A 922,746-nucleotide genomic window follows, 5' to 3' on the forward strand; every position below is an offset into this window, starting at 1 on the left:
TTGGCCGGCGGGACACCCAGCAGGACACCGATCGCCAGACCCGCGGCGATGAGAATCCAGTTGATCGCCGCGGTGTCGCGGACCTCGATCAGAGTCGCCACCACAGCGATGCCCATACCGACAGCGGCGATCCAGTTGCCGCGCACCGCCGTCTTCGGACCGGTCAGACCCATCAGGCCGTAGATGAACATGGCGAACGCGACGATGTAGAGAATGTTGACGAGATTGTTCATCAGGAATCAGCACCCTTCTCCACAGCAGCGGGCGCCTTCTTGCCCTTGAACATGCCGAGCATGCGGTCGGTCACCAGGAACCCACCGACGACGTTGAGCGTGCCGAAGATCAGCGCGACGAACGCGATGATCCGCACGCCCCACGGCGCATCCTCGGGCAGCCGGCCCAGCACGATGAGGGCGCCGAGCACGACGATGCCGTGGATGGCGTTGGTGCCCGACATCAGCGGCGTGTGCAGCGTGTTCGGGACCTTCGAGATGACGGCGAAACCGACGAAGCCGGCCAACACCAGGATCGCGATGTTCGCAAGCAGGGACGTGTACATCAGGCATCCGCCTTCACGGTCGTATCGGCCGTGCGCGTCACGCACGACTTCGCGAGGACCTCGTCGGAGAAGTCGGGCGCGAACGCTCCGTTCTCGTCGAGCATCAGCTCGATCAGCGCCGAGATGTTCTTGGAGTAGAGCTCACTCGCGTGCTCGGGCATCGTCGCCGGCAGATTCAGCGGCGAGGCGATGATGACGTCGTTCTTCACCACCGTGCGACCCGGCTCGGTCAGCTCGCAGTTGCCACCGGTCTCCCCCGCGAGGTCGACGACGACACTGCCCGGCTTCATCCCGGCAGCCGCCGCGGCGGTGACCAGCTTCGGCGCCGGACGCCCCGGCACCAGGGCGGTGGTGATGACGACGTCGAACGTCGAGATCGCCTTCTCCAGCGCCGCCTGCTGCTGCGCACGCTCGTCCTCGGTGAGCTCACGGGCATACCCGCCCTCACCGGCAGCGTCGATCCCCAGATCCAGCCACTGCGCACCGACCGAGCGCACCTGATCCGCCACCTCGGGACGCACGTCGTACCCGGTGGCGCGGCCACCGAGACGCTTCGCCGTCGCCAACGCCTGCAACCCCGCCACACCCACACCGAGCACCAGCACCGTCGCCGGCTTCACCGTGCCCGCCGCGGTGGTCAGCATCGGGAAGAACCGCGTCGACTCCGACGCCGCGAGCAACACAGCCTTGTAGCCGGCGACGTTGGCCTGCGAGGACAACGCATCCATCACCTGTGCACGGGAGATACGCGGAATCGCTTCCACCGCGAAAGCCTGCACGCCCGCAGCAGTCAACTCGGGAATGATCGTGTCCGCATTGCGCGGCGCGAGGAAGCCGACGAGCGTCGATCCGCGACGCAGCTTGCGCACCTCCGCAGACGACGGCGGCGCCACCTTCGCCACGATGTCCGCGCTGTACGGGTCACCGATGCTCGCGCCCGCATCGACGTACAGCTGGTCGGGGATGAGCGCGCCGAGCCCGGCACCTGCTTCCACCACCACGCGTACGCCCTTGGCCGTGAGTGCGGAGACGACCTTCGGAACGAGCGCCACCCGGCGCTCCCCCTCGTTCGTCTCGCGCACGACGCCGACGAGCGGCCCTGCTTCTCGAGAATTTTCCACCAGCGATGCACTTCCTGTGAATGCGGCACGTCCGGGTACGCAGGACGGTGCCGTCGAGCTGTTCGATGCCGAGTTCGACCACGTCGTGACGCTGTTCGCTCCCACGAAGGATCCTGATGTCGGCCGGGTGGGCCTCACCGCAAGGTAACGCACGACACAGACATCGGATGCGCCGCGGTCGAATGTGAGTCCGAGGTCATAACGGACTGCCCCTGTCGGTGCGACTTGGCACACTCGGACCATGACCACCGAATCATCCGCGTCGGCCGTACCCATCGCGGTACTGGACGCCGTCCGCGATGCCACCACGATCACCGTCCTGACAGGTGCGGGTATGTCCGCGCAGTCCGGCGTGCCGACGTTCCGCGACGCGCAGACGGGATTGTGGGCACGCTACGACCCGGAGGAACTCGCCAGTCCGGACGCGTTCACCAGGGATCCCGATCTGGTGTGGGCCTGGTACCGCCGGCGCGCGCAGCTGGTCGCTGCGGCGGAGCCGAATGCGGGCCACCGCGCCCTGGCACGGTGGCAGCGCGACGCACCGCCCGGGATCCGCGTGGACATCGCGACGCAGAACGTCGACGACCTGCACGAGAGGGCGGGTTCCACCGTGCTCGCTCACGTTCACGGAACCCTTGCCGCCGTGCGGTGTTCGATCTGCGAGGCACCGTATCTCGATCCTCTCGACGACGTCGCCGACGGCGAGGAGCGCATACCGCCGCCGTCCTGCGCCGTCTGCGGGAGTCCGGTGCGTCCGGGCGTCGTGTGGTTCGGTGAGCCACTGCCCGAGGCGGAGTGGGCTGCGGTGGCGGCATCCGTGGAGGCCGCGGAGGTGGTGCTTGTCGTCGGCACCTCGGGCGTGGTCTACCCGTTCGCAGGCCTGCCGGCTCAGGCCCGCAGTGCGGGCGCCGTCGTCGTCGAGGTCAATCCGGAGGAGACGGCGGTGTCGGACATGGCCCATCACGTGTGGCGCGCGAGTGCCGCCGACTCGTTGCCGGCGCTGGTCGCTGCCGTCACGGAGACGACGCGATGACCGACTGCGTGTTCTGCGACATCGTCGCCGGACTTTCTCCGGCCGCTCGGGTGTACGAGGACGACGCAGTCGTGGCGTTCCTCGACATCAGGCCTCTCGCCCGCGGCCACACACTGGTGGTTCCCCGTATCCATTCGTCGGGCCTCGCCGATGTCGACGCACCGTCCGCCGACGCCGTGTTCTCCGCCGGACGACGGATCGCGGGGGCCCTCCGCCGGTCGTCGATCGGCGCGGACGGCGTCAACCTCCTGGTCAACGACGGCCGGGCAGCGATGCAGACGGTGTTCCACCATCACATGCACGTGGTGCCGCGGTGGAACGGCGACAAGCTCAGATTCGCCGCCCAACTACTCACCCGACGGCCGCACGAACTCGACGAGGTCGCTCGGGTGGTGCGCGAGGCGTTGGCGCACGAGAACTAGGCGCTCTGCCGTCACTGCTCGAAGCAGGATGCGCCGTCCTCGAACAACCACGCGACGACGAGTGCACCCGGGTCCGTGACACCGCGAGCTGCGTCACCGATGTAGCTGGCGCGTCCGCGGCGTCCCACCAGGTCCGCTGTCGACTCCGCTCCGTCACGTGCAGCATCGGCCGCGAGACGCAGGGCCTCTGCCGGACTGCGCCCGCGAGCCGAGTCCAACGCACGGGCAGCCGGCTCGATGGCGTCGATCATCGTCTTGTCACCGGGCGCTGCGCCGCCGAGATCGACGATGGCGCGCATTCCGTCGCGAGCAGCGTCGGCGAGGGCGTCGGTCGTGACACCCGCGGTGGACAGAGCAACGTCGAACTGGTGGAACCACACACCGAACAGCGCGCCCGACGTGCCGCCGGCACTTCCCAGGAAGCCGTCGGCGATGCGTCGGAAGACCGCTGACGGCGAATCCGTGTCGCTGATCGCGACCTCGTCGAGAGCGGCACGCATGTTGGCCCCGAAGTCGCCGTCGCCGGCTCTGCGGTCGAGTTCGGTGAGCTCGTCGATCCGGTCGAGTACCCGCCCGGTGAACGCCGACGCCCACGCGGTGACGTGGGCCTCCGGAGGCGTGTCGTCCGAGTAGTCCAGGGCGGCGACGTCCTCGGTTGCATCCGGCATGCCCGCGAAATCACCGGCGGGCGAGTTGGGCCACCCCGGGGCGGCGGTCGGTGCGTCCCAGAGCTTCAGCATCTCCTCGGTGCACACGACGACGGTGATGGATGCTCCCGCCATGTCGTAGGCGGTGACGAACGTCCCCACCAGGGCGCGTCGGACTCGTATCCCCTTGCTGTGCAGGTAATCGGCGGTATCGCCGAACAACACGTCGAGTTCGAGCGGGTGTGTGGCGCCGAGCCCGTTGACGATCACGATGACCTCCGCGCCGTCCGCGACTCCGAGAGAGTCCAGGACGGGATCGATCAGGGTCGCCGCCAGTTCGCTCGCCGACGGCGTGGACACGCGGCCCGTCCCACGCTCTCCGTGGATACCGACGCCGATCTCGACCTCGTCGTCGCCGAGCTCGAAGGACGGACCATCCGCACCCGGTACGGTGCAGGCCCGGAAAGCCGCCGCCATGCTCCGCGAGTTCTCGGCGACGGTACGGCCCCATCTCGCCACCTCCGCGAGCGTGTCACCGCGCGCCGCGGCGGCACCGCAGACCTTCTCGACGGCGATGGTCGCCGCCGTGCCTCGTCGACCGGGACCGTCGTCGGATTCGGTCGCGACGTCGTCGGCCACGATCACCGTCTCGACATCGATGCCGTCGTCGGCGGCGAAGTCCGCCGCGATGGAGAAGTTCACGACGTCACCGGTGTAGTTCTTGACGATGTGGAGAACTCCACCACCCGCATTCACGGCCGCCGTCGCAGCACGGATCTGCAGAGCGTTGGGCGAGGTGAAGATCAGCCCCGGGCAGGCGCCGGCCAGCATCCCCTCTCCGACGAATCCGGCATGCAAGGGTTCGTGTCCGGAACCGCCCCCGGAGATCAACGCCACCTGACCGTGCGGGGTCGGTGTATGCCGTACGAAGAAACCGGGATTCGGCACCCACCTCAGGTCCGCGGCGCGTGCCGCTGCGGCGCGAGCGGCGTCCGCGACGAAGCTTCGCGGGGAATCCATGATCTTCTTCGTGGTCATGTTTTCCACACTAGGGCCGCCGGTACAGCAGGGGTACCGTCTCGAAAGATGCGACTGTTCCTCGCCTCGTACCGCTTCGGTGCCCACCGCGACCGGTTCCTGTCCCTCACCGACGGACCCGGGCGCATCGCCGTGATCGCCAATGCCGCGGATTCCTGGCCGGCTGCTGCGCGAGCGTCGGCAGTGACCAGTGAGTTCACACTGCTACGGTCGGCCGGGTTCCTCCCGGTCGAGGTCGACCTCCGGGAGCTCGAGCCCAGCACGTGCGGAGAGGTTCTCGAAGCCTTCCCGGCAGTGTGGGTTCGGGGAGGGAACACGTTCGTCCTGCGTCGGCGGATGGCGTCGTCCGGCGCCGACGAGGCGCTGGTTCGACTTCTCGAGCGGGACGCCCTCGTGTACGGCGGCTACAGCGCGGGCGCGTGTGTGATGGGCCCGACCCTGCGTGGTGTCGAGTACGCGGATCCTCCGGAGGAGGTTCGGCCGACCACGGGCGAGGACGTGCTGTGGGACGGCCTCGGCGTCATCGAGGAGATCCTGGTTCCGCACTGGGAGTCGGATGCGCTCGACCCCGACGGCGCAGCCGGGGCCATGGCCGCGGCATGTCGGGCGGCGGGTCGGACAGTCCGCACCCTCACCGACGATCAGGTCTACGTCACGGACGGCGACATCACCGAGGTGGTGTGATCACCCGCTGTGGGCGATCGGCATGGAGGGAAGGCCGGAGGCCGGCCCGGAGAACTGGAAAGGCGCCAGACGGTCCATCGACGCCCACGCGAGGCGACAGCGTCGAACGGTCATCTCGTCGGCGTCGCGAAGCAGCGCATCGAGGAGCAGCGACGGGTTCTCCGTCCACGCGCGGGCGACGGCATCCATCTCCGGATCGGTGAAGAGGCCGGATCGCCGGAGGGCGGCGATCCATTCGACGACCTCACCGCGGTGGAGCGATTCGAGAGTGTCGTAGTCGACTCCGCCGGCGACGAAATCGTAGGAGAACAGCGCCGCCGCGCAGTCGAACGGTGTGTTCTTCGTGACCGACTTCGACGTCGTCGATGCAGGCTTCGAGCTGTGTGACAGTGCCATGAGTGCCTCCTTCTCGCCCCCTCGGTGCCGGCCGAACTGTCGATCACCGTTCTGCGGACGCTAATCCTCCGAAGTCCCCTTGTGACCACCCATCGGGGCACGATCTGATAACAGAGTGACTCATGTGACTGATGGGAATAGCGTCGTAACGGTCCCGTCCCGGCATCACCGCCGTGGATCCGGTTCTGCACCAACAACTTCAAGTGATCCCGGACTGCTCGTCGACGACGTCGGAGTAGCGTCGATCGAAGGTGCACCGACGCACGGCCGGAAGAGGTGGAGACCATCGACGATCTCGTGAGTTCCCTGGTGGATGCGGTGGGAGCGTCCGCCGTCGTCACGGACCCCGACATCATGGCCGGATATCGCCAGGACTGGGCGCGCGACCCCGATGCCGGGACGCCTCTGGCAGTCGTGCGCGCCACCAGCACCGCCGACGTCCGCGCCGTCATGCTGTGGGCGACCGAGCACTCGGTTCCCGTCGTCCCTCGCGGCGCGGGGTCGGGCCTGTCCGGAGGTGCGACGGCGGTCGACGGCGGCATCGTGCTGAGCACCGAGGCGATGCGCGACATCACCGTCGACGCGGTGACCCGCACGGCGGTCGTCCAGCCGGGGCTGCTGAACGCCGAAGTCAAGGCTGCCGCCGCCGAACACGGCCTGTGGTACCCACCCGACCCGTCGTCGTTCGAGATGTGTTCGATCGGCGGCAACGCCGCCACGAACGCCGGTGGCCTCTGCTGTGTGAAGTACGGCGTGACCACCGACTACATCCTCGGACTCGAAGTGGTGCTGGCCGACGGCACCGTCGTGAACCTGGGGGGCCCGAGGCTCAAGGATTCCGCGGGGCTGTCGTTGACCAAACTGTTCGTCGGCAGCGAGGGCGTCCTGGGAGTCATCACCGAGGTCACACTGCGGCTCATCCCCGCTCAACCACCTGCCAGCACCGTCGTCGCCACGTTCACGGAGCTGTCCGACGCCACCGATGCCATCCTGACCATCACGCGATCGCTGCGTCCGGCGATGCTCGAGTTCATGGACTCCACCGCGATCAACGCCGTCGAGGACGCGATGAAGATGGGTCTGGACCGCTCGGCCGCCGCCATGCTCATCGCGCGGTCGGACTCCCCCGGCGCCCACCGCACCGAGGAAACCGAAGTGATGGCCGACGCGTGCACAGCGGCCGGGGCGGCCGAAGTGTTCGTCACCTACGATCCCGACGAGGGCGAAGCCTTCGCTGCCGCACGACGTTTCGCCATTCCCGCCGTGGAGCGCACCGGGTCGCTGCTCCTCGAGGACGTCGGGGTACCGCTTCCGGCTCTCGCGGACCTCGTCGAAGGAATCGCGAAGATCTCCGACGCGAGAGAGGTCGTGGTCGCCGTCATCGCGCACGCCGGCGACGGGAACACGCACCCTCTCATCGTGTTCGATCCGGACGACGCGGACATGGAGGGACGGGCTCATCTCGCATTCGGCGAGATCATGACTCTCGCGATCTCGTTGGGCGGCACCATCACCGGCGAGCACGGTGTGGGCAGGCTGAAGAAGGCATGGTTGCCCGCCCAGGTGGGCGAGGACGTCATGGACCTGACCCGCAGGATCAAGCACGCGCTCGACCCTGCGGGGATCCTGAACCCGGGGGCCGTCCTCTAGCCGCCCACGTACGCGTCGGCGACGTCGAGCACGTCGTCGAGGATGTCCAACCCGCGGCGGATGTCCTCCTCGGTGGTGATGAGCGGTGGGGCGATCTGCAGGCGGTTGCCTGCCGCGAAGGGCCACAGTCCGCGAGATTTAGCTGCCGCGACGACGTCGGCCATGGGAGCCGCGTCGGCGCCGGACGCATTGAACGGGATCAGCGGTTCGCGGGTGGACGGGTTCTTCACCAGTTCGACGGCCCAGAAGTAGCCCATCCCGCGTACCTCTCCGACGCTGGGATGCTTCTCCCCCAGCTTCGTCAGTCCAGGACCGAGCACGTTCTCACCGACGGCGCGGACATGTTCCAGGATGTCGTCACGCTCGAACACCTCGATCGACGCGATACCCGCGGCGCACGCCAGCACGTGTCCGCTGTAGGTCAGACCTCCCGGGTACGGCAGATGGTCGTAGCGCTGAGCGATCTCCTCGGAGATGATCACGCCGCCCAGCGGCACGTATCCCGAGTTGACGCCTTTGGCGAACGTGATCAGATCGGGTTCGACGCCCCACGCCTGGCATGCGAACCAGTGCCCGGTGCGGCCGAAGCCCACCATGACCTCGTCCGCGATGTAGACGATGCCGTAGCGGGTGCACAGCTCGCGCACCCCTGCGAGGTAGCCGGGCGGCGGGACGAGTACCCCGTTGGTTCCGACCACGGATTCCAGGATCAGTCCGGCGATGTTCTGTGCGCCCTCGAGCTGGATGACCATCTCGAGGTGGGCCAGTGCCGACGCGGTCTCCTCCTCGGGACTCGCCGAATTCCACGGTGAGCGATAGGCGTACGGACCGAAGAAGCGGACGACATCGACGTTCGTCGGCTCGGTTCCCCACCGGCGCGGCTCCCCGGTCAGGCCGATCGCGACACCCGTGCCGCCGTGATACGACCGGTATGCGGCCAACATCTTGGTCCGCCCGGTGTGTTGACGCGCGAAACGCACGGCGTGCTCGACGGCCTCCGCACCGCCCGTCGTGAAGAAGACCCGGTTCAGATCCCCCGGAGCGCGCTCGGCGATGAGCCGCGCGAGTTCGCTGCGCTTGTCGTTGGCGACGGTCGGCGAGATCGTGGTCAACACCTGCGCCTGGGCGACGATCGCGGCCACGACGTCCGGGTGCTGGTGGCCGATGTTGACGTTGACCAGCTGCGAGGAGAAGTCCAGGTATCGCGTGCCCTTGTCGTCCCAGAAGTACGACCCCGACGCACCCGCGATCGTGATCGGATTCAACTCCGCCTGAGCGGACCACGAGTAGAAGACATGGTCGGTCATGTACTACCTCCGTTATCGAGCGACTCCGGATTCCGTCGCCACCACTGACGTCATCATGGCAGGCAGCACCGACTCGCCGTAGGCATCCAGCGTCGCGGTCTTCGCATCGTGTTGGAGGTAGACCGCGAACTGGTCCACACCGAGCGACTCGAGCTGCCGTAGGCGTTCGACATGCTGCTCGGGCGAGCCCAGGATGCAGAAGCGGTCGACGATCTCGTCGGGCACGAAGTTCGCATGCGTGTTCCCGGCGCGGCCGTGCTGGTTGTAGTCGTACCCGTGACGGCCGGCGATGTAGTCCGTCAGTGCCGCAGGCACTCCCGACGTCGCCCCGTACCGCGTCACGATGTCGGCCACGTGGTTTCCCACCATGCCGCCGAACCACCGGCACTGCTCGCGGGCGTGAGCTGCCGCGTCGACGGACCCGTCCGTGACGTAGGCAGGGGCGGCCACGCAGATGGTCACGGCATCGGGGTCGCGCCCCGCCCTCTCGGCGGCGTCGCGCACGGTGGCCACCGTCCATTCGACGATGTCGGGGTCGGCGAGCTGGAGAATGAACCCGTCGGCGACCTGTCCCGTCAGTTCCAGTGCGCGAGGACCGTATCCGGCGACCCACACCTCCAGTTCGGACTGCGCTGCCCACGGGAATCGGACGGTGGTGTCGCCGACGTGGGCGGAACGCCCGTTCCCCAGTTCGCGGATGATCTCCACCGACTCGGCGAGCCGCGCGATGGTGGTGGGCTTCCCACCCAGAGTGCGCACCGCGGAGTCACCTCGGCCGATCCCGCACACGGTGCGGTTGCCGTACATCTCGTTGAGTGTGGCGAACGTCGACGCCGTCACCGTGACGTCCCGCGTCGACGGGTTGGTCACCATCGGCCCGACGACCACCTTGCGGGTGCTTGCGAGAATCTGACTGTGGATGACGTAGGGCTCCTGCCACAGCAGGTGCGAATCGAAGGTCCACACGTGTGAGAAGCCGTGCGTCTCGGCGATGCGAGCGAGTTCGACCACCCGCGAACTGGGTGGAGTGCATTGCAGCACTACTCCGAAGTCCATCCCTCACACCAGATTCTGGGACAGGTCGCGGCGAACGAAACGGCCGTGCCCGGCGCGGCCAAGGTACTCGCCGCGGTCGACGACGACGGTTCCACGGGAGATCACCGTGTCGACATGGCCGTCCACGGTCATGCCCTCGTAGGCGGAATAGTCCATTCTCATGTGGTGCGTCTCGACTCCGATGGTGGTGCGGCCGTTCGGGTCGTAGACCACCAGATCCGCGTCGGCACCCGGCGACACGATGCCCTTGCGCGGGTACATCCCGAACATGCGTGCCGGCGTCGTGCAGCACACCTCGACCCACTTCTCGAGCGTGATCTTCCCCGACACCACACCCTGGTACATCAGGTCCATCCGATGCTCGACCGACCCGATGCCGTTGGGGATCCTGGAGAAGTCGCCGATACCCATCTCCTTCTGATCCTTCATGCAGAAGGGACAGTGATCGGTGCCGACCGTCGAGACGTCCCCTGTACGGAGGTACCGCCACAGCTCGTCCTGGTGCCCCTCGGCACGGGACCGGAGCGGTGTCGAGCACACCCACTTCGCGCCCTCGAAGCCCGGCGCACCGAGTTGCTCCTCGAGCGAGAGGTACAGATACTGCGGACACGTCTCGGCGAAGACGTTCTGCCCCTTGCCTCGTGCCGTCGCGATCTGCTCGAGTGCCTGTTTCGCCGACACGTGCACCACGTAGAGCGGTGCTCCCGTCACGTCGGCCAGCATGATCGCGCGATGCGTCGCTTCTTCCTCGAGCTGCCACGGCCTGGACGTGCCGTGGAAGTACGGCGCCGTGTCACCGCGTGCGATCGACTGCTCGACCAGGACGTCGATGGCGATGCCGTTCTCCGCGTGCATCATCAGCAGCGCGCCGGTCTCGGCGGCAGTCTGCATCGCCCGCAGGATCTTCCCGTCGTCCGAGTAGAAGACGCCGGGATAGGCCATGAAAAGTTTGAAGCTGGTGACTCCTTCGGAGACCAACTCGCTCATGGCCTTCAACGAGTCGCTGTCGACGTCTCCGATGATCTGGTGGAATCCGTAATCGATGGCGCACGAACCGGCGGCCTTCTCGTGCCACGTAGCGAGGGTGTCCTGGACACGCATCCCGGGGTTCTGGATGGCGAAGTCGACGATGGTGGTGGTTCCGCCCCACGCGGCAGCGCGCGTCCCCGTCTCGAACGAGTCGGAGGCGAAGGTGCCTCCGAACGGCATCTCCATGTGGGTGTGGCCATCGACCCCTCCGGGGATCACGTACTTCCCGGTCGCGTCGACGACGACGTCGCTCGACGATGCGAGGTCGGCGCCCAGCAGTGCCGAACCCGGTTGCAGCACAGCGACGATCGTCTCACCGTCGATCAGGACGTCCAGCGGCTGTGACCCCGTCGGCGAGACGACGATGCCCCCGTGGACGAAGGTCGTCGTCACGGTGTCACCAGGGGACCGTAGGCGTCGGGTCTGCGATCGCGATAGAAGGCCCACCGATCGCGGACCGTCTTGATGAGCGACAGGTCCAGATCGCGGACGATCAACTCGGCCGCACTGTCCGACGCGACCTCGCCGACGAACTTTCCCTCGGGATCGACGAAATAGCTCGTGCCGTAGAAGTCGTTGTCTCCCAACTCCTCGACTCCCACCCGGTTGATCGCGCCGATGTAGTACTCGTTGGCCACGGCCGACGCCGGTTGCTCGAGCTTCCACAGGTAGTTCGACAGCCCTCGCGAGGTGGCGGACGGATTGAACACGATCTCCGCCCCGGCCAGTCCCAGTGCGCGCCATCCCTCCGGGAAATGGCGGTCGTAACAGATGTAGACCCCCACCTTGCCGACGGCGGTGTCGAACACGGGCCAGCCCAGATTGCCCGGGCGGAAGTAGAACTTCTCCCAGAAGCCGTTCAGATTCGGAATGTGGTGCTTGCGGTACTTGCCCAGGTACGTGCCGTCCGCATCGACCACCGCCGCCGTGTTGTACAGGACGCCGGGCTGCTCCTGCTCGTACACCGGCAGCACCATGACCATGCCGAGTTCCTTCGCCAGGGCCTGGAAGCGCTCGACCGTGGGCCCGGGAACGGACTCGGCGTAGTCGTAGAACGACGCGTCCTGCACCTGGCAGAAGTAAGGACCATAGAAGAGTTCTTGGAAACAGAGAACTTTCGCACCCTGCTCGGCTGCCTGGCGGGCGTAGACCTCGTGGGCCTGGATCATCGATTCCTTGTCGCCGGTCCAGGTGGTCTGGACCAGGGCAGCGCGCACGATCGTCATGAATGGCACCTCCGCATCGGCATTCTTTCGGTGATCCTGCACCCGATCCGCCGGGTAGTCCACCGGTGGGACCTCAGCCGTTCGTCACCTCGGGAGGCAGGGAGTCGAGCATGTCCACCGACGAGCCGTTCCAGCGATAACGGACCAGCGCCGGTCCGCCGGACACCTCCGCGGTCGCTTCTCCGTCCCGGAGCCATCGGTACGACACCGTCACCGTGTCGTCCAGCTGCGCATACGGGTCGATGTCGGTGAACGCGTACGGACGGGCGGTAGCCGTTCCCAGATACACGCCGTCGTGGAAGAACAGGACCGTCGTGGGGCTGGAGCCGGTCGCACCGTCGGGCACGGCCAGCGCCCACGCCAGCACACTGCAGGCATCGCCCTGACCGGCGCGCGTCCACCCGCTGCCGGAGAACGTCGGCAGCGAGGCGATCGCCGCGTCGATCACGTCGTCGTCCAGGCACGGATCCGCAGGGGTCTGCCTGTTGCCGTCCACCACCTCCTGCGGCAGGTCGTCCAGCATGACCACGGACGATCCGTTCCAGGTGTAGCGGACGAGGCCTGGTCCGCCGGACTGCTCCGCGGTGGACTCTCCCTCCCGGAGCCACCCGTACGACACCGTGACCGTGTCGTCGGTCTGCGAGTCGATGTCGGTGAACGAGTACGGCAACGCGGTGGCGGTCCCGAGATAGGTGTCGTCGTGGAAGAACAACACTGTCCACGGACTCGACCCGGTGCCCCCGTCGAGCGCCGCGAGCGCCCACGAGAGCGTCGCGCAAGGATCGCCCTGGCGCACGAGGCGCCAACCACTGCCGAAGAACTGGGGCAGCGAATCGATGCCCGCCACCACGACGGAATCCTCCACACACGCGGTCGACGGTTCCGGGGCGGCCGTCGACGCGGATTCCGAACCCGGTGTCGGAACCACCGCGGACGAGGACGTGGTGTTCGGCGAAGGAGGTGGTGCCGCGGAGCCCTGTACCGAGTCGGAGCACCCGCTCGCGAACAGCGCGGTGACGGCCAGGGTCGCGAGGAGTGTTCGTCTCATGATCGGTCCATCCGAGTGAACAGACCGATCGTTACGTCACCGGCGGATTCGTCACCGTTCCGTGACCCGAATGAATAGGAAACATCATTGTTGCAGAAAGGGTGACCATATCTAGGTCAGCCTGACCTTGCTGGTGGGAACGCTTTTTCAGTATTACCGTCATTGTCATGACTTCCCTCGAAATGCCCCGCGTCAGTGATTGCAGTGTCAGCGCCTGTTCGTACAACCACGACGGATGCCACGCCTTCGCCATCAATGTCGGAGGCTCGAACGGAACGGCCGATTGCGGCACGTTCATTCCGCTGAGCACCAAGGGCGGTCTCGAGACCGTCTCCACTCAGGTCGGTGCGTGCCAGCGCGTCGACTGCTCGTTCAACGACAACCTCGAGTGCAGCGCGGCAGCGGTCCGCATCGGCGCCGGCGAGTCGTCGGACACCGCGAACTGCCTCACCTACAGCAAGGCCTGATCGACCTCAGCTGAAACCGAGGACCTTCTCGCCCCAGATCTCCCGCAGTTCTGCATCGGGGTCCTCCACCAGGGTGTCCCTCGCGTCGATCACCAGGGTGCGACGTCGTTCGTCGTAGGGCGCCCAGTGCTTCGAGCCGTCCAGTGCAGCAGGTACCCCGTGCCACGCGAACGCCACCCAGCGTCGCTGAATCCGCCGGGATACCTGCTGCGCGGCCTTGCGCCCTCCGAGCCAGAACGTGGGATCGCGGTCGAAGGTGCCGAAGTTGCCGAACACGTACGGCAACTCGGTGGCGTGACCCGCACCGATCCGGGCCGCGCGCAGTACCGGAGTGGCGTGGTCGAACCGGTAGACGAAAGTCGGTGACGTGCGGCAGTGCGCCTCGGCGATCCACAGGCTCGGCATGCGGAAACCCGCGTCTCGCGACAACGCCAGTGCCCCCGCACTCTTCGGGAGATCCGGGTACGCCGCCAGGATCTCGGCGATCCGGGCGGGCGAGAGGTCCGGATGATCCACCGCGATCGCCTCGAACATGGTGCTGACGGTGTCGGACGTGACCGGCATCAGCGGCGACTTCATCATCCGGAACACCGACGCCTCGTCGTGGTTCGATCCGATGATCAACGGGATGTCGTGCGCGTACCCCTTCTGGAATGCCGCGACCGGGTAGCGAGGCACCACGTCACCGTCGACGACCGGTGCGAAACCCAGTGTGCCCGGTACTTTCTCGGGCACCTCGTACACCAGCTTCTCGGCAGCGTCGACCAGTCGCTGGACCGGCAAGGCCCGCAACTCCCCTGCCCTCTCCGGCGTCAGGTCCACCAGTTCGAGGAAGCGCTCCGCGGCGACGCGTGCTCGCTCGGGTCCGTAGACCGACGTGGCCGGGGCACTCTGCGCGATGGCCTTGTGGAAGAGGCCCTTCGCTGCGGGAGATGTCATGAGCGTCGTCACCGACGCGCCACCCGACGACTCCCCGAACACCGTGACGTTCGAGGAGTCCCCACCGAATGCGTCGATGTTCTCGCGCACCCACGTCAACGCGAAGATCTGGTCGCGCAGACCGATATTGGTCTCGAAGATGTCGTCGTCGGTGCCGAACGACGACAGATCCAGCCACCCCAATGCCCCGACGCGGTAGTTCACGGTCACCACGACGACTTCACCGAGGTGAGAGAGGTTGCGGCCGTTGTAGATCCGCTGCGCCGAGGAACCCAGGACGTACGCCCCGCCGTGGAGCCACACCATGACCGGGCGGCGCACCCCGTCGGGCGTGGGAGCCCAGACGTTGAGCGTCAGACAGTCCTCGTCGATGGGGATGGACGGATCCATCGGCACCGGACCGTCGCGCCCCTGGGGCGCCATCGCCCCGAAACTCGCTCCGTCGAGAATCCCGGTCCACGGCTCGGGCGGTCGCGGCGCGCGGAATCGGAGCGGGCCGACGGGCGGAGCCGCGTAGGGAATGCCCTTCCAACTGACGACGTCACCGCGGCCGTGACCACGCACGTCACCGTCCCTCGTCGTGATCACGAGGCTGGTCCGGGCTGCGTCAGGCACGTCGCCGACGCTACCCGTCGCGACCTACGCCGAGACGAGTCGGCCGAGGGCGAAGAGGGCCGCCGGCGAGTACGCGAGAACGATCGGCGCCAGACCGTCCACGACCAACCAGGTCTGCGAGCCGGTCCGAGCCTCGTCGACGCCGTGCTCCAGGGTCAGTCCGGCGCTCCGGGCGCCTATCCATGCCCGCCAGGACCAGACCCGAGCGGACTCGTCCACGGACAAGACCTCGAACGACACCCGAATTCCCAGCGGTCCACGCACGGTGCCCGTCGTCCCTGCTGCGAGACGAGGAGTAGACGCGTCGACACCGAGTATCTGCGGCGCCCACGTCGGCCACAGCGAGATGTCCATGTACCGCTCCCACGCGACGGCCACCGACGCGTCACCACGCCGCCGCAGAGTCTTCTTCATGCGCACGGGATTCACCACGGGACCCGGGGTCAAACCGACGACGGTCGAACGCCCGGGTTCAGTTCCGCTGCGCAATGGCCGGGCGTAGTGTCCGAAACTGACTTCACTATCTTCGCCATCGACCGTCAGTGGCCGGTGGCCGACATGTAGGCGGCGACAAGGATGACCACTCAGGCGTCAGCCAATCACACGGCAAAAGTCATCGGCGTGACCATCGCGGCGGCGGTCGGCGGCTTTCTCTTCGGTTTCGACAGTTCCGTCATCAACGGCGCCGTGGACTCGATCCAGGGCAAGTTCGCTCTCGGCGAGTTCCTCACCGGTTTCACCGTTGCCATCGCTCTTCTCGGATGCGCCGCGGGCGCCTGGTTCGCCGGCGGCCTGGCCGACAGGTGGGGCCGCAAGAAGGTGATGCTGCTGGGCTCGGCCCTCTTCATCATCTCCTCGGTCGGATCGGGTCTGGCGTTCAGCGTCCCCGACCTCATGCTGTGGCGCGTTCTCGGCGGACTCGGCATCGGCATCGCGTCGGTGATCGCTCCGGCGTACATCGCGGAGATCTCCCCGGCACGCATGCGAGGCAGCCTCGCATCGCTCCAGCAGCTGGCGATCACCATCGGTATCTTCGCGGCTCTGCTGTCCGACGCCGTGTTGGCGGACCGCGCCGACGGAGCGTCGAACGATCTGTGGCTGGGCCTCGAGGCATGGCGGTGGATGTTCATCGTCGGTGTCATCCCCGCCGTCGTGTACGGCGTTCTCGCCCTGCTCATTCCGGAATCTCCCCGGTACCTCGTCGGAAAGCATCTGGACGAGGAAGCTGCCGAGATCCTCGCCAACATCACCGGTGAGAAGCACCCGAACGAACGTATCCACGAGATCCGTCTGACCCTGCGCAAGGAGCAGAAGTCCTCGTTCGCCGACATCCGCGGGCCGCGGTTCGGTCTTCAGCCGCTGGTCTGGGTCGGCATCATCATGGCGGTGCTGCAGCAGTTCGTCGGCATCAACGCGATCTTCTACTACTCCACCACGCTGTGGAAGTCGGTCGGCTTCAGCGAGAGCCAGTCGTTCACGACCTCCGTCATCACGTCGATCATCAACGTGGCCATGACGTTCGTCGCCATCCTCTTCGTCGACCGGGTCGGTCGACGAAACCTGTTGATGGCAGGTTCCATCGGTATGTTCGTCGGCCTGCTCATGGCTGCCGTCGCGTTCTCCCAGCAGATCGGAAGCGGCGACGACGTCTCGCTTCCCGACCCCTGGGGCGTGGTCGCCCTGATCGGTGCGAACCTGTTCGTCATCTTCTTCGCGTCGACCTGGGGCCCGATCATGTGGGTCCTGCTCGGCGAGATGTTCCCGAACCGGATGCGCGCCATGGCACTCGGTATCGGTACGGCCGCCAACTGGGTGGCCAACTTCGTGATCTCCCTGACCTTCCCGTCCCTGACCGAGATGGTGGGACTGTCCATCGTCTACGGCGGGTTCGCGGCCTTCGCCGCCGTCTCGTTCTTCTTCGTCAAGGCGAAGATCCCGGAGACGAAGGGCATGGAGCTCGAAGACATGAAGTAGTCCCTCCCGCTCACCACTACCGGCCTCCCTTTGCTCATCCGAGGGGAGGCCGGTGTTATGGTCGGCGAGTTCTGACACGGGGTGCTTCGCGTAGCGAGGCTGAGATGACACCCGAGAACCTGATGCAGGTAATTCTGACGAAGGGATGTCACGGCCATGACGCCGTACGACCATGCGGTCGACGCTGCCTCCACCGCGGATGCAGCCGACCACGCACGCTTCACCGACCACCTCTGGGACCGCACCGCCGGGCTCCGCGCCCGCATCGACGACCTGGAGTTCCTGACCCGACTCGGTGACGGCACGCTGCCGGTTGCCTCGTTCCGGACGTACATCGAGCAGGACGGCCTGTACCTCGAGGGGTACGCCAAGGCGTTGGCCATCCTGTCCTCCCGCGCGGTGGACCCCGAGGCGGGCGCTTTCTGGGCGACGTCCGCGGCGACCGCGGCGGTCGTCGAGAAGTCGCTGCACACCAGCCTTCTTGCCGACGACGCCCTGGGCGGCGCCTCGGACGTTCCCGTCGAGCACAGTCAGGCCTGCCTGGGATACGTCTCGTTCCTGACGGCCACCGCCGCGACGGACACGTACGCCGTCGGCGCGGCGGCCGCGCTGCCGTGCTTCTGGATCTACGCCGAGGTGGGCCGCGGACTGGCGGCATCGGCGCGCGCCGTACTCGATGCCGATCCCGGTCATCCCTACGCCCGGTGGGTGACTACCTACGACGCCGAGGACTTCCAGACGTCCGCCGCCCGCGCCCGCGAACTCGTCGACGAGGCAGCAGCGGTCGCCGGGGATGCGGAACGACAGCGGATGACCACGGCGTTCACGATCGCGATGCGCTACGAACTGCTGTTCTGGGACACGGCCCTGAACACGACACCCTGGCCCGCCGCGTGAGGCGCCTCGCGGCTCTCGTCGCCGCCGTCGTCGCCGCCGGGTCGCTCACCGCGTGCGCGTCCTCGGGCGCGTCGGATGCGAACACCATTCGCTTCGCGCTCGACTGGACCCCCAATACCAACCACACGGGCCTGTTCGTCGCCGAGCAGGAGGGGTACTTCGCCGACGCGGGCCTGAACGTGGAGATCCTGCCGTACAACTCGACGTCGCCGGACACGCTGATCGACTCGGGCAACGCAGAATTCGGGATCAGCTTCCAGAGCTCCGCGACGTACGCTCGCGCCGCCGGGGCGAAGGTCACCTCCGTCATGGCGCCGTTGCAGCACTGGGCCACCGGGATCGGAGTCCGCGCCGACCGGCCCGACATCGGCAGCCCGCGGGACCTGGACGGTCGGACCTACGCCGGATTCGGCGACGCCGGCGAGAGCGCCTCGCTCGAGCAGGTCATCCGGAACGACGGTGGCACCGGAAAATTCGAGACGGTCGTGCTCGGAACGTCCGCCTACGAGGCCGTCTACTCCGGCACCGCCGACTTCACCGTGTCCTACTTCGCGTGGGAGGGTCTCGAAGCAGAACACGCCGGCACCCCCATGAAGTACTTCGACTACACCGACTACGGATTCCCCGACTCCTACGCCATCGTCGTCGACGGCGGTGACGACTGGATGGCCGAGCACCCCGACGAGGCACGGAAGTTCGTGCAGGCACTGCAGAAGGGCTACCAGAAAGCTGCCGACGATCCCGATGCCGGCGCACGCGATCTGATCGCGGCGAATCCGGGAGCGTTCACCGACGAGGACCTGGTGTACGAGAGCCAGAAGATGTTGGCGGACAAGTACATGCTGGACGAGAACGGGCGCGTCGGAACCCAGACGCTCGAGCGCTGGACGGGTTACTCCAAGTTCCTCTTCGACGCCGGAGTCCTGGCGGGCCCGGACGGGTCGCCCGTGACCAGCGAACCGGACTGGTCGACGTATTTCACGAACGAGTATCTCGATCAGGGCTGACCGAGCGGCCATGACGTCCGAGCGATTCCGGCGGTTCGGTCCGGCGCTGCTGCTCGCGGGCGGACTCGTCGCGTTCTGGCAGGTGTACGTCGTCGTGAGCGGCATCTCCCCGCGGGTCCTGCCGTCACCGTCGCGCGTGGTGTCGCAAGGCTGGGCGAACCGCGACGTCATCGCCGGTCATGCCGCGTCGACGATCCAGGTCACGCTTCTGGGTTTCGCCGTGTCGCTGGCGGTGTCCTGGGTCATCGCGACGTGTGTCGACTTCTCCCCCTGGCTGCGGCGTGCGCTCGTGCCGCTCCTGGTCGTCTCGCAGACCCTTCCCGTCATCGCTATCGCACCGCTGATGATCATCTGGTTCGGATTCGGGATAGCGCCCAAGCTCCTCGTCATCGCGCTGGTGACGTTCTTCCCGATGACTCTGGGTCTGATCGAAGGGTTCGCCTCGGCGGACAAGGAATCCGATGCGCTGCTGCGCAGCATGGGCGCCTCCCGTCGCCAACAGTTCCGCTACGTCCGCGTACCGTCCGCACTGCCCCGGTTCTTCACGGCTCTGCGTATCGGCATCACGTACGCCGTGGTCGGTGCGGTGTTCTCCGAATACGTCGGAGCCACATCGGGTCTGGGGATCTACATGGCCCAGCAGAAGAACTCCTTCCGGACCGACCTGGTACTCGCCGCGGTTCTGGTGACGGCGGTCTGCAGCATCGTCCTGTTCCTGCTGACCTACGTCGCGGAGCGCCTCGTCGCTCCGTGGGCACTGACGGCGAAGGCGGTCGATCGATGACGACACCGGTGGTCGATCTGCGCTCGGTGATCAAGTCCTACCCGGGCACTCCGGTACTCGACGGGATCGACCTGGCGGTGGACGAAGGACAGTTCGTCTCCGTCATCGGTCCCAGCGGCTGCGGCAAGAGCACACTGTTCGCACTGTTGGCCGGACTCGAACCAGCCGACAGCGGAACCGTTCTCACACCGCGGTGCGCCTACATGCCACAGAAGGACCTGCTGTTCCCGTGGCGGTCGATCCTGGGCAACACGACACTCGGCCTCGAAGTCCAGGGTGTCTCCCGTTCGGACGCCGAGGCTCGCGCGCGAGCCCTGTTCCCGGTGTTCGGTCTCGACGGCGTCGAGGATTCCTCTCCTGCAGCACTGTCCGGCGGCATGCGCCAACGCGCAGCCCTCCTGCGCACGGTCGTGCAGGATCGCGACGTCCTCCTGCTGGACGAGCCGTTCGGCGCACTCGACTCCCTGACCCGGACCTCGATGCAGGACTGGCTGCAGGAGGTGTGGCAGCAGTACCGGTGGACGGTCCTGATGATCACCCACGACATCCGCGAAGCCGTTCTGCTGTCCGATCGCGTCGTCGTGCTCTCCCCTCGGCCCGCCCGGGTGGTCGCCGACCTGACCATCGACCTCCCCCGGCCACGTCCGGTCGAGACGACGACCACGCCGGAATTCGCGGCCTACGAGCGCCGGCTGCTGGAGGCCCTGCACCTCGGTCGATCGAGCGACACACGCCGCCGCGGGACGCGGTAACTTCGATGTCATGGCTTCGGACAAGGACACCCCGCGCGTCGAGCATCATCCCGAGCGACAGCGCTTCGAGATTCTGATCGGCGACGAGGTCGCCGGATTCGCCGAGTACCGCCAGAGCTCACCGACCGTCCGGGACTTCGACCACACGGTCACGGACCCGAAGTTCCGTGGTCGGGGGCTCGCCGCGATCCTGGTCGGACATGCCCTGGACGACACGCGTGCCGCCGGGTCGACGGTCGTCGCGTCGTGCTCGTACGTGCATCACTTCATCGAGACGCACGAGCAGTACGCGGACCTCGTCACCTAGTCCGCGCAAACGTGTCGGTGGGGCGGGTTAGCGTCGGCGACATGGACAGAGTGGACAGTGTGGACGCGACGACCGGCAATGCGTGGGCAGATTTCCGCGCGATGCTCGCCGATCATCTCGACGCGATGCCGGCGGATGACTCGTTGATCGTGTCGTGCCCGCCCACGGCAGCGGAGCCGGTGTCACCGTGCATCCAGTTCTACGGCTGGGACGACGACACCCTGCGGTGCGAGGTGCTGTCCGACGAGTTCCTGGCTCCCCGTCGCGCCTGGACCGAGGCCGGTCGTGATCTGTTGATCGGCGCCGGTTTCGTCGAGCCTGCGCGGGCGGGGACCGACAGTCCGGACGCGGCGGACGAGGACGTGCCGGTCAACTGGTTCCTCGACCGGTCGCGTCGGTATGCGGACCTGTTCGCGGACGTCGCGGTCCGCATTCTTCACGAGGTGTGGGGTGTGCCGCACCCCGCGTTCGTGCACGTCGGCGGGGATTCTGCGGGCCCGTTGCTCGCCCTGCCCGAGGTGCCGGCCCCTGCCCGCCCGTTCGACACCTTCCGCGCGGTCCGCACCGCGGACGCATCCGAGCGTCGGGTCCTGGTGGAGCAGACACTCCGCCACCTGTTGGGCTTCGTCCCCGAACCCGACGAGGACGGCGACTACCCGTTCCGGCTGGGCCCGGCCTGGCTCTACCTGTGCCTGTCCCCGGGAGCACCGTTCGTGCAGATCCTCGCCCCTCTGGCAGCGGGCGTGACGGATGCGGCGCGGGCTCACGTCGTCGTCAACGACGCCAACCGCCGGTGGCCGCACATCAAGGTGCTTCTGGACGAAGACCGTGTGCTGGCCACGATCGACGTCTCGGTCGTCCCGTTCGTTCCTCAGCAGGTCGTGGACATGTTGGCCGTCATGGAGAAATTCATGGTCGACGCGGCCGGTGATCTGGTGGCCGGTCTGGGCGCCCGGCCGTACCTGGACGCCTTCGGTGAGCCGACGGAACGCGACACCGCCGTCGTACCGGAGGGGTTGCGCGCCATCGTCGAATCGGTGTGGGAGTCGGGGCCGGACCTTTCCTGCGAGGCGGTACTCGAGATGTGCGGGCACGACAGGGCGATCGTCGTGCATTACCTCGACATCGCTCGTGGGCGGGAATCGGCGGCTCTGGAGCGGACTCTCGACGACGAGGATCCCCGTACCGCCGCTTCTGCCGGGCTCGACGCCCGGGTCTGGCGCACCGCGTCCGCCCTCCTCACCGCCGCTCATCGCCGGCTGGCTGCGGACCTCCACGACCCGTCTCGGTCGACGGGGTCGCAGTTGGACCTGTTCGGGACGGACATGGCCGGCGGCACCGGTGACAGTCTGTTCGACTGAGCGCACCCGATAGCCTTCGACTGTGGTGGTTCTCCCGCGTTACGGCGTCGACAGCCTGTCCGAACTCCTCCCGTCCGTGCTGGGAGCGCTCGGTGTCCCGAAGGCACGGGACACGATCGGCCTGGACCTCTCCGGCGCGCAGCGGGTGTGTGTCCTGCTCGTCGACGGACTCGGTGCGCATCAGCTGTCCGGGCACGCCGCGGCGGCGCCCGTTCTGTCGTCGCTCCCGGCACGGTCGATGACCGCGACGTTTCCGTCCACGACGTCGACCAGCCTGGCGTCGCTGGGCACCGGCCGCGCACCGGGCGAGCACGGACTGGTCGGATATCTGACGGCCGTCCCCGGTTTCGACCGCCCGATGAACCCGTTGCACTGGCGCTTGCACGGACAGGGGCCGAAGGTCGACCTGGTGTCCGCCTTGCCACCCGAGGACTTCCAGCCACACCCCACGGTCTTCGAACGCGCCGCGGAGGACGGGATCGCAGTCACGCGTGTCGCCCCGTCGTATCAGCGTGAATCCGGTCTGACGCGCGCAGTTCTGCGAGGTGGTGACTTCGCGTCCTCGGTATCGGCAGGCGACCTCGTCGCGCAGACCTCGCAGGCACTTCGCCGCGGCACCCGCTCGCTCGTGTACTCCTACTGGTCGGAACTCGATCTCACCGGTCACGTCCGCGGTCCGGATTCCGCAGCGTGGAGGTTCGAGCTGTCCCAGGTCGATTCGATCGTCGCCGGCATTCTCGGCGAGCTGCCTCCCGAGTCGGCTCTGATCGTGACCGCGGATCACGGCATGGTCCAGGTCGGATCCACGGTCGATGTGGACGCGTCGCCGACGCTGTCCGCGGACGTCCGGATGATCGCCGGTGAACCGCGGGCTCGCCACGTGTTCGCCACCCCCGGAGCCGCCGATGCCGTGCGCGACGCGTGGCGCGAGACCCTCGGGCCCGAGTACCTCGTCGTCGAGCGCGACGACGCCGTCGCCCGCGGATGGTTCGGGCCCACGGTCGGGCCGGACGTGTCGTCGTGCATCGGCGACGTCGTCGCCCTCGCGCTCGGCGACGGCGCCCTCGTGCGACGCGGCGCCGAGCCCAACCAGTCGACTCTGCTCGGTCATCACGGATCGTTGACCGACGTGGAGATGGCGATTCCGCTCCTCGTCGCACGGAGCTGACGTTCCGATCGCAGCGATTCCAACCCTGGTCGACGCCGGGACACCGTCCTAGCCTGGCGCGAGTGACTACCGACAAGAACGACTCGACCGACACGGCGTCTCACCTTGCGCTGCACTGGTTCCTTCCGACCTACGGCGACAGTCGCTCGATCGTCGGAGGTGGGCACGGAACCCGTGTCGGTACCGCGGGTGGTGACCGCCGCGCCAGCATCGGGTACCTGTCGTCCATCGGACGGGCCGCCGAGGAGTTCGGCTTCACCGGTGCTCTCACTCCCGCCGGCGCCTGGTGCGAAGACGCGTGGCTGACGACGGCCATGCTGGCACGGGAGACCGAGAAGCTCGCCTTCCTCATCGCGTTCCGGCCCGGTCTGATCAGTCCCACTCTCGCCGCGCAGATGTCCGCGACGTTCAGCAACCATGCACCGGGCCGACTGCTGCTCAACGTCGTCACCGGCGGAGAGGCCCACGAACAACGCCAGTACGGCGACCATCTTTCCAAGGACGAACGCTACGAGCGCACCGACGAGTTCCTCTCGATCGTGCGCGGCCTGTGGCGCGGGGAGTCGGTCACGCACGCGGGCAAACACATTCAGGTGGAGGACGCATCCCTGCCGTTCCTGCCCGATCCCACTCCCCCGCTGTACTTCGGCGGATCGTCACCCGCAGCAGGGCCGGTGGCGGCCGACCATTCCGACGTCTATCTCACCTGGGGTGAGCCGACGGCAGCCGTCGCGACGAAGATCGACTGGATCCGCGGCCTCGCCGCCGAGCGTGGACGGACCGTGAGGTTCGGCATCCGGTTGCACGTCATCACGCGGGACACATCCGAGGAGGCATGGCGCCAGGCAGGTGCTCTGGTCGAGGCACTGGGTGAGGACGCGGTGGCCACGGCCCAGTCCAATCTCGCGCGCAGTGAATCGGTGGGCCAACGGGCGATGCTCGCCCTGCACGAGGAGAGTCGTCGGTCCGGATCGTGGAAGGACCCGCGGGCACTCGAGATCGCACCGAACCTGTGGGCGGGTGTCGGCCTGGTCCGCGGCGGAGCCGGCACCGCGTTGGTCGGGAGCCACACCGAGGTCGCCGACCGCATCGCCGAGTACGCCGCCATCGGCATCGACGAGTTCGTCTTCTCCGGATACCCGCACCTCGAGGAGCTGTACTGGTTCGGCGAAGGAGTCATCCCGCAGCTTCGACGTCGCGGCCTCTTCACCGCCGGCCAGGCCGCCCGCGCGGCGGGACACACACCGTTCCTGCCTGCCTCGAGTCCCCGGTGACCGTTCCACCGCTTCTCGACGACGCAGCCGCACTCGCCGTGGCGACCGCACTGGGCGTCAAGATCGCGCCGTCCGCCGACGAGCGTGACAGGGATCGCCGCCTTCCCGGGCCGGAGCTCGACCTGCTGTCCGCGTCGGGGCTGCTGGGCATCACCGTTCCCCGCGAGTTCGGCGGCGCACCCGTGTCGATGCGGACGCTGGCGTCGGTGTTCATGGCGCTGGCCCGCGGTGATGCCAGCATCGCGCAGATCCCACAGAGTCACATGACCTTCCTCGAGGCGCTGAGACTGCAGGGATCGAAGGACCAGCAGCGGAGGTTCTTCGCGGAAGCTCTGGCGGGCAAACGATTCGCCAACGCGCAGAGCGAACGAGGGACACCGTCGATCGCGATCGACTGGACCACCTTCGAGCCTGCGCCGGACGGCACTCACGTGGCCAACGGTCGCAAGTTCTACTCGACGGGGGCCCTGTTCGCACAGTGGCTGGTCGTCCGCGGGGTCGTCGGCGATGCGGCCGACCCGCAGTCCCAGCACCGAAAGGTGTTGGCGTACATCCCCGCCGACACACCCGGAGTGCGTATCGACGACGACTGGGACGGACTCGGCCAACGCACGACATCGAGCGGAACCGTCACTCTGACCGATGTCGTCGTGCCGAACGGCGCCGTGGTTCCGTACTCGGCGATCTTCGACACCAGCACCACCTACGGCGCCAGGGCCCAGCTCCTGCACGCCGCCATCGATGCGGGAATCGCTCGCGCCGCTGTCGACACGGCGCGCGACGTCGTCGTTCTGGCGCGGCCCGCGGTCGATGCCGGTGTCGACTCAGCGGGTCGGGATCCGTTGCTGATCCAGCAGTTCGGCGACATCGAGATCGCGGTGCGCAGCGCCGAAGCCTTGGTGCGCGAGGCCGGAAGCGCCATCGACGACGCCGAACACACCCTCACCGCGGACACCGCGGCGGCAGCATCCGTCGCGACCGCCGCGGCGAAGGTGTCGTCCACCCGCGCCGCTCTCGACGCCACCGCGGCAGTGTTCGATGCAGGCGGGACACGCAGCGCCGCAGCGTCATCGAGACTGGATCGACTCTGGCGCGACGCTCGGACCCACACCTTGCACGATCCGGTGCGGTGGAAGACGCAGCACGTCGGCCGCTACGCGCTCACCGGCGCTCATCCACCTCGGCACGGCCTGGTCTGACCGGGGTCGCGAGGTACGGCCGTCCGAACTGGGTACGGACACCGTCGGAGTAGAGCATCGAATCGGGTGGCCGAGTCGCGAGCGCACCCAGACCGGCGGCGGCGATCAGATCGTCGTCGCACCGCACCAGGGACGCGTCGCGAAGAGGCCACCGTCGGTGGGTATTGGGAACGAAGACGGGTCGCCCGGCGACGGATGTGTGCATTCCCCAGCGGGCGGTCAGGAAGACGGACAGCGGATCGTCGGACATGTCGCGCGTTCCCGGAGCCACGACGAAGTCGGTGGTGGCGTTGCGATGCGGCGGCGCGAGACGTCGGCAGCGATACCCCACCGTGCGCTCGGGATCGTCGACGCCGCTGTCGAGGATGTCGATGTGCGACCACCGGTAGCGCACTCCGGCCGCGTTGGTGGCGAGGACGACGGCCGCGCGCGTGGCGTCCAGTGACCGGAAGACCACCCCTCGCCGACCGTCGCCGTCGCGGCTGTACAGGCGGACGTTGATCTCCCCGAACGTGCCGAGGTGCGGAACCGGCCGACCGTACCCGAGACCGGCACCGACCATTTCGAAACCGATCAGCCCCACGTAGGTGAATCCGTCATGGTTGTCCGGTGCGATGCCGCGCGGCAGCAACGGCGCCACGATGTGCGGCTCGACGCGCCAGTGCAGGAACACCAGCCGCTCCCACCGTTGATCCATGACCACCGGTCGCGGAAGGACAGGAGGTCGCGGCCAGAGGTCGACGCTCCGATCAGCCACCGAACAGATTCTTGGCCTTGAGGATCAGCTCGTACACGCCCCAGACGAACGGCACACCGACCCACAGCCACGACACCGCTACGACGGGTACACGTGCACCCTGCTTCGCTTCGCTCATACCTTCGCCTCTTTCGTGTCCGCCGACTCTCCGTCGGTCGCGGCCGATCCCGGGTCCTGTGCTGCCGGATCCGGCTCCGAGTACTTCGGATCGACAGGCTTGATCAGTTCGTTCGCGACGAATCCGATGGCAAGCAACACGATCATGACGACGAAGGCGGGGACGTACCGCCCGGTGCTGCCCTCGTCCCCCATGTCCGCGATCGCGTTGACGATCAGTGGCCCCAGCACACCGGCCACGGACCATGCCGTCAGCAGTCGCCCGTGGATCGCACCCACCTGGTAGGTGCCGAACAGGTCGCGCAGGTACGCAGGAGCCGTGGCGAAGCCGGCGCCGTAGAAGGACAGGATGACCATCGCGCTGACGAGGAAGAGCACCTTGTTCGTGTTCGTGAACAGGGAGATGTAAAGGTAGAGAAGTGCACCGACGCCGAGGTACAGGCGGTAGATGTTCTTCCGTCCGACGAGGTCCGAGACCGACGACCACACGAAACGACCGAGCATGTTGGTGAGCGAGAGGAACGCCACGAAACCTGCCGCGGCGGTCACCACGGACTCCGGTGAGGTGGGGTCGGGGAAGAAGTCGGTGTAGATGCCGGCAGCCCGCTCGAGGATGCCGATGCCGGCGGTGACGTTGAAGCACAGCACCACCCACAGCAACCAGAACTGCGGGGTCTTGACCGCGCTGGCCGCGGACACGCGGGCCGTGTGCTCACCTGCCGGAGTCTGCGGGGGTGTCCAGCCCGCCGGTGTCCAGTCGTCGGCCGGGACGCGGATCAGCACGACGCCGAGCGCCATGAAGACGGCATAGCCGAGACCGAGGGTGAGGAACGTCGTGGCGATCGAGGAGTCGGTGTTACCGCCGTAGGCGGACAGGAGCTTGGTGGTCAGCGGTGACGCAACGAGTGCTCCACCACCGAATCCCATGATGGCGATACCCGTCGCCATGCCCGGGCGGTCCGGGAACCACTTGATCAGCGTGGACACCGGGGAGATGTAGCCGATGCCGAGACCGATGCCGCCGACCAGTCCGTAGCCGACGATGACGAGCCAGAACCAGCCGAGACTCATGCCGAGCGCGGAGATGAGCAACCCGGAGCTGAAGAAGATCAGCGACATCGTCATGGCCCATCGCGGGCCGTGTTCCTCCACCTTCGTGCCGAGCACGGCGGCAGAGAGGCCCAGCATCACGATGGCCAACTGGAACGGGAGGGCGGTGACGGTCCCGCTCAGCCCCATCGCGGTGTCGGAGGAGATCGCGGCCTTGAACACGCTCCACGCGTAGGCCTGGCCTATCGCCAGGTGGATCGCGAGCGCCGCCGGCGGGACGAGCCAGCGGCTCCATCCCGGTGGCGCGACGATGCGGGCACGTTCGAGTACTGCTGGCATGGAGTAGTCCTTCCGGCACGGATCACGCGCTCGGGCGACGACCGCGTACTACGAGGAATGGACCGATGGGACTCGATCCAAACAAGCGCGGCGCCGGGTACGGACTCAGAGTGTGTCGCGGGAGATCTGATCGGAGACCGAATGGGTGTTGTCGGCCGAGATCTCGCGGGTACCGGACCGCGAGATCAGGTCGTCTATCCGGTGGTCCAGACCCACTGCCCTCTGCATCGCGTCCAAACTCCGGTGCTCGACTTCCGCGACCGAGATTTCGTCGACCACGCGCGACAGCGCCGCGACCCGCTCGATGACCTGGTCCCAGACCGGGATCAGATCGGCGCGGCGGGTGAGCACTTCCCGACGTCCCTCGTCGTCCACGGTGTCACCCTGCGCGTCGAACGCCTCGGTCAACTCGGCATCGAGCTGGGCGAGCGCGACCACGTCCACCGCGATCTGTACCAGCTCCAGGCCCGGGTCCAACTGCGCGCGGGCCACCGCGAAGAGGTCCGACCGCCAGATGCGGGACGAGATGATGCGGTCGTGGTAGCGACCTGCCAGGAACAGGATCGTGTCGTAGCGGTCGGCGAACCGGTCGGCGTCCGCCCCGGCGAGAGTGCGCACGACCTCCGCGCCGCGAGCGTTCACCGCATCGAGTCGTTCCGCTGCGACGCCGCCCAGGATCTCTCGGGCCCGCGCCAGTGGTCCGGGGCCCACTCCGAGCGGTGTCGGCGTGTCCGTCAGTGCCTCGAAGAGTGCGGTCCTCTGATCGACGTCGAGATGAATGCCCTCACGACGCTCGCGTCGGATGGCTCTGACTCCCGACGCGTACTGCGCCGAGTTCATGACGAAGCGGGTGCGCAGCGACCCCAGTCGCCGTTCGAGCAGGACACGCCGCTGCAGCAGGGCGAGCTTCGTCGGCCCGGTGCGCAGGCCACTCAGCCTGTCGTCGATCCATCGGAGTTCCTCGGCGATCAGGCGCAGCACGCCGAAACCGCCGAGCGCGGGGAATGTCCGACCCGCGCGCAGGCGCGCGAGCGCGGTCTCACGAGTGGTCTCGTCCAGACGGCCGATGGCGATGAGTACCGCAGCCCTGTCCGACAGCGGCTCGGGTCGGTCGGTGGACCGCTCCACCCGTGTCGACTCCGTGATGGTCCGCACCGTGTCCGCTCGGCGTGCACGCTCGTCCGTGGGGTCGCTCGTCATGTCCGACACCTCCTTGCCCTCCACTGTCCCAGACACAGGAGGGAAAGCGAGTACGTCCGGCCCCTAGAATCGAGGAGTGACGAACATCGAACGACTACGCCACCTCGCCGGACTGCACGGCGTCGCCACGTCGTACGAGGGCTGGGACAAAGCCCGTCGTGACGTGCACGAATCCACGCTGCGGTCCGTGCTCGGCGCTCTCGACGTCAGCACCGACAGCGACGACGACATCGAACTGGCGATCTCCGCGCATGCTGATGCTCCGTGGCGCCGCACCCTGCCGCCCGTCGTGGTGGTGACGTCGGACGTCACGAGCGCGGACGAGTCGTCGCGCGTCCGAGTCCACGTACCGCACGGAACGGCCGTCACCGTGACCGTGGAGGTCGAGGACGGAACCACGCGCGACGCCGAGCAGATGGATGTGTGGGTCGATCCTCGGGAGGTCGACGGTGCGCTGGTCGGGAGAGCGACGTTCGCGGTCCCCGAGGGGCTTCCCCTCGGATGGCACACCCTGCGCGCTCGCGGCGACGAAGGCCTCGACGAGTCGTGCACCCTGGTCGTGACGCCGGCCCGTCTGTCCACCACCCGGGCCCTGTCCGACCGTCAGCGGTGGGGCGTACTGGCGCAGCTGTACTCCATCAGGTCGGCGCAGTCGTGGGGAATCGGCGACTTCGCCGACCTCGCCGACATGGCGTCGATCCTCGGCGCGGATCACGGCGCCGACTACGTGTTGGTCAATCCCCTCCACGCAGCCGCGCCGCGGCCCCCGATCGAAGCATCGCCGTACCTGCCGACGACGCGACGGTTCTTCAATCCGCTGTACATCAGGATCGAGAACATCCGCGAGACAGCGATGCTCCCGCGTGACAAGTACGCACGGATCCGCGACACCGCGCGTCGACTGCATCGCGCGAACTCCCGCACCGACGACCTGGACCGTGACAAGTCGTTCCGCGCGAAACTGCGCGCGCTCGAAGCGATCTTCCTCGTTCCGCGGAGCGCCTCGCGCCAGGCTGCCTTCGACGAGTTCCGGGAAGCCGAAGGGATCGGCCTGCGGAACTTCGCCACCTGGTGCGCACTGACCGAGAAGCTGTCGCCCGGTGACCCTCGCTGGCAGGACAAGGCGGTCGGCCCCGGAACGCCGTGGGTGCGGCGTCAGCAGGAGAAGCTGGCGCACCGCATCGAGTTCTTCTCCTGGCTGCAGTGGATCTGCGACGAGCAACTGGCCGAGGCGCAGGCCACCGCGCACCGAGCCGGCATGGAGATCGGCGTCGTCCACGATCTGGCTGTGGGAGTTCAGCTTTCGGGTGCGGACGCCTGGTCGCTGGGTTCGGCGCTGGCCGACGGGGTCACGGTGGGCGCGCCACCGGACGACTTCAATCAGCAGGGCCAGCAGTGGAATCAGCCTCCGTGGCGCCCGGATCGCTTGGCGGAGTTGGGGTATGCGCCCTACCGGGACATGCTCCGCACCGTGCTCAAGCACGCAGGCGGACTGCGGGTCGACCACATTCTGGGTCTGTTCCGCCTCTGGTGGATCCCCACCGACGCCGACAGCCCCGCCGACGGCACATACGTCACCTACGACCACGAGGCGCTGATCGGCATTCTCGCTCTCGAGGCGGAACTGGCCGGGGCAGTGGTGATCGGCGAAGACCTCGGAGTCTTCGAGCCCGTCGTCCAGGACTACCTCGCCGAGCGCGGCGTCCTCGGGACGTCCATCCTGTGGTTCGAACGGGACGAGGACGGTCCCATCGCCCCCGAGAAGTATCGCGAGTTGTGCCTGAGTTCGGTGACGACTCACGACCTCCCGCCCACGGCCGGCTACCTGGCGGGCGAGCACATCGATCTGCGCTCGCGACTCGGATTGCTCGAGCGGGATGTGGAGGACGAGCGCGAGCAGGACGAGGCTCAGCGCGAGGAGGTGCTGGATCTTGCGCGTGAACGCGGACTGTTGGCGGACGACGCCGACACGGGCGAAACGGTGTCTGCGCTGTACCGGCTGATCCAACGCAGCCCGTCGCTGCTCATCGGAGTCGCGCTGGTCGACATGGTGGGCGAGCACCGGATCCAGAACCAGCCGGGGACCGACGAGACCCAGTACGAGAACTGGCGGATCCCCCTCGCGGACGGCGCGGGACGCGCCGTCCGCGTGGAGGATCTGCGACGCGCAGACCCTCTCGTGGAGTAGAGAGTCAGATCGTGCCGAGCAACGACGCCGACTCGCGGGCGTCGTTGCTTGCCAACAACTCCCGAGCTGTGTCGAGCCCCTCCCACACGTTCCACATCAGCACTCCGCGCACGATCTTGTCGTCGTCGAGGTAGTAGACGACGCCTTCCTTGCCGGGCGTCTTCCAGTCCTCGACCATCGTGAGGTCGGCGCTCATGGTTCCCACGGCCTGGTAGCCGTTGTCGAACACGTCCGAGTAGAAGTACGGCGTGTAGGTGTACGGCTCGGTCGATCCCGCCATGATCTTGCCGACGGTCTGTCCCATGCTGTTCGCGTTGTCCACGTGCTCGATACGGCGGCGCCCGAGGATCGCGTCCGGGTAGCTGGCCACGTCGCCGGCGGCGTAGATGTCCGGGTCCGCGGTCCGCAGGAACTCGTCGACGACGATGCCGTTGTCGACGGACAGGCCTGCATCCTCGGCCAACGTCGTGTTCGGGGCGACACCGAGGCCGAAGACCACCGCATCGGCGTCGATCGTGGAGCCGTCGCTCAGAGTCAGGGAGACCGAGTCACCCTGTCGGCGCCCCGAGTCCACCTTCACGCCGGTCTTGACGGTGACACCGTGATCCTCGAAATCCTTCTGGAAGGCCTGCGCGAGATCCGCGGGGAACATGTGTCCCCCGACGACGTCGTCGCTGCTGACGAAGGTCACGGTCGCGTCGTTCTGGACCAGCGCTGCCGCCAGTTCGGTACCGATGTATCCGCCGCCGACCACGACGACATGGGTGCCGGACGTCGCCAGTGCGCGCAGTCGCCGGTAGTCCTCGAAGGTGCGGAAGTAGATCACGCGGTCCGACGGCTCGAGATCGAGCTGCCGAGGCGATGCCCCCGTGGCGAGCAGGAGCGTCGCATAGCGGTAGGTATCCCCCGAGTCGGTGGTCACCGTGTGGGCGTCGCGGTCGATCGCCGTGACCGTCGTCGACAGAATCAGCGTCGCACCGGTGTCGGCGGTTCCCAGCGGCACCTCGTCCCGGCCGAAGTCGGAGTCGGTCCACAACTTCTTGCTCAACGCCGGCCGTGTGTACGGACCGTCCGCGTCGGAACCGATGATGGCGATGCTGCCGTTCGAGTCGAGTTCCCTGATGCCTCTGGCCGCGTTGTCCGCCACCATTCCGCCGCCGACGATGACGTAGTCGTAACTGCTCTCGGACACGTGGTACCCCTCTTCTGTTCTGGCTTCGGTGCGCACGAGGCCGAGATGGGCCGTGCGTCGCCTGAACTGCGGATAGCCGAACGCTCTCTCGGGGAAACGTGCCGTGGTGGGGGCCACGTCCGGTGTCGGTACCCCGTGCTGTGATGAGTTTCCGCGCTGGGCCGAGTCCTCACCTCGAACGCTCACCGCGTCGTTCGTCCGGAAGGGATCTCACATGGCTGCACGTGGACCGGGAGGCCCCGCCATCACGGCGGTTGGTCTGACGAAGCGCTACGGGAATGTCGACGCGCTCGACGGCCTCGACCTCGAAGTACCGGAGGGCACCGTGATGGCCCTGCTGGGCCCCAACGGTGCCGGCAAGACCACCACCATCCGCGTGCTGACCACGTTGCTCCGGGCGGATTCGGGCACCGCACACGTCGCGGGGCTCGACGTCGTCGCCGATGCCGCGGAGCTCCGCTCACGCATCGGGGTGTCCGGGCAGTACTCGGCGGTGGACGAGTACCTGACGGGCTTCGAGAACCTCGACATGGTGGGCCGGCTGTACCACCTGGGCAAGAAGCGCAGTCGTGACCGCGCCCGCGAACTGCTCGAACGCTTCGATCTGGTCGACGCGGCGGACCGGCCGGTCAAGGGATATTCGGGCGGTATGCGACGCAGGCTCGACCTGGCGGGTGCGCTGGTCGCCGACCCGCCCGTTCTGTTCCTGGACGAGCCCACGACGGGGCTCGATCCACGTGCGCGGCTCGAACTCTGGTCGGTCATCGAGGAACTGGTCGAGGGCGGGACCACGTTGCTGCTCACCACCCAGTACCTGGAAGAAGCCGATCAGCTGGCCGATCAGATCGCCGTCATCGACCGCGGGCGCGTGATCGAACGCGGCACCGCCGACGAACTGAAGTCCCGAGTCGGAGGCTCGCGGCTCGACTTCGTCCTGGCCGACGAGGCAGACCTCTCGACCGCCGCGTCGGTGATGGAGCGGTTCGCCCCCGGCCAGGTCACACAGGACGCCGCGTCCCGGCACCTGACCGTCGGCGCCGAGGACGGCACGACGACGTTCGTCGACGCTCTGGTGCTTCTCCGTGAGAACGGGGTCACTCCCGTGGACGCGTCGCTGGGCAAGCCCAGCCTGGACGACGTGTTCCTTTCTCTCACCGGACACGACTCGAGCCGACCCGACACCACCAGCCCCGCGACGACGAAGGAGTCGAGATGACCAGCTCCGCAGCAGTGGCACTCAGCGACGGAGCCACCATCGCGAGGCGAAACCTGATCAAGATCAAGCGGGTACCGGACCTCATCGTGTTCACGCTGCTGTCGCCGATCATGTTCGTCCTGGTCTTCGCCTACATCTTCGGATCGGCCATCGAGATTCCCGGCATGTCGTACCGCGAGTTCCTCATCGCCGGCATTTTCGCGCAGACGGTGATCTTCGGGTCCACGTGGACGGGACTCGGGCTCGCCGAGGACATGCAGAAGGGCATCATCGACCGGTTCCGCTCGTTGCCGATGGCACCGTCCGCAGTCCTGGTAGGGCGGACCAGCAGCGACATCATCATCAACGTCATCAGCCTGGTGGTGATGTCTCTGACGGGCCTTCTCGTCGGATGGCGTATCCGGTCGTCGTTCTGGGAGGCAGTCGGCGGTTTCGCCTTGCTCCTGCTCTTCGCCTACGCGCTGTCGTGGGTGATGGCGGTGATCGGTTTGTGGATCCGGACACCGGAGGTATTCAACAACGCCAGCTTCATCGTCATCTTCCCGCTGACCTTCATCGCGAACACGTTCGTGCAGAGTCAGGACCTGCCGGGCATTCTGCAACCGATCGCGGAATGGAATCCTGTCTCTGCCATCACCCAGGCCAGCCGCGTGCTGTTCGGGAACACGAATCCGACCATGCCGCCTCCCGATGCGTGGCCGCTCCAGCATCCGGTTCTGGCCACTCTGGGCTGGTCGATCCTGATTCTGGTCATCTTCGTGCCCTTCGCGATCAACCGGTACAAGAATGCTGTCAGCCGCTGATCCAGCATCGGCTACTGCAATCACGGCCCGATAACCGCGCAGTCGTGTAATACCTTTGATTCGTGACGGCTACATCTTCTTCCAGTGTCGTGGCCGCGGAATCGTCCGCGGCCGCGTCTCGTCGTCGCCCGTCCGTCCGCACCGCGGCAGCCCGCGTACGCCGCGCAGACGTCGCGATCCCGGCCGTCGCCTTCCTGCTACTCGCCCCGCTGTACTCCGCGTTGTCCGTCGTCGGCCAGCATCAACTCCGCACGTCGGGCTTCGACCTGGGGATCTTCGTCCAACAGATCGCGTCGTACTCTCGGCTCGAGGCGCCGACGTCGGACCTCCTCGGCACGGGCTACAACACGCTCGGCGACCACTTCTCACCGATCACCGTGCTGTTGGCACCGTTCTACCGCCTCGTCCCCAGCCCCGAGACGCTGCTCGTGGCCCAGGGAATTCTCTTCGCGCTCGGCGTCGTGCCTCTCACTCGCTGGGCTCTGCGCAGCCTCGGGAGAACCGCCGCCGTCGTCGTCGCGCTGGGGTACGGGTTGTCCTGGGGACTGCAGTCGGCCCTCAATTTCGATTTCCACGAGATCGCGTTCGGCGTGCCACTCATGGCTTTCGCGATGGCCGCCCTGGGCGAAGGTCGATGGCGCACGGCGCTGGCGTGGACGCTGCCCCTCGTCTTCGTCAAGGAGGACATGGGCCTGACCGTCATCGTCATCGGCGCACTCGTGGCGTGGTGGACGACCGGTCGAACCCGCGTCCTAGGGCTTGCAACGGCGGCGTGGGGTGCAGCGTGGACCGTTCTGGCCGTCGGAGTCATCATTCCGATGCTGAGCGCGGACGACGAGTACGGCCAGGGTTCCAAACTCCCACCTCTCGGCGAAGGCATCGCCGATACGACGCACGGCCTGGTCAGCGGTGATTCCCGCGCTGCCACGGTGTTGCTGCTCCTCGCGATCACCGGGTTCGCTGCGCTGCGATCACCGCTCACACTCGTCGCCGTTCCGACGGTCGCGTGGCGGTTCCTCAGCGACAACACCAACTTCTGGAAGCCGATCTTCCACTACAACGCCCTCTTGATGCCCATCCTCTTCGCCGCACTGATCGACGCGCTGGTGCGAGGCCGGCGGGACATGCATCTGTCGAAGCGAGCCGAGCGCGTCGTGTTGGCGACCGTCGCCCTGGTCGCCGTGGTCGCGCTACCGTTCCAACCACTCGCGAGACTCGCCAACTCCGACGGCTGGCGGGTCGACCCCCAGGTCGTCACCATGCAGTCGATCTCGGAGCAGATTCCGCCCGGCGACCGTGTGGCGGCCTCGAACAACCTGGTCCCTCAGCTGGTGTCGGATCACCCCGTCACCGTGTTCCCCCAGCGAGCCACCGACTCCACGGTGCCCGACTGGATCGTCGTCAACATGGGTCGACCCCCCGGCTGGCCGAAGGATCGCGCCGGGGACAACACGGCCATCAGTGCCGCGCTCGCCGACGGCTACCGCGTGGTGTCGGACGTGAACGGCATCCTGCTCCTGCGTCGATGACGCGCTAGCGACCCGGCACAGGGTTCGTCCAGCCGGGATTCGTCCGGTCGGAATTCGGCGAGCTGCTGCGGTCGGACGACGGGTGCACCGACTGCGCGCTGGTGTCCGCCGTCGACGGGGGCGGCGACGGGTTGCTCATCGTTGCCGCGCGACCCGCGTCCTGCGGCACGGTGTCCGTGTCGTCGTCACCGGGCGGCGGTGACGGAGGATCTACGGGATCACGGTCGGGGTCCGGCCCGGAATGGGGCGTCGGCCCGCCGGAATGCACCTGAGGCGTGGGCGGAAGTGGGGCCGGGCCCGGTCCGGGAGCCGGCTCGGGCCGGTCCGGCTCGCGACGGCGCTCGGGTGCCACCGCTGCCGGCAGCGTCTCCGGCGCGGGCTCGGGCACCACGACGGGTTCGTCCTCTGCGGGGACCACCGGCGCGGGAGCGGCCGGGGCGGCATCGGTCGGCGGGGCAGCCGTCGGCGGGGCAGCGGTCGGCGGTGCAGCGTCGAGGGGCGGCGCGGGGGCTACTGCCGCCGGGGGCGGGGTGATGCCGGGGATCTCGAACGGCAGCGGCGGCAACTGCCAGACGAAGGGGGCGGGCGCCGTGCCGTTCTGAACTGCGGCAGCCTGCTCCTCCCGTCGCTCCTGACGGGCGTCGGCGTCCCTCTTCTCCTGCGCCTCGGCCTCCGCGGCGGCCTCGTCCGCTGCCTTCTGCTCCTTCTCGCGCGCTGCGTCCTCCGCGGCAAGTTCCTTCGCCGACAGATCCTCCCGGCGACGCTTTTCCGCCAACTTCTCCGCCGACGTCATCGACGCATCGGGCGAGGTCGAGGTCGGCGCGGCAGACGCCGTGGGCGCGAGCGTGACCGACGCGCACGTCAGCAGGCCCCACGTCCCGACCACCATCGCGCCCGCCATCAGTCCTGGCACGACACCCGGTCGACGTGTGGTGGGAAGGCGGTGCGTCATGACTGTGGTCTCTTTCGACGAGAGGCTCGGATGAATGGTGAACGGGCAGTCACGAGGGAGGACACACGCCCGTGCAGTCGATCTTGCGCACGATCTCGAACCCGTCGACACCGTCCCTGACGGTGAACTGCTGGTCGTACCGGAAGTCGCGCCCGTCGGGAAGCGTCAGGGTCAGCACGGCATCGAACACCGAGGCATTCGCCGTCGCCGTGATGTCGATGCGGTGACGAATCGCCGGGTCGACGGCGTCGATGGAGCGCTGCAGGTCGGCGACGGCCGACGCGTCCCCACCGGTCTCGGACAGATCCCACAACGCCGCGGCGGCCGTGGCATCTCGGTCGCGGTAGTACAGATCGTCGTAATGGGTGATCACCGCGGGTCCGCTGGCCCGTGTCGGGTCCACTGCCGGAGCGGCAGGTGTCGACACCGACTGCGATGTGGTGGCGGCAACCGGGTCGGCCTGCCGCAGCATCACCGTCGCAGCGAGACCTCCGACCACGGTCAGTGCTACCAGCGCTGCGAGAACGGGAAGTCGGCCCGACCGTCGCCGGCGGACGGTGTCGGACGAGCGTGCCCGCAACGTCGCCGTGGTGACGTCGAACGACGACGACGGTGCCGCGACATTCGACAGGGTGTCACCGGACCGGTCGATATCGTGATCCTCGCGCCGAACGGGTCCCCGCGGACGGGTGACGACAGCGGCGACGTGCGACCACGCGCGGCGGACGTCGGCATCGGTCTCGCGGCGATCCGGCGAGGCAACCGGAGGCACGTCGAGCACGGTCCGGACTCCGGCTTCTCCGAGTGTCCGGCGGATGTCGGTGGATCCGGGACTCGACATCGACTGTGTCGCATCATATTTGACGACGACAACGCGCTCGGTCCAGTGAGCGTGTCCGGATTCCCTCAGCTCGTCGAGGACGGTGACCACTCTCTCGGCGGCATCCTCGGCGTGGGGCATCGGGAAGACGACGACGTCGGCCCCGTCGAGGAGGCGCAGGAACGACGGCTGGCCATGGCGGGCGTGAACGACGACGGTCTGACGATGGTGCGTCAGCACGGTGAGGACATCTTCGATCTCGAGGTCGCCCAGCGGGGGTGCGTCGGCGGACAGGACCTCGTGCCCGCGCGCGCCGTGGTCGAGATAGAGGGACAGCGCGCGGGGGTCGCATTCGGGCGACAGGAGATCGTCGGCGTCCGCGGCGATGCGGCGAGCGGGTGAGTCTGACTGCTGCTCACCGGCGAGATCCCACGCGACGACACCACCGGGGCGATGCTCACCGACAGCGGCGGCCAACTCGCGAAGCGTGTCGACGCTCCAGTTTCTGTGCAGACCCAATTCGGCGACCACGATGCGATGCCGAACCGGGAGAGCGCCCGCGAGGATCCTCGAGTCGTTCCGATCGATGCCCGAATCGGCAGAACCGGACGGACTGGCCAGCGAGGCGAATCTGCGCATGCGATCGTGCCCGGCGCCGCGAGGAGACTCCCTGTCGAGGAATGTCGCCATCAGAAGCCGGACGCCGACGCCTGCGGGCCGAGCGCGGAAACGTTCGATCGACCGTGAATATGCGCCATCCTTCGAACCCCCGTCCCGTTCCCACCCCTGTAACGGTCTCCCCGACCGCAGTCGTGGAGAATATAGCGCACGCGCACGACGTGTGGGCCGGCTCGCGATCTACGAACGAGCGGCGAGTGTGGGCGCGTCTCCGAACGGAACGGATGGTTCTCTGCGCAGGCCGCTCGCGCGGAGCACCCGGCGACGAACTCCGGCTCGAACCGCGGCCTCGCTCCCGATGATGCGCACCGTCGACCGGGACCGCGTGATCGCCGTGTACAGCAGCTCTCGGGTGAGCAGGGACGACATCTCGTCGGGGATGATCACCGACACGGTGTCGTACTGACTTCCCTGGCTCCGGTGAATGGTCATCGCGTAGACGGTCTGGGCCGCGGACAGCCGACTCGGGTGCACCAGGAACGGATCCGAGCCGCGAGCGAAGGCCGCGACGATGCCGCCCTTGCCGTCGTCGACGACAACTCCCGTGTCTCCGTTGTAGATCCGGTTGTCGTGGTCGTTGACCGTCACCAGCAGTGGCTGACCGCGGTACCACTGCGAGGCGTCGAGAAACGTTCCGCTGTCGGCTCCGACTCGATCCATCGCCCAGCGAGCCCAGTGGTCCACACCGAACGGACCCTCCCTGTGCGCGCACAGAAGTCGGTGTCCCTCCATGGCCGCCAAGGCGCCGCCGGCATCGCCCCTGCGGGCCGCGTCGGTGACCTCCCGCGCGGTGCTCACCACGTCGTGCTCCAGGCCGCCCAGCTCGGATGCGGGCCCGAAGACGACAGCAGGGTCGCCGCGCTCCAGCAACCGCATCACCTCGTCCTCGTTCCCGTCGCGCACCGCGACCGCGAGGTCGGCGATGGCCCCACCGAATCGGCGACCACGGCTCAACCGCACGATGCCGCCGGCCAGACGCCGAATCTCCCTCTCGGACAATGCACGTTCCAGCGAATCCGCCGCGGCCGGCACCGAGTCGATGTCCGACCCGACCAGATCCGACACCACAGCGGACACGGTTCCCGACACGGGCCGCGCCACGAGGTCGGCGAGCACGGCTCCCGCGTCGACCGACGTCAACTGATCCGGATCTCCGACGAGAATGACGCGGGTGTCGGCGCGTACCGCTTCGAGGAGTCGACTCATCAACGTCGACGACACCATCGACGTCTCGTCGATCACGACGACGTCGTACGGCAGCCGGTTGTACGCGTCGTAGCGGAAGCGGCTGCGGCTTCCGGGTTGCCATCCGAGCAGACGATGCAGCGTCATGGCGGTCGTCGTCCCGTCGAGTCCGAGCTCGATGGATTGTTCCGACACCGATTCCTGCAGACGAGCCGCGGCCTTGCCGGTAGGTGCCGCCAGCCCGATGCGCACTCCCGGACCGTGCAGGGATGTCAGCAACGCCAGGATGCGAGCGACGGTGTGGGTCTTCCCGGTCCCGGGGCCACCCGCGATGACCGTCGTCCACCCTGTCGCGGCCAGTGCGGCGGCGATGCGTTGGCGGTCCGGTGCCGTCGCGTCGGGAAAGTAGCGGTGCAGCGCCGTCCGCACGGCATCGACGTCGACCGTCGGCGCCGACATCGAACGTTCGGCGAGGACGTCGCGAATCATCTTCTCCTGCAGGAAGTAACGCTGGAGGTAGAGCAACGGCCCTTCCGCGGTATCGATCAGGATCACGGGACGCAGCGGTCCGGTGCTGCCACCGACCACGAGCGGACTGACCCGCAGAGCCGCGACCACGGCCGCATCGTCCGGCCACGGCAGCGCCTCGACATCGACGCCGTCGTTCACGGTCACGTCGCGCAGTCGGTTCAGGTCCAGACACACCGATCCCGCGCGCACCGCTCGCACGACGAGTGCGACCGCGAACAGCACCAGTTCGTCGGGCTCGTCGCCCAGGATTCCCAGGCGCACGGCCACGTGGACGTCCGCCGCCGTGAAGGCTCCCGCGTCGTTGAAATCGCGCAGGATCCCCCTGCCTCGCTGCGCGATGCCGCCGGCCGTCATGACGACACCCCGGCCAGCAGGTCGGATGTCTCGGCCACCAAGTCGGCCGAGGGATGCCATTCGAAGACGCCCCGCCCCGGCGGGGTGTCGGGTCCGATCATCGCGCGCACGAAGTGGTACTGCACACCGCCGAGATGGGTACGCGGATCGTAATCGGGCATCCGCCATCGCAGATATCGATGTACCGCAACCGAATACAGCAACGCCTGCAAGGGATAGTGGGACTCCATCATCTCGGCCGCCATGGCGGGAACAGTGAAATCGTCGACGGTGAGGTCGCCGCTCTTGATGCGGTTCGTCTTGTAGTCCACGACGACGAACCGGGGGTGCGCACCGTCCTGCACCCTCAACACCGTGTCGATGCTCCCGGTGAGGTAGCCGCGAAGCCGGCGGTCGTCCAGTCGCCGCATCCGCTGTGGGTAGGGCGCGAGGACATGGTCGGGTTCGAGGTGGCGAGCCAACAGGTCGGCGATCGAGTGGACGGTCACGACGGCGGACGCGGGGGCGTCCCCACCGGTCAGGGGCAGTTCGAAGTCCATCTCGGCGAGCCGGTCGGCGGGCGTGAAGTCCGCCAGTGTCCCGAAGCCGAGAGGGGTCCGCAGAACGGAGGTCAGGGCCGTGGCCAGATGAGCAGGGTCGAGGTCGGCCCCGTGTGCGTCCGCCGCCTCGAGGCATCGACGAAGCACCTCCTCGTCGAGGTCGGGTGCCGCCGTGTCGACGTACTCGAGGATCTCGTGGACGAGTGTTCCGAATGCCGCGCCGGCCGGGAGACCGTTCATCGGCGACGGAAGTCCGGTGGACTCGGCGGTGGCGAACGGATCGTCGGTCGGCTCGTCACCGATGGTGATCTCGTCCGACTCCGCCGCCTCCGCGGCCTGCTCGTGCGCACCGGCCGTCAACGCGGAATACGACGTGCGTCGCCACGATGTATCCAGAACCCGGTCGTAGGACGCCGCCGCGAGCGGTTCGCTCTCGCGCGCGAGTACGCGCGCCGGACGCTCGATCACAGGTACGCCGACCACCTGCTCGACCACGATCGACGAGCCCGCGCGGGTCTGCAGAGCGATCAGCGTCGCCGCGTCGTCGACCAGTTTCACTTTCGGCTCGGGCTCCGAGACGCCGGGCGCGCGGCCCAGCAGCAGGCGGTGCAGCGGAGACGTCTCGGTGGTGGCAGTCGGCGCCCACCACAGCACGATGCGCGACTTGGCACGAGTGAGCGCCACGTACAGCAGTCGTAGCTCCTCGCCGTCGGCCTCTTTGTCGTGCACCTGCTTCCGTGCGTGATAGCCGGGATGTTTCACCCCGCCGACATCGAGAATGCGACGGCCGTTCTCATGGAACAGCAGGGACGACGGCGTGAACGTCCCGAAGGGGCTCCAGGAGTACGGGATGTAGACGACCGGAAACTCGAGTCCTTTCATGGCGTGGACTGTCGCAATCTGGACGGCCTCGGCATCACTGTCCAACCGGCGGCTGCGGTCGGGAACGGAACCGCTCGACGGTTCCCGCACACGATCGCCCAGCCACCTGGCCAGCGACGCCACACCACGCCCGTCCTCGAGCGACTGCCGCTGCAGGAGTTGAGCGATGTGGCGGAGGTCCGTCAGGTCACGCTCCCCCGTCTCGGTGGCCAACAGACGCTGCTGCAGACCCATGGTCGACGTGAGGTTCTCGACCATCGCCGCGAACCCGGCACGGGCGGCGAGTCCACTCCATTCACGGAACCGCGCACTCAACTCGGCCGTCGCGGAGTCGCCGCGGTCGTCCAGGTGCTGCGCCGTCCACCCCACCAGAGGGGACAGGGCGGCGCGCCGCACGACGTCGGCGCGATGCGGCTGCTCGAGCGCCTGCACGACGCGGAGCCAGTGTCCCGCGGCATCGGTCTCGAACACGGACGAGCCACTGGAGAGGACCGAGGGAACACCCGCTCTATCGAGCGCGGAGCGCACCATGTCCGCCTGGCGTCCTGTCCGCACCAGCACGGCGATGTCTCCGGGTGCGATCGGGCGGATGCCGTCGCCGTCGTCGAACGTCGTCCCGCCGTCGAGAAACTCGATGATGTCGCGCGCCACGTCGTCCGCGATCCGGACACGGACCTTGTCCGTTGCGGGCAACCCCCTCCCGTTGAGAGGACCCGATCCGGAGCGCCCGAACACTCTGAGCCGCAAAGGAACCAGTGGACCGTCGGGACCGGTGAGCCGGCGCTCCGAGTGCGAGGCAGTAACCGGCGAGACGACGATGTCGGGATGACCGAGCGCAGCACCGCCGTACAGATGGGCGAGTGAGTCGATCAGCGCGGCGTCGCTCCGCCAGTTGGTGGACAAGGCCATGTGCCTGTCGGCGACCGCGACGGCATCGAGGTAGCTGAGCACCTCGGCCCCTCGGAACGCATAGATGGCCTGCTTCGGGTCGCCCACCAGGATCAGGGCTCCGTGACCGTGGAACGCGCGCTGCAGGATCGTCCACTGCAGCGGATCGGTGTCCTGGAACTCGTCGACGAGGACGACACTGAACTTCTCCCGCACGCGCGCGCACGCAGCGTCCCCGTGGATCGGGTCCGTGAGGACGTCGTGCAGCAGGACGAGAAGGTCGTCGAAGTCGCGCACACCCAGGCGACGCTTGCGGCGCTCGACCTCGGTCCGGGCCGCGCCGGCGAGACGGACGCGTTGGCCGCCGACGGTGTCCGCCGGAGCGTCGGGACTCAGTTCGGCACGGCGATCTCGCACGGCGTCCCGCGCGATCGATCTCGCGTCGGCGAGTGTCATCGGGGGTGACCCGTGCTCCCTGCTGTAGCGGCTGAGATAGACATCGTCGGCAACGTCGACGACCACGTCGTCCACCGATTCGACGAACGTCGCAGTCGGCTCACGCTCACCGGCGATTCCCAGCCCGTCCAGCATGCGCTGGCAGAAGCTGTGCGTCGTGGCGATGGTTCCGGCATCGAACTCCGACAGCGCGGTGAGCAGGCGTCGACGGCGTTCCTCCACCACGACGTCGTCGGCATCGGCGAGATAGGCCACCAGTTCGTCCCGATCACCGCGTGCCGACGCCGGATCGGCCAACGACGCGGCAAGTCCGGTGAAGCGGTCGCGGGTGCGCTCGCGCAGCTCGCGGGTGGCGCCTCTGCTGAAGGTCACCAGAAGCACTCCTGCAATATCGGTGATGCCCTCGGCCACGTAGCGTGCGGCGAGTCCGACTATCGCATAGGTCTTTCCGGTTCCCGCGCTCGCTTCGAGCACCGTCGTGCCGAGCGGAAGGGGGCCGGTGAGGTCGAAGGAACTCATGACACCTTCTCGTGGTTCAGGAGCGGAGACCAGAGACGGCGTGCCAGCACACCGAACCGCGTGGTGTCGGGCGACCACGTCGCTTCCTCGTCGGTGGGTCTCGCTGCCGACAGGACCGAGAAGTCCACCCCGGCGCCGTGCACCAGCACGATCCCCGCATCGGTCACGTCGCCGAACTTGCCCGAGAATTCGTAGCGGGCGGCATCCAGCGCCATCTCCTCGCTGACACCTCGCGCAGCCTTGTTCGCGTACGCCTCACCGGCTTTGAGCGCGGCGGGCAGCGGTTCGCGCAGTCCACGTTCACGAAGGTCCACCAGGTCGGCGAGGACGCGCCGAGGGTCGTCGGGCGCATGCAGGAGCGAGCGTGCCACCGGGCGAGACGACCTGCCTCGCGCCGTCGTGATCGCCGTCCAGTCCGAGACCTGATGGGGCGGCGACTGCGCCGTGACCGCGAGCAGGTGCACCCATGCCTCGAGGCGACGCTTCGGAGCCATCCGTGAATAGCTCGTGCGGGCGATGGTGGTGCCGTGAACGCCCGGCACGGTGCCCGTCAACCGTCGGCCGTCGCCGAGGTCCACCACGATGTCGACGGATTCGGGTGGCCCGGTGTGCACGTCGGCGGCCGCGGTCGCGATGGGAACCACGGCCTCCTCGATCGCTGTCAGCAGGCGGACTCCCTGCTCGAACGGGGGCAGCGTGCCGCGTCGCCACTCCGCCGCCTTGAAGTCGGCGATGTCGACACCCTTCAGGAGTGCCGTCAGCATCCGCTCGCCGATGTTCCACGTCGTCAAGGCATCCGGATCGACAGCGAGCGCGTCCTCGACATCGTCGTTCGACTCCGACAGTCCAATAATCAGGCGCTGCCGCAGGAACGCGGTGACCGGGCTCTGCGCGAAGGAGACCAGCTGCGCGAGATCGATGTCGGACGAGGGCCTCGCCGGCAGTGGCCGGTCGAGAAAACCGACACGCTCGTGCGGTGCTCGCGTGGCCGCGACGGCGCCGGCCAGTGCCGCGGTGTCGAACCCGAAGGGATTGCGCCCGTCGAACAGCGAGGAATCGAACGGCTGCAACGGATGCCGAGTCACCGGGTCGACACCGGCTGTGACAGCGACGACGTCGATGAGCTCCGCCAGCGGAATGGCCGGCGGCTCGTGCGCTCCGGTCACCGGGTCGGCGCCCGTATGGAAGAGCACCAGTGTGTCGCCCGCCGACATGACCGCGTCGAGAAGAAGTTGACGGTCCTCGCTGCGGACGTCCCGCTCACCGATCAGCGGATCGCGGCCCAACGCATCGTCTCCGTCGAGGTGACCGGCGCGGGGAAATACCTCGTCGTCCAGCCCGAGCAGCACCACGACCCGGTGGGGCACGGACCTCATGGGGACCATCGTGCACACGGTCAGCTCGCCGGTGCGAAAGTTCGACCGGGTGGGCCTGCCGGCGAGCCTGTCCCGCAGCATGGCGCGGACATCGGCGATCACGAGCGGTACGTCGTCGCCGTCCTGGAATGCGGACGACAACTCTCTCGATGCGTCGACTCGCTGCCAGGAGTCGGCCGGGTGGACATCGGTGAGCAGGTCGACGACGGACAGCAACCGCTCGCGCCACACGCGTCCGGGATGCTCCCCCTTCATCTCGTGCAGAACCTTCGACACCCGGTCGACGAGTTCCGCATAGCGGCCCACCAGGTCGATGTCGTTGCCGTCGACGTCGTCCACGGGGAGGGCCAGACCCAACCAGTCCCCGGTGGTCTCGTCCGCAGCCACGCCCAGCAGCAACCGATCCATCGCGAACTTGAAAGTGTTCTGAGGAAAGTCACGGAGCCCGAACGCGGTGCGCTGCAGTGTGTCGATTCCCCACCGCGCACCCGACACCCGCGTCCATTCCCGTAGCCGCTCGAGGTCTTCGTCGGCGAAGCGGAAGCAGGTCCGAACTGCTTCTGTCGCAGCCAGATCGAGCATCTGCGTGGCGGTCACTCGGCCGCCGGCCATGTCGATCGTCGCGGCGACGACATCGAGAACCGGATTGGTGCGGCGCAGCCCCCGATCGGCGAGCCGAACGCGGAGGCCGTGGGCCGGGTGGACCGGCCCGTCCTCCGTGGTGCCCGTATTGCCGAACGCTGCTCGCACCAGCGGTGCGAACGTCTCGACATCCGGGCACATGATCAGAACGTCCCGCGGCTCCAGCGTCGGGTCGTCCTGGAAGAGGTGCAGGAGGGTGTCCCGGAGTACGTCGACCTGACGCGCGGGCCCGTGGCAGGCGTGGATCCGGATGCTGCCGTCCATGCCGGGGACGGCCCGTGCTGCGGGTGCACGATCGGCGACGATGTCCCGCTGGAGGCGGCCGAGCACGGTGTCGGGCAGGTCCGCTGCAGGAAGGTGGTGGTCGGAATCCGCCAGCGGTACGAGGAGCGGCTGCAGTTCGCGGACGTCCCGCGCGAGGCTGACCAGGAGCGGATGCCCCGTCGTGATCGGAATCCGGCTGTCCGACCGGCGCGCGTTCCGCGGGGTATCGGCCGGTGCGGCACCGGACCACAGGGCCGGACTGGGGTGCGGAAGCCACAGGTGGACGTCGCGCCGAACCGCGACCGCGCGAAGAACGAGCCGTTGCATCGTAGACAGTCGCGTAGCGCCGAACAGTGACAGACGGGACGGCAGGCCTATCTCGTCGGGTCGCTCGGCGAGTGCGTCGCACACCTCGTCCAGACGCTCGGCCGGGCTCGGAACGGCGACGACATCGCGGATCTGCCGCCACAGTCGGGCCTGCCATACGAGGTCGGGAGCAAGCGGAGCGCCGGCGCCGTCGGTGTCCCGGCCGTTCGCCCAGTCGAGGATCATCTGCGGGCGTTGCGCCTGATAGGAGCGGAACAGCGACGAGACGTGCGACGCCGTCGACCAGCGCCGGCCGCGGCGGTGATCGTCCGGCGCTGCACCGACGCCGCCGATGCTGTTCGCGAGCACCGCACACCACGGCTCGCCGATGCATGCGTCGATGACGCGCAGCGTCGTCCACAGCAACGGACCGGCGGCCCAGGGGTCGGAGTCGACACTCACTCCGGACATCACGCTCACGGCGTCCTCGACCAGCGCCGACGGTGACGGGAAACTGATATTGGCCGCGATCCCGTCCGATCCGGACTGCGTTCCCAGAGCTCCGGAGAGGCTCTGCTGCAACCACCGCTCGACACCCTTGGCAGGGACGGACACCACCTCGGGAGTGAACGGGTCGGCGAGCGGCTCGCGCAGCAGGTCCGCCAATCCGGCCGCCAATGTGCTCGCGCGTTCGGCGCGGTGAAGCACGAGCACGTCGATCTCCCCTCGGGTCGGTTCCGGACCGACCGTAACGCGTGCCTCCGACACCCGACCGTTGACAACCGGTGTGCCGTGGTTCACACTTCACCTGTCAGACAGCCTGACAGGAACCGAAGGAGATCACCGTGGCCGCCACGCGTACGGAACACGACCTGCTGGGCGACCGCGAGGTCCCCGCCGACGTGCTCTGGGGAATCCACACGCTGCGCGCCACGGAGAACTTCCCCATCACCGGACGACCGATCTCGTCGAACACGAAACTGATCCGCGCGCTCGCCGCCGTGAAGTACGCGGCCGCTGCGGCGAACATGGAACTGGGTCTCCTCGACCAGGTGCGTGGCGACGCAATCCTGCAGGCCGCCCGCGAGATTCTCGACGGCCTGTGGCACGACCAGTTCGTCGTCGACGTGATCCAGGGCGGCGCCGGCACATCGACCAACATGAACGCCAACGAGGTGATCGCCAACCGCGCGCTCGTCCTCCTGGGCCACCGCCCCGGCGAGTACACCCACCTGCACCCCAACGAGCACGTCAACCTCGGACAGTCCACGAACGACGTCTATCCCACTGCCTGCAATATCGCGACGATCCTCGCGGTGGCCGAACTGTCCGAGTCGATGCGCATCCTGCAGGACGCCTTCCGCGCGAAGGCGGAGGAGTTCCGCACCATCGTCAAGATGGGCCGGACCCAGTTGCAGGACGCCGTGCCGATGACACTGGGCCAGGAATTCGGGACGTTCGCCGTCATGATCGACGAGGACCGGGCCCGGCTCGAGGAAGCCTCGATGCTGGTGCACGAGATCAACATCGGTGCGACGGCCATCGGCACCGGTCTCAACGCCGCCCCCGGCTATCGCGAGGCGGCCGTGCGCCATCTCCGTGAGATCACGTCGCTCCCTCTGATCAGCGCGACCGACCTCGTGGAGGCCACCCAGGACGTGGGGCAGTTCGTGCATCTGTCCGGGGTGCTCAAGCGGTGCGCCGTGAAGCTGTCGAAGGTGTGCAACGACCTTCGACTCCTCTCCTCGGGACCGCGTGCAGGGTTCGGCGAGATCGACCTGCCCGCAGTTCAGGCGGGCTCGTCGATCATGCCCGGCAAGGTCAATCCCGTGATTCCCGAGGTGCTCAACCAAGTGGCCTTCCAGGTCATCGGTCAGGACGTCACCATCACCATGGCGGCCGAGGCAGGTCAGCTGCAGCTCAACGCGTTCGAGCCGATCATCATGGAATCTCTGACCTCCGGGATGACTCATCTCGGCGCGGCCTGCCGGACTCTCGCCGACAAGTGCGTCGTCGGGATCACCGCTCATGCGGCCCATCTGCGGGACAGCGTCGAGCATTCGATCGGACTCGTCACCGCCCTCAATCCCCACATCGGCTACCAAGCCGCCACCGAGATCGCCAAGGAAGCACTCGAGAGCGGACGCGGCGTCGCCGAGCTCGTCCTCGAACGAGGCCTTCTCACCGCAGACCGACTCGAAGAACTCCTTCGCCCCGAGCACCTGGCGAACCTCCAGAACTGAGGACACCATGACGATTCCCACCACCGAGCACCAGGGCGCCGACGAGGCCCTCCACGCCGCCGAGAACGACGGCTATCACAAGGGTTTGAAAACGCGGCAGGTCCAGATGATCGCCATCGGCGGCGCGATCGGAACCGGCCTCTTCATGGGTGCCGGTGGGCGGCTCGCGCAAGCCGGCCCGGCACTCGTCATCGCCTACGCGGTCTGCGGGTTCTTCGCATTTCTCATTCTGCGCGCGCTGGGCGAACTGGTTCTGCATCGTCCGACATCCGGGTCGTTCGTCTCCTACGCCCGTGAATTCTTCGGTGAGAAGGCAGCATTCGTCTCCGGATGGCTCTACTGGCTGAACTGGTCGATGACCGCAGTCGTCGACGTGACCGCCGTGGCGCTGTACATGAACTTCTTCGGGCGGTACTGGGATCCGATCGCCTCGGTCCCGCAGTGGGTCTTCGCGCTCGCCGCACTGGTGCTGGTTCTGTCCCTGAACCTGGTGTCGGTGAAAGTGTTCGGGGAACTCGAATTCTGGTTCGCCTTGATCAAGGTCGTCGCCCTGGTCGCATTCCTGTGCATCGGGCTCTTCCTCCTCGTGAAGGGGACACCGAACCAGGAGCAGGGATTGTCGATGATCGCCGACAACGGCGGTCTGATTCCCAACGGTCTGCTGCCCGCCGTCGTCATCATCCAGGGCGTCGTCTTCGCCTACGCCTCTATCGAGCTGGTCGGCACCGCCGCGGGCGAGACGCCGAACCCCGAGAAGGTCATCCCGAAGGCGATCAACACCGTCATCATTCGTATCGCCGTCTTCTACGTCGGGTCGGTGCTCCTGTTGTCGCTGCTTCTTCCCTACTCCGCCTACCGGGCCGGTGAGAGCCCGTTCGTCACGTTCTTCGGATCGATCGGAGTCGAGGGTGCCGACACGGCCATGAATCTCATCGTTCTCACCGCGGCCCTGTCGTCTCTCAATGCCGGTCTGTATTCGACCGGACGCATTCTGCGGTCCATGGCCGCTGCCGGAAGCGCGCCGCGCTTCGCGATGAAGATGAGCAAGGCCGGCGTGCCCTACGGCGGGATCCTGCTGACGGCAGCGGTTACTCTGCTCGGAGTGGTGCTCAACGCCGTCGTTCCGGAGCAAGCTTTCGAGATCGTGCTGAATCTCGCGGCACTCGGCATCGTCAGCGCGTGGGCCATGATCGTGCTGTGCCAGCTCAAGCTCTGGCACCTGTCGAAGGAGGGCGTGGTGGCGCGGCCGTCCTTCCGGTTGTTCGGCGCCCCGTACACCGGCATCGCCACCCTGGTCTTCCTGGTGGTCGTCCTGATCCTGATGGGCTTCGACTACCCGATCGGCACCTGGACGCTGGCCTCCCTTTTGGTGATCGTTCCCGCGCTGGCCATCGGCTGGCGCGCGGCGCGCCCGGGCATCGAGCGTCTCGCCCGCGAGCGTGCTCGTGCGGGAGGGGGAACGGTCGCCCGATGAGCTCACCCGCACTGCCGACGGTCGTCGTCCTGACCACCGGCGGAACCATCGCCAGCCGCGTCGGCCCCGACGGTGTCAGCACAACGGGCCGTCACGCCCACGACGTCCTTGTGGATGCCGGACTCCGCGTCGGCGTCCGGGTCCGAGTCACCGACGTCCTGTGCGTCGACAGTGCCGCGATGTCGCTCCTCGACATGGACACCGTCCGCGGCGCCGTCACCGATGCGCTGCGTGACGACGCGGTGAGCGGTGTCGTCGTCCTGCACGGCACCGACTCCCTCGAGGAGACGGCGATGCTGATCGATCTCTCCCACACCGACGTTCGCCCCGTCGTGTTGACCGGCGCTCAGCGCACCGCGGATCACGTCGAGAGTGACGGCCCGCGCAACATCGAGTCAGCGCTCCGGGTGGCCGCCGATCCCGAGCGACGAGGGCACGGTGTGCTCGTCGCCTTCGGTCCGCACGTGCTGCGCGCCCGCGGGGTACGCAAGTCGCACACGACCGCACTCGACGCCTACTCCGGCACGCCGGCGGTCGACCCGGTTCCGCGGGAGACGCTGCCGGACAGTCCGATCGACGGGATCCGGGTCGACGTGGTCGCGCTCTACCCGGGTGTCGACGGACTCGTCATCGACGCACTGCGATCCGCGCGCACCGACGGGATCGTCCTGCAGGCGATGGGCGCGGGCAACGCGAACGCCGCGGTCGTCGACGCGGTGCGCCGATGCACCGACGCCGGCGTCCCGGTGATGCTGTCGACGCGGGTGCCGTCCGGCGGCGTCCTCACGACCTACGGCGGCGGCGGCGGGGGCGCCGACCTGGTGCGTGCCGGTGCGGTGTCCGCGGGCGACCTCAGTCCCGCCCAGGCACGAATCCTGCTGTGCGCGTTGCTGAGCAACCGCCTACCCGTCACAGCGGACCTGGCATCGATCAGTACTGCTCGGTGACCATCACCGCAGTCGTCCCGTTCTCGAGCGCCTCGAACACGTGGGGCACGTCGCCGGGGTACGACAGGTAGTCCCCCGGTCCCAGTTCCTCGGTCGCGTCCACCGGCCCGCACACCGCCCGGCCGGACGAGACCACCACGTGTTCGATCACCCCGTGCATGTGCGGATCGGACAGCCGCGGCGTCCCCACCTCGGCCGTGAGCAGGTACAGGTCGCGGCGTGCGGTCGGTGGGCAGGACGACAGCAGTGTCGCGGTGTAGTCGGACGACTCCGCCGCGATCGACGGACCCTCACCGCGTCGCACCAAGCGGACTTCCTGCCGCGGCGGTTCCACCAGGCGCGCGAAGGGCACGTTCAAGGTCACGCTCAGCGCCCACAGTGTTTCGACGCTGGGATTTCCCGTTCCCGACTCGAGCTGAGAGAGGGTCGACTTCGCGATACCCGCGCGTCGGGCCACCTCGGCGAGAGACAGTCCCGTTCGTCGACGCTCCCGCACGAGGGACGCGGCGATCGCGGCGATGGGTGCGCTGTCGGACATGACTGCATGATGCCACAGTGTTCGTCACACACTGCGCTCGTTCGTCTTGACGAACGGCCCCGCGACCGTTCACCATGAGCACCATGCGTTCGATATGGCGAACACCTCTGTGGCTCACGCTCCGGGACGATCCCGACGTGGCGGTGCGGGACATCGCCGTGGTGTGCCTGGCCGACGCCCTGGTCGGTGCCTCGCTCGGGGCGATCGCCGTCGCGTCCGACCTGCCGTGGTGGCTCCCTTGCCTGCTGTCGATCGCGGTGTTCGCCGGAGCCTCACAGTTCGTCTTCGTCGGAGTACTGACCAGCGGGGGCAGCGTTCTGGCCGCAGTGTCGAGCGCACTCCTCATCAACGGCAGACTGCTTCCGCTCAGCTTCTCGGTGGCACCGCTGCTCGGTGACCGACCTGCCGCACGATTGCTCGGTGCCCATCTGGTCACCGACGAGTCGGTCGCCTTCTCGATGGCCTCGACCACCAGTCGGGGCAGGACCCTCTCGTTCTGGTTCTGCGGCGCGTTCCTCTTCGTCGCATGGAATCTGGGCGTACTGGCCGGCGTGGGCCTCGGCGCCGGTGTGGAGAGCGCGGAGTCACTCGGACTCGACGCCGCCTTTCCTGCCATCCTCCTCGCCCTCGTGATGCCCTCCCTGCGCGATCGGGTGACGCGCATCGCCGCGGGCGTCGGCGCCGCCGTCGCCGTCGCCGCGGGCGTCGTGGTGCCCGCCGGTGTCTCCGTGGTGCTCGCCCTGATCGCCGTCATGCCGTTCGTGCTCAGATTCGGGCGCAGAAACGACGCCTCGTGAGCACCGGGGCCATTCTCGCGGGCGTTGCCGCACTCGCCGTCGGAACGTTCGCGCTGCGCCTGATCGGAATCGCGCTACGCGGACGGCGTGAGCTGTCCGCGTCGGCCGAGAAGTCGATGACCACCGCGGTCGCCGTCGTCTTCGTCGCCCTCGTCGCCACCTCGACGTTCCCCCGCGACGCGGGCCTCGCACTACCCGTGGGCGTCCTCGTGGCCGCGTTCCTCGCCTGGCGCAGAGCACCTTTCGTGCTCGTGGTCGTCGCTGCAGCGGCAGTCACCGCGGGTCTGCGATGGCTCGGCGTCAGCTGACCCGGGCACGGGCGTAGCATCGTCCGAGTGCCTCTGCTCCTGACATCGCGTCGCTACGTCGACCTTCGCCTGCAGGCCAGCGCCATCTGTCGATAGACCGTGTTCCTCCCCGGTCTCTTCGTCCACCGCGCACCCTTTTCGGCCGTTGTCGTCCTCGGCCGCCCCAGCATTCTCGGAAGGCTCCACCATGTCCGCGCCCAGCGCTGCCCCCACCCGTCGACTGCCGCACTGGCTCACGTCGTTCGGGCCTCAGATCGTCGCCGGGTTGATCCTCGGCGTCGTCATCGGCCTCATCGCTCGATCCATGCCCGACGCCGCCGACGGTAATCCCAACTGGCTCGTCGAAACCGTCTCGACCATCGGATCGAGCTACGTCAAACTGCTCACCGTCGCCGTGGTTCCCCTCGTGTTCACGGCCATCGTCAGCTCCATCGCCAATCTGCGCGCCGTGACCAACGCGGCTCGCCTGGCAGGCCAGACCCTGCTGTGGTTCGCCATCACCGCGTTCATCGCCGTGATCGTCGGCATCATCATCGGTCTTGTCGCGCAACCGGGTTCGCGGACCGGGGTATCTGCGGCATTGGAGGAGGCACCGTCGAGCACGGGTTCGTGGTGGTCGTTCCTCACCGGCCTCGTCCCGAACAATTTCCTGGCACTGGGCGCCCGGACCAGCGAGACCGAGGGCGCACTGAGCACCACACTGAACTTCAACATCCTGCAGCTGCTGGTCGTCGCGGCGGCCATCGGCATCGCCGCGTTGAAGGTCGGCAAGGCTGCCGAGCCGTTCCTGACCTTCAACGCCTCGCTGCTCGCGATCGTGCAGAAGGTGCTGTGGTGGATCATCCGGTTGGCCCCGATCGGTACGGCGGCGCTGATCGCCAACGCCGTCGCCACGTACGGCTGGGACGCGATCGGTTCGCTGGGCGTGTTCACGGTGTCGGTGTACGTCGGACTGGCAAGCGTGTTCTTCGTCGTCTACCCGATCATCGTTCGGGCGCACGGTCTCTCGATCCGCAACTTCTACTCCGGCGTGTGGCCCGCAACGCAGCTCGGCTTCGTCTCCCGCTCGTCCATCGGCACTCTGCCGCTGACCCAGCGCGTCACCGAGCGCAATCTCGGTGTGCCCCGCGAGTACGCATCGTTCGCGGTGCCTCTGGGCGCCACCACCAAGATGGACGGCTGCGCCGCCATCTATCCCGCGATCGCCGCGATCTTCGTCGCGCAGTTCTACGGCGTGAACCTGACGCTCACCGACTACCTGCTGATCGTGGTCGTGTCCGTCGTCGGCTCCGCCGCGACGGCCGGAACCACCGGTGCCACCGTCATGCTCACCCTGACGCTGTCGACTCTGGGGCTGCCTCTCGCCGGCGTCGGCCTGCTGCTCGCCGTCGAGCCGATCGTCGACATGGGCCGCACCGCCGTCAACGTCACCGGCCAGGCGTTGATCCCGACCATCGTCGCCAAGCGCGAGGGCATCCTGGACCAGGAGCGATTCGACGCCCCGCGCAACGGCGACCCGTTCGTCGACGACGTGGAGCTCGCGCGCTAACTCACGAACAGCGGGCCGCGCACGAAGCCCACGATCAACACCAGTAGTCCGCCGATCTCGGTGGCCGCGAGCGCATACATGAACGCGTGCGTTCCCGGCACCGGGCGGACGAACTGGTTGTCGGTGTCGCGCAAGAGGCCGTGCACGACATAGCTGACGATCGCGGCGACGAAGAAGAACACGACGGCTCCCGACGCCACCATGTTGACCCACGTCGGCCACGCGCTGAAGTGCACCAACGGCACCATCACCAGGGTCGCGAACGAGTACATCAGCGCAGCGCGGTGAGCGATGTCGACGTACGGATGCGCCTGCCCGTTCTCGGACGTCGCCATCTGGCGGAACTTCCAGACGCCGAGGACCAACGCGGCCAGCAGGATCAGTGCCGACACCAGGATCAGCAGCGTCGTGTCCCAGTCGACCACGCGGTACGTACGGAGCGTCACGCAAGCATTCGATCATGGTGAGGCAGAATCCCCACCATGCGCAGCACGACATCCATGCACAGCTCCGTCGAGGAGTACCGCGCGCGGTGGGACCACTTCGTCGCGGCCACGGCTGCCCTGTCGTCGGCGGTGGAGAAGTTCGTGTCCGACGCCGACATCGATGTCGATGCCGTGGAAGCCCGGACCAAGTCGGTCGAGTCCGCTGCCGGAAAGTTCGCGCGGTTGCGTCCCGACGGTTCGCTCGAGTTCACCGATCCGCTGGTCGAGGTCACCGACCTCGTCGGGATCCGTGTCATCACGTACCTGACCTCGGACATCGACAGGGTGGTCGACGCGATCTCGGACAAGTTCGTGCTGCTCAAGACCATCGACAAGTCGTCCCTGGCGCAGGAGTCGGGGGTGTTCGGCTACGCGGGAAAGCATCTGATCATGAGCGCCGACGGCGACCATGTTCCGGCCGGGTGCGAAGCCTTCGTGGGGCTCGGCTTCGAGGTACAGATCCGCACGGTGCTGCAGCACGCGTGGGCCGAGATCGAGCACGACATCCGGTTCAAGAACTCACGCACGCAGGGCTCGCCCACGATCGATCGCGCGTTCACCCTCGCTGCCGGCCTCATCGAATTGGCGGATGCGCAGTTCGAACTGGCCGATCGTCATCACACCGAGAAGATCGCCGAGTTGCGTGCGGCCGATGCTGCACGCGGTATGGATCTCGAACTGACGGCCGAGCAACTCCGGTCGGTCGTCACCGACCTGCTTCCCGACTACACCCCCAGTAAGAGCGGACACTACGAGTGGTTGCTGACGCTGGTGAACGCCAACGGCATCACCACGGGTGCGGAACTCGAGGAGGCGCTGAACCCGTCTCGCGTCGAGTACGTCACGGCCGCCATGGACTACCAGTACCGACCGGGCCAGGTACGCATGGTCGACGATCTTCTGCTCGACCGTTTCGGAGAGGCACATATCGCTCGGACGTCGTCGCTCACCACCGAGCGTGACCGCCCGGGCAAACTGCGGTACCGCTTGAGCAAGCTGCAGGCCCAGTCCGGCTGACGCGTGTCGCATCGCTCTGGTATCTCTACTGCGTGACGACGCCACCGAACGACGCTCTGTCCACCATCACCGTGCGCGGCGCTCGGGAGAACAATCTGCGCGACGTCGACATCGACCTTCCCAAGCGGCAGCTCATCGTCTTCGCCGGGGTCTCGGGGTCCGGCAAGAGTTCGCTGGTCTTCGACACCATCGCCGCCGAAGCGCAGCGGCAGATCAATTCGACGTTCAGCGCGTTCGCCCAGACGTTCCTTCCGTCCTACGGGCGACCCGACGCGGACCTCATCGCCAATCTGTCGGCCGTCATCATCGTCGACCAGAAGCGCCTCTTCGGCAGCCCGCGCTCGACCGTCGGGACGATCACGGACATCGGCGACTGGCTGCGCATGCTGTGGTCGCGTGGAGTGACCCCGTCCATCGGCTACGCGAACGCGTTCTCCTTCAACGACCCGGCGGGTATGTGCCCGGAGTGCGAGGGACTCGGTGAGGCGAAGGTCGTCGATCTCGACGAACTGGTGGACCAGTCGAAGTCGTTGCGAGAGGGACCGATCAAGCATCCCGACTTCCTTCCGGGTAAGTGGCCGTATCGCCTCTACGCCGATTCGGGCCTGTTCGACCTCGACGTCCCGATCGAACAGTTCTCGCCGCGCGAGCGTCACCTGTTCTTCGATGCGGCTCCCGGCGAGGTCGAGATGAACAATCCCGATGCCGTCTTCAAGACGTACGAGGGGCTGCTCTCGCGGTTCCGACGCAGCTACCTCTCCAAGGATGCCGACGCCCTGAAAGGGAAGTCGAAGGAAGCGTACGACCGCATCGTCACACGCGGAGTGTGCCCGTCCTGCAACGGTACTCGACTCAACGAGGTCGTCCACAACGCGAAGCTCGAAGGCATCTCGATCCCCGACGCATTCGCCATGCAGGTGTCGGACCTCGCGGACGTCATGGACGGCTGGACTCTGGGGGACCTCGACGGCCCACGCCGGGAAGTGGTGACCCAGCTGCGTCGCCTCGTCGATCTGGGCCTGGGGTACCTGAGCCTCGACCGGGCGACTTCGACGCTGTCGGGCGGCGAGTCGCAACGCATCAAGATGGTGCGCCACCTCGGCGCGACTCTCAACGACATGCTCTACGTCTTCGACGAACCCACCACCGGTCTGCATCCGCGCGACGTCCACCGCCTGAACGAGATGCTGATCGCACTGCGGGACAAAGGCAATACCGTGCTGGTGGTCGAACACGACTCGGAAGTGATGGCCATCGCCGACCGTATCGTCGAGATCGGCCCGGGCGCCGGTAAGCACGGCGGCACCGTCATCTTCGAGGGCACCTACGACCAACTCCGCGAGGCCGACACCCGCACCGGACGGGCGCTGCGGCGGGACGGCCGCAGCCTCCACTCGCCGCGGACGCCGTCGGGATGGATCACGATCTCGAACGCCGACAGCCACAACCTGAAGAACGTCTCGGTCGACATTCCGCTCGGTGTGCTCGTCGCGATCACCGGGGTTGCCGGATCCGGCAAGTCCAGCTTGATCCACGGGCACCTCCGAAATGCCCGCGCCGACGCCGTCGTCATCGACCAAGCACCGATCCGCGGATCGAGGCGGTCGTCTCCCGCTACCTATACCGGCCTGCTCGACCCCATCCGCGCGCACTTCGCCAAGAAGACCGGGCAGCCCGCCGCGTTGTTCTCCCCCAACTCCGACGGCGCGTGCCCCGACTGTCAGGGCACCGGGATGATCTTCACCGATCTCGGCTTCACCGATCCGGTGTCCAGCACGTGCGAGACCTGTCAGGGACGACGCTTCCGAAGCGGGGCCATCAAGCACACCGTCGACGGGGTGTCCATCGCGGACGTGTTCGACATGTCCGTCGACGAGGCTCAGGAGTTCTTCACGGTCAAGAAGGTGCGCGACGTACTGCGCCGGTGCAGTGATGTCGGTCTCGGTTACCTGTCCCTCGGCCAGAATCTGACGTCGCTCTCCGGCGGAGAACGTCAGCGGCTGAAGCTGGCCTCGGAACTGGTGGGCAATTCGCCCGTCCTCGTGCTGGACGAACCGACGACCGGACTGCACTCCTCGGACGTGGACAACCTGGTAGGACTGCTGTCCGGCATGGTCGACGAAGGTCGCTCCGTCATCGTGATCGAACACAACATGGATGTCGTGGCGGCCGCCGACTGGGTGATCGACCTGGGACCGGACGGTGGTCACGACGGCGGCGAGGTGGTCTTCACGGGCACGGTGAACGACCTTGCGGAGACCGATACCCACACCGGAACCTACCTCGCACGAGCTCTGCAAACCTAAAGGGACGGTAAAGTGACGCCATGAGCGACATCGTCACTGCCGCCCCTGCCACGGAACTCGGCGGACTCGCCGGATGGGCCGTCGGCCTGATGGAGAGCATCGGCGGTCCGGGTGCCGGTCTCGCGGTCGCCGCTGAGAACTTCTTCCCACCGCTACCCAGTGAGATCATCCTGCCGCTCGCGGGCTTCACCGCGTCGCAAGGCGGGTTCAGTCTGTTCAGCGCGCTGTTCTGGACGACAGCGGGCTCGGTGATCGGCGCGATGGTGCTGTACTGGCTCGGGCTGAAACTGGGGCGCGATCGGATGTACGCGGCCGTGAACCGCATTCCCTTCGTCGACACCGACGACCTGGGCAAGGCGGAGCAATGGTTCGAGCGTCACGGACGCTCGGCGGTGTTCTTCGGTCGCATGATCCCGGTCGTCAGATCCGGCATCTCTGTTCCGGCCGGCATCTCGCGGATGCCCGTGGCGCAGTTCCTGCTCTACACGACCCTGGGCAGCCTGCTCTGGAACTCGATCTTCGTGCTCGCCGGCTACTACCTCGGCGAGAACTGGCACTACGTGGAGCAGTACGCGTCGGTGTTCCAGTACATCGTCATCGGCATCGTCGTCGTACTGCTCGCGGTCTTCGTGACCAAGCGAGTGCGTCGACGACGGTCGTCCGACGTCAGCTAGGCCCCTACCCCCGCCGCGAGTACGTCCATACCGTCGCTGTACGGCCCGTGCCGACGACACTATCGACGTACTCGCGGGGTGGGGAACGGTCCTACTGCGCGAGAGTCGCGGTTGCCTGCGCCCACAGGAAGTACTTGTTGGTGCCCAGATCGCGCACCGTGGTGATGTTGAAGGCTGCCTTCAGCTTCTCCGCATCACCGTCGCTGACGCCCTTCAGGGCCGCGACCGGCGCGTCGGCCAGTTCCTCGATCGACTTGTCCGCGTATGCCTTGTCGAACTTGTCGGCGATGCCTGCCATGACGTCCTCCTCGTGTCGGCGCGCACCCTGCGCACCGCGGTCGACACTACGACGATCGACCGGCCCCGACCTGAGAGTGCGCTGACAGACTCAGCCCAGCAGCGCTGTTACCGACGCGAGGTCGGCAGCGACGGCGGTGCAGTCCCGCTCGAACTCCTCGTCCGTCATCCCGAGTTGCCGGACGGTGAAGACCACCTCGGCGCCATCGGGGTGGGCCAGGACGCGCAGCGGGTTGTTCACGACGGTGCCGTCGGGCAGCGTCACGTCGTGGTCCAACACCCCGAGAGCGTTGCGCGGGACGAACCGCACCCGGACCGTGCCCATCGGTGACTCGGCCAGGAGGTCGTCACCGTCGCGAGTGAAGCCCGATGCGAGACCGGCGGCCCAGGCGGTGAGGTTGTCGACGTCGGCCAGATAGTCGTACACGGCCTCGGGCGGCGCGGGTATCACTGCACTCACGTGTCGACTGATCATCGTAGGAGCGTAGCCACGCAGCAAGCTCTTCGCGAGTACGTCCGAAGTGTCGTGATCAGCGGCGATCCCACGACACTATGGGCGTACTCGCGGAGCTCGAGAGCCCGTCACGTCAGGTCGGCGCGCGTCCAGGTGTTCACGAAGCCCGTTCCGCTGCGCACGAAGAGCTGGGTGACGGGGCACCGACGCTCGACCTCGGACACGAAGTGGTCGAAGGCATCGCCGGTGGCGTCGGTCTCGACGGTGGCCTCGACGGTGACGGTGTCGAAATTGGCGTTGCCGTCGACGCCCTTCACCAGCACGGCGGTGTCCAGGTCACCCTGGATTCGGAACGTGAACTTGCCCAGCGTGATGCCGAGGTCCTTCGCGACGAGGTTCGCGGTGACCTGGTTGCACGACGTCAGCGAGCCCAGCGCGAAGAACAGCGGGCTCGGGGCCTCGTCCTTACCGCCGAACGCGGGGTAGGCGTCGGTGTCGAACTCGTGGCCGGCGTCGCCCTGCACGACGAGGTGCTGGGCGACGCCGGTTCCCGACGCCTCGACGACGAACGGGACGACCGATGTGCGGATGGTGGAAGTCATGGTGTCGACGTTCGCGCACACCGAACGCGATGCACAGGATTGCGATCAGCGTGATTCTCGGCCCATCCGCTTACCCCCACCGCACCGATCCGTCCAGAGCGACGGAACCGGGTACTCCGTTTCGGCACTGCGCGGCTCCGCCCGGAACCCGGCAGACTGAGACGACACCGCCACCTGGACAGGAGCCACTACCGTGCCCTCATTCGATCGCGACGTCGCCATCGTCGGAGCGGGCCCCTCGGGCCTCGCCGCTGCCACTGCACTGCGCAAGGCGGGACTGAGCGTCGCCGTCCTCGAGGCACGGGACCGCGTCGGCGGACGCACCTGGACCAAGGACATCGACGGAGCGATCCTCGAACTCGGTGGCCAGTGGGTCTCCCCCGATCAGACCGCGCTGATCGGGCTGCTCGACGAGCTGGGACTCGAGACGTTCGACCGTTACCGCGAGGGACAGTCGGTCTACGTCGATCCGGCAGGCACCGCCACGCGCTACACCGGCGAGAACTTCCCCGTCGCCGAGTCGACGGTGAAGGAGATCGACCGCCTCATCGAGATGCTCGACAAACTCGCTGCGGAGATCGGTCCCGAGGAGCCGTGGGCGCACCCGCTGGCCCGCGAGCTCGACATCGTCTCGTTCGAGGGCTGGCTCGCGCAGCAGTCGGACGATGCCGAGGCCACGGCCAACATCGGCATGTTCATCGCCGGCGGCATGCTGACCAAGCCCGCCCACGCGTTCTCCGCGCTGCAGGCGATCCTCATGGCCGCGTCCGCCGGCTCGTTCACCAATCTGGTCGACGACGGCTTCATCCTCGACAAGCGCGTCGTCCGAGGCATGCAGCAGGTGTCGGTCAGCATGGCCGAACGCCTCGGCGAGGACGTGCACCTGAACGCTCCGGTCCGCACCGTCCGATGGTCCGAGGACGGTGTGACCGTGCTTGCCGACGGCGATCTCGAGGTGACGGCGCGGAAGGTGATCATCGCCGTTCCGCCGAACCTCTACACCCGCATCTCGTACGACCCGCCCCTCCCCCGCCGCCAGCATCAGATGCATCAGCACCAGTCGCTCGGCCTCGTCATCAAGGTGCACGCGGTGTACGATACTCCGTTCTGGCGCGAGGAAGGGTTGTCGGGCACCGGTTTCGGCGCGAACCAGATCGCCCAGGAGGTGTACGACAACACCAACCACGAGGACTCACGCGGCACGCTCGTCGCCTTCGTCTCCGACGAGAAGGCCGACGCGATGTTCGAGCTGAGCGCCGAGGACCGCAAGCGCACCATCCTCGAGTCCATCGCGACCTACCTCGGACCGAAGGCACTCGAGCCCGTCGTCTACTACGAGTCCGACTGGGGCACCGAGGAATGGACCCGCGGTGCCTATGCCGCGAGCTTCGACCTCGGCGGCCTGCACCGCTACGGTCGCGACGCCCGTACGTCCGTCGGTCCGATCCACTTCTCGTGCTCCGACATCGCCGCCGAGGGTTACCAGCACGTCGACGGCGCCGTGCGCATGGGTCACCGCACCGCCGAGGTCATCTCGGGGCTGCTGGAGCGCTGAGTCAGGTCCCGCGTGCGATGAGGGCGAGCAACAGCTCGGCACGCACGCGGGCATCGTCCAGATCGACCCCGATGGTGGATTCGATACGAGCGATCCTGCTGCGCAACGTATGTCGGTGAACACCCAGCGTCGAGGCCGCCGACTCCCAGTGCCCGTTCGCGTCGAGAAACGCGCGTAGCGACGCCACCAGATCGGTCCCGTTGGCGGTGTCGTACTTCTCGAGCGGGGACACGGTGGCCTCGCCGACGGTAGCCAGCGCTTCTCGCGTCGACGCGTGCGCGAGAAGCACTCCGCCGACCAGGGAGCCGAACTCGACGGGATCCGCACCTGCGGACGCGGACGACGCCGCGAGTCGAGATTCCTGCACCGCCTGCTCGAGACTCTCCACCGGGTGCGGCGCGCTCATTCCAACGCGGAGCCTCCTGCGTTCCGACACGTCCAGCGACGCCAGCGTGGACTGCACGAAAGTCTTGTCGTCCGATCCGCGCACCACGAGGGTGACGCGGGTCTTCCAGCGCTGACCGAACACCTGGCGCCCCGCCTCGGTGGAGCGCGCGGACATGGCCGCCAGGACCCGTTCGGCTCGGGTGACGGTATCGGCGTTCACGGTGACCGCTCGTACCGTTCCGTCGCCGCCCGCAGCCGACTCGATCTGCGACCACACCGGCGCCAGTCCGTCGAGATCCGACAGAACCAGGCTCAGCGCCACCGAATTGAGCTTGTCCTGCGCGGACTGCACCCGTGCCGGCTTCTCGAAATCGAGAGCCAGCAGCGATGCCGCGTGCCCCACCAGGATGTGATCGACGTTCCCCAGTACGGGGCCCACCACGGCGACGTGACCGTGGGTGGCGGAGCCGATCGCGATGCGCTGCACACTGATCGACACGCCTGCCTTCGTCATGGCGACCCTGCTGGCCACCGAACCCTTCTCCTCGGTCAGCGCGCGGATGTCGTCGAGTACGCCGATACCGCTCCCGCGAGGGTGATGCTCGAGCACTCTCCCCATGTCGTCGAGAAGCACCACGGCGGACGATGTCGCCGACGCCAATTCGCGGACGATCGCGGCCGCTCCTCCCGCCACCACCGCTCGGGTCATCCGCGGCTGAGCACGCGACGCGCGAACCACAGCGTCGTACTGCTGCTCGGCGAGGCGGTTCATCACCAGTTTGACCACCGCGGCGAACGGCGTCGGCAACGGAACCTCGAGAATCGGCAGACCGAGGCTGTCGGCGGCCTCGACCAGATCGGACGGCACCTCCGAGAACGAGAGTCCCGTGCCGAAACCCACCGCCGCGACACCGGCGTCGTTCAATGCTTCGAGATATGCCACACGCTCCGGCGTGGTCAGCGGCAGCCGGAGCCCCGTCGTCAACAACAGCTCGCCGCCGGACAACCATCGGAACGGGTCGGACAACTCGGTCGTGTGCGCGAAGGACACCTCACGATCGAGGCCGCTCGCGCCTGCGCGCAGCTCCATCGCGAGCGCTTTCTGCGCCAGCACCCAGCGGACAGACACCGTCATGATCCGACCCGCCTTCCTCCGCCCGTGAATCACAGCGAACACCAGGTAGGCCGCAATGGACAAGTCGGAGTGCCCACGCCCCCGGGAATCATCGTTTTGTCCGCTGCCCCCGCGCGCCGTCGAGCGCACACTGATCGAACCACCAGCGCCCACAACCGAGAGGGACCGATGTCGCACGACGTGCTTCGGAACTACATCGACGGCCAGTTCGTCGTCAGCTCGTCCACAGAGACCCTGGACCTGATCAGTCCGGTCACCGAGGAGGTCGTGGGCGTCTCCCCCATCTCTACCGAGGCCGACGTGAACGACGCCGTGGCCGCCGCCGAGCGCGCCTTCGCGAGCTGGGGCAAGACGACCCCGAAGACCCGTCAGACGGCACTGCTGAAGCTCGCCGATGCGCTCGAGGCACACTCCGACGAGCTGGTCGAGGCGCAGAGCCGCAACACCGGTCAGCTGAAGCAGGTCATCGCGGACGAGGAGGTGACGGTCGGCGCGGACCAGCTGCGCTTCTTCGCCGGTGCCGCCCGCATGCTCGAGGGCAAGTCCGCCGGTGAGTACATGGAGGGCTTCACCTCGTACGTCCGCCGCGAGCCCATCGGCGTCGTCGGGCAGGTGACCCCGTGGAACTACCCGCTGATGATGGCGATCTGGAAGATCGGCCCGGCTCTGGCCGCCGGCAACACGATCGTCCTCAAGCCGAGCGACACGACGCCGGAGAGCACGCTGGTACTCGCGAAATTGTCGAAGGGCATTCTTCCGGACGGTGTCCTGAACGTGGTCCTCGGCAACGGTGCTACCGGCGCCACCCTCGTCGAGCACCCCGCCCTCGGACTCGTGTCCATCACCGGGTCCGTGCGAGCGGGAATCGAGGTGGCCGTGGCTGCCGCCCGTCAGCTCAAGCGAGCCCATCTCGAACTCGGTGGGAAAGCTCCGGCCATCGTCTTCGGAGACGTCGACATCGACAAGACGGCCGGCGGTATCGCCGAAGCAGCGTTCTTCAACGCCGGCCAGGACTGCACCGCCGCGACGCGTGTGCTGGTGCACGAGTCGATCCACGACAAGCTCGTCGACGCTCTCGCCGAGAAGGCACGCGAGCTGACTCCGGGCAGCCCTGACGACGCCGACGCGTTCTACGGCCCGCTGAACAACGTCCGCCACTTCGAGTCCGTGACGACGAAGATCGCGAACCTGCCGGCCCACGCCTCGATCGTGACCGGCGGCAACCGAGTCGGAGACACCGGTTTCTACCTCGAACCCACGATCGTCACCGGAGTCGAGCAGAAGGACGACATCGTCCAGGAGGAGACGTTCGGTCCGGTTCTCACGGTGCAGTCGTTCACCGACGAGGCGGATGCGATCACCAAGGCCAACGACGTGCGCTTCGGACTGGCGTCCAGCCTGTGGACCAACGACCACGGCATCACCCAACGGGTCAGCGCTGCACTGGACTTCGGCGCAGTCTGGATCAACTGCCACATCCCGCTCGTGGCGGAGATGCCGCACGGCGGCTTCAAGTACTCCGGCTACGGCAAGGACCTCTCGGCATACGGAGTCGAGGACTACACGCGACTCAAGCACGTCATGAGCTCCCACGACTGACATTCACTGCTCTCCGAAGGACTTCACCATGGACATCACCTACCGCCTTCCTCAGAAGCGCGCCCTTCTCACCGAACTTCCCGGACCGCGCTCGCAGGAACTGACAGCCCGTCGCCGTGCCACCGTCGCCGCCGGCGTCGGTTCCAGCGTCCCCGTCTACGCAGCCGATGCCGACGGCGGCGTGATCGTCGACGTCGACGGCAACTCGATGATCGACCTCGGAGCCGGCATCGCCGTCACCAGCGTCGGCGCCTCCGATCCCGCTGTCGCGGAGGCCGTCCGGGAGCAGGTCGGTCACTTCACGCACACCTGCTTCATGGTCACGCCCTACGAGGGATACATCGCGGTGGCCGAGCAACTGGCCGCCCTGACGCCCGGTGATCACGAGAAGCGCAGCGTCCTGTTCAATTCCGGCGCGGAAGCCGTCGAGAACGCGATCAAGGTCGCGCGATTGGCGACCGGCCGCGACGCCGTCGTCGCGTTCGACCACGCCTATCACGGCCGTACCAACCTGACGATGGCGCTGACGGCGAAGACCATGCCGTACAAGACGAATTTCGGGCCGTTCGCACCGGAGATCTACCGGATGCCGATGTCGTACCCCTACCGCGATCAGGCCGGCCTGACGGGTGAGCAGGCCGCGCTGGCGTCGATCGACCGCATGGAGAAGCAGATCGGCGCCGACTCGTTGGCCGCCATCATCATCGAGCCCATCCAGGGCGAGGGTGGCTTCATCGTTCCCGCACCCGGCTTCCTGCCGACGCTCCAGGCCTGGGCGCGGGAGAACGGCGTCGTCTTCATCGCCGACGAGGTACAGACCGGGTTCTGTCGAACAGGGTCGTGGTTCGCCAGCGACGACGAGGGCATCGTCCCCGACATCATCACGATGGCGAAGGGCATGGCCGGGGGAATGCCGTTGTCGGCCATCACCGGCCGCGCGGATCTCCTCGATCTCGTCCATGCAGGCGGGCTCGGCGGAACGTACGGCGGCAACCCGGTGGCCTGCGCGGCTGCCCTCGCCGCCATCGAGACCATGAAGTCGCTCGACCTGTCCGGGCGCGCTCGGCACATCGAATCGGTCGCGATGCCGCGTCTGCGTGCCCTCGCGGAACAGACCTCCGTGATCGGCGACGTGCGTGGGCGCGGCGCCATGCTGGCCATCGAGCTGGTGGTTCCGGGGACCGATACACCGGACCCCGCCATCACCAAAGCCATTGCGGCGCATGCACTGGCGGAGGGTGTCGTACTCCTGACATGCGGCACGTACGGCAACGTCATCCGGCTGTTGCCCCCGCTGGTCATCGGCGACGACCTTCTCGACGACGCGCTGACTGTCCTCGAGACCGTCGTCCGGAACCTGGCAGCACAGTGACCGACAGGGCTGCATTACTCGCGAGCATCCCCACCGGTCTGTGGATCGACGGTGCCTTCGTCGACGCCGCCGACGGCGGCACATTCGCCGTGCACGATCCCGCGACCGGTGACGTCCTCGCTCACGTCGCCGACGCCGGCGAGAAGGATGCGCTGCGCGCCCTCGACAGTGCAGCTGCGGCGCAGGACGACTGGGCGGCGACCGCGCCCCGGACACGGTCGCTGATCCTGCGCACGGCGTGGGAGAAGGTGATCGAGCGGACCGAGGATCTCGCGCTGCTCATGACACTGGAGATGGGCAAGGCGCTCCCCGAAAGTCGGGGAGAGGTGACGTACGGCGCCGAATTCCTCCGCTGGTTCAGCGAGGAGGCAGTACGGATCCAGGGCCGTTACACGCAGTCCCCGTCGGGCGCCGGTCGCATCCTGGTGACCAAGGTCCCCGTCGGCCCCGTTCTGGCGATCACCCCGTGGAACTTCCCGCTGGCCATGGGAACCCGCAAGATCGGTCCGGCGCTCGCCGCGGGCTGCACCGTCCTCGTCAAGCCCGCCGAGGACACCCCGCTGACCATGCTGCTGCTCGCACAGATCATGTCCGAGGCCGGGGTGCCGCCAGGGGTTCTGTCGGTGCTGCCCGCCTCGAACGCAGCGGGAGTGACCGAACCGCTCCTTGCCGACGACCGTCTGCGCAAGGTCACCTTCACCGGGTCCACCCGCGTCGGCAAGATCCTGATCGAGCAGTCGGCGAGAAACGTGCTGCGTACGTCGATGGAACTCGGTGGTAACGCACCGTTCGTAGTCTTCGACGATGCCGACATCGATGCCGCCGTCGACGGTGCGATGGCCGCGAAGATGCGGAACGGCGGCGAAGCCTGCACGGCCGCGAACCGCATCATCGTCGCCAACAGCGTCCGTGAGGAATTCACGGTGAAACTCACCGAACGCATCGCCGCATTGACGGTCGGTCCGGGCTCCGAGGACGGCACGAACGTCGGCCCCCTGGTCAACGAGAAGCAGCGTCGCAACGTCGAGTCGCTCGTGGACGACGCCGTCGCCGCCGGTGCCCGTGTGCGGACGGGAGGCAGCGTCGTGGACGGGCCCGGGTGGTTCTATCGCCCCACCGTCCTCGACGAGGTGCCGGCCCACTCGCGCATCGTCCGCGAGGAGATCTTCGGTCCGGTCGCCGCCATCACCGGGTTCGACGACGAGCAGGACGGTATCGACGCCGCGAACGACACGGAGTACGGCTTGGCCGCGTACATCTACACCCGCGATCTCGATCGGGCACTCCGGGTCTCGGACAAGATCGCCTCCGGCATGGTCGGCGTCAATCGCGGCGTCGTGTCCGACGTCGCCGCACCGTTCGGTGGTGTCAAGCAGTCCGGCCTGGGCAGCGAAGGCGGCACCGAGGGCATCGACGAGTACCTCGACACCAAGTACGTCGCGTTCCAGTAATTCCGCCCGACACCCAGGGAGCTCTCCAATGCGGTTGATCGTCGGTTATCTCGCCACCCCCAGCGGGGAGGACGGGCTCGTGCTCGGTGGGCAGCTCGCTCGCAGTCTCGATGCGACGCTGGACATCTGCATGGTGCTGCCTCCGGACCGGGCCGTCCCCGCCGAGGCACACTTCGAGGATCTGCTGGCCGCGAAGGGCCGCAAATGGTTGGCGGAGGCCGCAGCAACGGTGCCGAGTGACATCAGGACCGAGGTGCACCTGAGTTTCTCGGAGTCCTTCTCGGCCGGACTGCTCGACGAGGCTGCCCGCCTCGACGCCGATGCCATCGTGGTCGGCGGCGCCAAGGACGGGTTGCTCGGGCGACACTCGCTGGGAAGCGTGTCGACGGAACTGCTGCACTCGGCCCCGATTCCGCTGGCGCTCGCGCCCTTCGGATATCGCAAGTCCGAGGCCGAGCGTATCCGCGAAGTGACTGCCGCCCTGGGCACTCGACAGGGTGCAGATCTAGTGCTGCGGACTGCAGTTCGCTCGTGCGAGCGAATGCACACGTCCCTTCGGCTGCTGTCTCTGGTTCCGCTGGACGACATGTCGGGAATGGATGTGCGTCGCGACACCGGCAACGAGGCTCTGGCGATCGAGCATGCGCGGACGCTGCACGATTCGGCCCGGAAGGGTCTGCCCGACGGATTGACCGTGACGTCGTCGGTCGCGGACGGATCGACCGTCGAGGCCGCCGTCGAGAGTCTGAGCTGGGAAGACGGCGACGTGGTCGTCGTCGGCTCCAGCCGTCTGGCGCAGCCCCGACGTCTCTTCCTGGGATCGACCGCATCGAAGATGCTGCGCGTTCTTCCCGTTCCCATGGTGGTCGTCCCGGCCACCGAGTTCCTTCCCGAGACCGGCAGTTCCGACAGCACGGAGGCTTCCTGATGAGCACCGAGATCACCTCCTCGAAGGGACTGGCGGTCGGCCGCATCGGCACCCTGTCCGGAGCCGTACTGGGCATCTCCTCCGTTGCCCCGGGGTACACGCTCACCGCGAGTATCGGCCTCATCGTCGCGGCCGTCGGTTTGAAGATGCCCGCCATTTTCATCGCAGGATTCATTCCGATGTTCCTCACCGCGTACGCTTACCGCGAGCTCAACTCCGATTCACCGGACTGCGGCGCGTCGTTCACGTGGTCCACCAAGGCGTTCGGTCCGTACGTGGGTTGGATGTGCGGTTGGGGCATGGTGATCGCCACCATCATCGTGCTGTCCAACCTGGCGGCCATCGCCGTGCAGTTCTTCTATCTGTTCATCGCCAAGCTCTTCGACGCTCCGTCTATCGCCGATCTTCCCGGCAACAAGCTGGTCAATGTCGGCACGACGGTGGTGTTCATCGCGTTGGCCACCTGGATCGCGAGTCGCGGCATCACGACCAGCGAGAAGCTGCAGGTCGCGCTCGTCGGGTTCCAGATGGTACTGCTTCTCGCCTTCGCCGTCGCCGCGCTGGTGCATGTCGGCGCGGGTGATGCACCCGCCGGCCTCTCGTTCGACCTCGGCTGGTTCGATCCGTTCACCGGTCTGACAATGGGCGCCTTCGTGATCGGTCTGACCGGCTCGATCTTCGCGTTCTGGGGCTGGGATACGTGCCTGACCCTCGGCGAGGAGTCGAAGAACCCCAAGAAGACTCCCGGACGTGCCGGATTGCTCTGTGTGGCAACGATTCTTCTGACCTACCTCCTCGTCGCGGTCGCGGCGATGATGTACGCAGGGGTGGGCGAGGACGGTCTCGGACTCGGCAATCCGGACAACGCCGAGAACGTGTTCGGCGCTCTCGCCGACCCGGTGCTGGGCAGTTGGGGCGGCATGCTGCTCTACCTGGCAGTGTTCGTCTCATCCATCGCCAGCCTGCAGACCACGTTCCTGCCCGCTGCGAGAACGTCTCTCGCGATGGCGTCGTACGGAGCGTTCCCGAAGAAGCTGGCCGAGGTCAGTCCCCGGTTCCTGGTGCCGTCGGTCTCCACGGTCGCTGCCGGAGTCATCACCGCCGTCTTCTACACCGCCGTGACGTTCCTGTCCGAGAACACCTTGATCGACACCATCGCCGCGCTCGGCATCATGATCTGCTGGTACTACGGCATCACGGCCTTCGCCTGTGTCTGGTACTTCCGCCGCACGCTGTTCGCCAGCGTCCGGAACACGGTGTTCCGCCTGATCTTCCCCCTCGTCGGCGGGTTGATTCTTCTCGCGGTGTTCGTGGTCTCGCTCGAGGAGAGCATGGATCCGGAGAACGGGAGCGGCGCCGAGATCGGCGGCATAGGACTGGTGTTCTTCCTCGGCTTCGGCATCCTCATCGTCGGCGCCGTGCTGATGATGGTCATGCGGTTCCGGTCGCCGGCCTTCTTCCGCGGCGAGACGTTGACCACCGAGACCGAGGCACTGAGGGACGAATCCGACCTCGTCAGCTGACGCGAGCTCGCAGGCCTGCCACCAGGACACCGAGCCCGAATTCGAAGGACGCGTCCGCGCGGCCCGGAGCCGACGTCGCGAGCGCAGCGCGCAACGCGACGTCGGCTTCGTCCGATGGTGCCCAGACCTCCTCCGGCGCAGCGAGATCAAGCGCCGATCCGAGCACGAAACTGTCGACGGCCGTGATGGCGTGGAGCACGTCTGACGGCGGGAATCCCCCGTCGGTCAATGCCGTCGCCAAGGCGTTGTACATGTCGAACGCCACCGCGGCGCGGACCGTGTGCGCGGTGAACAGCGGGATCACCCGCGGGTGCCGTGCATAGTTGCGTCGATATTCGCGGGCGATACGCGTGACCGCCTCACTCCACGAGTCGACGTCATGGGGAATCTCGATGCCCGCCATCAGCCGGGTGCGCATCAACTCGACGATCGCCGCACGCCCGGACACGTGGTTGTACAGCGACGACGGCCGCACCGACAGCTTCTCGGCCAACCCGGGCATCGTGAAGTCGCCACGCTGATCGACGAGGGCCAGGGCGGCGTCGGTGATGAGGTCGGCGGAGAGCAACCGGGTGGACGGGCGCGGCATCGGAACTTCCTTCCTCTTGCGTCGAGGGCGTCGTCACACCATACTTAACGAATCACATTCGTTTTACGGACGAGGACCCCGATGTTGACCATCACCGCCACGACACCACCCGACTCTCCCGCGCGGACTCGCGACACCGAGCGTGCGCCCGTCCGTATCGCCGTGGTCCAACACCGGTGGCACGAGGAGACGCAGGCCGAACTCGAGGAGGGCATCGCCATCGCGGCGCGAGAGGGCGCAACCATCGCGTTCCTCCCGGAACTGACTCTGAGCCGGTACCCCGCGTTCGTACGGGGCGACCGCAATGCAGCCCGCGACGCGGAGGATCTGCTGACCGGGCCGACGTTCGCGTTCGCAGCGAATGCTGCAGCGCGCCAGGGGATCGTCGTCCACGCGTCGCTGTACGAGAAGGACGACACATCCGACGACGGTCTCGGATTCAACACCGCCATCCTGGTCTCGCCGGACGGCTCGCTTCTCGCTCGCACACGCAAGCTCCACATCCCGGTCACCGCCGGGTACTACGAGGACACCTACTTCCGCCCCGGACCGGCCGCCGATCCCTACCCCGTTCATCACGCGGCGAACGTCGCGCTCGGCATGCCGACGTGCTGGGACGAGTGGTTCCCCGAGGTCGCCCGGGCGTATTCCCTTGCCGGAGCCGAGGTGCTGGTCTATCCGACGGCCATCGGCTCCGAGCCCGACCATCCCGCCTTCGATACCCAACCACTGTGGCAGCAGGTGATCGTCGGCAACGGCATCGCCAACGGCACCTTCATGGTGGCGCCCAACCGCTACGGCAACGAGGGTGCGATCACGTTCTACGGGTCGTCGTTCGTCTCCGATCCCTACGGGCGCATCCTGGCTCAGGCGCCGCGCGACGAGTCGGCAGTTCTGGTCGTGGATCTCGACCTCGACCAGCGACGCGACTGGTTGACTCTCTTCCCGTTCCTGGACACCCGTCGCCCCGACACCTACGGCACGCTCACCGAACCTGTGAGAACCACACGATGACGTGGCGGATGCCGGCGGAGACCGCGCCCCACGAACGCACGTGGATGGCCTTCCCCAGCCCCGGATATTCGCTGGGCGACTCCCCCGAAGAGCACCACGAGGCCCGTTCGACCTGGGCGGCCGTCGCACACGCCGTCGCCGAGTTCGAACCGGTGACCGTGGTGGTGGACCCGCGCGAGACCGACACTGCACGAACGTATCTCGGAGCGGACATCACCATCGTCGACGCACCACTCGACGATGCGTGGATGCGCGACATCGGTCCCACGTTCGTCCTTGCCGACGACGGGACCCTCGGCGCCGTCGACTGGACGTTCAACGGGTGGGGCGCACAGGACTGGGCATCGTGGGGGAACGACTCCCTGATCGGGGCGCTGGTCGCCGCGGAATCCGGCGCGACTCTCGTCTCGTCGACCATGGTCGGCGAGGGCGGTGGCCTCCAGGTGGACGGCGCCGGCACAGTCCTGGTCACCGAGACGGTGCAGCGCGATCCCGGCCGCAATCCCGGGTGGTCGAGGGCCGACGTCGAGGCCGAGCTGACCCGCACACTCGGAGTCGACCGTGCAGTGTGGTTACCGCGAGGCCTCACACGCGACTCCGAGACCTACGGCACGCGTGGACACGTCGACATCGTCGCGGCACTGCCGTCTCCCGGAGTCGCGCTGGTGCACGATCAGCGCGATCCGGCGCACCCCGATCACGAGATCAGCCGCGAGGTCGCCGACATCCTGACCGCTACCGGCATGCGTGTCGTCCCGGTGCCCGCACCGGAGACTCTGCGCGACGACGACGGGTTCGTCGACTACAGCTACATCAACCACTACGTGGTCAACGGCGGCGTCGTCGCGTGCAGTTTCGACGACCCGAACGATGCCGAGGCCGTGCGCATCCTGTCCGAGGCGTACCCGGGCAGGCGCGTCGTCCCCGTCGACGCGCGCCCATTGTTCGCCCGCGGCGGGGGCATCCACTGCATCACCCAGAACCAACCCGCGGCTGTCGTACCCCTGCTCTAACTTCACGTCACCGACAACCGGGGGGGACGGGAATCATGGGCGAATATCGACGGGGACGACGCACGCAGATCGACAGCAGAGTGGCGCGAGACCTCGGCGTGGAATACGGGGGCCGGTGGTATCTCGAGTCCGTCGGCTACTGCGATTGCGGAGACGAGGAGTGCCTCGGCGACACGCTGTACTGCGAGAACCGTGTCTTCGCCGACGAATCTGCGATCGACCGCGCACTGGGGCGCGTAATTTGGCCCTCATGAGCAGAGCGCGCAGGTCGCACGTACCCAGAATCGTCGGGCGACTCGTCCTCGGCGCGTTTCTCGTGTTCGCCGGACTGAGCCACCTGTTCTGGGCGCGTCAGGAATTCGCGGCGCAGGTTCCCCCGTGGGTTCCGGTGGACACCGATGTGGTCGTGCTGGCGTCCGGAGTCGTGGAGATCGTGCTGGGACTCTGCCTGATACTGCTTCCCCACCGGGCACCTGCGGTGGGATGGGTTGTCGCTCTCTTCTTCGTCGCCGTCTTCCCCGGCAACATCTCGCAGTTCGTCACCCACACCGACGCCTTCGGGCTCGATACCGACCGAGCGCGCGCCATCCGGTTGGTGTTCCAGCCTGTGCTCGTCGTGTGGGCTCTGTGGTGCACGGGAGCGTGGGCGGCGTTCCGTCAGAGGCGTTCCACCGCACGCGCAGTCAGCCGCTGAATCTCCGCCGAGTACGCCACCAGAGTGACCAGATCGACCGACACGGGAGCGGTCGAGACGGCGCGTACCTGTTCCGCGACCGCCACCTCCACTGGCCATCCGTAGGCGCCGCCCGAGATCAGGGGGAATGCGATCGAGGTGGCGCCCAAGGACTGCGCGAGGAGGAGCGACCGCTCGTACGCGGCGCGCAGGACGGCCGACCGGTCTTCGCGTGCGGAGTACCTCGGGCCGACCGTGTGGATGACCCATCGAGCCGGCAACCGTCCTGCGGGCGTCGCGACGGCGGCGCCGGTGTCCAGACCGTTCGGCAGCGTCGTGGCGCGGATCAGCTTGCACGCTGTCAGGATCTGCGGACCACCGGCCCGATGGATCGCACCGTCCACACCGCCGCCTCCGAGGAGCGTCGAGTTCGCGGCGTTGACGATGACGTCTGCTCGTACGGCGGTGATGTCTCCGGTGATCACATCGATGACGGTCATGCTTCTGCTCCTTCTACGAGACGCCGAGCGAGGCCGACGAGATCCGCGCCGCTCCGTCCCGGGTACCCGTGCAGCATCGAGATCCACGCATCCGGTACCGCTGATACACCCCATCGTGCTCCGAGCAGTCCACCGGCGATTGCCGCCGTTGTGTCCGTATCGCCGCCCGCCCGAACGCACTTCTCCAATGCTGCGGTCAGCTGGTCGTCGTCTTCCTCCGTGGTGGAGATCGCCCACCAGGCCGTCTGCAACGCGTGCACCACCCAGCCGTTGTTCGCGAAGTCGGCAGGCGTCCCCTTCTCGGCGGCGTCCAGCAGGGGTGCCCAGTCACCGGCCGAGGCGCGGATCCCGTCGTAGTTCCCGTACAGAACGGCGTGTCTGATGCCGGCCGTCCACAACGCGCAGGCCTCACCGGCCTGTGGATCCGAGTGCGTGAGCGCACTGATACGGACGGACGCGTCGGCAAGCGCATCGGCGTCGCCCAGGAACGCCAGTGCCACCGGTGCAGTTCGCATCAACGATCCGTTGCCGCCTGTCCGGCCGGCAATCCCCGAAGCGACCTTGGTCATCTCCGCTGCGGAACCACTGCGCGCAGACAGCACGGCGCGTGTCTGGTTGCCGACATCCGCGGGTTTCGTGTCGATCCACGCGACGAAGTTCTCCGCGATGCCGTCCAGTCCGCGGCCCTCCACCAGCGCGTCCGCGATGCACACCGCCATGGAGGTGTCGTCCGTCCATTCGCCCGGCGCCCAGTCGAACGGTCCCCCGCCGATCATGTCGATCACGGTGTCCGGCGTCGGGTACCCGAATTCGTATCCGGCACCGAGCGCATCGCCGGCCGCGGTTGCCACGAGTACGCCCTGTGCGCGAGTCATCTGATCGCTGGTCAGCTTCATGCCGAACCCCTTTGCTCGATTGTGCGCTAACCATAACGCATGACTGCGCTAAGCTGCAACCCATGACTACCGACTTGACCTCCTATCCGCGACCCTCCGTCGCCGTGGACGTCGCGGTCCTCACCGTGCACGGCGGGGCAGTCAACGTCGTCGTGGTCGAATCACCCTGGGGTGCAGCCCTACCGGGAACATTCCTGCACTCGGGCGAGACCTTGGCCGACGCGGCACGGCGCGCACTGGCGACGAAGGCCCACATCGAGGGTCTGCACTTCCACCAACTGCGGATGTTCGACGATCCCTCTCGTGACGACAGGGGGTGGGTCCTGTCGATGGCGCATTGCGCGGAAGCGTCGCTGGACTCTCTCCCGGCCGACACCGAACTCGTCGCGGTGCACTCCGGCGCGCCCGTCGAGCCGATGGCCTTCGATCACGCCGACATGGTGTCCGCGGCGGTGAGCGACATGCGCGCCAGGTACGCCGTCCGCCCCGACCCCTCCCACCTGCTCCCCGACAGGTTCACCCTGCTGCAGCTACGCACGCTGTACGAGGTGGTGTTCGACCGGCCGCTGCGCAAGGACACGTTCCGTCGACACGTCATCGACTCGCTCACCGGCACGGGCGACACCACCTCCGCCGCAGGCGGGCGCCCGGCCGAACTGTACGAGCGTCGGCCCGAGGCGACGTTCCCCAGTTCTATCGCAGCACTTCTGCTGTAGGTCGCCGGCTCACCCCGTGGCGTCGGAGCATGTGCGCCCACCAGAAGGCGGCCGAGCCGAGCAGCACCACCACCAGCGGCCACACCATCGGGGAATGCAGCACCACCGGCAGCCACGCCACGCTCACGCCGGTGACGACGAGCAGCGACGCCCGACGCCTCTGCACGATCATGACCGCTAGCACCGTATGCCCGACTCCCGCGATCAGGAAGAGGAGCGCCCACGCCTCGGTCAATGACGCCACGAACGCCGCACCCGGCGACGCCTCCACACTCGCGAATGCGGCCAGAGCACTGACGAAGATCGCCCCGAACCCCACCACATAAGCGATGGAGGCAACTGCGACCTGCGTCGCGAACGCGACAAGTACCGCCAATGGTGTTGCGTTGCTGAGTGTTCGGATACCGGTGTCCACATGTGTTTCTGTCATGACTTCCCTCCGTCGTCGGTACAGCCTTCGACGTGGGCCGGCCCGAAACGGTTCCGCTCGGTTGTGCGGCGCTCGGCGCGTGGCGCGCCGCGCCCAGCGCCCGCCGCCGGGCGCTGTGATGCGCGCAGCGCGCGGTGGTGTGCGCACCTTGCAGAGCGCGCTGAGCGACGGGCGCAGCGCCTGGGTGTCCGTGAGTTCTGCCCGGAACGCGCCGCGCGCAGCGCACGGTGGTGTGCGCACTTTGCAAAGTGCGCCGAGCGACGGGCTCAGCGCGCAACTCATGGAACCGTCTCACCGATCGGTGCGTCCAACCCCCTGTGCAGCGAAACAGTGGAGCGATGGTCGCGGCGGGCGTGGCAATCGCTGCCCTCATCGTCGGTTGCGGCGAGGTCAGCGGCACCGCACAACCCGTGAGCAACGAACTGTTCGATCCCTGCGCCGTCGTACCTGATGAGGCCATCCGTGCGGCGGGAGCTGACCCGGCGGTCGTGAGTGATCATCTGCCGGGGGGCTTCGCTAGTCAGAATTTCGACCCGTGCGTCTGGAGTTCCGCCACCTACTTTTTATCCGTCACGTCCTCTCGCCTGACCGCAGAGCAGGTAGTCGACGACCTTCGGATTGTCGAACGAACTCCAGTCTCACTCGACGGCAGGCGCGACGCCTTCATACTTCGGCGCCCAGACGATATGGGGACGTCTCCGTGCGACATCGCCTTCCCGTGGACACAAGGAATGATCATTGTCAATGTCGAGTCGAAACTCAGCGCGGCCGACAACGCCGATAATTGCGAACGTGCACTAAACGCTGCACAGATCGTCAATACCTTTCTCCCCACATGATGAGCGCACTAGGAGACGAGCATGGATTTTCAGTTGACTGGAGACGCGGCTGCTCGTTGCGCAGCAGCTTGTGATCAATTCTCGACAGAAGTCTCGGCTCTCGCGAAGTATGTCAGTGACGGAACCTGGTCCGGTGGGTTCGGGGCACTCCCATCAGGAATCGCCCTAGCGCAGAAGTATTCGAACCTCACCCACGGCCCTGAGGGTTCTCTGGCCTCGATGCTTGCCGCTCACATCACCGTCGCCACTAATCTTCGCAAGGCCTTCCTCGCTGCCGGCGTAGGCTACGAAGCAACCGAAGACGCTGTGACGTCGCACATTACGCAGTCGGGTCCGCGCTGACCTGATCAGTTCCAAATACGCGCACCGAACGCCGAGTGCACACCCCCTGCATCAAGTGCACACCCCTCACCGCATGCAGCAACGGGTGTGCACTCACCGCAACCCGTGTGCACACCCCCTGCAGCCCCAGTAAAGGCACCCAGCACGCAGACGGACGCCGAGCGCACACCCCCTGCACTAAGCGCACACCCCTTACCGCCAGCAGCACAGGGTGTGCACTCACCACAATGCGTGTGCACACCCCCTGCAGCCCCAGCAAAAGCACCCAGCACGGAGCCAGGCATCGAGCGCACACCCCCTGCACCAAGCGCACACCCCCTACCGCCAGCAGCAACGGGTGTGCACTCACCAGAACCGGTGTGCACACCCCCTGCAGCTAGCCGGGACCTACTCAGCCACAGCACTCACAGTGAAGGGCTCCACGGGCACCCCGCCGCGCTTGTCGAACTGGCTGTTCACGACCAGCAGCTGGTCGTCGACGTCTGCCACTGTCGTGGGGTAGGCGAAGCTGGGGTCGGTGATCTGACCCGTGACTCGGCCGGAACGTCCGTCGTCGGCAAGGTCCACGGTGGCGATGAGGCTGTCGCGGTTGCGGACGACGTAGAGCGTGTCGTCCTCCATCTCCATGCCGTCGCCGTTCTTCAGCATCTCCCCGCCGAGGTCGACCTGGGTCACGGCCTTGGACGGATCGACGCGGTACAGGTTGCCGGTGCTGGACTGCACGATCACCAGCACGCCGTCGTCGTCGGCTTCGACGATCCCGTTGGCGTTGAAGCCCTCCCCGTAGGCGAAGGGCGATCCGGTGAAGTCGACGAACGACTCGAGCCGGCCGTCACCGGATACGTCCGCCGGGATGCGCCACAGGTTGGGGCTGCGGGAGTCGGTGATGTACGCGTCGCCGTTGTCCGCGATGACGACATCGTTGAGGAACGTGGCGTCCTGTCCGAGTCCGTTGGTGAACTTTCCGCGGAGCTCGCCGGACTGCGCGTCGTAGATCCACACGGTCCCGGTGGCGCCGCCGGCCACGATCAGCCGGTTGTCGTCGACATCCAACCCGGCCGCTCCTGTGCGACCGTCCTGGCCGCCGGGCAGGAACGGGGCGACATCGGGGGTCCCGACGGTGCCGCGGAAGACGGCGCCGTCCGAGGTCGAGGTGACGTAGAACGTGTCGTCGTCGGCGGTGATGCCCTCGGGAAACACGCCTGTTCCCGGCAATGTGTAGACGGTCGCTGCACTCGCGGGCGCACTGGACGAGGCAGGACTGGACGAAGAAGGCGCAGGTGCAGCAGCAGTCGGCGCCGCCTCCTCACTCGACGAGCATGCGGTGAGGACGAGGGCGGTAGCGCCTGCGAGAGCGACAGCAGCGGACAATCTGGTGCGGTTCATGACTCCACCATGCCGCAAAAGTCCGAATAGCGTGATCAGGCGGAGTTACGGTCCGATCGCGGGGTGTTGTCGATCGCCACTTCGAGGTATTCGCCGAGCTGTTCCTGCAGGTTTCGATCCAGCGTTCGGCCGAGCAGAGAATGCACGGAATCCACTGCGAGAGTGCGCATGATCTGCAACATCCGGGTAGCGCGGAGGACGTCCTCGCCCTCGGGAATCCAGCCTTCGCCGTACCGCGCAACAATGTGATGCTTCACAGTCGAGATCATGTCTTTGGAGATTCCGTCGACGGCGGCGTACATGCGCTCGTGAATGTCCATGAGCTCGCGGATCCCGAACCCGTATTCGGCCAGGGAGGTGAACCCCTGCAACAATTTCGGATCGGTGAAGGTGCACCGGTCGCCTTCTATGCGCGCCAGTCCGTAGGTGACGAGGCGGGCCAGTTGCTCCCCGTCCGGGTCCCCCAACGCGTCGCGCGCTTCGGTGACAGACAGGGACATCTCATCGTCGGTCGTCGACCACGGCTCGGTCAATGCGCGCTGGAGTCCGAGAACCTCGGTCAGGTCCTTGCCGCTTTCCCACCCGTCGATGAAGTCGCTGATGTGGGTGGTGGTGTACCCGCGTTGCAGCAGGATGTCGATCAGACGTAGACGCGCGAGATGCGTGTCGTCGTAGATACCGAGGCGGCCGCGTTTCTGCGGCGGTGGGAGCAGCCCCCGCTCACGGTAGGCACGGACGTTGCGCGACGTCGTGCCGGCCGCACGGGCGAGTTCGTCGATGCGGTACTCGGTCATCGACGAACTCCTCCCGTGCAGCGTTTCCACCAGACTAACGTGCCCCGACAACCTCGCCTGCCGACGTCGGGAGCGGCTCACTACCGCTCGTTGCCGCGGTCACCGAGTAGTCGGCCATGACGACCGTCTCGAGTTGCTTGACGTACTGGGTGGCGAAACCGGGGAACATGGTCGCGTTGAACCCGTCCTCGGTCAGGTACCAGCTCGAGCAGCCCGAGTTCCAGGTGGTCTTCGTCAGTCGCTGCTGAAGGTCCGCGTTGTAGGCGGCCTGCACCCCGGCGCGGACGTCGAGCACGAAGTTCTGGTTGACCGCCGTGGCGATGGCGTCGACGAGGTAGTCGATCTGCGCCTCCATGTAGACCAACGCGGAACTGTGGCCGGGACCGGAGTTCGGTCCGAACGTGAAGTACATGTTCGGGTAGCCCGACACCGCGATCGACTTGTAGGCGTGCGCACCCCTGCTCCACTCCTCCCCCAGCACTCGACCGTCGCGGCCGGTGATGGGAATCGGTGAGCCCGTCTTGGAGACGTCGAACCCCGTGGCGAACACGATCGCGTCGAACTGGTGCTCGACACCCTCGACGGTCCGGATGCCCTTCTCGGACATTCCCGCGATGGGCCAGGTGACCAGTGTGCAGTTGTCCTGCTGCAGAGCCGGGTAGTACTTGCTCGTCATGAGCAGTCGCTTGCAGCCGGCACGGAACTCCGGCGTCAATTGACGACGCAGCCACGGGTCCGACACCTGGGAACGCAGGTGCAGCTTGGACACTCCCTCGACGACGCGAGTCAGCGGAGAGTTCCAGACCACGCCGAGGGCGACGGACTCGTGTCCCCAGAACCACGCCTTGCGGGCGAGAGTCTGGCTGCCGGGGACGGTGCGGTAGATCGCCCGGGTGAGTCCACGCGTACGGAAGTTGGTGCGGGGCAACACCCAGCCGGGCGTGCGCTGGAACACCTTCACCGACTCGGCGATCTTCACCAATTCGGGAACGATCTGCACGCCACTTGCGCCGGTGCCGACGACCGCGACCTTCTTGCCGGTGAAGTCGTACTCGTGATCCCACCGGGCACTGTGGATCATTTTGCCCGCGTAGGTCTCGACGCCGCGAATCTTGGGCAACGACACGTTGGCCAGCGGACCCGACGCCATGACCACGGTTCGCGCGAGCACCGGTGGCCGGCCGTCGACGGTGATCTCCCACAGCGAGCGGTCCTCGTGCCACGTGACATCGACGACGGTGTGGTCGAAACGCAGGAACTTGTCCAGCTCGAACTTCTCGACCATCGAGTCGATGTAGCCGAGGATCTCGGCGCTGCCCGAGTACGTGTGCGACCAATCGGGGTTCGGGGCGAAGCTGTAGGAGTAGAGCCGCGACGGGATGTCGCACGCAGCACCGGGATAGGTGTTGTCACGCCAGGTACCACCGGGGCGGGTTCCTCGTTCGAGGATCGCGATGTCTCGAATGCCGCGCTGTTGCAAGCGGATAGCGGCACCGATTCCGGCGAAGCCACCGCCGATGATCGCGGTCGACAGGATCTCGGTCATGCGACGGGCTCGTAGGTGAGTTCCTTGGACCACGTCGGCTGCGGACGCAGCAGACGCTTCGGGTACTTGGCCGTCAGCGTCACCATCGAGTCGGCGAACTTGTGGTACGGGTGGTCGCGGTTGATGACGACGCTGCCGTGCCAGCTGATGAATCGGTACATCGGCAGGCGCTTCGGGAACTCGCTGCGCTCACCGACCTTCTTGAAGCGCTTCATCGCGGTGTAGAGGCGTTCCTCGTCGACGCCCATCTCGACGATGTTGTCGCGCATCTTGTTCAGCAGCGGGATGTATCGCAGGGTTCCGATGAGGAGCGACGGGTGCATCCATGCCCCGACGGTCTCGACGAGGATCCGCCGCATCTTGGCGTGACCGAGGAGGTCGATCACCTCGAAGTCGACGGCGAGGTGGCGGGATTCGTCGGCGTTGATGCGCTTGAAGACTTCCTGGCACACCGGGTCGTCGATCTCGTCGACGATGAACTTCACCAGTGCTCCGTCGAGTGCGACCTCGAGCATCGGGATGACGGTGCCCAGCACGGCGAGCGGTGTCTGGTCGGAGTACTTGTCCAGCCAGTCGATGATCAACTTGACGTTGACGTTCGGCTGCGGAATCTCGTCGTTCTCGAGCATGCCCCACCGACGCATCAGTGCCAGTTCGGCATTGGCGTGCTTCTGCTCCTCGGCGTGGAAGTAGCGGTAGATCTCACGCAGCGTCTCCGTCGGCGCCTTCCGTGCCATGGCCGCGAAGCCGCGGGCACCGACGTTCTCGATCCACATGAGGTCGGAGAGGAAGGGCTTGAGTTTCGCGTGCTGCTCCGGCGGGATCATCTCCGCGCCGGGCGCATCCCAGTCGATGTCGGCAAGGGACCACTGTCGGTCCTTGATCTTGTCCAGCATTGCGTCGAAGTCGAAGGCCATCGTCATACTCCTGTCGAGGTGGTAACAGCGGAAAGGGCTTGTGGGGCGGGATCGCCGGGGAGAAGTCGGTCGAGAAGACCGGCACCTCGGGTGTAGAGCGTGGGGACGAGCCGCTTGAGCAACCAGATCGCCTTGGCGTCGATCTGCGGCACGACGTAGAGGCGGCCCTTGTCCAGCGCATCGAGGGTGGTCACGGCCACCCGTTCCGGAGTGAACCCGGTCCAGCGCATCAACTTCTGCGCCAGCTCGGAGGATCGTTCGGTGATGCGCCCGTCGACAGCGACGTTGGTCTTGACGAAGGTGGGACACAGCACCGTCACGCCGACGCCGGAGCCTGACAGTTCGGCGGCAAGAGTTTCCGAGAGGGACATCACGCCCGCCTTGCCGACGTTGTACGGGCCCATCGTCGGGGCCGCGGCGAATCCGGCGGCAGAGGCGACGTTGATGATGCCGCCGCGCCCGGAGGCGCGCATCTGCGGAACGAAGGTCTCGCACCCGTGCACGACGCCCCACAGGTTGATCCCGAGCGCCCAGTTCCAGTCGTCGAAACCGATGCTGCCGACGGGCTTTCCGCCGATACCGACGCCCGCGTTGTTGATCAGCACGGTCGGTGCGCCGCCGAATTCGAGCTCGGCGAACAGTGCGAGATCTTCGACCTGCGACTGCACGGACACGTCGCACTGCACGGCGAATCCCGGGCCGTCGAGCATCCGCACGGTGGCTTCGGCACGCTCGAGCGAGATGTCGGCGCAGACGACTCGCCCACCGCGACGGGCGAGTTCGACGGCGAACGCGCGGCCGATGCCGCTACCGGCACCCGTGACGACGGCATCGGCACCGTGGGTGAGGCGGGGTCTGGTTCGAGTGAACATCTACAGTCTCGTTTCTGATGTGGATGTGACGGCCAGGAGGTCGGCGACGCGGCGGAGCGCTCTGTCGGCTTCGGGTGCGATGCGGGGCAGCGCTTGGAAGACGTGCATCTGGTCGGGCCAGACTTCGAGGGTGCAGTCACCACCGGCGGTGACGAGGATGTCGCGCAGATGCTCGGCGTCCGCGACCAGCATCTCGGCTCCACCGGCCTGAACGATGAAGCGAGGCAGCGTCGTTCCCGCTTCCACGGCAAGTCGGAGGCGCGGCATGTCGGGCTGCTCGTCCCGCGTGTAGAGCGACGTGAGTGCCCTCGCAGCCCTGGCGGAGATCATCGGGTCACGCCGCTGCCGCTCACGGTTCTCCGCGAGCGTGAACGTGAGGTCGATCAACGGTGAGAACAACGCGACGGCGCGTGGTTGCGGCAACGACCGGCGCGCGTTGTCCAGGACCAGGTCGAGCGCGAGGTGCCCACCGGCCGAGTCCCCCGCGACCACGATCGAGTCGGCGTCGAATCCGCTCGACAGCAACCAGCGGTAGGCGGCCTCGACGTCGTCCGCCGCAGCCGGGAAGGGGAACTCCGGCGCCAATCGGTAGTCGACGACGAACACCGGGAGCCCGGTTGCCGCGGACAGCCGCGAGGCGAGTCCGCGGTGAGTGCGCGCCGAGCAGATCGCGTAGGCGCTTCCGTGCAGATAGAGAATCGCGCCGGTCCGAGCTGAGCTGCCGGCGTCGACCCATTCCCCTACGACGCCGTCCTCGTCGACGCTGCGCACGGTGGTCCCGGGAGCGAGCCCGCCGCATGCTCGCATCGCGATCTCGACCATGACCCGAGCGACGCGTTCCCCGCCGCGACCGAAGGGGAGTCGGCATGCTAGCGGTCGGAGGGTGAGTGCGGTCGACCGCGCCGCACATCGAGACCGCAGGGATCCGCGGCTCGGGATCGAAGGTGCCGATGTCATGCCGGAAGCGTCACTGACAACCGTGCCATTTGTCAATGGCCTATAGTTCAATGAAACAATCCGTGTTGGTTCATCGAAGGGACCCCGCCGTGACGATCGACTCCGTGGACGTTGCCGTCCACACCGTTCGACTGCAGGTGGACGAGGTGATTCGCGAAACCGCCGACGCCGTCACCCTGGTGTTCTCGACCCCTCTCGACTACCGGCCGGGCCAGTTCCTGACTCTGGAGATCCCGAGTCCGGACGGCGAGCCGGCGGCACGGTGCTACTCGCTGTCCAGCAGTCCGTCCACCAGTGAGCGGGCTGCCATCTCGGTCAAGCGGACCGCCGGCGGGTTCGCGTCCAACTGGATCTGCGACACCGCAGCGGCAGGCATGACGCTGACGTCGCTCCACCCCGCAGGCACCTTCGTGCCGACACGGTGGGACCGTCCACTCGTCCTCGTCGCCGCCGGAAGCGGCATCACCCCGATCATGTCCATCCTGAAGACGGCGTTGACAGCGCACGGAGAACGCGTCGTCCTGCTCTACGCCAATCGCTCCCGCGACTCGGTGATGTTCGCCGACACTCTCGACGAGCTCCTCCGCCGCTTTCCGACGCGGTTGACCGTCGCCCACTGGTACGAGGCGGAGTCGGGACTACCGACCGACGCGGGCCTGCGCGACCTCCTAGACACGTCGGTGGAGAACGCGGACGCGTACCTGTGCGGGCCGGAACCGTTCATGGAGGTCGCTCGCCGCAGCCTCGTGACGTCCGGGGTGTCGCAGGAGAACATCCACCGCGAGGTGTTCGCGTCGCTGACGAGCAATCCGTTCCGCGCGGTAGCCCCGACTCCCACGGGATCCGGCATCGGAACCCCGGTCGAGGCCGAGGTGGAGGGCGAAACGCACTCGTTCCACTGCCCTCCGGATACGGTACTTCTCGACGCGATGCTGAGCGAAGGCATCGACGCGCCGTTCGTCTGCCGCGAAGGCAATTGCGGTGCATGTGCTTTCACCCTCCTGAGCGGTGAGGTGCACATGCACGTCAATGACACGTTGGACGACTACGAGCTGAAGAAGGGAGTCCGACTGGCATGCCAATCAGTGCCCGTATCGGACTCCCTGCGACTGGAAATCGAGTAAGGACAGACATGGCCGTCATCACCAGACACGTCGAGATCGCAGCCTCCGCGGAGGCGACGTTCGACTACCTCTCCTCCCACGAGAACGTTCCGGACTGGATGTTCGGAGTCACCTCGTTCACACCCGTCGGCGAGGTGAAGCGCGCGCTCGGTGACCGCTTCGAGGCCGAGATGAAGCTGGGCCCGAAAACGCTCCGGTCGACAGTGGACATCGTCGAATGGGTTCCGGGATCGGTCATCTCACTGTCCTCGGTGGCAGGTTTCGAGACGAGTTCACGGTGGACCGTGACCCCTGTCGACGACGACCATTGCGTCGCGGACGTCGAGTTCGGTTACGAGTTCCCCGGCGGACTCACCGGCAAGGCCATGGCAAAGGTGGTCGAGCCGTTCATCAGCCAGGGCATCTCCGTCACGGATCGCACGCTCAGAGCCCGACTGGAAGCACGCTAGGCCACCTAGACTCTCCTGCACCGGCGTCGGGTTCTCTGTGCCCTCGCACGAGTTGCGGAGGGTGACGTGAGAAGACTCGCGCCGTGGTTGTCGCGCTTCGAGCCGATCGGTCTCGTCGTCGGCCTCGTCTTCTACTGCTGGTCGATGTCGCCGTCGCTGCTCCCCCGGCCCTGGTATCTACAGGCCGTGGCGACGGGACTGTCGGTTGCCTGCGGATACGGTGTCGGCGTCCTGGTGGTGTGGGGTGTCCGCCGGATGGAGCTCACGCGCGAGTGGCCGGATCGCCTGCAGCGCTGGGGGTGGTACGCGATCGCCCTCGCCGCCGTGATCGTGCTGCCCCTGTTCCTCGTGCTGGGAGCGTGGTGGCAGAACATCTCCCGTGACTTGGTGGGTATCGAACCGAGCAGGTCGTGGGACTACGCCGGCGTCTTCGTCGTTGCCGCCATCCTCTTCGTCCTGGTCCTCCTGCTCGCCCGCGGGATCCGATGGGTCACCGTCCGGCTGATCACGCTGATCGGTCGGGTTCTGCCCCCTCCCGTCTCGCGCGGTATCGCGGTCATCGCTGTCGGTGTCGTGCTGGTCTTCGCAGTCGAGGGACTGCTCGCCACCGGGATCGCCCGCATTTCGAACGGCTCTGCTGCGGCGGCGGACACCGGCAGCGCCGAGGGCGTCGTACAACCCACCGCACCGGAGCGTTCGGGCTCGCCCCAGTCGAAAGAGGAGTGGGACAGCCTGGGCAAGGAGGGCCGCACGTTCGTCGCGAGCGGTCCGACGTCGCAGGACATCACCGATCTCACCGGCTCCCCGGCGCTCACACCGATCCGTGTCTACGCCGGACGCAAGTCGGTCGACGCGGACGGCTTGGGCCTCGGGCGGTCGACAGTCGACTCGCTGGCCGAGCGGCTCGTCGCCGAGTTGGATCGCACCGGCGCGTTCGACCGGAAGTACCTGGCTGTCGCCACGACGACCGGCCGCGGGTGGGTCAACAATTCCGTCGCGTCGTCGCTGGAATACCTCACCGGCGGAGACAGTGCGATCGCAGCGATCCAGTACTCGTTCCTCCCCAGCCCGCTGGCGTTCCTGGCCGACCGTGACACCCCCCTCATCGCCGGCCGCGCGGTCTTCGAAGCCGTGTACCAGCGCGTTCAGGAGTTGCCCGAGAACAACCGTCCGAGGTTGCTGGTCTTCGGAGAATCGCTCGGGTCCTACGGAGGACAGGATGCCTTCTCCGGTGTGCAGGACATGTTGGCGCGCACCGACGGAGCGCTGTGGGTGGGGACGCCGAACTTCTCCGAGCAGTGGTCTCGCGTGACCGACTCCCGCGATCCGGGCAGCCCCGAGATCCTGCCGGTGATCTACGGCGGACAGAACGTCCGCTTCGCCGCCGAACCGTCGGATCTCGACGCACCGGGACTGGTCGACTGGGAGAGCCCTCGGGTCGTCTACTGGCAGCACCCCAGCGACCCCATCGTCTGGTGGTCGTTCGACCTGCTGTTCGGCAAGCCCGACTGGTTGAACGAGCCTCGCGGCGTCGACGTCGACAAGGGGATGACCTGGATTCCCCTGGTCACGTTCTGGCAGGTGACGCTCGACATGGCGCTCGCCGCCGAGGTGCCGGAAGGCCACGGTCACGCCTACGGTCCCGATGCCGCCTCGATGTGGGCGTCCGTCCTCGGCGTCGCGGATTCCGCGCTGGTCGAGCGCGTCACCGACGAACTCCGATAGGCACTCGCCCGCACCCACCACGCCACCGAGATCAGGGCGATCACCTCGACGACCACCAGTAGTCGTTCGACGTACCCGAGCGTGACGACGCGATACCACGGCGTGGTCGTCGTCATGCCGATCAGCAGCGCGTACGCGATGGGCAGGACAGCCGCCACGGACAGCAGGCCCAGCGTCATCGTCCGACGTGCGTGTCGTCGCCACTGCGGTGATCGGATCCACGGAGCGGCGAAGGCGATGACTGCCACCGGGATGCTGACGAAGGCCACCGCGGCCCCACCGCGGTGCACGGCGCCGCCGAGGCCGAGCGTTGCGTCGTTGCTCCAGTCCTGCTTCGGCACGGCGACGACTGCGATCAGGCCGACAGTCCACAGGGTCATCGCGACCGCGGCGACAGACGACGGCTGCGCGAGGCCCTGACGCACCGCCGCGACGAGGACCGCGGCAGACCCGACGGCGAGGAGCAGCACCCCGGCCGTGAACACCCACTGCTGCGCGCCCAACCCGTACTCGCTGATGGTGCGGCGCAGATGCGACGGCGACCCGAGTGCGGTGACGACGTCGAGGACGACGACCGTCGCGGCGCCGAGCGGGATGGAGAGAAGCCCGAGGGAGGCGAGGCGGGTCTGCACAGGGTCCTTTCGGCAGCGGATCTACGACTCCACTGTGCCTGACGGTGAGCCGGACACGGCGACCGTCAGGAGACGCCCACGCGCGCGGTCGATCTGGTCGAGGCACGAGGCCCGCCCTGCCGGATCCGTCATCTCCCGTCGGCACGCCTCGTCGAGAAGGTCGAGGTGGTACCGGACGCGGTCGATCGACGCGGTCGCGGTCGCTGCCGCACCGAGCCGCTCCGCCATCCGGATACCGGCAGCGACCACCATCGGGCTCGCCATCGCGTAGATGCGAACCGCTCCCAGCGCGTGGTCGATCAGGTCGACCACGGGCACCCGACTCAGAACGATCCGTACCGTCCCGGCATCGTCGGTCCGGGCACCACACGGCGGCGGACGGCCGACGAGAGTCACCATCCCGACGGACAGATCGTCCAAGGCATTGCGAGCGGTGTACGGATCGTTCGTACCCGAGGACAGAGCCCGCACCGCCATCTCGGCCAGCTGCTCGACGGCGAACTCGATGTCGTGCTGCGGAGTCCGCTCGTCGCCGATCTCGACCGCGGACTCGATCTCGCGCAGGTGCGACGCGGAGGCGGATCCGCTCCACCGTCGTGACTCCGCGACGGCGTCTCCCTCGATCACGTGCTCGCCCGGTCTGCAGAGCAGCACCACGACGGCATCGGCGTCGACGGCCGAGGACAACGCCGCGTCCTCGTCCACGTCGACGACGACTCCGGAACGCGGAGCACGCACCGTGTCGACGTGGTCGGGCAGCGTCACCTCGGAATCCGACGCCGCGTCGGCCGGCGGCTCCGTCGGGTAGAGCTCGTCGACAGCGGCGGAGAGTTCGTCCCGCACGCGCGAGGACAGCGTCGCCACCTGGATCGACTGGGCGATGTGGTGGATGAAGTACACCAGGACGCCCACGTCGAGCACCGCGAGGAGCACGGCGACGTTCACCGCGATGTCGGGTACGAAGACGTCGCCGTCCGAGTCGAGCGACCGGATCGAGCGCAGCACCATCAGTGCGTAGAGGAAGGTCGCCCCGAAGATGCCGAGCACCACCTGGTTCCCGCGGTCCGCCATGAAGTTCCGCACCAGCCGTGGGCCGTAGGTCGAACTGGCCGTCGCGAGAACGGAGATGGTGATGGAGAAGGACGTCGCCGCCACGCCGAGCATCGACCCGCCGATGGCGCCGAGGATGTCCCGGCTGCCACTCGCGCCCACGTGATAGAGCAGCGACCCGCCGATCCCGATGCCCCGATCGAGGAGCCACCGGTCCAGAGCGACCAGGAGTTGAGCCAGGACGACGGCGACGACGCCCAGGACCGCAGGAACGAACCAGAACGTGCCCTGCAGCCGTACCCACCGTCGTCTCATGGGTTCATGGTGCCCTGACGGTGGGTCGACGTGTCAGACCACCGCGATCGCGTCGATCTCGACGAGCATCTCCTCGCGCGGCAGTCCGGTGAACACCGTTGTGCGAGAGGGCAGGACGTCACCCTTCGTGTGTTCGAGGACGAATTCGCCGTACGCCTCGTTCATGACGGCGAAGTCCTCGCGCTTCGTCAGGTACACCCGCAGCATCACGACGTCGTCGAAGGTTGCACCGCTCGCCTCGACGATGGCCTTGACGTTGGTCAGCGTCCGCGTGGTCTGCGCCGCGACGTCGCCGGGGTACAGGTACTCGTTGGTCGCCGGGTCGACGGGTCCCTGCCCGGACACCTGGACGAACGGGCCCTTGCGCACGCCCTGCGAGAAGGTGTGGGCGGGTGCAGGCGCATCGGTCGTGAGGACGGCGATCTTGTCGGTCATGCGGGTTCCTTCGTCGGGGTCGGACTCCAGCCGAGTTCGGCGGAGATGGTCTCGGCCACCGCGCGCACCTGCGGCAGGGTGCCGAGGACGCGGGCGTGGTCGAGCAGCATGTCGGGCACGGACATCGACACCGCGGCGACGATCGAGCCGGTCCCGTCGCGCACCGGCACGCCGATGCAGTTGACGAACGACTCGTGCTCCTCGTGGTCCTCGGCGTATCCCTGACGGGTCACGAGGGCCAGTTCCTCGAGATAGCGCTCGGGCGTGTCGATGGTGCGGTCGGTGAAGCGGGTGTACTCGATGCGATGGGCGACGCGGACCTGCTCGTCCACAGGCAGCCCGGAGATCAGGATCTTGCCGACGGCAGTGCAGTGCAACGGTGCCGGGCGCCCGACACGGGAGTACATCCGCACGCTCTGCGTCGCGTCGAACTTGTCGATGTAGACGGCCTCCCCGGACTCGTAGGTGGCGAGGTGGATCGTCTGCTTGGTCTCCGCGTTCAGTGTCGCGAGGTAAGGCCGCGCCAGCGTCCGGATGTCCCGCTGCTCCAACGACCGGTTGGAGAGCTCGAAAAGCGTCGACCCGAGCCGGTAGCGATGTTCGTGGTCGTGCTGGACGAAACGCTCCGCCTCCATTGCGCGCAGCAGTCGCAGGACAGTGGTCTTGTGCACGTCGAGGTGGGCGGCCAACTCGTCCAACGATCGCGGACCGTCGGCCAGCACGCGGAGCAAGCTGAGCGCGCGGGACACACTCTGACTCATACGGCGATTCCCCTCTCGGCGTCGTAGTCGATGCGCGACCACTCCTCGTTCGAGGATGTCACCAGTGCGTCGAGACGGTGCAGCGGAAGCAGATGGGCCGCGTCGCCGTGCGCGGTGAGAGCGCCGGCCGCGCACAGGTGCCCCAGCCTGATCGCACGCTGCTGATCGTCGCCGCGGAGGACACCGGCCAGGTATCCACCGGCGAACGCATCTCCCGCACCGATCTTCTCGACCACCGACAACCGCAGGGCCGGGACGTCGACACGTTCGGTGCCGTCGAATCCCACGACCACGTGGGCGTCGTTCTTGATCACCAGGCGGCGCGGCTCGGGGAACAGGGCACGCAGCGCGTCGGGGTCTCCGGTGCCGAACACCTCCTGCGCTTCGTCGGCGCCCATCAGCACGATGTCGCTGCGCCGGACCTGTTCTCCGAGAACGACATCGGCACTCTCAGCGGTCCAGAGCCGCGGACGGTGATTGAGGTCGAAACTCAGCAGACCGGGCGACGACGCCAGCGCGGCCGCAGCCTCGCGCGCAGTGTCCGACAAAGCGAGGGTGATGCCGCTGACATGGACGAGGTCGGCCGACGCGAGCACCGGTGTCGCCGTGACGATGTCGTCGACACATAGCGCACTGGCCGCGGAACCGCTGCGGAAGTATGTCATCCGACTCTCGCCGGCGGGCAGGTCCGACGCGTGACCGCTGCCCGAACCGCGTTCCTTGACGTACATCCCGGTGGTGCGGGTCTGGTCGACGATCACCGCCGACGTGCTCACCCCACTCGCGCGCAGCGTCTCCGTCAGGTAGCGGCCGAAGCCGTCGTCACCGACGCGCGAGAGCCAGGACGCCTCGACGTCCAACTGGACGAGGACGCGCGCGACGTTGGCCTCGGCTCCCCCGGCCGACCGCTCGAACGTGTCCGAGTGCTCGAGGGGGCCGGGCTGCGCGACCATGACGACGAGTCCCTCACCGACACACACCACCCGTGGAGTCGCCGCGCCGGGTGATCTCACATCAATTCCCTTCGATGTCTTGCGAGTTGTCCCTGTTCGTTGCAGACTAACGACACCGAACACAGTTTGCAATCAGCGTTGCAACATACGCAACGCTACGGCGCCGCCTCCGGCGCAGGAGGATTCGATGATCGACAAGGCTGCCGTCGAGGCGCTGCACGACCGCACTCTCGGCCCCGAGTACAAGTCCGTCCCGCCCGCTGCGTGGGGCCGCACCGTGCGCGACTACCTGGCGACGGCGCCCACTCTCGCCGAGTTCGCGACCCCTGTCGTCACGCTGGATCGCCGCCACCTCACGTCGAACATCGATGTGATGGCGCGGTGGGCCGATGCGGCCGGCATGCGTCTGGCACCGCACGGCAAGACCACGATGGCGCCGCAGCTCTGGGCCGAGCAGCTCGAGGCGGGCAGTTGGGGAATCACCCTTGCCACCGGGTGGCAGGTGCAGCTCGCTCGCACGTTCGGCGTGCAGCGCATCCTTCTCGCCAATGCCCTGATCGACCCGGTGACGCTCCGTTGGATCTCGGCGGATCTCGACGCTCACGACGACGTCGAGTTCGTCTGCTGGGCAGACAGTGTCGACACCGTGGCACGCATGACGGAGATCCTTGGCGCCGTGACACGACCGATCCCGGTGATCGTCGAACTCGGTGGGCCGCACGGCCGCACCGGGGCACGCAGCGTGGACGAGGCGCGACGCGTCGCGGCCGCGATCTCCTCGTCGCCGTCGGTGACCCTCGCGGGCGTGGGCGGATACGAGGGCGCGCTGGCCCACGACCGCACACCCGCCGGTCTGGACGCCGTGCGCGCCTACCTCGACGAGGTCGCCGCTCTGCACGCCGGTCTCGCCGCCGACGGCCTGTACGAGGGACGAGCGATCGTCACCGCGGGCGGGAGCGCGTACCAGGACCTGGTGGTCGAGCGGCTCTCGTCGGTCGTCGACGAGGACACAGCCGTCGTGCTGCGCTCGGGCGCCTACGTGGTGCACGACGACGGCTTCTACGCCGACATCTCTCCGCTCATCGCCTCCCGCGTCGGCGAGCAGCACCTGTCCTCCGCGATGCACGGCTGGGCACGCGTGGTGTCGCGCCCGGAACCCGAACTCGCACTGCTCGATGCGGGCAAGCGCGACTTCCCGTTCGACGAGGGCCTGCCGACACCGCAACGCATCGGTGGCCGGGACGCGGAGGCGGGACACCACATCTCGGCGCTCAACGATCAACACGCCTTCCTCCGGACGCCGGGCACGGCCCGCGAGGACGTTCCCGTCGGGACGGTCGCCCGGCTCGGCCTGTCGCATCCCTGCACGGCGTTCGACAAATGGCGCCTGCTTCCCGTCGTCGACGACGCCGACGCGGCGAACCCGCGCATCGTCGACCTCGTCCACACCTTCTTCTGACCATGGCGGACATCCTCTTTCGCGGCGGCGACGTCGTCGACGGCACCGGATCCGACCGAGTCCGCGCCGACGTTCTCGTCGACGGCGGACGCATCACGCGGGTCGCGGCACCGGGCACTGTCGCCGGCGCGCAGACCGTCGTCGACGTGCCCCGGGGCCACGTCGTCGCACCGGGCTTCATCGACATGCACGCCCACTCCGACCTCGGACTGCTGACCGCACCCGGACACGTTCCGAAGATCACCCAGGGCGTCACCACCGAGGTGCTCGGTCAGGACGGGCTCTCCTACGCACCCGTCTCCGACGAGACGCTCGCGGTGATCCGCCGTCAGATCGCCGGGTGGAACGGCAATCCCACCGATCTCGACATCACGTGGCGCTCGGTCGCCGAGTATCTGGACCGGCTCGACCGGGGCATCACCCCCAACGCCGCGTACCTGGTGCCGCAGGGATCGCTGCGCTATCTGGCAGTCGGAGCGGATCAGCGTCCTGCCACCGCCGCCGAGGTCGACCAGATGCGAGAGCTGGTGGCACAAGGCATGTCCGAGGGCGCCGTCGGCATGTCCAGCGGACTGACCTACACGCCCGGGATGTACGCCGACACGGGCGAACTGCGCGCGCTGTGCGAGGTCGTCGCCGAGTTCGGCGGCTTCTACGCTCCGCACACTCGCTCCTACGGCAAGAACGCTCTCGGCGCATACCGGGAGATGATCGAGCTCTCCCGTGAGACCGGCTGCGCGCTGCACCTGACCCACGCCACCATGAACTTCGGCGAGAACAAGGGCCGCGCCGGCGAGTTCCTCGACATGGTCGACGCGGCGATCGCCGACGGGTGCGACATCACGCTCGACACCTATCCCTACCTCCCCGGTGCCACCACCCTGTCCGCGCTGCTGCCCAGCTGGGCGATGTCCGGCGGACCCGATGCAGCGCTGGGCCGTCTCGACGATCCCGACGTGCGGCGCCGCATCACCGACGACGTGAACCGCTACGGCTCGGATGGCTGCCACGGCGTCACGGTGGAGTGGGAGACGATTCAGCTCAGCGGCGTCGCGAACGCGGATCTCGACCGCTACGTCGGGAAGACCGTCCTCGACATCGCGACCGAGGAGGGCCGCGCACCCGTCGAGGTGTTCTTCGACGTGCTCCAGCGAGATGCGTTGAGCACCACCATCCTGCAGCACGTCGGGCACGAGGAGAACGTGCGCGCCATCATGGTGCATCCCCATCACATGGGTGGCAGCGACGCCATCCTGGTGGGCGAGCGTCCGCATCCGCGGGCCTGGGGCACGTTCCCGCGCTACCTCGGCCACTATGTCCGCGACGAGGGTCTGATGTCTCTGGAGGACTGCGTCCATCACCTCACGGGACGGCCCAGTGCACGACTCGGTCTCACCGATCGTGGCCTCGTCCGCGAGGGCCACGCGGCGGATCTCGTGATCTTCGATCCGGCCACCGTCCGGGACACCGCCACCTTCGACCACCCCAAGCAGCAGGCCGTCGGCATCGCGCACGTTCTCGTCAACGGCTCCTTCGCCGTGCGCGACGGCGTCCCCACCGGGACACTCGCCGGCCGCTCTCTCCGCCGCACCTCCTACGGAAGAACCTCATGACGACCCGATTCGACGACGCACTCGCCACGATCATGGAGGACCGCGCGCTCGTCGTGGTCCGCGCCCCGTCCATCCCCGACCCCGCCGCGTTGGCCGACGCCCTCGTCGCCGGCGGACTGCGCGCCGTCGAACTGACCTTCACCACACCGAACGTGCTGGACTGCCTGCGCGCCGCGTCGTCGTCCGGTGCCGTGATGGGCGCGGGCACCGTGATGACGGGGGACCAGGCTCGCGCCGCGATCGACGCGGGCGCACGCTTCCTCGTCACTCCCGGTCTTCGTCCCGACGTCGCCGCAGTCGCTCACGAACGGGATGTTCCCGTCATGATGGGAGCACTCACTCCCACCGAGATCATGGCGGCGCTCGATCTGGGTGCCGCCGCGGTGAAGGTGTTCCCCGCGAAGCTGTTCGGTCCCAGCTACTTCGGCGATCTCCGCGGTCCGTTTCCCGACATTCCCCTCGTTCCGTCCGGCGGCGTCAACGCCGACAATGCCGCCGACTACCTCGCCCGCGGCGCCGTCGCCGTCACCGCGGGCACCGACGTCGTTCCACCGGCCGCGGTCGCGGCCGGGCTCTGGGACGACATCACCGCTCGCGCCACCTCGTTCGTCCACTCACTCTCCCGCTGACTCTCCACATACTTCGAAAGGCAACCTCATGGGTTCCGTCGTCGACTGGTTGAGGACGTCCACTCCCGGACTCCTCGTTCTGTGCGGTATCGCGATCGCGGTCCTGCTCGTCGTCATCATCAAGGTCAAGCTCGAACCGTTCATCGCCCTCCTCATCGTCGGCCTGGGACTGGCTGTCGCAGCCGGACTTCCGGTGTCGCAGATCGTGGGAACCGCCATCAAGAGCGGCGACTCGATTCTCGAGACGGGCTTCGGCGGCATCCTCGGCCACATCGCCGTGATCATCGGACTAGGCACCGTTCTCGGCGCCATCCTCGAGAGGTCCGGTGGTGCGCAGGCACTCACCGCCAAGCTCCTCGGCGTCTTCGGTGATCGCGGCGCACCCGTCGCGATGGGTCTGCTCGGCCTCATCTTCGGCATCCCCGTCTTCTTCGACATCGGCATCTTCGTTCTCGCCCCGCTCGTCTACGTCGCGGCGCGACAGGGCGGAAAGTCGTTGGTGTTGTACGCACTTCCGATGCTCGCGGGCCTGTCGATGACGCACGCGTTCCTGCCTCCGCACCCCGGCCCCGTCGCGCTGGGCGGCCTGCTCGAGGTCAACCTGGGCTGGCTGATCCTCATGGGCTTCATCTGCGGCATCCCCGGTTTCATCGCGGCCGGTCTCGTGTGGGGCAGCTACATCGGCAAGCGCATCATCGTCGAGGTGCCAGAGGACTTCGTCAACGACGCCGACGACAACGGACCGCACACGTCGGGCGGCACCGCCGTCGAGACGAAGCGACCCGTGATCACCACTCCCCCGTCCGTCGCGACCATCGGCGCCATCATCGCCGTGCCCTTGGTGCTCATCCTCGGTGCCACATTCGGCACCATCCTGCTCGACGAGGGCAACCTGCTCCAGGTCCTCACGTTCTTCGGCACCCCCGCGGTCGCTCTGCTCATCGCGGTGCTCATCGCGTTCTACGTCCTGGGCATCCGGCGCGGATCGACGGTGCAGGAATTGTCCACTCTCACCGGCGAATCGCTCCGCCCCGTCGGCATGCTGCTGCTCGTTGTCGGAGCGGGCGCGTTCTTCGGCAAGGTCATCTCGGCCACCGGCATCGGTACCGCACTCGCTGACACCATGTCCGCAGCGGGACTGCCGATCATCGTGCTCGCCTACATCATCAGCTGTGCGCTGCGCATCGCCCAGGGATCGGCGACCGTCGCCATCGTCACGACCGGTGGCATCGTCGGACCGCTCGTCGCGGCGCAGGACTACTCGCAGATGTCGGTCGCGCTCATCGCCATGGCGATCGCGGCGGGCTCCATCATCCTCAGCCACGTGAACGACGGTGGGTTCTGGATCATCGCAAAATTCTTCAACCTCACCGTCAAGCAGACGCTGCAGACGTGGACCGTGTTGGAGACCGTGCTGTCGGTCGTCAGCTTCGCCGTGGCAGGGGTGTTGTTCGCGATCGTCAGCTGAGCGCCGTGCGGCCGCGCCGTAGACCGGTGCACGTACAGCCACATTATCGTCCGGAAATGCGCCGGATCGCGACATCGGTCGCGATCCGGTGCATTGTCGTGCATACCGGTCAGACCCGACTGGTCGCCCTCAGGGGCGCCAGACCGTAGTGGCCTCGCAGCGTGGTCTGCGTGTACTCGGTACGGAACAGTCCACGGCGCTGCAGGATCGGGACGACCTGGTCGACGAACACATCGAGACCTCCCGGCAGATACGGCGGCATGATGTTGAACCCGTCCGCGGCACCGCCCTCGAACCACAGCGCGATGTCGTCGGCGAGCTGTTCCGGCGTTCCGGCGAACGTGCGGTGCCCCCGGCCGCCGCCGAGCAACCCGATCAACTGCCGAACCGTCAGGTCTTGCGTTTCCGCGAGGTTCTTCACCAACTGGTATCGACTCTTGTTGCCCTGGATCTCCTCGATGGGCGGCAGCGTCGGCAACAGGTCGTCGAGCGACGTCACCGGGATCTCCACCCCGAGCATGCGGGAGAGCTGCTTCAGCGAATACTCCGGAGAGATGAGGTCGGTGAACTCGGCTTCGAGCACTCGCGCCTCCGCTTCCGTCGACGCGAGATACGGCACCACCCCGGGCAGGATCTTGACGTCGTCCGGCGAACGCCCGTATGCAGCAAGGCGTGACTTCAGGTCGGCGTAGAACTCCTGCCCTTCCGCTAGCGTCCGCTGCGCCGTGAACACCGCCTCGGCGTAGCGGGCGGCGAAATCCTTGCCGCTCTCCGACGAGCCCGCCTGCACCAACAGCGGCCGTCCCTGGACGGAACGTGGTGAGTTGAGGGGGCCCTTGACGCGGAAGCGTTCTCCGACATGGTCGATCGCCCGTACCTTGTCGGCGTCGGCGAAGGTGCCGGACTCCTCGTCGAGCACCACCGCGTCGTCGTCCCAGCTGCGCCACAGCTTGTCGGCGACGTCGACGAATTCCGCGGCGCGGTCGTATCGGCCCGCGTGGTCGGGAATGGCGTCGAAGCCGAAGTTGGCGGCCTCGTCCTCACCACCGGAGGTGACGATGTTCCACCCGGCCCGGCCGCCGCTGATGTGATCGAGCGAGGTGAACTTGCGGGCCAGCGTGAACGGGTCGCCGTACCCGGTCGATGCAGTGGCGATGAGCCCCACTCGCTGCGTCACCGTTGCCATCGCGGTCAGCAGCGTGACGGGTTCGAAGATCGCGGGCGCATTGTTGGCGATGCGTGGTCCGGCGGAGAGAGTGTCGGCGAAGAAGACCGAATCGAGAAGTCCGCGCTCGGCAGTGCGGGCGAGTTCCTGGAAGTGAGTCACGTCCAACACGCGATGCGCGTCGGTACGCGGATGTCGCCAGGCCGCCTCGTGATGGCCGACGCCCATGAGGAATGCGTTGAGGTGAAGGTGCCTGTTCTCGGGCATGGAAGTCTCCTGTCAGGTGGTGGGGCGCCAGCGCGAGAAGCGGCGCTCGACGGCAACGATGACGCCGTTGAAGGCGAGTCCGATCAGCGAGATCGCGACGATGCCGGCGTACATGTTCGGGATCTGGAAGTTCATCTGCGACGCCGTGATGAGGTAGCCGAGTCCTGCTTTCGCGCCGACCATCTCGGCAGCTATCAGGACGAGGATGGACGACGCCGCGGCCATGCGGATACCGGTGAAGATCGTGGGTACGGCAGCCGGCAGGACCACTTTGCGGAACAGCGCCAGGGGCTTCAGACCCATGGAGCGGGCGGACGTGATCAGCAATGGTTCGACGGTGCGGACACCTGAGATCGTGTTCAGCAGGATCGGGAAGGTGCTCGCGTACAGCACGAGGGCGATCTTCGACGTCTCCCCGATTCCGAGGATCAGGATGAACACGGGGAGCAGCGCGAGCGCGGCGGTGTTGCGGAAGAGTTCGAGGATCGGGCCCAGGAACTCGGCCACCGGTTTGTACCAAGCAATCACCACCCCCAGCGGGACCGCGAGGATCAGGGCGATGCCGAAGCCCGTGACGGCGCGCCCCAGACTCGCCGATACGTGTTCCCACAGTTGGCCGTTGATGACGAGCTCGGCGAAAGCGGAGGCGACCGTCGAGAAGGGCGGGAGGAAGACGGCGTCGACCAGGCCCACACGCGGCGCCACTTCCCACAACGCGAGGAACGCGACGATCGCGACCAGTGGCCGCACGAACCTCCAGACTGCCGTGAACGGACGTCGACGAGGGCGATCGGTGATCACCGTCGTCGCTGTCGCCGGGGTGGTGAGCAGATCAACCATGGGACGCTCCTACTGTGTCGGCCTGTGCGCGTTCGGTTTCGGAATGCAGCAGCGTCCACACGTGATGGCGGAGAGCTCTGTAGGACGCCTCCGACCTGATGTCCGGGACACTGCGATCGAGCGAGACATCGACGACGGTCTTGATGCGTCCCGGCCGCGACGTCAGCACGGCAACGCGTTGTCCGAGGTAGATGGCCTCGTCGATACCGTGGGTGATGAACACGATGGTCTTGCCGGTCGCCTTCCAGATCCGCAGGAGTTCGTCCTGGAGTGACTCACGTGTCTGCGCGTCGAGAGCTGCGAACGGCTCGTCCATCAGCAGCACCTCCGGGTCGAAGGCCAGACTCCGCGCGATGGCGACACGCTGCTTCATGCCACCGGACAGCTCGTGCGGGTACCGATCGGCAAAGGCAGTGAGTCCGACGAGTTCGAGGTAGTGGTCGGCTACGTCCCGCCTGTCCGTCTTGTTCAGGCCCTTCGCCTCGAGGCCGAATTCGACGTTGCGCCGGGCAGTGCGCCACGGGAACAGCGCGTACTGCTGGAAGACGATGCCCCGGTCCAGCCCGGGACCGTCGATCTCCCTGCCGTCGAGCAGGATTCGGCCACGAGTCGGCGAGCTGAGTCCACCCAGCATGTCGAGCAGCGTCGACTTCCCGCAGCCACTGGGTCCGACGAGGACCAGGAACTCACCGGTCCGTACCTCCAGGTCGATACCGTCGACCGCGGTGACGGCGTCCTTCGAGCCGCGTGACGTGAACTCCTTGCCGACACCCTCCAGCACCAGCTTGGCGGTCATTTCGCAGCCGCCAGGGGCTGACCGTCGGCGTCGCTGTCGACCGGGTAGGAGCCGTTGGAGTACGGGTTGAACTCGTTCGTGTAGATATCGCTCGCGGTGATGTCGTCGATCGGTCCTTCGTTGCGTGTGAGCCAGTCGATCCAGATGCTGAACTCCTTGTCGGCGATCACCCCGCCCGGAGCGACGCTCGAGCTCTTCCAGTACCCGACCAGGTCGGGATTCTCGTTGCGACCTCGCCCGGCGATGATCGACCGGTATTCGGCGATGACGTCCTCCCGCGGCGCGGTCTGCGTCCAGCGGATCGCTCGGGCAACACCCTGGACGAAGTCGGCCGTTGCCTCCTTGTTCTGCGCGATGAAGTCCTTCCGCAGCACGTACGTCCCGTACGAGAATGTGCCGTACAGGGATTCGTCGGTGAACAACTCGCGCAGTCCGCCACGTTCGGTCGCGGTCTGGCGGAACACCGAACCGAGGGTGCCGACGTCGATCTGGCCCTGGCGCAGCGCCTGCTCGGTATTCACCGGCGGCACGACGGTCAACTCGACCTGCGCGATCTCGTCCTTCGACAAGCCCTGCTGTGCAAGCCATTCCCGGATGATGAACTCGGCATGGGCACCGAGAGTGTTCATCGCGACCTTCTTGCCGATCAGGTCGCGCGCCGTGCGGATGGGGCTGTCCTCGAGGACGTAGAAGCCGTTGAACGTGTCCTTGTCAGCGCCGTAGTACGAGATGACCGACTGGATCGGCGCATCCGACGCGGCCAGTTTGACGATGGCGCCGTTGAACGCACCACCGAATTCCGTCTCCCCGGTCGCGGCCGACTGAATGTCCTGGGGGCCGCTGGTCGTGTCTCCTACCCAGTCGAGCGAGACCTTGTCGAAATATCCGCGGTGTTCGGCCAGTTCGGGGAATGTCACCTGGCTCGCGGATCCTTGATACCGCAGGACCGTTCGGCCGTCGGATGTCGTCGCCACGTCGGAGGATCCCGCACACGCCACCATCGTCGACGCGCCCACGACAAGGGGGGCCACCATCGATACTGCGCGAACCAGACTGCGGTGCAGGGGAACTCTCGACATGCCTACTGATCTCCTCGTGATGGCAAGGGCCGGAACCGGCCGGTGCGAGGAAACCTATGTCAGACGTATCGGACACAGTCACCCTTACGATCAGAGTGATTCTGTGGCGCTGTTCGACCGACTGGGTGACAATGTCGCCATGAATGCTCAGCGGGGGTGGGGCACGTGACGGGAGCGCGACCGTGGCGTATCGGTGTCGTCGACGACCACGAGTCGGTCGTCGAAGGACTCAGGTCGATCATCGACGAGGGCGACGACATGGAATTCGTCGCGGGGTCCGACACCGTGCACGGCCTGCTGCAGCTGAAAACCAGCTTCGACCTCGTCGTTCTCGATCTGCGACTCGGCGACGGTTCGTCCCCCACGACCAACGTCGAGACCCTTCGCAACGCCGGCGTCAACACGCTCGTCTACACATCCGGTGACGAGGCCTACCTCGTCCAACTCGCTGCCGCCGCGGGGGTGCTGGGGGTTCTCCGCAAGTCCGCGCGCAAGAACGAGATTCACGAGGCCGTGCGCGCTGCGGCGGCCGGTCACCAGGTGGCCACGATGGATTGGGCAGCGGCGATCGATTCCGACCCGGACTTCGTCGATCTGTCACCTCGGCTGCGACAGGTTCTCCAGCTCTACGCGGCCGGCGAACCGACGGTGCGTGTGGCGCGCGAGACAGGGCTCTCCCCCGACACCGTGACCGACTACGTCGACCGCATACGACGGAAGTACCGAGAGGTCGGACGTCCCGCACCGACCAAGATCGACCTGTACAAACGAGCGATCGAGGATGGATGGCTGCCGATTCCGCGTCGCTTCCGACGCAGCTGAGCTCTCCCCACCCGTTCGAGCAGGCCGCGGGTGGCCGGATCGTGCAGCAGTTCACGCTGTTCGCGGGCGTCGGCTATCTGTTCTTTCTTCTCGTCACCCTGCCCTCCATCGTCCAATCCCTCGACGTCATGGCCTGGTGGTGGACTGCCCTGGCGATGATCTCCGTGTATGGAACAGGCGTGACCACCGGCATACTCGCGATCCGTCGCGCCTCGACGAGCCGTCTGCGCACTGCCGCCTCCACCAGCGCCGTGGGATACGCGCTCGCGCTGGCGTTATGGCCTCTCGGCTGGAACGGCAACCTTCTCGACTCGAACGCCATCTGGATCCAGGCGCTCGTCGGTCTGCCGGCACTCACCGCGGCCGCAGCATGGCGACCCGTGTGGCCGTTCGTCTACCTGACGGCCGTGGTCTTCGCGGTGAGCGCCATCAATCATGCGGTGCGAATTCCCGGCCGTGATGATCCCGTGGTCGTCGACGCAGCGTGGACGCTCGCGTTCTGCCTGGTGCCGGTCGCCGCGTCGGTCATGGGCATCCACTCGGCGCGGGTACTCGACGCCACCCGCGACTCCGCCTTCGCGACGGCCGGTGACGCCGCCGCCCTCGAAGCCCGAGCGCTGGAGAGGAACCGACTCGACGCCCTGACCCACGACGGCGTGATGACCACTCTCCTCACCGCGGCGCGGCAGGGCCGGACGCCATCCGTGGCTCGGCAAGCTGTGAACACCCTGGCCGAGATGCGGACGCTCGCGCAGGGCGACACCGACCCGATCGCCACTCTCGACGCCCACTCCGTTCTGGCGCGGCTACGACACTCCGTCGCCGACGTGGACCCGGCCATCCCGCCGCAGGCAGTGATCACCGCCGACGACGAGTCGAGGTACCCGGCGGACGTCGTGAGCACGCTGGCATCGGCGGCCTCGGAAGCGTTGCGGAACAGTGTCCGACATGCCGGTCGCGACGCCGTGCGACGCGTGGACATCTCCGTCTCGGACGACCACCTCGCCATGACGGTTGCGGACGACGGCATCGGATTCGATCCGGCGTCGGTGCCGGCCCACCGACTCGGACTGGCCGTGAGTGTGCGCGGACGGATGACTCTGCTCCCCGGCGGCACAGCAGAGGTGGAATCCGCGCCCGCGTCGGGCACCTCGGTCCGGCTCGAATGGACGCGACCATGAGCGCGGGAGACATCCGCGGAGTCCTCGGACTCCACACGCGATGGGCTCGGGTGATCGTCACCCTCTATGTCGGAGTGCTCGTCCTGGTCACGGTGCAGACCTCGCGTGGCGCGTCGTCGTGGTGGCCTCTCGCTGCCGGAACCATCGTTCTGGCGCTGGCGACAATCGGACTGATCTCGTTCGCGGGCGATCCACTTCCTCGCCTCCCCACCGTGCTGGTGGCGGCTGCCGGTCCGCTCGCCTCCGCGTGTCATCTGGTGGCGTTCCCCGCACCCTTCCTCACTCCGCTACAGGCGTGGACCCACGGTGCGGGGGCAACGCTGTTCTGCTTTCTGTGTGTGCGAGGACGACCGGGTGCCGCATGGGCGGGCTTTGTCGGGACAGCGGCGACATACGGCTTCTGGGGGTTCTCAACCGATCAGGGCTTCGTCGCCGGGGCGATCTACGTCTTCCCCGACGCCGGCGTGTTGTTGATGTCGACGTTCCTGTCACTCACCCTGCGCCCCAACAGCAATTCGATTCTCGTACTGCGTGAATCGGCGCAGCGTCGTGCCGCCGCGGTCACGGCATCCCAGGCCGCGATGGACGAACGCGACACCCGGTTGCGCCATCTCGACCGGCTCGCGCGCCCACTCCTCGAACGCATCGCCCACGGACCCGAGCTGACCGACGCGGAACGGAAGTCCTGCGAACTTCTCGAGGCGCATCTGCGCGATCGTCTCCGCGCCCCGGCGCTGTCCGACCCCCGCATCGACGACGCCGCACGTGTCGCGCGGAGTCGTGGCGTCGAAGTCATGCTGATCGACGACCACGGCATGGACGACACGGCCGACACCGCGCAGCAGTGGGTGCGTGATTCCGTGGTCGACACGCTGCGACGTGCAGAGGTCGGAGACGTCAGGGTGCGCATTCATCCTCGCGGCAGGAACGTGATGGCATCCATCTTCGTCGACGACCAGAACGGCCCCCGACGGACCGACTTCGACATCAGCGGACGCAGGACCGGCGACTAGTTCGCTCGGCGAACGGTGCCCCCGGTATGCGGGTCCCCCGAAGACGCGGCTACCGCGTCGCCCGAACAAAAACGTACGGTCTTTCCAGAAATGTCGACGATGACGGCGGCATGGCGAACGCAGGGGGCCATTCGATGCAGGCAGTGATGACCGACGACGTAGTGAGACCAGCACTCAGCGCGCGGGAGATCGAGGTTCTGCGCGCCTGGATCATCAGCGACTCGAAGACGACCGTCGCCCGCACCCTCTACATCTCCCCCGCCACCGTCGGCACCCATATATCCCGCATCCGCGACAAGTACGACGCTGTCGGCCGCCCCGCCGGCTCCAAGGCCTCCCTAGTCGCGCGGGCGTTGCAGGACGGGCATGTGACGTTGGGCGAACTCTGAGCCGGGGGTTGTTCTGCTCCTCTCGAGCTCATGTGACGCGGGATCCCGCGAATTCTGGTGCCGAGAGGAGCAGAAACTCCACCGGTCAGACCACGACGACGGTGACCCCGGCATCGCGGAAGGGCTGCATCTGCTCCTCGGTCGCACTGGCGTCCGTGACCAGGGTGACGCCCTCGGGCAGGGGCGCCCAGGCGTGGAACGGACGCTGACCCAGCTTCGCCGCGTGCGCAAGCACGTAGACCGTGCCGGCGCGTTCGATCATCAACTCCTTGAGCCGCGTCTGCTCCAGCTCGGCCTCGCAGATGCCGCGGTCGGCGGTGACCGCGTCCGCACCGAGGAAGGCGCGGTCGAACGACACCCGTGCCAAAGACGCCTCGGCCAGCGGTCCGACGAATCCCTGCGACAGGTGACGCAGCGTGCCGCCCAGGCACTCGACACGCACGTCGTCGGCATCCGCCAGCGCTTCGAGCGCGGTGAGACCCGCAGCGATGACCGTGAGTCCGGTGGAGTCACGGAGGTACTCGCCCATGGCACCGACGGTGGTGCCGGCGTCGAGCAGCACCGTCTCGCCCGGGTGCACCTCTCCCGCAGCCCACTTCGCGATCGCACGCTTGGCGTCGAAGCCCTCGACCGCACGCTGGCGCAGTGACGACTCGGGGTGCGGATCGAGCGCGATCGCGCCCCCGTACGTGCGCGCGAGAAGTCCCTCGGCGGTCAGCTGCGACAGATCCCGGCGGATGGTCGAGGCCGTCACGCCGAACTGCACCGACAGGTCCTCCACACTTGCCAGACCACTCGTCTTGGCCAGGCGGACGATCTCCGCGCGCCGCGCCTGTGACTCCCTGAGCGCCATACCCGAAACCTAGCCGACGTCGGCGGTACTGGTCGCCAGTTCGGCGGCCTGTCGCAGCGCTTCCACCATGCTGCCCGCCTCGGCGATGCCCTTGCCCGCGATGTCGAACGCGGTGCCGTGGTCGACGGAGGTGCGGATGACGGGGAGTCCCACGGTGATATTCACGCCGGCCTCGATGCCGAGAACCTTGACCGGTCCGTGGCCCTGGTCGTGGTACATCGCGACGATGAGGTCGTAGTCACCGCGACCCGCGAGGAAGAACGCGGTGTCCGCGGGCAGCGGTCCGACCGCGTCGATTCCGTCCGCCTGCAGCTTCTCGACGGCCGGGACGATCTTCTGATCTTCCTCGCCGTACCCGAACAGGCCGTTCTCGCCGGCGTGCGGGTTGATGCCGCACAGGCCGATCTTGGGGTTGCTGTTCCCCGATCGCACCAGCGCCTCGTAGCCGCGGCGGACGGTGCGCTCGACGAGTCCCGGCTCGATCTTCGCGACGGCGTCGAGCAGTCCGATGTGGGTGGTCACGTGGATGACCTTGAGCTTGGGCGTCGAGAGCATCATCGACACCTCCTCGGTACCGGTGAGGTGCGCGAGCAGCTCGGTGTGGCCCGGGAAGATGTGTCCGGCGGCGTGCAGCGCCTCCTTGTTGAGCGGTGCCGTGCAGATGGCCTGGACATCGCCCGCCACGGCGAGTTCCGCTGCGACACGTATGTATTCGTAGGCAGCGTGCCCCGCCACTGCGGATAGCTCACCCCATGCCAGATCCGCGGGCAGCAACCCGAGGTCGACGACGTTGATGCGCCCGCTGGTGAACTCGGCGTCCGCGATGCGCTCGATCGAGACGATGTCGCACTGCACACCCAGGACGTCGGCGGCAAGACGAAGACGCGCGGCGTCACCGATGACGACGGGCCGACACCATCCCGCCACCTTCGCGTCGAGCACGGCGGGGACAATGACCTCGGGGCCGATGCCCGCGCCGTCGCCCATCGTCAGGGCCACCACGGGCAGGTCGAGAGTCTGGAGATCGGTCGATGTCATGGCTGAGTCCTTCGGTCGGAGCGTGGTGTCCGGCGAGTCGCCGGTGAGGTAGGAGTGGATGGCGGACAGGCTGTCTCGATCACCGAAACTGCCCGGCCGCGTGACGACGCGTCGGCCCCGCGGGTCGACGGACACGACAGCGCCGTAATGCACGTGCCCGAGCGGGCGCAGGGTGTCGATGCCGAGCGCGGTGATAACGGCCCGTGCCGTCTCACCGCCGGTGAGCGCGAGGTCGACCGACAGTCCGTCGGTGCCGGCTCGGACGTACTCGGCCAGGGCGAAGGACAGGTCACGGGTTCGTGCGACGTCCACGGAGCCGGTCACGGTAAGCGCGACCGAGCCGTCGCGCAGCGCGGAGGAGAGCGTGTGCGGATCGGACCGTTCGGCGAGCAGGTCGGCCGGGTCCACGGCCAGCAGTCGCACGCCGTCCTCGGCGAGACGCCGCACCTGATCGACGGCCACCGAAGAGGCGGTGCCCACGACGACGAGGACGGGATCGCCCGTGCGCGAGACGGAGCAAGGTGTCGCAGTATCACCGAGACCCCGGGCGACGGCCGCGGCGAGCGCCGAGGTGCCCACCAGTGCCACGTCGGGGCGGTCGGCCACTGCCGCCACCACCGCGTCGAGATCGGCGTCGGACTCGATGTCGCACACGACGACCCCGGTCGCGGCCGAGAGCGCGTCGATGGTGACGAGCGGAGCATCGAGCATGTGTGGCAACGACTCCGGGGGTTCGCCGGACTCGGCGTGCCAGAGGTCGGTGTGGGCAAGCGGCACTCCGTCGACGTGGAGTACGCCGTCTCGCACGAGCCGGTTCAGCAGCGGGAGGCCGCCGGCGACTATCACCGGCCCGCGCTCGGACAGGGCGCGCACCGTGGCTGCGACGTTGCCGCGCAGCAACGAGTCGATTTTCGCGAGAACCCGGCTGCCCGACGGGACGGAGCGCAGCGCGGACGACACCAGCAGTTCCGTCTGCTCGGCGGCCATCGCTCGGGTGTCGAGATCCACGACGGAGACTGCCGCGGAACCGATCACGGCGTCGAGAGTCAAAGACACGTCGGGCGCGCGGTCGAGGAACACCCCGGCCACCTCGGCGGCGCCGGAGAGGTCGTCGGCCAGTACGACGAGTGAGGTCATCGCTGCACCGCCCTTCCCTCTTTTGCGCGAACCACGCACACAACTGTAGCGGAGTTGCGTGTTTCGCGCAGTCGATTCACAACGACGCTCCCGCGCACTGCACGATCGCCTGGCCGGTGATGTTGCGACCGAGAGGGCCGAGCAGGAATCCGATGAGCCCCGCGACCTCCGACGGGTCGATGAAGGCTCCGAGGGGCGGGAGCTTGGGCGGAGTGTGTGAGCGCGAGGGATCTCCCAGCATGGCGGTGTCCGTGGGTCCGGGCGCAACGACGTTGACGGTGATGCCGCGGGACACCAGTTCCATGGCCCACGACCGCGCCATGCCCGTCAGAGCGGACTTGGTGGCGACGTACTGACTCTTGCCGGCATTGCCGGTCATGGTGCGACTTCCGACGAGGACGACGCGGGCACCGGGTTCCAGAGCGTCGACCACGCCGTTCACCAGGACCTCGGCCGCGGCGACATGGACCTGCCACATGTCGCGGAGGTCGTCGACATTCAGCGACCCGAGCGGTGCCGAACGCTGCAGTCCAGCAGCATGAACGACGGCATCGACCGCGGAGAGGCCCGACGCGACCGATGCCACCGCGTCCAGATCGCCCAGGTCGGCCTCGACCCACGTCAGGTTCTCGTGCTCGGTCTCCGGTTGTCGACGACTCAGCCCGGTGACGCGCCACCCATCGTCGAGAAGCGAGAGTGCCGTGGCCGCACCGATTCCCGAGCTGACGCCCGTGACGACGGCGTGCTTCACGACAGCCACTCCGGCCGCACCTCGCAGTACTCGATGGCCTGACGGAAGCGCGTGAAGGCCACGTGCAGCGTCGGGCCGTCGGCCACGATGGACGGGTACGAGAACTCGCGGTTCAATCCGTCACGGGAGTTGTTCGACAGGCAGTACCCGTCGCCCTCCTCCAGGTTTCGGCGCACCGGCCAGGTGACACCGCGATCGGATGAGATCGCCAGGGCCATCGGCGCTCGGGGTGCGCCCCAGAAGGCGTGCCGCGGGTCGCCGTCGTCCAGGGGCGAGTCCTCCTCGACCGTCTCCTGCTTCTCCGCGATGCCGTGATCGTCGATCTCGTCGTACAGCGACAGTCGGCGCGCCGTGGCGTCTTCACGACTGGACTCGTTGTACACCAGGGCGAGTCGGTCGTCGGCCAGCACGACGAACTGCACCGACGAGTTGTTGTTGGGCAGCTCGGTGGGGACGGGAGCGCTCCACGTGTCACCGTCGTCGTCGGAGACGGAACGATAGACGTGGTCCGCCCACCGGCTGCGGTAGAGCGCGACGAGCTGGCCGTCGGACAGGCGGCCGATGTTCATGTGGACGCAGCCGATGCTGTCGGGAACGACTACCTCGCGCCACGTGGCACCGTCGTCGTCGGACACCATGACGCCGGAGTCGTCGCGGTCGCCCACCCACTTGCGTCCCTCGATGCGGACACAGTGGAAGACGGGCAACAGGATCCGGCCGGACGGCAGCGTGACCATGGGCTGGCGCACGAACACGCCACCGGCCTCGGTCTCCGGGATCAGGACGTCGGTCTCGCCCCAGGTGCGCCCGCCGTCGGGCGAGATCCGCCGCAGCACCCGTGCGGTGTCCTGATTGCCGGCGTGCTGCGAGGTCCACAGCAGCCAGATCTCACCGGACTCACGCACGTTGAGCACGGGATTCTGCTCCGACCGCGTCCCGTCGTCCGAGAGGCGGATCGGTTGCGACCACTCGTCGCCGTCCCGTCGTGAGAACCACACGCTGATGTCCGGTACGCCTTCCTGGGTGCCGGCGAACCAGACGCACGCAAGTGAACCGTCCGGCAGCACAGCCAGATTGGCCGCGTGGTTCTGCACCTCGGGCGGGGTCAACAGCGCATCACGGCGCCCGGGCTCGGCGGTGGGGCGGACGATGCCGTCGGCATCCAGGGTGGTGGTCACGGGGATCTCCTCGATCAACTGACGAGTGTCGCGGCGGACAGGTTGTAGGAGTTGGTGGGACGCAGGGTCACATCCTGGATGCGTTCGCGATGCGCCATCACCGACTTGGGAACGAAGGACCACAGGCAGGGCACGGTGTCCCAGATCTGGCGCTGCGCGTCGGCGAGAAGCTGAGTGCGTCGGGTCTCGTCGACCTCCTCGGACGCACGCGCGATGGCCGCGGCGATCTCGGGGAACATGTACCCGTGATAGGTGTCTCGGGTCTGCTCTTTCTCCGGGGTGCCGGCGTACATGCCCTGCATGATGGTGATTGCCAGTCCTGTCGGACTCGGGAATCCGTTGCCCAGGATGTCCCAGTCGCCCGCCTTGCCCTGACGCCACTGCATGATGTCGCCGCCCGGCTCGAACTGCTGCAACGTGGTACGGACGCCGATCGCCGAGAACATTTGGACGACCGACTCCATGATGTCGGTGTCGGCAGCGAACTCGCCCGATTCCCAGATGATCTTGAGTTCCAGATCGGAGATGCCGAGCGCGTCGAGCTCGCCACGCGCCCGCGCCGGGTCGTACGTGTACTCGCCGGTCTCGATGGCGCCGTCGAGGATCGCGGGAATGACGCCCTTGGACGCGGTCGCCGATCCCTGCATGACCTGGTCGATCAGCGCCGAACCGTTGATGGCGTAGGTCAGCGCGCGACGCACCCGAGCATCGGCGAGCGGATGGTCGGCAGGCTTGCGGAAGTTGTAGAACAGCTGGTTGAGCCGGACGCCATCGACCCGGTCGACGACGACGTTCGACAAGCCTTCGAGCTGATCCGCCGCATCGGGCGTGATGGAGTCGATGACATCCACCTCGCCGCTGCGCAGCGTGACGACGCGCGACGACTCCTCGGGAACGAAGCGCACGCGCACTGTCTCGATGTTCGGCGCCGGGCCCCAGTAGGAGGTGTTGCGTTCGAGCGTGTAGTTGCCGGTACCGCGGTCGGCCGACGTCACGACGTACGGGCCGGAGCCGAGCCCGGTCTGCAGTTCCTCGGGCTTGTTGTCGGCCGCCGGCGTGATGAGGATGTTGGACATCAGGTAGTCGAGCACCGGAACGGGCTTGGTGGTCAGCAACGAGAAGCTGGTGTCGTCCATCTGCTCGACCGTCGGCCATTCGGGGAAGAAGCCGCCGACGAACGATCCGTCGACCTCGCTGTACATCCGGATGGCCGTTGCGACGTCCTGCACCTGCACGGGCGAGCCGTCGGAGTACACGGCGCCCTGACGCAGGTGCACGAACCAGCGGGTGGGCTCGACCAGATCGAAGCGGTCGGCGAGGACGAGCTGCGGCTTCAGGTTCGCGTCGATCTCGGTGAGGGCCTGGCGCACGCCGCGCTGCACCGTGAGGGCGGCGTCGAACTGGTTGAGCTTGTTGTCCAGGCTCACCAGCGACCGGTTGAGCGCCAGGCTCACCGTTGTGGGGCCCGGTGTGCCGGTAGGCGTGGCGCACGCACTGGCACCCGCGCCCAACACCACGCCACCACCGAGCAGCATCCCGCCGCGCAGGAGATTGCGGCGGGAGAACTGCTGGTTGAACGGTGATCTGGTCATCGTCGACCTCTCTTCGAACTTCGAGCGTCATGAGGGGTTGCGGGTCAGGAGCGGAGCTGCACTGTGACCGCAAGCACACCTGGACTGTACGCAGGTCTGCACACAACACGCAACTACGAATTACTACTTGCGTGATTCGCGCACAAGTGTCATTGTGAGCTGAGTTACATCGAAGCCCGCGCTCGTGACCAGCCAGCGCAGAGGCATCTCCCGAAAGGTCGTTCGATGCACACCACGAACACATGCGCAGTCCGACGGACGGTGACCCGGTGACCGCCGGCATGATCACGCCCGCCGACGCGCCGGCCGCCGAACCCGCGAAGACGAAGTCGAAGTCCGCGGGCACTGCGCGCTACATCGTCAAGCGGCTCGGTCAGAGCGCGCTCGCGATCTTCCTGACGCTCACTACGGTGTTCGTGCTGATCCGTCTCGCACCCGGCGACCCCGCCTACGCGATGGCGGGCCCGCTGGCTTCCAGCGAGGACATCGAGCGGATCCGTCAGAGCATGGGGCTGGATCAGTCGATCATCACGCAGTACCTGAAGTACCTGCAGGGACTGCTGCAGCTCGATCTCGGAACGTCGTACTCGTTCCAGGCGCCCGCCTTCGACGTGGTGCTCGATCGCCTCCCCTACACACTGACGCTCACGGTCGCCTCGATCGGACTGACGACACTGCTCGCCATCCCTCTCGGTGTCTGGATGGCACGCCGCGCGGACACCCGCCGCGAACTGGGCGCCAACGTCGTCACGATCGCCGGACAGTCGATGCCCGACTTCTGGACGGGCCTGATGCTCATCACCATCTTCGCCGTGGTGATCCCGATCTTCCCGGCCGCCGGCTTCGCGACGTGGTCGTCTCTCGTCCTGCCCATGGTCACCGTCGCCATCCTGCAGATCGCCCTGATCTCCCGCATGGTGCGTCGAGAGATGGTCGGTGCCTTCGGGTCCCAGTACGCGACGGTGGCTCGCGCACGCGGGGTGTCGGAGCGGAAACTCATCTGGCGCTACGCCCTGCGCAACTCGTCCATCCCCGTCCTGACCGCCCTCGGTACACGCTTCGCGTCGATGCTCAACGGTGTCGTGGTGGTCGAGGTCGTGTTCGCCTGGCCCGGTGTCGGATCGCTCGTCGTCCGCGCGCTCGAGACCCGCGACTACCCCCTCATCCAGGCCACCGTGCTCGTCACCGCGGTGCTCGCCGTCCTCGTCCAGCTCCTCGTCGACCTCTGCTACCCGCTTCTGGACCCCCGTGTCCGCCTGGGGAAGGGAACGTCCTAGATGACCACAACACTCGAGCCCCCGCAGGCGGAGCGCCCGTCGGCGGTCACCGCGAAGGACATCGCCAAGGCAGGCCCCACTCGGCGCGCCCGCGACAGCAGACTGAAGATCTGGGTGGGCAGCGTCTGCGCACTCGTCGTGATCCTCCCCGTCGCGTTCGCTCGCGTACTGCCGCTGCAGGATCCGGACGCCACCGATCTCGGAGCTCGCCGTCTCGCACCGCTCACCGACGGCCACCTGTTCGGAACCGACCAGCTCGGACGCGACCTTCTCGCCCGCGTTCTCTACGGCGGTCAGGTGTCACTGCTCGTCGGCATCCTCGCCGTGCTGGTCTCCGGCCTCATCGGCCTGACCCTCGGCTCCATGGCCGGCTACTTCGGCGGCTGGGTCGACACCGTCATCAGCCGGTTGCTCGAAGCGCAGCTGTCCCTGCCGCTGCTCATGATGCTGCTCCTCGTCGTCGCCCTCTTCGGGCCGTCCATCCCGGTCATCACGTTCGTCATCGCGATCGCCCAGTGGCCCGAGATCGCCCGTCTGACACGCTCTCTGGTGCTCGTGGAGCGAGAGAAGCCCTACGTCGCCGCGTCGCGGGTACTCGGACTCGGCAAGGTCGCCATCCTCACGCGCCACATCATCCCGAACGTCATCAAGCAGACCTCGCTGGTGGTACTGCTCCTGCTCGCCCAGGCGGTGCTCCTCGAGTCCGCGCTGAGCTACCTCGGCGCCGGACCGCAGCGACCGTTCGCCACGTGGGGCCGCATCATCTCCGACGGCCAGGACTACATCACGACGTCGTGGTGGCTGGTCACCCTGCCGGGCCTCGTCATCGTGCTCCTCGTCATCGGCGTCAACCTCCTCGGCGACGGTCTGCGCGACCGTCCCGCCGGCTCGGGCCTCAAGGCTCTGCTGGGGCGCTTCGCCATCTCGGGAAAGAAGGCCTGACATGACCGAGTCACTGCTCACCGTCGACGAACTGCAGATCGAGCTGGTCACCGACAACGGCATCGTCCGCGCCGTCGACGGGGTCTCCTTCGACATCGCGCCGGGTGAGACCGTCTGCATCATCGGCGAATCCGGCTCCGGCAAGTCGACCACCGCGATGGGGATACTCGGGCTGCTACCCGACGATCTGGCCGTTCTCTCCGGCCGCGCACGCTGGAAGGGCACCGACATCCTCGGTGACGACAAGGCGCTGCGGAAGATCCGGGGCGCGGACATCGCCCTCATTCCCCAGGACCCGATGACCGCCCTCTCCCCCGTCCACACGGTGGGATCGCAGCTGCGAGAGGCCATCCACCACAGCGGTGTTCGCGGCAAGTCCGCGCAGACCACCCGCGCCGTCGAGTTGCTCGATCAAGTCCACATCGTCAACCCGGCGGACCAGCTGAACAGGTACCCACACCAGTTGTCGGGCGGCATGTTGCAGCGTGTCCTCATCGCATGCGCCCTGGCTGCCGATCCCGACCTCATCGTCGCCGACGAGCCCACCAGCGCACTCGACGTCACCGTTCAGGCCAGCATCCTGGATCTCATGCTCGAACTGCAGGAGCGCACCGGGATCGGCATGCTGCTCATCACCCACGACCTGGGTGTTGCCCGGCTGATGTCCGACCGGATCCACGTCATGAAGTCGGGCCGCTTCGTCGAGAGCGGCGACGCCCAGTCGATGGTCCGCAATCCCCAGAACGCCTACACCAAGAAGCTTCTCGACGCGGTTCCCCAGCTGGGCACCTGGTCGGGCGCACCCGCCGATCAAGGAGTCCCGGCATGAGCCTGTTGACCGTCGACGACCTGGTCGTCGAGTATCCCGTCGCCACCGGCACCTTCCGCGCCGTCGACGGTGTCAGCTTCAGCGTCGACAAAGGCCAAACCCTTGCCATCGTCGGCGAGTCCGGCTGCGGCAAATCAACCATCGCCAAAGCCATCGTCCGGCTCCTGACACCGACGTCGGGACGCATCCTCGTCGACGGTGTCGACATCGCCGGGATGAAGGAGCGAGCCCTCAAGCCCTTCCGCTCTCGCGTGCAGATGGTCTTCCAGGACCCGTACGGCTCGCTGGATCCCCACCTCACGGCCGTCGACATCGTCGGTGAGCCGCTGCGCCTCAAAGGTGTTCGCTCCAAGGCGGACCGGGCTCGACGTGCCGCCGAACTCATCGACCAGGTACAGCTGCCGGCGTCGTCCCTGCACCGCCGTCCCGGCGAGTTCTCGGGAGGTCAGCGTCAACGCATCGGCATCGCGCGCGCCCTGGCGTCCGAACCCGAGATCCTGGTGTGCGACGAGGCCACCAGTGCGCTCGACGTGTCGGTGCAGGCGCAGGTGCTCGACCTGCTGCGCACCATCCAGCACGACACCGGCATCACGTACGTCTTCATCTCGCACAACCTCGGCGTGGTGCGGGAGATCAGCGACAATGTCGTCGTCATGCGCAAGGGCGGCGTGGTCGAGAGCGGCGCCACCACAGACGTTCTGACCAACCCGCAGCACCCGTACACGGCGGCACTGCGCGCCGCGGCACTCGACCCCTCCACGATGGAGGGCGTCAAGCCGCGCTACGTTCTGTCGGGTCGACCGGCACCTACCTCTGGAGTACCCGCATGATGTTCGGCCCCCTGCCTTTCGGTCCGATGGTGCTAGGCACCATGACTTTCGGCGACACCGTCGACCTCCAAGGGTCGCGCGCTCTGCTCGACACCGCACTCGACGCCGGCATCACCCACATCGACACCGCCAACGGGTACGCGGGCGGAGAGTCCGAACGCATACTCGCGCAGTTGCTCGCCGGTCGACGCGACGAGGTCACCCTCGCCACCAAGGGCGGCATGTTCCTCGGCGACGCCGACGGCCACTCGCCCCTGTCACCCGAGGGGCTGCGGCTCGGACTCGAGGCCAGCCTGCGCCGGCTCGGAACCGACCACGTCGACCTCTTCTACCTGCACCAGCCCGACCGCGCGTCGTCGCTCGAGGACACCCTCGGGACCGTCGCGAAGCTCGTGGCCGAGGGCAAGGTGGGAGCGCTCGGCGTCTCGAATTTCGCCGCCTGGCAGATCGCCGAAGTGAATCGCGTGTGCGACGAGGTGGGTGCACCGCGACCCGTCGTCGCGCAGCAGCTCTACAACCTGCTGGCCCGCCGCGTCGAGGAGGAGTACGCCGAGTTCGCCGCCGTCAGCGGCATCACCACGATGGTCTACAACCCGTTGGGCGGCGGCCTCCTCACCGGCAAGCACTCGTTCGACGAAGCTCCCGGCGAGGGACGATTCGGCGATTCGCGCCTGGCCGAGATGTACCGCGAGCGGTACTGGAACACCCAGATCTTCGACGCGATCACGCGCCTGTCCGCGGTGGCGTCGGACGTCGGCATGCCGCTCACCGAGCTCGCCCTGCGCTGGCTGCGATCGAAGCCCCTCACCGGACCGATCCTGTTGGGCGGCTCCAAGACCAGCCACCTGCAGGCCAACATCGACGCACTGGGCCGCGGTCCGTTGTCCGACGACGTCGTCGCCGCGTGCGACGAGGTCGGTGCGGCACTGCGCGGTCCGATGCCTGCCTACAACCGATAGGAACCCTTCATGTCTGCCGCCGATTTCGCCCGTCGCATCCGTTCCCGTGAACGGGCACTGGGCTACTGGTCCGTCATCGACTCCCCCGTCTCCACCGAGTGGCTCGCCCACGTCGGGTGGGACTACATCTGCCTCGATCTGCAGCACGGCCTCATCGGTTACGACGGGATGCTGCGCGGACTCACCGCCATCGACGCGGCGCAGGGCCCGGCCGGACTCGTGCGGGTCGAGTCCAACGACCAGACCTACATCGGCAAAGCACTCGACGCCGGTGCGCGCGGCGTCATCGTGCCGCTGATCGACACCGCCGAGGATGCCGCCCGTGCCGTCTCCTATGTGCGCTACCCACCCGCCGGCGTGCGCTCGTACGGCCCGATGCGCTCGCAGCTACGCGTCGGGCCGCTGCCCGCCGACGCGAACGACGGTGTCGTCGTGCTCGCGATGATCGAGACCCCCGACGGCCTCGAGAACGTCGAGGCCATCTGCGCCGTGCCCGGACTCGACGGCGTGTACGTCGGACCGTCGGACTTGCGCATCGCCGTCGGTGGCGCCTCCCCCTCGGACAGCTCCGTGGACGACGTGTTCGACGCTGCTGTGGTGCGAGTGCAGGAAGCTGCCGCCGCTGCAGGTATCGCGGCCGGCATCCACACCCCCTCCGGCGAGGTCGCGGCGCGGCGTCTGGCGCAGGGCTACACCTTCGCGACCGTGGCCTCGGACCTCACCCACCTCAAGGCCGTGTCCGAGGGGCACCTGAAGGCAGCGCGGGGGTAGTAGTCGGCGCTTCTGCTCCTCTCGAGCTGATGATGCGCGGGATCCCGCGCATTCCGGTGCCGAGAGGAGCAGAAACCCCACCGCTGACACTGCGACCCTCGAATCGCAGAAGGGCCTGTCGGACCACCGCGCTACCTTCTCCCTCCGCATCGACTTCCGGGGGGAATTTATGTGCAACGGGTGCATTTCTGTGCCAGACATCAAGAAGAAAATCGCTCGCCATGGGTGGGCGGTGACGGCGGTCGCGGGCTCGGGACACGAGCACCCCGACTTCGCCTATACGACGGGGCTCACGGAACGCTCACTGCCGGAGCTGATCGTCTACGGACTTCCGCTGCACCTCTCGGGCAGTCTGCTCAACGACATGGCGTCGCAGATGGTGGCGGGGTTCGGGTTGACGTCGGGGATCGTGATCCACAGTGCGTCGGGTGAGGAGCCCGACATCGTCGTCATCCAGGTCGTCACCACGTCGGACATGGTGGTCACCGACGCCCTGTATACGAATTTCACTGCATTACAACTGGTGTGGCCGGATCTGGATGGCCACTTCCCGTGGGAGCCCCAGTACTCGATCTGCGAACACCAGCAGCCGCTCATGGGCGTGGGGTGGGTCTGATCGGTGCGGCCGACGATTCCCGTCGGCCGCACCGACCGATCACAGGGCTGCGATGCCCGCGTAGACAGCGAGTCCCACCAGGACCGCTCCTGTGAGCGCCTGGACCCGACGGTCGACGAGGCACATCAACGACAGGAAGCCGGGCATCGATCCACCGCGTCGGGTGTGCAGGATCGCGAGCGCACTGGGCATGCACCGACCGAGGGAGACTGCGACGAAGACCGCGGCGCCCAGGATCGGCGAGCCGACCGCGGCAACTCCCAGCGCCATCAGGTAGTAGGCACTGGACCTGATGTAGATCAGGAAGCCGGGGCCGATGATCGCGCCGAACAGCAGCGACACCTTCCACGGTTCCATGCTCCGACGGAGGTGGCGCGGAAGTTGCTGTCGACGCATCGGAGTCGGCATACGGAGGACGCCGAGCTCATGCAGTCCGTACAGCAGTGCAAGCGTCGCCCATACGCTGAGAAGGAGGCCCACCGGCACTGAACCGAATGCGAGATGTCCGAGTACGCCGACCGCGACACCGGTCACCGAACCCGTGGCCACCGATCCCAGCGCATGCCACCCCAACCGTCGCATCGGAGTCGACGACCCCGCGCGGCCGGGCTGTTTGGGGGCCACGACGACGCCGGCGACGGACATGCCGCACGTCGACCAGTTGGCGGCCAGAGCGGTGACGGCGCCTGCGCCGATCACCACTCCGGCCAGACCCACCGAGGGACTGGGTGCCGCCACGAGTGCCGCGCCTGCGCCCACGGCTGCCAACGCCGCAGTCAGGCCGGCGCGTGTGCGGACCCCGACGGATCCGGTCAGTGTCGGACGCATCTGCGGCATGTCCTGTTGCAGCGCAGTGTGGTCGATGATGGTGGTCATGATGCCTCCAGTTCTTCGGTCACGTCAGCCGACGTGGATGGTTCCTGACATGTAGGGATGGATGGAGCAGTGGTACTCGACGTCCCCGGCCTCCTCGAAGGTGAACCGGAAGGTGCTGTCGCCGTTGACACCACTGTCGAACACGCCGTCGGCATGGACCTCGTGCAGCAGACCCCCGTCGTCGAACGTCCACTCGACGGTGCCGCCCACCGGGATGTGCACCTCCCGCGGTTCGAACCTGATGTTGCTGATCAGCACTGTCGCGTCGACATCGGGCTCCGACGTGCAGCCCACGGCCAGGAGCAGAACGGCAACAGCGACAACGGTTCTCACTCTTCGACGATCACTGTTCCGAGCATCATCGGGTGCGGTGTGCAGTGGTAGTCGAAGGTCCCGGCCTCGTCGAAGGTGTAGGAGTAGTCGCCCTCGGTCAGGAGCTCGCTCGTGAACAGGCCGCTACTGTCTTCCACGACGTCGTGCGGCAATCCGTTGTCTGCGAATACCCACTGCACCGTCTCACCCTTCTTGATGGTGACCGACGCGGGGTTGTAGCTCATGTTCTCCACCGTGACCGTCGCAGCCGGCGCCGCACTCCCCTCCTCCTCACTGCTGCAGGCGGTGAGCCCGAGAAGTGCCGACAGGGTCGCGAGAAGTACCAGAAATTTCTTCATGACTGTGCCTCTCATCTGATGTACATCATGTTCGCGGTCATTCCCGCTTCGAAGTGATAGGCGTTGTGGCAATGAAACATCCACTCCCCCGGGTTGTCCGCGTCGAACTCGATCGCCAGGGAGGTGCCGGGGAGGACGTTGACCGTGTCCCGGCGCAGGCCGCCGTAGTCGGGTATCGCGAAGGTGTGTCCGTGCGTGTGCATCGGGTGCCACATGGTGGAGGTGTTGGTCATCGTGATGCGCACGCGCTCGCCCTGCTTCATGACGAGCTTGCCCGCGTCGGCTCCGGCCATCGCCCACACGTAGCGGTCGCCCGCCTGCAGCAGATCGACCCGGTAGTCGCGGTCCACCGGCTTCGAGGACAGAACGACGCTCTCGGCCGGGCGGAGGTCACTCTCGAGGACCAGTTGCCGCGACAACTCGGGGATAGTGCCCCCCACATCGGGGTTCGCGAGAGGCGCCGCGTCGGTGCTCCGCAGCACTGTCGACGCGTACCCCGGCCGACCTTCGACCGCGGCGACGACGGGCCACGCACCGGAGGCAACGGTCACCGTGACGTCATAGCGCTGCGCCATGCCGATCAGAATGGCGTCCGTCTCGGTGGGCACCACGTCGTAACCGTCCACTGCCACCACTGTCAGCCGGTGACCGGCGACGGCGAATCGATACGGCGTCTCGGCACCTGCGTTGATGATGCGCAGTCGCAACCGGGATCCCGGCGCAGCCTCGATCACCGCCGGATCGTTCGGAGGTCGGCCGTTGACGAGGTGCATCGGGTAGGCGATGTGCTGGGTCATACCGCCGAGGACGGCGGAGTCGCCGTGTCCGCCCGAGGTGAGCGACGTCGCCACCGCCGCGTCGTCGGCACCGATGGGAGCCGGCATGGCTGCGCCTCCGCCGTGGCCGGCATGTCCGCCGCTGAGAGCAGGGTTGAGAGCAGCCATCACGGCGTCGGGTGTCGTTCCCATCCCGTCGACCCAGTCGTCCAGCACGAGAACGGCATCCGCGTCGGCACCCGACGCATCGTTCGGATCTTCGACGACCAGAGCACCGAACAGACCGCGATCGGCCTGCAGGCCCGAGTGCGAGTGATACCAGTAGGTTCCGGGATCAGGAGCGACGAAGGAATAGTCGAACGAAGTTCCCGACGCGATGGCGGCCTGCGTCACCGGTGGTACACCGTCCATGTCGTTGCGGACGCGGATGCCGTGCCAATGGATGCTGGTGTCGGCGGGAACACCGTTGTTGATCGACGCGGTCAGAGTGTCTCCCGCGCTCAGCCGCAGTTCCGGTGCAACGGCACCGGCGCCGTAGGTCCACGTGTTCACCAGTCGGCCGCCGAGGTCGACGGTCGAGAGACCCGCGGCGAGTGCGAACGAGGCGGTCCGACCCGTCGACGTCCGCGCTGCCTCGGCCGCAGCAACTTCCGGGTCCGTGGGCGAGATGTAGTCGAGCTTCTCGCCGGAGCCGGATGCAGATCCGGAATCGGAACTGCATCCGGCCACACCGAGTGCGCCGATTCCTGCCAGGCCTACGCCGGCTGCCGCCAAGGACAGGAACCGTCGGCGATCGAGCATCGACCGGGGTGCCGGTCGAGTCATTCGATCACCTCGGGAGTGATCAACGTCGTCACCGCGTTCACGTTGCCGTCGAGGTCGACGGACGAGACCTGCTCGCCGCTGGTGGCATCGAAGCCCACCAACTTCTGCGGAGCTTCACCGTCGACTTCCGCGCCGTCGCCCAGCACGTAGAAGGTACGACCGTCCACGCTGTACGCCATGGAGGTGAAGCTCTCGATCCCGATGTCGGCCAACGAGTACGACCGAACGGGTGCGAGGTTCGCGGCGTCGAACACCACCACCTTGGCCACCGAACCGCCACGTGCGGAGTCCGGGTGAACGATGCTGTCGGTGTAGGTGACGGCGAGACGAGTCCCGTCGGCGTTGATGACATTCTCGGAGAACCGGCCCGACGGATCACCGGCGTTGCCGACGGGAGTGACGGGTGCGGTCGGAAGGCCGTCGGAGAAGTCGAACACGAAGACGTCACCGTTCTCGCTCACGAGCAGAGCCTTCGACGCGTCGGCAGCGAACGTCGTCTTGCGGGCGCTGACGAAGTCGTCGGGCAGGACCTTCTCGCGGCCCACCTCGGTGGGCACTCCGTCGTCACCGATGTTGATGTGCAGCAACTCTCGGGTGTCTTCGCACACGCTGTAGAGGTCGTGACCGACCATCCATGTGAACGGGCCACACCCCACGATGCGAAGAGCACCGCTTTCCGTACCCGCTTCCAGGTCGACCACCCTGATTCCGTAGAGGCCGTCGTCCCAGCTGACGAAGTACTTGCCGTCCGAGGTCACGGCGTTCGAGCCTTCGCGCGAGTGCACTCGGGCTACATCGGGAAGGACGGCTTCCTTCGGTTCGAGCAGGTTGCCCGAGTACGTACTGACGACGAAATCCGCAGCGCCGCGGGATCCACGCGGGCGCCAGACCTCGGCCGCGAGAACGGCAGGGTCGCTGGGCGTCTCGCCGACGAACCCGTGAACCACGGGGTCCCAGATGCCGGGACCGACAGTGACACGGGTGGTGATGTCTCCGGATGCCGGGTCGATGGCGTTGACCGTCATCTCGAGTTTGCCGAAGCCGCCCTCGATACCCAGAATCTGGTCGGCGCCGATCGGCGTGATCTCCCCGACGTGCAGCGGTTCGGGAATCTCGCCGGTGATCTCCTGGTCCTCGGTTCCGAGCCCGATACCGTCGCCCGGCGCCGTGAAATCGACGCTGGGATAGGTCACGTCGGTCGACGACGCGGCATCCTCGGTGTCGTCGCTCGAGGAACTGCACGACGTCACGGCGAGCAGTGCGGCCAGGGGCGCTGCGACGAGCAGCGCAGAACGTGGTCGCCTCACGAGCCCGCACCCACCTTGGGCCGCGCTGCCGGACGTGCCTGGCAGTCGGCGCCGACGATCGGGGCCATGGTGCACGTGTACGCCTGGGATTCGTCGGATACGCACCAGATGATCTCCTGGTCGTAGCTGCCGCTGACCGGGTTGTACATCGTCGCCTGCATGTCCGGTTCGCCGCAGAAAGCGTTGGAGCAGCTCGGTGCACCGCAGCAGTCGTAGTAGGCGATCAGGTAGGTCTTGCCGTCGGCCGGGTTGGTACAGCAGCCCACCCAGAACTCCGCACCGGGCTTCGACCCCGGGGCGCAGGTGGTGAGTCCACCGCCTTCACATGCAGCACAGGACGTTCCGTCCATGCTGCACCACCGCCAGTAGTCGCATTCGGCCGGATTCGATCCGGTGTACTCGGGTACCTGCGGTTCCGGGGTGGGCGCCGCGGGAGTTTCCTGGGCATAGGCACGCGAGACCGGGAGCGAGCTCACGACGGCGACTCCGGAGGCTCCCAGCGTCCAGCGGCCGATCCTCGAGATCATCGATCGGCGCGACACGCGTTCGGACAGTCTGCGGCCGGACCTGCTGGCGAAACTTCCGCCTCGTCCTGCCATCCACTCCGCCTGCTCGGCGACGGTGTTCTCGTCGACAGGGAAGCGCTGCTCGGTGCCGGCCGCGGACTGCGGATCGTGTGGGTGCGAGTGTTGGTCCATGTGCTCTCCGCTCGAGAAGTGGGGGTGGGAAATGGTCAGGCGACGCCCGCGCGGTTCGCGGCGGCGCGGGTATGGAGGTGCTGGAGCGACGGGGTGTCGGATTCGAGTGCGTTGAGCAGACTTTCGACCTGGGCCATGTGGTTGCAGAGGCCCTTGGCTTTGATCTTCCCGTGCTGGTCGAGCATCACTCCGAAAGGTGTGGTGCCCACCTGGTACGCGATGCCGACGTCGCGGCCGTCGACGTAGCTCATCTCCGAGCCGATGCCTGCGCCGGCGAGGAACTCGGCGTGCTCCGCGGGGGTGCCGTCCGAGATCATCACGATGTCCAGGTCACCTTCGCCCTTGGCCATCGACTTCATGCCCGGGAGAAGGGATTTGCACGTCGAGCATCCAGGCGCCGTGAAGAGGAGCAGCTGCGGACGGTCTCTGTGTCCGCCGACGCTGACCGTCCGACCGACATGGTCGGTGAGACCGTGGAAGGTCGGCCCGACCTGTTCGATCTTGGGCCCCGTGTCCATCATGCGAGCCCCCAGTGGACCGAGCCGCACCTGGACGCGGCCGATCTCCCGAGCGAGACCCAGAATCATCAACAGCAGGACGGCAACGGCAACGGTCAGGACGAGAACCATGGTGACGAGGAAGACGGTCATCGAAGAGCCTTTCGGAAATCAGTAACGGCTGACGGACGAGGTGGCGCGGAACTCGATCGCCGCGTTGGTGAGGTAGTCGTCGATAGGGCGACGACCGAAGGACATGACCGACCGGGCGTACAGGGCGACGCACACCATGCCCACGACGAAGAGTCCGACGGCTGCACCGGCGACTCGGTCGACGACACCGAGCTGGGGCGTCACCGTCACCACTGCCGCGGCGAGAGCGAACCCGGCGGCCCGCGCGGCGTGCCACCACCCGATGTGCGGGATTTCGTCGCCGCCGGCGGCGAAGGCGAAGCACCCGCAGTCGAGGTCCCGGCGACCACGCGCCAAGTTGACTGCCAGTCCCACGAAGAACGCCGCGAACAACGCTGCGGCGGCGAGACCACTCAGGAACGGTGCGATTCCGAGAACCAGCGCGCACCCCACTGCCACCTCGGCTGCGGGCAATGTCCTGCCGACGACGGTCGCGGCCGCGTCGGGAAGCAGTCGGTAGCCCTTGACAGCGCGTACCGTCCTGCCGTCGTCCTTCAGTTTCGGAACTCCGGCGACGAGAAGAATCCCGCCGACGATGCTCGACAGCGCGGCCCAGAGCATCGCTGCCCCCTCTCGTCCGTGTCGACGCCGTCCCGTCGATCGGTCCGGCTGAGAAACAGCATGAAAGGCGGATGCGTCGAAATCGCTGCGTGTGCGTTACGTGCTGCGCCGCTCGACGTGGACCCCGAATTGTCACCTAAGGCCAGGTCAGGGCTCCGCCACAGGCGGTCGTGTGGACGACGTCACCTGGCGAGCGGCCGCGATCCGCGACTTTGACGACCGATTCCCACTTGGCACACCCACCGCTGTCATCACGGAAACATGAAGGAAACGGTCGAGTCGTACAGTGCGTTTTCCTGATGCCCGACGACCCGAAGGACTGATCGATGAACACCAGCTCGCTTCGGGCCGCGCTCGATCAGGCCGCCGCAGCGGATCACTCGGCCACTCCTGTGTACTCGCCGTTGAGTGCACTCGGACGGCGCCGACTGACTCCGATCGACTTGTTGGGTCAGTCGCTGTCCACGATGGCGCCCGCCACGTGCATGGTGTTCATCGCGTTGTGGATGTCGACGGTCGGCGCCGGAGTCGGTGGACTGCTCGCGATCATCGGCGCCACGCTGGTCATGGCCCTCGTCGCCCTGTGCATCCGCCAGTTCACTGTGCGACTCGCCGCGTCCGGGTCGCTCTACAGCTTCGTCGCGCACGGACTCGGACGGCGTGCGACGTTGACGACGGCCGCGGCCCTGCTGGTCGGATATCTGGGTGTGTCGATCTCCGTGTTGTCCAATGCCGGCGACAACCTGATGCGCGTGGCCGACGTGACGGGTGTCGGCCTCGGCGGCGACTACACACTCGCGGCGTGCGCAGCGATCGCCGTCGTCGTGGCGCTCATCGCCGTTCGGGGCGTCCGATTCGCCACACGGACGATCCTCGTCATCGAGTTGTGCACTCTCGCAGTGATCGTCGTGTTGCTGTTCCGTGCGCCTGTCGCCGTCGACGTGTCGACGCAGTGGTCGGCGCCCGTCGGATTCGCCTTGTTCCTTGCGATGCAGACGGTCCTCAGCCTCGCAGGCTTCGAGAGCGCGGCATTCTTCGGTCCGGAAGCACGTACTCCGCTGCGCTCGGTGTCCCGCGCGGTCCTCCTGTCTCCGATTCTGGTGGGAGTGCTGTACGTCTTCGCGGGATGGGCGGGGATGACAGGTCATGCGGGCACTCTGCTGAACGCGTATTTCGGCGGCGTCGATTCGGGCGTGGGCTCGCTGCTGGTCGTCGCCGTGAATGTCGGTGTGTGCTCGTCATGGATTGCCTCCACGCTCGGATTTGCCCAGGCCGGTTCACGACTCGTCTACTCGATGAGTGTCGAACGCATCGTTCCGGGCGTCTTCCGACACGTTCACGCTCGATGGAAGACGCCCTATGCGGCGGTCGTGGTGTTCGTCGGCGCGTCGATGATCGGCGCCCTGTTCCACGACCCCGACGAGGTGGCGAGCAGTTACGACGTGGTGGTCGAGGTCGCGCTCATCCTGGGATACACGATGGTCGCGTTCGCCGCGGTCAACTTCCTGGCGCGGATCGGCGAACACACGACGTGGACCCGGCTGTGCGGCGCGTTCGCGGCCGGCGCCGGAACCAGCCTTCTTCTGTTCGTCGTGGTCCAGTCCCTCGATACCTGGTTCTACGTGGCGTGGTTCGTGATCCTCGGCGGCTCGGGAACGGCGTGGTACGCGATCCTGGAGCGGTGGCGACCGGCCAGCATCAGGTCCATCGGGGTGTTCGACAGTATCGAAACTGCCGATCTCTTACCGGGGTCCGCAGAGCTGGCCGTCGACGCGGACGGCAGGCCCGTCCTGAGCGCTCCTCGTCACGGGCGGTAGCGGTGGTGACGCAACGCAACGACGCACAGGAGCGCACGGGCTTCGGCGGTCAACAACCCAAGGCCGTACAGAAGGCCCTCGCGATGCTCGAGGCCGTGGCATACCTGGGGCCCGGTGCGACCGCCAAACAGATTGCGGCACACACGCATGTCCCACCGGCAACCGCGTATCGCATGTTGAACTTCCTGGTTGCCGACGGCTTTCTGGTGCGCGTCCCGGACCTGTCGGGCTTCGCGCTCGGGAGGCGTACCTCGGAACTTGCCTACGCTGCCACCACCTCTGCGCCGACCCGGACGGTCGCGGACGTTCTGGGCGCCATGCGCGCCGAGACCCGATACGGCCTCTACGTCGCGTCGTTCCGCGGCGGAACTCTGCGCATGGTGGACACCGACCCCGATCACGAGGCAGTGTCCGCCTCCACGATCATGCGGAACCCTCATGCCCACGCCGTCGGAAAGCTGATGTTGGCGTACTACCCTCGGACGCGGGAGCCGTTGCGGGCCATCACCTCGCACACCCTGATCGACGACGTCGACCTCCGCGCTGATCTCTCGACAGTTCTCGCCACGGACGTCGCCGTCGAGAGCGACGAATCACGTATCGGACGAGCAGCGTTGGCGGTGCCCCTGCGAGATGCGCACTCCGATGTCGTCGGCGCTCTGTGTCTGCAGGGGGCGTCGGGCAGATTCACACGGGACAGTCGGGATCTCGTCGACTTCCTGCGTGCGGGAGCCGACGAGCTCCACGGGTTGATCTAGCCTCGGTCAGGAAGACACCCGCTGCTCGACCACGTAGTCGTCGAGGTCCGCTTCGCGTGTCATCTGCCAGTAGTCGACGATCCTCCAGGGCAACGTGGAGACCACGCGGCCGGCGTCGTTGCGGTACCAGTTGTCCATCCCCTCGTGGGTCCAGATCATGCGGGAATGCGCGTCGTCGTGCCGCCGGACGTAGTCCTGCTCAACGTCGGGCTTCACCTCGACCACGTCGATGCTCTGCTCGGTCATCGTGGACAACAGGTCGATGATGTAGCGCACCTGACATTCGGCGATGGTGATGTAGCTGCCGCCGTGTCCCAGAACGGTTCCCGGTCCGCAGGTGATGAACAGGTTCGGGTAGTCGGGCACCGTGATCCCCAGGTAGGCGTGGGCGTCCTCGGGCCCCCAGGCCTCGCGGATCGACCGTCCCGATCGGCCCCGGACATCGATGGGGGTGAGGAGCTTGTGCGTCTCGAAGCCGGTCGCGAGGATGACGACGTCGACCTCGGCCGCGGTGCCGAAGCGTCCCCTGACATGGCGGGAGTCGATGGAAGTCACCGACTCCGCGACCAGCGTGACGTTGTCGCGTGTCAGGGCCGCGTACCAGCCGTTGTCCAACAGCATCCGCTTGCCGAAGGGTGGGTAGTCGGGCAGCGCCTTGTCGATCAGGTCCGGCCTGCCGGCGAGCTCCTTCTCGATGTACCGCGTGAAGACGCGGCGGTGCGCATCGTTGACCGCGTTGACCGACGCCGACGGGTGCTCCCAGTCGGGATCGACCTGCAGTGAGGGATGGACGCGGTCGTTGAAGTTCCACGCGAGTCGCGCCCGGTACCAGAGCCGGTAGAGCGGCACGGTGTCCATCAGGAAGTTGACGTCGTCGTCGATGGGCTCGAAGTAGACATCGCTCGACGCGACCCACTGCGGCGACCGCTGGAAGACGGTCGCGTGCGCCACGATCGGCGCAATCGCCGGAAGTACCTGCATCGCACTGGCTCCGCTGCCGACGATGGCAACGCGTTTGCCGGTCAGGTCGAGATCGTCCGGCCACTGAGCAGTGTGGAAGATCGGGCCCTCGAACGTCTCGAGCCCCGGGATGGGCGGCACCTTCGGCTTGTTCAGCTGGCCGGTCGCCGTGATGACGACCGAGGCGGTGAGGACCTCGCCGGTCGTCGTCTCGACTCTCCAATGTCGCCGGTCCGCATCCCACTGCGCCGTCGACACCTCGGTATCGAACCGGATCCGATCGTTCAGATCGTGCTGCGAGGCAACATCTCTGAGATATTGCCAGACTTCGTCTCGCTTGCCGAAGTGCGACGTCCAGGCACTCGGCGCGAACGAGTACGAGTACAGGTGGCTCGGGGTGTCGACACCGGCACCGGGATAGGTGTTCTCGAACCATCCACCCCCGACATCGGAGTTCTTCTCCAGCACCACGTGTTCGATCCCCGCCTCACGCAGCCGGATCGCCGCCAACATCCCGGAGACACCCGCGCCGATGACGATGACGGACAGATGCGTCGCGGCGGCATGACGGGGTTCCGGACGGGCGAACCCCATGTCCTCGGCGATCATCTCGGCGAACTCCGCAGGCACGGGTTCACCGACGGCCGCACTGATCATCTCGACCAACTGCTCGTCCGACGGTGTGGGGACTGCCACCGGAGCGCCGTCGGACCACGCGACGATCGCGTCGACGGCCGCGGAACGGATTTGGTTCGCGATATCGGGGCCGAATCCGCCGCTGTCGTTGTCGTCCATACCCCGGCTGCGCGTCGGGCGGTACGGCGCCTCGAGCCAGCGCCGGTCGCCCGTCAGTTGGAAGAGCACCGCGACAAGGCTGGGCATGTTCGCGGACTCGACCGCGCGACCTACTCGCGACCGGTCGATGACGGGTGTTTCGGACGTCGACACGTGCCCTCCCTCGGCGGTCCATCCGGGACCTTCCTCGAACTAACCACAGTTAGGCAACAGTCGGCAAGAGGTCCCGATGACTCGGACGATCTGCCCGAGAAGTCTTGACAATGTGTCCTGCGCCACAGCATGCTGCGATACATAACCTAACGGTGGATAGGCGAAGGGACTCTCATGGAACTGGTCGAGGCAATGCGCACCACAGGAACGTGTCGGCGATACAAGAGCGACCCGGTGCCGGACGAGGTCTTCCGCAGCGCCTTCGACCACGCCCGCTTCGGACCCCAGGGCGGCAATCGCCAGCCGGTGCGCTGGATCGTCGTCCGCGACGCCGCCCGTAAGCAGGCCCTCCAGGATCTCTACCTGCCGATGTGGGACGCATACTTCTCCGGCATCACGGGCGGCACCGTCGCCGTCGGCGCACTCCCGAAGACCGTGCAGGATGCCGACTACTTCGCCCGCCATCTCGCGGAGGTTCCCGCAATCGTGGTCGTGTGCGCAGCGCTCGACGGACTTCACCCCACCGACCACGAACTCGGCCGACTGTCCGTCGTCGGCGGAGCGTCCATCTACCCCACCGTGCAGAACCTCTGCCTGAGCCTGCGCGATCAGAGCGTCGCTACCGCCGTGACCACACTCCTGTGCCACGAGGAACCCGCGATCCGCGAGATGCTCGCCATTCCAGACGACTACATCACCGCGGCTCACATCGCCGTCGGCTACCCGGAGAAGAAGTTCCCCACCAAGCTGACCCGCAGCCCCGTGGAGGAAATCGTCGCGCTGGAGTCCTTCTCGCAGCCCATGTTCACCGACACTCTGTCCACCGCTCCGGCGATCTGACAAGGACTTTCGTGCCCGGACTCGCCCCGCAGCATCGTTCACTCACCGGCCGCGCCACCATCGGAGATCAACTTCGACGGCACGCACGGACCCAGCCCGACAAGACGGCCTTCATCAGCTACGACGCCGACGGAGCGCGACAGGTCACCACCTACGGTCAGCTGGACAGCCGCGCCAACCAGTTCGCGAACCTGCTCCTCGACATGGGCGTGGGTCCGGGCCAGCGCGTGGCGTCCATGGCACGCAACAGTATCGACGTCGTCGTCGCGTACTACGGCTCGCTCAAGGTCGGGGCCGCCTTCACCGGAATCAACGTTCTCTACCGTGCGCCCGAGGTGCGGCACCAGCTCGAGCACGCAGAACCCACGGTCGTGGTAGCAGGTGCCGAATTCGAAGACATCGTGAGAAGCGTTCTGCCGGAGGGCACGACGCTGATCATGTTCGGGGAAGAGTACGCACGCCTGACCGCCGAGACGCCGGACAGCGAGCCGGTCGTCGAGATGGACGAGAACGACATCGCGATGGTCATCTACACATCGGGGACGGAAGCTGCGCCGAAGGGCGTGATGATTCCTCACCGCAACTTCCTGATCTCGACTGCTCCGGCATGGAGTTGGGGACTGAGGACCGGTCCGGAGGACACGTGGCTCTTTGTCATGCCGTTCCACACCATTGCCGGCCTGGGATCCATGACGACCTTGACGCTGATGGGCGCGACACTCGTTCTTCCCGCGACCGCCGACCCCACGACGTCGCTTCGGATCATTGCCGACGAGAAGATCTCCGTCATCGCGCAGACCCCGACGTTCTACTTCGCCCTCGCACGCGAATCCACGTTCGGTCCCGACTCGGTCGGTCAGGTCCGCCGGTGCCTCACCTACGGCGGCCAGGTGTCGCCGAACACCATCTCCGCGTGGGCGTCTGCCGCGCCCGAGGCCATCTGGGGAACCTATTGGGGGCAGTCCGAACTGTCCCAACTCGGCTCGGTGGGATGGTTCAGCACTCTCGACGACATCCCCGACGGCGACGCCTCCTGGATCGGCAAGCCGGTCACGCACCTCGAGGTCAAGGTCGTCGACCCGGACGGACAGGAATGCGAGATCGGCGAGTTGGTCTGCCGCACACCGTCGGTGATGCTCGGCTACTTCAAGGACGAGGCGAGGACGGCTGAGGTCTTCCGCGACGGGTGGGTGCACACGGGCGACATGGTGCGTGTCGACGCCGCGGGGAACCTCTTCTTCTACGATCGTATGAAGGACATGATCAAGTCGGGGGGTATGAACGTGTCGAGCCAGGAGGTGGAGCGCGTCATCCACGCCCATCCGCAGGTAGCGCGGGCAGCTGTTGTCGGCATGCCGGATCCCTACTGGTCCGAAGCCGTCACTGCATTCGTCATCGCGGCAGATGGGACGACGCCCGATCCCGACGCCATCATCGAGTTCTGCCGCACCGAGCTGGCGTCGTACAAGGCGCCGAAGTCGGTCCACGTAGTCCGCGAACTTCCGGTCGATGCGCAGGGCAAGATCCTCAAGCGCGAGCTCCGCGCCATGGCCGTCGTCGAGGATCCTGTGTGAGCACGCCCGACGACGGACTCGACGCACCACGGGCCATTCGTAGCCGTCGCCGCAAGACCGACATCGCATCCACGGCCGCACAGATCTTCGCTCGTGACGGATATGCCAACGTCGGCATGCGGGACATCGCCGACGCCGTCGGCATCCGCGGCGCCAGCCTGTATCACCACTTCACGTCGAAGGAAGAGATCCTCTTCGCCATCTGCCTCACGGTGACTCAGGAGCCGACAGACGACACGTTGCCGCTCCTCGACGCCCCCGGCACGCCGACCGAACGCCTGTCGAGCCTGGTCAGGGCCCATCTGCGGCACCTCACACGGCGGCGCGTCGAGTACATCGTCGGCCTGCACGAACTGGCATCGCTGATCCCGGAACACCGAGCCACGATCGAGGACTATCGCCGCCGATACCAGCGTCGAGTGCGCGACGTCATCGTGGCAGGGATGCGGACCGGCGAATTCACCGTGCCCGACGCCCGCCTCGCCGCGTTCGCGATGGTGGACATGCTCAACGGCATCAGCGCCTGGTACCACGAGGACGGTGACATGAGCATCGACGACATCGCCGATGCCTACGTCGATCTGGCCGTCGGACGCCTACTCGGGGGGACTCCACACGCATAGCCCACGACGCCCTCGGTGCACGGTGTTCCAGCCCACCGAAACGTGTCGGTGGGCTGCTGTAAACAGTGAGTAGGCAGACGGATATTTCCTGCCGGCGACGCTCGGTTCTCCGACGTCGAGCTAGCTGTTCGCACAGAATCGAGAACCACATGGACCACGACAGTCGCGGCTTGGGCGGTATCCCCGCCGGCAATCCCGGTTTCACTATCGCAGTCGAGATCGACCGACCCTTCGACCAGATCGAACCGGACGAATATCTCCGGCTGCTGCACCTGGTCGGTGACGACGCGGCCAGGATCGACCGTTCCCTGCTCGGTCACGCACGCGTCGTCCTCGACGTACCCGGTAGCGGATGGTGGGTCTCAGGGCAGGCCGCTCTCCATGCTGTCGACAGGCTCGCGAAGGAGTGGACCGTCCTCGGTGTCGAGACGAGCAGATCGGACCTCTGGTCCACTAACCCCCACATGGCCGACAGTCGCCTACCCCGCACTCGCCGACTGCCGGCGAGTGAGGGCACGCGGTACACCGTCATCATCGAGGTCGAGCCCTTCGATGCCGATCACGGCGCTATCGAGCTCGCCCGGCACTTCCCGTTCGGCGAGCGCGCCGACGCCGTCGTCGCCGAGAACGGACTCGACCACATCATCGTGTCGAGGCGCGACCGCGACGTGTCCTGGGCCTGCCAGCTCACGGCAAAATCCTTGCACTCCATCAGCGGTGAGTGGTCCATCACGCGCATCAGAGCAGTCGAGACCGCGGTGTGGAAACGGGAGCACTCTCGTCCGCGCGTCGACAGACGACCGACTGCAATCCCGCAGTGGCAGTACGCACTCCGCATCGACGGCACCAGATGCGTCGTCGTCACCGACAAGGATGTCGACCTGGACAACTGGTACGCGAAGTACACCAACTCGGACGGTATGTCCGGCGTCGAGCAGTTCTTCCACGGCCCCGCTTGGTTGACCGACGACGGCATCGCGAACCTTCAGAGGAACGGCGACGCCATCGACGCATGGATCGCTCCCCTGCCCAGCGGTGGCCTACTCGACAACATCACCGACGGATACGGCCGAGTTCTGCCCGTCGACGATTCCGACGGCACCGCAGCATGGTTGATGGAATCGATGTACGACAAGCCCGCCGGACTGATCATCGAACTCGGTCCCAACGACTACGACCCAGACGACGAGGGGGACGTGTTCAACGCGCAGATCCACGTCCTCGACGACGGTGTCTACATGGTGCGACGATCGCGAGCCGTTCTCCAGCGACTCCGACTGGCCGACCATGGTGTCGAGGGGTTGGAACTGGACCTCTGGCATCACGACGATCATTTCGACGACTGCACGGACGGCTACCTGTTCACCCGTGATACGCATTTGATCGCCAACGCGTGCGTCGCGTGGTTCCGCCAGAACGGAGTCACGGACAAGCGCAGTTCCCTGGGATGCTCGTACGAATTCGTCGACCACCTCCCCCGCACTTCATGACCTCCGACCGAAAGGACACCATGCCGTCGACGTCCGACGCCCTCACCCGCGCAGTGCGCGATGTTCCTCTGAAAGACATGGATCCATCGCTGCTCGCCCACGCCATCCGCTACGAGGTAGGTGGCCACGGACTCGACACCTCCTCTCTGCAGGACGCGCTCGCTGTCGCGTCGTACGCACACCTGACGCAACGGCGTACTGCGCGCGGTGATCAGATCAACGACCCCTACATCACGCATCCGTCTCGAAATGTGCTGAGACTGAGCAGGTACGGGTGCTCGGACCTCGACGTTCTGGTGGCTACCGCCCTGCACGACACCGTCGAGGACCAGGCGGACCGCATCGTCGAGGTACTCGGCGGCTCGACTGCACTCGGCGCTATCGAGACCCACTTCGGCGCGGAGGTCGCCAGGCTCGTCGATGCCGTGACCACTCCGCCGAAGAACGGCCGGGATCGCGCAACGCAGTACGCCGAACACGTGACGACAGTAATCCGCGACCCGAAGGTTTTCCTGGTCAAGGTGTCCGACTTCGTCGACAACGCCGGCAGCCTGAAGTACCTCGCAGACGAGGCAAAGCGAGCCAAGCTGCTGCGCAAGTACGCGCCGCTCGTCGAGATCTTCGAGGCTGCCGCCACCGAGCACGGCGAGGCGCTCGGTCTCACGGCGGACGGGATGCAGGAATTGCGCGGTCACCTGGCGTCGATCAGGGAACAGACCAGTGGCTGATACCGCGTCATTCCAACCAGACGCGATCTGCGAAGCCACCGCGCCGCTCCCGCTTGTCCGCCGCTAGGGCGGCCACATCAGCCATCGTGAGCCCTAGGGACGTCGCCAGACAACTAACGACCTCGAACACGTCCGCCAGCTCTTCCGGCCGGTCGTCGCGACCGGCGCGTCGGAACTCGTCGGCCTCCTCCATCAGCTTCTCGGCGAGTGCCAGCTCGAACTCGTGTGTGTCGAGCTGTCGCGTCCGAGGTATACGGCCCGACTGCTCGATGATGTCGGGAATCAGATCGCGAACGAGTTTGCCCATATCGCTAAGTTTGATGCCATGCACCCGCGCACGCCAACCGACGCCCTGACGCTCGGCCAACATCTGGTCAGTGTTCTGGACAGCGGGGCACGAGTCGCGACCTACAAGCTCGCAGTCCTGGTCGCTCTACTCGAGTACTGCGTCGAACACGTTCCTGCGGAACAGGATGCGACCATCGACGTCGACTTGACGGACCTCGCGGAACGCGTCATCGCCCTCTATTGGCGTCAGGTGCGCGACTTCGAGGGCGTGTACCTCCGGCAGTCGTCCAACCGGATCGCGAAAATCCCGGATGCGGTGCGGCAGTTGGCCGCGCAGACCCGGTCGTTCGGCCGCGATCTTCCTCTCGAGACCGCGGCCGCTTCGGCACCCGAACTGTGGGAGAAGACGGTCGACACAGTTCGGCTGACCATGATCCAACAGCCACTTCATCGCCTGCAGAAGGTTCCGGGCGCCTCGACCCACTCGACGTTTCTCTACGACGATTCCTGGATGAACGACGCGGTGGGCAGGAAGCGGATCGCAGAAGTCGGTAATCGCATCACCCTGTATCCGGGTGTCGCTTTCGGCCTCGCGCGCTTGTCCGGTCTTCTCAAGCCAGGTTTCTTGCTTGCATGGGTAGACGACGTGCGTCGAATGAACCCTGCATTGTCCGACGGCGTCCCAGACTTCGAGGGGCATCTCTTCGGCCAGGACCGCATCGCTCTGCAGAGACCACGGCAGGTCCTGATCGACGAGTACGGGGACCGCTGCTTCTACTGCGGATCACGGGTGGGGCCGGCAGCCCATGTCGACCACGTCCTGCCCTGGTCCCGAGTCGGACTGGACGGACTGGCCAACCTGGTGCTCGCCTGCTCGCGGTGCAACACGAGCAAATCCGATCTGCTCCCTGAACGCACCCACGTATCTCGAGCACTGGATCGCGATCCCGATCGATTGACAAGTCTGGCCGCGGCCATCACGTGGCCAGTTCAGTACCACCGAGTCGTCACTGCTGCTCGGGGTCTCTACGCCACTCAGCCCGATGCGTCACCGCTGTGGCGCGCGCCGGGCGACGTCGTTCCCCTCACTCGGGATGTCACGTGGCTGCACTCGAAAGTAGTTTTCCACGGCTGAGTCTCACGGCGTCAGCAACGACCTTCAGGCCGCGAGGGTTGCGCCACGCGCGGATGGTGGTGCGGGCGCTGATCAGTCGTCGACAACGACTCCGTACCGGGTTGCCAGAGCGGCGAGACCATCGTCGTACCCCTGCCCCACTGCTCGGAATCTCCACGCGGTGCCCCGCCGGTAGATCTCGGTCAGAATGAGACTCCGCTCGGTAGTTGCGGCATCCAACACTGCAGTCGCGATACGCGATTCGGGCGTGGAGAGCGAGATGGACACCGCACCGACATCACCGAACGTGTGCTCGTTCTCGATCGCCGCGGCGATCACGATGCGCTCGATGTCGTCGGGCACGGCACTCAGATCGATGCGGACGCCCTGCTCGCTGTCCCCGTCGAGGGACAGCACCACTGCCCCGTCGGACGTCGACGGGGCGTTGTAGAACACGAAGTCTTCGTCGCTGGACACCACGTCATCCGCTGTCGTCAGGAATGCGACCACGTCGACGGCGATGGGGTCGGCGTCGGCGGCGCGCCATGATGCATCCACAGTCACCACGGTGGTGTTCTCCGGCAGATCGACGACGCCGCCCCGCGGAACGAGTGGGGTCAGTGTCCGCCGGGTCCTCACCTCGATGCGCGGAGTCACCTCGTCGAGGTTCAATGCTCTGTCCACGTCGATCGAGGACAGCGTCGTCAACTGTCGTTCCCGTACGCGCGGCATACGCGGGTCACCGTCGCCGTGGGACAGCAGGAGTACGTCGGTCACGCCTGCACTCAGATTGACGGCAGGGGTGGCGCCCAGTTGGATCAATCGCGACCGCATGAGCACCGACTCGGCGTGGGATCCGCCCATCACCAGGACACGGCGAGTCGACCAGGGTGCGGCGGACGGGGTCGGCAGAGGCATCGTCGCCACGACGGGCTTCCGCGGACCTTTTCGTGTGCCGGGGCGGACGGCGCGCATCAGATCGTGCAGCACGTACTCCGTAATTACCGGAATGCCCTGCGAGCGCGCCCGAGTCACCTTCACACTCTCCGACGCGGAATCGGAACAGACGACGACGCTGGTGTACCTACTGACGGAGTTCATCACGTCGAGCCCGGCATCGGTCAACTGCTCGGCCAGACGCAGTCGCGGGGTGCGCGTGTCGCCGCTGATGACGACGCGCATCCCTCTGATCAACCCGTGCGCGACATCGAGCCGTCCGGGGTTCTCCCAGGGGCACTGCCTTCGAGGGATGGAGTCCGGGTAAAGGGTCAGGCGGTCACTGCAGGTGACGACCGGGAGCGGCAGATCGAGTGAGCGCGCGAGCCGAGAGCTGTGGGTGAAGATCTGCGCCAGGACGCGGGCGTCGTCGTACGCGTCGTGCGCCTGGGACTGCATCACCTTCCAGTGCGCAGCGAGGGTGGACAGCTTGTGATTCGAGAGGTCCGGCTGGAGTCGTCGGGACAGAGCCAAGGTGCACAGCCGCTGACGCGTCGGCATGTCCAGACCGGCCCGCATCGATTCGAGCTTCAGGAATCCGTGGTCGAAGCTGGCGTTGTGAGCCACCATCGTGCGCCCGTCGAGCATCGACATGAGGTGCGGCGCGATGTCTTCGAAGCGCGGAGCACCGGCCAGCCGCTCGGGTGTCAGGTTGTGAATGTGGACCGGCCCGGGATCGCACCCGGGATTGACGAGTGTCGACATCTCACTCCCGACCCGTCCGTGATCGTCCAGGGTCAGGGCAGCAACACTCAACACCCGGTCACTGTTCGCCTTCAGCCCTGACGTCTCGACGTCGACCACGACCCAGCGGTCGTCGGGCACCGAGGTTGCACTGCGCATGGACATCCACCTTCGCGAGGAAACAGACTGCCCGGTCACTATGCATGATGACCACGACATCGCGCCCGCCCGTCAGTCGGGCGGCGTGCCGGTACTCGCTCGAGTCACCAACCTGGGCGCGATGCTGAAGCGCCGTGTACTTCGGGTGCCGGACTCGATCTGCGCGAGCAGGATCTCGACGCTCCGGATCCCCACTTCGCCGAATTCCTGACGGATCGTGGTCAGGGGAGGCGAGTAGAACTCGGCATCGGGCACGTCGTCGAAGCCGACCACGCTGACATCGCGCGGAACGCTTCGGCCGGCGGCGTCGAAGGCGCGGAGCACCCCTAGGGCCATGGAGTCGTTTCCCGCGAACACCGCGGTGACGCCCGCGATCTGCGCCAGGACAGTGCCGGCGGCGCACCCCGATTTGGCGGTCCAGTCCCCGTTCAACATCGGCGGCGGGTCGATACCCCTGTCCTCGTGGGCCATTCGCCAGCCGCTCACCCGGTCGGCCGCCTCGTACCAACCGAGCGGACCTGCAACATGCCACACCTCGCGGTGCCCGAGGTCCAACAGGTGCGACGTGGCTTCTCGCGCTCCCGCGACCTGGTCGACGGACACGACGGCCAGTTCCCCGGCGGGCGAGCCCTCCACCGCGACGAGTGGAAGGTCTCCGGCCAGTCCGGCGATGTCACCGTTGTCGGTTCGGAGAGGCGCGATCACGACGACGCCGTCGACACCTTGCTTCTGCAACCGACGGACGCAGGCATTGATCGCGTCCTCGTCGAGTGACGTAGGGACACCCACCAGCACCGAGTAACCGGCCTGTCGCGCAGCACGTTCGACGCTGTACAGCGTCGAGACCGGCCCATACAGAGCATGACCGGTCCCGACGATGCCGATAGTGCGATTACTGCCGGTGACCAACGCACGGGCAGCGGTGTTGGGCCGATACCCGAGTTGTGTGATCGCCTGGTTGACCCGCGTCCTCGTTGCTTCGGTGACATTCGGGTGACCGTTGATCACGCGGGACACGGTCTGGTGGGACACGCCTGCGAGTCGGGCCACGTCTGTCATGGCCGGTCCACGTGTCGGCGTCATCGTCCCCCCGTTCGCTCGATGGTCGTACCTGATCTCAGCACGCCCGAGCGCTTCCTGCCTGTCTAGTTGGGCGTGGAGGGTGGCACGGTGACGGCCGGGCCGGGTGCGGACGGGGTGGTGCCGCCCAGCATCTCGGCCGGAACCGGGAGACCCATGTAATTCGACGGTGCCGGTTTCTCGGCCTTGTCCGGTTTACCGCCTCGACCGCTGGCGGCTCGACGCTTCGTCCAGATGTCGAACGCCACGGCAGCGAGGAGCACCAGTCCCTTGACCAACTGGACTCGCTCACTGGGCGATCCGATGAGGGACATTCCGCTGTTGATGACGGCGATGATCAGTCCGCCGGTCAGAGCGCCGACTATGCGACCGACACCGCCCTGCACCGCTGCACCACCGATGAAGGCGGCCGCGATGGCGTCGAGCTCGAATCCGTTACCGGCGGTGGGGCCGGCCTGGTTGAGTCGGCCGGCGAAGATGATGCCGGCAAGGGCGGACAGCACACCCATGTTGACGAAGAGCCAGAACGTGACCGGCTTGACCTTGATGCCCGACAACGATGCGGCGTGGATGTTGCCGCCGATGGCGTAGACGTGGCGACCGAACACCGTTCGACCGGCCAGCGTGGAGTACCCCATGACGAGCACCGCGAGAAGGATCAGGACGTAGGGCAGGTTCTTGAAGCGCGCCAGCTGTACGGCGATGGCCAGCACCAGGAGTCCGGCGAAGGTGAGCTTGGCGATGAACAGCGGCAACGCATCGACGACCTGGCCGTACTTCTGCCGGCCCATGCGGGTTCGGTACTGGCTGAACACGATCCCGACGATGGCCGCGATGGCGACGAGCAGCGTGAAGATGTCGGCGCCGCCCAGGGGTCCGAGGCCGACGTTGCCCAGGAATCCCGGGAGGAAGCCGTTGGACAATGTCCGCACCGGTCCGGGGAACGGCCCGATGCCCTGGTTGCCCAGCACGATGAGGGTGACGGCGCGGAAGACGAGCATGCCGGCCAGCGTGACGATGAACGCGGGGATGCCGAAGTACGCGACCCAGTAGCCCTGCCACGCTCCGATCAGTCCGCCCACGACCAGCGTGATCAGCACTGCCAGCGGCCATGGCACGTTCTGTTGAACCATGAGGACACCGGCGATGGCGCCGGTGGCCGCGACCACCGATCCCACGGACAGGTCGATGTGGCCGGCGATGATGATGACGACCATGCCGATGGCCAGGATCAGGATGTAGGAGTTCTGCACCACCATGTTGCTGATGTTCTGCGGCACCAGGAGTTGGCCACCGGTGAGCGCGGTGAACAGCAGGATGATCAACGCGAAGGCGATGAAAATTCCACTCTGGCGGAGGTTTCGCGTGAGCAGCCCCCGGACGGTCGACAGCTGATTCATCGAAGTACTCCTGTTCCACGGGTCATGAGATGCATGAGAGATTCCTGCGTCGCGTCCTCCCGAGTCACCTCACCGGTGATGCGGCCTGCGGACAGCGCGTAGATCCGATCGCACAGCCCCAACAGTTCGGGCAGCTCGGACGAGATCACGAGAACGGCCTTTCCTGCATCGGCGAGGCTGTTGATGATCGAATAAATTTCGAACTTGGCGCCGACGTCGATTCCTCGCGTCGGCTCGTCGAGAATGAGCACGTCCGGATCACTGAAGATCCACTTGCTCAACACGACCTTCTGCTGGTTGCCACCGGACAGCTTGCCGACGACGGCTTCCACGTTGGGAGCCTTGATGTTCATGCTCTTGCGGAAACCCTCGGCAACCTCGTACTCGTGGTTGTCGTCGACGAATCCGTGTGCGACCAACTTGTCCAGGGCCGCGGTGGAGATGTTGCGTTTGATGTCGTCGATCAGATTGAGCCCGTAACGCTTGCGATCCTCGGTCGCGTACGCGAGTCCGTGCTCGATCGCGTCGTTGACGGACTTGACGTGAATCTCTTTGCCGTACTTGTACAACCGTCCGGAAATGTCCGTGCCGTAGCTGCGCCCGAAGACGCTCATGGCCAGTTCCGTGCGGCCGGCACCCATCAACCCGGCGAGACCGACGATCTCACCGCGGCGCAGCGTCAGGTTGGCCTTGTCCACGACGGTCCGACCGTGCTGGGTGGGGCTGTGCACGGTCCAGTCCTCGATCCGCAGCACCTCCTCGCCCACCGTGGATTCGTGCGGCGGGAAGCGGTGCTCGAGATCGCGGCCGACCATGAGCGAGATGATGCGATCCTCGGTGACATCCGGGTTACGCATGTCCAGCGTCTCGATGGTCCGACCGTCACGGATGATCGTGGTCCGGTCGGCAATGGCCGCGATCTCGTTGAGCTTGTGCGAGATGATCACGCACGTGATGCCCTCGTCCCGCAGACCGCGGAGCAATTCGAGGAGGTGGGTGGAATCCGAATCGTTCAGTGCTGCGGTCGGTTCGTCGAGAATCAGCAGCGTCACGTCCTTGGACAGCGCCTTCGCGATCTCGACGAGTTGCTGCTTGCCGACACCGAGGTCGTTGACGACGGTGACCGGGTTCTCCCGCAGCCCTACACGGTTCAGTAGGGCTGCGGCCTCGGAGTTGGTGCGGTTCCAGTCGATGAACCCACGCTTGGACCGCTCGTTGCCGAGGAAGATGTTCTCGGCAATGGACAGATGCGGACTCAGCGCGAGTTCCTGGTGGATGATGACGATGCCCTTGGCTTCGCTGCTCCGGATGTCGGAGAACTCGCAGGCCTGACCGTCGAACACGATGTCGCCGTCGAATGTGTCATGGGGATACACACCCGACAGAACCTTCATGAGCGTGGACTTGCCCGCGCCGTTCTCGCCGCAGATCGCGTGTATCTCGCCGCGCTCCACCGTCAAGGTGACATCCTGCAGTGCTTTCACGCCCGGGAACGTCTTGGTGATCCCGCGCATTTCCAAGATCTGGCTCGTCATCGCCGAACTCACTTCAATTGATCCTCGGTGTAGTAGCCGCCGTCGACGAGGAGCTTCTGGTAGTTGTCCTTGTAGACGATCTCGGGCTGCAGCAGGTAGGCGGGAACGACCTTCTCACCGTTGTCGTAATCGGTCGTGTTGTTGGTCTCGGGGGTCTGGCCCTCGAGAACTGCCTGTGCCATCTGGATGGTGACCGCCGCCAGTTCGCGGGTGTCCTTGTAGATGGTGGCGTACTGCTCACCGGCGATGATCGACTTGACCGACGGAACCTCGGCGTCCTGACCGGTGACGATCGGGTAAGGCTGACCGGCGGTTCCGTATCCGTTGCTCTTGAGCGCGGACAGGATTCCGATGGACAGGCCGTCGTAGGGCGAGAGCACACCCTGAACCTTCTGGCCCGACGAGTACGTCTTGGTCAGCAGGTCTTCCATGCGCTTCTGGGCGGTCGCCGGGTCCCACCGAAGGGTTGCGGCCGTCTCGAAGTCGGACTCACCGCTGCCGATCTTCAGGGTTCCCTTGTCCAGGTACGGCTTCAGGGTCTCCATGGCACCGTCGAAGAAGAAGGTGGCGTTGTTGTCGTCGGGCGAACCGGCGAAGACCTCGATGTTGAACGGGCCGGCGGGGGCATCGGCCTTGTCGGTGCCGTCCTCGTTCTTCAGGCCCAGGCCGACCAGCAGGGACGTGGCCTGGTCGACGCCGACCTTGTAGTTGTCGAAGGTGGCGTAGTAGTCGACGTTCGGCGAGTTGCGGATCAGGCGGTCGTACGCGATGACGCCGATGCCGTTGTCCTTGGCTTCCTGCAGCTGCGTGGTGATGGCGGTGCCGTCCACGGAGGCGACGATCAGCAGCTTCGCGCCCTGGGTGATCTGGTTCTCGATCTGGTTGACCTGGGTGGGGATGTCGTTCTCGGCGTACTGCAGGTCGACCTTGTAGCCCTTCGACTCGAGCGCGCTCTTGAGGTTGTCGCCGTCGGCGATCCATCGAGCGGACGACTTGGTCGGCATGGTGACACCGATCAGAGCGCCGGCCGTGTCCCCTCCGGTCGTCGGAGCGTCAGCGTCCTTGGTGCTCGATCCGCAGGCCGACACCGTGATCGCGATGGCGACCGCGGCAGCAGCTACGGGTAGATATCGGAACTTCATCGTGTCTCCCTGGTGGTGGTGGTCGTTCATGGTCGGCGCGCGTCCGACCCGCTTCGAGCTCCGAGGTGTTCGTCATGCCACGTCGCGTACGCATGAACGCCTGTGGTCCGAGTCACACCGCTTGAAGAGTGTGAGCGATAACAGAACCGTTGTCAACGTGCTCCCCGAACTGGGCAGACGCGGTTGTTAGCGTTAACACGTCAGCGTTCGCCGCGCAGAGTTTTCGGAGGGAGTTTCGGCTCAATCGCCGGGCCGCGAGTTATGCTTCCTGGCATAACTACGGAGTGAGGATCACCATGAGCCACGCGGGACACCATGTCTTCGACGACGCCCTGTCGCTGGAGAACCTCGGCGACGGACTCTACCGAGGCCATACGTCGAAGCCCTACAACAACATGGTCGGCCCGTTCGGCGGCGTCACCGCGGCGACGCTGATCCGCGCCGTCGAGATGCACCCCGCCCGACTGGGTGACCCTGTCTCCCTCACAGTGAACTTCGCCGGGCCCGTCGCCGAGGGCGCTTTCGAGATTTCGGCCCGCGCCGTGCGCACCAACCGCAGCAACCAGCACTGGTACCTCGAACTGAGCCAGGACGGAACGGTCGCGACGACAGCCACCGCCGTCTTCGGCACCCGACGGGAAACCTGGGACTCGCTCGAGTCCTCTCCTCCCTCCGTACCCGCGCCCTCCGACGTCGAGTCCGTCGATTTCCCGGAGTTCATCGCCTGGGCGAACAACTACGACATGCGCTTCACCGCCGGCGCGTTGACGGAGACGGAAGCGGCCGATTCCGTGGCGACGCTGTGGGTTCGCGACTCCCCTCCCCGCCCGCTCGACTTCACCTCGCTCACGTCGATGAGCGACATCTTCTACCCCCGCGTCTTCCAGCGTCGAGGAAAGTACGTCGCCGCCGGCACGATCTCGCTGACGGTCCACTACTTCGCCACCGCAGACGATCTGGCCGCCCAATCCGACGACTTCGTCCTCGCCACAGCCCATGCCCGACGCTTCCACAAGGGCTACTTCGATCAGACCGCCGAGTTGTGGAGCACCACCGGCACTTTGCTCGCCACCGGTCACCAGGTCGTCTACTACAAGGACTGATATCGGACACCTGCCGGTCCGCAGTGTGCACAATGTGACGCAGGGCACGTTGCTTGCGCGCCGCGCGGATCGACCAGCAGGAGAGTCATGAAGAGCACCATGCAGGACACGCCGATGTCCATCGGCCAGCTCGTCCGGTACGGAACGTCCATTCACGCGTCGGCACAGATCATGACGTGGAGCGAGACCGGTCCGTCCACCATCGCGTTCGCCGACTTGGGGCGACGGGCCGCGCAGCTCGCACATGGCCTCCGAGCACTCGGTATCGACGGCGATCAGCGCGTCGCCACCTTCATGTGGAACAACTCGCAACACATGGAGGCCTACATGGCCGTGCCGGCCATGGGTGCCGTGCTGCACACGCTGAACATTCGCCTGTTCCCCGAGCAGCTCACCTACATCGTCGAACATGCCGAGGACAGCGTCATCATCGCCGACGCCAGCCTGCTCCCCCTGCTGACGCCGTTGCTGCCGACCATGTCGACGGTCCGCCATCTCATCGTCGTGGGCGCCGACCCCTCTCAGGTGCAGGCCCCCGAGGGCATCGAGGTACTCGGCTACGAGGACGTCCTCGCCGGTTACCCCGAGGAGTTCGACTGGCCCGAGCTCGACGAACGTTCAGCTGCCGCAATGTGTTACACCTCGGGAACGACCGGAGATCCGAAGGGCGTCGTCTACTCGCACAGGTCGATCTGGCTGCATTCGATGCAGGTCTGCATGACCGACGCGATGGCACTCGCGCAGTCCGACACGGTCTTGGCCATCGTGCCGATGTTCCATGCCATGTCCTGGGGACTGCCGTACGCCGCGCTGATGGTGGGGGCGTCGCTCATCATGCCGGACCGCTTCCTGCAGCCTGCGCCGCTCGCCGAAATGATGACCACTCTCAAGCCGACCGCCGCGGCCGCTGTTCCGACGATCTGGCAGGCACTTCTGGTCCACCTCGAGGACCACCCGGCGGACCTGTCGAGCCTGCGCGACGTCACCGTGGGCGGCAGTGCGTGCCCGCCGAGTCTTCTGCGGGCCTTCCACGAGAAGTACGGCATCCACATCTCGCAGGCGTGGGGCATGACCGAGACGTCACCGCTCGGCACGTCCGGGCGCCCGGACGTCGGCTTGTCGCCGCAGGACGAATTCGACCTGCGGTGCACCCAGGGCCGTTTCGTCTCGGCGGTGCGGGCGCGGCTTGTCGATGACTCCGGTGCCGTGTTGCCGTGGGACGGGAAGCATGTCGGCGAACTCGAAGTGCGGGGGCCGTGGATCACCGGCAGCTACTACAAGGTCGACTCGGCGGACAAGTTCGACGACGGGTGGCTGCGGACCGGCGACGTCGGCACGATTTCCGAGGGTGGCTACCTCACCTTGACGGACCGGTCCAAGGACATCATCAAGTCCGGCGGCGAGTGGATCTCGTCGGTCGAACTCGAGAATCACGTAATGGAACATCCGGCCGTACGCGAGGCAGCCGTCATAGGCGTGCCTGACCCGAAATGGGACGAGCGGCCACTGGTCGCGGTCGTCGTGCGAGACGGCCAGACCGTGACCGCGGAGGAGCTGCGCGACTTCCTCGACGGACGAGTTGCACACTGGCAGTTGCCCGAACGGTGGACCTTCATCGACGAGGTACCCAAGACGAGCGTCGGCAAGTTCGACAAGAAGCGGCTGCGAGGGTCACATGCGGACGGTGCGCTGGAGGTCGTCGAGGTCGGCTGACGCGAACGTCAGACGCGAGAGACCAGGAGGTCCGTGGACCCCTCGAAGGCACTCCCCGGTGGAGCTGCGGGTGGGGCGTAGTTGAAGCGGTACCGGGTCGGCTCACTCAGTCGAGTCCGCGCCCACTCTTCTGTCAGGGGCTGGACGGGGAAGGTCGAGACGATCTGGGCCGTCGAACTCGTCACCAGTCCGTACACGACTGCGGTCGAGCCGCTTCGGGGATCGGCGACGTAGACGGTGCGCATCGCGCTTCCACTGTCGATCACCTCGTCGAAGGCGAGGACGGCGCGTGTGGTTCGACGTGGATCGGCCAGCGCCGGCAGCACTGTCGACGCGACACGCTCCATCATCGGCGTCTCGGATGCCGTCGGGTGAAGGTACGTGGGTTCCTTGCCGAACGCGATGGCCAGGTCGTTCGTGAGCCACCTCTGACGCTTCAATCCGTACGGGGTGACCACCGTCGACAGCAGGTAGCCGTAGGTGTGCATGAGTCCCGCATGGCCGATGGGGAATTCGTAACCACCGGGCAGGCCTCGATGGAGCCAGGCAAAGGTTGCCTCGTCGAACACCGGTGCTTGTACGTTGTCGTCGATCACCGTCGACGACGTCCACTGGGCCAACTGTTCGGCGTCGTGCTGCGATGCCCGGACTTGCCTCACCAGCCACGGGGTGGGTGCGCTCGACTCATTCAGGTCGCCCGTCCTGCTGAGAAGTTCCGCAGTGGCGAACAGGCCGTCCTCGCCGGTCAAGCCAGCGGGAGAAGATAGTTGGTCACGTCGTCCCAGGTCGCGAATTTCTCGGTACCGAACGGGATCAGCTCGCCCTCGAATGTCTCTGCACCGTTGGCACGTCGATCGTCCACCAGAAAGTCTCCCCGGTTCAAGTTCTTGTGGTGAGAGAGGATGAGGCGCTTGTAAGCCACCGACCCCGACTCGTATCCCAAGTGCCACTGCACCCACTTGACCTTGTCGTGCCACGCCTGGGCGTTCTTCCACGGAGCGGTGGACAAGATGTAGGTATCAAAATGCTCAGCCAGCAATTTGTAAGCTTCCAACGCACCGTCGATCGGATCCATGAGCGAGAAGATGCGTGGAACCTCGTCCAGGTCTTTCTCGAAGCCGACGATCTCGGAGGGGTGCAGTCGGTCGATCCCGGATTGAAAATTGACCAGTGTGTTGTCGAGGTCGACGTACAGAATCTTCTTGTCAGGCATGCGTCTCCCGGTGAGAGAAATGAGGGGGTTGCCGTCCGAGTGGAGGCAAATTCAACATAGCAGTGCGCACTGACATGGATGCGGACTCGATTGTTCACTCGCACATTCCACCGATTGCTCTGTGCACTGGCTGTGTCACCCCGGGGCAAAACCGGTCGTTGGGCCCACCGCGCCCCCTGGCGTGCTGAGAACGCAGGGACTGAGGTAGGCCCCCACCGGCCATATCCAACCTTATGGCCACAAGGTTGGATATGGCCCGGTCGTATCCAACCTTGTCGACGGTGTCGGACGTCGATGCCATTCTCGGCAGTGCCTGGTTCCCACGGCACAGGACCCCACTCCCGCCGACGACCCTTGTCGTGACCACCAGTTGCGATCGGAGAGGATGTTCCCGATGCCACCACGTAGACGCTCCACCACGACTCGCACCGTGAAGGCCGGGCAGAGCAGCGCAGCCCGGAAGTTCGCCGGCACTGCCAAGAAGCCGACCAAGCGCAGCGCACCCGCGAAGAAGACCGCAGCTCCGGACCTGCGCGTGCCCGACGCCGGTGAGCGCGTGTGGGTGCTGGACGTTCCCTTCGAGGAACGCTCCGCCGCGAGTGCTGCAGGAGCGCGCTGGTATCCAGGCCCACGAGTGTTCGCGTACTACGGCACCGAGCTGCCCGAGTACCTGCAGCCGTACGAGTCGATGCCCTACAGCCTGCAGCGGTGGCTCGAGGACGACGCCAACGAGACCTGGCGCCCCGAGACGGTGCATGCCCGTTCGCTGCTGCCTCGCGACACCCAGCTCGAATCGGTACATCGGCAGCTCACTGCCCTCGAGGAGGGCTTCCCCTACTTCGCGCAGATGGACTCCACCGGCTTGGGCAAGACCCTGTCGGTGTGCGAGGCGGTGCGGCAGATGTCTGCTGCCGAGATCGGCACCGTGCTAGTCGTCGCACCGAAGGGAGCGCTGCCGGGGTGGCGTCGGACGATCGCGGACAGCGAAGCCGATATCGAGCCCTCCGACCGTAAGCGCTGGCTTCTGGTCACGTACCAGTCGACGAAGAAGCTGCTGTCCGTCCCACCGGACACCGATCTAGGGAAACGCAAACGGACACAGAACAAACGAACGATCACGCTCGGCGAACTGCGATTCGACATCGACGTCGTCATCGCCGACGAGTGCCATGCGTTGATGAACATCGAATCGCAGCAGTCGCAGATCGTGTGGCGCTACCAGGAAGCAGCGCGGTCGGTGGTGTGGATGTCCGCGACCCCCGGCTACCAGCCGCTGCACTTCGCCTACATGGCACGAGCCATCGAGCAGTCGCGCGGCGTCGAGATCGTGGGTGACGACGACCAGCTCGGCTACGCCCTCACCGTGAAGTGGGCCAACTTCCTCGAAGAGTCCGGCTTCGCGATCAAGGCCGGCAAGGCGTCGACAGGGCTGGCCACATGGCGCTGGGAGCCAGAGAATGCTGCCCGTCGCGAGCGCGATATCGCTGCCGTGCACGGATGGTTGTCGGGAGGTGCTGTGCCGTGGTCGATCTCGCGGCCGTCCCCGCCCACGCCACGTGAACCGCTCGGGCAGGAGCTGACCGCCGCGCAGAAGCGGCTCTACAACTCCGCGTGGGTCGACTACCGCAAGGAAGTGGGTCTGCCGATGTGGAAGGTGTCCGGCGGCAAACGGGTGCTCCAGAAGAATCCGAGTGTGCGGGCCGCGACACTGCGGTTTCGTCAGAAGTGTTCGTACCTACGCATTCCCGCATCCGCCGACCAGGTGCGCACGTGGGTCAAGGCCGGCAACCAGGTGTTCGTGTCGATGTTCTACCGCGAGTCCGTCGCCGCCCTCGCCGACGACCTGCGCGAGGGCGGGCTTGCCGTTGCAGTAGTCGACGGCAGCATGAGCAGTCCGGAGCAGGAGGCCGAGATCCGGCGCTTCCAGACGGGTGACGCCACAGTCATCGTGTCCACCACCACGAGCGCCATCAACCTGCACACCAACGAGATGCTGCTGCCCGAAGGCACGACGTCCACTCTCGCGCCGCGGGTGACGCTGATCCACGACCCTCGGTGGACACCCATCGACATCCGTCAGATCGAGGGCCGCGCCAACCGCATCGACAAGGACCACAACCACACGACCTCCACCTGCTATTACGGCTACGCCGAGGGGACCGTCGAGGAGGAGATGGTGCTGACCGGAGTGGAGCGAATCGCCGACCTGGGATCGATCGTCGGGCAGGCTGATCTGATCGATCCAGAAGCGTTCCTGGCGGCTCGGGTTACTGCTGACAGCTAGTCATCATCCGGCAGTACATAGCTGTGGCAGATTGCTACACTAGGTGCACGACAACGAACGGAGCAGCTCATGGGTACGACGTCATCGCTACGGGTCGACGATGAACTGTATGCATCGGCGAAGCTGGTCGGCAGTGCGTCGAGCCGGAGCGCAGCCCAACAAATTGCACACTGGGCACTGGTCGGGCGTGAGATCGAGGCCTCACATCACATAGCCTCACGCGACATCGCCGGGGTATTGGCAGGTCGGCAGAACTACGACGCGCTCACCCCGCGAGAGCAGGCAGTCGTACGCGCGGAATGGTCCGAGCGAATCGACGCGATGTCAGAAGGCCTGGATCTGCGCAGCGAATTCGAGGCAGAAGGACGGGCCTTCGTCGAATGCGACGAAGACGGCGCTGTGATCGAGCATCGTCCCTGACGGAATGACCCGCGACCCGGTCCTGCACCTGCTTGCCGGCCCGAACGGCGCCGGCAAGAGCACCTTCTTTGCTCGGGTGCTGGCGCCCGTCACTCATCTTCCCTTCGTCAACGCCGACGAGATCGCTACCGAGAACTGGCCCGGTGACGAACAAGCGCACGCGTACGACGCATCGAGGTTGGCCGCCGAACAGCGGGTGGCCTTACTCGCACAGGCCGCGTCGTTCGTCACCGAGACAGTCTTCTCGCATCCGTCGAAGCTCGATCTGATCGAGACGGCGAACGAGGCCGGGTACCTCGTCACACTTCATATCGTCGCCATTCCGGTCGACCTGGCCGTAGCCCGCGTCGTCAACCGCGTCGAGATCGGCGGTCATTCCGTGCCCGAGGCAAAGGTCCGTGAGCGATACGTGCGCCTGTGGCCCTTGGTTCGATCCGCGATCGATGTCGTCGAAAATGCCCGCGTCTACGACAATACCAACGCAAGCAACCCCTTTCGCGTTATCGCTCGTTACGACCATGGTCGACTGGTTGGGGACCCGTCATGGCCGTCGTGGGCTCCCGCCGCACTGATGACCTGACACCTCAGCCACGCAGCGACACATGCAGACCATGCTCGGATGACGTGTGAATCGGATAGGCGTTGTCCGGGTGCGTCGTGTCCACCGCGGCGTTCGGGTACGCCTGAAGGAAGTCATGCACGAACACCGCGATCATCGACGACGCGAACGACTTGCCAGGGCACGATCTCGGACCCTTGCCGAAGGGGATCACCAGCGGGGCGACGTGATCCGTCGCGTGGGCGTCCAGTATCCGATTCGGATCGAATGTCGGACCGTGAACCGCGTGCGCGGCATGAATGTTCGGCATCACCAGCGTATTACGGTGCAGATCGACACTGCCGTCACCGAGCGCGATGCGGCAGTCGTCGATCACCCGCCCGTTGAACACGGACCCGGGGGTGTCGATGCGCAACGCTTCCATCACGCACGCACGAACCACTGCAGAATCACCCAGCGACTCGACGGGCACAGCTGAGAAGGCGTCCTTCCACTGCGTGTTGGCGGGATCGAGCAGATGCTTCAGCGTGGCGAGAATGGCCGTGCGCGTCGTGTCGACGCCGGCGATGAAGGACGTCGTGGTGTCGTCACGGACCATGTTCGACGAGAACCCCGAGATGCCGTGCAACCGCCTGATGTGGCCGGCAATGGTGTCGTCGAGCGGCATATCCGCCAGAACCGAGGCGTGCCGCACCAGCGTCCGAGTGTTGATTCGCATCCACCGCTGCTCCCGCGAAAACGTCCACCGTTGCAGCCGTGGCTCGACTCTCATGGCGTAGGTGTTCGCACAGCGTCGAAGGCGTAAGAAGTTGTCGTACATCGCATCTGCGAACGGCAGCGTCTTGTGGGCGCCGCTCTCGTCGACGTAGTCGATCACTGTCGTCGCCGCGTCACCCCACACTGCCTCTGCCACAGCAGCGCGGACGCACTCGGTGACGATCGGCCGCAGGTCGATGCTGTCGTCGTCCGCACGAACATGCGCCGGCAGTGCGCGCGTCATCGCTGCACGGGCGGACCCCGCGCTCGTCGCCACGATCATGTTGCGTTTGCGGTCACGGAAACGAGGCTGTTGCGCCGACGAGAACGTCAGCGCATCGGGGCTCAACTGACCGAACGAATACTGCGCGGCGGTGTCACGATCGATGTGCACACCGGCGATCTTCGGGTTGACGATCGCTTCGATGGCCCGGCGCGACACCGCGTACAGCTGCACTCGACTGCCACGCCAGGTACCGATGAAGTCGGACTCTCGATCGTCGACGAACAGGTAGTCGCGCGAGAGTTTCTTGCCGAACGCGTCGGACACTTTCTGTTCCGACGACAACGGCAACGGTCCGCCAATGAAACGGATTCCCTGCCGTTGGTAGCTGGCGCGCTGAGCGAACACCGACGCCACGCCACCACGCTCCTCGACAGGGCCGGCTCTGCCACGAACCGGACTCAGCGTGACAGTAGTACCCAGCAGGTCACTGCGCTTGGGATGGTTCACAACGAGTGACGGTCAACCTCACGGGACTGTCAGAAGGTCCAGTCCCGGAAACAATGTCTCGGAGAACGGCGCCGGGAACTGGCGGCTCTGCGTCACCACAACGGCGACCTGACCGGGTCCGGTATCTGCAACGACGTCGAGCGGGAGCCCTCGGGCGCCGGCATTCGGATCGACAGCCGAGAGATCCTCGGAGGCCCAGTGGCGGAAGTCGACGGCGCCGGCCGCTCCCGTCGAGAGATTGCGCCACTGCACCGTCATCCACCGGTAGTTGTACTGGTAGTAGTACGGCTTGATGTCGGCGGCGGAGAACCGGACCGAGCCCGGTCTCTCCCCCACCGTCGCCTTGATCGGCGTGGTCTGGATGAGCCCGCCGGGCACGCTGACCGGGCCGATCTCCAGACCCGTCACGACGGGCACCTGCAAGATCGACGTCTGGGGTGCAGCGGATGCCGTTCCCGCGCCCACCCCCAGTAACACCGGGATCGCGAGTGCCAAGGCCACTGCCGCTCGACGCGTTGTCTGTCGCATGGTCATCACTCTGGCACCGTCAGGCAGAAAACGACCGATCGTTTTGTGACTGTTACCGAGTCTTGATGGCTCATCCCAATCGGGGGTGTACGAGTTGGGGTCTGAAGCCGCCGGTCTCGAGCAGGCTTCGGGCGATGTAGTTGGTCAGGTTGCGGAACCCGAGTGCGGAGCCGCGCAGGTGTTCGAGCCGTCCGTTGAGCGCCTCGGTCGGCCCGTTGCTGGTGCCGGGTCGTTCGAAGTAGGCGAGCACGTCGGCGGCTCGCTTCTTCAGGGTCCGGCCCAGGGTGGTGAGCTCGGTGAGCACCTTGGGGACGCCGGCGCTGAGGTCGGTGATCAGCTTCTCCATGAGCTCGCGGCCACGTTGCCGGTCCTCGTGGCGATAGGCGGCGATCATGCGCTGGTAGACACCCCAGGTCGCCTCGACCTCGACGTGAGCGTCATCAACGAACAGCGCGCGTAGCCTGTCGCTCTGCTTGTCGGTAAGCAGGTCCGCGCCGGTGTGCAGCGTGCGCCGCGACTTGTAGAGCGGGTCGTCCCTGAACCCACGGTGCCCGTGGATCGCGAGTTGGACCCGGCGCCGACACCTGTCGAGGGCGTCACCGGCCAGGCGCACGACGTGGAAGGGATCCATCATCGTGACCGCGTCCGGGATCTCCTCTGGCCTCCTCGTGATCGGCCCGTCGGGGATCGTCAACGTGGTGCGGGTGTCGAGGCGATCGGGTCCGACGGCTCGGCGGGGCGCGATCGTCTCGTGCGTTGGCGGACTACGGGAGCTTGGACGCGAGGACGTCGGCCGCCAGGATCTCGGGTGCTGCGCCGAGGAGGTGCTGGTTGGCCATCAGGGCTGCGACGATGGCGCCGTTGGCGTGGGCGTCGCGAGCGGCCTCGTCGGGGAATGCATCGAAGATCCAGAAGGTGTCGGCGTGGGTCCTAGCCGCGAACCAGACAATCGTTCCTACCTCTTCGTTGGCGAGTGCGACAGCGCCGGCGAGCAGATCGGCGAGCGCGTCGTGCTGTCCATCGGCCGCGACGATCTTGGCGACGAAGGCATACGGAAGTGATGCGGGTGTGGACATGAGGGGTTCTCCTTGAAGTCGGGGTTCTTCGTGGGGCGAGTTCAGCGTATGACGAGCGAGGGCCGGTGGGGAGTGGCGTATACGACAGTATTGCTATTGTTCGCGCCATGCGTATCGGACTGATCGCGATCGACGGCTGCTTCGGTTCGGCTGTCGCGTCGGTCATCGACATCGTGCGGGTGGCCGACGGAGCCCGCGGCGATGTCGACCCGCGGATCGACCCGATCGAACTCGCCATCCTCGGACCGAAACGGCGAGTGACCACGACGGCATCGATGACCCTGTCGGTAGACCACCCGCTGTCGGAGTCCGGAGAGTTCGACGTGGTCGTCGTCCCTGCGCTTGGAACCCTCACGGCCGCCGCTACCAACGACGCCCTCCAGAGCCGAGATGCACGTTCGGTCATCGCCTCACTCGGGCGCCTCGACGACGCGACCACCCGGATCGCCGCGGCGTGCACCGGCGTGTTCGCCGTCGCCGAGACTGGACGGATGCATCATCGGCGGGCGACGACCAGCTGGTTCCTGGGGCCGGAGTTCCTGAAGCGCTATCCGACCGTCGCCCTCGATCTCGACACCATGGTCGTGGTCGACGGGAACCTCGTCACCGCCGGCGCCGCGTTCGCCCACATCGACCTCGCGCTCTCACTCGTGCGATCGATCAGCCCCGACCTGGCCCAACATGTCGCCAAGCTCCTCATCATCGACGAGCGTCCGTCGCAGGCGGCCTTCGTCGCCTACGAACATCTCCGGCACGAGGACCCGATCGTCGTCGAGTTCGAACGCTTCGTGCGCGCCCGCCTGGACGAACCGTTCAACGTCGCCTTCGTCGCGCAGTCGCTCGGCACCAGCCGGCGCACCCTCGAACGACGAGTCCGTGCGGCGCTCAACCTCACTCCGCTCGGCTTCGTCCAACGGCTTCGCATCGAACGAGCTCGGCACCTCTCAGCAACCACGGACCTCACCTCCGCCGAGATCGCGCTACGGGTCGGCTACGCGAACGCCGAGACTCTGCGCTCCCTCCTGCGCAGGGAGCGACGCCGTTCCTGACCTATCGCCATGCCTGTAGCCGGTGTCCTAGCGCTCGGTTGGAACCACCTCTCAGCACGTCGCGTCGACGCTCCTGCGTCGCCCCTGGACGACCCACTCGACACGCCCGCAGCACAGGCCATGTGACGTGCCCCGGCTTCCCGGACGGTCGGGGTTGGGTGGCTGTGATGTCGCTGCGTTCTCGTCGAGGGGGTCAGCAGACCCGATCAGGGTCGATTGGGATGAGCCGCGAAGGCGGTCAGGTCAGGGCGGCCGAAGCCGGCCGGCGGGGTAGCGTCGGACACGTCGAGGTCTTTCGGATGGATGGCGTAGGAACCTCCATCGTCGGGAGACCTCGACGTCTATCTGCGGACCGACGCGCCCGGCCGACCTACACCGTCATCTGGGAAGAGCCGTCTTGATGTCTGCCGACCGCTTGCGGGCGACTGCTTGGATTGGAGTTCCCTGATGAAACAGCAGCGTCCACCCAGCATCTACCCTGCGCCACCACGAGCTTCGGCGCGCGTGACGATCCTCATGCCAGGTCTCGTAGGTCACGTGAACTATGTCGTCGGCGATCCTCCGGCCGTTGAAGTTCGCGCTCTTGATGGGCTCGGACTCGGGCGCGTCGATCAGCGCCGCAATCATCTCGCGCCGCGTCCACAGCCGACCCGACGCGCCGATCTCCTCGAACGACGGGTCGAGCAGTCGGTCGAGTTCAGTTTGCGATGAGCGCGTCGCCGGATCGAGTAGTGCCTTCTCCAGACCGATCACGTGCTCGATCGCCATGTCTCTCATCACATGATCGTGGACTATCGACCCCGGTTTCCGGGGGCTGGATTCCACTATCAGGTCCTGTCGTACGCCGGCCGTACTCTCCGAGCACACGATCCTGGGGGGGACCTGATGAGTAAGAGCCAACGTAGGGCCAAGGCCGAAAAGCGCACGGCGCAAAGACGGCCGGCATTGTGCTGGCACGACGTGCTGAAACGTTTCGCCGAATGGTTGGTGAACTCGGGCTGCACCACAGACCCGTTGGCGGCATATTCGACGGCGATGGCAGTCGACCGATCCAGGCGCGAACACGACATCCTGGTCGCGGGATCCGACATACCACTGGAGTTGTTCGACACAGACGTGTACGCCGACGACTGCGGACACACACCGTGGTCACCCGACGACACTGTCGATGCGCTCGATCTCTTCGCGAGATTCTTTGTAGAAGAACGTGTTTCGACGACACAGACAAACGACCTCGCGGAGATGGTCGGGGTTTCCCCGCCACGCATGGCACCGGTCCCGCGACGTCGCTCGGCACCCCTCGGTCCGACCACCCTGACGTCTCACGTCCGGCGGGTTGCTGCCTGGTGCGAAGACAACGGCAGCGTTCCCGACCCCTGCTTCGCACACCCGCGCTCGAGCAGGCAGCTTCGAGACGCCCTCGGCCCGACCGGTGAAGGCGACACCCTCAGCGAACTGCTATCGACGGTGACGTACCAGGTGGTTATCGCGACCGCGTTGGGAGTGGGCGTCCTGCGCAACGAGGATCGAACACTTCGAGCAGGAGACGCGTTCGATCACTGGCTCTCGGCACCGAGCGAGGAGTGGCGACGCCGAAGTCTCGTCGAGGCCTATATCGCGTGCCTGGAACCCGTTGTCGCACCAGACGGAGCCTCGTTGCAGCGCGAGATGACCGCAGCATGCGCCGCACTATGGTTCATCCTCGTTCGTTCCCTGGTCGACGACCCGGCACATGACGGCGAAGCTTTCGACACGGGCATCGACACCGACGTCGAGAAAGTCAGCGCGTGGGTGTTCGTGCGACTGGCCACCATGGTCGACCTCGGACTGATCGTCCCGGTGAACGGACAGTTCTGTGTTCCGGACTCTCACGCGCCGGCACTTATCGAGGCGCTCGATCGTCGTCATCTCGACACGTCGACGCCGGCGGATCTCGAGCGTCGATCCTGATCGTGGACTTCAGACCCCGGATTCCGGGGCCCAAAGTCCACAAACGACTCTGGCCCATGCACGACGCGCGTGCATGGGCCAGAGGGCCGTGAACTACTTGGTCGCAGACTCCAGAGCCTGATTGAACGTCTTGCTCGGACGCATGATCGACGTCGCCTTCTCGGGATCCGGGTAGTAATACCCGCCGATGTCGACGGGCTCACCCTGCGCGTCGCCGAGCTCCTTGACGATGGCCTCTTCCTGATCGGCCAGCGTCTTGGCGAGCGGCGCGAAGTGCTTGGCCAGCTCCTCGTCCTCGGTCTGGTTCGCCAGCTCCTGCGCCCAGAACTTGGCCAGGTAGAACTGGCTGCCGCGGTTGTCGAGCTCGCCGGTGGTGCGCGACGGGCCCTTATTCTCCTCGAGCAGCTTGCCGGTCGCGGCGTCGAGGGCCTTGCCCAGGACGTTCGCCTTGCCGCCGGTCTTCTTGCCCAGGTCTTCGAGGCTCACGGCCAGCGCGAGGAACTCACCGAGCGAGTCCCAGCGAAGGTGGTTCTCCTCGATGAGCTGCTTGACGTGCTTCGGCGCAGAGCCGCCGGCTCCCGTCTCGTACAGTCCGCCGCCGGCCATCAGGGGAACGATGGACAGCATCTTGGCGCTGGTGCCGAGCTCGAGGATAGGGAACAGGTCCGTGAGGTAATCACGGAGGATGTTGCCGGTCGCGGAGATGGTGTCCAGGCCACGGACGACGCGCTCGAGCGTGTACCGCATCGCGCGGACCTGCGACATGATCTGAATGTCGAGGCCCTCGGTGTCGTGATCCTTCAGGTACGTGCGCACCTTCTTGATCAGCTCGTTCTCGTGGGGGCGGTACGGGTCGAGCCAGAAGAGCACCGGCATCTTCGAGTCGCGCGCACGGTTCACGGCGAGCTTGACCCAGTCCTGGATCGGCGCGTCCTTGACGATGCAGAGGCGCCAGATGTCGCCCTTCTCCACGTTCTGCGTGAGCATGACCTCGCCGGTCGCCACGTCGACGATGTTCGCGACGGCGTCCTCTTCGATTTCGAAGGTCTTGTCGTGCGAGCCGTACTCCTCGGCCTTCTGCGCCATGAGGCCGACGTTGGGAACGGTGCCCATGGTCGTCGGGTCGAACTGGCCGTTCGTCTTACAGAAGTTCACCATCTCCTGGTAGATGCGGGAGAAGGTCGACTCCGGGTTGACGGCCTTGGTGTCCTTGGGACGGCCGTCGGCTCCCCACATCTTGCCGCCGGCGCGAATCATCGCGGGCATGGAGGCGTCGACGATGACGTCGCTGGGCGAGTGGAAATTGGAGATGCCGCGTGCCGAGTCGACCATGGCCAGCTCGGGCCGGTGCTCGTGGCACTTGTGCAGGTCCTCGACGATCTCGTCGCGCTTCGACGCCGGAAGGGTGTCGATCTTGCTGTAGAGATCGGAGAGGCCGTTGTTGACGTTGACGCCGAGCTCTTCGAAGAGCTCGTTGTGCTTGGCGAAGGCGTCCTTGTAGAAAACGCGCACCGCGTGACCGAAGACGATGGGGTGCGAGACCCGCATCATCGTGGCCTTGACGTGCAGGGAGAACATGACGCCGGTCTCGTAGGCGTCCTGCATCTGCTCTTCGTAGAACTTGTCCAGCGCCTTGGCGCTCATGAACATGCTGTCGATGACGTCGCCGTCGGTCAACGAGACCTTCGGCTTGAGGACGACGGTCTTGCCGCTCTTCGTCTCGAGTTCCATCCGGACGTCGCGGTCGCCCTCGACGGTCATCGACTTCTCACCGTGATAGAAATCGCCCTCGCGCATGTGTGCGACATGCGTGCGCGACGCCGGCGACCACTCGGTCATGCTGTGCGGGTGCTTGCGCGCGTACTCCTTGACGGCCTTCGGCGCGCGGCGGTCGGAGTTGCCCTCACGGAGGACCGGGTTGACGGCGCTACCGAGGCACTTGGTGTAGCGGTCGCGGATCTCCCGCTCCTCGTCCGTCTTCGGGTTGCCCGGGAAGTCGGGGATCTTGTAGCCCTTGTCCTGCAGTTCCTTGATCGCGGCGTGCAGCTGCGGTACCGAGGCACTGATGTTGGGGAGCTTGATGATGTTCGTGTCGGGGAGCTGCGTCAGCTTGCCCAGCTCGGCCAAGTTGTCCGGCACCCGCTGGCCCTCGTCCAGGTAGTCGGGGAACTCGGCGAGGATGCGACTGGCAACGGAGATGTCGCTCGACTCCACCTCGATCCCGGCTGCGCTGGCGAAAGTGCGGATGACCGGCAGGAACGCGTGAGTCGCCAGCATGGGCGCCTCGTCGGTCAGGGTGTAGATGATGGTCGGCTTTTTCTCAGTCATTGCAGGTCTTGCCTCGTTTTCCGTCTGCTCGACGTCGTCTGTCCTTGTGGGCTCGGAGACAACTTTAGTCGTGCAGGGCTGTGTTGTGGCGACCCCGGTAGGACCGGCTCGCTGTGCGCTGCGGCATAGCTGACCAGCGCGGGAGGCAAATAGTGAAGCTACTGATGGGTAACCTCGTGAACCGGTCGGCGCTGCCTGCGTCGAACCGGTTGCCGATGACGTCACTCGAGTCGAGGATCGTGCTCAACGCGTCCATGGATCCTGAACTGTGTCGTTCTTCTCGGCGAGATCACCGGCCAAGGTGGGATCCGCAGGAGTATCCAAAACATCCTCGATATCGGAGTAGTGATTCCAGGGCTTAGTGGAGACAGAACCGAGCACGGCTCCCGGCCGACCGACGGTGTCCATACCGCGAAGTAGCACTTCTGCTGCTCAGCCTCGGAGATGCCAGAATGCACATCAGCAGGGAATTATGTAACTCGGATCCGTCGTCTCATCGAGCCATTTCCCGTACGACCCTCCGGCCGACGCGTTGACGGCAGCGCACACCTCGGACTCGGTGCGACCCGCGATGCGGTACACCGCATAGATCGCATTCCCTTCGGCAGTCGCTTGCCGAAGGGACGGGCACGCGTTGTCGGTCCGCAGGTACCGAGCACCCGGATTCTGCGAGAGCTGGGTCGCAACCTCCTGCTCGTACGAACCCGGCGCGGTCGCCGAGTACAGCACGACGATTCCAGTCCCATCACACGACGGGACTGTCATCGGGGTGTTCAGGCCGAGATCACCGCGGACAGCGCCGCCCTGCTGTTCACTACCATCGGGTGCAGGTACAGAGGCAGCCGAAGACTGTCCGACCCATCGTGCGAGCTCGTCACCCAGTGCGCCGTTGTAGCGGATAGAGGTAATAGGCGGACCCGTCACGTCGAACGCGACGACACCTTTGACGCGATCACCCACCGATACAGTTCCCGCAGGCAATTGACCGTCGACCGCACCGAGCTCTGGCTGGTACGTGGTTCCGTCGGACGCCCGCGCAGTGAAGTACAGCGGGTTCACGTTCGTTGTGCCCTCGACGCCTTCGAGCGTGACGGTGATCTGTTGCAGATCACCGGATACGGGGAGGCCGAACCGCGACGGTTGCGCGGGCGACAGCGACTCCACCGTGACCCGCGTAGTCACCCGACCGCCCACAACTTCTTGAGCGGCACCTATCGGAACCGCCTCGTCAGAAGGACGAGCAGCTGTCGTCTGTTCGACGGACGTGCCCTCCGCAGGAGCAACGCTGGCGGAGCCACTAACACTCTGACCGCAACCCGTGAGCGCTACCGCAACGAGCACACAAGCGCTCATCCACCAGGCCACAAGGTGCCGCTCGCCGGTCGCGGAGCGAAGCTGAGTCACCACGCGTCAGCCGCCAGACGCTGGCCGGCGGTCGAGGCCAAACTCGTTATCGCGTCGGTCAATTCGGCTTGACTCTGACCGCCCGAGAGTCCCGGAGTAGCAGGCACCGAGGACATGGTGACGCTGAAACCGACCGTTCCCACGGACCACGCCGCCTCGACCAGACCGAGTTCGTCGTTGACGATGGCATTGCCGCCTTCCAGGTCGATCAGACGGCCCGAGGCCAGCAGGAAATCGTTGGTAGCCAGCTCCGCTGCCGCGACGTCGGACGCCGCCGCGTTCGCGTCTGCAAATTCCGTCGCGGTGAACCCGACCTCACCTTCTGCGGTCGAGCACACCCAGGACGCGGTTGCTCCATCCGCAAGATACGAGGTGGGATCGTCGGTCACATCGCCGAGGATTGCATTGAAACCGTTGCGAGTGAGCGCATCACCATCGACCAGTGCGCACGCGTCGCGGCGCCGTATGTCCGATGCGGCGGCAAGAGACGACTCTCGCTGCTTTCGGTAGTCAGCGAGGGAGCCGTCCGGGTCCGGAAATTCGACACCGCCTGGACACTGATCGATGTACGACGTCGCACCGGCCGGCGTATCGGTACGCCCGTCGACACCGGTGAGTGGTTGTCCTGAGTACATGACCCAGCACGGCCTGCCTGTCCCGTAGATGTCCTGATCGGACTCGGGGGTCCAGTCGAAAGCTGTCACATCGAAGTCTGCGGAGTTGGCATACCCGTAGCAGTACGCAGCGGTCGTCTCGCTCAGGTACTCGTCGACGCATTGGTCGGTCAACGCGAGGATGTCCTCGTAGTCGACGTTGTCCGCGACGAAGCGGATGTTCGTCTGCCCACCCTTGTTCTCCTTGGTGACGGACTCGGTCCGCACCATCGATCGGTCGAAGCGGGGTCCGGACTGCCCTTCGGACGAAGCCGGCGTACTCGCCTCGGAGGCCGCGGTGGTCTCTGCAGCGTTCTCGTTCGACGGCGATCCACATGCGGTGAGCATCATGCCCACTGCAATCACCGACACTGACGCTCGAATGACGTTCATCGACCTACCCCCGCTCGAAACACGATCACTGCGGCCGACATCGGGCCGCAGTACGCCTCTTTGTCGCGTCTGTCCCGTATGCCGTTACACCGCCTTCGGCCGCCTCGGGAGGCGGGACGACACGGGATACGCCAGACTTCCACCGTGTCGACGACCGAGAGACCACGCGTCCCCCGTTCCGGCATCGTCGGCGGCACGTTCGCCTTACTCGGCGCCCTTTACTTCGCGCAGGGGTTGCCCTTCGGCTTCTTCACTCAGGCACTGCCCGTGGTGTTGCGGCAGTCCGGCTACTCCCTGGTCGCGATCAGCGCGAGCGGAGTGCTGTTCGCGCCGTGGGCATTGAAGTTCCTGTGGGCACCGTTTGTCGACAGGTACGGGAGTCGACGACGGTGGCTGCTCTCACTCCAACTCGGCGCAGCGGCTGTCGCGCTGGTGCTGGCCTGCCTCGACCTCACGTCCGGCCTGCAGTGGCTGTTCCTCGGAATCGCCGTCGTGAACGTTCTCTTCGCGACGCAGGACGTCGTCACCGACGGGCTCGCCGTGCGACTGCTCGACGCACGCCACCGAGGTGTGGGCAACGGGATCCAACTCGGGGCGTACCGCATCGGCATGATCGTCGGCGGCGGCGTTCTGCTGTGGTTGTTCTCGTTCGCGGGATGGCGAGCACTGTTCGTCGCGATGGCCGCGTTGATCGTGGCGTCCACGATCCCGGTCCTCCTGCTCCGGACTCAACTCGACAGGGCGGATGTGCGACCCGCGGAGTCGACGACCGCCGTCCGCCTCGCCGGGACGTGGTGGGTTCGCCTGCGCCGACCGGGTGTCCCGGCCTTCATCGGCCTGATCGCCGCCTACAAGTTCGGCAACTCGATGGGGTCGGCCCTCGTCGGTCCGTTCCTCTCCGACCTCGGGCTCACCCTCGGACAGATCGCGCTTCTCGACGGCGGAGTCGCCTCGGGCTCCGCGCTCGCCGGTGCCGCACTGGGTGCCTGGTACGCGACGCGCTTCGGCCGACGACGTGCCCTGCTCGTCGCCGGTATCACCCAGACCCTCGCGCTCGGCTTCTACGTCGCCGCGGCACTCGACATCGGCGGGATCGCCCTCGTGGTGACCGCCAGCGTCTGCGAGCACGTATTCGGCGGCGCCGCGACCGTCGTGCTCTTCGCCCTCATGATGGATGCCTCTGAACGTGTCTACGCCGGAACCGATTACACCCTTCTGGCGTGCGCCGTCGTCTTCTCGCAGGGCATCGCCGGACTCGCTGCAGGCGTGGTCGGCCAAGCCTTCGGTTACGCCGCGATGTTCGGGACGGGCCTCGTCCTGTCCGGGCTGGGGTGCACGCTCCTGCTCTGGGCGCTGAAGAAGGGCATCGGGCCCGTGCAGTTGGGCGAGTCGGGCGTCATGGCCCCCGACGGGGGCTGACCTCGGCCGCCGTAGTGTCGAACCATGGCAGTGCGCGCGGGTGTGGTGGTCACGGGTAGCGAAGTTCTGGCCGGGCGGGTCAGCGACCGCAACGGTCCCTGGGTGGCTCGGGAACTCCTGCAGATGGGCGTCGATGTCGCCCATCTGACGGTGTGCGGTGACCGGCCGGCCGATCTGACCGCCCAGGTCCAGTTCCTCGCCGACCAGCACGTCGACCTCATCGTCACGACTGGAGGCCTCGGCCCGACTGCGGACGACCTCACCGTCGAGACCGTCGCCGCGCTCTACCGGCGCGAGATGCACCTCGACGTCGAACTCGAAGGCCGCATCACGGCCATCGTCGAGCGCTGGCGCAGCCGCCTCGGTAGCGTCGCCGACTCCGAGCCGCTGCGAGTGGGGGTGCGCAAGCAGGCGATGGTTCCTGCCGGAGCGCAGTCGATCTCGCCGACGGGCACAGCACCGGGCGTGGCAATGGCCGACGACTCGGGCACCCTCCCCACGGTCCTCATCCTTCCGGGACCGCCCTCCGAACTGCAGTCGATGTGGCCGGAAGCGATAGAGAGCGCACCCGTCGCCGCAGTGCTCGCGCGGAGGACGTCGGTCACCGAGGACACCATCCGGGCCTACGGATTGTCGGAGGCCGACCTGGCCGCGACCTTGCGTACCGCAGAGAGCTCGATTGCCGGGTTCGGCGATCTGGCGATCACCACCTGCCTGTCGCGCGGCGAACTCGAGATGGTCACCCGCTACGAGGAGTCCGCGGCCGCCGCCTACTCCGACGTGTTGGCGCTCATCAAGCAACACCATGGCGCGCAGATCTTCTCGACCGACGGGTCCACCATCGACGACATCGTGGCGACTCGATCCGGTGGCCGCCGCATCGCGACGGCGGAATCGTGCACCGGCGGCATGATCGCTGCACGGCTCACCGATCGGGCAGGCTCGTCGGCCTACGTGGTCGGCGGTGTGGTGTCGTACGCCAACGAAGTGAAGATCGGCTCACTCGACGTTCCCGCCGCCTTGATCGAGGAGCACGGCGCCGTCAGCGAACCCGTGGCCGCCCGCATGGCCGAAGGAGCGCTGCACCGCGTCGGCGCCGATGTCGCCGTCTCCACCAGCGGTGTCGCGGGGCCGGGTGGGGGAACGGAGAGCAAGCCCGTCGGCACCGTGTGCTTCGGCATCGCTGTGACGGGCCGACCGACCGTCACGCGGACGCTGCGGCTACCCGGTGATCGTGCGAGTGTCCGAGCGCTCTCGGTCACCGTCGCGATGCACATGCTCGCGGACGCACTGAGCGACGCCTGAGAGTCGATGGACACGACCCCTGCACTCCCCCGCTGGCAGTTCGCGTCGGATGATCTCCTCACGCGATACGTCGGGGTCACCGACGAGGACATGCGCGGCTGGTCCATCCACACCCACCATGTCGACGGCACATCTGACATGTCGCCGTTCACTCAACACCCTGCCGTTGTCGACGACACCGGTCGAGTGTTCTTTCACGACGACGGGCCGACGCAGGTGTGGGCCGCAGAGATCGATGCCGCAGCCTTGCTGATCAGTCTCGAAACGCCGACCGGCGTCCTGCTCGAGGTCGACCAGTGGGACGCGATGACCGCGTGGCTCGTCGAGTCGATACAGGACGAACCCGCCGGGCTCGTCATCGATCTCGGACCCAACACCGACGTCCCCGACGACGAGCTCGACGACATTGAGCTCATCACCGCGCAGATGCACCGCCTCGACGACGGGGTGGTGATGGTGCGCCGGTCGCGCCGCATCCTGCACACGCTTCGCTTCGCCGACCATTCGGTGCAGGGATTAATTCTCGACAGATGGCACCACGACGGGCATTTCGACGACTGCACCGACGGGTACCTGTTCAGTCGCGATCTCGCACTCGCGGCCGGTGCGTGCGTTGCGTGGGTGCGTGATGCGGGTGGTGTCGAGGCCGCCGATCGGCTCGGGTGTTCGTTCGACTTCGCGGACGAGCTACCCGGGCAGGCATGACGTCCTGCAATCAGGTCACGCTCGGTGTCACGTATTTCGAACAGGTGGGCGGAGCCAGGCTCCTTAGAGGAGTTCTCAGAGGGGAAACGTGGTCGTCGCGAGATCCTGTCGCTACGGCGACCGTCATCCACGTCCTGTGATGCGCAGTCCCCGCCACCCAGCCGCAGCGGACGCCAGGGCCCCGGCTGCTCCCCCGATCACCGGATAACTCCACCAAGGAACCGGAAGCCCATTCCACCATCCAGAGCCGGCGTGATCGAGCGTCAGGGTGGTCGAGTAGCTCCTCGTCATCTCGACGCCACGCAACGGCGCGTAGGCGCCGTCGTAGATCACCTCGCTCTGATCACGATAAAGTGCGAACCCCTCGACACCCAGGAAAACCAAGCCGATCACGACGCCCGCAAGGGCGCCCCACAGAACGAGAATGCGCACGCAGCACCTTAACCGGCGCCACGCCGTGCGCGGCTTCTCTACGCCGCAGCGGTCGTACCTCGACAGTAGGAACGGCTCGAGTCAGCCCATGTGAACCGCGGTGTCGCCGGCCGGCAGGTCGGTCTTGCGGGCACGAACCAACACCAGGACGATCGGGGTGATCAGGATGACCATGATCGCCGCTGCCGCGAACGCGTGCGCGTATCCGGAGACCTCCGCGGAGAACATGTAGTCGATCGTGGAGTTGATGAAGTTGCGGATCGGTTCCGGCAGGGCAGCGAGCTCGGAATCGGACGGCAGGGTCTGCGACGCCAGGGCCTCCGGGGGCACTCCGGCGGGTGGCACGGGCGCGATGTTCGACGACAGGTAGGACGACTTGGCGGACGTGTAGATCGTGGTGAAGACGGCGGTTCCCAAGGCGCCACCGATCTGCAAGGCCGCGTTGACGAGTGCGCTGGCAGCGCCGGCGTCGTGATCGGCGACCCCGATGAGGGCCACGTTCTGCATCGGCACCATGAGCAGACCCAGCCCGAGCCCGAGGAGCATCACTCCGGGAAGCACGTGCGTCCAGTACGAGGTGTCGACGCCGATCTGAGTAAGCAGGACCAGACCGATGGCCGAGATGACGGGGCCGGCAGCCATCAACGGCTTCGGTCCCACGCGAGGCATCAATGCGGACGCTGCGGCGGCGGTGATCATGATGCCGCCGGTCATGGGGAGGGAAGCGACTCCGGCCACGACGGGGCTGAATCCGAGCACGATCTGGAAGTAGAAGGTCAGGTACAAGGTGCCACCGAGAAGGGCGGCGCCGATGATGGCCGAACCGAGGTAGGCGGACCCACGGTCTCGGTCCAGCAGGACGCCCAGCGGCAGAAGCGGATTGGCCGAGCGGGACTCGACGACGACGAACGCGGCCAGTAGAACGATGCCCAGCGCGATGAAGCTGAGGGTCGAGACGTTGGACCAGCCGTCTTCAGCCTCGGTGAACCCGTAGACCAGTGAGCCGAGGCCGAGGGCGACCAGAACTGCGCCGGGAACGTCGTACCGCGTGTCGCCCTCAGCCTTGCTCTCCTTGACCAAAGGGATCGCGGCGGCGGCCGCGAAGATCGCGACGGGAACATTGACCAGCAGGCACCAGCGCCAGTTGGCGTACTCGGTGAGCACGCCGCCGAGCAGCAGGCCTACGGCAGCGCCGCCACCGGCGATGGCACCGAATACACCGAACGCCTTGGCTCGTTCCTTCTCGTCGGTGAACGTAGTGGTCAGGATGGCAAGCGCAGCGGGGGCGAGCAGGGCGGCGAAGACGCCCTGGCCGGCACGGGCGATGAAGAGCTGGTAGCCCTCCTGCGCCAGGCCACCGATGGCCGAGGCGATCGCGAATCCCGCCATGCCGACAAGGAAGGACCGCTTGCGGCCCCAGTAGTCGGCGATGCGGCCACCGAGCAGCAGCAACGCACCGAACGCGAGCGCGTAGGCGGTGATGACCCACGCGCGGCTGCTGTCGCTGATGCCCAGGTCTTCCTGCGCCTGCGGCAGAGCGATGTTCACGATGGTCGCGTCCAGCACGATCGTCAGCTGAGTGATGGCGACGATGCACAGCACGAGCCAACGACGCTCGTAGTTCGGATTGGCGTCGTTCTCTGACGACACGATGTCGGGCGTGCTGGTCACGGGCGTGCCTCGGTCCTGGGAAAGGTAAGCGGTGGAATGTCTGTTCGACGATTCGAAAATGTACCGTTGCGGTCCGACACGGTCAAACGAACTAGTTGGTTGGCGTAGGATTCAGCCTGTGAAGTCGGACACCCCCATCTCCCCCGCCGCCTCTGACACGCGTGAACGAATCCTCGATGCCGCACGCCGCGAGTTCGCCGAGCACGGCCTCGCCGGCGCTCGCGTCGACCGGATTGCACTGGCGTCTCGCTCCAGCAAAGAGCGCCTGTACGCGTACTACGGCGACAAGGAGCGGCTGTTCGGCGCGGTACTGGACCACGGTTTCCGGCGGTTCGTCGAGTCCGTGCACTTCACCCCACGCGATCTACCCGGGTACTCCATGGATGCCTTCACCCGCCTCGCGAGTGAGAAGGACGAGCACCGGATGCTGCTCTGGGCGCAGTTGCAGGGCCATCTCCCCGCGCGCGAACACGCCGAGGTGATGAGTGAGCGTGTTCGCGAGGTCGAGCAGGCTCAGCGCGACGGATACGTCGACTCCCATTGGAGTGCAACCGATCTGATGACGTTGATTTTCGGTGTGCTGTTCAGCTGGTTCACCACACCGGACCTCGACCAGCAAGCCCATCGGCGGTGGGACGACGACGAGATCGCGCGGCATCGTCTCGTCGTCGGCGAGGCGGTCAGGAGATTGGCGGAGCCGCGGGTAGAACGGTGATCACCCCGATCGAAGGAGCCCCGTGACCGTGTCCGATGAACGCCGTCTGATGGCTATTGCCGCAGTAGCCGGCATCGCCCAGAACGCCATCGCGATCCCCTACGTCCGAGAGCACGGCACTCGCTCGGTGGCAGACTTCTTCGTCGGCAAGATCTGGTCGACGGTGCCCGGCAAGTTCGCGATGGTCGATCTGATTCTCGTCGTCGTCGCGTTCCACGCGTGGGCACTGCCGGAGTCGGGTCGACTCGGGATCCGCCGATGGTGGTGGGCAACGCTATTCATGACCTTCACCGTGGGGATCGGCACTGCGATCCCCTTTTTCCTCGCTGCACGGGCTCGGGCGTTGCGGCTGGCGACCTGACGGAGTTCCCGCGCGGGAAGACGTGCCCCCGCTGCACAGCATTCCGCGTAGAGACTCGTTCTCGACAGATGACACCAACGACCCGCGTGTCGACGACTGCACCGACGGGTGCCTGATGATCGCCTCGACCGCCCTTGCCGCGGGGTTGCCGCCGTACATAACCAACCCCGACGACTACATCCGACTGGACAAGCTGCTGCAGATTGTCCCCGTCGCGCGCCCGCGACTCCGCACGAGAGCAGGCAGTGACGGGTGGTCGACTCCCTGCTGCACAACCACGTTCACCCCATCGCCACGAGATCCCGGTACCTCTCCACCATCGTCCCGATCACCTGATCCCCATCCGCCGCCCAGACAGCCGCGTTGAAAATCTCCACCTCTACGTCACCGCGGTAGCCGGCCTCCTCGACCCATTGCCCTATGGTCGCGAAGTCGATCACCCCGTCGCCCATCATCCCGCGGGACAGGAGGGGGTCGGCTTCCATCGGCACCAACCAGTCACACACCTGGTACGAGCTGATGCGGCCACGCTCCCCCGCGGTCTTGATCTGCGCCTCGAGGTCGGGGTCCCACCACACATGGAACGTGTCGACGACGACGCCCACCGCCTCCACCGAATGCGGCTCCGCCATGGCCAGTGCCTGACCCAGCGTCGAGATCACCGCTCGATCGGCCGCGAACATCGGGTGCAGCGGCTCCAACGCGATCCGTACACCTCGCTCCAGCGCGTAGGGCACCAACGCGGCGAGCCGCTCGGACACCCGTGCCCGCGCACCGATCAGGTCGCGATCCGGGATTCCGCCCATCACCATCACCAACTCGGGAGCCCCTAGCTCGGCGGCCTCGTCGAGTGCGCGACGGTTGTCGTCGAGCCCGTCGTCGTCGATGGCCGAGAGAAAGCCACCGCGGCACAGGGTCGACACCCGTAGCCCGGCATCGGAGATCATCTTCGCCGACTCCGTCACCCCGGCTTCCTGCACGCGGTCACGCCACGGCCCGATAGCACCGAGCCCCGCCCGCGCCGCGCCCTCGACGGCCTCCTTCAGGGTCCAGTTGTTCACCGTCTTGGTGTTGAGAGACAGGCGCTCGAGACTCATGCCGACACCCCGTTCAGCTCCAGGTACACGCCCACCCGATGCACGGCAAGGGCCGGATCTGTAAGCAGCCCAGCACGATCCGCCAACACGAACAGTTGCGTCAGATGCTCCACACTGCGACCCGACGCCAATCCGCCGACCATCGAGAAGCCGGCCTGCTTCCCGTTCAACCACGACAGGAACGCGATGCCCGTCTTGTAGTAGTAGGTGGGCGCCGCGAATATATGCCGGCCCAGCTCTTGAGTCGACTGCAGAATCTCCTCGGCCCGAGCCGAGTTGCCGCGATCGAGCTCTTGCAACGCCGTGGACGCCGCGGGGTAGATGCCGGCGAAGATGCCGAGCAGCGCATCCGAGTGGTGCTCACCGTCGCCCATGATGAGCTCCGGATAGTTGAAGTCGTCCCCGGTGTACAGACGAACTCCGTCGGGCAGAGCTGCGCGCAAGGCGATCTCGTGCTGAGCATCCAGCAGCGACACCTTCACACCGTCGACCTTGGCAGCGTGCGCCTCGATCAGTTCACGGAACGTTGCGGTCGCCTCGTCCACGGACGCGCTCCCCCAATAGTCCTCGAGCGCAGGGTCGAACATCGTTCCGAGCCAGTGCAACACGACGGGCTCGTCGACTTCGTCGAGCAGCGTCGAGTAGACGGACAGGTAGTCGTCGGGTGACGACGCCACCCGCGCCAGCGCACGCGAGGCCATGATGATCACCTTCGCGCCGGACTCCCGCACCACGCTGATCTGCTCACGGTAGGCGTCGAGGACACGGGCGAGACCCTCCCGACCTGACGGCAGCGTCGTCAGGTCGAGCTGGTCCGTTCCGGCACCGCAGGCGAGCAGGCCGCCCACCCGTGCAGCCTCGGCACCCGATCGTCGGATCAGCTCAGCGGTCGCGGCCCAGTCGAGGCCCATGCCGCGCTGCGCGGTGTCCATCGCGTCGGCGACACCGAGGCCGTAGGACCACAGCTCGTGCCGGTAGGCGAGGGTGGCGTCCCAGTCGATGTCGGCCGGTGCGCCCGGAGTGTTGTCACCCGTCGCACGCGGAATGACATGTGCCGCGGCGTACGCGATGCGCGAGGTGATCGGAGAAGCGGGCTTCGTCCACTCACCGGGCTCCCCCAGCTCGTACGAGCCGTGGCCCGGCAACGCGATGGTCAGGCGCGAGTCGACGGCGGTCACAGCGAGATCTCCGGCACGTCGAGGCGGCGGCCCTCCGCGGAACTGCGCAGGCCGAGCTCTGCGAGCTGCACACCGCGCGCGGCGGACAACAGTCCGTAGCGGTGGGGGCGCTCGGCGATGACGTCGCGCAGGAACTCCTCCCACTGAAGCTTGAAGCCGTTGTCCAGATCGGCGTTGGCCGGAACGTCGAGCCACTGGTCGCGGAAGGGTTCGGTGACGGGCAGGTCGGGATTCCACACCGGCTTGGGGGTGTGCGAGCGGTGTTGGGCGACGCAGTTACGCAGCCCTGCCACCGCGGAGCCATGAGTGCCGTCCACCTGGAACTCGACCAGCTCGTCGCGGAACACACGCACGGCCCACGACGAGTTGATCTGCGCGACAACCCCGTTCTGCATCTCGAAGATGCCGTACGCGGCGTCATCGGCGGTGGCGGCGTACTCGTTGCCCTGCTCGTCCCACCGCGTCGGGATGTGGGTGGTGGCCTTGGCGGTGACGGTCTCAACCTTGCCGAGGATGCCCTCGAGCACGTAGTTCCAGTGACAGAACATGTCGACGACAATGCCGCCGCCGTCCTCGGCGCGGTAGTTCCAGCTGGGTCGTTGCGCGGGCTGGCCGTCACCCTCGAAGACCCAGTAGCCGAACTCGCCACGCAGGGAGAGGATGCGTCCGAAGAAGCCCTCGTCGACCAGTCGCTTCAGCTTCACCAGTCCGGGAAGGTAAAGCTTGTCGTGGACGACGCCGGCCGTGACGCCCGCGTTCTGTCCGATGCGGGCCAGTTCGATGGCCTGGGTCAGCGTCTCGGCAGTCGGCTTCTCCGTGAAGATGTGCTTGCCGGCCTTCATCGCCGACGACAGTGCCTCTGCGCGACGCGAGGTCACCTGGGCGTCGAAGTAGATGCCGATCGACGCATCGTCGATGACCGACTGGGCGTCGGTCGTGTACTCGGCGATGCTGTGCTGAGCGCAAAGTTCCTGCAGCTTCGCCTCGTTGCGACCGACGAGCACCGGCTCGACCTGGACGCGCGAGCCGTCCGCGAGCAGCAAACCGCCGGCGTCACGGATCGGGAGGATGGAACGCAGAAGGTGCTGACGGTAGCCCATGCGACCGGTGACGCCGTTCATGGCGATGCGCAGGGTTCGGGTGGGGTGTGACATCGAATGGCCTTTCTGACTGCTCGGCAGTCAGGTCTGAAAATGCACGACCAAGAGGGGAACGAGGCGCGCGAGGGCCTCGGGAGACGGTGCGGCGGAAAGTCCTGCACGCGTCGAGGGGCAAGTCAGCTTCGGAATGCGCTTTCCAAGCTATGCTGTCGAGGTCGATCGGTCAACAGGTACCGGCAGACCGCAACGATTTCGTGGGGGTGGCGAGCATGGCGGCAGTGCGATTGCGTGACGTGGCAGCAGCGGCCGGCGTCTCCCAGGCGACGGCATCACGGGTGCTGAACGGCTCGTCGAGAGTGCCCGGCGAGGGCGTTGCCGACCGAGTACGCGCCGCCGCAGCCGATCTCGGCTACATCGCGAATGCCCAGGCCCAGGCGCTGGCGCGCTCGTCGACGGGGCTGATCGGTCTCGTCGTGCACGACGTCGCCGATCCCTACTTCTCCTCCATCGTCCGCGGCGTGCAGAACGAGGCGCGCGACGCCGGCAAGCTCGTATTGCTCGCGAGCACCGAGCGCGACTTCGCCATCGAGCGGCAGTCGGTGAGCACGTTCATCTCTCACCGTGCCGACGCCATCATTCTTGCCGGATCGCGGCAGAGCGGCGACCTCGACCGCGCCCTGGAACGCGAGTTCGAGGCCTATCGGGACAACGGTGGCCGCGTCGTCGTCATCGGTCAGCCTATGCCGTTCGGAGCGGCCGTCGAGCCCGAGAACCATTCTGCATCAGCAGCATTGGCCGAAGCGCTGTACGAGCACGGCCATCGGCGATTCGCGATCATCGGCGGCCCGGGCAACATCCGCACGTCCGCGGACCGTCGCAACGGATTCGTCGAGGCACTCTGCCGTCACGGCATCACCCCGGAGATCGAGGTGGCCGGCGACTTCTCCCGCGACGGCGGATACAGCGCAGCACGACGCCTCGCGGCGGCCTTGGAACTCACGCCCGGTCACGGCGCTCCTCCGTGCGTCTTCGCAGTCACCGACGTCATGGCCATCGGAGCCATTGCCGCGTGGCGTGAGCTGGGCCTGAGCGTCCCCGACGACGTCTGCGTCGCGGGTTTCGACGACATCCCCACCCTGCGAGACCATGTCCCGAGCTTGTCGACGGTCGCGTTGTCGCTCGTCGACATCGGCGAGCGCGCCGTGCGACTCGCGCTCGACCCGTCCGACCGCGCCCTCGACGCGCATGAGTACGCACCGGGAACGGTCGTCCTGCGCGCAAGCAGCGCCCTGAGCAGGTAGTTGTCCGTTTTCCTTGACACTGTGGGCGCGATCACATTAGATTCGGCCGCAGCTTCGGAAAGCGCATTCCAGCGGGAGTAGTCGGACCCGCACCACTACTAGCTTTAGGACTCCTCATGGCGGTAACAACGTCGGTCGAGGCCCCACTCGCTGCACCGTCGGCACCGCATCCCGCGCCGACGCGTCGTCGACGGTTTCCCTCGTTCCGCAACACCTGGTCCGGCTTGTGGCGGCCCCTCGCTCTCGTGGCTGCGCTCGTCGTCGCGTGGTGGGCGGTCACGGCCACCGAACTGGTTGCGCCCTACATCCTTCCGTCTCCCGGTGACACCTGGTCGACGATGGTGGACAACGCGTCCTACCTCGCCGGCCACACCTGGGTGACCACCTACGAGACCATCGCGGGCTTCGTCATCGCGGGCCTGGTCGGCATCGCCGTCGCGGTGGTGATGATCTACTCGTCGTCGATCGAGAAGACGATGTACCCGCTGATCCTCTTCGCCCAGGTCATCCCGAAGATCGCTATCGCACCACTGTTCGTCGTGTGGCTCGGCTTCGGCGCCAGCCCCAAGATCCTGGTCGCAGTCCTCATGGCCTTCTTCCCCATCGTCATCGCCGGCATGGCGGGCCTGCGGTCCGTCGACCCGGAGATCCTCGAACTCACGTCCACGATGGGTGCGAGCAAGTGGAAGACGTTCTGCAAGGTGCGCTTTCCCGCCTCGCTCCCGCAGCTGATGTCCGGCCTCAAGATCGCGGCCACACTCGCCGTGACCGGTGCGGTGGTCGGTGAGTTCGTCGGCGCCAACGAAGGACTCGGCTACGTGATTCTCCAGGCGAACGGAAACATCGACACCGCAATGCTGTTCGCCGCCCTCATCATCATGTCTCTGCTCGGCATCCTGCTGTTCCTCGTCATCGAGATCGCCGAGAAGTTCCTCATCCCCTGGCATGCATCGCGCCGCTCCACTGCGTCCGTCGGCGCAGTGTGACCAGGCTGCCTCACCCACACCCCCTCGAAAGAAGACTTCCATGAAGCTCAAGACTGTCCTCGTGGCTGCGGTAGCCGCGTCGCTCGCTCTCGCCGGATGTGGCGGCGGCGGTGGCGGTGCGGAGAAGGCTCCCGGCGCCGACGGTGAGACCACCGCGACGTCCCTGATGCTCAACTGGTACCCCTACGGCGAGCACGCACCGTTCTACTACGGCGTGCAGGAGGGGATCTTCGCCAAGCACGGCATCGACCTCACCATCACCGCCGGCCAGGGCTCGACCAAGACCGCGCAGGCCGCCGGCTCGAACCAGACCGACTTCGGCTGGGCCGACTCCGCCGCCGTCATGTCGAACATCGACAAGGGCGTGAAGGTGAAGAGCCTGGGCGTCTTCCTGCAGACGACGCCGTCCGCCGTTCAGGTCTACGCCGACGGTCCCATCCAGACCACGGCCGATCTCGCCGGCAAGACCATCGCCGTCTCGGCCGGTGACGCACCGACCACGACGTTCCCGATCTTCCTAGACCGCGCCGGCGTCCCCGAGGACCAGGTGCAGCAGCAAAGCCTCGACTCCGCGGGCAAGATCGCCGCGATGCTGTCCGGTCAGGTCGACGGGCTCATCGGCTTCGCGCACGACCAGGGACCGAACATCGCGAACAAGTCGGGTCGCGAGATGCGCTACCTTCGCTACTCCGACGAGGGACTGAACTTCTTCAGCAACGGCCTCATCGCCAACACCTCGACCATCGAGAGCTCCCCGGAACTGGTGCAGGCCATGGTCGACGCCACCACCGAGTCGTTCGAGGCTGCAATCGCCAACCCCGAGGAGGCTGTGAAGGCCATGGTGGGCAAGGACCCGCAGACTCCGCCGGAGTCGGTGCTGCTGCAGCAGTGGCAAGAGACCATCCCGCTGCTCACCACCACCAACACCGAGGGCCAGGCACCGGGAGTCAACGCCGAGGAGGACTGGACCAACACCATCTCCATCCTCGGTGACGCCGGTCTGACCGAGGTCGGGGCCGAGCCGTCGAAGTACTGGGACTCCTCCTTCACCTCCAGCAAGGAATGAGCGACGACATGAGCGCCGTCACCCACGAACGCCCCACCACCGTCACCGACACCGCGGTCTCGGTCGACAACCTCACCGTCCAGTTCTCGTCCAAGCGTGGCGACGTCACCGCTCTGTCCGACGTCGACCTCAAAGTCGGCAGGGGTGAGTTCGTCTCCATCGCCGGCCCGTCGGGCTGCGGCAAGTCCACACTGCTCAAAGTGGTCGCGGGTCTGACCGGCGCCTCCCGCGGCTCCGTCGAGCTGGCCGGCCGCGAGGTGAAGGGACCGCAGCGCAACATCGGTTACGTCTTCCAGCGCGCCGCGTTGCTGGAATGGCGCACCGTCCGCAAGAACATCCTGCTCCAGGGCGAGATGCGCGGCATGAACAAGAAGGCCGCCGCGGCGAAGGCTGATCAATTGATCGAGATGACGGGCCTGACGGGCTTCGAGGGAGCACTCCCCCACGAGCTGTCCGGCGGCATGCAGCAACGCGTCTCCCTTTGCCGAGCGCTGCTGCACGAGCCCGAGGTGCTGCTAATGGACGAGCCCTTCGGCGCCCTCGACGCACTCACTCGCGAAAAGATGAACGTCGAACTGCACCGCATCTGGCGGGAGACCGGGACGACGGTCATGTTGGTCACCCACTCCGTCGCCGAGGCCGTCTACCTGGCCAACCGCGTCGTCGTCATGAGCCCGAGGCCGGGGCGGATCGTGGACATCCTCGACGTGGACCTGCCGGCGCACCGGGACTACAGCGCGACGATGGAGAAGCCGGAGTTCATCTCCGTGGCCAACACGGTGAGGGACCTGCTGGGGGCTACGACGGGGGCGGATTGACGATGTTTGCGAGCTTCCAGGCACCGCCACAATCGGTGTCCGCCTGAAAGCGGCACGGACGAGGTTGCCACGTAAACGCCCACATCCTTAGTACAGTGATGGTTGTGATTACGGGTGAGCTGAAAAGCAAGATAGATCGAGTCTGGGACGCCTTCTGGTCCGGCGGCATAAGCAACCCGCTCGAGGTCATTGAGCAGATCACCTACCTGCTGTTCATCCGACGCCTGGACGACCTACAGACCCTCGCCGAAAAGAAAGCACGCCATACCGGCGGCGTCGTCGAGAACGCGGTCTTCCTGCCTGGACAAGCGCACCTTCGGTGGGGCCAGTTCAAGAACGCCTCACCCGAGGTGATGCACAGGACCATCGCCGATGAGGTGTTCCCGTTCCTGCGCAGCCTAGGTGACGGAACCACGTACAGCGAGCACATGAAGGACGCGCGTTTCAGCGTCCCGACACCGGCACTGTTGTCGAAGGTCGTCGACATGCTCGACGAGATCCCGATGGCCGAACGCGACACCAACGGCGACCTATACGAGTACCTGCTCTCCAAAATCGCCTCTGCCGGAGTCAACGGCCAGTTCCGTACCCCGCGCCATATCATCAATCTCATGGTGCAGATGACCGCGCCTCAACCTGCCGACGAGATCTGTGACCCTGCGTGCGGAACTGGCGGCTTTCTTGTAGCTGCAAGCGAGTACGTTCGCAAGACGCATACCGAAACGCTCCATGATACGAAACAGCGCAACCACTTTCATCACACGATGTTCCACGGTTACGACTTCGATTCCACCATGCTCCGAATTGGCAGCATGAACATGCTGCTCCACGGCATCGAGTCACCCGACATTCGCTACCGTGACTCGCTCTCAGAGGGCGCTGCTGCCGACGCCGACAAGTACACGCTGATCCTCGCCAACCCACCGTTTGCCGGGTCGCTGGATTACGAGGCCACAGCAAAGGATCTTCAGAGAATCGTAAAGACTAAGAAGACCGAACTTCTCTTCCTGGCTCTTTTTCTAAAGCTACTCAAGCCCGGCGGCCGAGCGGCCGTCGTCGTGCCGGACGGCGTGCTGTTCGGATCCAGTACCGCGCATAGGGCACTCCGAAAGACTTTGATCGAGGACCAGAAGCTCAACGCCATAGTTAAGCTTCCTTCAGGCGTCTTCCGGCCGTATGCCGGCGTCTCGACTGCAATTCTAATTTTTACCAAAACGAACTCCGGCGGCACCGATGACGTCTGGTTCTACGATGTCCGTGCCGATGGCTTCTCCCTTGACGACAAGCGCAGCCCAGTCGCGGCTAATGATCTACCCGATGCGGCAAGTCGCTGGCTGAGCCTCATGGAAACAGATCAGCACGAGAAGGAACGTCCTCGCACCGCACAATCCTTCCTTGTGCCCAAAGCCGACATCGTTGCCGAGGACTACGACCTATCGCTGAACCGCTACAAAGAAACTATTCAAGACGACATCGAGCACCGCGCACCGCTCGACATAATCTCCGACGTCGAACTACTAGAAGATGAGATCGTCAGGGGTCTTGACGAGCTAAAGGCGATGCTCCTGTGAATACCGCGCCGCTAAGCGAAATTGTCAGGATTGTTTCTGGTGCGACCCCCAAGACCGGTACCAGCGAGTTCTGGGACGGGGACGTGTTGTGGGCTACTCCTTCTGACCTCAGCAAACTTGAAGGCCCATATATCGACAAAACCCTCAGAAGTCTAACAGCGGCTGGGGTAAGAAGTTGCGCGGCGACGGTGCTGCCCTCTGGTTCAGTGCTACTGAGTTCGCGGGCACCGATAGGACACGTTGCAATAAACACAGTACCAATGGCCACTAACCAGGGATTTAAGAGTCTGGTACCTGGACCAGACATCGACGCGAAATACCTGTATTACTGGCTAAAGTCACAGACTAACTACCTTCAGTCGCTAGGAAACGGTGCGACTTTCAAAGAGTTGTCTACGAAGACAACGGAAAAGATTCGGATTCCCTTACCAACCTTACCCGAACAACGCCGCGTCGCCGCTATTCTCGATTCTGCCGATGCCCTGCGTGCAAAACGCCGGCGACTTCTAACCCACCTTGAAGCCCTCGAACTGTCAATATTCGACGACATGTTCGGTGAGTCCTCCGGTAAAAGACGAGTCGACATGAGTGAACTTGTCTCCGTTGTGACTAAAGGAACCACCCCGACTACGGTTGGGCTCAAGTTTACTGACTCCGGTGTACCGTTTTTACGCGCCCAAAACCTCCTACGCGGGACTGTCGGGTTCAGCGAGAAGGACCTGCACATCGGGCAAGACACCCACCACCAGTTACGACGTTCCTGGGTCCTTCCCCGTGACCTGCTTATCTCTATCGCGGGAACAATCGGTCGAGTGTCCCTCGTACCCCCCGACGCACCCGTGATGAACTGCAATCAGGCTGTAGCAATTCTACGGCTTGTTGAACCCAACATCGGCCCCTGGTTGCGCGCGTGGCTCAATACAAACGATGCTCTCAGTCAAGTCGGCGCATCTGCTGTCACCGCAACGATAAGCAACCTGAGCCTCGGTCAAATCCGGAAGCTGAAGGTTCCACACGTTCCAAAGACTGACATCGAGAGCTTCGTTCAAAAATCGCACTGCCTCGATAACGCCAAGACTTTGATTGCGAATTCGATCGCACTCGACAACTCGCTGTTCGCATCGCTTCAGTCGCGTGCTTTTAGAGGGGAGCCTTTCAATTGACGATCGGCAAGCCGATCGAACCAGTCAACGGTAGTTTGCGGTTAAGTCGGTACCGACATTACCCGAACACGCCACCGGCCATCGCCTGCCCGACGAGATTGTCCGCGACATAAAGGTGCTTAGTCTAGAAATCGAACGAGGCACTGCCGAACTGGAGGATCTGCTGAAATGAAGCTTTTCGTAAAGTCGGCGGTTCCGACAAAAAAGGATGTGTCCAATGGGTAACTTCGACTTCGTCCGCCACGCTATGCAGCCACTGCACGACGATTGCGCCCGAGCCGAGTCGTACCTAGCCTCTGATCCACGCTCGGCATGCTTCTACAGCCGCCGTGCTGTCGAAGAGTTGGTTGATTACCTCTATGACGTCCTTTCGCTGCCGACCCCGTATCGGGATGATCTGGCGGCGAAAATCAGCGACACATCCTTCAAGGCGCAGGTGCCACAGGGCATCACGCAAAAACTGACAATGATCCGACGCGTAGGCAACACTGCTGTACATGACAACCGCCCGATCCGTCCGGACGTGGCTTCCGCGGTGTTGCGCGAGCTCTTTCACGTCATTGTGTGGGCGTCGTATCACCACTCCCCACATCCGGCTGTCGTGCCGCTGCAGGCGCAGTTCAAGCCAGCCCTGGCCGCGAAGGCAGCTCCGCTGTCGCGCCAGGACGTCGCTCGGCTCGCAGAAAAGTTTGCCGAGCAGGATGCGGAGAACAAGCGCCACCTGACCGAGAGGGACGAGCGGCTCGCCGCTCACGAGGCCGAGATTGCGGCACTTCGGTCAGAAATTGCGGCCGCGCAGGACGCAATCGGCCCGGATACACGCGACTACGACGAAGCCTCGTCCAGGGACCTATTCATCGACCTCCTGCTCCGCGAAGCCGGCTGGGCACTGGACCAAACGCGCGACCGCGAGTACGAGGTCTCGGGTATGCCCAACAAGCAGGGTCGAGGATTTGTCGACTACGTCCTCTGGGGCGAGGACGGTCTCCCGCTTGCAGTTGTCGAAGCCAAGCGCACATCCAGCTCTCCCGAAGTCGGCCAACAGCAGGCCAAGCTCTACGCCGACTGTTTGGAAGCGCAGTTCGGTAGACGACCCGTGATTTTCTACAGCAACGGTTACGAACACCGAATCTGGGATGACGCCGGCGGTTATCCCCCGCGCGAGACTGAAGGCTTCTACACCCGAGACGAACTGGAGCTACTCGTCCAACGTCGTCAAACCAAGCTCAAGCTGACGAACGCACCGGTCAACACCGACATATCTGGGCGCCCATACCAGGTGCGGGCGATCAAGGCCGTGGGCAGCGCGTTCGACCGGCGGCAACGCGAAGCCTTGCTAGTCATGGCAACCGGCTCAGGAAAGACCCGCACCACGATTGCGCTGGTGGATCTATTGCAGAAGGCGAACTGGGTCAAGCGAGTGCTTTTTCTTGCCGACCGCACGGCCCTGGTCAGGCAGTCTGCGAACGCGTTCAAGGAGCATCTGCCGGGCTCGACGACGGTCAACCTCGTCACCGAAAGAGCCATCGAGGGTCGCGTATACGTATCGACCTATCCCACGATGATGAACCTCATCAACAAGATCGATGGTGGCGCTCGCCGCTTCGGCTCGGGCTACTTCGATCTCATCGTGATCGATGAAGCCCACCGCTCGGTCTACGCTAAGTACGGTGCGATCTTCGAATATTTCGATTCGCTCCTCGTCGGATTGACGGCAACTCCCAAAGACGAAGTCGACCACAACACGTATCGACTGTTCCACCTCGAGGATGGCGTTCCCACAGACAACTACACCCTCGATGAGGCCGTCGAAGCGAACTATCTCGTACCGCCCAAGGGCATCAGCGTTGGCACCCAGTTTTTGCGTGCGGGCATCAGGTACGACGACCTGACCGAGTCCGAAAAAGACCAATGGGATTCCCTCGACTGGGGCGACGACGGCCCTCCAGTCGAGATTGGGTCAGAAGAGCTGAACCGATTCCTGTTCAACGAAGACACCGTCGACAAAGTCCTCGAAACTCTAATGGTGCAGGGTTACAAGGTCGCCAGCGGCGACCGGCTGGGCAAGACGATCATCTTCGCAAAAAGCCAGAAACACGCCGAGTTCATCGAGAAGAGGTTCAACTTCGCCTACCCCGAATACCAAGGACACTTCGCACGCGTCATCACACATCAGAATCCGTACGCGCAATCCCTCATCGACGACTTCTCCATAAAGGACAAGGCTCCCCACATCGCAATCAGTGTCGACATGCTCGACACAGGCATCGATGTGCCGGAGATCGTCAACCTCGTCTTCTTCAAAGTGGTGCGATCGAAATCTAAGTTCTGGCAAATGATTGGCCGCGGCACCCGACTGAGCCCCGACCTGTACGGACCCAAGGACGACAAGAAGGATTTTCTTGTCTTCGACTTCTGCGGAAACCTGGAGTACTTCAGCCAAGACCTTCCCGGGTCGGAGGGGCAGATTCAGAAGTCACTGTCGCAGCGGCTTTTCGAAACGCGACTCGGTCTTATTACGGCCCTCGGAACGGACGAGCCCGACCTCCGCGCTTCGACTGCTAGGACGCTCCTCGAAGTAGTCGACGGAATGAATCTCGACAATTTCGTCGTACGACCACATCGACGATTAGTTGAAAAGTATGCGGCGTCCGACGCATGGCAGGCCATCAAGCCCGAGGAAACAGAAGACCTACTTGTCTTGGCGGGCCTGCCGTCGACGATTCGGGACGCCGACGAGGAAGCCAAGCGTTTCGATCTGCTGATCCTGCGTCGCCAGCTTGCGCAGCTCGAGGGTGACGCTATCGCATCCGAACGTGTTCGCGAAACCGTTCAGAACATCGCTGTGGCGTTGCTGAGCAAAACGGCAATTCCTTCGGTTGCAGAGCAAGCGGTTCTGCTAGAGGAACTTGCGGGCGACGAATGGTGGATCGATGTCACCCTGCCGATGCTCGAACTCGCCCGACTGCGAATTCGCGGCCTCGTTCGGTTTATCGAGAAGACTCAACGCAATCCGATTTACACCGACTTCGAGGACACCCTCGGCGAGACTGTGGAGATCGCACTGCCCGGCACCACGCCAGGCACGAACTTCGAACGTTTTCGATCCAAGGCTGAGTCGTATCTTCGTGAGCACCTCGAAGACTTGGCCCTCCAACGCTTACGTCGCAACAAGCAGCTCACTGAGTCCGACCTAGACCAGTTGGAGCAGATGCTTATCGATTCAGGCGGGCAGGAGATGGACATCACCTGGGCAACCGAGCAGGGAGGAGGTCTCGGGCTCTTCGTCCGCAATCTCGTCGGCCTCGACCGCTCCGCCGCGATCGAAGCCTTCGAGAATTACCTTGACGGAACCAGGTTTTCCGCCGAACAAGTGCGCTTTGTAAATTTGATAGTCGACGAGCTCACAAAGAATGGTGTTATGGAGCCGGGCCGTCTTTTCGAGTCGCCGTACACCGATCACGCACCGACCGGACCTGGGTCGTTCTTTTCCGACGAAGACCTCGAAGTGATCGTCGGCACTCTTCGTCACATCAAACGCACCGCCGAACCCGAGCGAGCCGCTTAGTATCCGCCCGCCCCCGAACAGGCTGCCCGGAATTATCGATTGATGTTAGGCGGCCTCCCATATCGAGATCCTTCTCGCTGTCGCCCACCGGGCAATACGTGTATATATGGATGTAGCGTGAAATTCGCCCGGCCAAAGCGCGGATCGGAACGCCTTCTCAACAGTGTCTGCTTTCCATCTGACATCACCATCCTCATAGAGCACGATGGCGTACGCCTTCGCGAGATCATGACCCGACATGAAGCGGTACCATTCCTCACCGGAAGATAGGGCGGCGTCCAGAGCAAGCTCGATCTGTGATGGGCTAATTTTACTGTTCTTCTCTGTTAACTTCGACACCAATTTAGCTCTGTTGAGCTTTCGTGTTGAACCGTCGTACAAGTAATGCAGCGATAATTCCCGGAACGAAAGGTCCCATCCCTTGGCCTTGGAGATCTGACGAAGAACCGAAATATCTCGAACGATGTCTTCCAGTCTCGCGTCAAGATCACGCAAATCAACTTGACGCAGCTTCGCTACATGACAGTTGTGCAAGAAAACTCGCTCAGCAACCTTGGAGTATCTTAGGATCTCGGCGTCCAGGTCATAGAGCTCCGTGGTGACGACGTTTTCGATTTGTTCTTCGATTGAAGGCCCATCCCCATCGCTGTCGACGAGCCCCAAGATATTCAAAAAACCCGTATCATTCATCTTTTTTAGACAGTCCAAAACGGATTTTTTCCCGTTTCCGATCACGATGCTTACATTGCGAGAATCGGCATGCGCATCAAGCAACCTCATATCATCGGGCCCTTCTACAACAAGGAAGGCGAACCCGGACACGCCATCCTTTCTCCTCAGCGCAAAGTCAGCAAACTCCATCAATATTTGAGAACACAAGTCTTCTCCGGAGATTGATTCAAACATTTTCAGTCTTCCATATCTGGACCAAGGGCGACCATCAGGTTGCGATACTTCCCGACGATTTGTGGCGAATGGGTTGCAATGATGAACTGCACTCCACCTAACTTGGCAATCTTGTTCAAGTCCTCCAAAAACTGCTTTTGCCAATTGACATGGAGAGAAATTTCGGGCTCGTCGATCAAGACGATTGAGTCTTTCTTTACATTGAAAATTAGGTCATACGTCAATACCAACTCGTGCTGCTCGCCCGACGACAGAGCCGCTGGGCCGAACTCCTCACCGGTACGGGACCTCATGTAAAACCCGCGTTTACCGTCGTATTGTAGAGTCTTGTAAAGGAACTTAGAATCAATTATAGACTTTAGAAGCTCCAGCTTCATAAGCAATGGAGTGAAAGTTTCCAGTTTCTCGCGCGAATCTTGCAGATACAGCGTCATCACGGAGCGCTCCCAATCTTCCAAGGTCCGTTCGGGCAGAGGCAGGTCGTCGATAGAGTCCCCTACGGACACTGACGTCAAGCGTTCTCGCAATTGGGCTTGCTGCTCGAAGGTCGCGCGGACCTGTTCGTCATTCAAAGTCGACATCCCGGAATGCTCATACAATCTGAGAACCCTCGATGGGAACGATCGGTCCAATTTTTGCGAGATTCGAGAATTTTCTGCCAATGCCTGAGACAGCAGATCCGCGAGTTGTACTGAGAACACATCGATGGTTCGCCCAGCCATCCCACGTGCCTGGCCCGAAGCTCTTGGCCCAAACGCCTCGTCTGTCTTGCGATAAAGAAGCCTTTGCGTCTCTATCAGGTGCACCGTAAGACCTTCGAAGAACTTATCGAATTCGTCAGAAAAGTCAAAATTGAGCGATCTTCTCGACGGAGCTCGACCGGCGTTCGGCCGAGCCGGGTTTGTACGATAGGAGGTAGATCCGTATAGCCGGATAACTTCGTCGGGCTCTACATACTCGTCCAACCGCCGATCAAATATGAGACCACCCGGTTCCATACGTAAAAACGGATGACGCATAACGAGGTCCCGCAAAATTTCCTCCTGTTTATAGGAGAAACTTTGCCGCGTGACTATCGATTTGTCATTCTTTAGTTCAAATATTAATTCAGCAACGGACGTCTGATCGGGCTCAACGCCGTCCGTCACGGTACGGGTCACCTCAAGCGCTCCAGCCCCCTCAATGTGAATCTTAAGGTTTGAGAACGGACTTGAGAATAGCGACGCGATGTCTCTCCGAGCTGTGCGTTCGAATATTTCTAACGTGTGGGTCTTTCCCACTCCGTTAGGTCCGTGCAAAATGATAAATGGTTGATCAGGATGCAGCGAAAACTTGTGATGGAAAGTTCCCAGCAAACCAGATACTTCTACGGAGATAGCGCGGTTCATAACTCTCCTTCTTCGAGTCGTAGAACAATGTTCCCGATTCCGTATGCTCGATTCATATCACTCAGATTCCCTTTCAACGAAACACGACCAGACCAAATCGGCTCCCTGCATCAGTCTCCACCGACATCAATCCCACTTATTGGGGCCATCACGGACAGTGGCCTGAGACCATGTCGGCCTCGACGTGTGTCACTGCCCGACATACTGCCGTTCCCCTCGAAACAACTTCGCACCGTCAATGTAGCGGGTACTCGGACGAATGTGACAGAAGACGGGCCAAAGTGGCCCGGTAGTCGCGAAACGGTTTCATAACCAGCGTCACGCACACAAAGTGGCGCACTTTCAGATCTGGTGGCTGTTTTGGGGTGGGTGGCAAAGCCTCAACTTGCGCTCTTGCCAACTAACCGGCTAGAACTCTTCCCATGAGCCGAACACACTTCGCAATCGCTCGCTGTTGACGGACTTTGTTTGGCCGAACGCCAGCGGCACCATCACACGTGCGTGGCTCGTCCTCACCAAGACGGACCAGACCGGTGGCCGTGGAGGGCACGAATACGATGACGATCCTTCGTCGCACTATGCCAGCGACAGCAGAGTTGCGAATGCAAGGCACATTCGACGCGGCGACGCGCTCGTGGTTTGGGACCAGACGCAGTTGCTAGGCGCGTCCGTCGTAGAGCGCGTCGAGATGGGTGAAGAACAGAAGGACCTGAAGAAATGCCCATACTGCGGACCCGGTCGGTCGCTAGATGAGCGCGTCACGAAACTTCCTAGATACAGATGCGGAAACTGTAAGCGCGAGTTTGATAAACCGGCTATCGAGACCGTGAGAGTAAAGACCTACCGGACGCACCACAACGAGGCCTGGATCGACTTAGCAGGTGAGCTGAGCGGCGCGACCCTGCGTTCCCTCTGCGAAAAACCAGGCTCGCAGCACAGCATCCGGCCCCTGAAGTGGGCCGCCTTCGCAGCCGCCCTGGGCACGGACCTGGGCATGCGAGGACTCACCCTGATGGACTCAGTATCGGTTCAGCTATCCGGTGGCTTTGGAGAGCGGATTACCCGAGTCAGACTTGGCCAGCCCTCGTTTCGTGCCCATCTGCTGGATCGGTACTCATCGAATTGCGCGTTCTCGGGATCGATGCCGCAGGAGGTGCTGGAAGCGGCCCATCTGTACAGCTACGCGGAGGTCGGCGACCACCATGACGAGGGCGGGTTGTTGCTTCGGCGTGACCTCCACCGGTTGTTCGACCTTGGAAAGATTGCCGTACGCGACAACTCACGGATCATTGTGCACAACTCTTTGCAGCCCTTTCCGTTATACAAGGAGTTGGACGGTCGACCGTTGAAGGTTGACGTCACTAAGCGCCAGCGGGAGTGGTTCGCTTCACACCGCGACATGTGGAATGTGGGCGCCGCCTGAGGGAGCGAAGCAACTCGCCTGAACGACCGATCAGAACGGGTGCCTTTGCATCGTCCTCAATCGTTCCACAATCACCATATCCAACTGCCGTGGCCCAGGGACCCTTTCCACTCTGTTCAGCTCGATGTCGCTGGTTGCACTCGGCCCACTGATGAACGTCAGCGGCCGCGCCGCATCGAGCACCGCGAACGCCTGCGGGACTGTATCCACCACCTGCTGCTCTGCTCTGCTCTGACGATGCAGACGTGGTGATCGGGCACCAGCGTCAACGCTCGTCTCCCCTGCGCTTCGCCCGCGTCGAGAACGATGGTTCCCGTCGCCGCGATGCCCACCCTGCAGCCGGTGATGACACGGTCGACGGCATCGAGTTCCTCCACCGACAGACCGTCGTCGGGCACGGTCGCGATCCCGTCGACCCACGCGGGCGGCACGTCCGCAGGGATCACCGCGCGCGCATCGTCGGCCAGCAGTCCACGGATCGTCGCCGCGATCTCCGACTCCGCCACCCGTTACACCTGCGCCCGGTAGTCGTCGACCGTCTTGGCGAACCGATCCACATCACCGGCACCCCTTAGCGCCGCCCGGTCGTAGTCGCGTGGAACCTCGACACCCGTCGCGCCACCCTCGGTGGCCGTCGGATGCGTCGCAGAATTTCCACCTTGGCACTCATGCGTCGTCCTCGTGTGTTCGTGCCCACCACTGGCGGAACGTCTCCTTAGGTGGCGCCGGCATGTCGCGGCTCGTCGTCCACAACGACCCGCGGAACGGAAGCGATTCGATGTACTCCTTCTTCCCTGCCAGCAGGCGTCCGACCCCCGCGGCCACCTCGGCCATCCCGAACCGCTTCGGCGAGTTCATCGCCCACCCCGCAGCTCGCATCGCGATCTCCTGGCCTCCGGGGATGCCGCCGCGTTCGGAGTCGACCTGCTCCGCCCGTAGGTGCACCAGAATCTCCGGGATCTTGATGCGCACCGGGCACGCATAGAAACATGCCCCGCACAGCGACGACGCATACGGCAGTGACGCGTTGAGGTCGTCGTGGCCGGTAGTACCGGTCAGCTGCGGCGACAGAATCGCGCCGATCGGCCCCGGATACACCGACCCGTACGCGTGACCACCGGTCCGCTCGTAGACCGGGCACACGTTCAAGCACGCGCTGCACCGGATGCAGTTGAGGGCGGCGCGGCCCACCTCGTCGGCAAATCCGTTGGTTCTGCCGTTGTCGATGAGCACCAGGTGGAAGTTGTGCGGCCCGTCCCCATCGTGCACCCCGGTCCACATCGAGGCATGCGGGTTCATACGCTCGGCCGTGGGCGAACAAGGAAAAAATGCATGAAAACTTTGATCGCAGGCCTGAACTTAGGTCAGTCACCGCCCCGCCCGCCGTCGATCCCCCTCCGAGAACCCGTCCACCTGCTGCATCCCGTGCACCCGCTTCCGATCCTGGTAGTCCACCACCGCCGAGAACGCTGCACTCACACCCACCGACGAGGCATCGTAGGTCAGCGACTTGTCCGCCTTGAAACCCATCTGCGAACCGGTGTCCACCGCGTCGATGTTGGCGCCCAGGAACACGAAGTCCCACCCGTACTGCGATTCCCGTTGCTCGATCAACTCGCGAACCGCCTGGTTCGACCACTCCCGACTCGAATTCTCCTGTCCGTCGGTCATCACCAGCACGGTGACCGATCCCGGCCGTTCGTCCTCGGGCATGGCCGCAAGCGATGAGCCGATCTCGGTGACGAACTCCCCCACCGCGTCGTACAACGCCGTCATTCCGCGGGGTACCAAATACAACGGAGGTACCTGGTCGATCGGTGTCGAGTGGTAGACCATCTCGTACTGATCATCGAACTGCGCCAGCGTCACGACGGTTGTGCCGTCGTGACCACGCTCGGCGTCGATGAAGGTGTCGAATCCTCCTCGGGTGTCGTCGGCAATGGAGGACATCGAACCGGAACGGTCGAGTAGAGCTGCAACGAGGGACAAAGAAGGATCTGGCATGGGAACTCCTGACATGGGGACGGATAGGTGAACTGAAGATCAGGCGACGGAGACGGTGACGCCGCCGGAGAACAGCGAGTCGTGAAGCTCGATCTCCGACGGTGCGGTGCCCGCCGGTACGTCGTAGACGAGTGTCGCCACGAGCGAGTTTCCCGGATTGATCTGCGAGAAGCCGAGATTCGGGTCGTTGGTCACCGTCGCGAGTGTGTCGGTCGAGTACTCGCGCCCCTGCCCGTCCAGTAGCTTCTGCGACGACGTGTCGAACAGCTGCTGCTCGTTGCCGATGTTCGCGACATTCAGGGTGACCAGCACGTACTCGCCCTGCGGCGTCTGCGACGTGTATTGATCCCCCACACTGGCGACGCCACGCTCGACGTTCTGCACGGTGAACTCGAACTTGCCGTCCCTCGCCGCAGCACCGATTCCCGGTGCCGACTCTTCGGCCGGCGCACTGCTGCCCTCCGTTGCGGCCTGCGAGGAGGACGTGGTGCCGCTCGTCGACGAGTCCTGTCCACCGCTCGCCAGATTGACGCCGACAGCGATGACGACGATCGCGCCGATCGCCGTAAGGATTTTGTGCCGCAGGAACCAGTTCTTCTTGGTCGGCGGCTGCTGTGGCTGCACGTACGGGTTCTGGGGAGGCTGAGTCATGGCGAGTCCTTTCGGTGGTGCCGGCACCGGTCGGTGCGTCCCACCAAGAACACCGCAGTGACCCCGTCGGGCACCTCGTCGATTCGGCCGGTCTCACTCCTCCTTTCGGTCGGCATTCGCAACCGAAGAACGGAGGCTCATGTCGGACCATGGCCGTACCGTCTCCTTTGTGACCACTACTGCAGCTACGGTTCGGCGTCGCGCCTGGACCGTCGGCGCAGTGACGCTCAGCTTGTTCTGCACCTTCATGGCTGCCGGTCTCGCAGGCACATCGGGAACACCGGTGTGGAACGTGGCGCTCGGCGTCGTCCTCAACATGGCCGCCGCGATTGCATTGATGTGGCGACACGACAAACCGTGGGTCGTCCTCGCGATGGCCGTCATCGGTCCGCTCTTCTTCGCCACCGACGCAACGGCGGCGTTGATAGCTCTCTATGCGGTGGGCGTCTTCGCTCGAGGTCGCACTCTCGTCGGTGCTGCGGTCGCGGTCTACCTGGCCTGCGCGATATCCCTCGTGTACGACGCAGGGCGCCGCCGCGACTATTCGGTCCTGACGATCGGAGTCAAACATGTCGAGGGCACTCCCCCACCGACGTGGTCGCTTCCCTGGTGGTTGCCCTGGCTCGTCGCGGCCGTCCTCGTCGCCATCGTTCTGGGACTCTCTCAGCTCCGCCGCACGAAGTCCGATCTCGTGGTGGCCGTGCAGTCTCGCGATCAGGCGACCGCGCAGTCGCAGCGCCTGCACGAGGACATGCTGATACAGCAGGAACGCTCCCGCATCGCGCGCGACATGCACGACACCCTGGCCGCCGGTCTCAGTCGAATATCGTTGCTCGCGGGCGGTTTACAGGTCGGGAGCAACGACGGACCGGAGAAGATCTCCAACACGTCGGCACTGATTCGGTCCACGGCCCACGAGTCCCTGGACGAGCTCAAACGCATCATCGGCGTACTCCGCGGGTCCGACACCGGCGGCGAGGATGCTGGTCGGCGAAGCATCGCGGGAATCGGGGACCTCGTCGACGCGGCGCGTTCTGCCGGGTGTCGGGTGACCCTGGTTCAGGACATTCATCCCGGCGTGGTCGGCGATCTGACCAGTCATACCGCGTATCGCATCGTGCAGGAAGCTCTGACCAACAGTCAGAAGCATGCCCCGAGTTCCCCCTTCACATCACGGTGAGTGGGGCGGACACGGACGGCATCAGCCTGACAGTGCGCAACCACATGTCGACGACAGCGCAACCTGGCCCTGGTTCGCGAACCGGACTGGCCGGCCTCGCCGAACAAGCTCACAACGCAGGCGGGTGGGTGCGGTGGACAGCCATGGGTGGCGAATTCATCGTGACAGCCTGGCTCCCCTGGTACTCCTGACGCGTCAGTCCTTCACCAATCCGCCGTCGACGACCAGGTTCTGCCCCGTCACCGCTCTCGACCACGGCGACGCGAAGAACAGAACGGCATCCGCGAACTCGGCCGGCGTCGTCACCCGGCGCAGCGGGGTGCTCTCGGCGATCATGTCGAACACCGCGGGCGGGGTCGCAGAGCTGGCATCGGTGGTCCGCAATAGACCACCGGACACCATGTTGACGGTGATGCCGTCAGGTCCGAGGTCCGCCGAGACGGTCCTCGTCAGCGCCAACAAGGCAGCCTTCGCCGCCGTGTAGTCGTGGTACGGAACGACGGGGTTCTGCACGAGATTGGTGCCGATCGTGATGATCCGCCCGAATCCCGCCTCACGCATGCCCGGCACAGCTGCCTGCGTGGTGTGCAGAGCGCCGGCAACGCTGCCACGGAACTGCGCGTCGAACGCCGACCACTCGATCTCGTCGGCCTTCGCACGGTCGTCACCGTTGAACGAGAAGTCGATCAAAGCGTTGTTGACGACGGTGGTGACAGTCGATCCGAAATGTACCTGTGCCCTGTCGAACAGCGCGTCGACCTGGTGTCGGTCCGTGACATCGGCCTGCATCGCGACAACACGGTCAGGACCGAACTCGGATGCCAGAGCTTCGGCTGCGGCTGCACTGCGGTGGTAGTTGACCACGATGCGGGAACCCTGCTGCAGGAACGCGCGCGTGATCGCAGAACCAAGTCCGCGAGCACCGCCCGTCACGAGCACGATCTGTTCGGCCAGCGGCACTGTGCGCATCTCGACATCCCTTCGCCAGCATGACCTGGTCAGGTTCGACGGGTGTGTTCTCAGCCGGTTCGGTCCGGCACCCCGTGTCCGACTCCATAGAACACCTATCCGCTGTGGCGTGTCGGCGCGACCCGATACGGTCGACCCATCATGGACTCCGATGCGGTCATCACCGTTCTCGTCGTGGACGACGACGCATTCGTTCGTCGCGGCGTCGCGGACATCTTCGCCGCCACCATGGACATCGTGGTGGTCGGATCGGTCTCGGACGGTGACGAGGTACCCGCCGCAGTCGCCGCTCATCGGCCCGACGTCGTCCTGATGGATCTGAAGATGCGCCGAGTGGACGGACTCGACGCCACGCGAGCATTGATGGCATCGACACACCCACCGAAGGTCGTCGCGATGACGGCGATGGACGTGGACGATCTGGTGGTCCAGGCCATCGAGGCCGGCGCCCACAGCTTCCTCAGCAAGTCCGAGGCGCCCGAGACGTTCCACCAGTCGATCCGCGCCGTCGCTGCCGGCAACACTCTGTTCTCCGAAGAGTCACTCCGAAGGATCGTGGCTACTACCCGACCACCACGGCCGACGGTGACGCTGGAGGCGCTGACCGACAAGGAACGAACAGTGTTGTCGGTCATGGCATCAGGGGCAACGAACGCCGACATTGCACGGCAGCTCTACATGGCGGAAACGACGGTCAAGTCGCATCTCGCTGCCGTCAATCACAAGCTGCACGTCACCAACAGGGTCGAGGCCGCGCTGATGGCGTTCCGCGCGGGACTGGTTGTCTGAGGACTCCGGATCAGACTACGCCTGCGGACGCATGCTTTAGCCGGATTCTTACTGGCCTTTCGCGCGCATCGATCCTTAAGCTTGCTGCAAACGACATAAGGCTGTTCAATCGTCGCCATCGGCGGTAACGTGGCCTTAAGTTGTCTCTGGCAAGCATTGGAAACCCGCATGGCACCTCCTCGAAGGTCGCGTCGTACCGACGTCAGCAATCTCGCCAGGTCTTTCACAGCACGCCGTCACGAATTGGGTCTGACGCAAGCTGAGCTCGCTCTGCTGGCCGGAGTCGGCCGTTCGACTGTTCAAGCTATCGAGGGCGGCAAGGACGCACCTCAACTCGACGGGGTCAACGCCGTCGCTGACGCGTTGGGGTGCGATCTGACGCTTGTGACCCGCGCCGGAGCCATCGTCGAACCAGGGGAACGATGACCAACGGAGCCGACTTGCGCGACATCGATCGAGCAGACGTCTACAAGGGCAACGTTCGCGCAGGGTCACTGACGAGGTCCGGCGACAACGTCAGCTTCCGCTACGACGATGATTACCTGGCGCGACCCGGCGCGGACCCGGTTGCCTGGTCGCTGCCCACCGACGCTGTCGACGTCAGCGTAGGAGCGGGAAGCGTGCCGCCCTTCTTCGCAGGATTGCTCCCGGAAGGTGTTCGTCTCTCCGGCGTGGTCGCCGGGATGAAGACGTCGGAGGACGACCACTTCACCATTCTCCTGGGCGTCGGATCGGACACTATCGGCGACGTGCGCGTCGTCCCCCACGGAACCGAGCTGCAGCCTGCAACGCTCGCCTTCGATCCGGAATCCCCGTCACCGGACTTGCGGGCGTTGTTCGATCAGTTGTCCGGGCCGGATTCGATGCGCGTCGATACCGCGAGCTTGCCCGGGGTGCAAGGCAAGGTGTCCGCCCAGATGTACACGTCGCCCGTAGCGACGACGCAAGGGGCAGCCATTCTGAAACTGGCTCCGCCGAACCGCTTTCCGCGTCTGGTCGAGAACGAGAACTTTTTCATGACTGTCGCCGAGAGCTGCGGGCTCGTCGTACCGCGTCGGCACATAGTGACCGACGCCCGTGGAGAATCGGGACTTCTCGTTCAACGTTTCGATCGGGACGGTCATCGCAGGCTCGCGCAAGAGGACGCGTGTCAGATCAACTCGCTGTACCCATCGTCGAAGTACCGGATGCTGACCGAGACGGTGCTCGACACGCTCGCCTCGACTGTCGAACTCGGTGGAGGTTCCGCGCGTCAGGCGGCGCTCGAACTGCTCAGGCTCACCGTGTACTCGTATGCGATCGGCAATGGAGATCTCCACGGGAAGAACTACTCCATTCGCCGGAACACCAGCGGAATGTGGGGAGTCACCCCGGCATACGACCTGCTGTGCACTCAGCCGTACATGGGCTGGAACGATCCGATGGCCCTGACGTTCCACGGTCGGAACAATAAGTGGTCGCGCGACCACATAGTTGACGGCGCGGCACGCCATCGACTTCCACGTAAAGCGGTAGAGCGAGTTCTGGACGACGTGTGCGCCGGTGTACGCGCGGCGACCAGCGACGTGAAATCGATCGGCTTCGACGACAAGACCACGTCCCGGATGACCATGTTCATCAGCACGCGCTGCGACGAACTGTCCAGCTGACGCCATCCGACATCCACCCGCGCAGTCAGGTCGCGATGACGGACAGTATGTGGCAACAGATCACGCGTACACAGCCGCCCCGCAGATTCCACACTCCTCGAACTCGGTGCGCTTCCAGCGCGCGAGCGGGATGAAGAAGACGCTGAACTGCTTGTACTGCTGCATGCGAGCCCACTGAGTGGTGTTGTGGCAGCGCTGGCAGGTGCGGGTGTGGCCCGCGCCGAGGGATCTGCGTTTCAGGCCGAAGCCGAAGAGGAGGAACACCTCTCCCAGGATAGGTGGTCTAGCCGTTCTGAAGAACCTCTCGCAGCGTCATCGCACGTCGACCAGTCACCCGTTCGACGTCGTCGGTTACGGCGCTGAGTTCGCCGGAGGCAATCGCCGTGTACGTCGACACCCAGGCATCGTTCTGCCAGTCCGGTGCGTTCCACACCGATCGTGAGTCGTAGGCCTCGTCGAGGGTCTCGTCGTGGAACGACACCGCACGACCTCGAACGTCGGCAATGGTCGCGGCGACCTCGGGTATCGACAGCGCCTCCGGCCCCGTCAGGTCGTAGGTCTTGTTCACGTGCTGCCGAGGATCGGTCAGAACGCGTGCCGCGACTCGCGCAACGTCTGTACGCGCCACCAAGGACACTCGTCCGCCCCCCGCCGGACCGCGGATGACACCGTCCTCGCCGGCGAACAGTTCCATGACGTCGCTGTAGAAATTGTCGCGCAGAAACGTGTGGTCCAGCCCGCTTTCTCGGATGTGCTGCTCGGTGAAGTAGTGATCGCGCGCGAGAGTGAACGTCGCGTTCGGCGCCGCCCTGAAGAACGACGTGTACACGATGTGCCGAACTCCGGCCTGCACCGCAGCATCGATGAAGGTGCGGTGATCCGCCAGCCGGGTCGCATTCTCGGCGCCGGACACCATGAACAGCACATCGATTCCTGCCAAGGCCTGCGTGGCACCTTCCGCGTCAGCGTAAGAACTGGTGCCGACGGTGGCACCGGGCAGCTTCGGCGCTCTGGAGGGATCGCGAACCAGCAAGTGTTGTGGTGTGCCGGCTTCCGCGAGGTGCGCTGCAACAACGCCTCCCACCGAGCCGGTCGAACCTGTGACAGCAATAGTCGGCATGACCGTCCCTCGCAGCAGTGTCGAACGGCTGACCGTTCGCGTCCGGGTCGAGTATGCCCCTCACCCACTCGCCACCGCCCGCCGCAAGCGCTCGCTGACTCTCTCCACCGCTTCGACAAGCTCCGGGGGACGTAGGTCCTTCAGCTCGGCGTCGAACCGCGCCAACGATGCCGCGATACCCGTCCACGACCACGCGCCTATGCGGACGCGACACCGACCGTCACCGAGATCTTCGACCGTCCCGTCGGCGAGAAAGGGAGCGACCTCCGCCGCAGGAAGGTGCACCGTCGCCTCCCCTTCACACGCCCAATCACCCGAGACCGTGTCGCGGAAGCGTCGACGGAGCAGCTCGGCCGACGAGCCGCCGGGGATCGGGCGCGGAGTGAACCGCACGCCCGTTCGCATCTTCGGTGTCATGCGATCGACTCGAAACACACGCCAGTCGTCGCGGTCGAGATCCCACCCGACGACGTACCAGCGACCTCCAGCTCCGACTACTCCGTGCGGCTCCACGCGTCGCGGAGGGATCACTGAATCATGTTCCGTAGATGCGTAATCGAAGCGAATCACCTCATTATTGCGCGCCGCCTCTCCGACCGTGCGTAGCACCGCGGGATCGATCGGGTCTCCGGTCGCAGGCAGCGCAGTGAGCGCCAGCGCGTCGACCCTGTTGCGGACGCGGGTAGGCATGACAGTTCGGAGGGTTGCCAAGGCTCGCTCGGCGGCATCGGCGATGTCGATACCCAGGGCCGGCACGACCTGCAAGGCGAGTGTCAGTGCGACCACCTGGTCGTCGTCGAGAAGTAGCGGCGGCACTTCCTCGCCCCCGTCCAGCCGGTAGCCACCGTCGGACCCGCGCAGCGCAGCGACGTTGTAGCCGAGAACGCGCAATCGGTCGACGTCGCGGCGGATGGTCCTCGGGCTCACACCGAGCCGCCCGGCCAGCTCCGTGCCCGGCCACTCGCGGCGAACCTGGAGCAACGACAACAGGGTCAGCATGCGCGAGGACGGTTCCGACATGAGTCGAGTATGGGCGACCAAGCGGTCAGGATCTGACCTATTGGCCTGCGATCGTCGTTCCTGTCGGCAAAGCCTGCCGGACCGATCTACTCGAGGAGTCTCGATGACCGTCATCACCGCCCTGCACATCAATCTCCGCGGCAACGCACGTGAAGCGTTGGAGTTCTACCAGTCAGTCTTCGGCGGCGAACTGGTCGCATTCCCCTACGGCGACACCGAGTCGGGCCAGGGACCGGCCCAGTCCGAGCAGATCGCCTGGGGTGAGGTCAGCACACCCGGCGGGTTCCGCGTGATGGCGTACGACATCCAGGACTCGCTTCCCTACAACGCGGGTGAGAACGCCTTCTACAGCGCGCTCCGAAGCCACGATGCGGACGAGATCACCGCCGCGTTCGAGGGCTTGTCCGCTGGGGCAACAGTATTGGTGCCACTCGAGCCGGTCGGGTTCTCACCGCTGTACGGCAAGCTTGTCGACAAGTTCGGCGTAACGTGGATTTTGGACGTCATCCCCCAGTGGTGACGTAACTCCAGCTGGTTGTGGACTTCTGCCACCGCTGAGCGGGGGTAGAAGTCCACAAACTCGAGTCACTCGACGATCAGCACATCCAACCGCCGAGGCCCGTGGACACCCTCCACCCTGTTCAGCTCGATGTCACTGGTCGCACTCGGCCCGCTGATGAAGGTCAGCGGCCGAGTGGCGTCCAGCACCGCGAACGCCTGCGGCACCGTGTCCACCACCTGGTCTGCGCGGACGATGCAGATGTGATGGTCTGGCACCAGAGTCAGAGCCCTACGACCCTGCGCGACGGAGGCATCGAGCACGATCGTTCCCGTGGCAGCGATCCCCACCGCGCAGCCGGTGATCACCGCGTCGAGAGCATCGAGTTGGTCGATCGACAGGCCCTCGTCCGGAACCACCGCTATGCCGTCAACCCAAGCAGAGGGCAGGTCGACGGGTACGACCGCTCGGCCATCACCGAGCAACGACGCCACCGTACGGGCGATTTCCGCCTCTGAGATCCGGTACACCTGAGCGCGATAGTCGTCGACCGTTTCAGCGAAGCGGTCGACGTTCCCCCGGCCGACCAACGCAGCGCGGTCGTAATCCCGCGGAACATCGACTCCGGCAACCCCACCCGCGGTAGCGGAACGGATGCGCTCGAGGATTTCCATCTTCGCGTTCATGACTCGTCCTCGTGCGTTCGCGCCCACCACTGGCGGAACGTCTCCTTCGGTGGCGCCGGCATGTCACGGCTGGTGGTCCACAACGACCCGGGGAACGGAAGCGACTCGATGTGCCCCTTCTTCCCGGCCAGCAGGCGACCGACACCCGCAGCCTTCTCGGCCATCCCGAATCGCTTCGGCGAGTTCATCGCCCACCCTGCCGCCCGCATCGCGATCTCCTGCGCACCGGGGATGCCGCCGCGTTCGGAATCGACCTGCTCCGCCCGAAGGTGCACCAGAATCTCCGGGATGTTGATGCGCACCGGGCACGCATCGAAACATGCCCCGCACAGCGATGACGCGTACGGCAGTGAGGCATTGGGGTCGTCATGGCCGGTCGTGCCGGTGAGCTGGGGCGACAGGATCGCACCGATCGGGCCCGGATACACCGACCCGTACGCGTGACCGCCAGTTCGCTCATAGACCGGGCACACGTTCAAGCATGCGCTGCACCGGATGCAGTTGAGGGCGGCGCGACCCACCTCGTCGGCAAGCACGTTGGTTCTGCCGTTGTCGATGAGCACCAGGTGAAAGTTCTGCGGACCATCGCCCTCGTGGACCCCTGTCCACATCGAGGTGTACGGATTCATGCGTTCGGCGGTCGACGACCGCGGCAGCAACTGCATGAACACCTCGAGATCCGCGAACGTCGGCACCAGCTTCTCGATACCCATCAACGTGATGAGGGTGTCGGGCAGCGTCAGACACATGCGCCCGTTGCCCTCGGACTCGACGACGGCGAGCGTCCCCGTCTCGGCGACACCGAAGTTGGCTCCGCTGATCGCGACCTTCGCCGACAGGAACTTCCGCCTGAGGTGCTCTCGTGCGGCCATGGCCAGTTCGCGCGGCTCGTCGGTGATGGCAGCGTCGACACCGGGCATGCGACGCAGGAAGATTTCGCGAATCTCCGCTCGGTTGCGGTGAATTGCGGGAACCAGGATGTGACTGGGCTTGTCGTCACCCAGCTGGACGATGAGCTCGGCCAGGTCGGTCTCGATCGCGGCGACGCCCTCGGCTTCGAGGTACTCGTTCAGGCCGGTCTCCTGGGTGGCCATGGACTTCACCTTGACCACCTCGTCACTGCCCGTGGCCTTGACCAGATCCGTGATGATGCGGTTGGCCTCGTCGGCGTCGCGTGCCCAGTGCACCACTCCCCCGCGGGCGGTGACGTTGGCTTCGAGTTGCTGCAGCAGCTCGGGCAGCCGCGACATCACATCGGTCTTGAGGGCACTCCCGGCGAGGCGTAACTCCTCCCAGTCATCGCACTCCGCAACAGCTCCGAGTCGCTTCTCCCGAATTGTCTTGGTCGCAGCCCCGACGTTGCGCCGCATCTGAGTGTCCTGCAATGCGCGCTTCGCAGCCTTCGGGAAACTCTCCTCGCCGCGGATGTTTCCGATACCGGGAGAACCCAAGAAGGTGGTCATGCTGCCTCCGTCGATGCGAGGATCTCGGCCAGGTGAACAGTTTTGACCCCGGTGCGCAGGCGGGACAGTCCGCCGCCGATGTGCATGAGGCACGACGAGTCCCCGGCGCTGCACACCTCGGCACCGGTGGACAGCACGTTGGCCATCTTGTCCGAGAGCATCGCCGTCGACGTCTCCGAATTCTTCAACGCGAACGTTCCGCCGAAGCCGCAGCACGACTCGGCCTGGGGCAGTTCGACCAAGGTCATGCCGCGCACGTTGCGCAGCAGTTCGAGGGGCTTGTCGCCGACGCGCAGCATTCTCAGCGAATGGCACGTGGGGTGGTAGGTGACGCGGTGCGGGTAGTAGGCGCCCACGTCGGTGACTCCGAGGACGTCGACGAGCAGTTCGGACAGCTCGTAGGTGCGTCCGGCGATGTCCTCGGCGCGCGTGGCCAGGTCCTCGTCACCGGCGCGGCGGGCGACCATCGCGTGCTGGTGCCGCACCGATCCGACGCACGATCCCGACGGTGCGACCGCGACATCCCACGAAGATTTCTCGAAGACCTCGACGTGGTGGCGCACCAGCGGTGCGGCTTCTTTGAGGTAGCCGGTGTTGACGTGCATCTGGCCGCAGCATGTCTGGTCCGACGGGAAGACGACGGTGTGACCGAGCCGTTCGAGCAGTGAGACAGTCGCTTTCGCTGACTCGGGGAAGAGTGCGTCCGCCAGACAGGTGGCGAACAGGGCGATCCGCATGGAGCCTCCAGAGCGTGTGGTCTGACCACAGTAACCCCTGTGGTCGGACCACACCAGCTATTCTCCGACAATGCGCGCACACGAGGTGGTTCTCCACCGCATCGAACAGGACCTGGCGGCGGCCCGACTCCGCGTCGGCGACCGGCTGCCGGCCGAGCGCGCACTCGCGGAGGACCTCGGCGTCGGCCGGAGCTCGGTTCGTGAGGCCATCCGGGTGCTGGAGGCGATGGGCGTGGTGAAGACGTCGGTCGGGTCCGGCCCCGACGCGGGAGCAATCGTGGTGGCGGACCCTGCCACGTCGATCGGCTCGGCCCTGCGCCTTCACATGGCAACACAGTTCCTGCCCATCGCCGATGTGGTGCAGACGCGCGTGCTCCTCGAGTCGTGGGCGCTACGCGAAGCCGCGGCGCGCACCCCCGACCTCAGTGCCATCGACGAGTTACTGGACCGAATGGACGACCAGAGCCTGGAACCCGACCAGTTCCACCGCCTCGATGCCGAGCTGCACGTACGGTTCGCCGGGCTGGCCGGCAACGTGCTGATCGAGGCGATGATGACCTCGCTCCGCGACTCCATCCACGGCTACGTCATGGACGCGGTGCCCATGCTCGACGACTGGTCGGCCGTCGCGGTGAACCTTCGGTGCGAGCATCGCGGCATCGTCGACGCGTTGCGCCGAGGCCACGGCGCCAAGGCCGCCACCCTGGCGCGCGAGCACATCGAGGGGTTCTACGGGTTGATGCGGCTCGACTAGCTCAGCGCACCGTGGCCGGGTCCGGCAGCGCCATCCCTCGCTCCCCCATCACCTCGCGAAGTCGGTCGGGATAGTCGGTGATGATGCCGTCGACACCCATGTCCATCAGCGCCGCCATGGTCGCGGGATCGTCCACCGTCCACGGCACGACACGGATCCCGGCGGCATGCGCTGACGCGACCATCTCGGGGGTCACGTAGAACTCGAAGTCCGGGTCGCCCACGACGCCCTTCTGCGGGCTGCCCTGGACGGGCGAGAGAGCGTGGGCGCCGAACGACTGCACCGCCGCCACCGGATCGCCGTCGAACTCGTCGATGTCGAGACCGCCCAGCCACGGGGACGCTCCCGGCTCACCGACCTCGAGGAAGTCGGGCTCCGTGAGTGCGACCAGCCGGACCGACGGGCCGACCTTCTGCACCGCGAGGAGAGCGCCCCAGTCGAAACTCTGGATGGTGGTGCGATCGAGCAGTCCCGCCGCCCCGACCGAGGCGAGCACCACGTCGGCGAACTGCTCACGGGACGCCGTTTCGGTGGGCGCCGCCGCCTCCACCTTGGTCTCGATGTTCAGCTGCACCGTGGAGTCGTACGAGTTCACCAGCGCGAGCACCTCGTCGAGGGTCGGGATTCCGGCGTCTGTCGCCACTCGCTGTTCCGGGTAGCCGTCGAGCTGCGCCACACCACAATTCAGGGTCCGCACCTGTGCCAGCGTCAGGGTGTTCACGTACTTCCCGACGTAGGGAAACTCGGGATCGTTGTCGGTCGCGGGCCGGGTGTCGCGGCACTTCACATCCGACACCTTCCGGTCGTGCGTGACGACGGCGACGCCGTCCTCGGTGATCTGGGTGTCCATCTCGAGGGTGGTGACGCCGAGCTCGAGGGCATTGGCGAACGAGGCAAGTGTGCTCTCGGTGACCAATCCGAGGCCGCCGCGATGCGCCTGCAGGTCGAAGCCGTCGAGCGGCTGCGCGGTCTCGGTCTCCTGCGTGGAGCAGGCCGCCAACGCCACGCACATCGAGACGGTCAGCAGCACTCGTCGCATCGCCATGACGCCCACGCTAGGCCGGGGAGGTAAACGCCCGATGGATCAGCGCGCGCGCCACCCCTGATCGGTCGACCCTCGCACCACCAACGACGGCTCGAAGGTGAGCTGCCGGAACTCGTGAGCTCCCGACGCCGAGACCTGCTCCAGCAGCAGTTCGGCTGCAGCCTTGCCCAATTCGGCCCGCGGCTGCGAGATGGACGTGAGGGGAACAGCGGCGCCGGCTGCGTAGTCGATGTCGTCGTACCCGACGATGGCCAGCTCCTCCGGTACGCGGACACCGCGGTGCACACATTCCTGAAGCACACCCAGCGCGAGTAGGTCGTTCGCGCACACGACCCCGGTCGGCGGCGCATCGGTCATGTCGAAGATCTGCGCAGCAGCTCGTGCGCCGGCCTCGATGGACAACGACGTGGACCACACCGTCGACATGCGGGTGCTGGCCGACTCGGCGACGGCCGTGAGGGCGCCGGAGCGGCGGTCGCGCACCTGCCGAATGCTGTCCGGGCCGCCGACGTAGACCAGGGTGCGGTGTCCCAGATCCATGAGATGCCGTGCAGCCAAACGCCCTCCGAGGACGTCGTCGACCGCGACCGACGATCTGCCGGGGGCGTGGGACCCGCGATCGAGCAACACCACCGGGGTGCCCTGGCGGTCGAGGTTGTCGAGCATCGGCACGTTCTCACCCACGGGACTGAGCAGGATGCCCTGCACGCGCTGCTCCATGAGCAGGCGAAGCTGACGATTCTCGCGCTCCTCGGACTCGCCGCTGCCGACGATCACGGTCAACAGATCGTTCACGTCCGCCACCGATTCGGCACCGGCTGCCACGTCGAGAAAGAACGGGTTGCGGGCGTCGAGGACCACGACGGCGAGCATGCGGGACTGGCCGGCTCGAAGTTGGCGGGCCGCGTCGTTACGCACGAACCCGAGCTGCGCGATGGCCGCCTCGACGCGCTCACGAGTGGCGGCGGAGACCATGTCGGGCTTGTTCAGAACATTGCTGATGGTGCCCATGGAGACGCCCGCGAGAGCGGCGACCTCACGCATGCTCGCTGCCACGATCGCCCCCCCTTCGATGCCGTTACCGTCGTCATTGAATCGGTTTACCAACGATGGCGCAACTGAACGCCGTTTCCGAACTCACCGATGCGCCTCAAGGCGCGCCACATCGTGACCAGTCCTCATCGTTGCTGCTCAACGTTGGACACGTCACGGTTCGGTAACGCTGTGTCGTGATCCGGGTCACGGGGTTGACCAGTGGCCCCCGTCACTTCTATGTTCACGGAGCTGAATGAACCGATTCAATTCGAATCGCTTCGGTCCGACGGAGGTCCCATCCATGAGCGTCCACAGTGCGACGACGCCCACCGCAGTTCCCCTGCTCGAAGTCCGTGACGTCACCAAGTCGTTCGGAAGCGTCGCCGCCGTCTCCGGGGTGTCCTTTCCGCTCTACGGCGGTGAAGCGCACGCACTCGTGGGCGAGAACGGTGCCGGCAAGTCCACCATCGTCAAGATGCTGGCCGGTGTGCACAAGCCGGACACCGGCACGCTGCTCGCGGGCAGCACCCCGATCACGCTCGACTCCCCCGCCGCCGCGAAGGCCGAGGGCATCGCCGTCATCTACCAGGAGCCGACGCTGTTCCCGGACCTGACTATCGCCGAGAACATCTACATCGGTGCCCAGCCCACCTCGCGCGGCCGGATGATCGACCGCGGCGCCATGAACACCGCCGCCGAAGCCCTGTTCACTCGCCTGGGTGTTCCGATGGATCCGAACCGACTCGCGAGCGGACTGTCCATCGCCGACCAGCAGCTCGTCGAGATCGCCAAAGCGCTGTCCACCAAGGCGTCCGTCATTGTCATGGACGAGCCCACCGCCGCGCTGTCGGGTAACGAGGTCGCCCGCCTCTTCAAGGTCGCTCGCTCCCTGTGCGCCGACGGAGCTGCCGTGCTGTTCATCTCGCACCGCTTCGAAGAGATCTTCGACCTCTGCCAGCGCGTCACCGTCATGCGCGACGGCAAGCACATCTCGACCGCACCGCTGGCCGGACTCACCGTCGACGACCTGATCAAGCAGATGGTCGGCCGCGAACTCGGCGCACTGTTTCCCAAGCTCGACGTCGTGCCCGGTGCCGTCATCCTCGAGGTCGAGAACCTCACGCGTGCCGGAGTGTTCACCGACGTCAGCTTCGAGGTGCGAGCAGGAGAGATCGTTGCGCTCGCCGGACTCGTCGGGGCCGGACGCTCCGAGGTCATGCAGGCGGTGTTCGGCGTCGACCCTCGCGATTCCGGTTCCGTCAAGGTCCGGGGCAAGGTGCTCAAGGCCGGTAATCCCAAGGCCGCCATGCGAGCGGGCATCGCCCTCGTTCCCGAGGACCGTCGCCAGCAGGGCCTGATTCCCGAGATGTCGATCGAACGCAATGTGACGCTCACGCGATCACAAGCGTTGTCGCGCTTCGGCTTCCTCGTGGGTGGTGGCGAGCGCCGCTCGGCCCAGGAATGGACGAAGAAGCTGCAGACCAAGTTCTCACGCATCACCGACCCTGTCGGCACCCTGTCAGGTGGCAACCAGCAGAAGGTGGTGCTGGCCAAGTGGCTCGCCACCGACCCGATCGTTCTCATCGTCGACGAGCCCACCCGCGGCATCGACGTCGGCACCAAAGCTGAAGTCCACAAGATCATCTCGCGTCTCGCCAGTGAAGGAGTCGCCGTCGTCATGATCTCCTCGGAACTGCCGGAGGTCCTCGGTATGGCCGACCGCGTGCTCGTCATGCGCGAAGGCCGCATCGCCGCGGAGATCGATCGCGATCATGCCACCGAGGAATCGGTCATGTTCGCCGCCATGGGATCGGAGTCCGCAGCATGACCGTCACCACCCAGACCGCCCCGGCGGCCGACCCGCTCAAGCCTGTCACCAAGGATGGCAGCTCGCTGGTCGAGAAGATCCTGCGGATGCGCTCGCTGGGCATCCTCGGCGCGCTCGTCGTCCTCATCGCGGTGACCGCGGCGACCAACAGCTCGTTCCTGTCCGGTCAGAGCATCCGCGACCTGCTGCTCGCCGCGTCGATCATTGCCGTGTTGGCCGTCGGTCAGACCGTCGTCATGATCACCAAGAACATCGACCTCTCCGTCGGTTCGGTGCTGGGCCTCTCCGCGTTCGCCGCGGGATCGGTCATGAAGGCCGGCTCGCCGATCGTGCTCGGCATCCTCGCGGGCATCGTCGTCGGCACGCTGTGCGGAGTCTTCAACGCGCTACTCGTCCGCTATGGCGGCGTTCCCGCCCTGGTGGTCACGCTCGGCACCATGTACATCTTCCGCGGCATCGCCTTCTTCTGGGCGGGCGGCGAGCAGATCACCGCCGACGAAATGCCCGGCTCCTTCCTCGATCTCGGCACGGCCAGCGTTCTCGGACTCCCCGTCCTGGTGATCGTCGCCGTCATCGCACTCGTCGGAGCGGGCATCTACCTCGGCCGATACCGCAGCGGCCGCGATCTCTACGCCATCGGGTCCAACGGTCACGCCGCCGAACTCGCCGGCATCTCCGTCGGTAAGCGCACGCTGGCGGCCTTCGCCTTCTCCGGCGCCATGGCCGGTATCGCCGGAGTCATGTTCGCCGCCCGCTTCGGCACCGTCGACGCGGCGGCCGGCACCGGCTACGAACTCAACGTCATCGCAGCCTGCGTCGTCGGCGGCGTGGCCGTCGTCGGCGGGGTCGGCACCGTGTGGGGAGCCGCCCTCGGCGCCCTGCTGCTGACCACCATCAACAGCTCGCTCCCGGTCCTGCAGATCGATCAGTTCTGGCAGCAGGCCATCGTCGGCGCGCTCATCCTCATCGCCATCGCGGCGGATCGCATCGCGGCCGTGCGTGCCGCCCAGCAACTTCGGAAGAGGAGCGCTCATGTCGAGTGATCTCGCCACCCGTCCCGACGCCCCCGCACCGACCGTGCAGCAGGGCAGTCGCATCCGGGAACTGCTGGCCAGCTGGGACACCGCGGTCATCTTCCTGACCATCGTCGTCGTGCTCGGCGCGTCGGTGATGAACCCCGACTTCGGCAGCTCCACCAACTTCACCTTCCTGGTACTCGACCTCGCGCCGATCTTCCTCATCGCGCTGCCGATGACGCTGATCATCGTCACCGGCGAGATCGACCTGTCCGTTGCCAGCACTCTCGGTCTGAGCGGCGCAGCGATGGGCTGGATGTGGAACAACGGCTTCACCATCGAGGCCATCGTCCCGATGTGCATCCTGCTCGGCGCACTGCTCGGCGCGCTCAACGGATTCCTCGTCGCCACGCTCGGTCTGCCGTCCCTCGCCGTCACGATCGGCACGCTCGCGCTCTTCCGCGGACTCGCCTTCGTCCTACTGGGTGACACGGCCGTGTCCAACTTCCCGCGGGCCTACACCTCGTGGGTCACCGGCACACTGGGTGACTCGTCGGTTCCCAATCTTGCTGTGCCACTGGTCATCCTCGCAGTAGTGTTCGGCGCGGTCCTGCAGTTCACCTCGCTCGGCCGAAACATCTACGCCACCGGCGCCAGTGCCACGGCCGCGAAGTTCGCCGGCATCAACGGTAACCGCATCAAGTTCTGGCTCTACGTTGTTGCCGGAGCGGTCGCCGCCCTGGCCGGGGTCCTGTGGAGCCTGCGCTACTCGAGTGCCCGTGCCGACAACGGTGCCGGTCTCGAACTGTCCGTCGTCGCCGCGGTCCTTCTCGGTGGCGTCTCGATCTTCGGAGGCAAGGGCCGACTCGTCGGCGTCCTCGCCGCCGTCGTCCTCCTTGCGGCACTGCAGAACGCGCTGCGTCTCGAGGACATCTCCAACGAAGCACTCACCGTCGTCACCGGCGTCCTGCTCATCGTCGCCGTCCTCCTGCCCAACCTGATCAAGGCCGTCCGCACATCGTCGGACCGTCGCAAAGCCGTCGCACGACTCTGATCCACCCCCTTCCCGAAAGGTCCACCATGTCCCGCACCTCCCGGCGCCTCGCGCTGGCGCCACTGGCCGGCATCGCCGCCCTGTCTCTCGTCCTCACCGCCTGCGGTGGCACGACGCAGGAGTCGGCTTCCGAGTCCTCCGACAGCGGAAGCCGCGTCACCGGCACCGCCAACCCCGACGCCGAGATCCAGGACGGCCTCAAGATCGGCTTCCTGCCCAAGCAGCTGAACAACCCGTACTCCGACATCGAGGTCGCCGGTGGCGAGAAGGCCGTCGGCGAGTTCGGTGGCGAGTACAAGCTCGTCGGCCCCAACGACGCCAGCGCATCGTCGCAGGTGTCCTACATCAATACCCTGATCCAGCAGAACCAGAACGTCATCGCGATCGCTGCGAACGACCCCAACGCGGTGTGCCCCTCGCTGAACCAGGCGCGTGACGCCGGCGTCAAGGTCGTCACCTTCGACTCCGACGCCGACAAGAGCTGCCGCGACCTGTTCATCAACCAGGCCACCACCGAGGGCGTCGGCGAATCGCTGGCGAAGATGACCAGCGACCAGATCGGCGGATCCGGCAAGATCGCCATCCTGTCCGCAACTCCCAACGCCACCAACCAGAATGCCTGGATCGAGGTGCTGAAGGAGCAGCTCGCGTCCAACCCGGAGTACAAGGACATCGAGCTCGTCACCACTGTCTACGGCAACGACGACGACCAGAAGTCTTTCCAGGAGACCCAGGGTCTGCTGCAGACCTACCCGGACCTGAAGGCCATCGTCTCCCCCACCACCGTCGGCATTTCCGCTGCCGCCCGCTACATCTCGGGCTCGTCGTACAAGGACAAGATCGTCCTCACCGGACTCGGCACGCCGAACCAGATGCGTGAGTACGTCAAGAACGGGACCGTGAAGCAGTTCGCGCTGTGGGATCCCACCGACATCGGCTACCTCGCCGCCTACGCCGGTGCAGCCCTGTCGTCCGGTCAGATCACCGGCGCCGAAGGTGAGAAGTTCACCGCGGGCGAGCTCGGCGAATACACCATCGGTGTCGACGGCGAACTGGTCCTCGGACCGCCCACGGTCTTCGACTCCGCCAATATCGACCAGTACAACTTCTGACATGAACCGGTACTGCTTCACGCTGCAGCTCAGGCCGGAATCGGTTCCCGAGTACTCCCGTCGTCACGCCGAGGTGTGGCCCGAGATGCTCGAGGCCCTGAAAGCGAACGGCTGGAACAACTATTCCCTGCACATCCGTGACGACGGCCTGATCGTCGGCTACGTCGAAAGCCCGGACTTGGGCGCGGCGCAGACAGCGATGAGCAGTACCGACGTCAACGCACGGTGGCAGGCCCAGATGGCTCCGTTCTTCACGGGCCTCGGGTCTGCCACCCCCGACGAAGGATTCGTGCTGCTGCGCGAACTCTTCCACCTCGAGACTCAACTCCGCGAAGGTCACCCATCATGAGCACCACAGCAGTACAGGACATCTCGGCCCTCGCCGACTTCGGTATCGAGGTGCCTAGCTGGGCCTACGGAAACTCCGGAACCCGCTTCAAGGTCTTCTCCACCGCCGGCGTGCCCCGCACTCCTTTCGAGAAGGTAGCCGACGCCGCCGAGGTCAACCGCGTCACCGGCGCAGCTCCCCGCGTCTCGCTGCACATTCCGTGGGACAAGGTCGACGACTACTCCGCGCTCGCCTCGTTTGCCGCCGAGAACGGCGTCGCATTGGGAGCCGTGAACTCGAACGTCTTCCAGGACGACGACTACAAGCTCGGGTCACTGACCAACGCCGACAAACGGATTCGCGCCAAGGCCGTTGCCCACCACCTCGAGTGCGTAGACGTCATGCGGGCAACCGGCTCGAAAACTCTCAAGCTCTGGCTTCCCGACGGCACCAACTACGCCGGACAGGACTCCATCCGCGCGCGCCAGGACCGCCTCGCCGAGTCGCTGCAGGAGATCTACGCCGGCCTCGACGACGACCACACACTGCTCATCGAATACAAGTTCTTCGAGCCGTACTTCTACACCACCGACATCCCCGACTGGGGCACGTCGCTGCTGCACTGTCTCGCCCTCGGCGACAAGGCGAAGGTGGTCCTCGACACCGGGCACCACGCGCCGGGCACCAACATCGAATTCATCGTCACGCAGCTCATCCGACAGAACAAGCTGGGCGCCTTCGACTTCAACTCCCGCAACTACGCCGACGACGACCTCATCGTCGGTGCCGCGGACCCGTTCCAGCTGTTCCGCATCATGCACGAGATCGTCGCCTCCGATGCCCACCTCCCCTCGTCGGGCATCAACTTCATGCTCGACCAGTGCCACAACATCGAGCCGAAGATCCCCGGCCAGATCCGGTCGATCATGAACGTGCAGGAAGCCACGGCGAAGGCGCTGCTCATCGATGCGTCAGCACTCGAGAAGGCGCAGATCGACGGCGACATCCTCGGTGCCCACGCGGTGCTCATGGACGCCTACAACACCGATGTCCGGGGGCTGCTGGGCGATCTGCGGGAGTCCCGCGGCATCGACCGTGACCCCGTCGCCGCCTTCGCCCGCTCCGGGTACATGGAACGCGTCGAAGCCGAGCGCGTCGGCGGACAGCAAGCGAGCTGGGGAGCCTGATGGGCCTGGAGCGGATGGTTCCGAGGAAGACTCGCCTGGGTCTGGTGTCGGGCGGACTGGGTGCTTACTGGCCACAGTTCCCCGGTCTCCTGGAGACGTTGCAGCAGTCCGCTCGCTACGTCACCGAGCGGTTCGAGAAGCAGGACTGCGTCGTGGTCGATGCCGGCTTCGTCTCCGATGCAACGGAATCTGCCTCTGCGGCCGAGAAGTTGCGAGTTGCCGATTGCGACCTCGTCGTCGTATTCCTGACGACGTATCTCACGTCGTCGATGGTGCTGCCCATCGCGCAACGAGTCGATGCCCCGGTGTTGTTGATCGATCTGCAACCCACCGAGGCCATGGACCACGCCACTACGGGCACCGGCGAATGGCTCGCGTACTGCGGTCAGTGCCCGCTCCCCGAAGTTGCGAACGTGTTCCGTCGCAGCGGTATCGACTTCCGCTCCGTCTCGGGCTATCTCCACGACGAGAACGCGTGGTCCCGCATCGAGGCATGGGTGGGAGCCGCGTCGGCGCGCGCTGCGTTACGACACTCCCGGCTCGGCCTGATGGGGCATCTGTATCCGGGCATGCTGGACATCTCGACCGACATGACCCTGCTGTCGTCGCAGTTCGGCGCCCACGTCGAGGTACTGGAATTCGACGACCTGCGGGTGCGTGTCCAGAGTGTCACCGACGCACAGGTGGACGAGCGACTCGAACTCGCGCGCAGCGTCTTCCACCTCGACGACTCCGTCGTGAACGACGACTTCGCGTGGGGCGCTCGCGTATCGGTCGGCCTCGATGCCCTCGTGGACGACTTCGGACTCGACGCCATGGCGTACTACCACCGCGGACTCGACGGCGAACTACACGAACGTCTCGGCGCCGGCATGATTCTGGGCGCCTCGCTGCTCACAGCCCGCGGAATTCCGTTGGCCGGCGAATACGACATCCGCACCGCCGTCGCCATGCTGATCGCGGACCGCCTGGGCGCCGGTGGGTCTTTCACGGAGCTTCAGGCACTGAACTTCCGAGACGGTGTCGTCGAGATGGGGCACGACGGGCCCGCCCACCTCCAGGTGTCGGCCGGCGAGCCTCTGCTCCGCGGCCTCGGCGTCTATCACGGGAAGCGTGGATACGGCGTCAGCGTCGAGTTCGACGTACAGCCCGGGCCCGTGACGACCTTCGCTATCGGACAGAACCGTGACGGCTCGTTCACGTTCATCACCTCCGAGGGCACCGTTGTCCCCGGGCCTCTGCTGCAGATCGGCAACACCACGTCCCGCGTCGACTTCGGACGCGATCCCGGCGAGTGGACGGACGAGTGGAGTGCCACCGGCACCGGCCACCACTGGGCACTGTGCGTCGGGCACCGCGCCAAGGACATCAAGGCCGCAGCAGAGCTGCTCGGCATTTCCTATACCAGCGTCTAGACCTACTCAGGAGAACCACTGTGACGACGATCGACGATCTGATCGCCCGGTCCAACAGACTCGGCGCCGATGCGCGCAACACCAACTACGCGGGCGGCAACACCTCCGCGAAGGGAACCGAGACCGACCCGGTCACCGGTGAGGACGTGGAGCTGCTGTGGGTCAAGGGATCCGGCGGTGACCTGGGCACGCTGAAGCCCGCCGGGCTCGCCGCGTTGCGACTCGACCGCGTCCGCGCACTGAAAGACGTCTACCCCGGCGTCGACCGCGAAGACGAGATGGTCGCCGCCTTCGACTACTGCCTGCACGGCAAGGGCGGCGCGGCACCATCCATCGACACCGCGATGCACGGACTGGTCGAGGCGGCTCACGTCGATCACCTCCACCCCGACTCGGGTATCGCACTCGCAACCGCCGCCGACGGGGAGGAGCTGACGCGCAAGTGCTTCGGCGACCGTGTGGTGTGGGTGCCGTGGCGTCGCCCGGGCTTCCAGCTCGGCCTGGACATCGCCGAGATCGCCGAGAAGAACCCGCAGGCCATCGGGTGCATCCTCGGTGGACACGGGATCACTGCCTGGGGCGCGACCAGCTCCGAGAGCGAGGAGCGGTCTCTCGAGATCATTCGGACCGCCGAGCAGTTCCTTGCCGACAACGGTCGCTCGGAGCCCTTCGGATCCCCGCTGACGGGTTTCGAGGCACTGCCGGAGGACGATCGACGCACCCGCGCCGCGGCCCTGTTCCCGCTGATCCGCGGGCTCGCGTCGACCGACCGACCGCAGGTGGGTCATTTCGACGACAGCGACGCCGTCCTCGACTTCCTCGCCTCGTCCGAGCACCCGCGCCTCGCCGCACTCGGAACGTCGTGCCCCGATCACTTCCTGCGCACCAAGGTGCGCCCGATGGTGCTCGACCTCCCGACGACCGCATCGTTGGAGGATGTGTCAGCTCGGCTCCGTGAGCTTCACGTTGCGTACCGCGAGGACTACGCCCGCTACTACACCGAGCACGCCGAGGCCGACAGTCCCGCGATGCGCGGCGCCGATCCCGCCATCGTGCTGATCCCCGGAGTCGGCATGTTCTCCTTCGGCGCCAACAAGCAGACCGCCCGCGTCGCCGGCGAGTTCTACATCAACGCCATCAACGTGATGCGCGGTGCTGAATCCGTCTCGACCTACGCCCCCATCGACGAGCGCGAGAAGTTCCGCATCGAGTACTGGGCACTCGAGGAGGCGAAGCTCGCCCGGATGCCCGCACCCAAGCCGCTGGCCACCCGGATCGCACTGGTGACCGGCGCCGCGTCGGGCATCGGCAAGGCCATCGCGCAGCGTCTGGCAGCCGAGGGCGCGTGCGTGGTGATCGCCGACCTCGACGCGTCGAAGGCCGCAGCAGCCGCCGCCGAGATCGGTGGTGCCGACGTGGCCGTGGGCATCGCCGCCGACGTCACCGACGAAGGACAGATCGCAGCCGGGTTCGCCGACGCCGTGCTGGCCTTCGGTGGAGTGGACCTCGTCGTCAACAACGCCGGACTGTCCATCTCCAAGCCGCTGCTCGAGACCACCGTCAAGGACTGGGATCTGCAGCACGACGTCATGGCACGCGGGTCCTTCCTCGTCTCCCGCGAGGCGGCCCGCATCATGATCGAGCAGGGCATGGGCGGCGACATCGTCTACATCTCGTCGAAGAACTCGGTGTTCGCCGGACCCAACAACATCGCGTACTCGGCGACGAAAGCCGATCAGGCACATCAGGTTCGGCTACTCGCCGCCGAGCTCGGTGACCACGGCATTCGCGTCAACGGCATCAACCCTGACGGCGTGGTCCGCGGTTCGGGCATCTTCGCGGGCGGCTGGGGCGCCAAGCGTGCCGCGGTCTACGGCGTCGAGGAGGAGAAGCTGGGCGAGTACTACGCGCAGCGCACCCTGCTCAAGCGCGAGGTCCTGCCAGAGCACGTCGCCAACGCCGTGTTCGCCTTGACCGGTGGAGAACTGACCCACACGACCGGGTTGCACATCCCGGTCGATGCGGGTGTCGCAGCCGCGTTCCTGCGCTGATGGGGGCATTCGCGGCGGTGGATCTGGGGGCGTCGAGCGGTCGAGTGATGCTGGGGCGCGTGGTCGACGGTCGGGTGGACCTGACGGAGATCGCGCGGTTCGAGAACCGCCCCGTGCGACTCGGTGGATCGCTGCACTGGAACATCCTTGCGCTGTATCAGGGTGTGCTCGACGGATTGCGGTCGCTGGTCGAGCGGTTGGACGGCCAGCCGTTGACGTCCGTCGGCATCGACACGTGGGCGGTCGATTACGCCCTTCTCGATGCCGACGGGCGCATGCTCGGCGTCCCGTTCCACTACCGCGACTCCCGCACCGACGGCGAGCACGAGGACCTGTTCTCTCGCAGCGGTATTTCTTCGCTGCCGTTCAACACGGTGTACCAGTTGCTGGCCGAGTCGCCCGATACTCTGAGCGTCGCCAGGCGCCTGCTCATGGTCCCGGACCTGTTGGCGTACTGGCTCACCGGCGTCGCTCGAGGCGAGGTGACCAATGCGTCGACAACCGGGCTCCTCGACCCACATACCCGCGCATGGGATCGCGAATCGATCGCGTCACTCGGCCTGAAGGCAGACCTGTTGCCGGACCTGGTCGCACCGGGAACGACGATCGGGCAATTTTCCCCGGACGTCGCGAACGTGATTGGTGCCGACGCATCGGTCGTCGCGGTGGGAACCCACGACACAGCATCGGCCATCGTGGCGGTTCCGGCTGCGACACCGAACTTCGCGTACATCGCGTCGGGCACCTGGTCGCTGGTGGGAGTCGAGACGCACGAGCCCGTGGTGACGTCTGCGGCCCGAGACGGTGGGTTCACCAACGAGGCCGGTGTCGACGGCACCGTGCGACTGCTCCGCAACGTCATGGGTATGTGGCTGGTGCAGGAGTCGTTGCGGCAGTGGGAGCGTGACGGTCTCGAGCTGTCCCTCGGCGCACTGCTCGTCGAGGCTGCCGGTCTGCCCGCGTCGTCGGTCATCGATCCCGACCTCCCCGTGTTCCTGCCACCGGGCGACATGCCGGCGCGAATTGCCGCCGAGTGCCTCGCGGCCGGAGTGCCGGTTCCGACGACCCCCGCGTCGTTCGTGCGCTGCATCGTGGACAGCCTCGCGGCGGCGTACGCGCGGTCGGTGGCGCTGGCCGGGGAGCTCGCAGGCATCGACGTCGAGGTGGTGCACATCGTCGGCGGCGGTTCCCAGAACGCGCTGCTGTGCCAACTCACTGCGGATGCCACCGGGCTGCCGGTGGTCGCGGGACCGGTCGAGGGATCCGCCCTGGGCAACGTGCTGGTGCAGGCCCGGGCGGCCGGTGTGGTGAGCGGCGGTCTCGCCGACCTGCGGCGGGTGGTGCGGAACTCGTTCGAGTTGGTGGAGTACCTGCCGACGCGGTGATCGTGTGCAGTGATCCGCGCTGTCCGCGGATTACTGCACAGGATCCGTGGTGCGGCTCGCCGCGGGTGGTGCGGGAGTTGAGGAGGTTGCGGCGTCGATCCAGACCTGCAGGTCGTCGTCGGACTCCAGAGCTGCAGCGTTCACCGAGATCCACCCCTGTCCCATCCACCTACCGGCGCCCATCTGCGCACGACGAGCTCCCGGGCGTCCGACGTAGTCGTCGTCGCGCTCGCGCGGTACTCGGACAAGCAAGGCGCCGCCGCCGTTGCCGACGGACACGACCATCTTCCCGTCGACCATGAACGCAAGACCGCCGAACATCGCTTTCTCGGTCACGGTGGACCTGGCGGACAGCGCAGCGCGAACCCGGTCCTCGAGGTCGGCATCACGAGCCATGCGGGAACTTTACGTCGAGTCCCGGCGCGCCGGAAGGTGTGCGGAGCCGCGGATACCGCGGCTGAACGCACCGTCGCGACGAATGCGGTGCAGAAATGTTCGCCTAGCGACGATTTCTGCACAGGATCACCGCAGTCCGCTGCGAGTCTCGAACGGGCCGATCGTGTTGTCCCACGTCATGCCCTTCGCCTCGAGCTCCGCAAGGCGTCGCTCACCCTTCTCTGTGATGTTCGCACGAAACACTTCGCACCAGACCAGGTCTTCACGTTTCGTAGCGAGCAGGTAGCCCTGACTGGTCCCGTGTCCCTCTGCGATCCGGCGCATCGACTCGTCGATGTCTGCGTCCCACTCTTCCCACCCGACGTCGTTGTTCGCCAGCGCTCCGAACGCCATCAACCCGGACTCGGCGAACCAACGAATGACGCCGGCAACGGTGTCGATCGTGGTGTTCCATCCCCGGAAACCGGAAACCATGGCCACGAAGCCCCACAGCGGCATCCAATCATCATCGAGTTCGTCGAGCAGTCGAAACTCCAGGCCCTCTTCGACATTCATCGCACATGCACCTTGATCACTTGAGTACCCTCCGGCTTCACTATGTCGATCACTGATCCACCAGACTTGCTGTCGACTCGCAACTGGATTCCCGTACCGTCCGGCAATTCGTATCGCTCGATAATTTTGACACTGTCACCTGTTCCGACCGCCCTACCCTGCTCAGTGAGTTCGTCGAATACGGTTCGTACGTCCTCTTCCGACTCCACTTGTCTGTTGACACCGCGTCGGCCCGGCTCCGTCAGATCGTTCAACACGTCGTCGACACCCGCCGCATCGACCGGCCCGGCATCCTGGAAGAAGCTGTCCGGCAGCGCGTCGTGGATCGCATCCCACGCATTCATGCCGAACCGGTCGACCAGTGCGAAGGCCATCGCGCCGACGGACAGCACCCCGGCCGCGATCATCGCGTGCACCGCCGCCTCCACGGCCCAGGCCAGGCCGATCGCGAGGGGGACGAAGTGGCGTGGTTCGCCGTCGAGGAGTGCAGCAGACGCGTCGTCGATGGACCGTGCCGCCGACTCGTCCGCATCGATCAGCGCCTGTACATGCGCAGCGATGACCGCCGCATGGGCGGCACCGTTGTCAGCAGCACTGACGACCGACCAGTCCGGTGCGACGAGGCAACCGTCCGCCTCGGCCACGGCGACAGCGTCGAGGAGCGCCTCCCGAGCGACCTCGAGAGCAGAAGCACCGTCGCGCACTGCACGTTCCAGCACCCGTAGCTGACTCGTCCGACGTTGCGCCGCAGCAAAATCACGTCCGAGACGACCTACCGCAGCATCGCCGGCCGCACCCTGCCACGCCTCACGCAGATCGACGCGGCTCCTGTCGATTGCCGCCGCCTGAAAGTCGAGGACTGACGCTCCGTCACCGATCCACGCCGCGTCGATCCGCACGCTGCCGGGATTCCATGACGCCACCACTTCTCGGCGCGGCGCGAGCTCAGCGACCTCCACGCCGGATTCCTTCGAGCCGTGCAGCGTTGGCCGAGTCCGCGTCGGCGTACCCGACGGCGGCGGCATCCAGCGACCGAGCTGTCGCGGAGAAACTCGCGACAAGATCGTTCAGCGCCGACACCGCTCGTGCCTCGGCCCGGGCCAGTGCGGCCGCGGTCGCGGCACCGGGTAGAGCGTTCACACCGCGCGGCAGCACACCGATCTGCTCGGCCTCGCCGAGGACACTTCGACTCGCGGCCCGCATGGCCCCCACATCAGCGACGACGAACATCATCGTTCCCACCCCCTCGTGGGGTAGGACGCGTCAGTCGCACGACGCGTTCCACTATCGGCGTTTGCGCTGCTCACGCCGCATCAGGCGTAGTGTTCGCCGTATCGGAGCCACCTGGTTCCCTTGATCAAGGGGCTGACACCATGGCTGACAAGTCTCCGCGCAACTCGATGACACAGAAATCGGGTAAGTCGCTGAAGGAAAAGCGGCTCGACAAGAGGACGAAGGCCGCGGGCACCATCGCTGCCGACGACGCCTCCGCAGCGGTGAACAAGAAGAAGCGCTGACTGCCCGATCGTGGACTCCCATCCCCGCCCAGCGGTGGCGGAAGTCCACGATCAGCCGGTAGCAGCTCACCCAGTGGGGTACACCGAAGGATGAGCGAAGAAGCGCGCCGCAATGACGGTGACAACGAAGGTCCCGTCGAAGAGGAATTGGAAGAGAGTTTCGACGCGGTCGTCACCGAGGGTGCCGAGCGTCTGCACCGCACCGTTCGCGCGGTGATCGTCACCGGCCTGTTCGGCGGGCTCGAAGTGGCCCTCGGTGTGATGGCCTACCTGGCTGTATTGGACGAGACGGGCAGCCATCTTCTCGCCGGACTGGCGTTCGGGATCGGGCTCGTCGCAATCTATCTCGCGCACAGCGAGCTCTTCACCGAGGATTTCCTCATGCCGGTCGCCGCCGTGGTGTCCCGCGACGGCACTCCCGCCCAACTCGCGAAACTCTGGATCGGCACGCTGCTGGCAAATCTGGTCGGCGGATGGGGAGTCATGTGGCTTGTCGCACACGCATTTCCGCAGTGGCTCACCGTGTTGTCCGAGTCAGCGCACCACTTCGTCGACGCCCCCCTGAACACCCAGTCGATCTGCCTGGCGATCCTCGGCGGCAGCACCATGACACTGCTGACGAGGATGCAGCAGGGAACCACGTCGGACGTCGCCCGCATCATCGCGGCCATGGCGGCCGGCTTCCTGCTGGCGGGCCTCCAGCTGTTCCACTCGATCCTGGACTCGCTGTTGATCTTCGGCGCCATTCACGCCGGCGCGGACGTGGACTACCGGCAGTGGATCGAATGGTTCGGCTATACGGTCGGCTTCAACATCGTCGGTGGCGTGATGCTCGTGACGGTTCTTCGACTGGTGCGTACGAAGGAGTTGGTGAAGGAGGAACGCCGGTCGTGAACCGTCACGTGAGCTCACTGAATCGCTCGGTGTCGCGCACCTGACCGGAGACGATCACCATGTCGTCTTCCGCGATCACGGTGTCGGCCGTGGCGTAGGTGAACCCTTCGCCCGGCCTCTTCACGGCAACGACTGTGACCTTGTACTTGGTGCGCACCGCTGTGTCCCCGAGTCGATGACCGACGAGGAACCGAGCGGGAGTCGTCTTGACCATGGCGAACCCGTCGTCGAATTCGATGTAGTCCATCATGCGACCGCGCACCAGATGGGCGACGCGCTTGCCCATGTCGTGCTCGGGCCGCACCACGTGGTGGACACCGATCTGGGTCAGGATCTTGGCATGCGCGTTGCTGATCGCCTTCGCCCAGACATTGCCCACGGACAGGTTGATCAGGGCAGAGGCGGTGAGAAGACTCGCCTCGAGATCGGATCCGATACCGACGACTGCGCGGTCGTATTCGTGCACCGACAATTGCCGTAACGCTTCCTCGTCGGTGGTGTCCGCGACCGCAGCGTGGGTGAGGCGATCGGAGACCCGTTGCACGACAGCCTCGTCGGAGTCGATGCCGAGCACCTCGGCACCCTGAGCCATCAGTTCGAGCGCCAGGGACTTACCGAAGCGCCCGAGCCCGAGGACCACGACGACGTCGGATGACGGCTTCTTAGCCAATGAACGGCCTCTCTGTGGGGAGTGTGTATCGCCGATCGCGTTCGCGTGCCGCAAGCGCACTGACCAGCGTGATGGAGCCGATGCGGCCCAGGTACATGAGGAGGACGAGTATCAGTTGCCCCCACCCCGGCAGCTGCGCGGTGATACCTGTCGAGAGGCCCACGGTGGCGAAGGCCGACACCACCTCGAACAGCAGTACGTCCAGGTCGAACGGGGTCGCGGCGAGAAGTACCACGACAGGCACCATCACGAGCGCGACACCGACGAGGGCGACGGTCAACGACTGGCGCTGCACCCGGGAGTCGATGCGTCGGTCGAAGATCGTGACCGAGCGATCACCGCGTACCTCGGCGATGATGACGAACAGCAGAATGGCGAAGGTGGTGACCTTGATGCCGCCTGCGGTACCGCCACTGCCACCGCCGATGAACATCAGCACGTCGGTGACCAGCAACGTCGCGTTGTCGGCGTCGGCGTAGTCGATGCTGTTGAAACCGGCGGTCCGCGGCATGATGCCCTGGAACGCGGCCACCAACAGCTTGCCGCCGATTCCGCGCTCGGACAGAGTGTTCGACCATTCCAGCACCAACACCAGGGCCGGGCCGAGAACCAGCAGGATCGCTGTGGCCGTCACGGTCAGCCGGGTGTGTAGCGTCCACCGGCGACGGGTGCGTCCTCGGACGTGTCGGGCCACCTCGAACAAGACCGGGAAACCGATTCCGCCGAGAACGACGGCGACGAGAAGCGGTACGCAGATCCAGGGATCGGTGGCGAAGCCGATCATGTTGTCGCTGAACAACGCGAAGCCGGCGTTGTTGAACGCCGAGACGGAATGGAAGATGCCGAGCCAGAGGGCGCGGCCGGGTGGCTCGTCGTACCCGATGGCGAATCGACCCGCGAGACACAGGGCGACCGCTGCCTCGATCAGCACACTAGTGCGCACAACGCCGACCACGACGCTGCGCACGTCGCCGAGACCGGATGTACGGAGTTCCGCGGCCGCATTGAGGCGTCCGCGGAGGCCGATGCGGTCGGCGAGCACGAGGCCGACCAGCGACGCCATCGTCATGATGCCGAAGCCGCCGATCTGGATGAGCGCGAGAATGACGCCCTGCCCTGCACCCGACCAGTGCGTGGGGGTGTCGACGACGATCAAGCCGGTCAGACACATCGCCGACGTCGCAGTGAACAGGGCGCCCAGCACATCCGTGCTCTTGTCCACCTGAGTCGCCGCGGGCAGCAGTAGGAGAAGAGTGCCCACTGCGATGGCGGCGGCGAAGCCCAGAGCCACCAACCGCAACGGGGTCAACACCGCCCGGGCGGCCCGACGAGGTTCCGGGTTCGAGCTCATCGTCACCGGAGGCACGTTACTGCAGCGCCGCGCGCACCCGCTGCAGACTGCAGCGGGTGCGCACCTCGGCTCTCAGCCGCCGACTCCCACACGCACGTCGGGAGCCCCGAGCCGTGCGGCATCGGCGGTCTCGTCGTCCGGCTGTGCCTGCGATTCGCGTTCTGCCGCAACGCGCTTGCGGTAGTGCTCGATCTCGTCGGACACGTGCTGCTCGTCCCACCCGAGGATCGGTGCGACCAGTCCGGCGACCTCGGATGCGGCGGCTTCGCCGCGGTCGGCCAACTCGATCGACACGCGGATGCGCCGCGTCAGGATGTCGTCGAGGTGCTGCGCACCCTCGTGGCTCGCGGCGTAGACGGCCTCGGCCTTGAGGTAGTCCGGTGCATTCTCCAGGGGCTTGCCGAGCTCCGGGTTCTGATCGATCAGCTCGAGAACCTCACCGACCAGGGTGCCGTAGCGCCCGAGCAGGTGTTCCATCCGACCGACACGCATCCCGGCGCGCTCGGCCGCGAGCTGACGGGAGTTCCAGGCGCCGAAGTAGCCGTCGGCACCGACGAGCGGGATCTTCTCGGTGACGCACTCCGGAACCTTGCGCTCCATGTTGTGCACCGCGGAATCGACCGCGTCCTTCGCCATGACCCGGTACGTCGTGTACTTGCCGCCGGCGATGACGGTGAGGCCACGCACGGGGCTGGAGACGGCGTGCTCGCGGGACAGCGTGCTGGTGGAGTCGGACTCGCCGTACAGCAACGGACGGAGGCCGGCGTAGACACCGACGACGTCCTTGTGATCGAGCGGATCCTGCAGCAGCTTGTTGACGTGCCCGAGGATGTAGTCGATGTCGCTCTTGCTGGCCGCGGGATGCGCCAGGTCGAGCTTCCAGTCGGTGTCGGTGGTGCCGATGATCCAGTGGCTCCCCCACGGAATCACGAAGAGCAACGACTTCTCGGTGCGGGTGATGATGCCCGTCGAGCTGTTGATGCGGTTGCGCGGCACCACGAGGTGCACGCCCTTGGACGCACGAACCTGGAACTGACCGCGGCCGCCGACCATCTCCTGGATCTCGTCGGTCCACACACCGGCAGCGTTGATGACCTGCTTGGCGTGGATCTCGAACGACTCACCCGACTCGAGGTCCGTCGCGACGACGCCGATGACACGGTCGTCCTCACGCAGGAAGCCGGTGACGCGAGTGCTGTTGGCGCACAACGCTCCATACGCCGCCGCGGTGCGGGCGATCATCATGGTGTGGCGGGCGTCGTCGACCTGGCCCTCGTAGAAGCGCACGGCACCGCGGATGGCGGAGCGCTTGCCCGACGGGAAGGACTCCAGCGTCTTCTTCTTGCCCAGGTGCTTGTGGTGCGAGGGCACTCCGCGGCCAGCGCCCATCACGTCGTAGACACCGATACCGAGGCCGACGTACGGCCGGTCGATGATCTTCTCGAGCGGATAGATGAACGGCACGGGGCGTGCGAGGTGCGGGCACAGGTCGTTGAGGACCAGCGACCGCTCCTTGAGCGCCTCGAACACCAGCGCGAAGTTGAACTGCTCGAGGTAGCGCAGGCCACCGTGGAACAGCTTGCTGGACCGGCTGGATGTCCCGGCGGCGTAGTCACGCGCTTCGACGAGACCGACCTTGAGACCGCGGGTGACCGCGTCGAGTGCAGCGCCCGTCCCGACGACACCGCCGCCGATGACGAGGATGTCCATCTCCTCGGTGGCGAGACGTCGGAGTGCTTCCTTGCGGGCTTCGGGGCTGAGAGCTGTTGTGGTGGAATTCATTCGGCATCGACCCAATCGAGTGTTCGTGTGACGGCTTTCTTCCAACCGGCGTAGAGCTTGTCTCGCTCCGCGTCATCCATGGACGGTGTCCACGTCTTGTCCTCGGCCCAGTTCTCGCGGATCTCGTCCTCGCTCGCCCAGAATCCGACAGCAAGGCCCGCCGCGTACGCCGCGCCCAGTGCAGTGGTCTCTGCGACCACCGGCCGGACGACATCCACGTTGAGGATGTCGGACTGGAACTGCATCAGCAGCTCATTCACCACCATACCGCCGTCGACCTTGAGCACCTCGAGGTCGACGCCCGAATCGGCGTTCATGGCCTCGATGACCTCGCGTGTCTGGTACGCGGTGGCCTCGAGCACGGCTCGCGCCAAGTGGCCCTTGTTGACGAATCGGGTGAGTCCGACGATGGCGCCGCGGGCGTCGGAGCGCCAGTGCGGAGCGAACAGACCGGAGAACGCGGGCACGAAGTAGGCGCCGCCGTTGTCGTCCACGGAGCGCGCGTCGACCTCGATATCCGCTGCGGTGGAGATCATTCCGAGGTTGTCACGCAGCCACTGCACCAGCGATCCGGTGACGGCGATGGAACCCTCGAGGGCGTACACCGTCGGCTGGTCGCCGATCTTGTAGCAGACCGTGGTGAGCAGTCCGTTCTTGCTCATCACCTTGTCGGTACCTGTGTTCAACAGCACGAAGTTGCCTGTGCCATAGGTGTTCTTCGCCTCACCGGGCGAGAGGCACGCCTGGCCGAACGTGGCCGCCTGCTGGTCGCCGAGGATGCCGGCAATGGGGACACCGCTGAGCGAACCGCGCTCGCGGACGTTGCCGTACACCTCGGACGAGCTGCGGATCTCCGGGAGCATGGACATCGGGATGCCCATGTCGGCACAGATGCTCTCGTCCCAGGCGAGGGTGTCGAGGTCCATGAGCAGTGTGCGCGAGGCATTGGTGGGGTCGGTGTAGTGCAGACCCCCGTCGGTACCGCCGGTCATGTTCCACAGGACCCAGGTGTCCATGTTGCCGAAGCACAGCTCGCCGGCGTCGGCCTTCTCCTGCGCACCCTCGACGTTGTCGAGGATCCACTTGACCTTGGGCCCCGAGAAGTAGGTCGCGAGCGGCAGACCGGTCTTCGCGGTGTACTTGCTCGCGTCACCGCCGCCGAGCTTGGTGACGATGCGGTCGGTGCGGGTGTCCTGCCAGACGATGGCGTTGTAGACGGGCTTGCCGGTGGAGCGTTCCCACACCAGCGCGGTCTCGCGCTGGTTGGTGATGCCCACGGCCGCGATGTCCTTGGGTGTGAGGTCGGCTGCCGCGAGTGCGCCCGCGGAGACACTACGGACGTTGTTCCAGATCTCGACGGCGTCGTGTTCGACCCAACCTGCCTGAGGGAAGATCTGCTTGTGCTCGCGCTGGTCGGCGGCGACGACGGTGCCCTTGTGATCGAAGATCATGCACCGGGTCGAGGTGGTGCCCTGATCGATCGCTGCGACGTAACGGGTTTCGGTCATGAGTGGTTCTCCTGGGTAGTGGAGTGGACGATCACGCGGACTTCTCGGGCAGACGGCTGGGCTCTTGCTCGTCGTCGCCGTCGGGATCGGCCGGCAGGAACCGGCCCACCAGGTTGTCGTAGAGCAGCACGCCGATCGGGCCGCCGATGATGGGCCCGACGATCGGCACCCAGAAGTAGAGGCTTCCGTACTGATCTCGCCATGCCCCACCGTATCCCGTGATGAACGACGCCAGGCGGGGTCCGAAATCACGAGCCGGGTTGATCGCGTATCCGGCGTTGGTGCCCCACGCGAAGCCGATGGCCACCACGATGAATCCGATGATGAGCGGCGCCATGTTGGACAGGGGCGGGCTGTTGCGGGTGTCGGTCACGGCAACGATGAGGAACAGCAGGATCGCGGTGCCGATGATCTGGTCGATCAGCGCGGAGCCGAGGCTGACGGGCAGCGTGCCGTTACCCGGGAGCGTCGAGAAGATCGTCTGGGTGGCAGTTGTGTGCTCGGGGTCGATCGCGTTGAGCATGTCGTTGTAGTTCCACCGCACCAGCAAGGCGGCCACGAAGGCGCCGAGTGTCTGAGCGAGGGCGTACGGCGCGACCTTCGACCACGCGAAGCCTCGGAACAACGCGAAGGACAGCGTGACCGCGGGATTGAGGTGGGCGCCGGTAGCGCGGCCGGCGACGTAGACGCCGAACATGACACCCAGGCCCCAGGCCCAGGCAATGGAGTCGTGGTCGCCGAGGCTTCCCGTCTCACCACCGGAGACCACCTGCGCGACGACGCCGGCACCGAACAGAATGAGGATCATCGTTCCCGCGAATTCGGCTGCCATTTCTGCCGGCAACCCCCACTTCGCGCGCTTGTCCGCCATGCACAGCCTCCTGGTAGTTGTGGTGCATATTTGTGATGCACGCCATAAGAACTCGGTGAAGGCAATGCTAGGTGACATGCACGTCGGCGCAAAGCGCGTGCACATATGTGCAAATGCGACTCGATCCAGGTACCGAAGTGGCCGGATCATGGTTTAGCGTGAGGTGGTGTCGGAGCTGAACATGTACGGGGAACACCTGATCCCCGACGCGACGGATCCGCGCACCACGGACGCCGTGCAGGCCGCGCGGCTCTACTACTTCCAGGACTTGACGATGGCGGCGATCGGCCGAGAAATGGGTGTCTCCCGCAGCACGGTGTCCCGCCTCATCACGTTCGCCCGCACGTCGGGACTGGTGGAGATCAAGATCAGCACTGCCTTGGGCCAAGCGCCCGGCCTCGAGCGCGCGTTCGCCGATCGCTACGGCGTGCGAGCTCACGTCGTGCCTGTTCCGGAGACGGTGAGCGACGTCGATCGCCTCGACCGGGTCGCCATGTTCGCGGGCCGACTGCTGACGACGTTCTTCGCCTCCGACATGGTCATGGGCGTTGCGTGGGGTACAACTTTGAGCGCGGTCAGTCGACACCTCGCTCCGAAGCGCACACACAACTCGCATGTCGTTCAACTCAACGGCGCAGCTAACACACGCACCACCGGAGTGTCCTACGCGACGGACATCGTCCGCACTGTCGCCGACGCGTACGGCGCTCTGCCGCAGGGATTTCCGGTTCCGGCGTTCTTCGACTACCCGGAGACTCGGCAGATGCTCTGGCGCGAACGCAGCATCAAGCGCGTTCTGGATCTGCAGGAGCGTATGGACCTCGCAGTGTTCAGCATCGGCGTCCACGGCGGCGCCGTGCCGAGCCACGTCTACAGCGCGGGCTACCTGGAGAAGTCGGATCTCGACGAACTCGACCGGGACGGAGTCGTGGGCGACATCGCCACCGTCTTCCTCCGCTCCGACGGCAGTTACGACCGCATCGCGCTGAACGATCGCGCGAGCGGCCCACGACTCGACCGGCTCAAAGCTGTTCCACGGCGGGTGTGCATCGTCGCGGGCGAGTACAAGCTCACCGCACTGCGAGCCGCCCTCGCGGGCAAGATCGTCACCGACCTCGTGATCGACGACCTCAGCGCGGCAACACTGTTGCAGGCGTAGGTCAGCCCTTCTTCTTCGTCCCGGGCAGAATCCCTGCGGAGATGACGGCCTTGACGTAGGGCCGTGCGGAGGAGATGAGCTCCTCCGCATCGTTGACACCACGCCACGCCGCGGACGCCATGATGTCGGTCCGGTCCTCGATGTGGCGGTCGAGTGCGACGCCGTCGTCCGTCAGGGTCTCGACGCCGTCGGCTGACCTGAGCAGACCACGCGCGGCGAGCTGCTCGGCCGCGGAGTCCCACTGCTCGTCCGACCACTCGCGCGTCAGCTGTGTGATGCGGCGTCCCAGCACGCGCCGCGCACCGGGCTCGGGGTGCTGAGCCTCGTGGAAGACGCACGCCTCGACCGGGTCCAACTGTGCATCGAGCAGTGCCGCGAGATGGCCGTCCCCGCGCCATTCCCTCAGAACCGCGATGGCGTGCCACAGCTGCAGGTGCGGGACGTCGGGCGCCGACGACTGATGCCACGCTGCGGACAGTGGGCGGCCGGCGAAGGTCAGCGTGTCGCCGATGCCGTGCAGGCGGTCGGCCAGCGACGTGAGGCCCGGGTCGGTTGACGACTCGCCCAACGCTTGTCCGAGAACTGTGTCCAGCGCCGCCCATCGGCGTTCGGCGACGGCGTCGAGGCCGGCAGCGACCGCGGCCGGCCAGGCGCGCCCGACGAGCACCGGGCTGAAGCTGTAGAACGCGGCCGCGACGACGTCGGCCGCGCACGGTCCCATCGGCTGCGCCCGGGAGCCCACGTACCAGGCGTGTCCGTCGAGGCCGGTGTCCTTCCCTGCATTCCCGAGTTCCGGGTTGAAGTAGGCCGAGATATGGAATGGCTCGAACGTGCGGTACGCAGCGCGGGCGTGGGCAGCTGCCGTGGAGTCGGTCATGGGTCGAACCTACTGGGCGCGGTGTACCGCGGGACCCCCGAATCGACGACAGCGCTGGACACTCCCTGGTGGGAGTGCCCAGCGCTGTCCGGAATGCGGTGTCAGGACGCCGATGCCTCGAGCGAGGTCTGCTCACCGGTGTTCTCGGCCTGCGCGATGCTGATCTTGCGCGGCGCGGCGCGCTCGGACAGCGGGATGTGCACGGAGAGAACACCGTTGTCGTACGACGCGGTGATGCGCTCGGTGTCGATGCCGTCACCCAGCGCGAGCTGACGCCGGTAGGTGCCCGTGAAGCGCTCCGAGGTGAGCCATTGCCGGGAGTCGCCGCTCGGTGCCGAACGGTGGGCCGTCACCGTGAGGGTCCCACGGTCTACATCGAGGTCGATCGAGCCCGGATCCACACCCGGAAGGTCTGCGTCGAGGACGTAGTGGTCGTCGACCTTGTACAGATCCATCGGCATGAACCGCGGCGAACGGTCGGTGCCCGACCCGGCTCCCAGCAAGCTCGAGGTCATGGCGTCGAGGTCACGGAAAGGATCGAAGCGAAGCACAGCAACACACCTCCTGATATCTCGTGGATACCGAGCCCGTCATGCCCGGCTCCTCTGTGCGTGACACCCAATTTAGCACTCGGCACCGGAGAGTGCCAAGTACTTTCTCGAAGATTTTTGTCCCGAAGATGCACTCGCAGAGCAGGACTGGTGAGCGACAGGTACGGAGCCCGCCCGGCGGCTAGGCTGATGGAAGTGCGCGAAACGGACACCGCCGTTTCCGGAAGAAAGGCCTCTCACCCATGGCGATCGATTACACCAAAAGGCCGTCCACCCCCGCCCCGGCGGCGGGCGGCGTCAATCTGAGGAAGGTGACTCTGTCGAAGGCAGCGCCGACGGTGAACCTGGCCAAGAAGGGCGAGAGCCAGGGCGCTATGCGCGTCAACCTCAACTGGTCGCAGGGCGCGGCCGCACCCGAGCCGAAGAAGAAGGGCTTCCTGGCCAAGCTCGCCGCCGCGTCGTACGGCACCGGTGGGGTCGACCTCGACCTCGGCTGCCTCTACGAGCTGGGGGACGGGTCGAAGGGAGTCATCCAGGCACTGGGCAAGAGCTTCGGCGCGCTGGAGAGCGCACCGTTCATCCAGCTCGACGGCGACGACCGCTCCGGATCCGTCACGGGCGGCGAGAACATGCACATCAACCTCGCGCGGCCCGACGTCTTCAAGCGGATCCTCATCTTCGCGATGATCTACGACGGCGCCCCGAACTGGGCCGCAGTCGACGGCGTCGTCACGCTGTTCCCCACCAGCGGCCCGCAGGTGGAGGTGCGTCTGGACTCCGACAACAACTCCGCCCGCATCTGCTCGATCGCGCTGATCCAGAACACCGGTCAGGGCATCACGGTCACCCGTGAGGTCGAGTACATCCAGGGCAGCCAGGCGGACCTGGACAAGAAGTACGGCTGGGGCATGCGGTGGGCGGCCGGGCGCAAGTAGCCGGTCAGGGAGCCGGCAGCACCTGTGTGAACAGCACCGCGCCGGTTCCGTCGCACAGGTTCACCGTCAGCGACCGCGAGTCCTTGTCGATCAGCACCTCCCCGAAGTGCTGGAAGGTATCGAGCGGTGAGGCATTCGGCTCCGGGGGTGCGTGCACGAACACAGCCTCCGGGCCGAAGGTGGAGTCGAGGTCGTTCGGCCCGAACGCACCCGCGTTGAGAGGCCCGCTGACGAACTCCCAGAACTCGCGGAACTCCTGGTAGGCGGCGCGCTCGGGTGAATACCGATGCGCCGCCGTGTAATGCACGTCTGCGGTGAGCCACACGGTGCCGGTGACGTCGTTCCGATCGATCGCGGTGAGCACCTGCGCGATGTCGGTCTCCCGACCGAGCGGGGCACCCGGATCCCCGTTGCCGACGCCCTCCTGCGCGGTCTTCCCGTCCGGCACCACGAGTCCCAGCGGAAGGTCGTTGGCAATGACCTTCCAGGTGGCGGTTGAGCGGGACAACTCGTCGATCAGCCACCGCCGCTGAGCATCTCCGAGAATCTCCCCGGTCGCGGCAGTGTTGGCACTGTTCGCGTCCTTGTAGCTCCTCATGTCCAACACGAAGACGTCGAGCAGCGGACCGTACGCGATCTTCCGGTACACCCGCCCGTCGACGGCCTCGGCGGGAGCGACGGGAAGCCACTCGTGAAATGCCTGCAAGGCCCGTTGCGACAACAGGTTCACATCTTTCACGGTGTACTGCTCGAGGTCGAGAATCTCACCGGGATACCAGTTGTTGACGGTCTCGTGATCGTCCCACTGCACCACCTGCGCGACCGAGGAGTTGAAGCGTCGGTAGTTGTCGTCGGTGAGGTTGTACGCGTACTGCCCGCGATACTCGTCGAGGGTCTCCGCGACTTTGGACTTGGCCTCGGACATCGTGTTCCGCCACACCCGGCCGTCGGGCAACGCGACACTCTCCTCGAGCGGACCGTCGGCGTAGACGACATCGCCGCTGTGCAGGAACAAGTCCGGTTCCCGATCGGCCATCGCGCCGAAGATGGTCATGCCGCCGATGTCGGGGTTGATCCCGTAACCCTGACCGGCCGTGTCACCGCCCCACAGGAGGCGGATGTTCGACGGGCTGTCGGGAGCCGTGGAGAACACCCCGGTGACGGGCTCCGACGTGGCGCCGTCCTCGCCCTCCAGCGTCACGCGATAGTGCACTCGCTGCCCCGCCGGCAGACCCGTGAGTCGCAGCACGCCGGTGCCGTCGGACTGCGGTGTGAGGAGAGGTCCCCGCGTCGTCGTGACGGAGGAGAACGCGTCGGTGGCCGACGTGTCGACGACCATCGTCGCGGGCGTGTCCGACCGAGCCCAGACCAGCGCACCGTCGGCCCGGACGTCACCGCTCGCGACGCCGTGGGTGAGCGTCGGGCGAGCGCGAACCAACGCTGGACCGGTGTTGCAGGCCAGCAAGGGCGAGGCTGCTGCGCCGAGCGCTGCATAGCGGAACAGGGATCGTCTCGACATCTGCATGGCTCGCACGGTGCCGGATCGACGTGAACGCGCAGTGTCTCCCGGGAGGACAGTCGGCTGTCAGCGACCGAGTTCGTCCGCGATGGCAAGCACGCCGACGTGCACCTCCTCGAAACTGGTGCTCAGCGGGCTCAGTCCCAGTCGAATCCCGCGCGGTGCCCGGAAGTCGGGGATGACGCCGCGCTTCCACAACCGCGCCGTCACCTCGCGGAAGTCGGGGTGATCCAGCGTGACGTGTCCCCCTCGCTCCGCCGAGTCCTCCGGAGATGCGATCTCCACTCCGAGAGGCACGAGGTGTTCTCGGACCAGTTCGAGCGCGAACTCCGTCAGCGCAACGGATTTGGCGCGGATAGCACTCATGCCGACCTCGTCGATCATCTCGAGCGTGTCCTGCATGGCAATCATGCCGAGCACCGGCGGAGTCCCGCTGACGACGCGTCGGATACCCGCCGCAGGCTCGTATCCCTGCTCCATGGCGAAGGCGTCGGCGCGGCCCATCCAACCCCAGATCGGCTGATCGAAGTGCTGTTGGTGCTCCTGCCGGACATACGCGAACGCCGGCGAGCCGGGCCCGCCGTTCAGGTACTTGTACGTACATCCGACAGCGAGGTCGATGCCCCATTCGTCGAGGTGCAGCGGCACCGATCCCACGGAGTGCGACAGGTCGAGTATCAGCAGGGCACCCACGTCATGGGCAACGCGCGCGGCGGCGGGGGCGTCCGCCAGGAAGCCGGAACGGTAGGCGACGTGGCTGAGCAGGATGAACGCCGTGCGCTCGGTGACGACGTCAGCGATATCGGCGGTCCGAACGCCCGACCTACGGTCCGACTCGATCCACACGAGCGTCAGACCGAGCTCCGATGCGATGGATTCGAGGACGTAACGATCGGTCGGGAAGTTGTCGCGATCGAGGACGATCTCGGTGCGTCCCGGTCGCAACGCTGCGGCGCCGCGGGCGATCTTGTAGAGCATGACCGTCGTCGAGTCACCGATGGTGGTCTCCCCGGCCGCCGCACCGAGCGCAACGCGGCCGAGCCTGTCGCCCTGCGTGATCGGCAGATCGAACCACTCCTCGTCCCATCCACGGATCAACCTGCCGCCCCACGCCTGCGCCATGAAACGGGTGACGCGCTCGATGCTCGCCGTCGTGGGCCGACCGAGCGAGTTACCGTCGAGGTAGGCGACGACGGGATCGGCGTCGTCCGTGTGGAATCGAGAACGGTACTCACGCAGGGGATCCTGTGCGTCGAGGTCTGCTGCGGTCATGAACGTCCGATCTCGGTGCGTGCGGCGAACAACTCGGGGAAGAACGTCAGTTCGAGGGCGCGCTGGAGGAAGCCGACACCGGTCGAACCCCCGGTGCCCGACTTGAATCCGATCGTCCGGAGCACCGTGCGCATGTGCCGGAACCGCCACAGTTGGAAGTTCTCCTCCAGGTCGACGAATTCTTCGAATGCCTCGTAGGCGGACCAGTTCTCGGTCGGATTCTCGTAGACGTGCGTGATGAGCGGCATCAGGTCGTCGTTGCGGGAGTAGGGCGCGGTGACATCGCGGTGCAGCGCACTGGCCGGGACGTCGTGGCCGGCACGTGCCAAGCAGCGCCACAACGCATCGTAGACACTGGGTTCTTGATGCACCCGAGTCAGCAGATCGGTTGCAGTAGCGTCGGATTCGAACACCGTGAGCATCGCGTCGTTCTTGTTGCCGAGCACGAATTCCACCGCGCGGTACTGCGCGGACTGGAACCCGGAGGAGTTTCCGAGGAAGCCGCGGAACTGGGCATACTCGGTGGGCGTGAGCGTCGCGAGCACCGACCACTGCTCGGTCAGCGTCTTCTGGATGTGCTTGACCCGGGCGACACACTTGAGCGCGAAACCGAGGTCGTCCGCGTCGAACGCATCGCGCGCCGCAAGAAGTTCGTGCAGGACCAGCTTGAACCACAGCTCGGTGGTCTGATGCTGGATGATGAACAGCATCTCGTCGTGGTGCTCGGGAACGCTGACCGGCTTCTGAGCTGCGAGCAGGGTACCGAGATCGAGGTACGCCCCGTAACTCATCCGCTCGCGGAAGTCCGTGACGATGTCCTTCTCGATGGCGCGCTCGTCCATTGCTCCTCTTCCGTCGATTCCCCCGAGCCTAGGACGTAGATTCGAAGGATGAGCGATTCCTCGGAACGAATCGACGTCGTCCTGCACCCGGACACCGTTCGAGACCTCGGCACGGTGACCGACCTGGTGCAGTCCGCGCTCGCCGCGCGCGGCGCCATCGGCGAGGTCCACGTGTCGGACGACGTCTCCGTGGCATCCGGTGACGTGATCGTGGTCCCGGCCCCGGGCGGACGCGTCGACACGCAGGCGAGCGACCGGTGTGTGGTGCGTGTCGACTACGGCTACGTGGCGACGGACCTCTCGCCGGGGCTGCACGCGCACATCCGTGGCCGCGGACTCGGCGGGCTGCGCTACGCCGTCGACAGGATTCACCATCACCGACTGCACCCGGCGACCGTCGAGTCGTACGGGGAGCACTCCGAACAGTTCGCCGAGGTGCGCGGTACCGGCGGGCCGGTCGTCGCGCTGATCCACGGCGGGTACTGGCGAGCACCGTGGAGACTGGATTCCCTCGATGCGGCGGCCATCGATCTCACCGACCGCGGCTACACCACCTGGAACGTCGAGTACCGCACACCCGACGAACACGGGTGGGAGACGACGACGGCGGATGTCGCCGCGGCCCTGGAGCACGCCGGTGCGCAGGCCGTCATCGGCCATTCCGCAGGAGGGCAGCTCGCGCTGCGCTGGGCCGCCGACGCCCGTCCCGCGCTGGCCGTGAGTCTCGCCGGAGTCCTCGACCTACAGATCGCCGACGACCGCGGCCTGGGTGACGGCGCGGTGCGTGCTGCCCTCGGCTCGCGGTACACGGATGCTCACGCCGAGTCGTCCCCCAGAGCGCGACTGCCACTCGGGGTTCCGCAGATCGTGGTGGTCGCGGCGTCGGACGATCCGAACCTGAACGACATCGGCCGCGAGTACGTCACGGCAGCATCGGCCGCAGGTGAAGATGTCACGCTTGTCGAAGGCCCCGGAGACCACTTCAGTGTCGTCGACCCGCGGTCGGAGATCTGGCCCGCGATCGTGGAGCGGATCGAGGGACGTCTCCCCCGCTGATCGTCACTCGTGCGCGGTGTACTCCGCGTCGGTGACGGGATCCATCCACACGACGACGTCGTGCTCTTCGTCGCCCTCGTTGATGGCGAGATGCACCATCAGGCGATCCGGCGCGGCGCCGTGCCAGTGCACCTCGTCGGCCTCGAACAGCACGCGGTCGCCGGGACGGATGACCTCGACCGGCCCACCCTGCCGCTGGCACAGACCGACGCCCTCGGTGACGAACACCGTCTGACTCAGCGAGTGGCGGTGCCAATGCGTACGCGCCCCCGGCATGAAGTGGACCAGGTTAGCCGAGACCCGCGACGGGGCCGGAGCTGCGGCAACGGCGTCGATGTAGACGTCGCCGGTGAACCAGTCGGCCGGACCCTTGGTGGTCGCGATCGAGCTTCGGGTGATCTGCATGCGCGGTTCCTCTCGTCGGTGGTGCTGGTGTCCAGCATTCGCGGTGCCGGTCCACGGGAGAAGTCCCTGCCGAGGAGTGCCTCGGGAGGGCACCCTCTACAGGTCAGGCGAAGAGGGCGTCCACGATCGCAGCCTTGTCGGCAGCGCTCTGCGGATGCGTCAGCATGCCCTCGACGGCGAACACGACGACCTTGGTCCGCGCGTCGATCCGCTCCTCGGCGACGCCGACATGTCGCAGCTCCTCCGCGACCAGCGCATCGGCCATGGCATGGAACCCGTTGTGCCACTCGTCGATTGGTGCTGATACCGCAGCGCGGGCGTGCACGGTGTCCACCAGTCGGTGGTAGCGCTCGAGCTCGGTGACCACCCACGTCAACCGTTCCTGCGGGGACGTCACCTCCAACTCGGCGAAGAGCGTCAACGCCGTCGCCGTGATCTCGGTGAGGGCGGCGACGAGCAGTTCGTCCTTGTCGGAGAAGTACCAGTAGATGGTGTTGGGCGTGACGCCGGCGCTCTGCGCTATCCGGCTCAGCGGGGTGCCGTCGAATCCGGCATCGACGAACAGGGCCGTCGCGGCGTCGACGATCTCGGCGCGTTTCTCCGCTCGATCCTGCGGACGTCTGTTCCGAGGCATGCGGTCACCTTATCTTGATGCTCGATCAAGACGCTGCTACATTTCTTGAACGTCAATCAAGAGGAGCCCGCATGCCTGACACCGTTCGCGACGACCTGTGGTTCGACTCCGGTTCCGATCGCTGCGCGATCTCGGTCCTCCGACCTGCCGGGCTCGACGGTTCCGCGCCGATCATCGTCATGGCCCACGGCTTCGGATCGGTGCGCGCGTTGCGCCTCCCCGCCTACGCGGACCAGTTCGTGCAGGCCGGCTACGTCGTCGCGATGTTCGACTACCGGCACTTCGGCGACAGCGAAGGAACTCCGCGACAGCTCCTGGACGTGCGCAGACAGCTCGAGGACTGGCGCAACGCGCTGGCCTTCGCCCGGCGACTCGACGGCGTCGACGCCGACCGCGTCGTCGCGTGGGGAACCTCGTTCGGCGGTGGCCACGTCCTCACTCTGGCGGGCACGAGCGAACGCCTGGCAGGCATCATCGCGCAGGTCCCGCACGTTGACGGCGTCGCCGCCGTGCGTTCCGCCGGCCTGCGCCAGACATTGCGTCTCGCACCGGCGGCCCTCTCGGATCAGGTGCGGGGACTCCTCGGTCGCGAGCCACGCTACATCGACTCGATCGGCGAACCCGGTGCCCTCGCCGCCATGGTCTCGCCCGACGCCGCCGTCGGACGTGACCGTCTTCTCGACGCGTCGGGACTGCAGACCGGTGACTACCCCGAGACGGTCGCCGCCCGCATCCTTCTCCACATCGGCCTGTACTCACCGGGGAAGACCGCCGCGAACATCACGTGCCCCGCCCTCGTCCAGATCGTTACCGAGGACGCCATCACTCCCACGGACGTCGCGCTGCGCACCGCACGAAAGATCCCGCGCGCCACCGTCGTGACGTACGAGGGTGGTCACTTCGATCCGTACGTCGAGCCGCTCTTCCCCCGGATCATCGCCGACCAGCTGGCGTTTCTTCGCGACGTCGTGCCGGTCGCCAGGTGAGCAGAAGCGCCAGCGCCAGAAGAAGTTCGGCGATGTCGCCGCCGTAGTACATCAGCTCGCCGGCGCCCTGGCGCTGATCGGCGGGCACCGGGATCTGCACGAGGAGTCCCGCGTACATGAGCTGCGACAGGACGGCATGGCCGAGAATCGCTGCCCCGAGTATCCAGAGTCGGGTGGGTACCGAAGGCCGATGCGGTGCTGGGTCGGGGCCGGCGATCACCCACGCGAACAGATACCCCGCGAGGAAGAAGTGCACGTGCACCAGCAGGTGCAGCGCGGCACTCTGTGTCGTCGCCACGTAGAGCGGGGTGAAGTACAGCAGCGCGAGACCGCCGAGATTCAGGGCCAGCGCGACGATCGGGTTCGCTATCACGTGCACCGGCCGCGAGCGCAGGACATGGCCGATGGCACGGCCGTTCGGCGGCGACACCGAGAGCAGCACCAGCGTCATCGGGGCACCGAGAACCAGCGCCAACGGCGCGTACATCCCGAGAAGCAGGTGCTGGTGCATGTGGCCGCGGAAGTCGCCGTCCGGGTAGGGCGACAGTGCAGGGACCACGGCGAGGACGAGGAGCCCGATGCCGACGAGGAAGCTCACCGTGCGCCACGGGTTCCATCCCCGCGGCTGATGCCTGCAGCGCTCCGCCGCAACGACATACACGGCTGCCACCACGACGAGGATCACGACCGGTCCGAGACCACCGCTGCCGTGATGGGTGTCGTGCGCGAGCATCATCGCGATCGACGTGCGCCGCGCTGCAGGAGCCAGCCGCCGGCGATCAGGAGGACACCGAGGGCGAGGAAGCCGAGATCCCACCACAGTTGGTTCGGCCCACTCCGGACATGGTGAATCCCGAGGACGTGGTGGTCGACTATCCCCTCGACGAGATTGAACAAGCCCCAGCCGACCAGGACCCACCCCCACAGCACTCGTGACGCCCACACCCGTCCGCGAGATCCTGCGACACGCGAGTACAGCAGTCCGAGACCCAGCAGGACAGCGAGCAAGGTGACCGTGTGGAAGAGACCGTCCCACAGCGGGTTGATCTGAAGGCCGTGGACGGTGTCGACGGGATAGGGCTGCAGGCCGATGTTGTCGTCGCCCGAACTGCTCAGCAGATGGTGCCACTGCAGAATCTGGTGCAGCACTATCCCGTCGACGAAACCGCCCAAGCCCACACCGAGCACGATGCCGGGCAGGGCGATTCCATGGTCGGGCACGGCGCCTTGTGGGCGTTCCGAGGTGACCATGCGCAGGGCAGTACCCGGCGCACGGTCGTCGAAACGGTCGGGCTACTTCCGGCTGGGCGGCTGCAGGAACTTCATGGCACCCCGCAGCACGGGCTCGGGAACCTTGTCCTTCGCCGCCATCGCCTTGTCCATGACCTTGGTCCGCGTCTCGGTGCCACGGCCGAACGCCTTGTTCAGCGCCGACCCGTCCGGATCCATCTGCACGTGCAGCGGCGGCGCACCGTCCTGCTGCGCGATCGCGTTGCTGATGACGACGCGTTGGATCTCGCTGGTCCCCTCGAAGATGGTGTAGAGCTTCGCGTCTCGATACCACTTCTCGACGGGGTGGTCCGTGATGTAGCCCCACCCGCCCATCGTCTGGATCGCCCGCTCGGTGGACGCAACGGCGACCTCCGTGGCGGCAAGCTTGGCCATCGAGCCCTCGCCACGCTCGAAAGCGACACCCGTGGCCGCCATCCAGCTCGCGCGCCACGTCAACAGTCGCGCCGCGTCGATACGCATCGCGAGGTCCGCCAACGGGAAGGCAATGCCCTGGTTGTCGATGATCGGGGACCCGAACGCCTCACGCTCGTTGGCGTACTTCGTCGCGTATTCCAAGGAGGCACGGGCGATTCCGAGTGCCTGAGCGGCCACCATCGGTCGTGTCTGCTCGAGTGCGCCGAGAGTGGCGGAGCGACCTCTGATTCCGGTCTTCTCCGCTTCGCGCGCCTTGGCCAGCTTGTGCTCGAGCTTGTCGAGGCCGCCCAGGAGGTTCGCACCGGGGATGCGGACACTGTTGAACTTCAGCTCCGCGGTGTGGGATGCACGGCACCCCAACTTGTCGAGCTTGCGTACGAGTTCCAGGCCGGGCGTCCCGCCGGGGACGATGAAGAGCGCCTGGCCCTTGTGGCCGAGTTCGGGGTCGACGTTGGCATTGACGACGTGGACGTCCGCGATGCCGCCGTTGCCGATCCACATCTTGTGGCCGTCGATGATCCAGTCGTCGCCGTCCTGCCGCGCCGTCGTCCGAAGGTTGCGCACGTCGCTGCCGCCTTCGGGTTCGGAGATGGCGAGCGCTGCCAACTTCAGATCGTCCGGGGTGCCGAAGCACTGCGGTGCCCATTCGAGCATCTGCTCCGGAGTCGCCGCCTGGCCGATGGCCGACAGCGCGAGCGCCGGCATCACCACCGCGAGACCGATTCCCGCACAACCCCAGAACAGTTCCTCCATGAACACCGGCAGGGACAGACCCGTCGGATCACCGATGAGGTCGCGGTAGAAGAGTGGCGAGTAGAAGCCCGCCCGCGCCGCTTCCTGCAGCACCGGCCACGGGAACTCTTGCTCCTTGTCGTAATGCTGCGCGACGGGTCGCACCACGTTCTCGGCGAAATCGTGCGCCCTGCCGACCAGCTCGTGCTGCGCGGGCGTCAGTGTCAGATCGAAGCTCATGATGTCCCCCCAGGACCTCGTTTGGCCCAGGCATACCCGGATAGGGCGAGTGTTACACGTCACTTGTCTGCCCGGTCGGGACCCGTCGGCTCGGGCCGGCCTGTTCGTGGGCTTCTGACCCAGTTGAGCGGGGGCAGAAGCGTCGCGGTGTCCGACGAGTAGGACAACGTTGGGCGTAGTCCAGCCGGATAGTGGAACCTGGACCCCGGAAACCGGGGTCTGAAGTACACAATCTCTGTCGGCAGAGCTAGCCCGCTGTGGGGTATTCGTCCAGCTCGATCGTGGACGTCCACCACCGCCCAGCGGTGGCAGTAGCGTGGCGGTGTCCGAGAGTGGACAACGTTGGCAACGGTCCAAGCTCAAAGTGGATCTTGGACCCCGGAATCCGGGGTCTGAAGTACATAATCCTTGTTCGACAGAGCTGGCCCGCAGTTGGGGTCCGTGCGGCTCGATTGTGGGCGTCCACCCCTGCTCAGCGGTGGCAGAAGTCCACAACCAGCGTGGGGGCGGCCGTGTCCGACGACTGGGCAAACCTGGGACAGTCCAGCCCGATAGTGGAACCTGGACCCCGGAAACCGGGGTCTGAAGTCCACAATCTTCGCCGACAGAGCTGGGCATCGCCGGCCAACCCGACTACGGAACCGGTTGCCCGCGCGGCGCGTCTTAGATGGTGTGCGATGGATTCGAGCAGCTGGCCTAGCCGCGACGGCGGTCGTGCTGACCGGCGGGTGCTCGACCGGTGTCGCCGGAACACCGGTCGCCGAGCTGTGGGATCCGTGCACTATCCCGAGTGAAGCGATCGAAGCAGCCGGGGTGGATCCGACGGTTGTCGACGTACGTTCCGTCGGGCTTGAGGACAACAAGTGGCGCTATTGCACCTTCCGGCAGGACTGGTTTTACCTAACCGTCCTTTCGACCGGCAATTCACTGGATGAAATCAGGTCTAGTCAGAATGCGCGGCAGATTGTGGACTGGCCGATCGAAGGACGCACGGCCATCTCGTACTTCGAAGAAAACGCCACGACCGGCTTGTCCTGCTTCACGTCGTTCGAAGTGGCACAAGGAGCCGTGGAATTCGAAGTGAGCAGAGCGGGAGATGCCCGATCGACCGGCGACGCATGCGAGCTGTCGCGTTCCATAGCCGATGCGCTCAACCATGCAGTTCCACAGTGAGGACAACGCGATGAGCATCAACCATCTCAGCTTGACTACAGACGCGGCCGACCACTGCGCCACGGCATGCCTCGAATTCGCGCAGGCTGTGGCCGCGATCCAGCGGACCACGGCCGAACTGCACCGCGCAGGCGGGTTCGGGACCCTCCCCTCAGGCATCGCCCTGCAGAAGAAGTATTCCGAACTGGCGGTAGGTGGACCGGGGAGCCTGTCGGCCATGCTCCAGGCACATATCACCGTCGCGACCAACCTGGCAGCCACGTTCACCGCGATCGGGAGAAACTACGTCGCGACGGATGATGCTGTGGCGCAGAGGATCACAGCTCCGCGCTGACTACCCCTTCAGTGCGTCGAGGTTGGTCTTCAGCAGCATGACGTTGTAGTCCGACCAACGGGACGCGGTGAAGTAGAGGTCGCTGCCGCTCGATTTCGGATGAATGTACGGCGCGTAGACGCCGCCGACGGTCTCGCCACGTCCGAGCAAGGTGGTCGGGCCGCTCCACGGGCCTTCCGGGTTCACAGCCGTGCGCGCGACGATGGACCCCTGCGTTTCGTCGCCGTACAGCATCACGTACTTCTGCAAGTAGTCGTTCCAGGCCACGCTGAGCTCACTGACCGGTTCCTGGACGACCTTCTTCGAATCCTCGACCTTGGTCGACCAGGGGGCCACCGGGTCACCGGTGGCGTACTCGTACTTGGTCAGGTCGAGGATGTCGGCCGGCTGCACTCGCGCGACGAAGGCAGCTCCGAAGCGGCCGTTGGGCGTTCCGAACTGGTAGAGGAAGCCGTCGCGACCCTTCGCGTAGGCGTTCATCTGGAACCTGCCGTTGGCCTCGTTGACCTGCGCGACACCGGGAATGGTGACGCCCTTGTTGACGCGGATCGTCAACGGATCCGTAGCCCACGTCTGACCGTTGTCGCGGGAGACCGCGATGGCGGAGAAATTGGTGACCCAACGTCCGGGAGCTCCCCAGCTCTGCACGGACATGTAGTTCAGGTACTGCACCCCGTCGATGGCGATCGCCGCCGTGGGAATCGTGGTGGCCTCGACCTCGGGAAGTCCGAGACTGGGCACGATCTGCCTCGAGTAGCGCGGCGCATCGGAGGTTACGACCGAACCCGACGACGTGTTGCCGGGGACGGCGTCCGGGATGGTGATGCCGTCGGCAAGGTTGGAGTCGTCGGAACGTAGGAGCAGGTTGTTGCGCCACTGCTGGCCGCTCACGGAGCAGTTGCCGAACGAATCGCCGAAGGCCATCAACGTCTGACCGGCGCCGTTGTCCCAGCTGATGCCGAGGTCGGTGCCGGAGATGCCGAATCGGTCGTACGTGTTGTTGGCACTGACGGGACCGGTCACCCACCCGACGGACTGCGTGTTCGCACTGCGGATCGGCGCGAGGGGCTGCTGCGTCCCCCGCGGGTTGCTGCCACCACCGCCGCTCGAACCGCTACTGCCGAAGAAGTTGCCGAGGATCGACGACCCTGGCCCACCGAGTCCACCGCACGGCTCCGCGGATGCGACCGGCGCGGCGAGCACGCTCATTCCGCTGACGACCATGGTGACCGCAGCCCCCACTGCAATCCGCCGAGTAAGTCCGTGCATGTTCCGACCCCCACCGATCGTCTGTGTTGCTCACGTGACACGTGTGACTGATGTGGTGAGTGTTACCGACAAAAAGGCATGCCGCAACCGGTCGGTCGTGTCGGTTCTTGACTTTCGTGAATTACATGGATGCGATTCGCCGCAGGAGAAACTCTAGGCGGGAGGGGCCGGTGCGCCCCCGACGAACGCACCGGCACGAGGGCCCGCGTCGGTCGGCGACCTCGACTTCCCAGTGTGGCACTCGGCGCACATCGGCGCCGAAATCAGCTATCCGAGCTGCCGCGCGTGCACGCTGTCCAGCACCAGCAGGGCGGCGCCCTGCACGACGACCGCCGCGCCGTGACCGATGGCGTCGTCACGCGTCAGCCGGCCCGTGAACGACGGCGTCCGATACGCGAGATGGGCGCCCACAGCGATGTAGACGACGTCGAGGCCGGTGTTGATCCACAGAGTCCTGCGGAGCTTCGCGGCCTCGACCTCGGATTTCCGTGCTGCCCCGATGCCGGCGATGGCGAGATCGATGGCTCCCCACCCCGCCGACTGCAGCCCGAACGCGCGGACCGCGGAACTCGGCCCGGCGACAGCGGCAACCGTTCCGCCGACGACGCTCGCGCCGCCCCACCACGCCAATCGACGGCCGAGCTTCTGTGCAACATCGCGAGCAGGAGTCATGGGACCAGTGTGCCCGGCGAGACCGTGACGTCAGACGATGCCGGCGTCATGGAGTGACCGCACTTCTTCGCCGCTGTATCCGAACTCCCCGAGAACAGCGTCGGTGTCGGCTCCGTGCGAACGTCCGGTATGCCGGATGCTGCCCGGGCTCACCCCCATCCGCCACATGACGTTCTGCATCCGCACGGGACCCAGATCGTCGTCGTCGACCGTGGTTACCATTTCGATGGCGTTGACCTGAGGGTCGTCGAGAAGCTCGCTCGGCTTGTACACCGGGGCGACGGCCGCACCCGCTGCTTCGAACGCCGCGATGACGTCGTCCCGCGTGCGTTCCCCGATCCAGCCACCCACGTAGCCGTCGAGCAAATCAGCGTGGGCAGCTCGTTGCCGGCCGGTGGCGAACCACGGCTCGTCGAGCACCTCGGGGTGGCCGACCAACCTCAGAACTCGTTCGGCGATGGAGTTGGCGCTGGTCGAAATGGCCAACCAGTGTCCGTCCATCGTCTTGTAGAGATTGCGCGGTGAGTTGTTGCTGGATCGATTGCCGGTGCGCTCCTGATCGATGCCCAACTGGTCGGCATAGATGACGCCGGGCCCGACGGCCGTCATGATGGGACTGAGCAGATCGAGATCGATCTCCTGCCCCCTCCCCGTCTTCACCCGGTGCAGCAGCGCCATGGAGACCGCCGACGATCCCGCGATGCCCGCCAGCGAATCCGCGAGCCCGAACGCCGGAAGTGTCGGCGGTCCGTCGGCCGAGCCGGTGAGATGCGCGAAGCCGCTCATCGACTCGACCAAGGTGCCGAAGGCGGGACGCGAGGAGTACGGGCCCGTCTGACCGAAGCCGGTGACACGCAACAAGATCAGGCCCGGGTTGATCGCGGACAGGACGTCGTATCCCAGTCCCCACTTCTCGAAGGTGCCGGGCCGGAAGTTCTCGACGACGACGTCGGACTCGGCGACCATCTTCTTGAACACCTCGGCGCCCTCGGGCTTGCCGAGATTCAGCGTCATTCCGCGCTTGTTCCGGCTGACCATGGTCCACCACAGCGGGTGGCCGTCCTTGTCCAGGCCGTGACCGCGCATCCCGTCGGGCTTGGTGGGGTGCTCGATCTTGATGACGTCTGCACCGAAGTCACCGAGGATCTGCGCGACCAGCGGCCCCGCGAGAATTGTCGACGCGTCGAGTACCCGGATTCCCTCGAGTGGGCCGGTCACTTGTAGGGCCTGTGCAGGTAGCGGCCGGTCGGCTCCCCCGCCACGGACCCGTTGTCGAGCACGCGATGTCCACGCACGAATGTGTCGGTGACCTTGGCACCCAACTCGAAGCCTTCGAAGGGGGTGTACTCCTGCGTCGACTCGGAGTCCTCGGGACGCACGGTCCACGTGTGGTCGGGATCGACGAGGGCGAGGTCCGCGTCCATGCCGACGGCGATCTCACCCTTGCCCGGAAGTCCGTATCGGCGAGCGGGATTGAGAGAGGTGAGCTCGGCGATACGGCGCCAGCTCAGCCCACGCTTGCGGCCTTCGCTGACCAGTCCCGGCAGCAGGTACTCGGCGCCGCCGAATCCGGACTTCGCGGCGAAGATGTCACCGCGGTCCTCGGCGAACTTCTTCTCGTCCTTGCAGCAGGCATGGTCACTGACCACCCAGTCGATGTCGCCGCCGAGCAGGTGCTCCCACAGCGCCTCGACGTCGTCGCGCGGACGCAGCGGCGGGTTGACCTTGCCGCCCAGGCCGTAGGCGGTGTCGATGTCGGCGAGCAGGTGACCGATGGTGACCTCGCGACGGAAGTTCACGTGCGGGAACGCCTTCGCCATCCGCATCGCGGCAGTGAGGGCCTTCCGGGAGGAGAGGTGCAGCAGGTTGATGTTGGGCAGCTGCGTCTCGTCGGCGAGGAACGACGCGATGGTGACCGCGAGGCCCTCGGAATGCGGCGGCCGGGAGGCGCTGTAGGCGGCGAGACCGGTGAGCGTTCCCTCCTCCTCGACGAGCTTGGTGTACGCGCTCATGATCTCGGCGGTCTCGCAGTGCAGCGACAGCGAGATGTGATCCGCCTTGTCGCCGAGCTGCTCACGGGCCGCCTGGATGCCGCGCATGACGAACTCGAAGTGAGCGAGGTCGTAGCGCTCGCCCTCGGGAGTCATCAGGAATTCGCTCTGGTCGGTCGAGCGGCCGTGCAGACCGTGGCTGCCGTAGAACATGAAGATCTTGAACGACGTCACACCGTGATCGGTGATGAGCGAGGGGATCTCGGCGATGTGCTCCTTCGACATCGGCGCCAGGTGGTACGCGTAGTCGACGAACGGCTTGCCCTCGGTGGCCTCGAGCACCGTCGGGAAGACGTCGGCGTACGAGCCGCCGGTGTTCATGTAGTACTGGCCGGTGCGCATGTAGGACAGCGACGTGGTCACGCCGCCCTGCACGCAGGCGCGGGATTCGGTGTAGGCGTCTTCGCCCAGCGGGTTGTAGATACCCCAATGCTGGTGTGCGTCGACAACTCCGGGGAAGGCGACCTTGCCGGCCGCGTCGATGACCGTGTCGGCCTCGGCGGCGTCGATTCCGGCCTCGATCCGGGTGAACTTGCCGTCTTCGACGAGCAGGTCCAGGAATGCGCCGTCCTCGGGATGATCGGCGCCCGGACGTACGACTCGGGCGTTGGTGATCAGAAGCTTCGTCATGACAATCCTTCTCTAGTGATGGGAGTCGGCCGCGACACCGGCGGCCAGATACGCGAGTCCGAGGGCAGGGAGCAGACCGTTCCCTGCGAGGTAGCCGGCGGCGCCGTGACCGGAGATGCCCATGGCTGCGCCCCCGGATGCGAAGAGGCCGTCGATGGCCGTGCCGTCCGGGCGGAGTACCCGAGCGGTGCCGTCGACGACGAGACCGCCCTGGGTGTGGAACAGAGCGGGCACGATGCGTACGGCGGCGTACGGGGCGGTGAGCTCATGCTCGAACGAGCTGCGTCCGAACGGATCCTGCGCCTCGCCGCGAGCGTACTGCTGCACCGCCGCCATCTCCTCGACCACCGCCTCGACGGGTAGTCCGGTCGCGGCGGCCAACGCGGAGAGGTCGTCCGCCCACACGACGGCACCGGACTCCACCGTCTGGCGGAAGTCGGTGAAGGACAGACACTTGTCGTGGATGTCCTTGTCGATGACGATCCAGCCCTCGGAATCCGGCCGGGCCGCCAGATGGGCGGCGTACTCCGAATAGCCCGTCGTCTCGTCTCCGAAGCGGCGGCCCGTCACGTCCAACACGACGCCGCCGTGCATGATCGTCGCCCACCCGACCAAGGTCGACGCCTTCTTCGACAGCGCGGCGTGGCCTTGATACGAGTCGAGGTAGGCCGAGGCCGCACCGAGCCGATCACCGATAGCCAGTGCATCGCCCCGCGAGTACTCGCTGCCGTGGTACCGAGCGTCGGCGATCTCCGGGACATGCTCGGCGACGCGGTCGTGATCGCCGCCGTACCCGTTGGTGGCCAACAGGACTGCACCTGTCGGAATCGTCTCGGTCGTCCCGTCGGGCAGTGTGACGACGGCACCGCGGACACGACCGTCCTCGATGACGACGTCGGTGAGGCGCGCCGGCGAGAGCACGTCGATGCGAGGGTTCTCGGTCACCGCCCGCACCAGGTGGTCGAGCAGAATGCTGCCGTGTCGACCCTCGACGGTGTGGCAGCGCAGGGCCGAGTGACCCGGGTATGCGAAGTCGGTCACCAACGTGAGTGGGATGGACAGATGGTCCGCCATCCATTCGACCAGCGGCGCACTGACATCGGCCAGAGCCTGCGCCAGATCACGGTCCGCGGAACCCTTGGTCTTGCGCATCACGTCGTCGACGAACATCGCCGGCGAATCCTCGATCCCCGCCTCTTCCTGCCAGCGCGATCCGGCACCGGGAATCATGGCGGTCGACATCGCGGTGTTGTTGCCCCGCTTGAAGTGTTCGCTGGCCTCGACCACCAGGACGTCGAGTCCCAGCTCGGCGGCACGCAGGGCCGCGACGAGGCCTCCGCCGGCGCCCGCGACGACCAGATCGGGTCCGTCCTCGCTCATGCCGCCGCCTCGAGATCGGCGGTCAAGGCCAGCAATCTCAGCGCGGTAGCCGTCGGGTCGACGACCAGAGGTCGGGTGCGTGGTCCCGTCAGATCGACCGCGGAGCAGGCGTTGATGGCTACCGAACTCGACAGCCGCTGTGCGTGAACGGTGACCGCATCGGCCCATGCCTGTGAGTCGGCGATGTCGTCGAACGAGAGGTCCATGACCGTGGTCGGTTCGGCATCGATGCCGTACCCGGCCAGCCGACGGTCCAACTCCGCAGCGATCGCCCCGTTCCGCGCGAGTGCGCCGATGCGGTGACCCTGGGATGCGTAGAACGACGCGGTCAGCCGGGACAGGCCGAACATCGGCCGGGCGAAGGAGTCGAACCGGTCGGCGCACGGGTCCAGGACACAGTCCGGGAGGAAGCCGTCGAAGCCCTCCAGGTCGGCAGTGGAGAAGGCCTCCGTCAGCACTGCCTCGGACCGGCGGACATCCGCCTCGGTGTCGAGAGCGCGGGGAGCGTCCGGACCGATGTTGCGGAGGACGACGGTCAGTCCGGCGGGGCTCAGGGCGTCGTAACGCTCCTGGCGGCGGCGGAACTCGGTGAAGTCGACGTGGATGGGGGTGTATGCGAGCAATCGCACGGGGAAACTCCTGACGAGAGATGCGGCATCAGATGCCGAGGTACGCCGCCTTGACACGATCGTCGTGGGCGAGCTCTGCACCGGTACCGGTGAGCACGATGGTTCCGCTCTCGATGACATAGGCACGGTCCGAGATCGCGAGTGCCTGAGCTGCGTTCTGCTCGACGATCAGCACCGTCACACCGGTTTCCCGGATGCGCACGATGGCGTCGAGTACCTCGGCAGCGAGCTTGGGTGCGAGACCCACCGACGGCTCGTCGAGGGTGAGCACCCGCGGCTTCGACATCATCGCGCGACCGATCGCCAGCATCTGCTGCTGACCGCCGGACATGGTGTCCGCGCGTTGAGTCCGTCGTTCCGCGAGGATCGGGAACAGTTCGAACACTCGGTCCAGCGACTCCTTCATTGAGCCGCGCTTCTGGGTGTAGGCACCCATCTCGAGGTTCTCCGACACCGGCAGGCTGCCGAACAGGGCTCGATCCTGCGCGACGTGCACCAGACCGGACTTGACGATTCTGTCGGCGCGATTGCCACTGATGTCGGTGCCGTCGAGCACGATCCGTCCCTTGGACGGTGCCACCAGGCCCGACAGCGCACGCAGAGTAGTCGTCTTGCCGGCACCGTTCGCGCCGATGAGGGAGACGATCTCATTCTTGTCGAGATGCATCGTGACGCCGTGCAGGATCTCGAGCCGTCGGTAGCCGGCGTGAAGATCGTCGATCTCGAGCATCATGCGCTCTCCTCACCCAGGTAGGCCTCGACGACGCGGTGGTCCTCGATCACGGTGCGTGGATCCCCCGCCGTCAGAACTGCGCCTTCGTGCATGACGACGAGACGCTCCGACAGGGCCATGACCGCAGCCATGATGTGTTCGACGAACAGGACTGTCTGCCCGCCGCTGTGCAGCGACCGCAGCAGGTCGATCATCGGAGCACGTTCTGCCGGAACGAGTCCCGCCAGAACCTCGTCGAGAAGCACGACGCGCGGTTCCATCGCCAGTGCTCGCGCCAACTCGAGACGCTTGAGTCCCGCAGTGGACATGGTCGACACCTTGCCGCCCACCTGATCGGAGAGCTGCACCCGATCGAGGACGTCGAGTGCGTGGCGACGAGCATCGCCGCGGGACTTGCGCTTCGACAGCGCGGCGATGGTCACGTTCTCGAGAACCGACATCGACTCGAACGGCCGCATCAGCTGGAATGTGCGCACCAGGCCGGCACGCGCGATCTTGTCCGCAGGCCATCCGGTGATGTCGGTGCCGTCGAAGATCACCCGTCCCGACGTGGGCGGCTGCTCGCCGGCCAGCAGGGAGAACAGGGTGGTCTTCCCGGCCCCGTTGGGGCCGATGATTCCGAGGAACTGCTCGTCCGGGACGTCGATGCTGACGTCGCGCACCGCGTGGATGCCGGAGAACGATTTGCTCAGATTCTCGATACTGAGGACGCTCACTTGCGCCACCTCTCGCGAATCGTGCCGAAGATCCCCTTGGGCAGGAAGATCACGATCAGGATCAGGATCACCGAGTACACGGCCACATCCAGACCGATGGAGCCCTGGAGGAACTCGAGGAATGCCGGAGGGTTCCGCAGCAGCTGGTTGATCAGCTCCGACAGCGGTCCGATGACCGCGGCGCCGAGAACCGGTCCCCAGATGGTGCCGATGCCGCCGATGACGGCCGGCACGATGGCCTCCACGGACACCGCGGACCCGAAGGCCTGCTCCGGTCCGACGAAGAAGTAGTACTGCACGTAGTACACGCCGGCAACGGCGGTCAGCGCGCAACTCGCTGCGACGGCGATCAAGCGGTACTTCATCGTGTCGATGCCCAACGAGGCTGCGGCGGTGGCGTCGTCACGGATGGCCTGCACGTACTGACCCGGCCGCGAGCGGACGTAGAAGATGGTGCCGAGTACGGCCAGCGCCAGGATCACCAGCGGGATCCAGATGTAGTTGGGACTGCCCTTCTCGAACTGCAGCATCCACCACGAATCACGCGGCAGGATCGGCACATTGAAGCCCTCGGTCTTGTTGAAGACCTCGAGGTTCTGTACCAGCAGCAGGAACATCTGCGCGAACGCGAATGTCGCGAGGGCGAAATACGATCCGGCGAGCCGGTAGCGCAGGCACAGATACGCGATCAGCGTGCCCACGGCGGCGGACAGCACGGCGGCGACGAGCATCGAGATCCACGGCGAGATGCCGTGTTCCACGAGCAGGTAGGCCCCCGTGTACGCGCCGATGCCGAAGAACGCAGCATGGCCGAAGCTGAACATTCCGCCGAACCCGCTCATGAGGTTCCAGCCGACGGCCATGACCGCGAAGATCAGGGTCCGCACGGCCACGGTCTGCGCCTGCTCGCCCAGCACCAGCGGGAACGCAGCGACGACGACGAAACCGATGACGAGAGTGAGCAGTTGGCGACGGAGCCACGTGTCCTTCAGACGAGTCTCCGGCGGCGCGGATGCGGGTGTCGTGGTGGTCATCGGCGTCCTCCGTACAATCCTTCGGGCTTGAGAAAGAGCACCATGACGAACACCGCGAACACGAGGATCAGCGAGCCGGTACCGGGGAGGTAGAGCGCACCCACGGTCTGTACGAGGCCGATGACGATGCCCCCGACCATGGCTCCGACGACACTGCCCAGCCCGCCGAGGACGACGATCACGAACGCGAGGATCGTGAACTGCTCACCCACCGACGGCGTGAGCGAGGTGAACGGCGTCATCAACCCGCCGGCCACCGCGACACAGGCCGCGCCGATACCGAACGTCAACGCGTACACCCGGCCGATGTCGACGCCGACCAGCTTGGCGCCTTCCGAGTTGGACGCGACAGCGCGGATGGACAACCCCAGTCGTGTTCGCTCGAGCACCGACTTCAGCGCGATCGCGACGACCGCAGCACCGATGAAGGCGAGCACCCGCGGCCAGGCCGCGACCGTCCCGAAGATCGACAGCGAGCCGTCGACCGGTGCCGCAACGGATTTGGGGCGTCCACCGAAAACCATCAACAACACGTTGATGATCAGCAGCGACAGTCCGAGCGTCACCAACAGTGGGCCCTCGTGACTGCCGCCGATGGTGAGCTTGGTCAGCAGCGTCGCCTGGACGACCATGCCGAAGACGAACATCACCGGCACTGCCAGCAGCGTCGCCAGATAGACGGGTAACCCGGCTGTCGACAGTGCGTAGACGATGTACATCGCGAGCGTGAGCATGGCGCCCTGGGCGAAGTTGACGATGCCCAGCACACCGAAGATGAGCGTGAGTCCGACGGAGATCAGCGCGTACACGCCGCCCAGCAGCAGCCCGGAGACGATGGCCTGACCCACCAGACCCTGATCCTTGCCGCCGACGAAGAAGACGACGGCGAGGATGATCACCAGGGCTCCTCCGACCGCGACGCCGGGATTCACTGCGCGGTGGCTCTTCTCCGCGGCGGCACCCTCGGCGACTACCGTCACCGGCCCGCTCCGACAGGGAACTCGATCGCGTCGGTGGCGAACTCGTCCGGGAACACCTGGGCGACCTGACCGTCCTTCACCTGCATGACGATGACCGTCGCGTTGGTGTTCTGGCCGGTCTCGTCGAACTGGATGGGACCGGAGAAGGCGAGCAACGGATCCTCGATGGTGACGCCGGAGATGGCTTCGCGCAACGCTTCCGGGTCTGCATCCGCACCGTCGTCCAGGCCTGCGGCGATGACCTCGACCGCCTGGTACGACAGCATGGCTGCCGTCTCCATGGGGCGACCGTACTTCTCCTCGAACCGCGACCGGATGTCGTTGACGCGGTCGCTGGTGGCGTCGAAGTGGTAGTTCGCCGACAGCACGCCCTCACCCGCGGCACCGGCGGCAGCGGGGAACGAGCTGTCGTCGAACGCGCCGTTGGCAATTCCGTAGACGCCCTTGACGTTCACGTTCAGCTGCTGCACCGCGTTGGCGATGAGCAGACCGTCCGGGTAGTACCCCGTGGCGACGATGACGTCCGGGTTGGACACGGCCGCTTCCCGCACCTGGGTGGTGGCGTCGGAGAAGTTGGTGGCCGGGTAGGTGATCTCCTGGACCGACGAGATGCCCTGGTTCGCGGCTTCCTTCTCGAACGCGTCGAACACGCTGTCGCCGAAGGACCCTTCGATGTGCAGGTAGGAGACTCGGTCGATGGCCTGACCGGTCTGCTTCTCGATCGCGGCGAGCGCCTTCGCGCCGTCCGTGCCCATGCTCGACGCATTGGGCTGGATCCGGAACGCGTACTGGTAGCCCTGATCGAGGATCTTGTCGTCGACGGCGACGTCGATGACCAGCGGGACGCGCGAACGCTCGGCGACCGAGGCGACGTTCTGCGTGACGTCGCTCTGGTAGGTGCCCACCAGGGCCACGGCGCCGTCGTCGATGAGCCGCTGCGCTTCGCTCTGCCCGACCTCGGCCTTTCCCTGACTGTCACCCGTCACCAGCTCGAGCGTGCGACCGTCCATGGACGCGATCCCGCCGGCCGCGTTGATGTCCTCGACCGCCAGTGCCGCACCGTCGTTCATCAGCCCACCGACTCCGGCGAGTGCGCCCGTGGTGGGGTGGACGGCTCCGATCTTGATCGGACCCGAACCGTCGGAGCCCGAGGAGGATCCGCATGCGGCGGTGCCCAGTAGGGCTACCGCGGCGAGAACGCCTACGACTTTTCTCATGATTGGATCTGCCTTCCGCGCCGACCGTGGCGACGACTCAAAGAAACCGTGTGGCAAAAGGACGCGTTCTGTGTTCCGCTCAGCGCACCACCGAAGTGGCACCTGATCCCCCTTGCACCTGAGTATGGCACGGCTCACTGGGTCAGAACAGGCTCTTTGATGACTTTCTTGTTACGGGTATGGTTCGCTCAGCGGAACGCTCCGAAGCCGCGCGGGCGTTCGCACGATGTGGAAGGTTAGCCATATGGCACCGACTCCCAGCTCGAAGGTCGTACTCGAGTCCACCGGAACCGAATCCGCGGATCGAGTCGCGGACGTCCTGCTCGCCTTCTCCCAGTCCGATCGCGCACTGGGGGTCTCGGAACTGGCCCGCCGCCTCGACCTGAGCAAGGCCGTCGTCCACCGGATCCTGCAGTCGCTCTCGTCCCGATCCATCGTCCAACCGGTGACCGGGGAATCCACGTACTCGCTGGGGCCCGCCGCCATCGGCCTGGGCACGAAGGCGTGGAGCCAACTCGACGTCAGGTCCATCGCCGCACCGATTCTGCGGCGCCTGCGCGCGGAGACGCGGGAAACTGCGACGCTGTCCGTCCTCGTCGGGCACAGACGCGTCTACCTCGACCAGTACGAGAGCCCACAGGAAGTGAAGATGGTGGTCGAGATCGGACCCCAGTATCCGCTGCACTCCGGTGCATCGAGTCGCGCGATCCTGGCCTTCCTCCCCCCGCACTATGCCGACGAGGCGTTCGAGGAACTGAGCGGAACCACTCCCGACACCGACCGCTCGATTTTCCTGTCGCGGCTCGCCGAGATCCGCGACATCGGCTACGGCACCTCGATCAACGAGCGCAACACCGGCGCCGCGTCCATCGCCGCGCCGTTCTTCGACGCGGCGGGCCACGTCCTGGGGTCGGTCAGCTCGTCCGGGCCCGCGTTCCGCTATTCCTCGACGGCCGACGACGATCACACCGTCCACGCAGGTCAGGTACTCGCCGCGGCGCATGCCATCACGCAGAGCCTCGAGGCCAGGGCTACCCGATGACGCGTCGTGTGCCCCGGTCCTTCCTGTACGTGCCGGCCGTCAAACCGGCCCTCTTCGACAAGGCCGCGGCAGGCCCCGCGGACGCGATCATCATCGACCTCGAAGACGCAGTTCCGCTCACCCACAAGGACACTGCACGTGCCGACGTCTCCCGATGGTTGGACACACGACCCGACGCGCGCGCCGAGATCTGGATTCGCGTGACTCCCGAATTTCTCCGCCAGGATCTCGCCGCGGCTGCGAGGCCCCGAGTCGCCGGCATCATCGTCGCGAAGTGTTCGGCTACGTCGTTGTCCGACGCCGACGACCTGCTGGCCGGCACCGACATCGCGCTGGTCGGGCTCATCGAGACGGCAGCGAGCCTTCGCGACATCCCGTCGATGGCGTCCCGACCACGGGTGCAGACTTTCGGAATCGGTGAGGTGGATCTTCTCGCAGACCTGCGCATCACCCGGGGCGACACCACCCGTCACGTCGTCGACGCGATACGCACCGATGTGGTGATCGGCTGCGCCGCAGCGGGTCTCGACGCACCGATCGCGCCCACGTCGACAGACTTCCGCAATCTCGACGCCTTCGTCGCCACCACCCAGCAGTTCGTCGACATGGGCTTCCGGTCCCGGACAGCGGTGCATCCGACACAGGTCCCGGTGATCAACGCCGCCCTGACACCGTCACCGGACGACGTGCGTCGGGCGGCGCGCCTCGTCGAACTGTTCGACGCCGCGGCCGGAGGTCCAACTGTCGACGACGACGGCAGGTTCGTCGACGAGGCCGTCGTGCGCGGGGCCAGGGAAATCCTGGCCCGCGCCTGATCAGCTCGACGGACGAGCGGCCGGCTCGAGCCGACGAAGTGGGTCGAGAAGTGTTCCGACGTCGGTGATGCCGGGGAGTGTGGCGCACAGGGCGGCGAAGTCCGTTGCCGCCGAATCCTGGAGTAACCCGGTGACGTTGGCGGTGAACTTCGCGCGTACGTCGTCGAAGGACAACGGTCGGTCCGGCCCTCCACGGGTGGTCAGGACTTCCTCGACCACGGTGGCGCCGTCGTGGAGATGAGCCGTCAGCACAGCCGGGAACTGATGCGGGAAGATCGCATCGCAGCGTTCGTCGGGAACGACGTCGACGCGCGCCATGATCTCTCGCCGCTGCGTCGACGTCGCCTTCTCATCGGTGTAGTCGTCGAGAGCTGCTCCGAGTCCCCCACCGCCGAGCATTCCCACCGCCACGGCGTACGGGCCGCTGAACTGTGCCATGTATCCCGTCTGCGGGGTCCGCTTCACCTCGATGGGCTCACCGATGGTGCGAAGGTTGGCGGCCGGCACCCCCAGAGCGTACCGGCGTACGTCGTCCGGGGTGATGCCCCGGTTCCTCAGTGCCGCAGCCGCATCGATGGCCGCATGCGTGAAGTGATTCGCCGGATAGGGCTTGAAGAAGATGCCGGGTGCCGCCCAGCGGTCACCGAGTCCGTCCGTGATCTCCTCACCGCGACCCGACTGGTGCAGCCACGCCTGGAAGAACCCGAACCTGCCCTCCAGCACGGTCGGGGGGCCGGTGATGCCGTGGCGTGCCAGCCCGGCGGCGGACACCGCGGAGTGCGCCGCCCATCCACAGTGCAGGCGTTTGACCGTGCCACCCGTGCGGTTGGCTTCGATGATGCCGGCTGCCATCGACGCGGCGATACCCAGCGCGTCGACGATTCCGTCGGCCGATGCGCCTCCGATGACGGCCGCGGCGACGGCGCCACCCATGGCTCCACAGATGGACGTCGCATGTTGACCGTGCTCGAAGAACACGGAATTCTTGGTCTCCGGGTCGAAGCCCACCATGCCGAGGCGCACGCAGACCTCGAGGCCGATCGCAATGCCGCGCACCAGATCACGGCCGGTCGCACCGTGGTGCTGGGCAGCAGCGAGTGCCGCCGGAACCACGCTCGCGCTCGGGTGCAGCACCGACGGAAGATGCGTGTCGTCGAAGTCGAGCGAATGGGCCAACACTCCGTTCACGAACGCGGCCAGCGTCGGGGGGAGTTTCTCCCGCACACCGACGGCGGAGGCAACGGCGTTGCCGCCTTGTTCCGTGGCCCACGAGATGGCGGCCTTGCTCGTCTCCAGCTCCGTCGCGGCGACGGCGATACCGAGAGTGTCGAGGACTCGCAGGCCGACGCTGTCGACGACGTCCGTCGGCAGCGAATCGAAGGTCGAGTCGACGGCGAATCGTGCCAGATGCTGCGCCAGCGTGGTGTCCGTCATGCCGACACCACCGCGAGCGGACGGACCGGCGAGCCTGTTGCTCCGAAGATGTTGAGCGGCACCAGGACGAACGTGAACTCGTACGTCCGGGTGCGTGCCAACTCCTCGAGGTCGAGAGCCTCGATGATGTAGATGCCACTCTCCACGAGCAACACTCGATGCGCCGGCAGCAGCGCGTGGCCGCCGCCGGGAGCGAGCCTCTCGAAGGCGATGGTGTCCGCACCCGCTGCATGGATGCTGCGGGCCGCGAGCCACGTCGCGCCGGCCTCGCTCACTCCGGGAACACCTGACGGTCCCCCCACATACGGCTGACCCTCGTCGAAGATCTGCGCCCATCCACTGCGGATGAGGACGACGTCCCCGGCACGAATCTCGACTTGTTCGGCAGCGCAGGCGGATTCGAGGTCGTCGACGGTGATCTCCTCGCCGCCTTCCAGACGATCGACGCCTCGGACGCTCGGGATGTCCAGCAGGACACCGCGTCGCATCATCGGGGCGATGGTGTGCACCCCGAGTTCGACGTACTTGCCGCCGATCCCGGCCTCGACCGCGTCGACTCCGCCGTGCATCTTGCCGTCGTGCGACACGTGAGCGAGGGCATCGATGTGGGTGCCGACGTGCGTGCCCGTGGTGATCATGTCGTTCGCCGCGCTTCCGCCGTCGGCACGCGTCATGTCACCGTGCCGACGCGGCAGGGTGTGCCAGAACTGCGGGTGGTTCGGCGACTGCGGCATGCCCACGCGGAGCTGGCGACCGAGATCCACCGTACGAATACCGGCCGTGACGGCCTCGAGAAGTCTGTCCGACATGAGCTGTGTATCTCCTCTAGCTGAGCCGACCGGGGTTCCTGTTCCGCTGAGCGGAATCGCTGACGCAGCGGTTCCGATGGCAGTCAGACTAACAGGAGCAGCGGTTTCACGGCGGTTATCTTGACCGCCCCGCACGCCATGCTTAGCGTTACCCGCATGAGCCTTGCAGAGACGTTCCGACCAGCGGAACGCGTCCGCGACGCCGTCGACAGGCTGGCAGCCTTCGCGGCAGCCCTCGAGGACCGGTCGATCGCACACGACACCCGGGTCGGCACCGTTCTGCTGGATCTCCTGGGGGTCACGCTGGCGGGCGCGCGAACCCCCGAGGTGACGGCGATGACGGCCCGATGGCGGTCCGAGCCGGGCAGTTCGTCGACGATCGGGCGCGCGGTCACGACGACGGCGGAGACCGCGTCGTACCTCGACGCCGTCGCGTCGTGCTGCCTGGAACTGGACGAGGGAAACAAGTACGCGGCGGGTCATCCGGCAGCGCACGTCGTTCCGGCAGCCATCGCCGCGACACGCCTCGCCGACGGACCTGTGCCGGGCACCCGGTTCCTCGCCGCCGTCGTGGCGGGGTACGAGGTGGCCACCCGATTCGGCGCGGCCCTGACACGCGATCCTCGCTGGCACACGCACGGCCATTGGGGTGCGACGGGCGCCGCCACCGCCGCCGCGGTGATCTGGCAACTCGACGCCGACCGCACTGCGGCCGCGATCGACGCATCGACCGCCCTGGTGCACGTGGCGCCGTGGGATGTGGTGCTGGCCGGGAACTTCGCCCGCAATCTCTGGATCGGCGGTGCCGTGCGCGCCGGTCTGGACGCGGCGCGACTGGCAGCCTCAGAACTGGTGCACAACAACGGGGCTGCCTCGTCGACACTCGGCGACATCGTCGGTTCTCTCGATCCGGTCGCGCTGTCCCTCGATCCGGACGGTGTCTTCGCCATCGATCAGGGGTACGCCAAGCGTCACGCGAGCTGTTCGTACACGCACGCCGCGGTGGACACCGTCTACGGATTGCGTCCGTCGTTCGACGCTCGGCACGTCGCCGCAGTACATGTCCGCACGCACGCATTGGCCGAGCCGCTGTTCCAAAGACACCCGGAGACACGACTCGAAGCGATGTTCTCGTTGCCCTTCGTCGTGGCTGCGGCGATGACGAACGACCGGATCGACGCGGACGCACTGACACCGCAGACGGACTCCTTCCGCCGTGCCGAGGACTTCAGTGCGCATGTGCACGTCGAGTCGTCGCCGGATCTCACCCGCCTGCTCCCCGATCGACGCGCCGCGGAAGTCGACGTCGTCCTGACGACGGGCGAGGTGCTGTCGGCCGGGACGCCCAACCCCGTGGGCGACGTGGACCATTTCCCCCTCGACGACGCGCAGGTGCTGGCCAAGATCGAACTGCTCGTCGGTCGGGAGGACGCCGCGACGATCGATCGTGTCGTCGCGGACCTCGCGGGATCGACGGATGTCGCCGAGATCCTGCGCGCGCTGCCGTGACCTCGCGTCCTGCTGCGGACGGTGTACACATACCGACCAGCCTGTAACACTGCGGGCGTCGACGGCGACGTGAGTGTGACCCGTCGCTTCCATCTCCGAGGATCTTCTTCCATGTCGAACGCATACCCCCCGCCCTACCAGCCTCCCCTCGTCGAGACGCGGAAGAAGGGCAACCGGGGCAAGATCACCGCTGCCGTCGCAGCATTCGTCGGCCTGTCCGTCATCGGACTCGGCGCCATGCAGGACCCCGAGACTGTCGACGCCAGCGCCGAGACCGTCATCACCACCACGACGTCGGCTCCCACCACGACCTCCGCGCGCCCGACGACCACGACTCCGCGGAGCACCACGACGACGACCACCTCGGCCACCACGACCGAAGAGACCGTCACCGTGTACGCGCCACCTCCGACCACGGAACCCGCCTACACCGAGCCCGTGTACGTCGAGACGCCGTATGTCGACGTCCCCGACATCGACCGTGCGTACGTGCCCGCGCCCGTTCCGTTCGTCGCCCCCGCCCCGATCCCGGCACCCGCGCCCTACGTCGAGGAGTCGTCGGGTTCGGCGTATTACAAGAACTGCTCGGCCGCGAAGGCTGCCGGCGCCGCACCCGTCTACGCGGGCGACCCCGGATACGGATCGCACCTCGATCGCGACGGCGACGGCGTGGGCTGCGAGAACTGACTCAGCGCACGCTGGTCAACACACCGACCGCAGGCTTGGCGGTGCCGTCGGCGCGGTAGATCCCGAAGTAGTTCTCCTTGTCGGGATCGACCGTGGTCAGCGGGGCCCGGTCGGTGGTCTCGTAGAAGAAGATCGGCCCGGCCCAGCTGTAGGACAGCCGGTTGTCGACGGCTTGCCGGTAGGCGGTGGCCTGGTCCTGCTCGGTGAGGCTGGGATCTCCGGCCGTCGCCGCGCCCGCTTCCGTCATGACGATGAGTTTCCCGGCGTCACCGTTCTCGGTCATGATCGTGCGCGCACTCTTCTGGTAGATCGCACCCTGAGCATCGGTGAAGTCGACGCTCATCTGAGACCACGCATTCCAGTCCGCAGTGTCGTTCGGCATCGCAGGCGCCGTGTACGGGTGCCACCCGACGGCGTCGAAATAGTTCTTCGCTCCCGCGTCGTACATCTGGTCGAGGTAGGTGAGCGGGGAGATCGCGTGCCCTTCCGGGCTCTGCCCCGTCGTTCCGTACGGCGACAGCCCGGCGGCGACGATGCTGATGGAGCTGTACGTGGCGGCCTTCATCTTGGGATACGCGGCCTTCAGCAGGTCGACGTAGCCCTGCACGTTCGGCTTCCCGGTGACCGGGTCCGCCCAGAACATCCACAGATTCGGTTCGTTCCACACCTCGTACGACCGGACACCCTGCGGCGCATACCTGCTGACGACTTTCGCGGCGAACGTGGCGTAGTCGTTCGGATTCGTCGGAGGTGTGCTGCCGTCGGCCGTGGTCCGCGCCCACGGCGGTGTCTTCTGGATCAGCAGCAGCACGTTGAGCGACTTCGCCTTGGCTGCGGCCACCGCGCCGTCGGGACCCGCCCAGTTGAACGATGTGCGGCCGCCGTCCTGGACGTACCACCAGTCGATCTCGATCCGGACCCACTTGGCGCCGGTACCCGCCACCCGTGCCGCCTGAGTTTTCTGCACCGCCGAACTGGCACGGAAGTCGATGCCGTTGAGACCGATTCCTTGGCGGCCCACGTACGAACTGGCCGCCGAGGCGTCCGGGACGCTCAGCGACGCGATCACCATCGCCGCCACGACCACTATCTGCGCAACTCGTCTACCCATGTGCATGACGGCACCCCCCGACCGATGCGGCTACCGCGGACGCGCGGGAACTCACGAGTCAGAAGTACCACCAGTCACATCAGTCACACGTGTAACACGCCGAACGCCGGTTCGATCACCTCAACTCGCGTTTGAGCAGCTTGCCGCTCTGGTTACGTGGCAGTTCGTCCATGAACCGCACCTGCTTCGGAATCTTGAACGGTGCGATGCGGCCCGATACGTGCTCGACGATCTCCTCCGCGGTCACCGTGTGACCGTCCTTCACCGTGACCACGGCGGTGATCGCCTCGATCCACTTGTCGTCGGGAACGCCGATGACAGCCACCTCCGCAACAGCGGGATGGGTGTAGATCGCGTCCTCCACCTCGCGGGAGGCGACCAGGATCCCGCCGGTGTTGATGACGTCCTTGATGCGGTCCACCACGGTCACGAACCCGTCGGCGTCGCGGGTCACCAGGTCTCCGGAGTGGAACCAGCCGTCGCGGAACGCCTCGGCTGTGGCGTCGGGGTTGTCCCAGTACCCGTCGCACAACTGCGGCGAACGGTAGAGAATCTCTCCCGGTTCACCGTCCTCCACGTCCTCACCGTCGGCACTCACCACGCGCGTTTCGACGAAGAACACCGCCCGTCCACACGACGCGGGGCGCTCGTCGTGCTCCTCGGGTTGCAGCACCGTCGCGAGCGGCCCGATCTCGGATTGGCCGAAACAGTTGTAGAACTTCAGCTCCGGATACCGCGTCCGGAGCCGTTCGAGCACCGTGACCGGCATGATCGACGCTCCGTACTGGGCCTTCCTCAACGACGACAGGTCCCGACTGTCGAGATCGGGGTGACCGGCCAACGGCACCCACACCGTCGGCGCCAGGAAGAGCGACCCGATGCGTTCGGCCTCCACCCGGCGCAGGATCTCCGCGACGTCGGGCTTGGCCATCAGGCGGACCGTCGCCCCCACCGACAGGTACGGCAGAGCGAAGACATGCATCCCGGCGGAGTGGTAGAGCGGCATCGCGATCAACGGCGCATCGTCGGAGCCGAAGGACAGTGCGAGAACCGACGACACGTATTCGCTGACGAGAGCGCCGTGAGACATCATCGCGCCCTTGGGTTTCGACGTCGTCCCGGACGTGTAGAGCAACTGCGCCAGATCCGAGGTGCGGACCGTGGGAAGTGACACGTCTGCGTCGGGGAGGTCGAGAAGCGTCTGCAGGGACAGCACCCTGTCCAGCGCCAGCCCGTCACGGACCGCGGCGACGGCCGGTTCCAGAGCATCGTCGACGAGCAGCGCGCGCGCTCCCGACTGACGGACGAGGTAGGTCAACTCGTCCTCGATCAACGCGTAGTTGATCGGCACGTGGACGAGGCCGGCTCGCGAGCACGCGAGGAAACCCACGATGTAGGAGTCCGAATTCGTGCCGTACGCCGCTACTCGGTCTCCCGGACGCAGACCTGTCGACACCAGGTGCCGTGCCACGCGGGAGACCACGCCGTCGAGCTCCGTGTAGGTGTGGGTGCGGCCGTCGAACTCCAGCGCGGGCCTGTCCGGGTGACGACGCGCCGATCGCGTCAGGATTCCGTCGACCGTGCTCGCGCGAACATCAGCTGTCATACCCCGGACACTAGAGACATCCGCCCGAGGGGAACAGTCCCCACGGGCTCAGCTGCGGCCGACTCGCGCGCTCGCGATCGGACCCAGAACGGCCCACTCGTCGGCCGTGATCACCGAGGGATTCGACTGTTGCGGGGACCGCAGGACCTCGAGTGCGTCCAGCCCTGCGGTGACGGCACACTCCGCAGCCGTCAGCGGTTCGTCGAACGTCCGGATACGGGTGGGAACGTGCAGTCGCCGATCGTGCGGATCGTGCATATCGACAGCTGGTCCGAGGACTGTTCCGAGTCCCCAGAAACCCCGGGTCGGGTGGGCACCCGAGGCATTGCTGACCCACAGCAGAACGGGTTGACCCTCGCCCATGAGCCGGGACCGGTAGTTGGGCGCGACGCACCACTCGCCGCCCGCATCACCGGTCGCCAGCAGCGCTACGGCGTCGGTCCGCCGCGGATTGCACGTGATCACCCAGGCACCGAGCGTTCGACGGGTGATTCTGTCCATGCGCGCGTTCCCCCGAGTTTCTGTGAAGTAGCAGTAACATTGTGCTCGAAAATGGGTATAAGTCAGTGACTGACCCACTTATCAAGGACATGTGATGCCAGCACATCGGCGCCCGACCCGCACCGGACGACGCCTGACGCTGATCGGCGCCGCGGTGGTCGTCCTGGCCGGCGCCGCGACCACGACCACGACCATGGTGCTGGGTGACGGCGTGACCGCCGACGCCTCGGATGTTCCGACACCCGCGAGGCAGTCGTCCATCGGCACGCCCGTCCCCACCATCGACACCCCGGCAGTGGTGACCGCGGCGGGAGAACGGGTCGCCGCCGCGGAACCCGTCGACGCATTTGCACAGATCATGGAGATGGCGGGCTTCCCGACGGATGCGGACACCGCCGCGTTCATGGACACCTCGGTCACCGCGATCTGCCGTGACCTCGCCGTCGGTCGCACCGGCGTCGACATCCTGGCCGAGACGGCCGACCGGACCCGAGCCCGCGGATGGACAGACGAACAGTCCGACGGACTCGTCTACATCGGTGTCGCCTCGGAATGCTCTGCCTACTCGTACCTGCTCCCCTGAGCTGCGCAGGTCACCCCCGCAGCTGACGCGCGCCGTCCCACCCCTCCGGCCGAGGAGCGGACGACGTCCACGGACAGCCCTGCTCGATCCAGCGACGGCGCCACGACTGCGGCGAGACACCGAGATCGTCGTCGGTGACTCCGAACTCGAAGCCGCACGACGGGCAGATCTCGTACGACGCACCGGCGTCCGAGTACGGCGGTTCGGCGAGATCCGGATAGTGGCAGATCGGGCAGACGGTGTCGCTCATTCGGTGATGACCCCCGGTTGGCGGTCCCAGTACGACGCACCGGAACTAGGCTTGAAGTATGTCTTGGTGATGCCGTCCGGCGTGTACGACGCGAAGGTGTTCGTCTCGGCGTCGTACATCCGGATCGTGCCGTCGGGACCGACCTTCATCTGGTGTGATCCCTCCGTGCGGAACCGCGCCGCGAGGTCGGCGTACTCGTCGGACGACCGCGCTCCGACGTCGGCACCGTGACGGGCGAAGTGATCGTCGAGCGCCCTGGAGGACGACCACCCGGAAGGCGGGGCGCCGGCGCCGCGCTCGACCGTGGCCACGTCGTCGAGGCCGACGGGCACCCGCGACGTCAGATCCTCGACATCGTCGGTGGCCCGCCGCATGGTCTGCATCGAGGTCTCGTTCCGCCGCATCCGTGCGAACGCGTGCAGCGCATCGATGACCCGGCGAACACGGGCGGCTGTACGGGCGAACCGACCGGCGGCCACCGCAGCCCCGGCCGCGGCCGACAGCCCGGCGGAGACGAAGGCCAACCCGATACCGACCGCGACGGCCGCGGCTTCCTCGAGCGCGAACTGTTCGATCAGGTCCCGGATCTCTCGACGCGCCTCGTCCAGTCGCTCCGCGTAGTCGCGGCAGAGAGCGGCGAGTCCGGAACAGGCACCCGCGGCGGCTTCCACCGCGTCGGACAATCGACGCAGATCGCGATGCATGCCGTCGAGTTCCGGCGACCGGACCGCAGCCAGGTCGGACGTCGCCGACAGGATGTCGGAGCGGGCATCGAGCATCGCCTGGCCCAGCACGATCCACTGCCGCGCCGCGTCGCGCAACGCTCCGGTGTCTCCGTTGGGACACGGCACACCGACCGCGTCGGCGAGCTCGACCGCTCCCTGTAGGCCGGGCCCGGAATCCCCCACGGCGCTGGGGTAGTCGAGTTGCCTGGTGGATGCGGGCGCCCTACCGGCCGGCGGCGCCGACCCCGGGGTCAGCGCATTCGCCTCCGCAGCAGCATGATTGGCGCCGGCCTGCTCGACCAGTCGAGCCGTGACGGAGGTGGCCGAGAAGACGGTGGCGACTGATCGGCCGAGTTCGGTGACCTGCCCGTCGTACGACGTGCCCCATTGCTCGCCGGCAGCATCGCTTCCTGCCATGCCGGCCCACCGGGCGGCAGCGGCGTGATGAGCGGCAGCCGCCGCCGACATGACCTGCTCGGCACGGTAGATCGTGCGCGCCGCGGCGGCGTAGACCTCGGGCGAGACGTCGAGAACCGCCGGAGGCGCCATCAGCGTCGGCCGAACATGAGCAGATTGGCATCGACCGCGGCGGTGTAGGACGAATGTGCCCGATGCGCAGCATGTCTCATCGACTCGACACCCTCGGTCATGTCGCGGGCGTTCGACAACCATGCAGCATGCACGGCTCGGTGCGCGTCGGCTGCTACGCCCTCCCACGGCAGTGCGTCCACTCGTGTCGCCACCTCGGCGAGTGCGTTACGCGTCGTGTCGACCATGTGCGCCAGTCGCACCACCACCGAGTCCAGCTCTGCCAGATCCGCACGGAAGCCGCTCACGATGCACCCGCGACGGCGGCGGCTGTCGACTCGTCCTGCTGCGCATACATTGTCGCCGCGACCTCCAGAGTGCGCGCGGATTCGGCAAGAACCGCCACCATCTCTCGTGCACCGTGGTGGACCGTTGCCCATCCATCGGCGAACGCGCTCGCGGCGGCGCCGTGCCACGAGGCAGCGATTGCCGCGATAGCCGTTGCCGCATCGGCGATCTCACGGTCGAGATCGTCGGACACCCGCCCCAACGCTCGGCCCACATCCACCATGGCCGGTGTATCGACAGCCGTGTGTTCCATACCGGTCTCCCCCCGAACGACCCGTCGACGCCGTCGATCGACGACGCGTACAGACATGGACGGATTCACGGCCGCATCGGTTCCCGGCGCGCGCGAGCAACCGACCCCGGACAGACGAATGCGGCGCCTGCCCCCGCAGACGCCGCATTCGGTTGCAGCTCACCGTGCACCGCGGTGACGGTGGACGGTGCTCAGCTCAACGCTGCCCCCTCGTTCGAACGAACAGTCCGCAGCATTGAACCGGATATCGTCCGGTGATCAGCGATCGAGCTTGTGCTTCACCGTCTCGGCCAGATCGTGGCCGAAGCTCTGCGCGGCGGACAGACGCTGCTCGGCGATGCGGCGCGGGGCGTTGCGGCGACGGCGCACGAGGACAACGGCGACGATCGCACCGATGACGGCGGCGATGACGGGCGCGCTGACAGCGGAGGCCTTCTTCACATCGGACGAGTTGGCATCGAAGCTGCGCACCTGCTGGGCGACGTTGTCGGCGGCGTGCTTGGCGCGGTCCGCGACCTCGCCGGCCTTGTCCTGCGCCTTGGCAGCGACCTCGTTCGCCTTGTCGGCAGCCTTCTCCGCGACGTCACCTGCCTTGTCGGCAACCTCGTTCGCCTTGTCCGCTGCCTTGTTGGCGGCGTCGTCCGCCTTGCCGGCGACCTTGTTCGCCGCGTGCTCGGTCTTGTCGGCGACGTCGCCCGCCGTTTCCTTCACGGCATCCTTGGCGTCGTCGACCGCTTCGCCGGCCTTGTCGACGGCCTGCTTGCCGTCCGCCTTCGTCTGCTGTGCGGCACCCTCGGTGCGCAGCGAGTCGTCCCCGGTGGCCTCGCCGACCTTCTTCTTCGCGGCGCCTGCGGCCTCGTCGACCTTGTTCTGTGCCTTCTCGATGAAGTCGGCCATGGTGAGCTCCTTTCGACGCTGCCCCTACCGGGCGCGCTCGTGTTCGTATGAAGGTGAGTCGTACCGAGAACGCAGAAGCGTGCGCCGCCAGCACATGATCTGGGTCACAGTCGGCGGCAACCTACCGCGTCGACGCGTGTCCGTGCACCACTAGGGTCGGCGCATGGGATCGAATCGACCGTCCAACCGTGGCCAGAAGCGTGCGGCCAAGACTGCAGCACGTCGGCGTCGTCAGACCGGTGCACCCACGGCCTCCACCACCGAACGCGTCCTTGCACGCTTCGTCACCTGGATGGCAGCGCAGGACGGTGCCGGGGACATCGAACCCACCAGGCGTGTCGTCGAGTCGCTCCTGGGCGAACTGACCAGGGTCCACGAGAAGTTCACCCCTACCGCGTGGACACCCGACGACGCCCATCTCGTTCTCGACGCCGCCGAGTCCGTCCTGGCACAGGACACCGAGGCGAGCGAGGACGCGGCGCTGCATCTGGTGTTCAGCGCCCTGTCCTATCTGACGTTCCTCGACGACGAGGACATCTGGAGCGGAAGCGACGCGGACTACGAGCACTGCATGGAAGACCTGACGGACTTCGTCGACGGAATGCCCGACACCCTCACCCCCGACGACGTCACGCTTCCCGACGTGTCCGCGAGCGACGAGGCGGGCGCCCTCGCGGGACTCTCCGTGATCGGTCGAGTGGACGCGCTGCTGGCCTGGTCGTCGACCGGTGCTCCCGTGGACGCACGTGCGGTGGCCGACGCCCTCGGTGTGAACGTCCCCGCATCCGCGTTCCAGATGCCGGCCGACGTTCCCGAGCTGGCCCACACCTGGAACTGCGCGATCGAGTCCGGTGTCGTCGAGATCTCCGCGAGCGGCGCCGCTCCGGGACCTCTCGCTGCCGACTTCCGCGCCCGCGCTGTCGAGGCGTTGCGTGCGGTGGTCGCTGCCTTCGTGCGGGTGCAGTTGTCCGCCGGCGAGGAAGTGGACGTGTCCGCGTCGGTCGCCGACAGTTTCGTCGCCCAGAGCGTGCTCGCGGCGATGACCCCCGATCCTCCGGAGGGCAACCTCGACGAGAACTACGACGACCTCGAGGGCGAGGACAAGCGCACCGCGGAGCTCGTCACCGCTCGACTGCGCGCCTTCATCGACGAGGGCCTGATCGTCGGCGGCGACGTCCTGCTCGTGCCGCCGCAGCTCCGGCATGCGGTCCTCGACGGAATCGCCGGCGCGGACATCTTCGGAACCGCGGCAGACGACACCCCGCCTCAGGACTGAGAACGAGCGTCGTGAGATCCACCGGTCCGGCGCTGCATGGATCCGCCTCCCACGGGTAGGCCACTGCCGACGAGCGGGGCCACCCGGTCGGGAGAGGACCGCACATGCCGTACGAGGATCACGACCTGGACCTGGACCTGCGCTGGTGGGCCGCCGCGAACTATCTGACCGTCGCGCAGATCTATCTGCAGGACAACACGTTGCTGCGCGAGCCCCTGCGAGCCGAGCACATCAAGCCTCGACTCCTGGGGCACTGGGGAACCAGCCCCGGATTGTCGATGATCTACACACTGCTGAACCGACACATCAAACGCACCGACACCGACTGGCTGTACGTCACCGGACCGGGTCACGGCGGTCCGGCCCTGGTCGCGTCCACGTATCTGGAGGGCACCTACAGCGAGATCTACCCGAAGGTCTCGCGGGACGCCGCCGGCGTGCACGTCCTGTGCCGCCAATTCTCCTCACCCGGTGGCATTCCGAGCCATGTCAGCGTGCCCACACCGGGCAGCATCCACGAAGGCGGCGAGCTCGGCTACGCGCTGGTGCATGCCGCCGGTGCGGCGTTCGACCGGCCCGACCTGACGGTCGCGTGTGTCATCGGCGACGGTGAGGCGGAAACCGGACCTCTGTCCGCGTCGTGGAAACTGCCGGCCTTCCTGAACGTCCGACGCGACGGTGCGGTTCTGCCGATCCTGCATCTGAACGGCGCGAAGATCGCCGGACCGACAGTGCTCGGCCGCATGTCCGACGAGGACGTGACGAACTATCTGTCGGGACAGGGATGGTCCCCTGTCGTCGTCGAGGGTGAGGATCCTCGACACGTCTTTCGGGACTTCGAGCGAGCACTACGGGAGTCGCACACCACCATTCGCGAGATCCAGTAGTCGAAGTACGCCTTGGCGCCGGTGGGGATCTCGCTGTACCCGGGAGCGGCGACACCCGTCAGGGGATAGTGCGCACCGATCTTCACCGAGGTGTCGGTGATTCCGACGGTGGAGCCCTCCGTGGACTCCTCCGCCTCCTCACGGCCACCCGCACCGCACGAGGCCACCAGTACGACGGCCGCCGCGAGGGCGGTGCCCCGCTGCGCCCATGTTCGGATCCTGTTCATCGAACTCCTTCTTTCGTGGTACGACGCTGTACGAGACGACTCCGGACCGTGCCGACCAGCCCGAGTGGCGCGAAAAGGATCACGACCACGGTGAAGATGCCGGTGACCAGGGGCGCAAGTTCCGCGGCCTGCAGGCTGCTCAACCCGGCGTCGAGGCCCAGGTTGGTCACGACCGGCGGGATGTAGGTGAGGAGGGCGGCGCCGAGGAGAGCTCCGCCGCGAGACGATACGGATGCAACAGCGCGACTTCACGAAAGTCCTGGCAGCACTGGACGGTCTGCGAGACGGGCGCGGAAGCGATCCGGCATTCGTCGCCGACGCACGCGTCACTCTCGGCCTGAGTGCCCAGCATCGGGTCGCCTGCGTCGTGGGACCGCTGTCGGACCTGGGCGACCCACCGTTGGCATCACCGGAGGATGCCGTGGACGGTGTGTCGTCGTTGTGCCACTGGCACATCCGGGACGGAGTGCAGTTCGGCATCGTGTGTCCGCTCCGCTCCGACCTGTCCGCGGTGGCCGACGCGCTCGCGGTGCGCGCGACCGGTCCCGTCGGTATCGCATCGTCCCCGGACGGATTGGCGACGTTCGCTGCGGCGTACCGTGCGGCCGCGCGCACCGCCGACACGATCGGAGCGTCGGACACGCCGGCAGCGGTGGCGACGGATCGGTTACCCCGCATCGTCATGTCGGCCGACGCCGAGACATCGGAACTGGTCGTCTCGCACGCGCTGGGAGCGCTGGCGACGCACCCGGCAGTCCAACGCGACACGCTCCTGCGCACCCTGGCCTTCGTGCTGGCGACGGACGGATCGCCCACCAACGCCGCGAAACTGCTGTACTGCCATCGCAATACGGTGATCTATCGTATCCGTCAGCTCGAGGAACTGACGGGCCGCACGATCACCTCACCGGACGACCGGTTGCTCCTCACCCTCGCCCTGGTCCGATCCGGGCACTGGGACGACGCCGTCGACCAGGTCGGCCGAGCTACCCGGACTTCAGCGTCAGCACCGTGATCTCGCTGGGCGCGAAGACGCGGAACGGTGGGCCCCAGAAGCCGGTGCCGCGGCTGGTGTAGAGCTGGGTCCTGGTTCCGTGTCGACTGAGTCCGCTGACGACGGGTTGATCGAGCCGGACCAGCGCACCGAACGGCCAGATCTGTCCGCCGTGCGTGTGTCCGGACACCTGGAGATCGGCGCCCGCCGCGACCGCCGCGTCGATCTGCTTGGGTTGATGCGCGAGAAGGAAGATCGGCAACGCCGGGTCAGCCCCGTCGAGCGCCGCGGTGAGATCGGCGCCGTGGCCGGCCTCCCCGGATCCTCGCGCCGTGCGGTCGTCGACACCGGCGATCACCAGCCGGTCACCACCCCGCATGACCGTGATGTGCCTGTTGTGCAACGAGTCCCATCCCAGCGACGTCATGTGGTCCAACCACTCCTGCGCCTCGCCGAAGTACTCGTGATTGCCTGTCACGTAGACCCGAGCCGATTTCGCCGACACCCGTTCCAGCGGAGCCACCTGACCGCGTCGACGCTCCACGGACCCGTCGGCCAGGTCACCGAGATGGCACACGATGTCCGCGTCCTGACGATTGACCTCGGCCACCACGTCGGCGGACCACCCCGACCGCTCGATCGGACCGTAATGGGTGTCGGTGATGAGGACGATGCGTATGCCGTCCAACCCCTGACCGAGCCGATCGAGGGTGACGGTGACGTTCTTGACCCGCGGCAGACGCATCGCTTCCCGTCGACCCCATCCGGCGAGAGCGACCACCACGACGACAACCGCACCGGCGACGATCCGCGACCTCACCGGATCGTCGACACCGACGAGAAGCAGGACGAGACCGAGGACCTGGCCCAGCACGGACCAGACGAACGCGATCCACACCAGCCCGAGAAGGGTGTCTCCGATGCGCGCCCAGCTGTCGGAATGCGCGCGTCCGTGGCCCTTCGTCATACCGACGATCAGGCCGGCGGCTGCGCCGACGACGGCCAGGGAACCCACGATCCGGGCGATCGCCGGCCACTGCGCGCCCGAGAATACGACGGTCCACAACGGCACGCCGAAGAGGAGCAGGACGACGAGCCCCACTATCGCGAGCCGCGCCAGCGGCGGACCGCCCGCCTCGGCCTCCGTATCGGAAGTCGGCGTGCCGTGACGCCGCGCCTCGTCGGGCCTGATCTCGTCCGACATGTATCAGCCCTTCGTCATCGGGTGGCGACGTCGACGGAGCCCGTCACGACGACGCGCCCAGGGTACGCGGAACCGATCGGGCGGCTGTTGCGTCGAAGGTCACGGGGGAATGCGACACCGCGCTCGGGGAGGGGCTGCACCATGGGGTTCGACATCGCGACCGTCGTCGGGTCGTCACAGCACGCACTGCAGGGTATCGGCGAGGCCGTGTCCGACGCGGCGTCGGAGGCACTCGATTTCGCGACCGGCGAGGACAGTGACACCGCCGACCGCATCGATCGGCTCACCGCCGAGTACGACCGTGAGACGGACGCACGGACGTCGAGGGAGGACGTCGACAGAGCCCGGACCGGAGAGACGGCGAGTGCGGACAGTGTCGTGGTGCCCGAGGCGTTCGACGGGATGTCGCACCCGGAGATGTTCGCCTACAGCACCGAGCTCACTCCGGAGCTGCTCGATTCCGCGGCCGTCATGTGGCGCGAGGCGCACGCTCGGATGACCACCGCGGTGTGGGCACTGTGGAACGACCTCGGAGCAGTGCTGGGCACCGACTGGCAGGGCGCGGCAGCGGACACGGCACTCGCCTCGGTGACCGGGTACCGCACCGAATCGTTGCGCACGCTGGACCTGATGGACATCGTCGCGGGGAAGCTCGAACAGTCACGCGACGGGTTCGCACTGACCCGGGCGACCATGCCTGCGCCGCAATCGTTCACGGTCTCCGACTGGGCTCGCACGGCTGTGTCCACGGCGCTTCTGGGGCCTGTCGGCGCCGCCGGGTCGATTCACGCCATGATGGCGGAGGAAGAGAAACGCCGAGCTCAGGCCGTCGCGGTCATGAACGGGACGTACGTTCCCACCGTCGTCCGCGCGGACCACGGCGTTCCGGTACTCCCGCCGCCCACCGACCCTGCGAGCGGAACCGCGTCGTCGTCGATCGGCGGCCCGGGCGGCAGCGGTTCGGCCGCGTTCGCTGCCGGGTCACCGTCCGCGTCGTCCGGGTCCCCGGCGGCTTTCGCAGGACCGGACTCGGTACGGGCGACCGCCTCCCCCGGTGACGTGCCGTCCGATGCCGCGGACGCCGTTCCCGCGGACACCACCGCGGCGTCGACCGACGGTCCGACCACCGCGGCGCAGTCGACGCCGCCCGCGCCGGGGCCGTCGTCCTCGCCCGGTGCGGGCGCTCCCGGTACCGGACCGGGGAGCTCCGGTGTCGTCGCCGCCCCGACGTCCGCGGCCGGAGCGGGCAGGGCGGTCGGCTCTGCCGGTCGAGGGCAGACCGGGGGACGCTCCGGGTCGTCGGCGGCTCCGCTGTCGCGGCCGTCCGGACGTCCGTCGGCGTTCGGTGGGACAGGATCGGACTCCCGCATCCTGCAGAGCGCCTCGGGTGGCGGAACCGGCGGCGGCCGCGCCGCCGGGTACGGACCCGGAGGAATGATGCCGGGATCCAGAGCGGGCGGAGATCAGGACTCGGAACATCGCACCGCGGGCTATCTGGTCACGGCCGACAACGGGGACGACCTGGTGGGAGAACTCCCGCTGGTGGCGCCGCCGGTGATCGGGTGACCGGCGCGCACACCTGGCACCTCACCTCGCTCGCCTTCGCCGTCGCGATGGAAAGGGTAGGACGTGATCGAGTTCCGTTCCCGTTCACGTGGACTACCGATGCCCGCACCGCGGAGACGCTGCTCGCGCGTCGATCGGAGGCGCGACGCCAGGCGGACGACGCGGCGCTGCTGTCAGCGCTGTCCCTGCTCTCCAGCGACGAACAACAGATCACCGCCTGTGGAACGGGTGAGTCGGATCGGCCGGTCAGACTGCGGGCCGCCGTCGCCGGAGAGTTCGGCGTGGTGGTGGCGCAGGATCCCGGCCCCAGCGCGGACCGAGGTGGCGACGTCCATGTCCACGCCGTCTCGAGATCGGCTCTCGTTCCCACGCTCGTGTCGGTGCTCCCTCGTGTGGCGGCCGGCAGGATCGCGTCGTCGACCGCGGCGCGGGCCGACCTCGTCGGCGCACCGGCCTCCTACCTGCACGGCTCGACCGGTGACGACGACATCCGACGGGCGATGGCCGTACTGGACGCGCCCCGAGCGGGTCTCGGCGAAGTCGTCGTCGGCTACGCCTCGGCCGTCGACGGCCTCCTGGCCGCCCGCGACGGGTTCCGGTGGATCGACGTCCCGGGTGACGGACGCTACCTCCTGATATCGGGTGACCAGGTGAGCGTTCGACCCGCCGACCTCCACGCGATCACCTCGGCCCTCGACGATGCGGTGCGGCGCGCGGTCGACGGGGACCCGCACGGTGAGGCGCTCCCCGCAGCTAGGGTTGGGCAACTGGACGCCGTACCCGTCGACGGGTACGGCCGATCGAGAGGACCGGTCAGATGAGCGATCGCTATCCGCGCGACTCCGAGAACTACGGTTACGACCCCAACGGCGGCTACGACGACCGCACCCGTGCCTACGGTCGGCAGGATGCGTACGGCGCTCCGGGCGGGCAACCGTACGCACCGCAGAAGCAGGGACCGTCGTCGGCCGGTCTGAAGTTCGACGTCGGCCCGTTCGTCGGTGGCGTCGTCGCGACAGCGATCACGACGTTCATCGCCGGGTGGGTGGCCACCGCCATCGTCCAGGCCGTCTACAACCGGACCGGCACCAGCGTGTTCTGGATGTACGGCCTCACCGATCCCTGGATCGCCGGAGTCTACGGTGCACTCGCCGCTGTCCTGGCGGGCGCGTTCATGCTGCTGCTCTTCCAGGCAGTGCCCTCCCCCAGCACGTTCTTCAGCTGGATCGCCGGGTTGGTGGTCGTCGCAATCATCGTGCTGCCGTTCCTCGCTGCCGGAGCGATCACGGCCGCCTTCGGTTCGGCGATCGTCAACGGTCTGATGGGGTTCGTCATCGTCGCGTTGCTGTCCACGACAGCCGCCAAGACCTATCACGGGCGGCGCTGACCGCAGTCAGGGAATCCAGTAGCCCTGGGCCTTGATCGACTTCCGTGAGATCCGATACCGATTCTTGAAGACCGCCGCGATGGCGCGGGTGGTCACCGTGTCGCAGGCGACCCACGCCGCGTGATCGGAGGCGTCGCGAACGCCGGCGGTCACCGCGTCGATCATCGACGCTCCATGGCCACTGCGCGGTACCCGATGCACAGTGGTCGCGGGGGTCGCGGCGATGGGGAGACGATCGTCGTCGGCGTGCACGGTCTCCAACCACACGGTGACCGGTAGGTCATCAGGAAGTGCGCTGAGCAGCGAATTGATCGCCGGCAGTGACGCGCTGTCGCCGGCCACCAGGTATCCGGCCGGCAACGGATCGGGAACCGAGAACTTCGACCCCTGGAACGTCGCCTCCACCGTGTCGCCGATGTCCGCGTCCCTGGCCCACCGTGCAGCGGGGCCCTCGTGCAGTGCGAACTCGAGGTCGAACGTGTCGTTCGCAGGGTCGGGGTTCACCACCGTGTACGCCCGGTGATGCAGCGACGCGTCGGGTTCGCCCGTCGGGAACCACAGCCGAAGCCACATCGTCGGGTGCACGGACTTACGGGTGAACAGTCCGCCTGCATCGAGTGTGAGGCGGCGATAGTGCGGCGTCACGTCGTGCGTCCCCGTCACCGTCAGCAGGATGTTGGATCCGCCCATCAACGTCAGGACGGTGCCCTGCCAGCCCTTCGTCTGCTCGGTCATGGACTGAGGGTAGCCTAACTCTGCTCGGTGCGGCTCCGCGTCACTCCTTCGAGGAACGACGCCACGCCGTCCTCGTCGTTGCTGTCCACCACCAGTCCCACCAACGCACGCACTTCGGGAATCGCATTGGCCGGGCAGATCGGGGTGCCGACCCAGGCCAGCATCTCCAGATCGTTGCGCGCATCCCCCGCCCCCGCGGTGTCGCGTCGCGCGATACCGCGTTCCTCGCACAGCTGCGCGAGGGCAGTGGCCTTGGAAACTCCGCGCGCCGCGATCTCGATGTAGGGGGCGCCCGAATGCGTCACCTCGACACCGTCGAGGCCCGCCGCGATCACTGTCCGGTAGAGCTCCACGCTGGGCACCGTCGGATGCCGGCCCACGATCTTGACCATCGTCTCGTCGAGCCACGGGAATTCTCCCGCCAAATCCATGGTGTCGGGATCGCGATGGTGGTCGGAGAACACGGACAGGGCTGCGTAGCCCGCCTCCGCCGCGAATGTCGTCGGTCCGACCGCGGCGAAGACGATTCCGGGAATCAACGACCGCAGACGTGCGATCGCGGCACCGCCGGTATCGATGTCGATGCCGACGGTGCGCGTGACCACAGGGGTGCCGTCGGCAAGGTCGATCACGACAGCACCGTTGGCGCACAACGCAATTCCACGGAAACCGCTCTGCGTCGCGAACTCGTGGACCGAATGACGGGCACGCGCTGTCGCCCAGACCACGTCGATACCCGCCGCCGCAGCATCGGCCATGGCGCGAGCAGTGCGCGGCGAGATGGTGCGGTCCGACCGCAGCAGCGTCCCGTCCAGATCGGTGGCGAAGAGTCGAACGGTCACCCGCTCAGCTTCCCACCCGATCGGGTGAAATCAGGTCAGGGCGTCGGCAATCGGGGTGTCGCCCTTGTCGAATTCGATCATCCGGCCGGCGGTCGACGGGGTGTCGAGGACGGCCGCGATCACGGCGGCGACGTCGTCGCGGCTGACGGAATCGCCCGTGGCACCCTGCGCCTTGGTGGTGATGGAGCCGGTACCGGCGTCGTCGGTGAGGCTCGACGGCGCGACGATGGTCCATGCCAGGTCGCTGTTCTTCAGATGCTGATCGGCCTCGGCCTTTGCCTCGGCGTACGCGTAGAACGAGTTGTCCGGCGAGACGCCGTGATCGGGTCCCGCTCCGAAGTACGACACCAGCACGAAGCGCGGCACCCCCGCGGACACGGCCGCGTCGACACAGCGGATGGCAGCGTCACGGTCGACGGCATAGGTGCGATCGGTGTCCCCACCGCCCGCTCCCGCCGCGAACACCACGGCGTCGTGGCCCGTGACGGTTCCCGCGATCTCCGGCGTCGTCTGCGACTCGACGTCGGCGACGGCGGCAGTGGCCCCCGTCTTCTCGATGTCGGCACTCTGGTCCGGGTTGCGGATCAGCGAGGTGACCTCGTGCCCGTTGTCGGTCAGGATCTTGGCGAGCTTCAGGGCGATCTTTCCGTGCCCACCGACGACGGCGATACGTGACATGACTGGTTGGTCCTCTCGTGAAACGTGGACGGTCGGACGACCTGCTCCGCCCGGGGGGTTCCCGGGGTCACGACCCGCACAAACATCTCAGGGATACGGACGCCCGGCAGCGGCGGGTCCACGGACCTTTCCGACGAGGCCCGCGACCGCGAGAATGGTCACGACGTACGGGAGCATCAGCATGAACTCGCTGGGTACCGGTGAGCCGATGATGCCCAACACGTTCTGCAGATTGGATGCGAAACCGAAGAGCAGCGCCGCCAGAGTCGCCCGTACGGGATCCCATCGGCCGAAGATGACCGCGGCCAGGGCGATGTAGCCGGCACCTGCCGTCATCTCCTTGCCGAAGGCGCCGACGGATCCGAGGGTGAAGTACGCACCGCCCATTCCCGCGATGGCGCCCGCGAGGCAGACGTTCCAGAAGCGGGTGCGGGCGACGTCGATGCCCACGGAATCCGCTGCGCGTGGGTGCTCGCCGACCGCGCGCAGCCGTAGTCCCCATCGGGTGCGGAACAGTCCGACGAACACCGCGGCGACCGCGATGTACATGACGTACTCGATGACCGTCTGACGGAACAGGACCGGCCCCACGATGGGAATCTGGGACAGCAGCGGGATCTCGATGCGCGTGAATCGCGGCGGCGTGTTCAGGGTCGCGGCGCTCGGCACCAGCACCTTCGAGTACAGGAAACTGGTCAGGCCGACGACGAGCACGTTCAACACGACACCGACGATGACCTGGTTGACGAAGTAGCGGATCGAGAACACCGCCAGGACGCTGCCGACGAGGGCTCCCGCCACCAACGCCGCCACCAGGCCGGCATACGGCGACCCGGTGAGCGTGGCGACGACGGCACTGACGAACGCGCCGCCCAGCAACTGTCCTTCGATGGCGATGTTGATGATGCCGACACGTTCGGACACGACGCCGCCCAGGGCACCGAAGATCAGCGGCGTGCTCAGCGCCACCGTGCCCAGCAGGAGTCCCGGAACGGGGATGGTCTCCCCCACCGCGGACCAGGTCAGGAACAGGAGCACGAACGCCACCGCGAACACAGCGGTCACGGCTATCGGGGTACGACGACCGGCGCGGGTGCGGACCGCACTGAATGCGGTGAGCGCGAACAACACCACGACCAGGGCGATGCACGTTGCTCGAGCGGGGAGACCGACGTCGGGCAGCCTGACGAAGTCGTTGTCGCTGGCGAGGGAGAACGTGCTGGTTCCGCTGTCACCCCGGACGCCGAAGGCGAGGAGTGCGATCACGGAGACCACGCCGAACACGACGGGCAGTTTCCAGGACGACCCCGACCGAGCGCCGGCATCGGGAGGGGCGGTGGCGAGGGAGCTCATCAGCTCACCGCTTTCGCTCGTGGTTCGGGCAATCGGAAGACCGCACGCACCAGAGGCGGCGCGGCGATGAAGAGCACGATGACGGACTGCACCACCAGAACGATGTCGACAGGGATGGCCTCGCCGGCCTGCATCGCGAAACCGCCGGCCTTGAACGCACCGAACAGGATGCCGGCCGCGAACACGCCCCACGGGCGCGAACGCCCGAGGAGTGCCACGGTGATGGCGTCGAATCCGATACCCGCGTCGATATCCGCGGAGAACCCGGTCGTGACCGTGCCGAGAACCTGGGTGACTCCGGCGAGACCGACAAGAGCGCCGGACAACACCATCGCGTAGATGTAGACCCGCTCGACCTTGATACCGGCGACACGGGCAGCGGACGCATTCTCACCGACGACGCGGAACCGGAACCCTGTGCTGGACCGCTCGAGCAACCACCAGACAGCGGCGGTGACTGCGATGACGACAACGAAACCCCAGTGCAGCGAGTACTTCGAGCCGAATAGCGATGGCAGCGTCGCGTCATCCATCATCGCGGGAGTCTTGGGGTTGTTCGAGCCCGGTGCCTGGAGCGCTCCGGGCGTCCGCAGCAGGTACGAGATCAGGTAGAACGCGACGTAGTTGAGCATGATCGTGACGATGACCTCGTGCGCACCGGTTCTCGCACGCAGGACACCGGCGATACCGCCCCACACCGCGCCGCCGAGAACGCCCGCGAGGATCGCGGCGATCAGGTGCACGTAGGGCGGAAGGTCGAAGGTGAACCCGACGTATCCGGCGCATGCCGCGGCGATCAGCATCTGTCCGCGGCCGCCGATGTTGAACATGCCGACGCGGAAGGCCAACGCCACGCCGAGTCCGGCGGCGATCAGCGGGGTCGCGAACGTCAAGGTCTCGGTCAGCGGACGGATGCCGTCGGCGAAGCGCGGGCGTCGGAAGTTGTAGACGCTGCCCTGGAACAGCGACGAGTAGGCGCCCCACACCGAGTCCCAGATCGCGGACAGCATGTCGGTCGGACGGGAGAAGAAGTAGCCCGCCGTTTCCCGCACGTCGGGGTCGGTGGCGGCGATGAGGACCGCTCCGACCACGAAGGCCATGAGTACCGACAGGAACGACAGCAGCACACTGCCACTGGCGATCTTGCGGAGTACCGATTCCGACTGTGACGGCGCAGGTGCTTCCGTCGTGCTCATGTAGCGCCCTCGGCGCGTTCTGTTCTTCCGCCTGCCATGAGCAGTCCCAACTCTTCTCGCGATGCGTCACCCGGCACGATGCCGACGATGGCGCCTCGGTACATCACCGCGATGCGGTCGGCCAGGGCCGAGACCTCGTCCAGTTCGGACGAAATCACGATGACCGGCGTGCCGGCATCACGCGTCGCGACGATGCGCTTGTGGACGAATTCGATGGATCCCACGTCGATTCCGCGCGTGGGTTGCGACGCGATGAGCAGCCGGAGGTCGCGACCGAGCTCACGTGCCAGCACCACCTTCTGCTGGTTTCCGCCGGACAGCCGCCCGACGGGAGTGTCGATGCCGGGGGTGCGGATGTCGAACTCCGACACCTTGTCCGACGCGAACGTGCGCAGGAACGACCGCAGGATGCTGCCGCGCGCGGAGAACGGCGCACCGTGGGAGCGATCGAGCATCAGATTCTCGGCGACGCTGAACTCGGCGACGAGCCCGTCGTCGGTGCGGTCCTCGGGCACGAAACCCACGCCCGCGTCGAGGACTGCCCGTACGTCGCGCCCCACGATCGACGCACCGTCGAGTGTGATCGATCCCGTCATCGCCGGGTGCAGACCGAGGAGCGCCTCGGCGAGCTCGGTCTGTCCGTTGCCCTGCACGCCCGCGATCGCCAGGATCTCCCCGGCTCGAACCTCGAACGACACGTCGTCGACGACGGGTCCGGCGGGACCGGGCACCGTGAGACCGGTGACGACGAGAGCCGGATCACCCAGCTGCGCGGGTTCTTTGGACACCCGTAGCTGGACTTCGCGTCCCACCATCAAGGATGCGAGCTCCCCGTCGGACGCTGTGGGCTCGGCCTGACCGACCACCTTGCCCAGACGCACGACCGTGATGCGGTCCGCGACGACGCGCACTTCACGCAGCTTGTGCGTGATGAACACGATGGCGGTGCCCGAGTCCGCGAGTTGACGCATGATCGTCATCAACTCGTCGGTCTCCTGCGGCGTGAGCACCGCGGTGGGCTCGTCGAACACCAGGATGTCCGCGTCGCGCGAGAGCGCCTTGATGATCTCCACGCGTTGCTGGACGCCGACCGGAAGGTCGCCGACGACGGCGTCGGGATCGACGTCGAACCCGAAGCGCGCCGACACCTCCCGCACCAGGGTGCGCGCTGCCTCGATGTCGAGACGACCGCCGAACGTGGTCTCCTCGTTGCCCAGGATGATATTCTCCGCGACGGTGAACACGGGGATCAGCATGAAGTGCTGGTGCACCATGCCGATGCCGGCGCTCATCGCCTCGCCGGGACCGGCGAACGTTCGCGTGTCCCCGTCGATGAGGATGTCGCCCTCCTCGGCCCGGTAGAGGCCGCTGAGGACATTCATCAACGTCGATTTACCGGCACCGTTCTCACCGAGGAGGCAGTGGATCTCTCCTGCCTCGACGGTGAGATCGATGCGGTCGTTCGCCACGAGGGATCCGAAGCGTTTCGTGATCCCCCGGAGCTCCAGCTTCGGCTTTCGTTCGAGCGCTGATGTCATCTCAGCTGGGCGAGGACGGCGACGTGACCGTGATGGACCCGTCGACGATTCCGGCCTTGATGGTGTCGAGCTCGCCCTGCAGTGCCGGGTCGACCTGCGACTCGAAGTCGTGGAACGGCGCGATACCGACTCCCTCGTTCTCGAGCGTCCCGACGTACGGGGAGTTGTCGAAGTTGCCCTCGGCAGCCGCCGTGACTGCTTCCTCGGTACTGGTGGCCAGTCCCTTGGTGACGGAGGTCAGTACCAGATCGGAGACGGACGGGTCGGAGACGTAGACATCGGCGTCGGCACCGACGAGTGCGATGGGCCGGTTGGCGTCACGGATGGCCTGTGCGGCCGACTGGTAGATCGGTCCACCGACGGGGAAGACGACGTCCGCGTTCTGGTCGATGAGGCCCTGCGCGGTGTTCTTCGCGACCTCGTTGGCCTCGAAACCGCCCGTGAAGGAACCGTTCTGGGCGTCGACGTCCCAGCCGATGACGCGGACGTTCTTGTTCTTCTGCTCGTTGAAGTACTTCACGCCGTCCGCGAAGCCGTCCATGAAGATGGTGACGGTGGGGAACTGCGATCCGCCGAAGGTTCCGACGACGCCGGTCTTGCTGAAGCTGGCGGACGCATAGCCGGCCAGGAACGCGGACTGCGCGGTGTCGTAGGTGAGCGGCTTGACGTTGTCGAGCTCGATCGACGAGTCGTCGACGATGGCGAAGTCGATATCGGTGTTCTGCTCGGCAGCGGCCTTGGTCGCATCGGCCAGCGCGAAACCGACGGTGACGATCAGCTGACATCCCTGGTCCACCAGGTTGTTCAGGTTGGGCGTGTAGTCGGTCGGTGAGTTGGACTGCACCGTCTTGGCCTCGACGCCGAGGTCGCCGGCCGCGGTCTGCAGTCCCTCGTAGCTGAGCTGGTTGAACGACTTGTCGTCGAAACCGCCCGAGTCGGAGACCATGCAGGGGGTGAAGTCACCCGATGCGGAGCCGCCGCCCGCGTTGTCTTCGGGCGCCGACCCACAGGCTGTGACCAGGGTGAATGCGCTCGCGACTGCGACGGTGGAGAGTGTTGCTCGGGAGAAGGTGTTAGGCACCGGTGTGCTCCGTTTCGCTCGTGGCTGTGAAGGAACATTAACCCGAGCGTCGAACGAGCGCCGCGCGTCTGCCCGAAAACCCGCGTCGCACGGCTGCGGACACAGCACTAGGGCCGGACACCTGTCGGTGTCCGGCCCTAGTTGAAGTTTCGGTGGGTTACTCCGAAATCAGATCGCGCGAACGCCGCTCGCCTGAGGACCCTTGGCGCCCGAGGTGACCTCGAACTCGACGCGCTGGTTCTCTTCGAGGCTCTTGAAGCCGGTGCCCTGGATCTCGGAGAAGTGGACGAACACGTCGGGTCCATCTTCCTGAGCGATGAAGCCGAAGCCCTTTTCAGCGTTGAACCACTTGACGGTGCCCTGAGTCATGATTTTGCTCCCTTTTACAGCTGACATGTCGGGCTTCACACCGTGTGAAACCCGGGCCGGCACTGAACGTGACGAATTCCGAGTTTCCTCAGACGACGCGCACGCTCGCAACAACAAGTTCCCAGCGAGCGTGCATGAAACACGAACACACAAAAACTACGACCTGTCAGCTGGGATAAGGCTACAACACACCATGGACAGTGCGCTACCGGTACCGCGTGCGGTGACGAGATGCACTCGGCGGGTATACCCGGACGATGACCGATTCAGCCCGTCTCGTTGCCGATGCCCTCACGTCGATGCGCGATCGCGCACCACTCGTGCATGCCGTGACCAACTATGTGACAGCAGGTTTCACGGCCAACGTGCTTCTCGCGGCGGGCGCGAGCGCCGCCATGGTGGACAACGAGGACGAGGCCGCACTCTTCGCCGGGGTGGCCGACGCAGTCCTGATCAACCTGGGAACTCCGCAGCCTCAGCTCCGCGAGGTCTATCTGGCCACGGCGTCGGCGGCATCCGCGGCCGGCACTCCGTGGGTCCTCGATCCCATCGCCGCCGGAGGGTTGCCGTGGCGCGGCGCGCTCGCTCGGGATCTGCTGACGCACCGACCGGCGGCCGTCCGGGGCAACGCCTCGGAGATCATCGGGCTCGACGGTCTGTCGGCCGAGGGCAGTGACAGCCGCGGCCGGGGAGTCGACAGCTCGGACGATCCGGCGGACGCCGTGGAGTCGGCACGCAGGCTGCTGTCCCATGCCACCGCGGTGTCGGCGTCGGGCGAGATCGACCATGTCATCACTGCCGACGGCGTCGCGACGATCACGGGCGGCAGCGCGCTGATGACGAAGGTGACCGGCACCGGATGCTCGCTCGGCGCACTGGTCGCCGCGTACTGCGCAGCCGTGGACGACTACGGCCTCGCCACGATCGCGGCGCACACCCACGCGACGGTTGCCGCCGACATCGCGGCCGAGACCGCCACCGCGCCCGGCTCGTTCGCGGTCGCCTATCTGGACGCACTGCACGCTGTCACCCCCGATGACATCCTCCGGCGCGCGCACGTCGAGTGGCGGCCACGGTGACGTCACCGATCACCGACTACCTGGAGGCCGTGCTGCGCGACTGCCGGGACTCGGACGGCGGCGAGGTCCTCACGGGCAACCGCATCCTCTCGCAGGCCGACCCCGACGTGTTCTCGGTCGCCGTCGTCACCGTCGAGGGCACGGTCTACTGCGCCGGCGACGTGGACTCGTCCTTCTCGATCCAATCCATTTCCAAGGCACTCACCTACGCCCTCGCGCTGGCCGACCGTGGGCTCGACGCCGTGCACCGCAAGATCGACGTCGAGCCGTCGGGCGACGCGTTCAACGAGATCTCGCTCGAACGCGACACCGGCCGACCACGCAACGCGCTCATCAATGCCGGTGCCATCGCAGCACACTCGTTGGTCGAGGGGCGCGACGTCGAGCATCGCGTCGACCGGATCCTCGCGCTGCACTCCGCGTTCGTCGGCCGCGACCTCTCGATCGACGACGACGTGTTCGACGCCGAGATGGAGTCGAGCGACCGGAATCTGGCGCTAGCCCACATGCTCGCCTCGGTGAAGGTCCTCGAGTGCGATGCACACGAGGTCGTCACCGGGTACGCCCGGCAGTGCAGCATCGACGTCACCACACCCGATCTCGCGATGCTCGCCGCGACGATGGCGAACGGCGGTGTCCATCCCGGGAGCGGCGACCGGGTGGCGACGTCCGCCGTTGTGCGACAGGTGCTCTCGACCATGACCACGTGCGGGATGTACGACGGCACGGGCGACTGGATCGCGAACGTCGGCATTCCCGCGAAGAGCGGTGTGTCAGGGGCGATCATCGGCGTCCTGCCCGGTCAGCTCGGGATTGCCGTCCACTCCCCACGACTCGACGACCGTGGCAACAGCGTGCGCGGGGTCGAGGTGTTCGAGCGACTGTCGCGGGACATGGATCTGCACATGATGGACATCGCCCCGTCCGGTCACTCCGCGGTGCGCCAGGCCCGTGAGGAGGACGGCCGCACGGTGTACGAGCTGCAGGGCGACATCCGGTTCGCCGGCGCGGAGAACATCATGAGCCGCGTCCTGGCCGACCTCCCGGACGACCCGACACGCATCGGCTTCGAGCTCAAGCCCGCCCGAGCGGTCAACGGAGCTGCGGTGCGGCTGCTCGGTGAGCTGATCGAACGGCTGCGCAGCGACGGCCACGACGTCGAGGTGGACGACCCCAACGGGCTCATGTAGCCAGAGGGCCGGAGGCCGGCCGGAATCAGATGAGCCGAAGTTTCCTCCGTGAGCGGAAGGTGCGGGGGTTGCCGGTGAGCGGATCGGTGAAGCTCAACCGGCGTGCGAGCAACTGCAGGGGTGTCGAGAAGTCGTCGGGCGCCACGGACGTGAACGTCGGGTAGTACGGGTCGCCGTGGATCGGGATGCCGAGCGAGGAGAGGTGCAGTCGCAGCTGGTGCGTCTTGCCTGTGCGAGGGAAGAGCCGGTAGCGCGCCGCGTTGCCCACCCTCTCGATAATCTCCACCCGGGTCTCGCTGTTGGCCTCCCCGGGTTCCTCGTGCGCCGTCATGACGCCGTGCTCCTTGACGATGCGGCTCCGGACCGTGCGCGGGAAGTCGAGAGTGGCGTCGTACCCCGCGACGGCCTCGTACTCCTTGGTCAAGGAGCCGGTCGAGAACAGATCCTGGTACGCGCGTCGATACCGGGAAGCCCTGGTGAACAACAGCACTCCTGCCGTGGCGCGATCGAGGCGGTGCGCCGGCGTGATCTCCGGATCGTCGTACCGTCGGCGCAACCGCACCGTGGCGGTTTCGGTGACATGTCGGCCTCGAGGGATCGTGGCGAGGAAATGCGGCTTGTCGACGACGACGATCGCGTCGTCCTCGTAGAGCACGTCGAGTTCGAACGGGACGGGAACCTCCGCGGCGGGGACTCGGTAGAAGTACACGAATGCGCCTGCGCGATAACGGGTGTCACAGGTGTAGGGCCGACCACGCTCGTCGACCACCTCGCCGCGCGTCATCGCGGACGCCCACGCGTCGTCCGGGTATTCGGACCCGAGGTACTCGACCGTCGTGTCGGGGTGGTCTCCGTGCGGCAGCCTGATGCGCAGGGGAGCCAATCCGTCGCGGAACGGGAGCGGCAGAGCCGTCATGCGGGGTGGCACCCGGTACACATCAGCACCAGTCCCCGCCCGTGGCCGTCGTCCAGATCGACGTATCGCGACGTGGGAGTGCCGCAGCACGAACAGGTTCCGATGACAGCCGCGTGATCGGAGAACTCGACGGTCTGGCGCTGGTCGAAGACGTACAGCGAGCCCGACCACAGACCGTCGTCTCCGTACTTCTCGCCGTAGCGCACGATGCCCCCGTCCAGCTGGTAGACCTCGTCGAAGCCCCGCGACCGCATCAGCGAGGACAGCACTTCACACCGGACGCCGCCGGTGCAGTACGTGACCACCGGCTTCGACTTGAGGTGATCGAAGACTCCGGAGTCCAGTTGGGCGACGAACTCCCTCGTGTTCTCCACGTCGGGGACGACGGCGCCGTCGAACCGTCCCACTGCCGCCTCGAAGGCATTGCGGCCGTCGAAGAAGACGACGTCGTCGCCGCGCTCGGCGACCAACGCGTGCACGTCTTCGGGGGCGAGGTGCGTGCCTCCCCCGACGACACCGTCCGGTGTCACCTCGATCTCGTCGGGCGCTCCGAACGTCACGATCTCGGGGCGCACCCGCACGCTCAACTTCGGGAAGTCGTCGCCGCGTCCGTCCGACCACTTGACGTCCGCGTCCGCGAACGGCGCGTACTCCTTGGTACCGCGGACGTACTTCTTCACCGCGCGGACGTCCCCGCCGACGGTGACGTTGATGCCGTGCGGAGCGACGATGATGCGCCCGGTCAGGCCGTTCGCCGACGCCAGGGAGTGCTGCCACAGCCGGATCGCGTCGGGATCCGGCAACGGGGTGAACACGTAGAACAGCACGATCTTGGGCGTCGACACGATCGTCCAGTCTACGTCGTCCCGCGTCAGGTCAACGGCGGTGCCGGAGCCACGGTCTGCGTTCCGCTGGCCACCCTGAACCCCGCGCCGAAGTACGCCGCCGATGCAGGATCCTCCTTGGCGACGACGTACCAGTGGTCCATCTGGGCGCCGGCCGGCGTCACCTCGAAGACGCCGAACCCGTGCGTGTCCAGGTCCACGTACTTCACGTGGTGGTTGAACGCCTTGAACGCTTCCTCCGCCACGCGCCCGACGGTGTGTTCGGGCACCTTCAGGAAGTCGTCGATGTTGGCCGAGGTGACGGAGGTGACCACGAGTTCGGTGGCGACGGTGCCCGCCGCGGGATAGGCGGCAGCGTCGACCGGGATGTCGCACGCCCATGAGGAGTGGATGTCACCGGTGATGAAGACCGTGTTGTCGACACCCGCGGTGCGGATGGCGTCGAGGAGTCGCCGTCGGTCGGCGGTGTAGCCGTCCCAGGGATCGGCGTTGTAGGACACACCCGCGGCGGGGAGGCCGAGCAGTTCGGTGACGCCGCGCGCCGCCTCCGGCTCGAGGGGCGGGATGAGCGTCGGCGTGATCATGACCGGGTTGCCGACGATGCGCCACCGGGTCGGCGACGACGTCAGACCCGAGGTCAACCACGCCATCTGGTCGGCGCCGGTGATGGTGCGGTCGGGTGAGTCGACCTGCTCGCCCTGGAACGGGAGCACCTGCTTCGAGCGGTAGGTCCGCAGGTCGAGCATCGACAGTTCCATCAAGGTGCCGAAACGCAGCCGGCGGTAGAGATGGCGATTGTTCGCCGTACCCGCGGCGCGAACCGGCATCCACTCGTAGTACGCCCGAACAGAATTCGCCTTGCGTGTCGCCCAGTCGCCCTCGGTCGCGGGCTGATGATTCTCCGCGCCCGTGTCGTACGCGTCGTTGGCCGACTCGTGGTCGTCCCAGGTGCAGATCCACGGCACCCCACGATGCGCTGCCTGCAGATCGGGATCGGACTTGTACTGGCCGTGGCGGATCCGGTAGTCGGCGAGGGTGACGATCTCGTGCACCGGATCGTGGACCCGGACGACGCCGTTCTTCCCCTCGAAGCCGCCCGTCTCGTACTCGTAGATGTAGTCACCGAGGTGGATGATCGCGTCGAGGTCGGGCCGAGCGGCCAGGTGGCGGTACGCCGAGAAGTAGCCCGACTCCCAGTTCGCGCAGGACACCACACCGAACCTGAGCCTGGCCACGTCGGCGTCGGCAGCCGGCGCCGTCCGAGTGGTCGCGACCGACGAGGACTCACCCGCGGCGGAGAAGCGGTAGTAGTACGTCGTGGACGGGGACAGCCCACCGACGTCGACCTTCACGGTGTGGTCGCTGTCGGCGGACGTCGTGACGGAGCCGGAGCGGACGACGTCGGTGATCGCGGCATCGCGCGCCAACTCCCACGTGACCGTCGTGGCCGGACCACGTCCGGATCCCGGCACGGCATCCGGCGTCGGCGTGACACGGGTCCACAACAGAACGGCGTCCTCGAGGGGATCGCCCGACGCGACGCCGTGGCGGAAGACCGGTGACGTGCTTGCCGACGCCGTCCTGGTCGTGAGCGACGCGGCCGCTCCGACGCCCGCGGCGAGGGTCGTGGTGCGCAGGAAACCACGTCGATTCAGACGCGGAGATGATGACGTACTGCGGTGTTCTGTGTCGTCCACCCGCTGAGTTCATGCCATCGCGGGCGATCGGTCAAGTGAACAGGCCGTACAGGTTCGTCGGTCGATGGAACACCACGGTGGGGACCTCGCGTTGGAGGTGTTCATGAAGGCAATCGTGTACACCGAAACCGGCAGCCCCTCCGTCCTCACCGCGGTCGATCGCGACATCGCCGAACCCGCTGAGCACGAGGTGCGAGTCCGCCTCGTCGTGGCGGGCGTCAACCCGACGGACTGGAAGTCTCGGACGGGAGCGAAGCCGGGCGACAAGCCCTCGTTCGACGAGGTCGTGCCCGGCCAGGACGGTGCGGGCATCGTCGACGCGGTGGGTTCCGCGGTGGAGAACCTCGGGATCGGCGACCGTGTGTGGCTGTTGCTCGCCCAGCACGAGCGACCCACGGGAACGGCGCAGGAGTTCACGGTGGTGCCGTCCGACCGAGTCGTCCGCCTCCCCGACGGCGCGGACTTCGATCTGGGCGCGTCCCTCGGAGTTCCCGCGATCACCGCCCACCGCGCGCTCACCGTCGCGGAAGACGGGCCGTCGCGGCTGCATCCCGGCGCGTTGTCGGGGAAGACGGTTCTGGTCGCCGGCGGCGCCGGAGCCGTCGGTCATGCCGCGATCCAACTGGCGAGGTGGGCGGGCGCCACTGTCATCACGACGGTCAGTGGGCCGGAGAAGGCGGAACTCGCCTCCGCGGCGGGTGCTCACCACATCGTGAACTACCGGTCCGACGACGCGGTGGCCAAGATTCGCGAGCTCGCTCCGGACGGAGTGCACCAGATCGTCGAGGTTGCCCCCGCCCAGAACGCCGAATTGGACGCAGCAGTGGCAGCGCCTCGCGCATCGGTGGCGATCTACGCCAACAACGGTGGCGATTCCGTGTCCATCGACATCCGTCCCAGCATGGTCGGCAATATCCGCTATCAGTTCGTTCTCCTCTACACCGTCGGCACCGACGCACTCGAGGCTGCGAAGGAAGACGTGTCGGCTGCCGTGGCTGCGGGCGCCCTGCCCGTCGGCGACGATGCCGGCCTACCGCTGCTCCGTTTTCCCCTCTCGCGTACTGCCGACGCGCACGCCGCCGTGGAGTCCGGGGTGACGGGAAAGGTGTTGATCGACATCTCGACGCCCTAGCTCATGACCAATGACCGATAGGCCATTGACAAATGGCGTGATGGGGATCACCATTTGCCGATGATGGCGCGACGAGTGGCCGGTCTCCTTTTCTTCCTCGCCGTCGTCGCCTTTGTCGGCATGAGCACTCTCATCTATTCCAAGGCGTTCCGTTCCGTGGTGATGGTCGACCTGGTCACCGACACCGTCGGCAATGCACTCCCGCCGAACGCGGATGTGAAGATCCGCGGCGTCATCGTCGGCGAAGTACGGTCGGCCGACACGCAGGACGGGCGGGTGGTCTCCCACCTCGCCCTCGATGCGGATCAGGCCTCCGCCATCCCGTCGACGGTAACGGCTCGACTGCTCCCGAAAACGCTGTTCGGAGAACGGTACGTCGCTCTCCAAGCGCCGAAAGGGCCGACGTCGGACCCCATTTCGGCGGGAGACACGATCCAACAGGACGTCAGCGGGAATGCCGTGGAGGTCGGCCAGCTGCTCGACAGCCTGCTGCCGTTGCTCGACGCCGTGCCGCCGGACAAGCTCGCGTCGACGCTCGGTGCGCTGGCCCAGGCACTCGACGGGCGAGGTGAAGTGCTCGGACGCACCATCGACAGACTCGACCGGATCTTCTCGGCTCTGGGAGACGAACTACCGACCCTGCAAGCCGATCTCGCGGACTTCGCCACACTCACCGAGACCTACTCCACCGCTGCACCCGACCTTCTCGACGCTCTCGACAACCTGAGCGTCACGGGAAATACCGTGGTGGAGAAGAAGTCGGCGATCGACACGCTGCTCACCTCCGCCGTCTCGACATCCGGGAGCACTGCCGACCTGCTCGCCGCGAACGCGGAGTCGATCGTGTCGCTCTCGCGGGACACCCGCGGAACGTTCGAACTGCTGGCCGAGTTCTCACCCACCATCCAATGTGCGCTGCCCAAGTTCGCCGCCCTGATCGGCGACGCGGAACGCATTCTCGGAGTGAACGAGGAATACCCGGGGGCTCGCGCGACCGTCAATTTCGTCAATCCTCGCGGCCGCTTTCTGCCCAATCAGGACGAGCCTCGGCTGTTCGACGATCGACCGCCTGCGTGCTACCAGGACGTGACCGCACCGGGACGATTCTTCCCTCAGTATCCCGGCAGCGGCATCAACGACGGCTCGTACCAGCCGCCGTCGCGGAACCCCGGGCCGGCGGAGATCACCTACACGGAAGCTCCGCAGTTCTCCCCCGTGCCGACCGACGCGTCGTACGCAGGGTCGGACATCGAGCGCGACACCCTGGCCGTCGTCTACGGGCAGGGCAGTGGAGTCGAGCCGGAGGACGTGCCGGGGTGGACGACCCTGATCGGAGCACCGGCACTGCGCGGCACCGAGGTGTCCGTGCGCTGAGTCAGCTCGGTTCGATGACCGGCTCGGTGGACCACGGGAACTCGATCCACAGATCGGTTTCCCGCCAGGAGAAGTCGGGCGTGATGATGGTGCGCGGCTTGGTGTAGACGACAGCCGACTTCACCTCTGCTGCATGCTCGTTCAGCAGTCCCACGACGAGCGACAGCGTTCGACCCGAGTCCGCCACATCGTCGACGACCAGAAGCTTCTTGCCGACGATGGCATCCGTGTCGAGCAGAGGAGCCAGAACCACCGGGTCCGGCAGCGTCTCCTCCACCTCCGTGTAGAACTCGACGTTCAGGGTTCCCGCAGCCTTGACGCCCATGGCGTAGGAGAGCGCACCGGCCGGAATGAGTCCACCGCGTGCGACCGCGATGACGATGTCGGGGCGGAACCCACTGTCGACGACAGTGCGCGTCAACTCGCGGGAAGCAGTACCGAACAGGTCCCATGTCATCGTCTCGCGCATGGGAATCGAATCTACCCCGACGGCGCCGTAGCCACCCGACTGTTATCGCGGCCTACCCGTCACGGCCACTCGATCGTCTCCGCAGCCGCGATGTCGTCGATCACCATCGTCACGACGGCTTCGATGGGCGAACCGACTCGTGACAACAACGCCTCGGTCACCACCGCCGACGCCCGGATCGCGGACGCCGACGCCAACCGCGCGATGACGGTCTGCGACTCCCGGTGATCCTCGGGATCCTGACTGTCGTCGTCCGAAGCCTGTCGTTCTGGCTCGGGATGGACACCGAGCGTTCCGAGAACGACGGTCACGACGTCAGACGGGGACACATCCGGGTCACGCGATGCCGCGTCGCGTACCACCGCACCCACATCGTCACCGTCCAGACCGTCCGGATGCGCCGCTTCGAGGAGCAGGCGGAGCATCGCGGCGTATACGTCCTCGACCCGAACGCCCTTCTGCGAGGCCAACTCCGAGACTGCGGCCGACTTCGCGTCGGCATCCTCGTCGCGCAGCGACGCCGACAACCGGGTGATGCCGTCGGCCACATCCTTGGCGGAGGCCGGCCACCGTGCGGGCCAGGTCGTGATGGTCATCGAGGGGTCCTCTCGTCGGGTGCCGTCGACACAATCCCACGACGGTCCGACAGAACGATCACCGACGTTCGAACACTCCGCGGATGTACGCCGCCTGGCCGATGTGCTGCAGGTCGTCGGACACGACGCTGATCAGTCGGACGGCGAGCGTCACGGGTGGGTCCCAGTTCTCGTCGATCACACGGTCGAGGTCCTCTGCTGTGAGCGTGTCGAGGTACTCGACGGTGCGAGCGTGGACCGCGTCGACGTACCCGACGAGGAGGTCAGCGTCGACGTCGACCTTGCCCACGTCCTCCGTCGACTGCCCGTATCCGATGGCGTCGTCGTCGAAGGGGAGGCCGAACCTGTCGTTCCAGCCGTGCGCGGTGTAGACCTGCTCGCTGTCCGCGACGCCGGCGATGTGGTCGTCCTGCACGCGCGCGAGGTGCCAGACAAGCCAGGCGACGGTGTTGGCCTCGGGGTCGATCCGGTACGTCAGCGCCGCGGGGTCCAGCCCGTCCAGAGTCTGGTGCACCGTTTCCTTGATGCGGTCGTACGCGTCGATCAGCACGCCTCTGTGGTCCACCGGTTGTCTCCTTCGTGTCGGTGGCCCCAGTGTGCCCGAGTTCGAGCTCCCTTACCCCTCGCGAGTACGTCGAAAGTGTCGCGAAGCAACCCCCTTTCGCGACACTTCGGACGTACTCGCGGGGTGAGGGTCAGAGGAGTGCGCTGATGTCCGAGGGGAGTTCGGCGGTCGACACCGCACTCTCGGTGGCGACGCCGTTCGCGACGACGATGCGCGATACCCCCGCATCGGACAGCACGTAGAGGTCACCGGTGTTCGAGAACACGACGCCGGTGCCGTACCGCGCACTGGATGACACTGCGCGCGAGTAGAACGGCGTGCCGTCCGGTCCGCTGAGCGTCAGGGTGCTTCCCGACACCGATGCCGTCGTCGTGCCGCTGGTCGCCGAGCCGCCGTCCGCGACGAACGCGCTCGCCGGGGGTGGCGGAGGAGTCGTGCTCGTCGGCGGGGGAGGCGGAGGTGCTGCCGTCGTCGTGGTCGCGGGAGGCGTGGTGGTCGGCGCCGGGGCGACGGTGGTGGTGACGCCCGTCGAGGTCGGAGCAGACGTCGTGGGCGCCGCGGTGGTGGTCGCGGATGCTGCCGGTGCCGTCGTGGTGGTGGTGGTCGACGGAGCGACCCGCGCCGCGGCGAGCGGAGCGGTCGTGGGACCTGTCGTGGTGCCGGTGGTGTCGCAACTCGACGTGACGTTGGACCCCAGCCCGACAATCGAGATGTCGCGTGTCAGAGCGGGCGTCGACACGAAGTTGCCCACCTTCGACACGAGCGTCGCACGGTAGTTCTGAATGACGAACCCGGTATTCGGCGGTACTGCCGTCGTCGGCGCTCCCGGCGGCACATCGACGGTCTGAGTGGTACCACCGAGGAGCCCGGTGGGTGTGAAGACGACTCGATAGCCGTACAGCGGATCACCGGCCGGCCAACTCAGGTTGGCGACCCTGTTGCTTCCCGTTCCCGTCGTGGTGCAGGTGAAGCTCGCCGGTCGGACCATCGTCGCCGCGGTCGGGACGGCCCGGGCTTGCGCAGTGTCGTTCAGGGCTGCCTCGGTCCCTTGGGTCGCCGCGAATCCGGGGACCACCACGACCGCCACCAGTGCTGCCGCGACCCCGGAATGCACTCGATGACGACCGGGCGGGACCGGCGATTCCCTGCGGAGACTTGTCGGCCGTACAACGACGTACAGCAGTGCCGCCGCAGCGAGACCGCCGACGACCCACGCGAACGGTGTGGACAACCAGGACGCTGCGTAGCCCGCGTACGGCACGTGCGCGACGACCCGGTCGACGGAAGACAGGATGTACGGATCAGCGTCCGGTGTGGAGTTGGCGTCACCCTTCAGGATCAGGACGGCGGTCTGACCCTCGGCGAAGTCGACGCGGTCCACGCGGTGAGTGATGCGAGACCCGTCGGAGCGGAGCACGCTGACCACGTCTCCGACCTGAACCTCCACCGCGGACGTCTCACGCGCGAGCGCCAGCGATCCGGTGGGAATCGCCGGTTCCATCGAGCCCGATCGGAAGACCAAGGGTGTCAACGAGAACACGGAGGCGCAAGCCGCGAACACGATGCAGAGGGCGCCGAGCACAGCGGCGACGGTGAGTGCGCGGTCGGCGACCCGGCGCCGCCGATCGGATGTCTCGGACTGGTCAGGCACTTCCCACCCCCGTCGCAGCGAAGGTGAACGTCACGGTGTTGTTGACACCCTGCAGGGTGTTGGCTGCGTTGATCGACAGATCGAACTGCACACACAGCGACTCGGTTGCACCCACAGCCAGCGGGCGTGACGTGGTCAGGACGGGCGTCGTACCACCCGTGCACGTGAGACCGGTCGTGACAGAACTGACGGCGACACCGGTTCCGGCTCTCACCGTGGTGGTCAGGCTGGTCCCGAGGCCACCGGCCGACGTCACCGCTGTGGGGATGTAGGTGAAGGCGATGTTGCCGGCGTTCCGGACGTTCACGAGCGCCGCGGTCGACCTGCCGGGCAGGATGTTTCCCGCGGGCAGTGTGATCGTGGCGGGCGTAGGTGCGCCCTCTGTTCCGTTGACGGTGATGTCCACCGACCCGGTGAGGAACTGGCCGGACGTCGTCGTCGAGGACGTCGACCAGGCGGCGAGGGTCCCGACAGCTCCGAGACCGAACACGAGACCGGACGCCAGGATCGCCCGCACACGGACGCCTGCGGATCCGTCGAGGAAGGCGATCATGACGCGTGTCGCCCGGAGCGTCGTCGGTCGCGCGCTGCCGAGACGAACTGCAGTGCGGCGTACGCGACGAGCAGTGCCGCGCCGATGCCGACGACCGTGGTGCGCGTCTGACCGGTGAGCCAGTTGTTGACGTAGCCGAGGTACGGGATGGCATACCAGACTGCGCCGCGAATCTGGCCCGGCTGCACGACATCCGGGTCGGGCTGCGGATTGTTGTCGCCCTGAGTGGTGTAGACCCGAGCGCCGTCCTTGTCCAGACCGGTCGCGATGATGCGGTGCGTCACGACGTCGGGCTCGCCCGAGCGGATCTGGTACGTGATCGATGATCCGACGCTCAGTTGCTCGCTGGGCTTGACGACGACGAGGGTGCCCGGAGGGTACGTGGGTTCCATCGACTGGGTGAGGATCGTATACGGCTGCGCCCCGGCAACCTTGGGCACGACCACGGCGGCCAGAAGTACACCCACCACGCCGATCAGCAGCACCCAGGACAGAACGGTGCCGATCCACCACAACGGACCGGTGCGGCGTTCGGTCGCGTCCTCGTGTGTCGTCATCGTGTCTGCTCCACTGCGAAGGCGAAGCGGTGGGTGTAGGCCACCGCGCTGGTCGACGTGACCTGAGTGAGAGTCGTTCTGATACACCAGGTCTGACTCGCACCCTTGGCAAGGCTCTGCCATACCGGGGCAACCGCGGTGGTCGGAGCGGACGTCGTGAAGGTTCCGAAGGCCGTCCCCATCGGAGTGGTCGCGGAGCACGTGGCGCCAGAGGACAGCACCGCGCCGGCGAGGGACACCGTCGCGGCGGCGTTCGCCGTGGAGACGGCCGGGCCCGCAGCGGACAACCGGAAGCGCAGCGGGGTATCACCGGTGTTGGTGATCACCAGCGGCGCCTGCACAGCCTCGTTCAGAGCCACCGGGTTCTTGGTCAGTTCGCTGAACACGTAGTCCGACCCGGACGGCGATCCGGCGGCCAGTGACAACGTTCCGGTCCGAACGGTCGCACCGGCCACCGTGACGTCGTCACGCCAGAGCGCCCCGGTGCTCTGCACCGAGCCGAACACCAGGGCGGCGGCCCCCACGACCGCCGCCCCGAGCCACACTTTCCGCGGCACGTCAGTTCACCTCGCTGGATGGGTGTTCGGAATCAGGCAAATCGGCGCGTCAGGGAGCAGTCGTGCGGGCGGCCTGCTGCAGGTTGATCCGAAAGGCGGACAGGTTCACCGAGTCCTCGGTTCCCACCTGGTTCGGCGTCGTCTCGACGAACGTGACGGTCACCGTGACATCGACGAGGCGGTTGTTGTCCGCCTCCGTGATCTGGTTGTTGGCGAGGGGAGTGCCGTTGTACGTACTGACCAACGACACCGGGGTGTTCGTCGGGGTCAGTTCGCCACTGCGCTGGATGCTCTGAGCATCCGCGGCGATGGTCGCACGGAGATTCTCGCCGTCAGCGAGTACTCGGTACTGCGCCTTGTACTGGAGGACGTCGCCCGGAACCATCCGGAACGTGGCGATGTCGAGGGGTCCCGGCGTCTTGACCGGACCCGGCGAGACGTCGGTCCACACACCTGCGGCAACCGGCGAGATGTCCAGGTTGCCGGCCGTGATGGTGCCGCCTTGGACGGTCTCGGCGTCACTCCACAGCGCGTAGCTACCTGCGCCACCGAGCAGGAGGATTCCGGCGGCACCCGCAGCGAGGGCACCCTTCGTGGTCTTGTTCATGGGTTTCACTTCCGTCGTTGTCCTCCACGCCGGACATCGGCGCGGTACAAACCATTACTTCGCGAACTGATTACCCATTCGTTACACGACCCAAAGCGGATGGGAACCGTCGCGAAGACTGTCGAAGAATGCGCAGATCGTCGCTCCGAGAGTCGACTTCACGTCGTTCCGGTCGGCAATCGGGCCTCGCACCTGCCGTTTGTCGTCCATTGATGACCATTCTTTATTAGACGCCAAAATGGCGTCGCAGTGCAGGAATTGCCTCCATTGTCGATCCATCCGGCCGATACGTGCCCTGCAGAAAACTTGAATATTGTTTCGAGATTCACGGTTTCGGGCATGAACCGGCCGTCGAACCCCCTCGAGAAGGACCCTCATGACACCTGACATCACTGCCGCGACGCCCTCGTCGGACGTGGCCCGGCCGAGCTCCGTGTGGCTCGTCGTACTGAGCGCGATCGTGGCGGTGGTCGGTGGATTCCTCGGCTCGGGCGCCGTCGTCGGCACACCGATCGCGGAGGCAGCGGACGGTGCGCTCAGCGCCACCGCAACTCTCGTCGCTCCCGCCGGACCGGCGTTCTCCATCTGGTCGGTCATCTACCTCGGACTGATCGCTTACGCCGTCTGGCAGGCACTGCCCGCCCAGCGTCGGTCGGAGCGGCAGCGAGCACTTCGTGTGCCCATCTCCGTGACGATGCTGCTGAATGCCGCCTGGATCACGGTCGTGCAGTTCGGGCAGGTGTTCCTGAGCGTCGTCGTGATCGTGGCACTCCTCGCGAGTCTCGCGTTCGTCTTCGCTCGACTGATCGCGGCGCCTCGAACGACCGCGGTCGACACGGTGATCACCGACGGAACCATGGGCCTGTACCTGGGCTGGGTATCCATCGCGACAGTGGCGAACATCAGCGCGTGGTTGACCTCGATCGGAGTCGAGTCCGCCGCCACCGTGTGGGCAGTCGTCGTGCTGGTCGTCGCGGCGGCCGTCGGACTGTTCCTCGCAACGGTGTCCGCGGGCCGCATCGCGCCTGCTCTGTCGTTGTCGTGGGGTCTCGGCTGGGCAGCGCAGGGACGCCTGTCCGGAGAAGTCCTGAACACCACGGTCGGGTGGACGGCCGCGGCGGCTGCGATCGTGGTCCTCGTCGGCACGATCGCCGTGCGGGTGCGGCGCACCGCGACCTCACACTGACGTTTGTGCGGTAGCCGGGGCGTCACCCCGGTCGATACAGATCCTGAATCGCTGTAGTGCAAATTTGACTTGGACTTGTATGACTGAGGGTCCTAACGTCAGTCGCACACGCACCACAGCGAGAAGGGCTGATCCACTGATGACTGCAACGGTGACGACGACCGCTCCCCTCACCGGGGAACTGATCATCGCCGGGTCCACCGTCCCCGGCACCGGCAAGACGATTCACGGCATCGATCCCTCCACCGGCGCGAGCCTCGAGCCCGCGTATCGACACGGCGCACTGGCCGACGTCGACGCAGCGTGCGCCGCCGCGGAGCAGGCCTTCGACGAGTATCGCTCCACGACGTCCGAGGCACGCGCACAGTTCCTCGATGCGATAGCCGACAACATCGAGGCACTGGGCGAGACGCTGATCGAGCGAGCGGTGGCCGAATCCGGTCTCCCCCTCGGCCGCATCACGGGCGAGGTCGGGCGCACCAGCGGTCAACTCCGCCTGTTCGCCTCGGTGCTGCGCGAGGGCAGCTGGAACGGCGCCCGGATCGACCCGGCCGTGCCGGACCGCACTCCCCTGCCTCGCGCCGACATCCGCCAGCGCATGGTCTCGCTCGGTCCCGTCGTCGTGTTCGGCGCCAGCAACTTCCCGCTGGCGTTCTCCGTCGGCGGCGGTGACACCGCATCGGCTCTGGCCGCGGGCTGCCCCGTCGTCGTCAAGGCACACGACGCCCACCCCGGTACGTCCGAGTACGTGGGGCGCGCCATCACCGAGGCGGCGGCCGCCACCGGAATGCCCGCCGGTGTCTTCTCCCTCGTCTACGGCGACGGACCCACCATCGGGACCGCATTGGTCACCGACCCCCGGATCAAGGCCGTCGGATTCACCGGATCACGTTCGGGTGGAACAGCTCTGGTACGCGCCGCTGCCGGTCGACCCGAACCGATCCCGGTCTACGCCGAGATGAGCTCCATCAATCCCGTCTTTCTCTTTCCCCACGCGCTCGAGACGCGCGCAGCGGACCTCGGCCGTGCGTTCGTCGGTTCGCTGACGCTGGGATCCGGCCAGTTCTGCACCAACCCCGGCCTCGTCATCGCTCAGGACGGCCCCGGCCTGGACGCGTTCGTCGCAGCCGCCGCCGACGCAGTCGCCGAGAGCGCCCCGGCGACCATGCTGACCCCGAACATCGCGGCCAGCTACGGCAAGGGTGTCGAAGCGCTCGGCTCCGCCGCCAGCGAGGTCGCGCGCGGCCGTACGACCGATGCGCCGAACGCCGGCCGCGCAGCGCTCTTCAGCACCGACGCCACGACCTTCCTCGGACAGGACGTGCTGCAGGCGGAGGTCTTCGGCGCATCCGGACTCGTCGTCCGCTGCGCCTCGGCCGAGCAGGTCACCGCGGTGGCTCGCGCGCTCGAAGGCCAGTTGACCGCCACCATCCATGCCGACGCAGCCGACTACGCCGATGCCGGCCGTCTGCTCCACGTCCTCGAGCTCAAAGCCGGACGCATCCTCTTCGACGGATGGCCCACGGGCGTCGAGGTGGGTCACGCCATGGTCCACGGCGGCCCCTACCCGGCGACGTCGGACTCACGGTCGACGTCCGTCGGATCGCTCGCCATCGAGCGCTTCCTCCGACCCGTCGCCTACCAGGACGTTCCCACCGCCCTGCTTCCCAGCGCCATCGCCGACGGCAACCCCGACGGCATCTGGCGCCGCATCGACGGCCAACTCTCCCGCGACTGACCACCCAGTACCTCACTTCCCGCATCACCCGGCCGGCCTCCGGCCTTCCCGCTCCACACCGACCGGCCTCCGGCCTTCCCGCACCCACCCCACTTCTCGTACACCAGGAGATCTCATGCTCGACGGCGTCCTCTTCTTCCCCGTCACCCCCTTCACCGACTCCGGCGAGGTGGATCACACGCTGCTCGCGGAACACATCGCCAAGGGTGTCGACGCCGGCCCCGGCGGCGTGTTCATCGCCTGCGGCACCGGCGAATTCCATGCTCTCGAGACCGTGGAGTTCGGCGAGATCGTCGCCACCGCCGTGCGCACCGTGGCGGGACGGGTTCCCGTCTACGCCGGGGCCGGCGGTTCCGTCGCCCAGGCGAAGATGTTCGCCCGGACCGCTCGCGACAACGGCGCCGACGGTCTCCTGCTGCTGCCGCCGTACCTGGTGACGATGCCGCAAGCAGGCCTCGTCGAGTACACCCGCCAGGTCGCGTCCGAGACCGACCTGCCCGTGATCGTCTACAACCGCAGCAACGCGCGCTACGACGAGGCGTCCGCCGTCGAGGTCGCACACTTCCCCACCGTCGTCGGATTCAAGGACGGCACAGGCGATCTCGATCGTGTGTCACGCATCGTCCGCGCAGTCCAGGATTCCCTCGCTCCCACCGGCAAGGCATTCCAGTTCTTCAACGGCCTCCCCACCGCGGAGGTGTCGCAGCAGGCCTACCGCGCCATCGGCGTCACGCTCTACTCGTCGGCGACGTTCGCCTTCGCTCCCGAGCTCGCCCTGGCGTTCTACACCTCGCTCGAGAACGGCGACGACGACCTGACCGACGCTCTGCTGCGCGACTTCTTCCACCCACTGGTGCGGTTGCGCGACTCGGTCCCCGGCTACGCCGTCTCGCTGATCAAGGCGGGCGTCACGCTGGAAGGTGTTGCCGCCGGCCCTGTTCGCGCTCCCCTCGTCGACGCCGCCCCGGCGGACGTCGAGACGCTTACCGCGATCATCGCCGCGGGCCGCGCCGTTCTCGCCGACGCACTCGCTGCGGACTCGGTCACCAAGGAGGCCGTGCACTCGTGACCGGACGCATCGCCTCTGTCATCGTCACACCGGTCGCGTTCGCCGACCCGCCGCTCCTCAACACCGTCGGTGTCCATCAGCCGTTCGCCCTTCGGGCGATCGTGCAGGTGCGTACCGACGACGGGATCGTCGGTCTCGGTGAGACCTACGCGGACACCGCACATCTCGTGCGGCTGAACGCGGCGGCAGAGGCGATGCGCGGTGTCGACGTCTTCGCGCTGAACGTCCTGCGCACCGTGATCGACGACTGCCTCGCCGGCCTGTCGGTGACGGGCGGTGACGGCGTTGCCGGAATGATCACGACCGCCAGCACCACCGACCGCGTCTTCTCGCCCTTCGAGGTCGCCTGTCTGGACATTCAGGGCAAGACCCTGGGCCGACCCGTGTCGGATCTGCTCGGTGGATCCGTGCGGGACACTGTGCCGTTCAGCGCTTACCTGTTCTACAAGTGGGCAGCGCATCCGGGCGCGGAGGACGACCGGTGGGGTGCCGCACTCGATCCCGACGGGATCGTGCGCCAGGCCCGGACGATGATCGAGCAGTACGGCTTCGGTGCGATCAAGCTGAAGGGTGGGGTGTTCCCACCCGACCAGGAAGTCGCGGCGATGGTCGCGCTACGCGAGGCCTTCCCTCACCTCCCCCTGCGACTCGACCCCAATGCGGCGTGGACCGTCGACACCTCGATCGAGGTGGCGTCGGCTCTGAACGGCGTCGTCCAGTACCTCGAAGATCCGACTCCCGGCCTCGACGGCATGTCCGAGGTCGCCCGCAAGGCCCCGATGCCGTTGGCCACCAACATGTGTGTCGTGGCCTTCGATCAGCTCGAGCCGTCGGTTCGACGTGACTCCGTGGGCGTCGTCCTCTCGGATCACCACTACTGGGGCGGCCTGCAACGGTCGCGTCTGCTGGCAGGTATCTGCGACACGTTCGGACTCGGCCTGTCGATGCATTCGAACTCGCACCTGGGCATCTCTCTCGCCGCGATGGTGCACCTCGCAGGCGCCACGCCGAATCTCACGTACGCCTGCGACACACACTGGCCGTGGAAGACCGAGGACGTCGTGGTCCCGGGCGTTCTGCGCATCGAGAACGGCGCCGTCGCAGTTCCTACCGGGCCGGGACTCGGTATCGAGCTCGACCAGGACGCCCTCGCCGCGTTGCACCAGCAGTACCTCGACTGCGGGATCAGGGATCGTGACGACACCGGCTACCGACAGAGTCTCGAACCCGACTTCGTCAATTCTTCTCCGCGATGGTGACCGGCCGTTCACACGGTCGGCTATCTTGAGCCGATGTTCTCGCTCTCGCGCCTGACGTGCTTCATCGCCGTTGCGGAGGAGCTGCACTTCGGCCGCGCCGCAGAGCGGCTCCACATGACGCAACCGCCGCTGAGCCGACAGATTCAACAGCTCGAAAGCGAGCTCGGCGTCCAACTGATCGACCGGACATCCCGCTCGGTGACACTGACCGCCGCCGGCCTCGCGTTCCTTCCCGACGCCCGCCGCATCGTCCGGCTGGCGGAGAGCGCTGCGCTGACCGTCAAGCGCGTCCCGGAAGGTGACCTGGGAACAGTGGTCATCGGATTCACCGCGGCGTCGGCCCACGCCGTCCTGCCGCGGCTGCTCGCCGACGTCCGCGACACCCTTCCCGACGTCGAACTCGTTCTGCGCGAGATGGTCTCGTCCATCCAGATCGACGCACTGGCCAGCGGTGAGCTCGACCTCGGGCTGGTCCGTCCCACGGTGACCCGTCCCGGAATCACGACGCGGCCCATCCACCGTGAAGCGCTCGTCGCCGCGATCCCCGAGGGTCACGAACTTCTCGACGTCGAACGCCTCGCGGTGACCCACTTCGAGGATCAGCCGGTGATCATGTATTCACCCGTCGACGCCCGGTATTTCCACGAGCTGCTCATCAGCACCTTCACCGTCGCCGGCGTGTCTCCCCGCTACGTGCAGTACGTGACGCAGGTGCACACCATGCTGATGCTGGTGAGTTCCGGGCTGGGGTGCGCGCTGGTTCCGGCGTCGGCACGCACGATGCACACCGAGGGTGTGGTGTTCCGCGAACTCCGATCCAGCACCGAGAAGCCCGTACGGCTCAATGCCGCATGGCGTCACGACGCGACGAACCCCGCCCTGCACCGGGTGCTGGGCGACGTCGCCGCCGTGACGCAGCTCTAGCGGGCGACCTCGACGGGCGGCTTGACCGCCACGACGGGGCAATGCGCGTCGAGAAGCACGCGCTGGGACAGGCTGCCCAGCAACAGCTTTCCGACGGGCGACCGGCGTCGCACTCCGATGACCAGGATCTCGACGTCCGGCTCGTACGACATGTCGACCAGGTTGTCGGCATGCGATCGGCCGGGAACCAGGTCGGCCACGCGCACCGCGATACCGTCGGCACCCGAGTCGGTCCGGGCGGCCATGATCTGCTCGTCCACCGACGACCGGTCGCCGTCGACCACGACGGTCACGTCGGTACCGCGCATGACGGCCTCGCGGAACGCGAACGGCAACGCATTGCGGTCCTCGACGGTGTCCGCGTATCCCACGACGACGCTCATGAGGTCTCCTTCTGTCCGGGCTGGAAGACCGGCGTCACGAGCGTGCCGTCGGCGAGGAACGAGTGAAGATTGTCGAGGGTCAGAGCTTCCATCGCCGCACGTGTCTGCACGGTCGCGCTGCCGATGTGCGGAAGAAGGACGACGTTGTCGAGGCGTCGGAGCGCTTCGGGGACCTCGGGTTCGTGGGCGAACACGTCCAGGCCGGCACCGGCCAGACGCCCGCTCTGCAAGGCGTCCACGAGGGCGTCCTCGTCGACGACGCTGCCGCGCGCGACGTTGACGAGGTATCCGTCGGGGCCCAGCACGTCGATGGTGTCCTTGTCCACCAACTGCTGGGTGTCCGGGCCGCCTGCGGCCGCGACCACCAGAACATCCACTGCCGCAGCGAGTTCGCGGGGCGAGGAGTAGTAGTCGTACGGGCTGCCGTCGACCACGTTTCGATTGTGGTAGCTGATACTGCACCCGAACGCGTCCAGGCGATGCGCGATGGCACCGCCGATCCGGCCCAGGCCCAGAATGCCGACTCGCGAGCCGCTCACCTGGCGCGCGAGCGGGGGCATGGGCTTCGTCGTCCACTCGCCGGCGCGCACGTAGCGGTCCGCCGCGGAGAACCCCCGCATCGTGTCGATGAGCAGCCCCAGCGCGGTGTCCGCGACGGCGTCGGTCAGGACGTCGGGTGTGTTGCTGACACCGATGCCGAGGCGACGAGCCTCGTCGGCGTCCGTGCCGTCGTATCCGACACCGAAATGCACGATCGCTCGCAGACCCGGCAGGAGTCGCATCAGGCCGGCGTCGACACCGACCCGGCCGGACGTGACCACGGCGCGGACCCGGTCGGCGTGCTGCTCGAGGAAGGCGTCGCGGCCGTCGTCCGGCAGAACGAGCGCACCGCCGGCGCTGAGCGCCTCCATCAGAGACGGCTTCAGTCCGCCTACCCGCAGAACATCGGAATAACGCTGCGCGTCAGCCGAACTCGGTGAGCCACCGTCGGTCATGCCGCCTCCTTCGCCAGTGCGCCGACCGTCGGGTGTGACGGCCTTCGTCCGGGTCATCGTATGCCCGGCGACGAATACCGGTCCAACACGCAATTAGCATGGATCAATACTCATCCAGCATTGATATGATCGCCGCGTGTGATGCAGCAGGTCAGAGCCTCGACGCTGTGACACGGACCGCACGGGAAGGCCGTGACGACGTGAAAATCCGCTCTCAACTGCGATTTTGCGGGTCGTCCGCTGTTGACGCTCACCGGCCACCCTCCTACCGTGTGTCTACCGTCACAGGCGGCAACGAACCCGCAACGCCTTTCTCGACCGGCCTCCGGCCTCCACGCCCCAGCGCGCGTCGACAGCCCCGACAGCACGCGCTAGGCAGAGCCCCACTCAGCTTGGAGAATTCATGAGATCCACCCGCGCCACATCTCTGGTGTCGGTGCTCGCTGCGTCGGCATTCCTGACCGGATGCACAGTCGCCAACTCGGACAGCGGCGATGCCGCAAGCCCGGACACCGTCCGGATCGTGCTGCCCCAGGAGCCCCCGACACTCGAGCCGTGCGACGTCTCCCTCACCGCCATCGGTGTGGTCGTGCGCTCCAACATCACCGAGCCCATGATCGAGCGTGACCCCACATCGGGTGACCTCGAACCGAAGCTGGCCACCTCCTGGGAGCGGACGTCCGACACGGAGTGGACCATCCGGTTGCGTGACGACGTCACCTTCAGCGACGGATCCACCTTCGACTCCGAGGACGCCAAGGTGTCCATCGAGCGAGCCGTGAACTCGGACCTGGCCTGCAACGTCGAGGGCTACGTCTTCGGCGACGACGATCTGACCGTCACGGCGCTCGACCCGACCACCGTGACGGTCGCCTCGCCGGCGCCGGACCCCATCCTCCCGCTGCGCCTGTCGTTCATCGAGATGGTGACCAGTGAGGTCGGCGACGCCGAGCGCACCCGTGAACCCATCGGCACCGGCCCCTACCGCATCGATTCGTGGGACTACGGGCAGCGACTGTCCCTGGTGCGCAACGACTCCTACTGGGGAGAGGAGCCCGAGTTCACCCGCGCGGTCTACCAGTGGCGCACCGAGGGTTCCGTGCGCGCAGCCATGGTGACCAACGGCGAGGCCGACATCGCCACCGGCCTCGGCCCCGAGGACGGCGCCGGCGACCTCGGTGTCGCCTTCCCGAACAACGAGACGACGGCACTGCGCATGCAGGCCACGACGCCGCCGCTGGACGACCAGCGTGTGCGGGAAGGCATCAACTACGCCATCAACCGCTCCGGCATCGTCAAGGCGCTGTTCCGCGGAATGGGTTCGCCTGCAGCACAACTGATCGCGGACGGCGTCGTCGGCTATAACGACGAGTTGACGCCGTGGCCGTACGACATGGAGAAGGGCAAGGCGCTGATCGACGAGGCTCGCTCCGACGGTGTTCCCGTCGACACCGAGATCCGCCTCATCGGCCGCACCGGGCAGTTCCCCAAGATCAACGAAACCGTCGAGGTCATCCAGAACGCACTCGCCGGCATCGGCCTGAACGTGAAGATCGAGATGAAGGACACCGCGGCCACCGCGGAGTTCCAGGAACGCCCGTTCCCGAACGTCGGGCCGTACCTGCTGGTGATCCAGCACGGCAACCAGGCAGGCGACGCCGCGTTCACGATGGACCAGTACATGAGGAGCGACGGCTTCCAGAGCTCCTACGGCACAACCGGTTTCGACGAAGGTATCGACGAGGCCGAGGCACTCACGGATGAGCAGCGTCAGGATGCGTTCGCCGGGTTGTTCGCACGCGAACCCGAGGAGATCACGCAGATGGCGTACATCGCCCACATGAACGGTGTGTTGGCCAAGGACCCGCGCATCGACTACACCCCCGATTCCGCCACCGTCGACGAGATGCGACTGGCCGAGATGACTCGGAGTTCCGATGCGACCGACTAGCCCCACCCGCCAGCAGCCCACCTCCGGAAGGGTGTGACCGCCATGTTCGCTTTCCTTCGACGACGCGTCTACACCAGCCTCGTACCCCTGCTGGTCGTCCTGATCGGCGTCTTCTTCCTGGCCCGACTTACCGGCGACCCCACCAGTCTCTACCTGCCGGAGTCGGCCACCCCCGCCCAACGCGAGGCCTTCGCCGCGCAGAACGGCTTCGACCAGTCCGTGTGGACGCAGATGGCCGACTACTTCGGCGGCGTCCTGCATCTCGATTTCGGCGAGTCACTGCGCACCGGTGAAGCCGCGTCGACGATGGCTCTGCGAGCCTTCCCCGCGACGCTGCAGCTCGCGTTCGTGACGATGCTGCTCGCCGTGATCGGTTCCATCGTCATCGGCTGCTGGGCCGCTTACCGTCCCAACTCGATCGCCGATCGCTTCTCGAGTCTGCTGTCGATGACCGCGGCCAGCATCCCGGACTTCTGGTTCGCCATCACCGGCGTCTGGATCTTCGCCGTCGTGCTCGGTGTCCTGCCGACCTCCGGAACCGGCGGCGCCGCCGCCTGGATCCTGCCGATCGCGACCCTGCTGATCCGTCCGCTGGGCGTGCTCACCCAGGTCGTCCGCGGAGCGATGGTGTCCGCCCTGTCCGCACCGTACGTCCGGCTGGCACGGAGCAAGGGCGCCGGCGACCTGCGCGTCGTCACCCATCACGCCCTGCGTAACGCCGCCGCTCCGGCCCTGACCGTCGCCGGTGACCTCACCGTCGGCCTGGTCAACGGCGCGGTCGTGGTCGAGGCCATCTTCGGATGGCCCGGCATCGGAAAGCTGATGATCGACGCGATCCTGCAGCGAGACTTCGCCGTTCTCCAAGCGGCCGTGCTGCTGACGGCCATCAGCATCTTCGTTCTGAACATCGTCATCGACGCGTGCTACGCACTCCTCGACGCACGAGTTCGCGACAAGGCAAAGGTCTGAGGAGGCCGTCATGACACTCGAAGCAAGCAAGGACAGCTCGGGAATCCCGGTTCCTCCGGTGCTCCCCCCGGGCCCCGATCCACAGTCCGCGGCGCCGTCGCGCACCACCACGATGCCGCTGTGGAAATTGCTCCTGCGTGACCGCGTCGCCACCATCGCAGCCGGCATCCTGATCCTGGTGTTCCTCACCGCGATCTTCGGCCCGATGGTCGTCTCCGACGCCGCCACCCGGCAGGACCTCGACCGCTCCAACCTGGCACCGTTCTCGATGAGCACCGGCTTCATGAACATCCTGGGCACCGACCCCCTCGGTCGCAGCATGCTCGCCCGGTTGATCCTCGCGAGCCGCACCACCCTGTCGGTCGCCGTACCCGCCGTGATCCTGTCGGGCATCATCGGCTCCGTCATCGGAATGTGGGCCGGCTACCACCGCGGATGGCGCGAGACCACCGCGATGCGCGTCGCCGACGTCATCATGAGCTTCCCGTCCCTGCTCATGGCCGTGGTCGTGCTCTACGTCTTCTCCCCCAGCGCCGCCAACATCGTGCTGATCCTGACCATCACCCGCATCCCGATCTACCTGCGCACCGCCCGTGCCGAGAGTGCCGAGCTGCGCTCCCGCGTGTTCGTCGACGCGGCCCGCACGTTCGGCGCCGGCAGCGGCGCGGTGATCCGTCGTCACGTCGTACCGATCCTGTTGCCGACGCTGCTCACCGTCGCCACGCTCGACTTCTGCTTCGTGATGCTCGCCGAGTCGTCCCTGAGTTTCCTCGGTATCGGCATCCAGCCGCCCGACATCAGCTGGGGCCTGATGGTCTCGCAGGGCCGCACCTACCTGCAGAGCGCCTGGTGGCTGTCGTTCTTCCCCGGCCTCGCCATCGTCATCACGACGGTGTCCGCGACCGTGCTCGCCGCGTGGGCACGCATCGCCACCGACCCGGCGCAGCGCTGGCGCCTCACCCTCCCGCGTTCGAAGAGAAAGGCACGCCGATGAGTGCTCCCGCTCTCGCCCGCACCGCGCTCGACGTCGACAACCTGACCGTCGAGATCCGCACCCCGTCCGGCACCGTCCGCGCCGTCGACGGAGTCTCCTTCAGCGCGAAACGTGGTCGCACGTTGGCACTGCTGGGAGAGTCCGGCTGCGGCAAGTCGATGACCGCCCAGGCCCTCGTGGGTCTGCTCGAACCCATTGCCGACGTCGTCGACGGAACCGTGATGCTCGGCGACACCGACCTGGTCACGGCCAGCTCCAAGACCCGCCGCCGCATCGCCGCGACCGAGCTCGCCATCGTCTTCCAGGACGCACTGACAGCGCTGAACCCGGTCTACACCGTCGGCACGCAGTTGGCGGAACCGTTCCGCATCCACCGCGGTATGTCCGCCAAAGCGGCTCGCGTCGAAGCGATCTCGTTGATGGAACGCGTGGGCATCCCCGAGCCCGAGTCACGCGCGGACTCCTACCCCCACCAGTTCTCCGGCGGTATGCGGCAGCGTCTGCTCATCGCCATGGCCGTGGCCCTGGGTCCGACGGTGCTTCTGGCCGACGAGCCCACCACCGCCCTCGACGTCACCGTGCAGGCGCAGATCATGTCCCTGCTGCGCGACCTGCGCACCGAGCACGACATGGCCGTCATCCTCATCACGCACGATCTCGCCCTCGTCGCGGAGGAAGCCGACGACGTCGCCGTGATGTACGCGGGAACCGTCGTCGAAACGGGACCCGTCGCCGAGGTGTTCGGCGATCCGAAGCATCCCTACACCAAGGGGCTACTGGACTCCGTGCCCGTCGCCACCGTGCGCGGCGAGCACCTCAAGTCCATCGGCGGCACCCCGCCGGACCTTCACTCCATTCCTAGCGGCTGCGTCTACCAGGCCCGCTGCCCCATCGCTCGCGCCGTCTGTGTCGCGGAGCGTCCCGAACTGCGCTCCGCCGGCGATGTCCGGTGGACCGCATGCCATTTCCCCGAGGAGGTGTCCGGTGTCCGTTACGACGACAGTGGAGAGTGAGGCCGCGGCCACGCAGGCCGCACCGTTGCTCGAGGTCCGTGGAGTGTCCAAGACGTTCGATGTCGCGGCCGGCAGCGGAGGCCACAAGAAGCTGCGCGCACTCGACGGCATCGACCTGACGCTGCGCCGAGGCGAAACACTGGGACTGGTCGGTGAATCCGGCTGCGGCAAGTCCACTCTCGCGCGCACGCTGATGATGCTCGAGCGCCCCGATACGGGCACCGTGTCCTGGGACGGCGTCGACCCGTTCAGTCTCAAGGGCAAGGAGCTGCTGGCGTGGCGTCGGCGGATCCAGATGGTGTTCCAGGACCCGTACGGCTCCCTGAACTCCCGCATGTCGGCCGCCGAGATCATCTCCGAGCCCTGGCATACGCACCGCACGATGTACAAGACCAAGCGCGACCGCGCCGCCCGCGTCCGTGAACTGCTGCACCTGGTCGGACTTCGTCCCAGCGACGAGCACCGCTTCCCGCAGGAGTTCTCCGGTGGTCAGCGCCAGCGACTCGGCATCGCCCGAGCCCTGGCACTCGACCCGAGTGTCGTCGTGTGCGACGAGCCCGTCTCGGCTCTCGACCTCTCGGTCCAGGCGCAGGTACTCAACCTGCTGTCCGACCTGCAGAAGGAACTGGGCATCAGCTACGTCTTCATTTCGCACGACCTGTCGGTGGTGCGGCACGTCGCCGACCGAGTCGCCGTCATGTACCTCGGCCGCATCATCGAAACCGGACCGACAGACGACGTCTTCGACCATCCCACGCACCCGTACACCGAGGCACTGATGTCGGCAGCCCCGACGCTGGATCCCTCGACCCGGCGTTCGCGCATCCTCCTGGAGGGCGAGGTACCGTCGCCTCTGAACCCGCCGTCGGGCTGCCGTTTCCGCACGCGCTGCGCTCACGCGACGGACGTCTGCTCGACGGGCATTCCCCCGACGGTCGGCCGTCTCGGGAACCTGCACATCGCGGAATGCCACCACCCCAGATCGGACGCCTTGCCCGTATGACCGGAATCGAATGGACGATTGTCGGGCTCGCCGTGTTCGTCGCGTCCTGCCTGCAATCGTCCATAGGTTTCGGTATGGGAATGGTCGCGGCACCGATCCTCGCGATCATCGACCCACGGATGGTGCCCGGCACGCTCATCCTGCTGGCCACGGCGCTGACCGCATTGGTCGTTCTGCGCGAGCGGACCAGCCTGGACGTGCGCGGCGCCGGCTGGGCACTGCTCGGTCGCGTACCGGGAGTGATCGCAGGCGCCGCGCTGTTGGTCGTGCTTCCAGATCGCGGCCTGTCGATCATGCTCGGCGCCGTCGTCCTCTTCGGAGTGGTCACCACCTCGATCGGCTGGTCACCGGCACCCCGACGCGGCTCGCTGATGACGGCGGGTGCGGCATCCGGACTGCTCGGAACCGCCACGTCCATCGGTGGACCGCCGATGGCATTGATCTGGAGCGGAAGCACCGGAGCGACACTCCGCAGCACCATGAGCGGCTTCTTCCTCGTCGGCTCGATCATGTCCCTGGCCGCGCTCGGTATTACCGGGTCCCTGTCGGCGCGGTCCTTCGTCGCCTGCGCTCTGCTGCTGCCCGTCGTGGCGCTGGGCTATGTGGCGTCGCGGTGGGTGAATCGGGTGTTGGACAAGCGCCGGCTCCGGCTGGTGTCCATCGTCGTCTCGGCCGGCGGAGCACTCGTTCTACTGGTCGATGCGCTGGTGTGACAGTGCGCCCTGTGCGGTGAGCACCCTTCGTGGTGAGCGCACACCCTCTACGGCCGGCTGCACAGGGTGTGCGCTTCCTGGCGGGGGTGTGCGCTCCATCCGCGCAGCGCCATCTGCGAGTGAGGACCGCTGGGGCCGGCTGGACGAGGTGTGCACCTCACGGCGGGTAGCGCGCTCCTCCGACGCAGCACTCCTTTGCGAGCGCACACCTGCTGTGGTGAGCGCACATCCCCTACGGCCGGCTGCACAGGGTGTGCGCTTCACGGCAGGGGTGTGCGCTCCATCCGCGCAGCGCGCGACCCAGCGGCTGCACCACAGTCCTCGCGAGCGCACACCTGCTGTGGTGAGCGCACACCCGCTACCGCCGGCTGCACTGGGTGCGCACCTCTCGGCAAGTGTGTGCACACTACTTCCAGGCCGCCAAACCGATACCCGCTGAGCATCGCAGCATCCACAAATAGTCTTGGACGGGAATGGATCGCGGGTCTTAACCTTCTTCTGTGAGCACCGCCACCGAAACTCCTCGTACCCGTAGCGCCACGCCTGTCGTCACTGAGATGCGGGTGATTCCCCTCGCCGGCCACGACAGCATGCTGCTCAATCTCAGTGGCGCGCATGCACCGTTCTTCACTCGCAACCTGGTGGTCCTCACCGACTCCGACGGCCGTACCGGTGTCGGTGAGGTACCCGGCGGGGAACCGATCCGGCGTTGCCTCGAGGATGCTCGCTCCCTCGTCGAAAATGCATCGGTGGGTAACTATCACGCGGTCCTCAACTCCATGAGGCATGCGTTCGCCGACCGCGACTCCGGCGGACGCGGTGCCCAGACCTTCGATCTCCGGATCGCGGTGCATGCCGTCACCGCGGTGGAGAGCGCCCTGCTCGATCTTCTCGGTCAACACCTCGGCGTCAGTGTCGCTGCCCTGCTGGGCGACGGCCGCCAGCGCGACAAGGTGCAGGCGCTGGGCTACCTCTTCTTCATCGGCGACCGCACCAAGACCGACCTCGCGTACCGCGCCCCATCGGACGAGAGCAGTTCCGCCGACAACTGGTCCCGCATCCGGCACGAGGAAGCCCTGACGCCCGATGCCGTCGTCGCGTTGGCCGAAGCCGCACAGGCGAAGTACGGGTTCCAGGACTTCAAGCTCAAGGGCGGCGTACTCCCCGCAGCGCAGGAAGCCGACGCGGTCCGTGCGCTCGCGGAACGATTCCCCTCCGCCCGCATCACCCTGGACCCTAATGGCGGATGGCTCCTGAAGGACGCGATCGAGACCTGCCGTGGTCTGCGGGACGTCCTCGCCTACGCGGAGGATCCCGTCGGGCCCGAGGGCGGCTTCTCCGGCCGCGAGGTGATGGCGGAGTTCAAGCGCGCCACAGGCCTTCCGACCGCCACCAACATGATCGCCACCGACTGGCGCGAGATGGGGCACACGATCCGGTCCGGCGCCGTCGACATCCCGCTGGCGGACCCGCACTTCTGGACGATGAACGGATCGGTCCGCGTCGCGCAGCTGTGCGATGCCTGGGGCCTGACGTGGGGGTCGCACTCCAACAACCACTTCGACGTTTCCCTCGCCATGTTCACCCACGTCGCCGCCGCAGCACCGGGTGACATCACGGCAATCGACACACATTGGATCTGGCAGGACGGACAGCGGATCACCACGAATCCGTTCACCATCGACGGTGGTTACCTGACCGTTCCCGAAACACCGGGGCTCGGCGTGGAACTCGACATGGAGCGCGTCGAGGCAGCACGCGAGCTGTACGAACGCGAAGGGTTGGGCGCCCGCGACGACGCCAGGGGAATGCAGTTCCTCATCCCGGACTGGACGTTCGACAGCAAGCGACCGGCCCTGCAGCGCGCATGAAAGTCGTTGTCGCCGATCGGAACCTGCTTCCCTACCGCGAATTCCTGGACAGCGGGACGCCCGACGGCACCGAGCTGTCTTGGCACGAACGCTTCGACGAGGACGCACTGATCGCCGATCTTGCCGATGCCGACATCCACGTGGGCGGCAAGGTCACCGACGCCATGGCGCGAGCCGGCACGCGGCTGCGACTCGTCCAGGTCGTCGGTGCGGGCGTCGACAACGTGGCGCGCGCATCACTTCCGTCGACGACCGTCGTCGCGAACACGTTCCATCACGAGGACTCCATCGCCGAGTACGTCCTCGCCGCAGCGATCCTGCTCCGACGCGGGTTCCTCGATCAGGACCGCGCTCTGCGACAGGGTGTGTGGGCAACCTCCGTCTACGACCAGGCGCTACCCCAACCCCACGCCACTGCCGGCGCGCGGGTGGGTTTCGTCGGTTTCGGCCACATCGGTCAGCGCTCGTGGTCGCTCCTGCGCACCCTCGGATGCATCGGCGCTGCCGTGACAGGACGCGGTGCCGTCGACGCGGTCGCCCATGGCCTGGACTGGGCCGGCTCGACCGACGAGCTCGACAGATTGGCCGACGAGTCCGACATCATGGTCATCTCCGCTCCGCTGACGACTGCGACCAGCGGCATGATCGGTCCTGCAGAGCTGCGCGCACTCGGACCGCAGGGTGTTCTGATCAACGTCGGACGTGGGCCACTGGTGCAGGAACGTCCACTGTACGAAGCACTCTCGTGTGGCGACCTGGGTGCCGCCGCGATCGACGTCTGGTACGACTACCCCGGAGTCGGTGGACAGGGAGCCCCCAGCTCGTACCCGTTCGGGGAACTACCCACCGTGCTCATGACACCGCACTCCTCGGGCATCACCCGTCGCACCTTCGACGGCCGGTCCCGCGACGTTCTCGAGAACATCCGACGCATCGCCGACGGAGTCGATGTGAAGAATCTCGTGTCCTGATTCCGACATCCCGACACGACGAAGGCCGGTGACCACGCGGGTCACCGGCCTTCGTCGGGATGGAGCTAGGAGACGCCCAGCATCTCGTGATCTGCCAGGGCCTCGGTGATCACACGGAGGTGATCGTCGACGCTACCGAGCGTGTGCTCGATGGCCGTGAGACGCGAGAAGTAGTGTCCGACAGGGTATTCGTCGGTCACTCCGATACCGCCGTGCAGCTGGATCGACTCCTGGCCGATCTGCCGGGCGGAGCGCCCGATCTGCAACTTCGCACGCGACGCGACCGTCGGATCGGGGGATCCGTCGGCCAACGACATCGTGGCGTACAGCGCCATGCTGCGTGCCAGTTCGAGCTGCACGTACATGTCCGCTGCGCGGAACGTCAGTGCCTGGAACTTGGCCAGCGGCACGCCGAACTGCTTGCGCTGCTTCAGGTATTCCGTGGTGAGTCGCAGCGACTCCTCCATGGCACCGAGCGCCTCGGCAGCGAGAGCCGCCTGCGCACGGACGTTGGACGCCACGATGGCGGCACTGGCGTCGCCGCCGTCACCGAGCGGTTCGCCCGCGACGTCCGACAACTCGAGCGACGCGCCGCGCAGACCGTCGTGGGTGCGGTAGGTCTTGCGGGTGAGACCCTCGGCATCTGCCGCGACGAGGAACAGGCCCACGCCGCCGCCGGGCAGCGCTGCGCTGATGACGAAGTGATCGGCGCAATCACCGTGCAGCACAGGGTTCTTCACGCCCGACAGTGCCCACGAGCCACCGTCCTCGGTGGCCGACGTCGACACCTCGGCCGCCGGCCAGCGGGTGCCCGGCTCGGAATGCGCGAACGCGAGAAGGGTCTGCCCCTCCGCGACACCGGGCAGGATGCGCTGACGCTGATCGGTCGATCCGACCTCGGTGATGAGACCACCCGGGATCAGCACGCAGTCCAGCAGCGGCTCGGGCGCGAGGCGACGACCGATCTCGGTCATGACCGCGAAGGTCTCGACCGGACCGGCGTCCATGCCGCCGTCGTCCTCCGCGAAACTGAGGCCGAGCAGGCCCAGTTCGGCGAACTGCTTCCAGACCGACTCGGTCCATCCGCGCTCGCTCTCGACCGCGGCCTTACGCTTCTCGTTGTCGTAGCTGCGGGCGAGCACGTCACGCACCGTGTCGCGCAGCAGCTTCTGTTCTTCGTCCAGTTCGAACTGCATGTCGTGCGCTCCTAAAGACCGAGAATGCCGGACGCGATGATGGTGCGCTGCACCTCGTTCGAGCCGCCGTAGATGGATGTCTTGCGAAAGTTGAGGTACGTCGGGGTGGCACGCTGAGCCCACACCGGCGTCGGCGAATCGGTGCCGGCCGAGAAGGGCAGCGAATCGGGCCCTGCCACGTCGGTCAGGATCTCGGTCGCCAGCTGCTGCAGCTCGCTGCCGCGCAACTTCAGCACGGACGATGCCGGGTTCTCCTTACCGGACACGTAGCTCGACACGATGCGGAGCTGCGTCAGCTCCAGCGCCAGTACCTGGTTCTCCAGCTCGGCGAACCGTGCGGCGAACACCGGGTCCTCGAGCAGGGTTCCGGTGCCGACCTTGGTCTCGGCAGCGAGCGCCTTGGCCTGAGCGAGCTTGGTCTTGGTGAACCCGAGGCGCGTGATGCCGGTGCGCTCGTTGCTCAGCAGGAACTTGGCGTAGGTCCAGCCGGCGTTCTCCTCGCCGACCAGGTTCTCGACGGGGACGCGTACGTCCTCGAACCAGACCTCGTTGACCTCGTGGCCGCCGTCGATCAGCTTGATCGGGCGCACCGTGATGCCCGGGGTCTTCATGTCGACCAGGATGAACGAGATACCGGCCTGCTTCTTCGGCGCATCCGGGTTGGTGCGTGCGAGCACGAAGATCCAGTCGGCGTGCTGGCCGAGCGTGGTCCACGTCTTCTGACCGTTGATGACGTACTCGTCGCCGTCCCGAAGAGCGACCGTGCGGAGCGACGCGAGGTCCGATCCCGCCTCGGGCTCGGAGAAGCCCTGGCACCACCAGATGTCGAGGTTCTGGGTGGGCGGAAGGAACTTCTGCTTCTGCTCCTCGCTACCGAACGTCGCGATGACGGGCCCGACCATCGAGATGTTGAAGGCCAGAGGCTCGGGCACCGACGCGAGCTGCAGCTCGTCCAACCAGATGTGGTGCTGCATCGGGGTCCAGTCCTTGCCACCCCATTCGACGGGCCAGTGCGGGCTCGCCATGCCGTGCTTGTTCAGGATCTGCAGCGTCGTGATCATGTCCTCGCGCTCGAGTTCCTCGCCTGCCGCGTTCCGCTCGCGGATATCGGCAGGAATCTCGGTACGGAAGAAAGTCCGCATCTCGTCGCGGAACGCAGCTTCCTCATCGGTGAGTGCCAGGTTCATCTGTGACCTTTCGAAGTCATTCGCTGATTGTTAGCACCGTACTCCCCGGTAACCAGGCTCGGACAGGGGTGCCGTCGACCGATATTCTGATGTCCGACCATGACGGACCACCCCGACTCCGACGCGCGGAACAGCTCTGTCCGAGTGGCCCTCGTGCGTCACGGCGAGACCGACTGGAACATCGACGGGCGTCTTCAGGGATCGTCCGACATCCCGCTCAACGACATCGGCCGACAGCAGGCCCGGGACGCCGGATCCGTGCTCGCAGCCGACGAATGGGACACGTTGGTGAGCTCTCCGCTCTCCCGCGCGGCCGAGACCGCCGACATCATCGGAGACATCATCGGCCTCCCGCGATCGGCGGATCACGACGATCTGGCCGAACGCCACTTCGGCCGCGCCGAGGGAATGACGGGATACGACGCCTGGGCGTACTGGCCGGACGGTCGCTACCCGGGCGCCGAGTCGAGTCACGACCTCGCCGTCCGCGGACGACGCGGGCTGGACCGGTTCGTGGACACTCACCCGGGCGAGTCGGTAATCGCCGTCGCGCACGGGGGAATCATCCGAGCGATCCTTCACACCGTCACCGGCCACCCCGCCCCACGCATCGCGAACGCCGGAATCAGTGTGCTCGTGGGTCAGCGGAGCGGTGACGACGTCGACTGGACGGTCGAGACGATCAATTCGATTCCGGTACGTCGCCGCCGGCGCTGACCGGCAGGTAGGTCTCCACCGGGGCAGGTCTGCCGAACAGGTATCCCTGCGCATACGTACATCCGAGTTCCGCGACGATCAACTCCTGCTCCCTCGTCTCGATGCCCTCGGCGACCGTGCGCATGGACAGGGCCGACGCCATGGCCTCGACCGCCGCGACGATCGACACCGACGCTTCGTCCTCGGTCACACGGCCGATGAAGGACCTGTCGATCTTCAGCACCGAGATCGGGAGGTCGCGCAAACGACCGAGGGACGAGTACCCCACTCCGAAGTCGTCGAGGATCAGGACGATCTCCTGCTCGGCGAGTCGAGCGAGGACACGATGCGCCACCTCCGGATCGGCGATCAGCGCGCTCTCCGTCACTTCGAGGCCGAGAACCGAGCCGTGCAGTCCGTGCGCGGCGAGCAGGCCCGCGACGATGTCGGGTAGCCGCTCGTCGCGTAGTTGCAGGACGGACAGGTTGACCGACATCGTCATTGTCGGGGTCCCCGCGGCTCGGAGCCGTACGAGGTCACCGAGAGCGGTGTCGAGTACCCAGGTGCCGATCTCGGAGATCATGTTCGTCGCCTCGGCGATGGGAATGAACTCGTCGGGACGCACCCACTCGTCCTGCCTGCGCCACCGCAGAAGAGCCTCGTAGACGTAGACGTTGTGCGTGCGCAGCGAGACGATGGGCTGGTAGTACACGGACATCTCGCCGCGGTCGATCGCCCCGCGCAGAGCCGTGCCGAGTTCGACGGCCCTCGTCGCGGCGGTTCGGAGCGACTCGTCGAAGAACGCGTACGACCCCGGCCCGCGGGACTTGGCGTCGTACATGGCGGTGTCCGCCTCGCGGATCAGCTCGTCGGCCGCCTCCCGCTGAGTCCGGCCGGTGTTCGCGGCCCGGCCGGATGTCGCGAGACCGATGCTGACGCTCACGTAGAGCGACGCGACGCTCAACACGAACGGTTGCGAGAACGCCTCGAGCATCCGGGCCGCGAGGCGCTCGGATGTCGGGCGGTCGGACTGCGTCACGACGACGAATTCGTCTCCGGCATATCGGACGACGGAGTCCGCGGCATCGACGACGGACAGGATCCGCCGAGCAGCGGCGGCGATCAGTTCGTCTCCCGCGCGGTGCCCGTAGGAATCGTTGACCATCTTGAAGTTGTCGATGTCGAGGAACAACACCGTCGTCGGATGCCACGGCGCGTAGGGGACCTCGTGCGTCCGGTCGAGGATTCCGGCCAGCATCGACCTGTCCGGCAGACCCGTCAGGGTGTCGTGGGTGGCGTCGTGTCGCGCCGTGTCCTCACTGTGCTGCGCGCGGCTCAGTGCGCGCTCTCCGCGAATGAACAAGCCGACCAGCATCACGGCGAGGAACACCGACCGCACGAGAATGTCCGCGGTCCCCGCACTCGGACCCACCAGCGGAAGAGCCGAGCAGGTGGCCACCAGTGCCACCGCCACGGTCATTCGTTGTCGCGTCAGGGCGGGCGTCACGCCGGCGCTCCGCCCGACTCGGGCCATCGAGGGGTGTTGCGCCGCGGCGGCGAGGAACACGAACGACAGGAGATAGGTCGCGTCGAGGGTCACCATCGGTGCGGTCACGCCGCGCGCCGTGGCGATCGCGTAGCCGAGATCCCCGACGAGGCTGGCCAGCAGACCGACCACCAGAAGCGTCAAGGAGACGTTCACGCGCCGCCTCGACAGCAGCAGGAAGAACGCCATCGTGAACAGGCCCGCGTCGATCGCCGGGAACAACCCGTTGACGACGACGAACGGCACGTCGTCGGTCGACGACAGAGCGGGCGCGATCAGCAGCACCCACGACACGAACGTCATACCGAGGGTCACCAGGAACGCGTCGACGACCGTGGGTAGCGATTTGGCGAGACGCCCACTTCCCGACCACCCGACGATCCCGACGACCACGAGCGCGTACCCGAGCAGAACGAGGAATTCGGGGACCAGCCGCAACGACTCCGGGAAGACGTCGCGCACGTCTCGCAGGGACAGTCCCACGAGGAAGGCTGTCGACGCGCCCACGACGCATCGCCACGAGAAGGTGTCGGCGGGGCTGTTGCGCTTGAGCCCGACCAGCGCCGCGATCATGCACCCGGCGGCGGCGACCGCGAAGACGCCCTGTCGTGCACCGCCGGGGACCGCGAAGTAGGCCGCGAGGACGACCGCGGCGACAGCGAGGGAGAGAAGAAGGTAGGTACCCGGCGACGGTCTGCGCCGAGAGAGTCCGAGGCGTCCGGCGACGCGGGACGGCGGCGAGACAGGCGTCGAGACCATCGACTCGTCCTTCCTCGGCGCTGCGCGACCCTCCCGACCCCTCGCTCAACCTAACCGAGCGCGGGGATACCGACACCATTGTCGCAGGAGAACCGCGGTGTCGGGCCGTTCCGACGGGCCTTCGCCGAGGCCCTGTGGGCCCGATTCGCCGATAACGATGGGATAACGAAGAGACCGATCGCCCCTGAGGATGCGGGACTTCGGGCCCGACTTCGGTAGGTCTGGGTGAATGACCGTTTCGGATACAGGTGCCCCAGACCGCCCGAAGGACGCTCCTCCGGGAGTGTTGAAGCGAGCGATCGCCGCCTCCGCCATGGGCAACGCGACCGAGTGGTTCGACTACGGCGTCTACGCGTACACGGCGACGTACATCGCGAACGCTTTCTTCCCGGACGACCTCGAGTCGGCCACCTTGCTGACCCTCGGGATCTTCGCCGTCTCGTTCCTCGTGCGCCCTATCGGCGGGCTCGTGTGGGGACCTCTCGGAGACCGGCTGGGTCGCAAACACGTCCTGGCTCTGACCATCGTCATCATGGGCACGGCCACGTTCCTGATCGGCGTGATCCCCAGCTATGCGTCGATCGGCATCTGGGCGCCCATCCTCCTGGTGATCCTGCGCATGATCCAGGGCTTCTCCACCGGCGGTGAGTACGGCGGTGCGGCGACATTCATGGCCGAGTACTCCCCCGACCGCAAGCGCGGGTTCTACGGAAGCTTCCTCGAATTCGGCACCCTCGGCGGCTTCTCGCTCGGCGCCTTGGTGGTGCTCGCGGTCGACCTGTTGTCGACGGACGCGTTCATGGACACGTGGGGGTGGCGACTGCCGTTCTTCGTCGCCGGACCGCTCGCCCTGATCGGTCTCTACCTGCGGTCCAAGCTCGAGGACACCCCGGTGTTCCGCGAGCTCGACGATCAGGACGCCGTCGAACACAAGGTGTCGACCCAGTTCCGCGACCTCATCGCCACGTACTGGAAGCCGATCCTGACCCTCATGGGTCTGGTCGTCGCGCTCAACGTCACGAACTACACGCTGCTCAGCTACATGCCGACCTACCTGGAGAGCCGAATCGGCCTGTCCAGCACCGCGTCACTGTTCCTCGTCGTCATCGGTCAGCTGGCGATGATGGTCGTCATCCCGTTCGCCGGGGCACTGTCCGACCGCATCGGGCGCAAGCCGCTGTGGCTGATCTCGATGGTCGGCCTGCTGATCTTCGCCATCCCGATGTACATGCTGATGACCGTCAACTTCGGGTGGGCGATCGTCGCGTTCACGGTGCTGGGTCTGCTGTACGTCCTTCAGCTGTCGACCATTTCGGCGACCTTCCCCGCGATGTTCCCGACGCACGTGCGCTTCGCCGGCTTCGCCATCGCCTACAACGTGTCCACGTCACTGTTCGGTGGAACCGCGCCGGCCGCCAACGAGTGGTTGGTCGAGCGGACGGGCAACGACCTCGTGCCGGCGTTCTACATGATGGGCGCGTGCGTCGTCGGCCTCATCGCACTGTTCTTCGTCGCCGAGACGGCGGGCGCGTCTATCCGCGGCCGCGGAGTTCCGGGCGTCGACACGCAGGCACATCCGTCGGCAGTTCGAAGCTGACGGCCGGGCGAGTACGTCCGTAGTGTCGCGAAAAACCCCCGCGCAACGACACTATGGCCGTACTCGCGGGGGTCTCGGTCAGCTCAGCGCTGGCCGCGAGGCGGTCCGCCGTCACGCTGCAACTGGATCAACACACCGCTGATCCTGGTGCGCCGCAGGGCTTCCAAAGTTTCGTCGGCAAGATCCGCAGGCAGCTCGACCAAGCTGTGGTCCGGCCGGATGCTGATGTGCCCGAAGTCGCTGCGCCGCAACCCGCCCTCGTTGGCGATGGCACCGACGATGGCTCCGGGAGCCACCTTGTGCCGCTTGCCGACGCTGATGCGGTAGACCGCGAGGTCCTGATCTCCCTTGCGCGACTTGCGCAACGGGGGAGCGTCACGGTCGTCGAACTTGCGCTCGGGTCGTTCGCGCTTCTCCCGCGGGGCCGGCGGCGGCTCGGGCGACATGAGGAACGCGTCGCCGTCACGCGACTGCGTCGCCAACGCCGCGGCGATGTCAGCCATCGGCACGTCGTGCTCGCGCTCGTAGTCCTCGATGAGGCGACGGAACATCGCCAGCGACGTCGACGACAGTGACGTGGTGATGGAGTCGGCGAACTTCGAAACACGCTGCGCGTTGACGTCCTCGACGCTGGGAAGCTGCATCTCGGTGATCGGCTGACGCGTGGCCTTCTCGATCGCCTTGAGCAGGTGCCGTTCCCGAGGGGCGACGAACAGCAGTGCCTCGCCGGCGCGGCCCGCGCGACCGGTACGACCGATGCGGTGGACGTAGGACTCGGTGTCGTGCGGGATGTCGTAGTTGACGACGTGCGAGATGCGCTCGACGTCGAGTCCACGCGCCGCGACGTCGGTGGCCACCAGCACGTCCAGCTGACCGTTCTTGAGCTGGCCGATGGTGCGCTCACGCTGAGCCTGGACGATGTCACCGTTGATCGCGGCGGCGGAGTATCCCCGTGCTCGCAGGCGTTCGGCGAGCTCCTCGGTGGCCTGCTTCGTCCGGACGAAGATGATCATCGCCTCGAAGTCCTCGACCTCGAAGATGCGCGTCAGAGCGTCGAGCTTGCGCTGGTGCGCGACCTGGACGTAGCGCTGCGTGATGTTCGGGGCCGTCGATGTCGTGGTCTTGACGGTGATCTCGACCGGATCGTGCAGGTACTGCTGCGAGATCTTGCGGATCGCCGACGGCATCGTGGCCGAGAAGAGCGCGACCTGCTTGTACTCCGGGGTGTCGGAGAGGATGCGCTCGACGTCTTCCTGGAAGCCCATCTTCAGCATCTCGTCGGCCTCGTCGAGGACGAGGTACTCGAGGTGGGAGAGGTCCAGCGTCCCCTTCTCGAGGTGATCGATCACTCGGCCGGGGGTACCGACGACGATCTGCGCGCCACGGCGAAGGCCCGACAACTGGATGCCGTACGCCTGACCGCCGTAGATGGGCAGGATGTGCAGACCGGGGATGTGGGTCGCGTACTTACCGAACGCTTCGGCGACCTGTATGGCCAACTCGCGTGTCGGCGCGAGCACCAGAGCCTGCGGAACACGGTTGGACACGTCCAGGCGGGACAGGATCGGCACGGCGAAGGCGGCGGTCTTGCCGGTGCCCGTCTGCGCGAGACCCACGACGTCGTTTCCGGCCATCAGCGGCGGAATGGTCGCAGCCTGGATGGGTGACGGGGTCTCGTAACCCACGTCCGACAATGCTTTCAACACACGTTCGTCGATGCCCAGATCGGCGAAGGTGGTGGTGTCGGTAGGGGCCGATTCCGACTCGGAAGTGCTCATGTGTACCAGAGTCTAGTCGAGGTACGCCCACCCGACCGCCATCTGATGGAACCGGACAAACCGGATGAGGTACTTCGTTCACCGTTGCACCGATGCATGTGATGAGATACACACCACACCTGCTGCAACTGGAAGGTACAGATACTGTGCGCGAATATTCCGTTCCCGCGTCCTACACGATTCCGGACGACGTCTCGATGGCCGACACCGTGTTCCGATACGCGGACGAGACCCCCGACTGGGTGCCGTTCCAACGGCGCGCGGGCGGCTCGTGGAAGGACGTCACGGCACGTACCTTCGCCGACGAAGTCGCCGCCGTCGCGAAGGGCCTCATCGCCTCCGGCGTCGAGTTCGGTGACCGCGTCGCGATCATGGCCGGCACCCGCTACGAGTGGGTGGTGCTCGACTACGCCATCTGGACCGCCGGTGGGTGCACCGTGTCCATCTACGAGACCTCGGCAGCCGACCAGGCGCAGTGGATCCTCGAGGACTCCGCGACGAAACTCTTCGTCGTCGAGACCTCCGAGCACCTCACCCGCATGAAGGACGTCACCGACGGCGCGGCGGATCTGCGCGAGGTGCTGAGCTTCGACGGTGGCGCCATCGACGAGCTCTCCACGCGCGGTTCCTCCGTCTCCGACGAGGACCTACACGCCCGACGCCACCGGGTGACCGCGTCGTCCGCCGCGACCCTCATCTACACCTCGGGTACCACCGGGCGCCCGAAGGGTGTGCAGCTCACGCACTCCAACTTCTACGCCGAGACCACGGCCACCCAGGTGGCACTGCACGACCAGATGACCGAGGGCAAGCGCACGCTGCTGTTCCTCCCGATGGCGCACGTCTTCGCCCGCGCCGTGTCGTTCGGTGCGTTCGAGGCGAAGGTGACCGTCGCGCACACGTCCGACACCACGACGTTGGTCGAGCAGTTCGCGGAGTTCCAGCCGGACTTCATCCTCTCGGTGCCCCGCGTGTTCGAGAAGGTCTACAACTCGGCGAAGCAGAAGGCGCACGACGGCGGCAAGGGCAAGATCTTCGATCAGGCCGCCGACGTCGCGATCGAGTGGAGCATCGCCCAGGACAAGGGCGGTGCCGGGCTGGTTCTCAAGGCCAAGCACACCCTCTTCGACAAGCTGGTCTACTCCAAGCTGCGTGCTGCACTCGGCGGACGGTGCACCAGCGCACTGTCCGGCGGCGGCCCCCTCGGCGCTCGCCTCGGGCACTTCTTCCGCGGCATCGGAGTGCCGGTGCGTGAGGGGTACGGCCTGACCGAGACCAGCGCGGCTGTCACTGTCAACACCACCGACAAGCAGCGCATCGGCACGGTGGGCCGCCCGCTCGCCGGTCACTCCGTCAAGATCGCCGAGGACGGCGAGATCCTGGTCAAGGGACCTGTCGTCTTCTCCGGCTACTGGCACAACGACAAGGCCACCGAGGAGTCGATCCGGGACGGCTGGTTCCACACCGGCGACCTGGGGTCTCTCGACGAGGAGGGATTCCTCTCGATCACCGGGCGCAAGAAGGAGATCATCGTGACCGCCGGCGGCAAGAACGTCGCACCGGCCGGCCTCGAGGACTCCATCCGATCGCACCCGCTGGTCAGCCAGTGCCTCGTCGTCGGAGATGCCAAGCCGTTCATCGGCGCGCTGATCACTCTCGATCCCGAAGCGCTGCCCGGGTGGCTCGAGCGTCACAACCTGGACAAGAGCACGACGCCGAGCGATCTGACGACCAACGCCGACCTGGTCGCCGAGATCGACAAGGCCGTCGCGACCGCGAACTCGAAGGTCTCCAAGGCCGAGCAGATCAAGAAGTACACGATCCTGCCCGGCGACTTCACCATCGAGTCGGGTGAGCTCACCCCCACGATGAAGCTCAAGCGCAACGTGATCCTCGAATCGCACGCCACCGAGGTCGCCGACATCTACGGCGGCTGACCTTCCGAGCCCCGACCGACGCGCGTCTGTGAGAACTCCTCACCGGCGCGCGTCGCTCGTTGTGGGTGATCAGTACCAAAGCAAGCCGATGCAGGGGTCGTGACGAATGAGTGTCATGACCACCACACTCACCGAGCCCGACACCGCGCGCACTCGTGTCCATCCCTTCGCGCGGATGCTCAGCGGCGTCGTTGCCGCCGGCATGGTCCTCGGAGTCGGTGAGATCCTGTCGCTGCTGTTCAGCTCCGCCTCGTCCCCGTTCTTCGCGGTCGGATCCACCACCGTCGACCGCACTCCCGCGTTCGCTCGCGAGTTCGCGATCGAGACGTTCGGCACCAACGACAAGGCAGCACTCTTCGTCGGCATGTCGATCGGCATCGCGATCATCGCCGCGATCGCAGGCCTCCTGGAACGGCCCGCCCGGCCCATCGGTTCGGTGATCCTGCTGGTCCTCGGCGCTATCGGCGTCTACGCCGTCATGCAGCGACCCACCTCGACCCTGAGCGACGTCATCCCCACCGTCGTCGGTGTCGTCGTCGGCATCGCGGTCCTGCAGGCCCTCACCCGGGCCCTCGAAGTTCCGTCCGACACCGTCGACGGATTCATGCCCCGCCGCAAATTCCTCGTCCTGCTCGGAGCAGCCGGCGCAGTGGCCGTCGCGGCGGGAGTCGCCGGACGCTACCTGGGCGATCGCGTCGCCGGAGTCGCCGACGACATCAAAAATTTCCGCCTGCCGAGTGTGGCCGCCGGCGAGACGGCGAAGGCCATCCCCGCGGGGACCGACATCGGCGTCGAGGGCGCGACCCCCTTCGTCACCCCCAACAACACCTTCTACCGCATCGACACCGCCCTCCAGGTGCCGCAGCTGACCACGTCGGAATGGCAGCTGAAGATCCACGGCAAGGTCGACCGCGAGATGACTCTGACGTGGGACGACCTGATGGCCCGCACACCGATCGAGCGCGTCGTCACGCTGACGTGCGTGTCCAACGAGGTCGGTGGCCCGCTGGCCGGAAACGCCACCTGGATCGGCTTCCCCATCAAGGATCTGCTCGAAGAGGTGGGCGTGCAGGCCGACGCCGACATGCTGCTCTCGACCAGTATCGACGGCATGACCATCGGCTCTCCCGTCGAAGCGCTGATGGACGGACGCGACGCGATCCTCGCGGTGTCGATGAACGGCGAACCCCTCCCGGTCGAGCACGGCTACCCGGTCCGCCAGGTGGTTCCCGGCCTCTACGGCTTCGTGTCCGCGACCAAGTGGGTCGTCGACTGGGAACTCACGCGTTTCGACGCGGCCAAGGCCTACTGGACCGACCGTGGTTGGGGCGACAAGGCTCCGATCAAGACGGCATCACGCATCGATGTGCCGGCGGCGTTCGCCCCGGTCGCTCCCGGTGCGGTCCGCGTGGCAGGCACCGCATGGGCCCAGACCCGCGGTATCGACCGCGTCGAGGTCCGAGTGGACAACGGCCCCTGGGAGCCGGCGACCCTGGCCGAGCAGTACACGATCGACACGTGGCGCCAGTGGTACTGGGACTGGAACGCCACTGCGGGAAACCACAACATCCAGGTCCGCGCGACGGATCAGGACGGCAACACCCAGGTCGAGGAGCGCACTCCCCCGATCCCCGGTGGGTCGACCGGCTGGCACACCCGCACCATCATCGTCAGCTGAGTCAGGCGTACTCGAGGACGTGATCGGCGGCAGCGTCGGTCACGTCCTTGTGGATCTTCTCGTGCAGGAGGTCATGCCCGGCATGCTCGTACTCGCGCAGCGTCAGGTTCGGCACCCCACGCGCGATGTCGCGGACTCCGTCGACGGGCACCATGCGATCGTCGATGCCGTGCAGCGCCAGAGTCGGTGCGGTGCAGGCTCTCACGAGATCGTCGTGGCCGACGGCGCGCGGCGGAACGGCGACGAGAACCGTGGACAGTGCGGTCGTCCCCGATCCGAGCAGGTGCACGGCAGTGGCCGATCCCATCGAGTGCCCCATGACCGCGACGTTCCCGCCGGCCAGGTCGACCAGGTGGCGGGCGTTCTCCGCGAGCGCGTCGAGATACGCCAGGTCGTCGGCGATCTCACCCTCGGACAGACCGTGGCCGATGTGATCGAGGGCCCAGGTGTCGACTCCGCGGGCGGCCATCGCCGCGCCGAATCGGTGGTACAGGCCCGTGTGCTGTCCGCGGCCGTGCAGGAAGACGAGGCTTACCCGCGAATCCGGTGACGGCCACCGTCGATAGTGGACGCGTCCGCGGGATCCCTCGAAGAACGGCATGGGGCCATTGTGGCCGATGTGATGGAAAAGCAATCGCATCGACACAGAACCGAACCCCGCGGTCCGTCATGATCTGTGATTATCGGACCATGAAGTTGGTTTTCGTCGTCGTACTCGCTGTGATCGCCGCCGTGATGTCGGCACCGCCGTCCGGTGCCGCCGAAGGACCGCACGTCGTCGGAGTGCGTGAACTCTCGCCGACACACTCCGTCGTCGACGTCTGGTCGCCGTCGATGAACCGTGTCATCCCCAACGATGTCCTCCGACCCGCGCGGGGCGGTTCGCTCCCCACGCTGTATCTGCTCAACGGCGCCCTGGGCAACGAGGACGGAGTCGGCTGGATCAACAACTCCGGCGCCCCGGGATTCTTCGCCGACAAGAACGTCACCGTCGTGCTCCCCATCGGTGGGCGTCTGAGCTTCTACACGGACTGGCTCGCCGACGATCCGATCCTCGGATCGAACAAGTGGCAGACCTATCTGACGCGGGAACTGCCCGGCGTGATGGATCAGCACTTCGGCAGCACCCGTCGTAACGCGGTGGCGGGTGTGTCGATGAGCGGCGGGCCGGCGCTCGACCTGGCCGTACAGGCACCGGGCCTCTACCGAGCCGCCGCCTCGATCAGCGGGTGCCCCGCCTCGGCGAACCCGCTGGCGCAGGCAGCGATCTCCATCATGATCGGCGGCGCCTTGAACAATCCGTTCAACATGTGGGGCCCTCCCGGATCGCCGGCCTGGGCCCAGCACGATCCCTCCCTGAATGCCGACCGTCTCCGCGGAACGGCTGTCTACGCAGGATCCGCGAGCGGCCTCCCCGGCCCCGTCGACCGGATCCCGCCGGGCAGCATTCCCCCGTTCGGCGGAGCGGCGGTGGAGGCCATGGTGAACACCTGCACCGGCATCTTCGCCGACTCGGTACGCAGGGCCGGTGTACCCGCGACCATCTCGATGAGAGGCGAGGGATCGCACAGCTGGGCACTGTTCGAGGACCAGCTGAAGGAGGCGTGGGGAACGACGATCGCACCGGCCCTCGGAACCCGGTGACCTGTCGGACGAGCTGGCTAGGGTGGCGGAATGTTCGTCACCGGAGACTCCCTCGTCCACAGCGCAGGCGATCTGGCGCTTGCATCGCAGTGTGAATACGCGCTGCTGCGCACCCTGGACGCGTCTCTCGGCCGCATCGACGTCGAGAGCGTGGACGACGCCATGTTCGCGCGGCTGGCGCGCCTGGGCAGCGATCACGAGGCCCGCGAACTGCTCCGCCTGAAGCGGCTGCACCCGGACGGCGTCGCGATGATTCCGAAGCCGGAGAAGCGCATCCCGTCCGAGCTGGCCGCAGCCGCGGCCGCCACCATCGCCGCCGCGGCGGAGCGCGTTCCGGTCATCTACCAGGGCACGTTCTTCGACGGTCAATTCCTGGGATTCAGTGACTTCCTCGTGCTCGACCCGGCGACCGACAGCTACGAGGTGCACGACACCAAACTCTCCCGCAGCGAGCGAGTCCCGTCTGTGCTGCAGATCGCCGCGTACTCCGATGCGCTGACGGCGGCCGGGGTTCCGGTGTCCCCCACCGGACACCTCGTGCTCGGCGACGGCACCCACAGCACCGTTCACCTCCCCGACGTGCTCCCCGTCTATCGACGGGCGCGGCGGGAGATGGTGGCACTCCTGACAGCGCACTACGAGCAGTTGCTGCCGGCGTCGTGGGCCGACCTCGACATTCGCGCCTGCTTCCGATGCGAGCACTGCGCACCCGAGGTCGAGGCGCAGCGCGACCTCCTGCTCGTGGCGGGCATGAGGGTGTCGCAACGAGCAGCTCTCGTCGCTGCGGGCATCACCACGATCGACGATCTCGCCGCGTCCGAGGGCTCGATTCCCGATCTGCCCGAGCGCAGCCTCGCCGGACTGCGGTCCCAGGCCCGTGCGCAGGTCGAGCAGGAGAGCACCGGGGAACCGGTCGTGGACGTCCACACCCCGAGCGCGCTCGGAGCACTCCCGGCCCCGGATCCGGGCGACATCTTCTTCGACTTCGAGGGTGATCCCCTCTACAGCGAGCACGGGTCGGCGGACTGGGGATTGGAATACCTGTTCGGCGTCGTGGAGTCCGACGGCGCGTTCCGGCCGTTCTGGGCGCACGATCGGCGGGAGGAGAAGTCCGCGTTCGTCGAGTTCGTGGACTACGTACTGGCCCGGCGCGAGAAGTACCCCGACATGCACGTGTATCACTATGCGGCGTACGAGAAGTCGGCCCTGCTGCGGTTGGCGTCGCGGCACGGCGTGTACGAGAACGAGGTGGATCACCTGTTGCGGCAGCAGGTCCTGGTCGACCTGTATCCCGTCGTGCGATCAGCTCTGCGCATCGGAGCGCGGAGTTACAGCATCAAGAAGTTGGAACCGCTGTACATGACCGAGGTCCGTGGGGATGTGGCGGATGCGGTCGCATCGATCACCGAGTACGCGCGCTGGTGCGACCTTCGAGACCGCGGCGACGTCGAGGAGGCGGCGCAGGTGTTGTCGGAGATCGCCGACTACAACGAGTACGACTGCGTGTCGACGCTGGAGCTGCGCGACTGGATGGTCGATCGCGCCCGGGCTGCCGGAGTCGCACTGCGCGGGCCGGTAGCTCCGGTCGATCCGCCTGTCGACGATGCCGACGCGTCGCGAGATGCGTTGTGGGAGTTCGCCGGTGAACCCGGTTCGCGGACCACCGACCAGCAGGCGGCAGCTCTGCTCGCTGCCGCTGTGGGCTACCACGACAGGGAAGCGAAGCCGTTCTGGTGGGCGTACTTCGACCGCCTGTCCTCCCCGATGGACGAGTGGGCCGATACTCGGGACGTGTTCATGGTCGAGGGGGTCGAGTCCATGTCGGAGTGGGCGTCGACAGGCCGCAAGTTGCCGCGGCGTACGACGGTGCTGCGCGGCGAGTTCGGACCCGGTAGCCGCGGGGTCGGATCGAAGGTCACGGTGCTCTACGCACCGCCCGCACCCGAATGGGTCGCGCCCGAGAAGCGCGCGAACCCCCAGTACCGCTGGACGATGAAGGGCACGGTCCTCGACGTCAGCGACGACGGCTCACTGGTCACACTCGAGGAGTCGCTGTCCAAGGGTGCGGAACCCCATCTGTCCGAACCTGTTGCCACCACGCCGGACTCGTTCATCTCCACGAAGGGTCTCAGCGCCGCCATCGCCGCGACGGCGGCGGAGGTGGCGGCCGGTCTGCCCACCCTTCCGGCATCGGCGGTGATCGACCTGCTCAGGCGTGATCCGCCGCGATTGCGGTCGGGGGCGGGCCTCACGGGCATCGCGGCCGACGGTGACGTCATCGCGTCCATCACGGCGTCGCTGCTGGATTTGGACGACTCGTACATCGCTGTTCAGGGACCGCCCGGAACGGGCAAGACGTACACGGGTTCTCGGGTCGTCGCTGCGCTCGCCCGCGAGCACGGGTGGCGGATCGGCGTGGTGGGCCAATCGCATTCGGTGATCGAAAATCTGCTCGACGGAGTGATCGATGCCGGTCTCGACCCGGACCGCGTGGCCAAGAAGGTGTCGTCGGACAGGCCACACGAGTGGACAGGCATCGACTCGTACTCGGAGTACCTTGCCTCCCGGACGGGGGGATGCGTGGTCGGAGCAACGGCATGGCCGTTCACCAATCGGAACGAATTCCAGGAGCTGGAGCTCGATCTGCTGGTGGTCGACGAAGCAGGACAGTTCTCGTTGGCCAACACCGTCGCCGTGGCCAGGGTGGCTCGAAACCTGATGCTGCTGGGCGACCCCCAGCAGCTACCTCAGGTCAGCCAGGGCAGCCATCCCGAACCCGTCGACACGTCGGCACTGGGCTGGCTCGCGGACGGATCGGACACCTTGCCCGCGCAACTGGGCTACTTCCTCGCGACGACGCGGCGTCTGCACCCGGCGTTGTGCTCGGTGGTGTCCGACCTGTCCTACGACGGCCGCCTGAGTTCGCACGAGTCGGTGCAGGTGCGCAACCTCACGGGAGTCGAGCCGGGCGTCCACACGGTGCTGGTCGACCACGTCGGCAACGCCACGTCGTCCCACGAGGAAGCGGTGGAAGTGGTGCGACTGGCTCGCTCGCTCCTCGGGTCGAGCTGGACCGACGGCACCGGAACGCGACCGCTCGAGGCGTCGGATCTGCTGGTGGTCGCTGCCTACAACGGGCAGGTCGCCACCGTGCGTGCCGCGCTGGACGACGCCGGGCTGGGCGACGCGTCGTGCGGAACCGTCGACAAGTTCCAGGGACGCGAGGCTGCGGTGGTGATCGTGTCGATGGCGGCGTCGGCACCCGAGGACGTACCTCGCGGAATGCAATTCTTGTTGTCTCGCAACAGGATCAACGTCGCACTGTCACGGGGGCAGTGGGCGGCGTACGTCGTGCGGTCACCCGCTCTGACGCACTACCTGCCGTCGTCGCCGGCCGAGTTGTCGCTGCTCGGCGCATTCATGCGGGTCAGTCCGGACGAGTAGCCGTCAGACCGATACTGCCTTGGTCGCGATCCGGGCAGCCAGGTCGTCGAGTTCGGCGATCACCGCGAGCGTGTCCCGGTCCACCAACCACCGCAGCACGACGCCGTCGATCGTGGCCAGTGCGGATCGAGTCAGTGACCCCATGGGCTCGGTCCACCGCATGGACGACGCCTCCGCGGCCGCGTCGAGGAAACGCTCGGTGGCGGTATCCATCACGCGGTACTGCAGCGTGCCGATGCCGGGACCCGCTCCCGCCGACCGCACCGAGTAGGCCGTGATCTCGTAGGTGAGCAGCTGACGATCCGCGGTGGCCTCGACGACCGTCCACAGCGCGGCCATCCCGCGGTGAAGCACCTCGCGCAGCGCCCGGGGGCCGACGCACCGGAGACCGGACGACTCCGCCGCGTGATGCAGGGCGATGCTCACCGCCGATCCCAGCTCGTGGACGAGCGACGCGCCCATGGCGGTGACGAGTGCTTCCTTGTTCTCGAAGCAGCAGTGAACGGCGCCCAGCGAGACCGATGCGTGATCTGCCACGGCGCGCACCGTGACCGCGGAGATTCCCGACTCGGCGGCCACTGCCAGTCCTGCGTCGATCAGCTGTGTGCGCCGGAGGTCGGCTGCCAATCGGACGGACATGACCGAATCCTAAGGGGTTGACCTCGACGGACGTCCAGTAGTTGTATCCAGCGATGACCGCATGGACGAACTGGGCAGGAAACCAGCATGCCGAGCCCAGCGCAGTCGTGAGACCCCACAACGCCGACGAGATCTGCCGGATCGTGGCCGCGGCTCCAGGGCGGGTGAAAGCAGTGGGCGCAGGACATTCCTTCACCGGTGCGGCCGTGACGGACGGCATCCTGATCTCGCTCGACGACATCACCGGTATCGAGCGAGTCGAGCCGGGACCGGACGGCACCACGGACGTCACGGTTCGAGCGGGAACTCGACTGCACGACCTGAACAATCAGCTGTACGCACGCGGGCTCGCCCTCACGAACATGGGCGACATCGACGTCCAGAGTGTCGCGGGCGCCATCTCGACGGGCACGCACGGAACCGGCGCGGCATTCGGTGGCCTGTCCTCCCGAGTTGTCGGCGTACGGCTCGTCGGGGCCGATGCCCGCGAGATCGATCTCACCGACGGGCCACTGTTCGAGTGCGCACGACTCGGACTGGGCGCGTTCGGCATCCTCACCGCGGTGACGATGCGGTGCGTGCCCGCGTTCGTGCTGCACGCCGACGAGAAACCGGGGAGGTTGGGCGACGCGCTCGAACGGTTCCCGGACGACATGCGCACGGTCGACCATCCCGAGTTCTACTGGTTCCCCCACACCGACCGAGTCCTGACCAAGCGGAACACACGCATGCCTGCCGACACCCCACTCGACCCGGTCGGCAGACTGTCCGGCGCCGTCGACGATGCATTGTCCAACAATGTCTTCGAGGCCCTCAACCGCGTATCGACGCGCGTCCCCTCCGTCATTCCGCGGATGAACAGACTGTCCGCAGCAGCATGGTCCGGACGCACGGCGACCGACCGGAGTGACCGCATCTTCGCGTCGTCACGCAGGGTTCGGTTCCGGGAAATGGAGTATGCGGTGCCGCCCGAGTCGCTGCCGCACGTCATCCGGGAGATCGACGCCTGGATCGAGCGCACGCAGTACCGGGTGAGTTTCCCGGTGGAGGTGCGCTGCGCTGCAGCCGACGACGTGTGGCTGTCGACGGCGTATCGACGCGACAGTGTCTACGTCGCGGTGCACCAGTATCACCGGCGGCCCGACGGCGGGTACTTCGACGCCGTCGAGGCCATCGCTCGCGACGTCGGCGGCCGACCGCACTGGGGCAAGCTGCACTCGCTCGACGGCGACACCCTTCGCACGCTGTACCCCAGATTCGACGACGTCGTCGCCGAGAGGGATCGCGTCGATCCGCACCGCGTCTTCGATAACGACTATTCGGACAGAGTCCTGACGCGACTAGAGTGACACAGTGAACGTGATGCGCAGGGCCCTGTCCGGAATTCTGGCTGCGGCGCTGGTCCTGGGAATCGGCGAGTTGCTGGCCGCGGTCGTCGGGCCTGACTCGTCGCCGTTCGTCGCGGTGGGATCCGCCGCGGTGGACAACACTCCGTCGGGTGTCCGGGAGTGGGCCATCGGAACGTTCGGTACCTCCGACAAGCTGGCGCTCTTCATCGGCATGGGCGTCGTCATCCTGGCGCTCGCCGCCGCGGCCGGTGTGCTGGAACGACCGAAGCGGCCCATCGGCTCGGCCCTGTTCGTCGTCCTCGGAATCCTCGGTGTGCTGGCGGCGATGACGCGCTCCGGAAGTGGAGCCGTCGCCGCCCTTCCCACCATCGTCGCCGTGGCTGTCGGCATCCTGGTGCTGCGGTCGCTGGTCGACCGCGCGGAACCTGTGGCGGGCGAGGGGTTCTCGCGTCGTCGATTCGTCACCCTCGCCGGAATCAGTGCTGCCGCCGCCGTCGCCACGGGGGCCGCGGGTCGAGTGCTGGGAGCGTCGACACGCGCCGTCACCCAGGATCGAGCGGCATTCACCGTCCCGGTGCCCGACAGCCCCGCGCCACCCGTGCCTGCCTCGGCCGACCTCCGTCTCCCCGGCCTGTCGCCGTACGTCACCTCGAACACCGACTTCTACCGCATCGACACAGCGCTGGTGGTGCCTCGCGTGAACTCCGGCGACTGGAGCCTGCGCATCCACGGGATGGTCGACAATGAAATGACCCTGACGCTCGCCGATCTGGAGAAGCGCGTCTCCATCGAACGCATGGTGACGCTCACGTGCGTGTCCAATCCCATCGGCGGCGACCTGATCGGCAACGCGACCTGGACCGGGTACTCGCTGAAAGACATTCTCGCCGAAGCCCGTCCGCAGTCGTCCGCGGACATGGTGCTGTCCTCGTCGTACGACGACTTCACCGCGGGCACACCGCTCGACGTGCTGATGGACGGCCGCGACGCCATGCTGGCCGTCGCCATGAACGGTGAACCGCTCCCCATCGAGCACGGTTACCCGGCGCGCCTCGTCGTACCCGGCCTGTACGGGTACGTGTCGGCAACGAAATGGGTGACGGATCTCGAAGTGACCAAATTCAGTCAGGCGCGGGCGTACTGGACGGACCGCGGATGGTCCGAGCGCGGCCCGATCAAGACGGCCTGCCGCATCGACACTCCCGCCGGCAGCAAGGACGTCGATGCCGGCACCGTCATGATCGCGGGCGTCGCGTGGGCGCAGCACCGCGGAATCTCACGCGTCGAGGTGCGTATCGACAACGGCGACTGGGCCGAGGCGACACTGTCGGACGAATACTCGCGCGACACGTGGCGCCAGTGGTCGTACGCATGGGAGGCCACGTCCGGCCAGCACCGTATCGAGGCCCGCGCCACCGACAGCACCGGCGAGGTTCAGACCGACGTGCGTGTCGACACCGTCCCCGACGGCGCCAGCGGCTACGCGAGCATGCCGGCCAACGTGCGCTAGGCCGACCGGCTCTACCTTCGGCCCGAGCGCACACCCTTTTCGGTGTCCGCACACCAGCTACAGCTGACTGGGAAGGGTGTGCGGTCACCACGCGGGGTGTGCGCTTGTCCGGTCGTGCGGCGCCTGGATGGAGCGCACACCCACATACGCGCGCTGGCTGCAACGGGTGTGCGCTCACCACGCAGGCTGTGCGCTCTTCGGTGTTGCGGCGCCTGGATGGAGCGCACACACCTTCCGGTGTCCGCACACCCCCTACAGCCGACTGCAACGGGTGTGCGGTCACCACAACCGGTGCACACACCCCCTCCAACGCCGAACGGACGCACCCCATATCGGGTGCGTCCGTTCGGCGAAGCGGTGGATCAGTTGTTGGAGGCGCTGAACCGCGACTGCACATCGGGAACGTGCACGTCTCCGAGCACCCGAGCGATCTGGTCCTCGCTCAGGCCGAGGCGACGGAGTCGCTCGCACACTGCGTCGAAGCTCAGCATCTTGGCATCGAGCTCCTGCTGGAGCTCGGCGACCTCGGCGCGGAGGACCTCTGCTTCCTCGAGCGCGTCGAGGGTCTCGGCGGGCTTGGGGAGCAGCAGCGAGAGCAGGCGATCACGAGCGTCGGTGCTGAGTCCGTCGAACGGTGCGGAACCGTCGGCAGCCTCGTGCTTCCCGGCCGGGGCGTCCAACCGAACACCATCCGTCCGAACACCATCCGTCCGAACATCATCCAACCGAGCACCATCCGACTCGACAGCGTCCGACCGAACAGCCTTGACGCGGTCGGTGTCGAGCTCGGCAGCTGCTCCGTCGGCGAGCGGCACGACAGTGTCGGCACCCTCGGGCTTCATGTCGATCGTGGTGCGTAGCGGGCGGTTCGGGATGAACAGCACGGCGAGCACGGTGACGAGGGCGACGAAGCCGGCGATCAGGAAGATGCGTCCGGTGGCGTCACCGTAGGCGGTACGGATGACTGCGGCGATCGGAGCGGGCAACGCACCGATGTCGAGGGATCCGCCGCCGCTGGATCCGGCGGGGACACCGAGTGCAGCGAGGCCGGCTGCCGAGTTGTCGGCGACGCGGGTGGCGAGAACCGAGCCCAGGACCGAGACTCCGATGGCTCCACCGAAGGTACGGAAGAAGGCGACGGTGGACGATGCGGCGCCGATGTTCTGCACGCTGACCGTGTTCTGGACGGCAAGGACGAGGTTCTGCATCAGCATGCCGGTACCGAGGCCGACGATGGCGATGAAGACGCCCACGAGCCACAGGTTGGTGGCGTGGTCGAGGGTTCCGAGCAGTCCGAAGCCGATGACCAGCAGGAACGAGCCGGTGACGATGAAGGGCTTCCACTTGCCGAAGCGCGAGATCAGCTGACCGGATCCGACCGACGAGACCAGCATGCCGGCGACGAGCGGGATGGACAGCAGCCCGGCTGCGGTGGGTGAGTATCCGCGAGCGGTCTGGAAGTACTGGCCGAGGAAGGTGGTGGCACCGAAGAGGCCGACACCGACTGCGACGGACGCGATGATGGCGAGCCCGGTGGTGCGCTCGGTGACGATCTTCAGCGGGATGATCGGGCTCTTGACCTTGGCCTCGACGAGGACGGTGGCGATGAGCAGTGCGACGCCGCCGCCGACGTACATGGCGGTCTCGCGGGAGATCCAGTCGTAGTACCCGGCCTTACCGGCGAACGAGACCCAGATGAGCAGGACGGACACACCGGCGGTGAGGAGCAGCGCTCCGAGCCAGTCGATGGAGACGTCGTCCTTGCGCTCGGTGGTGATGTGCAGGGTGCGCTGCAGCAGAAGGAGCGCGATGACGGCGAGCGGGATGCAGACGAAGAAGCACCAGCGCCATCCGAGCGGGCTGTCGACGATGACGCCGCCCAGGATGGGGCCACCGGACATCGAGACGGCCATGACGGCGCCCATGTATCCGGAGTAACGGCCACGCTCACGCGGGGAGACGATGCTGCCGATGATGGCGACGACGAGGGCGGTCAGACCACCCATGCCGATGCCCTGCACGACGCGGGCGGCGAGCAGGATCGGCACGTTGTGTGCGAATCCGGCCATGACCGAGCCGAGGACGAAGATGACGAGCGAGCTCTGGACCAGCAGCTTCTTGTTGAAGAGGTCGGCCAGCTTGCCCCAGATGGGGGTCGAGGCCGCGTTGGCGAGCAGCGCCGTGGTGATGACCCAGGCGTACGCGGTCTGCGAGCCCTTCAGGTCACCGATGATGGTGGGCAGTGCGGTGGAGACGATCGTCGTGCTCAGCAGCGCCGTGAAGAGACCGGCGAGCAGGCCGATGAGTGCCTCGAGAATCTGGCGGTGCGACATCGCCTTCGGGTCTGCCGAGGTGGCGGTGTCACCTACCTGTGAGGGTGGAGTGTCCTGTGTGACAGTCATGTCGGTGTTCTTTCTTTTCTCAGTTATGTGAGAGGACGCGGTGGCCGGAATGGCGGGCCTGCGCCTCGTCGGTGAAGGTGGTGGTGAGTCGGCGTATGGAGCAGAGCGCGGCATTGGCCTCGTCCTCGTCCCAGTCCCCCAACATGCGGGACAACCGTTCGACTCGTTGACCCTTGATGCGTTCCAAGCACTCGAGACCCGCGTCGGACACCCGAACCCGGGTGGCGCGTCCGTCGTCGGGATCGGGGGTGCGTACGACGTGCCCGGCGTCCACCAGCTCGGCAAGCTGACGGCTGAGCACGGACTGGCTGGTGCACATGGCCCCGGCCAGTTCGGACTGCCGGCATTCGCCGTGCGTGGCGAGTGTGCCCAGGACACCGATGAGAGCGGACGGCAACTCCGTCCGGTCGTCCCCCGTCGACACGGCCACGCGCAGCGCGCGGCCGAAGCGGAAGACTTCCTCCACCAGCGACTCTGCTGTGTCGGTGTTGACGGCCACGTCGATCACTCCCCGTTCTCGTTTACTTGCTGTCCACAACTATATAGATAGATACCTTAGGTAAACAACTATTAATGTGCGTCTGCTCGATCACACGGAACGTGGCCGACGCCAGAGCACGGACCACACCGCTGTGAGTCCTCCAGAAGACGTCGAGGCATGCCTGACAGCCCCGTCCGCGCCGTTACATTTCGGAGCGTGGGAGACGACCGGAACGAGGGGGCGGTCGTGTCTCTCGAGGGTCTGCAGGTACCACTGACGGGTGCGCAGCGGCCGCTGTGGCTCGCGCAGCACCTCGATCCGGACGCGGCTTTCACCATCGCTCTTCACGTCGACATCGACGGGCCGATCGATCACGCGCGACTCGAACGCGCGATGCACGCCGCGGGCACCGAATCCGGACTGCGCCAGACGCGCATCACGGGCGCGACGGACGACGAGCCGACTCTGACCTTCGTCGACGACGCCGTGATGAACCTCGACACCGTGGACCTGCGCGACGAGTTGGACCCGACCACCGCGGCCCGGGACTGGATGCAGAACGAGTTCCAGAGGCCGGTGGACCTCTACGGAACGACCCTCGTCCAGTGCGCCTTCGTTCGCGTGGCGGACGACCACACGTACCTCTATCTCCGCGCCCATCACCTCGTCCTCGACGGCCAGGGCGCGTTCACCCTCCTGACGCGGATCGCCGGCCACTACTCCGACTCCCTCGCCGACGGATTCGGACCGACGCCTGATGCCGCACTGCGCATTCATGATTCGGAAGTCGCCTACCGTGAGTCCCGGCGTCACGACACAGACCTGGCGCACTGGTCGGATCACCTCGCCGACTTCACCGGACCCACCTCGATGTCGACGAATCCGCCCAGCGCTCCCCGCCAACCGAGGGCGACGCGGGTGCCGTGGGCGCCCCCCGCCGGGACGGTGAGCGACCCGCTTGCCGTGGTGGCCGCACTGGCCGTCCACCAGTCACGGGTGCTCGACACCGCCGACGTGATGCTCGGATTCCCGGTGACGGGCCGCACCACCGCGGCACTGCGCGCGACCGCCGGCATGATGGCCAACCTCGTGCCTCTCCGACTGCGTGTCGACGACGACACGGCGGTACGCGATCTGGTGGCGCGCGTGCGGCAGGAGATCACCGGAGCCCTACGTCACCAACGGTTCCGCGAGTGGGACCGCATCGTCGACGCCGAGGCGAGGCCGTACGGTGTCTCGTTCGGTCCGGTGGTCAACATCATGCCGTTCGTGGCCCCGTTGACCTTCGACGACGTGGTCGCTCCGGTCACCATCTTGTCGTCGGGCCCCGTTCACGACACGGCGGTCACCATCTACCCCGGCGACGCCCTCACGTTCGACATCCAGTGGAATCCCGAGCGTTACGACGACTCCGACATCGAGCGCCACGGCACACGACTCACCCGCCTGCTCGACGGCATCCTTCGAGCCGACGACGACACCACCGTCGGCAATCTCCCGTTCTTCGGGGACGGCGAGGAGGTCGATCTGCTCTCCCGTACGGGCGGTCCCGCGCCGTCACTGTCGACGCTCGGCGACCTGCTGGCACAGGTCGTCGGCCGACGCCCGGACGCACTCGCTCTGCGCGAGAAGTCCACCACCCTGACGTATGCGGAACTGGACGTGGCGTCGTCGCTGCTGGCGAGGACGCTGGCGGATCGAGGAGCCGGGCCGGGAACGGTGGTGGCGCTGGCACTTCCGCGCTCGACCGAGTACCTGGTCGCTCTCTGGGCGGTGGTCCGCACCGGTGCAGCCTTCCTCCCGGTCGATCCGGCGGCGCCGTCGGAGCGGCTCGACCGCATCCTGACCGACTCCGCAGTGCTGCTCGGCGTCACGTCCCGTGATCACGTGGCCGACCTCCCGATCGGCGTCCAGTGGACCACCGCCGCCGACGCGGCATCCGAGCCTCTGCCGTGGATACGCCCGGCCATCTCCGACCTGGCTTACGTTCTGTACACCTCCGGGTCGACCGGTCGACCCAAGGGTGTGGCGGTCACGCACCACGGGGTACACGGTGTCGTCGCGGCACACAGAGCGCGGGCCGACGACGCCGCGGCTCGGGTACTGGCCGTCGCGGCACCGACGTTCGACGCGTCGATCTCGGAAATGCTGCTCGCCGTGGCACTGTCGGCCTGCCTGGTCGTCGCCGACGATCGCTCGTACGCCGGGGCACCCCTTCAGGACCTCCTGCATGACGAGAAGGTCACCCACGCGATCCTCACGCCGCGCGTTCTCGGGACTCTCGATACGGACGGACTCGAGTCGCTGCGGTGCGTCCTCAGCGTCGGCGACGTGCTGCCTCCCACCCTCGCAGCGCGGTGGGCGCGCGGCCGCCACCTGTACGACGACTACGGCCCCACCGAGGCCACCATCTGGGCCACCGGCACCGGTTGCCTCGGCGCCGAGGATCGCGTCACCATCGGACGACCGCTCCCCGGAGTCGGTGCAGCAGTGCTCGACTCGCGCCTACGCCCCGTCCCGATCGGCGTGCCGGGCGAGCTTCATCTCAGCGGGCCCGGTCTGGCGCGCGGATACGTCGGACGCCCGGCGGAGACGGCGGTGCGCTTCGTGGCCGGCCCCGACGGCTCACGTCGCTACCGCACGGGCGACCGGGCGCGGTGGACTCGTGGCGGCGACCTCGACCACCTCGGCCGAACGGACGCCCAGGTCAAGCTCCGCGGCCAGCGCATCGAGCCGGGCGAGATCGACACCGCGCTGCGCGGGGCACCGGGGGTTGTCGACGCCGCCACGATCGTGCGCCGCGACGGAGAATCGGAGCAGCTGGTCTCCTACGTGACCGGTGACGCCGACCCCGCGGCCGTGCTCGCCGTCGTCGCCCGGATGCTGCCGAGTTATCTCGTTCCAGCACATATCGTTCCGGTAGCGGCGTTGCCTCTCACCGCGTCGGGAAAGCTCGACGTTGCAGCGCTTCCCGAGCCCGACCGTCGCTCACGCACCTCGAGTGCTCCCGGCTCCGACATCGAGCATGCCCTCGTCACCGCCGTGTCGCAGGTGCTCGCGCGCACCGACATCGGAGTCGACGACGATTTCTTCGCCCTCGGCGGTGACAGCATCCTGTCGATCCGACTGGTCTCCGTAGCCGCGGCCGCCGGCGTCCGAGTCAGCGCTCGCGACGTGTTCGAGCAGCGCACAGTCGCCGCGCTGGCACGCGTGGCGGACCGGATGTCGCAGTCCGTCGAATCACCGGACGACGGCGTCGGACCGGTGGTGCCGACGCCGATCGTGCGCCACCTCCTGGGCCGCGGCGGCAGCCTGAATCGATTCGCACAGACGCTCACCGTGGCGCTCCCCGTCGGCATCGACCGACAGTCGTTGGTGGACACCGTCACTGCCGTCGTCGATCACCACGACATGCTGCGGGCCGTCCTGGTCCGCGACACCGACGGCGCCCACCTCGACGTCCGGCCGAGAGGCGCGGTCGACGTCGACGCGCTGATCCGGCACGTCACGGACGAGGCCGACGTCGTCGACGACGTGGTGCGAGAGCTCGATCCGGAGACCGGAACAGCACTGGCACTCGTCTGGTCGGACTCCGGACCGCAGGTGAGCGGCCGCCTCGTGATCGTGGCGCACCACCTGGTGATCGACGTCGTCTCCTGGGGAATCGTCATCGCCGATCTCGTCGCAACGTGGGCCGGTCGTGGTGAAGCCTCTGCGACGTTGGATCCGGTGCGCACGTCGATGCGCCGGTGGGCCACCGGCCTCATGTCGCACGATGCCACCGACCGCCTTCCGTACTGGCGGTCCGTGCTGCAGGGTCCGGATCCTGTTCTCGGGCAACGACGCGTCGATCCCGTCGACGATACGGTCGGCGACGCCACCGTCCGCGACCTCACCTTCACCCGCGAGATCACCGACGCCGTGATGACCCGCGCACCGCACCTGTTCCACGCCGGACCCACCGACGCGCTGCTCGCCTCGCTCGCTTTGGCGGTCGCGGTGTGGCGATCGTCCACGACCGACACGGGCCTGCTGCTGCAACTGGAAGGCCACGGCCGCGAGGATCACCTGGTTCCGGGCGCCGACACCGCGCGCACCGTCGGCTGGTTCACCACCGTGTTCCCGGTGCGCCTCGATCTCACCGGACTCGACTTCGACGACGCCATGGCCGGAGGATCCGCTGCAGGAGAGGCGATTCTACGCGTCAAGGAGCATCTCGCGGCCGTACCCGACCACGGAGCGAGCTACGGACTCCTCCGGTACCCGGCGGACGGTGTCGCCGACGAGTCACTGCACTGGACTCCGCAACTGTCGTTCGCTCACCTGGGTCGGATGTCGACGGCAGAGACGGGCGACTGGCTCCCGGTCCCGGACGTCTCTCCCTTCGCCGGTCCGCGCGCCGAAGATCTGGGTGCCGCGGCCGCACTCGAGATCGACACCGTCGTCGTCGACGGCGTCCTGGTCGGACAGGTGTCGCACCTCCCCGACGCGGTGTCCACGGAGGACGTGACCGCGCTGCTCGATCTCTGGGTCTCGGCCGCCACGGCGATCGCGCGCCACCTCGACGATCCGCGTGCCGGTGGCCACTCCCCCTCGGACTTTCCGCTCGTTCGCGCGTCGGGCGCCGATGTCGACTCGTGGACTGCTCGTCATCCCACCCTGACCGACGTGCTCCCCACCGCTCCGTTGCAGTCCGGCTTGCTGTTCCACGCGCAGCTCGCGGACACGACCGTCGATCCCTATGTCGTGCAGACGATCCTGCGGGTACGCGGAACCCTCGATTCCTCACGTCTACGCCGGGCAGCACAAGCACTACTCGATCGGCACGACGGGCTCCGGGTGGCCTTCGCCGCGACATCCGACGGCACGGACGTCCAGGTGGTCGTCGGCGGCGTCTCCGTCCCCTGGACCGATCTCGACGTCGCCGGTGATCCCGACCCCGGTGCGGTGATCGACGCGTTCCTCGCGCACGACCGCACCGTGGGTTTCGACGTCGCGGCTGTCCCGTTGATGCGATTCGCGTTGTTGCACAGCATGTCCGACGAGTACACCGTAGTGCTGACTCACCACCACCTGATCCTCGACGGCTGGTCGCTGCCGATCGTCCTCGGCGACCTGCTCACGTCCTATGCGGGAGACACCCGCACTCCGGAATCTTCGTCGCTGCGGCGCTATCTGCAGTGGCTGGGCGACCGTGACACGGCAGCGTCCGTCACTGCATGGACGCAGGCGCTGGCGGGCCAGGAGGAGCCGACTCTGCTGGCTCCCGCGATCAGTGAGCACGCCGCGGCCGTACCCGGGCAGCGGATCACCACCCTCGACCCCGACCGCACCGCCGCCGTCGTCGCGCGGGCCACCGACATGGGCGTCACGACGAACACCTTCGTCCAGTTCGCCTGGGGTGTGGTTCTGGGATCAGTTCTCGGCCGCACCGATGTCGTGTTCGGTGCCACCGTGTCGGGTCGACCGCCCGAGCTTCCCGGTTCCGCATCCATGGTGGGGCTCCTCATCACCACGGTGCCGGTCCTCGTCCGACTGGAACCGTCGACGTCCCTGCGTGAGTGCGTCGCACTACTCCAGAAGGAGCAGGCGGCGCTGATGGATCATCATCACCTCGGCCCCGCGACGATCGAGGCGGCAGTCGGCGCCGGCGCCCGCTTCGACACCTCTCTCGCCTTCGAGTCCTACCCGGTGGATCACGCTGCGTTGACCGCTCTCGCGGGCGACCTGACGGTGCTGGGCGTCGAGGCGCGCGACGCTACCCACTACCCGCTGTCGATCGCCGTCGAGATCGGGGACGAGCTGATCCTGCGCGCGACGCACCGCACGGACGCTGTGGACGGCACTGCGGTGGATCGGATGATGGACCGTGTCGTCCGTGTCCTCACCGCGGCGGACGTCGATCGCCCCGTCGGCGAGATCGACCTGCTGTCACCGGACGAGCGACGCATCATCTCGGGGTGGAACACGAAGGACCACACCGTCCCTCCGTCCACGCTGATCGACCCGTGGGAAGATCACGACGGCAGCCGTATCGCGTTCTCGCACGGCGACACTCGGGTCTCTCGGGGAGACTTCGCGGGCCGTGTGCATCGACTCGCGCGCTACTTGGTGTCACACGGAGCGGGTCCGGAGGTCGCCGTCGCCGTGGCCGTCGAGCGCTCGATCGATCTGTTCGTGGCCGTGCACGCCGTGGTGGCGACCGGTGCGCACTACGTTCCGATCGACGCCGACCACCCCGTCGATCGCCTGCGGCACGCACTACGGGAGTCCGGCGCCCTGTTCGGCCTCGTCACCGGGTCCACGCCACTGCCCGACGTGATCCCGTGGATCGACATCGCCGACGTGCCCACCGCGGGACTGTCCGCCGAGCCGCTCACCGACGCCGAGCGACTGTCGCCGCTGCGCCCGGACCACCTCGCCTACGTGCTGTTCACGTCGGGCTCCACGGGGCTCCCCAAGGGCGTGGGTGTCTCGCACGCCGCCATCGTCAGCCACCTGCAATGGCGAGCGGAGTTCGTCGGCCTCACCGCCGACGACGTCGTCCTGAACAAGACGCCCGCCACGTTCGACGTGTCCCTGTGGGAGTTGTTCCTGCCGTGGCACGTCGGAGCCGAGGTGGTCGTCGCGGATCCGGGTGCCCACGGCGACGCCGATGCCATGGTGGAGCTGATCGCGCGTCGCTCGGTCAGTGTCGTGCATTTCGTTCCGTCGATGCTCGCGCTCGTCGCGGACGCACCGGGCCTGGCCGCCTGCACATCCCTGCGCACGATCCTGTCCTCGGGAGAGTCGTTGCTTGCCAGCGTTGCCGACTCGGTACGCGCTGCACTGCCCGTGACCCTGGTGAACCTGTACGGACCGACCGAGGCGGCGGTGGACGTCACCGCCCACGTGGTCACCGACGACGACACGACCGAGGTACCGATCGGCAGGCCCGTGTGGAACACGACCACGCTGGTTCTCGACGCCGCCCTGCGGCCCGTGCCGATCGACGTGGTGGGCGAGCTGTACCTGGGCGGTGACCAACTCGCCCGGGGCTACGCGAACCGCCGTGCGCTGACGGCCGAGCGGTTCGTCGCCGCACCGGGCGGTCGACGTCTGTATCGCACCGGGGACAGGGTGCGCTGGACGGCGTCCGGTGAGCTCGTCTTCGTCGGCCGGACCGACGACCAACTCTCGGTCCGGGGCGTCCGCATCGAACCGGCGGAGATCGAACACGTCCTGACGGCGCTGCCCGAAGTCGACCGCGCCGTGGTGACGGCACGCGGTGATCGACTCGTCGCTCATATTGTTGCAGCGCAGAGCTTCTCAGATATCGCAGCCAGCGCAAGGTACGCACTGCGATCCGCACTCCCCCGTCATCTGGTTCCCGACGACGTGGTCGAGATCGGTGCGTTACCGCTCACCGCGTCGGGCAAGGTGGATCGACGCCTTCTCGGCGCTCGGACGCTGCCGGGTCACGCCCGCACTCACCGCCTGCCGAGCACCCCGACACAACGGCTTGTCGCCGACGTCTTCGACGCCGTCCTGCAGCCCGACGGCCCGGTGGGAGCGGACGACGACTTCTTCGGTCTCGGCGGAACATCGCTGACGGCGGCGCGCGCAGTGGCGCGTATCCGGTCGACCACCGGACGGGAACTGTCCCTCCGCACCCTGTTCGACGTCTCGACCGTGGCCGGGCTGGCCGCACTGCTGGACTCCGCGGCACCGGATGCAAGCGTCGTGCGTATCGGGGGCGAACGCCCCGCGACCCTTCCCTTGTCGTTCGCGCAGCAACGCATGTGGTTCCTCGATCGCTACGAGCCCGGCTCCTACGTCATGCCGTTGGCACTGCGGATGCGCGGGGACCTCGACACCAGCGCGCTCACCGCGGCCCTGGACGATCTGGTGGCACGTCACGAGATTCTGCGGACCGTCTACGCCGACCACGACGGGACTGTCGAGCAGATCGTGCTGCCTCCTGCGTCACGCAGGGAGCCTCCGGTCACGACCATCGACCTCGACGACCTGCCCGACCGCCTCGAGTCGGCACGGTTCGCTACCTTCGACCTCGCGACCGAACCGTCCCTCCGGGCGGAGATACTGCGTATCGACGACGCGGACCACGTCCTGCTCCTGCTGCTGCACCACATCGCCGCGGATGGTGTGTCGCTCACGCCGTTGGCGCGCGACCTACTGTCGGCCTACGACGCTCACCGATCCGGACGTGCGTCGACCCGCTCGCCGCTGCCCGTGCAGTACGCCGATGTCGCTGTGCATCAACGCCGTACCGGCGTCGACGAGCAGGCGACCACCTGGTGGGCGGATCGCCTCGCCTCGCTGCCCGACGTGCTGGACATGCCGACGGACAGGCCACGGTCCGAGCAGCCCACACGGATTAGTGGACGGGTGTCGCTGGACATCGATGTCGCCACCGTGTCCAGCCTGGCCGACCTCGCTGCGCGACACCGCGGGACGGTGTTCATGGTGGTGCACACCGCGCTGGCCGTGGCCCTGTCACGGTGGACCGGGAGCCGCGACATCGCCGTGGGAACACCGGTGTCCGGGCGACCGGATCCCATCCTCGACGACCTCGTGGGCCTGTTCGTCGACACCGTCGTCCTGCGCACCGCGATCGACCCGGCGGAGTCCTTCGCACAGGTGCTGGCGAGAACACGCGACGAGACTCTCGACGCGTTCGTACATGCGGCCGTTCCGTTCGACCACGTCGTCGACATCCTGGGTACCACCCGCACGTCGGCGCACCACCCCGTGTTCCAGGTGATGGCGGCGTTCCAGGACGAGGATCCCGTGCGCGGCCGCAGCGACATCGAGGTACTCGATGTGGGTCCCGCGCCGGCCACGTTCGACCTCACGCTCGATGTCCGCCCTCGGGCCGGCGGCCTCGCCTGCGTCCTGACGTACGCGCGTGATCTATTCGATCACGCCACCGCGCAACGCTTCTGCGACATTCTGCAGCGAGTCCTGACGTCCGTCGTCACGGACTCCGACATCCCAGTGGGCGATCTCGAGATCAGGGACCCGAAGGAATCCGGCCCGGCGACCCACCCCCTCGCACGATGCGAACCTCTGACACTCCCTCAGCTTCTCGACCGCGCTCCGGACGGTATCGCGATCGTCGACGGCGACACCGAGCTCACCCGTGCGGAGTGGGCGCAGGCCTCGAACCGGTGGGCTCGACACCTGATCTCGCTCGGGGTCGGTCCCGACACCGTGGTGGCCGTGGCGCTCACACGGTCGGCCCAGTACCTCACCATGATCGCTGCGATCAGCCGCGCCGGCGGGGCATTCCTGCCGATCGATCCCGGACAACCGACCGACCGACTCGAGCAGATACTCACCGAATCGGCGGCCGCCGTGCTCGTCGTGTGGACGTCGGATTCGCTGTCCGACATCGGCTGCGACGCCACGCGGGTCGTCCTGGACGATCCGGCGACCGTCGATGACGTGACCACCTCGTCCGACGAGGCGATCACCGACGAGCACCGCCTCGCACGACTGAACCCGGATCATCTGGCGTACGTCATCTACACCTCCGGATCGACCGGGCGGCCCAAGGGCGTGGCGTTATCGCATCGAGGACTGCGCAATGCCGTCGAGGATCAGCGCAGTCGTCACGAGTCGGTGGCCGACGCCCGTGTCCTCGCCGTGTCATCCACGACGTTCGACGCCTCGGTCGGCGAGCTGCTGATCGCTCTCGCGATGGACGCGGCACTCGTCGTCGCGCCGGACGGCGTCTTCGGCGGAGCAGAACTCAACGCGCTCATGCGTCGTCACCGTGTCACTCACACTCTGATGACTCCGCGCGCGCTCGACGTGACGACGGATGCCGGCCTGGAGCACCTCGGTGTCGTCATGTCCGCGGGTGAGGCGTGCCCGCCCTCCCTCGTCGAGGCCTGGGCACCGGACCGTCGGATGAGCAACGTCTACGGTCCGACCGAGGCGACGGTCTGGTCGACGTCGGCGACCCTGGAACCCGGTCGACCGGTGACCATCGGCACGGCTACCCTCGGTGTGGACGCGATCATCCGCGACAGTCGTCTGCACGCAGTCCCGAGCGGCGTCGTCGGCGAGTTGTACCTGGCGGGAGAGCAACTCGCTCGCGGTTACCTCGGCCGCCCTGCGCTGACGGCGTCTCGGTTCGTCGCCGCACCCGGCGGTGCACGCACGTACCGCACCGGAGACCTGGTGCGGCTGAACGCTGCCGGGGACATCGTCTACCTCGGACGGGACGACCACCAGGTCACCCTCCGCGGTCTGCGCATCGAACTCGGGGAGATCGAGTCGGCCCTGAACGCCGCGCCCGGCGTGGGCACGGCGGTGGCGGCCGTGCACGAGGAGCGCATCGTCGCGTGGGTGAGCGCCGCCGACGGTCGCTCCGCAGACGCCGTGGACATGGCCGAGGTGACCGCCGCGGCGACCCGCGCCCTGCCGCGCTACATGGTGCCCACCGTCGTGACCGCGGTGGATGCGATGCCGCTGACGACGTCGGGGAAGCTCGACCGTGCGCGTCTACCGCGCCCGTCGGTCACCGTGGCGGCGTTCCGTGCCCCCACGTCGCCACTCGAGATCGAGGTCGCGTCCGTGTTCGCTACCGTCCTCGACCGCGAGGATCCCGTGGGGCTGGACGACGACTTCTTCGTGCTCGGTGGACAGTCGCTCAGCGCGACGAGAGTGGCTGCACGACTGGACACCTCGGTGAGGACTATCTTCGATGCCCCCACCGTCGCTGCCCTCGCGACGCGACTGACAACCGAACCTTCGCCGCCCACACGCTCGACGTTCCGGCGTCCGACTGTTCGCCCCGATGTCCTGCCGCTGTCGTTCGCGCAGCAACGAATGTGGTTCCTGAACACCGTGACACCCGACTCGGGATATGTCATTCCTCTCGCGCTGCGCCTGCGTGGACTGCTGGATCACGACGCGCTGGCGGGGGCGCTCGCCGATGTGGTGGAGCGACACGAGATTCTCCGCACCGTGTATCCGGCACCGGACGGCGTGCCGCGCCAACGCGTGCTCCAGGCCGGCGAGGTGACCGTCCCGTTCGAACATGTCGTCGACGAGCCGTCGGCCGACGTGCTCGAGCGCATCGCGTCGGCCCCCTTCGATCTGGCCACCGAGCTTCCGATCCGCGCAGCCGTGGTCTCCGTCGCCGAGGACGACCACGTGCTGGCGATCTGCCTGCACCACATCGCCGCCGACGGATGGTCGTTGGCCCCGCTGACCCGCGACATCACCGCGTTCTACGGCGCCCGCCGATCCGGTCTGCCCGCGGCCCTCGAGGCGCTTCCCGCGCAGTACGCCGATCACGCTGTGTGGCAACACGATCACGCGATCGAGATCAGGGAACGATCGTCGTACTGGACGGACCGGCTTGCCGGCCTTGCGGATGTTCTACCCCTCCCGACCGACCGACCTCGACCACTCATCGCGACCCATCGTGGCGCCCGCGTCCCGATCACGATTCCCGACGACACCGTGGCGGCCCTGCGCTCCCTCGCGACCGCGCAACGCGCCACCGTCTTCATGGTGGTGCAGGCCGCCTGGGCGATCACGCTGTCCCGCATCACCGGACGCGACGACATCGTGGTCGGCACGCCGGTCGCCGGACGCGGCCAGGAGGATCTCGACCAGCTGGTCGGCATGTTCGTCGACACGGTCGTGCTCCGATCGACCGTCACGCCGGGGGCGACGTTCGCGGCTCTGCTGGACGATGTCCGGGAGTCCACGCTGTCGGCGTTCGCTCACGGCGACGTGCCGTTCGAGCTGATCGTGGACGCTCTCGACCCGGTTCGCTCGACCTCGCATCATCCATTGGTCCAGGTGATGTTCGCGTTCCAGAACCAACCGCCGCCCACCCTCACCGCCGCCGGACTCGAGATCGGTGTTCTCGACCCCGGACACGTGTCGGCGGCAGTCGATCTCACCCTCGACCTGACGGACGGCGAGCGCGGACTCCACGGCGCCCTGACCTACGCGGTGGACCTGTTCGATCACCGCACCGCGGCGCGCATCGGCGACATCCTGCTCCGCGTTCTCGACGGAGTCGCGCGTCGACCGTTCGAGCGCATCGGTGCCCTCGAGATCCTGCATCCGTCGGAGCGGGCTCTGCTGCTCTCGCAGCACGGCAGCGCGGGCCTACCGCCGCGCGTGCTCCCCCGATTGCTGGCCGACGCTGTCGCCGGGAACCCCACCGGACCGGCAGTGATCGCCGACCGGACCCTGACGTACGACGAGCTCGATCGGCGATCCAACCGGTGGGCACGCGTGCTGGTCGGCGCCGGTGCCGGCCCCGGATCGGTGGTCGCCCTCGCACTGCCTCGATCGTTGGACCAGATCACCGCGGTGTGGTCGGTCGCCAAGACGGGCGCCGCGTTCCTACCGGTCGACCCGTCCGGGCCCGCGGAACGGTTGTCGCACATCGTCACCGAGGTCGGCGTGCTCCTCGCCGTCACCGCCGGAGGCCCCCTGGCCGATCTGCACTCCGTGTCGGTCGATTCGCTGGACGATGCCGTCACGAGCGAGGCAGCCGTGACGGCCGACGACCGTCTCGGAGCCATCCACCCGGACACGCTCGCGTACGTCATCCACACGTCCGGCTCGACGGGAGTTCCCAAGGGCGTGGGCGTGACTCATCGCGGTCTCGTGGACGCACTCTGGGATCAGCGTCTGCGCGGCGTCGGGGACGCACGAGTGCTCGCCGTCGCCTCGCCGACCTTCGACGCGTCGATCGCCGAACTCCTCATCGCACTGTCCCTGTCGGCACCGCTCGTCGTCGCACCGCCCGACGTCTTCGGCGGACCGGCCCTGGAGCGACTCGTCGCCGACAGCGCGGTGACCCACGCTCTCATCACGCCGCGCGTCCTCGAATCGATGACGCCGGAACATGTTCCCGGCCTGCGATCGTTGGTCACCGCGGGTGAGGCATGCCCGCCGGCTCTCGTCGCACGCTGGGCGCCGGGCCGACGATTCTTCAACGACTACGGACCTACCGAGACCACGATCTGGGCCACCAGCCAGGGACCACTGCGACCCGACGACGCGGTGACCATCGGCCGACCGGTGCGCGGAGTGGGCGCCCACGTGCTCGACACGTTCCTCCGTCCGGTCCCGATCGGGATCCCCGGCGAGCTGTACCTCGAGGGCGCTCACCTCGCCCGTGGGTACGTCGGCCGTCCCGCGTCGACGGCCGAGCGGTTCGTCGCGTCGTCGCACGGCACCCGCCTGTACCGCACCGGGGACCGGGTGCGGTGGACGAGCACCGGGGAGCTGGACTACCTCGGCCGCAACGACTTCCAGGTCAAGCTCCGTGGACTGCGAATCGAACTGGGAGAGATCGACGCAGCGGTGACCGCACACCCGGGCGTCGAGCGCGCCGTCGTCCTCGTGCAGGACGATCACCTCGTCGCCTACGTCGTGGGAACCGATGTGGAGGCAGATCGCCTCCGGCAGGCCGTGGCACGCACGCTTCCTCGGTACATGGTGCCCACCCACGTCGTGGTCCTCGACGAGTTCCCACTGACATCGTCGGGCAAGCTCGATCGGCGCGCGCTACCCGAGGTCAGCGTTACCAGCGCACCGCACAGGCCCGCCGTGACATCGGAGCAGCGGCTGGTTGCCGAGGCGTTCGCCGCGGTGCTGGACCTGACCGAGAGTCCGGGTCTCGACGACAACTTCTTCGATCTCGGCGGACATTCACTCACCGCAACCCGAGTGGCTGCTCACGTGTCCGTCGCGGCGGCGCGCGAGGTGTCCGTCCGATCCGTCTTCGACCACCCGACGGTCGCCGCGCTGGCGGGCAACCTCACCGAGTCGCCGGCATCCGTGCGACCGGCCCTGACGACGGCGCCGCGACCGGATCGCGTGCCCCTGTCCTTCGCGCAGCACCGCATGTGGTTCCTCAACCGCATCGACGCCGACCGCGGAGGCTATGTCGTCCCCATCGCTCTGGCGCTCACCGGACGACTGGACGTCGAGGCGTTGCAGTCCGCGCTGGGCGACGTGATCGACCGTCACGAGATCTTGCGGACGGTCCACCCCGCGATCGACGGCGTTCCCCACCAGGTGGTCCTGCCGAGCGTCGACGTACCACTCTCTGTCGTGACCGTCGATGCCGACGCAGTACCCGACGCCGTACGCGACGCGATCGCCGTGCACATCGACGTCGTCACCGATACTCCGCTGCGCGCAACGCTTCTCGTGATATCGCCGACCGAGCACGTGCTGGTTCTCGTCGTGCACCACATCGCGGCGGACGGATGGTCCATGGCACCGCTGACGCGCGACGTCGTCACCGCCTACGGTGCGAGAGCGCGGGGACGGCGACCCGACCTGTCGCCGCTGCCCGTGCAGTACGCCGACCATGCGGTGCGGCAACGGGCGACCCTCGGGTCGCCGGAGGACCCGTCCTCCCCGGTCTCGCGGCACCTCGCGTACTGGCTCGACCGGCTCGCCGGTCTCCCCCTGGACCTAGCACTGCCGACGGACCACCCACGCCCGAGAACGCCGTCGCACCAGGGTGATCGAGTGCACGCCGTGATCGACAGGGACGCGATGACGGCGCTCGCAGCCGCCGCCCGTGCCCACGACGTCACCCTGTTCATGCTCGCGCAGACCGCGCTGTCCCTGGTGCTCGCGCAGTGGGCGGGTACCGACGATCTCGCCATCGGGACGGCGGTCGCGGGCCGCGACGACCCTGCGCTCGACGAGACGGTCGGCATGTTCGTCGACACCGTTGTCCTGCGTACCACCGTCGACTCCGAGCGCTCCGTCGCCGATCATCTCGCCGCGGCACGCGAGACCACGCTCGACGCCTTCGCCCACGCGGCACTGCCGTTCGACCTACTCGTGTCGGCGCTGGATCCGGTGCGGACCACGGCGAGTCACCCTGTCGTGCAGGTGATGCTGACTCTCCAGAACGTCACCCCGCCCACGTTCCCGACGACCGCGCCGACGGTCGAGGTCCTCGACCTCGGTGGCACCTCAGTCCAGTTCGACCTCTCGATGACCCTGACCGAGGACGACGGTCGTCTGCTGGTCGATCTCACCTACGCCACCGAGCTGTTCGAGCGCAGCACTGTCGAACGCGTCGTGCGGCGCTTCGTGCACACCCTGGGGTCGATGAGCCGGGACACCTCCGTCTCGGTGCGCGACCTCGACACGGTGGAGCCGTCCGAACGCATCGACATGTCGACTCGTGTCGGTGCGCCGGCTCTCCCTCCGCGGACACTCGATCGCATCATCGCCGACGCACGCGTAGCTCGTCCGGACGCCGTCGCCGTCCGCACCGACGACGTGGACGTGACCTACGCCGAGATGGGAAGCCGTGCACACCGTCTCGCCAGGGAACTGATCGCGTGCGGTGTCGGACCCGATGCCGTCGTCGCTCTCGCGCTACCCCGGTCGATCGATCATCTGGTGTCCGTCTGGGCCGTGGCCGCCGCGGGTGCGGCGTTCCTGTCCGTGGACACGTCCCACCCGACCGAGCGCATCGCCCACGTCCTGCGGGACTCCGATGCGGTCATCGTGGTGACGACGGCCGACCGCGCCGGGCCACTCGGACCTGCCGCTCCGTGGATTCCGCGACTCGTGCTCGACGAACCGGACGTGGTCGCAGCACTGTCCCGTCACCGCGACGACGACGTCGTCGACACGGAGAGACGTGCGACGCTGCAGCCGACGTCGGCCGCCTACGTCATCTACACGTCCGGCTCCACGGGACGGCCCAAGGGCGTCACGGTCACCTACGCGGGTCTCGCCGATGCCGTGGAGGATCAGCGTCGACGATCGGTTCCCGGCGCGGCACGGGTCCTCGCCGTCGCGTCCCCGACGTTCGACGCGTCGATCGCCGAGATGCTCATGGCGCTCGCCCACGTCGCCACCCTGGTTCTCGCTCCGCCGACCGTGCACGGCGGTACCGAGTTGTCGGCACTGATCCGCCGACAGCGGGTGACCCACGCGATCATCACCCCGCGGGTACTCGAGTCCCTGTCCCCGGCCGGGCTCGACTGCGTGGGCGTCCTCGTCGTAGGCGGCGAGGCCCTGCCCGACTCGGTCGCCGCCACATGGTCGGTCGGGCGCGAGATGTACAACGACTACGGCCCCACCGAAACGACGATCTGGGCCAGTGCACACGGCCCGATCTCCAGCGATCGGCCGGTCGGTATCGGGGCCCCGGTACGCGGTGTGGGGGCGGTAGTCCTCGATGCGCACCTGCGGCCGGTCCCGCTCGGCAGCGTCGGCGAGCTCTACCTGACGGGTTCGCACCTCGCCCGCGGGTATGTCGGACAACCGGCGCTCACGGCTGCTCGCTTCGTGCCGGCACCGTTCGCGGGGCCCGGTGAGCGGATGTACCGCACGGGCGACCTCGTGCGGTGGAACTCGTCCGGGGAGTTGTCGTTCCTCGGCCGTACCGATTTCCAGATCAAGCTGCGCGGGTTACGCATCGAGCCCGGAGAGATCGAGAACGCCGCCCTCGCCCATCCGGGGGTGACACAGGCCGTGGTGATCGCGCATCGCGACGCGGGCACCGGTGCCGAACATCTGGTGGCCTACGTGAGCGGCGATGCGCTCGACGTCACCGCCGTGAGGGACGTCGTGGCGGACCGCGTGCCGCAGTACATGGTGCCGACCCGCATCGTCGCGATGTCCGAGCTCCCCCGCACGACGTCGGGAAAGCTCGACCGGGCTGCCCTTCCCACGCCGACGTTCGCGCCGACGGCGTACCGCGCGCCCTCGACTCCGACCGAACACATGGTGGCGGACGCCTTCGCCATCGTCCTGGGGCTGGGGCTCGTAGGACGCGACGACGACTTCTTCGCCCTCGGTGGCACCAGCCTGTCGGCGACGCGGGTGGCCGCTCATCTCGGTCGCGCCACCGGGGTGGACCGGGTGCTGAGACTGCTGTTCACGCACGGCACCGTCGTCGCGATCGCGGAGCACCTGGACCGCGAAGACGACGACGAGTCCCTCGCCTCGTCCGAGGCCGTGGCACCCGTCATGCGACTCGGCGGAGGCGACGGCCTCGCACCGGTGTTCTGCATCCACCCGATGATGGGACTCGCCTGGCCCTACTTCGAGCTGGGCAGACACCTCGAACCGACGCGGCCGCTGTGGGGCGTGCAGACACCGGCCGTCGCCGATCCGAATTTCGCGCCGGCGACGATGGCCGAGGTGGTCGACCGTTACGTCGCCGAGATCCGTCGAGTCGATCCGGACGGGCCGTACCACCTCGTGGGCTGGTCGGTCGGCGGCGTGCTCGCCCATGCCGTCGCAGCCCGCATGGAATCGAGCGGTCTCCCCGTCGCGTCCCTCACGCTCCTCGACCCGGTACACAGCGTCGTCGCGGGCAGCGATGTGAAGAAGGCCCAGGCGGACGCCATGTTCGGCGCCTACCAGCACCTCACCGAGGATCTCGCCGACATGACCCCCGACGCGCTGTGGGCGGTGTGGTCGGCAATGGGCGGAGATCAGCTCCCGGTCTCGGACATCCAGGCCCGCCTGATCACCAAGGCGATGCTCACGCTGTTCGCCCTCGTCGACGATCACGTGCCGGAGTCCTTCGGCGGCGAGGTACTCATGATCGACTCGGACGTCACCGCCGACCAGCTGGGGCGCATGTCGGAGTTCTGGGCTCGGTACTGCACCGGACCGATGACCGTCGAATCCGTTCCGTGGCGCCACGGCGAGCTCCTGTCGAGCGAAGCGGTCGCCGATCTCGGACCGCTGGTGAGCCGCTGGCTGCCGTACCGCGATCGCGTGCCCCACAGCGACGTGGCCGGCGCGATGGTTACTGTCGACGAGTGAGTCGATCCGCCGAGAGCACCGTGCCCGACGACCAGTTCCACCTGGCGGGAGCGTGGAACTTCCGCGACACGGGCGGTCTGCGCACCACCGACGGGTCCCGGACACGCTCCGGCGTGCTGTTTCGATCGTCCGCTCTCACCCACCTCACCGACGACGGTCGACGCGCGCTGACGGATCTCGGCGTCACCGACGTCTTCGACTTCCGCGGGGAGGCCGAGGTGCGCCGACTCGGGTCGGATCGCACGCCCGCGTCGGTACGGGTCCACGCGGTCCCGTACATCCCCACGGAGGCTGCACCGCACGAGCGGACCACTCGCGCCGCCACCGCCCGCGAATACCTCGACGGCGCGTACCGCGCGTTCCCGACCCTGCCGGGCGCCCGCATCGCCATCAGGTCGGTCGTCGACGCGGTCAGCGGTGGCTCCGCGGTCCTGGCGCACTGCGCCGCCGGGAAGGACCGCGCGGGGTGGACCGTCGCGACAGTGCTCCGCGCCGCCGGCGTCGTCGAGGACGACATCGTCGCCGACTATCTACGCAGCGCAGCAGCAGTGGACCCGTTGCGGCAGCACATCGTCGACCACGCCGACGTGAGCGCCGACGATCTCGACGACGACCTGCTCGGCGTGCGTGAGGAGTACTACCGCGCAGGTCTCGACGCGATGACCGCCGCGCACGGCTCGTTCGAGGGGTACCTCGACTGGCTCGGCATCGACGCCGATTCCGTGGCTGCGCTTCGGCGCGCGCTGGTGAGCTAGCGGCCGGTGTAGGTCGCGTTGCCGGGGCCGAGGTCCAGGAATGTGCGCACCGCGCCCTGCAGATCCTCGGTCTCGAACAGTGCACCCGAGACCGCGGACGTCATCGAATCAGCGTGTCGCACACCGCCCGACCGCCAGGCTCCGATGATCTCCTTCGTCGCGGCGTGGGCACGGGTGGGTCCGTCGGCCAGCCGTGCAACCAGTGCCCGCGCTGCGGTGTCGACATCGTCGTGGACCTGGTTGACCACACCCCACTCGCGCAGCGTCTCCGCCGAGTACAGGTCGCCGGTCATGACGAACTCCCGGGCACGGCCGCTGCCGGCGCGCTCCGCCATCCGCTGCGGTCCGCCCATCGACGGGGTCAGGCCCACCACGGTTTCCACGAGCCCGAACTTGGCCTTCGGTGACGCCAGGATGATGTCGCACGCCAATGCGATCTCGAGGGCGGCCGTCAGGGTCAGGCCGTGGGCCGCGAAGACCACCGGGCAGGGCAGTGACTCGAGGGGATGGGCGATCGCGTCGAACAACCCTTCCCACAATCGCGTTCCCTCGGCTTCGGACAACCCGTCGAACACGTGCACGTCGACACCGCCGGAGACGACCTTGCCCTCCGCACGCAGCAGAACTGCGCGGGGAGGGCTGGCCACCAGATCGGCGATGTCGGCGGTGACGGCGTCGAACATGGCCTGGTCGAACAGGTTCAGCGGACCGTGCGCGAACGTCAGGGTGGCGACCTCCGCACCGGCGTCGGTCGTCGTGCGTTCGAGTCTGGTCGGCTTCTCGCTCATCGCCGAATCATGACACGGGCGTCGTACCCACCGGGACGGCCGGTTCCGCTTCTCGGGACGCGACCGGCTTGTCGACGACAGGTGCACCGCCGAAGGACGGGCGGGCGTAGAACGCGGTGGCAACGGCGCCGATGAGCAGCACGGCCGCGGGCAGGTACAGCGACTGGCCGAGTGCCGTGGCGAAGGGGGCTGCCACCTCGGCCGGAATGCGACCCGCCGACAACTCGGCCGACGCCCCGGCAGCACCGGCGAACGGCACCTCCGCGGAGATACGTGACTGCATCAGGACACCGATGCCCGCACTGCCGAGGACGGATCCGATCATGCGCATGGTGTTGTAGACGCCGCTGCCGGCACCGGCCTGCGACATCGGCAGGTTACGGGTTGCCGTGGCGCCCAGCGGGGACCAGATCAGCGCGTTGGCGACGCCCATCAGCGCGATCGGCATCAGCAGTCGGACGATGGAGGCGGTGGGGGTCATCTCCATCGCCAGCCACACGAGCGCGACGGTCAGCAGAGTCAGACCCGATCCCGCGATGTAGCGGGGATGCACGCGGTCCACCAGACGACCGACGTTGGGAGCGAGGACGCCGGTGAGCACGGCCATCGGCACGAACAGCAAGGCCGACCGAGTGGGGGTCAAGCCGGTCACGCTCTGGGCGTAGAACATGATCGGCAGCATCATGCCGGTCATGGCGAAGCCCATCGCCGCGATGCCGATGGTGGACAGCGAGAAATTACGGTCGCGGAACAGTCCCAGCGGCACCAACGGCTCGTTGCGGTTACGTGACTGCCACACGACGAACGCCGCGAAGACGATGATGCCGGCGCCGATCGAGGTCCAGATCCACCCGTTCCAGTCGTACTTCTGTCCCTCCTGCAATCCGAAGACGATGAAGAACAGACCGACGGCGGACAACACGACGCCGGGGATGTCGAACTTGTGCTCGTTGGTGGGGAGCGTGGGGACGAACTTGACGGCGAGCGCGATGGCGACGACACCGACCGGAAGATTGATGAAGAAGATCCATTCCCAGCCGAACGCGTCGACGAGGACCCCGCCCAGCAGAGGACCGACCAGCGTGGCGACGCCTGCGACGGCACCCCAGGCGCCCATGGCCGCTCCGCGCTTGTCCTTCGGGAAGATGCGCGTGATGACGGCCATCGTCTGCGGCGTGATCATCGCTGCACCGAGACCCTGGACGGCACGAGCCGCGATCAGCATCTCGATCGATCCCGACACTCCGCACCACAGCGACGCCAGCGTGAAGACGACGAGTCCGGCGATGTAGAGGTTCTTGGGTCCGAAGCGGTCACCCAGGCGACCGGTGACCAGTAGTGGCACCGCGTAGGCCAGGAGGTACGCGCTGGTCACCCAGATCACGTTGGAGATGTCGGTCTGCAGTCCCTCGAGGATCGCGGGTTGCGCGACGGCGACGATGGTCGTGTCGACCAGAATCATGAAGAAGCCCAGGCAGAGCGTCCAGAGTGCGACCCAGGGGGACGCCTCCTTCGCAGTAGGCACGGTGGTGCTGGTCATCATCGATCCTGTCGTGTCATGTGGTGGTGTTTCTCGGCGATGATCGCGTCGAGCCAGGGAAGGCGTCCGGTGTCGATGTCGTCGACGAATGCCCGGAGCCAGGCGAGTTCGGCCTCGCGGAGTGCGACGGTGTACTCCAGGCCGACGGAGAAGAGTCTCGGGGAATGCCGCGCGGTGATCGCGGCGGTCATGATGCGCATCTCGTCGAGGTCCTTCCCGAGATGCGCGATCCGCTCCCGGACCAGCGCGGACACCTCGGCGGCCGGCAGGTTGTGCGACTCCGAGAGGGCGAGCGTGAATTGTGAGTACTCGGGAACCGGAGTTGCGAGCAGAGTGCGGAGGGTTGACGTCAAGGCATCGCGCCCCGACTGGGTGACGTCGTAGGTGGTGCGCTCCGGCCGATTGCCCTCGCGCTCCGTGCCGACCGCGACGATGTGATCTGCGGCCGCCAGCCGGTCCACTGCGTGATAGAGCGATCCGGGTCTGACCTTGAGCAGCCTGTCGTCGTTCCGCTCGAGCAGGAGTTGATACATCTCGTAGGGGTGCATCGGCCGCTCGAACAAGCACGCCAGGACGGCGATCCCGAGAGTGCTCACCTGCGTTCCCACGATTCCCCCCGGCCGTCTCATATATTCCAGTTGGAATATACGGCGCCGAATACTTGCGACGCAAACGGCCCGACTACCGTGGACGCCGATGAATACCCACCAGATCGACATCGTCCGGCTCGCCTGGGCACGCGAACTCGGACTGCCCGACGATGCCTCGCTGGACGACGCAGGCCGCCTCCACGTCGTCGACGACGACTCCGACCGCGTCATGTTCGTCGTCCTCGACGGCCACGCCGTCCTCGTCGGACCGGAGCAGATCATCGAACGCGCCGAGGGCGTCTCCAACGACGTCCTGGCCACGCGGGACGGTCTCGCGGACGTCGCGGGGTCACGGCGCGGGCGATGCGGAGGCCCGATCGTGCTCGCCTACCTCGACGACAGTCGCGACGAGATCCGCGTCGGACATCCCCTGATCTCGCACGAGGGAGCCGACGCCGACCGCGTCGTCGCCTCCGTACCGCCCGACGACGCCGCGGGTATCAGGTCCTTCGGCGTCGACTCGTGGTTCACGGTGTTCGACGACGCGATGGGCGAGTCGGACGCGACCCCGGCAGCGACGGCCGGATACGTCGAGTGGCGCGGATTCCTCGCGGACACGGTCGCGGTGACGACACCGTCGTACCGCCGACAAGGCTTCGGCGCGACGGCGGCGCGCCTGGCCACGAACGAGGCCATCGACGCGGGCCTGATCCCCCAGTGGGCGGTTCCGGTGGACAACGCGCCGGCTCGTCTGTTCGGCCGGTCGCTCGGCTTCACCGAGCTCGGCGTGCGCATCGGGATGGAATTGACTCCACCCGGGTAGGTTACGACCATGAGCACCGACAGCGGCACCCCGTCCTACGTGGAAAAGGGCGGCTTCGACCGCGACACGAACTACATCGAGGACCGCATCACCGCGGACGGGCGCGACGGCTATCCCGTCGAAGCCGGCCGCTACCGCCTCGTCGTCGCTCGTGCGTGCCCCTGGGCCAACCGCGCGATCATCGTGCGCAGACTCCTCGGCCTCGAGGACGCGATCTCGATGGGTGTGTGCGGACCGACCCACGACAAGCGGAGCTGGACGTTCGATCTCGACCCCGACGGACTCGATCCCGTCCTGAAGATCCCGCGCCTGCAGGACGCCTTCTTCGCACGGTTCCCGGACTACCCGCGCGGCATCACGGTCCCGGCGATGGTGGAGGTGTCCACCGGCCAGGTCGTGACCAACGACTACCCGCAGATGACGCTGGACTTCTCGACGGAATGGACGCAGTTCCATCGCGAGGGCGCACCCGATCTCTACCCGGAAGCGTTGCGCGCGGAAATCGACGAGGTCGCCGAGCTGATCTTCCACGACGTCAACAACGGCGTCTACAAGTGCGGCTTCGCCGGCTCGCAGAGCGCCTACGAGAAGGCGTACGACGCCCTGTTCTCACGGCTGGACTGGTTGAGCGAGCGACTGGAGAACCAGCGGTTCCTGGTGGGCGACACCATCACCGAGGCGGACGTGCGGCTGTTCACGACGTTGGCCCGGTTCGATCCGGTGTACCACGGCCACTTCAAGTGCAATCGCAGCAAGCTGTCCGAGATGCCGGTGCTGTGGGCGTACGCCCGGGACCTGTTCCAGACGCCGGGGTTCGGCGACACCACCGACTTCGCCCACATCAAGTCGCACTACTACGAGGTGCACACCGACATCAATCCGACCGGCATCGTTCCCAAGGGTCCGGACCTGTCGAGCTGGCTCAGCCCGCACGGCCGAGAGGCGTTGGGCGGCCGACCTTTCGGTGACGGAACTCCCCCGGACGCGCCGAAGGCGTCGGAGCAGGTCCCAGCCGAGCACTGGGCTTAGTCGGAGCGGCCCGACGCCCTGATCCTGACCAGCGCGTCCGTGCCCAGCTCGACAAGTGTCGAGACGACGTCGTCACGAGAAAGGTCCACGTCCCCGCGCAACCACATCGCGACGACCTCGGTGGACCCTGCCACCAGGAGGTGGGCGACGAGGCGAGCGCGAGGGTCGTCCACGGCGCCCACCGCGAGCGTGGACAGGAAGCCGTCGACGAACCGAGCGACAGCACGGTCACGGGCGGACCGTAGGCCGTCGTTGCCCGGCGCTTCGAGGTACAGCCGAGCAAGGCGCTTGTCGTCGAAGGCCGACAGCACGGCTCGCACGGTCACCTCGATGAGATCGGAGCCTCGTCCGGTGTCGACCGAGACGACGCCGATCCGTGTGGCCACGTCCTCCAACACGTCGGACAGGGTGCTGCCGGCCGCGTCGTCGAGGTTGTCGAACGTCTCGTAGAAATGCCGCTTGGATACCGCCGCTCGTTCGCAGACGATTCCCACGGTCAGCGCCGAGATGCCCCGCTCGTCGACGAGATCGAGCACCGCCGTGCTCACGCGGCGCCGCCGGGCGGAGCGCCGTTCCTCCGCGCTCGCGCCGCCGTACGGGCGGTCGCTGTTCGGCGTGGTCACGACGCCATGGTGCCATGCCGGTTCGCTGGTGGGCGTTGACACCACCACCGACCCGACCTAGCATTCCGGAACTGGTACGTTCCGGTTTCGAAAGAGGTGGCTCATGCTCTGCTGTGTCCTCCCGGTCCTGGTCATGGTCGGCATACGCGTCGCCTCGCGGGCGTGGAACGCCCTCCTCGGCGGATCGACGTCCGCGCCTGCCCGGCGACCCCCGGTCGCCACGCGCACGGTGAAGGACACCGTGACGGTCGGAGTCGCAGCATGAGCGTCTCGTCGCCTACCCGGCTCGGCCGCATCCGACCGGCGCGCTTGCTGCCCAGTTCGCGGCCCGTCCTCCCTCCCGCCACCGCCTCGAGGCTCCGCCGAACCGCGTACGTCTACAGCGGGATCCTCGTCGTCGCGGTCGTGGTCGCCGCGACGTCCCACGGTCCACTGCGTCTCGCCGCGATCGGTGCGTTCTGGCCGGGCGCAGGTCACCTCGCCGCCGGGCACCCGGTACACGCGCTGATCACACTCGCAGCGTTCGCCGTGTCGCTGCTCGTGTGGTGGATGGTCGGTGCCGCCGTGGCACCGATCGCGGTCTACGTGCTGTCGATCGTGAGCACCGCAGCGCTCCACGAAGGCCACCATCACGCCGCAATCGTGGGTCCTGCCCTGGTCGTGCCCGGCGCAGTGCTTATCGCCGGCGCTATCCACCTCGTGCGGCACCGCCGGCAGATGTCCACCGCATATCGCCTCAACGACGAGTTGGAGTCGGTCACGTGGTTCGAGACCGCGCTGCCGTCGACGAGCGAACCGGACGTACGCACCGCATCGGAGGCCGATCTCGCACACCTGCGCCTCGCACTCGATCTGGGACTGCAGCCCCTCGAGAACTTCGACGGATTCGACCACCGGGACCAGTTCCGTGAAGCGGCACTGCGCTACCAACTGTCGATTCTCGGCTACGCCCTCTCGATGTACCGGTACACGCACACGCCGGCGTTCTCGGGCTACCTCGCCGAGGCGCAGCGCAATGCCGTCGTCAAGATGGGCGATCGCCGGGTGTGGGGGTACTGGCCGCTCGAGAACGCCTGGGGGCGATTTTCCGTCGGACGCGATCCGGTGCGAAACCGCGACAACGTCATGCTCACCGGGTGGCAGGGGGCTGCGGTGGGAATGTACGAGAGCTTCGGGGACGACCGCTTCTCCCGTCCTGGCGGGCTCAGCTATGTGTGGTCCGACGACGTCCGGTACGACCACGATTTTCCCGCCCTCGCCGCGTCGATCCACCGCAACATGACGGCGTCGCCGTTCACGCTCTTCTCGTGCGAGCCGAGGTGGATCTATCCGGTGTGCAACGCGTTCGGCGTCATCACGATGCAACTGTCGGACCGGCTACACGGAACCGAGTACGTCGCCGACCTGCAGGACGACATCCACCGCAGCTACGAGATGGAGTTCCAGAGACCCGACGGACGATCCATCGGGGTGCGCAACGAAACCCTCGGGATGTCCTGGAACATCTGGGCCGGGCAGGGTGTCACACTCCCCACCACCTATTGGCTGGGTGCCTTCGCCCCCGATCTCTCGCACCGATCGTGGTGGCTCACACGACGCGACGCACTGACCCACGACGGACACCACTACCGACTGCCACGATCGGCAGCGACCCGGTGCGATGCCGGGGACTACTCGTTCGGTAGCGACGCGTTCGCCCACGTCTTCCTCGCACTGACCGCCCGCGAGGTCGGCGACATCGAGGTGGCCGACGATGCTCTGGACTACGTCGACTCGGTCGGACGCCGCAGCGATCAGGACGGCGTCGCGCGCTACGAAGGACTGTCGACGCAGGGAAACCTGTACGCACTGATGGCGCGCTTCTCACGACCCGCTGCGAACCGCGATCTGGTCGGCGCGGGTCTCCCGACACAGTGGCTCACCGGTCCGCAACTCGCCGAAGCCCCCTACCCGGACGTCCTCGTCGCGCGTGCGGTCAGCGACGGCCGAGACCTGGACCTCGTCCTGTTTCCGGGAGCGACCGGCAGCCGGGTCACCCTCGTCGTCGATCGGCTGGTGCCGCGACGGACGTATCGGGTGCGCGGTGCGGTGACCGAGGCCGTCCAGTCCGACGACGACGGCCGCGCCCGAGTGCAGGTCGATCTCGCGGGTCGCACCGCCGTTCGTCTGGACCCGACGTGGTGACGCGTCGGCCCGGTGCCGCCGTCACCCGCAGGATCCGACATCTCGATCCCGATCGCGACTCCGCCGAGATCGCGCGACTCTCGCTCGTGGTGCTTCACGGCTCACCCGCGCTGACGTACGCCCTATTCACGGTCGCGTTCATGAAGCAGGTGGCAGTCCCGTCGATGGCACGCATCCTTCATCGGCGAGGAACCGGCGACATCATGACCGATCCGGTCACGCGGAACGACGACACTCTGCTGTTCTTTGCCCGTCTCCTCGACCACGGACCCGAGTCGGATGTGGGGCGGGCGTGGATCGGTCGGCTCAATGCGATCCACGATCACTTCCCGATACGCAACGACGATGCTCTGTACACGCTGGCCACACTCGCGCTCGATCCACACCGCATCACCTCCGACCTCGCCCGATCACCGTTCACCACGGCCGAGCTGGACGCGCACTGGAACTTCTGGCGTACGACGGCGGAACTGCAACGCCTGCAGCACATTCCGACGTCCCGCGCGGAGATGGAACGGTGGGCAGCCGACTACGAGAAGCGGGAGTACGCACCCAGTCCGGAGGGGCGAGCCGTCGCACGGTCACTCACCGACGCCTTCGCTGCGCGCATTCTCCCCTCGCGGCTGCGCGGGAGTGCACCGCAGATCCTGTCGGCGGTCTGTCCTCCGCAGTTGCGGACGGTGCACGATCTTCCCGATCCGTCACCGGCAATACATCGCCTGGTGTCCGGCGCTGTCCGCGCGTACGTAGGAACCACGCCGGTGCGACCGACGAACCTGGACACGTCCATGGTCGTGAGACTGGGTCTCGGACACCTCGGCGACCTCGAACCGACGGACGTGGGGTACCGCGGCGCACGCCGGTGACCGTCGGCCCGTGGCAGCTACGGACGGAGAGTGAGGATCCGCGGACCGTCCTCGGTGACCGCGACCGTGTGCTCCCAGTGCGCGGAGCGCGAGCCGTCGGTGGTCACGACGGTCCAGTCGTCGTCCAGCACGCGGGTCTCGTAGGTACCGAGAGTCAGCATCGGCTCGATCGCCAGAGTCGATCCGACCACGAGCTCGGGCCCCTTGCCGGGCGCCCCTTCGTTGGCCAGGAACGGCTCCATGTGCATCTCGCGCCCGATACCGTGCCCGCCGTAACCGTCGACGATGCCGTAGGCGCGGCCGTGTGCCTTCTCCGCTGCGTGTGTTCCCTGCTCGATGGCGTGGGAGACGTCGGTGAGGCGGTTCCCGGGAAGCATCGCCGCGATACCCGCCTCCATCGACAACCGCGTGGCCTCGCTCAGCATCTCGTCCGCCTCGATGACGGTGCCGACGCCGAACGTCCATGCCGAGTCGCCGTGCCATCCGTCGAGAATGGCTCCGCAGTCGATGGAGATGAGATCGCCCTCGGCCAGGATGTCGTCGGCCGACGGGATGCCGTGGACGACGCGGTCGTTGACGGAGCTGCAGATGCTGCCGGTGAAACCGTGGTAGCCGAGGAACGAGGGCACGGCGCCCGCGTCGCGGATCACCGCTTCCGCGACCCGGTCGAGCTCGAGCGTCGAGACGCCGGGCTTCGCTGCATCGCGGACCGCGACCAGCGCCGCACCGACGACAGCCCCCGCCGCAGCCATGGCATCGAGCTCACCGGCGCTGCGGAACGGGACCACCTTGCGTCTGCGTCCGAAACCCATGGGTCAGTCGTCGCTCTGGATCGCGTCGATGACCTTCTTGTTGACGTCGTCGACCTCGCCGACAGCGTCGACAGTGACGAGGCGGCCGTGACCCGAGTAGTACTCGAGCAGCGGGGCGGTCTCGTCGCGGTAGACCTTCATCCGGTTGCGGATGACGTCTTCCTTGTCGTCCTCGCGGCCACGAGCGAGCATCCGCTCAACGACGACGTCCTCGTCGATGACGAAGGAAACGACGGCATCGAGTGACGTGCCGGCGTCCTCGAGGATGGACGACAGCGAATCTGCCTGTCCGGTCGAGCGCGGGAACCCGTCGAGAATGAAGCCGTTGACCGCGTCGGGCTCCGCGAGACGGTCGCGGACCATGTCGACGGTCAGCTCGCTCGGAACCAGGTCGCCTGCATCGAGGTACTTCTTGGCCTCGATGCCCAGCGGGGTCTGCTGGCCGATGTTCGCGCGGAACAGGTCGCCGGTGGAGATGTGCGGGATACCGAGCTTCTCGGACAACAGCGTCGCCTGAGTGCCCTTGCCGGCTCCGGGAGGACCGAGGAGGACGAGTCTCACTTGAGGAACCCTTCGTAGTTGCGCTGCATCAGCTGGCTTTCGATCTGCTTCACCGTGTCCAGTCCCACGCTCACCATGATGAGCACCGCGGTTCCGCCGAACGGCAGGTTCTGGGCGCCACCGGAGTTACCGATGTCGAGGAACAGGTTGGGAAGCACAGCGATGGTGCCGAGGTAGATCGCACCGGGCAGCGTGATGCGGCTGAGAACGAAATTGAGGTAGTCGGCCGTCGGACGTCCCGGCCTGATGCCCGGGATGAATCCGCCGTACTTCTTCATCTCGTCGGCACGCTCTTCGGGGTTGAACGTGATGGCGACGTAGAAGTACGTGAAGAAGACGATGAGGCCGAAGTAGATCGCGATGTACACCGGGTTCGCCGGGTTCACCAGATACGTGTTGATGGCGCGTTGCCACCAACTCGGGTCCGCCGCCGTGCTGGCATTGGTCAGCTGAGCGATGAGGTTGGGCAGGTACAGCAGCGAGGACGCGAAGATCACCGGGATGACGCCGGCCTGGTTGACCTTCAGCGGCAGGTAGGTCGACGACCCGCCGTACATACGACGACCCACCATGCGCTTGGCGTACTGCACGGGGATACGACGCTGGCCCTGCTCGACGAAGACGACGCCGACGATGATCGCCAGTGCTGCCAGGCAGACCAGAGCGAACACGATGCCGCCGCGGCTGTCCAGAATGGACTTGCCCTCGGACGGGATACGCGAGGCGATGCCGGCGAAGATCAGGAGCGACATGCCGTTGCCGACGCCGCGCTCGGTGATGATCTCGCCGAACCACATGACCAGGGCAGCACCCGCGGTCATGACCAGCACGATCGTGACCAACCCGAAGATCGACGGGTCGGCGATGATGTCGAGGTTGCAGCCCTGCAGCAGCTGACCGCGCGACGCCAGAGCCACCAGACCGGTGGCCTGCAGGATCGCCAACGCGATGGACAGATAGCGCGTGTACTGCGTCATCTTCGCCTGGCCGGCCTGGCCCTCCTTGCGGAGTTCCTCGAACCGCGGGATGACCACGGTGAGGAGCTGGACGATGATGCTCGCCGTGATGAACGGCATGATGCCGATCGCGAACACGGAGAGTTGGAGCAGCGCGCCACCCGAGAACAGGTTGATCAGCGAGTAGATACCGGCGGAGTCGCCGCCGGACACCTGATCGATGCACTGGCGGACGTTGCCGTAGTCGACACCGGGCGACGGAAGCGTCGCGCCGAACCGATAGAGAGCGATCAGGCCGAGCGTGAAGAGGATCTTCCGTCTCAGGTCAGGTGTCCTGAGGGCCGACACAAAGGCGGAAAGCAACGATCCTCCTGGACGGGGTGACTAACGAGGGAGATGGTCGGGGCGCAGCAGCGCCCCGTCGAACTCTAACAGCGCCCGCGAGCACGGAGTCCTACCCAGCCGGGCAGCACACTCGCGGGACGCTGAAAGGCCGATGGCCGTAGCACGAAGTCGTACCACGGCCATCGGTCCGTATCAGTGGCGTTCACCCTGTGCGGGCGACACCGACGTCACTCACAACTCGGTGGTGGACCCACCGGCTGCGGTGATCTTTTCCTTGGCACTGCCGGTGAACTTGTCGGCCGTGATGTTCGCCTTCACCGAGAAGTCGCCGTCGCCCAGGATCTTGACCAGGCGGTTCTTGCGCACTGCACCCTTGGCCACGAGATCGTCCTTGGAGATCTCGCCGCCCTCGGGGAACAGACGCTCGATGTCGACCAGGTTCACGACCTGGTACTCGACACGGTTGCGGTTGGTGAAGCCCTTGAGCTTCGGAAGCCGCATGTGCAGCGGCATCTGTCCACCCTCGAAGCGTGCGGGAACGTTCTTGCGAGCGCCCGTACCCTTCGTACCGCGACCGGCGGTCTTACCGCGCTTGCCGGCTTCACCGCGACCGACGCGGATCTTGGCGCTCTTCGAACCCGGTGCCGGGCGAAGGTGATGCAATTTGATGGTCACTTGGTGACCTCCTCAACGGTGACGAGGTGACGCACCACATTGATCAGACCGCGTGTCTGCGGGGTGTCCTCGCGAATGACCGACTGGCGGATCTTCTTGAGGCCCAGCGTGCGGATGCTGTCACGCTGGTTCTTCTTCTGACCGATGGTGCTCTTGATCTGGGTGACTTTGAGCTCAGCCATGTGCTGCACTCCCTGCTGCTGCTGCTGCCTGGGCGCGAGCGCGCAGCATGCCGGCGGGAGCAACGTCCTCGATCGGCAGACCACGACGAGCCGCGACCTCTTCCGGACGCTGCAGGCTCTTGAGAGCTGCAACGGTGGCGTGCACGACGTTGATCGCGTTGTCGCTACCGAGCGACTTGGCGAGGATGTCGTGGACACCTGCACACTCGAGCACGGCACGCACCGCGCCACCGGCGATGACACCGGTACCGGGGCTTGCCGGGCGCAGCATGACCACACCGGCCGCAGCCTCACCCTGAACGGGGTGCGTGATCGTGCTACCGATCAGCGGGACGCGGAAGAAGCTCTTGCGAGCCTCCTCGACACCCTTCTGAATGGCTGCGGGAACTTCCTTGGCCTTGCCGTAGCCGACGCCGACCAGTCCGTTGCCGTCTCCGACGATCACGAGGGCGGTGAAGCTGAAGCGACGACCACCCTTCACGACCTTGGAGACGCGGTTGATCGCGACTACGCGCTCGAGGTTGTTCTTCTCCGGGGCGTTTCCGCCACGCTGGTCGCGACCGCCGCGACCGCCGCCGCGGTTGTCTCCACCGCCACGGTTGTCACCTCCGGCCGCATTGGGTCCACTGTTGGCTCCGGCGGGTCCGCTTCCGCCGTCACGCCGTTGACGTCCCGGCATCAGGCTGTCCTTCCGTTGATGAGCTGAATCTTCGCTGCGTTGGTCATCAGAACTTCAACCCGCCTTCGCGAGCTGCATCGGCGAGTGCCGCGATGCGTCCGGCATAACCGTGGCCGCCGCGGTCGAAGACCACAGCGTCGATGCCGGCTGCCTTGGCACGCTCGGCGATGAGTGCGCCGACCTTCGCGCCGCGGGCCTTCTTGTCGCCCTCCGTCGCACGCACATCGGCTTCGATGCTGGACGCGGACGCGAGAGTGCGGCCGGTCAGATCGTCGATGAGCTGTGCGTGCAGGTGACGCGACGAGCGGTTGACCACGAGGCGAGGGCGCTCGGCAGTGCCGGACACCTTCTTGCGCAGGCGGAAGTGACGGCGCGTCTTGGACAGGCGACGACGCGTGGATGCGTCCTTGCCCAGCGGGATGCGCTTCGGGTTCGAAGTTGGTGCAGAGTTGCTCATCACTTACCTGTCTTTCCGACCTTGCGGCGGATCTGCTCACCCTCGTACCGAACGCCCTTGCCCTTGTACGGGTCGGGACGACGGAGACGACGGATGTTGGCAGAGATCTGGCCGACCTTCTGCTTGTCGATACCCGAAACCGAGAATCGGGTGGGCGTCTCGACTGCGAAGGTGATGCCGTCGGGCGCCGTGATCGGCACCGGGTGGCTGTAGCCGAGAGCGAACTCGAGGTCGCTGCCCTTCAGTGCCACGCGGTAACCGACGCCGTGAATCTCCATCTTCGTGGTGTAACCGGTGGTCACACCCGTGATGAGGTTCGCGACGAGAGTGCGCGAGAGGCCGTGGAGCGAGCGGCTACGACGCTCGTCGTCGGGCCGAGAAACCGAGAGGGATCCGTCATCGTTCTTGGCGATGGTGATCGGCTCTGCGATGGTGAGACTCAAGGTGCCCTTGGGGCCCTTGACGGTGACATCCTGGCCGGCGATGGTGACATCGACTCCGGCGGGAACTGTCACAGGAAGCTTTCCGATACGCGACATAGTGGTGGCCTCCCTTACCAGACGTACGCGAGGACTTCGCCGCCGACGCCCTGATTGGCCGCCTGGCGATCGGTCAGCAAGCCGGTGGACGTGGAGATGATCGCCACGCCGAGGCCGCCGAGCACCTTGGGCAGATTGGTGGATTTTGCGTACACACGCAGTCCGGGCTTGGACACCCGTCGCACACCGGCGAGGCTGCGCTCGCGGCTGGGACCGTACTTGAGGTCGACGATGAGGGTCTTGCCCACCTCGGCGTCCTCGGTGCGGTACTCGGAGATGTAGCCCTCACGCTTGAGGATCTCGGCGATGTTCGCCTTGATCTTCGAGTGAGGCAGCTTCACCTGATCGTGGTACGCCGAGTTGGCGTTGCGCAGACGTGTCAAGAAGTCTGCGATCGGGTCGGTCATGGTCATGACAGAGTTCATGGCCCTTTCTCGCAGCGGTTCCCATACAGCACGTGCGAGCTGGTGCCCTGGTAGCAGGGCCTGACTCGTCCCGTCGTGGGCCTACAGCGAAGTGTTCTGTCCTGACCGACTGTTGCCGGTCAGGGGTTGCGCTCCTGCCAGTGCAGACGTGAGCACTGGCGGGTGTTTCGAGCATCATGGCAAGAAACCTGAGTAGCTCGGGTCGTATGCAGGCATGACGGTACCCGGGCAACCGGTCAAGTGTAGAGGAGCGACCTTCCGGTGGCCAAATCGGTGCAGGTTGGAGGGGTGCTGGCGCGTGGGGGGCGTGCGGCAGGGGGTGTGCACACTCGTTGTGGTGAGCGCGCACCCTCTGCAGTCGGCGGTAGAGGGTGTGCGCTTTACGGAGAGGGTGTGCGCTCGGGGGCGTGACGCCGGTCCGCGGTGGGTTCCGGGGCTGCACGGGGTGTGCACACCTCTTCAGGTGAGCGCACACCCGCTGCAGCCGGCAGCAAGAGGTGTGCGCCTCCCGGAAAGGGTGTGCGCTTCGCAGGCGCGGCGCTGGTCCGCGCGGTATTCGTGGGCTGCACGGGGTGTGCACACCTCTGCAGGTAAGCGCACACCTCCTCTAGCCGGCAGTAGAGGGTGTGCGCCTCACGGAAAGGGTGTGCGCTGCGCAGGCGCGGCGCATTCCAGAACTGCACGGGGTGTGCGCTCCACGAAGAGAGTGTGCGCTTGGAGGCGTGACACAAACTGCTGTGAGTTCCGGAGCTGCACAGGGTGTGCACACCCTTTCAGGTGAGCGCACACCCTCTGCAGTCGGCAGTAAGGGGTGTGCGCTTCACCGGAAGGGTGTGCGCTTGCTGAGGAAGCGCCCGAGTGCGGCGCATTGCCGTGCTGCAGGGGGTGTGCGCCTCGCAACAAGGGTGTGCGCTTGGGGGCGTGACGCCGGACCGCGGTGCGTTCCGGAGCTGCACGGGGTGTGCACACCCTTTCAGGTGAGCGCACACCCTCTGCAGTCGGCAGTAGAGGGTGTGCGCTTCACGGAGAGGGTGTGCGCTCGGGGGCGTGACGCCGGTCCGCGGTGCGTTCCGGGGCTGCACGGGGTGCGCACACCTCTTCAGGTGAGCGCACACCCTCTGCAGCCGGCTGTAAGGGGTGCGCGCTTCACGAAGAGGGTGTGCGCTTCGCCGGCGCGGCGCATGTCAGAACCGCACGGGGGGCCGCCGGGTGGCGCAACGCTTTCCCGAGCCGCACGGGGTGTGCGCACCCCTTCTGGCGAGAGTGCACCCACTGCAGTCGGCTGTAAGGGGTGTGCGCTTCACGCGAGGGGTGCGCACCTCCCCACGAGCTCAGTCCTTGCCGTCTCCACGATCACGCACCCGGTCACCGAGGTTCGCCTTCTCGTCGCGGTCCAACGCTTCGACGTTGATGAAGCGCGACTTGCCCTGGGTAGCGCGGTTGACGAAGAACGTCACCACCCACAGCGCCACACCGAGCAGCAGCATCGCGCCGGCGATGCGGTATTGGATCATCTGCGCATCGGTGCGGGCCCATGGTCCGACGAGGAACAGGCACAGCGTGCCTCCGGTGACCGGAACCCAGAGCGGCGCGCTGAAGCCCGTCGTCTCCTTCTTGCGCTTGAGCACCAGGTTGGCGACGTTGACCACCGCAAACACGCACAGCAGCAGCAGTCCGGTCGTTCCGGACAGTGCGCTGACGACCGAGTTTCCCTGCAGCTGGTTCACCACGACGATCAGGACCAGTGCCATGACCGTCGAGAAGACGATGGCGGCCCACGGCGAGCGACGCGTCGGCAGCACGGCACTGAGGGACTTCGGCAGGATTCGCTGCCGGCCCAGTCCGTAGATCAACCGGCTCGCCATCAGCATGTTGATCAGGGCGGTGTTGGCGACGGCGAACACCGTCAGGTACGGGAAGATCTCGTCGATCGGGAGTCCCGGCGCACCGAGTCGCACGACGTGGAGCAGGATGCCTTCGCTGCCGGAGTCGTAGTCGAGCGGCAGCACCGCGATCACGGCGACGACTACCAGAACGTAGATGAGGCAAGCGATTCCGAGACCGGAGAGCATCATCTTCGGGAAGATCTTCTCCGGTTCCTTGGTCTCCTCGACCATGTTCACGGAATCCTCGAAGCCGACCATCGCGAAGAACGCGATCGTCGTCGCGACGGTGACGGCCAGGAACCAGCCCTTCTCGTTGGCGTCGTCGAACACCACCAGATTGGCGATGTCACCTTCGGCGCTACCACTTCCCACGGCAACGAATCCGATGGCGATGACAATGGCGAGCGCTGCCATCTCGATGATCGTCAGGACGACATTGAACTTCACCGACTCGCCGACGCCGCGCAGGTTGATCGCCGCCAGCAGCACCATGAATCCGAGGGCGACCACCAGCTGGGCCGTGTCACCGGTGGGCACGTCGAACCACCCGACGCCGTCCTCGGTGGAGAACGTCTCATGCAGTCCCGCAAGCAGATTGCCGGCGACGACGTTCGAGGACGTGGACGCGCTGGTGATGCCGGAACAGATCACGGCGAATGCCACCAGGAACGTCGCGAAGTGCACACCGAACGCCTTGTGCGTGTACAGCGCGGCGCCGGCCGCCTGCGGATATTTGCACACGAGCTCGAGGTAGGAGAACGCGGTCAATGTCGCGACGACGAACGCGAGGATGAACGGCAGCCACGCCATTCCGCCCACGTTCGAGATCATGTCGCCGGTGACCGCGTAGACACCGGCGCCGAGAATGTCGCCGACGATGAACAACAGCAGCAGTCCGGGTCCGAGGACTCGCTTGAGTTCCGGCGATTCCGACGTCTCGGTCTCCGCGATCTGAGTCATGATTCCTCCGCTCACTCCCCCGTCGCGCAACCCTAAGCCCGACGCCGTGTCCGCGCGCGGCATATGGTGCGGACACGCAGAAGGGATTGCGACCATGAAGCTACGCACCGAGTTGGTGTCGACCGGGGGAAATACCGCCGGATTCCGGATTCCGGACGAGGCGGTAGAGGCCCTGGGAGGTGGGAAGCGCCCGAAGGTGGCGGTGACCGTCTCGGGTTTCACCTACCGCTCGTCGATCGCGCGCATGGGCGACGAGTACTGGCTGGGAATGAGTCAGGATCGACGCCGCGACGCCGGCATCGAACCCGGCCAGGAGTACGACCTCGACATCGTCCTCGACGACGCCGTTCGTACCGTCGACGTGCCGTCGGATCTCGCGGACGCCCTCGCTGCGGACACGAGTGCCGCTGCGACGTGGAAGTCATGGTCCTACACGAAGCAGAACCAGGTAGCGGTGGGACTGACCGGCGCCAGGAAGCCGGAGACCCGCGCCGCGCGACTGGCAAAGGCGCTGGCAGAACTCCGGTCCTGAACGCCGAAAGGCCCGAGCCGTGACGGCTCGGGCCTTTCGGGTGGGGATCAGATCACCAGGAGCTCTTGTGCACTCCGGGAAGCTCTCCGCGGTGCGCCATCTCGCGCACGCAGATGCGGCAGAGACCGAACTTGCGGAACACCGAGTGCGGGCGACCGCACCGCTGGCAGCGCGTGTAGGCGCGGACCGCGAACTTCGGCTTCTTGTTGGCCTTGTTGACCAGTGCCTTCTTTGCCATACGCTCAGATCTCCTTGAACGGGAAGCCGAGGTGCTTGAGCAGCGCGCGGCCTTCGTCGTTGTTGGTTGCCGTCGTGACGACGGTGATGTCCATACCGCGAGGGCGGTCGATCTTGTCGACGTCGATCTCGTGGAACATCGACTGCTCGTTCAGGCCGAACGTGTAGTTGCCGTTGCCGTCGAACTGCGTGCCCGACAGGCCGCGGAAGTCCCTGATGCGGGGAAGCGCGATGGACACGAGACGGTCCAGGAACTCCCACATACGGTCGCCGCGCAGCGTGACGCGCGCGCCGATGGGCATTCCCTCGCGGAGCTTGAACTGCGCGATGGACTTACGAGCCTTGCGGATCTCGGGCTTCTGGCCGGTGATCGCGGCGAGGTCTGCGACCGCACCGTTGATCAGCTTCGCGTCACGGGCGGCGTCGCCGACACCCATGTTGACGACGACCTTGACAACGCCGGGGATCTGCATGACGTTCGCGTACTCGAACTCGGTGTTCAGCGCGTCCTTGATCTCCTCGCGGTAGCGAGTCTTCAGGCGCGGAACGATCTTGTTCTCGGTGGTCGTCATCAGATGTCCTTCCCGTTCTTACGGGAAATCCGAACGCGCTTGCCGTTGTCGTCGGTGCGGTAGCCCACGCGAGTGGGGTTGCCGTCCGAGTCGATGACCGCGACGTTCGAAACGTGAATGGGGGCTTCCTGCGTGACGATGCCGCCCGAGGATGCGCCGCGCTCGTTGGCCGAGACAGCGGTGTGCTTCTTGATGCGGTTGACGCCCTCGACGAGGATCTTGGAGGTCTCCGGGTAGGCCGTGATGACCTTGCCCTTGGCTCCCTTGTCCTTGCCCGAGATGACGATGACCGTGTCGCCCTTGTGCACCTTCATCTCACAACACCTCCGGAGCCAGCGACACGATGCGCATGAACTTCTTCTCGCGCAGCTCGCGGCCGACCGGGCCGAAGATGCGGGTACCGCGGGGGTCGTTGTCAGGCTTGATGAGAACGGCAGCGTTCTCGTCGAACTTGATGTACGAACCGTCGGCGCGGCGACGCTCCTTCGTGGTGCGGACGATGACGGCCTTGACGACCTCGCCCTTCTTGATGTTTCCACCGGGGATCGCGTCCTTGACGGTGGCGACGATGACGTCGCCGATCCCGGCGTAACGGCGTGACGAACCACCGAGAACGCGAATGCACAAGATTTCCTTGGCACCCGTGTTGTCGGCGACGCGAAGCCGCGACTCCTGCTGAATCATGGGTCTCCTTGATGACCTGGATGTACGTACGTGCCGGATACCGACCCGACACGCGCGGTCTCGTCGACCGGGCGGACGCATGCGTCTACCACGGGCAACCGCTCTAGTGTAGGGAACACGCGGGTGGGAACCAAATCGCGTTCCCTGCCGGTCCGCTGTCGACCACCCGTGTCGGGCTCCGGTGGCAGACTGTCCCTCGTGTACAGCCTAGCGAGGGGCGAGAACCGCCCCGCACCGTCGGAAGGTCTCGACATCACGGTCGCCGGGGCTGCAGTGGACGTGTCCGCGCTGCTGCTCACCGGGTCGGGGAAGGTGCGGTCGGATTCGGACCTCGTCTTCTTCAACAACCCTGTCGGGCCGGGTGTCACGTACGGCGCCGGCGGTATCCGCGTCGACACGCGGGCGGTCCCTGGCGACATCGAGACGGTGGCGGTCACCGCGAGCCTCGACGGATCCGGTCCCACCACGTTCGCCGGTCTGCCTCTACGCATCAGCGTCGGCAGCGACCTCGTCTTCGACATGACGGGCCTCACCAGTGAGACCGCCGTCGTGTGCGTCGAGATCTACCGACGCGGAGACAGCTGGAAGGTGCGCGCCGTCGGGCAGGGGTTCGACGACGGACTCGCCGGCATCGCGACGAATTTCGGGATCAGCGTCGACGACGAACCCGCACCCGCGCAGACGCCACCGCCGGTCGCAGCACCGCGACAGACACCTGCAGCACCCACCCGGGCACCATCACCCGTACCGATCCAGGGAGCACTGGCCGTGAGAAGTGAACTGTTCGCCCCCAGCAATGCCGAGGTCCAGGGCGCCGGCATCCAGAAGCAGGGCAGCAAGTTGGCCCGCGTCGCGATGAACGGCGAGATCATGGCCCGCTCGGGTTCCATGGTCGCCTACCAGGGCGACCTGAAGTTCGAGGCGCAGGGATCCGGCGGTATCGGCAACATGATCCGCCGCACCATGACGGGCGAGGGTGTGCCGCTGATGAAGGTGTCGGGGCGCGGTGACCTGTTCCTCGCGAACGCGGCGCAAGACGTGCACATCATCGACCTCGACGGCAGTGACGGCCTGACCATCAACGGCGCCAACGTGCTGGCCTTCGACTCGACTCTGACGTACCGCATCGGTCGCGTCCAGGGAGCGGCCGCGAGCAGCAACGCGGGGCTGTTCAACTGCATCTTCACCGGTCAGGGCCGCATCGCCATCACGACCGACGGTCAACCCGTCGTCCTGAACGTCGATCAGCCGACGTTCGCGGACCCTCAGGCGGCGGTGGCGTGGTCGTCGAGTCTGCAGACGTCGGTCAAGAGCAACGACCAGCTGAACTTCGGAACGCTGATCGGCCGGAGCACCGGCGAGCGCTTCACGCTGCAGTTCTCCGGGCAGGGATTCGTCGTGGTGCAGCCGTCCGAGCAGCCCCCGGGCGGCTTCGTCGGCGGCACCGGTGGCGGACAGCAGGCCGGAGTCGGCGGCGCGCTCGGTGGCCTGCTCGGACGGTGACCCGCGCGACACTCGATCCCGTCCCCGGGTACGGTTTCGGGGATGGTAACCGTCGGTGCGACCGCTATCTCCGGTGCGGAGGGGGTGAGGCCTGAATGACGTATGCCGACTCGTCGACCACCACGTCGTGGTGGCAGCACGCTCCCCTCGACCGTGTCGCCCGATTGCACGGACCGCGGTTCCGCGACCTGGCCGAATCGGTGGATCCCCTACCGGACAGTGCGCCGGCAGTGCTCTTCTTCGGCTTGTCGGGCGGTACCGCGTCGCAGATCGTGGACGCCGTCGTCGACGCGCTCGAACGTGCCGCGCTGGATCTCGTCCCGCAGTGGCTGCCCGGTGCGGTGGACGCGGACGACCACTCGTCGTTGGCTCGCGGCAGCGCCCGTGCCAGGGCGCTCGAGGTCGCGGCGACCACCGACCACTTCGGCCCCTACCTCGCCCACCTGGCCGACGCCTACGTCTCCGGTCGACCCCCGCGTGACGACGCGTACTCCCGTGAGACCAGAGCAACCGGAGCCGGACGCGTCGTCGCGCAGGCGAACGGACGTCGGTCCGCGGTCCTGATCGTCGACATCCCGGTCGACGCCGACGTCGATGCCGTGTCGGCGGCCGCGGAGTGGTTGTGCGGCACCGGTATCGGGGTCTGGCTCACCGGCGCCGGTGCGGTGGAACGCTTCCCGTCGATACGCGTCGACGCACCGCCCGCGCCCGCCGATGTCAGCACCATCGTCGACAGGTTCCGCCCGTTGGGGTATCCGCCCGTCGAGGGTCGTCCCCATGCGGCCAGTGCAGCGGAATCACTCCTCTACCGTCTCCTGTCGACTCGCGAATGGGCTGCCGGGCGGGTGCACAATCGCGTCGTGAAATTGTCGGAGTTGAGTCGACCGTTCACCATCGACGTGCTGTGGGACGAGGAGAAGGTGGCCGTCGAGATCGACGGACCCGAGCACCGCGCCCGAGCGATGTTCTCCGACGACCGCTCTCGCGACAACCTGCTGCAGACGCACGGATACATCGTGTTGCGGTTCACCAACGAGGACATGCTGACCGACCACGGACGTGTCGTGGCCATGATCGAACAGACTCTGCACCGACGACGTACGAAGGGGACTGCAACGTGAGCGCGAACGAGTTGACCGGCACCGAGGTATCCGTGCTGATGGTGTTGATGGCCGAGGCGCGGGCGGTGCGGAATCCGGATCTGGCGGTTCTCGGTCCCGAACTGAAGAAGGCTCAGCGGGACCGACTGTCGTCGCAGGGTCTGATCGAGGTCGGCAAGGACGGTCGCTCGATGACCCTGGAACTCACCGACAAGGGATGGAAGCACTGCTCCGACCTGATGGGGACGACGCCGCCGAAGGGCGCCGCCGGGCCGAGCAAGGCGCTGTTCACCGTCATGGCCGGGCTCGGTCGGTGGTTCCAGCGCGACGACGTGCGGCCCGCCGAAGTCTTCTTCCCACGGGACACTCCGGCGACCATCGCCGCTCCGCCCACGCCGCCGAACGCCGTGGTGACACCGAGCGTTCGCGCGTCACTCGACGTCGAGACACGCATCCGTGACACCTATGCCGAGCTCGCCCGCGAGCCCGGTGCATGGGTCCGGCTGTCGCGGCTGCGGCCGGCGCTCGCCGACATTCCTCGCGCCGACCTGGACGACGCGTTGGCGCGCCTGCGCCGCGCGTCGGATGTCTCCCTCATTCCCGAGGAGAACCAGAAGACCTTGACCGACGAGGACCGTGCGGCGGCCGTCGACGTCGGCAATCAGCAGAACCATCTCTTGGCGATCGAACAGTGACGGGCGGCTCCACCATGGCGACCACGACCACCAAGTCCGAACAGATCCGCGCGCTCGAATCGGTGCGACTGAGCTGGGCACCCACTCCTGACGACGTCTGGCGTTCGCAGTCCGACGTGCACGTACCCGGCATGCACGAGCGTGTGTTCACCGAGGTCATGAGCGCCTACACCGATGCCGAGAACTCCGACGACGCAAGCCCTCTGGGCGTCGTCGTACAGGGACCTGCCGGGTCCGGCAAGACACACCTCCTGGGCCAGGTCCGCGAGGAGGTCCAGTCGCGGGGCGGCTACTTCTTCCTCATCCGGCTTCTCGACGCGGCCGGCTTCTGGCGATCGACGTTGATGGGCATGCTCGACGATCTCAACCGTCCGTCCGGTCGCGGTGACGACAGTCAGCTCCGGCTGGTGCTGCGTCGACTCTGCGACATCGCCGGCGTGAGCGACGATCAGCGTCGTCAGATCATGGGCGAGAGCATGATCGAGCCCGACGTGCTCAACGAGTTCGTCACCGGCGTCTACAAGGCGCACCCTCGGCACCGTCGGACGTCGCAGCACACCCTCCGCGCCCTCGTTCTGTCCATCGCGCCCGATGCCGCCGTGCAGGACATCGGCGATGCCTACCTGCAGTCGATCGACGACGTCGACGCCGACGAGTTCGATTCGTGGGGTATCCGCCGGGCAGAGCTCGGGCATCAGGGCATCGCGGAGAACATCTCCCGACTGCTCGCGATCACGGGGCCCACGATTCTCGCCATCGACCAGATCGATACCCTCGTCGCCCAGGCTCGCACCGGTGCGGACAAGGACTACGCGGACGAGCAGGAAGACAAGGTGGTCGAGCAACTCGCCCACGGTCTGATGACGCTGCGGGAAACGTTGCCTCGCACCGCGTCGGTGTTGTCGGCGCTGTCGAGCGCATGGGATCTGATCGCCGCACGCGGTGTCGCACCGATGCGCGACCGGTTCCGAGTCACGCAGCGACTCAAGCCGATTCCGTCGTCCGACGTGGGTCGACTGCTGCTCGAACGTCGCCTCGGCGCATGCTTCCGCGAGGTGGGATTCGAGACTCCTCACCCGACCTGGCCGGTGGCTGTCGACGCCTTCGACAAGGCGCCCGACTTCACCCCACGACAGCTGCTCATCGCCGTCGACAAGCACATCCGTCACTGCCTCGAGACCGGTGTCGCGACCGAGCTGACCGACTTCGCTTCGAGCGGAGGAGGATCCGATGCCCCGTCGCTGCCGACCGCCAAACGATCCGAACTCGAGGCACTGGACGAGCGCTTCGCTGAGCTGCGGAGCGCGGCGGACGTCTCGACACCTCTCGAGCCCGGCACCGAGGACAGCCTCGTCCCGGCACTGCTCTCGGCGGGTCTCGACGCGTGGATCCACGAGCATCAGTCGTCCGACGACAGTCTCGCCCAGGACCCACCTCCGAGCGGGCGGCCAGCGCTGCACGCCCGTCTGAGGCACACCGTCGACAGCGACACCGACGACGAGGAGCACTGGTGCTTCCGCGCGGTCACGTCCTCGAATGCCCGGGCGGCGCTCGCCCGGATCGAACGTGCCGTCACCGCAGCGGGTCTGCACATCGACATGCCGCGTCGACGGCTGATCTTGATCCGCAACTCGTCGTGGCCGAAGGGCGCCAAGACCGAGCAGACGGTGGCAGCGTTGCACCGCGCCGGCGGCGTCGAGGTTCCACTGAGTGAGGACGACCGGCGCTCGCTGATCGCTCTGGGTGCGCTGCGCACGGAGAACTCCCCGGCGCTCACATCATGGCTGCTGGCCCGCAAGCCTGCTCACGAGATCGAGCTGTTCCGGACGGTCCTGCCCGACGCGAGCGTCGTCGACGACGATCAAGCTCTGATCGAACCTGAAGCGGCGCAAGCGCCTGTCGCCGCCGTTCCGCGCCGGGAGCACATCGAGATGGGCACCGAACTCAGCACCAACGCCGAGGTTCGCATTCCGCTCGAGGCACTGCGCAAGCACACGGCGATCTTCGCCGGATCGGGCAGCGGTAAGACGGTGCTGATCCGCCGACTCGTCGAGGAGTGTGCGCTGCACGGAGTGTCGTCCATCGTGCTCGACATCAACAACGACCTCGCCCGCCTGGGTACGGCGTGGCCCGAGGACGAACGCACGTGGCCGCCGGGCGACGAAGCGAAAGCTGCTGCGTACCTCCGCGATACGGACGTCGTGGTCTGGACACCTCGGAAGTCGTCCGGACGCCCGCTGAGCTTCCAACCACTTCCCGACTTCGCGAGCGTCATCGGTGACCGGGACGAGTTCGATGCGTCCGTCGAGTCGGGGCTCGCCGCTCTCGCTCCCGCCGCACTCGCCACGGGAACCACCGAGAAGGCGACGCACCGCCAGGCCGTGCTGCGTGCTGCGCTGGACGGCTTCGGTCGGCGATCGGCGGGCGACATGTCCGACTTCATCGACCTGCTGGAGAACCTGCCTGCGGATGCGAGCGAGATGCGGGACGCGGTGCGCATCGCCGCGGACCTCGCGGAGAACCTCAAGGCCGCGATGACCAACGACCCGATGTTCGCCGGGTCCGGCACCCCGGTCGATCCCGGAGTGCTCCTGACTCCGGTGGAGGGGAAGAAGGCGCGCGTGTCCGTCATCAACCTCTCGGGATTGACGACGGAAGAGCAGAAGCAGAGCTTCGTGAACCAGCTCCAGATGGGGTTGTTCGCCTGGATCAAGAAGAACCCGGCCGGCGATCGGCCTCTGGGCGGCCTGTTCGTGATGGACGAGGCCCAGAACTACGCACCGTCCGACAAGGCGACGCCCGCGACCCACAGCACGTTGGCGCTGGCGTCGCAGGCCCGCAAGTACGGCCTGGGTCTGGTGTTCGCGACGCAGGCGCCCAAGGGACTGCACAACCGCATCGCCGGGAACGCGGCGACACAGTTCTACGGACTCCTCAACAGCCCCGCGCAGATTCAGGCCGCACAGGAGATGGCCCGTGCCAAGGGCGGGTCGGTTCCCGACGTCGGCCGCTTGCCCGCGGGCCAGTTCTACGCGGCGGTCGAGGGCTCGGAGTTTCGGCGCACCGCCACTCCTCTGTGCCTGACCTACCACCCCAAGAGCCCGCCGACCGAGGAAGAGGTCCTTGCGCTGGCCCGCGAGTAGCGTTGATCGCATGGCTTACAGATACCTCGGAAACAGTGGACTCAAGGTCTCGGAGATCACCTACGGCAACTGGCTCACACACGGGTCGCAGGTCGAGAACGACGTCGCGACCGCGTGTGTGAAGGCAGCGCTCGACGCGGGCATCACGGCGTTCGACACCGCGGACGTGTACGCGAACGGTGCCGCGGAGACCGTGCTGGGCAAGGCTCTGGCCGGCGAGCGTCGTGAAGGACTCGAGATCTTCACGAAGGTGTATTTCCCCGTCGGCGAGAAGGGCCCCAACGACACCGGGCTCTCGCGCAAGCACATCTTCGAGGGCATCGACAATTCACTCCGTCGCCTGGGCACCGACTACGTCGACCTCTATCAGGCGCACCGCTACGACCACGAGACTCCGCTGGAGGAGACCATCGCCGCGTTCGGTGACGTGGTGCAGCAGGGCAAGGCGCTGTACATCGGTGTGTCCGAGTGGACAGCCGACCAGCTGCGCGAGGCTCAGACCCTCGCCCGGCAGCGCGGTTTCTCCATCGTCTCCAATCAGCCACAGTATTCGGCACTCTGGCGCGTCATCGAGTCCGATGTCGTACCCGCGTCGAAGGAACTCGGTATCTCGCAGATCGTCTGGTCGCCGCTGGCGCAGGGCGTCCTGACGGGCAAATACGTTCCGGGACAGCCCCTTCCGGAGGGATCGCGCGCCACCGACGACAAGGGCGGCGCGGACATGATCTCGCGCTACATGAACGACGAGACCCTGACGCGCGTACAGAAGCTGAAGCCGATCGCCGACGACCTGTCGATCACCATGTCGCAGCTCGCCATCGCGTGGGTACTGGCGAACGACAACATCGCCGCGGCACTGGTCGGCGCCTCCCGCCCCGAGCAGATCGCCGACAACGTCAAGGCTGCCGATGTGACGCTGGATGCCGACGTGCTCACGAAGATCGACGAGGCGCTCGGTGACATCGTCGAGAAGGACCCGAGCAAAACGAAGAGCCCCGAGACGCGACTGGCCTGAGGTCAAGATCAGGTAAAGGATCGGTCAGATCCGTCCGAAGACGAGCGGGATCCGGGGTACCGGGGTCGAATGAGATATGACTCCTCCACCCCGGATTCTCGCAGCCGATGGCGGCACCCTCACCACCATCGAGAATGCCATCAATTCGACGTTCGAACCTGTCACCGACGCGGTGACCACTGTCGTCTTCTTCTCCGTCGACATCGGCGGCGCATCGGTACCACTGGTCGTGCTCTGGCTCCTGGCAGCCGCGATCATCTTCACCGTCACCTTCAAATTCCTCCAGGTCAGAGGCGCCAAGCACGCCGTCGAGCTGGTTCGCGGAAAGCACGACGATCCCACCGCGCCCGGCGAGGTGAGCCACTTCCGCGCGCTGACAGCTGCCGTGTCGGGCACCGTCGGACTGGGCAACATCGCCGGTGTGGCGGTCGCGGTCACCCTGGGTGGCCCCGGCGCCACGCTGTGGATGATCCTCGCAGGGTTCCTCGGCATGGCCACCAAATTCGTCGAGTGCACCCTGGGCGTGAAGTACCGCGATGTCCACGAGGACGGCACCGTATCCGGCGGCCCGATGAAGTATCTGACGAAGGGTCTCGCCGAGCGCGGGATGAGCAGGGTCGGAAAGATCATGGCGACCGTCTACGCCGTCATCATCATCTTCTTCGGTATCTCCGGCGGAAACATGTTCCAAGCGAACCAGACCTACGCACAGGTTCGCAGTGTCACCGGTGGCGACGAGGGCTTTCTTGCTTCGGACGGCGCGAAATTCGGCTTCGGGCTCGTTGTCGCAGTCGTCATCGGCCTGGTCATCATCGGCGGAATGAAGTCCATCTCCGCGGTGACGGCGAAGCTGGTCCCGGCAATGGCCATCGTCTACGTGCTCGGATGCGCCGTGGTGATCGCCGTGAATATCGAGCAGGTTCCCAGCGCCATGAACGCGATCGTGACGGGCGCCTTTTCTCCCACCGGCGTGGCGGGTGGCGTACTCGGCGTGATGATAATCGGCATCCAGCGCGCCGCGTTCTCGAACGAGGCGGGACTGGGATCGGCCTCCATCGCGCACTCGGCAGTCAAGACGCGTCATCCGGTCACCGAGGGGTTCGTGGCCATGCTCGAACCGTTCATCGACACGGTCGTGATCTGCACGGCCACCGCGCTGACCATCGTCATCGCCAACACGCAGTCCTGGCAGGACCAGCGCGCCATCGTCGCGGAGACCGGCTCGCTCCCCGCAGGCGGCGTCACGCTGACCTCGGACGCCTTCGAGACGGTGCTCCCCTGGTTCCCGTACATCTTGACCGTCGCGGTCGCCCTCTTCGCACTGTCCACCGCGATCACGTGGGCTTACTACGGTTCGCAGGCGTGGACGTCGCTCTTCGGCCGCAGCGCCGTTGCCAAGCACAGTTTCAACATCATCTTCTGCACGTTCACCGTCATCGGCACGGTTCTCTCACTGGGGTCCGTGCTCGATTTCGCGGATGCCGCCTTGTTCGCCCTGGCTTTCGTCAACATCATCGGCCTGTATCTGCTTCTCCCCGTCGTGAAACGGGAGTTGCGGGACTACATGGCTCATCGCCGAGGCGAGACCGTGGTCGTCGACGACGTGGATGTCACGCGCTGACCGCACCTACGCCTCCAACGCCCCCGCGATGCGTTGCTCGATCTGTGCGTACGCCGTTGTCGGCAGCGTCACCAGACCGTCGATCTCGGAGCGTGCCTTGCGATACGCCGCCTGGCGCTCGGCGGGGGTCGAAGCGCCGTCCAAGGCCATGCGCAGCAACGACTGCGCGCGGGTGAGTCGGTTCTGCTCCGCTTCACTGAAGTTTCCGCGGCGACGACGCTTGGCCTCGGACTCAGCGGCGGTAAACGCGACCGCATAGTCGTGCACAGCCGAGCGGTAGAGCCGCTGCGCCTCCGGATCGCCGACCAGCTCGTCCGACGATGCCGGCCGCAAGGAGTCCGCGTCGAGCTTGGTGCGGTGGAAGGCCACCGTCATCGGATCGCGCATGTTCGTCATCATCGGAAACTCGAGCAGGTTGATTACGTCGGTCTCGTAGGCGAACCACTGCGTATTCACGTCGTCGTGCTCGGCGAGCGCCTTCTCGACGGACCGACGTTGCGCGTCCGCATCCTGTGTCGAGGCCTTGGTCAGTTCGAGCGCCGCGACCTTGGCCTCCTGCTTGATGCGGTACCGCTCGAGTCGACGATCCGCACGTCGCTCGTTCGCGGCGCTGACCGCCTTGGCCGCCCCCGCGATGGACCCGCCGAAGACGAACCACAGCCACCAGTAGCTTGCGGCGAACTGCAGAACTGCATCCATGCGGCCTCCTCGTGACGGCCATCGTAGCGAAGAGGCCGGACGCAGAACGGCCCCGCACTCACGAGGAGTGCGGGGCCGTTCGAGTGCTGCAGGTCTTACTTGGCCTTCTCGAGGACCTCGACCAGTCGCCAGTGCTTCGTGGCGGACAGGGGGCGGGTCTCCATGAGCTGAACGCGGTCGCCGACGCCGGCGACTCCGTTCTCGTCATGGGCCTTGACCTTGGTGGTGCGTCGGATGATCTTGCCGTAGAGGGCGTGCTTCACACGGTCCTCCAGCTCGACGACGATCGTCTTCTGCATCTTGTCGGAGACGACGTAACCGATACGCGTCTTCCGGCTGTTGCGTGCTTCTTCAGTGGTCACTGTTTCCTCGCTCATGCTGCGTCACCTGCCGTGTCCTCGGAAGGACCTGCGGCGAGCCCGAGCTCACGCTCGCGCATCACGGTGTAGATGCGCGCGATCTCGTGGCGGACGACGCGCAGTCGACGGTTGTTGTCCAGCTGACCGGTGGCCATCTGGAAGCGGAGGTTGAACAGCTCCTCCTTCGATTCACGAAGGCGGGTGATCAGTTCTTCGTCACCGAGCTCACGGAGCTCGGCAGCCGGGGTACCGGTAGCCATCAGAACTGAACCTCCCTCGTGATGATGCGTGCCTTGATCGGCAGCTTGTGGATTGCGCGAGTCAATGCTTCACGAGCGATCTGCTCGTCCGGGTAGCTGAGCTCGAAGAGCACGCGGCCGGGCTTGACATTGGCGACCCACCACTCCGGCGAACCCTTACCGGAACCCATGCGGGTCTCGGCAGGCTTCTTCGTGAGCGGGCGGTCCGGGTAGATGTTGATCCAGACCTTGCCACCGCGCTTGATGTGGCGGGTGACGGCGATACGGGCGGCCTCGATCTGACGGTTGGTGATGTAGGCGGGCTCGAGAGCCTGGATGCCGTATTCACCGAAGGTCACCTGAGTTCCGCCCTTGGCGGCACCCGAACGCTTGGGGTGGTGCTGCTTGCGGTGCTTGACCCGACGGGGGATCAACATGCGTCAGCCCTCCTTCTGCTCGGTCGTAGCGGGTGCATCAGCGGTTGCTGTCGCTGCGCGGCCGGCCTCGGTGCTGGTCGCCGTGGTGCCCGAGGCACCGCTGCGACGCGGACGAGACGGACGCTCGCGACGGGGACGATCGCCTGCCGGAGCAGCGGCGGCAACAGCTTCACGCTTGCCACCGACGATGTCGCCCTTGTAGATCCAGACCTTCACGCCGATGCGACCGAAGGTGGTCTTGGCCTCGTAGAGGCCGTAGTCGATGTCCGCACGCAGCGTGTGCAGCGGAACGCGACCTTCGCGGTAGAACTCGGAGCGGCTCATCTCCGCGCCGCCGAGGCGACCGGAGCACTGGACGCGGATGCCCTTGACGTTCGGCTGACGCATGGCCGACTGGATGGCCTTGCGCATCGCACGACGGAAAGCAACGCGGTTGCTGAGCTGCTCTGCGACACCCTGAGCCACGAGCTGAGCCTCGGACTCGGCGTTCTTGACCTCGAGGATGTTCAGCTGGACCTGCTTGCCGGTCAGCTTCTCGAGCTCGGAACGGATGCGATCGGCCTCGGCGCCGCGGCGACCGATGACGATGCCCGGACGCGCGGTGTGGATGTCGACGCGAACCCGATCACGGGTGCGCTCGATCTCCACCTTGGCGATGCCGGCGCGCTCCATGCCCGTGGCGAGGAGCTTGCGGATCTGCACGTCTTCCTTGACGTACTCCGCGTACTGCTTGTCTGCGTACCAGCGGGACTTCCAGTCGGTCGTGATGCCGAGGCGGAAGCCGTGCGGGTTGATCTTCTGGCCCACTACTGAGCTCCCTTCCGGCGACCACGTGTCGAGCCGCCGGTCTTGGGCAGGCTCTCCACGATGACCGTGATGTGAGATGTGCGCTTACGAATGCGGAACGCACGACCCTGGGCACGAGGCTGGAAACGCTTGAGGGTTGCGCCCTCGTCGACGAATGCAGCCGAGACGATCAACGTGCTCGGATCGAGGTCCAGGTTGTTCTCCGCGTTGGCCGCTGCCGAAGCAACGACCTTGGCGACGGGCTCGCTGGCGGCCTGCGGTGCAAACTTGAGGATGTTCAGGGCATCCTCGACGCTCTTTCCGCGGACCAGGTCCACGACGCGACGTGCCTTCATCGGCGTCACGCGAACGTGCTTGGCCGTGGCCCGTGCGATCGGGTTGTCGGTGGGGGTGAAGTTGGTCATCGCCGCTTCGCCTTCCGGTCGTCCTTGATGTGACCCTTGAAGGTCCTCGTCGGCGCGAATTCTCCGAGCTTGTGTCCCACCATGGCGTCCGAGACGAACACCGGCACGTGCTTGCGTCCGTCATGGACGGCGAAGGTGTGGCCGATGAAATCGGGGGTGATGGTCGAACGGCGTGACCAGGTCTTGATGACCTGCTTCGTGCCCTTCTCGTTCTGAACGTCCACCTTTTTCAGGAGGTGGTCGTCGACGAACGGGCCTTTCTTCAGACTGCGTGGCATCTGCTACTCCCTCCTGCTTATCGCTTGTTCTTGCCGGTGCGGCGGCGGCGGACGATCAGTTGATCGCTGGGCTTGCTCTTGCGGGTACGGCCCTCGGGCTGTCCCCACGGGCTGACCGGGTGGCGTCCACCGGAGGTCTTACCCTCACCACCACCGTGCGGGTGGTCGACCGGGTTCATGACGACACCACGGACGGTGGGGCGCTTGCCCTTCCAGCGCATACGGCCGGCCTTGCCCCAGTTGATGTTCGACTGCTCGGCGTTGCCCACCTCGCCGACGGTTGCGCGGCAGCGCACGTCGACTCGACGGATCTCACCGGACGGCATACGCAGCGTGGCGTAGGCGCCTTCCTTACCGAGCAGCTGTGCACCGGCTCCGGCGGAGCGGACCATCTTGGCTCCACCACCGGGACGCAGTTCCACCGCGTGGATGGTGGTACCCGTCGGGATGTTGCGCAGCGGGAGGTTGTTACCGGGCTTGATGTCCGCGGTAGCGCCCTGCTCGATGGGCGAACCCTGAGCGATGCCCTTCGGCGCGATGATGTAGCGCTTCTCACCGTCGGCGAAGTGCAGCAGTGCGATGTTGGCGGTGCGGTTGGGGTCGTACTCGATGTGAGCGACCTTGGCCGGCACGCCGTCCTTGTCGTTGCGGCGGAAGTCGATCAGCCGGTAGGCGCGCTTGTGACCGCCACCCTTGTGACGGGTGGTGATACGGCCGTGTGCGTTGCGGCCACCGCGGCCGTGCAGCGGGCGGATGAGCGACTTCTCCGGTGTCGAGCGCGTGATCTCCGCGAAATCGGAGACACTCGCGCCACGACGACCGGGAGTGGTCGGCTTGTACTTACGAATTGCCATGTTTGTCTCGTCCCTTGATCCTCGAGGACCCTCTGAGCTCCGGTCGCTTACGCGACCGGGCCTCCGAAGATCTCGATGGGCTTGCTGTCGGCCGAGAGGGTCACGAGCGCGCGCTTGGTGCTCTTACGCGTGCCGTAGCCGAAACGGGTCCGCTTGCGCTTGCCCTGCCGGTTGGCGGTGTTCACGCTGGTCACAGTCACGCCGAAGACTTTTTCGACAGCGATCTTGATCTGCGTCTTGTTCGAATCGGGGTGCACGATGAACGTGTAGGTCCCCTGCTCGATGAGCCCGTACGACTTCTCCGAGATGACCGGGGCCAGCAGGATGTCGCGGGGATCGGCAATGGTGCTCACTTGTCCTCCTCCTGTGAATCCGTTGCTGCCTTGGCCGGTCCGGCGACGAACGTGTTCAGTGCCTCGACGCTGAAGATCACGTCGTCGGCCTCGAGCACGTCGTACGTGTTGAGCTGGTCCGGCGCGATGGGGTGGATGCCGTCGAGGTTCTGGACGGACTTCCATGCGGCCAGGTCTGCGCGGCCGATGACCAGCAGAACCTTCTTGCGATCGGTGAGCTCGGACAGGAACGTGCGGGCACCCTTGGTGGAGGGCACCTGTCCTGCGACGAGCTCGGTGATCACGTGGATGCGCTCGCTGCGCGCCCGGTCGGAGAGTGCACCGCGCAGTGCTGCGGCGATCATCTTCTTGGGGGTGCGCTGGCTGTAGTCACGCGGCTGCGGGCCGTGGACGGTGCCACCGCCGACGAACTGCGGTGCGCGGGTCGAGCCCTGACGTGCGCGGCCGGTGCCCTTCTGGCGGTACGGCTTCTTGCCGCCGCCGCGGACCTCTCCACGAGTCTTCGTCGAGTGCGTGCCCTGACGTGCCGCAGCGAGCTGCGCGACGACGACCTGGTGCATCAACGCGATGTTCGCGGTGCGGTCGAAGATCTCGGCGGGGAGATCGACGGTGCCGTTGGTCTTGCCACCGGCCTCCTTGACGTCCAGCGTCAACTTGGTCGTGGAGTTCTTTTCGAGACTGGTCATGCTCGCGCACCACCCTTCACTGCGCTCTTGACGATCACGACGCCGCCCTTGCGGCCCGGGATCGCGCCCTTGATCAGCAGCAGACCGTTCTCGGCGTCCACCTTGTGGACCGAGAGGTTCTGCGTGGTGATGCGATCGCTACCCATACGACCCGACATGCGCATGCCCTTGAAGACACGGCCGGGGGTCGCGCAGCCACCGATGGAACCGGGGCGGCGGTGGACAGCCTGCGCACCGTGGCTCGCGCCCTGGCCCTTGAAGCCGTGGCGCTTCATCGTTCCCGCGAAGCCCTTGCCCTTGCTGACTCCGGTGACGTCGACGAATGCGCCGTCCTCGAACTCGGCAGCGGTGAGCTCCTGGCCGATCTCGTAGCCTGCGGCGTCGGCGACGCGCAGCTCTGCGAGGTGGCGACGGGGAGTGACGCCGGCCTTGGTGAACTGGCCGGAGACCGGCTTGTTCACCTTGCGGGGATCGATGGCACCGAAGGCGACCTGGACGGCGCTGTAGCCGTCGCGCTCCTCGGTACGGATCGCGGTGACGACGTTCGGGTCCGCCTTGATGACGGTGACCGGGACGACGCGATTGTTCTCGTCGAAGACCTGGGTCATGCCGAGCTTGGTGCCCAGAATTCCCTTGGCCGGACGCTTGATGTTGTCAGTCATGGTTGTCTCCGCGCTCACTGAATGTTGACGTCGACGCTTGCCGGCAGGTCGATGCGCATGAGCGCGTCGACCGTCTTCGGTGTCGGGTCGAGAATGTCGATGAGTCGCTTGTGCGTGCGCATCTCGAAGTGCTCGCGAGAGTCCTTGTACTTGTGCGGCGAACGGATGACGCAGTACACGTTCTTCTCGGTGGGCAACGGCACAGGTCCGACCACGCGTGCCCCGGTGCGGGTCACGGTCTCGACGATCTTGCGCGCGGACGCGTCGATCGCCTCGTGGTCGTAGGCCTTGAGCCTGATGCGGATCTTTTGTCCCGCCACGCTTATGTCCTCTTCCTTGCCCTGGTTAACCGTTGGTCAGGTCTCTCGTTCCCGGATGTCGATCCGAGAACCCGGCAGTGTGCTGACCCGACGCCGGCGTGGTGCCGGGCGCGAGGCGCATCCATGAGGACGAACGTGGCGAACTCTCGCATCCACGCATACGCGTGGCCAGGAGGAATCCGTTGCCGCTGTTCATCTGTCATGGTTCTCCGGTCCACGCGGTCGGGCGTGTCGCATTCCCGCACATGATTCTCCCGCTCGGCCGAACTCGACCGGGTGGTGAAACAGCGGACCGGATGCGCCCATCGTGCCGGCGCGATCACTGCTTGTCGTTCTTGTCGCTAGCCACAACCGGGACGATGCCGAAGCGCGCGAGACGCACGACAGCGATCACCTCGGTCAAGGCAACCCGAACAGTATGACCCACCGGGCCGCCGGAGTTCAAATCGAGGCCGCCGCCGACGTCCGCCTCTTCATCTTACCGACGAGTAAGGTGCGCCCATGAGTGAAATCTCGTCGGCCTCGACCACCGCTACCTACGCGCTCTGGAAGCGACTGCCCGCACCCGTCAGATCCGTCGCGTTCTCCGCGGGCATGTGCGCGCGAGTCCCGTTCTTCGCGGCCGTGTTCCCCCGGGTCCGCGAACTCGAACCGGGACGCTGCGTGGTGTCGGGACCGAAGTGGTTCGGCGTACACAACCACCTGGGGACGTTCCACGCCATCGCGGCGTGCAACCTGGCGGAGGTCGCCATGGGAATGCTGGCGGAGGCCACCGTCCCCACGACCCACCGATGGATTCCGAAGGCGATGACCGTGCAGTACCTCGCTCCCGGGCGGACATCACTGACGGCGACGGCCCAGCTCGCCGAAGTCCCCGAGTGGAACGAGGTGACCGCCGGCCGCGAACTCGTGGTTCCGGTCAGCCTGCGGGATACCTCCGGTGCAGAGGTCGTGCGCGCCGACATCACCATCTGGATCAGCGCGAAGTAGTCGTCGCGGACGTTCAGCGGTCCGACGGCGCTTCCGACAGCGCCGCCGGCCGGAAGTCCTGCTCGGTGACCAGCCGCTTCGGGGAGAACGAACCCGTGACCGGATCGTAGGCCCGGTAGGGGAACCAGAACACCGCGTGCGACAGCCACGTCACCGGTGCCACGAGCCACTTCAGCGACCAGTTCGATCGACCGTGGATCTCGAAGCTCGTGATACCCGCCTTGACGAACGACGTGTACTTCAACGGAGGCGTGAGCGCCCGCCGCGGCGAGATGTCCGCCCACATCTCGGTCGGCTGCACGATGGAGTACCCGGCCTCGATCAGGCACAGCGCGAAGTCGATGTCCTCGTGGACGTCGGCGCGCGAGGTCAGTTTGTCCTGCACCGCGTTCCACGCGTCGAGGCGCACGGCCATGTTGGCGCCGTGCATGTTGTCGATCTTCATGCTGTTGCCCAGCATCTTGGCCCGGACCAGCACGTCGACGAGCATCTTCTTGGACCGACTGAACGGCGAATCGTACGGCGCACTCAATCCCGTGATACCCCCGAGATTGAGAGACGGATCCGCTTCGGCGAATGTCGACTTCACCGCATCGACCCATCCCGCACCTATCCTGGTGTCGGCGTCGATACGTCCGACAATGTCGGACTTCGCCTCCCTGAAACCGGTATTGCGCGAGAAGAACAATCCTTTTCGCGGTTCGTGCACCAGGCGGATCTTCGGTTCCGACGCGGCATACTTCTCGACTATCTCCACCGTGCGATCCGTCGACCCGTTGTCGACGACGATGACCTCGGACAACTGCTCGATCTGCGGGAGAACATGGTCGAGACATGCTCCGATGTAGTCCTCCTCGTCGAGGACGGGAATGACGATCGTGGTGTCGTTGCCGATGCCGTTCATGCGCGATCACGTCTCTTCACGCATTCACGATAACGCGAGAGCCGACTCCTCACGAATGGGCCACGCCACCCGTCGGAACGTCACCTGGAATTCATATCCCCAGTGATGCAGCGACCGTCGGCCACGATTCGTGCAGGTCTTCCTGCCAGTACGCCCAGGAATGCGTTCCGTTGTCCCGGAACTTCACCGTCGCCGGGATCTGCAGCTGCGCGAGACGCTCCGCGAATGTCCGGGTGCACGTCGCGGTGATCGATTCGATACCCCCACCGACGAGCACGCGATTGACCAGCGCCGGCACATCACCCGCGATTCGTGCGGACTGCAGCGTCTCGTCGAACCCCGGTAGACCGTTGCCGGTGGTGATGTACATCGGCGTACCTCTGAGCTTGTCGGCGTTGAGCAACGCGTCGTTGGCTGCCCACTCGGGGCCGTCGTCGGGCCCCCACATGTTCTCCGTGTCGCCGCCCCCGCGCGCTTCGACGACCAGCTTGACGAAGGCACGCCCCAGATCGTCCGAGGTGCCCGCACACCCGCTGAAGGACGCGACCGACGAGTAGAACCCCGGGTTGTCGGCGGCCAGCATGAGTACGGCGCTGGCTGCCATCGAGATGCCACCGACAGCCTGAGTTCCGGTGGTTCCCAGGGACTCGTCGACGAGCGGCGGGAGTTCCTGCGTCAGGAACGTCTCCCACTTGTTGCGCCCCAGCTCGGGATCGTCGGCGACCCAGTCGGTGTAGTAACTGAAGGCACCTGCGCGGGGGATGACGACATTGACGTTCTTATCTGCGAAGAACGTGGCGACGTCGGCCTGATCCGGCCAGTTGCTCGACGGGTCCTCGCCGCCGCTGGCGCCGTTGAGCAAGTAGTAGGTCGGACGGGGCACCGAGGTGTCCGCGGGCCTGAAGACCTGCAGGGGGACGGAGCGGTCCATCGACGGGGAATACACGGTGACGAGGTACTCGAGACCGCCCACGTGCTCGACGCTCTCCACCCTGGCACCGGATGCCGTGGTGACGTCGGTGACGGGCTCGACCGGCGCGGCCGTGGCGACGGCGGGAGCGAACGGCAGCAGGGTCGTCGCAGCGACCACGGCGATGCCGGCGGCGACGGCGCGACCCTGTGCTGCGAACCGACCTACCGGTCGATGTCGTGTCGACGTCATTGAAGTATCTCCCTCGTCCCACCAGTCACAACTCGTGCTCACTGTAAAGGACCGCGCGGCGCGGCGAGTCGCGTCGACTGCACGCCGTCCGAGCCGAGAACTCGTAACGCGGCGCGCTCACCGATCGATGGATCGGATATCGCGGCCCTGACGCGTCGATTCATCGGAGAGCGCGTCCGAAGCGCATTTATCGGTCTTCTCCCGTGCGTAAACCAATCTTTGGGTATGGTTCGACGAGGTCGGGCCTCGGAACAGAATGGTGGTAGCCATGTCGACACGACACGGACGTCCCCTCTCGGGAGAACCCATGGCAGCGCGCGACGCGCTGAACTATTACTTCGAGTCGGACAGGACGCCCGGGACCATCGTCCACGGCCTCGTCGTCGACACCTCCCGGTCCATGCGGTCCGTCCGCACGCACGACGACGCCGTCACGTTCGCGAACGCCGTCCTCGACCTCCATCCCCTCTTCCGTCGCCGATTGCAGACGGTCACGGCGAATCTGGCGTTCCCGCTGTGGGTGGAGTGCGAGGTGGCCGTCGCCGACCACGTGTTCGTTCATCGGGCGACAGGCACCGACGATCACGAGTTCCTCCGTCGCCGAGTCGTCGATGCGTCCAGGACTCCGGTCGATTTCGACGCGCCCGCGTGGCAACTGCACTTCGTGACCGATCTCCACGGCGTTCCCGGAGTTCCGAACGGCGGCACGGTGCTGTTGTTCAAGGTTCACCACAGTGCGATCGACGGAATGGGCACCGCAGACCTCGTGCACCGGATGCTCGCCCCCGCGAACCTGGATGTGGAAGCTTTCCGCGCGGACGACTTCCGGCGGTCGACCGCACAGGTACCGACGACCTGGTCCTCGCTCCGCGCGCTCCCCCGAGATCTTCTGCGATTCGGCCGCGCATCGGTCGCGCGTGCATCCGCCGTGCGCCGTCTGGCACCGGCCGACCGCCCGCAGCCCCACAAGTACCCGGCGACGCGATTCAACAACAACACGTCCCCGGACATGACGTTCGACCTGATGTGGTTCGACCTCGACCGCGTGCGCCGGATCAAGTCCGCGGTGGACGGCGCGACCGTCAACGACGTCATCATGACGGTCGTGTCCCTGGGGATCTCGGAGTATCTGGCCGACGAAATGCCCACCGACACATTGGGCGCATCGTTCCCGGTCAACGTGCGGCCGGTGTCGCACACGGACGACACCGCCAACCAGCTCGCTATCGCCGTCGTCGACCTCGCGACGGACGTGTCCGATCCCCTGCAACGCCTCGCCGATGTCAGTTCCGCTGCGCGTGCCCGTAAAGCAGAACTGACGCGTCGGGTGCAGACGCTTCCGCCGCACCCTCTGAGCTCGGCGCCGGCGCCCGTCCTGGCGGCGCTCGCCGCCGCCATGCCGCGGCGGCCCGCGACACCGACGACGACATCGACGAACACGATGATCTCGAACATCGCGTACGGCAACGCCCCGATGGAGGTACTGGGCGCGCCCGTGGTCGGTGTGTTCGCCCCTCTTCCCGTCGTGGAAGGCGTGCAACTCGCCCACGTGGTGATGACGACAGGCCGCCGCATGTGCCTGACGGCCGTGTCGGACCGGAACCTGATGCCCGACATCGGCCGGTACATCGCCTGCCTCACGTCGGCGCTCGACCGTCTCGACGACGCGGTCCTCTCCTCGAGTCGGGTCGCCGGGTAGTTCGCACCGGACGCGAACGGTCGTCATTCGATCGGTCTAAAAACGGACCGATGCCTTGTCACAGCCCCGGTCCGACCGTACTTTGCATCAATCCCGGCATATTTCCCGACGTCCGTCGGTTTCCTCAGCGCGCGAACTCCCCGGTCCGCGCACGCACACATCCGAAGGCAGTGACGCGCGATGCATCCGAAGACAGTCGGGGTTCCCATGCATGCGCGGGACGCGCTGAACTACTACTTCGAGAGTTCACGGACGTCCGCCTCCGTGGTCCACTGCTACGCCTTCGACGTCGCCGGCGTCACCTCTCCGCTGCGGACACATGCCGATGCCCTCGAGTTCGGCGAGAAGATCCTGGGGCTGGACCCCGTTTTCCGACGCCGTCTGCAGAAGGTCCCGGGGCACCTCGCCTTCCCGCACTGGGTGACCGTGGACGTGGACGTGGCTCGCCACGTCTTCGTCCACACGCCCGCGCCCGATCGATCTCGTGAGTTCCTGGTGTCGAAGATCGTCGAGTTCTCGACGGTGCCGCTGGACTGGGATCTTCCGCCGTGGCAGTTCCACTTCATTCTCGACGTGGTCGGCGTCGAGGGAGTTCCGCACGGCGGCACCGTCGCGATCTTCCGTAGTCACCACAGCGCGATCGACGGGATGGGCGTCGTCGAGATGCTGAATCGGATCCTCTCCGACGAGCCCGTCGCGCGTGGCGAGTCGGACCGGGCGGTTGCCGTGCCGGGCGTGTGGAGTGCACTGCGGGCGCTGCCTCGCGACGTGGGAGCCCTCGTGAGCGCGGTGGCACGCCGCCGATCGGCCACGAAGGCCGCGTCGAAACGCGGGAGCACCCCGAGCAGTGCGCCTCACCGAACTCCCTATCCTGCAACACGATTCAACTACGACGCGCGCGTCCATCAGGACGGCCCGGACGAGATGACGTACGCCTTCCTGAGCGTCGACTTCGCACGGGTCAGGGCGATGAAGAACGCCTATCCGGGCGTGACGGTCAACGACGTCATGCTGACCGTCGTCTCGCTCGCCCTGTCGTCCTATCTGGACGCGATCGGTGAGATACCCGACCGGTCGCTCGGCACGACGATCCCGGTGAGCACGAGAGCGATGGCGGACAGCACGAACGCCAACCGCATCGCGATCGCCACCCTTCCCCTGCACACGGACATCGAGAGCCCCACGGCCAGACTCCTCGCGGTGCACGCATCGGCATCCGCGGCGAAGAAGAAGACCACCGACGCGGTGACGCACCTCCCTGCCATGCCGCTGACGGTGACCCCCGCCCCGTTCCTCAGAGCGATCAGCGTGGCGATGCGTGCTCCGTCGCGCCGACCCACGGCCGTGGCGACGAACACGATGATCACGAACGTCCCGTACGGCCGCGGACCGCTCACTCTGTTCGGTGCTCCCATGGTGGGCGTTTTCGGTCCACTTCCCACCGTGCAGGGCGTCTACCTCGCACATTCGATCTCGACCTTCGGCACGTCGATGTTCGTGTCGGTGGCATCCGTTCGCGCTGCGCTTCCGGACCCGGCGGCGTACGTTCTGCACATCGAATCGGCCGTCGACCGGCTCGCGAACGATCTCCTCGCCGATGGGGGTCGACATGAACGGGACGCAACGAATTTGCAACGCGAACGTAGCGAATAAACCTACCCAAAGTCTGTTTGAGCGAATAGAATCGGTTCCGGTCAGAATTCGACGATCGTAAGTGTTCGATCGGATTTCATTACCTAACGAAACCGACGAGGTCAGTCCGATGACACCACGGCACCGCACGTCCCTTGCTCAGACTTCGCGACCGCGCGCGCGCTGGCACCGGGCCGCTGCGGTAGTCCGGGCGCACGCACTGTCCGTCGCTCCGGCAGACGTGGCGCGGTCCGCCTCCCTCGTCAGCGTCGAAAGCTTCACGTCCGCGCTGGAGCGGTACAGCCGTCGTCCCGGGTCATCGTTCGACGGCGTGACGTGGTCGGTGTCGTTTCACACCGACTCCGCCGACTCGAACGCGGTGATTCTGGATCTGCTGGAGCGGGACGCCGTTTCCGGCATCACGACCGTGGATATCGTCTTCGGTGTCGACTCGACTCCTTCCGTGCCGTCCGGATCCGCCGTCGTGGTCTACAACGGCCCCGATGCCGTGGCGCTTGCCGTGCTGGTCGATCTGATCGACGACGTCCTCGTCGACGACGACGTCCGGTCCACACTCGCCGTCACCGCTGCGGGCACCGATCTCCTGGCGCGGACACTGCGCGCCGTCGACGAGTTCGGCGACGGACCCGGTGCGCCGCGGATGCGCACGGCCACGCCCGGCGATTCGATCGCGATCGGCGTGCGCATGGCGGATCTGGACAGCCTGACTCAGTCGTTCGGCCAGGTCGGTGTGGGTGACGTCGTGGCCGGCATCGCTTCTGCCGCGTGGCGTCGCAGCGCTCGTCCGGCGCTCGTCCCGGACACTGCCCCGCGTCCCCTGAGCGATGTCGCGATCGAGGACATCGAGGTCGTGCACGTCGCGGAGCGGGAATTCGTCCGTGCCGGGTCGTCGCGTGTGCTGGGAACGTTCGGTCCGCACGAGCGGGTGCGGAGCGCCGCGGTCAGTCTGACGTTGTCGACGACGCCCGCAGTGCAGGATCGCAGTGCAGTTTTGGTGGTCTACATCGAGGTACACCCGAGTGCCGGAATCACCGCGCCGGAGTTCGCCGCGGAAATGCAGAACTCTCTCGCCGAGCTCCAGGCGACGGCCGGGCAGGGATTCACCCGCCTGGACGATCGCGGTCTCGCCGCAGTCGGACATGTCGCCTGACGGCACGCCCCATCCCCGCTGTCGGCAGCGGTCCCCGCACATCACTCGACCTGCAGCGACTGCAACGCGCTGACATTCTTCCGGCGTGAAACAGTCGCTGTGGAGGCGCGCCCGGGCCCGATCGAAGCGGGTCGATGCGTAACATCGACGGCGGCTCGTGGGATGTTCTTCTACAGTGCCGCCTTTCGGAGGGCTGATACGCGCTCGTTTCGTGCACCGAATGCACGCGAGGAATGCGTGTCACCAGAGCCGTCCGTCAGAACGATGTTGCACATGCCGACGACAGTGGAGACTCATGCCATCAGATGACACAGCCGTACTCGTCGAGGACGTTCACAAGTCCTTCGGAACGGTTGAGGCTCTGAAGGGCATCGATTTCAGTGTCCCGGCGGGTTCCATCCTCGGAATCCTCGGGCCCAACGGTGCCGGTAAGACGACCACCGTCAAGGTGCTGGCCACGCTGATCAAGCCGGACCGAGGCCGTGCGGTGGTGTCGGGACACGACGTCGCCCGCGATCCTGCCGCCGTCCGCCGCTCCATTTTGATGACCGGTCAGTACGCGGCGCTGGACGACGCTCTCTCGGGCCGCGAGAACCTGATCCTGTTCGGTCGGCTCATGGGGTTGACCAAGAAGTCGGCGCGAGTGCGCGCCGAGGATCTTCTGCACGACTTCGACCTGCTCGAGGCCGGCGACCGTCAGGTCCGCGGATATTCGGGCGGTATGCGTCGTCGTATCGACATCGCATGCGGACTGGTCGTCAGGCCGAAGGTCGTGTTCCTGGACGAGCCGACCACCGGACTCGACCCACGAAGCCGCAAGGCTGTGTGGTCGCTGGTGTCGTCGTTGCGCGAACAGGGCATCACGACGCTTCTGACGACTCAGTACCTCGAAGAAGCCGACGTTCTCAGTGACAGCATCATCGTGATCGACAGCGGCCGGGTCATCGCGCAAGGTACCGCGGACGAGTTGAAGGCCACCACCGGCGGCAACTACTGCCACATCGTTCCGGTCGATCCGACACAGATGCGCCGCGCCGCCGATGCCCTCGTCGGCATGCTTCCGCCCAGCTTCAGTGCCGCGGACCTCGACGCCGACACGTTGACCATCCCGGCGCCGGACGGCCCGGCAACGCTCGCCGAGGCTCTCAAACGTCTCGACGCCGCGGGTATCGCTCTGTCCGACATCGGCTTGCGCCGCCCCTCGTTGGACGACGTCTTCCTCTCCCTCACGGGACGAAGCGACGTCGATCCCGCCGACGACGGGTCCGCGACCGCCGACGCACCGCTGCAGTCCGGGCGGCCCGCGTGACCTCGTCGATCGAGACGCGTCGAGCCTCGCACCGCGCTCCCGAACCCACTGCCTTCAAGCAGTGGGCCAGCTTGTCGGGACGCTCGCTGGGCTCGATGGCACGCTCGGGCGGTCTCGTCGTGGCGATCATCGCGCCCGCGGTCTACACGGTGGGCTTCTACCTCCCTCTGCGACTCGTCATGCAGTTCCAGGGCTTGAACTACGCCCAGTTCCTGATGCCGATCATCTGCCTGCAGGCGATGGCCTTCACCGCGATCTCGGCCGCACAGCGCGCCGCGATCGAGGGCCAGTCCGGAATGACCACCCGACTGCAGACCATGCCGGTCACGCCGTGGGTGCCGCTGCTGTCGAGAGCCACCGCCAACCTCGTCCACGCGTCGCTGTCGCTGGCGGCGGCCCTGGTGTACGGATCTCTCATCGGGTTCCGATTCCAGGCCGGGTTCGACGATGCCGCCATCTTCGTGCTGTTCGCCCTCCTCGTCGGCGCCGCGCTGACGACGGGCGGTGACGCCATCGGGTCGCTGTCGCGGTCACCCGAGGCCACCAGCCAGGCCTTGACGCTCCCTCAGCTGATCCTGGGAATGCTGTCCTCCGGGTTCGTCCCCGAGACCGGCTTCCCCGAATGGATCCGCCCCTTCGTCAGGAACCAACCCATCTCACTGTTCTCCAAGGCCATGCGCGACATGGCGGACGGCGGTGTCAACGCAACCAGCCTGTGGCCGGCCATAGCGTGGGCGGTCGGCCTGATCGTCGTCCTCGTTCCGCTTGCCGTGTGGGCGAGCACGAGGCGAGCATGAGTACACGAGACCGCGCCGGCGAGACCGTTCTGGATCTCCGCGCGCTGCCGGAACCCGATCGGATGCTCAGTGAGCTGAGCCCGGTCGCCCTGTCCTCGCAGAGCGCTCTTCATTGCGGGAGATTGCTGCGACGGTGGGCTCGGGACCCTCTCACGATCATTCAAGCCGTCATCTATCCCATTCTTTTCCTGTTGATGCTGCGGACCGTACTGGGTAATTCGATCTCGTCCGCCACGGGTGAGAACAGCATCTTCGGAACCGTCCCGTTGATCTCGATGGTCGCGGCCATGTCGGGCTCTCTCGCCAGTGCGGTCGGCTTGCGACGAGAGCGCGCAGCGGGTCTGGTGTCCCGATTCCAGACCCTTCCGGTCCACCGTGCGGCCGGCCTGATGGGACGCCTGCTGGCTGAGACCGCCCGCATCGTGACCACCACCGTGCTCATCATCGTGGTCGGGTTCCTGCTCGGGTTCCGCTTCGACCAGGGGCCGATCGCCGGAGTCGCAGCGATGTTGGTGCCCTTGGCATTCGGTATCGGATTCGCCGTGTTCGTCACCTCGACGGCCATCGTGACCACGACGTTCCCGTTGGTCGAGAGCGTGGGCATGGTGTTCACGATCCTCATGTTCTTCAACTCGGGTTTCGTTCCCACTCGCGGGTACCCCACGTGGCTGCAGCCGTTCGTCGAGCACAATCCCATCTCGTGTGCGGTCGATGCGATGAAGGGCCTCACGCTCGGCGGACCGGTCACCTCTCCCCTCCTCCAGTCGCTCGCCTGGTCTGTCGGACTCTTCGCCGTCTTCGTCGTTCCGGCGATCCGCGGATATCGACGGGCCGCCGAGTCCTTCTGACATCCGTGCGTTCCGACAACGGCTCGGCAGCCGTTGTCGGAACGGCGTAACACTTGTCGGAACGGCGTAACACAATGGCGAGTCGGGGCTATAACCACCGCAAGAGCGCGGTCCACGGGAAGCCTGCGCATGTCGTGAGGACCCTGATATGTCTACTGCCGGAACGCCACGCATCGGGGTCCGAAGGATGCCACGCATCGGAGTCCGGGTACCACCCCGCGACGCGATCAATGTCCTGGCCGAGAGCGACCACGTCATCGCCAACCTCGTCGACGTTCTCGTCGTGGACGCAGCCGGGACGGACGCTGCCGACCTCACGCACGACGTCGCCTGCGCATGGATGCGGGCTCGACTCGATGTGGACCCCGTGTTCCGGCGCCGCATGCGACGTCGCTTCGCCGATCTGGGCGACCCGTTCTGGATCACCGACCGAGAGGTCGACGTCGCCGACCACGTCGTCGTCGAGCGGATCACCGAGCCCGGATGGTCGGGCGTCGAGCGACACATCGCGCACGTCATGGCCACACCGATGGTGCTCGAGCGTTCGACGTGGGAAATCCATTTCCTGACCGGCATCCGCGACGTCGCGGGCGTACCGGACGGAGCAACCGTCGTCGTCGTCAAGGTTCATCACTCGTCGATGGACGGGCTCGGGTTGGTATCCGTCATGCGCGCGCTGTTCGCGGATCCCGGAATGGCGCACGGCGGTGCCACCTCCACCCCGCGCGGCGGCTCGGCACCCACGATGATGCGCCCGCTCTGGAGGGAGGCGGCGTCGAGCGTGCCGCGGGCGATCGCCTTCGTCCGCGCCATGTCCGCATCACGGCGCGCGATGGCGCCACGCGCCCACCCACCGCGCCCCGCGACGCGGTTCAACTCCCGCATCACGCTCGATCATCGGATCAGGGTGCTCTTCCTGGACCTGCCCCGCATCCGGGCGATCAAGCGCGCCGTTCCCGAGGTGACGGTCAACGACATCCTGCTGACCGCGGTGTCCCTCGCGATGAGCAGGTATCTGCACGACAAGGGCGAGGAACCCGTGGCCACGCTGAGTACCACGATGCCGTTGGACATCGACGGTGCCGTCGACTCCCCCGCCGCGAACCGGACGACGTTCGTCGACGTCGACCTCCACACCACCGAACCCGAGCCGATGCAGCGACTCCGCGCGGTCCACGGATCCGCATCGGAGGCCAAGAACCGCGTGAAGGCGATGCTCGACACGCACACGGTCGGACCGTTCGACGTCGCACCGGCGTCGGTCCTACGGGTGATCGGGGCGCTCTCCACGATGGCACCGCACGACCGGCCGACGGTGCCGTCGAACACCGTCGTGTCGAACATGCCCCACGGCAACGACGCCCTGTGGTTCCTCGGAGCACCGGCGGTGTCGGCGTTCATGCCGATGCCCACCGTGGACGGGATGGGGTTGATACACCACGTCACCTCGCTCGGCCGACGAGTCAGCGTGACCGTGACCGTGGACTCGACGATGATGGCCGACCCCGACCCCGACCCCGACCGCTACATGCGGTACCTCGACGACGCCCTCGTCGTCATGGAGGGCGCAGCAGCACTCGCCGCCGAGCCTGCGTCGACGCCTGTCCCGGCTGTCGCCGACAAGGTCTGACGCGCGCGGAGAGTCCTACCGCGTCAGGACATCAGCTCCCAGGACGGTGACGTGGTCGGCGACCGTCGGCAGCGCGTCGGCACCGTCGTGGACGACGAGCGTCTGCAGATCGTCGAGCGACTCCACGTCCAGGTTCGTGATCTGCGCCCGACTCACCACGGCGTGCGTCACCCACTCGTCGGCCAGTGCGTCCGTCAGGTCGACGGATTCGTCCAGCCCGACGACTGTCGCACCCGCCGCCGCCGCGGAGACGATCGCGAACACCGACCAGTCGAGAGCAACGTTCTCGCCCACGGCGATTCGCGATTCGTACGTCACGCCGAAGGAATCGGTGGCGACAGCTGCGCCGACAGTTCCGAACGTGATCGTGCGGTCGTCCGTGACCACTGCCGGAGTGTCCTGATCCGGAGACCGAACGCCGTCGGACGGTGACAGGGGCCCGCCATGGCCCGTCGACCCCGCATCGCCGCGGAGCGCGACGGACCGATCGGATGCGCGTCCGGTGAGCGCAGCACCCACCTTCGCCGCCGCCCACGTGGCCGCGACGAGCGACGCGGGATCACTCGCCGTCGTCGATACCACGGTTCCGGGGCCCGCGCCGTCCGCGAGCAGCGCTCGAGCGAGGCGATTGGATCGCGCGTCCATCTCGGCGTAGCTGACCTCGAGGTCGCCCGCCGCGAACGCGGGGGCACCCGGGTCCGCCTCGACGGACGACGCGATGGACGCCGCGATCGAGCGCGTCGGAACGCTCGGGCGCATCACGTCCGGACGCGGGTTCGATACGGATACTGCTGCAGCAGAGCCGATGTCGACCGAGCTGATGACGCGGCCGGGATCGTCGGTGACGGCGTCGAGCACAGCGGAGAACACATCGGCGAACGTCGACACCGTGGCGGCATCGAACAAGTCGGTCGCGTAGGTGAAGAACGCCGAGACGTCGTCCCCTACCTGCCGGTGCGGTCGATCCTCCACGGTCAGAGTCAGATCGAACTGCGCCGGGTCGAACGGCGTCTCGAGTTGCTGCACGTGCAACCCGGACAGGTCGATCTCGGACAGGTCGGTGTTCTGGTAGGCCAACGCGACGCGGAACAGGTCCGCCGAACGCGACGACTCGACAACGTCGACGACGGCATCGAACGGGACGTCCGCGTGGGCGAAGGCCGACAGCGCGACGCCTCGGGCGTCGTCGACGAGATCGGTGATCGTGGCGTTCTCGTCGATCCGCAGGCGCAGCGCCAGTGTGTTCACCAGCATGCCGACCATGGGATCGAGTTCCGCGCTTCCTCGTCCGGCCACCGCGGTCCCGACAGTGATGTCCGACGTACCGCTGATGCGCGACAAGGCGACCGACAGCGCCGCGTGCACGACCATGAACGGTGTCGCGCGACGTTCGCGAGCCAGGACGCGCACTCGCTCGTACGTCTCCGCCGGGATCTCGAATCGGACGGACGCACCGATACCCGAGGGCACGGGCGGACGCGGACGATCCTGCGGCAGGGACAATTCTGCCGGCATGCCCGCCAGCGTGTCCCGCCAGTAGGCGAGCTGACGTGCCGCGAGGGAGTCGTCGTCGGACGGGTCACCGAGCAGATCACGGTGCCACAGAGCGTAATCCGCGTACTGGACGTCCAACGGCGACCAGGCGGGCAGGACACCCGCCGACCGGGAGGCGAACGCCGTCACGACGTCGACGGTCAGCGGCGCGAGCGAGAATCCGTCCGCGGCGATGTGGTGGACGACGACGAGAAGGACGTGATGATCCTCGGCCAACCTGAACAGTCGCACGCGCAGCGGGACCTCGGTGGTGACATCGAAACCGGTCGTGGCGACCGCCAGGATGCGGTGCGGCAGGTCGTCGCCCGAGACCGATATCGGTTCGAGGTCGACCTCGTCGATCTCGCGCACGACCTGTCGCCCGTGGCCGTCGACGTCCGGGTAGACCGTCCGCAGAGTCTCGTGCCGGGCGATGACGTCCTGCACGGCGGTCCGCAGAGCGTCCACATCCAGAGGTCCACGCAGGCGGAGTCCGATGGGGAGGTTGTAGTTCGCCGAGTCCGGATCGACTCGGTTGGCGATCCACAGCCGTTGCTGCGCGGGTGCCAGAGGGAGCACCTCCGGGCGCGATATCGCCGTCGGCCGACGCCGCGACGCACCGTCGACGTCGAGGTTGTTGGCCAGATCGGCCACCGTGGTGGCGTCGAAGATGGTGCGCAGCGGCACCCGGACACCCAGAGCGGCACCGATTCTCGCGGCCACGCGGGTGGCGACCAGCGAGTTGCCGCCGAGGGCGAAGAAGTTGTCGTTCAGCCCCACACGCTCGACACCGAGCAGTTCGGAGAGCACCTCGGCAACGACACGCTGCTCCAACGTGCGTGGTTCGCGGAAGCGGCGCGGATCGACCACCGGATCGGGAAGTGCTGCGCGGTCGAGCTTTCCGCTGACACCGAGCGGCAGCGCGTCGAGCACGACGACGACGGGAACCATGTACGCGGGGAGCACGCGAGCAGCGTCGGCACGCACCATGTCGGTGTCCACCGTGACCCCGGGCGCCGGAACGACGTAGGCGACGAGGGTGTCGTCGCGGACGATGGCCACGGCTCGCGCAACCCGGGAGGATGTGGAAACCGCCGCCTCGACCTCGCCGAGTTCGATCCGCAGTCCCCGCAGCTTGACCTGATGATCGACGCGACCGGCGAACTCGAGTGCACCGTAGTGGTTCCACCGCGCCAGGTCACCGGTGCGATACATCCGCGCGCCGTCGTGTCCGGGAACCGCGACGAATCTGTCCGCCGTGAGGTCCGGTCGACCGTGATAACCGCGCGCACTCTGGATTCCGGCGAGGTACAGCTCACCCACCACACCGTCGGGAACGGGGGCCAGAGCGGCGTCGAGCACCAACGCCGAGGTCCCGTCCACCGGAACACCGATGGGGACCGAGGGCGGTTCGCCGCGTCCCACGGGATGAGCCGTGGCGTGCACGGTGAACTCCGTCGGACCGTAGAGGTTGTGGACGTCGATGTCGCAGGTCTCGCGGAACTCGTCGACGACGGCGCGGCCGAGCGCCTCGCCGGCGAGGAACACGACCCTCAGCGACTTGCAGGCGTAGCTGTCGGCAGCTTCGGTGAAGACGGCGAACATCGACGCGACGAACGAGATGGCCGTGATCTTGTGGCGAGCGATGCTGCGCAACAGATACTCCGGGTCGCGGTGCCCGTCGTGCTCCGCGACGACGACGGTTCCGCCCACCGCAAGTGCCACGAACATCTCCCAGACGGAGACGTCGAAGGTCATCGGCGTCTTGGCCAGCACCACGTCGTCGGAGGTGATGGAGAAAGCGTCCGCGAACCAGTCGGTGTGGTGCGCGACGGCGCCGTGGGGAACGGAGACGCCCTTCGGGACACCGGTGGAGCCGGAGGTGAACACGATGTACGCGGTGGTGCCCGCGTGGACGGTCCCGAGCCGTTCCTCGTCGGTGAGGGGTCCCGACGGCAGCGACTCGTCCTCGAGCTCCGACAGGAGCACGGCGAGTGGCCCGCCCACGTCTCCCGCAGTCACGACGCAGACGGGCGCCGTGGCCTCGATGATGGTCTCGATGCGGGCGGTGGGCTGGTCGGGATCGACGGGTACGTATGCGCCGCCGGCCTCGAGCACGGCGTACACCGCGACGAGGGCGTCGACGGATCGTGGGAGCGCCACGACGACGGCGGACTCCGGTCCGACGCCGCGACGGACCAGCGCTCGCGCGACACGGTCGACACGTGCTGCGAACTCGCCGTAGGTGTAGTCGTTCTCGTCGTCGGCGACGGCCCTGGCGTCCGGCGTCTCGAGCACTCGATCGCGGAACCGGGACAGCACGGTGACCGCGCCGGTAGTCGGCTCCGGCTCGAACCGCCGGACCATGCGGCCGCGTTCGACGTCGCCGACGAGGTCGATGTCGGCCAGCGCGACGGTCGAGTTCTCGGCCACCGCGTGCGCGACGGCCAGGAAGCGCTCACCGAGAGCGACGGCCGTTTCCTTGTCGAACAGGTCTGTCGCGTAGCCGATCGTGGCCGCGAGTCCGTCGGGGGCGCCGAGGGGAGTCACCGAGTCCACCAGCGTGAACTGCAGGTCGAACTTCACCACACCGAGGTCGAACTCCAGCGTCTCGAGGCGTAGATCGGTGAGCTCGAAGTGCGCTTGCCCGAGATTCTGGAACGCCAGCATGACCTGGAAGATGGGGTGCCGCGCACGAGATCTCGGCGGATCGACCACCTCGACGAGCCGCTCGAACGGCACGTCGGCATGGGCGAACGCGGCCAGATCCTGCTCCCTCGTGTGAGCGAGGAGTCGGTCGAAGCTCTGGGTCGTGTCGACGCGTGTGCGCAACGCGAGCGTGTTGACGAACATGCCGATCATGTCGTCGATGGCCGCGTCTCCGCGGCCCGCGATCGGCGTGCCGACGGTGATGTCGTCGGTTCCGGAATGCCGCGCCAACACCACGGCGAGGATCGAGTGCACCACCATGAAGAGAGTGGACGAGTTGGCCCGTGCGACGTCGACGAGACGCGCATGGAGTTCCGGGTCGATGACGAACTGTTCCGTGGCGCCCGCATAGGTGGGCTCGGTCGGGCGCGAACGGTCCCGTGGAAACGGCAGCTCGTCCGGAAGATCGGCCAGCGCGCTGAGCCAGTACTGCTCCTGCCGGGCGATGATCGACTCAGGATCGTTCTCGTCGCCGAGGGCGTCGCGCTGCCACACCGCGTAGTCCGAGTACTGCACCGGAAGCGGTGCCCAGGCGGGGGCGAACCACGCGATCCGCGCGCTGTACGCGGCCATCAGATCGCGGGCCAAGGGAGCCATCGAAGCGCCGTCCGCCGAGATGTGATTGACGACGACCGCGAGCACGTGGGTGTCGTGCGAGGTGCGGAACAGCGTCGCGGCGACGGGCACCTCGACGGTCACGTCGAAGGCGCGGGATGCGAGCTTGGCCACCGCGGCGGGCAGGTCGGACTCGCGGATGTCGACGGGGGTGAGGTCGGGGACGACGGACTCCGCCATGCGCGCGATCTGCACGGGTCCCGACGCGCTGTCCGGGTACAGCGAGCGCAGCGACTCGTGCCGGTCGACGACGTCGAGCATCGCCACCTGCAGGGCGGGGACGTCGAGATCTCCGACGAGCCGGACGGCGAAGGGGATGTTGTACGCGGCGGACGACGGATCGAAGCGGTTGAGGAACCACATGCGCCGCTGGGCGTAGGACAGAGGCGGCGCATCGACGAGGGACTCCGGGTCGGCGGATGCCGTGGCACGACGGACCAGTGGCGGCCGCGCCGCGACAGCGTCGCCGAACTGCAACTTCGCCGCGAGGGCCGACACCGAGGGAGCCTCGAACAAGGTCCGTACGGTCACGGTCGTGTCCAGCGCGGCACCGAGGCGGGCGACGGCCCGCGTGGCGACGAGCGAATTGCCGCCGAGCGCGAAGAAGTCGTCGTCCCGACCGACACGGTCGACGCCGAGCAGCTCCGCGAACACCGACGCGACGATTTCCTCGACGGGCATGCTCGGTGCCCGGAATTCGTGCACCTCGATGACGGGCTGGGGCAGCGACGCTCGGTCGATCTTGCCCTGCACCGTCATCGGCAACGCGTCGAGAACCATCACCGACGAGGGCACCATGTGCGAGGGCAGACTCTGGACGGCGAAGCGGTGGATCTCGTCGCTGTCGACGGTCCGTCCGTCCTCGAGGACGACATAGGACGCGAGCGTGACCACGCCTGCCGTCTGACGGTGCGCGACCGTGACCGACGACCGCACGCTCTCGTGCATGGACAGGACTGCGTCGACCTCGCCGAGCTCGACGCGGATGCCGCGGATCTTGATCTGGAAGTCCGCGCGACCGACGTAGGCGATCTCGCCGTCGGCCGTCCAGCGGACCAGGTCGCCGGTCCGGTACATGCGGCTGCCGGCGTCGTACGGGGACGCGACGAAGCGACCCGACGTCACGCCGGGCGCCCGAACGTATCCACGAGCCTGCGAGGGTCCGGCGAGGTAGAGCTCACCGACGACGCCGGTAGGAACGGGCCGCAGCCACTTGTCCAGCACCAGGCACGACGCACCGCGGACGAGCGTGCCGACCGTGATCGGATCCCCCGCGGTCATGGCCGTCGACATGTGACTGATCATCGTGATCTCGGTCGGCCCGTACGCGTTGTACATGCGACGACCGGGAGCCCACTTCGCGACCAGATCGGCGGGGCACGCTTCACCGGCGGTGACGATGTGCCGAACGTGATCGAGACCGATGGAGTCGAGCGACGCGAGGGCGGCCGGCGTGATGGTCATGTGCGTGACCCGCTTGTCGGTCACGTAGTCCGCGAGGTCCTCGCCGCCGAAGACGTCCGCCGGTGACACGACCAGGGTGGCGGACCGGGAGAGCGCCGACAGCATCTCGAACAGGGAAGAGTCGAAGCTCGGCGACGCGAGCGCCAGGATGCGCGAGGTCGGCCGGACCTGCAGGGCGAACTCGATGTGGCGCGTCAGGTTCGCCACGCCGCCGTTGCCGACCACGACGCCCTTGGGCAGGCCGGTGGAGCCCGAGGTGTAGATGACCCAGGCGGGAGTGTGCAGGTGGATAGGTCCGAGACGGTGGGCGTCGGTGACTCTGTCGGGCGAGAACTCGGCCGCGGCCCGGTCGGTCTCGGCCGCGTCGACGGCGATCCACTCGACCGAGTCGGGGAGCAGCGCCGCTCGACGCGTATCGGACAGACCGATCAGGGCACCCGAGTCGGACACCAGGTGCTGGATGCGCGCGGTGGGAAGCGCGGGATCGATCGGCAGGAACGCTGCGCCCGTGCGGGCCACCGCCCAGATGCACAGGATCGTGTGCAACGACCGGGGCAACGCCACGGCGACGATGCTCTCGGGACCCACGCCCCGCGAGATCAACATCCGCGCCATCCGGTTGGCGGACGCGTCGAGCTGTGCGTACGTGATGACGCCCTGCGCCGTGTCGATGGCGACGGCCTCGGGGTCGGTCGCGACGGCGTCGTCCATGACGTCGACGAGTCGGCGGGGGAAGACGGACGGCGTGCCGCGGGCGGGGACCAGGTTCGACCGCTCCTCGGGCGCGAGCAGCTCGATGTCCAGAACGGCGCGGTCGGCGCCGGCCTCGGAGAAGCGGCGCAGGAACGTCAGGAACCGCGACCGGATGTCGTCCACCGCGCGCTGCGAGTACAGGTTCGGGTTGCACTCGAGGTCGATCTGGAGCTCGTTGTCCCCGCCGGGCGCCGGGTACAGGTTCATCGCGAGGTCTTCGACCGGCCCGGTCGTGAGCACGTGGTACGACCCGCGTACCTCGCCCAGCACCATCTCGTTGTCGAACATCATCAGGTTGACCGTCGGACCGAACAACCCACGGGTGTTGGTCAGCTCCCCCGCGTCGCGCCGGATGTCCTCGTGGCGATACCGCTGCCGTCGCAGCGCACCGGTGAGTTCGCGCTGCACCGCGTCGACCGTTCCGGCCACGGTGGCGGTGTCGTCGACACGCACGACCAGCGGCACGACGTTGGAGACCATGCCGCCGGAACGACGCAGGATGGCACTCGACCGACCCGAAACCGGGAGGGAGAGAACGACATCCGTGGCGCCGGTCATGCGGGAGACGTACGCGGAGAAGGCTGCGATGGCCAGGGTCGCCGTCGTGGTTCCCAACGAGTCGACACCCTTGGCGAGGGCTTCGGCGACGTCCACCGGGGTACGGCCGGACGCGGACCGGCACGGAACGGACACCGGCGCTGCGGTGTCGACGAACGAGACCGCGTCGGGAAGGGACTCGAATTTCTCCGCCCAGTGACGCCGGTCGTTCTCGAATCGGGTGGACTCGCGGTACGCGACGTCGTCCTGCTGGATGGTGCGCAGATCCTCCGCACGCGTCGGCGTCGGGACCTCACCGCGGACCAGGGCCGAGTAGTGGGCTGCGACGTCCCGCAGCAGCGTCATGGCGCCGAAGCCGTCCAGCACGATGTGGTGGATGCGGCAGTACCAGAAGTACCGTTCGTCGGCGACGCGGATGAGGTAGGTGACCACCAACCGGTCCTTCACCAGGTCGATCGGGGAGGCGCACTCGTTGCGCATCCACTCGATCGCGGTCTCCACCGGGGTGGCGTCGTCACGCAGGTCGAGGTGGCGCATCGTGTCGGTGATCGTGAGGTCCACCACCTGTTCCGGCACACCGTCGGTCTCGACGATCCGGACGAAGCCCGAGCCGAACCTGGTGCCGACGGCGATCATCGCCGCTTCGAGGGCGTCACCGTCGACCGGGCCGTTCAGATCGACGTAGTGAGCGATGGAGACCGGAACTGTGCCGGAGAGCTGCTGGGCGAACCAGATGCCGCGCTGCGCGGCGGTCAACGGGATGGGCTGGAGAGCCGTCGGATCGGTCGCGTCCGGTGTACCGACGTTCGAGTCGGGTGCGACAACCTCGATGTCGGACGACTGCACGGACTGGACCTCCGACTCCACTGGCGGCACGCTGTTCGCGCCGCACGTTTCCCGCGAGGGCCCGCGACCTGTCGCCGTGTGATCCCTCGTGATCGGTCCTCGTTCCGGTTACTCAGTCTTTCACAGACCGCAAAACCTCGACAAGGTGAACAGTCTGCACACCCGACCCGTTCGTGACGCCCGATACGGTCGACCGGACCCTACGACACGGCGATTGTCGATGGTGTCACCGTTTCGACGCCGACCGAGACTTTACACAGGTACAAACCGGTCGTTCCGGGATACAGCACCGAATACGGACCAGCTCTCACCCATATTCCACAAATATCGTTGCTGCAGCACCAGAATCGATGCGACCCGTCCCAGGAGACTGCGTGAACACATTCCGGCGTTCGACCAGGCGGCCCGCTCCGCGAGGCCGTCCCATGACCTCGCGAGACGCACTGAACCTGTATCTCGAGACCACCCACACCTCGGCCATCCTCATCCACGCCTTCGTCGTCGATGTCGCGGCCGGGACCGGCCCGGGCATTCGTAACCATCAGGACGCCGTCGACTACGCCCGGTCGATCGTCCACCTCGATCCGATCTTCCGGCAGAAACTCCACCGGTATCCGAGGGACGTGCACTATCCGTTCTGGGTGGACGACCCGACGACGGACGTCGGCTCCCACGTGTTCGTCACCACCCAGCAACCGGGTGAGACCGACATCGTCCGCCGCCGGACCGTGGAACTGTCCCGTGAGTTCTTCGACTTCCGCACCGGCCCCGCCTGGCAGCTCCACTTCCTCGTCGACCTGCACGGTGTCGACGGCGTTCCCGACGGGGGAACGGTCATGATCGCGAAGTTCCACCACAGCGCGATCGACGGCGTGAGCGCGTCCGACCTCATCTCCCGGATGCTGTCGCCGACCCCCGCCGAGCCGAGGCCGTCCGCCCCGGAGGTTCCCGCCCCGTCGACGCCGCGCGCGCTGGCCGCCGTCCCGAAGGATCTGGTACTCCTGGGCGCGACCGCACTCCGCTGGGCCACCAGGAAACGCCCGACCGCCCCCGTACCACGGCCGGCCGCACCCGGGGCGGTGCCGGCCACACGCTTCAACGGCGACATCGAACCCGACATGGCTTGGGACCTGACCTGGTTCGATCTCGACCGCATCCGCCGCATCAAGGCCGGCTACGCCGAGACGACCGTCAACGACCTCATGACCGCCATCATCTCGCTGGCCCTGTCCTCGTATCTGGACGAGCACGGCGAACTGCCCGAGGCGAGTCTGTCGATCTCGATGCCGATGAGCACCCGCTCCCTCACCGATGCCTCCACCGCGAACCAGCTGACCCCGATGACGGTGGATCTGCACACCGACATCCCCGACGCGGGACAGCGACTCCATGCGATCCACGCGTCGTTGATCGACGCGAAGGAGGCCGTGGTCCGCTCCGCCTCACGGACCGGCCCACCGCATCCGTTGACCGCCATGCCGTCGGTCGTCGTCCCGATCGTCGGTGCCCTCAGCCCGACCCCTCCCGAGAAGCCGACGACCTCACCGACCACGACCATGCTGAGCAACGTCAGCTACGGGCGGGGTCCGCTCGAACTGCTGGGCGCACCCGTCGTCGGCTGCTACGGCGTCCTCCCCGCGGTGCGGGGCGTCCACCTCACCCACTCCGTGCGGTCGGTCGGATCGTCCATCTCGATGTCCGTCGCCTCGAACGCTCGCGCGATGCCCGACATCGAGCACTACATGTCCCTGATCCGCGAGGCCGTCGACCGCCTCGAGCGCGAGGCCTGACCGGTCACCGCAGCGTGTTGCTGTGGTGACCGGCGTCGTCAGTTCCCCAATGCCCTGCGCAGTGCCGGAACGATGACGTCCCACGCTGCGTCGGTCGTCATCGACCAGTGCGTCACCGGGACCGAGTACGCGTCCACGACGTCGGCGTAGGGCAGCCACGAGTCCGCGTAGACACGTCCGGTCGGATCGTCGGCGGCCGCGGCGAAGAACAGCATCCGACCGTCGAAGTAGCCGGGGTGATGCTGTTCCATCAAGCTGCCGTTGTGTGCCGCACCCTTCAACATCAGCTCGATGGTGCGCTCGTCCAACACCTTTGCTACCGACGGCGCCGACGCGATCATGCGTGCGGCGTCTGCGGTGTTCTCCAAGGGGATATCCGGGACGCCTTCCGTGCTCACACCGACTGCACCCAGTATCTCCGTCAGCGACAAACCGGACTCCGTGTCGGAGGAGGAAGTCGACGGTGCACTCCCGTAGGTATCCAGGACGGCAACGAGGTCGACGACCTCACCCGCCTCCCTCAGGAGTACAGCAACTGCGTGCGCGACCTTCCCACCGAAAGACCACCCGAGCAATCTGTACGGACCCTCGGGACTGACCGTCCGGATCTCGGCGAGGTACCGCTCCGCCACTGCGACAAGTGACTCCTCGAGCGTGTCGTCGCCCGAGAGCGCCGGCGTCTGGATGCCGTAGATCGGGATCTCCGGATCCAACCTCGAGGCCAGGCCCGTGAAGCTCCACGCCAGTCCGACGATCGGGTGGAAACAGAACAGCGCCGGCTGACTCCCGGTCGTCCGGATCGGCAGCAGCACGCCCAGCGCATCCTTGTCGTCGTCGATCGCACCGGCCTCCACCCGCGCCGCGAGGGTGGCCGGGGTGGGCGAGGTGAAGATCCACTGCAACGGGACGTCGAGGTCGATGACGTCGGACGCACGGACCGCCGACAACAGCTTGGTCGCACTGAGCGAGTTGCCGCCCAGCTCGAAGAAGTTGTCGTCGACTCCCACACGATCGACGCCCAGCACACTCGCGAAGACGTCGACGAATGCCGTTTCCAGCGGTGTCGACGGCGCACGGTAGTCGCGCTGCACACCCGCGTCCGGACTCGGAAGCGACTTGCGATCCATCTTCCCGCTGGCGCCGAGGGGGATCGAGTCGATGACGACGGTCCGACTCGGCACCATGTAGGACGGCAACCTGGTCCCGGCGAACTCCTCGAGGTCGATCAGGTCCACCGTCGTCCCCTCCTCGGGCACGACGTAGCCGATCAGGGCTGCGCTGCCACCGAACTTCTTCACCGCCGCAGCGGCGATGGTGATGCCGGGGAACGACGCGAGAACCTTCTCCACCTCGCCGAGCTCGATGCGGAAACCGCGCACCTTGACCTGGTCGTCGGTTCGACCGAGGTAGTCGATGTCACCGGTGCTCGACCAGCGCACAGCGTCACCGGTCCGGTACATCCGTCCCGGCGCGAACGGGTTCGCGACGAAACGGTCCGACGTCAGATCCGACCGACCGAAGTATCCCCAGGCCAGCTGATCACCGGCCAGGTACAGCTCACCGGCGACCCCGTCGGGAACGGGCTTCAGCGCACCGTCGAGGACGTAGACGCTGGTGTTGGCCGCCGGCTTGCCGATCGGGATGGACGCGGACGTACCCGTGTAGGCACCCGAGAAGCGTGTGACCGTGACGGCCGCCTCGGTGGGTCCGTACAGGTTGTCGACCTGTGCGTCGCTGATGCGACCGAACGCATCGACGCTGTCCCGAGGCAGTGCCTCGCCGGCGCACAGCACCGCACGGACCGATGCCACGTCCGCCGCCTCCGCGACCGTCAGGAACGCAACGAACGGGGACGGCACGAACACGGCGATCGTGACGTTCTGCGTCCGGATCAGATCCGCGATGTACAGCGAATCGCTCTGTCCGCCGGGCTTGGCCAGCACGACCGTCGCACCGGCGGTGATCGGCCACCACAGTTCCCACACCGAGACGTCGAACGTCACCGGCGTCTTCTGCACGACGGCGTCGGCCGTGGACAACCCGTACTCCCGGGTCATCCACGCGAGCTGGTTCGCCACCGCGGAGTGACCGACGGCGACGCCCTTGGGGCGGCCCGTCGACCCCGAGGTGTAGATGATGTACATCAGGTCGTCGCCCGTGATAGGACGCGTCCGCTCGTGGTCCTCGATGTGCCCGCCCGAGTAATCGGACAGGTCGAGCGTGTCCACGTCGACCCGCGTGCACCCCGTGTCCTCGAGATCGAGGACGATCGGCGACACCGTCAGCACTCCGCGAGGCCGCGCGTTCTGGAGCACGTACTTCGTCCGCTCCGCCGGGTGCTCGAGATCGATCGGCAGGTACGCGGCCCCCGACCTCACCACGGCGTGCAGAGCGATCATCATGTCGAACGATCGCGGGATCGCGACGGCGACCAGGTCACCGGGTCCGACGGCGTGCGCGATGAGGTACCGCGCCAACCGGTCGACTCGCTCGTCGAACTGGCGGTACGTGAGCGAGACGTCACCGGCCACGATCGCGACCTCGTCGGGCGACGCAGCGAATCGGTGATCGAGCATCTCGGTGACCGTCGACGGGACCCCCGGCATGGCCGTCCGGTTGCGGTCCTCGACGACGAGACGCTTCTCGTCGCTGCTCATGATCTCGATGTCGCGCACCATCGTGTCCGGTGCGAACGCCGCGGTCTCGAGCACGCGCAGGAACCTGTCGGCGAACGACTGCACCGTGGCCTCGTCGAACAGCGACGTCGCGTAGGTGAAGGCGAGTTCGAGCCCGCGCCCACGCTCGGAGTTCTCGCCGCCCTCGGCGACCACGAGATGCAGGTCGTACTGCGAGATCTCGGCCCCCGGATCGAGTGCCGCGACCTCGAGACCCGCCAGGCTCGCCTGCACCGGTGCGAGGTTCTGGAACGAGAAGCCCACCTGGAACAGCGGGTTGAAGGCCGTGGACCGCTCCGGGTCCACCGCTTCGACCACTGTCTCGAACGGCACGTCGGCATTCGCGAACGCGCCGAGGTCGACCGCCGAGGCGGCCTGGACGAGATCGCGGAACGACTGGTGGGGATCGACGTCGAGACGCAGGGCGAGCGTGTTGACGAACATTCCCACCAGGTCGTCGAGCGCTTCGTCGCCGCGACCCGCGATCGGTGTGCCGACCACGATGTCCCGGCTGTTCGCCAACTTCGACAGCAGCACCGAGAACGCCGAGTGGACGCCCATGAACAGCGTGGCGCGCGACCCCTGGCAGACCTCCTGGAGGGCGTCCATGACGCGGGCGGGCAGGAAGAAGCCGATCTCCTTGCCGGACATCGACTGGACCTCGGGCCTCGGCCTGTCGAACGGCAGCTCGAGCGGGCCGTCGAGACCGGCCATGGTCGACTTCCAGTACGAGATCTGTTCGCCGAGAACCGATGTCGGGTCCTCGACCGAACCGAGTGCCTCACGCTGCCACAACGTGTAGTCCGCGTACTGCACCTCGAGGGGACGCCAGACGGGCTCGTTCCCCTCGGAGCGCGACGCGTAGGCGACCATGACGTCCCGTGCCAGCGGCCCGATGGAGAAGCCGTCCGCCGAGATGTGGTGCATCACGATCATCAGCACGTGCGAATCCGGGCCGGTGCCGAGCAGCAGACCCCGGATGGGAACTGCCGCGGTGACGTCGAATCCGCGGGCGACGAAGGACACCAGACGGGATCGGACGGCGTCCTCCGACACCGAGTCCCGCTCGAAGTCCAGTACGTGATCCGACGGCGGCACGATCTTCTGGAACGGCCCCGACTCGTCCTGCGGGTACAGCGTGCGGAGCGCCTCGTGCCGCGCGACCACGTCCTGCACTGCGCGGACGAGGGCGTCGACGTCGAGATCCCCGGTGAGCCGCACGGCCAGGGGGACGTTGTACGCGGGAGAGACCGTGTCGAACTGGTTCAGGAACCACATCCGCTGCTGAGCCAGCGACAGCGGGATACGGTCCGGCCGCACCATCGGCGTCAGCGGGATCCGAGCACCCGACGTGGCGGATTCCACGCGTGCGGCGAATCCTGCGACATCCGCCGTCTCGAACATCTCGCGGATGCCGACGGTGGTGCCGAGACGCGCATTGATGCGGGCGATCACCCGTGTCGCCGACAGCGAGTTTCCGCCCAGCTCGAAGAAGTTGTCGTCCACTCCGACCCGATCCACGCCGAGTACCGAGGCGAACGCGTCCGCGACGGCTTCCTCGACCGGCGTCGACGGTGCCCGGAACTCACGCCCGGCGGTGGCGTCGACCGACGGCAGCTGTCGGCGATCGAGCTTGCCGTTGACGCTCAGCGGCAGTGCGTCGATCACGACGATCCGTGCCGGCACCATGTACGCCGGCACCAGTGTCCGCATGGTCTCGCGGACCGCGTCGACGTCGACGGTGCGGTCCTCGTGCGGAACGGCGTAGCCGATCAGCAGATCGCCACCGGCAACCTTCTTGACCGCGGCGGCGGCGGCGGACACGCTCTCGTGCGTCGCGAGAGCGGACTCGACCTCACCGAGCTCGATGCGGAAGCCGCGGACCTTGACCTGATCGTCCGTTCGCGCCACGAACTCGAGTTCCGGTCCCGTCCCGGCCGTACGGGTGTTCCACCGCACGGCGTCGCCGGTCCGGTAGAGGCGCCCCGCGCCGTACGGATTCGCGACGAACCGCTCGGCCGTCAGGCCGGAGCGACCGTAGTACCCGCGGGCGAGCTGAACTCCCGAGAGATACAGCTCTCCCGTGACGCCCTGCGGAACGGGCCGCAGACGGTCGTCCAACACGTAGACGCGGACGTTGGCCTCGGGGGCGCCGATGGGCACGACACCCGTCTCGTCCGCCGTGATGCGGTGCACGGTGGCCGAGACGGCAGCCTCGGTCGGTCCGTACAGGTTGACCACGTGAGCGTCGGACAGGCGTGCAAACGCCGTGACCACGTCGCGCGGCAACGCCTCACCGATGCAGACGACCGCGCGCAGCGTCGCGATGTCCTCCCGCGTGGCGACGGCGGTGAAGGCGCCCAGCAGGGACGGCACGAAGTCCGCCACGGTGACGGCTTCGTCGCGCATCAGTCGCGCCAGGTAGACCGGGTCGCGGTTACCTTCCGCGTTCGCCACGACCAGGCGGGCGCCCGTCGTGAGCGGCCACCACAGTTCCCACACCGACAGGTCGAAGGTCGACGGCGTCTTGTGCACCATCGCATCGGCCTCGGTGAGCTCGAACTCCTGTTGCATCCACCAGATCTGGTTCGCCACGGCGCGGTGCGGCAGGGCCACACCCTTGGGTCGACCGGTCGATCCGGAGGTGTAGATGACGTAGATCGCGTCGTCGGGCAGCAGTGTGCGCGACCGCTCGGCGTCGGTGACCGGAGCGTCCGAGTACCCGGACAGGTCGACCGTCGTGATGTCCACCTGCGGCACGTCGGTGTGCACCGCCAACCCGTCGAGGCCCGTGACAACGAGAGTCGGGCGGGCGTCACCGAGGACGTACTCGGTGCGATCGGCGGGATGATCCGGATCGATCGGCAGGTAGGTCGCACCCGCCTGAACGACCGCGTACAGAGCGACGATCGAGTCGACGGACCTCGGAACCGCGACGGCCACGAGGTCTCCCGTACCGACGCCGGATGCGATCAGGTGGCGGGCGAGGCGGGCGACACGAGCTCCCAGCTCGGCGTAGGTCGACGACTCGCCCTCGAACGTGATCGCCACCGCGTCGGACGACGCCGCGACGCGGCCCGTGAACATCTCGGTCAGCAGCAGCGGCGCGCCGGACCGGTCCGTGGCGTTCACGGAGTCCAGCAGCTCACGCTGCTCGTCCTCGGACAGGACGTCGACGGCGCGGAGCGGAACCGTCGGGTCGGCGTTGACGGTGTCGATGACGCGGTGCAGACGCTCGACGATCGCGTCGGCGGTACTGCGATCGAACAGGGCGGTGGAGAACGTCAGGGCGCACTCGAGCGCACTGGTGACACCGTCGCCACCTTCCTCGGCGCCGACGAGGAGCTGCAGGTCGAACTGTGCGGCTCCGGTTTCCACACCCAGGTCCGAGATCTCGAGCCCGGGCAGCGTCAGGGACACCTGCTCGAGGTTCTGGAAGGTGAAGCCCACCTGGAACAACGGGTGATGAGCCGTCGACCGTTCCGGGTTGATGGCCTCGACGAGCCGCTCGAACGGGATGTCGGCGTTGCCGAAGGCGGCGAGGTCCCGTGCCCGTGCCTGTTCGACCAGCTCACCGAACGACATGTCCGGGTCCAGGTCGAGGCGCAGGCCGAGAGTGTTGGCGAACTGACCGACGAGGTTGTCGAGTTCCTGCTCTCCACGACCGGCGATCGGCGTGCCGACGACGATGTCGCGCGAGCCCGACAACTTGGCCAGCGTGAGAGCGAAGGCAGCGTGCATCGCCATGAACAGCGTGGAACCGGACGCGGTGGCCACCCGGTTCAGCGCCTGCACCTGATCCGCGGAGATGCGGAAGCGGACCGATTCACCCTCCATAACCTGGATCTCCGGCCGCGGACGGTCGAACGGCAGCTCGATCGGGCCGTCGATTCCGCCGAGAGCGGTGCGCCAGAAGTCGAGCTGTCGGGCCAGGATCGACGTGGGATCCGACTCGTCGCCGAGGACCTCGAGCTGCCACAGCGTGTAGTCCGCGTACTGCACCGGGAGCGGCGCCCAGATCGGGGCATTGCCGGCGATGCGGGACGAGTACGCCACCATGACGTCGCGGGCCAGCGGGCCGAGCGAGAACCCGTCCGCCGACACGTGGTGGATCACGAAGGCGAGCACCTGCTCGGACGGACCCGTCCTGAGAATGGCTGCTCGGACAGGAACCTCACGGGTCACGTCGAAGCCGTCGGTGACGAAGGCGAAGAGTCGGGCACGCATGCGTGCCGGATCGACGTCCTCGACGGTCAACGACAGGTTGGTGCGATCGACCGGGAGCACCACCTGGTGCGGGCCGTTCTCGCCCTCCGGGTACACCGTGCGCAGCACCTCGTGCCGACCGATCACATCGGTGATCGCCTGCTCGAGAGCGACGGTGTCCAGATCACCCGTCAACTTGATCGCCAGCGGGATGTTGTACGCCGCGGAGGAGGTGTCGAAGCGGTTCAGGAACCACATGCGCTGCTGCGCGAGGGACAGCGGGATCTCCTCGGGACGTTCCCGCGGTTCCAGGGCGACGCGTGTACCGAACTCGACCGCACGTTCCGCACGCACTGCGAGCCCCGCGGCCGTGGGTGCCTCGAAGATCTCGCGGATGCCGACGCGAGCGTTGAGTGCCGCGTTGACCCGGGAGATGACCTGTGTCGCCGACAGCGAGTTGCCACCGAGCTCGAAGAAGTTGTCGTCCACGCCGACGCGCTCGACGCCGAGCACCGACGCGATGGCACCGGCCACCACTTCCTCCACCGGGGTGGACGGTGCGCGGTAGGTCGAGCCGGCATCGACGCCGACCGACGGCAACTGCCGACGGTCCAGCTTGCCGTTGATCGACAGCGGCAGACTGTCGAGTACGACGATCCGCTGCGGAACCATGTACGACGGAAGGCTTTCCGACGCGTGAGCGCGCACGGCGTCGACATCGACGGACCGGTCCGGGGCAGGAACGACGTAGCCGACGAGCATGTCTCCGCCACCGGTGGTGGACACCGCCACCGCTGCTGCCGCGACCGAATCGTCGCCCACGAGAACGCTTTCGATCTCACCGAGCTCGATGCGGAAGCCGCGGACCTTGACCTGGGTGTCGGTGCGGTCGAGGAAGACCAGCTCACCGCCGGCGTTCCAGCGGACGGCGTCGCCGGTGCGGTACAGGCGTGAGCCGTCGGCGTCGAACGGGTTCGCGACGAACCGTTCCGACGTGAGGTCGGCTCGGCCGACGTATCCCAGCGCGAGCTGGGTGCCGCCGAGGTACAGCTCGCCGCCGACGCCCGTCGGTACCGGCCTGAGTCGATCGTCGAGTACGTAGACCCGGACGTTGGCCTCGGGTGAGCCGATGGGCACCGACCCATTGGCGCCGCGCACGGTGCGGTGCGAGGTCACGGAGACCGCGGCCTCGGTGGGGCCGTAGAGGTTGTCGAGCGTTGCGTCCGACAGGGATTCGAATGCTGTCACGACGTCGCGCGGTAGGGCTTCACCGATGCACAGCACCGCGCGGAGCGTGGCCACGTCCTCCCGCGATGCCAGGGCGCAGAAGGCGCCGAGGAGCGACGGCACGAAGTCGGCCACGGTGATCCGCTCGTCCCGCATGAGGCGTGCGAGGTAGGACGGGTCGCGGTTGCCCTCCGGGGAGGCCAGGACCAACCGGGCGCCCGCGGTCAGCGGCCACCACAGTTCCCATACCGACAGGTCGAACGTGGACGGCGTCTTCTGCACCATCGCGTCCTCGGACGTGAGGTGGTACTCGTTCTGGATCCACGCCATCTGGTTGGCGACGGCACGGTGCGGCAGCGCCACGCCCTTCGGCCGTCCGGTCGAGCCGGAGGTGTAGATGACGTAGGCGCGGTCCTGGGGGAGCAGGGGTCGACTGCGGTCGATGTCGGTCATCGGAGAGCCGTCGAACAACGACATGTCGACCGTCGAAAGGTCGACGGTGGGGATCGTCGTCTCCACGGGAAGCGGCGTGCCGGAGATGATCGCCATCGACGGAGCGGCACTGGAGAGCACGTACTCCGTGCGCTCCGCCGGGTGATCGAGGTCGATCGGGAGGTATCCGGCACCGGCAGCGACGACGCCGTACATCGCGACCATGGAGTCGAACGAGCGCGGTACCGCGACGGCGACCAGATCGCCTGTCCGGACACCCTCACCGACGAGGTAGCGGGCCAGGCGCGACACACGTTCGGAGAACTCCCCGTAGGTGATCGACTCGTCGCCGTACGTCAGCGCCGTGGAGTCAGGTGCCGCGGCGACGCGGGCCGCGAACATGTCCGTCAGCAGCTCGGGCACACCGGCGACGTCGGTGTCGTTGCGCTGCACCAGGATCTGCTCACGCTCGTCGGCCGACAGGACGTCGACGGCAGCGATGCGCTGGTCCGGTCGCGCCGCGACGGCGTCGAGAACGCGCAGGAACCGTTCGACGAACACCTGTGCCGTGGACTCGTCGAACAAGGACGTGGCATAGGTGAGCATCGCGATCTGCCCGGCATCGGTGCCGCTCTCGCTGACGATGAGGTGCAGGTCGAACTGGGACACATCGAAGTCGAAGCCGGCGTCCGACACCGTCAGATCGGGAAGCTCGAAGCTCACCGGTGACAGGTTCTGGAAGGAGAAGCCGACCTGGAACAGCGGGTGGTACGCGGTGGAGCGCACCGGATTCAGCGCCTCGACCAACTGCTCGAACGGCACGTCGGCGTTGCCGAAGGCCGCCAGGTCGCTCTCGCGGACCGACTCGACCAGATCGGCGAACGTCAGGTCCGGGTTCACGTCGACGCGCAGAGCGAGCGTGTTGACGAACATGCCGACCATGTCGTCGAGCTCCTGCTCGCCGCGGCCGGCGATCGGGGTACCGACAGCGATGTCCCGACTGCTGCTCAGCGCCGACAGCAGGACGGACCAGCCGGCGTGCATCGCCATGAACAGCGTGGCGCGCCGTTCCTGCGCGATCGACGTCAGCGCGGCCGTCGTCTCGGCGGAGATCTCGAAGCGGATCGACTTGCCCTGCAACGACTGCACCGCGGGGCGCGGTCGATCGGTCGGCAGCGCCAACGCGTCTCCCAGCCCGGCGAGGCGGGTCTTCCAGTACGCGACCTGCCTGCTGACGACGGAGGTGTCGTCGTCGAGCGAGCCGAGAACCATGCGCTGCCACAGCGCGAAGTCGGCGTACTGCACCGGCAGCGGCGTCCACGACGGTGCCTCACCGCGTACCCGAGCGGTGTAGGCCACCATGACGTCCCGCGCGAGAGGACCCTGCGAGAAACCGTCGGACGAGACGTGGTGGATGACGATGCCGAGGACGTAGGCCGGATCGTCGTCCGGGGCGTCGGTGATCTGCAGCAGCAGTCCGCGGACCGGAACCTCGGCCGTGACGTCGAATCCGCCGGAGACGAACGTGAACAACCGCGCGGCGACGTTCTCCTCGGTGACGTCCTCCGCGTGCAGGTCCAGCGGAACGTCACGCGCCGGCAGGACGACCTGCGCGGGCCCGTCGTCGGTCTGCGGGTAGACCGTTCGCAGAGACTCGTGGCGTTCGAGGACGTCGCGGACCGCCAGGGTCAGCGCGTCCAGGTCGAGCCGGCCCTGGAGCCGGATAGCGAGCGGAACGTTGTACGCGGGCGAGGACGTGTCGAACTGGTTCAGGAACCACATGCGCGACTGCGCCAGCGACAGCGGCACGTGCGCCGGCCGCTCCATCGGCACCAGCGGAGCACGCGTCTCGGCGGTCGACGCCGACTCGGCGCGCGCGGCGAAGGTCGCGACGTCCGCGGACTCGAACATCTCGCGGATACCGATGCGGGTGTTCAACCGCGCGTTGACGCGGGCGACCACCTGCGTCGCCGACAACGAGTTGCCGCCGAGCTCGAAGAAGTTGTCGTCCATACCGACTCGGTCGACACCGAGCACCGCGGCGAAGGCAGCGGCCACGATCTCCTCGACCGGGGTGGAGGGTGCGCGGTACTCGCGCGCCACGTCCAGATCGACCGACGGCAGACGACGGCGGTCGAGCTTGCCGTTGACGCTGAGGGGCAGCTCGTCGATGACGACGATGCGGGACGGCACCATGTAGCCCGGCACCGACTCCCCTGCCGCGGCGCGCACGGCGTCGACATCGACGGTCGTGTCGGGTTCCGCGACGACGTACCCGACGAGGAGCTCTCCGCCGGCGGTCCGAGCGACGGCGGCCGCGGCTGCAGCAACTCCGGCAGCCGATGTCAGCGCGGCCTCGACCTCGCCGAGCTCGATACGGAAGCCGCGAACCTTGACCTGGTCGTCGGTGCGTGCGACGAACTCGAGAACCGTGGCGTCTCCACGGGTGACCCAGCGGACGGCGTCACCGGTGCGGTAGAGACGTCCGGCTCCGAAGGGGTCGGCCACGAAGCGTTCCGCGGTGAGAGCGGTGTTGCCGAAGTATCCGAGCGCCAGCTGGTTGCCCGCGAGATAGAGCTCACCTGCGACACCGACCGGGACCGGTCGAAGGCGACTGTCGAGGACGTACACCTGGACGTTCGACTCGGGTCCACCGATGGACACCGGGCCGCTCTCGTCGGGCGCGATGTGGTGCACGGTGACCGAGACGGCAGCTTCCGTCGGGCCGTACAGGTTGACCACGGGGGCATCGGACAGCCGGGCGAACGACGTGACGACGTCACGCGGAAGCGCCTCGCCGATGCACAGGACGGCCCTCAGCGACGCGACGTCCTCGGACGTCGCCACCGAGGCGAATGCCCCGAGGAGCGACGGCACGAAGTCGGCGACGGTGACGTTCTGCTCGCGCATGAGACGCGCCAGTTCGGCGGGATCCCGATTCGCCTCCGGGGAACCGATGACGAGACGGGCGCCGGCGGTGAGCGGCCACCACAGTTCCCACACCGACAGGTCGAACGTGGACGGTGTCTTCTGCACCATCGCATCGTCGGCCGTGAGGGCGAACTCGTTCTGGATCCACCAGAGTTGGTTCGCCACAGCGCGATGCGGCAGCGCGACGCCCTTGGGTCGTCCCGTCGAGCCGGAGGTGTAGATGACGTAGACGGGGTCCTCCGCGAGAAGCGGACGCGTGCGCTCCTCGTCGGTGACGGGGCCGTCGGAGAATTCCGAGAGCTCCGCCGCGAGCACGTCCATCGTCGGCACGTCGGTCGGCGCGGACAGCTCCCGTCCACCGAGCAGGATCAGCGACGGTCGAGCATTGCCCAGCACGTACTCGGTGCGCTCGGCCGGATGATCGAGATCGATCGGCAGGTAGGCGGCACCCGCCTGGACCACCGCGTACATCGCGACCATGGAGTCGATCGACCGCGGCATCGCGACCGCGACCAGGTCGCCGGTGCGGACGCCGTCCGCCAGCAGCGCGCGTGCCAGACATGCCACGCGAGAGCCGAACTCGGCGTACGTGATCGACATCTCGCCCTCGGTGAGGGCGAGAACGTCCGGGCGCTCGGCGACACGGTCGGCGAACATCCGCGCGACCGATGTGGGAGCACCGGACACCGCGGTGTCGTTGACGTCGACGAGGATCGCGCGACGCTCGTCCTCGCTCAGCACGTCGACCGACCGCACGGGGGCCTCGGGACGCGCGATCACGGCGTCGACGACGCGCGAGAACCGCTGCGTGAACGACTCGGCGGTGGCCTTGTCGAACAGTGCCTCGGCAAACGTCAGGACGGACTGCAACGATCCGTCCTCGGCGCCCTCGCTGACGATCAGGTGCAGATCGAACTGCGAGACAGCCGCTTCGATGCCGACGTCGCCCACGGTGAGGTCCGGCAGCTCGAACGTCACGGGTGCGAGGTTCTGGAAGGAGAAGCCCACCTGGAAGATCGGGTGGTACGCCGTCGAGCGGCGCGGATCGACGGCCTCGACCAACTGCTCGAACGGCACGTCCGCGTGACCGAACGCGGACAGGTCGACCGACCGTGCGGCCGCGACCAGATCGGCGAACGACGCGTCCGGATCGACGTCGAGGCGCAGGGCGAGCGTGTTGACGAACATGCCCACCATGTCGTCCAGCTCGCGTTCACCACGACCGGCGATCGGGGTTCCGACGGCGATGTCCCGCGAACCCGACAGCGTCGCGAGCAGGACGGACCATGCAGCGTGCACGGCCATGAACAGCGTGCCCTGACGTGATGCGGCGACGGCACGCAGACCGGCGGTCTGCTCCGGTGTCAGCGAGAACTGCACCGAGTGGCCCAGCATCGACTGCACGGCCGGGCGAGGACGATCCGAGGGGAGCTCGAGAGGATCGTCGAGACCGACCAGCTGCTGCTTCCAGTAGGAGATCTGCTGGGCGGTCAGCGAGTCCGGATCCTTCTCGGATCCGAGCACCGCGCGCTGCCACAGCGCGTAGTCGGCGTACTGGACCGGCAGTGGGGCCCACTCCGGCGCCGCACCGGTGATGCGCGCCGAGTAGGCGACCATGACGTCGCGTGCCAGCGGTCCGAGAGAGAAGCCGTCGGCGGAGATGTGGTGGACGACGATCGACAGGACGTACTCGGCCTTGTCTCCGGCCGGGTCGACGATCTCCAGAAGCACACCGCGGACGGGCACTGCCTCGGTGACGTCGAAACCGCCCGCGATGAACTCGAACAGGGCGCCGGGGACGCCGTCGGTCTCGACGGGCCGAGGTGCGAGCTCGAGCGGGACCGCGTCGACACCCAGGATCACCTGGTACGGACCGTCTTCCGATCCGGGGTAGACCGTGCGCAGCGTCTCGTGGCGGGCGAGGACGTCGCGGACGGCCTCCTCGAGCGCCTCGACGTCGAGCGAGCCGGTGAGCCGGACCGCCAGCGGGATGTTGTAAGCCGGTGAGCTGGTGTCGAACTGGTTCAGGAACCACATGCGGCGCTGCGCCAACGACAGAGGGACCGGATCGGGTCGCTCCCCCGCCACCAACCGGGGACGGTCGCCCACGCCGGCCGAGAGTGCCCGTGCGGCAAGCTCGCCCACCGTGGAGGCATCGAAGATGTCGCGGACGCCGATGTGCGCATCGAGCGCCGCGTTGATGCGGGCGACGGCCTGGGTCGCGACCAGTGAATTGCCACCGAGGTCGAAGAAACTGTCGTCGACACCGACGCGCTCGACGCCGAGGAGGTCGGCGAACACCTCCGCGACGGCCTGATCCTCGGGGGTCTCGGGAGCGCGGTACTCGGCGCGGGACCGGACCAGTGTCGGTTCCGGGAGCGCCGCGCGGTCGAGCTTGCCGACCGGGTTCAGCGGCACCGACGTCAGCGGCATGATCACCGAGGGCACCATGTGCGCGGGCAGACTCGCCTTGACCGACGCGTGCACGGCGGCGATGTCGAGGTCGACACCCTCGCGGGGCAGGACGTACGAGACGAGGTCGGTGACACCGCCGGCGGATCGGTGACCCACCGTGACGGCGAAGTCGACGTCCGGGTGCGCGGACAGAGCCGCATCGATCTCACCGAGCTCGATGCGCTGGCCGCGGATCTTGACCTGGAAGTCGCTGCGGCCGATGTACTCGATCGTTCCGGCCTCGGTCCAGCGGACGACGTCACCGGTGCGGTACAGGCGACTTCCCGCGGGACCGTACGGGTCGGCGACGAAGCGCTCCGACGTGAGCGTCGAGCGACCGAAGTACCCACGCGCGACTCCGGGACCTCCGGCATAGAGCTCACCCGGGACGCCGACCGGAACCGGCCGGAGCCGACCGTCGAGGACGTACTCGGTGGTGCCCTTGCTGGGGCGACCGACGGTGATCCGATCACCGGCGGCCAGCGACAACGACGCGTTGATCATGATGGTCGTCTCGGCGGGGCCGTAGCCGTTGACGACGGTGCGGCCCGACTCGGCCCACGTCGCCATCAGTTCGGGCGGGAGTGCTTCGCCGACGGGCATCACGGCACGGACGGACGGCACCGCGTCGGGTTCGACCGTCGCGAGCGCCGACGGGGTGATGACCATGTGGGTCACGCCCTCGTCGGTCACGAACCGGGCCAGGTCCGGTCCGCCGTAGAACCCGGCCGGCGCCGGAGCCAGCGGAACTGCATTGCCCGCAGCGAGCAGGATCTCGAAGATCGATGCGTCGAAGCTGGTCGAGGCGACGGCGAGAACGACGGACCGCTCGTCGATCTTTAGGCTGTCCGTCTGCGCCGCAACGAGGTTCGCGAGGCCCGTGTGCGAGACGACGACGCCCTTGGGCTGTCCGGTCGAGCCGGACGTGTAGATCATGTACGACGCGTTGTCGAGGCGGATCGAGCCGAGACGTTCGGCGTCCGTGATCCGCTCGGACGAGCGCGCGTCGACCTCGGACGCGACCTGCTCGTCGTCCAGGACCAGCCACGACAGTCCCTCGACGTCGGCGGGACGGTCGGCGACGGTGGTGATGCCGAGCGCAGCACTCGAGTCGTGGACCATGTAGTCGATGCGCTCGGCGGGATGCGCGGGGTCGACGGGCACGACGTAGCCGCCCGCCTTCGCGACGGCCCACACGCACAGGACGAACTCCGCCGATCGCGGAACTGCCACGGCCACCACGACGTCGGGTCCGACGCCGCGGTCGACGAGGACGCGGGCCAATCGCGAGGCCCGCGCGTCCAGATCGGTGTAGGTCCATCGGAGCGAACCCTGCTGTACAGCAACGCCGTTCGGCGCACGATCGGCAGCCGATTCGAGAATGTCGACGAGGGTGCGCTGATCGACGTCGGCCGATCCGCGACGGCTGAGCAGGTCTTCCCGCTCGGACGGCAGCAGTGTCTCGACGCGTCCGACAGGTGTCCCGGGGGCACCGGCGAAGGTGCTGAAGACGGCCTGCAGACGGCTGCCGAGGTCGGCCATGTCGTCGTCGGAGAACAGGTCTCGCAGGTAGCGCAGCGTCATCCGGATCTGCGTGTCCGCGAACGTGACCACGTTGATCGGGTAGTGCGTCGCGTCGAGCACCTGTGCGCCCGTGACAGCCATGCCGTCGATCGACGCGGCGGCTTTCAGGCCCTCCTCGTCGACGGGGTAGGACTCGAGGACGGTGATCGAGTCGAACACCGCACCGGGTCCGACGGCGGTCGTGATGTCCGCCAGGCCCAGGTAGTGGTGATCGAGGAGCGCGGTCTGTTCCTCCTGCAGTCGCAGCAGGAACGATTCGATGTGCTCGGACTCGTCGATACGCACGCGGACCGGGAGAGTGTTGATGAACAGTCCGACCATCGTCTCGACGCCGTCGAGGTCCGCGGGACGCCCGGAGACGGTGCCACCGAACGCGACGTCGTCGCGGCCCAGCTGACGAGCCAGGACCAGACCCCACACGGCTTGGACGATCGTGCTCAACGTGACACCGAGGCGCGAGCCGAGGTCGGTGAGCTCGGACGTGACCTTCTCGTCCATGACGACCTCGACACGGCCCGTGTCGGTGGAGACACCGGACGTATCGGTGATGCCCGACAACAGCGTCGGCTCTTCCGCACCGGCGAACGCGGTGGTCCACGCCTTGACGGAGACGGCGCGGTCACGGACGGACAGCCACTCGAGGAACGACCGGTAGGAACGCACTTCGGGAAGCAGCGACGAGTCACCGCGCAACGCGTACAGCGTCAACAAGTCCTTGAGCACCAGCGGCATCGACCAGCCGTCGATGACGATGTGGTGCGCCATGAACGACAGCGTGACCGTGTCGTCGGCGGTCCGGATCATCCGGAACCGCACCAGCGGTGCGTCGTCCATCGCGAAGCGTCGATCGCGTTCGGTCTCGAGCTCGGTGCGCAGTGCACTCTCGAGGTCCTCGGTGCCGCGCAGGTCGACATCGACCCATTGCACCTCGACACGATCGGGAACCAGCTGCACAGCACGACCGTCGGCGGTGGTGCGGAACGACGTCCGCAGCCCGTCGTAGCGAGCGAGCAGAGCGTCGGCAGCCGCGACGAAGCGGTCTCGATCCACCTCACCTGTCAGATCGAGAACGACCTGCATGACGTAGACGTCCGCAGCGTCGGCCGGCTGCATCGACGAGTGGAAGAGCAGACCCGCCTGCAGAGGTGCCAGCGACCAGACGTCCCCGAGATCCGGGACGTCGTTCTCGAAGACCTCGATGTCCTTCTGCGACACGGGGACCAACGGAATGTCGGACGGCGTCAGGCCGCCGGCCTCACCGCTGTCGACGTGGCCCGCGAGTGCGGTCAAGGCGTCGACCCAGTACCGGCCGAGCACCTCGACGTCCTCGGAGGACAGGATCCCCCGGGGGAACGCGAACGTCGCGCCGAGCTGATCGTCCGCGAGCACCGCGTTGATGTCCAACACAGCGATGGCGGGCATGTCCGCGTCGAGCGGCACGTCGGCGAGCGTGCGGATGTCCGACGACGGCAGGAACCCGAGTCCCTCTGCGCCCTCGGGGAGTTCGCCGGCGGACAGGCGACCGAGGTAGTTGAAGCTGATCTGTCCGACGGACGTGCCCAGCACGGACCGGCCCGAGTCGTCCAGGTAGCGCAGCATGCCGTACCCCATGCCGCGGCTGGGAACTCGGAGCAACTGCTCCTTGACGGCCTTGACCGCTCGACCCGCCGCCGGACCTCCGGCGAACGCGTCGTCGAGATCGACGTCGGCAAGGTTCAGCAACACGGGGAAGATGGCCGTGAACCAGCCGACGGTGCGCGAGAGATCCGCGAGTCCGGCGTCGCCGAGCACGTCTTCCTCGCGGCCGTGACCCTCGAGTCGCAGCAGCAACGAGTCGGACTCGGTGCCGCGCTCGCGACGCCACTTCGCCACGGCGAGTGCGAGAGCGGACAGCAATCCGTCGTTGACGCCGCCGCGGAACACCTGCGGCAGCGTGGTGACCACGGATGTGGTGACGTCCGCCGGGACGGTGACCCGGATCTTGTCGAGCGTGTTCTGCACGTCGATCGACGGGTCCAGATCGCGGTCACCCAGAAGGAGGTCCTCGGACCGGACGACGGACGTCCAGAACGGCAGTTCGTCGCGACGCGACGCAGCCTGATCGGTCAGGGCGTGCGCCCAGGTCCGCATGGAGGTGCCCACCGGTTGCAGCTGCGGCTCGGTGCCCGTCGAGACGGCGAACCAGGCGGTGACCAGGTCGGGGACGATGATGCGCCAGGAGACGCCGTCGACGGCGAGGTGGTGGCCGGCGACGACGAGGTAGCCGTTCGCGTCGGAGGTTGCCGCCGTGTCCAGCCGGACTGTGTCCAGCCAGACGAACTGGACGAGACGGCCGTCGGCGGTCGAGAGGCGGTCGAGGGCCGCGTCGAGCGCTGCGCGAGCGGCCTTCTCGCGGTCGTCGCCGGTCAGGTCGGCGTCGAACGGAACGCGGGTGAGCAGGGATGCTGCGTCGACGGCACCCGAGGCGGCGGTCTCGATGGTGAACCCGTCGTCGACGGAACCGAGCAGCCGCGCGCGGAACATGTCGTGCCGGTCGAGGACGGCCTGGAGCGTGGCCACGAGGCGGACCTCGTCGATGCCGGCCGGCAGGTCGAGCACGACGCTCTGCGAGAAGCGCTCGTACGCGCCGCCGCGCTGGGTCATGAAGTGCTCGACAGGTGTGAGCGGCCGTGTTCCGACGCCGCCGCCCTCGAGTTCGGGCAGCATGCGGACGGCGTTCTCCCCCGTCGACACGACGGCCGCCAGTGCGGACACCGTGCGCCGCTCGAAGACGTCGCGCGGGCTGAGCGACAGCCCGGCCGCGCGGGCACGGGAAACCAGCTGGATGGAGACGATGCTGTCTCCACCGAGAGCGAAGAAGTCGTCGTCCGCGCCGACCCGGTCGACGCCGAGCACGTCGGCGAAGACCGATGCCAGGGCGCGTTCGGTCTCGGTGGCGGGTTCGCGGTACGTGTCGGTGTCGGTACCGAACTCCGGTGCGGGCAGCGCCCGGCGGTCCACCTTGCCGGTGGCACCGAGCGGCACCTCGTCCATGACCACGATCGCCGACGGAACCATGTGCGTCGGTAGCGATTCCGCCGCCCACTCGGTCAGGTCGGATTCCCGCAGCAGCGATCCCGCGGTCAGCGTGACGTAGGTGACCAGCACCTTGGAGCCGGCAGCGGTGGTGAAGGGAGTGGTCAGCGCGAACTGGACCTCCGGGTGGGAGGAGACCACCGCGTCGATCTCACCCGGCTCGATGCGGAAGCCGCGAATCTTGATCTGCGAGTCACCGCGACCGACGTACTCGAGTTCGAGGTCGCCCGTCTCGGGACGCTTCCACCACCGCACCACGTCGCCGGTGCGGTACATGCGCGTACCGGGGTCGCCGTACGGATCGGCGACGAACCGCTCGGAGGACAGTGCGCGACGCTCGTGATAGTGCTGCGCCACACCGGGTCCCGCGGTGTAGAGGTCGCCGGGAACACCGACGGGGACGGGGTTGAGGCGAGCATCGAGAACCATCGCCCGGCCGCCGCGGATCGGGCCGCCGAACGGCATCGGGCCACCCGGAACCATCGGCTTGCCGATGTGCGAGACGATGGTGGTCTCGGTCGGTCCGAACACGTTGAGCATGCGCCGGCCCGGGGCGAACCTGGTCACCAGATCCTGGGAGTACGCCTCGCCGCCCACCGAAATGGTCTGCAGCGCGGGAAGACCGGTGTGATCCACCGACGCCAGCGCGGCCGGCGTGATGAAGGCGTGCGTCACCTCGTGACGACGCAGGAACTGCGCCAGCTCCTCGCCGCCGTACACGGATGTCGGCACGATCACCAGAGCGGCCGCGGCGGGAACCGCGAGCAGCAGCTCCAGCAGTGATGCATCGAAGCTCGGCGACGCGAAATGCATGACCCGCGAGTCACGCTCGACGCGGTACTGCTCGCGCTGCGAGACTCCGAGCTGGTTCAGGCCACGGTGCGAGACCGAGACGCCCTTGGGCAGACCGGTGGAACCGGAGGTGTAGATGATGTACGCACGATCGGACGGCGTCACGGTACGCAGACGCTCGGCGTCGGTGATCGGTGCCGAGGACGCCTCGGAAACCTGGCGGCGCAGGTCGTCGGAGTCGACGACGAGCCAGTCGATGTCGTCGGGCAGAGATCCACGGTGGGCACCCAGGGTGAGACCGACGCGGACACCCGAGTCGGTGACCATGTGCTCGATACGGTCGGCCGGGTAGTTGGGGTCGATCGGCACGAAGGCCGCGCCGGTGCGGGTGACCGCCCACATCAGGGCGACGGACTCCGCCGACCGCGGGACCGACAGTGCGACAGTGGATCCGCTGCCGATACCGCGGGCGATGAGGATGCGTGCGAGACGGGCGGTGAAGTCCGCGACCTCGCGGTAGGTCGCCGAGGTGCCCTCGAACAGCACGGCACTGTCGAAGACCAGCGCCGGGCCGTCCGGGTTGATTTCCGCGGCCTCGACGAGCAGGTCGCCGAGGATCCGCTCGTCGACCGGGTCGTCGCCGGTGACGGGAGCGAGAGCGGCGGCCTCGGCGGGTTCGAGCAACGCGATGTCGCCCACCGCACGATCCGGAGCATCGATCGCTGCCGCCAGGACCCGCTCGAGTCGCTCGCAGAACAGCGACACGGTCGGAGCGTCGAACAGGTCGGTGGCGTAGGTGACCTCGATCGAGAGACCGGCCGGTGCGCCGGACTCGTCGACGGTCTCGGTGATCTCGATGGAGAGGTCGAACTTGGCCGAGTGCACCCCGGCGTCGTAGCGCGCGACCTCGAGTCCGCCGAGTTCGAACGTGGTGCGCTCGAGGTTCTGGAAGGCGAGAGCCACCTGGAACAGCGGATTGTGCGACGTCGAGCGCTCGGGGGCGAGCACCTCGACGAGTCGTTCGAAGGGAACGTCCGCGTTGCCGAAGGCGTTCAGGTCCACGGACTTCGTCTCGGCGAGCAGCTCGGCGAAGGACGCGTGGGGCGACACATGGCTGCGAAGCACCAAGGTGTTGACGAACATGCCGACCAGGTCGTCGAGCGCTTCCTCACCGCGGCCGGCGATGGGCGCACCGACGGCGATGTCGGTGGTGTTCGACAGCTTCGCCAGCACGACGGCCAACGCGCTGTGCACGACCATGAAGAGAGTGGCGTCGTGCGCCCGCGCGACATCCGCGGCGCGGGCGTGGACATCGGCTCCGATGACGTGGTTCACCGCGGCGCCGCCGCCGGTGGACACGGCCGGGCGCGGTCGATCGGACGGGAGGGTGAGGACCTCGGGCAGGTCGTCCAGCTGGGTCACCCAGTACGACTCCTGCTGCGACGCCAGCGATTCCGGGTCCGACTCGGACCCGAGCATCTCACGCTGCCACAGGGAGAAGTCCGCGTACTGCACCTCGAGCGGACGCAGCGGGCCGTTCTCGCTCCACGCCGGCGAACCCGCCTGACGTGCCGCGTACGCGGTCATGACGTCGCGGGCCAGCGGCCCCATCGAGAAGCCGTCGGCACTGACGTGGTGCACCACGAAGGCCAGCACGGAATCGGTGTCCGACATCCGCAGCAATGCGCCGCGCAGCGGTACCTCGGCGGTGACGTCGAACCCGGACGTGACCATGTCGATCACGCGGCTCTGCACGGCGTCGGACGCCACGTCGACGACCGAGAACTGCGAGGAGACCTGCTCGGCCGGAAGGATGACCTGGTACGGCGTGCCGTCCACCTGCGGGTAGAGCGTGCGCAGGGATTCGTGACGCTCCAGCACGTCGCCGACGGCGGCCCGGAGCACGTCGACGTCCAGGGCGCCACGGAGCGTGATCACCAGCGGGATGTTGTACGCCGCGGACTCGGTGTCGAACTGGTTGACGAACCACATGCGGGACTGGGCGAGAGACAGCGGGATCCGCTCGGGACGCTCGCGCGGTGCCAGCACCGGGCGGGTGCGTCCGGTCTGCGCCGCGGCGTCGATCCGCGCGGCGAGCGCAGCGACGCTGGGCTTCTCGAAGAGGTCGCGGACACCGATGGAACTGCCCAGCGCCTCGTTGACACGAGCCACCGCTCGCATGCCGACCAGTGAATTGCCACCGAGCTCGAAGAACGAGTCGTCCATGCCCACACGCGGCGCGTCGAGCAGCGCGGAGAAGACGTCGGCAACGACCTTCTCGGACACCGTCTCGGGGGCGCGGTACTCGCGGGGACCGGACACGTCGACGGGCTCGGGGAGCGCACGGCGGTCCAGCTTGCCGCTGGGGCTCAGCGGGATCTCGTCGAGGATCGTCAGGTGCGAGGGGACCATGTAGGCGGGAACGCGTTCGCCCACCAGGTCGAGAACACTCGCCAGTTCCGGTGCGCGCCCGGCCTCCGGCACGATGTACGCCACCAGGGCTTCGCCGGTGCGCTCGTCGGAATGAACGATCGCGACAGCGCGTGCCACGTCCGGATGAGCCGTCAGGGCGGACTCGATCTCGCCCAGCTCGATGCGCAGACCGCGGAGCTTGACCTGGAAGTCGGTGCGGCCGAGGAACTCCAGCTCGCCGTCGGCCGTGCGCAGCACCAGGTCACCGGTGCGGTACATCCGCAGACCGGTGGTGCGGGGATCGGCGACGAACCGGTCGGACGTGAGATCCGGACGTCCGAAGTAGCCCCGCGCCAACTGGGCACCCGTGAGATAGAGCTCTCCCGGGACACCGACCGGGACGTCGTGCAGACGCGAATCGAGCACGCGCGCACCGGTGTTGCGGATCGGACGACCGATCGGGACGGTGCGGACGTCGGCCTCGGTGGTCCGGTGCAGGGTCGAGGTGACCGTGGCCTCGGTGGGGCCGTAGGTGTTGTCGAGCTCGGCCGCGGAGGAGTCGGCGAAGCGTCGGACCAGGTCCACGGACAGCGCCTCACCACCGACGGAGAGGTACCGCAGCGAATCCGGCAGCGCCAGACCGGCGTCCGACATGAACAGCTCGAGCATGGACGGCACGAACTCGAGGATCGCGATGCGGTGCGTCCGCGCCTGGTCGAGCAAGTACTGCACGTCGAGGTGGCCGTCGGGCCGGGCCACGACCAGCGTCGCGCCGAGTTGCAGCGGGAGGAACAACTCCCACACCGACGCGTCGAAGGTGACCGGCGTCTTCTGCAGCATCGTGTCGCCGGCAGTCAGATCGTAGGTCTCGTGCATCCACAGCATCTGGTTGATCACCGAATGATGCGATACGGCAACGCCCTTGGGGCGTCCGGTCGATCCCGAGGTGTAGATGATGTACGCGATGTTCGACGGCAGCAGAGCGGACGTGCGCTCGTCGTCGGTCAGGGCGTCGGCGGACACTCCCGACAGGTCGACGGTGTCGACGTCGACGATGTTGTCGTGTTCCGGAAGATCCCGGTGATCGCGCGACGTGGTCAGCAGCACGACGGGGGCGGCACTGTCGAGGACGTACTCGGTGCGCTCGGCCGGGTGGTCCGGATCGACGGGGACGTACGCGCCCCCGGCTTCGAGGACCGCGTAGATACCGATCATCATTTCGAGTGATCGCCGCATGCCGACCGCGACACGGGTATCCGGGCCCACGCCCAAGGAGAGAAGGTGACGCGCCAGTCGGTTGACCCGCTCGGAGAACTCGGCGTAGGTCAGCGACTCGCCCTCGTACACCAGCGCGGTGGCCGAGGGGTCGATCGCGGCACCGCGACGGAACATGTCGACGAGGGTCTCGGACGGCAACGGTGCATCCACGCCCCGCAGGGAGTCGAGCCGGTCCTGCTCCCCCGCCGTGGTCAACGGCAGATCGCCGACCGGTGTCGACGCGTCGGCCACGACGGCGGCGAGCATACCGACATAGCGCTCGGCGATCGCGGCGGCGGTGCCCTCGTCGAACAGATCGGTCGCGTACAGCAGAGATCCGTCGATCGCTCCGGGCGAGCCGTCGGGATCGACCTGCTCCATGAGGGTGACGGTCAGGTCCAGCTTGGCGACCGGGACGTCCGAGTCGAGCAGACCGATGGTGACATCCGGGAGTTCGATCTCGGTGCGCTCGAAGTTCTGCAGCATGAGCAACACCTGGAACAGCGGCGCGTACGCCAGCGACCGCTGCGGGCGCAGGATCTCCACCAACCGGTCCAGAGGCAGGTCGGAGTTGCCGAGCGCGTCCAGATCCGCTGTGCGCGTGCGGACGAGGAAGTCCTCGAACGACTCGTCCGGGGTGACGAAGGATCGCAGCACGAGGGTGTTGCCGAACATGCCGACGAGCGGGTCGAGAGCTTGCTCGCCGCGCCCGGCGATCTGCGTACCCACCGAGACGTCGTCCGTCGCCGCCATGCGGGACAGCAGCACCGCGAGCGCGGCATGGACCACCATGAACATCGTCGAGTTCGTGCGACGGGCCAGTTCGTTCAGACCCTCCGCGACATCGGACTCCACACGGAAGTTCACGGTCGCGCCGCGCGAGGACGGCTGGGCCGGGCGGGTGCGGTCGGTCGGCAGTTCGATGACCTCCGGCGTGCCCGCCAGCGCGCGCGTCCAGAACGCGATCTGCTTGGCGCTCAGCGATTCCGGATCGTTCTCGTCGCCGAGGAGCTCGCGGTGCCACATGGCGTAGTCCGCGTACTGCACCTCCAGCTCCGGCAGGTCCGGCGCGGAGCCGGCGCTGCGCGCCACGTAGGCCGTCGTCAGGTCGCGCACGAGGGGGGCGAGCGACCCACCGTCGCTGGCGATGTGGTGCATGACCACCGCGAGGACGTAGTCCTGGTCGGCGATCTGAAACAGCTTCGCGCGGAACGGGACCGAGGACGACACGTCGAATCCGTCCAGAACCACCGGGGTGAGTCGCTCGTACACCGTCGACTCGTCGATCCGCTCCGGTTCGAGCACCACCGACACCGACGAGGCGGGTTCGATGCGCTGCACCGGACCGCTCTCGGTCTGCGGGTAGACGGTGCGGAGCGTCTCGTGCCGGGTGATCAGATCCTCGAACGCGCGGCCGAGCGCCTCGATGTTCAGCGCTCCCGTCATCCGCAGGACGACGGGCTGGTTGTACGCGGGAGAGCTGACGTCGTACTGATTGGTCAGCCACATGCGCTGCTGCGCGTAGGACAGCGGCAGTTCGGCGTCGCGTGAACGACGGACCAGCGGGGGCCGCTCGGGGGCACCGAGTGAGAGATCCACTCGTGCAGCCAGATCCGCGATGGATGTCGCTTCGAAGACGTCGCGGACCGCGATGCGGGACTGCGCCGCCTGATTGATGCGCGCGACGACCTGGGTGGCCAGCAGCGAGTTGCCGCCGAGCTCGAAGAAGGTGTCGTCGAGGCCCACTCGTTCGGCCGCGAGGAGGTCGGACAGGACGTCCGCGACGGTCCGCTCGGTCGCGGACTGGGGCGCCCGGTACTCCTTGGTGGACGTACCGATCGTCGGCTGCGGCAGTGCAGCACGGTCGAGTTTGCCCACCGGCGTCAACGGGACCGCGTCGATGACGATGATCTCGGACGGCACCATGTAGGCGGTGAGGCTGCGGCCGACGAACTCGGTGACGTCGGCGACGTCGACCTCGTGGCCCGGCTCCGGCTGGACGTAGGCGACCAGGACGGTGGACCCGTCGGCCAACTGGTGGCCGGCTGCCGCGGCGAAGCGGACATCCGGGTGTGCGCTCAGCGCGGCGTCGATCTCGCCGAGCTCGATGCGGAAACCGCGGACCTTGACCTGGAAGTCGGAACGGCCCAGATAGTCGACTGCGCCACCGGCCCGTACGCGCGCGAGGTCGCCGGTGCGGTACATGCGCGATCCGGGCTCGCCGAAGGGGTCGGCGACGAAACGCTCGGAGGTCAGCGACGGGCGTCCGTGATACCCACGTGCCAGACCCGGTCCGGCGGCGTACAGCTCGCCTGCCACCCCGGCAGGGACGTCGCGGAGACGCCCGTCGAGGACGGGGGTGCGGAAGTCGCGGATCGGGCCGCCGATGGAGACGGGTGCGTCCGGGAACAGTTCCGCGCCGTTGGTCATGATGGTGGCCTCGGTGGGACCGAAGCCGTTGAACATCCGGCGGGAGTCGGTCACGAAGCGGGACACCAGTTCGGGAGGGCAGGCCTCACCCGCGGTGACCACGACGCGGAGGTCGGGGAGCTCGGACGGCGTCACCGACGCGAGCACCGACGGCGTGATGACGGCATGCGTCACCCGCTGCGCGCGCATCAGTGCGGTCAGGTCGTCGCCGCCGAAGACCTCCGGCGGGGACACGACCAAGGTGGCACCGGAACCTACGGCCATGAGCAGCTCGAAGACGGAGGCGTCGAAACTCGGGGACGCGACGGCGAGGGTCCGCGACGAGGAGTCGATGCCGTAGCGCTCGCGCTGTTCGGCCACCAGTCCCGACAGACCGGCGTGCGTGACCTCGACGCCCTTGGGTCGACCCGTCGAACCCGAGGTGTAGATCATGTACGCGGTGTTCGCGGGTCCGAGGACGCGCACGCGGTCCGCATAGGTGACCGGATCACCCGAGCGAGCCTCGACGGCAGCGTCGAGGTCGGAGTCTCCCAGAACGAGCCAGCGCACGTCGACGGACGCCGGGAGGGCGTCCCGGTACTCGGCCGTCGTGATCCCGATGCTCGCGCCCGAGTCGGTGAGCATGTACTCGATGCGATCGGCCGGGTACTTCGGATCGACGGGAACGTAGGCGGCGCCGGTCTTGGCGACGGCCCAGATGGACAGGATGGACTGCGCGGACCGGGTCACGGCGAGGGCGACGACGTCCTCGGCGCCCACACCGCGGTCCATCAGTTCACGGGCGAGCTTCGACGACGCGGTATCGAGTTCACGGTAGGTCCATGCGTGCGACGTGCCGGCGGCGTCGACGAGAACGATGGCGTCGCGATCGGGGTCGACCTCGACGGCGGCAGCGAGGATCTGCGGGAGTGTCGCCGCGCGCGGGCGCTGACGGCGACGCGGGCGCTCCCGCGTCGGGCGCGCCTTCCGTGCACGTCCACCGTTCGGGGTGGTCTCTTCGGAACCCTTGGAGTTTTCGGAATCCTCGGAACCTGTGGGAGTGCTATCCGTCATCGTCGTACTCCTCGTGTGTAAATACCGAGCCTCGTCCGCGGTTGCCCGCCGACGATCCCGCTGCGTACCCGCATCACTCCCCGAGGGCGCGTGCACGCGTGCTTCATGGAGCGTCGCTCCATCCGATCAACCTTAACGAGAGCGCGCTGCGCCGTATCGCGGACCCGGGTGCGGGCCGGTGGTGTCGTCACGAGCTCCGCGCAGCAGGTCCGGAACCATGGATACCCATTCCCGTGGACGAGATCGAGACGACCTCGATGTCCGTTCCGTCGGCGAACTCCGAGCCGTCGACTCCCGCTGTCGGTGATCCCGCACCGGGGTCGGTGACCACCACGGCCAGGTCCTCCAACGACTCGACGTCCACGGTCTCGAGATCGGGCGGCGTCGCGAACAGGTGCGTCACCCACTGATCGACGAGGACGTCGGTCAGCGACGGTGCCGCCGCGTCGGGAGCGAGCACCGCGGCTCCGGCGATGCCCGCGACCAGCGCCCGCAGAGCGCGCGAGGTCGAGGACACGGTCGGCGTCGCGAACAATCGTGATTCGTAGTCCACGGCGAGACGCTCGGCCTCGGTGGACACCACGCGGGACAGTTCGTCGAGGCCGAGGACACGTGCCGATCCGTCGACCGATGCCAGGACCAACGCAGGGTCGTCTCCGCGCTGCGGTCGGACGCGGTCGGCATAGGTGACCGGGCGCGCGTTCTGCGCCGCGATCTCGGCGGACGCGTCGTCGACGGACAGGACCAGCGGTGCGACCTGTCCGTTCTGCGGTGCGCCGGCCAGCAGCACGACGTCGGCCGACTGCCCGCTGAGGTCGAGGGCGGCACCCGCCTTGAACACGCCCCACCAGAGTGCGAGCACGTCGGGGTTGCCGTCCGCCGATGCCGACCGGACCACGACGCGGGACCCGGCGCCGACGCCGTTCGCGGACAACCATCGTGCGGTGCGGTTCGATCGGGCGTCGAGTTCTGCGTACGTGACGTCGGTGTCCCCTACGACCACGGCGGGCGCATCGGGGTCGGACTCCACGGCGGATTCGAAGGACGACACGAAGGACGGGCCGTCGAACGACGCCGTCTCGGACGGGCCGGTCTCGGGCACGACCACGGCCGTGACCTCTGCCATCGGCAGGTCCGCGACGAGACGCGTGGGCTCGGTGACTCCGGCCCGCAACAGCGACACCAGATGCTTGCCGAACGTCTCGACGGTGGACGCGTCGAACAGCTCGGTGGAGTAGGTGAACATCATCGTCATGTCGCCGCCCGGCTTGCGGGACCCGTCGTCGTCGACGGTGAGCAGCAGGTCGAAGTTGGCCGGTTCGAACGGGTTCTCGAGTTCGGAGACGGTGATCCGGTCGAGCTCGACCCTGGCGGGCGTGATGTTGCGGAACGCCAGTGCCGTCTGGAATATCGGCGGCACCGAGGAGGTGCGCTGCGGCGCCACCGCGTCGACGACGGTCTCGAACGGCACCTCGGAGTTCGCGAATCCGTCGACGTCGACACGGCGGACGGCGTCGACCAGGTCGGCGAACGTCCGGTCCTCGTCGATCCGCACGCGCAGGGCCACGGTGTTGACGAGCATGCCGACCAGGTTGTCCAACGCGGGCTCCCCGCGGCCGGCGAGGGCCGTTCCGATCGGGATGTCCGTGCTTCCGGACAGGCGCGAGAGCAGAACGGCCAGTGCTGCGTGCACCACCATGAACCGAGTCGCGTTGTGATCGCGGGCGAGCGCCTCGACGCGGTCGGCGGCGAACCCGTCGATCGCGAAGTGGACGGATGCTCCCTCACGGGTCGGCGCCGCGGGGCGTTCACGGTCGCGGGGCAGATCGAGTTCCGCCGGCACTCCCTCGAGCGCCTGCTTCCAGAAGGCGATCTGCGCGGCGGCCACCGAGTCCGCGTCCCGGGGCGAGCCGATGACGTCGCGTTGCCACAGGGCGTAGTCGGCGTACTGCACGGGCATCGGCGCCCAGGTCGGTTCGGTGTCCGACGCGCGCGCCAGGTAGGCGCTGACGAGATCACGGGTCAACGCGACGCGTGAGACACCGTCGGCGGCGATGTGGTGGACGACGATCGCGAGGACCGCCTCCGACGGCGCAGCCGGATCACGCAGGAGCGCCACGCGCAGCGGGACCGAGGTGGTGACGTCGAATCCCCGCGTCGCGAGCGCGACGAAGTGATCCATCCACTGTGCGGACGGCACCGACTCGACCGCGAGGTCCACCCCGGCCTGCTCGACGGTCAGGATCTCCTGCCGCGGAACTCCGTCGGTGTGCGGATAGATCGTCCTGAGGATCTCGTGGCGGGTGACCAGGTCACGGATGGCCTGCCGGAGTGCCTCGACGTCGAGGTCGCCCTCGAGCCGGATACCCAACGGCAGGTTGTACATCGGCGACGCGGGGTCCAGCCGGTTGCTCAGCCACATCCGCTGTTGCGCAAGCGCCAGAGGAATTTCGTCGGGACGCGGCATCGGCACGAGCGCCGGGCGGTCGGATGCGCCGAGGTCGGCCACCACGGCGGCGAGGCGATGCACGGTGGTGGCGTCGAAGACCGCACGGACCGGGACGTGAACGCCCAGCTCGGTGCCGATGCGAGACGCCACCTGGGTGGCGATCAGCGAGTTGCCGCCGAGGGCGAAGAAGTCGTCGTCGAGCCCCACCGGGGTCACGTCGAGGATGTCCTCGAAGACTCCCGCGATGGCCTTCTCGACTCGTGTCGACGGCGCGCGGTACTCACGGTCCGAGTCGTCGGACACCTCGGGCAGGGCCTTGCGGTCGAGCTTGCCGTTCACGGTCAGGGGCAGACGGTCGAGCTCGACGATCCGAGCCGGGACCATGTAGGCCGGCAACATGTTTCCGACGTGGGACGTGATCTCACCGGCGTCGACGCTCGACCCCGACTCGGGGACGACGAAGGCCACGAGGACGTCACCGGCGGGACGGCGGACCACGGATGCGGCCGCGCCGGCAATGCCCGGCGCCGAGGCGACGACGGTCTCGATCTCGCCGAGTTCCACGCGGAACCCGCGAATCTGCACCTGCGCGTCGGCGCGTGCGAGGTATTCCAACGCGCCGTCGCGGTTCCAGCGCACGACGTCGCCGGAGCGGTACATGCGCTGCCCACCGAGGTACGGATTGGCCACGAAGCGGGTGGCGTTCAGGTCCGGACGTCCGACGTATCCCTGGGCCAACTGGTCACCCATGACGTACAGCTCACCCGGAACACCGACCGGAACGGGCCGCAGCGAGCTGTCCAGGACGACGCCGCCGAGGCCGGGCACGGGGGTACCGATGACGCTGCCCTGGGCGGACGCGGCGAAGGCCGCGGTCAGCGCCTGGTAGGTCACGTGCACCGTGGTCTCGGTGATGCCGTACATGTTCACCAGACGCGGACTGTCGTCGGAATGCCGTGCGTACCACCGTTGCAGCTGCGAGAGGTCGAGCGCTTCGCCGCCGAACACGACGTGACGCAACGACAGGGCCGTTCCGGCGCGGTCGCGTTCCGCCTCGGCCAGTTGGTAGAACGCGGACGGAGTCTGGTTCAGCACCGTCACGCCGCGCTCGGCGAGCATGTCGAGGAAGTCGCCGGGCGAGCGAGCCGTCCAGTGATCGACGACGACCACGCTGCCGCCCGTGGTGAGGGCGCCCCAGAGTTCCCACACGGAGAAGTCGAAGGCGTACGAGTGGAACATCGTCCACACGTCGTCCGGACCGAACTCGAAGTACTGCTGGGTGTTGCTCAGCAGCGTGACGACGTTGGTGTGCGGCACCGCGACGCCCTTGGGGTTACCCGTCGATCCCGAGGTGTAGATGATGTACGCGACATCGCCGGGCTGCGAGAACGGAAGCAGCGCAGCGGGATCGAGGACGACACCCTCGGCAGGGGGCGCCGCGAGATCGGTGTCGACGATGACGGTGAGACCGTCACGGCGCACCCGCTCCTCGAGGCGCGAGGACACCACGGCGAACCGCGCACCCGAGTCCGCGACGACGTAGTCGACGCGATCACCGGGGTACTCGGGATCGATGGGCACGTAGGTGGCACCGGCACGCATGATCGAGAACAGCACGACCACCAGATCGACGGAACGATCCGCGACGACGGCCACTCGATCTCCGACGCCGACACCCAGCTCGTGAAGTCGAGCCGCAGCCGCGGCGGACCGGATGTCCATGTCGCCGTATGTGATCGACGACGTTCCGAAGCGCACCGCGCATGCATCGGGCGACGACGCGGCGTGGTCCAGCACGCGCGAGACGATGGTGTCGTCGCCGACGGACACACCCTGCGCGACACGCTGCACCGACTGCTCGGCCACGATGCGGTCACTGTCGTCCAGCACGTCGATGTCGCCCACGCGGGTGGACGGTTCGGCGACGATGGTGCGCAGAACGCGCTCGAACCGACGCGCGATCGCCTCGATGGTGGACGCGTCGAACAGTGTGGAGGCGTAGGAGAACGTGGCCGGCATGCCCGCGGGGCGGCCGGCGTCGTCCATCCGGTCGGTCATCGTCAGCTGCAGGTCGAACTTGACCACGTGGAGGTCGAGATCGACTGTGGAGAGCCGCAACCCGGTGAGTTCCACTGTCGACCGGCCCAGGTTCTCGAAGGCCAGCATGACCTGGAAGATCGGGTGGCGGGACTCCGAGCGCGCCGGGGACAGGACCTCGACGAGCCGTTCGAACGGGACGTCGCTGTTGGCGAACGCCTGCAGATCCCGTTCGCGGACGTGCTCGAGCAGCGCGTCGAACGGTTGGCGTCCGGGCACCGTCGTCCGCAGCGCCAGCGTGTTGACGAACATGCCGACCAGATCGTCGATCGCGGCGTCGCCACGACCGGCGACGGGCGTTCCGATGACGATGTCGTCGGTCGAGCTGATCTTCGCCAGCGTGACGGCCAGCGCTGCGTGGACCACCATGAACAACGTCGTACGGTTCCGGGAGGCCAGGTCGATCATCGCGCGGTGCAGCTCGGGATCGATGTCGAACGAGTGCAGTCCACCGCTCAGCGACGATCGCGTCGGGCGCGCCCTGTCGAGCGGGAGCGGGAGCAGATCCGGTGCATCGCGCAGCTTCTCGACCCAGTACCGCTCCTGCTGGGCGATCAACGACGTCGGATCGTCCTCGGAGCCCAGCACCTCGCGCTGCCACAGCGTGTAGTCGGTGTACTGCACCGGAAGTGGCGTCCAGGTGGGCGCGTAGAAGGCGATGCGGGCGCTGTAGGCGGCCATGAGGTCGCGGGCCAGTGGCGTGAGCGAGGCACCGTCGGACGAGATGTGATGCACGACGATGGCCAGCACGTGATGGGTCTCGTCGATCTGGAAGAGCCTGCCCACCAACGGAACGTGCTCGGTCACCTGGAACGTCGTCATCGCGAAGGACAACAGTGCCGTGGGCAGGTCCTCCGCGGTGACGGGCACGGGAGTCAGATCGGGAACGACTGCTTCCGGATCGTGGACCACCTGCACCGGGCCGTCCTGCGTGTCGGGGTACGACGTGCGCAGCGCCTCGTGACGGTCGACGACGTCCATGATGGCGACCTGCAGGGCGGCGATGTCGAGGTCACCCTCGAGTCGCAGCGCCAGCGGGATGTTGTAGGCCACCGACGACGGATCGAACTGGTTGAGGAACCACATGCGGCGCTGCGCGAGCGACAGCGGGACGGGGCCGGTGCGTTCGCGGCGCACCAACGGCGCCCGCGACACTCCGTGCCCGCCCTGCTGCAGACGGGACGCGAGCGACTCCACGGTGGGAGCCTCGAACAGTGTGCGGACCGAGACCTGGGTTCCCAGCGCCGCGCCGAGCCGCGATACCGCGCGCGTCGCGATCAGTGAATTGCCGCCGAGCGCGAAGAAGTCGTCGTCCAGACCGACCTTCTCCACACCCATCAGTTGGGTGAAGACGGAGGCGACGATCTCCTCGACAACGGTTGTCGGAGCACGGAACTCGCGGGTGGCGAGGACCGGTTCCGGCAGACGGCGGTGGTCGATCTTGCCGTTGACCGTGACCGGCAGCTGGTCGAGCACGACGACCGCAGACGGGATCATGTGGGACGGAAGTTGGTGCGATGCATGGCGCAGCAGCTCGGTGTGATCCAGCGAGACCCCGGGCCGCAACACCACGTACGCGGCAAGGACGGTGGCACCCGAGGCCTGACGGTGCGCGACGGTGACGGACGTCCGGACGCTCGGATGGGTCGCCAGCACCGCGTCGATCTCACCGAGCTCGATGCGGAAGCCGCGGATCTTGACCTGCGAATCGGCGCGTCCCACGTAGACGATGTCGCCGTCGTCGGTCCACCGCACCAGGTCACCGGTGCGGTACATGCGGCCGCCCGGCTCCGCCCACGGGCCGGCCACGAACCGTGTCGACGTGAGACCGACGCGGTTGGCGTACCCACGGGCCAGGTCGACGCCCGCGAGGTAGAGCTCACCCACGACGCCGATCGGGACGGGACGGAGCCTGTTGTCCAGCACGACCTGCCGGGTGCCACGGATGGGTGATCCGATGGTGACGGGGGCACCGGGTTCGAGAGGGGCGGAGATCGACCCGATCATCGTGGTCTCGGTGGGGCCGTATGCATTCCGGAGTGCGGTGCGCGGTGTCCAGCGGGCGGCGACCTCCGACGGCAGCGCCTCGCCGGCGCTGATGATGCTCTCGATCTGCTCGAGACCGTCCGGGTCCAACGACCCCAACGCGGCGGGCGTGATGACCACGTGCGTGACGTTCTTCTCACGGATGTAGTCCGCGAGTTCCTCGCCGCCGAACACGCCGGACGGAGCCAGTGCCAGCGTGGTGCCCGCGGAGAGCGCCATGAGCTGCTCGAAGATGGACGCGTCGAAGCTCGGTGATGCCACGCCGAGGATCACCGAGTCGGACGAGACCCCGTAGGACACCGTCATCTCGCCGATGATGTTGGAGAGTCCGTCGTGGCCGACGACCACGCCCTTGGGCAGTCCCGTCGAGCCCGACGTGTAGATCATCCAGGCCGCGGTGAAGGGGCGGATCGGGGTGGAGCGGTCGGCATCGGTGATCCGCGCCGGAGAGCAGACCTCGAGATCCCCGCACAGCTCCGGATCGTCGATGACCAGCCACTCGACGGTGTCGGGGAGGGACTCCACGTGCCGACGCGTCGTCACGCCGACGCGGGCTCCCGAGTCGCCCAGCATGTGCACGATGCGGTCCAGCGGATAGGCCGGATCGATCGGCAGGAACGCGCCACCGGAGGCGACGATCGACCACGTCGCGTGAATCATCTCGACCGAACGCCCGAGAGCCACCGCGACGACGCTCTCCGGGCCCACCCCGCGCGAGGTGAGCAACCTGGCGAAGCGGTTCGAGCGAGCGTCCAGTTCGGCGTACGTGACCGACTCCGAGCCGCACGTGACGGCGACACGGTCGGGTGCGAAATCGACTGCGCGCGCGATGATCTCGGCGAACGTGATCTGCGGGAAGCTCTCGGCTCCCAGGGCCGGGACGATGCGCTCACGCTCGTCCTCGGTGAGCAGATCCAGCGATCCGATCGGCGCATCCGGAGACGCCTCGATCAGCGCATCGAGGAAGGTGACGAACCGTGCGCGGTGCGCGTTCAGCCGCTCCTGTGTGTAACGCAGCGGGTTGGCCTCGAAGTCGATACGCAGTTCGCGGCCGTCGGCACCCGGGTAGATGTTGAGCGCGAGGTCCTCGACGGGACCGGTGGTCAGAACGTTGTACGACCCGTGCATGTCGCCGAGGCGCAGATCGTCGTGGAACAACATGATGTTGATGGACGGGCCGAACAGTCCACGCTGGGTGACGGATTCACCGCTGTCGCGGCGGATGTCCTCGTGCCGATACCGCTGACGGCGCAACGCCCCGGTCAGCTCGAGCTGGGCACGCGACGCGGACTCGGCGACCGTGCAACTGGGAGGCAGCGCGATACGCAGCGGGACGACGTTGGACACCATGCCGCCGGAGCGCCGCATCACGGCGGTGGTGCGCGCGGAGACGGGCAGGCTGAGCACGGCGTCCTCGGTGCCGGTCATCCGGGCGACGAAGGCGGCGAACGCGGCCACGACGAAGGGTGCCGACGCGGTGCCGAGCTCGGTCACGCGGGCGTCCAGCCGCTCGGCGAGGTCCTCCGACACGTACCCGCCGGCGATCAGGGCGGGCGAGGTGGGCGGCGCCGTGATCGGCGAGAGCGACGGCGGGTCGGGCAGGCTGCGGACCTTCTCCGCCCAGTAGGCGCCGTCCTTCTCGAAGCGCTCGGAGGAGCGGTACTTCGCGTCGTCCTCGTACAGGTTGTGCAGATCGACCGCCTTCGACGGTTCGACCTCCACGCCGTCGACAGCGGCCGAGTAGAGCGCGGCCGTGCGCTGGATCATCGTCATCGCGCCGAACCCGTCGAGAGCGACGTGGTGGATGCGGGAGTACCAGAACCAGCGCTTGTCGGACAGCTGCAGGACGTGCGAGACGACGAGTCGATCCACCAGCATGTCCACGGGCGCGCTGTACTCGCGCGTCATCCAGGCCATGGCCGCGGCCTCGGGGTCGTCCTCCGACCGCAGATCGAGGTAGGAGACGTGGTCGTCGATGCTCAGGTCGACGTACTGGAACGGCTCGCCGTCGACCTCGGTCAGACGGAGGTAGCCCGATCCGAACTCCCGACCGGCGCGATCGAGCGCGTCGTTCAACAGCTGGAGGTCGAGCTCACCGTTCAGCTCGACGTAGTGCGCGATCGCGATGGGGACGTCGCCCGCCAACTGCTGCGCGAACCAGATTCCTCGTTGGGCACCGGAGAGAGGGAAAGCCCCCTCCGGAAGCGTCGACTCGACCTGTCCGGGTTCGGTGCCCTCGGCACTGTCCGGGCGTGCATCGTTGCCGCCCGAGCGCGAATCGTCGTCCACGTTCTACTCCCCGTGTTCTCTCGTGACACCGCGAACGATCGCGTGGTCCCAGCTGTCCGAGCCGACCGTCGTCGACGATCCGTTCGGTGCGATTCCCCCGTTTCGCCCCGAACACTCGGTACTGCTGCCGTTGATTCTGTCGCTGCACCCCGCGTCTGCACTCCGGTATCCACTCGTGACGCCGGCGCCGAAGAGCGCGTCGTCGCGGGACAGGGACATGCAGTACCCATGCGCCACACCTGTGAGTAGTGACGATGATCCGGCGAGGTTGATAGTGATCCCTTCGTTTGTCAGGCAGCCTTCCATGCTAGTTGACGCAGACGGGTGCATCCGAATTCGTGTCGCGGCACCGAAGCTCGGACCGCATGTCAGAGGGGGTGAACCGCTGGAAAACAACGCTCGGAACGGTCCGTCTACCCGCTTCTGCGGCGTTTCCACGACCTCGCGTGCGCAGCATTCGCGCTCCTGCGAACGGGAAGTTCTCCTGGACCGTGACCACGCTTCGACACTACCGCCGGGTAGGGACACCGCGCCGTCGCGCGAAGGTCAGTGTCCCCGGTGCGTGACGCGCCCGCCGCTGACGGTGAGGACGACGGGGACGGCGCGCAGGTCCGCATTGGACACCACGTACGGCGACTCCGCGAGCACCACCAGGTCGGCCGGTGAACCGATCGACACACCCGACCGGCCACCCGACGCCGCCGCCAGCGCGACGTCCATCGGTACTGCTTCCGCCGGTGTCCAGGACGGCCGCCCGTCGTCGGTGCGGAAGACGGCGTCGGCGATCGCCGAGCGTGGGTCGGGCGGCGATACCGGCGCGTCCGACCCGAACTGCAACCTCGCGCCGTGCGAGTGCAGCGAACCGTAGGGATAGGCCCGTGAGCGTCGGCCCCGCCACAACGTGTCGGCGACGTCTCGGTCGGTGACGGCGTGCTGCGGCTGGACCGACGCGACGACACCGAGTTCGGCGAACCTGTCGAGATCCTCCGGACGCACCTGCTGGGCGTGCTCCACGCGTCCACCGACCGGGGGATGGAGCCCCGCCGCCGCGGAGTCCCGCACCGTCTCGAACGCGTCGAGGACGACAGTGTTCGCGCGATCCCCGATCGCGTGGACCGCCGACGCGATGTGGCCGGCGGCGGCGCGGGTCATCAGCCGAACCAGCTCCTCGTGATCGACCAGCAGCAGACCGTGCGATTCCTCCTCGTCGACCGAGTCGGGGTAGGCGTCGTGACAGCAGGCGGTCCTGGTGTTCAGCGATCCGTCCGCCATGATCTTGAGCGGCCCCATCCGCAGCCCACCGCCGGTGTCCGGTGCGACGTCACCCGTGCGATGTCCCGCCGCGAGCGTCTGCTCGAGCCACGTGGGCCATGTCGACGCACTGACCCGCACCGCGGGCTCACGGGCCGCGAACCGTCGCGTCCACGCCGTGATGTTGTCGTCGAACTCGAAGTCGAGCACTTCGGTCACACCCCGCGCCGCCAGATCCACGGTCCCGTCGCAGATGTAGCCGTCGAGCACGTCGCTCCCGACCCGAGCGTCGATCGCACTCCCCATCGCGATGGCCTCGTGGTCGCGGAAGACTCCGGTCGGGTGGTCGACACCGAGCTCGGACATCATGGCCGGGGACAACCACACCGTGTGCAGGTCCATGCTGGTCACCGCGACCGAAACACCCGGTAGCGCCGACTCCAGCAGATCCTTGTGCGGCGCGTCCGCCCACAGTGCGCCCCGGAACCCCTGCGCACGAACATCTCCCGTGGCACCCGATGCCACCAGCAGATCGACGAGGTGACGCGCCCCGGTGGCCGCGCCGACGTCGAAACGGCGCCGCGCGAGAGCCCACTGCGCCATGTGCACGTGCCCGTCGACGAAGCCCGGCAGAAGCACACCGCCCCGACCGTCGACCACGTCCTCCCCCGTGATCGACGGCAGTCGCTCGCCGGGTCGAGAGATCTCGGTGACCGTGTCACCGGTGATACGGACGTCCGACAGGGCGTCCCGCGCGGGATCGACCCGCACACGCTGAACAAGCACGCCCGGAACTCTAGTCAGGTCAGTTCGCGAGACGAATCCTTCAGATCGACACCCGACCGTCCGAGCGTGCGTGCTCCCGCCACCAGCGACGCCGTCACCCGCGCCGCATGGTCGTAGTGCATGCCGCCGGGTGGGTGAATGTTCGAGATGCAGTTGCGCTCGGAGTCGTTGCGCCCGGGCTTCGGACCGTGCGTCAGGTAGATGCCGAGGCTGTCCGCAACCGAGAGTCCCGGCCGTTCACCGATGACGACGATGAGCGTCGACACGCCCAGTGCTGCTCCGACATGGTCTCCCAGCGCGACCCGCGCCTGGGTGGCGATCACCGGAGGTGCGATCGTGAACGTGCCCAGCGAGTCCTTCAGCGCAGCGAGCAATCCTGCGCCGTGATCCATCAGTGCCCGCGGGGACAGACCGTCGCACAACACGATTCCGATGTCCGCGTCGACCGTGTCTATTCCGGACAGGTCCTCGGGTTGCCGCCCCAGATCGGGGCGGCGCAGGTACTCGCTGCGGGTGGACGCCTTGCTGGACACGACCACCGGATCCCCGAGTCCGACCGCGGCGATCTCCCGGGCGAAGCTGTCGGTGTCGAGCGGCATGTGGACCGCGTCCCGTGCCGCGGCGTGGGCGGCACGGAACTCGAGCACCCGCGTCGTCGGCAGCGCGTCGCCCGCCCGACCGAGACCGATGCGCGCCTGCGTCGTCACGCGGAGGTCGGTCCAGAAGTCCGGGGTGCTCATGCCGGCGTCGTCAATGCTCGAAGGGGTGAGGTGGATGCGTCGATGGGCAGCACCCGTCCCGCGTCGTCGGTCATTCCCAGCCGGTGCATCCACGCCTCGAACTCGGGAGCGGGCTTGAGGCCCAACACTTGTCGAACATAGAGGGCGTCGTGGAAGGACAGGCTCTGGTAACCCAGCATGATGTCGTCGGCACCGGGCACGGCGATGACGAAGGCGGCGCCCGCGGCACCGAGCAGCGTCAGCAACGTGTCCATGTCGTCCTGGTCGGCCTCGGCATGGTTGGTGTAGCAGACGTCGACACCCATGGGCAGACCCAGGATCTTGCCGCAGAAGTGATCCTCGAGTCCCGCGCGGATGATCTGCTTGCCATCGTAGAGGTACTCGGGTCCGATGAAGCCCACGACCGTGTTGACCAACAGCGGATCGAGCGCGCGGGCCAACCCGTACGCGCGGGTCTCGAGCGTCTGCTGATCGACCGGCTTGCCGCCGGTCCCGAAGTGGGAGTTCGCGGACAGCGCCGAACCCTGGCCCGTCTCCAGGTACATGACGTTGTTCCCGACGGTGCCGCGGTGCAACGACTTTCCCGCCTCGTTCGCTTCCAGGAGCATCGGCACCGTGACCCCGAAACTGGAGTTGGCACCCTCGGTTCCGGCGATGGACTGGAACACGAGATCCACCGGGACACCCTTGCCGATCAGGTCCACGGTGGTGGTGACGTGGGAGAGCACACACGACTGCACCGGGATTTCGAATCGCTGCCGGATTTCGTCGAGCAGGTACAGCAGATCGGCTGTCGCTGCGGGTGAGTCGGTCGCCGGGTTGATGCCGATGACGGCGTCGCCCGAGCCCATCAGCAGTCCGTCCAGGGTGGCTGCAGCGATACCGTGCGGGTCGTCCGTCGGGTGGTTGGGCTGCAGGCGGGTGGCCATCGTTCCGGGCAGACCGATGGTGGTGCGGAACGCGGAGATCACCGTCGCCGCCTTCGCCACCGCGATCAGGTCCTGGTTGCGCATGATCTTGCTCGTCGCGGCCACCATCTCCGGGGTGAGGCCCGGCGCGACGTCCCGCAGTGTGCGGGCGCTGTCGGGTTCCGCTGCGACCGTGAGCAACCAGTCCCGCAGACCGCCCACCGTCAGATGCGAGACCGCGTCGAACGCCTGCGCGTCGTGGCTGTCGATGATGAGGCGGGTGACCTCGTCGCTCTCGTACGGCACCACCTGCTCGTCGAGAAAGGTCTGCAACGGGAGATCCGCCAGAACCCACGCCGCGGCGGCACGTTCGGCATCAGACTCCGCCGCGCATCCCGCGAGCTGATCGCCCGATCGCGCCGGGGTGGCCTTCGCCATCACCTCGACGAGTCCGTGAAAGGTGTACGTGGTTCCCGAGATCTGCTGGTGGTACGTACTCACCCGAGTTCGTCCTCGGCAGCGGCGAGCGCCGCGAACTCCTCGTCCGGAGAGTTGGCCACCAAGTGGTGGCGGCTGTAGACGCCGAAGTAGACCATGAAGAGCGCGAAGACGACCAGGCACCACAGCGCCGCCTGGCTGTCCACGAGGAACGTCGCGATCACGGCGAAGGCCGCGATGACGAGCGCGAATCCGGTCGTGACGGTGCCGCCCGGGGTGCGGTACGGACGCGGCATGTCGGGCTCACGGCGACGGAGCACGATGTGGCTCACCATCATCAGAACGTAGCTCAGCGCTGCCCCGAAGACGGCCATGTTCAACAACATCGAGCCCTTGCCGGTGAACGTCAGGGCGAAGCCGATGATGCCGGGCACGATCAGCGCCAGCGTCGGCGCCTTCCGGCTGTTGACCACCGACATCGACTTCGGCAGGTAGCCGGCGCGGCTCAGCGCGAACAGCTGCCGGGAGTAGGCATACATGATGGAGAAGAAGCTGGCGATCAGACCGGCGAGACCGATGTAGTTGACCACCGTCGCGGCGCCGCTGTCTCCCAGCGCCTCCACCAACGGGTTGCCCGACGCCTGCATCGCGTCGGCACCGCCGGCGCCCGTCACGAGGATCAGCATCGCGGTCGCGGTGACCAGCAGAACTGCCATCGCCGCGATGATGCCGCGCGGCACGTTGCGCGCCGGATCCTTCGCTTCCTCGGCAGCGAGCGGCACGCCCTCGATGGCGAGGAAGAACCAGATGGCGAACGGTACGGCGGCCCAGATTCCCAGGTAGCCCATCGGCAGGAAGCTCGACGCGCCCGCGGCGTCCGTCGGGGCGATGTCGGTGAGGTTCGAGGCGTCGAACTGGAAGACCGCGGCGACCGCGAAGATCACGAGGCCGACGAGAGCGATGCCGGTGATGACGAACATGACCTTCAGCGCCTCGCCCACACCGGCGAGGTGCACGCCGATGAAGATGGCGTAGACGGCGAGGTACACCCACCACCCGTCGGTGATCCCGAACAAGCCGAGCGACTCGACGTACGCACCGATGAACGTTGCGATGGCCGCGGGGGCGATCGCGTACTCGATGAGAATGGCTGTGCCGGTAGCGAACCCACCCCACGGTCCGAGCGCGCGCCGGGCGAACGTGTACCCGCCGCCCGCGGCCGGGAGCGCCGACGACATCTCCGCCATGCCCAGCACCATCGCCAGGTACATGCCGGCGATCAGGATGCCCGCGATCAGCAGACCACCGAAACCACCCTGCTCGAGCCCGAAGTTCCACCCCGAATAGTCACCCGAGATGACGTAGCTGACGCCCAACCCTGCCAGCAGCACCCACCCCGCACTGCCGGTCTTGAGCGTGCGCTTGGCCAGGTAGTCGGACGATTCTGCCTGAGAATCGGACGCTACGGGGCGCGGTTCCTTCACGGCCATGGGTGAGCCTCTTTCGGAGTGTGGGCGGGTGGTGAGGTGAGGCTAGGACTGCCGTGTTGCGGGGACGTTGCGATTGTTTTTCCACTGGACGGTGCGCTGACCCGCGGGAACCGCGGCTGCGCGCACCCGGCGGAACCAGGAGTGCCGACGCATCCGTCCAACGCCTGTGATCGATCGACTTCTCGCGCTCCACGACGGTGTCATCACCGCGAAGCAAGCTCACGACGCCGGGGTGAGCCAGGACGCGATCGATCGACGCGTCCGAGCCGGCAGATGGCGTCGCGTCACGCGAGGCGTCTACGTCGCCTGTGACAGACCGTGGACGGATGCCGCCCGTGTGCGGTGCGCCGCGTACTGGGCCGGCGACGGGGCCGTGGTGACATCGGTCAGTGCCGCGTACTGGCACGGACTCGTTTCGGTTGCACCACGCATCGTCGATGTCACGGTCCCGCGCGGAGGACGGAGTAGGGCACCGTCGGGTGTTCGGGTGCGGCGCCGGAACCTCGACCCCGCCGATGTGGTGGCGATCCGCGGAATCCGCGTCACAGCCTCGGGTCTCACGGTTCTCGAAGCGTCCGAGGAGATGGGGATGAGCATCGTCGACGTCGCCCTGCGTGGGCGGATGTCGCCGTCCGTGCTCCGGCGCGCACACGATCGGAACCCTCGGCGACGTGGCGCCCCCGCGGCCGAGAAGCTTCTCGTGGCAGCGGAGGGAGGAACTCGGTCGGAAGCCGAGCGGCTCTTCGTCGCCGTGATGCGCGACGGCCGCATCACGGGGTTCCTGGTCAACTTTCCGTGGCGCGGCTACGTGCTGGACTTCGTGTTCCTCGACGAACGCGTCTGCATCGAGATCGACGGCTGGGCCTTCCATTCGGACCCCACCGCCTTTCACCGAGACCGAACTCGGCAGAACGTCGTCGTTCAGGAGTGGACGGTGCTGCGATACACCTGGCGCGACCTCACACAGAGACCCGACGAGGTGATCGCCGAAGTTCGAGCGACGCTCGGACGGTGCGCTGAACCGCGGTAACCGCGGCTCAGCGCACCCGACTCATCCCTGTATCGCCATCCCCGGCACCGGGCAGGCGTCCGCTGCCTCGGCGACGACGATGGACTCGGTGGGGACGGGCGGACGAGCACCCTCCTCCCACTGCGCACCGGTGAGGGGTTCCTGAGCCTCGAGTTCCGCGTTCTCCTCGGGGGTGTAGGCGCGGCCACGACTGAGGAACCGCAGCCCCTCCGGCGTCTCGAGGGAGAAGCCGCTACCCCGGCCCGGCACCACGTCGAGCACCATCTGGGTGTGCTTCCACGCCTGGAATTGCGACCCCGAGATCCACACGGGAACCAGGTCGCTGCCGGTCGGGAGGTCGTCGGCGACGGTGCCGACCTCCGCCCGCAGATCGAGGATGCCGAGCAGGACGTCGCGGTCCCCGACGATGAATTCGCCTGCGGGATAACACATCGGCGACGACCCGTCACAGCATCCACCGCTCTGATGCATCATCAGGGCGCCGTGGAGACCGCCGAGGCGACGGAGAAGCTCCATCGCCCCGGCGGTTGCTTTGAGCCTCGGGAGCATCAGAAGAAGCCCTGAGCCTTCGGGGCGTAGCTCACCAGCAGGTTCTTGGTCTGCTGGTAGTGGTCGAGCATCATCTTGTGGTTCTCACGGCCGATGCCCGACTGCTTGTAGCCACCGAAAGCCGCGTGGGCCGGGTACTGGTGGTACGTGTTGGTCCACACGCGACCGGCCTGGATGTCGCGGCCGGCCCGGTAGGCGACGCCGCCGTCACGGGACCAGACACCGGCGCCGAGGCCGTACAGCGTGTCGTTCGCGATCTCGATGGCGTTGGCGTAGTCGGTGAAGGAGGTGACCGAGACGACGGGTCCGAAGATCTCCTCCTGGAAGATGCGCATGTTGTTCTTGCCGGTGAAGATGGTGGGCTGCACGTAGTAGCCACCGTTGAGGTCACCGCCGAGTTCTGCGCGCTCACCGCCGGTGACGATCTTGGCGCCCTCACCCTTGCCGATCTCGATGTACGACAGGATCTTCTCGAGCTGGTCGTTCGAGGCCTGGGCGCCGATCATCGTCTCGGTGTCCAGCGGATCACCCTGGCGCACAGCCTTCGTGCGGATCGCGGCCAGTGCGAGGAAGTCGTCGTAGATGTCCTCCTGGATCAGCGAACGCGACGGGCAGGTGCAGACCTCGCCCTGGTTGAGGGCGAACATCGTGAAGCCCTCGAGTGCCTTGTCCTGGTAGTCGTCGTTCTGGGACAGCACGTCGGAGAAGAAGATGTTGGGGCTCTTGCCGCCGAGCTCGAGCGTCACCGGGATGAGGTTCTGCGAGGCGTACTGCATGATCAGGCGCCCGGTCGTGGTCTCACCGGTGAACGCGATCTTCTTGATGCGGGGGCTCGACGCCAGCGGCTTGCCGGCCTCGGTGCCGAACCCGTTGACGATGTTGAGCACGCCCGGAGGCAGCAGGTCACCGATGACGCTGATCAGGTACATGATCGACGCGGGAGTCTGCTCGGCCGGCTTGAGGACGACGGCGTTACCGGCGGCGAGTGCGGGGGCGAGCTTCCACACGGCCATGAGGATCGGGAAGTTCCAGGGAATGATCTGGCCGACGACGCCGAGGGGCTCGTGGAAGTGGTACGCCACGGTGTCGCTGTCGATCTCGGACAGCGAACCCTCCTGCGCGCGAATGCATCCGGCGAAGTAGCGGAAGTGGTCGATCGCGAGCGGGATGTCGGCGTTCAGCGTCTCGCGGATCGGCTTGCCGTTGTCCCAGGCCTCGGCGAGCGCGATGGAATCGAGGTTCTCTGCGATGCGGTCGGCGATCTTGTTCAGGATGACGGCGCGCTCGGCGGGCGAGGTCTTGCCCCATGCCGGCGCTGCCTTGTGCGCGGCGTCCAGAGCGAGGTCGATGTCCTCGGCCGTGGACCGGGCGATCTCGCAGAAGTTCTGGCCCGTGACGGGAGTCGGGTTCTCGAAGTACTGACCCTTGACCGGCGCGACCCACTCGTTGCCGATCCAGTTGTCGTAGCGGCTCTCGAATGACATGGCGGCATCGGGTGTACCCGGGCGAGCGTAGACAGTCATCGAACGTGCTCCTTCGTCGGTGATACGCCCCCGAGTGATCGGGGGCTGTGATGTGGAACACTAGAACGCGGACAGTTGCAACTACGTTGCGTCAGCGACCCAGCAGCGCGAGACGAGCCTGCACCTGCGAGAACAGGACGGAGGACGGGTCGAGAGTGCGGAGATAGGCCGACCACGCCGTGGCGTCCTCGCGGCCGTGCACCGACGCCGTCCAGCGCGCGAGCAGTACGGGGTCACCCGACCGCAGCAGCGCCGCCTGCACGCGCACCCGCAACTCCTCGCGGATCTCCTCGATGCCCGGCGCATAGGAGGACGGCAGCACGACGCCGACGTACGAGCGCAGCGCCGAATCGACGTCGCCGCGATCGAGCGCCGCGCGGACGTCCTCGACGTCGGACGCGAGTTCGGCGACCAGACGGTACGGGCGAGAGGCGAGCCCGTCGGCACCGAAAACCTTGCGGAGGCGGGACATCTCGGCGCGGACGGTCACCGAGTCCAGGTCGTTCTCGTCGAGGAGTACGGCGAGGTGGTCCGAGCTGAGACCTTCCGGGTGCGCATGCAGGAGCAGCAACATCTCGGCGTGACGGCCGGACAGCGTGATCCGCTCTCCCCCGCGCACCAGGGCCGGCCTCCCGGAGCCCAGCACCTCGAGGCGTAGTCGCGTGTCGATGCCGGTACGCGGCGACTCGAGCAGATGGAGGCGCAGCTCCGACTCGGCCGCGGCGACGGTCGCACGCACGAGGGAGAGCACCTCGGGAACGGCGACGCGGGGGCCGCCTGTGATGTCGATGGCGCCGAGGATGCGACCCGTGACCGGGTGGTGCACGGGAGCGGCACTGCAGCTCCACTCGTGCACGGGACGCGAGAAGTGCTCGGCGGCGAAGATCTGCACACAGTGGTCGATGGCCAGCGCGGTGCCGGGAGCATTGGTGCCCATCCGGCTCTCGCTCCAGTCGGCGCCCTCGGTGAAATTCATGACGTTCGCGCGGTCCTTCGCGGCGGAGTCGCCCTCCACCCACAGCAGGCGTCCCGACGCGTCGGTGATGGCCACGAGCAGCCCGGTGTCCGCAGCATCCTCGACGAGCAGTTTCCGGACGACGGGCCGAATGACCGACATGGGGTGATCGGCGCGGTACTGCGCCAGCGTGACGTCGTCGAGGAGGTTGTCGGCACCGCGATCCGGGTCGACCCCCATGTCACGGCTGCGGTGCCACGAGTCGAGGACGACGGAACGGACGGGGGCGTCGGAGTCGGCCGGTCGACGGAGCGGGTGCCCGACGAACGTTTCGTGGGCGCGCGAGACGGATCGGGCAATCGTCGCGGCGTCGTCGCCGTTCCGCATGGCGACCCAGGGACTGAGCGTCATGCCCGTCCCCGTTCGCGCCGACCAGTACTCACCTGTTCACCCGACTTCTCTTCTGGAGGATGTGAGGTCCACTGTAACTCAGCTCACATTCACCGCGGTCGGACCTCGATCACCCGAGCCGGGGAACCAGTGCGCGGGCATCCCGGTTCGACACCGCACCCATCCACAGTCCGGTGCCGTAGGCGACGTCGTCGATCCTCTTGTACGCGGAGTACCGCAGAGGCCCCAGCCCGCCGGGCTCACGATGCTCGGCCCAGTCGCGGACGCCCTCGGCCATCGCGACGGCTATCGCGAGCCGACGGATCCGCCGCGAGCACAGCACGGCCAGCACCGTGACGGGCCAGTAGTGACGCACCGCGGCGGACGCCAACTGCCACGCCCCGCCGACGAACCCACGAGCGGCGAAGACCGCGGCCAGACGGGTCGGGTCATCGAGACCGACGAACAGTCGACGCAGCCGCACGATCGTGACGGCGAGAGTGACGACCGCGCCGAGCAGTCCCGTGCGGGTTCCCGACGCGGTCAGCAGCAGTGCCAGCAGAGTGGTGCGCGACATCGCGACGGGGGGAACCTTGCCGCGGTGTCGAGCTGCCAGCGCGGTGGCACCGGTTCCGTAGAAGAGCTTGCGGCCGAACCACTCTCGGAGGGTGACACGGTGATCGTGGGCGACGCGCGCCACCGGCTCGTACCGCAGCCGCCATCCCGCGTCCTGGAGGCGCCAGCACAGGTCGACGTCCTCGGCGACGTGCATCGCCTCGTCGAAACCGTGCGAGTCGAGGATGGCGCGCCGACGCACGACGACGGCCGCGCTGGGAACGTAGGACACGGGGCCACCCGCCGACACCGGTGCCTCGCGGCGCCCGAGATCCAGCGACGACCGGGATCGTTCGTAGCGCGCGAGAGCACTGCCTTCCGGTTCGAGCGCGACGATGCGGGGCGCGACCAAGCCGACCGACGGATCGGAGAAATGACTGAGCACGACCTCGAGCCATCCCTTGCGTGGAACCACATCCGAGTCGAGGAATGCGACGAAGTCGGTCGTGGCGGCGGCCAGTCCCGTGTTGCGCGCAGCGGACGGCCCACGCGACATCTCGTGTCGGATGATCGTCACCGCCGCGCACAGATCGGTGCCCGCAGTCTCGGGCAGTCGAACCGGCACCGAGGACCCGTCGTCGACGACGACCACGCGCAGACCGCGCAGAGCCCGGACGAGTCGGAGCAGACCCTCGTGATTGTTGCGGACCGGCACGACCACCGTGACATCGGCGGCCGACGGCGTGCTCATCGGCCGGGGGTTCGCGACACCGGAATCGAGGAGGCGCCGAGCCACCGTGGCGGAGTCGGGATCGGAGACGCGGAGGAACCCGTCGCCGATCATCGCGGCCGCCGCGGGAGCGAGTGTGATCATCCGGGTCGGCGAGCCGCCGATGAGAACCCGACCGCCCGAGAGGGTCCGTACCCGTGGGTCGATACGCACTCCGAATCCATCGGGTAGACGACCGTCGCGCATCGGGTCATCGTAAGGGGCGCCCCGGGTATTTGTCATAAGTCGGCCACTATCGGTGGTGAACCCGATCGTCGGCGCAGATCACGTGGCGCCGGCCCGGGATCGGGCTGTCCCCCGAACGACCGACACCGACGCAGGAACGGTATCGACGACACGTCCGTGGACGCGCAGGAGTATCGCCGCATGTCTCGACTCTCAAGCGAGACATGAGGTTCGCGCCGAGCAGGCCCCGGGGTCGGCGGCCGTGACGACCTTCGCCGCCGGCATTCCCGGTGACGACTCGCCCTCGGATCGGGCCGCCGCGGAGGACCCCGCCGGCACCCGGAAGAAGTCCGCCACGACGACCCGACGCAACCGTGAGCACTCACCAGAGGACAGCGGTCCGTCCTGCGGCGCCGACGGACTGGGCCTAGAGTCCGACGCGTGCCCGCCCGCCGCCGATCAGTCCTGCTTGCGCAGCTGACGATCGATGCTCCCGGCGGGTCCCAGAGCGTCATTCTCGACGAGCTCCGCCGCGTCGTGATGTCCGGTGACGCTCCGCCAGGGACGCCCATCCCGCTCGGCGAGGTGGCCGAGCTCTTCGGGGTCAGCCGGATCCCGGTGCGTGAATCGCTGAAGACGCTCATCGGCGAAGGACTGGTCGACCACCGCCCGAACGCGGGATACACGGTGGCGCAGTTGACGTCGGCCGAGCTCCGCGAGATGTACATCGTCCGCGAGGTGTTGGAGACTGCCGCACTGGCGGCCTCGGCGCAGACGGCGACCGAGCAGGACCACGCGCTGGCCGTCGCCGTCGACGCGGAACTTCGCGGTTCCATCGACGATCCGTCGAAGTACCACCGGCTGAGCCGCGAGTTCCACATGGCTCTCGCGCGCCCGTCGGGAATGGGTCGACTCCTCCACATGCTCGCAGCGGCATGGAACATCACCGAACCGCTGCAGCCGATGGTGCACGTGGCCGGTGCCGACAGGGCTGCTCTGCACGCCGATCACCAGGACATGCTGGACGCGTTCGTCGCGCGGGACACCCCGGCACTGCTCGCCGCCGCGTCGCGGCACCACGACCGCCTGAACGTGGTGATCTCCCGGATCGGAGACGAGGCCGGGTTGCGTCCCGACCCCTGACGGCAAACGCGAAGATATATCGCCGGCGTCACGAATGCGAAATACTTCGGCACTACTTTTACGTCATTCGCACTCCGCATCTTCGGTGATCAGGAGAAGTACATGACGCAGACCGTTCCGCATTCGGGTCCGTTCGACCCGCCACCCGGCGCAAAGCCGGGAGCCCATGATCTGGTCGAAGCAGCCGGCCACCCGGTCGGCGGCGGTCTGATCAAGGACAGCTATCACCCACGCCTGACGAACGACGATCTCGCGCCGCTGAAGAAGCAGACGTGGAGCTCGTACAACCTGTTCGCGTTCTGGATGTCGGACGTGCATTCCGTCGGCGGATACGTCACCGCCGGTAGCCTTTTCGCGCTCGGTCTCGCCAGCTGGCAGGTTCTGATCTCGCTGCTCGTGGGTATCTCGATCGTCTACTTCTTCTGCAATCTGGTCGCCAAACCGTCTCAGGTGACGGGAGTGCCGTATCCGGTCATGTGCCGGAGCGTCTTCGGGGTCCTCGGCGCCAACATTCCCGCCATCATCCGCGGATTGATCGCCGTCGCCTGGTACGGAATTCAGACATTCCTGGCGTCCGCCGCGCTGGACATCGTGCTGATCAAACTCTTTCCCAGCCTCGGAAAGTACGCCGTCGTCGGGGATTACGGCTTCCTGGGACTCTCGCTGCTCGGCTGGGCGAGCTTCCTGTTCCTGTGGGTGGTCCAGGCGGCAGTGTTCTGGCGCGGCATGGAGTCGATCCGCAAGTTCATCGACTTCTGCGGTCCCGCCGTCTACGTCGTGATGTTCCTGCTCTGCGGATACCTGATCTGGAAAGCAGGGTGGAGCGCGATCGACCTCAACCTCGGCGGTGTCGTTCACACGGGGTGGAGTTCGGTGCCCGTGATGCTCGGCGCGATCGCCCTGGTGGTGTCGTACTTCTCGGGTCCGATGCTCAACTTCGGTGACTTCTCGCGGTACGGGAAGTCGTACGGAGCAGTCAAGCGCGGCAACTTCCTCGGACTGCCCGTCAACTTCCTCGTCTTCTCCATTCTCGTCGTCGTCACGGCGTCGCTGACCGTACCGGTGTTCGGCGAACTGATCACCGACCCGGTCGAGACGGTGGCCCGTATCGACAGCACCTTCGCCATCGTGTTGGGCGCGTTGACGTTCACGATCGCCACGATCGGCATCAACATCGTCGCCAATTTCATCTCTCCGGCCTTCGACTTCTCCAACGTCGATCCGCAGCGCATCAGCTGGCGCGCCGGCGGCATGATCGCCGCGGTCGGGTCGGTGCTGATCACGCCGTGGAATCTCTACAACAACCCGGACGTCATCCACCTGACTCTTGAGACGCTGGGGGCGTTCATCGGACCACTGTTCGGCATCCTCATCGCCGACTACTACCTGGTCCGCAAGCAGAAGGTGACCGTGGACGAACTGTTCTCGATGGAGAAGACCGGACAGTACTGGTACTCCAAGGGATACAACCCCGCTGCCGTGTACGCCACCGTCGTCGGCGCCGTGGTCGCCATGTTCACGGTGCTGTTCAACGGCGCACTCGAGGGCATGGAGATCGCCGGCATGTCCACCGCGTCGAAGTACAGCTGGTTCATCGGCTGCGGTCTCGGATTCGTCGTCTACTACGTTCTCGCCACGAAGACGAGGCTCGCGGTCACCAACTTCGACGCACCCGTGTCGAGCTAGCATCACGACGTGCTCATCAAGGTCATCAACCCCAACACCACGTGGTCGATGACCGCCACGATCGAACAGTGTGCCCGGGCCGTCGTCGGCCCGGGCACACGCGTCGAGGCGGTCAGCCCGTCGATGGGACCGGCATCCATCGAAAGTCATTACGACGAGGCTCTGTCCGTCCCCGGAATTCTCGACGAGATAGCGAAAGGCGAGAAGGACGGAGTCGACGGATACGTCATCGCCTGCTTCGGTGACCCGGGGATGGATGCAGCGAGGGAGCACGCGAGCGGACCGGTCGTCGGAATCGCCGAGGCCGCCATGCATGCCGCCAGTTTTCTCGGGCGGGGCTTCAGCGTGGTCACCACGTTGGGGCGCACCGTCGGTCGCGCACAGGATCTGGCCGACCACTACGGATTCGCGCGGGCGTGCCGCGGGATTCATGCCTGCGAGATCGCCGTGCTGGACCTCGAGACCGATCCCGATGCCCTGAAGATCATCACCGAAGCGTGCCGTACGGCCGTCGAGGTCGACGGATCCGACGCGGTGGTCCTCGGATGCGCAGGGATGGCAGACCTGTGTCGGCACATCTCCGACGAGATCGGCGTCCCCGTCGTCGACGGCGTTTCCGCCGCAACGCTGTTCGTCCAGTCGCTGGTGACACTGGGACTGCGGACGTCCCGACGCGGCGAGTTCGCGCAGCCTCTCCCGAAGACGTACACCGGCCTACTGGCCGGGTTCACCACCGGCGAAGAGTGATCGCAGGAACAACTCCTGGACACCCGGTGCGCCCCGGGTCGTCCTCGGCGGCTGGGCATCGAGTCCCCGCACCTCGGTGTGGAGGTGCTCCATGGTGACGTCGAGACGGTTGGCGACCTCGGCCGCGTCCTGCAATTCGTCGCGGATCGACCGGGGCACCTCGCCGTCGTACTTGTAGAAGATCTTGTGCTCCAGGCTGGCCCAGAAATCCATGGCGACGGTACGAATCTGCAGTTCGACGTAGACGTGCTCGACCCGGTCGGACAGGAACACCGGGATCTCGACGGTCAGATGCAGGCTTCGGTACCCGTTGGGCTTCGGGTCGGCGATGTAGTCCTCGAAGTCGAGGATTCGGACGTCGTTCTGCGACGCCAGCATGTCCTTGACCCGGTAGGTGTCGGCAATGAAGCTGCAGGTGATCCGGACGCCGGCAATGTCGAACAGTCCCGCGCGTAGGGCGGGGAACGTCAGCGGGATGTTCTTGCGAACGGCCTTCTGCACCATGCTGCGCGGCGATTTCAGCCGCGACACCACGTGCTCGATCGGGCTGTAGGAGTGCAGATGCGTGAACTCTTCCTTCAGGATGTCGATCTTGGTGGTCAGCTCGTTCATGCCGAACTGGTACGACATCATGAACCGGGTGAAATCCTCACGCGCAGCAACGAGATCGGACAGTGCCGGCTCCGTTGCGCTCATCGTGCGCCCTCGGTGAGAACCTTCTGCATGCGTATCGACGAGGTCTCGTAGCCGAGCGATTCGTACAGCCGTCGGCCCGCCGTGTTGAATCCGAAGACGTTGAGCCCCAACACGGTTCCGCCGAACGCGGCGACCTCCTGCTCGGCCAGCAGCATGGCGGCACGGCCCAGACCCCGTCCGCGGTGGGGCTCGTCGATTGCGATGTCCCATACCCACCAGTCGGTGGTGTTGCCGAGAGACTGCGGACCGATCCACAGCGACCCGACGCGCTCGTCCCGTTCCATCACGTCGAACACGTGGTGGTGGGGAGCGGGTTCTCCGGCCGCGAAGTACGCCGTGAAACTCTGCTCCGCATTGTCGGTGGCCTGCTCGAGCGTCTCGCCGGAACGCACACGGTCAGCCCGGTACTCACTCTTGCTCTCCTCGATCCATGCGGGAAGGCGATCGGCGGCCATCGGGGCCAAGGACACGTCGGCGCGGTTCGGGCTGCTCACGGTTCCAGTGTCCCGGGTGGCCTCGCGACGCGCCGACGAGCGGTGCTCCGATGGTTGACGTGTCCACTTCCGGGTATTTACCCGGTTGTGAGCGCACTGTCACGCCGCCCGGAGCGGCCGTCCGGCGGACGCCCCGAGAGATCTCTCACCGCCGTCGCCGACGCGGCAGGCGGCCGCCTCACCTCTCCTGTCGAGTCCGCCACGGTGAACGATCTGTGTGACGACTCGCGCGCAGTCCAGCCGGGCGACCTGTACGTGGCGCTGCCCGGCGCGAGGTGGCACGGCCTGGACTTCGAGCAGGACGCCGTTCGAGCCGGAGCTGTCGCGGTGCTCAGCGATCGACCGGCGTCGTCGCTGCCCACCATCGTCGTGCCGAACCCGCGCGCCGTCGTCGGTCCGCTCGCGGCCTGGTTCCACGGCAGCCCGTCCACTGCGCTGACGATGTTCGGCGTGACCGGCACCAACGGTAAGACCAGCACGACGCACTTCCTGCACGCCGGGTTACGAGCAGCGGGAGTACACGCCGGGGTGATCTCCGGTGTCGCCGTCAGCGGCGGAGGCACGGACGAGACTCCCGTCCGCACGACTCCCGAGGCCACGGTGCTGCAGCGCACCCTGTCGACCTTCGTGCACAACGGATGCAGCGCGGCGGCGCTCGAGGTGTCCTCGCACGCCATCGCCCAGCATCGGATCGACGGAGTCGAGTTCGAGGTCGCAGCGTTCACCAACCTCGGACGCGACCACCTCGACTTCCACACCACGATGGAGGAGTACTACCGGACCAAGGCGTCACTGTTCGCGCCCGACCGCACCCGGCGTGCCGTGATCGGGATCGACGACGACCACGGACGCCGTCTCGCGTCGGAGTGCGCGTTGCCGTCGGTGACGTGTTCGACGCTCGACCCGGGTGCCGACTACTACGCCGACCGCATCGACTGCACCAGCCACCGGACCCGGTTCGTCGCCCGCACCCCGATCGCCGACATTCCGATGTCACTCCAGGTGCTGGGTCCGCACCAGGTGTCCAACGCTCTCGTCGCGCTGGCATCGCTCATCTCGGGCGGCGTCGACGCCCACCGCGCCGCGGCGGGGATCTCCGCGCTGCACAGCATTCCGGGTCGGTGCGAGGTCGTCGCGGCCGGCCAGGATTTCGCCGCCGTCGTCGACTACATGCACAACGTGTCCGGCCAGCACGCGATCCTCCCCTACCTCCGCAGCACGACGACGGGTCGGCTGGTGTTGGTCATCGGTGCGACCGGTGACCGCGACGTCGGCAAGCGGTTCGAGATCGGTGCGACCGCAGCCCGGTACGCCGACGACATCGTGGTGACCGACGAGAGTGCCAACGGTGAAGATCCCGCCGCGCTGCGCGCCGACGTCCTCCGCGGTGTGCGGTCGGTCGGCCGCGGGGTGCGAGTGGTCGAGGTCGCAGATCGTCGCACCGCCTTCGAGCATGCCGTGGCGTCGGCAGGCCACGGCGACACGGTGGTCGTCGCCGGCCGGGGCAGTGACACCTGGCAACACTTCGGCGGCACCTCGGTGTACTTCGACGACCGCGCCGAACTCCACGACGCCATCGTCGCGCTCACTCCGGCCACCCTGCGCTGAATCCGTCACCCTCGCGAGTACGTCCATATGGTCGTGGCGAGGACACCGGATCACGACACTATGGACGTACTCGCGGGGAGGGGTCAGGTGTCGCGCTGGAACCGCTCGTCGATACGTGCCAGCTTGTAGTAGGTCAGGGACCCGATCCAGACGACCACGAACGTGACGACGACCGCCTGTCCCGCGAGGTTGAGATCGATGGCGGCAATCAGGTCCCAGACACCGCCGGAGAGTCCGAACTCGTCGCCCAGCAAGGTCAGGATCTGCACACTGCCGATGACCAGTGCCACGAAGATCGACAGGCTCGTCATCGTGATGTTGTAGTAGATCTTGCGTACCGGGGTGACGAAGGCCCAGCCGTACGCCTTGGACATGAAGACGCCGTCGAGGGTGTCCATCGTGGACATACCCGCGGCGAAGAGGACCGGGAGCGCGATGATCGCCATCGGCGGCAGCCCGCCTGCGATGGCTGTCGTGCCCGCGACGGCGAGGAGGCCGACCTGGGTGGCGGTGTCGAACCCCAGACCGAACAGCAGGCCCAGCGGGTACATCTGCCACGAGTGGTCGATCATCGTGTCGTAACGACCCCGGAAGATGCGGTTCATCAGGCCGCGCTTGGCCAGCAGGTGGTCCAGCGTCTCCGTGGAGATCTGCCCCGATCTCGCTGTGCGCCACACCTTCACGATGCCGAGGAGCACCGCGATGTTCAGCGCGGCGACGACATACAGGAACGTCCCGGACACGAGCGTTCCGATGATGCCGCCCGTTCCCGCGAACGCCTCCTGGAACGCGGTCGCACGGGACGCCGCGAACGCGATGGCCGCGACGAAGACGAAGACGACCGTCGAGTGCCCGAGGGAGAAGAACAGCCCCACCGCCAGAGGGCGCTTGCCCTTCTGCAGCAGGAAGCGCGTCGTGTCGTCGATCGCGGCGATGTGGTCGGCGTCGAACGCGTGGCGCATGCCGAGCGTGTAGGCCAGCGCCCCGGCGCCCGCGTAGACCACGGCACCGTCGGAACCGGTCAGTCCGTGGATCGTCGGGATGGAGTCGTAATGGAGGAAGAAGCCCCAGCCGATCACGTGCAGAAGAACCAGCACGCTCGCCATACCCAGCAGGCGGGGGATCTCGTCGCGCGTGAAGCGTGCACGGCCCGTCACGTCACCTACCGCAAGGTCCGTATCCACCGGCCCGATACTTCCCTATCCGGGCACCGTTCGCCGAGTGGGGTCAGGCGGGTCGGTCCGACCGCAGGGTCGTCGTCACGACGGCGCCGAGAGCCAGCGCCACGACGGCCGAGCCGTACACGGTGGCCGTGACGAGCAGGCCCGCGGAATGGATGGCGACACCCGCGACGATCGCGGGCACGCTGAAGGCGAGGTAGCTCAGGACCAGCGTCGTGGCGAAGACGCTGCCCCGATGCTCTGCGGGCGCGATCAGTCCGATGATGCTCATGGCGCCGAGGAACGTCGCGCCCCACCCGAAGCCGGACACCGAGGTTCCGACGAAGTACAGCGGCGCGGACGCGATGTGCAGTCCGATCACGTTGAGGACGATGCCGACGGCGAGGGTCGACGCTCCGGCGATCATCGCCGTCCGAGGGCGCAGCCGGCGTGCCGACGCGGCGCCGAGTGCTCCGGCGGTGAACATGGCGAAGATGTCCAACCCACCCACGACCGCGCCGCGGAACCCGAAGACGGACCCCATGATGGACGGCCCCAGCGACAGGTGGAAGCCACCGAGCGACCACGTGGCCACCAGCGCGGGAATCACCGGCCAGAACCGCGAGCGGATCGAGACGGGCAGTCCGACGCGGGGAGTCAACACCCGCACGACGTGTCGACGATCGGTGAAGCCGGATCGGACAGCGGACTCGGGGACGGCGACGATCAGCGCCGTCAGCACCAGGATCGCCGCGCCGATGAGCACGTACACCAGCGTCGTCGGTGCCGGGGCGAACTGCACCAGCAGTCCGGCGCCGATGCCGCCCGCACCCAGACCGAAGGCCGGGGCGACCGAGCTGACGAGCGGGCCGAGCGTGTCCGTCGGCTGCAGATCGATGATGGCGGCGGTGAGCGCGCCCATGGCCGCACCCGCAGCGAGACCCTGCACGATCCGTGCGGCGATGAGCCATCCCACGCCGTCGGCGACGACGAAGACGACCTGGCTGGCGACGAGCAGCAGCAACGACGCGACCACGACGGGCTTGCGACCCAGATGATCCGACAGCGATCCCACCGTGAGCAACGCGGCCAGCAGCGCGAACACATACACCGCGAAGACGATGGTCAACGTGGAGGCGCCGAAACCCCACTGCGCCTGGTAGACGGGGTAGAGAGGGGACGGAGCCGCGGACGACGCCATCACGGCGAAGAAGACGATCGCGACGACCCAGAAGCCGCGTGTCCTGGTCATCCATCGAGGTCCGACCGTGCCGACGTCGGCCTTGTCGACCACTGCTTCGTCACGCACCGTCATCGAGAATCCCTTCCGTGGCGGCACCCCGACGCAGTCGTTTGCTCGGGTAACCGTCGGGGTCAACCGGCCGGACCCCGTCCTGATTCCCGACGCGGTCAGATTCCTGCGGGCGCGAGCAGTGCGCGGCCGGCGGCGAATCGCAGCGCGCTCTCGGGGAGGGCGCCGGGGCGCCCGGACAGAGTCACCGACAGCGACCCTGACCCTTCGTGCTGTGTGTCGACCTCGTCGAGCCGGCGGAGCGTCTGCGCGGCGACGGCCTCGGCGCTGTCGAACATGCGGACCGACGGGTCGAGCGATGCCATGATCTGGTCGGCGACCAGCGGATAGTGGGTGCACCCCAGCACGATGGCCTGGACGTCGTCCGGGGTGCGCTCGGCGGCCGAGGCGATGGACGCGCTGATCGCATCGAGATCACCGCGGTCGATGGCGTCGGCGAGACCGTGGCAGGCGATCGCCGCGACGGATGCGGATCCGGCGAACTCCTGCACCAACCGCGCCTGGTACGCGGAGGCCGTCGTGGCGGCCGTCGCCCAGATGGCGATCGAGTCATGATCGCGTGCAGCGGGTTTGACCGCGGGAACGGTGCCGATCACGGGTACCGACCCCAACGCTGCACGGGTCCCGTCGAGCGCGATGACGCTGGCCGTGTTGCACGGCAGCACCACGACGTCCGCACCCTCCGCGACGGCCCGCACGGCCGTCTCCACGACTCGCGCCAGCGTCCACTGGGCGGGCTTGGGCCCCCACGGTGCGTTGTCCGGGTCGAGGTAGAGGTGCAGATCGAGACCCGGACGCAGACGACGCAGGTGCGCTGCCGTGGGCAGCGACCCCAGCCCCGAGTCGATCAGTGCGACGTTCACGGCCCTCAATCTACCGGTCCCGTCGCACCGGAACGGCGCAGGTGAGCGCGGCGCGCGCGCAGCGCGCAGACTGTATCGATGACCGCACCGCTCGAACCCGAACAGGCCGACCTGATCGCTGCGGCCGTCCTCGAGGTTCCCGGTGTCGCGGGACTGCACGCAGGCATCTTCGGCGAAGCCGTGACAGTGCTACCCGGCCGCCGTATCGACGGCGTCGTCGTCGGTCACGAGTCGTGCTCGGTGCACATCATCGTGCGCTACCCCGGAAATCCCGATGCCGTGGCACTCGCGGTCCAGGAACACCTTGCCCGCACGGTCCGCACACCCGTCGTCGTGACGGTGGAGGACCTCACCGTCGATTGACTGGAACCTCTCCAACTCGGGTTGCTGCACAGCAGCTTTCACGACCAGGGTTGATCCGATGCGCCGAACGGGATCGGCGCATCGGACGAGAGGACACTCATGATCATCGGGTCCGTAGGCCGCATCGTCGGCTCTGCACTCACCGTCGTCGCGACGTCGGCGGTGATGCTCGCGCCGACCGCCACCGCTGCTCCGCCGGGCGCTCCGCCCATCGCGCAGGCACGCGCACAGGGCGTGGGAGCGACGGTCACCGTGTCGGGGACGATCACGACGCCGCCGGGCGCGTTCGAGTCCAGCTTCTTCGACGTCGGGTTCGCCGTCGAGGACCGGACGGCCGGCATCTACATCAGCGCCGCCGAGAGATCGACCCTCGGCATCGGAACAGCCGTCACCGTGACGGGGACGCTCGCCGATCAATCCGGGTTGCTCGTGGTGAAGCCCACCGCGATCACACCGATCGGGCCGGCCGATCCGGTGGCCCCGCGACACGTCGTCACGCGGGTGATCGGGGAGTCGACCGAGTCGTCACTGGTCACCACGGTCGGTCGGGTGACCTCCCCGGTCCTCGACGACCTGCCGTTCGGTCGGAAGTTCACCATCGCCGACCAGAGCGGTGAGACCACCGTCTACATCAACACGCAGACAGGTATCGACACGTCCGCCGTGCGAGTGGGGTCGGTGGTCCAGGTGACGGGCATGAGCAGCCAGTACGAGGACCACTACGAGATCGACGCCCGGTTCCCGGCGGATCTCGTCGTCCAGACCTGACAGCCGAAACGCCGAACGGCGCCCACCCGCGAGGGTGAGCGCCGTTCGGTGTGTGGAGCAGGTGTTACTTGTTGATCTTCGTGACGCGTCCGGCGCCGACGGTACGTCCACCCTCACGGATGGCGAACCGCAGGCCCTCGTCCATGGCGACCGGCTGGATCAGCTTGACGGACATCTCGGTGTTGTCACCGGGCATGACCATCTCGGTGCCCTCGGGAAGGGTCACGACGCCCGTCACGTCCGTGGTACGGAAGTAGAACTGCGGGCGGTAGTTGTTGAAGAACGGGGTGTGGCGACCGCCCTCGTCCTTCGACAGGATGTATGCCTGGCCCTCGAACTCCGTGTGGGGAGTCGTGGTTCCGGGCTTGACGACGACCTGTCCACGCTCGACATCTTCGCGCTTGATGCCGCGGACGAGGAGGCCGACGTTGTCGCCCGCCTGGCCCGAGTCGAGCAGCTTGCGGAACATCTCGATACCGGTGACGGTGGTCTTGGTCGACTTCTCCTTGATGCCCACGATCTCGACATCTTCGTTGACGTTGACCGAGCCGCGCTCGATACGACCGGTGACGACGGTGCCACGACCGGTGATGGTGAAGACGTCCTCGACGGGCATGAGGAAGGGCTTCTCGGTCTCACGGACGGGGTCCGGAACCGAGTCGTCCACTGCCTGCATGAGCTCGAGAACCGACTCGCCCCACTTCTCGTCGCCCTCGAGGGCCTTGAGTGCGGAGACCTTGATGACGGGAGCGTCCTCGTCGAACTCCTGTGCGGCGAGGAGCTCGCGAACCTCCATCTCGACGAGCTCGATGATCTCGTCGTCGTCGACCATGTCGGCCTTGTTCAGTGCAACCAGGATGTACGGCACGCCGACCTGGCGAGCGAGCAGGACATGCTCGCGCGTCTGGGGCATGGGGCCGTCGGTTGCTGCGACGACGAGGATCGCGCCGTCCATCTGTGCCGCGCCGGTGATCATGTTCTTGATGTAGTCGGCGTGACCGGGAGCATCGACGTGTGCGTAGTGACGCTTCTCGGTCTGGTACTCGACGTGGGAGATGTTGATCGTGATACCACGAGCCTTCTCCTCCGGAGCCTTGTCGATCTGGTCGAAGGCCGACGCCTCGTTCAGGTCCGGGAACTTGTCGTGCAGAACCTTGGTGATTGCAGCCGTCAGTGTCGTCTTACCGTGGTCAACGTGACCGATGGTGCCGATGTTGACGTGCGGCTTGGTCCGATCGAACTTCGCCTTGGCCACTGTGTCCTCCTGGACTGTTATTGCCTGCGTTATGCAGCATTACGGATGTACTTACGGGTGGTGCGGTGTGACGAGTGGTACCTGGTCCAGCTTCGGAGACTTATTCTCCGGTGGCCTTCGCGATGATCTCCTTCGAGACGTTCGAGGGAACCTCTGCGTAGGAATCGAAGACCATGGAGTAGTTCGCGCGACCCTGGGTGCGAGACCGCAGGTCACCGATGTAACCGAACATCTCCGACAGCGGAACCAGCGCCTTCACGACACGGGCACCACTGCGTTCCTCCATGGCCTGGATCTGGCCACGGCGGGAGTTCACGTCGCCGATCACGTCGCCCATGTACTCCTCGGGCGTGATCACCTCGACAGCCATGAGGGGCTCGAGGATGACCGGACCGGCCTTACGGGCAGCTTCCTTGAAGGCCTGCGAGCCCGCGATCTTGAACGCCATTTCCGACGAGTCGACATCGTGGTACGCACCGTCGAGAAGCGAGAGCTTGACGTTCACCAGCGGGTAGCCGGCGAGAACGCCGTACTGCATGGCATCCTGCGCGCCGGCATCCACGGACGGGATGTACTCGCGCGGGATACGACCGCCGGAGACCTTGTTCTCGAACTCGTAGGTCGCGCCGTCCTCGCCGATGAAGGGCTCGAGGGCGATGATGACCTTCGCGAACTGACCGGAGCCACCCGTCTGCTTCTTGTGGGTGAATTCCTGCTTCTCGACCGTCTTGGTGATGGTCTCGCGGTAGGCCACCTGCGGCTTGCCGACGTTGGCCTCGACCTTGAACTCGCGACGCATGCGGTCCACGAGGATGTCGAGGTGGAGCTCGCCCATGCCGCCGATGACGGTCTGGCCGGTCTCCTCGTCGAGCTTGACCGAGAACGTGGGATCCTCTTCGGCCAGCTTCTGGATCGCCGTGCCGAGCTTCTCCTGGTCGGACTTGGTCTTCGGCTCGATCGACACCTGGATGACCGGGTCCGGGAACGTCATCGACTCGAGAATGATCTGGTTCTGCGGATCGCAGAGCGTGTCACCCGTCGTCGTGTCCTTCAGACCGATCACGGCGTAGATGTGGCCGGCGCTCGCGGTCGCGACCGGGTTCTCCTTGTTGGAGTGCATCTGGAAGAGCTTGCCCAGACGTTCCTTCTTGCCCTTGGTCGAGTTGATGACCTGCGAGCCGGAGTCGACCTTGCCCGAGTACACGCGCACGTACGTCAGCTTGCCGAAGAACGGGTGCGTAGCGATCTTGAAGGCCAGAGCCGCGAAGGGCTCGTCCGCCGACGGGAGACGCTTGATCTCCTTCTCCTCGTCGCCGACGGCGTGACCGATGGTCTCGGCGACGTCGAGCGGGGACGGGAGGTAGTCGATGACCGCGTCGAGCATGGGCTGGACGCCCTTGTTCTTGAACGCGGAGCCACACAGGATCGGGTACAGCTCGGAGTTGACCGTCATCTTGCGGATGGCCGTCTTGACCTCGTCGATGGTCAGCTCGTCACCACTGAAGTGCTTCTCCAGCAGTGCCTCGTCCGACTCGGCGACGGTCTCGAGCAGCTCGGTGCGGTACTGCTCTGCCCGCTCCTTGAGCTCCTCGGGGATCTCGACGGTCTCGTAGGTCTCGCCGAGCTTGGTCTCTCCGCGCCAGACCTTCGCGTTCATCTCGATCAGGTCGACGATGCCCTCGAAGCTGTCCTCGGCACCGATCGGCAACTGGATGACCAACGGCTTGGCGCCGAGGCGATCCTTGATGGTCTGCACGGTGAAGTAGAAGTCCGCACCGAGCTTGTCCATCTTGTTGACGAAACAGATGCGCGGCACGTCGTACTTGTCGGCCTGACGCCACACCTGCTCGGACTGGGGCTCGACGCCCTCCTTGCCGTCGAACACCGCGACAGCGCCGTCGAGGACGCGGAGCGAACGCTCCACCTCGACGGTGAAGTCGACGTGCCCGGGGGTGTCGATGATGTTGATCTGGTTGTCGTTCCAGAAGCACGTCGTGGCAGCAGACGTGATGGTGATGCCACGCTCCTGCTCCTGCTCCATCCAGTCCATGGTGGCTGCGCCGTCGTGGACCTCACCGATCTTGTAGGAGATACCGGTGTAGAAGAGGATGCGCTCGGTAGTGGTGGTCTTACCGGCATCGATGTGGGCCATGATGCCGATGTTGCGGACCTTGTTCAGGTCGGTCAGCACGTCCTGTGCCACGAATTCATCCCGCCTTGGTGTTGAGAGAAGTGAGTCGAAGTGTCAACGCTCGGGAGGCGTCGGATGTTTCCCGACGCCCCCGAAACGCGATCACCAGCGGTAGTGCGCGAATGCCTTGTTGGCTTCCGCCATCTTGTGCGTGTCCTCGCGACGCTTGACTGCTGCGCCGAGACCGTTGCTGGCATCGAGGAGTTCGTTGGCCAGGCGCTCGACCATCGTCTTCTCGCGACGAGCGCGGGAGAACGACACGAGCCAGCGCAGAGCCAGCGTGGTGGAGCGGCCCGGACGAACCTCGACCGGGACCTGGTAGGTGGCGCCACCGACACGACGGCTGCGGACCTCGAGGGCCGGCTTGACGTTGTCCAGTGCGCGCTTGAGCGTGACGACGGGATCGGTGCCCGTCTTCTCGCGTGCCTGCTCGAGAGCCTGGTACACGATGCGCTCTGCGGTGGACTTCTTGCCGTCCATCAGGATCTTGTTGACGAGCTGCGTGACCAGCGGGGACCCGTAGACGGGATCGTTGATCAGCGGGCGCTTGGGTGCTGGGCCTTTACGTGGCATGTCAGCTCTTCTCCTTCTTGGCGCCGTACTTGCTGCGAGCCTGCTTGCGAGCCTTGACGCCCTGCGTGTCGAGCGAGCCACGGATGATCTTGTAACGCACACCCGGGAGGTCCTTCACACGACCACCGCGAACGAGCACCATCGAGTGCTCCTGCAGGTTGTGACCCTCACCGGGGATGTAGGCCGTGACCTCCACCGAGGTGGTCAGGCGGACGCGCGCGACCTTACGGAGAGCGGAGTTCGGCTTCTTCGGGGTGGTGGTGTACACGCGAGTGCACACACCACGGCGCTGCGGACTGCCCTTGAGGGCAGCGGTCTTCAGCTTCGCGACCTTGTCGGTGCGACCCTTGCGGACCAGCTGGTTGATTGTTGGCATGAACCGGCTTTCTTCGTGTCGAGAAACAGGGATCTAGCAGTTGGGGCAAGAGAACACTGCCCCTCACCCAGTAGTGCTTCCGCGGGATCGTGCACCCCGCGGTCGGGTGTGTCGCATACCCCCACACGGCAGCCGTTGTTGCTTGCTCGATAGGAACACGAGCACGGCTGTACCTCGCATAGGCACACAGACGTACCGGCTAGGCCGGGCACGACCTGTAACGGTACCCGGCGGCGCGCCTGATGGTCAAAACGACTCGGCATCGGGTAACGCGTGCGCGCTGTCGACAGTACGAACTCTCAGGCCGACAGGTTGAGCGAGAGCTGCATCAACTTCGTCGCCGCCTGGCACGGATCGGTGGGATTCCCGGGCCGGTACTGCACCCACCAGCCGATGACCCCGGAATTCGGCGACTGCGCCGCCACGCCGCACGACGCCGGGTCGTCCGGTTGACGGATCTCGAGGGCCTTCCGCGAGGACACCTCGACGTCGGTCACCGTCCACCCCATCCGCTCGTTGGCGTCCTTCTCCGCGGCCAGCGATCCGGTCTCGAACCAGTCGAAGGTCACCTTCACCGCGCCGCCCGGGCCGGTCAGGTCCCACCGGCAGATGGCGCCGATGAACCCTTGGTCGATCGCGTCGCCGCCGACCACGTCGGCGATCTGCTCCGGCGTGACCGTGTTGCACTCCTCGAGCAGTGACTGGAACTCGCCGCCGTCGGTATCGATCCCCTCGGCCACCGCACGACCCTCGATGGTGGTGCCGCATGCACTCAGCACCAGCGCGGCGCCGGCCAGCATCGGTACGACTTTCCTCACTGCGCACGCTCCGCAACCGTCTCGAGCAGGCCCCGTGCGACAGCGCACGGATCGGCCGTCGGCACACTGTCCGCGTACATGACGGAGAAGTGCACGAAGTCGTCTCCGTACTGCAGCCCGTTCTCGCACAGATAGGTCTCGCCCGTCGCGTTCTCCGACCTGGCCTCGAACCCGGGCTTGCCGTCGATCTCGATGTCCTCGGCCGGGCGCCCGATGAGCTCGGAGCCCATGCGCTCGCGTCCGATGGGACTGCCGCGGTACCAGGAGAAGCTGACGGACGGACCCGTCGGACCTGACGTCTCCCACTCGCATCCCACCGAATTACGGGTCACGACAGCAAAAGCCGGCACGGCGAACGCGGCGAGCACCTCGTCGTCGGTGAGGCCGCCGCACACTCCGAAGAACGGGCCGGGACCTTCCGACGCGGTGGTGGCCGGGGTGTCGGACGTCGTGTCTCCCGACGCTCCCGAGCAGCCTGCGAGAGCGACCACCGCACCCGCGATCGCAACTGCGAGGCGGGCGGAGGTCATGGCTGCGACTCTATCCGAGAGGGGATCCGGTCAGGGGGCGTCGACGGACAGGGAGGCGTCGAGAACCGATGCCCACACCTTGACGATCTCGCCGCGGCGACGGGAGTCGTCGCTGAGCACGTCGGCGAGGCCGAGCCCGCGCGCCAGGTCCAGAGTGGCCTGCACCAGCCTGTGGGTGCGGGGGTCGCTGTCGTCGGCGCCGAGGTGGTCGACCGCCGTGCGGTGCGCGACGCGACCGAACTTCTCCTCCAGCGGGAGGACACGGGCTCGCATCTCCGGATCCGCGGCGGCCGCGGTCCACACCTGCAGCGCGGCCCGGAAGATCGGGCTCGTGTAGTAGTCCACCAACCGCGTGACGACGGCCTCGGTGCGGCCGGGCCCCTGCGGCAACGCCACCGCTTCGGCCCGCGCCTGGGCCATGCGGGTGTCGAACATGTACTCCAGCGCCGCGGTGATCAGATCTTCCCGCGTCGGGAAGTGGTGCTGGGTCGCGCCGCGGGAGACCCCGGCACGCTCGGCCACCACGGCCACCGTGGTGGCACTCCACCCGTCCTGTGCGAGCGCGTCGATGGTCGACTCGAGCAGCTTGAGCCTGGTCGCCCGGCTGCGGTCCTGCTTCGGACCGCGTGCGTCACTCGTCCGTCGGCTGGCGGGAAGTGTCGACACTGCGAGTCTCACGATCCTTCCGCGCGGGGCGCCGCCCACGCGGGCGGACGTTTCTGGAGAAAGGCCATCATCCCCTCTCGCGCCTCGTCGGATGCGAACAGCCCGGCCGACTGCTCCGCGAGGCGGTCGGCGTGGAGATCGAAATCGGCGAGCATCGACGCGGTGGTGAGCCGCTTCGACTCCGCCAGACCCTGCGGCGACGACGGACGGATTGCGTCGAGAAGCTCGGCCAAGGTCACCGACGTATCGGCCGCCGCCTCGGTGATCAGCCCGATGGCCTCCGCCTCGTGCGGACCGAACGTCTCGGCCGTGACGAAGTAGCGACTCGCCGCGCGCGAGGTCATCCGCGGAAGCAGGGTGAGCGAGACGATCGACGGTGCGAGACCGAGGCGCGCCTCGGTCAACGCGAACGTGCTCTTCGGTCCGGCGACCACCAGATCGCACGCGCCGACGAGCCCCATGCCGCCGGCGCGCACGTGGCCGTCGATCTTCGCGATCACCGGCTTCGGCGTCTCGAGGACGGCTCTCATCACGGTGACCATGAGACCGGTCTGCGACTCGATCGATGAACCGGTCTCACTCAGATCGGCTCCCGCACAGAAGGTTCCGCCGGTGTGCGTGACGACGACGGCTCGGACGCCGGGATCCGCCCCCGCCTCCCTCAACCCGTCGGTGAGTTCGGTGACCAAGGCCGTCGACAGGGCGTTGCGGTTGCGCGGAGTGTCGAGAGTCAGTGTGGTGACGGCGTCCACCGTCTGCGCATCCACCGCCATCAGTAGCTCTTCGGCAGGCCCAGCGAGTGCTGGGAGACGAAGTTGAGGATCATCTCTCGACTGACCGGGGCGACACGGGCGATGCGCGCCGCGCCCAGCATCGACGCCAGGCCGTACTCCTCGGTGAGGCCTGCGCCGCCGTGCGTCTGGATCGCCTGGTCGATGGCCTTGATGCTGGCCTCGGCGGCGGCGTACTTGGCCATGTTGGCGGCCTCGGCGGCACCGAAGTCGTCGCCGCTGTCGTAGAGCGCCGCGGCCTTCTGCATCATCAGCTTGGCCAGTTCGAGTTCGATCTTGCACTGCGCGAGCGGGTGGGCGATGCCCTGGTGCGCACCGATCGGGCTCTTCCACACCGTGCGCTCGTTGGCGTACTTCACGGCGGCGTCGAGTGCGTAACGGCCCATGCCGACGGCCATCGCCGCACCGAGGATGCGCTCGGGGTTCAGGCCGGCGAACAGCTGCATCAGCGCCGCGTCGGGCTCACCGACCAGAGCGTCGGCGGGCAACCGGACGTCGTCGAGGAAGAGCGTGAACTGGTGGTCGGGCTCGATGATGTCCATGCGCATCTGCGTCTTGTTCAGCCCCGGCGCGTCGGTCGGGACGATGAACAGCGCGGGCTTGAGCTTGCCGGTCTTGGAGTCCTCGGTGCGCGAGACGATCAACACCGCGTCGGCCTGGTCCACACCGGAGATGTAGATCTTGCTTCCGCGCAGGATCCAGTCGTCGCCGTCGCGACGCGCGGTGGTGGTGATCTGGTGGGAGTTGGATCCGGCGTCGGGCTCGGTGATGCCGAAGGCCATGATCGCGGAGCCGTCCGACAAGCGTGGCAACCACGACTGCTTCTGATCGGCCGTGCCGTACTTGGCGATGATCGTGCCGCAGATGGCCGGGCTGACGACGACGAGCAGCAGACCTGCACCGAAGGACGACATCTCCTCCTGCACGAGCGCGAGCTCGTAGATGCCGGCACCGCCGCCGCCGTACTCCTCGGGGAGATTGACACCCAGGAAGCCGAGCTTGCCGGCCTCGTGCCACAGCTCGGTGAGGGCTTCGCCCTTGCGCGCCTTGGGCAGGACGTAGTCGATGTAGTTGTGACGCTTGCCCAGCCCGGCAACCGCGGCACGGAGGCTCTTCTGCTCGTCGGTCTCGATGAAGCTCATGACTCGTTCTCCTCTGGTTGAGCGTCGCTCACGACTGCGAGCACCGCATCGACTTCCACCTGCTGTCCCACCGTGACGTTCAGTTCCGTCACCACACCTGCTGCCGGGGCCGTGATCGTGTGTTCCATCTTCATGGCCTCGAGCCACAGCAGGGGCTGCCCCGCCGTGACCGTGTCGCCGACGGCCGCACCGACACGCACGACGCTGCCGGGCATGGGCGCCAACAGCGACCCTGCCGCGACGATCTCGCTCGGATCGACGAACGTCGGCGCCCGCTCGAGCCGCACCGGCCCCAGCGAGGAATCGACGAACACGTCGCCTCCGTACGCGGCGACGTCGAACGTGCGGCGCACCCCGTCCGCCACCAGCACCACGTGATCGGCGCTCGACTCCACCAGCTCGCAGCCCGCGAGGTCGGTGACCAGGCCGGTGCGGGCCAGTCGGTACTCGGCGACGATCTCGGTCCCGTTCACGGTGTAGGCCTTCCGCTGCGGTACCGACGGCATGTTGCGCCAGCCGCTGGGAAGCGACCGGCCGACAGGTGCGCTCGCGCGTGCTCCTGCGGCGTCGGCCAGGGCGGCCGCGAGCGCGGACAGTCGCACTCCGCGCTCGTCCACGAGAGGTTCGGCCAGGACGGCCAGATCGTGGGTCGCGAAGAACGCGGTGTCGGTGTCGCCCGCCAGGAACGCCGGATGCCGCAGCACCGTCACGAGGAGGTCCCGGTTCGTGCGGACACCGTGGATCCGAGCGCGTGACAACGCCTTCGACAGGATGGAAGCCGCCTGCTCGCGCGTCGGCGCGAACGAGATCACCTTGGCCAGCATGGGGTCGTAGTGCGTTCCGACGACGCTGCCGCTCACGATGCCCGAGTCGACCCGCATGCCGGTGCGGTCCAGCACCTCGAACTCCGCGGCGGAACCGAAGTCCACGTGATGGACGATGCCGCTCTGCGGTTGCCAGTCCTTGGACGGATCCTCGGCATAGAGGCGGACCTCGATCGAGTGACCGCGGGACTCCGGCTGCTCGGTGGGCAGGGCACCCCCGGATGCGACGTGGATCTGCAGGGCGACGAGGTCGAGCCCAGTGGTGCACTCGGTGACCGGGTGCTCCACCTGCAGGCGGGTGTTCATCTCGAGGAAGTAGAAGTTGCCTCGATCGTCGCTGAGGAATTCGACTGTTCCGGCGCCCTCGTAGTCGAGTGCCTCGGTGGCCAGGCGCGCGGCGTCGAACAGCTTCTCGCGCATGCCCGGCACCCGCTCGACGAGGGGTGACGGAGCTTCCTCGACGACCTTCTGGTGACGACGCTGGATCGAGCACTCACGCTCTCCCACCGCCCACACCGTTCCGTGTCGGTCGGCCATGACCTGAACCTCGATGTGTCGGCCCGTCTCGAGGTACCGCTCACAGAACACGGTGGCATCGCCGAAGGCGGACAACGCTTCCCGCGACGCCGCATCGATCTCGTCCTGCAGCGACGCCAGCTCGCGCACCACGCGCATGCCCCGGCCGCCGCCGCCCGCGGAGGCCTTGACCAGCACCGGCAGGTCGTCGGCGGTCACGGTCTCGGGGTCGAGGCGGTCGAGCACCGGGACGCCGGCCCTCTGCATCATGATCTTGGACTCGACCTTGGAGCCCATCATCTCGATGGCCTTCACCGGCGGACCGATCCATGTCAGACCCGCGTCCATGACGGCTCTCGCGAATCCTGCGTTCTCGGAGAGGAATCCGTAGCCGGGGTGGATGGCATCGGCGCCGGCGCGCTGCGCAGCCTCGATGACCAGGTCGCCCCGCAGGTACGTCTCCGACGACGCGGACCCCGGTAGCCGGACGGCGACGTCGGCGTCGGCGACGTGCGGTGACGCGGAGTCCGGATCGGAGAACACGGCGACCGTGTCGATGCCCTCGGCGCGGCAGGTGGTGAAGACGCGGCGGGCGATCTCGCCGCGGTTGGCGACGAGTACTGACGAAATGGTCATGACGTCACATCCGGAAGACACCGAAGTTGGCGGTGCCTTCGATCGGGGCGGAAGCGATGGCCGACAGGCACATCCCCACCACCGTGCGGGTATCTCGGGGGTCGATGACGCCGTCGTCGTAGAGACGCCCGGACAGGAACATGGGCACCGACTCGGCCTCGATCTGGTGCTCGATCATCGCGCGCATCCCGGCGTCGGCTTCCTCGTCGAACGCCTGTCCGCGAGCCTCGGCGGAGGCGCGGGAGACGATGGAGATGACACCGGCGAGTTGAGCCCCGCCCATGACCGCCGACTTGGCACTGGGCCACGCGAACAGGAAGCGCGGATCGAATGCTCGACCGCACATGCCGTAGTGACCGGCGCCGTAGGAGGCACCGAGGAGAACGGAGATGTGCGGGACGGTGGAGTTGGAGACGGCGTTGATCATCATCGCTCCGTGCTTGATCATTCCACCCTCCTCGTACTCCTTGCCCACCATGTAGCCGGTGGTGTTGTGCAGGAACAACAGTGGGGTGTTCGAGCGGTTGGCCAGCTGGATGAACTGCGTCGCCTTCTGCGATTCCTCGCTGAAGAGCACCCCGCGGGCGTTGGCCAGGATGCCGACCGGGTAGCCGTGCAACTCGGCCCACCCGGTGACCAGCGACGATCCGTAGAGGGGCTTGAACTCGTCGAAGTCGCTGTCGTCGACGATGCGCGCGATGACGTCGCGCGGGTCGAACGGCACCTTCAGATCCGCGGGCACGATGCCGAGGAGCTCCTCCTCGGAGTAGCGCGGCGGCAACACCTCCGCGCGCGGCGCCGGACCCTGCTTGCGCCAGTTCAAGCGAGACACGATGTTCCGACCGATGCGGATGGCGTCGCGTTCGTCGACCGCGAGGTGATCCGCCAGACCGGACGTGCGAGCGTGCATCCGCGCGCCGCCGAGGGACTCGTCGTCGGTCTCCTCGCCTGTGGCCATCTTGACCAGCGGCGGACCGGCCAGGAACACCTTCGAGCGTTCCTCGATCATGACGACGTGGTCGGACATGCCGGGAATGTAGGCACCGCCGGCCGTGGAGTTGCCGAACACCAACGCGACGGTGGGAATGCCTGCCGCCGACAGACGTGTGAGGTCGCGGAAGATGCGGCCGCCCGGGATGAAGACTTCCTTCTGGGTCGGCAGATCGGCGCCGCCCGACTCGACCAGCGAGATGACGGGGAGCCGGTTCTGCATCGCGATGTCGTTCGCGCGCAGTGTCTTACGAAGGGTCCACGGGTTGGACGTGCCGCCGCGGACGGTAGGATCGTTGGCGACGATCAGGCATTCGACGCCGCTGACGGTCCCGATACCGGTGACGACACTGGCACCGACCGGGAAGTCGGTACCCCATGCCGCGAGGGGACACAGTTCGAGGAACGGGGAGTCCGCGTCGACAAGAAGCTCGATGCGCTCGCGGGCCGTCATCTTGCCGCGTCCGCGGTGACGGGCGACGTACTTCTCGCCGCCGCCGCCGAGTGCCTTCGCGTGCTCGGCCTCCACCTCGGTGAGCTTGGACGTCATCGTCTCGGCGGCGGATGCGTAGGCGTCACCGACCGTGTCGAGACGTGAGACGAGTGTCGTCATGCGGTGTACCCCAACCTCTTCGCGGCCAACGACGTCAAGATCTCGGTGGTACCTCCGCCGATGCCGAGGATGCGCATGTCGCGGTACTGACGTTCGACCTCGGTCTCCGCCATGTACCCGAGACCGCCGAACAACTGCACAGCCTGCGACGCCACCCATTCACCGGCTTCGACGGCGGTGTTCTTGGCGAAGCACACCTCGGCGATGCAGTCGTCGCCCTCCTCGACGTACCGGTCGACCAGGGCATGGGTGTAGGTCCGCGCGACGTCCACCTTGCGATGCATCTCGCTGAGAGTGTTCTGCACTGCCTGTCGTGCGATCAGCGGCTTCCCGAAGGTCGACCGTTCCCGTGTCCACGCGACGGTGAGGTCCAGGCAGCGCTGCGCGGAGGCGTAGGCCTGCGCCGCGAGACCGGCACGCTCGGACACGAAGGCCTGCGCGATCTGGGCGAAGCCGGAATTCTCTGCGCCGACCAGGTTCTCGACCGGAACTCGTACGTCGGTGTACGACAGCTCGGCGGTGTCCGATGCCCGCCACCCCATCTTGTCGAGCTTGCGGGACACCTCGAATCCCGGTGTGTCCCTCTCGACGACGAGCAGCGAGACGCCGGCGGCGCCGTCTCCCCCGGTCCGCACGGCGGTGACGACGAAGTCCGCCCGGCAGCCCGAGGTGATGTACGTCTTGGATCCGTTGACGACGTAGTGGTCACCGTCGCGGACCGCACGGGTGCGCAGATGTCCCACGTCGGATCCGCCGCCCGGCTCGGTGATGGCGAGCGAGCCGATCAACTCGCCCTCGATCGTCGGGGTGACCCACTTCGCGATGTGGTCGGGGTTGTTCGCGACGACCATGTGCGGCAACGCGATTCCACAGGTGAACAGAGATGCGAACACTCCGCCAGATGCCCCTGCCTCGTGCATCTCCTCGCAGATGACGGTGGCGTCGACGAGCGTGCCGCCTCCACCGCCGACGGACTCCGGGAACGGAGCGCCGAGGAGCCCCAGCTCACCGGCCGTGCGGTGCAGACTGCGGGGGATCTCGCCGTCGCGTTCCCACTCGGCGAGATGCGGGAGCACCTCGCGGTCGACGAAGCCGCGCACCGTCTTGCGCAGTTGCTGACGGTCGGGTCCACCCCAGGCACTCATGCGATTCCTCTTTCTGCACGGTCGGATACGGGAAGCAGTGATTCGGGGATCGGGACGTGGCGCGAGCGCAGCCACTCTCCGAGCCCCTTGGCTTGAGGGTCGAAGCGGGCGCCGGATGCGACGCCCTCCCCGAGAATCCCCTCGATGACGATGTTGACGGCCCGCAGGTGCGGGAATTCGTAGCGGCGCACGGTCCACGCCGCGGCCTCGGGGAGCAGGTCCACGATGCGGTCGTCGGTGAGAGTGGCACGGAGCCACTCCCATTCGGCGTCCGTCCGGACCCAGACGCCGACATTGGCGTTACCGCCCTTGTCGCCACTGCGCGCCGCCGCGAGGGTGCCGAGAGGCAGGTCGCGCGTAGGCTCCCCGATCGGTTCGACCGGCTCCGTCGTGACGGACTCCTCGGGTGCGGGTTCGACTGTCACCGACGGCGGATCGATGTCCACGCGGGTTCCGTCAGCCAGCACCGCGACGTGCTGCGGCACCGCCTGATCGACGTAGCCGGCCTCGAAGACGCCGTACGGCGAGCCCTCGGCGGGCGGCGCCGTCACGCAGAATCCGGGGTAGCTGGCCAGTGCGAGCTCGACTGCGGCAGAGGAGAACGCACGGCCGACCTTCTTCGGATCGGAGTCTCGGACGACGACTCGCAGCAGAGCGCTCGCAGCCTCCTCGGTGTCCGCATCGGCGTGGTCGGTACGCGCGAGGGTCCACTCGACATCCCGCGGAGGCGCGGTCATCGCGGCCGTCATCTGACCACGGACCAACTCGGCCTTGGCCTCGATGTCGAGGCCCGTCACCACGAACGTCATCTCGTTCCGGAACCCGCCGAGCGTGTTGCGGGAAACCTTCAGCGTCGACGGCGGCGCCTCACCCCGTACGCCGGTGATGCGCACGCGGTCGGGCGCGTCGTCGGACAACCGCACGGTATCGAGCCGCGCGGTGACGTCCGGGCCGAGATAGCGGGGACCCGTGACCTCGTACATCAGCTGCGCGGTGACCGTGCCGATGCTGACCGCTCCGCCCGTTCCCTCGTGTTTGGTGATGACCGAGGAGCCGTCCGCGTGAATCTCCGCGATCGGGAATCCCGGGTGCCGCAGATCGGTGATCTCGGTGAAGAACGAGTAGTTGCCCCCGGTGGCCTGGGTGCCGCATTCGATGACGTGGCCGGCGACCACGGCGCCCGCGAGCGGGTCCAGATCCTCGCGGCCCCAGCCGAACCGGGAGATCGCGGGGGCGACCACGACGGACGCGTCGGTCACGCGGCCGGTGACCACGACCTGCGCGCCCGAGTCGAGGCACCGTGCGATGCCGAACGCTCCGAGGTACGCATTGGCGGTGAGCGGCGATCCCAGTCCCAGCTCGTCGGCACGGGCGTGGAGATCGTCACCCTCTACATGGGCGACGGACACCTCGAGCCCGAGCCGTTCGGCCAATGCGCGGATCTCCGCGGCGAGGTGGGCCGGTGCCAGACCGCCCGCGTTGCTCACCAAGGTGACGCCCTTGTCGATGGCCGTGCCCAGGCAGTCCTCGAGCTGGCGGAGGTACGTCTTCGCGTACCCCTTGGCCGGGTCCTTCATCCGATCGCGGCCGAGGATGAGCATCGTCAACTCGGCGAGGTAGTCGCCCGTCAGGTAGTCGAGGTCTCCCCCGTCGAGCATCTCCCGCATCGCCGACAGGCGGTCACCGTAGAAGCCCGAGCAGTTCCCGACCCTGATCACGTCCGTCATGACGCGACCCGCTTGGCGCGACCGTTGCCCGGCGCACCGGCGAATGCCTGCGCGAGGGTCAGCCAGGTGGACGCGTCGTCGCCGACGGCGGTCAGGTCGGTGTCGTCACGATGGATCCGCTGGGTGACGAGGAGGCAGAAGTCGAGCGCGGTTCCGGTGACGCGCTGCTCCGCGTCCTCCGGCCCCCAGGTCCACACGTCCCCACCGGGTGCGGCGAGCTCGACGCGAAAGGGCGCGGTCGGTGCAGGGATGTCGCGGACGGCATAGGCGAAGTCGCGAGTGCGGACTCCGATGTGGGCGACGTGACGGAGCCGGTCCGTGGGTTCGCGGACGACGCCGAGAGCGTCGGCGACGTCCTGGCCGTGAGCCCAGGTCTCCATGATGCGAGCGGTCGCCATCGAGGCCGCGCTCATCGGTGGACCGAACCAGCGGATCTTCACCCCTGCCGGGACCTGCGGCAGCACGTCGAGCAGCTGCGTTCGTCCCAGACGCCACCGGGACAGCAGCGTGCTGGTCTGCTCGGCGGCCAGTTCCGCGGCGGCGGTGTCCACGAACGACGCGGGGTTGCCCCACGCGTCGGCGATCACCGCGTCGAAGGCCGTCGTGGCCTCCTCGTCACCGCCGGCGCCGGCCGTGGTCAGGGCCGCGACATGGTCGGTCCAGTGCAGATGCGCGATCTGGTGCGCGACTGTCCAGCCTGCCGCGGGGGTGTCGGAGCGCCATCCCTCTTCTCCGGCGTCGGTCACGAGGGCATCGAGGGCGTCGCCTTCCGCGCGGAGGTCGGCCAGAAGTGCATCCAGATCTGCCATGCCGAGAACAGTCGCATCAGCCCGAGAAAAAAGCAAGCACGCTTGCTTGTTCCCTTTGTGATGCAGCACAAACAAGCACGGGCTACCATCCATCCGCCGTTCAGGTACGAAAGCCTGGCTTACGGTGTTCCCATCGGGGGGAACGACTCTTTACCTCACGCCACCCGACACGAAGCCCGCGACGCGCCGGGTGACACGAGGAAGACCCTCCATCCGTGAGGGTCCGAAGGGAACAGGACCGGACCATGGCGACTGCACGAGACGGCCGAAGCGGCACCTACCCGGCACAACAGGCATACGGCGCAGCCTTCACGACGGCATTCACACCCGGATCGGGACCGCGGGCGGAGTACTCGCCCCACCTGGCCGCCCCCGGCCGACCGTCGGATGAGAACTACTACTCCCCCGATGACGAGATGGACGCCGACGAGGACCTCGGCGAACTCGAACGCCGCTACGAGTGGATCGTCGGGCTGATGTCGTCCTTCACGGACGAGCGCCTGGTGCGCTGGATCATCGCCTTCTTCACCGCGTCCATGGGTGTCTGCGCGACGCTCGAGATCCTGTACGGCTTCGGCGCGACGAACCCGATCGCCCTGGGCGTGCAGATCGGCTCCGCCGTCTTCGCCTTCACCGCAGCACTGTGGTGGACCGTGACCTCGTGGCCACGGCTGCGCACCGCGTTCGGCTTCGTCATCCTGTCCGACCTGGGTATCGCGGCGGCGAACATGAGCGCGAACATGCCGCCCGCCTATGCCGTCGGCAAGACCGCGTTCTTCGTGGTGCTCGGCCTGTTCGCCGGCGTCTTCCTGGACCGCTGGATGCTGCTCACCCACATCGGGCTCACGGGCACCCTGGTCACGGCCATCATCGGCTACAACCTGCTGTTCCAGGACGTCCCGCCGCTCGGCGCGCTGGTCGTGTGGGCACCGGTGATGTCGCTCATCGTGGCCCTTCCCGCCTTGCTGTACACCTTCGTGCGCGCCGTGCGGCTCGACCAGTCCTGACCCTCCCCTCGCCCCGCGAGTACGTCCGAAGTGTCGCGATCACGGAACGATTCACGACGATATGGACGTACTCGCGGGGTGAGACGCTCTACTCGTCGATGCTCGACATGTCGCCGTAGCGCGCACCGGTGACGGCGGAGGCCGGCACGGCCGATTCCAGCTCGTCCAGGATCTCCTGTGTGACGGCGACATCGAGCGCCGCGACGTTCTCCTCGAGGTACTTCACCCGCTTCGTACCGGGGATCGGTGCGACGTCGTCGCCCTGCGCCAGCACCCACGCCAACGCCAGCTGGCCGGGAGTGCAGTCCAACCCGTCGGCGATCGCCCGGATCCGGCCGACCAGTTCGAGGTTCGACTTCAGCGCCTCACCCTGGAAACGGGGGAAGTACGCGGTGCGACGCGAGTCCTGCCCCGCCAGCTCCGACTCGTGCGAGATCGCACCGGTCAGCAATCCGCGTCCGAGCGGCGAGTACGGCACCAGGCCGATTCCCAGCTCGCGCAGCGTCGGCAGCACCGTCTCCTCGAGGTCACGCGTGAACAGCGAGTACTCCGTCTGCACCGCGGTGATCGGATGCACGATGTGCGCGCGTCGGATCGTGGCGGCCGACGCCTCGGACATACCGAGATGACGGACCTTGCCGGCCTGGACGAGCTCGGCCATCGCGCCGACGGTGTCCTCGATCGGAACCGACTTGTCGACGCGGTGCTGGTAGTAGAGATCGATGTGGTCGACGCCGAGCCGCGACAGCGACGCGTCGCAGGCAGCGCGCACGTACTCGGGAGTGCCGTTGATGCCGAGGCGCGTGCCGTCGGCGAGCCGCTCGTTGCCGAACTTGGTCGCCAGGACCACCTGGTCGCGACGGTCGCGGATCGCCTCGCCGACCAGTTCCTCGTTGACGAACGGCCCGTACATGTCGGCCGTGTCGAGGAAGGTGACGCCGAGGTCGAGGGCGCGGTGGATGGTGGCGATGCCGGACGCGCGATCGGTGTCGCCGTAGAACTCGGACATGCCCATGCAGCCGAGTCCCAGTGCGGACACGGTGAGCGGTGACTGTGTGCCGAGCGTGCGTGAAGTGAGGGTCATGCCTCCACTCAACGTGCTGGAGTGCGCTCCAGGTCAAGTCTGCCGGCGTAGAGGGCTATCTTGTCGTCGATCGCCCGCAGGTGGCCGGACACTTCCTCCAGCTGCGCCAGCACCCGCTCGCGGTGAGCGCGCAGCGCATCGAGTCGCTCCTGCTGCGTGCCCTCACCCTGGCGGACCAGCTCGGCGTAGTGGCGCACCTCGGCGATCGACATCCCCGTCGCGCGGAGGCGGGTGATGAGCACGATCCACGTGACGTCCTCGTCGTCGTAGCGACGCTGGCCGGTGGACGAGCGCGGCACCGGGCGCAGCAGCAGGCCGTCGCGCTCGTAGTACCGCAACGTGTCGATGCTCAGCCCGGTCTGCGCGGACGCCTCCGCGATGCTGTGGCTCACCCGATCAGCGTAGCCATCACCGGAAGACGGGGAACTTCCGTTTGGTCGCCAGCGCATCCATGCCGGACTGGATGGAAGCCCGCACCTGCTCGTATTTCGCCTCCACGTACGCGTCGTCGTCGACGAGTGCGAGGTCGTGGTCGACCTCCACCGGCGGCATGAAGCGGGTGCGGATCTTGGCGGGCAGCGGGATCTGCGGCAGCGCCGCCGGAGCGATGATCCACGGCAACGACACGGCGATGGGGAACACCTTGAGCCGGGCGACCTTGTCGAGCCTCAACGCCTTCGACAGGCGGTCTCCGCGCACGAGTACCGGCATGGCGTCGGCACCCCCTACGGTAGCGATGGGGACGATCGGCACCCCGGTCCGGATGGCGAGCTTGATGAAGCCGGTCCGCCCACCGAGCGTGGCGACGTCGCGTTCGCTCCACGGCCGCAGCGAGTCGACTTCACCGCCCGGCCACACGATGACATCGCGGCCCGCTGCCAGGGCCGTCGACATGGAGTCGGGTGCGGCCGGCAGAACGCCCATCGAGCGGAAGACCTTGCCGATGACGGGAAAGGCCATCAGCGCGTCGTGGGCAGTGCCGTGCAGGGTGCGGCTCGGCCCGAACCGACGCCACCACTGCGCCCCGACCGTCCATGCGTCCCACACGAACGGGGCTCCGCTGTGCACGCCGACGAGCAGGACGGGCGGCGGCGGGATGGTCTCCCACCCGTCGATTTCCATTCGGAAGTACTTGTCGACCAACGGGTTCCAGAACTTCTCCTGCCGACGCATCGAGTCGACGTCCTGATCGGTGAGGTCCCAGTCGCCCGCGCGTGACGCGACGATGCCGCCGAGGCCACCCTCGGCGTCGTCGCGCTTGTCCTTCATCTTCATCCGCGCGGCAGCCGCGACGCGTTCGGCTTGGTCCTGCAGTTCCGGATCCCGGCGATCGGTGTGATGGGGGCCACTCATGCATCGCAACTTACTGCACGGTCAGATGTGCTGTACCCCGGTTGCACACAGGCCGTGACGAATCAGCACATCCGGCCCTGCAGCAGTAGCTCGTGTGCACCCTGCGCACGACTCACCGCGTCGAGGTCCGCCTCACGACGCGCCACTGCGGCGTCGCCACCGCGTCTCCGCCCAGCACGGCGCGCGCGGCACTGCGCCCCTGCTCGTACAGCGACTGCGCCACGGTGGTCAGACCGGCGCCCGCGGCGTCCTCCGTGTCGTCCCACCCGACGATCGCGATGTCGCCGGGCACGTCGAGCCCGTCCTCGTGCACCACCTCGAGTGCTCCGAGTGCCACCTCGTCGCTCATCGCGAGCACGGCGTCGGCACGCAGGGCACGGCCGTGGTCCTGCATCGCCCGCACACCCTCGGCGCGAAAACTGCCGGTGCCGAACGCCACGGGGACGTCGGCCCAGTCGAGACCCGCCGCGATGACCGCTGCCCGGTATCCGCGGAGCCGGTTCCGGGTCACCGGGAACTCGACCCCCTCGGGATCGGGTCCGTACTCGAGCCGGCGCTCGCGGTGCTTGTCCGACGGGAAGGCCGACACCAGGGGTCGCCGGGCTCCGGTCAGGGCGACGCGGGCTATCGCCTCCGCGGCCGCGACGTCGTCGATGCTGATCAACGTGGTGCCGGCGTGCTGTGGGCCGCCCTGGACGCAGACCGGTCGTCCCGTGGAGACGGCGACGTCCAGCAGCGGGTCGCCGGTCACGGTCGTCCAGAAGACATAGCCGTCGACGGCAGCGTCGCGCACGCGGTCGGCGTCGGCATCGACGGACCGATTGGGGAGCAGGACGAGTCCGGTGTCGGTGTCGAGGCAGGCGTCGGCGACTCCCGACAGGAATCGGCGTGCCTGGGGATCGTCGAACGCGTACGTCAACTTCTCGGTCAGGACGACGGCGAGGTTGTTGGTGCGCCCGCTTCGCAGGGACTGCGCACCGCGGTGCGGGCCGCTGTACCCGAGGCGTTCGGCAGCGGCGAAGACCTTGCCGCGGGTCTCCTCCGAGACACGGTCCGGGCGGCCGTAGGCGTAGGACACGCTCATGACCGAGACGCCGGCAGCCGCCGCGACGTCGGCCATGGTGACGCGTGTGTGCTGGGTCATCACCGACGACTCTATCGTGATCCCGATGGCGTGTGTATCGTTACACACCATGTCCACGGAACGCGCGAACACCCCTGCCCTGCTGGTCCTGGGAGCCACCGCGTTCATCTACGTCACGGCCGAGACCCTCCCGGTGGGCCTGCTCCCCGAGATGTCGGCCGACCTCGGCGTCGGCGAATCGGCCATCGGCCTGCTGCTCACCTTCTACGCCTACGCGGTCGCCGTGATCACGCTCCCGCTGATGGCCGCGGTGACGACGTGGGACCGCCGGAAGGTCGTCGTGATCACCGCGGCCGCACTCGCCGTCTCCCAGCTGGTGTCGGCGGTGTCGGTCGGATATCCGATGCTCGTCGGAGCGCGGTTGATCTGCGCCGCCACCCACGGCGTGTTCTGGGCCGTCGTGGCACCCGTCGCGGCGTCGCTCGCCGCCCCGGGGAAACGCGCGAAGGCCATCGCCCTCGTCTACGCCGGCACCTCGCTCGCCCTGGTCGCGGGCAACCCGCTCACCGCGGCACTGGGTCAGTGGACGCACTGGCGCATCGCCGCCGCCACTCTCGGACTGGTCGCGCTGGCGATCACGATCGCCCTGACGCGACTGCTCCCCCCGCTGCCCGTTCCGGCGCCGATCGCCGCGCCGCGTCGACGTGCGCGCGTGAGCCCCGTGCTTGCCCTGCTGTGCGGCATCACGTTCCTCGCCGCGCTGGGGCACTTCGCCGGCTACACGTACTTCGCGCTGATCGTCGCGGACGGCATCGGCACGTCCGGCGTCGTGCTGTCGACCATGTTGTTCGTCTACGGCCTGGCCGGAGTCGCCGGGATCTGGCTGATCGGGCGCACCTACGACCGGGGACCGTGGGTGTCGACCATCGTCGTGCTCGGATCGGTGACGGCCGCACTGGTCGGGCTCGTACTCGCCCTCTCGACGGGATCGCCCGTCCTCGCAATCGTGTGCGTCGCGCTGTGGGGCATGGCCTTCACGACCATCCCGGTCTGCATCCAGTCGGCGGTGCTGCACTCGGCACCCGCCGGGGCTGCAGCCGACCGGGCGTCCGCCGTCTACGTCGTCACGTTCCAGGTCGCCATCGCGACCGGCGCCCTCGTGGGCGGCGGGATCGTCGACGCCTCCTCCATCACGGTGGTGCTGATCGTCGCCGCGGCGTCGATGCTCGCGGCCCTGATCGGAGTGCTGCTCGGACGCTCCGCGTTCACCGCGCCGAGTCAGGACCGCGTCAGCGAGCCTGCGACCGCATCCGCTCCCTGACCTCGCGCCAGGTCCGGGGCGAGATCCCCGCGTCGCGACGGGTCTTGCGGCGGGCCACCAGCACACCCGTCGCCGCGATCGTCCAGACCGCGTACTGCGTGAGCCACGCGACCCGGAACGCGTCGAAGGTGTACCCGCCCATCGCGTTCAGGATGGCGCCCATGGCCTGCATCACCAGCAGCGATGCGAGGAATCCGCCGATGTTCACCATCCCCTGCGCGGTGCCCAGGGCGACCGACGGGTTGAACGTGCGCGCGTAGTCGAACCCGATCGCGGACCCGGGGCCGCCCACCGAGATCACGACGACGAGGACGAACAGCAACCATGTCGGCGCCGGGCCCGGCAACGCCAGCACGATGCCCCACATGAGGGCGTTGCTCGCCATGATCGCCAGCACCATCCACGACCGACGCATCGGATACCTACCCGTGAGGATGCCGACGACGATGCCCGACACGATCGCCGACACCACCGACGTCGTCAGCAACGCGCCCACCACCGACGACGACACACCCTGAGCCGACGTCAGGTACGGAACTCCCCACATCAGCGCGAACACCGTGATGGAGAACTGGGTGCCCATGTGCGAGAAGAACCCGAGGCGAGTTCCCGGCCTCGACCAGACGACCCCGATGCCGCGCACGGTCTCCCGGAAGGTCGACGCCTGCTGCGCCGGACCGGACTCGACACCCGCATCGGGCGAGTTCGACACCGCCACGAACGCCGCGACCGCCACCAGGACGCCGGTCGCGGCGGCGGCGCCGTACGCCGCGGACCAGCCTGCTCCGTGCAGCAACGTCAGGAACGGCACCGCCGACAGAACCTGTCCGATCTGCCCCAGGATGCCCGTCAGCTGCGAGAGCAACGGAACCCGTCGCGGAGCGAACCATTTGGGCACCAGACGCAGAACCGAGATGAACGTCAAAGCATCGCCCACGCCCACCACGGCGCGCGCCGCGACGGCGAGCGGCAGCGACTCGGTGAACGCCAACACCAGCTGGCCCGACGCCATCACCACCGCACCCGTGACGATCATCGCCCGAGGACCCACTCGATCCAGCAGCACTCCCGCCGGGATCTGCATCCCCGCGTAGACGACCACCTGCAGCACCACGAACGACGACAACACCGACGGGCCGGCCGCATAACGATCCGCCGCATCCAGGCCCGAGACACCGAACGATGTGCGGTGCAGAACGCCGATCACGTACGCGAGGACACCGGTACCCCAGACGATCCACGCGCGCATGGTGCCCAGTCTCCCGGGTAGAGTCCGGGCGTATGACAGATGGTCCGGCCACACCGCACGATGCCGACCGGCCTCCGGCCTTCCCGCTTCCCATCCTGGTCCTCAACGGCCCCAACCTGAACACGTTGGGTACACGCCAGCCCGAGGTGTACGGCCACGAGAGCATCGACGACGTCGTGGAGCTGTGCCGCGCCACTGCCGAACGGCACGGGCGCACCGTGCGCGCCGAACAGTCCAACCACGAAGGCGCGTTGATCGACTGGATCCACGAGGCGCGCGGGACGGCGTCGGGAATCGTCATCAACCCCGGCGGCCTCACCCATACATCGGTGGCCCTGCGCGACGCCCTGGTCATCCCCGAGATTCCCGTCGTCGAGGTGCACATCTCGAACATCCACGCCCGCGAGGAGTTCCGGCACCACAGCTTCGTCTCGCCCGTCGCGGTCGCGGTGATCGCCGGGTGCGGCATCCGCGGGTACGGCTACGCCGTCGACGAGATCTGCGCGCGCTCATGACCGAACCGACACGGCATCCCGTCACCGAGTACGCCCTCGGCTCCCAGCCGCCGGCAGGCGAAGGATTCGAGACGGCCTGGCCGATCCGCGCCGGCGACGTCGACACGGCCAATCGACTGCGGTACGACTCGGTCGCCCGCTACCTCCAGGACATCGGCTCCGACAATCTCGACGCGTCGGGGTTGGGCGAGACGGATCCCTTCTGGATCGTGCGCCGCACCGTCATCGACGTGATCCGACCGTCCGTATGGCCGGAACGGATCTCGTTGCGGCGCTGGTGTTCCGGCTTGTCGACACGGTGGTCGAACATGCGTGTCGACATCACCGGGGACAAGGGCGCGGACATCCGCACCGAGGGATTCTGGATCAGCATCTCCTCGACGTCCGGCATGCCCACCAGAATCTCCGACGAGGGCCTGACGCTGCTGACCCGCACCGCCGAGGAGACACGGCTCAAGTGGAAGCAGTGGCTGCGCGACCCCGCGCCCGAAGAGTCTCCGACGGACATCTTCTTCCCGCTGCGCATCACCGACATCGACGCGTTCAACCACGTCAACAATGCCGCGTACTGGCAGGCCGTCGAGGAAGTGCTGGCTCGGGCGGAGTCGTCGACACCCGGTGAGATCACGGGCGGACCGCACCGCGCCGTCATCGAGTACCTCTCCCCCATCATGGCGCCGGACCACGTGACGCTGCGGTGGCGTCGTCACCTGGTGGACGGTGCCGAGGCCGTGACGGTGTGGTTCATGGTCGACGGCGCAGTCCGGACCATCGCCCGCGTGGTGGCGCGTACCGGCGCAGGTGGCGTTTCTGCTCCTCTCGCCGACTGATTCGGCGGGATCCCGCTCGCAGGCGGCGCGAGAGGAGCAGAAAACCCGGGGTAGTCAGCGCTGCCAGGGCAGTTCGTCGAGCCAGCTCAGCACCATCTCCTCGTAGGCGATGCCGAAGTCGAGGGTGGCTGCGGCGAACGGATCGTCGAGCGCGGCGTCCTTCTGCTCGCGATACCGGCGCAGGTTCTCCTCGTGGGCTTTCCGGTGCGCCGCCACCGCCTCCCCGAGCAGCGACGCCGGCACGTGCTCGCCGAACGAGATCATCAGCAGCAACGGATGACGAATGACCTCGGGCTCGGGCAGCACCGAGATCCAGCGGGCGAACGCGGCCCGGCCTGCCTCGGTGATGCGGTACGGCTTGCGGTCGCGGGCCTCGGTCTCGAGTTCCTCGACCAGCCCGGCTGCCGCCAGGTTCGACAGTTCGCGGTAGACCTGCGATCGCGTGACGGACCAGAACCCTCCGATGCAGAGTTCTGCGGTGGCCACGAGGTCCCATCCCGACATCGGGCCTTTGTGCAGGAACCCCAGCAGCGAGGCGGCGGTCGCGTTGGTCTCTGCCATGGCCACATCGTCGCACATCTTGACAGTCCACTGTGGACGGTGCAGGCTGGAACACGACCGTCCACAATGGACGGTCACCTGACGAATCGAGTGATCGATGTCCGCACCGCAGACGCACGAGCAGGCACTCGCAGTCCTCACCGCCGCGGTGGGGGACGGTCACCTCACGCTGGCCGAGTTCGATCGCCGTTCCGAGGCCGTCGTGGCCGCACGTACCGCCGAGGAACTCGACGCCACCGTCCGCGACCTCCCGCGACCCTCACCGGTTCCGCGTCCCGCTCACGCGGGACTGGCGGCGTCGTGGCTGACGTGGGCGGCAGTCGTCGCGCTGTGCAGCGTGATCTACGTGATCACCTGCGTCTCCTCGGGATCGATGCTGTACCCGTGGCCGATCTGGGTGGCCGGGCCGTGGGGCATGGTGCTGCTCGCGCACAGCATCGCCGCGGCGACGACGGGTCTGGGCACCTTCAGTTGCGCCGCCGCAACCTCACGGGCTGTCCGTCCTTGGGAAAAGGCAGCGAGGTGAAGTCGATCGGCGTCTGCCGATCGGACGGCACCGTCCACGTGTAGCTCCGCAGTAGGTGATGCACGACCATCGTGATCTCGATGGCCGAGAAGAATTGACCGAGACACGTGTGGACGCCGCCGCCGAACGGCTGCCACGCGTACTTGTGCGGGAGTGCCCGGCCGTCGAACCGGCTGGGGTCGAACGTCTCCGGGTCCGTCCAGAGCGCCGCGTCGTGATGGGAGTAGTGCGGAGTGGCCACGACCATGACGTCGGCCGGAACATGGTGGCCGCCGATCACGGTGTCGCGCACCGTCCATCGCGCCATCGTGGGCAGCGGCGCCAGCATGCGCAGCGATTCCTTCATGACGCAGTCGAGAGCCGTCAGCAACGCCCTGGCTTCCGGCGACGAGATGTCCGATCCCACTGCAAGAGACTGCCTCCGGCACTCGTCCTGCCACTGCGGCGATCGTCCCAACTGGTCGATCATCGTCGAGATCGTGGATGTCGACGTGTCGTGCGCCGCCATGAGCAGGAAGATCATGTGGTCGATGATCGCGTCGTCGGAGAAGCGCTCCCCGTTCTCGTCCTCGAGGTGCGAGAGGACGGTGAACAAGTCGTGCCCGTCGCCGCTTCGGCGCTCCGGCAGGTAGTCCCGGAGGAACGCTTCGAGGTATCGGCGGCCGACGAGACCGCGTCGCCAACGACCACCCGGAACGTTGACGCGCACGATCGAGGTCGCCGCCTGCACACAGTCGACGAACGCGGCATTGACGGCGTCCAGACGGGTGTCGTCGTCACGCACTCCGCCCATGAACACCTCGGTGGCCAGCCCCAGAGTCAACGACTTCACCGCCGGATACACCGGGAACGCGTCGGCCGGTTCCCACGCGCGGACACCCTTCTCGATCAGCGGTTCCATCGTCGACGCGTACGACGCCAGCCGTTCCTTGGTGAACGCCTGCTGCAGCAGCCGCCGGTTCTGCCGGTGCTCGCCGAGGTCCATCAGCATCAACCCGTTGTCGAAGAACGGTCCGATGAGCGGCCGCCACCCCAGCGCGTTACTGAAGGCCTTGTCACGGTTGGTGAGAATCTCCTCGCACCCGTCCGCACCGAGCACGAGCACCACGCGCCGCCCGGCCATCGTGTGCCACGAAACGCGGCCGTACTTACGCTCCTGGCTCCGCCAGAGTGCGAGCGGATCCCGGATGTACTCCATCGACTTGCCCACGTACGGAATCCCCCCGCCGCCCATGACGGGTCGCAACCGGGTGCCGGCGGGCGGGGTGGCGAGAGCGCGAGCCATGGGGCCTCCTCGTATCTGACAGGGCATCCTGTCAGATGTAGTCTGCGTCACACGGATCGCCGCGTCAAGACCTGACAGACTGGCCGTATGACGGACCCCGCACGCAGGACCTACGGCGGGATGGATGCCACCGACCGCGCGGAGCGACGGCGCGCGGCACTGCTCGAGGCGGGTCTGGCCCTGATGGCGTCGACCGGGACGGAGAAGACCACGATGACCGCGGTCTGCTCGGCGGCCGGCCTCACCGAGCGCTACTTCTACGAGAGCTTCAAGACCAAGGCCGACCTGTTCGTCGCCGTCCTCGACGGTGTCGCCGCCGAGGTCAGACACGCTGCGCTGCATGCGGTCACCACCACGGACGGCGACATCACCGACCGTGTGCACGCAGCCCTGACCGCGGTCGTGTCGATCCTGGTGGACGACCCGAGGAAGGGCCGAGTCGCCTTCGTCGAGTCGATGGCGTCACCGACGCTGCGCGCCCGACGTCAGTCGACGATCGACGCGGTGGCGGACGTCGTCCTCGAGCAGTCGCACGAACTGTGGGCCGACCGGGCGCCCTCCCCACCGCAGGACAGGCTGATGGCGCTGATGTTCATCGGCGCGTGCTCCGAGCTCGTGTCCGCCCTCCTGCAGGGCCACGTCGCCGCAACGCCCGAGGACATCGTCGACGCGGCAGCGCAGCTCTTCGTCACCGGAATGCTGCGCCCGACCAGCTGACTCAGAGATGCCCCTTCAGAAGCAGGTTCCAGTAGGCGACGGGAAGGCCGTAGCGGTCACCGGCCCAGGACAGCAGGCGCGGCTTCAGCGGATCGAGGAACGACGGCAGCGACGACGTCACCTCGCCGGTCCGGTCGAACTCGGCGGCGATCAAGGAACGCGCACGCACCGGGATCGGCGCCACCGTGTAACCGTCGTACTCGCCGAAGGTGCCGCCGTTCCGCGATGCCAGCACGTTGTCGACCATGATCGACACCTGTTGTCGTAGTCCGCCGCCCGACGGATCGGTGTCGATGGCCGCGCCGTCCCCCACTGCCCACACGCTGTCGTGAACGCGATGCCGGAACGTCCGGGAATCGATGTTCACCAGGCCGTGCGCCGCGGTGAAGTCCGGGCCGCAGTTCTCGAGCCACTTCGGTCCCCGATACGGCGGGACGAGATGGAGCATGTCGTACGAGATCGACTCCGCACCGGCGGGACCGGTGACCGTCAGCGAGCGGTCCCCGGGATCGAGCGCGGTGACGGCGGTGTCGTGAAGGACGCGCACGTCGAGTTCGCGCAGACGCACCTCGAGTCGCTCGTCGAGCGCCGGAACGTCGACGAGTCCGCGCCGATCGACCACCAGCGTGATCGACGGTGATCGCCCGGTCTTCTGCCAGTGCGCCGCGGCGAGGAACAACGGCTTCAGGGTGGTGCCCGTGCAACTGACCGGCGCGCGCGGAACCGTGAAGACGGCGTGCCCGTCGGCGGGCATCGTCTGCACCAGATGCCATGTGCGCGTTGCTTCGTCGAGGTAGTTGCTGGCCACCGACGCCGTGGCCAGGGCAGCATCGATTCCCGGCAGGGCGTCGTGGTCCGGCACCAGGCCGGGCCCCAGGACGAGGTCCCGGTAGCCCACCTCGGTTCCCGACGCGCAGCGGACCGTGCGGTTCACCGGGTCGATGGACACGACGGAGTCCTGGATCCACCGGCACCCCTTGGGCGTCACGCTGCGCTGTGACCGCTGTGCGCTGCGGAGCGACGCCTGTCCGCCGCCGACGTAGGACAGCAGCGGGCGGTAGGTGTGCACGGTCTGCGGTTCGATCACGGTGACGTCGTCGATTCCCTTGTTCAGGAACCGGGCCGCGGCGCTGATCCCGGCGTTGCCGCCGCCGATGACGACGATGTCTCGCTGGGGTGTCATGGGGTCTCCTCGTCGTTCGGGTGTCACCACGACAGGTCCGGCTGCGCCGGCCCGATCGTGACGTCGACGTCGTCGAGCTCGACGATGCCGAAAAGAGTTGTCAGTACGTCGTTCTCGGGTTCGTTCAACAAGGGTGACCATCTACGCGCACGGCGGACGCCGCGCCAGGACCACCACGTGACCGACGCGTCGAGACGCGCGATACGGGCGCAGGCGGGGCCGTTCGCCGGCGTCGCACTCTCCAGTCGGCGCAGCGCGTCGGCACCGAAGACGACTCGGCCGTGTACCTCGAGTCCGAATCGGCTGCGACGCACGTCGTCCTCGGTCGGGCGTCCCGGCGCGATGCGGGAGTCGTCCAGACCCCACTGCGCGAGAAGGTCGTCGGCATCCGTGCCGTCGATCCATACCGTCACATCGCCGTGCGCCAGAATCGATCCCACCGTTGCCAGCAGCGACGCCGCGCTGTGCCCGTCGGCGTGGACGACGGCCGTGACGTCCGGGACGGCGTAGCGCACGCCGTGTGTCCGAGCCACAGGATCGGTGACGAGCGGCAGCAGCGACAGCGCCTCGGCGTTCTTGTGCTGCCTGCGCTCGGCCGTGGCGCGGCCGGCCCAGTCGGGACCGTCGTGCCACGCAACGGCGTCGGGCACGTGGGCCAGCACCGCACCGGCCAGGAATGCGCGGTTCGCCAACTCCCAGTCCTCCCCGCCGTAGCGGGTGAACGACTCGTCGAATCCGCCGATCTCGTCGAAGAACGCTGCTGTGCAACACATCACGGCGCTGATGATGTGGCGGTACGACCGGTAGTCGGCGTCGAGCAGGTTCCGTGATCCCCGGTACGCATCGACCAACCACCCGGGCTCGTCGAGAACGTCGTCCCCCGTGCCGGGGAGATGCCCCAGCGCAGTCAGGTCCGCGTGCCGACGCCTGCCGACGGTCACCGCGTCGGGGATCAGCGAGGGCAGTCGCACCAGGGCCTCGACGTATCCGGGTTCGGGGATCGTATCGGCGTCGAGAAAGCACAGGATGTCTCCCGACGCGGCCCGAGCACCCAGATTGCGCGCCGCGGCGGCGCGAAACCCGTCGTCGTCCTGCCGCACCACGACGACGGTCAACGGCGACTCGATCACCGGCGGCGTCGGGGATCCGTCGTCGGCGACGATCACCTCCGTCACCGCCGTCGTCTGCTGCTCGAGCGCGGTCAGCAGCATCGACAGTTGCTCGGGTTGCTCGTAGTACGGCACCACCACACTGACCGTGCGGGGCGGTGCACCGACGTTCGCCACGAGGTCCCAGCGATTGCCCGGTACGGCGTACGTCCCGTCGACGGACAGCGCGTGCGCCGTCATCGTCCACCGGTCGATGTGCGGTACAGGTCCACGTGCGCGGCGCCGACCTCGAGAAGCGTCGGATGTGCGACGACGCCGTCCTCGATCCACGTCGACGGGGGGTCCAGCGATGCGCGCTGCAGAGCCCCGGCCAGGTCGCCCTCGTCGTACACCGTGACCGTTCCCGGCGACCTGCGTGCGAACTCCCGGGTATACGGACCGGCCACGACCAGCGGCCGACGGCCGTGCTCGATCCAGGTGTTGATCGATCCCGACGCCGACATGTGGCGGTGGTGCGCCACCGGCACCGTCACCCGGCTCAGCACGTCGGGCAGATCCACGTCGTCGATGTATCCGGTGACCTGCAGCCCGATCCCGCGGTCGGCCGCGGCCTTCTCGAGGTCGGTGACCAGGTCGTCGTGGCCGGGCGAGGGAGTGCCCAGAGCCACCATCCGTGCGCCGGCCGGCACTGCGTCGAGTACTTCGGCGTGGCCCTTGCCCGGGTACAGGAATCCCAAGACGCCGACCGACACGTCGTCGGGCACCGAGCGCACACCGGTTCCCGTCGCCACCGGCAGCGGAATCACCGCCACCGGTGCTGCCGCGGCGATTCCTGCGGCAGCCAGCAGCGCACGTTCGTGCTCGCTGCTGACGATCGCGGTGTCGCAGCACCCGAGCACCCGCGAGTAGCAGTCGATCCGGGCCTGCGCGGATCGCCCGTCCGACGGCTGCGGCAGGTCGTGCAGCGTGACCACGAACGCGGCACCCGCCGCGTGCACCCGCGCTGCGAGGTTCTCGACGACGTCCGCCGCTTTTCCTGCAGGGGATCCGAACAGGCGATCCGTGACGTGCAGGTGCACGACGTCGGCGTCGGGAAGCCGCGTGTCCTGCTCGGCCGACTCGACGCGCACCAGCGCGGTGTCGAGACCGGCGGCCGACACTCCCTCCCTGATCCGCAGGGCGAACTGCACGACACCGTGGCGATCCGGACCCACCACGAGGTTCGTCACCGCGGTCATCGAACCGCTCCGGGAAAAAGCAGGTCGAGGGTGTCGGCATGACGGGTCAGCGCCGCGTCGACGAACACCGGGTGCTCCTCGTACCACTGCAACTGCTGTCGTTCGATCTCCTCCGCGGCGACGGTCTCGCCGCCGATGGTCCAGTCCGGACGCGGCGGGACACCCAGGGACAACGCCTCGACGACATCTGCCTCCAGCGGTGTGTGCACCGAGTCGAGCAGCACCCGCCCGGGATCGGTCGGCGCAACATCCGCTCCGGCTGCGCCGAGCACACGCGTCGCAAGCTCGAGAAGCACGGGGTTACCGGGGTGGTTGATCGTGTGGGCGGCCTCGGCGCCATGGCGCGTCACGACGTCGGAGATCGCGACATCGCAGTCCCGGCGCTCACGTCGCGCGAGTTCGGCGATGCTCGCCTCCGCGTTGGCGAGAACGGCGCCGGGCGGCACCTCCGCGTCCGTCATGCCGACGTGAGCAGCAAGAACTGTCCTGAGGTCGTGGTACGGAGCGCCGGCCGGGGTGGCCGAGGGGTCGCTGGGATGTCGGACGATGACCTGGAACGGGTACAGGCCGCTGTACCGGAAGACCGGCCAGCGGACCACCCGAGCCCCGTCCGGCAGCAGCCCGGCGACCTGCGATGTCCCGATCGGCAGGTCCCGGTAGTCGTCCCGCACCGGCTGCGCCAGAAGCACCGAGGCCCGGCCGGCCAACTCCGTGAGGTGCACCAGATCCGCGGACTCCAGCTCGTGGACCGGCGGCATCCGCACGGTGCGGAACGGCACGTCCGGCACGGTGTCGAGCATGACCCGCAGGGCTTCTGCCTGGCAGTTCCCGAGAACGAGCCACAGCGGCAGGTCGGTGGGCACCGGATCGAGCCCGTAGAACTCGCCGTAGTGGCGAGTGCGGCCGTCCGGCTGCCGAGCGTGTGACGTGGACATACCAGCGTCTACCCGAACGGTGAGTCGGCGAAGCGGCACGAGGGCCCCGGGCGGAGGAGACCTGCACGACACCGGCGTTTGTGTCGGGCCCCCCCGGGGCATCCTTATCGCGTCGAGGTCAAGAAGGCGGCCTGTCACCACTTGTGCATACGTGCCGCCCGTGTCATCCGACGGTGAGTGCGTCTGCCCGCTCCCGAGAGGAAGACCCGAGCCGTGATCGCCGTCGCTTCCATCCCTGCTGCGCACCCGTACGTCGTCGGAATCACCCCCACCGGCGACGACATCGTCCTTCTCGAGGACCCCCGACCACTCGAGGCGACGACCGCCGGCCAGTGGTGGCCCCCACGATTCCTCGAGCCCGATTATCTGCGGGCCCACATCGACGAGATCGACGTGGTGCACCTGCACTTCGGGTTCGACGCAGCCACACCGGACCGCCTGACAGACGTCGTGTCCGTCCTGCACGAGTCGGCGACCCCGCTCGTGCTGACGGTGCACGACCTGCACAACCCGCACTTCCCCGACTACGCCATGCACCGCGCCCAGCTCGACGTGCTGATCCATGCCGCCGACATCGTGATCACGCTGACCGACCGGGCCGCCCGTGAGATCGAGCGTCTGTGGGGACGGTCGGCACAGGTGATCCCGCACCCGCACGTCGCGCCGCTGGACGTCATCGCCGCCGTCGACCGGAGCGAGCGCACCGACCCGCGTGTCGTGGCCGTGCATGCGAAGTCGCTGCGCGCCAACATGGACCCCGAAGCAGTCATGCCCGCTGTGGTGGCGGCCGCTGCGGCTCACGACGCCGTCGTGCGGTTGGACATCGACGACGACGTCTTCGATCACCGAAGCCACTGGTATGCGCCGGAACGTGGCGAGCGTCTGTTGGCCTTCCGCGATCATCCCGACGTCGACGTGCGGGTCCATCGCCGCTTCACCGACGCCGAACTGTGGCAGTACTTCTCCGAGATCGACGTGTCGGTCCTCCCGTACCGCTTCGGTACGCATTCGGGCTGGATGGAAGCGTGCCGCGATCTCGGGGTCGTCCCCGTGGTTCCCGACAGCGGGCACTTCGCCGACCAGTTCCCGTGCCCGACCTATGTCTTCGGTCCGGACCTGCTCGATCCGTCGACGCTCGAAGCCGCGGTGGGCGAGGCCGTCCGGACCCGCCCGGACGTCAGCGGACTCGCCGACTACCGCCGGCACCAGCAGTCTGCGATCGCGGCCGAGCACGCTGCGATCTATCGCCGTCTCGCCTCCCCCCTGGCCTCCGGACATTGGGACGGAGTGGTGCTCGCGTGACGCACCAGCCCTCCGACCGTCCCTTACGGATCGCTCTCCTGGGTTCGTCCAGATTCCCTATCGCACAGCCGTTCGCCGGAGGTCTCGAGGCGCACGTGTGGCATCTTGCGCACGCGTTGACCGAGCGTGGTCACGACGTGACGCTGTTCGGGGCCGAAGGCACGTCCACGGATGTCGCGCGCGACGTCATCGAGGTGCACACCTTCCGCATGAGTCCCCACGCCCGGACCGAACACATGGGTCCGTCGTGGGTGGTGCACGAGCATCATGCGTACCTGTCGGTGATGCTCGAACTGGCCGGGCCACTGGGTGATTCGTTCGACATCATCCACAACCACAGCCTGCATTACCTCCCGATCGCGATGTCGTCGATGGTGCCTGTCCCGATGCTCACCACCCTGCACACGCCGCCCCTCGCCTGGCTCGAGTCCGCCGCCGCCGTACCGCTGAACCCCGACACCGGATATGCCGCGGTCAGCGAGTACACCGCGGAGCAGTGGCACCCCGTTGCCGGACGGATACCCGTCGTGCCGAACGGCATCGCTCTCGACCGGTGGCCGGTGGGATCCGGGAGCGGCGGTTACGCCGTCTGGACCGGCCGACTGGTGCCCGAGAAGGGCGTCGACCTCGCGATCGACGCGGCGCGCCGCGCGGGATACCACCTGCGCATCGCCGGTCCGGCGTCCGACGAGGACTACTTCCGCACCGCCGTCGAGCCGCGCCTGGGCAACGGGGTGACCTACGAGGGCCACCTCGTGCAGAAGGAACTCGCCGACCTCGTCGGCGGCGCCTCGGTGGCGTTGGTGACGCCGCAGTGGGACGAGCCGTACGGACTCGTCGTCGCCGAAGCCCTGGCCTGCGGCACCCCCGTCGCCGCCTTCGAGCGCGGCGGCATCCCCGAGATCCTCGACGAGACCTGCGGACGCATGGTGCCCGCGGACGACATCGATGCTCTCGCCCACGCCATCGACGCCGCTGCGGCTCTTCCGCGATCCGCGGCGCGGGCACGCGCCGAGCTGGTGTGCTCGGACATCCGGATGGTCGACAGCTACCTCGACCTCTATCGCAGCGTGCTCGACGCGTCGAGCAAATCAGCGCGCGTACCGGTGTGATCGGGTACTACGTCCACCACCACGGAGTCGGTCACCTGACCCGAGCGCGGTCGGTCGCGAAGCACCTGTCCGGGCCCGTGACGGTGCTGTCGTCCCGTCCGCGCCCGGCCGACATCACCCCGTTCGCCGACTGGGTCGACCTGCCGATGGACACCGGCGACGACGCGTCGGATCCGACTGCGGGCGGGGTGCTGCACTGGGCGCCCACCCGCGTGCCGGGCATGACGTCCCGCATGGCGTTGCTTGCGGAGTGGGTCGGGAACCATCGTCCCGCCGCCATGGTCGTCGACGTCTCCGTCGAGGTGTCGATGTTCGTGCGGCTCATGGGGATTCCCGTGGTCGTGTTCGCGATGCCGGGAGAGCGCACCGATGCACCGCACCTCATGGCCTACCGCATCGCCGATCGCATCGTCGCTCCGTGGTCGGACGCGGTGTACCGCCCCGACTGGCTCGCCGACGTCGACGACAAGACGACCTACACGGGATCCATCAGCCGGCACGCCGACCGCACCGACGGGGCGACGACGCGTGACGACGCATCGGTGGCCGTCCTGGCCGGCGCCGGCGGTTCGCAGGTCACCACCGACTACCTCGATCTGGTCGGGAACCACACCCCCGAGCTGTCGTGGCGCGGCATCGGCATCCCCGGAACGCCGTGGGTCGACGACGTCTGGCCGACGCTGACATCGGCCGGGGTCGTGGTCACCCATGCCGGGCAGAACGCCGTCGCCGACGTGGCGGCATCGGGCGCACCGACCGTGGTGATCGCCGAGAACCGCCCGTACGGTGAGCAACTCGCCACGGCGCGCGCTCTCGGGCAGGCCGGTCTCGCCGTGGCGCTCGACGCCTGGCCGGCTCCCGACGAATGGCCCGACATCATGGACCGAGTCCGCTCGATGTCGGGCGACATCCGCGTGGCGACACGGGTCGACGGCGCCGCCGCCCGTGCCGCAGCGGCCGTCGACGAGGTTCTGGCATGACGCTGGCGGTCATCACGATCGTCTCCGGGCGGGCAGAGCACCTGGCCGCGCAGCGCCGCGGACTCGCCCTGAGTTCTCGACCGGCCGATGCGCACGTCGTGGTCTCGATGGGCGATCCGTCGGTGGTCGACGCGACCGTGACCGTTCCGCGGACCGGCCGGCCTCTCCCCCTCGCGCAAGCACGCAACACCGGCGCCCGGCTGGCCATCGACGCGGGCGCCGATGTGCTGGTGTTCCTGGACGTCGACTGCATACCGGGGCCGGACCTCATCGGTCTCTACGCCGAGCACGCACGGGACGGCGCCGTGCTCTGCGGGCCCGTGACCTACCTGCCTGACGCCAGCGTTCGAGCCGACGCGTTGGGCCCGTGGACCGATCCGCATGCAGCCCGGCCCGATCCGGCACCGGGACACGTCGAGCGCGGCACGAACTGGGACCTGTTCTGGTCACTGTCGTTCGCCGTCACCGCGACCACGTGGACCACCCTCGGCGGCTTCTGCGAGGAGTACTCCGGCTACGGCGGCGAAGACACCGACTTCGGCCGAGTCGCCGAACGATCCGGCCACGACCTGCTGTGGATCGGCGGCGCCCACGCCTACCACCAGTGGCATCCGGTGTCGTCCCCACCGGTCGAACACCTCGACGACATCGTCAGCAACGCCGCCGTCTTCCACCGACGATGGGGGCACTGGCCGATGCTGGGCTGGCTGACCGCCTTCCGCGAGCGCGGCCTCCTCGACTGGACACCCGAAGGTTCTACGATCGGACGATGCCCGACACCCGCACCCTGATCCTGATGCGCCACGGCAAGTCCTCGTACCCCGACGGGGTGGACGACCACGACCGACCGCTGGACGATCGTGGGCGTCGTCAAGCGGCGGCGGCGGGCGACTGGATCCGGAAAACTGTGGGCACCGTCGACGCCGTCATCTGCTCGACGGCCATCCGCACACGTCAGACCTTCGAGCGGACCGGTGTCACCGCGGACGTGCGGTTCGAGGGCTCGCTGTACGGCGGATCGCCCGACGACATCCTCGGTGAGATCACCACCGCGGACGCGTCGGCAAGGATCGTGCTGGTGGTCGGGCACGCACCCGGAATCCCCTTCACCGCACTGGAACTCGCGGACGATGTGGATTCCGAGGCGGGCCGCTGGATCAGGTCGGGTTTCCCGACGTCGGCGATGGCCGTCCTCGAGACGACCGGCGACTGGACGGACCTCGGCCGCGGCGGCGCTCGCCTGACTCACGCACTCCGCGTCGACTGATCCTTCTCGACCACCGCTCGGTTGCGGGCACTCTCGGAGCGTCCGAGGGCCTTCACCTCGGCGTCCATCTTCGGGAGGATGCGGGGAACGTGGCGCAGCGTCGTGTACTCGCCGAGGCGCGTCGTCAGGACGGACCGCGCCCAGCCGATACCGCCGACGATGCCGGGAACGTAGACGCGGCGTGACCGCTTCTCGATCGCGCGGACGAACGCGTCGACACACGCCTCGACCGGCAGCGTCTTGCCCAGTGGCCAGGGCAGGACCGCGAGGAGATCCTGGAACGCGGACAGGTCGGACTTGGCGTCCTGCACCAACGGGGTGTCGATCCACGCCATGTGTGCGGAGCCGACGTCGACTCCCTGGTACTTCACCTCGAGTCGCAACGCGTTGGCGAAGTGCTCGGCTCCCGCCTTGCTCGCGTTGTACGAGGCGAGTCCGGGGCAGGCGGTGAAGGCGGCGAGCGAGGACACGACGAGCACGTATCCCTTGCGCTCGATCAGCGACGGCAGCGCTGCCCGGACGGTGTGGAAGACGCCGGTCGTGTTGATGTCGATGACGCGCTTGAAGGTCTCGGGATCGACGTTCAGCACCGATCCGTAGCTCGAGATGCCGGCGTTGGCGAGCACGACGTCGATGCCACCGAAACGCTCGATGCCGGTGTCCACCGCATGCTGCATCTGTGCGAGATCACGAACGTCGGCGCGGACGCCGACAGCGATGTCTCCGAGGTCGGCGACCAGCGCAGCGAGGGGGGCCTCGTCGACATCGGTCAGGACCAGCCGAGCACCCTTGGCGGCGAGTGCCCGTGCGGTCGCCTCACCGATACCGCGTCCTGCGCCGGTGATGAGTACGACCTTGTTGCCGATGCTGACCATGAGAAGTCCTCCTGTGACGAGTTGTGCGGGTCACAGTACCTGTTACTCCGGTTTGCACCTAAGAATGTCGGACCAGAGGACTGTACCTGTCCTCTATCCGCGGCAAGGTACTCGTCATCACCCGCACACACCGCCAGGAGCAGTCATGACCGCAACGCTGACCATGGAGATCCAACTCGTCATGCTTCCCGTCGCCGACGTCGACAGGGCGAAAGCGTTCTACACCGGCATCGGCTTCCACGCCGACCACGACGCGAGCCCGTTCCCTGACATGCGCTACGTGCAGCTGACCCCACCGGGCTCCGCATGCTCGATCGCGATCGGGAAGAACATCACGACCGCCGTCCCCGGCTCCGTCGAGGGGATGCTCGTCGTCGTGCAGGACGCGGAGGCCGCGCGGGAGATGTTGCTGGCAGCCGGAGTCGAGGCCACCCCCGTGAAGGACGAGGGGTGGGGTCTGTTCACCTACTTCGCCGACCCGGACGGCAACAGGTGGTCCGTGCAGCAGTTGCCTGTGGGCTGAGCAAGGGTCCGGGCGGGCCCGATGGTGGGTCCGCCCAACCTTCTCTCGAGGGCCGCTCCCGGGCGATTCGCCGGATTAGGCTGCGCCGAAGTCGGCAGGCATGCCGGTCGGACGGGGGCGGCAGTGACGGAGACCGAGAATCGGACCGAGCGCGGTACGGCGGCGACGCGAGCACCGCGGTGGCGCACGATCGGCGCGCGGCGCGACTCCTTCACACTCCCGTACGGGTGGGGACCCGCGATCGTGCTGGTGCTGGTCTCGCTCGTGGACCGCATCGAGTTCAGCCTGGTCGCCGCCGTGCTGCCGCAGCTGCAGGCGGAGTTCGGCTTCGGCGACACGGCCGCCGGCTCGATCCCCACCGCGGCCGCCGTCGCCGCGGGCCTGCTCGCGATGCCCGCCGCCTACCTCGCCGACCGCCACGACCGCGGACGCATCATCACCGTCGTCGTCTTCCTGTGGGCCCTGGCCACCGTCGGATCGGCCCTCGCACCGACCTTCGCGATCTTCTACCTCGTGCGCATGGGCCTGGCCGCCGCCGAGGCCATCGACAACCCGGCCAGCGCCAGCATGCTCGCCGACTTCCACCCGCCCGCGACCCGCCCGACGGCCTTCGGCTGGTGGCGCACCGCGGCCTACCTCGGCGGCGCCGGGATCGTGCTGGGTGGCGTACTCGCCGAGTGGCTCGGGTGGCGCGGCGCCTTCCTCGTCATGGCGATTCCCGGTGTGGTGGTCGCCGTCCTGATGTCGCGAGTGCGGGAACCCGAACGGGGGTACGCCGACAGACTGGCCGCGGGCAGCGCGGACACGCCCGCGCCGGAGGCCACCACCGATCCGATGCCGGTCCAACTTCGCCGCGTCGCGCCCATCCGCACCCTGTGGTTCACGGGCGGCGCGCTCACCGTCATGAGTCTCGCGGTCGGCGGCCTGACGTTCTGGGTGCCCAGCCTGCTGCAACGTCGCTTCGGCCTGGGCGAGGCGGCCGCCGCCTCCGCGGGCGGTGGACTGACGCTCGTCGGCATCGTCGGCGGCACCCTCGTGGGCTCCCTGCTCACCCGACGCACTCCGATCGCGACGCCGTCGCAGTGGCGAGTCCTGGTCGGCGGCTCGGGGATCCTGCTGGGTACCGCTGCCATGGCGGGCGCACTCGCGTCCGAGAGCTGGCTGCCCTTCACCGTGCTGCTCACCGTGTTCGGCTTCTTCACCGCCTGGGCGATCCCCACACTCACCTCGTGCGTCGCCGACGTGCTCGCCCCGCGCGACCGAGGACTGGGTTACGGACTGCTGCAGATCGCCGCGACCGTGGGCGGCGCCGTCGGACCGCTCCTCGTCGGCGCGGTGTCCGACGCGTACGGCTCCCTCACCACCGGCATGGTTCCGCTGCTGCCCCTGCTGCTGATCGGAGGCGTGCTCGCCCTCTGCGCCTACCCGTACGTGTCGCCGGACGCACAGCGGGTGTTGGACGGCGTGGCCTGACGCGCCCCTGCCCGCCCCCTCGTGTTCGCCCGTCTGTCAGGGCGGCGCGATAGCGTCCCGCACCATGCGACTCACCCGCGTGCTTCTCGCCGCGTCCGTCCTGACGATCACCGCCTGCAGCGCGCCTGCCGCCGACGAGCCGCCCGGTGACCCGCGTACCGTCCGCGTCGCGACGTACAACGCCAGCATGAACCGCCCCGCCGCCGGCGATCTGGTCGCCGCACTGCGGTCCGGAACGGATCCGCAGATCCGGTCGGTGGCCGACGTCGTTCAGCGCAACGCCCCGGACATGCTGCTGCTCAACGAGTTCGACTACTCCGACGGCGCCGTCGACCTCTTCCGCGACAACTACCTCGCCGTCGGCGACGCACCGATCGACTACCCGTTCGCATACACGGCGCCCGTCAACACCGGCGAGCCGTCCGGGCTCGACCTCGACGGCGACGGGCGGTCCGACGGACCGAACGACGCCTGGGGCTTCGGGCAGTTCCCCGGCCAGTACGGCATGGTCGTCCTCTCCAAGTTCCCGCTCGACGCCGCCGCGGTCCGCACGTTCCAGACCTTCCGCTGGGCCGACATGCCCGACAACCTGCTGCCGCGCGAGTACTACGGCGCGAACTCGGATGCGCTGCGCCTGTCGAGCAAGTCGCACTGGGACGTGCCCGTGGACATCGACGGGCGGGTGATCCACCTGCTCGTCTCGCACCCCACGCCGCCCTCCTTCGACGGGCCCGAGGACCGCAACGGCCGACGCAATCACGACGAGATCCGGCTCACCGCGGACTACGTCGCTGGCGCCGACTACCTCGTCGACGACACCGGACTGGCCGGCGGCCTGCCGAACGGCTCCTCGTTCGTGGTGTTGGGGGACCAGAACAGCGATCCCGTCGACGGGGACTCCTACCCGGGCGCCATCGCGCAACTCCTCGACAGCCCGGCGCTGCAGGACCCGACGCCCACCTCGCCGACCGCCGGCACCGACACGGCGGACTTCGCCGATCCCGTGCCGGGTGATCTGCGGGTGGACTACGTCCTGCCGAGCACCGATCTGACGGTCACCGGATCGGGGGTCTTCTGGCCCGCGCCGGGCGAGCCGGGCGCCGAGTTGTTGTCGGCGAGCGATCACAGATTGGTGTGGGTGGACCTGCAGGTCTGACCCGTCAGCGCAGCAGTGCGGCCAACGCCTCGTCGGACGCACGCAGAGCGTCACGGTCGAACGTCGATGCCGAGGACAGGATCTCGTCGGCACCGGTGCGGTCGACGAGGTCCTCGAGCCGGCTACGCACCGTCGCCGGACTGCCGTGCACGCTGCCGTCGAGGGAGCGCTGAGCCGACTCCCGAGCCCGCGGAGTGAGACCGTCGGGCATCTCGGTGACCGCCCGCAACGGGGGGAATTCCCCGGTACGGCGGGAGTCCGCCATGGCCACCGCCTCCGCCATGGCGAGCCCGCGGGCCTCGGCGTCGGTGTCGGCGACCAGCACGTCGAGCGACACCGTCACGGACGGCTGTGCCGCGAAGGCAGAGGGAACGAACTCGCGTCGATACTCCGCCAGCGGAGCCAGGTCCCCCCACAGCATCGGACCGCCCACCACGACGGGAAGCCCGCGCTGCGCGGCGATCGCGAGCCCGTGACCCGTCGCGAGAACGTGGATCGGGATCAGTCGCTCGGGCGCGGGCTGCACGGTCACCGGACCGGTTCCGAGCAGGAAGTCCTGCAGATCCGCGAGGTCGTCGGCGAAGCGCTCGGCGTCCTCGGTGTCCGCCCGCAGCACCTTGCGCACCGGCGGCGTGAACCCCAGCGACCGGCCGACACCGAGGTCGACCCGGCCGGGATACAGCGCGTCGAGCATCGCGAACTGCTCCGCGACGACGATGGGCGAGTGGTTCGGCAGCATGACGCCGCCCGACCCCAGCCGGATCCGCGACGTCGCCGAGCCGATCGCGGCGAGAAGCACCGCGGGTGAGCCGCTCGCGATGCCGGGGACGGCGTGATGCTCGGCCACCCAGTACCGCTCGTAGCCCGCCGCCTCGGCCCATCGTGCACGCTCGATCGAGTCCGACACCGCGGTGGCGGCAGACCGATCGGTGCGGGTACGGGAGCGATCGAGAAGGGACAGACGCATACTCTGCACAACCGCCGCGGGCTTCACCCTGTTCCGCTCCGTTGACTCCCGAGAAACAAGCACGGAGATTGGTAACAGTCATACAATCCGGTCGAGTGGTTCCATCACGGGCACCATTCACGGGACACTGACCATTCGACTGTTCTCGATCGATGGTGGGTGTTGAACGTGAAGCGCAGGCAACTGCTGCAACTGGCCGCAGCAGGAATGGTGGGCCTCGCGGTCCCGCCCGCGATCACCCGGTCGACGGCGTCCGCACTCCCGCTCGGCGTCCCCTCGATCCGGAACCTCCTGCCCGAACTGTTCGCCGACCCTCCGCGTCCACCGGACCACTCACCCGCCCTCGTCATCGGATCGGGCTTCGGAGCCAGCGCCGCGGCGTTGCGGCTCGCGCAGGCCGGTACGTCGGTCACCGTGCTCGAACGAGGACTCCGCTGGCCGCGCGATCCGTTCCGCGACATCTTCACCGCCGACATGACGGCCGACGGGCGCGGCCTGTGGCATCAGCGCTCGTTCACCAACCTCACCGGCATGCCTGTCGGGCCCGTCGACTGGTTCAACGGCGTCCTCGACACCACCCGGTACGAGAACCTGTCGGTGTGGCGCGCAGCCGCGGTGGGCGGCGGTTCCGTCGTCTACACCGGTGTGAGCATCGCCCCGGACAAACGCTTCTTCGACCTCTCCTTCGGTGGCCGCGTGGACTACGACGAGATGGCGTTGCAGTGGTACCCGAAGGCTCGCTCGGTGCTCCGGCCGTCGACCATGCCCGACGACATCTACGCCTCCCCCGGGTTCGCCCACTCGAGGACGTGGGACGACCACGCCCGCCGCGCCGGTTTCGACCCGCAGCGCGTCGACGGAGGCTGGAACTGGAACGTGCTGCGTGACGAGATGTCGGGTCGGTCCCGGCCCTCCGCCACCGTCGGCTGCAGCACGTTCGGCAATTCCAACGGCGCGAAGCACGACCTGACGCAGAACTACATCCCGCAGGCCGAGGCCACGGGCAACGCCGTGGTGTGTCACAGCCACGAGGTCGTCGCCATCGGTACCGAGAGCGGTGGCCGCTACCGCGTGGAGGTGCGGCGCCTCGATCCCGAGGGCAACGCACTCGAGACGCGCACGCTGACCTGCGACTCACTGATTCTCGGCGCCGGCTCCATCGGAACCACCGAACTGCTGGTCCGCGCACAGGCCACCGGCGCGCTTCCCGAGCTCAACGAGTTCGTCGGACGCGGATGGGGCACCAACGGTGACGCCTTCATGACCCGCTCGCTCGGCCCCATCGGCGGCGGACCGCAGGGAGCGCCGTGCGCCTCGCGCATCGTCGACGACACGGGCCTGCCTCTCAGCGTCGAGAACTGGTACGTCCCGGGCGTTCCCACCGAGATGGGTTTCCTCGGATCGCTCGGTATGACCATCGACCCGCTGCGGGCCGATTTCCGCTACGACCGTGCCACCGACGGGATGAGCTTGACCTGGCCCAAGGGCGGCAGCCGCGACACCGTGGAGGCACTGCGCGCGGTGCAGAACCGGATGGCACAGGCCGGCCGCACCGTCGTCTCCGCCGAGCCGTTCACTCGCGACGTCGACGACACCTTCACCGCGCACCCCCTCGGCGGTGCGGTCCTGGGCGACGTCACCGATGCGTACGGACGAGTGAAGGGGTACCCCGGCCTGTACGTCATGGACGGAGCTCTCGTTCCCGGCAGCACGGGCGCCGCCAACCCGTCTCTCACCATCACCGCGCTCGCCGAGCGCAACATCGCGGCCGTCATCGCCGCCGGAGGCTAGGCGTACCCGGTCGTCATCTAGGCCAGGCCGATCTCCGGCCGACCCTCCGGCACCGTCACGGTCGCTGCCGTGCGGACCGGCGCGCCGGGAACCGAGATCGCGTCCAGGACCCGGACCTCGGACCGCCACTCCGTCGGCGTCAGCGTCGCACGCAGGTAGCCGCGTCGGGCATTGCCGAACTTGACGTGAGGTGACGCGGCCGCGATGTCCGCACCGGCCGCGTCGACGTCGGCACCGTCCTTGCCCGAGGCGATGGAGGTCGACGCGATCTCGACGCCCACCACCGGGGCGGAGTCGTCCTGATAGTCGCGGCGCAGTTCCGACACGATGGTGCGGTGGATGTCGCCCACGATGGACGCGAGGGTGATGCCCCGGTCGCGGGCGCCGTCGAGGATGCGGTGCCGTGACGCCTCGTACCCACTCCACGGGTCCATCCCGACCTTCCGCTCGCCGTCGCTGATGCGGGCGAGGTCGGAGATCACCGTCTGGTGTGCGAGGAACTTCCACGTGGCGCCGGACCCGAAGCCGTCGAGGATCCACTTCTCCTGCGCCGCTCCGGTGATGGTGCGACTCGGGTCTGCGGTCTCCGCGTTCTGCGCGTGTTCGCCGTCGCCGTTGGCCTGATCGCTGCGGTACTGCCGGGTGTCGAGCACCGAGAAGTCCACCAGGTCACCGAAACTGAAGCGGCGGTACGCCGTCAGATCCGGTCCCGTCGGTCGCTGGGCCATCCGCACAGGAGTGTTCTCCCACCACGCCTTGAACGCATCGGCGCGGCGCAGGAGGAACAACCTCGGATCACCCGCAGGGTCGCCGGGAGCGGCGGTGCCGGCATCCTGGCCGATCGCCCCGGCCCAGTTGTTATCCACTTCGTGATCGTCGAAGGTGGTGATCCACGGCGCCGCCGCGTGCGCCGACGCCAGGTCGGGATCGGACTTGTACAGTGCGTATCGATCGCGATAGTCGTTCAGTACCAACGTTTCTCGTCCCGCGGACTCGGGCCGTGGCAGCGATGCGCGGGCGCCCGTGCCGGGGATCGCATACTCGTAGATGTAGTCGCCGAGGAAGAACACGACGTCCGGGTCACTCGCCGCGAGGTCGGCGTAGGCGCCGTAGAACCCGTCCTCCCACTTCTGGCACGACGCCCACGCGAACGACAGTGACGCCAGGGGTGATCCCGGTGCGGGCGCCGTTCTCGTCCGTCCGACGGTGCTCACGTGCGGACCGACCATGAAACGGTAGAAGTACTCTCGCGCCGGAGCCAGACCTCGCACGTCCACGTGCACCGACCAGCCGTCCGCGTCGGATGCCAGTTCGATGCCCTGGCTCACCGTCCGCCCGAACCGTTCGTCCTCGGCGATCTCCCACCGCACCGGCACCACACCCGGCCGCATACCGCCGACCGGAGCGAGGGGATCGACCGCGAGACGAGTCCACAGAACCACCGAGTCCGGCAGCGGATCCCCCGACGCGACGCCGAGGCGGAACGGGTATCGGCCGGGGTACCGCGTTGCGGCTGCGCGTGCGCCGTCGCGCTCGACAGTTCCGGAGTCATCGCGAGCGCACCGACCAGTGCGGTCCACGTGAGGAACGAACGACGCGTGGTACCGGCTCGCAGAGAACGATCGGCACCGATGACGAGATCACGACGGCTCATGAACCGAACGGTGCCTCTCGAATGAAAACTCCGTGTGGATCGGAGGCGACGCGCGCGAGGACTCGCGCTGAAGCCACCCGAATCGGGTACGCAGACGACATGGACGACAAGCGAGAGATGGGCAGACGCGACGTCGAGAAGCGGTGGCGCGATCCGCGCGCGATCCAGCACGCGGCCACGTACGACGGGGCAGTGATCGGCATCGCTGCCGTCGCGGTGGCCGTGTTCCTCGCAGCGGGCGCCTCCAGCGTCGTGATCGCTGCGCTCGTCCCCGGTGTCTGTCTGCTCGGCGGGATCGGCGCACTGTGGATCGGCTACCGCTCCTACCGCCACGGCGGGACGTGGCCCGTCTGGCAGGGCGCCGCCTGGCTGCTGTTCGCGCTGATGATGGTGAGCTTGTCCCTCCCGACCCTCGCTCTGCGCTGAGCCGGGAGGGAACGGATCACGCCTGCACGACGGTGATGACGTTGCCGTCGGGATCCTTCAGCATGAACATCGGCGGCACGTTCGGATCGTCGTCGCCACCCAGTGGTTCCATCTCGAACCCGTCGAAGGCACTCAGGCGTGCGTGTTCGGCCCGGACGTCCGACGTCTCCACACCGATGGACGAGCCGCCCGGCTGGTCGTACATCGGCGGGTTCAGCGCCAGGCGCGCTGTGGACCCCGGTGGCGCCACCTCGAGCCAGCGGTACTCCTGGTTCGGACCGAAGCGCGTATCTCCGCGCACCTCGAATCCGAGTACACGCGTGTAGAAGTCGAGGGCCTTGTCCTGGTCGGCAACGGTGAACATGGCCACGCCGATGTTCGTGATGGTGCTGGGAGTCTCGGTCATGGCTCAGTAGACCCGAGCCAGGGCTGAAACTCATCGCGCGAGTGTTGTTCGCCCGGCGACACCATCCGCACTCCGGTTCATCACCTGCACCCGCGATGGGGGGTGCACCAGAAGATCCGCGGTGCGCCAGACCGAGCAGCTGAGAAACGACACGAGCCCCACCCCGCCGAAGCGGGATGGGGCTCGATGTTGCTCGTCTCTAGCGGTAGTCGCCGGAGAAACCGTAGTCGTCGAGCGGCACTGCAGCACCGGTGTTCTGGCCGAAGCCGTCCGCGCTGTAGTACTGATCGTCGTACGACGGCACCGCGTAGGCCGCGGCACGTGCTTCCTCGGTGGGCTGAACCGTGATGTTCCGGTACCGGTTGATGCCGGTGCCGGCGGGGATCAGCTTTCCGATGATCACGTTCTCCTTGAGACCGATGAGCTTGTCCGAGCGGCAGTTGATCGCCGCATCGGTCAGCACTCGGGTGGTCTCCTGGAACGACGCCGCGGACAGCCACGAGTCGGTCGCCAGCGATGCCTTGGTGATACCCATCAGCACCGGACGTCCGGCCGCGGGCTCGCCACCCTCGGACACGACGCGACGGTTGCTCGACTCGAACTCACTGCGCTCGGTCAGCGATCCGGGCAGGAACTCCGTGGAGCCCGAATCGATGATGGTCACGCGGCGGAGCATCTGACGAACGATCGTCTCGATGTGCTTGTCGTGGATGGACACACCCTGGCTGCGGTACACCTCCTGGACCTCGTTGACGAGGTGGATCTGCACCTGGCGCGGGCCCATGACTCGCAGGACCTCGTGCGGATCGGCCGCACCTTCCATGAGCTGCTGACCGACCTCGACGTGGTCACCGTCCGACAACAGACGCTCCGTGCCGTCGTCGTGCTTGAAGACACGCAGACGCTGACGCTTGGAGAGCTTGTCGTAGACGACTTCTTCGCCGCCGTCGTCCGGGACGATGGTGATCTTGTAGAAACGGTCACCGTCCTCGAGCTGGATGCGACCCGAGACGTCCGCGATGGGCGCCTTGCCCTTGGGCACACGAGCTTCGAAGAGCTCCTGCACTCGGGGCAGACCACCGGTGATGTCGTCGCCGGCGACACCACCCTGGTGGAAGGTACGCATCGTGAGCTGCGTGCCGGGCTCACCGATCGACTGTGCCGCAACGATACCGACGGCCTCGCCGATGTCGACGAGCTTGCCGGTGGCCATGGAACGGCCGTAGCAGGTGGCGCAGACGCCGGTTCCGGTGGTGCAGGTGAGCACCGATCGAACCTTGACCGACGTGATGCCCGCTGCGAGCAGTGCGTCGATGGCCGGGTCGCCCAGGTCGTGTCCACGCTCGACGATGACGTTGCCGTCGGCGTCGACCGCGTCGGCGGCCAGGGTGCGGGCGTACGTCGAGGTCTCGACGTGCGCGTCGCGGATCATGGAACCGTCCGCCAGGCGCTCGGCGATCGTGGTGGTGATGCCGCGCTCGGTGCCACAGTCGGTTTCCCGAACGATGACGTCCTGCGAGACGTCGACCAGACGACGCGTCAGGTAGCCCGAGTCGGCGGTACGAAGCGCCGTGTCGGCCAGACCCTTACGAGCACCGTGCGTGTTGATGAAGTACTCCAGGACCGTCAGGCCCTCCTTGAAGGAGGACTTGATCGGGCGCGGGATGAACTCACCCTTCGGGTTGGTCACCAGACCCTTCATGCCGGCGAGCGACCGCACCTGAGTCATGTTTCCGGCGGCGCCGGACTTCACGATCATCGGGATGGGGTTGTCGTCGGGGAAGTGGGCCTCCATGGCCTTACCGACCTGCTCGGTCGCTTCCTGCCAGATCTTGACCAGGGCCGAGTTGCGCTCGGTCCGGTCGAGAGCGCCACGCTGGTACTGCTTCTCCAGACGATCGGCCTGAGCCTCGAACTCCTCGAGGATCTGAGGCTTCTCCGGCGGCACGAGGACGTCGGAGATGGAGATGGTGACACCCGAACGCGTGGCCCAGTAGAAGCCGGCGTCCTTGAGCTTGTCGACGGTCTGCGCGACCACGATCATCGGGTACCGCTCGGCGAGATCGTTGATGATCGTCGCCTGGCGCTTCTTCGGCATCTGCTCGTTGACGAACGGGTAGTTCGTCGGGAGCAGCTCGTTGAAGAGCACGCGGCCCAGCGTCGTCTCGGCGGTCCAGGCATCGCCCGGGGTCCACCCGTCGGGGAACAGCTCCGACTCGATCTCGCGACTCGGACGCTGATGCGTCAGACGCACCTTGATCTGCGACTGCACGGTCAGGACGCCACGATCGACGGCCATCTGTGCCTCGGCGGGGCTGGCGTAGATGCCCAGCTCTGCCGAATCGGACGTCGAGGCCTGGAACTCGCCCAGTGCCTTGTCGTCGAGACGCGTCAGGTGGAACAGACCCGTGACCATGTCCAGACGCGGCATGGCCAGCGGTCGACCCGATGCCGGCGAGAGGATGTTGTTCGACGACAGCATCAGCACGCGTGCCTCGGCCTGCGCCTCGGCGGACAGCGGCAGGTGCACTGCCATCTGGTCACCGTCGAAGTCGGCGTTGAACGCCTCGCACACGAGGGGGTGCAGCTGGATGGCCTTGCCCTCGACCAGCTGCGGCTCGAATGCCTGGATGCCCAGACGGTGCAGGGTCGGTGCGCGGTTCAGCAGCACGGGGTGCTCGGCGATGACCTCTTCGAGGACGTCCCACACCTGTGCACGCTGACGCTCGACCATGCGCTTGGCCGACTTGATGTTCTGCGCGTGGTTCAGATCGACCAGACGCTTCATCACGAACGGCTTGAACAGCTCGAGTGCCATGAGCTTCGGCAGACCGCACTGGTGCAGCTTGAGCTGCGGGCCGACGACGATGACCGAACGGCCCGAGTAGTCGACGCGCTTGCCCAGCAGGTTCTGACGGAAACGACCCTGCTTGCCCTTGAGCAGATCGGACAGTGACTTGAGCGGGCGGTTACCCGGTCCGGTCACCGGACGTCCACGACGGCCGTTGTCGAACAGGGCGTCGACCGACTCCTGCAGCATCCGCTTCTCGTTGTTGACGATGATCTCGGGAGCACCGAGGTCGATCAGTCGCTTGAGGCGATTGTTGCGGTTGATGACCCGGCGGTACAGATCGTTGAGGTCGGACGTCGCGAAACGTCCACCGTCGAGCTGCACCATCGGACGCAGCTCCGGCGGGATCACCGGCACGGCGTCGAGGACCATGCCCATGGGAGAGTTGCCCGTGGACTGGAACGCGGCGACGACCTTGAGACGCTTCAGTGCGCGAAGCTTCTTCTGGCCCTTGCCACTGCGGATCGTCTCGCGCAGGCTCTCGGCCTCGGCCGCGATGTCGAAGGTCTCCATGAGCTTCTGGATGGACTCCGCGCCCATCGCACCCGTGAAGTACTCGCCGTAGCGGTCGATCAGCTCGCGGTAGATGAGCTCGTCGATGATGAGCTGCTTCTTCGCCAGCTTGGTGAAGGTGGTCCAGATCTCCTCGAGACGATCCAGCTCACGCTGCGCACGGTCACGGAGCTGACGCATCTCGCGCTCGCCGCCGTCCTTGACCTTGCGACGCACGTCGGACTTGGCACCCTCGGCCTCGAGCTCGGCGATGTCCGCCTCGAGCTTCTGGGCGCGGGCCTCGAGGTCGGCGTCACGCTGATCGGCGACAGCCTTCTTCTCGACCTCCATCTCGGCTTCGAGAGTGGAGAGCTCGTTGTGGCGCAGTTCCTCGTCGACCGACGTGATGACGTAGGCGGCGAAGTAGATGATCTTCTCGAGATCCTTCGGCGCCAGGTCCAGCAGGTAGCCGAGGCGCGACGGAACACCCTTGAAGTACCAGATGTGCGTGACCGGTGCGGCCAGCTCGATGTGGCCCATGCGCTCACGACGCACCTTGGCGCGAGTGACCTCGACGCCGCAGCGCTCACAGATGATGCCCTTGAAGCGCACGCGCTTGTACTTGCCGCAGTAGCACTCCCAGTCGCGAGTAGGTCCGAAGATCTTCTCGCAGAACAGGCCGTCCTTCTCGGGCTTGAGCGTGCGGTAGTTGATGGTCTCCGGCTTCTTGACCTCGCCGTAGGACCAATTGCGGATGTCGTCCGCGGTCGCGAGACCGATGCGGAGTTCATCGAAGAAGTTGACGTCCAGCACGTCGTACTTCCTTTCCCCTTCTCAGGGATAGTTTTCTGCTGCTACGAGTGATCGGGGGTGGGCCGGCGCGAGTCCCCTCGCGCCGGCCTGTCACCGATTACTGCGCGAGATCGTCGACGGTCGCGGACTCGTTGCGGGAGAGGTTGATTCCCAGGTTGGCCGCGGCACGCTCGAGATCCTCGTCGTCGCCGTCCGCCATCGTGATGGCTGCGCCGTCCGAGGACAGCACCTCCACGTTGAGGCACAGCGACTGGAGCTCCTTGAGGAGCACCTTGAAGGACTCGGGGATACCGGGTTCCGGGATGTTCTCACCCTTGACGATGGCCTCGTAGACCTTCACGCGGCCGACCACGTCGTCGGACTTGATGGTGAGGAGCTCCTGCAGCGTGTAGGCAGCGCCGTAGGCCTGCATGGCCCAGCACTCCATCTCGCCGAAGCGCTGTCCACCGAACTGCGCCTTACCACCGAGGGGCTGCTGCGTGATCATCGAGTACGGGCCTGTCGAACGAGCGTGGATCTTGTCGTCGACGAGGTGGTGCAGCTTGATGATGTACATGTAGCCCACGGACACCGGGTACGGGAACGGCTCTCCGGAACGGCCGTCGAACAACGTGGCCTTTCCGTCGGCGCCGACCATGCGCTCGCCGTCACGGTTCGGGATCGTGCTCGCCAGCAGGCCGGTGAGCTCGTCCTCCTTCGCACCGTCGAACACCGGGGTGGCGATGTTGGTGTCCGCCTCGGCGGCCAACATCTCCTCGGGCAGGGTCGCGGCCCAGTCGGGACGGACTCCGTCGGTAGCAACCTGAATGTTCCATCCGGTCTTACCGATCCAACCGAGGTGTGTCTCGAGGATCTGACCGATGTTCATACGACGCGGGACGCCGTGCGTGTTCAGGATGATGTCGATCGGGGTGCCGTCGGACAGGAACGGCATGTCCTCCTGCGGGAGGATCTTGCCGATGACGCCCTTGTTGCCGTGGCGGCCGGCGAGCTTGTCGCCGTCCTGGATCTTGCGCTTCTGGGCCACGTAGACGCGGACCAGCTCGTTCACACCGGGAGGCAGATCGTCGTCGTCCTCGCGTGAGAACACGCGGATGCCGATGACCTTTCCGTTCTCGCCGTGCGGAACCTTCAGAGACGTGTCGCGGACCTCGCGGGCCTTCTCGCCGAAGATGGCGCGCAGCAGGCGCTCCTCCGGGGTCAGCTCGGTCTCGCCCTTGGGCGTGACCTTTCCGACCAGGACGTCGCCGTCACGAACCTCGGCACCGATACGGATGATGCCGCGCTCGTCGAGGTCTGCGAGGACCTCGTCCGAGACGTTCGGGATGTCACGAGTGATCTCCTCGGCACCGAGCTTGGTGTCGCGGGCATCGATCTCGTGCTCCTCGATGTGGATCGAGGTCAGGACGTCCTCTTCCACGAGGCGCTGCGACAGGATGATCGCGTCCTCGTAGTTGTGGCCCTCCCACGGCATGATCGCGACGAGCAAGTTCTTGCCCAACGCCATCTCGCCGTTCTCGGTGCAGGGACCGTCGGCCAGAACCTGGCCGGCCTCGACGCGAGCTCCCTCGTCCACGATCGGACGCTGGTTCGCGCAGGTGCCCTGGTTGGAGCGGGCGAACTTCCGCATCCGGTACGTGTTGCGAGTGCCGTCGTCCGCCATCACGGTGACGTAGTCGGCGGACACCTCCTCGATGACACCGGACTTCTCGTTGACGATGACGTCGCCGGCATCGACAGCCGCACGCAGTTCCATGCCGGTTCCGACGAGCGGAGCTTCGCTGCGCACGAGAGGAACGGCCTGACGCTGCATGTTCGCGCCCATCAGGGCACGGTTGGCGTCGTCGTGCTCGAGGAACGGGATCATCGCGGTGGCCACGGAGACCATCTGACGAGGCGAGACGTCCATGTAGTCGACGTCGAGGGACGAGACGAACTCGACCTCTCCGCCCTTACGACGGACGAGGATCTTCTCGTCGACGAAGCGACCCGAGGTGTCGATGGACGAGTTGGCCTGCGCCACGACGTGGCGGTCCTCCTCGTCGGCGGTCAGGTAGTCGACATCGTCGGTGACCTGTCCTTCGACGACCTTGCGGTACGGCGTCTCGATGAAGCCGAACGGGTTCACACGGGCGTACACCGAGAGCGAACCGATCAGGCCGATGTTCGGGCCTTCCGGAGTCTCGATGGGGCACATGCGGCCGTAGTGCGACGGGTGGACGTCGCGGACCTCGAGGCCGGCGCGCTCACGCGAGAGGCCACCGGGGCCCAGCGCGGAGAGACGACGCTTGTGGGTCAGACCCGACAGCGGGTTGTTCTGGTCCATGAACTGCGACAGCTGCGAGGTCCCGAAGAACTCCTTGATGGCAGCGACCACGGGACGGATGTTGATCAGGGTCTGCGGCGTGATGGCCTCGACGTCCTGGGTGGTCATCCGCTCACGGACCACACGCTCCATGCGGGACAGGCCCACGCGGATCTGGTTCTGGATCAGCTCGCCGACCGTGCGGAGACGACGGTTGCCGAAGTGGTCGATGTCGTCGACCTCCACGGGAACCTCGACGCCGTCGGGTGCCGTCATCGACTTCTCGCCCGCGTGCAGACGCACGAGGTACTCGATGGTGGCGACGATGTCCTCTTCGGTCAGCGTCGACGCCTCGATGGGCAGACCCGAGTTCAGGCCCAGCTTCTTGTTGATCTTGTAACGACCGACGCGTGCGAGGTCGTAGCGCTTCTCCTTGAAGAACAGGTTCTCCAGCAGGGTCTGCGCGCTCTCCTTCGTGGGCGGCTCGCCCGGACGGAGCTTGCGGTAGATGTCGAGCAGCGCCTCGTCGGTGCCGGCCGTGTTGTCCTTCTCCAGCGTGGCCATGAGGATCTCCGAGAAGCCGAAGCGCTCGGTGATCTGCTCGGTGGTCCAGCCGAGTGCCTTGAGGAGCACGGTGACGGGCTGACGACGCTTGCGGTCGATGCGGACACCGACGGTGTCGCGCTTGTCGACGTCGAACTCGAGCCATGCGCCGCGGCCGGGGATGACCTTGACGCTGTGCAGGTCCTTCTCGGTGGTCTTGTCGACAGCGTGGTCGAAGTAGACACCCGGGGAGCGCACGAGCTGCGAGACGACGACGCGCTCGGTGCCGTTGATGATGAACGTGCCCTTGCCCGTCATCATGGGGAAATCACCCATGAAGACGGTCTGGCTCTTGATCTCACCGGTGTTGTTGTTGATGAACTCCGCGGTGACGAACAGCGGCGCCGCGTAGGTCATGTCCTTGTCTTTGCACTCGTCGATCGAGGCCTTGACCTCGTCGAAGCGTGGGTCGGAGAAGGACAGCGACATCGAACCGGAGAAGTCCTCGATGGGAGAAAGTTCCGTCAGGATGTCCTCGAGACCACCACTGCGCGCGTTGTCGCCACGTGCTTCCGCACGTGCGCGCCATTCGGGCGTACCGACGAGCCATTCGAACGAATCGGTTTGAAGATCGAGCAACCCCGGTACTTCGAGGGGTTCGCGAATCTTCGCGAACGACACCCTCTTCGGGGCTCCGGGAGTTCCGGCGTTTTCCTTGGACTGGGTGGAGACTGCCAAGATGCGTCCTTCCAGCACCTCACGCGGGCCGCATACCGTGATGCGCGACCGTCGCTAATCTGCTTTTGTGTGTGGGAACTTCGCTGGTCACGACCCGTACGAAGTCCTCGCTCAGCAGAGATCGACACACGTGTCGATTCAGGCAAAGTCTGGAAGTGGACAGGAGGCACCCAGCGCAACGTCCAAAAGTACCCCAACGCGGCGGATATGGCAACCGCGGCCGCGCGGAGAGCGCAGTCGACCCGGACGGACCACGGGCCGGGACCCACCGACGGACAGTCCTCCGGCCGACGATCACTCCGACGCCCGGTGCCTCCATTTGCTCCGGCGTCGGATCCGATCGAACAGCGAGACCGTGGCCGCACTCGATGAATCCGGTAATCAGAGTGGACTCCCGAAGCCCTCGCGTCAAGAGCGCGAGCGGCGTTTCGTCTCCGATAGTTCCGTCGATGCCGACGATCAGCGGTTGTCGATCGTGGCCAGGAGCCACTTTCCGTCGACGCGTTCCATCGTCAGCGAGACCGGCGTCTGCACCGTTCCCTGATCGACCGTGTCCTGGGTCGCGGCGATGTCCATGCTGGCCAGGAGCTCGGCGCGGTCACCGTCGAGCAGCGTGACACCGATGTCGGTGACGACGGCGTTGGTCGTGGTCTGCGTCTGGATGACGCCCTGCTTGGTCTGTTCGGCGGTCGAGTCGTACTCACCGCGACGTTCGTCGTTCAGCACCGCGCGAGCCGCCGCCTGATCCTGATCGATGGTGTCGAACTTGTAGGAGAAGACGGTCTGCAACGCATCTCGTCCGGCCGAGGTGACCTCCTGGGTGGCCGCCGTGTCGACCCACGCCTGATTGCTCACCTCGGACGTTCCCGGGCGGATGATGCCCAGGAGCGCGACGACGGCGAACACGACGGCGAGAGCCGCGAGGAGCATCGTCTTCGGCGTCCACCACGCAGTGTCCCGACCGGTGGTCGGCTCCGCAGCATCGGTCGCCTCGGAGGATTCGACTGTGTCGGCGATATCCGTTCCGGACTCCGTCGTCGCGGCGGTCGGCGACTTCTCCAGGTCGACCGAGCCGGTGGTCGGCGTCGTGGCGGTCGCGTCGTCCGCCACGGCATCGTTCTCGACGCCGGGTGCCGACGCGGCCCTACCTGCCACCTTGGGACGGCGGATGCTGCCGGCAGGGGGACGGGCGGCGCCTACGGGCGGTCTACGACGTGCGGGAGGCATCTTGTGGTTCTCCTAGCTGAGGCTGTGACGAACGAGGCGGTGGGCACGGGCGACGCCGTGTCACTGACCGCCGTCGGTCGGAGCGGCAGGATCGACGGGTGCGGCCGGGTCCACCGGCGCAGCGGGATCCACCGGAGCGGCCGGATCCGTGGGCGCAGCGGGATCCGTCGCGGCGTTGGGATCCGTCGCGGCGTTCGGGTCCGTGGGCAGCTCGAGAGGGATGCGCTGACCGATGGGCTGGATGCGCGTGGCCTTCCAGGTGCCGTCGACGTCCTGCAGCTCCAGACGCAACGTGCTCTGGTACCGCTCGTTGCCGTCGGGCTTGGCCGTGTCGGTCGTGATGACGATCAGCGACTGGGCGGTGCCCTCGTCCTCGCTGAAGCCGACCAGCGTGGCGTGCTGCACCGCAGCGGTGGTGACGACTCCGGACTCGGCGAACTGCTGCCGGAACTGCTCCCGCGTGTCGTTCAGACCGTTGGTCAGCTCGTCGCCCGTGATCGAGGACTCGATGTCCGCGAACGTCTTGTCGAGGTCGTTCGAGTCGACGGAGTTGAGGTTGATCGCAGCCTGGCGTGCACCGGCGAGCGCGTCGTCACGCAGAGATGCCGCGGAGGACTCCTGATGCGCGAGGAACCAGAAGACACCGAGCACGATGGCCGCGACCAGAGCGATCGCCGCAGCGGCGGCCGTGATGGCGAGAGCGACCGGCGAGGTGCGACGAGTCGCGGGCGACGGTGTGAGCTCCGTGTCGTCACCCTCGTTCGCGTCGTCGGTCACGTCCGGGTCGGGAGAGGTGGTTGGCGTCACAGCGGCCACAGTACCGGTAGGTAACTTCCCGCGGCCAACGCCTCCGTACACCTCACGGGGCATCGCGGACACACCGGACAAGCCCGGCCCCGAGGCTGGTGCCTCGGGCCGGGCTTGTCGGACGAGCGTCTGTATCAGGGGCGAACCGTGACACCCAGCAGCGCAGCGAGCTGTGTGGCGATCGGGTTCAGGTCGAGGGGGTCCGGTGCCACCTTCGGCTTGTCGTCCCACGGCTGCACGGTTTGCGGATCGGCGAAGCGGACGCTGTTGGCTCCGCGAACGTTGGTCAGCGATCCCTGGGGAACCGTGCAGTTGGCGTCGAGGTTGATCGGGAAGTCCTGCTGCGACGGATCGAAGTCCGGATTCTTCGCGTACTCGGCATCCAGGATGGCCTGAGTCCCCTCGTAGCCCTGCGTGCAGGACGGCGGGTTGTTGACCTCGAGCGCGATACCGAAGTGGATCGTGCCGTCGCCCGGGCTTGCAGACTTGGCACCCTGCGCCAACGCCGGCAGGAACTGCAGCAGTGGCCGCAGCGCGAATGTCCGGGGACTCAGCGATTCCCCGACCGCCGCCAGGTTCCCCAGGTTGCTCGTCAGAGCCGGACCGGCCTGTTGCACCAGCGCTCCGACCTGATCGCTGGCCGGAATACCGTTGTCGATGAGTCGACGGATGTCCGGATCGCTCGACCGCAGCTGAGCGGTCACCAGGTCGAGGTCGGAACTGAACTGCTGGATCGACGACGACTGCTCGGACTGCGTGTCGAGGACGACCCGGCTGTCCCGGATCAGGGTGAGCGTCTGCGGAAGATTGGTCAGGCCGTCCTCCGAGAACGTGTCGAGGGAGTCGACCAGACCCTGCAGCGCGTCACCGGTGCCGGCGAATCCTGTTCCCAATTCGGTGACCACGGTGTGCAGATCGTCCACCGGGACCGAGTCGGCGAGAGTCTTGACGTTCTTCAGCAGACTCTCGACCGGTGTCGGGATGAACGTGTTCTGCTGGGCGATCACGTCACCGTCCTGCAGGAACGGACCCTGATCGGTGCGCGGCTGCAGGTCGACGTACTGCTCGCCGATGGCGGAGCGGTTCGCGACGACAGCGATGGTGTCGGCCGGCACGTCCGGTGCGGACTTCTCCAGCTTCAGTTCGACGTCCACGCCGTCGTCGGTCAGGTTCAGGGCGCCGACACGGCCGACCGGGATACCGCGGTACGTCACCTCGGCGTTGCTGAAGATGCCGCCCGAGTCGGTGAACTGACCGGTGACCGTGTACTGACCGAACCCGAACAGTTGGTCGACGCGGACGTATTTGGCGCCCACGTAGACCAAGCCCAGGATAGCGATCACGACGAAGAGGATCAGCTGTGTACTGACCAGCTTTGATCTCACTGTCCACCTTCATTCTGAGTACCCGGGGTGGCGATACCGAACTGCTGCAGGATCCCGTCCAGCGGATTCGCCGACGGCGCCGCTGCCGGCACGCCGGGTGGCGGTGTCGGAGAGGGGATGATCGGCGGCAACGGCAGCAGCGAGATGGTCGGGAACGACGGACGCGGACCGTTGCCGTTGTAGTACGGGTTCGACGGATCGACCCGTGGCTTCGGATCGCCGTTGCGCGGTGCGCTGTAGATCGGATTGCCCTGTCCGACACCCAACGCGGTCAACTGGTTGCCGATCTGCAGGTCGACGCTCAGGAAGAGGTTCACCGCGTTGCCCTGGGCGATCTTCTCCACACCGTCCGGGAACGGGAACGTGGGAACGAATGCCAGGTCGGTGACCAGCTCGTCGCCGTAGGTGGACAACTCCTGCAGCGTGGGACGGAGAGCGCGGAGATCCGCGATCAGGTCGTCCTTCGACCGCTCGATGACATCGGTGCCGACCGTGCCGAGACGATCGAGCTGTCCGAGGAGCTGCGTCAACTGCGGACGCTGCTCTTCGAGCACCTGGGTCGCGACCGGCAGATCGGTGAGGATGCGGTCGATCTTCTCCGTCTGCTGGTTCAGCGTGCCGGTGAGCACGTCGAGACCGTCGATGGCTCGCGTGATGTCGGTCTTCTGCTCCTCGAGACCACCGATCAACGTGTTCGCCTGCTCGAGCAGACTGCGCACGCGATCCTCGCGGCCGCTGAACGCAGTGTTCAGTTCCTTGACGATGGGAGCCAGCTGCGCCACGCCGCCACCGTTGAGGAGCATCGACAACGCGCCGAGGACCTGCTCGATGTCGGTCGCGTGACGGGTGCGCTCGACGGGAATGGTGTCCCCGCTCTGCAACCGTGCCGCGGCGGCCTCGTCGGTGGGAACGCTGAGCTGGATGAACTTCTCACCCAGCAGGTTGGTCTGCTGGACCGACGCCATCGCGTTGGCCGGCAGATCGACCGACGGGTCGACCTCCACCTGCACGTCGGCGATCCACGAGTCTCCCGGCACGCTCACGGAGGTGACACGGCCGACCGAGACGCCGTCGACCTTGACGGTCGACTGCGGCACCAGGTCGAGAACGTCGTCGAACTGCAGCGTGAGCTCGAGCGGATCGGAACCCACGTCCGCGCCACCCGGCAGAGGGATGCCGTAGATGCCACTGGACCCGCAGGCGGTGAGCGTCAAGGCGACGACGCACGCTCCGGAGGCGGCCGTCAGACCGCGAGTGCGCACTCTCATCGTCACTCCCCTTCCTGAGGAATGGACAGGCCCGGAAGCTCCAGGTCGCTGATACGCGGCGACTGGACGCCGGGAACCGTGCCCGGCTCGACGTTGCGCTGGATGTTGTCGGCGCTGAGCAGACCGAACGGCAGAACCAGCGTCGGCGTCTTCACACCGGAGACGGCCTGGTCGATGATCGCGCCGCAGTTGTCGACGATCGGCTGCATCTGACGTCCGAGAGCCTCGAACTGAGGATCACCCGGGCGCAACTTCTGCAGATCGACGAGACTGCAGAAGAACGTCTTCGGGTCCTGCAGTTCGTTGAAGATCAACCGTGCATCCAGCGAGCCGGACTCGGCGTTGTACGAGTTCGCGACGTTGGCGACGGCCAACGGCAGCAGAGTCAGCGTGTCCGCCAGCCCCTCTCGGTTGTCGGCCAGCAACTGTGTCGTCGGGACGAGGTTGTCCAGATCGGTGGTCAGCTGGTCCCGGTTGTCCTGGACGAAGGTCGCGACGTCACCGAGAGTGACGGCGAGCTGGTTCAGCGCGAGCCCCAGATTCTCCCGCTCGCCGGCGAGAAAGCCTGTCAGCGAGGACAACTGGTTGTTGAACGCGCGTACCTGCTGGTCGTTGGCGGACAGTGCGCTGACGAACGTCTGCAGATTCTGGATGGTGCCGAACAGGTCACCACGGTACGAGTCGAGTGTCTCGACGGCACCCGAGAGCTGCGTGAGTGAATCGTTGAGAGCCTCACCGTTGCCGTCGAGGTTCTCCGCTCCCGTCGCCACCAGATCCGACAGCGCGCCGTTCTTGTTCGCGCCGTTGGGGCCGAGTGCTTCGGACAGTTCGTCGACACTCTTGTAGAGCTCGTCGACCTCGACCGGGGTGGCCGTCCGCTCCCGCGGAATGACCGCACCCGACTCCATCTTCTCGCCACCGGTGTAGGCCGGGGCGAGCTGGACGTAGCGGTCGGCGACGACCGACGGGGCGAGCTGCACCGCGCGGGCATCCGACGGGATGTCGACGCCGCGATCGACGCGCATGTCGACCTGGACCTGGTCGCCGAGACCCTCGACCTTGGTCACGGTGCCGACCTTGACGCCGAGAACACGGACCTCGGTGCCCTCGTACACGCCCACGGACTTGTCGAAGTACGAGGTGATGGTCGTGGTACCCAGTCGGGTGAACGCCCACCACAGTGCGAAGACGACCAGAACGACGGCCGCGAGGACGGCGGCGATGATGCCGAGGTTGCGCTTGCTGAAGAAGCCGCCCTTCGACTCCTCGGCCTGTGCGGTGGATGCGGTCACTGGCCTGCTCCCGGGCTTCGGACGGGATCCACACCGAGGGTGCGGATCGGCTCACGGTAACCCGGAATATCGGGGAGACCGGGCGGGAATGTATTGACGATGACCTGGTCGAACCAACGACCGTTGCCGACGATGTTCGTGTACAGCCGCACGAACGGCGAGTACAGCTTGATCGCCTCGGCGATGTTCTGGTTGTTGGTCTTCAACGTGTCGATGACCTGGCCGAGAGACTGCAGGGCGGGCCCGATGGTCGCCTCGTTGTCGCGGATCAGACCGGTCAGCTGAGTGGAGACGCGCTGCGTGCCGATGAGGAGCTGCGAGATCGACTGCTGCCGATTGTTGAGCTCCTGCAACAGGACCGAGGCATCGCCGATCAACCGGGTGAACTCCTGGTTGCGGTCGGCGAGCACCTGGGTGGTCTTGTTCGTCGCGGCGAACAACTTGCTCAGTTCGTCGTCACGCGAGGAGATCGTCTCCGACAGGCGGGTGACTCCGTCGAGAGACGCGCGGATGTTCTCCGGAGTCTCCGAGAACGCCTGCGACAGCGTCTCCATGCTCGTCGCGAGCTGAGCGGTGTCGATGTCGCCGGTCGTCCGCGCAGCGTCCGAGAACGCGTCGATCACGTCGTAGGGCGCTGTGGTCCGCTCGACCGGGATCGTGTTGCGAGGGTTCAGCCGCTCCTCGCCCTTGGGCTCGAGCGAGAGGAACTTCTGGCCCAGCAGGGTCTTGATCTGGATGGACGCCGAGGTGTTGTCGCCGACGAACGCGTCGTTGACCGTGAACTCGACCTTCACCTTGTCCCCGTCGAGGGACACGTCGGTGACCTTGCCGACCTTGACGCCGGCGATACGGACCTCGTTGCTCGCACGCAGCCCGGCAGCTTCGGAGAAGTCGGCGGAGTACTTCGACCCGGCTCCGATGATCGGCAGCGAGTCGAGGAAGAACGCGGACAGCGTGGTCATCACGATCAGGAAGATCCCGAGTGCGCCCAGAACAGCGGGCGAGCGGTGCGTGGTCACTGAATTCCTCCTGCCGCGCAACGTTTGGCCGAGTTCGTGTAGAGGGGCTGATTGATGGTCGGCAGTCCTGTCGGCAGGTTGAGCTGAGGTGCGTAACCGGGGCCGGCGACGATGTCGATGCCGCACAGATAGAACTGGAACCACGATCCGAAGCTGGCCACTCGGATGAGCTTCGTCAGCTTCACCGGGAAGTTCTTCAGGATGGCGTCGAAGTCCTCCTGGCGGTTGTTGATCTTGGTCGACAATCCGTCGATGGACGTGATCGCCGACTGGATCGACGGACGCGTCGGCTCGAGCAGATCGGCGGTCGCATCGGTCAACCCGGCGAGCGAGGTGACCGCGGATCCGACCGTGTTCCGATCCGCCGACAGACCGGACACCAACTGCTGGGTGTTGACGATCAGCTGGTCGAGTTCCTTGTCGTGCTGGTTCACCGTGTCGAGGACACCGTTGAGGTTGTCGATGACGGCACCGATGACCTGGTCCTTGTCCGCGACCGTGTTGGTCAGACTGGCCGTGTCACGCACGAGGTCTCCGATGGTTCCGGACTCACCCTGGAACACCTGGATGATCTCGAACGACAGCTTGTTCACGTCGTCCGCGGTGAGCGTCTGGAACAGCGGCCGGAATCCGTTGAACAGTGTCGTCAGATTGACGGCCGGCTTGGTGCGATCGAGCGGGATGGTGGCTCCGTCGGTGATCTTCTCGCCCTGTCCGCCGGATCCCTGGTCGAGCGAGATGTAGCGCTGCCCGATCAGGTTGCGGTATCGGATCGTCGCGGTCGTCGTGGCGGGGAGCCACTCGCGCTCGCTCAGAGCGAAGTCGACGCGAGCGAGGTCGCGGTTCTCGATCGCGATCTTCTCGACCTGGCCGACCCGGACGCCGGCGATACGGACCTCGTCGCCCTCGTTGAGCGAGGACACGTCGGTGAAGATCGCCGAGAACTTCGTCTTGCCCGAACCCGCTCCGTTGGCGATGGTCAGCGCGAGCGCAGCCGTCGCCAGGATGGTCACCACCGCGAAGATGATTAATTTGATCAGCGGTGCCGCAAGGCCTCTCATCGCACACTCACTTCCGTGCCGCGGAGCGCCGGAGCGCCCACCAGGGTGGTCCACGCAGGAACCTGGTCCGGGGAGATGCCGGAGCCTCCGCCGTAGACCACGGCCAGCGTGTCCCGTTCGATATCGGATCCTGCGTACGACGCGGGGACGGGCGACTGCAGCGGGTTGGGCAGCGCGCCGGGGTCCACCGCAGGGCCGGGGTTACGCGACGGCACCTGGTAGGAGCCGTCGTTGACACCGCTGCCCGGGTACTGCGGGAAGAACTTGCCGGGCGTGGTCACCTGCTCGAAGCAGGACGCACCACGCGTGTCGAGCAGTCGCGGCTCGTCCTGGTTCGGGATGTAGCGCCCCTTCGGATTGACGAAGTTGATCGACGCGCGGACACCCGGGTACGGGGCGTCGACAGACAGGATCTTCTTCGCCTCGTCGGCGACCCGGACGAACTCCTTGAACGTGCAGCCGAAGGACGGGGAGAACTCCGCGAGCAGTTCGAGCGCCTCACGGGAATCCGCCGCGACGGACACGATGGACTCGGCGTTGGTCTGGACCAGGTCGGCGAGTGAGCCGGACGACGCGGTGGCGCTGGCGAGCAGCGTCGTCACGTCGTTCTGCTTCTCCACCACGGTGTTTCCGGTGACGCGCAGGTTGTCCAACGCATCGACCAGGTCGGGTGCAGCCGTCGAGTACGTCTCCGACAGGTCCGCGATTCCCACGAGGTCCTGCTGGATGTTCGGCAGCTCGTCGGCCAGTCCGGCGAAGATCGTCTCGAGACGGTCGATCGTCAGTCCGAGCTTCTCGCCGTTGCCCTCCAGGGCCTGGGACAACGCGCCGAGCGTGTTGGCCAGGTCCTGCGGCGGAATGGCGTCGAGAAGCGGCAGGAGGGAGTCGAGCAGCTGCCCGACCTCGACGGCGTTGCCGCTCTTGTCCTGCTGGATGACTGCGCCCTCGGCGATCGGTGTGGCGCCGGCAGCGTCCTCGGGGATCTGCAGAGCGACGTAGCGCTCGCCGAACAGTGTCTTCGGCAGCAGGCGCGCCGTGACGTTGGACGGGATCTTGCCGATCATGCCGGGCTCCAACGCGATCTTGGACGTGACCTGCCCGTTCTCGGTGGTGGCGGAGCGGACCTCGCCGACGATCATGCCGCGAGCCTTGACGTCCGCGTTGGCGGGCAACGCGTTGCCGACGGTGTCCGTCACCAGATCGACCATCACCACACTCTTGAAGGACTTGTTGAACGTCGTGATGCTCCACGCGACGAACAGGACGACGACGAGAAGGAATCCGATGCCGAGAAGGCGTCGACGCGTCGCCGATGGTTGCGTGGCGCTCATCCGGCGACCCTCACCGTTGTCGTGGTGCCCCAGATGGCGAGGCTCAGGAAGAAGTTCAGCACGGCGACCGTCACCAGTGCGGCGCGCACGGCGCGACCCACCGCGACACCCACGCCGGCCGGTCCGCCCGAGGCCGTGTAGCCGTAATAGCAATGGATCATGATCAACACGAAAGCGAAGACCAGCACTTTGGCGAACGAATAGAGCACGTCCTCCGGCGGCAGGAACAACGTGAAGTAATGGTCGTACGAGCCAGGTGACTGACCGTTGAAGACAGTGCTCACCAGACGTGAGGCGAGATAGGCGGACAACAGTCCGACGATGTACAGCGGAATGACGGCGATGAAGCCGGCAATCATGCGCGTCGTCACCAGGAACGGCACGGACGGAACGGCCATGACCTCGAGGGCGTCGATCTCCTCCGAGATGCGCATGGCTCCGAGCTGGGCGGTGAAGCCGCAGCCGACCGTCGCGGACAACGCGAGCGAGGCCACGATGGGCGCGATCTCACGGGTGTTGACGTAAGCCGAGAGGAAGCCGGTCAGGACCTGGCTGCCCAACTGCTCCAGGGCGGCGAAGCCCTGCAGTCCCACGACGACGCCGGTGAAGCCGGACATCATCAGGATGACGCCGATCGTGCCGCCGATGACGGCGAGGGCGCCGGAACCGAAGGTGACCTCGGCCAGGAGACGGAGAGTCTCCTTCTTGTAGTGCACGGCCGTGCGCGGGATCCACCCGATCGCACGTCCGTAGAAGGACATCTGTTCGCCGGCACGGTCCAGGACGCCGAGCGGAGCCGACGCCGCACTGCGGAGTCGGAGCAGGGTGCGGTCTCCACGACCGCGAGCGATAGTCATCTCACCCTCCCTTCGCAGGGACGACCTGCAGGTAGACCAGCGTCATGATGAGGTTGGCGAAGAACAGGATGAGGAACGTGATGACGACGGTCTGGTTCACCGCTTCGCCCACGCCCTTCGGCCCGGGGTTGGGATGCAGTCCCTTGTAGGAGGCGATGACGCCGGCGATCAGACCGAACACGACCGCCTTGAGTTCACCGACCCACAGGTCGGGGAGCTGGGCCAGCGTCGAGAACGACGCCAGGTAGGCACCGGGGGTGCCGTCCTGCAGGATCACGTTGAAGAAGTAACCACCGGCGATGCCGATGACCGAGACGAGTCCGTTGAGCAACAACGCGACGAGGATCATCGCGAGCACGCGCGGAACCACCAGGCGCTGCACCGGGTCGATGCCCAGCACCCGCATCGCGTCGATCTCCTCGCGGATGGTGCGCGACCCGAGGTCGGCCGTCACCGCGGAGCCGGCCGCACCGGCGATCAGCAGCGCCACCACGATCGGACTGCCCTGCTGCACCACCGCCAACACGCTGGCCGCGCCGGTGAATGACTCGGCGCCGAGCTGCTTGATCAGCGAACCGGTCTGCAGCGACACCACCGCGCCGAAAGGAATGGCGACCAGCGCGGTCGGAAGAATGGTGACGCTGGCAATGAACCAGGCCTGCTCGATGAATTCGCGGAGTTGGAACGGCCGGCGGAAGGTATTGCGGGCGACATCGACCAGAAGCTCGACGATGTTTCCTGCTTGGGCCAGCGCTGCGGTGCCCGACTTGAGAATCGGGTTCTTCGTTTTAGCCATTGTCGTACTTAGCCCCGAGGTCCGCTCGACGGAGATCCGTCATAGTTCTGGTCCTGACCGGGCTCGCTCCAGCCCTGCTGGGAGTAGTTCTGCCGGGTCGTGTCCTGCTGCCCGTAGTCCTGCTGCCCGTAATCCTGCTGGGAGTAGCCCTGCTGCGAGTAGTCCTGCTGGGAGTAACCCTGCTGGTCGGTCTGCTCGCCGTGCTGGGCACCGGCGTACGCGGGCTGCTGAGGCCGACCGCCGTCCTCGCGCTCCGCCTCGTCCAGGCTCTCCTGGATCGCGTGCTGGGCGTGCTCGGGAAGCGTGTGCATGATGCTGCGGACGCGCTCGCGACGACGATCGACTGCCTGACGACGCGGCATTCCGGGCGTCGGATCCATCTGCGGCATGATGCCCTCGACGTCCTCGACACCACCGAGGTTGTGGCCGGCGTCGGACAGGGCCTGCTCCTGGCGCATCTGCGCCTCGTCCTTCTCCTCGCTCATGCCGATCGGGCCGATCATCGTTCCGTTGAGGAACTGCTTGACGGCCGGTTCGTCGGAGGTGAGAAGCACCTCGCGCGGTCCGAACATGACGAGGTTCTTGCGGAAGAGCATGCCGATGTTGTCGGGCACGGTGCGGGCCAGGTTGATGTTGTGCGTGACGATCAGCATCGTGGCGTCGATCTGCGCGTTGATGTTGAGCAGCAGCTGGCTGATGTACGTCGTACGCACCGGATCCAGTCCGGAGTCCGGCTCGTCGACCAGGATGATCTCGGGGTCGAGCACGAGTGCGCGGGCCAGCCCGGCGCGCTTGCGCATACCGCCGGAGATCTCACCGGGGAGCTTGTTCTCGGCGCCGGTCAGACCGACCAGTTCGAGCTTGTCCATGACGATCCGACGGATCTCGTCTTCCTTCTTCTTCGTGTGTTCACGAAGCGGGAAGGCGGTGTTGTCGTAGAGGTTCATGGAGCCGAAGAGCGCGCCGTCCTGGAAGAGGACGCCGAACAGCTTCCGGATCTCGTAGAGCTCCTTGGAGGAGCACTCCATGATGTCCGTGCCGTCGACGACGATCGAGCCTTCCTCCGGGCGGAGAAGACCGATGAGCGACTTGAGGAAGACGGACTTGCCGGTACCGGACGGCCCGAGGAGAGCACTGACCTCGCCTGTCGGCAAGGTCATCGTCACGTCCTGCCAGATCTTCTGTACACCGAACGACTTGGTCAATCCTTCGACCGAAACCTCGACACCCACTTGTGACCCTCCCACTGCTCGTCGCACACGACGCAACGCGTCGACATCGGTGTGCGTCGCGTCACTCTAACTCAGACGAGTGGGCGCAACGACCACGAACCCTACCGCCCAGTAACACGTCCCCCGACCTGGCCGCAGCTTTCGGTAGAAGTGTGACCTATGAATGGCGGATTCACGACCGAACAGAGCGGACGCGATCGAATTGGTCGTGACGTCCGAACGGACGCGAGGGCAAACGTATCCGACGCCTACGACGCTCGTACACGGCTGACCTGCGTGGTCGTACCCGATCATGGCTGCGGAGCGACAACTCTGTGACCACATACGGACCCGCGCAGCTCGAGCGCGGATAGCGTTCGATGTGTCGTTGTCACGCCTCGGCGTTGCGCTCGCGCACGCCGTTCGGCCGTCACATGCGCCGCACGACTTCTCGGGCAGGGAGCCTTCGACGAGAAGCAGGGTCGGGGAAACGGGGAATCACGTCATGGGCGCTCATTCAGGGACGGCAGCCGGTACCGGCTTCTCCATGGCCGAGCAGACGGGGCGGCGGCGGCAGATCGGCGCCTTCGCGGTCATCTGCATCGCCGAGCTGCTGATCGTGCTGGACATGACGATCATCAACGTCGCGCTTCCGTCCATCGGCATCGAGCTCCAGACAGGCATCTCCGGTCTGCAGTGGGTGGTGGACGCCTACACGCTGACGTTCTCGGGCTTGCTGCTGGCGTTCGGCAATCTCGGAGACCGCTACGGTCGCAAGCTGTTTCTCGTCGTCGGTCTCACCGGCCTCGGAACGGCGTCCGTGATCGGTGCGGTCGGTGACTCGCTCCCCCACGTCCTCACGTCGAGAGCGGTCATGGGCGTTTTCGCGGCCATGGTGCTGCCGGCCACGCTCGCCGTGATCACCAACCTGTTCCCGACGCCCAAGGAGCGCGCCCTCGCGATCGGCGTGTGGTCCTCGATCGCCGGAGTCGCCGTCGCGATCGGACCCGTGTCGGGCGGCTGGTTGCTCGAACACTTCTCCTGGCACTCGGTCTTCTGGCTCAACGTCCCCGTCGCGCTCGTCGCCGTCGTCCTCGTGGTCCTCGTGGTTCCCGAGTCGAAGGCCGCGTCGGTGGGTCCCCTCGACATCCCCGGCGTCGTCCTGTCGATCGCGGGCGTGACTCTCCTGGTGTTCGTCGTCATCGAGGCTCCCAATTTCGGATGGACGTCGTGGCGCACCCTGCTCGGGCTGCTGCTCGCCGTCGCCTTCCTGGTCGCATTCGTCCAGCGCGAGCGGCGCATCACCTCACCGGTGCTCGACGTCAGGCTGTTCACCATCAAGCCGTTCGCGTGGCCGGCCGTCTCGATCGCCGTGGGCTTCTTCAGCCTCTTCGGCTTCCTGTTCCTCATCACGCAGTACTTCCAGGGCGTCCGCGAATACTCGCCCCTGGCCTTCGGTATCGCGACGTTGCCGTTCGCCGCCGCCCTCGCGGTCAGCTCACCCGCCGCCACGATCATCGCGCAGAAGATCGGGACCATGCCCGTCCTCGTGACCGGCCTCGTCCTCATCGGCGCCGGGCTCCTGGTCGCGGGACGGGTGGAGATCGACAGCTCCTACCTCACCCTGGTGCTGCCGGCGATGCTGTTGCTCGCAGTGGGAATCGCGATCATCCAGGGCCCCGCAACGGAATCCATCATGTCCTCGCTTCCCCTCGACGAAGCCGGGGCGGGCGCCGCCGTCAACGACACCACCCGCGAGATCGGCGGCACCCTCGGTGTGGCCGTGCTGGGATCCATCGTCGCCTCCTACTACGTGTCGACGGTGCGTCCCCTCGTCGACGCCATCCCGTCGGCCATCATGAGCGACACCGAGAAGGGGTACGCGCAGTCGAGCGTGCTGAGCGTCGTCGAGATCCAGAAGCGCGACCTGCCCTCGATGTTCGAACCCCAACGCGCGCAGCTCATCCTGGAGATGAAGGAAGCTGCGCTGCGCGGATCCTCCATCGCCGCGTACGTCGCGGCAGGTGCGGTCTTCGTGTGCGCCGCCGCCGTCTTCTTCATGTTCCCGGCGAAGTACCGCACGACGGGAATGCTGGCCGAGACCGAGTCGGACACCGCATCGTCGCCCGACACGCCTGCGACGACGCCCGACCCGCAGTGACGGGGCGCCATTCCGCGGTCGCCGCGAAACGTGCGCTCCGATCGGCCGAGTCGTCGTCGCGCCTTCTCTCGACGCCACGACGAACGGCCGCGTTCCTCGTCATCTGTCTGGTGGAACTCCTCGTCGTGCTGGACAACACGGTGGTCAACGTCGCGCTTCCGGACATCGCCACGTCGTTGCGCGCCGACTTCAGCAGTCTGCAGTGGATCGTCGACGCCTACATCCTGACGTTCTGCGGCCTGCTCCTGGCGTTCGGCAACATCACGGACCGCATCGGCCGCCGACGCATGCTCCTCGTCGGCGTCGTCGGCTTGGCCGCGACTTCGATGCTCGGCGCCGTGGCGGACAATCTGCCGCAGTTGATCGCGTCCCGAGCACTGATGGGTGTGTTCGCCGCGGCCGCGCTGCCCGCCACCCTGGCCGTCATCATCGACATCTTCCGCACTCCCGCAGATCGTGCTGTGGCGATCGGTATCTGGGCATCCATCGCGGGCGTGGCCATCGCGATCGGACCCGTCTCGGGCGGCTGGCTCATCGAGCACTTCAGCTGGCACGCGGTGTTCTGGCTCAACGTTCCCGTCGCGGTCGTCGCGGTGATCGGCATCTCGCTCATGGTCCCGGAGTCCCGCGCCGCGACGGTGGGCCCGCTCGATGTGATCGGCGTGCTCCTGTCCTTCTCCGGCGTCTCGCTGCTGGTGTACGCGCTGATCGAGGCACCGAGCCACGGGTGGATCACGCCGACCACTCTCGGCGGCATCGCGGTTGCCGTCGTTCTGTTGTGCGCGTTCGTCGTTCGGCAGATCCACAGTCGGAGCCCCATTCTCGACGTGCGACTCTTCCTCGTCCGCCCGTTCGCTATGCCCGCACTCGCCATCTCGGTCGCCTACTTCTCGTTGTTCGGCTACGTCTTCCTGATCACGCAGTACTTCCAGGGCGTCCGCGGATACTCGCCGCTCGAATTCGGCATCGCCACCATCCCTTTCGCCGTCGCTCTCGCCATCTCGGCGCCGCTGGCGACGACGATCGCGCAACGCATCGGCACCATGCCCGTCATCGTGACGGGACTGGTCCTGGTCGCTGTCGGGATGGTGATGGCCGGACAGGTCGGGATCGACTCCTCCTACCTCGGATTGCTCCTGCCGACGATGATCGTGCTCGCCGTCGGGATCGCGGTGATCCAGGGACCGGCCACCGAATCCATCATGTCGTCGGTACCGGCGGACGAGGCGGGCTCCGGATCGGCGGTCAACGACACGACCCGCGAACTGGGCGGTGTCCTCGGCGTCGCGGTGCTGGGATCCATCTCCGGGTCCTACTACCGGTCCTCGATAGGTCCACTGGTGGAGACGATTCCGGACCAGATCCTGTCCGATCGCGACCGCGCGTACGTGAACGGCAGCTTCCTCAGCGTCGACCAGATCCAGGCATACCCGATCCCCGAGATGTTCGCCGGTATCCGGGACAACCTCGTGGAGTCCATGAAGGAGGCCGCGATGGCGGGATCCTCGGTGTCGTCCTACCTCGCCGCTGCGGCCGTGCTCGTCTGCGCCGTCGTCGTCGCCCTCATGCTCCCCCGCCGTCACCGCACATCAGGAGTCATCCGCATGGAACCGTTCGATCTCGACCAGTCCGGCACGATCGAGCAGACGCGACATCGTTCGTGAGCGGCCTCGTCGTGGCCGTCACCGGAGCGACCAGCGACTTCGGCTCCGTCATTCTCCCTGCGTTGCTGGAGGATCCGGCAATCGAGCAGGTCGTCGGGCTGGGCCGACGAACCCCTCGGGTGCGCCACCCCAAGTTGCGGTCCGTCTCGATGGACATCCGCTCACCCGAACTCGAAACCGTGTTCGCCGGCTGTGATGTCGTGATCCATCTGGCGTTCGTCGTCGAGGAGCAGCGCGACAAGGCCGCCATCCACGAGGTCAACCTCGAGGGGTCGCGCAACACCGTCGAGTGTGCTCATCGCGCCGGAGTCCGATCGATGGTGATCGCGTCGAGCGTCAGCGCCTACGGTCGGGAAGACCTACCGGTGCCGGTGACCGAGGACGAGTTCCCCACCGCGGATCCGTTGCGCTACTACTTCTTCGACAAGGCGGAGGTCGAGCACTTCGTCGAGTGGTGGCTGCGCCGACACCCGGGAGGGATGTCGATCGCGATGCTGCGCCCGACCTACGTCGTGGGCACCCATTTCTCCAACGACGGTATCGACACGTTGACCGGGTCGGTCGTCGCGTTTCCCGATCCCGCACAGTCCCGCTACCAGTTCATCCACGAGGACGATCTGGCCGACGCCTTCCACCGCGCCGTCACCATCCCTCTGACCGGGCCGTTCAATCTCGGACCCCGTGACTGGCTGGGTGTCCGCGAACTGGGCGCGATGCAGGGTCAGCTCGTGCTGCCCGTTCCGCTCCGGCTGCTGCGCACCGTCGTCGACCTCGCCTACGCCCTACGGATCCTGCCCTTCTCCAGTCACTGGATCTCGTCCGGCGAGGCCGCGGTCGACTCGACGGCGTTCGAGAGGGCCACCGGTTGGGTTCCGACGATGACATCCGCGGAAGCCGCGTCGATCATGGTGCTCCTGAGCGGGCGGCCCGTTCTGGCGCGCCGTCACGCGCCGCTGCGTAACCATGTGTGCGAGGCCGCCGTCGACGGCTCGACCCGGCGCGTGAAGACCTGGGGCGACATCGATTCCGACATGAAGCTGTTCGCCGCCGAGCTGGATCGCGCCGTCGAGACCTGCGAGCACCTCCAGGTGGCCACCCCCACCGGATCGGTCCACCTCGAAGTGCACGACGGGGTCGACGCTCGGGACGGCGCCGACGGGACCACCGTGGTCGTCGTCGTTCCTCGCGGACTGCACGCTCGCTACGGAAGCGCCCTGGCACGCACACTCGCCGACACCGGCCCCACCGTGGCGTTGCTGGACCTACCCGGCCACGGATTGAGCACGGGTCGACGTGGACGGGCGACCCGACGTGCCGGTGCCGACGCGATCGCGGCTGCCGTCCGTCACTTCGGCCCGTCGACGGTGCTCGTGGTCCGGGTGCCCCGCACACGCCGCCGAGGAACGGCGTCCAGACTCCGCCTCGGCGTGGACACGCTGTCCTCCGTGCCGGGCGTGGACGGGTTGCTCTCCGCACGTAGCGGACCTCGTCTCCCCGCATTCCTCCGAGGGGACGAGAAACTGGAGTGTGCCGCGACGTCGGACTACACCTCGGTGCGACTTCCGCGGCGAGCCACCCTCACATCCGGACGGGGTCAACGACGGATCGTCGACGCCGTCCTGCGAGCACTGAAGGGCTGACGGGTCAGACGCGGTCGCGGTCCAACCACGCGGCCGTGAACTCGCGCTCCGTCTCGAAGCTGCGGTCCATCTCGCCCACCATGATCTTCTCCACCACCGGGCCCATCACCGGGACGGACGCGACGACGGTCCCGACGAACCGCAGGACACATTCCTGCGGTCCGACGGGAATCAACTCCAGCCGGCCGTCGATCACCACCGGCATCTTGGCGACACGCAGGGTGTAGGTGCCCTCCGCGGAACCGTCGTCACGCGGCGAGTTCCAGGACTCCGTGCACCGAGCCGACATCGAGTTACCGGCGAAGCGCTGCAACGCTTTCGGCAGAGCAGCCGCATCGAGCGCCTGATCGACGACGGACGTCACCGACCCGTCCTCGACCCGGTGCTCGACCACGCGGCTTCCGCCCCCGATCTCGGCTACGCGGTCCTGCCAGTACTGCGCGTCCGTCAAGGTCGCGTGCAGGACCGAGGCCGAGCACCGATACGTGGTGCGTTGGTCCACCGACGCCGTCATGCGGCCGGATCCCCGGCGATACGGCGAGTCACGCTGTCAGACTCCCGCGGGTGCGGCCAGGACGGCACCCACCTCGGCGGGGGTCTCGTCGCCGCCTGCGGCGTTCTCGCCCAACAGCAGACCCATCTGCTCCACGACGTAGTCGAGCTGGGTCGTCGTGTGGTCGGGCTGGACGCACAGACGAAGGAGTGCGCCGTCCCGGGCCACCGCGGGGAACATGGCGGCGGAGGCGAAGATGCCCGCGTCCCAGAGCTTGCGCCACGTGTTCACCGTGCGCAGATCGTCGCGGACGTTCACCGGAACGATCGGCGACACCATGTCCGTTCCGTCGGGAAGCGGGCTCGGAGCGTGCACGTCGACACCGGCGGCCACCAGACCGTCGTGCAGATACCGCGCGTTGGCCAACGTGCGCGTGGCGCGCTCGGCCCCCTCGTCGGTGCGCATCAGTTCGACCGACGCCAGGGCCGCACCGAGTGCCGCCGGGACACCTGCCGTGGTGAAGAGGAAGGTCCGCGCATGCACGCGCATCGCGTCGATGATGTCCTTGGAGCCTGCGACGAATCCGCCCGACGATCCGAGACCCTTGGAGAGGCAACCCATTCGAGCGTCGATATCGTTCTCGATGCCGAACAGTTCCGCGGCGCCGGTGCGGTTCGGTCCCATGACGGCGACGCTGTGCGCCTCGTCCACGAAGAGCGCTGCGTCGTATTTCTCGCACACCGCCGCGATCTCGTCGAGCGGGGCCAGATCACCGTGCATCGAGTACAGGCCGTCGACCACCACCATGACGACGCCGGTGGACCGAGAGAGCTTCTCCTCCAACTGATCCACGCGATTGTGGCGGAATGCCCGAATTGTCGCGCGGGAGAGCCGGCACGCGTCGTAGATGGACGCATGGGCGGCGGAGTCGACGATGATCGTGTCGCCGACACCGCACAGCGCGCTGATGCCTCCCAGGTTCGCCTGGTAGCCCGTGGTGAAGACCAACGCCTGCTCGGTGCCGTGCCAGTCGGCCAGGGCCTCTTCGAGTTCGGTGTGCAACGAGATGGTGCCGTTGAGCAACCGGCTTCCGGTGACGGTGGCGCCGTACTTGTCCAGGGCCGCTGCGGCACCCGCACGCACCACGGGGTGGTCCGCCAGGCCCAGATAGTTGTTGGACCCCAGCATGATGACGCTACGGTCCTCGACGTCGACCACCGGTGCGTTGACGGATTTCATGACCCGGAAGAACGGGTTCTGATCGTGTTTGGTCAGCACACGATGCGCCCAGATGCGCTTGTCGTGGCGGATTCTGTCGAGCATTCTCTGCGAGCTCATATGTCGCTCCAAGATCCGAGGGGGGTAGGTGACGTGCGAGTGCTGTCGCCTCTGCGCGGCGCTCGTGCGCCGCGTGGTCGTCTACCGTTCGAGCCTACGGTTCCGGGCTGTTCCTGGAAGGCACCGACAACTGTGAGTAGCGGCCAACGATGACAGGCCCTCTTGTGGGATACAACAGCGGTTGAGGAAGGCCCGATCGCGGTCGATCCCGACGTCGAATACTTGTGAACGTCAGAGACGTCCTCAGCCGGACGGCGTCCTTCGCCGCGTCCCGAGCGACCGTTCTCTCAGCCCCCGAAAGGACACGACATGTCCACTCTCGTCGACACCGAGAAGCCTCGCACCGGCTCCGACGTCACGTCCCCGCGATCCATGCTCGTCGAGCGTGCCACGCTCCGACGCCTGCTCCCCGCACTCGCGGACTATCTCGAGGCCACCCCGCTGTCCGTCCTCGAGGCGCCCGGCAGCGACGCGATCGCGACCTTCCGCGATGCCGGCGGCTGCGGACTGATCGCACCGGAATCGCTCGGTGGGCTCGGCGCCACTGCCGTCGAGGCTCTGCGGGTTCACCGCGCCATCGGTGCGCTGTCGCCGTCCCTCGCCGCCGCCGTGACCATGCACCACCTGTCGATCGCCACCATCATCGAGATCGCTCTCGCGGGCCCGGAGGACGAGCTGCCCCTCGTGGCGGGTCTCATCGAACAGAAGTCGATCATCGCCTCGGGGTTCGCCGAAGGCGCGGGAAGCACGCTCGTCCCGTCGGTCGACGCCTATTACGACGACGGTGACTACGTGGTCAACGGCAGCAAGAAGCCGTGCAGCCTGTCGAAGTCGATGGACTTCCTCGCGGCCAGCGTCGCCACGCGGGAGAAGAAGGGCGGCAAGACCCGTAAGGCCGTCGCGCTCATCCCCGCGTCGATGCCCGGCGTCTCGGTCAGACCGTTCTGGACCACGCACGTGCTCGCCGGCGCCGAGAGCGAGGAGGTCGTCCTGGAGGACGTGCGAGTTCCCGTGTCGCTGACGATGGTCGGCGCTCTCGACGACCCCGACGGCGCACACGAACTGACGGGTTTCCTGTGGTTCGGCATCCTCGCCTCCGCCGGATACATCGGTGCGGCAACGGCATTGGTGGAGCGTCTCATCGGCCACCCCAAGGTCACCGATTCCGTCTACACGTCGGCGGCAGCCGAGCTGGAGTCGTCGATCGCGGCTCTCGAGGCCGTCGCGGCCGCGATGGACTCCGGTGAGCGCGGCGCCGACATCTCGGCTCGATTGCTGTTCTGCCGCATCGCGCTTCGAGGCGCACTGCGACGTGCGGTCGATGCCGCCGTGACAGCACTGGGCGGCATCGCGTTCATCACCGACCCGGACATCGCGTACCTGCAGTCCGTCGTGTCGGCGTTCGCGTTCCACCCGCCGTCGATCCGCGAGACCGAATCGTCCCTCGCGGCCTACCACCGCGGCGAGAACTTCTCTCTCGCCTGAGGCGGTCTCGCGTCACCCCACGCGGGTGCCGAAGACGACGAGGTTGTTCTCGTAGGACCCCGCGTCGTCGTCGAAGACTCCCGCACACGTGATCAGTCGGATCTCGTCACGCGGGACGGCACCGAACACGCGTGCGGTCGGGAACTCGGACTTGGCGTAGTCGCCGATATCCGTGACCCGATATTGCGCGGGGACGCCTGACGTCGTGGTCACCGTGACGTCGTCTCCCACCGACAGATCGCGGAGGCGGAAGAACACGGCAGGGCCCGTGGTCGAGTCGACGTGACCGGCCAGCACCGTGGGTCCGACCTGATCGGCCGCGCCGGGACGCCCGGGGCGGCCGCCGCCGGTGAACCATCCGACGTCGTCGTAATCCTCGGGAACCGCCATGGTGTTGTCCGAGTTCAGCCCCAGCTCGATCAACGGTTCGTCCAGACCCATCTCGGGTGCCGACACCCGCGCCGGGACGAGAGGCCCCGTCTCGGACGCAGTGGTGGCAGCGGGAGACGTCACGGACACCGCTGTCTCGGTGGGCGGTGCGGCCGGTGGTCGCGCGCAGGCGACCACCAGCCCCGTCAGGAGGAACGCGCTCGCGCGCGTCGACCATCTCATCCGCGTCGGTCGATCAGGAGTTCCGCCGACGGGCGACGCCCAGCCCGACGAGGGCTGCCACACCCAGCACGGCGGCACCGGCACCCGCGACGGTCGCGGTCGACGACTCGGCGACCGACCCACCGGCACCGGTCTCCACACCGCCGACGGGAATCGGGGTCAGCTGTCCGCGCACCGCGCCGGCGGCGAAGGCGGTGGTGTGACTGTCCGCGGCGAACCCGGCGGCGTTCGCCTCGATGGCCGCGAGATCGAAGTTCGTTCCGGTGTCGGCACCGTTCGCCATCACGCCGGTCGTGAACGGCCCCTGCAGGCAGCCGCTGCTGGTGCGAGGTCCGTCGCCGACCGGAGACGGGTTCGGGAATGCGATGCGCGGCGGGCCCGCAGCACCCACTGCTGCCTGATGAATGTGCGTCGCCGTCTTCGCCGGCGACATGTAGTCGCCGGTGACGCCCTCGAGGGTGATGTCGTAGCAGACGATGTTCTCGTCCGAGTTGATGCGGAACGTGAACGTGCCGGTCGCGCCGGGCTCACCCGGCGTCGCGACGCCGTCCGCGTTCAGGACCTGGTCCGGTGTGGCCATGGCCGTGAAGGCACTGGTGAACGACGACGGTTCGCCGACCGGTGTCTCGGCTGCTGCGGGGGCCGCGGTGAGCGCGAGGAACGCCGCGGCGCCTCCGGCGACGATGATCGTTCCTCGTGCAGTGCGTGTCGTCATGGTGGTCGTACCTTCCGATCGGGATGCGCGGACGTCCTTCGAGAGGGGATACGTCCGGTACGTCCGATCCGTTCACGTCGATCGAACGAGTTTGCGTGTCTCGACGTACACCCACCATGGAGGTCGCAGCGGCGTCGACGATGGGTAGGGTTCGTCCTGCACGGGCACCGGCGGACGACACCGCTCCCCCGACATCGAGGGAGCCGACGCTGACGATCTTCCGGTCACGCGAGAGCACACCGTTCGACCTCGCCGCCGCCTACGACGCCCACGGGTCGTCCCTGCTGGGTTTCGCCCTGAACGTGTTGCACGATCGTGTCGCCGCCGAGGACTGCGTGCAGGAGACCTTCGTGCGTGCGTGGCGAGCGCGGGACAGATTCGACGAGGCTCGCGGCGGAACCCGGACCTGGCTCTTCGCCATCGCACGCAACGTCGTCACGGACAGTCTGCGGGCGCGCGGCCGCACTCCGGTGGTCGCGTCGATCCCGGTGGCGGAGAACGATGCCGTGGAACCCGATCGCAGCGATCACGTTCTGACCCGGATGCGGGTGGTGGAAGGCCTGGCCACCTTGTCGCCCGAACATCGCCAGGTGGTGGTGGCGATCCACCTGACCGGCCTGTCCTACGCGGAGCTGTCGGCGGACACCGGCGTCGCGATCGGCACCCTGCGCACCCGCGCCTACTACGCACTGCGTGCCCTGCGCGCGCACTTCGACGGTCAGGAGACCTGATGACTCCGGGACATCCGCGACGAGAGGAACTGATCGCGGCCGCGGTGGCGGACGATCTGGACGACTCCGAGAAGGAAGAACTCCGCGCCCTGGTCGCGGCCGAGCCGACGGTGGCCGACGAGATCCGCGACATGCGGGAGACCGTCGCATCGCTGAGCCCGGCAGCAGGACTGGTGTGGGAAGACGATCACCCCGGCGACCTGCTCCGTCGACGGGTGGTCCGGTCGTCGGCACGTCCACGCCGCGCCACCGTGGTCGCTGTCGCCGCCGGCATCGCTGTCGGGGTCGCGGGGGTGTTCGGTGTACAGAGTGTCGTGGGGGAGTCCGGTACATCCGCCGATCTCACCGTCGCCGCGCCCGAGGTCGAGGGGGCACCGGGCGAGCTGGGCGCCTTCGAGGCGATCGACTTCACCGCGTCGAGTCCCGGCGTCAGTGTCGACGGCGGCCTGGTTGCTCACACGTGGGGCACCGAGACGGTCCTGGACATGCACGGTGTCCCGGTCGACGAAGCGTTCGAGGTGGTTCTGGTGGACCGCACCGGCGCGGATCGTTCCTCGGGCAGCTTCCTCGGCAGCTCCGTGACCATCGACTGCCGCATGAACGCGGCGGTCCTGCGTCCCGACGTCGCGGAGATCGAGATCCGGGCTGCGGGTGGAGACCTTCTCGCCCGCGCCGCACTGCCCACCGTGGGCTGACCTGGCGCACCGTCCCGAGAAACGAGAAAAGCGGCCGTACCCCCGAGGGGTACGGCCGCTCTCGCGCTGTGGAGCTAGATCACTTGATGGAGATCTTCGCGCCGGCAGCTTCGAGCTTCTCCTTGGCGGCGTCGGCCGAAGCCTTGTCCACCTTCTCCAGGATCGCCTTCGGAGCACTCTCGACGAGGTCCTTGGCTTCCTTCAGGCCGAGGCCGGAAACGACCTCACGGACGACCTTGATGACCTGGATCTTCTTGTCGCCGGCGCCCTCGAGGACGACGTCGAACTCGTCCTGCTCTTCAGCAGCCTCGGCGGGAGCAGCAGCTCCGCCGGCAGCAGCAACGGCGACGGGGGCAGCAGCGGTGACCTCGAAGGTCTCCTCGAATGCCTTCACGAACTCGCTGAGCTCGAGGAGGGTGAGCTCCTTGAACTGGTCGAGCAATTCTTCGGTGCTGAGCTTCGCCATGGTGGCGGTCCTTCCGTTGAGTCCTTGTCGCCGATCCGGGGACAGGGTGTTGGATGAGGGAAAGCCGGGGACCGGCCGTCCTTCGGGGAGTGCAGTCCTTGCGGATCAGCTATTCGGCAGCTGCAGCTTCCGGCGCAGATGCGCCTTCTTCTGCGGCACGCTTCTCCTGCAGTGCGGCCGCGAGACGTGCGACCTGCGATGCGGGAGCGTTGAACAGGCCTGCGGCCTTTGCCAGGTTGCCCTTCATCGCACCGGCCAACTTGGCCAGCAGAACCTCGCGGGATTCGAGATCCGCGATCCTGTTGACCTCGTCCACGGACAGCGCGCGGCCGTCCATGTAGCCGCCCTTGATGACGAGCGCCTTGTTGTCCTTGGCGAACTGCTTGATCGCCTTGGCAGCGTCGACCGGCTCACCATCGATGAACGCGATGGCGGTCGGACCGACGAACAAGTCGTCGAGGCCTTCGATGCCCGCATCAGCTGCGGCACGCTTGACCAGGGTGTTCTTGGCGACGGAGTACGTAGCTCCGGCACCGAGGGCCCGACGGAGCTCCGTCAGACGGGTGACCGACAGACCACGGTATTCCGTGACGACGGCCGCCGTGGCGCCCTTGAACTGCTCGGAGATCTCCGCTACTGCGGATACCTTCTCAGCCTTTGCCATACTTCGCCTCCTCTCGTTACTTCGAGTCGGCCTGGCCCGGAAAAGACGAAACGCCCCGGTGCAGGGCACACGGGGCGTGAGAATGCATGCAGGGCAAGCCTGCACGGATTCCTGGTCCTCGGTCCTCCTGCGTGGGTCGCCGGCTCGGCCGGACCTTCAATCGCCTTCTCCGGAGAGCGGACGATGACCAACGGTCTTGGGTGGAACAGATCAGGTGGAACCCACACGAGGTGAGGTCCGTCGAGAAGAGTACCCCGGGGTCGTACAGCAGCCCAAATCACCGCTGCCGAGGCTCCCGAGGTTGGAACACCGGCCGCGCGGGAACACCACGAGCATGGCCAACTACCGCGTACTCGACCCCACCGGATCCGTCGTCGACACGAAGGAGATCACCAACTCCACCGATGCCCACACCTGGTTCAAGGAGAGCAAGTCCGACGACGCCGAACTGGGATGGCGACTCGAAGTCGAACACGACGGTGAGTGGGCATTCTTCAGCGACAGCGAGGGCACACCCGAGGGCGGGAAGTAGGTACCGCGCCCTTTCGTGACATTCGACGACCGGTGAGCAGGCCGGTTGTCGAAGGGCAGGGAATGGCGTGTTGTGGGGCGCCGGTCACAGTCATGAGGTTGACTCGACTGTCATGACGACGCGACCGGCCCATGCACTCGTGCAACCCGAGCTGGTCCCACTCCCTGCCGTACCCCTCGAGCCTTCTCGTCGTGACCCCTCCGGAGGCGCTGACGGTCGTGCGTGGGCGGAACTCGTCGCAGCAGCGCCGGAGTTCGCCCGCGTCCACATCGACCGCGGCGCCTCCGTCACGATGTCCGACGGTGCGGTTCTGCGAGCCATCGTTGTCTCGCCCGCCGATTCGTCCGGCCGCGCCGTGGACTCTCGCTTTCCCGTCGTTCTCAACATCACCCCGTACAACTCCGTGCTGCTCGACTCCGTCGACGCGGTGCTCGCCGCTCCGGTGATCGGCCGGGCGCTGCGGTCGGCTTCGCGTGCCGTGGACTTCACCGGCACCCCGTTCGACGGGATTTCCGAGATCACCCGCGTGATCGCGGGCGGTGCCGCCGACCTTCTGACGGTCAACCGCCTGCTGGTACGCAGCGGGTACGTCCAGGTGATCGTCGACGCGCGTGGAACGGGCTCGTCGAGCGGCGTCTGGGACACCCTCGGGCCCCGCGAGCAACTGGACACCCTGGAGATCCTCGAGTGGATCCGTCAGTCGTCGTGGTGTGACGGCCGCGTCGGGATGGCCGGAATCTCCTACTCCGCGATCAACTCGCTGCAGGCCGCGTCCGCAGGGTCCGCCGGGCCGGACGCGGTGTTCGCCGTAGAAGGGTCCGAGGACATCGTCCGGGAGATCTTCGCGACCGGCGGCGCTCCGTCCCTGTTCATCCCGCTGTGGCTCACCGCGGTCAACACTCTCAAGTGGGTTCCGACACCGCGGCTGCTCGCACGGGGCGGCCGAGCGTGGCTCGCGGACCGATTGCGTTCTCCCGCAACCAATATCAGCAATCTGGTGAACGGCTTCCTCACCGGGTCCGACCCACGGATCTACGACGACCCGTCCTTCGACACCATCGACCCGCGCATCGAGGACATCTCCGTCCCCACCTTCCTGTACGGGTGCTGGCACGACATCTTCGGCGGCGCCGCCCCCGACATGTACAACCGGCTGACCGTGGAGCGCGGCCGCAAGCAACTCCTCGTCGGCGACGGATACCACGGCAATCCGGGCATCGGTTTCGGGGAACCGGGGTTCCCACCGCGTCTCGACGTGCTCGAACGAGCATGGTTCGACAAGTGGCTGCGCGGCATCGACAACGGCATCGACCGCTACGGCCCGGTGACGCTGCGTCAGCAGGGCGGCGGATGGGAGGCCCACGGCCGGTTCCCGGCGCCCGCCGCCGTGCCTCGGCGCCTCTACCTGAGCGCCGACTCGTCCGGGACCGCATCACACAGCCGGCACGACGGATCTCTGCACTTCGAGGCGCCGACCGACACGGCGCGGTTGACGGTGAAACCGGGGTTCCGCACCGTCGTCTCTCGCGACACCACGCAGGTCCTGGCCGGTGTGCCCGCGGTGCTCGGCGGAGGATTCACCTACGACAACCGGTTCGCGGAGGGCGACGCACTGACGTTCACCACACCACCCGTCGTCGACACGGTCGTCTATTCGGGACCGGCCAACGTCCACCTCCGGACCGTCTCGCGCGCCCGTGAGGCGATGTGGGCCGTGATGCTGTGCGACGTCGCCCCCGACGGAACACCGACCGTCCTGACCAACGGCGCGCTGCTCGCCTCCCGTCGCGCCATCGACGACGACGCGAGCACCCTCACGGACGACGGCGGCTACCTCGTCGCCCATCACCCGTTGACCCGCGAATCCCTGCTTCCGGTGGTCCCCGGGGACAGCATCGTCCTGGACATCGAACTACTGTCGACGGAAGCTGTCCTGCACCCCGGACACCGCCTGAGGCTCGACATCTTCGCAGCCGATGCACCGCGTTTCGTACCGATACTCCCCGACCGCCTCCGCACCCGGTGGCGCGCACAGGACGTCGCGATCGATCCGGAGAACCCCAGTTTCATCACGTTGCCGCTGCTCGGTGAGCCCGGCTGGTAAGGAAATGAGAGAACCATGACCGAAGGACGCCACGCCGATTCGGACGTCGACGTACGAGTCGGCACAGCGCAGGTGGGCGACATCGAGATCGCCTACGAGGACATGGGCGACGTGAACGACCCGCCCGTCCTGCTCGTCATGGGCCTGGGTTGCCAGCTGTTGACCTGGTCGATGCCGTTCTGCCGCAAGCTCATCGATGCGGGCTACCGCGTCATCCGCTTCGACAACCGCGACATCGGACTGTCGAGCAAGATCGAGGGCGCCCGGGTCACCGGCAACCCCCTCCTCCGCCTGATCCGCCACGAACTGGGGCGACCCAGCACGGTTCCGTACACCGTCGTCGACATGGCCGGCGACGCCGTCGGTCTCCTCGACCACCTGGGCATCGACAAGGCTCACATCGTCGGCGCGTCGATGGGCGGCATGATCACGCAGGTGGTCGCCGGGCAGCACCCCGACCGCATCCTGTCGGTGTCGATCCTGTTCTCGAGCACCAACGAGCCGTTCCTCCCGCCGCCGGACATCCGCGCCCTCGCCCCGCTACTGAAGCCGCCGCCCAAGAACGCCACGCGGCAGCAGATCATCGAGCACCAGGCGACCACGTTCCAGACGATCGGCAGCAAGCAGTTCCCCACCACCCGCGAGGAGCGCGTCGCCGACGCCACCGAGGCATACGACCGCGGCTACTACCCCGCGGGCATCGTGCGCCAACTCGCCGCCATCACGGGAACGGGCAGCCTGGCGAAGTACGCGAAACGGATCACCGCCCCGACCGTCGTCATCCACGGGACAGCCGATCCTCTCGTCCGGCCGGCCGGTGGCAAGGCCATCGCTAAGGCTGTGAAGGGCTCCACACTCGTGCTCGTGGACGGCATGGCTCACGACATCCCCAATGCCCTCGTCGACCGAGTCATCGGGGCGATCCTGGAGAACACCGCCAAGGCCTGAGCCTGGCGGGCCCGACAACGCGAAAGGCCGGTACCCCTCACGGGATACCGGCCTTTCGTGGCTACGGAGACGAATCAGGCGTTCGCGTCGTCCTCGAGGAGGTTGCGAGTACGGTTCGGGTCCACCGGGATGCCCGGTCCGGTGGTGGTCGAGACCGTGATCTTCTTGACGTAACGGCCCTTCGCCGACGACGGCTTCGCACGCAGGATCTCGTCCAGCGCAGCGCCGTAGTTCTCCACCAGCTTGGCGTCGTCGAACGATGCCTTGCCGATGACGAAGTGCAGGTTGGCCTGCTTGTCGACGCGGAAGTTGATCTTGCCGCCCTTGATGTCGTTGACAGCCTTGGTCACGTCGTTGGTGACCGTGCCCGTTTTCGGGTTCGGCATCAGGCCACGCGGTCCGAGAACGCGGGCGATGCGGCCGACCTTGGCCATCTGGTCAGGGGTGGCGATCGCAGCGTCGAAGTCGAGCCATCCGCCCTGGATCCGCTCGATCAGGTCCTCTGCGCCGACCTCGTCCGCGCCGGCTGCGACAGCCTCGTCGGCCTTTGCACCTGCGGCGAAGACGATGACGCGGGCGGTCTTACCGGTGCCGTGGGGCAGGTTGACGGTGCCGCGCACCATCTGGTCCGCCTTGCGGGGATCGACGCCGAGACGCATCGCGACCTCGACGGTCGGATCGAACTTGCTCGACGCCGTGTCGCGCGCCAGCTTGGCAGCGGCGAGCGGGGAGTAGAGCTGGTCCTGGTCGATCTTCGCTGCTGCGGCCTCGTAGGCCTTGCTGCGCTTTGCCATGGTGATATCCGTTCGTTGTGTACGAGCGTGGTTGACGAGCCTGGCCGGCTCTCCCACGTAATGCTGGTCGGCTCAATCAGCCCTGGACTGTGATGCCCATCGAGCGAGCAGTACCGGCGATGATCTTCGCGGCCTGGTCGATGTCGTTGGCGTTCAGGTCCTCCGCCTTGGTCTTGGCGATCTCGCGCACCTGATCCATGGTCACCGTGGCGACCTTGGTCTTGTGCGGCTCGCCCGAACCCTTGGCGACGCCGGCTGCCTTGAGCAGCAGCTTGGCGGCGGGAGGCGTCTTCAGCTTGAAGTCGAAGGTCCGGTCTTCGTAGACCGAGATCTCCACCGGCACGACGTTTCCACGCTGCGACTCGGTCGCGGCGTTGTACGCCTTGCAGAACTCCATGATGTTGACACCGTGCTGGCCGAGGGCGGGGCCCACGGGAGGTGCCGGGTTGGCCTGACCGGCCTGGATCTGAAGCTTGATGATCCCGGCTAGCTTCTTCTTCTTGGGGGGCATCTGTAATTCCTAGGTTGTTGCGTGATTCTCGGATTTCTTGCGGTACGGCTGCAAGTTTCGGGGAGGTCGCGGATCCTTGACTCCTCGACGCCGGAAGGCGTCGGAGCTAGATCTTGGAGACCTGGGTGAAGCCCAACTCGACCGGTGTCTCACGGCCGAAGATGGACACCAGCACCTTGAGCTTCTGCTGCTCGGCGTTGACCTCGCTGATGCTGGCGGGGAGCGTCGCGAACGGTCCGTCCATGACGGTGACCGACTCGCCGACCTCGAAGTCGACCTCGATGGTCGGCTTCGACGACGTGTCGCCACCGGTCTCGCCGGACGTGCCGGCTCCCGCGGTGGCCTTCTTCTTGTCCTCCTGCGGCATGAGGAACTTCACGACCTCGTTGATGGTCAACGGGGACGGACGCGAGGTCGCACCGACGAATCCGGTGACGCCGGGGGTGTTGCGGACCGCACCCCAGGACTCGTCGTTGAGTTCCATGCGCACCAGGATGTATCCGGGCAGAACCTTGCGGTTGACCTGCTTGCGCTGGCCGTTCTTGATCTCGGTGACCTCTTCGGTGGGAACTTCCACCTGGAAGATGTAGTCACCGACATCGAGGTTCTGGACACGGGTCTCGAGGTTGGTCTTCACCTTGTTCTCGTACCCGGCGTACGAGTGGATGACGTACCAGTCGCCGGGCGCGCGTCGGAGCGCAGCCTTCATCTCGGCGACGGGGTCGACGGGCTCTGCATCGATGGGGGCGTCGTCCGCGACGACTGCATCCTCGGTGTCGGCAGCCTCGGCGGCGTCGGTGTCGACGTCCTGGCCGGTTGCTGCTGCCACGTCGGCCGCGATGGCCTCGTCGGTCTCGCGGTCCTGTGCGGCCTGCTCCGCTTCGAGGCCCTGCTTGGTCGCCTCGACCTGAGCGTCGTAGGCGGCCACTTCGGTGGCGTCGTTATGGGGCGTGCTCACGAAAGGCACTCGCTTCCTGTATTCGTTCCGGTCGTTCTCGGGCGGTCGTCGTCGTGCAGGTCCGGCATCAGCCGAACAGCCACTGGACTCCCTTGATGAACGCCAGGTCCAGCCCACTGATGTAGGCCACCATGAACGTCACGAACACCAACACCACTGCGGTGTAGGTGACCATCTGCTTGCGGTTGGGCCAGATCACCTTGCGCAGCTCGGCGACGACCTCGCGCAGGAACTTCCGCAGGCGCTTGAAGACGTTCATCTTCGGCGTCGCTTCGGCCCGTGTGCGACCGGCCACGCGTGACGCGGTGGCCACCGACTTCCCGGCAGTGGTGTTCGACGGCGACGAGTCGCCGGCGGGACGTGATCGACGTGCCGCACGCTTACCGGACGGACGAGCCGCGGAGTCACCGTTCCCGGCAGCACTGCCGGCGTCGACTGCGTCGCCCCCGGCGAGGTCCTCGGACCCGTCGGAGCTGCTGTCGCGCGGATCGCTCACGAACGTTCCTCTCGGTCATCGGCAGGGCTGCACGCCAGGATGTCTACGCGTGAAGGTCTTCTGCACTCGGTTGATCTGCGCCGCGATCCGGACGAGGAACGTCCGGACGTGGCAGGGGCGACAGGACTTGAACCTGCAACCTACGGTTTTGGAGACCGTTGCTCTACCAATTGAGCTACGCCCCTTCGACCCGGCCGGAGCCGGTTCGACCCGTGGACGGACAGCGCAGAGCGCCGTACGACCGACGGAAATCTCAGTGTACTGCACATGGGGACACCCCCGAAATCAGCAGACGAGGAACGCCGTCTCAGCCCAACCGAACGGTGGCGACAGCGCGACCGAAGATCTTCTTCCCCGCCGACTTCGCGGTGATCGCGACGACGGCCGTGCGCGCCTCGACGTCCACGGACTTGATCTTGCCGGTGAAGTCGACCTTCGACGCTTCCGTCTCCTTCACCAGCACAGGACTGGTGAAGCGCACGTTGTACTCGGTGATCGCACCGGGATCGCCCGACCAGTCCGTGACGAATCCCGCGCCCAGACCCATGGTCAACATGCCGTGCGCGACGACGTCGGACAGGCCTGCCAGCGTCCGCGCGACAGGATCGCTCCAGTGGATGGGATTGGGGTCTCCGGAGACGCCCGAGTAGTTCACCAGATCGCCGCGCGTGAGCTCGTAGGTCCGGGACGGGAGATCCTGACCGACCGCGACCTCGTCGAAATGTCTACGCGTCATGCTTCATCACACCTTTCGCCATGTCGAGAGCATCCTGATCGCTCCCACCGCCGCTGCGTGCCACCAATGTCGTCCACGACGTCATCACCTCGTCGCCGGCCTCGTCGGTCACGATGTTCTTCGTGATGATGATGTCGCTGCCGCCCATCTGACGGAACGAGTCCAGACTCACGTCGACGGTCAGACGGTCTCCCGCGACGATCGGACGGTGGAACTCGAGCCGCTGATCCGCCTGCATGATCTGCGACAGGTCGTACCCGGTGATGACCTCGTCGAACATCGCCTTCTGCGCGATGATCCCGACGACGGAGATGAAGGTGGCCGGCGCCACCAGGTGCTCGTACCCGAGCTCGGCTGCGGCGTCCTCCGAGATGTGGGCCGGGTGATCGTTCTGCACGGCCCGGGAGTACTCACGGACCTTCTCGCGACCGATCTCGTAGAAGTCGGGCATGCGGTAGTGATGGCCGACCTTGCTGGCCGTGTGCGCTGCCGGATCGACCGGACGACCTGCACCCGACTCCGTGGACACTGCTTCGATGGACGCTGTGGCGGTCACGTCGATTTCCCCCCCGAGGATGATGAGGAACTCACCACGGGCGACTGCGGGCGTCGGCCGACAGCGATCCTGACGGCCCCGCCGATTTCCCTGACGGGTCTGTCGGGCGAGTTCGAGAACAATGGTGTCGAGACGATCGGATTCGAGATCGCCACGGCGGAGTTCGGATCACCGGCGCCGAAGCGGACTGCGCCCGAACATGCGTCAGCGCTGCCACGCCCCGTGGGGTGTGGCAGCGCCGAGGTGCGAACGATCAGCGAGATTCGCGGTGCGAGCGGTGAGTTCCGCAGTTCGGGCAGAACTTTTTGATCTCGAGGCGATCGGGATCGTTGCGGCGATTCTTCTTGGTGATGTAGTTACGGTGCTTGCACACCTCGCACGCCAAGGTGATCTTGGGCCGAACGTCAGTGGAGGAGGCCACGTCGATGCCTGCTTTCGGTAGAACGTTGATGCGGGTGCTGCGCAGGTCGTGGAGTACCGGACCCCGCTGCGCGCAGCAGCGGCGGAGTCCCTGTCGAGTAGCGATGGCCGGACTTGAACCGGCGACACAACGATTATGAGTCGTTTGCTCTACCGACTGAGCTACACCGCCTCGGTGCCGAACGCCGGCAGGCGCTCGGTCCCGCGAGCCCCCTAACGGAATCGAACCGTTGACCTTTTCCTTACCATGGAAACGCTCTACCGACTGAGCTAAGGGGGCAGGTTCGGCGCACGGCAGGCGTGCGTCGAAGCCTTCGAAGACATTACACAGTGCCGCAACTTCGCACCAAATTGGCTGGTCCAGACGTTGCGTTCGGCGTTTCGTCCTCGTTCTACGCGACGAACCCCGGCAAAGGTTCTCACCGGGGTCCGTCGGGTGTGGCAGATGTAGGATTCGAACCTACGTAGGCATAAGCCGACGGATTTACAGTCCGCTCCCATTGGCCGCTCGGGCAATCTGCCGTGATCGCACGACTCGGGCGAAGATTCTCGTGAGTCCGCGAGATTTCCCCTTCGAGGTGCGATAGGCAGAATACAACGACCGCACCCCCGGATTGCAAACCGGCAGGACGCGATACCGTCGTCGCAGTACCGATCGCTTATCCAGGAGGATTTCCCGTGGCCGATTCGTCGTTCGACGTCGTGAGCAAGGTCGACCGCCAGGAGGTCGACAACGCGCTGAACCAGGCGGGCAAGGAACTGGCGACACGCTTCGACTTCCGCAACACCGGGGCCTCCATCGAATGGTCCGGCGAGGAAGCCGTCGTCATCACCGCCGACGCCGAGGAGCGCGCAGTCGCCGCGCTCGACGTGTTCAAGGAGAAGCTGATCCGCCGCGACATCTCGCTCAAGGCCTTCGACGCCGGCGAGCCCGTGCAGTCGGGCAAGACCTACAAGATCACCGGCACGCTGGTGCAGGGCATCACCACCGAGAACGCCAAGAAGATCTCGAAGAAGATCCGCGACGAGGGCCCCAAGGGCGTCAAGGCGCAGATCCAAGGCGAGGAACTGCGCGTCAGCAGCAAGAAGCGGGACGACCTGCAGGCCGTTCAGCAGCTCCTCAAGGGCGAGGACTTCGGCATCGCCCTGCAGTACGTCAACTACCGCTGACTCAGGTGTAGGGCCCGACCATGCGCTCGAGCCGGGCGATGCGCTCCTCCATCGGAGGATGTGTGGAGAAGAGCTTGCTCGCCCGGTCTCCCGCACGGAACGGGTTGGCGATCATCAGATGTGACTGCGCGGTCAACTGAGGCTCGGGGGGCAGTGGTGCCGCCTGAGTGCCGCTCTGCAGCTTCCGCAGCGCGGATGCCAGGGCCAGGGGGTCGCCGGTCAACTCGGCGCCCGACTGGTCCGCCTGGAACTCCCGCGAGCGGGACACCGCGAGCTTGACCAGCGACGCCGCGACGGGCCCCAGCATCGACACGAGCAGCAGGGCCAGCGGGTTGGCGCCCTGCCCGTTCCCGCGTCCGCCGAACATGTTGGCGAAGAAGGCGAAGTTGGCGAGCCCCGACACGACTGCCGCCATGGCACCGGCCACGGACGAGATCAGGATGTCCCGGTTGTAGACGTGCGAGAGCTCGTGGCCCAGCACCGCGCGCAGTTCACGCTGGTTCAGCAGCGCCAGGATTCCGGTGGTGCAGCACACCGCCGCGTTACGAGGATTGCGGCCCGTCGCGAACGCGTTCGGGGCGTTGGTGGGGCTGATGTACAGGCGAGGCATCGGCTGGTGCGCCGCAGTCGCGAGTTCGCGGACGACGGCGTAGATCTGCGGGTACTCGACCTCGGTGATGGGCTGCGCGTGCATCGACTTCAGCGCCAGCTTGTCGCTGTTGAAGTACGCGTACCCGTTCATTCCGACCGCGAACAGGACCGCGACCACGAGGATCGTCGAGTTCTGGAACAAGGCTCCGATGAAGACGATCAGCGCCGACATCCCGACCATCAGGCCGAACGTCTTCAGTCCGTTCGCGAACTTCATCGTCTCTCGCCGTACCTCTCGATATCAGGGTTCTCCCTGACAACGCACGAGGTGGCGCGGGTAGTTCCCGTCAGCTGATGCGGTCGACGGTGTACTGCACCAGCCGGCGGAGAGCGTCGTTCGCCGGTCCCTGCGGGAGTGCGTCGAGTTCGGTGAAGGCGCGCTGGGCGTAGGTGTCCAGCGTCGCGCGGGCCTGGCTCATACCCGGCGACCGGCTGAGCAGTTCGAGTGCTTCCGCGACGTCCGAGTCGTCCGTGACGGGGCCGCGGAGCAGGTGCCGCAGGCGGTCGCCGTCGTCGCCCTCGGCGCGCAGTGCGAACAGCACGGGCAGGGTGTGGACGCCTTCGCGCAGGTCCGTTCCCGGCGTCTTCCCGCTTTCCGACGCGACGGACGAGATGTCGATGATGTCGTCGGAGATCTGGAAGGCGGTACCGACGGCGTCACCGAGCCGTTCGAGGCGCTCGATGTGCTCGGTGTCTCCGCCGGAGAACGTTCCACCGAAGCGGCCGCTGGTCGCGATGAGCGAGCCGGTCTTCTCCCACACCGTCGTCAGATAGTGATCGACCGGGTCCTGGTCGGGCTTGCTGCCGATCGTCTCGCGCATCTGGCCCGTGACCAGCGCCGCGAACGTCTCGGCGATGGTGCGCACCGCGGACGGACCCAGCGTCGAGACCAGACGCGAGGCGTGGGCGAAGAGGTAGTCACCGGCGAGGATGGCGACGCTGTTGCCCCAGCGTGCGTTGGCACTCTCGACGCCGCGCCGCATGGCAGCTTCGTCCATCACGTCGTCGTGATAGAGCGTCGCGAGGTGCACCATCTCGAGGACGGTGGCCGCGGTGACGATGTCGGGACTGGACGCGTTGGGTCCGAGCTGCCCGGTCAGCACCGTGAACAGGGGGCGGAATCGCTTGCCGCCGGCCTTCGCGAGGTGCAGTGCGGCTTCTGTGAGGAAGTCCTCACCGTCGGACAACTCACGAACCAGGAGGTCTTCGATCTCCGCCATGGATGTGCGCACCGTCGCCGCGAAATCGGCATCTCCCAGGTCGACGCCCGCCACCACGGTCGAACTCGTCGTACCCGCACTCGTGTCGGTCACCGTGCCCGCACCCATTTCCGTCGTCCGATTGCCCACGCTGCGCCGCGCACGGCGCCCTGTCCGCCCCCAACCTATCCTGCCTGCAAGATGGAAGGATGACCGATGGACTCCGACAAGGTGTGACGCCGACGGCACACACGTCCGCCGCGCCCGACACCGCCGGCTCGGACCTGGTCACGGACGTTCTCGTCGTCGGTGCGGGCCCGGCGGGGAGCGCTGCCGCGGCGTGGGCCGTCCGCGGAGGGCGCGACACCGTGCTGGCCGACGCCGCCGTGTTCCCGCGGGACAAGACGTGCGGCGACGGTCTGACGCCGCGCGCCGTCGCCGAACTCGACCTCCTCGGACTCGGTGAGTGGTTGCGCTCCCGCGCGGTCAACCGCGGACTCCGCCTCACCGGCTTCGGCCAGGAACTGACGCTGCCCTGGCCGGGCGGCTCCCTCCCGGATGTCGGCAGCGCGGTCCCGCGGACCGAACTGGACGACCGCATCCGCCGCGTCGCCGTCGAGGCCGGCGCCACGATGGTCGAGGGCGCCAAGGCTGTCGACGTGGTGATGAGCGGTGACCGCGTGGCACAGGTGATCTTCGAGACGTCGACGGGACGAACGTCCGTCACGTGCCGGACACTGATCGTCGCCGACGGCGTGCGCTCCCCCCTGGGCAAGATCCTGGGCCGGACGTGGCATCGCGACACGGCCTTCGGCGTCGCGGCACGGGCCTATGTCACGAGCGACCGCAGCGACGACGAGTGGATCACCTCGCACCTCGAACTGCGGGACGCGGGCGGTGTGCTGCAGGCCGGGTACGGGTGGGTCTTCCCGCTCGCGACAGGTGAGGTCAACGTCGGGGTCGGCACCCTCGCGACGTCGAAGCGTCCCGCCGCGGGAGCCCTGCGTCCGTTGCTGGATCTTTATGCGTCGCAACGGGAGTCGGAGTGGGGTCTCACCGGCGGAGTCCAGCGCGTGCAGTCCGCGCTGCTTCCGATGGGCGGCGCCGTGTCCACGGTGGCGGGCCGCAACTGGGCCCTGATCGGCGACGCGGCCGCCTGCGTCAATCCTCTCAACGGAGAGGGAATCGACTACGGCCTCGAGGGCGGCAGACTGATCGCCGAGCACCTCGGCGACGCCGACCTGACGGAGGTCTGGCCCACCGTTCTCCGGGAGCACTACGGGCAGAGTTTCTCCGTCGCTCGACGCCTGGCCGGCCTGCTCACCGTGCCGCGGTTCCTGCCCGCCACCGGACCGGTGGGCATGCGCTCACGGACGATCATGACCGTGGCCGTGCGGGTGATGGGAAACCTGATCACCGACGCCGATCACGACGTCGTGGCGCGTGCATGGCGCGCCGCCGGCACCGCGTCCCTGAAGGTCGACGACCGCCCGCCGTTCATGTGACCGGCTAGCGACGGAAGGCGTAGACGACGGTGCCGTCGTCGAGGCGCACTCCCTCGCGGTCCCGGAAGCCGCACTCGAGTGTCGCGACGACCCGCTGCAGCAGCGGCACCCGCGCCTCGTCGCCCAGGTCGGCGTGGACGGCGAGGGAGAGGTCGGCTCCGTAGAGCGCCAGGATGGCCTCCACCGAACCGGCGAGGGACGGATCCTTCGACTGGTAGAACGTGAACCGGTCGGCTTCCATCGTGTAGTCGCGCTCGTTGCCGCCGGCGAGAACGCTCACCCCGTATTCGACGAGGTACTCGACCATCCGCCGCTCGGTCGCGCCGAAGCCGATGGAGCGCTGATCGGGTGACAGGGTGTCGACGACGCGCTTGGTGTCCATGATCAGCAGGCCGAGGTCACCGGCATCGAGCAGGCCCAGGTCGGCGCGCATCGCATCGCGCAGCAGGCGCTGGATCTCGATGAGGAAACCGTGTTCGCGGTTCAGGCGTTCCACGGCCGGACCGGGCATGGCACCGGTGGTGGAGTAGGGCACCAGGACGCGGAGATCGAGCGACATCAGCATCTCGAGCAGCGGTGCGACGCGTTGACGGGCGACGACCACGGTGATGGTCGAGACCCGGAGGAGTTCGCGGTACGCGTCCTCGACGGCCTGTCGGCCGTCGTCGGGTTCGGAGCCGGCGGGAAGCTCGTCGTGCATCCCGGCACCGACGCCCGCCGTGCGGCGACGGACGGCCTCGATCCAGGCAGCCTGGAACGTCGTCAACGCGACGGACAGTTCCTGGTAACGCTGTGTGACCTGGTCACGGACCAACGACGCCTCGACGCTGTCGCGCCCGGCGTCGTGGGTGAACTCGGAGCGGATGGTGCGCAGTTCGCGTGCCCGGCGCGTCTCACGGGTGAGGTGCATCCGCGTGGTGCCGACGGCCCACCCCGCTCCTCCGGCAGCGACGGCCGATGCAGCGAGGGTCGCGTAGGGAAGCCAATCCGGAACAGGCATGCGCAAAATCATGCCGTATCAGCACGCTTGATCGAGACCTATGCGGACGTTTTGTGCATTTGTCAGTCGATCGGCTTCACAGCGCTGTGCAACGTAACTACGCCGCCTGTGAGGTTTCGCCACTGGACGCGTCCCCAACCGGCAGATCTCATACGACCGGCGAGCTCGGCCTGGTCGGGCCAGGCACGAATCGACTCCGCCAGATAGACGTACGCATCCGGATTGCTGCTCACCGTCCGGGCCACGGCCGGGAGCGCCTTCATCAAGTACTCCATGTAGACGGTGCGGAACACCGGGAACACCGGCGTCGAGAACTCGCACACGACCAGGCGCCCGCCCGGCTTCACGACGCGCAGGATCTCCCGGAGGCCGGCGTCGTGGTCGGAGACGTTGCGGAGTCCGAAGGAGATGGTGGCGGCGTCGAAAACGTCGTCGCCGTACGGCAGGTGCATCGCATCGCCCGCCACCATCGGGACCTCGCGAGAGAGGCCGGCACGCAGCATGCCCTTCGAGAAGTCGGTCGCGACGCACCATGCACCGGAGCGTCCCAGCTCCTCGGTGGACACACCGGTTCCGGCCGCGAGGTCGAGCACCGTCTCGCCGGAGCGCAGGCGCAGCGCGTCACGAGTCGCACGGCGCCACCCGCGGTCCTGCCCGAAGGACAGAACCGTGTTGGTCACGTCGTACCGCTTGGCGACTCCATCGAACATGGAGGCGACGTCGTGCGGTTTCTTGTCCAGTTGAGCTCTGGAGCCATGTGCTGCCACACCTGAACAGTACGTGTGCTCCGCCCACCTAGGCCGCGGTAGTGCGGCGGCTCACCGCGGACGTGCCGATGACGTCCTCGTAGTGCCCGATGAGCTGGTTGCACAGCACGGGCCAGGTGCGATGCAGCACCGACTTGCGGGCGGCCGCGGCGAATCTCGCGCGCGTCGTGGGATCCGCGAGAGCCCGCATCGCGCTCGGGAGAAGTTCCTCGTAGCGCTCGACCGGGAGCAGGTACCCGTTGCGGCAGTGGCTGACCAGATCGCGCGGGCCACCGGCGTCGGGACCGATCACCGGCACACCGCTCGACAAAGCCTCCTGCACGGTCTGGCAGAACGTCTCGTGCTCACCCGGATGCGCGAACACGTCGAACGACGCGTACGCCCGTGCAAGGTCGTCGCCGCCGAGTTGACCGAGGAACACTGCCGACGGCATCGCCCGCTCGAGGCGCGCGCGCTCCGGTCCGTCGCCGACCACCACGACCGTCACACCCGGCATACCGTCGAGGACGGCGAGACGTTCGACGTGCTTCTCCGGTGCGAGCCTGCCCACGAACCCGACGACCAGGGAGTCCGCTCCCCCGGTCCAGCGCTCCCGCAGCTCGGCACTTCTCGCCGACGGGACGAATCGCACGGTGTCGACTCCTCGGCCCCATCGATGCACCCGGGGGATACCGTGCGCCGCCAGAGCGTCCATCGCCGACGTCGACGGCGCGAGCGTGCGGGCACTGCCCTTGTGGATGCGCCGGGTCCAGGCCCAGCAGGCGCGGGCGGTCAGTCCGAGCCCGTAGCTCTCGGCGAAGCCTGCGACATCGGTCTGATAGACGGCGACAGCCGGGACGTCGAGCCGTCGTGCTGCCGCGAGCCCACCGGCGCCGAGCGAGAACGGCGATGCCAGGTGGACGACGTCGGGACCGAAGGACCGCAGCGCAGCCGTCATTCCCGGGCTCGGCATGCCCACCGGGAGAGAGCTGACCTTGGGGACCATCACCGACGGCACCCGCAGCACGGGGAACGACCCGTGCGAGGTGGGTGCGGACGGCATACCGGCCGGGGTGTCGGGCGCCACGACCATGGCCTCGTGTCCGGCGGATTCCGCGTGTTCGAGGACCCGGAGTATCGAATTGGTGACACCGTTGACCTGGGGCAGGAACGATTCGGCGATCACGGCTATGCGCACACCGTGCACTGTTCCGGTCTGCGGCGACCGCGACGCGATGCGAACGTTACGGACGGGCGAACCGCGGGCGAACCTATGTCTGTGCGCGCTCTCGTCGGCGGATCAGGAGCACCGACGGCCCCGCGATCAGCCACGCCACGACGATCACCGACAGCGCCGGAACCACCGCCACCGACGCATCACGACCGGCGACCCGCACCAGATCCGGATCGCTCCGGGAGTACTCGACGTCGATGCGTTGGCCGGCGATCAGGTTGGTCGGGTACAGCACGCCGAGTTTCGGGTTGTGCATCTCGCCGTCGGGAGTGACGAAGCTGACCGCGGAGCGCAGTCGTCCGGCGGAGAGCACCTCGGCGGTGGCGACACCCTCGTCGGAGGAGATGGTGTGGTCGTTGCGCCAGGCCGCCAGCACCAGCAGAACCGCGAGAGCGGAGACGACGGTCGCGATCACCACGAGCACGGTGGGCAGTCGACGCCGCGTGCGGGTCGAGGGGCCGGGAGCCCGTGATTCGGCGGCGAGGTTCACCAGCACAGGCTAACGATCGGCGGCAGGTAACCTCGTCCACCATGGGGCGGAAATTCGATTTCACCGAAGACTTCGATGTCACACCGGAGCGGGCTCACGCCGCGCTGACCGATGATGCGTTGTGGGACAGGCGAACCAAGGAGGTGTCCGATCACGCGAGCGTGGAGTACACCCACCGTCCGGACGGCGGCTTCGATGTCGTCATCTCGGAGGGAGTCGGCGCGTCGGTGCTGCCCGGGTTCGTCCGCAAGGTGATCCGCGGTGATCTGGTGATCACCCGCAAGGACAGTTGGGGGCCGCTGAAGGGCGACCGGGCATCCGGCACCCTGGAGGGCGGATCGACCGGCTTGACCTCGAAGGTGCGCGGGACCTTCGAACTGGTTCCCCACGGCACCGGATCGCGCCTGACCCTGAAGGGAACGGCCGAGGTGAAGGTCCCGTTCGTCGGCGGCAAGATCGAGGGCATGGTCACCGAGATGATCGGCAAGATGGTGCACTCGGAGAGCAAGCAGGCACGCGAGTACCTCGCCGAGATCTAGAGCGTCGCGCGGATCGACGCGTGCAGGTCGCGCAGCCCCGACCGATCCGTCGTCACCTCGAGAACACGAGTTCCCTCGGCGTGACCGGTGAGTTCCTTCGCTAGAGCGTCCGTGTCGACGCGGCGATGCGGGATGCGATACGCCGCACACAGCGCTGCGAGGTCCATGCCGTGCGGGGTCCCGAACACTCGCTCGAACACGCCCGCGTACTGCGGATCGCCCTGCTCGAGCAACTCGAAGATGCCGCCGCCGTCGTCGTTGGCCACGACGATGGTCAGGTCCTTCGGGCGGGGCTCCCCGGTGCCGATCAGCAGGCCGGACGCGTCGTGCAGGAACGTCAGGTCGCCCATGAGCGCGATGGTGCGGCCGTCGTGGGCCAGTGCTGCACCCACGGCGGTGGACACGGTGCCGTCGATACCCGCCACTCCGCGGTTCGACAGCACTCGGACGTCCTCGGCGGGATATCCGACCAGCGCCATGTCGCGCACCGGGTTGGACGCCCCCAGGACGAGCAGGTCACCGGGGCGGCGCGCGGACGACACCGCGGCCGCGACGTGCAGACCGGTCGACGTGCCGACGCTCTCCAGCATGGAGTGGACGGCCGCGTCGGCGGACGACGACGCCTCGGCGCACCGACGGATCCAGTCGGGGGACGGCTCACCCGAGACGAGTGCGCGCGTACCGGTGGCGAGGACGTTGCCCGACACGTCGGGCCAGCGCGGACCCGTGGTGAGCGCGATGACGGATACCGCTGGGTCGGCCAGCACCTTCGACACCTGTCGGTGCAGTGTGGGGCGCCCGGTGATGATCGCCTGACGCGGTGACAACGCACCGAGTGCCAGCGGGTTGAGAGGGTGACCGTGCATCGGCGCCGTCGGTTCGGCGACCGTGGGAAGGCCGGCGAGCTCCGGACGGTAGGCCGCACCGTGGCCCGAGATGACGACCGTGTCGGGTGTCAGATCCAGATCGACCGGCACGTCGAGCGTCGCGTACTGGGTGGTGGTCCACGGCGCGCCGTCCGGGCGACCCTCCGGCGCGGGCCGACCGTCGGACAGGTCCGGGGTCAGGGGCTCGCGCAGCGGCATGTCGAAGTGGACCGGGCCCGCGTTGCCGGATCGAGTTCCACGGGCCGCGGCGAGGACGCGGCAGACGGCGGATCGCCACTGGCTGTTGACCTGGTCGGACTCCTCGGCGAGCCCGAGGCTGATGGTCGCACGCACCTGACCGGCGAACAGTCCGAGCTGCTCCACGGTCTGGTTCGCACCGGTCCCCAACATCTCGTAGGGGCGGTTCGCGCTGAGCACCACGAGCGGCACTCGGGCGTAATTGGCCTCGAGCACGGCGGGCCCGAGGTTGGCCACCGCTGTTCCCGACGTCATCACCACGGGCACCGGACGACGCCCCGAGACGGCGAGTCCGACGGCGAGGAAGCCGGCGGTTCGCTCGTCGATACGCATGTGCAGGCGGACGCGACCGGCGCGGTCGGCGGCCTCGAGCGCGAACGCGAGCGGCGCGTTCCGCGACCCGGGGCACAGCACGACGTCCTGGACGCCGCCGCGGATCATCTCGTCGACGACGACGACGGCTTGAGACGTGGACGGGTTCACCATTTCAGAGTGTCACAAATGCTCCACTCGCCTCACTGATCGGCCGGCCTCCAGCGGCGCAAGAGCGGTCCACCGGGCGGTGGCAGGATGAACAGGTGCGCACACACTTCGATCCGCAGACCATGGACGCCGGCGACTACTACAAGCTTCTCACCACGTCAGTGGTACCCAGACCCATCGCGTGGGTGTCGACAGTCTCCGCGGACGGCGTGCCGAACCTGGCGCCGTACAGCTTCTTCTCCGTCTCGTCGAGCGCACCCGCCGTGGTGCAGTTCACGTCGGTCGGCCGCAAGGACAGCCTCCGCAACATCGAGGAGACGGGCGAGTTCGTCATCAACCTCGCGACCGAGTCGTTGTTCGAGCAGATCAATCAGACGTCGGCGAACTACGACGCCTCGGTGAGCGAGTACACGGCCGTGGATCTCGAGAGCGAGCCCAGCGAGACCGTGCGCCCGCCGCGTGTCGTCGCGTCCCCGCTCTCGATCGAGGCGACGCTGCACCAGGTGGTCGAGGTGGGCAACTCGTTCGTCGTCATGGGCGCGGTCACGATGATCACGGTGCGACCGGAGTTCCTCGCGGAGGACGGGTTGCCCGACTTCGGCGCCCTCGCACCCCTGAGTCGGCTCGGCCGCGACGAGTGGGGCATGCCCCCGGCCGTGCGACGGATCCAGCGCCCCGACAGGCCTTGAGTCCGGCCGTCGACCGGTCCCGCGCCGGCCGCTGGGTACTACTGGCGCTGGTCACGGCCGTCGTGGCCGTGCTGGCGGATCGCGTCGGGGTGCCGTCGGCTGCTCTGTTCGTCGCGCTCGCCGTCGCGACGGTGTTCGCGTTGTGCAACAGAGGCCCCGGCAAGGTTCCCCGGCCGATGTCGATGGGTGCGCAGGCGATACTCGGCGTCGAGATCGGCACCCTGCTCGACCGGGACACGATGTCCTCGCTCGGGTCGGCCTGGATCTGGGTTCTGGTGGTGTCCCTCGGCACGCTGCTGCTCTCGATCGCGGCCGGCGCGCTGCTCGGATTACACCGCGACCTCGATGCGACGACCGGCGCGCTCGCCCTGGTGGCCGGCGGGGCCTCGGGCATGGTCGCGATCGCCCGTGATCTGGGCGGCGACGAGCGCGTGGTCGCCGTGGTGCAGTACGTGCGGGTTCTGCTGGTCACCGCGTCCCTGCCGTTCGTCGCCACCGTGGTGTTCTCGGCCGACACGGGCCAGGGCGGATCGCCGATCACGGAGTCGGCTCCGCTATGGGCCGACGCTCTCTTCATCGCCGCCTGCCTGCTGGTGGGCATCCCGTTGGGGCGACTCGTTCGACTCCCCGCACCCGCGCTGCTCGGCCCGCTCATGATCTCGGGCGCCGCAGACCTGCTCGGCTGGACGGGCGGTGCGGGCGTCCCCTTCCTGCTGCTCCAACTGGTCTACATCGTGATCGGGTGGCAGGCCGGTCTGCAGTTCACCCTCGACAGCCTCAAGTCCATCGGCCGCATCATCCCGTGGGCGGTGCTGCTGATCGTCGCGATCGCGGTGGGCTGCGCTCTGCTCGGATTGATCCTGGTCGGCACCACCGGCATCACGCCGTACGAGGCCTACCTCGCGACGACGCCGGGCGGCATCTATGCCGTGCTGGCCCTCGCCGCGGCGAGCAACGTCAACGTCACGTTCGTCGTCGCGGCCCAGGTGCTGCGGGTGTTCCTGATGCTGCTGGTCGTCCCGCTGTTCACCCGGGCACGCGGGCGGTGACTGCAGGACGGTGCGCCGAGCCGCGGATACCGCGGTTCGGCGCACCGGGCGCTGTTCGGATCAGGCTGCGTACTTCTGCACCAGAGCGCCGACACGGGGCAGTGCCTCGGTGACGTTCTTCTTCGCCGACGGACGCAGCGACGAGTACGCCTTCTTGATGGTGGACTTGCTGGTCTCGTCGATGCGCGCATCCGTCACGGACAGCAGCGCGTCGGAGGCCGCGTCACCGTTGGCGACGAGGTAGTCCCCGAACGATCCCGTCGGGTTCGCCGAGTACTGCGCCCAGAAGGGGTCGAGCTTGTCGACGAAGCTCGGCCACAGCTTGGCCACGGCGTCGTCGATCACGTTGGGGCTGATCTTCTTGACGGCGCCGTACGCGCCCTTGACCGCGAGGCCGGATGCGCCCTTCTTGTCCGACACCTCCGCGTCGATCAGTGTGCGCACGTCCGCACGCACGGCGGATGCGTTGGTGTCGTCGAGGAGAGTCGTCTTCAGAGATGCCACGAAACAGTCCTGTCGTCGGGGAAAAGGAGGTGAACCGGTCACGAAGTCGGTATGTCACCGGTCGGCCGCGACATTACAACAGCGTTCGAGGCGCGCCATCCACCACCGACGACGCTCCTCCGACGCAGCCAGTGCATCCAGCCGAACCGGATCCGGGACGACGATGTCGGCGCGCAATCGGCCGTCGACGAGCACGCGTGGTTCGGCGACGTCGTCGACGAACAGTGCGCCCGTTCCCAGTCCGCAGGCCATCTCCGACTGCAGGGCCGCCGCCGCCGCGAGACCGGCGCTCATCCCGACAGCGGAATCGAGTGCGCTGGACACGACCACCGGCACGCCGTACTCGGCCAGTTCCTCGGCGAGCGCGAGGACGGCGCGCATTCCGCCCAGCGGCGGAACCTTGACCACGGCCACGTCCGCGGCCCCGGCCCGCACGACCCGCATGGGGTCCTCGGCGCGCCGGATACTCTCGTCGGCCGCGATCGACACCCCGCGCACCCGGTCGCGCACCTCGGCGAGTTCCTCGACACTGGCGCACGGCTGCTCCGCGTACTCGAGGTCACCGTTCTCGGTCAGCGCCCGCAACGCGGTGACGGCCTCGTCGACGGTCCAGCCGCCGTTGGCGTCGACACGCACGGTGGGGACCAGGTCGCGCACCGCCTCGACGCGCGCCACGTCGTCGGCAAGAGACTGCCCCTTCTCCGCCACCTTGACCTTGGCCGTGCGGGCACCGGGGTAGCGGGCCAGCACATCGGGAACCTCCGCGGCGGGAACGGCGGGGACTGTCGCGTTGATGTCGACGAACTCCCGCAGCGCGGTGGGCGGCCCCTGCCACGCCGTCTCTATGCCGGCGAGCAGCCACGACGTCGACTCGATGTCGTCGTACTCGGTGAACGCGCCGAACTCGCCCCATCCGGCCGGGCCCTCGAACAGCATCACCTCGCGCGTGGTGATGCCGCGGAAGCGCGTCCGCATCGGCAGGGAGAGCACACGCGCGGAGGCGGCGATCTCCTCGAACGACGGCAGCGTCATCGGTGCCCGCGAAGCGGCCGGGATGTCACTGCTGGCCGGGAAGGAGTTGGACCATCAGGGCGTTGCTCTCCGCCAGCAGTTTCCCGTCCGTGTTCTTCAGCGTCGCCTCGATGAACGTCTTGCGACCCTCGACATTCGTCACGTGGCCCTCGACGACCAGCGGCACGTTCAACGGAGTCACTGCGCGGTAGTCGATGTGCAGGAACGCCGTGCGGCTGATCGGTCGGCCGTAGGCGCGTTGGACGAGCCCGAACAGGTCGTCGAACAGCAGGGGAAGCGTGCCGCCGTGCGCCGCACCGTTGCCACCGAGGTGGAACCGTCGAAAGACACCGGTGGACCGCACCCCGTCCGGACCGTACTTCTCGATCGTCCACGGGAGCATCAGCAGACTGCCCCGCCCGGGGAGTCGGAGCGAGCGGCCTGCCGGTGATCGGCCTTCGGGCACGACGTACGGCGCCATGGTGGCCGCCAGCTTCTCGGCCTGGTCCGCGGCCAGTGCCAGCTGGTCGTCGGGCAGATCGGTGGACACCGCCAGGTCCTGGATCGTGCGGAGGGCTTCGATCAGACGGCCGTAGTCCGGCCCGGGCGTGGCCGGCGTGAATTTCGGGAAGCCGCCTTGCGGAGAATCCTCGGTCATCGCACGACGGTAACGCGGAGTCCGGATCCTCCCGTCGTTAGGCTGTCGAAGGTGACCGATGAGACCTCGCCGTTCCAGCCCGACCTGTGGACCGCGGTCCCCGGCTTCGAGGACCTGGTGGACATCACCTACCACCGCCACGTGACCGACGGGACCGTGCGCATCGCCTTCGACCGCCCCGAGGTACGCAACGCGTTCCGCCCCGGCACGGTCGACGAGCTGTACCGGACCCTCGATCACGCGCGGATGACGTCCGATGTCGGCGCCGTCCTGCTCACCGGCAACGGCCCCGCACCGAAGGACGGCGTGTGGTCCTTCTGCTCCGGGGGCGATCAGCGCATCCGCGGTCGCAGCGGCTACCAGTATGCGAGCGGTGACACCGCGGAGACCGTCGACAAGGCACGCGCCGGACGGCTCCACATCCTGGAGGTACAGCGCCTGATCCGCACGATGCCGAAGGTCGTGATCTGCCTCGTCAACGGCTGGGCCGCGGGCGGCGGACACAGCCTCCACGTGGTCTGCGACCTCACGCTCGCGAGCCGTGAGCACGCCCGGTTCAAGCAGACGGACGCCGACGTGGGCAGCTTCGACGGCGGGTACGGCAGTGCGTACCTGGCGAAGATGGTGGGCCAGAAGTTCGCTCGCGAGATCTTCTTCCTCGGCGATACCTACACCGCCGAGGACATGCACCGGATGGGTGCGGTCAACAAGGTGGTCGACCATGCCGACCTCGAGACCGTCGCGATCGAGTGGGGGCGCACGATCAACGGCAAGTCCCCGCAGGCGCAGCGAATGCTCAAGTACGCGTTCAACCTTCAGGACGACGGTCTGGTGGGGCAGCAACTCTTCGCCGGTGAGGCGACGCGCCTGGCATACATGACCGACGAGGCCGTGGAGGGTCGCGACTCGTTCCTCGAGAAGCGTGAGCCGGACTGGTCTCCCTACCCCTGGTACTTCTGAGAGGCGATGCACTGCCATGGAGGTATTGGCAAGCCGGATCATTCTGCGCCCGAGAGAGTTCGACGAGGCGCTGCACTTCTACCGGGATCAGCTGGGACTCGGCATATTCCGTGAGTACCCGGGCGGCGTCGTGTTCTTCGCAGGGCAGTCGTTGATCGAGGTCGCGGGACACGGCGAACGGAAAGCGGGAGCGACGATCCTGCTGCAGGTGCGTGACGTCGAGGCGACACGCGCCGAGTTGGAGGCGGCCGGCGTCGAGATCGTGCGGCCCCCGACGACCGAGCCGTGGGGACTGACGGAGATGTGGATCGCCGATCCCGACGGCAATTCCCTGGTCGTGGTCGAGGTTCCGCCCGGTCACCCGCAGCGCCGTGGCTGATCTGACGGTACTGCCGGTGCCCGGCGGCGAGGCAGTGCTGGAACTGCTCCCGCATCTGCGGTCCGTGCTCGACGGGACAGCGGCTCCGGCGCTTCCCGTCCCCGCCGACGACGTCCGCGAGCAACGCCGGCTCGTCGACGCGCTCGCGCCCGGCACGCCGATCGATCCGTCGACGGCGATGGTGCTGGCCACGTCGGGATCGACGGGAATCCCCAAGGGGGCGTTGCTCACTGCCGACGCGTTGCGGGCGAGTGCCGCCGCGACCCACGCGCGATTGGGTGGTCCCGGACGGTGGCTGCTGGCTCTGCCCGCCCACCACATCGCCGGCATGCAGGTGGTGTTGCGCTCGCTGGCCGCGGGATTCGATCCCGCCGTCGTGGACGTGCAGGCGGGTTTCGACCCCGCCGACCTGACGCGGGCGATCGCGTCGATGACCGGTTCCCGCCGATACACCTCGCTGGTGCCCACTCAGCTGATCAAGGCGCTCGACCACCCGGACGCGGTGGCGGCCCTGGCATCCCTCGATGCGGTCCTGCTCGGCGGCGCCGCCACACCGGCTCCTGTGCTGGCGCGGGCGGTCGACGCGGGAATCAGAGTCGTCCGGACGTACGGCATGACCGAAACCTGTGGCGGCTGTGTCTACGACGGTGTGCCGCTGGACGGTGTCCGCGTACGCCTCGACGACGGACGGGTAGTACTCGGCGGCCCGACGCTGGCGAACGGGTATCGAGGCCTGCCCAGTCACCCCGCATTCGCCGAACCCGGATGGTTCCGGACCGACGACCTGGGTCGACTCCAGGACGGACGGCTGCAGATCCTGGGCCGCCTCGACGACGCCATCACCTCGGGTGGACTCACCGTGGTGCCGCGAGTGGTCGAGGAGTCCGCGGCGCGTGTCGACGGCGTCGCGGAGTGTGTCGTGGTCGGTGTGCCGGACGAGCGACTGGGCGAACGCGTCGGCGCGCTGGTGGTGCTGCGTCCCGGGTCGAGCGCGACGGCGGAGTCGATACGGGAGAGTGTCGCCGCCGACCTGGGTGCCGCTGCAGCGCCCCGGCAGGTGGTTCTGGTCGCTGCGTTGCCGCTCCGCGGGCCGGGCAAGGTCGACCGCACCGCTGCCCGGCGCCTTCTGAGCGAGTCACGCAACCCCTGACCGGGGGTCATTCGATTGAATGACAGCAGGTCAGCGTCTGTGTCCACCCGAGCAGGCGGACCCCGCCTCGGACAGCACGGTCGGTAGGCTTGTTCAGTACATCCGGGTCGGGTTCGGAGGCACACGTGGACAAGGCGGGGCGCGCGACGGGGACACCTCCCGACGCGCACGACGGATGGATCGTCGTGGAGACTCTCGCCGAACCGATCGACGGTGGAGCACTGGGCACCGTCGTCGCGAAGGACGGCAGAGCAAAAGAATGGACGGCCCTTCAACGGTCCGTCCCCAACAAACGTGTCGCGGACGCGGCACGCGCCGTCGTGGCCTCGGTCGTCGAGACCGGCGTCGAGACGTCGGTGTCGGTACCCGGGATGCGCGTTCCGTTGCGCGCCGTTCCCGTCGCCGGTCCCAGCAGAGCGGTACACGGGGTACTTCTCTACGTCGGCGACGACGCGGATGCCTCGCCCCCCGACGTGACCGGGTGGGACTGGACCTCCGCGGACCGGTTGTTCGAGTACACGACCGAGATGGACCGGATGGTTCCTCGCGAGTCCGGGCGCGGGCCGTCGGCGACAGCGTTCGAGTTCTTCGACAAGAACGAGGATGCCGAGAGCGCCATGTATCTGATGGTCGCCCTGTTCGACGCCGACCCCGGAACGCGGTGGGACGGCGCCGTCACTCTGCGGACGTCGAGGGGACCTCGACCGCTCCGCATCGCTTTGCGCACCGTGCACGACGAGGCGTCCCGGGACGACAGGATCACGCACGGTCTCTCTATCGCACTGCGGGACGACGAATTCGTCTCCCCCGGACCGTCGTTCGAGGCGTTCGCCCTCCGCTCACTGACCCGTGACTCGCCGACCGCTATCGCCTTGATCGACGCGGAGAGAGTGCGTCTGACACGGTGGCTGACCGAACCGGTTCCCGACATCCTGTGGAAGGGACAGGTGGATCAGCGCGACACCCCGCACCCCGAGGACATCGCACGGATCGTCTCCGCCTATCGACACATGCACGAGTGGGTGGACCGGAAGGTCGAGATCCCCGGCGTTCGACTGCGACGCGTCGACGGCGGGTGGACCGTGGTCGACCTTCGCGCCACTCGCATTCCGCACGAGCGATTCCTGATGGTCGAGTTCCAACCGGTCGGGTTCTCGTCCGAGCCGGATCCGGTACCGGTCACCGACACCGGCTACCCCGGCAGGGGGCCCCGCCCGTCCGACCGCAAGCGGTGATCGCGGTTGCGGTGCTTACAGTCTCGGGATACCGACCCGTGCGGCGAGGCACCGCTCGAGGTCCTCGGTGACGGCCCAGGCAGTGTCGAGGTCCCCATCAAGAAGCAGGGTGCGCTGACGGGCGGTCAAGGCGCGGATCGAACGATCCAGTTCGTCGGCGGTCATGGCCGATACTGCGTCGGCGACCGTGGTGCTGAAGCTCTCCATCGAGTCATCCCCGGGGTGTGACAGGGAGCCATTCGTACAGCTCCGCGCGTGTGCCACGTTCACGGTCGACCACGACAGACCTGTGAGTAACCCTCGAGGCGAGGGTGCTGGAGGAAGTGTAGGCCACGGTTCCGACCCCCGACAACCGCACCGAGCACGTCGCCGAACTCCCGGTGCGGGATGATCCCCTCATGGCGACAGCAGCACAGTGGATCGAAGGGGCGCGGCCGCGCACCTTGCCGAACGCGATCGCACCCGTCGTGGTGGCGACCGGAGCGGCGGCACAACTCGCGGACGTGACGTGGTGGAAGGCGCCGGTGGCGCTGATCGTCGCCGTGGCACTGATCGTCGGAGTCAACTACTCCAACGACTACTCCGACGGCATCCGCGGCACGGACGACGACCGCGTCGGACCGCTGCGACTGGTCGGCTCGAAGGTCGCTACCCCGTCGTCCGTCCGCAACGCCGCGATCGCATGTTTCGCCGTGGCCGGTGTCGCCGGACTCGTCCTCGCCCTGACGACGGCGTGGTGGTTGGTCCTGATCGGCGCGCTCTGCATCGGCGGCGCCTGGTACTACACGGGTGGCTCGAAGCCGTACGGCTACAGCGGTCTCGGCGAGGTCGCCGTGTTCGTCTTCTTCGGCTTGGTCGCCGTACTGGGCACCCAGTTCGTGCTCACCGGACGCGTCGACCTGGTCGGGCTCGGATGCGCCGTCGGGATGGGCTCGTTCTCCAGTGCGGTGCTCGTGGCCAACAACATCCGCGACATCCCCACCGACGCCGAGTCCGGCAAGCTGACTCTCGCCGTCCGACTGGGAGATGCGCGCAGTCGTGGACTGCACGCCGCGCTTCTCGCCGTCCCGTTCGTCGTCAGCCTGGTGCTGATCGTCGCGTCACCGTGGGCCGTGCTCGGTATTGTCGCCTTCCCGCTGGCGTGGCGTGCCAATGCGCCGGTACGGGCACGCAAGCACGGCATGGAGCTGATCCCGGCTCTGCGCGACTCGGGGCTCGCGATGCTCGTGTGGGGCGTTGCCACCGCGGTGGGCCTGTTCCTCGCCTGAGCGGAAAAGCCGTTGCTCCGGCTCACGACCATCCCCTACGGTCGAGGCATGGACCCCGTGACCGAACCGGACATCCGGGCGTCGTTCGTCAACTGCTCGAAGGGTGACGCCAAGCGTCTCCCCGTACCGAACGACCTCGACGACCGCCCGTGGGACGACCTCGACTTCCTCGGCTGGAGCGACCCGGACTACGCGGGTCGGAGCTACCTGGCCGTCCCGCAACCGGAGGGGCTCGTCAGCGTCGCGTTGCGCTCGGAGACCGGATCGCGCACGTCCCAGATGTGCAGCGTCTGCACCACGGCGCATCAGGGCGGAGGCGTGTCCCTGATGGTGGCGCGCAAGACCGGGGAGTCGGGTCGTCGCGGCAACACCGTCGGCATCTACATGTGCACCGACCTGGCGTGTTCGCTCTACGCGCGCCGGCTGAAGTCGCCGAAACTCGGCCGTCAGTACCGCGACGACACTCCGGTCGAGGAGCGCGTCGAGCGCGTGCGCACCACCCTCACCGCGTTCCTCGCTCGGCTGTCCTGATTTCGGGTCAGCGACGCCGATCGGGGACCAGGCCGCCGAGAACCCAGTTCACCAGCGAGATGATCACCGCGCCCCAGAACGCGGCACCGAATCCGTCGACGGTCAGGCCGTACCCGGTGCTGTCCGTGATCGCCGCGGTCAGCAGCAGCATCAGGGCATTGATGACGAGCAGGAACAACCCCAGCGTCACCACGATCAGCGGCAGCGACAACAGTGCGACGATCGGTTTGACGACGGCGTTGACCAGTGTGAACACCGCCGCGATGCCGATGAGCACCACGATGTCCCAGCCCTGACCCCGACCCGAACTGGCGATGTCGATGCCGTCCACCCAGCCGGCGGCGAGCCAGATCGCGAAGGCCGTGACGATCAATCTGAGCACCAGGATCATGCGGCCATGATCGCATGCGGGTCGACGATCTCGGGGCTGTCACCGTGCCCGATCGTCCACACGTCGAGGTGATCGACGGGATCCCGTCGATTCGGGTGAGTTGTGGACGGTCAGGCACGGCCGAGTGCACGTGAACGCACATTTTCGCGCCGCAATCTGCGGATCGGCAGAATCCGGCGCGATCGGGTGGCTTCACGTGCACCCAGTGCCCGATCGTCCACACGTCGAGGTGATCGACGGGATCCCGTCGATCCGGGTGAGTTGTGGACGATCAGGCACGGCAGGGGTGCGCGCGGCCGATCGAGTGATGTTGGAATGGTCGGGTGAGTACTGCCAACCTGACCCGATCCGAGACCGCCCATCGCTCCGACGTGGTGTCCGACGTCCGGTACGACGTCGCGCTCGACCTCACCGATGCCCGGACCGCCGCCGAGTTCCCTACGGTCACCACCCTGACCTTCGCGTCGCGCGAGTCGACGACGTGGCTGGACTTCCTGGGAGCCGGCGTCGATCGCGTCCTCGTCAACGGCGCCGAGATCCCCGTCGACTACGACGGCGCCCGCATCGCGGTGCGGGACCTTCTGTCGCACAACGTCGTCGAGGTGCATGCGCGGGGGAACTACAGCAGATCCGGCGAGGGTCTTCATCGCTTCGTCGATCCCGCGGACGGCGAGACGTACCTCTACACGCAGTACGAACCGGCCGATGCGCGTCGGGTGTTCGCGAACTTCGAACAGCCGGACCTCAAGGGACCGTTCACCTTCCGAGTCGCCGCACCGCCGGAATGGACCGTGTTGTCGAACGAGCGGATCGAGTCCGAGGACGGCGCCACCCGCGTGTTCGCCGCGACGAAGCCGATCTCCACCTACATCACCGCCGTCGTCGCGGGGCCCTACCATCGGGCTCGATCGCGGTACGAGCGAGGCGACCTCGTCATCGACCTCGGCGCGTACTGCCGGGCGTCGCTCGCCGACCATCTGGACCACGACACGATCTTCGAGGTCACGCGCGCGGGTCTCGACTTTTTCCACGAGAAGTTCGACTATCCGTACCCGTTCGGCAAGTACGACCAGGTCTTCGTTCCCGAGTACAACCTGGGCGCGATGGAGAACCCGGGATGCGTGACGTTCACCGAGTCGTACGTGTTCCGCAGCGCCGCGACCCGCGCCCAGTACGAGCGACGCGCCAACACGATCTTGCACGAGATGGCGCACATGTGGTTCGGCGACCTGGTGACGATGACGTGGTGGGACGACCTGTGGCTCAAGGAGTCCCTCGCCGACTACCTGGGCGCGTACGCATCGGTGGCGGCGACGGAGTTCACCGGCGCGTGGGTGTCGTTCGCGAATCGTCGCAAGGCGTGGGCGTACTCCCAGGACCAGCTGCCCACCACGCACCCTGTCGTCGCCGACATCGTGGACCTCGAGGCGGCGAAGTTGAACTTCGACGGCATCACGTACGCGAAGGGCGCCAGCGTCGTCAAGCAGTTGGCGGCCTTCGTGGGCGACGACGCGTTCTTCGCCGGAGCACGCGCGTACTTCCAGGCCCACGCGTTCGGGACGGCGACGTTGACCTCGCTCCTCGACGCCCTGTCCGGCGCAGCGGGGATGCCCCTGGACGACTGGTCCGCCGCCTGGCTCGAGACGACCGGCGTCTCGACCATTTCCTACGACCGGGCGACCGGCGTCCTGTCGCAGACCGATCCGCGACCGCAGCGACTCGACATCGCCTGCCTGCAGCCGGATGCCGACGGTCAGCTGGTCGACGCCGACCCCGTCTCGGTGCACATCACCGACGCGCACACCACACTCGATCTACCCGACGCGGCGGTGATCCTGCCGAACGACGGCGACCGCACCTACGCCAAGGTCCGCCTCGACCCGGCATCCCTCGAGACCGTGACCGCATCGCTCGATCGTGTGCCCGACGATCTGCGTCGCGGACTGATCTGGTCGTCGCTGTGGAACGCCACGCGTGACGCAGAACTGCCTGCCGCGACGTTCGTGTCGCTCGCGACGCGGTTCGCGCCGACCGAACGCAACGCCGGCATCCTCGGCGCCGTCCTCGCCGACACGGCCGTCGCCGTGGAGCGCTACTGCGCCGACCGCGAGCAGGTGAGACCGACGTGGACGGCCACGACGCTCGACCGGCTCTCCGCCGCCGCCGCGGGAAGCGACGCGCAGCTCGAATGGTTCCGCGCCTTCGCCGCGGCCGCCGCGCACGACGACACGTCGGCGTCCGACGTGCGTGCGCTTCTGAGCGGGGACACGACGATCGACGGACTGGCTCTCGACGCCGAACAACGCTGGTCGTTGTGGTTCGCTCTGGCCGCGACGGGTTTCGCCGACGTATCCGAGTTGGACGAGGTGCTGGCATCGGACCGCACGGGCGCCGGCGAGGTGCAGTACGCCGCGGCCGTGGCGGCGCAGCCCTCCGCCGAGGTCAAGGCCGACGTGTGGGCGACCCTGACCGGGCAGAAGAGCACCGGCGCGGGTCCGAGTAACGAGAAGGTCGGCGCGATGGTCCGCGGGTTCACCGCGGGCACGTCACGGCATGCGATCGAGCGCTTCGACGACGAGTACTTCGATCTACTCGAGACGTTCTGGCGCGAGAACAGCATCGAGATCGCCCGACGACTCGTCATCGGGCTGTTCCCGCAGACGGAGTCCACGGATGCCGCGGACGCGTGGCTCGCGGGGCATGAATCCGCTCCGGCAGCGCTCCGGCGATGCGTCGTCGAACAGCGGGATCATCTGGCGCGCGCCCTCAGGGCGCGGGCCGCCGGGTAAGGGCTACTCGCCGCGCAGGCGGGACTGGAGGTCCTCGCGGTCGCGGCGACGCTTCTCGTCCACCGCGGCGATGTCCTCGTTCACGCGGCGCCGCAGGGTCTTGAACAGCACCAGCGACAGAGGGAACGCGACGACCAGAGCGAACACCATCGCCACGAGCAGCGGAATCTCCACACCGATCGCGTTCGCGCCGAAGAAGATGATCGCGGCGACGACCGCGATCAACCCGAGCCGAGCCGCTGTGTAGAGCGCGAGGTCGCGGGCGAGCTTTCCCTTGGCAGAACCACCGGGCGAGCTGTCTGGTGCGACTGATTCCGTCATAGCCCCAGGCTACCGGCCGCGCCGAGCACGTCGTCGACAGCGGTCACGGGCACTCGGGGAGCCACATGTCGTATCCGATTTGTCCATTACCTCCCCTTTACCAACACGAGAAGAGTCGAGTACCCGGGGGTCTCGATGCCACCATGGGCACCGAGGACGCGGACGAACCGCCCGCGGCCGATCGAGACGAAGAACTGTGTCCCTTGGAGGATCGCGATGAGTGCACCGGCATACACACCCACACAGGAGAACCTGCTCACCCCGGGCCAGGTGGCCGCACTCTTCCATGTCGACCCCAAGACGGTCACGCGGTGGGCCCACGCCGGCCGCCTCGGATCGCTCCGCACCCCGGGTGGTCACCGCCGCTTCCGCGAGTCCGAGGTCATGCAGCTTCTGACCTCGCTGACCACCGAGGCTCATCGCTGACGTCCGTCGTCCGCACCCCCACTCCCGAGTGACCACTCGGGCATCGTCGGAAGATTCTCAGGATCTTGCGATGTCGACCCGAGTGCCCTGACGCGCCACCACGACTACGCTCGGTAGTGGAGGTACGAAGATGATCTATCTGTTGGCACTGATCGGGCTCGCGGTAGTTGTCGTGCTCCTCTGGAAGTCGTTCGGCCCCGCTGCCGAAGCTCCCCGAGGACGCGTCACAGGACCGGACGACGACCCCGAATTTCTGTGGAAGATGAACAAGAACAACAGGTCTCGCGGACCGGGCCCCGACCGCCCCGATGCGGGAACCACCAGTTCTACCGAGTGACACCGCAGGGACAGCGCATGACCGTCACCGCTTGACGAAGAGCGGGAACTCGGCGGTCATCGCTGCCGCTGTCTCCAGGAGCGCCGTGCGCGTCGCGGGTGCCATCGCGTCGAGATCCACTTCTGCGCCCTGAGCGAGATGCTCGTCGTACGGAATGACGCGCACTGCCCTGCATCGCTGCCCGAAGTGGTCGACGATCTTCGAGACGTCGATGGCCTTCGTACCGGGCCGCACCATGTTGACCACCGTGAGCGACTGCTCCACCAGATTCCGATAGCCGTGCGCATCCAGCCAGTCCATCGTGGCGGATGCGCTGCGTGCGCCGTCCACCGAACCCGAGCTGACGATGATCAGGCTGTCCGCGCTGCGAAGAATTGCGCGCATCGCCGAGTGCAGCAGGCCCGTTCCACAATCGGTGAGGACGACGTTGTAGAACCGTTCGAGGATGCCGACGGCCGACTCGTAGTCGTAGGCGTCGAAAGCCTCCGACATCGCCGGATCCGATTCCGATGCGAGCACCTCGAGCCGATGGTGGTTCTGCGAGGTGAACGCTCGGATGTCGCTGTACTTGTTCGAATCCCGCGCATCGCGCAACAGGTCTCGGACGGTCTTCTCCGTCTCCAGCGGAACACGGGAGCTGAGCGTTCCACGGTCCGGATTCGCATCGACCGCGATGACACGATCGCCCCGCACCGCCGAGAAGGTCGAGCCGAGTGCCGCCGCGATCGTCGTCTTACCGACGCCGCCCTTGAGGCTCAGGATCGCGATCCGATGGCATCCACGCAGCGGATTGTCGACCTGCCGGATCAGAGCGAGCCGACGCTGTTCCTTCGCGCTGTTGCCGACGTTGACCCGGCCGCCCGTGACGTCGAAGAGCACCCGACGCCACCCGCCGGTCGGCGGGGGCGGCGCAGCACGCAGCAACCGTGATGTGGACAAGTCGTGAGCCGACGGTGGCGGTATTACCGGCTCCTGCGGCATAGGCGCTACCGACGGCGGAACCGAGTACTGACTGTCCGGGCTCGCATAATCGGCGGCCTGATAATCGGGTGGGGTGTAGCCGGCAGCGGGCGCCGTGTCGGCGTCCTGCTCTCCGAAGTGCGGCTCCCCGAGGTGCGGTCGGTCCGACCATCCGTCCCAACGATCATCGGTCACGTCGCGCCCCCGCTGTAGAACTCAGTTCAAGCCGGCGTACGAGTGCAGACCGGAGACCACCATGTTGATGATGAACAGATTGAACAGCATGGCCACGAAGCCCGCGACGTTGATCCATGCCGCGCGGGTGTTCCGCCATCCCGACGTGGCGCGGGCGTGCAGGTATGCGGCGTAGACGACCCAGGCGATGAACGACACCGTCTCCTTGGGATCCCAGCCCCAGAAGCGACCCCAGGCGGCTTCCGCCCAGATCGCGCCGAGGATGACACCGGCTCCGAACAGCGGGAACCCGATGATCGTGGTCTTGTAGGCGAGCCGATCGAGCGTCTGGGCGTCGGGGAGACGCTGAGCGAAGCGCGCCAGCGCACCGGAACCGGCACCGTCCTCGGTTGCCGGGAAGCGCATCCGCAGCAGGAAGAGCAGCGACGCCACACCGGCGACGAGGAAGATGCCGCTGCCGATACTGACGATGGTCACGTGGATCGGCAGCCAGTACGAGCGCAGTGCCGGCACGACGGGGGCCGCGTCCGCGTAGAGAACCGTCGCGGCCAGGAACATCAGGATCATCACCGGCACGACGACGAAGATCAGCGTCGGGCGCATCTTGCGCAACGCGACCACGGAGGTGGCCGTCGCCGCAGCAGTCGCCATGGTGACGAACTCGTACATGTTGCCCAGCGGGAACCGGTCTGTGGCGAAGCCGCGCAACACGATGGAGGTGACGGTCAGCAGCAGACCCAGCACGACGAGCGCGTAGCCCATGCCGCCGTAGCGCTCGGACATCGGGCGCTTGGGCGCCTCCTCGATCCGGCCGGGCCCGGTGGGCCGCAGCGGCGCCTTGCCTGCCGGGACGAGCTGCTTCTCGGCTTTGCGCTCCGAGGCGGTCACGGTGAGCGTCGCGTACTGCGCGATCAGGAACACCGCCGCGAGCAGATAGACACCGAACGCGGACCGGAACGACCAGTCACTGAACTGTGCGAGTGTGGCATCGATCGGCATGGTCACTCCTTGCCTGTACGGGCACTGTCGGGTGTGGGCGAGTCGAGGAGTTTCGTCGACAGACGGTCGAACTCGTCGCCCCACCCCGCTTGGTCGGTGCGTGCGAGGCCGCCCAGGTCTACTACGGTACGTCGTCGGTCGTCGCCTGCGGTCACGCGCACCCAGATCCGACGCCGCTTGATCACTAGGGACACCAGCAGACCGGCCATCATGGACAGCGCGAACACCAGCACCCACGTCTGCGCGGGGTCGTGCGAGACCTGCAGATTGACGAACTGCTCGGCTCCGTCGAAGCGGACCTGCGTGCCGTCGGCCAGCGTGGTCGACTCCCCCGGCGTGAGATTCACGCGATCCTGCTTGACCAGACGACCCTGCTCGACCAGGACCTTGCTCAACGAGAACAACGACTGCGGATTACCCGTGTCGAGGCCGGTGTCGCCCTTGTAGATGTCGATGGCCACCGCCGGATCGTTCGGGGCAGGGAAGCTCGACGAGAGCAGGGTGCCGTGGAAGAACGCGGTCGGTGCGAACAGCCCCTCGATGGCGATCTGGTTCTGACGGCGCACGTCCGGGTCCGGGTACAGACCACCGGGCGGGTCGAAGCGGTGGACGCCGCTGGAGAGGAACGTCGTCCCGTCCGTAGGCTCCCACTGGACCGTCTCGGTGCGGGTCTCGCCGTTCGGGAACGTCACCGTGAACGTGGGCGCGTATCCGTGTCCCTGCAGGTAGACGCGATCTCCGGCCACTCGCAGCGGGTGGTTGACCTGCAGGGTGTCCGGGCGCCAGGTGTTCGTGACCAGGTCGTCGCCGGCCTGGTACTCGATGTCGGACGTGAACTGCTCCGCCTGCCCGTTCTCGAGGTAGTCGGCCGTGAAGTTCTTCACGCGCACGCACAATGGCGTCATGCCGGTGCCGTCCTCGCTGTTGCCGGCGCGGAACGAGTCGAACTGTGCCGGCGAGGTGGTGCAGATGCCGGGGCCGTCGTTGGCGATCACCACGACGTTGCCCTCGTAGCTGAAGAGCTTGCCGACGGCGATGGCCACCAGGAGACCGACCAGGGACAGGTGGAAGACGAGATTGCCCGCCTCGCGCAGGTATCCCTTCTCGGCGGACAGCGTCAGCGCGCCCGACTCCTCGGTGCGCCGGACCTTGCGCCACCCACCCATGCGCGACTCGATGTCGTTCATCAGCGTCTCGGGATCCGCGTCGACCTCGGTACTCAGGTGGTGCGGAAGGCGGGCGAGATTGCGCGGGGTGGCCACGGGCGGCGTGCGCAGAGCCTTCGCGTGATCGATGCAGCGCGGGAGGATGCAGCCGACCAGCGAGACGAACAGCAGGACGTAGATGGCGGTGAACCAGAAGCTGCCGAACACGTCGAACAGCTCGAGCCGGTCCATCAGCGGTCCGAGACTCGGACGGTTGGCGATGTAGGTATCGACCTTGCCCGAGTTGAGACTGCGTTGCGGCAACAGTGCACCGGGCACGGCGGCGAGAGCGAGCAGGAACAACAACACCAGGGCGGTGCGCATCGACGTCAGCCCACGCCACGTGTTGCGCACGGCCGCCACGACGCGGCCCGCGGGAGACTGCCTCGGGGGGCGAGCCTCCGCGTCCGGGCGGGCTGACAGATCAGTACTCATGAACTCTTTCTCGTCCTCGGTGCGACGGTGCTAGATCGGCAGGGTCACACCGGTGACCGCGCCGTCTCGAACCCAACTCACGAACATGTCCCATGCCCCCGTGACCAGGGCGATTCCGACTGCCACGAGCATCACGCCACCGAATATCTGGATCGCCCGCGCATTGTTGCGCAGCCATCCGACACCGCGGAGTGCACTCACCGACCCGAACGCGAGGATCACGAACGGCAGTCCGAGACCCAGGCAGTAGGCGATGATCAGGACGACACCGCGAGCGGCGGTCGTCCCCTCGGTACCGGCGGTCAACGAGATGACACCCGCCAGCGTAGGCCCGAGACACGGAGTCCAGCCGAGCGCGAAGACACCTCCCAGGAGCGGCGCGCCGAGGATGCTCCCGATGCGCTTCGGCTCGAAGCGCGTGTCCCGCTGCAGCGCGGGGATCAGGCCGAGGAACACCAGTCCCATCGCGATGGTGACTACACCGCCCACACGCTGCAGCACCTCGCGGTTGACTGCCAGCACGGAGATGGCCCCGAAGACGGATGCCGTCGCCAGGACGAACACGACCGTGAATCCGAGCACGAACAGTGCCGCGGCCGCCGCGACGCGACTGCGCCCACGGACCAGCGTCTTGGTCGCTGCCTCGTCGGCCGTCACGGACGGGGCGTCGGCACCGACGACACCCGCCAGGTACGACAGGTAGCCGGGGACGAGAGGTACGACGCACGGCGACGCGAAGGACACGAGCCCGGCCAGCACGCACGCGCCCAACGCCAGGAACAGAGGTCCCGACGCCGCCGCGGACTGGAACGCCTCACCCATCGGAAGTTCTACCCATCGGATGCCTCGGGTGTCTCGGCGGCGATGCGCTCCACCACCGGCTGCAGATCGCTCGCCAGCAGTTCCGTCAGGAACACCGCGGCGACCCGATGCTCACGATCGAGCACGATGGTCGTCGGGATGACCGTCGTCGGATAGTTCGATCCGAGGGCGAGCAGAGTGCGCAGTGGCGGATCGTAGATCGACGGGTACGTCACCTTGTTGTCGACGACGAAGTCCTGCGCCTTGTCCTGCTGGTTGTCGCGGACGTTGATCCCGAGGAACTGGACGCCCTGATCCTTCGTCGCCTCGAAGACCTGCTCGAGGTCGTCGGCCTCGCCGCGGCACGGCCCGCACCACTGTCCCCAGATATTCAGGACGACGACCTGACCGTCGTAGTCCGACAGCGACGTCGTGGCGCCCTCGGTCATCAGGTCGGGGCCCGACAGGTTCCCGACGGTTCCGCGGTCGGCCGGAGGGTCGTAGAAGATGGACGTCTTTCCCCCGGGGGAGACGAACTCGAACGTGCCGCCCTGAGCCACCGCGTCGTTGCCCGTGGCGCAGCCCGTGAGGGCAGCGGCGACCACGAGCAGAGGCGCGAGCAGGCGGGCGGGTCTCATGCGCCGGTCTGGAGAGGGTCCGACGCCCCCGCGGGCTCGGAGTAGACGATGTCGACGAGGGTGTCGCCCTCGTAGATCAGCGACGTGAGCGAGGCGAGACCGCACTGACGGTGACGCGGGTCGTGCCACAGGCGGTCACCCTGCAGGAAACGGCGCAGCGTCCAGACGGGGAGCTGATGGCTGACACAGACGGCCTCGTGCCCGACGGCGGCGACGCGCGCGGTGTTGACGGCAGCCAACATCCGGTGCGCGATCTGCAGGTAGGGCTCGCCCCAGGACGGCGTGAAGGGGTCGCGCAGCTTGAGCCAGTGACGGGGGCGTCGCAACGCACCGTCGCCGACGGCGACCTTGAGGCCCTCGAAGTCGTTCCCGGCCTCGATGAGATTCTCGTCGGTCTCGATGGTCAGTCCGAACGCCGACGCGATGGGCGCCGCGGTTTCCTGCGCACGCTGCAACGGGGATGCGACGACGTGCGTCACGTCGTGTCCGGCGAGGGCATCCGCAACCTTGCGCGCCTGTGCCTGACCGTTGACGGAAAGTCGGAAGTTGGGCAGTCGTCCGTAGAGGATGCCCTTGGGGTTGTGCACCTCCCCGTGGCGCAGCACGTGCACGATCGTGCGCGTATCGGCGTGGGGATGGTCGCCGAGCTGGGTCTCGGCTGACGTGGCGTCGGTCATGACGGTGCTTTCTGCTCGGCTGAGGCGGCGGCTGCCGCAGCGTGGGGAGCGGCAGCTTCGATGATCTCGAAGGCGCGGTCGTCGAGGGCGGCGGAGACGAACCACGCCTCGAAGGCACTGGGCGGCGGGTAGACGCCGCGGCTGAGCAGGGCGTGGAAGAAGGCAGGGAACCGCCAGGTGTCCGCGGCCTTGGCGCCGGCGTAGTCGATCACCGGATCCTCGGAGAAGAAGACGCTGACCATGCTGCCGGCGTACTGCACGCGATGGGTCACGCCCTGCGCGGTCAGGGCGTCGCCGAGGATGGTGCCCAGACGGTGGGAGTTACGCTCGAGGGCGGCGTAGACGTCGGCGTCCGCGTGGCGCAGCGTGGCCAGACCTGCGGCGACGGCCACGGGGTTACCCGACAGCGTTCCTGCCTGGTAGACGGGGCCGGCCGGTGCGAGGTAGCTCATGATGTCGGAGCGTCCGCCGAACGCGGCGGCGGGAAGACCGCCGCTCATGACCTTGCCGAAGGTGTAGAGGTCGCCGGCGATTCCGTCGAGTCCGTACCAGCCGGAGGCGCTGACGCGGAAGCCCGTCATGACCTCGTCCATGATCAGCAGCGCATCGTGCGCGCGGGTCAGACGCTGCAGGCCCTCGTTGAACCCGGGCTGGGGGGCGACGGCGCCCATGTTGCCGGCGGCCGCTTCGGTGATGACGCACGCGATCTGTCCCGGGTTGTCGGCGAAGGCCTTCGCGACGGCGTCGAGGTCGTTGTACGGAACGACGATGGTGTCGGCGGCCTGCGCCCCGGTGACGCCGGGGGACGTCGGCAGTCCGAGCGTGGCGACACCGGATCCGGCGTCGGCGAGCAGGGCGTCCACGTGGCCGTGGTAGCACCCCGAGAACTTGACGATCTTGGAGCGACCGGTGAAACCGCGGGCCAGCCGCACGGCACTCATGGTCGCCTCTGTGCCCGAATTCACCAGGCGGACCTCGTCGACGGGGTCCACTCGGCGCACGATCTCCTCGGCGAGCTCGATCTCACCGAGGGTCGGAGCGCCGAAGGACAGGCCCGTCGTGGCGGCCTTCTGCACGGCCTCGACGACCGCGGGATGAGCGTGTCCGAGGATCATCGGACCCCACGACGAGATCAGGTCGACGTAGCTGTTCCCGTCGGCGTCGCGCAGCGTGTAACCGCTGGCCTCGGCCATGAACCGGGGGGTGCCGCCCACCGAGTGGAAGGCACGCACGGGCGAATTCACACCGCCGGGGATGACGGCCGATGCGCGCGCGAAGAGTTCTGCGGATCGGGCGGTGGGAACACCGGTGTCGGTTCCGCTGGAAGGAGTCACCTCTCCAGTGTTTCACAGGACTGAGAGTGCTCTTCCTGGTCTACGGCGCGAGTAGTAGTTGCATCCAGGTCAGGTCCAGCCACCGCCCGAACTTGACGCCGACCTGCGGCATGACCCCGACGACCTCGAATCCGAACTTGGCATGCAGGGCCATGGAGGTGGTGTTGGACGACTCGATCCCGGCGACCATCGCGTGGACGTCGCCGAGGCGAGCGCGCTCGATCAGTTCGGCCATCAACGCCGTCGCCACACCCCGGCGGTGGAAGCCGTCGGCGACGTACACCGAGTTCTCGACGGTATGGCGGTAGCCCGTCTTCGGTCGGAACGGACCGTAGGAGGCGTAGCCGGCCATCTGCCCGTCGATGTCCGCCGTCAGGATCGGCAGGCCGGCCCCGGTGCGCTGGTCGAACCACGCCTGCCTGTCCGCCAGTTCCACCTGCTCCTCGTCCCAGATGGCCGTCGTCTCGGCGATCGCCGCGTTGTGGACGGTGAGGATGGCGGGAAGGTCGTCGGGGACGGTGTCGCGGATCAGCACAGCGTCACGGTAGTTCCCGTGCCGTCGATGTGCCCGGCCGGCTCGGGTTCGAGAATCGGCTGATCGAAAGTGTTAAATCTGCGTTACATCGGGCATATCCTCGAACCATGTCAGCACCACACGAACCGGCTCGGTACCCGTGGCCGGACGGTTTCCGCGAGCACCTCGTCGAGCAGTGCGACGGGTTCAGCTCGCTGATGTCGCGGGCGATCTCCGACAACGGCGCCTCGCTCTTCAGCGATGGCCCGTACGCGAAAACCGGCCCTCAGGGTGCGTCGATGGACGCGACCGGTGTGATGTTTCGCAAGATCCGCGAGTTCGCGCGTGAATATTTGTGGCCCCGCTGACAACTGGCCCACACGTGGTCCCGCTTTTGGTTACCGTCGAGTATGACCACTACCGAGACCGGCACCAGCGACTCCGCCACCGCACTCGCGAAGCATCTGCGTAACACGCTCGACGGCCGCTGGCGTGACGTTCGCAACCAGACTCGCGAGCAGCTCGAGCGGCACGAGTTCGCTCCGCACTACACGCCGAACACCGCCATCGCTCGGACGAAGGCGTTCGAGCAGCTGCGTGTGTTGGCCGCGGCAGGCGCCGCGGAGTCGGGCTTCGCCAAGGAGGTCGGCGGCACCGGCGACATCGGCGCCGCGGTGACCATGATCGAGATGCTCGCCATGTCGGACCTGTCGCTGATGGTCAAGGCCGGCGTCCAGTGGGGGCTGTTCGGCGGCGCGATCGAGAACCTCGGCACCGAGAAGCACCACAAGCAGTTCATCAAGCCGCTGATCGACCTCGAGACCCTCGGCTGCTTCGCCATGTCGGAGACCGGTCACGGCAGCGACGTCCAGTCCATCGGCACCACGGCGACGTACGACCGCGACACGCAGGAATTCGTCATCCACACCCCCGACAAGTCCTCCCGCAAGGACTACATCGGCGGAGCCGCGGAATCGGCGAAGTACGCGGCCGTGTTCGCGCAGCTGATCACCGCCGGGCCCGGCGAGGAGCCGGAGAGCAAGGGCGTCCACTGTTTCGTCGTCCAGATCCGTGACGAGAACTTCGGCAGCGACCTGCCCGGCGTCACGACGTTCGACATCGGCTACAAGGGCGGACTGCCGGGCGTCGACAACGGCCGCATCATGTTCGACCACGTGCGAGTTCCTCGCGAGAACATGCTGAACAAGATTGCCGACGTGGCGGAGGACGGCTCGTACTCCTCGGACATCGACAACGCCAACCGGCGCTTCTTCACCATGCTCGGAACCTTGATCCGCGGCCGCATCACCGTCGGCGGTTCCGCCGGCGCCGCAGCACGTGTCGCCCTGACCATCGCGACCAAATATGCGTTGCAGCGCAAGCAGTTCAGCGCGCCCGGCACCGACGACGAAGTGACGATCATGGACTACCTGGTCCATCAGCGTCGACTGTTCCCACTGATCGCCAAGTCGTTCGCGCTGCAGTTCGCGCAGAACGAGTTGGTGTCGAAGATGCACGACATCCAGAGCGCCGAGGATCCCGATCCCACCGAGCAGCGCGAACTCGAATCGCGCGCGGCAGGACTCAAGGCCGCCAACACCTGGCATGCGACCAAGGCCATCCAGGAGTCGCGCGAAGCCTGCGGTGGCGCCGGCTACCTCGCTGAGAACAGGCTCATCGCACTCAAGGCGGACTCCGACGTCTTCACCACCTTCGAGGGCGACAACGTGGTGCTCACACAGCTCGTCGCGAAGGAGCTGCTGACGGCGTACGCGCACGAGGTGCGGTCCTTCGGTGCCGCCGACTGGGTCAAGTTCGCCGCCGGCACGGTCGGTGACGTGGTCAAGAAGCGCACCGCCGCCGCGCCGATCATCCAGACGCTCGTCGACTCCCGTCAGGACAACGAGGAGGAGGGCAGCCTCTTCAACCGCGGCACCCAGATCTCGATGTTCGAGGACCGTGAGGAGTACCTGATCTCCACGGCGGCCAAGCGGCTCAACGGCTTGTCGAAGAAGATGAGCCAGTTCGACGCGTTCAACTCGGTGCAGGACCACATCCTGCACGCCGCCACCGCGCACGTGGATCGCGTCGTGCTCGAGGCGTTCGTCGCCGGCATCGACAACTGCGAGGACGACGACGCCAAGGAACTTCTGGGCGAGGTGTGCGACCTCTACGCCCTGTCCACGATCGACGCGGACAAGGCGTGGTTCATCGAGCACCGCTACATCTCCACCGAGCGGTCCAAGGCCGTGACGCGCGGCATCAACGAGCGCTGCCGCAGCCTCCGCCCGCACGCCCACACGCTGATCGACGCGTTCGGTGTGCCGGAGGCCCTGCTCGGCGCCGCGATGCTCGCCGACGACGAGCCCGGTGAAGTGAAGGAATCCGTCACCGCCGACTAGGCCCTGACGGCCCCTTCGCGGGGGTCAGGAACGGACGAGACGAGCGATCGCCTCGGACGCCTCCCTGACCTTCGCGTCGGCCTCGGGTCCACCCTCGCGCGCCGCGTCCACGACGCAGCCCGCGAGGTGGGCGTCGAGAAGCTTCAGCGACACGGACTGCAGCGCCTTCGTCACCGCGGACACCTGCGTCAGCACGTCGATGCAATAGCGGTCGTCTGCCACCATGCGGGAGATCCCCGCCACCTGACCCTCGATGCGGCGTAGACGCTTGAGAAGGTCGTCCTGGTCGAAACTGCTCATGCCTCCAATGTACCCCCCGGGGGTAAGAAGGATCAGTCTCGCGGTCGCCGGATCGTCAGTCGCATCAGCAGGTACACCGCCACCGCGGCAGCGACGACCGACAAGCCCATCCACGGACCCGCCACGTGCATCGAGTCGTACGTGATGGTGAACCCCTCGACGTCGCCCGTCGTGGGGAAGGACTCGGTGACGGTATCGGTCACGCGCGAGTACGACCACAGCACGGCGGCCACGCCGAGCAGCACCAGTGCGACGACGCCCGGCAGTGCCCGCCTGATCATCGTTCCGCCTCGACCAGCGCGAGCAGTTCCTCGCGCAGCGTCTCCTCGTCCTTGGCCCAGGCCTGGACGATGCCGTTTCCCGCGAGCTTGAGGCCGACGCCGGTGCGCTTACGCGGGATGCCGGACAGCTCCCCCAGCACTCGCGCGGTCTGCCACCGCTCGAGCTTGTTCCCCGTGGCCTCGTAGTCGGGCTCCGGGTAGACCTCGAGGATGTCGGCGACGGCGACGTCCTCGGTTCCCTGACTCAGCGTGGTGGGCGTCAGGATGACGGTGGCGTGACGACGCGCGGCGACGATCTGGACGTACGTGAACGCCATGAGGACCGCGGCGATCACCACGAGGGCAACGTAGTGCACTACGGGTCCGGTGTAGATCTCGATACCCAGTGCCAGCAGGCAGAAGGCCGGCCCGTAGCCCAGCGCCCGCCACTTGGCGCCGTACTCCGCGAAGAGCACGGTGTTCGCCGACGTCTCGCTCACGCGGCAAACCATCCGGCAGCGGAGCGTCGATACGCGAGCACGCAGGCGACGAACAGGAAGATTGAGCCGAGGGTGGCCAGCAGCGGGACGATGGCGAATCCTACCGTCACCGATCCGAGCAACACGACGCCGAAGATCACGGACAGCACGGTGAGCGCTCGTCGGAACCGCGGATCACCGCGTCGACACGTGGGGCCGGCGAGGAATCCGACAGCGAGACCGACGACGATCTCGAGGACGCCGATGGTCCGGAGCACCGTGATGACGCTGTCGACGGCGTCGGCGGAACCGCCCGTGTCGGTCAACTGCGTGCGGAGCGAGTCGGCCGGGAACGTCAGCGAGATGAGCCCGAGCAGTACGACCAGAACGGCGCCGAGCACCCAGGCGAGGAACGCGTACGTGATGACACGGGGTCGTGCGAGCGGAGCGTTCTCCGCCTTGTCGAAGGTCACGAGGACCATCCTGCCTGGACGCCTGTCAGCTGAGGACGGCCGGGAGCAGAACGACGGCGGCCATCAACACACCGGTGATGAAGACGATGGCGAGGAGCCACAGTTCCCGACGGCTGCTGCTGCACTGCACGACGTGTGTGCGAGAAGCGACCGCAGAGGACGCGGGGGTGGAATCGGCGGGCAACGCGGTCTCCGACCTGTTCGAACGCTTGTGACAGTGGTCACGATACACGCCAGTCGGTTTAGCGCAAAAACACTGCGCTATCTGCGGCGATGGCCTTCTCAGGCGCCCGCGAATCCGCTCGCGACGACCAGGACGACGACGACGACCGCCGACGTCAGAAGGAGGAGTGCGAAGGCCTCTGCGAGACCGTTGCGACGTTCGCCGGGGTCACTCCCGACGATGGGGCGTTGAGTCATCCGATTCTCCGATCACCGACCATCCGACCGGTTCTCAGAGTAATACCTCAGCTGTAACTTGCGTCACACCCGTTACGGCGTGTCGACGCTCAGCGTGGCGCGCGCTTGGACAGGAAGTACTCCGTCGACTCGCGTCGGTGCATCAGGTAGACGGCTCCGGCGGCGGCGACTGCCTGCAGGATTCCGAGAACCGCCGTGAACACCGCCATCGGCCCGGTGACGGACCCGAGGCCGAACAACGTCGGAATCGTCGTCACGACGATGACGACACCGATGACCGTCAGAACCGCACGAGCCCACAGCTTGCCGGCGCGCATCTTGCGGACCACCAGCAGTACGGCGCCGGCGATGAGAAGCGCGAAGACCAGCGACATCACCATCGCCACGATCAGCACGGTGTTCGCGGTGTCGGGCGGCAGCGCGAGCGACGGATCCTGCGCCTCGAGGTCGGCCAGGAACGAGTCGAGGAATGCGTCCCGATCCGAGTACAGCGCCGACAGGCCGATCAGCATCGACACGACGCCGAGCGCGATCACGGCGAACCAGAGGTGCCTCGAGGTCTCGATGTCGACCGGTGCGTCCCCGCCCTCCGGGGGCAGGACGGGCTTCATCGCACTGGGCGGCAGACCTTCCGGATGCCAGTTGCCCTGCGGCTGCTGCCAGTTTCCCTGCGGCTGCTGCTGCCAGTTTCCCTGTGGACTGTCGTAGCGGGGATCCTCCGGGTTTCCGCCCGGTGCGCTGTCGTTCACAGCCGCGTCGCGATCTCGGTGGCCCAGTAGGTCAACACGATGTCGGCACCCGCTCGGCGGATGCTGGTGACGGACTCCATGATCGCCGCGTCGCGATCGATCCATCCGTTCTGCGCGGCGGCGGTGATCATCGCGTACTCCCCCGAGATCTGATAGGCAGCGACGGGCACGGGCGACGCGTCGGCGACCTCGCGCAGGATGTCGAGGTAGCTCATGGCGGGCTTGACCATCACCATGTCCGCGCCCTCGGCGATGTCGAGGTCGAGTTCGCGCATCGACTCGCGTCGATTGGCCGAGTCCTGTTGATACGTCCGGCGATCACCGCGGAGCGTCGAGCCGACGGCCTCGCGGAACGGGCCGTAGAAAGCCGACGCGTACTTCGCCGTGTAGGCCAACTGACCCACGTCGGCGAATCCGGCGGTGTCCAGGCCCTCGCGGATCGCGCCGATCTGCCCGTCCATCATGCCGCTGGGGCCGAGGAGGTGAGCACCCGATTCCGCTTGCGCGACAGCCATGTCCACGTAGCGCACCAGGGTCGCGTCGTTGTCGACGCTGCCGTCGCTCGCCAACACCCCGCAGTGACCGTGGTCGGTGAACTCGTCGAGACACGTGTCGGCCATCAGCACGGTCGTGTCGCCGAGGTCGTCCCGGAGTCGACGCAGCCCCTTGTTCAGGATGCCGTCGGGATCCGAGGCCATCGACCCCTGCCCGTCCTTGTCCTCCGGACGCGGAACGCCGAAGAGCATCAGCCCGCCGACGCCCGCACGCACGGCCTCGTCCGCCGCAGCGGACAGCGAGTCCAGCGTGTGTTGGACGACGCCGGGCATCGAGCTGATCTCCCGCGGCGAGTCGAGGCCGTCGGCCACGAACATCGGCAGCACGAGGTGCCGCGGTTCGAGCGACGTCTCCGCCACCAACCGGCGGATCGCGGGGGTACGACGCAGTCGCCGGGGACGGTCTACGGGGAACAAGGAACCCTCACTTCGGTCAGCGCCTGCGCGACTTCTTGCGCGGGGGCGGGAGTGCACCTTCGGCGCGCAGACGAGCGGCATGCTCGGCCAGCGCCTCGACCAGCGGTCCGACCTGTGCCGTCTCGGGCTGCACGTCGACGCGCAGACCGAACTCGACGGCCGTCTCGGCGGTCTTCGGTCCGATGCATGCGACCAGGGTGCGCGCGTGCGGCTTCCCGGCGATGCCGACCAGGTTGCGCACGGTCGAACTCGACGTGAAGCACACGGCGTCGAATCCACCGGTCTTGATCATCTCGCGGGTCTCGGCGGCCGGCGGCGCAGCGCGCACCGTGCGGTACGCGGTGACGTCGTCGATCTCCCAGCCGCGCTCGCGGAGGCCTTCGGCGAGAGTCTCGGTCGCGATGTCGGCGCGCGGCAGCAGCACCCGGTTGACGGGGTCGAACACCTCGTCGTACGGCGGGAAGTCGTCGAGCAGACCGGTGGAGGACTGCTCACCGGACGGCACCAGCTCGGGGTTGATGCCGAACGAGCGCACCTTGTCCGCCGTCGCTTCGCCGACACAGGCGATCTTCACGCCGGAGAACGCGCGAGCGTCCAGGCCGAACTCCTCGAACTTCTCCCAGACGGCGCGCACCGCGTTGGTCGAGGTGAACACGACCCACTGGTAGCGCCCGTCGACGAGTCCCTTGACCGACCGTTCCATCTGCGCGGGGCTGCGCGGCGGCTCGACGGCGATGGTGGGGACCTCGATGGGGATGGCACCGTGGGTGACCAGGCGCTCGCTCATCTCGCCGGCCTGGTCCTTGGTGCGCGGCACCAGGACGGTCCAGCCGTACAGAGCGCGGCTCTCCCACCAGGACATCTTGGAGCGCTGCGCGACGACCTTGCCGACGGTGACGATCAGCGAGCCGACCAGTTCGGATCCGGCGTCGTTGAGTGTGGCGAGGGTGGCCTCGACGGTGCGCTGCTGACGCGTCGTGCCGCGGACGGTGATCGCGACGGGCGTCTGCGGAGCCAGGCCGTGCTCGACCAGCGCGCTGGCCGTCTCGGCGAGGTGCCCGGACGTCGCGTGCAGGACCAGCGGTCCGGGTGCCGCGGCGAGTGACGCCCAGTTGACGTCGCCGCGCACGTCGGCCTCGGTGTGCTCGGAACCCAGCGCCATACCGGCGTAGCTGGGAACGGCCGATCCGGCGGGCAGGCCGGGGACGACCTCGAACTGCACCTGGGTGCGGGCCACGGCGGTGACCTCCGCGATGACCGAGTCGGTGGTCAGCGGGTCACCGGAGACGAGGCGAACCACGTCGTGCCCGTTCTTCGCCTCGGCGACCAGTGTCTTCGCGACCTCGGCGGGCTCGCCGAGCGCGGGACGCACGTCGACACCGTTCTCGCCGGTCTCGGCGTCGGCGGGTACCGCCGTGCCGACCAGGGCGATGACGCCCTTGTCGACGTCGGGATCGGTGAAGGCCATCTCGGCGACAGCCAGCGCGTCACGTGCCCGGACGGTGAGCAGGGCCGGATCGCCCGGGCCCGATCCCACGAACAGGATCCGTCCCGGAGTGTTCTTGCGGACTCGGCTCATGATTCGTTCTCCAGTGCAGTCTGGTCCGCGTGCTTGTCGCGGAAGCGGATCTCGATCTCGGTGGCGGGACCCCGCTTGGGGATCAGCCGGGACGTGGCAATGCGTTCGTATCGCCCGGGGCGTGGCGCCGCGTCGCGTCTGGCGCGGCCGTGTCTGTGCCCGCCCACGAGGTCCAGTGCCCTCTGCTCACGCATCGATCGATTCGCCTTTCTGAGTGCCGCTCGTCCGCTGGGTTGTGGAGGCGGCGGTGGAGGATGAAGAAGGTTCGGTGACGGCGACCAGTTCGCGGGCACCGAGGTCGAGAAGTTCACGGGCGACGCGGCGACCGAGTTCGTCGGCGTCGTCGACCGAGCCGACGGTCGAGGCGCGGATGACGTCGGAACCGTCGACGGCCGCGGCGCACCCGCGGACCGACAGTTCCTCGAAGATCCGTCCGTCCTCGTCGATCGACTCGACCACTTCGGCGATGGCGCCGACCGGCGCGGTGCATCCCGCTTCCAGTTCGGCGAGCAGCGCGCGCTCGGCCGTGACCGATGCACGGGAGGCGACGTCGTCGAGAGTGCCGAGCACGCCGGCGAGGTCGTGGTCGTCGGACCGGCACTCGACCGCGAGAGCGCCCTGCGCCGGAGCGGGCAGGAACTGCACGGGTTCGAGTGCTTCGGTGACCACGTCGAGACGGCCGATGCGGGCGAGGCCGGCGCGGGCCACGACGACGGCGTCGAGCTCGCCCTTGGTGACCTTGCCGATGCGGGTGTCGAGGTTGCCGCGCAGCGGTTGCACGTCCAGGCCGAGGCCCAGTGCGCGTAACTGCGCGATGCGTCGGGGCGCGGACGTGCCGATCGTCGACCCGGCGGGCAGCTCGCCGAGGACGAGTCCGTCGCGAGCTACCAGGGCGTCGCGCGCGTCTTCGCGCTCCGGGATCGCGGCGATGCGGAACCGCGGGTCCTCGGCCGTGGGCAGATCCTTGTACGAGTGCACGGCGACGTCGATGGTCTTGTCCGCCAACGCTTCCCGCAGTGCTGCGGTGAACACTCCGACACCGATCTCCTGGACCGGTGCGGCGGACTTGTCACCCGCGGTGGCGACAACGACCAGTTCGGTGCGCACGCCCGTGGCCGTGATGGCCGCACGGACGGTCTCGGCCTGCGTCGTCGCGAGGAGGCTGCCGCGCGTTCCGATGCGCACGACTCGATCGCCGAGGGCGCCTGCGTTCGCGCTCATTCGTCACTCCGATCGTGAAATGCCGTGAAGTCGTCGGCGAGAGCGGCTGTCGGACTGTCGGTGTCGACGGCCGACGCGACCTCCATCGGAGACGCGACGGCCTGCACCGTTGCCGGCGACAGCTCGAAGAGCTCGCGGAGCGCTTCGGCGTAGGAATCGCCACCGGGAGTGGTGGCCAGTTGCTTCACGCGCACGGTGGGCGCATGAAGGAGCTTGTCGACGACGCGGCGGACCGTGCGGGCCACCTCGTCGCGCTGGGGATCGGCGAGGTCGGGAAGACGCGAGTCGAGCCGCATGAGCTCCGCCTCGACGACCTCCGCGGCGCGCTGACGCAGGGCGGTCACGGTGGGGGTGACCTCCGCGAGACGCTGCCCCGAGAGGTAGGACGCCAGTTCCGCGGCGACGATGTCGCGCGCTGCGCGCTCGTCGGACGCTGCGGCGCCGGCGGCGGGGTCGTGCTGCAGCGACTCCATGTCCAGCACGGTGACGCCCGGAAGTCCGGCGACGGCGCTCTCGACGTCGCGAGGGAGTCCGAGGTCGCAGATGACGAGGGGACGAGCGGCGGTGTCGCGGTGCGCGAGTGCACGATGGGCGTCGGCGATGGTGACGACGGCACCCACCGCGCCGGTACAGGTGACCAGGATGTCGGCATCGGCAACGGTCGCGGACAGCTGGTCCAGCGTGATCGCGAACGAGGTGACGCCGCCGGCAGCGGCCGTCTCGGACAGGTGCTGGGCACGCGACTGGGTGCGGTTCGCGACGGCGATGCTGCCGATCCCGGTGCGGGTGAGGTGCGCGACGGACAGTCCGCCCATGGCGCCGGCGCCGAGCACGACGGCCTTGCGGCCCTGCAGTCCCCCGAGGATGTCCCCGGCACGGTCGAGTGCGACGGAGACGACGGACGCCCCGGCCTTGTCGATGTTCGTCTCCGAGTGGACCTTCTTGCCGACGCGCAGAGCCTGCTGCGCGAGTTCGTGCAGCGCACGTCCCGACGCCTGCTGGGCGTCCGACGCGGCGTACGCGGCGCGGATCTGGCCGAGGATCTGCTGCTCGCCGATCACCATCGAGTCCAGTCCACCGGCCACGGCGAACAGGTGCTCGGCGGCGGCCTCGCTGTAGCGGACGTAGGCGTACTTCGTCAGTTCCGCGAGATCGAGACCGGAGTGCTCGGAGAGCAGCGCACCGAGGTCGGTCAGGGCACCGTGGAACGCGTCGACGACGGCGTATACCTCGACGCGATTGCACGTCGAGACGATCATGACCTCCGACACGTGCGGGGACGTCATGATCTCGTCGGTCAGCTTGGGGCGTTCGGTGTCGCTGACGGCGACACGTTCGAGTACCGAGACGGGAGCGCTTCGATGCGAAATCCCGAGGAGAAGGACACTCACGGTGCTGTCACCGATCCGTTTCTGCTAGCGGCTGCGGCCCGATTACCGGGTCCTGCGAAATTCTTCGCACCGGATTGCCGGGTGTCCCGGCAGACCTGGCGGTTGGGACGGTTGCGCGGCGCCTTGTGGGCGTTGGCGAACGAGAGAACCTGGAGCTCGACCGCGAGGTCCACGCGGCGCAGATCGACGTGCGCCGGCGTGACCGGATCGGTGGACGCGAAGCTGAGGATGCAGTCGATGTCGGCCTGAACCAACGCGTCCACGGCCTCCTGGGCCGCTGCATCGGGAGTGGCGACAACACCGACGGTGGCACCGAGGGTCGTCGCGACGTCGACCAACGTGTCGACGTGGCGGACCACCAGCTGCGAGAAACCGTCCTCGTCGTTGCCGACCGTGACCTCGCGACCCACGACGGCCGGGTCGTTGTCGAACAGAGCGACCATGGTGAAGCCGCGACGGCTGAAGCCGTGATAGCCCACGAGGGCAGTCCCGAGGTGACCCATGCCGACCAGGACGACGCGATGGCCGCGGTCGAGCCCGAGAGCCAGTTCGATGCGGGCGCGGAGTCGGGCGACGTCGTATCCGACTCCCCGGACTCCCATGGGCCCGAGGAACGACAGGTCCTTGCGCAACGTGGCGGAACCGACCCCGGCCGCGGTGGCCAAGTCCTCGCTCGAGACGATCATCACTCGGCTGTCGGACAGCGAACCGAGTACCCGGAGATACCCGGCGAAACGCGTGACCGTAGCCTGAGGGACGACACGAGACGCGACATCGCCGTCGCGACCCGAGTCGGCCGCCGCGCCGGAGCGCGCGCCGCCGACGCCGGGCAGGCGACGTTGAGAGGTCACGTCCAAGGCTCCTCGTCCGACCGGCGCCCGTGACAGGGCACGCGATCTCCACGATCATCGTCAGGGCCGACGGCGGATCACAGCTCCGTGAGGCGCACGTCGGTTACCCGGCATGCGCGGCAGGTGGGTTCGTCACCGGCCCCATATCTTGTCTCCACGGTAACCTCTCGTGGAGGTATGAACAAAGTCGCCGAACCGTGTAGTAGGATCCCGCGACCCCGTCGCCCGACGGCAGCGCGTCAGGCGCTCAGATCACGTCTCAGTCGAGGCTCGTCCACATCCCAGTAGCTGTGTTCGCGTCCGTCCAGCAGCACCACCGGAAGCCTGTCGCCGTACTCCGCGCGCAGGTCAGGGTCCTGCGCGGCGGCGACGTCGACGTCGATCGCCTCGCATGTCACCCCGTACTCCGCGCACAGCGGGACCAGGATCCGCCATGCCCCGTCGCACGCCCCGCACCCGGCTCGGGTCAGCAACGTCACGGTCCTGCCGGGGGTCGTCATGAGTCCAGTATCTCACCGGCGGCACGGGTGCCCCGCGCCCTCGGGCACGCGGTTAGGCTGGCTGCCGCAGGACCGTTCGGCCCGCGCCCGCGGGTTCGCCGTTCGAGGTGGGGGAGGTGCACGTGCCCGATCGACAGGATCCGGACGACGTCGTACGGGGCGCGAACACACCCGACTCGACGATCAGCGACTCCCCCGAGGTGATGGACGCCTCCCGTGCCCGGCGCGAGGTGAAGCCCGAGCAGGCCGAGAAGCAGGTCCGACGCCGCATCCGTAACCCGCTCGGACCCACCGCCGCGCAGATCCGCGCGAAGCTGGCCGGCGAAGCGAGCGCCGACGCCGCCATCGCGCTCCAGGCCGAGAGTGCCCTCTCCGAGGACGACCACGTCGGCACCGTCCCCCGCGATCTCACGGCGGCCGCGTTCTTCGACGTCGACAACACGATGGTGCAGGGCGCGTCGATCATCCACTTCGCCCGCGGCCTCGCCGCCCGCAAGTACTTCACCACCAAGGACGTCTCCGAGTTCGCCTGGCAGCAGATCAAGTTCCGCGTGAGCGGCAAGGAGAACCTGGGCGACGTCAGCACCGGCCGCGAGAAGGCTCTGTCCTTCGTCGAGGGCCGCTCGACCGCCGAGATCGTCCGGCTGGGCGAGGAGATCTTCGACGAGATCATCGCCGACCGCATCTGGGCCGGCACCCGCGCTCTCGCGCAGATGCACCTCGACGCCGGTCAGCAGGTGTGGCTGGTGACGGCGACGCCGGTGGAACTCGCGTCGATCATCGCCAAGCGGCTCGGTCTGACCGGAGCCCTCGGCACCGTCGCAGAGAGCAAGGATGGTGTCTTCACCGGCCGGCTCGTCGGAGACATCCTGCACGGACGCGGCAAAGCGCACGCCGTTCGTACTCTGGCCGTCCGCGAAGGCCTCGACCTGCGCAGATGCACCGCGTACTCGGACAGCCACAACGACGTTCCGATGCTGTCCCTCGTGGGTACGGCCGTCGCGGTCAATCCCGACGCCGATCTCCGCGAGCTGGCCAAGAACCGCGGGTGGGAGGTCCGCGACTTCCGCACCGGCCGCAAGGCCGCCAAGATCGGCGTCCCCACAGCGTTGGCGTTGGGCGCGGTCGGCGGCGGCGTCGCCGCCGTGCTGGGCCGCCGCCAGCCGTGAACACGGCCGCGGCGCGGGTGGTCGTCGTCGGCGCCGGGATCGGCGGTCTGGCCACGGCCGCGCGCCTGAGCTATCGGGGCTTCGACGTCACCGTCCTCGAGCAGTCGGACCAGCTCGGCGGCAAACTCGGCCTCGAGGAACACGACGGCTTCCTCTTCGACACCGGTCCGTCCCTGGTCACGATGCCGTACGTCTTCGACGACCTCTTCGAACAGACCGGCGGACCCGGCGACCTGACGTTCGAGCGACTCCCCGTCGCGTGCCGTTACCGCTTTCCCGACGGCACGGTGCTGGACATGCCGGGGCGGGCGGAGCAGATTCCCGCCGCCCTCGACGCAGCGCTCGGCGATGATGCCGGTGCGCAGTGGTCGCGGTTCTCGGCACGTGCCGAGCAGATCTGGGACGCGACCCACGAAGCCTTCCTCGAGTCGCCGATCGGGCCACGTGAGCTCGCGACCCTGTCGCGCCGCGTCGGTGACCTCCGAACCATCGCGCCGTGGTCGAGCCTGCGGAGCCTCGGTCGGCAGTACCTGACCGACCCTCGACTGCGGATGATGCTGGACCGCTACGCGACCTACACCGGGTCCGATCCGCGCCGGGCGCCCGCTGCTCTGGCCACCGTCCCCCACGTCGAGCAGCGCTGGGGATCGTGGCATGTGCCCGGCGGTCTGCACCGCATCGCCGACGCCGTCGCCGCGAGGGCGTCGTCGCTCGGCGCCGACATCCGCACCGGAGTCACCGTCACCTCCGTCGTCGTGGAGGACGGCCGGGTCCGCGGTGTCGAGACCACCGACGGTCGGATCGCCGCAGACATCGTCGTCGCGAACGCCGACGCGGAGCAGGTGTACCGCTCGTTGGTGCCGCGGGCGCCGCGCACCGCCGTGGCGCGGCGACGCCTCGCGGCGACCACCCCCAGCCTGTCGGGCTTCGTCGTGTTGCTGGCACTGCGCGGACACGACGCGGACACTCCGCACCACCGGGTGCTGTTCCCCGACGACTACGACGCCGAGTTCGACGCGGTGTTCGGGACACGGGCTCGTCCAGCGCATCCGGCGCAGTCGCCGACCGTGTACGTCAGCGCGCCGGACGATCCCGCGCTGCGGCCCGACGACGACTCCGAAGCGTGGTTCGTGCTGGTCAACGCCGCTCGACACGGCACCGGTTCGCGGTCGTTGGTCGACTGGGACGAACCCGGGCTCCGCGAGAGGTACTCCTCCCGCATCCTCGACGTCATGGCGGAACGCGGAGTCGACGTCCGCGACCGCGTGCTGCGGCAGACCGTCATCTCGCCCGCGGATCTGATGCGACGCACCATGACGCCCGGTGGATCGATCTACGGCACCTCGTCGAACGGGGCGGGAGCAGCCTTCCTGCGACCGGCGAACCGCTCACCCGTCCCCGGTCTCTACCTCGTGGGCGGGTCCTCGCATCCGGGCGGCGGACTACCGCTGGTCACCCTGTCGGCGCAGATAGTCGACCAGCTGATCGGGCAGTAGTTCTCAGCCCAGGAAGACGTTGCGACGCCGCGTGAGCAGCTTGTACAGCGTCTGCTGAATGGTTTCGCGCACCCGGTCGGTGACCTCGAACAGTTCCATCGGATCGTCCGCGGCACTCGGATCGTACGAGGTCGTCTCGATGGGCTCCCCGAACTCGATGTACCACTTCGACGGCAGCGGGATCAGACCCAGCGGACCGAAGTGCGGGAACAGCGGGGTGACCGGGAAGTACGGCATCCCGAGCACGCGCGCGAGCGTCGTCAGGTCACCGATCTTGGGGTAGATCTCCTCCGAGCCCACGATCGAGCACGGGATGATCGGTGTCTGGGTGCGCAGCGCCGCGGAGACGAAGCCACCACGACCGAACCGCTGCAACTTGTAGCGCTCGCTGAACGGCTTGCCGATGCCCTTGAAACCCTCGGGGAACACGGCGACGACCTCGCCGCCGCGCAGCAACCGCTCGGCGTCGGGTTGGCACGCGAGGGTATGACCGGCACGACGTGCGATGCTGCCGACCAGCGGCGTCTCGAACGCCAGATCCGCGGCGAGCATGCGCAGCGCGCGATGCTGGGGGTGGTGATCGCGCATGGCCACCGACGCCATCAGACCGTCGACGGGGATGACGCCGGCGTGGTTCGACACCACGAGCGCGCCGCCCTCGGCGGGAACGTTCTCGATGCCGCGGACCTCGACGCGGAACCACTTCTCGAAGAGCGGTCGGAGCGCCGGCAGCCACACGGAGTCGGCGAAGTGTGGGTCGTACCCGAACTCGTCCACCTCGTAGTCGCCCGACAGACGGGTGCGCAGGAAGTCCGCTCCCTCGGTGACACGCTCGACCAGGCTGCGACGCACGGACTCGACAGCCGACGAGGACTCGGTAGCCGACTCCGTCGTCGGCAGATCGGACGCGGCGTCGTCGGTCGACGTGACATCCGGGAACACCAGCGGCGTCGGGACGTCGACACGCGGCCCCGGGATCAGCGGATTCGTCGCGGGAGGGCGCTCCGCGTACGAGGACGGGTGGCGTCCGCGAACGTCCTCCGGAGCACTGGCGGACATGCGCAGACGATCGTTCGCCTTGCCGTGCAGGGGAATGACTTTGGCCACGTCGCTCACTTCCGTCCCGTCCCGGCAGCGAGTTCGACGGGACCGCGGGGCGGTACGCCGCCGAGGACAGCCGTGAGCCTGGACTCCACGGCGTCGACCCACTCACGCCGGATCACCGGAGTCAGGGCGACACCGCGGACGAAGTCGTCGAACGCCTGGACGGTGGTCCAGCGCGGCGTGAAACTCAGGTCGTTCTTCATACGCGTCGTGTCCACCCCGCATCCGAAGTTGAAGTAGTCGATCTGCTCGGTCGAGAAGCTCCGCATCAACGATCCCATCACCGCACGACCGGTGGTGCGGAACAGCGCCGACGGAACAGGGAGTTCCACGCGGCCGGCCCGTCGAATCGCCTGGGACAACATGATGATGCCGTCGGCCGCGATGTTGAAGGTTCCGGCCGGCCCGGAAAGAGTGGCCCGTTCCAGAGCGGACAGGGCATCTTCCTCGTGCAGCAGTTGCATCCGGGCGTCGCGGCCGAGAATCGACGGGGTGACCGGTGAGGTCAGGTAGCGGGACACGGCGCCGTTGAGACGTGGGCCGATCATCGGAGCGTTCCGCAGGATGGTCACATCGATGTCCGGCCGACGACGGCCGAGCCCACGTGCGTAGCCCTCGGTCTCGATGGCGTCGCGAGCGAACCCGCCCTTGGGCCGCGACCTGGCACCCATCTCCTCCGTGAACTGGGCGGGGTCCTTGGCGCTGCATCCGTAGACGGCGGTGGACGAGCGCAGCACGACGTGCCGCACGGTCGGAGACTTCTGGCAGACAGCGAACAGCTGCATGGCTCCGAGGACGTTCAGATCCTTCATCACCGTGCGACCGCCACCGCTCGGAGGCCGGGAGATCAACGACGCGTGCACGACGGTGTCGACGCCGGCATTGCGAATAACCTTGCCGATCAACGGGTTACGAATGTCGGCGCGCACGAATTCGGCGCGGCCCATGCGGCGGATCATGTCCTTGGACGGGGCCACCTCGTCGACGGCGATCACGCGCTCGATCGACGGGTTCTGCGCCAGACGCATGGTGAGGTACCCACCCAGGAACCGACTGGCACCCGTGACGAGCACGACTCGCGGAGCGTCACGCTCCACTCGGTCTTGGCTCACGTGACCCCCGTTCGTCTCACCGTGCACCGCCATGGTGCCACGAAGCCGGCGTCACCGCTCCCGGTCGCACCGGATACGGCCGCTCCGGATACGACACTGCCCGCGATGGTCGACAAACGACCGTCGCGGGCAGTGGATGCTTCGCGGGCTAGTGGATCACTTACCCAATTTCCTGCGCTGAACGCGAGTGCGGCGAAGCAGCTTGCGGTGCTTCTTCTTCGACATGCGCTTGCGACGCTTCTTGATCACTGAACCCATGCGGGTGTCCTCGCGTTCTTTCGTATCTGTACAGCTGCACTGCTGATACCGCTGCTGATGCTGTTCGGTTGTCGGCGGACACGGCAGTATCGGGACTGCGCGCTCACGCAACTCAGCCCCATCATACCCAGCTCACACGACGACCGATGACCGGCCCACCGACCAGCGGGAGTCGGACTCGCGCCGGATGACGACGCGCACGGACGATATGCCCTTCCCCGGGCATTCGACTCGGCGCAGCGAATCCGGACGTCGAGTGCCCGGACGTCGAGTGCTCAGCCCGCGTCGAAGTACGAAGTCTCCAAGTAGTCGTGCACCGCCTTCGCATGCACTCGGAACGAACGGCCCACACGAACAGCGGGCAACTCGCCACCGTGCACCAAGCGGTACACGGTCATCTTGGACACCCTCATCAGTGAGGCCACTTCGGCCACCGTGAGGAACTGGGTTCCGGCCACAGCCGGTTGACCGTCGTGGGACGAGCTCTTGCTCGACCCGGACGGCTTGTTGACGGATTCCATAGATCCACATACCTCCGGCACGCCCGCGCCGCCGGCTTCCCCTCCGGCGGAACAGACACGCACGTGCTGCAGCGAGCTTAGCGGGACTCGAGTGACTTATGCGACGGGTGGGGGTGACCAATATTTATTCGGTCGTCGAACCCAGAGCGGTACTGCGGCTCTTCGCAGCGTCGATCGCGTCGAGAAGCGCAGCTCTGAAGCCCTTTCGCTCCAATTCGGCGATCGCCGCGGCGGTCGTGCCGCCGGGAGAGGTCACACCCGCACGGAGCTCCTGGGGGGACTCGTCGGAGCGATCGAGCATCGCTGCGGACCCCACCATCGTCTGCACGACAAGCGTGGTCGCTGTGTCGCGGGGCAATCCGAGACCCACGGCAGCGTCGATCATCGCCTCGGCCATCAAGAAGAAGTACGCCGGACCCGAGCCCGAGACGGCGGTGACCGCGTCGATCTTCGTCTCGGACACGACGGCCGTCTTGCCGACGGTTCCCAGCAGTTTGCGCACCGTCTCGATGTGCTCCGAGCGGGCGTGACGGCCGGGCGCCAGCACGCTCATCGCCTCGCCCACGAGCATCGGGGTGTTCGGCATGACCCGGACGATGGGAATGCCCGCCGGCAGCTTCGGCTCGTACCGCGACGCCGGAATGCCGGCCGCCATCGACACGATGATCTGCTCGCGCTCACCGTTCAGCTCGGCTTTCGACATCTGTGTGATCACCGAGTCGACGTCGTCGGGCTTGACGGCCACCACGATCACGTCGGCGCCCTCGATCGCGTCGGTCACGCTGGTGGACCGGATACCGAACTGTGCGGCCACTGCATCCGCGCGGGCCGGATACTTCTCCGACAGCACGACGTGCCCGGCCGGCATTCCGCCCTCGATCAGCCCTGCGATCAACGCTTCCCCGATACGGCCGCCGCCGATCACCGCAATTCTCGTCATGCGCCCCAGCGTGCCATGTCGGTCCGAGCGTGCTGCACCGGTCCGTCAGGGAGCGAGCGGCACCATGGCGAGCTGCCGGCTCTGGACGACGACCGCTCCGGTCGAGTCCACGACCGTGTGGTCCTCCTCGAACCACGACCCACCCAGCACGGTGCTCGACGACTTCACGCGCAACCAGCCGGGAGCGGGGCGTCGGCGGAGATAGGTGGTCAACTGCACCGTCGGCGCCCAGCCGAACAAGCCGCGGTTCATCGTGACCGGGGGACAGATGTCGCCGGTCATGATCGCGAAGAGGGCGGCAGTCGCGGGATCGTTCTCGTCCTCCGGGCGCGGTCGGACCCACATCCGGATCTCCATCGACCCCTGCTTGCCCATGAGGAAGTGCGCCGTCGCCGGGTCGTGTCGCATGTCGCAGCCCGCCGCGATGTGGACGATGTCGGCCATGGGGTGACCGGGCACGATCTGCGGCGCCGACGTGGGCGGCTCCACCGGCATGTCCAGAACAGAGGCGAGTGTCGAATCATGCTGCTGGTGAACAGGTTCGCCCTCGTCCGGCGTTCCCAGCGTGACGACGCCGCGCACAGCCGGCTTACCGTTCTGCATCAGCACGGAGTCGACGTGGACGACGCGTCGACCTCGCTTGAGCACCGTGGTCTCGATCGTGACGGGGCCGGGATCGGGGGCAGCGAGGTAGCTCGCGCTGACCGCCAGGGGAGCCAGGTCCACCGGGTCGTCGTCGAGCGCCAGCCGCTGCACCGCGGCCGATGCACAGACACCCATCAGCGCGCCGCCGTGAACCTTCGGTCCGATGGTCCACGTCGGGTCGACGACTCCCTCGAACACGTCGGGGCCGACTCTGGTCAGAGTCGTCAGGGTGCGGAACGGTGCGTCGGTCACGTGTCACTCGAATCTGTCGTGGGGTTCTCTGAGGTCGTATCCGGTGTCGAATGCAGGCTGTCCGCGCGGGCGAGGTCCTGGTGGGCCAGACGGCGGAGTGCGGCGATGACGGGCTCGTAGAGGACGGTGCCGAGGACTGCGAAGCGAACCGCGCTGCGCGGATCACCCTGCTCGGCCACCCTCGCCCACTCCCCCTCGGCGATGACGCGGACGGCACGGGCGTAGTTGACGACGTCGTCATCCGACAGCGGGACCCCGGCCGCATCCGCCGCTCGCAGTGCGTGCTCGAGCTGCCGCGCAGCCGGCCCGTCGACGGTCTGCCCCGATCGCTGCAGGATCCGTAGGGCGCGCAGTGGCTCGTCGGACTCGTCCAGATAGGGAGGCAGGGCGCGCAATGCTCGACCCATCGCGGGATAGAGCGTCTCGGATGTCGCATCCAACGCGTCGAGGACCGTTCGGATCCGACCGATCGGCAGGGAGGCTCCGGTGAGGGCCCTGATCAACTGGACGCGCTCGAGGTGGTCCTCGGTGTAGTCGGCCGCGGCAGTGGGTGCATCGGGCGTCGGTCCCACTCCGGGCGTCAGCAGGCCCTCACGCAGGTAGAACTTGATGGTCGCGCGCGGAACTCCCGCTCGGTCGACCAGCTCGGACATGCGCACGAGGCGACTCTATCCGAAGGTGGATAGTGACACTATCCAGCACCGTTCAGGCCGTCGCGAGATGCTTCCGCGCGAAGGCCAACGACCGTTCCAACGCAGCCGAGCGCTCGGTGGCCGTGCGCGCGTTCTGAGTGTTGATCTCGAGCACCGCCTGCCCCTGGAATCCGCGCGCCACCAGCGTGTGGCAGACCTCGGCAACCGGTTGAGTTCCGTCGCCGGGCACGAGGTGCTCGTCGACCGACGCTCCCCGGCCGTCCGCGAGGTGCAGGTGCCGGAGTCCGTCGCCCATCCGGGCGGCGAGCGTCACGGCGTCGAGACCCGAGGTCGCCGTGTGGGAGAAGTCCAACGTGTAATGCCGATGACCGACGTCGGTCGGGTCGTACGACGGCGCGAACGCCGTGAAACCGAGTCCCGGCTTCCCGCCTCGCTTGGTCAGACGCTTGACCGAGCCGGTGCCCGCGCCGAACAACCGATCGGCGCGCATCGGGAACATGTTCTCGACGGCCACGATCATGCCCTTGTTGTCCTCTTCGAGTTCCGCCACCTGGTCCGCGAAACCGTCGGCGTAGATGCGCTGCCACCGGAACGGGGGGTGCACCACGACCGTGTCGGCGCCCAGCGCTTCCGCCGCATGGACCGACCGCACCAGCTTGGACACCGGATCCGATCCCCACACGCGCTGCGTGATCAACAGGCAGGGGGCGTGGATCGCGAGGACCGGAACGCCGTACCTGCGGCTCAATTGCTTGATGGCGCCGATGTCCTGGCTGATCGGTTCCGCCCACACCATCAACTCGATGCCGTCGTAACCCAGGTCCGCGGCGAATCGGAAGGCTGATTCCGTGTTCTGCGGATACACCGAGGCCGTCGACAGGCCGACGGGAACGTGGCGGGGTGTCACGTGGTGCTGAGCATGAAGGCCAAGGGGCCCAGCGTGACGAACCCACCGACGACCACCGCCAGCAGGATGGACACGATGTCGTCGGTACGGCGCAGCACACGCACCACGGCGACGAGCCCGACGATGACGAAGAAGGCCAACACCAGCGCCACCCATGGGAGCATTTCCCAGAGGCGCTCGAAGCCCTTGAACAGCAGGGCACCCAGCACGATCGCGACGACACCCTGACCGAGCAACGAGAGCCACTGACGAACCGGGCTGCGACCCTTGGCCGGTGCCGCCGGGGCATCCTCGGTCTCGGCCTTCGTCTCCGGGTCCTCGTGATCGGTCTCGTGGTCGGTCCTGTCGATGTCGATCGCGGGAACGATGGTCGTCTCCGCGTTCGCGGTGTCGACGACGTCGTTCTCGCTCGTAACCTCGTCGTCCGCCTCGACGGGACGCGGGTCGACGGGCTGGGGGTCTACGGGGCGCGCGTCGTCCGCACGATCGCGGGTGTCCGCGCGCAACTTGTCCACAGCCACCGACGGGGCGCCGGAGAACAGTGCCGGTTCCGGACGTACCTGCCGAGCCGGCCCGAAAGCCGGTGTCGGACGTGACGGCCGGACTGCCTGCGCGGGCGCGGGTCGGGCGGGTTCGGGTCGTTCGTCGCGTACGTGCTCGTCGGTGTCGTGCTCGTCGGCTGCCGGCTCGTCCGGTGCGACCGCAGGCTCGTCGGCCTCGGGAGCCGTGTCCTGGGGTGCTTCAGCCTCGGGTGCTGCGTCTTCGGGTGCTTCAGCCTCGGGAGCGGCGTTCTCCACGGGGCGGACGATCGGGATCTCACCCGTCAGTTCCGCGACGGAGATGCCGCCCGCCATGCCGCGGCGGCGGCGACCTCCGCCTGCCTGTGTGCCCACCTTCGCGCCGTTGCGCGCCAGCAGTTCGGCCACCGACACCTGTCCGGTGTCCGCAGCGCCGTCGTTGTTCTCGTCGCTCATGTCTCTCGACTCTCCACCACTTCGCCGAACGTCTCCGTGTCCAGCTTGCGCAGGATCAGTCCCTCACGCAGAGCCCACGGACAGATCTCCAGCGAATCGATCGACAGTGCGCGCATGCTCGCCTCGGCGACCAGTGCACCGGCCACCATCTGCCTCGATCGATCCGCGCTCACACCTTCCAATTCTGCACGGTCCGCCGAGGTCATCCTCGAGATGAAGGAGATGACCTGGCGAAGTCCGTCGGCGGTCAGGGTTCTGACCACCCGCGGACCGGCAGCCGACGGTGCGGCTCCGGTCAAGCGTGCCAACGAGCGGAACGTCTTCGACGTTCCCACCGCACGGTCCGGAACCCCGGGCTCGAGAAGTTTCCGTGCCGGCTCGACCAGTTCGGCGTCGAGCCAGTCGCGGAGGACGGCGACGCGTCGCTTACCGGGCGGGTCCTCGGACAGCCAGTCCCGCGTCAGGCGACCCGCGCCGAGCGGAACGGACATCGCGACGTCGGGGTTCTCGTCGATGCCGGTGCTGAGTTCGAGGGAACCGCCGCCGATGTCGAGGTCGAGGATCCGGCCGGCGCTCCATCCGTACCACCGACGCACGGCGAGGAAGGTAAGACGCGACTCGTCCTCACCGGAGAGAACCTGCAGGCTGACACCGGTTTCGTCGCGCACTCGGTTCAGCACGGCGGTCGAGTTGCGCGCGTCACGGACGGCGGAGGTGGCGAAGGCCATCAACTCCCCGCAGCCCGAGGACGTGGCGATGGACGAGAAGTCCGCGACCGTACGCACCAGTCGATCGGAGCCGGACTGGGTGATGTCACCGGCGTCGTCGGTGTTCTCCGCCAGGCGCAAGGCAGCCTTGGTGGAGCTCATCGGTGTCGGGTGTCCGCCGCGATGGGCGTCGACCACGAGCAGATGAACCGTGTTGCTTCCGACGTCGAGCACCCCTAACCGCACAGGGAACACCGTACTGGGTCTAGCGTCGTGGCTTGTGACACGTGCTGACAAGGCGGGTAGGCCGGAGGCCGGCCGGGCCGCAAAGCAAGGTAGGCCGGAGGCCGGGAGGCAGTCCGGCGAGGCCACCGGGCGGCCCGCAGATGTGCTGGAACCCGCCGCGACCCGCAAGCTCGACCCTGCCCCGGAAGTCTCGCCCGACTTCCCGCGAGAGTGGATCGAGTTTCCCGATCCCACCAACTCCGAACACGTCATCCGTGCGGATCTGACGTGGTTGCTGTCGAGTTGGACGTGCGTCTTCGGAACTCCCGCGTGCCAGGGAACGGTCCCCGATCGGCCCGACGACGGGTGCTGCTCGCACGGCGCCTTCCTCTCCGACGACGACGATCACGCCAAGCTCACCGCCTCCGTCGAGATGCTGACGCCGGACGACTGGCAGTTCTTCGACAAAGGACACGGCAAGAAGGGCTTCGTCGAGGTCGACGACCTCGAGGGCGAGCAGGCCCTGCGCACCCGCAAGTACAAGGGTGCGTGCATCTTCCTCAACCGTCCCGGATTCGAGGGCGGTATCGGCTGCGCACTGCACCGAATGGCGCTGCGCACCGGCGTCGAACCCCTCGAGGTGAAGCCCGACGTCTGCTGGCAGCTGCCCATCCGCCGCACCCAGGACTGGGTCACCCGCCCGGACGGCGTCGAGATCCTGCAGACCGTCGTCGGCGAGTACGACCGACGCGGGTGGGGTGAGGGCGGTGCGGACCTCAGTTGGTACTGCACCGCCTCCCCCGACGCGCACGTGGGAGCCGAGCCCGTCTGGCAGTCCTACGCGCCGGAGCTGAAGGAACTGCTCGGGCAGGACGTCTACACCGAGCTGGCCGCGCTGTGTCGGCGTCGGCAAGGCTTGGGGTTGATCGCCGTACACCCCGCGACCCGTCAGGCTCAGCGCACCTAGCCTCTTACCCCCGCGAGTACGTCCATATCGTCGTGATCCGGGCGCTCGCCGCAGCACTTTCGGCGTACTCGCGGGGCGGTGAGCGACGCTCTATCCACAGGCACCCCGTCATCCCCAAGTTTCTCGCGGGCCGATTCCGGGACGCAGTGCCTGTCGGTGCGGCTCGTGACGGTCTGCGCCATGGACCCAACACTTGTCGACGCCATGAGAGCCAACGGCGGCTTCCTGCACACGACCGATCTCCTCCGATGCATGTCCCCGAGCCGCGTGCGGTGGCTGGTGCACACTCGTCAGCTGACCCGCGTACGGCACGGGCTGTACGCGGTCGGAACGCTCCCTGTCTCTGCGCGACTCGACGCTCTGAGCATCGAGCTCGGAACGCGGGTCGCCGCATCCTTGGACACGGCGGCGGCAATGCACGGTTTCGACCTCGACCGGACGCAGCACTTACATGTGGTGGAGCCCGACGATCGGCGCATCGAGAGCAGACCAGGGGTAGTGGTGCATCAGCGGCGGGGTGCGCCGCTCATGGAGATCGGCACCCGACTCGTCGTGGAGCCCGCCTGGACTGCTGTCGAGGTCGCACGGCAACGTTCTCCCGGTCGCGCGCTCGCCGTTCTCGATGCCGCGGCGCGGGTGGGCTGTAGTCCCCGCTCGCTGGACCGGGCTGTCGTCTCGCAACGAGGCCGGCGGGGCATCGTCGAGGTCCGCCGCCTCACACCGCTCGTCAACTGCAGATCCGGTTCACCGATGGAGTCGGAGACGCGCCTGGTGTTGTACGACGGTCGACTTCCGGTGCCCGAACTGCAGTGGCCGGTGGTGTACGAGCGCGGCGTTTTCTACCTCGATTTCGCGTGGCCCGCACGACGAGTCGCAGTGGAGTACGACGGCGACGAATTCCACGGAACACCCGAGAGTGTGCGACGCGACAAGGCGCGCCTTGCACTGCTCGCAGACGAAGGTTGGCGAGTTCTTCAGATCACGTCGGACGACGTACGGCGCGAACCCGATGTACTGGTCGGTCGTGTCCGCCGGTTACTCGCCGCCTGATACCCCCGCGAGTACGCCGAAAGTGCCGTGATCCCGGCTCCGCCAGCGACGTTTTGGACGTACTCTCCAGAGGGCTCACTCCTCGAGCTTGTACCCCAGCCCACGCACGGTCACGAGGTGCACCGGCTTGGCCGGGTCGGCCTCGATTTTCGAGCGCAGACGCTTGACGTGCACGTCGAGAGTCTTGGTGTCGCCCACGTAGTCGGCGCCCCAGACCCGGTCGATCAACTGTCCGCGGGTGAGGACTCGGCCGGAGTTGCGCAGCAGGTACTCGAGCAGGTCGAACTCCTTGAGCGGCAACGTGATCTGCTGTCCGCCGACCATGACGACGTGGCGTTCGACGTCCATGCGCACGGGCCCGGCTTCGAGGATGCTGTTGTCGTCGATCTCCTCGGTGTCGGATCCGCGGCGCAGAACCGCGCGGATGCGGGCGATGAGTTCGCGCGACGAGTAGGGCTTGGTGACGTAGTCGTCGGCACCGAGCTCGAGGCCGACGACCTTGTCGATCTCGCTGTCACGGGCCGTGACCATGATGACGGGCACGCCGGACCGGCTGCGCAAGTGCTTGCAGACGTCCGTTCCGCTCATGCCGGGCAGCATCAGGTCGAGCAGCACGATGTCCGCGCCGACACGGTCGAACTCGGCCAGGGCCGAGGGGCCGTCGCCGACGACGGTGGCGTCGAACCCTTCCTTGCGCAGCAGGAACGCCAGCGGGTCGGCCAACGATTCTTCGTCTTCGACGATGAGCACGCTCGTCATGGGGTGTCCTTCTCGGTCATGACGGCTCGCCGTCGTCTTCGATGTGAGCAGGTACGAGGAGCGTGAAGGTGGAGCCCGTTCCGGGCTTGCTCCACAGCTCGATGCGGCCGTTGTGATTCGCGGCGACGTGTTTGGCGATGGCGAGGCCCAGTCCGGTTCCGCCGGTGGCGCGCGAGCGGGCCTTGTCGACGCGGAAGAAGCGCTCGAACACGCGCTCCTGGTCTTCCTTGGCGATGCCGATTCCGCGGTCGGTCACCGACAGCGCCACCATGCTGGTCAAGCTGTTCTCGTCGTGACGCAGCGACCGGGTGACCGACACGGGTGACCCCTTCGGCGAGTAAGCGATGGCGTTCTCGACGAGGTTGGACAGCGCCGTCACGAGCAGCGTTTGATCGCCGAGGACTTCGAGGCCGCTGGGACGGTCGACCGTGACGGTGATGCCGGCGACCTCGGCCTTCATCTCCGACCGCGCCAACGCCTGCTTGACGACGCTGTCGACGTCGACCACGTCGAGATCGGGGAGCTTCTCGGCGCCCTGCAATCGGGACAGCGCGATGAGCTCGCTGACCATGTTGCCGAGGCGGGTGGACTCGTCGAGCATCCGTTCGCCGAAGCGTTGGACGGAGGCCGGGTCGTCGCGCGACTGCAGCAGCGCCTCGGCCAGCAGGCTGATCGCGCCGACCGGGGTCTTGAGCTCGTGGCTGACGTTGGCGACGAAGTCTCGTCGGGTGGCCTCCATGCGGACCTGCTCGGAGTCGTCGTCGGCGAAGAGGACGACGAAACGGCGGTCCTCCCGGCTGAGCAGCTGCGCGGTGCCTTTCACGGCGATGCCGGCGCGACCTCGGGCGTCGAGGACCGTGAGGTCCACCTCGACGTTCTCACCGGTCTCGAGAACCCTGGTCGCGGCCTTCCATGCGCGGTCGTCGAGCGACCGTCCGCGCACGAGTCCCAGTTCCTGAGCGCGCGGGTTGAACAACACGACGTCGTGGAACTGGTCGACGACGGCGATGCCGCTGTGGGCGGCGAGCACGATGAGGTCGAGCACCTGGGACATGGTGAGCCCGCTGTCGCGACTCTGTCGGCGATCGTGCCGCGAGTTCAAGTAGGGGATCAGAACTCCGGCGACCAGGTATCCGCCGATCGCCGCGACGGCGGCGATCAGGACGACGGTCGGTGTGGTCACGGGCCGATCGTACGGTCACACGAACGTGCACGAACGCACGGTCGGCCCGGTTTTCCGACCGTTACCGCACGTCCGGCACACGTTCGCACCGTGTTCACCGATGCGTTACTTCTCGCCCTGGTTCGCCACAGCCTTCGCGCCCGCAGCTGCTGCCTCGGGATCGAGGTAGGTGCCGCCGTGATTGGTCGGCACCAGCTTGCCGTCGGACTCTTCCAAGTCGTAGCGCAGCGGGATGCCGGTGGGGATGTTCAGCGCGGCGATCTCGGAGTCGGAGATGCCGTCGAGGTACTTGACCAGCGCGCGCAGCGAGTTGCCGTGCGCGGCCACCAGGACGTTCTTGCCCTGCTTCAGCTCGGGGACGATGGTTTCCTCGTAGTACGGGATGAACCGTTCGACGACGTCCTTCAGGCATTCCGTCAGCGGGACGTGACCGATGTCGGCGTACCGCGGGTCGGCGTCCTGGCTGTACTCGCTGCCGACCTCGATGGGCGGCGGCGGCGTGTCGTAGCTGCGGCGCCACAGCATGAACTGCTCGTCGCCGTACTTGTCCTTGGTGGCTGCCTTGTCGAGGCCCTGCAGCGCACCGTAGTGCCGCTCGTTGAGTCGCCAGTCGCGGACGACGGGGATCCAATGGCGGTCGGCAGCATCGAGCGCGATGTTCGCGGTGCTGATCGCACGACGCAGCATCGAGGTGAACAGCAGGTCGGGCAGGACTCCCGCCTCGACGAGCAGTTCGCCGGCGCGCTTGCCTTCGGCCTCGCCCTTCGCGGTCAGGCGCACGTCCTGCCATCCCGTGAACTGGTTGGACGCGTTCCATTCGCTCTCGCCGTGGCGGAGAAGGATCAGGGTTCCGATGCTCATGCCGCCCAGTTTCTCACGAGGCCGTCGACGGCACGACCCGTCGGACGCGGCGGTGAGACCGGCACTGGCGAGAACTGCGCTTCCGCCGGGCCGAGCTGGCGTGACCGCTAGCCTCTGCAGATGAGAACCCGCTGGACGGTGGCGCTGGCGGCGTGCGCATGGCTCGCGTGCGCCCCGACCGCCACGGCCGATCCCCTCCCCGTCGACTACAACTTCTTCGGTGGCTTCCCGGCGGAGATCGCGAACCCCGGAGGATCGCTGCCCGGGACCAACGATTTCTCGTGCGTGCCGACGGCCGAGCACCCGAACCCGGTGATCCTGGTGCACGGCACCGGAACCGGGCAGCAGACCGGGTGGGGCGTGTATGCGCCGCTGCTGAAGAACGAAGGCTACTGCGTCTTCGCGCTCACCTACGGAGCCCTGCCGGGGCCGTGGCCGATCTCCGAGATAGGCGGCCTCGGGCCGGTTCCCGAGAAGGGTGCGCAGTTCGCCGCGTTCGTCGACGAGGTGCTGTCGGCGACGGGTGCCGAGAAGGTCGACATCGTCGGACACTCGCAGGGCACGGTTCTGCCCAACTACTACGCGCAGGTGCTCGGCGGAGCGGACAGCATCGACAAGTACGTCTCGCTGGCGCCGCTGTGGAAGGGCTCCGGCCCGTCGCAGTTCGCCTGGCCCGCCGCGTCGTACCGCTACGCGCCGGGCATCACCTACACCAACATCATGACGCGGTACGACGAGGTGGTGGTGCCGTACACCGACGGGTACGTCGAGGGCCCGAACGCCACCAACATCGTCGTCCAGGACACCTGCGATCTCGACTTCTCCGAGCACGCCGGCATCGTGGGTTCGCCGAGAGCCGCCGCATTCGTCCTGAACGCGTTGGACCCGGCGAACCCCGTTGCTGTTCCGTGCGAGTTCGTTCCGCCCTTCACCGGCTAGCGGACGCCGTCCCACACGGTGCGGGTGTCGGGCCGCGGGTCGTTCACCACGGACGACTCGGTCCCGAACATCTTCACCGTGCGCTCGGACCCGTACGGCGCCCAGCCCGGGTCTCCGTCACGCACGAAATCGACCCACGCACGGTGCATCTCGTCGGCGAGGCTCTGCCGGGGGTTCGGTCCGGTGATGCGCGAGGTCTCCGGCTTGTGCAGCACGTCGAACACGAACGGGATGTCGAGCGCGTGACAGGCGCCGAGTTTTCCGTCGAACAACGTTGAGCGCCAGGTGAATTCGTAGACGTGAGCCGGATGCGCCTCGGCCACGCGAACCGCGGGGATGCGGAAGAACCAGTCGGTCATCACGGCGATCATCAGGTCGCCGGGTGACGCGTCCGGGTTCTGTGCGCGATACGAGTCCAGAACGGTCGGGTCCAGCCGGTACCCGGCCAGCACGAGGCGCAGGTAGTCCTCGGTGATGTGAGGAACGATCCCGGCGGGAACGAGGAAGAAGGCATGCTCCTCGCTGGTGGTGCCGATCATGAGTTCCACGTCGGCGCCGGCGCCCGCCTCGATACGCGAATACGGAAGCGCGGGAACGACTTCCCCGTCGATGTACGGCTCGAACGCCATCATGTTCAGCGCTACCTCACCCCACGCACCGCTCGAGGCCTCGGCAGCGATGCGATCCGACAGCGTGCGCTGCGCATCGACGAGCGCGTCGACAGGCACGGACTCGAGACCCTCGACAGTCGACTCGACCCCCAGCGACGTCGCCAGTGCGGCGGAGATGGTCGACGCGGTCTCGGCTCCGATGACGTGGTGTCCGGCGCCGCTCTGCAGGATCGCCCGATGGAACAGCCCCTCGGCCAGAGGCATCGACAGCAGGGTGCCGATGCTCATCGCGCCGGCCGACTCTCCGGTGATCGTCACCCGGTGCGGATCGCCGCCGTAGGACGCGATGTGGTCGCGCACCCACTGCAGTGCGGCGACCTGGTCGAGCAGACCGCGGTTGGCGGGCGCTCCGTCGATACGGGCGAAGCCGTCGACACCGAGTCGGTAATTGATCACGACGGCGACGACACCGTCCCGCGCGAATGCCGTTCCGTCGTAGGCGGGGACGGCGTTGCTGCCGTTGACGAAGGCGCCGCCGTGGATCCAGACGAACACGGGCGCGGAGCCCGTGACGTCGGGGCTGTAGACGTTCACGTTGAGGCAGTCCTCGCCGGCCACGACGGGCTCGCTGAGGATTTCACTCGTGGGCGGTCGGTAGCCCACCTTCGGAACGGTGGCGCCGAACTCCAGCGCATCGCGGGTGCCGGACCAGCGCGGCGGGGCGGTGGGTACCTGGAATCGGTTGGCGCCGAACGGCGCCTCTGCGTAGGGAACTCCGAGGAACGTGGCGACGCCGTTCTCGGTACGTCCGCGTACCTGGCCCTGGGGTGTGTCGACGGTGATCGTGTCCATCGCTCATGAGTACCACCCCGAGCGACCCCACACCCCCACGATGACGCGAACACCCTCTCCAGCATGCTGGAGAGGGTGTTCGGGTGAGGCAGGGAGTGTCAGCTCGCGGCAGGCTCCGCGGACCGCAGGTCCTTGCGCAGGATCTTGCCCGACGCGGACTTCGGGACCGTGTCGATGAACTGCACCTTGCGCACCTTCTTGTGCGGCGAGACCTTCTCGGACACGAACGCCATGACCTCGTCGGCGGTGAGCTCGGCGCCCTGCTGCAGCACGACGAACGCCTTCGGCACCTCTTCGCCCTCGTCGTCGAGCACGCCGATGACGGCCGCGTCGGCGATCTGCGGGTGGGTGAGGAGCAGCGACTCGAGTTCGGCAGGCGGCACCTGGTAGCCCTTGTACTTGATCAGCTCCTTGAGCCGATCGACGATGCTGACGCAGCCGTGGCCGTCGACGACAGCGATGTCACCGGTGTGCAGGTAGCCGTCCGCGTCGAGGGTCTCGGCCGTCGCGGCGTCGTTGTTCAGGTAGCCCACCATGACGTTCGGGCCCTTGATCCACAGCTCACCGGGCTCGCTGACCGCGTCGGAGCCGGCTTCCGGGTAGGCAACTTCCTCGCCGGTGGCCGGATCGACGAGCTTGTTCTCCGAGTTGGCGACGGCGGTGCCGCAGCTGCTCAGCGGCATGTCGTCACCGTCGAACGGGATGGCGTGCGAGACCGGGCTGAGCTCGCTCATGCCGTAGCCCTGACGCACCTTGGTGTGCAGCCGCTTCGCGACGGCGTTGCCCAGGTTCTCGTCGAGCGCGGCCGCACCGGAGAAGACCATCCGCACGCTGGAGATGTCGTACTGGTCCACCATCGGGTGCTTCGCCAGCGCGACGGCCACGGGAGGTGCGATGTAGAGGTAGGTGATCTTCTTCTCGGTGATCAGGCGCAGGAACTGCTCGAGGTCGAAGCGCGGCATCGTCACCAACGACGCCCGCACCTTCAGGCCGAGGTTGAGCAGCACGGTCATGCCGTAGATATGGAAGAACGGCAGGACGGCGAGGAGCACGTCGTCCTCGTTCGCACCCATGCGCGGCTGGATCTGCGACACGTTGGCGACGAGGTTGCGGTGCGTCAGCATGACGCCCTTCGGGCGACCCGTCGTTCCCGACGAGTACGGCAGCACGGCGAGATGCGTGGAGGGGTCGAAGCTGACCTCGGGGGCCGACGCGCCCTCGGTGAGCAGATCCTTCAGCGACTGATGACCGTCGGCCCCGTCGAGAACGATCACCTTGTCGTCGGCGAGACCCACCTTCTCCGCGGCGGCCTTGGCCTGCGGGAGCAGCGCCGACACCGTGAAGATCATCGTGGCCGACGAGTCGGTGAGCTGCTTGGCGATGTCGTCGGCGTTGTAGAGCGCATTGATGGTCGTCGCGATGGCGCCCGCGCGCAGGATGCCGTGGAACACCGACGCGAAGGCCGGGACGTTGGGCGAGTGCAGGGCGACGACGTCGCCGACCTTCACGCCACGCGATGCGAGTGCACCGGCGACGCCGCCGATCTGGGCGACGAGAGTGCGGTAGTCGGTGACCGCACCGCTGGGACCGTCCACCAGAGCGGGACGTGCGAGATCGTCCTCGGACAGGTCGCCGAAGAGGAAGTCGTAGACGGACTTCTCCGGGATCTCGACATCGGGATACGGGCTGCGGAAACTCATGGAACTCCTCTGGACAGCGCGAGACAGGGGACTGCTGGCACGACGTTACTGTGTCGAGTTGTCACACCAACCAGCACGACGCCGTGGGTGACAGTCGTCACAAGCATGACAGTACCTGCCGGGTGTCCGATTCAGAGGCGCTACTCGGCCGACTCGTCGACCTGTACCCATGATGCAGGACCGTTGTCCGGGCGGCCGTTGACCAGGTGCTCGAACGCTTCCAGGTTTTTCAGCGATTCCCCGCGCGACACCCGCCACGCCCACTCGCGCTTGATCGACTCGGCGAATCCCAGTTCGAGCAGGACATTGAAATCGCCGTCCGCAGCCTCGAGCACCTGGCCGAGCACTCGGTCGATCTCGTCGCCCGTCACCGCGTGCGTCGACATCTTGCCGACGAGGTAGATGTCACCGATCTTGTCGATCGTGTAGTGGACGCCGTACAGACGACGGTTGCGGCGCAGCAGGTATCGGTAGACACCCTCGAAGTTCTCGTCCGGCTTGCGGCAGACGAAGGCCTCGATCTTCAGTCCGTGATTGCCGACGGTCAGCAGTGTCGACGTCTTCAGTTTCTTCTCGCCCGGAAGGTCGACGACGAACTGCGCGTCCGACGGTCGCGTGTAGTCCAGCTCTCGATCCCTGAGAACCGAGTCGATCAACTCCGCAGTGCTGCTCACAGCGCTCCCACCGATCCTGTTCGTCGTAGTCGCCACAGACCCCTCGGCCTGCGCGGCGAGAACTCGCCCGTAGGACGTTGCCCGGTCGGTCCACGTCCGAACCTCCACGCCGCACGGGCGTAGGTGTCCAACAGTGCCTCCGCGGTGTGCTCCCACGAGAAATTCTCCGCATGCTGGGAAGCATTCGACGCCATCAGCGCTCGCAGACTGTCGTCACCGAGCAACGACTGGACCGCGGTGGCCCAGTCGGCAGGGTCGTGGCCCTGGACGAGCAGGCCGGTCACCCCCGACCGCACCGCCACGCCGAGTCCCCCGACATCGGCGGCGACCACCGGGGTTCCGCACGCCTGAGCCTCGATCGCGACCAGACCGAACGACTCCGAATAACTGGGCACCGCAACCAGATCGGAGGCGCGGTACACCTGCGCCAACCGCTCCGGCGGCTGCGGCGGAAGGAAGGTGACACGGTTCTCGATGCCCAGGGAACGCGTCAGGTCGATCAACGAATCGGGACGCTCGAGACCGGTTCCCGACGGGCCGCCGACGATGAGCACCCGTACCCGCGTGTGCGGATCGCGGCGAACCATCTCGGCGACAGCGGCGATCAGGACGTCGGGCGCCTTCAACGGTTGGATACGCCCGACGAACGTCACCACCGACTCGTCCGTGTCCAGTCCCAGTTCGCGACGGGCGGCGGCCTTGTCGCCGGGACGGAACATCGCGAGATCCGCACCCGGGGCGACGATGTCGATCTTGTCCTCGGCCGCGTCGTACAGGTCCACCAACGCGCGCGCTTCGTCGTCCGTGTTCGCAGTGAGGCGGTCCGCTTCCTCCACCACCTGCTTCTCACCGATGCGTCGGGCAGCGGGCTCCGGCTTGTCTCCGGCGGCGACGGACAGGTTCTTCACCGCGGCCAGCGTGTGCGCGGTGTGGACCAGCGGCACCTTCCACCGGTCGCGAGCGAGCCAGCCGACCTGGCCGGACAGCCAGTAGTGCGAATGGATCATGTCGTAGTAGCCGGGATCGTGCCGCGCTTCCTCACGGAGGACACCGGCCGCGAACGCACACAGCTGCGTAGGAAGATCCTGCTTGTCCAGGCCCTCGAACGGGCCGGCCGCGATGTTCCGCACCAGGACCCCGGGCGCCGCCTCGATCACCGGTTCGTCGCGTGACGACGTCGCCCGGGTGAAGATCTCGACCTCGACCCCGCGTGCGGCCATCTGCACGGCGGTCTGCAGGACATAGACGTTCATGCCGCCCGCGTCCCCCGTCCCTGGCTGTGCCAGCGGAGACGTGTGCAGCGACAACACGGCTACCCGATGCGGGCTGTGACGGCGGACCACGCTCCCAGTGTGCCCTGTCCGATTGCGGCGCAGGCTCCCGCCTACCCGGCCATCCCCCTACGAGCGTGCCGACACACGCGCGGGAACCCGCGGACATTCACAGCGCCGGGAACACGTACGCCACTGCCCCGCGGGAGTCATGGGAACATGTCGGAGGGCGCTGCTACCTTCGCACACATGTTCGAACAGGGGTGGGCGACGCGGGATCCGGAGGCCATGGGCCTACCCGGAACCCTCCTCGGCGCACCCGTGAACACCCTCCTGTCCACGATGTCCTACGCCTCGGCCGGACTGTCCTACCTCGAATGGACCCGGTACCGGGCCGCAGCGGAACTGCACACTCGACTCGTCGTTCCTCACGAGATGTCCGATCACCGCCGGATGGACGCGACGACGCACTGCGCCGCCCGCATCTCGGCGGTCCTGTCCGTCAGCCAGGGCGCCGGAGAAGGCATCCTGACCCGCGCCGTCGCACTCCGAGACCGGCTNCCTACCCGGCTGATCCGGACCACTCGACTCGTCGCTCCTCACGAGATGTCCGATCACCGCCGAATGGACGCGACGACGCACTGCGCCGCCCGCATCTCGGCGGTCCTGTCCGTCAGCCAGGGCGCCGGAGAAGGCATCCTGACCCGCGCCGTCGCACTCCGAGACCGGCTTCCCCGTGTGGCCGAGTGCCTTCGCGACGGCCTCATCGCCCCCAAACACATCCACACCGTCATCACGCGAACCGACCTCGTCGACGGCACCACGTACGCGCGGGAAGTCGACACCGAGATCGCCGCGGCCCTCCAACGCCGCGGCTCCTGGTCGGACACACGCATGCGCGACATGATCGACCGCATCGTCTACCGCCACGACCCCGACGCCGTCAGGGAACGACGTGTGCTCGCCGAGAAGAACCGCAGCTTCTGGATCGACGCGGGACCCGACGGCATGGCCTACCTGGGCGCAACCATGACAGCCGAGAACGCCGTCGTCGTCGCCGCCGCTGTGGAGGAGTTGGCCGGGCGCGTGTGCCGCAAGGATCCTCGCAGCAAGGGCGCCCGTTCCAGCGACGCCCTCTTCGCCCTCGCCACCCGCACCTCGTACGAGTGCCAGTGCGACGACCCGGACTGCTCCGCGCCCGGATGGACCGGTGAGGACGGCCTGCTCACCTCCGTCATCGTGCACGTCGTCACCGACACCACCACCATCGCCGACTCCACCACCATGACCGGCGACACTGCCGACGGCAATCCGGGGTTCCTCGTCGGCCACGGCGTCATCTCCCCCGACCACGTCGCCGACCTCGCCGACCGCGCCGACGCCGTCATCCGCCCCGTCTCGNGACGGCAATCCGGGGTTCCTCGTCGGCCACGGCGTCATCTCCCCCGACCACGTCGCCGACCTCGCCGACCGCGCCGACGCCGTCATCCGCCCCGTCTCGACCACCAACCCCGCATCACAACCGGCCGACCCGTACCGCCCCTCCAGCGCCCTCGACACATTCGTGCGCATCCGCGACCAGTACTGCACCTGGCCCGGCTGCAACCGTGGAGTGTGGACCGGCGATCTCGACCACATCGCGGAGTACGACCACGACGATCCCGACGGCGGCGGCCAGACCACCGACGTCAACCTCGGCGGCACATGCAGGTTCCACCACAACCTGAAGACGTTCGGTGACTTCGTCGACGACCAGTACACCGACGACGACACCGGACGCATCGTCTCCACCGTCACCACACCCGAAGGCCTCGTCGTCCCGGGGCCGGCGCACAACGGATACGACATCCACCCCGGACTCGCCGACGTCACCTTCGACACGCCCGATCCACCACCGAGTCCGCCCCGCACACCCCCCAGCAGACGCCGCACACGCCTGGCGGACAAACATGCCCGCCGGAGAACCGAACGCAACCGCAACCGACGGGCCCGCGAATTCGCCGACACCGACGACCCCCCACCGTTCTGACATGCATCACGAGTGTGGACTAACCCAGAGAGTCGACGAAACCCGTCAGCTCGGACAGGAAGCGGGCAGGGTCCGCGACGAAGGGACCGTGGTCGACGCCGTCCCACCACGACGTCCGCGCGTCCGGGATCACCGACGCGGTGTGCTCCCCGGCCGAGAACTCGACGACGGTGTCCGCGGTGCCGTGCAGCACCAACGCGGGAACATCGAGTGCCGCCAGGGTGGCGTCGTGTTCGAGATCGCGGCGGAACACCGCCGATCGCACCCGCGGACGCGTCGACAGGCTGGCGCCGAACAAGGCCTGCGCCTGCTCGCCGAGCCCGTCGCCAGGGCCGGTCAGAGCCTTGCCGAAACTGCCGAGCGCGCGGATAGCGACGCGCGGGTCCTCGCTCATCGCCCCGGGGATCGCCGCCCGCATCGACGATCCGACCGCTCCGCCCGGACGGTCCGGTCCGATCGCGGTGATTGCGGAGACGAACACGACGCCGTCGACGGCCGCGGTTCCGTAGACGGAGAGGTAGTCGCACAGCACCAGTCCGCCGTACGACCACCCGGCGACGACGGCGCCCGAGCGGATGCCCTCCTGCTCGAGCACGGCATGGACGTCGCCGGCCCACAACTCGGAGCGGTCGTATCCGTCGGCGGGAGCGCCGGATGCTCCGTGTCCCCGCAGATCGACGGCGATCACCCGGTAGCGCTCCGCGAGCTCCGCCAGCAGACCGTCGCCCCAGCACGCTCCCGTCTGCGCCCACCCGTGCAGCAGGACCAACGGCCGTGCCCCGACGTTCCCCGTGATGCGGTAGACGAGGGACGTTCCGTCGCGGCCGAAGGCCTCGCGTATTGCCATGACACCAACTTATCGAGCGCTGATTGTGGGATGTCAGAAGGGCATCGTCACCAGCCTGAGCAGGGCCGACGCGTCGGTAAAGTTTCGACGTGACCGAAACACACCAGCGCTCCATCTCGCCGAAGACGGGTGAGTGGCGTGACCTCAACAGGTACTACTGGCCGTGGGCGCTCATCGCTCCGATGCTTCCCGTCATCTCGGTGGGCCTCGTCTACGCCTTGCAGTGGTGGGCACCGACCGCCTCCCAGGTGGCCTGGTGGTCCGGCGCACTGTTCCTCTACGTCGTGGTCCCGATCGCGGACCGCATCATCGTCCCGTTCGACGAGAATCCGCCCGAGGAACTCGTCGAATCCCTCGAGGCGGACTTCTGGTACCGAGGCTGCGTCTACGCGTACATCCCGATGCAGTTCGTCGGCATCGTGTTGTCGTCATATCTGCTGACTGCCGACGACCTGTCCTGGCTGGGACTCGAGAACGGTCTGTCGCTGGTCTCGAAGATCGGGCTGGCGCTGACCATCGGACTGGTGGGCGGCATCGGGATCAACACGGCACACGAGTTGGGACACAAGAAGATCGAGTGGGAACGGTGGTTGTCGCGCATCGTGCTCGCCCAGAGCTTCTACGGGCATTTCTACGTCGAGCACAACAAGGGCCACCACGTCCGCGTCGCGACGCCCGAGGATCCGGCGAGCTCGCGTCTCGGCGAGACCCTGTGGCAGTTCTACCCCCGCAGCGTTCTCGGCGGGTTCCGATCGGGCTGGGTGCTCGAGCGAGAACGCCTGCAGCGCACGAACAAGCGGACCTGGTCACCGTCGAACGAGAACCTGACCGCCTGGGCGATGAGCCTGGTGCTCTGGGGCGCACTGGTCGCCGTGTTCGGTCTCGAACTGTTGCCGTTCCTTCTTCTGCAGGCGGTGTACGGCATCTCGCTGCTCGAAGCCGTGAACTACCTCGAGCACTACGGTTTGCTTCGACGCACCAAGGACAACGGCCGCTACGAGCGCTGCACACCCGAGCACAGTTGGAACAGCGACTACGCGGTGTCCGACATCTTCCTCTACCACCTCCAGCGCCACAGCGACCATCACGCGAACCCGACCCGTCGCTACCAGATCCTGCGCAGCATGCCCGAATCTCCGCAGCTCCCTGCGGGTTACGCGCCCCTGATCCTCGTGTCGTACTTCCCGTTCCTGTGGCGGGCGCTGATGGACAAGCGCGTGGTCGCGCACTACGACGGCGACGTCACCCGTGCCAACATCGCGCCCGCCAAGCGGGAGAAGTACCTCGCGAAGTACCCCGTACCGACGCAGTAGCTACTTCTTCGGGCGCCGACTACCGCCGTGCCAGTCCTGCTGCACGCCCGCCTCGTCGTCCGACACGCCGAGGGCTCGCAGCTGGGGCAGCTCCCGCAGACTTCGCTTCAGCTCCGCGAACCCGGGGAACCGTGCCAGTCCCACGACGTGGTCCCACAGCTCGGCCGCCTCGGCGTCCGACGGGAGCCGGCTGATGACCGGGCCGAAGAACGCCACGCCCTCGGGCGGCTCCACGTGGATGATCGGCGTGCCGACGTCCTTGCCCGTGAGCGACAGCGCCTCATCGGTCGACGCTTGGATCTCCTCGTCGAACGACGTGTCGTCCAGAGCCCGAGCATGATGCTCGGGCAGGCCGAGCTCGGCGAGGATCGGTGCGAGGAACTCGGCCGTTCCGCGGTGCGCGTGAGCACCGGCCTCATCGGGAACCGGCTCCGCATCGAAGATCCGGGCGCCGAACGCGGCGTACAGCGGCCCCATCGCCTCCCGGCCGTGCTCGGCCCGCACGCTCGCGGCCGCCCGGAGCAGCCGGAGTCCCGCGGTGTGTCCCGCCTCGTACTCGGGCGGGAAGTGCGCCTCGTAATCGATGTGCGCGTTGAGTTGTCGGAGGGAGATGAAGCTCCAGTCGACGGTGTAGTCCCGTTGCGCCTGGACGATGCGGACCCACTTACTGGTCATCCAGGCGAACGGGCACACCGGGTCGAAGTAGAACCGGAGATCGGGTGCTGTCATGTCCGCAGTATTCCCCGTGCGATCAGCGCTGAGCGTCGATCTTGCGCATCGTCACCACGGGATCGGCGTAGAGCGAGCCGAGCGACACCGCCGCCGCCGCATGATCCTGCACGCGCTTGCCGAAGGTCGTCACGCGCACCCGCCCCGACGTGGCCACCGAACTCGCTGCCGCGAACGCGGCTTCGACGCGCTCCATCGCCGCCGGGTACGCGGTGAACGCCTGCCCACCCACCTGCACGCTGTCCGGATTGACCACGTCGTGCACCAGCGCGAGGGCGCGGCCCAGCGCATCGGCGCGATCGTTCAGAAGTTGTTCCGCGACAGGTGAACCCGTACGCGCGGCGAGGTACACCGCGGAGATCGACCGCTCGGACTCGTCGACCAGACCACTCGCGCGCGCCGCCGCGAGCACCGATCGATCGCTCACGGTCGCCTCGAGGCATCCGGTACGGCCGCAGTCGCACACGGCCGACGAGCCGGTCGGTAGATGAGCGATCGACCCCGGGCCGCCCGCGGGGGTGTGCACCCGACCGTCGATGGTCAGCGCCAACCCCGTCATCTCCCGCGCATAGAAGTACAGCGAAGTGCCCGTGTGATCTTTGTCCGCCGTCTCCGGTGCGAGCAACAGCTCCGACGCCGCCATCGCCTCGACGTGCGGCGCCACGGCCACCACTGCGCCGAGCCGCTCCCCCAGAACAGCACCCACCGGGGCATCGGACCAGGCGAGGCGGGGGTGATCGACAGTGCCCTTCTGCGCGTTCACACGGCCACCGATGGCCACGCCGACGAAGAGGATGCGACGTCGGTGCCACCGCGCGGCGAAGGCCGCGGCGCTCTCCGCGATGGATCGCAGTGCGCCGGAATGGCCGCCGGTCGGGGTGGGGATCTCCACTCCGCCGAGGACGGTCCCGCGGAGATCGACGGCGACGATGCGGGTCGTCGTGGCGCCGATGTGGACGCCCAGAGTGCACTGCCCCTCGTGGTCGACCTCGACGGGTACACGGGGGCGTCCCACGGCGCCGGACGTCGACAGGTCCGCGCGTTCGCGGAGCAGTCCTGCCGAGATCAGGGCGCTGACATGACGATTGACGGTCGCGGTACTGATGCCGGTGGCGCCCACGATGACGTCGCGCGAGACCGGCCCGCGCTGGACGACGGCGCGGAACACGACGGCGGCGGGAGTGTCACTGACACGAAGTTCGGGAGCGACGACGCGAGCGAAGCGTGCGCGGCCGGTTCTGGTGTGCGGGGGCCGGCCGAGCGGGGAGCGAGCCGGGGTGGAGGCAGCGAATGTCGAGACAGACATGAAGGTTCCTCGGAACTGAAGTGACGGGGTGAGCCGGAGGCGAGAATGCCGAGGCCGGTCGTACCCGTGCGATGAACCGAAGGATCAGTTCACCGAGCGACGCGCGATCAGTCTCGGACGAGTCCGCGTCGACAACAGAGTTCGCGAGCGAGAGGCAGGCGGGAACCGAGAGCAGCGGTCACATAGGTGACCCGCGGCGCGGTCTTCCTCGCTGGTGCCATGACCGAAAAGTAGCACTGATGCCGCCGCGCTGCAGAATCGCCTGTTTCGCTCGAGGTGATTCGAAGGGTCGACACCCTGCACGGATAGGACCACAGTGAGCCCATGAAGACCGTGAAACTGGGCGCGAACATCGGCGCACGTATCGACGATGTGCGCCTCGGCGGAGATCTGCCGCCGCACGTGGTGGCCGACATCAACGACGCACTTCTCGAGCACGAGGTCGTGTTCTTCCGAGGACAGCACCACGTCGACGAGAAGGTCCAGTACGCGTTCGCGGAGCGCCTCGGTATCCCCACGACACCGCACCCCACGGTGCGCTCGCGCGGAACCCGCACGCTCGCCATCGATTCCACGTACGACAAAGCGGACAGCTGGCACACCGACGTCACGTTCGTCGACCGCATCCCGAAGGCGTCGATCCTGCGCGCAGTGACCCTGCCCGCCTACGGCGGCACCACGACGTGGGCGTCGACGACCGCTGCGTACGAACAGTTGCCGCCGGCGATCGCGGCGCTCGCCGACTCTCTGTGGGCCGTGCACACCAACGTCTACGACTACGCGGCCGTCGCGGCCGAGAAGTCCGTGTCGTCGTCCGCCCAGCGGTACCGCGAGGAGTTCCGCAGCGAGTACTTCGAGACGGAACACCCCGTCGTTCGCGTCCACCCGGAGACGGGCAAGCGCTCGATCGTGTTGGGCCACTTCGCCAAATCCTTCACCGGCCTGTCCTCGAAGGAGTTCCGCGCGATCTTCGAGCTGCTCCAGGACCGGGTGACGCGCCTCGAGAACACCATCCGGTGGTCGTGGGAGCCCGGCGACATCGCCATCTGGGACAACCGGTCCACTCAGCACTACGCCGTCTCCGACTACGACGACCAGTACCGCCGCCTCGAACGCATCACCCTCGCCGGTGACGTCCCGGTGAGCGTGCACGGCGAGTACTCCCGCGTCGTCGCCGGGGATGCGTCCGGGTACAGCGCGATCGCGAGCTGACACACCGGCGTCCTAGGCTTGTGCTCATGACTCAGTCACCTCAGCGCACCGCCGTCGTCACCGGAGCGAGTTCGGGAATCGGGGAAGCGACCGCCCGCAGACTGGCCGCCGACGGATTCCATGTCGTCGTCGGCGCACGCCGGGTGGACCGGCTCGAGGCGCTGGCCGAGGAGATCGGCGGTACGGCGCTGGCTCTCGACGTCACCGACGAGGATTCCGTCGCCGCGTTCACCGCGGTCGTCCCGCGCGTGGACATCCTGGTGAACAACGCCGGCGGCGCCAAGGGCCTGGCCCCCGTTCTCGAGGCCGACCTCGAGGACTGGCGCTGGATGTGGGAGACCAATGTCCTGGGCACGCTGCGGATGACGAAGGCGCTGCTGCCCAAACTGATCGAGTCCGGTGACGGCCTCATCGTCACGATCACCTCGATCGCGGCCTTCGAGACCTACGACAACGGCTCCGGCTACACCTCGGCGAAGCACGCGCAGGGCGTTCTGCACCGGACGCTGCGCGGCGAACTGCTGGGCACGCCCGTCCGCCTGACGGAGATCGCACCGGGCGCCGTGGAGACCGAGTTCTCCCTCGTGCGTTTCGACGGTGACGCGGACAAGGCCGCGAAGGTCTACGAGGGTATCGACCCGCTGGTGGCCTCGGACATCGCCGACGTGATCGCCTTCGCGGCGTCGCGTCCCCCGCACGTCAACCTCGACACCATCGTCATGCGCCCGCGCGACCAGGCTCCGGGCGGGCGTTTCAGCCGCCGCTGAGACCGATCGGTCAGGCGGCCAGGGCGCTCATCGACTGCCACGTGGACCAGTCCACAGCCCAGTCGTAGATGTCGCCGTCGGCCGCCGACAGGTCGATGCGCGTGCCCGTGACCTCGACCGGATCGCCGTAGACGGCCATCTGGAAGTACGTCTGGGCGTCCTCGGTGGAGAGGTTGATGCAGCCGTTGGTGACGTTCGACGATCCCTGGACGCCGGTGGTCAGCGGGTTCGCGTGGATGAACTCGCCGTTGTTGGAGATGCGGGTGGCCCACCGTTCACGCACGTTCTCGTAGAACGGCGGGTTCGACATCAGGAAGTCCTCGTACTTCTCCGACACCACGTGGATGCCGCTGCGCGTGACGTTGCGGTCCTCGTTGCCCTCGCCGTAGCTGACGGGGATGTCCATGACGGTCACGCCGTCGCGGACCACCTGCATGCGGTGACTGGTCGCGTCGGCGATGACCACCTGGCTGCGACCGATGGTGAAGTCGATACTCACGTCGGAGTCGCCGTACGCGCCGCCGCCGTAGTTCACGCCGTACAACTTCGCCGACACCTGCACGGACGTGCCGGGTGCCCAGTAGTTCTGCGGACGCCAGTGCACCCGCGACCCGCCGTCGTCGGGCAACCACGCCCAGGATCCGACGGTGGGCGGGTTCGTCGTGATGGTCAACGCCTTCTCGACGGCCTTCTTGTCGACGATCGCATCGTCGAACTTCAGGATGATCGGCGCCGCGACGCCCACTTCCTGCCCGTCACCGATGTTCGTGGAGACCGAGGTGATGGACGCCGGGGCGACGGTTCCGACGGTGCCCTCGACGGGGACCGTCTTGCCGTCGCTCCCCACGGCGGTGCCGGTCCAGGTGTAGACGGCGTCGTACCCCAGCGGTTCGGTGACGGTGAAGGTGGTCTTCGCGGGATCCAGGCTTCCGGCGACCGTCCGGCCGTCGGCCGTGGTCAGCGCTACCTGCTGGAAGGTCCCGTCGGCGACGGTCACCGAGATCGGCGTCGAGGGCGACACGTCGGTGGAGCCGGCCGCGGGTGTGTAGGTCACCGCGGCGACGGGCGCGGCCTCGGTGGTCGGCGCTGCGGCCGACCCCCCGGAACCGGAGCCGGTCGAGCATCCCGCCACCAGCGCCACCACGAGTGCCAGCACCGCGAGAACGGCCGCGATCGGTGTCTTCCCCTGCATCTTCACGCGCACAACGGTACCTGTGGAAACAGACTCGTCAGTCGAGCGAGCAGTTCACCAGTCGACACTCGGGGGTCAGGGTGATCCCGTACTTCTGCAACACACCGGCCTTGACGTGCGACGCGAGCGCGAGAACATCCGCCGCCGTGGCGCCGCCCCGATTGGTGACGGCCAGGACGTGGCGGGTGGACAGCGTGACGCGCCCGGTGCCGAAGTCCGCGCCGTAGCCGCGGGAGAAGCCGGCATGTTCGATGAGCCAGGCGGCGCTGAGTTTGATGCCCTTGGGGTCCGTGAACTGCGGTGATCCGAGCGCTTCGGGCGGAACGACCTCGACGATCGGATTCAGGAAGAACGATCCGACACTCCACGAGTCGTGCTCCGCCTCGTTCCACACCATGCCGCGATCGGTGCGCAGGGCGATGACGGCGTCGCGGACCTCCCGAGCGGACACCGTGTCGCCGATCCGGACACCGAGCCGCTCGGCGAGAGCGGCGTAGCGCACGGGGGCCGACTCGTCGCTGCGCTGAAGGTCGAACGTGACGTTCACCACGACGTAGCGGTCGGTGTACTTGAACGCCGAGGACCGGTGCGATCCGAACCCGCAGCGGGCGTTGTCCCACACCTCCACCTCGCCGGTCTCCCGGTCGAGAACGGTGACCGATTCGAGGCAGTCCGAGGTGGACGCCCCGTAGGCACCGACGTTCTGCACGGGCGTGCCGCCCACGCTGCCCGGGATCCCGGAGAGGGCCTCGACACCGGCGAGGCCGTGGTCGAGTGCGGTCCGCACGAGCAGGTCCCACTCGACTCCCGCATCGGCGTGGATGCGGGTGCCGTCGACGCGCAACTCGGAGGTGGCGATGTGGACGACGACACCGTCGAAGCCGTCGTCGCCGACGAGCAGGTTGGACCCGCCGCTGATCACCAGAAGGGGCCGACCGTCGGCATCCGCGCTGCGCACGGCGTCGACGAGCTGCTCCGACGTGGTCGCGTCGACGAACGTGCCGACGGGACCACCCACGCGGATGGTGGTGAGATCGGCGAAGGTCGTGCGCGCGGGATCGCCGCTGCGAACGAGGTCCGCGGACAGGTGAGGACTGCTGGTCACGAGGGTGAACGGTACCTGGCCGGTCGGGGTGGCAGGCACCCGCGCGAGCGCGCCTACCATGGAGGGTGAACGGACTAGGTCTTTCGGAAGGATTCACGTGCAGGTCACCAGCGTCGGACACGCCGGATTCCACATTCGGACAACAGCGGGATCCATTCTGTGCGACCCGTGGGTCAATCCGGCGTACTTCACGTCGTGGTTCCCGTTCCCGGACAACTCCCAGCTGGACTGGGACGACCTGGGCAACTGCGACTACCTGTACGTCTCGCATCTGCACAAGGACCACTTCGATCCGAAGCACCTGGCGAAGCACGTCAACAAGGACGCCGTGGTGCTGCTGCCGGACTACCCGGTGCCGGATCTGCGCACGGAGCTCGAGAAGCTCGGCTTCACCAAGTTCTTCGAGACGACCGACTCGGTCAAGCACACGGTGTCCGGCCCGAAGGGCGACCTCGACGTGATGATCGTCGCACTGCGCGCCCCCGCCGACGGCCCCATCGGGGACTCCGGCCTCGTCGTCAGCGACGGGGAGACCACCGCGTTCAACATGAACGACGCCCGGCCCGTGGACCTCGACATGATGACCGAGGCCTTCGGCCACATCGACGTCCATATGCTGCAGTACTCCGGCGCCATCTGGTACCCGATGGTCTACGACATGCCGCAGCGCGCCAAGGATGCCTTCGGCACCCAGAAGCGGCAGCGTCAGATGGACCGGTGTCGGCAGTACATCGAGCAGGTCGGCGCGACGTGGGTCATCCCGTCCGCCGGTCCACCGTGCTTCCTCGACGACGAGTTGCGCTCGCTGAACGACGTCTACGGCGATCCGGCGAACATCTTCCCCGACCAGATGGTGTTCCTCGACCAGATGCGCCGCCACGGCCACGACAAGGGCCTGCTGATGATGCCGGGAACCACGGCGGACTTTGCCGGTTCCGACCTGAACGAGCTGGCGCACCCACTGCCCACCGACGAGGTGGAGGCCATCTTCACCACCGGCAAGGCCGACTACATCGAGGCGTACGCGCAGCGTCAGGCCGACGTCATCGCGGCCGAGAAGGCGTCGTGGGCGACCGCAGCCGGTGAGCCACTGCTGGGACCGCTGCGCGCGCTGTTCGAGCCGATCATGGCGCAGACCGACCAGATCTCCGACGGCATCGGCTACCCGGTGGAGCTCAATCTGCAGGGCGCCGACAGAGTGGTGCTCGATTTCCCGAAACGCATCGTGCGCGAACCGATCCAGGACGAGAAGTTCCGCTACACATTCGAGATCCCGGCCGAGCTGGTCCGCACGGTGCTGCGGGACGGCGAGTCCGACTGGGTCAACTCGATCTTCTTGTCGACGCGATTCCGCGCGAAGCGGGTCGGTGGCTATAACGAGTTCCTGTACACGTTCTTCAAGTGCCTCACCGACGAGCGCATCGCTTACGCGGACGGTTGGTTCGCCGAGGCGCACGACGACACGGCGACCATCGTCAAGGACGGCTGGGAGATCCAGCGCCGGTGCCCGCACCTGAAGGCGGATCTGTCGAAGTTCGGTGTCATCGAGGGGAACACGCTGACGTGCAACCTGCACGGCTGGGACTGGAACCTCGAGACGGGCAAGTGCCTGACCTCGAAGGGTCACCCGCTGCGATCCGAGCGCGCCGCGCAGAGTTAATCTCAGTCCATGCCACGCAGGTTCGATCACACGGTCCCGTCCTCCCTCTCCGCCGCGACGGTGCACGCCGCGCTCACGTCGGAGAAGTACTGGGCGGATCGCCTCGAGGCCGTGGGCGGCCCCAAGGCCGTGCTGAACGATGTCACCGTCTCCGGCGACACGGCCGACACCCGCACCGTGTCCGTATCGATGACGCAGGCCATCGCCGAGGAGCTGCTGCCGGGCGCGATCACGTCCATCCGCCCCGGTGACCTGGTCATCCACCGCACCGAGTCGTGGGGTTCACTGGACGCCCAGGGTGCCTCGGGCACGTTCGAGGCCAAGGTCGAGGGCGCTCCCGCCTCGATCACCGGAACTCTCGCGCTGCGGTCGAAGGGTGCCGGATCCGCGCTCACCGCGACGGGTCAGGCCGAGGTCAAGGTGCCCATCTTCGGCGGGAAGATCGAGCAGGCCGTCATCGAGCAGGTCCTCGCCCTCATCGACGCCGAACAGGATTTCACCGACACCTGGGCGCCGGAGCACCTCTGACTCACCGGTAACCTCATCGACCATGGCACGTCGCATGAACTACTCGGCTCGACTCCCGTTCACGACGGAACAGGTGTACGCAGCGTTGACGACCCGGGACTACTGGGACGCGATCATCGTCGAACTGCGCAAACTGTCCGAGAACGAGCTGACGAAGTTCGAGGTCACCGCCGACGGCGTCGACGTCGTCATGCGCCACATCATCCCTCGCAACACGCTTCCCGACGTGGCGCAGGCCGTGATGAAGAAGGACATGGTCATCACCCGCAACATCCACCACGACGCGTACTCGGAGACGACGGCCGGCAAGTACGACGCGTCCATCCCCGCCGGTCCCGGCAGCCTCACCGGCACGACGTCGCTCTTCGCGACCGAGACCGGCTCCACGCTGCGCACCACGTCCGAGGCGAAGGTCTACATCCCGTTCATCGGCGGCAAGCTCGAACAGCTGATGTTGGTCAACCTCGTCGATCTGTGGCGCGGCGAGGGCGACGTCACGCACGAATGGCTGACGAAGAACGCCTGATCCCCCCTCTGCGCTTCCGGACCGTCTGCTCATGGCCTTCGAGGGTGTCGTCACCCGCGGCACGACGAACATCAACCGGTTGCGTCGCAGTGATCGCAGGCTGGTGCACGATCCGGCGATCCGGTCGCTGCTGACCTCCTCGTCGGCGCCGCTGGTCGTCGACCTGGGGTACGGGGCGTCCCCGGTGACGACGCTGGAGTTGGCCTCTCGACTGAGGACCGTCCGCGCCGACGTCGCCGTCGTCGGACTCGAGATCGACCCGGGGCGAGTGGTCCCCGATCAGGACGGCGTGATCTTCCGACGCGGCGGTTTCGAACTGGCCGGGCTGCGGCCCCACCTGGTGCGCGCGTTCAACGTGTTGCGTCAGTACCCCGAGGAGGCTGTACCGGGGGCGTGGTCCCGCATCACGTCCTCGCTCGCCGACGGAGGTCTGCTGATCGACGGGACGTGCGACGAACTCGGGCGACGCGCGACATGGGTGACCGTGGCCGCGCAGGGACCGGTGTCCCTGACCATCGCCTGGGATCCGTTCACGGTGGACCGTCCGTCGGACATCGCCGAGCGCCTCCCCAAGGCCCTCATCCATCGCAACGTTCCCGGCGAGCGCATCCACGACGTGCTGCGCGCCGCCGACCGTGCGTGGGACGTCGCCGCTCCCCTGGCGCCGTTCGGCCCGCGGGTGCGGTGGCGCGCGGCGGCGACAGCGCTTGCTGCACAGGGACTTCCGATCACGGTCCCGCGACGTCGGATGCGGGACAACGTGCTCCAGCTGCCGTGGGAGGCGGTCGCACCGGCGTGACCCCGAGGACACCGAGCAGCGCCGCCGCTTTCAGGTGCATCTCGCGGAGTTCGTCCTCGGGGTCCGACAACGCGACGATCGCGCCGCCGGTACCGACGCTCGCCGTACCGCCCGACAGCACGATCGTTCGGATGACAATGGAGAGGTCGGCAGCGCCCGACAGCGAGAACCAGCCCAGCGCACCGGAATACACGCCGCGCGCACCGTTCTCGAGACGGTCGATGATCTCCGTCGTCCGACGCTTCGGCGCGCCGGTCATGGAGCCACCCGGAAACGCCGAGCGCACACAGTCGACGGCGGTCGCTCCCGCCCGCAGGTGCCCCACGACCGTGGACACCAACTGGTGCACATGAGTGTGGGTCTCCACGTCGAACAACACGGGCACCCGGACCGACCCGGAGTCGCACACTCTGTTCAGATCGTTGCGCACCAGATCGACGATCATGATGTTCTCGGCGCGGTCCTTCTCGCTGGACCGCAGATCGTCCCGCGCCGCGACGTCCTCGTCCGGGGTACGTCCGCGGGCGCGAGTGCCCTTGATGGGCTTGGACTCCACGTCTCCCGACGCGGTGATCCGCAGGAACCGCTCCGGTGACGCACTGAGCACCGCGACGCCGGGAAAGGACAGGAACGCCGCGTAGGGAGCGGGGCTGACGCGTCGTAACGCGGTGTAGAGGTCCGCCGGATCGCCCGTGTACGGCACGGTGAATTCGTTGGTCAGGCAGATCTCGTAACTCTCCCCCTGCGTGATCAGATCCAGGCATTCCGCGACGGCCCCGCGGTAGGCGTCGTCGTCGTGCCGCGGGCGCACCTCGGCGGGCGGAGGACCGAACGCAGGGCGTGCCGCAACCACCGGTTCCCACGGCGTCATCGCTGCGAGGGCGGACCCCGTCGACTCCAGCCAGGCCACCGCGGCGGAGGGACTGCCGCCGAACTCCGAAAGCGTCAGCAGATATGTGCAGCGGTCACGATGATCGAGTGCGACGAGACGGTCGGCGAAGATCATCTGCACGTCCGGCGTCCGCGCCGCATGGACGGCGCCTCCGGACGTCTCCGCTGCCAGCTCGTAGCCGAGGTACCCGACGTAGCCGAGCGTGAACTCGAACGGCACCTCCGGTACGCGGGACAGGGTGCGCAGACCCAGCTGCTCGTCCAGGTACTCGAGGAAGGTCGGCACCACGGTCACGCTCTCACCCTGTGCACCGCGCACCGTGACCGTCGACGTCGCGACGTCGTACCCCAGGTGCTCGGCGAGCGGGCCGTCACCCGGGCCGAGGAACGAGAAGCGGACGCCCCCCGTGATGTCGGCGCTCGAGTCCAACCAGAACGACGTCGCACCACCCAGGAGTCGGGACACCTCGGCCGGGTCGGGGAGGCTGTCGATCCGCCGGACGTGTGCCTCGTACCGTGCGGGCCGGATGGACGGCGGGTCGGGTGCGGGCGCCACCCGTGTCGACGGCGGTACCAGTCTCAGGAAGTTCGCGATCAGCTGCAGCCCACCCTCCGTGCCGATCGACTCGGGGTGGAACTGAACGCCCCTGATCGGCAAGGTGCGGTGACGCATGGCCATGACGACTCCGTCGTCGCTGCGTGCGGTCACCTCGAGAACGTCGGGCACCCGCGTGACGGCCAACGAGTGATAGCGGACGACTCGGAGCGGCGACGGCAGCCCGGCGAACAGATCCGTTCCGTCGTGGATCACATCGGACAGACGACCGTGCATCGGTGTCGGCGCCAGGTCGACTGTGCCGGAGAAACATTCGGCGATACCCTGATGCCCCAGGCACACGCCGAGCACGGGCAGGCCGCTCCGGAGGATCGCCTCGCGACCCAGGCTGAAGTCCGCGTCACGGCTCGGACGACCGGGGCCCGGCGAGACCACCACCGCGTCCACATCGGACCACGGAACCGAGTCGTACTCGGCATCACCCATCACGACGATCGGCGGAACCGACGACACCTCCTCGATGTACTGCGCGAGGTTGTAGGTGAAGGAGTCGTAGTTGTCGATCAGGAGGGTCCGCGTCACCGGGCCCATCATCTCAGCGCAGGGCCATCTCCACGCGCTCGGCCACACGGTCACCGCACTCGACCGCCTGCTCGAACAACTCGTCCACCGTCAGGCGACCGAGCATCAGCCCGTCACCGACCACCTCGTCGAGCGTGAACTGCGAGATTCCTCCGGCCGCGAGATCGAGCACGGTGCGGGTGGGCGTCGTCAGGCGGAAGGTGCCCGTGAACTCGATGTCGGCGCCGACGAGCCGGCCACGGTGGACGGCGAGGCGTCGATCGTGCGCGCGGGCCGTTCCGCTGACCCGGATGTGGACGAACTGAGGGTGGAGCGACCCGAGCCCGTGCAGTTCCGCAGCACTCTGGTGCGAGACGACGGCGGTCGGTCCGAGCCACGCGCACCACTTCGAGTACTCCTCGAGGTCGTGGTGCGGCCACTCGGTCAGACGCAGCAGGTCCGTCTCCACGCGAGTCCACGAGCCGTCGTCGACGTGCGCTCCGATGTCGGTGGGCGTGTACCCGGCATCCATCGCCTGGGCCGAGGTGAAGAACCCGTCCTGCTCGGTGACGAGTCCGTCCAAGCGCTCCACGACATCGTCACCGGCCATGACGTGAGACTACTCGGATGTGTCATCTGTCACAGTCTTTTCGCGGAGGCTCGTCACCCGGATGCCTCGTTCACAGAGATGCCTCAGACACCTGCTGAACAATGTCCCTCATGAGCCAATCCACTGCACCCCGGCGGCGCTCCCGAGTGCCCCTCATCGCGATCTCCGTGGTCGTCGTGCTGATCGTCGCGCTCGTCGGCGGCGAGCTGTACGCCCGCAACCGCGTCGAGAACTGCCTCACCACGCAGTTCGAGAGCGAGCTCGGCTCGCAGATCGACGTCGGGCTCGGACTGCAGCCCGTGCTGTTCTCGCTGGCCACGAAGAAGTTCTCGTCCGTCGACATCTCCAGCGACGACACGAAGTTCGGGCCGGCGCAGGACATGCAGGTCCAGGCCACCATCGACGACGTCGACCTCACGGGCAGCGACACCTCGTCCGGGCAGATCGGCAGCAGCTCGGCGGACGTCACCTGGTCCACCGAGGGCATCCTCGCGACCCTCCAGGCCCAGGGCGTCGGCGGCATCGTCTCCGGTGTCACCAGCGACCCGGGGGCGGGCACGCTGAACTTCGGCATCGTCGGCGGGCTCGCCCAGTTGACGGTGAAGCCTGTCGTCCAGGGCGACGCCATCGTCGTGGAGACGGTCGACGCGTCGATCCTCGGCATCGGCATCCCGACGGACCTGGCGGACAGCGTCGTCAAGATCCTCACGGACAGCCTGCAGGCCTACCCGCTGGGAATGACTCCCGACGCGCTCGAGGTCACCGACACGGGCATCCACATGACGCTCAGCGGCGGTCAGTACACGATCCCCGTCGCGCAGGACTCCTCGCAGCAGATCAGCTGCTGATCAGGCCGGGAACCCGTCCAGCACCGCGCGGGTTCCCGACAGTCCCAGCCGTGTCGCACCGGCCTCGATCAGCGCTCGGGCGGTGTCCGCGTCGCGGATGCCGCCCGATGCCTTGATGCCGAGCCGCCCACCCACGGCCGACGCCATCAGAGCGATCGCCTCGACCGACGCACCGCCGGCGGGGTGGAAACCGGTGGAGGTCTTGACGAAGTTCGCGCCACCGCGCTCGGCCGCGTAGCAGCACTCCGTCACGGCGCGTTCTCCCTGCGCGGACGCCAGCAGGGCGGCGGACTCGATGATCACCTTGAGAACGGCGTTGTCCCCCATCGCTTCCCGGACGGTGATGATGTCGGACAGCACGGCATTGAAGTCGCCCGCAGTCGCCGCGCCGACATCGATGACCATGTCGATCTCGGTGGCCCCGTGCTGGACGGCCAGGCGCGCTTCGGATCCCTTGATCAGCGAATGATGCTTTCCGGACGGGAAACCCGCCACCGCGGCGACGACCAGGTCGCCGGTGTCGCGCACCGGAAGCATCGACGGTGAGACGCACACCGCGAGCACTCCCAGATCCTTCGCCTCGTCGATGAGCGCCCGCACGTCGGCGAGCGTCGCTTCGGGCTTGAGCAGCGTGTGATCGACCATGCGGGCGACGTCACCGCGGGTGAGGGTAGTCATGACGTCCAGCCTGTCACGGGTGAGAGAATGGGTTCCATGCCGTCCGAATCTCGCCGCTTCGTTCTCACTCTCGGATGTCCCGATCGCACGGGTATCGTCGCGCGGATCTCGACCTTCCTCGCCGATCTCGGTGGGTCGATCGTCGAGGCCGCATACCACGCCGATGCGGACAGCGGCTGGTTCTTCACACGCCAGGCAGTCGCGGCGTCGTCGATCGACATCGGGGTGGACGAGCTCCGGGCGCGTTTCGCCTCCGTGGCAGACGAGATCGGCCCCGAGACCGAGTGGTCGCTGAGCGACTCGGGTGAGCGCAAGCGCGTCGTGCTGTTGGTGAGCAAGGAGGGGCACTGCCTGCACGACCTGCTGGGTCGCGCCGCCGGCGGTGAGCTGCCCGCGACCATCGACGCCGTGATCGGCAACCACCCCGACCTCGAATCCGTCACGCGCGCACACGGTGTGCAGTTCCACCACGTCCCGTTCCCCAAGGATCCGGCGGAGCGTGGACCGTCCTTCGACACTCTGCGCGACCTCGTGGACGGCTACTCACCCGACGCGGTGGTGCTGGCCCGCTTCATGCAGGTACTCCCGGAGTCGTTGTGCGAGCACTGGTCCGGCCGCGCGATCAACATCCACCACAGCTTCCTGCCGTCGTTCGTCGGCGCCCGCCCGTATCACCAGGCGTTCGCACGCGGCGTCAAGCTGATCGGTGCCACCTGCCACCTGGTGACGGCCGAACTCGACGCCGGACCCATCATCGAGCAGGACGTCATCCGCATCGACCACTCGGATGCGGTGGCGGACATGGTTCGTCAGGGCCGCGACATCGAGAAGATGGTTCTCGCGCGCGGACTGCGGTGGCACCTCGAGGACCGCGTCCTCGTCCACGGCCGCAAGACCGTCGTCTTCAGCTGAGTCGGGCTCCGGTCAGGCCGGGAGTTCCGCCAGTCGAACGAGTTCGGCGTCGAACTCGGCGATGGCCTCGACCGAACTCATGTGACCCACACCGGGCAGTTCGATCAGGCGCCCGGACGTGTCGCCATTCAGCACGCCGGCGCGGGACAGCTGCTCGGCGAGGCTTCGGGCGTGCACCGGCGGGGTCAATCTGTCGACGGTTCCCACGATGACGGACGTCGGCACGTCGATGTTGTGCAAGGCGTCGCGGATGTCGAGGGTGGACAACGCCGAACCCCACATCCCGCGGGTCCGAGGTGCACAGTCCCGGACGATGCGCTCGCAGAACGCCACCTGTGCGCGCGTCGACGCCGAACCCATGGTCACGTACTTCAGGGCGCGCGCGGACAGCGGGCTGGACGGAATGGGCAGGACCGATCCCATGACGGACGACGCGACCCGTGCGGGCACCTGCGCCACACCGGGCGGGAGCGGGATCACCGTCGTCTCACGGACCAGACTGTCGGTCGCGGTGTTGGCCAGCAGAATCGCTTTCACGTAGCGACGCACCTGCTCGGGATACTCTCCCGCCCAGGCCATCACGGACATGCCGCCCATGCTGTGTCCGGCCAGGACTGCCGGTCGGTCGGTGCTCACCGTCGCGTCGAGCACTGCGGCGAGGTCGTCTCCCAGGACGTCCGGACCGAGCGGCCGCGTACCGACGTCGCTCGCCCCGTGACCCCGCTGGTCGTACACGACCACCCGGTAGGTGCCGGCCAGGTCGTTGATCTGCGGCGTCCAGTAATCGGCGGAGCAGGTCCATCCGTGGCTCAGCACGATGGGATCGGCGTCGGGGTCCCCGTACTCACGGACGTGCAGTCGTGCGCCGTCCTCGGCGACGACGGTGCGCACCCGCGGTTCCAGATCGGGTCGACGCAGAAGCACGTCCGCATCGCCCAGTCGGGTGGACGGCGGTGCGCTTCGGCGGCGGGACACCACAGCTCCCGCCACACCTGCTACCGCGGCGCCGGCGACGGCGGTGGCCAACAACGTGCGTCGATCGGTCATGCGTCTCCTCGGGTGTCGTCGTCGGACCCGGGCGAGTCCGACGGTGTCGCGCCGTTGAGCGCGGTCTCCATGGCGTGCACGATCTCGGCATCCATGGCTTCGGTGAACAGAGCTTGCACGGCCTGGGCCGCCAGAGGACGAAGGGTGGTGATGAGGTCGGCCATCGCGGAGAGTTCGCTCGGCTCGAGCAGGAACGGATCGGCGCCGCCCGGAACGAAGCGGTCGACGACCAGACGGACGAACTGCTTCGACACGCTGGTCAGATCCGAGTGCACACGTTCGGTGCGGTCGAGGATGTCCGTCAACGCCAGTCCGGCGTCGAACAGCACCTTCGCGGCGCGGACGAGCGCCGGATTCGCGACGCGGAACCCGTCGCCCTCCGCCGTGAACACGTCCAACTTCTGGGCGCGTCCGAGTTCGACGTCCGTGATGCGACCGTCGAACATGGCGTCGATGTCGCTGCGGGACAGATAGACCGATCTGTCGACGGTGGCGGCGCCGTCCGGGTCCTCGGTGCCCAGCACATCCTCCACACGCAGTCCGTACTGCGCCGCGGTCAGGAGTTCGCTGATGGTGACGAAGGTGTAGCCCCGGTCGAGCATCCGAGAGATCATCTGCAACCGCGCGAGGTGCGATTCGTCGTACCAGCCGGTGCGCCCGACCTTGCGGGGCGGAGGCAGCAACCCGCGGTCCTGATAGACGCGCACATTGCGGACGCTCACGCCGGCTTCCCGGGCCAGGTCGTCGATGCGGTACTCCGTCACAGGCACCCTCAGACGATAGGCGTCGACCTCGGCTGCAGCGACGACACCCTCACTTATCTATTGATTGTCGATAGATAATCGGCGATACTCGATCCATGATCACCGAAGGCCGCGTCATCGCGGCATCCAAGGCCGCACTCGCCTGCCTCTTCGCCCTCCTCGTGCTCCTGCAGGTCATGTCGCTGCCCGGACAGTTCGCCCACATGGCCCGCGAGAGTCCGGACGCGGCCTACCTCCGGTGGCCCCTGACGGCGGTGTCGATCTTCTGGGTGGTGTGCATCCAGGTCGTCGTCGTCTCGACATGGAAGCTGCTGACGCTGGTGCGACGCGACCGCATCTTCACCGATGCGTCGTTCGTCTGGGTCGACGCGATCGTCCGCTCCATCGCCGCGGCGGGCGCCGTTCTCGCCGTGGTCTTCCTCGTCGTCGGATTCACGGCGGACGATCCCGGCCTGCCGCTCCTGCTGTTCCTGTTCTGCATGATCATCGGCGTCGCTGCACTTCTCATGGTGGTGATGCGCGCGCTGTTGCGCCAGGCGACGCCGCTGCGTACCGACATGGACGCGGTCATCTGATGCCGATCGTCGTGCGCATCGACGTCGAGCTGGCCAAGCGGAAGATGAGCGTCGGCGACTTCGCCGACCGCGTCGGACTGACGCCGGCCAACGTGGCGGTGTTGAAGAACGGGCGAGCGAAAGCGGTCCGATTCAGCACGCTCGAGACCATGTGCCGGGTGCTGGGATGCCAACCCGGTGACCTGCTCGAATGGGTCGACGAACCAGAGTGAGCACGGGCTGGATACGGGTGGCCTAACTTCTCCGTACGGCCGAGCGAACAAAAACGGAACGGGTGACCTACACTCACGGAATGGCAGAGCGCGTCGGCACCCGTCTACCCCCCTCGGGCAGCCTCACACCCGTGCGGCTGTTCACCCTGCTGGGCCCGGCGTTCGTCGCCGCGATCGCCTACGTCGACCCGGGTAACGTCGCCGCCAATCTCACCGCGGGTGCGCGCTACGGCTACCTGCTCGTCTGGGTCCTGGTCGCCGCCAACGCCATGGCCGTACTCATCCAGTACCTGTCGGCCAAGCTCGGTCTCGTCTCGGGCAAGTCGCTGCCGGAAATGCTCGGCGCCCGCATGCGCCCCTGGCCCCGGCGGGCGTTCTGGGTGCAGGCCGAGGCCGTGGCGATAGCGACGGACCTCGCCGAGGTCATCGGCGGCGCCATCGCCCTCAACCTGCTGTTCGGGGTCCCGCTGTTCGTCGGCGGACTCATCACCGGCGTCGTGTCCATGGGCGTGCTCGCCGTCCAGTCGCGCCGCGGGCAACGCACGTTCGAGTTCGTCGTCATGGGCATGCTGGCGATCATCACCATCGGCTTCCTTACCGGCCTGTTCTTCACCGACGTCGACGCGGGAGGCGTCGCCGGCGGCCTCGTTCCGGGCTTCGACGGATCGGGATCGGTCCTGCTGGCCGCCAGCATGCTCGGCGCGACCGTCATGCCGCACGCGATCTACCTGCACTCGGCGTTGGCGCGGGACCGTCACGGCGTCGAGAAGGATTCCGGCCGGCTCGATCGACTGCTGCGGGCGACCAAGTGGGACGTCACCTTCGCCCTGATCATCGCGGGCAGCGTCAACATCGGCATGCTGCTCCTCGCGGCCTCGGCCTTCCGCGGCGAGGAGGGAACGGACACCATCGACGGCGCCCACGCCGCCATCGAGAACAATCTGGGTCCCGGCGTGGCCGCGGTCTTCGCCGTGGGCCTGCTGGCGTCGGGCCTGGCCTCGACGTCGGTGGGGTGCGCCGCGGGTGCCGAGATCATGAAAGGTCTGCTGCACAAGCGCATTCCGATCCAGGCCCGGCGCGTGGTGACGTTGATTCCGGCACTCGTGGTGCTGGGCATCGGGGTGGATCCGACGCTGGCGCTGGTGCTCAGTCAGGTCGTCCTGAGCCTGTGCATCCCGTTCGCGCTGATACCGCTGGTGCGCATGACCTCGAGTGCGGCCGTCATGGGCACTCGCATCAACTCCCGCACGACGGTCGTCCTCGCCGTCGTGACGACGGCGCTGATCGTCGCCCTCAACGGGGCGCTGCTGTGGTTGACCGTGACAGGCCAGGGGTAGCGACTACCAGCGAGGTCCGCGCTGGATGTCGTCGACCTTCGGCCGCACGTCGACGAGGTACACGCCGATGGCGACCACGGCGATGATGCCGACGAATCCGACCACCGGGAACACCAGCAGTACCAGCAGGGCGATCGCGAGGATGGCCACCCACCCCGGCTTGTTCAGCTTGTCCGCGGCAGTGAACGCATCGGGACGCTGGCGGATGGCGTGGAACAGCGCGAAGGCGACACCCACCAGGGCGATGAGCTGCAGGATGTTCATGATCGCGCTGGTCGCGCTGTACGCCATGGGCATAGCGGTCATCCTAAACGACACCGACCCCCACGCTGGTCTCGCGTGGGGGTCGGATTTGCCGGGTTCTACTAGCTGGTGGTCTTCTTGGCCGGAGCCTTCTTGGCCGGGGTGGCCTTCTTGGCGGGCGCCGGCGTGGGAGCCGAAGCCTTGGCCGGTGCAGCCTTCTTGGCGGGCGCCTTCTTGATGGGCGAGTCCGCATTGTTGCGCGTCTTGCCCTCGACGGCACCGGCAGCGCCGGACGCCTTGTCGGATGCCTTCTGTCCCGCATCCTTGGCCTTCTGGCCCAGCTCGTCGATCTTCTCGCTCAGCTCGTCGGCTGCCTCGTCGACGTTGTCGACTGCCTCGTCCGCGCCGTCCTTGATGGCGTCGGTGGCCTCGTCGGCACCTTCCTGGACGCGGGTGGACGCTCGCCCTGCCAGTGCAGCGGCGCGCTCACCGACGGCGCGCGTCTGCGAGGCGACGGTGCCGAGGGTCTGCTCGGTCAGGTCGACGGCGTCGTTGGCGGCCGCGTTGGCGCGCTCGAGGCCCTCTTCGACGGTCGGGTTCTTGCGGATGCGCTCGACGGTCTCCTCGCCACGCTCGGCGAGTGCTGTGTAGAGATCCGATGCGACCTTCAGGTACGCCTCGGCGACCTTGCGCAGCTCTTCCGGGGTGAAACGCTCACGCAAGTCGGCGATCTCCTCGGGCAGTTCCTGGGGCAGTGCGTTCAGGCGGCCACGCAGCGTCTCGACGCTCTCGGTGACGTCTTCCTGCAGGTCCGCGAGGCGTGCACGGGCGGTGTCGACGCGGTCGTTGACGTCGGCCTGCGTGCTCTCGGCGCGGTTGCGCACCTGGGCCACCACGTCTGCCACGGCCTGGACCACGGCATCTCCGGCGCCGACGGCGGCGAACAGCGGGGTCTTGACGGTGTCGAACTTCGGGTCGGTCATGTGGTTTCTCCTGATGTCGTTTCTGGTGTGGTGCTGCGGCGGAGCGGTTCGGTGCCGGTCTCGTTCTCGCGGCGGAACGAGTAGAAGATCTCGAGGAGCACCTGCTTCTGACGCTCCGTGATGGAGTCGTCACCGAGCACCGCATCGGCGATAGGACTGTGCGGCCGCTCCTCGAGCAGGCCGGCTCGCACGTACAGGACCTCCGAGGACACGCGAAGACCCTTGGCGATCTGGCTGAGGACTTCCGCCGACGGTTTACGCAGTCCCCGCTCGATCTGGCTGAGGTAGGGATTGGAAACTCCGGCGGAGAGAGCGAGCTGTCGCAGGGACACCTGCGCGGATTCTCGCTGTGCGCGAATGAAACTCCCGATGTCCTGAGTCGCCGTACTGACGACCCGTGCGGCGAGATCTCCGGCCACCGACACCACTGTGGTGTCGTCGCCTTCCTTCTCCTGGGATGCCATTTCGTGAACTCCTCCACTGGTGAAGTGTGTGCCTCGCATTCCAGGGTAACGAAGGGTGCTAGCAATAGCAAGCACTCTGCTAGCACCCCTGCATCACACCGAGAGTCAGCCGAACAGCAGCTGCGATACGGCGTAGATCGTCAGGCCGGCGAGCGACCCGACGACGGTGCCGTTGATCCGGATGAACTGCAGATCCCGACCCACCTGGAGCTCGATCTTGTTGCTGGCCTCGTCGGCGTCCCAGCGAGCCACCGTGTCGGTGATGACCGTGGTGATCTCGTCGGTGTAGTTCTCGACGACGTACCGCACGCCGGCCATCAACCAGCCGTCCGCCTTACCGCGCATCGCGTCGTCGTCTCGCAGGCGGGCGCCGAACTTCTGGACGTTCTCGCTGATCTTGGCGCGCAGGGTGCTGTTCGGATCGTCGACGGAGTCGACGATGAGGCGTTTGGCCACTTTCCACGACGCCGCGGCGAGACCGGTGACCTCGTCGCGGCCCATGATCTCGGACTTGATCGACTCGGCCTTGGCGATGGTCTCGGGATCGTTCTGCAGATCGTGCGCGAAGTCGACGAGGAACTTGTCCGCCGCGAGCCGCAACTCGTGTTGCGGATTGGACCGCACCTTCCACGTGAACTCGACGAGCTCGCGGTGGATGCGTTCGCCGAGAAGGACATCGACGAACTTCGGCGACCAGGACGGCGAGTCGCGGGTGACGATGCGATCGATCGTCTCGAGGCTGCCCTGTGCCCACTCGTGCGCGCGCTCGGCCAACAGGTCGATCAGCGGCTTCTGACGATTGTCCTCGAGCAGCGACGTCAGTACCTTGCCGATGGGCGGACCCCACTGGGGATCACCCAGTCTCTTGACGATCGTGTTGTCGATGACCTGCTGGATGTCCTCGTCGTCGAGTACATCGAGAACACCCCGCAGGATGGTGGCCGTCTCCTCCGCGACGCGATCGGCGTGTGCGGGTTCGGCCAACCAGGTTCCGAGCCGTAGCGGGATCCTGGCGGATTCGACCTTCTGGGACACGACGTCGACGGCGAGGAAGTTCTGACCCACGAAGGACCCGAGGCTCTCGCCCAGCTGGTCCTTCTTGCGTTTGATGATGGCGGTATGCGGAATCTTCAGTCCCAGTGGGTGTCTGAACAACGCCGTGACGGCGAACCAGTCGGCGAGTGCGCCGACCATGCCCGCTTCCGAGGCGGCGCGCACGTAGCCCACCCATTCCCCGGCCCCTCGGGACTCCTGCCACCGGCAGAACAGGTACACGATGGTGGCGAACACCAGGAAGCCGGTGGCGAGGGTCTTCATCTTGCGAAGGTCGCGTCGTTTGACGTCCTCGTCGAATGTCATGAGCTGCACCGAGTCCATTGTGCCGGGTTCGGCCCCGGCACGCTCCCGCCGGCCCGCGCCCGGACGACGCGCACCCGGTGGCGGGCACTACTGTCGAACATGCGGCGTGACGTGCGTCGCGGCACACGAGTGCGCCACGAACGCACTCGGACATCGGGACGGAGAACACGCGCGTGGCGAGCAGATCGGCAGCGAGCAAGACGGACGGGGACAGCGCCGAACCGGGTGACGCCTCCGAACCCACCACACCCTCCCCCGCCGCGAAGTCCGGACCGAAGAAACAGTCCGAGTCCCGGACCGACAAGCCCGACGGCCGCAAGCGGCGCTGGCGCGAGCACAAGATCGCGCGCCGTGAAGAACTGGTCGACGGGACGCTCGCCGCGATCCGACTGCGCGGACGCAATATCGGTATGGACGAGATCGCCACCGAGATCGGCATCTCGAAGACGGTCCTCTACCGCTACTTCAACGACAAGAACGACCTCGCCAACGCGACGCTCGAGCGCTACGTGGAGACCACGTTGGCCCCGCGCATCTACGAGGCCATCAGCGTCGAGCTCGACGAGTTCAACCTGACACGCAGGGTGGTCGCCGCCTACGTCGAGACCGTGGCGGAGGACCCCGAGGTCTACCTGTACGCGATGTCGAACAGCTCGGGACCCAACCGCGACGTCGTGGCCGAGTCCGAGCGCATGATCGCGGAACTCCTCGCGACCGTTCTGGGCGAGCGCCTGCGCCGCATGCAGATGGACTCCGGCGGCTCGCTCCCGTGGTCGTACGGCATCGTCGGCGGCGTGCAGTTGGCGACGCACTGGTGGATCTCGAACCGCTCGATGTCCGCCGAGGACCTCATCGACTACCTGACGATGATGGTCTGGGGCGGCATCCACGGCGTCGCGGAGGCCGGTGGATCACCCGCGCGGTTCAACTCCGTGGACCATCCCCTGGTGGACGACAAACCAGAGGACGACACAGCGGTGGTCGACGACAAGTAGTCGGTCAGCGGTCGTACTCGTCGTCGAGCGGGACGTCGCGGTTCTGCTCGAGCACGTCGGCGTCCGACGCGTCGTTGGAGGCCGCGGAGGCCGGGGTCGGGGAGTCGTCTCCGGGAACGGCGTCGCGGTCCTGCTCCACTGCGTCCTCGACGGGAAGCTCGGGGCTCGTGAAATCGGGCATCAATCATCCCTCCTCTTGGGTGCAGTTCTCGAGAACAGAAAGATTACCGGCGATCGACCGGTATCAGCACGACGGCCATGCCGGCGAGGCCGATCATCAGGAATCCGACCAGCGCGCCCAGGGCGACGGAGTTCACGGCGGCCGAGACGAAGGCGGCCATCCCCGCGCACAGCGCCACCATCAGAGCGATACCGGCGGTGGTGTGCTCGAAGAGGCACGTGGCCACGGGTGCATCGACTGCGTCCTCGATGATCCCGGGAGCAGAATTCGCGGTCGGTGTACTCATGGTGTTCCCCTCTCCGGCGCCACCTCTCGGTGCACTCAGCGGTGCCGACCCGGGCTCGGTGAGCACCCGGTCGCCTGCCACATACCCGCGTCCGGCGCATCCCAACCCGACGAGGCGCGATCCGTTTCCTACCGTCGGCGGCCGGGTAGGTCACGGTCGGCGGTGTCGCATTCGGCGACTGCCGCCGACGAGGAAGGTTGTTCCATGACCGACACACAGGCGACCGAATCCACCCCTGCCGCGGGACTGACCGTCGCGTTTCTCGCGACGGACGGCGTCGAGCAGGTCGAGCTGACGGCGCCGCGGGAAGCACTCGAGAACGCGGGAGCCGCCACCGTCCTGCTGTCGCTGACGCACGGGGAGGTCCAGGCGTACGAGAACGACACCGAGGCCGCCGACACGTTCGCCGTCGACGGACTGGTCTCCGAGGCGTCCGTGGACGACTTCGATGCGCTGGTGCTGCCCGGCGGAACCACCAATCCGGACCGGTTGCGACTCGACACGGATGCGGTGTCGTTCGTCCGTACCTTCGTCACGTCGGGCAAGCCGGTCGGCGTGATCTGCCACGGCCCGTGGACCCTGGTCGAGGCCGACGTCGTCCGTGGTCGGACGTTGACGTCCTACCCGAGCGTGCGGACGGACCTGAAGAACGCCGGCGCGACGGTCGTCGACGAGGAAGTGGTCGTCGACGGCAATCTGGTGTCCAGCCGCAATCCCGACGATCTGCCGGCCTTCTGCGCGGCCGTCGTCGACGCGGTGGTGTCCGCGAAGGGCTGACTACGCGTCGGTCTGCTGCTCGGGGGTCTCGTCGACCGGGGGCGGAAAGCCGCCGGTGGCGATGGGACCCCACGTGTCGATGGACACCCTGATGATGGACTTGCCCTGACGCACCATGGCCTCGCGGTACTCGTCCCAGTCGGGGTGCTCACCGGCGATCGCACGGTAGTAGTCGACCAGTGGTTCCACCGAGTCGGGCAGGTCGATGACCTCGGCGGTTCCGTCGATCTGCACGTACGGGCCGTTCCAGTCGTCCGAGTGGATGCACAGCGTCACCGCCGAAGACCTGCGGATATTGACCGTCTTGGCCCGGTGCGGGTACGTCGAGACGACGATGCGCCCCTGCGCGTCGAGGCCACACGTGACGGGGGAGATCTGAAGCCCTCCCGACTTCTTGATGGTGACCAGTGTCGCGTGATGTCGTTCCGCGACGAAGCGGTGCAGAGTGTCCAGATCGACCCTGTCGGCGGTTGCATACGTCGGTGCCATGACATCGAGGGTAAGTGCACGACGGTTCAGCCGCGGAATCGGCGGAGGACCTCCTGCGCTGGGGATAGACTGCGGCGGGCAGGAAACCACCGGCCCGGACTCACCGGGCACGCGGCAACACCGGGGCGCCGCGGTCGAGAAACACCCGCCACAGGACTGACCGTGACCGAAACGATCCCCGCACCGACCGCGCTGTCCGCTCTCGCGACGTTCGATGCTGCGAGCGCGGCCGTCGTCACCTATCTGGACAGCGTCGTTCCGGCCACGGCATGGGCCGTGACCCGTGTCGTCGACGACAACCAGATCTATCTGCGAGCCAACGACAACGCCCTGGGAATCGACACTGGCCTCGTCGTCGGGTGGGGGCCGTCGCTGTGTCGGAAGATGATCGACGGCGAGATACCTTCGGTCGTCGCAGACATCGAACAGTCGGGTCTTCCTCCGATCGGGGTACCGGGCCACGACCCGGTGCGGTCCTACATCGGGGTGCCCATCCGCCGCGCCGACGGAAGCCTGTTCGGGACGATGTGCGGATACGGATCCCGTCCGCATTCCGAGGACCTTCCCGCCGCGATGCCGGCACTGCTCGAACTCCTGTCCGGTCTACTCACCACCGTCTACGAGACCGACCATGCTCGCGCGAACGCCGAGCGGTCCGCCGAACTCGCGCGACACGACGCCGAGACCGATCCGCTCACCGGTCTGGTGAATCGCCGCGGTTGGAACCGCGTGCTCGAACCGGAGGGTGTGCGCTGGAAGACGTTCGCGGACCCGGGGGCCGTGATCGTCGTCGATCTCGACGGCATGAAGCAGGTCAACGACCTGCACGGTCACGCCGCGGGCGATCGCGTGATCCGGCGCGCCGCCGATCTGCTCCGCGAGTGGGCGCACGATGCCGACGTCGTCGCACGTCTCGGGGGCGACGAGTTCGGCATCCTCGTCTTCGACCGTCCCTCGTCCGACGTGGAGACCATGCTCGACGACCTGTCGTCGTCCGCTGCGCGGGCCCACGTGCCCATGTCGGTGGGCTGGTCCACACTCACCGAGGCCGGGAGCATCGAGGCGTCGTGGTCCGTGGCCGACGAGAACATGTACGTCTCGAAGCGTCGATCAGCTACCCGGTCCGGAGTGGACATCCATCCCACGCCCGGACGCCACCAACGCGCTCACCTCGGCGGGCGGTAGCGGGCGGGCCAACAGGTAGCCCTGGGCGTACCCGCATCCGCATCGGATGAGGCTCTCGAGTTGCGCGGTGGTCTCGACCCCTTCTCCCACGACGTCCAGATCGAAGGCATCGGCGACGGACACGACCGCACCGATCACGGCCTCGGACTGGGCGAGCGGTAGATCAGCGACGAAGGACCGGTCGATCTTGATGCTGTCCAGCAGGGGGAAGCGCATCAGATAGTCCAGCGAACTGTGGCCGACACCGAAGTCGTCGAGCAGAATCTTGATGCCCATGGCGTGCAGTTCGTTCAGGTTGTCGGTGACGGCGGCCGTGTCCTCGAGCCACAGGGTCTCCGTGATCTCGATCCCGAGCAATGACGGCGCCAAGCCGGTCTGCTCCAACGTCCGACTCAATGTCGACGCGAAAGCTTTGTGCCGCAACTGCAACGGGCTCACGTTCACCCGGAGCTCGACGGGGTCACCGGACTGCCACTGCGCAGCCTCCGCACACGCCCGTCGCAACACCCACGCACCCATCGGTCCGATCAGGCCGGCCCGTTCCGCCGCGGGAACGAATTCGGCGGGACCGACCTCACCCAGACTCGACGTGGTCCAACGGGCCAGTGCCTCGACGCCGGTCATCCGGCCCGACCGAATATCGAACACCGGTTGGTACGCCACCGACAGCTCGTCGTGCTCGATGGCCGTTCGCAACTCGGTGGCGATGGTCAGCCGTCGCAACGCCTCACCGCCCTGAACCTTGTCGTACAGCTCGTAACTGCCGGGCCCGTCCTTCTTCGCTCCGCCCATCGCGACATCGGCCTGTCGGACCATCTCGGCGGCCGGCTGTTCGCCGGCTCCGACCGCGATTCCCATGCACGCCGTCACCGTCGTCATGCGGTTGCCGATGGTCAGTGGCCGGCGGAACATCGCGAGGACGCTCTGCGCGATGCCGATCGCGTCGAACGAACTGCGCAGACCCGGACACACCAGCAGGAACTCGTCGCCACCGAACCTGGCGACGGTGTCACCGGGTCGCACCGTGCGGGTCAACATCGGTGCGACCGCGGCGAGCACCGCATCGCCGGCGCCGTGTCCGAAGCTGTCGTTGATCGTGCGGAAGTCGTGCAGGTCCACCAGGACCACCGCGGTGAGACTGCCGTCGGCACGTGAGCTGTCCAGCGCCTCGTCGATGCGCTGGTACGCCAGCGTGCGATTGGCGAGCTGGGTCAACGGATCGTGCAGGCTCCGGTACCGCAGCTCCCGTTCGAGGTCGGACCGACGGACCGCGGACGCCAGCACGTCGGCGACGGTGACCAGGCAGGACAGTGCATCGCTGGTCGGGGTGTGGGGGTGTTCGCTGTAGACGACGATGACGCCCCAGAGTCCGTCGGCACCTCGGATGGGCGCAGCCATCCCGCTGCGCATGCCGTACTTCTCCAGGACCGAGACGTCGAATCTGACCTCGTCGCGGACGTCGCCGCACACCACGACGTCCTGACGGTCGAAGGCGTATCCGGCCAGGCTGTCCGTGCCGGCGGACAACGTGCGGCTGGGTTCGTCCACCGGGACGGTCGACGCCGTGACGACGAGCGTCCCCCCGCCGTGGTCCCGGAGGATCAGGGCATGCGGGACGCCGAAGAGATCCGGGATCGACGCGGCGGCCGCGGCCGCGAGGTCGTCGAACTTCCCCGTCAATGCCGCGCGGTTCAGACCCGCGATGATCCGCTGTTCGCGTGCGCGCAGACGCACCGCGGTGAGGGCATCGACGAGTTCGTGCTCCCGTTCGTCACGCTCCACCCCGTCGACGAGGCTCATCACCACCAGATCGGAGCCGTCGCCTGCACCGAGGTCCCATGCCCGGACTGTCACGGTCCGCCCGCTCTGCCGGTCTCCGAGGTGGACTCGACCGGTCCACGCCGGGGCGACCTCGCCGAGAGGACGCGTGTCGTCCCGCGTGCCCAACTCGTCGAGGATCGTCGACAGGGCGGTGAATCCCACGGCTGTATCGGGGTTGCTCGCATCGGGTGTTCCCGTCGCCGGAAAGCCGAGGAGCTTGCGTGCAACGGCATTGATGTGGTCGATGGCGCCGCAGCGGTCGGAGATCACGACTCCGTCGGCCGACGACGCGGACACCGCCGCGATCACGGCCGTGATCGTCTCGCGTGTCACGGGGGCGTCCGAGGTCGGGTCGTCACGGATTCGGTCGTCAGGGGTCCGGCCTGCCGTCACCGCGTCCCCCCGTGCTCGTAGACCGACCGTTCCGACATTTTTCTCGGGATCGCCCGCCCGTGATTGTTACATCTCTCGCGCACTCTGCCTGTTCTTTACGACCTTTTCGTCCCGGGTGCCCGATGCCGTCCACTCCAGAAGTCGTTCCACCGGCCACGTCGTGATGATGCGGTCCGCAGGAATGCCGACCGCCGCCGCGCGCGCACTGCCGTAGCCCAGCCAGTCCAGTTGCCCCGGAGCGTGGGCATCGGTGTCGATGGAGAACAGACACCCCAGTTCCAGCGCCAGCTCCATCAGGCGTTCGGGCGGGTCCTGTCGTTCGGGTCGGGAATTGATCTCCACTGCCGTTCCGTGGTCCCGGCACGCCTCGAACACCGCGCGGGCATCGAAGGTCGACTCCGGACGCGTCCCCCGCCCGCCCTCGACGAGCCTGCCGGTGCAATGACCGAGGACGTCGACGGACGGATGGGACACCGCCGCGACCATGCGCGCGGTCATGGTGGCGCTGTCGGCGCGCAGATGCGAGTGGATGCTGGCCACGACGATGTCGAGTTCGTCGAGCAGTTCCGGATCCTGGTCCAGGCTGCCGTCGTCCAGGATGTCGACCTCGATGCCGGACAGGATGCGCATCTCGTGATCGTCGTCGTCCGCCGCCATCTCGAGGCGAAGGTTCTCCAGCACTGCCAACTGTGCTCGGAGCCGTTCGGCAGTCAGCCCGTTCGCGACGGTGAGACGCGGCGAATGGTCTGTCAGTACCCAGTATTCGCGTCCGAGCGCCCGTGCCGTGTACGCCATCTCCTCGAGCGGACTGCCGCCGTCGGACCAGTTCGAGTGGGTGTGCAGATCGCCGCGCAACAGCTCGGTCAACTCGGAGCCCTCGGGGCCGATCGGCTGGGCGTCGGCGCGCAGTCCGACGAGATACTCGGGCACCTCGCCCGCTGCCGCCGCGGCGGCGACGGCCGACGTCTTGGGTCCGATACCCCGCAACGTCGTCCACCCGTCCGTGCGGGCGAGTTCGGCCAGCCGGTCGGGGTCCAGCGCTGCCAGGACGTCGGCGGCCGTGCGGTACGCCTTCACGCGACGAGTTTCGGCCCGCGAGCGTTCGAGCCAGAATGCGACCTCGCGCAGTGCCGCAACGGGTTCCATGCCAGCAGAGCCTACGGGCAGGCCGGAGGCCGGTCGAGCAGGAACGGGCAGGCCGGAGGCCGGTCGAGGGTGAGACGGGCAGGAAGCTGCTTCGGACATGACACTGCCCCTGTCACCGACGAACGGCGACAGGGGCAGGTGGGAAGGCGATCCTGCGTGACACAGAACCCCCCGAGTTTATCGGGTGACGCGTGCGGTGGGCTGCCAGCGAGCTGCGCCCATGACGCGGGTGACGGCGTCGCCGACGACGAGCGTGAGGTTCTCACCGTGCTCGGCGTCGAGCGCCGCGACCACGGAAAGCGCTGCGGTGCCGAAGAAGTCGACTCCCGACAGGTCGAGGACGACGGTCTGTCCATCTTCCTCGCCGCGGGTGACGACCTCGGAGAAGGTGGACGCGTTGGACAGGTCCACGCTGCCCGTGACGCGGTAGGTGACGCCGGTGTCGGTCCTCTCGACGGAGATGATCCCGCCGAGCATGACGACGTCGTCGCCGAAAGTGGTGGTGGTCGCTGCATTGAACGTAGAAACAGTCATGATTCTCCAAATGCCGATCGAGCTGGAGAAGCAGAGCAATGGTGCTCCGAAAGTGAAAAGTGGCTCTGTCACATACGAGGTGAGAGAACGGGAGTGCTGGCTACCATCGACGGTGCTTCGTGCGTCGGCTGCTGACTCAACCTCCTATGAACCTACGCCACCCGGGCGGCGATGCCAACCACTTGGCGCGGATCCACCGCTCCGACCTCGGCACCGCACCACCCTGGAGATGCAGTTTCACCGCCTGGAACAGTGGGTATACACATTTGTCCGATACGCCCGGGGTTCGCCCCGATCTACGAGAAAGAAGTGGGAGACTCCATGACACGGGCCATCACGACGGAACCGAACGCTGCAGGGGATGACGCCACCATAGAGCTCGGTGTGCACGCCGACGCCGCGCAACTGTCGGTGACGCGTGCCGTCGCAGCCACCCTCGCGGCACAGGACGACTTCGATCTCGACAGCATCGCGGACATCCGCCTGGCCATCGACGAGTCGTGCAGCCGACTCATCGTGCGGGCGACGCCGGGCGCGCGCCTGCTGTGCACCTTCCTCACCACCGACGACGCGATGCACGTCTCGGTGACCACGACGACCGAGTCGGGCGCGGACCTGGATGCGGCCGGCTTCGGCTGGCACGTCCTCAACGCTCTGACCGATTCGGTGTCCACCTCCCAGTCCGAGGACGCGGACGGAGTCGTCTCCACGACCATCGAGTTCACCAAGAGCAAGCGTGGTTGGGACGAGTGACCCCTCCCGAACGCAAGACCCGTCCACGGCGCTCGGCCGACGAGTACGCCGATGTCGCCGAGCGCTTCACGCGCATCCTCACGTTGGAGGAGGGCGACCCGCTGCGGCGCACGTTGCGCGACGAGTTGGTGACGCGCTGCCTTCCCTTGGCCGAGCACATCGCCCGTCGTTTCGACGGCCGCGGCGAAGCCCACGACGATCTCGTACAGGTGGCCCGTGTCGGGTTGGTCAACGCAGTAGACCGCTTCGACGTCGAGCGCGGATCGGACTTCGTCTCCTTCGCCGTGCCCACCATCATGGGCGAGGTGCGACGCCACTTCCGCGATGCCGGCTGGGCCGTCCGCGTACCCCGCCGCATGAAGGAACTGCATCTGCAGCTCTCGCGTGCGATCGCCGATCTGTCGCAGACCCAGGGTCGTTCTCCGACGGTGTCGGAGCTCGCCGAGTACCTCGATCTCGACCGCGAAGAGGTCGCCATGGGACTCACCGCGGGCAACGCCTACCAGACCCTGTCGGTCGACAGTGCTTCCAGCGGGAGCGATTCCGAGGGGCTGTCCCTGGCGGACACTCTCGGTGACTACGACAAGGAAATGGAGAACGTCGAGAATCACGAGGCACTGCGCCCCCTTCTCGAGAAGCTCCCCGAGCGTGAGCGGAACGTGTTGCTGCTGCGGTTCTTCGGCAACATGACGCAGACGCAGATCGCGCAGAAGATGGGCATCTCGCAGATGCACGTGTCCCGACTCCTCGCCCGCACGTTGGCGCAACTGCGAGAAGAGTTGCAACAGTCGGCCTAGGCTCGCGCCATGAGCCGCCCACCCTCCCCCGGTTTCACCTCGTATCTCCCGAGCAGTCTCGCCGCCGCGTCCACGTCCTGGGCCGATGTGGATGCGGCATCGACACCGGGTTTCGACGGTGACAAGTCGGCCGGGAAGTCGTTGATGTCCGCGCGCGGAGACGTCCTCTCCGAACTGCAGGAGCGCCTGTACGCCGGCGGCAAGAGTGGGCGCACGGAATCGGTGCTGCTGGTCCTGCAGGGGATGGACACCTCGGGCAAGGGCGGCATGGTGCGCAACGTGCTGGGCATGGTGGAGCCTCAGGGTGTCGATCATGCGACCTTCGGGTCACCCACCAAGGAAGAACTCGAGCACCCCTTCCTGTGGCGCGTGGAGAAGAAGCTTCCCCGTCCGGGCCAGATCGGCGTCTTCGATCGCTCGCACTACGAGGACGTGCTGATCGTCCGGGTGAAGAACCTGGTGCCCCCGAGTGTGTGGCGCACGCGCTACGACGAGATCAACGAGTTCGAGCGACGGGTCGTCGACAGCGGCACCCGGGTGATCAAGGTGGCGATGGCTCTGTCCTACGCCGAGCAGGGCCGGCGGCTGGCACGTCGGTTACGGCGTCCGGACAAGTACTGGAAGTACGACCCGAGCGACATCGAGGCACGCGAGCAGTGGCTGTCCTATCAGGAGGCCTACCAGGCCATGCTCGATCGGACGGACACCGAGTGGGCGCCCTGGTACGTCGTGCCGTCGGATCACAAGTGGTACAGCCGCCTCGCGGTCACCGAACTGTTGACCGGGGCACTCGAGTCGCTGGACCTGACGTGGCCGCCGCCGAACTTCGACGTCGACCACGAAAAGCGGCGCCTCGAGGAACTCGAGACGCCGCCGGGGATCGACTGAACGATCAGAACGTCGAGGCGTCGATCACGAAGCGGTAGCGCACGTCCGACTTGACGACGCGGTCGTAGGCCTCGTTGATCTTGTCGGCCGCGATGACCTCGATCTCGGCACCGATGTGGTTCTCGGCGCAGAAGTCGAGCATCTCCTGGGTCTCGGCGATGCCGCCGACCATCGATCCGGCGAACGAACGACGGTTGGCCAGCAGGTTGAAGGCCGGGACCTCGAGGGGCTTCTCGGGAACACCCAGCTCGACGAGCGTGCCGTTGCGGGCGAGCAGGCCGAGGTAGTCGCCCATCGGCAGGTTCGCGGACACGGTGTTGAGGATGAGGTCGAACTTTCCACGCAGGTCCTTCAGCGCGGTGGTGTCCTTGGTGGCGTAGTACTCGTCGGCGCCGAGGCGCTTGCCGTCTTCTTCCTTGCTCAGCGTCTGGCTGAGCACGGTGACGTGCGCGCCCATCGCGTGAGCGATCTTGACGCCGACGTGGCCCAGTCCGCCCATGCCGATGATGGCGACCTTCTTGTCGGGACCGGCGCCCCAGTGCTTGAGCGGCGAGTACAGCGTGATGCCGGCGCACAGCAGCGGCGCCGCGACGTCGAGCTCGACGCCCTCGGGGATGCCCAGGACGAAGTTCTCGGTCACGACGATCTGCGTGGAGTATCCACCGTTGGTGAACTCGCCCTCGTAGGTCTTCGAGTTGTACGTCTGGACGACGCCCTTGGTGCAGTACTGCTCGTCGCCGTCCTTGCAGGCCTCACAGGTGCCGCAGGAGTCGACGAAGCAGCCGACGCCGACGCGGTCGCCCACCTTGCGGGTCGTGACGTCGGTGCCGACCTCGGCGACGATGCCGGCGATCTCGTGTCCGGGGACGACGGGGTACGTGGTGCCACCCCACTCGTTACGGGCGGTGTGGATGTCGGAGTGGCAGATGCCGGCGAACTTGACGTCGATCAGGATGTCGTTCGGTCCGAGTTCACGGCGCTCGATCGTGGTCTTCTCGAGCGGTGCATCGGGGGCGGTTGCGGCATAAGCGGTTGCGGAAGACATGTACACATGTCTACCCGTGCATCGTTGACTCGTAAACCACTGTCCGATTCGGACCGCTCCCGATGCAGGCGCTACCGACCGTCAGCGCGCGAGGACCGCGCGGTATCCGAGGAAACCCAGGTACCCCGCCAGAGCGACGAGTCCGACCTTGCGGGTCGCCGGCACAGCGATGGCCGTACCGATGGCGAGTTCGGACGCCCCGTTGCGGTAGGTCCACGTCCGGGTGTCCTTCGGGAAGATCGGCTCGGTGATCGCCCTGAAGGCGTCGGGAGCCACGAAGTGCGCGGCTCCTGTTGCTGCCAAAGCGATTCCGGCGATCGTGGGTACCTGTGCTGAAGCCATCTCGTCCTCGTCCTCCCCGTGCGTGAGCCGACCCGGTCGGATCGCTGTGGTCACACTAGCGTCGGCCGGACGGAGCGGTGTTCGTGGACCGGCGCCGGGCCGGTCGAGTCGGATCCGGCACTGCCGCGCGGGTTCGGGCAGTCTGCGCATCGTGGGTCCCCTCTCACGCGACTAGCGTGGAGTGATGGTCGACACCACCGCCGTAGTGCGCACCCGAACCCTCCTCCGGGAAGGTGTCGACGCGTCCACACCCCTGCCCGGAGTCCTGGACGTGCGGGGCGTCCGCACGACACCGGACACGCCGACGTCGGCAGCGGGACGACTGATGAACTTCTCACCACTGGCGACGATCTACGAGCGCGCGTGGCGGCCACTGTTCCGGGTCTGGATGGGCGGACCCGCAGGGCCGACCGTCGAGAAGGAACTGGACTACGCGGTGAAGGACCTGGCGCTGACGTCCGGCGAGGTGTCGGTCGTGCTCGACCTGGCGTGCGGACCCGGCAACTTCACCCGGTCGATCGCCGACGTCCTGCGGCGCTCGGGCGTCGACGACGCCTTGGTGATCGGCGCAGACGCATCCGATCCCATGATCGCGCGAGCATCCGCCGACACCAGGGACACCGACCACATCGCGTACCTGCTCGGTGACGCGCGGTCGCTGCCGTTCGACGACGGCTCGATCGACGCCGTGTGCTGCTACGCGGCGCTGTATCTGGTTCCGGAACCGTTCCGGGTGCTCGACGAGATGATCCGGGTGCTGCGGCCGGGCGGACGGCTCGCGCTCATGGCGACAGTCCGGCGGGGGCCGAGTCCCGTGAGTGCACTCGGAGCGGTGGCCGCGGGCACCGTGGGACTCGAGATATTCGACCGCGATGCGTTCACCACCGTGCTGGAACGGCACGGCTTCGTGGATGTCGTCCACCGCGTGCACGGCGCGGCGCAGTTCGTCGCGGGCCGACGGCCCGCCTGACCCTACTGACCGCCCAGATCTGCTCCGTAGTCCGCGACCAGCCACTGATCGCCGGTGTGCTCGACCGTCACGGTGAGCAGGGTGGGCACCGATCCGGGTTCGGGTTGCTGCAGGTTCTGGGTCTGCTGGGTCGCGAACACCGACACCGTGTACGAGTCACCGTCCTGTGCGGTCACCGTCGCGGCGTCGACCGTTCCCGACGCCACGACCTGAGACTCCGTCATGATCTGCGTCAACACGTCGCGAACCCCGGCGAACCGTTCCTTCAGAGCATCGGTCGTACCGTCTTCGACCCCGGCGAAGAAACTGTCGATGTCGGTGTGGTCGTAGGTCAGCGACCGCTCCGTGTACGCACGCGCCGTGTTCTCGGCGGTGGTCCGGTCGAGGGCCGCGGCACGCTCCGCAGCGAGGGTCGAGGACACCGAGTGCCACTGCACACCCAGGGCGACGGCGGCCACGGTCGCCAGGACGGCGACGACGATCGCGACGAGGCGCGTTCTCGACGACGAGGACGACGGGGCAGGTGCGGACGCCGGCTCGGGTGTCGGCGACGCGTCGCTCTCGGTGGGTGTCTGATCGACTTCGGTTGTCATGGTGACCCTTTCACTCTTCTCTGCAGTCAGTTTCCGGCGACCGTCACGGCAACACGCGCAGGCCCACCGCGGGGGAACACCTGCTCGAGCATCGTCACCAGCGCGCCGGCGTCGACCCGCACGGGACGTATCGGGGCTGTGACCGGACGCAGCACGGTGGCGATGAACCCCAGATCGGGAGACAGTTGGCTCAGGTACTCGTCGATCTTGGGGACCAACCGCGCGAGTTCGCCGTCCCACACGGTCTCTCCGACGTAGGAGTAGCTCTGGTACGAACCGATGAGGTGCTCGAGACCTGCTCCCGATGCCTCCAGTTCGGGCACGGCGTCCGCGAGCCGCGGTCCGAGTGCGTCCGCGTAGGCGTTCTCGCCGAGCACCTGCAGGTTGCGGTAGAGCCGCCGGATCTCGTCCTTCTTGTCGCCGAGGGTGAGAGACAGCAGTCTCAGGACCTCGACGACGTTGTCGATGTCGGACTCGCGCCCGCGGGTGGCGGTATCGACGGTGTCGACGATGCCGGCTATCGCGTCGGTGTCGATCTCCCGGGTGAGCGCTTCGGCGACGGCCAGGGTGTCGCTGACGCTGGGGGCGACCGACACGTCGGCGGGATCGACGACATCGCCGTCGGCCAGGTAAGGGCCGGAGTCCGTGTGCGGCCGGAAGTCGAGGAACTGCTCGCCGGCGGCGGACAGGTTCGAGACGCGGACTTCCGTGTCGACGGGAATACGCTGTGCAGCATCGACTCTGACGACGGCGCGCAGGTGATCACCCAGGACGTCGATACGTTCTACACGTCCGACGGCGAAGCCTCGGAGCGTCACCTGCGAGGTGTCGATGAGACCGCCGGACGTGATCAGCGGCACCGTGATCTCCGAGTAGTCGCGCCTCGGGTCGATGTCGAGGACGTTCAGCGACAGGTACCCGACGCCCACCACGGCGACCGCCACCAGTGCCGTGGCCGACAGGATGGACGACTTCATCGTACGAATCCGATCGATCGAAGAACCGTGATCATCTGGTCTGCCCGATCGACAGGGTCCGCGTCACCCGACACGGAGGTGATGCGGACGTTCGGGGACGACGTGAAGAACGGAACGAGTTTGTCCCGCAACAGTGCATCCATCCGGGACGCCAGCATCGGGGCGGTCAGGTCGGCGGTCGCGAGCGTGCGGATCATGGGTTGCAAGGTGGCGATGACATCGTGCAGATCACCGGCCACCGGGTTGATCACGTCTCCGATGTTGCGCGACATGTAGCCCAGGTCGATCAGCGCGTCGACCACCACCAGCAGCGCATCCGCCAGACCGCCGACCCGTTCGGGTCCACTCGTCAGAATGGTGTCGAGGGTGTCCGTCTTCGCCGCGAAGGATCCGGTGACGGCCTCGGCGCCGCCGAGAATGCGGTCCAGCTCGGCCGAGTGTGTCGCCAGATCGCTCAGCGCCTCGCGCGCCTTGCCGTTGATGAGGTCGACGGTGGCCGGGTCCGGCGGGATCGCCCTGTTGAATCGCTCGATCGAGCGTTCGAAGTCGACGATATGTCCGCCGGCGACGACCTCGGACAGTCCTCGCAACACGTCCTCGACGTTGTCTGCCGGCGACGTCCGTTCCAGTGGAACGACATCGCCGTCCCGCAGAACCGCGCCCGACGTATCCGACCCGTCGGCGGGCCGCTCGAGCGCGACGTAGATCTCTCCGAGGATGGTGCCCTGCCGGAGTTCCGCGCGCGTCGTCGCGGGCAACTCGACGGTCCGGTCGATGTTCACCGCTGCCACGGCCGTCGACCCGGTGAGCGTCACCGACTCGAGCAACCCGACGTCGACTCCGTCCAACACGACCTTCGCGCGCGCGGGCAGGTTCAACACACTCGAGAACTCGATGTCCACCCGATAGGTGGGACCGGGCACGTAGCTGCCGGGCACCGGAAGGTCCGCGATGGACGCGCCGCACCCGGAGATCGTCACGGTCGCTGCCACCGCGGTCACCACCGCGACGATGCGCTTCATCGGGTGGCCGCCGCTCCGAGGACGAGGGGAACGAGATCCATGTTCACCGTGGACCCACTGCCCGTCGCGACCTCGAACTGCGGCGGCGCGAACGTCAGTCGTGCGGCACCGGTGCCCGGGTCCTGCAGGGATGCGAGCTGCTCGGTCTGCTTGGGGACCCGCGACAGGATGCTCGCGATGTCGCCGACCCTGCTGACGATGATCGCCACGATCGGCACCACGACATCGAGCACGCGGTACAGAGTGGGGGCGAACTTCGGCAGGGTCTTCTCCAGAATGGGGAGGAACTCCACGGTCAGGTCGATGGCCTGGGCGAAGCGCTCGGAGAAGTCGCCGGCGGCGCCGAGTCCCTGCTTCAGGTTCTCGATGAGCAGCGTGATGTCCGGCCAACGATCGACCAGCGTCGTGGTCAACGTGTCGACGCTGTCCACCATGCGCCGCACCTGGGTGTCCTTGTTCGCGGGGTTGCCCACCAGGGACGACACCTGCGACAGCGCCGTTCCGAGTTGGTCGCCGCTGCCGTCCAGCGCCGTGTCGAGCGATCGCAGCGTGTCGCCCAGGATCTCCTCGTCGGGAGGACGGGGATTGTCGGGGTCGGTCGTGGACGTGGTGCCCAGCAGCTCGGCACCGAGCTTGTTCACGGCCTCGAGGGTGTCGCTGATACCGATCGGAGTCCGTGTGCGTTCCAGCGGAATGCACGCACCGCGATCGAGTTGTGCGCCGTCCCGGTAGGGAGTGGTCAGTTCGAGCCGACGATCGGTGACGATGGAGTCCGACATCGTCACGGCGCCCACGTCGGCGGGCAGCGCGAGCGACTCGTCCACCGACATGGTGACTCGGACATGATCGCCGCGCGGCTCGATGCTGGTCACTTCTCCGACGGGGATTCCGAGGAGCGTGACGTCGTTGCCCTCGTACAGACCGACCGAGTCGGTCATGTCGGCGCACACGTCCGACTGCGGCGTTCCCACCAGTTGCGCGGCCGACGACGCAGCCGTTCCCGCGCCCACCAGAACGACTGCTACGACGGCGGCGACCACCACTTTGCTGCGCATCGCCATGTCAGCACACCTTTCCGGGTATCGGGACGCACAGGGTGGTGCCGGTGACGACACCGGCGCTCCGGTCGATGACGGGTCCGGCACCGGTGTCGAGCAGGCCTGCCATGGAGTCGGAGAACTCGCGGCCTGCGGAGATCGCCTCGTCGATGGATCCGGTGCGTGCCTTCAGCGTCGCCACGAGGTTCTCGATCTCGTCGATGGTCGGACCGATACCTTCGTCGAGCGCGACGATCGGTCGGTGCAGCAGATCGAACAGCCGGTAGAGCTTGTCGGCGGCCGCGGCCACGTCGGCCCGCTTGGCGCCGAGCTTGGAGGTGATGATGCCGATCTGCTTCAGCAGGCCCAGGAGGATCTCGCGATCCGTCGCGAGTTCTCCGATGTACTCGTCGGCCACGTCCAGGCTGCGGTCCAGGTCGTCCTGCCGGTCGGCGATGGCTCCGGTCATGGAGGTCAAGGACGTGGTGATGTTCCGGATGGAATCGGGCTGCGCCTGCACGGAGCGGTCGATCTCGGCGATCGTCTGCCGAAGAGACTTTCCGTCCAGGTCACGCAGGATGGGCGTCGCGGCCTCGACCGTGTCCGACAGCGTGAACGGCACCTTGGTGTGCTCGATCGGGACACGGTTGTCGGGCAGTTCTCCGGTGCCGCCGGGCACCAGAGCGAAGTAGTGGCCACCGATCGGCGTCAGCAACCGCACCCCGAGGGATGTCGCGTCACCGAGCGCGATGTCCTCCCGGACCTCGAAGGTCATGTCGACGTGATCGCCGGCGAGTTGCATCCCCGTCACCGATCCCACCGAGATCCCCGCGATCCGGACGTCGTCGCCGGCGTGCGCTCCGCCGGTCGTCTCGAATGCTGCTGTGTACGTCCGGTTTCCGAGCGGAAGAACGTAGACGACGACCGCAGCGACCACGGCGACGACCAGCGCGAGCGCCCCCACGATTCCCCAGACGGTCTGGCTTCCGGCACGCACGGAACTCATCGACACACCACCAGTCGCTGGGTGCCGAGAACGACGGACCCGATACCGGGAATGTCGGCGTCTCCGGCGGAACAGGACGAGACCTGGCCCTCGGGAGCGTTCTGCACCGTCGTGTCCACGCCGCGCAGCAGGCTCGGCACCATCGCGAGCAGATCCACCAATTGCTGGGCGCCGGGGACGACGCGGTGGAATGCCGCATCGAGCGGGTCGTATTCGGAGTCGTACGTGTCGCGCAATTGCTCGCCGATCGAGATGAAGGGACCCTGGCCGTTGTTGATGTCGTCCACGGCGTCGAGCAAGGTGTCGGCCCGATCACCGAACGTGGACACGACGCGGTCCAGTTCCGCGAAGAGTCGGCCGAGCTGTTCCGACCGCTCGGCCACGACGCCGGAGATCGCTCCCAGGTTGCGGATGAGCATCACGATGAGGTCTTCGCGCTGCTGCGCGTAGCTGGTCAATCCGTCGAGATCCCGCAGGACCGGACCGAGACCGGAGCCGTCGCCCTGCACGAGGTCGAGGACGTTCTGGGCGAAGCGGTTCACCTGCTCGGTGTCGACGGTCTCGAAGATCGGCTGGAACCCGTCGAACAGTGTGGTGATGTCGAACGACGGCACCGTCATGTCGTCGGCCATCGACGCCCCGGACTCGAGGTCCGACCCGGAGTCGTCCGTGCGGATCAGCTCGAGGTACCGCTGACCCAGCAGATTCTGGTATCGCACAGCAGCTTTGGTCGTCGTCCGCACCGGTCGATCCGCGTCGACGTCGAACGTCACCCTGGCGCGTGTCCCGTCGAGCTCGATTCCGGTGACGGTCCCCACCAGCACGCCCGACAGGCGCACGTCGTCGCCCTCGTACAGGCCGGACACGTCGTCGAACCGAGCGTCGAACGTCGAACGGTCCCCGCTGACTCCGCTGCGGAGTGCGCCGCCGATCAGCACGAGACACAGGATCGCCACGACGGCGAACGCGCCGAGCTTGAGCAGCGTTCCCACCGGTGTGCCCACGGTCGATGCCCCGCGGCTCACAGTCCACCTCCGACGCTGTTCGCGAACGCCTCGACGGGCCCCGCCAGGGTCGGCATGTTCGTGACGATCACCTGCAGTTGGAGCTGTGTCCGGCCGTCGACTGTCGGGAAGGCGTCCTCCACCCCCGCGATCGCGTCGGGCACTCGCTGGTAGGAGGGTGCGAGCGTGCCTGCCGAGAGAGCGACGGGCAGGAGGATGTCGAGCACCGTGTCGAGAAGGGGCTTCAGATAGGGGTTGTTGTCCCGCAACAGATCTCCCAGGGGGATGGACAGACCGGTGCCGAGACCCTGCATCGCTTTCACGGCTCGGTCCCTGTTCTCCGGTGTCTCGAAGTACTCACTGCTGGTCACCACTTTGTCGACGACATCGGTCACGGGGCCGATGGACGCTCCCAGGCCGTCGGCGAGTACGGCGCCTCGCTGCAGTTTCCAGCCGAGGGGTGCGCGCTGCGTCTCGGCCATCATCTGTGCGGTGTCGAAGAAGGGCTTCAAGCTGTCCCCGAACTCGCTGGACACCCGCGACATCAGGTCCAGGACACGGTTGGTGTTGTCCGCGTCCAGAACGTCGGTGAGGCTCGCGAGTCGACGGAACACGCCTGTGACCGTTGCTGTTTCGGTGTCGTCGCCGAGTGAGAGAACGGTGTCCTCTCGCAAGGGTGCGCCTGCACCTTCCGAGTACAGCTCGATGACGGTGGCCCCGAACACCGTCGCGGACGAGAAGCGCGCGGTGACGTCGTCGGTCAGGACCGAGGCCACGACGGGTTCGATGTGCGCATGCACCCGCTGGGAGCCGAACCCGAGCGGCTCGATGTCGTCGACGCGGCCGACGGGAAGTCCGCGGTACTTGATGTCCGATCCGACGGCGAGCCCGTCACCGACCGCGGTGCTGTCGATGGTGAGGTCGAACCTCGACTCGAAATCGCCTGTCGCGTACTTCGTCAGGACGACTCCGAGGACGACGAGAACGACGGCGACGACGAGCCCGCGGACGCGCAGTGCGCTCGGGCCCGCGGACCGGCGGGAGAGGTCGTCGAAAACTGCCATGCCGCGCCCCTACCCCGAGATCCTGATGCCGACGTCGACGCCCCAGATGACCACGGTGAGGATCATGTCGAGGACGACGATGACGATGAGTGACGCGCGGATCGCCCGGCCGGACGCACGGCCGACGCCCTCGGGCCCGCCGGTGGCGTAATAGCCCTGGTAGCCGTGGATCATGATGACGGCGCCGACGAAGATGGTGGCCTTGAGCAGCGAGTACAGCAGATCGGACGGTTGCAGGAACGCCGAGAAGTAGTGGTCGTACGTTCCCGACGACTGGTCACCGAACGCCGCGACGATGATCGCGCAGGAGATGTAGCTCAGGATCAGCGTCAGCAGGTACAGCGGAATGATCGTCAGGACGCCGGCGATGACGCGCGTGGTGACGACGAAGGGAATCGACCGGATCCCGACGACCTCGAGTGCGTCGATCTCCTCGGAGATGCGCATCGCGCCGATCTCGGCGGTCATGCGGCATCCGGCCTGGCTGGCGAATCCGATGGCGGCGATCATCGGGGCGAGCTCGCGGGTGCTGGCGTACGCGGAGATGAATCCCGTCAGCGGACCCATACCCACGAGGTTCAGTGCGTTGTAACCCTCGATACCGATGGACGAACCCACCGCGACTCCGAGGATGACCAGCACCGAGACGGTGCCGCCGCCCACGACGAGATTGCCGCTGCCCCAGGTGATGTCGGTGAGAACGATCATCGTCTGGCGGCGGTAGGAGCGCAGTGTGTGCGGGATCGCGACGAGCACCTGCCACACGAAGGTGAGCTGGTGGCCCAGGTGCTCGACCATGCCCATCGGCACGCGGGCGATGCGCTTGCCACCGCGGATGAACGGGGCGGTGCCGGGCGGGGAGTAGCGCGAGACGGTCATCCGGTCACCCCAGCCGCTGTGGAAGGAACATCGACACCAGCTGTGTGGCGAGCACGTTGACGATGAACGCCGACAGCACACCGACGACGACGGACGCGTTGACGGCGTTCGCCACTCCGCGCGGTCCGGACGTGGCTTCGAATCCGCGCTGGCAGGCGACCAGGACGACGATGATGCCGAAGATCTCGGCCTTGGCCAGCGCCACGACGAGGTCGGTGGTGGAGGCGAACGACGCGAACGAGGACAGGTAGCTGCCCGGTGTCCCGCCCTGGAACCCGACGTTGACCACGTATCCGGAGACCAGACCCATGAAGATGACGAGCGAGCAGAGAAGCGGTGCGACGAGGAGCATCGCGGCGAGTCTGGGGGCCGCCAACCGGCGGACCGGGTCGATACCCATGACGCGCATCGCGTCGATCTCCTCGCGCACCGTGCGTGCGCCGAGATCGGCCGCGATGGCGGAACCTGCTGCGCCACCGAGCAACAGCGCGGTCACGATGGGTGCGCCCTGTCGGATGACGCCGAGCCCGCCTGCGGCCCCGGCGATGGACGTAGCGCCGATCTGTGACGTCAGGCTGCCGACCTGGACGGAGACGATGACACCGAACGGAACGGACACCAGGATCGCGGGAAGAACCGTCACCGTGACCATGAACCATGCCTGGTCGAGGAATTCGCGCCAGACGAAACGCAGTCCGATCAGATCACGGACGAGGAAGCCGAAGGTGGCGACGGTCAGATCGGCGAAGCGGCCGAGTGTCCGCGTTCCCGTCGTGAACCGGGAGATGAAGGGCGTGCCGAGTGCGATGTCACGTCCCCTGTCCGTCTCGTGTCAACAGCGGCGCAGATGAGCGCCGCGGTGAAAACTAACGCGTCGGAACGGGATTTCGGTCGGTTTCTCGGCAGTTCAGTGACCCCTGACAACGACGGCCCGGATCGCGTGGAGTTGTTCCACCGATCCGGGCCGTCGTGCGAACAGGCGCTACTTGGCGATTCGACCGTTCACGTACTCGTAGAAGCCGGCGCCCGTCTTCTTGCCCAGCAGCCCCGCTTCGATCATGCGCAGCAGCAACGGCGGCGGAGCGAACAGCGGCTCCTTGTACTCGGCGTACATCGAGTCGGCGATGGACGCCACCGTGTCGAGCCCGATGAGGTCGGACAGTGCCAGCGGACCCATCGGGTGCGCGAGTCCCAGCACGGTCGCCTTGTCGATGTCCTCGGTGGTGGCGAAACCCGACTCGACCATGCGGATCGCCGACAGCAGGTACGGCACGAGCAGCGCGTTGACGACGAAGCCGGACCTGTCCGCGGCGCGGACCACCTGCTTGCCCAGCACGTCCGCGGCGAATCGTTCCGCGCGTTGCACGACGGCGTCCGACGTCTTGAGCGAGGAGATGAGCTCGACCAGCGGAAGTACCGGCACCGGGTTGAAGAAGTGCATGCCGATGACGCGTTCGGGCCGCGTCGTCGCGACGCCGAGCCTCATGATCGGGATGGACGACGTGTTGGACGCGAGCACAGCCTCGGGGTCGGTGACCACCTTGTCCAGTTCGACGAACAGTGCCGTCTTGATCGCCTCGTCCTCGAGTACGGCCTCGACGACGATCTCGCGGTCGGCGAAGTCGGCGAGGTCTGCCGTGAAGGACAACCGGGCAGCGGCCTGGTCGCGCTCACGCTCGGTGATCTTGCCGCTGCTCACGCCGCGGTCGAGCGACTTCGTGATCCGGGCCTTGCCGGCAGCAGCGAGTTCGCTGGTCTTCTCGTACACCAGCACGTCGACGTGAGCGCGGGCGCACACCTCGGCGATACCGGCGCCCATCTGTCCGGCGCCGACGATCCCGACGCGCTCGATCTTGTCCACGGCCACGAAAACTCCTTCGAAATGGGACTCCCTGCGCGACAACGCGAAAGGGTGAGACGGGGGTAACTCTGCTGGGGCACGGGCGGAGCCCGCTGATACGAGACAGGCGGCCCGCAACGAAAGCTGCGAGCCGCCTGACTAGTGCGTTGATACCTCGGAGAGGCGGTACAGCTCCTAGTGGAACTGGCCCTCTTCGGTCGAGCCCTTCAGGGCTGCGGTCGACGTGTTGGGGTCGACGGTGGTGGCGATGCGGTCGAAGTAGCCGGCGCCGACCTCACGCTGGTGCTTGATCGCGGTGAAGCCGCGCTCTTCGGCTGCCTTGAACTCGCGCTCCTGCAGGTCGACGAACGCGGTCATGCCCTCGCGGGCGTAGCCGTGCGCCAGGTCGAACATGCCGTAGTTGAGCGAGTGGAAGCCGGCGAGGGTGATGAACTGGAACTTGAAGCCCATCGCGCCGAGCTCCTTCTGGAACTTCGCGATGGTCGCGTCGTCCAGGTGCGCCTTCCAGTTGAAGGAGGGCGAGCAGTTGTAGGCGAGCAGCTGGTCGGGGAACTCGCTGCGGACCGACTCGGAGAACTTCTTGGCGACCTCGAGATCCGGCACGCCGGTCTCCATCCAGATGAGGTCGGCGTACGGCGCGTAGGCCTTGGCGCGGGCGATGCAGGGCTCGATGCCGTTCTTGACACCGAAGAAGCCCTCGGCGGTGCGGGTTCCGTCGAGGAACTCACGGTCGCGCTCGTCCACGTCGGAGGTGATCAGCGTGGCGGCCTCGGCGTCGGTGCGGGCGATGATGACCGACGGGACGTCGGCGACATCGGACGCGAGACGCGCGGAGGTCAGGGTGCGGATGTGCTGCTGGGTGGGGATGAGCACCTTGCCACCGAGGTGGCCGCACTTCTTCTCCGACGCGAGCTGGTCTTCCCAGTGCACACCGGCGGCGCCGGCCACGATCATGGCCTTCTGCAGCTCGTAGGCGTTCAGGGCGCCACCGAAGCCGGCCTCGGCGTCGGCGACGACGGGAGCGAGCCAGTTCTTGACCGAGGTGTCGCCCTCGATCTTGGCGATCTCGTCGGCGCGCAGCAGTGCGTTGTTGATGCGGCGCACGACCGACGGAACCGAGTTGGCCGGGTAGAGGCTCTGGTCCGGGTAGGTGTGGCCGGACAGGTTCGCGTCACCGGCGACCTGCCATCCGGAGAGGTAGATCGCCTGGAGGCCGGCGCGGATCTGCTGCACGGCCTGGTTGCCGGTGAGGGCACCGAGCGAGTTGATGTAGTCCTCGTTGTTGACGAGATCCCAGAGGATCTCCGAGCCGCGACGAGCGAGGGTGGCTTCCTCGACGACAGTGCCCTGCAGGTCGGAAACCTGCTGTGCCGTGAAGTTACGAGTGACGCCCTTCCAGCGGGGATTGGTGTCCCAATCCTTCTGGATCTCTTCCGTGGTCTTCGGGGTGCCGGTGGTCGACATCGAAAAGCTCCGTCTCTGTTGCGTCTGCGTCGGCAGCTTGCTCGTGCTTCGCAGGCTTGCCAGGCATATCGGATGTACAAACACACGATGGCACAGAGAAAAAGTGGTGTCTACCTGCTGAGACTGTGAATCTCCGCTAAGCAGTACGCGCGTTCTGCGAATCTTGCGAAGATCGCCGGGGGGTCCGCGGCGTCTCCGTACCCGTCAGTAACCTGATAACCGCAGTTGGGGAACGAAATGCACGCAATGGCGGCCGCCGACGAGAGCGCTTGTCGAATCGCCCTCCGTCGGCATCATCCATGCCGGACTGTGACCACCGTCACCGTACGTTCGTACTGTTTTCTCGCGCATCACACCGTCACGGCGACCCGACGACGCTCGGTCAGCACTCCCAGAACACCCATCGCCGCGATCACGACGCCGCCGACGAGCGCGTAGTAGTCGGCCGCACTGGCGCCGGCGGGGAATGCCAGCACGACGGGTGACGTCGCCAGCACGACGCCCAGCACGACGTGGGCCCAGTGACTCGAGCGCGATGCGCTGCCCATGGCCCACACCGCAGAGAACGCCGACAGCAGTCCCAGCACGAGAATGGCACCGGTGACCTCGCTGCGGTGGGGCACCGGGAGCCAGAGTGTCGACAACACCAGAACGGTTCCTGCCACCAGCACCACCGCGTCGCGGGCTATTTCGTGTCGTACCGAGTCGGCCATGTCGCTTCTCCTCAGATTTATCTCTCACGTGTAGTGCGTATCCGCCCCGTGCAACGCCTAGTGTGCGCCCGTCTTCCCCGGCGCGCCCGCATGTGACAGACCAGACCGAAAACCCGTCCTACCTGCAACGATATGGTCAAGACGCGGTAATGGCGGACGGCGCTCCTAGACTGGGACCATGGCACGGACCTACGTCGGCAGCAGGCTCCGCCAGCTGCGGGTCGAGCGAGGACTGAGCCAGGCGGCGCTCGCACGACAGCTCGACATCTCCGCGAGTTACCTCAACCAGATCGAGCACGACGTCCGGCCGCTGTCCTCTGCTGTGTTGACTCGCATCACCGCCGTGTTCGGAGTCGACACCACGTTCTTCTCCACCCAGGACGACACCCGCCTCGTCGCCGAGCTGCGCGAGGTGACACTCGATCAGGACATCGGGGTCGACGCCGACGTCGACGAGCTCGCCGACATGGTCGCCTCGCACCCCGCGCTGGCCCGCGCCATGGTCAACATGCATCGGCGCTACCGCAACACGACGGCTCAGTTGGCGGCCGCGACCGAGGACCGGTTCTCCGACGGCAGCGGAAGCGCGGCGATCTCCAAGCCGCACGAGGAAGTCCGGGACTACTTCTACCAACGGCAGAACTACCTCGACGATCTCGACCGGGCCGCCGAGGACCTGACCAACCGCCTCCGCTTCCACCGCGCGGACGTCGCCGCCGAAGTGGCCAAACGACTGCGCAACCTCTACGACGTCCAGGTGATCGAACGCATCGACCTCGGCGAGAACGTCCTCCACCGTTTCGACGCGAAGACTCGGGTCCTGGAGATCTCACCGCACCTGTCCGCCGGGCAGAAAGTGTTCCGTTTCGCCGCGGAACTGGCGTACCTGGAGAACGGCGACCTGATTCGCAGCATGGTCGCCGAGGGCGGCTTCACCGGTGACGAATCCCGCGCGTTGGCCCGCCTCGGATTCGCCAACTACTTCGCGGCGGCCACCGTCCTGCCGTACACCAGGTTCCACGAGGTGGCCGAGGACTTCCGGTACGACATCGAGCGTCTGTCGGCCTACTACTCGGTGAGCTACGAGACCATCTGCCACCGCCTGTCGACGCTCCAACGGCCGTCGCTACGCGGTGTCCCGTTCTCGTTCGTGCGCGTCGATCGTGCGGGCAACATGTCGAAACGCCAGTCCGCCACAGGTTTCCACTTCTCCTCCAGCGGAGGCACCTGCCCGCTGTGGAACGTGTACGAGACTTTCGCGTACCCCGGCAAGATCATGACGCAGATCGCCGAGATGCCCGACGGGCGGCGTTACCTGTGGATCGCCCGCACCGTCGAACGGCGAGCGGCGCGCTACGGGGAACCGGGCAAGACGTTCGCGATCGGATTGGGATGCGAAGTGCGGCACGGACATCGGCTGGTCTACGCCGACGGTCTCGAACTGGACGGCCCGAACGTCGCCACCCCGATCGGCGCCGGATGCCGGGTGTGCGAGCGCGCGAACTGTCCGCAACGCGCCTTCCCTCCCCTGGGCAAGGAACTCGACATCGACGAGCATCGCAGCTCGGTCTCTCCGTACCTCATCAGAGGAAGCGCGGCGACCGACACCCGCGTCGACTAGCGTCAGGCATCGTGACTTCTCCCCGCATCGCTCCCGGCCGGACCATCCGCGAACTGGGCCCGGTCAATTGGGTCGTCTGCCGCATCGTCGCGAAGCTGGGAGGGGTCGAGGAAGGCCACCTCTTCACCACGATGGGACGGACCGGTGGCCTGTTCCGGGGCTGGCTGTTCTACAGCTCGAAGTTGATGCCCGGTGGACGCATCTCCCGCAAGGACACCGAGACGATCATCCTGCGAGTCGCGCACCTGCGTGAGTGCGGATACGAGCTGGACCACCACATCCGGTTGGGGAAGCGCGCCGGCGTCGACGACGAGTTGCGCGAGCGCATCTTCGCCGGTCCCGACGCTGCCGGTCTCGACGCGCGCCAACGCGTGTTCCTGGCCGCGGCCGACGAGATGGTGTCCACGAAGACGATCTCGGACGATTCCTGGGCGGCGCTGGCCCGCGTGTTCGACGACAAGCAACTCGTCGAGTTCGTGCTGCTGGTCACCCAGTACGACGGTCTGGCCTCGACCATCGGAACGCTCCGCATCGAGCGCGACTACTAGGGTCCCACTCGACGAAGAACACCCCGGACGCCGATGGCGACCGGGGTGTTCTTCCTCGAACGATCAGAAGTTGATCATGTGGCCCGCGAGGCCGTGGATGGCCTCCTGCAGAGCCTCGCTGAGCGTCGGGTGCGTGTGCACGTTGCGCGCGAGTTCGGTGGCCGTCAGGTCCCACTTCTGCGCGAGCGTGAGCTCGGGCAGCAGCTCGGAGACGTCCGGTCCGATGAGGTGTCCACCCAGCAGTTCGCCGTGCTTGGTGTCGGCGATCAGCTTGACGAAGCCGGTGGGGTCACCGAGTCCGTGCGCCTTGCCGTTCGCCGTCATGGGGAACGTGGCGACCTTGATGTCGTGGCCGGCATCCTTGGCCTGCTTCTCGGTCAGACCGAAGCTGGCGACCTGCGGCTGGCAGAACGTCGCGCGCGGCATGAAGCGGTAGTCGTCGATGGGAAGCGTCTCGGCTCCACCGATGGTCTCCGCGGCCACGACTCCCTGAGCCTCCGCGACGTGCGCGAGCTGCAGCTTCGCGGTGACGTCGCCGATCGCGTAGATGTGCGGGACGTTGGTGCGCATGACCGAGTCGATCGCGATGGCGCCGCGGTCGGTGACCTCGACGCCCGTCTTGTCGAGCCCGAAGCCGTCGACGCGAGGAGCGAAGCCGACGGACTGCATCACCTTGTCGACGGTGACCGTCTCGGTCTCGCCGCTCTTGTTGTTCTTGATCGCGACGGTGACCTTGCTGCCGTCGTCGTCGATGCTCTGCACCGCGGCGCCCGTCATGATCTTCACGCCGAGCTTCTTGTACTGCTTGGCGATCTCCTTGGAGACGTCCTCGTCCTCGTTGGGGAGCGCGCGATCGAGGAACTCGACGATGGTGACGTCGACACCGTAGTTCTTGAGCACGTAGCCGAACTCCATGCCGATGGCGCCCGCGCCGACGATGAGGATGGAGCCCGGCAGCTCCTTCGTCATGATCTGCTCTTCGTACGTCACGACGTTCTCGCTCAGCGACGTGCCCGGCAGCAGCTTCGTGGTGCTGCCGGTGGAGATGATCGCGTTGTCGAAGGTGACGGTCTCGCTGCCACCCTTCGTCAGCTCCACCTCGATGGTGTTGGCGTCGGTGAACGACCCCTTGCCGTCGAGCTGGTCGATCTTGTTCTTCTTCATCAGGAAGTGGATGCCCTTGACGCGACCGTCCGCGACCTTGCGGCTGCGATCGTAGGCAGCGCCGAAGTCGAACGACACGTCACCGGAGATGCCGAACTGCTTGGCTTCCTTGGTGAACAGGTGCGCCAGTTCGGCGTTGCGCAGCAGAGCCTTGGACGGGATGCAGCCCACGTTGAGGCAGACACCGCCCCAGTACTTCTGCTCGATGATTGCGGTTTTCAGGCCCAGTTGCGCCGCGCGGATGGCTGCGACGTACCCACCGGGTCCGGCTCCGAGTACAACGACGTCATAGTGTGAGGTCACGGTTGTCCACCTTAGTCCCGTCGAACCCGCCACATGCCGAAAGGTCCGGTTACCCATGGGTAACCGGACCTTTCGTGTCTTTATTTCAGTGGCTCTGGTCAGTCGGGGATCATGTCGAACGTGTCGGGATTCGGGCCGGTGCGGCCGTCCTCGCCCTTGTCCAGCGCCGAGATGTCCGCGATCTGACGGTCGTCGAGTTCGAAGTCGAAGATGTCGAAGTTCGCTTCGACGCGTTCCCGCGTGACCGACTTCGGGAAGATGATGTCGCCGCGCTGGATGTGCCAACGCAGAGTGACCTGCGCGGTGCTCTTGCCGACGTCCTGCGCGATGCGCTCGAGCTCCGGGTCTCCGAGGACCTTGCCCTGGGCGATCGGCGACCATGCCTCGGTGGCGATACCGTTCTCGGCTCCGTAGGCCCGCACGAGGTAGTTGGAGAAGTACGGGTGCACCTCGATCTGATTGACCGACGGGACGGTGTCGGTCTCCTGAGCGAGCTTCTCGAGGTGCGGGACCTGGAAGTTGGAGACGCCGATGCTGCGCGCGCGACCGTCCTTCTTGAACTCTTCGAGAACCTTCCAGGTGGAGACGTAGTCACCGTCGTACTGCGTCGGCAGCGGCCAGTGGATCAGGAACAGGTCGATGTAGTCGGTGCCCAACTTTTCGAGGGTCTCGTCGAACGAGCGACGTGCGTCGTCGGGGCGGTGGAAGCCGTTGTTGAGCTTGCTGGTGATCCAGATGTCGTCGCGGCTCAGGCCGGAGTCCTTCACTCCCTGGCCTGTCTCCTTCTCGTTGCCGTACATCTGCGCGGTGTCGAGATGGCGGTAGCCGACCTCGATCGCGGTACGGACAGCGTCCGCGGTCTTCTCCGGCTCGATCTGGAACACACCGAAACCGAGCTGCGGGATGGAACGGCCGTCGTTGAGGGAAATCGAAGGAACCTGTGTCATGGGGGATATCTCCTCGTCGTCGAGTTCTGGTGAAGCTGCGAGCGGACTACCCGGTCCACGAGCGGACCAAGCAACGCGCACTCTCCACAGGTGCAAGGGGGGCGAGTCGGTCGTTATTCCCCTCGTCGACTCTTCTCATTCCGACTCCCGCCGGTGATGATGGTCGGATGAGCGACTTCAACGAGCAGGTCATCTCCGAATTCCGGGACAACGCCGGCCACGTCCGCACAGCCGGATTCGGCGACAACCTCGTGGTGCTGCACTCGATCGGTGCGCGCAGCGGCGAGGTGCGACTGAACCCGCTGTTCGCCATCGCCGAGAGTGGCACCTGGCTCATCGTGGGATCGGCGGCCGGCGCGGTGAAGGACCCGGCGTGGGTGCACAACCTGCGATCGAATCCCCGGATCGACGTCGAAGTCCCCGGGGACGGCGCCGTGCGGACCGTCACCGTCGACGTGACCGAGGTGGGCGACGACGAGTGGGAGACCCAGTGGGCGAAGTTCACCGCCGCGTCCCCCGGCTTCCTCGACTACATCGAGACTGCCGAGGGTCGACGCTTTCCGATCTTCCGCCTCACTCCTGCCTGATCGGAGAAGATCACGTCCACACTGCGTCGGCGACGCGGCGGAAATTGCCGCCCATGACGGCTGCCACCGCAGCGTCGTCCCACCCGCGGTCGGTCAGGACCGCCGGGAGAGTGTGCAGATCCTCGGGCGGAACCCACTGCAAGGCACCGTATTTCGTGTACTCCTCGGAGAACGCCTCGGGATGTAGTGCCAGCTCGGTGTTGAAGTCCTCGTGGTCGAACGAGTAGTCCGACCCCACCCCGATGTGCTCGAGGCCGATCAGGTCGACTCCGTACTCGACGTGATCCGCCATGGCACGGACACGCGCCGCTCGGTCGCCCGGATCGTTCACCCCGAGGAAGATGCCGACACCGTTGATGCCGACCACTCCGCCGGTGCCCGCGCAGGCGCGCGCCTGCTCGTCCGTGATGTTGCGCGGGTGCGTCCACAGGGCCGCGAAGTTGGAGTGGCTGTAGATCATCGGCCGATCGGTGACGGACGCGATGTCCAGTCCCGTCCTCCGCGAGCAGTGCGAACCGTCGGCCGCCATGCCCGCCGCGTTCATCACACGCACCATGTCGCGGCCGTACGCGGTCAGACCGGTATCCGTCGCGTCGAGACACCCGCAGCCTGCTGCGTTGGCGTGGTTGTACGTGGGAAGCATCGAGCGCACCCCCAGCTCGACGAAGTACCGGACATTGTCCAGGTCCCCGTCGATCGGTGCGGAGTCCTCGAGATCGAATGCGAGCGCCCGCAGACCCTTTCGACGAGCCTCGTCGATGTCCGCGACACTGCGCACGGGGAGGAATCTCCCGTCGGCGACTGCTCTGGCGGTCCACGTGGTGGCCAGTTCGGTGGCCAGAGCCTTGTCGTGCGGTGAGTAGCCGACGTTGACCGACAGGTAGGTGCCGGGCTCGTAGCGCGCGAGTTCGGTGATGTCCGTGTCGGCGTACAGCGGCAGACAGGTGTGTTGCTCCCAGGTGTCCGTCACCCGGACAACACTAGGCCCCGGTCAGGAGGTGAGTCAGGCCCGGCGACGACGCGCCAGAGTCGCGACAGTGCCGGCCGCGGATGCGACGTCGGACAAGGTCCGCGTAGAGGACGGGAGCGTACTCACCGGCACCTCCGCGATGACCCAGCGCTGATGATGAACGGCATGGGCCGAAGCGATGAGAGCCGGCAGCACACCGTCACGCAGAACGGAGACGCCACCGATGGACCGCCAGGCATCGCCCGAGTACACCCGGAAGCTCGACGTGACGTCGTGCACGGGCAGGTCGACGACGTGTCGGATCATCAGGTTGGCAACTCGGGTCCCCACTCTGCGCGCGAGCGACGATCCGTCGCGACCGCCGGACACACTCCGCGACCCGACCACCATGCCGACGCTCCGGCGACCGGCGGCGTCGAGAAGCGCGGGTACGTCCGAGGGGTCGTGCGATCCGTCCATGACGACGACGGCATCACCGTCGACGGACAGTCCGTGGAGTGGTTCTGCATCCACGAAGGTCAGTTCCGCACCCGGCACGGCCGCGCTCACTGCCGCCGACACGTCGGCCGAGCGCCGCCCGAGGTAGAGCACACGGACTCCTGAGTAGTCGCGCTCTCGGCCGTTGCCACGAGCCTCCTGCGACATTGCAGAGCGCGTCGGCGTCGCGCCTACGCCGTCACTCTGGATCGACATGGTCATCATCCACTCCCTACTGATGGTCACCCCGACCGAATACCGACTCTTTTCATTCCTTACGGCGTGATACTACCCCATAAACATACCTTTATCTTGTTTCGGTCTCACCAATACGTCTGCGCGCCCGTAGCCTGCGACGACAGACCTACGAGGGCAGCGGCAGAATGGCGTGGGTGACCGACACGTACGAATGGCTCGAAGATGTGACCGGCGATGCTGCGCTGACGCGAGTGCGCGCCCGCAACGAGAGCACGGTGGCAGAGTTCGCCTCGGACGAGGAGTTCCGTGCGCTCGAGAGCCGCATCCGCGACATCCTCGATACCGATTCGCGCATCCCGTACGCCCGCAAGCGCGGCGACTTCCTCTACAACTTCTGGAAGGACGCGGCGCACCCGCGCGGGCTGTGGCGTCGCACCACGATGGAGCAGTACCGCCTGGACGACCCCGAGTGGGACGTCCTGGTCGATCTGGATGCACTCGCGAGCGCGGAGGACGAGAACTGGGTCTGGAAGAGCGCACAGGTACTCCGGCCGTCGTTCGACCGTGCACTGGTCTCGCTGTCCCGCGGCGGCGCCGATGCGTCCGTCGTCCGCGAATTCTCTCTGTCGACGCGGTCCTTCGTCGCCCCGGAGAGCGGCGGCTTCCACGTACCGGAAGCCAAGACCGACATCGACTGGATCGACGCCGACACCGTCTTCGTCGGCACCGACCTCGGACCCGGCTCGCTGACCGACTCCGGCTACCCGCGGCGCGCCCACCGGTGGCACCGTGGGACGCCGCTCGAAGATGCGCCCGTGGTGTTCGAGGGTGAACAGACCGACGTCGCCGTGTCCGCCTCGCACGACTCGACGCCGGGCTACGAGCGCAGCCTCGTCCAGCGGGCCACCGACTTCTTCAACGCGGTCACATCGATCCTGAACGACGACGGATCGACCACCGTCATCGACGTCCCCACCGACGCGTCCGTCTCGGTACACGAGGAATGGCTCACCGTCCGCTTGACGACGCCGTGGGTCGTCGACGGAACCGAGTACGCCGCCGGGTCGCTGCTGGCCGCGAAGCTCGACGAATTCCTCTCGGGGACACGCGATCTCACGGTCGTCTTCGCACCGGACGCCCGGACTTCTCTGCATCAGTACGCCTGGACGGAGAACTACCTGCTGTTGGTGGTGCTCGAGGACGTCCGTTCGAGTGTGCGTGTGGTCACGCTCGGCGACACCGTTACGTCCGACCGCCTGAGCGGCCTTCCCGACGCCGTGGACGTCACGATCATCGGCACCGACCCGGAGTTCGGCGGGGACGAGTACTTCCTCGACGCCAGTGGCCATCTGACACCGTCCACCCTTCTGGTGGGAACGGTGGGTAGCGAACCCGTCCCGCTCAAGTCGGCGCCCGCGTTCTTCGACACCACGAATCTCGTTGTGGAGCAGTACTTCGCGACATCCCTCGACGGCACCCGGGTGCCGTACTTCGTCGTCCGAGGCGCCGGAGTCGGCGGCGAGCCCGCACCTGCGGGTCCGACTCTGCTCTACGGCTACGGCGGTTTCGAGGTGTCCCTCACCCCGTCCTACAGCGGCGTCGTGGGAGCGGCGTGGTTGTCCCGAGGGGGCACCTACGTCGTCGCCAACATCCGCGGCGGCGGCGAGTACGGGCCGTCGTGGCACACGCAGGTCCTGAAGTCGGGTCGACACAAGGTGCACGAGGACTTCGCCGCTGTCGCACAGGATCTGGTGGAACGCGGCATCACCACATCCGACCGACTGGGCGCTCAGGGCGGCAGCAACGGCGGTTTGCTCATGGGCATCATGCTGACGAAGTACCCGGAACTGTTCGGCGCCATCGTGTGCCAGGTTCCCCTGCTGGACATGAAGCGGTATCACCGACTGCTCGCCGGGGCATCGTGGATGGCGGAGTACGGCGACCCGGACGATCCCGAGGAATGGGCCTTCATCTCCGACTACAGTCCGTATCAGAACGTGTCACCGCCGGCGATGCACGGCGGCGCCTATCCCCCGATCCTCATCACGACGTCAACCAGGGACGACCGTGTGCATCCCGGTCACGCCAGGAAAATGGACGCGCTGCTCGAGGAGTACGGCTACGACGTGTCCTACTACGAGAACATCGAGGGTGGCCACGGCGGGGCTGCCGACAATGCCCAGGCAGCGTTCAAATCCGCTCTGGCGTATACGTTTCTGTGGCGCACCATCGGAGGCGGTGACTCCTAGTCGGTGTCGGGCTCCGCGAGTCCGACGACCGACGGGTCGGGACGACCGACCACCTCGTGGTCCTTGTTGGCGTAGTCGAATTTGTCCAGGACGAACCGCATGGCCTCGAGACGGGCGCGCTTCTTGTCGTTGCTCTTGACCGTGGTCCACGGCGCGTGATCGGTGTGCGTGAAGCGGATCATGTCTTCCTTGGCCCTGGTGTACGCATCCCACTTGTCCAGCGACGCCAGGTCCATCGGGGAGAGTTTCCACTGGCGGACGGGGTCCACCTGCCGGATGGCGAACCGGGTGCGCTGCTCGAGCTGGGACACCGAGAACCAGAACTTGGTCAGCTGCACTCCGTCGTCGACCAGCATCTGCTCGAACAGCGGTGCCTGAGCGAGGAACCGCCCGTACTGCTCGTCGCTGCAGAACCCCATCACGCGCTCCACCCCGGCGCGGTTGTACCAGGAACGATCGAACAGAACCAGCTCGCCGGCGGCCGGCAGATGAGTCACGTAGCGCTGGAAGTACCACTCCGTCGACTCACGCGGCGACGGCTTCTCGAGTGCGACGACACGAGCACCGCGAGGATTGAGGTGCTCCATGAACCGCTTGATGGTGCCACCCTTGCCGGCAGCGTCCCGACCCTCGAAGACGATGACGTGGCGGCCACCGGTCTCCTTGATCCACATCTGCAGTTTGAGCAACTCGATCTGCAGGAGACGCTTGGTCCCTTCGTATTCCGGCCGGGACAGCCTCTCGGAATACGGGTACGCCTGACGCCAGGTGTCCACGGGATCGCCGTGCGGGGTGATCAGCACAGGGTCGTCGTCATCGTCGTCACGCACGGAGAACGCGGAGGTGTCGGCGAGGTCGACCATCCGGGACATCAGTTCGTCATCGAGAGCGGTCACGACAGAGCACGGTACGAGCCGTCGGGAACGGGACGGTGTTGCGAAGATGAACAGCCGGTGCGGCGAACATCAGGGTGCCTCTGGGGGTGATCCCCGATGGTACGGCGCCCTCGCGTGGCGCACAGTCGAGGCATGACAACGAATCATGTACCCGCAGAACCCACGACACAGCTACTCCGCAGCAGGGACGACAAGTGGATCGCCGGCGTGTGCGGTGGTGTCGCGGACTACACCGGGTGGGACCCGAGCCTCGTTCGGTCACTCACCGTGGTGGGCGCCCTCGTCTCCTTCGGCACCGTCGTCCTGCTCTACCTCGCGATGGTCATGCTCGTACCCAGAGCATGACCATCGCGGTGGGAGGCCTGCGGCCTACTTGTCCGCCGTGACCAACCACCCGCACGGCGAGGCCAACTCGTCGGCCTCCTCGGGGCCCATGGATCCCGGTTCGTACGAGATGACGGCGGGGGGATCGGACAGCAACGGTGCCGCGACATCCCACACGTGCGCCAGACCGTCGGGACGGGTGAACAGCGATCGGTCGCCTTCCAGCACGTCCAGGATGAGGCGGGAGTACGGCGACAACGGTTCCGTGTCGGACACCGTCGACAGGTCGAGGGACATGCGCCCGATCCCGAGGTCCTCGCCCGGACCGGGCTCCTTCACGGTCATGGCGATGTCGACTCGGCCGTCACCCTTCAGATCGAACGTCAGCACTGCGCCGTCGGCAGGAAGGTGCTTGACCGGGCCTTCCGGTCGACGGAAGACCAGCGACACACGCTGAGTGCTGGTGCCGAGCATCTTGCCGGTCCGCAGGACGAACGGAACGTCGCGCCACCGGTCGGTGTCCACCCACATCCGCGCGGCGACGAACGTGTCGGTCGTCGACGAGTCGTCGATTCCCTCGACATCGGTGTATCCGCGGTACTGGCCCAACACGACCTCGGAGGTGTCCAGCGGGCGGAATGCCGCGATCACCGATTCCCGAGCAGTCTGCAGGTCGTCGGCTCCGAGACTCAGCGGAGGCTCCATGGCCACCTCGGCCGCCACCTGGAACAGGTGCGTCACCAGCATGTCCAGGACCGCACCCGTCGCGTCGTAGAACTCGGCGCGGTCGTCGATGTCGAGAGTCTCGGGAACGTCGATCTGCACCTGCTCCACGTGCTCGCGGTTCCAGATGCCCTCGATCATCCCGTTCGCGAATCGCAGGATGTGCAGGTTCTGCGTGTTCTCCTTCCCGAGGAAGTGGTCGATCCGGTAGACCTGCTTCTCGTCGACGAATTCGTGCACCGCTTCGTCGAGCTTCTCGAAGTTCTCCTGCGACGTGCCGAAGGGCTTCTCATACACCACTCGCGCGCCCTCGGTGAGGTCGTGCGCGCCGAGTGCCTTCGTGTAGTCGATGAACGTCGACGGCGGCAGGGCGATGTAGTGCACCAACTGCGGATCGCCACCGAGCTCGTCCTTGACGTCCCCGAGGACGGTCAGCATGTCCCCCGGGTCGTCGGCGGTGAAACCGTTGCCGGCGAATCTGACCCGAGAGGCGAACGAGGACCACACCTTCTCGTCCACGGTGTGGACACCTTCCGACGGGCCGAACTCGTCGAGAGCCGCGCGGATGTGCTCGCGGAACTCGTCGTCGGTCTTGCTCCCGCGACCGTTGCCCACCAACGCCCATTCGTCGGGCAGCAATCCTTCCTGCGCCAGTTCGTAGAACGCAGGGAGCACCATGCGCTTGGCCAGGTCTCCGGTCGCCCCGAAGAGTACGAAGATGGTCGGCGCCCCGCCGGATTCGGATGTTGCTGTGTCAGCCATACCCCCATGATGCCCAGTCGGGGCCTCGCCCGAACCTCGATCGCCTCACAGTGCCGCGTCGACGCTACTGTCGGGCCGGTGACTCGATCGGTATTCGACGGCGACATCTCCGGACTCGGCACCTCCACCGGCACCAGGATCGTCGTCGGCCACTGGACGTCGTCGCCGTTGGGCGACTTCACCGACGTCATGGTCGAGTTCGCCGACGGCGAGCGTCTGCTCCTCGCCCCGTCCGACGAGGTCCGCGAGTTCGTCACCGCAACCTACCGGTTCGACACGACGACAATCACCGACGTCTCCTATCACCGCCGGGATGACAGCGTCAGCGTCTCGGCCGGCGATCTCGAAGTGTCGTTCCGGATCGGCGGCCCGACACTGCTGGGTCGACTGCTGTCCGTCGCACCGACCGCCGTGGTCACCTCACCCTGGTTCTGCACGATCAGCGACCCGATCGCCCGCATCGCCCTACGCGGCGTACGGACCAAGGGCACCGCGGGCGGCGGGCGTCGCGAGTACTACGGGGCCCGCGGGCAGCACCACATCACCGCCACGACCGCGTCGTGGAAGGGCGACGACCTGGGCCCGTTGAGCGACGTCGATCCACCGGTGCGTTTCGGGTTCGGGTCCACACCGAGGACGCCGTCGACCACTCTGATCCGCACCACGATCGACGAGCGATGACCGACGTCATCGCAGGGTGATGTTCTTCTCTCGTGAGAGGAAGAAGGCGTTCGAGCCGACACGGGCGCAGGCGACCCCGTCTTCGCGGGAGACGCAGAAGCTCTGTCCCGTGTTGATCACCTCGCCGTACTGCAGGGTGCGGATGTTCTCCGAACCGGTGAAATAGCCCTGATTCGAGCAGTAGTGGATCGGCCCGGTGCTCTCCACACGGACGGCGTACTTGCTGGTCGGACCGTTCGAGCAGACTTCGCCCTCATCGGGAGCGACACTGGACACGGCCTGGCATCCCAGGAATCCCACCGACGTACCGTTCGGGAAGAGTCCGCACGAGACATTTCCCGACGGTGTCCGGAAGTAGTACCCCTCACCGGCCCCGCCGCTGTCGCGGAACAGTTCGGGGTCCACCGACACCTCCTGCGACCCCGGACGCGGGAGTGGGTCTGCCGACTCTCCCGACTGTGCCGACGACACGGTGGACGGCGACTGTTCCTCGGTGCCGGGCTGATCCGAGGCGGCGTCCGAGGGCGCTTCGGTCGGGACCGTGACCGGCGTTGCGGTCGGCGACACGACCGATGTCGGTGCGGGCGCCGGAACCGCCGTCGCGGACCTCGTCTCGTCTGAAGCGGAACAGGCACCCAGCACCGCGGCGCCGGCGATCATGGCGGCCGCGATGGCGGCCCGTGTGCTCGTCGAGAGTGGCATGTCGACTCCTGTCCGGAGCCGGCCCGTCGCCGCCCCCTCTGACATACCTATCGGTCTCTTTACGACGACAGTTACCTTCGCTCAGGTCACGATCAGGACACGAGTCGGCTAACTGCCGTCGAGGGGAGCGATGCCGACCCGAAGTTGGTAGGGAGTGAGCGAAAACCCGCTCTGCGGCCCGAACGACCGCACACAGTCCACGAGGATCGTCGCGCCGGCTTCCCTTTCCGCTGCCGCGGCGATCTGACACGGCGTCGGCACGAATATTCCGCTCGGGGCGTTCTCGTAGTACAGCGGCCCGATGTACGTCGGCGCAGCCGAGGCAGTTCCCGCCCCTGCCAGCACCGATCCCGCCGTGACCGCTCCGGCGGCGAGCACCCCACCGATCATTCGTCGCACTCCGATTCGCACCATGACATGCACCTTCCGATGAGAGAGTCCCGGCCTTCGCGAACCGTACCGCGTGGATTGTTACGGGGGAAGAGGCGTGCGGAACCGCATGCACGGTTGCCGTAAAATACGAGGGTCCACCAGGCACTTGTTTCGATCAGGGGAGTCACGTGACCGCGCACGTCGAAGAAATGCAGTTCCAGGCCGAGACCCGGCAGCTGTTGGATCTGATGATCCACTCGGTCTACTCCAACAAGGACTCGTTCCTCCGCGAGTTGGTGTCGAACTCGTCGGACGCATTGGACAAGCTGCGCCTCGAGTCGTTCCAGAACAAGGATCTCGGCGCCGACACCACCGATCTCCACATCGACCTCGAGATCGACAAGGAGAACCGCACCCTCACGGTGCGGGACAACGGCATCGGCATGTCCCGCGACGAGGTCGTCGATCTGATCGGCACGCTTGCCAAGTCCGGCACGGCCGAGGTCCGGGCGAAGCTCAAGGAAGCCAAGGACGCCGCGGCATCGGAAGAACTGATCGGCCAGTTCGGTATCGGCTTCTATTCCACGTTCATGGTGGCCGACAAGGTCACCCTCGTCACCCGTCGCGCCGGTGAGGAGACCGCCACGCGCTGGGAGTCCAGCGGCGAGGGCACGTACACGATCGAGGAGGTTCCCGACGCGCCCCAGGGCAGTGCCGTGACGCTGCACCTCAAGCCGGCCGACGACGAGGACCACCTGTACGACTACACCTCGGAACACAAGATCCGAGAGCTGGTCAAGCGCTACTCCGACTTCATCGCATGGCCCATCCGCATGCAGGTCGAGAAGACCACCGGCGAGGGCGACGACGCCACGACCGTGCTCGAGGACGAGACCGTCAACTCCATGAAGGCGCTCTGGACGCGGTCGAAGGACGACGTCTCCGAGGAGGAGTACACCGAGTTCTACCGCCACGTCAGCCACGCATGGGACGAGCCGCTCGAGGTCATCCCCATGAAGGCCGAGGGCACCTTCGAATACCAAGCGCTGCTGTTCATTCCGTCGCGTGCGCCGTTCGACCTGTTCATGCGCGAATCGAAGATCGGTATCCAGCTGTACGTCAAGCGCGTCTTCATCATGGACGACTGCGAGGAGCTCGTGCCCGAGTACCTGCGCTTCGTCAAGGGTGTCGTCGACGCAGCCGATCTGTCGCTCAACGTCTCTCGTGAAATCCTGCAGCAGGACCGGCAGATCCGCGCGATCCGTCGCCGCCTGACCAAGAAGGTGCTGAGCACCGTCAAGGACCTGCAGGCGAACGAGCCGGAGAAGTACAGCACGTTCTGGGGTGAATTCGGCCGTGCCCTCAAGGAAGGGCTGCTGTCCGACCACGACAACCAGGAGACCATCCTCGGGCTGTCGTCCTTCGCGACGACGCAGAGCGACGAGAAGCCGACCACGTTGGCGGAGTACGTCTCTCGCATGAAGGATGGTCAGGACGCGATCTACTACATGACCGGCGAGTCGCGTCAGCAGGTGGAGAACTCCCCACACATGGAGGCGTTCACCGCCAAGGGGCTCGAGGTGCTGATTCTCACCGACGCCGTCGACGAGATGTGGACGGGTTCCGTCCCCGAGTTCGACGGGAGGCCGTTCCGCTCCATCGCCAAGGGCGCCGTGGACCTGGGCGACGACGAGGCCGAATCCGAGGAGAAGGACGCGCAGAAGGCTCGGTTCGCCGACCTCACCACCTGGATGGCCGAGACGCTGTCCGACGACGTCAAGGAGGTCCGTCTGTCCTCACGCCTGACCACATCACCCGCGTGCATCGTCGGTGACGACTTCTCGCTGAGCCCCCAGCTCGAGAAGATGTACCGGGCGTCCGGTCAGCCCGTGCCGAAGACCAAGCGCATCCTGGAACTCAATCCGGATCATGCCCTGGTCACGGCTCTGGAGACGGCCCATGCCGAGCACAAGGACGACATGGCTCTCGCCGAGACCGCGAAGCTCCTCTACGGCACCGCATTGCTCGCCGAGGGCGGCGAACTCGAGGATCCGGCGTCGTTCGCAAAGCTGTTGGCGGAGCGCCTGACCCGCACGATGTGAGCAGGCAGGCCGGAGGCCGTTCTTGATTAGGTCGGCCCGACATGGGGCCCGCCCGTAGGGTGGGCCTCATGTCGGGGGACGTGATCGTGATCGGGGCGGGACTCAGCGGGCTCGTCGCTGCTCGGGAGCTCGAGCGAGCGGGTCGGTCCGTCACGGTGCTCGACGCTGCCGATCGCATCGGCGGGAAGGTGCTCACCCGAGATGTCGACGGACACCACGTCGACTACGGCGCTCACTGGGTCGGCGGGGATCAGACGGCTGTCCTGGACCTGGCCGACGAGCTCGGCGTCGCCACTGCACCCGAACCGCGTCGTCGACGTGGTGCCGACGAACTCTTCGCTGCCGCTGGACGCGTCCTCCGATATCACGGGCAGGTGCCACCGATACCGGCACGGGAGTGGCTGCCGGTGGGACTCGGAATCGCCGGACTGGACGTGGCAGTGCGACGCAGCCGCAGTACCCCGCTCCCCGTACTCGACGCCTGGCGTCCCGGCGAGCACGACATGTCGAACGTGATCGGCGATCGACTGTTCCGGTCCGCGTACGGGCGCGACATCCTCACCTGCTTCTATCGCCTGATCTTCGGAGCCGACCCCGACGAGGTCCCGGCCCGCGCCGCGCTCGAGTACCTGCGGGCGGCCGGCAGCCTGCGCGCGATCGCGGAAGTACGTGACGGTGCGCAGGAGCGGTACTTCGTGGACGGCGCCGGGGCCCTCGTCGCCGCTGTGGCGCAGCAACTCTCGTCGGAGCCTCGTCTACGGCGACCGGTCACCGCCGTCCGGTCCGATGGGTCGGGAGTCGACGTCGTCACCGAGGACGGAACTCTACGAGCGTCCGCCGTGGTGATCGCGGTACCCCTGCCCCGCGCCGCGGACATCGAGGGCGCACTCCCTGCCGGTGCCGGTGACCGGATGCGGAACTCACACATGGGCGAGTACGCGAAGACCATCGTCGTGTACGACAGACCGTGGTGGCGCGAGGACGGCCTCACCGGAACCGTCCTCGACGTCGACGGACCCGTGCAGATGGTCGTCGACGGTAACCCCGGCGCGGCCTCCCCCGGTGTCCTCGTCGCCTTCAGCGGTGGGCGAGCGGCGTCGGACCTGTTCTCCCGCAGTGACCGTCGTGAGGTCGTCGTCGCGGAGCTGGTCCGCCTGTTCGGCGCGCATGCGGCGTCCCCACGCCTGGTCGACGACATCACCTGGTCGGAGCAACCGTGGCTGGGCGGCGCACCCACCGCCATCCCCCCGTACGGCGGAATCTTCGAGCCCGCCGACCTGACCACCGGCCGAGTGCACTGGGCGGGAACGGATCTGGCGGACCGCTGGCCGGGCTACCTCGACGGAGCCGTGCGATCCGGTCGGCGAGCGGCACGAGAGATCATCAGCGCACCGTGAGATCCGGCAGTCGACGCGGAGCCGCACGGCGACGCACCGCGGGTGCGACCGGCCGACCCCGGAGCAGCCCCTCCGTAGTACCCGCCTCGATGGCCTTGCGATAGACCAGGACGGCGGCACGCACCGCGTCCACCGTGTGATCGACATCGGCATCGGTATGTGCCGCGGACACGACGAAGGACTGGCCGAGAACACCCCGCGTCAGCAGTTCCTGAAGGAACAGAGTCCGGTACTCCTGCGAGGGAGCGCCGTGCGCATCCGCCGTGGCGAACACCAGGCAGCTGGGCCGCCCCAGCACCCGAAGATACTGCTCGACACCGGCATCGGCCGCAACCTCGGTCACCGCGTCGCGCAAGCGCGTGCCGGCGCGCTCCATGGCGGCGACCGGGTCCTCCTCCTCGTAGGCCCGCACCACGGCACGGAACGCGGCGAGTCCGGTGGTCTCGGGTCCGTGTGTCGTCGACAGCAGGAAGACGCGATCGGAATCCGTCCGCAGGCCGCCCAATTCCATCAGGTCACGCGTGCCCGCGAGGGCCGACACCGGGAGTCCGTTGCCCATCGCCTTGCCCCAGCACGACAGATCGGGGGTCACCCCGTACACACCCTGAGCACCGGCGGACGACCAGCGGAACCCGGTGATCATCTCGTCGAACACCAGGATGGTTCCGTACCGATCACAGAGTGCACGAACATCTTCGAGATATCCCGGGGCCGGCTCCGCTAGCGCGCCGGCGGCTTCCATGACCACGCACGCGATGTCGTGTCCGGCCAGCACACGGCCCAGGGCCGACGCGTCGTTGTACGGGAACCGATGTACCGGGCTGTCGGGAATGCCCGCGTTCATCTCCGTCGTTCCGATGAACCAGTCGTCGACCGAGAAGAACGGCTGCGCGCACACGGCGATGTCGGTGCGCCCGGTCGCCGCGCGCGCCAATCGCACCGCGGCGGTCGTGGCGTCGGAGCCGTTCTTCGCGAACTTCACCATCTCCGCGGTGGGGACCGTGCGGAGGAAGTCCTCCGCCGCGAGCACCTCGAGCTCGGTCGGCCGCGAGAAGTTCGTTCCTCGGGCGACCGCTGACGCCACGGCATCGACCACCGGACGGTAGCCGTGCCCCAGAGTCACCGAGCGCAGGCCGCTCCCGTACTCGACGTACTCGTTGTCGTCGACGTCCCACACACGGGCGCCCACGCCGTGCGTGAGAATCGGCGTGAGGTGTTCTGGATACTGATCGGGACCACGTGCGTAGGTATGGCTTCCGCCGGGCACCAGTCGGTGCAGGCGGGCCTGGAGTTCCGAAGATCTCTCGTGTGTCATCGGGTGGCCTCTCGATGGTCGGCGCGGAAGGGCACCGTGTCCTGTCGCGGAGCACTGCGCAGTGTGGTGACGACGAACCAGAGCGCCACTGCCCACTCGGACACCAGGACACCCACGACCATCGTCACGACCGATCCGGTGACGGAGGTGACCAGCAGCGCCGACACGGCGAGGGTGACGCCGATGATCGCGCCGCTGAGCACGGTCGACGTCCGTCCCTGCGCGGGCAGCACCGCGGTGGTGATGTACGACGTGAGCGTCGTGGCGGGCAGGATCCACGCCAGGATGCGCAACAGTGCTGTCGCATCGTCGAACTCGGTGCCGTAGACGATGCGGATCACCACCGGCGCCGACAGCGTCAGTCCCGCTGCGGCGACGACGGCCAGGGCGAGGCATCCGAGAGCGCCCTGCACCGTCCGCGCACGGAAGGCCTGACCGTCCCGGATGCGCGCCATCCTGGGGAGCAGCGCGAACCCGATCGGATCGAGGACCGATTGGCCCGCCCGCACGAGCCGGTCGGCCGCCGAGAAGAGCCCGAGCGACGCGGCGTCGAGCACCGTCGAATACGCAGCCGCACCGCCCTGCCCGTATCCCGTCAGCAGGAGCCGCGACGCGAGGACGGGCGCCGCAGTTCTCACGGTGTCCCCGAGCCGCAGGGTGGGAACGATCGGACCGAAGTGCCGGTCCGCGTCCATCCACGTGGCGACGACGGTGATGATCGACGACCCCCCGAGACACGCCAGGGCGACCTCCGGGGACGGGAACTGCGGAAGAAGGGTCACCAGGGCGACGAGGTAGGCGATACGCCCCGCGGCCTGGTACGCGGTCGACGCCCCGAAGCGTCCACGACCGATCAGGAGCCAGTCCTCGGACAGAGACCAGATGCCGCCGGCTACCGCACCGACCAGGAAGGCCCGAGCCGCCCCGTCCGCGCCCACCACCGACCCGATCAGCAATGCCCCGACCAGTACGGAGAACAGCAACCCTCGCACGACGGCGTAGGCGCCGCGCACCCGCGTGATGTCGGCATCGTCGACCCGTGCCGCGAAGTACTGCGTCGCACCGAGATCCACGAGTACGGATCCCAGGAAGTAGGCCGACATTCCCACGGCGACCAGACCTACGCCTTCCGTGCCGAGCAGTCGGGCGGTCAGCGGGAGGGTGACGAGCGTGACGAGGAACTGCCCGTAGGTACCGAAACCCACGAGCAGGACATCACGGAGAAGTCGCACCATCAGCGCCGCAGGACTCGGTCGACGACGCTGCCCGCACGCGAGCGCAGCCGCGTGAGGACCGCACCCAGTATGCGACCGTCTCCCACCAGAACGTCGCACGTGGACACCAGCGCCGGGATTTCACGGGCCAGGCGGTGGTGCATCCGCACGGACTCGCTGAGCTTGCTGTAGCTGGAGGTCCGGCTACAGAGGTTGAACGACGAATCACGCCACGCGGCGTCGATGGTGGGCACCCCGTGGAAGTCTCCGTGCGCGCCCATCCGCGCGAAGAGGTCGACGTCCATCGGGAACACCAGGTCTCCACGGAACCCCCCGACGCGGTCGAAGAGGTCGCGTCGGAATGTCGTGGCCGCGGTCGGACCGAATTCGGCAGGGCCACGGCGGACGATGACGCCCGCCAACTCCTGTCCCCCGCGACGACCGAGGAGACCGGGGAGGCCGAGGCCCGTTTCCTTCACCTCACCCTGCTCGTCGATGACCTCGAACTTCGAGGACACCACGGCGACGTCCGCATCGTCCAACACGGCGCGCTGCCCGGCCAAGGCGCCCGGACGCAGCACGTCGTCGGCGCAGACGACCTTCACCAGTCGCCCGGACGAGGCGCGCACCGCGGCATTCCAGTTGTCACCGATCGCGAGCACCCGATCGTTGGACACGACCGTGACACGGTCGTCCCGGAACGATCGCGCGATATCGCCCGTGCCGTCCGTGCTGGCGTTGTCGAGTACCAGCACCTCCATGTCCTCGTCCTGGTCCAGGACCGAGCTCATGGTGGTCTCGAGCGTGCGTGCGGCTTCGTAGGCCGGAATACACACCGAGAGAGGGATCGTCATGTGCGGCTTCCTTCCGTGACCGAGATCAGATCGACGATGTGCAGATCCGGATGCGCCGCGGCCACCTCGGGCACGAGATCCGGGACGGTCACCAGCACGCGATCGGGCCGATGGGCGTACATCCAGTCCGGCCCCACGATGGGAACATCGGTGGCCGGCATTCGCCTGCCCCACTTGGCAGGTGATGCATCCACCACGGCGCCGATCATCGAGGCGTCGACCCCGGCCATCGCGAAGAGCGCGACGGCGCGCGACGCCGCGCCGTAGGCGGCGATAGCCGTTCCTGTCAGGACCGAGTCGGCGAGCACCGCACGCAGAGCGGCCACATCGGCGCTCATCGCGGACCCCAGCGCGGACACGAGCACGGGTCTCGTGATGCCTGCCGCCGCCTCGCTCTCGCGCACGCGTCGTGCTGCCTCGAGGTCGGCCGCCGGTGCGTCCGGTCCGTTCCCGTCCGCGCGACGTGCGGACACCAACAACGTGCCGCCGTACAGATCGGACTCCCAGCACCCGAGCGACGTCAGGCCAGCCGACTGCAGAGCGGATTCGAGCGCAGTGAGCGACCAGTAGGCGAAGTGACCGTGCCGCAGCGCATTCCACTGGCGTTCCCGCACGATGGTGGCGAATGAATGGATCTGCAGGACGAGCACCCCGCGATCGCCGAGCAGCTCCCGTCGCTCGATCAATGCCGCCGCCTGGTTCGGCTCGTGCATCAGGCCGAACCCGTCGACGACCAGATCCGCAGGCCCGGATCCGACGTGTGCCGGCGCGGCATCGGAGATACCCCTGCCGACCACATCGGGAATCCACGAACCGCCGTGGGGGCTGCCGTACTCGCGCACCACCGCGCCGACGGGCAACCACCCGCGCCGAACGATCTGATCCATCGCGTGAGAAGCGGCCCGTCTCAACGCTTCCGGCTCGACTCCGCGCGGCTCGTCCGCACGCGTGTCGTCGTGCAGGAGCTGCGCGAGACCACATGCCGTGCACAGACCCATGGCGAGAGAGTGCCGCTCGTCGTTCCCGGGCGGCGATCCCACCGACGGGAACGTGTCGGCGGCAGGAACACGGCCGAGATCCAGCACGGTGGTGACGTCGACGGACGAGCAGGCCCTGCAGGGACTCATGCGATTCTCCGCGTCGCCGCACGGCCCGGCCGGAGATCGGCGACACTGGTGCCATGCGCGTCGAGACCACACCTCTGCGAGATGTCCTGCTGTTCCTGCCCACGCCGCATCGAGACGACCGCGGCTTCTTCACGAGGACCTTCGACACGGAGATCTTCGACGCGGCGATCGACGAGCACACGACGCTCGCGACGCGAGCCGGTGACTTTCGTCAGGATTCGCAATCGCGTTCTGCTGCAGGCGTTCTGCGCGGCATGCACGGTCGCGGTGGACGCGGTGAGGCCAAGCTGGTTCGATGCGCGCGCGGAGCCGTACAGGACGTTCTCGTCGATGCCCGACCGGACTCGCCCACCCGGGGTCGGTGGATGGACGTCGTGCTGGACGACGTGGACTGTGCGCACCTGTTCGTGCCTCCGGGGCTCCTGCACGGATTCCTGACGCTCGGCGAGAGTGCCGACGTGTGCTACCGCATCGACCGTCCGCACCAGCCCGGCGAGGACGTCGGTGTCCGATGGGACGACCCGGATCTGGCGATCGCGTGGCGCGCAACACCGACCACGGTGAGCGAGCGTGACGCGTCCGCGGGATCCTGGCGCGATCTCGTCGCCGGCGGCTGACGACTCACGCACTGCCGGCCCCGACGCGGATCCTGCGGAGTTTGCCGTCGACGGCACCGGTCCGTTGGAGCTCGGTGACGCGGGCGAGCCGAGTGAAGCGCTGCGCGAGCGCCTCCCCGGTCAGACCGTGACGGGTATAGGCGTCGTACAGTTCCTCGGCGCCGGCTCGGACAGTCCATCGAGGAACGAACGCCGGCAACACCTCCCGTGCGGCCGAGAAGTCGACGCGGTACGAGCGTGGGTCCGACCCGTACTCTCCGGTGACCACCACCTCCGCACCGGTGACCTCCGCGACCGTGTCGGCGATGTCGCGCACCGTGACGTTGTTGTCCTCGGTGCCGATGTTCAACGCGCGGTTCCGGATCCGGTCGGCGGGAGCATCGAGGGCCGCGGCGAACGCCTGCGCGATGTCCAGAGCGTGGACCAGGGGTCGCCACGGGGTGCCGTCCGACTTGACGACGATGCGTCCGGTGAGGAACGCCGACGCCGTGAGGTCGTTGACCACGATGTCCGCCCGTAGCCGCGGTGAGTATCCGAAGGCCGTGGCGTTACGCAGGAACACGGGGGCGAACGCCTCGTCCGCCATCGCGGCGACGTCGGCCTCCACGCGGACCTTGCTCACGGCATACGGAGTCAGAGGCCGGAGGACGGCATCCTCGGTCACCGCGTCCTGACCCGCCGCGCCATAGACCGAACACGTCGACGCATACAGGAACCGGGACACGCCGGCGTCCTTCGCGGCACGCGCGAGGCGCACGGACGCATGGTGATTGATGTCGTGCGTGATCTCCGGAGCCAACGTTCCCAGCGGGTCGTTCGACAGCGCCGCGAGATGGACGACCGCGTCGAATCCTTCGAGATCATCGGCCACGACGTCGCGCAGGTCCGTCGCCAGGGTCGTCGGATCGGTCGGTGCCTCGCCGAGAACACAGTCCGCGAAGAGGCCGGAGTCCAGACCCACCACCGTGTGACCTCGGTCCTGAAGGACCGGGACCATGACGGTGCCGAGGTATCCCTGGTGTCCGGTGAGGAGTACACGCATGGTCTTCACGAGCCTTTCCGGTGCGCCGTCGGACGTTCCGACGGTGGATGCTCCGTCCGCAGCAGCATCTTCTCCACGACGAATGCCTCCGCATATCGGTTGCGGCACTGCACCCCTCGTACCCGGGCGAGACCGAGGAACGTCTCGGTGTCGTACCAGTCGTGGTGATGCTGGGACGGGTAGTGGACTGCCAGCAATTCCGCTTTGCGCGCGGCGATCTCGTCACCGAGCGGATGGAAGAAGCTGGGAGTCGGGAGATCGGACTCCCATTTGATGATCTCGTAGCCCAGAATCAGATGATCGCGGAACACGGTCGGGACCGACTCCGCCAGCAGTCGGTGATCCTGGTGCGCATCGCGGCGCTGCGGCGCGAGGACGATGTCGGGTTCGCAGGTGCGGCGGAACTTCTCGAGGCCCTCCTTGACGGCGCTCCAGTGATCCGGGGTGCGACCGTCGGGAATGTCGAGCACGGTGAGCGAGAGCGGACCGTCGGAACAGAAGTGCGACAGTGCTTTTCGCTCCTCGGCCTCACGATCGGTGCCCCCGCCCGTCAGTACGAGAGCGTGAACTTCGGTCTCGCCCGAGCGGGTGAGGTCGAGGAGCGTCCCTCCGGCACCGATGGCGATGTCGTCGGGGTGCGCCCCGAGGACGGCCACCGAGCGGACACGACCGGGGGACAGGCCGATCATGCGACGACGCTCGACAATGCGGGCCGGTCCTGTGCGCCCTCCCATACCGCCCACGGACGGATGCCGCGGCCGTAGTCGTTGTCCAGTTCCGCGCGTTCCTTGAAGGTGTCGGCAGGCTTCCAGAATCCCTGGTGCCGGTACCCGAACAGTTCGCCGCGACCTGCCAGCGCCATGCAGGCATCGCCGACCAGATCGCCGCCCTCGGGAATGTGGTCGAAGACTTCCTGGCTGAGGACGAAGTAGCCGCCGTTCTCCCAGATCGGGAAACGGCTGACCGGAACGATGTCCTTGATCTCGCCGGTCTCGGACACGTCGACGCAGTGGAAGCTCGACTGCGGCGGCACCACCAGCATCGACGCGACGGCGCCCGACTCGTGGTAGCGCTCGATCATGGTGTCCAGCGGCGCATCCGTGAGCACGTCGGAGTAGTTGGCCAGGAAGTACCGATCGCCGCCGAGATGGTCGCGGACACGACGCAGACGTTCGCCGATGGGCGACTCGACTCCGGTGTCCACGAACGTGATCGACCAGTCGCTCATGTCGGTGCTCAGCAATTCGACCTTGCCGTCGCGCATGACGAAGTCGTTCGACTGTTCCTCGTGATAGTCCAGGAAGAACTGTTTGATCGCGGCTGCGCCGTAGCCGAGACACAGGATGAAGTCCTTGTGCCCGTAGTGGGCGTAGTACTTCATGATGTGCCAGAGCAGCGGGCGGGGTCCGACCATCTGCAACGGCTTCGGGATCTCGTCGTTGCGGTCGTTGCGCATGCGCATGCCGTAACCGCCGCAGAAGAGAACGACCTTCATGACAGAGCCTCCGATGTGTCGGACCGCGAGTAGTCCGCGGTGTGGAGAACGGGGAGTGGGAACACGACGCGCCCACCCCAGTCGGCGACGTAGCCCAGTTGCTCGGTGAGCTCGCGCTCGAGGTTCCAGGGCAGGACCAGCACCACGTCCGGCTCGTCCGCCGCGATGCGATCGGGATGGTGCACCGGAATGCGAGTCCCCGGGGTGTATCGACCGTGCTTGTAGGGGTTCCGGTCGACGGTGTACTCCACGAGGTCCGTCCGGATGCCGCAGTAGTTGAGCAGGGTGTTGCCCTTGCCCGGCGCGCCGTACCCGACCACTCGTTCACCGCGCCGACGGCATTCGAGGAGGAACTCGAGCAGAGTGGCGCGCACGGCGCGCGCCGCGTTCTCCAGCCCGCGGTACCCGTCGACGTGGTGCAGGCCGGCACGGCGCTCGGCAGCGAGAATGTCGAGCATCCGCTCGCTGGGCGGCCCCGCGTTCGACGACGGTGTCGCCCAGAGTCGGATGGAGCCACCGTGAGTGGGGAGTTCCTCGACGTCGACGACGGTCAGGTCGCCCTCCGCCAGCGCCCTCGTCGCGGTCAATACCGTCCAGTACTGGAAGTGCTCGTGGTAGACCGTGTCGAACTGGGCGTCGGCCACCAGGTGGAGTGCGTGATGCACCTCGATGCTGACCATGCCCCGGTCCGAGACCAGGGCCCGGAGACCCTCGGTGAAGCCGGCGACGTCCGGGATGTGCGCGTAGACATTGTTCGCGACGACCAGATCGGCCGGACCGTGCGCGGTACGCACTCGCGCCGCGGTGTCGGGGTCGAGAAACGCCGTCTCGGTGGGTACGCCGGTATCACGCGCCGCTGCACCGACATTCGCGCTGGGCTCGATGCCGAGGCATCGGATGCCGGCGTCCACGACGTGCTGCAGAAGGTATCCGTCGTTGCTGGCGACCTCCACGACGAACGAGCTCTCCGACAGGGCGAGCCGATCGACAGCCCCCGTCACGAAGGTCCGGGCGTGTTCGACCCAGCTGCTCGAGAACGACGAGTAGTACGCGTACTCGGTGAACGTCTCGGCCGGTGTCACCAGCGCCGGAATCTGCAGCAACAGGCATTCCCGGCAGATCCGGAGATGGAGCGGATACGTGGGCTCGGGGTCGTCCAGTTGCGCGGCAGTGAGGAACGACTCGCAGGGAGGAGTGGCCCCCAGGTCGAGGACGCTCTCGAGGTCGGTGGATCCGCAGAGGCGGCAGAGCATGTGCAGTCCTAACGACAGGCAGCACGCTCGGTTCTCACGCTCGACGAGCGAGTCCGACCGGCCGCGCTGCTTTGTACGATTTGCACGTATTCTGCCACACAAACCGACCCAGTGCCGGTTTATGACCCCGAATCATTCGTTCGGTCTACACCGACGATGGCGCGAACAGCAGTGACATCCCACAGGCGTCAGGGAAGGATCACGCCTGTTCCTCGGGCTCGGACAGCCCTTCCCGCTCGTCGCGCTCGGCCCATTCGATCAGCGGCTCGATCGAGTACGCCGCATCGTCCATTCCGGCGTGCAGATCGCCCAGGTCTGCATACCGGGCGGGCACCGTGTACATCGTCAGGTCACCGGGCTCGACGTCCGCGATCTCGTCCCACGTGATCGGAGTCGACACGGTCGCATCCTGATTCCCGCGCACGGAATACGCGCTGGCGATGGTGTGATCCCGCGCGTTCTGGTTGTAGTCGACGAACAGCTTCGAAGGATCGCGATCCTTGCGCCACCACGTCGTCGTCACGTCCTCGGGTGCGCGCCTCTCGACCTCGCGGGCGAACGCCAGTGCAGCCCTGCGCACATCCTTGAACCCGTGATCCGGGGCGATACGGACGTAGACGTGTAACCCGTTGCCGCCCGACGTCTTCGGCCATCCCTCAGCGCCCAGTTCGTCCAGCACCTCGTGAACGACACCCGCGACCCGTCGCACCCGGTCGAACGAGCAGTCGGGCATCGGATCCAGATCGATCCGCCACTCGTCCGGACTCTCCACGTCGGCGCGGCGACTGTTCCATGGATGGAACTCCACCGTCGACATCTGCACGGCCCAGATCACGTGCGCCAGTTCCGTGACGCAGAGTTCGTCCGCGGTGCGGTTGTAGCGCGGGAAGGTGACCTTCACGGTCTCCATCCAGTCCGGAGCACCCTTGGGCAGGCGCTTCTGATGCACCTTCTCCCCCGCCAGGCCGTCCGGGAAGCGGTGCATCATGCACGGCCGCTCGCGAAGTGCGCGCACGATGCCGTCCCCGACGGACAGGTAGTACTCGACCAGATCCCGCTTCGTCGCGCCGCTCGCGGGGAAGTACACGCGGTCGGGGTTGGACACCCGCACCGTGCGTCCGCGGACATCGAGCTCGATCGCCGGTGACGTGGCTGCCATGCTCGCGATACTAGTGCGGGCCGAGGGGGTACACAGGGAGTCGACCCATCCGCTCGTTCGAAGGAGCCCCGTTGATCTTCATCACCGCCAAGTTCAGAGTAAAGCCCGAGCACGCCGACGACTGGCCGCAGATCTCGCGCGCCTTCACCGAGGCGTGTCAGGCGGAAGAGGGATGCCTCTGGTACTTCTGGTCGCGCACGCTCGACGACCCCACCGAGTACGTCCTGGTCGAGGCATTCCGCGATCCCGATGCCGGCGCGGCCCACGTCCAGTCGGACCATTTCAAGCAGGCGCAGAAGGACCTCCCGCCGTACCTGCAGGAGACCCCGAAGATCATCAGCCAGGAAGTGGACGGTACGGACTGGAACGAGCTGGGAGAGCTCGCAGTCGACTAGTTCTCCGCCAGCGTCCGGACGGCGTCGGCGAATTGTCCCGGGAGTTCCTGGGGCGGATTGTGCCCGGCGTCGACGGCTCGGACGTCGATCAGATCGGTGAAGTGAGCCGAGTGGTCGGATGCTCCGTACAGCGCTGCCACGGTGTCCTCCGTCGGATCGATCACGATGGTGGGCACCGTGATTCGCGGTTGCGTCGCCAACAGCTGTTCGGTCTCGGCGTACGCCGCGTCACCGGGTACCAGGTCGTACCGGTGGCGGTACGAATGAACGGCTACGTCCACGAAATCCGGATTGTCGAACGACGGCGCCGTGGCGGCGAACTCGGAGTCACCGAACCTCCACGTCGGCGACCAGTCGGTCCACAGTGTCTGTGCGATCTCCGCGCGGTACGCCGCCAGACCGGCGCGACCTCGCTCCGAATGGAGGTAGTACTGGTACCAGTACCGCTTCTCCAGATGCGGTGGCGCCGGCGTCGCCGCAGCCGCCGCGCGGTCCTGCACCAGGTACCCGGACACGCTGAGAAGACCCGACACCGACTCCGGCCAGACGGCGGCGACGACACACGCGGCCCGGCCGCCCCAGTCGTACCCGGCGACGAGTGGCCGGTCGAGGTCCAGCGCCGCGATCAGGTCACGCAGGTCGTGGCCGAGTGCCGCCTGTTCTCCCGACCGCATCGCCTCTGCGTCGGCAAAGCGTGTCGGTCCGAAGCCGCGCAGATACGGAACGACCACATCGAACCCCTGCTTCGCCAGGATGCGCGCGACGTCGTCGTAGCAGCGGGGGTCGTACGGGAAGCCGTGCAGCAGTATGACAGTCCGCCCCGCCGGATCGCCGTGGCGCTCGTAGGCGACGTCGAGAACCCCGGCCCTGACGGTGCTGATCACTGGTGCCATGGATCCATCATGCCCGTCGACCACCGCGGCCGGCCGAGGTAACGACACCGATGCAGTGGTCGACGAACCGCTGCCGATCGACCTCGATGCTGCCGTCGAGGTACATCGTGAACAGAGCCGTGATCGCCCCCACGACGCCGGTCGCCGTCAGCTGGCGATCCACGTCGTCGGACTCGAGCTGCTCACCCACCACCGACACGAAGACGGGCATCGTCGTCATGCCCAGCGTGCTCAATGCAGGATCCACGAACGGCGCTGTCAGAAGCACTCGGCCACGAGCCGGTTCGTCGATCATCAACTCCACGAATGCCGTGACGGCGCGGCGGGCGCGCTCGTCCGGGCGACGGGCCTGACCCACGGCCGTGACCAGTGCCTCGCGCGCACCCTCGGCGACCTCGCGATAGACGGTGCGCACGAACGTGTCCCGATCGGTGAAGTTCTCGTAGAAGTAGCGTTCGGTGAGCGAGGCGCGCGAACACACCGAGCGCACGGTGACCGCGGGCCGACCGACCGAGCCGAGAAGTTCCACCCCGACCGCCAGCAGGGTTGCGCGCCGCTGCTCCCGTCGGGCCTCGAGCGTGGTCACGTTGCGACACCTCACTGTTGACGACCGTCCACCCAGGACCCTACGGTGACAACATGCGTAGTCAGCCGTTGGGGCCGGAGTCACTCACCTGGCGATACTTCGGGGACTGGCGCGGCATGCTGCAGGGGCCCTGGGCCGGTTCCATGCAGAACATGCACCCGGCACTCGGCGCCGCCGTGACCGAGCACTCGACCTTCGAGTCCGAGCGATGGCAGCGCGTGATGCGGTCGCTGTACCCCATCGGCGGCGTGGTCTTCGACGGCGACCGTGCCGCGGACACCGGCGCTCGAATCCGTAACTATCACAGGGACATCAGCGGTCTCGATGCCCACGGGAAGCCGTACCACGCCCTCGATCCCGACGTCTTCTACTGGGCGCACGCCACGTTCTTCGTCGGCACGATGCTCACCGCCGACTACTTCATGGGCGGCATCACCGAGGCCGAGCGTGAGCAGCTGTTCGTCGAACACCGGCAGTGGTACTCCCTGTACGGCATGAGCATGCGCCCGGTTCCCGAGACCTGGCCCGACTTCCAGCGCTACTGGGACCACATGTGCCGCGAGGTGCTCGAGGACACCGCCGCCGCACGATCGGTGCTCGACATGTCCGCCCTCCCCCGGCCACCCTTCCTCCCGTGGTTGCCCCAGCGGTTGTGGGCTCTGCTGCTCCCCGGCATCGAGAAGTCCGCGGTCCGGATGACTGTCGGCCTCTACGACCCGGCGGTCCGAGATCTCCTGGGCTACAACTGGACCGACAGGGACGAGCGGTGGCTTCGCCGTGTCGGCACACTGGTGAACCTCGCCTTCCGCATGGTCCCGGCGCGCCGGCGTATGCATCCCCGCGCCCGAGCCGGCGTCGACATCGCTGCCGGTCGACAGCCCGCGAACTCGCCGCTCGCGGAGACCCCCGACCGCAATCTGCCGCCCCTCGGCCGTCGGGACAACCCCCGGCATTACGTACCCGGCCGCTGACCGCACGTCAGTGCACCCGATCGCGCACGAATCAGCGGAAAGGCAGATTCCGGCACCATAATGTGGCACCAGATGCAACAGCCGCTGGAGCGCTGTTGATGAGCGATCGGTAGTCCACAGGGGCACCTCCTGGTGGGAGTACCGCCGCTACGGGCGTCGCGACACTGTTGCGATGGACGTGTTCACCTGGCACCAGCTCATCGCCGGCGGAATCGACGGCTCGACGGTGAGCCGGCGGGCCGCACGCGGCGCTCTTCACCGTGTGCTTCCCGGTGTCTACTCGTCGGAAGTGCCTACGTACACGACACGATGCGAGGCAGTGAGGCTCTGGAAGCCCGACGCAGTGTTCAGCCACGACACCGCGGCGTGGATGTGGGACCTCCTCCCCGAGCCCGGCATCGTGCACGCCACCCTTCCGAGGACCGGCACCGCGAGAGGTCCCGACTGGCTGAAATTGCATCGCCGAACCCTCACGAACGTCCGATGGTTGGGGGACACACCTGTCGTGTCGATCGAGCACGCGATCCTCGACGTCGCGGGCACGTTGAGTCAGCCTCGGTTCGAGAAGGTGATCGACAGTGCACTGTCACGAGCGGTGAGCTGGCGTTCTCTGGCACAGCTCTGCGACGAGGCAGCCGGGAAGACGGGCATGCGGATGCTGCGCGTCCAGTTGCGGCGTGCATGCCCGAACACACTGTCCGAACCCGAACGGAAGGTTGCCAGGGCGCTCACCGCCCGGAACCTCCACATGGAGATCAACGGCAAGGTCGGTCCGTACTACGGAGACCTGGTGGATCGGCGAGCTCGCGTGATCGTGGAAGTCGACGGACGCGAATTCCACACTGCCGGCGCCGTCTTCACCAGTGACCGGCGCCGTCAGAATGCACTGGTGCTCGATGAATGGATGGTGCTGCGATATTCCGCAGCGACCGTGTCCGCACACGTCGACTCTGTCGCGGACGAGATAGTCGCCACCGTGCGCCGTCGACGATCCTCGGCTCGACGACGCACGTGACTGCACCCGATCGCACTCGAATCTGCCATTTCGCAGAATTACCGACGATCGGGTGCCTACACGTGCACCGAGGCCGCCACCTCCCCGAGCACCCCCTCGAACTGGTGCCCACCGTGCTCGTGCTCGACCACCCGAGCATCGGGGAGTGTCGCGGAGGCGAGGGCGAGGTGTGAGAAGGGGACCACCTCGTCGTCGCGGCAGTGGTGCAGCGACAGAGACACCCCGAGCGGCGCGGAGTATTCGTACTGAGGAACGTCCCAGCCGGACGTAGTCCAGTCGGGCATTGCCAGCAGCGTGGCGGCGGGAAACGGGACCGAGGCGAGCACGTGCAGCAGGACGGTGGCGCCGAAGGAGTGGGCGACGACGATGTCGGGTCCGGCATCGAGCCCGCGGCGCACGTACGCCGCCCACGCATCGACGGACATGTCGTCGTCCGGGATGCGCGGCATGTCGACGGCCGCACCGAGCAGGGAGCCGAGCCCCTCGGCCAGCGGCAGATCGTCGTCCTCGCCGCCGGCACCGTGGATGAACAGCATTCTCATGGCCTACATCCGAACACGGAAAAGCCCGGCCCACCAGAAGGTGGGCCGGGCTTCTACGACAGAGCTGGACTCAGAAGTCCATGCCGCCCATGCCACCGGTCGGATCGCCTGCAGGCGCTCCGGCCTTCTCGGGCTTGTCGGCGACGACGGCCTCGGTGGTGAGGAACAGAGCCGCGATCGACGCTGCGTTCTGCAGTGCCGAGCGGGTGACCTTGACCGGGTCGTTGATGCCGGCAGCGAGCAGGTCCTCGTACTCGTTGGTCGCGGCGTTGAGGCCGTGTCCCAGCGGGAGGTTGCGGACCTTCTCCGCGACGACGCCGGGCTCGAGGCCGGCGTTGAACGCGATCTGCTTCAGCGGTGCTTCGAGGGCGACGCGAACGATGTTCACGCCGGTTGCCTCGTCACCCGTGAGGTTGAGGTTCTCGAGCGCGGGAGCGGACTGCAGCAGAGCCACGCCACCACCGGCGACGATGCCCTCTTCGACAGCAGCCTTGGCGTTGCGCACGGCATCTTCGATGCGGTGCTTGCGCTCCTTGAGCTCGACCTCGGTCGCAGCTCCGGCCTTGATGACTGCAACGCCACCGGCCAGCTTGGCCAGGCGCTCCTGCAGCTTCTCGCGGTCGTAATCCGAGTCGGAGTTCTCGATCTCGGCACGGATCTGCGAGACGCGACCGGCGATGGCGTCGGCGTCGCCGGCACCTTCGATGATGGTGGTCTCGTCCTTGGTGATGACGACCTTGCGTGCGGTACCGAGCAGCTCGAGTCCGGCGGTCTCCAGGGAGAGGCCGACCTCTTCGCTGATGACCTCTCCACCGGTGAGGATGGCGATGTCGGCGAGCTGAGCCTTGCGGCGGTCACCGAAGCCCGGTGCCTTGACGGCGACGGACTTGAAGGTGCCACGGATCTTGTTGACCACGAGGGTGGAGAGAGCTTCGCCCTCGACGTCCTCGGCGATGATCAGCAACGGCTTGCCGGACTGGATGACCTTCTCCAGCAGGGGAAGCAGATCCTTGACCGTCGACACCTTGGAGCTCACGAGCAGGATGTACGCGTCTTCGAGGACGGCTTCCTGGCGCTCTGCATCGGTGACGAAGTAGCCGGAGATGTAGCCCTTGTCGAAGCGCATGCCTTCGGTGAGCTCGAGCTGCAGGCCGAAGGTGTTGGACTCCTCGACCGTGATGACGCCTTCCTTGCCGACCTTGTCCATGGCCTCGGCGATGAGCTCGCCGATGGACGCGTCGCCTGCGGAGATACCAGCGGTAGCAGCGATCTGCTCCTTGGTGTCGATCTCCTTGGCGGACGCGAGCAGGGACTCGGTGACAGCGGCGACCGCTGCTTCGATGCCGCGCTTGAGGCCGAGCGGGTTCGCGCCGGCTGCGACGTTGCGCAGGCCTTCGCGGACGAGTGCCTGAGCGAGGACGGTCGCGGTGGTGGTTCCGTCACCGGCAACGTCGTCGGTCTTCTTGGCAACCTCTTTGACCAGCTCTGCGCCGATCTTCTCGTAGGGGTCGTCCAGCTCGATCTCCTTGGCGATGGAAACACCGTCGTTGGTGATCGTGGGGGCGCCCCACTTCTTTTCGAGTACGACGTTGCGACCCTTGGGGCCCAACGTCACCTTGACTGCGTCGGCGAGGGCATTGAGGCCTCGCTCGAGGCCACGGCGTGCCTCTTCGTCGAACGCGATGATCTTGGCCATTGCGAAGTGATCCTCCGGATTGGGGGTGACACGCGAGCGACCACGGGTGGGTCGCTCCATTTCCACATCCGGCCGAGTCGGTGCCCGCGACGGACGATCAGGGGTGTCGATGATTCCCGATCTCACCTCGTCGACCTGGCACTCACAGTACGCGAGTGCCAAACAGATTTCTAGCACTCGGGGTGGTCGAGTGCAAGGAGCAGGGATTCACACGGTGTTCACGCGCGGGAACGACGACGGAACACCGGTAGAGAAAGATCGTACGAGCGCCGAGTTCTTCGGTGGCAGAACCGAATCGGACAAACCGAACACGCCTACCCGCGCGGACGAAAGGACATCACCGTGTCCGATGCAGTCGACACCACCTATGACAATTCCGCGATGGCCCACGAGGAGGAGGGCTACGACAAGGGTCTGAAACCGCGTCAGCTGCAGATGATCGCGATCGGCGGCGCCATCGGCACCGGCCTGTTCCTCGGAGCGGGCGGCCGACTCGAATCCGCAGGCCCCGGCCTCTTCATCGTCTACGCCGTCTGCGGCGTCTTCGTCTTCTTCATCCTCCGGGCACTCGGCGAGCTGGTCCTGCACCGCCCGTCCTCCGGATCCTTCGTCTCCTACGCCCGGGAGTTCTACGGAGAGAAAGCAGCCTTCGCCGCGGGCTGGATGTACTTCCTGAACTGGGCCATGACGGCGATCGTGGACGTCACCGCCGTCGCCACCTACATGCACTACTGGGGAGCGTTCAAGGGCATTCCTCAGTGGACCATCGCGCTGATCGCCCTGGCCATCGTGCTCGCGGTCAACCTGGTCTCGGTGAAGTGGTTCGGCGAGATGGAGTTCTGGGCCGCGATGATCAAGGTGGCCGCACTGGTCACCTTCCTCGTCGTCGGCACCGTGTTCCTCGCGGGCCGCTTCGAGGTCGACGGACAGTCCACCGGGTTCGGCGTCATCTCCAGCAGTGGCGGGCTGTTCCCCACCGGCGCCTGGCCGCTGGTCATCGTGACCTCGGGAGTCGTCTTCGCGTACGCCGCCGTCGAGCTGGTGGGTACCGCCGCCGGCGAGACGGAGAACCCGGCGAAGGTGATGCCGCGAGCGATCAACTCCGTCATCGTCCGCATCGCACTGTTCTATGTGGGATCGCTCGTCCTGTTGGCATTGCTGCTGCCGTACACGACGTACAAGTCGGGCGAGAGCCCCTTCGTCACCTTCTTCTCCCGCATCGGCATCGAGGGCGCCGGCACCATCATGAACATCGTCGTAGTCACCGCGGCGCTGTCCAGCCTCAACGCCGGCCTGTACTCCACCGGCCGAATCCTGCGATCGATGGCCATGAACGGCAGCGCACCGTCCTTCACGGCGAAGATGAGCAAGAACGGCGTTCCGTTCGGCGGCATCCTCCTCACCGGGGCTCTGACACTCTTCGGCGTCGCGCTGAACGCGTTCAAGCCGGGCGAGGCGTTCGAGATCGTGCTGAACATGTCGGCGCTCGGCATCATCGCCTCGTGGGCGACGATCGTGCTGTGCCAGCTGCAGCTCTACCGCTGGAGCAAGAAGGGCATTCTCGACCGGCCGTCGTTCCGACTCTTCGGAGCCCCGTACACGAGCTACGCGACGCTGGTGTTCCTCGCCGCGGTGCTGGTGCTGATGGCACTCGACGCGCCCATCGGTACGTGGACGGTCGCCACCCTCGTGATCATCGTGCCGCTGCTGATCGGCGGGTGGTTCCTGGTGCGCAAGAGGGTGCTGGCCGTCGCGGAGGAGCGCATGGGATACACGGGCAAGTACCCCGTCGTCGCGAACCGTCCGGTGGATCCCGAAGCACCCGAGTAACTATCGACGCCGATACCAGGGCCGTAGCGGCGGTGGCGGTGGCACGTATCCCTCGAGGGCACGGGCCACCGCCACACTCATGTCGTGGCACGAGCCGAAACGGTCGGCCGGGTCCTTGGCCATCGCACGGTGGACGACAGCGTCGACTGCCCTCGGAAGATCGGCGCGACGGGTACTGATGTCCGGTGGTGTGCGGGTGAGGTGCGCATTCATGACGGCGAACTGTGTGGGCAGCGGGAAGGGTGTGCGTCCCGTCAACAGTTCGACGAGCGTCGCACCCAGGGCGTAGATGTCGGTCCGCGCCGTTAGCGTCTCGCCGCGGAGAAGCTCCGGCGCCGCGTACCCGATGGACGCGAGGACGGTTCCGTCGTCGGACACCAGCGGCATCCTCTCGTCGACCATGCGCGCGATACCCCAGTCCGACAACAGGACCTGTTCGAGTTCGCCCGGATCGACCACCGTCGAGATGAGGATGTTCGCGGGCTTGACGTCCCGATGCACGACGCCGACGCCGTGCGCATGATCGAGCGCGTGCGACACCTCGTCGACGATGCGGGCGGCCCGCAGCACATCCATCGGTATCTGGCCGCGCGCCACCAGCCGTGCGGCGCTGTATCCGTCGACATAGTGCATCGACATCCACAGTCGGCCGTCGCAGTCGCCGTGGGCGTGCACCGCGACGATGTTCCGATGACGCAGTCGCACGCCGAGTTCCGCCTCGGCGACGAACTTGCGCCGGATCACCTCGGACTGCGATGCCGCAGCGTCCAGGATCTTCAGAGTCTCGAGCTCGGTGGAGCCCTCCCGGTGCACGAGGTACACCTCGCTCATGCCGCCGCGCCCCAGGATCCTCTCGATGCGGTGACCCGCGAACTCGGACCCCGGGGGCAAGATCACGACGCCCCGATGTCCAGCACGGCCGGCAGGTCCGCGACCGAGTCGACGACGAAGGCGGGCTGCATCGCGTACTGGTCGCGGGCGTGCCGGTCGAGTCGCTCCTGACGGAACTTGCCCGTGCGCACCAGAACTCCGCGCATTCCCACGACCTGGGCCGCGAGAACGTCGTTGTCCAGATCGTCGCCCACCATGACCACCAGATCCGGGTCGACACCCATCCGCTCGGCCGAGGTCTGGAATCCGAGCGGTGCAGGCTTGCCGACGGCGGTGGCCTTGCGCCCCGACGCCGACTCCATTCCCGTCAGATACATTCCCGTGTCGATGCGCAGGCCCTTCTCGTTGGTCCACATCAGACTGCGATGCATCGCGACGACGGGCACGCCCTGGCACATCCAGTCGTAGACGCGGCTCAGGGCGTCGTGCGTGAACTGTTCGCCCGCACCGCCGAGCACGACGACGTCGGGATCGGTGTCGACCCATTCCACTCCAGGCAGGTCGTCGGCGATGACCCCGCTGTTGAGGAGCACGCAGCGAGCACCCGGGTACGTGGTGCGCAGGTGGTCCGCCGTCAGGGTTGCGGCGGTGACGATCTCGTCGGCGTGGACCTCGATCCCGGAGCCGCCGAGAGCGTCGGCGATCTGCTCGCGCGTCTTCGACGTCGTGTTGGTCAGGAAGGCGCACGCGACGTCGTGGTCCCGCAGGATCTTCACGGTCTCCGCCGCGCCGGAGATGGGCTGCCAGCTGGACATGAGTACACCGTCGATGTCGAACAGCACCCCACCGATCGGACTCATGCGACGAGCCTAGTGGCGCTCCGGGTTCGGGGCAGGATGGGCGGAATCGACGTCCTCGGACGCTCCCGCCGACCGGGCGAGCGCGACGGCCGCCACCAGCACCAGGACCAGTGCTGCGACCAGGAGCGCCGTCACCTCGGGGTCCGCGTCGAGGTATTCGCCGAGGACGACGAAGCCCAGCAGCGATGCGACCATCGGTTCCATCACCGTGGTGGCCGGCAGCGATGCCTGCAATGCGCCGACCTGGAATGCCGACTGCTGCAGGGAGATGGCGACGACGGCCACGCCGATCAGCGCGTAGAGCTCGACCGACGTCATCAGCGGAACGATGCCTCGCCCGGCGAGATGGACGACGGCCTTGGTCAGCACGGCGGCGACTCCGAACAGCGCGCCGCCCGCGAGGCCGAGCAACAGCGCCCGCCGCGAGCGTGACCCCGTTCTGGATGCGACCACGCAGGCGGCGACGAACGGAAGCCCGATGCACAGCACGATGATCCAGTGGCGCGTCTCGGCGCGTTCGACGCCGGGCCGGGGGTCGCCGACCACGACGAGCACCGCGATCGCGGCGGTCAGAATCGATGCCCACGCCCAGTCCTTCGCCCCGACGGCACGCCCCGAGAAGCGTGCGCCGAGAGGAAGAGCGAACAGGAGCGACGTCACCAGCAGTGGTTGCACCAACAGCAGAGAGCCGAGACCGAGTGCCGCGGCCTGGAGGGCGTATCCCCCGATGCCCACGACGGTGCCGAACCACCACAGTGGTTCGCGCACCAGCGCGGTGATCGGTCCCAGCCTCCCGACGGCGTCGTCGGGAACCGCCGAGGCCGACCGTTGACGCACCACCGTCCCCACCGCGATGCAGAGCGCTGCGCCGAGCGCGCAGACGACGGCGAGGACGGTGTCGTTCACTCGGCTACGAACCGGCGATGCAGGACCGTCCGGTGGAGAGGTCGAGAGCGAAGGAGTTCAGTCCGGCGCAGTCCACCCCGGTGACCGTGCTCGCGGTGGCGCCGCCGCCGTAGCCGGCGATGGCGATGGAGGTGCCGCCGTCGGTGGCGAACGACTGCGAGATACCGCCGCCGATCGAGTACGAGTACGAGGTGCCCGCTCCCAGAACGGCACTGAGCGCCGTGCCGAAGCCCGTCGCGTTCGAGGTGGACCGGCCACCGTCGGCGACGCTGACCGCGGTGCCGCTGTCGGCCGCGGACGAGGTGGCGACACCGGCGCCGGTGGCCTTCGCTCCGCAGCTGGCCGTCCCGTTCACCTGGATGTCGTTGGCCGACGGCGGCGAGACGCAGGAGACCGGGGCGGCCGTGGCGACACCGGTGCCGAGGATCGCGCCGGCGGCGACGGTGGCGCCGACGGCGACGGTTGCGCTGAATCGCGTTGCACGAGAGCGACTTCGATCCGAACGTGTGATGGAGGAGAAGAAGGACTGGGTGGAGTGAAACGACACGGACGGCTCCTGAGGCTGTGCGAGAGAATGCATCGTGCAATGCACCGCAGACCTTACCGCGCCGAATGACCTACCGGTGAGTAACGAGGTAACGATTCGACAGCGCGTCAGCGGACGCGGTTCTGCCAGTCCCACGGCACCCGCGACGCAGGCCCGGGAACGGTCTGGTCCAGCGGATGATGCTGCGGCGCAGCCAGTTCGGGTCCGTCGAAACCTTCCTCCGTCACGTAGTCCCAGAACCAGGTCTCGCCGGGTTCGTACGACTGCACGATGGGGTGTCCGGAGCCGGCGGCGTGGGCGCTCGCATGCTGCGACGGTGACGAGTCACAGCATCCGACGTGACCGCACTGTGCGCACCGGCGCAGATGCACCCACCACCCTCCGGTGGCCTCGCAGTCCGCGCATCCGGGTCCGCTCGGCGCCGCCGTCGGGTCGATTCCTGCGGTCATCAGATCTCCTCTTCCGCTGTCGGCATCGGCGCGCCGGTCGGCCCGTCGATCGGAATCCTGACCTGGAACCGGGTGTCCCCCGGTTCCGACAGCAACCGTAGGTCGCCGCCGTGCTTCTTCACCACGATCCGCCAGGAGATGTCGAGCCCCAGGCCGGTGCCCTCGCCCACCGGTTTGGTGGTGAAGAACGGTTCGAAGATGCGTGAGCGGATCTCCTCGGGCACCCCGGGGCCCGTGTCGCAAATTTCGACGAGGGCCGTCTCGCCTTCCCGCGCGGTTCTCAGCGTGAGCGTTCCGCGGCCGCCCATCGCCTGGACGGCGTTGTCGATCAGGTTGGTCCATACCTGGTTCAGTTCGGCCGCGTACGCCGCCACCGGAGGCAGCGCGGGATCGAAATCCTTGACGACGCGAATGTCGTCGCCGATCTTGCGTCCGAGCATCACCAGCGTGCTCTTGAGCAGGACGCGCAGGTCCGCGCGCTGGAAGGGTGCACGGTCCATCTGCGAATACTGCTTCGCCGCATTCACCAGCGTCGACACCCGCGTCGTCGAGTCGGAGATCTCGTTCATGAGCAGCTCGGTCTCGATGGTGTAGTTGAGCCACCGGATCGTGCTCTCGAGAAGGTCCTTGCCGGTGTCCGCGGCGACGCGTTCGAGCCAGTTCGAGTCGATACCTGCCTGGACGAAGGTGGGAGCCAGATCCCAGCCGTCGGTGATCCCGTGCTCGTCGAACCACTCACCGAGCACGTCCTCGCGATCGGAGGCCTCCATCGGACTCAGATCCGGTGCCTTGCCGACCAGCTCGGCGGCCTCGTCCTGCAGACGGATCAAGCCCGTCAGCGAGTCGGTGTCGTAGACACCCGAGGCGATGACCCCGAGTTTGCGCCGCATGTGCGACACCCGATCCCGCAGTGCCGCCGTCGCGCGGACCGCCGCCGCAGCAGGGTTGTTCAGCTCGTGCGTCAGTCCGGCCGACAACGACCCCAGAGCCAACAGCCGTTCCCGCTGGTCGATGACCTGTTTGCTGTTCTGCTGCCCGAAGAAGAGTCCCTCGAGCATGTGCACGGCCATCGGGAACCACTCGCGCATCAGGTCCCCGAACCGCTCGGAGTCGAGCACGAAGAACCGGGACGGACGCGTCACGTCCATCCCCGACATGTACTTCTGCGGAGCGCGGTCCCCGAGGTACGCCTGCCACGCGCCCGCGTAGACGCCGCGCGACGACGTGCGGTTGACCTCGATCTTCTCGCCGCCCGACATCTTGGTCAGCACCAGTTCCCCGTCGAGAAGGACGTAGAAGCACGTGGCGTCGTCACCCTCGGCGAACACGGGACCGGCCTCGATCATCTCCACGTGCCCGTTCTCGCACAGCTGCGCGAGCTGGTGCTCGTCGAGAGCCTCGAAGAGGAAGAGCGTCTTCAGTTCGTCGGTGCTGCAGTCGAGTTCGGTCATGATTTCCAGCTCTCTCACAGGGTGCGCGAGGTTCAGGGTTGCGCGAGGTAACGGTGGACGAGCATGACGGCCATCGCACCTTCACCGACGGCCGACGCGACGCGTTTGGCGGAATCCGCACGGACGTCACCGGCCGCGAAGATTCCGGGCACGCTGGTCTCGAGATGGTGCGGTGCGCGGTCGACCGACCACCCCGGCGGTCGAGTGCCGTCGACCGTGAGGTCCTGACCCGAGACGACGAAGCCGTGGCGGTCGCGCACCACGACACCGTCGAGCCACTCGGTCCGCGGCGCCGCCCCGATGAAGAGGAAGAGGTAGCCGGTGTCGACGGTCTCCTCGGCGCCGGAGACCCTGTCGCGCAACGTGATCCGTTCCAGGTGTCCGTCCCCGTCCGCGGCGGTCACCTCGGTGCAGGAGCGGACCGAGATGACGGGGTTCTTCTCGATCTGCTGCACCAGGTAGTACGACATCGACGCCTCCAGCGACTCCGCGCGCACGACGATGGTGACGGACTTCGCCCACTTCGACAGATACATCGCGGCCTGCCCTGCCGAGTTGGCACCGCCGACGATGTAGACGTCCTGTCCCGTGCACCCGACCGCTTCGGTCACCGCGGACCCGTAGAACACGCCGCGACCCGCGAAGTCGTCGACACCCGCCGCCGGATGCCGACGGTACGAGACTCCCGTGGCCAGGATGATCGAGTGGGCGGCGATGGTGGTGCCGTCGGTCAATCGGACCAGGCGCGCCGGCCCGTCCACTTCGAGGCCGGCGACCTCACGCGTGGTGATCAGCTCGGCGCCGAACTTCTCCGCCTGCCGACGCGCACGTTCGGCCAACTGCGCCCCGGAGACACCGTCGGGAAAGCCCAGGTAGTTCTCGATGCGCGAGCTCTGACCCGCCTGCCCGCCCGTCGCGGTGCGCTCGACCAGGACCGTCTTCAGTCCCTCCGAGGCGCCGTAGACCGCGGCGCCGAGTCCGGCGGGTCCACCACCGACGACGACGAGGTCGTAGAACTCCTCCGTCGGCGTCGTTCCCAGTCCGAAGTAGTCGGCCAACTCGGTGTCGGTGGGGTCTACCAGGCACGATCCGTCGGCGCACACGACCACGGGAAGCGTGCGGTCGTCGTGTCCGGCGGCGGCGAGGAGTCGAGCACCCTCGGGCTCGTCCGCCAGGAACCACCGGTAGGGAAGTCGGTTGCGAGCCAGGAACTCTCGCATCTCGGACGAACGGGACGCCCAGCGACCGGCCACGACCTTGGTTTCGAATATCGGCCGGATGTCGGCGGCGTGCCACGACTCGAGCAAGGTGTCGACCACCGGGTACAGCTTCTCCTCCGGCGGATCCCACGGCTTGAGGAGGTAGTAGTCGAGGTCGACGACGTTGATCGCCTCGATGGCGGCATCCGTGTCCGCGTAGGCGGTCAGCAGCACGCGACGCGCGAAGGGGAACACGTCCATGGCCTGTTCGAGGAACTCGAGACCGCTCATCGACGGCATCCGATAGTCCGCGAGCAGCACGGCGACCTGGTCGCCGCGCAGTGCGATCTCCCGCAGCGCCTCGAGCGCCGATTCACCGGACTCCGCCCGGATGATGCGGTAGTTCTCGCCGTACTTGCGGCGGAGGTCACGGGCTACCGCGCGGGAGACACCCGGATCGTCGTCCACCGTGAGAATTGCCGGCTTGCTCCGTGAATCCGACGTTCGGGCAACCTGATCGGGCACGATCACACCTTTCGGGACTGACGAGTCGTTTCCGGACGAACGCACCGCTGCAGAAAGTATGTCAGCGTCGTCGACGCGGTGCCTGAGTCCGCTTCGCCGGAGTCCGTTTCGCGGGTGCGGCCTTCTTCTTGGCAGGGGTCGACCGCTCGACCTCGGACCGCGAGCTGTGTGCCGCTCGCCCGCGCACGACGCCGAGGAATTCCTGGGCCAGGTCGAGCGAATCGGTCGGCTCGTCGCGCGCTCCGGCCATCGGCCAGGCCAGCATGATCGCGGTGGGGTCGGCGTCGCTGACCGGCCGGTAGAGGAGATCCTTGCGGCTGTGCAGACGGGCGAGCGAGTGCGGGAGGATCACTGGACCGACACCTGCCGCCACCATCTCCAGGGTGACATCCAGCGTGGGCTCCGACCGATCCGTCAGCTCCTGCAGGGTCTCACCGCTCAAGTCTTCGGTCGTCACCGACTCGTAGGCCGTCGCGGGGTGGTCCTTGGGGACCACGACCACTGCCACCTCCGAATACAGCGGCACGCAGTGCAGGCCATCCCGGTCACCCGGGTCGCGGACGAAGCACATGTCGACGCGACCCTCGCGCACCGCGGTGATCTGCTCGGATTCCTCGACGACTACCGTCTCGAGGATCGTCCGGGGAAAGCGCTCCGCCCAGATACGAGTCCACTTGGTGACGGTCACTCCGGGAACGAACCCGACCGTGAGCGTGGGCAGCGCGGGAGCGGCTGCGGCGGCCTCGGCTCGCGCCCGGTCGTCCTCGGCGACGACTTCGCGCGCGTGCTCCAACAGAGTGCGCCCCGCATCGGTGAGTTCGGTGGGCCCGTCACCGGGAACGAAGAGAGGTTCGCCGACGGCGTCCTGCAGTTCGAGAACGGCGGCGCTCAGGCGTTGCCGGGAGATGTTCAGCGCCTTCGCGGCACGACCGAAGGCCAGGATCTCGGCGACCGTGATGTACCAGCGCAGGACCGTCGGATCGTTCACCTGCACAGACTAGTCGCACACCGCGGACGCTAGGATGTCGCGGTGAGCCAGGATGCGAATGCCCAGACGATGAAGCCATTGACGGCAGCCGCCAAGCTCGGCATCTACCTCCCTGCCGCGCCCGAGGACTTCCGTGCGCAGCCCATCTCGCGCGGCGACCTCGACGCACTGCGGGCGGATCCGCCGGAGTGGCTGACACAGCTGTGGACCGCCGGGCCGTTCCCGCGCGATGTCGTGGCACGCAAACTCGGCGTCACCAATACGGCGTTGTCACGGCACGATGTGTCCGACTCGATGACTCAGGCGCAGATCGACGACCTGATCGCAGCGGAGCCGGCGTGGTTGACCAAGGAACGCGAGAACTTCGCCGAGGTCCAGCGTGAAGCGATCCGCGTCAAGGAGAAGGACGCTGCTCGACGCGCGGAGTCGAACCGCCCGCCCAAGAATCGCTGACCGCGTCGGCTGACTCAGCCGACCGCTGCGTGGACGACGACGTCGTCGTTCAGAGCGACGAGATGAGCCGTCCGACGCTGTGCGACCTCGTCGACCTCTCCGACCAGCGCGGCGACGAGTCCTGCGGGATCGAGGGCCCACCGACACTCGATGGCCGCGATCTCTCCCGGCAGGAAGAGGCCGGTCGAACTAAGGTCCGAGATCCAGCGGGCGATGTCGCCGGCTCCGATGAGCTCGAGCGCATCGTGATCGACGCCGATCTCGAACTCGTCACAGAACACGGCGCTGATCAGATCGGTGTGGCCGATGTTGACCGCGTGGCTGGTCACGACGTCGTGCATGTGTATCTCCCCGACACGAGGGGCGTCGACACGACGCCGGATCGATCTTGTGTAACGACTGGGAAGTCACGAACGATGTACAGCCCTGGTCGTGGCCCGAAGCGTACGCGTCGGACGGCGTTCGCAGTGGACCTCGCGAATGTCGGTGACAGAACACAGTGACGCGGACATGACACGCGTCGACACCGACAGCGCATACTGACCCGCATGATCGCCGCCGCCGCCGTCCTCGCGGGAATTGCCGCCCTGCTCCACGCCTACATCTTCGTGCTCGAGTCGGTCGCGTTCCGCTCGCGTGGACGCACCGTCTTCGGTGTCCGTGACGACGCCGAAGCGAAGGTCGTCGAGCGATGGGCCTTCAACCAGGGCTTCTACAACCTGTTCCTCGCGGTGGGTGCCGCCGTGGGTGCCCTCGTTCTCGTGACCGGTGACCGCCACGTCGGCGCGGCGCTGATATTCCTGGCGGCCGGGTCGATGGTCGGAGCGGGCAGTGTTCTGCTGGCCACCGACCGTCGACTTCTCCGCGGCGCCCTGGTCCAGATCGTTCCGGGGGCACTCGCCGTGGTGGCTACCGCACTGAGCCTCTAGTCGTCTGTCACGAACCCGACAGAAGCACTCGCACGCCGATGGCGTCGTCTCCGACCACCGAGGCGACCGCCGAGCGGACGTCACCGAGGTCACGGGCCACCGTGGCCGTCGCCGCACCCTTCTCCGCTCGCGCGATGACGGTGATGACCGGAACTCGCCGACCGCTGATGCGTTCGCGACGGAATCTCGATCGTGCGGACTTCACGCCGTCGACGGCCCTCGCGGCCTCGGCCGCCTTCTTGGTGACGGCGCGCAGATCGACCGTCACCGTGCCGTCGGGTTCGTCGGTCACGGGAAGCGCGAGGTCGCGGCCGCTCGACGACGGGAGTCGACGCAGCAACGAGAGCAACACCAGAAGTGCCACCAGAACACCGGCGCCCAGGAGCGCCCACGGCCACCACTGCTGATCCTGCAGGTCGACGACCGACGACGCGTCGATCGACTCGATGCCGAGGCGGTCCTGCTTCCACAGCACTGCGGCGACTCCGAGAGCGGCGACGGCGAGGCCGATGATCAGGACCCCGAGCCTGTCGAGGACCACGGTCGAGCGCTTCATCGTGCGTCCTCGCTGTCCGTGGTGGGGGCGGCGTCCTTCTCGGTCAGCGACGCGACGTCCGACTTGTGCACCCACACGTCGTCCGCGATGCCGCTGGGGCGGTACCGGCGCGCGCGCCACTTGAGCGCTGCGAGCACCAGGAGCGCACCGACCACCGCGAGGGCGATGCCGACCGGGAACATCCAGGACTGCACGGTGAGGCCGTCGATCGCGTCGAGCGCATCGGCGGTCCACGCGGTTCCGGTCAGCACTGACAGCCCGACGAGTCCGTCGCGGATCAGGACGGCAGCTCCCGCCAGCAGCAGAAGAGAGAGGAGGATCGCGAGCGGGGTCGCTGCCGGGGTCGCGAGGGGACGCGGCGCCGGAACCGTGGTCGCGTCGCCGGCCGCGGATGCGGGCCCGGTTTCGCCGAAATCACCCACGTGGACATCGACGGAATCCGTGGTCAAGCCCGACTCGGACATGCCGCGGACGATGTCGCGACGCAGGTCGGTGGCGACGGTCGCTGCGGACAGCGGCCACCGCGAGGTCACGTCGACGGCGGCCCGGACGTGGTCGTCCTGCTTGGTCACCTTCACCCGTGACGGGCGGCGACCGAAACTGCCTCCGGCGGTGAGCACGCCGCTGGTTCGCGTCAGCGACGCATCGGCGATGCGCTCGACCGCACGGTCGAGCACCGTCAGTGTGCCCCGGCTGCCGGGGTCGGCGAGCTCGCCGGTCTCGGGGACGTCGGCCGGCGCGGGGACGTCGGACGGCGCGGGGACGTCGGACGACTCAGCCACGGCCGCGACCTCGGAGAAGTGCTTCGGGGTCGAAGTTTCCGTCGCGATAGGCGCCGACGGCGAACCCGATGGCACCCAGGACGAGTGCGACGAGGAAGCCGGTGAAACCGCCGGCGGCGGCCGCGACGGCCAGCAGCAGACCGGCGAGAAGACCGATGGTCGAGGAAGTCATGGTGCTCCGATCGAGAGTGGGGTGACTTACGAGATGTCGGTGCGGGGCAGGTCGATGTAGGTGCGTCGACTCGGGAACATCGAGCGCACTGCCTTCAGACGCCTGGTCAGGAGGCTTCTGCGAGACAGTCCGACGATCGGGGAGGACGTAGCACGGGTCGACCCGACACTCGACGACCGGGCGTAACGAGCGTCGACGGCGCGGAGCGCATCGATGAGCGCCTGCGCATCGCCGCCCGCGTCGGGGTGGTGAGCACGAGCTGCCGCACGCCGGGCCTCGCGGTAGGCGCGGTCGGCGTGCGGCAGCTGCTCGTCGGTCACGGGCGCAGAGTACCCGCGGGGGGATCGTTCGACTCCGCCTCGTTCTCCGGCGCTGCGACGTCCTCGACGACCACGTGAACGGGGGCGTCGACGACCGCGCGAACGGCCCGTCGCACCGCGTCCGCGGTGTCCCGAACGACAGCGTCGGGAGTCACGGCGATGTGGATCTCGGTCGCGTCGTCGCGGATGGCGACACCCGCCACGCGCCTCCCGGGGAGGTACGTGCCGATCTCGCCGAACATTCCGCCGTGCAACGCCGCGACACCGGCCACGGCCGTCACCGCGTCCGCGACGAGATCGGCGCGGTCGCTACCCGACGGGGCCGTGGGGCTCATCGAACGCGGGCGGGTGCTGCGTCGTCGTGGGTGTCTTCCTCTTCGAACAGGTAGACGTCGTGGACCGTGATGTTGACTTCGGTCACCTGCAGTCCGGTCATCCGCTCGACCGCGTCGATGACGTTGCGACGGATACCCGTAGCGAGGTCGGCGATCGACACTCCGTAGTCGGCCACGATGTCGATGTCCACGGCTGCCTGGCTCTCGCCGACCTCCACGGACACGCCCTGCGAGTGGTTGACGCGGGCGCCGGGGATGCGCTCACGCAACGCGCCGATGGCGCGGGTGGCGCCGCCGCCGACGTCGTGCACGCCCTGGACCTCACGGGTGGCGATGCCGGCGATCTTGGAGACCACGACGTCCGCGATGGTGGTGCGGCCGTCCGAGGCGACCAGCGCGCCGGAGGAGTCGGCGGTCTTGTCCAGGGTGCCGTTCGCGGTGGTGGTGGTGGAACCGGTGGCGGTCGTCATCTTCTGTCGTCCTTTCGAAGGATTCGAGTGAGCGCCGGATGTGGCGCGTCATCGAGAAGTCGATGTCGTTGTCGACAGGAGTTGGTCGGGGCGAGTCTCGGAAAACGCGCGCTATTGTGACGTATGCCACAGCACAGTCATTCCAACCCTCGGGCATCGAATGCGTCGCGTGGACAATGACGCTGCGCTGGTCGATGCCGCGGTCATCGGTGACCGCGTCGCGTTCGAGGCGATCGTCGCGGCTCACGGCCCGGCAATGTTCCGATACGCCCGGAACATGCTCCGCGACGAAGGTCTTGCAGAGGAAGTAGTGCAGGACGCGTTCGTCGCAGCGTGGAAGAACCTCGGTAACTATCGGTCGGACTCCGCACTCCGCACCTGGCTGTTCAGCATCACCGCACACAAGGCGATCGACGCCACCCGGCGCCGAGTTCCCCGCCCGGCCGAGGAATGGTTGTTCGACGACGCCGTCAGCGACGCGTCCGACGATCCCGAGGTGCGGGCGACCGAGACCGGTTTCCTGGCCGAGTTGCGCCGGGCGCTCGCCACCCTGCCGCAGGTGCAGCGCTCGTGCTGGTTACTCCGGGAAGTGGAGGGAATGTCCCACGTCGAGATCGGGGAGGTTCTGTCCATGTCGCCGTCGGCGGTGCGTGGCCAGGTCACCCGAGCACGAAGAACGTTGAGCGAGAGGATGGCGGCATGGCGTTAGACGAGATCGACGATCCGGCAGATCCCGTCCTGACCCGAGCGGCACAGGAGCTTCGCGACGAGGACGTTCCCTCGTGGGTCGAGGCGAGCACCGCGATTCTTGCCGCCCTCCGCAAGACGGCTCGCCGCACGCGAGCACTCGACGCCGTGTTCCCCGACGGTGCTGCGGACGATTCGTTGCGGATCGCGGACCACCTGGTGCTGCTGGCCGTGTCCCGCGCAGTCGCCGACCTGCCGTGCACGATGCGAGGAATCGACCTCGACGTCGAGGGCCGCAGATGCATCGGGGCTTCCCTGGACATCGCCGTGCCCTACGGCGAGGACGTGTCCGAGTTGGCCGTCGCGCTCACCCGTCGCACGGCCGACGCGGTGAATTCGACTCTGGGGACAACGCTCACCGCGGACGATGTGGCAGTGCACGTCGTGGACGTCCTACTACCCTGAGCGCACCTCGCCACCACACACGACCGGGAGAACCTCCATGGCCACACCGCTGTCCGCCACGATCGATATCGACGCTCCCCCCAGCGCGGTCTGGGCAGTGGTGTCGGACCTGAAGCGCATGGGCGAGTGGAGCCCGCAGTGCGCCGTGATGAAGGTGTTCGGACCACTTCGCGTCGGCACCCGGACGCTGAACCTGAATCGTCGCGGACTGCTCGCGTGGCCGACGTCGTCCACGGTCGTCCGGCTCGAGCCGGAGCGCCTCCTCGCGTTCCGCATCACCGAGAACCACACCGTCTGGTCGTACTTCCTCGAACCGACCGAGACCGGAACGCGCGTGACGGAGCGCCGGGAAGCGCCGGGTGGAACGACCACCGTGTCGAACATCGCCGTGCGTCTGGCTCTCGGGGGGTCCGCGAATTTCGAGAAGGAACTGCTGCGGGGAATGACCGAGACACTGGCGAAGATCAAGGCCGCCGCCGAGGGCGCTCGTACCGTGAAGGTATGACCCGACTCGTCCTCGCCGGCCTCGCCCTCTCCGCCGCCCTCACCGCGACTGCATGCTCCTCCGCCGAAGGGGCCGACGCGTCACCGGCCGCGGGTACACCGTCGGCAACCACGTCGTCCTCGCAGGCGCCCGCTCCGGAGGCCGGTGACTCCGATGCCGTGCCGACCGTCGACGTCACCACGGTGGCGTCCGGTCTCGACCACCCGTGGGACGTCGTCCGAGCGCCCGACGGGACCGTCCTCTTCGACGAGCGAGCCGGGCGATTCACGGCCATCCGGCCCGGCGGCGAGCCGACTCCGGTGTCCGCGGACCTCGGCGACCTGTTCGTCGGCAGCGAGACGGGATTGATGGGACTCGCCCTGTCCCCCGACTTCACGCAGGACCGCACTCTCTACTCGTGCCAGGGCATCGACGGAGATTCGCCGACCATCGGAGTCGTCGCGTGGACCGTGTCGGACGACTGGTCGTCGCTCACCCGGACACGCACCGTCATCTCGGGCTTCCCCGTCACCTCCGGTCGCCACGGCGGGTGCCGAGTCCTGGCACAGCCGGACGGAACGCTGTTCGTCGGCACCGGCGACTCCGCGCAGGGAACCGTGCCGCAGGACCCGACATCGCTCGGCGGCAAGGTGCTGCACATCGACGCGGTGACCGGCGCGCCCGCGCCTGGCAACCCCGATCCGGCGAGCCCCGTCTTCACCCTCGGACACCGCAACGTTCAGGGATTGGCGGCGCGCCCGGGTTCCGACCAGATCTTCTCCGTCGAGCAGGGCACCTCACGCGACGACGAGGTGAACCTCCTCGTGGCCGGCGGGAACTACGGGTACCGCCCGGACCGCAGCGCCGGATACGACGAGTCGGTCGCCATGACGGACCCCGAGCGCGTCCCCGGCGCCCTCGATGCGGTGTGGAGTTCGGGTCCGAGCACCATCGCGACCGCGTCGGCAAGCTTCCTCGACGGAGATGCCTGGGGCGCCTGGAACGGCATGCTCGCCGTCGGAGTGCAGAAGGGTCAGGAAGTTCTCCTGCTCGACATCAGCGACGACGGATCCACGGTGATCTCGCAGACGACGATCCCGGCGCTCAGCGAGCAGGGTCGGATCCGGACGGTCTCCGCGCAACCCGACGGGACCCTCCTGGTCACCACCGACAACGGCGACACCGACCAGGTTCTCCTGGTCACCCCTCGTTAGACCCGCCGACATCGATTCGACACGGAACCGTGATGCTGCTGTGAAGTCTTAACGTTTGCTGAGTGTGAGGGCGGGGTAGACACAGTCAGTAGTCGTGCCCGGTCCTCGGGCAGCATGCTTAATCGAAAGAGGTTCCATCATGTTGGGTCTGGGCATCATCGGTTGGATCATCATCGGCGGACTCGCCGGATGGATCGGCAGCAAGATCATGAAGACGGACGCCCAGCAGGGCATCATCCTGAACATCGTCGTCGGCATCATCGGCGGCCTGCTCGGTGGATTCCTCCTCCGTGCCTTCGGTGTCGACGTGCAGGGCGGCGGCATCATCTTCAGCTTCGTCACGTGCCTCGTCGGCGCGATCATCCTGCTGTTCATCGTCAAGGCGGTCACAGGTCGCGGTTCACGCGTCTGACAGCAACCACATCGCTCGAGTCGGGGCCCCTCACGTAATCTGTGAGGGGCCCCGACTCGTACGGTCATCACCTTCGGGGCCGCGTACCTACTCGCCCCACCCGACGTTAGAGGAGCCTGTGGCCCGCCGACCTGTCCCAGCTGGTACACCCGAACCGACCGGAGCAGGACACCTCGTCGACCTGATCCGCAGGAGTGTTCCGCCGCTGCATCCGGCAGGAACCCCATTCGTCGCGGTGCCTCTCGCGCTCGCCGCCCTCGGCCGCCGTCACCGCAGCGTGCGCACCGCGTCGCTGCTGACGGCCGGTGCCATGGCGGGATTCTTCCGGCATCCCCCGCGCGTTCCCCCGAACCGCGCCGGCATCGTGGTCTCCCCCGCGGACGGCGAGGTCGCTCTGGTCGACACCGCGGTTCCCCCTCCTGAACTGAACCTCGGAAGTGCCCCGCGGCCCCGCGTCAGCATCTTCCTGTCGGTTCTCGACGTCCACGTGCAGCGGGTTCCCGTCTCCGGCACCGTCGAGGCCGTCGTGCACAAGAACGGTCAATTCCTCTCCGCCGACCTGGCCGACGCCAGCGAGGTCAACGAGCGCACGAGCATGCACCTGCGCACCGCCGGCGGACACGATCTGGCCGTCGTGCAGATCGCGGGCCTTCTTGCCCGACGCATCGTCAACAACACCTCGGTCGGTGACTCGCTGACCATCGGCGACACGTACGGCCTCATCCGGTTCGGCTCGCGCGTCGACACCTACTTCCCGGAAGGGTCGACGACCACGGTCCTCGTGGGCCAGCGCGCCATCGGAGCCGAGACGGTCCTGGCCGAGCTTCCGTGAACGCAGCCCGCGAGAACACCGACGAGCTCGGCGGCAGACAGGGCGCGGTCCGGCTTCTTCCCAGTGCGGTGACCGTACTGGCCATGTGCGCCGGGCTGTCCGCCGTGAAGTTCGCACTGGACGGCCGGCTCGGTCTGACTCTGGCCATGATCGGCGCGGCCGCGGTGTTCGACGCTCTCGACGGTCGCATCGCCCGCATGCTCGACGCCACCAGCCGCATGGGCGCCGAACTCGACTCCCTTGCCGACGCCATCTCGTTCGGCGTCGCGCCGGCGCTGGTTCTGTACCTGACGCTGCTCGAGGGCAGCAGTGGCGGATGGGTCGTCGCCCTGATCTACGCCGTCAGCATGGTGCTGCGACTCGCCCGGTTCAACACCCTGATCGACGACGATTCCCGGCCCGCCTTCGCCGGTGAGTACTTCGTCGGTGTTCCCGCTCCGGCGGGCGCCCTGGTCGTGCTGCTGCCGCTGGCGGTGGAACAGCAGTTCGGCGACGGATGGTGGTCGTCCTACTACGTCGTCGCCACGTGGACGGTCTTCTCGGCGCTGCTCGCCGTGAGCCGCATTCCGACGTTCGCGATGAAGTCCGTCTCGGTTCCTCCGCGCATGGCCGCGATCCTGCTGGTGCTGGTCGGTCTCGCCGGCGCCGCGCTGATCACGTTCCCGTTCGTGCTGCTCATCGTCCTCATCGCCCTGTACCTCGCGCACATCCCGTTCTCGATCCGCTCGCGGCGATGGGTAGCCGCACGGCCCGAGACATGGGAGGCCAAGCCTGCGGAGCGCCGCGCCGTCCGCCGTGCGGCACGCCGTGGCCGCCCGACGCGCACCGGTATCGCGCGTCGACGCACCACCTCTCGCGCGGGTGTGTCGTCGGCGCGGCTGCGGCTGCGCTCTCCGGAGCAGCGCGGTACATCCAGAGACGAGAGCTAGCGGAACCCGGCGGACCGGTCGAGGAACGCATCGACCAGCCTGCCGCACGCCTGCCGTGACGACTCCTCGCGTGCGACAACCTCGGCGCGGATCGCCTCGACGTCGACAGACGCTTCCACCTCGGCGCGGACACCGCGGGCATCCCATCCCTGCACCCACGACTCGAAGACGTCGGCGGTGATCTCGGGATGGAACTGCAGGCCGAGGTGCGGACCGTGGACGAACGCCTGCTGTGCTGCGGCAGTCCGAGCGACCGACAGACCGTTCGGCGGGACGGAGAACGTGTCGTCGTGGAACTGCATCCACGGTCCGGACGGAATCAGATCACGATCGTCGGATTCGACGTCGACGAACCCGTGCTCCGACTGCTCGGCGCGCATGACCGTTCCACCGAGCACGCGCGCGAGTAACTGACCGCCGAAGCACACACCGAGGACCGGAACACCCTGTGCCACCGCGCTGTCGATGAACTCGATTTCCTCCGCCAACCAGGGCAACGAGTCGTCGTACGCGGCGTCGGGTGACCCCATGAGGACGACGACGTCGAACGCCTCCGCGGGCGGGCGCTGCGCGTCGCGGCTGTCTCCTTCGAAGGAGAACGTCGTCGTCTCGAACCCTCGCTCCCGAAGGGCCGGGCCCAGCGACCCGACGTTGCGTACTCCCAGATCGTGGTCGCGTTCGTGGAAGACGACGGCTGCGCGTGACATGAGCGCAGCGTAACGGTGTGCGGTCGATAGGCTCGTCCGGTGAGCTCCCCCGATCTCTCCCTGACCGTCCGCCTCACGACGTCCGCAGCCGATGCCCGACGCGGTGTCGTGCGCGTCCACGCGGAGGTGCTCACCGCGCTGGGCCTGCGTGAGTGGGATGCCATCGAACTGATCGGGTCGCGCCGCACGGCCACCGTCGTCGCGCAGGCTCCGCCCGGAACACCCACCGGCACTGCACTACTCGACGATGTCACGCTGTCCAACGCCGGACTGACCGAGAACGCCTCGGTGGTCGTCGCACCCGTCGCGGTCCAGGGTGCCTCGGTGGTCACCGTCACGGGATCGGCCGGTACTGCCGCGCTCGACGACGCCACGTTGCGACGCGCCCTGCTGGGCAAGGTCGTCGTCGCCGGTGACGCGGTGTCCCTTCTCCCGCGAGATCTCGGACCCGGGACGTCCACGTCGTCGGTGTCGAAGACCCTGTCGCAGACAGTCGGCGTCGCGTGGACGACCGAGCTGCTGACGGTCACCTCGACCGACCCCGCGGGCGCGGTGAGCATTCAGCCGAACACCTCCGTCACCCGCGGGTCGGCCCCCCGAACTGTTCCCGCACCGGCCGCGCCAGCTCCGGAGCACGATGTCGTCGACGTCCAGGATCTTGTCGGCGTGCAGGAGCAGGCGTCGAAGGTCACGGAGTGGCTCGAACTGGCACTGGACCGACCGGAACTCCTGCAGTCCCTCGGCGCTTCGGCGCAGCTGGGTGTGCTGGTGACCGGGCCCGGAGGAGTCGGGAAATCCACGTTCGTCCGCGCAGTGGCGTCGACGCGGCGCGTCGTCGAGATCGACGGGCCGTCGACCGGTTCCCTCGCCGCGGAGGATCGCCTGGCGGCCGTGTCGGACGCGGCCGACCGTCTGGCCGGGAGTATCGACGGCGCCGTGCTGCTCGTGACCAACATCGACGCACTCGTCCCTGTCGCCGCAGAGGGCCGACCGGCAGACCCCGTGTCGGCGCTGATCCTCGACCGTCTGCGGCGCGTCGTGCGCACTGCTGGAAACGCCCTGCTGTGCACCACGTCTCGACCCGATGCCGTCGACGCGCGACTCCGCGCACCGGACTTGTGCGACCGTGAGATCGCCCTTCCCCTTCCGGGAACGTCAGGACGCACCGCTCTGATCGAGATGCTGCTGCGTGACGTACCCACCCGCAAGATCGCGGCACACGACATCGCGTTGCGCACACCGGGTTTCGTGGCGGCCGACCTGGCGTCGCTCTGCCGCGAGGCCGCGGTGGGTGCGGCTCTGCGCGCTCACCGGGACTCGTCCGAGCCCGTACTCACGCAAGAGGATCTGGTCGCTGCGCTCGCGGTCATCCGTCCGCTGTCACGCTCGGGTACCGAGGAACTCGCGGTCGGCAGTGTGACACTCGACGACGTCGGGGACATGGTCGAGACCAAGCAGGCACTGACGGAGGCCGTGCTGTGGCCACTGCGCCACCCCGACTCGTTCGCTCGACTCGGCGTCGATCCGCCTCGCGGGGTCTTGCTCTACGGACCACCGGGATGCGGCAAGACCTTCGTCGTACGCGCGCTCGCCAGCTCGGGTCAACTCAGCGTGCACGCCGTCAAGGGCGCCGAGCTGATGGACAAGTGGGTCGGATCGTCGGAGAAGGCGGTGCGCGAGTTGTTCCGCCGCGCACGCGATTCCGCGCCGTCCCTGATCTTCCTCGACGAGGTGGACGCGTTGGCGCCGCGCCGCGGACAGACCGGTGACTCCGGCGTCGGCGACAGAGTGGTCGCGGCGCTGCTGACCGAGATGGACGGTGTGGAGCCGCTGCAGGACGTCGTCGTGCTGGGCGCCACCAATCGGCCCGAGCTCATCGATCCGGCACTCCTGCGACCCGGTCGTCTGGAGAAGTTGGTGTTCGTACCGCCGCCGGACGCCGAGGCTCGACGCGCCATCCTGTCCACGGCCGGCAAATCCGTCCCGTTGGCGGACGACGTCGACCTGGATGCTCTCGCGGTGGACCTCGAGGGCTACTCGGCCGCGGATTGCGCTGCGCTGCTGCGGGAAGCGGCACTGACGGCGATGCGCCGCGACGTCGACACGGCCGTGGTGACGGCCGACGACGTCGCGGCAGCGCGCGACGCCGTCAGGCCGTCCCTCGATCCTGCGCAGGTGGCCGCTCTCGAGGCCTACAGCACGCGCGAGTAGGTCACGCCCAGTCGGCGAGAACGTCCTTCGCGCGCTCGGCGAGGACCATCTGGAAGATCGGGCCGAAGCTGACACGGCCGACACCCAGCTGTGCGAGCGCGGACTTCGAGTTGTTCACCGGGTGGCCGATGGCGTTGACCGGCAACGGAAGTTCCGCGGTGAGTCGCTTCTGGTCGTCGTCGCTGTGGAAGCCGACCGGGTAGAGCACGTCGGCACCGGCTGCGGCGGCGAGCTTCAGTCGAGCGATCGCACGGTCGACACGGTCGTTCTCGTCACCGATCTGCTTGACGAAGAGGTCGGTGCGGGCATTGATGACCACGTGGACGTCGGTGGCATCCGACGCCGCGCGCAGTGCTCCGACGAAGTCGGCGTGTTCCTGCGCCTCACGCAGACGGCCACCCTCGCTGTGCACGGTGTCCTCGATGTTCAGGCCCACGGCGCCGGCGTCGATCAGGCCCTCGATGAGTCGTTTCGGGTCCTCGCCGTACCCGGACTCGATGTCCACGGAGATCGGCACGTCGACGGCCGCGGTGATTTGACGGATGCGGGTGAGCAGTTCGTCGAAGGTGATGCCCTCGTTGTCGGGCTTGCCGATCGAGTCGGAGACCGGATGCGAGCCGACGGTCAGGGCGGTGAAACCGGCGCTCACCGCGAGGTTCGCGGACCAGGCATCCCAGACGGTCGGCAGGATCACCGGGTTTCCGGGGACGTGCAGTTCGAGGAGTGTCGTGGCCTTCGTTGCGAGTGTCATGTCTGTGGCAACCGCCGACCGCCTCGGTCGATTCCCGTTCCCGGACAGAGACCGCTAGGTTTCCTCGCATGGGTCGCCTCCGGACCGTGTCCACGATGGTCGCTCTGATCGTCGGCGGTCTCGGCGCCGTGTACGCGGTGTGCGCTCCCGATGTCCTGCTCGGCACCGAATCGGCACCCGCCGCAGTCTCCGCCGCCGTGCTCGCCGCGCTGTTCCTGTCCCGCCGCATCGGAAGACTCTCGACGACGCTGTTCGCTGCTCTCGGTGTGGGAGCCCTGGCCGTCGCCGTTCTCGGTCCCGACGACGCGCCGGTGTCGCTGGTCGGCGGGCTCGGGTCGGGACTGGTGCTCGGCGCGCTGGCTGCGTTGGCCGCACCGCGTCGTGCGCTGATCGCGATACTCGGCACGAGCGTGGTCGTGGGATTCGTCCTCGCACGCAGCGTCGCCTCGGTCGTCCCTCGACGCTATGCCGACTACCTCCCCGCCATGCCCCCGACCGCGTCGGCCGGCGCTGTGCTGGGCGCACTGATCGTCGCCGTCGTCGCGGTGGCTCTGGCGGAGCATCGCGAGCGGCCGGCGTCCTCGACGCTCTCGACAGCAGTGGCGCTCGCTATCTCCCTGACCGCATTGGTTCCCGTGTTCGTCAGCAATCTGACAGCGGCTGTCGGCGCTGCCGGGATCACCGGACCGGTCCCTACGTCGAGTTCCTGGATTCTGTCGACTGTGCTGGTCACGGTGCTGATGGTGGCCGCCGCGGTGGCGGTGCCGTCCGCGGGCGCGCTGATCCTGGCAGGGACTGTGCTGTGGTTGCTGCTCCGGACGGCGGCGCTCACGTTCCTCACCGCCTCCCGCGGTATCGAGGCTCTCGATCCCCGGCTCGCCGCGGTGGTCGTGGTGTCGGCGTCTTTCGGAGCCGTCGCCGGTGTCCTGGCACGCCCCGGGATCGGAGTTCCCGTCGCGATCCTGTGCGCTGCCGCCGCTGCCGTCGCTGCTCACCTCGGCGGGACGGGAAGCTGGGGTGCTGTCGTCGCCGTCGCTGCAACTGCCGGCGCGGTCGTCGGAGGGTGCTCGAGTGCCACGGACGACCACCCGGCGCCGACTCTGGTCGCTGCCGGACTGCTGATCCCGCTCGCGCTCTCCGACATGCCGTCCTCCCCGATCACCGCAGATTTCGGGTGGACCGCGTACACCCCGCTGACCCTGCAGCCGGACTCGATCACCGTCGCCGACCCGACGGCAGGGACACTGGTGGCGATGATCTCCCTAGCTCTGTGCGCCGTGGGCGCCGAACTCGTCCGACGGCGCCGCGCATGAGAACTGCGAGTGCACTCCTCGCCTCCGCGCTGGCCGGTGCTGTCGCCGGGATCGCGTGGTCCGGTCCCCGCAGCGACGTGTGGCCGTTCGCCGCGACGGTCGACGACCTCATCGGATGGTCCTCGACCCAATCCACCGCCACTACGGTCGGTCAATTACTGGTCGTGGTCACCGTCGCGCTCGCCGCGGCGACGTGTCTGTCCGCTCGCATCACGCCCTGGGCGCTCGCCGCCGTCATGCTGGTCGTCCTCGCATTCACCAAGGTCGCCCTCCCCGAGGCCGCGAGTCTGTCCGTCTTCACCGCATTGCACTTACTCAAGTCCTGTGCGGCCGGACTGCTGATCGGACTCGTGCTCTACGCGACGCGTCGTTCCAGGGCGGGGTGGGTCGCGCTGGCGACAGGACTGTTCGGCGGCACGCTGCTGGCCTCGGTCGGAACGATCGCGACGTCCGACTCCTTCGCCGCCTCACGGCTCGACAGTTCGAGTGTGTTCGGCGAGCCCGCCTGGTGGCTGCTCGGCGCGGCATTCGTGCTGTGTGTCGCGGCCGCCGCGCTGTACCGCACGGGTGTCGACGACAGTGCCGATCCGTCCCGCAGCGAACTCGCCCGGCTCGTCGTCTACGCCGGCATCGTCGCGCTCGTGTGCCGACTCTGCGTCGAGTTCGTCGGGACCTCCGAGTACCAACTGTGGAAGGCGATCACCGTGCTGGTCGTCGCCCTGCTCGTCATCGACCGTGTGGCCGCGCGATGGGAAGCAGCCGACGCCCGAACCGTGATCATCGGTGTGCTGATCACCGCGTCGGCAATCGCGATGTGGAACGCCGGGGCGCGCACGACGATCGACCCGCGAGTTCTCACCGCCGCCGGAGTCGCCGGCCTCGTCGTCGGGGCAGCGATCGCTTGGCGGTTGCCCGTCGGACGAATCACCTCGTGGGTAGCGGCAGCTCTCCTGACCGCCGCCCCGATGATTGCAGCGGCCGTCCATGTCGACGCGGTCACCGCCGTCGCACTCGGAGTGGTCGCCGCGCTGGTCCCGATCGCACTGACCGCGGTCACGGCGGATCCGCATGCGTCGGTACGACCGTTGGCAGTGTCGCTACCGGGGCTTGCAATCCTGCTAGCGGCGGCAGTGCCGGTGCCGACCGTGGATTTCTCCGACCTGGCGGCCTTGGTTCCGATGGATGCATCGCAGCTGCCGGAGGAGGGAGAGACAGGGAGCCTGTCGATTCTCGGCTACGGCAACCTCGATGCACTAGCCGATGCCGCGAAGGGCACCACCGATCTCACCTCGGCCTACCTCGCGCTCGCGGTCGGGGTGCTGTGCACACTGCGCATCGTGTGGCTCTCCCGCCGCCCGGACTCACCCGAGCCGGGCACGGCGTGACGCTCAGTTCACGAGCCCCCGGGCCTGCAGGTGGCGGAAGACCAGCATCGAACCCGGCGCCACGTCGGGCATCGCGGCGTACTCGGCGACTGTGAACCAGCGGAGTTCGGCGATCTCACTGGTCGCGGCGGGCTCGCCGGTCAGGTCCGCGATGAAGCAACTCATGTGCAGTTCCCGGCCCTGGGGGTCTCCGAAGGCGGGGCACTCGAACACCCCGAGAAGTTCGACGGTGGAACCGACGACGTCGACTCCTAGCTCTTCGCGAACCTCGCGATGCAGCGCGTCGATCGGCGTCTCACCGGGGTCGATCTTGCCGCCGGCCATGTAGAACGCACGCTTGCCGTGCGATCTGGCCTGAAGCATCCGACCGTCACGGACGAGAGCCAGAGCAGCGGTGCGGAGAGGTCCGTTCATAGCGAGCAGACGATACCCGTACCGGGGGTGGGTATGACGATCGCGACTGCGGTTCACGTCCCCCGTAGTATGGACTCCGAAGGATTCACGTCCTGACACCCCGCCGCCCCGACGTCCCCGACGGAGTGCCACTTGCTTTTCATCCTCGTTGCCCACGCGGTAGCAGCGCTTGTCGCGCCCGTTCTCGTCCGGTTCTGGGGTCGTCATGCCTTCCTCCCCCTCGCCGTGGTGCCCGCCGCGTCACTGGGATGGGTGGCCGCGAACTGGAACACCGAGCAGCGGTTGTCGATCGAATGGGTTCCCGGCCTGTCGATGAACATCGACCTGCGATTCGACTCGCTGGCCGCGGTCATGTCGACTCTGGTGCTCGGTATCGGCGCCCTCATTCTGCTGTACTGCGCGCGCTACTTCGAGGACGACGAGCCCCGCCTCGGCATCTTCGCCGCAGAGCTCGTGGCGTTCGCCGGCGTGATGTTCGGTCTGGTGACCAGCGACAACATGCTGATGCTCTACATCTTCTGGGAATTGACGACGGTGTTGTCGTTCCTTCTGGTCGGCCATTACGCCGAGCGCGCCTCGAGTCGCCGCGCCGCGACGCAGGCCCTGCTGGTCACCACGGCGGGTGGACTCGCAATGCTCGTCGGCATCATCGTGCTGGGCGAGATGGTGGGCAGCTACAACCTGTCCGACGTCGTCGAGGCCGCACCTCGCGGGTGGCTCGCCGGCACGGCGCTGGTCCTGGTCCTGGTCGGCGCATTGAGCAAGTCGGCCATCGTTCCGTTGCACTTCTGGCTCCCCGGCGCCATGGCCGCACCCACACCCGTCAGTGGCTATCTGCACGCCGCCGCGATGGTCAAGGCCGGCATCTACCTCGTTGCCCGGCTCGCCCCGGGCTTCGCCGACGCAGGACCGTGGCGGGTCACCATCCTCGTCCTCGGATTGGGGTCGATGATCATCGGCGGCTACCGCGCGCTCCGCGCGTACGACCTGAAATTGATCCTCGCGTTCGGCACGGTCAGCCAGCTCGGCTTCCTCGTCGCCATCGTCGGCATCGGGTCCCGCACGGCGATGCTGGCGGGCCTCGCCATGGTGTTGGCACACGGCTTCTTCAAGGCCGCGTTGTTCATGGTCGTGGGCATCATCGACCACTCCACCGGCACCCGCGACGTCCGTAAGCTCGCCCACCTCGGCGACCGTGCCCCGGTGTTGGCCGCAACGGCCGTCGTCGCTGCCGCCAGCATGGCGGGCCTCCCGCCGTTCCTCGGATTCATCGGCAAGGAAACCGCGTTCGAATCGACTCTGGACTCCGACGCGATGGGCCCGCTGGCCTCGGCACTCGTCCTCGCCGCGATGGTGGTGGGGTCGATCCTGACCGTGGCCTACAGCCTGCGGTTCGTGTGGGGCGCATTCGGACGGAAGAAGCTCCGCGGCCCCAGTGCGGCTGTCGCCGGAATGCACGCCCCGGGAGCGTTCTTCCTGTTCCCGCCGGTGCTGCTCGCAGTTCTGGGCGCCGTAGCGGGACTGGCAGCACCTGTCGTGGACACGCTGATCGCCCCGTACAGCAAGACTCTCCCGACGTACGGCGCGAAGGACTACCACCTGGCGCTGTGGCACGGCGTCAACCTCCCGCTGATCCTGACCGCTGTCGTCATCGCCGCCGGCGTCCTTCTCTACCGGGTGCACAAGACCATCGCGCGGACGGTCCCGGCGGTTCCGCTCAATGCCGACCGCGTGTACGACCGGGTCCTCTACCTCATGGATCTGCTGTCGCTGCGCCTCACCGGAACCACTCAGCGCGGTTCGCTGCCCGGCACGCAGGCCACGATCCTGGTGACGCTCGCTCTGTTCCCGCTGATCTCGCTCGTGGTCTACACCCGCGACGGCGTGCAGGGACGGCTGGCGGACTCCCCGATCCAACTCATCGTGGGCGCCATCATGGTGGCCGCCGCGATCGGTGCGGTCGTCATGCGGAACCGCCTCGCGGCCGTCCTGCTCGTCGGTGTGACCGGGTACGGCTGCGGGGTGCTGTTCGCCATCCACGGCGCCCCGGACCTGGCCCTCACACAGTTCCTCGTCGAGACGCTGACGCTGGTCGTCTTCGTCCTGGTGCTGCGCAAGCTGCCCGCCGAGATCGACGAGGGCCGCAGCTTCGGACGCAAGAAGTTGCGCGCCGCACTGGCCGTCGTCGTCGGCATCACCGTCACCGTGGTGGGCGCCTACGCGATGAACGGGCGCAGCACCCGGCCGATCGCGGACCTGCTCCCGGACGCCGCCTACAACCTGGGCAACGGCAGCAATGTCGTCAACGTGATCCTCGTCGACATCCGCGCGTGGGACACCCTCGGGGAGATCTCGGTCCTGCTCGTGGCCGCCACCGGCGTCGCGAGCCTGGTGTTCCGCAATCGCCGGTTCGGTAGCGCCCCCCGCGTGTCGGACGCCCCGTCGTCGATGGACGGCCAGCAGGTGGCGTCGGAGATCACGTGGCTGAGCGGCAGCGATCTGATCGATCCGAGGCATCGAGTGCTGGTCCTCGAGATCACCACCCGACTCGTCTTCCCGACCGTGATGATGTTGTCCATCTACTTCTTCTTCGCCGGACACAACGCGCCCGGCGGTGGTTTCGCGGGTGGGCTCACCGCCGGTCTGGCTCTCGTCCTGCGGTACCTCGCCGGTGGTCGGTACGAACTCGGCGAGACGCTGCCGTTCGACGCCGGCAAGATTCTCGGCATCGGACTGCTGTTCGCCGGAGGCACTGCCGCGGCGTCCCTGTTCCTGGGTGCACCGGTGCTCTCGTCGGCGACCTTCGAGCTGACGCTGCCCATCCTGGGTGACATCAAGATGGTGACCGCCCTGTTCTTCGACCTCGGCGTCTACCTCATCGTCGTCGGACTCGTCCTCGACGTCCTGCGCAGCCTCGGGGCTCGCCTGGACGCACAGATCGAAATGAGTCGCCAGTGACCGCGAACATCGGAATGCTCGTCCTCGTCGCCGCGCTCATCGCGGCGGGCGTCTACCTGCTGATCGAACGCAGCATCATCCGCATGCTTCTCGGCGTGCTGCTGATGGGCAACGGTCTGAACCTGCTGATCCTCACCTCGGGCGGCGGTTCCGGTAATCCGCCGGTGGTCGGCCGAGTCTCGGAGGTCGCCGAGGGCGACGCCGATCCGTTGGCGCAGGCCCTGATCCTCACCGCGATCGTCATCACCATGGGTATCGCGGCGTTCGTCCTGGCACTGGCCTACCGCTCGTACACCATCAACGTCGCCGACGTCGTCGAGAACGACCCGGAGGACACCAAGGTCCTCACCCGTCGCAGCCTCGCGGACGCACCGGACCGCGACAAGTCCGACGACCCGATCACGGGTGAACCCGGCGAGGCCGGCGACGCCTTCGACAAGGACGGAAATCCCATTCCCCTGGACAAGCTGGCCAACCGCGAGGACCTCGAATGCTACGAGGACCTGCACGAAGGCAAGTTCCGTGATCGCGACGACGTGGAGACCGGCGGTACCAGCCGATGACACTGTCACCCGACATCATCGGGACGCTGACGCCGCTCCCCGTCCTGATTCCACTGCTCGCTGCGGCGCTGTGCCTCGTCCTGGGCCGCAAGCCTCGGGCTCAGCGGGCGGTCACGATCATCGCGCTCGTCGCGGTCACCGCGATCTCCTGCGTCCTGCTCTACCTCGCCGATCGCGACGGCACCACCGCACTGCAGGTCGGCGGCTGGGAAGCCCCGATGGGCATCACCCTCGTCGTGGACCGGCTGTCGGCCCTGATGCTCGTGGTCTCGACCATCGTTCTACTCGCGGTCATCGTCTACGCCGTCGGGCAGGGCATTCGCGACGGCGACGCCAACCAGCCCGTGTCGATCTTCCTGCCGACGTACCTCGCCCTGACCGCCGGTGTCTGCAACGCGTTCCTCGCGGGTGATCTCTTCAATCTCTACGTCGGGTTCGAGGTCCTGCTCGTCGCATCGTTCGTGTTGTTGACGCTCGGTGCCAGCGCCGAGCGCGTCCGCGCGGGCGTCTCGTACGTCATGGTGTCGGTCGTGTCGTCGATGATCTTCCTGGCGGGCATCGCCGCGACGTACGCCGCGACAGGAACGTTGAACTTCGCTCAGCTCGCGCTGCGGTTCGACGACATCCCGCACGGCACGCGGTTGGCCATCTTCTCGATCCTGCTCATCGCCTTCGGCATCAAGGCCGCGGTGTTCCCGTTGTCCGCATGGCTTCCCGACTCCTATCCGACGGCTCCGGCCCCCGTCACCGCGGTCTTCGCCGGGTTGCTCACCAAGGTCGGCGTCTACGCCATCATCCGGACGCACACGTTGCTGTTCCCGGACGGCGCGATGGACAACGTGCTGCTGGTCGCCGGTCTGCTGACCATGGTGATCGGCATCTTCGGTGCCATAGCGCAGAGCGAGATCAAACGACTGCTGTCGTTCACACTGGTCTCCCACATCGGCTACATGATCTTCGGCGTCGCGTTGTCGACGAAGGCGGGACTGTCGGGGTCGGTCTACTACGTCGCGCACCACATCCTGGTGCAGACCACGCTGTTCCTCGTCGTCGGACTCATCGAGCGTCAGGCCGGCTCGTCGTCGCTCCGGCGGCTCGGCGGCCTCGCGGCGGCCAGTCCGCTGCTGGCGATCCTCTTCCTCGTCCCGGCGCTGAACCTGGGCGGTATCCCCCCGTTCTCGGGCTTCATCGGCAAGGTCGCCCTGCTCCAGGCCGGCGCGGAGAAGGCGACGTCGCTGGCGTGGATCCTCGTCGCCGGCGGAACCGTCACCAGCCTGCTGACGCTCTACGTCGTGGCACGTGTGTGGACCAAGGCGTTCTGGCGTGCACGCGCCGACGCGCCCGACGGCGACATGTCCGACGACTCCCCGAACGCGCTGTTGGACAACGCGAACGACGTGGACTTCGGCAGCCGGACGGATCCGGGCAGGATGCCGATCGGCATGCTGATCCCGACGGTGGGCCTGGTCGCGGTCGGACTGTCCCTCACGGTGTTCGCCGGACCGTTCATCGGCATCAGTGATCGAGCGGCGGACGATCTGCGGGATCGGAACGTCTACATCTCCGCGGTGCTCGGCACCGTGGACGATCCGGTCACGTACGCGGACGGCCGGGAGGGCGGGCGATGACCATGATGAGTCGCGACGTCGCGCTCAAGGCAGCGTTGCTGGCCTGGCTCACCGGTGTGTGGGTGTTGCTGTGGGGCAACGTGTCCCCCGCGAACATCCTCGGCGGCATCGCGGTCGGCATCTTCGTCATGACCGTTCTGGCCCTGCCTCGAGTTCCTGTCGAGGGCCGCGTGCACCCGTTGTCGATGGTCAAGCTGATCGGGGTCCTGGTGTACTACGCCGCGGTCTCCAGCGTGCAGGTCGCGTGGGCTGCGGTTCGACCCGGTCCGCCTCCGGTCAACGCCGTTCTGCGGTATCCGGTGCAGATCAAGTCGGATCTGGTGCTGACGTTCATGGTGGACGCGCTCAACATGGTGCCCGGCACGATGGTCCTCGACATCGACCGCGAGGACCGTGTCCTCTACATCCACGTGCTGGACGTCGCGAAACCCGATGCCGTGGACCAGTTCCGCACCATCGTGCGGGCCTACGAGACCGCGTTCATCTCCGCTTTCGAGCGCGACCCGGAATGGCACCCTGCTCTCGAGACCACCTCCACGGCCGACACCGACGTCGATTCGGTGGCCGAGACCGTCGAGGACATCTCGACCGACTATTCGGAACGCGGCGGGCCATCGAGCCCCGACGACAAGGACGAACGATCATGACCGTCGTACTCGTGGCGTCCGGCGTCATGCTGTTGGCTGCCGCGGTCATCACCGCGTATCGCCTTCTGGCGGGCCCCAATTCGCTGGACCGCCTGGTCGCGGTCGACACGCTCATCGCGCTGACGGTGTGCGGGGTGATGGTGTGGGCGGTGTACAGCCGCGACACCACCCTGGTGCCGTCGATCGTCGCGCTGTCGGTCGTGGGATTCGTCGGATCGGTCAGCGTCGCCCGGTTCCGCGTCGCCGACACCCCCGAGACACGTCGCGCCGCAGCGGCGGCCGCAGCCCGCACCCCTCATCCGCCGCGTGAGAGCGGCGCGCGCGATCGTCGGGAGAACTCGTGAAACTCGTTCTGGACATCGTCAGCGGCACGTTCATCATCCTCGGGTCGATCCTCGCGCTGACAGCGGCTATCGGTGTCGTGCGCTTCCCCGACACCCTCTCCCGCATGCACGCCGCCACGAAACCTCAAGTCGTGGGGCTGATCCTGATCCTCATCGGAGCGTTCATCAGCCTGCGAGGGAACGTCGACATCTGGATGATCTTCCTCGTGGGCGTCTTCACCGTGCTCACCGCGCCGATCATCGCGCACACCGTCGGCCAGGTGGCCTACCGGGAGCAGAGCAGCCGAGGCGACCTGTTCATGGTCGACGACCTCCGCGAGGACGAGCGCAACGACTGAACGTCAGGCCAGTTCGGCGATCAGGGAGTCGACGACGGCCACCAGGTCGCCGCCCGACGTCCGCGCGACCTCACGCTGGCGTTGGTACGACGCGCCCTTTCGCGGAATGTCCGCGACGCTCGCCAGCTCGTCGGAGCATCCGAGTCGCACGGCGATCGGGGTCAGCTTCTCGAGCAGGTCGTTCAGATCGTCCGTCATCAACCGCTCGTTGCTGTCCGCGTCGAGCACGATCTCGGCGTCGAGGCCGTATCGCGCTGCGCGCCACTTGTTCTCCTGCACGTGCCAGGGCGGGATGGTGTGCAGAGTCTCGCCGGCGTCGAGGCGCTCGTCGAGGTGGACGACCAGGCAGTGGATGAGCGCGACCAGGGCGCCGAGTTCGCGTTTGGTGGACACGCCGTCGCACACGCGGATCTCGATGGTCCCCAGCCGAGGTACCGGCCGGATGTCCCAGTGCATGCCCCCGAGCTGGGAGATGACGCCGGTCTTCATCTGGTCGTGCACGAATCCCTCGAACTGCGACCATTCCTCGAACTGGAACGGCAGTCCGGCCGTCGGCAGCTGCTGGAACATCAAGGCGCGGTTGCTGGCGTACCCGGTATCGGAACCGGCCCACATGGGCGACGACGCCGACAGTGCCAGCAGGTGCGGGTACTGCAGCAGGATCGAGTTGAGGATCGGGAAGACCCGGTCGGCCGAGCGCAGTCCGACGTGGACGTGCACTCCCCAGATCAACATCTGACGCCCCCACCACTGGGTGCGCTCGATGAGCTCGTCGTAGTGGGGCGCGGCGGTGAGCTGCTGCGAGGACCACTCCGCGAACGGGTGCGTGCCGGCGCAGAACAAGTCGACGCCCAGCGGATCTGCCGCTCGCCGTACGAGATCGAGCGATTCGCCCAGATCGTCCATCGCTTCGCCGACGGTGTCGCAGATGTCGGTGACCAGTTCGACGGTGTTGCGCAGCAGTTCCTTGGTCACCCTCGGTGTCGCACCACCGGCGAGCTCGACCACCCCCTCCATGACTTCGGAAGCGGTGTTGGAGAGGTCGCGTGTCGTCCTGTCGACGAGCGCGATCTCCCACTCGACGCCGATGGTCGGACGCTCCGACCCGGCGAACGGAACCCGGGTGTCGCGGGGCGATGTCAGAGCGACGGTCCTGCTCTACTCGGACTCGACGACGGCGCAGGCAACGCGGCCGCCTGCGTCACCGGTGCTGAGCGTGGTGGCGTCGGGCACTGCGGCACCGTCGGGGAGCGTGTAGCGGTTGGGGATATTGGCGAAGTTGTCGGCGCCGGCGTGCACGATGACGGCGACGCCGCCGCTCAGGTCGTCCAGGGTGACCGAGTCCGTGGTGGTGGTGAGGTCGGCGGTGCCGTCCTCACGGACCTGCAGCGACGTCAGGTCGCCGCTGGCCGGGTGTCCGGTGTTGCCGTTCACCTGGAGGTGGCCGCCCGCGGACAGGAAGTTGCCGGGCTCGCCGCCGGTGGGTGCCACCGAGTTCGGCTCGCACACCGGGTTCTGATGCATGTGGAGGCCGTGGAAGCCGGGGGTCAGGCCCTCTGCCTCGACGGTGACGGACAGGTGGCCGTCGACCTCGGAGAAGGACACCGTTCCGACGGTGGCACCCTCGGGGTCGCGCAGATCGCCCGTCATGGCGACCTCGCCGCCCTCGGCGCTCGCGCCCGACGCACTGCCCTCTTCGCTGTGCGACTCGCCGCCGTGGCTTTCCATGCCCTCCGGGGCGGCGGAGCTGGTGAACACGGGCGGGGTGGTGCCGGCGACGTCGCTGGCCTCCTCGCCGTTGCTGCAGGCCACCAGGCCGAACACGGCGACGGCGGCGAGAGGAGCCACCACGAGGTGGCGACGGGCGACTCGGCTGCGCTTCGAGCTGGCCATGGTGGAGGTCTCCTTGACAGGTGGGACGTGTGTGGAATCGACTCTAGTCAACGGTGTCGGCAGGTCCGTCGGTCGGGGAGCTACTGCGTGACGATGACGATGATGCCGGGCGCGGAGGATTCGATGCCCTCGAAGCGCGGCTGCACCTCGTAACCCAGAACCGTCCCGATCCGCTCGGCCTCGGCCTGCTGTCCGGACACCGCACTGTCGTAGTAGACCGTCGACGCCGAGATGGTTCCGCTGCTGTAGTTGCCGGTCTCCCCGACGGTGAAGCCGGCCGATTCGAGTGTCTGCGCGGTCTCCGCCGCGAGTCCGCTGACGTTGCTGTTGTTGAGAACGCGGACGCTGTCGGACGCGGCTGCGGCACTGGTGGTGGGCGTCGCCGTGGTGGTCGCCGGTGCAGGGGTCGCTGCTGGCGCGGCGACCGCGGAACTGGTGGTGGCGCTGGTCGCGGCGGCCTCCGCGGGAGCCGTCTCGTCACCGGAGTCGGTCAGCGAGAACGCACCGAGCCCCAGGAACACGATCGCGAGGGACAGCAGAACCATCGCGAGCGCCCGCAGCGGCGGACCTGAGTTCTCCGGTGTCCGACTGTCGGGATCCGGACTGCCCGGGGTCTGGTTACTCACGCTGTCGAGCCTAGCGACCGGAGTCAGATCTCGAATCCGAGGCGCCGGGCGGCACGTGCCTTCTGACGGCTGGCCCGCAGTCGGCGCAGGCGCTTGACCAACATGGGATCCGCGGCGAGCGCCTCGGGCTTGTCCACCAGTGCATTGAGCACCTGGTAGTAGCGCGTCGCCGACATGTCGAACAGTTCCTTGATCGCTTCTTCCTTGGCGCCGGCGTACTTCCACCACTGGCGCTCGAAGGACAGAATGTCGTGTTCCCGACGGGAGAGTCCGTCACTCGGATCGTCGGTTCCGGAACCCTCGGCTCCTGTGCCGGATCGTCCGTGACTTCGCGCTGCAGCGCTGTCCATCTCGCTCCTGTCGTCTGTGTCGCCCGACCTGCCGTGTGCTGCGGGCAGGCGTGATACTCGGGCTACGCCGTGTTCTCGCGCGCGTTCCCCCGGACCCCGAAAGGTCCGCGCACGGCGGTGAATCACATCCGTGTCGTTCGTCGCCAATCTAACCACGGACGGACGCCCCGGACGCGCCGACACTTCCGGCGCGTCGACACCGGCGACAGTGGACGAAAGTGTGCCCGGGAGTGGGCAGTATCCTTACCGACCATGGCAATTCTCCCCATCCGCATCGTCGGCGACCCGGTGCTGCACACCCCGACCCAGCCCGTCACGGCGTCGCCCGCGGAACTCGAGACGTTGATCGCCGACATGTACGACACGCTCGAAGCGGCCAAGGGTGTCGGCCTGGCTGCCAACCAGGTCGGCGAGTCGCTGCGACTGTTCATCTACGACTGCCCCGATCACGCCGAGGACGGCACGGTGACGCGTCGCCGCGGCGAGGTGATCAACCCGGTCCTCGAGACGTCCGCGATCCCCGAGACGATGCCGGACCCGGACGACGACGACGAGGGCTGCCTGTCCGTTCCCGGCGAGCAGCATCCGACCGGCCGCGCCGAGTGGGCAAGGGTCACGGGCACCGATGCCAAGGGTGAACCGGTCGACATCGAGGGCCACGGCTTCTTCGCCCGGATGCTGCAGCACGAGGTGGGCCACCTCGACGGCTTCCTCTACGTCGACGTCCTCGTCGGCCGCAACGCTCGCGCGGCCAAGAAGGCCATCAAGAAGCAGGGGTGGGGCGTCCCCGGACTGAGCTGGATTCCGGGAACCGTGGCCGATCCGTTCGGTCACGACGACGACGACTGACGTGGCCGATCCGGCACCGGGCACCCGGGTGGTGGTGCGCTACCGGCTGCCGGAGGGCTCGACGCCGCCGCTCACCGACGTCATCGGCCGGCTCGACGCCGCGGGCGAGAGCCTGGTCGTGCAGCCGGAGTCGGGCGAGGCGGTGACGATCCCGCGCGATCGCGTCGTCGTCGTCAAGGCACTCGCTGCACGCCCGATCCGTAATTCGGAGATCCGCAATCTGGAGAGTGCCGCCGCCCATGCGTGGCCGGGCGGCGAGCAGGAATGGCTCGACGGATGGTTGCTGCGCGCGGCCGACGGCCTCACACTCCGCGGGAACTCCGCGGTCCCGGTGCGTCCCGACGCGTCCGAGGCCTCCCTTCCCGACATCGAGCGGTGGTATCGAGATCGGGGCCTGACTCCTCGGTTGTCGTTGCCGGACAGAGTCTTCCGACCGCCGTCCGGGTGGACGCTCACGGACGCAGCCGTGGTGCTCACCCGCCCTCTGACGGACGAGCGTGCCCCGAGTGACGCCGTCGCGATGGCGACTCCCGACGATCGCTGGCTCGCCCATCACCCGCGTTACGACGCTCCGGCCGGTGTCCCTCTGCTGACCTCGGTGGTCGACGGGGTCGCCGCGTTCCTCCGGCTCGACGATGCTGCCACCGCCCGCGTCGCCGTCACGTCGGCTCCCGACGGCAGGCGCTGGGCGGGTATCACCGCCGTGACGACGCACCCCGACCGGCGCCGGCAGGGATGGGCGCGGCGGATCTGCGCCGAGGCGTGCGCGTGGGGTGCGGAGAACGGCGCGACCCACGGGTACGTCCAGGTGGAGGAATCGAACGCGGCTGCTCTGCGGCTCTACGACGGTCTCGGCTTCGGTGAGCACCATCGCTACCGCTACGCGGAGCCGGGTCCGTCCTCGAGTTAGTCTCGCTCACCGTGCGCATCGCTACGTGGAACGTGAACTCCGTCCGATCCCGAGCAGATCGCATCGTCGACTGGCTGGGGCGTTCGGATGTCGATGTCCTGGCGATCCAGGAGACGAAGTGCAAGGACGAGCAGTTCCCCTACCAGCGCTTCACCGACATCGGGTACCAGGTCGCCCATGTCGGGACGAGTCAGTGGAACGGTGTCGCCATCGCCTCCCGTGTGGGCTTGGACGACGTGCAGATCGGATTCGAGAATCAGCCCGGCTTCAGCAAGGACCCGGAGGTTGCGCCGGCCGACGAGGCACGCGCGATCGGTGCGACATGCGGGGGCGTGCGGATGTGGAGCCTCTACGTTCCCAACGGTCGGTCGCTCTACGATCCGCACTACCGCTACAAGCTGGACTGGCTCGCCACCTTGCGTGACGACGCCCGGTCGTGGCTCGCGGCCGACCCCGATGCCCGCATCGCGCTGGTCGGGGACTGGAACGTCGCGCCCACCGACGACGACGTGTGGGACCCCGCGCTGTTCGAGGGGCGCACTCACACCTCACCGGACGAGCGTGCAGCGTTCCAGGCGGTGGTCGACGCGGGGTTCGCCGACGTGGTCCGTCCGTTCACGCCGGGTCCCGGGGTGTACACGTACTGGGACTACACGCAGCTACGGTTCCCGCGCAGGGAAGGCTTGCGGATCGACTTCGTGCTGGGATCGCCCGCACTCGCGGCCCTGGTCACGGACGCATCGATCGACCGCCAGGAACGCAAGGGGAAGGGTGCGAGCGATCACGCACCGGTCGTCGTGGAACTGAGCGACGCCGGATCCTGATCGGCGACCAGGTCGAGGTACTCGATGTTGGCACCGATGAACCGTCGGACGTAGGTACAGACGGGCCACACTGTCAGATTGCCGATGCGCAGGATGTCGAGCGCCCCGCGGACCAGCACGGCGGCCCACCCGTGGTCACCGAATTCTTCTCTGACGACCGTGTGCTGCAGGACGACGGTGGTGGTTCCGGGTGCGACCTCGTAGGCCAGGATGCCCACGAGCTCGTCGTCCACCGTCAGTTCGAACCGCGAGCGGCTCGGATCGTCGGACACGAGACTGTTGTGCATGACAACAGTCCATCACCGATTCTGTGACTCATGGGACTGAAGTGGCAGTTGATACGCGATCGCGACCGTATCGACACCGTGTCGAGATCAGTCGGAGGTGACCATGTCCCGGTATTCGGGGTTCTCGGCGACGAACCGCTGGACGTAGGTGCACACCGGCTTGACCTTCCAGCCGTAGCTGCGGGCGGCGTCGAGCGAGTTGCGCACCATGATGGCTGCGAGTCCGCGATGACCGAAGTCCTCGGTGATCACCGCGTGCATGAAGCTGACCACCGGTTGACGGCGCGCCCCGCGCCCCACGGAGTCGACCGGGAAATATCCCACGATGCCGACGAGGTCGCCGTTGAGCCTGAGCTCGAAACGGTTCTGATGGGGGTTGTCCGTGACATCGGTGACGGGCGCATCCGACAGCATAATTCATTCTCCTGGCGACCATGGTTCTGTGCGAACACGTGGAACGGGGCGATACACGTGCAGCCTCGTTGCCGCGAGCGTGCGCGTCACGTGGGTGTGTGACGTAGGCCACTATTCCACAGGTCGGCGTTCTTCGCCGGTGGAGCAGGCAAATATGTGGCGAAGTCACTGCGAACGGGCTCGAGTACAGTTCCGCGTGTGACACTGCTCCCGCTCGCACCGTCCGGCTCCACTCCGCTCCGTGTGCTCACGATCGCCGGAACCGACTCCGGTGGCGGCGCCGGAATCCAGGCCGATTCCCGCACGATCGCCCTGTGCGGACTGCACGCCTGCGTGGCCGTCGCGGCCGTCACGGTGCAGAACACGGTCGGTGTCAGCGGTTTTCACGAGATCCCGCCCGAAGTCGTCGCTGCTCAGGTCCGAACGGTGGTGTCCGACATCGGGATCGGCGCGGCAAAGACTGGCATGCTCGCCTCGACGCGGATCATCGACGCGGTGACGGACGTGTGCCGCGAGGTCGGCATCGGGCGCGGTAGCGCCGTACCCCTGGTGGTCGACCCGGTCTCGGCATCCATGCACGGCGACTCCCTGCTGCACGCGGACGCTCTGGATGCGTTGCGCAGCAAGCTCATTCCTCTCGCCACCGTGGTCACGCCCAACCTCGACGAGGTGCGACTCCTCACCGGCATCGAGGTCGTCGACGAGCGGACCGCACGGTCCGCCGCCGAGGCGCTGCACGCACTCGGAGCACAGTGGGCCGTGGTGAAGGGCGGTCACCTCCGGTCGTCGTCGGACAGCACGGATCTGCTCTACGACGGTGATCGGATGCTCGAGTTCACCAACCCCCGCATCGACACGGGAAACGATCACGGCGGCGGCGACACCTTGGCGGCCGCGCTGGCCTGCGCGTTGGCACACGGATGGTCGGTTCCCGATGCGTTCGCCTTTGCCAAGGAGTGGGTCACGAAGTCCCTGGAGGCGGCCTACGACCTCGGCGGCGGCCACGGACCGGTGTCACCGCTCTGGCGTCTGCACCAGTCTCACGATGCGTAGATCCTCCGGCACCCCGGTCAGCTTCGGCGAGAACAACCCGCGCCGATAGGGCTTCACCGACAGCTGCGCCGCGTCGAGCACCTGCGGCGACACCAGATCCATCGCGGTGTTCGAGATCATGACGTTGCCGTCGGCGCCCGTCTGCATGACGCGCGCGGCGACCGTGACGTCGACACCGAGCCAGTCGGACCCGACGGCGCGTGGACAGCCCGTGTGGATACCGACGCGCATCCGCGGGGTGTAGCCGTTCACGTCGACCCGCGCGAGCGCCGCCTGCGCCTCGAACACGGCTCGCACGGCGTTGTCCGCACTGGGGAAGACGGCCATCAAGCCGTCGCCGAGCCGTTTGACGATGTGCCCACCGCGGTCCAGCATCGGACGCTCGACCGCCCGCGCGACCTGCTTGAGCAGCACCAACGTCGTCGCGTCGCCGGCGCCCAGCGACCAGGTGGAGAAGCCGACCAGATCGGTGAAGACGATGGTCACCTCGCGTTCGCCACGGCCGCGGCCGGTGCGTTCGAGCAGCGCCTGCCACACCTGGAGGGCACCGAGCGACATCTCCTTGGAGGCGCCGGGGGTGTCGCCCTGCAGCCGATCGGTCACTCTCGCGACCATGCGCGCGGCGCCCGGCCCCGCCGTCGACAGCGGATCGCCGAACGACGGATCGCCGGGGAGAGCGCCGCGGACACGCCTGACCATCTCCACCACACGCGGAGTTCTGTTCACGGTGCGGGCGGTGTCGGCTACCTTGCGGAGGGCGGCACCGACATCACGATTCACCCGGCAACCTTATCTTGTCGTTACTCGGGGTGACAGTAAATGTCACTCGGGTTGGCGGGCGGCGACCCGATCCGCACCCACCGGAACCCCGTTCGCGCCGGTCACGGACTCGGCGTAGGTGCCGATTCCGTACGCCACGGCCTTCGCATTGATCTCCAGAGCGTCGCGGTCGACGTTCTCCAACGTGTCCTGCGCGGTGTGATAGTTCGGGTCGAACTGGGCATCGGCCTCCCCGCCCCACTTCTGCGCCTGCTCCGCCGTCTTGTTCTCGTCCGCACCGCTGAACACACCACCCGACGGGATGCCCACCTCGATGAACGGGCCGTAGTCCGAGCGGCCGTCGAAGTCGGTTCCGTCGGCGTCTTCCGGTGCCAACGTCTCCTCGAAGACCCGCTCGATGGCGTCGGATCCGTCGGGACCGGCAGGCTCGCCGGTCTTGTCGGAGTCGTCACCGTCGTAGACGAGGTAACCGGCGTTGTTCGACCCGACCATGTCGAAGTTCAGGTACAGCGCGATCGCGTTCCTGTCTTCGTCCGACAGCGACTCGACGTATTTCGTGGACCCGACGAGGCCCAACTCCTCCGCGCCCCAGAACCCGAAGCGCACGGCGTTGGTGACGTCGGGCGCCCCGCCCATCTGCAACGCCGTCTCGAGAACCGCCGCGGTGCCGGTGCCGTTGTCGTTGATCCCCGGCCCCTCGGGTACCGAGTCGAGGTGCGCACCCGCCATGACGACGTCCTCGGTGGATCCCGTCGTCGTCTGCGCGACGATGTTGCGACTCTTCGTGGTCTCGGTCTCCGCCGCGACGGTGATCACCGCAGGGCCGGGGGCCGCGGCCAAAGCTGCGCCGTCCTCGCGGCTCACACCGACCGACGGGATGCGCGCGTCCTCCTTCGACCCCAGGGTGCCGGCGTCGAGCGGGCCGTCCTCGTTGTTCGAGACGACGACGGCGACAGCACCGCGATCCGCCGCGATCTGCCCCTTCTGCGCGAACGAGCAGACACCGCGCGGAACCAGGACGACCGCGCCGGTGACCGGCAGTCCGTCGTAGTCGGACGCTTCACAGCCCGGCGACTCGTCCGCCGGGGCTGCGACGATCGGACCGGTCACCCCGCCGGTGGGTGTAGCCGGGGAGTACGTGAACGCGTTGACCTCGACGTCCCGGTCGAGCGCACGGAGCGCGACCGAGTCGAGGGTGTAGCTGTCGAACTGGAACTCGGGTGTCTCGACGTCGAAGCCTGCATCGCGCAGCGCACCGGCCACGTAGTCGACGCTGGCGTCGTATCCGGAGGTTCCCGCCGCGCGGTTGCCGTCGTTGGCATCCGCGATGTCCGTGAGCTTCTGCAGGTGGCCGACGACGGCGTCGAGCGAGACGGCCTCGGACAGCGACGAACCCGTGACCGGTGCGGCCACGGGTTCGTCGGACGGTTCTGCGGTGTCACTGCTGCACGATGCCAGGGCCAGAACCCCGGCGGCGCACATCGCGAGGGACAGGGTCGACCGTTTCGTCCGCATACGTCACCCTAACGGGAGACACCGTCATGCGTCGCGCTTGTTCACCACCACCACGGCCGCGCCGAAGATGACGACGACGAAGGCCGCGAAGTAGGCGAGACTGCCCCACGGACCCCAGTGGTACTCGACCCCGCCGGGCGATCCGAGGAAGTTGTTCGCATTCATGAACGGCAGGAACGGCATGATCTCGCGCCCGACGCTGCCGAAGAGGTTGAACAGCGACTCGATGAGCAGCGGCCAGAGCAGGAGAAGTGCCACCGCGGCTGCCGACTGACGCAGCAGCGCACCGACACCGACGGCCAGCACGACGCACAGGAACGCGTAGATCGGCACACCGTAGATCGCCCGCCACGCCTCACCGCCCTCGAGCACCAGAGCCGACCCCGCATCGGGTCCTGCGAACGCCTTGGCGACGTAGAACGCACCGAGAGTGAGCACGAAGGACAGCACCGCCCCGAAGACACCGATCAGAAGGGCTTTGACACCCAGAACCGATGCGCGAGAGGGGATTGCCTGGAACGTCGTGCGGATGATGCCGAACCGGTACTCGCTGGTGATCGCCAGCGCGGCCAGGATCATGAGCACCAGGACGCCGAAGCCGCTGACGCCCGCGACGGCGTCCGGCAGAGTCGGCAGGAAGGGCTCGAACCCGGGGTTCTCACCACTGGTGACGTCGTTCTGGAACGACGAGAAGGACGACTTGGCGGTGATGCCGATGACGGCGCCGATACCCAGTCCGAGCACGACGATGATCACCGTGCACCACCACGGGGATTTGGTCGACGTAAGCTTTATCCGTTCCGCTGCAAGAACACTCATCGCAGTGCCCCTCCCATCGAGTCGTCGCCCGCGCCGGCACCGTGGTACTGCACGTCGTCACCGGTCAATTTCATGAATGCTTCTTCGAGCGACCCGTGCTGCGACGCCAACTCGTGCAGGACGATGTTGTGACGAGCCGCGATCTCACCGATCGCCTCGGTGGTCGATTCCGACACCACGAGGGCGGGGTGCACCTCGTCGAGGCTGCTGGGTTCCTTCACCGTCAGACCGGCGGATGTCAGCGCACTCCGGAGCGCGTCGAGCTGCGGGCTCCGGACGCGCACCGAGGACTCCGATGCATGGTCGACAAAGTCCTGCACGGACGAGTCGGAGATGAGCTTGCCGCGGCCGATGACGATCAACTGCTCTGCGGTGAGCGCCATCTCGGACAGCAGGTGCGAGGACACCAGGACCGTGCGGCCCTCGGATGCCAGGCGCTGCATGAACTTCCGGATCCAGACGATCCCCTCGGGATCGAGGCCGTTGACCGGCTCGTCGAACATGAGGACCTTCGGATCTCCCAGCAGGGCGCCGGCGAGGCCGAGCCGCTGGGACATACCGAGGGAGAACCCGCCCGCCTTCTGCTTGGCCACCTCGGTCAGCCCGACGAGCCGCAGCACCTCGTCCACGCGGGACGCGGAGATGCCGTTCGACGCGGCCATCCACTGCAGGTGGGCCTTGGCGGATCGGTTGGGGTGCACCCACTTCGCATCGAGCAGCGCACCGACGGACCGGAGCGGGTTCTTCAGCTCACGGTAGGGCCGGCCCTCGATGAGAGCAGTTCCCGACGTGGGCTGGTCGAGCCCGAGGATCATCCGCATCGTGGTGGACTTACCGGCGCCGTTCGGCCCGAGAAAGCCTGTCACGATGCCGGGGCGGACCGTGAACGACAGATCGTCCACGGCTTTCTTGGCACCGAACTGTTTGGTCAAGCCTGTCACTTCGATCATGTGCACCACCATGCCCGTGCACACTGCCGTCGCACATCAGCCCCGGGTCTCGACCCGGGTCATCCGAAGGGATGACGTACACCCCGACCCGTCCCCTAGCGGTCCCCCGAGATCAGTCCAGGTCGGGGGAGGACGCCTGGGCCCAGAACCGCTTCGGAATGCGCCCCGCGAGCCGAGCCTGCCGCCCACCGGCGACGGCGTTCGCCATGGCGCAGGCCATCATCCGCGGATCCCGTGCCCGGGTGACGGCCGTGGCGAGCAGGACCGCGTCGCACCCCAACTCCATGGCCAGCGCAGCATCGCTCGCGGTGCCGATCCCCGCGTCGAGCACCACCGGAACGCCCGCGGCGGAGGTGATCATCTCGATGTTGTGCGGGTTGGCGATACCCAGACCCGTACCGATCGGTGAACCCAGCGGCATCACCGCCGCGCACCCCACGTCCTCGAGTCGTCGCGCCAGCACCGGGTCGTCGGTCGTGTAGGGCAGCACCACGAAGTCGTCGTCGACCAGTTCCTCGGCTGCCCGCACCAACTCGATGGCGTCGGGAAGCAGTGTCCGGTCGTCGGCGATGACTTCCAACTTGATCCAGTTGGTGTCCAACGCTTCTCGGGCCAGCCGGGCCGTGAGAACCGCCTCGGCGCTACCGCGACACCCGGCAGTGTTGGGCAGGAGTGCGATGCCGAGCCGGGTCAGCAGGTCCAGCACGCCGGTGCCGCCGCCCGCATCGACGCGGCGCAGGGCGACCGTCGTCAGTTCGGTTCCGGAGGCCACCAACGCTTCTTCGAGGACAGCCAGGTTCGCGGCACCGCCCGTGCCCATGATCAGCCGGGACCCGAAGGAGCGGCCGGCGATCTCGAGGGCATCCGACGCCTGTTGTTCAGCCACCCTGCACCGCCGTGAGCACGTCCACGGTCCAGCCGCGTCCGACTTCCTCGTCCCACCGGGCGCGCGGGAACACCACGCCGTCGACGGCGACGGCGATTCCCTTGTCGGGGAGACCGAGGCTCGACAGCATGGTGTGCACCGTCGTTCCCGGATCCAGAACGTGCTCGGCACCGTTGACGGTGACTCCGACAGGAATCATGACTGTGCTCCTACTGTCATCGGAAATCGTTGGGGGAGAGCGCATCGCGCCGCGGCGAGGGGCGCGCCGTCCAGCTCCGCGACCACCGCGTCGGCCGTGACGGGCGCGAGCAGGACACCGTTGCGGCCGTGTCCGGCAGCGACGACGACACGGTCGTCGACAGAGCCGATGATCGGGATGTTGTCCGGGCTGCCGGGTCGCAGTCCCGCCGCGGCTTCCGCGAGTTCGTAGTCGCCGATGGCGGGGAACACCGCCTCCGCGTCGGCGAGCAGATCGCGCACGCCGCCGACCGTGACCGCCGTGTCGTTGCCGTGCTCGTACTGGGTAGCCCCGACGACCAGACCGTCTCCGCGGGGAACGAGGTAGACGGCGCGTCCGTTGACGCTCGCACGAATCGTCCGGGTGGGCGCGGCGGCCGACCCACGGCGAGCGCGGAGCCGCAGGATCTCGCCCTTCACCGGGCGCACGGGGAGTCCCGGCACGAGCGAGGAGGCGGCCCATCCGGCAGCCACGACGATCCGCTCGGTCGTCACGGCCCCGAGATCGGTGACAGGTTCTCGCGACACCCGAACACCCGCGGCCAGGATCTCGGCTTCCAGTAAGGCCACCACCGCACGATTGTCGACGGCCATCTCGGCGGGAGCCGATACCCCGGCCCGCACCCGTGGCGACACGGCCGGTTCCAGGGCGCGTACGTCACTGCGGGAGAGCATCGTCAGGTCGTGCCCCTGCGCGCGCACCCAGTCGGCGGCGGTGCGCAGGTCGGCGGCATCGGCCGCGTCGAAGGCGACGGTCACCGAACCGGTGGACGTGACCACACCCGGCCCCGGGTCGAGGTCGTGCCACCTGCGCAACGACTCCGCTCCCAGTGCGAGGAGATCGTGCTCACCGGGCCATCCCTCGGACAGGGGCGCGAGCATGCCGCCGGCGACCCAGCTCGCCGCTCCGTCGCCGACGGTGCGGCTGCCGAACACCGGGTCGTGCAGAGTGACCGACCATCCCGCCGTCGCGGCGGCCCGGGCGATGAACAGCCCGATCACTCCTCCGCCCACGACGGTCACCGAGCGCTCCACGGAAACTCACTTCCTCCGCCGGCATGACCCGGGTCAGGTATTTACGGTCTGGGCCTGCGCCCACTCTCAGCCCCCAGCGGGACTCCCGTGTTCGTTCGTCGCCCACTCTATCCGGTGAGCGTGTCGTCCCGGATCGGCCCACGTACTAGGTTCGTGCTCGTGACCACCTTGGGAATGACTGCCCGCGAGCGGCTCGCGACCGCCCGCCTGTACCTCTGCACCGATGCGCGCCGGGACACCGGCGATCTGGCGAAGTTCGTCGACGCCGCACTGTCCGGTGGGGTCGACATCGTCCAACTGCGAGACAAGGGATCCGCGGGCGAGAAGAAGTTCGGGGCCCTCGAGGCCAAGGAGGAGCTCGCCGCCCTCGCCGTCATCTCCGCTGCCTGCCGACGGCACGGCGCGCTGATGGCCGTGAACGACCGCGCCGACATCGCCCTGGCGTCGGGCGCGGACGTGCTGCACCTCGGCCAGAACGATCTGCCCGTCCACTACGCGCGGCGCATCGTCGGCCCGGACGTCGTGATCGGCCGGTCCACGCAGAACCGGTCGCAGGCCACTCTCGCCGACATCGAGGACGGCGTCGACTACTTCGCGACGGGCCCGGTCTGGGCCACTCCGACCAAGCCCGGTCGCTCCGCGGCGGGCGTCGACGTGGTGCGCGAGGTCGCCGACTCGCATCCGACTCGCCCATGGTTCGTGATCGGCGGGGTGGAGATGTCGACGGTGCAGCACGCACTCGACGCGGGAGCAACCCGCATCGCCGTGGTCCGCGCGATCACGCAAGCACGTGATCCCGAAGCGGCCGCGAGGGCACTGCTCGATCTCCTGCCCTGAGCGTCGGTCAGAGCGACTCGGGGGCGAGGACCGTCACGTCGGCGGAGACGGCCCCACGGACCGCGTCGTCGGCGGTGACGACGACGGTGTGCAGCTCCGTCGGGTGCTGCGCAGCGGCGACGGCCGATTCCACGTCGTCCGCGGCGACGACGTCGACGACCCAGCCGAAGCGTCCGACGTCGAGGCGAACGGTTCTCGCGCCCAGGTCGAGCGACGCGTCCGGCGCCAGCACGGCACGGACCGCGACGGTGCGCAGCGACGGCCAGCTGACGGCGAACGCGGGATGCAGAGGCAGGCTGTCGACGTCCTTCTCGGCCACCCAGCGCAGTTCGGTGCTCTCCCCGTTGGGGACGGTGTCCAGTTCGTGGTCCGTATCGGCGACGACGGTGGTGTACGACCACCCGGAGTCCTCGACAGCGGTGACGTGTTCGGCGCGGACGGTCAGCAGGTCGTCGGTGATGCCGGCTTCCTCGCCCGCCTCGCGCACGGCGGCGTGCTCGGCGCTCTCGTGAGAATCTCGCGCACCCCCGGGTAGCGCCCACGTTCCACCCTGATGGCTCCATGCCGCGCGATGCTGCAACAGCACCGACGACTCTCCGGATCCGGTCGGCGCGCGCAGCAGCAGACCCGCCGCACCGTGCCGACCCCAGTGCCGGCTCCCGTCGCTGCTGAAGACCCAGCCGTCGCCGTCACCGCGCATGGTTCACCGTCCGCATCGCTCCACCCTATTCGTCTTCTCGATTCGTCCGCCCGTACCGCGAACGGCAACGCAGGTAGGCATGTGTTCGAGCGCAGGTGGGCCTATGCTCGAATCCGGACACGGTTCCACCTGAGAGGTAGGGCCCGGCGCTCGTGGGGAAGGGGTTCTGGTGTCGCAGCAGTCGAGTGCGCTGACTCTTCGCGCGCCTGTCGACACCCGCTCCGAGCGATCGGAATTCCTCCGGTCCACACCCGTCCGCCTGCTCACCGTCGGCCTTCTCGTCGTGGTGACGTTGGTGACGACGGCGCTGGTCACCACGTTGTCCGTCTCCGATCGCCAGCGCACTCTCGAACTCCTGCTCGCCCGTACGGAGCCTCTGTCCGATGCGGCCCAGAATCTCTACGTCCAGCTGTCCGTCGCCGACGCGACCGCGGCGACGGCCTTCCTGTCCGGCGGACTCGAGCCGGGCGACGTCCGCGGCCGCTACACCGAATCGCTCGGCGCGGCCGCGGGAGAGGTGGTCCGCGCATCGACGGGACTCGCGAGCGACGACGCCACGTCGAGGATGCTTCTCGCGACCATCTCCACGAACCTCCCGCTCTACGCGGGCCTGATCGAGACCGCGCGGACGAACAACCGCGTCGGCAACCCGGTGGGGTCGGCCTACCTCGCCGAGGCGTCGACCCTCATGCAGCGGACGGTGCTTCCCTGGGCCGAGCAACTGCACGCGGAGAAGTCGGGGGACGTGTCCGACGCCCAGCGTCAGTTCGCCACCCCTCCGTGGTCGGCCTTCCTGATGTTGGCCGTCTCGGTCGGAGTCCTGATCGCCGCGCAGGTCTTCCTGAGCCGGCGCACTCGACGCACCGTCAACGTCGGTTTCGCGGGCGCGACCGTGGGCGTGGTGGCGCTGCTCGGCTGGATGCTGGTCGCGGGCCTGATCTCCTCCACCGCGACCGACCGCGCGTTGGTCCGCGGCGCCGAGCCCCTCGACCTGCTCACCACCAGCCGGATCCTGGCCCAGCAGGCTCGCGCCGACGAGACCATCGGCATGACGCGGCGCGGCGGCAGCGTCGACTACGAACAGCAGTACGCGGATTCCGTCGCCGGCCTCGCGAACACGCTCGACATGCTGGCGCACGACGACGACACACACAGTGTGCGACTCGACGATGCTCGCGCACTGGTGTCCCTGTGGTCGACGTCCCACGACCGCATGAACGCTGCACTCGATGTGGGTGACTTCGACACCGCCGTCGACATCGCGACCGGCAGCGCCGCCGGGGATTCCACCGACGTGTTCGGTCGACTGGATTCCAGCATCGTCGGTGAGATCGATTCCGCTCGGCTGTCGTTGCGGGACGACGTGCAGCGCGGCGCGAGCGTGCTGTCCGGCCTGACCGTGGGTACCGGCATCATCTGCGGGCTGGCCGTCGCCGCCGTGGCGGGTGGCATGTGGTCACGCGTGCGGGAGTACCTGTGATGCGCCGGGCCGCCCTGGCGGCTCTCGCACTAGTGGCGCTGACCGGGTGTTCCTATGCGACACCGGTTCCCGAGGCCCCCGATCGAGCGACGGTCGCTCAACCGCTTCCCGACGGCGCCGCCGGCGTCACCACCGGCGCACCCGTCCCACCGGCCGCCGAGTGCGGTGACCCTCGTGCCAGTGTTCGTCCCAACTACGCCGCGCCCGACGGAGCTCCGGTTCCGGCACCCAACGTCGACGCCATCCGCTCCAGGGGCCGACTGATCGTCGGATTGGACACCGGCAGCAATCTGTTCAGCTTCCGTGATCCGGTCAGCGGTGAGATCACGGGTTTCGACGTGGACATCGCCCGCGAGGTCGCCCGCGATCTCGTCGGCGACCCCGAGAAGCTCGAGTACCGGATCCTGTCGTCCGCGGAACGGTTGGATGCGCTGGCGAACGGCGACGTCGACATCGTCGTCAAGACCATGACGATCACGTGCGCCCGACGCGAGCGGGTGACGTTCTCCACCGTCTACTACCAGGCAGATCAACGGGTGCTGGCCGTCAAGGGGTCCGGGATCCGCGGCGTCGACGACCTCGGTGGACGACGAGTGTGCGCGGCGGCCGGAACCACGTCACTGCTGCGCATCCAGCGCCTGCAACCGAGCGCGCAGATCACCACCGTCCCCAGTTGGGCCGACTGCCTGGTGATCCTGCAGCAGGGTGGTGTCGACGCCGTGAGCACCGACGACGCGATCCTGGCGGGTCTGGCGACACAGGACCCATATCTGGAGATCGTCGGATCGTCCATCGCTGCAGAGCCTTACGGCATCGGCATCACCCTCGGACACGACGATCTGGTGCAGCTGGTGAACAAAACACTCGAGCGACTGCGGAACGACGGCACCTGGAACGCCATCTATGCCCGGTGGTTGTCCGTTCTGGGGCCCTCACCCGGTGCCCCCTACCCTGTCTACGGACGCTGATCATGAGTACAGAACCCGACCTGGACGCCACGCGTGCATCGCTGCGCGAGGACACCGACGCCACCCGCGCATCGCTGCGGGAGGACACCGACGCCACGCGGGCGTCGCTGCGCCCGGAGACGACGACTCGCTCGTCACGTCCGAGTCGTCGCGTCCGGACCGGTTCCCGACGGCGTCTCGGCGGCGGACTGGTGGAGCTCCCTCGCATTCCCGAGGTCGATCCCGCGACCGCGGTCATGTCGGATCCTCGTGTCCCCGAGAGCAAGCGGTTCTGCTGGAAGTGCAACGCCCCGGTGGGACGGAGCGTCGACGGACGCCCGGCCGACCCGGCGGGCGACTGCCCTCGCTGCGGAACCCACTTCGATTTCTCGCCGCTGCTCGAGCCTGGCGAGATGGTGGCCGGCCAGTACGAGGTGCAGGGCTGCATCGCGCACGGTGGTCTCGGCTGGATCTATCTGGCGATCGACCGCAACGTCAGTGACCGCTGGGTCGTGCTGAAAGGGTTGCTGCACTTCGGCAATGCCGAGGCTCATGCCGTGGCGATGGCCGAGCGACAGTTCCTCGCGGAAGTGACGCACCCCGGCATCGTCAAGATCTACAACTTCGTCGAGCAACCCCGCAAGGGCGCCGCCGAGTCGGCGGGGTCGACCGGATACATCGTCATGGAGTACGTCGGCGGGCGCACGCTGCGGCAGATCATGACCGACAATCCTGCGCGCACCAAGCTGCCGGTGCAGGAGGCCATCGCCTACCTGCTCGAGGTCATGCCCGCCATGTCGTACCTGCATTCGATCGGGTTGGCGTACAACGACCTCAAGCCCGAGAACGTGATGGTGACCCAGGATCAGATCAAGCTGATCGACCTGGGTGCCGTGAGCGCGCTGGAGGACTACGGGTACCTGTACGGCACGGCGGGATACCAAGCGCCCGAGATCGTCCGGACAGGACCGACCGTCGCCTCCGACATCTTCACCGTCGGTCGGACGTTGGCCGTGCTGACCCTCGATGTCCCCTCCGAGCACGGCCGCTACGTCGACGGCCTTCCCGAGGATTCGCCGGTACTGGCGGAGTACGAGTTCTACTCCCGCCTGCTGCGACGGGCGACGTCCGCCGACCCGACTGCACGGTTCCGCAGCGCCGACGAAGCCGCGAGCCAGCTCAGTGGTGTTCTGCGCGATGCACTCTCGCAGCAGACCGGTGATGCGCACCCGTCGCTGTCGACGGTGTTCAGTCCGCAGCGCACGACGTTCGGTACCGACGAGCAGGTGGCGGTCACGGACGTCTACATCGACGGCCGGCACCGTGTCGCACGACTCAATCCTCGCGACGTCGTCGCAGCGCTGCCCGTGCCGCTCCTGGACACGTCCGACCCCAGTGCGCACCTCATTGCCGCCGCCGTGCACAGCGAGCCGCATCAGACTCTCGACTCGCTCCGACTCGCCCGCGAGAACGGACTCGACCGTGTCGTGGGCGAGGACACGATGGGATCCGTCGAGGCCGTCCTGACCGAGACCCGGGCGTATCTCGATCTGGGAGAGGGTGACTCCGCTTCCGAGGTGCTCCGCAGACTGGACGACGTGACGGGCAACTGGCGCGTCGACTGGCATCGCGGCACCACCGCCCTGCTGTGCCGGAACTTCGTCGACGCCGCGGAGCGTTTCGACTCGGTGCTCTCCGCGATGCCCGGGGAGATCGGCCCGAAGCTGGCGCTCGCCGCCACCGCGGAACTCCTCGCGCAACAGACGTCCGACGACGACCACACCACCTGGTGCGCTCTCGCCGAGACCATGTACACCACGGTCTGGCGTACCGATCGCAGCATCGTGAGCGCCGCGTTCGGCCTCGCCCGACGCCTGACCGAGCGCGGTGCTCTGCTCGACGCGATCATGACGCTGGATCTGGTTCCACCCACCTCGCGGCACTTCTCGATGGCCAGGATGACCAGCGTGTTGACGTTGCTGTCCGGCCCCGCAACCGAGACCGACGAGGGCGCACTCTACGAGGCCGCGCGACGCGTCGAGGCGCTTCCTGCCCGCGAACCCCGTGCGCTGCAACTGCGTACGGTCGTGCTGGGCACCGCGCTGGAGTGGATGGAGGCGGGGCACACGCCGGAGTCGTCCGCGCCGATACTCGGACTCCCGTTCACGCGGGACGGTCTGCGGACCGGAGCGGAAGCAGCCCTGAGATCGCTCGCCCGCACGGCGCGCACCCGGTCGCACCGCTTCGCGCTGGTCGATCTGGCGAATGCGGTGCGGCCCAAGTCGCTGTTCTGACCTACCCCGTCGGCCCTATCCCACCAGCTCTACCCCACCAGGGCGACGGCCGCACGTGCGATGGCGAGTTCCTCGTTCGTCGGGACCACCAACACGGTGATCGGCGAATCGTCGGTCGAGATCGTGCGAATACCCTTGCCGCGCTCGGCATTGCGCGTCTCGTCGAGCTCGATCCCGTACATTTCGAGGTCCGCCAGCGCCGCCGCACGCACCTCCGCGGAGTTCTCCCCCACCCCGGCGGTGAAGGTGATGACGTCCACGTGCCCCAGTTCGATCATGTAGGCACCGATGTACTTGCGCAGCCGGTGGATGTACACGTCGAAGGCGAGGGCGGCCGCGGTGTCCCCACCGTCGATCGCCTGTCGCAGTTCACGAAAATCGGTCACTCCGCTCAATCCCTTGATGCCCGACCGGCGGTTCAGCAGTTCGTCGATGGCGTCGACATCCATGTCCGCGCTGCGCCGCAGATGCATGACGATGCCCGGATCGATGTCCCCGCTGCGCGTCCCCATCACCAGGCCCTCGAGCGGGGTCAGCCCCATCGAGGTGTCCACCGCGACGCCGTCGCTGACAGCGGACGCGGACGCACCGTTCCCCAGATGCAGCACGATCTGGTTCACCTCGTTGCCGACATGATCGGTGACCGCCGAGCTGACGTACTGGTGGGACGTTCCGTGCATGCCGTACCGCTTGATGTCATGCGCCGCAGCGACATCCGCATCGATCGCATACGTCGCCGCTGCCGCGGGCAGCGTGTGGAAGAAGGCGGTGTCGAACACGGCGACCTGCGGGAGGTCGGGAAGTTCACGGCGCGCGACCTCGATTCCGCGCAGGTTCGCCGGATTGTGCAGGGGCGCCAGCGAACTCAACTCGTCGATGGTGGAGACCACGTCGTCGTCGATGAGAACCGGTTCGCTGAACACCGTCCCGCCGTGCACCACCCGGTGTCCGACGGCGGTGATCCCGGCGTCCGTCAACGACAAGCCGGCGTCGGCCATCATCTCGAACGCCAGCCGCAGCCCCGTCTCGTGATCGGGGATGTCCGTCGTCTTCTCCGTGGTGTCGTCGCCCCGAGTCACCGCGACACGGCCGTCGGAGTCACCGATGCGTTCGACGATCCCCTGCAGCGCACTCTCGCCGGAGTCCGGATCGACCACTTGGAACTTCACCGACGACGAACCGGAATTTATGACCAGAACACTCATGAGGACATCCCCTGTGCCTGAATGGCCGTGATGGCAACGGTATTGACGATGTCCTGCACCAGCGCCCCTCTCGACAGATCGTTGACCGGCTTGCGCAACCCCTGCAGAACCGGACCGACCGCGACCGCGTTCGCGGACCGCTGCACGGCCTTGTACGTGTTGTTGCCGGTATTGAGATCCGGGAAGACGAAGACGGTCGCCCGCCCCGCGACGTCGGAGTCGGGAAGCTTGGACTTCGCCACCGACGGGTCGATGGCCGCGTCGTACTGGATGGGGCCCTCCACCAGAAGATCCGGCGCGCGGTCGCGGACCAGGTCGGTGGCCTCGCGCACCTTGTCCACGTCGGCGCCGGATCCGGAATCGCCGGTGGAGTAGCTCAGCATGGCGACACGGGGTTCGATGCCGAACATCGAGGCCGTCGTCGCCGACGACACCGCGATGTCCGCAAGCTGCTCCGCGGTGGGATCGGGGACGACGGCGCAGTCGCCGTACGCGAGCACTTTGTCGGCGAGGCACATCAGGAAGATCGACGACACTGTCTTCACGCCGTCCATCGTCTTGATGATCTCGAACGACGGCTTGATGGTGTGCGCCGTGGTGTGGGCGGCGCCGGACACCATGCCGTCGGCAATACCCTTGTGCACCATCATGGTTCCGAAGTAGGAGATATCGGCCATGACCTCGCGGGCCTTCTCCTCCGTCATCCCCTTGTGCTTTCGGAGTTCGGTGTACTCGGCGACGAAATCGTCGGTGTACTCGGAGTCGGTCGGGTCGAGCACGGTGGCGACGGACAGGTCGACGCCCAACTCGCTCGCGCGGCGGGTGATGGCGGCCTCGTCGCCGAGGATCGTCAGGTCGGCCACCTGCCGCTGCAGGAGTCGAGCCGCGGCCCGCAAGATGCGGTCGTCGGAACCCTCCGGGAGCACGATGTGCTTGCGGTCCGCGCGGGCCCGGTCGATGAGTCGGTATTCGAACATCTGCGGCGTGACCACCGACGGCATCGACACCCGCAGGCGCTTCAGGATTTCCGACGCGTCGACATGCTGCTCCATGATTCCCAGAGCGGTGTCGACCTTGCGCTGCGACCCTACGGCCACCCGACCGCGTGTCGACGCGGCGACGCTGGCCGTGTCGAAGGTGCCGAGGTCGGTGGTCAGGATGGGAAGACGCGGCTGCAGTCCCTCGATGAGCTTCGCGATCATCGGATGCGGCGTCAGTCCTCCGTTCATGACGATGCCGGCGAGCGACGGGAAGCCCTCGGCCTCGTGAGCGTTGACCAGGGCCAGCAGGACGTCGGACCGGTCCGCGGGGGCGATGACGACGACGCCCTCGGTGAGGCGCTCGAGAATGTGCTCGGCCGTCATGCCGCCGACCATCACCCGCAGCGCTTCTCGCTGCATCAGTTCGGGGTCACCACTGAACAGCGACGCATCCATGGCGTCGTGCAATTCACCCATCGTCGGAGCGACCAGCAGCGGAACCTCGGGGAGCGCCCACGCTGGGACGTCGTCGGTGGCGAGGTGCTCGATGATCTCGTTCAGGGAGTCGGGGTCGCAGCGGTTGGCGACGATCGCCGCCAGATGTGCTCGGTGCGTGGACAATTCGGACCGGCAGACGTCGGCCAGATGGGCGATCTCGTCGGGTGTCCGGCCGGACCCGCGCAGGGCCAGCAACACGGGGGCGCCGAGGTTGACGGCGATGCGCGCGTTGAAGCCCAGTTCGCTGGGGCTCGCGATGTCGGTGTAGTCACTGCCCACGATGACCACGGCGTCACACTGCGACGCCATCTCGTGATAGCGACGCACGATCTCGGCGAGCGCTGCGTCGGGGTCGGTGTGGACCTCGTCGTAGGTCACGCCGAGCGACTGCTCGTAGGTGGTGTCCGACGTCGTGTGGTCGATCATCAGCTCGAGGATGTAGTCGGTCTCGGACGACGACCGGGCGATCGGACGGAAGACACCGACGCGGGCGGTCGAGGCACCGAGCATCTGCAGCAGGCCGAGGGCGATGGTCGACTTGCCGGTATCGCCCTCCGGAGACGCGATGTAGATGCTGGAGAGATCGTTCGAGCTGGGCGGTTCTGCGGGCGCGGCGACCATGACGTCAGCCTAGACGGGAGACCACGCCTGTGATCCGAAGCACTGAGCGGATCTTTCCTTAGCCAGAGCAAGCATAATACTTGTGTGCTTACAACTGTCCCGTCGGGCGACCTCGATCATCGTCGCAAGATGATCATCCTGGCCACGTGCTGCCTGAGCCTGCTGATCGTGTCGATGGACGCCACCATCGTGAACGTCGCGCTGCCCGCCATCCGCAGTGATCTCGGTGCGTCGGTCTCGCAACTGCAGTGGACCATCGACGTCTACACGCTGGTGCTGGCGAGCCTGCTGCTCCTGGCCGGGACCACCGCCGACCGCGTCGGCCGACGCCGCGTCTTCCAGATCGGCCTCATCAGCTTCGCCGTCGGCTCGCTGCTGTGCAGCCTCGCGCCGACCGCCCCGGTGCTGATCGTGGCCCGGATGATCCAGGCCGTCGGCGGATCGATGCTCAACCCGGTGGCGATGTCGATCATCACCCAGGTGTTCACCGGCAAGGCGGAGCGAGCTCGCGCGATCGGCATGTGGGGCGCCGTGGTCGGGATCTCGATGGCACTCGGTCCCATGCTCGGCGGCCTCCTCATCGACGTCTCCGGATGGCGATCGGTCTTCTGGATCAACATTCCCGTCTGCATCGCGGCGTTCGTTCTCGCCGCCGTGTTCGTTCCCGAATCGCGCTCCCCCGTCGTGCGCTCGTTCGACCCGCTGGGTCAAGCGCTCGGCGTGACGATGCTCGCGGCACTGGTGTTCGGCCTGATCGAGGGCCCGTCGCTGGGGTGGTCGTCGCCCGTCACTCTCGGCGTTTTCGCGCTGGCGATCGCCGCCTTCCTCGGATTCGTCACGTACGAGAGGCGCCGCACCGACCCCTTCATCGATCTGCGTTTCTTCCGCAGCATCCCGTTCTCGTCCGCGACCGTCGTCGCGGTGTGCGCGTTCGGCGGATACGGCGCGTTCCTGTTCCTGATGTCGCTGTATCTGCAGGAGGTGCGCGGACTCAGCGCCGTCGGCACGGGCCTGTCCTTCCTCCCGCTGGCCCTGGCCACATTGGTGTGTTCACCGCTGTCGGGCCGGATGGTCGCGCGCTGGGGAGCGCGGCCGTCGATGACCGTCGCGGGCACCGTCATCGCCGTCGCCGGGCTCGCCCTCACGCGTCTCGACGCCTCGACCACCACCACCGAACTGGCCGTGATGTTCACGATCTTCGGCATCGGCTTCGGGCTGGTCAACGCCCCGATCACGAACGCCGCCGTGGGCGGCATGCCACGTGACCGCGCCGGCGCCGCCTCTGCCGTCGCGTCCACCAGCCGACAGATCGGCGTCAGCATCGGCGTCGCGCTGTGCGGGAGCCTCACGGCCGCCGGTGCGGTGGCCGGTTCGGGCGAGGAGTTCACGTCCTCCACCCACACGGTGTGGTGGGCGCTCGCCGTCATCGGGATCATCGTCGCCGCACTGGGGATCTTCAGCGCCAGTGCGCGGGCCACACGATCCGCCGACGGTGTCGCCGCGCTCTTCCGGTCCGAGGAGCCCGCCCGTGTCTGACCCCGTCGACTCGGCGTGGCGCGCAATGACGTCGCTCGTCTTCGAGAACCGCGACACCTGGCGGCGACGGGTCGCGGACGCGGTCGGCATGCCCTTCAGCCGCGTGCGCGTACTACGCCGCCTGATGTCGGGGTCGCTCACCATGACCGAACTGGCGTCGGCCGCGGCGATGGACGCTCCGGCGACGACCGTGTGCGTCAACGATCTGGAGAAGCGCGGCTTCGTCCAGCGCACGGTGGAAGCCGATCGACGCAGCAAGCGCGTCACGGTCACCGATGCCGGCCGCGCGGTCATGGAGCGTGTCGGCGACATCAGCGATCCGCCACCGACATCTCTGCAGGACCTGAGCACCGAGGATGCGGCGCACCTGCACCGCATCCTCGCGCGAGCGGTCAGCCCAGTCGGCGCAGACGGGGCTCGAGATCGGTCTTGAACAGCTCGAGGAATCGACGCTGATCATGACCCGGCGCATGGAACACCAGGTGGTTGAGACCGGCGTCGACGTACGGCTTGACCTTCTCGACGGCCTCGTCGGGATCGGACGCGACGATCCACCGCTTGGCCACCTGCTCGATCGGCAACTCGTCGGCGGATACCTCGTTCCTCACGCGCATCAACGACGCGGTCGGNGTGGTTGAGACCGGCGTCGACGTACGGCTTGACCTTCTCGACGGCCTCGTCGGGATCGGACGCGACGATCCACCGCTTGGCCACCTGCTCGATCGGCAACTCGTCGGCCGCCTTCTCCATCTCGATCGGATCGTCGATGGAGTGCTTCTGCTCCGGCGTCAGTGACAGCGGAGCCCAGAAGCGCGTGTTCTCGAGTGCCGCATCGGGATCGGTGTCGTACGAGATCTTGATCTCGATCATGTGATCGATGTCGTCGACGGGCCGCTCCATCTTCGCCGCACCCTCTGCGACGGCCGGAATCAGCTTGTCGGTGTAGAGCTCCATGCCCTTGCCCGAGGTGCAGATGAAGCCGTCACCGCTGCGTCCCGCGTAGCGGGCGACCACCGGGCCGCCGGCAGCGATGTAGACGGGGACGCCGCCCTCGGGCACGTCGTAGATCGACGCACCCTTCGTCTTGTAGTACTCACCCTCGAAGTCGACGCGGTCGCCGAGCCACAGCTCGCGCATCAACGACACYGCCTCGCGCAGGCGCGCGAACCGTTCCTTGAACTCSGGCCATTCGCCGTCGAATCCGGTCGCGATCTCGTTGAGGGCCTCACCGGTGCCGACGCCCAGCATGATCCGGTTCGGGTACAGGCACGCCATCGTCGCGNGGCCATTCGCCGTCGAATCCGGTCGCGATCTCGTTGAGGGCCTCACCGGTGCCGACGCCCAGCATGATCCGGTTCGGGTACAGGCACGCCATCGTCGCGAACGCCTGSGCGATCACGGCAGGGTTGTAGCGGAACGTCGGAGTCATGACCGACGTGCCCAGCTGCAGGGTCTTCGTGCGCTCRCCGACGGCCGTCATCCACGCGAGCGAGAACGGGGCGTGGCCGCCCTCGTGGCGCCAGGGCTGGAAGTGGTCGCTCACGGTCGCCGAATCCATGCCGGACGACTCCGCGAGAACGGCGATCTCCACGAGCTCGCGGGGGCCGAACTGCTCGGCCGATGCCTTGTATCCCAGCTTCAATGCCTGTGCCACNCATGCCGGACGACTCCGCGAGAACGGCGATCTCCACGAGCTCGCGGGGGCCGAACTGCTCGGCCGATGCCTTGTATCCCAGCTTCAATGCCTGTGCCACACCGAACTCCTGTCTCTTCGCCGGTAGGGATCCGACTCCTGTCATGTCTATCAGTAACGACGTTCGAATCGTCGTGCGCGCAACCCTGTGCGCCCGGGCTCCTCTCCGGCACCGTGGAACGGTTGCTCGAGAACGAGGAGTCCTCCGTGCGTTTTCAGATCCCGGACATCATCTTCAACCCGCCGCACCCCGTCACGGGCGAGTCCGTGCCCGCAGCCGACCGGTTCGATCGCGTCGTCGAGCTCGCGGTCCTTGCCGACGACCTGGGCATCGACTCCTACTCCGTCGGTGAACGGCACGCCGGTGACGTGCTGTCGTCGAGCCCGACCGTGATCCTCGGTGCGCTGGCTCAGGCCACGAGTCGGATCCTCCTGTCGACGGGTGTCACGGTGCTGTCCGTCCTCGACCCGGTACGCCTCGCGGAGGACTTCGGCACCGTCGATCAGCTCAGCCGCGGCCGACTCGAAGTCGTCATCGGCAAGGGCAACGAAGTGCTGCAGTACCCGCTGTTCGGCAAGGACATCGCTAAGCAGTACGAGTACCTCACCGAGAACTACGAATTGTTCCGACGACTCATCAGCGAGGAGAACGTCGGCTGGTCCGGGCAGCACCGCAGCCCCCTCACCGACGCGACCACCCTTCCGCGGCCCTACGCCGGGCCCTTCCGGATCTGGCACGGCTCGGCGACGTCGACGGAGGCGGTGGACCTGGCAGCGCAGTGGGGCGACCCGATCGTCTCGGCCAACGCGTTCCAGCCGCGCGAGAACTATGCCGTCCTCATCGACAGGTACCGCGAGAAGTACGCCGAGCACGGGCACGACCCGGACTACGCCTTCGTCGGGTCCGGGTCGGGTGGCCTGTTCCTCTCCGACACCACGGAGAAGGCGATCGAGGAATTCCGACCGCTGTACGAGGGCGCCGTCGCGCAGGCCGACAAGCGTCGACACGATCCCGCGGCCAAGGGAAAGGTGACCAGCTTCCGCACCGTCGAGGAGGCGGTGGACCGCGGACCGTCACTGGTCGGATCGTCCGAACGCGTCGCCGAGAAGATCGTCGACTACCACCAGTCCTACGGCCATGTGCTGCAATCGGTCTCGATCAATCACCTGCTCGACCCCGAGCACCAGAAGGACATCCTCCGGCAGTTCGCCGAGGACGTCATCCCCCGCGTACGCAAAGAAATTCCCGAGCCGCTGCTGTGGAGCGAGCGGGATGACCGGCGCGCTGTGGGCTTCACCGCGGAGTCGTGGTCGTGAGCATCGCCTTCGTCGGCGGCGGCCCCCGCGCCACCGGCATTCTGGAACGGATCGTCGGTCGCGCCGACGATCTCGCCGAACCTGTCGACGTCCATGTCATCGATCCGCACGCGCCGGGAGCCGGACGGATCTGGCGGCGCGACCAGGACCCGCTGCTGTGGATGAACTCCGTCGCGGCCGACGTCGCGATGCTCCCCGACGGGTCCGGTGGCCCTACGTTGGCCGAATGGGTGCTGGCCAATCGGGACACCCTCGTCACCGATCCTGGGTTGCGCGACGAGATCACACGATTCACGCCCTCGTCGTTCGCGTCCCGGTCTCTGCAATCGCACTACCTCGCCCACGTCTTCGAGTCGACCGTCAAGGCCCGCCCGGACAAGGTGCGGGTCCACGTGCACCGAGCCACCGTTCTCGACCTGTCCGAACATGCCGGGCTGCAACGACTGTCGTTGGATTCCGGCGAGGTGCTCGAGGTCGACGACGTCGTGCTCGCGCAGGGACAGCCCGACACGGAGCCTCCCGCGGACGTCGCCGCGTTCGCGCACTTCGCCGCCGACCACGGTCTGCGCTACATCGGGCCCGGGTACACCGCCGACCTCGATCCGACCGTCGTCCCCGAGCGTGAACCGGTACTGGTCTCCGGACTGGGGCTCGCCTTCGTCGACTGGATGGTGCTGCTCGCCGAGTCACGGGGCGGCACGTTCTCCCGGTCGGACGACGGAACCCTCGTCTACGCCCCGTCGGGACGGGAACCCGTGGTGTACGCAGGTTCCCGGCGCGGAGTGCCCTACCACTCCAAGATCTCCTACTCCATCGCCGACGCGGCTCCCCCGTTGCCGCGCTTCTTCGTTCCGGAGGCATTTCCCGGCACCGACATTCTCGACTTCCGCGCGGACATCTGGCCGCTCGCAGTGACCGAACTGGCGTGGGCGCACTACTACGAGTTGTTCGCGTCCCATCCCGACGCGGTTCGCGGGTCGTTCGCCGACCTGGAAGCAGCGTTGGAACGAGACGGCGCCGCGGCGGTCGGCGACCTCGTCGAGCGGATGGTTCCCGACCCTGCCGATCGTTTCGACATCGACGTGCTCGACCGGCCGTTGCAGCACGAGCGGTTCGACTCGCTGGACGACGCGGCCGACCGGGTCCATGCCTATATCGACGCGGACCTCCGGCGCCGGCGGGACCCACGGTTCAGTGCCGACGCCGCCGTCTTCACCGGGTTGCTCTCGGTCTACCGCACCGTCGGCGAGCTGGTGCGTACACAACGCCTCGCCCCCACCGACGTCGCCACGCAGGTGGAGGGAAATCTGCACTCGTTCTTCAGCTTCATCGCCAGTGGACCACCGCCCGAACGACTCGAACAACTGCTCGCGCTCGGCAGGGCCGGGGTGATCCGCTACCTCGGACCGAACGTCCGCTTCGACGTCGACGCCGACGGGTTCCGAGCCACGTCGACTGCACACCCGGACATCGTGCGGGCGGGAACGTTGATCGAGGCCAGATTGCCGGCTGCCTCCATCTCCGCCAGTGCCGACGTGCTTCTCCGATCGCTGCACGAACGCGGCGAGGTCCGCGAAGTGCGCGCATCGCCGACCAGCCCTGCCAAGCTGGCCGTCGACGGGTCGTCACGCGTGATCGACGCGTCGGGCACAGCTCACCCACGTCGATACGCCGTCGGAGCCTGGGTCGCCGGACACGCCTGGTCCGGGGCGTTCGCCCGCCCCGGCATCGACGCAGGATTCTTCCGGCACAACGACGGCATCGCCGCTGATCTGATCAGCTCGAGCACAACCGTTCAGGACCGACGCGCCGTGTGATGTTCTGTGTCGCATGCCAACTCACATCACTGCCACCAAACTCGGCGCCCATATCGGAGCGCGTATCGACGGGGTCCGCCTCGGCGGGGATCTCGACGCGGACACCGTGGACGTCGTTCGCCGTGCCCTGCTGCAGCACAAGGTGATCTTCTTCCGCGGCCAGGATCACCTCGACGACGAGTCCCAGTACGCGTTCGCCGAGCTGCTCGGAGCCCCGACGACGCCGCACCCCACCGTGACATCGCACGGGACGAAGACTCTCGCCATCGACTCGACGTACGGCAAGGCGAACAGTTGGCACTCCGATGTCACCTTCGTCGACCGCATCCCGAAAGCGTCCATCCTCCGTGCGGTCACGCTGCCCGAGTACGGCGGCAACACCACGTGGGCATCGCAGGTAGCCGCGTACGATTCACTGCCGCAACCACTCCGGGCGCTGGTCGACAACCTGTGGGCGGTGCACACCAACACCTACGACTACTCCGCCACGGCTGCCGATGCTGTGCGCGACGAGAACTCCGCGGCGTACCGCCGAGAGTTCCAATCGACCCGCTACGAGACGGAGCATCCCGTCGTGCGTGTCCATCCGGAGACCGGTGAACGGACCCTCCTCCTGGGACACTTCGTCAAGAGCTTCGTCGGACTGTCCACCAAGGAGTCGCACGCACTGTTCACCCTGCTGCAGGATCGAGTGACGAAGCTGGAGAACACCGTTCGGTGGCAGTGGCAGCTGGGCGACGTCGCGATCTGGGACAACCGCGCGACGCAGCACTATGCCGTCGCGGACCGGGGCGACCAGCACCGACGACTGGAGCGCATCACTCTGGCCGGCGATGTCCCGGTCAGCGTCCACGGTGAGCCCAGCCGCGTCATCGCGGGCGACGCATCGCACTACTCGCCGCTCGACAAGCCGACCCTCGTCGCCGTCTGACGACACCTATCCAGCCCACCTCTCGGTCACCAGTTCCTCGAGCCGAGCTTCGACGGAGGACGACGACATCGGGCGCGGCGGCACCGGCGCCGCGGAGTCGTAGGTGTGGCCTGTCGCGGTGCGGAAGCGGACGATGTGCAGGCCGGCGACGTCCTCTCGGATCCTCGTCGTCTCCCATCCGTCCGCTTCCTTGGCGTAGTTGCAGGCAGCGCAGAGGCCCATGCCGTTGTCGGCGGTGGTCGGTCCACCGAACCGGTGTGGGGTGATGTGGTCGTGGTGGCGGATCGGCGCGTCGCACCACGGCGTCCTGCACGTCCGGTCCCGGATGTCGATGTACAACGCCAGACCTGCGGGGAACGTCCGCGCACTGGACTCCATCGCCGTCAGGTGCCCGGTGGTCGGGTTCGCATACACGCGCCGCAGGGTCGCTCCGGCCCCGCCGGTGTCCACGCTGTCCGCTACGAGTCTGCGGGCCGACGCCGCCGGAACGGTGCCGTAGCCGGGAACGTAGGCGGCCTCGTCGCCGCCCGCGAGCAGTGTTTCGTCGGACATGACCATCTGCACGGCCACGGGGGCGCCCTGTGCTGCGGAGGCTCCGGTCACGCGCTCGAACAGCAGGTCTGCCATGACCTGGTCCCTGGTTCGATCTCCCGCCAGGCCGGACCCCACCATCGCGTCGGCGTCTCGTCGGAGCGTCGCGTAGACGCACACCGCCTGATCCATCGGCATCAGAGCATTCACGTAGGCCATGAACTCGGGTGCGGGCCGCACGCTCACCCGACGCTGAGACTTCGCCCGAGCATTGCGCTTCACCACCGACACCGCATCCAACTCCTGTGCGGCGGCGGCGGCCATCGCGACGATATGCGCGTCTCCCTTCCCGTCGAGGGTTGCCGCCTCGGCACACAGACGCCGGTCGACCTCGCGCCGATCCTCCGCCGACAGGTGTGCGGTCTCCCGGACCAGGAGCGTCGCTCGATACTCGTTCAGCAGGCCTCTGCGCATCAAGGCATGGGTGTGCGGCATCTCCTGCACCACCGCCCGCGCCAGGCCCAGATAGGTGCCGCCTCGATGGTGGGATTCACGGCGTGCAAGACCCACCTGCGACGCGATGCCGGCGTCCCATTTGTTCTGCGCCACCCCACGATCGCGGCGATCGGCGCGAATGACTGCGGAGACATGATCGGTCACCGAGGCCTGCGCCGCTGCCCCCACCGATTTCAACTCTTCCAGAGCCCTCACGGCGTCGATACCCGATGCGGCCGTCTCGTAGTCGTCGACAAGGCTCAATCGCGTTGCGAAATCGCGTATCTCGGCCACCGTCGGTGGTTCGAGCACTGCAGATTCGATCATGAATTCCCCCCGGATTCCTGAGTCCACCCGAAGGTAGACCAAGGGTCCGACACGATCGTTAGAGTCGTCCTATGAGCAGGCTTCCCGCCGCGAACGACCCCACCGACCGACTGGCTCGGCACATCGTCGGCACGTACTTCGCCCTTCGCGCGGCGCTGTCCGTCCTCGCGGTCGGGCTGCCGATAGTCCTCGTCGAGTGGTCGATTCTCGACGCCGACCTGCCCGTCCTCGGGTCCATGAGCGAGTACTACTACAGCCCCGTGCGCGACGTGTTCGTCGGCGTGCTCGTCGGGACCGGGATCACGCTGATCTGCTATCGCGGGTACGGCCCGCTGGAGAACGGACTGCTGAACGTGGCCGGTTCGCTTCTCGTCGTGGTCGCGCTGGTCCCCACTGATCCACCGGGAGAGAGCGAATTCGGGCTCCGCATGGCGGTCCATGCCGCAGCGGCCGTCGGATTCTTCGTCAGCTTCGCCGCGTCCGTGTGGTGGTGCGCCGACGACACTCTCGACACGTCCCGGGACTCTGCTGCCCGCATCCGCCGCTATCGCATGGCCTACCGGGCGGTGGCCGTGATCGTTGTCGTCGCTCCGGTCTCGGCGCTCGCGCTGGTGCTCGTTCTCCGCCAAGGCGCGTTGGCGGTGCTCGTCGTCGAAGCCGTAGCCGTGGCGACCTTCGGCATCTACTGGGCGGTGAAGTCGTACGAGCTACGCGGAACCGAACTGGCCGAGCAGCCGTGAACCCCGCACATCGCCAGCACGCATACCGCGAACGTCTCGAGTGGGGACTGCGCGGCGCCGACGCCATAGCCGCCGACGCGGACATCGCCGTGGTCGTCGACGTGCTGTCGTTCACCACGACGGTCAGTGTCGCGCTCGACCGAGGTATCCAGGTGGTGCCCCATCGGTGGAGTGACGCCGAAGCGGTCGCCCGACGCTTCGACGCAGCAGTAGCCGTCCCTCGCTCGCAGTCGGGCCCCGGCCGAATCACGTTGTCCGCTTCTTCGATCCGTTCGGCCGACCCCGTACCGCAACGTCTGGTCCTTCCCTCCCCCAACGGATCGACCATCGCCGAGGCCTTGGCTGCCGTCCCCGTGGTGATCGCTGCGTCCCTTCGCACGGCGACTGCGGTTGCTGGATGGATCGCCCGAACGTCATCACCGGACGCCACGGTCGCCGTCGTCGCGGCGGGTGAGAGGTGGCCCGACGGGTCGCTGCGCCCGGCGATCGAGGATTTCTGGGGTGCGGGGGCGGTGCTCGCGGCCCTCGACGAGGAACGCGGCCTGCACTCGCCGTCGCCCGAGGCCCTGTCAGCACGGGCGGCGTGGCTGTCGATCCGCGGTGATGCAGCAACAGCGTTGCGAGACTGCAGCTCCGGCCGAGAACTCGAGGCGATCGGCTTCGGCGACGATGTCACAGTCGCCGCGGAAGTCGACCGGAGCACGTGCGTGCCCATCGTCCGGGGCGGACTGTTCGTCGACTCCGATCACGCCGATCCGAACCATCGCCGGTAGCGCCACGACGAGCAAGACTGTGCGCAGCAATCCCGACGGAGAGCAGGAGCGACCATGAGCTACACACCCGATGCCAACGTCCACCGCCGAGAGATCGATCTCGCGGTCGGCGTACTCATCGCGCTCCGATCGGTCAGCGAGGGCGACGCTTTCGTCGAGCTGGCCGACCATGCTCGCTCGACCGGATCGGGTCTCGTACCCAGCGCTCGCGCCTTGGTGGCTCTCGCACGCGGTCACCGATCCGACACCCCGGCAGGACGCGCAGCCGAACGTCGGTGGGGATCGGCGCTGAACCACCGATCACCAGCCGTACACACCCCCGCAGCCTGAAAGGCCGTGGCTTCCCCGCCTTGAGAGACTACGGCGTTCCAGTCAGCGGTGGGTCGGACGCTCTCAGCGCATGATTCCGTGATGCCGTTCTGCCACATCGGGATGCGCCCGAGTGCGGGACTTCCACGCGTTCTCGCCGTACGTCGTGAAGATCGGGTTGTCCGGGTCGGCTTCGACCCCGCGTGAGCGGGCTTTCAGATCGGTCGGCAGATCGATCACCGGCACGCGTGCGTCGAGGGCCGGGCTGAGGAAGTAGGGAATCGAGATGCGGTCGGACCCGGGCGTCGGCGCGAGCACGCGGTGCCGTGTGGCCCTGAGGTAGCCACCCGTCGCCACCTCGAGCAATTCGCCGACGTTGACGATGAACGCTCCCGGCACGGGCGGGACGTCGATCCAGTCGCCGTTGCGTAACTCCACCTGCAGACCCTGCGACTCCGGCTCCACGAGCAGCAGTGTCAACACACCGGAATCCTTGTGCGCGCCCACACCTTGCGGATTCTCGGCACTTCCCGGATAGCGGACCACCTTGATCAGCGTGGCGGGGAGGTCCGCGAACGCGGCATCGAAGATGCTTTCCGACGCCCCGAGAGATACTGGCCAGTGCCGGAGGAGCCGCAGCCCGACCTCCGACAGCGCCCGGTCCCACGTCTCGAAGGCGGCGCGGAGTTCGGGCAACGCCGACGGCCACTGGTTGGGGCCCTGCAGGTTCCAATACCCTTCGGCGCCGATGATCACGTCGCGCTCGGGTCCGATGTCGATCTGTTCACGCCAGTCGACGGCGCCGTTCGTCAGTTCACCACCGAGCCGCGTGTAACCCCGGAATTGCGGCGAATTCAGTTGGCTGATCTCGTCTTTGGCGTCCGCCGGCAACGCGAAGAAGGTGCGCGCCAACGACAGGACGGTCGACACGAGCTCAGGAACGACACCATGACCGGTCAGGTAGAAGAACCCGTAGTCGTGGGTTGCCTCGCGCAGCGCCGAGCGGAACTTGTCGACATCAGCGGTCGACATGTCGAGAACGGGCAGAGTTGTCACCTGATCGGAAGCTTCTCACCGGCCTCGACCGCGACGGACAACCGGTTCTCGGGCGGCGCCACCGGGCACGTCGCGTAGTCCGTGAGAGCGCACGGCAGGTTGGATGCGCGGTTGAAGTCGAGAGTCACACGGCCGTCGCTGTCCGGATCGGCCACGGCGAGTGATCGGCACGCCCGATACGTGGTGACGCCGCTGGTCTCGTCGGTGAACAGGATGTGGAAGCCGCTCGCCTTACCGCGGAACGCGACGAGCTGTCGCGGCGCTCCGGCCAACTCGAAATCGATGACACCGAGACCCGCGTGATGATGTTCCAGCCCTTCGACCACGGCACCGGTGGTGATGGTGCGTACATCGTCGAACGGGGTGAACGTCCCTGTCACGAGCCATCTCTCGTCCGGCTCGAACGTGGGTATGCCGCCGAAGGCAGCCAGGGTCGGCGCCTTCGGATCGTGCACCCGCAACGCGACGGATCCCGTGCGGCGGATGACCTCGATGTGGCGATCACCGGCCGCGACGAGGAGCCCCGGTGCACCCTCGACGGGATGCAGCACCGTGGTCCCGTCGACCGGGACGTCGTCGACCGACAGGCCCTCGGAGACATCGGCACCGACGTACACCGCATCGTCGTCGGCACGCCACAGGCCGGGCAGGTCGTCGACGGCGGCGTCGGTATCGGTGAGCCAGAACAGTCCTGTCAGCGCGACCCAGCCCAACGGATCTCGGAAGTAGGCCTCCCGATCCGCATGCCAGGCATGCCAGTCCTGCTCGAACGACGTGAGTGAGAGTGTCATGACGCGAACTCCTTCTGTTCGTGAGATCTGATTCTGCTCAGGACGGCGCCGACATGCCGCGCTTCCTCGATATGCGGATAGCCGGACAGGATGAATTCGTCGACCCCGGCGTCGCGGTACTCCTCGAGGCGCTCCACGATCTGGTCGTGGCTGCCGACCAGCGCGGTTCCTGCGCCGCCGCGGACCAGCCCGATGCCTGCCCAGAGATTCGGGGCGACGATCAGAGCGCGGCGATCTCCGCCGTGCAGGGCCGACATGCGACGCTGCCCCTCCGACCCCAGTGCCGACAACTGGGCGTGCCGCGTTGCGATCGTCGCGTCGTCCACATCGGCGATCAGCTCCTCGGCGCGGGCCCATGCCTCGTCGGCCGTTTCGCGGGTGATGACATGGATGCGCAACCCGCCCCGCACCGTTCGCCCCTGCTCCGCGGCGAGCGAGCGTACGCGCGCCAACTTCTCTGCGACGGCGTCGGGCGGTTCACCCCAGGTCAGGTACACATCCGCGTGCTCGGCCGCGACGCGGAGCGCAGCGTCGGAGGATCCTCCGAAATACACGTCGGGAAGCCGGACGGGTGCCTGACCTGCGAATCCGCCGCCGTTCGGACGATCCACCGTGAAGTACGTGCCCGACGATGTGACGGGAGCACCGTCACCGACCGCACGCGCGATGCCCAGGAACTCGTCGGCGCGCGCGTAGCGCTGGTCCTTCGACAGCGTGTCGCCGTAGGCGCGCTGCTCAACGTCGTCACCGCCCACGACGACGTTGAGCAGGACGCGGCCGCCGGACAACCGATGGAACGTGCTCACCATCTGCGCGGAGGTCACCGGCGACACAGCGCCGGGCCGGAACGCCACCAGGAACTTCAGACGAGTGGTCGCCGGAATCAGCGCCGCGGTGACCAGCCAGGCGTCCTCGCAGTGCCCGCCCGTCGGAGTGAGCACGGCCTCGAAACCGAGTTCCTCGACGGTCACGGCCAATTCGGTCAGGTACTCGAGCGTCGCCTCCCGGTGTCCGTCGACAGATCCAGCCGTGGACGCGCCGCCGATCGAGACTCCGTGCGAGCGCGCACCGAGCCTCTCGTCGTCACCCCCGGTGGGGAGGAACCAGTGGAATCTCACTCGCCGATACGGGGTCGACGCAGTCCGAGGTGCTCCCTCAAGGTCGACCCCTCGTACGCGGCCGGGTACGAACCACGTTCCTGCAGCTCGGGAACCAGCTTGTCGACGATGTCGTCGAGCCCGCTCGGCACGAGGTACGGCGTGATGTTGAAGCCGTCGCTCGCCCCTCCGCGGACCCATCGGGTGAGCTCGTCCGCGACCTGGCTCGGTGTACCCGCGAATCCGGTGCGCGCCGACGTCTCGATGACGACCTGCCGCAGCGACAGGTTCTTCGCCTCGGCGAGCGACCGCCACTCCCGCACGCGTGCATCCACATCGATGCCGTTGAACGCCGACCCACGAGCACCGACGACGCCACTGACGATCGGGTCCTCGGTGGGGAGCGGTCCGTCGGGATCACGATCGGACAGATCGCGCCCCCACACCTGGCCGGCGATCGACAGCGTCGTCGGGCCGGTGAACTGACCTTCCTTCACCCAGCGCACCTTCTCATCCACGTCCCGCTCGTGGTCCGCGAGGACGATCTGCGTGCCGGGCAGGATCTTGATGTCGTCGTCCGGTCTCCCCCTGGCCACGAGTCGCGCGCGGATGTCGTTCGCGAAGTCGAGTGCGTCGTCGAAGTGGGTGCCGTGCGCGGAGAAGATGACGTCGGCGTGCTGGGCGGCGAAGTCGCGGCCGGTGCTCGAGTCCCCCGCCTGGAAGATCACCGGGTGATCCTGCGGACTGCGGGGAATCGGTGCAGCAGAGGCGATGTCGAACTGCGACGACTGGATACGCACGGAGTCGGACGTACCTCCTGCGTTCCACAACGCCCTGGCGACGTCGAGGAATTCGCCGGCGCGCACGTACCGGTCCGCGTGGTCGAGGTAGCCGCCGCGTCGGAAGTTCTCGCCCGTCCACGCGTTGTCCGTCGTCACGACGTTCCAGCCCGCGCGACCGCCGGACAGCACGTCCAGTCCCGACAGCCGACGCGCGAGGTCCACCGGTTCGTTGTAGGTGGTGTTCTGGGTGGCCACCAGTCCGATGTTCGTGGTGATGCCGGCGAGCGCCGCCAACTGCGTGATCGCGTCGGGACGACCCGCGATGTCCAGGTCGAGGATCTTGCCGCCCTGCTCTCGCAGCCGCAGCCCTTCACCGAGGAAGAACGCGTCGAACAATCCGCGCTCGGCGGTCGTGATGAGCCGACGGAACGTCTCGAAGTCGGTCTGCGAGCCACTGGCCGGGTCCGACCAGATCGTCGTGTGGTTGACGCCCTGGAAGAAGACACCCAGGTGGACGGTGGCGTCGGGACGGAAGAGAGCGGTCATCGCGCAGCCTCGAATCGGTTGACGGGGCGGGCCAGGCCCAGGGTGGAACGCAGCGTCGTCGCCGGCACCGGCCGATGGGCCAGCCCTCGCTCGAACAGCTGCGGAAGCAGATAGCGTGCGGCGACCCGGAGTTCGCCGTCGACCGACGCGGGACGCAACCTGACTCCGCCGACGGCATCGTCAAGGGCGGCGATGCGCTCGACGAGAGCCGCCGCTGCCGCCGGATCACCGGGGGCCTCGACATCGAGAACGACGTGCGCCCCGGACACCGCGCGCGCGTCCGCCTCGTTCTCCACGAGGACGACGTCGAGCAGATCGGCGTCGATCTCGCCGAATCGGCCGAACACCACCACCTGACCCTGCGGCGGGCGAGGCACGATCGCGGGGCCCTTCACCGAATACTTCTCCCCGACGAAGTCGACGTAGTGCAGCTTCTGCTGGTTCAGGAACCGGCCCGTCGGGAGGTCGCGGATCACCGCGTCGTCCTCCCACGAGTCCCACAGTCCGCGCGCCACCGTCACCGAATCACGTTGCTCGCGTGCCAGATCGACATCGATCGAGACGACCTCACGGCCCCATGCTGCGGCGACGTCGGGTGTCAGCGATCGGGCAGCCACCCATCCCGCCCGGCCGCGGGATGCATAGTCCAGCGATGCGAGCTGCGACGACAGGTGGAACGGTTCCGCGTAGGTGGTGCTCGCCGTGGCGACCAGGCCCACCGTGCTGGTGGTCGCGGCGACGAAAGCCGCCCGCGTGATCGCGTCGACACCACCCGTCGCGAGGTCACCGTCGTCGAACGTGACGTAGCCGAAACCCGCGTTCTCGGCAGCGGACGCCGTGGCGGCCGTGCCGACCCCGACCCCGATGTCGATGCCGAGTGTCACCGTCGTACTCATCCTGCACTCCCTCGTGTGTCCCCCGGAACGATCACGGTAGGACCGCGACGGCAGGCGCACACGAGTTGAAATCGCACAGATGCGAACGGAATGAACCGGGTGTTCGGTGCGTTAGAAGCCCACCCCGGCGAAGGGGGCCTGCGGAGTCCGGAACAGATCGTCGGCGACCGACGGCTCGCCCTCCGCGAGCCCCGCGGTGACCAGCGCCGCCCACGACGTGCCGCCGAGCAGCACCGATGCCAGGTCGCGGACGTGCACCGTCAGATCCGGCGCCGCGTCGACCACCCGCACGCCGTCCTGCCCCACGCTGTAGGTCGCCGCGTTCTCCGGCAGGTCCGCGTCGTGCACCCCGATGGTGACGCTGGGGCCCGGACCGTACGAGCGGGCGGACAGCGCTGCCGACACGTCGAGGATGCGCAGCCACGTCTCGTCCTCGGTGCGGTTCAGGCGCACCGACCGGCGGTCGTCCATCAGCATCGGCAGCACCGTGTCCACGGGCAGTTCGGGGAACGTGATGCGGTCGACCAGATCGAGCCGCAGCAGGAACCGGACCAGATCGGCGAAGACGGCGTCGTTCGGAGCGTGCCAGTCCTCGACGACGACCTGGCGGGCGTCCCCGGACCACCACTGGCGTGGATCCAGCGGGCGGTATCGGACGTAACCGTCGTCGACGCCGTCGGTGGAGTGCACCCCGATCCACACCGGATCGGTATCGGACCGTGCACGCAGACACGACGCGTTCCACCAGATGGGCAGCCGGGTGATGGATCCCGGCCGGGCCGACGGATGCGCCCTGACGATGTCGGCTTGCACATCCAGCGCGGTGGCGTTGTCGACGATGCGCACGATGCCGCTCGATGCGGCGCCGTCCCGTACCGACGCACGAGCGGTGACGACGTCCGCGGACACACTCGACGTAGCGACGCCGTAGCCGTAGCGCCCGTAGATGACGGCCTCGGACGCGCGAAGTGAGGCGACGACATCGCCGGCTGCGCGCGCGTCCCGTAGTTGCCGACGCAGCAACGCGGAGACGACACCGCGGCGGGTATGGGTCGGCAGCACCCCGACGTGCGTGACTGCCAGGTGTGGAACGCAGGCACCACCCGGCAAGGTGAGGGTTCCTCGTGCGGAGTCCGTCGTCCCGATCAGCTGTCCGCCGTCGAAGGCTCCGTACGTCTGCCCCGGCTCGCGCAGACTCTCGATGTCGTCCTCGGTGACGTGCAGGGTCGGCAGTCCCACCATGGCGGCCCGGAACACGCGCTGCGACTCCAGCAGGTCCGAGCGCGACTCGAGGATTCGGATGTCGACCATCACGCGACCTCGGCGATCGTCAGCGTGGTCTGTCGGCGCAGCACGAAACCGAGCGCGTCGTACAGCGCGATGGCAGTCGTATTACCGGCGCTCGTGTGCAGGAACGGCACGTCCCCGCGCTCCCGGATGCCGTGACCGACCGCGCGGATCAGCCGCGTCGCCAGCCCGCGACCGCGGTAGGCGGGATCGGTACACACGGCGCTGATCTCGGTCCACCCCGCCGGGTGCATGCGCTCGCCGGCCATCGCGATGAGCCGTCCGTCGTCGCGGACCCCCAGGTAGGTCCCCATCTCGATCGTCCGCGTGCGGAACGGACCCGGACGAGTGCGCGCGACGAGGTCCAGCATCTCGGGCACGTCCGACGCGGTCAGGACGACGGCCTCCGGTTCCGGGGCCACCTCGAGTGCGGTTCCGTCGAACTGCACCAGGGCGATGCGGTCGCGGACCCTCCACCCGGCGGGCGGGTCGATGGCGTCGCCACGCAGTGCGGCCGACTCACCGGCAGGCAAGAGGTCGGCGAGATCGGACCAGTCGTCGGCATCCATGTCGGCAGGGTGCCCGAAGAAACCGGCGACATCCGGGTGATAGCGACCGATTCGGCCCTTCCACTCGGCGAATCGAGCATGCGCTCCCAGCAGGGACGATCGGATGGGATCGTCCAGCGGGTGCGTGTCCTGCAGGGTCGGGGTCACCGGGGGTCGTTCGTCACAGTGCACCGGGCCCACTGTAGGTGGACGGGCGCGCGCTTCTGCGCGTTGTACTCACCGTGATTCGACAGAGAGCAGAATGGAGGCCGTGAGCCCTGAAGTCAGAAAATCGGACGACGACCCCTCGACCACCGGAACACCACCGTGGACGTACCTGATGGACATGGACGGCGTCCTGGTGCACGAGGAGCACCTGGTGCCCGGCGCGGACCGGTTCCTGAAAGAGCTCCAGGACACGAACACGCCGTTCATCGTCCTCACGAACAACTCGATTCGCACGCGTCGCGACCTGCAGGCACGGCTGCGACGCACGGGCCTCGAGATCCCCGAGGAGTCGATCTGGACGTCGGCACTGGCCACGGCCACGTTCCTGGGGAATCAACGTCCGAACGGCACCGCGTACGTGGTCGGTGAGTCCGGTCTGACGACGGCTCTGCACGACATCGGCTACATCATCACCGACATCGATCCCGACTACGTGGTGCTGGGTGAGACGCGCACGTACTCGTTCGAAGCCATCACGACGGCCATCCGACTGGTCGAGCGCGGCGCCCGCTTCATCGCGACCAATCCCGACGCGACCGGTCCGTCGCGCGACGGGTCGCTGCCCGCGACCGGCTCCGTCGCCGCCCTGATCACCCGCGCCACCGGACGCGAGCCGTACTACGTCGGCAAGCCGAATGCGCTGATGATGCGGTCGGCGCTGCGAGCCATCGGAGCACACTCGGAGAACACGCTGATGATCGGCGACCGCATGGACACCGACATCGTGTCCGGACTCGAGGCCGGTCTGCAGACCATCCTGGTGCTCACCGGCATCTCGACTCCGGCCAGCGTGGAGATGTTCCCGTTCCGGCCGACGCGCGTCATCGACTCGGTCGCCGATCTCATCGGGCACACGGCGGACCCCTTCGGATGAGGTTCCTGTACTCGCGACCCGATCGCAGCGTCGACGCCCGGGGCGTCCTCCAGTCGTTCGACCACATCGACGACGCGCGGGATGCACTGGCCGAGGGCTCGGTCCTGGTGGGCGCCATCGGGTTCGACGCGAGCACGCGCTGCGCCCTGGTGGAGCCGAAGGAGTTCCGGCGGTACGACGTGCCGCGGACGCCGGAGCCGGCCACACTTCCGGTCGCCGTCGTCGCGTCGCAGAATCCGCCGCCGGACAAACATGTTGCTCGCGTACGACGCGCCTTGACCGTGCTTCAGCATCCCGGCTCGGCGCTGCACAAGGTCGTCCTGGCCCGGTCGATCACCCTCGTCTTCGACTCGCCCTTATCGCCGGTCATGCTGGCGGACAAGCTCATCGAGGACAACCCGATGCACAACGGGTTCGCCGTCGACCTGACCGCGGCGGGCGGGCCCTACTTCGGCCGACACCTGGTGGGATCGTCGCCGGAGTTGCTGGTGCGGCGCACCGGAACCGAGGTGGTCTGCCGACCCTTTGCCGGAACCGCTGCGCGTCAGCAGGATCCGGACGCCGACAGGCAGGCGGGGGCCGACCTTCTCGCCAGCGCCAAGAACCTGGCCGAGCACCGCTTCGTCGTCGACGCCATCGCCGACGCCTTGGCGCCGCTGTGCTCGGAGGTATCCGTACCCGACGGACCGACGCTGACCAGTACGCCGGCCGTGTGGCATCTGGCCACCCCGATCACAGCGACACTGCGCGACTCGTCCACCACCGCACTGGATCTGGCACTCGCGCTGCACCCGACACCCGCCGTGGCCGGCAGTCCGACGGACCTGGCTCTCCAGACCATCGACATCATCGAATCGGGCCGCAGCCGCGACTTCTATGCCGGCATGGTCGGCTGGTGCGACGCCGACGGTGACGGCGAGTGGATGGTGGCGATCCGCTGCCTCGACATCGCTGCCGACGGTCTCAGCGGAGTCGCGACGGCCGGAGGCGGCATCGTCGCAGCCTCCGATCCGGACGCCGAACTCGGAGAGACCACGGCGAAGTTCGCCACGATCCTCTCCGCCTTCGGGCTCTGACGGCGGACTCCCGTCAGTAGCAGGCCCGGCACACGAAGTTCGGCCAACCGACCGTGCGTACAGTCGTCGCGTACAATGACGCCTGCCCGCGACAAGCCTGGTTGCCCCCGCACGCCCTCAGCATGTCTGTCTCGAATCGATTGTTACATGTGAAGAATCCGCCGATACCCTCACCCGCCAGCCGGTATCGATAGCACCTGTCGTGTTGATCACAGGCCGCCTTGAAGCTGACTCCGAAAGCCGAATCCGGGGACAAAGTACAACCGTTCGGCGCCCAGGCAACTGGCGTTATTACTTCTGGTCGTGGCTGCGCCGAGGCAAACGCAGCCCCACCCAACGAGACACCCAGGATCAGCCCCAAAGCAGCAAGCACTACCAGGACTCGCGAGAAAGTTTGATCGAAATGCGCGCGTTCCGATTGCCTGCTCGTCTCGTGCATGGGATCGGCGAGTTTGTCTATATGACTTGAAGTCCCGTGCAACGTAAGCCCCCGTATCCGCGAATGATATCGACCCGAACTCTCGTCGGGATCGGTCTTATCGCGCAATACGTCGATTGGGTGACAGGACAACCATCCAACTGTCGATCCGGTGCGCTGAGCCGCGGATACCGCGGCTCAGCGCACCCAAGTCGGCCCATCGAGGTGTCCGGCGGGCGGATTCGATGCACTTGCTCTACCGAGCGAGCGCGCCACCGATGTCGCCCAGCAGGTCCTCGAGATCTTCGAGTCCGACGGAGATCCGTACGACGCCGTCCGTGATCCCTACTGCTGCACGGCCTTCCGGACCCATGGCCCGGTGGGTCGTGGTGGCGGGGTGGGTCGTCATCGACTTCGCGTCGCCGAGGTTGTTGGAGATGTCGATGACCCGCAGCTTGTTCAGGAAGTCGAAGGCACTGCGCTTTCCGCCCTCGAGCTCGAAGGTCACGACGGTTCCGCCGCCGCTCATCTGCGACAGCGCCAGTTGGTGCTGCGGATGCGACTCGAGGAACGGGTACTTCACCCAACCCACACCCGACTGCGTCTCGAGGAACTCCGCCACGGCCTGAGCCGACGCATTCATGTGCCGCACGCGCAACGGCATCGTCTCGAGACCCTTGAGCAACGTCCACGCATTGAACGGACTGAGTGCGGGACCGGTGTGCCGCATCAGTGTCTGCACCGGCCCGTCGATGTACTCCTTCGATCCCAGGATCGCGCCACCGAGCACGCGTCCCTGCCCGTCGATGTGCTTGGTTCCCGAGTACACCACCACGTCGGCGCCCAGCTCGAACGACTTCTGCAGCACCGGCGTCGCGAAGACGTTGTCCAGCACCACCTGTGCGCCGGCGGCGTGCGCCATCTCGGTCACCCGTCGCACGTCCACGAGCGACTGCATCGGGTTGGACGGCGTCTCGAAGAACACCGCGGTCGTGGGCATGGACAGCGCCTGTTCCCACTGGTCCAGGTCTTCGCCGTCGACGAAGACGGTCTCGATGCCCCAGCGCGGCAGGATCTCGTTGCACACCACGAAGCACGAGCCGAACAGGCTGCGAGCGGCCACCAGCCGGTCCCCGGCCTTCAGCAGCGCACCGAGCGCGGTGAAGACGGCGGACATACCGCTCGAGGTACCGAAGGCAGCTTCCGCACCGTCGACCAGACGCAGCCGTTCCTCGAACATCGACACGGTGGGGTTGCCGTAGCGGGAGTAGACGAAGTGGTCGATGTCGCCGGTGAACGCCTGCTCGGCCGCCTCGGCGCTCTCGTAGACGAACCCGGAGCTGAGATAGAGCGCCTCGGCGTTCTCCTCGAATCCGGAACGGTTCAGACCTCCTCGGACACCGAGAGTGCCCTGGCCGACGCCGTCGGGAAGGGGCTTGGAGAATCCGCCGCCGGTGGGAATCACTTCTGCCTCCAGGGAAGTCCGACCGCACGCCACCCGGTGCTGCCGCGGTGACCGTCGGTGTCGGTCGCGCCCTCGAAGCCGTCGAGCACGTTGTACGCCGGGCCGAGGCCGGCCGCCGTCGCCGCTTCGGCCGCCCCGATGGAGCGTTGACCGGAACGACACAGGAAGACCACGGGCCCCTTGTCGACGCCGGCAGCACGCACCTCGTCGACGAAGTTCTCGTTCTTCGCCCCGTCGGGGTAACTCACCCACTCGACGAAGGCGGTCGGCTTGTCCAGGGACGAGATGTCCGGGACACCGACGTAACTCCACTCCGCGTGCGTGCGGACGTCGACCAGTGACGCTTCCGGATCGGTGCTGAGAATTTCCCAGGCCTGCTCGGGCGTGATGTCTCCTGCGTAGCTCACTGGTCAAGTTTCGCACACGGTCGGATCAGCCCGATATGTCCGATAGTCGCAGCGTACGGCCATATGGGGGCAAGATGATCCGATGACCGACGAACACGTGCAGGACGCCGACACCGGCCAGTTCACGCACCGACAGATCATGACGATCATCTCCGGCCTCATGCTCGGCATGTTCCTTGCCGCGTTGGACCAGACCATCGTCTCGACGTCCATCCGCACCATTGCCGACGACCTGCAGGGATTCTCCATCCAGGCATGGGTCACCACGGCCTACCTGATCACGGCGACCATCTCGACGCCGCTGTACGGGAAGCTGTCGGACATCTACGGCCGCAAGCAGTTCTTCCTCACGGCCATCACGATCTTCGTCATCGGGTCGGCGCTGTGTGGGTTCGCCACCTCCATGTACCAACTCGCAGCGTTCCGCGCCTTCCAGGGCCTCGGCGCCGGCGGCCTGTTCTCACTGGCACTGACCATCGTCGGTGACATCGTGCCTCCGCGGGAGCGCGCGAAGTACCAGGGTTACTTCCTGGCCGTCTTCGGCACGTCGAGCGTCCTCGGTCCGGTCATCGGCGGCGTCCTGTCCGGTCAGAGCGAGATCCTGAACATCACCGGCTGGCGCTGGGTCTTCTTCGTCAACGTGCCCATCGGTGTCGTGGCGCTGTTCGTCGTCGCGAAAGTGCTGAACCTGCCACGTCGTCACGGGAGCGCGGTCGTCGACTGGGCGGGCGCAGCGGCACTGGCCGTCGGCCTGGTCCCGCTGCTGATCATCGCCGAGCAGGGCCGCACCTGGGGGTGGGGATCTGGTCGGGCCATGATCTGTTACGCCATCGGCGTCATCGGTATCGCCGCGTTCATCGCGATCGAGATCCGCATGAAGACCGACGCTCTGATCCCGATGCGCTTCTTCCGCAATTCGACCTTCAGCATCGGCCTGGTGCTCTCCGTCATCACCGGCGCCGCGATGTTCGGCGGCATCACTCTGTTGCCGCAGTACCTCCAGGTGGTCAAGGGGTCCTCGCCCACCCTCGCCGGATTCCAGATGTTGCCCCTGGTCCTCGGCATCATGGTCGCGTCGATCTTCTCCGGTCAGATGATCTCCCGGACCGGGCACTACCGCCCGTACCCGATCATCGGCACCACTCTGATGACCGCGTGCATGTTCGCGTTCTCGCTGATCAAGTTCGACACACCGCTGTGGATGATCATGCTGGCGATGTTCGGATTCGGCTTCGGACTCGGCAACCTGATGCAGCCGCTGACGCTCGCGATCCAGAACGCCCTCCCGCCGAAGGACATGGGCGTGTCGACGTCGTCGGCCACGTTCTTCCGTCAGATCGGCGGCACCATCGGTGTCGCGGTGTTCCTGTCCTTGCTGTTCTCCCGCGTGACCGACGCGATCGCCTCGGCACTGCGGTCCGCCGCCGAGACACCCGAGTTCCGCGAGGCCGTCGGTCAGGCCGCGTCCAGCTCGGATCCCGCGGTGTCGGGACTCGCGCAGGGTCTGGCGTCCGGTAACGGGTCGGCCGCCGGCGGCATCCTGGACGACACGTCGTTCATCCAGAAGCTTCCCGACGCGTTGGCGGCACCGTTCCAGATCGGCTTCTCCGACGCCATGGACTCGGTCTTCGTCGTCGCCGGCTGCGTGTTGGCCCTGGCGTTCGTGATCAACCTGTTCTACAAGGAGATCCCGCTGCGCACCCAGGGCGGCCTGGCCGCGCAGGCCACGGAGAAGTCGCAGACGACGGAGAAGCTAGGGGCTGCAGAGTAGCCAGTCGTCGCCGACGCGCGTCGCGCTCCAGGTGAGGGATTCCTCGGTTCCGTCGAGGCTGACGCGCACGTCGGCCTCGGCGGTGTCGTCCTTCACGCGAACTTCCTCGATGTTCTTCAGCTCCACCTCGGTGCCGGCGTCGGCCAGCGGGGCATTCACGATGCCGGGGCACTGCAGGGCAGCGACTGCCGCGGTGTCACCGGACTTCGTCGCTTCCACGTAGGCCGCGACGGCGGTGCCCACGCGCTGGTTGTCACTGACGTTCTCGTCGGGTGACCCGGTGAGGGAGAGCACGGCGATGATCACCGCCACGACGACCACCACCGCAGCGGCCGCGATGATGGGCGCTGCGGTGGTGGAACGTTCGGGTTCAGGGTCGGTCATGACCCGATTGTGTCAGCCTGCTGCAGGACTATCCCTCGAGTGTGGGGTAGTCGGTGTAGCCCTCGGCGCCGCCGCCGTAGAAGGTGCTCTCGTCGGGCGTGTTCAGCTCGGTGTCGTGTGTCCACCGCGTCACCAGGTCCGGGTTCGCGATGAACGGGCGGCCGATCGCCACGGCGTCGGTGATCTCGTCGGCGACGAGCTTCTCGGCCTCGTCCCGCGTGCTGACCTGTGCGAACCCGGTGTTCAGGACGAAGGCGCCGCTCCAGGCGGAGCGGAGCTTGCCCAGGAACGGATCCTCGGCGTCGATCAGCACGTGCAGGTACGCCAAGCCGAGTCCGTCGATCTGGGACAGCAGAGCCTCGTAGGCACCGGTGGTGTCGTCCTCGGTGATGCCGCTCGCTTCGCCTCCGGGAGAGATCCGGATACCGACCTTGCCGGCACCGATGGCGTCGGCCACCGCGCGGACGACCTCGACGACGAATCGGGCGCGGTTCTCGGGGCTGCCGCCGTAGGAATCGGTGCGGTGGTTGGAACCGTCGGCGAGGAACTGGTGCAGCAGGTATCCGTTCGCGGCGTGGATCTCGACACCGTCGAGACCGGCGGCGACCGCTCGTGTCGCTGCATCGACGAAGACCGCGACCTGCTCGGCCAACTCGTTCTCCTCGAGCGCGCGGGGCGCCGGGATCTCCTTCGAGCCGTCCTTGGTGAACATCTCGATGCCGGGCGCGATCGCGGACGGAGCCACTGCTTCGAGGCCCGAGTTGTCCGGGTGGGACACGCGCCCTGCGTGCATCAGCTGGACGACGATCCGGCCGCCCTCTCCGTGCACCGCATCCGCGATCTTCGCCCATCCGGCCTGCTGCTCGTCGGTGTGCAGACCGGGCGTGTTGGTGTAGCCCTTGCCGACCGCGGAGGGCTGCGTCCCCTCGGACACGATCAGACCGGCACCGGCGCGCTGGCGGTAGTACTCGACGACCAGATCGCCGGGAACTCCGTCGTCGCCGCTGCGGCTACGAGTCAGCGGGGCCATGAAGACGCGGTTGCGCGCATGGATATCGCCGAGGTCGAGGGGCTGGAGAAGTGCGGAATCGGGGCCGAGTTCGCTCATGTGTATCTGCCTTTCACGATGCAATCGCCGGACGGCGTTCTCTCCGGACAAGCTCGTCGGAGCCGAAGTCGATGCCCGGTTGTGTGCCGGATCACAGGGCTCGCCCAGAACTTCGCGGCCTCGTCTTCGCACACGTCACGGCCACCTGAGGCACCGAAGCCGTGACCTCGTCACTTATGCTGGGGTGTCCGCGTCCGATGCTCCATGGGCGGCCAGCCGATGACGATGTTAGGTAGATCCACGCTGATGACAGACCAGAACCGCCCTCTCCGAGTGGCCATCGTGGGCGCAGGACCGGCCGGCATCTACGCCGCCGATGCGCTGATGAAGTCCGACCACAACGTCTCGGGCCCCGGCGTGAGCATCGATCTGTACGAGCGCATGCCCGCACCCTTCGGTCTGATCCGCTACGGCGTCGCTCCCGATCACCCGCGTATCAAGGGCATCATCACCGCGCTGCACAAGGTGCTCGACAAGCCGCAGGTCCGCCTGCTCGGCAACATCGACTACGGCACCGACATCGACCTCGAGACGATGCGCCGCTTCTACGACGCCGTCATCTTCTCCACCGGCGCCAACGCCGACCGCGCCCTGAACATCCCGGGCATCGAGCTCGACGGCAGCTACGGCGCCGCCGACTTCGTCTCCTGGTACGACGGACACCCCGACGTGCCGCGCACCTGGCCGCTCGAGGCCGAGAAGGTCGCCGTCCTCGGCGTCGGCAACGTCGCCCTCGACGTGGCCCGCGTATTGGCCAAGACCGGCGACGAACTGCTGCCCACCGAGATCCCCGCCAACGTCTACGAGGGCCTGAAGGCCAACAAAGCCGTCGAGGTCCACGTGTTCGGCCGCCGCGGCCCCGCGCAGGCCAAGTTCACGCCGCTCGAGCTCCGCGAGCTCGACCACTCGCCCAACATCGAGGTCATCGTCGCTCCCGAGGACATCGACTACGACGAGGGTTCGGAGAAGGCCCGCCGCGAGTCCAAGCAGGTCGACATGGTCGCGAACACGCTGCAGGACTGGGCGATCCGCGACGCCGGCGACCGGCCGCACAAGCTGTTCCTGCACTTCTTCGAGTCGCCCACCGAGATCCTCGGCGAGGGCGGCTCTGTCGTGGGTCTGCGCACCGAGCGGACCGAACTCGACGGCACCGGCAACGTCAAGGGCACCGGCAAGTACACCGACTGGGACGTCCAGGCCGTCTACCGCGCCGTCGGATACCTGTCGCAGAACATCGCCGACCTCCCCTTCGACGACCTCGCCGGCACCATCCCCAACGAGGCCGGACGCGTCAAGAACACCGACGGTTCGTCCGTGGATGCCACCTATGTCACCGGCTGGATCAAGCGCGGACCCGTGGGCCTCATCGGCCACACCAAGGGCGACGCCAACGAGACCGTCGCCAACCTGCTTGCCGACGCCCCCTCGTTCGCGGGTGCGACCGAGCCCTCCGAGGACGCCGTCGTCGCGTACCTCGAGGACAAGAAGGTCCCGTTCACCACGTGGGACGGCTGGTACCGCCTCGACGCACACGAGCGCAGCCTCGGCGAGCCCCAGGGCCGCGAGCGCGTGAAGGTCGTCGAGCGCGAGGACATGCTGCGCGCCAGCGAGCCCGACAAGGCCTGACGGGCTCGCGGGCGGTCCGGGTCAGACCCGGACCGCCAGCAGCCTGCCCTCTCGCTCGTGCTTGCGTGCGTGCTCGTTGAAATCCGGTGCGGCGCAGACGAACAGCGTGCGCCCGTCGTGCCCGCCGAAACCGCACGCGAACACCCCGGTGTCGAAGGTCAGTTCGTCGACCACGCCCTCGCCCTCACGGATCTGCACGATCCGCTGCCCCAGGGCGTCGGCCGCCCACAGCGTGCCGTCCTGCGCGAGAGCGCAACCGTCGGGCGCCACCACGACCTGCCCGATTCCCTCCGCCATGTCCGTCGACTCGGGCATCGGGCCCAGCACGGCCCAGTCGCGCCGCGGACCGAGAACTCCGCCGTCACCGATGGCGAACGCACTGATGCGGTTGCCCAGCGTCTCGTCGACCAGGAGATCACCCGAGGCCGTCACAGCCATGCCGTTGGGGAAGTGCAGACCCGTCGCGTCCTCGTGCACGCTGCCGTCGGGTTCGATCCGGATCACCGACGCCGTCTCGATCGGCGCCATGTTCATGAGGTCGAACCCGAAGTGCCCGACGTAGGCGCGGCCCTCTGCGCCGACGTGCATGTCGTTGGCGTTGCCGGTCGCATGGTCCGACAGATCGGCGTGCACGACGAGTTCGCCGTCGGCCTCTCGGCGAAGAACCTTCTTGTCCCGCATCGACACGACGAGGAGTCGGCCGTCGGGTAGCCACCCCAGCCCCGACGGCTGCTCGGGTACCTCCGCCTCCACCCTCACGTCGCTTCCGTCCTCCTCGGCGGAGAGCACCTGGAAGGAGTAGAAATCCGACACCCAGATGCGCCCGTCGTGCCACCGCGGGCACTCGAAGTAGGTGTATCCCTCCAGGACCACGGTCGGCTCGGCCTTCATGCGGACTCCTCGCGAATATGCGGATGTGACGTGTGCCTCATCTCTCTATGAGGCATCCTGGCAGACGTGTTCGACAGCCACGTCCACATCATCGATCCTCGGTTTCCGTTGGTGGTCAACGACGATTACGAGCCCGAACCGTTCACCGTCGACGACTACGAGGCGGAGACGGACGGGCTCGGTGTGGTCGGCGGGGCGGTCGTCACCGGGTCGTTCCAGGGCACCGATCAGTCCTATCTGCTGGCAGCTCTCGAGGAGCTGGGCCACGGGTGGGTCGGTGTCACCCAGCTGCCCGTGGACGCCACCGACGACGACATCTCCGCACTCGACGCCGCGGGGGTCAGGGCGCTCCGGTTCAACCTCCGTCGCGGCGTCGCCGACATCTCCTCGCTGACCGAGCAGGCGATACGGGCCCACGAGGTGGCGGGGTGGCACTCCGAGTTCTACGTCGACGCGGGGCTGCTGCGCTCGCTCGAGCCGATCATGTCGAAGCTGCCCGCCGTGAGCATCGACCATCTCGGCATGGCCGAGGAAGCGATGCCCTACCTGCTGGATCTGGTCGACAGAGGTGCACGCGTCAAGGCCACCGGATTCGGCCGCATCTCGCACGACCCCGTCGACGCCATGCGCCGCATCCATGCCGTGAACCCCGAGGCCCTGATGTTCGGCACCGACCTCCCCAGCACTCGCGCGGAGCGTCGCTTCGACGTGTCCGACCTCGACCTCGTTGCCGACGCGGTGGGCGGAGACCTTCAGGCAGTGCTGTTCCAGAATGCTCGCGCCTGGTACCGCGAGCCGTGATCGTCGGCGGCATTCACAGCACGAGGACGGCGACGACCCACACGCCGGCGGCGAGCAGACCACCGAACAGCTCGACCAGGATCGACAGTCCGACGGCCTTGGTCGCGTGCACGGTCGACTGCCAGGCCGAACCCGAGGTGCGGGCACGAGGAAGTTCAGCCAGGTAGACACCGAGGGGGAACCCGAGGAACAGACCGACGACCGGCACGACGAAGAATCCGACGATGCCGACGACACCGCCGAGCACGATCGACCGCGTCGGCACACCGGCCGTCTTCAGGCGTCTGCCCGGCCACAGGTATTTGACGACGCCCGACGCCACCAGCAGCGCCGTCGCGATGCCGAACACCGTCCACGCCGATGCGGTGCCGACGACGAAGGCCCAGACGCCGATCGCCGCGAAGATCAGGATCACGCCGGGGAGCACCGGGACGACGATCCCGATCAGACCGATCAGGATCACCAGTCCGACGAGGACCTCGGCGCCCGCGGTCATGTGGCCGAGACCGGTCGTACCCGGCCGGCAGCGTCACGAGCCCGTGCGCGCGCCGTCTCGACATCCGGACCGGTCGAGAACGCGACGCCCATGCGACGCGACACGAAGCTCTCGGGCTTGCCGAACAGCCGAAGGTCGGTTTCCGGAACCCGCATGGCCTGATCGACACCCTCGAAGGCGATGCCTACCTCGTCGAGTCCGCCGTAGATGACGGCCGATGCCCCCGGGAAGAGCAGCGTCGTGTCCACCGGGAGGCCGAGGATCGCCCGCGCATGCAGTTCGAACTCGGAGAGCCGCTGGGTGCCGAGGGTGACCAGTCCCGTGTCGTGCGGACGGGGGCTGACCTCGGAGAAGAAGACGTCGTCGCCCTTGACGAAGAGCTCGACACCGAAGATGCCGCGGCCACCGAGCGCCGCGGTCACCGTGCGAGCGACGTTCCGCGAGGCCTCGAGCGCGACCGGCGACATGGGCTGTGGCTGCCAGGACTCGATGTAGTCGCCCGACTTCTGGAGGTGGCCGATGGGCTCGCAGAAGAAGGTCTCGTCGGCACCGTTCTCGTCCACCCCGCGGACGGTGAGCTGAGTGATCTCGTAGTCGAAGTCGACGAATCCCTCCACGATGACGCGTCCCAGATCCACCCGGCCGCCGGCCTGCGCGTAGTCCCAGGCCCGCTGCACGTCGTCGGCACTCTTCACGACCGACTGTCCCTTGCCCGACGACGACATCACCGGCTTGATCACCGCGGGGAAGCCGGTGTGCTCGAGCGCAGCACGAACCTCGTCGACACTGTCGGCGAAGGCGTACGGCGACGTGGGAAGGCCCAGCTCCTCGGCCGCGAGTCGGCGGATGCCCTCGCGGTTCATCGTCAACTGCGTAGCCCTGGCCGTCGGAACGACAGTGGTGACGCCGCGATCCTCGACGACGGACAGAGCCTCCGTTGCGATGGCCTCGATCTCCGGGACGACGTAGTGCGGCGCCTCCGCCTCGATGACGGCGAGCAGAGCCTCGGGATCGCTCATGTCCACGGTGTGGGCCCGATGAGCCACCTGGTGGCCCGGCGCGTTCGCGTACCGGTCCACGGCGATGACCTCGACGCCCAGGCGCTGGAAGGCGATGATCACTTCCTTGCCCAGCTCCCCCGAGCCCAGGAGCATCACCTTGGTGGCGGACGGAGAAAGCGGAGTACCGATGCGGGAGGACGTCACGCTTGGAATGCTATCGGGCATGACGGACACCGAGGACCTGCTCACCTACCTTCAGCGAGGTCGGGACGCGGTGGTGTGGAAACTCGACGGCGCATCGGAGTACGACATCCGGCGACCCCTCACCTCCACCGGCACCAACCTGCTCGGCATCGTGAAACACCTGGCCATGATCGAAGCCGGGTACCTCGGCTCCACGTTCGGGCGACCGTTCCCCGAGGAGATCGCCTGGTCCGACCCGTCCCTCGAACTCAACGCCGACATGTGGGCCACGTCCGACCAGTCCCGCGACTCTCTCGTCGGGCTCTACCGCCGGGTGAACGCACACGCCGACGAGACGGTACGCACCCTCGGGCCGACCGCCGAGGGGACGGTCCCGTGGTGGACGGCGAAGAACCCGGTGACCGTCGAGTACATCCTGGTGCACCTGATCGCCGAGACTCACCGCCACGCCGGTCACGCGGACATCGTGCGCGAACTCGTCGACGGCAGCGCCGGCATGGCCGTCGCCAACTCCAACCTTCCGGACGTCGACGCGGACTGGTGGGGTGACTATCGGTCGCGGGTGGACGACGCCGCGTCGGAGTTCCTCTGAGTCTCCCGACCCGATCGGTCCGGTCCTGTCGTCGGGCGAGTTCCGGTGGATAGGGTCGCGGCATGACTACTGCAGGTGGACCGCTCGCCGGAATCAAGGTCGTGGAGCTCGCCGGGATCGGACCGGGCCCGCACACGGCGACGCTGCTGTCGGATCTCGGGGCGGATGTCGTCCGTGTCCAACGCCCCGGCGCACTGCCGGCCGAGGGCATGCACGGCGACCCGCTGATCCGTAACCGCAGGATCGTCGAGGCGAACCTGAAGGACCCGGCCGATCTGGAGCGGGTGCTGGCGATGATCTCGCGGGCCGACGTGCTGATCGAGGGCTTCCGACCGGGCGTGACCGAGCGCATGGGCCTCGGTCCCGACGCGGTGGCGGAGCGGAATCCGGGCCTCGTCTACGGACGTATGACGGGGTGGGGTCAGGACGGGCCGTGGTCCCAGGTGGCCGGGCACGACATCAACTACATCTCCGTGACCGGCGTCCTTCACGCCATCGGCCGGGAAGGAGAGCGTCCCGTCCCCCCGCTGAACATGGTCGGTGACTTCGGCGGTGGCTCGATGTTCCTGGTCATGGGCATCCTGGCGGCGCTGGTCGAGCGTGGCGCGTCCGGCAAGGGTCAGGTCGTCGACGCCGCGATGGTGGACGGCACCGTCGCGCTGTCGCACATGATCTGGGGCTGGCGCGGTCTCGGACTGTGGTCCGACCAGCGCGGAACCAACCTGCTCGACACCGGCGCCCCGTTCTACGACACGTACGAGACGTCCGACGGCAAGTACGTCGCGGTCGGAGCTCTCGAACCGCAGTTCTACGCCGCGATGCTGCAGGGCCTGGGCATCGATCCGGCCTCGTTGCCCCACCAGATGGACCGTGAGCAGTGGCCCACCCTGCGCACGGTCTTCACCGACACGTTCGCGACGCGGACGCGCGACGAGTGGGAGTCCGTCTTCGACGGCACGGACGCGTGCGTCACGCCCGTCCTCACCTTCGACGAGGCGACCCGGCACCGGCACATGGCCGAGCGGGAGAACCTGATCGACATCGAGTCGGTGACGCAGCACGCGCCCGCACCGCGGTTCTCGCGTACCCGGCCGTCGACGCCGGGCGGCGCTGCACGGTCGTCCGTGGATCCCGATCAGGTCTGGGTCTGAGTGGACGCGGCCGACTGGGACCGCAAGTACGACGGTGCGGAGCTGAGGTGGGGAGCGCCTCCCAACGAGGTGGTCGTCGAGTTCTGTACGTCGCTGCCCCGCGGTCGCGCGCTCGACCTCGCCTGCGGAGAGGGCCGCAACGCCTTGTGGCTGGCCACCCGCGGGTGGGAGGTGGACGCTGTCGACTTCAGCACGGCCGCGCTGTCGAAGGCCGTGAAGGTCGCCGCAACGGCGACGGCGTCCATCCGCTCGCGGGTCCGGTGGGTCCACGCGGACGTGACCACACTCACACCCGAGCGGAATTATGATCTCGTTGTCATCGCCTACCTGCATTTATCGCGCATCGAGCGTGAGAACGTCCTGGCGACTGCCGTCCGGGCGTTGAAACATGAGGGAATCCTCGTGATCGTCGGACACCATTCCGACAATGTGAAGAATGGCGTCGGCGGACCTCAGGATATCGAAATCCTCTACAGTCCAAGCGATCTCGTCGACGACCTGCACAATGGCGTGCGCATTCTCGTGGCCGAGGAGCGACACCGGCCGGTAGGTGATTCCACAGCGATCGACACCGTTCTGATGGGACAGGTTACCGACGAGTAGACCGCTATTGGCAGAGCTCTCGAAGCGGCGTAACATAGCCATAAGTTACTGGCGAGTAGGTATCGCCGCAGAACACCGAGGCGGCACCGAGGGCGGACCGCACCACTGAGACGGAGAGCATTCACCATGGGCCATTACAAGAGCAATCTTCGAGACCTCGAGTTCAACCTCTTCGAACTCTTCGCCCTGGACAAGACGCTCGCGTCCGGCCAGTTCGGCGACCTCGACGTCGAGACCGTCCGGGACATGCTCGGAGAGGTCCGTCGTCTCGCCGAGGGCCCGCTGGCCGAGTCGTTCGCCGACGCCGACCGCAATCCGCCCACGTTCGACCCCGAGACCCACTCGGTCACGCTCCCCGAGTCCTTCAAGAAGTCCTACCGCGCGCTGCAGGATGCCGGCTGGGACCATCTCGGACTGGACGAGGAGCTCGGCGGACTGCCCGTTCCCCGCCAGGTCTTCTGGGCCGTGGCCGAGATCCTGCTGGGCTCGAACCCCGCCGCCTTCATGTACTCCGCGGGCCCCGGCTTCGCGCAGATCCTCTTCGACAACGGCAACGAGCAGCAGAAGAAGTGGGCCGCTCTGGCAGCCGAGCGCAACTGGGGAGCCACCATGGTCCTCACCGAGCCCGACGCGGGTTCCGACGTGGGCGCCGGCCGCACCAAGGCCATCGAGCAGGCCGACGGCACGTGGCACATCGAGGGCGTCAAGCGCTTCATCACCTCGGCGGACTCCGATGATCTCTTCGAGAACATCTTCCACCTCGTTCTCGCGCGTCCCGAGGGTGGCAAGCCCGGAACCAAGGGCCTCTCGCTCTTCTTCGTCCCCAAGTTCCACTTCGACAGCGAGACCGGCGAACTGGGCGAGCGCAACGGCGCCTTCGTCACCAACGTCGAGCACAAGATGGGCCTCAAGGTCTCGGCCACGTGTGAGCTCACCCTCGGCGGACACGGCGTCCCGGCCAAGGGCTGGCTCGTCGGCGACGTCCACAACGGCATCGCGCAGATGTTCGATGTCATCGAGCACGCTCGCATGATGGTCGGCACCAAGGCGATCTCGACACTCTCCACCGGCTACCTCACCGCTCTCGACTACGCCAAGCAGCGCATCCAGGGTGCGGACCTGACGCAGATGACCGACAAGGCCGCCCCTCGCGTCGCCATCACGCACCACCCCGACGTGCGTCGCTCGCTGATGACGCAGAAGGCATACGCCGAGGGCCTGCGCGCGGTGTTCCTCTACACCGCCGCACACCAGGACGAGGTTGCTGCACTGCACGTTTCGGGTGCCGACAAGGACACCGCGTTCCGCGTCAACGACCTGCTGCTCCCCATCGTCAAGGGTGTCGGCTCCGAGGTCGCGTACGAGCAGCTCGCGCAGAGCCTGCAGACACTCGGTGGTTCCGGCTTCCTGCAGGACTACCCCATCGAGCAGTACATCCGCGACGCCAAGATCGACTCGCTGTACGAGGGCACCACGGCCATCCAGGCCCAGGACTTCTTCTTCCGCAAGATCGCTCGCGACCGCGGCGTCGCCCTGGCCCACGTCGCCGGACAGATCAAGACGTGGATCGACAGCGAAGCAGGCAACGGTCGCCTCAAGTCCGAGCGTGCACTGCTGAACACCGCACTCGAAGACGTCCAGGGCATGGTCGCGACGCTGACGCAGCACCTCATGGGTGCGCAGGAGCAGCCGACCGAGCTGTACAAGGTCGGCCTCGGATCCGTGCGCCTGCTCATGAGCGTCGGCGACCTGATGATCGGCTGGTTGCTGCTGCGCCAGTCCGAGATCGCCATCGCCGCACTCGACAACGGTGCGAGCGACAAGGACAAGGCGTTCTACGAGGGCAAGATCGGCGCAGCGTCGTTCTTCGCCAAGAACATCCTGCCCCGCCTGACCTCCACCCGTCAGATCCTGTCCGATCTGGACAACGACGTCATGGAGCTCGACGAAGCAGCGTTCTGATCCGAACGTTCCTACGGCCCGGCTGGTTTCGACCAGCCGGGCCGTTTCGCGTCTCGGGCGTTCAGCACGTTCTCCGAGGGCTATCCCGACGCGCACGGTGGGATCCGCTCAACGTGTGAGAACAGGGAGGCAAGACCATGGCGAACACCAACCGGGCCGGCCGCACAGTGGTGCGTCGGTCACCGATCCAGTGGGGTGCGCTGCTCGTCGGCGTCGTGTTCCTGGCCGTCGGCATTCTCGGGTTCATTCCGGGGATCACGTCGGACTACGACATGTTGACGTTCGCCGGGCACCACTCCGGCGCGCATCTCCTCGGAATCTTCGAGGTGTCGATCCTGCACAACATCGTGCACCTGCTGTTCGGTGTCGCCGGCATCGCTCTGTCGCGGACTCCGTCCACGGCACGGACTTTCCTCATCGGAGGCGGTGTCATCTACCTCGTGCTGTTCGTCTACGGACTCGTGATCGACCGTGACAGCAGTGCCAACTTCGTTCCCGTCAACAACGCGGACAACTGGCTTCACCTGGTGCTCGGTGTCGGCATGATCGGGCTGGGGGTCGCCCTGCCCCGCGTCGTCACCGGAACGACGGCGACGCCGGCGCGCTGACCACAGTCAGCGGACGCCGCGCAGAATGCGGTCGGCGTGCCGGATCACCGGCGCGTCGACCATCCTGCCGTCGACCGTGAAGACACCACGTTCGGTCGAGGCCGCAGCGACGACTCGTCTCGCCCAGTCGACCTGGTCGGCGGACGGGGTGTAGCACTCGCGGATGACGGCTGCCTGCGACGGGTGCAGGGCCACCTTCGCGCCGAACCCGACAGCGACGGCGTCCTCCGATTCCGCACGCAGACCGTCGAGATCCGGAATGTCGAGATACACCGAATCCAGGGCCAGGCGCCCGAATGCCGACGCCGCCAGCAGGGCTGTCGATCGGGCGTGCACGGCGACGTCGCGATAGCGGCCGTCGCTCCGGCGTGACGACGCGCCCCCGAGAGCCGCGACGAGGTCTTCCGCGCCCCACATCATCGCGACGCATCCGTCGGTCGCGCAGATCTCCGCCGCCCGCAACACTCCGAGCGGAGTCTCCAACAGGGCGACGACCGACAGCGGCGCCACGGCCCGGACATCCTCCGTCGATTCACATTTGGGCACCATCACGTGCCGGTACTGCGTCGTGAGCACCGCAGCCAGATCCGCATCGAAGTAGGGCGTCGACCGCGGATTGATCCGGACGACAGTCCTCTCCGGATCGAGCGGGGTGTCGAGCATCGCCTGACGCGCGGCGTCCTTGTCCGACGCGGCGATTGCATCCTCGAGGTCGATGATCACGACGTCGGCCGCGGCGGCGGCTTTCCCGTAGCGCTCCGGCCTGTCCGCGGGACAGAACATCCAGACGGGCCCGGCATCGATCGTCATCGCGCGGGATCCAACTGCACGAGCGTCTTGCGCACCGCCCGAGCGACGATATCGCCGCGCTGATTGCGGCCCGTGTGCTCGAACGTGACGACGCCTTCACCGGGCCGCGACGCCGATTCCCGCTTGTCCGCGATGAGTGTCTCGGCATAAAGGGTGTCGCCGTGGAACATCGGCGCCGGGAAGCTGATGTCGGAGAAACCGAGGTTGGCCACGATAGTCCCCTGCGTCAGTTGCGCCACCGACAGGCCGACCAGCGTGGACAGCGTCCACATGGAATTGACCAGTCGGTCACCGAACGTCGTGTCCGCGCTGTACGCCGCGTCGAGATGCAGTGCCTGCGTGTTCATGGTGAGCGTCGTGAACAGGACGTTGTCCGCTTCGGTGACGGTGCGCCCGGGCCGGTGTTCGTAGACGGTGCCCACCGTCATCTCCTCGAACCACAGGCCGCGCTGCACCACGCGGTCACTCACAGGCCCAGCTGCCGTGCGATCAGCATCAACTGCACCTCCGTGGTGCCCTCGCCGATCTCGAGGATCTTGCTGTCGCGGTAGTGACGGGCGACGGTGTACTCGTTCATGAAGCCGTACCCGCCGTGCACCTGCGTCGCGTCGCGCGCGTTGTCCATCGCCGCCTCCGAGGACACGAGCTTGGCGATGGCTGCCTGCTTCTTGAAAGGCTTGCCCGCCAACATGAGTGCTGCCGCGTCGTAGTACGCCGTCCTGGCCGCGTACGCGCGCGCCTCCATCCGGGCGATCTTGAACGCGATGGCCTGGTTGCGCCCGATCGCGGTGCCGAAGGCTTCGCGCTCCTTGGCGTACTTCACGCTCTCGTCGACGCAACCCTGCGCGACGCCGGTCGCGAGCGCCGCGATCGCGATACGCCCCTCGTCGAGAATCTGCAGGAACCCGGCGTAGCCGCGCCCTTCGTCGCCGAGCAGGTTCTCCAGCGGCACCCGGACATCGGTGAACGAGAGAGGGTGCGTGTCCGAGGCGTTCCATCCGACCTTGTCGTACGCGGGGCCCGCCTCGAACCCGGGTGTCGACGTGGGCACCAGGATGGACGAGATCTGCTTGCGACCGGCAGAATCCGTGCCGGTCACCGCCGTGACGGTCACCAGCGAGGTGATGTCGGTGCCGGAGTTGGTGATGAACTGCTTGGACCCGTTGATGACCCAGTGGTCGCCGTCCCGGACGGCGGTGGTCTTCGTACCGCCCGCGTCACTGCCGGCACCGGGCTCGGTCAGCCCGAAGGCGCCCAGCGCTCGGCCGGAGGTGAGCTGCGGGAGCCACTGCTCCTTCTGCGCGTCGGTTCCGAAGCGGTAGACCGGCATGGCGCCCAGGGACACGCCCGCCTCGAGGGTGATCGCGACGCTCTGGTCGACCTTGCCCAGTTCCTCGAGCGCGACGCACAGGGCGAAGTAGTCGCCGCCCATGCCGCCGTACTCCTCGGGGAACGGCAGACCGAACAGGCCCATGTCCGCCATGCCGCGGACCACCTCGTACGGGAAGGTGTGGTCCTTGTCGTGCTGCGCCGCAACAGGTGCGACGACCGTCCGAGCGAAATCCCGGACCGATGCCGCGAGCTGTGCGTACTCGTCGGGCAGAACGCCCGCCAGTGCTGATGTCATGATCGACCTTCCTCGCCGCTCGTCGTCACACGTGCGAGCACGTGGTTCACCGTGACCTGATCGCCGCGAGCGACCAGGAGTTCCACCACACCGTCGGTCGGTGCGGTCAACGCATGTTCCATCTTCATCGCCTCGACGACGACCACCACCGACCCGGCGGTGACATGGTCACCGTCCGCGACCTCGACGGCGATCACCGTTCCGGGCATCGGACTGCGGACCGACTCGTCGAGCTCCGACTCGGCGCCGTCGACCAGATCCACCTCCGCCGCCGGCGTCATGTGCCAGACGCCGCGCGCACCGGCCAACCAGAGCGACCCGTGTTCGGTTGCCACGGAATACGACTCGCGCCGACCGCCCAGAGCGATCGTCAACCGGTCGCCGTCGACGTGCGCCGTGAGTGGTCTCTCGTCGCCGCCGTCGACCGCCACGGTCGCGTCGGTGGGAGTACCGACGATGGTCACCGTCCGCCGACGGCCCGCGTCCTCGACCACGATCGTCGTGGGTGCTCGTCGACCACCCAGTCGCCACCCGCCGCGGTCGGACCACGGATCGGCCGCACTGTCCGGCCAGTCCGCGCACCATCGGTACACCGCTGCGGCAGCGGCCACCTCGTCCGGCGCCGTCGGTGCCGCGTAGTCGGGCGCGACACGGTCGAGAAGTTCGGTATCGAGCTCTCCGGCAACGACATCGGGGTTCGACAGCAGGTAGGACAGGAAGTCGACGTTGGTGCCGAAGCCCATGATGGCCGTCTCGCCCAGGGCCCGCCGCAGAATGCGCAGTGCCTCCGCACGATCGCGCCCGTAGGAGATGACCTTGGACAACATGGGGTCGTAGTCGCTGCCGACGACGGTTCCCACCGACAGCGACGAGTCGACGCGCACTCCGTCGCCCACCGGTTCGTGGAGTCCGATCACGCGGCCGCCTGTAGGAAGGAATCCGTTGCCCGGATCCTCCGCGTACACGCGGGCCTCGATCGCATGCCCGGTCAGCGTGACGTCCTGCTGGCGTAGCGCCAGGTGCTCGCCCGCCGCCATCCTGATCTGCAGTTCGACGAGGTCGACCCCCGTGACCATCTCGGTGACAGGATGTTCCACCTGCAGGCGGGTGTTCATCTCCATGAAGAAGAAGTCGTCCGGGGCGTCCGCGGAGACGATGAACTCCACGGTCCCCGCACCCACGTAGTCGACGCTCCGTGCCGTCGCGCACGCGGCTGCGCCGATGCGGTCACGCGTGGCCTCGTCGAGAAGCGGAGACGGCGCCTCCTCGATCACTTTCTGGTGCCGCCGTTGCAGCGAGCACTCCCGCTCGCCGAGATGGATCACGGAGCCATGGGCGTCGGCCATCACCTGGACCTCGATGTGGCGCGGGCGCAGCACGAACCGTTCGAGGAACAGGGTGTCGTCACCGAACGAGGACGCCGCTTCCCGGCGCGCTCGGATCAGGGCGGGGCGCAGGTCCTCGTCGCGCTCGACGAGGTGCATTCCCTTGCCGCCACCGCCCGCGGACGGCTTGATCAACACGGGATAGCCGATGTTGCCGGCTGCGGCGACCAGGGCGTCGTCGGACAGTCCGGGCTCCGCGATACCGGGGACCACCGGCACGTCGAAGGCGGACACCGCCTTCTTCGCGGTGATCTTATCGCCCATCGTCTCGATCGCACGCGTGGGCGGCCCGATGAAGGTGATGCCGTTCTTCTCGCACGCAGCTGCGAACGCTGCATTCTCCGAAAGGAACCCGTATCCGGGATGGATGGCGTCGGCGCCCGACGCCAGTGCCGCCTCGATGACCTTGTCGATGTCGAGGTAGCTCTCCCTGGCGGGAGCCGGCCCCAGTCGTACCGCGGTGTCCGCAGCCCGCACGTGCAGAGCGTCGGCATCCGCGTCGCTGTACACCGCGACGGAGCGGATTCCCATGGTGCGCAACGTCCGGAAGACCCGGACGGCGATCTCGCCGCGATTGGCGACGAGGACGGTGTCGATCGTTGTCATGGCAGTGCTCACATCCTGAAGACGCCGTAGGACACCGGCTCGAGCGGTGCGTTGGCACACGCCGACAAGGCCAGCGAAAGAACGGTTCTGGTGTCGGCGGGGTCGATGATGCCGTCGTCCCACAGCCGAGCCGTCGAGTGGTACGGGTTTCCCTGCTCCTCGTATTGGCGACGGATGGGCTCCTTGAAGTTCTCCTGGTCCTCGTCCGACCACGGTTCGCCCGATGCGGACCGCTGATCGCTGCGCACAGTCGCGAGCACCGACGCCGCCTGCTCGCCACCCATGACCGAGATGCGGGCGTTCGGCCACATCCACAGGAACCGGGGCGAGTACGCGCGTCCGCACATCGAGTAGTTGCCCGCGCCGTAGGAGCCGCCGATCACGACAGTCAGCTTCGGCACCCTGGCACAGGCCACCGCGGTGACCATTTTCGCGCCGTGCTTGGCGATGCCCCCGGCCTCGTACTCGCGGCCGACCATGAAGCCGGTGATGTTCTGCAGGAACAGCAACGGCACCGACCGCTTGTCGCACAACTCGATGAAATGTGCTCCCTTGACGGCGGATTCGCCGAACAGCACACCGTTGTTGGCGACGATGCCGACCGGGTGTCCGTTGATGTGGGCGAACCCGGTCACCAGCGTGGTGCCGTACTCGGCCTTGAACTCCTGGAACTGCGCACCGTCCACGAGACGGGTGATCACCTCGTGCACGTCGTACGGCGTGCGGGGGTCGGTGGGAACGACGTCGTACAGCTCGGTCTGGTCGGCAGCCGGCCGGGGAGTGCGGACCTCCCACGGAGCCGGCGTGCGAGGACCGAGCGTGGCGACGATGGCGCGGACCCGGCGCAACGCGTCGCGGTCGTCCGTCGCGAGATGATCGGTGACACCGGAGATCTTGGAGTGCACGTCGCCGCCGCCGAGATCCTCGGCCGTGACCACCTCGCCCGTCGCGGCCTTCACCAGCGGCGGGCCGCCGAGGAAGATCGTGCCCTGGTTGCGGACGATGATCGCCTCGTCGCTCATCGCGGGCACGTAGGCGCCGCCGGCGGTGCAGGACCCCATGACCGCGGCGATCTGCGCGATTCCCTTGGCGCTCATCGTCGCCTGGTTGAAGAAGATGCGGCCGAAGTGTTCACGGTCGGGGAACACGTCGTCCTGCATCGGCAGGAACGCGCCGCCGGAGTCGACCAGATACACGCAGGGAAGGCGGTTCTGGAGGGCGATCTCCTGCGCACGGAGGTGCTTCTTCACCGTCATCGGGTAGTAGGTGCCGCCCTTGACCGTGGCGTCGTTGGCCACGATCATCACCTCGCGCCCGGACACCCTGCCGATCCCGGCGATGACCCCGGCACCCGGGCACGCGTCGTCGTACATGCCGTTGGCGGCCAGCGGGGCGATCTCGAGGAAGGGACTCCCGTCGTCGAGAAGCGTGTCGACGCGGTCACGCGGGAGCAGTTTGCCGCGAGCGACATGACGCTGCCGCGAGGCCTCACTACCCCCACGGGCGGCCGACGCCATCGCCGCGGCGAGCTGCTCGACCAGCGCGCGATGGTCCTCGCGCCTCTGTGCACGTTCGGATCGAACGCCGTTCGCCACCGTCATGTCGCCGCCTGTCCATCAGTTAACTCTCGTTAACCAGAACAGTAAACGATGATTAACCGAAAGTCCACGGCGGCATCAGTGGTGTTCGACGACCAACTTCCGGAACTTGCTTCCCTGGAAGACGATGGGATCGACGCCCGAATGCACCTCGAGAGCATTGATACGCAGCAGCACGATGGCGTGGTCGCCCGCCGGGATCTCCTGCTCGATCGTCGTGTCGAGCCACGCGGATGCACCGTCGATGAAGATGGCCCCCTCGGGCGTCGTCTCGATGGTCAGACCGGCGAACCGGTCACCCGTCTTCGCGGCCAGACTTCGGGCCGCGACGTCGTGCGCCTCACCGAGGACGCTGATCCCGATATGCGCCGCACCCGTGAACTTGGGCCACGTGGTCGACGTGTTCTGGATGCAGACCGCGACCAGCGGCGGGTCGAGAGACACGGACACGAAACTGCTGGCCGCCAGCCCGACCGGGACATCGTCGATCCGTGCGGCGATCGCGACGACCCCGCTGGGGAACGTGCCGTAGGCCTGACGCAGCGTCGCCTGGTCGAGATCGGAGGAGGTGGTCGGAGTCATGAACTCAACGGTAGGGCCGCGAACACCCCTCCGCTACCACCCGGCCGTCCGAACTGGGCAAGCTCACAGCGCCACGATTCGAATCACGCCGAGCGGAACGGCTCCCGCGCTACTCGCACCGGACGATGGGCACCGGGTCGTACTTCACCGTGCGCGTCTTCCGCGAGATCTCCGAACCCGTCGCAGCGTCCGAGATCACCCGGGTGTCACTCGTGGTGAACCCCGGGGCACCACTCGACGCGACACACTGCTCACCGCGCGGCAACCGGACCGTGTCCGGAGTCGTCGGCCGCGTGCGATCCCCCGTGATCGACTCGACGTCGACGGTCTTCGTTCCCCACAGTCGGACCGTGACCGACGACCCGTCGGCAAAGGACTCGATGACCACGCCGGTGTCCGCCGGGTTGCGGAAGACCAGGTCGATGGCCCCTTCGAAGACCGTCGCCTCCCGCGCCTCGGGATAGCGGCTGATGTAGTAGCTGTGCTCGGTGTGGTCGACGTCGTCCATGCCGCCGAAATACCCGGCGTTGTAGAGGGTCGTCGCGAACTGGCTGATGCCGCCGCCGACCGCGCGATCCGGCCGACCGTTGTCGATGATTCCCGACTCCACGAAGCCCTGTGCCGTTCCGCGCGGACCGGTGTACCCGTTCAGCGAGAAGCTGTCGCCCGGCTTCACGACGGCGCCGTTCACGAGTCGTGCGGTCAGGCCGATATTGACGCCGGATGCGTATTCGAATCCACCGGTCGTGTACTCGCTGATCACCTCTCGGATACCGAGCGCGTTCGCCGCGTCCGTGGTCAGCGCTGCAGGCAACGGTCCGTACTTCGCGGCGGTGGACCGTGCGTCACCCGATCCGGCGAGCAGGGCGGGCAGATCTGTCAGGGTCGACGGCCAGTCGATCGCCGTTCCCTCGACCGAGGGCACCACCGTGGGAGAGCCCGAGGAGAAGTCGAAGCGGGCATCCACCGGACGAACCTCGGTCTGCGCCACCTGCGGGGCAAGCAGTCGTGTCGCGGCCTCGACGTCGTAGGCCGGCTCGAGACCACCGTCGCCGTCGGGCGCGAACGTCAGCACCTCGCCGACGCGGTCGGGTGCCAGAGTCGCGACTGCACCGTTCGTGCCGGTCACCAGCACGGGCTCCGACACCGCCGGTTCGGCGATGTCCGTCAGCGCCGTGTCGATGGCGTCCGCGGCGACCGTCGCACGCTCCCCGGACTCGACGACGGGCAGATCGAGCGGGCCGCCCTCTGCCCATCGGTCGACGAGTACCGCGGAGGCACCGTCGGCATCGAGCGTCCTGCCCTGGACCGGCTCGATCCCCCGCGGCACTCCGCCGTCGATGACGATGTCGCCCTCGACGGTCACCCGGTCGAACTGCGGCGCGAGTCCGGACACCGCCGCGGTCAGCGCTGCCTCGTCGACCGTCGACACCACACCGATCTCTCGCGATCCGAAGAACGACGCGATCCTGGTGATGGGCGAGAGTGGCTGATCGCCCGCGCGCGCCACCGTGGCAGCCCAGTCGATCTCCAGTCCGGCATCGGACGGAACCACGGAGGCCGACGTGTCGTCGACACGCACCTCGACGGGTTGCGACGACCGATCACCGAGTACCGAGCGCAGAGTGGCCTCGCCGTCGGCGGCGCTGCGCCCACCGACGTCGATACCGGCAACGGTGACGCCGCGAGGAAGTTCCCCGATCGAGGTGATCTCGTCCGCGGCGTACAGAACGACGCCCACGGCCAGCACTCCCCCGGCGATCAGGGCTGCAAGGCGAACTCCGGACAGTCGGGACGGATCGGAATCGGGTCGGTGCGCGCCGCGCTCCGGTTCGTTCTCGGTCACCCGGCTCCTGTCATGTCGGCTCTTCTGGGGGCCCAGTCTCGTGTTCGAGCCTACCGAGCACGGAAACGGCTCCGCACTGCTGCCGGGTCGGGGGTCAGGCAGCAGTGCGGAGCCATCCTGAGTATCGCCGCCGCCCCGGAAGCGTTACACCCTCGCAGAAGTGCAGCTCACGCGTCCCAATCGACGCTCGCCGCCATATCCAGCAACCGCACCCGACGAATAGGGCTACTCTCACCGACCCACGCGATGAGCCCGTACACATGCGCCCGGAAGTCGGGCAGCTCGTCGCGATTCTGGGCGGCGGCGCCGGTCCGGGCAGCGTTGTGCAGCAACGCCCTGAGGTCGTCGTACCGATCACGTGGGACCGCGGCGGACCGATTGACCACCAGACCGGCCAGCGTCTGCCGGGTATGCGACCGGCGGACGTGTGTCTTGGCGGCGTTGACCTCGAAGCCTTCGTCGAGCGCAATGTGTTCGAGCGCCCACAGGAGTGTGCCCACATCGGTCGACGACGGCCCCGACAGCGCGAGATCGTCCGCATACCGCGTGTAGGTGAGGCCGCGAGCACGAGCGAGACCCGCAACTCGACGGTCGAGCCGCCGGGCCACCAGGTTGGCCAGCGCCGGCGACGTCGGGGCGCCCTGCGGGAGGTGCGGCGTCCGCATCACCGCGGCGCGGCGGGTGGTCAGCCTCGACGCCTCGTCCACCGGCATCGCGGTCGTGCAGATTCCGGCCAACAGGGCCGCCACCTTCGAGGGATACCCGCAGGCTTCGAAGACCGCCCGCACGCGCGGGGCGGTGACCGTCGCGAAGAAGTCGGCGAGGTCCACGCGGACCACTACGTCCTGCTGCTCGTGGGGTCGGGCGAACGTCACGGCGCTGCGACCGGTACGGAATCCGTGCGCGGCGGGGTGCGGGTCGACGTGGTCGACGATGCGATGCAACACGCGGCGCTGCATCTCGCGCATCCGCGGCTTCGGCACCTCGAGAATTCGAATATTCCCGAGATCCGACCGGCCTCCGGCCTTCCCGCCCGCCTTTTTCGGGACCTCGACCGCTCGGTAATGCCGCAGCGGCGGCGCAGCGCGTCGGAGCCATCCGCCGAGGTCGGCGAACCAGTCGAGTTCGGGGACGGTCACACCGAGTGACGTTGCGAGGTCCGCGGGCGTCGAGATCTCGGGGACACCGAAGCGGTAGGGGCGGATGCGCGGCGGCGGCGTGGGGATGAACGGCAACCCGGGATAGCCGACGCCTTCGAGCAGCTCGACCGCTGCCTCGACACTGTCGGGTGCATCGCGGACAGCGTCGGACAACCGGGTGATCAGAGTTTCGACGTCGAACCATCGGTCGAAGGGTCCGAGTACTTCGCCGAGCTCGGCACCGGTCCACGGCACGCCGACGAGCCGGGGCGCGATCCTGCCGATCAACCGCGAACGCCAGAGATTCCGCACGGCTAGGCGGCCCGGTGTGCGGCGGTGCGGGGCGACCGAAGACTGTCGTCGTCGTCGCGCGGAGGCACGCGGAGCGTGCTCGGGCGCGTCGGAAGCAGTGACCGGTTCTGTGAATGTTCCCGAGGGTTTCCCTCGAGTCGGGTCTCGCAGGACCCACTCTCGCCCCGCCACCGCTGCACGCCCCCACTGTGCCAGACCGAACGGTTCGTTGCAGCAGGTACAGAGAAGGACCCGGCCACCCCTCGCAGCCGGGTCCTCTCATAGGCGATACGGGCGGAGCTCAGGCCTCCACGATGGCCGTGATGCCCTGACCGCCGGCGGCGCAGATGGAGATGAGTCCGCGACCGGACCCCTTCTGCGCCAACATCTTCGCGAGCGTCGCGACGACACGTCCACCGGTTGCGGCGAACGGGTGACCCGCTGCGAGCGACGAGCCGTGCACGTTGAGCTTGCTGCGGTCGATCGACCCCAGCGCGCCGTCGAGACCCAGACGCTCCTTGCAGTACTCGTCGCTCTCGAACGCCTGCAGCGTCGCGAGAACGACCGAGGCGAACGCCTCGTGGATCTCGTAGTAGTCGAAGTCCTGCAGCGTCAGGCCGTTGCGGGCCAGCAGACGCGGGATGGCGTAGGTCGGCGCCATGAGCAGGCCGTCCTTGTAGGAACCGTTGCCGTGGACGTAGTCGACGGCGGCGAACTCGGAGTCGACGAGGTGCGCCAGCACGGGCAGGTTGTGCTGCTCGGCCCACTCGTCCGTCGACAGCAGCACCGACGATGCGCCGTCGGTCAGCGGCGTCGAGTTGCCGGCCGTCATCGTGGCGTCGCCGAGCGAGTTGCCGAAGACGGGCTTGAGCTTGGCCAACTTCTCGGCCGTGGAATCGGGGCGCAGGTTGTCGTCCCGCGTCAGACCCAGGTACGGGGTGACCAGGTCGTCGAAGAATCCGCTGTCGTACGCCTTGGCCATGTTCTGGTGGCTGGCGGCGGCCAGGGCGTCCTGGTCCTCGCGGCGGACGCCGAACTCCTTGGCGGTGACGGCGGCGTGATCGCCCATCGACATGCCGGTGCGCGGCTCGCCGTTCTTGGGGATCTCGATGCCCAGCATCGAGGGACGGACGTTGGCGAGCAGCTTGATGCGGTCACCGGTGGACTTGGCCCGGTTCAGCGACAGCAGGAACTCGCGCAGTTCGTTGTTGACGCTGATGGGCGCGTCGGAGGTGGTGTCCACGCCGCTGCCGATGCCGACGTCGATGCGGCCCGACGCGATGGCGTCGCCGACCGCGATGACGGTCTGCATGCTGGTGCCGCAGGCCTGCTGCAAGTCGAAGGCGGGGGTGTACGGGCTCAGCGCACTACCCAGCACGACCTCGCGGGTGAGGTTGAAGTCGCGGCTGTGCTTGAGCACGGCGCCGCCGGCCACGAGACCCAAACGCTCGCCCTGCAGGTTGAAGCGGCTGACCAGTCCGTCGATCGCGGCGGTCAACATGTCCTGGTTCGAGGCGTCGGCATACACCTTGTTCGAGCGCGCGAACGGTATTCTGTTTCCACCGAGGATCGCGACGGGGCGCTTTTCTTTGCTGGTCATCGAACGATTCTCCCTGTACGCAAGTGATACGGCCACAGTTGGGACCGCTTCGTCGTGGACTCTATTCTTACTCACGAGTAAGTTACTTGTCGATACCCGTCCTTCTCCACGACGGTTCCGTACAAACACGACACGAAGGTAGGAACATGGCAGCCACCAAGGGAGCCCCTGACCTCTACTCGCAGTTCCTCTCCTCTGCTCCGGGCGCGTTCCTGGCCAAGCAGGCAGGACTGCCGAAGCCGGAGACTCTGCGCCGCTACAAGGAGGGTGAGCCGCCGCTCGCCGGTCCAGTCCTGATCGGCGGCACCGGTCGCCTCGTCGAGCCGCTGCGAGTTCTGCTCTCCGACTACCCGTCGGCCAGCCCGCACGACGACAAGCTCGGCGCCCTGGTCTTCGACGCCACCGGCATCGAGAACATCGAGCAGCTCGAGCAGCTCTACCAGTTCTTCCAGCCCGCCGTCCGTCGCCTCGGAGCCTCGAGCCGCGTCGTCGTCCTGGGCACCACGCCCGAGGAGACCACCGACGTCGAGGCGCACATCGCGCAGCGTTCGCTCGAGGGCTTCACGCGCAGCGTCGGCAAGGAACTCCGTCGGGGCGGCACCGCCCAGCTCGTCTACGTCTCCGCGGACGCCGCGCCGGACCTGTCGGGTGTCGAGTCCACGCTGCGCTTCCTTCTGTCGGCCAAGTCGGCGTTCGTGTCCGGCCAGGTCATCGCCGTCGGCAAGGATTCGTCCGAGGCTCCCGCATCGTGGGACAAGCCGCTCGCCGGCAAGGTCGCACTGGTCACCGGTGCCGCCCGCGGCATCGGCGCCACCATCGCCGAGGTCCTCTCCCGCGACGGCGCCCATGTCATCTGCGCGGACATCCCCGCCGCCGGCGAAGCTCTCTCGCAGACCGCCAACAAGGTCGGCGGCACCTCGCTCGCCCTCGACGTCACCGCACCCGACGCCGCCGACGTGCTCGAGAAGCACGTCAAGGAGCGTCACAGCGGCGGCCTCGACATCGTCGTGCACAACGCCGGCATCACGCGCGACAAGCTGCTCGCCAACATGGACGACGGCCGGTGGAACTCCGTCATCGGCGTCAACCTCGCCGCTCCCCACCGCCTTACCACCGCCCTGGTGGCGTCGGGAACGCTGAACGAGGGTGGCCGCGTCGTCGACGTGTCCTCCATCGCGGGCATCGCCGGCAACCGTGGACAGACCAACTACGGCACGTCCAAGGCCGGCGTCATCGGCCTGGTCCACGCCGAGGCTCCGGAACTGGCGAAGAAGGACATCACCATCAACGCGGTGGCGCCCGGCTTCATCGAGACGGCCATGACGGCAGCCATCCCGTTCGCCACCCGTGAGGCCGGACGACGGATGAGCTCGCTGCTGCAGGGCGGCCAGACCGTCGACGTCGCGGAGACCATCGCGTACTTCGCGAGCCCCGCCTCCAACGCCGTCACCGGACAGATCGTCCGCGTGTGCGGTCAGTCGCTGATCGGAGCGTGACCGGCGTGGGCACCGTGATCGCTCTCGACTCTCCTCCGAAGATCCGCGACATCTACACCCGCGCGGCTCTGGACTCGTTGCCGATCATCGGCGGCGGGAAGCGCACACCGTCCGTTCCGGACACGACCTACACGCTGAAGGGGATCCGCGTCGATCGGGAGAACCTCGCGGCGTACGCGAAGGTCACCGGCCTGCGCCTGTCCGACGCACTGCCGATCACCTATCCGTTCACCCTGGTCTTCCCGACGGTGATGGCCTTGATGGTGTCCAAGGACTTCCCGTTCGCCGCCATGGGGTCCGTCCACGCCGAGAACGTCATCGAGAGCTTCCGGCCGATCGGCACGTCCGAACCGCTCGACATCGCGGTGCATGCGGAGAACTTCCGTGAGCATCGCAAGGGTCTGATGGTCGACGTCGTCAGTGACGTCTCCGTGGGTCGGGAAGTGGTGTGGCGCCAGACGTCGACGTTCCTGAGTCTGCAGAAGACGTCCCTGTCCGGTGGTCCGCGGGAGGCACCGCCTGCCGACGAGGTCCCGCCGCCCCCGACGTCCACGCTGCGCGTCGATCAGAAGACGGTCTCGCGGTACGCCGGCGTCAGCGGCGACCGGAACCCGATCCACATCTCGTCCCTCGGCGCGAAGGCGTTCGGTTTCCCGGGAACCATCGCGCACGGAATGTGGAGTGCTGCAGCAGCATTGAGTTCCGTGGACGGAAAGATCGCGGACAAGGTGACGTACTCGGTGCGCTTCGGCAAGCCGATCGTGCTGCCCGCCAAGATCAACGTCTACGCCGAGCGTGTCGGCACCGGCGAAGGTCCCGGCCAGTGGGATGTCGCCCTGAAGCACCCGAAGAAGGGCTACCCGTTCCTGACGGGCACCCTGCGCTGACGTACCGACGCAGTGACTTGCGGGCGGGGGCTCAGGCTCGAAGCCCCCGCCACGCGAGACTCTCGAGCAGGTCGACGGCTTGGTGCACGTCGATCTCTCCACCGGCCACCCTGTCGGCCACGGCTTCGCCGGCCCCGACCAGGGCGACGGCCATCAATCCGAAATTGTGTTCCGGTCGCGGATCCTTCGTACTCATCTCGAGCAACGACGCCGTCAGACTGATCAGACGGTCTCTGCTGCTCTGCACCTGACCGGCGAATGCCTGCTGACCGATGGCCTGGCGGTACAACACCATCCACGACGACCGATGCTCGTCGACGAAGGTGAGGAAACCGAGCAGGGCCTTGCGGAGTTGCTCGCGCGGCGTGAGCGTCGGATCGGCTGCGGGCGTCATCGCCTGGACGAACTCGAGTCCTTCGCGGTGGATGCACGCGGCGAACAGTTCGTCCTTGCTCCCGTAGTACAGGTAGAGCATCGGCTTGGAGATTTCGGCGCGAGCCGCGATGGAATCCATCGACGTGCTGTGGAAGCCGTTCTCGGAGAAAACCTCGATCGCAGCGTCGAGCATCTGCTGCTCGCGGACCGCACGCGGCAACCGCTTGGTTCCGCCCGCCATCCGTACCTCCCCGACTCTGCCCTCTGTTCGGGCCGAACGTCCCCTCTGCCCAGAAAGCTCGACTCTACGTCACGAGCAACCGAGCGCCCCCTTGGCAGCGAGCACAGTCCGCGCGGCCTCGTCGACGCGGCTGCTCGGCAGTTCACCGGACGCCACGGCGGCCTCGAGGTTGTCGAGAACGCTGGTGACGGCGTCGGTGGTGATCCACAGGGCGACATCGGCGCCGGCGACGAGCGCGGTCTTCACCGCATCCTCTATACCCAGCCGGGACGTGATCGCGGCCATTCCCGACAGGTCGTCGGTGAAGATGGGCCCGGTGAACGGCGCCGCTCCGTAGCCGGTTCCGTCGCGTAGCAACGACATCACGGCGGGACTGATACTGGCGGGGACACCGTCCGTCGTCAGACCCGGAACGTCGAGGTGGCCCACCATGACACCGACCCCCGACGCGGCGAGGTCGCGGAACGGCACCAGGTCGCGGGCCTGCAGTTCCTCCAGCGGAGGCGTCGTGACCGCGCCGGTGTGCGAATCACCCGAGCCCGCGCCGTGGCCGGGGAAGTGCTTGAGCACCGGGAGGACGCCCGCGTCCCGCAGTCCCCTGGCGGCAGCGCTCGCGTAGGCCACCACCGTCGCCGGGTCGTCCGAATACGAGCGGTCACCGATCACGGAGTCGTCCGGCTGACTGCTGACGTCCACGTCGGGCGCGAAGTCGACGGTGATGCCGAGGTCGCGCAGTCCGCGTCCCCGCTCGAGCCACATCTCGTAGGTCTGGTCGGGTGTCATCGTGGCGGCCGTCTCGCGTGCCGACGGGATGTCGCCGAGCAGGTCCTTCGCGCGGGACACCCGCCCGCCCTCCTCGTCGATGGTGACCATGACGGGCACACTCGACGCCTGCTGCATCTGCGCGACTCCGCCGCCGGTCAGCATCTGCTTGTCCGTCCAGCTGCCCACGAACACGCCGCCGACCTGCTCCGACTGCACCACGGACACCGCATCGTCGGTGCCGGTCACGCCGACGGTCAGCAGCTGAGCCAGTCGTTGACGCATCGTGAGGGCGTCGATCGCCGACGCGCACGCGTCCGGTGCGGGGACCGCGGGCGCCGGCAGCGGCGACGACGATGCGGCAGCCGACGGGGTCGGAGCGTCGGTCGTCGTCGGTGCCGGGGCGGCCGTGTCACCGGCTCCGCACGCCGTCGTGGCCATCGCGCAGGCCGCGAACAAGGACAACATTCGGCGTCGGGACATGACCGAAACGTTATCGCGGAGCCACGCGCGTCGACGACCCGCGACGGTAGAATCCGTGACCACCGCCGATCATCGGGAGGCCTCTCATGTCGTGTGACGTCATGCTCATCGCGTACGACGGTTCGGACAATGCACGGCGGGCGGTGGACTACGCCGGCAGATTCCTGCAGGCGAAACGGGCCATCGTCCTGACTGCATGGGAACCCATGGTCCGCCAGGCAGCGCGCATGTCGGGCCTGTCCGGGGTGATGGCGCCTGAGTGGCTCCCGGACGAGCAGACCGAGGACATCGCGCTCGCCGACGCGAGGGTCACCAACACCGAGGGTCTCGAACTGGCCAAGCGCGCCGGCATCAACGCGGACGGGCGCTGCGAGGAATCCCATTCGGCGATCTGGACAACCATCGTCGAGACGGCCGACGAGGTGAACGCCGACATCATCGTCACGGGAACCCGCGGTCGGACCGGTCTGCGGTCGTTGTTGCAGTCCTCGTGTGCGGACCTGGTGCTCAAGCACAGTCATCGCCCGGTCCTCATAGTGCCGCCGGGTCGGTCGGGGTGACCTGCGGGCAGGCCGGAGGCCGGTCGGGATGATAAGTTCGCCGGTGTGAAGACCGCAGCGATCAGTGCAGTTGTAGGGGCCGTTCTGGGCGTTGCCGTCGTATTCGGTGCGACGGCTGCTGCCTCGTCGAACACCCGCCCGGATGTCGATCGTTCCGGTACCGCCGATTCCTCCCTTCTGAACCAGGTCGAGTACGGCAGCCGCTGACGTCGTCGGCTCCCGCCACCGCGCCCGTCGGGCCTCGGTGGCGTTTCTTCTCTGCGCTGGGTGCGCTGGTTCTGGCGTTCGTCCAGGCTCCGGGCCTGACGGTCGCGGACACCAAGTACGACCTGACGCAGAACCCGCTCGGTTTTCTTTCTCGCGCGTCTCATCTCTGGACGTCCGACGCCACGTTCGGGCAGGTTCAGAATCAGGCGTACGGATACTTCTTTCCTCACGGTTCGTTCTTCGCGCTCGGTGACATCCTCGGATTGCCCGGCTGGGTGACCCAACGCCTGTGGTGGGCGGTCCTGCTGTTCGCCGGGTTCTGGGGCATCATCCGCTTGTGCGAGGCACTCGGGGTGGGCAGTCGCGGATCGCGAGTGGTCGCGGCGCTGGCGTTCGCGCTGGCCCCTCGGGTGATCACCACGCTGGGGTCCATCAGTTCGGAGTCGTTGCCGATGATGCTGGCGCCGTGGGTGCTGATCCCCCTGGTGCGTGTCTTCTCGGGCAAGCCGGTGTCGATACCGCGCGCGGCGGCATCGTCGGCCGTGGCGGTCGCCCTGATGGGGGCGGTGAACGCGGTCGCGACCGCTGCGGCAACCCTGGTCGCCGTGGTGTGGTGGCTGGCGCATCGCCCCGATGCCCGCTGGAGACGTTTCACGCTGTGGTGGATCCCGGCGCTGGCCGCCGCGACGTCGTGGTGGGTGGTGTCGCTGTTCATCCTCGGCGGCGTGAGTCCGCCGTTCCTCGACTACATCGAGTCCTCGGGGACGACGACGCAGTGGGCCTCGCTCACGGAAGTTCTTCGCGGGACCAGCAGTTGGACGCCGTTCGTCTCCCCCGAGCGCATCGCGGGAGCGGTGGTGGTCACGCAACCGGCGGCCGTCATCGCGTCCTGCGTCGTCGCCGCGGCGGGGCTCGCAGGTCTGGCGATGCGGTCGATGCCGGCGCGCGGACGCCTCGTGCTCGTCCTGATGGTGGGCATTGTCGGCATGACCGCGGGCTACGTGGGCGGCCTCGCCTCTCCCGTGTCGGAACCGGTCCGCCTGTTCCTCGACACCGCGGGCGCGCCGCTGCGCAACATCCACAAGCTCGAACCGGTGATCCGTCTTCCGCTGGTCCTGGGGCTGGCGCACCTGCTCACCCACGCGCCGCTACCCGGCACCGTGTCGTCGCCGCGGTGGCGCCGCGCGGCGTCGCACCCGGAGCGCGAACCGTTGATGGCGTTCGCAGCTCTGATCCTGGTGGCACTCACCGTGGCGACGTCGTTGGCATGGACCGGTCGTCTCGCACCTCGCGGAGCGTACGAGAAGGTCCCGGGGGAGTGGTCGGAGGCCGCACAGTGGTTGTCCGACAACGCCGGCGAGGCTCCGGCGCAGAGCCGAGCTCTCGTGGTGCCCGGTGCACCGTTGGCGGCCCAGCTCTGGGGACTCACGCGTGACGAACCGCTGCAGGCGCTGGCATCGTCTCCCTGGGCGGTCCGCGACGCCGTCCCGCTGGTGCCGCCCGGAGCGATTCGAGCCCTCGACTCGGTGCAGCGCCTGCTGGCCGACGGGCGACCGTCCGACGGCATGGCCGACACGTTGGCCGGGATGAACATCCGATACCTGGTGCTGCGCAACGATCTCGACCCGGAGACGTCGCGGTCCACCCGCACGTCACTGGCTCACCAGAGCATCGAGAACTCGCCCGGCCTCACCCGCGTCGCCACGTTCGGCGACGACATCGGACCGGGCCGTGTCGACGGGATCGTCGCGGACTCGGATCTGCGTCCGACCTACCCGGCGATCGAGATCTTCGCCGCCGACCCCGACTACGACGCAGTCGTCGGTCCGTACACGGTCGCCGCATCCGACGTCCCGCGTGTGCAGGGAGGCCCGGAAGTGTTGGCCCGTCTGGACGACCACCGCGAACGCGGCGGTTTGAATCCGGTACCGGCCGGACCCGTTCTCCTCGACGGTGACGCGCGAGCCGCCGGGCTTCCCGCCGACCGCGTGCTGGTCACCGACACCCCGATGAACAGGGAAGTCGACTTCGGATCGGTCGACGATCACAGCAGCGCCCTCAGAACGCCCGACGATCCTCGGCGAACATTGAACCTCGTTCCCGACTACCCCGTCGACGCGGCCCCGCTCGTGCAGGGCTCCTGGACGGGGGCACGGGTCACGGTGTCGTCCTCCGCATCCGATGCGGTCCAGTTCGGTGGTGCGGCGCCGGGAAACGGGCCGGCGGCGGCCGTGGACGGAGACACCACGACGAGCTGGGTGAGCAGCGGCCTCGAAAGCTCTGTCGGACAGTGGATCCAATTGGACCTGGACGAGACGATCTCCTCGGGAGTGGTCGAGTTCCGCACCAGCCCCGGAGCCCTGGGATCTCCGGTGAAGTGGGTCGAGGTCGAGACGGACAACGGCACCGCTGCCGCTCGTATCGGCGAGCCCGGCGACGTGGTGACCGTGGCGCTTCCCGCAGGCACGACGTCACGCGTGCGCATCACGGCGACCCAGACCGAGAACGGTTCCACCGGAGCCCAATTCGCGATCAGCGATCTTCGACTGACCGATTTCTCCGATAGCGACGCTCCGACGCCCGTGACGATCCTTCGCGGCACCGCGATGCCGGACCCGGCGCCCGGGGTGAGCGTCACGGGATGGGACCTGGGGCAGGAACTGTCGGGGAGAACCGGCTGTGTGGACACTCCGGACAGGGTGCGCTGCGCGGGTGGTATCGCGGTGGAACCGGAGGAGCTGGACAGCTTCGAGAGGACTCTGTCGGTTCCGACCGGTACCGCGGTCACCCCGGAACTGTGGCTGCGGTCCCGGCAGTCACCTGCGTTGGCCGACCTGCTGGACGACGGGACGGGTCCGCGCGCTCGCGGCGCCGCAGAGGTCTCGGACGTCCGAGGCTCGGCGTTCGCGCTGACCGACGGGGACGAACGAACGTCGTGGACAGCCGCCCAGGACTCCGTCGACGGACGCGCCGGGACCTACCCCACCGTGACGGTGACGCTGCCTCGGCCGACGCTGGTCGACGGTCTCGAACTGGCGCAGTCTCTGGGAACGCTGCCTGCCCACCCCACTCGCGTCGCGGTGAATCTGGGAACGGGTCCGCAGGTCCGTGACATCGACGACTCGGGACGGACGACGATCGATCTCGAGCCCGCCGTGACCGACTCGATCGTGCTGTCGATCGTCGACTGGGACGACGTGATCGACCGCACCGCACTGGGATTCGACCAGATCCGCCCTCCCGGTCTCGCCGATCTGACAGTGCTCCCCCGAACGACTGCGGCGCCGTTCGACCCCGATCGCGTCATCGAGCTGTCCTGCGCGCAGGGCCCCACGATGACCGTGGCGGGCCAGTTGGTGCAGACCGCGGTCTCGACCACCGCGGGAGCGCTCGCGAGCAGCGCACCGATCCGGGCGCAGGTGTGCGCGGGCGATGTTCCGGTGTCCGCGAACGTCTCCAATCCTGTTCCGCTGCCGGCCGGGTCGCACTCGGTGTCGGTCGACCCCGGTGACGCGTTCGTCGTGGACAGCATCGCCCTGCGTGTCGCACCGCTCGCTGCTGCACCCGGGCCCACACCGAAGCCTGTTGCCGTGTCGTCCGGTGAGTGGACTGCCGACACCCGACGCGTCGTCGTGGCCGGATCGGACGAGGACCGCATCCTCGTGGTTCCCGAGAGCACGAACATCGGGTGGGTGGCGACGCGGCCCGACGGCTCGACGCTGACGCCGGTCGTCGTCAGCGGGTGGCAGCAGGGGTGGGTTCTCCCGGCCGGACTCTCCGGTGAGGTGACGCTGTCGTATCCGGCCGACACCTGGTATCGCCTCGGAATCGTCTGTGGCCTTCTGCTTCTCGTCGGACTGGGGCTCTTCGCGCTACGGCGACGCGAGCCGGATCCGGCGACGGAGCCGACGCCGACCCGGGGCAGTCCCTGGCTCGCCGGCGCAGCGCTGCTCGCTGCCGTGTGGGTGATCGGGGGGATCGCCGCTCTCGGCTGGGTCGTGCTGCTCGCCGCCGCCGTCACGGCCGTCGGTCACCGGTGGGGAGAGCGCGTTCGGGGTCGCGTGCTGGTGGCGGTCGCAGGGCTGGGCCTGTCCGTCGCCGGCGCCGCGCTGTCCACCGGGCCGTGGAGATCGGCGAGCGGGTACGTCGGGCACTCGGCGGGAATTCAGCTCGCGGCGCTGCTCGGGGTGGCCGCCGCCGCGCTCGCTGCAATACCTCCGTTGCGACGACGCTCCTCCCGGCGACGGAGCGCGACGCGGACAGGTTCCTCGACCAGCGCGTAACTGGCCGCCGCGACCGGCAGGGTCAGCGCCAGAGTCACGCCCGCGAGGACGAGGAACTGACCGTCGAACGGCGCGATGCCGAGAACCGGGAAGACCACCGCGAGTACGGCGAGGTGCCAGATGAAGATGCCGTACGACCACCGCCCGATGGTCAGCGCGAAGGGTCCGGCAAGCCACCGCGTGCGCACGCCGACACCGAGTACGAGCGGAGCGATCAGGCAGAAAGCCACGACGGCTCCCAGCAGGACCTTCACCGCGAACTGCCACGCAGCCGGCGTCGTCAGTCCCTGCTCCCCGGCGAGCGGCGTCGAGGACACGGCGAAGGCCACCGCGGCAACGCCCGTCAGAAGCCATCGTCTGCTCGCGATGCGGACCAGCACGGAATCACCGGCCGTGTTCGCGGCCGCCTCGGCGACGATCATCCCGGCGCCGAACCACGCCAGGTAGCCGGGCATCCAGTTCTCGATGTTGACCCCGGCCTCCGTGGCGATGGGCAGGAAGGTCCAACCGAGCGAGATCACCGACACCGCCAGGATCACCGGGATGCGGAACCGGGCACGGGCACCGGCGAGAGATGCCATCGCGAGGCCGATCAGCGGAAGCAGCAGATAGAACGCCACCTCCACCGACAGCGACCACATCTGGGTCATTCCCTCGGTCAACGTCAAGGGCACGAACACCTGCACCAGCGTCAGGTTGGCCAGCCAGAGCCGGACGCCCCCACCGGCGCCGGGCAGCAACGTCAGCACGACGGCCACCACCAGCCAGTACGCGGGCAGGATACGAGCAGCCCTGTGCAGAAGATAGGTCCTGGTCGACGGCCGGGACCGCAGTCCCCGCGCGGCCGCCGCGTGCGGTCGCCACAGCAGGAAACCCGACAGTGCGAAGAACACCGCCACCGCCAGATCCAGTCGACCCAGCGCGGCGCCGATCACCGGAACGGACGTGGTCCCGGTCTGGAATGCGACGTGGGTCAGCAGAACACCCACCGCCGCGAGACCGCGCATTCCCTCGAGCGCCGGCACGAATCCGCTGGCCTGCCCGCTCGGACGGTCGTTCTGCACTGTGGTCATCGTGAGTCGAGTCTGCCGCATCACGTCCGAACGACGAACCCCCCGATGCGTTAGTGTTCGACCCATCATCGGCAGCACGCATCACATCGCGGTGCACAGCTCACAGGGGGACCCTCTATCATGGCGAACAGATCATCACCGTCGCGTGTGATCCCGTCGATCCTCATCGGCCTCGGTGTCTTCTTCCTCGTCGTCGCCATCCTGATCCCGCTGTACACGGTCGGCCGTCTCGAGAAGACACCGCTGGATCTCGAGATCACCACCGTCTCCTCCGGCACCGGATCGGTCCTCGATTCCCGGTCGCTGGCAGCCGGGTCGGCGAAGGTCGATCAGAACGTTCCTCTGGTCTCCCAGCGCTTCGTCACCACCGAGGAGCCCTCGGGTGCGGACGCCGTCACCGTCCAGGCCGGTTCGACTCTGCGTCGCACCGACCGACAGGGTGACACCGGCCTGCTGACCGCGACGGTCGACCGCGTGACCCTCGACCGTGTGACGTCGATGCCCGTCGAGCCGGTCGGGTCCATCCAGAGCCAGAGCGACAAGCCCGCTGAGGAAGTGGCGCACGACGGACTGCAGTACAAGTTCCCGTTCGACGCCCAGAAGCAGACGTACCCCTTCTTCGACATCGTCGCCCGCCAGAGCTACGACATGACCTTCGTCGAGGAGACGCAGATCGAGGGCGTCACCGTCTACCACTACACGCAGAAAATCCCGGCGGTCGATCTCTCCGCCGTCGTGAACTCGCCGGCCAACAAGGTCGCCCTGCCCGCCAGCACCTGGGGCGTCGAGGGCGGGGCCACCCCGATCACGATGACCCGGTTCTACGAGAACACTCGCGACATCTACGTCGAGCCGGTCACCGGAGTCGTCGTCAAGGGCCAGGAGGACGTGCACCAGTACTACGCACGTCGCGCCGGCACTCCCGAGGTCGACGTCATCAAGGGCGTCATCGGCTTCGACGACAACACCGTGACCTACCAGCTGGGCCGTGCACGTGACGGCATGGACGAGATCGCCCTCATCGGACGCACAGTCCCCATCGTCGCCGGTGTGCTCGGCATCGTCCTGCTGGCTGCGGGAATCTTGCTGCTCCTCCGCAGTGGCCGCTCCGGCCAGGGCACTCGCGCGACGAACGCCGGGCCCGGACCCCGCCCCGACGGACCCGGGACGCCGTCCGACACCGGTCGCGGTGCAGCACCGGATCACGACTGGACCTCGGACCGCACCGAGGAGATCCCGCGGACGGACCTCCGCAAGCACTGAGCACTGAAGGTCAGGGGTGCAGGAGCGTGACTCCTGCCGACGCGCCGAGGGCGTCCAGCGCGAGCTGGGCGCCCTCGAGCCGTTCGTGGCGGGCGATCATCGACTCGACCGCCACGTGAGGCAACTCGCGCAGCAGTTCCGGATACTCCCGCGCCGACAGCCCGTGACTGCCCAGCACGTCGATCTCCTTGGCGATCACGGCATCCATCGATACGTGCGCCCCACCGGGCAGCAGGCCGATCTGGACGTGGCGGCCGCGGCGTCGTAACGCGACGATGGCGGCATCGGCCAGTCCGGCGTTCCCCGAGCATTCGAGCGAGACGTGCATGTCCTCCACCACGCGATCGGACGTCGACACGGCGCCGAGCCGATGTGCCAGCTCACGGGCGTCGGCAGACGAGTCGACGGCCGTGACGACCGCCCCGACGGCGGACGCGATGATCACCGCGGACAGGCCGAGGCCGCCGCAGCCGTACACGGCCACCCGTTCGCCGGGCAGCACCTTCGCCCGCCGGTGCACAGCTCTCCATGCCGTGGCGTACCGACAGCCCAGCGTCGCCGCGACGTCGAACGACACGGCGTCGGGAAGCGCGACGAGGTTGGTCTCGGCGTACCGCACCGCCACGAACTCCGCGTACGACCCGTCATGGGTGAACCCGGGTTGCTGTTGGTTCGGGCAGACCTGATGGTCACCGGCAGCGCACGTGTCGCAGGTTCCGCATGCGCACACGAACGGCGTCGTCACGCGGCGCCCGATCCACCGGCGGTCGACGTCGGCACCCACCGAGACCACGGTCCCGGCGAACTCGTGACCGGGAACGAACGGTAGGGAGACGTCGCTGTCGTGGCCCTGCCAGGCGTGCCAGTCACTACGGCACACTCCGGTGGCCGCCACCTGGACGACAGCACCGTCGGGCGCGGCGTCCGGACGCTCCACCTCACGGACGACGCCGGGCCGACCGAACTCCTCGATGACCAGTGCGCGCATGCACGCGAGCGTAGATCAGCCGCGCTGGGCGACCGTGTTCGTCACCGAGCCGATGCGTTCGATCTCGAGGCGCACGACGTCTCCGGGCTGGATCCACCGATCGAGTTCCATCCCGCACCCCGACGGAAGGGTTCCCGAGGTGAGCAGTTCACCGGGGCCGATGTCCTCGGCTCGGCTGGCGTAGGCCAGCCCGTCCGCGACGGACCAGCGGCCGCCCTCGGTGGACGTCTGCGTCCAGACCTCGCCGTTCACCGTGACGCTGCCGCGAAGGTTGCCCAGGTGCGGCAGGACCTCGTCGGCGGTGACCACCTCGGCGCTCATCGAGCTGCCGAACGTCTTGGTCTTCACCACGGGTCCGAAGGGACCGTTCCGCTGCTCGTCCCACTGCACGTCGCGAGCGCTGAAGTCGTTGAAGACCACGAAGCCGCCGATCGCGGCCTCGGCCTCGGCGGGCGACGCGTCTCTGACCGGTCGGACGACGAGGGCGCCGTACTCGAGCTCGAAGTCCAGCAGTTCGGTGTACCCGGGCCAGAGCATCGGCGCTCGGTCGCCCACGACGGACAGATGGTTGCCCGTGTAGTAGATCGGGTGCTCGAAGACGGCGGACCCCGGCCGAAGCGGAGGGAAAGGCTTGCGCATGATCGCCTGGTACGTCTTGGCGAGAGGAAGCACGGCGGGCAGGTTGCGCCGCACCATGCTCTCGGCCGCCTGATGCCAGTGCGTGTCCCACCCTGCGAAGCACCGCAGCGACCGTGGCTCGAACGGCAGTGGGGAGAACGTCGTGGCTGTCGCCGTTCCGGCCGTCACCGCGCGATCGACGAGTTCCCGTGCGGTGTCCCGAGCACGCTCGCCGAGACCGAGGAACTCGACGACCGACACCGGAAGACTTTCTCCTCCGGCGGCTTTCAGGTCGATCCAGCTACCCGTCGGCTCGTGCAGTACATCGATACCCGTCGCGCCCCTACGCAGCCTCACGGACCCACCCCTCGACTCGTCCCCGAACGATCCACCTCCGTCGATCGTGTCACACGCGTACGTGACCGAGTGCTGGTGAAAACCACAACAGTTGCGGCCGCGGCACATGCCGTCGCCACGACGATCAACTCGACGACGCCGTCCACGACGGACAGGACGAGGACGGCCTCGACGACGAGCACGGCCCACGCGATCAGTGCCGATCGGGTGTCACCACGGGCGACCGACGCGACGAGACCGCACTGGACGATCGCGAGCAGTGCGCCTTGCGCGGCGAACAGCCACAGCAGGTGCCGCACGGGGGCGTACTGCTCACCCATCACCAGCGGCACCACCGGGCCCACCACCGCCGCACCGAGAACCACGACGGATCCGACGCCCAGCAGCACCAGGACAGCCGTCCGGACGGCGTCGGCGGACTGTCTCGGATCGGCCATCCGTGGGTAGAGGACCACTCCGACTGACTGTGGCAGCCAGAACGCCGCTTTCGCCGCGACCGCTCCGAGGGCATAGATGCCGGCCGATTCGGGATCCAGGACGCGTCGCGCCAACAGGAGATCGACGGACGACAGTGCGACGATCACCAGCTGTACCTGGGACGCGGCGAGGACATCGCGCCACCGGGTCGCGCTCCCGCCCCCATCCCTGTGCGTGGCGCGCCGAGTCACCACGATGCGGACGAGAAGAGCCGTCACCGCGGTTCCGACGGCCCCGGCCAGGAGCGCCGGCCCCGCCGATCCGCCGAGCAGCAGCGTCGTGACGGCAGGAACGACCTTGGCCAGCCCGCTCACGGCGAGAACGACACCGAGGGCTCCGAACAGCGAATCACCCTGCAGCACACCCTGTTCCGTCGCGAGGAGTACCAGGAAGGGTGCCGTGCACAGCGCTGCGGCCGTCGTGGCGACACTCGTGTCGAGCAACGCCGCCACGAAGGGTGTCGCGACGAGAGCGAGCAGTCCGACCACCGCGGCCTGGATCATCCCCAGTCGCCGTACATCCGCGAGCGCCGCGCCCCGGACCCTGTTGCGGGCGACCACGGTCTGCACGGCCAACGCCGGCACTGCCAGCACCAACTGTGCGGCGAGCAACGAGGCGAACTCGCCGTACCCTTCCGGACCCAGCAGCCTGCCGGCGGGAACATGCAGGAAGTACGACGCGATGTTCGCCAGCATCGATCCGGCCGTCACGATGCTCACCCCGGCCACGACGGTGGACGAGCGCGCGGGGATCATGCCCACATGATGACAGGGCCGAGCGTGCGGGCAGGGGCGTGGTCGGCCGGGTGGTCCACCATTTTGGCCGCCGCGGCGCTCGGACCGCTTCTCGGCGCGCTGCTCCCCGGCGGCGGATACCTCCTGCTGCGCGACGCCGTGTCGACACCTCGCTCGCACCTCACCGAGTCCGCCCTCGGACTGTCCGACGCGGCAGCGCGCGCGGTCCCGCAGGACGCCGCGGTCGCCGCGGCGACCACCGTGATCGACGGCGGCACCCTCGTGGTGGGTGTGCTGTTCCTCGCGCTGGTCGCGGCCGGCCTGGGTGCGGCGAGGATGACGTCGCGCCTGCTGGATACCGATGCGACGGGACCCTCCCTCGTGGCCGCGACGGTGGCGGTGTGGAACCCGTACGTCGCCGAGCGCCTGCTGCAGGGTCACTGGAGTCTGCTCGTCGGGTACGCCGCGTTGCCGTGGACCGTGTGTGCAGCGCGTCGTCTGCGTGAGCGGGGCGATCTGCGGGCAGCGGCGCCGCTCGTACTGTGTCTCGGCATCGCCGGGCTCACCCCCACGGGTGTGCTGATGTGCGCAGCTCTGGCCCTCGTCACGCTGAGCGCTCCCGGCGGCGTGCGCCGCGGGTGGCGAGTGGCCGTCCTCGTCGTGTCGACCGTCGTCGTGTCGGCGCCGTGGCTGGTCGCCACCGCGCTCTCCGGGGCCGGGGCCGGTTCGGACCCGTCGGGAGTCGCCGCGTTCGCCGCGCGCGCGGAGCCCGGCCTGGCCACGATCGGATCCCTCGCGGGTCTCGGCGGGATCTGGAACGCCGACGCGGTCCCCGCGTCCCGGACCACCCTGTACGCCGTCGTCGGCACCGCCGTGCTGCTCGGTCTGGCCGCCGCCGGACTCCCCCGACTACGCCGGACCGCATCGCCCGTGGCCGCGGCGCTCCTGCTCACCGGCGCGGTGTCCGTCGTGCTGATCGCCCTCGCCGCCACTCCGATCGGGCTCGATCTCGGCCGATGGGCCGCGGAGTCGGTACCCGGTGCCGGGTTGTTCCGCGACTCCCAGAAATGGGTCGCCCTGTGGATGCCCGCACTCGCACTCTGCGCGGGCGCGGCGGTCGACGGCCGACGTCTGCGCGGCGCCATCGTCGCGGTCGCGGCACTCGTGATCGTCCTCCCCGACCTGGCGTGGGGAGTGCACGGCGCGATGCGCCCGGTCCGGTATCCGACGGGATGGGCCGAGGTGACCGACCGGGTGGGCACGTCCGACGCGTCGGTCGCCGTCCTGCCGGGCGGCACGTTCCGCCGGTTCGACTGGTCCGGGGAAGCGCCTGTACTCGACCCGGCTCCGCGATGGTTGCGCGCCGACGTGCTGCAGACCGGCGATCTGCCGGTGGGGGCTGTCACGGTGCAGGGAGAGAGCACGGTAGCGCGGCGGGTCGAATCGCTGCTGCTGCGCGGTGCCCCCGCGTCGGACCTGGCGGATCTCGGCGTCGGGTGGATCCTCGTCGAGACGTCGCCCGGCGAACTCGGCGACTCCGCGCGCACTCTCACCGGACTCGACCGTGTCTACGCCGATGAGGATCTGGCGCTCTACGCCGTTCCCCACCCCGCGTCCCGGGTGGCGAGTGCGGTGTGGCCGGTCGGAGCAGCGCACGTTCTGTGGGCTCTGGCGATCCTCGCCGCCGGCGCCGTGTCCGTCAGGGAAGTTCGCCGCGACCGGATTCGGTGAGAAGGCCGGTGACCGGACGCCCGCGCGCGTGATCGGTCAACACCGACTCGACGGCCCGCGAACACTGCGCCCACGAGAATTCCCGCGTGCGCAGCCGTGCCTTCTCCCCGAGCTGTCGTCGCAGATCGCCGTCCTCGAGCAGGGTGCTCACGGCGTCCGTCAGATCGGCGACATCGGTGTCCTGACCGACCCACTCGTCGCCCACCAGCACCCCGGTGACCCCGTCGACGACGGAGTCGGTCAGACCGCGCGAGTGTCGGTAGCCGACCGTCGGCACGCCGTGTTGAGCGGCTTCGACGACGGCCAGTCCCCACCCCTCCTTGCGGGACGGCAGAACGTGGACCCAGCTGCGCGCCAGAATCCGGTGCTTCCGTGTCTCGGACACGTGCCCGTGGAAAGTGACGGCGTCGCCGACACCTCGTGATGCGGCGTGGGCTCGCAGGTTCTCGTCCCACCACCCACCGCCGATCACGTCGAGTCGCAGTTCGGGGAACGATCGGCGCAGCGTCGCCACCACGTCGATGGCGTCCTCGATCTGCTTGTGCGGAACCAGCCGGGACAGGACGGCGAGCGTGGGGACGTCCGCACGTGTCGCCACGTCGCCCGGCACGACGTCCGCCGGGATCTCGTCGACGCCGTTCCGGACGACGGCGACCCTGTCGCGGTCGACGCCCAGGGCGATGAGTTCGTCGGCGGACGGGAGCGACACGGTCAGGTACTGCGACCGACGGTGGACGCGCGGGGAGAGTCGGGACTCGATCCACCATCCGACCTTCGCCATGACGGGACCTGCCACCGGCCACTGCTCGCGGTGGCAGTGATGCACCAGGACGGTGACCGGGGCCGAGGTGACGAGTCGGGCGAAGAACGGGATGCCGTTCTGCGTGTCGATCACCGCGTCGGGGCGTAGACCGGCCAGCGGTCCGATCCCGAGGCGACCCAGTGCCAATGAGGCGAGAGCCCGGGGGTAGACGGTGTACCGGCCGCCGGCGCGGCTGATCCTGATGCCGTGCACGGTCTCGGACGACGGAGCACCGGGGTACGACGCGGTGCGCAGGGTCACGGTGATACCGCGCTCGGCCAGCCCGGCACCGACGTGTTCGAGATAGCTCTCGCTGCCCCCACCTTGTGGATGGCCACTGTCACGCCAGCAGAGAAGTAGAACCTCTCGCAACTCTGATACCACCCGTCACCCCCGCGACACTGATTCATTCGAACGACCGACACCGAATGGTCCACGGGCCCGGAAAAAACCACTAAGTTCTGTTTTATCTCCAACCAATCCGGTTAACAGTGAGGTTTTGTCGTGACTTCTGGGCTGATCGACGGAAATACCCTCGACGGGGTATCTTCCACGACCCTGTACACCCTTCATAACCGGGCCGCGTTCGCGTCCGGTGCGAAGTCCGTCATCGACGACCCCATGGCAGTGAACATCCACCGGTCGATCGAATACGACTGGTCGAAGTTCGGCAAGCCGGCCGCTGCCGCTGCGCTCCGCGCGCGCACGTTCGACTCCGCCGTGCAGGCCTACCTCGCCTCGCGCCCGCATGCGTCCGTGGTGGCGCTGGGAGAGGGACTGCAGACCGCCTACTGGCGCCTCGGCCGCCCGGACAACGACTGGTACTCCGTCGACCTCGAACCCGTCATGAACCTGCGTGCCCGCGTTCTGCCTCACGAGGATAGGATCGTTCCGGTCGCGAAGTCCGCCTTCGACCTGAGCTGGGCCGACGGCATCGATCCCGAACCCGGCGTCTTCGTCTCCGCGGAGGGGCTGTTGATGTACTTCGACGAGCGCATGGCCATCGACCTCATCACGCAGTGCGCCGCACGTTTCCCCGGTGGGGGCATGATCTTCGACTCCATTCCCGAGTGGTTGTCCCAGCGGACCGTCGCCGGAGTCCACCTGACCGAGCACTACACGATGCCGGCCATGCCGTTCAGTATGTCGTCGCGGCGAGGGGCGTCGCTCGCCTCGGAGATCCCGGCAGTCGTCTCCGCGACCGATGTGCTGTTCCCGACGGGGCCCGGCTGGTGGCGCTTCAACTCCATGCCGACCCTGGCGAACAACCGCCTAATCCGCGACCGACGTACGTCCGTCACGGTTCTCCGTTTCGCCGCCTAGCACCGGCAGGCTCTACAGTCAGCATCCGTGCCCTCGTCCTCCGTCACCGCCGCACTGGCTCGACGAGCGACGCTGGGGCGTTCACTGGGGCTCGTCTCGGACTTCCGCTTCGAGCAGAGCGACCCGGCCAGGTTCTACGGCGCCCTCGCCGACGACACGGCGCGGTTGATCGACGAGCTGTGGACCGGGGCCGCCGATCGGTCTCTCGCCGGCTGCACCGTGCTCGACGTCGGGGGTGGCCCCGGCTACTTCGCCGATGCGTTCGCCGCTGCCGGCGCGACCTACGTCTCGGTCGAACCCGATGCGTCGGAGATGCATGCCGCGGGCCTCGACGCCCGTGGCTCCGTACGCGGATCCGGCACAGCCCTCCCCATACGATCCGACAGCGTGGACATCTGCCTGTCCTCCAACGTCGCCGAGCACGTGCGCGAACCGTGGGTGATGGCGGACGAGATGCTCCGAGTGACCGCACCGGGTGGGCTCGTCGTGCTGTCGTACACGATGTGGTGGGGACCCTTCGGGGGTCACGAAACCGGTCCGTGGCACATCTTCGGGGGCGAGCGCGCGGCCCGACGCTATCGACGCGTCCACGGCAAGGAACCGAAGAACCGGTTCGGCACATCACTGTTCCCGATCCGCGCCTCGGACGGATTGCGTTGGGCAACAACGACTACCGAGGGAACGCTGCTGGCAGCGTTCCCTCGGTATCACCCACGATGGGCGTGGTGGTGCGTCCGCGTTCCCTGGTTCCGCGAGATCGCCGTCAGCAACCTCGTTCTGGTCCTGCGCCCGCACTGACGGACCGCCGTTAGGGTGGGAACGATGACGACCTCGACCAGGCCCGTGCTCGCCCTCGACATCGGGGGGACCAAATTCACCGCCGCCATGGTCGGTCCGGACGGTCGCCCGCAGAACCCCGTCGTGGTGCCGACGCCCACCGAAAACGTCTGGGCCGCATGCGAAGAGCTGCTCCTGCAGGTCGCGACCGCAGCCGGCGTCGAGTTCGACGACATCGAGGCGGTGGGGATCGCGTCGGCGGGTCCGGTGGATGTCGTGGCCGGGACGGTGGGCCCGATCAACATCGCCGAATGGTACGAGGGGTTCGCTCTCGTCGACGCGGTCCGCTCGGTACTACCGAAGGCCACGGTCACGTTGGCACTCGACGGCGCGTGCGCCGCGCTGGCCGAACACCGTTTCGGCGCAGCGCAACACGCGGAGAACCTGCTAGGCATGGTGGTGTCCACCGGCATCGGCGGCGGACTGGTCCTGGGCGGGCGCATCGTGTCCGGTCGGAGCGGGAACGCCGGGCACGTCGGTCACATCGTCGTCCCCGGGTCCATCGAACCGTGCACGTGCGGCGGCGTGGGATGTGTCGAGACGGTCGCGAGCGGACCCAATTCGGTCCGGTGGGCGCGGGAGAACGGGTGGACGGGAACCACCGGTATCGAACTGGCGGCCGCCGCTCGTGACGCCGAGCCGGTGGCAGTGGCAGCGCTCCAGCGCGCGGGCGTGGCCATCGGTCAGGCAGTGGCGTCGGCCGCGGCCCTGCTGGACATCGAGACGGCCGTCATCGGTGGGGGCTTCAGCGCGGCGGGTCCCGCGCTGTGGAACCCCATCCGGGAGACGGTGGCACTGCATGCCCGGCTGGACTTCCTGCGCGGCTTCACCGTGGTGCCGGCCGCACTGGGCGCACTGGGAACTCTGACGGGCGCAGCGGCGCTGGTGACAGACGCCTGACGCCCGCCCCCGGGAATCGGGAGCGGGCGTCAGGTAGGGGGGATCTAGGCGTTCAGGCGCTGCTTGAGGGCCTCGAACTCGTCCTTGATGCCGGTGGGCAGCTTCTCGCCGACGAAGTCGAACCACTCCTCGATCAGCGGGATCTCCTTCTTCCACTCGTCGACGTTCACCGCGAGCGCCTCGGCGACGTCCGCGGCCGCCACGTCGAGTCCCTCGATGTCCAGGGCGTCCGCCGTCGGCACGACGCCGACCGGCGTGTCCACACCGGCAGCCTTGTGCTCGATGCGCTCGACGATCCACTTGAGCACGCGGGAGTTCTCACCGAATCCGGGCCACAGGAAACGCTTGTCGTCGCCGCGGCGGAACCAGTTGACGTAGAACACCTTCGGGAGCTTCGACTCGTCGGCGTTCTTGCCCAGGTCGATCCAGTGCTGGAAGTAGTCGCCCACGTTGTAGCCGAGGAACGGCAGCATCGCCATCGGGTCGCGTCGGATGTCGCCGACGGTGCCCTCGGCCGCGGCCGTCTGCTCGGAACCGACGGTGGCGCCCATGAAGACGCCGTGCTGCCAGTCGCGCGCCTCGGTCACCAGGGGGACCGTGGTCTTGCGTCGACCACCGAAGAGGATGGCCGAGATGGGCACGCCCCGGGGGTCGTCCCACTCCGGTGCCATCGAGGGGCACTGGGACATGGGAACGCAGTACCGCGAGTTGGGGTGTGCGGCCTTGGTGTCGGACTCCGGCGTCCACTCCTTGCCGGTCCAGTCGATCAGGTGCTGGGGGTCGCCCTCGAGGCCTTCCCACCAGACGTCACCGTCGTCCGTCTGCGCGACGTTGGTGAACACCGCGTTGCCCTGGTCGATGGTGCGCATCGCATTGGGGTTGGAGTCCCAGTTGGTGCCGGGTGCGACACCGAAGAAGCCGAATTCCGGGTTGACGGCGTAGAGGCGACCGTCCTTGCCGAAGCGCATCCAGGCGATGTCGTCGCCCACGGTCTCGGCGCGCCACCCCGGAATGGTGGGCTGGATCATCGCGAGGTTGGTCTTGCCGCACGCGGACGGGAAGGCCGCGGCGATGTAGTACGCCTTGTCCTCGGGGGAGATCAGCTTGAGGATCAGCATGTGCTCGGCCAGCCAGCCCTCGTCGTGGGCCATGGCCGACGCGATGCGCAGCGAGTAGCACTTCTTGCCCAGCAGAGCGTTGCCGCCGTAGCCCGAGCCGTAGCTCCAGATCTCACGATCCTCGGGGAAGTGCGAGATGTACTTGGTGTCGTTGCAGGGCCACGGGACGTCCTGCTGGCCCTCGTCGAGCGGTGCGCCCAGCGAGTGCAGAGCCTTGACGAAGAATCCGTCGTCGCCCAGCTTCTCCAGCACTGCGGCACCCATGCGGGTCATCACGCGCATGGAGACCACGACGTACTCGGAGTCGGTGATCTCGACGCCCAGCTTGGGATCGTCCGCATCGAGCGGGCCCATGCAGAACGGGATCACGTACATCGTGCGGCCTCGCATGCACCCGCGGTACAGCTCGCGCATGGTGCTGCGCATCTCGTCCGGAGCCATCCAGTTGTTGGTGGGGCCGGCGTCGATCTCGCGGTGCGAGCAGATGTAGGTGCGCGACTCGACACGCGCCACGTCCGACGGGTCGGAGTTGCCCAGGAACGAGTTCGGCTTCTTGTCCGCGTTCAAGCGGGTGAAGGTGCCGGCGTCGACGAGCTGGTCGGTGAGGCGGCTCCATTCGGCGTCCGAGCCGTCCGCGAAGACGATGCTGTCGGGCTGAGTCAGCTCCGCTACCTCGCGTACCCAGGCCAGCAAGCCGGCGTGCGTGGTGGGGGGCGTGCCGTCGGTTCCGTTGAGACCCGGAATGGTCGCGGTCATCTTGTCTCCTGGGGGTGCTGCAGGAACCGATCCGTCCGATGCCTGTGGACGAGTCATGTGTTCCAGTGGGCGGGCTCCTCCCGTGACCAGCGATCGACGGATCGCAGGGCCTCGAGTGTCCTGGACCTAGAGGTTAACGCCGTGATCTTCGGCCGGGGCACTCGGGGCATGTCCGGTCTGTCACAAAACCGATTCAGTGACCTGGCCGTAAAGCGCACTATGTCAGGACATTTGGAGTCACGTCGGTCACAACGAGCCGCGTTCCGTCGCCCGCCACGACTCGTCCGCGGGGTCCTCCGAGTCGGACGTGAGCACCCACGCGACATAGTCGCCGTCCGCATCGATCTCGGTCACACGGTCGAGGTGACCGTCCGCGTCCACGTCGGACCAGACCACCGTTCCGGCCCCGCCACCTCCGTGCGTCACGACGGTGTCGAAGATGCCGTCGCCGTCGGTGTCGATGTCCGGAAGGAACATGTCCTCGGACCCGAGCGGTCCGCAGTCGGCCACCCCTGCATCGAACGTCCCCGACCACTCGACCACGCGGCCCCCTTCCGTCATCCGTTCTCGTGCTTCGACGCACGCGGTCGGTCGTCGGTTCCCCGTTCCAGGATCTCGAGGTCTCGCTGATACGCGGCCGCACGGGACGCGGCACGCGACGACACGTCACGGATCTCGGCGTCGACGTCCGCGAGCGCCGCATCGCGTCGTGCGGCGCGGTCCCGAGCGCGGGACACCGCGAGGTCGGCAGCCGACGCGTCGGCGGCGAGGATCCGGGATGCGACGTCCCGTTCCCACGTGGCGGCAGCATCGGCGACCACCTCGATCGCCCACCGGCGGTGCCGAGCGCGAGACGACGCCGTCGCTCGCGTACCGACGACCGCGGTGGCCATGGACACCGCGCCGAGGACGGCGATCACCGACGCAGGCAGCCCTCCCACCGACATCGCCCACGCCCCCGCTCGCCCCACACCGGCACCGGCCGACGCGCCGACGATGCCCGCCAGCACGTCCTCCGACGTCCACCGGCCTCCCGGTGGCGCCGGCTGATCGGTGGACGAGCCGCTCGCCGTGGTGTCCGTCGTGACCGCACCCCGCCTACCGAACGCAGCGTCGACCTCGGCGGTCAGCCGCGCGGACGCGGCATCGATCTCCTCCATGACACGAGCCGGGATCTGTCGAAGGTCGGCGCAGCGAGCGGACGCTACCGCCTCCGACACGCGGGCTGCAGTCTCTCGACGATGCACTCCCACCCGGTGAGCCAGCTCGATGCGCAGCTCCCCGCTCGACGTCCGTCCGTCACCGGTGCCGGCGTCGACGAGGACGCGGCGGCGGCGTTCGCGCAGCACTGCAATCTCGGCGGCACCGGTGTCGGCTCGCGCCGTGGCCGCCAGTGCCGACCGAGCCGACGCGACGGCGTCGGCACGCAGCAGTCGGTCGACCTCGGCGTCGTCGATGCGTCCGACCGCTCGCTCCACCGTCTCGACGAGCGCGGACGGTCCGTCCACCGACGGCACGACGACAGGTGCGGACGCGCACCGCGGCGCCAGGGCGGCGACGGCGGACCGTATCCGTGCGGCCTGCTCGTGGTCGGCCGCCGGCACCAGGACGACGATCGGCAGATCCAGCGGGACAGCTCGCACCGACTCGATCAGGGCCCGGCCCGCCGGCAGATCCGTATCGAGCAGAACGATCACGGCTGCCGCAGACGTCACCGGGACGATCGCCCAGCCCGCACCTTCTACTGCACGCCGGACGTCCCGCTCGCTCATCCCCGGGGCGGACAGCACTGCGACGACACCGGATCGGGCGCGCGGCCGGGACAGTCTGTCCAGAGCGTCGGGACTCCACCTGCCGATCACTCGCTGCATGTCCGCCGGCAGCGTCACGATCCGTTCCGCAGCGTGGACGCAGCAGCGGAGCGGAGAAACGTCTCCACGGCCGGACGCGTGTCCGGACGCGCCGCCGCGACACGTTCGAGGTCGCGGAGCAGTGTCGTGTCCCGACGACGGCGCGCCCGCTCCCGCGCGTCGACACACCAGTGCCGCACGGCGGTGACGTCGTCGGCGGGCACCACGGGGACGTCGACACTCAGTGAGGCCACGTAGGCACGCGGGTCGGTCTCGAGGTCCAGCCGTCCCGCCACGACGAGAGTGTCGAGCCCCGCGCGTGACGACAGAGCCCGACGGTCGGCCGGGGTGACGGTCCTCGCGACGACATGTACGAGAACGTCCTGGTCGAGGACCGGGTCGGCCGCCCCTGGTGTATCGACGCCGCGCACCTCCTGCACACCGTCGAGCTGCTCCACCAGCGCGGACTTTCCGACTCCCGCGCGACCGGACACCCCCGCCGTTACCGGTGATCCCCACGTGGCGACGACGCGCCGGAGTTCCTCGTCGTCGCACTGTCTCGTCAGCTGTTCCACAGCGCTCGCGAGCGCGTCCGTACTGGTCCCCGGCATCCTTCGTCCCCCGATTCGGCGATGCGATCGTGCGATTCTCCCATGCACGTCGGGTGTCCCGATGATCCCGAGTCTCGACCTGAAGTCGAGACCCTGCTGTCCCAGAACGAGTCCATGGGAGACAATGGACCAATGACCGACCCTGACGCCGTGGACACAGTGCCCGGTCGAGGCCTGTACGACGGCGCCGCCGAGGGTGGTTCGAGGCTCTATCCGCGAGTCACGAGTTTCCGATCGCGCCGTGGTGCGCTCACCGAGCCCCAGCAGGCGTCGTGGGATCGCATGTGGCCCGTCATCGGCCGTGACGTGGCCGACGAGCCGCTCGATCCACAGTCCTGGTTCGGTCGATCCGCACCGGTGGTTCTCGAGATCGGGTCCGGCACCGGCACCGCCGCGCTGGCTATGGCCTCGCGCGAACCGCAGGTCGATCTGATCGCCGTGGAGGTCTACCGGCCCGGCATCGCGCAGACCGTCCAGGGCATCGAGCGGGACGGACTCACCAACCTCCGCATCCTGCGCGGCGACGCCGCCGACGTGCTGGAGAACATGGTCTCCCCCGCCTCGGTCGCGGGGATCCGCGTGTTCTTCCCGGATCCGTGGCCGAAGGCTCGCCACCACAAGCGCCGCTTCCTCAAGGCGGAGACGTTCGCGCTGATGGCGGACCGTCTCGAGCCCGGCGGAATCCTGCACGTCGCCACCGATCACGCGGACTACGCCGAGTGGATAGAAGAGGTCGGCGACGCCGAGCCCGCTCTGACGCGGCTGCCCTTCGATGCCGAACGACGTACCGTCGAGGGGTCCTCCCTGTCCGTGGACCGTCCGGTGACGAAGTTCGAAGGTAAGGCACAGCAGGTCGGACGTCCGACGAACGAATTCGTCTGGATCAGGCCGGGCCGATGAGCACGCGACGAGGAAGCGAGAACACACTCCGATGAGCGTGGACGACCAGAGCCCCACGGGCGCCGTGCTCGACGTGTCCGGTGATTCTCGCCATACCAAGCGCGTTCTGCTGGTGTGGGACGCACCCAACCTCGACATGGGACTCGGCGCCATTCTCGGCGGCCGACCCACCGCCGCGTACCGGCCACGCTTCGATGCGCTGGGCCGATGGCTCCTCGGCCGTACCGCGCAGCTCTCCGTGCACCAGACCGCGACCCTCGAACCCGAGGCGACGGTGTTCACCAATATCGCCCAGGGCAGCGCCGACGTCGTTCGGCCGTGGGTGGAGGCGTTGCGTAACGTAGGTTTCGCGGTCTTCGCGAAGCCGAAGATCGACGAGGACAGCGACGTCGATTCCGACATGCTCGATCACATCGAGCTCCGCGCGGCCGATCACGGTCTGGCCGGAGTCGTGGTGGCGTCGGCGGACGGGCAGGCCTTCCGTATCCCTCTCGAGGCGATAGCGGCGACGGGTGTGCCGGTCCAGGTGATCGGGTTCCGGGAGCACGCCAGCTGGGCCGTGTCGTCCGAGACGCTCGAATTCGTCGATCTCGAGGACATCCCCGGGGTGTTCCGCGAGCCGCTGCCTCGTGTCAGCCTCGAGTCCCTGCCCGACGAGGGCGCGTGGCTGCAGCCGTTCCGTCCGCTGTCCGCCCTGCTCGTCGGGCGTCAAGGAGTGTCCTGAGTGTTTGCTCGTTGGGGTGATCTGGTCCACCGATCGCGGTACACCGTGATCGGTGTGATGGTCGCGTTCCTGTTGGGCCTCGCCGCGTACGGCCTCACGCTGAACGACCATCTCAGTCAGAGCGGCTGGGACGATCCGAATTCGGAGTCCGTGCACGCCGCGGTCACCGCCGACGGCACGTTCGGCCGGGACAGCACCGGCGACGTCGTCGCCCTCTACACGGCTCCTGCGGGCTCGACGGTCGACGATCCGACGTTCCAGCAGACGGTCACCGCAGGTCAGGACGCCATGATGGCGGCCCACGCCGACAAGATCTCCAAGATCAACATCAACTACTTCCAGCAGAAACTTCCGGCACTCGCCTCGCCGGACAAGACCAAAGCCATCGCGACCTTCGCCATCGCGGGAGCGAACGACACCGAACTGACCAACAACTTCCGTGACGTGAAGGACGCGTTCGCGATCGACGGTGTCGACGTGCAGCTCGCGGGGCTCCAGCCCATCGCCAACGCACTGAACGACACCATGGCCGGCGACATCCACCGCATGGAGATCCTGGCGATTCCCGTCGTCGGCGTGCTGCTGTTCTTCGTGTTCGGCGGCGTCGTGGCGGCTGCGTTGCCGCTGATCATCGGCGGTCTCACCGTCGTCGCGGCCAACGGCATGGTGCGACTGTTCACCAACTTCGTCGAGGTCAACAGCTTCGTCGCACCCGTGGTCTCTCTGATCGGGCTGGGCCTGGCCATCGACTACGCCCTGTTCATCGTCAGCCGGTTCCGCGAAGAGCTGGCCGACGGCCGCACGACCCCGCAGGCCGTGCAGCGCTCCGTCATGACCGCGGGCCGGACGGTCGTCTTCTCGGCGACGATGATCGTCGCGAGTCTGGGCGGCCTGCTGCTCTTCCCTCAGGGATTCCTGAAATCCGTCGCCTTCGGTGCCATCGCCACCGTCGCGTTGGCGGCCCTGACCGCCATCACCATTCTCCCGGCCATCCTGTCGATCCTCGGCCCGCGCATCGACGCTCTCGGCCTCAAGAGCATGCGCAAGACCAAGACGACCGAGGAGATCGAGTCCGGTCCCTGGGGCAAGCTCACCCGGTGGGTCATGCGCAACCCGCTGAAGGTCTGCGTTCCCATCGTCCTGGGCCTGCTGATCCTGACGCTGCCCGTCGGTGCCATCAAGTTCGGCGGCATCAACGAGACGTACCTTCCGCCGGACAACGGCACCCGCGAGGCGCAGAACGAGTTCGACGCCAACTTCCCGTCGTACCGCACCGAGCCCCTCAAGATCGTGCTCGAGAATGCCGCCGGTCCGCAGCTCGGCTCGATCCTGCGCGAGGCGTCCAACGCTCCCGGCCTGGTCGAGAAGTTCTCCATCGAGCGCAACGAGAACGGCGTGGCCGTCCTCAAGGCCGGGCTGGTCGACCGCAACGTCTCCAACCCCGCGATCGACTACATCCGCTCCATCGACGTTCCCGACGGCGTGACCATGTCGGTGGGCGGCACCCCGGCCATCGAGCAGGACTCGATCGCCGCACTGGTCGACCGACTACCGCTGATGGCGGGGCTCGTGGTCTTGGTGACGACCCTGCTGATGTTCCTCACCTTCGGCTCGCTGGTCCTGCCGCTCAAGGCCATCCTCATGACGACGCTGGGGCTCGGCGCCACGCTGGGCATCCTGACGTTCATCTTCGTGGACGGAAACGGTGCGGGGCTGCTGAACTTCACGCCGGGCCCGATCATGGCACCCGTCCTCGTGTTGATCATCGCGATCATCTTCGGATTGTCGACGGACTACGAGGTCTTCCTGCTCTCCCGCATGGTCGAGGCCCGAGCACGCGGCGCCAGTACGTCCGAAGCCATCCGCGTCGGTACCTCGCACACGGGTCGCATCATCACCGCCGCCGCGCTGATCCTGATCGTCGTCACCGGCGCCTTCGCGTTCTCCGAGCTGGTGATGATGAAGTACATCGCCTACGGCATGATCGCCGCCCTGATCATCGACGCGACGCTGATCCGCATGTTCCTCGTGCCGGCAACGATGAAGTTGCTCGGTGACGACTGCTGGTGGGCACCGCAGTGGATGAAGCGCATCCAGCAGAAGCTCGGACTCGGCGAGCCCGTGCTCGACGAGGAGCTCATGCCTGCCGACGTTCCGGAGCTCGTCGCGATCGGGTCCGCGCCGCTGCCTGCCCGCACCCGTGAGCCGCTCACCCAGCCCATTCCGCGGGTCCTGCAGAACGGTCCGTCCGCGGCCCGCCCGCCGTCGGAGCGACCACGCCCGTCGAAGTTCGCCCCTGCGCCTGCCGCGCGCGTGCAGAAGCCCGCCGAAGAACAGGTCGCCGAGCCCACGACAGCCATCCCCACTCCCGAACCGACTCGTGCGGCCACCCCGGTGGAGGAACCGCGCATCGTCTCGCGCCCGGAGGAAGCTCGTCCGACGCCGCCTCGGACTGCACCGGAGGAGGCCCCGGCGTCGCCTCGGCCCGGCGTCCCCGCTCCGCGACCCATCGAGTCCTGGCTCGCAGAGCTTCGCTCGCCCTCCGCGACCCAGCGTCCCGACACCTCGCCCGCTCCGGCAGAGGCGTCTTACCGCTACGGGTCCACCAACGGCGACGGCATCGACACCGGACGCTCACGAAACGGCAACGGCCGCAACGGCTCCACAACCAACGGTTCCGCGACCAACGGCTCCGGAACCAACGGGCACGGAACCAACGGTCATGGATCCAACGGTCATGGCTCGAACGGCAACGGTGTGCACACCAGCGCCGAGGTCGACTCGTGGATCGCCGGACTGCGGATGCCGGAGCAGGAGTCTCCCGAACCCGAACAGCCGGTGGACGAGCACATCGACATCGATCCGCGTTCCGACGACGACGAGACACCGCCGGCAGCCTCTACGGGCCGCCGACGGGCTCGGGAATCGGACGAGTCGGGTGGTCGCCACCACGGTCAGTCCGGCGCGATCAGCGTCAGCGAGCTGCTGGCTCGCCAGCGCCATCAGTGACGTCCGTGCCGGCTCGATCGGCGAAGGCTCGCGCGTAGCGAGTGCCGATGCCCAGCAGCAACATTCCCACGACAAGGAATGCTGCGGCGCGGGGTAGTCCGCCGAGCGCGCCGAGGTCGAAGAGGAACAGTTTCGCGACGGCAGCGGCGACCACCGCAAGTCCGATGACGAGGAGCGTGTGGCCGTCGCGGCGGTCGGCCAGACCGCGGACGAGGGCGACGACGGCCATGATCATCCACGAGATGGTGGCGATGCCATGTCCGACGAAGAACCCTGTGTCGGAGCCGATCTCGACACCGGCGACAACGGAGGTCGCCGTGATGGCGTAGAGACCCGCGATGCCGAACGACGACGCGGACACGGTTCGGGCGGTCGCGTCGTCGAGAGTCCGCACCGACGCCCACACTCCGGCGACAGCCATCGCGAGTGCGGCGACGGAGCCCGGGATCGACGCCCATCCGCTCGCCGCGGCGGTGCCGGGGTAGGTGAGGGCATCGACGGAAGTGACCTGCGTATGAGCGACCAGCCCGGCGAGCGCGACGAATGCTCCGACACCGGCAGTGACGCGCGATCGCGTCCAGCCGCCGGTGACGAGGGCTGCGACTGCGACCGTCAGCAGCGTCACGGCGTGGATCGACCGCGGTGTCCCGACGAGAACTGCCGAGATACCGGCGACCGCACCCGTCACCGCGAACACGAACCGGACCGGCGACGCGAGGCCGCGCGTGGTGGCAGTGACGGCGAGGAGAACCATTGCGACTGCAGCGCAGGTGATTCCGGCCACGGGTCGCGAGAACAGGGTCGCGGTGGCCAGCGTGGATCCTGCAGTCGCGACGACGGCCGCGACAGACACCGGATCGACGGGACGTCGGGTCAGCGTCGAGTACCAGGCGGCGACGGCCGCTGCGAAGGACACGGCGGCGACGACGAGCAGAGGCGCGAGTTCGGAGCCCCTCGCCCCGCCGATGCTCGCCGTCAGCACCGCCAGCAGGATCGCCCCGACGACCGGTACGGTGCGGGCGACCCGCAGCCAGACCCAGTCGAGGCGGGAATCGACGGGTGATGCGGCGATCTGCAGGATAACCAGGAATGCGAGGAGCGCGGACGTGATCCCCGCCGTGGCGACAGGTGCGAGGACGGCGACCCCGACGAGGACCATGACGGCCAGTGGCTGCGACGACCACCGGGTGGCGACACCGATGCCGAGGGATGCCACCGCCAGTCCGGTCACGAGGCCGACGACGGGGTGCACCCATCCGTAGAGCGCTGTGACCGCGGCGATGTCCAGGTAGAGGCCGGCGAAGCCGGTGGCCGCGAGCGCGACGGCACCGACGGTCCCGCCGGGCCGTGCGACGACGCGATGCGCGGCGGCGATCAAGACGGCGGACAGCGTTGCTCCCGCAGCGACGCGAGCTCCGGGGCCGAACCAGCCCGACTGCGCGGCGAGGACGACCAGCATGACGACGCCGATCACGGTGACGCCTGCTCCGGCCGCGGCCAGGAGCCGGCTCACGACGCCGTCGCGCTGCCACCACGGGACGGTGGGCGGGGGCTGGAACCGGGGCTGGGCCTGGGCCTGGGGCTGCGGGCGCATGGGTGCAGGCGCCGGTCTGTGCACGACGGGCTGGGGCGCGGGTGCCTGCACGGTGGCCAGTTGCTGCGCGAGGATGCCCAGGTCGTGGCCGACGCGGCCGAGGTGTTGCTGGAGGGCGGCGACCTCGCCGGTCAGGACGTGCACGAGGCGCGGATCGATCGAAGGTGTGGTCATACGTCGATCGTGGTCGGCCACGGAGGCGCCGACCATGCGTAGTTCTACTCGGATACGCCGAGAAGTACGCAGTACGTCAGCCGAACATCTTCTTGATCGCTGTGCCGAACGGATGCTTCGCCGTCACGGAACCGAATCGCACGCGACCACGAACGGTGACGTGCAGGCCGCCGTCGACAGGACGGCTCTTGACCCGGTTGTTCGCGCTGCCGCCGACGGTGTCGACACCGTCGAGGTCGACGGACGCGCCTTCGGGCACGACGACGGTGATGGTGCTGCAGTAATCGTCGACGTCGATGGCGACGTGGCGGGAGGACAGCACCGCCGAGGTGAAGTCGAGCGTGACGGTGGCCATCTTGGATGCCACCCTGATCTCCGACGGTGCATTCCAGGTACCCGAGCGGGTCACCGTCGACATCGTCGCCCGGATGTCGACGGGCGGCGCCGACGGATGCTGCGGCGCGACGGGTGCGGCCGACGGGTGTTCGGCGTTCGACATCCCGGGCAGGTCGATCAGCACAGCGTTCAGCTCGCCCCGCGTCTTGGCGGCCAGGACGGTGTCCATCCGCTCGGTGAACTCCCCGAGGGACAGCATCCCCTGACCGACCGCACGCTGAAGCAATCCGCCGACGTGCTCGCGCTCGGCATCACTGACGCGGAGGTCCTTCGGATCCATGCTGTCAGTGTAGAGGCGGGTGCCCGGTCAGAGGCCTCGCTCGATGGCCCATCGCGTCAGTTCCACGCGGTTGACGAGGTGCAGTTTCCGCAGCGTCGCCTGTACGTGATTCTCGACGGTCCGGTGACTCAGCGTCAGCTTGGCGCCGATCTGCTTCGCGCTCAACCCTTTCGCCACCATCCGCAGGATCTCGGTCTCCCGGTCGGTCAGCGCCGGAGGCGTCTCGTCCTCGGGCGGCGCCGACGCCATCCGTCGGTACTCCCCCAACACCAGTCCTGCGAGCCCCGGTGTGAACACGGCGTCACCTCGTGCCGTCGCCGTCACCGCAGCCACCAGATCCTCGATCGACGCACTCTTGACCAGGTATCCCGTCGCTCCCGCCTTGACCGCCTCGAGGACGTCGTCGCGTTCGGCGGACGCCGAGAGCACCAGTACCCGACTGGCCGGGGACACCGCGAGCACCGAGGCCGTCCCCACCGCGCCGTTGTCGTCTCCGAGGTCCATGTCCATCAGAACCACCTGCGGGACAGTCGCCTTCGCGCGAACGGTGGCGGATTCGACGCCGTCCGCGGTGGCCACGACCCGGAACCCGCGAGCCTCCAGATCACGAGCCACGGCGTCCCGCCACATCGGATGGTCGTCGACGACCATCACCGTCAGGTCCCCTTCATTCCGGCCGGCCTCCGGCCTTCCCCGTTCACCCCGGCCGGCCTCCGGCCTTCCCGCAGCACCGTCAGTTCCCATTCCGTTCCCTCTCCGGGCGCACTGTCCACCCTCGCTCGTCCACCGAGTGCGTCCATCCGGCCGATGATGGAGCCGGACACACCCATTCGGCCTTCCGCGCGTGCGGCGTCGAGCCGACCGGGTTCGATTCCCGGCCCGGCGTCGCGCACGGTCACCACGACACTGTCACCCAGATCTTCCACCAGGACGAAGATGTCGACGTCGGGTCCGCCGTGCCGGTGCGCGTTGTCCACGGCGGCCAGCACCGCGGCGGTGACCTCCGATGCGACCGCGGACGGCAGCAGCACGGCACCCGACGGAGCCGACACCGTCACCGCCGGCCCCACGGACTGCCGTACGGCGACGCTGAGATCGGACGTGCCGTCCGTCCTGGACTGCGTCGAACCGGACAGCAGCGCTCGCAGCGCGGACTCCTGCCGTCCCGCGAGGGTGGCCAGTTCGGCTGTCTCACCGCCGATCTCGGCGCCGCGTCGACTCACCATGGCCAGCACCTGCAGGACACCGTCGTGAACTTCTCGTGCCAGCCGCTCGCGTTCCGCGGTGGCGGCGGCCAACGCCACGGCCTCGTCGAGGCGTGTCCTCGCCACACGCGCCGTCCGCGCGGCGAGCCCGAGGGCGAGTCCGACGGACAGCAGAACGGGTCCGGTCGAATCCCTCCACAGATCCGCGTCGACGTTCCCCCGCACCGCGGCGATCGCGACGGTCATGGTCACGGCGGACAGCAGACCGATCCGCGGGCCTCCGAGGATGGCGGCAGCGATGACGGCATTGGACACCCAGATCGTCGTCGGCAGCACCTGATGATCGGAGCGCCAGCGCGGACCGGCGACGAGGATCGTCGACACGACGAGCCCCAGAGTGACCACCTGATCCGCCGCGACGAACCACCGTCGTTCGAACCACGGACTCACCGACGGCTCGAGCGTCGCCACGACCGCCACGCCGGACCAGACGACGGTGAGCAGCACGAGGAACCAGCTCAGCCGGAAGGAGTCGTACTCCTGCCCGACGACGACCTGGAATCCGACCGCGTAGACGACGGTGACCAGCCGGAATGCCGCTGCGGCGCGCCACAGCGGTCCATCGGCCGCGTCACTTCCCGTCCGCGGGCCCGTCGACCTCACCGTGCCCGAGTTGCTTGTTCTCCGGATGCGGACTGTCCGGGGCCGCCGGGTACATACCGTCGGACGGATCGCCGACGGCGATCTCCTCGTAGGCCTCTTCCGGATCGTCGGCGAGCAGCGACCGGATCGCGGTGTTGGCCATCGCGACGAGGGGGACGGACAGGAGTCCGCCGATGATGCCGGCGAGCAGGATGCCGGTCGCGATGGCCAGCACTACCGCCAGCGGGTGGACTCGTACTGCACGTCCCAGGAGCAGGGGCTGCAGGACGTGGCCCTCGAGCTGCATCACGGCGACGACGATCGCGAGAGCGATGAGGGCGGTGATCAGCCCCTTCGTGACCAGGGCGACGATGACGGCCACGAAACCTGTCAGCACCGCGCCCACGATGGGGATGAAGGCTCCGATGAAGACCAGCGACGCCAGGGGAAGCGCCAGCGGCACTCCGAGAACGGCCAAGCCGGCACCGATACCGATGGCGTCGACCGCAGCGACGGCGACCGTCGCCCGCACGTATCCGACCAGGGAGCCGAACGCCTGACTGCCCGCCAGTCGTACCCGGCGGCGGGCCGGCGTCGGGAAGATCCGGCTGACGAACTCCCAGATCTGCTGTCCTCCGTAGAGGAAGAAGATAAGAGTGAACAGCAGCAGCAGCGCACCGGTGAGGATCTCGCCGATGACCGCGGCCGTGGTGAGCGCCCCGCTGGTGATGGCTTCCTGGTTCGACTGGATCGACGTGACGACGGAGTCGCCGGCGCTGCGGATCTGGTCCTCGCTGAAGTGCAGGGGACCTCGGGTCAGCCAGTCCTGGATCTGGGTGATGCTGTCGGTGAACTGGTCGGTGAGGGCCGGGAGACCGACGATGAACTGCTCGACGACGAACGTCAGGATGCCCACGACGAGGCCGAGGCTGCCCAGGATGGCGACGACGACCGCGAGTACACGCGGCACTCCGCGGCGCTGCATCCAGTCGACCAGCGGCGAGAGCAGGCCCGACGCCAGCAGAGCGAGCGCCACGGGGACCAGCACGCTGTCCAGACGCTCGACGATCTTGCCGACGGCGATCAGCCCGGCGAACAACACCAGCAGCCGCCACGTCCAGGCCGCGCCCACGCGAACGACGGGATGGACCGAGTCGGACGGGTCGCCTGTCACCGCGTGAGCCTAGCCGAGAGACGGTCCGGCCTCACCCGGTAAGTTCATCTCGTGCTGACGCTTCTTCGTGCGGTCTCGTTGACCCTGAGAAGTCGCTGGCCTCTGTATCTGGCGTCCATGTTGCTGGCCAATCTGCTCGGCGCGATCCTGGTGTTCGCCTTCGTCCGCTACGGACTTCCCATTCCGGAGAATCAGTCGATCGTCGTGGATCGGGTGCGCAACGGCGTGATCTTCGGGGCGTACCTCGTCTTCGCGGGCATCGTCAGCCTCGCCACGGCGGCATTCATGTTGCGCAGCGTCGTGCGGTGGCAGTTGCGCGGTGGGCCTCCGAGCCGATCCGAGCAGATGGCGGCACTTCACGCGCCTCTGCGTCAGGCGATCGTCCATCTCGTCCTGTGGATCATCGGCGGCATCATCTTCATGCTGCTGACCGCGGCCGAGATGCCCTCCCTGGCGGTGGCCGTGGCCGTGACGGTCGCGATGTCGGCCGCCATCACGTTCGGATTCACGTACATGCTCGGCGAGCGCATCCTGCGGCCGGTCGCCGCGCAGGCGCTCAGCGAGGGACGCTTCGACCGGACGATGACTCCCGGCGTCGGCACTCGGATGGCGATGACCTGGGGACTCGGCACTCTGATCCCCGTCGTCGGCATCCTGCTGCTGTGTGCGACCCAGCTGACGACCGACCTGGTCTTCTCGCCCGACTCGCTGGCCATTGCGATCAGCCTGCTGTGTCTGCTGGCGATCGTCCAGGCGTTCTGCCTGTCGATGCTCACCGCCAGCCAGATCTCCGACCCGATCCGTCAGCTGCGCCGCGCCATCGAGAAGGTGCAGGAAGGTCACACCGAGGTCCAGGTCGAGGTATTCGACGGCAGCGAGATCGGACGGCTGCAGGTCGGGTTCAACCGCATGATGGCCGACGCGTCGGAAAGGGCCGTGCTGCGCGAGCTCTTCGGCCAGCACGTCGGCGAGGACGTGGCGCGCCGCGCCCTGCAGTTCGGGACCGAACTGGGCGGCGAGACCAGGTTCGTCGCCGTCCTGTTCGTCGACATGGTCGGGTCCACCGCAGCCGCGTCCGAGCGTCCTCCCGGTGAGGTCGTGGAGCTGCTGAACGACTTCTTCCGCGTGGTCGTCGACATCGTCGACCGCCACCACGGATTCGTGAACAAGTTCGTCGGCGATGCGGCCCTCGCCATCTTCGGCGCGCCGCTCGATCGCCCGGACGCGCCGACGGCTGCGTTGTCCGCCGCCCGTGAGCTGCGGAGAGAGCTGAGCACGATCGTCGGACTGGACATCGGCATCGGCGTGTCGGCGGGACTCGCCGTTGCCGGCAACATCGGCGCCAAGGAACGCTTCGAGTACACCGTGATCGGCGATCCGGTGAACGAGGCGTCCCGGCTGACCGAGCTGGCGAAGTTCACGCCCAGCCGAGTCCTGGCGTCGACGTCCGCCCTCTACTTCGCGGACGAGGACGAGCAGTCGGAGTGGGAGCTGGGTGAGAAAGTGCAGCTACGCGGACGTCGACGGGCGACTCACCTGGCCTCGCCCGTCGACTACCCGCAGTAGTTCACCGCACGGTTCGTTACGCTCGCTCTCGTGGTAGATCCGGAGCAGGGCCGATCCGCAGGGTCGCCCCGCGCCGGTGGCACGTGGCGATGGCTGCGCTGGGTCGGTGCGATCGCCCTGATCGGCCTGCTCGTCGGCGAGGGTGTCTACCTCTGGCCTCGGCTCCACGAATCGTGGCGGGCCCTGACCGAGATCCACTGGGGATTCGCCGCCGCATGCGTCGTCACGCAGGCGGTCTCGCTCTCGGCCTTCGCCCGCGTGCAGAAGCAACTCCTGCACGCCGGCGGTGTCCGCATCACGCAACGACGATCGCTCTCGGTCATCTACGGCAGTACCGCCATGGCTCTGACGCTTCCCGCCGGCCAGGTCTTCTCGACGGCATTCACCTACCGCGAGACACGCCGCTGGGGGGCCAGCCCGGTGGTCGCGTCGTGGCAGCTGGCCATCTCGGGCGTGATCGCCGCCCTGGGTCTGGCCGTCCTGGGTGTGACCGGCGCGTTCCTGGTCGGAGGCAGCGCCGACCCGATCGCCCTGGTCGTCCCCGTCGTCGGTGTCGTGGCGATCGTGCTGGCCGTCCGCTACATCCGCTCGCACCCGCAGGCGATCATCGCCGTCGGTCGATGGGGGCTCTCGAAGTACAACTCGCTGCGCAACAACGATCCCGACACCGGAATGGTGCGACTCGACGAGATCGTCGAGCAGGTCAGATCGGTACGCCTCGGACCGCGGGACGCCTCGCTCGCACTCGGCTTCTCCGCCGTCCACCGGTTGGCCGACGTCGCGTGTCTCGGTTTCGCCTGTTACGCCATCGGTGCGGATCCCAAGATCTACGGGCTCCTGATCGCGTTCTCGGCGAGCAAGACCGTCGGCTCGATTCCCGGCGCTCCCGGTGGTCTGGTCATCGTCGACGCCACCTTGATCGCGACGCTGACCACCGCGGCGAGCATCAGTGCGTCGCAGGCAGTGGCGTCGGCGTTGGTCTACCGGCTGGTCAGCTTCATTCTCGTGGCGCTCGTCGGATGGATCGTCTTCCTGGTGATCTTCCGCAAGCACCAGCACGAGGATCTCCACTTCGACCTCGAGGTCGAGCAGCGCGAGATGACCGAGTTGCGCACGCAGCAGCGACCGACGCCGGGAGATACCTCGACCACTCGGGAATAGATGCGGACCGTGGTCCGGTTGTGTACTGTGAGGCTTGAAACTTCAACCACACAGGAGCTCGACATGACTTCATCAGTGACCGTCCCCCAGCTGTCCGCCGGCACGTGGGCCATCGATCCCGCCCACTCGACCGTCGGATTCACCGTTCGCCACCTGATGGTGAGCAAGGTCCGTGGACGCTTCCAGGACTTCACCGGCACCGTCACCGTCGACGAGAACGGCGCCCCGTCCATCGACGCCGAGATCGACGTCACCTCGATCACGACCGACAACGCGCAGCGCGACGGCCACCTCAAGACGGCCGACTTCTTCGAGGTCGAGAAGTTCCCCACCGCGACCTTCCGTTCCACCTCCGTCCAGGCCAAGGGTGACGACTTCGTCCTCACCGGCGACTTCACGCTGCACGGCGTCACCAAGTCGATCGACCTGAACGTCGAGTTCAACGGAGTCAACGCCGGAATGGGCAACGGACCCGTCGCAGGCTTCGAAGCCACCACGACGATCAACCGCAAGGACTTCGGCATCAGCATCGACATGCCCCTCGAAGGCGGCGGCGCTGTCGTCGGCGACAAGATCGCCCTCCTCCTCGAGATCGAGGCCGGCCTGCAGGCCTGATCCACTCTCGACCACGAAGGACCCGCTCGGCCGTGCCGCCGAGCGGGTCTTTCGTACGCTGGGGGCATGACAGCTCCCGTGCGCACTCGTTCTCTCGCCGTCTCGGCGGTCCTCGACGTCGTTCTCGTCCTGGTCTTCAGTGCCATCGGTCGGAGCAGTCACGCCGAAGGCGTCACCGCCGGGGGTGTCGTCTCCACCGCGTGGCCGTTCCTCATCGGTCTCGTTGTCGGATGGGCCGTCACCTATGCGCTCTACCGGGAGAAGTTCGTCGCGGACTCTCTCGTTCCGACGGGTGTGATCGCGTGGATCGGCACGGTCCCGGTCGGCATGCTCCTGCGTCAGCTGACCGGCGAGGGCACTGCGTTCAGCTTCATCGTCGTCGCATCGGTGACGCTGGCGATCTTCCTTCTCGGGTGGCGCGCCATCGCACGGTTCGTCCGCACGCGTCGGTGACGGCTCAGCCGAGCCACAACCATGCGGCCAGACCGAAACCGCACAGCGCCACTGCGATTCGCAACGGATTCGGCGGAAGGCGACGCACGACGCGAGGCCCCAGTGTCCCTCCGGCGATCGTTCCGATGCCCATCGCCAACGCCGCCAGCCAGTCCACCTGTCCGGAGAAGGCGAAGATCACCGCCGCCACCAGATTGGCCACTCCCAGCAGATAGCTCTTGAGCAGCGTTGCGCGCCAGACGGGTTCCGCTGTACAGATCAGCGTCAGCGCCATGAAGATCACGCCCGCACCGGCTCCGAAGTATCCGCCGTAGATGGCCACGAGGAAGATGGCCGTCGGGTAGAGCACCGGGAACGTCCGAGTACCCGCGAGCGCACGGATGCGTGGTTGCAGCAGCATCGCGACGGACGCCAGGACGACGAGGACCGGCACGATAGCTTCGAACGTCTCGCCCGGCGCACGCAGCAGCACGATTGCCCCGAGGACACCCCCGAGCGCAGCCCACAGCGTGAGCCACACGAGCGAACGGCCGCTCTTCGCAAGCTCTTTGGTCGACGATGCGGTGGCACCGACTCCGGCGCCGACCAGTGCGACAGTGTTGGTGACGTTGGCGGCCACCGGCGCGAGACCGACTGCGAGGAGCGCCGGGTAGGACACCAGTGACGCCAGACCGGTGATGTAGCCGATCACTCCTGCACCGAAACCCGCTGCCATGAGCAGCAGGAACACCGGAACAGTCACGAAAGTGACGGTAACAGCACGGGGTTCACTCGGACGGTGTCGCCATCTCCCTCATGAGCCTGTTCGTCATACGGGCAGCCGCATCGGTGCCGTCGGCATCCTCGATGTAGACGGCGAACGCAAGGTCGCCGGAGGTACCGAGGAACCAACGGTCCTGACCGCTGTCCCCCGCCAGTCCCGCGACGGACGTGTCGCTGATGCCCTCGTCGTGTGCGTTGTCCCGCATGGCCTTCCGAAGAATCGCGAGTTCCGAGGACGCCACGGGCGATCCCGCTGCACTCACCGACGCGGGCACTCCGCTCACGATCGACGGGGCAGGCGCGGACCCGCGAGAGATCGACGCGGCCATCTCGGCCAGGCCGAACGGGGTGACCGTCATGCGGTCGGAGGACGTCGATCGGCTGACTCCGCGGAACTGGTCGACGGCGGACTGTCCGTCCGGAAGCGACGCAGTGACCAGGTCGAGGCCGGGGACATCGAACGACGTTCCGAGCCCGAACTGACGGGCCGCTTCGGCGAAGTCGACTTTCTGTCGATCCGCCGACGCCGACACGGTGTCGACGAGGGTTCCTGCTGGGTACAGCGTCGTGAAGGCCGGGGTACCCAGGTCGTTGGCGTAACTGTTCTGTGCTGTCGCCAGCACGGCACCGGTCGAGGGCTGCAGGACCACGATCGACGCCGGCGTTCCGACGCTGACGGCGGCCGTCTCGGCGGCCAACTGGATCGCGGGGTCGACGGTCGAGCGGATGTCCGGGGAGCCGGGGCCTTGGAACCCGGCCTGGCGGGTGGTCTCTCCGTCGGCGTCGGCGACCTCCACGGCCCAGCCCGACGTCGCGTCGCGCGTGTCCTGCCAGACGTCGCGGAGCGAATCGAGCACCGGAGAGGTGAGTCGACGATCGGCGGCGATCAGCTTCGGCGTCGCGTAGAGGACGACACCGGGGATGGCCCGCAGGTCGTCCTCGAGTACCGCGTAATCGTCGGCACGGAGGTTGACGGCGTCGATGATCTGTCCGGGCTCGGCGGCGACATCCGCCTGCAAGGATTCGGACGTGATCAGCGGAGCGACGACGTCGATGACGTCGGCGAGTCGGCTGGTGGTGTCGGCGAGATCCGACGTCGCGGACGGATCCACCCGGACCGAAGCGACGTTCTGCTCGGTCATCATGATCGCGCCGGTCGTGTCGAGGATCCGCGGAGCGGGCGCATCGGTGCGGGTGTAGCGGACGGATCCGCCGGCGGCCAGATCGGGCGCCAGGATCGACGGATCCCAGGAGATACGCCACCCCACGCCGAGCTTGCGGGCGGATCCCTGCGTCGTGACGTGCCACTCGCGAGGGTCCTGGTCGCGGGGTTCGCCGAACTTCCAGGTCGAGTCGAGTGTGAAAAACCCGGACTCGTCGTCGAGTCCGATGTACTGCGACATGCGGCTGGTGGAGACACCCGGTCCCATCGCGTCGAACATGGCGCTGATCGTTTGGGCCGCGGCATTGGGGTAGGACGTCAGAGCGGCGGCCGCGGCCACGTCGCGCTGATCGAGAGCTGCTGTGAACCGGTCCACGAGAACGGCGGCCTCACTGCGAGGCTTGTTCACCACGAACGAGGCGACAGTCGCGAGCGACACGAACACTGCAAGCAGCGCGACGACATACCTGGAACGCAGAACCATGCACCAATAATCACATGAGTCACACCAGTAACACAGCACGGGAAGCGCTCGGTGCGGTCACGATCCGGTCACCGACCGCTCGTCCTGTTGTGCCGTGCAGATCAGCGCAGGAAGGACCCCGCCGCTGTCAGCGCCGGCGCGGACGAGTCCCCACCCTCGACGAAAACGGCGAAGGCCAGGTCACCGCGGATGCCGACGAACCAGCCATGGGCAGGGCCGCCCGCCACCTCGGCGGTGCCCGTCTTGCCCAGTAGGCCGTCGATGTCCTGGAGCTGCGTCGCCGTTCCCGCGGTCACCGTCTCGCGCATCATCGCCCGGAGCTGCTCGGTCACCTGCGCCGACGGCGCGGCAACTGTCCGGTCGGGAGTTCCCGGTCGTCCCGTGATCAAGGTCGGCTCGGGCGTCGATCCGTTGGCGATGGACGCCGCGACGAGTGCCATCCCGAACGGCGACGCGGTGACCGCGCCCTGCCCGATGGCGGACTCGACGCGTTCCGCCGGTGTCGTAGCGGCCGGAACGCTGCCGGTCACCGTCGTGAGACCCGGTGTCACGTAGTCGACTCCCAGACCGAACTGCGCTGCCGCCTTCTGCAGTGCGTCGCCGGGGAGGTCGACGGCGAGCTGACCCATCGTGGTGTTGCAGGACCGTGCGAATGCCGTCTGCAGCGGCACCTGGCCGAGGTCGAAGTTATCGTCGTTGGGAATGGTCCGGCCCTCGATGTTCGCCGACCCGGGGCACGGGAGCACCGTCGTCGGGGTGGCGTTGCCGGCCTGCAGCGCAGCGGACGTCGTCACGGTTTTGAAGGTCGAGCCGGGCGGATACAGGCCGGTCAGCGCGATGGGCCCCTGAGCGTCGGCGGCCGCGTTCTGCGCCACGGCCACGACGTCTCCGGTGGAAGGCCGGATCGCGACGATCGCCGACGCATTCTGGGCCGTCGCCAGGGCGTTCTCCGCTTTGAGCTGGAGCAACGTGTCCAAGGTGACCTGGATGTCCTTGCCGACGGTCGCCTCGACACCGGTGAGCTGCTGGGCGACTGCGCCGTCGGGGCCGAGCAACTGGACGGCCCAGCCGGCGGTGGCGTCCTGCTGTTCCTGCCACAGCTGCGCGACGTCGTTCAGGGCAGGTGAGGAGAGGGCGCGGTTCTCGGTGAGCAGCCGCGTCTGCGGCGCGAGCGTCACACCCGGAAGGGCTGCGAGTAGTGGCTCGATCGGCGCGAGGTCCTCCTGTCGCAGACTGACGGCGGTCACCGTCTGCCCGCCGGCGAGGTCCGCGCGCAACGATTCTGCCGTCACGGTCGGCGCGAACGGGGACACCAACGCTGCGACGGCAGTCGGGTCCGCGGTCTGATCCAGGTTCACCAACGTCACGACCTGCTGCGACATCAACGCTGCGCCCGACGTGTCGACGACGCGGGGAGTCGTGGTGGCCGTGACCGGGGTGTAGCGAACGGTCGTGTTCGGCGTCAGACCCGGCACGACGACGCCGGGGTCCCATGTCACCTTCGAGCCCTGGTCGCCGTCGGCCACCGAGCCGGACGTCGTGTACGTCCAGACGCGCTCCGCGGTCGCGGGCGCAGCCGTCGTGGTGGCGGCGGCGGTCGTACTGGTGTCGGGCTGCGAACTGTCCGACTCCGGAGGCGCGAAGGACCACGACGCGGACATCGTGAACGTCTGCAGCTCGTCGTCTGCCTGACTGACGGTGAAGCGCGGGGTAGCCGTGACCGCGCCCGAGCCGCCGAGCCCGTCGTAGACCTGCGTCAGTGCCGCGGTGGCCGCGGCGGGATCGGACGTCAGCTCGGCCGCCGCTCCGATATTTCCGGTGCTCAGCGCCTCGGCGAAGCGATCGGCCGTCAGACGGGACTCGGGCGGTTCGTCGCTGCTGCAACCGGTGGCCGCCACGGCGAGAGCGGCGATCACGGCAACGAGTCGAGGGACTGGGCGGGAGATCAGCGTGGACACGCACTGATAGTGCCCCACGGCTCCGACGGTCACACGGACGAACCGATTCCTTGACGATGTTCCACAACTGTGTAATCTTGTAATCACTGGCGTTGTAATCATGTAATCGCGCCACTGACGAAAGAAGATCATCATGCACACCCACGAGAACTTTCCGTTCGGAGAACACCCCTTCGCCCCCGGAGAATCTCCCCGTCGCGGCGGCCCGCACGGCCGCGGACGCGGAAGCAAGCGCGGCGAGCGCGCGGAACGAGTCGGTCGCCCCGGCGGCTGGCAGCAGAAGGACGTCCCGGATGCGGGCGATGCGGAACAGTGGTTCCTCGGCCGCCTTCCCGACAACTGGTTCGACGGCGTCGCCACGGTCGAGATCGATCGCGAGGAGATCGTCGTCATCGGTGAGCTGAACGCGCCGGAGTCGGAGGCGGGAGTCGAGGGCCGTATCGCTCGGTTCCGCGAGACGACCCGCGAGGACCGCATGCGCATCGCCGCCGAGGCCGAGGCCCGCTACGGCCGCAAGGTCGCCTGGGGCGTGACCATCGACGGTGACACCACCCTCTTCACCCACCTCGCAGTGCCGGTCATGACGCGCCTGCGTCAGCCCGAACGCAAGGTGCTCGACACGCTCGTCGACGCCGGCGTCGCCCGCTCGCGTGCCGACGCTCTCGCATGGGCAGTGCGGCTCACCGGTGAGCACATCGACCCGTGGCTGGCAGAACTCCGCGACGCGATGGCCAAGGTCGACGACCTTCGCGCGAAGGGACCGACCGTCGAGGGATCCGAGAACGACTGAGTGACAATCGGTTCGAATATCCGTTGACCCCGCGGGCCGATCGTCCTACAGTGGACGAGCCCCCATCCCCGGACGAACGGACATGAACGTTGCTCATCTCGGCGTAGTGCGGATCCCACCGCGAACACTTGCGGTGGCACGACACTCCCTCCCGAGGTGCACCATGTCAGTTTCACCCTCCGTCGTCATCACGGATCTCACCTTCACTTGGCCTGACGGCCGCCCCGTCTTCGACGGCCTGGACGCATCCTTCACTCCCGGCCGAACCGGCCTGGTGGGCACGAACGGCGCCGGCAAATCGACTCTCCTGCAGTTGATCACCGGCCGATTGGCTCCGTCCCGCGGATCTATCCGCGTCACGGGCACCACCGGCTACGTCCCGCAGCAGACAGCCACGAGGGGCGCAGATACGGTCGCGGCCGGCCTGGGAATCGACACCGTGCGAGCCGCCCTCGCACGGGTCGAGAACGGCAGCACCGATCCCGACGACTTCACGGTCATCGGCGTGGACTGGGACATCGAGGAACGCACACTCGCGCTTCTCGACGCGGCCGGCCTCGGCGATTCGATCGGGTCCGCGGGCGATCTCGACCGACCCCTCGACACGCTGTCCGGGGGCGAGTCGACTCTGTTGGCGCTGGTGGGACAGTTGATCCGGCGGCCGTCGGTGCTGCTTCTCGACGAACCCACCAACAATCTCGACGGTCGCGCTCGGGCCGCACTCGCACGCACCCTGGACGCGTTCACCGGGACCGTCATCGTGGCATCGCACGATCCCGACCTTCTCGACCGGATGGACGAGATCGCCGAAATCCGTTCCGTGCGTGAGTCACCAGGCCGCATCCGCAGCTTCGGCGGCAACTGGACTCATTACCGCGCGGTCCTCGACGCCGAGCAGGATGCGGCCCGGGCGAGCGTTCGTACCGCAGAGCAGGACGTGCGCAAACAGCAGCGCGACCTTGTCGAGGCGCGGACGACCGTCGCACGACGACGACGGATGGGAGACAAGGCTTCGCGCGAGAAACGCGTTCCGAAGATCGTCGCCAACAACCTGAAGAGCTCCGCTCAGGTGTCGGCCGGAAAGTACCGCCTCGGCCACGAGCAGCGCGTCGACGAGGCGAAGGCTCGCGCCGAGGAGGCGAACGAGCGGGTTCGGGACGACACCGAAATAGTCGTCGACCTTCCCGACACCGCCGTGCACTCGACACGACTGGTGGCCGAAACCGGTGACACGGCATTGGATCTGGACGGACGCTACCCCGGCCGTTCGGTGAATCTGACCATCGTCGGCCCGGAGCGGATCGCGCTGATGGGCGACAACGGCATCGGGAAGACGACGTTGCTGCGGGCGTTGACCTCGTCGGTTCCGTCCGCCTACCTCCCGCAGTCGCTCGACGTGTTCGACGACACGGAATCGGTGGTCGAGAACGTCCGTCGGGTCGCGCCGGACACTCCGATCACAGACATTCGAATCCGTTTGGCTCGCTTCCTGTTCCGCGGTCGAAGAGCCGACGCGGTGGTGAGCACCCTCTCCGGTGGTGAACGGGTGCGGGCCGCGCTGGCGATGCTGCTCCTGTCCGATCCCGCGCCGCAACTGCTGATCCTCGACGAGCCGACGAACAATCTCGATGTCGCGTCGAAGGAACACCTGAGTTCGGCCCTGCTGTCGTATCGGGGGGCGTTGGTGGTGGTCAGCCACGACGAGTCGTTCCTCGACCGGGTCGGCATCACGCGTCGGGTGGAGTTGACTGCCGACGGCGCGCGGTCCTGGAACACCTGAGATCATCGCTACCGTGGACTTCGCAACGAACCCGGTGGACGGCACCCGCATCGCCTACTCGGTGACGGGTGCCCCCACCGGCCCGCCGGTGATGCTGGTGCACGGCAGCCTGTTGTCACACCAGATCTGGCGCACGTTCGGATACGTGCGGGCACTGCGCGACACGTACCGCCTGATCCTCGTGGACCAGCGTGGACACGGACGAAGCGACGCTCCCCGCACCGTCGACAGCTATTCGATGGACCGCATCAGCGAGGATCTCGTCGCTGTCCTCGATGCGGTCAACGTCGACGCGGTGCATTACGTCGGCTACTCGTTCGGCGGGCGGTCCGGTTTGAACCTGGTCACCCGCACTCCCGAGCGGGTCGCCTCCTTGGTGGTCGGCGGCGCTGGATCGGGGCCGCAGCGAGGAGCACTCGACAGTCTGTTCTTCGACGGCAGCGCCGACGTCCTGGCCGAGCGGGGAATGGACGGTTTCGTCCACGAGTGGGCGAACCGCCGCGGCTTTCCGGTGGACTCCGGCACCCGAGCCGCGTTCCTGCGCAACGACTCCGAGGCACTGGCCGCGTACTTCCGGGCATCGGACGACGATCCCGGCATCGCCGACGACGCCGTCCACGCCATCACGGCACCGACACTGTTCTACGTCGGCTCCCGCGACATCCAGCGTATCGACGACACCCGTCGCACCGCATCGCTGATCGCCGGCTCCGAGTACGAAGAGCTCCGCGGGTACGACCACGCGACGGCCGTCGCCGCCCCGGAGGCCGTCGAGCTGGTGTCCGGGTGGCTGGGGACGGTCACGTCGTCGGAGCGGTGAGCGGATCGGGCGCTTGCCGCTGGGGGTGTGTGCACCCCTACTGGTGACCGCACACCCGTACCTGCCGGTGGTAGAGGGTGTGCGCTTGACACTGGGGGTGTGCACACAGGTTGCCGCGCCAGCATCGGACGCGCAGCGACACTGCGCCCAATTCTGCAGCACCGGGTGTGTGCACCCCTTCCGGTGACCGCGCACCCCCACCAGCCGGCCGTAGTGGGTGTGCGCTCGACGCTGAGGGTGTGCACACAGGCTGCCGCGGCCCCCGCGTCGGACACGCAGCGACACTGCGCCCAATTCTGCAGCACCGGGTGTGTGCACCCCTTCCGGTAACCGCACACCCCCACCCGCCGGCAGCCGAGGGTGTGCGCTTGACCCTGAGGGTGTGCACACAGGCTGCAGCGCCCCCCTTGAACGCGTACCGGCGCGGCAACGAGAGTGTGCACCCCTTCTGGTGACCGAACACCCCCACCCGCCGGCGGCAGAGGGTGTGCGCTTGACGCTGGGGGTGTGCACACAGGCTGCAGCAGCCGACGCGCTGCACTGCGCTTACCGCTGAGGGTGTGCACACGGCTCGCAAAAGACCCCACGTGCGGCCCCGTCGGTAGCCTGGCGAACATGGCGTCACGGTTCTGGTCCCTGCTCGGTCGTTCGGTCGCGAAGGGGCATGCGCGGTCGCAAGGTGCCGTGGAGGCAGCCCGGGCGCTCGAGGATCGCCACCGCGACCTCGACGCGGACGGCCTGCGTGCAGCCGCCGATGACCTACGCCGTGCCGGAACGCTCGACGTTCCCGCGTTCCTCGCTCTCGCCCGCAAGGCATCCGATAGCGCATTGTCCCAGCGGCCCTTCGATACCCAGCTCTACGGAGCCGTTCGGCTGCTGGAGGGTGACGTGGTCGAGATGGCGACGGGCGAGGGTAAGACCCTGTCCGGCGCGATCGCCGCGGCCGCCTATGTCCTGCAGGGCCGGGACGTGCACGTCGTGTCGGTCAACGACTTCCTCGCCCGACGCGATGCGGAGTGGATGGGCCCGCTGTACGACGCCCTCGGTGTCACCGTCGGGTGGATCACGGCGGAGTCGACGGCGGACGAGCGGCGGGCAGCCTATGCCTGCGACGTCACGTACGCGTCGGTGAACGAGGTCGGGTTCGACGTTCTGCGGGACCACCTCGTCGACGACGCCGACCTGCTGGTCTCCCCCACCGCGGACGTGGCCGTGGTCGACGAGGCGGACTCGGTGCTGGTGGACGAGGCGCTGGTGCCCTTGGTTCTCGCCGGCTCGATCGATCAGGACGTGTCGGCGGACGACGTGCTGGATGCCGTGCGATCCCTCGACGCGGAGACCGACTGGGAGGTCGATGCCGAGCGGCGCAACGTGTTCCTCACCGACGCCGGGGCGGAGAAGATGGAGGCCGCGCTCGGCGACATCGACCTCTACAGCGAGGAGCACGTCGGCACCACATTGGTGCGCGTCAACCTCACCCTGCACGCTGAAGTGTTGGTACGCAGGGACGTCGACTACATCGTGCGCGACGGACGGGTGCAGCTGGTCAATGCGTCGCGTGGCCGCGTCGCCGAGCTGCAGCGCTGGCCCGACGGCCTGCAGGCTGCCGTCGAGGCCAAGGAAGGCCTGGAGCGCACACAGACGGGCCAGGTACTCGACACCGTCACGGTGCAGGCGCTGATGGGTCGGTACAAACGCGTGTGCGGCATGACCGGCACAGCTCTCGCTGCGGGAGAACAACTTCGGACGTTCTACAGCCTGGGTGTGTCGGTGGTGGAGCCGAACGAGCCGCTGGTGCGTGTCGACGAGGTCGATCGCGTCTACGCCACGGCGCCGGAGAAGACGGCCGCAGTCGTGGCCGCGGTGGTCGAGGCCCATGCCACCGGTCAGCCGGTCCTGGTCGGCACTCACGATGTCGAGGAGTCGGAGGATCTCGCTGCGCGACTCGAGGACGAGGGTGTCCCGGTGGTCGCCCTGAACGCGAAGAACGACGCGGAGGAAGCCGAGATCATCGCTCGCGCAGGACTTCGCGGCGCTGTGACCGTCTCGACCCAGATCGCCGGCCGCGGCACGGACATCAGACTCGGAGACGGAGTGACCGATCTCGGCGGTCTGCTCGTCGTCGGAACCGGGCGGTACGTCACCGAGCGCCTGGACAACCAACTACGCGGACGTGCGGGGCGCCAGGGCGATCCGGGCCGCTCGGTGTTCTTCGCCAGTTGGGACGACTCCCTGGTGACGCGATACCTGGAGAAGAGCGATCGTCCCGGCCACCCCGACGACACGGGCTTCATCGAGTCGGAGGTCGCGGCCAAGCGCATCGATCACGCTCAGCGTGTCGCCGAGGGCGCGATGCTGGACACCCACGCGTCCACGTGGCGGTACAACCAACTGACTGCCCAGCACCGCGACATCCTCGATGCCCGCCGCGCGACGCTGCTGACCACCGACGAGGCGTGGACCCTGCTGGCCGATCGCAACCCGGACCGCGCCGCGGAACTGGAGCCGCTCGACGCGGACGTTCGAACAGGTGTCGCGCGGCGCATCGTGCTGCACCACCTCGACCGCGCCTGGTCGGACTATCTCGCTCACCTCGGTGATGTCCGCGAGAGCATTCACCTCCGGGCCCTCGGACGCGAGAATCCGCTCGACGAGTACCACCGCATCGCGATCGACGCGTTCGCCGAGGTGCAGTCGCGAGCACTCGAGGAGTCGGATCGCACGTTCCTGACCTCGGAGATCACCGAGGACGGCATCGACCTCGAATCCGCCGGATTGGTTCGCCCGTCGTCGACCTGGACGTACGTGCGGGAATCTCACCGCCCCCTCGCGTTCTGACAGACCATTGCGAGTGATCACTCTCTAAGTTACGGTGAGCCCATCGCACAGTGATGGAGGTCACATGAACGAGTCGCACTTCGATGTGGTGATCAGCGGCGGGACCGTCTTCGACGGCGACGGCGGTCCCGGTGTCCGACGCGATGTCGGCATCGTCGACGGCGTGGTCCGCGCCGTCTCCTCGGACGCGCTGGCCGTCGGGCCGGACACCGAGGTCATCGACGCCACCGGCCAGTGGGTCATGCCGGGCTTCGTCGACGTGCACACCCACTACGACGCCGAGGTGCTGGTGGGCCCCGGACTGGTGGAATCGGTCCGCCACGGCGTGACGACGGTTCTGCTGGGGAACTGCTCGCTGTCCACGCTGTACTCGACGCCGGTGGACATCGCGGACCTGTTCAGCCGCGTCGAAGCATTGCCGCGCGATCACGTGCTCAAAGCTGTCGACACGCACAAGACGTGGGACGGTCCCGAGGAGTACATCGCCGCGCTCGAGCGGCTCCCACTCGGTCCGAACATCGCGTCGCTGGTGGGACATTCGGATCTCCGCGCCCACGTCATGGGGCTGGATCGGTCGACCGACCGCTCCCAGAAGCCGACGCGCGAAGAGACCGCGCAGATGTCCGACGCTCTCGAGAAGGCGCTCGACGCCGGAATGCTCGGCATGTCCACGATGACCAATCCGTGGGACAAGCTGGACGGCGACCGCTACCGGTCGCGATCCCTGCCGTCGTCCTACGCATCCTGGTCGGAGTTCCGGCGCCTGCACAAAATCCTGCGGCGCCGCGGCCGGCTTCTGCAGAGCATTCCGAATCTGAACACGAAGTACGACATGGTCTTCTTCCTCGGTGCGGCCACCGGGATAGGACGTCGCGCGCTGAAGGTGTCGCTGCTCGCCGCGGCGGACGCCAAGGCCTCACCCTGGATCCACCACATCTTCGGCCCCCTCGCCGCGATCGTGAACGGCCCCGGCAAGGGTCAGTTCCGGTGGCAGCACCTGCCCACGACGTTCGACGTCTACTCCGACGGAATCGACCTGGTCGTCTTCGAGGAATTCGGTTCCGGCAGAGCGGCTCTGCACCTGCGCGAGGAACTGGGCCGCAACGAGCTGCTGAAGGACGAGGCGTATCGACGCTGGTTCCGCGCCGACTTCGAGAAGAAGTTCTCCTCCCGTGTGTGGCACCGGGACTTCGGCGACGTCATCATCACCGAGTGCCCCGACGCGTCCGTGATCGGGAAGAACGTCGCGGAGTTGGCGCGGGAGCAGGGAATCCACGTAGTCGACGCGTTCCTCGACCTGGTCGTCGAGCACGGCCGGAAGCTGCGTTGGCACACCACGATCGCCAACCATCGCCGTAAGCAGATGGACAAGCTGATCACGAAGCCCGGTGTGACAGTGGGATTCTCCGATGCCGGGGCGCACCTGCGGAACATGGCGTTCTACAACTTCGGGATCCGCCTGCTTCGTCGGGTGCACGACGCACACGAGTCGTTCCTGACCGTCGGACAGGCGGCGCACAAGCTGAGCGGCGAACTGGCCGATTTCTACGGCGTCGACACCGGGCATCTGCGCCTCGGTGACCGTGCGGACATCGTCGTCGTGAACCCGGCGGGACTGACGGACGAGGTCGACGCCTACAACGAGGAGTCGATGCCCGAGTTCGGCGGGCTGAGCCGGATGGTCAACCGCAACGACGACGCCGTCACGGCGACGCTCATCGGAGGCCGAGTGGTCTACCGCGAGGGTCGCTTCGCATCGTGGTTCGGGGTGTCCGAGCGCGCCGGCCGATTCCTGCGAGCGGGCGTGAGGACACCTGCGGCCACTACCGTGTCCGTGTGAGACGAACGCAGGAGCAGCGCCGGACCGACACCATCGCGAAACTTCTCGACGCCACCATCTCCTCGTTGGCCGAGAGAGGTTACGCCGCAACGACGGTGAACGAAGTCGTCACCCGTGCGGGTGTGTCGTCCGGCGCTCTGTTCCGGCATTTCCCGACCAGGCTCGACCTGGTGGTCGCCGCCGCGGACGAGGTTCGTAGGCGCCAGTTCGAGGAGTTCCGCGGAGGTCTCGCGAGCTTCGGTTCGGCGTCGGTCGAGCACTGCCTGACGTTGCTGCGCGCGGCGTGCCGCGCCCCGATCAACGGCGCCTGGTACGAGCTCCTCATCGCCGCTCGCAGCGACGAGGAGCTGCGGGCGAGACTCGTCCCGTTCACGATCCGCTACCACCGGGAGATCACCGAGCTGGGCCGGACGTTGCCGATCGCCGGGACGATTCCTGCCGCCGAACTCGATACAGTCCTCTTCACGGTGGTACACCTCCTGGACGGAGAAGCGCTCTCGGCCGTGGTCCATCCGCAGCCGGAGCAGGAAGAGATGCGCTTGCATCTCGTCGCTCGACTTCTCCGCGGAGAGTCTCTCTACAGCAGAAGCGAGGCAGGATGACCGAACCGCACAGCAGGTGGACAGCTCGATCCGACGGGGCCGCCCTCGCGGTGTACGAGTACGGGAACCCCGACGCGGACACGACCGTGCTCCTGGTCCACGGCTACCCGAACAACCACACGATGTTCGACGCCATGATCGACGCGATCGGTGATCGCGCCAGGGTCATCTCGTACGACACGCGCGGCGGCGGTCATACCGTCGTCGAGCACCCGGAGAAGTCGTCGTCGTTCGCCATCGAGCGTCTCGCGGACGACACGTACGCGGTGATCGACTCGATCCCCGATCTGCGGGGGCCGATCCATGCGTTCGCGCACGACTGGGGTTCGGTCCAGATGTGGGAGCCTCTGCGGGATCCTCGTGCCACCGTCGTCTTCGGCTCGTTCACCTCGGTGTCGGGACCGAGCATCGACCACCTGCGGGAGACCTCGAGGCGGCGAGGGCTGCGTCCGACACAGTGGCCGTCCGTGCTCGGGCAGCTCGGGCGGTCCTGGTACATCTGGGGCTTCCACATTCCCGTCGTCGGAAAGTACGTGCCCGATCTGTTCGTCAAGGCCGGGCCCGCGGATCCGGCACCCCCGGCGGATCCGATCGACATGCAACGTGGAGTGGAGCTGTACCGCGCCAACATCATTCGGCGCATGCTCTCCGGACCACCAGCGAGTTGCGAGGTCCCCACACTCGTGGTCGTGCCGCTGAAGGACCGATTCCTGTCCGCCGATCTGGTCGAGGACGTCGATCGGTGGATCCCGGACCTCACCGTCCTCGAGGTCGACGCGAAGCACTGGTGGCCGTGGACGCACGCGTCCGATGCTGCCGACGTGCTGCTCGACCACGCGCAGCGCGTCTGACGTAGGCGGGTGTGGGAACGGTCTTCCCGGCACGTTCCCACACCCGGGTCTATCCCCCTGGTCGGTCAGGCAGTCAGGCGCAACCCTGTTTCCGGATGGAACAGGTACGCCGTGCCCTCCTGCTTGGTCAGCGTGATCGTCTCGCCGATCTTCGCAGGAGCCCTCCGAGGTGAGCGTGCCACGATCGTGGCCGGAGTGCCGTCCGAGGAGCGAATTCGTGTGTCGCCGAAGCTGGCGTACAGGTAACTCTCGTTGCCCAGTTCCTCGACCAGATCCACCGTGACCACCAGTCCGTCGTCGTCCGCGGATCCGATGGCGAGCTGCTCGGGGCGCAGACCCAGCGTGACCTCGTCGAGGCCGGCCGCCGCGATGGCCGTGAGCTGGTCGCGTTCGAGGGCGATGGTGCGGTCCCCGACCTTCAGTCCACCCTTCGCGACGGGCACCGTGAACAGATTCATCGCGGGCGAGCCGATGAAGCCGGCGACGAACGCGTTGATCGGGTGGTCGTACAGCTCGGTGGGCGAGGCGAACTGCTGCAGCTTCCCGTCTTTGAGGATCGCCACCCGGTCACCCATCGTCATCGCCTCCACCTGGTCGTGGGTGACGTAGACGGTGGTGGTGCCGAGTCGCCGCTGGAGTGCCGCGATCTGGGTGCGCGTCTGCACGCGTAGCTTGGCGTCGAGGTTGGACAGCGGCTCGTCCATGCAGAACACCTGCGGCTCGCGCACGATGGCGCGTCCCATGGCCACGCGCTGGCGTTGACCACCGGAGAGCTTGCCGGGCTTGCGGTCCAGGTATTCGGTGAGGTCGAGCAGATCGGCAGCGTCCTTGACTCGCTTCGTGCGCTCCTCGAGGCTCACGCCGCGCATCTTGAGGGCGAAGCCCATGTTCTCGCCGACGGTCTTGTTGGGGTAGAGCGCGTAGTTCTGGAACACCATCGCGATGTCGCGGTCCTTGGACGGCACCCCGACCATGTTCTTCCCCCCGATCTCGATGGCGCCACCGTCGATCTCCTCGAGGCCGGCCAGCATCCGCAGCGCGGTCGACTTGCCGGAGCCGGACGGTCCGACCAGGACGATGAACTCACCGTCCTGGATGTCGAGGTCGAGGGAGTCCACCGCCAACTTGTCGGCGCCGTCGTAGATGCACGATGCTTGCTTGTACGAGATTGCAGCCATGATTCTTCTCCTACTTGATTGCGCCGAAGGACAATCCGCGCACGAGTTTGTTCTGCGCGAACCATCCGGCGAGGACGACGGGGAGGGCTGCGAACGTCGCAGCGGCGGACAGCTGGGCCCAGTACAGGCCCTGGCCGGTGATGAAGCCGACGAGGTAGACCGGAATGGTCTGCGCCTGGACGGCGGTGAGGTTGACGGCGAAGAAGAATTCGTTCCACGAGAAGATCACGCAGATGAGCGACGTCGCCGCGATTCCGGGAGAGACCAGGGGCAGGATGACCTCCCGCACCGACGTCCACAGCGAGGCACCGTCCATGCTCGCGGCCTCGAGCAGTTCGCTCGGCACCTCGAGGAAGAACGAGCGCATCATCCACACCGCGATCGGGAGGTTCATCGCCGTGTACAGGATGATCAGGGCCCAGATATTGTCCAGCAGACCGATGTCTCCGACGATCACGTAGAGCGGAACGATGGCGGCGACGACGGGGAGCATCTTGGTGGAGATGAAGAAGAACAGCACGTCCTGCGTCTTCTTCACCGGCCGCAGCGACAACGCGAACGCGGCCGGAACTCCCAGCAGCAGAACGAGAGCCGTCGAGACGATGGTGGCGAAGGCCGAGTTGAGCAGCGTGGTGCCGATGCCGCTGTCGAGAACTCCGCGGTACTGGTCGAGCGTCGGGGTGAAGAAGATCTTCGGTGTGGCGGTGTAGGCGTCGGCTTCCTGCTTGAACCCGGTGATCACCATCCACAGGACAGGGAAGAAGAAGGCGATGCCGGCGACCCAGGCGACGAAGGACCAGATCGAGCCCGTGCCCCACCGAGCCTTCCGGGTGACGGGCGCTTTCTCCACGGTTCCGGTAGTCATCACGCCGCCTCCTCGTTCCCACTGAAGCTCTTGAAGATCAGTCGCAGCGCCAGGGTGCTGACGACGATGGTGGCCACCACGGTGACGACGCCCATGGCCGCGGCCTGGCCGATGTCGAAGCCGAGGAAGGCTCGTTGGTAGATGTAGAAGGGCAGGTTCGACGACGCCACACCGGGTCCGCCGGAGGTCATCATGTAGACCGCGTCGAAGGTGTTGATCAGGTAGATCGCGCCCAGGACGGCACCCAGTTCGATGAATCGACGCAGGTGCGGCAACGTCAGCTCGCGGAAGAGTGCGAACGGGCCGGCGCCGTCGACACGGGCTGCCTCGGCGATGTCCTTCGGCATCGACTGCAGGCCGGCGAGTATCAGCAGCATCATGAACGGGGTCCACTGCCACACCAGGTTGGTCATGACGGCCGCCAGGGGGAAGCGGGAGACCCAGTCGATCTGGTCCACCCCGAACGGACTCAGGGCGAAGTTGATGAGGCCGAAGACGGGATCGAACATCGTGGTCTTCCAGATCAACGCGCCGGCGACCGGGGTGATGAGGAACGGCGTGATCAGCAGGGTGCGGACCAGGCTGCGGCCGATGAACTTCCGGTCGAGTAGCAGTGCCAGCAGCAGACCCAGCACCACCGAGATGATGACCGTGCCGACGATCATGATCACCGTGTTGAGAGCGACCTGACGGAACTGGCTGTCGCGGAACACGTCGACGTAGTTGTTGAGCCAGTTGAACTCTCGGGAGCCCGGTCGCACCAGGTTCCACGACTGCGTCGAGTAGTACAGCGTGAAGAGGAACGGAATCTGCGTGACGACGATGGCGAACACCATGGCCGGGAGCAGTGGTCCACGGCGGCGCCATCCCTCTGCCTTGCTGATCGTCCGTTCACGCCGGACGACCGGCGTGGACTCCGTCCGCGGCGAACCGACATCGGTAGCGGTCATCACTCGTCCTCCTGGTAGGTCTTACCGACCACTTCGGCGTACTGCTGCGCCTGGGCGAGTGCGTCCTGGACACTGATCTGTCCGGCGATCGCGGCGCTGATCTGTTGACTGACACGGGTTCCCAGGTCCTGGAACTCGGGAATGGTGAGGAACTGCACCCCGGTGTAGGGCACGGGGTCGACCGTGGGCTTGTTCGGGTCGGCGCCGTTGATCGAGTCGAGCGTCACCTGACCGAACGCGGCCGACGCCTTCTCGTACTCGGGGATCTCGTACGTGGACAACCGACTTCCCGGCGGGACACGCTCCCATCCGAGCTCGTTGCCGACCTTGTTCAGGTACTCCTTGTTCGTCATCCAGGACACGAACTTCCACGCGTCGTCGGGATTCTCGGAGGTCTTCGGGATACCGAGCGCCCACGAGTAGAGCCAACCGTTGTCACCCTTGGCCGCGGACGGCGCCTTGGCGTACCCGATCTTGCCGACGACGGTGCTCGACGTGGGATCCTCGAGCACGGACACTGCCGAGGTGGCGTCGTACCACATTGCTGTGTTGCCCTGCGCCAGTTGCGTTCCGCACTCACTGAACCCACTGGTCGCCGCGCCTGCCTGCCCGTGGGTGCGGACCAGATCGACGTAGAACTGCACCGCTTCCTCGACCTGCGGACTGGTCAGCTGCGCGTTCCAGTTCTCGTCGTACCAGCGGCCACCGAAAGCGTTGATGACGGTGTCCAGAGGGGCCAGGACCTCGCCCCAGCCGGGCTTGCCGCGGAGGCAGATACCGGAGACACCGGGCGTGTCGAGCTTCGCGGCGGCGTCGGCGACCTGCTGCCAGGTGGGCTCCTGCGGCATCGTGATGCCGGCCGCCTCCATCAGATCCTTGCGGTACATCAGGAAGGACGACTCACCGTAGAACGGCACCGAATACATGCTGCCCTCGTAGGAGAGGGACTCCTTCAGGGACGGGATGAAGTCGGCCTCGTCGTATCCCGGTGTGTCCTGCGCGTACTCGGAGAGGTTGGTCAACCAGCCGTTCTCGGCCCACTGCGGGGTCTCGTAGTTGCTGATCATGACCACGTCGAATTCACCGCCGCCGGTGGCCACCGAGGCCGTGATCTTGGCGCGCGCCTCGTTCTCCGACAGGGAGACGAACTTCAGGTCGATGCCGGGGTTGTCCGCCTCGAATTCCGGCGCCAGAGAGATGGCGTCGGACATCTGCGAGTTGGACACGATGGCGACGGTGATCGTCTTTCCACCACCGTCGCCCCCGAACGAGCCCGCCCCTGCGCATCCTGTCGCCACCAGTGCGGTGGTGGCGACAAGCGCGACGAGTGGTGTCAATCGTGACGTCACGTCGGTACTACCTCGATTCCTGTGGAGTGTGCGTGCTAGCCGAGTAGGTAGGCGGCGCACGCGATGTCGGTCACCAGCACGGTGGCGAGACGGCCGCGCAGAGCGGCCCGGACGGCGGCGTGTTTGCGTGCTCCGCCGGAGATCAGAAGGGTGTTGGCGCACCGTCGGATGTCGTCGAGCGGAACCGACATGGTGCGTGCACCGAGGCTGCCCTCGATGTCCGCGCCGTTCTCGTCGAAGAATCGTCCGCCGATCTCGCCGACGGCCCCGAGATGATCGAGTTCGGTCAACTCGGCCTGCTCGAGGAAACTGCCCTCGAACAGAGTGGTCGACGTGGACACCGGCCCCAGTCCGAAGAACATCAGATCTGCCGAACGCCCCGCCTCGAGTGCGCGGGACATGATCGAGTCGTTCTGCAGCGCAACCACTGTCGCCGGATCTGCGTAGAGCGGGGCGTTGAGACGCATCGTGGCAGCCTGGAGCTGCTCCGCGCATCGGCCGAGAACGAAGTCCACACCGGTCTGGTATTCCGCGGCGCTCATCGACCCGTCGAGTTGCACCACCAGCGAGCACCGGCTTCCCCGCGAGGACAGCGCCTGAGCCACCGCCACGGTTTCCGGGCCCCAGGTGAACCCGACGGTGTGGTCGGGCTGCACCCGTCGGGTGAGCACGCCGGCGGCTGCGCGACCCACCGCGTCGTACCGTCCGCCGCCGTCGTCGATGTTCGACGTGACCACCAGCGCCTCGTCCAGCCCGTACTTCTCCTCGAGCCGGCGCTCGAGGTCGGTGTGCACGGACCCGCTGATCTCCTCGGGTACGTGGATCTCGATGCGCACCAACCCGTTGGCGCGAGCCTTGGCGACCAGGCGCCCCGCCGTGGGGCGCGAGACTCCGAGCTTGGCCGCGATCTGCGCCTGAGTAGCGCCGTCGAGGTGGTACATCGTTGCCGCGCGCAGGGCGAGCCGGAGCTCGTCGCTGGCATTCGGCGTAGTCACGTCGTCGTCTCCCCGGTGAGGGTGAGCATCTGCTCACCTGTTGTTCATCTGCTCACTTAAGCTAACATTCAGGTGTGATCCACACAACAGTCAGTTCCATGAGTGCTGCAGTTCTCACCGAGCCGGGACGCATCGTCACCGAGAATCGGCCCGTTCCGACGCCCCGATCCGGCGACGTCCTGGTCCGCGTGTCCGCGGTCGGAGTCTGCGGATCGGACACTCACTACTACCGCGAGGGACGCATCGGCGACTTCGTCGTGTCCTCGCCGCTGGTGCTCGGCCACGAGGCGTCGGGCGTGATCGTCGCGGTGGGTGAGGGAGTGTCCGAGAAGAGGATCGGTTCACGGGTGTCCGTCGAGCCGCAGCGTCCGGATCCGGACAGTCGCGAGAGCAGATCGGGCCACTACAACCTGTGCCCCCACATGGAGTTCTACGCGACGCCGCCCGTCGACGGCGCGCTGTGCGAATACGTGAGCATCGGCAGCACCTTCGCCCACGATGTACCGGACTCGGTCTCCGACGACGCCGCCGCTCTTTTCGAGCCGCTGTCCGTGGCGATAGCGACGGCACGCAAGGCCGGCATCACCGGGGGATCGCGCGTGCTGATCGCCGGCGCGGGTCCCGTCGGACTTCTCACCGCCCAGGTCTCGCGAGCGTTCGGAGCGACCGACATCATCGTGTCCGACATCTCGCCGAGCCGACGCGAGAGTGCCGCGCGCTACGGTGCGACGCGGGTCCTGGACCCCACCACCGAATCGGTGCACGACCTCGACCTGGACGCGTTCATCGACGCCTCCGGTGCGCCTCGGGCCGTGCAGGACGGCATGCGCGCCGTGCGTCCCGCGGGCAGAGTGGTCCTCGTGGGGATGGGCGGCGACGAGTATCCGATACCCGTCTCGGTGATCCAGAATCGAGAACTCTGGGTCACCGGCGTCTTCCGATACGCCGATACCTGGCCCACCGCACTGGAACTCGTGCGCACAGGGCGCGTCGACCTGGACAGCATGGTCACCGCGCACTTCGACCTCGCGCACGTCGAGGATGCTCTGAACCACGACCGCACCGACGGCAGCATCAAGGCTGTCGTCACCGTGACCCCCAGTCAGGAGACACTGTCGTGAAGTTGTCCACCGCCACGCTCGACCAGCTCCCGAGCGACGTCGATGCGCCGTCCTACGACCGTTCCGCGATCACCACCGGCATCGTGCATGTCGGGGTCGGCGGGTTCCATCGGGCGCATCAGGCGATGTACGTGGACCGCTTGCTGCGCACCGACTTCGAGTCGGCCGCGCGGTGGGGGATCTGCGGAGTCGGGGTGCTCCCCGGCGATCGTCGGATGAAGGACGTCATGGACGCCCAGGACTGCCTGTACACGCTGGCGCTGCGGCATTCCGACGGCTCGTGGGACACCTCCGTCATCGGATCCATCACCGAGTACCTGTTCGCGCCGGACGCTCCCGAGGCCGTGATCGAGAAGCTCGCCCACGAGGACACCCGCATCGTCTCGCTCACCGTCACCGAGGGGGGTTACAACTTCTCGGCCACCACGGGCGAGTTCGACGCCGAGAACCCCGCTGTGCGAGCGGATCTGGAACCGGGGTCCGTACCGACGACGACGTTCGGGCTGGTGTGCGAGGCGCTCTCGCGGCGCAAGGACCGTGGTCTCGCACCGTTCACGATCATGTCGTGCGACAACATCGAGGGCAACGGGCACATCGCCCGCTCGACGTTCACCGCGTTCGCCGCACTGAAGGACCCCGACCTGGCGCACTGGATCACCGAGAACGCGCAGTTTCCCAACTCGATGGTCGACCGCATCACGCCCGTGACGACGCCCGACGTCGTGGAGCAGTTGGCGTCGCGCTACGGCATCGACGACCAGTGGCCCGTCGCCGCGGAACCGTTCACGCAGTGGGCGCTGGAAGATCGGTTCACGCTGGGTCGACCCCGATTCGAGGATGCCGGCGTCCAGGTGGTCGACGACGTCACCCCGTACGAGCTCATGAAGCTCCGGTTGCTCAACGCCAGCCACCAAGCGCTCTGCTATGTCGGCTATCTCAGCGGATACCGCTTGGTTCACGACGTGGCGCAGGACCCTCTCTTCGCCGAGTTCCTGCTGCGCTACATGGACGAGGAAGCAACGCCCACGCTGCAGCCGGTTCCCGGCATCGATCTCGCCGACTACAAGAATACGCTGATCGAGAGGTTCTCCAACCCCGAGATCCGCGACACCGTCGCCCGACTGTGCGCGGAGTCGTCGGACCGCATTCCGAAGTGGCTGGTGCCGGTGATCCGGATCAATCTCGAATCCGGCGGCCCCGTTGCGCTGTCGGCGGCGGTCGTCGCGAGTTGGGCACGGTACGCCGAGGGTGTCGACGAGCAGGGCGAGCCCATCGAGATCGTCGACAGGTTGAAGGACACTCTGACCCCGCTGGCTCGCCGGCAGGGCGAGGACCGCACCGCGTTCGTGCAGAATCGCGAGCTGTTCGGCGACCTCGTGGACGACGAGCGCTTCGTCGACGCCTACGTGTCGGCGCTGGACTTTCTGCACACTCGGGGCGCGCGGGCGACGGTGCAGGACCTGCTCGCCTGACGGCCTGGCATCAGCGGAACGAGGCCGTCCCGACGGTCCAGGCATGCGCCCGCTCGCTCAGGGTGAAGCCCAACCCCGGTCGATCGGACAGGTGCATCCGGCCGTCGCGAGTCTCGAGGTGCTCCTCGAACAGCGGATCCAACCAGTCGAAGTGCTCCACCCAGGTCTGCAGCGGGTAGACCGCCGCCAGATGCAGGTGAATCTCCATCGCGAAATGGGGAGCCATCTGCAATCCGTGGTGCTCCGCCAGACCCGCGAGCTTCAGGAACTGGGTGATGCCGCCGATGCGCGGAGCATCGGGTTGGATGATGTCGACGGACCCGGCCTCGATCAGGCGGACGTGCTCGCCGACACTGGCCAGCATCTCACCGGTGGCGATGGACGTGTCGAAGGTGCGCGCCAGCATCGCGTGTCCCTCGGCGTCGTAGGCGTCGAGCGGCTCCTCGATCCACACCAGATCGAACTGCTCGAGGATGCGGCACATGCGAGTCGCGGTCGGACGATCCCACTGCTGGTTCGCGTCGACCATCAGCGGCACGTCGTCGCCGAGATGTTCGCGCACCGCCGTCACGCGGGCGATGTCCTGGCGCCAATCCGGCTGACCCACCTTGAGTTTGATGCCTCCGATCCCGGCCGCGAGTGACGCCGTGGCGTTGTCGAGCACCTCACCGATCGGAGTGTGAAGAAATCCGCCGGACGTGTTGTATGTCTGGACGGAATCGCGGGTGGACCCGATCAGCTTGGCCAACGGGAGCCCCGCACGCTTGGCCTTGAGGTCCCACAGCGCGATATCGATGGCGGCGATCGCCTGTGTCGCAACACCACTGCGGCCCACGGAGGCGCCAGCCCACACCAGCGACGTCCAGATCTTGCCGATGTCACTGGGGTCCTGTCCGATCAGGACGGGCGCGATCTCCTTCGCGTGCGCGAACTGCGCCGGACCACCGGCGCGCTTGGAGTAGCTGAACCCGATTCCTGTGTGTCCCTGCTCCGTTCGGATCTCGACGAAGAGGAACATCACCTCCGTCATCGGCTTCTGTCGGCCCGTCAGGACTTTCGCGTCACTGATCGGCGCGGACAGCGGAAGCACGATCGAGCGCAGAGTCACGTCCTCGATGCGATCGATCGTCGCCGCACCGGCCGCGAGAGCACGCAGTGCCGCATCGGGCGCGGTGAGTCCGCTGGTCGGCCTGGTGGGAGTGCGGTCGGAGATCTCTCGCGTATCGGTCACTGTGGGCTCCTCCGTCGAGTGTGTGGTCGCGCTCACACGGTAAGCCCGTGGCCGATGCACGTCCAGGTCCTTTCATGCATCCTTCGATGCCCTCGAGGTATCGGTCTCGGGGGGCCGGTATCGCACCGAATCGGTATCGGTCGATGCCGAAACAGCATGCGCCCGTGATAGTCCGGTCATCGGAAGGCGACGACTCGACATCGGCGCAGGTGGGCGACGTGCGCATCCGACGCCAGGGGTCGAGAACGGGTCCATAACGGCCTCGGTACGCCGTTGACGATGCGCATCGCCGCTCCTACGTTGTGTCCACCGTCACAACACCTCCGGAGGTCGACATGAGCCCTGCACCACGGAACCGAATCTCGGCGGCGGTCGCCGGCGCGCTCACCCTCGCCCTCGCCGCGTCGGGCTGCTCCGTCGCGAACACCGACCGGAGTTCGTCGACCGACCCCGACACCCTGCGCATCGTCCTGAGCCAGGAGCCCCCCACGCTCGAAGCCTGCGACGTCTCGCAGACGTCGATCGGAGTGGTCACCCGGTCGAACATCACCGAACCGCTGATGGAGCGCAACCCCACCACCGGTGGACTCGAACCCAAACTCGCCGATACGTGGGAGCAGAACTCCGACCGCGAGTGGACCTTCCGGTTGCATCCCGGTGTGACGTTCAGTGACGGCCGACCCTTCGAAGCCGCGGATGCCGCTCACTCGATCGAGCGCACCGTGAACTCCGACATCGGCTGCAACGTCGAGGGATACGTCTTCGGAGACGCCGATCTGACTGTGACCGTCATCGATCCCCTCACTCTCACGGTGGCGTCGCCGGCTCCCGATCCGATTCTCCCGCTACGCATCTCCTTCGTCGAGATGGTCCCTCGGACGGCGAGCTTCACCGAGCGCGAGCGTGAGCCCGTCGGCACCGGCCCCTTCGCGCTGGACACCTGGGAGTACGGCCAGCGACTGACCCTGGTGCGCAACGATCGGTACTGGGGACCGCGTCCGGACTTCGCGAGAGCCGTCTACCAGTGGCGTAGCGAAGGAAGCATCCGAGCGTCGATGGTGTCCGGCGACGAGGCCGACATCGCCACCGGTATCGGGCCCGAGGACGGGGCAGGTGACCTGGGAGTGGCCTACCCGAACAACGAGACCACGGCGGTTCGGATCCAGGTCGAGGAACCGCCGCTCGACGACATCCGGGTTCGGCAGGCGATCAACTACTCGATCAATCGCAACGGAATCGTGCATGCGCTCTTCCGCGATCTGGGCCGGCCTGCCGCACAGTTGGTCTCACCGGGAGTCGTCGGCTACAACGACGAACTCGAAGCATGGCCGTACGACACCGACAAGGCACGCGCGTTGCTCGACGAGGCCCGGGCGGACGGTGTACCGGTGGATGCGAAGATTCGGTTGATCGGCCGCACCGGCCAGTTCCCCAAGGTGAACGAGACACTCGAGGTCGTCCAGAATGCGCTGTCCGAACTGGGCATGAACATCTCGATCGAGATGATGGACTCGGCAGGCACGTCGCAGTATCAGGAGCGACCGTTCCCCGCCGACGCCGGCCCGTACCTGCTGGTGATCCAGCACGGCAACCAGGCAGGTGACTCCGCGTTCACCGTCGACCAGTACTTCACCAGCGACGGCTTCCAGAGTGCCTACGGGACACCGGAGTTCGACGCCGAGATCGCCGCGGCGAACCAGCGCACCGGCGACGCTCGTCAGGACGCCTACGCCCAGCTGTTCGCGGACGAGCCGACCGAGATCATGCAGATGGCCTACATCGCCCACATGGAGGGTGTCCTGGCGAAGTCGGACCGCGTCGACTACACACCCGACTCGGCGACCGTCGACGAGATGCACCTGGCCGCCATGACGCACGCACAGGAGGGAGCGTCGGCGTCGGGTCGGTGAGCTACCCGGCCCCCTCGGTCAGGTCGCGCACCTCGGCGTAGCGCGACCTGACCGACGGTGTCGGATCGGCCTCGAACCGAGGGATGTCCGACGCAGCCCAGACCGGCGGCTCGGCCGCACCCGAGAGAACCCATGCGGCTTGCCGCGCGGCACCGTCCGCCACGTACTCGCCGGCGGGGGGCACGTCGACGGGCATTCCGAAGATCGCCGGAGCGAGAACGCGCACCGCCTCGGACTTGGCACCTCCCCCGACGAGCAGCACTCTCGAGACCGACGCCCCCTGCTCGATCAGGTGATCGATACCGTCGGCCAGGCTGCACAGGAGTCCCTCGACCGCAGCGCGGGCGAGATGTCCGGGCGTCGAATTGTGCAGTCGCAGTCCGTGGATCGCGCCGCTCGCGTCCGGTCGGTTCGGTGTCCGTTCCCCTTCCAGATACGGCACCATGACGAGGCCGTCGCTGTCCGTGGACAGCGCGAGCCGCGACAGTTCGTCGTGGTCGACGCCGAGCAGACGCGCGGCGGCGTCCAACACGCGCGCCGCATTCAGTGTGCACACCAACGGCAGTTGGCGCCCGGTGGCGTCGGCGAAGCCCGCGACCAGTCCCGACGGGTCGCGCGGGGCCACCGTGGAGACGGCGGACACCACCCCGGACGTCCCCACGGACACCACCAGATCGCCCTCTCCGGCACCCAGAGCCAGTGCGGCAGCGGCGTTGTCGCCCGTTCCGGGCCCGATCGCCGCGCCGGACGACGTGGTCCCGATCCGGGCGGACGGTTGCATCACCGTCGGCACGTGGGGGTCACGCCCGCGCAGCGCCAGGCCGAGCAGGTCGACGCGGTACTCGTCGGTCGCGGCCGAGAAGTAGCCGGTGCCGCTGGCGTCGCCCCGGTCGGTCGCGAGAGCGTCGAGGCCGCGAGCTCCGCCCAGGCGCCAGGACAACCAGTCGTGCGGAAGGCAGACGGCTGCAGTCCGATTCGCATTGTCCGGCTCGTGGTCGGCCAACCAGCGCAGTTTCGATGCGGTGATCGCCGCGACCGGGACGACGCCGACGGCATCCGCCCACGCCTGGCCGCCACCGAGCTCGTCCACCAGGTCGCGAGCGGACCGTCCGGATCGAGTGTCGTTCCACAGCAACGCCGGTCGGACCACTTCGCCGTCCTCGTCCAAGCAGACCATGCCGTGCTGTTGGGCTCCGACGGAGACCGCGTCGACCCCGTCCATCCCGCCGGCATCCGCGAGCGCCGCGTCCAGCGCGTCGGACCATCGCTGCGGATCGATCTCCGTCCCGTCGGGGTGGGCAGCGCGCCCCTGGCGCACCAGCTCGCCCGAATCGGCATCTCGAACAACGATCTTGCACGACTGGGTGGACGAATCGACACCCATCACCAACGCCACTGTCGCCGTCCTTCACGGTAGGGAACGTTCACGCTACCGTGAGGCCATGGCCGCCCACGAGGAACCGCGCGAATCGGACGATGCGCAGTTCCGCCTCGACGTGATGCGTGCAGCGCTCGACCTGTTCGAGAGCAAGGGGTACGAGGCGACCACCGTCGACCAGATCGCGGAGAGCGCCGGCTTGTCGCGGCGCACGTTCTTCCGCCAGTTCCGGTCGAAGGAGGACGTGGTCTTCGTCGACCACGACGCGACCCTCGCCCACGTGCAGGACTTCCTGGGGACGACCGACCTCGACCCGCACGACGCCGTGTGCGAGGCCGCCGCGCGCGTGTTCGCCCGGTTCGCGGGCACACCCGACACCACTCGCCGGCGCTATCGCGTCCTGCAGACGGTGCCCGCGCTGCGCGAGCGCGAACTGGTCATGGTGCTGCGGTACGAACGCGTCTTCGTCGACACACTGCGCCGCGGGGCACCCGGGGAGGAGCCGCTCTCCCTGGTGCAGTTCGCCGCAGCGGTCACCGCGACGCACAACTACCTGCTGCGCACATGGCTGCGCGACGGGGCACGACTCGAGGTCGAGGACGTGCGGCGCGCCCTCGGGGCGGTGAAGCGGCGGTTCGTCACCGACACCGCGGGTGACCGGCCCACCGCACTCGTGTTGCCGCCGGGGACGTCGGTCGCCGACGTCACGACCCTGCTCGCACAGCACTTCGGGGACGGTCTCACCACCACCCCGTGACCTCGCCGAGCGTGCTGTCGATCACCGGCACGAGCGACCGGACGTACGTCGCCGACAGGTGGTGGGAATCGTGGTAGACCAGCACGTTTCCCTCGACGACGCGACACACGTCGGGACCGCAGACCGCATCGGAGAAGTCGACGGGAACCACCGAGGGGAACGGCAGCGACGCGGCGCGGGCCGGATCGATCTCGGACAGGACCTCACTGCGCGGCAGTCCGCAGGACTCGCTGTCGCCGCCGTCGGCAAGGCAGTCCGCAGCGCGATACGGGACGCCCTCCCTGCTGAGCCACGGAGTGTCCCGCACGGCCACGACGGGAAGAGCGAGCGCGGAGAAGCGTGCCCAGACGTCGAGGTACGCGTCGGGCGTGACGTCGCCGAACTCCGTGGGGCTCGGCCGCGTCGAGGTGGTGAACACCCAGTCGGGGCGGTCCGACGCGAGGATGTCGAGCACCTCCGAGGACCAGTCCCGGCAGTCCGGGTAGGGCAGATCCACCAGGAGCGGCTCGCCGATGTCGAGCGGGCACCCCATCTTGAGGTAGGTCACCACGGCGAACCCGCGGTCCCGGCCGATCCGGTCGAGGGCGGGGAGCCAGTGCTCGGCGTGCGATCCGCCGGCCAGGGCAAGGGTGCGCGTCGCGTCGGGATCTCCGTACACGCACGAGGTCACCTCGCGCTGCGTCATGTCCGCGATGCAGCCGTCCAGCGTCGACTGCGGCAGGTCCAGGTCCGCATCGAGCACGGTGGGTCGCATCGGAGCGTCCGGCACGGGCACACCGTCGACGAGTGCGAGCGCCCCCGGGTAGCGATCGTCGGAGCTCACGTCGGCGGTCGGCTGGGCCGTCGCTCGATCGAGGTAGCCCTGCCAGGTCGCGCTCGCGGCGGCGAGGCCGATCGCTCCGACGGTCACCAGGGCGGTGAGGACGCCGCGGCCCGCGCCCCGACGGTGCACCGGCTCCTCCACCCACGAGCGCGTGGCGACGGCCAGGGCGATCGAGACCACCACCACGGCGGATCCCGTCACCACGGTCACCGAGTGCCCGGTACCGAGCACCGCGATGAGGATCGGCCAGTGCCACAAGTACAGCGGGTAGGCGATGGAGCCGAGGAACTGCAGTGGGCGGGATTCGAGAGCGCGGGTCACGGCCGGTGCTCGGGACTCGGGAGCACCCGCACCGGCGACCACCAGCAGCATCGCGGCCCCGACGGGCACCAGCGCGGCAGGTCCGGGGAACTGCGCCGCACCGTCGACGAGGAACCCACAGCCCACCAGTGCGGCGAGTCCGACGACGGCGGCCGCGGCACGTAGCGCGGCCGGCAGCACCACTCGACCGATCACCAGCCCGGCGATCGCACCGACCGCGAGTTCCCACGTCCGCGCCCCGGTGTCGTAGTAGGCCCACCCCTGGTGGGTGCGGCCGATGTCGGACGCATAGCCGAACGACACCGCGGCGGCGACCGCGAGCACCGACACCAGCACCGGTGTGGTCAGGTCCCGACGACCACACCGTCGGCACGCCGCGGCGACGAGGAACACCACGGCGGTGACACCGACGTAGAACTGCACCTGCACGGACATCGACCACAGGTGCTGGAGCGGACTGACCGACAGATCGGCCGCCGCGTAGTCGGACGCGGTCCGCGCGAGCTCCCAGTTCTGGACGTACGCCAGCGACGCGAGGAGCTGCCGCGTCGTCGCGTCCCACATCGTGAAGGGTCGGTCCCACAGGGTCCAGAGGGCCACCGCGCCGAACACCACCACCGCCGCGGGGTACAGGCGTCGGGCGGTGCGGACGACGAGGGGCCGCAGGACCGGACCGTCGGCTCGCTCGACGCGGCGCAGCACCATCGACGTGAAGAAGAAGCCGGACAGGACGAGGAAGACGTCGACACCGCCCGAGACCCTGCCGAACCAGATGTGGAAGACGACCACGAGGGCGATCGCCAGCCCGCGGAGACCGTCCAGATCGACGCGGTGGCCCGGCCTACGCGCGCCGACTGCCCGGGCACCCGGCGCACGGGTCGTCGCCTGGTGGTGCACGACCACCAGAATAAGGGACGGACGGTACGAGTCCGGAGCACCCACACGTGACCAGTGACACCAAGTGCCAATCGGCCATGGTCATCGGCACTCGGGTCCGGTACGCTGGCCACATTCCGTGACACTGCGTGCCACGATCCCTTCCCCACAACGAACGGACTCTTCATGGCCGGCAACCCCAGCTTCGACCTGTTCCAGCTCTCCGACGAGCACAACGAGCTCCGCGAGGCCATCCGCGCACTCTCCGAGAAGGAGATCGCGCCGTACGCCACCGAGGTCGACGAGCAGGAGCGTTTCCCCGACGAGGCCCTGAAGGCTCTCAACGCCTCCGGTTTCAACGCCGTGCACATCCCCGAGGAGTACGGCGGCCAGGGAGCCGACTCGGTCGCAGCCTGCATGGTGATCGAGGAAGTCGCGCGCGTATGCGGTTCCTCCTCGCTGATCCCCGCCGTGAACAAGCTCGGCACCATGGGCCTGATCCTCAGCGGCGGCGAGGAGCTCAAGCAGAAGGTGCTGCCGTCCATCGCCGAGGGTGAGATGGCGTCCTACGGACTGTCCGAGCGTGAAGCCGGATCCGATGCCGCCGGTATGAAGACCCGCGCCAAGGCGGACGGCGACGACTGGATCCTGAACGGCTCGAAGGCGTGGATCACGAACGCCGGCGCATCGTCCTGGTACACCGTCATGGCGGTCACCGACCCCGAGAAGAAGGCCAACGGCATCTCGGCCTTCATGGTGCACAAGGACGACGAGGGATTCTCCGTCGGCGCGAAGGAGCGCAAGCTCGGTATCAAGGGCAGCCCCACCCGCGAGCTGTACTTCGAGAACTGCCGCATCCCCGGAGACCGCATCATCGGTGAGCCCGGCACCGGCTTCAAGACGGCACTCGCGACGCTCGACCACACACGTCCCACTATCGGTGCGCAGGCCGTCGGCATCGCACAGGGCGCTCTCGACGCGGCCATCGCGTACACGAAGGACCGCAAGCAGTTCGGCAAGGCCATCAGCACGTTCCAGGGCGTCGAGTTCATGCTCGCCGACATGGCGATGGAGATCGAAGCGGCCCGCCTCATGGTGTACTCGGCAGCCGCTCGCGCCGAGCGCGGCGAGAAGAACCTCGGTTTCATCTCCGCTGCGTCCAAGTGCTTCGCGTCCGATGTCGCCATGAAGGTGACCACCGACGCGGTCCAGCTCTTCGGCGGCGCCGGCTACACCCGCGACTTCCCCGTCGAGCGCATGATGCGCGACGCGAAGATCACGCAGATCTACGAGGGCACCAACCAGATCCAGCGCGTCGTCATGTCGCGGGCACTGCTGCGCTGATCACCCGAGTCACCCCCGCAGTTTGTCGATCTCCCGCCGGTCGCGTTTGGTCGGTCGCCCTGCCCCACGATCACGCACGGGTAGGGCGGCGAGCACCTCTCGCGGCGGCGGGGGTGGGCTGCGGTCGATGTAGCAGGCCACCGCGGCCGGGGCGCCCACCCGCTTGTTCACCAACTGGGTGACCTCGATGATCTTCTCGAAGCCGCCCGCGCGGATACGTACCTCGTCACCCGGTACCACGTGTTGGGCCGGCTTCGCCGCGGTCCCGTTGATCTTCACGTGCCCACCCCGGCACGCCGAGGCTGCCGCGGACCGCGTCTTGAACAGTCGCACCGACCAGGTCCATGCGTCGACGCGCGTCACAGTCGCACCAGGTCGACGTCGCCGATCACACCGTCGGCAAGTGTCAGGGTCATGTAGGTGCAGTGCGGTTGCCGACGCCGGTCGGTCGGCGATCCGGGGTTGAGAAGCCGCATCCCGTTGTCGGACAGCGTGTCCCACGGAATGTGACTGTGCCCGAAAACCAGGAGGTCGGTGTCCGGGAATGCCGCGTCCATTCGTCTCTCCCGTCCCGTCTTCGCACCGGTCTCGTGAGTCACGGCGATCCGGACCCCCTCCACCGTGCGCCGAGCGATCTCCGGCAACCGGGACCTGACGTCGTCGCCGTCGTTGTTGCCCCAGCATGCGAGAAGGTCGCGAGACCGCTCCAGGAGGGCGTCCAGCAACGACGGCGCCATCCAGTCGCCTGCGTGCACCACCAGATCGGTGGCGTCGACCGCCTCCCACACCGCGGCGGGAAGATCCCGCGCGCGGGTGGGGACGTGGGTGTCGGACAGCAGGAGCAGCCGCATCGTCAGTCCTTGGGACCGCCGGCGACGTAGACGACCTGGCCGGAGACGAACCCGGCACCCTCGCTGCAGAAGAACGACGCGGTGTGAGCGATGTCCTCGGGCTGACCGATCCGGTTGACCGGGATCTGCGACGCGGCACCCTTCTTGAAGTCCTCGAACGGCACGCCGACGCGCTCCGCGGTGGCCGCGGTCATCTCGGTCTCGATGAAACCGGGCGCGATGGCGTTGACGGTGACGTTGTAGCGACCCAGTTCGATGGCGAGTGTCTTGGTGAAGCCCTGCATGCCGGCCTTCGCCGCCGCGTAGTTGGCCTGTCCGCGGTTACCCAGCGCGGATGTCGACGACAGGTTGACGATGCGTCCCCACTTGGCCTCGACCTGGTGCTTCTGCACCTCGCGGGACATCAGGAACGAGCCGCGCAGGTGCACGCCGAGAACGGCGTCCCAGTCGTCGACCGACATCTTGAACAGAAGGTTGTCGCGCAGGATGCCGGCGTTGTTCACCAGCACGGTGGGGGCGCCGAAGTCCGTGGCGATGCGCTCGACGGCGGACTTCACCGACTCCTCGTCCGCGACGTTCGCGCCGATGCCGATGGCCTGACCGCCCGCGGCGGTGATGGCGTCGACCGTTCCGGCACAGGCTGCCTCGTCGAGATCGACGACGGCCACACCGAATCCGTCCGACGCGAGACGGCGGGCGATGGCGGCGCCGATTCCTCGCGCACTTCCCGTGACGATTGCTGTCTTGACCTGCTCGCTCACGACTACCCTCTTTCTCATCTCGGCCCCGAAAACCCCGCGGCTCTCACTCTTTCTATCAAGTCACAGGAGTCGGCGGACCACCCCCGCTCGAGAAAGAGGCTCGACCATGACCACTCGGCTCAACCCGTACCTGTCGTTCCGTGATTCCGCGAAGGACGCCATGGAGTTCTACCGAACCGTGTTCGGCGGCAAGCTCACCGTCTCGACGTTCGGCGAGTCCGGCATGCCCGTCGAGGACTCCGAGCAGAACAACGTCATGCACTCGCAGCTCGAGACACCGAGCGGCTTCACCCTGATGGGTGCCGACACCCCACTGTCGATGGACGTCAGCGTCAACGGCACGGTCTCGCTCAGCGGCGACGACGAGGCCGAGCTCCGCGGCTACTGGGATGCGCTCGCCGAGGGCAGTACCCCTGGCGTGCCGCTCGAGAAGGCGCCGTGGGGCGACTACTTCGGCATGCTGACCGACAGGTTCGGTATCGCGTGGATGGTGAACATCGCCGGCAGCTAGCTGCCGAAGGCGAGCGGCAGGTCCCGTCGGAACGTCACCTCGTCGAATTCGCGTCCGTACTCGTCGACGGCGGCGATGCGCAGTCGGCTGGGCGTGATGCCGGGAACGCCCGGCGTCATGTCCGCGCGGACGAACGAGTAGTTGCGGAAACGCACGCGTGACCACGTCAGGGACTCGGGAACCTTGGTCCCGTCGGCAGCGACGACATAGCTGTTGGGCACCGACGTGTCCGCGACCTCGTGCCCGCGGTAGCTCTCCGGCTCACCGTCCTGGAATCCGTAGCGCGGACGGCCGCCGCCGCCCACGGTGTAGTACACGGTGCCGTCGGAGACGGAGCTGACCTCGGAGCGGTCGCCCGCGACCCGCGTGGGCGACCCGCCGCGGATCGGGTCGGACCGCTCGAACACGTGGTTGTGCGCCTGCAGCACCACATCGACGTGATAGCGGTCGAAGAGCCCCGCCCAGGCGTTACGGACACCGCCGTCGCTCGCGTGGTCCTTGGTCGTCGAGTACGCGCAGTGGTGGAAGAAGCACACGATGAAGTCGACGGCCGGATCGGCTCGGTAGCGCGCCAGGGTCGACTCCACCCAGCCCGTCTGACGTCCGCCGCTGTACCCGGTGTTCGCGCGGATCTCGTTCGACACGTCGTTGGCGTCGAGCGACAGCACGGCGACGTTGCCGTGGACGAACGAGTAGACCGACGGGCAGCCGGCGGGACCGTTGTCGGGTTGATCCAATCGTGCTGCGTGCCCGCCGTATCCGTTCGACCCGTACAGCGCCTCCATGTCGTGGTTTCCGGTCGCGAAGAGCCAGGGCGTGGACGCCGCGCTCGGCTCGATCGCCGCGAGGTAGCCGTCCCAGACGTACGGGTTGAACTTGTCGAAGACCTTGTCGACGGTGCCGCCGCTGGGTACGAAGCGGGGAGTGCGGCCCTGTCCCGACGGGTCCGCGTAGGCGATGTCGCCCGCGAGGATGTGGAAGTCGGGCCGCGATGCCGCGATCTGGCGCACGATGTTCGCGGCGTGCTTGGCCGACGGCTCGTTGTCGGGCTTGTAGTACAGATCGTCGTAGTCGCCGGGCTTCAGGCCGGGAGGCTGCGTCGGCGTCTCGTCGACGCCTTGATCTCCCATCATCGTGAATCGGAACGGTGCGAGCCGTCCGGGCGGCAGAGCCGGTGCGGCACTGCGGACGTCGCTGACGTAGCCGTCTGCGGTGCGCCACCGGTAGTAGTGCGGAAGACGAGGTGTGAGGCCGTCCACCGGAACGTGCACGTAGAACTGCTCGGCTGCCAGGATGCCGCCGTCGGATCGCGGCACCTGGCTCACCAGGTTGCGCACCTCGGCCGACGTCGTCGCGCCGAGCGCCGGGGTCGGACCGTGGTCCAGGAACACCCCGGTGAGTCCGGGATTGCGGGAGAGCTGCGCCGAGAATCGCAGCTGCGTCGCGGCGTCGGAGCCGAAGGAGAGGTGCCGTCCGCCCACGGTCAGCGGCGCGTCCTGCGCGTAGGCGACGCGGTTCCATCCGGGGTTTCCCACCCCGGCGGCTGCAGCGACGGCGGCAGCGCCCACGAGGAAGTTGCGTCGGGACACCCGATGGCGACGGAGATTGCTCAGGTGCCAGTCGTGCTGCTCGGCCATCGATGCCTGTGCCGCGATGTGGGCGGGAACCCCCGTGTCGACGATCTCCCCGGCCGGGTTGCGTGCGCTCTCCACCATGTCATCGACGCTGCTCCCGTCACCTCGACGTCAGGAACACGACGAATGGACACCGGATTGACCGTCGGTGAACAACGTTGCAGTACAGAACAATCCGGTCGAGTCGGACACCGATCAGTATTGACGAACGGACAGCTCCACGGCGACCTGGAGGTACTCGGCGACGGTCCGTGAGATGGACACCGGCTTGTCCGGCAGGTCGATCTCCGGGACGTCGATGTGCACGCTCGCCGAGCGGTACTTGCCGGGCGGAGGGCCGTAGTGCAGACCCATCACGACCAGCTTCGGCTCGACACCACGGGCTCTGGCCCTGGCGATGATGTGCCCGACTCCGCTGCCGACGTGCTGCAGTACGGCAGGGTCACCGTCGTTGCACGTGCCTTCGGGGAAGATCGCGAGATCGTCACCACGGCTGAGCCTCTCGGCGCACAGATCCATCATCTGGCTACCGGCCCGGGATACGGCCCGCAGTCCGTGATCGCGGCTGCGGAACACCGGGATGCCGCCCATCATCTCGATCCGGCGACGCTGCGACGTCCGCTCGGCAATGACGCGTTTACGTCCCGTCGGCTCCGTCTCGACGAACAACTCGTCCTTCGCCAGTACCCGCGTGCGACCGATCACGGGCCGCAGTGCACTGGACCACGCTGCGGCCGCCACGGTGTACGGGTCGGTCTCGCTCACGTGGTTGACGGCGATGATCAGCCGCGTGTCGTCGTAGATCAGGCTTCGCAGTCGCTCCCGCGCTCCGTCGCCGTATCGCACCCGCGGACGGAAGCGTCCGGCCAGCGCACCGTAGGCCAGTCTCGCCACCCGTCGATTCTGCTGATGGTCGCGGTAGTAGTCGTAGACGGCGTCGGCGTTCTCGAGAGTGACCACGGGTCGATCCATGCTCGAATCGTAGGCGTTCGTGCTGTTCCACCAGTTTGTTCTGACAAATCGAGCGCGGCGTGTATGGTCTGGGTCACAGGCGACAAACCCCGTCGTCGGCGGACCCGCAGGTCGGCCACTTGTAGCGAGAGGAACGGGTACTGGTGACCACCAACACTGCCCCGCACCGCGTCGTCGTCGTCGGCTCCGGATTCGGTGGGCTGTTCGCGGCGAAGGCCCTTCGACGTTCCGATGTCGACGTCACACTCGTGGCGCGGACGGATCACCATCTGTTCCAGCCGCTGCTCTACCAGGTGGCCACCGGCATCCTCTCCGAGGGCGAGATCGCCCCGTCGACCCGGTTGATCCTCAAGGACCAGAGCAACGCGGCAGTCGTCCTCGGCGACGTCACCGACGTCGATCTGGAAGCTCGCACGCTCGTCTCCGTCCACCGGGGCCGCGTCACCGTGACCCCGTACGACAGTCTCGTCGTCGCCGCGGGTGCCGGGCAGTCCTACTTCGGCAACGACCACTTCGCGGAGTTCGCTCCCGGCATGAAGACGTTGGACGATGCTCTCGAGCTCCGCAGTCGCATCATGAGCGCGTTCGACGCCGCCGAGCTGACCAGCGATCCCGAGGAGCGCGCACGTCTGCTGACGTTCGTGGTCGTCGGAGCCGGACCTACCGGCGTCGAGATGGCGGGACAGATCGCCGAACTCTCCCGTCGCACCCTCGCCGGCACGTTCCGCACGATCGACAGCCGCGACGCACGCGTCATTCTCCTCGACGCTGCCCCGAAGGTGTTGCCGCCCTTCGCCGATTCGTTGGGCGAGAACGCTCGACGACGGCTCGAGAAGGTCGGCGTCGACGTCCAGCTGGGCGCCTCCGTGACGGATGTGGATGCCGACGGACTGTCCGTCCGCGACAGCGACGGCACCGAGCGCCGCATCGAAGCCACGTGCAAGGTGTGGTCCGCGGGCGTCTCGGCCAGCCCCCTCGCCGCGATGCTGGCGCAGAAGTCGGGCGCCGAGGTCGATCGTGCCGGCCGCGTGCTCGTGGAGGCCGACCTGACTCTGCCCGGACATCCCGAAGTCTTCGTCGTGGGCGACATGATGGCGCGCGACAAGCTCCCCGGCGTCGCCCAGGTGGCCATCCAGGGCGGACGGTATGCGGCTCGGACCATCACCGCCGAGGTGAAGGCAGACGCGAAGGGGGCGCCGCGCCCCGAGCGTTCGGCGTTCCGGTACCGCGACAAGGGCAGCATGGCCACCGTGACGCGGTTCTCGGCCGTCGCCCAGGTCGGTCCCGTGAAGATCACCGGCTTCCTGGCGTGGGTGATGTGGCTGGCCGTACACCTCGTCTACATCGTCGGCTTCAAGAGCCGTCTGACCACGGTGTTCAACTGGGCGTGGACGTTTTTGGGACGTGCGCGCACCCAGCTGACCGTCACACACCAGCAGATGCAGGCACGCACCGCGTTCGGTCGGCTGACCGTGCTGGAGGACGCTCGACGACACCGCACCGCCGAGCTCGAGGACGCCCGCGCAAGTTGAGTGCCCGAAACGGGTACAAGCCGGAGATGGGTCGTCTCTCTGCACTGATCGTCGCCTCGCATCCGGGTCCCGGTGCTTCGGTGACGGTGTTCGTCGGCCTCCTGGCACTGAGCCTCGGGCCGCCGTCGCCGGGTCTGTTCCTCGCGATACTGGTCGCCGTTCTCAGCGGACAGTTGATCGTCGGGTGGACCAACGACCTCATCGACGCACCGCGGGACTCGGCGTCGGGTCGCGTCGACAAGCCGGTGGCGCAGGGCGTCGTGGCGACGACCGCCGTCCGCCGATGCGTGGCCGTTTCCGGAATCGTCTGTGTTGCGTTCTCACTGCTGCTCGGGGTGGTCCCCGGCATCGTCCACCTGGTGGTGGGCGTGGGGTCGGCGATCGCCTACAACATGGGTCTCAAGTCGACTCCGGTGTCGTGGCTGCCGTACACGGTGGCGTTCGGCTCGGTTCCCGTCGTCGTCGGGCTGGCGGTGTCCGACGCGATGCCGCCGGCCTGGATGGTGGCGGTCGGCGCGCTGCTGGGTTTCGGCGCCCATCTGGTGAACGTTCTTCCCGACATCGCCGACGACACCGCCACGGGTGTCCGCGGGCTGGCTCATCGGTTGCCCGAGCGCGCGGTCGCACCCCTCGCCGCTGCGGTTCTGCTGGTGGCGTCGGTCGTCGGGCTTTGGGGAAGCGGGATCTTCGCACGAGGAGGCGCCCATGCGGCGATCGGAACGGTCGCGCTGATTCTCGTCCTGGGTCTGGCCGCCGTGGCGACGACGGGGCACGGCCGCACCCCGTTCCGCGCGGCGATCATGATCGCCGGCGTGGACGTGTTGGTGCTACTGCTTCCCCGTTGATTTCTCGGAGTTCTCGGTCTCCAGTTCCGCCGTGTCGCGGAAGACCAGGCATCCGTTGTCCAGAGCGACGGCCCACCGGTGCGCGACGGCCCAGTCGCGGTTCACCGATGCCGGCTCCACGTAGGCCGCGAAGTCCTCGACGATCACCCCGCCCTCGAGAGGCCAGGTCTCACGATCTCCCGAGCGGTCCACGGAATGCCGTGTCCGCACCCTCGATCCCACCGAGATCTCCGACGTCTCCGTCTTCTTCAGTGTCGATGTCATGACCGCCTCCTGCGCGTGATCCCCCGGCAGCCCGGTATTCCCCGTCACGCATGTTTCACACATCTCTCCCTCATGCAGTCGTGATGTAGTGGAACCATGGCAATCACTTTCACCACTCGCGTCCCCGAAGGTCCGATCCGTGGCGGCGTCGTCGTCATCCAGGAAGCGTTCGGGGTCACCGACCACATCGCCGAGGTGTGCGGTCGTTTCGCCTCGGCAGGGTGGGTCGCGGTCGCTCCCCACCTCTTCCACCGCACCGGTGACGCCGTCCTGGCGTACGACGACATGCCGACGGCGATGAACCTGATCGGACAGCTGAAGGCCGAGGAGATCGATCAGGACGTCGACGCGGCGATCGACGAGCTCGCCGGCTACGGGTTCGGTCCGAGCGGGTGCGCGATCGTCGGATTCTGTATGGGCGGGACCGTCGCGTACGAGACGGCGGTGCGCAGGCCCCTCGGCGGCGCGGCGACGTTCTACGGCGGCGGAATCCGTGAAGGCCGCTTCGGATATCCGGCTCTCCTCGACGGAGCAACTTCGCTCCGTACGCCGTGGCACGGCTTCTTCGGCGATCTCGACACCGGCATCCCGGTGGACGACGTCGACGCGCTGAACGCCGCGATCGCCGATGCACCGGTGGACACCCGGATCGCGCGATACCCCGATGCGGAGCACGGTTTCCACTGCAACGACCGCCCCGCCGTCTACAACGAGCGCGCCGCCCACGACGCCTGGTCGCGGACCCTCGACTGGTTCGACGAGCATGTCGAGGCCGTGTAGGGAATGAACGAGGGGGGAGGCAGGTTGAGCGGACCAAGTAGTTGATCCGTCAACTTTCTCCCCTGGAGGTTCCGATGCCCGCAGTGACCGTCGACAACGTTCTCGCTCTCCCCCGCATCCCGTCGTTCGAACCGGGATCGGTGGACAGGCCGGTCCGGTCCGTCACCACCGCTCCCACCGGATACGAGGGTGAGGGCTTCCCGGTGCGGCGCGCCTTCGCAGGCATCGATATGAAGTACCTGGACCCGTTCATCCACATGGATCAGATGGGCGAGGTGAACTACGCGCCCGGCGAGCCCAAGGGAACGCCGTGGCATCCGCACCGCGGCTTCGAGACCGTCACCTACATGATCGACGGGATCATGGACCACCAGGACTCGCACGGCGGCGGCGGCTCCATCACCGGCGGCGACACCCAGTGGATGACGGCCGGAGCAGGCATCCTGCACATCGAGGCACCGCCGGAGCATCTCGTGGTGTCGGGCGGGATGTTCCACGGAGTCCAGCTGTGGGTCAATCTCCCGCGCAGCAACAAGATGGCAGCGCCTCGCTACCAGGACATCACGGGAGGGCAGGTCGCTCTGCTGTCGAGCCCCGACGGTGGCGCACTCGTGCGGATCATCGCCGGTGAGATCGCCGGGCACCAGGGACCCGGGTCGACGTACACCCCCATCACGCTCTCCCACGTCACGGTGGCACCGGGCGCCTCGGTCACGGTGCCGTGGAATCCCGCGTACAACGCGATGGCCTACGTCCTGGCGGGAGCAGGCACGGTCGGGGCCGAACGGCGTCCCGTGCGCAAGGGCCAGATGACCGTGTACGGATCGGGAGATTCGCTGACGTTCTCGTCCGCCGACGGTTCCGAGCCGTTGGAGATGTTCGTCCTCGGCGGCGAACCCATCCGCGAGCCCGTCGCGATGGCCGGACCGTTCGTCATGAACACGAAAGCCGAAGTGATGCAGGCCTTCGACGACTACCAGTCCGGTCGCTTCGGTCAGCCCTGACCGGCTGTCCCGATCACGATCGTGGCGTCACGCTCGTCGTCGTGTAGCACCCGAGGGGTCAGACCGGCGGCGAGCATGATTGCCGAGGCGGTATCCGCCTGCGCGACAGATGTTTCCACGATCAGTGAGCCCCCCGGCGCCAGCCAGTCGGGAGCCTCCGCCGCGAGTCGACGTTGGATGTCCAGCCCGTCCGGGCCACCGTCGAGCGTGACGCGGGGTTCGTGATCGCGCGCCTCGGGCGGCATCGTGTCGATGGCGTCCGTCGGTACGTAGGGCGTGTTCGCCGTGACGACGGTGACTGCACCGCGGAGATGACCGGGCACTCCTGAGAAGCCGTCGCCCTCGGACACCGTGCGTCCCGGCAGGTTCCGTCGCGCACACTCCACGGCGGCCGGGTCGATGTCGGAGGCGAACACCGTCACCGAGGGCCTCGCGTGGGCGACGGCGGCCGCGACCGCGCCCGATCCGCAACACAGATCGAGCAGGACGCCGTCGTCGCCCACCCTGTCGAGTGCAGCGTCGACCATGGCCTCGGTTCGTCTGCGGGGCACGAAGATTCCGCGGCTGACCCGGATCCTCAATCCGTGGAACTCGGCCCACCCCACGATGTACTCGAGCGGTTCACCGTCGACACGCCGTGTGATCCATGCCGACAACGTCTCCTCGTCCGGCGCCTCGTCGGTCAACAATCGCGCCTCGTCCTCGGCGAACACGCACCCGGCCGACCGTAGTACGGCGACCGTCCGGGACAGCGTCACTCGGAGACGAGCCGCGCGACGGCGTGCATCGGGATCGACAGCCAGGTCGGGCGGTTCCGGGCCTCGTACACCGCTTCGTACACGGCCTTGTCCAGTTCGTACGCCCGCAGCAACGCCCACGAGGACCGCGGGTCGTTCCCCGACACCTCGGTGTAGCCGTCGCAGAACGCGGACACGTTGCGCTCCACCCATTCTCGCGCCACCGGTTCGAGACGCTCCCGCTCCTGCGCATCCTCTATCTCCACGATGCGACTCATCGCGGCGTAGTCGAACGAGCGGATCATGCCCGCGACGTCGCGGAGTGGACTGTCGGGTGTCCGACGCTCCTCGAACGACTTCGACGGCTCGCCCTCGAAGTCGATCAGGACCCAGCGTTCCGGTGTCCGCAGAACTTGACCGAGGTGCAGGTCGCCGTGAATGCGTTGGGTATCGATCCCGCCCGCGCCGGCCGCCTCCTCGATCAGGGCCTGGATGCGTGGCAGGTGGTCCTCGAGTTCGGCCACCACCGGAAGAGCGGACTGCACGCGGGCGGAGATGTCGGCGGTGGTGTCCGGAGCGGGTGCGAGGGACGTGCCGAGCACCCTGGCCAGATCGGCGTGCACCGACGCGACGGCCTTGCCCAGCTCGCGCGCTTCCGCCGTGAAGTCGGACGCGGCGACGTCGCCGGTGGCGAGGACGTCCTGGACGGTGGCCTGCGCGGTCGTCCAGCCCTCGGTCGACCCTGCGACGAAGTCCTGCGCCATCGCCAACGTCGTCTCGGAGTGTTCGATGTCCGCTTCCATCCATCCGCGTAGCGGCGCGACGTTCTCGCAACCCGCCTGCCCCAGGGCCCGGTGGAGCTCCACATCCGGATTGATGCCGACGGTCACCCGGCGGAAGATCTTGAGCAAGTAGTGGTCGCCCAGGATGACCGACGTGTTCGACTGTTCCGCTCCGAGCACGCGACCGCGCAGACCTGTCTGCAGATCACTTCCCGGCATCGCGAGGAACCGGACGTCGCCCGTGCCGCCGGTGGCCAACAGATCCGAGTAGACCGAGATGGCATCGGGATCACGCAGTGCGTCGAACACGATCGCGCCCGGGGCGCGCGTGATCACCCACGGGTCGAGGTCCTCGGACACGGACGAGCGGATTCCGAGAGGGATCTGGAAGATCTGCGACTCCGCGCCGTCGAGGTCCACCTTCGCGAGAAGATGCTCGACGGTCAGCTCCGCGGTGGTGGCGAGCGTCTCGCGTGTGAGCACACGGACGGCGGTGACGGTGTGCCCCTTGGCCGAGAACCACCGCTGGTCCGGCAGCCAGGCGACGAGAGCGCTGGTCAACGCGTCGTCGTCGAGAGGCGGCGGGGCGACGGGCTCGTCGATGCTGTGCTCTTCGGTGGACATGAGTACCGGATACCCCGAATTCTCTCGTCGACAACTTCTCGCGGCCGAAACCCACCCTATGTGCCCCGGTGTAAGGATGGAGACATGACAACCGCCGCAGACCGGTCCCCCCGATCCGGGCTCGACCTCTCGTTCGTCGATGCCTCGACCCGCGCACAGGACGACCTCTTCGAGCACGTCAACGGACGGTGGCTCGCCGAGTACGACATTCCCGCCGACCGCGCCGTCGACGGTGCCTTCCGCACCCTGTACGACCGCGCCGAGGAGCACGTGCGCGACATCATCCAGGTCGCTGCCGAATCCGACCCGGCCGCCGGCACCGACGCCGCCAAGATCGGTGACCTCTACAGCAGCTTCATGAACGCCGACGTCATCGAGGCGGCGGGAACGACACCCATCGCGGACGAACTGTCCGCGGTCGCCGACGCTGCCGACTCCGCAGCACTGGCGCGGGTTCTCGGATCGTTGCAGCGGACGGGCGTCGGCGGCGCCGTCGCGCACTACGTCGACACCGATTCCAAGCAGTCGGACCGCTACGTCATGCACGTCTCGCAGTCAGGTCTGGGACTGCCGGACGAGTCGTACTATCGCGAGGACGAGCACGCGGAGATCCGCACGAAGTACCTCGCGCACATCGAGAAGATGTTCAGCCTCGCCGGCGTCGGCTTCTCCGCGGCCACCGTGCTGGATCTCGAGACCGCGATCGCGGCCGGCCACTGGGACGTGGTCAAGCGACGCGACGCCGACCTGACGTACAACCTGACGACGTTGCCTGCACTGACGTCCGACGCTGCGGGCTTCGACTGGGAATCCTGGATCGACGGCCTCGGCGCAGAAGGACACTTCGACGAGATCGTGGTGCGGCAACCGGACTTCCTGACAACGTTCGCCGGCCTGTGGTCGGAGCGCAGCCTCGACGAGTGGAGGGCCTGGGCGACCTGGCGGATCCTCCATTCACGGGCGCCCTACCTGACATCCGACATCGTCGACGAGAACTTCTACTTCTACGGCCGCACCCTCACCGGCACCGAGAGCAACCGCGAGCGGTGGAAGCGCGGCGTCTCCCTCGTCCAGGACCTCATGGGCGAGGCCGTCGGAAAGCTGTACGTGGACCAGCACTTCCCGGCCGACTCACGGGCACGGATGCAGGAACTGGTTGCCAATCTGGTGGAGGCCTACCGCCGCAACATCACCGACCTCGAATGGATGAGTCCCCAGACGCGTACCGCCGCGTTGACTAAGCTTGACAAGTTCACGCCCAAGATCGGCTACCCGGACACGTGGCGCGACTACTCGACGCTCGAGATCGACGCCGCCGACGTGGTGGGCAACTACCGCCGCGGATACGAGGCCGAGTACCAGCGTGACCTGGACAAACTCGGCGGCCCGGTCGACCGCGGCGAGTGGTTCATGACGCCGCAGACCGTCAACGCCTACTACAACCCCGGCATGAACGAGATCGTCTTCCCCGCAGCGATTCTGCAGCCGCCGTTCTTCGATCCCGAGGCGGACGACGCAGCCAACTACGGCGGCATCGGCGCGGTCATCGGTCACGAGATCGGCCACGGATTCGACGACCAGGGCGCCAAGTACGACGGCGACGGCAACCTGGTCGACTGGTGGACCGACAGCGACCGTACCGAATTCGGCAAGCGCACCACCGCGTTGATCGAGCAGTACGACGAGTTCGAGCCGAAAGCCCTTCCCGGCCATCATGTCAACGGCAAGTTCACCATCGGCGAGAACATCGGCGACCTCGGCGGACTGTCCATCGCCGTCGAGGCCTACAAGATCTCGCGGGGCGGAGCTGACGCCCCCGAGATCGACGGCCTCACCGGCTTGCAACGGGTCTTCTTCGGCTGGGCGCAGGTGTGGCGCACGAAGGCGCGCGACGCCGAGGCGCTGCGCCGTCTGTCGATCGACCCGCACTCCCCGCCCGAGTTCCGGTGCAACGGTGTCGTGCGGAACCTGGACAGTTTCCACGAGGCGTTCGACGTGACGGAGAACGACGCTCTGTACCTCGATCCGGATGCGCGCGTGCGCATCTGGTGATCTAGCGCAGGCGTAGGCCGGACTCGGGATCGAAGAAGAACAGCTCGCCCGAGTCCGGCCTCACCCGCAGGCGTTCGCCCGCACCGACCACGACACGTCGATCCACTCGCACCACCACGCGTCCGCCGCGCGCCGTCCATCCGGCGTCGGCCGGTCCTACCGAGTAGGCGAAGGACTCCGCGCCGAGTTCCTCGACCAGCTCGGTCGTCAACTCCAGGGCACCGGTGTCGGACTCGCCCACCAGTTCCCAGGATTCCGGACGGACACCGACGACGATCTTCCCCGTGTGTGCGGACGGCACCGGCACGCGGGCTCCGCCCAGGACGGCATGGCCGTCCACGACGTCGGCCTCGATCAGATTCATCGCCGGCGAGCCGATGAACGAGGCGACGAAGTCGTTGACCGGATTCGCGTACAGCTCACGCGGACTCGCAACCTGTTGCAGCAGTCCGCCTTTCAGAACAGCGACCCGGTCTCCCATCGTCATGGCCTCCACCTGATCGTGGGTGACGTAGACGGTGGTGGTACCCAGACGCCGCTGCAGCGAGGCGATCTGCGACCGGGTGCTGACACGCAGCTTCGCGTCCAGGTTCGACAGCGGCTCGTCCATGCAGAACACCTCGGGACGACGCACGATGGCGCGCCCCATGGCCACACGCTGGCGCTGACCACCCGACAACTTGCCGGGACGCCGGCCGAGGAGCGGCTCGAGCTCGAGCATCCGAGCCGCCTCCTCGACGCGGACTGCGGTGTCCGCCTTCGACATTCCCGCGTTGCGCAGTGCGAAGCCCATGTTCTCGGCCACCGTCATGTTGGGATACAGCGCGTAGTTCTGGAACACCATCGCCACGTCGCGCTCCTTCGGCGCCAGGCCGCTGACGTCCTTGCCGCCGATCTCGATGCGACCGCTCTCGATCGCCTCGAGCCCGGCCAGCATGCGCAGGCTGGTCGACTTCCCGCACCCGGACGGACCGACGAGCACGAGGAACTCGCCGTCCGCGATCTCGAGATCGAGCGCGTCCACCGAGGGTGTCGGGGCACCCGGGTAGCGGTGAGTGGTCCGAGCGAAATTTACCGAAGCCATGGCGTGAGGTGATCCACTTCTACTTGGGCAGCTTGGGGGTGATCTGCCGGTCGATGATCTGCTGCAACTGGTCCTGCACTCCGGCGAACGTCGTGGCGACGTCGGCGTTCTGCAGGGCGATCTGCTCGAGACCCGCACCGATGATCTGGTCCCCGCCGGGAACGAAGACGCGGGCGTAATCCTGCGAGCGCGTCCGAGCGAGCTGGTCGACGGCGGTGCGCGACCGCGGGTTCTTCTCCAGGAACGCGACCTCACTGGGATCGGTCGCAGCGGACTTACGCACAGGCATGTAGCCGACGTTCTGCGAGAAGTACGCCGTGTTCTCCGCGTTGGTGACGAACTCGATGAACTTGAGCGCGTTGATCTTCCGCTCGTCCGGGATGTTGGCCGGGATAGCCAGACCGGCTCCACCGGTCGGGCAGCCGGGGGTACCCGCCTCGGCGGGGAGGAAGGCGGTGCCGAAGTCGAACTTGGAGTCCTGCGTGATACCCGAGAGGTCGCCGGTGGAGGCGATGGTCGACCCCAGCAGGCCCGCCGAGAAGTCGTTGGCGATGTCGTTCGAGACGGCCGCGTACTTCTTCGTGTGGATCATGTCCTTGAGGAAGTTGCCGGCAGCGATGGTGCGCTCGTCGGTGAACTTCAGGTCGAACTGGTCCGAGTAGCTTCCGCCGAACGTCCAGATCGGCCCCTCGAAGGTCCACCCGAGGTAGTCCTCGGCGTTGCCCCATCCGTGGGCGAGCTTGCCGGATCCGATGGCGCGCTGGATCTCCGGGCCCCACTGGTCGAACTCCTGCCAGGTGGCGGGTCCGCGGTCGGGCAGTCCTGCGGCCGTCCACACCTCGCGGTTGTAGTAGAACAGCGGGGTGGAGCGGGCGTACGGGAGTGCCCAGGTCTTGTCGTTCCAGTTGTAGTCCGCCACCAGGGAATCGACATAGTCGGTGGTGGAGACACCTGCCTGGGAGAACAGATCGTCGAGCGGCGAGATCGCGCCCAGCAGAGCGAAGTTGAACCACCAGACGTCCGACAGCAGCACGACGTCGGGCAGCGAACCGCCGGACAGTGCCGCGTTGAACTTCTGCGCGATCTCCTCGTAGTTCTTTCCGCCGTCGATCATCTGCACGGTCAGGTCCGGATTGGCTGCCTGGAACCGTGAGATGAGTTCGTTCTCGACGTCCTTCGAGCTGCCGGGATGCGACGACCAGAAGGTGATGGTGTTGGCGTCGCCTCCGCCGGAGGACGACGACCCGCTCGTCGAACTCGTACCGGCGCAGGCGGTGAGAGCGGCGCCCGCGGCGACGGCACCGGACAGTCCGAGGAATCCGCGGCGAGAGAATGGCTGCATCATGTGCTCCTTGTTCATAGGTTGGTCAGCCCTTGACGGCGCCGGAAGTGAGGCCCTTGATCATGTGACGCTGGAGAGCCAGGAAGACGATCAGAATGGGGAGCATCGTCAGGACGGTGCCGGCCATGACGGGACCCCAGTTGGTCACACCGTCGTTGTTCTGCAACTGGGTGAGACCCACCGGCAGCGGCGCCACGGACGAGTCGTCCGACATCAGGAACGGCCACAGGTACTCGTTCCACTCGTTGACCACGGTGATGGTGGCGAAGGCGACCATCGTCGGGCCGGACAGCGGAAGAACGACACGGAACAGCAGTCGCACCGGTCCGGCTGCGTCCATCCGGGCGGCCTCGATGATCTCCTGCGGTATCGACAGGAAGTGGTTGCGCATCAGGAAGGTGCCGAACGCGACGCCCGCCAGCGGCACGATGATTCCCTGAAAGGTGTTGCGCCACCCTAGCTGTGCGACCAACGCGTAGTTCGAGATGACGGTGATCTGGTTCGGCACCATCAGCGCGGCGATGATGACCAGGAAGACGATGGTCTTGCCGGGGAAACGGAGGAAGACCAGGCCGTAGGCGCTCAGGACCCCGAGCGTGAACTTCACGACCGCGAGGATGCTCGTGATGATCAGCGAGTTCTTCAGGAACGTGAAGAACGGGACCGTCGACGTCGCGTCGTCGTAGTTCTCCGGTCGGAACACCGACGGCCACCACACGGACGGCTGGACGTAGATCTCGCCGCGCTCCTTGAACGAGGTGATCAGAATCCAGAACAGCGGAAGCCCGATGATGACGATGACGACCACCATCGCGGCATAGCCGAACAGCGTCGACAGCCTGCGGCGACGGGCGGCGTCCCGCGCGGGACGGGCGTCGTCGGTGGCGGTGTCGGGCATCCTGTCGATCACGCTCATCGCGCGTCACCTCTATCCATGACCCGCACCTGAAGCACGGTGATGACGAGCAGAACAAGGAACATGATGGTGGCGACAGTCGCGCCGTACCCGGCGCGGAAGTTGCGGAACGATTCTTCGTAGACCTGGTAGACCATCGTCGTCGTGCCGGTGCCCAGCGGTCCGCCTCGTGTCATCACGTTGATGATGTCGAAGACCTGGAGCGAGTTCAGCATGACGGTGATGGACAGGAAGAACGTGGTCGGACGCAGCTGAGGAAGCGTCACCTTGTGGAACGTCGTCCATCTACTCGCACCGTCGATCTGCGCCGCCTCGGTCAGATCCTGGCGAAGCCCCTGCAGGGCAGCCAGATAGATGACGAAGGCGTAGCCGAGGTTTTTCCACAGATACGTCACCGTGATCATGAACAGGGCCCAGCCGGGGCTCTGGTAGAAATCCGGGACCTCGCCGAAGCCGATCCGACGCATGATGTCCTGGATCAGGCCGAAGTTCGGGTCGAAGACGAACTGGAACGCGACGCCGATGGCCGCGCCGGAGATGACGAACGGAGCGAACACCGCCGACCGGACGATGTTGCGACCGCGTAGCTTCCGGTCCAGGAGCATCGCCAGGACCAGCCCCAGCAGCATGCTGCCGGCCACCGCGGCGATGGTGAAGATGACGGTGTTCGACACGATCTGCCACGTGTCGCTGCGGCCCCACCATTCCCGATAATTGGCGGTTCCGATGAACGTCGACGTCGGCGAGGAGATGTTCCAGTCGAAGAACGACAGCCTGATGTTGTCCAGCAGCGGGCGGTAGGTGAAGACGCCCAGCAGGATCAGATTGGGACCGACCAGCACCAGGAACAGTGCATAGTCACGCCACGGTCGACGAAGGAAAGACCGTTGCGCCGGTGGAAGTTCCGGCAGCGTCCGTTGAACTACAGGCCGACTTGCTCTCACCGATGGGACATTAGCGTAGGTAAAGCGAACGAATGGTGAACATGGACCGATCAGAATCGGTCCGAGATGTGATGGTTCAGAGTTGCCAGTCGCCCAGACCGTCGCGGCCGTTCAGAATGCCGCCGTTCGTGTTCTGCACGATCACGGGGTCACCCTTCTGCGCCGTCTCGAAGAACCACTTCGCGTCCTCCGTGCTGACGTTGAGGCAGCCGTGGCTGACGTTCTCGACGCCCTGACTGTCCACCGACCACGGCGCCGCGTGCACGAAGATGCCGCTGTTGGACATCCTGGTCGCGTACTCGACGTAGGTGCGGTAACCCTCGGGCGCATCCACCGGGACTCCGTACGTGGACGAGTCCATGTACATGTCGCGGAAGCGCTCACCGACGATGTAGGTGCCGTTCGGCGTCTCGTGCCCGACCTTGCCCATCGAGGTGGGCATCGTCTTCACGACTGCACCGTTGCGGGTGACGGTGATCGTCTTGGTGTTGTCGTCGGCCGTGGTGATGATCGCGTCGCCGACGGTGAAGGTCGACGAGGCATCGCCTGCGTTCACGGTCACGGTCGTGTTCGACGGCCAGAACGCGTCCGGACGCCAGCGGACCTGGCTGTCGGAGAACCAGTAGAAGCGGCCGGGGACGTCACCGGCGGACGTGGTCACGTCGATGGCGCGCTCGGCGACGGCGCGATCACCGATCGCCGAGTCGAACCGGATGATGATCGGCTGCGCGACACCCACGACCTCGCCTGCCGACGGGTCCAGGGCGGGAGCCGAGAAGTTGGCGGGCGCCCGGGGCGCTTCGATCGGCGCGGTGGGCACACCCGGCGCCGGAGCGGTCACACCGGGGATGGGCGGGAGAGAGATGTCCGGGCCGCCGGGCCACAGCGGTGCAGCTCCTGCCGGCGCAGCGACGCCGAGTGCGACGGCTGCAGCCACCACAGCGCCTGCTGCGGAACGAGTGAGGAAACGAGTCGAACGTCGAGCACCCATGCTTGTGAACCATCCCTAGCGGAGTCGCTGAACCTGATCGCACCGCAATTAACACACACCAGCGGTTGACATGGCTAATCGGGTATTGTGGCCGGACGAAGCAGGACTCCTGTCAAACCACGGCGGCGGTCGAGTGGCATGTGCGTACAGACGACGCGTGCGACGTGACGAAAGGATCGATGCCGTGGTGGTCGAAAATCGGACCGGCGATGTGAATTCCCGCCGCGCAAGCCCCGTGTTGTTCTCCGACGGCCGCGACGGTGGAGCCCTGAGCGATCTGCTCGGCCCCGGCAGCCTGCACACGTCGTTCCAACGCATCATCGACCTGCAGACCGACGCCATCGTCGGCTACGAGGCAGTCGTATGCGGCCCCGAGGGTTCGTCGTTCCAGGACCCCGCGACCCTCGCCGCGACGGCGAAGTCGATGGGAATGACACCCGACCTCGATGCTGCTCGCTGGAACGGTGCACTCAGCGAAGCCGCACGCGCCGACCTCCCTCGCGGACTTCCCCTCTTCATCGCCGTCGATCCCGATTCTCTCGTCGATTTGCCCAACCTGCGCGATCACGACATGGGCGGCGCAGTACTGCAGTTCGACGAGACTGCTCTCATCCGCAGGCCCGCCCACCTCATGCGCGTCGTCGCCGAGGTCCGACGCCTCGGCTGGGCCATCGCCGTCGATCATGTCGGCGTTCGCCCGGAGTCCCTCGCATTGCTTCCTCTGCTCGAGCCGGACGTCATCAAGCTGGACCGGACCCTGCTCTCGACGCGTCCCAATCGCTTCAGTGCTCGTGTGGTCAACGCCGTGGCAGCCCAGGTGGAACGTACGGGCGCGGTCGTGATGGCCGAAGGCATCGACACCCCCCGCGCTGCGCTCACCGCGCAGGCCATGGGTGCGCGGGTCGGGGAAGGCTCGCTGTACGGGTCGACGACCGACCTCACCATCGACGCCCCCGTCGGCTCGCCGCTCGAGTTCCAGATCGCTCGCGATCGCGGATTCACGCCCATGTCGACGCCGTACAACCTCGCAGCAGGCGGACGCGATGTCCGGCGCGCGAGCAAGCGTCTGCTGATCGAGATCAGCAAGAACCTCGAGGCCATGGCCACGGACAGCCAGCAGACCGCACTCATGCTCGGCGCGTTCCAGCACGTGGATCACTTCACGCCGATCACCGGTCGGCGCTGGGAGTTGATGGCCATGAACGCCACTCTCGTCGGCGCCCTCGCCGAGAACATCGGCACGGAACCGGCGCCCAAGATCCGCGGGGCGAACCTGGCCGCGTCGGATGCGCTGCGGGAGGAATGGGACGTGGTGGTGCTGACGCCGCACTTCTCGGCCGTTCTGGCAGCACGGGACCTCGGCGATACCGGACCGGACATGGAGCGTCGTTACGACTACGTCCTCTCCCACGACACGACGTTGACGGTCGAGTGCGCCCGTTCCCTCATCGCTCGCCTACCCCCGGAGCGTTCAGGAAACTGACGTCCGTCACTCGCCGGGTGCGGTGAGGTAGTCGTTGCCGTGTGAGTCGCGGATGTGGACGACGCCGTCCCGCAGCATGCGGTAGCGCCACTGCCGGCGGGTTTTCAGTCCGTGGTGCCGGCGACACAGGGGTTCGAGGTTGCCGGTGACGGTCCAGCCGCCCTTCTGTGGGTCGGTGTGGTCGAACGGGACGACGTGGTCGAGGTCGCAGTCCTCACTCGGCACCGCACACCCCGGGTGCACGCACGTCGAATACAGCGCAGTCACCACCGCCGCGACCGCCTCCGACGGCCGGTATGCCAGTGCCCCGTCCGGGGGCACGACGAAACCACCGTGGCCGTCGGGGTTCTCGACGGCACGGTCCAACGCTGACGGTGAGAGGGTGCGGAGGTACTCGACCTGCTCCCTCACCTTCCTGGCTTTCGTGCTTCCCAGTTTCCCCGTGGTCGGGGTCCAGCCCGGCGGCATGTGGCGGGTGCGGCGAACTTCCCGGCCGTCGACCGGAACCGGTGGATCGGGTTCCGGGTCGGGTGGATGATGTTCGAATTCCGCGCCGCGGGCTGCGGTGATCAATGCTTGCCACGTCGCATCCTCTGCGATCGTGCGGGCCACATCTGCCGGGACCGGTCCCCAGCCGACGAGGTGACCGGGTTCCCCCCCCAACCCCGCCGCCGTCGCAGCATCGAGAACGATGACGGCATGGTTGGCGGGTGCGCCCGATACAGCTCCGGTCAGAATTGCGTGCGCGGCGTCGAACAGTCGCGCCGGCAGCGACGTCGGATCGGTCACTCCCCGTGCAGCAGCGACGATGTTCCGCCACATCGCCGCGACCTTCTCCGCCGGACCACGAATTATCAGCTCCGCCTGACCGCGCGGGAGTTTCCGCACGGTCGCCGCCCGCTCCAGCGCCGCACGCTCCCGGACGATCCGGTGCCACTCGGCGTCGAAGTCGGCGAGGATCCGGTCGATCGCCGACGTGACCGCACCCGGGGTGCAGCGGGATGCGGCAGCGATCACCCGCTGCAGCAGCGCTTCGGTGGCGTTCGGAACCCCGGCAAGTGATCGGCAGACCGTGCGGAACGCTGTGTACGCCAACCANGCGTCGAAGTCGGCGAGGATCCGGTCGATCGCCGACGTGACCGCACCCGGGGTGCAGCGGGATGCGGCAGCGATCACCCGCTGCAGCAGCGCTTCGGTCGCGTTCGGAACCCCGGCAAGTGATCGGCAGACCGTGCGGAACGCTGTGTACGCCAACCGGCCCGCATCGAAGGCTTCCTGCACCGCCGGACGGGCGGTACGAATCAGGAACAGCCACTCGGTGACAGTCCCGGTGGACACCGACAGCGCCGACGCGACCTCCGCCACCGCGCACGCTTCGGCGGCATCGGCGTCGAACACCCCACCGGGCCCGAGCACCGCGGGACGCCGCGATCCCTCGTGGATGTAGGAGCACGACGCGGCGACGGTGCGGGCGAACGAGGCTTGGGCGTCGACCTTCGCCGACACCAGCACGTCGACGGAAACTGTTGTGTCGTACACGAATTCACCCCCCGGTGATGCCCGATCAGGTCGCCCCCCGACGACCTGACCACACAGTAACTCACACCACCGACAGAAACTCGAACGCATGTTCGAAACGACGACACCCAGCCTTCGCGCGGACGTTCCACGCTCCCGCTGATGCTGCAACTCCTCCGGGAACATGGAGTGTCAGCGGGAGCGCCTACCGGCAGGCTCCGACCCGGAACTGTCAGGCGTCAGCGTGGGATCGCCGCACCGTCCACAACGTGCCTGACCTCTATACCTCGTCCGGAACGATCACGTTGTGGACGAAGCGCATCTTCTCCAGGACCTTGGCGGGCAGGACGAAGGGGTACAGATCCTGATGCCCCATCGACCGGTTCAACTGGTTCAGCGACCAGGTGAGCGGCAGCCACCAGTCGATGATGCGCGCGAATCCGACGTCGCCGGCCAGCGGTGCGTCGAAGGTCGATCCCGCGGGAGCGAATGCGTAGGCCGCGGCCGTGTCGAGCGTGTCGCGGATGTGCAGGTAGTGCGCGAACGTCTCCGCCCAGTCCTCCGCGGGGTGCATCGTGGCGTAGGAGGAGACGTAGTTCTTCTTCCAGCCCTCCGGCGCACCCTCGCTGTAGTGACGGTCGAGCGCGGCTTTGTAGTCGTCGTCCGGGTTGCCGAACAGCTCCTCGAAGCGGGCGCGGTGCTCGCCGTCACCGATCAGCACCATCTGATAGAAGTGGCCGATCTCGTGGCGGAAGTGTCCGACGAGGGTGCGGTACGGCTCGTCCATCGACACACGGAGCTGCTCGCGATGGACGTCGTCGCTCTCGGCGAGGTCGAGCGTGATGAGCCCGTTCGCATGACCGGTGATGACGTTCCGGTTCGCGCTGGAGAGCAGATCGAAGGCCAGACCGCCCTCCGGATTCTCGTCCCGGCCGATGATGGGCAGGTGCAGCTCGTCCAGCTCGAGGACCACCCGACGCTTGGCGGTCTCGGCGGAGGCGAACTCCGCGATGGCCTCGATGTCGGTGTCCGCCGGGCGCGTGCGCGTCAACGAGCACGACAGACACAGTGTCGCGCCGTCGCTGGAGTCGACGAGCCAGTTGCACTGCGCTCGCTTGATGTTGGCGCAGCGCCGCCAGACGTCACCGTCGACGGTGACGGACAGGTCCTCGTCCAGGACCATCATGCTGCGACTGGGGAGGTGGAATCCGAGTCGGCTGTCGCAACTGAGGCAGATCGAATTCTCGAACGACAGCTGTTGGCCGCACTTACGGCAGAAGAAAACACGCATGACTAGTCAGAACACCCTTCTCGGACAAACCCTTCGAACCGAAGCCTACGCAGCCCGGGTGACACCTCTCACCAGTGTTTGAACGGCGGGGCCGATGGGCAATCAGTCCGACATGACTGACACGACGCAGAAGGCGGCCTCGTACACCGTTCCCGGCATGAGCACCTCGGACGGCGCAAACGTCGCCGCGGTTCTCCAGGATCGATTGAATGCGCTCAACGACCTGCACCTGACGCTCAAGCACGTTCATTGGAACGTCGTCGGACCCAACTTCATCTCGGTCCACGAGATGCTGGACCCCCAGGTCGAGGCCGTTCGCGGCTTCGCCGATGACGTCGCGGAGCGCATCGCGACGCTCGGCTCGTCCGCTCTGGGAACGCCCGGAACGATCGTTTCCCAGCGCAAGTGGGACGACTACAGCATCGGTCGCGCACTGGCCATCGAGCACCTCGGCGCTCTGGACCTGGTCTACACCGGCGTGATCTCGGACTACCGCGCCGCGATCGAAGAGGTCGGCAAGGTCGATCCCGTCACCGAGGATCTGCTCATCGGGCACAGCGGCCAGCTCGAGCTGTTCCACTGGTTCGTGCGCGCGCACCTCGAGAACTCCGGCGGACAGCTCTCCACCGCGGATGCAACTTCGGAGAAGCAAGCAGCACGCGACGCGGGCTAGTCACCCGTCACATCTCACAGCGCCGCACCCGGTCACGGGTGCGGCGCTGTTGTAGTTTCATCGACGTGTCAGATTCGATCACCGCGCGCCCGACGCGTATGCAGAGCCTGATCGACAAGATCGCCGAAGCGCGGCGCGGCGACAGCAGCGAGACCATCGCTGCAGCATTCCTCCTCGTCGCAACCGTGGCGGCTCTGATCTGGGCGAACTCGCCGTGGGGTGAGACGTACCAGAGTTTCTGGCACACCCCTCTGTCCATCACACTCGGCGACCACGGCATCGAACTAGACCTGCAGCACTGGGTCAACGACGGTCTGATGGCGCTGTTCTTCTTCGTCGTCGGCCTGGAGGTCAAGCGAGAGTTCGCGATGGGTGAGCTGCGCGACCGTTCTCGCGCCGCGGTCCCCATCGTCGCCGCGATAGCCGGTCTCGCACTCCCTGCCCTGCTGTTCCTGGCGCTCAATCCGTCCGGTCCGGAGGCCGCCGCCTGGGGCGTCGTCATCTCGACGGACACCGCGTTCGTCGTCGGTCTGCTCGCCGTCGTCGGCCCGGCCCGCGCCGTCCGACTCCGCATCTTCCTGTTGACCCTCGCGGTCGCCGACGATGTGGGTGCCCTGGCCATCATCGCCGTCTTCTACACCGACGAGTTGAAGATCGGCCCGCTGATCGTCTCCCTCGTGGGCCTGGCGTTGATCGCGTCCCTGCGACGACTGAGAGTGTGGCGCGGCGCCGGCTACCTCGTCGTCTCGGTGGTCACGTGGGTCGCCATGTACGAGTCGGGGGTCCACCCCACTCTGGCAGGCGTCATGATCGCGCTGATCCTGCCCGTCTATCCGCCGCGACGCAGCGAGGTCGAGCACGCGGCAGCCCTCACGCGCGCGTTCCGCCAATCACCCAATCCCGAGTACGCCCGCGCGGCGCGTCTGGGCCTCGAGCGGGCCGTCTCGGTGAACGAGCGCCTGATGCGGCTGTATCAGCCGTACACGGCGTTCATCATCGTGCCGATCTTCGCGTTGGCCAACGCGGGTGTCGTCCTGAGTTCGGAGACGCTGAAGGCCGCGGCCACGTCGTCGTTGACGTGGGGCATCGTCCTCGGACTCGTCGGCGGCAAGTTCGTGGGCATCACCGGCGCGAGCGCGCTGTTCGCGAAACTGCGCCCCGGATCGATGACCCCCGGCCTCACGTTCCCTCAGATTGCCGGTGGCGCAGCACTGTCCGGGGTCGGCTTCACCATCTCCCTGTTCATCGTCGACCTGGCTCTCGACGATCAGGCACTGGCCGACCAGGCACGAGTGGGTGTGCTCAGTGCGTCCGTGATCGCCGCCCTTCTCGGGTGGTTGGTCTTCTCGCTGGGCAACCGGTTCGCGCCGCCGCCGGCCGAACCGTCGCTCGACCTGCTGCGCCCGGTCACCGCCAAGCGCGATCACATTCGCGGACCGGTCGACGCTCCCCTGACGATCGTCGAGTACGGCGATTTCGAGTGCCCGTTCTGCAGCAAGGCCACCGGAAGTACGCGGGAGGTCCGTGCGCACTTCGGCGACGACGTGCGCTACATCTTCCGCCACTACCCCCTCGACGACTATCACCCCCACGCGCGGTACGCGTCCGAGGCATCGGAAGCTGCTGCGGCGCAGGGCAAGTTCTGGGAGATGCACGACACGCTGTTCCTGCACAGTGATGCGCTCGAGCGCGACGACATCGACGTCTACGCGGCGGAGCTCGGACTCGACCTGGACAAGTTCGAGGACGACCTGCGCACCGGCGACTTCGTCACCCGCGTCGAGGACGACGAGATCGACGCGCTGACCAGTGAACTGCCGGGCACCCCCACCTTCTACCTGGGCGTGCAGGGCAGCGCTCCCCAGCGCCACACCGGCCCGCACGACGCGGCGACCATCATCCGCACGCTCGAATCGATGCGCGCCGCGTCCGTGCGCGACTGAGCGGACCTACTGCTCGGCCTTGTTCCCGTCCTCGTCCCAGTGCGCCGCAACCTTCTTGGACGGCTGGACGCGCGGTGGTTCGCCCGGCATCTTCGGGTAGTCGGGTGGGAAGTTGAGTTCGCCTCCGGGCAACGTGTTCCACAGGTCCAACAGGGGTTCCAGCGAGAAGGCCTCGTCGTCCATGTCGGCCCAGGGGTCGCCGCCGTCGCGGAGGTGGTCCGCGACGGTGACGATGTTGTAGACCGCGGGATCGTCGGTGTCCGCCAACTGGTCCCACGTCAGGGGCGTCGACACGGGCGCTCCCGGTCGCGCTCGCAGACTCCACGCACCGGCGATCGTGCGGTCGCGATTGTTCTGGTTGTAGTCGATGAACAGGCGCGACCCACGCTGCTCCTTCCACCATGCGGTGGTCACCGAGTCGTCTCGGCGCTCGAGTTCACGTCCCAGGCCGATGGCCGCGTGCCGCACGTCCTCGAAGCCCCACTCCGGTCGGATACGCACATACACGTGGACACCGCGGTTACCACTGGTCTTGACGAAACTGCGGATCCCCAACTCCTGCAACACATCGCGCGTCAGGAGCGCGACGCGACGCGCATCCGTGAACGTGGTTCCCGGCTGCGGATCGATGTCGATGCGGAGTTCGTCCGGGTGGTCCACGTCGGGCCGACGCACCGGCCACGGATGGAACGTGAGGGTTCCCATCTGCGCCGCCCAGACCAGAGCCGCCGGTTCCGACGGACACAGTTCCTCCGCGCGCCGCTTGCTGGGGAACGTGATCTCCACGGTCTCGATGTAGTCGGGAGCCCCACGCGGAAGGCGCTTCTGGTAGAAACCGTCGCCGCCCTTGTCCTGCGGGCCGGTGGCCAGACGCATCCCGTCGCGGTAGCCGTCGGGCCACCGTTCCATCGCCGTCGGTCGATCCCCCAGCGCCCGCACGATCGGCTCGCCGACGGACGCGAAGTACTCGCACACCTGGAGTTTGGTGATGTCGGGCGTCCGCGCCGTCGCCTCGTAGATGATCCGGTCGGGGCTGGACACGCGAACCTCGCGCTCACCCACCTGCACCATCGCTGCTGCACTCTTGGCCATGGTTCAGGCACCGTCCAGGATGTCGGCGACGTCGTACTCGGCGGGCACGTCGAGTTGGTCGTACGTGCAGCTCAGCGGGTCGCGGTCCGGGCGCCACCGGACGAACCTCGCGGCGTGACGGAGCCTCGACTTCTCCATCTGGTCGTACGCCACCTCGAGCACCCGCTCGGGGCGTACCGGGATCCACGTGCGATCCATTCCCGACCGCCAGCGGGTCTGCTCACCGTCGGCAACCACGTCGTCACCGACGCGGAGCGGTTCGAGTTCCGCCAGGTACGACAGCCGCTTCGCGTCGGTGAATGCCGAGGCGCCGCCGATCATCTGCAGCTGGTCCCCGTTGTACAGGCCGAGCAGCATCGACCCGATACCGTTGCCGCTCTTGTGGATCCGATACCCGATCAGCACACAGTCGGCGGTACGCGCGTGCTTGACCTTGATCATCTCGCGCTTGTTGGGCACGTAGACACCGTCCAACCGCTTGGCGACGACTCCGTCCAACCCGGCACCTTCGAAACGGTCGAACCAGTCGGTGGCCAGTGCGGCATCGTCCGTCACGCGGGTGACGTGGCAGCGCGGCGCAGTGCGGGATCCGTCGAGAATCGTCTCGAGCCGCGCACGTCGCTCGGCGAAGGGCAAGGCGGTGAGGTCGTCGTCGCCGAGCGCGAGGAGGTCGAACCCGATGAACTGCGCCGGCGTCTTCTCCGCCAGCATCCGCACCCGGCTGTCGGCCGGGTGGATGCGCTCGGACAGCGAATCCCAGTCGAGTCGCCAGGACCCGTCCGTCTCGAGCGCGACCACCAGTTCACCGTCGACGACGCACCTCTCGGGAAGCTCCTCCTTGACGGCGTCGACCATCTCGGGGAAGTAGCGCGCCAGATCCTTGCCTCCGCGCGACCCGAGGACCACCTCGTCGCCGTCGCGGAAGACGATGGTGCGGAAACCGTCCCATTTCGGCTCGTAGGACCACGTCGGATCACCCGACTCGGGCTGGTCGGGGACGACCTTCGCGGCCTTGGCGAGCATGGGCTGCAACGGGGGCGAGACTGGGAGATCCACATCGTCATCCTTACACGCGTGGATACGGTCGCCGGCGGGCATAAAGTGTCGTCCATGACCATTTCTCGGCGATCGTCCGCGGCCGCCATTCTGGCTGTCCTGGCAACGGTCGTGTTGGTGGCAGGGTGCTCGTCGACCGTGACCGGGACCGCCGTCGCCCAGCAGGACACCGTTCCCGCGACGGAACTCCCGAACGACACGTTGTTACCTCCGACGACGACGCCGTCGGGAACCGGTGGAGACGTCTCGATCGACGCGCAGGCAGGCGATTGCGTCCGCCTGGGCGGAACGGTCGACGACGCCACCATCGAGGAGGCCCCGTGCGGGTCGCCCGAGTCGAACTACCGCGTGGTCTCCGCGGAGACCTCGGTCGACTTCTGCCCGTCCGACGTCGATCAGACCTATTACGAGACCCTGAACGGTGTCGAGCAGGGCGCACTGTGCCTCGACATCGACTTCGTCGTGGGTGGCTGCATGGATCTCGGCACGCCCGATCCCGAACGCAGCGACTGCGACGCGTCGATGATCGAGGGTGTGCGCGTCGTCGAGATCCTGCAGGGAACGTCCGACGAGAACGACTGCTCCTCGGACCAGAGTTACGTCTACGACGAGCGTGACTTCGTCGTCTGCTTCGACCCCGCGTGACGACGCCGTCCGCGTCGACGGTCCCACTGGCGTCGGCACGCGGTCGGTGGATCGTCCTGGCCACCGTGCTGGGATCGACGCTGTCTCTGCTCGACGGGACCGTCGTCACCATCGCGCTCCCCGACATCGGAACCGATCTGGGCGCGGACGTCAGCGGCCTGCAGTGGACGGTCACCGGATACACACTGACTCTGGCTGCCTTCGTGCTGCTGGGAGGGTCGCTGGGTGACCGCTTCGGCCGCCGACGGATCTTCGTGCTGGGAACCGTCTGGTTCGCGGCCGCGTCGGTGGCGTGCGGGCTCGCGCCGAACGTCGAGTTCCTCGTGCTGGCCCGCGTGGTGCAGGGCGTCGGCGCGGCGCTGGTGACTCCCGGATCGCTCGCCATCCTGTCCGCGTCGATCGACTCGAAGGATCGCGGTGCCGCCATCGGCCTGTGGTCCGGCTTCGGAGGAATCGGGTCGGCTGTCGGTCCGCTGCTGGGCGGCTGGTTGGTCGAGTTCGTGGGGTGGCGATCGATCTTCTGGATCAACGTCCCCCTCGCCGTGGCCGTCGTCGCCGTGACGCTCCGTCACGTTCCCGAGACCCGTGACCCCGAGGCGAGCGGCCGACTCGACCTTCCGGGTGCCGTCGTGATCGCCGGTGGCCTGGCCGCCCTCACCTATGGGGCGATCTACGGTCGGTGGCTACCGGTGGTCCTGGGGCTTGTCGCGGTCGCCGTCTTCGTCGTGATCGAACGTCGGACGCTGCACCCGCTGGTCCCACCGTCGCTGTTCTCGTCGTCGGTGTTCGTCGCGGCGAACGTCGTCACGTTCGCGGCCTACGCGGCGCTCGGCGGCGTGTTCTTCCTGTTACTGCTCCAACTGCAGGTCGCTCTCGGCTACACCGCGCTGGCGGCAGGCGTCGCGACTCTGCCCATCACGGCGGCCCTTCTGCTGCTGTCCGCCCGAGCCGGTGCGCTGGCGGGCCGGATCGGACCGAGGTTGCCGATGACGATCGGGCCCACCGTCGCTGCCGTGGGACTGGTTCTGATGATCCGCATCGTTCCGGGATCGTCCTACGTCGGGTCCGTGCTGCCCGCCGTGATCGTGTTCGGCGTCGGCCTCTCGCTGCTGGTCGCCCCGTTGACGTCCGCGGTGATCGGCGCCGCTTCCGCGTCGCACGCGGGCACGGCGTCCGCGGTGAACAACGCGGTGGCGCGGACGTCCCAGCTGCTCGCGGTAGCAGCCATCCCGGGCATCGTCGGGATCTCGGGCGAGCTCGACCCGAACCAGTTCTCGTCGGGTTTCCGCAGCGCGATGCTGCTGTGCGCGGGCATGCTCGCTCTCGCGGGCGTCATCGCCGCCGTCACGATACGGTCGCCGAGAAGGTCCTAGGCGATGTCGGCGAGGCAGGCGATCCGCGGATCGACGCGCATCTTCGCCAGCGCGCTACGGATGCGCGACTTCATCGTCGACACCGGCACACCCATCCGGTCGGCCGCTTCCGCGTAGGTCAGTCCCTCGAAGAACGCCATGAACAGGCATTCCCTCTGACGACCCGACAGTTCCGACATCGCGTCGATGACGGGTCGGCGGTCCAGGAAGCGGTCCGAGGTGTCCGTCGATCCGGTCGCCGCGTCGAGCATGGCGTACTTCGATTCACGATCGGTGCGCGACTGCTCGGAGCGGACACGGTCGATCGCGCGGCGATGAGCCATCGTGACCAGCCACGCCGCCGGCGATCCCTGGGCCGGGGAGAAGGTCGGTGCCTTCTGCCAGACCTCGAGGTAGACGTCCTGGACGCACTCCTCGGAGAACCCACGGTCGCGGAGCACACGGAGCACTGCGCCGTAGACCCGCGACGAGGTCGCGTCGTAGAAACGGGCGAATGCCTCACGGTCTCCGCGCCCGACGGCCTGGAGCAGAGCGGACAGCTCCGCTGTCGATCGCGACGTCGGACGGGCCGATGATGCCTCCGCGGAATCTTCCGTAATAGGTTGAGCGACAGTTGTATTCACGGTTCTCACCTCGATCCGTCGAACGCCGGTGGTGCTTTCGACAGGCACGACGATGCCAGGGCGACCAGTCGGTAGCGCATCGCGAGTGTCGCGATCAGGTCACTGGTTGATAACGGCAAGGTAACGGTGCTCGGGGGTGTTGCGGACCACCCGATCAGGGGCGTCACCGGTGCGGTCTAGGGTTTTTGCCATGAGCAGCACCCCTTCAGATGCCACTGCCCCCACCAGCACCGATGCCGCGGACGTCAAGCCCCGTAGCCGCGACGTCACCGACGGTCTGGAGAAGACTGCCGCGCGCGGGATGCTGCGCGCAGTAGGCATGGGAGATGCGGACTGGGGCAAATCCCAGATCGGTGTCGCCTCGTCCTGGAACGAGATCACGCCGTGCAACCTCTCCCTCGACCGCCTGGCCAAGGCCGTCAAGGAAGGCGTGCACAGCGGGGGCGGCTTCCCGCTCGAGTTCGGCACCATCTCCGTCTCCGACGGCATCTCCATGGGCCACGAGGGCATGCACTTCTCCCTCGTCTCACGCGAGGTCATCGCCGACTCCGTGGAAACCGTGATCAGCGCGGAACGCCTCGACGGTTCCGTGCTGCTCGCCGGTTGCGACAAGTCCCTCCCCGGCATGCTGATGGCGGCCGCGCGTCTCGACCTGGCCAGCGTCTTCCTCTACGCGGGATCCACGCTGCCCGGCTTCGCGACGCTGTCCGACGGCAGCGAGCACCAGGTCACCATCATCGACGCGTTCGAAGCGGTGGGGGCGTGTTCGCGCGGCCTCATGTCGCGTGAGGACGTCGACACGATCGAGCGCGCCATCTGTCCCGGCGAAGGCGCCTGCGGCGGCATGTACACCGCCAACACGATGGCCAGCGCGGCCGAGGCCATGGGTATGTCGCTTCCCGGTAGCGCAGCCCCGCCCGCCCCCGACAAGCGTCGTGACGGATTCGCGCGTGCCAGCGGCGAGGCCGTCGTGGAGTTGCTGCGCCGCGGCATCACCGCGCGCGACATCATGACCAAGGAAGCGTTCGAGAATGCCATTGCCGTCGTCATGGCGTTCGGTGGGTCCACCAACGCCGTCCTGCACCTGTTGGCCATCGCCTACGAGGCCGACGTCGAACTGACGCTCGACGACTTCGTGCGCGTGGGCTCGAAGGTCCCGCACCTCGCGGACGTCAAGCCTTTCGGTCGCCACGTCATGACGGACGTCGACCGCATCGGCGGCGTTCCCGTCGTCATGAAGGCGCTTCTCGACGCCGGCCTGCTGCACGGCGACTGCCTCACCGTCACCGGCAAGACCGTCGCGGAGAACCTCGCCGACATCGCTCCCCCGGATCCCGACGGCCTGGTGCTGCGCGCGATGAGCGAGCCGATCCACCCCACCGGCGGCATCACCATCCTCAAGGGCTCGCTGGCTCCCGGCGGCGCCGTCGTCAAGTCCGCGGGCTTCGACTCCGACGTCTTCGAGGGCACCGCACGCATCTTCGAGCGTGAGCGCGCCGCCATGGACGCACTCGAGGACGGCACCATCACCGCGGGCGACGTCGTCGTCATCCGCTACGAGGGCCCGAAGGGTGGACCGGGCATGCGCGAGATGCTCGCCATCACCGGCGCCATCAAGGGCGCAGGCCTGGGCAAGGACGTCCTCCTGATGACGGACGGCCGGTTCTCGGGCGGCACCACCGGCCTGTGCGTCGGACACATCGCTCCCGAAGCCGTCGACGGTGGACCCATCGCACTGGTGAAGGACGGCGACAAGATCCGTCTCGACGTCGGCAAGGGCACGCTGGACCTGCTGGTCGACGAGGCGGAACTCGAATCGCGTCGCGCCGACTGGGCCCCGCTGCCTCCGCGCTACACCCGCGGTGTGCTGGCCAAGTACTCCAAGCTGGTCGGCTCGGCCTCGCAGGGCGCTGTCTGCAGCTGAGACCGCACCGTTACCAACGTGTGATGACTCCGTGATCTCAGCGGACGTTGGGTGATACCGGGCGGGGGCACTCTTCAAGGACAGACGCGGCAGCACTCGTTGCCGTCGACCGTATTCGGGAGAGGGCAACCCACACCATGTCAGTAGTGAAGAAGACAATCGCCGGAGCGTTCGGTATCGCGCTGGGTGTGGCTGCATTCCTGCCCGCAACCGCGTCGGCAGCACCGGTCACCGCATGCCAGGCGCCGTTCGGTGCGGACGCTGTTCCCGCCGACGGCCTCTGCGAGGCCACCAGCGATGCGAGCAGCGCCGCTGCCGCCTACGGGAACGCGTCGGCCGACGCCAGCCGTAACGCACTGGCTCTCGCGCTCGGCCTCAACGGCGGCACTGCCAGCAGCAGCGCGGTCGGCTTCGCCGCACCCGCCGCCATCGCGTTCGGACCGGGCAGCGTCGCCGACGCCCTCGGCCTGAACCCGGGTCTGTCCATCGCGATCGCCGGACCGGGCTCGACCGTCACGGTCGACTCCCTCGGCGGCGTCACCTGCGACGGCCCCGGCTTCGCCGGCGACCTGACCACGCTGAAGGCGTGCTTGCGCGTCAACTGATCCCCACGAAGAAGGCCGTGACTCCTGGAAAAGAGTCACGGCCTTTTTCGTGCAACGGGCATTTACGGCGTGGGAACGAATCCGGTGCCGACGCCGCCGCCGCGGTTGATGTCGTCGAAGACGGTCTGGATGTTGGTGCCGACCTCGGGTCCGATGCACGGCACGCCGAGGTACGCGTTCACCATGCCCACCAGCGTGGTGCCGGCGACGACGGGGCCGCCCGAGTCACCCTGCTGGACGCAGATCTGCGTGTAGGTGCGGTCGTTCTGGAAGAGCTCACCGTAGGTGATGCCGCACGTGTTGCCCGTCGTGCGACCCTCCTTGCACATGATGCCGGGGAACAGCGCCGGAGCGCCGACGCCGGTGATGGTCACGTTGCCGACGCGGTTGGTCGGTGCGACCCGTCCGCGGTCGAACTCGATGACGGCGTAGTCCAGGCCGGGTACCGAGGAGACGATGCGCCCGACTGCCCCCGCGTCGGGAAGGTATTCCGCACCGATCAGATCTCCGGGAACACCGCAGTGACCTGCGGTGAGTCCGACCAGCCGACCGGCCGCATCGTTACCGATGGTGGTCAAGGTGCAGTCGAACTTTCCCTTGCCGGCGCTGTCCGCGACCAGTAGGCCGGATCCTCCGCCGAGTACTGCGACGGGTGCGGCGGCCGCTGTTCCGGCACCGAGTCCACCGGCGAGCGCCAGTGCGGTGGTAGCGACGAGCACGAGTTTCTTGAGCATGTATTCCCCTCCGAGGTCACGCACACCGTAGCAATACGTGACGCGGGGTTCGTACGACTTCTACTCGTTCTTCAATCTGTCCAGCGCTCGGCGGGCCTCGTCGAGCTCCCGACTCAGCGCCTCGACGCGTTCGAGCGCGGCTGCGCGAGCGGCCTCGATCTTCTCCTCCACGGCTGCCGACGCCGCCTCGTCGCCGAGTTCGCGGACCGCCCGCAGGACCCGGTCGGCGGACACGTCGGCGGGCTTGGCCACCTTCTTCGCACCGTGGGACACCGTCACGGTCCACTGATCGTCGGGGCCGGAGGTGACGGTGACCGACACCGGAGCCGGCTGCGCCTTCGTGCGCCGCGCCGGGCGAGCCGGGGGCTTGACGGACGTCTCGGGAGCAAGCGCGGGGGCTTGGGCTGGGGCTGGGGCTGGAACGATCACCTCTGCCTTCGGCGCCGGCCTGCGAGCGGGAACCTTCGCGGCCTTGCGGGGAGGTTCCGGCGCATCCTTGCTGATCCGCAATTCGTCCGCCTCGTACGGCAACTGGTCGTCGACGCCCTTGGGGCTGACCGTGACCGTGGTGCCGTCGACGGACAGCACGCGTGCGGAGGCACCCGCCTCCAACCCGAGGGACGGGGTCGCCTCGCGGAGATAGACGGTGACGCGACGACCGGCAGCGAGACCGGCCTCGATGGTCGCGAGGTCCTCGGACGTCAAGGCGTCACCGGGGACGCGGGCGGCGCGGCGCCGGGCGGGAGCGCTCAATTCGGGTGCCTCTTCTCGCAAATATCGGGTGCTCGGCTGAGCCAGGGCAAAGTTTCGCACGAGCCACCGACACACTTCCCGCTCCGTTCGATTGCGACGCGCTCGAGTCGGGTAGCCGGTCGGCATGACTACTGATGGAACCGCACGCGTCGCCGACCTCATGTCCGACGCGAAACTCTGCATGTTCACCACCAAGGGCACCGACGGACACCTGAAGTCGCGGCCGATGGCGTTGCAGGAGACCGAGTTCGACGGCGATCTCTGGTTCTTCGCGGCGAACGACTCGCGCAAGGTCGCCGACATCGGCGTCGACCCCTCGGTCAACGTCTCGTTCCAGTCGGGCACCTCGTGGGTGTCCCTGTCGGGACGCGCGAGTGTCGTACGTGACGACGCCAAGAAGAAGGACCTCTGGAGCCAGGGCGTCGCGGCCTGGTTCGAGAACGGACCCGAGTCGGACGAGGTCGTCCTGCTCCGCGTCGAGGCAGAGGGCGCCGAGTTCTGGTCCGCGCCGGGCTCGAAGGTCTCCACACTGATCGCGTACGCCAAGTCGCGGATCACCGGAGACAAGCCGGACGTGGGTGACAACGAAACCGTCGACATGTCGTGACGAGTTCTCCACCGCGGGAGCGGCCCCGGGCGTAGCGTTGCGGCCAACCGCACAGCGGGCGCCGACTTCTCGTGTCGGTCGCTCGTGGTCCATCACATGCACGGGCCCACCGCCGGTGGCTCCTCCCGGGGGAAGGCGAGCAGTCATGTCTCAACTCGATTCGACGGGGTTTCCGACGACGGACGATCCACCGCCGTCCGATGGTCACGGCCAGGTCTTCCTGATCGATGCCGTCTCCGACGTCGACGTCCACGCCGCGAACGACTGGATCGATCGGCACCACGACGACGGTCGACCCGAATCCGTGGTCATGACCGGTAAAGCCCTCGACGAGCTCACCGACCGTAGCGGCGGTTACGACCCGTTGGTGACGCCGCTGAGAGTCAGTTGGACCAAGAAGCCGCGCCGAGGCCTGCGGGTGTGGGCCGGTGCTCAGCGCGGCGAGCCGCGAGTCATCGTCGGCGAGCCGGCACTGCTGACCGATCTGACGGAGCGTTTCCGCGCCTCGGGCGGCCGATCGCTCAGTTCCTACATCTCCCGCCAGGCCAGTCTGACGTTGGACAAGGCCGAGCGCGAGGTCATCGGCAGCGAGTACAAGGTCCCGCGGTTCGTCGTCGAGGAGATGACGGAGCGTTCGCAGTTCCGCGCCGACCTGGCGGAACTGGCGGCGTCGGTCGACAAGCCGGTGTCGGCGGTCAATTCCCGCGTGCACGAGATTCTCGACGAGATGGTCGCGACGGAGAACAAGCGCGCCGTCGAATTGTGGGGACAGCTCGGCGCGTTCTTCTCGCGCGCCTACCGCGTCGAGGTGGACACCGACCGGGTCGCCGAACTGCGGGAACTGGACAAGTCCTTCCCGCTGGTCTTCCTGCCGAACCACAGGTCGTACCTCGATCCGCTGGTGCTGCGGCCCGCCCTTCTCGAGCAGGGGTTCCCCCTCAACCACGTCATGGGCGGCATCAACGTCGGCTTCTGGCCGATCGGCCCCCTGGCGAAGCGCAGTGGCGTGGTGCTGATCCAGCGCAAGTTCTCCGACGCCGTCTACAAGTGGACTCTGCGTCAGTACATGAGCTTCCTGCTGAGCAAGAAGTTCAACCTCGAGTGGTACATCGAGGGTGGCCGATCCCGCACCGGCAAGCTTCGTCCCCCACGGTTCGGCCTGCTGAGTTACCTGTTCGACGCCCTGGAGAACAGCACCGCCGCCGACGCCTACCTGGTGCCCACGTCGATCACGTACGACCGGCTGCACGAGGTCGGCGAGATGGCGAAGGAGTCGCACGGCGCGCAGAAGCAGGCCGAGGGCATCAAGATGGCCATCGGATACGTGCGCGCCCAGGGACAGATCCGCGGCACCGTGTACCTGCGCTTCGGCAAGCCCATGTCGGCGCGCGGATTCCTCGACGAGTACGACGACAAGCGCGTCGCCGTCCAGCGCGCCGCGCTGGCGGTGTCGCACGCCATCAACGAATCCACGCCCGTCAGTCCCGCGGCGCTCGTCGCGATGGCCATGCTGGGTATCGAGGACCGTGCGCTGAATCAGCGTGAGATGTGGTCGATCGTCGAGCCGCTCGCGCAGTACGTCCACCAGCGCGGGCTGCCGACGGCCGGCGGTATCGACCTGACCGACATCGAGGTCATGACGGCCGCGGTGCGTGCGCAGGTGGCCGCCGGTGTGGTGACGCGGTTCGACGACGGTCCGGAGCCGCTGTTCCTCCTCGCCCAGGACAAGCATCTGGTCGCATCCTTCTTCCGCAACAACGCGATCCACTTCTTCGTCATGCGGGCCATCGGTGAGCTGGTGGTCCTGCGGACCGAGGACTGCCCCACCGGGTCCGTCGCTGCGGACGACCTGTGGAAGTCCGCGCTCGAACTGCGGGATCTGCTCAAGTTCGAGTTCTTCTTCGGAGAGAAGAAGGAATTCGGCGAGCGCCTCGAGGACGAGGTGACGATGATCGATCCGGAGTGGCGCACCGGGCTCGATCACCAGGGATACGCTTTGAAGTCGTTGCAGTCACAGCCTTTCCACCTCGCGCACCGTGTTCTGCAACCCATCTTCGAGGCGTACCAGGTGGTCGCCGACCAGTTGACGACGCTCGCCCCGGGCGTCGAACTGGACAAACCGGCGTTCCTGAAGGAGTGCATGGGCGTGGCGCAGTCACGCCGGCTGCGTCAGCAGCTCGAGCACAGCGAGGCCATCTCGAACGAATTGTTCGACACCGCACTGCAACTCGCCGATAATCGCGGCCTGCTCGATCCCTCCGGTGACGCAGTCGCCGAGCGCCGTGCCGCGTTCGCCGCCGAAATTGCCGCGTGGGGACACGTAGCCCGACGCATCCGGACGATGGTGCACGTCTCTCTCGACTCGGTCGACACCCACGGAGGAACCCGGTGACCACCACGCATCCCGCGCGAACGTTCGACGACCTGATCGCCGACGTCGCGGCGGCGCCCGAGGGCCCGGACGTCGTGGCGTTCTTCGACTTCGACGGAACCGTGATCGACGGGTACTCCGCGACAGCGGTGTTCAAGGAGCGGCTGCGCCGATTCGACGTCGATCTGTTCGAGCTGTGGGAGATCAGCAGCGCGGTGGTGGAGATGCGCGTGCGCGGCACCACCGTCGACAATCTGATGGACAAGGCCGTGCGCGCCCTCGCAGGCAAGACTCACGACGAACTTCTCGACCAGGCCTACCGCCTGTTCCGGTCCGAGATCGCATCGCAGATCTTTCCGCAGGTCCGCACGCTGATCGCCGCCCACCGCCGGGCCGGTCATCGCGTGGTGATGTCGACGTCGGCAACTCCGTACCAGGCGCAGCCCGTGGTCGACGATCTGACGTTCGACGACTTGATCTGCACCCACCCTGAGATCGCCGAGGACGGCGTGCTCACCGGACTTCTCGACGGCAAATCCTTGTGGGGCCCGCGTAAGGCGGAAGCCATCGAGGACTGGGCGACCGAGGCGGGCGTCGACACGGACATCTGCTTCGGCTACTCGAACGGCGTCGAGGACGTCCCGATGCTGGAGACGGTAGGACGACCTGTCGCGCTCAACCCCGACCCGGAACTCGATCGGATCGCGCAGAACCGCGGATGGTCGCGTGTGCAGCTCCGCAAACCCACGCGGGGAGCCGACCTGACCTCGACGGTCCGCAGCGTCGCCGCATTGGGCTCGGTCCTGGCCAGTGCCGGACTGGGCGCGACGATGGGCATCCTCAGCGGGAGCCGCCGCGTCGGAGCGAACGTCACCAACGCCGTCGCACCCGAGGTCGCACTGGCTCTGACGGGGGTCACGGTCGAGGTGATCGACGAGGAGAACGCGTGGTCGCACCGACCCGCGGTCTTCATGTTCAACCATCAGTCGTCGATGGACATGATCGTCGTCGCACGGGTCCTCCGACGCGACATCACGGCCGTCGCGAAGAAGGAACTCAGCCGCGACCCACGGTTCGCTCCCCTCGGCGCCCTGTTCGACGTCGCGTACGTCGACCGGTCCAACAATGCCGCGGCCCGCGAGGCCATGAAGCCCGCGATCGACAAACTGCACAGCGGCGTCTCCGTGGCCGTCGCCCCGGAAGGCACGCGCATGCCCACCGCCCGACTAGGACGGTTCAAGAAGGGCGGGTTCCACCTCGCTCTGGAGGCCGGAGTTCCTGTCGTGCCGCTCATCCTGCAGGGGGCGGGTGACGTCATGTGGAAGTCGTCGTTCACCGCGCACCCCGGAACGGTCACCGTCACCGTCGGGGCCCCGATCCTGACCACGGACTGGTCGCTGGACACTCTCGACGACCATATCGCCGAGGTCCGCGGCGTCTTCGAACGAACGCTGGACGACGTTCGACGATGACGGATCACGACAACGACGACGTCCCCCGCACGTTCCGCCAGGCGGATGTCGAGCAGACGCTCCTCGGCGAGGAGGCGAAGTTTTCGCGAGATCAGGTGGCCGAACGGGCCGGCGTCGATCTGGAACGCGCACAACAGCTCTGGGTCGCCATGGGGTTCCCGACGGATCCCGATCCGGATGTCGTCATGTACACCGACGCCGATGTCGACGCGCTGAAGCTGATCACCACCATGGTCGACACGAACGTGGTCGAGAAGTCGATGGAGGTCGCTGTCGCCCGCACCCTGGGGCAGTCGATGTCGCGCCTCGCGGAGTGGCAGGTGGGCGTCGTCAATTCCTACATCGCCACCCGTATCGCCGATGCCGAGGCGGCGTCCGAATCGGATCGCGACGCCATCCGCGCCGAGGCCAGAGTCATCGCCGCGGAGACCGTGCCGTCGATCGAGCAGCTGCAGAACTACGTCTGGCGGCGCCATCTCGCCGCGGCGTCCGGACGCGCGCTCGCGGTGGACGCGTCGGGCGACACGCGCAACGTCGTGGCGGTCGGCTTCGCGGACATGGTCGGCTACACCTCCCTCACCCGACGTCTCGACGTGGAAGCGCTCACCTCTCTGCTCGAGGAGTTCGAGTCCGTCGCCACCGGCATCATTGCCCGTGGTCACGGCTCCGTGGTCAAGAACGTCGGCGACGAGGTGATGTTCCAGGCGGCGACGGCCGCGGATGCCGCCCGGATCGCACTCCACCTGCACGAGGCGTTCGACGACCGCGACGACGTACCGGCGTTGCGCGTGGGTATCGCGGTGGGCCCGGCGCTGGCCCGTTTCGGCGATCTGTACGGGTCCGTGGTCAACATCGCGGCACGCCTGACCAGCAATGCGCACCCCGGCACGGTCCTCGTGGACAGCGAGACGGCCGACGCCTTGGCAGGGCAGGACGAGTTCTATCTGAAATCGCTCAGGCCGCTGCGGGTGCGCGGGTTCAGCAAGCTGCGGACCTATGCGCTGCGCTGGAACAAGCAGAGGGAAGCATCGCCGCCGTCCTGACGTTGTAAAGTTCGTGACCGACCCACTCCTCGCCCCCACACGCCTGTGGACGCCCCGTCGGGTCCAGATCACCAAGTCGGCGGCCGATCTTCCGCACACGGCCGAGATCGTGCGGCGGTGCGAGGCAGCAGGCGTCACCGAGATCGACGTCCTGACGGCCGACCGACTCACCGGCCTGCGAGGCGAGTCCGAGCGCGAGACCTATGCGCGTGCGAAGTCGACGCTCGCCGTCGTCGTGGCGCCGCCCAGCGCCTTGAAGCCGCAGCCCATCCCACCGAGCGCGGACTGGCGCATCGATCTGGCCAAGGGATGTCCCGCGCACTGCCAGTACTGCTACCTGGCCGGGTCTCTGTCCGGCCCGCCCGTCACCCGCGTGTACGCCAACCTCGACGACGTCCTGGCGCCCATCGCCTCACACGTCGGCCGCGGCACCATCACCAGCGGCACCGCCGAGCGCGGACACGAGGGCACGACCTTCGAGATGTCCTGTTACACGGATCCTCTGGGGATCGAGCACGTCACCGGCTCGCTCGCCGCGGCGATTTCCCGCGTCGGCAGCGGGGAGTTCGGTTCTGGCGCCTCGCTGCGCTTCACCACCAAGTTCGACGACGTCACCGAGCTGGTCGGCCTCGATCACGGCGGACGCACCCGCGTGCGCCTGTCGGTCAATGCTCGCGACATCGGCAACCGTTTCGAGGGCGGAACCGCCAGGATGCCGGCACGCATCGCCGCCCTGCGTGCGCTGGCCCTGGCCGGGTACCCGGTCGGTGTGACCATCGCGCCGATCATGCCCGTTCCCGGCTGGCAGGAGCAGTACGGCGACCTCCTCGCCGACATCGCGTCCGCAGTGGCGGACGTTCCCGACGTCGACCTGACGGCCGAGATCATCACCCACCGGTTCACGCCGTCCAGCAAGGACGTGTTGCTGAGCTGGTACCCGGCCACGAAGCTCGAGATGGACGAGGACGCGAGGTCGGCGAAGCGCTCGAAGTTCGGCGGCGTCAAGTACGTCTACCCGAAAGCGACGATGGCGGAGATGAAGTCGTGGTTCACCGCCGAACTCGAGCGCGTCCTACCCGCGGCGCAGCTGCTGTACTGGACCTGACGTGCCCGAGGGTGACACCGTCTTCGCACTCGCGGCACGGTTGCGTGCGGCACTCGACGGCAAGGTCCTTATCGCGGGGCGATTGAACGTCCCCGCACACGCCACCGCGGATCTCGCCGGTCGCACCGTCCTCCGCCACCGCACGCACGGGAAGCACCTGCTGACGGACATCGACGGCGATCTCACCCTGCGCACCCATCTGAAGATGACCGGGTCGTGGACGATCACCCGACCCGGCCGTCACCTTCCCCGTCGACTCGATCCGGACGTCCGTGTCCGGCTCGCCGTCAGGGACGGCCCGACGGCGTACGGCCTGATGTTGCCGGTCGTGGACTTCTCCACCACGGCCGACGCCGACGCCGGGCTCGCCTACCTCGGGCCCGACCCGCTGCACGACGACTTCGATGCCGCACTCGCGGCGGCCAACGTCCGACGCGATCCCCGTCCGGTCGTCGCGGTGCTGCTCGATCAGCGCGTGATGGCGGGACCCGGCAACCTGTGGGCGAACGAACTGTGTTTTCTCCGCGGTCTCGGCCCGTGGGTCCCGGCGACCGAGGTCGACGCCGACAAATTGGTGGCCTTGACCCGGAAAGCGATGCGGCACTCCGTCTCCACTCCGCGGGCCATGCAGGTGACCACCGGGGACACGCGGCCCGGTCGACAGCACTGGGTCGCCGGTCGCGCCGGCAAACCCTGCCTCCGATGCGGCACGACGATCCGCGTCGTCGCCGAGGTGCCCGGGGATCCGGAGCGACGCCGTACGTGGTGGTGCCCGCACTGCCAACCCGGGCCGGAGCGAGAATGACTCGGTGATCTCTCTGCATGACAGCACCGTCCGCGGTTTCGCGTCCGACAACTATGCGGGCGTGCACCCGGAAGTCCTCGACGCTCTCGCCGCCGCGAACGGCGGTCACCAGGTCGCGTACGGCGGAGACGACTACAGCAGGCGTCTGGACGAGGTCTTCGTCGAGCATTTCGGTCCGGACATCGCCGTCTTCCCGGTCTTCAACGGCACCGGCGCCAACGTCGTCGGACTGCAGTCGATGCTCCCCCGCTGGGGCGCCGTCGTCTGCGCGTCGACCGCCCACATCAACGGCGACGAGGGCGGGGCACCCGAGCGAGTCGGCGGCATCAAGCTGCTGACGGTCGACTCACCCGACGGGAAGCTGACCCCGGAGCTGATCGACCGCGAGGCGTACGGCTGGGGCGACGAGCACCGCGCGCAGCCGCTGGTCGTGTCGATCACGCAGTCCACCGAACTGGGCACCGTCTACACGCCGGACGAGATCAGGGCCGTCGCGGACCACGCTCACGGATACGGCATGCGACTGCACGTCGACGGAGCTCGCATCGCGAACGCGGCCGCGGCGCTCGACGTTCCGCTCCGCGCCATCACCACGGATGTGGGTGTCGATGTCCTGTCCTTCGGCGGCACCAAGAACGGCCTCATCTTCGGCGAGGCCATCGTGGTGCTCGACCCGTCGGCGTCCGAGGGGATCACGTACCTGCGCAAGCTCGATATGCAGCTGGCGTCGAAGATGCGGTTCGGTGCCGCTCAGCTCATCGCTCTGCTCGAGCCGGGTGAGGACCGCGGGTTGTGGTTCCGCTCGGCGTCGCACGCCAACTCGATGGCCGCCCGTCTGCGCTCGTCCCTCGAGGCACTCGTCGACGCGGGCGACGCACCGGGCCTCGGGTTCAGCCAACCGACACAGGCGAATGCCGTCTTCGCCACCCTGCCGGCCGGTGTGGCGGACCGCCTCCGCGAGCGCTTCCGGTTCTACGACTGGGACGCCTCCCGCGGCGAGGTCCGCTGGATGTGTTCCTTCGACACCACCGAGGCCGACGTCGAGAGGTTCGTCGAGGCGATCCGCACGGAGCTGGCGCGTGCCGATTCAGCGATATGGCAAGGTTGACCGCGCCTCCACCCGGACGAAGAGAGTCACGTGATGCAGTATCAGTCGACGCGGGGTCACAACCTGCCCCAGCACTTCTCGGACATCCTCCTCGGAGGTCTCGCGCCCGACGGGGGCCTCTACCTGCCGTCGGAGTACCCGCAGCTGACCGCCGACGAGCTCGAGTCGTGGCGCGGGCTGTCCTACGCCGACCTCGCGTTCGCGGTCCTCTCGAAGTTCGCGGACGACATCCCGGCCGACGATCTCCACGACATCACGCGCCGCACGTACACCGCCGAGGTGTACTGCAACGGCCGCGAGGGTGACGACGTCTCGCTGATCACCCCGCTGCGCACTCTCGGAGACGAGGACGGTGCACCGCTGAAGCTGCTCGGACTGTCCAACGGGCCCACGCTGGCCTTCAAGGACATGGCCATGCAGCTCATCGGCAATCTCTTCGAGTACACCCTCGCCGCGAGCGGCAACGAGCTGAACATCCTGGGCGCCACCTCCGGGGACACCGGTAGCGCCGCCGAACACGCGATGCGGGGCAAGAACCGTATCCGCGTCGTCATGTTGAGTCCGCACGGACGGATGAGCAGCTTCCAGCGCGCCCAGATGTTCAGCCTGCAGGACGACAACATCGTCAACCTGGCCGTCGAGGGCAACTTCGACGACTGCCAGGACATCGTCAAGGCGGTGTCCAAGGATGCCGAGTTCAAGGCACACCACGCGATCGGCACCGTCAACTCCATCAACTGGGCTCGCGTCGTCGCGCAGGTCGTCTACTACGTGCACGGGTGGCTGCTCGCCACCGACGGACCCGGACAGAAGGTGTCGTTCTCGGTCCCGTCGGGCAACTTCGGCAACGTCTGCGCCGGACACATCGCACGATGCATGGGCCTTCCCATCGATCAGCTGGTCGTCGCGACGAACGAGAACGACGTCCTCGACGAGTTCTTCCGCACCGGCGTCTACCGCCCGCGGTCGCCCGCCGAGACGCACCACACCTCGAGCCCGAGCATGGACATCTCCAAGGCGTCGAACTTCGAGCGCTTCCTCTACGACCTGGTCGATCAGGACGCGGCCCGGCTCGGCGAGCTGTTCCGCGCGCTCGACACCGACGGCGGCTTCGACTTCTCCGGCACCGCGGAGTTCGATCGGATCGCCGAGTTCGGCTTCGTCTCCGGGCGCAGTACGCACGCCGATCGCGTCGCGACGATCCGCGACGTGAAGGACCGCTACGGGGTGACCATCGACCCGCACACGGCCGACGGCGTCGTCGTGGCCCGCCGCAATCTTCGGGAGGGCATCCCGATGATCGTGCTGGAGACCGCACTGCCGGCGAAGTTCGCGGACATCGTCCGCGAAGCTCTCGGTGAGGAACCCGAACGGCCGGCGGCCTTCGACGGCATCGAGGATCTTCCGCAGCGTTTCGACGTCGTTCCCGCGGACGTGGAGCGCGTCAAGGCCGTCATCGTCGAGCACACCGCGCGCTGATGCCGATCCGTCTGGAGAACGTCGGGATCGCCGTCCGCGATCTCGACGCGGCCGTCGCGTTCTTCACCGACCTCGGACTGACCCTGCTGGGCCGCGACACCGTCAGCGGTGAGTGGGCCGATACCGCCGTGGGAGTCGACGGCAATCACGCGGACATCGCGATGCTCGAGACTCCGGACCGGACCGGCCGCATCGAGCTGTTCCAGAACCGCCATCCCACGATGATCGAGGCGGAACCGACGCTCCCGTATCAGGTCGGCATGCACCGGGTCGCCTTCGCTGTGGACGACATCGACGAGGCGCTCGCGATCGCCGCCCGGCACGGGTGCTTTCCGCTGCGCGGTGTCGCGAACTACGAGGGCGTGTACAAGCTGACCTACCTGCGCGGTCCCAGCGACATCATCGTCATGTTCGCCCAGAAGTTGGTCGACTAGCCAACTCTCCGAGCGTAATTCGGTGATCACGAGTCGGCGTGGTCCCGCGTGTCGTCCAATCGGCCGGCCGCCGCGCGTCGACGCAAGAACTCGCGGTGTCCGAACGTCGCGCAGAGAATCTGCTCCTGGTCGGCCACGGTGCTGCCGACGGCACCCGCCACGGTGCCCAGCGATGCCGAGAGCCATGCCAGGCGCACGTAGTCGGCGACGTTCGCCGAACGCCCGATCCGTTCGGACAGGAACGACGGAGAGATCACCACCGCGGCCGCGGCGCCGACCACCAGGAACAGGACCGCGTACATGGTGACGACTCCGGCGACGACCGTACCGAGGGTGGCGAGGTTGTACATCGTGCGGTCGATCCCTCGCTCGCGCCGAGTGCGCTTCTCCCACAGACTGTTCGGGAAGATGAGCCACGCTGTGACGGCGAGCAGAGCAGTGGCGGACACCGCGGTCAGGCGCACGATCGACATCGACGCCGCCATCTGCCAGATGCTCGAGTAGAAGAGGCCGAATGCGGACGTCGCAGTCGCCGCGGCGAGCGCGCCCGACAGCGTCGGTACCAGCCTCCACGGGCGGTTGGTGCGGATCATGCCCGCGACCACCCGCGCATGCCCCAGCAGGGCGGGCGCCACCAGGGCGTCGTGGCCGGACACGGTGGACCAGTGCGCCAGACCGGTGGCGGGATCGGGTCGGTCGACACCGGTGGAGTCGCGCAGCGCGCCCAGAGCGGCCAGCGTGACGGCGCGCGCACGTCGCGCGACCCGGTGGATGCCGAACGACGGGACGTAGATCACCACCATCGACGGCCGGACTATCTCGGCGAGGACGGGGCGCGAGCGCACACGGCGCGGTATCTCGGAGACACACACAGTCACGGTGTCCTCGCTCCCTCCGGTGTGACCGAGCAGGGACGACCAGGTGTCGAGATCAGGGCTTCCGCTCCGCACCGGAGGCAGGGGGACGGTCACCCGGTGGACGGTGAGCAGATCTCCGTCGCGCGTGGTCGATCCGTCGAGACCGGTGACGATCGAGTCGGCGACGGTCGCGGCGAAGCCACGATCGGTGGCAACTCTGACAGCGGGCATCCGGCTCGGCTACCCGTCGAGCCCGATCGGAAACTGTGCGGTTGCCGAGCATCATTCGGCGCTTTTGATCTCCCGGTGATACGTCTGCATCGCATCGGTGAGCGCACCGAAGACGCGGTGCGCCGCGGCCAGGTCGTCGTCCGGGAGGTCCGCGAGAGACTGTGAGACGTGCTGCCCCAGCGGACCGAAGAACTGTCGAGCGACGTCCATTCCGGGCTCGTCGTAGCGGAGAATGACGCGTCTACGGTCACGGACGTCGGGTTCGCGGCGGATGTGGCCGGACACGATCATGCGTTCGACGAGGTAGGTCATCGCCGCGGACGACAGTCCGAGCAGTGAACCCAATTCACCGGGAGAGACGGGGCGTCCGCCGACGTCGGAGACCATGATGTGCAGCAGAGCCCGGAAGTCGTTCGCATTGAGGTGGTGCCGAGCTCCGAACACTCGTCCCAGCTGATCCGACTCCGCGGTCATGGCGCGCATGTCGGCGGCGATCAGCGATTCGAGTTCGCGCCGTGCGGCATCGCCGTCCGACCGATCCAGCTCCGACACTCATGCTCCTTCGCGAACCCCGGCGTCAGCGTACTCGCCACACTGCCGTCCATATTACTTCAGTTGCTTAATGATCAACAGACTGAGACACTGGCGGGCGTGAACGAGAACTCCGTGTGGGACCGCATCGCCGGACTGGTGTCCGGACGCCGATCCTGGATCGTCGCCCTCCTCGTCGTGCTCGCATCGGGCGGGTTCATGGGCGCGATCGGCAGCAATTCCGCCGCCGAGAGTTCGCCCACCTCCCTGTCGGCGGATGCCGAGTCAGCACAGGTCGACGCACTCCTGCAGGACTTCCCCGACGCCGACCTGTCACCGGTCATTCTCGTGGCGACCCGTACCGACGGTGGCGCGCTGTCCGAGCAGGACCTGGCGGACGTCGCAGCCGCGCGGGAGCGGATGAACGCCGTCGACAGAGGCGTCGATCCGTCGGTGCAGGACGCCCCCGTCATCCCCGCACCCGACGGCGAAGCAGCCATCGCGCCCGTCCAAGTGTCGACGGAAGCGAACGGCGCCGGCTTGGCCGAGTTGGTCACCGATCTCCGGTCCGCAGCCACCGACGGCCTGCCCGCGGAACTGACACTCCAGGTCACCGGCGGACCCGCCTTCGCCGCCGACATCGCCGACTCCTTCTCCGGCGCGAACTTCGTCCTGCTGACTGTCACGGCCCTGGTCGTCGCGCTGCTGCTCATCGCCACCTATCGATCACCGGTGCTGTGGCTCGTTCCGCTGCTCGTCGTGGGCTTCGGTGACCGCGTGGCCACGACGGTCGGTACCGCGGTCTCGGACCTGACGGGGCTCTCCTTCGACGGCAGTACCTCCGGCATCACGAGCGTCCTGGTGTTCGGCGCAGGAACCAACTACGCGCTCCTGCTCATCTCCCGCTACCGCGAGGAACTGCGCCGCGAGGCAGATCACCGGGTTGCGCTGCGGCATGCCGTCCGACGGGCCGGCCCCGCCATCGTGGCCAGCAACGCGACGGTCGTCCTGGCGCTGCTCACACTCCTCCTGGGCACCCTGCCCAGTACGCGCAGCCTCGGCGGACTGGCCGCCGCCGGTCTCGTCGTCGCTGCCGTCTTCGTCCTCTTCGTGTTGCCTCCACTGCTGTCACTGTGTGGCCGGAAGCTGTTCTGGCCGTTCGTTCCTCGCGTCGGCGATCCGGAGCCGACCGAGAAGGGCGTCTTCTTCCGAGTGGCCAACGCCGTCGGCCGTCGGCCCGGCCGCGCGGCCGTCGTCTCCGTGGTAGCACTGGCCGTCTGCATCCTCGGGCTGATCGGCACGAACGTCGGGCTGTCACAGACCGAGCAGTTCCGCGTCACCGCCGAATCCGTCGACGGCATCGACACTCTGGCCGACCACTTCCCGGCCGGGCAGTCGGATCCGACGATCGTCGTCGCGAACACCGATTCCGCGCAGCAGGTCGAGTCCGCGGTGCGGGGCACCGACGGTGTGGTGTCGGTGACGCAGACCGCCACCTCCGAGACCGGACTCACGGAATTGTCGGTGGTTCTGGGCGCAGAACCGTCGTCCGACGGCGCGTTCGACGCGGTCCGGAACGTGCGGGCGACGGTCGGAGAGATCCCGGGAGCCGACGCCGTGGTGGGCGGCAGCGACGCGCAGGCGCTGGACACGTCCGACGCCGCGGCACGCGATCGCCTCGTGATCATTCCCGTGATCCTGCTGGTGGTCCTGCTGGTGCTGATCGCACTGCTGCGGTCTCTACTGGCGCCGATCGTCCTCGTCGCGACGACGGTCCTCAGCACCCTCGCTGCCCTGGGCGTCGGAAGCTGGGTCAGCCAACACGTCTTCGGGTTCCCTGCCCTCGGTGACAACGTCCCGCTGTTCGGCTTCCTGTTCCTGGTCGCACTGGGCGTCGACTACACGATCTTCCTGGTGACCAGGGCTCGTGAGGAGACACCCACTCACGGCACCCGAACGGGGATCGTCCGCGCGGTCGCGTCGACCGGTGCTGTCATCACCAGCGCCGGCATCGTGCTCGCCGCCGTGTTCGCCGTCCTGGGCGTGCTGCCGCTGATCCTGCTCACCCAGCTGGGCATCGTGGTCGGTCTCGGCATCCTGCTGGACACGTTCGTCGTGCGCACTGTCGTGATCCCCGCGCTCTTCACTCTCGTCGGGCCCCGCATCTGGTGGCCGACCACACCGGACCCCCACTCCGAAGACAGTCACAGCACCACTCGAGAAGGAGTTACCCCATGATCCGAAGCATCATCCGCACGGCTGTCGCCGGAGCGCTCGTCACCGGCGCGGTTCTGGCCGGAGGCAGCGCGGCCTCCGCGCAGCCGTTGTTCGAACCTCTGCAGCCGATCCAGCAGCTCGACGTCCAGCGCTACACGGGTGACTGGTGGCAGATCGCTGCCGTGCCGCAGCCGTTCAACCTCAACTGCGCCAAGGACACCAGGGCCAACTACCAGCTGCTCGACCCCAGTAACGTGCGCGTGCAGAACAACTGCACTCGCTGGGACGGCGGAGCCAACGAGATCATCGGCAACGCCCGGGTGAACGATCCGGTCACGCAGGCGCAGCTGCACGTGAGCTTCCCCGGCGTTCCCACCCAGGACAACCCCGAGGGCCCGACCAACTACATCGTCACCTACATCGCCGACGACTACTCGTGGGCACTGGTGGGCGACCCGTTCCGCACGTCGGGCTTCGTCCTGTCGCGCTCGCCGCAGGTGAGCACCGATCAGTGGAAGCAGATCCGCAGCGTCGTCGAGAGCCGCGGCTACAACGCGTGCCTGCTGCTGACGTCTCCGACCACCGAGGGCAGCAACGAGATCCGCCCGCTCTGCACGGTCTGATCGATCCCCGCTCGCCGTTCGGCTCAGTCGGGCCGAACGGTGAGAACCGGGACCGGTGACGTCATCAGCAGTCGCTGACTGACGCTGCCCAGCAATGCTTTTCCGACGCGACTGCGCTTCTTGATACCGATCACCAGGCGCGTCACCTGCGGGTGCGCATCGATCTCGTCGATGACCGCCACCACAGGATCGCGGTCCTCGCGCCCGGCGCGCTCGATCACGCGCACCGGTACGTCGTCGTCGAGGTCGCCGGTGTCGAGCGCTCCGAGAGTCAGGTTCACCGCGATCACGTCGGTGTCCAGCATGCGTGCTTCACGCACGCCCTCCCTCAATGCGTGACGCCCCTCGTCGCTGTCGGTCACTGCTACCAGCACTGCCATGACGTGTCACCTACCTTTCGTGTGTCGGTCGTGTCAGGAGTATTCGCGGCGGAAGCGAGCTTCCAAGTGTTCCAGACTCTGGCCGCGGGTCTCGGGCACCTGGGTGACGATGAAGACCATGGCCAGAATGCCGAGTCCGACGAAGATGAAGAACGTCGGCGCGATGCCCAGCGCCTCCACCACCGGTGGGAATGCCAGTGCGACCGCAGCATTGGCGATCCAGAGCATGAACACACAGACACCGATGGCGAAGCTGCGGATCTTCAACGGGAAGATCTCCGCGAGCATCAGCCACACCAGCGGCCCGATGGTCCCCTGCATGCAGAAGACGAAGAGAACGACGAAGACGAGGATGAAGTAGGCCTTCGCGGTGCCGTCGGGAAGCAGAAGGGCCGACAGCCCGACCAGCAGATGGAAGAACGTCGTCAGCGAGAACCCCGCGATCAGCATCGTGCGACGGTTCACCCTGTTCATGATGAACAGTCCGACGGTGATGCCGAGGACACTGAACAGACCGTTGAGCGTGTTCGCGAGAATTGCTGCGCTGCTGGAGAACCCGGCATCACCGAGCAGCTGGGTGCCGTAGTACATCACGGAGTTGATGCCGGTGAACTGCTGGAAGACACCGAGTCCGACGCCGATGAAGATCAACCGTCTGATCCACCGCACGGACAGGTCTGCCGCTCCGCCGGTCTGGGAGAGCTTCTCCTCCTCGGCGAGCGCGTGGACTTCTGCCATCTCGGCCTCGGCGCGTTCCGGTGAGCGCACCTGCTTCAGCACGGCCAACGCGTCGTCGTCCCTGCCCTGCGAGACCAACCAGCGCGGACTTTCGGGCATGCGCAGCATCCCGAAGAAGAGAGCGAAGGCCGGTAGCACCGCGACCAGAAGCATGTACCGCCAGACGGACTCGTGGTCGCCCCAGATATTGAAGATCAGGGCGTTGATGACGAAAGCGGCGAACTGGCCACTGACGATCATGACCTCGTTACGGGTGACCAGTGAGCCGCGGCGCTCGAACGGTGAGACCTCCGAGAGGTACACCGGCACCGTCGCGGATGCGCCACCGACGGCCAGGCCGAGGACGAAGCGGAACACCGCGAGTACTTCCCACGACGGCGCGAGAACACATCCGAGCGTGCCGAGGACGAAGACGCCCGCCAGCATCAGGATGTTGTGGCGACGCCCGTACTTGTCCGACAGCCGGCCTCCGACCAGGGCGCCGATCGCCGCTCCGAAGATCAGGATGCTGACGACGAACCCCTCGGTGAACGACGTCAGGGACAGGTCCTCCTTCAGCGGCTCCAGCGCGCCGTTGATGACGCCGGTGTCGTAGCCGAAGAGCAGACCACCGAAGGTCGCCACGACGGCGATGACCCCGAGTCGTCGTGAATGCGGGCCGGGAGAGTCGGCCGGGAGCGAACTTCCCGTACCGGTGACTTGCGAAGACATGACATCCCATCGTCGGCGTGTGGCCTCCAGCCCTGCGAGGCGCTCAATCCATGTCTGTATGTCTTAACATACTTCGTCGGCGATGAGAAGTGGGTCACATCAAAATCCCCTCTGCACGCCGTCGGCGCGGCGGGTACTCTCTCAGTTGTTCAACTATTCAGTAGATGAGAGTGTTCGGAGGGGACCATTCATGTCGACATCACCCGACGATCGCGAGCACGACAGACCCGAGAAGAGGCGTGCAGCGCCCTCGTCGTTCGTCCAACTCTTCTACGACGCCACCGTCGACGCTCACGCGTCGGCGGAGTCCCCGAACGCCGGGGACATGCGTTCGTAGAACTCCAGATGCCGGGCTGCCGCGTCGTCCCAGTCCGCTGCGGCGGCGAGCGCACGTCCAGCCACTGCCCGATCGCTGGAGCCCATCGCATCCTCGAGCGCCTCGGCCGTCTCCTCGGCGTCGCCTCCGTACCGCACCGCGTCGCCGAACACTTCCCGGAAGACCGGGAGGTCTCGCACCACCACGGGAACCGACGCGGCGAGAGCCTCCATCGCGGCGAGGCCGAATCCCTCCTTCGTGGACAGGAACGCGAACGCCGACGCCCCGGCGACGAGGGACGGAAGCACATCGTTGTCGACGGTCCCCATCACGACGGGGGCCACCGCGGCCCGGCCCGCACGCGCATCGAACTCCGCCCGGTATCCGCGGTAGTCGAACAGCGTCTCACCGCCGGCGAAGACCAGTCGGACGTCGGGATGGCGGTGCTGGAGAACGGCATAGGCGTCGAGCAGATCGATGCTGCCCTTCCGCGGCTCGATGCCGCCGACGGCCAGGACGTACCTGCCCAGGCGCGCACGCCAGTCGTCACCCCGCGCCGACGCGAACCTCACGTGGTCCACCCCGTTCGGGATGACCGTCGGCTCGAAACCCCAGCCGGCCCGGACCTCGTCGGCCACGGCCCGCGAGACGCAGATATGGGCGTAGGGCTCGACGATCGCGCGTTCGTGACACGCCGCCAGCTCGGGTGTCGTGAAGTTCTCGAGGTGGTGGATCGTGCGGATGCACCGTCCGACAGCGTTGGCCGTGATGCAGTCCTGCGCGTGCACGATGTCGGCGTCGGCCGGGTCGAACGCCTCGCGCATCACCCGGATCGAGCGGAGGATGCGCTCGCCCACCGACTCGTCGTCACGCGGGGGGAACGGAACCAACCGCACCCGGACCGACGGGTCGACGGTGCGGTAGAAACCCTCGTCTCCGCCGCGAGCCAGAGACCACACGGTGACCTCGGCTCCGGCCCGCGAGAGGGCTTCGGCCAGTTCGACGGTGTGCACCACTCCGCCGCGCGGCTTCGTCGAGTAGGTCAGAAGTGCGATGCGCACGAGACCTCCCGGTGATACGCGTCGGGGCGCCGCTCGTCGAGATGGCGCAACACCCTCCGCGCGCGGTCCACCTCCGCATCGACATCGATGTCGCAACACGCCAGCCCGCCCTTGTCGCGGGTACGGCAGAGTACGTCGCCGCCGGGGCCCACCACTTTCGCCTGCCCGAGGAAGCGCAACGAGCCCATCACCCCCGTGTGGTTCGAGGACAGCAACACGACCTGGTTCTCCGCGGCACGTGCGGCGTCGTAGAGGTCGAACAGACGGGACTGCCTGTCGTTGGCCAACTTCGACGCTCGATCGGTCACACTGGCGGGCCACGCCGACAGCGCCGCGACGATACGCGCGCCGTCCAGCGCCAACGTGCGCGACGACTCGGGGAACGTCTTGTCGTAGTCGATCAGCATGCCCATCCGCCCCACCGGTGTGTCGAACGCCGAGAAGCCGTTTCCCGCCGAATATGCCAGGGACTCCCCGGCAGGCTGGTGCACCTTGCGGTGACTCCCCAACACGCCGTCACCGGTAAGGCACACCGCGGCGTTGTACCGCTGATCTCCGGCCCGCTCGGTGTAGCCGACGCACACGGTCATCGAGCGCGCCGCGGCCGCGATGCCGGACAGTTCCGGACCGTCCTCGTCCAGAGCGGGCGGCAACTCGTCCAGGTCCGGGTTGTTCAGATCGCCGATGTACCCACCGAGACACGCGTCGGGAAGCACCAGGAGGTCGATCTTGCGATCGTGCGCATGACCGATGATGCCCAGGATCTTCTCCAGAGACCGTTCGACGTCCCTGCCGAAATGACCTGCGAGCGCCGCTGCTCGGATGGGGGCCACCGGTGCACTCAGACTCGCGCCGGCACGCGTGCGCCGGCCGCCACCTGCTCGCCCAGGTATTCGGCATCGCGCGCCACCGCCGCGAAACGTCCGGAGCCCCAGGTGTTCTGCCAGGGCAGGCCGAGGAAGTACAGGCCCGGAGCCGCGGTCACCCCGCGTGTGTGGGCCGGGTGACCCTCACCGTCGAACACACCCACCTTCAGCCACCGGTAGTCGCGTCGGAAACCGACGGCCCACACGATGGACGTGACTCCCTCGGCCGCGAGGTCGAGTTCCGTGGGTTCGACCTCCGGCCGCCACACCGGCGTGTACCGCTCCTCGACGGGAGCATCGAGACCCGCCCTGGCGATGTACGCGTCGATGTCGTTCTTGATGCCCTCGGACACGGCATCGGCAGCGTCGAGCGACTGTTCGAGGGTCTGCGCGAAGTGCAGCCGACCGTCCTGGTCGACGTCGGTGAGACGGCCGTAGAGCCGCATGCCGTCCACCGCGAACGCCCGCAGGTCGATGTCGCGTCCACCGTCACGGCCCGTGACGTAGTGGTTGGTGCTCTCCCGCTTCGACAGTCCACCGGCATGGGCGGAGATGGAGACGTCGTACACCCCCATGTCCTGCAGCCACGCGACACAGTCGCGCCCTCGGTAGAACCGTGCCACCCGGGGAGCGGATCCGGCGACGAGGTGCACCTGGCGGCCCTCGAGATGGAGGTCTTCGGCGATCTGTGCCCCGGACTGCCCGGTGCCGACCACCAGGACTCCGCCGGCAGGCAGTGCGCTCGCGCTCCGGTACGCCGACGAGTGGATCTGCGTGATCGACGGCGGAATGCGTTCGGCGAGTCGAGGCATCGACGGGATGTGGTACCCACCGACGGCTACCACGACCTGATCCGCCGTCATCGCACCTGACGAAGTAGAGACCGAATACCCGCCCCGGGGGCGCTGCTGGACGTTCAGGACGGTGACGTGCTCGCGTACCGGCGCATCGAAGGACTCCGCGTACCGACGCACGAAGTCGTACACCAGATCCCGGGTCATGAACCCGTCGGGATCGTCACCGTCGTACGCGTAGCCCGGCAGTACGCACTGCCAGTTCGGCGTCACCAACGTGAAGTTGTCCCAGCGACCGTCGAGCCATTCGTGCGCGACGGTGTCGCGCTCCAGGACGACGTGGTCGATGCCGCGGCGAGTCAGGTGCCAGCTCATCGACAGCCCGGCCTGCCCCGCACCGATGACGATCGCGCTGTGATGTTCGCTCATCGCGGGCCTCCCAGGTCGAGAACTCGGACCGTGCCCGAGTCGAATGCTGCTGCGGTGGTCTCGATCTCCCGTAGCGTGGCCGCGGCCGAGGTGCACGCGAAGCCGAACTTGGCCATCACCCGATCGCTCGCCTCCGTCAGCGCCGTCCTGCTGCGCTGGACGAAGTCGACGATCTCGTAACGGTCGCCCACCGTCAGGTGGTCGCGGACGACCAACGACGGTGAATAGCACTGCTGTCGAAGCCCGTTGGGCCAGAGCACGGTGAACGTCATCTCAGGCACGGCTCATCACCCGATCCACGCGGGACATGCTGTCCTCGTCAGTGATGGTCCCATAGATCGACGGTCGACGATCCCTGAGGTTGTACATACCGCCGCCACGAGCCGCGGCGATCGCACGCTGGACGTCGAGCGTGGCCGTGGCCAGGCCGGGCTCGATGCCTGTCCCCGCCAGGATTTCCCCGCCCGGCCCGACGATCTTCGCGCTGCAGACGAAGTCGAGCGAGCCGAACGAGCCCGCCTGGTTCGCGGCGACCCAGACCACCTGGTTCTCGAGCGCACGAGCCTGGTCGTAGATGTCGAAACGGAGCTTCCACCTGTCCTGCGCCATGTCGGCAGCCCGACCCGTCCGCGACGTCGGCCATGCGGACAGCGAGGTGATGATCTCCGCACCGTCGAGAGCGATCTCCCGCGCGGCCTCCGGGAAGGCCTTGTCGTAGCAGATCTGCATCCCCATCCGGCCGACCGGTGTGTCGAAGGCCCGGTACTCCGAACCTGCGGAGTAGCAGAGGTTCTCGCCCAGCGGCTGATGCACCTTGCGGTAGGAGCCCAGCACACCGTCGCCGTGGACGGTCACCGCGGCGTTGTACCGCACCGGTCCGTCCGCCTCGCAGAATCCGAAAGTCACCACCATGTCTCCGGCCATCGCGGCGACCCTGGCGATCTCCGGGCCGTCGAGTTCCAGGG

General features: G+C 67.2%; 840 protein-coding genes, 4 tRNA genes, 8 pseudogenes and 3 riboswitches (2 of these 855 running past the window's edge). Of the genes and pseudogenes, 352 read left to right on the forward strand and 500 right to left on the reverse strand.

Annotated features, from left to right (window positions below):
• The 3 genes in view from ASG64_RS09740 to ASG64_RS09750 are tightly spaced (each overlapping or abutting the next) and all read right to left on the reverse strand, a layout consistent with a single transcriptional unit that may run on beyond the window.
• Window positions 1-233, reverse strand: partial view of an NAD(P)(+) transhydrogenase (Re/Si-specific) subunit beta gene (locus tag ASG64_RS09740; RefSeq protein WP_056073117.1) — the start only. Its footprint begins 1,210 nt before the window's first position; the window shows 233 of its 1,443 coding nt (coding positions 1-233); it begins with the start codon at window positions 231-233; its stop codon lies off the left edge, out of view.
• A complete protein-coding gene (locus tag ASG64_RS09745) occupies window positions 233-559 on the reverse strand; it encodes an NAD(P) transhydrogenase subunit alpha (protein ID WP_042575538.1) in 327 nt (108 codons plus the stop codon). Before ASG64_RS09745 ends, ASG64_RS09740 begins: the two co-directional genes overlap by 1 nt.
• Window positions 559-1,683, reverse strand: coding sequence for an NAD(P) transhydrogenase subunit alpha (locus ASG64_RS09750; RefSeq protein ID WP_042575633.1), 1,125 nt, complete (start codon window positions 1,681-1,683; stop codon window positions 559-561). Before ASG64_RS09750 ends, ASG64_RS09745 begins: the two co-directional genes overlap by 1 nt.
• A gap of 13 nt (window positions 1,684-1,696) precedes the next feature.
• Between ASG64_RS09750 and ASG64_RS22200 the strand changes: the two genes are divergently transcribed.
• The 3 genes from ASG64_RS22200 (at window position 1,697) to ASG64_RS09760 (ending at window position 3,135) form a co-directional block, all read left to right on the forward strand.
• The gene (locus tag ASG64_RS22200) at window positions 1,697-1,828 is read left to right on the forward strand and encodes a hypothetical protein (RefSeq protein WP_268793336.1); all 132 of its coding nucleotides are present in this window, start codon (window positions 1,697-1,699) and stop codon (window positions 1,826-1,828) included.
• Between the two features lie 93 nt (window positions 1,829-1,921).
• Window positions 1,922-2,713: an SIR2 family NAD-dependent protein deacylase gene (locus ASG64_RS09755; protein WP_056073120.1), complete on the forward strand. Its 792-nt coding sequence runs from the start codon at window positions 1,922-1,924 to the stop codon at window positions 2,711-2,713.
• On the forward strand, window positions 2,710-3,135 hold the full coding sequence (locus ASG64_RS09760; protein ID WP_056073123.1) for an HIT family protein: 426 nt from the start codon (window positions 2,710-2,712) through the stop codon (window positions 3,133-3,135). The genes ASG64_RS09755 and ASG64_RS09760 overlap by 4 nt, the downstream gene beginning before the upstream one ends.
• 11 nt (window positions 3,136-3,146) lie before the next feature.
• Here the strand turns inward: ASG64_RS09760 and ASG64_RS09765 are convergent, their stop codons facing one another.
• Window positions 3,147-4,820 (reverse strand): dihydroxyacetone kinase family protein, encoded by a 1,674-nt coding sequence (locus tag ASG64_RS09765; protein ID WP_056074284.1) that lies wholly within the window; start codon window positions 4,818-4,820, stop codon window positions 3,147-3,149.
• Window positions 4,821-4,868: 48 nt separating this feature from the next.
• Here ASG64_RS09765 and ASG64_RS09770 point away from each other — a divergent pair, with 48 nt between their 5' ends.
• Window positions 4,869-5,504: a Type 1 glutamine amidotransferase-like domain-containing protein gene (locus ASG64_RS09770; RefSeq protein WP_056073126.1), complete on the forward strand. Its 636-nt coding sequence runs from the start codon at window positions 4,869-4,871 to the stop codon at window positions 5,502-5,504.
• Here the strand turns inward: ASG64_RS09770 and ASG64_RS09775 are convergent, their stop codons facing one another.
• Window positions 5,505-5,900, reverse strand: coding sequence for a hypothetical protein (locus ASG64_RS09775; RefSeq protein WP_235579556.1), 396 nt, complete (start codon window positions 5,898-5,900; stop codon window positions 5,505-5,507).
• Between the two features lie 354 nt (window positions 5,901-6,254).
• Here ASG64_RS09775 and ASG64_RS09780 point away from each other — a divergent pair, with 354 nt between their 5' ends.
• Complete coding sequence (locus tag ASG64_RS09780; protein WP_156388389.1) at window positions 6,255-7,550, forward strand: FAD-linked oxidase C-terminal domain-containing protein; 1,296 nt, start codon at window positions 6,255-6,257, stop codon at window positions 7,548-7,550.
• Here the strand turns inward: ASG64_RS09780 and ASG64_RS09785 are convergent.
• The 5 genes from ASG64_RS09785 to ASG64_RS09805 form a co-directional block, all read right to left on the reverse strand.
• Window positions 7,547-8,857: an aspartate aminotransferase family protein gene (locus tag ASG64_RS09785; protein WP_056073129.1), complete on the reverse strand. Its 1,311-nt coding sequence runs from the start codon at window positions 8,855-8,857 to the stop codon at window positions 7,547-7,549. The genes ASG64_RS09780 and ASG64_RS09785 overlap by 4 nt on opposite strands.
• A 12-nt stretch (window positions 8,858-8,869) precedes the next feature.
• The gene (locus tag ASG64_RS09790; RefSeq protein ID WP_056073133.1) at window positions 8,870-9,913 is read right to left on the reverse strand and encodes a TIGR03842 family LLM class F420-dependent oxidoreductase; all 1,044 of its coding nucleotides are present in this window, start codon (window positions 9,911-9,913) and stop codon (window positions 8,870-8,872) included.
• A gap of 3 nt (window positions 9,914-9,916) precedes the next feature.
• Window positions 9,917-11,335 (reverse strand): dihydropyrimidinase, encoded by a 1,419-nt coding sequence (hydA, locus tag ASG64_RS09795; protein ID WP_056073135.1) that lies wholly within the window; start codon window positions 11,333-11,335, stop codon window positions 9,917-9,919.
• Complete coding sequence (locus ASG64_RS09800; RefSeq protein ID WP_042575637.1) at window positions 11,332-12,168, reverse strand: nitrilase-related carbon-nitrogen hydrolase; 837 nt, start codon at window positions 12,166-12,168, stop codon at window positions 11,332-11,334. The genes hydA and ASG64_RS09800 overlap by 4 nt, the downstream gene beginning before the upstream one ends.
• A gap of 73 nt (window positions 12,169-12,241) precedes the next feature.
• Window positions 12,242-13,216, reverse strand: coding sequence for an LppP/LprE family lipoprotein (locus ASG64_RS09805; protein ID WP_082518373.1), 975 nt, complete (start codon window positions 13,214-13,216; stop codon window positions 12,242-12,244).
• A gap of 167 nt (window positions 13,217-13,383) precedes the next feature.
• Here ASG64_RS09805 and ASG64_RS09815 point away from each other — a divergent pair, with 167 nt between their 5' ends.
• Window positions 13,384-13,683, forward strand: a complete 300-nt coding sequence (locus ASG64_RS09815) for a DUF1540 domain-containing protein (RefSeq protein ID WP_042575545.1) — start codon at window positions 13,384-13,386, stop codon at window positions 13,681-13,683.
• A 6-nt stretch (window positions 13,684-13,689) separates the two neighbouring features.
• Here the strand turns inward: ASG64_RS09815 and ASG64_RS09820 are convergent, their stop codons facing one another.
• Window positions 13,690-15,237 (reverse strand): carboxylesterase/lipase family protein, encoded by a 1,548-nt coding sequence (locus ASG64_RS09820; protein WP_056073144.1) that lies wholly within the window; start codon window positions 15,235-15,237, stop codon window positions 13,690-13,692.
• Window positions 15,238-15,261: 24 nt separating this feature from the next.
• The gene (locus ASG64_RS09825) at window positions 15,262-15,684 is read right to left on the reverse strand and encodes an SRPBCC family protein (RefSeq protein WP_200933455.1); all 423 of its coding nucleotides are present in this window, start codon (window positions 15,682-15,684) and stop codon (window positions 15,262-15,264) included.
• A gap of 129 nt (window positions 15,685-15,813) precedes the next feature.
• On the opposite strand from ASG64_RS09825, the gene ASG64_RS09830 reads away from it, so the two are divergent.
• The 10 genes from ASG64_RS09830 to ASG64_RS09875 all read left to right on the forward strand — a co-directional run bounded on the left by ASG64_RS09830 (window position 15,814) and on the right by ASG64_RS09875 (window position 25,960).
• Window positions 15,814-17,211 (forward strand): sugar porter family MFS transporter, encoded by a 1,398-nt coding sequence (locus ASG64_RS09830; RefSeq protein ID WP_042575547.1) that lies wholly within the window; start codon window positions 15,814-15,816, stop codon window positions 17,209-17,211.
• A 67-nt stretch (window positions 17,212-17,278) separates the two neighbouring features.
• A riboswitch (TPP riboswitch) is annotated at window positions 17,279-17,374 on the forward strand.
• Complete coding sequence (locus ASG64_RS09835; protein ID WP_042575548.1) at window positions 17,368-18,108, forward strand: TenA family protein; 741 nt, start codon at window positions 17,368-17,370, stop codon at window positions 18,106-18,108. (Overlaps the previous riboswitch by 7 nt.)
• On the forward strand, window positions 18,105-19,115 hold the full coding sequence (locus ASG64_RS09840; RefSeq protein WP_235579557.1) for an ABC transporter substrate-binding protein: 1,011 nt from the start codon (window positions 18,105-18,107) through the stop codon (window positions 19,113-19,115). Before ASG64_RS09835 ends, ASG64_RS09840 begins: the two co-directional genes overlap by 4 nt.
• A gap of 10 nt (window positions 19,116-19,125) precedes the next feature.
• On the forward strand, window positions 19,126-19,899 hold the full coding sequence (locus ASG64_RS09845) for an ABC transporter permease (RefSeq protein WP_042575549.1): 774 nt from the start codon (window positions 19,126-19,128) through the stop codon (window positions 19,897-19,899).
• A complete protein-coding gene (locus tag ASG64_RS09850) occupies window positions 19,896-20,651 on the forward strand; it encodes an ABC transporter ATP-binding protein (protein ID WP_042575550.1) in 756 nt (251 codons plus the stop codon). The genes ASG64_RS09845 and ASG64_RS09850 overlap by 4 nt, the downstream gene beginning before the upstream one ends.
• A gap of 10 nt (window positions 20,652-20,661) precedes the next feature.
• A complete protein-coding gene (locus ASG64_RS09855) occupies window positions 20,662-20,958 on the forward strand; it encodes a GNAT family N-acetyltransferase (protein ID WP_042575551.1) in 297 nt (98 codons plus the stop codon).
• 41 nt (window positions 20,959-20,999) lie between these two features.
• Window positions 21,000-22,319 (forward strand): T3SS (YopN, CesT) and YbjN peptide-binding chaperone 1, encoded by a 1,320-nt coding sequence (locus ASG64_RS09860; protein WP_056073146.1) that lies wholly within the window; start codon window positions 21,000-21,002, stop codon window positions 22,317-22,319.
• Window positions 22,320-22,341: 22 nt separating this feature from the next.
• The gene (locus ASG64_RS09865) at window positions 22,342-23,487 is read left to right on the forward strand and encodes an alkaline phosphatase family protein (RefSeq protein WP_056073149.1); all 1,146 of its coding nucleotides are present in this window, start codon (window positions 22,342-22,344) and stop codon (window positions 23,485-23,487) included.
• Between the two features lie 62 nt (window positions 23,488-23,549).
• On the forward strand, window positions 23,550-24,761 hold the full coding sequence (locus ASG64_RS09870) for an LLM class flavin-dependent oxidoreductase (RefSeq protein ID WP_056073151.1): 1,212 nt from the start codon (window positions 23,550-23,552) through the stop codon (window positions 24,759-24,761).
• The gene (locus tag ASG64_RS09875) at window positions 24,758-25,960 is read left to right on the forward strand and encodes an SfnB family sulfur acquisition oxidoreductase (protein ID WP_056073154.1); all 1,203 of its coding nucleotides are present in this window, start codon (window positions 24,758-24,760) and stop codon (window positions 25,958-25,960) included. Before ASG64_RS09870 ends, ASG64_RS09875 begins: the two co-directional genes overlap by 4 nt.
• Here the strand turns inward: ASG64_RS09875 and ASG64_RS09880 are convergent.
• From ASG64_RS09880 to ASG64_RS09890, 4 genes are all read right to left on the reverse strand, one after another.
• Window positions 25,923-26,717 (reverse strand): YqjF family protein, encoded by a 795-nt coding sequence (locus ASG64_RS09880; RefSeq protein WP_235579558.1) that lies wholly within the window; start codon window positions 26,715-26,717, stop codon window positions 25,923-25,925. The genes ASG64_RS09875 and ASG64_RS09880 overlap by 38 nt on opposite strands.
• Window positions 26,710-26,835 (reverse strand): MFS transporter small subunit, encoded by a 126-nt coding sequence (locus ASG64_RS22205; RefSeq protein ID WP_268793326.1) that lies wholly within the window; start codon window positions 26,833-26,835, stop codon window positions 26,710-26,712. The genes ASG64_RS09880 and ASG64_RS22205 overlap by 8 nt, the downstream gene beginning before the upstream one ends.
• Entirely contained in the window at window positions 26,832-28,223 is a 1,392-nt protein-coding gene (locus ASG64_RS09885) for an OFA family MFS transporter (protein ID WP_056073157.1), read from the reverse strand. Before ASG64_RS09885 ends, ASG64_RS22205 begins: the two co-directional genes overlap by 4 nt.
• Before the next feature lie 105 nt (window positions 28,224-28,328).
• The gene (locus tag ASG64_RS09890; protein WP_156388340.1) at window positions 28,329-29,423 is read right to left on the reverse strand and encodes a hypothetical protein; all 1,095 of its coding nucleotides are present in this window, start codon (window positions 29,421-29,423) and stop codon (window positions 28,329-28,331) included.
• 76 nt (window positions 29,424-29,499) lie between these two features.
• Here ASG64_RS09890 and malQ point away from each other — a divergent pair, with 76 nt between their 5' ends.
• Window positions 29,500-31,611, forward strand: coding sequence for a 4-alpha-glucanotransferase (gene malQ / locus ASG64_RS09895; RefSeq protein WP_056073164.1), 2,112 nt, complete (start codon window positions 29,500-29,502; stop codon window positions 31,609-31,611).
• A 4-nt stretch (window positions 31,612-31,615) separates the two neighbouring features.
• Here the strand turns inward: malQ and ASG64_RS09900 are convergent, their stop codons facing one another.
• Window positions 31,616-32,920, reverse strand: a complete 1,305-nt coding sequence (locus ASG64_RS09900) for an NAD(P)/FAD-dependent oxidoreductase (RefSeq protein WP_235579559.1) — start codon at window positions 32,918-32,920, stop codon at window positions 31,616-31,618.
• A 97-nt stretch (window positions 32,921-33,017) separates the two neighbouring features.
• On the opposite strand from ASG64_RS09900, the gene ASG64_RS09905 reads away from it, so the two are divergent.
• The 3 genes from ASG64_RS09905 (at window position 33,018) to ASG64_RS09915 (ending at window position 36,351) form a co-directional block, all read left to right on the forward strand.
• Entirely contained in the window at window positions 33,018-34,019 is a 1,002-nt protein-coding gene (locus ASG64_RS09905; protein WP_056073167.1) for an ATP-binding cassette domain-containing protein, read from the forward strand.
• A complete protein-coding gene (locus ASG64_RS09910) occupies window positions 34,016-34,822 on the forward strand; it encodes an ABC transporter permease (protein WP_056073170.1) in 807 nt (268 codons plus the stop codon). The genes ASG64_RS09905 and ASG64_RS09910 overlap by 4 nt, the downstream gene beginning before the upstream one ends.
• A gap of 62 nt (window positions 34,823-34,884) precedes the next feature.
• Window positions 34,885-36,351: a DUF2079 domain-containing protein gene (locus ASG64_RS09915; protein WP_082518374.1), complete on the forward strand. Its 1,467-nt coding sequence runs from the start codon at window positions 34,885-34,887 to the stop codon at window positions 36,349-36,351.
• A gap of 4 nt (window positions 36,352-36,355) precedes the next feature.
• Here the strand turns inward: ASG64_RS09915 and ASG64_RS09920 are convergent, their stop codons facing one another.
• From ASG64_RS09920 to recC, 5 genes are all read right to left on the reverse strand, one after another.
• Window positions 36,356-37,303, reverse strand: coding sequence for a hypothetical protein (locus tag ASG64_RS09920; RefSeq protein WP_056073173.1), 948 nt, complete (start codon window positions 37,301-37,303; stop codon window positions 36,356-36,358).
• Between the two features lie 49 nt (window positions 37,304-37,352).
• The gene (locus ASG64_RS09925; protein ID WP_156388341.1) at window positions 37,353-38,762 is read right to left on the reverse strand and encodes a hypothetical protein; all 1,410 of its coding nucleotides are present in this window, start codon (window positions 38,760-38,762) and stop codon (window positions 37,353-37,355) included.
• 219 nt (window positions 38,763-38,981) lie between these two features.
• Window positions 38,982-40,871 (reverse strand): exodeoxyribonuclease V subunit alpha, encoded by a 1,890-nt coding sequence (recD, locus tag ASG64_RS09930; protein WP_056073179.1) that lies wholly within the window; start codon window positions 40,869-40,871, stop codon window positions 38,982-38,984.
• Entirely contained in the window at window positions 40,868-44,155 is a 3,288-nt protein-coding gene (locus tag ASG64_RS09935) for a UvrD-helicase domain-containing protein (RefSeq protein WP_056073182.1), read from the reverse strand. The genes recD and ASG64_RS09935 overlap by 4 nt, the downstream gene beginning before the upstream one ends.
• Window positions 44,152-47,457 (reverse strand): exodeoxyribonuclease V subunit gamma, encoded by a 3,306-nt coding sequence (gene recC, locus ASG64_RS09940; RefSeq protein WP_056074292.1) that lies wholly within the window; start codon window positions 47,455-47,457, stop codon window positions 44,152-44,154. Before recC ends, ASG64_RS09935 begins: the two co-directional genes overlap by 4 nt.
• A gap of 131 nt (window positions 47,458-47,588) precedes the next feature.
• Between recC and ASG64_RS09945 the strand changes: the two genes are divergently transcribed.
• Genes ASG64_RS09945 through ASG64_RS09955 form a run of 3 tightly spaced genes read left to right on the forward strand, consistent with a single transcriptional unit; the run spans window position 47,589 to window position 51,407 of the window.
• On the forward strand, window positions 47,589-48,986 hold the full coding sequence (locus ASG64_RS09945) for an aspartate ammonia-lyase (RefSeq protein ID WP_042575562.1): 1,398 nt from the start codon (window positions 47,589-47,591) through the stop codon (window positions 48,984-48,986).
• Window positions 48,987-48,993: 7 nt separating this feature from the next.
• A complete protein-coding gene (locus ASG64_RS09950) occupies window positions 48,994-50,460 on the forward strand; it encodes an amino acid permease (RefSeq protein WP_042575563.1) in 1,467 nt (488 codons plus the stop codon).
• A complete protein-coding gene (locus ASG64_RS09955) occupies window positions 50,457-51,407 on the forward strand; it encodes an asparaginase (protein WP_056073186.1) in 951 nt (316 codons plus the stop codon). The genes ASG64_RS09950 and ASG64_RS09955 overlap by 4 nt, the downstream gene beginning before the upstream one ends.
• On the opposite strand, the gene ASG64_RS09960 is transcribed toward ASG64_RS09955, so the two are convergent.
• Entirely contained in the window at window positions 51,391-51,945 is a 555-nt protein-coding gene (locus ASG64_RS09960; protein WP_042575565.1) for a helix-turn-helix domain-containing protein, read from the reverse strand. The two genes, ASG64_RS09955 and ASG64_RS09960, sit on opposite strands and share 17 nt — an antisense overlap.
• A 74-nt stretch (window positions 51,946-52,019) precedes the next feature.
• Between ASG64_RS09960 and ASG64_RS09965 the strand changes: the two genes are divergently transcribed.
• The 3 genes from ASG64_RS09965 (at window position 52,020) to ASG64_RS09975 (ending at window position 54,599) form a co-directional block, all read left to right on the forward strand.
• A complete protein-coding gene (locus ASG64_RS09965) occupies window positions 52,020-52,742 on the forward strand; it encodes an AzlC family ABC transporter permease (RefSeq protein WP_235579560.1) in 723 nt (240 codons plus the stop codon).
• Window positions 52,739-53,050 (forward strand): AzlD domain-containing protein, encoded by a 312-nt coding sequence (locus tag ASG64_RS09970; RefSeq protein WP_082518375.1) that lies wholly within the window; start codon window positions 52,739-52,741, stop codon window positions 53,048-53,050. The genes ASG64_RS09965 and ASG64_RS09970 overlap by 4 nt, the downstream gene beginning before the upstream one ends.
• 187 nt (window positions 53,051-53,237) lie before the next feature.
• On the forward strand, window positions 53,238-54,599 hold the full coding sequence (locus tag ASG64_RS09975) for a dicarboxylate/amino acid:cation symporter (protein WP_056073189.1): 1,362 nt from the start codon (window positions 53,238-53,240) through the stop codon (window positions 54,597-54,599).
• Here ASG64_RS09975 and ASG64_RS09980 read toward each other — a convergent pair.
• Window positions 54,596-55,045, reverse strand: a complete 450-nt coding sequence (locus tag ASG64_RS09980; protein WP_235579561.1) for a hypothetical protein — start codon at window positions 55,043-55,045, stop codon at window positions 54,596-54,598. The two genes, ASG64_RS09975 and ASG64_RS09980, sit on opposite strands and share 4 nt — an antisense overlap.
• 36 nt (window positions 55,046-55,081) lie before the next feature.
• Between ASG64_RS09980 and ASG64_RS09985 the strand changes: the two genes are divergently transcribed.
• Genes ASG64_RS09985 through ASG64_RS09995 form a run of 3 tightly spaced genes read left to right on the forward strand, consistent with a single transcriptional unit; the run spans window position 55,082 to window position 59,081 of the window.
• Window positions 55,082-56,101, forward strand: coding sequence for a GTP pyrophosphokinase (locus ASG64_RS09985; protein ID WP_052493321.1), 1,020 nt, complete (start codon window positions 55,082-55,084; stop codon window positions 56,099-56,101).
• A gap of 32 nt (window positions 56,102-56,133) precedes the next feature.
• On the forward strand, window positions 56,134-58,407 hold the full coding sequence (locus tag ASG64_RS09990) for an ATP-binding cassette domain-containing protein (protein WP_056073192.1): 2,274 nt from the start codon (window positions 56,134-56,136) through the stop codon (window positions 58,405-58,407).
• A 20-nt stretch (window positions 58,408-58,427) separates the two neighbouring features.
• Window positions 58,428-59,081, forward strand: coding sequence for a DedA family protein (locus ASG64_RS09995; RefSeq protein WP_042575568.1), 654 nt, complete (start codon window positions 58,428-58,430; stop codon window positions 59,079-59,081).
• A gap of 91 nt (window positions 59,082-59,172) precedes the next feature.
• Here the strand turns inward: ASG64_RS09995 and ASG64_RS10000 are convergent, their stop codons facing one another.
• The 3 genes from ASG64_RS10000 to ASG64_RS10010 form a co-directional block, all read right to left on the reverse strand.
• Window positions 59,173-59,379, reverse strand: a complete 207-nt coding sequence (locus ASG64_RS10000) for a hypothetical protein (protein WP_042575569.1) — start codon at window positions 59,377-59,379, stop codon at window positions 59,173-59,175.
• A gap of 90 nt (window positions 59,380-59,469) precedes the next feature.
• Window positions 59,470-59,853 carry an SRPBCC family protein gene (locus tag ASG64_RS10005; RefSeq protein WP_200933456.1) on the reverse strand — a complete coding sequence of 128 codons (384 nt, stop codon included), beginning with the start codon at window positions 59,851-59,853 and terminating at the stop codon, window positions 59,470-59,472.
• Window positions 59,854-59,960: 107 nt separating this feature from the next.
• Window positions 59,961-60,434 carry an OsmC family protein gene (locus tag ASG64_RS10010; protein WP_056073200.1) on the reverse strand — a complete coding sequence of 158 codons (474 nt, stop codon included), beginning with the start codon at window positions 60,432-60,434 and terminating at the stop codon, window positions 59,961-59,963.
• 193 nt (window positions 60,435-60,627) lie between these two features.
• Here ASG64_RS10010 and ASG64_RS10015 point away from each other — a divergent pair, with 193 nt between their 5' ends.
• Complete coding sequence (locus ASG64_RS10015; RefSeq protein ID WP_056073203.1) at window positions 60,628-61,989, forward strand: flavin monoamine oxidase family protein; 1,362 nt, start codon at window positions 60,628-60,630, stop codon at window positions 61,987-61,989.
• A 1-nt stretch (window position 61,990) separates the two neighbouring features.
• Here ASG64_RS10015 and ASG64_RS10020 read toward each other — a convergent pair whose 3' ends face one another.
• Complete coding sequence (locus ASG64_RS10020; RefSeq protein WP_056074295.1) at window positions 61,991-63,511, reverse strand: PucR family transcriptional regulator; 1,521 nt, start codon at window positions 63,509-63,511, stop codon at window positions 61,991-61,993.
• 168 nt (window positions 63,512-63,679) lie between these two features.
• Between ASG64_RS10020 and ASG64_RS10025 the strand changes: the two genes are divergently transcribed.
• The 5 genes from ASG64_RS10025 to ASG64_RS10045 are packed head-to-tail and all read left to right on the forward strand — an operon-like array spanning window position 63,680 to window position 70,384.
• Entirely contained in the window at window positions 63,680-65,110 is a 1,431-nt protein-coding gene (locus ASG64_RS10025) for a gamma-aminobutyraldehyde dehydrogenase (protein WP_056073206.1), read from the forward strand.
• A 28-nt stretch (window positions 65,111-65,138) separates the two neighbouring features.
• Window positions 65,139-66,482, forward strand: coding sequence for a 4-aminobutyrate--2-oxoglutarate transaminase (gabT, locus tag ASG64_RS10030; RefSeq protein ID WP_056073209.1), 1,344 nt, complete (start codon window positions 65,139-65,141; stop codon window positions 66,480-66,482).
• On the forward strand, window positions 66,479-67,933 hold the full coding sequence (locus ASG64_RS10035) for an NAD-dependent succinate-semialdehyde dehydrogenase (protein ID WP_056073212.1): 1,455 nt from the start codon (window positions 66,479-66,481) through the stop codon (window positions 67,931-67,933). The genes gabT and ASG64_RS10035 overlap by 4 nt, the downstream gene beginning before the upstream one ends.
• Window positions 67,934-67,961: 28 nt before the next feature.
• Window positions 67,962-68,861 (forward strand): universal stress protein, encoded by a 900-nt coding sequence (locus ASG64_RS10040; protein ID WP_056073216.1) that lies wholly within the window; start codon window positions 67,962-67,964, stop codon window positions 68,859-68,861.
• Window positions 68,861-70,384: an APC family permease gene (locus ASG64_RS10045; protein WP_056073219.1), complete on the forward strand. Its 1,524-nt coding sequence runs from the start codon at window positions 68,861-68,863 to the stop codon at window positions 70,382-70,384. Before ASG64_RS10040 ends, ASG64_RS10045 begins: the two co-directional genes overlap by 1 nt.
• Here ASG64_RS10045 and ASG64_RS10050 read toward each other — a convergent pair.
• Window positions 70,377-70,973, reverse strand: a complete 597-nt coding sequence (locus ASG64_RS10050; RefSeq protein ID WP_056073222.1) for a TetR/AcrR family transcriptional regulator C-terminal domain-containing protein — start codon at window positions 70,971-70,973, stop codon at window positions 70,377-70,379. The genes ASG64_RS10045 and ASG64_RS10050 overlap by 8 nt on opposite strands.
• Before the next feature lie 81 nt (window positions 70,974-71,054).
• On the opposite strand from ASG64_RS10050, the gene ASG64_RS10055 reads away from it, so the two are divergent.
• The 3 genes from ASG64_RS10055 (at window position 71,055) to ASG64_RS10065 (ending at window position 73,694) form a co-directional block, all read left to right on the forward strand.
• Complete coding sequence (locus tag ASG64_RS10055) at window positions 71,055-71,987, forward strand: nitrilase-related carbon-nitrogen hydrolase (RefSeq protein WP_056073225.1); 933 nt, start codon at window positions 71,055-71,057, stop codon at window positions 71,985-71,987.
• A complete protein-coding gene (locus ASG64_RS10060) occupies window positions 71,984-73,000 on the forward strand; it encodes an agmatine deiminase family protein (RefSeq protein ID WP_056073228.1) in 1,017 nt (338 codons plus the stop codon). The genes ASG64_RS10055 and ASG64_RS10060 overlap by 4 nt, the downstream gene beginning before the upstream one ends.
• A gap of 250 nt (window positions 73,001-73,250) precedes the next feature.
• Window positions 73,251-73,694: a DoxX family protein gene (locus tag ASG64_RS10065; RefSeq protein WP_042575581.1), complete on the forward strand. Its 444-nt coding sequence runs from the start codon at window positions 73,251-73,253 to the stop codon at window positions 73,692-73,694.
• Here ASG64_RS10065 and ASG64_RS10070 read toward each other — a convergent pair.
• Both ASG64_RS10070 and ASG64_RS10075 read right to left on the reverse strand, forming a co-directional pair.
• Window positions 73,658-74,173, reverse strand: a complete 516-nt coding sequence (locus tag ASG64_RS10070; RefSeq protein ID WP_056073231.1) for an O-acetyl-ADP-ribose deacetylase — start codon at window positions 74,171-74,173, stop codon at window positions 73,658-73,660. The genes ASG64_RS10065 and ASG64_RS10070 overlap by 37 nt on opposite strands.
• Window positions 74,170-75,069, reverse strand: coding sequence for an ADP-ribosylglycohydrolase family protein (locus tag ASG64_RS10075; protein ID WP_056073235.1), 900 nt, complete (start codon window positions 75,067-75,069; stop codon window positions 74,170-74,172). Before ASG64_RS10075 ends, ASG64_RS10070 begins: the two co-directional genes overlap by 4 nt.
• Before the next feature lie 62 nt (window positions 75,070-75,131).
• On the opposite strand from ASG64_RS10075, the gene ASG64_RS10080 reads away from it, so the two are divergent.
• Window positions 75,132-75,785 (forward strand): NUDIX hydrolase, encoded by a 654-nt coding sequence (locus ASG64_RS10080; RefSeq protein WP_056073238.1) that lies wholly within the window; start codon window positions 75,132-75,134, stop codon window positions 75,783-75,785.
• Here the strand turns inward: ASG64_RS10080 and ASG64_RS10085 are convergent.
• A complete protein-coding gene (locus ASG64_RS10085) occupies window positions 75,763-76,215 on the reverse strand; it encodes a hypothetical protein (RefSeq protein ID WP_156388342.1) in 453 nt (150 codons plus the stop codon). The genes ASG64_RS10080 and ASG64_RS10085 overlap by 23 nt on opposite strands.
• Window positions 76,216-76,553: 338 nt before the next feature.
• Here ASG64_RS10085 and ASG64_RS21230 point away from each other — a divergent pair, with 338 nt between their 5' ends.
• Window positions 76,554-77,054, forward strand: a complete 501-nt coding sequence (locus ASG64_RS21230) for a DUF3558 family protein (protein WP_156388343.1) — start codon at window positions 76,554-76,556, stop codon at window positions 77,052-77,054.
• Window positions 77,055-77,783: 729 nt separating this feature from the next.
• Here ASG64_RS21230 and ASG64_RS10095 read toward each other — a convergent pair.
• The 6 genes from ASG64_RS10095 to ASG64_RS10120 are packed head-to-tail and all read right to left on the reverse strand — an operon-like array spanning window position 77,784 to window position 83,733.
• A complete protein-coding gene (locus tag ASG64_RS10095; protein WP_056073247.1) occupies window positions 77,784-78,782 on the reverse strand; it encodes an SMP-30/gluconolactonase/LRE family protein in 999 nt (332 codons plus the stop codon).
• Window positions 78,783-78,817: 35 nt separating this feature from the next.
• Window positions 78,818-79,576, reverse strand: coding sequence for a MerR family transcriptional regulator (locus ASG64_RS10100; protein WP_042575589.1), 759 nt, complete (start codon window positions 79,574-79,576; stop codon window positions 78,818-78,820).
• A 34-nt stretch (window positions 79,577-79,610) separates the two neighbouring features.
• Complete coding sequence (locus ASG64_RS10105; protein WP_056073250.1) at window positions 79,611-81,122, reverse strand: flavin-containing monooxygenase; 1,512 nt, start codon at window positions 81,120-81,122, stop codon at window positions 79,611-79,613.
• Window positions 81,119-82,039 (reverse strand): hypothetical protein, encoded by a 921-nt coding sequence (locus ASG64_RS10110; RefSeq protein WP_042575591.1) that lies wholly within the window; start codon window positions 82,037-82,039, stop codon window positions 81,119-81,121. The genes ASG64_RS10105 and ASG64_RS10110 overlap by 4 nt, the downstream gene beginning before the upstream one ends.
• A 2-nt stretch (window positions 82,040-82,041) precedes the next feature.
• Window positions 82,042-82,911, reverse strand: a complete 870-nt coding sequence (locus ASG64_RS10115; RefSeq protein ID WP_056073253.1) for an SDR family NAD(P)-dependent oxidoreductase — start codon at window positions 82,909-82,911, stop codon at window positions 82,042-82,044.
• Window positions 82,912-83,733 (reverse strand): alpha/beta hydrolase, encoded by an 822-nt coding sequence (locus ASG64_RS10120; protein WP_235579562.1) that lies wholly within the window; start codon window positions 83,731-83,733, stop codon window positions 82,912-82,914. It abuts the gene before it with no gap.
• Window positions 83,734-83,957: 224 nt separating this feature from the next.
• Between ASG64_RS10120 and ASG64_RS10125 the strand changes: the two genes are divergently transcribed.
• The 3 genes from ASG64_RS10125 (at window position 83,958) to ASG64_RS10135 (ending at window position 87,166) form a co-directional block, all read left to right on the forward strand.
• Window positions 83,958-84,992, forward strand: a complete 1,035-nt coding sequence (locus ASG64_RS10125; RefSeq protein WP_235579563.1) for a ferredoxin--NADP reductase — start codon at window positions 83,958-83,960, stop codon at window positions 84,990-84,992.
• A gap of 8 nt (window positions 84,993-85,000) precedes the next feature.
• On the forward strand, window positions 85,001-85,441 hold the full coding sequence (locus ASG64_RS10130) for an SRPBCC family protein (RefSeq protein ID WP_042575594.1): 441 nt from the start codon (window positions 85,001-85,003) through the stop codon (window positions 85,439-85,441).
• Window positions 85,442-85,585: 144 nt separating this feature from the next.
• Window positions 85,586-87,166, forward strand: a complete 1,581-nt coding sequence (locus tag ASG64_RS10135) for an alpha/beta hydrolase (RefSeq protein WP_056074297.1) — start codon at window positions 85,586-85,588, stop codon at window positions 87,164-87,166.
• On the opposite strand, the gene ASG64_RS10140 is transcribed toward ASG64_RS10135, so the two are convergent.
• From ASG64_RS10140 to ASG64_RS10160, 5 genes are read right to left on the reverse strand one after another with little or no spacing between them, the layout of a single operon-like run.
• Window positions 87,076-87,798, reverse strand: coding sequence for a DUF998 domain-containing protein (locus ASG64_RS10140; protein WP_056073259.1), 723 nt, complete (start codon window positions 87,796-87,798; stop codon window positions 87,076-87,078). The genes ASG64_RS10135 and ASG64_RS10140 overlap by 91 nt on opposite strands.
• A gap of 21 nt (window positions 87,799-87,819) precedes the next feature.
• Window positions 87,820-89,163, reverse strand: coding sequence for a DUF2254 domain-containing protein (locus ASG64_RS10145; RefSeq protein ID WP_056073262.1), 1,344 nt, complete (start codon window positions 89,161-89,163; stop codon window positions 87,820-87,822).
• A 33-nt stretch (window positions 89,164-89,196) separates the two neighbouring features.
• Entirely contained in the window at window positions 89,197-89,598 is a 402-nt protein-coding gene (locus tag ASG64_RS10150; RefSeq protein WP_056073267.1) for a RidA family protein, read from the reverse strand.
• Window positions 89,595-90,359 (reverse strand): IclR family transcriptional regulator, encoded by a 765-nt coding sequence (locus ASG64_RS10155; RefSeq protein ID WP_056073270.1) that lies wholly within the window; start codon window positions 90,357-90,359, stop codon window positions 89,595-89,597. The genes ASG64_RS10150 and ASG64_RS10155 overlap by 4 nt, the downstream gene beginning before the upstream one ends.
• On the reverse strand, window positions 90,356-91,372 hold the full coding sequence (locus ASG64_RS10160) for a sugar kinase (protein WP_235579564.1): 1,017 nt from the start codon (window positions 91,370-91,372) through the stop codon (window positions 90,356-90,358). Before ASG64_RS10160 ends, ASG64_RS10155 begins: the two co-directional genes overlap by 4 nt.
• Before the next feature lie 127 nt (window positions 91,373-91,499).
• Here ASG64_RS10160 and ASG64_RS10165 point away from each other — a divergent pair, with 127 nt between their 5' ends.
• The 4 genes from ASG64_RS10165 to ASG64_RS10180 are packed head-to-tail and all read left to right on the forward strand — an operon-like array spanning window position 91,500 to window position 96,481.
• The gene (locus ASG64_RS10165; protein WP_056073273.1) at window positions 91,500-92,771 is read left to right on the forward strand and encodes an alanine racemase; all 1,272 of its coding nucleotides are present in this window, start codon (window positions 91,500-91,502) and stop codon (window positions 92,769-92,771) included.
• A gap of 2 nt (window positions 92,772-92,773) precedes the next feature.
• On the forward strand, window positions 92,774-94,384 hold the full coding sequence (locus tag ASG64_RS10170) for an N-acyl-D-amino-acid deacylase family protein (RefSeq protein WP_056073276.1): 1,611 nt from the start codon (window positions 92,774-92,776) through the stop codon (window positions 94,382-94,384).
• A complete protein-coding gene (locus ASG64_RS10175) occupies window positions 94,381-95,013 on the forward strand; it encodes a bifunctional 4-hydroxy-2-oxoglutarate aldolase/2-dehydro-3-deoxy-phosphogluconate aldolase (protein WP_056073279.1) in 633 nt (210 codons plus the stop codon). Before ASG64_RS10170 ends, ASG64_RS10175 begins: the two co-directional genes overlap by 4 nt.
• A 28-nt stretch (window positions 95,014-95,041) precedes the next feature.
• Entirely contained in the window at window positions 95,042-96,481 is a 1,440-nt protein-coding gene (locus tag ASG64_RS10180) for a GntP family permease (RefSeq protein ID WP_056073282.1), read from the forward strand.
• Window positions 96,482-96,590: 109 nt separating this feature from the next.
• Here ASG64_RS10180 and ASG64_RS10185 read toward each other — a convergent pair whose 3' ends face one another.
• From ASG64_RS10185 to ASG64_RS10200, 4 genes are read right to left on the reverse strand one after another with little or no spacing between them, the layout of a single operon-like run.
• Entirely contained in the window at window positions 96,591-97,913 is a 1,323-nt protein-coding gene (locus ASG64_RS10185; RefSeq protein ID WP_056073286.1) for an LLM class flavin-dependent oxidoreductase, read from the reverse strand.
• A gap of 12 nt (window positions 97,914-97,925) precedes the next feature.
• Entirely contained in the window at window positions 97,926-98,753 is an 828-nt protein-coding gene (locus tag ASG64_RS10190; protein ID WP_056073289.1) for an ABC transporter permease, read from the reverse strand.
• Window positions 98,746-99,549, reverse strand: coding sequence for an ABC transporter ATP-binding protein (locus tag ASG64_RS10195; protein WP_056073292.1), 804 nt, complete (start codon window positions 99,547-99,549; stop codon window positions 98,746-98,748). Before ASG64_RS10195 ends, ASG64_RS10190 begins: the two co-directional genes overlap by 8 nt.
• Window positions 99,546-100,583: an ABC transporter substrate-binding protein gene (locus ASG64_RS10200; RefSeq protein ID WP_235579602.1), complete on the reverse strand. Its 1,038-nt coding sequence runs from the start codon at window positions 100,581-100,583 to the stop codon at window positions 99,546-99,548. Before ASG64_RS10200 ends, ASG64_RS10195 begins: the two co-directional genes overlap by 4 nt.
• A 210-nt stretch (window positions 100,584-100,793) precedes the next feature.
• Between ASG64_RS10200 and ASG64_RS10205 the strand changes: the two genes are divergently transcribed.
• The 4 genes from ASG64_RS10205 (at window position 100,794) to ASG64_RS10220 (ending at window position 104,033) form a co-directional block, all read left to right on the forward strand.
• The gene (locus ASG64_RS10205) at window positions 100,794-101,450 is read left to right on the forward strand and encodes a response regulator transcription factor (RefSeq protein ID WP_056074299.1); all 657 of its coding nucleotides are present in this window, start codon (window positions 100,794-100,796) and stop codon (window positions 101,448-101,450) included.
• Window positions 101,414-102,631 carry a sensor histidine kinase gene (locus ASG64_RS10210; protein WP_082518377.1) on the forward strand — a complete coding sequence of 406 codons (1,218 nt, stop codon included), beginning with the start codon at window positions 101,414-101,416 and terminating at the stop codon, window positions 102,629-102,631. The genes ASG64_RS10205 and ASG64_RS10210 overlap by 37 nt, the downstream gene beginning before the upstream one ends.
• Window positions 102,628-103,644: a hypothetical protein gene (locus tag ASG64_RS10215; protein ID WP_156388344.1), complete on the forward strand. Its 1,017-nt coding sequence runs from the start codon at window positions 102,628-102,630 to the stop codon at window positions 103,642-103,644. Before ASG64_RS10210 ends, ASG64_RS10215 begins: the two co-directional genes overlap by 4 nt.
• A gap of 146 nt (window positions 103,645-103,790) precedes the next feature.
• Complete coding sequence (locus ASG64_RS10220) at window positions 103,791-104,033, forward strand: response regulator transcription factor (RefSeq protein ID WP_056074301.1); 243 nt, start codon at window positions 103,791-103,793, stop codon at window positions 104,031-104,033.
• Window positions 104,034-104,118: 85 nt separating this feature from the next.
• On the opposite strand, the gene ASG64_RS10225 is transcribed toward ASG64_RS10220, so the two are convergent.
• From ASG64_RS10225 to ASG64_RS10245, 5 genes are all read right to left on the reverse strand, one after another.
• The gene (locus ASG64_RS10225; RefSeq protein WP_056073300.1) at window positions 104,119-104,886 is read right to left on the reverse strand and encodes a DeoR/GlpR family DNA-binding transcription regulator; all 768 of its coding nucleotides are present in this window, start codon (window positions 104,884-104,886) and stop codon (window positions 104,119-104,121) included.
• A gap of 9 nt (window positions 104,887-104,895) precedes the next feature.
• On the reverse strand, window positions 104,896-107,061 hold the full coding sequence (gene pdxA, locus ASG64_RS10230; RefSeq protein ID WP_056073303.1) for a 4-hydroxythreonine-4-phosphate dehydrogenase PdxA: 2,166 nt from the start codon (window positions 107,059-107,061) through the stop codon (window positions 104,896-104,898).
• A 76-nt stretch (window positions 107,062-107,137) separates the two neighbouring features.
• Window positions 107,138-107,821: an SDR family NAD(P)-dependent oxidoreductase gene (locus ASG64_RS10235; protein ID WP_056073306.1), complete on the reverse strand. Its 684-nt coding sequence runs from the start codon at window positions 107,819-107,821 to the stop codon at window positions 107,138-107,140.
• Window positions 107,809-108,990 (reverse strand): sialidase family protein, encoded by a 1,182-nt coding sequence (locus ASG64_RS10240; protein ID WP_056074302.1) that lies wholly within the window; start codon window positions 108,988-108,990, stop codon window positions 107,809-107,811. Before ASG64_RS10240 ends, ASG64_RS10235 begins: the two co-directional genes overlap by 13 nt.
• Window positions 108,991-109,004: 14 nt before the next feature.
• Complete coding sequence (locus ASG64_RS10245) at window positions 109,005-110,582, reverse strand: ABC transporter substrate-binding protein (RefSeq protein WP_056073309.1); 1,578 nt, start codon at window positions 110,580-110,582, stop codon at window positions 109,005-109,007.
• 242 nt (window positions 110,583-110,824) lie between these two features.
• Here ASG64_RS10245 and ASG64_RS10250 point away from each other — a divergent pair, with 242 nt between their 5' ends.
• The 7 genes from ASG64_RS10250 (at window position 110,825) to ASG64_RS10280 (ending at window position 116,806) form a co-directional block, all read left to right on the forward strand.
• The gene (locus ASG64_RS10250; protein WP_235579565.1) at window positions 110,825-111,859 is read left to right on the forward strand and encodes an ABC transporter permease; all 1,035 of its coding nucleotides are present in this window, start codon (window positions 110,825-110,827) and stop codon (window positions 111,857-111,859) included.
• Entirely contained in the window at window positions 111,860-112,801 is a 942-nt protein-coding gene (locus tag ASG64_RS10255) for an ABC transporter permease (protein WP_056073313.1), read from the forward strand.
• Between the two features lies 1 nt (window position 112,802).
• Complete coding sequence (locus ASG64_RS10260; RefSeq protein ID WP_051613142.1) at window positions 112,803-113,630, forward strand: ABC transporter ATP-binding protein; 828 nt, start codon at window positions 112,803-112,805, stop codon at window positions 113,628-113,630.
• On the forward strand, window positions 113,627-114,460 hold the full coding sequence (locus tag ASG64_RS10265) for an ATP-binding cassette domain-containing protein (protein WP_042575662.1): 834 nt from the start codon (window positions 113,627-113,629) through the stop codon (window positions 114,458-114,460). The genes ASG64_RS10260 and ASG64_RS10265 overlap by 4 nt, the downstream gene beginning before the upstream one ends.
• A gap of 26 nt (window positions 114,461-114,486) precedes the next feature.
• Window positions 114,487-115,419, forward strand: a complete 933-nt coding sequence (locus ASG64_RS10270) for an aldo/keto reductase (protein WP_268793334.1) — start codon at window positions 114,487-114,489, stop codon at window positions 115,417-115,419.
• A gap of 9 nt (window positions 115,420-115,428) precedes the next feature.
• Window positions 115,429-116,190 carry an HpcH/HpaI aldolase family protein gene (locus ASG64_RS10275; RefSeq protein WP_056073316.1) on the forward strand — a complete coding sequence of 254 codons (762 nt, stop codon included), beginning with the start codon at window positions 115,429-115,431 and terminating at the stop codon, window positions 116,188-116,190.
• A 190-nt stretch (window positions 116,191-116,380) separates the two neighbouring features.
• A complete protein-coding gene (locus ASG64_RS10280) occupies window positions 116,381-116,806 on the forward strand; it encodes a DUF4262 domain-containing protein (RefSeq protein WP_162245519.1) in 426 nt (141 codons plus the stop codon).
• 39 nt (window positions 116,807-116,845) lie between these two features.
• On the opposite strand, the gene ASG64_RS10285 is transcribed toward ASG64_RS10280, so the two are convergent.
• The 8 genes from ASG64_RS10285 to ASG64_RS10320 are packed head-to-tail and all read right to left on the reverse strand — an operon-like array spanning window position 116,846 to window position 123,209.
• Window positions 116,846-117,682, reverse strand: a complete 837-nt coding sequence (locus ASG64_RS10285; protein ID WP_056073323.1) for a hypothetical protein — start codon at window positions 117,680-117,682, stop codon at window positions 116,846-116,848.
• A 24-nt stretch (window positions 117,683-117,706) separates the two neighbouring features.
• Window positions 117,707-118,015: a biphenyl 2,3-dioxygenase gene (locus tag ASG64_RS10290; RefSeq protein ID WP_042575610.1), complete on the reverse strand. Its 309-nt coding sequence runs from the start codon at window positions 118,013-118,015 to the stop codon at window positions 117,707-117,709.
• Window positions 118,012-118,353: a cupredoxin domain-containing protein gene (locus tag ASG64_RS10295; protein WP_056074304.1), complete on the reverse strand. Its 342-nt coding sequence runs from the start codon at window positions 118,351-118,353 to the stop codon at window positions 118,012-118,014. The genes ASG64_RS10290 and ASG64_RS10295 overlap by 4 nt, the downstream gene beginning before the upstream one ends.
• A gap of 11 nt (window positions 118,354-118,364) precedes the next feature.
• Window positions 118,365-119,954, reverse strand: coding sequence for a multicopper oxidase family protein (locus tag ASG64_RS10300; protein ID WP_056073325.1), 1,590 nt, complete (start codon window positions 119,952-119,954; stop codon window positions 118,365-118,367).
• Window positions 119,951-121,261 (reverse strand): hypothetical protein, encoded by a 1,311-nt coding sequence (locus ASG64_RS10305; protein ID WP_056073328.1) that lies wholly within the window; start codon window positions 121,259-121,261, stop codon window positions 119,951-119,953. Before ASG64_RS10305 ends, ASG64_RS10300 begins: the two co-directional genes overlap by 4 nt.
• Window positions 121,258-121,959, reverse strand: a complete 702-nt coding sequence (locus tag ASG64_RS10310; protein ID WP_042575613.1) for a methylamine dehydrogenase light chain — start codon at window positions 121,957-121,959, stop codon at window positions 121,258-121,260. Before ASG64_RS10310 ends, ASG64_RS10305 begins: the two co-directional genes overlap by 4 nt.
• Before the next feature lie 35 nt (window positions 121,960-121,994).
• Window positions 121,995-122,609, reverse strand: coding sequence for a redoxin domain-containing protein (locus ASG64_RS10315; protein ID WP_056073331.1), 615 nt, complete (start codon window positions 122,607-122,609; stop codon window positions 121,995-121,997).
• A gap of 18 nt (window positions 122,610-122,627) precedes the next feature.
• Window positions 122,628-123,209 (reverse strand): MauE/DoxX family redox-associated membrane protein, encoded by a 582-nt coding sequence (locus tag ASG64_RS10320; protein ID WP_056073332.1) that lies wholly within the window; start codon window positions 123,207-123,209, stop codon window positions 122,628-122,630.
• Window positions 123,210-123,535: 326 nt separating this feature from the next.
• On the opposite strand from ASG64_RS10320, the gene ASG64_RS10325 reads away from it, so the two are divergent.
• Both ASG64_RS10325 and ASG64_RS10330 read left to right on the forward strand, forming a co-directional pair.
• The gene (locus ASG64_RS10325) at window positions 123,536-125,026 is read left to right on the forward strand and encodes an APC family permease (protein WP_056073335.1); all 1,491 of its coding nucleotides are present in this window, start codon (window positions 123,536-123,538) and stop codon (window positions 125,024-125,026) included.
• A gap of 5 nt (window positions 125,027-125,031) precedes the next feature.
• A complete protein-coding gene (locus ASG64_RS10330; protein WP_235579567.1) occupies window positions 125,032-125,784 on the forward strand; it encodes an IclR family transcriptional regulator in 753 nt (250 codons plus the stop codon).
• Between the two features lie 6 nt (window positions 125,785-125,790).
• Here ASG64_RS10330 and ASG64_RS10335 read toward each other — a convergent pair whose 3' ends face one another.
• Window positions 125,791-127,692: a flavin-containing monooxygenase gene (locus ASG64_RS10335; RefSeq protein ID WP_056073341.1), complete on the reverse strand. Its 1,902-nt coding sequence runs from the start codon at window positions 127,690-127,692 to the stop codon at window positions 125,791-125,793.
• Window positions 127,693-127,866: 174 nt separating this feature from the next.
• On the opposite strand from ASG64_RS10335, the gene ASG64_RS10340 reads away from it, so the two are divergent.
• The 5 genes from ASG64_RS10340 (at window position 127,867) to ASG64_RS10360 (ending at window position 132,947) form a co-directional block, all read left to right on the forward strand.
• Window positions 127,867-128,532: a nitroreductase family protein gene (locus tag ASG64_RS10340; protein WP_056073344.1), complete on the forward strand. Its 666-nt coding sequence runs from the start codon at window positions 127,867-127,869 to the stop codon at window positions 128,530-128,532.
• Window positions 128,533-128,543: 11 nt separating this feature from the next.
• Entirely contained in the window at window positions 128,544-130,106 is a 1,563-nt protein-coding gene (locus tag ASG64_RS10345; protein WP_056073348.1) for a class I adenylate-forming enzyme family protein, read from the forward strand.
• Entirely contained in the window at window positions 130,103-130,729 is a 627-nt protein-coding gene (locus ASG64_RS10350; protein WP_056073351.1) for a TetR/AcrR family transcriptional regulator, read from the forward strand. The genes ASG64_RS10345 and ASG64_RS10350 overlap by 4 nt, the downstream gene beginning before the upstream one ends.
• Window positions 130,730-130,878: 149 nt before the next feature.
• Window positions 130,879-132,219 (forward strand): hypothetical protein, encoded by a 1,341-nt coding sequence (locus ASG64_RS22250; protein WP_327212892.1) that lies wholly within the window; start codon window positions 130,879-130,881, stop codon window positions 132,217-132,219.
• On the forward strand, window positions 132,216-132,947 hold the full coding sequence (locus ASG64_RS10360) for an HD domain-containing protein (protein WP_056073352.1): 732 nt from the start codon (window positions 132,216-132,218) through the stop codon (window positions 132,945-132,947). The genes ASG64_RS22250 and ASG64_RS10360 overlap by 4 nt, the downstream gene beginning before the upstream one ends.
• A gap of 7 nt (window positions 132,948-132,954) precedes the next feature.
• Here the strand turns inward: ASG64_RS10360 and ASG64_RS10365 are convergent, their stop codons facing one another.
• Window positions 132,955-133,254 carry a nucleoside triphosphate pyrophosphohydrolase gene (locus tag ASG64_RS10365; protein WP_056074305.1) on the reverse strand — a complete coding sequence of 100 codons (300 nt, stop codon included), beginning with the start codon at window positions 133,252-133,254 and terminating at the stop codon, window positions 132,955-132,957.
• 18 nt (window positions 133,255-133,272) lie between these two features.
• Between ASG64_RS10365 and ASG64_RS10370 the strand changes: the two genes are divergently transcribed.
• Window positions 133,273-134,370 carry an HNH endonuclease gene (locus ASG64_RS10370; RefSeq protein ID WP_056073355.1) on the forward strand — a complete coding sequence of 366 codons (1,098 nt, stop codon included), beginning with the start codon at window positions 133,273-133,275 and terminating at the stop codon, window positions 134,368-134,370.
• Between the two features lie 72 nt (window positions 134,371-134,442).
• Here the strand turns inward: ASG64_RS10370 and ASG64_RS10375 are convergent, their stop codons facing one another.
• From ASG64_RS10375 to chvE, 5 genes are all read right to left on the reverse strand, one after another.
• Window positions 134,443-136,188 (reverse strand): TerD family protein, encoded by a 1,746-nt coding sequence (locus ASG64_RS10375; RefSeq protein WP_056074306.1) that lies wholly within the window; start codon window positions 136,186-136,188, stop codon window positions 134,443-134,445.
• A gap of 72 nt (window positions 136,189-136,260) precedes the next feature.
• The gene (locus ASG64_RS10380) at window positions 136,261-137,247 is read right to left on the reverse strand and encodes a LacI family DNA-binding transcriptional regulator (RefSeq protein WP_235579568.1); all 987 of its coding nucleotides are present in this window, start codon (window positions 137,245-137,247) and stop codon (window positions 136,261-136,263) included.
• An 86-nt stretch (window positions 137,248-137,333) separates the two neighbouring features.
• Entirely contained in the window at window positions 137,334-138,668 is a 1,335-nt protein-coding gene (gene mmsB / locus ASG64_RS10385) for a multiple monosaccharide ABC transporter permease (RefSeq protein WP_056073361.1), read from the reverse strand.
• Entirely contained in the window at window positions 138,665-140,203 is a 1,539-nt protein-coding gene (mmsA, locus tag ASG64_RS10390) for a multiple monosaccharide ABC transporter ATP-binding protein (RefSeq protein WP_056074307.1), read from the reverse strand. Before mmsA ends, mmsB begins: the two co-directional genes overlap by 4 nt.
• Window positions 140,204-140,211: 8 nt before the next feature.
• On the reverse strand, window positions 140,212-141,345 hold the full coding sequence (gene chvE / locus ASG64_RS10395; protein ID WP_042572971.1) for a multiple monosaccharide ABC transporter substrate-binding protein: 1,134 nt from the start codon (window positions 141,343-141,345) through the stop codon (window positions 140,212-140,214).
• A 290-nt stretch (window positions 141,346-141,635) separates the two neighbouring features.
• Here chvE and ASG64_RS10400 point away from each other — a divergent pair, with 290 nt between their 5' ends.
• Together ASG64_RS10400 and ASG64_RS10405 are read left to right on the forward strand one after the other, a co-directional pair.
• Window positions 141,636-142,448 (forward strand): acyl-CoA thioesterase, encoded by an 813-nt coding sequence (locus ASG64_RS10400; protein WP_442971145.1) that lies wholly within the window; start codon window positions 141,636-141,638, stop codon window positions 142,446-142,448.
• Window positions 142,449-142,535: 87 nt separating this feature from the next.
• Complete coding sequence (locus ASG64_RS10405; protein WP_056073367.1) at window positions 142,536-144,161, forward strand: long-chain fatty acid--CoA ligase; 1,626 nt, start codon at window positions 142,536-142,538, stop codon at window positions 144,159-144,161.
• Between the two features lie 8 nt (window positions 144,162-144,169).
• Here the strand turns inward: ASG64_RS10405 and ASG64_RS21895 are convergent, their stop codons facing one another.
• Both ASG64_RS21895 and ASG64_RS10415 read right to left on the reverse strand, forming a co-directional pair.
• Window positions 144,170-144,910 (reverse strand): hypothetical protein, encoded by a 741-nt coding sequence (locus ASG64_RS21895; protein WP_056073370.1) that lies wholly within the window; start codon window positions 144,908-144,910, stop codon window positions 144,170-144,172.
• The gene (locus tag ASG64_RS10415; RefSeq protein WP_056073373.1) at window positions 144,907-145,374 is read right to left on the reverse strand and encodes a 5' nucleotidase, NT5C type; all 468 of its coding nucleotides are present in this window, start codon (window positions 145,372-145,374) and stop codon (window positions 144,907-144,909) included. The genes ASG64_RS21895 and ASG64_RS10415 overlap by 4 nt, the downstream gene beginning before the upstream one ends.
• Before the next feature lie 394 nt (window positions 145,375-145,768).
• Here ASG64_RS10415 and ASG64_RS10420 point away from each other — a divergent pair, with 394 nt between their 5' ends.
• The 3 genes from ASG64_RS10420 (at window position 145,769) to ASG64_RS10430 (ending at window position 148,658) form a co-directional block, all read left to right on the forward strand.
• The gene (locus tag ASG64_RS10420) at window positions 145,769-147,658 is read left to right on the forward strand and encodes a helicase-related protein (RefSeq protein ID WP_235579569.1); all 1,890 of its coding nucleotides are present in this window, start codon (window positions 145,769-145,771) and stop codon (window positions 147,656-147,658) included.
• A gap of 69 nt (window positions 147,659-147,727) precedes the next feature.
• Window positions 147,728-148,078, forward strand: a complete 351-nt coding sequence (locus ASG64_RS10425; RefSeq protein WP_052493090.1) for a TA system antitoxin ParD family protein — start codon at window positions 147,728-147,730, stop codon at window positions 148,076-148,078.
• A gap of 4 nt (window positions 148,079-148,082) precedes the next feature.
• Complete coding sequence (locus ASG64_RS10430) at window positions 148,083-148,658, forward strand: zeta toxin family protein (RefSeq protein ID WP_056073380.1); 576 nt, start codon at window positions 148,083-148,085, stop codon at window positions 148,656-148,658.
• A 4-nt stretch (window positions 148,659-148,662) separates the two neighbouring features.
• Here the strand turns inward: ASG64_RS10430 and ASG64_RS10435 are convergent, their stop codons facing one another.
• The 4 genes and pseudogenes from ASG64_RS10435 to ASG64_RS10450 form a co-directional block, all read right to left on the reverse strand.
• Window positions 148,663-150,126, reverse strand: coding sequence for a cytochrome P450 (locus ASG64_RS10435; RefSeq protein WP_156388345.1), 1,464 nt, complete (start codon window positions 150,124-150,126; stop codon window positions 148,663-148,665).
• Window positions 150,127-150,144: 18 nt separating this feature from the next.
• Window positions 150,145-150,654, reverse strand: coding sequence for a hypothetical protein (locus ASG64_RS10440; RefSeq protein ID WP_056074308.1), 510 nt, complete (start codon window positions 150,652-150,654; stop codon window positions 150,145-150,147).
• Between the two features lie 70 nt (window positions 150,655-150,724).
• Window positions 150,725-151,324: pseudogene (locus tag ASG64_RS10445) on the reverse strand (transposase); the annotation flags it as partial.
• A gap of 94 nt (window positions 151,325-151,418) precedes the next feature.
• Window positions 151,419-151,730: a putative quinol monooxygenase gene (locus tag ASG64_RS10450; RefSeq protein WP_006247389.1), complete on the reverse strand. Its 312-nt coding sequence runs from the start codon at window positions 151,728-151,730 to the stop codon at window positions 151,419-151,421.
• 107 nt (window positions 151,731-151,837) lie between these two features.
• On the opposite strand from ASG64_RS10450, the gene ASG64_RS10455 reads away from it, so the two are divergent.
• Window positions 151,838-152,779 carry a GlxA family transcriptional regulator gene (locus ASG64_RS10455; RefSeq protein ID WP_027504856.1) on the forward strand — a complete coding sequence of 314 codons (942 nt, stop codon included), beginning with the start codon at window positions 151,838-151,840 and terminating at the stop codon, window positions 152,777-152,779.
• 378 nt (window positions 152,780-153,157) lie between these two features.
• Here ASG64_RS10455 and ASG64_RS10460 read toward each other — a convergent pair whose 3' ends face one another.
• A complete protein-coding gene (locus ASG64_RS10460) occupies window positions 153,158-153,547 on the reverse strand; it encodes a nuclear transport factor 2 family protein (protein ID WP_056073389.1) in 390 nt (129 codons plus the stop codon).
• A gap of 711 nt (window positions 153,548-154,258) precedes the next feature.
• Here ASG64_RS10460 and ASG64_RS21580 point away from each other — a divergent pair.
• Complete coding sequence (locus ASG64_RS21580; protein ID WP_156388346.1) at window positions 154,259-154,729, forward strand: hypothetical protein; 471 nt, start codon at window positions 154,259-154,261, stop codon at window positions 154,727-154,729.
• 93 nt (window positions 154,730-154,822) lie between these two features.
• Here ASG64_RS21580 and ASG64_RS10470 read toward each other — a convergent pair whose 3' ends face one another.
• The 3 genes from ASG64_RS10470 to ASG64_RS10485 form a co-directional block, all read right to left on the reverse strand.
• The gene (locus ASG64_RS10470) at window positions 154,823-157,057 is read right to left on the reverse strand and encodes an NADP-dependent isocitrate dehydrogenase (RefSeq protein ID WP_056073395.1); all 2,235 of its coding nucleotides are present in this window, start codon (window positions 157,055-157,057) and stop codon (window positions 154,823-154,825) included.
• A gap of 459 nt (window positions 157,058-157,516) precedes the next feature.
• On the reverse strand, window positions 157,517-158,410 hold the full coding sequence (locus tag ASG64_RS10480) for a DUF1942 domain-containing protein (protein WP_156388347.1): 894 nt from the start codon (window positions 158,408-158,410) through the stop codon (window positions 157,517-157,519).
• A 47-nt stretch (window positions 158,411-158,457) separates the two neighbouring features.
• Complete coding sequence (locus ASG64_RS10485; RefSeq protein WP_056073404.1) at window positions 158,458-159,507, reverse strand: hypothetical protein; 1,050 nt, start codon at window positions 159,505-159,507, stop codon at window positions 158,458-158,460.
• A gap of 144 nt (window positions 159,508-159,651) precedes the next feature.
• On the opposite strand from ASG64_RS10485, the gene ASG64_RS10490 reads away from it, so the two are divergent.
• The 3 genes from ASG64_RS10490 to ASG64_RS22255 are packed head-to-tail and all read left to right on the forward strand — an operon-like array spanning window position 159,652 to window position 162,936.
• Window positions 159,652-160,926, forward strand: a complete 1,275-nt coding sequence (locus ASG64_RS10490; RefSeq protein ID WP_056073407.1) for an MFS transporter — start codon at window positions 159,652-159,654, stop codon at window positions 160,924-160,926.
• A gap of 24 nt (window positions 160,927-160,950) precedes the next feature.
• Entirely contained in the window at window positions 160,951-162,231 is a 1,281-nt protein-coding gene (locus ASG64_RS10495) for a competence/damage-inducible protein A (RefSeq protein ID WP_056073410.1), read from the forward strand.
• Between the two features lie 6 nt (window positions 162,232-162,237).
• Window positions 162,238-162,936 carry a hypothetical protein gene (locus ASG64_RS22255; RefSeq protein ID WP_327212893.1) on the forward strand — a complete coding sequence of 233 codons (699 nt, stop codon included), beginning with the start codon at window positions 162,238-162,240 and terminating at the stop codon, window positions 162,934-162,936.
• Between the two features lie 123 nt (window positions 162,937-163,059).
• Here the strand turns inward: ASG64_RS22255 and ASG64_RS10505 are convergent, their stop codons facing one another.
• Both ASG64_RS10505 and ASG64_RS10510 read right to left on the reverse strand, forming a co-directional pair.
• Window positions 163,060-163,368 carry a hypothetical protein gene (locus ASG64_RS10505; RefSeq protein WP_056073413.1) on the reverse strand — a complete coding sequence of 103 codons (309 nt, stop codon included), beginning with the start codon at window positions 163,366-163,368 and terminating at the stop codon, window positions 163,060-163,062.
• A gap of 81 nt (window positions 163,369-163,449) precedes the next feature.
• Window positions 163,450-165,039: an MFS transporter gene (locus tag ASG64_RS10510; RefSeq protein ID WP_056073416.1), complete on the reverse strand. Its 1,590-nt coding sequence runs from the start codon at window positions 165,037-165,039 to the stop codon at window positions 163,450-163,452.
• A 118-nt stretch (window positions 165,040-165,157) separates the two neighbouring features.
• On the opposite strand from ASG64_RS10510, the gene ASG64_RS10515 reads away from it, so the two are divergent.
• On the forward strand, window positions 165,158-165,754 hold the full coding sequence (locus ASG64_RS10515; RefSeq protein ID WP_056073419.1) for a TetR/AcrR family transcriptional regulator: 597 nt from the start codon (window positions 165,158-165,160) through the stop codon (window positions 165,752-165,754).
• Between the two features lie 49 nt (window positions 165,755-165,803).
• Entirely contained in the window at window positions 165,804-166,115 is a 312-nt protein-coding gene (locus ASG64_RS10520; protein ID WP_056074310.1) for a DUF2834 domain-containing protein, read from the forward strand.
• 281 nt (window positions 166,116-166,396) lie between these two features.
• On the opposite strand, the gene ASG64_RS10525 is transcribed toward ASG64_RS10520, so the two are convergent.
• Genes ASG64_RS10525 through ASG64_RS10535 form a run of 3 tightly spaced genes read right to left on the reverse strand, consistent with a single transcriptional unit; the run spans window position 166,397 to window position 169,544 of the window.
• A complete protein-coding gene (locus ASG64_RS10525) occupies window positions 166,397-167,212 on the reverse strand; it encodes a sugar phosphate isomerase/epimerase family protein (RefSeq protein WP_056073422.1) in 816 nt (271 codons plus the stop codon).
• Window positions 167,209-168,390 carry a dihydrodipicolinate synthase family protein gene (locus ASG64_RS10530; protein WP_082518383.1) on the reverse strand — a complete coding sequence of 394 codons (1,182 nt, stop codon included), beginning with the start codon at window positions 168,388-168,390 and terminating at the stop codon, window positions 167,209-167,211. The genes ASG64_RS10525 and ASG64_RS10530 overlap by 4 nt, the downstream gene beginning before the upstream one ends.
• Window positions 168,387-169,544 (reverse strand): Gfo/Idh/MocA family protein, encoded by a 1,158-nt coding sequence (locus tag ASG64_RS10535; protein ID WP_056073426.1) that lies wholly within the window; start codon window positions 169,542-169,544, stop codon window positions 168,387-168,389. The genes ASG64_RS10530 and ASG64_RS10535 overlap by 4 nt, the downstream gene beginning before the upstream one ends.
• A 215-nt stretch (window positions 169,545-169,759) precedes the next feature.
• On the opposite strand from ASG64_RS10535, the gene ASG64_RS10540 reads away from it, so the two are divergent.
• From ASG64_RS10540 to ASG64_RS10565, 7 genes are all read left to right on the forward strand, one after another.
• Window positions 169,760-170,791, forward strand: coding sequence for a LacI family DNA-binding transcriptional regulator (locus tag ASG64_RS10540; RefSeq protein WP_056074312.1), 1,032 nt, complete (start codon window positions 169,760-169,762; stop codon window positions 170,789-170,791).
• Between the two features lie 116 nt (window positions 170,792-170,907).
• Complete coding sequence (locus tag ASG64_RS10545; protein WP_056073430.1) at window positions 170,908-171,777, forward strand: ABC transporter permease; 870 nt, start codon at window positions 170,908-170,910, stop codon at window positions 171,775-171,777.
• 40 nt (window positions 171,778-171,817) lie between these two features.
• Window positions 171,818-172,843 carry an ABC transporter substrate-binding protein gene (locus ASG64_RS10550; protein ID WP_056073432.1) on the forward strand — a complete coding sequence of 342 codons (1,026 nt, stop codon included), beginning with the start codon at window positions 171,818-171,820 and terminating at the stop codon, window positions 172,841-172,843.
• Between the two features lie 8 nt (window positions 172,844-172,851).
• Window positions 172,852-173,661: an ABC transporter ATP-binding protein gene (locus ASG64_RS10555; protein ID WP_056074313.1), complete on the forward strand. Its 810-nt coding sequence runs from the start codon at window positions 172,852-172,854 to the stop codon at window positions 173,659-173,661.
• Window positions 173,662-173,765: 104 nt separating this feature from the next.
• Entirely contained in the window at window positions 173,766-175,232 is a 1,467-nt protein-coding gene (locus tag ASG64_RS10560) for a type I restriction-modification system subunit M (RefSeq protein WP_056074314.1), read from the forward strand.
• Window positions 175,229-176,395 carry a restriction endonuclease subunit S gene (locus ASG64_RS21240; RefSeq protein ID WP_082518384.1) on the forward strand — a complete coding sequence of 389 codons (1,167 nt, stop codon included), beginning with the start codon at window positions 175,229-175,231 and terminating at the stop codon, window positions 176,393-176,395. Before ASG64_RS10560 ends, ASG64_RS21240 begins: the two co-directional genes overlap by 4 nt.
• A gap of 217 nt (window positions 176,396-176,612) precedes the next feature.
• Window positions 176,613-179,963 (forward strand): DEAD/DEAH box helicase family protein, encoded by a 3,351-nt coding sequence (locus ASG64_RS10565; protein WP_056073434.1) that lies wholly within the window; start codon window positions 176,613-176,615, stop codon window positions 179,961-179,963.
• Between the two features lie 45 nt (window positions 179,964-180,008).
• On the opposite strand, the gene ASG64_RS10570 is transcribed toward ASG64_RS10565, so the two are convergent.
• Together ASG64_RS10570 and ASG64_RS21245 are read right to left on the reverse strand one after the other, a co-directional pair.
• Window positions 180,009-180,869, reverse strand: a complete 861-nt coding sequence (locus ASG64_RS10570; protein WP_056073436.1) for a hypothetical protein — start codon at window positions 180,867-180,869, stop codon at window positions 180,009-180,011.
• Between the two features lie 2 nt (window positions 180,870-180,871).
• Window positions 180,872-182,257, reverse strand: coding sequence for an AAA family ATPase (locus ASG64_RS21245; protein ID WP_082518385.1), 1,386 nt, complete (start codon window positions 182,255-182,257; stop codon window positions 180,872-180,874).
• Window positions 182,258-182,711: 454 nt separating this feature from the next.
• Between ASG64_RS21245 and ASG64_RS10580 the strand changes: the two genes are divergently transcribed.
• Window positions 182,712-183,680 carry an HNH endonuclease gene (locus ASG64_RS10580; protein WP_156388350.1) on the forward strand — a complete coding sequence of 323 codons (969 nt, stop codon included), beginning with the start codon at window positions 182,712-182,714 and terminating at the stop codon, window positions 183,678-183,680.
• A gap of 30 nt (window positions 183,681-183,710) precedes the next feature.
• Here the strand turns inward: ASG64_RS10580 and ASG64_RS10585 are convergent.
• The 4 genes and pseudogenes from ASG64_RS10585 to ASG64_RS10600 form a co-directional block, all read right to left on the reverse strand.
• Window positions 183,711-184,350: pseudogene (locus ASG64_RS10585) on the reverse strand (LutC/YkgG family protein).
• Window positions 184,347-185,003: pseudogene (locus ASG64_RS10590) on the reverse strand (4Fe-4S dicluster domain-containing protein); the annotation flags it as partial. The pseudogenes ASG64_RS10590 and ASG64_RS10585, both read right to left, overlap by 4 nt.
• Window positions 185,004-185,048: 45 nt before the next feature.
• Window positions 185,049-185,684, reverse strand: a complete 636-nt coding sequence (locus tag ASG64_RS10595; RefSeq protein WP_056073440.1) for a VWA domain-containing protein — start codon at window positions 185,682-185,684, stop codon at window positions 185,049-185,051.
• A 39-nt stretch (window positions 185,685-185,723) separates the two neighbouring features.
• The gene (locus ASG64_RS10600) at window positions 185,724-186,335 is read right to left on the reverse strand and encodes a DUF4352 domain-containing protein (RefSeq protein WP_056073442.1); all 612 of its coding nucleotides are present in this window, start codon (window positions 186,333-186,335) and stop codon (window positions 185,724-185,726) included.
• 169 nt (window positions 186,336-186,504) lie between these two features.
• On the opposite strand from ASG64_RS10600, the gene ASG64_RS10605 reads away from it, so the two are divergent.
• Complete coding sequence (locus ASG64_RS10605; RefSeq protein WP_235579570.1) at window positions 186,505-187,515, forward strand: sensor histidine kinase; 1,011 nt, start codon at window positions 186,505-186,507, stop codon at window positions 187,513-187,515.
• A gap of 195 nt (window positions 187,516-187,710) precedes the next feature.
• Here ASG64_RS10605 and ASG64_RS10610 read toward each other — a convergent pair whose 3' ends face one another.
• Window positions 187,711-188,475: a 3-oxoacyl-ACP reductase gene (locus ASG64_RS10610; protein ID WP_235579603.1), complete on the reverse strand. Its 765-nt coding sequence runs from the start codon at window positions 188,473-188,475 to the stop codon at window positions 187,711-187,713.
• Window positions 188,475-188,569: riboswitch (TPP riboswitch) on the reverse strand. Its footprint overlaps the gene before it by 1 nt.
• 56 nt (window positions 188,570-188,625) lie before the next feature.
• On the opposite strand from ASG64_RS10610, the gene ASG64_RS10615 reads away from it, so the two are divergent.
• The 3 genes from ASG64_RS10615 to ASG64_RS10625 all read left to right on the forward strand — a co-directional run bounded on the left by ASG64_RS10615 (window position 188,626) and on the right by ASG64_RS10625 (window position 190,922).
• A complete protein-coding gene (locus ASG64_RS10615) occupies window positions 188,626-189,273 on the forward strand; it encodes a response regulator (protein ID WP_056073446.1) in 648 nt (215 codons plus the stop codon).
• 168 nt (window positions 189,274-189,441) lie between these two features.
• Window positions 189,442-189,699: a helix-turn-helix domain-containing protein gene (locus ASG64_RS10620; protein WP_056073449.1), complete on the forward strand. Its 258-nt coding sequence runs from the start codon at window positions 189,442-189,444 to the stop codon at window positions 189,697-189,699.
• Entirely contained in the window at window positions 189,696-190,922 is a 1,227-nt protein-coding gene (locus tag ASG64_RS10625) for a type II toxin-antitoxin system HipA family toxin (protein ID WP_056073451.1), read from the forward strand. Before ASG64_RS10620 ends, ASG64_RS10625 begins: the two co-directional genes overlap by 4 nt.
• A gap of 60 nt (window positions 190,923-190,982) precedes the next feature.
• Here ASG64_RS10625 and ASG64_RS10630 read toward each other — a convergent pair whose 3' ends face one another.
• The 3 genes from ASG64_RS10630 to ASG64_RS10640 are packed head-to-tail and all read right to left on the reverse strand — an operon-like array spanning window position 190,983 to window position 193,062.
• The gene (locus ASG64_RS10630; protein ID WP_056073455.1) at window positions 190,983-191,186 is read right to left on the reverse strand and encodes a zinc-ribbon domain-containing protein; all 204 of its coding nucleotides are present in this window, start codon (window positions 191,184-191,186) and stop codon (window positions 190,983-190,985) included.
• Between the two features lie 19 nt (window positions 191,187-191,205).
• Window positions 191,206-192,042 carry an SDR family oxidoreductase gene (locus tag ASG64_RS10635; RefSeq protein ID WP_156388351.1) on the reverse strand — a complete coding sequence of 279 codons (837 nt, stop codon included), beginning with the start codon at window positions 192,040-192,042 and terminating at the stop codon, window positions 191,206-191,208.
• A gap of 60 nt (window positions 192,043-192,102) precedes the next feature.
• Window positions 192,103-193,062 (reverse strand): helix-turn-helix transcriptional regulator, encoded by a 960-nt coding sequence (locus ASG64_RS10640; protein WP_056073459.1) that lies wholly within the window; start codon window positions 193,060-193,062, stop codon window positions 192,103-192,105.
• 103 nt (window positions 193,063-193,165) lie between these two features.
• Here ASG64_RS10640 and ASG64_RS10645 point away from each other — a divergent pair, with 103 nt between their 5' ends.
• Window positions 193,166-193,582: a VOC family protein gene (locus ASG64_RS10645; RefSeq protein ID WP_056073461.1), complete on the forward strand. Its 417-nt coding sequence runs from the start codon at window positions 193,166-193,168 to the stop codon at window positions 193,580-193,582.
• A gap of 65 nt (window positions 193,583-193,647) precedes the next feature.
• Here the strand turns inward: ASG64_RS10645 and ASG64_RS10650 are convergent, their stop codons facing one another.
• From ASG64_RS10650 to ASG64_RS10660, 3 genes are read right to left on the reverse strand one after another with little or no spacing between them, the layout of a single operon-like run.
• Window positions 193,648-194,247: a LutC/YkgG family protein gene (locus tag ASG64_RS10650; protein ID WP_056074316.1), complete on the reverse strand. Its 600-nt coding sequence runs from the start codon at window positions 194,245-194,247 to the stop codon at window positions 193,648-193,650.
• Window positions 194,244-195,710: a LutB/LldF family L-lactate oxidation iron-sulfur protein gene (locus tag ASG64_RS10655; protein WP_056073462.1), complete on the reverse strand. Its 1,467-nt coding sequence runs from the start codon at window positions 195,708-195,710 to the stop codon at window positions 194,244-194,246. Before ASG64_RS10655 ends, ASG64_RS10650 begins: the two co-directional genes overlap by 4 nt.
• Window positions 195,707-196,447 carry a (Fe-S)-binding protein gene (locus ASG64_RS10660; protein WP_056073464.1) on the reverse strand — a complete coding sequence of 247 codons (741 nt, stop codon included), beginning with the start codon at window positions 196,445-196,447 and terminating at the stop codon, window positions 195,707-195,709. The genes ASG64_RS10655 and ASG64_RS10660 overlap by 4 nt, the downstream gene beginning before the upstream one ends.
• Window positions 196,448-196,517: 70 nt before the next feature.
• On the opposite strand from ASG64_RS10660, the gene ASG64_RS10665 reads away from it, so the two are divergent.
• Window positions 196,518-197,201, forward strand: coding sequence for a FadR/GntR family transcriptional regulator (locus ASG64_RS10665; RefSeq protein WP_056073466.1), 684 nt, complete (start codon window positions 196,518-196,520; stop codon window positions 197,199-197,201).
• 1 nt (window position 197,202) lies between these two features.
• Here ASG64_RS10665 and ASG64_RS10670 read toward each other — a convergent pair whose 3' ends face one another.
• On the reverse strand, window positions 197,203-198,246 hold the full coding sequence (locus ASG64_RS10670) for a glycerophosphodiester phosphodiesterase family protein (RefSeq protein ID WP_235579571.1): 1,044 nt from the start codon (window positions 198,244-198,246) through the stop codon (window positions 197,203-197,205).
• Window positions 198,247-198,285: 39 nt separating this feature from the next.
• Window positions 198,286-199,302 (reverse strand): LacI family DNA-binding transcriptional regulator, encoded by a 1,017-nt coding sequence (locus ASG64_RS10675; RefSeq protein WP_056073468.1) that lies wholly within the window; start codon window positions 199,300-199,302, stop codon window positions 198,286-198,288.
• A 280-nt stretch (window positions 199,303-199,582) separates the two neighbouring features.
• Between ASG64_RS10675 and ASG64_RS10680 the strand changes: the two genes are divergently transcribed.
• The 9 genes from ASG64_RS10680 to ASG64_RS10720 are packed head-to-tail and all read left to right on the forward strand — an operon-like array spanning window position 199,583 to window position 210,657.
• On the forward strand, window positions 199,583-201,109 hold the full coding sequence (locus tag ASG64_RS10680) for a sugar ABC transporter ATP-binding protein (protein ID WP_056073470.1): 1,527 nt from the start codon (window positions 199,583-199,585) through the stop codon (window positions 201,107-201,109).
• Complete coding sequence (locus tag ASG64_RS10685; RefSeq protein WP_056073472.1) at window positions 201,106-202,152, forward strand: ABC transporter permease; 1,047 nt, start codon at window positions 201,106-201,108, stop codon at window positions 202,150-202,152. Before ASG64_RS10680 ends, ASG64_RS10685 begins: the two co-directional genes overlap by 4 nt.
• Window positions 202,142-203,179 (forward strand): ABC transporter permease, encoded by a 1,038-nt coding sequence (locus tag ASG64_RS10690; RefSeq protein ID WP_056073474.1) that lies wholly within the window; start codon window positions 202,142-202,144, stop codon window positions 203,177-203,179. Before ASG64_RS10685 ends, ASG64_RS10690 begins: the two co-directional genes overlap by 11 nt.
• A gap of 26 nt (window positions 203,180-203,205) precedes the next feature.
• The gene (gene rhaS, locus ASG64_RS10695) at window positions 203,206-204,291 is read left to right on the forward strand and encodes a rhamnose ABC transporter substrate-binding protein (RefSeq protein ID WP_042573774.1); all 1,086 of its coding nucleotides are present in this window, start codon (window positions 203,206-203,208) and stop codon (window positions 204,289-204,291) included.
• 1 nt (window position 204,292) lies between these two features.
• Complete coding sequence (locus tag ASG64_RS10700) at window positions 204,293-204,640, forward strand: L-rhamnose mutarotase (protein WP_056073476.1); 348 nt, start codon at window positions 204,293-204,295, stop codon at window positions 204,638-204,640.
• Complete coding sequence (rhaI, locus tag ASG64_RS10705) at window positions 204,637-205,806, forward strand: L-rhamnose isomerase (protein ID WP_042573776.1); 1,170 nt, start codon at window positions 204,637-204,639, stop codon at window positions 205,804-205,806. Before ASG64_RS10700 ends, rhaI begins: the two co-directional genes overlap by 4 nt.
• Window positions 205,806-207,221 (forward strand): L-fucose/L-arabinose isomerase family protein, encoded by a 1,416-nt coding sequence (locus ASG64_RS10710; protein ID WP_056073478.1) that lies wholly within the window; start codon window positions 205,806-205,808, stop codon window positions 207,219-207,221. The genes rhaI and ASG64_RS10710 overlap by 1 nt, the downstream gene beginning before the upstream one ends.
• Window positions 207,222-207,241: 20 nt before the next feature.
• Entirely contained in the window at window positions 207,242-209,272 is a 2,031-nt protein-coding gene (locus ASG64_RS10715) for a bifunctional rhamnulose-1-phosphate aldolase/short-chain dehydrogenase (RefSeq protein WP_056073480.1), read from the forward strand.
• Entirely contained in the window at window positions 209,272-210,657 is a 1,386-nt protein-coding gene (locus ASG64_RS10720; protein WP_056073482.1) for a rhamnulokinase, read from the forward strand. The genes ASG64_RS10715 and ASG64_RS10720 overlap by 1 nt, the downstream gene beginning before the upstream one ends.
• 30 nt (window positions 210,658-210,687) lie before the next feature.
• Here the strand turns inward: ASG64_RS10720 and ASG64_RS10725 are convergent, their stop codons facing one another.
• The 4 genes from ASG64_RS10725 to ASG64_RS10740 form a co-directional block, all read right to left on the reverse strand.
• Window positions 210,688-211,053: a TfoX/Sxy family protein gene (locus ASG64_RS10725; protein ID WP_056073484.1), complete on the reverse strand. Its 366-nt coding sequence runs from the start codon at window positions 211,051-211,053 to the stop codon at window positions 210,688-210,690.
• A gap of 126 nt (window positions 211,054-211,179) precedes the next feature.
• Entirely contained in the window at window positions 211,180-211,608 is a 429-nt protein-coding gene (locus ASG64_RS10730; protein WP_056073486.1) for a hypothetical protein, read from the reverse strand.
• On the reverse strand, window positions 211,605-212,567 hold the full coding sequence (locus ASG64_RS10735; RefSeq protein ID WP_056073488.1) for a hypothetical protein: 963 nt from the start codon (window positions 212,565-212,567) through the stop codon (window positions 211,605-211,607). Before ASG64_RS10735 ends, ASG64_RS10730 begins: the two co-directional genes overlap by 4 nt.
• Complete coding sequence (locus ASG64_RS10740; RefSeq protein ID WP_056073490.1) at window positions 212,554-212,841, reverse strand: hypothetical protein; 288 nt, start codon at window positions 212,839-212,841, stop codon at window positions 212,554-212,556. Before ASG64_RS10740 ends, ASG64_RS10735 begins: the two co-directional genes overlap by 14 nt.
• A gap of 140 nt (window positions 212,842-212,981) precedes the next feature.
• Here ASG64_RS10740 and ASG64_RS21900 point away from each other — a divergent pair, with 140 nt between their 5' ends.
• Entirely contained in the window at window positions 212,982-213,125 is a 144-nt protein-coding gene (locus ASG64_RS21900; RefSeq protein WP_200933459.1) for a hypothetical protein, read from the forward strand.
• A 90-nt stretch (window positions 213,126-213,215) separates the two neighbouring features.
• Window positions 213,216-214,019, forward strand: coding sequence for a formate/nitrite transporter family protein (locus tag ASG64_RS10745; RefSeq protein ID WP_056073492.1), 804 nt, complete (start codon window positions 213,216-213,218; stop codon window positions 214,017-214,019).
• 4 nt (window positions 214,020-214,023) lie between these two features.
• Here the strand turns inward: ASG64_RS10745 and ASG64_RS10750 are convergent, their stop codons facing one another.
• The 5 genes from ASG64_RS10750 to ASG64_RS10770 all read right to left on the reverse strand — a co-directional run bounded on the left by ASG64_RS10750 (window position 214,024) and on the right by ASG64_RS10770 (window position 220,201).
• A complete protein-coding gene (locus ASG64_RS10750; protein ID WP_082518389.1) occupies window positions 214,024-214,689 on the reverse strand; it encodes a potassium channel family protein in 666 nt (221 codons plus the stop codon).
• Window positions 214,682-216,040 (reverse strand): TrkH family potassium uptake protein, encoded by a 1,359-nt coding sequence (locus tag ASG64_RS10755; protein ID WP_056073494.1) that lies wholly within the window; start codon window positions 216,038-216,040, stop codon window positions 214,682-214,684. Before ASG64_RS10755 ends, ASG64_RS10750 begins: the two co-directional genes overlap by 8 nt.
• Before the next feature lie 72 nt (window positions 216,041-216,112).
• Window positions 216,113-217,822 carry a glycerol-3-phosphate dehydrogenase/oxidase gene (locus ASG64_RS10760; RefSeq protein WP_056073496.1) on the reverse strand — a complete coding sequence of 570 codons (1,710 nt, stop codon included), beginning with the start codon at window positions 217,820-217,822 and terminating at the stop codon, window positions 216,113-216,115.
• Window positions 217,819-219,330 carry a glycerol kinase GlpK gene (glpK, locus tag ASG64_RS10765; RefSeq protein WP_056073498.1) on the reverse strand — a complete coding sequence of 504 codons (1,512 nt, stop codon included), beginning with the start codon at window positions 219,328-219,330 and terminating at the stop codon, window positions 217,819-217,821. The genes ASG64_RS10760 and glpK overlap by 4 nt, the downstream gene beginning before the upstream one ends.
• Window positions 219,331-219,361: 31 nt before the next feature.
• Window positions 219,362-220,201 carry an MIP/aquaporin family protein gene (locus ASG64_RS10770; protein ID WP_056073500.1) on the reverse strand — a complete coding sequence of 280 codons (840 nt, stop codon included), beginning with the start codon at window positions 220,199-220,201 and terminating at the stop codon, window positions 219,362-219,364.
• Between the two features lie 166 nt (window positions 220,202-220,367).
• Here ASG64_RS10770 and ASG64_RS10775 point away from each other — a divergent pair, with 166 nt between their 5' ends.
• Window positions 220,368-221,360, forward strand: coding sequence for a sugar-binding transcriptional regulator (locus ASG64_RS10775; RefSeq protein WP_235579572.1), 993 nt, complete (start codon window positions 220,368-220,370; stop codon window positions 221,358-221,360).
• 1 nt (window position 221,361) lies between these two features.
• Here the strand turns inward: ASG64_RS10775 and ASG64_RS10780 are convergent, their stop codons facing one another.
• Together ASG64_RS10780 and ASG64_RS10785 are read right to left on the reverse strand one after the other, a co-directional pair.
• Window positions 221,362-222,237 carry an SCO6745 family protein gene (locus ASG64_RS10780; RefSeq protein WP_056073503.1) on the reverse strand — a complete coding sequence of 292 codons (876 nt, stop codon included), beginning with the start codon at window positions 222,235-222,237 and terminating at the stop codon, window positions 221,362-221,364.
• A gap of 101 nt (window positions 222,238-222,338) precedes the next feature.
• Window positions 222,339-222,788: an Hsp20/alpha crystallin family protein gene (locus ASG64_RS10785; protein ID WP_042573789.1), complete on the reverse strand. Its 450-nt coding sequence runs from the start codon at window positions 222,786-222,788 to the stop codon at window positions 222,339-222,341.
• 242 nt (window positions 222,789-223,030) lie between these two features.
• Between ASG64_RS10785 and ASG64_RS10790 the strand changes: the two genes are divergently transcribed.
• Window positions 223,031-223,723 carry a TerD family protein gene (locus tag ASG64_RS10790; RefSeq protein ID WP_056073505.1) on the forward strand — a complete coding sequence of 231 codons (693 nt, stop codon included), beginning with the start codon at window positions 223,031-223,033 and terminating at the stop codon, window positions 223,721-223,723.
• A 4-nt stretch (window positions 223,724-223,727) separates the two neighbouring features.
• Here the strand turns inward: ASG64_RS10790 and ASG64_RS10795 are convergent, their stop codons facing one another.
• The 3 genes from ASG64_RS10795 to ASG64_RS10805 are packed head-to-tail and all read right to left on the reverse strand — an operon-like array spanning window position 223,728 to window position 227,356.
• Window positions 223,728-225,248 carry an alkaline phosphatase D family protein gene (locus tag ASG64_RS10795; RefSeq protein ID WP_056073507.1) on the reverse strand — a complete coding sequence of 507 codons (1,521 nt, stop codon included), beginning with the start codon at window positions 225,246-225,248 and terminating at the stop codon, window positions 223,728-223,730.
• Between the two features lie 60 nt (window positions 225,249-225,308).
• Window positions 225,309-226,514 carry a kynureninase gene (gene kynU, locus ASG64_RS10800; protein WP_056073509.1) on the reverse strand — a complete coding sequence of 402 codons (1,206 nt, stop codon included), beginning with the start codon at window positions 226,512-226,514 and terminating at the stop codon, window positions 225,309-225,311.
• Entirely contained in the window at window positions 226,511-227,356 is an 846-nt protein-coding gene (locus tag ASG64_RS10805; RefSeq protein WP_056073510.1) for a tryptophan 2,3-dioxygenase, read from the reverse strand. Before ASG64_RS10805 ends, kynU begins: the two co-directional genes overlap by 4 nt.
• A 48-nt stretch (window positions 227,357-227,404) precedes the next feature.
• Here ASG64_RS10805 and ASG64_RS10810 point away from each other — a divergent pair, with 48 nt between their 5' ends.
• Complete coding sequence (locus ASG64_RS10810) at window positions 227,405-228,412, forward strand: alpha/beta hydrolase (protein WP_056073513.1); 1,008 nt, start codon at window positions 227,405-227,407, stop codon at window positions 228,410-228,412.
• 3 nt (window positions 228,413-228,415) lie between these two features.
• Here the strand turns inward: ASG64_RS10810 and ASG64_RS10815 are convergent, their stop codons facing one another.
• Window positions 228,416-228,817 (reverse strand): (R)-mandelonitrile lyase, encoded by a 402-nt coding sequence (locus tag ASG64_RS10815; RefSeq protein WP_056073515.1) that lies wholly within the window; start codon window positions 228,815-228,817, stop codon window positions 228,416-228,418.
• Between the two features lie 103 nt (window positions 228,818-228,920).
• Window positions 228,921-229,451, reverse strand: a complete 531-nt coding sequence (locus ASG64_RS10820) for a TetR/AcrR family transcriptional regulator (protein WP_056073517.1) — start codon at window positions 229,449-229,451, stop codon at window positions 228,921-228,923.
• Between the two features lie 71 nt (window positions 229,452-229,522).
• Here ASG64_RS10820 and ASG64_RS10825 point away from each other — a divergent pair, with 71 nt between their 5' ends.
• On the forward strand, window positions 229,523-230,437 hold the full coding sequence (locus ASG64_RS10825; RefSeq protein ID WP_056073519.1) for an alpha/beta hydrolase: 915 nt from the start codon (window positions 229,523-229,525) through the stop codon (window positions 230,435-230,437).
• Here ASG64_RS10825 and ASG64_RS10830 read toward each other — a convergent pair.
• From ASG64_RS10830 to ASG64_RS10840, 3 genes are read right to left on the reverse strand one after another with little or no spacing between them, the layout of a single operon-like run.
• On the reverse strand, window positions 230,385-231,173 hold the full coding sequence (locus tag ASG64_RS10830; protein WP_056073521.1) for a cytochrome c oxidase assembly protein: 789 nt from the start codon (window positions 231,171-231,173) through the stop codon (window positions 230,385-230,387). The genes ASG64_RS10825 and ASG64_RS10830 overlap by 53 nt on opposite strands.
• Window positions 231,170-231,688 carry a DUF2243 domain-containing protein gene (locus ASG64_RS10835; RefSeq protein WP_056073523.1) on the reverse strand — a complete coding sequence of 173 codons (519 nt, stop codon included), beginning with the start codon at window positions 231,686-231,688 and terminating at the stop codon, window positions 231,170-231,172. The genes ASG64_RS10830 and ASG64_RS10835 overlap by 4 nt, the downstream gene beginning before the upstream one ends.
• 42 nt (window positions 231,689-231,730) lie before the next feature.
• Window positions 231,731-233,116 carry an acyl-CoA dehydrogenase family protein gene (locus ASG64_RS10840; protein ID WP_056073525.1) on the reverse strand — a complete coding sequence of 462 codons (1,386 nt, stop codon included), beginning with the start codon at window positions 233,114-233,116 and terminating at the stop codon, window positions 231,731-231,733.
• 714 nt (window positions 233,117-233,830) lie between these two features.
• Between ASG64_RS10840 and ASG64_RS10845 the strand changes: the two genes are divergently transcribed.
• Both ASG64_RS10845 and ASG64_RS10850 read left to right on the forward strand, forming a co-directional pair.
• Entirely contained in the window at window positions 233,831-234,289 is a 459-nt protein-coding gene (locus ASG64_RS10845) for a DUF3558 family protein (protein WP_056073527.1), read from the forward strand.
• 10 nt (window positions 234,290-234,299) lie between these two features.
• Window positions 234,300-234,623 carry a hypothetical protein gene (locus ASG64_RS10850; protein WP_156388352.1) on the forward strand — a complete coding sequence of 108 codons (324 nt, stop codon included), beginning with the start codon at window positions 234,300-234,302 and terminating at the stop codon, window positions 234,621-234,623.
• On the opposite strand, the gene ASG64_RS10855 is transcribed toward ASG64_RS10850, so the two are convergent.
• The 11 genes from ASG64_RS10855 to ASG64_RS10905 all read right to left on the reverse strand — a co-directional run bounded on the left by ASG64_RS10855 (window position 234,624) and on the right by ASG64_RS10905 (window position 245,934).
• On the reverse strand, window positions 234,624-235,892 hold the full coding sequence (locus ASG64_RS10855; protein WP_056073531.1) for a DUF4185 domain-containing protein: 1,269 nt from the start codon (window positions 235,890-235,892) through the stop codon (window positions 234,624-234,626).
• Between the two features lie 267 nt (window positions 235,893-236,159).
• Entirely contained in the window at window positions 236,160-236,564 is a 405-nt protein-coding gene (locus ASG64_RS10860) for a DUF6992 family protein (protein WP_042573806.1), read from the reverse strand.
• Window positions 236,565-236,594: 30 nt separating this feature from the next.
• On the reverse strand, window positions 236,595-237,782 hold the full coding sequence (locus tag ASG64_RS10865; protein ID WP_056073533.1) for a CaiB/BaiF CoA transferase family protein: 1,188 nt from the start codon (window positions 237,780-237,782) through the stop codon (window positions 236,595-236,597).
• Window positions 237,779-239,245 (reverse strand): dihydroorotase, encoded by a 1,467-nt coding sequence (locus ASG64_RS10870; RefSeq protein WP_056073535.1) that lies wholly within the window; start codon window positions 239,243-239,245, stop codon window positions 237,779-237,781. Before ASG64_RS10870 ends, ASG64_RS10865 begins: the two co-directional genes overlap by 4 nt.
• Window positions 239,246-239,257: 12 nt before the next feature.
• Window positions 239,258-240,625: an FAD-dependent oxidoreductase gene (locus tag ASG64_RS10875; RefSeq protein ID WP_056073537.1), complete on the reverse strand. Its 1,368-nt coding sequence runs from the start codon at window positions 240,623-240,625 to the stop codon at window positions 239,258-239,260.
• Window positions 240,622-241,254 (reverse strand): hypothetical protein, encoded by a 633-nt coding sequence (locus ASG64_RS10880; RefSeq protein WP_056073539.1) that lies wholly within the window; start codon window positions 241,252-241,254, stop codon window positions 240,622-240,624. Before ASG64_RS10880 ends, ASG64_RS10875 begins: the two co-directional genes overlap by 4 nt.
• 28 nt (window positions 241,255-241,282) lie before the next feature.
• Window positions 241,283-241,987, reverse strand: coding sequence for an ABC transporter ATP-binding protein (locus ASG64_RS10885; protein WP_042573811.1), 705 nt, complete (start codon window positions 241,985-241,987; stop codon window positions 241,283-241,285).
• Entirely contained in the window at window positions 241,984-242,703 is a 720-nt protein-coding gene (locus ASG64_RS10890) for an ABC transporter ATP-binding protein (RefSeq protein WP_200933460.1), read from the reverse strand. The genes ASG64_RS10885 and ASG64_RS10890 overlap by 4 nt, the downstream gene beginning before the upstream one ends.
• The gene (locus ASG64_RS10895) at window positions 242,700-243,737 is read right to left on the reverse strand and encodes a branched-chain amino acid ABC transporter permease (RefSeq protein WP_042573813.1); all 1,038 of its coding nucleotides are present in this window, start codon (window positions 243,735-243,737) and stop codon (window positions 242,700-242,702) included. The genes ASG64_RS10890 and ASG64_RS10895 overlap by 4 nt, the downstream gene beginning before the upstream one ends.
• Window positions 243,734-244,717 (reverse strand): branched-chain amino acid ABC transporter permease, encoded by a 984-nt coding sequence (locus ASG64_RS10900; RefSeq protein ID WP_082518391.1) that lies wholly within the window; start codon window positions 244,715-244,717, stop codon window positions 243,734-243,736. The genes ASG64_RS10895 and ASG64_RS10900 overlap by 4 nt, the downstream gene beginning before the upstream one ends.
• Window positions 244,714-245,934 (reverse strand): ABC transporter substrate-binding protein, encoded by a 1,221-nt coding sequence (locus tag ASG64_RS10905; RefSeq protein WP_056073543.1) that lies wholly within the window; start codon window positions 245,932-245,934, stop codon window positions 244,714-244,716. The genes ASG64_RS10900 and ASG64_RS10905 overlap by 4 nt, the downstream gene beginning before the upstream one ends.
• Before the next feature lie 244 nt (window positions 245,935-246,178).
• On the opposite strand from ASG64_RS10905, the gene ASG64_RS10910 reads away from it, so the two are divergent.
• Together ASG64_RS10910 and ASG64_RS10915 are read left to right on the forward strand one after the other, a co-directional pair.
• A complete protein-coding gene (locus ASG64_RS10910) occupies window positions 246,179-246,976 on the forward strand; it encodes an IclR family transcriptional regulator (protein WP_056073545.1) in 798 nt (265 codons plus the stop codon).
• On the forward strand, window positions 246,973-247,791 hold the full coding sequence (locus ASG64_RS10915) for an HpcH/HpaI aldolase/citrate lyase family protein (protein ID WP_056073547.1): 819 nt from the start codon (window positions 246,973-246,975) through the stop codon (window positions 247,789-247,791). The genes ASG64_RS10910 and ASG64_RS10915 overlap by 4 nt, the downstream gene beginning before the upstream one ends.
• Here ASG64_RS10915 and ASG64_RS10920 read toward each other — a convergent pair whose 3' ends face one another.
• A complete protein-coding gene (locus ASG64_RS10920) occupies window positions 247,792-249,225 on the reverse strand; it encodes an MmgE/PrpD family protein (RefSeq protein WP_082518392.1) in 1,434 nt (477 codons plus the stop codon).
• Window positions 249,222-250,034 (reverse strand): cyclase family protein, encoded by an 813-nt coding sequence (locus ASG64_RS10925; protein WP_056073550.1) that lies wholly within the window; start codon window positions 250,032-250,034, stop codon window positions 249,222-249,224. Before ASG64_RS10925 ends, ASG64_RS10920 begins: the two co-directional genes overlap by 4 nt.
• A 156-nt stretch (window positions 250,035-250,190) precedes the next feature.
• On the opposite strand from ASG64_RS10925, the gene ASG64_RS10930 reads away from it, so the two are divergent.
• Together ASG64_RS10930 and ASG64_RS22310 are read left to right on the forward strand one after the other, a co-directional pair.
• Entirely contained in the window at window positions 250,191-251,543 is a 1,353-nt protein-coding gene (locus ASG64_RS10930) for an MmgE/PrpD family protein (protein ID WP_056073551.1), read from the forward strand.
• 111 nt (window positions 251,544-251,654) lie between these two features.
• Window positions 251,655-252,230: an excalibur calcium-binding domain-containing protein gene (locus ASG64_RS22310; RefSeq protein WP_056073553.1), complete on the forward strand. Its 576-nt coding sequence runs from the start codon at window positions 251,655-251,657 to the stop codon at window positions 252,228-252,230.
• A gap of 1 nt (window position 252,231) precedes the next feature.
• On the opposite strand, the gene ASG64_RS10940 is transcribed toward ASG64_RS22310, so the two are convergent.
• The 3 genes from ASG64_RS10940 to ASG64_RS10950 all read right to left on the reverse strand — a co-directional run bounded on the left by ASG64_RS10940 (window position 252,232) and on the right by ASG64_RS10950 (window position 255,448).
• Window positions 252,232-253,341: a hypothetical protein gene (locus ASG64_RS10940; protein ID WP_156388354.1), complete on the reverse strand. Its 1,110-nt coding sequence runs from the start codon at window positions 253,339-253,341 to the stop codon at window positions 252,232-252,234.
• A gap of 115 nt (window positions 253,342-253,456) precedes the next feature.
• Window positions 253,457-254,947: a fatty acyl-CoA synthetase gene (locus tag ASG64_RS10945; protein ID WP_056073558.1), complete on the reverse strand. Its 1,491-nt coding sequence runs from the start codon at window positions 254,945-254,947 to the stop codon at window positions 253,457-253,459.
• 48 nt (window positions 254,948-254,995) lie between these two features.
• On the reverse strand, window positions 254,996-255,448 hold the full coding sequence (locus ASG64_RS10950; RefSeq protein WP_056073561.1) for a hypothetical protein: 453 nt from the start codon (window positions 255,446-255,448) through the stop codon (window positions 254,996-254,998).
• Window positions 255,449-255,542: 94 nt separating this feature from the next.
• Between ASG64_RS10950 and ASG64_RS10955 the strand changes: the two genes are divergently transcribed.
• Window positions 255,543-256,031 carry a hypothetical protein gene (locus ASG64_RS10955; RefSeq protein ID WP_156388355.1) on the forward strand — a complete coding sequence of 163 codons (489 nt, stop codon included), beginning with the start codon at window positions 255,543-255,545 and terminating at the stop codon, window positions 256,029-256,031.
• A 10-nt stretch (window positions 256,032-256,041) separates the two neighbouring features.
• On the opposite strand, the gene ASG64_RS10960 is transcribed toward ASG64_RS10955, so the two are convergent.
• From ASG64_RS10960 to ASG64_RS22065, 5 genes are all read right to left on the reverse strand, one after another.
• Window positions 256,042-256,281, reverse strand: coding sequence for a hypothetical protein (locus tag ASG64_RS10960; protein WP_042573824.1), 240 nt, complete (start codon window positions 256,279-256,281; stop codon window positions 256,042-256,044).
• Window positions 256,278-257,555, reverse strand: coding sequence for a WXG100-like domain-containing protein (locus ASG64_RS10965; RefSeq protein WP_056073564.1), 1,278 nt, complete (start codon window positions 257,553-257,555; stop codon window positions 256,278-256,280). The genes ASG64_RS10960 and ASG64_RS10965 overlap by 4 nt, the downstream gene beginning before the upstream one ends.
• Window positions 257,555-257,842 (reverse strand): WXG100 family type VII secretion target, encoded by a 288-nt coding sequence (locus ASG64_RS10970; RefSeq protein WP_056073566.1) that lies wholly within the window; start codon window positions 257,840-257,842, stop codon window positions 257,555-257,557. Before ASG64_RS10970 ends, ASG64_RS10965 begins: the two co-directional genes overlap by 1 nt.
• Window positions 257,839-258,135, reverse strand: coding sequence for a WXG100 family type VII secretion target (locus ASG64_RS10975; protein ID WP_056073568.1), 297 nt, complete (start codon window positions 258,133-258,135; stop codon window positions 257,839-257,841). The genes ASG64_RS10970 and ASG64_RS10975 overlap by 4 nt, the downstream gene beginning before the upstream one ends.
• Window positions 258,136-258,393: 258 nt before the next feature.
• Window positions 258,394-259,032, reverse strand: coding sequence for a CsbD family protein (locus tag ASG64_RS22065; protein ID WP_056073571.1), 639 nt, complete (start codon window positions 259,030-259,032; stop codon window positions 258,394-258,396).
• Window positions 259,033-259,195: 163 nt separating this feature from the next.
• Here ASG64_RS22065 and ASG64_RS10990 point away from each other — a divergent pair, with 163 nt between their 5' ends.
• Window positions 259,196-260,308: a hypothetical protein gene (locus ASG64_RS10990; RefSeq protein ID WP_056073573.1), complete on the forward strand. Its 1,113-nt coding sequence runs from the start codon at window positions 259,196-259,198 to the stop codon at window positions 260,306-260,308.
• A gap of 104 nt (window positions 260,309-260,412) precedes the next feature.
• Window positions 260,413-261,192 (forward strand): annotated as a pseudogene (locus tag ASG64_RS10995) (phosphoketolase); the annotation flags it as partial.
• A gap of 226 nt (window positions 261,193-261,418) precedes the next feature.
• Here the strand turns inward: ASG64_RS10995 and ASG64_RS21590 are convergent.
• Window positions 261,419-261,592, reverse strand: a complete 174-nt coding sequence (locus ASG64_RS21590) for a hypothetical protein (RefSeq protein WP_235579573.1) — start codon at window positions 261,590-261,592, stop codon at window positions 261,419-261,421.
• A gap of 62 nt (window positions 261,593-261,654) precedes the next feature.
• Between ASG64_RS21590 and ASG64_RS11000 the strand changes: the two genes are divergently transcribed.
• A complete protein-coding gene (locus tag ASG64_RS11000; RefSeq protein ID WP_056073577.1) occupies window positions 261,655-262,437 on the forward strand; it encodes a PucR family transcriptional regulator in 783 nt (260 codons plus the stop codon).
• On the opposite strand, the gene ASG64_RS11005 is transcribed toward ASG64_RS11000, so the two are convergent.
• Window positions 262,409-263,620 (reverse strand): metallophosphoesterase, encoded by a 1,212-nt coding sequence (locus ASG64_RS11005; protein ID WP_082518395.1) that lies wholly within the window; start codon window positions 263,618-263,620, stop codon window positions 262,409-262,411. The two genes, ASG64_RS11000 and ASG64_RS11005, sit on opposite strands and share 29 nt — an antisense overlap.
• A 141-nt stretch (window positions 263,621-263,761) precedes the next feature.
• On the opposite strand from ASG64_RS11005, the gene ASG64_RS21595 reads away from it, so the two are divergent.
• From ASG64_RS21595 to ASG64_RS11020, 3 genes are read left to right on the forward strand one after another with little or no spacing between them, the layout of a single operon-like run.
• Complete coding sequence (locus ASG64_RS21595; protein WP_056073580.1) at window positions 263,762-265,186, forward strand: hypothetical protein; 1,425 nt, start codon at window positions 263,762-263,764, stop codon at window positions 265,184-265,186.
• Entirely contained in the window at window positions 265,183-266,007 is an 825-nt protein-coding gene (locus tag ASG64_RS11015) for an ESX secretion-associated protein EspG (protein WP_056073581.1), read from the forward strand. The genes ASG64_RS21595 and ASG64_RS11015 overlap by 4 nt, the downstream gene beginning before the upstream one ends.
• The gene (locus tag ASG64_RS11020; protein ID WP_052493257.1) at window positions 266,004-266,573 is read left to right on the forward strand and encodes a hypothetical protein; all 570 of its coding nucleotides are present in this window, start codon (window positions 266,004-266,006) and stop codon (window positions 266,571-266,573) included. The genes ASG64_RS11015 and ASG64_RS11020 overlap by 4 nt, the downstream gene beginning before the upstream one ends.
• 6 nt (window positions 266,574-266,579) lie before the next feature.
• On the opposite strand, the gene ASG64_RS11025 is transcribed toward ASG64_RS11020, so the two are convergent.
• From ASG64_RS11025 to ASG64_RS11060, 8 genes are all read right to left on the reverse strand, one after another.
• Window positions 266,580-267,308 (reverse strand): siderophore-interacting protein, encoded by a 729-nt coding sequence (locus ASG64_RS11025; RefSeq protein ID WP_056073584.1) that lies wholly within the window; start codon window positions 267,306-267,308, stop codon window positions 266,580-266,582.
• Between the two features lie 14 nt (window positions 267,309-267,322).
• Window positions 267,323-268,150, reverse strand: a complete 828-nt coding sequence (locus ASG64_RS11030; protein WP_197074760.1) for an HAD family hydrolase — start codon at window positions 268,148-268,150, stop codon at window positions 267,323-267,325.
• Between the two features lie 30 nt (window positions 268,151-268,180).
• On the reverse strand, window positions 268,181-268,828 hold the full coding sequence (locus tag ASG64_RS11035) for an SDR family oxidoreductase (RefSeq protein ID WP_056073585.1): 648 nt from the start codon (window positions 268,826-268,828) through the stop codon (window positions 268,181-268,183).
• 87 nt (window positions 268,829-268,915) lie between these two features.
• Window positions 268,916-270,181 (reverse strand): ABC transporter permease, encoded by a 1,266-nt coding sequence (locus tag ASG64_RS11040; RefSeq protein WP_056073588.1) that lies wholly within the window; start codon window positions 270,179-270,181, stop codon window positions 268,916-268,918.
• A complete protein-coding gene (locus tag ASG64_RS11045) occupies window positions 270,181-271,377 on the reverse strand; it encodes an ABC transporter permease (RefSeq protein WP_056073590.1) in 1,197 nt (398 codons plus the stop codon). Before ASG64_RS11045 ends, ASG64_RS11040 begins: the two co-directional genes overlap by 1 nt.
• Window positions 271,374-272,846, reverse strand: a complete 1,473-nt coding sequence (locus ASG64_RS11050) for an ABC transporter ATP-binding protein (RefSeq protein ID WP_327212894.1) — start codon at window positions 272,844-272,846, stop codon at window positions 271,374-271,376. The genes ASG64_RS11045 and ASG64_RS11050 overlap by 4 nt, the downstream gene beginning before the upstream one ends.
• Window positions 272,847-272,916: 70 nt before the next feature.
• Complete coding sequence (locus ASG64_RS11055) at window positions 272,917-273,996, reverse strand: BMP family lipoprotein (RefSeq protein ID WP_056073593.1); 1,080 nt, start codon at window positions 273,994-273,996, stop codon at window positions 272,917-272,919.
• 168 nt (window positions 273,997-274,164) lie between these two features.
• Window positions 274,165-274,365: a cold-shock protein gene (locus tag ASG64_RS11060; RefSeq protein ID WP_027504730.1), complete on the reverse strand. Its 201-nt coding sequence runs from the start codon at window positions 274,363-274,365 to the stop codon at window positions 274,165-274,167.
• A 257-nt stretch (window positions 274,366-274,622) separates the two neighbouring features.
• On the opposite strand from ASG64_RS11060, the gene thiM reads away from it, so the two are divergent.
• Window positions 274,623-275,444: a hydroxyethylthiazole kinase gene (thiM, locus tag ASG64_RS11065; protein ID WP_056073596.1), complete on the forward strand. Its 822-nt coding sequence runs from the start codon at window positions 274,623-274,625 to the stop codon at window positions 275,442-275,444.
• Entirely contained in the window at window positions 275,441-276,634 is a 1,194-nt protein-coding gene (glsA, locus tag ASG64_RS11070) for a glutaminase A (protein WP_056074322.1), read from the forward strand. The genes thiM and glsA overlap by 4 nt, the downstream gene beginning before the upstream one ends.
• 25 nt (window positions 276,635-276,659) lie before the next feature.
• Here the strand turns inward: glsA and ASG64_RS11075 are convergent, their stop codons facing one another.
• The 3 genes from ASG64_RS11075 to ASG64_RS11085 are packed head-to-tail and all read right to left on the reverse strand — an operon-like array spanning window position 276,660 to window position 280,092.
• A complete protein-coding gene (locus tag ASG64_RS11075; protein ID WP_056074323.1) occupies window positions 276,660-277,550 on the reverse strand; it encodes a pseudouridine synthase in 891 nt (296 codons plus the stop codon).
• The gene (gene trhO, locus ASG64_RS11080) at window positions 277,547-278,395 is read right to left on the reverse strand and encodes an oxygen-dependent tRNA uridine(34) hydroxylase TrhO (RefSeq protein WP_056073597.1); all 849 of its coding nucleotides are present in this window, start codon (window positions 278,393-278,395) and stop codon (window positions 277,547-277,549) included. The genes ASG64_RS11075 and trhO overlap by 4 nt, the downstream gene beginning before the upstream one ends.
• 26 nt (window positions 278,396-278,421) lie before the next feature.
• Complete coding sequence (locus ASG64_RS11085) at window positions 278,422-280,092, reverse strand: alkaline phosphatase D family protein (protein ID WP_200933461.1); 1,671 nt, start codon at window positions 280,090-280,092, stop codon at window positions 278,422-278,424.
• 103 nt (window positions 280,093-280,195) lie between these two features.
• Between ASG64_RS11085 and ASG64_RS11090 the strand changes: the two genes are divergently transcribed.
• Both ASG64_RS11090 and ASG64_RS11095 read left to right on the forward strand, forming a co-directional pair.
• Complete coding sequence (locus ASG64_RS11090; RefSeq protein WP_056074325.1) at window positions 280,196-281,224, forward strand: NADPH:quinone reductase; 1,029 nt, start codon at window positions 280,196-280,198, stop codon at window positions 281,222-281,224.
• A 63-nt stretch (window positions 281,225-281,287) separates the two neighbouring features.
• Window positions 281,288-282,598 carry an MCE family protein gene (locus ASG64_RS11095; RefSeq protein ID WP_056073599.1) on the forward strand — a complete coding sequence of 437 codons (1,311 nt, stop codon included), beginning with the start codon at window positions 281,288-281,290 and terminating at the stop codon, window positions 282,596-282,598.
• A 1-nt stretch (window position 282,599) separates the two neighbouring features.
• Here the strand turns inward: ASG64_RS11095 and ASG64_RS11100 are convergent, their stop codons facing one another.
• The 8 genes from ASG64_RS11100 to ASG64_RS11135 form a co-directional block, all read right to left on the reverse strand.
• Window positions 282,600-283,067 carry a phosphoribosyltransferase gene (locus tag ASG64_RS11100; RefSeq protein WP_056073601.1) on the reverse strand — a complete coding sequence of 156 codons (468 nt, stop codon included), beginning with the start codon at window positions 283,065-283,067 and terminating at the stop codon, window positions 282,600-282,602.
• 59 nt (window positions 283,068-283,126) lie between these two features.
• Window positions 283,127-283,663, reverse strand: a complete 537-nt coding sequence (locus ASG64_RS11105; RefSeq protein ID WP_056073602.1) for a hypothetical protein — start codon at window positions 283,661-283,663, stop codon at window positions 283,127-283,129.
• Between the two features lie 58 nt (window positions 283,664-283,721).
• The gene (locus ASG64_RS11110; RefSeq protein ID WP_056073604.1) at window positions 283,722-284,228 is read right to left on the reverse strand and encodes a mycothiol transferase; all 507 of its coding nucleotides are present in this window, start codon (window positions 284,226-284,228) and stop codon (window positions 283,722-283,724) included.
• 130 nt (window positions 284,229-284,358) lie between these two features.
• Window positions 284,359-285,879: a signal peptidase I gene (locus ASG64_RS11115; protein WP_056073607.1), complete on the reverse strand. Its 1,521-nt coding sequence runs from the start codon at window positions 285,877-285,879 to the stop codon at window positions 284,359-284,361.
• Window positions 285,872-286,432: a hypothetical protein gene (locus tag ASG64_RS11120; protein WP_056073609.1), complete on the reverse strand. Its 561-nt coding sequence runs from the start codon at window positions 286,430-286,432 to the stop codon at window positions 285,872-285,874. Before ASG64_RS11120 ends, ASG64_RS11115 begins: the two co-directional genes overlap by 8 nt.
• Window positions 286,429-286,989, reverse strand: a complete 561-nt coding sequence (locus ASG64_RS11125) for a signal peptidase I (RefSeq protein ID WP_056073611.1) — start codon at window positions 286,987-286,989, stop codon at window positions 286,429-286,431. Before ASG64_RS11125 ends, ASG64_RS11120 begins: the two co-directional genes overlap by 4 nt.
• Entirely contained in the window at window positions 286,986-287,546 is a 561-nt protein-coding gene (locus ASG64_RS11130) for a hypothetical protein (protein WP_156388357.1), read from the reverse strand. Before ASG64_RS11130 ends, ASG64_RS11125 begins: the two co-directional genes overlap by 4 nt.
• A 49-nt stretch (window positions 287,547-287,595) precedes the next feature.
• Window positions 287,596-288,153, reverse strand: a complete 558-nt coding sequence (locus ASG64_RS11135) for an alternate-type signal peptide domain-containing protein (protein WP_056073614.1) — start codon at window positions 288,151-288,153, stop codon at window positions 287,596-287,598.
• A gap of 376 nt (window positions 288,154-288,529) precedes the next feature.
• Between ASG64_RS11135 and ASG64_RS11140 the strand changes: the two genes are divergently transcribed.
• The 5 genes from ASG64_RS11140 (at window position 288,530) to ASG64_RS11160 (ending at window position 294,329) form a co-directional block, all read left to right on the forward strand.
• Window positions 288,530-289,339 (forward strand): TspO/MBR family protein, encoded by an 810-nt coding sequence (locus tag ASG64_RS11140; RefSeq protein ID WP_056073617.1) that lies wholly within the window; start codon window positions 288,530-288,532, stop codon window positions 289,337-289,339.
• Window positions 289,340-289,478: 139 nt separating this feature from the next.
• A complete protein-coding gene (locus tag ASG64_RS11145; RefSeq protein ID WP_056073619.1) occupies window positions 289,479-291,077 on the forward strand; it encodes an aldehyde dehydrogenase (NADP(+)) in 1,599 nt (532 codons plus the stop codon).
• A 115-nt stretch (window positions 291,078-291,192) separates the two neighbouring features.
• Entirely contained in the window at window positions 291,193-292,146 is a 954-nt protein-coding gene (locus ASG64_RS11150) for a 5-dehydro-4-deoxyglucarate dehydratase (RefSeq protein ID WP_056073621.1), read from the forward strand.
• Window positions 292,143-293,405, forward strand: coding sequence for a glucarate dehydratase family protein (locus ASG64_RS11155; protein WP_056073623.1), 1,263 nt, complete (start codon window positions 292,143-292,145; stop codon window positions 293,403-293,405). Before ASG64_RS11150 ends, ASG64_RS11155 begins: the two co-directional genes overlap by 4 nt.
• A 33-nt stretch (window positions 293,406-293,438) precedes the next feature.
• Entirely contained in the window at window positions 293,439-294,329 is an 891-nt protein-coding gene (locus ASG64_RS11160; protein WP_042574856.1) for a LysR substrate-binding domain-containing protein, read from the forward strand.
• Here ASG64_RS11160 and ASG64_RS11165 read toward each other — a convergent pair.
• On the reverse strand, window positions 294,326-294,712 hold the full coding sequence (locus ASG64_RS11165; protein WP_042574857.1) for a universal stress protein: 387 nt from the start codon (window positions 294,710-294,712) through the stop codon (window positions 294,326-294,328). The two genes, ASG64_RS11160 and ASG64_RS11165, sit on opposite strands and share 4 nt — an antisense overlap.
• Window positions 294,709-295,707: a 2-hydroxyacid dehydrogenase gene (locus ASG64_RS11170; RefSeq protein WP_056074326.1), complete on the reverse strand. Its 999-nt coding sequence runs from the start codon at window positions 295,705-295,707 to the stop codon at window positions 294,709-294,711. The genes ASG64_RS11165 and ASG64_RS11170 overlap by 4 nt, the downstream gene beginning before the upstream one ends.
• Window positions 295,708-296,110: 403 nt before the next feature.
• On the opposite strand from ASG64_RS11170, the gene ASG64_RS11175 reads away from it, so the two are divergent.
• From ASG64_RS11175 to ASG64_RS11210, 8 genes are all read left to right on the forward strand, one after another.
• A complete protein-coding gene (locus tag ASG64_RS11175; RefSeq protein ID WP_056073624.1) occupies window positions 296,111-297,658 on the forward strand; it encodes an ABC transporter substrate-binding protein in 1,548 nt (515 codons plus the stop codon).
• Between the two features lie 42 nt (window positions 297,659-297,700).
• Window positions 297,701-298,627: an ABC transporter permease gene (locus ASG64_RS11180; protein WP_042574903.1), complete on the forward strand. Its 927-nt coding sequence runs from the start codon at window positions 297,701-297,703 to the stop codon at window positions 298,625-298,627.
• A 10-nt stretch (window positions 298,628-298,637) separates the two neighbouring features.
• A complete protein-coding gene (locus ASG64_RS11185; protein ID WP_082043077.1) occupies window positions 298,638-299,621 on the forward strand; it encodes an ABC transporter permease in 984 nt (327 codons plus the stop codon).
• The gene (locus tag ASG64_RS11190; RefSeq protein WP_042574859.1) at window positions 299,618-300,634 is read left to right on the forward strand and encodes an ABC transporter ATP-binding protein; all 1,017 of its coding nucleotides are present in this window, start codon (window positions 299,618-299,620) and stop codon (window positions 300,632-300,634) included. Before ASG64_RS11185 ends, ASG64_RS11190 begins: the two co-directional genes overlap by 4 nt.
• Window positions 300,606-301,637 (forward strand): ABC transporter ATP-binding protein, encoded by a 1,032-nt coding sequence (locus tag ASG64_RS11195; RefSeq protein WP_042574860.1) that lies wholly within the window; start codon window positions 300,606-300,608, stop codon window positions 301,635-301,637. Before ASG64_RS11190 ends, ASG64_RS11195 begins: the two co-directional genes overlap by 29 nt.
• A complete protein-coding gene (locus tag ASG64_RS11200) occupies window positions 301,634-302,350 on the forward strand; it encodes a sulfite exporter TauE/SafE family protein (protein ID WP_056073626.1) in 717 nt (238 codons plus the stop codon). The genes ASG64_RS11195 and ASG64_RS11200 overlap by 4 nt, the downstream gene beginning before the upstream one ends.
• Before the next feature lie 557 nt (window positions 302,351-302,907).
• Entirely contained in the window at window positions 302,908-304,221 is a 1,314-nt protein-coding gene (locus ASG64_RS11205; protein WP_056073628.1) for an enolase C-terminal domain-like protein, read from the forward strand.
• Complete coding sequence (locus ASG64_RS11210; protein WP_056073630.1) at window positions 304,218-305,192, forward strand: 2-hydroxyacid dehydrogenase; 975 nt, start codon at window positions 304,218-304,220, stop codon at window positions 305,190-305,192. Before ASG64_RS11205 ends, ASG64_RS11210 begins: the two co-directional genes overlap by 4 nt.
• Window positions 305,193-305,257: 65 nt before the next feature.
• Here the strand turns inward: ASG64_RS11210 and ASG64_RS11215 are convergent, their stop codons facing one another.
• Both ASG64_RS11215 and ASG64_RS11220 read right to left on the reverse strand, forming a co-directional pair.
• The gene (locus ASG64_RS11215) at window positions 305,258-306,388 is read right to left on the reverse strand and encodes an acyl-CoA dehydrogenase family protein (protein ID WP_056073632.1); all 1,131 of its coding nucleotides are present in this window, start codon (window positions 306,386-306,388) and stop codon (window positions 305,258-305,260) included.
• Between the two features lie 11 nt (window positions 306,389-306,399).
• Window positions 306,400-307,575, reverse strand: a complete 1,176-nt coding sequence (locus ASG64_RS11220) for an acyl-CoA dehydrogenase family protein (RefSeq protein ID WP_042574865.1) — start codon at window positions 307,573-307,575, stop codon at window positions 306,400-306,402.
• Window positions 307,576-307,674: 99 nt separating this feature from the next.
• Here ASG64_RS11220 and ASG64_RS11225 point away from each other — a divergent pair, with 99 nt between their 5' ends.
• A complete protein-coding gene (locus ASG64_RS11225) occupies window positions 307,675-308,292 on the forward strand; it encodes a histidine phosphatase family protein (RefSeq protein WP_056073634.1) in 618 nt (205 codons plus the stop codon).
• Here ASG64_RS11225 and ASG64_RS11230 read toward each other — a convergent pair.
• Entirely contained in the window at window positions 308,258-310,576 is a 2,319-nt protein-coding gene (locus tag ASG64_RS11230; RefSeq protein WP_056073637.1) for a putative bifunctional diguanylate cyclase/phosphodiesterase, read from the reverse strand. The genes ASG64_RS11225 and ASG64_RS11230 overlap by 35 nt on opposite strands.
• Before the next feature lie 229 nt (window positions 310,577-310,805).
• Between ASG64_RS11230 and ASG64_RS11235 the strand changes: the two genes are divergently transcribed.
• Window positions 310,806-312,173, forward strand: a complete 1,368-nt coding sequence (locus ASG64_RS11235) for an MFS transporter (RefSeq protein WP_056073639.1) — start codon at window positions 310,806-310,808, stop codon at window positions 312,171-312,173.
• A gap of 83 nt (window positions 312,174-312,256) precedes the next feature.
• On the opposite strand, the gene ASG64_RS11240 is transcribed toward ASG64_RS11235, so the two are convergent.
• Window positions 312,257-313,951, reverse strand: a complete 1,695-nt coding sequence (locus ASG64_RS11240; RefSeq protein ID WP_042574868.1) for a DEAD/DEAH box helicase — start codon at window positions 313,949-313,951, stop codon at window positions 312,257-312,259.
• A 146-nt stretch (window positions 313,952-314,097) separates the two neighbouring features.
• On the opposite strand from ASG64_RS11240, the gene ASG64_RS11245 reads away from it, so the two are divergent.
• Window positions 314,098-315,888 (forward strand): AMP-dependent synthetase/ligase, encoded by a 1,791-nt coding sequence (locus ASG64_RS11245; RefSeq protein WP_056073641.1) that lies wholly within the window; start codon window positions 314,098-314,100, stop codon window positions 315,886-315,888.
• A gap of 115 nt (window positions 315,889-316,003) precedes the next feature.
• Entirely contained in the window at window positions 316,004-317,566 is a 1,563-nt protein-coding gene (locus tag ASG64_RS11250) for a molybdopterin-dependent oxidoreductase (RefSeq protein WP_042574906.1), read from the forward strand.
• Window position 317,567: 1 nt separating this feature from the next.
• On the opposite strand, the gene ASG64_RS11255 is transcribed toward ASG64_RS11250, so the two are convergent.
• Window positions 317,568-318,167, reverse strand: a complete 600-nt coding sequence (locus ASG64_RS11255) for an alpha/beta hydrolase (protein ID WP_056073643.1) — start codon at window positions 318,165-318,167, stop codon at window positions 317,568-317,570.
• Between the two features lie 89 nt (window positions 318,168-318,256).
• Between ASG64_RS11255 and ASG64_RS11260 the strand changes: the two genes are divergently transcribed.
• Together ASG64_RS11260 and ASG64_RS11265 are read left to right on the forward strand one after the other, a co-directional pair.
• Window positions 318,257-319,210, forward strand: a complete 954-nt coding sequence (locus tag ASG64_RS11260) for an alpha/beta hydrolase (protein ID WP_156388358.1) — start codon at window positions 318,257-318,259, stop codon at window positions 319,208-319,210.
• Window positions 319,211-319,240: 30 nt separating this feature from the next.
• Complete coding sequence (locus ASG64_RS11265) at window positions 319,241-322,654, forward strand: TM0106 family RecB-like putative nuclease (protein WP_056073647.1); 3,414 nt, start codon at window positions 319,241-319,243, stop codon at window positions 322,652-322,654.
• A 3-nt stretch (window positions 322,655-322,657) separates the two neighbouring features.
• Here ASG64_RS11265 and ASG64_RS11270 read toward each other — a convergent pair whose 3' ends face one another.
• Window positions 322,658-323,293, reverse strand: a complete 636-nt coding sequence (locus ASG64_RS11270) for a TetR/AcrR family transcriptional regulator (RefSeq protein WP_056073649.1) — start codon at window positions 323,291-323,293, stop codon at window positions 322,658-322,660.
• A gap of 53 nt (window positions 323,294-323,346) precedes the next feature.
• Between ASG64_RS11270 and ASG64_RS11275 the strand changes: the two genes are divergently transcribed.
• Together ASG64_RS11275 and ASG64_RS11280 are read left to right on the forward strand one after the other, a co-directional pair.
• A complete protein-coding gene (locus ASG64_RS11275; protein ID WP_056073651.1) occupies window positions 323,347-324,642 on the forward strand; it encodes a D-arabinono-1,4-lactone oxidase in 1,296 nt (431 codons plus the stop codon).
• A gap of 13 nt (window positions 324,643-324,655) precedes the next feature.
• Window positions 324,656-326,152, forward strand: coding sequence for a molybdopterin-dependent oxidoreductase (locus ASG64_RS11280; RefSeq protein ID WP_200933462.1), 1,497 nt, complete (start codon window positions 324,656-324,658; stop codon window positions 326,150-326,152).
• A 362-nt stretch (window positions 326,153-326,514) separates the two neighbouring features.
• On the opposite strand, the gene ASG64_RS11285 is transcribed toward ASG64_RS11280, so the two are convergent.
• Both ASG64_RS11285 and ASG64_RS11290 read right to left on the reverse strand, forming a co-directional pair.
• Window positions 326,515-328,554, reverse strand: coding sequence for an MDR family MFS transporter (locus ASG64_RS11285; protein WP_056073653.1), 2,040 nt, complete (start codon window positions 328,552-328,554; stop codon window positions 326,515-326,517).
• A 19-nt stretch (window positions 328,555-328,573) separates the two neighbouring features.
• Window positions 328,574-329,062 carry a MarR family winged helix-turn-helix transcriptional regulator gene (locus ASG64_RS11290; protein WP_327212912.1) on the reverse strand — a complete coding sequence of 163 codons (489 nt, stop codon included), beginning with the start codon at window positions 329,060-329,062 and terminating at the stop codon, window positions 328,574-328,576.
• A gap of 189 nt (window positions 329,063-329,251) precedes the next feature.
• Between ASG64_RS11290 and ASG64_RS11295 the strand changes: the two genes are divergently transcribed.
• Both ASG64_RS11295 and ASG64_RS11300 read left to right on the forward strand, forming a co-directional pair.
• The gene (locus tag ASG64_RS11295) at window positions 329,252-346,840 is read left to right on the forward strand and encodes a non-ribosomal peptide synthetase (protein WP_056073655.1); all 17,589 of its coding nucleotides are present in this window, start codon (window positions 329,252-329,254) and stop codon (window positions 346,838-346,840) included.
• The gene (locus ASG64_RS11300; protein ID WP_042574876.1) at window positions 346,837-347,595 is read left to right on the forward strand and encodes a tyrosine-protein phosphatase; all 759 of its coding nucleotides are present in this window, start codon (window positions 346,837-346,839) and stop codon (window positions 347,593-347,595) included. Before ASG64_RS11295 ends, ASG64_RS11300 begins: the two co-directional genes overlap by 4 nt.
• Here the strand turns inward: ASG64_RS11300 and ASG64_RS11305 are convergent.
• The 3 genes from ASG64_RS11305 to ASG64_RS11315 are packed head-to-tail and all read right to left on the reverse strand — an operon-like array spanning window position 347,592 to window position 350,519.
• The gene (locus ASG64_RS11305; protein ID WP_042574877.1) at window positions 347,592-348,383 is read right to left on the reverse strand and encodes an enoyl-CoA hydratase/isomerase family protein; all 792 of its coding nucleotides are present in this window, start codon (window positions 348,381-348,383) and stop codon (window positions 347,592-347,594) included. The two genes, ASG64_RS11300 and ASG64_RS11305, sit on opposite strands and share 4 nt — an antisense overlap.
• A gap of 7 nt (window positions 348,384-348,390) precedes the next feature.
• Window positions 348,391-349,923 (reverse strand): MFS transporter, encoded by a 1,533-nt coding sequence (locus ASG64_RS11310; protein WP_056073658.1) that lies wholly within the window; start codon window positions 349,921-349,923, stop codon window positions 348,391-348,393.
• On the reverse strand, window positions 349,923-350,519 hold the full coding sequence (locus ASG64_RS11315; protein ID WP_235579574.1) for a PadR family transcriptional regulator: 597 nt from the start codon (window positions 350,517-350,519) through the stop codon (window positions 349,923-349,925). Before ASG64_RS11315 ends, ASG64_RS11310 begins: the two co-directional genes overlap by 1 nt.
• A gap of 100 nt (window positions 350,520-350,619) precedes the next feature.
• Here ASG64_RS11315 and ASG64_RS11320 point away from each other — a divergent pair, with 100 nt between their 5' ends.
• Both ASG64_RS11320 and ASG64_RS11325 read left to right on the forward strand, forming a co-directional pair.
• Window positions 350,620-351,336 carry a GNAT family N-acetyltransferase gene (locus ASG64_RS11320; protein ID WP_056073663.1) on the forward strand — a complete coding sequence of 239 codons (717 nt, stop codon included), beginning with the start codon at window positions 350,620-350,622 and terminating at the stop codon, window positions 351,334-351,336.
• 9 nt (window positions 351,337-351,345) lie between these two features.
• Window positions 351,346-352,365, forward strand: coding sequence for a glutathione S-transferase family protein (locus tag ASG64_RS11325; RefSeq protein WP_056073664.1), 1,020 nt, complete (start codon window positions 351,346-351,348; stop codon window positions 352,363-352,365).
• On the opposite strand, the gene ASG64_RS11330 is transcribed toward ASG64_RS11325, so the two are convergent.
• Window positions 352,362-352,988 carry a TetR/AcrR family transcriptional regulator gene (locus tag ASG64_RS11330; protein WP_156388359.1) on the reverse strand — a complete coding sequence of 209 codons (627 nt, stop codon included), beginning with the start codon at window positions 352,986-352,988 and terminating at the stop codon, window positions 352,362-352,364. The two genes, ASG64_RS11325 and ASG64_RS11330, sit on opposite strands and share 4 nt — an antisense overlap.
• A 103-nt stretch (window positions 352,989-353,091) precedes the next feature.
• On the opposite strand from ASG64_RS11330, the gene ASG64_RS21600 reads away from it, so the two are divergent.
• The 3 genes from ASG64_RS21600 to ASG64_RS11340 are packed head-to-tail and all read left to right on the forward strand — an operon-like array spanning window position 353,092 to window position 356,038.
• Window positions 353,092-353,253, forward strand: coding sequence for a hypothetical protein (locus ASG64_RS21600; RefSeq protein WP_156388360.1), 162 nt, complete (start codon window positions 353,092-353,094; stop codon window positions 353,251-353,253).
• Window positions 353,250-355,172, forward strand: coding sequence for a linalool dehydratase/isomerase domain-containing protein (locus ASG64_RS11335; protein WP_056073669.1), 1,923 nt, complete (start codon window positions 353,250-353,252; stop codon window positions 355,170-355,172). Before ASG64_RS21600 ends, ASG64_RS11335 begins: the two co-directional genes overlap by 4 nt.
• Window positions 355,166-356,038, forward strand: coding sequence for an oxygenase MpaB family protein (locus ASG64_RS11340; RefSeq protein WP_056073670.1), 873 nt, complete (start codon window positions 355,166-355,168; stop codon window positions 356,036-356,038). The genes ASG64_RS11335 and ASG64_RS11340 overlap by 7 nt, the downstream gene beginning before the upstream one ends.
• Window positions 356,039-356,055: 17 nt before the next feature.
• Here ASG64_RS11340 and map read toward each other — a convergent pair whose 3' ends face one another.
• The 10 genes from map to ASG64_RS11390 all read right to left on the reverse strand — a co-directional run bounded on the left by map (window position 356,056) and on the right by ASG64_RS11390 (window position 364,515).
• Entirely contained in the window at window positions 356,056-356,850 is a 795-nt protein-coding gene (map, locus tag ASG64_RS11345) for a type I methionyl aminopeptidase (RefSeq protein ID WP_042574883.1), read from the reverse strand.
• Between the two features lie 3 nt (window positions 356,851-356,853).
• Window positions 356,854-357,411: an adenylate kinase gene (locus ASG64_RS11350; RefSeq protein ID WP_056073672.1), complete on the reverse strand. Its 558-nt coding sequence runs from the start codon at window positions 357,409-357,411 to the stop codon at window positions 356,854-356,856.
• Window positions 357,408-358,730 carry a preprotein translocase subunit SecY gene (gene secY / locus ASG64_RS11355; protein WP_042574885.1) on the reverse strand — a complete coding sequence of 441 codons (1,323 nt, stop codon included), beginning with the start codon at window positions 358,728-358,730 and terminating at the stop codon, window positions 357,408-357,410. Before secY ends, ASG64_RS11350 begins: the two co-directional genes overlap by 4 nt.
• 213 nt (window positions 358,731-358,943) lie before the next feature.
• Window positions 358,944-359,387 carry a 50S ribosomal protein L15 gene (rplO, locus tag ASG64_RS11360; RefSeq protein ID WP_042574886.1) on the reverse strand — a complete coding sequence of 148 codons (444 nt, stop codon included), beginning with the start codon at window positions 359,385-359,387 and terminating at the stop codon, window positions 358,944-358,946.
• Complete coding sequence (rpmD, locus tag ASG64_RS11365; protein ID WP_042574887.1) at window positions 359,384-359,569, reverse strand: 50S ribosomal protein L30; 186 nt, start codon at window positions 359,567-359,569, stop codon at window positions 359,384-359,386. The genes rplO and rpmD overlap by 4 nt, the downstream gene beginning before the upstream one ends.
• Window positions 359,562-360,248 (reverse strand): 30S ribosomal protein S5, encoded by a 687-nt coding sequence (rpsE, locus tag ASG64_RS11370; RefSeq protein WP_042574888.1) that lies wholly within the window; start codon window positions 360,246-360,248, stop codon window positions 359,562-359,564. The genes rpmD and rpsE overlap by 8 nt, the downstream gene beginning before the upstream one ends.
• A 46-nt stretch (window positions 360,249-360,294) precedes the next feature.
• Window positions 360,295-360,705, reverse strand: a complete 411-nt coding sequence (rplR, locus tag ASG64_RS11375; protein ID WP_042574889.1) for a 50S ribosomal protein L18 — start codon at window positions 360,703-360,705, stop codon at window positions 360,295-360,297.
• Window positions 360,705-361,244, reverse strand: a complete 540-nt coding sequence (gene rplF, locus ASG64_RS11380; RefSeq protein ID WP_042574890.1) for a 50S ribosomal protein L6 — start codon at window positions 361,242-361,244, stop codon at window positions 360,705-360,707. The genes rplR and rplF overlap by 1 nt, the downstream gene beginning before the upstream one ends.
• Window positions 361,245-361,258: 14 nt before the next feature.
• Window positions 361,259-361,657, reverse strand: coding sequence for a 30S ribosomal protein S8 (gene rpsH / locus ASG64_RS11385; protein ID WP_027504667.1), 399 nt, complete (start codon window positions 361,655-361,657; stop codon window positions 361,259-361,261).
• Window positions 361,658-363,000: 1,343 nt separating this feature from the next.
• Window positions 363,001-364,515 carry an APC family permease gene (locus ASG64_RS11390; protein WP_056074328.1) on the reverse strand — a complete coding sequence of 505 codons (1,515 nt, stop codon included), beginning with the start codon at window positions 364,513-364,515 and terminating at the stop codon, window positions 363,001-363,003.
• 94 nt (window positions 364,516-364,609) lie between these two features.
• On the opposite strand from ASG64_RS11390, the gene ASG64_RS11395 reads away from it, so the two are divergent.
• Window positions 364,610-365,047 carry a DUF1905 domain-containing protein gene (locus tag ASG64_RS11395; RefSeq protein WP_056073674.1) on the forward strand — a complete coding sequence of 146 codons (438 nt, stop codon included), beginning with the start codon at window positions 364,610-364,612 and terminating at the stop codon, window positions 365,045-365,047.
• Window positions 365,048-365,099: 52 nt separating this feature from the next.
• Here the strand turns inward: ASG64_RS11395 and ASG64_RS11400 are convergent, their stop codons facing one another.
• The 4 genes from ASG64_RS11400 to rplN are packed head-to-tail and all read right to left on the reverse strand — an operon-like array spanning window position 365,100 to window position 366,540.
• The gene (locus ASG64_RS11400; RefSeq protein WP_027504665.1) at window positions 365,100-365,285 is read right to left on the reverse strand and encodes a type Z 30S ribosomal protein S14; all 186 of its coding nucleotides are present in this window, start codon (window positions 365,283-365,285) and stop codon (window positions 365,100-365,102) included.
• Between the two features lie 4 nt (window positions 365,286-365,289).
• Window positions 365,290-365,856: a 50S ribosomal protein L5 gene (rplE, locus tag ASG64_RS11405; RefSeq protein WP_056073676.1), complete on the reverse strand. Its 567-nt coding sequence runs from the start codon at window positions 365,854-365,856 to the stop codon at window positions 365,290-365,292.
• Window positions 365,856-366,170, reverse strand: coding sequence for a 50S ribosomal protein L24 (rplX, locus tag ASG64_RS11410; RefSeq protein WP_042575440.1), 315 nt, complete (start codon window positions 366,168-366,170; stop codon window positions 365,856-365,858). The genes rplE and rplX overlap by 1 nt, the downstream gene beginning before the upstream one ends.
• Window position 366,171: 1 nt before the next feature.
• A complete protein-coding gene (gene rplN, locus ASG64_RS11415) occupies window positions 366,172-366,540 on the reverse strand; it encodes a 50S ribosomal protein L14 (protein WP_027504662.1) in 369 nt (122 codons plus the stop codon).
• A 189-nt stretch (window positions 366,541-366,729) separates the two neighbouring features.
• On the opposite strand from rplN, the gene ASG64_RS11420 reads away from it, so the two are divergent.
• The 6 genes from ASG64_RS11420 (at window position 366,730) to ASG64_RS11445 (ending at window position 375,617) form a co-directional block, all read left to right on the forward strand.
• The gene (locus tag ASG64_RS11420) at window positions 366,730-368,043 is read left to right on the forward strand and encodes an AIM24 family protein (RefSeq protein WP_156388395.1); all 1,314 of its coding nucleotides are present in this window, start codon (window positions 366,730-366,732) and stop codon (window positions 368,041-368,043) included.
• 95 nt (window positions 368,044-368,138) lie between these two features.
• Window positions 368,139-369,164: an endonuclease domain-containing protein gene (locus ASG64_RS11425; RefSeq protein ID WP_056073678.1), complete on the forward strand. Its 1,026-nt coding sequence runs from the start codon at window positions 368,139-368,141 to the stop codon at window positions 369,162-369,164.
• Window positions 369,161-369,838 (forward strand): hypothetical protein, encoded by a 678-nt coding sequence (locus ASG64_RS11430; RefSeq protein WP_056073679.1) that lies wholly within the window; start codon window positions 369,161-369,163, stop codon window positions 369,836-369,838. Before ASG64_RS11425 ends, ASG64_RS11430 begins: the two co-directional genes overlap by 4 nt.
• A 14-nt stretch (window positions 369,839-369,852) precedes the next feature.
• A complete protein-coding gene (locus tag ASG64_RS11435) occupies window positions 369,853-372,981 on the forward strand; it encodes a helicase HerA domain-containing protein (RefSeq protein ID WP_056074330.1) in 3,129 nt (1,042 codons plus the stop codon).
• 10 nt (window positions 372,982-372,991) lie between these two features.
• On the forward strand, window positions 372,992-373,996 hold the full coding sequence (locus ASG64_RS11440) for an aldo/keto reductase family protein (protein WP_056073681.1): 1,005 nt from the start codon (window positions 372,992-372,994) through the stop codon (window positions 373,994-373,996).
• A 76-nt stretch (window positions 373,997-374,072) separates the two neighbouring features.
• Window positions 374,073-375,617 carry an alanine/glycine:cation symporter family protein gene (locus ASG64_RS11445; protein WP_056073683.1) on the forward strand — a complete coding sequence of 515 codons (1,545 nt, stop codon included), beginning with the start codon at window positions 374,073-374,075 and terminating at the stop codon, window positions 375,615-375,617.
• Window positions 375,618-375,623: 6 nt separating this feature from the next.
• Here the strand turns inward: ASG64_RS11445 and ASG64_RS11450 are convergent, their stop codons facing one another.
• The 12 genes from ASG64_RS11450 to rpsJ all read right to left on the reverse strand — a co-directional run bounded on the left by ASG64_RS11450 (window position 375,624) and on the right by rpsJ (window position 381,715).
• Window positions 375,624-376,316 (reverse strand): hypothetical protein, encoded by a 693-nt coding sequence (locus ASG64_RS11450; protein ID WP_056073685.1) that lies wholly within the window; start codon window positions 376,314-376,316, stop codon window positions 375,624-375,626.
• Window positions 376,317-376,411: 95 nt separating this feature from the next.
• The gene (gene rpsQ, locus ASG64_RS11455; protein WP_042575434.1) at window positions 376,412-376,693 is read right to left on the reverse strand and encodes a 30S ribosomal protein S17; all 282 of its coding nucleotides are present in this window, start codon (window positions 376,691-376,693) and stop codon (window positions 376,412-376,414) included.
• On the reverse strand, window positions 376,690-376,935 hold the full coding sequence (rpmC, locus tag ASG64_RS11460) for a 50S ribosomal protein L29 (RefSeq protein ID WP_027504654.1): 246 nt from the start codon (window positions 376,933-376,935) through the stop codon (window positions 376,690-376,692). The genes rpsQ and rpmC overlap by 4 nt, the downstream gene beginning before the upstream one ends.
• Window positions 376,935-377,351: a 50S ribosomal protein L16 gene (gene rplP, locus ASG64_RS11465; protein ID WP_027504653.1), complete on the reverse strand. Its 417-nt coding sequence runs from the start codon at window positions 377,349-377,351 to the stop codon at window positions 376,935-376,937. The genes rpmC and rplP overlap by 1 nt, the downstream gene beginning before the upstream one ends.
• Window positions 377,352-377,354: 3 nt before the next feature.
• Window positions 377,355-378,158 (reverse strand): 30S ribosomal protein S3, encoded by an 804-nt coding sequence (gene rpsC / locus ASG64_RS11470; RefSeq protein WP_027504652.1) that lies wholly within the window; start codon window positions 378,156-378,158, stop codon window positions 377,355-377,357.
• A complete protein-coding gene (rplV, locus tag ASG64_RS11475; protein WP_027504651.1) occupies window positions 378,158-378,562 on the reverse strand; it encodes a 50S ribosomal protein L22 in 405 nt (134 codons plus the stop codon). Before rplV ends, rpsC begins: the two co-directional genes overlap by 1 nt.
• The gene (gene rpsS, locus ASG64_RS11480) at window positions 378,559-378,840 is read right to left on the reverse strand and encodes a 30S ribosomal protein S19 (protein ID WP_042575433.1); all 282 of its coding nucleotides are present in this window, start codon (window positions 378,838-378,840) and stop codon (window positions 378,559-378,561) included. The genes rplV and rpsS overlap by 4 nt, the downstream gene beginning before the upstream one ends.
• 17 nt (window positions 378,841-378,857) lie before the next feature.
• Complete coding sequence (rplB, locus tag ASG64_RS11485; RefSeq protein ID WP_042575432.1) at window positions 378,858-379,694, reverse strand: 50S ribosomal protein L2; 837 nt, start codon at window positions 379,692-379,694, stop codon at window positions 378,858-378,860.
• Window positions 379,695-379,741: 47 nt separating this feature from the next.
• The gene (gene rplW, locus ASG64_RS11490) at window positions 379,742-380,047 is read right to left on the reverse strand and encodes a 50S ribosomal protein L23 (protein WP_027504648.1); all 306 of its coding nucleotides are present in this window, start codon (window positions 380,045-380,047) and stop codon (window positions 379,742-379,744) included.
• On the reverse strand, window positions 380,044-380,733 hold the full coding sequence (gene rplD / locus ASG64_RS11495; RefSeq protein ID WP_042575431.1) for a 50S ribosomal protein L4: 690 nt from the start codon (window positions 380,731-380,733) through the stop codon (window positions 380,044-380,046). The genes rplW and rplD overlap by 4 nt, the downstream gene beginning before the upstream one ends.
• Window positions 380,730-381,395 carry a 50S ribosomal protein L3 gene (gene rplC, locus ASG64_RS11500; RefSeq protein WP_042575445.1) on the reverse strand — a complete coding sequence of 222 codons (666 nt, stop codon included), beginning with the start codon at window positions 381,393-381,395 and terminating at the stop codon, window positions 380,730-380,732. The genes rplD and rplC overlap by 4 nt, the downstream gene beginning before the upstream one ends.
• A 14-nt stretch (window positions 381,396-381,409) precedes the next feature.
• Window positions 381,410-381,715 carry a 30S ribosomal protein S10 gene (gene rpsJ, locus ASG64_RS11505; RefSeq protein WP_003938093.1) on the reverse strand — a complete coding sequence of 102 codons (306 nt, stop codon included), beginning with the start codon at window positions 381,713-381,715 and terminating at the stop codon, window positions 381,410-381,412.
• 501 nt (window positions 381,716-382,216) lie between these two features.
• Between rpsJ and ASG64_RS11510 the strand changes: the two genes are divergently transcribed.
• Window positions 382,217-382,705 (forward strand): hotdog fold domain-containing protein, encoded by a 489-nt coding sequence (locus tag ASG64_RS11510; RefSeq protein WP_056073687.1) that lies wholly within the window; start codon window positions 382,217-382,219, stop codon window positions 382,703-382,705.
• A gap of 13 nt (window positions 382,706-382,718) precedes the next feature.
• On the opposite strand, the gene ASG64_RS11515 is transcribed toward ASG64_RS11510, so the two are convergent.
• Complete coding sequence (locus ASG64_RS11515) at window positions 382,719-383,609, reverse strand: glycosyltransferase (protein WP_056073689.1); 891 nt, start codon at window positions 383,607-383,609, stop codon at window positions 382,719-382,721.
• Window positions 383,610-383,700: 91 nt separating this feature from the next.
• A complete protein-coding gene (locus tag ASG64_RS11520) occupies window positions 383,701-384,771 on the reverse strand; it encodes an alpha/beta hydrolase (protein ID WP_056073691.1) in 1,071 nt (356 codons plus the stop codon).
• Window positions 384,772-385,078: 307 nt separating this feature from the next.
• On the opposite strand from ASG64_RS11520, the gene ASG64_RS11525 reads away from it, so the two are divergent.
• From ASG64_RS11525 to ASG64_RS11555, 7 genes are all read left to right on the forward strand, one after another.
• Complete coding sequence (locus tag ASG64_RS11525; protein ID WP_056073693.1) at window positions 385,079-386,470, forward strand: wax ester/triacylglycerol synthase domain-containing protein; 1,392 nt, start codon at window positions 385,079-385,081, stop codon at window positions 386,468-386,470.
• 180 nt (window positions 386,471-386,650) lie between these two features.
• On the forward strand, window positions 386,651-388,123 hold the full coding sequence (locus tag ASG64_RS11530) for a wax ester/triacylglycerol synthase domain-containing protein (RefSeq protein WP_056073695.1): 1,473 nt from the start codon (window positions 386,651-386,653) through the stop codon (window positions 388,121-388,123).
• Window positions 388,124-388,232: 109 nt separating this feature from the next.
• The gene (locus ASG64_RS11535) at window positions 388,233-389,273 is read left to right on the forward strand and encodes a hypothetical protein (RefSeq protein WP_156388361.1); all 1,041 of its coding nucleotides are present in this window, start codon (window positions 388,233-388,235) and stop codon (window positions 389,271-389,273) included.
• Between the two features lie 295 nt (window positions 389,274-389,568).
• The gene (locus ASG64_RS11540) at window positions 389,569-390,582 is read left to right on the forward strand and encodes a daunorubicin/doxorubicin resistance ABC transporter ATP-binding protein DrrA (protein ID WP_056073700.1); all 1,014 of its coding nucleotides are present in this window, start codon (window positions 389,569-389,571) and stop codon (window positions 390,580-390,582) included.
• Window positions 390,579-391,379, forward strand: coding sequence for an ABC transporter permease (locus ASG64_RS11545; RefSeq protein ID WP_056073702.1), 801 nt, complete (start codon window positions 390,579-390,581; stop codon window positions 391,377-391,379). Before ASG64_RS11540 ends, ASG64_RS11545 begins: the two co-directional genes overlap by 4 nt.
• On the forward strand, window positions 391,376-392,227 hold the full coding sequence (locus tag ASG64_RS11550) for an ABC transporter permease (RefSeq protein ID WP_056074331.1): 852 nt from the start codon (window positions 391,376-391,378) through the stop codon (window positions 392,225-392,227). Before ASG64_RS11545 ends, ASG64_RS11550 begins: the two co-directional genes overlap by 4 nt.
• A gap of 187 nt (window positions 392,228-392,414) precedes the next feature.
• On the forward strand, window positions 392,415-393,857 hold the full coding sequence (locus ASG64_RS11555) for a wax ester/triacylglycerol synthase domain-containing protein (protein WP_056073704.1): 1,443 nt from the start codon (window positions 392,415-392,417) through the stop codon (window positions 393,855-393,857).
• A 15-nt stretch (window positions 393,858-393,872) separates the two neighbouring features.
• On the opposite strand, the gene ASG64_RS11560 is transcribed toward ASG64_RS11555, so the two are convergent.
• On the reverse strand, window positions 393,873-402,335 hold the full coding sequence (locus ASG64_RS11560; protein WP_156389133.1) for a non-ribosomal peptide synthetase: 8,463 nt from the start codon (window positions 402,333-402,335) through the stop codon (window positions 393,873-393,875).
• A gap of 425 nt (window positions 402,336-402,760) precedes the next feature.
• Between ASG64_RS11560 and ASG64_RS11565 the strand changes: the two genes are divergently transcribed.
• Window positions 402,761-404,125 carry a wax ester/triacylglycerol synthase domain-containing protein gene (locus ASG64_RS11565; protein WP_042575421.1) on the forward strand — a complete coding sequence of 455 codons (1,365 nt, stop codon included), beginning with the start codon at window positions 402,761-402,763 and terminating at the stop codon, window positions 404,123-404,125.
• Window positions 404,126-404,163: 38 nt separating this feature from the next.
• Here the strand turns inward: ASG64_RS11565 and ASG64_RS11570 are convergent, their stop codons facing one another.
• The 6 genes from ASG64_RS11570 to eat form a co-directional block, all read right to left on the reverse strand.
• Window positions 404,164-430,653, reverse strand: coding sequence for a non-ribosomal peptide synthetase (locus tag ASG64_RS11570; RefSeq protein ID WP_056073708.1), 26,490 nt, complete (start codon window positions 430,651-430,653; stop codon window positions 404,164-404,166).
• A gap of 187 nt (window positions 430,654-430,840) precedes the next feature.
• On the reverse strand, window positions 430,841-439,534 hold the full coding sequence (locus ASG64_RS11575) for a non-ribosomal peptide synthetase (protein ID WP_056073711.1): 8,694 nt from the start codon (window positions 439,532-439,534) through the stop codon (window positions 430,841-430,843).
• A 546-nt stretch (window positions 439,535-440,080) separates the two neighbouring features.
• Window positions 440,081-441,571, reverse strand: a complete 1,491-nt coding sequence (locus tag ASG64_RS11585) for an amidohydrolase (protein WP_056073715.1) — start codon at window positions 441,569-441,571, stop codon at window positions 440,081-440,083.
• A gap of 14 nt (window positions 441,572-441,585) precedes the next feature.
• A complete protein-coding gene (gene eutC / locus ASG64_RS11590; protein WP_056073717.1) occupies window positions 441,586-442,311 on the reverse strand; it encodes an ethanolamine ammonia-lyase subunit EutC in 726 nt (241 codons plus the stop codon).
• Window positions 442,308-443,720 (reverse strand): ethanolamine ammonia-lyase subunit EutB, encoded by a 1,413-nt coding sequence (locus tag ASG64_RS11595; RefSeq protein ID WP_056073719.1) that lies wholly within the window; start codon window positions 443,718-443,720, stop codon window positions 442,308-442,310. The genes eutC and ASG64_RS11595 overlap by 4 nt, the downstream gene beginning before the upstream one ends.
• On the reverse strand, window positions 443,717-445,147 hold the full coding sequence (gene eat, locus ASG64_RS11600; RefSeq protein WP_056073721.1) for an ethanolamine permease: 1,431 nt from the start codon (window positions 445,145-445,147) through the stop codon (window positions 443,717-443,719). Before eat ends, ASG64_RS11595 begins: the two co-directional genes overlap by 4 nt.
• 166 nt (window positions 445,148-445,313) lie before the next feature.
• Between eat and ASG64_RS11605 the strand changes: the two genes are divergently transcribed.
• Window positions 445,314-446,177, forward strand: a complete 864-nt coding sequence (locus ASG64_RS11605) for a type IV toxin-antitoxin system AbiEi family antitoxin domain-containing protein (RefSeq protein WP_056073723.1) — start codon at window positions 445,314-445,316, stop codon at window positions 446,175-446,177.
• Window positions 446,178-446,198: 21 nt separating this feature from the next.
• Here ASG64_RS11605 and ASG64_RS11610 read toward each other — a convergent pair whose 3' ends face one another.
• The 4 genes from ASG64_RS11610 to mftF form a co-directional block, all read right to left on the reverse strand.
• Window positions 446,199-446,693 (reverse strand): DUF779 domain-containing protein, encoded by a 495-nt coding sequence (locus tag ASG64_RS11610; RefSeq protein ID WP_056073725.1) that lies wholly within the window; start codon window positions 446,691-446,693, stop codon window positions 446,199-446,201.
• A gap of 32 nt (window positions 446,694-446,725) precedes the next feature.
• Entirely contained in the window at window positions 446,726-448,249 is a 1,524-nt protein-coding gene (gene adh, locus ASG64_RS11615; protein WP_042573990.1) for an aldehyde dehydrogenase, read from the reverse strand.
• 91 nt (window positions 448,250-448,340) lie between these two features.
• Window positions 448,341-449,615, reverse strand: a complete 1,275-nt coding sequence (locus ASG64_RS11620) for a helix-turn-helix domain-containing protein (RefSeq protein WP_056073727.1) — start codon at window positions 449,613-449,615, stop codon at window positions 448,341-448,343.
• A 109-nt stretch (window positions 449,616-449,724) separates the two neighbouring features.
• Entirely contained in the window at window positions 449,725-451,125 is a 1,401-nt protein-coding gene (gene mftF, locus ASG64_RS11625; RefSeq protein WP_056073729.1) for a mycofactocin biosynthesis glycosyltransferase MftF, read from the reverse strand.
• 241 nt (window positions 451,126-451,366) lie between these two features.
• Here mftF and ASG64_RS21605 point away from each other — a divergent pair, with 241 nt between their 5' ends.
• The 4 genes from ASG64_RS21605 (at window position 451,367) to ASG64_RS11645 (ending at window position 454,680) form a co-directional block, all read left to right on the forward strand.
• Window positions 451,367-451,585 carry a hypothetical protein gene (locus tag ASG64_RS21605; RefSeq protein ID WP_156388362.1) on the forward strand — a complete coding sequence of 73 codons (219 nt, stop codon included), beginning with the start codon at window positions 451,367-451,369 and terminating at the stop codon, window positions 451,583-451,585.
• On the forward strand, window positions 451,546-452,247 hold the full coding sequence (locus tag ASG64_RS11635) for a GntR family transcriptional regulator (protein WP_056073733.1): 702 nt from the start codon (window positions 451,546-451,548) through the stop codon (window positions 452,245-452,247). Before ASG64_RS21605 ends, ASG64_RS11635 begins: the two co-directional genes overlap by 40 nt.
• Window positions 452,248-452,349: 102 nt before the next feature.
• A complete protein-coding gene (locus ASG64_RS11640) occupies window positions 452,350-453,933 on the forward strand; it encodes an NCS1 family nucleobase:cation symporter-1 (protein ID WP_056073736.1) in 1,584 nt (527 codons plus the stop codon).
• Window positions 453,934-453,942: 9 nt separating this feature from the next.
• A complete protein-coding gene (locus ASG64_RS11645; RefSeq protein WP_056073738.1) occupies window positions 453,943-454,680 on the forward strand; it encodes an aspartate/glutamate racemase family protein in 738 nt (245 codons plus the stop codon).
• Here the strand turns inward: ASG64_RS11645 and ASG64_RS11650 are convergent.
• Together ASG64_RS11650 and ASG64_RS11655 are read right to left on the reverse strand one after the other, a co-directional pair.
• Complete coding sequence (locus ASG64_RS11650) at window positions 454,648-455,376, reverse strand: GTP pyrophosphokinase (protein ID WP_082518403.1); 729 nt, start codon at window positions 455,374-455,376, stop codon at window positions 454,648-454,650. The genes ASG64_RS11645 and ASG64_RS11650 overlap by 33 nt on opposite strands.
• A complete protein-coding gene (locus ASG64_RS11655) occupies window positions 455,373-455,870 on the reverse strand; it encodes a GNAT family N-acetyltransferase (protein WP_197074717.1) in 498 nt (165 codons plus the stop codon). Before ASG64_RS11655 ends, ASG64_RS11650 begins: the two co-directional genes overlap by 4 nt.
• A gap of 87 nt (window positions 455,871-455,957) precedes the next feature.
• Between ASG64_RS11655 and ASG64_RS11660 the strand changes: the two genes are divergently transcribed.
• Complete coding sequence (locus tag ASG64_RS11660; protein ID WP_235579576.1) at window positions 455,958-457,478, forward strand: UDP-N-acetylmuramoyl-L-alanyl-D-glutamate--2,6-diaminopimelate ligase; 1,521 nt, start codon at window positions 455,958-455,960, stop codon at window positions 457,476-457,478.
• Window positions 457,479-457,561: 83 nt separating this feature from the next.
• Here ASG64_RS11660 and ASG64_RS11665 read toward each other — a convergent pair whose 3' ends face one another.
• From ASG64_RS11665 to ASG64_RS11675, 3 genes are all read right to left on the reverse strand, one after another.
• Entirely contained in the window at window positions 457,562-458,635 is a 1,074-nt protein-coding gene (locus tag ASG64_RS11665) for a HoxN/HupN/NixA family nickel/cobalt transporter (RefSeq protein WP_235579681.1), read from the reverse strand.
• Between the two features lie 70 nt (window positions 458,636-458,705).
• Window positions 458,706-459,953 (reverse strand): MFS transporter, encoded by a 1,248-nt coding sequence (locus ASG64_RS11670; protein ID WP_056073740.1) that lies wholly within the window; start codon window positions 459,951-459,953, stop codon window positions 458,706-458,708.
• Between the two features lie 95 nt (window positions 459,954-460,048).
• The gene (locus ASG64_RS11675) at window positions 460,049-460,813 is read right to left on the reverse strand and encodes a glutamate racemase (protein WP_056073742.1); all 765 of its coding nucleotides are present in this window, start codon (window positions 460,811-460,813) and stop codon (window positions 460,049-460,051) included.
• 78 nt (window positions 460,814-460,891) lie between these two features.
• Here ASG64_RS11675 and ASG64_RS11680 point away from each other — a divergent pair, with 78 nt between their 5' ends.
• A complete protein-coding gene (locus ASG64_RS11680) occupies window positions 460,892-461,176 on the forward strand; it encodes a hypothetical protein (protein WP_056073744.1) in 285 nt (94 codons plus the stop codon).
• A 99-nt stretch (window positions 461,177-461,275) separates the two neighbouring features.
• On the forward strand, window positions 461,276-461,944 hold the full coding sequence (locus tag ASG64_RS11685; protein WP_156388363.1) for a hypothetical protein: 669 nt from the start codon (window positions 461,276-461,278) through the stop codon (window positions 461,942-461,944).
• A gap of 64 nt (window positions 461,945-462,008) precedes the next feature.
• On the opposite strand, the gene tuf is transcribed toward ASG64_RS11685, so the two are convergent.
• The 14 genes from tuf to ASG64_RS11755 form a co-directional block, all read right to left on the reverse strand.
• Window positions 462,009-463,199 carry an elongation factor Tu gene (gene tuf, locus ASG64_RS11690; protein ID WP_042574000.1) on the reverse strand — a complete coding sequence of 397 codons (1,191 nt, stop codon included), beginning with the start codon at window positions 463,197-463,199 and terminating at the stop codon, window positions 462,009-462,011.
• A gap of 100 nt (window positions 463,200-463,299) precedes the next feature.
• Entirely contained in the window at window positions 463,300-465,402 is a 2,103-nt protein-coding gene (gene fusA, locus ASG64_RS11695) for an elongation factor G (RefSeq protein ID WP_042574001.1), read from the reverse strand.
• A gap of 90 nt (window positions 465,403-465,492) precedes the next feature.
• Complete coding sequence (rpsG, locus tag ASG64_RS11700; protein ID WP_042574002.1) at window positions 465,493-465,963, reverse strand: 30S ribosomal protein S7; 471 nt, start codon at window positions 465,961-465,963, stop codon at window positions 465,493-465,495.
• 1 nt (window position 465,964) lies between these two features.
• Window positions 465,965-466,339: a 30S ribosomal protein S12 gene (gene rpsL / locus ASG64_RS11705; RefSeq protein WP_042574003.1), complete on the reverse strand. Its 375-nt coding sequence runs from the start codon at window positions 466,337-466,339 to the stop codon at window positions 465,965-465,967.
• Between the two features lie 299 nt (window positions 466,340-466,638).
• Window positions 466,639-467,139, reverse strand: a complete 501-nt coding sequence (locus ASG64_RS11710) for a DUF3558 domain-containing protein (RefSeq protein ID WP_056073745.1) — start codon at window positions 467,137-467,139, stop codon at window positions 466,639-466,641.
• A gap of 14 nt (window positions 467,140-467,153) precedes the next feature.
• On the reverse strand, window positions 467,154-467,687 hold the full coding sequence (locus ASG64_RS11715) for a DUF3558 domain-containing protein (RefSeq protein WP_056073748.1): 534 nt from the start codon (window positions 467,685-467,687) through the stop codon (window positions 467,154-467,156).
• Between the two features lie 30 nt (window positions 467,688-467,717).
• Entirely contained in the window at window positions 467,718-468,365 is a 648-nt protein-coding gene (locus tag ASG64_RS11720) for a TetR/AcrR family transcriptional regulator (protein ID WP_235579577.1), read from the reverse strand.
• On the reverse strand, window positions 468,362-469,126 hold the full coding sequence (locus ASG64_RS11725; RefSeq protein WP_056073750.1) for an enoyl-CoA hydratase family protein: 765 nt from the start codon (window positions 469,124-469,126) through the stop codon (window positions 468,362-468,364). The genes ASG64_RS11720 and ASG64_RS11725 overlap by 4 nt, the downstream gene beginning before the upstream one ends.
• Window positions 469,126-470,286: an acyl-CoA dehydrogenase family protein gene (locus ASG64_RS11730; protein ID WP_042574006.1), complete on the reverse strand. Its 1,161-nt coding sequence runs from the start codon at window positions 470,284-470,286 to the stop codon at window positions 469,126-469,128. Before ASG64_RS11730 ends, ASG64_RS11725 begins: the two co-directional genes overlap by 1 nt.
• The gene (locus tag ASG64_RS11735) at window positions 470,283-472,262 is read right to left on the reverse strand and encodes an acetyl/propionyl/methylcrotonyl-CoA carboxylase subunit alpha (RefSeq protein ID WP_056073751.1); all 1,980 of its coding nucleotides are present in this window, start codon (window positions 472,260-472,262) and stop codon (window positions 470,283-470,285) included. The genes ASG64_RS11730 and ASG64_RS11735 overlap by 4 nt, the downstream gene beginning before the upstream one ends.
• Window positions 472,263-472,266: 4 nt before the next feature.
• The gene (locus tag ASG64_RS11740; protein ID WP_056073753.1) at window positions 472,267-473,865 is read right to left on the reverse strand and encodes an acyl-CoA carboxylase subunit beta; all 1,599 of its coding nucleotides are present in this window, start codon (window positions 473,863-473,865) and stop codon (window positions 472,267-472,269) included.
• A complete protein-coding gene (locus tag ASG64_RS11745; RefSeq protein ID WP_056073755.1) occupies window positions 473,862-475,010 on the reverse strand; it encodes an acyl-CoA dehydrogenase family protein in 1,149 nt (382 codons plus the stop codon). Before ASG64_RS11745 ends, ASG64_RS11740 begins: the two co-directional genes overlap by 4 nt.
• Window positions 475,007-476,737, reverse strand: coding sequence for an acyclic terpene utilization AtuA family protein (locus ASG64_RS11750; RefSeq protein WP_056073757.1), 1,731 nt, complete (start codon window positions 476,735-476,737; stop codon window positions 475,007-475,009). Before ASG64_RS11750 ends, ASG64_RS11745 begins: the two co-directional genes overlap by 4 nt.
• The gene (locus tag ASG64_RS11755) at window positions 476,734-477,546 is read right to left on the reverse strand and encodes a TIGR03084 family metal-binding protein (protein ID WP_056073759.1); all 813 of its coding nucleotides are present in this window, start codon (window positions 477,544-477,546) and stop codon (window positions 476,734-476,736) included. Before ASG64_RS11755 ends, ASG64_RS11750 begins: the two co-directional genes overlap by 4 nt.
• A 245-nt stretch (window positions 477,547-477,791) precedes the next feature.
• Here ASG64_RS11755 and ASG64_RS11760 point away from each other — a divergent pair, with 245 nt between their 5' ends.
• Window positions 477,792-478,553 (forward strand): hypothetical protein, encoded by a 762-nt coding sequence (locus tag ASG64_RS11760; protein ID WP_052493172.1) that lies wholly within the window; start codon window positions 477,792-477,794, stop codon window positions 478,551-478,553.
• Between the two features lie 88 nt (window positions 478,554-478,641).
• On the opposite strand, the gene ASG64_RS11765 is transcribed toward ASG64_RS11760, so the two are convergent.
• The 4 genes from ASG64_RS11765 to ASG64_RS11780 form a co-directional block, all read right to left on the reverse strand.
• Window positions 478,642-479,637: an aldo/keto reductase gene (locus ASG64_RS11765; protein ID WP_056073762.1), complete on the reverse strand. Its 996-nt coding sequence runs from the start codon at window positions 479,635-479,637 to the stop codon at window positions 478,642-478,644.
• A gap of 8 nt (window positions 479,638-479,645) precedes the next feature.
• Window positions 479,646-480,029: a MerR family transcriptional regulator gene (locus tag ASG64_RS11770; RefSeq protein ID WP_056073764.1), complete on the reverse strand. Its 384-nt coding sequence runs from the start codon at window positions 480,027-480,029 to the stop codon at window positions 479,646-479,648.
• Window positions 480,030-480,045: 16 nt separating this feature from the next.
• A complete protein-coding gene (locus ASG64_RS11775) occupies window positions 480,046-480,990 on the reverse strand; it encodes a lysophospholipid acyltransferase family protein (protein WP_056073766.1) in 945 nt (314 codons plus the stop codon).
• A 112-nt stretch (window positions 480,991-481,102) separates the two neighbouring features.
• Window positions 481,103-482,134: a substrate-binding domain-containing protein gene (locus ASG64_RS11780; protein ID WP_156388364.1), complete on the reverse strand. Its 1,032-nt coding sequence runs from the start codon at window positions 482,132-482,134 to the stop codon at window positions 481,103-481,105.
• 49 nt (window positions 482,135-482,183) lie between these two features.
• Between ASG64_RS11780 and ASG64_RS11785 the strand changes: the two genes are divergently transcribed.
• Window positions 482,184-483,395, forward strand: coding sequence for an MFS transporter (locus ASG64_RS11785; RefSeq protein ID WP_056073768.1), 1,212 nt, complete (start codon window positions 482,184-482,186; stop codon window positions 483,393-483,395).
• Here ASG64_RS11785 and ASG64_RS11790 read toward each other — a convergent pair.
• On the reverse strand, window positions 483,364-484,644 hold the full coding sequence (locus ASG64_RS11790; protein ID WP_056073770.1) for an MFS transporter: 1,281 nt from the start codon (window positions 484,642-484,644) through the stop codon (window positions 483,364-483,366). The genes ASG64_RS11785 and ASG64_RS11790 overlap by 32 nt on opposite strands.
• Window positions 484,645-484,676: 32 nt before the next feature.
• Between ASG64_RS11790 and aroQ the strand changes: the two genes are divergently transcribed.
• Both aroQ and ASG64_RS11800 read left to right on the forward strand, forming a co-directional pair.
• On the forward strand, window positions 484,677-485,159 hold the full coding sequence (gene aroQ, locus ASG64_RS11795; protein WP_056073772.1) for a type II 3-dehydroquinate dehydratase: 483 nt from the start codon (window positions 484,677-484,679) through the stop codon (window positions 485,157-485,159).
• Window positions 485,156-485,989 (forward strand): acyl-[acyl-carrier-protein] thioesterase, encoded by an 834-nt coding sequence (locus ASG64_RS11800; RefSeq protein ID WP_056073774.1) that lies wholly within the window; start codon window positions 485,156-485,158, stop codon window positions 485,987-485,989. Before aroQ ends, ASG64_RS11800 begins: the two co-directional genes overlap by 4 nt.
• A gap of 54 nt (window positions 485,990-486,043) precedes the next feature.
• On the opposite strand, the gene ASG64_RS11805 is transcribed toward ASG64_RS11800, so the two are convergent.
• Window positions 486,044-486,550 carry a PadR family transcriptional regulator gene (locus ASG64_RS11805; protein ID WP_231568640.1) on the reverse strand — a complete coding sequence of 169 codons (507 nt, stop codon included), beginning with the start codon at window positions 486,548-486,550 and terminating at the stop codon, window positions 486,044-486,046.
• A gap of 97 nt (window positions 486,551-486,647) precedes the next feature.
• Here ASG64_RS11805 and ASG64_RS11810 point away from each other — a divergent pair, with 97 nt between their 5' ends.
• Window positions 486,648-487,076 (forward strand): DUF1707 SHOCT-like domain-containing protein, encoded by a 429-nt coding sequence (locus ASG64_RS11810; RefSeq protein ID WP_056073776.1) that lies wholly within the window; start codon window positions 486,648-486,650, stop codon window positions 487,074-487,076.
• Here ASG64_RS11810 and ASG64_RS11815 read toward each other — a convergent pair.
• Window positions 487,018-488,361: a cytochrome P450 gene (locus ASG64_RS11815; protein ID WP_056073778.1), complete on the reverse strand. Its 1,344-nt coding sequence runs from the start codon at window positions 488,359-488,361 to the stop codon at window positions 487,018-487,020. The two genes, ASG64_RS11810 and ASG64_RS11815, sit on opposite strands and share 59 nt — an antisense overlap.
• Before the next feature lie 87 nt (window positions 488,362-488,448).
• Between ASG64_RS11815 and ASG64_RS11820 the strand changes: the two genes are divergently transcribed.
• Window positions 488,449-489,078: a TetR/AcrR family transcriptional regulator gene (locus tag ASG64_RS11820; RefSeq protein WP_056073780.1), complete on the forward strand. Its 630-nt coding sequence runs from the start codon at window positions 488,449-488,451 to the stop codon at window positions 489,076-489,078.
• Between the two features lies 1 nt (window position 489,079).
• On the opposite strand, the gene ASG64_RS11825 is transcribed toward ASG64_RS11820, so the two are convergent.
• From ASG64_RS11825 to ASG64_RS11840, 4 genes are read right to left on the reverse strand one after another with little or no spacing between them, the layout of a single operon-like run.
• Window positions 489,080-490,261 carry an NAD(P)/FAD-dependent oxidoreductase gene (locus tag ASG64_RS11825; protein WP_042574112.1) on the reverse strand — a complete coding sequence of 394 codons (1,182 nt, stop codon included), beginning with the start codon at window positions 490,259-490,261 and terminating at the stop codon, window positions 489,080-489,082.
• A 23-nt stretch (window positions 490,262-490,284) separates the two neighbouring features.
• Window positions 490,285-491,610, reverse strand: coding sequence for a glycosyltransferase family 2 protein (locus ASG64_RS11830; protein WP_056073782.1), 1,326 nt, complete (start codon window positions 491,608-491,610; stop codon window positions 490,285-490,287).
• Complete coding sequence (locus tag ASG64_RS11835) at window positions 491,607-492,608, reverse strand: glycosyltransferase (protein ID WP_056073784.1); 1,002 nt, start codon at window positions 492,606-492,608, stop codon at window positions 491,607-491,609. Before ASG64_RS11835 ends, ASG64_RS11830 begins: the two co-directional genes overlap by 4 nt.
• Complete coding sequence (locus ASG64_RS11840; protein WP_056073786.1) at window positions 492,605-493,543, reverse strand: WcbI family polysaccharide biosynthesis putative acetyltransferase; 939 nt, start codon at window positions 493,541-493,543, stop codon at window positions 492,605-492,607. The genes ASG64_RS11835 and ASG64_RS11840 overlap by 4 nt, the downstream gene beginning before the upstream one ends.
• A 213-nt stretch (window positions 493,544-493,756) precedes the next feature.
• Between ASG64_RS11840 and ASG64_RS11845 the strand changes: the two genes are divergently transcribed.
• From ASG64_RS11845 to ASG64_RS11865, 5 genes are read left to right on the forward strand one after another with little or no spacing between them, the layout of a single operon-like run.
• Complete coding sequence (locus ASG64_RS11845) at window positions 493,757-494,845, forward strand: glycosyltransferase (RefSeq protein WP_052493174.1); 1,089 nt, start codon at window positions 493,757-493,759, stop codon at window positions 494,843-494,845.
• Window positions 494,842-495,957 (forward strand): glycosyltransferase, encoded by a 1,116-nt coding sequence (locus ASG64_RS11850; RefSeq protein ID WP_056073791.1) that lies wholly within the window; start codon window positions 494,842-494,844, stop codon window positions 495,955-495,957. The genes ASG64_RS11845 and ASG64_RS11850 overlap by 4 nt, the downstream gene beginning before the upstream one ends.
• Window positions 495,954-496,937 carry a glycosyltransferase gene (locus ASG64_RS11855; RefSeq protein ID WP_056073793.1) on the forward strand — a complete coding sequence of 328 codons (984 nt, stop codon included), beginning with the start codon at window positions 495,954-495,956 and terminating at the stop codon, window positions 496,935-496,937. The genes ASG64_RS11850 and ASG64_RS11855 overlap by 4 nt, the downstream gene beginning before the upstream one ends.
• On the forward strand, window positions 496,934-497,728 hold the full coding sequence (locus ASG64_RS11860; protein WP_056073795.1) for a glycosyltransferase family 2 protein: 795 nt from the start codon (window positions 496,934-496,936) through the stop codon (window positions 497,726-497,728). The genes ASG64_RS11855 and ASG64_RS11860 overlap by 4 nt, the downstream gene beginning before the upstream one ends.
• Window positions 497,707-498,204 (forward strand): SixA phosphatase family protein, encoded by a 498-nt coding sequence (locus ASG64_RS11865; RefSeq protein ID WP_056073797.1) that lies wholly within the window; start codon window positions 497,707-497,709, stop codon window positions 498,202-498,204. Before ASG64_RS11860 ends, ASG64_RS11865 begins: the two co-directional genes overlap by 22 nt.
• Here ASG64_RS11865 and ASG64_RS11870 read toward each other — a convergent pair.
• The gene (locus tag ASG64_RS11870) at window positions 498,183-499,079 is read right to left on the reverse strand and encodes an SDR family oxidoreductase (RefSeq protein ID WP_056073799.1); all 897 of its coding nucleotides are present in this window, start codon (window positions 499,077-499,079) and stop codon (window positions 498,183-498,185) included. The genes ASG64_RS11865 and ASG64_RS11870 overlap by 22 nt on opposite strands.
• Window positions 499,080-499,224: 145 nt before the next feature.
• On the opposite strand from ASG64_RS11870, the gene ASG64_RS11875 reads away from it, so the two are divergent.
• From ASG64_RS11875 to ASG64_RS11885, 3 genes are all read left to right on the forward strand, one after another.
• Window positions 499,225-499,602 (forward strand): VOC family protein, encoded by a 378-nt coding sequence (locus tag ASG64_RS11875; RefSeq protein WP_056073801.1) that lies wholly within the window; start codon window positions 499,225-499,227, stop codon window positions 499,600-499,602.
• Between the two features lie 123 nt (window positions 499,603-499,725).
• Complete coding sequence (locus tag ASG64_RS11880; RefSeq protein WP_056073803.1) at window positions 499,726-501,075, forward strand: MFS transporter; 1,350 nt, start codon at window positions 499,726-499,728, stop codon at window positions 501,073-501,075.
• A gap of 64 nt (window positions 501,076-501,139) precedes the next feature.
• On the forward strand, window positions 501,140-502,231 hold the full coding sequence (locus tag ASG64_RS11885) for an endonuclease/exonuclease/phosphatase family protein (protein WP_056073805.1): 1,092 nt from the start codon (window positions 501,140-501,142) through the stop codon (window positions 502,229-502,231).
• A gap of 4 nt (window positions 502,232-502,235) precedes the next feature.
• Here ASG64_RS11885 and ASG64_RS11890 read toward each other — a convergent pair whose 3' ends face one another.
• On the reverse strand, window positions 502,236-503,198 hold the full coding sequence (locus ASG64_RS11890; RefSeq protein ID WP_056074337.1) for an MsnO8 family LLM class oxidoreductase: 963 nt from the start codon (window positions 503,196-503,198) through the stop codon (window positions 502,236-502,238).
• Window positions 503,199-503,405: 207 nt separating this feature from the next.
• Between ASG64_RS11890 and ASG64_RS11895 the strand changes: the two genes are divergently transcribed.
• Window positions 503,406-504,989, forward strand: a complete 1,584-nt coding sequence (locus ASG64_RS11895; RefSeq protein WP_200933482.1) for a GMC oxidoreductase — start codon at window positions 503,406-503,408, stop codon at window positions 504,987-504,989.
• Between the two features lie 17 nt (window positions 504,990-505,006).
• On the opposite strand, the gene ASG64_RS11900 is transcribed toward ASG64_RS11895, so the two are convergent.
• On the reverse strand, window positions 505,007-506,569 hold the full coding sequence (locus ASG64_RS11900; RefSeq protein ID WP_327212897.1) for an alkaline phosphatase D family protein: 1,563 nt from the start codon (window positions 506,567-506,569) through the stop codon (window positions 505,007-505,009).
• Between the two features lie 173 nt (window positions 506,570-506,742).
• Between ASG64_RS11900 and ASG64_RS11905 the strand changes: the two genes are divergently transcribed.
• Window positions 506,743-507,069, forward strand: a complete 327-nt coding sequence (locus ASG64_RS11905) for a hypothetical protein (RefSeq protein WP_056073807.1) — start codon at window positions 506,743-506,745, stop codon at window positions 507,067-507,069.
• A gap of 16 nt (window positions 507,070-507,085) precedes the next feature.
• Here the strand turns inward: ASG64_RS11905 and ASG64_RS11910 are convergent, their stop codons facing one another.
• From ASG64_RS11910 to ASG64_RS11975, 14 genes are all read right to left on the reverse strand, one after another.
• Window positions 507,086-507,475, reverse strand: coding sequence for a VOC family protein (locus ASG64_RS11910; RefSeq protein ID WP_056073809.1), 390 nt, complete (start codon window positions 507,473-507,475; stop codon window positions 507,086-507,088).
• A 199-nt stretch (window positions 507,476-507,674) separates the two neighbouring features.
• Complete coding sequence (locus tag ASG64_RS11915) at window positions 507,675-511,631, reverse strand: DNA-directed RNA polymerase subunit beta' (RefSeq protein ID WP_042574034.1); 3,957 nt, start codon at window positions 511,629-511,631, stop codon at window positions 507,675-507,677.
• Window positions 511,632-511,728: 97 nt separating this feature from the next.
• Complete coding sequence (rpoB, locus tag ASG64_RS11920) at window positions 511,729-515,235, reverse strand: DNA-directed RNA polymerase subunit beta (protein WP_042574035.1); 3,507 nt, start codon at window positions 515,233-515,235, stop codon at window positions 511,729-511,731.
• Between the two features lie 441 nt (window positions 515,236-515,676).
• Window positions 515,677-516,372, reverse strand: coding sequence for a hypothetical protein (locus ASG64_RS11925; RefSeq protein WP_052493176.1), 696 nt, complete (start codon window positions 516,370-516,372; stop codon window positions 515,677-515,679).
• Between the two features lie 132 nt (window positions 516,373-516,504).
• Window positions 516,505-517,251 (reverse strand): hypothetical protein, encoded by a 747-nt coding sequence (locus ASG64_RS11930; protein ID WP_156148833.1) that lies wholly within the window; start codon window positions 517,249-517,251, stop codon window positions 516,505-516,507.
• 134 nt (window positions 517,252-517,385) lie between these two features.
• Entirely contained in the window at window positions 517,386-518,636 is a 1,251-nt protein-coding gene (locus ASG64_RS11935) for an MCE family protein (RefSeq protein ID WP_056073811.1), read from the reverse strand.
• On the reverse strand, window positions 518,633-519,904 hold the full coding sequence (locus ASG64_RS11940) for an MCE family protein (protein WP_042574039.1): 1,272 nt from the start codon (window positions 519,902-519,904) through the stop codon (window positions 518,633-518,635). The genes ASG64_RS11935 and ASG64_RS11940 overlap by 4 nt, the downstream gene beginning before the upstream one ends.
• Before the next feature lie 2 nt (window positions 519,905-519,906).
• Window positions 519,907-521,130 carry an MCE family protein gene (locus ASG64_RS11945; RefSeq protein WP_442971146.1) on the reverse strand — a complete coding sequence of 408 codons (1,224 nt, stop codon included), beginning with the start codon at window positions 521,128-521,130 and terminating at the stop codon, window positions 519,907-519,909.
• 62 nt (window positions 521,131-521,192) lie between these two features.
• Window positions 521,193-522,215, reverse strand: a complete 1,023-nt coding sequence (locus tag ASG64_RS11950) for an MCE family protein (RefSeq protein WP_042574041.1) — start codon at window positions 522,213-522,215, stop codon at window positions 521,193-521,195.
• A complete protein-coding gene (locus ASG64_RS11955) occupies window positions 522,212-523,276 on the reverse strand; it encodes an MCE family protein (RefSeq protein WP_056073816.1) in 1,065 nt (354 codons plus the stop codon). The genes ASG64_RS11950 and ASG64_RS11955 overlap by 4 nt, the downstream gene beginning before the upstream one ends.
• The gene (locus ASG64_RS11960; protein WP_042574043.1) at window positions 523,273-524,607 is read right to left on the reverse strand and encodes an MCE family protein; all 1,335 of its coding nucleotides are present in this window, start codon (window positions 524,605-524,607) and stop codon (window positions 523,273-523,275) included. The genes ASG64_RS11955 and ASG64_RS11960 overlap by 4 nt, the downstream gene beginning before the upstream one ends.
• Window positions 524,604-525,464, reverse strand: coding sequence for an MlaE family ABC transporter permease (locus ASG64_RS11965; protein ID WP_042574044.1), 861 nt, complete (start codon window positions 525,462-525,464; stop codon window positions 524,604-524,606). Before ASG64_RS11965 ends, ASG64_RS11960 begins: the two co-directional genes overlap by 4 nt.
• Before the next feature lies 1 nt (window position 525,465).
• The gene (locus ASG64_RS11970) at window positions 525,466-526,260 is read right to left on the reverse strand and encodes an MlaE family ABC transporter permease (RefSeq protein ID WP_042574045.1); all 795 of its coding nucleotides are present in this window, start codon (window positions 526,258-526,260) and stop codon (window positions 525,466-525,468) included.
• An 8-nt stretch (window positions 526,261-526,268) separates the two neighbouring features.
• On the reverse strand, window positions 526,269-527,492 hold the full coding sequence (locus tag ASG64_RS11975; protein WP_042574046.1) for an ABC transporter ATP-binding protein: 1,224 nt from the start codon (window positions 527,490-527,492) through the stop codon (window positions 526,269-526,271).
• Between the two features lie 484 nt (window positions 527,493-527,976).
• On the opposite strand from ASG64_RS11975, the gene ASG64_RS11980 reads away from it, so the two are divergent.
• The 3 genes from ASG64_RS11980 to ASG64_RS21790 are packed head-to-tail and all read left to right on the forward strand — an operon-like array spanning window position 527,977 to window position 532,936.
• Window positions 527,977-529,632 carry an MFS transporter gene (locus tag ASG64_RS11980; protein WP_442971134.1) on the forward strand — a complete coding sequence of 552 codons (1,656 nt, stop codon included), beginning with the start codon at window positions 527,977-527,979 and terminating at the stop codon, window positions 529,630-529,632.
• Entirely contained in the window at window positions 529,629-531,296 is a 1,668-nt protein-coding gene (locus tag ASG64_RS11985) for an MFS transporter (protein WP_082518406.1), read from the forward strand. Before ASG64_RS11980 ends, ASG64_RS11985 begins: the two co-directional genes overlap by 4 nt.
• Window positions 531,293-532,936 (forward strand): NAD-dependent epimerase/dehydratase family protein, encoded by a 1,644-nt coding sequence (locus tag ASG64_RS21790; protein ID WP_056073818.1) that lies wholly within the window; start codon window positions 531,293-531,295, stop codon window positions 532,934-532,936. Before ASG64_RS11985 ends, ASG64_RS21790 begins: the two co-directional genes overlap by 4 nt.
• Before the next feature lie 4 nt (window positions 532,937-532,940).
• Here the strand turns inward: ASG64_RS21790 and ASG64_RS11995 are convergent, their stop codons facing one another.
• Together ASG64_RS11995 and ASG64_RS12000 are read right to left on the reverse strand one after the other, a co-directional pair.
• On the reverse strand, window positions 532,941-533,450 hold the full coding sequence (locus tag ASG64_RS11995) for a DUF2505 domain-containing protein (protein ID WP_056073820.1): 510 nt from the start codon (window positions 533,448-533,450) through the stop codon (window positions 532,941-532,943).
• Window positions 533,451-533,486: 36 nt separating this feature from the next.
• Window positions 533,487-534,767, reverse strand: coding sequence for an aminotransferase class I/II-fold pyridoxal phosphate-dependent enzyme (locus ASG64_RS12000; RefSeq protein ID WP_042574049.1), 1,281 nt, complete (start codon window positions 534,765-534,767; stop codon window positions 533,487-533,489).
• 309 nt (window positions 534,768-535,076) lie between these two features.
• Here ASG64_RS12000 and ASG64_RS12005 point away from each other — a divergent pair, with 309 nt between their 5' ends.
• A complete protein-coding gene (locus tag ASG64_RS12005; protein ID WP_231568641.1) occupies window positions 535,077-536,252 on the forward strand; it encodes an acyl-CoA dehydrogenase family protein in 1,176 nt (391 codons plus the stop codon).
• 12 nt (window positions 536,253-536,264) lie between these two features.
• Here the strand turns inward: ASG64_RS12005 and ASG64_RS12010 are convergent, their stop codons facing one another.
• Both ASG64_RS12010 and ASG64_RS12015 read right to left on the reverse strand, forming a co-directional pair.
• Entirely contained in the window at window positions 536,265-536,864 is a 600-nt protein-coding gene (locus tag ASG64_RS12010; protein WP_082518407.1) for a class F sortase, read from the reverse strand.
• Between the two features lie 13 nt (window positions 536,865-536,877).
• The gene (locus tag ASG64_RS12015) at window positions 536,878-537,579 is read right to left on the reverse strand and encodes a CHRD domain-containing protein (protein WP_056073823.1); all 702 of its coding nucleotides are present in this window, start codon (window positions 537,577-537,579) and stop codon (window positions 536,878-536,880) included.
• 95 nt (window positions 537,580-537,674) lie between these two features.
• Here ASG64_RS12015 and ASG64_RS12020 point away from each other — a divergent pair, with 95 nt between their 5' ends.
• Window positions 537,675-538,310, forward strand: a complete 636-nt coding sequence (locus ASG64_RS12020) for a sigma-70 family RNA polymerase sigma factor (RefSeq protein ID WP_235579578.1) — start codon at window positions 537,675-537,677, stop codon at window positions 538,308-538,310.
• The gene (locus ASG64_RS12025) at window positions 538,310-539,005 is read left to right on the forward strand and encodes a hypothetical protein (protein WP_056073828.1); all 696 of its coding nucleotides are present in this window, start codon (window positions 538,310-538,312) and stop codon (window positions 539,003-539,005) included. The genes ASG64_RS12020 and ASG64_RS12025 overlap by 1 nt, the downstream gene beginning before the upstream one ends.
• A gap of 79 nt (window positions 539,006-539,084) precedes the next feature.
• On the opposite strand, the gene rplL is transcribed toward ASG64_RS12025, so the two are convergent.
• Window positions 539,085-539,471 (reverse strand): 50S ribosomal protein L7/L12, encoded by a 387-nt coding sequence (gene rplL / locus ASG64_RS12030; RefSeq protein ID WP_027504561.1) that lies wholly within the window; start codon window positions 539,469-539,471, stop codon window positions 539,085-539,087.
• 109 nt (window positions 539,472-539,580) lie between these two features.
• A complete protein-coding gene (rplJ, locus tag ASG64_RS12035; RefSeq protein WP_042574052.1) occupies window positions 539,581-540,135 on the reverse strand; it encodes a 50S ribosomal protein L10 in 555 nt (184 codons plus the stop codon).
• A gap of 334 nt (window positions 540,136-540,469) precedes the next feature.
• Between rplJ and ASG64_RS12040 the strand changes: the two genes are divergently transcribed.
• From ASG64_RS12040 to ASG64_RS12050, 3 genes are all read left to right on the forward strand, one after another.
• Window positions 540,470-540,667: a hypothetical protein gene (locus ASG64_RS12040; RefSeq protein ID WP_042574053.1), complete on the forward strand. Its 198-nt coding sequence runs from the start codon at window positions 540,470-540,472 to the stop codon at window positions 540,665-540,667.
• Between the two features lie 112 nt (window positions 540,668-540,779).
• Window positions 540,780-542,771: a CocE/NonD family hydrolase gene (locus ASG64_RS12045; RefSeq protein WP_082518408.1), complete on the forward strand. Its 1,992-nt coding sequence runs from the start codon at window positions 540,780-540,782 to the stop codon at window positions 542,769-542,771.
• A gap of 15 nt (window positions 542,772-542,786) precedes the next feature.
• Complete coding sequence (locus tag ASG64_RS12050; RefSeq protein WP_082518409.1) at window positions 542,787-543,719, forward strand: alpha/beta fold hydrolase; 933 nt, start codon at window positions 542,787-542,789, stop codon at window positions 543,717-543,719.
• 74 nt (window positions 543,720-543,793) lie between these two features.
• Here ASG64_RS12050 and rplA read toward each other — a convergent pair whose 3' ends face one another.
• The 11 genes from rplA to ASG64_RS12105 form a co-directional block, all read right to left on the reverse strand.
• The gene (gene rplA / locus ASG64_RS12055) at window positions 543,794-544,513 is read right to left on the reverse strand and encodes a 50S ribosomal protein L1 (protein WP_042574054.1); all 720 of its coding nucleotides are present in this window, start codon (window positions 544,511-544,513) and stop codon (window positions 543,794-543,796) included.
• A 76-nt stretch (window positions 544,514-544,589) separates the two neighbouring features.
• Window positions 544,590-545,024 carry a 50S ribosomal protein L11 gene (gene rplK / locus ASG64_RS12060; protein WP_042574055.1) on the reverse strand — a complete coding sequence of 145 codons (435 nt, stop codon included), beginning with the start codon at window positions 545,022-545,024 and terminating at the stop codon, window positions 544,590-544,592.
• 106 nt (window positions 545,025-545,130) lie between these two features.
• Entirely contained in the window at window positions 545,131-545,982 is an 852-nt protein-coding gene (gene nusG / locus ASG64_RS12065; protein WP_042574056.1) for a transcription termination/antitermination protein NusG, read from the reverse strand.
• A 67-nt stretch (window positions 545,983-546,049) separates the two neighbouring features.
• Window positions 546,050-546,478 carry a preprotein translocase subunit SecE gene (secE, locus tag ASG64_RS12070; protein ID WP_042574057.1) on the reverse strand — a complete coding sequence of 143 codons (429 nt, stop codon included), beginning with the start codon at window positions 546,476-546,478 and terminating at the stop codon, window positions 546,050-546,052.
• 109 nt (window positions 546,479-546,587) lie between these two features.
• Window positions 546,588-546,663, reverse strand: a tRNA-Trp gene (locus tag ASG64_RS12075).
• Between the two features lie 122 nt (window positions 546,664-546,785).
• Window positions 546,786-547,214, reverse strand: coding sequence for a (3R)-hydroxyacyl-ACP dehydratase subunit HadB (hadB, locus tag ASG64_RS12080; RefSeq protein ID WP_056073830.1), 429 nt, complete (start codon window positions 547,212-547,214; stop codon window positions 546,786-546,788).
• On the reverse strand, window positions 547,204-547,770 hold the full coding sequence (hadA, locus tag ASG64_RS12085; protein WP_042574059.1) for a (3R)-hydroxyacyl-ACP dehydratase subunit HadA: 567 nt from the start codon (window positions 547,768-547,770) through the stop codon (window positions 547,204-547,206). The genes hadB and hadA overlap by 11 nt, the downstream gene beginning before the upstream one ends.
• Before the next feature lie 253 nt (window positions 547,771-548,023).
• Window positions 548,024-548,191 carry a 50S ribosomal protein L33 gene (gene rpmG, locus ASG64_RS21795; protein ID WP_042574060.1) on the reverse strand — a complete coding sequence of 56 codons (168 nt, stop codon included), beginning with the start codon at window positions 548,189-548,191 and terminating at the stop codon, window positions 548,024-548,026.
• Between the two features lie 98 nt (window positions 548,192-548,289).
• Window positions 548,290-548,362, reverse strand: a tRNA-Met gene (locus ASG64_RS12095).
• A 35-nt stretch (window positions 548,363-548,397) separates the two neighbouring features.
• Window positions 548,398-548,470, reverse strand: a tRNA-Thr gene (locus ASG64_RS12100).
• 159 nt (window positions 548,471-548,629) lie between these two features.
• Window positions 548,630-548,712, reverse strand: a tRNA-Tyr gene (locus ASG64_RS12105).
• A 156-nt stretch (window positions 548,713-548,868) separates the two neighbouring features.
• Here ASG64_RS12105 and ASG64_RS12110 point away from each other — a divergent pair.
• Entirely contained in the window at window positions 548,869-549,360 is a 492-nt protein-coding gene (locus ASG64_RS12110; RefSeq protein WP_042574061.1) for a YajQ family cyclic di-GMP-binding protein, read from the forward strand.
• Window position 549,361: 1 nt separating this feature from the next.
• Here ASG64_RS12110 and htpX read toward each other — a convergent pair whose 3' ends face one another.
• Window positions 549,362-550,228 (reverse strand): zinc metalloprotease HtpX, encoded by an 867-nt coding sequence (gene htpX / locus ASG64_RS12115; RefSeq protein WP_056073831.1) that lies wholly within the window; start codon window positions 550,226-550,228, stop codon window positions 549,362-549,364.
• 70 nt (window positions 550,229-550,298) lie between these two features.
• The gene (locus tag ASG64_RS12120) at window positions 550,299-551,339 is read right to left on the reverse strand and encodes a polyprenyl synthetase family protein (RefSeq protein ID WP_056073833.1); all 1,041 of its coding nucleotides are present in this window, start codon (window positions 551,337-551,339) and stop codon (window positions 550,299-550,301) included.
• Between the two features lie 80 nt (window positions 551,340-551,419).
• On the opposite strand from ASG64_RS12120, the gene ASG64_RS12125 reads away from it, so the two are divergent.
• The gene (locus ASG64_RS12125; protein ID WP_082518411.1) at window positions 551,420-552,715 is read left to right on the forward strand and encodes a geranylgeranyl reductase family protein; all 1,296 of its coding nucleotides are present in this window, start codon (window positions 551,420-551,422) and stop codon (window positions 552,713-552,715) included.
• A 4-nt stretch (window positions 552,716-552,719) separates the two neighbouring features.
• Here the strand turns inward: ASG64_RS12125 and ASG64_RS12130 are convergent, their stop codons facing one another.
• The 4 genes from ASG64_RS12130 to ASG64_RS12145 form a co-directional block, all read right to left on the reverse strand.
• Window positions 552,720-553,715, reverse strand: coding sequence for a hypothetical protein (locus ASG64_RS12130; RefSeq protein ID WP_056073837.1), 996 nt, complete (start codon window positions 553,713-553,715; stop codon window positions 552,720-552,722).
• A 62-nt stretch (window positions 553,716-553,777) separates the two neighbouring features.
• Window positions 553,778-554,482, reverse strand: coding sequence for a demethylmenaquinone methyltransferase (locus tag ASG64_RS12135; RefSeq protein ID WP_082042977.1), 705 nt, complete (start codon window positions 554,480-554,482; stop codon window positions 553,778-553,780).
• A gap of 28 nt (window positions 554,483-554,510) precedes the next feature.
• On the reverse strand, window positions 554,511-555,659 hold the full coding sequence (locus ASG64_RS12140; RefSeq protein WP_056074342.1) for a glycosyltransferase family 4 protein: 1,149 nt from the start codon (window positions 555,657-555,659) through the stop codon (window positions 554,511-554,513).
• A 73-nt stretch (window positions 555,660-555,732) separates the two neighbouring features.
• On the reverse strand, window positions 555,733-556,185 hold the full coding sequence (locus tag ASG64_RS12145) for a DUF3592 domain-containing protein (protein ID WP_042574126.1): 453 nt from the start codon (window positions 556,183-556,185) through the stop codon (window positions 555,733-555,735).
• A gap of 41 nt (window positions 556,186-556,226) precedes the next feature.
• Here ASG64_RS12145 and ASG64_RS12150 point away from each other — a divergent pair, with 41 nt between their 5' ends.
• A complete protein-coding gene (locus tag ASG64_RS12150; protein ID WP_082518412.1) occupies window positions 556,227-556,724 on the forward strand; it encodes a DUF2505 domain-containing protein in 498 nt (165 codons plus the stop codon).
• Here the strand turns inward: ASG64_RS12150 and menD are convergent.
• The gene (gene menD / locus ASG64_RS12155; RefSeq protein WP_056074344.1) at window positions 556,721-558,331 is read right to left on the reverse strand and encodes a 2-succinyl-5-enolpyruvyl-6-hydroxy-3-cyclohexene-1-carboxylic-acid synthase; all 1,611 of its coding nucleotides are present in this window, start codon (window positions 558,329-558,331) and stop codon (window positions 556,721-556,723) included. The genes ASG64_RS12150 and menD overlap by 4 nt on opposite strands.
• 95 nt (window positions 558,332-558,426) lie before the next feature.
• On the opposite strand from menD, the gene ASG64_RS12160 reads away from it, so the two are divergent.
• Both ASG64_RS12160 and ASG64_RS12165 read left to right on the forward strand, forming a co-directional pair.
• Complete coding sequence (locus ASG64_RS12160) at window positions 558,427-559,020, forward strand: flavin reductase family protein (protein ID WP_056073838.1); 594 nt, start codon at window positions 558,427-558,429, stop codon at window positions 559,018-559,020.
• On the forward strand, window positions 559,017-560,069 hold the full coding sequence (locus ASG64_RS12165) for an AbrB family transcriptional regulator (protein ID WP_056073840.1): 1,053 nt from the start codon (window positions 559,017-559,019) through the stop codon (window positions 560,067-560,069). The genes ASG64_RS12160 and ASG64_RS12165 overlap by 4 nt, the downstream gene beginning before the upstream one ends.
• 60 nt (window positions 560,070-560,129) lie before the next feature.
• Here ASG64_RS12165 and ASG64_RS12170 read toward each other — a convergent pair whose 3' ends face one another.
• The 3 genes from ASG64_RS12170 to ASG64_RS12180 are packed head-to-tail and all read right to left on the reverse strand — an operon-like array spanning window position 560,130 to window position 562,242.
• Window positions 560,130-560,573 (reverse strand): DUF6918 family protein, encoded by a 444-nt coding sequence (locus tag ASG64_RS12170; protein WP_042574070.1) that lies wholly within the window; start codon window positions 560,571-560,573, stop codon window positions 560,130-560,132.
• A 54-nt stretch (window positions 560,574-560,627) separates the two neighbouring features.
• Entirely contained in the window at window positions 560,628-561,605 is a 978-nt protein-coding gene (locus tag ASG64_RS12175; RefSeq protein WP_056073843.1) for an o-succinylbenzoate synthase, read from the reverse strand.
• 25 nt (window positions 561,606-561,630) lie between these two features.
• Window positions 561,631-562,242 (reverse strand): hotdog domain-containing protein, encoded by a 612-nt coding sequence (locus ASG64_RS12180; protein WP_056073845.1) that lies wholly within the window; start codon window positions 562,240-562,242, stop codon window positions 561,631-561,633.
• Window positions 562,243-562,293: 51 nt separating this feature from the next.
• Here ASG64_RS12180 and ASG64_RS12185 point away from each other — a divergent pair, with 51 nt between their 5' ends.
• From ASG64_RS12185 to ASG64_RS12200, 4 genes are all read left to right on the forward strand, one after another.
• On the forward strand, window positions 562,294-563,202 hold the full coding sequence (locus ASG64_RS12185) for a 1,4-dihydroxy-2-naphthoyl-CoA synthase (protein ID WP_442971135.1): 909 nt from the start codon (window positions 562,294-562,296) through the stop codon (window positions 563,200-563,202).
• A gap of 16 nt (window positions 563,203-563,218) precedes the next feature.
• A complete protein-coding gene (locus ASG64_RS12190) occupies window positions 563,219-563,581 on the forward strand; it encodes a VOC family protein (RefSeq protein ID WP_056073846.1) in 363 nt (120 codons plus the stop codon).
• Window positions 563,574-564,731, forward strand: a complete 1,158-nt coding sequence (gene menE / locus ASG64_RS12195; RefSeq protein WP_056073847.1) for an o-succinylbenzoate--CoA ligase — start codon at window positions 563,574-563,576, stop codon at window positions 564,729-564,731. Before ASG64_RS12190 ends, menE begins: the two co-directional genes overlap by 8 nt.
• Window positions 564,732-564,820: 89 nt before the next feature.
• Window positions 564,821-565,966: a GAF domain-containing protein gene (locus ASG64_RS12200; protein ID WP_156388365.1), complete on the forward strand. Its 1,146-nt coding sequence runs from the start codon at window positions 564,821-564,823 to the stop codon at window positions 565,964-565,966.
• Window positions 565,967-565,981: 15 nt separating this feature from the next.
• On the opposite strand, the gene ASG64_RS12205 is transcribed toward ASG64_RS12200, so the two are convergent.
• Window positions 565,982-566,173 carry a hypothetical protein gene (locus ASG64_RS12205; RefSeq protein ID WP_056073850.1) on the reverse strand — a complete coding sequence of 64 codons (192 nt, stop codon included), beginning with the start codon at window positions 566,171-566,173 and terminating at the stop codon, window positions 565,982-565,984.
• A gap of 191 nt (window positions 566,174-566,364) precedes the next feature.
• Here ASG64_RS12205 and ASG64_RS12210 point away from each other — a divergent pair, with 191 nt between their 5' ends.
• Together ASG64_RS12210 and ASG64_RS12215 are read left to right on the forward strand one after the other, a co-directional pair.
• On the forward strand, window positions 566,365-567,234 hold the full coding sequence (locus ASG64_RS12210; RefSeq protein ID WP_056073852.1) for a 1,4-dihydroxy-2-naphthoate polyprenyltransferase: 870 nt from the start codon (window positions 566,365-566,367) through the stop codon (window positions 567,232-567,234).
• A 48-nt stretch (window positions 567,235-567,282) separates the two neighbouring features.
• On the forward strand, window positions 567,283-567,765 hold the full coding sequence (locus ASG64_RS12215) for an FBP domain-containing protein (protein ID WP_056073854.1): 483 nt from the start codon (window positions 567,283-567,285) through the stop codon (window positions 567,763-567,765).
• A 7-nt stretch (window positions 567,766-567,772) separates the two neighbouring features.
• Here ASG64_RS12215 and ASG64_RS12220 read toward each other — a convergent pair whose 3' ends face one another.
• On the reverse strand, window positions 567,773-568,156 hold the full coding sequence (locus tag ASG64_RS12220) for a phage holin family protein (protein ID WP_042574078.1): 384 nt from the start codon (window positions 568,154-568,156) through the stop codon (window positions 567,773-567,775).
• A 323-nt stretch (window positions 568,157-568,479) separates the two neighbouring features.
• Here ASG64_RS12220 and pepN point away from each other — a divergent pair, with 323 nt between their 5' ends.
• Window positions 568,480-570,945, forward strand: a complete 2,466-nt coding sequence (pepN, locus tag ASG64_RS12225) for an aminopeptidase N (RefSeq protein WP_056073859.1) — start codon at window positions 568,480-568,482, stop codon at window positions 570,943-570,945.
• 3 nt (window positions 570,946-570,948) lie between these two features.
• Here the strand turns inward: pepN and ASG64_RS12230 are convergent, their stop codons facing one another.
• Complete coding sequence (locus ASG64_RS12230) at window positions 570,949-571,266, reverse strand: DUF4229 domain-containing protein (protein WP_056073861.1); 318 nt, start codon at window positions 571,264-571,266, stop codon at window positions 570,949-570,951.
• Between the two features lie 216 nt (window positions 571,267-571,482).
• On the opposite strand from ASG64_RS12230, the gene ASG64_RS12235 reads away from it, so the two are divergent.
• Together ASG64_RS12235 and ASG64_RS12240 are read left to right on the forward strand one after the other, a co-directional pair.
• The gene (locus ASG64_RS12235) at window positions 571,483-571,692 is read left to right on the forward strand and encodes a BldC family transcriptional regulator (RefSeq protein WP_042574081.1); all 210 of its coding nucleotides are present in this window, start codon (window positions 571,483-571,485) and stop codon (window positions 571,690-571,692) included.
• A gap of 130 nt (window positions 571,693-571,822) precedes the next feature.
• A complete protein-coding gene (locus ASG64_RS12240; RefSeq protein ID WP_042574082.1) occupies window positions 571,823-572,029 on the forward strand; it encodes a hypothetical protein in 207 nt (68 codons plus the stop codon).
• A gap of 24 nt (window positions 572,030-572,053) precedes the next feature.
• On the opposite strand, the gene ASG64_RS12245 is transcribed toward ASG64_RS12240, so the two are convergent.
• The 8 genes from ASG64_RS12245 to ASG64_RS12280 are packed head-to-tail and all read right to left on the reverse strand — an operon-like array spanning window position 572,054 to window position 579,808.
• Window positions 572,054-573,184, reverse strand: a complete 1,131-nt coding sequence (locus ASG64_RS12245) for a MinD/ParA family ATP-binding protein (protein WP_235579579.1) — start codon at window positions 573,182-573,184, stop codon at window positions 572,054-572,056.
• Window positions 573,185-573,205: 21 nt separating this feature from the next.
• Window positions 573,206-574,183: a c-type cytochrome biogenesis protein CcsB gene (gene ccsB, locus ASG64_RS12250; RefSeq protein ID WP_056073863.1), complete on the reverse strand. Its 978-nt coding sequence runs from the start codon at window positions 574,181-574,183 to the stop codon at window positions 573,206-573,208.
• Between the two features lie 2 nt (window positions 574,184-574,185).
• Entirely contained in the window at window positions 574,186-575,823 is a 1,638-nt protein-coding gene (gene resB / locus ASG64_RS12255) for a cytochrome c biogenesis protein ResB (RefSeq protein ID WP_056073865.1), read from the reverse strand.
• A 30-nt stretch (window positions 575,824-575,853) separates the two neighbouring features.
• Complete coding sequence (locus tag ASG64_RS12260; RefSeq protein WP_042574084.1) at window positions 575,854-576,645, reverse strand: cytochrome c biogenesis CcdA family protein; 792 nt, start codon at window positions 576,643-576,645, stop codon at window positions 575,854-575,856.
• 8 nt (window positions 576,646-576,653) lie between these two features.
• Window positions 576,654-577,262 (reverse strand): TlpA disulfide reductase family protein, encoded by a 609-nt coding sequence (locus ASG64_RS12265; protein WP_042574085.1) that lies wholly within the window; start codon window positions 577,260-577,262, stop codon window positions 576,654-576,656.
• The gene (locus ASG64_RS12270) at window positions 577,259-577,939 is read right to left on the reverse strand and encodes a histidine phosphatase family protein (RefSeq protein ID WP_056073867.1); all 681 of its coding nucleotides are present in this window, start codon (window positions 577,937-577,939) and stop codon (window positions 577,259-577,261) included. The genes ASG64_RS12265 and ASG64_RS12270 overlap by 4 nt, the downstream gene beginning before the upstream one ends.
• On the reverse strand, window positions 577,936-579,273 hold the full coding sequence (gene hemL / locus ASG64_RS12275) for a glutamate-1-semialdehyde 2,1-aminomutase (protein WP_042574087.1): 1,338 nt from the start codon (window positions 579,271-579,273) through the stop codon (window positions 577,936-577,938). The genes ASG64_RS12270 and hemL overlap by 4 nt, the downstream gene beginning before the upstream one ends.
• 40 nt (window positions 579,274-579,313) lie before the next feature.
• Window positions 579,314-579,808 carry a GNAT family N-acetyltransferase gene (locus ASG64_RS12280; RefSeq protein WP_042574088.1) on the reverse strand — a complete coding sequence of 165 codons (495 nt, stop codon included), beginning with the start codon at window positions 579,806-579,808 and terminating at the stop codon, window positions 579,314-579,316.
• A gap of 107 nt (window positions 579,809-579,915) precedes the next feature.
• Between ASG64_RS12280 and ASG64_RS12285 the strand changes: the two genes are divergently transcribed.
• Window positions 579,916-580,155, forward strand: coding sequence for a hypothetical protein (locus ASG64_RS12285; protein WP_056073869.1), 240 nt, complete (start codon window positions 579,916-579,918; stop codon window positions 580,153-580,155).
• Between the two features lie 42 nt (window positions 580,156-580,197).
• Window positions 580,198-582,189, forward strand: a complete 1,992-nt coding sequence (locus tag ASG64_RS12290; protein WP_042574090.1) for an acyl-CoA dehydrogenase family protein — start codon at window positions 580,198-580,200, stop codon at window positions 582,187-582,189.
• Between the two features lie 24 nt (window positions 582,190-582,213).
• On the opposite strand, the gene ASG64_RS12295 is transcribed toward ASG64_RS12290, so the two are convergent.
• The 14 genes from ASG64_RS12295 to ASG64_RS12355 all read right to left on the reverse strand — a co-directional run bounded on the left by ASG64_RS12295 (window position 582,214) and on the right by ASG64_RS12355 (window position 591,383).
• A complete protein-coding gene (locus ASG64_RS12295; RefSeq protein ID WP_027504515.1) occupies window positions 582,214-582,489 on the reverse strand; it encodes a metal-sensitive transcriptional regulator in 276 nt (91 codons plus the stop codon).
• A gap of 32 nt (window positions 582,490-582,521) precedes the next feature.
• Window positions 582,522-582,770 (reverse strand): hypothetical protein, encoded by a 249-nt coding sequence (locus tag ASG64_RS12300; protein WP_042574091.1) that lies wholly within the window; start codon window positions 582,768-582,770, stop codon window positions 582,522-582,524.
• Window positions 582,767-583,261, reverse strand: coding sequence for a hypothetical protein (locus ASG64_RS12305; RefSeq protein WP_056073871.1), 495 nt, complete (start codon window positions 583,259-583,261; stop codon window positions 582,767-582,769). Before ASG64_RS12305 ends, ASG64_RS12300 begins: the two co-directional genes overlap by 4 nt.
• Window positions 583,246-583,701 carry a hypothetical protein gene (locus ASG64_RS12310; RefSeq protein WP_156388366.1) on the reverse strand — a complete coding sequence of 152 codons (456 nt, stop codon included), beginning with the start codon at window positions 583,699-583,701 and terminating at the stop codon, window positions 583,246-583,248. Before ASG64_RS12310 ends, ASG64_RS12305 begins: the two co-directional genes overlap by 16 nt.
• 25 nt (window positions 583,702-583,726) lie before the next feature.
• The gene (locus ASG64_RS12315) at window positions 583,727-583,885 is read right to left on the reverse strand and encodes a hypothetical protein (protein ID WP_156388367.1); all 159 of its coding nucleotides are present in this window, start codon (window positions 583,883-583,885) and stop codon (window positions 583,727-583,729) included.
• Window positions 583,886-583,983: 98 nt separating this feature from the next.
• Window positions 583,984-584,121 (reverse strand): hypothetical protein, encoded by a 138-nt coding sequence (locus tag ASG64_RS21615; RefSeq protein WP_156148837.1) that lies wholly within the window; start codon window positions 584,119-584,121, stop codon window positions 583,984-583,986.
• An 89-nt stretch (window positions 584,122-584,210) separates the two neighbouring features.
• Window positions 584,211-584,870, reverse strand: coding sequence for a DUF5336 domain-containing protein (locus ASG64_RS12320; protein WP_056073876.1), 660 nt, complete (start codon window positions 584,868-584,870; stop codon window positions 584,211-584,213).
• Window positions 584,867-585,841, reverse strand: a complete 975-nt coding sequence (gene hemB, locus ASG64_RS12325; RefSeq protein WP_056073877.1) for a porphobilinogen synthase — start codon at window positions 585,839-585,841, stop codon at window positions 584,867-584,869. Before hemB ends, ASG64_RS12320 begins: the two co-directional genes overlap by 4 nt.
• A gap of 16 nt (window positions 585,842-585,857) precedes the next feature.
• Window positions 585,858-587,420, reverse strand: coding sequence for a uroporphyrinogen-III synthase (locus tag ASG64_RS12330; RefSeq protein WP_042574096.1), 1,563 nt, complete (start codon window positions 587,418-587,420; stop codon window positions 585,858-585,860).
• Entirely contained in the window at window positions 587,417-587,614 is a 198-nt protein-coding gene (locus ASG64_RS12335; RefSeq protein ID WP_056073879.1) for a hypothetical protein, read from the reverse strand. The genes ASG64_RS12330 and ASG64_RS12335 overlap by 4 nt, the downstream gene beginning before the upstream one ends.
• Window positions 587,607-588,641: a hydroxymethylbilane synthase gene (gene hemC, locus ASG64_RS12340; protein ID WP_056073881.1), complete on the reverse strand. Its 1,035-nt coding sequence runs from the start codon at window positions 588,639-588,641 to the stop codon at window positions 587,607-587,609. Before hemC ends, ASG64_RS12335 begins: the two co-directional genes overlap by 8 nt.
• Window positions 588,638-590,032, reverse strand: coding sequence for a glutamyl-tRNA reductase (locus tag ASG64_RS12345; RefSeq protein ID WP_056073883.1), 1,395 nt, complete (start codon window positions 590,030-590,032; stop codon window positions 588,638-588,640). Before ASG64_RS12345 ends, hemC begins: the two co-directional genes overlap by 4 nt.
• Complete coding sequence (locus ASG64_RS12350; protein ID WP_442971136.1) at window positions 590,029-590,889, reverse strand: redox-sensing transcriptional repressor Rex; 861 nt, start codon at window positions 590,887-590,889, stop codon at window positions 590,029-590,031. The genes ASG64_RS12345 and ASG64_RS12350 overlap by 4 nt, the downstream gene beginning before the upstream one ends.
• A 233-nt stretch (window positions 590,890-591,122) precedes the next feature.
• The gene (locus ASG64_RS12355; protein ID WP_042574100.1) at window positions 591,123-591,383 is read right to left on the reverse strand and encodes a glutaredoxin family protein; all 261 of its coding nucleotides are present in this window, start codon (window positions 591,381-591,383) and stop codon (window positions 591,123-591,125) included.
• A gap of 203 nt (window positions 591,384-591,586) precedes the next feature.
• On the opposite strand from ASG64_RS12355, the gene ASG64_RS12360 reads away from it, so the two are divergent.
• The gene (locus ASG64_RS12360) at window positions 591,587-592,552 is read left to right on the forward strand and encodes an HAD family hydrolase (RefSeq protein WP_056074346.1); all 966 of its coding nucleotides are present in this window, start codon (window positions 591,587-591,589) and stop codon (window positions 592,550-592,552) included.
• Window positions 592,549-594,048 carry a phytoene desaturase family protein gene (locus ASG64_RS12365; protein ID WP_056073889.1) on the forward strand — a complete coding sequence of 500 codons (1,500 nt, stop codon included), beginning with the start codon at window positions 592,549-592,551 and terminating at the stop codon, window positions 594,046-594,048. Before ASG64_RS12360 ends, ASG64_RS12365 begins: the two co-directional genes overlap by 4 nt.
• Before the next feature lie 3 nt (window positions 594,049-594,051).
• Here the strand turns inward: ASG64_RS12365 and ASG64_RS12370 are convergent, their stop codons facing one another.
• The 10 genes from ASG64_RS12370 to ASG64_RS12410 form a co-directional block, all read right to left on the reverse strand.
• A complete protein-coding gene (locus tag ASG64_RS12370; protein WP_056073891.1) occupies window positions 594,052-595,164 on the reverse strand; it encodes a lysophospholipid acyltransferase family protein in 1,113 nt (370 codons plus the stop codon).
• A complete protein-coding gene (locus ASG64_RS12375) occupies window positions 595,161-596,297 on the reverse strand; it encodes an NAD-dependent epimerase/dehydratase family protein (protein ID WP_082518413.1) in 1,137 nt (378 codons plus the stop codon). Before ASG64_RS12375 ends, ASG64_RS12370 begins: the two co-directional genes overlap by 4 nt.
• Window positions 596,298-596,420: 123 nt before the next feature.
• On the reverse strand, window positions 596,421-596,522 hold the full coding sequence (locus tag ASG64_RS21280) for a 30S ribosomal protein bS22 (RefSeq protein WP_003402602.1): 102 nt from the start codon (window positions 596,520-596,522) through the stop codon (window positions 596,421-596,423).
• A gap of 275 nt (window positions 596,523-596,797) precedes the next feature.
• A complete protein-coding gene (locus tag ASG64_RS12380) occupies window positions 596,798-597,043 on the reverse strand; it encodes a helix-turn-helix domain-containing protein (protein WP_027504502.1) in 246 nt (81 codons plus the stop codon).
• 124 nt (window positions 597,044-597,167) lie between these two features.
• On the reverse strand, window positions 597,168-597,983 hold the full coding sequence (gene proC / locus ASG64_RS12385; RefSeq protein ID WP_056073893.1) for a pyrroline-5-carboxylate reductase: 816 nt from the start codon (window positions 597,981-597,983) through the stop codon (window positions 597,168-597,170).
• A gap of 45 nt (window positions 597,984-598,028) precedes the next feature.
• Window positions 598,029-598,880, reverse strand: coding sequence for a thioesterase family protein (locus tag ASG64_RS12390; protein WP_056073894.1), 852 nt, complete (start codon window positions 598,878-598,880; stop codon window positions 598,029-598,031).
• Complete coding sequence (locus ASG64_RS12395) at window positions 598,877-599,533, reverse strand: MerR family transcriptional regulator (RefSeq protein ID WP_231568811.1); 657 nt, start codon at window positions 599,531-599,533, stop codon at window positions 598,877-598,879. Before ASG64_RS12395 ends, ASG64_RS12390 begins: the two co-directional genes overlap by 4 nt.
• A gap of 52 nt (window positions 599,534-599,585) precedes the next feature.
• Window positions 599,586-600,440 (reverse strand): sugar phosphate isomerase/epimerase family protein, encoded by an 855-nt coding sequence (locus ASG64_RS12400; protein ID WP_200933465.1) that lies wholly within the window; start codon window positions 600,438-600,440, stop codon window positions 599,586-599,588.
• The gene (locus ASG64_RS12405) at window positions 600,437-601,414 is read right to left on the reverse strand and encodes a hypothetical protein (RefSeq protein ID WP_056073897.1); all 978 of its coding nucleotides are present in this window, start codon (window positions 601,412-601,414) and stop codon (window positions 600,437-600,439) included. The genes ASG64_RS12400 and ASG64_RS12405 overlap by 4 nt, the downstream gene beginning before the upstream one ends.
• Entirely contained in the window at window positions 601,411-602,367 is a 957-nt protein-coding gene (locus tag ASG64_RS12410; protein ID WP_056073899.1) for a Ppx/GppA phosphatase family protein, read from the reverse strand. The genes ASG64_RS12405 and ASG64_RS12410 overlap by 4 nt, the downstream gene beginning before the upstream one ends.
• A gap of 145 nt (window positions 602,368-602,512) precedes the next feature.
• Between ASG64_RS12410 and ASG64_RS12415 the strand changes: the two genes are divergently transcribed.
• Window positions 602,513-603,313, forward strand: coding sequence for a hypothetical protein (locus tag ASG64_RS12415; protein ID WP_056074348.1), 801 nt, complete (start codon window positions 602,513-602,515; stop codon window positions 603,311-603,313).
• 180 nt (window positions 603,314-603,493) lie between these two features.
• Window positions 603,494-604,363, forward strand: a complete 870-nt coding sequence (locus tag ASG64_RS12420; protein WP_082518414.1) for an endonuclease domain-containing protein — start codon at window positions 603,494-603,496, stop codon at window positions 604,361-604,363.
• Between the two features lie 75 nt (window positions 604,364-604,438).
• Here ASG64_RS12420 and ASG64_RS12425 read toward each other — a convergent pair whose 3' ends face one another.
• From ASG64_RS12425 to ASG64_RS12435, 3 genes are all read right to left on the reverse strand, one after another.
• Entirely contained in the window at window positions 604,439-605,122 is a 684-nt protein-coding gene (locus ASG64_RS12425) for a response regulator transcription factor (protein ID WP_042576719.1), read from the reverse strand.
• Window positions 605,123-605,138: 16 nt separating this feature from the next.
• Window positions 605,139-606,305 carry a sensor histidine kinase gene (locus tag ASG64_RS12430; RefSeq protein ID WP_056073906.1) on the reverse strand — a complete coding sequence of 389 codons (1,167 nt, stop codon included), beginning with the start codon at window positions 606,303-606,305 and terminating at the stop codon, window positions 605,139-605,141.
• Between the two features lie 105 nt (window positions 606,306-606,410).
• Window positions 606,411-607,175 (reverse strand): phosphoglyceromutase, encoded by a 765-nt coding sequence (locus ASG64_RS12435; RefSeq protein WP_197074869.1) that lies wholly within the window; start codon window positions 607,173-607,175, stop codon window positions 606,411-606,413.
• A 111-nt stretch (window positions 607,176-607,286) separates the two neighbouring features.
• On the opposite strand from ASG64_RS12435, the gene ASG64_RS12440 reads away from it, so the two are divergent.
• Window positions 607,287-608,105 carry an esterase/lipase family protein gene (locus ASG64_RS12440; RefSeq protein WP_056073908.1) on the forward strand — a complete coding sequence of 273 codons (819 nt, stop codon included), beginning with the start codon at window positions 607,287-607,289 and terminating at the stop codon, window positions 608,103-608,105.
• Here ASG64_RS12440 and ASG64_RS12445 read toward each other — a convergent pair.
• The 4 genes from ASG64_RS12445 to mshA all read right to left on the reverse strand — a co-directional run bounded on the left by ASG64_RS12445 (window position 608,102) and on the right by mshA (window position 613,318).
• A complete protein-coding gene (locus ASG64_RS12445; RefSeq protein ID WP_056073910.1) occupies window positions 608,102-609,568 on the reverse strand; it encodes a carboxylesterase/lipase family protein in 1,467 nt (488 codons plus the stop codon). The two genes, ASG64_RS12440 and ASG64_RS12445, sit on opposite strands and share 4 nt — an antisense overlap.
• A gap of 98 nt (window positions 609,569-609,666) precedes the next feature.
• Window positions 609,667-611,268 (reverse strand): AMP-binding protein, encoded by a 1,602-nt coding sequence (locus tag ASG64_RS12450; protein ID WP_056073914.1) that lies wholly within the window; start codon window positions 611,266-611,268, stop codon window positions 609,667-609,669.
• A 140-nt stretch (window positions 611,269-611,408) separates the two neighbouring features.
• On the reverse strand, window positions 611,409-611,942 hold the full coding sequence (locus ASG64_RS12455) for a YbjN domain-containing protein (RefSeq protein WP_042576725.1): 534 nt from the start codon (window positions 611,940-611,942) through the stop codon (window positions 611,409-611,411).
• Complete coding sequence (gene mshA, locus ASG64_RS12460; RefSeq protein WP_442971147.1) at window positions 611,939-613,318, reverse strand: D-inositol-3-phosphate glycosyltransferase; 1,380 nt, start codon at window positions 613,316-613,318, stop codon at window positions 611,939-611,941. Before mshA ends, ASG64_RS12455 begins: the two co-directional genes overlap by 4 nt.
• 501 nt (window positions 613,319-613,819) lie before the next feature.
• Between mshA and ASG64_RS22070 the strand changes: the two genes are divergently transcribed.
• Window positions 613,820-614,614 (forward strand): DUF222 domain-containing protein (locus tag ASG64_RS22070; protein WP_442971137.1); only part of this gene is annotated, 795 nt, incomplete at its 3' end.
• A gap of 647 nt (window positions 614,615-615,261) precedes the next feature.
• Here ASG64_RS22070 and ASG64_RS12470 read toward each other — a convergent pair.
• Window positions 615,262-616,089 carry an alpha/beta fold hydrolase gene (locus ASG64_RS12470; protein ID WP_056073917.1) on the reverse strand — a complete coding sequence of 276 codons (828 nt, stop codon included), beginning with the start codon at window positions 616,087-616,089 and terminating at the stop codon, window positions 615,262-615,264.
• An 89-nt stretch (window positions 616,090-616,178) separates the two neighbouring features.
• On the opposite strand from ASG64_RS12470, the gene ASG64_RS12475 reads away from it, so the two are divergent.
• Window positions 616,179-617,402, forward strand: a complete 1,224-nt coding sequence (locus ASG64_RS12475) for an alkane 1-monooxygenase (RefSeq protein ID WP_056073919.1) — start codon at window positions 616,179-616,181, stop codon at window positions 617,400-617,402.
• Here ASG64_RS12475 and ASG64_RS12480 read toward each other — a convergent pair whose 3' ends face one another.
• Together ASG64_RS12480 and ASG64_RS12485 are read right to left on the reverse strand one after the other, a co-directional pair.
• The gene (locus ASG64_RS12480; RefSeq protein WP_056073920.1) at window positions 617,403-618,131 is read right to left on the reverse strand and encodes a mycothiol-dependent nitroreductase Rv2466c family protein; all 729 of its coding nucleotides are present in this window, start codon (window positions 618,129-618,131) and stop codon (window positions 617,403-617,405) included. It lies immediately after the preceding gene.
• Between the two features lie 22 nt (window positions 618,132-618,153).
• A complete protein-coding gene (locus ASG64_RS12485; RefSeq protein ID WP_056073921.1) occupies window positions 618,154-619,437 on the reverse strand; it encodes an ROK family transcriptional regulator in 1,284 nt (427 codons plus the stop codon).
• Between the two features lie 324 nt (window positions 619,438-619,761).
• On the opposite strand from ASG64_RS12485, the gene ASG64_RS12490 reads away from it, so the two are divergent.
• The gene (locus ASG64_RS12490) at window positions 619,762-620,649 is read left to right on the forward strand and encodes a TauD/TfdA dioxygenase family protein (protein WP_056073922.1); all 888 of its coding nucleotides are present in this window, start codon (window positions 619,762-619,764) and stop codon (window positions 620,647-620,649) included.
• Between the two features lie 26 nt (window positions 620,650-620,675).
• The gene (locus ASG64_RS12495) at window positions 620,676-621,416 is read left to right on the forward strand and encodes an SDR family NAD(P)-dependent oxidoreductase (protein WP_056074349.1); all 741 of its coding nucleotides are present in this window, start codon (window positions 620,676-620,678) and stop codon (window positions 621,414-621,416) included.
• A gap of 10 nt (window positions 621,417-621,426) precedes the next feature.
• On the opposite strand, the gene ASG64_RS12500 is transcribed toward ASG64_RS12495, so the two are convergent.
• On the reverse strand, window positions 621,427-622,608 hold the full coding sequence (locus ASG64_RS12500; RefSeq protein WP_042574988.1) for a L,D-transpeptidase: 1,182 nt from the start codon (window positions 622,606-622,608) through the stop codon (window positions 621,427-621,429).
• Window positions 622,609-622,645: 37 nt separating this feature from the next.
• The gene (locus ASG64_RS12505; RefSeq protein ID WP_056074350.1) at window positions 622,646-623,695 is read right to left on the reverse strand and encodes a UDP-N-acetylmuramate dehydrogenase; all 1,050 of its coding nucleotides are present in this window, start codon (window positions 623,693-623,695) and stop codon (window positions 622,646-622,648) included.
• A gap of 115 nt (window positions 623,696-623,810) precedes the next feature.
• Here ASG64_RS12505 and ASG64_RS12510 point away from each other — a divergent pair, with 115 nt between their 5' ends.
• From ASG64_RS12510 to ASG64_RS12525, 4 genes are read left to right on the forward strand one after another with little or no spacing between them, the layout of a single operon-like run.
• A complete protein-coding gene (locus ASG64_RS12510) occupies window positions 623,811-625,373 on the forward strand; it encodes an MBL fold metallo-hydrolase (protein WP_042574919.1) in 1,563 nt (520 codons plus the stop codon).
• Between the two features lie 9 nt (window positions 625,374-625,382).
• Complete coding sequence (locus ASG64_RS12515; protein ID WP_042574920.1) at window positions 625,383-625,901, forward strand: DUF2505 domain-containing protein; 519 nt, start codon at window positions 625,383-625,385, stop codon at window positions 625,899-625,901.
• Window positions 625,902-625,923: 22 nt separating this feature from the next.
• Entirely contained in the window at window positions 625,924-626,427 is a 504-nt protein-coding gene (locus tag ASG64_RS12520) for a DUF2505 domain-containing protein (RefSeq protein WP_042574921.1), read from the forward strand.
• Between the two features lie 31 nt (window positions 626,428-626,458).
• On the forward strand, window positions 626,459-627,226 hold the full coding sequence (locus ASG64_RS12525) for a class I SAM-dependent methyltransferase (RefSeq protein ID WP_200933466.1): 768 nt from the start codon (window positions 626,459-626,461) through the stop codon (window positions 627,224-627,226).
• On the opposite strand, the gene pabB is transcribed toward ASG64_RS12525, so the two are convergent.
• Together pabB and ASG64_RS12535 are read right to left on the reverse strand one after the other, a co-directional pair.
• Window positions 627,156-629,255, reverse strand: coding sequence for an aminodeoxychorismate synthase component I (gene pabB, locus ASG64_RS12530; RefSeq protein WP_235579582.1), 2,100 nt, complete (start codon window positions 629,253-629,255; stop codon window positions 627,156-627,158). The two genes, ASG64_RS12525 and pabB, sit on opposite strands and share 71 nt — an antisense overlap.
• A 13-nt stretch (window positions 629,256-629,268) precedes the next feature.
• Window positions 629,269-629,844, reverse strand: coding sequence for a type IV toxin-antitoxin system AbiEi family antitoxin domain-containing protein (locus ASG64_RS12535; protein WP_056073924.1), 576 nt, complete (start codon window positions 629,842-629,844; stop codon window positions 629,269-629,271).
• Between the two features lie 110 nt (window positions 629,845-629,954).
• Between ASG64_RS12535 and ASG64_RS12540 the strand changes: the two genes are divergently transcribed.
• Window positions 629,955-630,692, forward strand: coding sequence for an LmeA family phospholipid-binding protein (locus ASG64_RS12540; protein ID WP_056074352.1), 738 nt, complete (start codon window positions 629,955-629,957; stop codon window positions 630,690-630,692).
• On the opposite strand, the gene deoC is transcribed toward ASG64_RS12540, so the two are convergent.
• Entirely contained in the window at window positions 630,693-631,370 is a 678-nt protein-coding gene (gene deoC, locus ASG64_RS12545) for a deoxyribose-phosphate aldolase (RefSeq protein ID WP_042574924.1), read from the reverse strand.
• A gap of 27 nt (window positions 631,371-631,397) precedes the next feature.
• On the opposite strand from deoC, the gene purU reads away from it, so the two are divergent.
• Window positions 631,398-632,282 carry a formyltetrahydrofolate deformylase gene (gene purU, locus ASG64_RS12550; RefSeq protein ID WP_042574925.1) on the forward strand — a complete coding sequence of 295 codons (885 nt, stop codon included), beginning with the start codon at window positions 631,398-631,400 and terminating at the stop codon, window positions 632,280-632,282.
• Window positions 632,283-632,294: 12 nt separating this feature from the next.
• Here purU and ASG64_RS12555 read toward each other — a convergent pair whose 3' ends face one another.
• Both ASG64_RS12555 and ASG64_RS12560 read right to left on the reverse strand, forming a co-directional pair.
• Window positions 632,295-633,329, reverse strand: coding sequence for an alpha/beta fold hydrolase (locus tag ASG64_RS12555; RefSeq protein WP_056073925.1), 1,035 nt, complete (start codon window positions 633,327-633,329; stop codon window positions 632,295-632,297).
• The gene (locus ASG64_RS12560) at window positions 633,326-634,099 is read right to left on the reverse strand and encodes a MerR family transcriptional regulator (RefSeq protein WP_162245389.1); all 774 of its coding nucleotides are present in this window, start codon (window positions 634,097-634,099) and stop codon (window positions 633,326-633,328) included. Before ASG64_RS12560 ends, ASG64_RS12555 begins: the two co-directional genes overlap by 4 nt.
• An 89-nt stretch (window positions 634,100-634,188) precedes the next feature.
• On the opposite strand from ASG64_RS12560, the gene ASG64_RS12565 reads away from it, so the two are divergent.
• The 3 genes from ASG64_RS12565 to ASG64_RS12575 all read left to right on the forward strand — a co-directional run bounded on the left by ASG64_RS12565 (window position 634,189) and on the right by ASG64_RS12575 (window position 636,217).
• Window positions 634,189-634,668 (forward strand): DUF2975 domain-containing protein, encoded by a 480-nt coding sequence (locus ASG64_RS12565; RefSeq protein ID WP_056073927.1) that lies wholly within the window; start codon window positions 634,189-634,191, stop codon window positions 634,666-634,668.
• Window positions 634,668-634,880: a helix-turn-helix domain-containing protein gene (locus ASG64_RS12570; RefSeq protein WP_042574929.1), complete on the forward strand. Its 213-nt coding sequence runs from the start codon at window positions 634,668-634,670 to the stop codon at window positions 634,878-634,880. The genes ASG64_RS12565 and ASG64_RS12570 overlap by 1 nt, the downstream gene beginning before the upstream one ends.
• Window positions 634,881-634,960: 80 nt before the next feature.
• The gene (locus ASG64_RS12575) at window positions 634,961-636,217 is read left to right on the forward strand and encodes an Nramp family divalent metal transporter (protein ID WP_056074353.1); all 1,257 of its coding nucleotides are present in this window, start codon (window positions 634,961-634,963) and stop codon (window positions 636,215-636,217) included.
• Between the two features lie 3 nt (window positions 636,218-636,220).
• Here the strand turns inward: ASG64_RS12575 and ASG64_RS12580 are convergent, their stop codons facing one another.
• The 4 genes from ASG64_RS12580 to ASG64_RS12595 all read right to left on the reverse strand — a co-directional run bounded on the left by ASG64_RS12580 (window position 636,221) and on the right by ASG64_RS12595 (window position 639,284).
• Entirely contained in the window at window positions 636,221-636,514 is a 294-nt protein-coding gene (locus ASG64_RS12580) for a DUF2516 family protein (RefSeq protein WP_082043085.1), read from the reverse strand.
• 68 nt (window positions 636,515-636,582) lie between these two features.
• Window positions 636,583-637,443, reverse strand: coding sequence for a heparin-binding hemagglutinin (locus ASG64_RS12585; RefSeq protein ID WP_056073928.1), 861 nt, complete (start codon window positions 637,441-637,443; stop codon window positions 636,583-636,585).
• Complete coding sequence (locus ASG64_RS12590) at window positions 637,440-637,907, reverse strand: helix-turn-helix domain-containing protein (protein WP_042574932.1); 468 nt, start codon at window positions 637,905-637,907, stop codon at window positions 637,440-637,442. The genes ASG64_RS12585 and ASG64_RS12590 overlap by 4 nt, the downstream gene beginning before the upstream one ends.
• 105 nt (window positions 637,908-638,012) lie before the next feature.
• Entirely contained in the window at window positions 638,013-639,284 is a 1,272-nt protein-coding gene (locus ASG64_RS12595; RefSeq protein ID WP_042574933.1) for a DUF445 domain-containing protein, read from the reverse strand.
• 155 nt (window positions 639,285-639,439) lie between these two features.
• Here ASG64_RS12595 and ASG64_RS12600 point away from each other — a divergent pair, with 155 nt between their 5' ends.
• Window positions 639,440-640,261, forward strand: coding sequence for a TetR/AcrR family transcriptional regulator (locus ASG64_RS12600; RefSeq protein WP_082518416.1), 822 nt, complete (start codon window positions 639,440-639,442; stop codon window positions 640,259-640,261).
• A gap of 4 nt (window positions 640,262-640,265) precedes the next feature.
• Here ASG64_RS12600 and ASG64_RS21620 read toward each other — a convergent pair whose 3' ends face one another.
• Window positions 640,266-640,442: a hypothetical protein gene (locus ASG64_RS21620; RefSeq protein ID WP_156388369.1), complete on the reverse strand. Its 177-nt coding sequence runs from the start codon at window positions 640,440-640,442 to the stop codon at window positions 640,266-640,268.
• Between the two features lie 43 nt (window positions 640,443-640,485).
• Window positions 640,486-640,728 (reverse strand): hypothetical protein, encoded by a 243-nt coding sequence (locus tag ASG64_RS12605; RefSeq protein ID WP_156148903.1) that lies wholly within the window; start codon window positions 640,726-640,728, stop codon window positions 640,486-640,488.
• Window positions 640,729-640,932: 204 nt separating this feature from the next.
• Between ASG64_RS12605 and ASG64_RS12610 the strand changes: the two genes are divergently transcribed.
• Window positions 640,933-641,505 (forward strand): type 1 glutamine amidotransferase domain-containing protein, encoded by a 573-nt coding sequence (locus tag ASG64_RS12610; protein WP_056073929.1) that lies wholly within the window; start codon window positions 640,933-640,935, stop codon window positions 641,503-641,505.
• Here the strand turns inward: ASG64_RS12610 and ASG64_RS12615 are convergent, their stop codons facing one another.
• Window positions 641,506-641,994: a PPOX class F420-dependent oxidoreductase gene (locus ASG64_RS12615; protein WP_056073930.1), complete on the reverse strand. Its 489-nt coding sequence runs from the start codon at window positions 641,992-641,994 to the stop codon at window positions 641,506-641,508. It lies immediately after the preceding gene.
• A gap of 162 nt (window positions 641,995-642,156) precedes the next feature.
• On the opposite strand from ASG64_RS12615, the gene ASG64_RS12620 reads away from it, so the two are divergent.
• On the forward strand, window positions 642,157-643,179 hold the full coding sequence (locus ASG64_RS12620) for a sensor domain-containing diguanylate cyclase (protein ID WP_056073931.1): 1,023 nt from the start codon (window positions 642,157-642,159) through the stop codon (window positions 643,177-643,179).
• Here ASG64_RS12620 and ASG64_RS12625 read toward each other — a convergent pair.
• From ASG64_RS12625 to ASG64_RS12635, 3 genes are all read right to left on the reverse strand, one after another.
• Window positions 643,105-645,333, reverse strand: a complete 2,229-nt coding sequence (locus ASG64_RS12625) for a putative bifunctional diguanylate cyclase/phosphodiesterase (protein ID WP_156388370.1) — start codon at window positions 645,331-645,333, stop codon at window positions 643,105-643,107. The two genes, ASG64_RS12620 and ASG64_RS12625, sit on opposite strands and share 75 nt — an antisense overlap.
• Before the next feature lie 126 nt (window positions 645,334-645,459).
• A complete protein-coding gene (locus ASG64_RS12630; protein WP_056073933.1) occupies window positions 645,460-646,539 on the reverse strand; it encodes a PHP domain-containing protein in 1,080 nt (359 codons plus the stop codon).
• Window positions 646,540-646,716: 177 nt separating this feature from the next.
• The gene (locus ASG64_RS12635) at window positions 646,717-647,073 is read right to left on the reverse strand and encodes an STAS domain-containing protein (protein ID WP_042574938.1); all 357 of its coding nucleotides are present in this window, start codon (window positions 647,071-647,073) and stop codon (window positions 646,717-646,719) included.
• A gap of 321 nt (window positions 647,074-647,394) precedes the next feature.
• Here ASG64_RS12635 and ASG64_RS12640 point away from each other — a divergent pair, with 321 nt between their 5' ends.
• From ASG64_RS12640 to ASG64_RS12650, 3 genes are read left to right on the forward strand one after another with little or no spacing between them, the layout of a single operon-like run.
• On the forward strand, window positions 647,395-647,826 hold the full coding sequence (locus tag ASG64_RS12640) for an ATP-binding protein (protein WP_042574996.1): 432 nt from the start codon (window positions 647,395-647,397) through the stop codon (window positions 647,824-647,826).
• Window positions 647,823-648,623: a SigB/SigF/SigG family RNA polymerase sigma factor gene (locus ASG64_RS12645; RefSeq protein ID WP_042574939.1), complete on the forward strand. Its 801-nt coding sequence runs from the start codon at window positions 647,823-647,825 to the stop codon at window positions 648,621-648,623. The genes ASG64_RS12640 and ASG64_RS12645 overlap by 4 nt, the downstream gene beginning before the upstream one ends.
• A gap of 9 nt (window positions 648,624-648,632) precedes the next feature.
• A complete protein-coding gene (locus ASG64_RS12650; RefSeq protein ID WP_042574940.1) occupies window positions 648,633-649,511 on the forward strand; it encodes a PPK2 family polyphosphate kinase in 879 nt (292 codons plus the stop codon).
• A gap of 4 nt (window positions 649,512-649,515) precedes the next feature.
• Here the strand turns inward: ASG64_RS12650 and ASG64_RS12655 are convergent, their stop codons facing one another.
• Entirely contained in the window at window positions 649,516-650,556 is a 1,041-nt protein-coding gene (locus ASG64_RS12655) for an NAD(P)-dependent alcohol dehydrogenase (protein ID WP_042574997.1), read from the reverse strand.
• Window positions 650,557-650,637: 81 nt separating this feature from the next.
• Window positions 650,638-650,898: a membrane protein gene (locus ASG64_RS12660; RefSeq protein WP_042574998.1), complete on the reverse strand. Its 261-nt coding sequence runs from the start codon at window positions 650,896-650,898 to the stop codon at window positions 650,638-650,640.
• Between the two features lie 184 nt (window positions 650,899-651,082).
• On the opposite strand from ASG64_RS12660, the gene ASG64_RS12665 reads away from it, so the two are divergent.
• Window positions 651,083-651,868, forward strand: coding sequence for a class I SAM-dependent methyltransferase (locus ASG64_RS12665; RefSeq protein ID WP_056073934.1), 786 nt, complete (start codon window positions 651,083-651,085; stop codon window positions 651,866-651,868).
• Window positions 651,869-651,870: 2 nt separating this feature from the next.
• Here ASG64_RS12665 and ASG64_RS12670 read toward each other — a convergent pair whose 3' ends face one another.
• The 12 genes from ASG64_RS12670 to ASG64_RS12725 form a co-directional block, all read right to left on the reverse strand.
• Window positions 651,871-652,461 carry a hypothetical protein gene (locus tag ASG64_RS12670; protein ID WP_056073935.1) on the reverse strand — a complete coding sequence of 197 codons (591 nt, stop codon included), beginning with the start codon at window positions 652,459-652,461 and terminating at the stop codon, window positions 651,871-651,873.
• Window positions 652,462-652,487: 26 nt separating this feature from the next.
• A complete protein-coding gene (locus ASG64_RS12675) occupies window positions 652,488-653,438 on the reverse strand; it encodes an MlaD family protein (protein WP_056073936.1) in 951 nt (316 codons plus the stop codon).
• Window positions 653,435-654,460 (reverse strand): MlaD family protein, encoded by a 1,026-nt coding sequence (locus tag ASG64_RS12680; RefSeq protein ID WP_042574942.1) that lies wholly within the window; start codon window positions 654,458-654,460, stop codon window positions 653,435-653,437. The genes ASG64_RS12675 and ASG64_RS12680 overlap by 4 nt, the downstream gene beginning before the upstream one ends.
• The gene (locus ASG64_RS12685; RefSeq protein ID WP_042574943.1) at window positions 654,457-655,521 is read right to left on the reverse strand and encodes an MCE family protein; all 1,065 of its coding nucleotides are present in this window, start codon (window positions 655,519-655,521) and stop codon (window positions 654,457-654,459) included. The genes ASG64_RS12680 and ASG64_RS12685 overlap by 4 nt, the downstream gene beginning before the upstream one ends.
• Window position 655,522: 1 nt before the next feature.
• Window positions 655,523-656,503 carry an MlaD family protein gene (locus ASG64_RS12690; protein ID WP_042575001.1) on the reverse strand — a complete coding sequence of 327 codons (981 nt, stop codon included), beginning with the start codon at window positions 656,501-656,503 and terminating at the stop codon, window positions 655,523-655,525.
• A complete protein-coding gene (locus ASG64_RS12695; RefSeq protein WP_235579583.1) occupies window positions 656,500-657,528 on the reverse strand; it encodes an MlaD family protein in 1,029 nt (342 codons plus the stop codon). The genes ASG64_RS12690 and ASG64_RS12695 overlap by 4 nt, the downstream gene beginning before the upstream one ends.
• Window positions 657,525-658,571, reverse strand: coding sequence for an MlaD family protein (locus ASG64_RS12700; protein ID WP_056073938.1), 1,047 nt, complete (start codon window positions 658,569-658,571; stop codon window positions 657,525-657,527). The genes ASG64_RS12695 and ASG64_RS12700 overlap by 4 nt, the downstream gene beginning before the upstream one ends.
• A gap of 9 nt (window positions 658,572-658,580) precedes the next feature.
• Window positions 658,581-659,450, reverse strand: a complete 870-nt coding sequence (locus ASG64_RS12705; protein ID WP_042574946.1) for an MlaE family ABC transporter permease — start codon at window positions 659,448-659,450, stop codon at window positions 658,581-658,583.
• A 4-nt stretch (window positions 659,451-659,454) separates the two neighbouring features.
• On the reverse strand, window positions 659,455-660,258 hold the full coding sequence (locus ASG64_RS12710; protein ID WP_042574947.1) for an MlaE family ABC transporter permease: 804 nt from the start codon (window positions 660,256-660,258) through the stop codon (window positions 659,455-659,457).
• 174 nt (window positions 660,259-660,432) lie between these two features.
• Entirely contained in the window at window positions 660,433-661,317 is an 885-nt protein-coding gene (locus ASG64_RS12715; RefSeq protein WP_082518418.1) for a 3-hydroxybutyryl-CoA dehydrogenase, read from the reverse strand.
• Between the two features lie 168 nt (window positions 661,318-661,485).
• Entirely contained in the window at window positions 661,486-662,775 is a 1,290-nt protein-coding gene (gene aceA / locus ASG64_RS12720; RefSeq protein WP_042574949.1) for an isocitrate lyase, read from the reverse strand.
• A gap of 350 nt (window positions 662,776-663,125) precedes the next feature.
• Window positions 663,126-663,488 (reverse strand): SPW repeat domain-containing protein, encoded by a 363-nt coding sequence (locus ASG64_RS12725; RefSeq protein ID WP_056073939.1) that lies wholly within the window; start codon window positions 663,486-663,488, stop codon window positions 663,126-663,128.
• 178 nt (window positions 663,489-663,666) lie between these two features.
• Here ASG64_RS12725 and ramB point away from each other — a divergent pair, with 178 nt between their 5' ends.
• Both ramB and ASG64_RS12735 read left to right on the forward strand, forming a co-directional pair.
• Window positions 663,667-665,109, forward strand: coding sequence for an acetate metabolism transcriptional regulator RamB (ramB, locus tag ASG64_RS12730; protein WP_042574951.1), 1,443 nt, complete (start codon window positions 663,667-663,669; stop codon window positions 665,107-665,109).
• An 11-nt stretch (window positions 665,110-665,120) separates the two neighbouring features.
• The gene (locus ASG64_RS12735) at window positions 665,121-665,657 is read left to right on the forward strand and encodes a carboxymuconolactone decarboxylase family protein (protein ID WP_042574952.1); all 537 of its coding nucleotides are present in this window, start codon (window positions 665,121-665,123) and stop codon (window positions 665,655-665,657) included.
• Window positions 665,658-665,720: 63 nt separating this feature from the next.
• On the opposite strand, the gene lpdA is transcribed toward ASG64_RS12735, so the two are convergent.
• A complete protein-coding gene (gene lpdA, locus ASG64_RS12740; RefSeq protein ID WP_042574953.1) occupies window positions 665,721-667,124 on the reverse strand; it encodes a dihydrolipoyl dehydrogenase in 1,404 nt (467 codons plus the stop codon).
• Window positions 667,125-667,222: 98 nt separating this feature from the next.
• Window positions 667,223-668,071, reverse strand: a complete 849-nt coding sequence (locus ASG64_RS12745) for an aldo/keto reductase (RefSeq protein ID WP_042574954.1) — start codon at window positions 668,069-668,071, stop codon at window positions 667,223-667,225.
• 167 nt (window positions 668,072-668,238) lie between these two features.
• Here ASG64_RS12745 and ASG64_RS12750 point away from each other — a divergent pair, with 167 nt between their 5' ends.
• On the forward strand, window positions 668,239-668,658 hold the full coding sequence (locus tag ASG64_RS12750; RefSeq protein WP_042574955.1) for a nitroreductase/quinone reductase family protein: 420 nt from the start codon (window positions 668,239-668,241) through the stop codon (window positions 668,656-668,658).
• Between the two features lie 10 nt (window positions 668,659-668,668).
• On the opposite strand, the gene ASG64_RS12755 is transcribed toward ASG64_RS12750, so the two are convergent.
• The gene (locus tag ASG64_RS12755; protein WP_056073940.1) at window positions 668,669-669,628 is read right to left on the reverse strand and encodes a dipeptidase; all 960 of its coding nucleotides are present in this window, start codon (window positions 669,626-669,628) and stop codon (window positions 668,669-668,671) included.
• 33 nt (window positions 669,629-669,661) lie between these two features.
• Window positions 669,662-670,327: a hypothetical protein gene (locus ASG64_RS12760; RefSeq protein WP_156388371.1), complete on the reverse strand. Its 666-nt coding sequence runs from the start codon at window positions 670,325-670,327 to the stop codon at window positions 669,662-669,664.
• 161 nt (window positions 670,328-670,488) lie between these two features.
• Between ASG64_RS12760 and ASG64_RS12765 the strand changes: the two genes are divergently transcribed.
• On the forward strand, window positions 670,489-672,552 hold the full coding sequence (locus ASG64_RS12765) for a prolyl oligopeptidase family serine peptidase (protein ID WP_056073942.1): 2,064 nt from the start codon (window positions 670,489-670,491) through the stop codon (window positions 672,550-672,552).
• On the opposite strand, the gene ppk2 is transcribed toward ASG64_RS12765, so the two are convergent.
• Window positions 672,549-673,424: a polyphosphate kinase 2 gene (ppk2, locus tag ASG64_RS12770; protein ID WP_056074355.1), complete on the reverse strand. Its 876-nt coding sequence runs from the start codon at window positions 673,422-673,424 to the stop codon at window positions 672,549-672,551. The two genes, ASG64_RS12765 and ppk2, sit on opposite strands and share 4 nt — an antisense overlap.
• Window positions 673,425-673,580: 156 nt before the next feature.
• Between ppk2 and ASG64_RS12775 the strand changes: the two genes are divergently transcribed.
• Window positions 673,581-673,793, forward strand: coding sequence for a PspC domain-containing protein (locus ASG64_RS12775; RefSeq protein WP_056073943.1), 213 nt, complete (start codon window positions 673,581-673,583; stop codon window positions 673,791-673,793).
• 24 nt (window positions 673,794-673,817) lie between these two features.
• Here ASG64_RS12775 and ASG64_RS12780 read toward each other — a convergent pair whose 3' ends face one another.
• Window positions 673,818-675,257 carry a glucose-6-phosphate dehydrogenase gene (locus ASG64_RS12780; RefSeq protein ID WP_056073944.1) on the reverse strand — a complete coding sequence of 480 codons (1,440 nt, stop codon included), beginning with the start codon at window positions 675,255-675,257 and terminating at the stop codon, window positions 673,818-673,820.
• A 78-nt stretch (window positions 675,258-675,335) separates the two neighbouring features.
• On the opposite strand from ASG64_RS12780, the gene ASG64_RS12785 reads away from it, so the two are divergent.
• Window positions 675,336-675,938, forward strand: coding sequence for a hypothetical protein (locus ASG64_RS12785; protein ID WP_056073945.1), 603 nt, complete (start codon window positions 675,336-675,338; stop codon window positions 675,936-675,938).
• Window positions 675,939-675,944: 6 nt separating this feature from the next.
• Here the strand turns inward: ASG64_RS12785 and ASG64_RS12790 are convergent, their stop codons facing one another.
• Both ASG64_RS12790 and ASG64_RS12795 read right to left on the reverse strand, forming a co-directional pair.
• The gene (locus tag ASG64_RS12790; RefSeq protein WP_056073946.1) at window positions 675,945-676,640 is read right to left on the reverse strand and encodes a hypothetical protein; all 696 of its coding nucleotides are present in this window, start codon (window positions 676,638-676,640) and stop codon (window positions 675,945-675,947) included.
• Between the two features lie 108 nt (window positions 676,641-676,748).
• Window positions 676,749-677,054: a hypothetical protein gene (locus ASG64_RS12795; protein ID WP_056073947.1), complete on the reverse strand. Its 306-nt coding sequence runs from the start codon at window positions 677,052-677,054 to the stop codon at window positions 676,749-676,751.
• A 167-nt stretch (window positions 677,055-677,221) separates the two neighbouring features.
• Between ASG64_RS12795 and htpG the strand changes: the two genes are divergently transcribed.
• Together htpG and ASG64_RS12805 are read left to right on the forward strand one after the other, a co-directional pair.
• On the forward strand, window positions 677,222-679,114 hold the full coding sequence (gene htpG / locus ASG64_RS12800; RefSeq protein ID WP_442971148.1) for a molecular chaperone HtpG: 1,893 nt from the start codon (window positions 677,222-677,224) through the stop codon (window positions 679,112-679,114).
• Between the two features lie 68 nt (window positions 679,115-679,182).
• Window positions 679,183-680,511 carry a flavin monoamine oxidase family protein gene (locus ASG64_RS12805; protein WP_056073949.1) on the forward strand — a complete coding sequence of 443 codons (1,329 nt, stop codon included), beginning with the start codon at window positions 679,183-679,185 and terminating at the stop codon, window positions 680,509-680,511.
• Here the strand turns inward: ASG64_RS12805 and ASG64_RS12810 are convergent.
• Genes ASG64_RS12810 through ASG64_RS12825 form a run of 4 tightly spaced genes read right to left on the reverse strand, consistent with a single transcriptional unit; the run spans window position 680,498 to window position 685,021 of the window.
• Window positions 680,498-681,826, reverse strand: a complete 1,329-nt coding sequence (locus ASG64_RS12810) for a glutamate-1-semialdehyde 2,1-aminomutase (RefSeq protein ID WP_056073950.1) — start codon at window positions 681,824-681,826, stop codon at window positions 680,498-680,500. The two genes, ASG64_RS12805 and ASG64_RS12810, sit on opposite strands and share 14 nt — an antisense overlap.
• Entirely contained in the window at window positions 681,823-683,061 is a 1,239-nt protein-coding gene (locus tag ASG64_RS12815) for a lipopolysaccharide biosynthesis protein (protein ID WP_156388372.1), read from the reverse strand. The genes ASG64_RS12810 and ASG64_RS12815 overlap by 4 nt, the downstream gene beginning before the upstream one ends.
• Complete coding sequence (locus ASG64_RS12820; RefSeq protein WP_056073951.1) at window positions 683,061-683,894, reverse strand: glycosyltransferase; 834 nt, start codon at window positions 683,892-683,894, stop codon at window positions 683,061-683,063. The genes ASG64_RS12815 and ASG64_RS12820 overlap by 1 nt, the downstream gene beginning before the upstream one ends.
• On the reverse strand, window positions 683,891-685,021 hold the full coding sequence (locus tag ASG64_RS12825) for a class I SAM-dependent methyltransferase (RefSeq protein WP_056073952.1): 1,131 nt from the start codon (window positions 685,019-685,021) through the stop codon (window positions 683,891-683,893). Before ASG64_RS12825 ends, ASG64_RS12820 begins: the two co-directional genes overlap by 4 nt.
• Window positions 685,022-685,074: 53 nt before the next feature.
• Between ASG64_RS12825 and ASG64_RS12830 the strand changes: the two genes are divergently transcribed.
• Window positions 685,075-685,638, forward strand: coding sequence for a dTDP-4-dehydrorhamnose 3,5-epimerase family protein (locus tag ASG64_RS12830; protein ID WP_056073953.1), 564 nt, complete (start codon window positions 685,075-685,077; stop codon window positions 685,636-685,638).
• A 4-nt stretch (window positions 685,639-685,642) separates the two neighbouring features.
• Here ASG64_RS12830 and ASG64_RS12835 read toward each other — a convergent pair whose 3' ends face one another.
• The 5 genes from ASG64_RS12835 to ligD form a co-directional block, all read right to left on the reverse strand.
• A complete protein-coding gene (locus ASG64_RS12835) occupies window positions 685,643-686,680 on the reverse strand; it encodes an NAD-dependent epimerase/dehydratase family protein (protein WP_056074356.1) in 1,038 nt (345 codons plus the stop codon).
• A 5-nt stretch (window positions 686,681-686,685) separates the two neighbouring features.
• Entirely contained in the window at window positions 686,686-687,369 is a 684-nt protein-coding gene (locus ASG64_RS12840; RefSeq protein WP_056073954.1) for a PIG-L deacetylase family protein, read from the reverse strand.
• Window positions 687,366-688,175 (reverse strand): hypothetical protein, encoded by an 810-nt coding sequence (locus ASG64_RS12845; RefSeq protein ID WP_056073955.1) that lies wholly within the window; start codon window positions 688,173-688,175, stop codon window positions 687,366-687,368. Before ASG64_RS12845 ends, ASG64_RS12840 begins: the two co-directional genes overlap by 4 nt.
• Window positions 688,172-689,428 (reverse strand): class I SAM-dependent methyltransferase, encoded by a 1,257-nt coding sequence (locus ASG64_RS12850; RefSeq protein ID WP_056073956.1) that lies wholly within the window; start codon window positions 689,426-689,428, stop codon window positions 688,172-688,174. The genes ASG64_RS12845 and ASG64_RS12850 overlap by 4 nt, the downstream gene beginning before the upstream one ends.
• A gap of 199 nt (window positions 689,429-689,627) precedes the next feature.
• The gene (ligD, locus tag ASG64_RS12855; RefSeq protein ID WP_156388373.1) at window positions 689,628-690,587 is read right to left on the reverse strand and encodes a non-homologous end-joining DNA ligase; all 960 of its coding nucleotides are present in this window, start codon (window positions 690,585-690,587) and stop codon (window positions 689,628-689,630) included.
• Between the two features lie 71 nt (window positions 690,588-690,658).
• Between ligD and ASG64_RS12860 the strand changes: the two genes are divergently transcribed.
• Window positions 690,659-690,982 (forward strand): putative quinol monooxygenase, encoded by a 324-nt coding sequence (locus ASG64_RS12860; RefSeq protein WP_042574964.1) that lies wholly within the window; start codon window positions 690,659-690,661, stop codon window positions 690,980-690,982.
• Here ASG64_RS12860 and ASG64_RS12865 read toward each other — a convergent pair.
• Complete coding sequence (locus tag ASG64_RS12865) at window positions 690,979-691,875, reverse strand: alpha/beta fold hydrolase (protein WP_200933468.1); 897 nt, start codon at window positions 691,873-691,875, stop codon at window positions 690,979-690,981. The two genes, ASG64_RS12860 and ASG64_RS12865, sit on opposite strands and share 4 nt — an antisense overlap.
• A gap of 7 nt (window positions 691,876-691,882) precedes the next feature.
• Window positions 691,883-692,461 (reverse strand): TetR/AcrR family transcriptional regulator, encoded by a 579-nt coding sequence (locus tag ASG64_RS12870; RefSeq protein WP_200933469.1) that lies wholly within the window; start codon window positions 692,459-692,461, stop codon window positions 691,883-691,885.
• A gap of 53 nt (window positions 692,462-692,514) precedes the next feature.
• On the opposite strand from ASG64_RS12870, the gene ASG64_RS12875 reads away from it, so the two are divergent.
• Together ASG64_RS12875 and ASG64_RS12880 are read left to right on the forward strand one after the other, a co-directional pair.
• The gene (locus ASG64_RS12875) at window positions 692,515-693,432 is read left to right on the forward strand and encodes an oxygenase MpaB family protein (protein WP_056073960.1); all 918 of its coding nucleotides are present in this window, start codon (window positions 692,515-692,517) and stop codon (window positions 693,430-693,432) included.
• A gap of 172 nt (window positions 693,433-693,604) precedes the next feature.
• Window positions 693,605-694,447 carry a type IV toxin-antitoxin system AbiEi family antitoxin domain-containing protein gene (locus ASG64_RS12880; protein WP_056073961.1) on the forward strand — a complete coding sequence of 281 codons (843 nt, stop codon included), beginning with the start codon at window positions 693,605-693,607 and terminating at the stop codon, window positions 694,445-694,447.
• Window positions 694,448-694,503: 56 nt separating this feature from the next.
• Here ASG64_RS12880 and ASG64_RS12885 read toward each other — a convergent pair whose 3' ends face one another.
• Both ASG64_RS12885 and groL read right to left on the reverse strand, forming a co-directional pair.
• Window positions 694,504-694,989 carry an alpha/beta fold hydrolase gene (locus tag ASG64_RS12885; RefSeq protein ID WP_235579584.1) on the reverse strand — a complete coding sequence of 162 codons (486 nt, stop codon included), beginning with the start codon at window positions 694,987-694,989 and terminating at the stop codon, window positions 694,504-694,506.
• Between the two features lie 70 nt (window positions 694,990-695,059).
• The gene (groL, locus tag ASG64_RS12890) at window positions 695,060-696,685 is read right to left on the reverse strand and encodes a chaperonin GroEL (protein ID WP_042575006.1); all 1,626 of its coding nucleotides are present in this window, start codon (window positions 696,683-696,685) and stop codon (window positions 695,060-695,062) included.
• Window positions 696,686-697,066: 381 nt separating this feature from the next.
• On the opposite strand from groL, the gene ASG64_RS12895 reads away from it, so the two are divergent.
• Window positions 697,067-698,515, forward strand: coding sequence for an amino acid permease (locus tag ASG64_RS12895; protein WP_200933484.1), 1,449 nt, complete (start codon window positions 697,067-697,069; stop codon window positions 698,513-698,515).
• Here the strand turns inward: ASG64_RS12895 and ASG64_RS12900 are convergent, their stop codons facing one another.
• From ASG64_RS12900 to ASG64_RS12935, 8 genes are all read right to left on the reverse strand, one after another.
• Window positions 698,516-699,412: a serine/threonine-protein kinase gene (locus tag ASG64_RS12900; RefSeq protein ID WP_042574970.1), complete on the reverse strand. Its 897-nt coding sequence runs from the start codon at window positions 699,410-699,412 to the stop codon at window positions 698,516-698,518.
• Window positions 699,409-700,206 (reverse strand): HAD-IIA family hydrolase, encoded by a 798-nt coding sequence (locus ASG64_RS12905; RefSeq protein ID WP_042574971.1) that lies wholly within the window; start codon window positions 700,204-700,206, stop codon window positions 699,409-699,411. Before ASG64_RS12905 ends, ASG64_RS12900 begins: the two co-directional genes overlap by 4 nt.
• A 9-nt stretch (window positions 700,207-700,215) precedes the next feature.
• Window positions 700,216-701,112 (reverse strand): DMT family transporter, encoded by an 897-nt coding sequence (locus ASG64_RS12910; RefSeq protein WP_056073964.1) that lies wholly within the window; start codon window positions 701,110-701,112, stop codon window positions 700,216-700,218.
• 4 nt (window positions 701,113-701,116) lie between these two features.
• Window positions 701,117-701,659, reverse strand: a complete 543-nt coding sequence (locus ASG64_RS12915) for a DUF6764 family protein (RefSeq protein ID WP_235579585.1) — start codon at window positions 701,657-701,659, stop codon at window positions 701,117-701,119.
• 107 nt (window positions 701,660-701,766) lie between these two features.
• A complete protein-coding gene (locus tag ASG64_RS12920; protein WP_042574973.1) occupies window positions 701,767-702,108 on the reverse strand; it encodes a UBP-type zinc finger domain-containing protein in 342 nt (113 codons plus the stop codon).
• Window positions 702,108-703,559, reverse strand: a complete 1,452-nt coding sequence (locus ASG64_RS12925) for an ATP-binding protein (protein WP_042574974.1) — start codon at window positions 703,557-703,559, stop codon at window positions 702,108-702,110. Before ASG64_RS12925 ends, ASG64_RS12920 begins: the two co-directional genes overlap by 1 nt.
• Window positions 703,560-703,591: 32 nt before the next feature.
• Complete coding sequence (locus ASG64_RS12930) at window positions 703,592-705,289, reverse strand: FAD-dependent oxidoreductase (protein WP_442971149.1); 1,698 nt, start codon at window positions 705,287-705,289, stop codon at window positions 703,592-703,594.
• A 55-nt stretch (window positions 705,290-705,344) separates the two neighbouring features.
• Entirely contained in the window at window positions 705,345-706,271 is a 927-nt protein-coding gene (locus ASG64_RS12935; RefSeq protein WP_082518472.1) for a LysR substrate-binding domain-containing protein, read from the reverse strand.
• Window positions 706,272-706,313: 42 nt separating this feature from the next.
• Between ASG64_RS12935 and ASG64_RS12940 the strand changes: the two genes are divergently transcribed.
• Window positions 706,314-706,724: a DUF5997 family protein gene (locus ASG64_RS12940; protein ID WP_042574975.1), complete on the forward strand. Its 411-nt coding sequence runs from the start codon at window positions 706,314-706,316 to the stop codon at window positions 706,722-706,724.
• A gap of 14 nt (window positions 706,725-706,738) precedes the next feature.
• On the opposite strand, the gene ASG64_RS12945 is transcribed toward ASG64_RS12940, so the two are convergent.
• Window positions 706,739-707,065, reverse strand: coding sequence for a hypothetical protein (locus tag ASG64_RS12945; RefSeq protein WP_056073966.1), 327 nt, complete (start codon window positions 707,063-707,065; stop codon window positions 706,739-706,741).
• Window positions 707,066-707,272: 207 nt separating this feature from the next.
• On the opposite strand from ASG64_RS12945, the gene ASG64_RS12950 reads away from it, so the two are divergent.
• A complete protein-coding gene (locus ASG64_RS12950; RefSeq protein WP_056073967.1) occupies window positions 707,273-707,653 on the forward strand; it encodes a DUF1304 domain-containing protein in 381 nt (126 codons plus the stop codon).
• A 7-nt stretch (window positions 707,654-707,660) separates the two neighbouring features.
• Here the strand turns inward: ASG64_RS12950 and ASG64_RS12955 are convergent, their stop codons facing one another.
• From ASG64_RS12955 to ASG64_RS12980, 6 genes are read right to left on the reverse strand one after another with little or no spacing between them, the layout of a single operon-like run.
• Window positions 707,661-708,209 (reverse strand): hypothetical protein, encoded by a 549-nt coding sequence (locus tag ASG64_RS12955; protein WP_056073968.1) that lies wholly within the window; start codon window positions 708,207-708,209, stop codon window positions 707,661-707,663.
• Window positions 708,206-708,991, reverse strand: a complete 786-nt coding sequence (locus tag ASG64_RS12960) for an Asp23/Gls24 family envelope stress response protein (RefSeq protein WP_056073969.1) — start codon at window positions 708,989-708,991, stop codon at window positions 708,206-708,208. Before ASG64_RS12960 ends, ASG64_RS12955 begins: the two co-directional genes overlap by 4 nt.
• Window positions 708,984-709,163, reverse strand: a complete 180-nt coding sequence (locus ASG64_RS12965) for a DUF2273 domain-containing protein (RefSeq protein ID WP_027506261.1) — start codon at window positions 709,161-709,163, stop codon at window positions 708,984-708,986. The genes ASG64_RS12960 and ASG64_RS12965 overlap by 8 nt, the downstream gene beginning before the upstream one ends.
• 26 nt (window positions 709,164-709,189) lie before the next feature.
• Window positions 709,190-709,483: a hypothetical protein gene (locus ASG64_RS12970; RefSeq protein ID WP_056073970.1), complete on the reverse strand. Its 294-nt coding sequence runs from the start codon at window positions 709,481-709,483 to the stop codon at window positions 709,190-709,192.
• A complete protein-coding gene (locus tag ASG64_RS12975; protein WP_056073971.1) occupies window positions 709,480-709,818 on the reverse strand; it encodes a hypothetical protein in 339 nt (112 codons plus the stop codon). The genes ASG64_RS12970 and ASG64_RS12975 overlap by 4 nt, the downstream gene beginning before the upstream one ends.
• Complete coding sequence (locus tag ASG64_RS12980) at window positions 709,815-710,288, reverse strand: Asp23/Gls24 family envelope stress response protein (RefSeq protein ID WP_056073972.1); 474 nt, start codon at window positions 710,286-710,288, stop codon at window positions 709,815-709,817. The genes ASG64_RS12975 and ASG64_RS12980 overlap by 4 nt, the downstream gene beginning before the upstream one ends.
• Before the next feature lie 160 nt (window positions 710,289-710,448).
• On the opposite strand from ASG64_RS12980, the gene ASG64_RS12985 reads away from it, so the two are divergent.
• From ASG64_RS12985 to ASG64_RS13015, 7 genes are all read left to right on the forward strand, one after another.
• On the forward strand, window positions 710,449-710,997 hold the full coding sequence (locus tag ASG64_RS12985) for an RNA polymerase sigma factor (RefSeq protein WP_056073973.1): 549 nt from the start codon (window positions 710,449-710,451) through the stop codon (window positions 710,995-710,997).
• The gene (locus ASG64_RS12990) at window positions 710,988-711,440 is read left to right on the forward strand and encodes a hypothetical protein (protein ID WP_056073974.1); all 453 of its coding nucleotides are present in this window, start codon (window positions 710,988-710,990) and stop codon (window positions 711,438-711,440) included. The genes ASG64_RS12985 and ASG64_RS12990 overlap by 10 nt, the downstream gene beginning before the upstream one ends.
• 37 nt (window positions 711,441-711,477) lie before the next feature.
• The gene (locus ASG64_RS12995) at window positions 711,478-711,945 is read left to right on the forward strand and encodes an SRPBCC family protein (protein ID WP_056073975.1); all 468 of its coding nucleotides are present in this window, start codon (window positions 711,478-711,480) and stop codon (window positions 711,943-711,945) included.
• The gene (locus ASG64_RS13000) at window positions 711,942-713,138 is read left to right on the forward strand and encodes a PQQ-dependent sugar dehydrogenase (protein WP_056073976.1); all 1,197 of its coding nucleotides are present in this window, start codon (window positions 711,942-711,944) and stop codon (window positions 713,136-713,138) included. The genes ASG64_RS12995 and ASG64_RS13000 overlap by 4 nt, the downstream gene beginning before the upstream one ends.
• A 139-nt stretch (window positions 713,139-713,277) precedes the next feature.
• Complete coding sequence (locus ASG64_RS13005; protein WP_056073977.1) at window positions 713,278-713,550, forward strand: GlsB/YeaQ/YmgE family stress response membrane protein; 273 nt, start codon at window positions 713,278-713,280, stop codon at window positions 713,548-713,550.
• Between the two features lie 118 nt (window positions 713,551-713,668).
• A complete protein-coding gene (locus tag ASG64_RS13010) occupies window positions 713,669-714,382 on the forward strand; it encodes a phosphatidylserine decarboxylase (protein WP_056073978.1) in 714 nt (237 codons plus the stop codon).
• An 83-nt stretch (window positions 714,383-714,465) separates the two neighbouring features.
• Complete coding sequence (locus ASG64_RS13015; protein ID WP_156149011.1) at window positions 714,466-715,311, forward strand: CDP-alcohol phosphatidyltransferase family protein; 846 nt, start codon at window positions 714,466-714,468, stop codon at window positions 715,309-715,311.
• Here ASG64_RS13015 and ASG64_RS13020 read toward each other — a convergent pair.
• On the reverse strand, window positions 715,308-716,018 hold the full coding sequence (locus ASG64_RS13020; RefSeq protein ID WP_056073979.1) for a type 1 glutamine amidotransferase: 711 nt from the start codon (window positions 716,016-716,018) through the stop codon (window positions 715,308-715,310). The two genes, ASG64_RS13015 and ASG64_RS13020, sit on opposite strands and share 4 nt — an antisense overlap.
• A gap of 39 nt (window positions 716,019-716,057) precedes the next feature.
• Here ASG64_RS13020 and ASG64_RS13025 point away from each other — a divergent pair, with 39 nt between their 5' ends.
• Entirely contained in the window at window positions 716,058-718,229 is a 2,172-nt protein-coding gene (locus ASG64_RS13025) for an AAA family ATPase (protein WP_056073980.1), read from the forward strand.
• A gap of 1 nt (window position 718,230) precedes the next feature.
• Here the strand turns inward: ASG64_RS13025 and ASG64_RS13030 are convergent, their stop codons facing one another.
• The gene (locus ASG64_RS13030) at window positions 718,231-718,980 is read right to left on the reverse strand and encodes an isocitrate lyase/PEP mutase family protein (RefSeq protein ID WP_056073981.1); all 750 of its coding nucleotides are present in this window, start codon (window positions 718,978-718,980) and stop codon (window positions 718,231-718,233) included.
• A 68-nt stretch (window positions 718,981-719,048) separates the two neighbouring features.
• Between ASG64_RS13030 and ASG64_RS13035 the strand changes: the two genes are divergently transcribed.
• Together ASG64_RS13035 and ASG64_RS13040 are read left to right on the forward strand one after the other, a co-directional pair.
• Entirely contained in the window at window positions 719,049-720,293 is a 1,245-nt protein-coding gene (locus tag ASG64_RS13035) for a hypothetical protein (RefSeq protein WP_056073982.1), read from the forward strand.
• The gene (locus ASG64_RS13040) at window positions 720,290-721,678 is read left to right on the forward strand and encodes a hypothetical protein (protein ID WP_056073983.1); all 1,389 of its coding nucleotides are present in this window, start codon (window positions 720,290-720,292) and stop codon (window positions 721,676-721,678) included. The genes ASG64_RS13035 and ASG64_RS13040 overlap by 4 nt, the downstream gene beginning before the upstream one ends.
• A gap of 3 nt (window positions 721,679-721,681) precedes the next feature.
• On the opposite strand, the gene ASG64_RS13045 is transcribed toward ASG64_RS13040, so the two are convergent.
• Window positions 721,682-722,092 (reverse strand): NUDIX hydrolase, encoded by a 411-nt coding sequence (locus tag ASG64_RS13045; protein WP_056073984.1) that lies wholly within the window; start codon window positions 722,090-722,092, stop codon window positions 721,682-721,684.
• Window positions 722,093-722,224: 132 nt separating this feature from the next.
• On the opposite strand from ASG64_RS13045, the gene ASG64_RS13050 reads away from it, so the two are divergent.
• The 6 genes and pseudogenes from ASG64_RS13050 (at window position 722,225) to mnhG (ending at window position 728,570) form a co-directional block, all read left to right on the forward strand.
• A complete protein-coding gene (locus ASG64_RS13050; RefSeq protein ID WP_042576098.1) occupies window positions 722,225-725,050 on the forward strand; it encodes a Na+/H+ antiporter subunit A in 2,826 nt (941 codons plus the stop codon).
• Complete coding sequence (locus tag ASG64_RS13055) at window positions 725,047-725,613, forward strand: Na(+)/H(+) antiporter subunit C (RefSeq protein ID WP_042576099.1); 567 nt, start codon at window positions 725,047-725,049, stop codon at window positions 725,611-725,613. The genes ASG64_RS13050 and ASG64_RS13055 overlap by 4 nt, the downstream gene beginning before the upstream one ends.
• Window positions 725,610-727,241: a Na+/H+ antiporter subunit D gene (locus ASG64_RS13060; protein ID WP_056073985.1), complete on the forward strand. Its 1,632-nt coding sequence runs from the start codon at window positions 725,610-725,612 to the stop codon at window positions 727,239-727,241. The genes ASG64_RS13055 and ASG64_RS13060 overlap by 4 nt, the downstream gene beginning before the upstream one ends.
• Before the next feature lie 5 nt (window positions 727,242-727,246).
• Entirely contained in the window at window positions 727,247-727,888 is a 642-nt protein-coding gene (locus tag ASG64_RS13065; protein ID WP_082518473.1) for a Na+/H+ antiporter subunit E, read from the forward strand.
• Window positions 727,885-728,136: pseudogene (locus ASG64_RS13070) on the forward strand (monovalent cation/H+ antiporter complex subunit F); the annotation flags it as partial. The gene ASG64_RS13065 and the pseudogene ASG64_RS13070, both read left to right, overlap by 4 nt.
• A gap of 92 nt (window positions 728,137-728,228) precedes the next feature.
• Window positions 728,229-728,570, forward strand: a complete 342-nt coding sequence (gene mnhG, locus ASG64_RS13075; protein WP_056073986.1) for a monovalent cation/H(+) antiporter subunit G — start codon at window positions 728,229-728,231, stop codon at window positions 728,568-728,570.
• A gap of 3 nt (window positions 728,571-728,573) precedes the next feature.
• Here mnhG and ASG64_RS13080 read toward each other — a convergent pair whose 3' ends face one another.
• The 4 genes from ASG64_RS13080 to ASG64_RS13095 all read right to left on the reverse strand — a co-directional run bounded on the left by ASG64_RS13080 (window position 728,574) and on the right by ASG64_RS13095 (window position 731,439).
• Window positions 728,574-729,713 (reverse strand): glutamate--cysteine ligase, encoded by a 1,140-nt coding sequence (locus ASG64_RS13080; RefSeq protein ID WP_056073987.1) that lies wholly within the window; start codon window positions 729,711-729,713, stop codon window positions 728,574-728,576.
• A gap of 15 nt (window positions 729,714-729,728) precedes the next feature.
• On the reverse strand, window positions 729,729-730,463 hold the full coding sequence (gene sodC / locus ASG64_RS13085; protein WP_042576103.1) for a superoxide dismutase[Cu-Zn]: 735 nt from the start codon (window positions 730,461-730,463) through the stop codon (window positions 729,729-729,731).
• 80 nt (window positions 730,464-730,543) lie between these two features.
• Window positions 730,544-731,008 carry a LytR C-terminal domain-containing protein gene (locus tag ASG64_RS13090; RefSeq protein WP_042576333.1) on the reverse strand — a complete coding sequence of 155 codons (465 nt, stop codon included), beginning with the start codon at window positions 731,006-731,008 and terminating at the stop codon, window positions 730,544-730,546.
• A gap of 104 nt (window positions 731,009-731,112) precedes the next feature.
• Window positions 731,113-731,439, reverse strand: a complete 327-nt coding sequence (locus ASG64_RS13095) for a DUF3263 domain-containing protein (protein ID WP_042576104.1) — start codon at window positions 731,437-731,439, stop codon at window positions 731,113-731,115.
• Between the two features lie 252 nt (window positions 731,440-731,691).
• On the opposite strand from ASG64_RS13095, the gene ASG64_RS13100 reads away from it, so the two are divergent.
• From ASG64_RS13100 to ASG64_RS13110, 3 genes are read left to right on the forward strand one after another with little or no spacing between them, the layout of a single operon-like run.
• Entirely contained in the window at window positions 731,692-732,288 is a 597-nt protein-coding gene (locus ASG64_RS13100) for a peptide deformylase (RefSeq protein WP_042576105.1), read from the forward strand.
• Window position 732,289: 1 nt separating this feature from the next.
• Window positions 732,290-733,198, forward strand: coding sequence for an N-acetylglutamate synthase, CG3035 family (locus tag ASG64_RS13105; protein ID WP_056073988.1), 909 nt, complete (start codon window positions 732,290-732,292; stop codon window positions 733,196-733,198).
• Window positions 733,199-733,209: 11 nt separating this feature from the next.
• The gene (locus ASG64_RS13110; protein ID WP_056073989.1) at window positions 733,210-734,022 is read left to right on the forward strand and encodes an exodeoxyribonuclease III; all 813 of its coding nucleotides are present in this window, start codon (window positions 733,210-733,212) and stop codon (window positions 734,020-734,022) included.
• Here the strand turns inward: ASG64_RS13110 and ASG64_RS13115 are convergent.
• Both ASG64_RS13115 and ASG64_RS13120 read right to left on the reverse strand, forming a co-directional pair.
• Window positions 733,980-734,309, reverse strand: a complete 330-nt coding sequence (locus tag ASG64_RS13115; RefSeq protein ID WP_056073990.1) for a GNAT family N-acetyltransferase — start codon at window positions 734,307-734,309, stop codon at window positions 733,980-733,982. The genes ASG64_RS13110 and ASG64_RS13115 overlap by 43 nt on opposite strands.
• Window positions 734,310-734,396: 87 nt before the next feature.
• Window positions 734,397-734,723, reverse strand: a complete 327-nt coding sequence (locus ASG64_RS13120; protein WP_042576334.1) for a GNAT family N-acetyltransferase — start codon at window positions 734,721-734,723, stop codon at window positions 734,397-734,399.
• 198 nt (window positions 734,724-734,921) lie between these two features.
• On the opposite strand from ASG64_RS13120, the gene thiD reads away from it, so the two are divergent.
• Window positions 734,922-735,776 (forward strand): bifunctional hydroxymethylpyrimidine kinase/phosphomethylpyrimidine kinase, encoded by an 855-nt coding sequence (gene thiD / locus ASG64_RS13125; protein WP_042576109.1) that lies wholly within the window; start codon window positions 734,922-734,924, stop codon window positions 735,774-735,776.
• Here thiD and ASG64_RS13130 read toward each other — a convergent pair.
• The 7 genes from ASG64_RS13130 to thiO form a co-directional block, all read right to left on the reverse strand.
• A complete protein-coding gene (locus ASG64_RS13130) occupies window positions 735,738-736,475 on the reverse strand; it encodes an adenylate/guanylate cyclase domain-containing protein (RefSeq protein ID WP_082518474.1) in 738 nt (245 codons plus the stop codon). The genes thiD and ASG64_RS13130 overlap by 39 nt on opposite strands.
• 123 nt (window positions 736,476-736,598) lie before the next feature.
• Window positions 736,599-738,071, reverse strand: coding sequence for a M28 family peptidase (locus ASG64_RS13135; protein ID WP_056073992.1), 1,473 nt, complete (start codon window positions 738,069-738,071; stop codon window positions 736,599-736,601).
• Between the two features lie 24 nt (window positions 738,072-738,095).
• Window positions 738,096-738,890, reverse strand: a complete 795-nt coding sequence (locus ASG64_RS13140) for an ABC transporter permease (RefSeq protein ID WP_042576112.1) — start codon at window positions 738,888-738,890, stop codon at window positions 738,096-738,098.
• Window positions 738,887-739,840: an ABC transporter ATP-binding protein gene (locus tag ASG64_RS13145; protein ID WP_056074359.1), complete on the reverse strand. Its 954-nt coding sequence runs from the start codon at window positions 739,838-739,840 to the stop codon at window positions 738,887-738,889. Before ASG64_RS13145 ends, ASG64_RS13140 begins: the two co-directional genes overlap by 4 nt.
• Window positions 739,841-739,952: 112 nt before the next feature.
• On the reverse strand, window positions 739,953-740,726 hold the full coding sequence (locus ASG64_RS13150) for a thiazole synthase (RefSeq protein WP_042576113.1): 774 nt from the start codon (window positions 740,724-740,726) through the stop codon (window positions 739,953-739,955).
• Complete coding sequence (gene thiS, locus ASG64_RS13155) at window positions 740,719-740,925, reverse strand: sulfur carrier protein ThiS (protein ID WP_056073993.1); 207 nt, start codon at window positions 740,923-740,925, stop codon at window positions 740,719-740,721. Before thiS ends, ASG64_RS13150 begins: the two co-directional genes overlap by 8 nt.
• Window positions 740,922-741,986, reverse strand: a complete 1,065-nt coding sequence (gene thiO / locus ASG64_RS13160; protein ID WP_156388374.1) for a glycine oxidase ThiO — start codon at window positions 741,984-741,986, stop codon at window positions 740,922-740,924. The genes thiS and thiO overlap by 4 nt, the downstream gene beginning before the upstream one ends.
• Before the next feature lie 5 nt (window positions 741,987-741,991).
• Window positions 741,992-742,097: riboswitch (TPP riboswitch) on the reverse strand.
• A gap of 75 nt (window positions 742,098-742,172) precedes the next feature.
• On the opposite strand from thiO, the gene thiE reads away from it, so the two are divergent.
• Window positions 742,173-742,835: a thiamine phosphate synthase gene (thiE, locus tag ASG64_RS13165; protein WP_042576336.1), complete on the forward strand. Its 663-nt coding sequence runs from the start codon at window positions 742,173-742,175 to the stop codon at window positions 742,833-742,835.
• 7 nt (window positions 742,836-742,842) lie between these two features.
• Here thiE and ASG64_RS13170 read toward each other — a convergent pair whose 3' ends face one another.
• Window positions 742,843-743,535, reverse strand: coding sequence for an NUDIX hydrolase (locus tag ASG64_RS13170; RefSeq protein WP_056073995.1), 693 nt, complete (start codon window positions 743,533-743,535; stop codon window positions 742,843-742,845).
• 169 nt (window positions 743,536-743,704) lie between these two features.
• Here ASG64_RS13170 and ASG64_RS13175 point away from each other — a divergent pair, with 169 nt between their 5' ends.
• The 3 genes from ASG64_RS13175 to ASG64_RS13185 are packed head-to-tail and all read left to right on the forward strand — an operon-like array spanning window position 743,705 to window position 748,256.
• Complete coding sequence (locus ASG64_RS13175) at window positions 743,705-745,015, forward strand: hypothetical protein (RefSeq protein ID WP_200933470.1); 1,311 nt, start codon at window positions 743,705-743,707, stop codon at window positions 745,013-745,015.
• Window positions 745,015-745,983 carry a glutamate ABC transporter substrate-binding protein gene (locus ASG64_RS13180; protein WP_056074361.1) on the forward strand — a complete coding sequence of 323 codons (969 nt, stop codon included), beginning with the start codon at window positions 745,015-745,017 and terminating at the stop codon, window positions 745,981-745,983. The genes ASG64_RS13175 and ASG64_RS13180 overlap by 1 nt, the downstream gene beginning before the upstream one ends.
• 2 nt (window positions 745,984-745,985) lie before the next feature.
• The gene (locus ASG64_RS13185) at window positions 745,986-748,256 is read left to right on the forward strand and encodes a serine/threonine-protein kinase (RefSeq protein WP_056073996.1); all 2,271 of its coding nucleotides are present in this window, start codon (window positions 745,986-745,988) and stop codon (window positions 748,254-748,256) included.
• Between the two features lie 29 nt (window positions 748,257-748,285).
• On the opposite strand, the gene ASG64_RS13190 is transcribed toward ASG64_RS13185, so the two are convergent.
• On the reverse strand, window positions 748,286-749,461 hold the full coding sequence (locus tag ASG64_RS13190; protein ID WP_056073997.1) for an acetate kinase: 1,176 nt from the start codon (window positions 749,459-749,461) through the stop codon (window positions 748,286-748,288).
• Entirely contained in the window at window positions 749,458-751,560 is a 2,103-nt protein-coding gene (gene pta, locus ASG64_RS13195) for a phosphate acetyltransferase (RefSeq protein ID WP_056073998.1), read from the reverse strand. Before pta ends, ASG64_RS13190 begins: the two co-directional genes overlap by 4 nt.
• A gap of 129 nt (window positions 751,561-751,689) precedes the next feature.
• Here pta and ASG64_RS13200 point away from each other — a divergent pair, with 129 nt between their 5' ends.
• Together ASG64_RS13200 and ASG64_RS13205 are read left to right on the forward strand one after the other, a co-directional pair.
• Complete coding sequence (locus tag ASG64_RS13200) at window positions 751,690-753,096, forward strand: DHA2 family efflux MFS transporter permease subunit (RefSeq protein WP_082518421.1); 1,407 nt, start codon at window positions 751,690-751,692, stop codon at window positions 753,094-753,096.
• Window positions 753,089-753,529 carry a MarR family winged helix-turn-helix transcriptional regulator gene (locus tag ASG64_RS13205; protein ID WP_235579587.1) on the forward strand — a complete coding sequence of 147 codons (441 nt, stop codon included), beginning with the start codon at window positions 753,089-753,091 and terminating at the stop codon, window positions 753,527-753,529. The genes ASG64_RS13200 and ASG64_RS13205 overlap by 8 nt, the downstream gene beginning before the upstream one ends.
• On the opposite strand, the pseudogene ASG64_RS22075 reads toward ASG64_RS13205, so the two are convergent.
• The 3 pseudogenes from ASG64_RS22075 to ASG64_RS22085 form a co-directional block, all read right to left on the reverse strand.
• Window positions 753,489-753,725, reverse strand: a pseudogene (locus ASG64_RS22075) (glucose-6-phosphate dehydrogenase (coenzyme-F420)); the annotation flags it as partial. The gene ASG64_RS13205 and the pseudogene ASG64_RS22075 sit on opposite strands and share 41 nt — an antisense overlap.
• Before the next feature lies 1 nt (window position 753,726).
• Window positions 753,727-754,378: pseudogene (gene fgd / locus ASG64_RS22080) on the reverse strand (glucose-6-phosphate dehydrogenase (coenzyme-F420)); the annotation flags it as partial.
• Between the two features lies 1 nt (window position 754,379).
• A pseudogene (locus ASG64_RS22085) lies at window positions 754,380-754,750 on the reverse strand (LLM class flavin-dependent oxidoreductase); the annotation flags it as partial.
• 246 nt (window positions 754,751-754,996) lie between these two features.
• Here ASG64_RS22085 and ASG64_RS13215 point away from each other — a divergent pair.
• The 3 genes from ASG64_RS13215 to ASG64_RS13225 are packed head-to-tail and all read left to right on the forward strand — an operon-like array spanning window position 754,997 to window position 758,854.
• Complete coding sequence (locus tag ASG64_RS13215; protein ID WP_056074362.1) at window positions 754,997-756,106, forward strand: LLM class flavin-dependent oxidoreductase; 1,110 nt, start codon at window positions 754,997-754,999, stop codon at window positions 756,104-756,106.
• Window positions 756,103-757,923 carry an FAD/NAD(P)-binding protein gene (locus ASG64_RS13220; RefSeq protein ID WP_235579588.1) on the forward strand — a complete coding sequence of 607 codons (1,821 nt, stop codon included), beginning with the start codon at window positions 756,103-756,105 and terminating at the stop codon, window positions 757,921-757,923. Before ASG64_RS13215 ends, ASG64_RS13220 begins: the two co-directional genes overlap by 4 nt.
• Before the next feature lie 13 nt (window positions 757,924-757,936).
• A complete protein-coding gene (locus tag ASG64_RS13225; RefSeq protein WP_056074002.1) occupies window positions 757,937-758,854 on the forward strand; it encodes a TauD/TfdA dioxygenase family protein in 918 nt (305 codons plus the stop codon).
• A gap of 6 nt (window positions 758,855-758,860) precedes the next feature.
• On the opposite strand, the gene ASG64_RS13230 is transcribed toward ASG64_RS13225, so the two are convergent.
• Window positions 758,861-760,207, reverse strand: a complete 1,347-nt coding sequence (locus ASG64_RS13230; protein ID WP_056074363.1) for an HNH endonuclease signature motif containing protein — start codon at window positions 760,205-760,207, stop codon at window positions 758,861-758,863.
• Between the two features lie 71 nt (window positions 760,208-760,278).
• Here ASG64_RS13230 and ASG64_RS13235 point away from each other — a divergent pair, with 71 nt between their 5' ends.
• The 3 genes from ASG64_RS13235 to ASG64_RS13245 are packed head-to-tail and all read left to right on the forward strand — an operon-like array spanning window position 760,279 to window position 762,050.
• The gene (locus ASG64_RS13235) at window positions 760,279-760,947 is read left to right on the forward strand and encodes a hypothetical protein (RefSeq protein WP_056074003.1); all 669 of its coding nucleotides are present in this window, start codon (window positions 760,279-760,281) and stop codon (window positions 760,945-760,947) included.
• Entirely contained in the window at window positions 760,944-761,720 is a 777-nt protein-coding gene (locus ASG64_RS13240; protein WP_056074004.1) for a 2-phosphosulfolactate phosphatase, read from the forward strand. Before ASG64_RS13235 ends, ASG64_RS13240 begins: the two co-directional genes overlap by 4 nt.
• 54 nt (window positions 761,721-761,774) lie before the next feature.
• A complete protein-coding gene (locus tag ASG64_RS13245) occupies window positions 761,775-762,050 on the forward strand; it encodes an ANTAR domain-containing protein (RefSeq protein WP_042576126.1) in 276 nt (91 codons plus the stop codon).
• Between the two features lie 63 nt (window positions 762,051-762,113).
• On the opposite strand, the gene ASG64_RS13250 is transcribed toward ASG64_RS13245, so the two are convergent.
• From ASG64_RS13250 to ASG64_RS13280, 7 genes are all read right to left on the reverse strand, one after another.
• Complete coding sequence (locus tag ASG64_RS13250; protein WP_268793329.1) at window positions 762,114-763,085, reverse strand: isopenicillin N synthase family dioxygenase; 972 nt, start codon at window positions 763,083-763,085, stop codon at window positions 762,114-762,116.
• Window positions 763,082-763,876 carry a DUF1684 domain-containing protein gene (locus ASG64_RS13255; RefSeq protein ID WP_056074005.1) on the reverse strand — a complete coding sequence of 265 codons (795 nt, stop codon included), beginning with the start codon at window positions 763,874-763,876 and terminating at the stop codon, window positions 763,082-763,084. The genes ASG64_RS13250 and ASG64_RS13255 overlap by 4 nt, the downstream gene beginning before the upstream one ends.
• A complete protein-coding gene (locus ASG64_RS13260) occupies window positions 763,873-764,994 on the reverse strand; it encodes an LLM class flavin-dependent oxidoreductase (RefSeq protein WP_056074006.1) in 1,122 nt (373 codons plus the stop codon). The genes ASG64_RS13255 and ASG64_RS13260 overlap by 4 nt, the downstream gene beginning before the upstream one ends.
• The gene (locus ASG64_RS22090; RefSeq protein ID WP_056074007.1) at window positions 764,991-766,301 is read right to left on the reverse strand and encodes an LLM class flavin-dependent oxidoreductase; all 1,311 of its coding nucleotides are present in this window, start codon (window positions 766,299-766,301) and stop codon (window positions 764,991-764,993) included. Before ASG64_RS22090 ends, ASG64_RS13260 begins: the two co-directional genes overlap by 4 nt.
• On the reverse strand, window positions 766,298-767,197 hold the full coding sequence (locus ASG64_RS13270) for an LLM class flavin-dependent oxidoreductase (protein ID WP_082518423.1): 900 nt from the start codon (window positions 767,195-767,197) through the stop codon (window positions 766,298-766,300). The genes ASG64_RS22090 and ASG64_RS13270 overlap by 4 nt, the downstream gene beginning before the upstream one ends.
• 111 nt (window positions 767,198-767,308) lie before the next feature.
• Window positions 767,309-768,508 carry a GNAT family N-acetyltransferase gene (locus tag ASG64_RS13275; RefSeq protein WP_056074008.1) on the reverse strand — a complete coding sequence of 400 codons (1,200 nt, stop codon included), beginning with the start codon at window positions 768,506-768,508 and terminating at the stop codon, window positions 767,309-767,311.
• Window positions 768,508-769,200, reverse strand: a complete 693-nt coding sequence (locus ASG64_RS13280; RefSeq protein ID WP_056074009.1) for a GNAT family N-acetyltransferase — start codon at window positions 769,198-769,200, stop codon at window positions 768,508-768,510. The genes ASG64_RS13275 and ASG64_RS13280 overlap by 1 nt, the downstream gene beginning before the upstream one ends.
• Window positions 769,201-769,372: 172 nt before the next feature.
• On the opposite strand from ASG64_RS13280, the gene ASG64_RS13285 reads away from it, so the two are divergent.
• Complete coding sequence (locus ASG64_RS13285; RefSeq protein ID WP_056074366.1) at window positions 769,373-770,134, forward strand: HAD-IIA family hydrolase; 762 nt, start codon at window positions 769,373-769,375, stop codon at window positions 770,132-770,134.
• Window positions 770,131-771,210: an isochorismate synthase gene (locus ASG64_RS13290; protein ID WP_056074010.1), complete on the forward strand. Its 1,080-nt coding sequence runs from the start codon at window positions 770,131-770,133 to the stop codon at window positions 771,208-771,210. Before ASG64_RS13285 ends, ASG64_RS13290 begins: the two co-directional genes overlap by 4 nt.
• 13 nt (window positions 771,211-771,223) lie before the next feature.
• On the opposite strand, the gene ASG64_RS22315 is transcribed toward ASG64_RS13290, so the two are convergent.
• The 3 genes from ASG64_RS22315 to ASG64_RS13300 all read right to left on the reverse strand — a co-directional run bounded on the left by ASG64_RS22315 (window position 771,224) and on the right by ASG64_RS13300 (window position 773,500).
• Window positions 771,224-771,649: a phospholipase A2 gene (locus ASG64_RS22315; RefSeq protein ID WP_082518424.1), complete on the reverse strand. Its 426-nt coding sequence runs from the start codon at window positions 771,647-771,649 to the stop codon at window positions 771,224-771,226.
• A gap of 235 nt (window positions 771,650-771,884) precedes the next feature.
• On the reverse strand, window positions 771,885-773,090 hold the full coding sequence (locus tag ASG64_RS13295; protein ID WP_056074367.1) for an O-succinylhomoserine sulfhydrylase: 1,206 nt from the start codon (window positions 773,088-773,090) through the stop codon (window positions 771,885-771,887).
• Window positions 773,090-773,500, reverse strand: coding sequence for a rhodanese-like domain-containing protein (locus ASG64_RS13300; protein ID WP_056074011.1), 411 nt, complete (start codon window positions 773,498-773,500; stop codon window positions 773,090-773,092). Before ASG64_RS13300 ends, ASG64_RS13295 begins: the two co-directional genes overlap by 1 nt.
• Window positions 773,501-773,582: 82 nt before the next feature.
• Here ASG64_RS13300 and ASG64_RS13305 point away from each other — a divergent pair, with 82 nt between their 5' ends.
• Window positions 773,583-775,271: an MDR family MFS transporter gene (locus tag ASG64_RS13305; protein ID WP_056074012.1), complete on the forward strand. Its 1,689-nt coding sequence runs from the start codon at window positions 773,583-773,585 to the stop codon at window positions 775,269-775,271.
• Here ASG64_RS13305 and ASG64_RS13310 read toward each other — a convergent pair.
• Together ASG64_RS13310 and ASG64_RS13315 are read right to left on the reverse strand one after the other, a co-directional pair.
• Window positions 775,254-775,655: an Rv0361 family membrane protein gene (locus ASG64_RS13310; RefSeq protein WP_042576137.1), complete on the reverse strand. Its 402-nt coding sequence runs from the start codon at window positions 775,653-775,655 to the stop codon at window positions 775,254-775,256. The genes ASG64_RS13305 and ASG64_RS13310 overlap by 18 nt on opposite strands.
• 28 nt (window positions 775,656-775,683) lie before the next feature.
• Entirely contained in the window at window positions 775,684-776,763 is a 1,080-nt protein-coding gene (locus ASG64_RS13315) for an alkene reductase (RefSeq protein ID WP_042576138.1), read from the reverse strand.
• A gap of 246 nt (window positions 776,764-777,009) precedes the next feature.
• Between ASG64_RS13315 and ASG64_RS13320 the strand changes: the two genes are divergently transcribed.
• On the forward strand, window positions 777,010-778,389 hold the full coding sequence (locus ASG64_RS13320; RefSeq protein ID WP_056074013.1) for an FAD-dependent oxidoreductase: 1,380 nt from the start codon (window positions 777,010-777,012) through the stop codon (window positions 778,387-778,389).
• 21 nt (window positions 778,390-778,410) lie between these two features.
• On the opposite strand, the gene ASG64_RS13325 is transcribed toward ASG64_RS13320, so the two are convergent.
• Window positions 778,411-779,280, reverse strand: coding sequence for an SMP-30/gluconolactonase/LRE family protein (locus ASG64_RS13325; RefSeq protein ID WP_056074014.1), 870 nt, complete (start codon window positions 779,278-779,280; stop codon window positions 778,411-778,413).
• A gap of 66 nt (window positions 779,281-779,346) precedes the next feature.
• Between ASG64_RS13325 and ASG64_RS13330 the strand changes: the two genes are divergently transcribed.
• A complete protein-coding gene (locus tag ASG64_RS13330) occupies window positions 779,347-780,081 on the forward strand; it encodes an amidohydrolase family protein (RefSeq protein ID WP_056074015.1) in 735 nt (244 codons plus the stop codon).
• A 13-nt stretch (window positions 780,082-780,094) separates the two neighbouring features.
• Here the strand turns inward: ASG64_RS13330 and ASG64_RS13335 are convergent, their stop codons facing one another.
• Both ASG64_RS13335 and purT read right to left on the reverse strand, forming a co-directional pair.
• Window positions 780,095-780,577 carry a DUF456 domain-containing protein gene (locus ASG64_RS13335; protein ID WP_056074016.1) on the reverse strand — a complete coding sequence of 161 codons (483 nt, stop codon included), beginning with the start codon at window positions 780,575-780,577 and terminating at the stop codon, window positions 780,095-780,097.
• Window positions 780,574-781,803 (reverse strand): formate-dependent phosphoribosylglycinamide formyltransferase, encoded by a 1,230-nt coding sequence (gene purT, locus ASG64_RS13340; RefSeq protein WP_056074017.1) that lies wholly within the window; start codon window positions 781,801-781,803, stop codon window positions 780,574-780,576. Before purT ends, ASG64_RS13335 begins: the two co-directional genes overlap by 4 nt.
• On the opposite strand from purT, the gene ASG64_RS13345 reads away from it, so the two are divergent.
• From ASG64_RS13345 to ASG64_RS13365, 5 genes are all read left to right on the forward strand, one after another.
• On the forward strand, window positions 781,802-782,374 hold the full coding sequence (locus ASG64_RS13345) for a DinB family protein (protein ID WP_082518425.1): 573 nt from the start codon (window positions 781,802-781,804) through the stop codon (window positions 782,372-782,374). The two genes, purT and ASG64_RS13345, sit on opposite strands and share 2 nt — an antisense overlap.
• Before the next feature lie 62 nt (window positions 782,375-782,436).
• Window positions 782,437-783,525, forward strand: coding sequence for a CaiB/BaiF CoA transferase family protein (locus ASG64_RS13350; RefSeq protein ID WP_042576144.1), 1,089 nt, complete (start codon window positions 782,437-782,439; stop codon window positions 783,523-783,525).
• Window positions 783,526-784,128 (forward strand): class I SAM-dependent methyltransferase, encoded by a 603-nt coding sequence (locus tag ASG64_RS13355; RefSeq protein ID WP_042576145.1) that lies wholly within the window; start codon window positions 783,526-783,528, stop codon window positions 784,126-784,128.
• 126 nt (window positions 784,129-784,254) lie between these two features.
• Window positions 784,255-786,090, forward strand: coding sequence for an acyl-CoA dehydrogenase (locus ASG64_RS13360; protein ID WP_056074019.1), 1,836 nt, complete (start codon window positions 784,255-784,257; stop codon window positions 786,088-786,090).
• A gap of 137 nt (window positions 786,091-786,227) precedes the next feature.
• Window positions 786,228-786,698, forward strand: coding sequence for a DUF4383 domain-containing protein (locus ASG64_RS13365; protein WP_200933471.1), 471 nt, complete (start codon window positions 786,228-786,230; stop codon window positions 786,696-786,698).
• 6 nt (window positions 786,699-786,704) lie between these two features.
• Here the strand turns inward: ASG64_RS13365 and ASG64_RS13370 are convergent, their stop codons facing one another.
• From ASG64_RS13370 to ASG64_RS13410, 9 genes are all read right to left on the reverse strand, one after another.
• A complete protein-coding gene (locus tag ASG64_RS13370; protein WP_056074020.1) occupies window positions 786,705-787,508 on the reverse strand; it encodes an HpcH/HpaI aldolase/citrate lyase family protein in 804 nt (267 codons plus the stop codon).
• Window positions 787,505-787,978 (reverse strand): MaoC family dehydratase, encoded by a 474-nt coding sequence (locus ASG64_RS13375; protein ID WP_327212900.1) that lies wholly within the window; start codon window positions 787,976-787,978, stop codon window positions 787,505-787,507. The genes ASG64_RS13370 and ASG64_RS13375 overlap by 4 nt, the downstream gene beginning before the upstream one ends.
• Complete coding sequence (locus ASG64_RS13380; protein WP_042576156.1) at window positions 787,975-789,135, reverse strand: acyl-CoA dehydrogenase family protein; 1,161 nt, start codon at window positions 789,133-789,135, stop codon at window positions 787,975-787,977. The genes ASG64_RS13375 and ASG64_RS13380 overlap by 4 nt, the downstream gene beginning before the upstream one ends.
• Entirely contained in the window at window positions 789,132-791,126 is a 1,995-nt protein-coding gene (locus ASG64_RS13385) for an acetyl/propionyl/methylcrotonyl-CoA carboxylase subunit alpha (protein WP_056074370.1), read from the reverse strand. The genes ASG64_RS13380 and ASG64_RS13385 overlap by 4 nt, the downstream gene beginning before the upstream one ends.
• Before the next feature lie 8 nt (window positions 791,127-791,134).
• Window positions 791,135-792,727, reverse strand: a complete 1,593-nt coding sequence (locus tag ASG64_RS13390) for a carboxyl transferase domain-containing protein (protein WP_056074021.1) — start codon at window positions 792,725-792,727, stop codon at window positions 791,135-791,137.
• A 75-nt stretch (window positions 792,728-792,802) separates the two neighbouring features.
• Complete coding sequence (locus ASG64_RS13395; RefSeq protein WP_042576158.1) at window positions 792,803-793,306, reverse strand: flavin reductase family protein; 504 nt, start codon at window positions 793,304-793,306, stop codon at window positions 792,803-792,805.
• A gap of 109 nt (window positions 793,307-793,415) precedes the next feature.
• Window positions 793,416-795,152: a VanW family protein gene (locus ASG64_RS13400; RefSeq protein ID WP_056074022.1), complete on the reverse strand. Its 1,737-nt coding sequence runs from the start codon at window positions 795,150-795,152 to the stop codon at window positions 793,416-793,418.
• A 167-nt stretch (window positions 795,153-795,319) separates the two neighbouring features.
• Window positions 795,320-796,579, reverse strand: coding sequence for a reverse transcriptase family protein (locus tag ASG64_RS13405; protein WP_235579589.1), 1,260 nt, complete (start codon window positions 796,577-796,579; stop codon window positions 795,320-795,322).
• A gap of 304 nt (window positions 796,580-796,883) precedes the next feature.
• Window positions 796,884-798,182, reverse strand: coding sequence for an acetyl-CoA C-acetyltransferase (locus ASG64_RS13410; RefSeq protein ID WP_042576159.1), 1,299 nt, complete (start codon window positions 798,180-798,182; stop codon window positions 796,884-796,886).
• A 146-nt stretch (window positions 798,183-798,328) separates the two neighbouring features.
• Between ASG64_RS13410 and ASG64_RS13415 the strand changes: the two genes are divergently transcribed.
• Together ASG64_RS13415 and ASG64_RS13420 are read left to right on the forward strand one after the other, a co-directional pair.
• A complete protein-coding gene (locus ASG64_RS13415) occupies window positions 798,329-799,678 on the forward strand; it encodes a 3-oxoacyl-ACP reductase (RefSeq protein WP_056074023.1) in 1,350 nt (449 codons plus the stop codon).
• Complete coding sequence (locus tag ASG64_RS13420) at window positions 799,675-800,565, forward strand: MaoC/PaaZ C-terminal domain-containing protein (protein WP_442971139.1); 891 nt, start codon at window positions 799,675-799,677, stop codon at window positions 800,563-800,565. The genes ASG64_RS13415 and ASG64_RS13420 overlap by 4 nt, the downstream gene beginning before the upstream one ends.
• 31 nt (window positions 800,566-800,596) lie before the next feature.
• On the opposite strand, the gene ASG64_RS13425 is transcribed toward ASG64_RS13420, so the two are convergent.
• Both ASG64_RS13425 and ASG64_RS13430 read right to left on the reverse strand, forming a co-directional pair.
• Window positions 800,597-801,181, reverse strand: coding sequence for a TetR/AcrR family transcriptional regulator (locus tag ASG64_RS13425; RefSeq protein ID WP_042576162.1), 585 nt, complete (start codon window positions 801,179-801,181; stop codon window positions 800,597-800,599).
• Between the two features lie 69 nt (window positions 801,182-801,250).
• A complete protein-coding gene (locus ASG64_RS13430) occupies window positions 801,251-802,426 on the reverse strand; it encodes a glycoside hydrolase family 3 N-terminal domain-containing protein (RefSeq protein WP_056074024.1) in 1,176 nt (391 codons plus the stop codon).
• 86 nt (window positions 802,427-802,512) lie between these two features.
• On the opposite strand from ASG64_RS13430, the gene ASG64_RS13435 reads away from it, so the two are divergent.
• From ASG64_RS13435 to ASG64_RS13440, 3 genes are read left to right on the forward strand one after another with little or no spacing between them, the layout of a single operon-like run.
• The gene (locus tag ASG64_RS13435; RefSeq protein ID WP_042576164.1) at window positions 802,513-802,986 is read left to right on the forward strand and encodes a universal stress protein; all 474 of its coding nucleotides are present in this window, start codon (window positions 802,513-802,515) and stop codon (window positions 802,984-802,986) included.
• A 45-nt stretch (window positions 802,987-803,031) separates the two neighbouring features.
• Window positions 803,032-803,193, forward strand: a complete 162-nt coding sequence (locus tag ASG64_RS21290) for a DUF2613 domain-containing protein (RefSeq protein ID WP_082518427.1) — start codon at window positions 803,032-803,034, stop codon at window positions 803,191-803,193.
• A complete protein-coding gene (locus ASG64_RS13440) occupies window positions 803,190-807,476 on the forward strand; it encodes an alpha-(1->3)-arabinofuranosyltransferase (protein ID WP_056074025.1) in 4,287 nt (1,428 codons plus the stop codon). Before ASG64_RS21290 ends, ASG64_RS13440 begins: the two co-directional genes overlap by 4 nt.
• Here the strand turns inward: ASG64_RS13440 and ASG64_RS21295 are convergent.
• The gene (locus ASG64_RS21295) at window positions 807,359-808,549 is read right to left on the reverse strand and encodes an acyltransferase family protein (protein ID WP_200933472.1); all 1,191 of its coding nucleotides are present in this window, start codon (window positions 808,547-808,549) and stop codon (window positions 807,359-807,361) included. The genes ASG64_RS13440 and ASG64_RS21295 overlap by 118 nt on opposite strands.
• Before the next feature lie 120 nt (window positions 808,550-808,669).
• Here ASG64_RS21295 and ASG64_RS13445 point away from each other — a divergent pair, with 120 nt between their 5' ends.
• Window positions 808,670-809,812 (forward strand): DUF3068 domain-containing protein, encoded by a 1,143-nt coding sequence (locus tag ASG64_RS13445; protein WP_056074026.1) that lies wholly within the window; start codon window positions 808,670-808,672, stop codon window positions 809,810-809,812.
• 10 nt (window positions 809,813-809,822) lie between these two features.
• Here ASG64_RS13445 and ASG64_RS13450 read toward each other — a convergent pair whose 3' ends face one another.
• The 3 genes from ASG64_RS13450 to ASG64_RS13460 are packed head-to-tail and all read right to left on the reverse strand — an operon-like array spanning window position 809,823 to window position 813,007.
• Window positions 809,823-810,800: an alcohol dehydrogenase catalytic domain-containing protein gene (locus ASG64_RS13450; protein WP_056074027.1), complete on the reverse strand. Its 978-nt coding sequence runs from the start codon at window positions 810,798-810,800 to the stop codon at window positions 809,823-809,825.
• Window positions 810,801-810,815: 15 nt separating this feature from the next.
• Complete coding sequence (locus ASG64_RS13455; protein WP_162245390.1) at window positions 810,816-811,775, reverse strand: fumarylacetoacetate hydrolase family protein; 960 nt, start codon at window positions 811,773-811,775, stop codon at window positions 810,816-810,818.
• Window positions 811,772-813,007, reverse strand: coding sequence for a lipopolysaccharide biosynthesis protein (locus tag ASG64_RS13460; RefSeq protein ID WP_235579590.1), 1,236 nt, complete (start codon window positions 813,005-813,007; stop codon window positions 811,772-811,774). The genes ASG64_RS13455 and ASG64_RS13460 overlap by 4 nt, the downstream gene beginning before the upstream one ends.
• A 6-nt stretch (window positions 813,008-813,013) precedes the next feature.
• Between ASG64_RS13460 and ASG64_RS13465 the strand changes: the two genes are divergently transcribed.
• Window positions 813,014-814,717, forward strand: coding sequence for a hypothetical protein (locus ASG64_RS13465; RefSeq protein ID WP_442971140.1), 1,704 nt, complete (start codon window positions 813,014-813,016; stop codon window positions 814,715-814,717).
• On the opposite strand, the gene ASG64_RS13470 is transcribed toward ASG64_RS13465, so the two are convergent.
• The gene (locus ASG64_RS13470; protein WP_056074374.1) at window positions 814,686-815,891 is read right to left on the reverse strand and encodes a glycosyltransferase family 4 protein; all 1,206 of its coding nucleotides are present in this window, start codon (window positions 815,889-815,891) and stop codon (window positions 814,686-814,688) included. The two genes, ASG64_RS13465 and ASG64_RS13470, sit on opposite strands and share 32 nt — an antisense overlap.
• A 132-nt stretch (window positions 815,892-816,023) precedes the next feature.
• Here ASG64_RS13470 and ASG64_RS13475 point away from each other — a divergent pair, with 132 nt between their 5' ends.
• From ASG64_RS13475 to ASG64_RS13485, 3 genes are read left to right on the forward strand one after another with little or no spacing between them, the layout of a single operon-like run.
• Entirely contained in the window at window positions 816,024-816,842 is an 819-nt protein-coding gene (locus ASG64_RS13475; RefSeq protein ID WP_056074029.1) for a class I SAM-dependent methyltransferase, read from the forward strand.
• Window positions 816,843-816,869: 27 nt separating this feature from the next.
• Window positions 816,870-817,640 carry a class I SAM-dependent methyltransferase gene (locus ASG64_RS13480; RefSeq protein ID WP_056074030.1) on the forward strand — a complete coding sequence of 257 codons (771 nt, stop codon included), beginning with the start codon at window positions 816,870-816,872 and terminating at the stop codon, window positions 817,638-817,640.
• A gap of 24 nt (window positions 817,641-817,664) precedes the next feature.
• Complete coding sequence (locus tag ASG64_RS13485; RefSeq protein WP_056074376.1) at window positions 817,665-818,579, forward strand: ROK family protein; 915 nt, start codon at window positions 817,665-817,667, stop codon at window positions 818,577-818,579.
• Between the two features lie 44 nt (window positions 818,580-818,623).
• Here ASG64_RS13485 and ASG64_RS13490 read toward each other — a convergent pair whose 3' ends face one another.
• From ASG64_RS13490 to ASG64_RS13505, 4 genes are all read right to left on the reverse strand, one after another.
• Window positions 818,624-820,453, reverse strand: a complete 1,830-nt coding sequence (locus ASG64_RS13490) for a phosphoenolpyruvate carboxykinase (GTP) (RefSeq protein WP_056074031.1) — start codon at window positions 820,451-820,453, stop codon at window positions 818,624-818,626.
• 246 nt (window positions 820,454-820,699) lie between these two features.
• Window positions 820,700-821,014, reverse strand: a complete 315-nt coding sequence (locus ASG64_RS13495) for a DUF6802 family protein (protein WP_056074032.1) — start codon at window positions 821,012-821,014, stop codon at window positions 820,700-820,702.
• Window positions 821,011-822,342, reverse strand: coding sequence for a hypothetical protein (locus ASG64_RS21630; protein ID WP_056074033.1), 1,332 nt, complete (start codon window positions 822,340-822,342; stop codon window positions 821,011-821,013). The genes ASG64_RS13495 and ASG64_RS21630 overlap by 4 nt, the downstream gene beginning before the upstream one ends.
• Window positions 822,339-822,914, reverse strand: coding sequence for a hypothetical protein (locus tag ASG64_RS13505; RefSeq protein ID WP_056074034.1), 576 nt, complete (start codon window positions 822,912-822,914; stop codon window positions 822,339-822,341). The genes ASG64_RS21630 and ASG64_RS13505 overlap by 4 nt, the downstream gene beginning before the upstream one ends.
• A 96-nt stretch (window positions 822,915-823,010) precedes the next feature.
• Between ASG64_RS13505 and trmB the strand changes: the two genes are divergently transcribed.
• The 3 genes from trmB to ASG64_RS13520 are packed head-to-tail and all read left to right on the forward strand — an operon-like array spanning window position 823,011 to window position 827,547.
• Complete coding sequence (gene trmB / locus ASG64_RS13510) at window positions 823,011-823,814, forward strand: tRNA (guanosine(46)-N7)-methyltransferase TrmB (protein WP_442971150.1); 804 nt, start codon at window positions 823,011-823,013, stop codon at window positions 823,812-823,814.
• 31 nt (window positions 823,815-823,845) lie between these two features.
• On the forward strand, window positions 823,846-824,538 hold the full coding sequence (locus tag ASG64_RS13515; RefSeq protein ID WP_042576177.1) for an NYN domain-containing protein: 693 nt from the start codon (window positions 823,846-823,848) through the stop codon (window positions 824,536-824,538).
• A complete protein-coding gene (locus ASG64_RS13520; RefSeq protein ID WP_082518432.1) occupies window positions 824,539-827,547 on the forward strand; it encodes an MMPL family transporter in 3,009 nt (1,002 codons plus the stop codon).
• Here the strand turns inward: ASG64_RS13520 and ASG64_RS13525 are convergent.
• The 5 genes from ASG64_RS13525 to ASG64_RS13545 all read right to left on the reverse strand — a co-directional run bounded on the left by ASG64_RS13525 (window position 827,513) and on the right by ASG64_RS13545 (window position 833,012).
• Entirely contained in the window at window positions 827,513-829,315 is a 1,803-nt protein-coding gene (locus ASG64_RS13525) for a DUF2339 domain-containing protein (RefSeq protein ID WP_162245391.1), read from the reverse strand. The two genes, ASG64_RS13520 and ASG64_RS13525, sit on opposite strands and share 35 nt — an antisense overlap.
• A gap of 76 nt (window positions 829,316-829,391) precedes the next feature.
• On the reverse strand, window positions 829,392-829,991 hold the full coding sequence (locus ASG64_RS13530) for a DUF1707 SHOCT-like domain-containing protein (protein WP_042576178.1): 600 nt from the start codon (window positions 829,989-829,991) through the stop codon (window positions 829,392-829,394).
• A 27-nt stretch (window positions 829,992-830,018) separates the two neighbouring features.
• A complete protein-coding gene (locus tag ASG64_RS13535) occupies window positions 830,019-830,642 on the reverse strand; it encodes a response regulator (protein ID WP_056074378.1) in 624 nt (207 codons plus the stop codon).
• 5 nt (window positions 830,643-830,647) lie between these two features.
• Complete coding sequence (gene macS, locus ASG64_RS13540) at window positions 830,648-831,859, reverse strand: MacS family sensor histidine kinase (RefSeq protein ID WP_056074036.1); 1,212 nt, start codon at window positions 831,857-831,859, stop codon at window positions 830,648-830,650.
• Window positions 831,828-833,012, reverse strand: coding sequence for an AI-2E family transporter (locus tag ASG64_RS13545; protein ID WP_042576181.1), 1,185 nt, complete (start codon window positions 833,010-833,012; stop codon window positions 831,828-831,830). Before ASG64_RS13545 ends, macS begins: the two co-directional genes overlap by 32 nt.
• A gap of 108 nt (window positions 833,013-833,120) precedes the next feature.
• Between ASG64_RS13545 and ASG64_RS13550 the strand changes: the two genes are divergently transcribed.
• The 4 genes from ASG64_RS13550 (at window position 833,121) to ASG64_RS13565 (ending at window position 836,807) form a co-directional block, all read left to right on the forward strand.
• On the forward strand, window positions 833,121-834,578 hold the full coding sequence (locus ASG64_RS13550; RefSeq protein WP_042576356.1) for an adenylate/guanylate cyclase domain-containing protein: 1,458 nt from the start codon (window positions 833,121-833,123) through the stop codon (window positions 834,576-834,578).
• Between the two features lie 30 nt (window positions 834,579-834,608).
• Window positions 834,609-835,739, forward strand: coding sequence for a lysylphosphatidylglycerol synthase transmembrane domain-containing protein (locus ASG64_RS13555; RefSeq protein WP_056074037.1), 1,131 nt, complete (start codon window positions 834,609-834,611; stop codon window positions 835,737-835,739).
• A gap of 63 nt (window positions 835,740-835,802) precedes the next feature.
• Window positions 835,803-836,354 carry a YceI family protein gene (locus ASG64_RS13560; protein WP_056074038.1) on the forward strand — a complete coding sequence of 184 codons (552 nt, stop codon included), beginning with the start codon at window positions 835,803-835,805 and terminating at the stop codon, window positions 836,352-836,354.
• Between the two features lie 66 nt (window positions 836,355-836,420).
• Window positions 836,421-836,807, forward strand: coding sequence for a DUF3054 domain-containing protein (locus tag ASG64_RS13565; protein ID WP_056074039.1), 387 nt, complete (start codon window positions 836,421-836,423; stop codon window positions 836,805-836,807).
• Window positions 836,808-836,811: 4 nt separating this feature from the next.
• On the opposite strand, the gene ASG64_RS13570 is transcribed toward ASG64_RS13565, so the two are convergent.
• The 3 genes from ASG64_RS13570 to ASG64_RS13580 all read right to left on the reverse strand — a co-directional run bounded on the left by ASG64_RS13570 (window position 836,812) and on the right by ASG64_RS13580 (window position 841,173).
• The gene (locus tag ASG64_RS13570) at window positions 836,812-837,549 is read right to left on the reverse strand and encodes a sulfite exporter TauE/SafE family protein (RefSeq protein WP_056074040.1); all 738 of its coding nucleotides are present in this window, start codon (window positions 837,547-837,549) and stop codon (window positions 836,812-836,814) included.
• A 25-nt stretch (window positions 837,550-837,574) separates the two neighbouring features.
• Window positions 837,575-839,215 carry a penicillin-binding protein gene (locus tag ASG64_RS13575; protein ID WP_056074041.1) on the reverse strand — a complete coding sequence of 547 codons (1,641 nt, stop codon included), beginning with the start codon at window positions 839,213-839,215 and terminating at the stop codon, window positions 837,575-837,577.
• A gap of 101 nt (window positions 839,216-839,316) precedes the next feature.
• Window positions 839,317-841,173: a penicillin-binding transpeptidase domain-containing protein gene (locus tag ASG64_RS13580; RefSeq protein WP_442971141.1), complete on the reverse strand. Its 1,857-nt coding sequence runs from the start codon at window positions 841,171-841,173 to the stop codon at window positions 839,317-839,319.
• A gap of 133 nt (window positions 841,174-841,306) precedes the next feature.
• Here ASG64_RS13580 and ASG64_RS13585 point away from each other — a divergent pair, with 133 nt between their 5' ends.
• From ASG64_RS13585 to ASG64_RS13615, 7 genes are all read left to right on the forward strand, one after another.
• Complete coding sequence (locus tag ASG64_RS13585; RefSeq protein ID WP_235579591.1) at window positions 841,307-841,963, forward strand: hypothetical protein; 657 nt, start codon at window positions 841,307-841,309, stop codon at window positions 841,961-841,963.
• A 163-nt stretch (window positions 841,964-842,126) separates the two neighbouring features.
• A complete protein-coding gene (locus ASG64_RS13590) occupies window positions 842,127-843,743 on the forward strand; it encodes an ABC-F family ATP-binding cassette domain-containing protein (RefSeq protein ID WP_056074042.1) in 1,617 nt (538 codons plus the stop codon).
• A gap of 13 nt (window positions 843,744-843,756) precedes the next feature.
• On the forward strand, window positions 843,757-844,563 hold the full coding sequence (locus ASG64_RS13595; protein ID WP_156388376.1) for an alpha/beta fold hydrolase: 807 nt from the start codon (window positions 843,757-843,759) through the stop codon (window positions 844,561-844,563).
• 615 nt (window positions 844,564-845,178) lie between these two features.
• A complete protein-coding gene (gene secA2, locus ASG64_RS13600) occupies window positions 845,179-847,401 on the forward strand; it encodes an accessory Sec system translocase SecA2 (protein ID WP_056074044.1) in 2,223 nt (740 codons plus the stop codon).
• A 64-nt stretch (window positions 847,402-847,465) separates the two neighbouring features.
• Window positions 847,466-849,241, forward strand: coding sequence for an N-acyl-D-amino-acid deacylase family protein (locus tag ASG64_RS13605; protein WP_056074045.1), 1,776 nt, complete (start codon window positions 847,466-847,468; stop codon window positions 849,239-849,241).
• Entirely contained in the window at window positions 849,238-849,843 is a 606-nt protein-coding gene (locus ASG64_RS13610) for a TetR/AcrR family transcriptional regulator (RefSeq protein ID WP_056074046.1), read from the forward strand. Before ASG64_RS13605 ends, ASG64_RS13610 begins: the two co-directional genes overlap by 4 nt.
• Window positions 849,840-850,694 carry an alpha/beta fold hydrolase gene (locus ASG64_RS13615; RefSeq protein WP_082518435.1) on the forward strand — a complete coding sequence of 285 codons (855 nt, stop codon included), beginning with the start codon at window positions 849,840-849,842 and terminating at the stop codon, window positions 850,692-850,694. The genes ASG64_RS13610 and ASG64_RS13615 overlap by 4 nt, the downstream gene beginning before the upstream one ends.
• A 65-nt stretch (window positions 850,695-850,759) precedes the next feature.
• Here ASG64_RS13615 and ASG64_RS13620 read toward each other — a convergent pair whose 3' ends face one another.
• From ASG64_RS13620 to ASG64_RS13640, 5 genes are read right to left on the reverse strand one after another with little or no spacing between them, the layout of a single operon-like run.
• Window positions 850,760-851,872 (reverse strand): ABC transporter ATP-binding protein, encoded by a 1,113-nt coding sequence (locus ASG64_RS13620; protein ID WP_056074048.1) that lies wholly within the window; start codon window positions 851,870-851,872, stop codon window positions 850,760-850,762.
• A 10-nt stretch (window positions 851,873-851,882) separates the two neighbouring features.
• Window positions 851,883-852,737, reverse strand: a complete 855-nt coding sequence (locus ASG64_RS13625; protein ID WP_042576200.1) for a carbohydrate ABC transporter permease — start codon at window positions 852,735-852,737, stop codon at window positions 851,883-851,885.
• Complete coding sequence (locus tag ASG64_RS13630) at window positions 852,737-853,687, reverse strand: carbohydrate ABC transporter permease (RefSeq protein WP_056074049.1); 951 nt, start codon at window positions 853,685-853,687, stop codon at window positions 852,737-852,739. The genes ASG64_RS13625 and ASG64_RS13630 overlap by 1 nt, the downstream gene beginning before the upstream one ends.
• Window positions 853,687-855,036 carry an ABC transporter substrate-binding protein gene (locus ASG64_RS13635; RefSeq protein WP_056074050.1) on the reverse strand — a complete coding sequence of 450 codons (1,350 nt, stop codon included), beginning with the start codon at window positions 855,034-855,036 and terminating at the stop codon, window positions 853,687-853,689. The genes ASG64_RS13630 and ASG64_RS13635 overlap by 1 nt, the downstream gene beginning before the upstream one ends.
• A gap of 35 nt (window positions 855,037-855,071) precedes the next feature.
• Window positions 855,072-856,031: a sugar-binding transcriptional regulator gene (locus ASG64_RS13640; protein ID WP_056074051.1), complete on the reverse strand. Its 960-nt coding sequence runs from the start codon at window positions 856,029-856,031 to the stop codon at window positions 855,072-855,074.
• Between the two features lie 98 nt (window positions 856,032-856,129).
• Between ASG64_RS13640 and ASG64_RS13645 the strand changes: the two genes are divergently transcribed.
• Together ASG64_RS13645 and ASG64_RS13650 are read left to right on the forward strand one after the other, a co-directional pair.
• Entirely contained in the window at window positions 856,130-857,152 is a 1,023-nt protein-coding gene (locus ASG64_RS13645) for an NAD(P)-dependent alcohol dehydrogenase (protein WP_056074052.1), read from the forward strand.
• Window positions 857,149-858,624 carry a mannitol dehydrogenase family protein gene (locus ASG64_RS13650; protein WP_056074053.1) on the forward strand — a complete coding sequence of 492 codons (1,476 nt, stop codon included), beginning with the start codon at window positions 857,149-857,151 and terminating at the stop codon, window positions 858,622-858,624. The genes ASG64_RS13645 and ASG64_RS13650 overlap by 4 nt, the downstream gene beginning before the upstream one ends.
• A gap of 10 nt (window positions 858,625-858,634) precedes the next feature.
• Here ASG64_RS13650 and ASG64_RS13655 read toward each other — a convergent pair whose 3' ends face one another.
• Window positions 858,635-859,780: an L-talarate/galactarate dehydratase gene (locus ASG64_RS13655; protein WP_235579607.1), complete on the reverse strand. Its 1,146-nt coding sequence runs from the start codon at window positions 859,778-859,780 to the stop codon at window positions 858,635-858,637.
• 410 nt (window positions 859,781-860,190) lie between these two features.
• On the opposite strand from ASG64_RS13655, the gene ASG64_RS13660 reads away from it, so the two are divergent.
• The gene (locus ASG64_RS13660) at window positions 860,191-861,765 is read left to right on the forward strand and encodes an ABC transporter substrate-binding protein (RefSeq protein ID WP_056074382.1); all 1,575 of its coding nucleotides are present in this window, start codon (window positions 860,191-860,193) and stop codon (window positions 861,763-861,765) included.
• Window position 861,766: 1 nt separating this feature from the next.
• Here the strand turns inward: ASG64_RS13660 and ASG64_RS13665 are convergent, their stop codons facing one another.
• A complete protein-coding gene (locus tag ASG64_RS13665) occupies window positions 861,767-863,161 on the reverse strand; it encodes an FGGY family carbohydrate kinase (RefSeq protein ID WP_056074055.1) in 1,395 nt (464 codons plus the stop codon).
• 46 nt (window positions 863,162-863,207) lie between these two features.
• Here ASG64_RS13665 and ASG64_RS13670 point away from each other — a divergent pair, with 46 nt between their 5' ends.
• Complete coding sequence (locus ASG64_RS13670) at window positions 863,208-863,900, forward strand: TetR family transcriptional regulator (RefSeq protein WP_056074056.1); 693 nt, start codon at window positions 863,208-863,210, stop codon at window positions 863,898-863,900.
• Here ASG64_RS13670 and ASG64_RS13675 read toward each other — a convergent pair.
• On the reverse strand, window positions 863,884-865,941 hold the full coding sequence (locus ASG64_RS13675) for an acyltransferase family protein (protein WP_056074385.1): 2,058 nt from the start codon (window positions 865,939-865,941) through the stop codon (window positions 863,884-863,886). The two genes, ASG64_RS13670 and ASG64_RS13675, sit on opposite strands and share 17 nt — an antisense overlap.
• Window positions 865,942-866,106: 165 nt before the next feature.
• Between ASG64_RS13675 and ASG64_RS13680 the strand changes: the two genes are divergently transcribed.
• The gene (locus ASG64_RS13680; RefSeq protein WP_056074057.1) at window positions 866,107-867,264 is read left to right on the forward strand and encodes an acyl-CoA dehydrogenase; all 1,158 of its coding nucleotides are present in this window, start codon (window positions 866,107-866,109) and stop codon (window positions 867,262-867,264) included.
• A 9-nt stretch (window positions 867,265-867,273) separates the two neighbouring features.
• Here ASG64_RS13680 and ASG64_RS13685 read toward each other — a convergent pair whose 3' ends face one another.
• Genes ASG64_RS13685 through ASG64_RS13695 form a run of 3 tightly spaced genes read right to left on the reverse strand, consistent with a single transcriptional unit; the run spans window position 867,274 to window position 868,894 of the window.
• On the reverse strand, window positions 867,274-867,627 hold the full coding sequence (locus ASG64_RS13685) for an RNA-binding S4 domain-containing protein (RefSeq protein ID WP_056074058.1): 354 nt from the start codon (window positions 867,625-867,627) through the stop codon (window positions 867,274-867,276).
• Complete coding sequence (locus tag ASG64_RS13690) at window positions 867,624-868,115, reverse strand: metallophosphoesterase family protein (protein ID WP_056074059.1); 492 nt, start codon at window positions 868,113-868,115, stop codon at window positions 867,624-867,626. The genes ASG64_RS13685 and ASG64_RS13690 overlap by 4 nt, the downstream gene beginning before the upstream one ends.
• A gap of 2 nt (window positions 868,116-868,117) precedes the next feature.
• Window positions 868,118-868,894, reverse strand: coding sequence for an SDR family oxidoreductase (locus tag ASG64_RS13695; RefSeq protein ID WP_442970563.1), 777 nt, complete (start codon window positions 868,892-868,894; stop codon window positions 868,118-868,120).
• Window positions 868,895-868,982: 88 nt separating this feature from the next.
• Here ASG64_RS13695 and ASG64_RS13700 point away from each other — a divergent pair, with 88 nt between their 5' ends.
• Window positions 868,983-869,387, forward strand: coding sequence for a VOC family protein (locus tag ASG64_RS13700; RefSeq protein WP_056074060.1), 405 nt, complete (start codon window positions 868,983-868,985; stop codon window positions 869,385-869,387).
• Here ASG64_RS13700 and ASG64_RS13705 read toward each other — a convergent pair.
• Both ASG64_RS13705 and ASG64_RS13710 read right to left on the reverse strand, forming a co-directional pair.
• A complete protein-coding gene (locus tag ASG64_RS13705; RefSeq protein WP_042576214.1) occupies window positions 869,384-871,102 on the reverse strand; it encodes a metallophosphoesterase family protein in 1,719 nt (572 codons plus the stop codon). The genes ASG64_RS13700 and ASG64_RS13705 overlap by 4 nt on opposite strands.
• Window positions 871,103-871,216: 114 nt before the next feature.
• Complete coding sequence (locus ASG64_RS13710) at window positions 871,217-871,993, reverse strand: lysophospholipid acyltransferase family protein (RefSeq protein WP_056074061.1); 777 nt, start codon at window positions 871,991-871,993, stop codon at window positions 871,217-871,219.
• A gap of 143 nt (window positions 871,994-872,136) precedes the next feature.
• Between ASG64_RS13710 and ASG64_RS13715 the strand changes: the two genes are divergently transcribed.
• Window positions 872,137-873,525, forward strand: a complete 1,389-nt coding sequence (locus ASG64_RS13715) for an NAD(P)/FAD-dependent oxidoreductase (protein WP_056074062.1) — start codon at window positions 872,137-872,139, stop codon at window positions 873,523-873,525.
• A 26-nt stretch (window positions 873,526-873,551) separates the two neighbouring features.
• Complete coding sequence (locus ASG64_RS13720) at window positions 873,552-874,370, forward strand: UbiA family prenyltransferase (protein WP_056074063.1); 819 nt, start codon at window positions 873,552-873,554, stop codon at window positions 874,368-874,370.
• On the opposite strand, the gene ASG64_RS13725 is transcribed toward ASG64_RS13720, so the two are convergent.
• A complete protein-coding gene (locus ASG64_RS13725; protein WP_042576363.1) occupies window positions 874,353-874,634 on the reverse strand; it encodes a hypothetical protein in 282 nt (93 codons plus the stop codon). The two genes, ASG64_RS13720 and ASG64_RS13725, sit on opposite strands and share 18 nt — an antisense overlap.
• Window positions 874,635-874,730: 96 nt before the next feature.
• Here ASG64_RS13725 and ASG64_RS13730 point away from each other — a divergent pair, with 96 nt between their 5' ends.
• Window positions 874,731-875,414 (forward strand): dienelactone hydrolase family protein, encoded by a 684-nt coding sequence (locus ASG64_RS13730; RefSeq protein WP_042576218.1) that lies wholly within the window; start codon window positions 874,731-874,733, stop codon window positions 875,412-875,414.
• 74 nt (window positions 875,415-875,488) lie between these two features.
• Window positions 875,489-876,418, forward strand: coding sequence for a pirin family protein (locus ASG64_RS13735; RefSeq protein WP_056074064.1), 930 nt, complete (start codon window positions 875,489-875,491; stop codon window positions 876,416-876,418).
• Here ASG64_RS13735 and ASG64_RS13740 read toward each other — a convergent pair.
• Together ASG64_RS13740 and ASG64_RS13745 are read right to left on the reverse strand one after the other, a co-directional pair.
• The gene (locus ASG64_RS13740) at window positions 876,409-877,176 is read right to left on the reverse strand and encodes a putative protein N(5)-glutamine methyltransferase (RefSeq protein ID WP_056074065.1); all 768 of its coding nucleotides are present in this window, start codon (window positions 877,174-877,176) and stop codon (window positions 876,409-876,411) included. The genes ASG64_RS13735 and ASG64_RS13740 overlap by 10 nt on opposite strands.
• The gene (locus tag ASG64_RS13745) at window positions 877,173-878,561 is read right to left on the reverse strand and encodes a maltokinase N-terminal cap-like domain-containing protein (RefSeq protein ID WP_082043256.1); all 1,389 of its coding nucleotides are present in this window, start codon (window positions 878,559-878,561) and stop codon (window positions 877,173-877,175) included. The genes ASG64_RS13740 and ASG64_RS13745 overlap by 4 nt, the downstream gene beginning before the upstream one ends.
• Before the next feature lie 84 nt (window positions 878,562-878,645).
• Here ASG64_RS13745 and ASG64_RS13750 point away from each other — a divergent pair, with 84 nt between their 5' ends.
• Complete coding sequence (locus ASG64_RS13750) at window positions 878,646-880,613, forward strand: M13 family metallopeptidase (RefSeq protein ID WP_056074066.1); 1,968 nt, start codon at window positions 878,646-878,648, stop codon at window positions 880,611-880,613.
• Window position 880,614: 1 nt separating this feature from the next.
• Here ASG64_RS13750 and ASG64_RS13755 read toward each other — a convergent pair whose 3' ends face one another.
• The 5 genes from ASG64_RS13755 to ASG64_RS13775 all read right to left on the reverse strand — a co-directional run bounded on the left by ASG64_RS13755 (window position 880,615) and on the right by ASG64_RS13775 (window position 885,890).
• A complete protein-coding gene (locus ASG64_RS13755; protein WP_056074067.1) occupies window positions 880,615-881,697 on the reverse strand; it encodes an ABC transporter ATP-binding protein in 1,083 nt (360 codons plus the stop codon).
• A 19-nt stretch (window positions 881,698-881,716) separates the two neighbouring features.
• The gene (locus tag ASG64_RS13760) at window positions 881,717-883,039 is read right to left on the reverse strand and encodes an ABC transporter substrate-binding protein (protein ID WP_042576365.1); all 1,323 of its coding nucleotides are present in this window, start codon (window positions 883,037-883,039) and stop codon (window positions 881,717-881,719) included.
• Window positions 883,040-883,064: 25 nt separating this feature from the next.
• Window positions 883,065-883,937 carry a carbohydrate ABC transporter permease gene (locus tag ASG64_RS13765; protein ID WP_442971151.1) on the reverse strand — a complete coding sequence of 291 codons (873 nt, stop codon included), beginning with the start codon at window positions 883,935-883,937 and terminating at the stop codon, window positions 883,065-883,067.
• A gap of 14 nt (window positions 883,938-883,951) precedes the next feature.
• Entirely contained in the window at window positions 883,952-884,866 is a 915-nt protein-coding gene (locus ASG64_RS13770; RefSeq protein WP_156388403.1) for a carbohydrate ABC transporter permease, read from the reverse strand.
• Window positions 884,867-884,975: 109 nt separating this feature from the next.
• Window positions 884,976-885,890, reverse strand: coding sequence for a L,D-transpeptidase (locus tag ASG64_RS13775; protein ID WP_056074070.1), 915 nt, complete (start codon window positions 885,888-885,890; stop codon window positions 884,976-884,978).
• Between the two features lie 157 nt (window positions 885,891-886,047).
• Here ASG64_RS13775 and ASG64_RS13780 point away from each other — a divergent pair, with 157 nt between their 5' ends.
• Entirely contained in the window at window positions 886,048-887,373 is a 1,326-nt protein-coding gene (locus tag ASG64_RS13780; protein WP_235579592.1) for an EAL domain-containing protein, read from the forward strand.
• Window positions 887,374-887,379: 6 nt separating this feature from the next.
• On the opposite strand, the gene ASG64_RS13785 is transcribed toward ASG64_RS13780, so the two are convergent.
• The coding region (locus ASG64_RS13785) for an HNH endonuclease signature motif containing protein (protein ID WP_235579683.1) at window positions 887,380-888,471 on the reverse strand (1,092 nt) is incomplete at its 5' end.
• Window positions 888,472-889,171: 700 nt separating this feature from the next.
• The gene (locus tag ASG64_RS13790; protein WP_042576228.1) at window positions 889,172-890,182 is read right to left on the reverse strand and encodes a zinc-binding metallopeptidase family protein; all 1,011 of its coding nucleotides are present in this window, start codon (window positions 890,180-890,182) and stop codon (window positions 889,172-889,174) included.
• Window positions 890,183-890,294: 112 nt separating this feature from the next.
• Between ASG64_RS13790 and ASG64_RS13795 the strand changes: the two genes are divergently transcribed.
• The gene (locus tag ASG64_RS13795; RefSeq protein WP_042576367.1) at window positions 890,295-890,855 is read left to right on the forward strand and encodes a Dps family protein; all 561 of its coding nucleotides are present in this window, start codon (window positions 890,295-890,297) and stop codon (window positions 890,853-890,855) included.
• A 98-nt stretch (window positions 890,856-890,953) separates the two neighbouring features.
• Window positions 890,954-892,798, forward strand: coding sequence for a Na+/H+ antiporter NhaA (gene nhaA / locus ASG64_RS13800; protein ID WP_056074072.1), 1,845 nt, complete (start codon window positions 890,954-890,956; stop codon window positions 892,796-892,798).
• Window positions 892,799-892,804: 6 nt separating this feature from the next.
• Here the strand turns inward: nhaA and ASG64_RS13805 are convergent, their stop codons facing one another.
• The gene (locus ASG64_RS13805; RefSeq protein WP_056074073.1) at window positions 892,805-893,890 is read right to left on the reverse strand and encodes a DNA polymerase domain-containing protein; all 1,086 of its coding nucleotides are present in this window, start codon (window positions 893,888-893,890) and stop codon (window positions 892,805-892,807) included.
• Between the two features lie 3 nt (window positions 893,891-893,893).
• Window positions 893,894-894,946, reverse strand: coding sequence for an ATP-dependent DNA ligase (locus ASG64_RS13810; RefSeq protein WP_056074387.1), 1,053 nt, complete (start codon window positions 894,944-894,946; stop codon window positions 893,894-893,896).
• Between the two features lie 54 nt (window positions 894,947-895,000).
• On the opposite strand from ASG64_RS13810, the gene lppU reads away from it, so the two are divergent.
• A complete protein-coding gene (gene lppU, locus ASG64_RS13815; protein WP_056074074.1) occupies window positions 895,001-895,591 on the forward strand; it encodes an LppU family putative lipoprotein in 591 nt (196 codons plus the stop codon).
• On the forward strand, window positions 895,588-896,964 hold the full coding sequence (locus tag ASG64_RS13820; RefSeq protein ID WP_056074075.1) for an MFS transporter: 1,377 nt from the start codon (window positions 895,588-895,590) through the stop codon (window positions 896,962-896,964). Before lppU ends, ASG64_RS13820 begins: the two co-directional genes overlap by 4 nt.
• Here ASG64_RS13820 and ASG64_RS13825 read toward each other — a convergent pair.
• The gene (locus tag ASG64_RS13825) at window positions 896,961-897,587 is read right to left on the reverse strand and encodes a sigma-70 family RNA polymerase sigma factor (RefSeq protein WP_231568782.1); all 627 of its coding nucleotides are present in this window, start codon (window positions 897,585-897,587) and stop codon (window positions 896,961-896,963) included. The two genes, ASG64_RS13820 and ASG64_RS13825, sit on opposite strands and share 4 nt — an antisense overlap.
• Window positions 897,588-897,777: 190 nt before the next feature.
• Between ASG64_RS13825 and ilvD the strand changes: the two genes are divergently transcribed.
• Window positions 897,778-899,511 (forward strand): dihydroxy-acid dehydratase, encoded by a 1,734-nt coding sequence (gene ilvD / locus ASG64_RS13830; RefSeq protein ID WP_042576234.1) that lies wholly within the window; start codon window positions 897,778-897,780, stop codon window positions 899,509-899,511.
• A gap of 137 nt (window positions 899,512-899,648) precedes the next feature.
• The gene (locus ASG64_RS13835) at window positions 899,649-900,116 is read left to right on the forward strand and encodes a DUF6764 family protein (RefSeq protein WP_056074076.1); all 468 of its coding nucleotides are present in this window, start codon (window positions 899,649-899,651) and stop codon (window positions 900,114-900,116) included.
• Between the two features lie 62 nt (window positions 900,117-900,178).
• Here the strand turns inward: ASG64_RS13835 and ASG64_RS13840 are convergent, their stop codons facing one another.
• A complete protein-coding gene (locus ASG64_RS13840; protein WP_042576369.1) occupies window positions 900,179-900,850 on the reverse strand; it encodes a S1 family peptidase in 672 nt (223 codons plus the stop codon).
• Between the two features lie 60 nt (window positions 900,851-900,910).
• On the reverse strand, window positions 900,911-901,603 hold the full coding sequence (locus ASG64_RS13845; RefSeq protein WP_056074077.1) for a DUF6319 family protein: 693 nt from the start codon (window positions 901,601-901,603) through the stop codon (window positions 900,911-900,913).
• Between the two features lie 124 nt (window positions 901,604-901,727).
• Between ASG64_RS13845 and ASG64_RS13850 the strand changes: the two genes are divergently transcribed.
• From ASG64_RS13850 to ASG64_RS13890, 9 genes are all read left to right on the forward strand, one after another.
• Window positions 901,728-902,210, forward strand: coding sequence for a pyridoxamine 5'-phosphate oxidase family protein (locus ASG64_RS13850; RefSeq protein WP_042576237.1), 483 nt, complete (start codon window positions 901,728-901,730; stop codon window positions 902,208-902,210).
• Window positions 902,211-902,355: 145 nt separating this feature from the next.
• Window positions 902,356-904,602: a glycerol-3-phosphate 1-O-acyltransferase gene (locus ASG64_RS13855; RefSeq protein WP_056074078.1), complete on the forward strand. Its 2,247-nt coding sequence runs from the start codon at window positions 902,356-902,358 to the stop codon at window positions 904,600-904,602.
• Window positions 904,599-906,053, forward strand: a complete 1,455-nt coding sequence (locus ASG64_RS13860) for an HAD-IB family hydrolase (RefSeq protein WP_056074079.1) — start codon at window positions 904,599-904,601, stop codon at window positions 906,051-906,053. Before ASG64_RS13855 ends, ASG64_RS13860 begins: the two co-directional genes overlap by 4 nt.
• On the forward strand, window positions 906,050-907,096 hold the full coding sequence (locus ASG64_RS13865) for an adenylate/guanylate cyclase domain-containing protein (RefSeq protein WP_056074080.1): 1,047 nt from the start codon (window positions 906,050-906,052) through the stop codon (window positions 907,094-907,096). The genes ASG64_RS13860 and ASG64_RS13865 overlap by 4 nt, the downstream gene beginning before the upstream one ends.
• Before the next feature lie 13 nt (window positions 907,097-907,109).
• Window positions 907,110-908,201 carry a spore photoproduct lyase family protein gene (locus tag ASG64_RS13870; RefSeq protein WP_056074081.1) on the forward strand — a complete coding sequence of 364 codons (1,092 nt, stop codon included), beginning with the start codon at window positions 907,110-907,112 and terminating at the stop codon, window positions 908,199-908,201.
• A gap of 1 nt (window position 908,202) precedes the next feature.
• A complete protein-coding gene (locus tag ASG64_RS13875) occupies window positions 908,203-909,006 on the forward strand; it encodes a DNA-formamidopyrimidine glycosylase family protein (protein ID WP_056074082.1) in 804 nt (267 codons plus the stop codon).
• A 4-nt stretch (window positions 909,007-909,010) separates the two neighbouring features.
• Window positions 909,011-910,114: a threonine aldolase family protein gene (locus ASG64_RS13880; RefSeq protein ID WP_056074083.1), complete on the forward strand. Its 1,104-nt coding sequence runs from the start codon at window positions 909,011-909,013 to the stop codon at window positions 910,112-910,114.
• Between the two features lie 33 nt (window positions 910,115-910,147).
• Window positions 910,148-911,593 (forward strand): threonine synthase, encoded by a 1,446-nt coding sequence (thrC, locus tag ASG64_RS13885; RefSeq protein WP_056074084.1) that lies wholly within the window; start codon window positions 910,148-910,150, stop codon window positions 911,591-911,593.
• Complete coding sequence (locus ASG64_RS13890; protein ID WP_056074085.1) at window positions 911,593-912,027, forward strand: VOC family protein; 435 nt, start codon at window positions 911,593-911,595, stop codon at window positions 912,025-912,027. Before thrC ends, ASG64_RS13890 begins: the two co-directional genes overlap by 1 nt.
• Before the next feature lie 26 nt (window positions 912,028-912,053).
• On the opposite strand, the gene ASG64_RS13895 is transcribed toward ASG64_RS13890, so the two are convergent.
• Window positions 912,054-913,115: a hypothetical protein gene (locus tag ASG64_RS13895; RefSeq protein WP_056074086.1), complete on the reverse strand. Its 1,062-nt coding sequence runs from the start codon at window positions 913,113-913,115 to the stop codon at window positions 912,054-912,056.
• A gap of 51 nt (window positions 913,116-913,166) precedes the next feature.
• Complete coding sequence (locus tag ASG64_RS13900; protein WP_042576370.1) at window positions 913,167-913,598, reverse strand: MarR family winged helix-turn-helix transcriptional regulator; 432 nt, start codon at window positions 913,596-913,598, stop codon at window positions 913,167-913,169.
• A 207-nt stretch (window positions 913,599-913,805) separates the two neighbouring features.
• Between ASG64_RS13900 and ASG64_RS13905 the strand changes: the two genes are divergently transcribed.
• Together ASG64_RS13905 and ASG64_RS13910 are read left to right on the forward strand one after the other, a co-directional pair.
• Entirely contained in the window at window positions 913,806-915,884 is a 2,079-nt protein-coding gene (locus ASG64_RS13905) for an MMPL family transporter (protein ID WP_056074389.1), read from the forward strand.
• Entirely contained in the window at window positions 915,881-916,486 is a 606-nt protein-coding gene (locus tag ASG64_RS13910) for a lipocalin family protein (RefSeq protein ID WP_042576246.1), read from the forward strand. The genes ASG64_RS13905 and ASG64_RS13910 overlap by 4 nt, the downstream gene beginning before the upstream one ends.
• A 23-nt stretch (window positions 916,487-916,509) precedes the next feature.
• Here ASG64_RS13910 and ASG64_RS13915 read toward each other — a convergent pair whose 3' ends face one another.
• From ASG64_RS13915 to ASG64_RS13945, 7 genes are all read right to left on the reverse strand, one after another.
• The gene (locus tag ASG64_RS13915) at window positions 916,510-916,866 is read right to left on the reverse strand and encodes a universal stress protein (RefSeq protein ID WP_042576247.1); all 357 of its coding nucleotides are present in this window, start codon (window positions 916,864-916,866) and stop codon (window positions 916,510-916,512) included.
• A gap of 33 nt (window positions 916,867-916,899) precedes the next feature.
• Window positions 916,900-918,315, reverse strand: coding sequence for a sugar porter family MFS transporter (locus tag ASG64_RS13920; protein WP_056074087.1), 1,416 nt, complete (start codon window positions 918,313-918,315; stop codon window positions 916,900-916,902).
• 291 nt (window positions 918,316-918,606) lie between these two features.
• The gene (locus tag ASG64_RS13925; protein ID WP_056074088.1) at window positions 918,607-919,692 is read right to left on the reverse strand and encodes an MSMEG_0565 family glycosyltransferase; all 1,086 of its coding nucleotides are present in this window, start codon (window positions 919,690-919,692) and stop codon (window positions 918,607-918,609) included.
• The gene (locus ASG64_RS13930) at window positions 919,674-920,525 is read right to left on the reverse strand and encodes a carbon-nitrogen hydrolase family protein (protein WP_056074089.1); all 852 of its coding nucleotides are present in this window, start codon (window positions 920,523-920,525) and stop codon (window positions 919,674-919,676) included. Before ASG64_RS13930 ends, ASG64_RS13925 begins: the two co-directional genes overlap by 19 nt.
• A gap of 8 nt (window positions 920,526-920,533) precedes the next feature.
• Window positions 920,534-921,781 (reverse strand): MSMEG_0569 family flavin-dependent oxidoreductase, encoded by a 1,248-nt coding sequence (locus ASG64_RS13935; RefSeq protein WP_056074090.1) that lies wholly within the window; start codon window positions 921,779-921,781, stop codon window positions 920,534-920,536.
• The gene (locus tag ASG64_RS13940; RefSeq protein WP_056074091.1) at window positions 921,778-922,062 is read right to left on the reverse strand and encodes an MSMEG_0570 family nitrogen starvation response protein; all 285 of its coding nucleotides are present in this window, start codon (window positions 922,060-922,062) and stop codon (window positions 921,778-921,780) included. Before ASG64_RS13940 ends, ASG64_RS13935 begins: the two co-directional genes overlap by 4 nt.
• Window positions 922,055-922,746, reverse strand: the 3' portion of a protein-coding gene (locus ASG64_RS13945) for a carbon-nitrogen hydrolase family protein (RefSeq protein WP_056074092.1). The gene runs 217 nt beyond the window's last position; the window shows 692 of its 909 coding nt (coding positions 218-909); the start codon falls outside the window, past its right edge; its stop codon occupies window positions 922,055-922,057. The genes ASG64_RS13940 and ASG64_RS13945 overlap by 8 nt, the downstream gene beginning before the upstream one ends.

This window comes from Rhodococcus sp. Leaf247 (genome assembly GCF_001426185.1).
In the GTDB taxonomy this organism is placed as follows: Bacteria; Actinomycetota; Actinomycetes; order Mycobacteriales; family Mycobacteriaceae; genus Rhodococcoides.

Excerpts from the sequence above, each read along its gene's own strand:
- ASG64_RS11760 (WP_052493172.1), top strand. The coding sequence starts at position 477,792 with ATGGCGACTGCACGAGACGGCCGAAGCGGCACCTACCCGGCACAACAG.
- ASG64_RS11820 (WP_056073780.1), top strand. The coding sequence starts at position 488,449 with ATGACGGACCCCGCACGCAGGACCTACGGCGGGATGGATGCCACCGAC.
- ASG64_RS12750 (WP_042574955.1), top strand. The coding sequence starts at position 668,239 with ATGAGCGACTTCAACGAGCAGGTCATCTCCGAATTCCGGGACAACGCC.
- ASG64_RS21900 (WP_200933459.1), top strand. The coding sequence starts at position 212,982 with ATGGCTGACAAGTCTCCGCGCAACTCGATGACACAGAAATCGGGTAAG.
- ASG64_RS10420 (WP_235579569.1), top strand. The coding sequence starts at position 145,769 with ATGCCACCACGTAGACGCTCCACCACGACTCGCACCGTGAAGGCCGGG.
- ASG64_RS12285 (WP_056073869.1), top strand. The coding sequence starts at position 579,916 with ATGTCAGCACCACACGAACCGGCTCGGTACCCGTGGCCGGACGGTTTC.
- ASG64_RS12685 (WP_042574943.1), bottom strand. The coding sequence starts at position 655,521 with ATGGCGATGCGCAGCAAAGTGGTGGTCGCCGCCGTCGTAGCAGTCGTT.
- ASG64_RS10155 (WP_056073270.1), bottom strand. The coding sequence starts at position 90,359 with ATGAGTCAGAGTGTGTCCCGCGCGCTCAGCTTGCTCCGCGTGCTGGCC.
- pta (WP_056073998.1), bottom strand. The coding sequence starts at position 751,560 with ATGGTCGCCGCGCCCGCAGAACCGCCCAGCTCGAACGATCTCTCCAGC.
- ASG64_RS11235 (WP_056073639.1), top strand. The coding sequence starts at position 310,806 with ATGACCGTTTCGGATACAGGTGCCCCAGACCGCCCGAAGGACGCTCCT.
- rpsG (WP_042574002.1), bottom strand. The coding sequence starts at position 465,963 with ATGCCACGTAAAGGCCCAGCACCCAAGCGCCCGCTGATCAACGATCCC.
- ASG64_RS12700 (WP_056073938.1), bottom strand. The coding sequence starts at position 658,571 with ATGGCAGTTTTCGACGACCTCTCCCGCCGGTCCGCGGGCCCGAGCGCA.
- ASG64_RS10640 (WP_056073459.1), bottom strand. The coding sequence starts at position 193,062 with ATGTCGGAACCGTCCTCGCGCATGCTGACCCTGTTGTCGTTGCTCCAG.
- ASG64_RS10470 (WP_056073395.1), bottom strand. The coding sequence starts at position 157,057 with ATGACTGAGAAAAAGCCGACCATCATCTACACCCTGACCGACGAGGCG.
- ASG64_RS10285 (WP_056073323.1), bottom strand. The coding sequence starts at position 117,682 with ATGACCACCATCATCGACCACACTGCGCTGCAACAGGACATGCCGCAG.
- ASG64_RS12610 (WP_056073929.1), top strand. The coding sequence starts at position 640,933 with ATGACCGACACACAGGCGACCGAATCCACCCCTGCCGCGGGACTGACC.
- rpsS (WP_042575433.1), bottom strand. The coding sequence starts at position 378,840 with ATGCCACGCAGTCTGAAGAAAGGCCCGTTCGTCGACGACCACCTCCTG.
- ASG64_RS12975 (WP_056073971.1), bottom strand. The coding sequence starts at position 709,818 with ATGAGCCCCACGGCCCCGTCGGGTAGCGACCGCGCCGATCTCGTCGCG.
- ASG64_RS13270 (WP_082518423.1), bottom strand. The coding sequence starts at position 767,197 with ATGAGTACGACGGTGACACTCGGCATCGACATCGGGGTCGGGGTCGGC.
- ASG64_RS12675 (WP_056073936.1), bottom strand. The coding sequence starts at position 653,438 with ATGAAGTCGTCCATCCTGTCGGCCACGGCACTGGTGGCGGTCGCCGTG.
- ASG64_RS10195 (WP_056073292.1), bottom strand. The coding sequence starts at position 99,549 with ATGACCGCCAAGCTGGTGCTGGAGGGTGTCGGCAAGGAGTTCACGTCA.
- ASG64_RS10270 (WP_268793334.1), top strand. The coding sequence starts at position 114,487 with ATGGTGCTAGGCACCATGACTTTCGGCGACACCGTCGACCTCCAAGGG.
- ASG64_RS10120 (WP_235579562.1), bottom strand. The coding sequence starts at position 83,733 with ATGGTCGAGATCGCGATGCGAGCATGCGGCGGGCTCGCTCCCGGGACC.
- ASG64_RS13700 (WP_056074060.1), top strand. The coding sequence starts at position 868,983 with ATGACCACTCGGCTCAACCCGTACCTGTCGTTCCGTGATTCCGCGAAG.
- chvE (WP_042572971.1), bottom strand. The coding sequence starts at position 141,345 with ATGAAGTTCCGATATCTACCCGTAGCTGCTGCCGCGGTCGCCATCGCG.
- ASG64_RS12745 (WP_042574954.1), bottom strand. The coding sequence starts at position 668,071 with ATGACACAGGTTCCTTCGATTTCCCTCAACGACGGCCGTTCCATCCCG.
- ASG64_RS09770 (WP_056073126.1), top strand. The coding sequence starts at position 4,869 with ATGCGACTGTTCCTCGCCTCGTACCGCTTCGGTGCCCACCGCGACCGG.
- ASG64_RS12925 (WP_042574974.1), bottom strand. The coding sequence starts at position 703,559 with ATGACCGAACTCGACTGCAGCACCGACGAACTGAAGACGCTCTTCCTC.
- ASG64_RS10840 (WP_056073525.1), bottom strand. The coding sequence starts at position 233,116 with ATGAGCTTCGATCTGACACTGACGCCCGCGCAGCACGAGCTGGTCGGC.
- ASG64_RS12480 (WP_056073920.1), bottom strand. The coding sequence starts at position 618,131 with ATGACAGCACCCGATCTCCGGTTCTACTTCGACCCGGTGTGCCCGTTC.
- ASG64_RS12880 (WP_056073961.1), top strand. The coding sequence starts at position 693,605 with ATGGACGTGTTCACCTGGCACCAGCTCATCGCCGGCGGAATCGACGGC.
- ASG64_RS10375 (WP_056074306.1), bottom strand. The coding sequence starts at position 136,188 with ATGCGCAGTGCAACCTCGGTGCCCGACGACCGCTGGGTCGTGGTCGAC.
- ASG64_RS10415 (WP_056073373.1), bottom strand. The coding sequence starts at position 145,374 with ATGCCTGACAAGAAGATTCTGTACGTCGACCTCGACAACACACTGGTC.
- ASG64_RS12230 (WP_056073861.1), bottom strand. The coding sequence starts at position 571,266 with ATGACGGAATCAGTCGCACCAGACAGCTCGCCCGGTGGTTCTGCCAAG.
- ASG64_RS11220 (WP_042574865.1), bottom strand. The coding sequence starts at position 307,575 with ATGAACCTGGCACTCACCGATGAGGAAGCTGCGTTCCGCGACGAGATG.
- ASG64_RS13035 (WP_056073982.1), top strand. The coding sequence starts at position 719,049 with ATGGGTCGCCTCCGGACCGTGTCCACGATGGTCGCTCTGATCGTCGGC.
- ASG64_RS13695 (WP_442970563.1), bottom strand. The coding sequence starts at position 868,894 with ATGAGAAAGAGGGTAGTCGTGAGCGAGCAGGTCAAGACAGCAATCGTC.
- rplE (WP_056073676.1), bottom strand. The coding sequence starts at position 365,856 with ATGACGACCACCGAGAACAAGATCGTTCCGCGCCTGAAGACTCGCTAC.
- ASG64_RS10680 (WP_056073470.1), top strand. The coding sequence starts at position 199,583 with ATGAGCGTCCACAGTGCGACGACGCCCACCGCAGTTCCCCTGCTCGAA.
- ASG64_RS13305 (WP_056074012.1), top strand. The coding sequence starts at position 773,583 with ATGACCGACGAACACGTGCAGGACGCCGACACCGGCCAGTTCACGCAC.
- ASG64_RS13415 (WP_056074023.1), top strand. The coding sequence starts at position 798,329 with ATGGCAGCCACCAAGGGAGCCCCTGACCTCTACTCGCAGTTCCTCTCC.
- ASG64_RS11170 (WP_056074326.1), bottom strand. The coding sequence starts at position 295,707 with ATGACCGACGGTGGCTCACCGAGTTCGGCTGACGCGCAGCGTTATTCC.
- ASG64_RS12215 (WP_056073854.1), top strand. The coding sequence starts at position 567,283 with ATGGACCCCGTGACCGAACCGGACATCCGGGCGTCGTTCGTCAACTGC.
- ASG64_RS13335 (WP_056074016.1), bottom strand. The coding sequence starts at position 780,577 with ATGACCGCGGGCGCCGAGGTCCTCGTCGGACTGGTGATCCTGATCGGT.
- ASG64_RS10835 (WP_056073523.1), bottom strand. The coding sequence starts at position 231,688 with ATGGTCACCTCGGAACGCCCACAAGGCGCCGTGCCCGACCATGGAATC.
- ASG64_RS12420 (WP_082518414.1), top strand. The coding sequence starts at position 603,494 with ATGGACCCAACACTTGTCGACGCCATGAGAGCCAACGGCGGCTTCCTG.
- ASG64_RS12995 (WP_056073975.1), top strand. The coding sequence starts at position 711,478 with ATGGCCACACCGCTGTCCGCCACGATCGATATCGACGCTCCCCCCAGC.
- ASG64_RS12945 (WP_056073966.1), bottom strand. The coding sequence starts at position 707,065 with ATGCACGACGTCGTGACCAGCCACGCGGTCAACATCGGCCACACCGAT.
- ASG64_RS11620 (WP_056073727.1), bottom strand. The coding sequence starts at position 449,615 with ATGACGCTCAGTCCCTGGGTCGCCATGCGGAACGGCGACGACGCCGCG.
- ASG64_RS11400 (WP_027504665.1), bottom strand. The coding sequence starts at position 365,285 with ATGGCAAAGAAGGCACTGGTCAACAAGGCCAACAAGAAGCCGAAGTTC.
- ASG64_RS11780 (WP_156388364.1), bottom strand. The coding sequence starts at position 482,134 with ATGACCCAGCACACACGCGTCACCATGGCCGACGTCGCGGCGGCTGCC.
- ASG64_RS12990 (WP_056073974.1), top strand. The coding sequence starts at position 710,988 with ATGGCGTTAGACGAGATCGACGATCCGGCAGATCCCGTCCTGACCCGA.
- ASG64_RS11710 (WP_056073745.1), bottom strand. The coding sequence starts at position 467,139 with ATGCTGGCCGGCGCCGCGCTGGTGCTGAGTGCATGCGGCACCACCATC.
- ASG64_RS12240 (WP_042574082.1), top strand. The coding sequence starts at position 571,823 with ATGATCTATCTGTTGGCACTGATCGGGCTCGCGGTAGTTGTCGTGCTC.
- ASG64_RS12265 (WP_042574085.1), bottom strand. The coding sequence starts at position 577,262 with ATGAGACCCGCCCGCCTGCTCGCGCCTCTGCTCGTGGTCGCCGCTGCC.
- ASG64_RS11680 (WP_056073744.1), top strand. The coding sequence starts at position 460,892 with ATGACCGCACCGCTCGAACCCGAACAGGCCGACCTGATCGCTGCGGCC.
- ASG64_RS10565 (WP_056073434.1), top strand. The coding sequence starts at position 176,613 with ATGGGTAACTTCGACTTCGTCCGCCACGCTATGCAGCCACTGCACGAC.
- ASG64_RS10955 (WP_156388355.1), top strand. The coding sequence starts at position 255,543 with ATGCCAGCACATCGGCGCCCGACCCGCACCGGACGACGCCTGACGCTG.
- ASG64_RS11230 (WP_056073637.1), bottom strand. The coding sequence starts at position 310,576 with ATGGTCTCGACGCCTGTCTCGCCGCCGTCCCGCGTCGCCGGACGCCTC.
- gabT (WP_056073209.1), top strand. The coding sequence starts at position 65,139 with ATGGACATCACCTACCGCCTTCCTCAGAAGCGCGCCCTTCTCACCGAA.
- ASG64_RS22255 (WP_327212893.1), top strand. The coding sequence starts at position 162,238 with ATGGACACGACCCCTGCACTCCCCCGCTGGCAGTTCGCGTCGGATGAT.
- htpG (WP_442971148.1), top strand. The coding sequence starts at position 677,222 with ATGCAGTTCCAGGCCGAGACCCGGCAGCTGTTGGATCTGATGATCCAC.
- ASG64_RS09760 (WP_056073123.1), top strand. The coding sequence starts at position 2,710 with ATGACCGACTGCGTGTTCTGCGACATCGTCGCCGGACTTTCTCCGGCC.
- ASG64_RS13235 (WP_056074003.1), top strand. The coding sequence starts at position 760,279 with ATGAGCAGGCTTCCCGCCGCGAACGACCCCACCGACCGACTGGCTCGG.
- ASG64_RS10520 (WP_056074310.1), top strand. The coding sequence starts at position 165,804 with ATGGCTATTGCCGCAGTAGCCGGCATCGCCCAGAACGCCATCGCGATC.
- ASG64_RS11255 (WP_056073643.1), bottom strand. The coding sequence starts at position 318,167 with ATGCCGTTCTTCGAGGGATCCCGCGGACGCGTCCACTATCGACGGTGG.
- ASG64_RS11865 (WP_056073797.1), top strand. The coding sequence starts at position 497,707 with ATGCCCGACACCCGCACCCTGATCCTGATGCGCCACGGCAAGTCCTCG.
- ASG64_RS12665 (WP_056073934.1), top strand. The coding sequence starts at position 651,083 with ATGGTCGACACCACCGCCGTAGTGCGCACCCGAACCCTCCTCCGGGAA.
- ASG64_RS10535 (WP_056073426.1), bottom strand. The coding sequence starts at position 169,544 with ATGTCACACCCCACCCGAACCCTGCGCATCGCCATGAACGGCGTCACC.
- ASG64_RS11260 (WP_156388358.1), top strand. The coding sequence starts at position 318,257 with ATGAAGTTGGTTTTCGTCGTCGTACTCGCTGTGATCGCCGCCGTGATG.
- ASG64_RS10670 (WP_235579571.1), bottom strand. The coding sequence starts at position 198,246 with ATGGCGATGCGACGAGTGCTGCTGACCGTCTCGATGTGCGTGGCGTTG.
- ASG64_RS11160 (WP_042574856.1), top strand. The coding sequence starts at position 293,439 with ATGTTCTCGCTCTCGCGCCTGACGTGCTTCATCGCCGTTGCGGAGGAG.
- ASG64_RS11240 (WP_042574868.1), bottom strand. The coding sequence starts at position 313,951 with ATGAGCACTTCCGAGTCGGAATCGGCCCCTACCGACACCACCACCTTC.
- ASG64_RS11120 (WP_056073609.1), bottom strand. The coding sequence starts at position 286,432 with ATGATCGCCTTCCTCGACGGATCCGCAGGCGTCCGTGTGCGGGCGATC.
- ASG64_RS10850 (WP_156388352.1), top strand. The coding sequence starts at position 234,300 with ATGAGCATCAACCATCTCAGCTTGACTACAGACGCGGCCGACCACTGC.
- rpsH (WP_027504667.1), bottom strand. The coding sequence starts at position 361,657 with ATGACCATGACCGACCCGATCGCAGACTTCTTGACACGTCTGCGCAAC.
- ASG64_RS11815 (WP_056073778.1), bottom strand. The coding sequence starts at position 488,361 with ATGGCTCGCGCTCTCGCCACCCCGCCCGCCGGCACCCGGTTGCGACCC.
- ASG64_RS21280 (WP_003402602.1), bottom strand. The coding sequence starts at position 596,522 with ATGGGTTCAGTGATCAAGAAGCGTCGCAAGCGCATGTCGAAGAAGAAG.
- aceA (WP_042574949.1), bottom strand. The coding sequence starts at position 662,775 with ATGTCGACCACCGGCACCCCGAAGACCACGGAAGAGATCCAGAAGGAT.
- ASG64_RS10145 (WP_056073262.1), bottom strand. The coding sequence starts at position 89,163 with ATGAGACGACGGTGGGTACGGCTGCAGGGCACGTTCTGGTTCGTTCCT.
- ASG64_RS13670 (WP_056074056.1), top strand. The coding sequence starts at position 863,208 with ATGGCCGCCCACGAGGAACCGCGCGAATCGGACGATGCGCAGTTCCGC.
- ASG64_RS11870 (WP_056073799.1), bottom strand. The coding sequence starts at position 499,079 with ATGGTCAGCATCGGCAACAAGGTCGTACTCATCACCGGCGCAGGACGC.
- ASG64_RS10830 (WP_056073521.1), bottom strand. The coding sequence starts at position 231,173 with ATGATGCTCGCGCACGACACCCATCACGGCAGCGGTGGTCTCGGACCG.
- ASG64_RS13935 (WP_056074090.1), bottom strand. The coding sequence starts at position 921,781 with ATGAGCGAACATCACAGCGCGATCGTCATCGGTGCGGGGCAGGCCGGG.
- ASG64_RS12805 (WP_056073949.1), top strand. The coding sequence starts at position 679,183 with ATGTCGGGGGACGTGATCGTGATCGGGGCGGGACTCAGCGGGCTCGTC.
- proC (WP_056073893.1), bottom strand. The coding sequence starts at position 597,983 with ATGACGAGAATTGCGGTGATCGGCGGCGGCCGTATCGGGGAAGCGTTG.
- rplB (WP_042575432.1), bottom strand. The coding sequence starts at position 379,694 with ATGGCAATTCGTAAGTACAAGCCGACCACTCCCGGTCGTCGTGGCGCG.
- ASG64_RS10215 (WP_156388344.1), top strand. The coding sequence starts at position 102,628 with ATGAGCGCGGGAGACATCCGCGGAGTCCTCGGACTCCACACGCGATGG.
- ASG64_RS13575 (WP_056074041.1), bottom strand. The coding sequence starts at position 839,215 with ATGGTTCTGCGTTCCAGGTATGTCGTCGCGCTGCTTGCAGTGTTCGTG.
- ASG64_RS13350 (WP_042576144.1), top strand. The coding sequence starts at position 782,437 with ATGACTACTGCAGGTGGACCGCTCGCCGGAATCAAGGTCGTGGAGCTC.
- ccsB (WP_056073863.1), bottom strand. The coding sequence starts at position 574,183 with ATGCCGATCGATGCCACACTCGCACAGTTCAGTGACTGGTCGTTCCGG.
- ASG64_RS13140 (WP_042576112.1), bottom strand. The coding sequence starts at position 738,890 with ATGAGTGTTCTTGCAGCGGAACGGATAAAGCTTACGTCGACCAAATCC.
- ASG64_RS11190 (WP_042574859.1), top strand. The coding sequence starts at position 299,618 with ATGAGTGCTCCCGCTCTCGCCCGCACCGCGCTCGACGTCGACAACCTG.
- ASG64_RS10945 (WP_056073558.1), bottom strand. The coding sequence starts at position 254,947 with ATGACAGCTGATGTTCGCGCGAGCACGGTCGACGGAATCCTGACGCGA.
- thiM (WP_056073596.1), top strand. The coding sequence starts at position 274,623 with ATGACCGATTCAGCCCGTCTCGTTGCCGATGCCCTCACGTCGATGCGC.
- ASG64_RS13180 (WP_056074361.1), top strand. The coding sequence starts at position 745,015 with ATGCGCCGGGCCGCCCTGGCGGCTCTCGCACTAGTGGCGCTGACCGGG.
- ASG64_RS10795 (WP_056073507.1), bottom strand. The coding sequence starts at position 225,248 with ATGCAGATGTCGAGACGATCCCTGTTCCGCTATGCAGCGCTCGGCGCA.
- ASG64_RS12305 (WP_056073871.1), bottom strand. The coding sequence starts at position 583,261 with ATGGTTTGCCGCGTGAGCGAGACGTCGGCGAACACCGTGCTCTTCGCG.
- ASG64_RS10760 (WP_056073496.1), bottom strand. The coding sequence starts at position 217,822 with ATGAATTCCACCACAACAGCTCTCAGCCCCGAAGCCCGCAAGGAAGCA.
- ASG64_RS09835 (WP_042575548.1), top strand. The coding sequence starts at position 17,368 with ATGACGCCGTACGACCATGCGGTCGACGCTGCCTCCACCGCGGATGCA.
- ASG64_RS13895 (WP_056074086.1), bottom strand. The coding sequence starts at position 913,115 with ATGCCCGCTGTCAGAGTTGCCACCGATCGTGGCTTCGCCGCGACCGTC.
- ASG64_RS13385 (WP_056074370.1), bottom strand. The coding sequence starts at position 791,126 with ATGACAACGATCGACACCGTCCTCGTCGCCAATCGCGGCGAGATCGCC.
- resB (WP_056073865.1), bottom strand. The coding sequence starts at position 575,823 with ATGAGTACTGATCTGTCAGCCCGCCCGGACGCGGAGGCTCGCCCCCCG.
- ASG64_RS13185 (WP_056073996.1), top strand. The coding sequence starts at position 745,986 with ATGAGTACAGAACCCGACCTGGACGCCACGCGTGCATCGCTGCGCGAG.
- ASG64_RS12850 (WP_056073956.1), bottom strand. The coding sequence starts at position 689,428 with ATGCTCTGCCGCCTCTGCGGATCCACCGACCTCGAGAGCGTCCTCGAC.
- ASG64_RS11860 (WP_056073795.1), top strand. The coding sequence starts at position 496,934 with ATGACGCTGGCGGTCATCACGATCGTCTCCGGGCGGGCAGAGCACCTG.
- ASG64_RS11550 (WP_056074331.1), top strand. The coding sequence starts at position 391,376 with ATGAGTACACGAGACCGCGCCGGCGAGACCGTTCTGGATCTCCGCGCG.
- ASG64_RS11565 (WP_042575421.1), top strand. The coding sequence starts at position 402,761 with ATGACCTCGCGAGACGCACTGAACCTGTATCTCGAGACCACCCACACC.
- ASG64_RS12815 (WP_156388372.1), bottom strand. The coding sequence starts at position 683,061 with ATGGTGCGACTTCTCCGTGATGTCCTGCTCGTGGGTTTCGGTACCTAC.
- ASG64_RS13690 (WP_056074059.1), bottom strand. The coding sequence starts at position 868,115 with ATGCGGCTGCTCCTGCTGTCCGACACCCACGTCCCCACCCGCGCGCGG.
- rplJ (WP_042574052.1), bottom strand. The coding sequence starts at position 540,135 with ATGGCAAAGGCTGAGAAGGTATCCGCAGTAGCGGAGATCTCCGAGCAG.
- mmsA (WP_056074307.1), bottom strand. The coding sequence starts at position 140,203 with ATGACGAGCCAGATCTTGGAAATGCGCGGGATCACCAAGACGTTCCCG.
- ASG64_RS10790 (WP_056073505.1), top strand. The coding sequence starts at position 223,031 with ATGGCGATCGATTACACCAAAAGGCCGTCCACCCCCGCCCCGGCGGCG.
- purU (WP_042574925.1), top strand. The coding sequence starts at position 631,398 with ATGGGTTCCATGCCGTCCGAATCTCGCCGCTTCGTTCTCACTCTCGGA.
- ASG64_RS13755 (WP_056074067.1), bottom strand. The coding sequence starts at position 881,697 with ATGGCTTCGGTAAATTTCGCTCGGACCACTCACCGCTACCCGGGTGCC.
- ASG64_RS09790 (WP_056073133.1), bottom strand. The coding sequence starts at position 9,913 with ATGGACTTCGGAGTAGTGCTGCAATGCACTCCACCCAGTTCGCGGGTG.
- ASG64_RS11735 (WP_056073751.1), bottom strand. The coding sequence starts at position 472,262 with ATGACCATTTCGTCAGTACTCGTCGCCAACCGCGGCGAGATCGCCCGC.
- ASG64_RS21230 (WP_156388343.1), top strand. The coding sequence starts at position 76,554 with ATGGTCGCGGCGGGCGTGGCAATCGCTGCCCTCATCGTCGGTTGCGGC.
- ASG64_RS10005 (WP_200933456.1), bottom strand. The coding sequence starts at position 59,853 with ATGATCAGTCGACACGTGAGTGCAGTGATACCCGCGCCGCCCGAGGCC.
- ASG64_RS13535 (WP_056074378.1), bottom strand. The coding sequence starts at position 830,642 with ATGGTCGTCGACGACCATCCGATGTGGCGGGACGCCGTGGCTCGTGAT.
- ASG64_RS12500 (WP_042574988.1), bottom strand. The coding sequence starts at position 622,608 with ATGCAGGGGAAGACACCGATCGCGGCCGTTCTCGCGGTGCTGGCACTC.
- groL (WP_042575006.1), bottom strand. The coding sequence starts at position 696,685 with ATGGCCAAGATCATCGCGTTCGACGAAGAGGCACGCCGTGGCCTCGAG.
- ASG64_RS11640 (WP_056073736.1), top strand. The coding sequence starts at position 452,350 with ATGACGCAGACCGTTCCGCATTCGGGTCCGTTCGACCCGCCACCCGGC.
- ASG64_RS10860 (WP_042573806.1), bottom strand. The coding sequence starts at position 236,564 with ATGACTCCTGCTCGCGATGTTGCACAGAAGCTCGGCCGTCGATTGGCG.
- ramB (WP_042574951.1), top strand. The coding sequence starts at position 663,667 with ATGGCACGGACCTACGTCGGCAGCAGGCTCCGCCAGCTGCGGGTCGAG.
- ASG64_RS10905 (WP_056073543.1), bottom strand. The coding sequence starts at position 245,934 with ATGAGAAAAGTCGTAGGCGTTCTCGCCGCGGTAGCCCTACTGGGCACC.
- ASG64_RS13040 (WP_056073983.1), top strand. The coding sequence starts at position 720,290 with ATGAGAACTGCGAGTGCACTCCTCGCCTCCGCGCTGGCCGGTGCTGTC.
- ASG64_RS13410 (WP_042576159.1), bottom strand. The coding sequence starts at position 798,182 with ATGACCAGCAAAGAAAAGCGCCCCGTCGCGATCCTCGGTGGAAACAGA.
- rplD (WP_042575431.1), bottom strand. The coding sequence starts at position 380,733 with ATGACCAGTCTCGAAAAGAACTCCACGACCAAGTTGACGCTGGACGTC.
- ASG64_RS10725 (WP_056073484.1), bottom strand. The coding sequence starts at position 211,053 with ATGGCTCGTGATGCCGACCTCGAGGACCGGGTTCGCGCTGCGCTGTCC.
- ASG64_RS12040 (WP_042574053.1), top strand. The coding sequence starts at position 540,470 with ATGGCCAACTACCGCGTACTCGACCCCACCGGATCCGTCGTCGACACG.
- hemC (WP_056073881.1), bottom strand. The coding sequence starts at position 588,641 with ATGAGCGCGAACGCAGGCGCCCTCGGCGATCGAGTCGTGCGCATCGGA.
- ASG64_RS13835 (WP_056074076.1), top strand. The coding sequence starts at position 899,649 with ATGTCAGTAGTGAAGAAGACAATCGCCGGAGCGTTCGGTATCGCGCTG.
- ASG64_RS10720 (WP_056073482.1), top strand. The coding sequence starts at position 209,272 with ATGGGGGCATTCGCGGCGGTGGATCTGGGGGCGTCGAGCGGTCGAGTG.
- hadB (WP_056073830.1), bottom strand. The coding sequence starts at position 547,214 with ATGACGCGTAGACATTTCGACGAGGTCGCGGTCGGTCAGGATCTCCCG.
- ASG64_RS12190 (WP_056073846.1), top strand. The coding sequence starts at position 563,219 with ATGGAGGTATTGGCAAGCCGGATCATTCTGCGCCCGAGAGAGTTCGAC.
- sodC (WP_042576103.1), bottom strand. The coding sequence starts at position 730,463 with ATGGCCAGCTCGAAGCGCAGCCGAGTCGCCCGTCGCCACCTCGTGGTG.
- ASG64_RS10450 (WP_006247389.1), bottom strand. The coding sequence starts at position 151,730 with ATGTCCACACCCGCATCACTTCCGTATGCCTTCGTCGCCAAGATCGTC.
- ASG64_RS10555 (WP_056074313.1), top strand. The coding sequence starts at position 172,852 with ATGAGCGCCGTCACCCACGAACGCCCCACCACCGTCACCGACACCGCG.
- ASG64_RS13130 (WP_082518474.1), bottom strand. The coding sequence starts at position 736,475 with ATGGTCAGGCGTGTCCGCGGCGCTCTCCCCGGCGATCCGTCGTTCGGC.
- ASG64_RS10115 (WP_056073253.1), bottom strand. The coding sequence starts at position 82,911 with ATGTTCACTCGAACCAGACCCCGCCTCACCCACGGTGCCGATGCCGTC.
- ASG64_RS12405 (WP_056073897.1), bottom strand. The coding sequence starts at position 601,414 with ATGAGCGACGAGAACAACGACGGCGCTGCGGACACCGGACAGGTGTCG.
- ASG64_RS13225 (WP_056074002.1), top strand. The coding sequence starts at position 757,937 with ATGCCAACTCACATCACTGCCACCAAACTCGGCGCCCATATCGGAGCG.
- ASG64_RS11100 (WP_056073601.1), bottom strand. The coding sequence starts at position 283,067 with ATGCGCGAGACGATGACATGGGACCTGTTCGGTACTGCTTCCCGCGAG.
- ASG64_RS13850 (WP_042576237.1), top strand. The coding sequence starts at position 901,728 with ATGACTACTGATGGAACCGCACGCGTCGCCGACCTCATGTCCGACGCG.
- ASG64_RS12830 (WP_056073953.1), top strand. The coding sequence starts at position 685,075 with ATGCGCGTCGAGACCACACCTCTGCGAGATGTCCTGCTGTTCCTGCCC.
- ASG64_RS22065 (WP_056073571.1), bottom strand. The coding sequence starts at position 259,032 with ATGGCCGACTTCATCGAGAAGGCACAGAACAAGGTCGACGAGGCCGCA.
- ASG64_RS11125 (WP_056073611.1), bottom strand. The coding sequence starts at position 286,989 with ATGACGACACACGAGGACGCGACCGAACGCCGCACCGGTCCGTTGTGG.
- ASG64_RS12840 (WP_056073954.1), bottom strand. The coding sequence starts at position 687,369 with ATGATCGGCCTGTCCCCCGGTCGTGTCCGCTCGGTGGCCGTCCTCGGG.
- ilvD (WP_042576234.1), top strand. The coding sequence starts at position 897,778 with ATGAGCAGCACCCCTTCAGATGCCACTGCCCCCACCAGCACCGATGCC.
- ASG64_RS10595 (WP_056073440.1), bottom strand. The coding sequence starts at position 185,684 with ATGCCAGATCCTTCTTTGTCCCTCGTTGCAGCTCTACTCGACCGTTCC.
- ASG64_RS13120 (WP_042576334.1), bottom strand. The coding sequence starts at position 734,723 with ATGCTGTCGGATGCGCCCGTCACCGATGTCACGGACAACCCCCATCAG.
- ASG64_RS11145 (WP_056073619.1), top strand. The coding sequence starts at position 289,479 with ATGACTGCAACGGTGACGACGACCGCTCCCCTCACCGGGGAACTGATC.
- ASG64_RS11555 (WP_056073704.1), top strand. The coding sequence starts at position 392,415 with ATGCCACGCATCGGAGTCCGGGTACCACCCCGCGACGCGATCAATGTC.
- ASG64_RS13445 (WP_056074026.1), top strand. The coding sequence starts at position 808,670 with ATGGCGAACAGATCATCACCGTCGCGTGTGATCCCGTCGATCCTCATC.
- ASG64_RS11395 (WP_056073674.1), top strand. The coding sequence starts at position 364,610 with ATGAAGCTACGCACCGAGTTGGTGTCGACCGGGGGAAATACCGCCGGA.
- ASG64_RS11005 (WP_082518395.1), bottom strand. The coding sequence starts at position 263,620 with ATGTCGGACGAGATCAGGCCCGACGAGGCGCGGCGTCACGGCACGCCG.
- ASG64_RS21295 (WP_200933472.1), bottom strand. The coding sequence starts at position 808,549 with ATGACCACAGTGCAGAACGACCGTCCGAGCGGGCAGGCCAGCGGATTC.
- ASG64_RS12470 (WP_056073917.1), bottom strand. The coding sequence starts at position 616,089 with ATGGCAATACGCGAGGCCTTCGGCCGCGACGGAACGTCCCTCGTCTAC.
- ASG64_RS11265 (WP_056073647.1), top strand. The coding sequence starts at position 319,241 with ATGTTCGTCACCGGAGACTCCCTCGTCCACAGCGCAGGCGATCTGGCG.
- ASG64_RS10260 (WP_051613142.1), top strand. The coding sequence starts at position 112,803 with ATGACCGAGTCACTGCTCACCGTCGACGAACTGCAGATCGAGCTGGTC.
- ASG64_RS11715 (WP_056073748.1), bottom strand. The coding sequence starts at position 467,687 with ATGACCTCCGCCCGCCTCGCAGTTGCGATCGCGGGTGCGGTGGTCGCT.
- ASG64_RS11610 (WP_056073725.1), bottom strand. The coding sequence starts at position 446,693 with ATGGAGCTTCTCCGTCGCCTCGGCGGTCTCCACGGCGCCCTGATGATG.
- ASG64_RS13285 (WP_056074366.1), top strand. The coding sequence starts at position 769,373 with ATGGACATGGACGGCGTCCTGGTGCACGAGGAGCACCTGGTGCCCGGC.
- ASG64_RS13630 (WP_056074049.1), bottom strand. The coding sequence starts at position 853,687 with ATGACCGCTACCGATGTCGGTTCGCCGCGGACGGAGTCCACGCCGGTC.
- ASG64_RS22310 (WP_056073553.1), top strand. The coding sequence starts at position 251,655 with ATGTCGAACGCATACCCCCCGCCCTACCAGCCTCCCCTCGTCGAGACG.
- ASG64_RS13360 (WP_056074019.1), top strand. The coding sequence starts at position 784,255 with ATGGGCCATTACAAGAGCAATCTTCGAGACCTCGAGTTCAACCTCTTC.
- ASG64_RS10070 (WP_056073231.1), bottom strand. The coding sequence starts at position 74,173 with ATGACCGTCATCGATGTGATCACCGGAGACATCACCGCCGTACGAGCA.
- ASG64_RS13115 (WP_056073990.1), bottom strand. The coding sequence starts at position 734,309 with ATGCACAACAGTCTCGTGTCCGACGATCCGAGCCGCTCGCGGTTCGAA.
- ASG64_RS13460 (WP_235579590.1), bottom strand. The coding sequence starts at position 813,007 with ATGATCCCCGCGCGCTCGTCCACCGTCGTGGCCGGGGTGAGCATCGTG.
- ASG64_RS12725 (WP_056073939.1), bottom strand. The coding sequence starts at position 663,488 with ATGGCCGACTCGGTACGACACGAAATAGCCCGCGACGCGGTGGTGCTG.
- ASG64_RS10825 (WP_056073519.1), top strand. The coding sequence starts at position 229,523 with ATGCCTGACACCGTTCGCGACGACCTGTGGTTCGACTCCGGTTCCGAT.
- ASG64_RS13855 (WP_056074078.1), top strand. The coding sequence starts at position 902,356 with ATGTCTCAACTCGATTCGACGGGGTTTCCGACGACGGACGATCCACCG.
- ASG64_RS09800 (WP_042575637.1), bottom strand. The coding sequence starts at position 12,168 with ATGACGATCGTGCGCGCTGCCCTGGTCCAGACCACCTGGACCGGCGAC.
- ASG64_RS11960 (WP_042574043.1), bottom strand. The coding sequence starts at position 524,607 with ATGAGCGCCACGCAACCATCGGCGACGCGTCGACGCCTTCTCGGCATC.
- ASG64_RS10635 (WP_156388351.1), bottom strand. The coding sequence starts at position 192,042 with ATGCCGACTATTGCTGTCACAGGTTCGACCGGCTCGGTGGGAGGCGTT.
- ASG64_RS13230 (WP_056074363.1), bottom strand. The coding sequence starts at position 760,207 with ATGATCGAATCTGCAGTGCTCGAACCACCGACGGTGGCCGAGATACGC.
- ASG64_RS10045 (WP_056073219.1), top strand. The coding sequence starts at position 68,861 with ATGAGCACCGAGATCACCTCCTCGAAGGGACTGGCGGTCGGCCGCATC.
- ASG64_RS10940 (WP_156388354.1), bottom strand. The coding sequence starts at position 253,341 with ATGGGTAGACGAGTTGCGCAGATAGTGGTCGTGGCGGCGATGGTGATC.
- ASG64_RS12440 (WP_056073908.1), top strand. The coding sequence starts at position 607,287 with ATGAGAACCCGCTGGACGGTGGCGCTGGCGGCGTGCGCATGGCTCGCG.
- ASG64_RS12125 (WP_082518411.1), top strand. The coding sequence starts at position 551,420 with ATGACCGATGGACTCCGACAAGGTGTGACGCCGACGGCACACACGTCC.
- rplC (WP_042575445.1), bottom strand. The coding sequence starts at position 381,395 with ATGACTGACAACATCAAGCGTCCGGCCAAGGGAATTCTGGGCACCAAG.
- ASG64_RS11135 (WP_056073614.1), bottom strand. The coding sequence starts at position 288,153 with ATGAACAAGACCACGAAGGGTGCCCTCGCTGCGGGTGCCGCCGGAATC.
- ASG64_RS13090 (WP_042576333.1), bottom strand. The coding sequence starts at position 731,008 with ATGGTTCTGCTGTCCCTCGCGATCGTGTTCCTGGGGCTCGGTGCGTTC.
- rpsE (WP_042574888.1), bottom strand. The coding sequence starts at position 360,248 with ATGCCGGGACGTCAACGGCGTGACGGCGGAAGCGGACCCGCCGGAGCC.
- ASG64_RS12355 (WP_042574100.1), bottom strand. The coding sequence starts at position 591,383 with ATGACGACCCCCGGCAGGACCGTGACGTTGCTGACCCGAGCCGGGTGC.
- ASG64_RS10615 (WP_056073446.1), top strand. The coding sequence starts at position 188,626 with ATGGACTCCGATGCGGTCATCACCGTTCTCGTCGTGGACGACGACGCA.
- ASG64_RS12010 (WP_082518407.1), bottom strand. The coding sequence starts at position 536,864 with ATGAGATGGTCGACGCGCGCGAGCGCGTTCCTCCTGACGGGGCTGGTG.
- rplA (WP_042574054.1), bottom strand. The coding sequence starts at position 544,513 with ATGGCAAAGCGCAGCAAGGCCTACGAGGCCGCAGCAGCGAAGATCGAC.
- ASG64_RS11520 (WP_056073691.1), bottom strand. The coding sequence starts at position 384,771 with ATGACGTCGACACGACATCGACCGGTAGGTCGGTTCGCAGCACAGGGT.
- ASG64_RS10495 (WP_056073410.1), top strand. The coding sequence starts at position 160,951 with ATGGCAGTGCGCGCGGGTGTGGTGGTCACGGGTAGCGAAGTTCTGGCC.
- ASG64_RS10185 (WP_056073286.1), bottom strand. The coding sequence starts at position 97,913 with ATGCCCGAGAACAGGCACCTTCACCTCAACGCATTCCTCATGGGCGTC.
- mftF (WP_056073729.1), bottom strand. The coding sequence starts at position 451,125 with ATGCGCGACGGTCGTCTACCCGATGGATTCGGAGTGCGTATCGACCCA.
- ASG64_RS13275 (WP_056074008.1), bottom strand. The coding sequence starts at position 768,508 with ATGGTCGACATCCGAATCCTCGAGTCGCGCTCGGACCTGCTGGAGTCG.
- ASG64_RS13045 (WP_056073984.1), bottom strand. The coding sequence starts at position 722,092 with ATGAACGGACCTCTCCGCACCGCTGCTCTGGCTCTCGTCCGTGACGGT.
- thiS (WP_056073993.1), bottom strand. The coding sequence starts at position 740,925 with ATGATTCCTGTCGGAGTCACCGTCAACGGTGCCGAGCACGTTCTGGAT.
- ASG64_RS12985 (WP_056073973.1), top strand. The coding sequence starts at position 710,449 with ATGCGTCGCGTGGACAATGACGCTGCGCTGGTCGATGCCGCGGTCATC.
- ASG64_RS22090 (WP_056074007.1), bottom strand. The coding sequence starts at position 766,301 with ATGACCGCTCTCTTCCGTCCCGACGCCACCGTCCACCTGGGTGTCTTC.
- ASG64_RS10625 (WP_056073451.1), top strand. The coding sequence starts at position 189,696 with ATGACCAACGGAGCCGACTTGCGCGACATCGATCGAGCAGACGTCTAC.
- ASG64_RS11140 (WP_056073617.1), top strand. The coding sequence starts at position 288,530 with ATGACACCTGACATCACTGCCGCGACGCCCTCGTCGGACGTGGCCCGG.
- ASG64_RS10295 (WP_056074304.1), bottom strand. The coding sequence starts at position 118,353 with ATGAAGAAATTTCTGGTACTTCTCGCGACCCTGTCGGCACTTCTCGGG.
- ASG64_RS12425 (WP_042576719.1), bottom strand. The coding sequence starts at position 605,122 with ATGACGAGCGTGCTCATCGTCGAAGACGAAGAATCGTTGGCCGACCCG.
- ASG64_RS10300 (WP_056073325.1), bottom strand. The coding sequence starts at position 119,954 with ATGACTCGACCGGCACCCCGGTCGATGCTCGATCGCCGACGGTTCCTG.
- ASG64_RS11810 (WP_056073776.1), top strand. The coding sequence starts at position 486,648 with ATGTCCGCACCGCAGACGCACGAGCAGGCACTCGCAGTCCTCACCGCC.
- ASG64_RS10700 (WP_056073476.1), top strand. The coding sequence starts at position 204,293 with ATGAACCGGTACTGCTTCACGCTGCAGCTCAGGCCGGAATCGGTTCCC.
- ASG64_RS12335 (WP_056073879.1), bottom strand. The coding sequence starts at position 587,614 with ATGCGTGAGCAGAGGGCACTGGACCTCGTGGGCGGGCACAGACACGGC.
- ASG64_RS11270 (WP_056073649.1), bottom strand. The coding sequence starts at position 323,293 with ATGTCCGTCCGATTGGCAGCCGACCTCCGGCGCACACAGCTGATCGAC.
- kynU (WP_056073509.1), bottom strand. The coding sequence starts at position 226,514 with ATGACCGCAGCAGACCTCGACGCACAGGATCCCCTGCGTGAGTACCGT.
- ASG64_RS10370 (WP_056073355.1), top strand. The coding sequence starts at position 133,273 with ATGCACCCGCGCACGCCAACCGACGCCCTGACGCTCGGCCAACATCTG.
- ASG64_RS11025 (WP_056073584.1), bottom strand. The coding sequence starts at position 267,308 with ATGACCGAGCAGACGAAGGGCTGGCAGGGCACCGTCCTGACGTTGATG.
- ASG64_RS09850 (WP_042575550.1), top strand. The coding sequence starts at position 19,896 with ATGACGACACCGGTGGTCGATCTGCGCTCGGTGATCAAGTCCTACCCG.
- ASG64_RS13390 (WP_056074021.1), bottom strand. The coding sequence starts at position 792,727 with ATGACGGTGGCGAACGGCGTTCGATCCGAACGTGCACAGAGGCGCGAG.
- ASG64_RS13290 (WP_056074010.1), top strand. The coding sequence starts at position 770,131 with ATGAGGTTCCTGTACTCGCGACCCGATCGCAGCGTCGACGCCCGGGGC.
- ASG64_RS10080 (WP_056073238.1), top strand. The coding sequence starts at position 75,132 with ATGACTACCGACTTGACCTCCTATCCGCGACCCTCCGTCGCCGTGGAC.
- ASG64_RS12395 (WP_231568811.1), bottom strand. The coding sequence starts at position 599,533 with ATGTCCGAGCTGGTCGACCGAGCGGGAGTTCCGCGCGCGACCATCAAG.
- ASG64_RS10960 (WP_042573824.1), bottom strand. The coding sequence starts at position 256,281 with ATGAGCGACACCGTCTGCCCGATCTGCCACTATCCGGATCTCGCCGAA.
- ASG64_RS11165 (WP_042574857.1), bottom strand. The coding sequence starts at position 294,712 with ATGAGCGTCGTCGTGGGATACGCGGACACCGTCGAGGACCGCAATGCG.
- ASG64_RS09845 (WP_042575549.1), top strand. The coding sequence starts at position 19,126 with ATGACGTCCGAGCGATTCCGGCGGTTCGGTCCGGCGCTGCTGCTCGCG.
- ASG64_RS11105 (WP_056073602.1), bottom strand. The coding sequence starts at position 283,663 with ATGACCATCACGACCTGGCCCGCACGGTGGCCGGCCTCCGCCAAGGAT.
- ASG64_RS13200 (WP_082518421.1), top strand. The coding sequence starts at position 751,690 with ATGATCATCCTGGCCACGTGCTGCCTGAGCCTGCTGATCGTGTCGATG.
- ASG64_RS11020 (WP_052493257.1), top strand. The coding sequence starts at position 266,004 with ATGAGCGATCGCTATCCGCGCGACTCCGAGAACTACGGTTACGACCCC.
- ASG64_RS12270 (WP_056073867.1), bottom strand. The coding sequence starts at position 577,939 with ATGACCGACGCCACGTCAGCCGAGACCCAGCTCGGCGACCATCCCCAC.
- ASG64_RS10820 (WP_056073517.1), bottom strand. The coding sequence starts at position 229,451 with ATGCCTCGGAACAGACGTCCGCAGGATCGAGCGGAGAAACGCGCCGAG.
- ASG64_RS11765 (WP_056073762.1), bottom strand. The coding sequence starts at position 479,637 with ATGACCCTCACTTCACGCACGCTCGGCACACAGTCACCGCTCACCGTG.
- ASG64_RS09805 (WP_082518373.1), bottom strand. The coding sequence starts at position 13,216 with ATGAGACGAACACTCCTCGCGACCCTGGCCGTCACCGCGCTGTTCGCG.
- ASG64_RS12905 (WP_042574971.1), bottom strand. The coding sequence starts at position 700,206 with ATGAGTCCGATCGGTGGGGTGCTGTTCGACATCGACGGTGTACTCATG.
- ASG64_RS09950 (WP_042575563.1), top strand. The coding sequence starts at position 48,994 with ATGACGATTCCCACCACCGAGCACCAGGGCGCCGACGAGGCCCTCCAC.
- ASG64_RS10210 (WP_082518377.1), top strand. The coding sequence starts at position 101,414 with ATGGCTGCCGATTCCGCGTCGCTTCCGACGCAGCTGAGCTCTCCCCAC.
- ASG64_RS10685 (WP_056073472.1), top strand. The coding sequence starts at position 201,106 with ATGACCGTCACCACCCAGACCGCCCCGGCGGCCGACCCGCTCAAGCCT.
- ASG64_RS13365 (WP_200933471.1), top strand. The coding sequence starts at position 786,228 with ATGGCGAACACCAACCGGGCCGGCCGCACAGTGGTGCGTCGGTCACCG.
- ASG64_RS11685 (WP_156388363.1), top strand. The coding sequence starts at position 461,276 with ATGATCATCGGGTCCGTAGGCCGCATCGTCGGCTCTGCACTCACCGTC.
- ASG64_RS10650 (WP_056074316.1), bottom strand. The coding sequence starts at position 194,247 with ATGAACGCGAAGATGGAAATCCTCGAGCGCATCCGTTCCGCTACCGCG.
- ASG64_RS11310 (WP_056073658.1), bottom strand. The coding sequence starts at position 349,923 with ATGACCAGCACCACCGTGCCTACTGCGAAGGAGGCGTCCCCCTGGGTC.
- ASG64_RS11890 (WP_056074337.1), bottom strand. The coding sequence starts at position 503,198 with ATGCGTCTGTCCCTTCTCGATCGCTCCCGTACCCGCACCGATCGGTCT.
- ASG64_RS11650 (WP_082518403.1), bottom strand. The coding sequence starts at position 455,376 with ATGAGCGCAACGGAGCCGGCACTGTCCGATCTCGTTGCTGCGCGTGAG.
- ASG64_RS11970 (WP_042574045.1), bottom strand. The coding sequence starts at position 526,260 with ATGGCTAAAACGAAGAACCCGATTCTCAAGTCGGGCACCGCAGCGCTG.
- ASG64_RS10150 (WP_056073267.1), bottom strand. The coding sequence starts at position 89,598 with ATGACCGACAAGATCGCCGTCCTCACGACCGATGCGCCTGCACCCGCC.
- deoC (WP_042574924.1), bottom strand. The coding sequence starts at position 631,370 with ATGACTACCCTCACCCGCGGTGACGTCGCCCGCATGGTCGATCACACG.
- ASG64_RS12690 (WP_042575001.1), bottom strand. The coding sequence starts at position 656,503 with ATGAGTTCCGTGCGTGCCGGAAGCCAGACCGTCTGGGGAATCGTGGGG.
- ASG64_RS13485 (WP_056074376.1), top strand. The coding sequence starts at position 817,665 with ATGACGACCTCGACCAGGCCCGTGCTCGCCCTCGACATCGGGGGGACC.
- ASG64_RS13515 (WP_042576177.1), top strand. The coding sequence starts at position 823,846 with ATGAGCGTGGACGACCAGAGCCCCACGGGCGCCGTGCTCGACGTGTCC.
- ASG64_RS09995 (WP_042575568.1), top strand. The coding sequence starts at position 58,428 with ATGAGCGACATCGTCACTGCCGCCCCTGCCACGGAACTCGGCGGACTC.
- ASG64_RS10430 (WP_056073380.1), top strand. The coding sequence starts at position 148,083 with ATGACCCGCGACCCGGTCCTGCACCTGCTTGCCGGCCCGAACGGCGCC.
- ASG64_RS11885 (WP_056073805.1), top strand. The coding sequence starts at position 501,140 with ATGCGACTCACCCGCGTGCTTCTCGCCGCGTCCGTCCTGACGATCACC.
- ASG64_RS12015 (WP_056073823.1), bottom strand. The coding sequence starts at position 537,579 with ATGACGACACGCACTGCACGAGGAACGATCATCGTCGCCGGAGGCGCC.
- ASG64_RS09860 (WP_056073146.1), top strand. The coding sequence starts at position 21,000 with ATGGACAGAGTGGACAGTGTGGACGCGACGACCGGCAATGCGTGGGCA.
- ASG64_RS11045 (WP_056073590.1), bottom strand. The coding sequence starts at position 271,377 with ATGAGCACGACGGAAGCACCTGCGCCGTCACAGTCGGAATCGGTACTC.
- ASG64_RS10870 (WP_056073535.1), bottom strand. The coding sequence starts at position 239,245 with ATGACGAAGCTTCTGATCACCAACGCCCGAGTCGTACGTCCGGGCGCC.
- rplL (WP_027504561.1), bottom strand. The coding sequence starts at position 539,471 with ATGGCGAAGCTCAGCACCGAAGAATTGCTCGACCAGTTCAAGGAGCTC.
- ASG64_RS12045 (WP_082518408.1), top strand. The coding sequence starts at position 540,780 with ATGACGACGCGACCGGCCCATGCACTCGTGCAACCCGAGCTGGTCCCA.
- ASG64_RS12790 (WP_056073946.1), bottom strand. The coding sequence starts at position 676,640 with ATGCCACTCTCGACGAGCACACGGGCCGCCATCGCGGCCGCCATGATC.
- ASG64_RS11425 (WP_056073678.1), top strand. The coding sequence starts at position 368,139 with ATGACGTATGCCGACTCGTCGACCACCACGTCGTGGTGGCAGCACGCT.
- ASG64_RS13100 (WP_042576105.1), top strand. The coding sequence starts at position 731,692 with ATGGCAATTCTCCCCATCCGCATCGTCGGCGACCCGGTGCTGCACACC.
- ASG64_RS11670 (WP_056073740.1), bottom strand. The coding sequence starts at position 459,953 with ATGACGGTGCGTGACGAAGCAGTGGTCGACAAGGCCGACGTCGGCACG.
- ASG64_RS11785 (WP_056073768.1), top strand. The coding sequence starts at position 482,184 with ATGTCCACGGAACGCGCGAACACCCCTGCCCTGCTGGTCCTGGGAGCC.
- ASG64_RS10365 (WP_056074305.1), bottom strand. The coding sequence starts at position 133,254 with ATGGGCAAACTCGTTCGCGATCTGATTCCCGACATCATCGAGCAGTCG.
- ASG64_RS13325 (WP_056074014.1), bottom strand. The coding sequence starts at position 779,280 with ATGAAGGCCGAGCCGACCGTGGTCCTGGAGGGATACACCTACTTCGAG.
- ASG64_RS10225 (WP_056073300.1), bottom strand. The coding sequence starts at position 104,886 with ATGGCGCTCAGGGAGTCACAGGCGCGGCGCGCGGAGATCGTCCGCCTG.
- ASG64_RS13910 (WP_042576246.1), top strand. The coding sequence starts at position 915,881 with ATGATCCGAAGCATCATCCGCACGGCTGTCGCCGGAGCGCTCGTCACC.
- ASG64_RS13920 (WP_056074087.1), bottom strand. The coding sequence starts at position 918,315 with ATGTCTTCGCAAGTCACCGGTACGGGAAGTTCGCTCCCGGCCGACTCT.
- ASG64_RS10010 (WP_056073200.1), bottom strand. The coding sequence starts at position 60,434 with ATGACTTCCACCATCCGCACATCGGTCGTCCCGTTCGTCGTCGAGGCG.
- ASG64_RS12775 (WP_056073943.1), top strand. The coding sequence starts at position 673,581 with ATGACAACGAATCATGTACCCGCAGAACCCACGACACAGCTACTCCGC.
- ASG64_RS10190 (WP_056073289.1), bottom strand. The coding sequence starts at position 98,753 with ATGGTTGATCTGCTCACCACCCCGGCGACAGCGACGACGGTGATCACC.
- ASG64_RS12445 (WP_056073910.1), bottom strand. The coding sequence starts at position 609,568 with ATGGACACGATCACCGTCGACACACCCCAGGGCCAGGTACGCGGACGT.
- ASG64_RS10550 (WP_056073432.1), top strand. The coding sequence starts at position 171,818 with ATGAAGCTCAAGACTGTCCTCGTGGCTGCGGTAGCCGCGTCGCTCGCT.
- ASG64_RS09775 (WP_235579556.1), bottom strand. The coding sequence starts at position 5,900 with ATGGCACTGTCACACAGCTCGAAGCCTGCATCGACGACGTCGAAGTCG.
- ASG64_RS12555 (WP_056073925.1), bottom strand. The coding sequence starts at position 633,329 with ATGACCGATCGACGCACGTTGTTGGCCACCGCCGTCGCCGGCGCCGCG.
- rpmC (WP_027504654.1), bottom strand. The coding sequence starts at position 376,935 with ATGGCTACCGGTACCCCGGCTGCCGAGCTCCGTGAGCTCGGTGACGAA.
- ASG64_RS13775 (WP_056074070.1), bottom strand. The coding sequence starts at position 885,890 with ATGGGTGCTCGACGTTCGACTCGTTTCCTCACTCGTTCCGCAGCAGGC.
- nhaA (WP_056074072.1), top strand. The coding sequence starts at position 890,954 with ATGCAGAGCCTGATCGACAAGATCGCCGAAGCGCGGCGCGGCGACAGC.
- ASG64_RS11225 (WP_056073634.1), top strand. The coding sequence starts at position 307,675 with ATGACGGACCACCCCGACTCCGACGCGCGGAACAGCTCTGTCCGAGTG.
- ASG64_RS11980 (WP_442971134.1), top strand. The coding sequence starts at position 527,977 with ATGGGCGCTCATTCAGGGACGGCAGCCGGTACCGGCTTCTCCATGGCC.
- ASG64_RS10105 (WP_056073250.1), bottom strand. The coding sequence starts at position 81,122 with ATGACCGAGATCCTGTCGACCGCGATCATCGGCGGTGGCTTCGCCGGA.
- ASG64_RS12760 (WP_156388371.1), bottom strand. The coding sequence starts at position 670,327 with ATGACCATGTCGATCCAGAGTGACGGCGTAGGCGCGACGCCGACGCGC.
- ASG64_RS11325 (WP_056073664.1), top strand. The coding sequence starts at position 351,346 with ATGAGCACCGACAGCGGCACCCCGTCCTACGTGGAAAAGGGCGGCTTC.
- mmsB (WP_056073361.1), bottom strand. The coding sequence starts at position 138,668 with ATGAATCAGCTGTCGACCGTCCGGGGGCTGCTCACGCGAAACCTCCGC.
- ASG64_RS12210 (WP_056073852.1), top strand. The coding sequence starts at position 566,365 with ATGGCGACAGCAGCACAGTGGATCGAAGGGGCGCGGCCGCGCACCTTG.
- ASG64_RS13530 (WP_042576178.1), bottom strand. The coding sequence starts at position 829,991 with ATGGATCCGAAGGACCTCCGCGTCAGTGATGCCGAGCGCGAGCACGTC.
- htpX (WP_056073831.1), bottom strand. The coding sequence starts at position 550,228 with ATGAAGTTCGCGAACGGACTGAAGACGTTCGGCCTGATGGTCGGGATG.
- ASG64_RS13005 (WP_056073977.1), top strand. The coding sequence starts at position 713,278 with ATGTTGGGTCTGGGCATCATCGGTTGGATCATCATCGGCGGACTCGCC.
- ASG64_RS12485 (WP_056073921.1), bottom strand. The coding sequence starts at position 619,437 with ATGTCTGTCTCGACATTCGCTGCCTCCACCCCGGCTCGCTCCCCGCTC.
- ASG64_RS10255 (WP_056073313.1), top strand. The coding sequence starts at position 111,860 with ATGACCACAACACTCGAGCCCCCGCAGGCGGAGCGCCCGTCGGCGGTC.
- ASG64_RS10965 (WP_056073564.1), bottom strand. The coding sequence starts at position 257,555 with ATGGCGCCTCCGGCGGTTCTCGACGTCTCGCCCGAGGTCTACGCCGCC.
- rhaS (WP_042573774.1), top strand. The coding sequence starts at position 203,206 with ATGTCCCGCACCTCCCGGCGCCTCGCGCTGGCGCCACTGGCCGGCATC.
- ASG64_RS09925 (WP_156388341.1), bottom strand. The coding sequence starts at position 38,762 with ATGCGCAGATTCGCCTCGCTGGCCAGTCCGTCCGGTTCTGCCGATTCG.
- ASG64_RS12260 (WP_042574084.1), bottom strand. The coding sequence starts at position 576,645 with ATGGGTGAGGCGTTCCAGTCCGCGGCGGCGTCGGGACCTCTGTTCCTG.
- ASG64_RS10135 (WP_056074297.1), top strand. The coding sequence starts at position 85,586 with ATGTCGCCGTCGCTGCTCCCCCGGCCCTGGTATCTACAGGCCGTGGCG.
- ASG64_RS10815 (WP_056073515.1), bottom strand. The coding sequence starts at position 228,817 with ATGCAGATCACCCGAAGCTCGATCGCGACCACCAAGGGTCCGGCCGAC.
- ASG64_RS10910 (WP_056073545.1), top strand. The coding sequence starts at position 246,179 with ATGGCACCGACTCCCAGCTCGAAGGTCGTACTCGAGTCCACCGGAACC.
- ASG64_RS13015 (WP_156149011.1), top strand. The coding sequence starts at position 714,466 with ATGTGCGCCGGGCTGTCCGCCGTGAAGTTCGCACTGGACGGCCGGCTC.
- ASG64_RS13060 (WP_056073985.1), top strand. The coding sequence starts at position 725,610 with ATGACACTGTCACCCGACATCATCGGGACGCTGACGCCGCTCCCCGTC.
- ASG64_RS13585 (WP_235579591.1), top strand. The coding sequence starts at position 841,307 with ATGCACACCCACGAGAACTTTCCGTTCGGAGAACACCCCTTCGCCCCC.
- ASG64_RS13430 (WP_056074024.1), bottom strand. The coding sequence starts at position 802,426 with ATGTCCCGACGCCGAATGTTGTCCTTGTTCGCGGCCTGCGCGATGGCC.
- ASG64_RS12515 (WP_042574920.1), top strand. The coding sequence starts at position 625,383 with ATGCCACGCAGGTTCGATCACACGGTCCCGTCCTCCCTCTCCGCCGCG.
- ASG64_RS11525 (WP_056073693.1), top strand. The coding sequence starts at position 385,079 with ATGGCAGCGCGCGACGCGCTGAACTATTACTTCGAGTCGGACAGGACG.
- ASG64_RS11280 (WP_200933462.1), top strand. The coding sequence starts at position 324,656 with ATGCGCAGGGCCCTGTCCGGAATTCTGGCTGCGGCGCTGGTCCTGGGA.
- ASG64_RS10245 (WP_056073309.1), bottom strand. The coding sequence starts at position 110,582 with ATGACCAGATCACCGTTCAACCAGCAGTTCTCCCGCCGCAATCTCCTG.
- ASG64_RS11995 (WP_056073820.1), bottom strand. The coding sequence starts at position 533,450 with ATGACGGCGTCGGTGGACCAACGCACCACGTATCGGTGCTCGGCCTCG.
- ASG64_RS10620 (WP_056073449.1), top strand. The coding sequence starts at position 189,442 with ATGGCACCTCCTCGAAGGTCGCGTCGTACCGACGTCAGCAATCTCGCC.
- ASG64_RS11435 (WP_056074330.1), top strand. The coding sequence starts at position 369,853 with ATGGCGACCACGACCACCAAGTCCGAACAGATCCGCGCGCTCGAATCG.
- ASG64_RS10440 (WP_056074308.1), bottom strand. The coding sequence starts at position 150,654 with ATGCGACAGACAACGCGTCGAGCGGCAGTGGCCTTGGCACTCGCGATC.
- ASG64_RS13645 (WP_056074052.1), top strand. The coding sequence starts at position 856,130 with ATGAGTGCTGCAGTTCTCACCGAGCCGGGACGCATCGTCACCGAGAAT.
- rplR (WP_042574889.1), bottom strand. The coding sequence starts at position 360,705 with ATGAGCAACTCTGCACCAACTTCGAACCCGAAGCGCATCCCGCTGGGC.
- ASG64_RS11825 (WP_042574112.1), bottom strand. The coding sequence starts at position 490,261 with ATGACACCCCAGCGAGACATCGTCGTCATCGGCGGCGGCAACGCCGGG.
- ASG64_RS10810 (WP_056073513.1), top strand. The coding sequence starts at position 227,405 with ATGAGCGATTCCTCGGAACGAATCGACGTCGTCCTGCACCCGGACACC.
- ASG64_RS10665 (WP_056073466.1), top strand. The coding sequence starts at position 196,518 with ATGCGCGCACACGAGGTGGTTCTCCACCGCATCGAACAGGACCTGGCG.
- purT (WP_056074017.1), bottom strand. The coding sequence starts at position 781,803 with ATGCCCGATAGCATTCCAAGCGTGACGTCCTCCCGCATCGGTACTCCG.
- ASG64_RS10875 (WP_056073537.1), bottom strand. The coding sequence starts at position 240,625 with ATGAGCGAGGACGGACCCGATCTGGTCGTCGCGGGCGCCGGCGGAGGC.
- ASG64_RS10405 (WP_056073367.1), top strand. The coding sequence starts at position 142,536 with ATGAAGAGCACCATGCAGGACACGCCGATGTCCATCGGCCAGCTCGTC.
- ASG64_RS10040 (WP_056073216.1), top strand. The coding sequence starts at position 67,962 with ATGCGGTTGATCGTCGGTTATCTCGCCACCCCCAGCGGGGAGGACGGG.
- ASG64_RS12000 (WP_042574049.1), bottom strand. The coding sequence starts at position 534,767 with ATGAGCTCGCAGAGAATGCTCGACAGAATCCGCCACGACAAGCGCATC.
- rpmD (WP_042574887.1), bottom strand. The coding sequence starts at position 359,569 with ATGGCTGAGCTCAAAGTCACCCAGATCAAGAGCACCATCGGTCAGAAG.
- ASG64_RS13760 (WP_042576365.1), bottom strand. The coding sequence starts at position 883,039 with ATGCAGCCATTCTCTCGCCGCGGATTCCTCGGACTGTCCGGTGCCGTC.
- ASG64_RS10200 (WP_235579602.1), bottom strand. The coding sequence starts at position 100,583 with ATGGTGGCCCCCCTTGTCGTGGGCGCGTCGACGATGGTGGCGTGTGCG.
- ASG64_RS11390 (WP_056074328.1), bottom strand. The coding sequence starts at position 364,515 with ATGACTCAGATCGCGGAGACCGAGACGTCGGAATCGCCGGAACTCAAG.
- ASG64_RS12520 (WP_042574921.1), top strand. The coding sequence starts at position 625,924 with ATGGCACGTCGCATGAACTACTCGGCTCGACTCCCGTTCACGACGGAA.
- ASG64_RS21620 (WP_156388369.1), bottom strand. The coding sequence starts at position 640,442 with ATGCCCGATTTCACGAGCCCCGAGCTTCCCGTCGAGGACGCAGTGGAG.
- ASG64_RS13765 (WP_442971151.1), bottom strand. The coding sequence starts at position 883,937 with ATGCCCGACACCGCCACCGACGACGCCCGTCCCGCGCGGGACGCCGCC.
- ASG64_RS13735 (WP_056074064.1), top strand. The coding sequence starts at position 875,489 with ATGCCCGCAGTGACCGTCGACAACGTTCTCGCTCTCCCCCGCATCCCG.
- ASG64_RS10075 (WP_056073235.1), bottom strand. The coding sequence starts at position 75,069 with ATGAAGCTGACCAGCGATCAGATGACTCGCGCACAGGGCGTACTCGTG.
- ASG64_RS10600 (WP_056073442.1), bottom strand. The coding sequence starts at position 186,335 with ATGACTCAGCCTCCCCAGAACCCGTACGTGCAGCCACAGCAGCCGCCG.
- ASG64_RS12540 (WP_056074352.1), top strand. The coding sequence starts at position 629,955 with ATGAGCCAATCCACTGCACCCCGGCGGCGCTCCCGAGTGCCCCTCATC.
- ASG64_RS11320 (WP_056073663.1), top strand. The coding sequence starts at position 350,620 with ATGAATACCCACCAGATCGACATCGTCCGGCTCGCCTGGGCACGCGAA.
- ASG64_RS13720 (WP_056074063.1), top strand. The coding sequence starts at position 873,552 with ATGGGTCGTCTCTCTGCACTGATCGTCGCCTCGCATCCGGGTCCCGGT.
- ASG64_RS12835 (WP_056074356.1), bottom strand. The coding sequence starts at position 686,680 with ATGCGTGTACTCCTCACCGGACACCAGGGATACCTCGGCACCGTCATG.
- ASG64_RS12295 (WP_027504515.1), bottom strand. The coding sequence starts at position 582,489 with ATGAGCAGTTTCGACCAGGACGACCTTCTCAAGCGTCTACGCCGCATC.
- ASG64_RS11075 (WP_056074323.1), bottom strand. The coding sequence starts at position 277,550 with ATGACGGCTCTGCCGCTCCCGTTCCGCGACGGATTGGCTCCCCTGCGC.
- ASG64_RS22250 (WP_327212892.1), top strand. The coding sequence starts at position 130,879 with ATGGACCACGACAGTCGCGGCTTGGGCGGTATCCCCGCCGGCAATCCC.
- ASG64_RS11215 (WP_056073632.1), bottom strand. The coding sequence starts at position 306,388 with ATGCAGTTCGAACTGGACGAAGAACAGAAGCTGCTGCGCGACACGGTG.
- ASG64_RS10755 (WP_056073494.1), bottom strand. The coding sequence starts at position 216,040 with ATGAGCTCGAACCCGGAACCTCGTCGGGCCGCCCGGGCGGTGTTGACC.
- ASG64_RS13605 (WP_056074045.1), top strand. The coding sequence starts at position 847,466 with ATGAACGAGTCGCACTTCGATGTGGTGATCAGCGGCGGGACCGTCTTC.
- rplP (WP_027504653.1), bottom strand. The coding sequence starts at position 377,351 with ATGTTGATCCCCCGTCGGGTCAAGCACCGCAAGCAGCACCACCCCAAG.
- ASG64_RS09890 (WP_156388340.1), bottom strand. The coding sequence starts at position 29,423 with ATGACGAGCGACCCCACGGACGAGCGTGCACGCCGAGCGGACACGGTG.
- ASG64_RS10895 (WP_042573813.1), bottom strand. The coding sequence starts at position 243,737 with ATGACCACCACGACACCCGCATCCGCGCCGCCGGAGACTCGTCTGAAG.
- ASG64_RS13730 (WP_042576218.1), top strand. The coding sequence starts at position 874,731 with ATGGCAATCACTTTCACCACTCGCGTCCCCGAAGGTCCGATCCGTGGC.
- ASG64_RS12580 (WP_082043085.1), bottom strand. The coding sequence starts at position 636,514 with ATGCCCATGGCGTACAGCGCGACCAGCGCGATCATGAACATCCTGCAG.
- ASG64_RS10315 (WP_056073331.1), bottom strand. The coding sequence starts at position 122,609 with ATGACCGTCTTCCTCGTCACCATGGTTCTCGTCCTGACCGTTGCCGTT.
- ASG64_RS11730 (WP_042574006.1), bottom strand. The coding sequence starts at position 470,286 with ATGAGCTTCATCGAGACCGACGAGCAGAAGAGCCTCCGTGCCGCGGTT.
- ASG64_RS10095 (WP_056073247.1), bottom strand. The coding sequence starts at position 78,782 with ATGAACCGCACCAGATTGTCCGCTGCTGTCGCTCTCGCAGGCGCTACC.
- ASG64_RS09785 (WP_056073129.1), bottom strand. The coding sequence starts at position 8,857 with ATGACCGACCATGTCTTCTACTCGTGGTCCGCTCAGGCGGAGTTGAAT.
- rpsL (WP_042574003.1), bottom strand. The coding sequence starts at position 466,339 with ATGCCAACAATCAACCAGCTGGTCCGCAAGGGTCGCACCGACAAGGTC.
- ASG64_RS12795 (WP_056073947.1), bottom strand. The coding sequence starts at position 677,054 with ATGGTGCGAATCGGAGTGCGACGAATGATCGGTGGGGTGCTCGCCGCC.
- ASG64_RS21245 (WP_082518385.1), bottom strand. The coding sequence starts at position 182,257 with ATGAACCGCGCTATCTCCGTAGAAGTATCTGGTTTGCTGGGAACTTTC.
- ASG64_RS13310 (WP_042576137.1), bottom strand. The coding sequence starts at position 775,655 with ATGACCGACCCTGAACCCGAACGTTCCACCACCGCAGCGCCCATCATC.
- ASG64_RS10130 (WP_042575594.1), top strand. The coding sequence starts at position 85,001 with ATGGCCGTCATCACCAGACACGTCGAGATCGCAGCCTCCGCGGAGGCG.
- ASG64_RS13525 (WP_162245391.1), bottom strand. The coding sequence starts at position 829,315 with ATGACCACACCTTCGATCGATCCGCGCCTCGTGCACGTCCTGACCGGC.
- ASG64_RS10525 (WP_056073422.1), bottom strand. The coding sequence starts at position 167,212 with ATGAGTCTCGAGCGCCTGTCTCTCAACACCAAGACGGTGAACAACTGG.
- ASG64_RS10915 (WP_056073547.1), top strand. The coding sequence starts at position 246,973 with ATGACGCGTCGTGTGCCCCGGTCCTTCCTGTACGTGCCGGCCGTCAAA.
- ASG64_RS12380 (WP_027504502.1), bottom strand. The coding sequence starts at position 597,043 with ATGGAATCCGTCAACAAGCCGTCCGGGTCGAGCAAGAGCTCGTCCCAC.
- ASG64_RS12525 (WP_200933466.1), top strand. The coding sequence starts at position 626,459 with ATGGCCTTCGAGGGTGTCGTCACCCGCGGCACGACGAACATCAACCGG.
- ASG64_RS11750 (WP_056073757.1), bottom strand. The coding sequence starts at position 476,737 with ATGACGGACGTGATCAGGGTCGGGAACTGCTCGGGCTTCTACGGTGAC.
- ASG64_RS11875 (WP_056073801.1), top strand. The coding sequence starts at position 499,225 with ATGACCGCAACGCTGACCATGGAGATCCAACTCGTCATGCTTCCCGTC.
- ASG64_RS11775 (WP_056073766.1), bottom strand. The coding sequence starts at position 480,990 with ATGAGTGGCCCCCATCACACCGATCGCCGGGATCCGGAACTGCAGGAC.
- ASG64_RS12895 (WP_200933484.1), top strand. The coding sequence starts at position 697,067 with ATGGCCCACGAGGAGGAGGGCTACGACAAGGGTCTGAAACCGCGTCAG.
- ASG64_RS10180 (WP_056073282.1), top strand. The coding sequence starts at position 95,042 with ATGGGTTCCGTCGTCGACTGGTTGAGGACGTCCACTCCCGGACTCCTC.
- ASG64_RS11790 (WP_056073770.1), bottom strand. The coding sequence starts at position 484,644 with ATGCGCGCGTGGATCGTCTGGGGTACCGGTGTCCTCGCGTACGTGATC.
- ASG64_RS10480 (WP_156388347.1), bottom strand. The coding sequence starts at position 158,410 with ATGAGCGCTTGTGTGCTCGTTGCGGTAGCGCTCACGGGTTGCGGTCAG.
- thiE (WP_042576336.1), top strand. The coding sequence starts at position 742,173 with ATGACTGCCCGCGAGCGGCTCGCGACCGCCCGCCTGTACCTCTGCACC.
- ASG64_RS10020 (WP_056074295.1), bottom strand. The coding sequence starts at position 63,511 with ATGACGGTGTCTGTCCGCTGGGTGCTGGCGCAGAAAGCGCTCGCGATG.
- ASG64_RS13255 (WP_056074005.1), bottom strand. The coding sequence starts at position 763,876 with ATGACACTCTCACTCACGTCGTTCGAGCAGGACTGGCATGCCTGGCAT.
- thrC (WP_056074084.1), top strand. The coding sequence starts at position 910,148 with ATGCAGTATCAGTCGACGCGGGGTCACAACCTGCCCCAGCACTTCTCG.
- ASG64_RS12810 (WP_056073950.1), bottom strand. The coding sequence starts at position 681,826 with ATGACACACGAGAGATCTTCGGAACTCCAGGCCCGCCTGCACCGACTG.
- eat (WP_056073721.1), bottom strand. The coding sequence starts at position 445,147 with ATGGCCGTGAAGGAACCGCGCCCCGTAGCGTCCGATTCTCAGGCAGAA.
- ASG64_RS11725 (WP_056073750.1), bottom strand. The coding sequence starts at position 469,126 with ATGGCGGTGGATGCGCAGACGGTGGACGCCGTCACCACACTGACTCTC.
- ASG64_RS12565 (WP_056073927.1), top strand. The coding sequence starts at position 634,189 with ATGATCACCGAAGGCCGCGTCATCGCGGCATCCAAGGCCGCACTCGCC.
- ASG64_RS09910 (WP_056073170.1), top strand. The coding sequence starts at position 34,016 with ATGACCAGCTCCGCAGCAGTGGCACTCAGCGACGGAGCCACCATCGCG.
- ASG64_RS13620 (WP_056074048.1), bottom strand. The coding sequence starts at position 851,872 with ATGGCTGCAATCTCGTACAAGCAAGCATCGTGCATCTACGACGGCGCC.
- ASG64_RS12640 (WP_042574996.1), top strand. The coding sequence starts at position 647,395 with ATGACACGGGCCATCACGACGGAACCGAACGCTGCAGGGGATGACGCC.
- ASG64_RS10055 (WP_056073225.1), top strand. The coding sequence starts at position 71,055 with ATGTTGACCATCACCGCCACGACACCACCCGACTCTCCCGCGCGGACT.
- ASG64_RS12845 (WP_056073955.1), bottom strand. The coding sequence starts at position 688,175 with ATGAAGGTCGTTCTCTTCTGCGGCGGTTACGGCATGCGCATGCGCAAC.
- glpK (WP_056073498.1), bottom strand. The coding sequence starts at position 219,330 with ATGACCGAAACCCGTTACGTCGCAGCGATCGATCAGGGCACCACCTCG.
- ASG64_RS12235 (WP_042574081.1), top strand. The coding sequence starts at position 571,483 with ATGAGTGCACCGGCATACACACCCACACAGGAGAACCTGCTCACCCCG.
- ASG64_RS13450 (WP_056074027.1), bottom strand. The coding sequence starts at position 810,800 with ATGCGCGCACTGGTCATCGAGGAGTTCGGTCGGCCCGGCGTCGTCCGT.
- ASG64_RS11955 (WP_056073816.1), bottom strand. The coding sequence starts at position 523,276 with ATGAGAGGCCTTGCGGCACCGCTGATCAAATTAATCATCTTCGCGGTG.
- ASG64_RS21615 (WP_156148837.1), bottom strand. The coding sequence starts at position 584,121 with ATGACTCAACGCCCCATCGTCGGGAGTGACCCCGGCGAACGTCGCAAC.
- ASG64_RS11530 (WP_056073695.1), top strand. The coding sequence starts at position 386,651 with ATGCATCCGAAGACAGTCGGGGTTCCCATGCATGCGCGGGACGCGCTG.
- ASG64_RS10325 (WP_056073335.1), top strand. The coding sequence starts at position 123,536 with ATGAACACCAGCTCGCTTCGGGCCGCGCTCGATCAGGCCGCCGCAGCG.
- rpsQ (WP_042575434.1), bottom strand. The coding sequence starts at position 376,693 with ATGAGCGAGGAAACAGTGACCACTGAAGAAGCACGCAACAGCCGGAAG.
- recD (WP_056073179.1), bottom strand. The coding sequence starts at position 40,871 with ATGACGGCCGGCGGCATCGCGCAGCGAGGCAGGGGGATCCTGCGCGAT.
- ASG64_RS13320 (WP_056074013.1), top strand. The coding sequence starts at position 777,010 with ATGACAGACCAGAACCGCCCTCTCCGAGTGGCCATCGTGGGCGCAGGA.
- ASG64_RS11175 (WP_056073624.1), top strand. The coding sequence starts at position 296,111 with ATGAGATCCACCCGCGCCACATCTCTGGTGTCGGTGCTCGCTGCGTCG.
- ASG64_RS10170 (WP_056073276.1), top strand. The coding sequence starts at position 92,774 with ATGGCGGACATCCTCTTTCGCGGCGGCGACGTCGTCGACGGCACCGGA.
- ASG64_RS09975 (WP_056073189.1), top strand. The coding sequence starts at position 53,238 with ATGTCCGCGCCCAGCGCTGCCCCCACCCGTCGACTGCCGCACTGGCTC.
- ASG64_RS12865 (WP_200933468.1), bottom strand. The coding sequence starts at position 691,875 with ATGGCACCAGTGATCAGCACCGTCAGGGCCGGGGTTCTCGACGTCGCC.
- ASG64_RS13745 (WP_082043256.1), bottom strand. The coding sequence starts at position 878,561 with ATGTCCACCGAAGAGCACAGCATCGACGAGCCCGTCGCCCCGCCGCCT.
- ASG64_RS10460 (WP_056073389.1), bottom strand. The coding sequence starts at position 153,547 with ATGGCGATCGAGCACGTGATCGGTCTGGAGAAGGCACTACTCGATCCG.
- ASG64_RS09935 (WP_056073182.1), bottom strand. The coding sequence starts at position 44,155 with ATGAGTTCCTTCGACCTCACCGGCCCCCTTCCGCTCGGCACGACGGTG.
- ASG64_RS09815 (WP_042575545.1), top strand. The coding sequence starts at position 13,384 with ATGACTTCCCTCGAAATGCCCCGCGTCAGTGATTGCAGTGTCAGCGCC.
- ASG64_RS11205 (WP_056073628.1), top strand. The coding sequence starts at position 302,908 with ATGCGGGTGATTCCCCTCGCCGGCCACGACAGCATGCTGCTCAATCTC.
- ASG64_RS11755 (WP_056073759.1), bottom strand. The coding sequence starts at position 477,546 with ATGGCAGATCTGGATGCACTTCTGGCCGACCTCCGCGCGGAAGGCGAC.
- ASG64_RS13625 (WP_042576200.1), bottom strand. The coding sequence starts at position 852,737 with ATGACTACCGGAACCGTGGAGAAAGCGCCCGTCACCCGGAAGGCTCGG.
- pdxA (WP_056073303.1), bottom strand. The coding sequence starts at position 107,061 with ATGACCTCACTCGTCGTACTGGCCGACGACCTCTCCGGCGCCGCCGAG.
- ASG64_RS11540 (WP_056073700.1), top strand. The coding sequence starts at position 389,569 with ATGCCATCAGATGACACAGCCGTACTCGTCGAGGACGTTCACAAGTCC.
- ASG64_RS13345 (WP_082518425.1), top strand. The coding sequence starts at position 781,802 with ATGACGGACACCGAGGACCTGCTCACCTACCTTCAGCGAGGTCGGGAC.
- ASG64_RS10340 (WP_056073344.1), top strand. The coding sequence starts at position 127,867 with ATGGAACTGGTCGAGGCAATGCGCACCACAGGAACGTGTCGGCGATAC.
- ASG64_RS12575 (WP_056074353.1), top strand. The coding sequence starts at position 634,961 with ATGGCAGAGCGCGTCGGCACCCGTCTACCCCCCTCGGGCAGCCTCACA.
- ASG64_RS12635 (WP_042574938.1), bottom strand. The coding sequence starts at position 647,073 with ATGACTGTTTCTACGTTCAATGCAGCGACCACCACCACTTTCGGCGAC.
- ASG64_RS12120 (WP_056073833.1), bottom strand. The coding sequence starts at position 551,339 with ATGGGTGCGGGCACGGTGACCGACACGAGTGCGGGTACGACGAGTTCG.
- ASG64_RS11095 (WP_056073599.1), top strand. The coding sequence starts at position 281,288 with ATGGCGCGACGAGTGGCCGGTCTCCTTTTCTTCCTCGCCGTCGTCGCC.
- ASG64_RS11740 (WP_056073753.1), bottom strand. The coding sequence starts at position 473,865 with ATGACGACACTCGTCTCACGTCTCGACACGGTCGGTGACGCCTACGCA.
- ASG64_RS12965 (WP_027506261.1), bottom strand. The coding sequence starts at position 709,163 with ATGACTTCCTCGACCATCGGTCTTCTCGCCGGTCTGCTGCTGGCCGTC.
- ASG64_RS12025 (WP_056073828.1), top strand. The coding sequence starts at position 538,310 with ATGACTCCGGGACATCCGCGACGAGAGGAACTGATCGCGGCCGCGGTG.
- ASG64_RS10065 (WP_042575581.1), top strand. The coding sequence starts at position 73,251 with ATGAGCAGAGCGCGCAGGTCGCACGTACCCAGAATCGTCGGGCGACTC.
- ASG64_RS11275 (WP_056073651.1), top strand. The coding sequence starts at position 323,347 with ATGACCGCATGGACGAACTGGGCAGGAAACCAGCATGCCGAGCCCAGC.
- ASG64_RS09855 (WP_042575551.1), top strand. The coding sequence starts at position 20,662 with ATGGCTTCGGACAAGGACACCCCGCGCGTCGAGCATCATCCCGAGCGA.
- ASG64_RS11150 (WP_056073621.1), top strand. The coding sequence starts at position 291,193 with ATGCTCGACGGCGTCCTCTTCTTCCCCGTCACCCCCTTCACCGACTCC.
- ASG64_RS09755 (WP_056073120.1), top strand. The coding sequence starts at position 1,922 with ATGACCACCGAATCATCCGCGTCGGCCGTACCCATCGCGGTACTGGAC.
- ASG64_RS12825 (WP_056073952.1), bottom strand. The coding sequence starts at position 685,021 with ATGAGTCCCTGCAGGGCCTGCTCGTCCGTCGACGTCACCACCGTGCTG.
- ASG64_RS12955 (WP_056073968.1), bottom strand. The coding sequence starts at position 708,209 with ATGAAGCGCTCGACCGTGGTCCTCGACAGGCTCGGGGTCCTGATCATC.
- ASG64_RS11440 (WP_056073681.1), top strand. The coding sequence starts at position 372,992 with ATGGCTTACAGATACCTCGGAAACAGTGGACTCAAGGTCTCGGAGATC.
- ASG64_RS13900 (WP_042576370.1), bottom strand. The coding sequence starts at position 913,598 with ATGCGCGCCATGACCGCGGAGTCGGATCAGCTGGGACGAGTGTTCGGA.
- ASG64_RS11035 (WP_056073585.1), bottom strand. The coding sequence starts at position 268,828 with ATGTCACGTATCGCCGTCGTCGGTGGGCACGGAAAGATCGCCCTGAAG.
- ASG64_RS13135 (WP_056073992.1), bottom strand. The coding sequence starts at position 738,071 with ATGCGGACGAAACGGTCGACCCTGTCCCTCGCGATGTGCGCCGCCGGG.
- ASG64_RS13380 (WP_042576156.1), bottom strand. The coding sequence starts at position 789,135 with ATGACATCAGCACTGGCGGGCGTTCTGCCCGACGAGTACGCACAGCTC.
- ASG64_RS13495 (WP_056074032.1), bottom strand. The coding sequence starts at position 821,014 with ATGACGGAAGGGGGCCGCGTGGTCGAGTGGTCGGGGACGTTCGATGCA.
- ASG64_RS12535 (WP_056073924.1), bottom strand. The coding sequence starts at position 629,844 with ATGGCCGGTGACGATGTCGTGGAGCGCTTGGACGGACTCGTCACCGAG.
- ASG64_RS10265 (WP_042575662.1), top strand. The coding sequence starts at position 113,627 with ATGAGCCTGTTGACCGTCGACGACCTGGTCGTCGAGTATCCCGTCGCC.
- ASG64_RS09985 (WP_052493321.1), top strand. The coding sequence starts at position 55,082 with ATGCGCAGCACGACATCCATGCACAGCTCCGTCGAGGAGTACCGCGCG.
- ASG64_RS12330 (WP_042574096.1), bottom strand. The coding sequence starts at position 587,420 with ATGAGCCGAGTCCGCAAGAACACTCCGGGACGGATCCTGTTCGTGGGA.
- ASG64_RS13890 (WP_056074085.1), top strand. The coding sequence starts at position 911,593 with ATGCCGATCCGTCTGGAGAACGTCGGGATCGCCGTCCGCGATCTCGAC.
- ASG64_RS10690 (WP_056073474.1), top strand. The coding sequence starts at position 202,142 with ATGTCGAGTGATCTCGCCACCCGTCCCGACGCCCCCGCACCGACCGTG.
- ASG64_RS12180 (WP_056073845.1), bottom strand. The coding sequence starts at position 562,242 with ATGACCGAGGATTCTCCGCAAGGCGGCTTCCCGAAATTCACGCCGGCC.
- ASG64_RS10570 (WP_056073436.1), bottom strand. The coding sequence starts at position 180,869 with ATGTTTGAATCAATCTCCGGAGAAGACTTGTGTTCTCAAATATTGATG.
- ASG64_RS11450 (WP_056073685.1), bottom strand. The coding sequence starts at position 376,316 with ATGGATGCAGTTCTGCAGTTCGCCGCAAGCTACTGGTGGCTGTGGTTC.
- ASG64_RS13590 (WP_056074042.1), top strand. The coding sequence starts at position 842,127 with ATGTCAGTTTCACCCTCCGTCGTCATCACGGATCTCACCTTCACTTGG.
- ASG64_RS12205 (WP_056073850.1), bottom strand. The coding sequence starts at position 566,173 with ATGGAGAGCTTCAGCACCACGGTCGCCGACGCAGTATCGGCCATGACC.
- ASG64_RS12875 (WP_056073960.1), top strand. The coding sequence starts at position 692,515 with ATGCGTAGTCAGCCGTTGGGGCCGGAGTCACTCACCTGGCGATACTTC.
- rplF (WP_042574890.1), bottom strand. The coding sequence starts at position 361,244 with ATGTCGCGTATCGGAAAGCTTCCTGTGACAGTTCCCGCCGGAGTCGAT.
- ASG64_RS10745 (WP_056073492.1), top strand. The coding sequence starts at position 213,216 with ATGAGCGAAGAAGCGCGCCGCAATGACGGTGACAACGAAGGTCCCGTC.
- ASG64_RS10975 (WP_056073568.1), bottom strand. The coding sequence starts at position 258,135 with ATGGAACACACGGCTGTCGATACACCGGCCATGGTGGATGTGGGCCGA.
- ASG64_RS12360 (WP_056074346.1), top strand. The coding sequence starts at position 591,587 with ATGGACGCCTCCCGTGCCCGGCGCGAGGTGAAGCCCGAGCAGGCCGAG.
- ASG64_RS09780 (WP_156388389.1), top strand. The coding sequence starts at position 6,255 with ATGGCCGGATATCGCCAGGACTGGGCGCGCGACCCCGATGCCGGGACG.
- ASG64_RS11895 (WP_200933482.1), top strand. The coding sequence starts at position 503,406 with ATGGTGGGCCTCGCGGTCCCGCCCGCGATCACCCGGTCGACGGCGTCC.
- ASG64_RS12885 (WP_235579584.1), bottom strand. The coding sequence starts at position 694,989 with ATGAGAATGCTGTTCATCCACGGTGCCGGCGGCGAGGACGACGATCTG.
- ASG64_RS10220 (WP_056074301.1), top strand. The coding sequence starts at position 103,791 with ATGACCGACGACGTAGTGAGACCAGCACTCAGCGCGCGGGAGATCGAG.
- ASG64_RS11805 (WP_231568640.1), bottom strand. The coding sequence starts at position 486,550 with ATGGCAGAGACCAACGCGACCGCCGCCTCGCTGCTGGGGTTCCTGCAC.
- ASG64_RS12585 (WP_056073928.1), bottom strand. The coding sequence starts at position 637,443 with ATGACCGACCCGAAGTTCGACACCGTCAAGACCCCGCTGTTCGCCGCC.
- ASG64_RS13490 (WP_056074031.1), bottom strand. The coding sequence starts at position 820,453 with ATGACCGCGACCATTCCGGGTCTCAACGGAACCGACGGCACGCCCCCC.
- ASG64_RS10425 (WP_052493090.1), top strand. The coding sequence starts at position 147,728 with ATGGGTACGACGTCATCGCTACGGGTCGACGATGAACTGTATGCATCG.
- ASG64_RS10100 (WP_042575589.1), bottom strand. The coding sequence starts at position 79,576 with ATGACCGAGTACCGCATCGACGAACTCGCCCGTGCGGCCGGCACGACG.
- ASG64_RS12590 (WP_042574932.1), bottom strand. The coding sequence starts at position 637,907 with ATGGCATCCCAGGAGAAGGAAGGCGACGACACCACAGTGGTGTCGGTG.
- ASG64_RS11800 (WP_056073774.1), top strand. The coding sequence starts at position 485,156 with ATGACCGAACCGACACGGCATCCCGTCACCGAGTACGCCCTCGGCTCC.
- ASG64_RS21595 (WP_056073580.1), top strand. The coding sequence starts at position 263,762 with ATGGGGTTCGACATCGCGACCGTCGTCGGGTCGTCACAGCACGCACTG.
- ASG64_RS12220 (WP_042574078.1), bottom strand. The coding sequence starts at position 568,156 with ATGATCCTGGTGCTCAGATTGATCGTCACGGCCTTCGCGATCTGGCTC.
- ASG64_RS12595 (WP_042574933.1), bottom strand. The coding sequence starts at position 639,284 with ATGGACTCGGTGCAGCTCATGACATTCGACGAGGACGTCAAACGACGC.
- ASG64_RS12150 (WP_082518412.1), top strand. The coding sequence starts at position 556,227 with ATGGGGCGGAAATTCGATTTCACCGAAGACTTCGATGTCACACCGGAG.
- ASG64_RS10740 (WP_056073490.1), bottom strand. The coding sequence starts at position 212,841 with ATGATGTTCGTCGTCGCTGATGTGGGGGCCATGCGGGCCGCGAGTCGA.
- ASG64_RS11090 (WP_056074325.1), top strand. The coding sequence starts at position 280,196 with ATGAAGGCAATCGTGTACACCGAAACCGGCAGCCCCTCCGTCCTCACC.
- ASG64_RS13725 (WP_042576363.1), bottom strand. The coding sequence starts at position 874,634 with ATGACATCGACACTGAAGAAGACGGAGACGTCGGAGATCTCGGTGGGA.
- ASG64_RS11285 (WP_056073653.1), bottom strand. The coding sequence starts at position 328,554 with ATGACTGTCACACAGGACACTCCACCCTCACAGGTAGGTGACACCGCC.
- ASG64_RS10175 (WP_056073279.1), top strand. The coding sequence starts at position 94,381 with ATGACGACCCGATTCGACGACGCACTCGCCACGATCATGGAGGACCGC.
- ASG64_RS12650 (WP_042574940.1), top strand. The coding sequence starts at position 648,633 with ATGAGCCGCCCACCCTCCCCCGGTTTCACCTCGTATCTCCCGAGCAGT.
- ASG64_RS10310 (WP_042575613.1), bottom strand. The coding sequence starts at position 121,959 with ATGGACCAACACTCGCACCCACACGATCCGCAGTCCGCGGCCGGCACC.
- ASG64_RS11570 (WP_056073708.1), bottom strand. The coding sequence starts at position 430,653 with ATGACGGATAGCACTCCCACAGGTTCCGAGGATTCCGAAAACTCCAAG.
- ASG64_RS13565 (WP_056074039.1), top strand. The coding sequence starts at position 836,421 with ATGACAGCTCCCGTGCGCACTCGTTCTCTCGCCGTCTCGGCGGTCCTC.
- ASG64_RS11445 (WP_056073683.1), top strand. The coding sequence starts at position 374,073 with ATGACTCCTCCACCCCGGATTCTCGCAGCCGATGGCGGCACCCTCACC.
- ASG64_RS10710 (WP_056073478.1), top strand. The coding sequence starts at position 205,806 with ATGGGCCTGGAGCGGATGGTTCCGAGGAAGACTCGCCTGGGTCTGGTG.
- ASG64_RS13705 (WP_042576214.1), bottom strand. The coding sequence starts at position 871,102 with ATGGTGGAGAGCGCACGCAACCCGGCCGGGGAGATCGTCGACACGGGG.
- ASG64_RS22315 (WP_082518424.1), bottom strand. The coding sequence starts at position 771,649 with ATGCACGAGACGAGCAGGCAATCGGAACGCGCGCATTTCGATCAAACT.
- ASG64_RS11745 (WP_056073755.1), bottom strand. The coding sequence starts at position 475,010 with ATGAGTGCCTGGGGTGGACCCGACCGTCAGCAACTGCGCAAGACGGTG.
- ASG64_RS13030 (WP_056073981.1), bottom strand. The coding sequence starts at position 718,980 with ATGACACTCGCAACGAAGGCCACGACACTCCTCGAACTGCACGTCCCC.
- ASG64_RS13865 (WP_056074080.1), top strand. The coding sequence starts at position 906,050 with ATGACGGATCACGACAACGACGACGTCCCCCGCACGTTCCGCCAGGCG.
- ASG64_RS13145 (WP_056074359.1), bottom strand. The coding sequence starts at position 739,840 with ATGATCGAAGTGACAGGCTTGACCAAACAGTTCGGTGCCAAGAAAGCC.
- ASG64_RS22205 (WP_268793326.1), bottom strand. The coding sequence starts at position 26,835 with ATGAGCGAAGCGAAGCAGGGTGCACGTGTACCCGTCGTAGCGGTGTCG.
- ASG64_RS11060 (WP_027504730.1), bottom strand. The coding sequence starts at position 274,365 with ATGACTCAGGGCACCGTCAAGTGGTTCAACGCTGAAAAGGGCTTCGGC.
- ASG64_RS10950 (WP_056073561.1), bottom strand. The coding sequence starts at position 255,448 with ATGGACAGAATCACCCGTCGAACGCTCGGTGCCTGGGTGATCACGTGC.
- ASG64_RS09965 (WP_235579560.1), top strand. The coding sequence starts at position 52,020 with ATGAGCACCATGCGTTCGATATGGCGAACACCTCTGTGGCTCACGCTC.
- ASG64_RS12655 (WP_042574997.1), bottom strand. The coding sequence starts at position 650,556 with ATGTCTTCCGCAACCGCTTATGCCGCAACCGCCCCCGATGCACCGCTC.
- ASG64_RS12765 (WP_056073942.1), top strand. The coding sequence starts at position 670,489 with ATGGCGTGGGTGACCGACACGTACGAATGGCTCGAAGATGTGACCGGC.
- ASG64_RS11830 (WP_056073782.1), bottom strand. The coding sequence starts at position 491,610 with ATGACGGCGCACGCGCTGTCCGTCGACGGGACGTACGCCGTACCGGGC.
- ASG64_RS13170 (WP_056073995.1), bottom strand. The coding sequence starts at position 743,535 with ATGCGCGGTGACGGCGACGGCTGGGTCTTCAGCAGCGACGGGAGCCGG.
- ASG64_RS09765 (WP_056074284.1), bottom strand. The coding sequence starts at position 4,820 with ATGACCACGAAGAAGATCATGGATTCCCCGCGAAGCTTCGTCGCGGAC.
- ASG64_RS13315 (WP_042576138.1), bottom strand. The coding sequence starts at position 776,763 with ATGAGCGAACTCGGCCCCGATTCCGCACTTCTCCAGCCCCTCGACCTC.
- ASG64_RS12680 (WP_042574942.1), bottom strand. The coding sequence starts at position 654,460 with ATGAAGCGCATCGTCGCGGTGGTGACCGCGGTGGCAGCGACCGTGACG.
- ASG64_RS10060 (WP_056073228.1), top strand. The coding sequence starts at position 71,984 with ATGACGTGGCGGATGCCGGCGGAGACCGCGCCCCACGAACGCACGTGG.
- ASG64_RS10165 (WP_056073273.1), top strand. The coding sequence starts at position 91,500 with ATGATCGACAAGGCTGCCGTCGAGGCGCTGCACGACCGCACTCTCGGC.
- ASG64_RS13065 (WP_082518473.1), top strand. The coding sequence starts at position 727,247 with ATGAGTCGCGACGTCGCGCTCAAGGCAGCGTTGCTGGCCTGGCTCACC.
- ASG64_RS11840 (WP_056073786.1), bottom strand. The coding sequence starts at position 493,543 with ATGTCCACGTCACACGCTCGGCAGCCGGACGGCCGCACTCGCCACTAC.
- ASG64_RS13710 (WP_056074061.1), bottom strand. The coding sequence starts at position 871,993 with ATGGATCGACCCGTGGTCACTCTCGAGAACGCCGACGCCGTCTACGAC.
- ASG64_RS10730 (WP_056073486.1), bottom strand. The coding sequence starts at position 211,608 with ATGAATGTCGAAGAGGGCCTGGAGTTTCGACTGCTCGACGAACTCGAT.
- rplN (WP_027504662.1), bottom strand. The coding sequence starts at position 366,540 with ATGATTCAGCAGGAGTCGCGGCTTCGCGTCGCCGACAACACGGGTGCC.
- ASG64_RS13505 (WP_056074034.1), bottom strand. The coding sequence starts at position 822,914 with ATGCCGGGGACCAGTACGGACGCGCTCGCGAGCGCTGTGGAACAGCTG.
- ASG64_RS12615 (WP_056073930.1), bottom strand. The coding sequence starts at position 641,994 with ATGGCACCGACGTATGCAACCGCCGACAGGGTCGATCTGGACACTCTG.
- ASG64_RS09955 (WP_056073186.1), top strand. The coding sequence starts at position 50,457 with ATGAGCTCACCCGCACTGCCGACGGTCGTCGTCCTGACCACCGGCGGA.
- ppk2 (WP_056074355.1), bottom strand. The coding sequence starts at position 673,424 with ATGTCCCGGATGGTCGACCTCGCCGACACCTCCGCGTTCTCCGTGCGT.
- ASG64_RS12705 (WP_042574946.1), bottom strand. The coding sequence starts at position 659,450 with ATGACCGTCTCGCGCTACTCCCCGCCCGGCACCGCCCCGTTCATCCGC.
- ASG64_RS13660 (WP_056074382.1), top strand. The coding sequence starts at position 860,191 with ATGAGCCCTGCACCACGGAACCGAATCTCGGCGGCGGTCGCCGGCGCG.
- ASG64_RS10000 (WP_042575569.1), bottom strand. The coding sequence starts at position 59,379 with ATGGCAGGCATCGCCGACAAGTTCGACAAGGCATACGCGGACAAGTCG.
- ASG64_RS11910 (WP_056073809.1), bottom strand. The coding sequence starts at position 507,475 with ATGACCGAGACTCCCAGCACCATCACGAACATCGGCGTGGCCATGTTC.
- ASG64_RS12495 (WP_056074349.1), top strand. The coding sequence starts at position 620,676 with ATGACTCAGTCACCTCAGCGCACCGCCGTCGTCACCGGAGCGAGTTCG.
- aroQ (WP_056073772.1), top strand. The coding sequence starts at position 484,677 with ATGACAGATGGTCCGGCCACACCGCACGATGCCGACCGGCCTCCGGCC.
- rplX (WP_042575440.1), bottom strand. The coding sequence starts at position 366,170 with ATGAAGGTGCACAAGGGCGACACGGTCATCGTCATCTCGGGCAAGGAC.
- ASG64_RS11905 (WP_056073807.1), top strand. The coding sequence starts at position 506,743 with ATGGACGACAAGCGAGAGATGGGCAGACGCGACGTCGAGAAGCGGTGG.
- ASG64_RS10320 (WP_056073332.1), bottom strand. The coding sequence starts at position 123,209 with ATGCTCTGGGCCGCGCTGTCGAGCATCGTCGGCGGGATTCTTCTCGTC.
- ASG64_RS12570 (WP_042574929.1), top strand. The coding sequence starts at position 634,668 with ATGCCGATCGTCGTGCGCATCGACGTCGAGCTGGCCAAGCGGAAGATG.
- ASG64_RS11040 (WP_056073588.1), bottom strand. The coding sequence starts at position 270,181 with ATGAGCTCCCTCGCCACCGCCCCTCCCGATGCCGGCGCTCGGTCGGGG.
- rplV (WP_027504651.1), bottom strand. The coding sequence starts at position 378,562 with ATGACCAACTTCACCCCCACCGACAACCCGATCGCACGGGCCACGGCC.
- ASG64_RS13095 (WP_042576104.1), bottom strand. The coding sequence starts at position 731,439 with ATGGACAGCGCTGCAGCGCGAAGTCACGGACGATCCGGCACAGGAGCC.
- ASG64_RS12980 (WP_056073972.1), bottom strand. The coding sequence starts at position 710,288 with ATGACGACCGCCACCGGTTCCACCACCACCACCGCGAACGGCACCCTG.
- ASG64_RS10920 (WP_082518392.1), bottom strand. The coding sequence starts at position 249,225 with ATGACGGACACCACGCTGGCGCAGCATCTGGCACGATTCGCCGTCGAC.
- ASG64_RS13840 (WP_042576369.1), bottom strand. The coding sequence starts at position 900,850 with ATGCTCAAGAAACTCGTGCTCGTCGCTACCACCGCACTGGCGCTCGCC.
- ASG64_RS10250 (WP_235579565.1), top strand. The coding sequence starts at position 110,825 with ATGCGCAGTCCGACGGACGGTGACCCGGTGACCGCCGGCATGATCACG.
- ASG64_RS11210 (WP_056073630.1), top strand. The coding sequence starts at position 304,218 with ATGAAAGTCGTTGTCGCCGATCGGAACCTGCTTCCCTACCGCGAATTC.
- ASG64_RS11180 (WP_042574903.1), top strand. The coding sequence starts at position 297,701 with ATGTTCGCTTTCCTTCGACGACGCGTCTACACCAGCCTCGTACCCCTG.
- ASG64_RS10485 (WP_056073404.1), bottom strand. The coding sequence starts at position 159,507 with ATGAACGTCATTCGAGCGTCAGTGTCGGTGATTGCAGTGGGCATGATG.
- ASG64_RS09830 (WP_042575547.1), top strand. The coding sequence starts at position 15,814 with ATGACCACTCAGGCGTCAGCCAATCACACGGCAAAAGTCATCGGCGTG.
- ASG64_RS13465 (WP_442971140.1), top strand. The coding sequence starts at position 813,014 with ATGATGACAGGGCCGAGCGTGCGGGCAGGGGCGTGGTCGGCCGGGTGG.
- ASG64_RS12605 (WP_156148903.1), bottom strand. The coding sequence starts at position 640,728 with ATGAGTACACCGACCGCGAATTCTGCTCCCGGGATCATCGAGGACGCA.
- ASG64_RS10660 (WP_056073464.1), bottom strand. The coding sequence starts at position 196,447 with ATGCGGATCGCCCTGTTCGCCACCTGTCTGGCGGACGCACTCTTCCCC.
- ASG64_RS11835 (WP_056073784.1), bottom strand. The coding sequence starts at position 492,608 with ATGACCGCGGTGACGAACCTCGTGGTGGGTCCGGATCGCCACGGTGTC.
- ASG64_RS11515 (WP_056073689.1), bottom strand. The coding sequence starts at position 383,609 with ATGAACGGCATCGGCAACGACACCACGATCGTCATTCCCGTCCTCGAC.
- adh (WP_042573990.1), bottom strand. The coding sequence starts at position 448,249 with ATGACTGTCTACGCTCGCCCGGGTACACCCGATGCCGCCATGTCATTC.
- ASG64_RS11965 (WP_042574044.1), bottom strand. The coding sequence starts at position 525,464 with ATGACTATCGCTCGCGGTCGTGGAGACCGCACCCTGCTCCGACTCCGC.
- ASG64_RS11185 (WP_082043077.1), top strand. The coding sequence starts at position 298,638 with ATGACACTCGAAGCAAGCAAGGACAGCTCGGGAATCCCGGTTCCTCCG.
- ASG64_RS11510 (WP_056073687.1), top strand. The coding sequence starts at position 382,217 with ATGAGTGAAATCTCGTCGGCCTCGACCACCGCTACCTACGCGCTCTGG.
- ASG64_RS12050 (WP_082518409.1), top strand. The coding sequence starts at position 542,787 with ATGACCGAAGGACGCCACGCCGATTCGGACGTCGACGTACGAGTCGGC.
- ASG64_RS10655 (WP_056073462.1), bottom strand. The coding sequence starts at position 195,710 with ATGACCACCTTCTTGGGTTCTCCCGGTATCGGAAACATCCGCGGCGAG.
- ASG64_RS12130 (WP_056073837.1), bottom strand. The coding sequence starts at position 553,715 with ATGCCTGTTCCGGATTGGCTTCCCTACGCGACCCTCGCTGCATCGGCC.
- ASG64_RS13000 (WP_056073976.1), top strand. The coding sequence starts at position 711,942 with ATGACCCGACTCGTCCTCGCCGGCCTCGCCCTCTCCGCCGCCCTCACC.
- ASG64_RS10540 (WP_056074312.1), top strand. The coding sequence starts at position 169,760 with ATGGCGGCAGTGCGATTGCGTGACGTGGCAGCAGCGGCCGGCGTCTCC.
- ASG64_RS10380 (WP_235579568.1), bottom strand. The coding sequence starts at position 137,247 with ATGACAGACGTGGCCCGACTCGCAGGCGTGTCCCACCAGACCGTGTCC.
- ASG64_RS10645 (WP_056073461.1), top strand. The coding sequence starts at position 193,166 with ATGACCGTCATCACCGCCCTGCACATCAATCTCCGCGGCAACGCACGT.
- ASG64_RS11305 (WP_042574877.1), bottom strand. The coding sequence starts at position 348,383 with ATGAGCGAGAAGCCGACCAGACTCGAACGCACGACGACCGACGCCGGT.
- ASG64_RS11335 (WP_056073669.1), top strand. The coding sequence starts at position 353,250 with ATGAGCGTCTCGTCGCCTACCCGGCTCGGCCGCATCCGACCGGCGCGC.
- ASG64_RS13370 (WP_056074020.1), bottom strand. The coding sequence starts at position 787,508 with ATGACGATCGATGCCGGGCCCGTCTGGATGTTCTGTCCCGCGGACAGG.
- ligD (WP_156388373.1), bottom strand. The coding sequence starts at position 690,587 with ATGGCAGCCACGTCACCGGCGATCGAGCTCGATGTCCGCGGACGCACG.
- ASG64_RS09920 (WP_056073173.1), bottom strand. The coding sequence starts at position 37,303 with ATGACGCACCGCCTTCCCACCACACGTCGACCGGGTGTCGTGCCAGGA.
- ASG64_RS10050 (WP_056073222.1), bottom strand. The coding sequence starts at position 70,973 with ATGCCGCGCCCGTCCACCCGGTTGCTCTCCGCCGACCTCATCACCGAC.
- ASG64_RS13020 (WP_056073979.1), bottom strand. The coding sequence starts at position 716,018 with ATGTCACGCGCAGCCGTCGTCTTCCACGAACGCGACCACGATCTGGGA.
- ASG64_RS12950 (WP_056073967.1), top strand. The coding sequence starts at position 707,273 with ATGATCGCCGCCGCCGCCGTCCTCGCGGGAATTGCCGCCCTGCTCCAC.
- ASG64_RS21600 (WP_156388360.1), top strand. The coding sequence starts at position 353,092 with ATGCTCTGCTGTGTCCTCCCGGTCCTGGTCATGGTCGGCATACGCGTC.
- ASG64_RS10805 (WP_056073510.1), bottom strand. The coding sequence starts at position 227,356 with ATGGACGAGCGCGCCATCGAGAAGGACATCGTCACGGACTTCCGCGAG.
- ASG64_RS10085 (WP_156388342.1), bottom strand. The coding sequence starts at position 76,215 with ATGACAGAAACACATGTGGACACCGGTATCCGAACACTCAGCAACGCA.
- ASG64_RS10275 (WP_056073316.1), top strand. The coding sequence starts at position 115,429 with ATGTCTGCCGCCGATTTCGCCCGTCGCATCCGTTCCCGTGAACGGGCA.
- secA2 (WP_056074044.1), top strand. The coding sequence starts at position 845,179 with ATGGCGTCACGGTTCTGGTCCCTGCTCGGTCGTTCGGTCGCGAAGGGG.
- ASG64_RS10025 (WP_056073206.1), top strand. The coding sequence starts at position 63,680 with ATGTCGCACGACGTGCTTCGGAACTACATCGACGGCCAGTTCGTCGTC.
- ASG64_RS12820 (WP_056073951.1), bottom strand. The coding sequence starts at position 683,894 with ATGACGATCCCTCTCTCGGTGTGTATTCCGGCCTACGAAGCCGCACGC.
- ASG64_RS10885 (WP_042573811.1), bottom strand. The coding sequence starts at position 241,987 with ATGATGCTCGAGATCGACGATCTTCACGCCGGCTACCGACGGCTCGAG.
- ASG64_RS10925 (WP_056073550.1), bottom strand. The coding sequence starts at position 250,034 with ATGTCGGACAGACTTCTCGAGGCCGTCACGGCCGGTATTCGTACGGTG.
- ASG64_RS12630 (WP_056073933.1), bottom strand. The coding sequence starts at position 646,539 with ATGGAACCCGTTGCGGCACTGCGCGAGGTCGCATTCTGGCTCGAACGC.
- ASG64_RS13790 (WP_042576228.1), bottom strand. The coding sequence starts at position 890,182 with ATGCGTGTTTTCTTCTGCCGTAAGTGCGGCCAACAGCTGTCGTTCGAG.
- ASG64_RS11000 (WP_056073577.1), top strand. The coding sequence starts at position 261,655 with ATGCAACAGCGCGACTTCACGAAAGTCCTGGCAGCACTGGACGGTCTG.
- ASG64_RS11250 (WP_042574906.1), top strand. The coding sequence starts at position 316,004 with ATGACCACCACACTCACCGAGCCCGACACCGCGCGCACTCGTGTCCAT.
- ASG64_RS13245 (WP_042576126.1), top strand. The coding sequence starts at position 761,775 with ATGAGCTACACACCCGATGCCAACGTCCACCGCCGAGAGATCGATCTC.
- ASG64_RS13395 (WP_042576158.1), bottom strand. The coding sequence starts at position 793,306 with ATGACTCCGACCACCTCCTCCGATCTCGACCAGGCGACGCTGCGTCAG.
- map (WP_042574883.1), bottom strand. The coding sequence starts at position 356,850 with ATGGGTTTCGGACGCAGACGCAAGGTGGTCCCGTTCCGCAGCGCCGGT.
- ASG64_RS10855 (WP_056073531.1), bottom strand. The coding sequence starts at position 235,892 with ATGCACGGACTTACTCGGCGGATTGCAGTGGGGGCTGCGGTCACCATG.
- ASG64_RS12175 (WP_056073843.1), bottom strand. The coding sequence starts at position 561,605 with ATGACGCTGCCGTCGTTCGAGGAGATCGCCGCCTCCGCGCGTGTGCTC.
- ASG64_RS12005 (WP_231568641.1), top strand. The coding sequence starts at position 535,077 with ATGTCCACTCTCGTCGACACCGAGAAGCCTCGCACCGGCTCCGACGTC.
- ASG64_RS10990 (WP_056073573.1), top strand. The coding sequence starts at position 259,196 with ATGGGATCGAATCGACCGTCCAACCGTGGCCAGAAGCGTGCGGCCAAG.
- ASG64_RS09885 (WP_056073157.1), bottom strand. The coding sequence starts at position 28,223 with ATGCCAGCAGTACTCGAACGTGCCCGCATCGTCGCGCCACCGGGATGG.
- ASG64_RS13560 (WP_056074038.1), top strand. The coding sequence starts at position 835,803 with ATGACTTCATCAGTGACCGTCCCCCAGCTGTCCGCCGGCACGTGGGCC.
- ASG64_RS12300 (WP_042574091.1), bottom strand. The coding sequence starts at position 582,770 with ATGATCAGGCGGGCACTGCCGGGCGTCGTCGCACTGGTGCTGCTCGGC.
- rhaI (WP_042573776.1), top strand. The coding sequence starts at position 204,637 with ATGAGCACCACAGCAGTACAGGACATCTCGGCCCTCGCCGACTTCGGT.
- ASG64_RS10545 (WP_056073430.1), top strand. The coding sequence starts at position 170,908 with ATGGCGGTAACAACGTCGGTCGAGGCCCCACTCGCTGCACCGTCGGCA.
- lppU (WP_056074074.1), top strand. The coding sequence starts at position 895,001 with ATGACCATTTCTCGGCGATCGTCCGCGGCCGCCATTCTGGCTGTCCTG.
- ASG64_RS12450 (WP_056073914.1), bottom strand. The coding sequence starts at position 611,268 with ATGAGTTTCCGCAGCCCGTATCCCGATGTCGAGATCCCGGAGAAGTCC.
- ASG64_RS13425 (WP_042576162.1), bottom strand. The coding sequence starts at position 801,181 with ATGGCGGGCGGAACCAAGCGGTTGCCGCGTGCGGTCCGCGAGCAGCAG.
- ASG64_RS13680 (WP_056074057.1), top strand. The coding sequence starts at position 866,107 with ATGGCCGGCAACCCCAGCTTCGACCTGTTCCAGCTCTCCGACGAGCAC.
- ASG64_RS13805 (WP_056074073.1), bottom strand. The coding sequence starts at position 893,890 with ATGGCCAAGAGTGCAGCAGCGATGGTGCAGGTGGGTGAGCGCGAGGTT.
- ASG64_RS09745 (WP_042575538.1), bottom strand. The coding sequence starts at position 559 with ATGTACACGTCCCTGCTTGCGAACATCGCGATCCTGGTGTTGGCCGGC.
- ASG64_RS10930 (WP_056073551.1), top strand. The coding sequence starts at position 250,191 with ATGAGCCTTGCAGAGACGTTCCGACCAGCGGAACGCGTCCGCGACGCC.
- ASG64_RS10780 (WP_056073503.1), bottom strand. The coding sequence starts at position 222,237 with ATGACCGACTCCACGGCAGCTGCCCACGCCCGCGCTGCGTACCGCACG.
- ASG64_RS13435 (WP_042576164.1), top strand. The coding sequence starts at position 802,513 with ATGTCGTGTGACGTCATGCTCATCGCGTACGACGGTTCGGACAATGCA.
- ASG64_RS10455 (WP_027504856.1), top strand. The coding sequence starts at position 151,838 with ATGCGTATCGGACTGATCGCGATCGACGGCTGCTTCGGTTCGGCTGTC.
- ASG64_RS10110 (WP_042575591.1), bottom strand. The coding sequence starts at position 82,039 with ATGGCCTTCGACTTCGACGCAATGCTGGACAAGATCAAGGACCGACAG.
- ASG64_RS12660 (WP_042574998.1), bottom strand. The coding sequence starts at position 650,898 with ATGGCTTCAGCACAGGTACCCACGATCGCCGGAATCGCTTTGGCAGCA.
- eutC (WP_056073717.1), bottom strand. The coding sequence starts at position 442,311 with ATGAGCACCCCGGACTTCTGGACCGACCTCCGCGTGACGACGCAGGCG.
- ASG64_RS12670 (WP_056073935.1), bottom strand. The coding sequence starts at position 652,461 with ATGACAACCGAAGTCGATCAGACACCCACCGAGAGCGACGCGTCGCCG.
- ASG64_RS11200 (WP_056073626.1), top strand. The coding sequence starts at position 301,634 with ATGACCGGAATCGAATGGACGATTGTCGGGCTCGCCGTGTTCGTCGCG.
- ASG64_RS13190 (WP_056073997.1), bottom strand. The coding sequence starts at position 749,461 with ATGAGTGTTCTGGTCATAAATTCCGGTTCGTCGTCGGTGAAGTTCCAA.
- ASG64_RS13915 (WP_042576247.1), bottom strand. The coding sequence starts at position 916,866 with ATGGCAGTGCTGGTAGCAGTGACCGACAGCGACGAGGGGCGTCACGCA.
- ASG64_RS12920 (WP_042574973.1), bottom strand. The coding sequence starts at position 702,108 with ATGACCGCAGGAATCGACCCGACGGCGGCGCCGAGCGGACCCGGATGC.
- ASG64_RS12780 (WP_056073944.1), bottom strand. The coding sequence starts at position 675,257 with ATGGCTGACACAGCAACATCCGAATCCGGCGGGGCGCCGACCATCTTC.
- ASG64_RS12490 (WP_056073922.1), top strand. The coding sequence starts at position 619,762 with ATGAAGACCGTGAAACTGGGCGCGAACATCGGCGCACGTATCGACGAT.
- ASG64_RS09905 (WP_056073167.1), top strand. The coding sequence starts at position 33,018 with ATGGCTGCACGTGGACCGGGAGGCCCCGCCATCACGGCGGTTGGTCTG.
- ASG64_RS13615 (WP_082518435.1), top strand. The coding sequence starts at position 849,840 with ATGACCGAACCGCACAGCAGGTGGACAGCTCGATCCGACGGGGCCGCC.
- ASG64_RS10770 (WP_056073500.1), bottom strand. The coding sequence starts at position 220,201 with ATGGCGGACAAGCGCGCGAAGTGGGGGTTGCCGGCAGAAATGGCAGCC.
- ASG64_RS10360 (WP_056073352.1), top strand. The coding sequence starts at position 132,216 with ATGACCTCCGACCGAAAGGACACCATGCCGTCGACGTCCGACGCCCTC.
- rplK (WP_042574055.1), bottom strand. The coding sequence starts at position 545,024 with ATGCCCCCCAAGAAGAAGAAGCTAGCCGGGATCATCAAGCTTCAGATC.
- ASG64_RS11940 (WP_042574039.1), bottom strand. The coding sequence starts at position 519,904 with ATGAGAGTGCGCACTCGCGGTCTGACGGCCGCCTCCGGAGCGTGCGTC.
- ASG64_RS12290 (WP_042574090.1), top strand. The coding sequence starts at position 580,198 with ATGACCACTACCGAGACCGGCACCAGCGACTCCGCCACCGCACTCGCG.
- ASG64_RS12375 (WP_082518413.1), bottom strand. The coding sequence starts at position 596,297 with ATGGCGGTGCACGGTGAGACGAACGGGGGTCACGTGAGCCAAGACCGA.
- ASG64_RS11535 (WP_156388361.1), top strand. The coding sequence starts at position 388,233 with ATGACACCACGGCACCGCACGTCCCTTGCTCAGACTTCGCGACCGCGC.
- ASG64_RS13750 (WP_056074066.1), top strand. The coding sequence starts at position 878,646 with ATGACAACCGCCGCAGACCGGTCCCCCCGATCCGGGCTCGACCTCTCG.
- ASG64_RS13795 (WP_042576367.1), top strand. The coding sequence starts at position 890,295 with ATGACTGACACGACGCAGAAGGCGGCCTCGTACACCGTTCCCGGCATG.
- ASG64_RS09960 (WP_042575565.1), bottom strand. The coding sequence starts at position 51,945 with ATGTCCGACAGCGCACCCATCGCCGCGATCGCCGCGTCCCTCGTGCGG.